This window comes from Geojedonia litorea (genome assembly GCF_042654525.1).
In the GTDB taxonomy this organism is placed as follows: Bacteria; Bacteroidota; Bacteroidia; order Flavobacteriales; family Flavobacteriaceae; genus Geojedonia; species Geojedonia litorea.
In genome coordinates this window covers 865071-1528371 of record NZ_JBHSGP010000014.1, presented here as the reverse complement: position 1 = coordinate 1528371, position 663301 = coordinate 865071, and the positions used below count along the sequence as shown (strand labels likewise).

568 protein-coding genes, 5 tRNA genes and 1 pseudogene (1 of these 574 running past the window's edge) are annotated in these 663301 nt (G+C 34.8%); 278 read left to right on the top strand and 296 right to left on the bottom strand.

The features are described from left to right. The 5 genes from ACFO5O_RS14675 to ACFO5O_RS14655 all read right to left on the bottom strand — a co-directional run. Positions 1–3055, bottom strand: a 3055-nt coding sequence (locus tag ACFO5O_RS14675) for an HYR domain-containing protein (RefSeq protein WP_387965093.1), incomplete at its 3' end; no start/stop codon positions are given. Between the two features lie 408 nt (positions 3056–3463). Beyond that, complete coding sequence (locus tag ACFO5O_RS14670; protein WP_387965091.1) at positions 3464–7846, bottom strand: immunoglobulin-like domain-containing protein; 4383 nt, start codon at positions 7844–7846, stop codon at positions 3464–3466. A 252-nt stretch (positions 7847–8098) separates the two neighbouring features. After that, positions 8099–10336: a catalase/peroxidase HPI gene (katG, locus tag ACFO5O_RS14665; RefSeq protein WP_387965089.1), complete on the bottom strand. Its 2238-nt coding sequence runs from the start codon at positions 10334–10336 to the stop codon at positions 8099–8101. Between the two features lie 137 nt (positions 10337–10473). Further along, positions 10474–13032, bottom strand: coding sequence for an ABC transporter permease (locus tag ACFO5O_RS14660; RefSeq protein WP_387965087.1), 2559 nt, complete (start codon positions 13030–13032; stop codon positions 10474–10476). Continuing rightward, a complete protein-coding gene (locus tag ACFO5O_RS14655) occupies positions 13029–13715 on the bottom strand; it encodes an ABC transporter ATP-binding protein (RefSeq protein WP_387965085.1) in 687 nt (228 codons plus the stop codon). Before ACFO5O_RS14655 ends, ACFO5O_RS14660 begins: the two co-directional genes overlap by 4 nt. A 46-nt stretch (positions 13716–13761) precedes the next feature. On the opposite strand from ACFO5O_RS14655, the gene ACFO5O_RS14650 reads away from it, so the two are divergent. After that, positions 13762–14469 (top strand): arylesterase, encoded by a 708-nt coding sequence (locus tag ACFO5O_RS14650; protein WP_387965083.1) that lies wholly within the window; start codon positions 13762–13764, stop codon positions 14467–14469. A gap of 115 nt (positions 14470–14584) precedes the next feature. On the opposite strand, the pseudogene ACFO5O_RS14645 reads toward ACFO5O_RS14650, so the two are convergent. Together ACFO5O_RS14645 and ACFO5O_RS14640 are read right to left on the bottom strand one after the other, a co-directional pair. Continuing rightward, positions 14585–15556 (bottom strand): annotated as a pseudogene (locus ACFO5O_RS14645) (DUF5689 domain-containing protein). A 605-nt stretch (positions 15557–16161) separates the two neighbouring features. Beyond that, on the bottom strand, positions 16162–16581 hold the full coding sequence (locus ACFO5O_RS14640; protein WP_387965081.1) for a hypothetical protein: 420 nt from the start codon (positions 16579–16581) through the stop codon (positions 16162–16164). Between the two features lie 241 nt (positions 16582–16822). Here ACFO5O_RS14640 and ACFO5O_RS14635 point away from each other — a divergent pair, with 241 nt between their 5' ends. The 9 genes from ACFO5O_RS14635 to ACFO5O_RS14595 all read left to right on the top strand — a co-directional run bounded on the left by ACFO5O_RS14635 (position 16823) and on the right by ACFO5O_RS14595 (position 25511). Beyond that, complete coding sequence (locus ACFO5O_RS14635; RefSeq protein WP_387965079.1) at positions 16823–18526, top strand: tetratricopeptide repeat-containing sensor histidine kinase; 1704 nt, start codon at positions 16823–16825, stop codon at positions 18524–18526. 2 nt (positions 18527–18528) lie between these two features. Beyond that, positions 18529–19278, top strand: a complete 750-nt coding sequence (locus ACFO5O_RS14630; RefSeq protein WP_387965077.1) for a LytR/AlgR family response regulator transcription factor — start codon at positions 18529–18531, stop codon at positions 19276–19278. A 177-nt stretch (positions 19279–19455) separates the two neighbouring features. Then, entirely contained in the window at positions 19456–19707 is a 252-nt protein-coding gene (locus ACFO5O_RS14625; protein WP_387965075.1) for a hypothetical protein, read from the top strand. Between the two features lie 64 nt (positions 19708–19771). Then, on the top strand, positions 19772–20632 hold the full coding sequence (locus ACFO5O_RS14620) for a CPBP family intramembrane glutamic endopeptidase (RefSeq protein WP_387965073.1): 861 nt from the start codon (positions 19772–19774) through the stop codon (positions 20630–20632). Positions 20633–20804: 172 nt separating this feature from the next. Next, the gene (locus ACFO5O_RS14615; RefSeq protein ID WP_387965071.1) at positions 20805–21278 is read left to right on the top strand and encodes an ester cyclase; all 474 of its coding nucleotides are present in this window, start codon (positions 20805–20807) and stop codon (positions 21276–21278) included. Between the two features lie 203 nt (positions 21279–21481). Next, on the top strand, positions 21482–22042 hold the full coding sequence (locus tag ACFO5O_RS14610; RefSeq protein WP_387965069.1) for a VanZ family protein: 561 nt from the start codon (positions 21482–21484) through the stop codon (positions 22040–22042). A 135-nt stretch (positions 22043–22177) separates the two neighbouring features. After that, complete coding sequence (locus ACFO5O_RS14605; RefSeq protein ID WP_387965067.1) at positions 22178–22891, top strand: DUF6090 family protein; 714 nt, start codon at positions 22178–22180, stop codon at positions 22889–22891. 122 nt (positions 22892–23013) lie between these two features. After that, the gene (locus tag ACFO5O_RS14600; protein WP_387965065.1) at positions 23014–24216 is read left to right on the top strand and encodes a serine hydrolase domain-containing protein; all 1203 of its coding nucleotides are present in this window, start codon (positions 23014–23016) and stop codon (positions 24214–24216) included. 227 nt (positions 24217–24443) lie between these two features. Beyond that, complete coding sequence (locus ACFO5O_RS14595; protein ID WP_387965063.1) at positions 24444–25511, top strand: T9SS type A sorting domain-containing protein; 1068 nt, start codon at positions 24444–24446, stop codon at positions 25509–25511. An 88-nt stretch (positions 25512–25599) separates the two neighbouring features. Here the strand turns inward: ACFO5O_RS14595 and ACFO5O_RS14590 are convergent, their stop codons facing one another. Continuing rightward, positions 25600–27264 carry a polysaccharide lyase family 7 protein gene (locus ACFO5O_RS14590; protein ID WP_387965061.1) on the bottom strand — a complete coding sequence of 555 codons (1665 nt, stop codon included), beginning with the start codon at positions 27262–27264 and terminating at the stop codon, positions 25600–25602. 283 nt (positions 27265–27547) lie between these two features. On the opposite strand from ACFO5O_RS14590, the gene ACFO5O_RS14585 reads away from it, so the two are divergent. Genes ACFO5O_RS14585 through ACFO5O_RS14575 form a run of 3 tightly spaced genes read left to right on the top strand, consistent with a single transcriptional unit; the run spans position 27548 to position 32156 of the window. Next, positions 27548–29212, top strand: a complete 1665-nt coding sequence (locus tag ACFO5O_RS14585; RefSeq protein WP_387965059.1) for a hypothetical protein — start codon at positions 27548–27550, stop codon at positions 29210–29212. 3 nt (positions 29213–29215) lie between these two features. Further along, positions 29216–30703: an APC family permease gene (locus ACFO5O_RS14580; RefSeq protein WP_387965057.1), complete on the top strand. Its 1488-nt coding sequence runs from the start codon at positions 29216–29218 to the stop codon at positions 30701–30703. Position 30704: 1 nt separating this feature from the next. Then, positions 30705–32156: an aldo/keto reductase gene (locus tag ACFO5O_RS14575; RefSeq protein WP_387965055.1), complete on the top strand. Its 1452-nt coding sequence runs from the start codon at positions 30705–30707 to the stop codon at positions 32154–32156. On the opposite strand, the gene ACFO5O_RS14570 is transcribed toward ACFO5O_RS14575, so the two are convergent. Then, positions 32147–35275 (bottom strand): VPS10 domain-containing protein, encoded by a 3129-nt coding sequence (locus ACFO5O_RS14570; RefSeq protein WP_387965053.1) that lies wholly within the window; start codon positions 35273–35275, stop codon positions 32147–32149. The two genes, ACFO5O_RS14575 and ACFO5O_RS14570, sit on opposite strands and share 10 nt — an antisense overlap. 140 nt (positions 35276–35415) lie before the next feature. On the opposite strand from ACFO5O_RS14570, the gene ACFO5O_RS14565 reads away from it, so the two are divergent. The 8 genes from ACFO5O_RS14565 to ACFO5O_RS14530 all read left to right on the top strand — a co-directional run bounded on the left by ACFO5O_RS14565 (position 35416) and on the right by ACFO5O_RS14530 (position 41379). Beyond that, positions 35416–36180 (top strand): ParA family protein, encoded by a 765-nt coding sequence (locus ACFO5O_RS14565; RefSeq protein ID WP_387965051.1) that lies wholly within the window; start codon positions 35416–35418, stop codon positions 36178–36180. Beyond that, positions 36180–37082: a ParB/RepB/Spo0J family partition protein gene (locus ACFO5O_RS14560; RefSeq protein ID WP_387965049.1), complete on the top strand. Its 903-nt coding sequence runs from the start codon at positions 36180–36182 to the stop codon at positions 37080–37082. The genes ACFO5O_RS14565 and ACFO5O_RS14560 overlap by 1 nt, the downstream gene beginning before the upstream one ends. After that, positions 37072–37686 carry a DUF5683 domain-containing protein gene (locus tag ACFO5O_RS14555; protein ID WP_387965047.1) on the top strand — a complete coding sequence of 205 codons (615 nt, stop codon included), beginning with the start codon at positions 37072–37074 and terminating at the stop codon, positions 37684–37686. Before ACFO5O_RS14560 ends, ACFO5O_RS14555 begins: the two co-directional genes overlap by 11 nt. 2 nt (positions 37687–37688) lie before the next feature. Then, complete coding sequence (gene dapB, locus ACFO5O_RS14550; protein ID WP_387965045.1) at positions 37689–38393, top strand: 4-hydroxy-tetrahydrodipicolinate reductase; 705 nt, start codon at positions 37689–37691, stop codon at positions 38391–38393. A 17-nt stretch (positions 38394–38410) separates the two neighbouring features. Continuing rightward, the gene (locus ACFO5O_RS14545; protein ID WP_387965043.1) at positions 38411–38773 is read left to right on the top strand and encodes a four helix bundle protein; all 363 of its coding nucleotides are present in this window, start codon (positions 38411–38413) and stop codon (positions 38771–38773) included. 23 nt (positions 38774–38796) lie between these two features. Further along, positions 38797–40389, top strand: coding sequence for a signal peptidase I (lepB, locus tag ACFO5O_RS14540; RefSeq protein WP_387965041.1), 1593 nt, complete (start codon positions 38797–38799; stop codon positions 40387–40389). Positions 40390–40450: 61 nt separating this feature from the next. After that, positions 40451–41071, top strand: coding sequence for a WbqC family protein (locus ACFO5O_RS14535; protein WP_387965039.1), 621 nt, complete (start codon positions 40451–40453; stop codon positions 41069–41071). Continuing rightward, the gene (locus tag ACFO5O_RS14530) at positions 41071–41379 is read left to right on the top strand and encodes a DUF6122 family protein (protein ID WP_387965037.1); all 309 of its coding nucleotides are present in this window, start codon (positions 41071–41073) and stop codon (positions 41377–41379) included. Before ACFO5O_RS14535 ends, ACFO5O_RS14530 begins: the two co-directional genes overlap by 1 nt. A gap of 106 nt (positions 41380–41485) precedes the next feature. Here the strand turns inward: ACFO5O_RS14530 and ACFO5O_RS14525 are convergent, their stop codons facing one another. The 7 genes from ACFO5O_RS14525 to ACFO5O_RS14495 all read right to left on the bottom strand — a co-directional run bounded on the left by ACFO5O_RS14525 (position 41486) and on the right by ACFO5O_RS14495 (position 47887). After that, the gene (locus ACFO5O_RS14525; RefSeq protein WP_387965035.1) at positions 41486–42505 is read right to left on the bottom strand and encodes an endonuclease/exonuclease/phosphatase family protein; all 1020 of its coding nucleotides are present in this window, start codon (positions 42503–42505) and stop codon (positions 41486–41488) included. A gap of 7 nt (positions 42506–42512) precedes the next feature. Then, on the bottom strand, positions 42513–43388 hold the full coding sequence (locus tag ACFO5O_RS14520) for a rhomboid family intramembrane serine protease (protein WP_387965033.1): 876 nt from the start codon (positions 43386–43388) through the stop codon (positions 42513–42515). A gap of 1 nt (position 43389) precedes the next feature. Beyond that, positions 43390–44148 carry a rhomboid family intramembrane serine protease gene (locus ACFO5O_RS14515; RefSeq protein ID WP_387965031.1) on the bottom strand — a complete coding sequence of 253 codons (759 nt, stop codon included), beginning with the start codon at positions 44146–44148 and terminating at the stop codon, positions 43390–43392. 3 nt (positions 44149–44151) lie between these two features. After that, positions 44152–46002, bottom strand: coding sequence for a DNA mismatch repair endonuclease MutL (gene mutL, locus ACFO5O_RS14510; protein ID WP_387965029.1), 1851 nt, complete (start codon positions 46000–46002; stop codon positions 44152–44154). Continuing rightward, a complete protein-coding gene (locus ACFO5O_RS14505) occupies positions 46002–46289 on the bottom strand; it encodes a riboflavin synthase subunit beta (protein ID WP_387965027.1) in 288 nt (95 codons plus the stop codon). The genes mutL and ACFO5O_RS14505 overlap by 1 nt, the downstream gene beginning before the upstream one ends. 346 nt (positions 46290–46635) lie before the next feature. After that, positions 46636–47121 carry a 6,7-dimethyl-8-ribityllumazine synthase gene (gene ribH, locus ACFO5O_RS14500; RefSeq protein WP_387965025.1) on the bottom strand — a complete coding sequence of 162 codons (486 nt, stop codon included), beginning with the start codon at positions 47119–47121 and terminating at the stop codon, positions 46636–46638. A 1-nt stretch (position 47122) separates the two neighbouring features. Beyond that, positions 47123–47887: a tetratricopeptide repeat protein gene (locus ACFO5O_RS14495; protein WP_387965023.1), complete on the bottom strand. Its 765-nt coding sequence runs from the start codon at positions 47885–47887 to the stop codon at positions 47123–47125. 135 nt (positions 47888–48022) lie between these two features. Between ACFO5O_RS14495 and recF the strand changes: the two genes are divergently transcribed. From recF to ACFO5O_RS14480, 3 genes are all read left to right on the top strand, one after another. Continuing rightward, entirely contained in the window at positions 48023–49102 is a 1080-nt protein-coding gene (gene recF, locus ACFO5O_RS14490; protein WP_387965021.1) for a DNA replication/repair protein RecF, read from the top strand. Beyond that, the gene (locus ACFO5O_RS14485) at positions 49099–49518 is read left to right on the top strand and encodes a lipocalin family protein (RefSeq protein WP_387965019.1); all 420 of its coding nucleotides are present in this window, start codon (positions 49099–49101) and stop codon (positions 49516–49518) included. The genes recF and ACFO5O_RS14485 overlap by 4 nt, the downstream gene beginning before the upstream one ends. A 222-nt stretch (positions 49519–49740) precedes the next feature. Further along, positions 49741–50037, top strand: a complete 297-nt coding sequence (locus ACFO5O_RS14480; RefSeq protein WP_387965017.1) for a DciA family protein — start codon at positions 49741–49743, stop codon at positions 50035–50037. Between the two features lie 55 nt (positions 50038–50092). Here ACFO5O_RS14480 and ACFO5O_RS14475 read toward each other — a convergent pair whose 3' ends face one another. Then, the gene (locus tag ACFO5O_RS14475; RefSeq protein WP_387965015.1) at positions 50093–50512 is read right to left on the bottom strand and encodes a nucleoside-diphosphate kinase; all 420 of its coding nucleotides are present in this window, start codon (positions 50510–50512) and stop codon (positions 50093–50095) included. A 131-nt stretch (positions 50513–50643) separates the two neighbouring features. On the opposite strand from ACFO5O_RS14475, the gene ACFO5O_RS14470 reads away from it, so the two are divergent. The 3 genes from ACFO5O_RS14470 to ACFO5O_RS14460 are packed head-to-tail and all read left to right on the top strand — an operon-like array spanning position 50644 to position 53438. After that, positions 50644–51660, top strand: coding sequence for a DHH family phosphoesterase (locus tag ACFO5O_RS14470; protein ID WP_387965013.1), 1017 nt, complete (start codon positions 50644–50646; stop codon positions 51658–51660). Continuing rightward, positions 51657–52202, top strand: coding sequence for a gliding motility-associated peptidyl-prolyl isomerase GldI (gene gldI / locus ACFO5O_RS14465; RefSeq protein WP_387965011.1), 546 nt, complete (start codon positions 51657–51659; stop codon positions 52200–52202). The genes ACFO5O_RS14470 and gldI overlap by 4 nt, the downstream gene beginning before the upstream one ends. A gap of 12 nt (positions 52203–52214) precedes the next feature. Next, entirely contained in the window at positions 52215–53438 is a 1224-nt protein-coding gene (locus ACFO5O_RS14460; protein WP_387965009.1) for a peptidylprolyl isomerase, read from the top strand. 54 nt (positions 53439–53492) lie between these two features. Here ACFO5O_RS14460 and ACFO5O_RS14455 read toward each other — a convergent pair whose 3' ends face one another. Further along, positions 53493–54953, bottom strand: coding sequence for an aminoacyl-histidine dipeptidase (locus tag ACFO5O_RS14455; protein WP_387965007.1), 1461 nt, complete (start codon positions 54951–54953; stop codon positions 53493–53495). 72 nt (positions 54954–55025) lie between these two features. Between ACFO5O_RS14455 and ACFO5O_RS14450 the strand changes: the two genes are divergently transcribed. The 3 genes from ACFO5O_RS14450 (at position 55026) to ACFO5O_RS14440 (ending at position 60467) form a co-directional block, all read left to right on the top strand. Then, positions 55026–56093 (top strand): DUF3810 domain-containing protein, encoded by a 1068-nt coding sequence (locus tag ACFO5O_RS14450; RefSeq protein ID WP_387965005.1) that lies wholly within the window; start codon positions 55026–55028, stop codon positions 56091–56093. A gap of 82 nt (positions 56094–56175) precedes the next feature. After that, positions 56176–59151, top strand: coding sequence for an amidohydrolase family protein (locus tag ACFO5O_RS14445; protein ID WP_387965003.1), 2976 nt, complete (start codon positions 56176–56178; stop codon positions 59149–59151). Between the two features lie 11 nt (positions 59152–59162). After that, positions 59163–60467 carry an amidohydrolase family protein gene (locus ACFO5O_RS14440; protein ID WP_387965000.1) on the top strand — a complete coding sequence of 435 codons (1305 nt, stop codon included), beginning with the start codon at positions 59163–59165 and terminating at the stop codon, positions 60465–60467. A 34-nt stretch (positions 60468–60501) separates the two neighbouring features. Here the strand turns inward: ACFO5O_RS14440 and ACFO5O_RS14435 are convergent, their stop codons facing one another. Further along, positions 60502–61296 (bottom strand): DUF6503 family protein, encoded by a 795-nt coding sequence (locus ACFO5O_RS14435; protein ID WP_387964998.1) that lies wholly within the window; start codon positions 61294–61296, stop codon positions 60502–60504. Positions 61297–61404: 108 nt separating this feature from the next. On the opposite strand from ACFO5O_RS14435, the gene ACFO5O_RS14430 reads away from it, so the two are divergent. From ACFO5O_RS14430 to ACFO5O_RS14390, 9 genes are all read left to right on the top strand, one after another. Beyond that, on the top strand, positions 61405–62217 hold the full coding sequence (locus ACFO5O_RS14430) for a TrmH family RNA methyltransferase (RefSeq protein WP_387964996.1): 813 nt from the start codon (positions 61405–61407) through the stop codon (positions 62215–62217). A gap of 31 nt (positions 62218–62248) precedes the next feature. Further along, the gene (locus tag ACFO5O_RS14425; RefSeq protein WP_387964994.1) at positions 62249–63481 is read left to right on the top strand and encodes a M48 family metallopeptidase; all 1233 of its coding nucleotides are present in this window, start codon (positions 62249–62251) and stop codon (positions 63479–63481) included. 70 nt (positions 63482–63551) lie between these two features. Further along, on the top strand, positions 63552–64004 hold the full coding sequence (locus ACFO5O_RS14420) for a GNAT family N-acetyltransferase (protein WP_387964992.1): 453 nt from the start codon (positions 63552–63554) through the stop codon (positions 64002–64004). Positions 64005–64158: 154 nt separating this feature from the next. Further along, entirely contained in the window at positions 64159–64830 is a 672-nt protein-coding gene (locus tag ACFO5O_RS14415; RefSeq protein ID WP_387964990.1) for a hypothetical protein, read from the top strand. 185 nt (positions 64831–65015) lie between these two features. Next, entirely contained in the window at positions 65016–66020 is a 1005-nt protein-coding gene (locus ACFO5O_RS14410) for a zinc-dependent alcohol dehydrogenase family protein (protein WP_387964988.1), read from the top strand. A 55-nt stretch (positions 66021–66075) separates the two neighbouring features. Further along, on the top strand, positions 66076–66690 hold the full coding sequence (locus ACFO5O_RS14405) for a hypothetical protein (protein WP_387964986.1): 615 nt from the start codon (positions 66076–66078) through the stop codon (positions 66688–66690). 71 nt (positions 66691–66761) lie between these two features. Next, positions 66762–67349, top strand: a complete 588-nt coding sequence (locus ACFO5O_RS14400; protein ID WP_387964984.1) for a Crp/Fnr family transcriptional regulator — start codon at positions 66762–66764, stop codon at positions 67347–67349. A 118-nt stretch (positions 67350–67467) separates the two neighbouring features. Further along, a complete protein-coding gene (locus ACFO5O_RS14395) occupies positions 67468–68532 on the top strand; it encodes a hypothetical protein (protein WP_387964982.1) in 1065 nt (354 codons plus the stop codon). 22 nt (positions 68533–68554) lie between these two features. Continuing rightward, positions 68555–69964, top strand: coding sequence for an MBOAT family O-acyltransferase (locus ACFO5O_RS14390; protein WP_387964980.1), 1410 nt, complete (start codon positions 68555–68557; stop codon positions 69962–69964). A 329-nt stretch (positions 69965–70293) separates the two neighbouring features. Here ACFO5O_RS14390 and ACFO5O_RS14385 read toward each other — a convergent pair. The 7 genes from ACFO5O_RS14385 to ACFO5O_RS14355 form a co-directional block, all read right to left on the bottom strand. Further along, positions 70294–70366, bottom strand: a tRNA-Met gene (locus ACFO5O_RS14385). Between the two features lie 113 nt (positions 70367–70479). Beyond that, positions 70480–71388, bottom strand: a complete 909-nt coding sequence (locus ACFO5O_RS14380) for a leucine-rich repeat domain-containing protein (RefSeq protein WP_387964978.1) — start codon at positions 71386–71388, stop codon at positions 70480–70482. Between the two features lie 149 nt (positions 71389–71537). After that, positions 71538–71714, bottom strand: a complete 177-nt coding sequence (locus ACFO5O_RS14375; protein ID WP_387964976.1) for a CPXCG motif-containing cysteine-rich protein — start codon at positions 71712–71714, stop codon at positions 71538–71540. Between the two features lie 8 nt (positions 71715–71722). Beyond that, positions 71723–73042 carry a TolC family protein gene (locus ACFO5O_RS14370; protein ID WP_387964974.1) on the bottom strand — a complete coding sequence of 440 codons (1320 nt, stop codon included), beginning with the start codon at positions 73040–73042 and terminating at the stop codon, positions 71723–71725. Further along, positions 73029–76220 carry an efflux RND transporter permease subunit gene (locus ACFO5O_RS14365; protein ID WP_387964972.1) on the bottom strand — a complete coding sequence of 1064 codons (3192 nt, stop codon included), beginning with the start codon at positions 76218–76220 and terminating at the stop codon, positions 73029–73031. The genes ACFO5O_RS14370 and ACFO5O_RS14365 overlap by 14 nt, the downstream gene beginning before the upstream one ends. 1 nt (position 76221) lies before the next feature. Then, positions 76222–77373 (bottom strand): efflux RND transporter periplasmic adaptor subunit, encoded by a 1152-nt coding sequence (locus tag ACFO5O_RS14360; protein ID WP_387964970.1) that lies wholly within the window; start codon positions 77371–77373, stop codon positions 76222–76224. Positions 77374–77458: 85 nt separating this feature from the next. Next, the gene (locus ACFO5O_RS14355; RefSeq protein WP_387964968.1) at positions 77459–79366 is read right to left on the bottom strand and encodes an ABC-F family ATP-binding cassette domain-containing protein; all 1908 of its coding nucleotides are present in this window, start codon (positions 79364–79366) and stop codon (positions 77459–77461) included. Positions 79367–79470: 104 nt separating this feature from the next. Between ACFO5O_RS14355 and ACFO5O_RS14350 the strand changes: the two genes are divergently transcribed. Further along, positions 79471–79854, top strand: a complete 384-nt coding sequence (locus ACFO5O_RS14350; RefSeq protein ID WP_387964966.1) for a DUF983 domain-containing protein — start codon at positions 79471–79473, stop codon at positions 79852–79854. Between the two features lie 9 nt (positions 79855–79863). Here ACFO5O_RS14350 and ACFO5O_RS14345 read toward each other — a convergent pair whose 3' ends face one another. The 9 genes from ACFO5O_RS14345 to ACFO5O_RS14305 form a co-directional block, all read right to left on the bottom strand. Beyond that, positions 79864–80934, bottom strand: a complete 1071-nt coding sequence (locus ACFO5O_RS14345) for an NAD(P)/FAD-dependent oxidoreductase (protein ID WP_387964964.1) — start codon at positions 80932–80934, stop codon at positions 79864–79866. A gap of 120 nt (positions 80935–81054) precedes the next feature. Next, complete coding sequence (porN, locus tag ACFO5O_RS14340; protein WP_387964962.1) at positions 81055–81954, bottom strand: type IX secretion system ring subunit PorN/GldN; 900 nt, start codon at positions 81952–81954, stop codon at positions 81055–81057. Positions 81955–82026: 72 nt separating this feature from the next. Further along, positions 82027–83577: a type IX secretion system motor protein PorM/GldM gene (gene porM, locus ACFO5O_RS14335; RefSeq protein WP_387964960.1), complete on the bottom strand. Its 1551-nt coding sequence runs from the start codon at positions 83575–83577 to the stop codon at positions 82027–82029. Positions 83578–83628: 51 nt separating this feature from the next. Beyond that, complete coding sequence (porL, locus tag ACFO5O_RS14330) at positions 83629–84264, bottom strand: type IX secretion system motor protein PorL/GldL (RefSeq protein ID WP_387964958.1); 636 nt, start codon at positions 84262–84264, stop codon at positions 83629–83631. Positions 84265–84339: 75 nt separating this feature from the next. After that, positions 84340–85704 carry a T9SS ring complex lipoprotein PorK/GldK gene (porK, locus tag ACFO5O_RS14325; protein WP_465253854.1) on the bottom strand — a complete coding sequence of 455 codons (1365 nt, stop codon included), beginning with the start codon at positions 85702–85704 and terminating at the stop codon, positions 84340–84342. A gap of 195 nt (positions 85705–85899) precedes the next feature. Continuing rightward, the gene (locus tag ACFO5O_RS14320; protein ID WP_387964954.1) at positions 85900–87063 is read right to left on the bottom strand and encodes a formimidoylglutamase; all 1164 of its coding nucleotides are present in this window, start codon (positions 87061–87063) and stop codon (positions 85900–85902) included. A 3-nt stretch (positions 87064–87066) separates the two neighbouring features. Further along, complete coding sequence (gene topA, locus ACFO5O_RS14315; protein ID WP_387964952.1) at positions 87067–89556, bottom strand: type I DNA topoisomerase; 2490 nt, start codon at positions 89554–89556, stop codon at positions 87067–87069. 163 nt (positions 89557–89719) lie between these two features. Next, entirely contained in the window at positions 89720–90955 is a 1236-nt protein-coding gene (locus tag ACFO5O_RS14310; RefSeq protein ID WP_387964950.1) for an LVIVD repeat-containing protein, read from the bottom strand. A gap of 46 nt (positions 90956–91001) precedes the next feature. Next, positions 91002–91784: a hypothetical protein gene (locus tag ACFO5O_RS14305; protein WP_387964948.1), complete on the bottom strand. Its 783-nt coding sequence runs from the start codon at positions 91782–91784 to the stop codon at positions 91002–91004. Between the two features lie 171 nt (positions 91785–91955). Here ACFO5O_RS14305 and miaB point away from each other — a divergent pair, with 171 nt between their 5' ends. From miaB to ACFO5O_RS14235, 14 genes are all read left to right on the top strand, one after another. Further along, positions 91956–93401 carry a tRNA (N6-isopentenyl adenosine(37)-C2)-methylthiotransferase MiaB gene (gene miaB / locus ACFO5O_RS14300; RefSeq protein ID WP_387964946.1) on the top strand — a complete coding sequence of 482 codons (1446 nt, stop codon included), beginning with the start codon at positions 91956–91958 and terminating at the stop codon, positions 93399–93401. Positions 93402–93409: 8 nt separating this feature from the next. Then, entirely contained in the window at positions 93410–94675 is a 1266-nt protein-coding gene (locus tag ACFO5O_RS14295) for a sigma-54 interaction domain-containing protein (protein WP_387964944.1), read from the top strand. Positions 94676–94774: 99 nt separating this feature from the next. After that, the gene (locus tag ACFO5O_RS14290; protein WP_387964942.1) at positions 94775–95281 is read left to right on the top strand and encodes an LptE family protein; all 507 of its coding nucleotides are present in this window, start codon (positions 94775–94777) and stop codon (positions 95279–95281) included. 11 nt (positions 95282–95292) lie between these two features. Further along, a complete protein-coding gene (locus ACFO5O_RS14285) occupies positions 95293–96240 on the top strand; it encodes a hypothetical protein (protein WP_387964940.1) in 948 nt (315 codons plus the stop codon). Then, a complete protein-coding gene (secG, locus tag ACFO5O_RS14280) occupies positions 96240–96599 on the top strand; it encodes a preprotein translocase subunit SecG (protein ID WP_387964938.1) in 360 nt (119 codons plus the stop codon). Before ACFO5O_RS14285 ends, secG begins: the two co-directional genes overlap by 1 nt. A gap of 149 nt (positions 96600–96748) precedes the next feature. Next, positions 96749–97024: a co-chaperone GroES gene (gene groES, locus ACFO5O_RS14275; protein ID WP_387964936.1), complete on the top strand. Its 276-nt coding sequence runs from the start codon at positions 96749–96751 to the stop codon at positions 97022–97024. A 99-nt stretch (positions 97025–97123) separates the two neighbouring features. Next, positions 97124–98755, top strand: coding sequence for a chaperonin GroEL (gene groL / locus ACFO5O_RS14270; protein WP_387964934.1), 1632 nt, complete (start codon positions 97124–97126; stop codon positions 98753–98755). 277 nt (positions 98756–99032) lie between these two features. Continuing rightward, the gene (locus ACFO5O_RS14265; RefSeq protein ID WP_387964932.1) at positions 99033–99737 is read left to right on the top strand and encodes an esterase family protein; all 705 of its coding nucleotides are present in this window, start codon (positions 99033–99035) and stop codon (positions 99735–99737) included. A 21-nt stretch (positions 99738–99758) separates the two neighbouring features. Beyond that, positions 99759–100721 carry an ATP-grasp domain-containing protein gene (locus tag ACFO5O_RS14260; protein WP_387964930.1) on the top strand — a complete coding sequence of 321 codons (963 nt, stop codon included), beginning with the start codon at positions 99759–99761 and terminating at the stop codon, positions 100719–100721. Positions 100722–100730: 9 nt separating this feature from the next. Further along, positions 100731–101828 carry a carboxylate-amine ligase gene (locus ACFO5O_RS14255; protein ID WP_387964928.1) on the top strand — a complete coding sequence of 366 codons (1098 nt, stop codon included), beginning with the start codon at positions 100731–100733 and terminating at the stop codon, positions 101826–101828. A gap of 11 nt (positions 101829–101839) precedes the next feature. Then, positions 101840–102661, top strand: coding sequence for a type 1 glutamine amidotransferase (locus ACFO5O_RS14250; protein WP_387964926.1), 822 nt, complete (start codon positions 101840–101842; stop codon positions 102659–102661). 1 nt (position 102662) lies between these two features. Then, positions 102663–103859, top strand: a complete 1197-nt coding sequence (locus tag ACFO5O_RS14245) for a hypothetical protein (RefSeq protein ID WP_387964924.1) — start codon at positions 102663–102665, stop codon at positions 103857–103859. Positions 103860–104196: 337 nt separating this feature from the next. Further along, positions 104197–104937 (top strand): DUF6090 family protein, encoded by a 741-nt coding sequence (locus tag ACFO5O_RS14240; RefSeq protein WP_387964922.1) that lies wholly within the window; start codon positions 104197–104199, stop codon positions 104935–104937. 716 nt (positions 104938–105653) lie between these two features. After that, positions 105654–106181: a GNAT family N-acetyltransferase gene (locus ACFO5O_RS14235; protein ID WP_387964920.1), complete on the top strand. Its 528-nt coding sequence runs from the start codon at positions 105654–105656 to the stop codon at positions 106179–106181. Positions 106182–106228: 47 nt separating this feature from the next. Here ACFO5O_RS14235 and ACFO5O_RS14230 read toward each other — a convergent pair whose 3' ends face one another. The 8 genes from ACFO5O_RS14230 to xrtF all read right to left on the bottom strand — a co-directional run bounded on the left by ACFO5O_RS14230 (position 106229) and on the right by xrtF (position 113985). Continuing rightward, on the bottom strand, positions 106229–107431 hold the full coding sequence (locus ACFO5O_RS14230; protein ID WP_387964918.1) for an ATP-grasp domain-containing protein: 1203 nt from the start codon (positions 107429–107431) through the stop codon (positions 106229–106231). Positions 107432–107489: 58 nt separating this feature from the next. Further along, positions 107490–108902, bottom strand: coding sequence for a leucyl aminopeptidase family protein (locus ACFO5O_RS14225; RefSeq protein ID WP_387964916.1), 1413 nt, complete (start codon positions 108900–108902; stop codon positions 107490–107492). A 2-nt stretch (positions 108903–108904) separates the two neighbouring features. Beyond that, positions 108905–109678, bottom strand: a complete 774-nt coding sequence (locus ACFO5O_RS14220) for an alpha/beta hydrolase (RefSeq protein ID WP_387964914.1) — start codon at positions 109676–109678, stop codon at positions 108905–108907. A gap of 168 nt (positions 109679–109846) precedes the next feature. Beyond that, complete coding sequence (locus tag ACFO5O_RS14215; RefSeq protein WP_387964912.1) at positions 109847–110200, bottom strand: heavy-metal-associated domain-containing protein; 354 nt, start codon at positions 110198–110200, stop codon at positions 109847–109849. 5 nt (positions 110201–110205) lie between these two features. Continuing rightward, on the bottom strand, positions 110206–112443 hold the full coding sequence (locus ACFO5O_RS14210; RefSeq protein ID WP_387964909.1) for a TonB-dependent receptor plug domain-containing protein: 2238 nt from the start codon (positions 112441–112443) through the stop codon (positions 110206–110208). A gap of 95 nt (positions 112444–112538) precedes the next feature. Then, a complete protein-coding gene (locus ACFO5O_RS14205; RefSeq protein WP_417398473.1) occupies positions 112539–112952 on the bottom strand; it encodes an HYC_CC_PP family protein in 414 nt (137 codons plus the stop codon). Positions 112953–113015: 63 nt separating this feature from the next. Then, on the bottom strand, positions 113016–113441 hold the full coding sequence (locus tag ACFO5O_RS14200) for an exosortase F system-associated membrane protein (protein ID WP_387964905.1): 426 nt from the start codon (positions 113439–113441) through the stop codon (positions 113016–113018). After that, positions 113434–113985, bottom strand: a complete 552-nt coding sequence (gene xrtF, locus ACFO5O_RS14195) for an exosortase family protein XrtF (RefSeq protein WP_387964903.1) — start codon at positions 113983–113985, stop codon at positions 113434–113436. The genes ACFO5O_RS14200 and xrtF overlap by 8 nt, the downstream gene beginning before the upstream one ends. An 86-nt stretch (positions 113986–114071) precedes the next feature. Between xrtF and ACFO5O_RS14190 the strand changes: the two genes are divergently transcribed. Further along, positions 114072–114527: a GAF domain-containing protein gene (locus tag ACFO5O_RS14190; protein WP_387964901.1), complete on the top strand. Its 456-nt coding sequence runs from the start codon at positions 114072–114074 to the stop codon at positions 114525–114527. A 4-nt stretch (positions 114528–114531) separates the two neighbouring features. On the opposite strand, the gene ACFO5O_RS14185 is transcribed toward ACFO5O_RS14190, so the two are convergent. Beyond that, positions 114532–115788 carry an ABC transporter permease gene (locus ACFO5O_RS14185; RefSeq protein WP_387964899.1) on the bottom strand — a complete coding sequence of 419 codons (1257 nt, stop codon included), beginning with the start codon at positions 115786–115788 and terminating at the stop codon, positions 114532–114534. 145 nt (positions 115789–115933) lie between these two features. On the opposite strand from ACFO5O_RS14185, the gene purH reads away from it, so the two are divergent. From purH to rodA, 5 genes are all read left to right on the top strand, one after another. Next, positions 115934–117466 (top strand): bifunctional phosphoribosylaminoimidazolecarboxamide formyltransferase/IMP cyclohydrolase, encoded by a 1533-nt coding sequence (purH, locus tag ACFO5O_RS14180; protein ID WP_387964897.1) that lies wholly within the window; start codon positions 115934–115936, stop codon positions 117464–117466. A gap of 152 nt (positions 117467–117618) precedes the next feature. Then, positions 117619–118647, top strand: coding sequence for a rod shape-determining protein (locus ACFO5O_RS14175; RefSeq protein WP_387964895.1), 1029 nt, complete (start codon positions 117619–117621; stop codon positions 118645–118647). A gap of 9 nt (positions 118648–118656) precedes the next feature. Continuing rightward, positions 118657–119478 (top strand): rod shape-determining protein MreC, encoded by an 822-nt coding sequence (gene mreC, locus ACFO5O_RS14170; RefSeq protein WP_387964893.1) that lies wholly within the window; start codon positions 118657–118659, stop codon positions 119476–119478. A 495-nt stretch (positions 119479–119973) separates the two neighbouring features. Beyond that, complete coding sequence (mrdA, locus tag ACFO5O_RS14165) at positions 119974–121911, top strand: penicillin-binding protein 2 (protein ID WP_387964891.1); 1938 nt, start codon at positions 119974–119976, stop codon at positions 121909–121911. Continuing rightward, complete coding sequence (gene rodA, locus ACFO5O_RS14160) at positions 121911–123191, top strand: rod shape-determining protein RodA (RefSeq protein ID WP_387964889.1); 1281 nt, start codon at positions 121911–121913, stop codon at positions 123189–123191. Before mrdA ends, rodA begins: the two co-directional genes overlap by 1 nt. A gap of 43 nt (positions 123192–123234) precedes the next feature. Here rodA and ACFO5O_RS14155 read toward each other — a convergent pair whose 3' ends face one another. Further along, positions 123235–125865 carry a valine--tRNA ligase gene (locus tag ACFO5O_RS14155; RefSeq protein WP_387964887.1) on the bottom strand — a complete coding sequence of 877 codons (2631 nt, stop codon included), beginning with the start codon at positions 125863–125865 and terminating at the stop codon, positions 123235–123237. 186 nt (positions 125866–126051) lie between these two features. Between ACFO5O_RS14155 and ACFO5O_RS14150 the strand changes: the two genes are divergently transcribed. Further along, on the top strand, positions 126052–126477 hold the full coding sequence (locus ACFO5O_RS14150; protein WP_387964885.1) for a DUF1573 domain-containing protein: 426 nt from the start codon (positions 126052–126054) through the stop codon (positions 126475–126477). A 46-nt stretch (positions 126478–126523) separates the two neighbouring features. Here the strand turns inward: ACFO5O_RS14150 and ACFO5O_RS14145 are convergent, their stop codons facing one another. Continuing rightward, positions 126524–127858, bottom strand: a complete 1335-nt coding sequence (locus ACFO5O_RS14145) for a retropepsin-like aspartic protease (RefSeq protein WP_387964883.1) — start codon at positions 127856–127858, stop codon at positions 126524–126526. Positions 127859–127973: 115 nt separating this feature from the next. Between ACFO5O_RS14145 and ACFO5O_RS14140 the strand changes: the two genes are divergently transcribed. The 11 genes from ACFO5O_RS14140 to ACFO5O_RS14090 all read left to right on the top strand — a co-directional run bounded on the left by ACFO5O_RS14140 (position 127974) and on the right by ACFO5O_RS14090 (position 139148). Then, positions 127974–129164, top strand: a complete 1191-nt coding sequence (locus tag ACFO5O_RS14140) for a pyridoxal phosphate-dependent aminotransferase (RefSeq protein ID WP_387964881.1) — start codon at positions 127974–127976, stop codon at positions 129162–129164. Then, positions 129164–130177 (top strand): UDP-N-acetylmuramate dehydrogenase, encoded by a 1014-nt coding sequence (gene murB, locus ACFO5O_RS14135; protein ID WP_387964879.1) that lies wholly within the window; start codon positions 129164–129166, stop codon positions 130175–130177. The genes ACFO5O_RS14140 and murB overlap by 1 nt, the downstream gene beginning before the upstream one ends. A gap of 194 nt (positions 130178–130371) precedes the next feature. Further along, positions 130372–130902, top strand: a complete 531-nt coding sequence (locus tag ACFO5O_RS14130; protein ID WP_387964877.1) for an RNA polymerase sigma factor — start codon at positions 130372–130374, stop codon at positions 130900–130902. Positions 130903–130914: 12 nt separating this feature from the next. After that, positions 130915–131730, top strand: coding sequence for an anti-sigma factor domain-containing protein (locus ACFO5O_RS14125; RefSeq protein ID WP_387964875.1), 816 nt, complete (start codon positions 130915–130917; stop codon positions 131728–131730). 115 nt (positions 131731–131845) lie between these two features. Beyond that, on the top strand, positions 131846–132049 hold the full coding sequence (locus tag ACFO5O_RS14120; protein ID WP_387964873.1) for a membrane or secreted protein: 204 nt from the start codon (positions 131846–131848) through the stop codon (positions 132047–132049). Between the two features lie 6 nt (positions 132050–132055). Then, the gene (locus tag ACFO5O_RS14115) at positions 132056–133171 is read left to right on the top strand and encodes a glycosyltransferase (protein ID WP_387964871.1); all 1116 of its coding nucleotides are present in this window, start codon (positions 132056–132058) and stop codon (positions 133169–133171) included. Next, positions 133162–133710 (top strand): RNA polymerase sigma factor, encoded by a 549-nt coding sequence (locus ACFO5O_RS14110; RefSeq protein WP_387964869.1) that lies wholly within the window; start codon positions 133162–133164, stop codon positions 133708–133710. Before ACFO5O_RS14115 ends, ACFO5O_RS14110 begins: the two co-directional genes overlap by 10 nt. Next, positions 133710–134924 carry an Nramp family divalent metal transporter gene (locus tag ACFO5O_RS14105; RefSeq protein ID WP_387964867.1) on the top strand — a complete coding sequence of 405 codons (1215 nt, stop codon included), beginning with the start codon at positions 133710–133712 and terminating at the stop codon, positions 134922–134924. The genes ACFO5O_RS14110 and ACFO5O_RS14105 overlap by 1 nt, the downstream gene beginning before the upstream one ends. A gap of 52 nt (positions 134925–134976) precedes the next feature. After that, positions 134977–135855, top strand: coding sequence for a lipoyl synthase (gene lipA, locus ACFO5O_RS14100; protein WP_387964865.1), 879 nt, complete (start codon positions 134977–134979; stop codon positions 135853–135855). Further along, on the top strand, positions 135855–136871 hold the full coding sequence (gene gap, locus ACFO5O_RS14095; RefSeq protein ID WP_387964863.1) for a type I glyceraldehyde-3-phosphate dehydrogenase: 1017 nt from the start codon (positions 135855–135857) through the stop codon (positions 136869–136871). Before lipA ends, gap begins: the two co-directional genes overlap by 1 nt. 30 nt (positions 136872–136901) lie before the next feature. Next, entirely contained in the window at positions 136902–139148 is a 2247-nt protein-coding gene (locus tag ACFO5O_RS14090; RefSeq protein WP_387964861.1) for an ATP-binding protein, read from the top strand. Here the strand turns inward: ACFO5O_RS14090 and lpxK are convergent. Continuing rightward, positions 139132–140142, bottom strand: coding sequence for a tetraacyldisaccharide 4'-kinase (gene lpxK / locus ACFO5O_RS14085; RefSeq protein WP_387964860.1), 1011 nt, complete (start codon positions 140140–140142; stop codon positions 139132–139134). The two genes, ACFO5O_RS14090 and lpxK, sit on opposite strands and share 17 nt — an antisense overlap. 50 nt (positions 140143–140192) lie before the next feature. Between lpxK and ACFO5O_RS14080 the strand changes: the two genes are divergently transcribed. The 3 genes from ACFO5O_RS14080 (at position 140193) to msrA (ACFO5O_RS14070) (ending at position 142852) form a co-directional block, all read left to right on the top strand. Then, positions 140193–141287 carry a Nif3-like dinuclear metal center hexameric protein gene (locus tag ACFO5O_RS14080; RefSeq protein ID WP_387964857.1) on the top strand — a complete coding sequence of 365 codons (1095 nt, stop codon included), beginning with the start codon at positions 140193–140195 and terminating at the stop codon, positions 141285–141287. Positions 141288–141289: 2 nt separating this feature from the next. After that, on the top strand, positions 141290–142072 hold the full coding sequence (locus tag ACFO5O_RS14075) for a zinc ribbon domain-containing protein (protein WP_387964855.1): 783 nt from the start codon (positions 141290–141292) through the stop codon (positions 142070–142072). 123 nt (positions 142073–142195) lie between these two features. Next, positions 142196–142852 (top strand): peptide-methionine (S)-S-oxide reductase MsrA, encoded by a 657-nt coding sequence (msrA, locus tag ACFO5O_RS14070; RefSeq protein WP_387964853.1) that lies wholly within the window; start codon positions 142196–142198, stop codon positions 142850–142852. A 19-nt stretch (positions 142853–142871) separates the two neighbouring features. On the opposite strand, the gene ACFO5O_RS14065 is transcribed toward msrA (ACFO5O_RS14070), so the two are convergent. After that, complete coding sequence (locus ACFO5O_RS14065) at positions 142872–144053, bottom strand: MFS transporter (RefSeq protein ID WP_387964851.1); 1182 nt, start codon at positions 144051–144053, stop codon at positions 142872–142874. A 38-nt stretch (positions 144054–144091) separates the two neighbouring features. Here ACFO5O_RS14065 and ACFO5O_RS14060 point away from each other — a divergent pair, with 38 nt between their 5' ends. Beyond that, positions 144092–144775, top strand: coding sequence for a hypothetical protein (locus ACFO5O_RS14060; protein WP_387964849.1), 684 nt, complete (start codon positions 144092–144094; stop codon positions 144773–144775). Between the two features lie 102 nt (positions 144776–144877). On the opposite strand, the gene ACFO5O_RS14055 is transcribed toward ACFO5O_RS14060, so the two are convergent. Continuing rightward, positions 144878–145297 (bottom strand): (4Fe-4S)-binding protein, encoded by a 420-nt coding sequence (locus ACFO5O_RS14055; protein ID WP_387964847.1) that lies wholly within the window; start codon positions 145295–145297, stop codon positions 144878–144880. A 114-nt stretch (positions 145298–145411) separates the two neighbouring features. Here ACFO5O_RS14055 and kynU point away from each other — a divergent pair, with 114 nt between their 5' ends. The 9 genes from kynU (at position 145412) to ACFO5O_RS14010 (ending at position 153694) form a co-directional block, all read left to right on the top strand. After that, positions 145412–146683: a kynureninase gene (gene kynU / locus ACFO5O_RS14050; protein ID WP_387965143.1), complete on the top strand. Its 1272-nt coding sequence runs from the start codon at positions 145412–145414 to the stop codon at positions 146681–146683. Next, entirely contained in the window at positions 146676–148079 is a 1404-nt protein-coding gene (locus ACFO5O_RS14045; protein ID WP_387964846.1) for an FAD-dependent oxidoreductase, read from the top strand. Before kynU ends, ACFO5O_RS14045 begins: the two co-directional genes overlap by 8 nt. A gap of 51 nt (positions 148080–148130) precedes the next feature. After that, entirely contained in the window at positions 148131–148565 is a 435-nt protein-coding gene (locus ACFO5O_RS14040) for a RidA family protein (RefSeq protein WP_387964844.1), read from the top strand. Between the two features lie 85 nt (positions 148566–148650). Further along, complete coding sequence (locus tag ACFO5O_RS14035; RefSeq protein WP_387964842.1) at positions 148651–149010, top strand: GIY-YIG nuclease family protein; 360 nt, start codon at positions 148651–148653, stop codon at positions 149008–149010. After that, on the top strand, positions 149007–150449 hold the full coding sequence (locus ACFO5O_RS14030; RefSeq protein WP_387964841.1) for an aldehyde dehydrogenase: 1443 nt from the start codon (positions 149007–149009) through the stop codon (positions 150447–150449). Before ACFO5O_RS14035 ends, ACFO5O_RS14030 begins: the two co-directional genes overlap by 4 nt. A gap of 84 nt (positions 150450–150533) precedes the next feature. Then, entirely contained in the window at positions 150534–151316 is a 783-nt protein-coding gene (locus tag ACFO5O_RS14025) for an SDR family oxidoreductase (RefSeq protein WP_387964839.1), read from the top strand. Between the two features lie 33 nt (positions 151317–151349). Then, a complete protein-coding gene (locus ACFO5O_RS14020; RefSeq protein ID WP_387964837.1) occupies positions 151350–151883 on the top strand; it encodes a 3-hydroxyanthranilate 3,4-dioxygenase in 534 nt (177 codons plus the stop codon). Between the two features lie 76 nt (positions 151884–151959). Further along, positions 151960–153048: an amidohydrolase family protein gene (locus ACFO5O_RS14015; protein WP_387964835.1), complete on the top strand. Its 1089-nt coding sequence runs from the start codon at positions 151960–151962 to the stop codon at positions 153046–153048. Between the two features lie 4 nt (positions 153049–153052). Continuing rightward, positions 153053–153694 (top strand): O-methyltransferase, encoded by a 642-nt coding sequence (locus tag ACFO5O_RS14010; protein ID WP_387964833.1) that lies wholly within the window; start codon positions 153053–153055, stop codon positions 153692–153694. A gap of 1 nt (position 153695) precedes the next feature. Here ACFO5O_RS14010 and ACFO5O_RS14005 read toward each other — a convergent pair whose 3' ends face one another. From ACFO5O_RS14005 to ACFO5O_RS13995, 3 genes are all read right to left on the bottom strand, one after another. Next, on the bottom strand, positions 153696–153983 hold the full coding sequence (locus ACFO5O_RS14005) for a Sec-independent protein translocase subunit TatA/TatB (protein ID WP_387964831.1): 288 nt from the start codon (positions 153981–153983) through the stop codon (positions 153696–153698). 63 nt (positions 153984–154046) lie between these two features. After that, positions 154047–154847, bottom strand: a complete 801-nt coding sequence (locus tag ACFO5O_RS14000; RefSeq protein WP_387964828.1) for a peptidase associated/transthyretin-like domain-containing protein — start codon at positions 154845–154847, stop codon at positions 154047–154049. Continuing rightward, a complete protein-coding gene (locus tag ACFO5O_RS13995; RefSeq protein ID WP_387964826.1) occupies positions 154834–155646 on the bottom strand; it encodes a peptidase associated/transthyretin-like domain-containing protein in 813 nt (270 codons plus the stop codon). The genes ACFO5O_RS14000 and ACFO5O_RS13995 overlap by 14 nt, the downstream gene beginning before the upstream one ends. A gap of 113 nt (positions 155647–155759) precedes the next feature. Here ACFO5O_RS13995 and pepE point away from each other — a divergent pair, with 113 nt between their 5' ends. Continuing rightward, complete coding sequence (pepE, locus tag ACFO5O_RS13990; RefSeq protein ID WP_387964825.1) at positions 155760–156467, top strand: dipeptidase PepE; 708 nt, start codon at positions 155760–155762, stop codon at positions 156465–156467. On the opposite strand, the gene ACFO5O_RS13985 is transcribed toward pepE, so the two are convergent. Then, positions 156468–156893, bottom strand: a complete 426-nt coding sequence (locus tag ACFO5O_RS13985) for a GNAT family N-acetyltransferase (protein ID WP_387964823.1) — start codon at positions 156891–156893, stop codon at positions 156468–156470. It abuts the gene before it with no gap. A 100-nt stretch (positions 156894–156993) separates the two neighbouring features. Here ACFO5O_RS13985 and ACFO5O_RS13980 point away from each other — a divergent pair, with 100 nt between their 5' ends. From ACFO5O_RS13980 to ACFO5O_RS13955, 6 genes are all read left to right on the top strand, one after another. After that, the gene (locus tag ACFO5O_RS13980; RefSeq protein WP_387964821.1) at positions 156994–157764 is read left to right on the top strand and encodes a M48 family metalloprotease; all 771 of its coding nucleotides are present in this window, start codon (positions 156994–156996) and stop codon (positions 157762–157764) included. Positions 157765–157915: 151 nt separating this feature from the next. Next, entirely contained in the window at positions 157916–159433 is a 1518-nt protein-coding gene (gpmI, locus tag ACFO5O_RS13975; protein WP_387964819.1) for a 2,3-bisphosphoglycerate-independent phosphoglycerate mutase, read from the top strand. 53 nt (positions 159434–159486) lie between these two features. After that, positions 159487–159897, top strand: a complete 411-nt coding sequence (locus ACFO5O_RS13970) for a BT0820 family HAD-type phosphatase (RefSeq protein WP_387964817.1) — start codon at positions 159487–159489, stop codon at positions 159895–159897. A gap of 42 nt (positions 159898–159939) precedes the next feature. Next, entirely contained in the window at positions 159940–160758 is an 819-nt protein-coding gene (gene map / locus ACFO5O_RS13965) for a type I methionyl aminopeptidase (protein WP_387964815.1), read from the top strand. Position 160759: 1 nt separating this feature from the next. After that, positions 160760–161077, top strand: a complete 318-nt coding sequence (locus ACFO5O_RS13960) for a cupin domain-containing protein (RefSeq protein WP_387964813.1) — start codon at positions 160760–160762, stop codon at positions 161075–161077. Positions 161078–161084: 7 nt separating this feature from the next. Beyond that, positions 161085–161849, top strand: a complete 765-nt coding sequence (locus ACFO5O_RS13955; protein ID WP_387964811.1) for a class I SAM-dependent methyltransferase — start codon at positions 161085–161087, stop codon at positions 161847–161849. Here ACFO5O_RS13955 and ACFO5O_RS13950 read toward each other — a convergent pair whose 3' ends face one another. Both ACFO5O_RS13950 and ACFO5O_RS13945 read right to left on the bottom strand, forming a co-directional pair. Next, positions 161850–162833: an FAD:protein FMN transferase gene (locus tag ACFO5O_RS13950; protein WP_387964809.1), complete on the bottom strand. Its 984-nt coding sequence runs from the start codon at positions 162831–162833 to the stop codon at positions 161850–161852. Position 162834: 1 nt separating this feature from the next. Further along, the gene (locus ACFO5O_RS13945) at positions 162835–163212 is read right to left on the bottom strand and encodes a Na(+)-translocating NADH-quinone reductase subunit F (protein ID WP_387964807.1); all 378 of its coding nucleotides are present in this window, start codon (positions 163210–163212) and stop codon (positions 162835–162837) included. Between the two features lie 318 nt (positions 163213–163530). Here ACFO5O_RS13945 and ACFO5O_RS13940 point away from each other — a divergent pair, with 318 nt between their 5' ends. The 11 genes from ACFO5O_RS13940 to ACFO5O_RS13890 all read left to right on the top strand — a co-directional run bounded on the left by ACFO5O_RS13940 (position 163531) and on the right by ACFO5O_RS13890 (position 177123). Continuing rightward, positions 163531–167907 carry a response regulator gene (locus ACFO5O_RS13940; protein ID WP_387964805.1) on the top strand — a complete coding sequence of 1459 codons (4377 nt, stop codon included), beginning with the start codon at positions 163531–163533 and terminating at the stop codon, positions 167905–167907. A 28-nt stretch (positions 167908–167935) separates the two neighbouring features. Then, positions 167936–168313, top strand: coding sequence for a response regulator transcription factor (locus ACFO5O_RS13935; protein ID WP_387964803.1), 378 nt, complete (start codon positions 167936–167938; stop codon positions 168311–168313). Between the two features lie 96 nt (positions 168314–168409). After that, positions 168410–170014: an adenylate/guanylate cyclase domain-containing protein gene (locus ACFO5O_RS13930; RefSeq protein ID WP_387964801.1), complete on the top strand. Its 1605-nt coding sequence runs from the start codon at positions 168410–168412 to the stop codon at positions 170012–170014. A 175-nt stretch (positions 170015–170189) separates the two neighbouring features. Next, complete coding sequence (locus tag ACFO5O_RS13925) at positions 170190–170381, top strand: hypothetical protein (protein ID WP_387964800.1); 192 nt, start codon at positions 170190–170192, stop codon at positions 170379–170381. 163 nt (positions 170382–170544) lie between these two features. Further along, complete coding sequence (locus tag ACFO5O_RS13920; protein WP_387964798.1) at positions 170545–171261, top strand: hypothetical protein; 717 nt, start codon at positions 170545–170547, stop codon at positions 171259–171261. Then, the gene (locus ACFO5O_RS13915; RefSeq protein WP_387964796.1) at positions 171254–172027 is read left to right on the top strand and encodes a DUF6090 family protein; all 774 of its coding nucleotides are present in this window, start codon (positions 171254–171256) and stop codon (positions 172025–172027) included. The genes ACFO5O_RS13920 and ACFO5O_RS13915 overlap by 8 nt, the downstream gene beginning before the upstream one ends. After that, a complete protein-coding gene (locus ACFO5O_RS13910) occupies positions 172020–172769 on the top strand; it encodes a DUF6090 family protein (RefSeq protein WP_387964794.1) in 750 nt (249 codons plus the stop codon). Before ACFO5O_RS13915 ends, ACFO5O_RS13910 begins: the two co-directional genes overlap by 8 nt. A gap of 196 nt (positions 172770–172965) precedes the next feature. Further along, a complete protein-coding gene (locus ACFO5O_RS13905) occupies positions 172966–173550 on the top strand; it encodes a c-type cytochrome (RefSeq protein ID WP_387964792.1) in 585 nt (194 codons plus the stop codon). Between the two features lie 246 nt (positions 173551–173796). Then, the gene (locus tag ACFO5O_RS13900; protein WP_387964790.1) at positions 173797–175677 is read left to right on the top strand and encodes a sensor histidine kinase; all 1881 of its coding nucleotides are present in this window, start codon (positions 173797–173799) and stop codon (positions 175675–175677) included. Next, positions 175677–176435 carry a LytR/AlgR family response regulator transcription factor gene (locus ACFO5O_RS13895; protein WP_387964788.1) on the top strand — a complete coding sequence of 253 codons (759 nt, stop codon included), beginning with the start codon at positions 175677–175679 and terminating at the stop codon, positions 176433–176435. Before ACFO5O_RS13900 ends, ACFO5O_RS13895 begins: the two co-directional genes overlap by 1 nt. A gap of 154 nt (positions 176436–176589) precedes the next feature. Then, the gene (locus ACFO5O_RS13890; RefSeq protein WP_387964787.1) at positions 176590–177123 is read left to right on the top strand and encodes a hypothetical protein; all 534 of its coding nucleotides are present in this window, start codon (positions 176590–176592) and stop codon (positions 177121–177123) included. A 102-nt stretch (positions 177124–177225) separates the two neighbouring features. Here the strand turns inward: ACFO5O_RS13890 and nqrF are convergent, their stop codons facing one another. The 6 genes from nqrF to ACFO5O_RS13860 form a co-directional block, all read right to left on the bottom strand. After that, a complete protein-coding gene (nqrF, locus tag ACFO5O_RS13885; RefSeq protein WP_387964785.1) occupies positions 177226–178533 on the bottom strand; it encodes an NADH:ubiquinone reductase (Na(+)-transporting) subunit F in 1308 nt (435 codons plus the stop codon). 1 nt (position 178534) lies between these two features. Beyond that, positions 178535–179275, bottom strand: coding sequence for an NADH:ubiquinone reductase (Na(+)-transporting) subunit E (nqrE, locus tag ACFO5O_RS13880; protein WP_387964783.1), 741 nt, complete (start codon positions 179273–179275; stop codon positions 178535–178537). 73 nt (positions 179276–179348) lie between these two features. Next, the gene (locus tag ACFO5O_RS13875) at positions 179349–179993 is read right to left on the bottom strand and encodes an NADH:ubiquinone reductase (Na(+)-transporting) subunit D (protein WP_387964781.1); all 645 of its coding nucleotides are present in this window, start codon (positions 179991–179993) and stop codon (positions 179349–179351) included. A gap of 3 nt (positions 179994–179996) precedes the next feature. Continuing rightward, positions 179997–180749 (bottom strand): Na(+)-translocating NADH-quinone reductase subunit C, encoded by a 753-nt coding sequence (locus tag ACFO5O_RS13870; RefSeq protein WP_387964779.1) that lies wholly within the window; start codon positions 180747–180749, stop codon positions 179997–179999. A 4-nt stretch (positions 180750–180753) separates the two neighbouring features. Further along, positions 180754–181977, bottom strand: coding sequence for an NADH:ubiquinone reductase (Na(+)-transporting) subunit B (locus ACFO5O_RS13865; protein WP_387964777.1), 1224 nt, complete (start codon positions 181975–181977; stop codon positions 180754–180756). Next, positions 181977–183332, bottom strand: coding sequence for a Na(+)-translocating NADH-quinone reductase subunit A (locus ACFO5O_RS13860; protein ID WP_387964775.1), 1356 nt, complete (start codon positions 183330–183332; stop codon positions 181977–181979). The genes ACFO5O_RS13865 and ACFO5O_RS13860 overlap by 1 nt, the downstream gene beginning before the upstream one ends. 234 nt (positions 183333–183566) lie before the next feature. On the opposite strand from ACFO5O_RS13860, the gene ACFO5O_RS13855 reads away from it, so the two are divergent. From ACFO5O_RS13855 to apaG, 3 genes are all read left to right on the top strand, one after another. Continuing rightward, positions 183567–184772, top strand: a complete 1206-nt coding sequence (locus ACFO5O_RS13855; RefSeq protein ID WP_387965141.1) for a type IX secretion system plug protein — start codon at positions 183567–183569, stop codon at positions 184770–184772. 46 nt (positions 184773–184818) lie between these two features. Further along, the gene (locus ACFO5O_RS13850; RefSeq protein WP_387964773.1) at positions 184819–186213 is read left to right on the top strand and encodes a pyridoxal phosphate-dependent decarboxylase family protein; all 1395 of its coding nucleotides are present in this window, start codon (positions 184819–184821) and stop codon (positions 186211–186213) included. A gap of 79 nt (positions 186214–186292) precedes the next feature. Continuing rightward, a complete protein-coding gene (gene apaG / locus ACFO5O_RS13845; RefSeq protein ID WP_387964772.1) occupies positions 186293–186679 on the top strand; it encodes a Co2+/Mg2+ efflux protein ApaG in 387 nt (128 codons plus the stop codon). Here apaG and ACFO5O_RS13840 read toward each other — a convergent pair. Further along, positions 186669–187682, bottom strand: coding sequence for a DUF6695 family protein (locus ACFO5O_RS13840; protein WP_387964770.1), 1014 nt, complete (start codon positions 187680–187682; stop codon positions 186669–186671). The genes apaG and ACFO5O_RS13840 overlap by 11 nt on opposite strands. A 159-nt stretch (positions 187683–187841) precedes the next feature. On the opposite strand from ACFO5O_RS13840, the gene pruA reads away from it, so the two are divergent. From pruA to ACFO5O_RS13825, 3 genes are all read left to right on the top strand, one after another. Then, positions 187842–189467, top strand: a complete 1626-nt coding sequence (gene pruA, locus ACFO5O_RS13835; RefSeq protein ID WP_387964768.1) for an L-glutamate gamma-semialdehyde dehydrogenase — start codon at positions 187842–187844, stop codon at positions 189465–189467. A 44-nt stretch (positions 189468–189511) separates the two neighbouring features. Then, positions 189512–189856, top strand: coding sequence for a hypothetical protein (locus ACFO5O_RS13830; RefSeq protein WP_387964766.1), 345 nt, complete (start codon positions 189512–189514; stop codon positions 189854–189856). A gap of 237 nt (positions 189857–190093) precedes the next feature. Then, positions 190094–190807, top strand: coding sequence for a DJ-1/PfpI family protein (locus tag ACFO5O_RS13825; RefSeq protein ID WP_387964764.1), 714 nt, complete (start codon positions 190094–190096; stop codon positions 190805–190807). A gap of 192 nt (positions 190808–190999) precedes the next feature. Here the strand turns inward: ACFO5O_RS13825 and ACFO5O_RS13820 are convergent, their stop codons facing one another. Continuing rightward, a complete protein-coding gene (locus ACFO5O_RS13820; protein ID WP_387964762.1) occupies positions 191000–191440 on the bottom strand; it encodes a hypothetical protein in 441 nt (146 codons plus the stop codon). Positions 191441–191630: 190 nt separating this feature from the next. On the opposite strand from ACFO5O_RS13820, the gene ACFO5O_RS13815 reads away from it, so the two are divergent. Continuing rightward, positions 191631–194021, top strand: a complete 2391-nt coding sequence (locus tag ACFO5O_RS13815) for a hypothetical protein (RefSeq protein ID WP_387964760.1) — start codon at positions 191631–191633, stop codon at positions 194019–194021. 15 nt (positions 194022–194036) lie between these two features. Here the strand turns inward: ACFO5O_RS13815 and rsmG are convergent, their stop codons facing one another. Beyond that, positions 194037–194666, bottom strand: a complete 630-nt coding sequence (gene rsmG, locus ACFO5O_RS13810) for a 16S rRNA (guanine(527)-N(7))-methyltransferase RsmG (RefSeq protein ID WP_387964758.1) — start codon at positions 194664–194666, stop codon at positions 194037–194039. A 146-nt stretch (positions 194667–194812) separates the two neighbouring features. Here rsmG and ACFO5O_RS13805 point away from each other — a divergent pair, with 146 nt between their 5' ends. Together ACFO5O_RS13805 and ACFO5O_RS13800 are read left to right on the top strand one after the other, a co-directional pair. After that, a complete protein-coding gene (locus tag ACFO5O_RS13805; RefSeq protein WP_387964756.1) occupies positions 194813–195916 on the top strand; it encodes a fatty acid desaturase family protein in 1104 nt (367 codons plus the stop codon). A 15-nt stretch (positions 195917–195931) separates the two neighbouring features. Further along, positions 195932–197119 carry a pyridoxal phosphate-dependent aminotransferase gene (locus ACFO5O_RS13800; RefSeq protein WP_387964755.1) on the top strand — a complete coding sequence of 396 codons (1188 nt, stop codon included), beginning with the start codon at positions 195932–195934 and terminating at the stop codon, positions 197117–197119. Positions 197120–197181: 62 nt separating this feature from the next. Here the strand turns inward: ACFO5O_RS13800 and ACFO5O_RS13795 are convergent, their stop codons facing one another. The 3 genes from ACFO5O_RS13795 to trkA all read right to left on the bottom strand — a co-directional run bounded on the left by ACFO5O_RS13795 (position 197182) and on the right by trkA (position 200467). After that, positions 197182–197436 (bottom strand): hypothetical protein, encoded by a 255-nt coding sequence (locus ACFO5O_RS13795; protein WP_387964754.1) that lies wholly within the window; start codon positions 197434–197436, stop codon positions 197182–197184. A 103-nt stretch (positions 197437–197539) separates the two neighbouring features. Then, positions 197540–199033 carry a TrkH family potassium uptake protein gene (locus ACFO5O_RS13790; protein ID WP_387964753.1) on the bottom strand — a complete coding sequence of 498 codons (1494 nt, stop codon included), beginning with the start codon at positions 199031–199033 and terminating at the stop codon, positions 197540–197542. An 84-nt stretch (positions 199034–199117) separates the two neighbouring features. Continuing rightward, complete coding sequence (gene trkA, locus ACFO5O_RS13785; RefSeq protein ID WP_387964752.1) at positions 199118–200467, bottom strand: Trk system potassium transporter TrkA; 1350 nt, start codon at positions 200465–200467, stop codon at positions 199118–199120. A 184-nt stretch (positions 200468–200651) separates the two neighbouring features. Between trkA and ubiE the strand changes: the two genes are divergently transcribed. Together ubiE and porT are read left to right on the top strand one after the other, a co-directional pair. Continuing rightward, positions 200652–201383, top strand: a complete 732-nt coding sequence (ubiE, locus tag ACFO5O_RS13780) for a bifunctional demethylmenaquinone methyltransferase/2-methoxy-6-polyprenyl-1,4-benzoquinol methylase UbiE (protein ID WP_387964750.1) — start codon at positions 200652–200654, stop codon at positions 201381–201383. Between the two features lies 1 nt (position 201384). Continuing rightward, positions 201385–202095: a type IX secretion/gliding motility protein PorT/SprT gene (gene porT, locus ACFO5O_RS13775; protein ID WP_387964748.1), complete on the top strand. Its 711-nt coding sequence runs from the start codon at positions 201385–201387 to the stop codon at positions 202093–202095. On the opposite strand, the gene ACFO5O_RS13770 is transcribed toward porT, so the two are convergent. After that, positions 202082–202810: a TrmH family RNA methyltransferase gene (locus ACFO5O_RS13770; RefSeq protein WP_387964746.1), complete on the bottom strand. Its 729-nt coding sequence runs from the start codon at positions 202808–202810 to the stop codon at positions 202082–202084. The two genes, porT and ACFO5O_RS13770, sit on opposite strands and share 14 nt — an antisense overlap. 130 nt (positions 202811–202940) lie before the next feature. Between ACFO5O_RS13770 and tamL the strand changes: the two genes are divergently transcribed. The 5 genes from tamL to ACFO5O_RS13745 all read left to right on the top strand — a co-directional run bounded on the left by tamL (position 202941) and on the right by ACFO5O_RS13745 (position 210414). After that, complete coding sequence (tamL, locus tag ACFO5O_RS13765) at positions 202941–205478, top strand: translocation and assembly module lipoprotein TamL (protein ID WP_387964744.1); 2538 nt, start codon at positions 202941–202943, stop codon at positions 205476–205478. Positions 205479–205606: 128 nt separating this feature from the next. Next, on the top strand, positions 205607–206674 hold the full coding sequence (fbaA, locus tag ACFO5O_RS13760) for a class II fructose-bisphosphate aldolase (protein WP_387964743.1): 1068 nt from the start codon (positions 205607–205609) through the stop codon (positions 206672–206674). Positions 206675–206713: 39 nt separating this feature from the next. Then, positions 206714–207571, top strand: a complete 858-nt coding sequence (accD, locus tag ACFO5O_RS13755; RefSeq protein WP_387964741.1) for an acetyl-CoA carboxylase, carboxyltransferase subunit beta — start codon at positions 206714–206716, stop codon at positions 207569–207571. Between the two features lie 128 nt (positions 207572–207699). Further along, on the top strand, positions 207700–207969 hold the full coding sequence (rpsO, locus tag ACFO5O_RS13750) for a 30S ribosomal protein S15 (protein WP_387964739.1): 270 nt from the start codon (positions 207700–207702) through the stop codon (positions 207967–207969). Between the two features lie 192 nt (positions 207970–208161). After that, entirely contained in the window at positions 208162–210414 is a 2253-nt protein-coding gene (locus ACFO5O_RS13745; RefSeq protein ID WP_387964738.1) for a polyribonucleotide nucleotidyltransferase, read from the top strand. 74 nt (positions 210415–210488) lie between these two features. Here the strand turns inward: ACFO5O_RS13745 and ACFO5O_RS13740 are convergent, their stop codons facing one another. The 7 genes from ACFO5O_RS13740 to ACFO5O_RS13710 all read right to left on the bottom strand — a co-directional run bounded on the left by ACFO5O_RS13740 (position 210489) and on the right by ACFO5O_RS13710 (position 215870). Beyond that, complete coding sequence (locus ACFO5O_RS13740; RefSeq protein ID WP_387964736.1) at positions 210489–211007, bottom strand: hypothetical protein; 519 nt, start codon at positions 211005–211007, stop codon at positions 210489–210491. Positions 211008–211037: 30 nt separating this feature from the next. Then, on the bottom strand, positions 211038–211439 hold the full coding sequence (locus ACFO5O_RS13735) for a hypothetical protein (protein WP_387964734.1): 402 nt from the start codon (positions 211437–211439) through the stop codon (positions 211038–211040). 18 nt (positions 211440–211457) lie between these two features. Then, positions 211458–212270, bottom strand: coding sequence for an SDR family NAD(P)-dependent oxidoreductase (locus ACFO5O_RS13730; protein ID WP_387964733.1), 813 nt, complete (start codon positions 212268–212270; stop codon positions 211458–211460). Between the two features lie 6 nt (positions 212271–212276). Next, the gene (locus tag ACFO5O_RS13725; RefSeq protein WP_387964731.1) at positions 212277–213245 is read right to left on the bottom strand and encodes an NAD-dependent epimerase/dehydratase family protein; all 969 of its coding nucleotides are present in this window, start codon (positions 213243–213245) and stop codon (positions 212277–212279) included. Continuing rightward, the gene (locus ACFO5O_RS13720; protein WP_387964729.1) at positions 213242–213913 is read right to left on the bottom strand and encodes a CPBP family intramembrane glutamic endopeptidase; all 672 of its coding nucleotides are present in this window, start codon (positions 213911–213913) and stop codon (positions 213242–213244) included. The genes ACFO5O_RS13725 and ACFO5O_RS13720 overlap by 4 nt, the downstream gene beginning before the upstream one ends. 2 nt (positions 213914–213915) lie before the next feature. Beyond that, positions 213916–214602 carry a DUF6134 family protein gene (locus ACFO5O_RS13715; RefSeq protein WP_387964727.1) on the bottom strand — a complete coding sequence of 229 codons (687 nt, stop codon included), beginning with the start codon at positions 214600–214602 and terminating at the stop codon, positions 213916–213918. Positions 214603–214721: 119 nt separating this feature from the next. Next, positions 214722–215870 (bottom strand): helix-turn-helix domain-containing protein, encoded by a 1149-nt coding sequence (locus ACFO5O_RS13710; protein WP_387964725.1) that lies wholly within the window; start codon positions 215868–215870, stop codon positions 214722–214724. Between the two features lie 488 nt (positions 215871–216358). On the opposite strand from ACFO5O_RS13710, the gene ACFO5O_RS13705 reads away from it, so the two are divergent. The 4 genes from ACFO5O_RS13705 (at position 216359) to rpe (ending at position 219671) form a co-directional block, all read left to right on the top strand. Next, positions 216359–217357, top strand: a complete 999-nt coding sequence (locus ACFO5O_RS13705) for a hypothetical protein (RefSeq protein ID WP_387964723.1) — start codon at positions 216359–216361, stop codon at positions 217355–217357. Positions 217358–217452: 95 nt separating this feature from the next. Further along, positions 217453–217827, top strand: coding sequence for a hypothetical protein (locus ACFO5O_RS13700; RefSeq protein ID WP_387964721.1), 375 nt, complete (start codon positions 217453–217455; stop codon positions 217825–217827). 85 nt (positions 217828–217912) lie between these two features. Continuing rightward, positions 217913–218776: a sigma-70 family RNA polymerase sigma factor gene (locus tag ACFO5O_RS13695; RefSeq protein ID WP_040247666.1), complete on the top strand. Its 864-nt coding sequence runs from the start codon at positions 217913–217915 to the stop codon at positions 218774–218776. 232 nt (positions 218777–219008) lie between these two features. Continuing rightward, complete coding sequence (rpe, locus tag ACFO5O_RS13690; RefSeq protein ID WP_387964718.1) at positions 219009–219671, top strand: ribulose-phosphate 3-epimerase; 663 nt, start codon at positions 219009–219011, stop codon at positions 219669–219671. Here the strand turns inward: rpe and ACFO5O_RS13685 are convergent, their stop codons facing one another. The 16 genes from ACFO5O_RS13685 to mraZ form a co-directional block, all read right to left on the bottom strand. Continuing rightward, positions 219672–220523: a zinc-dependent peptidase gene (locus ACFO5O_RS13685; RefSeq protein WP_387964717.1), complete on the bottom strand. Its 852-nt coding sequence runs from the start codon at positions 220521–220523 to the stop codon at positions 219672–219674. Between the two features lie 210 nt (positions 220524–220733). Continuing rightward, positions 220734–220807, bottom strand: a tRNA-Arg gene (locus ACFO5O_RS13680). Positions 220808–220835: 28 nt separating this feature from the next. Continuing rightward, positions 220836–221285: a GatB/YqeY domain-containing protein gene (locus ACFO5O_RS13675; RefSeq protein WP_387964715.1), complete on the bottom strand. Its 450-nt coding sequence runs from the start codon at positions 221283–221285 to the stop codon at positions 220836–220838. A gap of 161 nt (positions 221286–221446) precedes the next feature. Beyond that, entirely contained in the window at positions 221447–223357 is a 1911-nt protein-coding gene (gene ftsZ, locus ACFO5O_RS13670) for a cell division protein FtsZ (protein WP_387964713.1), read from the bottom strand. Between the two features lie 32 nt (positions 223358–223389). After that, a complete protein-coding gene (gene ftsA / locus ACFO5O_RS13665) occupies positions 223390–224718 on the bottom strand; it encodes a cell division protein FtsA (RefSeq protein ID WP_387964711.1) in 1329 nt (442 codons plus the stop codon). Between the two features lie 3 nt (positions 224719–224721). Further along, on the bottom strand, positions 224722–225441 hold the full coding sequence (locus ACFO5O_RS13660; RefSeq protein WP_387964709.1) for a cell division protein FtsQ/DivIB: 720 nt from the start codon (positions 225439–225441) through the stop codon (positions 224722–224724). Beyond that, a complete protein-coding gene (murC, locus tag ACFO5O_RS13655) occupies positions 225431–226783 on the bottom strand; it encodes a UDP-N-acetylmuramate--L-alanine ligase (RefSeq protein ID WP_387964707.1) in 1353 nt (450 codons plus the stop codon). Before murC ends, ACFO5O_RS13660 begins: the two co-directional genes overlap by 11 nt. Continuing rightward, positions 226780–227877 (bottom strand): undecaprenyldiphospho-muramoylpentapeptide beta-N-acetylglucosaminyltransferase, encoded by a 1098-nt coding sequence (gene murG, locus ACFO5O_RS13650; RefSeq protein WP_387964705.1) that lies wholly within the window; start codon positions 227875–227877, stop codon positions 226780–226782. Before murG ends, murC begins: the two co-directional genes overlap by 4 nt. After that, positions 227874–229070 (bottom strand): FtsW/RodA/SpoVE family cell cycle protein, encoded by a 1197-nt coding sequence (locus tag ACFO5O_RS13645; protein WP_387964704.1) that lies wholly within the window; start codon positions 229068–229070, stop codon positions 227874–227876. Before ACFO5O_RS13645 ends, murG begins: the two co-directional genes overlap by 4 nt. A gap of 62 nt (positions 229071–229132) precedes the next feature. Continuing rightward, positions 229133–230464, bottom strand: coding sequence for a UDP-N-acetylmuramoyl-L-alanine--D-glutamate ligase (gene murD, locus ACFO5O_RS13640; protein ID WP_387964702.1), 1332 nt, complete (start codon positions 230462–230464; stop codon positions 229133–229135). After that, on the bottom strand, positions 230465–231706 hold the full coding sequence (mraY, locus tag ACFO5O_RS13635; RefSeq protein ID WP_387964700.1) for a phospho-N-acetylmuramoyl-pentapeptide-transferase: 1242 nt from the start codon (positions 231704–231706) through the stop codon (positions 230465–230467). Next, positions 231707–233170 (bottom strand): UDP-N-acetylmuramoyl-L-alanyl-D-glutamate--2,6-diaminopimelate ligase, encoded by a 1464-nt coding sequence (locus tag ACFO5O_RS13630; RefSeq protein ID WP_387964698.1) that lies wholly within the window; start codon positions 233168–233170, stop codon positions 231707–231709. Then, the gene (locus ACFO5O_RS13625) at positions 233170–235122 is read right to left on the bottom strand and encodes a penicillin-binding protein (RefSeq protein WP_387965139.1); all 1953 of its coding nucleotides are present in this window, start codon (positions 235120–235122) and stop codon (positions 233170–233172) included. Before ACFO5O_RS13625 ends, ACFO5O_RS13630 begins: the two co-directional genes overlap by 1 nt. Positions 235123–235175: 53 nt before the next feature. Continuing rightward, positions 235176–235496 carry an FtsL-like putative cell division protein gene (locus ACFO5O_RS13620; protein ID WP_387964697.1) on the bottom strand — a complete coding sequence of 107 codons (321 nt, stop codon included), beginning with the start codon at positions 235494–235496 and terminating at the stop codon, positions 235176–235178. Continuing rightward, positions 235493–236389 carry a 16S rRNA (cytosine(1402)-N(4))-methyltransferase RsmH gene (rsmH, locus tag ACFO5O_RS13615; protein WP_387964695.1) on the bottom strand — a complete coding sequence of 299 codons (897 nt, stop codon included), beginning with the start codon at positions 236387–236389 and terminating at the stop codon, positions 235493–235495. The genes ACFO5O_RS13620 and rsmH overlap by 4 nt, the downstream gene beginning before the upstream one ends. Further along, the gene (gene mraZ, locus ACFO5O_RS13610) at positions 236376–236843 is read right to left on the bottom strand and encodes a division/cell wall cluster transcriptional repressor MraZ (protein ID WP_387964693.1); all 468 of its coding nucleotides are present in this window, start codon (positions 236841–236843) and stop codon (positions 236376–236378) included. The genes rsmH and mraZ overlap by 14 nt, the downstream gene beginning before the upstream one ends. Positions 236844–237142: 299 nt before the next feature. Between mraZ and ACFO5O_RS13605 the strand changes: the two genes are divergently transcribed. Next, positions 237143–237907: an alpha/beta fold hydrolase gene (locus tag ACFO5O_RS13605; protein ID WP_387964691.1), complete on the top strand. Its 765-nt coding sequence runs from the start codon at positions 237143–237145 to the stop codon at positions 237905–237907. 29 nt (positions 237908–237936) lie between these two features. After that, positions 237937–238548: a ribosome biogenesis GTP-binding protein YihA/YsxC gene (gene yihA, locus ACFO5O_RS13600; RefSeq protein ID WP_387964689.1), complete on the top strand. Its 612-nt coding sequence runs from the start codon at positions 237937–237939 to the stop codon at positions 238546–238548. Here the strand turns inward: yihA and ACFO5O_RS13595 are convergent. Both ACFO5O_RS13595 and ACFO5O_RS13590 read right to left on the bottom strand, forming a co-directional pair. After that, positions 238545–239642: an ABC transporter permease gene (locus tag ACFO5O_RS13595; protein ID WP_387964687.1), complete on the bottom strand. Its 1098-nt coding sequence runs from the start codon at positions 239640–239642 to the stop codon at positions 238545–238547. The genes yihA and ACFO5O_RS13595 overlap by 4 nt on opposite strands. A gap of 6 nt (positions 239643–239648) precedes the next feature. Beyond that, complete coding sequence (locus ACFO5O_RS13590) at positions 239649–241778, bottom strand: carboxy terminal-processing peptidase (RefSeq protein ID WP_387964685.1); 2130 nt, start codon at positions 241776–241778, stop codon at positions 239649–239651. A gap of 147 nt (positions 241779–241925) precedes the next feature. Here ACFO5O_RS13590 and surE point away from each other — a divergent pair, with 147 nt between their 5' ends. From surE to ACFO5O_RS13565, 5 genes are read left to right on the top strand one after another with little or no spacing between them, the layout of a single operon-like run. After that, positions 241926–242702, top strand: coding sequence for a 5'/3'-nucleotidase SurE (gene surE / locus ACFO5O_RS13585; RefSeq protein ID WP_387964683.1), 777 nt, complete (start codon positions 241926–241928; stop codon positions 242700–242702). Further along, complete coding sequence (locus tag ACFO5O_RS13580; RefSeq protein ID WP_387964682.1) at positions 242695–242979, top strand: hypothetical protein; 285 nt, start codon at positions 242695–242697, stop codon at positions 242977–242979. The genes surE and ACFO5O_RS13580 overlap by 8 nt, the downstream gene beginning before the upstream one ends. 12 nt (positions 242980–242991) lie before the next feature. Continuing rightward, positions 242992–244110: a lipid-A-disaccharide synthase gene (lpxB, locus tag ACFO5O_RS13575; protein ID WP_387964680.1), complete on the top strand. Its 1119-nt coding sequence runs from the start codon at positions 242992–242994 to the stop codon at positions 244108–244110. Between the two features lie 8 nt (positions 244111–244118). Further along, on the top strand, positions 244119–244697 hold the full coding sequence (locus ACFO5O_RS13570) for a C40 family peptidase (protein WP_387964678.1): 579 nt from the start codon (positions 244119–244121) through the stop codon (positions 244695–244697). Between the two features lie 24 nt (positions 244698–244721). Beyond that, positions 244722–246755, top strand: coding sequence for a ComEC/Rec2 family competence protein (locus ACFO5O_RS13565; protein ID WP_387964677.1), 2034 nt, complete (start codon positions 244722–244724; stop codon positions 246753–246755). Positions 246756–246762: 7 nt separating this feature from the next. Here the strand turns inward: ACFO5O_RS13565 and ACFO5O_RS13560 are convergent, their stop codons facing one another. The 3 genes from ACFO5O_RS13560 to ACFO5O_RS13550 are packed head-to-tail and all read right to left on the bottom strand — an operon-like array spanning position 246763 to position 250625. Continuing rightward, the gene (locus ACFO5O_RS13560) at positions 246763–247359 is read right to left on the bottom strand and encodes a thioredoxin family protein (RefSeq protein ID WP_387964675.1); all 597 of its coding nucleotides are present in this window, start codon (positions 247357–247359) and stop codon (positions 246763–246765) included. A 40-nt stretch (positions 247360–247399) separates the two neighbouring features. Continuing rightward, positions 247400–249184, bottom strand: a complete 1785-nt coding sequence (locus tag ACFO5O_RS13555; protein ID WP_387964673.1) for a peptide MFS transporter — start codon at positions 249182–249184, stop codon at positions 247400–247402. Between the two features lie 52 nt (positions 249185–249236). Next, the gene (locus tag ACFO5O_RS13550; RefSeq protein WP_387964672.1) at positions 249237–250625 is read right to left on the bottom strand and encodes a peptide MFS transporter; all 1389 of its coding nucleotides are present in this window, start codon (positions 250623–250625) and stop codon (positions 249237–249239) included. Positions 250626–250843: 218 nt separating this feature from the next. Between ACFO5O_RS13550 and ACFO5O_RS13545 the strand changes: the two genes are divergently transcribed. Together ACFO5O_RS13545 and ACFO5O_RS13540 are read left to right on the top strand one after the other, a co-directional pair. Further along, positions 250844–252160 carry a hydroxymethylglutaryl-CoA reductase, degradative gene (locus ACFO5O_RS13545; protein WP_387964670.1) on the top strand — a complete coding sequence of 439 codons (1317 nt, stop codon included), beginning with the start codon at positions 250844–250846 and terminating at the stop codon, positions 252158–252160. 1 nt (position 252161) lies between these two features. After that, positions 252162–253076 carry a GYDIA family GHMP kinase gene (locus ACFO5O_RS13540; RefSeq protein ID WP_387964669.1) on the top strand — a complete coding sequence of 305 codons (915 nt, stop codon included), beginning with the start codon at positions 252162–252164 and terminating at the stop codon, positions 253074–253076. Positions 253077–253124: 48 nt separating this feature from the next. Here ACFO5O_RS13540 and ACFO5O_RS13535 read toward each other — a convergent pair whose 3' ends face one another. The 7 genes from ACFO5O_RS13535 to ACFO5O_RS13505 all read right to left on the bottom strand — a co-directional run bounded on the left by ACFO5O_RS13535 (position 253125) and on the right by ACFO5O_RS13505 (position 260874). Next, positions 253125–255275 (bottom strand): SurA N-terminal domain-containing protein, encoded by a 2151-nt coding sequence (locus ACFO5O_RS13535; RefSeq protein ID WP_387964667.1) that lies wholly within the window; start codon positions 255273–255275, stop codon positions 253125–253127. 96 nt (positions 255276–255371) lie between these two features. Further along, positions 255372–256661: a hemolysin family protein gene (locus tag ACFO5O_RS13530; RefSeq protein ID WP_387964665.1), complete on the bottom strand. Its 1290-nt coding sequence runs from the start codon at positions 256659–256661 to the stop codon at positions 255372–255374. Continuing rightward, positions 256661–256855 carry a hypothetical protein gene (locus tag ACFO5O_RS13525; protein ID WP_387964663.1) on the bottom strand — a complete coding sequence of 65 codons (195 nt, stop codon included), beginning with the start codon at positions 256853–256855 and terminating at the stop codon, positions 256661–256663. Before ACFO5O_RS13525 ends, ACFO5O_RS13530 begins: the two co-directional genes overlap by 1 nt. 32 nt (positions 256856–256887) lie before the next feature. After that, entirely contained in the window at positions 256888–257412 is a 525-nt protein-coding gene (gene lptC / locus ACFO5O_RS13520; RefSeq protein WP_387964661.1) for an LPS export ABC transporter periplasmic protein LptC, read from the bottom strand. A 32-nt stretch (positions 257413–257444) separates the two neighbouring features. Continuing rightward, a complete protein-coding gene (locus tag ACFO5O_RS13515; protein ID WP_387964659.1) occupies positions 257445–258827 on the bottom strand; it encodes a hypothetical protein in 1383 nt (460 codons plus the stop codon). A gap of 17 nt (positions 258828–258844) precedes the next feature. Continuing rightward, on the bottom strand, positions 258845–260146 hold the full coding sequence (locus ACFO5O_RS13510; RefSeq protein WP_387964657.1) for a hypothetical protein: 1302 nt from the start codon (positions 260144–260146) through the stop codon (positions 258845–258847). Further along, positions 260146–260874: a type III pantothenate kinase gene (locus ACFO5O_RS13505; RefSeq protein WP_387964655.1), complete on the bottom strand. Its 729-nt coding sequence runs from the start codon at positions 260872–260874 to the stop codon at positions 260146–260148. The genes ACFO5O_RS13510 and ACFO5O_RS13505 overlap by 1 nt, the downstream gene beginning before the upstream one ends. Positions 260875–260975: 101 nt before the next feature. On the opposite strand from ACFO5O_RS13505, the gene ACFO5O_RS13500 reads away from it, so the two are divergent. From ACFO5O_RS13500 to ACFO5O_RS13385, 24 genes are all read left to right on the top strand, one after another. Then, positions 260976–261051 (top strand) — tRNA-Phe (locus ACFO5O_RS13500). 241 nt (positions 261052–261292) lie between these two features. Continuing rightward, positions 261293–264037 (top strand): helix-turn-helix and ligand-binding sensor domain-containing protein, encoded by a 2745-nt coding sequence (locus ACFO5O_RS13495; RefSeq protein ID WP_387964653.1) that lies wholly within the window; start codon positions 261293–261295, stop codon positions 264035–264037. A 226-nt stretch (positions 264038–264263) separates the two neighbouring features. Beyond that, positions 264264–267284 (top strand): SusC/RagA family TonB-linked outer membrane protein, encoded by a 3021-nt coding sequence (locus ACFO5O_RS13490; protein WP_387964652.1) that lies wholly within the window; start codon positions 264264–264266, stop codon positions 267282–267284. A 16-nt stretch (positions 267285–267300) separates the two neighbouring features. Then, positions 267301–268842: a RagB/SusD family nutrient uptake outer membrane protein gene (locus ACFO5O_RS13485; RefSeq protein WP_387964650.1), complete on the top strand. Its 1542-nt coding sequence runs from the start codon at positions 267301–267303 to the stop codon at positions 268840–268842. Positions 268843–268853: 11 nt separating this feature from the next. Further along, positions 268854–270611 carry a LamG-like jellyroll fold domain-containing protein gene (locus tag ACFO5O_RS13480; RefSeq protein WP_387964649.1) on the top strand — a complete coding sequence of 586 codons (1758 nt, stop codon included), beginning with the start codon at positions 268854–268856 and terminating at the stop codon, positions 270609–270611. 130 nt (positions 270612–270741) lie between these two features. Continuing rightward, positions 270742–272112 carry a glucoamylase family protein gene (locus ACFO5O_RS13475; protein WP_387964647.1) on the top strand — a complete coding sequence of 457 codons (1371 nt, stop codon included), beginning with the start codon at positions 270742–270744 and terminating at the stop codon, positions 272110–272112. A 9-nt stretch (positions 272113–272121) separates the two neighbouring features. Further along, positions 272122–273489 (top strand): glucoamylase family protein, encoded by a 1368-nt coding sequence (locus ACFO5O_RS13470; RefSeq protein ID WP_387964645.1) that lies wholly within the window; start codon positions 272122–272124, stop codon positions 273487–273489. A 21-nt stretch (positions 273490–273510) separates the two neighbouring features. Then, positions 273511–274299: a carboxylesterase family protein gene (locus ACFO5O_RS13465; protein ID WP_387964644.1), complete on the top strand. Its 789-nt coding sequence runs from the start codon at positions 273511–273513 to the stop codon at positions 274297–274299. Positions 274300–274305: 6 nt separating this feature from the next. Beyond that, positions 274306–276615 carry a beta-glucosidase BglX gene (gene bglX, locus ACFO5O_RS13460; protein ID WP_387964642.1) on the top strand — a complete coding sequence of 770 codons (2310 nt, stop codon included), beginning with the start codon at positions 274306–274308 and terminating at the stop codon, positions 276613–276615. A gap of 6 nt (positions 276616–276621) precedes the next feature. Beyond that, positions 276622–279267, top strand: coding sequence for a glycoside hydrolase family 2 TIM barrel-domain containing protein (locus ACFO5O_RS13455; RefSeq protein WP_387964640.1), 2646 nt, complete (start codon positions 276622–276624; stop codon positions 279265–279267). After that, positions 279268–280155 (top strand): alpha/beta hydrolase, encoded by an 888-nt coding sequence (locus tag ACFO5O_RS13450; RefSeq protein ID WP_387964638.1) that lies wholly within the window; start codon positions 279268–279270, stop codon positions 280153–280155. Then, positions 280152–281840 carry a sulfatase family protein gene (locus ACFO5O_RS13445; protein WP_387964636.1) on the top strand — a complete coding sequence of 563 codons (1689 nt, stop codon included), beginning with the start codon at positions 280152–280154 and terminating at the stop codon, positions 281838–281840. Before ACFO5O_RS13450 ends, ACFO5O_RS13445 begins: the two co-directional genes overlap by 4 nt. 2 nt (positions 281841–281842) lie before the next feature. Continuing rightward, the gene (locus tag ACFO5O_RS13440; protein ID WP_387964634.1) at positions 281843–283684 is read left to right on the top strand and encodes a family 43 glycosylhydrolase; all 1842 of its coding nucleotides are present in this window, start codon (positions 281843–281845) and stop codon (positions 283682–283684) included. A gap of 48 nt (positions 283685–283732) precedes the next feature. Beyond that, a complete protein-coding gene (locus ACFO5O_RS13435) occupies positions 283733–284527 on the top strand; it encodes an endonuclease/exonuclease/phosphatase family protein (RefSeq protein WP_387964632.1) in 795 nt (264 codons plus the stop codon). Between the two features lie 134 nt (positions 284528–284661). Beyond that, the gene (locus ACFO5O_RS13430) at positions 284662–284997 is read left to right on the top strand and encodes an arsenosugar biosynthesis-associated peroxidase-like protein (protein ID WP_387964630.1); all 336 of its coding nucleotides are present in this window, start codon (positions 284662–284664) and stop codon (positions 284995–284997) included. A 40-nt stretch (positions 284998–285037) separates the two neighbouring features. Beyond that, a complete protein-coding gene (arsS, locus tag ACFO5O_RS13425) occupies positions 285038–286093 on the top strand; it encodes an arsenosugar biosynthesis radical SAM (seleno)protein ArsS (RefSeq protein ID WP_387964628.1) in 1056 nt (351 codons plus the stop codon). 21 nt (positions 286094–286114) lie between these two features. Next, on the top strand, positions 286115–286621 hold the full coding sequence (locus ACFO5O_RS13420) for a rhodanese-like domain-containing protein (RefSeq protein WP_387964626.1): 507 nt from the start codon (positions 286115–286117) through the stop codon (positions 286619–286621). Continuing rightward, positions 286605–287270, top strand: coding sequence for a TIGR04282 family arsenosugar biosynthesis glycosyltransferase (locus ACFO5O_RS13415; RefSeq protein ID WP_387964624.1), 666 nt, complete (start codon positions 286605–286607; stop codon positions 287268–287270). The genes ACFO5O_RS13420 and ACFO5O_RS13415 overlap by 17 nt, the downstream gene beginning before the upstream one ends. 2 nt (positions 287271–287272) lie before the next feature. Beyond that, on the top strand, positions 287273–288085 hold the full coding sequence (locus tag ACFO5O_RS13410) for a purine-nucleoside phosphorylase (RefSeq protein ID WP_387964622.1): 813 nt from the start codon (positions 287273–287275) through the stop codon (positions 288083–288085). Positions 288086–288176: 91 nt separating this feature from the next. Next, positions 288177–289148: an arsenosugar biosynthesis arsenite methyltransferase ArsM gene (gene arsM / locus ACFO5O_RS13405; protein WP_387964620.1), complete on the top strand. Its 972-nt coding sequence runs from the start codon at positions 288177–288179 to the stop codon at positions 289146–289148. Between the two features lie 124 nt (positions 289149–289272). After that, the gene (locus tag ACFO5O_RS13400; protein WP_387964618.1) at positions 289273–290385 is read left to right on the top strand and encodes an inorganic phosphate transporter; all 1113 of its coding nucleotides are present in this window, start codon (positions 289273–289275) and stop codon (positions 290383–290385) included. A gap of 13 nt (positions 290386–290398) precedes the next feature. After that, positions 290399–291295 carry a sterol desaturase family protein gene (locus tag ACFO5O_RS13395; RefSeq protein ID WP_387965137.1) on the top strand — a complete coding sequence of 299 codons (897 nt, stop codon included), beginning with the start codon at positions 290399–290401 and terminating at the stop codon, positions 291293–291295. After that, positions 291292–292056 (top strand): DUF547 domain-containing protein, encoded by a 765-nt coding sequence (locus ACFO5O_RS13390; RefSeq protein WP_387964616.1) that lies wholly within the window; start codon positions 291292–291294, stop codon positions 292054–292056. Before ACFO5O_RS13395 ends, ACFO5O_RS13390 begins: the two co-directional genes overlap by 4 nt. A 28-nt stretch (positions 292057–292084) precedes the next feature. Continuing rightward, on the top strand, positions 292085–292774 hold the full coding sequence (locus ACFO5O_RS13385) for a TIGR04283 family arsenosugar biosynthesis glycosyltransferase (RefSeq protein ID WP_387964614.1): 690 nt from the start codon (positions 292085–292087) through the stop codon (positions 292772–292774). Between the two features lie 54 nt (positions 292775–292828). Here the strand turns inward: ACFO5O_RS13385 and ACFO5O_RS13380 are convergent, their stop codons facing one another. Genes ACFO5O_RS13380 through ACFO5O_RS13360 form a run of 5 tightly spaced genes read right to left on the bottom strand, consistent with a single transcriptional unit; the run spans position 292829 to position 297533 of the window. Continuing rightward, on the bottom strand, positions 292829–294097 hold the full coding sequence (locus tag ACFO5O_RS13380; protein WP_387964611.1) for a POTRA domain-containing protein: 1269 nt from the start codon (positions 294095–294097) through the stop codon (positions 292829–292831). Next, positions 294094–294825: a hypothetical protein gene (locus ACFO5O_RS13375; protein ID WP_387964610.1), complete on the bottom strand. Its 732-nt coding sequence runs from the start codon at positions 294823–294825 to the stop codon at positions 294094–294096. Before ACFO5O_RS13375 ends, ACFO5O_RS13380 begins: the two co-directional genes overlap by 4 nt. A 4-nt stretch (positions 294826–294829) precedes the next feature. Continuing rightward, positions 294830–295837, bottom strand: coding sequence for a glycoside hydrolase family 113 (locus tag ACFO5O_RS13370; protein ID WP_387964608.1), 1008 nt, complete (start codon positions 295835–295837; stop codon positions 294830–294832). A 36-nt stretch (positions 295838–295873) separates the two neighbouring features. Beyond that, positions 295874–296785 carry a hypothetical protein gene (locus ACFO5O_RS13365; RefSeq protein WP_387964606.1) on the bottom strand — a complete coding sequence of 304 codons (912 nt, stop codon included), beginning with the start codon at positions 296783–296785 and terminating at the stop codon, positions 295874–295876. A 31-nt stretch (positions 296786–296816) separates the two neighbouring features. Continuing rightward, positions 296817–297533, bottom strand: coding sequence for a DUF547 domain-containing protein (locus ACFO5O_RS13360; RefSeq protein WP_387964604.1), 717 nt, complete (start codon positions 297531–297533; stop codon positions 296817–296819). Positions 297534–297746: 213 nt separating this feature from the next. Here ACFO5O_RS13360 and ACFO5O_RS13355 point away from each other — a divergent pair, with 213 nt between their 5' ends. Genes ACFO5O_RS13355 through ACFO5O_RS13335 form a run of 5 tightly spaced genes read left to right on the top strand, consistent with a single transcriptional unit; the run spans position 297747 to position 304241 of the window. Next, positions 297747–299045: an NAD(P)/FAD-dependent oxidoreductase gene (locus tag ACFO5O_RS13355; protein ID WP_387964602.1), complete on the top strand. Its 1299-nt coding sequence runs from the start codon at positions 297747–297749 to the stop codon at positions 299043–299045. 2 nt (positions 299046–299047) lie between these two features. Continuing rightward, complete coding sequence (locus ACFO5O_RS13350) at positions 299048–300637, top strand: 4Fe-4S binding protein (RefSeq protein ID WP_387964600.1); 1590 nt, start codon at positions 299048–299050, stop codon at positions 300635–300637. A 36-nt stretch (positions 300638–300673) separates the two neighbouring features. Continuing rightward, on the top strand, positions 300674–301372 hold the full coding sequence (locus tag ACFO5O_RS13345) for a glycosyltransferase family 2 protein (protein ID WP_387964598.1): 699 nt from the start codon (positions 300674–300676) through the stop codon (positions 301370–301372). Then, the gene (locus tag ACFO5O_RS13340) at positions 301369–302862 is read left to right on the top strand and encodes a cellulose synthase family protein (protein WP_387964596.1); all 1494 of its coding nucleotides are present in this window, start codon (positions 301369–301371) and stop codon (positions 302860–302862) included. The genes ACFO5O_RS13345 and ACFO5O_RS13340 overlap by 4 nt, the downstream gene beginning before the upstream one ends. Before the next feature lie 2 nt (positions 302863–302864). After that, positions 302865–304241 carry an MptA/MptB family glycosyltransferase gene (locus ACFO5O_RS13335; protein ID WP_387964594.1) on the top strand — a complete coding sequence of 459 codons (1377 nt, stop codon included), beginning with the start codon at positions 302865–302867 and terminating at the stop codon, positions 304239–304241. 3 nt (positions 304242–304244) lie between these two features. On the opposite strand, the gene ACFO5O_RS13330 is transcribed toward ACFO5O_RS13335, so the two are convergent. The 16 genes from ACFO5O_RS13330 to ACFO5O_RS13255 form a co-directional block, all read right to left on the bottom strand. Continuing rightward, entirely contained in the window at positions 304245–304601 is a 357-nt protein-coding gene (locus ACFO5O_RS13330; RefSeq protein WP_387964592.1) for a hypothetical protein, read from the bottom strand. A gap of 130 nt (positions 304602–304731) precedes the next feature. Further along, entirely contained in the window at positions 304732–305145 is a 414-nt protein-coding gene (locus tag ACFO5O_RS13325) for a VOC family protein (protein ID WP_387964590.1), read from the bottom strand. An 86-nt stretch (positions 305146–305231) separates the two neighbouring features. Then, positions 305232–305570 carry a hypothetical protein gene (locus ACFO5O_RS13320; RefSeq protein ID WP_387964588.1) on the bottom strand — a complete coding sequence of 113 codons (339 nt, stop codon included), beginning with the start codon at positions 305568–305570 and terminating at the stop codon, positions 305232–305234. Between the two features lie 2 nt (positions 305571–305572). Continuing rightward, a complete protein-coding gene (locus tag ACFO5O_RS13315; protein WP_387964586.1) occupies positions 305573–306547 on the bottom strand; it encodes a deoxyhypusine synthase family protein in 975 nt (324 codons plus the stop codon). Then, positions 306537–307481 carry an agmatinase gene (speB, locus tag ACFO5O_RS13310; protein WP_387964584.1) on the bottom strand — a complete coding sequence of 315 codons (945 nt, stop codon included), beginning with the start codon at positions 307479–307481 and terminating at the stop codon, positions 306537–306539. Before speB ends, ACFO5O_RS13315 begins: the two co-directional genes overlap by 11 nt. Then, positions 307471–308871 (bottom strand): type III PLP-dependent enzyme domain-containing protein, encoded by a 1401-nt coding sequence (locus tag ACFO5O_RS13305; protein WP_387964582.1) that lies wholly within the window; start codon positions 308869–308871, stop codon positions 307471–307473. The genes speB and ACFO5O_RS13305 overlap by 11 nt, the downstream gene beginning before the upstream one ends. A gap of 301 nt (positions 308872–309172) precedes the next feature. Beyond that, positions 309173–310051 carry a pseudouridine synthase gene (locus ACFO5O_RS13300; RefSeq protein WP_387964580.1) on the bottom strand — a complete coding sequence of 293 codons (879 nt, stop codon included), beginning with the start codon at positions 310049–310051 and terminating at the stop codon, positions 309173–309175. Between the two features lie 88 nt (positions 310052–310139). Further along, positions 310140–311099, bottom strand: coding sequence for a carbon-nitrogen hydrolase family protein (locus ACFO5O_RS13295; protein ID WP_387964578.1), 960 nt, complete (start codon positions 311097–311099; stop codon positions 310140–310142). Further along, the gene (locus ACFO5O_RS13290; protein WP_387964576.1) at positions 311099–312004 is read right to left on the bottom strand and encodes a geranylgeranylglycerol-phosphate geranylgeranyltransferase; all 906 of its coding nucleotides are present in this window, start codon (positions 312002–312004) and stop codon (positions 311099–311101) included. The genes ACFO5O_RS13295 and ACFO5O_RS13290 overlap by 1 nt, the downstream gene beginning before the upstream one ends. Positions 312005–312049: 45 nt before the next feature. After that, on the bottom strand, positions 312050–312979 hold the full coding sequence (locus ACFO5O_RS13285) for a mevalonate kinase family protein (RefSeq protein WP_387964574.1): 930 nt from the start codon (positions 312977–312979) through the stop codon (positions 312050–312052). A 28-nt stretch (positions 312980–313007) separates the two neighbouring features. Continuing rightward, the gene (locus tag ACFO5O_RS13280) at positions 313008–313367 is read right to left on the bottom strand and encodes a four helix bundle protein (protein ID WP_387964572.1); all 360 of its coding nucleotides are present in this window, start codon (positions 313365–313367) and stop codon (positions 313008–313010) included. A 6-nt stretch (positions 313368–313373) separates the two neighbouring features. Further along, the gene (locus ACFO5O_RS13275) at positions 313374–314465 is read right to left on the bottom strand and encodes a diphosphomevalonate decarboxylase (protein ID WP_387964570.1); all 1092 of its coding nucleotides are present in this window, start codon (positions 314463–314465) and stop codon (positions 313374–313376) included. 7 nt (positions 314466–314472) lie between these two features. After that, positions 314473–315006 (bottom strand): DUF1697 domain-containing protein, encoded by a 534-nt coding sequence (locus ACFO5O_RS13270; protein ID WP_387964568.1) that lies wholly within the window; start codon positions 315004–315006, stop codon positions 314473–314475. 13 nt (positions 315007–315019) lie between these two features. Then, positions 315020–315418, bottom strand: coding sequence for an endonuclease domain-containing protein (locus tag ACFO5O_RS13265; RefSeq protein ID WP_387964566.1), 399 nt, complete (start codon positions 315416–315418; stop codon positions 315020–315022). A gap of 82 nt (positions 315419–315500) precedes the next feature. Further along, complete coding sequence (locus ACFO5O_RS13260; RefSeq protein WP_387964564.1) at positions 315501–316709, bottom strand: BaiN/RdsA family NAD(P)/FAD-dependent oxidoreductase; 1209 nt, start codon at positions 316707–316709, stop codon at positions 315501–315503. Beyond that, on the bottom strand, positions 316706–317569 hold the full coding sequence (locus ACFO5O_RS13255; RefSeq protein WP_387964562.1) for an acyl-CoA thioesterase: 864 nt from the start codon (positions 317567–317569) through the stop codon (positions 316706–316708). Before ACFO5O_RS13255 ends, ACFO5O_RS13260 begins: the two co-directional genes overlap by 4 nt. A 136-nt stretch (positions 317570–317705) precedes the next feature. Here ACFO5O_RS13255 and ACFO5O_RS13250 point away from each other — a divergent pair, with 136 nt between their 5' ends. Then, the gene (locus ACFO5O_RS13250; RefSeq protein ID WP_387964560.1) at positions 317706–318503 is read left to right on the top strand and encodes a hypothetical protein; all 798 of its coding nucleotides are present in this window, start codon (positions 317706–317708) and stop codon (positions 318501–318503) included. A 4-nt stretch (positions 318504–318507) separates the two neighbouring features. On the opposite strand, the gene ACFO5O_RS13245 is transcribed toward ACFO5O_RS13250, so the two are convergent. The 4 genes from ACFO5O_RS13245 to msrB all read right to left on the bottom strand — a co-directional run bounded on the left by ACFO5O_RS13245 (position 318508) and on the right by msrB (position 324909). Continuing rightward, positions 318508–322215, bottom strand: a complete 3708-nt coding sequence (locus ACFO5O_RS13245) for a metallophosphoesterase (protein ID WP_387964558.1) — start codon at positions 322213–322215, stop codon at positions 318508–318510. Positions 322216–322283: 68 nt separating this feature from the next. Next, complete coding sequence (locus ACFO5O_RS13240) at positions 322284–323846, bottom strand: protein adenylyltransferase SelO (protein WP_387964557.1); 1563 nt, start codon at positions 323844–323846, stop codon at positions 322284–322286. Positions 323847–323908: 62 nt separating this feature from the next. Beyond that, positions 323909–324451 (bottom strand): peptide-methionine (S)-S-oxide reductase MsrA, encoded by a 543-nt coding sequence (gene msrA, locus ACFO5O_RS13235; protein WP_387964555.1) that lies wholly within the window; start codon positions 324449–324451, stop codon positions 323909–323911. After that, entirely contained in the window at positions 324448–324909 is a 462-nt protein-coding gene (gene msrB, locus ACFO5O_RS13230; protein WP_387964553.1) for a peptide-methionine (R)-S-oxide reductase MsrB, read from the bottom strand. Before msrB ends, msrA (ACFO5O_RS13235) begins: the two co-directional genes overlap by 4 nt. Before the next feature lie 161 nt (positions 324910–325070). Between msrB and ACFO5O_RS13225 the strand changes: the two genes are divergently transcribed. Beyond that, positions 325071–326333, top strand: a complete 1263-nt coding sequence (locus tag ACFO5O_RS13225) for a Pycsar system effector family protein (RefSeq protein WP_387964551.1) — start codon at positions 325071–325073, stop codon at positions 326331–326333. Here the strand turns inward: ACFO5O_RS13225 and ACFO5O_RS13220 are convergent. Next, positions 326330–328723 (bottom strand): GAF domain-containing protein, encoded by a 2394-nt coding sequence (locus tag ACFO5O_RS13220; RefSeq protein WP_387964549.1) that lies wholly within the window; start codon positions 328721–328723, stop codon positions 326330–326332. The genes ACFO5O_RS13225 and ACFO5O_RS13220 overlap by 4 nt on opposite strands. 147 nt (positions 328724–328870) lie before the next feature. Between ACFO5O_RS13220 and ACFO5O_RS13215 the strand changes: the two genes are divergently transcribed. Next, positions 328871–329287, top strand: a complete 417-nt coding sequence (locus ACFO5O_RS13215) for a hypothetical protein (protein ID WP_387964547.1) — start codon at positions 328871–328873, stop codon at positions 329285–329287. Between the two features lie 91 nt (positions 329288–329378). Here the strand turns inward: ACFO5O_RS13215 and ACFO5O_RS13210 are convergent, their stop codons facing one another. The 8 genes from ACFO5O_RS13210 to ACFO5O_RS13175 form a co-directional block, all read right to left on the bottom strand. Further along, positions 329379–330806 carry an alpha-amylase family glycosyl hydrolase gene (locus tag ACFO5O_RS13210; protein WP_387964545.1) on the bottom strand — a complete coding sequence of 476 codons (1428 nt, stop codon included), beginning with the start codon at positions 330804–330806 and terminating at the stop codon, positions 329379–329381. A gap of 3 nt (positions 330807–330809) precedes the next feature. After that, a complete protein-coding gene (locus ACFO5O_RS13205; protein WP_387964543.1) occupies positions 330810–332690 on the bottom strand; it encodes an alpha-amylase family glycosyl hydrolase in 1881 nt (626 codons plus the stop codon). Positions 332691–332711: 21 nt separating this feature from the next. Further along, complete coding sequence (locus ACFO5O_RS13200) at positions 332712–333656, bottom strand: alpha/beta hydrolase (protein WP_387964541.1); 945 nt, start codon at positions 333654–333656, stop codon at positions 332712–332714. A 1-nt stretch (position 333657) separates the two neighbouring features. Then, the gene (locus ACFO5O_RS13195) at positions 333658–335589 is read right to left on the bottom strand and encodes a glycoside hydrolase family 13 protein (protein ID WP_387964539.1); all 1932 of its coding nucleotides are present in this window, start codon (positions 335587–335589) and stop codon (positions 333658–333660) included. 31 nt (positions 335590–335620) lie between these two features. After that, entirely contained in the window at positions 335621–337927 is a 2307-nt protein-coding gene (locus ACFO5O_RS13190) for a glycoside hydrolase family 65 protein (RefSeq protein WP_387964537.1), read from the bottom strand. A 40-nt stretch (positions 337928–337967) separates the two neighbouring features. Beyond that, positions 337968–338624: a beta-phosphoglucomutase gene (pgmB, locus tag ACFO5O_RS13185; protein ID WP_387964535.1), complete on the bottom strand. Its 657-nt coding sequence runs from the start codon at positions 338622–338624 to the stop codon at positions 337968–337970. Then, positions 338617–340149, bottom strand: coding sequence for an MFS transporter (locus ACFO5O_RS13180; protein WP_387964533.1), 1533 nt, complete (start codon positions 340147–340149; stop codon positions 338617–338619). The genes pgmB and ACFO5O_RS13180 overlap by 8 nt, the downstream gene beginning before the upstream one ends. Positions 340150–340283: 134 nt before the next feature. Then, complete coding sequence (locus ACFO5O_RS13175) at positions 340284–341327, bottom strand: LacI family DNA-binding transcriptional regulator (RefSeq protein WP_387964531.1); 1044 nt, start codon at positions 341325–341327, stop codon at positions 340284–340286. A 292-nt stretch (positions 341328–341619) separates the two neighbouring features. Between ACFO5O_RS13175 and ACFO5O_RS13170 the strand changes: the two genes are divergently transcribed. The 4 genes from ACFO5O_RS13170 (at position 341620) to ACFO5O_RS13155 (ending at position 350445) form a co-directional block, all read left to right on the top strand. Then, positions 341620–344523, top strand: coding sequence for a SusC/RagA family TonB-linked outer membrane protein (locus ACFO5O_RS13170; protein ID WP_387964529.1), 2904 nt, complete (start codon positions 341620–341622; stop codon positions 344521–344523). A 31-nt stretch (positions 344524–344554) separates the two neighbouring features. Beyond that, a complete protein-coding gene (locus ACFO5O_RS13165) occupies positions 344555–346144 on the top strand; it encodes a RagB/SusD family nutrient uptake outer membrane protein (RefSeq protein ID WP_387965135.1) in 1590 nt (529 codons plus the stop codon). Between the two features lie 17 nt (positions 346145–346161). Then, positions 346162–347502 carry a SusE domain-containing protein gene (locus tag ACFO5O_RS13160; protein ID WP_387964527.1) on the top strand — a complete coding sequence of 447 codons (1341 nt, stop codon included), beginning with the start codon at positions 346162–346164 and terminating at the stop codon, positions 347500–347502. A 66-nt stretch (positions 347503–347568) separates the two neighbouring features. Next, positions 347569–350445, top strand: coding sequence for an alpha-amylase family glycosyl hydrolase (locus ACFO5O_RS13155; RefSeq protein WP_387964525.1), 2877 nt, complete (start codon positions 347569–347571; stop codon positions 350443–350445). Between the two features lie 58 nt (positions 350446–350503). Here ACFO5O_RS13155 and ACFO5O_RS13150 read toward each other — a convergent pair whose 3' ends face one another. The 7 genes from ACFO5O_RS13150 to ACFO5O_RS13120 form a co-directional block, all read right to left on the bottom strand. Further along, a complete protein-coding gene (locus tag ACFO5O_RS13150; protein ID WP_387964523.1) occupies positions 350504–351409 on the bottom strand; it encodes a 3-keto-disaccharide hydrolase in 906 nt (301 codons plus the stop codon). Between the two features lie 9 nt (positions 351410–351418). After that, complete coding sequence (locus ACFO5O_RS13145) at positions 351419–354010, bottom strand: glycoside hydrolase 5 family protein (RefSeq protein ID WP_387964521.1); 2592 nt, start codon at positions 354008–354010, stop codon at positions 351419–351421. Positions 354011–354024: 14 nt separating this feature from the next. Next, positions 354025–355053, bottom strand: coding sequence for a UDP-glucose--hexose-1-phosphate uridylyltransferase (locus tag ACFO5O_RS13140; RefSeq protein ID WP_387964519.1), 1029 nt, complete (start codon positions 355051–355053; stop codon positions 354025–354027). Between the two features lie 6 nt (positions 355054–355059). Beyond that, complete coding sequence (gene galK / locus ACFO5O_RS13135) at positions 355060–356205, bottom strand: galactokinase (protein WP_387964517.1); 1146 nt, start codon at positions 356203–356205, stop codon at positions 355060–355062. A 5-nt stretch (positions 356206–356210) separates the two neighbouring features. Then, positions 356211–357107 (bottom strand): aldose 1-epimerase, encoded by an 897-nt coding sequence (locus tag ACFO5O_RS13130; RefSeq protein ID WP_387964515.1) that lies wholly within the window; start codon positions 357105–357107, stop codon positions 356211–356213. Beyond that, a complete protein-coding gene (locus ACFO5O_RS13125) occupies positions 357108–358106 on the bottom strand; it encodes a GntR family transcriptional regulator (protein ID WP_387964513.1) in 999 nt (332 codons plus the stop codon). A 140-nt stretch (positions 358107–358246) separates the two neighbouring features. Continuing rightward, positions 358247–358328, bottom strand: a tRNA-Leu gene (locus ACFO5O_RS13120). Between the two features lie 104 nt (positions 358329–358432). Between ACFO5O_RS13120 and ACFO5O_RS13115 the strand changes: the two genes are divergently transcribed. From ACFO5O_RS13115 to ACFO5O_RS13090, 6 genes are all read left to right on the top strand, one after another. After that, positions 358433–359821, top strand: coding sequence for a dipeptidase (locus ACFO5O_RS13115; RefSeq protein WP_387964511.1), 1389 nt, complete (start codon positions 358433–358435; stop codon positions 359819–359821). Between the two features lie 47 nt (positions 359822–359868). Continuing rightward, entirely contained in the window at positions 359869–360735 is an 867-nt protein-coding gene (locus tag ACFO5O_RS13110; RefSeq protein WP_387964509.1) for a DMT family transporter, read from the top strand. 89 nt (positions 360736–360824) lie between these two features. Continuing rightward, entirely contained in the window at positions 360825–361190 is a 366-nt protein-coding gene (locus tag ACFO5O_RS13105; protein WP_387964507.1) for a BlaI/MecI/CopY family transcriptional regulator, read from the top strand. A gap of 2 nt (positions 361191–361192) precedes the next feature. Further along, the gene (locus ACFO5O_RS13100) at positions 361193–362701 is read left to right on the top strand and encodes a M56 family metallopeptidase (RefSeq protein WP_387964505.1); all 1509 of its coding nucleotides are present in this window, start codon (positions 361193–361195) and stop codon (positions 362699–362701) included. Positions 362702–362808: 107 nt separating this feature from the next. Beyond that, positions 362809–363909 (top strand): DUF4407 domain-containing protein, encoded by a 1101-nt coding sequence (locus ACFO5O_RS13095; protein WP_387964503.1) that lies wholly within the window; start codon positions 362809–362811, stop codon positions 363907–363909. Between the two features lie 786 nt (positions 363910–364695). Beyond that, entirely contained in the window at positions 364696–365193 is a 498-nt protein-coding gene (locus ACFO5O_RS13090) for a CAP domain-containing protein (RefSeq protein ID WP_387964501.1), read from the top strand. Positions 365194–365910: 717 nt separating this feature from the next. On the opposite strand, the gene ACFO5O_RS13085 is transcribed toward ACFO5O_RS13090, so the two are convergent. From ACFO5O_RS13085 to ACFO5O_RS12995, 19 genes are all read right to left on the bottom strand, one after another. Then, positions 365911–366516 carry a hypothetical protein gene (locus ACFO5O_RS13085; protein WP_387964499.1) on the bottom strand — a complete coding sequence of 202 codons (606 nt, stop codon included), beginning with the start codon at positions 366514–366516 and terminating at the stop codon, positions 365911–365913. Positions 366517–366520: 4 nt separating this feature from the next. Beyond that, the gene (locus ACFO5O_RS13080; protein ID WP_387964497.1) at positions 366521–367114 is read right to left on the bottom strand and encodes a hypothetical protein; all 594 of its coding nucleotides are present in this window, start codon (positions 367112–367114) and stop codon (positions 366521–366523) included. After that, positions 367107–370922: a SpaA isopeptide-forming pilin-related protein gene (locus tag ACFO5O_RS13075; protein ID WP_387964495.1), complete on the bottom strand. Its 3816-nt coding sequence runs from the start codon at positions 370920–370922 to the stop codon at positions 367107–367109. The genes ACFO5O_RS13080 and ACFO5O_RS13075 overlap by 8 nt, the downstream gene beginning before the upstream one ends. A gap of 54 nt (positions 370923–370976) precedes the next feature. Next, the gene (locus ACFO5O_RS13070; protein WP_387964493.1) at positions 370977–371765 is read right to left on the bottom strand and encodes a hypothetical protein; all 789 of its coding nucleotides are present in this window, start codon (positions 371763–371765) and stop codon (positions 370977–370979) included. Between the two features lie 278 nt (positions 371766–372043). Continuing rightward, positions 372044–372673, bottom strand: a complete 630-nt coding sequence (locus ACFO5O_RS13065; RefSeq protein WP_387964491.1) for a hypothetical protein — start codon at positions 372671–372673, stop codon at positions 372044–372046. A gap of 126 nt (positions 372674–372799) precedes the next feature. Further along, on the bottom strand, positions 372800–373507 hold the full coding sequence (locus ACFO5O_RS13060) for a LytR/AlgR family response regulator transcription factor (protein WP_387964489.1): 708 nt from the start codon (positions 373505–373507) through the stop codon (positions 372800–372802). 144 nt (positions 373508–373651) lie between these two features. Next, positions 373652–374365: a LytR/AlgR family response regulator transcription factor gene (locus ACFO5O_RS13055; protein WP_387964487.1), complete on the bottom strand. Its 714-nt coding sequence runs from the start codon at positions 374363–374365 to the stop codon at positions 373652–373654. A 10-nt stretch (positions 374366–374375) separates the two neighbouring features. Further along, positions 374376–374696, bottom strand: coding sequence for an Hpt domain-containing protein (locus ACFO5O_RS13050; RefSeq protein WP_387964485.1), 321 nt, complete (start codon positions 374694–374696; stop codon positions 374376–374378). Further along, positions 374693–376795 carry a PAS domain S-box protein gene (locus tag ACFO5O_RS13045; protein ID WP_387964482.1) on the bottom strand — a complete coding sequence of 701 codons (2103 nt, stop codon included), beginning with the start codon at positions 376793–376795 and terminating at the stop codon, positions 374693–374695. Before ACFO5O_RS13045 ends, ACFO5O_RS13050 begins: the two co-directional genes overlap by 4 nt. Positions 376796–376800: 5 nt before the next feature. Then, positions 376801–377340, bottom strand: a complete 540-nt coding sequence (locus ACFO5O_RS13040) for a heme NO-binding domain-containing protein (protein WP_387964480.1) — start codon at positions 377338–377340, stop codon at positions 376801–376803. Between the two features lie 3 nt (positions 377341–377343). Then, positions 377344–379338 carry a PAS domain S-box protein gene (locus ACFO5O_RS13035; RefSeq protein WP_387964478.1) on the bottom strand — a complete coding sequence of 665 codons (1995 nt, stop codon included), beginning with the start codon at positions 379336–379338 and terminating at the stop codon, positions 377344–377346. 114 nt (positions 379339–379452) lie between these two features. Next, complete coding sequence (locus tag ACFO5O_RS13030; RefSeq protein WP_387964476.1) at positions 379453–379869, bottom strand: response regulator; 417 nt, start codon at positions 379867–379869, stop codon at positions 379453–379455. 169 nt (positions 379870–380038) lie between these two features. Further along, entirely contained in the window at positions 380039–380524 is a 486-nt protein-coding gene (locus ACFO5O_RS13025; RefSeq protein WP_387964474.1) for a hypothetical protein, read from the bottom strand. 278 nt (positions 380525–380802) lie between these two features. Further along, positions 380803–382050, bottom strand: coding sequence for an NAD(P)/FAD-dependent oxidoreductase (locus ACFO5O_RS13020; protein WP_387964472.1), 1248 nt, complete (start codon positions 382048–382050; stop codon positions 380803–380805). 1 nt (position 382051) lies between these two features. Continuing rightward, entirely contained in the window at positions 382052–383059 is a 1008-nt protein-coding gene (locus tag ACFO5O_RS13015) for a 4-hydroxyproline epimerase (RefSeq protein ID WP_387964470.1), read from the bottom strand. Positions 383060–383165: 106 nt separating this feature from the next. Continuing rightward, complete coding sequence (locus ACFO5O_RS13010) at positions 383166–383534, bottom strand: endonuclease domain-containing protein (protein ID WP_387964468.1); 369 nt, start codon at positions 383532–383534, stop codon at positions 383166–383168. Positions 383535–383568: 34 nt separating this feature from the next. After that, the gene (locus ACFO5O_RS13005; RefSeq protein WP_387964466.1) at positions 383569–385296 is read right to left on the bottom strand and encodes a DUF885 domain-containing protein; all 1728 of its coding nucleotides are present in this window, start codon (positions 385294–385296) and stop codon (positions 383569–383571) included. 17 nt (positions 385297–385313) lie between these two features. Further along, positions 385314–386897 (bottom strand): aldehyde dehydrogenase (NADP(+)), encoded by a 1584-nt coding sequence (locus ACFO5O_RS13000; RefSeq protein ID WP_387964464.1) that lies wholly within the window; start codon positions 386895–386897, stop codon positions 385314–385316. Between the two features lie 35 nt (positions 386898–386932). Beyond that, positions 386933–387859, bottom strand: coding sequence for a dihydrodipicolinate synthase family protein (locus tag ACFO5O_RS12995; RefSeq protein ID WP_387964462.1), 927 nt, complete (start codon positions 387857–387859; stop codon positions 386933–386935). A gap of 133 nt (positions 387860–387992) precedes the next feature. On the opposite strand from ACFO5O_RS12995, the gene ACFO5O_RS12990 reads away from it, so the two are divergent. Next, positions 387993–388838: an AraC family transcriptional regulator gene (locus ACFO5O_RS12990; RefSeq protein WP_387964460.1), complete on the top strand. Its 846-nt coding sequence runs from the start codon at positions 387993–387995 to the stop codon at positions 388836–388838. Between the two features lies 1 nt (position 388839). Further along, positions 388840–388989: a hypothetical protein gene (locus tag ACFO5O_RS12985; protein ID WP_387964458.1), complete on the top strand. Its 150-nt coding sequence runs from the start codon at positions 388840–388842 to the stop codon at positions 388987–388989. On the opposite strand, the gene ACFO5O_RS12980 is transcribed toward ACFO5O_RS12985, so the two are convergent. The 6 genes from ACFO5O_RS12980 to ACFO5O_RS12955 form a co-directional block, all read right to left on the bottom strand. Then, positions 388986–389567 carry a PhnA domain-containing protein gene (locus tag ACFO5O_RS12980; RefSeq protein ID WP_387964456.1) on the bottom strand — a complete coding sequence of 194 codons (582 nt, stop codon included), beginning with the start codon at positions 389565–389567 and terminating at the stop codon, positions 388986–388988. The two genes, ACFO5O_RS12985 and ACFO5O_RS12980, sit on opposite strands and share 4 nt — an antisense overlap. A 68-nt stretch (positions 389568–389635) precedes the next feature. After that, complete coding sequence (locus ACFO5O_RS12975) at positions 389636–389995, bottom strand: MmcQ/YjbR family DNA-binding protein (protein WP_387964454.1); 360 nt, start codon at positions 389993–389995, stop codon at positions 389636–389638. Continuing rightward, positions 389995–390744, bottom strand: a complete 750-nt coding sequence (locus ACFO5O_RS12970; RefSeq protein ID WP_387964452.1) for a cyclase family protein — start codon at positions 390742–390744, stop codon at positions 389995–389997. Before ACFO5O_RS12970 ends, ACFO5O_RS12975 begins: the two co-directional genes overlap by 1 nt. Positions 390745–390746: 2 nt before the next feature. Next, positions 390747–391874 carry a radical SAM family heme chaperone HemW gene (hemW, locus tag ACFO5O_RS12965; RefSeq protein ID WP_387964450.1) on the bottom strand — a complete coding sequence of 376 codons (1128 nt, stop codon included), beginning with the start codon at positions 391872–391874 and terminating at the stop codon, positions 390747–390749. A gap of 54 nt (positions 391875–391928) precedes the next feature. After that, entirely contained in the window at positions 391929–392483 is a 555-nt protein-coding gene (ruvC, locus tag ACFO5O_RS12960) for a crossover junction endodeoxyribonuclease RuvC (protein WP_387964448.1), read from the bottom strand. Beyond that, positions 392476–393111 carry a cell envelope biogenesis protein OmpA gene (locus ACFO5O_RS12955; RefSeq protein ID WP_387964446.1) on the bottom strand — a complete coding sequence of 212 codons (636 nt, stop codon included), beginning with the start codon at positions 393109–393111 and terminating at the stop codon, positions 392476–392478. Before ACFO5O_RS12955 ends, ruvC begins: the two co-directional genes overlap by 8 nt. 27 nt (positions 393112–393138) lie before the next feature. On the opposite strand from ACFO5O_RS12955, the gene ACFO5O_RS12950 reads away from it, so the two are divergent. The 3 genes from ACFO5O_RS12950 to ACFO5O_RS12940 are packed head-to-tail and all read left to right on the top strand — an operon-like array spanning position 393139 to position 396121. Beyond that, positions 393139–394086, top strand: coding sequence for a lysylphosphatidylglycerol synthase domain-containing protein (locus ACFO5O_RS12950; RefSeq protein WP_387964444.1), 948 nt, complete (start codon positions 393139–393141; stop codon positions 394084–394086). Then, positions 394083–395207 (top strand): glycosyltransferase, encoded by a 1125-nt coding sequence (locus ACFO5O_RS12945; RefSeq protein ID WP_387964442.1) that lies wholly within the window; start codon positions 394083–394085, stop codon positions 395205–395207. The genes ACFO5O_RS12950 and ACFO5O_RS12945 overlap by 4 nt, the downstream gene beginning before the upstream one ends. A 53-nt stretch (positions 395208–395260) precedes the next feature. After that, positions 395261–396121, top strand: a complete 861-nt coding sequence (locus ACFO5O_RS12940) for a hypothetical protein (protein ID WP_387964440.1) — start codon at positions 395261–395263, stop codon at positions 396119–396121. 12 nt (positions 396122–396133) lie between these two features. Here the strand turns inward: ACFO5O_RS12940 and ACFO5O_RS12935 are convergent, their stop codons facing one another. Then, complete coding sequence (locus ACFO5O_RS12935) at positions 396134–396610, bottom strand: hypothetical protein (protein WP_387964438.1); 477 nt, start codon at positions 396608–396610, stop codon at positions 396134–396136. A gap of 141 nt (positions 396611–396751) precedes the next feature. Here ACFO5O_RS12935 and ACFO5O_RS12930 point away from each other — a divergent pair, with 141 nt between their 5' ends. Further along, positions 396752–397249, top strand: coding sequence for a DUF456 domain-containing protein (locus tag ACFO5O_RS12930; RefSeq protein WP_387964436.1), 498 nt, complete (start codon positions 396752–396754; stop codon positions 397247–397249). A 235-nt stretch (positions 397250–397484) separates the two neighbouring features. Here the strand turns inward: ACFO5O_RS12930 and ACFO5O_RS12925 are convergent, their stop codons facing one another. The 11 genes from ACFO5O_RS12925 to ACFO5O_RS12875 all read right to left on the bottom strand — a co-directional run bounded on the left by ACFO5O_RS12925 (position 397485) and on the right by ACFO5O_RS12875 (position 410451). Next, positions 397485–398153 (bottom strand): response regulator, encoded by a 669-nt coding sequence (locus ACFO5O_RS12925; protein WP_387964434.1) that lies wholly within the window; start codon positions 398151–398153, stop codon positions 397485–397487. Positions 398154–398158: 5 nt separating this feature from the next. Next, complete coding sequence (locus tag ACFO5O_RS12920) at positions 398159–400063, bottom strand: tetratricopeptide repeat-containing sensor histidine kinase (RefSeq protein ID WP_387964432.1); 1905 nt, start codon at positions 400061–400063, stop codon at positions 398159–398161. Between the two features lie 257 nt (positions 400064–400320). Beyond that, complete coding sequence (locus ACFO5O_RS12915) at positions 400321–400497, bottom strand: hypothetical protein (protein WP_387964430.1); 177 nt, start codon at positions 400495–400497, stop codon at positions 400321–400323. A 278-nt stretch (positions 400498–400775) separates the two neighbouring features. After that, positions 400776–401477 (bottom strand): response regulator transcription factor, encoded by a 702-nt coding sequence (locus tag ACFO5O_RS12910; protein WP_387964428.1) that lies wholly within the window; start codon positions 401475–401477, stop codon positions 400776–400778. Next, a complete protein-coding gene (locus tag ACFO5O_RS12905; RefSeq protein WP_387964427.1) occupies positions 401464–402738 on the bottom strand; it encodes a sensor histidine kinase in 1275 nt (424 codons plus the stop codon). The genes ACFO5O_RS12910 and ACFO5O_RS12905 overlap by 14 nt, the downstream gene beginning before the upstream one ends. 304 nt (positions 402739–403042) lie before the next feature. Next, positions 403043–404200 carry an MFS transporter gene (locus ACFO5O_RS12900; protein ID WP_387964425.1) on the bottom strand — a complete coding sequence of 386 codons (1158 nt, stop codon included), beginning with the start codon at positions 404198–404200 and terminating at the stop codon, positions 403043–403045. 55 nt (positions 404201–404255) lie between these two features. Beyond that, positions 404256–404939, bottom strand: a complete 684-nt coding sequence (locus tag ACFO5O_RS12895) for a sulfotransferase family protein (protein ID WP_387964423.1) — start codon at positions 404937–404939, stop codon at positions 404256–404258. A gap of 24 nt (positions 404940–404963) precedes the next feature. Then, entirely contained in the window at positions 404964–406628 is a 1665-nt protein-coding gene (locus ACFO5O_RS12890) for an aryl-sulfate sulfotransferase (protein WP_387964421.1), read from the bottom strand. A 156-nt stretch (positions 406629–406784) separates the two neighbouring features. Further along, positions 406785–408338, bottom strand: a complete 1554-nt coding sequence (locus ACFO5O_RS12885; RefSeq protein ID WP_387964419.1) for a flavin-containing monooxygenase — start codon at positions 408336–408338, stop codon at positions 406785–406787. Continuing rightward, positions 408335–408862 carry a hypothetical protein gene (locus tag ACFO5O_RS12880; RefSeq protein ID WP_387964417.1) on the bottom strand — a complete coding sequence of 176 codons (528 nt, stop codon included), beginning with the start codon at positions 408860–408862 and terminating at the stop codon, positions 408335–408337. The genes ACFO5O_RS12885 and ACFO5O_RS12880 overlap by 4 nt, the downstream gene beginning before the upstream one ends. Before the next feature lie 29 nt (positions 408863–408891). After that, positions 408892–410451: an aryl-sulfate sulfotransferase gene (locus tag ACFO5O_RS12875; RefSeq protein ID WP_387964416.1), complete on the bottom strand. Its 1560-nt coding sequence runs from the start codon at positions 410449–410451 to the stop codon at positions 408892–408894. Positions 410452–410715: 264 nt separating this feature from the next. Here ACFO5O_RS12875 and ACFO5O_RS12870 point away from each other — a divergent pair, with 264 nt between their 5' ends. Beyond that, positions 410716–411348, top strand: a complete 633-nt coding sequence (locus ACFO5O_RS12870; protein WP_387964414.1) for an alpha/beta hydrolase — start codon at positions 410716–410718, stop codon at positions 411346–411348. A gap of 188 nt (positions 411349–411536) precedes the next feature. Here ACFO5O_RS12870 and ACFO5O_RS12865 read toward each other — a convergent pair whose 3' ends face one another. The 3 genes from ACFO5O_RS12865 to ACFO5O_RS12855 form a co-directional block, all read right to left on the bottom strand. Next, positions 411537–411680, bottom strand: coding sequence for a DUF5679 domain-containing protein (locus ACFO5O_RS12865; RefSeq protein ID WP_387964412.1), 144 nt, complete (start codon positions 411678–411680; stop codon positions 411537–411539). A 129-nt stretch (positions 411681–411809) separates the two neighbouring features. Further along, positions 411810–416720 (bottom strand): DUF8202 domain-containing protein, encoded by a 4911-nt coding sequence (locus tag ACFO5O_RS12860; protein ID WP_387964410.1) that lies wholly within the window; start codon positions 416718–416720, stop codon positions 411810–411812. A gap of 229 nt (positions 416721–416949) precedes the next feature. Beyond that, positions 416950–417834, bottom strand: a complete 885-nt coding sequence (locus ACFO5O_RS12855) for a LysR family transcriptional regulator (RefSeq protein ID WP_387964408.1) — start codon at positions 417832–417834, stop codon at positions 416950–416952. Positions 417835–417921: 87 nt separating this feature from the next. Here ACFO5O_RS12855 and hutH point away from each other — a divergent pair, with 87 nt between their 5' ends. Both hutH and ACFO5O_RS12845 read left to right on the top strand, forming a co-directional pair. Next, positions 417922–419412: a histidine ammonia-lyase gene (gene hutH, locus ACFO5O_RS12850; RefSeq protein WP_387965133.1), complete on the top strand. Its 1491-nt coding sequence runs from the start codon at positions 417922–417924 to the stop codon at positions 419410–419412. 12 nt (positions 419413–419424) lie between these two features. Continuing rightward, positions 419425–421422, top strand: coding sequence for a urocanate hydratase (locus tag ACFO5O_RS12845; RefSeq protein ID WP_387964406.1), 1998 nt, complete (start codon positions 419425–419427; stop codon positions 421420–421422). A gap of 40 nt (positions 421423–421462) precedes the next feature. Here ACFO5O_RS12845 and ACFO5O_RS12840 read toward each other — a convergent pair whose 3' ends face one another. From ACFO5O_RS12840 to ACFO5O_RS12795, 10 genes are all read right to left on the bottom strand, one after another. Next, positions 421463–422191: an MIP/aquaporin family protein gene (locus ACFO5O_RS12840; protein WP_387964404.1), complete on the bottom strand. Its 729-nt coding sequence runs from the start codon at positions 422189–422191 to the stop codon at positions 421463–421465. 39 nt (positions 422192–422230) lie between these two features. After that, complete coding sequence (glpK, locus tag ACFO5O_RS12835; RefSeq protein WP_387964402.1) at positions 422231–423730, bottom strand: glycerol kinase GlpK; 1500 nt, start codon at positions 423728–423730, stop codon at positions 422231–422233. A 63-nt stretch (positions 423731–423793) separates the two neighbouring features. Continuing rightward, positions 423794–425356, bottom strand: coding sequence for a glycerol-3-phosphate dehydrogenase/oxidase (locus tag ACFO5O_RS12830; protein WP_387964399.1), 1563 nt, complete (start codon positions 425354–425356; stop codon positions 423794–423796). A 70-nt stretch (positions 425357–425426) separates the two neighbouring features. Beyond that, entirely contained in the window at positions 425427–427754 is a 2328-nt protein-coding gene (gene bglX / locus ACFO5O_RS12825) for a beta-glucosidase BglX (RefSeq protein ID WP_387964397.1), read from the bottom strand. Positions 427755–427758: 4 nt separating this feature from the next. After that, positions 427759–428619, bottom strand: a complete 861-nt coding sequence (locus tag ACFO5O_RS12820) for an endonuclease/exonuclease/phosphatase family protein (protein WP_387964395.1) — start codon at positions 428617–428619, stop codon at positions 427759–427761. 3 nt (positions 428620–428622) lie between these two features. Beyond that, positions 428623–430209: a family 16 glycosylhydrolase gene (locus ACFO5O_RS12815; protein WP_387964393.1), complete on the bottom strand. Its 1587-nt coding sequence runs from the start codon at positions 430207–430209 to the stop codon at positions 428623–428625. Positions 430210–430340: 131 nt separating this feature from the next. Continuing rightward, on the bottom strand, positions 430341–431948 hold the full coding sequence (locus ACFO5O_RS12810) for a RagB/SusD family nutrient uptake outer membrane protein (protein ID WP_387964391.1): 1608 nt from the start codon (positions 431946–431948) through the stop codon (positions 430341–430343). A gap of 13 nt (positions 431949–431961) precedes the next feature. Continuing rightward, positions 431962–434943 (bottom strand): SusC/RagA family TonB-linked outer membrane protein, encoded by a 2982-nt coding sequence (locus tag ACFO5O_RS12805; protein WP_387964389.1) that lies wholly within the window; start codon positions 434941–434943, stop codon positions 431962–431964. A 297-nt stretch (positions 434944–435240) separates the two neighbouring features. Continuing rightward, positions 435241–438015, bottom strand: a complete 2775-nt coding sequence (locus ACFO5O_RS12800; RefSeq protein WP_387964387.1) for a ligand-binding sensor domain-containing protein — start codon at positions 438013–438015, stop codon at positions 435241–435243. A gap of 103 nt (positions 438016–438118) precedes the next feature. Beyond that, positions 438119–439588, bottom strand: coding sequence for a sulfatase family protein (locus tag ACFO5O_RS12795; protein WP_387964386.1), 1470 nt, complete (start codon positions 439586–439588; stop codon positions 438119–438121). A gap of 233 nt (positions 439589–439821) precedes the next feature. Between ACFO5O_RS12795 and ACFO5O_RS12790 the strand changes: the two genes are divergently transcribed. Continuing rightward, a complete protein-coding gene (locus ACFO5O_RS12790; protein ID WP_387964384.1) occupies positions 439822–440655 on the top strand; it encodes an alpha/beta hydrolase in 834 nt (277 codons plus the stop codon). Here ACFO5O_RS12790 and ACFO5O_RS12785 read toward each other — a convergent pair. The 7 genes from ACFO5O_RS12785 to ACFO5O_RS12755 form a co-directional block, all read right to left on the bottom strand. Beyond that, the gene (locus ACFO5O_RS12785) at positions 440652–441086 is read right to left on the bottom strand and encodes a response regulator (RefSeq protein WP_387964382.1); all 435 of its coding nucleotides are present in this window, start codon (positions 441084–441086) and stop codon (positions 440652–440654) included. The genes ACFO5O_RS12790 and ACFO5O_RS12785 overlap by 4 nt on opposite strands. Then, entirely contained in the window at positions 441083–442942 is a 1860-nt protein-coding gene (locus ACFO5O_RS12780) for a PAS domain S-box protein (protein WP_387964380.1), read from the bottom strand. Before ACFO5O_RS12780 ends, ACFO5O_RS12785 begins: the two co-directional genes overlap by 4 nt. Next, positions 442926–443351 (bottom strand): DUF7793 family protein, encoded by a 426-nt coding sequence (locus tag ACFO5O_RS12775; protein ID WP_387964378.1) that lies wholly within the window; start codon positions 443349–443351, stop codon positions 442926–442928. Before ACFO5O_RS12775 ends, ACFO5O_RS12780 begins: the two co-directional genes overlap by 17 nt. 194 nt (positions 443352–443545) lie before the next feature. Next, a complete protein-coding gene (locus tag ACFO5O_RS12770) occupies positions 443546–447184 on the bottom strand; it encodes a sigma 54-interacting transcriptional regulator (protein WP_387964376.1) in 3639 nt (1212 codons plus the stop codon). Next, a complete protein-coding gene (locus tag ACFO5O_RS12765) occupies positions 447181–447558 on the bottom strand; it encodes a response regulator (protein WP_387964374.1) in 378 nt (125 codons plus the stop codon). Before ACFO5O_RS12765 ends, ACFO5O_RS12770 begins: the two co-directional genes overlap by 4 nt. An 80-nt stretch (positions 447559–447638) precedes the next feature. Next, a complete protein-coding gene (locus tag ACFO5O_RS12760) occupies positions 447639–450677 on the bottom strand; it encodes a PAS domain-containing protein (RefSeq protein WP_387964372.1) in 3039 nt (1012 codons plus the stop codon). A 596-nt stretch (positions 450678–451273) separates the two neighbouring features. After that, positions 451274–451603, bottom strand: a complete 330-nt coding sequence (locus tag ACFO5O_RS12755) for a YegP family protein (protein ID WP_387964370.1) — start codon at positions 451601–451603, stop codon at positions 451274–451276. Positions 451604–451935: 332 nt separating this feature from the next. Here ACFO5O_RS12755 and ACFO5O_RS12750 point away from each other — a divergent pair, with 332 nt between their 5' ends. Next, a complete protein-coding gene (locus tag ACFO5O_RS12750) occupies positions 451936–452703 on the top strand; it encodes a hypothetical protein (protein WP_387964369.1) in 768 nt (255 codons plus the stop codon). A gap of 363 nt (positions 452704–453066) precedes the next feature. Here the strand turns inward: ACFO5O_RS12750 and ACFO5O_RS12745 are convergent, their stop codons facing one another. After that, on the bottom strand, positions 453067–454992 hold the full coding sequence (locus ACFO5O_RS12745) for a helix-turn-helix domain-containing protein (RefSeq protein WP_387964367.1): 1926 nt from the start codon (positions 454990–454992) through the stop codon (positions 453067–453069). 250 nt (positions 454993–455242) lie between these two features. Between ACFO5O_RS12745 and ACFO5O_RS12740 the strand changes: the two genes are divergently transcribed. Then, complete coding sequence (locus ACFO5O_RS12740; protein WP_387964365.1) at positions 455243–455860, top strand: hypothetical protein; 618 nt, start codon at positions 455243–455245, stop codon at positions 455858–455860. 292 nt (positions 455861–456152) lie between these two features. On the opposite strand, the gene ACFO5O_RS12735 is transcribed toward ACFO5O_RS12740, so the two are convergent. From ACFO5O_RS12735 to ACFO5O_RS12700, 8 genes are all read right to left on the bottom strand, one after another. Then, a complete protein-coding gene (locus ACFO5O_RS12735) occupies positions 456153–456848 on the bottom strand; it encodes a fibronectin type III domain-containing protein (RefSeq protein ID WP_387964363.1) in 696 nt (231 codons plus the stop codon). A 2-nt stretch (positions 456849–456850) separates the two neighbouring features. After that, entirely contained in the window at positions 456851–460339 is a 3489-nt protein-coding gene (locus tag ACFO5O_RS12730) for a T9SS type A sorting domain-containing protein (protein WP_387964361.1), read from the bottom strand. Positions 460340–460703: 364 nt separating this feature from the next. Next, positions 460704–460777: transfer RNA gene (locus ACFO5O_RS12725), tRNA-Asp, on the bottom strand. 80 nt (positions 460778–460857) lie between these two features. After that, entirely contained in the window at positions 460858–461787 is a 930-nt protein-coding gene (locus ACFO5O_RS12720) for a DUF58 domain-containing protein (protein WP_387964359.1), read from the bottom strand. A 4-nt stretch (positions 461788–461791) separates the two neighbouring features. Next, the gene (locus ACFO5O_RS12715; RefSeq protein WP_387964357.1) at positions 461792–462334 is read right to left on the bottom strand and encodes a ClpP family protease; all 543 of its coding nucleotides are present in this window, start codon (positions 462332–462334) and stop codon (positions 461792–461794) included. A gap of 76 nt (positions 462335–462410) precedes the next feature. Beyond that, complete coding sequence (gene trxA, locus ACFO5O_RS12710; protein WP_119027803.1) at positions 462411–462728, bottom strand: thioredoxin; 318 nt, start codon at positions 462726–462728, stop codon at positions 462411–462413. Positions 462729–462954: 226 nt separating this feature from the next. Next, positions 462955–467307, bottom strand: a complete 4353-nt coding sequence (dnaE, locus tag ACFO5O_RS12705) for a DNA polymerase III subunit alpha (protein ID WP_387964355.1) — start codon at positions 467305–467307, stop codon at positions 462955–462957. Between the two features lie 156 nt (positions 467308–467463). Next, on the bottom strand, positions 467464–467961 hold the full coding sequence (locus tag ACFO5O_RS12700) for a DUF6252 domain-containing protein (RefSeq protein ID WP_387964353.1): 498 nt from the start codon (positions 467959–467961) through the stop codon (positions 467464–467466). A gap of 178 nt (positions 467962–468139) precedes the next feature. Here ACFO5O_RS12700 and ACFO5O_RS12695 point away from each other — a divergent pair, with 178 nt between their 5' ends. The 3 genes from ACFO5O_RS12695 (at position 468140) to ACFO5O_RS12685 (ending at position 470128) form a co-directional block, all read left to right on the top strand. Then, on the top strand, positions 468140–468739 hold the full coding sequence (locus ACFO5O_RS12695; protein ID WP_387964351.1) for a 30S ribosomal protein S16: 600 nt from the start codon (positions 468140–468142) through the stop codon (positions 468737–468739). 104 nt (positions 468740–468843) lie between these two features. Further along, on the top strand, positions 468844–469371 hold the full coding sequence (gene rimM, locus ACFO5O_RS12690) for a ribosome maturation factor RimM (protein WP_387964349.1): 528 nt from the start codon (positions 468844–468846) through the stop codon (positions 469369–469371). Positions 469372–469417: 46 nt separating this feature from the next. After that, complete coding sequence (locus ACFO5O_RS12685) at positions 469418–470128, top strand: tRNA1(Val) (adenine(37)-N6)-methyltransferase (RefSeq protein WP_387964347.1); 711 nt, start codon at positions 469418–469420, stop codon at positions 470126–470128. Here the strand turns inward: ACFO5O_RS12685 and ACFO5O_RS12680 are convergent, their stop codons facing one another. Both ACFO5O_RS12680 and ACFO5O_RS12675 read right to left on the bottom strand, forming a co-directional pair. After that, the gene (locus tag ACFO5O_RS12680; RefSeq protein ID WP_387964345.1) at positions 470129–471007 is read right to left on the bottom strand and encodes a dimethylarginine dimethylaminohydrolase family protein; all 879 of its coding nucleotides are present in this window, start codon (positions 471005–471007) and stop codon (positions 470129–470131) included. It abuts the gene before it with no gap. Beyond that, a complete protein-coding gene (locus ACFO5O_RS12675; protein WP_387964343.1) occupies positions 471008–472315 on the bottom strand; it encodes an amino acid permease in 1308 nt (435 codons plus the stop codon). It abuts the gene before it with no gap. Positions 472316–472540: 225 nt separating this feature from the next. Here ACFO5O_RS12675 and ACFO5O_RS12670 point away from each other — a divergent pair, with 225 nt between their 5' ends. Together ACFO5O_RS12670 and ACFO5O_RS12665 are read left to right on the top strand one after the other, a co-directional pair. Continuing rightward, complete coding sequence (locus ACFO5O_RS12670) at positions 472541–473719, top strand: acyl-CoA dehydrogenase family protein (RefSeq protein WP_387964341.1); 1179 nt, start codon at positions 472541–472543, stop codon at positions 473717–473719. 61 nt (positions 473720–473780) lie between these two features. After that, the gene (locus tag ACFO5O_RS12665) at positions 473781–474680 is read left to right on the top strand and encodes a metallophosphoesterase family protein (RefSeq protein ID WP_387965131.1); all 900 of its coding nucleotides are present in this window, start codon (positions 473781–473783) and stop codon (positions 474678–474680) included. On the opposite strand, the gene ACFO5O_RS12660 is transcribed toward ACFO5O_RS12665, so the two are convergent. The 7 genes from ACFO5O_RS12660 to trmB form a co-directional block, all read right to left on the bottom strand. Continuing rightward, entirely contained in the window at positions 474677–475009 is a 333-nt protein-coding gene (locus ACFO5O_RS12660; protein WP_387964339.1) for a 2Fe-2S iron-sulfur cluster-binding family protein, read from the bottom strand. The two genes, ACFO5O_RS12665 and ACFO5O_RS12660, sit on opposite strands and share 4 nt — an antisense overlap. A gap of 33 nt (positions 475010–475042) precedes the next feature. Then, the gene (locus tag ACFO5O_RS12655; RefSeq protein WP_387964337.1) at positions 475043–476110 is read right to left on the bottom strand and encodes an NAD(P)/FAD-dependent oxidoreductase; all 1068 of its coding nucleotides are present in this window, start codon (positions 476108–476110) and stop codon (positions 475043–475045) included. Positions 476111–476172: 62 nt separating this feature from the next. Then, complete coding sequence (locus ACFO5O_RS12650; RefSeq protein WP_387964335.1) at positions 476173–476415, bottom strand: NifU family protein; 243 nt, start codon at positions 476413–476415, stop codon at positions 476173–476175. 3 nt (positions 476416–476418) lie between these two features. Beyond that, on the bottom strand, positions 476419–477555 hold the full coding sequence (locus ACFO5O_RS12645) for an Mrp/NBP35 family ATP-binding protein (RefSeq protein WP_387964333.1): 1137 nt from the start codon (positions 477553–477555) through the stop codon (positions 476419–476421). Between the two features lie 147 nt (positions 477556–477702). After that, positions 477703–478032, bottom strand: a complete 330-nt coding sequence (locus tag ACFO5O_RS12640; RefSeq protein WP_387964331.1) for an MGMT family protein — start codon at positions 478030–478032, stop codon at positions 477703–477705. Continuing rightward, on the bottom strand, positions 478032–478661 hold the full coding sequence (locus tag ACFO5O_RS12635; protein ID WP_387964329.1) for a LysE family transporter: 630 nt from the start codon (positions 478659–478661) through the stop codon (positions 478032–478034). The genes ACFO5O_RS12640 and ACFO5O_RS12635 overlap by 1 nt, the downstream gene beginning before the upstream one ends. A gap of 3 nt (positions 478662–478664) precedes the next feature. Further along, on the bottom strand, positions 478665–479339 hold the full coding sequence (gene trmB / locus ACFO5O_RS12630) for a tRNA (guanosine(46)-N7)-methyltransferase TrmB (RefSeq protein ID WP_387964327.1): 675 nt from the start codon (positions 479337–479339) through the stop codon (positions 478665–478667). A gap of 70 nt (positions 479340–479409) precedes the next feature. Here trmB and ACFO5O_RS12625 point away from each other — a divergent pair, with 70 nt between their 5' ends. Then, positions 479410–480462 carry a glycosyltransferase gene (locus ACFO5O_RS12625; protein WP_387964325.1) on the top strand — a complete coding sequence of 351 codons (1053 nt, stop codon included), beginning with the start codon at positions 479410–479412 and terminating at the stop codon, positions 480460–480462. Here the strand turns inward: ACFO5O_RS12625 and ACFO5O_RS12620 are convergent. Together ACFO5O_RS12620 and ACFO5O_RS12615 are read right to left on the bottom strand one after the other, a co-directional pair. Continuing rightward, on the bottom strand, positions 480445–481488 hold the full coding sequence (locus ACFO5O_RS12620) for a sensor histidine kinase (protein ID WP_387964323.1): 1044 nt from the start codon (positions 481486–481488) through the stop codon (positions 480445–480447). The two genes, ACFO5O_RS12625 and ACFO5O_RS12620, sit on opposite strands and share 18 nt — an antisense overlap. Beyond that, entirely contained in the window at positions 481488–482171 is a 684-nt protein-coding gene (locus ACFO5O_RS12615; RefSeq protein WP_387964321.1) for a response regulator transcription factor, read from the bottom strand. Before ACFO5O_RS12615 ends, ACFO5O_RS12620 begins: the two co-directional genes overlap by 1 nt. A gap of 281 nt (positions 482172–482452) precedes the next feature. On the opposite strand from ACFO5O_RS12615, the gene ACFO5O_RS12610 reads away from it, so the two are divergent. The 3 genes from ACFO5O_RS12610 to ACFO5O_RS12600 all read left to right on the top strand — a co-directional run bounded on the left by ACFO5O_RS12610 (position 482453) and on the right by ACFO5O_RS12600 (position 484315). Beyond that, positions 482453–482788 (top strand): T9SS type A sorting domain-containing protein, encoded by a 336-nt coding sequence (locus ACFO5O_RS12610; RefSeq protein ID WP_387964319.1) that lies wholly within the window; start codon positions 482453–482455, stop codon positions 482786–482788. 69 nt (positions 482789–482857) lie between these two features. Next, positions 482858–483838 (top strand): LuxE/PaaK family acyltransferase, encoded by a 981-nt coding sequence (locus ACFO5O_RS12605; protein ID WP_387964317.1) that lies wholly within the window; start codon positions 482858–482860, stop codon positions 483836–483838. 30 nt (positions 483839–483868) lie between these two features. After that, positions 483869–484315 (top strand): YHS domain-containing (seleno)protein, encoded by a 447-nt coding sequence (locus ACFO5O_RS12600; protein WP_387964315.1) that lies wholly within the window; start codon positions 483869–483871, stop codon positions 484313–484315. Between the two features lie 80 nt (positions 484316–484395). Here ACFO5O_RS12600 and tyrS read toward each other — a convergent pair whose 3' ends face one another. Further along, positions 484396–485703 carry a tyrosine--tRNA ligase gene (gene tyrS / locus ACFO5O_RS12595; protein WP_387964313.1) on the bottom strand — a complete coding sequence of 436 codons (1308 nt, stop codon included), beginning with the start codon at positions 485701–485703 and terminating at the stop codon, positions 484396–484398. 80 nt (positions 485704–485783) lie between these two features. Between tyrS and ACFO5O_RS12590 the strand changes: the two genes are divergently transcribed. Beyond that, entirely contained in the window at positions 485784–486800 is a 1017-nt protein-coding gene (locus tag ACFO5O_RS12590; RefSeq protein ID WP_387964311.1) for an NAD-dependent epimerase/dehydratase family protein, read from the top strand. Between the two features lies 1 nt (position 486801). Here ACFO5O_RS12590 and ACFO5O_RS12585 read toward each other — a convergent pair whose 3' ends face one another. From ACFO5O_RS12585 to ACFO5O_RS12575, 3 genes are read right to left on the bottom strand one after another with little or no spacing between them, the layout of a single operon-like run. Continuing rightward, the gene (locus ACFO5O_RS12585) at positions 486802–487257 is read right to left on the bottom strand and encodes a DUF4296 domain-containing protein (protein WP_387964308.1); all 456 of its coding nucleotides are present in this window, start codon (positions 487255–487257) and stop codon (positions 486802–486804) included. Beyond that, positions 487254–488600 (bottom strand): dihydroorotase, encoded by a 1347-nt coding sequence (locus ACFO5O_RS12580; protein WP_387964306.1) that lies wholly within the window; start codon positions 488598–488600, stop codon positions 487254–487256. Before ACFO5O_RS12580 ends, ACFO5O_RS12585 begins: the two co-directional genes overlap by 4 nt. A 1-nt stretch (position 488601) precedes the next feature. Then, positions 488602–489324, bottom strand: coding sequence for a polyprenol monophosphomannose synthase (locus ACFO5O_RS12575; RefSeq protein ID WP_387964304.1), 723 nt, complete (start codon positions 489322–489324; stop codon positions 488602–488604). A 159-nt stretch (positions 489325–489483) separates the two neighbouring features. Between ACFO5O_RS12575 and ACFO5O_RS12570 the strand changes: the two genes are divergently transcribed. Together ACFO5O_RS12570 and ACFO5O_RS12565 are read left to right on the top strand one after the other, a co-directional pair. Further along, the gene (locus ACFO5O_RS12570) at positions 489484–490137 is read left to right on the top strand and encodes a DUF4271 domain-containing protein (protein ID WP_387964302.1); all 654 of its coding nucleotides are present in this window, start codon (positions 489484–489486) and stop codon (positions 490135–490137) included. A 15-nt stretch (positions 490138–490152) separates the two neighbouring features. After that, the gene (locus ACFO5O_RS12565) at positions 490153–490902 is read left to right on the top strand and encodes a uroporphyrinogen-III synthase (RefSeq protein WP_387964300.1); all 750 of its coding nucleotides are present in this window, start codon (positions 490153–490155) and stop codon (positions 490900–490902) included. A 56-nt stretch (positions 490903–490958) separates the two neighbouring features. Here ACFO5O_RS12565 and pckA read toward each other — a convergent pair whose 3' ends face one another. After that, entirely contained in the window at positions 490959–492575 is a 1617-nt protein-coding gene (pckA, locus tag ACFO5O_RS12560; protein WP_387964298.1) for a phosphoenolpyruvate carboxykinase (ATP), read from the bottom strand. 63 nt (positions 492576–492638) lie between these two features. Continuing rightward, entirely contained in the window at positions 492639–493031 is a 393-nt protein-coding gene (locus ACFO5O_RS12555; protein WP_387964296.1) for a DUF423 domain-containing protein, read from the bottom strand. Positions 493032–493110: 79 nt separating this feature from the next. Here ACFO5O_RS12555 and ACFO5O_RS12550 point away from each other — a divergent pair, with 79 nt between their 5' ends. Together ACFO5O_RS12550 and ACFO5O_RS12545 are read left to right on the top strand one after the other, a co-directional pair. Further along, positions 493111–494475, top strand: coding sequence for a saccharopine dehydrogenase family protein (locus ACFO5O_RS12550; RefSeq protein WP_387964294.1), 1365 nt, complete (start codon positions 493111–493113; stop codon positions 494473–494475). A 61-nt stretch (positions 494476–494536) separates the two neighbouring features. Then, the gene (locus ACFO5O_RS12545) at positions 494537–495007 is read left to right on the top strand and encodes an Lrp/AsnC ligand binding domain-containing protein (protein WP_387964292.1); all 471 of its coding nucleotides are present in this window, start codon (positions 494537–494539) and stop codon (positions 495005–495007) included. A 49-nt stretch (positions 495008–495056) separates the two neighbouring features. On the opposite strand, the gene ACFO5O_RS12540 is transcribed toward ACFO5O_RS12545, so the two are convergent. The 4 genes from ACFO5O_RS12540 to ACFO5O_RS12525 all read right to left on the bottom strand — a co-directional run bounded on the left by ACFO5O_RS12540 (position 495057) and on the right by ACFO5O_RS12525 (position 500000). Continuing rightward, positions 495057–495752 (bottom strand): zinc metallopeptidase, encoded by a 696-nt coding sequence (locus tag ACFO5O_RS12540; protein ID WP_387964290.1) that lies wholly within the window; start codon positions 495750–495752, stop codon positions 495057–495059. An 89-nt stretch (positions 495753–495841) separates the two neighbouring features. Then, entirely contained in the window at positions 495842–496111 is a 270-nt protein-coding gene (locus ACFO5O_RS12535; protein WP_387964288.1) for a SemiSWEET family sugar transporter, read from the bottom strand. Continuing rightward, entirely contained in the window at positions 496104–499013 is a 2910-nt protein-coding gene (locus ACFO5O_RS12530; RefSeq protein WP_387964286.1) for a leucine--tRNA ligase, read from the bottom strand. The genes ACFO5O_RS12535 and ACFO5O_RS12530 overlap by 8 nt, the downstream gene beginning before the upstream one ends. Before the next feature lie 60 nt (positions 499014–499073). Next, entirely contained in the window at positions 499074–500000 is a 927-nt protein-coding gene (locus ACFO5O_RS12525) for a ketopantoate reductase family protein (RefSeq protein ID WP_387964284.1), read from the bottom strand. 68 nt (positions 500001–500068) lie between these two features. Between ACFO5O_RS12525 and ACFO5O_RS12520 the strand changes: the two genes are divergently transcribed. The 7 genes from ACFO5O_RS12520 to ACFO5O_RS12490 all read left to right on the top strand — a co-directional run bounded on the left by ACFO5O_RS12520 (position 500069) and on the right by ACFO5O_RS12490 (position 504575). Further along, positions 500069–500947, top strand: a complete 879-nt coding sequence (locus ACFO5O_RS12520) for a cell division protein FtsX (RefSeq protein ID WP_387964282.1) — start codon at positions 500069–500071, stop codon at positions 500945–500947. Between the two features lie 65 nt (positions 500948–501012). Next, positions 501013–501348: a hypothetical protein gene (locus ACFO5O_RS12515; protein ID WP_387964280.1), complete on the top strand. Its 336-nt coding sequence runs from the start codon at positions 501013–501015 to the stop codon at positions 501346–501348. Positions 501349–501350: 2 nt separating this feature from the next. Then, positions 501351–501605, top strand: coding sequence for a DUF3098 domain-containing protein (locus ACFO5O_RS12510; RefSeq protein WP_387964278.1), 255 nt, complete (start codon positions 501351–501353; stop codon positions 501603–501605). Next, entirely contained in the window at positions 501605–502399 is a 795-nt protein-coding gene (locus tag ACFO5O_RS12505) for an undecaprenyl-diphosphate phosphatase (protein WP_387964276.1), read from the top strand. The genes ACFO5O_RS12510 and ACFO5O_RS12505 overlap by 1 nt, the downstream gene beginning before the upstream one ends. Before the next feature lie 8 nt (positions 502400–502407). Beyond that, on the top strand, positions 502408–503100 hold the full coding sequence (truB, locus tag ACFO5O_RS12500; RefSeq protein ID WP_387964274.1) for a tRNA pseudouridine(55) synthase TruB: 693 nt from the start codon (positions 502408–502410) through the stop codon (positions 503098–503100). 90 nt (positions 503101–503190) lie between these two features. Beyond that, on the top strand, positions 503191–503931 hold the full coding sequence (locus ACFO5O_RS12495) for an energy transducer TonB family protein (protein WP_387964272.1): 741 nt from the start codon (positions 503191–503193) through the stop codon (positions 503929–503931). An 80-nt stretch (positions 503932–504011) separates the two neighbouring features. Continuing rightward, the gene (locus ACFO5O_RS12490) at positions 504012–504575 is read left to right on the top strand and encodes a DNA-3-methyladenine glycosylase I (protein WP_387964270.1); all 564 of its coding nucleotides are present in this window, start codon (positions 504012–504014) and stop codon (positions 504573–504575) included. A 29-nt stretch (positions 504576–504604) separates the two neighbouring features. Here ACFO5O_RS12490 and aat read toward each other — a convergent pair whose 3' ends face one another. From aat to ACFO5O_RS12475, 3 genes are all read right to left on the bottom strand, one after another. After that, entirely contained in the window at positions 504605–505231 is a 627-nt protein-coding gene (aat, locus tag ACFO5O_RS12485) for a leucyl/phenylalanyl-tRNA--protein transferase (RefSeq protein ID WP_387964268.1), read from the bottom strand. Between the two features lie 219 nt (positions 505232–505450). After that, positions 505451–505825, bottom strand: a complete 375-nt coding sequence (locus ACFO5O_RS12480; protein WP_387964266.1) for a DUF3127 domain-containing protein — start codon at positions 505823–505825, stop codon at positions 505451–505453. Positions 505826–505884: 59 nt separating this feature from the next. Then, positions 505885–506754, bottom strand: coding sequence for a flavin reductase family protein (locus ACFO5O_RS12475; RefSeq protein ID WP_387964264.1), 870 nt, complete (start codon positions 506752–506754; stop codon positions 505885–505887). A 151-nt stretch (positions 506755–506905) separates the two neighbouring features. On the opposite strand from ACFO5O_RS12475, the gene ACFO5O_RS12470 reads away from it, so the two are divergent. Together ACFO5O_RS12470 and ACFO5O_RS12465 are read left to right on the top strand one after the other, a co-directional pair. Beyond that, positions 506906–508057 carry a sensor histidine kinase gene (locus ACFO5O_RS12470; RefSeq protein ID WP_387964262.1) on the top strand — a complete coding sequence of 384 codons (1152 nt, stop codon included), beginning with the start codon at positions 506906–506908 and terminating at the stop codon, positions 508055–508057. A 13-nt stretch (positions 508058–508070) separates the two neighbouring features. After that, positions 508071–508418: a hypothetical protein gene (locus ACFO5O_RS12465; RefSeq protein ID WP_387964260.1), complete on the top strand. Its 348-nt coding sequence runs from the start codon at positions 508071–508073 to the stop codon at positions 508416–508418. 5 nt (positions 508419–508423) lie between these two features. Here ACFO5O_RS12465 and ACFO5O_RS12460 read toward each other — a convergent pair whose 3' ends face one another. Together ACFO5O_RS12460 and greA are read right to left on the bottom strand one after the other, a co-directional pair. After that, complete coding sequence (locus ACFO5O_RS12460; protein WP_387964258.1) at positions 508424–508816, bottom strand: HIT family protein; 393 nt, start codon at positions 508814–508816, stop codon at positions 508424–508426. 157 nt (positions 508817–508973) lie between these two features. Further along, positions 508974–509447: a transcription elongation factor GreA gene (gene greA / locus ACFO5O_RS12455; protein WP_387964256.1), complete on the bottom strand. Its 474-nt coding sequence runs from the start codon at positions 509445–509447 to the stop codon at positions 508974–508976. Between the two features lie 172 nt (positions 509448–509619). Between greA and ACFO5O_RS12450 the strand changes: the two genes are divergently transcribed. Next, entirely contained in the window at positions 509620–510045 is a 426-nt protein-coding gene (locus tag ACFO5O_RS12450; protein WP_387964254.1) for a hypothetical protein, read from the top strand. On the opposite strand, the gene ACFO5O_RS12445 is transcribed toward ACFO5O_RS12450, so the two are convergent. From ACFO5O_RS12445 to ACFO5O_RS12410, 8 genes are all read right to left on the bottom strand, one after another. Beyond that, positions 510042–512240: a TonB-dependent receptor gene (locus tag ACFO5O_RS12445; RefSeq protein WP_387964252.1), complete on the bottom strand. Its 2199-nt coding sequence runs from the start codon at positions 512238–512240 to the stop codon at positions 510042–510044. The genes ACFO5O_RS12450 and ACFO5O_RS12445 overlap by 4 nt on opposite strands. A gap of 232 nt (positions 512241–512472) precedes the next feature. Continuing rightward, positions 512473–512880, bottom strand: a complete 408-nt coding sequence (gene arfB, locus ACFO5O_RS12440; protein ID WP_387964250.1) for an alternative ribosome rescue aminoacyl-tRNA hydrolase ArfB — start codon at positions 512878–512880, stop codon at positions 512473–512475. A 1-nt stretch (position 512881) separates the two neighbouring features. Beyond that, positions 512882–514429, bottom strand: a complete 1548-nt coding sequence (locus tag ACFO5O_RS12435; protein WP_387964248.1) for a DUF4301 family protein — start codon at positions 514427–514429, stop codon at positions 512882–512884. Positions 514430–514434: 5 nt separating this feature from the next. Then, positions 514435–514998, bottom strand: a complete 564-nt coding sequence (locus tag ACFO5O_RS12430) for an AAA family ATPase (protein ID WP_387964246.1) — start codon at positions 514996–514998, stop codon at positions 514435–514437. Beyond that, positions 514959–515591 (bottom strand): nicotinamide riboside transporter PnuC, encoded by a 633-nt coding sequence (gene pnuC, locus ACFO5O_RS12425; protein ID WP_387964244.1) that lies wholly within the window; start codon positions 515589–515591, stop codon positions 514959–514961. Before pnuC ends, ACFO5O_RS12430 begins: the two co-directional genes overlap by 40 nt. After that, positions 515575–515835: a thiamine-binding protein gene (locus ACFO5O_RS12420; RefSeq protein WP_387964242.1), complete on the bottom strand. Its 261-nt coding sequence runs from the start codon at positions 515833–515835 to the stop codon at positions 515575–515577. Before ACFO5O_RS12420 ends, pnuC begins: the two co-directional genes overlap by 17 nt. Further along, entirely contained in the window at positions 515832–516560 is a 729-nt protein-coding gene (locus tag ACFO5O_RS12415; protein ID WP_387964240.1) for a phosphoglycerol geranylgeranyltransferase, read from the bottom strand. The genes ACFO5O_RS12420 and ACFO5O_RS12415 overlap by 4 nt, the downstream gene beginning before the upstream one ends. Then, positions 516561–517190: a 4'-phosphopantetheinyl transferase family protein gene (locus tag ACFO5O_RS12410; protein WP_387964238.1), complete on the bottom strand. Its 630-nt coding sequence runs from the start codon at positions 517188–517190 to the stop codon at positions 516561–516563. 132 nt (positions 517191–517322) lie between these two features. Here ACFO5O_RS12410 and ahcY point away from each other — a divergent pair, with 132 nt between their 5' ends. Together ahcY and ACFO5O_RS12400 are read left to right on the top strand one after the other, a co-directional pair. Beyond that, positions 517323–518639, top strand: a complete 1317-nt coding sequence (gene ahcY / locus ACFO5O_RS12405; protein WP_387964236.1) for an adenosylhomocysteinase — start codon at positions 517323–517325, stop codon at positions 518637–518639. Between the two features lie 87 nt (positions 518640–518726). Continuing rightward, entirely contained in the window at positions 518727–519869 is a 1143-nt protein-coding gene (locus ACFO5O_RS12400) for a methionine aminotransferase (RefSeq protein ID WP_387964234.1), read from the top strand. On the opposite strand, the gene ACFO5O_RS12395 is transcribed toward ACFO5O_RS12400, so the two are convergent. Further along, complete coding sequence (locus ACFO5O_RS12395) at positions 519855–520373, bottom strand: GNAT family N-acetyltransferase (RefSeq protein WP_387964232.1); 519 nt, start codon at positions 520371–520373, stop codon at positions 519855–519857. The two genes, ACFO5O_RS12400 and ACFO5O_RS12395, sit on opposite strands and share 15 nt — an antisense overlap. A gap of 71 nt (positions 520374–520444) precedes the next feature. On the opposite strand from ACFO5O_RS12395, the gene ACFO5O_RS12390 reads away from it, so the two are divergent. Beyond that, entirely contained in the window at positions 520445–520921 is a 477-nt protein-coding gene (locus tag ACFO5O_RS12390) for a hypothetical protein (protein WP_387964231.1), read from the top strand. 5 nt (positions 520922–520926) lie between these two features. Beyond that, positions 520927–521706 carry an amidohydrolase gene (locus ACFO5O_RS12385; protein WP_387964229.1) on the top strand — a complete coding sequence of 260 codons (780 nt, stop codon included), beginning with the start codon at positions 520927–520929 and terminating at the stop codon, positions 521704–521706. On the opposite strand, the gene ACFO5O_RS12380 is transcribed toward ACFO5O_RS12385, so the two are convergent. Further along, the gene (locus tag ACFO5O_RS12380; protein ID WP_387964227.1) at positions 521693–523300 is read right to left on the bottom strand and encodes an Ig-like domain-containing domain; all 1608 of its coding nucleotides are present in this window, start codon (positions 523298–523300) and stop codon (positions 521693–521695) included. The two genes, ACFO5O_RS12385 and ACFO5O_RS12380, sit on opposite strands and share 14 nt — an antisense overlap. A 120-nt stretch (positions 523301–523420) precedes the next feature. Next, entirely contained in the window at positions 523421–524080 is a 660-nt protein-coding gene (locus ACFO5O_RS12375) for a ComF family protein (RefSeq protein WP_387964225.1), read from the bottom strand. Between the two features lie 90 nt (positions 524081–524170). On the opposite strand from ACFO5O_RS12375, the gene ACFO5O_RS12370 reads away from it, so the two are divergent. Continuing rightward, entirely contained in the window at positions 524171–525055 is an 885-nt protein-coding gene (locus ACFO5O_RS12370; protein WP_387964223.1) for a hypothetical protein, read from the top strand. Positions 525056–525117: 62 nt separating this feature from the next. Then, positions 525118–526659, top strand: a complete 1542-nt coding sequence (locus ACFO5O_RS12365) for a glycine--tRNA ligase (protein ID WP_387964221.1) — start codon at positions 525118–525120, stop codon at positions 526657–526659. 54 nt (positions 526660–526713) lie between these two features. Here ACFO5O_RS12365 and ACFO5O_RS12360 read toward each other — a convergent pair whose 3' ends face one another. Beyond that, complete coding sequence (locus ACFO5O_RS12360; RefSeq protein ID WP_387964219.1) at positions 526714–530124, bottom strand: hypothetical protein; 3411 nt, start codon at positions 530122–530124, stop codon at positions 526714–526716. A 111-nt stretch (positions 530125–530235) separates the two neighbouring features. Between ACFO5O_RS12360 and ACFO5O_RS12355 the strand changes: the two genes are divergently transcribed. The 3 genes from ACFO5O_RS12355 to ACFO5O_RS12345 all read left to right on the top strand — a co-directional run bounded on the left by ACFO5O_RS12355 (position 530236) and on the right by ACFO5O_RS12345 (position 533140). Beyond that, positions 530236–531000 (top strand): exodeoxyribonuclease III, encoded by a 765-nt coding sequence (locus ACFO5O_RS12355; RefSeq protein ID WP_387964217.1) that lies wholly within the window; start codon positions 530236–530238, stop codon positions 530998–531000. 27 nt (positions 531001–531027) lie between these two features. Then, positions 531028–531987: an OmpA/MotB family protein gene (locus tag ACFO5O_RS12350; protein ID WP_387964215.1), complete on the top strand. Its 960-nt coding sequence runs from the start codon at positions 531028–531030 to the stop codon at positions 531985–531987. 115 nt (positions 531988–532102) lie between these two features. After that, positions 532103–533140 carry an aldo/keto reductase gene (locus ACFO5O_RS12345; RefSeq protein WP_387964213.1) on the top strand — a complete coding sequence of 346 codons (1038 nt, stop codon included), beginning with the start codon at positions 532103–532105 and terminating at the stop codon, positions 533138–533140. A 61-nt stretch (positions 533141–533201) separates the two neighbouring features. On the opposite strand, the gene ACFO5O_RS12340 is transcribed toward ACFO5O_RS12345, so the two are convergent. Both ACFO5O_RS12340 and ACFO5O_RS12335 read right to left on the bottom strand, forming a co-directional pair. Continuing rightward, positions 533202–534746, bottom strand: a complete 1545-nt coding sequence (locus ACFO5O_RS12340) for an Rne/Rng family ribonuclease (protein ID WP_387964211.1) — start codon at positions 534744–534746, stop codon at positions 533202–533204. A 316-nt stretch (positions 534747–535062) separates the two neighbouring features. After that, a complete protein-coding gene (locus ACFO5O_RS12335; RefSeq protein ID WP_119027732.1) occupies positions 535063–535353 on the bottom strand; it encodes an HU family DNA-binding protein in 291 nt (96 codons plus the stop codon). A 132-nt stretch (positions 535354–535485) separates the two neighbouring features. Here ACFO5O_RS12335 and mutY point away from each other — a divergent pair, with 132 nt between their 5' ends. The 4 genes from mutY (at position 535486) to gldD (ending at position 538991) form a co-directional block, all read left to right on the top strand. Beyond that, entirely contained in the window at positions 535486–536532 is a 1047-nt protein-coding gene (mutY, locus tag ACFO5O_RS12330) for an A/G-specific adenine glycosylase (protein ID WP_387964209.1), read from the top strand. Between the two features lie 75 nt (positions 536533–536607). Continuing rightward, positions 536608–537054: a single-stranded DNA-binding protein gene (locus tag ACFO5O_RS12325; protein WP_387964207.1), complete on the top strand. Its 447-nt coding sequence runs from the start codon at positions 536608–536610 to the stop codon at positions 537052–537054. Between the two features lie 21 nt (positions 537055–537075). Next, positions 537076–538383, top strand: coding sequence for a gliding motility-associated protein GldE (locus ACFO5O_RS12320; protein WP_387964205.1), 1308 nt, complete (start codon positions 537076–537078; stop codon positions 538381–538383). Between the two features lie 26 nt (positions 538384–538409). Further along, complete coding sequence (gene gldD, locus ACFO5O_RS12315) at positions 538410–538991, top strand: gliding motility lipoprotein GldD (RefSeq protein WP_465253852.1); 582 nt, start codon at positions 538410–538412, stop codon at positions 538989–538991. A gap of 84 nt (positions 538992–539075) precedes the next feature. Here gldD and ACFO5O_RS12310 read toward each other — a convergent pair whose 3' ends face one another. The 9 genes from ACFO5O_RS12310 to uvrC form a co-directional block, all read right to left on the bottom strand. Further along, positions 539076–542312: a TonB-dependent receptor gene (locus ACFO5O_RS12310; RefSeq protein ID WP_387964201.1), complete on the bottom strand. Its 3237-nt coding sequence runs from the start codon at positions 542310–542312 to the stop codon at positions 539076–539078. A 161-nt stretch (positions 542313–542473) separates the two neighbouring features. Continuing rightward, positions 542474–544096 carry a glucose-6-phosphate isomerase gene (pgi, locus tag ACFO5O_RS12305; RefSeq protein WP_387964199.1) on the bottom strand — a complete coding sequence of 541 codons (1623 nt, stop codon included), beginning with the start codon at positions 544094–544096 and terminating at the stop codon, positions 542474–542476. Then, positions 544096–545385 (bottom strand): M23 family metallopeptidase, encoded by a 1290-nt coding sequence (locus tag ACFO5O_RS12300; RefSeq protein ID WP_387964197.1) that lies wholly within the window; start codon positions 545383–545385, stop codon positions 544096–544098. Before ACFO5O_RS12300 ends, pgi begins: the two co-directional genes overlap by 1 nt. 22 nt (positions 545386–545407) lie before the next feature. After that, the gene (locus ACFO5O_RS12295) at positions 545408–546340 is read right to left on the bottom strand and encodes a tryptophan 2,3-dioxygenase family protein (protein ID WP_387964195.1); all 933 of its coding nucleotides are present in this window, start codon (positions 546338–546340) and stop codon (positions 545408–545410) included. 6 nt (positions 546341–546346) lie between these two features. Beyond that, positions 546347–547114: a DUF3108 domain-containing protein gene (locus ACFO5O_RS12290; RefSeq protein WP_387965129.1), complete on the bottom strand. Its 768-nt coding sequence runs from the start codon at positions 547112–547114 to the stop codon at positions 546347–546349. A gap of 302 nt (positions 547115–547416) precedes the next feature. Next, a complete protein-coding gene (hppD, locus tag ACFO5O_RS12285; RefSeq protein ID WP_387964193.1) occupies positions 547417–548577 on the bottom strand; it encodes a 4-hydroxyphenylpyruvate dioxygenase in 1161 nt (386 codons plus the stop codon). Between the two features lie 135 nt (positions 548578–548712). Beyond that, positions 548713–549870, bottom strand: a complete 1158-nt coding sequence (locus ACFO5O_RS12280) for a homogentisate 1,2-dioxygenase (RefSeq protein WP_387964191.1) — start codon at positions 549868–549870, stop codon at positions 548713–548715. Positions 549871–550075: 205 nt separating this feature from the next. Further along, a complete protein-coding gene (locus tag ACFO5O_RS12275) occupies positions 550076–552316 on the bottom strand; it encodes a patatin-like phospholipase family protein (protein ID WP_387964189.1) in 2241 nt (746 codons plus the stop codon). Beyond that, complete coding sequence (uvrC, locus tag ACFO5O_RS12270) at positions 552313–554106, bottom strand: excinuclease ABC subunit UvrC (protein WP_387964187.1); 1794 nt, start codon at positions 554104–554106, stop codon at positions 552313–552315. Before uvrC ends, ACFO5O_RS12275 begins: the two co-directional genes overlap by 4 nt. A 106-nt stretch (positions 554107–554212) precedes the next feature. Here uvrC and ACFO5O_RS12265 point away from each other — a divergent pair, with 106 nt between their 5' ends. The 4 genes from ACFO5O_RS12265 to ACFO5O_RS12250 are packed head-to-tail and all read left to right on the top strand — an operon-like array spanning position 554213 to position 557044. Then, positions 554213–554638, top strand: a complete 426-nt coding sequence (locus ACFO5O_RS12265; protein ID WP_387964185.1) for an ATP-dependent zinc protease family protein — start codon at positions 554213–554215, stop codon at positions 554636–554638. Continuing rightward, complete coding sequence (gene rimK, locus ACFO5O_RS12260) at positions 554635–555510, top strand: 30S ribosomal protein S6--L-glutamate ligase (RefSeq protein WP_387964183.1); 876 nt, start codon at positions 554635–554637, stop codon at positions 555508–555510. Before ACFO5O_RS12265 ends, rimK begins: the two co-directional genes overlap by 4 nt. Then, positions 555507–556478: a succinylglutamate desuccinylase/aspartoacylase family protein gene (locus tag ACFO5O_RS12255; RefSeq protein WP_387964181.1), complete on the top strand. Its 972-nt coding sequence runs from the start codon at positions 555507–555509 to the stop codon at positions 556476–556478. The genes rimK and ACFO5O_RS12255 overlap by 4 nt, the downstream gene beginning before the upstream one ends. After that, complete coding sequence (locus ACFO5O_RS12250) at positions 556475–557044, top strand: 5-formyltetrahydrofolate cyclo-ligase (RefSeq protein WP_387964179.1); 570 nt, start codon at positions 556475–556477, stop codon at positions 557042–557044. Before ACFO5O_RS12255 ends, ACFO5O_RS12250 begins: the two co-directional genes overlap by 4 nt. Here the strand turns inward: ACFO5O_RS12250 and ACFO5O_RS12245 are convergent. The 10 genes from ACFO5O_RS12245 to panC all read right to left on the bottom strand — a co-directional run bounded on the left by ACFO5O_RS12245 (position 557026) and on the right by panC (position 577452). Further along, the gene (locus ACFO5O_RS12245; RefSeq protein ID WP_387964177.1) at positions 557026–557691 is read right to left on the bottom strand and encodes a lipoprotein signal peptidase; all 666 of its coding nucleotides are present in this window, start codon (positions 557689–557691) and stop codon (positions 557026–557028) included. The genes ACFO5O_RS12250 and ACFO5O_RS12245 overlap by 19 nt on opposite strands. A gap of 87 nt (positions 557692–557778) precedes the next feature. Further along, on the bottom strand, positions 557779–558162 hold the full coding sequence (locus tag ACFO5O_RS12240) for a TraR/DksA family transcriptional regulator (RefSeq protein WP_144725250.1): 384 nt from the start codon (positions 558160–558162) through the stop codon (positions 557779–557781). Between the two features lie 4 nt (positions 558163–558166). Then, positions 558167–561571: an isoleucine--tRNA ligase gene (gene ileS, locus ACFO5O_RS12235; protein WP_387964174.1), complete on the bottom strand. Its 3405-nt coding sequence runs from the start codon at positions 561569–561571 to the stop codon at positions 558167–558169. Positions 561572–561706: 135 nt separating this feature from the next. Next, a complete protein-coding gene (locus tag ACFO5O_RS12230; protein ID WP_387964172.1) occupies positions 561707–565417 on the bottom strand; it encodes a LamG-like jellyroll fold domain-containing protein in 3711 nt (1236 codons plus the stop codon). A gap of 343 nt (positions 565418–565760) precedes the next feature. Continuing rightward, entirely contained in the window at positions 565761–572423 is a 6663-nt protein-coding gene (locus tag ACFO5O_RS12225; RefSeq protein ID WP_387964170.1) for a LamG-like jellyroll fold domain-containing protein, read from the bottom strand. 278 nt (positions 572424–572701) lie between these two features. Then, positions 572702–574060 (bottom strand): DNA repair protein RadA, encoded by a 1359-nt coding sequence (gene radA, locus ACFO5O_RS12220; protein WP_387964168.1) that lies wholly within the window; start codon positions 574058–574060, stop codon positions 572702–572704. 31 nt (positions 574061–574091) lie between these two features. Then, on the bottom strand, positions 574092–575240 hold the full coding sequence (locus ACFO5O_RS12215; protein WP_387964166.1) for an alpha/beta hydrolase: 1149 nt from the start codon (positions 575238–575240) through the stop codon (positions 574092–574094). Between the two features lie 38 nt (positions 575241–575278). Then, positions 575279–576232 (bottom strand): lysylphosphatidylglycerol synthase transmembrane domain-containing protein, encoded by a 954-nt coding sequence (locus tag ACFO5O_RS12210; RefSeq protein ID WP_387964164.1) that lies wholly within the window; start codon positions 576230–576232, stop codon positions 575279–575281. Positions 576233–576236: 4 nt separating this feature from the next. Further along, the gene (gene panD, locus ACFO5O_RS12205; RefSeq protein WP_387964162.1) at positions 576237–576587 is read right to left on the bottom strand and encodes an aspartate 1-decarboxylase; all 351 of its coding nucleotides are present in this window, start codon (positions 576585–576587) and stop codon (positions 576237–576239) included. Positions 576588–576600: 13 nt separating this feature from the next. Further along, complete coding sequence (gene panC / locus ACFO5O_RS12200) at positions 576601–577452, bottom strand: pantoate--beta-alanine ligase (protein WP_387964160.1); 852 nt, start codon at positions 577450–577452, stop codon at positions 576601–576603. Positions 577453–577562: 110 nt separating this feature from the next. On the opposite strand from panC, the gene ACFO5O_RS12195 reads away from it, so the two are divergent. The 6 genes from ACFO5O_RS12195 to ACFO5O_RS12170 all read left to right on the top strand — a co-directional run bounded on the left by ACFO5O_RS12195 (position 577563) and on the right by ACFO5O_RS12170 (position 586927). Further along, positions 577563–578372, top strand: coding sequence for a glycogen/starch synthase (locus tag ACFO5O_RS12195; RefSeq protein WP_387964158.1), 810 nt, complete (start codon positions 577563–577565; stop codon positions 578370–578372). A gap of 11 nt (positions 578373–578383) precedes the next feature. Beyond that, positions 578384–580000 (top strand): DUF4270 domain-containing protein, encoded by a 1617-nt coding sequence (locus tag ACFO5O_RS12190; protein WP_387964156.1) that lies wholly within the window; start codon positions 578384–578386, stop codon positions 579998–580000. Between the two features lie 6 nt (positions 580001–580006). Then, positions 580007–581857 carry a glutamine--fructose-6-phosphate transaminase (isomerizing) gene (gene glmS, locus ACFO5O_RS12185; protein WP_387964154.1) on the top strand — a complete coding sequence of 617 codons (1851 nt, stop codon included), beginning with the start codon at positions 580007–580009 and terminating at the stop codon, positions 581855–581857. A gap of 178 nt (positions 581858–582035) precedes the next feature. Then, positions 582036–584882 (top strand): TonB-dependent receptor, encoded by a 2847-nt coding sequence (locus tag ACFO5O_RS12180; protein ID WP_387964152.1) that lies wholly within the window; start codon positions 582036–582038, stop codon positions 584880–584882. Between the two features lie 191 nt (positions 584883–585073). Then, positions 585074–586582 carry a F0F1 ATP synthase subunit beta gene (gene atpD / locus ACFO5O_RS12175; RefSeq protein WP_387964150.1) on the top strand — a complete coding sequence of 503 codons (1509 nt, stop codon included), beginning with the start codon at positions 585074–585076 and terminating at the stop codon, positions 586580–586582. Between the two features lie 51 nt (positions 586583–586633). Next, positions 586634–586927, top strand: coding sequence for a F0F1 ATP synthase subunit delta/epsilon (locus tag ACFO5O_RS12170; protein ID WP_387964148.1), 294 nt, complete (start codon positions 586634–586636; stop codon positions 586925–586927). A gap of 66 nt (positions 586928–586993) precedes the next feature. Here ACFO5O_RS12170 and ACFO5O_RS12165 read toward each other — a convergent pair whose 3' ends face one another. Then, complete coding sequence (locus tag ACFO5O_RS12165; RefSeq protein ID WP_387964146.1) at positions 586994–588775, bottom strand: M61 family metallopeptidase; 1782 nt, start codon at positions 588773–588775, stop codon at positions 586994–586996. Positions 588776–588814: 39 nt separating this feature from the next. Here ACFO5O_RS12165 and ACFO5O_RS12160 point away from each other — a divergent pair, with 39 nt between their 5' ends. The 4 genes from ACFO5O_RS12160 to bioA are packed head-to-tail and all read left to right on the top strand — an operon-like array spanning position 588815 to position 592176. After that, entirely contained in the window at positions 588815–589948 is a 1134-nt protein-coding gene (locus ACFO5O_RS12160) for an aminotransferase class I/II-fold pyridoxal phosphate-dependent enzyme (protein WP_387964144.1), read from the top strand. After that, positions 589945–590556, top strand: a complete 612-nt coding sequence (bioD, locus tag ACFO5O_RS12155; RefSeq protein ID WP_387964142.1) for a dethiobiotin synthase — start codon at positions 589945–589947, stop codon at positions 590554–590556. Before ACFO5O_RS12160 ends, bioD begins: the two co-directional genes overlap by 4 nt. 37 nt (positions 590557–590593) lie before the next feature. Beyond that, the gene (locus tag ACFO5O_RS12150; RefSeq protein WP_387964140.1) at positions 590594–590872 is read left to right on the top strand and encodes a GIY-YIG nuclease family protein; all 279 of its coding nucleotides are present in this window, start codon (positions 590594–590596) and stop codon (positions 590870–590872) included. Between the two features lie 38 nt (positions 590873–590910). Further along, the gene (gene bioA / locus ACFO5O_RS12145) at positions 590911–592176 is read left to right on the top strand and encodes an adenosylmethionine--8-amino-7-oxononanoate transaminase (protein ID WP_387964138.1); all 1266 of its coding nucleotides are present in this window, start codon (positions 590911–590913) and stop codon (positions 592174–592176) included. Here the strand turns inward: bioA and ACFO5O_RS12140 are convergent. Then, positions 592162–592593, bottom strand: a complete 432-nt coding sequence (locus tag ACFO5O_RS12140; protein WP_387964136.1) for a cytochrome c oxidase assembly factor Coa1 family protein — start codon at positions 592591–592593, stop codon at positions 592162–592164. The genes bioA and ACFO5O_RS12140 overlap by 15 nt on opposite strands. A gap of 90 nt (positions 592594–592683) precedes the next feature. Between ACFO5O_RS12140 and ACFO5O_RS12135 the strand changes: the two genes are divergently transcribed. The 3 genes from ACFO5O_RS12135 (at position 592684) to ACFO5O_RS12125 (ending at position 595972) form a co-directional block, all read left to right on the top strand. Next, complete coding sequence (locus tag ACFO5O_RS12135; protein WP_387964134.1) at positions 592684–593841, top strand: beta-ketoacyl synthase N-terminal-like domain-containing protein; 1158 nt, start codon at positions 592684–592686, stop codon at positions 593839–593841. 71 nt (positions 593842–593912) lie between these two features. Next, positions 593913–595007: a biotin synthase BioB gene (gene bioB / locus ACFO5O_RS12130; RefSeq protein ID WP_387964132.1), complete on the top strand. Its 1095-nt coding sequence runs from the start codon at positions 593913–593915 to the stop codon at positions 595005–595007. Between the two features lie 98 nt (positions 595008–595105). Further along, positions 595106–595972: a cupin-like domain-containing protein gene (locus tag ACFO5O_RS12125; protein WP_387964130.1), complete on the top strand. Its 867-nt coding sequence runs from the start codon at positions 595106–595108 to the stop codon at positions 595970–595972. Here the strand turns inward: ACFO5O_RS12125 and ACFO5O_RS12120 are convergent. Then, entirely contained in the window at positions 595965–596438 is a 474-nt protein-coding gene (locus ACFO5O_RS12120; protein ID WP_387964128.1) for a regulatory protein RecX, read from the bottom strand. The genes ACFO5O_RS12125 and ACFO5O_RS12120 overlap by 8 nt on opposite strands. A 108-nt stretch (positions 596439–596546) precedes the next feature. Between ACFO5O_RS12120 and ACFO5O_RS12115 the strand changes: the two genes are divergently transcribed. Beyond that, a complete protein-coding gene (locus ACFO5O_RS12115) occupies positions 596547–601124 on the top strand; it encodes a lamin tail domain-containing protein (protein ID WP_387964126.1) in 4578 nt (1525 codons plus the stop codon). A 47-nt stretch (positions 601125–601171) separates the two neighbouring features. Here ACFO5O_RS12115 and ACFO5O_RS12110 read toward each other — a convergent pair whose 3' ends face one another. Genes ACFO5O_RS12110 through porZ form a run of 3 tightly spaced genes read right to left on the bottom strand, consistent with a single transcriptional unit; the run spans position 601172 to position 606726 of the window. After that, positions 601172–603589: a TonB-dependent receptor plug domain-containing protein gene (locus ACFO5O_RS12110; RefSeq protein ID WP_387964124.1), complete on the bottom strand. Its 2418-nt coding sequence runs from the start codon at positions 603587–603589 to the stop codon at positions 601172–601174. A gap of 18 nt (positions 603590–603607) precedes the next feature. Further along, a complete protein-coding gene (gene recO, locus ACFO5O_RS12105) occupies positions 603608–604327 on the bottom strand; it encodes a DNA repair protein RecO (RefSeq protein ID WP_387964122.1) in 720 nt (239 codons plus the stop codon). 14 nt (positions 604328–604341) lie between these two features. Beyond that, positions 604342–606726 (bottom strand): type IX secretion system anionic LPS delivery protein PorZ, encoded by a 2385-nt coding sequence (porZ, locus tag ACFO5O_RS12100; RefSeq protein WP_387964120.1) that lies wholly within the window; start codon positions 606724–606726, stop codon positions 604342–604344. Between the two features lie 81 nt (positions 606727–606807). Between porZ and ACFO5O_RS12095 the strand changes: the two genes are divergently transcribed. Both ACFO5O_RS12095 and ACFO5O_RS12090 read left to right on the top strand, forming a co-directional pair. Beyond that, on the top strand, positions 606808–608220 hold the full coding sequence (locus ACFO5O_RS12095; protein WP_387964118.1) for an MBOAT family O-acyltransferase: 1413 nt from the start codon (positions 606808–606810) through the stop codon (positions 608218–608220). An 80-nt stretch (positions 608221–608300) separates the two neighbouring features. Then, the gene (locus tag ACFO5O_RS12090; protein WP_387964116.1) at positions 608301–609317 is read left to right on the top strand and encodes an alginate O-acetyltransferase AlgX-related protein; all 1017 of its coding nucleotides are present in this window, start codon (positions 608301–608303) and stop codon (positions 609315–609317) included. Positions 609318–609354: 37 nt separating this feature from the next. On the opposite strand, the gene gdhA is transcribed toward ACFO5O_RS12090, so the two are convergent. Then, on the bottom strand, positions 609355–610698 hold the full coding sequence (gene gdhA, locus ACFO5O_RS12085) for an NADP-specific glutamate dehydrogenase (protein WP_387964114.1): 1344 nt from the start codon (positions 610696–610698) through the stop codon (positions 609355–609357). 224 nt (positions 610699–610922) lie between these two features. Here gdhA and ACFO5O_RS12080 point away from each other — a divergent pair, with 224 nt between their 5' ends. Next, the gene (locus ACFO5O_RS12080) at positions 610923–611756 is read left to right on the top strand and encodes a THC0290_0291 family protein (protein WP_387964112.1); all 834 of its coding nucleotides are present in this window, start codon (positions 610923–610925) and stop codon (positions 611754–611756) included. A gap of 11 nt (positions 611757–611767) precedes the next feature. Here ACFO5O_RS12080 and ACFO5O_RS12075 read toward each other — a convergent pair whose 3' ends face one another. Then, complete coding sequence (locus tag ACFO5O_RS12075; protein ID WP_387964111.1) at positions 611768–612907, bottom strand: cystathionine gamma-synthase; 1140 nt, start codon at positions 612905–612907, stop codon at positions 611768–611770. A gap of 93 nt (positions 612908–613000) precedes the next feature. On the opposite strand from ACFO5O_RS12075, the gene ACFO5O_RS12070 reads away from it, so the two are divergent. After that, positions 613001–613723, top strand: coding sequence for a DUF3298 and DUF4163 domain-containing protein (locus ACFO5O_RS12070; protein WP_387964109.1), 723 nt, complete (start codon positions 613001–613003; stop codon positions 613721–613723). Here ACFO5O_RS12070 and ACFO5O_RS12065 read toward each other — a convergent pair. Continuing rightward, positions 613713–614963, bottom strand: coding sequence for a cation:proton antiporter (locus ACFO5O_RS12065; RefSeq protein WP_387964107.1), 1251 nt, complete (start codon positions 614961–614963; stop codon positions 613713–613715). The two genes, ACFO5O_RS12070 and ACFO5O_RS12065, sit on opposite strands and share 11 nt — an antisense overlap. Before the next feature lie 3 nt (positions 614964–614966). Next, complete coding sequence (locus ACFO5O_RS12060) at positions 614967–615422, bottom strand: DinB family protein (RefSeq protein WP_387964105.1); 456 nt, start codon at positions 615420–615422, stop codon at positions 614967–614969. Between the two features lie 70 nt (positions 615423–615492). Between ACFO5O_RS12060 and ACFO5O_RS12055 the strand changes: the two genes are divergently transcribed. From ACFO5O_RS12055 to nadD, 5 genes are all read left to right on the top strand, one after another. Further along, positions 615493–615846 (top strand): arsenate reductase family protein, encoded by a 354-nt coding sequence (locus ACFO5O_RS12055; protein WP_387964103.1) that lies wholly within the window; start codon positions 615493–615495, stop codon positions 615844–615846. Beyond that, on the top strand, positions 615839–616729 hold the full coding sequence (locus tag ACFO5O_RS12050; RefSeq protein WP_387964101.1) for a DMT family transporter: 891 nt from the start codon (positions 615839–615841) through the stop codon (positions 616727–616729). The genes ACFO5O_RS12055 and ACFO5O_RS12050 overlap by 8 nt, the downstream gene beginning before the upstream one ends. Before the next feature lie 141 nt (positions 616730–616870). Then, positions 616871–617728: a YicC/YloC family endoribonuclease gene (locus tag ACFO5O_RS12045; protein WP_387964099.1), complete on the top strand. Its 858-nt coding sequence runs from the start codon at positions 616871–616873 to the stop codon at positions 617726–617728. Next, positions 617728–618306 (top strand): guanylate kinase, encoded by a 579-nt coding sequence (gene gmk / locus ACFO5O_RS12040; RefSeq protein WP_387964097.1) that lies wholly within the window; start codon positions 617728–617730, stop codon positions 618304–618306. Before ACFO5O_RS12045 ends, gmk begins: the two co-directional genes overlap by 1 nt. Next, on the top strand, positions 618303–618881 hold the full coding sequence (nadD, locus tag ACFO5O_RS12035) for a nicotinate (nicotinamide) nucleotide adenylyltransferase (RefSeq protein WP_387964095.1): 579 nt from the start codon (positions 618303–618305) through the stop codon (positions 618879–618881). The genes gmk and nadD overlap by 4 nt, the downstream gene beginning before the upstream one ends. Positions 618882–618939: 58 nt before the next feature. On the opposite strand, the gene ACFO5O_RS12030 is transcribed toward nadD, so the two are convergent. The 3 genes from ACFO5O_RS12030 to ACFO5O_RS12020 all read right to left on the bottom strand — a co-directional run bounded on the left by ACFO5O_RS12030 (position 618940) and on the right by ACFO5O_RS12020 (position 621112). Beyond that, entirely contained in the window at positions 618940–619563 is a 624-nt protein-coding gene (locus ACFO5O_RS12030; protein WP_387964093.1) for a hypothetical protein, read from the bottom strand. A 130-nt stretch (positions 619564–619693) separates the two neighbouring features. Continuing rightward, positions 619694–620053, bottom strand: a complete 360-nt coding sequence (locus tag ACFO5O_RS12025; protein WP_387965127.1) for a YraN family protein — start codon at positions 620051–620053, stop codon at positions 619694–619696. Between the two features lie 42 nt (positions 620054–620095). Further along, a complete protein-coding gene (locus ACFO5O_RS12020; RefSeq protein WP_387964091.1) occupies positions 620096–621112 on the bottom strand; it encodes a S66 peptidase family protein in 1017 nt (338 codons plus the stop codon). Positions 621113–621200: 88 nt separating this feature from the next. On the opposite strand from ACFO5O_RS12020, the gene metG reads away from it, so the two are divergent. The 3 genes from metG (at position 621201) to ACFO5O_RS12005 (ending at position 624714) form a co-directional block, all read left to right on the top strand. Continuing rightward, positions 621201–623264, top strand: coding sequence for a methionine--tRNA ligase (gene metG / locus ACFO5O_RS12015; protein WP_387965125.1), 2064 nt, complete (start codon positions 621201–621203; stop codon positions 623262–623264). A 215-nt stretch (positions 623265–623479) separates the two neighbouring features. Beyond that, a complete protein-coding gene (locus tag ACFO5O_RS12010) occupies positions 623480–623950 on the top strand; it encodes a lipocalin (RefSeq protein WP_387964089.1) in 471 nt (156 codons plus the stop codon). Positions 623951–624009: 59 nt separating this feature from the next. Beyond that, positions 624010–624714, top strand: coding sequence for a YiaD family glycine zipper/OmpA-like lipoprotein (locus tag ACFO5O_RS12005; RefSeq protein ID WP_387964087.1), 705 nt, complete (start codon positions 624010–624012; stop codon positions 624712–624714). A 59-nt stretch (positions 624715–624773) separates the two neighbouring features. Here ACFO5O_RS12005 and ACFO5O_RS12000 read toward each other — a convergent pair whose 3' ends face one another. Further along, entirely contained in the window at positions 624774–627359 is a 2586-nt protein-coding gene (locus ACFO5O_RS12000) for a phosphoenolpyruvate carboxylase (protein ID WP_387964085.1), read from the bottom strand. 274 nt (positions 627360–627633) lie between these two features. On the opposite strand from ACFO5O_RS12000, the gene ACFO5O_RS11995 reads away from it, so the two are divergent. From ACFO5O_RS11995 to ACFO5O_RS11980, 4 genes are all read left to right on the top strand, one after another. Continuing rightward, a complete protein-coding gene (locus ACFO5O_RS11995; RefSeq protein ID WP_387964083.1) occupies positions 627634–628005 on the top strand; it encodes an OB-fold protein in 372 nt (123 codons plus the stop codon). Positions 628006–628131: 126 nt separating this feature from the next. Beyond that, positions 628132–628980, top strand: coding sequence for a DUF5777 family beta-barrel protein (locus tag ACFO5O_RS11990; protein ID WP_387964081.1), 849 nt, complete (start codon positions 628132–628134; stop codon positions 628978–628980). Between the two features lie 38 nt (positions 628981–629018). After that, positions 629019–629381 (top strand): hypothetical protein, encoded by a 363-nt coding sequence (locus tag ACFO5O_RS11985; RefSeq protein WP_387964079.1) that lies wholly within the window; start codon positions 629019–629021, stop codon positions 629379–629381. Positions 629382–629434: 53 nt separating this feature from the next. Continuing rightward, positions 629435–629971, top strand: coding sequence for a YceI family protein (locus ACFO5O_RS11980; RefSeq protein WP_387964077.1), 537 nt, complete (start codon positions 629435–629437; stop codon positions 629969–629971). Between the two features lie 9 nt (positions 629972–629980). On the opposite strand, the gene ACFO5O_RS11975 is transcribed toward ACFO5O_RS11980, so the two are convergent. Next, a complete protein-coding gene (locus ACFO5O_RS11975; protein ID WP_387965123.1) occupies positions 629981–631432 on the bottom strand; it encodes an SLC13 family permease in 1452 nt (483 codons plus the stop codon). A 42-nt stretch (positions 631433–631474) separates the two neighbouring features. Further along, positions 631475–632953 (bottom strand): MocR-like pyridoxine biosynthesis transcription factor PdxR, encoded by a 1479-nt coding sequence (pdxR, locus tag ACFO5O_RS11970; protein ID WP_387964075.1) that lies wholly within the window; start codon positions 632951–632953, stop codon positions 631475–631477. Between the two features lie 104 nt (positions 632954–633057). Between pdxR and ACFO5O_RS11965 the strand changes: the two genes are divergently transcribed. The 7 genes from ACFO5O_RS11965 to ACFO5O_RS11935 all read left to right on the top strand — a co-directional run bounded on the left by ACFO5O_RS11965 (position 633058) and on the right by ACFO5O_RS11935 (position 644231). Beyond that, positions 633058–634536 (top strand): SLC13 family permease, encoded by a 1479-nt coding sequence (locus ACFO5O_RS11965; protein WP_387964073.1) that lies wholly within the window; start codon positions 633058–633060, stop codon positions 634534–634536. 9 nt (positions 634537–634545) lie between these two features. Continuing rightward, the gene (locus ACFO5O_RS11960) at positions 634546–635604 is read left to right on the top strand and encodes a succinylglutamate desuccinylase/aspartoacylase family protein (protein ID WP_387964071.1); all 1059 of its coding nucleotides are present in this window, start codon (positions 634546–634548) and stop codon (positions 635602–635604) included. A 105-nt stretch (positions 635605–635709) separates the two neighbouring features. Beyond that, positions 635710–636951, top strand: a complete 1242-nt coding sequence (locus ACFO5O_RS11955; protein WP_387964069.1) for a M14 family metallopeptidase — start codon at positions 635710–635712, stop codon at positions 636949–636951. 11 nt (positions 636952–636962) lie between these two features. Continuing rightward, positions 636963–640178 (top strand): SusC/RagA family TonB-linked outer membrane protein, encoded by a 3216-nt coding sequence (locus tag ACFO5O_RS11950; protein WP_387964067.1) that lies wholly within the window; start codon positions 636963–636965, stop codon positions 640176–640178. A 13-nt stretch (positions 640179–640191) separates the two neighbouring features. Continuing rightward, the gene (locus tag ACFO5O_RS11945; protein ID WP_387964065.1) at positions 640192–641586 is read left to right on the top strand and encodes a SusD/RagB family nutrient-binding outer membrane lipoprotein; all 1395 of its coding nucleotides are present in this window, start codon (positions 640192–640194) and stop codon (positions 641584–641586) included. Positions 641587–641654: 68 nt separating this feature from the next. Beyond that, positions 641655–642650: an NAD(P)H-dependent amine dehydrogenase family protein gene (locus ACFO5O_RS11940; RefSeq protein WP_387964063.1), complete on the top strand. Its 996-nt coding sequence runs from the start codon at positions 641655–641657 to the stop codon at positions 642648–642650. 3 nt (positions 642651–642653) lie between these two features. Continuing rightward, positions 642654–644231 (top strand): N-acyl-D-amino-acid deacylase family protein, encoded by a 1578-nt coding sequence (locus ACFO5O_RS11935; RefSeq protein WP_387964061.1) that lies wholly within the window; start codon positions 642654–642656, stop codon positions 644229–644231. A 52-nt stretch (positions 644232–644283) separates the two neighbouring features. Here ACFO5O_RS11935 and ACFO5O_RS11930 read toward each other — a convergent pair whose 3' ends face one another. The 4 genes from ACFO5O_RS11930 to ACFO5O_RS11915 form a co-directional block, all read right to left on the bottom strand. Beyond that, positions 644284–644616: a single-stranded DNA-binding protein gene (locus ACFO5O_RS11930; RefSeq protein WP_119027653.1), complete on the bottom strand. Its 333-nt coding sequence runs from the start codon at positions 644614–644616 to the stop codon at positions 644284–644286. Positions 644617–645068: 452 nt separating this feature from the next. Then, positions 645069–645488 (bottom strand): hypothetical protein, encoded by a 420-nt coding sequence (locus ACFO5O_RS11925; protein ID WP_387964059.1) that lies wholly within the window; start codon positions 645486–645488, stop codon positions 645069–645071. Positions 645489–645497: 9 nt separating this feature from the next. Then, positions 645498–646016, bottom strand: a complete 519-nt coding sequence (locus tag ACFO5O_RS11920) for a hypothetical protein (RefSeq protein WP_387964057.1) — start codon at positions 646014–646016, stop codon at positions 645498–645500. Further along, entirely contained in the window at positions 646017–646436 is a 420-nt protein-coding gene (locus ACFO5O_RS11915; protein ID WP_387964055.1) for a hypothetical protein, read from the bottom strand. Positions 646437–646671: 235 nt separating this feature from the next. Here ACFO5O_RS11915 and ACFO5O_RS11910 point away from each other — a divergent pair, with 235 nt between their 5' ends. The 7 genes from ACFO5O_RS11910 (at position 646672) to ACFO5O_RS11880 (ending at position 649857) form a co-directional block, all read left to right on the top strand. After that, entirely contained in the window at positions 646672–646818 is a 147-nt protein-coding gene (locus tag ACFO5O_RS11910) for a hypothetical protein (RefSeq protein WP_387964053.1), read from the top strand. 116 nt (positions 646819–646934) lie between these two features. Further along, a complete protein-coding gene (locus tag ACFO5O_RS11905; RefSeq protein ID WP_387964051.1) occupies positions 646935–647096 on the top strand; it encodes a hypothetical protein in 162 nt (53 codons plus the stop codon). A 439-nt stretch (positions 647097–647535) separates the two neighbouring features. Next, positions 647536–647772, top strand: a complete 237-nt coding sequence (locus ACFO5O_RS11900) for a hypothetical protein (protein WP_387964049.1) — start codon at positions 647536–647538, stop codon at positions 647770–647772. Positions 647773–647879: 107 nt separating this feature from the next. Then, a complete protein-coding gene (locus ACFO5O_RS11895) occupies positions 647880–648338 on the top strand; it encodes a DUF6680 family protein (RefSeq protein ID WP_387964047.1) in 459 nt (152 codons plus the stop codon). 110 nt (positions 648339–648448) lie between these two features. Continuing rightward, positions 648449–648973: a DinB family protein gene (locus tag ACFO5O_RS11890; RefSeq protein WP_387964045.1), complete on the top strand. Its 525-nt coding sequence runs from the start codon at positions 648449–648451 to the stop codon at positions 648971–648973. 3 nt (positions 648974–648976) lie between these two features. Beyond that, positions 648977–649504 (top strand): GNAT family N-acetyltransferase, encoded by a 528-nt coding sequence (locus ACFO5O_RS11885; RefSeq protein WP_387964043.1) that lies wholly within the window; start codon positions 648977–648979, stop codon positions 649502–649504. 2 nt (positions 649505–649506) lie between these two features. Next, positions 649507–649857, top strand: coding sequence for a hypothetical protein (locus ACFO5O_RS11880; protein WP_387964041.1), 351 nt, complete (start codon positions 649507–649509; stop codon positions 649855–649857). A 5-nt stretch (positions 649858–649862) separates the two neighbouring features. On the opposite strand, the gene ACFO5O_RS11875 is transcribed toward ACFO5O_RS11880, so the two are convergent. Then, positions 649863–650330 (bottom strand): CBS domain-containing protein, encoded by a 468-nt coding sequence (locus ACFO5O_RS11875; protein ID WP_387964039.1) that lies wholly within the window; start codon positions 650328–650330, stop codon positions 649863–649865. 131 nt (positions 650331–650461) lie between these two features. Here ACFO5O_RS11875 and ACFO5O_RS11870 point away from each other — a divergent pair, with 131 nt between their 5' ends. Next, positions 650462–651274 carry an NAD-dependent epimerase/dehydratase family protein gene (locus ACFO5O_RS11870; RefSeq protein ID WP_387964037.1) on the top strand — a complete coding sequence of 271 codons (813 nt, stop codon included), beginning with the start codon at positions 650462–650464 and terminating at the stop codon, positions 651272–651274. 66 nt (positions 651275–651340) lie between these two features. Then, positions 651341–652024 carry a tetratricopeptide repeat protein gene (locus ACFO5O_RS11865; protein ID WP_387964035.1) on the top strand — a complete coding sequence of 228 codons (684 nt, stop codon included), beginning with the start codon at positions 651341–651343 and terminating at the stop codon, positions 652022–652024. 64 nt (positions 652025–652088) lie between these two features. Here the strand turns inward: ACFO5O_RS11865 and ACFO5O_RS11860 are convergent, their stop codons facing one another. Together ACFO5O_RS11860 and ACFO5O_RS11855 are read right to left on the bottom strand one after the other, a co-directional pair. Continuing rightward, the gene (locus tag ACFO5O_RS11860) at positions 652089–654152 is read right to left on the bottom strand and encodes a M13 family metallopeptidase (protein WP_387964034.1); all 2064 of its coding nucleotides are present in this window, start codon (positions 654150–654152) and stop codon (positions 652089–652091) included. Positions 654153–654259: 107 nt separating this feature from the next. After that, positions 654260–654790, bottom strand: coding sequence for a hypothetical protein (locus tag ACFO5O_RS11855; RefSeq protein WP_387964032.1), 531 nt, complete (start codon positions 654788–654790; stop codon positions 654260–654262). Positions 654791–654930: 140 nt separating this feature from the next. Here ACFO5O_RS11855 and ACFO5O_RS11850 point away from each other — a divergent pair, with 140 nt between their 5' ends. After that, positions 654931–655890 (top strand): NAD-dependent epimerase/dehydratase family protein, encoded by a 960-nt coding sequence (locus ACFO5O_RS11850; protein ID WP_387964030.1) that lies wholly within the window; start codon positions 654931–654933, stop codon positions 655888–655890. A 15-nt stretch (positions 655891–655905) separates the two neighbouring features. Here the strand turns inward: ACFO5O_RS11850 and ACFO5O_RS11845 are convergent, their stop codons facing one another. After that, a complete protein-coding gene (locus ACFO5O_RS11845) occupies positions 655906–656922 on the bottom strand; it encodes a LacI family DNA-binding transcriptional regulator (protein ID WP_387964028.1) in 1017 nt (338 codons plus the stop codon). A 162-nt stretch (positions 656923–657084) separates the two neighbouring features. Between ACFO5O_RS11845 and ACFO5O_RS11840 the strand changes: the two genes are divergently transcribed. The 4 genes from ACFO5O_RS11840 (at position 657085) to ACFO5O_RS11825 (ending at position 661183) form a co-directional block, all read left to right on the top strand. Then, positions 657085–657711 carry a TetR/AcrR family transcriptional regulator gene (locus ACFO5O_RS11840; protein ID WP_387964026.1) on the top strand — a complete coding sequence of 209 codons (627 nt, stop codon included), beginning with the start codon at positions 657085–657087 and terminating at the stop codon, positions 657709–657711. 144 nt (positions 657712–657855) lie between these two features. Continuing rightward, entirely contained in the window at positions 657856–659979 is a 2124-nt protein-coding gene (locus tag ACFO5O_RS11835; RefSeq protein ID WP_387964024.1) for a TonB-dependent receptor plug domain-containing protein, read from the top strand. A gap of 163 nt (positions 659980–660142) precedes the next feature. Then, on the top strand, positions 660143–660400 hold the full coding sequence (locus ACFO5O_RS11830) for a HypC/HybG/HupF family hydrogenase formation chaperone (protein WP_387964022.1): 258 nt from the start codon (positions 660143–660145) through the stop codon (positions 660398–660400). Between the two features lie 15 nt (positions 660401–660415). Beyond that, positions 660416–661183, top strand: coding sequence for an ATP-binding protein (locus ACFO5O_RS11825; RefSeq protein WP_387964020.1), 768 nt, complete (start codon positions 660416–660418; stop codon positions 661181–661183). A gap of 12 nt (positions 661184–661195) precedes the next feature. Here the strand turns inward: ACFO5O_RS11825 and ACFO5O_RS11820 are convergent, their stop codons facing one another. The 3 genes from ACFO5O_RS11820 to ACFO5O_RS11810 form a co-directional block, all read right to left on the bottom strand. Then, positions 661196–662182 (bottom strand): DUF6503 family protein, encoded by a 987-nt coding sequence (locus tag ACFO5O_RS11820; protein ID WP_387964018.1) that lies wholly within the window; start codon positions 662180–662182, stop codon positions 661196–661198. A 69-nt stretch (positions 662183–662251) separates the two neighbouring features. After that, positions 662252–662758 (bottom strand): hydrogenase maturation protease, encoded by a 507-nt coding sequence (locus tag ACFO5O_RS11815; RefSeq protein WP_387964017.1) that lies wholly within the window; start codon positions 662756–662758, stop codon positions 662252–662254. Between the two features lie 19 nt (positions 662759–662777). Then, positions 662778–663301: the 3' portion of a DUF6503 family protein gene (locus tag ACFO5O_RS11810; protein ID WP_387964015.1), read on the bottom strand. It continues 304 nt past the right edge of the window; only the last 524 of its 828 coding nucleotides appear in the window; its start codon lies beyond the right edge, outside the window — the gene reads right to left on this strand; its stop codon occupies positions 662778–662780.

Below are 663301 nucleotides of genomic sequence, written 5' to 3'. Positions count from 1 at the left end.
AAACATCGGTATTGCCCGCTGCATCCGTTGCTGTAACTGTTACTTGGGTTGTACCCACAGCAAAGAAACTTCCTGATGCCGGTGAACTTACTATCGAGACAACTGAACAATTATCTGTTGCTGTTGGCGCGAAATTCACAATGGCACCGCATTGTCCTGCATCATTATTAACTGTAATATCTGATGGACAGCTTACCACTGGATCTTCAGTGTCATTTACAGTTACATCAAAATTGCAAACATCGGTATTCCCCGCTGCATCCGTTGCTGTAACTGTTACTTGGGTTGTACCTACATTAAAGAAACTACCAGAAGCTGGAGATGCCAATACTGAACCTCCCGTACAATTATCTGTTAAGTTAGGGGTAAAATTCACCACTGCACCACATTGATTGGCATCTGTTGCAACCGTAATGTTTTGAGGGCACACAGCCACAGGGGCTTGGTTATCAGTAACTATAATTGTTTGAACTACCTGATTTGCTGGGTTACTATTAATATCATTAACATTCCAACTAATCGTTGTAATCCCAACCGGATAAGGATCGGTCAATGATAAGGCATCACTTCTTAAGCCAGTCGGATTTCCAACAGAACAATTATCTGTTGCCGATGCAGTTGCAATAAACACAGCTCCACATTCGCCATTTTCAGCATTAAGATTTTGGTCACCATTGGTACTAATAACCGGAATGGTAACATCTTGAACCGTTAAGGTATATACACTAGAATTACCGGCATTATCATAAATTAGGACCTCTATGATATCATTCTCCGAAGCCGACTGTAATGCTCCCGCACTAGGTGATTGGGTGAAAACGGTCGTACAGTTATCTGTTGCGAAACCTGTTAGATCAGGAATTTCAACTTGGCAATTTTGCACAAAATCAATATTAGAGGCATTCTGACTTAACACTGGAGCGGTTTCGTCTTTTACGGTTAAAGTGAATACAATATCATTGCCAGCCTGATCAAAAATGGTGACCCCAATTGTATCGTTCTCTGAAGCGATGATGGATGTTCCTGCAATGGGTGATTGTGTAAACACTGTAGAACAATTGTCAGTTGCGTATATCGTGACATCTGGCACACTAATCGCGCAGTTAGACTCAAAGTCTACAAACCCTGTGTTTTGTGATAATGTTGGCGCTAAAGTATCTACTACGGTAACAATAACTTCAGCAGCATTTGTATTGCCAAGATTATCAGTTACTGTTAAGAAGATTCCTGTATTTATTCCTAAATCGGCGCATGTAAACGTCTCTTTCGAGATGACTAATGATTGCAAACCACAATTTGCCGTACTTCCATTATCTACTGCTGCAGCAGTAAGCGATGCAGTTCCTGATGCGTCTAAATAAAGTGTAACATTTTGTGCTTTGGCCACAGGTAATGCACATATATTGACCGTGTAATCTTCAGTTTGACCAAACGTATTAGGATTATTGCCATCTTGAACCGGAACACAAGGATTGATATTATAATCGTACCTGCTTGCAATAACACGCATAACGATATTACCCAAACTTAAGCCCGAAGGTATTGTGATTGGTTTTGAAGCTGATTTCCCATCAAATCCGGTAGATTCGAATATGGTACCTATTTCAATCGATTCGCCAGCATCTAAAAAATCATTATCTTGATTCCAATCAAAAAACGCTATAATATAAAGTGTTCTTTGGTCCACATTTCCTGTTTTACCAGTATTAGCCTCAACAATAAGTGAGTGCGTACTACTTTGAGCCACAGTAGTAGACTGACTCTTAAAATCTTGATAAGCAACATGAGGACTACTCATATCACTTTCATTATAAATATCTTCAAAAATCACTTTGGTAATTGGGCTTACATTAGTAAAGATAATATCGCAATAATCGTCATTGCAAGGAGTGGTAGCTGTTGTAAAACTCCAATTACTTGAAACAGTAGCGATGCCACAGTTATTTTTTGGCACAACTTTCCAATAGTAAGTTGTATTTGCTAATAAATTAAGGTTTTGGGTTGTGAAAAGCGTTGTTAAGTTAGACTGAAAAAGAGCTGGAGTGTTTGTAGTACCAAAATACACATCGTACAAAGTAGCATCTGGTACAGCTTGCCAGCCTAAAGCAGTGATGGCTCCACCACCATCTGAACACACATTGGTTGCCGTATTAGATGGAAAGGAACCACTTGCATTTACAGGTGTCGATATCCCACTCCCTGAAGCCGCTACATTAATAGCGGTCGCTCCATTGCTGCTTATTACAATATTCCCATTATTGGGTCCGGTGCTTGTTGGTGAGAATTTAACATAAACAGTTTTACCTGCCATAACTTCAGATGCAGGTATACTATTCACACCAGTTAAAGCTGTATAATAATTAGTATTGTCTAAACTATAAGTATAACCACTTAAGGCTGCAACTGTAACAGGTGCTGTCAAATTAGACCCATTAATTACAAAACTGTTTGCCCCTGATGTAAAACTGGTGCAAATATCGTCAAAGGGCGCCAAGATGGTAGCTGATAGTAATGGCGCAGGCGTACCTGTAACTTTAATATTATCTGCAAAATAAATTTTATTTGTACCATTTCCTGTAACATTAAATATAATACGAAACCATAAATTGGCTCCTACTAATCCAGTTTTAGAAGCGGTTTTAGTTCCACTAAAATCACCTGAAATAGTTGGCGTATCAAACGGAAAATAATTTACTCCATTTAAACTATATTCAGTAGTTATACTACTACCACTTGCGCCACTACTTGTAAAATCTATATATATAGATACATTTGAATAACCACTAATCTCGATTGGATCAAATGGCATACTATTCGAGATTTGCCAAGTATTGTGACTAGAATTGGTGTTTGCAGCTCTTAATTTACCATTTATTACAGTAACACCATTATTTCCAACTGCTCCGTCTGCTTTCCAAGTTGTAATTGTCGGTAAGCCTTGACCCTGATTAGTTGGAGTTGTATAACTATCAAAATCTTCTTTCCATATTTCTGTTTGTGCAAATAAGCAATGAAAGAAAAAAAGCAAGGCTATAAGTAGTAGATTTTTTTTCATAATTAAATAGTTAGGTTTTATTAAATCACAGGTACGCTATCTTGTTTGTTACTATTTTAAATAATGCTGAAGTTGAAGATGATTTCTTTAATGTTTTGAACAAAAAAAAACACTAACATAATGACATACTCTAGTCACTATACAGCGTTTGATAATCTAAAAGTTATTTGTTTTACATAGATAATCCCTTTCTCTACAAAAGCATACTAAAAATAATTTAAAGTGTTAATGGTTGTTAAATTCAAGGCCTATTTTCGATGATTTGCATCAATTAATAGCCAAAATATAAGGGTCTCATTTAAACAATCGCCATAGTGCAAATTTCATCCGTTAAAAAGCTATAAACTAGTGTGTTATAAACCTCAAATTGCACTTCAAAACCATGTGAAAAACATCTTTTATGCACGACTATTGCTTAACTACTACTTTTTTACTTATACTTCCGCTTGTGGTTTCTAATTTTAGGATATACACGCCATCTGAAATTGCAGAAACTGGAATTCTAATTTCAGTTGATTGTTGCATTTTAGAAAGTGCCCAAGACTTAATTTTTTGCCCGGCGAGATTAAACATACTTATCTGACGCGCTTCTACACTTAATGGTAGATAAATATAGAGTTCTTGGCTAGTATTTAAATACTTTAATACAATGTTGTCATGGAGAGCATCTTCAAGAGAAAGTGTGTTCATTGGCTTAAAAGCCACATAAAATCGATCGAGATGATCACCAGGGTTAAGTGTTGCAGCAAAATTAGCTACACCATCAATCTTAAAAGTTTGGTTAAGAAGTGCATCAAAAATATATACATCAATAATAGTGTCAAAATTCTCAAGACCAGTTAAGGCAATTTCAATTGTCCCTGAATTTTTCAGAAAAACACCTAAAGGATATTGCTTTGAATTGTCAAAATCACCGACGCCTTGAATAACGTATTTTTCACCTTCTATAATCCAAGACATATCATTAGGGAGGTCTTCAGTATTTAAGGCATCATAACCATAGTCAAAGCCATCGGTAGCCTTATTATGAGGCACAAACCCGAGTAATAGATGACGTAATGCGCCTTCTGGAGATTTAAATTGGATTCTAACCCTTTTGATAATGTCATCGTCATCAGTTGCTGCTCTGCGCTCTTTTGACGATTCCTTTTTTCTAAAAAACACCGAGCCCTTATCGACTGCGCCTGTAACTGATTCTTTAACAAAAACACGTTGATCGTTTTCAAATACTATGTTTCCACCTGTACTATTATTAGCCCTAACAAAAAATCCTTGTGCAACAGGAATATAGCGCTCGGGTATTTTAGAAGGTGTACCATTACCACTCACTTCGGGAGGCGATATCGCTGGATTTCCTCCAATAAGATTATAGATGGCGTATCCTCCTTCATACTCTTCTAATTTATGAGTTGCATTTGACACATAATGTTCCCAAAAATAAAGTGCACCTTGAAGACTTGATGCATTGTCTAGAATAAATTCGCGAGCATCAATCGCTGACGGATATGGATTACCGATTAAAGCTTCATTTCCTGCATTAATAGGTATGCTTATCGTTCCGTTATTTGGCCTTCCTTCAAACACATAATTTTGCTCCGAAGTTACAGCTCCACTACCCTTCATTGTAAATCCAAGTCCGGCTTTAAGACTTCCATTTTCCCCTATAAATCGCCAATCGGCATATGAATTCAATGCAAAGTTTTCAAAACTATAGAGCCATCTATTACTTATAGCAATTGGGCTTAAACTTGCATTGGCATTGTAACTTGTTGTCCATTGTAAGTTTAGCGGGTTATTGGGATTGGTACCATCATTTAAAACTCCTTTTACTGTATAATTACTACCGTTTTGATTCACTGGCGATCCCCAGTAATTAAAATTGAACAAATTGCTGGTGCCTTGCTGATCTCGTTGTAAACTTCCTATTCCGGTATTATCCAAAACACTACCCATATCCTGTAAGAGTTGTGATTCCCCAACAAGATCTATCATGCCATCTATTTTCAAGTATTTAGTGACCCGCAGGCTTTGTCCGTCAAGAGGATTTGTGTTTTCAACAGACAAGGTATTTACATTTACAAATAAGCCTGAAAGAACAATATTCCTATTACCTGATGAAATGTTATGCCCTGTCTTGACGATGTTCCAATCAATGGCAGTTGTTCCATCAATACCCATACTATTAGGCAGATTTTGAGAATTCCCATAAAGCCAAGTATTAGCATCTGTCCACTGTCCATTAGCCTTAGACACGTATGGCTGAGGGGCCGTTTCAGGTTGTAAGGTAGTCATATACCTTAATTTGCCATTTATAAGGGTAGAACTGTTTGATACTAAATTCCCTGCTGAAAGGTCTTTGCTTTGGTTCATTTGGTAGTATCCTTTCAAATCATTCCAAGTTAATCCTTGAATAATCAAAGGCACTATTGAACCTTTAATAGTTCCTGAATCAGCTTCAATTTCCTGATTCATCATTTGACGAATTTGTGCTACTGATAAAGCTGTATTCCAAATTCTTAATTCATCCATTCCACCTGTAAAGTAATTTGTTGGTTTGAATGGTGGAGTTGAAGTTTGATCCATAGCACCTACTATACATTCGGCTGAATTGGTAATGGGTAAACTTCCCGAAGCAGTATTCATGAGCACGCCATCTATATACAGTCTGTAGGTATTTGCTGCATAAGTCACTGCAACATGATGCCATTTTCCTGTAGTAATTTGATATGGAGACACTAAAGATAGCCCGCTATTCCAATTAAACGACACATAATTATTTACCACTCTCAAATCGTAGCCATTTATTTGATTATTGGCAATGCGTTTGGAAAAAATGGTTTGAATGTTTCCATTTTGAAGATCTTCCTTAACCCATACCTCAATGGTAAAATCGCCATTAAAGTTATAATTATTCTTAAAGGTGATATTATCATCAATACCATCAAAATCCAAAGCACTACAGCCCATAAACGAAACATTTATCGTATCACTAGATATACCGCATGGATTATAAATGGACCAAGTGAGTTCATAGTTTTCACCTACATCTCCTGTAAATAAACTGGTTGGACTTGATGGATCTGAAAAATAGAATCCACTCGTTTGGCCCGAAGTTACAGACCAAAGCCCTGTTGAACTTCCAGAAACTGGGTTTCCTGTTAATGCTAAGGAGGTTTCTGTACAAATTGTATTTGAAATATCTGGACCCACTTGTGCAATGATCGTAGCATCAACAACTTCAACAGCTCTTACAACTTCCATAGCGGCATTCCCAAAGTTGTCTGAAACATTGTAAGTCACTATATAGGTGCCAACAGTACTCGTGTCAACATTAGACGTATCAATAACAATATCAGCCGTGTAATCAGTATTAAAACACGGATCTGTGGCTGTGGCTCCCAATTCGATATAAGATGTGCACGCATCAATAATTTGCGGATCATCTCCTATTAAATTGATAATGGGTGCCGTGATTTCCAAAATATTAACCACACGGGTCACTTGAGCTGCCGCATTTCCTTGAGCATCCATTACATTGTATGTCACATTATATGAGCCCAAAACACCGGAATTAACAGTGGAATTGTCAATCACTAATGCCCCAGTAATGTTCCCAAAACAAGGGTCGCTAGCTACTGCTCCCAATTCTGTATATGTGGCGCAATCTCCAATATTTAAAGGGTTAGGACCATTAAGTGTGATGTAGGGAATAGTTGTATCCGCTACGTTTACTGTCCTGTTTACTTGTGCCGTGGTAACGCCACTTGCATTCACAATTTTATAAGAAACTATATACGAACCCACCACATTTGTGTTTAATGCAGAAGTGTTGACGATAATACTGCTAGTGATATCTCCAAGACAATTATCAGTTGCTGTAGCACCCAATTCCGTGTAAGTACTACAAGCTTCTAATGTTATTACATTTGGACCATTTAAGGTAATTACTGGATTTTGTGAATTCACAACGGTAACATCAATGGAACAGGTTGTTGTTTTATTTGACGTGTCTGTAACCGTATAAGTCACCGTAGATGTACCTAAAGGATAAGTCCCACTAGCGTTAGCTCCACCGCCATTAAAATTATTGGTTATGGAAGCAATACTGCAATTGTCAGAAGCGGTAACCATTGGAACTGTAACATAAGTATTACATAAACCGGGACTTGTATTGACAACAATATTTGCTGGACAATTTACAGTTGGCGCTTCATTATCTATCACATTAATTTTAAAGGAGCAGGTAGAAGAATTACCAGCAGCATCTGTAAACTTAAACACATTGGTCGTTGTACCCACAGGAAAGGCTGACCTTCTTGGTAAGCCACTAACCAATTCCAAAGTTATTCCAGAACAATTATCCCAAGCACTCATAAACCCAAAATCATTTACCACGGCACTACATAATCCAGGATTATTATTAATCGTTATATCCGTTGGGCAAATTAATAATGGTGGCTGTGAATCTGTTATAGTAACCGTAAAGTTACAGCTCGCAGTATTACCAAGGTTATCTTTAACATTGTAAGTTACCGTAGTTACACCGTACTGAAAAATTTCTAAACTAGCGTCATTAATTCCGGTCGCCGGACTTGAGCCTGCTGTAGCTCCTGTCATTGTCCATGTTTGTAACACTATGGTTCCGCAATTGGTATAAGCTGAAGGTGAAATAAAAGGAACATCGTACGGACAAGTTACCGTCACATTAGCTGGACAAGTAATGGTGCATTGACCATATGTATATATAGTAGAGCATAGAAAAAATAGAAGTGAGGCGTAGCTTAATTTCATACTACAATACTATTGACACAACGATCTAATTACAACATAGTTAATGTGTTTTGATTTGGGTGACTAAATGTAGTATAGTGTACAAATCCATTCAAAATAAATCGACAAAAAGCATTTAATCCACCTAAATGGTTTTAAACCACGCAGATAGAGAACTATTCAATTTAGTAAAGCAGGAGTAGTTAGTGAATTGGGTTATAAAAAAAAGGTGACCATATCTGGCCACCTTTATCTTTCATAATTTGGAATTTATTACTTCAAGTCAAAACGATCTAAATTCATAATCTTGGCCCAAGCAGACACAAAATCATTCACAAATTTAGTTTGAGCATCATTGCAGGCATAAACTTCGGCTAAAGCCCGTAGCTCAGAATTTGAGCCAAAAATAAGATCTGCACGGGTTCCTGTCCATTTCAAATCACCTGTTTTACGGTCGCGGCCTTCAAAAACCTGATCGGATTGCGAGGCAGCCTTCCATGTAGTATTCATATCCAATAAATTGACAAAGAAATCATTGGTTAAGACTTCTTTTCTCTTCGTAAAAACGCCATGTTGTGAGGCATCAAAATTGGTGTTTAGCACACGCATTCCACCAACGAGTACGGTCATTTCGGGTGCAGTAAGTGTAAGTAGTTGTGCACGGTCTACAAGTAATTCTTCTGCGGAAGCCGTATGTTTTACATTCAGATAATTTCTGAATCCATCTGCAGCTGGTTCAAGTACCGCAAATGATTCTACATCGGTTTGTTCTTTGGAAGCATCTGCTCGTCCTGGAGCAAATGGTACTGCAACATTAGTACCCGCATTTTTTGCTGCCTGTTCAACGCCCGCACAGCCTGCCAATACAATAATATCGGCCAATGAAACTCGTTTGTTACCAGACTGACTAGAATTAAACTCTTTTTGAATTTGCTCAAGTTTATCCAAAACAACTTTTAATTGGGCAGGATTATTCACTTCCCAATTTTTTTGAGGTTCCAATCGAATTCGAGCTCCGTTAGCACCACCACGTTTATCAGAATCTCTATAAGTTGAAGCTGATGCCCAAGCCGTCGACACTAACTGCGTCACCGTAAGTCCAGAAGCCACTATTTTCGCCTTAAGATTTTCAATATCTTGATTATTAATTACTTCATGATTAACAGCAGGAATAGGATCTTGCCAAATCAATTCTTCTTTTGGGACTTCAGGCCCTAAATAGCGAGAGATAGGTCCCATATCGCGATGCGTTAGTTTAAACCAAGCCCGTGAATAAGCTTCGGCAAATTCATCTGGGTTTTCATAAAAATGTTTTGAGATTTTGGCATACGCCGGATCCATTTTTAAAGAAAGGTCTGTGGTTAACATAAATGGTGCATGTTTTTTTGAAGGATCATGAGCATCTGGCACAGTACCTGCTCCAGCATTATTTTTTGGTTTCCATTGATGTGCTCCTGCAGGGCTTTTGGTCAATTCCCATTCATAGCCAAATAAGTTTTCAAAATATTTGTGACTCCATTGGGTTGGTGTATCGGTCCAAGCCCCTTCAATTCCACTCGTGATGGTATCAGCACCTTTACCTGTTCCGTAAGTATTATGCCAACCCATACTTTGTTCTTCAATACTTGCGGCGGCAGGCTCTTTACCTACATACTTGCCTGGATCTGCAGCACCATGTGTTTTACCAAAGGTATGACCACCAGCGATTAGTGCAACAGTTTCATAATCATCCATGGCCATACGCCCGAAGGTCTCACGAATATAATGCGCAGACTCAACTGGATCTGGATTTGCATTGTGCCCTTCAGGATTCACATAAATTAAGCCCATATGAGCAGCGCCCAATGGATTTTCTAATTCATCTTCTGAATAGCGATCATCATTCCCCATCCACTCTGATTCTGATCCCCAATAAATATCTTCTTCTGGTTGCCAAACATCTTCACGACCTCCTGCAAAGCCAAACATTTTTAGTCCCATGGATTCATGCGCACAATTTCCTGCCAAGATCATCAAATCTGCCCATGACAATTTTTTTCCATATTTCTGTTTAACAGGCCACAACAGCAATCGTGCTTTATCGAGGTTGGCATTGTCTGGCCAACTATTAAGTGGTGCAAAACGTTGAGTTCCTGAACCGGCACCACCCCGACCATCGGCGATTCTATAGGTTCCTGCGCTATGCCAAGCCATCCTTATGAAAAAAGGTCCGTAGTGTCCATAATCTGCCGGCCACCAATCTTGACTATTGGTCATGACCTCATAAATATCTTTTTTAACAGCGTTTAAATCAAGAGATTTAAATGCTTCTGCATAATTAAAATCTTTATCCATTGGATCGACAAGAGAGGAATTTTGTCGAAGAATACTTAAATTCAATTGGTTAGGCCACCAATCACGGTTAGATCTGCCCGTAATTGCACTATGTTTTATAGCGCCTCCATGAAAAGGACATTTGCTTTCGCCATTAGTACTGTAAGCTGCTTGATGTGAATGATTTTTGTCTTCCATTGTTATAAATTATAGATTACTGAAAGCACTAATTTACAACTTTATTGGCGATAGTTTTTATACTAAATTTTTATGCGGATATAGATAAATACAATGATTGCTAAAAATAACGTCACTATAATTTATTCGAAATTATATTATTTATTCTCTTTCCTTAAGACTTCTAAGGGAGAACTTTTAACAACACCTATACTATTGGTCATCCCAATAAAAATAACCAAAATTGCAATTGCAGGAAATATCACTATGAAGGGAATCCAAGATGGCTTAAAAACGGCATCAAACAATCCCCAAGCGAGTAATTGGCTGCCAATTAGCGATAGTAAAATCCCGGACAAGGATCCTAGTACACCAAGATAGATATACTCTAGTGTCATTATTTTTATAATCTGTCTATTTTTAGCACCTAGAGTTCGCAACAAAACACTCTCCTTAATACGCTGATGCTTACTTGTACGTACTGCGCCAATTAAAACAATTACTCCAGTTAGGATGCTGAAAAAGGCCATGAAGTTAATAATCCAGGAAATTTTACTTAATAGATCTTGAACAACGTCCAATATTTTTTGAATATCAATAATTGAAATATTTGGAAAGCTTGACACCATTTGTTGTTGTAACTGAGCAGATTCCTTTTCATTATTCACTTTAGTGGAAATCACTCTAAATTGCGGTGCATTTTCTAGAACACTTTCAGGAAACACAATCATAAAATTGAGTTGCATCCTACTCCAGTCTACAGTTCTTATGCTTCCTATGACCGTATTGATAAGTACACCTTGAACGTTAAACGTTATTTCGTCACCTAGGTTTAATTTGGAATCTTCAATAAAATTATCGCTTACTGAAATTGGAATTGGAGTATTAGAATCCATAGATTCTGGTAAAGTTCCTTTCACCAACGATTCTGAAGCAATTAATGAGTCTCTATAAGTTACTCTAAATTCGTGATTGAGAATCCATCGATTAACTTGAGAAGTTGTGTCTTTCTTGATATCTGAAATCTTTTCCCCATTTAAGCTTTCAATTCGCATGGTAACAATAGGGATATTATCAATAACTGGAAGTTTATTAACTAAAATACCTTCTTCTACAGCCTCCTTTTGTTCTGATTGAATGTCTAACATAAATATATTTGGACTGTTCGATTGATCTTCTAAAGTAGCTTGCTGCAACAACAGATCTTTACTAAAATATAAAGTACTAATTAAAAAACTACCCACGCCAATTGCAAGCACTAATATGATTGTTTGATTTTGCGGCCTGTACAGATTCAACAGACTTTGCCTTGCAATAAAACCAAATGAATGTGGGAAGAACTTCTTAACAGCATTCATAAACAAGGTGGCAATCGACCCCAAAATAAAAAAGGTCACCACAATTCCTGCAACAAACATAGCCGAATAACTTACACGCTCTAATAACCAATATGAAAAAGTAAAAATGAATAGTATAATCCCTAAAACAACCAATAGTCCAGATCTTAAAGACCTTGTTACTTTCTCTTCCTGTACTCTTAAGGTTTGAAGTGGAGAAATATGAAGTGTACCCATCAAAGGATAAAGCGCAAAAAGCACCGACATTGACAGGCCTAATGATAATCCAATAAAGATAGCTTTAACAGATACATTAATCTCTAAATTTAACGGCAATAATCCTTCCAATAGCAACGGAAATAAGTATTGTAAACCAAGCCCCAAGGCGGTTCCAATTATTCCTCCAATCAAACCCATTACTGCTATCTGGAATAAAAAAATTAAAAATGTTTGCCTTCTGGTTGCTCCTAAGCATTTAAGAATTGCAACAGCAGGTAATTTTTGCTTAATATAAATGTGAATAGCACTAGCTATTCCTACACAGCCTAATAAAAGAGCAATAAATGCTACAAGATTGAGAAACTTTCCGAAGTTTTCATAGCGTCTCCCAAGTCTTCTACTTGTGCTAGTATGCGTATCGATATCGGCATCAATTAGATCAAGCTTAGGATCGAGACGGTCATCTAAGGCATCAAGATCCGTTTTGGGTAGAGCTTTAAAATAGAAATCATAATCAATGCGACTTCCCGTTTGAACCAAACCACTTGGTTCAATAAAACGATATGGAATAAGGACAGGTGGTGCCACAGCACTGAAAAATGAACTAGATCCTGGAACTGATTTTAAAGCCCCTCCAATAGGTAACACTATATTTCCAATTTTAATACTATCTCCGGGTTTAAGCTGAAATTGAAGCATCAATGTAGCATCAACTAGGGCTGTGCCTTGTAATTGGTAGTTTTGAGCTGCTTCTTTTGGATCGGTATTTATACTACCATAAAATGGAAATGCCCCTTCAATACCTCTTACCCTAACAAGCTTTGTTAAGTCATTATCCTTAAAAGCCGCCATAGAAGGAAAACTAATTTCCTTGGCATCAGCACCTCCTAGAGAATCAATAACTGCTAAAAGTTCTGGTTTTGGTGGTTTATCGGTATCAATTTTAAAATCTGATCCCATTAGGGATTTAGATTGTGAAACAATATTGTGCCTTACATTATCTCCAAACGATTGAATGGCGACAACGGCTGCAATACCCAAAATGATGGATGCCATAAAAAGTAAAAGCTTATTCCAACTGGCCTTTCCATCTCTCCAGGCCATTCTCGAAATCCAAATAAAACTGACGGCTTTACTTTTTAGTTTTTTGGAAGCGTTCATATAGCGACCGTGTTTTCTTGAACAACCCTACCACCTTTGAGTTTTAATATGCGCTCTGTTCGTTTGGCAAGATCCATATCATGGGTGACGATTATAAGCGTGGTTCCTAATTCTTTATTGAGATTAAAGAGTAATTCTACGACTTTCTCACCAGTTTCGGCATCGAGGTTTCCAGTAGGTTCATCAGCAAATAAAATAGAAGGTTGATTTGAAAATGCCCTTGCCAGTGCTACACGTTGTTGCTCTCCTCCAGAAAGTTGAGAAGGATAATGATGCCCTCTATCGCCAAGTCCTACTTTTTCTAATAATTCCTTGGCCACTGTAACAGCACTTTTTGAACCTTGAAGTTCTAAAGGAACTGCAACATTTTCAAGCGCGGTAAGTGTTGAAATAAGTTGAAAATCCTGAAAAATAAATCCAACTTTTTGATTTCGCAGCTGTGCACGTTCATCTTCAGTTAAATCCTTTATGAATTGGCCACATAATTCTATCCGCCCTGAATCAACTTTATCTAATCCAGCACACAAGCCTAGTAAAGTGGTTTTTCCGCTTCCAGATGGACCTACAATGGCAAACGTTTCACCTTGTTCCACACTAAAACTAATATCATTTAATATATCCAGTTTTTTAGAACCACTTGAATAACTTTTCTTTAGGTGCTCTACGTTTAATATCTTTGCCATAGTCAATACATTTTTTTTTCAATCCTTAAGATTACAAAATAAACAAATGATTTTAAAACAAATTCCCATACAACACTACAGGCTGTTAATGTTTTGTTATATTTTACTGTTTGTGGTCTCTTGTGGTGGTAATAGTTCCAAAAAAGCAGAACAGAAAACTTCTGAAAAAGAGGCCGTTGTCACCAAGGCTATTGATAGCTCAAAAGTGATTCTTTTTTTTGGCAATAGTCTCACCGCTGGTATGGGATTGGATCCGAGTGATGCATTTCCTGCTATAATTCAAACTAAAATTGACTCATTAGGCCTACCCTATAAAACCATAAATGCAGGACTAAGTGGTGAAACCACAGCCGCTGGTAAAAGTAGGATTTCTTGGGTTTTGAATCAACCTATTGACATATTTGTTCTTGAATTGGGTGCCAATGATGGATTGAGAGGTATCTCTTTAAATGAAACCCGTGATAATCTTCAAAGTATTATAGATTATGTTAAGGATAAAGATAGCACAACAAAAATAATTCTCGCAGGCATGCAAATGCCTCCTAATTTAGGACCAAGTTACACTGAAGAATTCAAAATGATTTTTCCTAAACTTGCAGAACAAAATGACACTTACCTCATCCCATTTTTATTAGACAATGTTGCTGGCATCACTGAATTAAATCAAAGTGATGGTATACACCCAACAGAGGAAGGCCAACAGATTTTAGCCAAGAATGTTTGGGAAGTCCTAGGGCCATTACTTGAAAAATAAGATGATTTAGGGATAAAGACTAATACTAGTACAATGAAAAAACCTTTGGAAAATATTGTATTCCAAAGGTTTTTTTATGATTAAACAAACTTAACTTCTTAAAGTTGTTTTTGTTTTAGTTGGTGATGTCATGCGAATATTTTTGAGGCATTAAACGACCCCAATCTCCCACAATTCCAGTTACCGAAAGCTGTCCAGATGGCAAAACATAGTCGCTAAAATGAGCAGCCGGATAGGTTAATACTACCACATCTCCACTTTGATTTCTTACCACTTGGTTTCCAGAAAATTTTACAACATTATCAGCATTTATAAAAGAAACATTTTCAATTTTAACTTTCTTTCCTGCGTAATTTCCCGAATGAAATTGCTCAATTGTAATGACTTCTGGTGAAACATGTACATTTTCAGCATATCTAACATAACCGGTGAGTGCTACTTCATTCATGGTTTTCTGGTAGTTATAATTTGTACCACTGGCGTTTTATAAATTTAATCTTATTTTATCTCCTAATACGAAAATATTTGTTGCACTAAATCTAATTAATATACCACCTGTAGCATCTTGAATAAACACCGATTTATCATCTAATGTATTACCATTTGAAGTAATCACCCCTTGAATTAGATAATTATCATTAAAGCTCCACGCTCCTGCATGTGTATCAAACTCTGCTCTTAATTCAGCAATGGTATGTATGACTTCTGTTGTGTGGTCATTGTCCAATATAGTAGCGGTATATATTTTATTTTCTCCTATGATAAGATTTCCAGCTGCAATGATTTCAAATACAATGTTGTAATCCTCTAAAGCCCAATTGTCTTCCATAGGGATAATCTTGAAACTCGTACTTTGAGAATTTTGATTAAAATTAAGTGCTATTTCATTCATAATCGCTGCAGGAACGGTATAGAAGTGAGTACCATAAACTTTACCTTGGGGATATTGAAGTTTAACATAAGCCGAACCTCCGTTAGTGATTGTTTGGCCAGTTCTCAACTCAATAGTTAATCCTTCATTACTCCCTTCTGAAACGGATGACGCTACACCATTAAAGTTTAGTGTGTTTGTAATTTGGTTTGCCATGTTGAATTTTACAATTGTTGTATTTAAAGTACCTATCGAAAATCCAGTTGTTGGATCTTTCAATTTCAAATTCAAGGTTTTTTCAGCATTAAAATTTATATTAACTTTTGATATTGCCACATTAGTGATTTGCGCATTAGCCAGTTGTTCTACAACTATTTTACCGTTAACGGCTGCTGGTACGGTGGTGTAATCGGTGCCATAAATAGCATCACCTGATAATTCAATGGTTACATAGCCATTAACCAATGCTTTTGGTTGAAGCTTTAAAGGAATTGTAATGGTTTCCGCATCTGCTAAAACTGAATAGTTTTGTTGAGTGAAAGAGACAACAGCAGCGTTAGTGCCGCCACCCCCTTGGTCGATTTCTTCATCCAAACTACAGCTAAATACAAGAGCCCCAATGAAGAAATAAATAATTAATTGATTTAAAATAAATGGTTTCATAATGATCGATTTTTGATTAATGATTGTACTGAATAGAGGTTTTTCTACTGCAGCACAAATGTATCATCCTAGATAATTAGCACTATCTGGAAATGTTACGAAAGTGAATAAACTTGGAATGAATGGGAATAGTGCTTGATTATGTGCCAATTAACTTTTTAGTAGGATTGTGAAGGAAGTAAGTGTTTTATTTGATTAGACTTAGTAAATATTCTAATAATTACACCAAAGTTATAGTTCCATTCGAGCATCATAACATTTTCATGAACTTGAGTATTCTCATGATGCATCCAAGGTATAACATAGCAGCCTAAAACCTGCTTTTCAGATTTTAGTTTCAAATCAAGCTCCTTAATCATCTTTAATGTGTTCTTTTTGAGCACATTACTATCAATACTCTCTAACTCCTTCAACAATGAATCATTTAGTCTAGAAGCGTATTCAAAATATCCTTCTTGTCTAAAACGTTTTACGGCTTCAGATTGGCTAGCTATATAGCTATAGTGTTCATTCTTTTTTTGACATGAAATGAGAACAAAAGTTATTACAACTACCATATAAATTTGGCTTGTTTTCATAAAAACTAATGAATGTATTTAGCAAACTTAATTTGCAATAGCATTTTATTATGAATACATGTTACGAAGGCGAATTATATTGTAATGAAATGCTCAAATAACGTTCAACACAGTTTAATTCGCTTTCATGACAAAAATTTAAAAAAAATCGATACATTCATAATAATTTTATTCGATTAAAAGAACGATGTATTTGACTTATTCAATGTGGTTTAAGAGTATAATTATAATCATGCTTTTCATGCTTGGGCTTGCATCTTTAGCCCAAAACGTAAAAGTTACAAGTTTCCAAGACAGTTTGGCTATATTGATAAGAAAAGCTGCCACCCATCCAGAACTAACACTCGAACAATCAGATTCTTTAATCGCTTTAGCAAAACAACAAAATGACGCCAAATTGTTGGCCTCATTAAAATTATCAAAAGGAACGGCTTACTCTTTTTTAGGGAATAATTCGAAGGCCTTAGAATATCAAATGTCTGCTTACAAAATATTTGATTCTATAAATGACCAAACTGGCAAAACAATTACTTTACTTAATATTTCTTATTCACAACTACATTTACATAATTATAAAAAGGCGAAAGATTATTTACTGCAGACCTTGAAAATAACTGACCCAGATAACGACAAGCTTTTAATGAGTATTTATGGCAATCTAGGCACTGCTTGTACAGAATTAGGTGAGTATGAAGAAGGCATTGCTTATTATAAAAAGGCGTTGGTTCATTATCAACAAAGTGATAATCCTGATGCTAGGGCACTAATGTACCACGGCATAGCGGTAGCACATAGTAAATTAATGAATCAAGATCTAGCAGAATCTTACTATTATATGGGGTTGGATTATCAAAAAGAAGGGAATTCAGATTATGTATTAGCAGGCTTAGCGCTTTCGCTTGGAGAGCTTTATTTAGACCAAAATCAACTAGAACTTTCTAAAAAATATTTTGATATTGGAGGTGAAGCAGCATTTAACTACAACTCTCCCTATTACATAGAAATCTATTACAAAAACTTGGTTAACTGGTATAAAACGAAAGGCAATTATAAAGCTGCATTTAAATACCACGAAAAATTGACTTCTCTGAAGGATTCTATATACTCTTTGGAAGTAGTAAAATCGAATAATGAACTTGAAGAAAAATTTCAAAACGAATTAAAATCTAGCGAGATTCAACTCTTAAAAACACAGAAAGATTTAGCCACAGCCCGAGTTGAGAAAAATAAATTTTGGGCCTTGATACTTATTCTTATCACTATACTATGTATTACAGTAATTGTAGTACTGTATCAAAACTATAAAGGCAATAAAAAATCAAACGAACTATTACGCTTAGAAAAAATACAACTGGCCGAACGCAACCGCCTATTAGAAAGTGAGAATATTTTGGTGCAATTTGAAACCTTAAGAACTCAAGTTAGTCCCCACTTTTTGTTTAATTCATTAAATGCGCTTACGTCACTTATAAAAACCGATACTGAAAAAGCACTTAAATTTACTAAAGAGTTTTCAAAAATATTCAGAAACACTTTAGAGTTAAAATCCAAAAACATTATTACCTTGAAGGAGGAACTAGACCACGTTAACTCCTATTTATATCTTCAAAGAATGCGATTTGATTCTAATTTAGAAATTAAGATTGCTATAGATTCTAATTTTTTAAATCATTTTTTACCTCCTTTTTCATTACAAATGGTTATAGAAAATGCCATAAAACATAATACCATTACTTCAGAGTCTCCCCTACATATAAAAATAAAAGCGACACAAGATTTTTTAATCATAACAAATAACCTTCAAACAAGGCAAGTTACTGAAGATTCGACTAAAACAGGCGTGAAAAATATAATCTCACGTTATCAATACATTTCTGATTTAGAACCTACATTTGAAGTAAAAAACAATCAATTCTATGTTAAATTGCCTCTAATAAAAGAGTAATCATGAAAGCCGTAATTATTGAAGACGAAAAATTAGCATCTGAGTATTTACATGCATTACTTCAAAACCACAGTCTAAAAATTGACGTCATAAAAATCATTGACAATGTAAAAGACGCAATTCAATGGCTTTCACAGTATACTGTTGACATTATTTTTCTTGATATTCATCTCGGAGATGACACTAGTTTTTCAATATTTGAAAAACTTCACATAACAACACCTATAATTTTCACCACGGCCTATAACGAATATGCCATACGAGCATTTAAATTAAACAGTATTGATTATCTATTAAAACCAATAGATGAAGAAGAATTGGAAGCTGCTATTCAAAAACTCCAAACCAGAATACCAGTTACAGCTCCTATCGATTTTCAAAAATTCATGGAAACCCTTCACCAAAAGACAAACTATCAAGAACGCTTTATGGTGGTTAGTGGGCAAAAAATAAAAAGCATCTTGATTGATCAGGTCGCTTATTTTTTGTCTGAAGGACGCTACGTTAAACTCATTACAAAATCTAATGAACGTTATCTTCTTGATCAGTCCTTAGAAAGTCTAGAAAACAAATTGGATCCAAATATTTTTTATCGAATTAACAGGCAAGTCATAGTAAGTTTCCATAGCATTCAACAAATGATTATTTGGTCTAAAAGTCGTGTCAAATTAGAATTAAATCCTTCAGCTGGTTTTGATATTATTGTTAGTATAGATAAATCTGGAGAATTTAAAAAGTGGCTTAATCGCTAATTCACTCTAAACTGAAATTAGCTTTGAAATAGGTTCTATATTCAAACACATTCATATCAAAATTAAACGCCTTCATTACATTCTAAACTAGTGTTCATTTAAAACTAAAATATATTTGATGCGCTATAAAATACTATCAATTTATTATATATCATCATCAATCAAAAAACGAGCAGCATGAAATTTAGAATATTTATCCTAACAAGCTTAACAGTGTTGGTTTGTAAATTAGTTTCGGCCCTAGACCTAAATTGGGATGTAAGAACTCATGAAAATAAGTCCAATTTAAATACAGTTTTGAGCAGTGAAACGTATGTATCTAGTTACCATTTGGCTAATTATTATGACATTATGCCAAATGAACATATTGTTATTCACCCTGAATTTTTGAATTCTATAGAACATGCTAAAAATGAAAAGTTGTCTTAAAACTTTAAAACGCCTTTGATTTGCTCCCTTATCATTTTAGAACTCACTATTTAAGCCTTAAATCATGAAATCATTACACAAAAAAAGAGTGCTCCTGTTTTTGCTGCTTTTAGTTTGTTTAACTGATATCATCAATTCTATACCACTACTTTCAAACTATCAGGACTATAAATCTTTACTATTGATGTGGATTCCAGGAATTGCGGCAATTATTGTTGCGTTTTCTACTGGGGTTACTCTAAAATCGTTTGGTTGGAAGTTTTCAACTAAATGGATAACTCTTGCATGGCTTATTCCCATTATTTATGGTAGTATTGCTTATTCTTTAGTCTGGGTATTTGAACTAGGAGATAGTATTAACCCTACTTTTATAGCACATACAAAACTATCTTTAGATATTAAATCCAATTATGATTCTGTTGTCATTGGTTTATCATTTTTATATATCACAATTGCTTGCCTTTTACCTAATATGCTGTTATTCCTTGGAGAAGAATTAGGTTGGCGAGGTTTTTTAATTCCAGAATTAAGTAAATGGGGGTCTGTACATAATGCCAGTTGGATAAGTGCAGTTATTTGGACCATATGGCAATTACCAGAAATCCTTTCAGGGAATTATGCCAATAGTGACATTCCAATATGGTATCAAGTTTTTTGTTTTTCAATAATGACCCTTTCTACGGGAGTGATCTTAGCTTATTTAAGAATGATGTCTAAAAGTATATGGCCTGCAGTTGTGTGCCATGCCATACATAATAGCATTATTCAACGTTTTTTCGATAGACTAACTCTAGATACAGGGATGACCAATTTATTCATAGGTGAATTTGGAATTGTGTTGGCCTTGGTTACAGCTGCGTTTGCGATATACTATTATAAAAGGCTAGAGCATCAAGCTTTAGCAAAGAATCTAACTTACGTTTAATCAATTTATAGAATAAGAATAAATATACTGTAATTTTTATACATTTCTGATTCTACTTAAAAACTCACCTATAACAATAAGAGATAATTTTTTATTAATTTAGTCATTAACTAAATGATGAGACTTTGTTGAATTAAAATTAATCTCTATTAAGCCATTTAATACCTAAACTATGAAAGCGAAATTAGCAATCCCAACATCATTTCTATTCATGGTATCAACCCTATTAGGATGTAAATCGGAACATTCAGAATTCAACAAATTGGTGAAATTTGGACAAGATTATACCAAGGCGTGGAATAGCAAACAACCTGAACAAATGGCCAAGTTTTATGCCGAAGACGGCATGCTTACCGTTAACAACGGAGAACCAGCAATTGGACGTGCTCAACTTGCCGAAACCGCTAATTCCTATATGGAGGCATTTCCGGACTTGGAATTAACTATGGACAGCTTAACTATAAATAATGGAGTCTATAATTATTATTGGACCTTTAAAGGAACTAACACAGGACCAAATGGTACAGGTCATAAAGTAAATTTTAGCGGATTTGAACAATGGACCATGAATGAACAAGGATTGGTAAAATTTTCAATTGGAACTTATGATGCCGAGGCTTATCAAAGACAGCTCCAAGGCCATTAATAACAATACCTGAACAGCCCCTTTTAAAAATAATAGACTTTTATCTATAAGATATTGTAAGTTAGATGTTTGCTCAAAAATTGACTTCATCTAATTTTACTGTTATTTCTAGTTCTATTTCTTGGAATCACAGCATTGAGTCATGACTCATCTCATATGTTCTAACTAACGTGGCTAATTCATTCTATAATGACCCATAAAAAATGAAACATTTCACATCTAAACGGGAACGGAAGCTATGGATCTATGCGTTTACAGTTTTTATTGCTATCTATGCTACACTATTTTTAGGAGGTCAACTCATAAATTTTATGATTGAACGTCGAATTCTAGAACAAAGCACATTTTACCTATTTTTAGTTTTGGTTGTGGCATTCATTTGGAGTGGAGTAAAAGATTCAAGTAAGAAAAAAGAATATTGGATTTACGCTGGAACTCTTGCAGTATATGGCATGGCTGTGTTACGTATGGACCTCTCAACTTCTGAACGCTCTCATATGTTTGAATACGGTCTGCTTTCCTTATTAATTTATGAAGCTTTAATGGAACGAAAGCTCCATAGTGCAAAGGTTAAATTGCCCTTACTATATGCAATTTTGACAGCCGGAACTATTGGTTTAGTAGATGAATGTATCCAATATTTTATCACATATCGTGTATTTGATAGTATTGATATTGGGTTTAATTATTTCGCAGCAACATTTGCCGTATGTTTAAGTTTCGGAGTTAAAAAGTTACAGCATATTTTTACTTATAAACACTGAAAATAGATTAATAATTAAACTCTTCAACAACGACCCAAAAGAATTATAACTACTTTAGTAACTTCAGCTGATAGAAGTATATCAAAACAATTATATACTCTTTTTAAGATACCCGCTCTCTAGGGGACATAAAATATGATAAAATTCTTTAGAAAAATTAGGCAAAATTTACTAACCGAAAATAAACTTAATAAATATCTACTTTATGCGATTGGTGAAATAGTACTCGTTGTTATTGGAATTTTAATTGCTTTACAATTAAATAATCTCAATGAGCAAAGAAAAGACAAGATTTTTGAACAGGAAATACTTAATCAAATTCAAGAAAACTTGAAAAATGACCAACAGGCATTAGAACAAATTGTGGCAAACTTTAATTCCGCCGTGGCCGCTTCAAATAAAATATTAAATTCTGAAGTATCGTCTAAAACCGAAGACAGTGTTAAAATATGGCTGGGTATGGTCGTACAATTTGATAGATTTCAACCACTCACCAATGCCTATGAAGTTTTAAAATCGAATGGCCTAGACAAAATCTCTAACAAAAAATTACGCTTTTTGCTCGGAAGATATTATGATGACGAGGCCTCACATATGATCAAATCGGTTACCGACATCGAAGGTGCTTTTAACGATCATTGGATTCCGATTTTATTTGACGAAATGATAGAATTTGAGTTTAAGAAAGCTGTAGTACTAAAAGATTACACTATTTTATTAAAGCCTTCAAGAGCGCAAAACATACTAAAGTTAAATCGCGATAATTTAAGTTCTGGGACTAACCGTATTCAAAAGGGCCTCTATACTATAGAAGCCATTCAAAATTTAATAGCATTAGAAATCCAATAACTACCTATTAAAATAGAATCAAGTGCGGTTTGCTCTCGCCTATTAAGTTTGTATTTACTACATTAGAGGTATGAACTTCTCAACAAGAACATTTACATACACGTTGTACATCCCTTTTTAAAATGAAACATCTAAGTATTCTCTTCTTGTCGTTAGTGACCATCTCATGTGCGCCTGTGAAAGACCCAACTCAAATCGTACGTTTAGACGGCACCAGTATAACGACAGAGCAACTCGACACCGATATTCAAACGCTAATTGATACTGCAAAGGTGACCGGACTTACAGTGACCATCTTTAATCAAAATACCATTAAATATCAAAAAGCCTTTGGCTATGCCCATAGTACCACAAAAGATAGCTTAACTCTAGATCATGTGTTTTATGGAGCCTCATTAAGTAAAGCTGTATTTGGGTACATTGTTGCGCAACTGGCACATGAAGAACAGCTAGATTTAGATCAACCCTTGCAAGCGTATATCGATATGCCTATCCCCGATATGCCATTTAAACGAGAATGGCGCAATTTTAAAAACATAGAAAATGATGATAGGTATCAACTACTTACAGCCAGAATGTGCATGTCTCATACCACAGGCTTTCCTAATTGGCGGTGGATAAGTAGAGAAGGTGAATTTACCCCGGAAGGAAAGATTCAATTTTATTTTGACCCCGGTACAGATTATAGCTATTCAGGAGAAGGTATGAGACTCCTACAAAAAATAATTGAACGCTATATTGGTGAAGGATTGGAGCAGATGGCAAGTGCACGTGTCTTTGAGCCTCTAGAAATGAACATGACCAGTTATGTATGGCAACAACGATTTGAAAATGCATATTGTCACGGTCACTCCGTAACTCAAGAGCCAATAAAAAAGGATATTGAAGACGAGGCAGGCGCTGCTGGCTCCATGGAAACCACTACAAAAGATTATGCCAGGTTCCTCTCCAATATCATGACCTTAAGTGCTCAAAACTCAAGCATTACAAAACTAATGTTTAGGCCCAATATAGCGATACACTCCAAAAAACAATTTGGGCCTTTGTCTTTAGAAAAAACAGATGCAAATAAGGATATCGCATTGAATTATGGTCTAGGTTGGGGTATTTTGAAATCTCCATATGGAGAAGGCTATTTTAAAGAAGGTCATAGTGAAGGGTTTCAGCATTATTCAATTATTTTTCCCAACACAGGAATTGGCATCCTACTCATGTCGAATAGTGATAATGCCGAAAGCATATTTAAAGACCTACTCGAGCTTGGTATACAAGATGTCTATACGCCTTGGTACTGGGAGGACTATATTCCTTACTATATGAAATAAACTAGGTACAACATTAACTTTAGCTTTAATTAAGGTATCATCATAACAAGTAAAATCCCTTAAATCTACTAGAACTTATAGGGGTTATGATCTGAAGAGTATTGCAGTCATACTATAGTGCAATGACTTAATCACCATAGATCAAACCTTTACATGAGCGTTTTAACATATAATAATAAATATTTGATTATATTTGGATAACCAAACTGGTTAACCAATTTTTAAAGATGAAACGACTGACGCTAATTAGCCTTCTAATCTTGAGTTTTAAAGGCTTTGCACAAACCGTACTTAATGCGGATGGACCTGGAAATACTTACAGCCTAATAACCTCGGTTTTAGCTCCAGGCTATAACCCTATAGAAGCTCCTGATTGTAGCCATAGCGCTTTTGGTGAACATATCGATGAAATCTATGACAATGTATTAGGCACCAATGTGTTCAGGTTTAGGATTCATGTAACGCCAGATGATGACCGATGTATCAATTCAGACCGACAACGTAATGAAATAAAAACCTATGACCAATCTCCTGATGAGCTTTTAGGAGTAGAAGATGAAACCGTTATTTACAAATGGAAATTTAAGCTACCTGCAGGTTTTCAAGTCTCTTCTAATTTCACGCATTTACACCAGCTTAAATCGGTTGGTGGCGCGTTAGAAAGTATGCCAATGTATACCCTTACTGCAAGAAAAGCAACACCTAATCGTCTAGAACTCCGCTATGCTCAAACTGATACTCAAGTCACCCTAGCACAAGTTGATTTGTCACAAGTGACTGATACTTGGTTAGAGGTTACTGAAACCATAACCTATAGTACAAACGGAGCCTATGCTATTGAAATAAAAAGGCTAAGTGATAATGCAGTACTTCTCGCCTATTCCAACAGTTCTATTGTAAACTGGAGACCAGGTGCTGACTTTGTTAGACCTAAATGGGGTATTTACAGAAGTTTAATCAATGCTCAAGATCTTAGAGACGAAGACCTATTGTTTGCTAGCTTTAGTATTGAAGAAGTCCCTACCCTGTCCGTAGTAACTAAAGAACTTCACACAGAAACATTTTCGCTGATTTCAGATCCAGTTACCAAAAGCCTTCGGGTGTCCAATTTGCCTTTGTTAGCCAATATGCTGCATATTACAGGTTTGGATGGAAGAAGGATACTAGATCAACCACTCTATTCTCAAGAAGAAGCTACCCTCGATGTCGCTGCTTTTTCAGCAGGTGTTTACATTGTTACGGTTAAAGGCAGTGAAGGTATGCAATCCAAAAAAGTGGTTATTGCCAATCAATAAGTTTTAATTAATAGCGCATTTTTATTTTAGTTTAACACAAAACAAAAGGCCGCTCAAGAGCGGCCCAATGGTTATTAAAACAATTAAACTATTTTTTTATCACTCGACTCATTCGCTTTTCTCCATTTAGGTTGGACTCAAATATATAGATCCCCGCCTTTAATTGTGACACATCCATCTCTAATTGATGGGTTCCTCTAGTTAAACTCTGTGCTTGAAATACAGCAAATACCTTTCCTTCTATACTGATGAGTTTACCACTAAATTGACTTGCTTTATCAAGTGTGAGTTCAACTTTAAAAGTATGAGATGAAGGGTTAGGGTGCAACAAAATGATTTGGCTTTTAGATGACGTACTGCCTTGTTGTATTGTCTTGCCAACTCGTGCAGAAGAGCCGGTACAGGTAATCACATTTAAGGAACTATTATATGTTAAAGTAGCATGCGTAACATTATCTACACATAAATCTACACTCACCCCACCTTTTTCTGTAGTTGTTGTTACTAAATCTACGCTCCCATTACTACCCGTTGTTCCAACAACCGTTTCATTGAAAGTCCCTGAAAAGGTCCCTGTCACTGTAGCACCAGCTACAGGTGCCCCAGAGTTATCCAAAATAGTTACCGTTGCTAATCCATGTTTTTTTCCTTTAGATACATTTTGAGTTCCAGTTGCAATAGACGATACATATAAGTCCGTCGCTGGTCCGACACTATTCCCAGTAACGTTTACTGTTGATGAAGTCGTAGATGCAGCTTGGTTATCGGTTGCTACGGCCGTAATAGCATATGAACCCACACCTATACTCCAGTTTACACTATATGGGCTTGAGGTATCAACGCCTACACTACTCCCATTAACAAAAAACTCTACTTGACTAATTGTCCCGTCGCTATCAGAGGCATTGGCAGCAATAGTTACATTATCCCCATCATTAAAACTAGCACCATTAGAAGGTGCTGTAATAGCCACCGTTGGGGCATTGTTTCCAGTTCCACCTCCAGTGCCTTCATACAATTGGTCAAAATAAGCAGTAGCTTCTCCATTATCTTGAAGATATACACCAGCTTTCCAATAGCTTGGGAAGGTCCAGAAAGACACATCCATGTTGACCTTTTCTACGCCGTCTAGATCAATAATCATATAGCCATTAACAATTTTAATATCACAATTGAAGTACCCTCCAGGATCTGGACCTAAATCAACATGGGTGGTATTTTGACCACCAGCATCTGTTTTTATAGCTGCCCAAAGGTGATTGACTGGTGATTTTGCTTGATGTTTATAAATGCGTAATAAGGGTTTATTAGGTCCATTTCCAGCATTGGCATCGTCATGAATTTGCATAATTGTGACCTGATCACAAGTTTGTTGGACAATATCAATTCGACCATGCAAGGATCGGTCGCCCTGCGATATGGTCCAGTTGCGCAAATCCCGAAGTTCAGTCCTATTCAATGATCCTGACTGATTAAATGCCACCTTATCTCCATCGGCTACATAGAACCAACTGGAAGTATAGCCCGCTATAAGTTCAGATTGCGTTGCAGCAGTAGAACTGGTAGGCGCTTGTAGCTTACATTCTCCAATGAAATCTTGAAATCTTGGAATTTCATAAGGCGCACTATAGGTTTGACTTACCGCAGTGGCATAGACTTGCATAAAGCAAATAGTCAATACAATTTTAAGACTCGATCGAAACTTTAGAAGCATCCGATAACTTCTTAACCGTTTTAGTTGTGTAACATTCATTCTCATTGTTTTTAGTGTTTAATTAGTGAATAGTATATTGGTTAACCATACTGGTTAACCAATTTAGTGAAAAAATATGAAAGTACGACCACTTATTTTTGAATCTTTAAGTATCCGTTTAGAAAGGACTTTAACATTTGACTTTATAAAAACTAAAGCTTCGTTAACTATGAGGGGCAAAACAATTGTTGTTTTTGGAAAAACTTGTAAAACCATCCTTCAGATATATACTCAAATTAAGTATCTTTCTGAATTAATTTGCATAACAATTCAATCATTTCTAATGAAATTTAAACCATCACTACTCTCTATTTTTGCCATCCTAATTCTTACAAGTTGTCAAAACAAAGCAGATCAGCCTACTCAATTAACTAACTATACGCACAACGATTATGAATCTTTAGTGAGTCTGTTTAAAGCATGGCGCCAATTTGAAACGCCTCCGCTTAAAAATGGTGCACCAGACTACACCATTGAAACCTTTGAACAGCGTTGGCCAAAATTTAAAACGCTTCAGGCACAACTCAAGTCTATTGATACCTCAGGTTGGTCTACGATAAATAAAGTTGACTATACCATTGTTTGGGCAGAAATGAACGGATACGACTTTAATCATCGTATTTTAAAACCATGGCAACGAGATCCTGCGTTTTATAAATCAATATGGACCTACAAAAGTGATGTCCCTGCACATGAAGGCCCCACGCATCACGGCATCACAGAATTATGGATGTATGACTTTCCACTAACCCAAGATGCCAAAGACCGTTTAATTTCTGATCTAAAGGTGATTCCCTCTTTAAATGAACAGGCAACAATTAATTTAACTGGAAATGCCAAGGACTTATGGATTGCCGGGATTAGAGACATTAAAGAACAGGGTGAAACCTTGAAAGCTTTGATGGAAAAATCAGGTGTAAAAAGTCACCCTGATTTAGTAAGGGTCATACAGCATGCCTTGACATCTACCGACGAACTAGCAGTTTGGTTGGAAAAAGAAGCTAAAACGAAAACTGGTCCTTCGGGTATTGGAAAAGACAACTATACTTGGTATCTACAAAATGTTCATTTAGTACCATTAACTTGGGAAGACGAAGTGATGCTATTAAAGCGCGAATTAGCAAGAGCATGGTCATCTCTCAAGCTCGAAGAGCATCGCAATAGAAATTTACCTCAACTTATGGATGCCGATTCGCCAGAGGCCTATCAACAAACTGCGGAAGCTTCTGCAAAAAGTCTTATTAGCTTTTTAGATGAAAATGATATTGTGACGGTTAAAGATTATTTTGAGCCAGCTCTGAATGCACATTTAGGAGCATTTGTGCCAAAAGACCAGCGTAACTTTTTTTGGATCACTGCACATTATGACCAAAGACCTTTGTACTCTCATTTTTATCATTGGTTTGAATTGGCACGTATGGATCTTGAACCACATGAAAATTATATTCGTCGAGGACCATTATTATACAATATTTTTGATTCAAGAAATGAAGGCATGGCTACTGCGGTTGAAGAACTATTTATGCAAGCAGGCTTATATGACGACAATCCTAGAGTACGAGAAATTGTATATATCATGATTGCGCAGCGTGCTGCAAGAGGCCTAGGCTCATTATATGCTCATGCTAATGAGATGACAATGGAAGAAGCTGGAAGTATTCATTCAGAATACACGCCTCGTGGTTGGATGAAAACCGAAAAGGAATTACTACTATTTGAACAACATCTTTATTTACGACAACCGGGATATGGCACGAGTTATATTACCGGTAAATATTTGGTTGAAAGTGCTTTAGCCGAATATGGTAGACAAAGAGAATTGCAAGGTACACCTTTTGAAATCAAACCCTTTTTTGATCAACTTAACACCATTGGAAATATTCCTATAGCTCTTGGTCAATGGGAAATGACGGGCAGTGATCAACATCTTAAAATGATTAAGAAATAATCAATGGCAAACCTTAAACCAACCAAACTCACTCGGCAAATGGGTGTTTTAGCCCTCACTGCCACGGGAATTTGCTCCATGCTAGGCGCTTCAATTAATGTGGTGCCCTTTATGATTCAACGAAATGTTCCTGGCATAGGTCCTTATGTATTACCGGCTTTTGCCTTTGCAGCTATTCCTGCCCTATTTGCGGCATTAGCTTACGCCATATTAGCATCGGCAATGCCCCGAGCAGGTGGCAGTTATATTTATGCAAGCCGTGGACTAAATCCCTATTTAGGTTTTGTCGCTAGTTTTTCACAATGGTTCGGATTATCTATAGTCATTGGAGTGATAGCTTATATCACAGTACCGTTTATGAGGGATGTAGCCATAGGATTAGGATGGGATGCTATCGCCATTCTGCTTGAAATTGCATGGGTACGCGTGAGTATTGCCTTAATTTTAATCTGGGGGTTTATCCTCGTAAATATTAACGGTATAAAATCTTATGAGCGCATCCTCATTCCTATGATGATTTTAATGTTTGCATTAGGCGCCATTGTAATTTTTGCAGGGTTTAGCTATACTCAAAGCGATTTTATAACGGCATTGCAAGAAAAGGAAGGGCGATTATTTAGTCCTACCTCAACCATAGGTTTTGATTGGCGCATATTTTTATCTGCTGCAGCCTTATTGTTTTCAAGCTTTATAGGCTTTGATTCCATTGCTCAAGCAGGTGGTGAAGCTAAAAAACCGACCAAATCATTACCAAGAGCCATCATGTTTGCGATTATTGGTGTTGGTATCTTTTATTTCTTGTTTTCGGCAGCCGTCTATAATACTGTCCCTTGGAGTTTTGTTGCATCAGAAGCAGCTACAAAAGATATTACCGCACCAGGATTACTAAGTTACGTTTTGCCTCCTAGTTTAGGTGTAGCTATAATCTTAGGGGCGACGATAGCTTTAATAAATGATCTTCCTGCCATGCTACTTTCGGTTTCTAGACTTATGTTTGCCTGGGCCGAAGACGGTATTTTCCCATCCGTAATTTCCAAAGTTCATAAAAAACATCATACCCCTTACATCGCACTTATTGTGGCAGGTATTATGGCAAGTATTGGTGTTTTGGGATCGCATTTTGCCGGTGATTTTTTTCTAGGCATTGATATCATGGTTACCTCTATGATGGTAAATTTTTTATTGATGTGTATAACACTAATCACTATTAAACAATTTAACCCACAATTGGCGGGCAAAATATCAGTACTAAAAAGCAGAAAACTTCAATTAGGTATTGGATGGTTTGGTATCATTTTTCTATTGGGCTTTCTATGTATTCACACCTACAAGGATTTAACATCAAACGTCGAAGCTTGGTATTTTCATTCGACTCTTATTTGGATACTCGTTATGATCATTGCAAGCATAATTTTCGTCTACAAATGGAAACATTTGCGTTTAAACGAAAGTAACCTTAAACTAAAATTTAAAACATTACCTAAAGAATAATATGCAACACACAATAGAATTGGCTCCTGGCTTACAAATTTCTCGCATCGTCACAGGGTTATGGCAAATTGCTGACATGGAGCGCCATGGCAAAACACATGATCCTTTAGAAACTTCAGTACATATGAAACCCTATGCCGATGCAGGATTAAGCTCCTTTGATATGGCAGATCATTATGGTTCGAGCGAAATAATTGCAGGTACTTTTAAAAATAACCACCCGCAAAAAGATAACATTAAACTTTTCACAAAATGGGTTCCAAAACCAGGTAGTATCAGTAAAACAGATGTGAAAGACGCTGTAACAAAAGCTTTAGACAGAATGCAGCAATCCTCCATTGATTTAATGCAATTTCATGCATGGTATTATCCAGATCCTAGTTGGTTAGATGGTTTATTTTATTTAAAAGAATTAAAGGATGAAGGACTAATAAAGCATATTGGCGTTACAAATTTTGATGCTGCACATTTGCAAATTGCACTGTCAAGTGGTATTCCAATTGTTAGCAATCAAATATGCCATTCATTAATAGACCAACGTGCCAATGAGGAAATGGTGAAGATTTGCAGCCACTATGGCACAAAAATTTTAGCCTTTGGCACCTTGGCTGGAGGCTTTTTAACCGATAAGTGGTTAGATAAACCTGAACCATCCACGAATGAATTATCAACCTGGTCTGAAATGAAATACAAACGTTTTATTGATGCGGCCGGTGGCTGGGAGGTTTATCAACACCTTTTAAAGTCAGTAAAACAAGTTGCAGATAAACATCGGGTTTCTATTGCCAATATTGCGAGTAGAACTATTTTAGAAAACCCCGAAGTGGCCTCTATTATTATTGGCGCGCGTTTAGGAAAAAGCGAACATATTGCTGATAATAAACGTATTTTGAGCATAGATTTAGATGCTGATGATTTACAGATTATACGAACTGCTCAAAAAATGCTTACACCTATCGCAGGTGATTGCGGTGATGAATATCGCAAACCTCCCTTTTTAACCGCTTCAGGCGATTTAAGCCATCACTTAGAAAGCATTCCTAAAGTTTTTGATGTAGAAACAGTTTCTAAGTCTAGGTCGCAATTCTACAGCGGTACGGTTTGGGAAGAATTTGCAGGCTATTCGAGAGCCGTAAGAGAAGGAAATAGCATCTATGTATCAGGTACTACAGCTACACATCGAGATAAAATGATAGGTGGTAATGACCCAGCGGCCCAAACACATTTTATCATTGATAAAATTGAAGCAGCCTTAGAATCGTTAGGAGGCAGCTTAACTGATGTTGTGCGGACACGTATCTTTGTTAATAACATTAAGGATTGGGAGCCTGTTGCTCGTGCACATGGTAAACGTTTTAACGGTATAAATCCAGCTAATACTTTGGTGGAAGCTAAATTAGTTGGCGATGGTTATCTTGTTGAAATTGAAGCAAAAGCAGTACTTCAATCTTGATTAATTTCCTCATAAATATGATTTGCTTCTAATAGTTTTAAAAATGAATTCCAGTTGTTAGACATAAAGCTATTGACCATTAGCTCATAATCACTAATTAATTTAGTGGCCTCTTCTAATTGATACAAGTCCTGTGATGATGGCAATGTTGTTCTTGCCGCGGCTATTCGCAGTACATCGCTTAATTTGGAATATGGTGAAACGTCAAATGATTGCCAGGCACCAACTTGTCTATCCTTTGGCCTTGGTGTTTGTCCTTTAGATCTTAAATCCTCTAATCGCATTAGCATTTGATTGGCAGCCTCATTTACGATTTTAAATACTGGGCTGTTTTCTTTTAAGCCTTGTTTTATACTTTCAACTTTTTTCTTTTTTAAATCAACCTCATTGAGTATTCCAAATAACTTTCCAACTTGCACATCAGCAAGCTTCCTATATGCGTATAACTCTGCATCTACCTTCTCATCAATTTCAAATCTAGGATCTTTTATTACCTTAATTTCTGTTGAATCCTTAAAAGACTTATAATTTAAAACAATAGTATAGGCTCCTGGAAGCACAGAAATCCCATTAGATTCTGAGCCCGATCGTGCTCCATATAAACTGTTGGCTTGTTCATCCAAATTCCAGACGATGTAATTTAACCCCTTCACCAAGTTTTTGTGGTCAATTGTATTTATTAACCTTTGTTCCTTATCATAAATTTCGGCATTCACTATACTTGTAGAATCGGGTATTTCATTTAAATAAAAGGGAATTTCAGTTTTTTGAAACACTCTATTTTCACCTTCAAAGGTGGTGTGGAATCCAGTCCATATATTCCCAGGCGGGGCGATAAACAAGCCTTTAACTTGTACAGCATCATTAACGGGTAAAGCTGTGATGCCCTTTTTAATTCTATTGCCTGCAATTTCTCTTAAACTTAATAAATCGTCTAATATCCAAATGGCTCTACCGAAGGTACCAATGATTAAGGCAGACTCCCGTTCTTGAATCGTTAAATCCATGGTAGATACTGAAGGGAATCCATTTTGAACTTGCGTCCATGAAATGCCCTTATCAAAACTCATCCATAACCCATTTTCAGTGCCTAAAAACACAAGGTTAGGTTCTATAGGATCTTGAATAGCTGCTAAAGCATAGCCTTTCACCTTGTTTTTGTCAGCCATTAATGTCCACGTTTGTCCATAGTTTTCCGTTTTAAATAGGTAGGGATTGTAGTCCCCTTTTCTATAATTATTGACCACCATCCAAACCGTTCCAGCCGAATAATCTGATGCTTTTATTCTTGCAATCCAGGCTTCTTTAGGCATTCCCTTTACATTAGTGGTCAAATTCACCCAGGTTTTTCCTTTGTCCTTAGTTAATTGTATTTGACCATCATCTGTTCCTGCCCAAATCACATTCTGGTCAACTGGACTAGGTGCAATGGTTAAAATACTATTATAGATTTCAGCACCAGATACATCTAGAGTTAAACCACCATAATCTGCCTTTTGATGCTCTGGATTATTTGTAGTTAAATCGGGCGAGATAATATCCCAAGTTTGACCTTTATCGTGCGTGATATGAACAAATTGGGAACCATAATAAGCTGTATTGGTATCCCAAGGATCTTGAGCAAAGCCAGCATTCCAATTAAATCGCAATCTTGTAGATACATTGGGCGCAGGTGGTTGTATACTAACATAGTAACCCGTTAACTTATCATAGCGATAAATATTACCATTTTGAGATGTGCCATAACCAAAACGAGAATTTTCACGGTCTGGAGAGATATAAAATCCATCGCCACCTACCAAATACTGCCAATATAAGGTTCTAATTCCTCCACGCTTCCATGTATAACCAGGGCCAGACCAGTTACCATTATCTTGCATACCACCATAAACATTATAAGGCATATCATTATCAACATTTATTTGATAAAATTGAGCCACAGGAATCGTTTCTGGGAAATACCAACTCTTTCCATGGTCATAAGTGATTCCTAAGCCACCATCCCCTCCAATAATAAAATGCTCTGGATCAATAGGATTGACCCAAAAAGCGTGAAAGTCGGCATGAATCCCTTTAGTTTCATCGGCGGGAATCATTGGTGTTGGATCAAATGTTTTTCCTCCGTCATAACTTACTGACAAGGGTTGGTATATGTTATAAAGTCGGTCAGGATTTTTTGAATCGACTGCCACATCTTGAAAATAAAACGGACGGTTGTTTGTAAATTTAGGATCTTCATTGACCAGATACCAAGTAGTGCCTGCATCGTCACTTCTATACAGTGCATTTTTTTTTGCTTCTACTTTAGCATATACTCTATTAGAATCACTTGGGGCTATGGCAATACCAATCCTACCGAGTTCCCCTGCAGGAATCCCATTAGTTTCATCAATTTGCTGCCATGTTTCTCCGGCATCGAGTGTCATAAATAATCCAGAACCTGGTCCACCTGAAGTAAAATAATAAGGTGTTCTGCGGTGCTCATAAAGCGCTGCAAATAGTTTGTTTGGATTTTGACGATCCATAACTAAATCAGCAACGCCGGTTTTATTATTACTTGATAATATACGTTTCCAAGTTAATCCTCCATCAATTGTTTTATAGAGACCTCTATGCTCATTAGGAGTGAACGGATCTCCCATGGCTCCCACGTAAATAGTATTGGGATTATTTGGATCAACAATAATACGATGAATTGTTTTAGTGCCTTCTAAACCCATGTGCTGCCATGTCTTACCACCATCATTGCTTTTAAAAACCCCCATACCTAAATTCATGGAATTACGTGGATTTCCCTCACCTGTACCAACCCATATAACCTTAGGGTTACTCTGTTGTATTGCAATGGCACCTATATTTTGAGTTGGTTGATCATCAAATATAGGATTCCAGGATGAACCCCCATTTTCAGATTTCCAAACCCCGCCTGATGCCGCTCCAACATAGATAATTTTTGGGTTGATTTCAACAACATCTATGGCTGTTATACGCCCACTCATATTTGCAGGGCCAATGCTGCGAATCTTCAGATTTTCTAAATTAGAAAAATCAATGTTTTGGGCTAATGAAGACTGAAAACAGAATATCAAGAAAATAACTTTGCAAAATTTGATGGTCATATGGTATAAGTTTGAGATTTTAAATATACAATTTCTTGGCAATAACTATTGGACTACTATTTACAAGGTATTGTTAACAACTTCCATTTTCTTTACTCACAAATAATCGTATTTTTACACTCTTAAAACCAAATCATTTAATGGGTAAAATCATTGCAATTGCCAATCAAAAAGGTGGTGTAGGAAAGACAACAACCTCTGTAAATTTAGCAGCTTCTTTAGGTGTATTAGAAAAAAAAGTCCTGCTCATTGATGCGGATCCGCAGGCTAATGCTACGTCTGGACTAGGTGTTGATGTTGAAAGTGTAGAAGTTGGCTCCTACCAACTCATTGAACACTCGGCCACAGCAGAAGACTGTATTTTAAGCACCAACGCACCCCATGTAGATATCATCCCAGCTCATATTGACCTAGTAGCTATAGAGATTGAACTTGTGGATAAAGATGAACGCGAATACATGATGCGTAAGGCCATTACACATCTTAAAGATAGTTATGACTATATACTCATCGATTGTGCTCCCTCTTTAGGATTATTAACTTTGAATGCCCTTACTGCAGCAGATTCGGTTATTATTCCTATTCAATGTGAATATTTTGCTTTGGAAGGATTAGGTAAATTGCTCAACACCATTAAAAGTGTACAAAAAATACACAATAAAGCCTTAGATATTGAAGGGATGTTGTTGACCATGTACGATTCGCGCTTACGTTTATCTAATCAGGTGGTTGAAGAAGTTCAAAAACATTTTAGCGATATGGTTTTTGAAACTATTATACAGCGAAACGTAAAATTAGGTGAAGCTCCGAGTTATGGCGAAAGTATCATAAATTATGATGTAAGTAGTAAAGGTGCTTCAAATTACTTAAGTTTGGCAAAAGAAATTATTAAAAAGAATGCATAATGGCGAAGGCAACGAAAAAACAGGCATTAGGACGAGGCTTATCAGCACTTTTAAAAGATCCTTCTAATGATATTTCTTCGGTTCAGGATAAGAATGCTGACAAGGTAATTGGAAATATTGTTGAACTTGAGATTGATACTATAGAAATCAATCCGTTTCAACCTAGAACCAATTTCAATGAAGAGACCCTTCGTGAATTAGCGTCTTCAATTAAAGAACTTGGTGTAATTCAGCCTATCACTGTACGAAAACTGGGATTCAACGCCTTTCAGTTAGTATCGGGTGAACGACGTTTTAGAGCTTCAAAACTAATTGGGCTTAAAACTATTCCTGCTTATATTCGAATTGCAAACGATCAAGAGTCATTAGAAATGGCCTTGGTAGAAAACATTCAACGTCAGGACCTTGACCCTATAGAAATTGCGTTATCGTACCAACGTTTAATTGATGAAATTCAATTAACTCAAGAACAAATGAGCGAACGTGTAGGCAAAAAACGTTCTACTATTGCTAATTATTTACGCTTACTTAAATTAGATCCTATAATTCAAACCGGTATGCGCGATGGATTTATCTCCATGGGTCACGGTAGAGCCATCATCAATATTGATGAGCAAAGTAAACAGCTTGCCATTTACGAAAAAATTATCACCAACAAGCTATCGGTAAGAGATACCGAAGCTTTGGTGAGACAATATCAAAACAATAGCACTCCAAAATCTAAAGCCGAACCTGAAGAACTTCCTACCTATATAAAAAATGGTGTAAAGACGTTTTCGGAATACTTTGGGCACCATATAAGCGTTAAAGTATCAAAAAGCGGAAAAGGAAGTATTACCATTCCATTCCACTCTGAAGAAGACTTTAATCGCATTCAAAAACTTGTAAAAGGTGCCAAATAAATTTGCTGTTCAAACGCTATTCATTCTTTTGCTTCCGTTGGTCGGGTTTACACAGACTCCAACAGATAGTACTACCGTAGCTACCGACCTAATGGTGGTTCAAGATACGATCGCAGGCAAAGAAATTGATGCATTAGCACCTGCTAAAGCAGCGTTTTATTCAGCCATATTACCAGGATTAGGTCAGGCATACAATAAAAAATATTGGAAAATTCCTATCGTTATTGGTGCTTTAACCACGGGTGTCCTTATCTATGACTATAACAATAAGCAATATAAAGGGTTCAGAAATGCTTACAAAAGCCGGCTAGCTGGGTTTAATACCGATGAGTATTGGGGGGTTGATAGCGAAGGCAAACCTTTGGCATCACCACGTATCACTAGTGAAGCACTGATTAGGGCGCAACGTGCGGCAAATAGAAGTAGAGAAATTTCTATTATGGTAACTATTGGCCTTTATGCGCTAAACATTATAGATGCCAATGTGGATGCTCATTTGTTACAGTATAATGTGGATGAAAACCTGGCTTTAAAGCCTCATTTTAAATATAATGAAATGGAAAATAGCTCTGATTTAGGTTTGACTTTAAATTTTAAATTCTAAACATGAAAATTGCATTATTAGGTTACGGGAAAATGGGTAAAACTATTGAAAAATTAGCTATAGAGCGTGGCCATACCATAGTAATCAAAGCAGACGTAGGAACGGCTTATGACATCACAGAAGCTGACGTTGCGATTGATTTTAGCGTCCCGCAAGCCGCTTTCGGGAATATTTCAAACTGTCTAAATAATGGCGTCCCCGTGATTTCAGGAACAACAGGATGGCTGGAAGATTATGATAGCGCCGTAGAATTATGCCACACCAAAAAAGGTGCCTTTATTTATGCTTCAAATTATAGTTTAGGAGTTAATATTTTTTTCGAACTTAATAAAACTTTAGCGCGAATGATGCGCACTTTAACGCAATATAAAGTGAGTATGGAAGAAATTCACCATACCCAAAAATTGGATGCACCCAGTGGTACGGCCATTACTTTAGCAAAAGGGATCATTGAAGAGTCCAACTATAAAAATTGGACTTTAGACACACCAAAAGAAGATGAGATTGGCATTGTAGCCAAACGTATAGAAAATGTACCTGGCACCCACGAGATTAGTTACACCTCTCAAGTCGATACTATTGATATCAAACATACAGCGCATAGTCGTGATGGATTTGCTTTAGGTGCGGTTATTGCTGCCGAGTGGATCATAGGCAAAAAAGGGGTGTTTTCGATGAAAGATGTACTCAATTTGAATGATTATTGATTATTTACTATTGATTAATGACCATTGAACTGAAAGAAAGAACCAATCTATTTGCGCATAATTGTGTGAAACTTGCTTTGGAACTCCCAAATTCATTTTTAGGTAATCACATTAAAAGTCAACTAATTAGATGTTCAACATCTGTTGCTGCCAATTATAGAGCAACTTGTTTGGCACAATCCAAAAAAAGTTTCATATCTAAAATTAGCATTGTAATTGAAGAAGTAGATGAAAGTCTGTTTTGGATTGAATTTCTTGTTCAGGACAATTTACTTTCAAAAGAAATATGTAATTCTTTGTTAAAAGAAGCGGACGAACTTACAAGAATTTTTATTTCCTCACGAAAAACCGCTAAATTGGGCCTTAAAACTAATCAATAATAATTCAACAATAATCAATCCTTATGATATTATCGCAGTGGTTAATCTTTTTATTAATTGTTCAATTGATTCACGGATTGGGCACCTGGAAATTATATACTAAAGCTGGGCGTCAGGCTTGGGAAGCTTTTGTACCTATATACAATGCAGTCGTTTTAATGACCATTTTAAATCGTTCGCGATGGTGGACTATTTTACTTTTTGTACCAGTTGTCAATTTGATTATGTTTCCAGTGGTTTGGGTAGAAACTGCTCGCAGCTTTGGTAAAAACTCATATTTGGATACTTTTTTGGCTGTTATTACTTTAGGGTTTTACAACTATTACCTCAATTATTTCACAGACCTAAGTTATGTCGAAAACAGAGATCTACAACCAAAATCAAGTTCTGGTGATTGGGTAAGTTCTATTTTGTTTGCTGTTGTGGCAGCAACCATAGTGCACACTTATTTTATTCAACCCTTTACAATTCCTTCATCATCCCTTGAAAAATCGTTATTGGTGGGTGATTTTCTATTTGTAAGTAAATTTCATTATGGGGCCAGAGTGCCTATGACTACGGTAGCAGCACCTATGGTACATGATACCATTCCTGTATTAAAAACAAAGTCGTATTTATTTGACGACCATAAAGGCAGTGACTCATGGAAAAATAAATTACAACTTCCCTACATGAGAATTCCTGGGTTTGAAACTATAGAGCGCAATGATATCGTGGTCTTTAATCAACCCGCAGATACGCTGCTGGATATGAATGATTTTCATCCAGACAGGAATTATTATAAACCTATTGACAAAAAAACCAATTTGGTAAAACGTTGCGTAGGCGTACCTGGTGATTCGTTAGAACTTCGTGGAGGCGTAGTTTACATCAATGGCGAAAAAAATGAGTTACCCGATAGAGCTAAATTGCAGTTTTCATATAACATAGAATTTAAAGGCCAATTATCTTCTAACGAGCAGGTGTATAGTATTTTAAGACGCTATGATATTACCGATGGCATAGGCTATGACTCAACATCTGAAACTTATTTTGTTCAAGCTACGGAAGAGGCTGCAGCCAAGGCTAAAAATCACCCCAATATTGCCAGTATCACGCTGCGAAAAGATACTGAAGGTCGACGTGATCCAAGCATATTTCCTCACGACCCTAATTATAATTGGAATACAGATTATTTTGGACCCATTTATATTCCAGAAAAAGGCAAAACCATTGCTCTTAATTTGGAAGTGCTTCCAATATACAAGCGTGTGATTACTGAATACGAAGGTCATCAACTTTCAGTAAAAGGCAATCAGATTTATATTGACAACCAACCAGCAACCAGTTATACCTTCTCTCAAGATTATTATTGGATGATGGGTGATAACAGAAACAACTCTATTGATGCCAGATTTTGGGGCTTTGTGCCTTTTGACCATGTCGTAGGAAAGCCTGTTTTTATATGGATGAGCTGGGATAAAAACGGCAAAGGCTTTGACAAAATACGTTGGGACCGTATGTTCACCACTGTTGGTGGTAGCGGAAAACCGGTTTCTTATTTCATTCCATTTTTAGTGGTGTTATTTGCAGGTATTGGTTACAGTAAATGGAGAAAACGTAAAAAAGCAAAATAGTTAAGTCGTGAGTTGTTAAGCATTTTTTTGAATTTCAACTTAACAACAAACAACTATTCGAATGAACATACTTTTACATCCCACCTATTTCCCAAGCATTGCCAGTTTTGTGGCCATTGCTCAAGCGAACGCGGTAACCTTTGAAGTGTGTGACAATTATCAAAAGCAAACCTATCGCAATCGCACACATATTTTCGGTGCCAATGGTATGATGGCCTTAACAGTACCCGTGGTGTATTCACAGCGAAATAGGCAATTGTATAAAGATATTGTAATTGCCGATGATTCCAATTGGCAAGATTTACATTGGAAGTCGATCACATCTGCTTATAGCAGCTCTCCTTTTTTTGAATTTTATAGGGATGACCTCGCTCCTTTGTTTGGTCAATCTTACAAGTTCTTGATGGATTTTAATTTTAAATGCCTTGAAGCTATTTACGAATGTTTACAGATGTCATTTGAATATCAAACCACATCTGTATATGATAAGGCGGCTAACTCCTATATTGATTGTCGCACATTGGTTGAAAGCCGGAAAGAACCTAGCTACAACTTTAACTCATACGTGCAGGTTTTTGATGACAAACATGGTTTTATTCCAAATTTGAGTATTCTTGATTTGATTTGTAATGAAGGCCCCAATGCCGAAATGTATTTGGAAGCACAAGAACTTACTTGGTAATGTTACAAACACTTCTTCATTACGGACTGCATTTTGGACTGCCTTTAGCCATAGCTCTAGTGTTTTTTAAACCCACTTGGAAGGTTGCCTTTCTCATTATGCTCTGCGGAATGCTAATCGATTTAGATCATCTCTTGGCCAATCCTATATTTGACCCCAGCCGCTGTAGTATAAATTTTCACCCTTTACATAGTTATTACGCTGTTGCCATTTATATACTAATTACTATTTATAAAAGAACACGACTTTTAGGAATTGGTTTATTAATTCACATCTTAGCAGATACCGTAGATTGTTGGCTTATGTAAGGTATTGCAATCTTCAAATATCAAATTTCAAAGAAACTATATTAAACATTTTGAGCTCTAAACTGCTAACTGTCAATTGTTAATGGCTAATTGTTAATTGCTTAATCTAATTCAGCTTCACTTTGGTCATGATGGGATAATGGTCAGATAATTCTATATCAAATGTCTTAAACCCGTTAATAGTAAAGGCCTCGTCAACCAAAATAAAATCGATGCGTACAGGGAAGAATTTAAATTTAAAGGTTCGTCCAAATCCATTTCCAGCTTCTACAAAAGCATCTTTTAAATCACCTTTTATTTCTTTATAAACATAAGAATAGGCCGTATTATTAAAATCACCACAGATGATCATTTTATAGCGACAACGTTTTTTATGCTCCAAAAACAATTCGGTTTGTGACTGTTGTAATCGAAACACTGTACCTACACGCTTAATTAAATTTTCTGAAGTTTCCATGTCCAACTTTTCATTAGCTGGGTTGATGCCGAGAGACTGTAAATGCACATTATAAATACGAATGGTGTCCTTATGCTTTACAATATCAACATAAATTGCATTATTGGCCGTATTTGGGAACTCTATAGAGCCACTGTGAATAATTGGATATTTAGAAAATATTGCTTGTCCATTTTTTACTTTTTGACCAGACAATTCTTCATATTTATAATAGCCTTTTAGATTAACCGATTCATCAGGACGGTATTCTTGCATACTTAAGATATCGGGCTGTTTATCTGCTATAAAATCAACGATTTGTTGCTTTATAGATGTTGCAGGGATCCATTTAAATAAATTAAAGAGCCTCACATTATAATTCATCACTGAAATATTTTCAACATCTTCAATATTTTTAGATGCCGAAAATTTATATAGTGAAAACACATAGCTGTAGCCAATGACAAGTACCAACAAAGACATCAATAATTGTCGTTTTACGGTCAACAGCCAATAGACCAAAAATAAAATATTGAGTACGATTAAAAGTGGCACGGCAAGACTTAATACAGAAAGAAAGGCAAACTTTTTTGGAGCAATAAAAGGTAAACTATAGGACAATACCAACATGGTAGCCGCCAAAATATTGGCAATCCAGATGACCTTGTCTATTAGCTTAAGTTTTTTCATAGGTGGCTTAATCCTTTCCTGCCTTAAATAAAAACTCCTTTTCTTCTTTGGTTAGGCTATCGTAACCACTTTTACTGATTTTATCCAAAATAAGGTCAATGCGTTTTTGTTTAGTAAACTCATTAAATTCATTTTTATTATGACCTGCAAATGACTTGCTTTTATTTTTATATACCTTTTTAAGAGGAGATCGGGGCTTAAAAAGTGCAGTTATCCAACCTAAAAACCTTTCAAAACCTTTTCCAATATCAAATCCCCTTCTCAATTGATAAGCATAGAAGCAGCCTAACAAAGTTCCGCCCATATGGGCAACATAACCACCTTGATTCAAACTGAATAAACCCAAAACATCTATTACAATGAGTACAATCCCAATATATTTTAATTTGATATTGAAAATTAGCAAGCGAAGCTCTTTGTTAGGCATATAGACACACAAAAAAATAAGAAGGGATCGAATGCCCGCTGATGCACCCACTAATGATCCAACTTGCTTTAACATGAACTCACCAAAAACATTATACACAAATAGGTATAATATGCCCCCAGCCAGAATCCCCATGAAATAAATGTTGAGTACCATTTTTGTATTGAACAAATTGAGCGCTATAACACTTATATAATGAAGCACCAATAAATTGAAAAATACATGCATAAAGCCATAATGTAAAAATCCGTAAGTAAAAATACTCCACGGCTGGACTATAAAATCCGCAACATCTTTTGGGAGTTCAAACCAAGACATACCACTATAGCCCTTAGACCCAAGTACAAGCTGAAGCAAAAAACCAACAATATAAACAACAATGTTAATCGCAATGATTTTTTCAAATACATTGAGTTGGTTTAATTTAAAACTGAAGTCTTGCAGCGTTTTGTTCATCTTAATTCCAGCGATGGTTATTAAATTGATTTTTTCGCCAATACCACATAATAATAAATCCAACGACAGCACCACCAACGTGAGCCATATAGGCCGTGTTGCTTGGGCTAAAGAAAGATTGACCAGTGATTCCAGATATTAAATCCAGAATGATAATACCCGGAATAAAGTACTTGGCTTTTATAGGTATTGGTAAGAAAATCAGCATCAATTTGGCTTCAGGATTCATCATTCCAAATGCGGCTAAAACGCCCATAATACAACCCGAAGCACCAACCATGGAGGCATTAAAGGCTCTTAAAAAATCTTTCAGTCCATCTCCCGAAAAGAATTGATCCCAACGCGTATCGCGCATACCAAATCCAGAGTTCAAGGTTTCCATAATTTGATTTGGCTCGAAGCCTTGGTTGGCGAGCATGGTAAAGCTTGGATAAAACTCGAAATAATAATAGCCTAATTGAAACAAAACGGCGCCTAATCCTGCTGAGAAGTATATGAATAGAAATTTTTTGGCTCCTAACTGATATTCAACCGCAGAACCAAACATCCAAAGCGCAAACATATTAAAGAAAATATGCATCAAATCGGCATGCATAAACATATGCGTTATCACCTGCCAAGGTTCAAATAGATTGTTCTGTGGAAAATAAAGGGCAAACCATTTGTAAAACAATTGTCCGTCGCCAATGGTTTGTGCACCAATAAAAACAATGACATTGATAATGATTAAATGCTTAACCGTATCGGATATTCTCATCATAACTTACATAAATTTTTTGTCCAGTTCTTCAACACCCATGGTAATAAACGCAATTCTATTAGTTGGGGACACATTAGGCTCCTTGCATGCAAACAAGCTATTCACCAAATGTTCCTGTTCCGTAAACGTTAGGGACTGACCACTTTTAATAGCCAAACTTTTGGCCATTGACTTTGCTAATAAATCGACCGCACTAAAATTACTGTCGGGTACTTCCTGTTCTACATCGCTAATAAGCTGCTCCAAAATGATGGAAACCTCACTATGCGGCACATTAACAGGAACTCCAGTAATACTAATTTTATCTTCTGTAAATTCTGAAAAGATAAAACCTGTATGCTCTAAATCTTCCTTTAATTGTTCTAAAATATTTGTTTCGGTTATTGAAAAATGCAACTCCAACGGAAACAGCAACTGTTGACTTGTAGCTTCCTTTACGGTCATGCTTTTCAATAAGCCTTCATATAGTATACGTTGATGGGCCCGATTTTGATCAATTACCAACATCCCCGATTTAATGGCACTAATAATATATTTATTCTGAAACTGGTAAGTACTGCGCGAAGTGGTTTCAGATGCGTCATCATCAAACATGCTTTGCATTTCGTTATCACTTTCAAACTGCAACTCACTAAAATTTTGATTTGCTCGCGTTCCTTTGGATTCCAGACCAACATAGAGACTTTCCCACTGAACAGCAGGTTCTTTTTTATAATGCGTTGAAGAACCTCTAGAAACTTGCTCGTCATAAAACGGGTTAAAAGAGCGGTCAACTTCAACACGCGGCATAGCTGCTGCCTTATTTTTGAAGGCATAAGGCGTTTCTAAATTAGCGTCAGATTCAAAATCTAAAACAGGCGCAATATTAAATTGCCCGAGACTATGTTTTACAGAACTTCGTAAAATAGCATAAAGCGTGTGTTCATCATCAAACTTTATTTCTGTTTTAGTAGGATGAATATTAATATCAATAGATTTAGGATCCACCTGGAGATTTAAAAAATAGCTGGGATGACTTCCATCTTTAACTAGTCCTTCAAAGGCCGAATTGATGGCGTGATTGAGGTAGGCACTTTTAATAAAGCGGTCGTTGACAAAGAAAAACTGTTCTGTTTTTGATTTTTTAGCGAATTCAGGTTTACCAACAAATCCAGAAATTTTGAGTACTTCGGTAGCTTCATTAACCGGCACTAATTTCTCATTCGTTTTTCCTCCAAACACATTGACTATACGCTGCCTAAAATTACTAGTTGGAAGATTAAATAATTCGCTACCATTGTGGTACATGATAAAAGCTAAACTGTGATGAACCAAGGCCACACGATGAAACTCATCAATAATATGCCGTAACTCAACCGTATTGGATTTTAAAAAATTTCGTCGCGCTGGAATGTTGAAAAACAGATTCTTGACTGCAATGGTCGTGCCTTTTGGGGTTACAGTAGGCTCTTGAGATACAAGCTCACTGCCTTCAATAGTAATTTGAGTACCAAGTTCGTCCTGTTCTTGTTTCGTCTTTAATTCTACATGGGCAATGGCAGCAATACTAGCAAGGGCTTCGCCCCTAAACCCTTTGGTATGCAGACTAAATAAATCTTCGGCTGTTCGTATTTTTGATGTGGCATGACGTTCAAAACTCAATCTGGCATCGGTAGCACTCATCCCTTTACCATCATCAATGACTTGAATCAAGGTCTTCCCTGCATCCTTAATGATTAACTTTATTTGTGAAGCCCCAGCATCAATAGCATTTTCAAGCAATTCTTTTACAACCGAAGCAGGTCGCTGCACGACTTCTCCAGCTGCAATTTGGTTAGCAACATGATCTGGTAATAATTGAATGATGTCTGCCATTAGCGCTTCTGAAAGAAAATTGACAAATCGAATTCAATAATGATTAAAAAGATTAAAATTAAAATCCCAATAATAATTAATACTCGTTTATTGGCTCCATGTCTGTCTGGATTGTTCTTATAATCGTCTACTGCGTTATTCAATTTAGTTTTCAAACCTTTATTGCTTCCGGCTGTAACCCGAAAATCATCAAACTTATGTTTCATGGCAAAAGGGTTGCCTTCACCCTTGTAATAGCGAGGTGTATAATCAAATTTTTTGTTTTGGCGTGTACTAAAGATTCCCATAATATTACGTTGTTTGGTATTGATTTAAAATGTATAATACTATCAATACACAAATCAAAAATAAGACCAAAAAAGGGAGGCTTGTAAATATATTGCGTTTGCGTTTACTAGAAGCTCTAACTTCCTTCCATTGTGACTCCAAACCCTGTTTTGTTTTCTGTTCCTCATTCAGGTGTCTAGGCGTATATTTAAATTGCCTGTTTTTTCGCTGCTTAAATAAAGTCACAATTAGAATTCCCTTTGTTATGCTCAAATGTACTTAAATTACAAAGAAAAATGACTTTAGAATTCCTAAAAATTGTTAACAATGCTAATGAAAACCCTTAGGCAAATGGATGATCGTGTCCTATGAATTCTTACGAAGTACGGCCATTTTAATTGCCGCTACAGCGGCCTCAACACCTTTGTTGCCATGCTTTCCACCAGAACGGTCAACGGCTTGTTGCATAGTGTTATCGGTTAGCACACAAAATATTACAGGAGTTTCACCTTGCACGTTGAGATCTTTAATTCCTTGAGAGACCGCTTCACAAACAAAATCAAAATGTTTAGTTTCGCCTTGGATGACACTACCAATAGCAATAACTACATCAACATCCTGTTGCTGCATTTTTTTACACCCATAAATGAGTTCGTAACTTCCAGGCACATGCCAAATGTTGATGCTATCAGAACTTACCTCATTTTCTAAAAGTGTGTTATAAGCTCCAGTTAAAAGTCCGTCAGTAATGGTAGAATTCCACTCTGAAACAACAATCCCAAACCGAAAATTTTTCGCGCTTGGGATTGCAGTTTTATCGTATTCTGATAAATTTTGGTTTATCGTTGCCATGTTACATACTTGCTTCAGCCTTTCCAATAAAGACTTCTATATTGGTTGCTTCAGTTGAATTTGGAAATTCATCCTTGATACGATTAAAGTATTTAAGTGCTTTATCATAATCTTCCAATACCATAGCGACACTTCCCGCTTTGAATAGATATAAAGGTGCAGTAAATTCGTTATCAGAAACTGCAACTGCTTTTTCGTAATATTCTAAAGCATTCTCTTGCTGGTTTAATTGAGCAAACGCATCGCCAATGCCTCCTTTTGCAATAGCATTTAACACCACATCCTCACTTGAAAAATCTTCCAAATAAGTAATGGCATTGATATAATCTCTAAGATTTAAATAGGACATTCCGGCATAGTAGTTGGCCAAGTTGGCCGCTGGAGTTCCACTGTATTCATTAATAATATCTAGCATTCCAAATTTACCATCAGCGCCATTTAAAGCTAAAGTAAACAGTGAATCCTTCTCGGTTGCATTAACTGCCTGATCAAAATAAGTTTGAGCAGTATACATCTCATTCATAGCTTCACTAGCTTTTGGTTGTGCAATAAACTTGTCATAGCCCAAATAGCCCAAAACAATTGCAGCGGCCAAACCAACAATCACAAAAATGTACTTTTGGTTTTTAATTGCCCATTCTTCAGTCTTGGAAGCAGTTTCGTCTAGAGTGTTAAAAACTTCAGCCGTAGTTGAATTTTGTTCGATGATATCATCCTTGTCAGCCTTCGTTTTAGGTTTATGCCCTCTTTTTTTATATGTTGCCATGTATTCTTTATTTGAGCCGCAAAAATAAAATTTTTATTGGTAAATAAAAGGTAAATTATTTGTTATTTTTCAATAATTTGCACATCTTTTGAAACAATTGCGCGCTAAAATCAAAAGCATTCACATTATTTATCTATGATCCTAAAAACGCTTTCACTAATTCATTACAAAAATTTTGAAAGTCAGACCTTTAGCTTCGATTCAAAAATAAATTGCTTTGTAGGCAAAAATGGGGTTGGCAAAACTAATGTCTTAGACGCCATTTATCATTTATCTTTCGGAAAAAGCTATTTCAACCCAGTAACCACCCAAAACATAAAGCATGATGAAGAGTTTTTTGTGATTGATGGTGTTTTTGACAAAGACAATCGGGAAGAAAAAATTATTGTGTCGTTTAAAAAAGGTCAGAAAAAAGTAATTAAACGCAATAGCAAGGCTTACGAAAAATTTAGTGACCATATTGGATTTATACCTTTAGTCATTATTTCTCCGGCAGATCGCGACCTAATTATTGAAGGGAGTGATACAAGACGTAAGTTTATTGACAGTGTTATTTCCCAAAGCGATAAAAACTACCTTGCCAACCTCATCAATTACAATAAAGTTTTAGGACAGCGCAATGCTCTCCTTAAATATTTTGCGCTCAATAATACCTTTAACGCACAAACTATTGAGGTTTACAACCAGCAGTTACACACTTATGGCAGCGAAATATTTAAAACACGTGAAGCTTTTTTAAATGCCTTCATCCCTATTTTTAAAACACGATACAATGCTATTAGCAACCAAAATGAAGTGGTTAATTTAAGTTATAAAAGTGATTTGTTTGATGCTGAACTTGAGGTGCTTTTAAAGTCCAACCTCAACAAGGACAAAGCATTGCATTACACTAGCGTTGGTGTACACAAAGATGATTTAAATTTTGAAATTGAAAGCTATCCTATTAAAAAGTTTGGCAGTCAAGGACAGCAAAAATCCTTTTTAATTGCCTTGAAATTGGCACAATTCGATTTTATAAAACAACAAAGCGGTGTGGCGCCTATTTTATTGCTTGATGATATTTTTGATAAGTTAGATGAAACCCGAGTGGCACAAATTATACAGTTGGTAGATGACGAACATTTTGGCCAGCTCTTTATCAGTGACACGCATGCCGACCGAACAGAAAATGTGGTTAAACAAATTCATCAATCCTACAAGATTTTTAAATTATGAAAAAACTGCTAGTCTTCATAGTTTTGGTCTTCATGTTAGTTGGTTGCAAACCACCACCAGAAGATTTTATTCCTTTTATTAATGGCTATTGGGAAATCAAAGAAGCTACACTTTCTAACGGCGAGAAAAAACTATACAATTTTAGTGACACCATAGATTATATTCATATTGATGATAGCCTTGCGGGTTTCAGAAAAAAATTAAAACCCAATCTCACTGGTGGATTTGAAACGTCTAAAGCTGTGGAAACACTTACCATAAAAATTGAAAACGACAGTCTTAATTTATATTACGGCACCGAATTCGATACATGGAAAGAAACGGTTTTATCTGCCTCAAAAGATGAACTTTTAATTCTAAATACCAACAATGTTCGTTATCTTTATAAACGCTTTGAACCAATAAAAGTTGAATAAAGACAGCAAGCATAAAACGATTTGGTCAACTGCATCAAACAGCTCAATCCACACTTTTGAATGGATTGGTGCTCTATTAATTTATTTTTCAAAATTTCTAAAAGTTGAGTTCAAAGAAATCTATACACCTAGTAATGCAAAACGAAATATAATTGTAGGAAATATTTTTTGTGGACTACTTTTCATTTTATTTTTTGTCATACTATATTATTTTTCTAACCCATGACTAAACGCCAGAACGATCATTTACGTATTAACGATGTCTTAAAAGAGTTTGTTGAGGCTAACAAACTGCAAGATGGTCTGGACAAGGTCAATGTTAAAGATGCTTGGCAAAGTATGATGGGCAATGGTGTAAATAATTACACTACGGCCATCAAGCTAGAACGAGACACACTTTATGTGCAATTGAGTTCGAGCGTATTGCGGGAGGAATTAAGTTACGGCACCGAAAAAATCATTAAAATGCTTAATGAATCTTTAGGTAAAGAAGTCATTAAAAAACTGGTGCTCCGCTAATAAAAAAAGCCTGTAACTTCGTACAGGCTATGATTTATTTTTTCAAATTAAAGTATTAAAACATCTCTCTTCCAGAGAAATGAAACGCACCTTCAATAGCTGCATTGTCATCACTGTCACTTCCGTGAACAGCATTCTCACCAATAGAGGCTGCATACAATTTTCTGATCGTACCTTCAGCTGCATCAGCAGGATTAGTAGCACCTATAAGCGTTCTAAAGTCTTCAACTGCATTGTCTTTTTCCAAAATTGCAGCGACAATTGGACCACGAGTCATATATTCCACTAGATCTGGAAAAAACGGGCGTTCTTTATGAATAGCGTAAAATGCTTGCGCATCAGCCGTTGTCATTTGTGTAAGTTTCATTGCTACGATCCTAAAACCAGCAGTATTGATTTTTTCTAATATTGCGCCAATGTGTCCTTTTTCAACCGCATCTGGCTTTAGCATGGTAAATGTTCTATTTGTTGCCATAGTATTTTTAAATTTCGTGCAAAAATAAGGCTTTTATCCGTATTTACAACTATAAAAAGCAAAGGGATATTTTTACAAAAGTGTATGTAAAATTGCTACGCATTTGGTATTAAATTGTATCTTCGCTCTCGATGAAAAAAGACGATATTAAGCACATAAAACAACTATTAAGCGAACCAAAGTCTATTGTTGTTGTACCTCATAAAAATCCAGATGGCGACGCTATTGGTTCTAGTTTAGGAATTTATCATTATCTCAAACAATTTGAACACAAGATCACTATTATCGCACCAAACGACTATCCTGATTTTCTAAAATGGATACCTTCTGAAGAAACCGTCATGATCTATGACAGCCAAACTGAAGCCGCCAATCTTCTCATTGAAGAGGCCGATATTCTTTTTACACTGGATTTTAATGCGCTAAATAGAATTGGCAATATGGAAGCCGTTGTAACCAATTCCAAGGCTATAAAAATCATGATCGATCATCATCAACAACCAGATGGCTATGCGTTATATACCTATTCGGATGTATCTATGTCATCAACCTGTGAAATGGTTTATAATTTTATAGTTATGTTGGATGATGTAGACCATATCAATGCCGATGTGGCCACTTGTCTTTATACCGGTATTATGACCGATACAGGATCCTTTAGATTTCCATCCACAACGAGTCAAACGCATCAGGTCATTGCCGCACTGATTGATAAAGGTGCTAACAATGCGCAAATTCACAATAACATCTACGACACTAATAGTTATAATCAGTTGCAGTTGCTAGGCTGCGCTTTAAGAAACTTAAAAGTGTTACCAGAGTACAACACCGCCTATATTACCTTATCACAAGAGGAACTAAATACCTATAATTTTAAGAAGGGCGATACCGAAGGATTTGTCAATTACGGATTATCACTTCAAGGTGTTGTGTTTGCGGCGATCTTTATTGAAAATCAACAAGAACAAATTATAAAGATTTCCTTTCGTAGTAAAAGCAACTTTTCAGTCAATGAATTTGCAAGAGCACATTTTGAAGGCGGTGGTCATATAAACGCAGCTGGAGGGAAAAGTGATTTATCTATGGAAGCTACAATTGAAAAATTTATGCGTATATTACCCTCCTATAAACATGTCCTGAACTTATGATGAAACCTATAATCATAATCGCAATAACCTGTCTAGCCTTTAGTTGTAAAACTCCTGAAGCACGTCAACCTATCTCAAAAAAATCCGGTTCTTTTATCAAAGAATCTGCCGAACGCAATATAAAATTAAACGAACGCGAGCAAAAGCAAATCTTTGCCATAATGGAGAAGCAACCTGAAAAGGAATTTATTGCTTCAGAAAGTGGGTTTTGGTACTATTATAATACCAAAGTAGAACAAGATACGACAATGGCCGACTTTGGAGACATTGTTAACTTCAACTATAACATTAAAGATTTAAGAGGAAATGAGATCTACTCTTTCAACGATATTCCAACACAGAATTATGCCATGGATCAAGAAGAACTTTTTACAGGACTTCGTGAAGGCTTAAAACTTATGAAACCAGGTGAAACGGTCACCTTTTTATTTCCATCTCAAAAGGCTTATGGTTATTATGGTGACACCAAACGCATTGGCACCAACATTCCATTAATATGTAAAGTAACCATAAATTCAATAACAAAAACACAAAACAACTAAACACAAACATCTATGAAATTGATTAGTAAACCAATACACTTATTAGCTTTGGTTCTTTTAATGAGCAGCTCGTCTTGTCAAGACAAGTATCCTAATTTAGACGATGGTCTTTATGCCGAATTTGTTACCAACAAAGGAAACATGATTGCCAAACTTGAATTTGAAAAAGTACCCGTAACCGTTGCTAATTTTGTAGCACTTGCCGAAGGTAATCACCCCATGGTCAAAGATGAATACAAAGGAAAAAAATATTTCGACAGTTTAACCTTTCACCGTGTTATGGATCAGTTTATGATCCAAGGTGGCGACCCGACAGGGACAGGATCTGGAGATCCAGGCTATCGTTTTGAAGATGAGTTTCATCCTGATCTTAGACACAGCAAACCAGGTATTTTATCAATGGCCAATGGCGGAGCATCAACTAACGGCAGTCAATTTTTTATAACCGAAGTTCCTTATCCAAGTCTAGACGCTTATGACCAACAAGGCAATCTTAAAGATTGTGATAACCCAAGGGTAAGTTGTCATGCTGTTTTTGGCGAATTAGTTGTTGGATTGGAAATTCAAGATTCTATATCCAATGTGGCTACAGGACCAGGCAACAGACCTATTGAGCCTGTTATTATTGAACACGTTAATATCATACGAAAAGGATCGGCAGCTAAAAACTTCAATGCTCCAAAAGTATTTGAAGAAGAGCTTCCAAAAATAAGAGAAAAGCAAGAAGCAATTCGTGAAGAAGCACGTCTTAAAGCTGAAGAAGAACAAAAAGCGATTGACGCTAAAAATGCCGAAGCTGCTTTAACGCAAAAACCAATTCTCGATGGCTATTTAAGTAAAGCTAGTACTTTAGCGTCAGGACTTAAAGTTCATTACATTACTAAAGGCACAGGAGCGAAACCTAAAACTGGTGATAACGTTACAGTAAACTATGAAGGCTATTTTACTGATGGCCGTTTGTTTGATAGTAATGTTCAAGCCGTAGAAGAACGTCATGGTAAATTTAATCAACAAAAAATTGAGCGTCAAATGTATTCACCTATGCCAATGCAAATTAGTCCAGATGCCAGAATGATTGCAGGATTTAAAGAGGCTGCAGCTAGCTTGAAAGTTGGTGATAAAGCGTTCTTCTATATGCCATCCCATTTGGCTTATGGTGAACAAGGTGCACCGCCATTAATTGCACCTAATTCCGATATCATTTTTATTTTAGAAATGGTAGCTATTACAGAATAATACTTCAGATAAGTATAAACAAAAAAAGCAGCTCGTGAGCTGCTTTTTTTGTTGCTATCGTTTTGGAGTAGCTTTTAGGATTTTCAATACAAATTCCCAGTATTTCTGCACCGAAGAAATTTGTGCACGTTCATCTGGTGAATGTGCCCCTCTAATATTCGGTCCAAAACTTATCATGTCCATACTAGGGTAATTGGTTCCTAAAATACCACATTCAAGTCCTGCATGGCAGGCGGCCACATGTGCCTCTTGACCGTTATGCTCCTTATATATTTGAGTCAATACTTTTAAAATTGGAGACTCCATATTAGGTGTCCATCCCGGATAATCACCAGAAAACTCTACTTCACATCCCGTTAATTCAAAGGTAGCACGTAAAGCATTTGCTAAATCCTTTTTAGAGGTTTCAACTGAAGAACGGGTTAAACAGGCTATTTTAATTTCTCCATTTTTCACTACCACTTTTGCAATATTATTTGACGTTTCAACTAAATCAGGAATATCTGCACTCATACGATACACACCATTATGTGCGGCATAAATAGCTCTGGTCAAACCCTCTTGAACACCAAGTTCCATAATGTATTTTGGTGTTTTGGTTGGTGACACCAAGATTTCCAATTTAGGCTCCATGGTTTTTAACTCTGTTTTAATGACATTGGCCAGATCGTTCATTTCAGATCTAAAACTCTCTGAATGTATTTCATCAATAACAACAATTGCTTTACTTTCTCTAGGAATAGCATTACGCAAACTTCCACCATCAATTTCGGCAATTCTAAGACCGTAATTTTCAAAACCGTCAAATAGGAGTCGATTCATGATTTTATTGGCATTCCCTAAACCTTTATGGATATCCATACCTGAATGCCCTCCATTAAGACCTTTCACAATAATTTCAAAACCAGTTTTAAACTCTGGCATTTCTTCTTCTTTGTAACTTCTTGTGGCAGTAACATCCAGACCACCTGCGCAACCTACTCCAATTTCATCATCTTCTTCTGTATCAAGATTCAATAATATCTCACCTGATAATAATCCAGCCTCAAGACCTTTAGCTCCGGTCATCCCTGTTTCTTCGTCTATAGTAAACAAGGCTTCAATTGCAGGATGTGGGATATCTGTGCTTTCTAGAATTGCCATAATGGTTGCAACTCCCAAGCCGTTGTCAGCACCTAGTGTTGTGCCTTTGGCTTTGACCCAATCACCATCAATAAACATTTCTATTCCTTGGGTATCAAAATCGAATGTGGTATCATTATTTTTTTGATGTACCATATCGAGATGTGATTGCATGACTACTGTTTTTCGATCTTCCATTCCGGGAGTCGCTGGCTTTTTAATAATGACATTCCCTACTTTATCTACTTGAGTATCCAAACCAAGTCTTGCTCCAAAATCTTTCATAAATTGAATCACGCGCTCTTCTTTTTTAGAAGGACGAGGTACCGCATTGAGGTCTGCAAACTTATTCCAAAGTGCAGTAGGTTGTAATTGTCTAATATCTGAATTCATAGTTTTCAAGGTTTAGGGCACAAAGGTAATTATTCAACCAAGTATAATGAAACTATTTTCTATTTTTGAGCTATGCTGAAAAACAAAAAACTAATCATAGGCTTTTCATTTGTGATTCAAATTATAATGCTCAAAGTCTTGGCAAACTTTCCGGAGTTTGTGGAGCGTTATTATAGCAACGGCTTGTATGTTTTTATTTCAAAATTGATGCGTTACAGCTTTGGGTGGCTCCCTTTTTCAATGGGTGATATTTTGTATACTTTGCTTGCGGTTTATGTGATTAGATGGTTTGTTTTAAACAGAAAGCGTGTTCTAAAGGACACTAAAAATTTTAGTCTCGATATCCTGTCGGCATTTTCCATAGGTTACTTTGCATTCCATATGCTTTGGGCTATTAACTATTACCGCCTACCCCTGCATAAATCGCTTCAAATTAATGACGTCTATAACACCGAAGAACTTGTAACTTTTACCACGCAATTAATTGCAAAATCTAATACTATACAGGTTGCATTAACAGGTAATGATTCTACCAAAGTAGAATTCCCTTATAGTAAAACCGAGTTGCTCGATATGGTGCCTCAAGGTTACCATAAACTAGCCAAAACATTTCCACATTTGGACTACCAGCCTCAAAGCCTAAAACGATCTATATACAGTTTACAATTAACTTATATGGGATTTTCGGGCTATCTCAACCCCTTCACTAATGAAGCCCAGATTGATGGTCTGCTTCCCGCTTATAAATATCCTACTACGTCTAGTCATGAAGCCGCACATCAACTGGGATATGCTGCCGAAAATGAAGCTAACTTTATTGGCAGTATGGCCGCCATGCACCATAAGAACCCCTATTTTAACTATTCGGGATATACGTTCGCACTTAATTACTGTTTAAATGAACTCTATAAAACTGATCCTGAAACTTATGAGCGCCTTTCAAAAACCATAAATGAAGGTATAAAGAAAAACTTTAGAGAAGTTCGGGACTTTTGGAATGCCTATGAAAATCCTTTAGAACCGGCCTTTAAAAGTTCGTACAATTCATACCTTAAAGCCAACAATCAGGCTAAAGGCATAGAGAGTTATAATTATGCCGTGGCATTATGGGTTAATTATTTTAAAACAAATCCGCTTTAGGAAGTGTTAAAATATTCTTAATGGCGATTTGCTTTATATGTTATTTTTATCTTTAGAACTTAATTATAACCATTACTATATAATGATAAAAAACTATGTCACTGCACTCCTATTTCTGTGTAGCGTTTCGCTTTTAGCACAGGAATATTTCCCAAAAAATGACGGTGTTGTTACTACCAACACCAATTACACCGCCCTCACAAATGCAAAAATTTATGTCAGCCCTACACAAGTTATCGAAAAAGGTACCTTGCTAATTAAGGATGGCAAAGTTGTGGCGTCTGGTGCTTCTGTTACGATTCCTAAAAACTCTAATATTATTGATGTTTCTGGGAAAAGTATTTACCCATCGTTTATTGATATGTATTCCGATTTTGGTGTTGAAAAGCCAAAACGTCAACCAGGTGGTGGACGAAGTGCCCAATACGATGCCAGTCGTACAGGTTACTATTGGAACGATCACGTGATGCCCGAAAACAGCGCCACTGAAAAATTCAGTTATGATAGCAAAAAGGCAAAAGACCTTTTAAATGCAGGATTTGGTGTGGTCAACTCCCATATTCAAGATGGTATTGTAAGAGGAACTGGCGTTTTAGTTGCACTTAATGCTGAAGACGGCAACGAGACTAGAATTATTGATCCACATTCAGCGCAATACCTATCATTCAGTAAAAGTGTTACTTCAAACCAATCGTACCCTTCTTCAGTAATGGGAAGTATGGCCTTGTTACGTCAGTTGTACATCGATGCTGATTGGTATGCGAAAGGCAATTCAAAAACAAGGGATTTATCACTTGAAGCCTTAAATAAAAACAAGTCACTTATTCAAATCTTTGAAGGTGGCAGTCGTGCCAATGTGTTAAGAGCCGACAAGGTTGGTGATGCCTACGGTATACAATATGTTATTTTAGCTGGTGGTGATGAATATGAGCGTATTGGAGAAATTAAAGCTACTAATGCCGCGTTGATATTACCCATTAACTTTCCAGACGCTTACGATGTTGATAATGCCTTTTTAACGGCGCAGCTTTCGTTAAGTGATATGAGAGCATGGAACCAAAAGCCATCCAATCCAAAAGTATTGGCCGACAATAATGTGCGATTTGCCTTAACGACGCACGATTTAAAATCGGCTAAAGAATTTAAAGCTAATTTGATGAAGGCTATTTCTTATGGTTTGTCAAAAGAAAAAGCTTTGGAAGCTTTAACTACTATACCAGCCCAGTTATTAGGAAAGTCTAATGTTATTGGGACCCTTAAAAATGGAAGCTATGCTAATTTCTTAATCACTTCTGGTGATGTGTTTGACGAAAAAACAACCCTTTATGAAAACTGGGTACAAGGTCGTCAAACCATTATAGAAGACATGAACATCAAAGATGTGAGTGGTGATTATAATTTTAGTTTAGCAGGCGAATCCTATAAAATGTCACTAAAAGGTGAGTCGAGTAAACTAAAAGCAGAAATTACAAGTAACGATAAAACTTTAGGTTCAAAAGTGTCTTATGATGGTGACTGGTTAAATATTGCCATGACCACCAAAGACTCAACCAAACAAGAGTTTATTCGTATTGTTGCTAACACAGCTCAAGCCAATAGCCTTAGTGGTAAGGCCTTGTTCCCAAATGGAGATGAACTCTCCTTTTATGCTAGTAAAGAAGCCAAAGACGATGAGACAAAATCATCAGGCGCAGACAGAAAGAAAAATGAAGATGCCCCAACAGTGGTCCCTGTAACATTTCCTAATGTGGCTTATGGAATGCCTGAATTGCCAAAACAAGAAACCTTGCTCTTTAAAAACGCAACCGTTTGGACCAATGAAGCTGAAGGGATTCTAGAAAACACCGATGTATTAATCAAAAATGGTAAAATCGCCAAAGTAGGTAAGAATTTATCAGACGGAAGCGCAACGGTTATTGATGCTACTGGAAAACACCTTACTGCGGGAGTGATTGATGAGCATTCTCATATTGCGGCTTCATCTATAAATGAAGGTGGTCAGAACTCTTCAGCCGAAGTATCTATTGAAGATGTTCTGGACGATGAAGATATTGATGTTTACCGTAATCTGGCAGGTGGTGTCACATCTATTCAAATTTTACATGGTTCGGCTAACCCAATTGGAGGACGTTCGGCCATCATCAAATTGAAATGGGGTGAATCAACCAATAATTTGATCTACAAAAACAGCCCTAAATTTATAAAGTTTGCTTTAGGTGAAAACGTGAAGCAATCCAATTGGCAAAGCTTTAGTCGATTCCCACAAACAAGAATGGGTGTTGAGCAATTGTTCATCGACTATTTCAACAGAGCCAAAGAATATGATGCCCTTAAAAAAAGCGGCAAACCGTATCGCAGAGATCTTGAACTAGATGTACTAGCCGAAATTCTGAATAAAGAGCGTTATATCTCTTGCCACTCCTATGTGCAAAGTGAGATTAATATGTTGATGAAAGTCGCAGATAAGTTCAATTTCAACATCAACACTTTTACCCATATTTTAGAAGGTTATAAAGTCGCTACTAAAATGAAAGAGCACGGTGTAGGTGGGTCAACCTTTAGCGATTGGTGGTCTTACAAATACGAAGTAAAAGACGCCATTCCTTTTAACGCTGCTATCATGCACGAAGCTGGTGTTACCGTGGCCATCAACAGTGATGACGCCGAAATGTCTCGCCGCTTGAATCAAGAGGCCGGTAAAACCGTAAAATATGGTGGTGTTAGTGAGGAAGATGCTTTGAAATTTGTGACACTTAATCCTGCAAAATTATTACATATCGATGATCGTGTAGGAAGTATAAAAGTAGGCAAAGATGCCGATGTGGTGTTATGGACAGACCATCCGCTATCCATCTACGCAAAAGCCGAGAAAACCATTATTGAGGGTGCTACCTATTTTGATTTGAAACGCGACGAAATGATGCGTACTCAAATCCAAAAGGAAAAAAGCGATTTGATCAATCAAATGATGCAGGCCAAAAACAAAGGCTTAAAAACGCAGCCTATCAAGAAGAAGGAAAAAGAATTGTTGCACTGTGATTCAATGGACCACAACTAAACTAAAACCAGATGAAAAGATTTAAAATATTAGCAGTTCTGATGTTGTGTGCTTCCATAGCCATAGCACAGCAAACACCTGCACCAAAACAAACAAAGGACATTGCCATTACAGGGGCTACGGCTCATATAGGTGACGGCAATGTAATAGAGAATAGTCTTATTATTTTTAAAGACGGAAAATTAACCACGGTTGCCGATGCTACCGTTGTTCGCGTAGATATGACCGGATTGGAAGTCATCAATGCCCAAGGCAAACACGTATATCCAGGTATCATTGTGCCTAATACTACTTTAGGATTGGTAGAAATTGATGCCGTTCGTGCCACGGATGATGACTCTGAACTTGGTGATTGGAACCCACATATTAGAAGTTTAATTGCTTACAACGCCGAATCTCAAGTTGTGGAGTCTATGCGTCCTAATGGTGTATTGTTAGGTCAGGTCACGCCACGAGGTGGTGTGATATCAGGAACCTCATCGATTGTTCAATTTGATGCATGGAACTGGGAAGATTCAGCAGTGAAGATTGACGATGGCATTCACTTGAATTGGCCTAGCACTTTTACCAGAGGTCGTTGGTGGATGGGTGAAGATCCAGGTTTAAAGATTAACGATAAGTATGAAGATCAGGTGACCGAAATTCATAATTATTTTAACCAAAGTAAAGCCTATGCCAATGGCGATCAATCGGTAAAGAACCTCCCATTTAAAGCTACTGTAGGGATATTTGATGGTTCTAAAAAGCTATATATCCATGTTGAAGATGAAAAAGGAATTACAGACGCCATTAACTTTTCAAAGGAAAACGGAATTAAACATATGGTAATAGTTGGTGGTTATGAAGCCGATAAAGTGGCCGACAAGCTAAAACAAAACAACATTCCTGTATTGTTACAACGTGTGCACTCCAGACCAGAGCGCGAGGATGACGATTACGACCAACCTTATAAATTGGCCACCTTACTTGTTAATAAAGGCGTTACTGTTGCTTTGCAAGTAAGCGGACAAATGGAACGTATGAATGCTCGTAACTTACCATTTTATGCAGGGACAACAGTGGCCCACGGTTTAACCAAAGAGCAGGCTTTACAGCTTATCACGCTTAATCCGGCTAAAATATTAGGCATTGATGATGCTTATGGTAGCTTAACACAAGGTAAAAGTGCCACACTATTTATTAGCGAAGGTGATGCTTTAGATATGCGAACCAATCAAGTTACACATGCCTTTATTGATGGCCGCTTGGTGAGTTTAGAAACCCACCAAACTGAATTATGGCATCGGTATTTGGATAAAGTAAAATCAGAAAAGTAATAAAAAGAAAAGCGAGCCATTTGGCTCGCTTTTTTTATTCTATAACCTGTGCATCTTCAGGTTTGACATACCTTTCGGGATCTAATGCCTTCTCATCTAATTGCACATCCGTAAAGTTCACAGCTTTACGAATTGTAGTAGGTACATTATTCTCAACCGTGTACCACTCTAAGGTCTTTGGCAATACCAATCCGTTAACAGTTTGCCAATCGGCATATTTAATATAATGAAATTCTTTGCTCTTTTCTTTGGTAAAATAAGTGACCGTATAACCCAACCAGGTCATGGCGTGAGTTTCTGGATGATAATAGAGGATATACTCATCTTCAGGTGATTCACCTACCCCGCTTTCATAACTAACTTTAATACCTGGATGCGATGTACCGTCTACCACCAAGGGCTCAACATCAGTGAAAATAATTCCATCATCGCTTAAAACAAAAGGCATCGCATAGAAATAGAACATAAGGTTGTAATAAAATCTAGGGTTACCTTCATACTTAGAGGTATCTTTATTCAGTAACCATACTTCTTGACCATCAAATCCTAGCTGATGATGTGGCATGTCAATATGTGCCTTTCGTGATTTTAGATCGGTTGTAGTGATCTCATTGCCTGTTTCTTTAGGCATTGTAAATGTTAAGGTCTTCATCTGTTTCCATTGGTCAACACCACCATGAGCGTCAAACACTTTAGTCATCGCCTCTGGATAGATACTTGTGGTCACATCTAAATCTTCAGTTTGATAATCTAAAACTTTAGCGGTTTTGTCTTTACAAGCCGAAAGTGTTAATATACTAGCCAGTAAAAGAATTTTTAATTTCATCATCTCGATTTTTTGTTTTTTGGAATTTGGTATTTGATTTTTAGGTTTCCTGCCCTTTGTCGGGAGCATGCCGTGTAAATTACAAACAAATCGTTTACTTTTGCGATTACTATGCTAAAGGAAATCTCAAGTACTCAAAACTCCTATATAAAACAGCTGGTTCAGCTTAAGGAAAAATCGCGTGAACGCCGAAAAAGTGGACTTTTTATTATTGAAGGCCTTCGTGAAATTAGTCTTGCTATCAAAAGTGATTATACTCTTGAAACCCTATTGTTTTGCCCCGATTTGATTTCAGAAGCTCAATTAAGCCATTTAATGCATCCGCAAATAGACCTTGTATCTATTTCAAAGGAAGTCTATCAAAAATTAGCGCATAGAGAAACTACGGAAGGTGTTTTGGCCGTAGCCCAAGCAAAATCCCATGACCTAAACACCTTACAACTCCATTCAAAGCAGCCCTTAGTATTGGTAGCTGAAGCTCCTGAAAAACCAGGCAATATAGGGGCACTACTTCGCACTGCTGATGCGGCTAATGTGGATGCCGTATTGATAGCCAATCCGAAAACCGATCTATATAATCCTAATATCATTCGTTCTAGTGTGGGTTGCGTATTTACCAAGCCTGTCGCCATGGGAAGCACTGCAGAGATTATTTCATTTTTAAAAACTAATAAGATAGCCATGTACTGTGCCTCTTTACAAGCTTCAGAAGTGTATACTTCGCAAGATTATACGGGACCAACCGCTTTGGTAGTGGGAACCGAAGCCACGGGTTTAAGCGATGAATGGCTACAGCAATCCACCCAAAACATTATCATCCCTATGCAGGGTGAAATCGATTCAATGAATGTATCTGTAGCTGCAGGAATCCTTATATTTGAAGCGATAAGGCAGAGACAATTGACAATTGATAATAGCCAATAGCCAATAGCCAATAGCCAAAAAAATAACTTATATGACTTCCACCCTTCTTTTTTACATCATCATTGCCATCATAAGTATCGATTTTATCGTTGATAAAGTTATTGACGCCTTGAACGCAAAGCACTTTAACGACCCCATACCTGAAGCTTTACAAGATGTTTACGAGACCGAAGAGTATCAAAATTCACAGGCTTATAAAAAAGTGAATTACAAGTTCGGGGTCTGGACCTCTGCCTTCTCTGTAGCCCTCACTTTAGGGTTTTTAATCTTGGACGGTTTTGATTATGTAGACCAAATTGCGCGAAGTTACAGTGACCATCCCGTTGTTGTAGGACTGCTCTTTTTTGGCATAATTATGCTGGGTAGTGACCTCATCAATACGCCATTTTCATATTATAAGACTTTTGTTATCGAAGAACGTTTCGGGTTTAACAAAACTACTATAAAAACCTTTATCCTCGATAAAATCAAAGGCCTTGTAATGATGGTTATTATAGGCGGTAGTATCTTGGCATTAATTATCTATATCTACCAACTCACTCAATCACAATTTTGGCTATATGCCTGGGGTGTCATCGCGCTATTTACAGTGTTCATGAACATGTTCTATTCCAGACTTATTGTCCCGTTATTTAATAAACAAACCCCGCTAGAAAACGGTAGTTTGCGCGACAAGATATCAACCTATGCTCAATCGGTTGGGTTTCAATTGGACAAAATATTTGTCATTGACGGTTCTAAACGAAGTACCAAGGCTAATGCTTACTTTTCTGGATTTGGTAATGAAAAGCGCGTCACCCTTTACGACACTTTGATCAATGATTTGGAGGAAGATGAAATTGTAGCGGTTTTGGCCCATGAAGTCGGACATTATAAAAAGAAGCATATTATTTTTAATTTGATAGCTTCTATCTTGCTTACTGGCGTTACATTATACATCCTATCGGTATTTATTGCAAACCCTTTATTATCGAACGCCCTTGGTGTTGCTACACCTAGTTTCCATGTCGGTTTGATTGCCTTTGGATTACTATACGCGCCTATTTCGGAACTTACCGGATTGGTCATGAACCATTTTTCCCGCAAGTTTGAATATCAGGCCGATGATTATGCCAAGACCACCTATAAGGCCGAACCTTTGGTGAGTTCCTTAAAAAAACTTTCAAAAAATAGTCTGAGCAACCTAACACCACATCCGGCATATGTGTTTATGCACTATTCGCATCCTACTCTTTTTCAGCGTGTGAAGAATTTGATGCGCTAGTGACTTAGTTTATCAGGTTTAGTTATTATTGTTATATTAGAGCATACACAAGCGACCTTGTCAACACCTAATGATTTTTAGAAAAGCGACTTTAAACGATGTTCCAATCCTAGTTCAACTGCTGGCTGATGACAAATTGGGCATGACTCGTGAAAACTATCAAATCCCTTTACCTCAATCTTATCTCAAGGCCTTTGAAAAAATCAATGCCGATCCCAACCAAGAACTTATGGTCGTGGAAAACGATACTTCCGAAATCATTGGAACCTTACAGTTGTCCTTTATACAATACCTCACCTACCGTGGCGGTATTCGCGCCCAAATTGAAGCGGTTCGCATTAGAAAAGACCACAGAGGACTTGGCATTGGCAAAACCATGATGGAATGGGCTATTAAACGCGCCAAAGAAAAGCAAGCACATGTGCTGCAACTTACTACCGACAAGAAAAGACCCGATGCCATTAAATTCTACGAAGGGTTGGGGTTTGTAGCCTCGCATGAAGGGATGAAATTACATCTTTAATAAGGGCATCTAGATACCATGTTTAGAAGCCTAAAACACTACTGATTCACAATTTTTATCTGCAATAAAAAAAAATTCTGAAGCATGTAAAACTAAAGAAAATAAATTTTAAATTAGGATTACATTTTTAATCTCAAATTTATTTCTTCAGTTTATGAACACACTAAAATCTCTTTACCTATGCCTTTTACTTTTGTTATTGGCACCTATTTCTGCAGTAGGTCAAAAAATGAACAATGGATCTGTAATTTTTACAGTCTCGAGTGACGATGAAATAACAGGTGCAATGCTCAATTTCGTCATTACGAACTATTTTAACCAAGAACACTCTACATTAGTAATAAATATGATGGGTGGTATGATGATTGTAAAACGTATATTCTCATACACCAACAAGCATAGCAATTCCATGTATATAGATCTATTGGGCGAAAAATATGAAATCACTGATGCTAATGAAGATAATGATGTAGATGTTTTATTTATACGATTTCAGGACGTTGAAACCATCAAATACGATAAAAAAGACAGCAAAACAATTTTAGGTTATAAATGTTATAGAGCAAATATTACCTACAAGGATGGTAATAGTTCTGTTTTCTATATCACTAATAAGCTTAATCCCAAGAGCTTACAAGTTAAAGACAATGGCTTAAAGTTGGAAGGATACCCTTTAGAAATGACCATTTATAACCCCGAAACAACAATAATTATTAAAGCAAAGGAAGTATCTGATTATCTTCCAAATGACAGTTTTCAAAAACCCGTAGGCTATAGTAGAATTACTTCAGCTGAATTTGAACAGCGCATGGCAGAAAAAAAGTAATCTTTACATGTTATATAAAAAAGTCTATGAAAGGCGTCAAAAAGAATACTAAACGCAATTCATTTAACATCGCTACTAAATTATCTGGCTAAACATAGAAATGGGTTATCAAAAATGAATTAGTTGCGTTGAAGTTAATAACAGAAGGTTTAAAAGAAAATGACTTTATAAAATAAAAATAAACAATGAAACTATATAGAATTCAAAACAATAAGTTGGTTTTAACCGAAGAAGGCATTCCAACAATCAAAAATGATGAGATACTTGTGCAGATCAAAGCCCTGTCTTTAAATTATAGAGATTTGCTCGTTACTGAAGGAATTGCACATTGGAAACCAAGCGAAGGTAGAATTCCCTTTTCGGATGCTGCTGGCGAAATAGTTGAAATCGGTAAACATACATCTAGATTTAAAGTAGGCGATAGAGTTACTAGTTTAATTGTTCCAAATTGGGAACAAGGGAAACTATCTCCTGAAAAAATAAATGTTGCCATAGGTGGACCATCTAAAGATGGCGTTTTAGCCGAATATGTAGCCTTTCCAGAAAATTACTTCTGTAAAATCCCAGATTATTTGAGCTATAAAGAAGCTGCAACGCTTCCTGTGGCTGCTCTCACGGCGTGGAATGCCGTTATAGAGCAATCTAACTTAAAACTGGGAGATACTATTTTAATTATTGGAACCGGTGGTGTTTCATTATTTGCACTACAGTTTTCAAAACTAGCAGGTTATAACATCATCATAACATCAAGTAGTGATGATAAGCTCAAAAAAGCCAAAGCACTAGGTGCTCATCATACTATAAACTATAAAACCCATAAAGATTGGATACAAGAAGTAATGAATATTACGTCAGGCCAAGGTGTTGATCAGGTAGTAGATGTTGTTGGTGGAAGCCATATAAGTGAATCCTTAAAATGCATTAAAAGCGAAGGTATTATAAGCATGGTTGGTGTAATTGACGGCAAAACCGTTGGCTCAATAAATACTGGAACTATAATGTATAAAGCAGCAAAAATTCAAGGAGTAGAAACAGGGTCTACCATCATGTATCAAAGGATGCTAGCAGCAATGGAACTTCATACCGTAAAACCTGTGATAAACAAGGTATTTCCTTTCCTTGAAGTGCCAAAAGCACTTTCGTATTTGAAAAACGGAAGTCACTTTGGGAAAGTGTGTATTGAATTATAGAGTAACGCTTTATTAAAAGGGATTGAATTATAAATCATTAAACCCACTAAAACCTATGAATTATAAAATTTGTTTTTTGTTTGTTTTGATATTGGGAAGTGTGTTCGTTACTGCATGTAAAGAAGAGGATGATGCTCCGGCACAAAGTAATACCATAATTTACAAATTAGATGGTCGCTCTGTAAAACTAGGAGACCAGCTTCCTATTGCTGTAGACCTGTCGGAAGATGGACAGGTGGATTTTGCCATATTTGTAGAACTCACTGCCAATAGTCAAGGTGATCGCCTATATGCAGGCGTAAACCCAATTGGTGAGAATCTAATTAAATCTGGGCCTGCCATTGATACCAATTTTCTTAATATGGGGCTTTTAATAGCAGAATTAGAAGGCGAAAGAATAGATTTTAATTTGAACTCGAATCAACGATGGACAAGTGACCATAGTGCTTTGGTGATACGCAACACATTAAACAATGGAGAGACTTCTTATGAAGGTAACTGGGCAAATTCTAAACAAATTGTGGGCATACAAAATAGAATAAATGAGGCGGTATACTTTGGTTGGTTGCGTATCGAGTTTGATAAGCAAACTGAAATTGTAACCTTAATTGATTATGCCTACAACCATATTAAAAACGAGTCAATTTTTGCAGGTGCCAAATCTAATTAAATAGAGATTTATATGCACTAAATTATTATCTTTGATTTGACTAATTAACGCAGTTAGGTCATCCTAATAACATGAGCGACAGCACAAGTATACTTATAGCGTATTTCAATCGTCATATCCCACTAAATAACGAGGAGGAAGCAGCTGTCAGAGCACTTTTTAAAGAACGTAGAATCCGTAAAAGACACTATTTACTCCAAGAAGGTGATATTTGTATAAACAATAGCTTTGTGGTAGAAGGCTGTTTTCGAATGTTCATGGTTGATAAAAATGGTAAAGAACATAACCTGCAGTTTTCTATTGAAAATTGGTGGATTTCTGATTTGTACAGTTTATTTAAAAGAGAACCTAGCCGACTATATATAGAAGCACTTGAAAATTCAATTGTACTGTATACAACCATTGATGAATTGCTTCAATTATTTGAAGACTTCCCTACATTTAGTCATATATTTAGAATTCTAACCCAAAATGCTTTAGTAAGTCATCAGCATCGCATTTTACAATATGTTAGTTCTACGGCAGAAGAACGATATCGTGATTTAGCAGAAAAACGACCTGAACTCTTCAACAGAGTTTCTAATGTACAAATTGCTTCATACCTAGGTGTAACACCTGAATTTTTAAGTATCATCAGAAAAAAAATCGCAAAATCTTAATCTATATTAAGATGCTTTCTTAACCTACCTTAAGGCTATTTCTTAAAGTACATTATAAGTACAATCAAGTCATTACATTCACCTTTGTGTTGTTTTAATTCACTTAAAATTTAACAACATGAAAACACAGGAAATAGCTAAAATGAAATTGAGTACTTTATGGATTGCCGCAGGATTTGCAATCGTTTCTCTCACAGCTTGGGAACTATATTGTCGATCAAAGCAATACCAAGCCACACCAAACGACGACAAGTATTTATGGGCACATCATCGCGCAAAAGTTGATGATCTTGCAAATGATGACGTCGTTATCATTGGCTCGTCGCGCGTAATGTTCAACTTTCAAATGGATGAATGGGAAAAAGTTCAAGGAAAGAAACCAGTAAATATTGCAGCGGCCGGCTCATCGGTTTTACCAGTAATAGAGGATATAGTTGAAAACAGCACATTTAACGGAACACTAATCGTTGGTGTCACACCACCACTCTACTGGGCTCCACAATCTATGGATGTGTTTCCTTATGCTAGGATTCAAAATTTGGTGAATCACTTCCATAACGAAACATATTCAGATAGGTTTAATCATTTCCTTTCTATACATGGACCGCAAAAAGTCTTTTCGTTCTTAACGGCTTCTCCAGAATTTTTTTACAACGAACTTGACTTGAGAAGTCTTATAGAACAAATTCCTGCCCCTACACGAGTACCTGGACCACCACCGTTTCCAATTCTTTATCAAGTTGATGACTATAGAAATGTGAGTCTAGTACCTCAAGTAGCTACTGATGAAGCCTATGTTAAAGAAATTACAGACTTCTGGTTATTTGTATTTCAACCACCAAGCGATCCAAACATCACCTTGGACATGATTGAAGAAAACCGTAAGTCAATCATCAATAAATCAGCACAATTGTTATCAAAATTTAAAGCAAGAGGTGGAAAAGTTATCATGGTGAGATGTCCTTCACAAAATAAAGTCAGGGACATTGAAAATAGCCTATACCCTAGAGAAACCTATTGGAATGCCTTGGTAAAAGCAGTAGATGCTCCTGCGTATCACTTTGAAGACTATTCAATTATGAATAAATACAAACTTCCAGAATGGTCGCACCTCGCAACAGCAGATGCAAAGTCGTTTACAAGGGACTTTATAGATCTACTAAAAAAAGACAACTTACTTTAATAACCTTTTAACATTTATAGTCATGTTATTTAATTCAATAGGATTCATCGTATTTTTTATCGCAGTTCTTGCGCTTTATTACTCTCCAATAACTTGGAAAGGCAAAAAATCAATGCTACTTGGCGCAAGTTATATCTTTTATGGATTGTGGAACCCTCCATTAATTTTATTGTTATGGATTTCAACTTTGGTTGACTGGAAAACTGGACAAATGCTGTATAAAGAGGATTCTGCTTCTAAACGTAAATTTTGGTTACTACTAAGTATGTCTGTTAACCTTGGTTTTCTAGCCTTTTTCAAATATGGAGGGTTTTTACTTGACAACTTCACCCTCATTGTAAATAGTCTTGGCGCCGATTTTCATCCCGCAAAACCTGATATTTTATTGCCGATGGGAATATCGTTCTACACTTTTCAAACAATGTCCTATACCATAGATATTTATTACAGAAAAATAAAACCTGCTCAACGCTTTTTAGATTTCGCTTTATATGTTACGTTCTTCCCACAATTAGTAGCTGGACCCATAGTTAGAGCTAAAGGATTATTAGAACAGTTTATAGAGCCTAAAAAAGCGACCAGAGATCAATTTATTTGGGGAGCGTTCTTGCTTACATTTGGATTATTTCAAAAAGTGGTATTAGCAGATACCTTGCTCGCACCAACAGCTGATTCGGTATTTAAGACGCCTCTAGGATTGGCAAGTATAGACGCATGGAGTGGTGTTTTGGCATTTTCAGGGCAAATTTTCTTTGACTTTGCAGGCTATTCTACCAGTGCAATAGGTATCGCTATGATGTTAGGATTTATACTTCCACACAACTTTTTATACCCTTATGCCGCCATTGGGTTTTCAGATTTATGGCGACGATGGCATATCTCATTATCAACATGGTTAAGAGATTATCTTTACATACCAATGGGTGGAAACCGCAAAGGTTTGGTGAGAACCTATGTTTTTTTGATGATCACAATGTTGCTGGGCGGATTATGGCATGGCGCAGCATGGACATTTGTGGCTTGGGGCGCCTTACATGGATTCTTCCTCGTAGTTGAACGTTTATTAAAACATAAAATAAACTTAAAAATCAATAGTCTTACGGGTCTGGTGCTAGCACTATTTACTTTTGTCTGTGTTAATATTACATGGGTCTTTTTTAGAGCAAACGATTTTAGTGCTGCTATGGCCATACTCTCAGCGATGTTTTCATTTAGCACAGACGGACAAATGGTTATTCAATATCTTGATATTTATATAACTTTTATTGTGATTAGTTTGATGTTTATATCGCATTGGGTAATGAGAAATCAAACTTTAGAAGCACATGCAGCTAAAAAGCAACCTTTAATTGGTCTTGCTTGGGGAGTAATGTTAGTATTACTTATAGTTGCACAAAGCGATGGTGAACAATTTATCTATTTCCAGTTTTAATCTAAGTGAATTAAAATAAGTTTATAGGTAGACTTCATCTCTAGGCCATCAGGAAACTTGATGGCCTTTTTGTATTTTAAAATTTTTGATTGTGGTAAAGTGGGTAATTTTAGGTTACTTCAGTTGATTGCTCTTATTATTAAAAAATGGAAGGACTTATATGTAATCAGATCCACCTTTAAATAGTAAATATTTCAATCAAAATATAGAGCTATGTCGTCTACAGTATGTTCACTTCAGAAACCAAATACAATTAATCCATAAAATAAATGCATAAAAAAACGGTTTAGCGTGAACTAAACCGTTAGTCTTAGAGGATTTTCTCTTTGTAGCGGGAACTGGACTCGAACCAGTGACCTTCGGGTTATGAGCCCGACGAGCTACCTACTGCTCTATCCCGCGATATAGGACTGCAAATATAATATGTTTTTTCCGATTTCAAAAGATTATTAAAAAAAACTCCTGCTAATAAATTACGAGCAGGAGTTTTTCATTAACTAATCAAAACTTTAAAACTAATCTTCGGTATCTAGAGTTACTATTACTCCTTTTGCGTTAATGCTATTAAAATCAAATTGAACTAGACTTGGTGGCATTCTATCTTTTAAAATTCCTAAATTACCATCAAAATCATTGTTACCCAATAAGAATATTTTAAGGTTAGTAAGGTTTGCCATTTCTGTTGGCAAATCACCATAAAATGCATTGTTTGAAATCACCAATTCTTCAAGGTTGGCTAATTCTCCAATTGAAGAAGGAACAACTCCGAAAAAATTGTTGTCAAAAACACTTAATACTTTTAATTCTTTTAATTGCGAAATTTCAGATGGTAATTTCCCAATTAATCGGTTACTGCTCAACATCAACTCTTTTAAGTTTGATAGCTTACCTATTGATGCCGGTAATTGACCACTAAATTCATTGTTATATAGCTCCAATACTTGTAGGTTTTGAAGCTTATCAATTGATGCAGGGATAGATCCTTCCAATTGATTCATAAACAATTGTAAGGTTTCTAACGATGCAAGATTTGTTATAGATTCTGGTAACTGACCTTCTAATTTATTAAAAGCCATATTACACTCTTTCAAAAACATTAAGTTACCAATAGAACTAGGTATAGTTCCGGTGATTCTATTTCTGAAAAAATTAATTTTTCTTAAGTAAATTAAATCTCCAAAAGATTCTGGTAATGGCCCTTGCAAATTGTTGAATTCCATATTCAATTCAACAACTCGATTATTTTCGATAACAACCCCATACCATTGTGTCACTGGAGCATTTAAATCCCAAGTGGTATTCCACTCTGTTCCTTTTGTAGTATTATGTAAAGCTAAAAGCGCTTGTTCTTCTTTAGAGGAGATATCTGCGAATGTAAACAGTGTTACTAGGCAAAATAACAAGGTTAATTTTAAAGTCTTCATAGTTAGTAGATTTAGCGAGGGAGCACATTTACATCAACGAATATATACATTCATCGTTGAACTACCAATTATTTTCGATGAAATACATGTTTTATTAACAATTCAGTTTTTAATACGCTGTTTATCAATGATTTAAAAAATATGAAGATTTACGCTTTTTCAGCACTAAAACTAACAATTTCAGCGTCGTCTATACTTAAGGCTATCTGTATGGGATTGCAGCAAACTTCACAATCTTCTATATAATTTTGAAAAGAAACAGAACTATCGACCAGTACCGAAATGGTCTCCCAGCAATAAGGACATTGAAAAAAGTGCTCGTCCATTTTTCAAATTAAAAATTCACATTCAGAAGTTCACCGCTTAATTGTAGAAGAATGAGTTCAGCTAATTTTGCCTCATACTTGGCTTGATTTCGGCTGAGTTCTGCACCTAGTAAATTTAACTGCGCCTGTCTGAATTCTAATGAAGTTGCCTGACCAATTCTAAATTTTTCTTGGGTACGCTCAAAGTTGTTTTTAAAGGTTATAATATTGTTCTCTCGAACATTAAAAATTGTAAGTTTATTTTGATAATCATCCCAAGCATTATTAAAATCTCTCTCAATATTCATTACAATCTGCTCCTTTTGAAGCTGTAAATTTTCTAAATCAATTTGGGCATTTTTCACTCGTGTAATAGTGCTACCACCATCAAACAAATTCCAGCTCAAATTAATGCCTGTTGACAGTCCTGTATTGGTAGATACCGCCAAGAATGAAGCTGCATTGTTATTGTTCTTGTTCCAACCGTAGGACCCAGTTAATCCTAAAGTTGGCAGATAGTCTGATTTCCAAGACTTTAAATTGTATTGGCCTATGAGCAGATTTTTCTCTAATTGAAGAAAAGTTACATTATTGGATTTAACTTTTTGTAGTAAGTCCATACGGTCAAGGCCAAGTGTAAAAGTGATTAAGGTATCTACTTCAAAATTAACAGGAAGCTTATTTCCAGTGACCACGTTAAGGTCTCGTTTAGCATTAATTAATTGTTGATTGGCATTAATCACATTAATACTATCGTTATTGATATCGACTTGGGCATTTAAAACACCTAATTTTGAATCTTGTCCGTATTCAAACTGATATTCTGATCTAATTAATCGATTTCTAGAAATATTTAGAGTTTGCTGAAGTGCATCTGCATTCTCTGAAATTTGTGCCACATTATAATAGATAGATAACAACTGAATCATGGTATTTTCAATAGTCTCTCTAGCCTCAAGTTCGGTTAATTGTTTTTCTTCCTTAAGTCTTCTATAATTATATTGCCTGCCTAATCCATCAAATAATGTATAATTAAGATTTATTGAAGCATTGTATCGTGAACTTTCAGCATTATTTAAAGTTCTTACAGAACCATCAGAAAATTCGGCATCTGTATTGTCTAGATTATAAGTTGCTCCAGCATTTCCTGTCAATCGTGGTAAAAACCCAGAATTTAAAACATTAGTATTATTCTCTGCAATTTCAACATTATTTTTTGAAATCTGAATTCCGTAGTTGTGTTCTAAAGCTAATTCTACAGCGTTTTGTGTTGTCACCACATTTTGAGCTTTCACAACTGAACAAGCCAGTATAATCATGGCAAGAACATAAATTTTAGTGTTCCTCATAGCGTTGTTCTATTACTGCGCGTTCTACGTCTTCTTTTTTTACGGTCATACCTGTTATCAACCATTTGTATTTCACTTTTACACTATTTGTCGCCGATAATAATATTGGTAAAATAAGTAAAGTCAGTACAGTAGCAATACCTATTCCATAAGCTATTGAAATTGCCATAGGCTGCAAAAATTGGGCTGCTCTACTTTTCTCAAGGAGCAATGGTGCTATTCCCGCAATAGTGGTCAAGGAAGTTAAAAATATGGCTCTAAATCTACTCCTACCTGCTTCAAATAAAGCATCATTAAATGACATTCCTGATATTAGAAATGAATTGAATTTACCAATCATTACCAGACCATCATTCACCATAATACCAATTAGTGCAATAATTCCCAACATTGATGAAATATTGATAGGAAACCCATGAAGCCAATGTCCCCAGCCTACTGCAATAAAACTAAATGGTATTAGTATGATTAACAGCAATGGCTGACTATAACTTCTAAAGGTAAACGCTATTACAACATAGATAAGAAAAATTACAATTGGTATGGTAGTCTTTGCAGAATTAACCAGCTTATTTGCTTCTCTGTTTTGCCCTTCATATGAAGCCTTAATTGTTGGATACTTTGACAAAATACCGGGCATAATATTATCCTTGATATCTGCCATGACTTCTGTTGGACTTCCTTTTGAATCAGCCATATCGGCATTCACCTGAATTTCACGTAAACCATCCAAATGCCTAATACTTTCTTCTCCTCTTTTAATCTCATAATCAGCAATTTCAGCAAAGGGTACTCTTTGACCACTAGGTGTTAAAATTCGCATTTCGTCAAGATCATTTATGGACTCACGGTTTGATCTATCATAGCGTACCCAAACCCTTATCTCGTCCTGTCCTCTTTGAAAGCGCTGGGCCTGAAGTCCAAAAAATCCAGACCGAATCTGGGCCATAACATCTCTTAAGTTTAAGCCAAGTGCATAGGCCGATTGCTTTAGTTGAATATTAATTTCCTTAATACCTTCGGGGTCAGTATCCGTAATATCAGCCAATTGTGAAATATTCTCCAAATGCGAACGCAATTCAGCAGTGGCCGCTTTTAACTCCGCTGTATTATAGCCTAATAATGAAATCGAGACTGGACTTCCACCAAAATTTCTACCAGATCCAAAGGTGAGTAACTCTACGCCATAAATATCGCCAACTTCATTTCGAATCGCTGTAGTTATTTCAGCGGCAGAAAAATCACGTTCTTCTCCCGGAAGCAAATTCACTGTTAAATTTGCTTTGTTATTTCCTGGCCCTACATTTTTAACAATGTTTTGAACAACTTGTTTATTATCGGTTTGACGTTCAGTAAACACGTCATTCACTCGCCATGATGTCTCTTCTGTTAAGGTAATGATTGAATCGGTGACTTTTGGGTTGGTTCCTTCGGGCATCAATAAATTAATACTTACCCTATCACTATCTAAATTAGGAAAAAAGGCACTCTTAATAATTCCTGCTTCATATGAGCCCACAGTAAGAATCATCAAAGCCAAAAGAATTGAAAATGTTATGAAGCGCTGTCTTAATGCAAAATGAAGTATTGGCGAATACAGATTATCCCGTAAATACACCATGAAACGGTCACCGTACTCATTAAACTTCCGCAACTTTAAAAATACCTTATCAATGCCTCTTTTCTTTTCTCTTTCTTTTTTACTTTCAACAAGTAATGCTTTAGAATGGGCAATATGCGCAGGCAATAGTAGTAGTGCTTCAACAAGGGATACCACTAGTGTGAGTATTACGATAATTGCAACTTCACCAAAAATATCTCCAATTCGACCTTCAAGGAATAAGAATGTAGAAAATGCTAAAACCGTTGTGATAATGGCCGAAATAATAGGAGGTAAAACTTCCATAGTCCCATCTATCGCCGCTTGTACCCTGGGTTTGCCTTTTTCAAAATGCTGATAAATGTTTTCAGAAATAACGATACCATCGTCTACTAAAATACCAATGACTATAATCATCCCAAATAAGGATACTAAATTGATGGTGATATTAAAATAGGCCGCAAAAACAAACATTCCTAAAAATGAAACGGGCAGACCTAAAGCAACCCAAAAGGCTAAACGAGTATTTAAGAATAAGGATAAAAAAATCAATACCAAAAAGATACCCATAGCACCATTTTCCAATAGCAATTTGGTTCTAGCCTTAAGGTTTATGGAATTATCATTTACAACATCAATTTGTACACCAGTATATTTTTGATTGAACTCATCAATGTATTCATTTACACGCTCTGCAGCACTCAATAAATCTTCTGAATTGGTATTGGTAATCTCAACATTTACTGAAGCATTACCATTAAAATACGATGCATTTGGAGTCTCTGAAAATCGGTCTCTTACGGTGGCCACATCTTGTAATAAGACTATTGTCCCATCAGACTGGGCTCTTACTGGGAGATTATTAAGTTCAACCCCGTAATAGGATCTATTATTGGCTCTGATCAAATAATCTTCTGCTTCGGTTTTTATATTTCCACCTGTAGTAAGAATATTGGCTTGGGATACGGCAGCCGCTACCTCAGAAAAAGTTAAATCATAGGCGAGTAAATCATTTTCTCTAACTGCTATTTCAATTTCTTCTTGTGGATAACCCGAAATATTGATTTGTGAAATCCCTTCAATGGCACGTAAGTCATTCTCTACCTGACGTCCAATTTCCTTAAGTGAAACTAGGTCTACATTATCACCACTAATGGCAAAAACGATGGTCTGTCTAAAACTTTCCTGCTTTGCCACTACCAAAGGTTCCATCCCGGTTGGAAAGTTAGGGACTCTATCTACAGCATTTTTGACTTCTGCCAACATATCGTTAACATCCTCATCAATATCTATTTCAATATTAATATTACCCCCATTTTCACGGGCTGTTGAGGTTACTCTCTCTATTCCCTTAAGTCCTTTTAAATTATCTTCAATTTTTAATACAATTCCTTCTTCGATCTCTTGTGGAGCCGCTCCTGGATAGGCGATATTGATACTAATGTTTTTAGCATCAACCAAAGGCAAGTAAGATGACTTTAACTGTAAAATACCAAATACACCAAACAGCACAAAGCCAATAAGTACTACGTTTACAGCAACACTATATTTTATAAAATATGAAATTAATCCTCTCATACTATTCGCTGATTGAATCAGAAATTTGTGACATTTCCGAGCTCTTTTCTTGATGGACTTTTACCAACATCCCTGCGTAAGAACCTGCTAAAGGTTTAGAAAGCATTTGGGTACCGTCTGGCACGCCTTTTATAACGACATCATTAGGAGAAAAATACACAGGCTTGACCTCTATAAGATCCAACACACTATCTCTCACAATAAATATTTCAGAACTATTAACCAGTAATTTCCTTGATATTCTAATAGCGTTAGGTTCATCAGCGGCTTGAAGTTGCGCCTCGAGATACATGCCTTCTTTTAGTGTTTTTCCTTCTACTTCAACATAGACTTTTATGGTTTGTGTTGCTTGGTCTATTCTTCCATTGATACGGGTTACCTTACCCTGATATGAGTTGTGACCTTCTATTGTTTTCAGCTCTACAGATTCTCCAATTTCAAGTAAATCACTAAAGGATTTCGCAATCGACAATTCCAGCTCATATACCGATGTATCTATGAACTCTCCTAATTTCTGACCAGGACGAATTAAAGTGCCTTTGGTTACCAAAGCTTCAGTCAACACGCCGCTAAACGGAGCGTAAATACTATACTTGGCAAGTCGTTGCTCTAAATTTTTAACATTATAATAGGCCGAAACTATTCCTCTTCCAGTGATAAAATAATTGACTTTTTCATCGTCCATAACGGGCAATGGCGAAATGCTCTTGTCCATGCTAAAATTCTTTAAATAGGTTTCCCACGGACGATAGTATTCAGGAAAGTCTAACCTTAAATCGGGCATTATGGCCGTTATTAAGTTGTAAAGATTACTTTTTGCCGATTGAACTGAAGCATAATACTCGCTTGAGTTTATTTTGATTAAGGTTTCACCTTTTCTGTAAGTTTGTCCTGCCTTAAAATCATGTGCACTACTTTGAAATACACCTTGAACTTCTGAAAACAATTCCAAACGGTGTTTTGCAAGTAAATTCCCGTTAGCAGGAATAATAATAGGAACTGTAGTGTTTTTTACCGTTTCAACAAAAACGGTTTTCACTACTTTTTCAAATTTGGGTTTGGGTTTATTGCTATTTTTTATGATGATGTAGGCTCCAAATAGGGCTCCTAAAATAATCACGATGCCAATACCTAGCAGTATTAATTTTCGCATTAAGGATATGTTTTGATGGTGTAAACTACAAAATTATCCTTTTGATATTTGGTATATAGTTAAAAAAAACTTAAAAGAATTGATTTTAGGACATTTGGTCTAGCTCCTCTTGCAACCCTTCCCAATCTTTCATAAATTTTTCAAGCTTTTGTTTTTTTGCTTGATAGCGATCGAAAAATTCTGGATCAGAAACCGTTTGGTCATAGTTTGTAGCTAGTTCAACATCTATTGTTTTGATTTCTTTTTCGAGCTGATTAATTTTAGCTTCAATATTGCTCAATTTATTGTTAAGTGATTTTAGCTTCTTCTGATCCTGATACGATTGCTTATTAGTTTCTTTAGGCTCTTCTTTTATAATCGTACGTTTTTCAACTTCTCTTAAATTTTCAACATTACGTTGCTCGAGGTAATAATCGATATTGCCTAAATATTCCTTTATTTTTTGATCTTTGAATTCATAAATTATATTAGCCAAGCCTTGAAGAAAATCCCTATCATGCGAAACCAGCAGCAATGTCCCTTCAAATTTTTTAAGCGCATCTTTTAGCACATTCTTTGATTTAATATCCAAATGGTTTGTTGGCTCATCCATAACCAGGACATTAAAGGGTTGTAAGAGTAATTTTGCCAATGCCAAACGGTTACGTTCACCACCAGAAAGTACCCTTACGTATTTATCAACCTCATCTCCCCTAAACAAAAATGCACCAAGTATATCGCGTACTTTGCTCCTATTGGTTTCATTAGCAGCATCTATCATGGTATCTAAAACCGTTTTGGTGCCATCTAAATATTCAGCCTGATTTTGAGCAAAATATCCAATTTGAACATTATGCCCCAACTTGAGTTCCCCTTGATGTTTTAACTCACCAACAATAATTTTTGCCAAAGTTGATTTTCCCTGACCATTTTGACCCACAAAAGCGGTTTTGCTATTACGTTCTATAGTTAAATCTATATTTCTTAAGACCTCTAAATCACCATAATGTTTTGAAATATGACGCGCTTCTACCACTACTTTTCCAGGAGTTATTGACACTGGAAAGTTAAGAGTCATTACACTATTATCATCTTCATCTACCTCAATTCTATCAATTCTATCCAACTTTTTAATTAAGGACTGGGCCATGGAAGCTTTTGAGGCTTTTGCTCTGAATTTTTCAATCAGTTTTTCGGTCTGTTCAATTTGCTTGGCTTGGTTTTTTTGAGCTGCCAATTGTTGGGTCTTTATTTCATTTCTTAAGACTAAAAATTTGGTATAAGGCTTATTATAGTCATAAATTCTACCCAATGAAATCTCAATGGTCCTATTGGTGACATTATCTAAAAACATCTTATCATGTGAAACAATTACCACCGCGCCATTAAACCCTTTTAAAAACCCTTCAAGCCAAATAATAGATTCGATATCCAAATGGTTAGTTGGCTCATCCAAAAGCAGGATATCATTATTTTGAAGTAATAATTTAGCCAACTCGATTCGCATTCGCCATCCACCCGAAAAAGTATCGGTAAGTTTGTTAAAATCTTCCCTTTTAAATCCAAGACCTTGTAATATCTTTTCGGTTTCGCCTTGATAATTGTATCCTCCTAATATTTCATATTGATGTTGAATTTCATTAAGATCAACCATAAGTTGATGATACGCATCACTTTCATAATCGCTGCGTTCAACCAATTGCTCATTAATATGATCTATTTTAGATTCAAGTTCTTTTATTTCCTTGAACGCATCATAAGCTTCTTGTAAGACCGTTCTGCCGTAAGTGAAATCAATATCTTGTTTTAAAAACCCAATACTTAAATTTTTATCGGCTGCAATTTGACCTGAATCTGGTTCTAATTCTTTAGAAAGGATTTTTAGCATGGTCGATTTGCCAGCGCCATTTTTCCCAATTAAACCTATACGATCTCCAGGACTTAACTTAAATGTAATATCCTCGAATAAGTATTCGCCTTGAAATGAAATGGAAAGATTATGAATGTTAAGCATTATTTATGACTCTTATTACGACGATTCTCTTTTCTAAACCTTAATTTTGCAATCAGAAATTTATATGAACCGCAATTTTAAGACTGCAAAAGTAATCAATATCTATGATAAAAAAAGGGACTAAACTTTATAGTATTTTTAAAGGTGCATGTCCGAAGTGCCATGAAGAATCAATGTACAGCACCAAAAATCCATATATTTTAACCGATACTTTAAAAATCAATGACCATTGCTCCAATTGTAAAACAAAATACAGATTAGAACCATCATTTTTCTATGGATCTATGTATGTGAGTTATGGAGTTGGTATTGCTTTTGCCGTTGCTGCCTTTGTTATTAGTTATCTTCTACTAGAAGCCAGTTTGAATGTTACTTTTATAAGTATTATTGGGACTTTAGTTGTTTTTGGGCCACTTATTATGAGGCTGTCTCGCAATATTTGGATCAATTTATTTATGCATTACGATAAGTCTTTAGCCAAACAGTAAAGCGATATATTACTGCTCATATTCTTCCCAATTTATATTAGAAAATCGGGCAATATTGATTTCATTTTCTAGAGACGTGTTTTCCTCAATAAATTTGTATAGTTGCTTGGCAAGATAAGGGGCTAACATAACGCCCCGTGTTCCCAAGCCATTTAAGATAAACATTGTTTTATGTTTTGGGTGCTCACCAACCAGAGGCCTTCTATCGTTAACGGTAGGGCGTATCCCGGCACGTTGATCTACAACTTCAAACTCGCAATTAATAACACGCTTAAGTTTTTCAATAAGCTCAATTTTAGCTTGTTCTGTTACGGCATTAGTTTGGTCTTCCCAATTATAGGTGGCGCCAACAGAGTAAAGGTCATCACCTAACGGACTAATAAACACCGACGACTTTAAAATTACTTCTAGTTTTAACTTTGGTGCTTTAATGGTCAAAAGTTCTCCTTTGGCAACCCGTAATGGCAAATTTTTAAAATAAGGATTCTTTACAAGTCCGAAGCCTTCAGCGAAAATAATGTGCTTGGCTTGCAAATTTTTATACTTGATCTCGTCGTTGGAGATATTAAGCTGAGCATATTCAAAACGCTCTTTAATTAGTCTATCACTATTTTTTAAATACTCTCTATAGTTTTTTACCAACGCTTCAGTATCGATTCGGCCTGTAAACAGGACTTCTCCAAAACCAAAAGGTGCTATAATATTGCTGTTGTTGTTTTTAATTAATTTTGGTGACAGAAACTGTTCTAATGAAGGTTTGTCGCTTGCCGAAAACCACTCGTTTTGCTCTTCAATCGAAGCAAATTTGCGATATACTGGAAGCTTATAATCTAATTTGACACCTAATAACTCTTCCAAATGGGCGTATCTAGGCAAGGCAAGCTCCAACTGTTGTTTTGCCTTCCAAACCTCTGTAAAACGCTTTAAAACTACCGGATTATAAAGCCCTGCTGCCACAGTAGACGAATGTTGTGACTCATTTTCTAATACAACGAATGATTTGTGATGTTCTCGTAATTGCTCACAAAAAGCGATTCCGGCTAAACCACAACCTACAATGATATAATCCACCTGTTTCATTTGAACAAAAATACTTTAAATAAACTTGATTTAAATGACCTTCTCTAGACAAATACAACTATAAAAAAAGCGCTCGCAATTAATTGCGAGCGCTTTCGAGTTTATATAGATATACTTTGGCTAGTATGACCACATATCCATTTCAAAATTTCGAATCTTATCTTTTATTCGATCAGACTCTAATAGCTGCATTAAGGCATTGTCGGCCACATAATCTTTCACTTCTCTGTCTCCATATACGTTTTCTTCTTTGTACATGTAACCATTGAAGCGCCTCGAATTCAATAAATGATCGAAGGTAACTGGCATGGCACTATTTTTATTGTTAAACGATTTGGCTTCATGCAATACCTCACGGGCTTCTGGGAAAAATATCCAGAATAAGGCAATAGGCATTTTATTTGCTTCGTCTTCAGAGTCAATAAAGTTAACATCAGGTGCGGCAGGTGCAATACCTAGTATACGATACTTTAACTCGCCATGACGCTTGTCAAAATACCATAAGCCTTTTATTAAATATGCACTGATGTCGTAAGCTTGAATATCTCGCTTTACAATGTATTCTGGATCAACAAAACCATCAGCATTGTACTGCTCGTAACCAATATCTAGAGTATCAATTCTAGACATTCTCGGTCCTAAATCTTTTACGGTTAACTTTGTTGTAAAGTAAGAGTCGTCATACATGTTCTCAATTTTACCGTCTCTAATGGCTTTCACCAAAACGTCAAATAATGAACGTCTGTTTGATCCAATATTATTGGTATCAACAGGGAAATATAACGGAAAGTTAACACGCTCGTCAAGAACCACTTTTTCCCAAGTTAGTTTCGAAAACAGAATGTCTCTGTCATCTACATAACCGTACTCTAATGGTTTGTCATTATCCAAAGCTAATTGTGCTTCGGTTTTAACACCTATTTCTTCAGTCTTTTTGGCATTCAACAAATTTGCTTGTGCAAATGTTGTAGTGATTGTAAAAACACTCAAACCGGTTAACAAAAATCTTTTTAAATTCATCTTCTTACATTTATTAATTTGGGACAAGGCCTTCTTTATACGTAAAAACGCAACTTTTAATTCAAAATTATACTAGTTTGTAAGCTCTACAAATACTGGTGACACTCCTTTTAGCTTGTAAGAGGAATTATTTTGAATTTGCGCTTTAATATCAAATATTTGAATACCATCTCCACGTCTTGCTTTACGCAAAGCCGATTTAGCTTGATCATTTAATTTAGTACCGTTAACAGACACTGAAGGCTGTCCTGGAACTTTAATTTTAAATGATGTTACTTGTATTGGTAATTCAAAATCAAAATCTTCTAATACTGCTCCAATTGTAGCAATTTCTACCGTATTTCTAGGTAAACTTGCATTGTCTATTTGACCTGCTATTGTTCCTGATGGTTTAGGAATATCTTTAATTCTAAAAGTAGCTCTATCAGAAACTGAAGTTCCATCTGGAAGTTTTCCTGTAACGTTAATTACTACTTCTCTACCAGAACCTGGGTTCATATTATATTTACCAACACCAGAACCTTTACTTAAACCAGTACCACTTGCATTAACCAAGTTATCTGGTATCCCTGCAAATGAAATCGTCATAGGATTAGTAACACCACGATAAACCACGTTCATTTTGTCTGCAGAAATCGTAGCTGCGTTTGGTTTTGGTACTACAGAGTAAGAACTTTCGAAATCAATCACAATATCTTCTCCATCTTCTTTAAAAATGAATTGACCTTTGATTGGCTGCTCGCCAACGCTACCAGCTGGAAAATCTAATAATGTTTTTCCTTCTTGCATTGCATCAGCAGAAAGCTCTTTACCATTTACAATAACTTTATCGGCTCTTAAGGTTGTATCCTTTTTTCCAAGAATAATTTTACCTGTAAAGTTTTCGCCGTTAAAGAATGCTGTTTTGTCTGGCACAACAATAGCATCAAAATTAGTTAACGATGCCTCAACTTTAAGTTTTCCAGCAAGCATAGATGATAAAACTTCAGATTCTGTAGTTTTAATATCAGCTTGTAATTGCGTCATTTTAGTTAACGACGCCACTAATGGAAACCCTTTGTAATGGTAATCTAACCAATCTATAGTATTGCCATCTCTGTTTTTAACAGGCTCTGTTGCAAATTTGTCTTGAACATCATTTACTATTCCAGCAAATTCTGGACTATCCGCTAACACTTCAGCAACACCTTCTCTAAAATTTTTAATTTGGTTTAAAAACTCTTGTCCTTCAGGCTTTAATTTTTCTCCAATGAAAAAGTTATTGTCTAAATAATCACCTTTGTCCATGATCTCATAATCTTGAGCGTCTTCTACAGTTGCAGACATTTTTGTTTTTAGGTCTGATAAATATGAGTTGAACTCATTGGCCAAACTAGAAACTTTATCTGCTTTCTCCTTTAAAGGTCTATATTTTTCAGGCTGATCTTCAACCTGTTGTGCTAACCCAGCCATAAAAGCTGCATTCCTTTCGGTTGTTGCTTTATTGGACTCGGTGAGCTTTTCGTTCATTAATCCAAATGCCGATAGCACTTCTTTTGACATATTCAATGCTAACATTGCAATGAAGATCAAATACATCAAGTTAATCATTTTCTGCCTTGCAGATAATTTTGCTCCTGCCATTTCTAATTAGTTTTTGTGGTTAATTAATTGATTTAGGTTATTAAAAACTAATTAGCTTTTATTCATTGCAGAAAGCATTCCACCATACACACCATTTAAGGTTGATAAATTAGAAGCTAAAGATTGCATTTGTTCTTTAAGTTTGGTTGCATTTTCAACAGCTTCTTCATTAATAGAAGCTTGTCTATTTACACTTTCTAATTGTACTTTATACAGGCTATTCAAAGATTCCATTTGTGCTGCAGCTAATGACAGTTCTTCACCATATTTTTTAGTGGCTGCCATTGATTCTACAGTTGGTGAAATACTTTTAGCTGCACCTTCAAAGTTTTTGATGCTTTCACCTAAACTAGCCATTAATTCGCCATCAATTTTAGCGTCTTTAAGTAACTCGTCTAGTTTTTTAGATAATAATCCTTCTGGGTTTTTAGTTTCTTTTTCTGATTTAGAGCCTCCGGCTAATTCTGGGTAAACTAATGACCAGTCTAAATCGTCGTCTACTGGTTCGAATGCTGAAATTGCAAATATGATTGCTTCTGTGATAAGCCCGATTGCTAACATCACGTTACCTGTTAAAATTCCTATTTCAAAATGGATAATTTTGAATAAAGCTCCAATAATAACGATTGATGCTCCGAATCCGTAAGCCATGTTCATGAACCTCTTACTTGCTCTTGATTGTGCCATAATTTGTTGTTTTTAGTTTAAGTTAAAATACTTAAGTAGGTTAATAATATTTATTTAATTGTGTTTAGTTTTAATTTATCTGTTTTTAGCATTTGCTGTTACTTCGGTACCCATATAATCCTGTACGGTTCTAAACCCGATGTAACTTCTAGCTGAATCTTGATATTCATAATCTCTTGAACTCACTTGAAGGAAATAAGCAACATCCTTCCACGATCCTCCACGTACCACTTTACGCTGATTTCTAATATCATTTACGCTAGGGTTAAATGTTGCTGCATATTCATATGATCCTGGATCGTACGATCCTTGTACCCATTCTGACACGTTACCGGCCATATTATATAGGTTGAAATCATTTGGTTCATAAGCATCAGCTTCTACTGTATATAAAGCTTGATCTGCTGCATAATCTCCACGTAGTGGTTTAAAGTTTGCCATGAAGCATCCTCTATCATTTTTGATATATGGTCCACCCCAAGGATAAGTTGCACCTTGTAATCCTCCTCTGGCCGCATATTCCCATTCGGCTTCAGAAGGTAATCGGAATGAATTCACAAATTGTTTTCCGCGACGTTTTTGATCACCATTTTTGTACATAGTACGCCATTGGCAAAATGCATTAGCTTGTTTCCATGATACACCTACAACTGGATAATCACCATAAGCATCATGCCAAAAATAATCATTATGCATAGGCTCATTATACGAATACGAGAAGTCCCTAATCCAAGCTGTTGTGTCAGGATATACTTTAACTTCTTCAGTTATGATAACATCTTTACGTCTCAAATTTTTGTTTTTGGCCGCTTTTTGAAAGTCCATAAACGTATATTGAAACTTAAATTTGTCGACATCCCATGTACGCATGCCGTTATAAGATTCTTCAATTGGCAGATACATGGTATCCATAACTTCTACATAATATTCATCCGGATACTCATTAATGTCAAAAATTAAGTCGATATCTCTATTTAATTTTCGGCCTTCATAACCCGTAGGTCCTAAACCACTATAGTTATCCATCATGTACTTTTCATACACACTCATGTTGGCTGTATCAGCATCTTTAAATGCAAATTCACCAATACCACCATCTTCTGGTGTTTTTCCAATCTCATCAGCTAAAATTGCAAGTTTGGTTCTAATTATCGAGTCACGGACCCAATACACAAACTGACGGTACTCACTATTAGTGATTTCAGTTTCATCCATGTAAAATGCTCTTACAGTTGCTGTTCGTGTTGGTGCATCATTTACTCCGGCTAAATCGTCATCAGACTTACCCATAATAAATGCTCCACCCGGCACAAGTGTCATACCATAAGGCTTTTCAGGATGCCATTTCTTTCCTTTAACTCCAACAAGCTCTCCTCTGTCTCCAGAGCCACAACTTACTAATAGAGCTAAAACAGCGGTTAATAAAGCAAACTTCTTCATATTCATAATAAACTCGAGGTTAAATTATTTAGTTATAATTTACGAAATTCTTAGCAACACAAAATGTTACTAATTCATTTCAAGGCAGTAAACATATTTATATATTTTCAAAAAAACAATTTTTTTTGCATTTTTTTTGCATTTCATCCCAAAAAAAATACACTTTATCGATAAAATGTGTACTTAAAACCGTACTCAAAAGCTATTCTTTTTGTAGGCTTTATACCATCTTTCGGGGATTTTACCATGGCTAGCCTCCATATAATCCTCATGAGTGCATGGTAATAACGTATGTTTTTTTAATTTATTATTAACATCTGGCAAAAATGGTATTTCAATCCACCACCGGCCAGTTTTTACACTTTTAAAAAATATTAGCTCCTCATTATCAATAAGTACGTTATATTTTTGATAGCTTTTTTCATCTTTAAAATCGTCATCTTTGGTTCGACAATTTACACCTTCAACAAAATACCATAGGATTTGAGCTGTTAGCATTGCGTTTAAACCACCTTGTACTGGTTTATATTCAAATACACCAAAAGATGATACTTTATTACTTATACCTGCGTACCGCGCAATAGTACAAATTTCTTTTCCGTCTAAACCATTTGGTGATATTGATTGTTTGAATCCCACTTCTGAAGCCTTAACCGATTTTAGGTCCATTGACACAATATGCGCATCTCTCATTACGGGTTCAACCAAATTAAGCTTATTTGAAACCTCACCCAAGCGATACGCCTCAAAATAAAGATTGTCCATTAGGTCAATTTCTTCCTGTGAATTAAAATAGGTTTGGTATCCTATGGTTGAATAATTAAACAGGTTATAAGGTTGCTCTAAAATAATTTTACCTAAATAGCTGTTATTATTAATAGGTAAAGATGAATCTCCTAAATCAAAGTTACTGTCTACATTGACAATATTAACCATAGGCTGTAAATTGTCATATGCTCTATAAACTGCATAAGTCAAATCCTGACTTCCTCCTAATATAATAGGAATGATTTTCTTCTCAATTAAAACAGTGATTGTAGTTCGAAGGGCAAAATAAGTATCTTCAACAGAGTCTCCTTTTAAAATATCGCCCAAGTCGGCAATTTCTGTGTACCAATTACCAGGAAACAAACCATACAATGATCGTCTAACTTCATTAAAGTGAATAGTTTCATCTAAATAATTAATGTCATTCCTATTCTCCAAGACACCAATTATTGCAATTTTTACATCATCTAATTCTGGAATACCTCTTTGCTGCGTATGGATTCTTAATTTTTTTCCAAGAGTTTGTTCAGGTAATAATTCATTATGCGCTAATACCTCATCTGAAACTGGAGACAAAAAATTAAAGATCATATATTATTTCTTTTTAGACGTGCTTGCTTTTTTTGTTGTTTTCTTTTTAGGCGTCTTCTTTTCGATCTCCACTTTGGCTTGTTCTAATGTCATTTTAGAAACATCAACCGTTTTGGGTAGTTCAACTTTAACCTTTCCTTTAATAATATGGTGTCTGCCCCAACGTGCTTTTTCAATTCGAATTCCTTCAGATTCCCAATTTTGGACTAATTTATCCTTTTCTTTTTGAATTTTATCTTCAATCAAGGTTATTATATCATTATCTGATAAATTATCCCAATCGTATTTTTTATTTACATTGATAAAAGTGTTGTTCCACTTAATAAATGGTCCAAAACGTCCCTTACCTTTTTGAACTGGAAGTCCTTTATACATATATATAGGAGCATCTGCGGCTTCCTTTTCTTTTATCAATTCAATAGCATCTTCCAACTCAACACTTAAAGCATCAACACCGGCTGGCAATGACACGAATTTTTTGCCATATCTTACATAGGGACCAAATCGGCCGTTATTTACTTCGAGTGTTTCTCCTTTGTAATTACCCAATTGTTTTGGTAATTTGAATAAATCCATAGCTTCTTCATAAGTTATGGTATTCAATTGCTGGTCTGGGGATAAACTTGCAAATAAAGGTTTCTCTTCTTCTTCAGCCATTCCTATTTGAACCATTGGCCCAAACTTACCTAATCGTACGCTAACCTGTCTTCCTGTTTTTGGGTCAGTCCCCAATACACGTTCACCAGATTCTCTATCGGCATTCTCTTGAACATCTTCAACTTGTGGATGAAATTCTTTGTAAAAATCTTTCATCATTTTTGACCAATCTACCTTTCCTTCTGCAATATCATCAAAGTCTTCTTCAACTTTTGCCGTAAAATGATAATCTAGAATATGTTCAAAATGCGTGACCAGAAAATCGGTTACAATCATCCCAATATCTGTAGGTACAAGTTTACCTTTATCTGAACCCACCTTCTCTGTAAGAGTTTTATCATTTATACTGCCTTTTTTAAGCGTAAGTTGAACGTATTTACGTTCTTCACCTTCTACATTACCTTTTTCAACATAATTTCTATTTTGAATGGTAGAAATTGTTGGTGCATATGTTGACGGTCTACCTATACCTAACTCTTCAAGTTTTTTAACCAAGGATGCTTCGGTATATCGATAAGGCGGTCTGGTGTAACGCTCGGTTGCAGTAATATAATTATTTTGAAGCGCTTCCTTCACTCTCAAGGTAGGCAACATACCTTCTTGCTCTAAATCTTCATCGTCAGTTCCTTCTAAATAGACTTTTAAAAATCCATCAAACTTTATTACTTCTCCATTAGCTGTAAAAGTTTCTTGATGCGTTGAAGCTTCAATTCTTACATTAGTACGTTCTAATTGAGCTTCGGCCATTTGAGAAGCAATCGCGCGTTTCCAAATTAGATCATATAATCGATCCTGATCTCTATCTACCGATATTGAATTTCGTGAAAAATCAGTTGGTCTAATGGCCTCATGTGCTTCTTGAGCCCCTTTTGCCTTTCCCTTATAATTTCTTGGTTTACTATAGGATGAACCATAAGCACTTTCAATAGCTGACTTTGCACCATTACGTGCTTCTTGTGATAAGTTCACACTATCGGTTCTCATGTAGGTAATCAATCCTGCTTCATATAATCGTTGTGCATTGGTCATAGTCCGACTCACTGAAAACCCTAATTTACGTGCTGCCTCTTGCTGCAAGGTTGATGTAGTAAATGGTGCTGCAGGTGATTTTTTAGCAGGTTTTTTCTCTAAATCCCCTACCTTAAAATTAGCTGAAGCGTTAAGCTGTAAAAATTGATTTGCTTCAGCTTTAGATGAAAAGTTTTTAGGCAACTTGGCTTTAAAGGTCTGACCGTCTGAATTTGCAAATTCGGCATCGATTCTAAAAAAAGCTTCGGTTGAAAAATCTTGAATTTCACGTTCACGTTCAACGATTAAGCGCACCGAAACTGATTGTACACGCCCCGCTGAAAGACCGCCTTTTACTTTGCGCCAAAGCACTGGTGATAATTCATAACCCACTATTCTATCTAATACTCGACGTGCTTGTTGAGCATCTACCAAATCATAGTCTATGCCACGGGGATTCTCAATAGCCTTTTGAATGGCGCTTTTTGTAATCTCATGAAAAACTATACGTTTGGTCTTACTTTTATCTAACTTAAGTGTTTCGGCTAAATGCCACGCAATGGCTTCTCCTTCACGATCCTCATCACTTGCTAGCCAAACCATATCGGCTTTACTTGCTAGATCTTTGAGTTTCTTTACGACATCGCGTTTATCTCTAGAAACTTGATATTTAGGTTTAAAATCACCTTCAACATCAACACCCAATTCTTTGGAGGGCAAGTCTGCGATATGCCCAAAACTGGATTCTACTTTATAATCTTTTCCAAGAAATTTTTCAATGGTTTTTGCCTTTGCTGGTGACTCTACAATTACTAAATTCTTCGCCATATTGAGATTTTTTCAGGCTACAAATGTATATGAAAAAAAATTATCGAACCTAATTTTTAATTGTATCAATTGGGTTTAAGCCCATTATTTACAAGATTTCTACACCCTAATTAAATAAAAAAAGCCTGATACATCAGGCTTTATGTCTACTTGGTAACTAGGATTATAACTTATAGGTACTTAATAAGGTTATGGTGTTATTAGCGTATTCATATTGGTAAATGACATTATCACCCACCATTACTAAAGTATTATTTAAAGGAATAACATCTGTAGCTTGAATATTTTCAAACTTCTGTACTAGTTGTAGATTTAATGGGTCATTCTTTTTATAAACTTTTAACCCAGATGAACCATCACAAACAAATAAGTTATCGTTTTTAAAACCCAGTCCGTAAGGGTTGTCCAAACTATATGTAGCTACTAGTGTTGGTGTGGCTTTATTACTGACATCAATTACTTCCAAAACACTTTCTTGATTACCACAATTATTTCCTCCCCTTATAGTAAGATAGGCATAATTTCCATCTACTACTACTGGGTCACAACCTGTCCAATGAACAAATTCAGAAATGTAATTTGGGCTTTCAGGATTATCTAATCCATAGATATACATTCCATCTGTACTTCCTATATATAAGTAACCATCTGCTTCAAATAAGGTTTCAATATTATTTCCTGCATAATTTGTAGTTATAAATCTAGGTTGAGAAAGATTTGCAATATTAAAGATGTTCATTTCATGCCAACCCACGGTATATAGATAATTTTCAACAATTTGAAAGCGCGCCAATGAACCCCCAGCACCTATATTTCCACCATTACTACTATTGCTATTAGCACTTTCAAAAGTTTGAAAGACCAATGAATTTTCTGCTTTAGGAACTATCCGTTTCTCAAAAGTCCACCCAACAATAATTTCGGTATTAGAGTCATAATCTCCCATATCAATTCTTGTACTCCATGAATCGAATGGAAATTGAAAATTATAATTATCAAACACATCTTCTAGGATTTCGACACGTTTAATGTCACTGGTATTTGAAATATCAAAAACAACAAGATCTACAGCGCTATCAGCATATAAAAACCCATCTTTTACCGCCATATCCTCATTGCCGGGTATTTTTAAAAAGGTCAATGGCCTAGGGCTTGAAGGATTTGAGTTATCTACAACATGAATCCCAAGCAATTTATCACTTATAAAAATTAAATTATTATAAGCATAAATTTTCCCTGCATCGGTGATGGGTTTTGGCGATTGAGACTCAATTTGAGTCCTAAAGTCAACCTTGGTTATTACTTTAGGAGTTGCAACATCAATAATCTCAAAATCAGAAAAATCATTACTGCAAGACCACAACAGTAAGGCACAAATAATGTATACTCCTTTTTTCATAACCTTAGAGTTTACCTATAGATACAAAATATGGAAAAAGGTTGCGTTAAAAGGTCTCCGATTTTCCGATAGAATCTACTTCATCTAGATTCTCAAAGCCAACAACTTCTTTGTAGATAAAATATAAAGGCAAATAAATAAAAGGTGATAAAAATAGTGAACCTATACCACAAGTCACTATTACAAGTAGAACCACAATTAGATATGATACAATTAGCAAACCAAATGACAATAACCACTTTTTAGTACCTAAATTAAAGCTGACTTTAACAATATCTCCAATACTCATTTCTGGATTAAAAGCATAGACTAGTGTAAAAAATAGAATTGGTATAAATGCATAAATAAGTGGAATATAGCATAGTAATGCAAAAGCGAATGAGATTAGCATAGTTGCTAACATAAGCAAGGTCACACTTCCAAAATATTTTCCTTTTAAAAAGTAAAATAGATCCGCGGCCTTTACATCCTGACCTTGATCAATAGCTCTAATAATTCTATAAAACCCAGCATGAAGCGCCAATTGAATTACAGATGCTGCCAAGATACCAACAAAGAAAAGTACTAGATAAAATGCCGTAAAGCCTGCAAATAACCCACTAAATGTTTCAGGATCTACATGTCCACTCTCGGCTTGTGCCAGCATTGACATAAGCAATGGCACATATAAAACAATTAAAAATGGGAGCATGATAATGATAACGAACAATTGAAACAAAAACCCATAGAGCCAGCTTTTTTTGAATAGCTCAATTGATTTGTTGAAAATATCACCGAATTCAAGGGCTTTAGCATTACTTATTTTTTGTTGAATTTCTGAAACAGTCATCTCTTAATATTTAGGTTAGCAATAATTCAAAGTAAGTTTAATTATTTAACATATTCAAAAAATAAATCACATTATGACACTTTGTCATAGTGTTTAAAAAATTGTATCTTTGCACTTGCTCTTTTTTCTAGGGCGGCATGAATATTGACCTAGAGTAGTTTCAGTAATTTTATGGAAAAGATAATAGACGAAAATAAACAGGGTGAACACCTCATTTTAGAAGAAAAAAAAGAGAATACCCGCAAACTCTATATAGAAAGTTATGGCTGTGCCATGAACTTTAGTGATAGTGAGATTGTGGCTTCTATTTTATCTTCTGAAGGTTTTAATACAACTGCACATTTAGAAGAAGCCGATTTAGTTCTGGTAAATACTTGCTCTATTAGAGATAAGGCCGAACAAACCGTGCGTAAACGTCTTCAAAAATACAATGCCGTAAAAAAAATTAACCCTAACATGAAGGTTGGGGTTTTGGGCTGTATGGCCGAGCGACTAAAAAGCAAATTTCTTGAAGAAGAAAAAATTGTGGATCTTGTTGTAGGACCAGATGCCTATAAAGATTTGCCAAATTTAATTGCCGAAGTTGATGAAGGAAGAGATGCAGTGAATGTAATTCTATCCAAGGATGAAACCTATGGTGATATTTCACCAGTGCGATTAAACACTAATGGTGTTACGGCATTTGTGTCAATAACTCGTGGTTGTGATAATATGTGTACGTTTTGTGTAGTTCCCTTTACCCGAGGACGAGAACGTAGTAGAGACCCACAAAGTATAATTGAAGAAGTGAATGATTTATGGAACAAAGGTTATAAAGAAATTACACTTTTAGGCCAAAACGTTGACAGTTATCTATGGTATGGTGGCGGGCTTAAAAAAGATTTCGAAAAAGCTTCAGAACTTCAAAAAGCAACAGCAGTTAATTTTTCAAATCTTTTAGAGCTTTGTGCAAAAGCACAGCCTAAAATGCGGATTCGTTTTTCAACATCAAATCCACAGGATATGACCTTGGATGTGGTGGAAACTATGGCAAAATATCGTAACATTTGTAATTACATCCATTTGCCGGTTCAAAGTGGCAGTGATCGTATTTTGAAAGAAATGAATCGTCAGCATACTGTTGAAGAATACAAAACCTTAATTGACAACATTAGACGCATCATTCCTGATTGCGGAATAAGTCAGGACATGATTACCGGGTTTCCAACTGAAACTGAAGCAGATCATCAAGATACTTTGAGTCTTATGGACTATGTAAAATATGATTTTGGTTATATGTTTGCTTATTCTGAACGACCTGGGACATTGGCAGAACGTAAAATGGAAGACGATGTTCCTGAACCTATCAAAAAACGTAGGTTAGCTGAAATTGTAGATTTACAACAAAAACACAGCGCATATAGAACCCAACAGCATTTAGGAAAAGTTGAAGAAGTTTTAATTGAAAAGTCTTCTAAAAAATCTGACGCACATTGGGCAGGACGAAATAGCCAAAATACCATGGTCGTATTTCCAAAAGCACATTATAAGGTGGGTGATTTTGTAAATGTAAAAATTACCGATTGTACCAGTGCCACGCTAATTGGTGAGGCAGTTGGGTATTCTGAAAATAACTAATACTATAAATGGAATCTATTCAAGCTATAAAACAACGATTTGGCATCATTGGTAATGATGCTAAACTCAATCGTGCTATAGAAAAAGCCATACAAGTTGCGCCAACTGATATTTCGGTTTTAGTGACAGGGGAAAGTGGTGTTGGAAAAGAAAGTATTCCTAAAATTATACACCAATTATCGCACCGCAAGCATGGTAAGTATATTGCTGTGAATTGCGGCGCCATCCCCGAAGGGACGATAGACAGTGAACTATTTGGTCATGAAAAAGGATCGTTCACAGGCGCTACACAAACCAGAGAAGGTTATTTTGAAGTCGCCGACGGAGGGACCATATTTCTTGACGAAGTAGGCGAACTCCCTTTAACTACTCAAGTGAGATTATTGCGCGTTTTGGAGAACGGCGAATTTATTAAAGTAGGCTCAAGTAAGGTTCAAAAAACAAATGTTCGCATTGTGGCTGCTACAAATGTGAATATGTTTGAAGCCATAAAAAAGGAAAAATTTAGAGAAGATCTCTATTATAGGTTAAGCACCATCGAGATTAATATTCCACCGCTTCGTGAACGCAAGGACGACATTCATTTATTATTCAGAAAATTTGCCAGTGATTTTGCCTTAAAATACAAAATGCCAACTATCAAATTAACAGATGAGGCAGTTGCACTTTTGCTTAAATATCGTTGGAATGGAAATATTCGTCAATTGCGAAACGTTGCCGAACAGATTTCAGTTTTAGAGCAAAACCGAACCATCAACGCTCAAACTTTACATAGCTATTTACCAAATTTGGGCAATAATTTACCTGCAGTTATAAATCATACAAAAGCTGATAGTGACTTTAGTAGTGAACGTGAAATTTTGTACAAGGTGTTGTTCGATATGAAAGGCGACCTTAACGATCTCAAAAAACTCACTATGGAGCTTATGAAAAAGGGCAATGTGAAAGAGGTCGAAAAAGACAATGAGCGATTAATTCAAAAAATTTACGGCACGTCTGAACCTGAAGATTATGATGATGCCATTGAAGATTTAGAGGCGTTACCCATTGCTCAAAGCAACAATGATTTACAAGACTTAGTTGAACCAACAAATGACAAATATCATTTTGCTGAAGAAATTGAAGAGGAAGAAACACTTTCGCTTCAAGATAAAGAACTAGAGTTAATAAAAAAATCGTTAGAGAGACATCACGGAAAACGAAAACTTGCCGCGGCAGAGTTAGGTATAAGTGAGCGTACGCTTTACAGAAAGATTAAACAATATGATCTTTAACTAAAAAACGATAGTTAAATCAAACCAACAAAATATGATTTTTAATTGTACGTTTGTTTTTTAAATACCAAGGCCATCCTTTTTAAAGGATTTAATCAAATGAAATTAATAAAATACATTGCGTTTTTTATATGCTCCCTAACAATTTTAGGCTGTGGCGTATATTCATTTACAGGAACTTCAATTCCAGCAGGTACTAGAACCTTTCAGGTGAATTATTTTCAAAATAACGCACCATTAATTGAGCCCGGATTAGAGCGTGATTTCACTATTGCCCTGCAAGATTTAATTTTGAATCAAACCAATTTGAGTTTGGTAAATTCTGGTGCCGATCTAACTTATGAAGGCGAAATTACCGAGTATCGAATATCGCCAACAACGGCGCAATCCAATAGCACCGCAGCTCAAAACCGATTAACAATTGGTGTAAAAGTGAGATTTTATGACAAAAATTCTCCAGATGAAGAGTTTGACCAACGGTTTTCTTTTTTTTATGATTATCCGGGGGCAGCACAATTGGTCGGTGCACAAAAAGCTACAGCAATTGATGAAATTTTTGAACGTCTAACTCAAGATATTTTTAATGCCACACTGGCAAAATGGTGATGTATATTTAAATGCAGTTAAATCAATTCACATATCTATTACAACATCCTGAAAGGATTACAAAGCAACATACAAGTGATCTCACCACAGTACTGTCGGAGTACCCCTATTTTCAGCCAGCGCGAGCTTTATATTTAAAAGGCTTAAAAAACAAAGATAGTTTTAACTACAATTCCGAACTCAAAATCACTGCAGCCTATACCACAGATCGCAGTGTTTTATTCGACTTTATAACTTCAGAAACCTTCAATCAAAACGAAATTTCACAAGCTATAAAACAAAATTCGGAACAATTAAAGGACATCATGGTAGTAGATGTTGATGACATTTCGGTAAACAAGAGCGTGATCATTGATGATGCCTTAAAACAATATATTAAGGAAACTGAAGGCGTTTTAGACCCACATTTATTTGAAGAAAAAATTGATCCTGAAAAAGTAGCACAGTTTATATCAGACATCAATGAAGCGCCTAAACTTCCAATTATAGAGGTGGATGTCAAAAACATTTCAGAAACTCCTGAAGCTAAATTGAATTTAGGTAAGCCTCTGGATTTTGAAAAAGAAGAATTACATTCATTCGCAGAGTGGTTGAAAATTACAAGTTTCAAACCAATTAATCGCGATGAAGACAAAACAGCAACTCCGGTTAAACAAGAGGCTAATGACGAGAACCCTCAAACTAAAAAGTTTGAACTTATCGATAAATTTTTAGAAACTAATCCTAAAATAATACCCTCAAAAGAAGCTTCAACAATAAGCCTGATCAAAAATGAAGATACGCCACACGACGGGCTAATGACAGAGACTTTAGCTCGGATTTATCTGGAGCAAAAAAACTATGATAAAGCCATACAATCATATAAAATTTTAAGTTTGAAATATCCAGAAAAAAGTGGTTTCTTTGCAGACCAAATTAAAGCAGTAAAACAATTACAAGAAAATAACAATAAATCATAATGGGACAGTTTACAATTTTTTTAGTTCTAATCGTATTAGTTGCCTTTTTATTAGTGGTAGTTATTATGGTACAAAATCCTAAAGGCGGAGGATTATCTTCATCTTTTGGTGGTGGTGGTACACAACAACTAGGTGGTGTTAAAAAAACAGGTGACTTTTTAGACAAGAGTACTTGGGCTTTAGCTACTATGTTATTAGCACTTATCCTTTTATCTAACATTGCTATTGGTGGCCCAGAAGATGGTGTAGAGTCTAAAGCATTAAATCCAGATGAGGCTTCTACTAACCTACCGGTTGCCCCACAAACCAATACTAACGAGGTTCCAATCACAACTGCTGGTGACAGTACAGGAAATTAAATAATAATACATATCGTATAAAAATGCCAACTAAAATTGTTGGCATTTTTTGTTACTGAAAGTTTGTCAGTCCAATTGTATTGGCACATTTTTAGTATAACGCTTAAGCGTTAAAAACAAGTTTAATTAATCAAATAATATAAATTCAAATGGCATTAAACATTAAACCTTTAGCAGACAGGGTACTTATTGAACCTGTAGAAGCCGAAACTAAAACCGCTTCTGGAATCATCATTCCCGATAACGCCAAAGAAAAACCACAAAAAGGCAAAGTTATTGCTGTAGGTAAAGGCACAAAAGATGAACCAATGACAGTAAAAGTTGGTGAAACTGTTCTTTATGGTAAATATTCAGGTACCGAACTAAAACTAGAAGGCAAGGATTACCTGATCATGAGAGAAAGTGATATTCTTGCAATTATCTAAAAGGTAAATTGCTATGAGCCTTCGGCTTTTAGCAGAACATTAAAATTAATATTTAAACCAAGCCTAAAGCATATCGCATAAGGCATAAAGCTAAAAATTATGGCAAAAGATATAAAATTTGATATTGAAGCACGCGACGGATTAAAACGTGGTGTGGATGCATTAGCAAACGCAGTTAAAGTAACATTAGGACCAAAAGGTCGCAATGTCATCATCAGCAAATCCTTTGGTGCACCACAAGTCACTAAAGATGGTGTTACAGTTGCAAAAGAAATTGAACTAGAGAACGCCATTGAAAATATGGGTGCGCAAATGGTCAAGGAAGTTGCAAGTAAAACCAACGATTTGGCAGGTGACGGTACAACTACTGCTACTGTATTAGCACAATCTATCGTTAAAGAAGGTCTTAAAAATGTTGCCGCTGGTGCTAATCCTATGGACCTAAAACGTGGTATCGACAAAGCAGTTGAAGCCATTGTAAAAGATCTTGAAAAACAATCAAAAAAAGTAGGCAACTCTTCAGAAATGATCAAGCAAGTAGCTTCAATTTCTGCGAATAATGATGATACCATTGGTGACTTAATTGCAACAGCTTTTGGAAAAGTTGGTAAAGAAGGTGTGATTACTGTTGAAGAAGCCAAAGGAACTGAAACTTATGTAGATGTTGTTGAAGGTATGCAGTTTGACAGAGGTTACTTATCTCCATATTTCGTAACTGATGCTGATAAAATGATTGCCGATTTAGAGAATCCTTATATCTTATTATTCGATAAGAAAATCTCTAACCTACAGGAAATCCTTCCAATATTGGAACCTGTTGCTCAATCTGGTCGCCCATTATTGATTATTGCTGAAGATGTTGAAGGACAAGCTTTAGCTACTTTAGTGGTGAACAAATTACGTGGTGGACTTAAAATTGCAGCTGTAAAAGCTCCAGGATTTGGTGATCGTCGCAAAGCAATGCTTGAAGATATCGCTATATTAACTGGCGGAACCGTGATTTCTGAAGAAAGAGGTTTTACTCTTGAAAATGCAGATTTGAGCATGCTAGGTACTGCCGAAACTGTAACGGTTGATAAAGACAATACAACTATTGTTAATGGTGCTGGAAAAGCAGCCGATATCAAAGCTCGTGTAAATCAAATTAAAGCACAGATTGAAACTACGACTTCTGATTATGATAAAGAAAAACTTCAGGAGCGTTTAGCTAAATTAGCTGGTGGTGTTGCTGTACTTTATGTAGGCGCTGCTAGTGAAGTTGAAATGAAAGAGAAAAAAGACCGTGTTGATGATGCGCTTCATGCTACTAGAGCAGCAGTTGAAGAAGGCATTGTTGCTGGAGGTGGTGTTGCTTTTATTAGAGCCAAAGGCCTACTTGAAAAGTTAACTGCTGAAAATCTAGATGAAGTTACAGGTATCCAAATTGTTGCCCGCGCTATTGAATCACCTTTACGTACCATTGTTGAAAACGCAGGTGGTGAAGGTAGTGTTGTAGTTGCAAAAGTTATGGACGGAAAAGGATCATTTGGCTATGATGCCAAAACCGAAACTTATGTTGACATGCTAAAAGCTGGTATTATAGATCCTAAAAAAGTAACACGTATTGCATTGGAAAATGCAGCGTCAGTTGCTGGTATGATCTTAACTACAGAATGTGCTTTAATCGACATTAAAGAGGACACCCCAGCAATGCCAGGAGGTATGGGTGGCGGTATGCCAGGGATGATGTAGAATCATTGCCAGATTTAAATACAGTTTTAAAAAGCGCTTCAATTTATTTTGAAGCGCTTTTTTTAATTTAATTTCATAACTTTAAAAATATATAATCGCAATTAGGTAAGTGCATTCAATTTACTTTAATGAAATCCATAACAACATAATTAAGTTATGACTCTTATTTTTAGGAGAATAAAATTTAATATAATACATTTAGAAATAACTAGCTTTTATACTTTTGCATGCTTTTTAACAACATTAAATAAGAAATAACTAATTCAAATTCAATTAATTGAAAGAACAGTATCACAAATGGTATTCACCAACATTAAGCAAGCATATAGAAATGCTCGTTTTTGGTCATGCAGGTTATCCACTCGTTTTGTTTCCAACTACAATGGGACGATATTATGAGTGCAAGGATTTTAAACTTATAGAATCTGCAAAATGGTTTTTAGATGAAGGTTTGGTTCAAATTTATTGTCCTGATAGTATTAACGAATTAAGTTGGTACAATAAAAATATACATCCTTCAGAGCGTGTTAAAAACCACATGTGGTACGACGAGTTTATTTTAAATGAAGTTGTTAGTTCCATTTGTCATGACAAGGGCTTACAAAAAGTTGCTGTGGCGGGGGTGAGTTTTGGAGGCTACCACGCCGCTAATTTTGCTTTTAAACACCCCGAAAAAGTAAGCCATATGTTCAGTTTAAGCGGTTCATTTGATATCAAATCTTTTTTGGATGGTTATTATGACGATAACGTGTTTTTCAATAATCCTGTTGATTTTCTGCCTGGAGCCAACCATCCCGATTTATGGAAAATGAACATTATTCTTGGTGTTGGCGAATGGGATATATGTTTAAAAGCTAACCAAGACCTTGCTAAAATTTTAAGTGAAAAAAATATTCCATTTTGGTTCGATGAACGAAAATGGGCGGAACATGACTGGCCAATTTGGCGACAAATGTTTCCACACTATTTATCAAAACTATAACTAACCTCTAACCAAAATACTATGAAAAAAATTGGCATTCTATTCGGACAGGAAAATACATTTCCTCAAGCATTTATAGATCGCGTCAACGAAAAAGGCATCAAGGACATTAAAGCTGAAGCGGTTAGTATTGATAATGTAGAGCAAGCAAAACCAACAGATTACGCGGTAATTATTGACCGAATCTCTCAAGATGTTCCGTTTTATAGAGCTTATTTAAAAAATGCGGCTATTTCTGGCACGGCAGTAATCAATAACCCATTTTGGTGGAGTGCCGATGAAAAGTTTTTCAACAATGCACTAGCCGAAAAAGTTGGCGTTCCGGTACCAAAAACATTTATACTACCAACGTCACATCGTCCACCAGATACTACCGAAAATTCATTTCGAAATATGAAATTCCCTTTTAATTGGGAACATATGTTTGAAACTATAGGCTTTCCTGCCTATATGAAACCTCATGATGGCGGTGGTTGGAAAAGCGTATACCGTGTTGAAAACCCAGATGATCTTTGGAAAAAACATGGAGAGACCGAAAACTTGGTCATGATGCTTCAAGAAGAGATAAACTTTACAGAATACTTTAGATGTTATGTGCTTAATACAGACAAAGTACATATCATGCAATACGAACCTCGAAATCCTCATCATTTACGCTATGTCATTGATGGCCCGCCCGTAAAGCAAGAATTGTTAGATCTTGTTAAAAAATACTGTATTCGATTGAATAAGGCTCTTGGATATGACTTCAACACTGTAGAATTTGCGGTAAGAGATGGTATTCCCTATGCTATTGATTTCTGTAATCCTGCACCAGATGCTGATGTACATTCTGTGGGACAAGAAAATTTTGATTGGATCGTTGAAAATGCCGCCAATATGGCCATTGAAAAAGCTAAACAATACAAGAAAGGCAAAATGAATCTTACTTGGGGAACTTTCATTAAGGATCAAATTTTAGGTAAAAAAACACCGCTTAAATAAGTTAGTTGTATGAAGTTCACGCTAGGCATAGAAGAAGAATATCAGGTTATTGACCCAGATACTAGAGAATTAGTTTCCCACGATCAAAAAATTGTTGTTGAAGCGGCAAAGCACTTAAATGAACAAGTGAAAGCCGAGATGCATCAAGCTGTCGTTGAAGTAGGCACTAATATTTGCAATGACATTACAGAAGCGAGAACAGAAATAACCCATTTACGTAAATCAATATCTGATATTTCAAAAGAACTTGGTTATAGAATTGGAGCCGCCGGCACTCATCCCTTCTCTGCTTGGCAAAAACAATTGATCACTCCCAATCCGCGCTATGATGAAATTGTGAATGAGCTTCAAGATGCAGCACGTTCAAATTTAATTTTCGGCCTTCACGTACATGTTGGTATCGCTGATAAACAATTGGCACTTCATTTAACTAATGCCATGCGCTATTTTTTGCCACATTTGTATGCTTTATCTACCAATTCGCCATTTTGGGAAGGTCGAAATACCGGGTTTAAATCATACAGGTCTAAAGTGTTTGATAAATTCCCACGAACTGGGATTCCTGGTGTGTTTGATAACCTAACTGATTATGAAAACTACGTAAATCTGTTGGTAAAAACCAAATGCATAGATAACCCTAAAAAGATATGGTGGGATATTCGAGTACATCCCTTTTTCCCAACTTTGGAAGTCAGGATTTGTGATGTGCCAATGACTATTGACGAAACCATTAGTATTTCTGCACTGATACAAGCTTTAGTGGTCAAACTTTATAAATTAAAGACTCAAAATTTGAATTTCATTGTTTATCATCGCGCATTAATTAATGAAAATAAATGGCGTGCCAGTAGATATGGATTAGATGGCAAGATGATTGATTTTGGCAAAGAATGTGAAGTTAACACCAAAGACTTAATGTTAGAATTACTTGATTTTATTGATGACGTGGTTGATGAATTAGGTTCAAGAAAAGAAGTGGAATATGTCAAAACCATGCTGAAAAATGGCACTGGTGCCGACAGACAATTAGCGATTTATAAAGAGACGAAAGATTTAACTAAAGTGGTCGACTATATCATGGAACAGACCGTTTTAGGAACAACATAGAAGAATTGAAGATGCAGCATAAAGTTAAAATGGCCATTTTGGATATGAATAATAACGAACCTAATCAGGGTTTGAGATGTATTGTTGATATTGCCAAAATGTTTCATAACAACCTCGATTACAAAGTTTTTGATGTCAGGGCAAAAAATGAATTGCCCGACACATCTTATGATATATACATTTCAAGCGGTGGACCAGGTAGCCCATTGGAACAAGAAGATTGGAGACAGCCTTATTTAAAACTCATCCAGCAACTTTGGGACTATAATTCCACTTCGGAAGAACAAAAAAAATATGTGTTCTTTATCTGTTATTCGTTTCAGGTAGTTTGTGATTATTTTCAATTAGGTGAAATGAAACCACGTAAGAGTACCTCGTTTGGTATTTTACCGGTTCACAAAACAAAAGCAGGACTAAAAGACGTATTGTTAGAAGGTTTAGACGATCCGTTTTTTGCCGTAGATTCTCGTGATTGGCAACTCATTCAACCGCGATTAAAAGTATTTAAAGAACATGGCGCCACTATTTTAAGCCTTGAAAAAATACGTACCCATGTTGAATACGAAAGAGCAATTATGGCGGTTAGGTTTTCAAAAGAGTTTGTCGGGACACAATTTCATCCCGAAGCCGATCCTGTTGGGATGTACGCCCATTTTTCACAGGACGTTTACAAACAAAAAGTGATTACTAATTTTGGTGAGAAAAAATACAACGACATGATGCAGCATATGGAAGATCCAGACAAAATCACCAAAACCTACACCCATATTTTACCACGGTTCATCACTATGGCTATTGAAAAGACCTCGAAGCAATTAATCCCACAAGGTTGAGATGATACCAGACTATCGACAAGCATTCAATACTAATTTTACTGAAGAAACCTATCAGGCACTTCTCAATGACATAAGCCAAAAGTTTAATTATGTCCCTAAATTTAAAATTGCCGAAACCCCGATATTTATCCCGAATCAACTAAAGCAACGTTTGATTGAAGCCTGTAACGACATCATGGCCATCATCAATCAACCTAACTTTAAAAGTTTAACCGAAGGTGCTTTTTTTGAAGATAAAATGAAAGTGCCCAATGAGGATGAACATTCAAAATTCATTCAGCTTGATTTTGGTATTTGCTTAGATGATAATGGTGAGGCTACTCCTAAATTAATTGAACTGCAAGGTTTTCCATCCTTATATTTCTATCAGGACCTTTTAGGTAAAATGTATAAAAAACATTTTAATATCCCTGACCACCTATCCATACATCCGCTTGGGATAAGTTCTGAAGAATTTATTGAACTATTACGTACCGAAATTGTTGGGGATTCAGACCCCAAACAGGTGATATTATTGGAAATTGAACCCGACAAACAAGCCACAGCCATTGATTTTTATTGTACTGCCGATATGCTTAGCATAAAAGTGCTTTGCATTAGTAAGCTCATCAAAAGAGGGAAACAATTGTTTTATTTGGATGATCATGGTAAAGAAATTCAGGTTTTAAAAATCTATAACCGCATCATTTTTGATGAACTCGATCAGCGGGATGATCTAAAACGCGAGTTTGATTTTCAGGATGAAGTTGATGTGGAATGGATTGGGCATCCTAATTGGTTTTTTAGAATAAGTAAATATACCATGCCTTTATTGAAAGGTGACTATGTTCCAAAATCGTATTATCTAAATGCCTTAAAGGAAATCCCAGAAGATCTGGAAAATTACGTTTTAAAACCCCTGTATTCCTTTGCAGGTGCCGGTGTAGAAATACATGTGACACGAGAGATGATTGATGCCATAAGCAACAAAGCCAATTATCTGTTGCAGGAAAAAGTGGCCTACCACCCTATTATAGACACTTTAGATGAACCCGCCAAATGTGAAATACGTATGATGCTTCTTCACAATAAAAAAGAAAATAAAACGCAAATAGTTAGCAACCTCATGCGCTTAAGCAAAGGCGAAATGATTGGGGTTAAATATAACAAAGACAAAACCTGGGTTGGAGGCAGTACCGGGTTCTTTGAGGTTTAAGCTTTAACTCAATATATTTTAAGCGAATTAGTGCTTAAATTTTATATTATAGATTGAATGGAACCACAAATTCGATAGGGTTTGTGGTTTTTTATTTGTCATGCTAAGCTTGCCTGCCCTGACGCAGGTCAGGGTCGAAGCATCCCCTGTTAAAAAATAAGTAGAACTAGGTATTGCATGACTAATCATAAAGAAGTACTTTAATACTTTACAAAAATTATAACAAAAATAATTTCCTAATAAACTAAAATGATTTGTTATTTTAGAATTTATAATGCGGATATAGTAAGTAGCTATATCCCGTAGTTGTGCTTCATTATCACTATCCAATAAATCAATGATAAAATTCTTTAGAAAAATTAGGCAAAATTTACTTTCAGAAGGCAAAACTGGAAAATATCTAAAATATGCTATTGGAGAAATAGTTCTTGTTGTTATTGGGATTTTAATTGCCTTGTCAATTAACGATTGGAATGATGGAAGAAAAAAAACTAATCTTAAGGCAAATTATATTGAATCTTTAAAAAGGGATTTATCAGCTGATATGATGTATTTTAAAACACAAATAGCAGAAGACAGTATTGATTTAGCCAAAATGCTATCCTTTTCGAAAAGACTATCCAATTCATTTACAACAATGGACACTTTAATCCAAATAGCACGATATGAATTTTTACCATTTACGGATGTCAACAATGATTTAAATATGTCAACTTACAATTCATTGATTTCCACCGGTAATATTAGTGTATTGGACAAAAACACGAGCCAGTCCTTATTAAAATTCAATAATCTGCAATTAAACTCGAATAGTATGATTGATAGAAATGATGAGCTCTATTTTAATTCTGTTGTTTTCTATAGAAACAAATACCCTTTTAATAGCGAAATGAATGGCATTAATGGTCCTTTTATGGATTCATTTTGGGCTTCTTTGGATGAAAATACCCTCAAATCTGATTTTAACGGAGTTCTCACTGCTAAAATAGCAATGCTTGGTAATTCTATTCTCGGCAGAAAGGAATTGCTTTTAAAAACTGCAGATATGTTAAATAACCTAAATGCCATCAAAAATTAGATAACGAAAGCACAACATTGTATAAGCGTATTGCGGGTAAAGTGCTAAATTTAAACAAATTGAACACTAACAAACATAAGGTTAAACCGAAAGTAAAGCCTATTTTTAAACTGATTTCTTACACCGAATAGTCCTGCGGACGATTCCACGCCGAAATCATAGCCAAACCGTAGTGCAACATTTAAAAAGTCTGAAAACCTAATCTAATGTATAATACTCTATTTTATTTTCTTTATTCATATTACGATAAGACAGAAAGATGGAAAGAAGAAAAGGTCCCATATTTGTCTACGGTTTTAGTGATTTCGGTTTTACAAATGGCAAATTACGTATTTGTCAGAGACTTTATATTTTTTCAAATCAACAGAATTAAATACCAATATTTTGAACATGAGACTCTAATAATTCCGACAATATTCATTGGACTAAACTACTGGTACTTTAAAAGAAATGGACTTTATAAACGGATTCTTAAAAACTTTTCAGATAAAAAATTAAATTACACGACTATTTTAACCTGTTGGATTTATATAATTTTGTCGATAATGCTTGCAATTATTATAGCTTATTCTGTAAGAAATAATATCTTTTGGTTTAGATAAAAACGTTGCACAACACTGGCTATATTCCATTGCTCCCAACCAACCACCCCCCAAAAAAATAACTATCTTTAACCAGCTACGATTCAGCAAAACTAAACCCTTGTATGCCATTAAATGAAAACTGAAATTCAAACCGATCGATTAGTTTTAAGAGAAATCACATTTGCTGATAAAGATGAATTGTTTGAATTGCACACCGACCCTGACGTCCAAAAACATACCGGAGAACCTGTTGTAGAATCTCTTGAAGAAATAGAACAGTCTATTACAGGGCGACTTCACGACTATAAAACATACGGATTCGGCAGATTAGCAGTTATTGAGAAGGGTACAAATGCATTTATTGGATGGGCTGGTTTAGCCTATTTACCAGAATTCGATAAAATAGATATTGGTTATAGACTAAAAAAGAAATATTGGGGTAAAGGTTATGCAACTGAAGCTTCTATAGCCATCATAAATTATGCTTTTAATGTACTGCAATTAGAACAGATAATAGCCATAGCTATGCCCGAAAATAAAGCTTCAATTAAGGTAATGGAGAAGATTGGTATGACCTACGACAAACATGCGCCCTATGATGCCGTGATACAAAATGCGGTTTGGTATAAATTATCAAAAATTGATTACCTTAATCAATAAAATGAATTCAGGTTTTACCAGACATATCTAATACTATAATTCACATTTTATCTACTCAACTTATCTGGTGCCGGAGAACTGGCATGAAACTCGTTGGCGATACGTTGTGTATATAAATCTAACAACTGTAATACGCGCTCACTAGATTCAGAAACCACAATAAGGCCAATATGCCAAGCCTTGTTCATTCGCCATACAATTTCAGGGTCTGTAAAACTCGAGGTATCAGGATGCTCAAAACGACTTAAGGACACTACAATCCCAGCATATTTATTGGCAGCTTTTGGCAAGCTATAAGTTGTTTTTTTCAAGGTATCCGATTCAATTTTTGCCCATTCACTCCACAAATTAATACCAGATGCAAACTGAACCATTTCGGCTAAATTAGCACCTCCAACTCTAGACGAGGTTTCCAAGAAAAACAATTCGCCCGTAGCTTTAGATTGTATAAACTCGGTATGCGAAGCTCCAAATTGCATTCCAAAAGCTTTCATCACTTGGGCATTCATTTTGGTTAAGCTTTTTTCGACCTTTGATCCTATTTCACAGGTTGCCGATCTGAATATTCCACCTCCATGTGCGACTTCAAAAGGAGTATCTAAATATTTACTCACTCTGGAAAAGGCCACTTTACCATCAATATTCAGCCCATCCACATGATACACATCGCCAGGCGCAAATTTTTCAACCAAATAATTATCGCGTTCATCACCTAAATCGTTCACGATTTGCCATAATTCATCTTTAGAATGGATTTTTTTAATACCTGCCGCAGATGCTTCAGAACGCGGTTTCAATAACCATGGAGGACTTACACGATCTGCATAAGCATTAATCTCATGATCATGAAACAAGGCTGTAAATTCTGGAACATTTACCCCTTCTTCTTTGGCTTTCATCCGCATGGCCAGTTTGTCCCTAAAATATCTAGAAGTAGTAGAGCCCATTCCTGGCATTCTAAAATGTTCGCGCAAAGCGGCAACATTTTCAACATCAAAATCGTCCAGCGCAACAAATCGATCAAATTTTATGTGACGGTATTTAAAAGCAATGCCTTTTATAATGTCCTTTTCGTTCCAGTTGTCGATATAAAATACATCATCAATGGATTCCCAAGGCCATGCTTCATGTTCTAGATTTTTTTTGGTAAGTAGATAAACAGTGTTCCCTTCGGATTTGCAGCGTTTCAAAAAATCGATGCCTTTATAAAAGGTAGAAATACACAAAAAATTTAAGGGTTGATCTGTCATTTTTATAGGGATTTGTTGATGCTGTTATAAATCCTCCTAAAAATACAAAATTAAAACCCTAATTTGAAGTGAACTGTTTGATATAATTAGTGAGTAATTGCACACCATAACCTGATGCACTTTTCATTTTGGAATAAGGAGAATCCCCAAATGAAACCCCTGCAATATCCAAATGCATCCAGTTGTCGTGTTTCTCTGTAAAGGCTTCCAAAAATTTAGCGGCCGTAATGGCACCAGCAATAGGTTTACCGCTAAAGTTGCGAAGATCAGCAATATCTGAGTACAAATCGGCTTCAAAATCATCAAACAAAGGCAATTGCCAAACGCGCTCGTTGATTTTAGCACCAACAGATGACATTTGTGAAGCCATTTCTGGATTATTGGTAAACATTCCAGCCGCCGAATAGCCCAAGGTTTGCACAACGCTTCCTGTTAAGGTAGCCAAATCGATCACTTGCTCTGGTTGAAACTGTTTGATGATATAGCTCAAACCATCAGCCAGGACTAAACGACCTTCGGCATCGGTATCAATAATCTCAATGGTTTTACCAGAATACGAACCAATAACATCACCTGGACGATAACTGTTGCTATCCACGGCATTTTCGGCGGAAGCCACAATACCAACGATATTGACATTGAGTTTTAGTTTGGCAACCAATTCCACGATGCCTAAAACTGCGGCGGCTCCACCCATGTCGCTTTTCATATAGTGCAAATTGGTAGATGATTTTATAGATAAACCTCCGGTATCGAAAGTAATACCCTTGCCAACCAAACCAATGTTGATTTTGCCTTTAGGGTTGCCCATGTATTCTGTAACAATGACCACTGGCGGATTTGCACTGCCCTGCCCGACCGAAAGTACGGCATTAAACCCTTGTTTTTTTAATTGGTCTTGATGTAAAACCGTGCATTTATAATTGAATGTTTTGGCCGATTCTTCAGCCCAACGTCCTAAAAACTCTGGTGTTTTGTGATTGGCGGGAGCATCAATCAAGGCTTTGATCCGGTTGATGGTTTCACCTGTAAATTGCCCTTCTTTTAGTGCGTCAGCAATAGCTTTGGAACTTGCAAAAGTGATTGACAGTTTTTTTGCCTTGTCTTGTTTGGACTTAAATTGCCCTATTTCATAGGTGGCTAGTTCACATCCAATAGAAGCGGCTTTCACTTCATCTGCATTCAAATCTTCAGCATAGACCTGAATACTGTTGTTCCAATTTTTTTTGGTATCAAAGCACAGTTTTCTAAAGGCTTCACCTAATTTATTGGCATCCTTTTCTTCTCCAAGACCCAAAACATAGAGTCTATTACCTGAAGGGCCATACACTAATTGATAAGTTGACAAATCGCCTTCAAGATCGATAGATTCAATCCCAAAAACTGATTTTAAATGTTTAAAATCTCCTTTACGACAAGGTACAATGAGATCCTTATCTTTATCTATGTCCTTTGAATGCTTAAATACCATGGTTATTTATTAAAAAAAAGCCATTTTACGGCCTTTGGGAATTCTTCTCTCCAATGCACTTCAGAATGGTTTCCAAATTCATTTACTGAAAAATGAAAATCTATATTATGACCTTTGACCATTTTTTTTCTGATGATAGCTTCAAGTTTTTGAGCGTTAGGCAAATGCTCTTTGCTTTCCTGACCTCCGGCATAGAGGTAAATTTTAGATTCCTGTAGCGGTTTAAAAGATTTTGTATGGTTAAAAATTGTTTTTGAAATCCATAAACTAGGTGAGAAAATCATCATTTTTCCAAATACGCCTGGGTTTGCCAAACCAGCATGCAAACTTATCAAACCTCCCATGGAGCTTCCTCCAATACCTGTGTTTTCAAAATCGGTTAAGGTTCGATAGTGTTTATTAATGTACGGAATTAATTTTTCAATCATAAACTGAATGTAAAAATTCCCTTTTCCTTCTCCAAAACGAGGATGGTAGTAAGGTAAATATTCTACGATTCGTTCTTGTTCACCGTGGTCAATTGCAATGATAATGACATCACTTAAACCTTGCTTGGTCAACGTTGCCATAGACTTGTCAATGGCCCAATCACCATAAGGCGCCAAGGGATTAAATAGATTTTGGCCGTCCTGAAGGTATAAAACAGGATATCGCTTTTCGGTTTGATAATAGTCGTAAGGTAGTAATGCTGAAATTTTTCGGGTTGCATTTAGATGTGGCACCTCATAAGCCTCTTCAATCACTTCGATAATAGGTTCGAACTCCGTCACTGTCATAAATAAAATTTAGGAAAACGAAAATACAGCTTTTTATGTTTTTAAATCCTATTTCTATACTGATATATATTAACATAGTGGGGCACTTTATTAACGTTAACTTACCAAAAATTTAAAACCATACACTTAAGAAATAAAAAAGCACCTTAATCAAGGTGCTTTTTATTATTAATTTTTATGGTCATTGACCACATCCTCATCTTTATATTTACAACAAGGATCTAAACTATCATAAGCCTCTTTAGTTGCTTTAACATCTTTAGTATCATGACCAACGGCTGCAATGTTCTTCTTTATTGCGTTAAGATTGGTTTTTCGTTCATCAAAAATCAGCTTTAATTCATGAGTAGCAACATCCCACACAGCAGATTTAACACCTTTGGTTTTAATACTAGCCTTTTCGATTCTTACTTTACACATCATACATATACCATCAACTTCTATAGTGGCTTTTGCATTTTTGTCTTGCGCCCAAGCAAATGAAGTTGCTAAAATGGCTATGGATAATACTATTGTTTTCATTGCTTTTATTTAATTTTTAATCTTAATCCTGCGTAATACATACTCCCAAAAATTGGACCATATACAAATGTGGTGTCAAAATTTGCTCCAAAAGGGTCGTTTGCACTTACAATGGGATTGTTTTGACTCACATTAGTAATGTTTTCGCCACCTAAATATACTTCAAATTTATCAGAAAATACTTTTGTTACTTGTGCATTTAAGGTCGCGACCGTTGGCGAATATTCTGGTAATTGATATTGAACTGGATTAGACGCTGTTGAAGAAAAACGTTGTTCGCCCAACCAATTATAAGTCATATCAAATCTCCATAATCCATTTTTTTCAGTTTCATGAGTTTCATAAGACGCATTTGCAAAAACCCGATGTCTAGGGGTTAAAGGTTTTACCAACTTCCCTGAATTGTATTGTGTTTTAACGTCATAAAATTTATAGGCCGTACGCAAATCAAAATGCTCAAACACATTGTAGTTAAATTCAATCTGTAAGCTATTAGCATAGCTATCCCCTTCAAGATTATAAAAACTAACTTCTTGCGGATTTTCATAATCAACAACGACTTGATTTTGAAAATCTGTTCTGTAAAAATCAAAAGTTAGGTCAGCTTTTCTTCCAAAAAGATTAAACCCTTGTAAAAAGGATACACCATAATTCCATGCTATTTCTGGGTCCAATCCGTAAATGTCACCACCAGTGTTAACTATATTAAGGCTTCTGGAACTTGAAAACATAGATTGGTTTTCAGCAAAAATATTGGCACTTCGCTTTCCGCGTCCAAATGAAAAACGCAAAGCCGATTTTTCCCAAGGTGAATAGCGTGCATGAAAACGCGGCGTTACAAAAGTTCCTAATAAATTATGTCGATCAACACGAACTCCGGCAGTTAGATTAAGCTTTTCCAAATTATCAAAATTGTACTCAAAAAAGGCTCCTACAGAGTTCTCGGTTCGTTCAAAATCTGTATTTCCAACAAGCTCATCATAATGATCGTAAGTATAGCTTAGCCCTGTTTTAATTTTATGTCTAGAGTCACTAATTATAGAATTATAGATAGCATTAGCATATAGGCTGTTGTGTAAAATATCATATTGATTTAATCCAAAATACGACTCTTGCTCATGTCTACTAAACGCAGCTTGTACACCAAGGCTTCGCCAAGGAATTTCTGGATTAACAAATCCTGTTTTTACGGATATATCAAAACGCTCTGTATCAATTTCACTTCCCCAAGCGTTAGTTGTTCCTTTATGGAGATCTGGGTCAAAGGCCATTTGTCCAGTTTGTTTTTCATCATTTAAATATCTTAAATTAATGAAACTCACGAATCCTTTTTCGGTGTCGGTATATTGCCATCGATTCATCAGATTAACTTGTTTTTGAAGCGGCGCATCCAAAAAGGAATCATCATTCATATCAAATTTTTTGTCCCTAATGTTTCCATGCAGATACAAACCTGTGCTCCATTTGCCATTTAGATTGGTGTTTAAATGGGTATTCAACTCATACCTTCCGCTACCATCACCATAGGCATTTACAAATAATTTGGCATCTGTAGAAGGTTTTACCATTTCGGTATTGATCTGTCCGGCAATACTTTCAAAACCATTTACCACACTTCCGGCGCCTTTAGTAATTTGTATACTTTCTACCCAAGTTCCTGGAGTAAAACTCAATCCGTAAGCTTGAGAAGCACCTCTAATTGTCGGAATATTTTCTGAAGTAATTAAAATATAAGGACTCGTCAAGCCTAACATTTTAATTTGCCGGGTTCCTGAAATCGCATCTGCAAAATTTACATCTATTGATGGGTTGGTTTCAAAACTTTCAGACAAATTACAACAGGCGGCCTTGAGAAGTTCATCACTACTCACTGTTAATATATTTGCCGATTGTAGGTATGATTTTGCAGTAGACTGCTTTCTAGAAGTAATAGTTACCTCATCCAAGTCACTCGTAGGTTGCAACCAGTGGTGAATCATTTTTGGTTCAGCAATAGTTAAGGTGTCGGTTTTAAATCCAATATAGCTAATGACCAGTTTTTGATATTCTTTTTTATAATCAATTGTAAATTTACCATCAACATCTGTAACCGTACCGACAGTAGTATTTAACCAAATCACATTGGCCCCTGCTAATCCTATGTGTTCATTTTTTTCATTGGCTTCCATGATCATTCCACTAATTTTATCTTGTGAAAATGAAAGCATAGGAAATATAATTAGTATAGATATAATATTTTTCATTTGTTTTATGTGAATATAAATTAATATTCGTTTATAATGAATTTCAAATAACATCGTGTTGAAAATCATATATCAGTATTAAAAACAACGAAATATTAAATAATGAATACCCGGTCTAGAACATGAATATCAGTGACCAAGTTAGGTGGAGAATAATTTTTATGAGGAATTACTTGCTTTGCTAGGCTAACAAATAGTTGGTTGTAGACGGTTACAAACGATGTCAAATAGAGCTGTTGATCCAATTTATAGTCCTCAAAAGAAGATCTTTTTAGTTGATCTTGACCTTTAATAACCTCTAACTCATCTTTACAACATTCCTTTTTAGTTATAAAGGCCAGTTCAATTTCATAGGCCTCCTGAACACATTTTTTAGCTTCAACGAATACAGCCGAATCTACTAACACATCACCACAAAAATGTTTGTCAATGGCAAATGACATAGTAGACAATAACACCAGTACTGCTAATGCGATCGAAAATATGTTATAAAAAATTTGCTTTATCACATTGCAAAAGTATAAAAAAAGACCCTCTATTATTTTATTTTATAAAAGCCTTAACATTATCATTTATTTAAGTTTATAATAGTAAAAGGCAGGCAATAAAAGTAATAGAATTACTGGTTGGATCAAAAATCTTCTAAAGTTAAAAAACAGGTAATAGTCTTGTTGTCTCGGATTAATGACGAAATATAAAAATATTAAAATGAGAATTATATACGCCACAGTATACACTATTGAAGAAAATTTTATTATGGATTGGTCCTTAAAAACCAGATAAATAATTCCTAGTGATATCAGGGAATTTAAAACATACCTTAAGGAGGTAAAAAGTGTGAGTTTTAAGATTTCTCTCCGGGGATAATCCATGTATAAATAGTCATTTTTAAAGAACAACAAATAGGGATCGTAAAACAATTCGTTTTCAAATACACGAATTAAAATTAACAGTCCGAATAAAATCAAAAGCCATATGTACCTTAATCCATTACTCATGCTGTTTCTTGAGTTTCGAATAGCGATTTACCCAAATCATCCATAATATAAACACCAAACCATAGATGATTAGAGGAAAAATGACGGTATGTAGAATCTCTCTTCGCCACGGATAATGATATAGTCCAACCGACAAAATAACGATTCTAATTAAATTGATAGCATAAATTAAAACGCTTCCTGCAAAAATGTACATGGCTGTTGGTTTCGCACGACCAGCAAATGCAAGCATAAATGAGACAAATAAAATAATAACACTTATAGAATTACAGCCTTCTACAACTCTAGCTACATACTTTCCATTAATAACGAGTTTGATAGAAGCCTCATTAGGGTGATTTATAATTTCAGCTGTATACCCAATTACATTAATAAGCTCTTTTGATTGTTTGGCAACGCGTTGTGTTAAATAGTCTGGATAATATTTTGAGCCAACTGACAAATCCAAATAAAACTTATAAGCCACAGACAACACTAAATACGCTAAAAGAAACGTAAGAATAAATTTAATAACCGGCTTATATTTTTTTAAAAGGGATTTCAAACTACTATTTATAAGGTTAAATTTATGCAAATTGAATGTATTGATTGCATGCCTTTTTAATACTTTTGCAAAAACTTTTTAAGCCAATGACTTTTGAGCAATTAAAACCGCAGGTTACTTCAATTATATCTAACAGCAAACTTAATGTTGACGATAGGTTATTAGGTATCTGCCAACTATTGGAAGCAAATGTACCACATTATAATTGGGTAGGGTTTTATTTTAAAAATGGTGATAAAAATGAGCTCAAATTAGGGCCATATGTAGGTGAACCAACAGACCACACTATAATCCCATTTGGAAAAGGTATCTGTGGCCAGGTTGCGGTAAGCAATCAAAATTTTGTGGTTCCAGATGTATCAGCTCAAGACAATTATATTGCCTGTAGTATTACGGTAAAAGCCGAAATCGTCATCCCAATATTTGTTAATGGTGAAAATATTGGTCAAATCGATATCGATTCAAATACTCCTGATCCTTTTAGCAGTGAAGACGAACGATTTTTAGAATTTGTTTGCGAAAATGTAGCCCAGATACTTTAATAAATCACATTCCGGTTCTTATGGCTTCAACAGGATCGAGTTTTGAAGCTGAAATTGCTGGAATTACGCCTGAAATCAATCCAATTAAAGTAGATAGCCCAAAACCTAACATCATATTCCAAAAGGAGAGTACAAATTCAAAATCTCCTGTAAAGTTTGAAGCAATCAAAGTTGTAATTCCTACGAGTGCTAAACCTACTAAACCTCCAATAACTGCTAGTATTATAGCCTCAAACAAAAACTGTAATAAAATAAATCTATTTTTTGCTCCAAGTGATTTTTGAATTCCAATTAAGTTGGTACGCTCTTTAACACTAACAAACATAATATTGGCAATACCAAAACCACCAACTAATAATGAAAATCCGCTAATAACCCATCCAAAAGCATTCATTGTACCAAGAATTCCATCAATAGCGTCTGTCATCCCTGAAAGTTTATTGATAAAAAAATTGTCAGGTTCACCTGCTTTTAAGCCTCTATAGTTTCTAAATTTTTCCTTCAACACCTGTTCAAATGCACCAATATCTACGCCTTTTTTTGGTCTAATAATTATAGCTCCCGGAATGCCATCAGGACCTCCATTTTTAAATCGTCTAACAAAATTGGCAGGCACAAAAGCTTGTTCATCTGGTGAGTCGAAAATACCCACACCATATTTTTTCAAGATTCCAATTACGGTTAATTTTCGACCGTACACCCTAACTTGTTTTCCTAGTGGATTTATATTTCCAAATAAATTTTCGGCCAATGAATACCCTAATACAATTACAGGGGCACCAGATGCAGATTCAGATTCGGTATAAAAACGCCCGCGTTCAACAACAAACTCATTTATGTTATAAATTTCGTAGGTAATTGGTGAAATTTGCACTCCTGCCACAGTTTCACCTTGATATCGTATAGATTCTCCACCTCCAAAATCAAAAATTGTGTAAGCACAGGCCATGATATCGGGCACATTTCTACTAACAAATTCATAATCAGTATAAACTGTTTGTGGGTAGTTGTCGCGTTGCCATCTTGGAACACTGGTAGGACCAAAAGAAAACTTAGTTAAATAAATGGTGTTTTTATCTAATCCCGACAAGTTCTCTTGAATATTTCGGTCTAAAGAATCAACAGCTGCCAATACAGCGATAATTGAAAAAATCCCTATAGTTACGCCAAGTAAAGATAAAAATGTTCGGAGTTTATTATTACGCAAAGCGTTAATTGCAAACGAGAAGCTTTCTTTGAAAAGACGTAAGTAAACAATCATGAATCTACAGTAGTTATATACAAATTTAATGATAGGACGTTCTTAACAATTAATTGTTACAAAATTCTTAAATAAACCCACTTACAATAGTCTAAATTTTCTCTGATAATATGTACTTTTGCGCTTTAATACACACAACCACAAAATGAATACTACAAAATCGATTAAATCGGCATTAATTTCTGTTTTTAGTAAGGACGGATTAGCGCCAATTGTTAAAGAATTACACAAACAAAATGTAACTATTTACTCTACAGGAGGCACTGAAAAATTCATCAAAGAATTAGGAATTGCCGTAATTCCTGTAGAAGATGTCACCTCATATCCTTCTATTTTAGGAGGACGTGTAAAAACCTTACACCCTAAAGTTTTTGGTGGTATTCTCAATAGACAACACAACGAAGGTGATGTTGCCGAACTTAAAGATTTTGATATTCCACAAATAGATTTAGTTATAGTGGATTTATATCCATTTGAAAAAACGGTGGCTTCTGGAGCAAGCAATCAGGATATTATTGAAAAAATAGATATTGGAGGTATTTCCCTAATTAGAGCAGCAGCCAAAAACTATGCTGATGTTATTTGTGTTTCTTCAGTGGATGATTATTCAGAATTTTTAGAGCTTTTAAAATCGAAAAACGGAGAAACTACCGAGGATGACAGAAAACATTTTGCAGCAAAAGCATTTAATGTGTCTTCGCATTATGATTCTGCAATCTTCAATTATTTTAATACCGATCATAATATTGCTTCCTTAAAAATAAGCGAAACTAAAGGTCAAGTATTGCGATATGGGGAGAACCCCCACCAAAAAGGCTTCTTCTTTGGTGATTTTGATGCAATGTTTACCAAACTTCATGGTAAGGAATTAAGCTATAATAATTTACTGGATGTTGATGCGGCAGTGAATTTAATTAATGAGTTCAAGGGTGAAGCTCCAACTTTTGCCATTTTAAAACATAATAATGCCTGTGGTTTTGCGCAAAGAAATTCTATACAACAAGCCTACAAAGATGCTCTTGCTGGCGATCCTGTTTCTGCATTTGGAGGTATTTTAATTAGTAATACTGAAATTGATAAAGCAACCGCAGAAGATATCCATAGCCTTTTTTGTGAAGTGGTTATTGCACCATCGTTTTCTGATGATGCTTTAGAAATTTTAACCGGAAAGAAAAATCGTATTCTTCTAATTTTAAAAGACACAGAACTTGCTCAAACTACAGTTAGAACTTGTTTAAATGGTGTTTTGGTACAAGATCGTGATTCTATTACTGATGCTATTGAACATTTGTCATATACCACAAACAATAAACCTTCTCAAAACGAGTTAGAAGACTTAATATTCGCTTCCAAAATTTGTAAGCACACCAAATCTAATACGATCGTGTTAGTGAAGGATCGACAGTTGTGTGCTAGTGGAACAGGTCAAACAAGCCGTGTAGATGCCCTAAACCAGGCCATTCACAAGGCGCAATCATTTAGTTTTGATTTAAATGGTGCAGTTATGGCAAGCGACGCCTTTTTTCCGTTTCCAGATTGTGTTGAAATTGCTAAAAAGGCTGGAATTACAGCAGTAATTCAACCAGGAGGTTCTATAAAAGATCAATTGAGTATCGATTATTGTAACCAGAATAACTTGGCTATGGTATTTACAGGCACACGTCATTTTAAACATTAATATTTCAGCGAAAACGGAAATCTCACAAATACCAATTGTAATCAAAAAAAATATGATTACTTATATTATCGAATATATTTATCAACTTTTATTACATTTACAACAACAACTATAAACCAATTAGTATCAACCTACATAATCAATAACAGCACATGGGATTTTTTGATTTCTTAACAGAAGAAATAGCCATAGATTTAGGAACAGCAAACACGCTTATTATTCATAACGACAAAGTTGTCGTTGATAGTCCCTCCATTGTTGCTAGAGACCGAATTTCAGGAAAAATAATAGCCGTAGGGAAGGAAGCCAGCATGATGCAAGGTAAAACCCACGAGAATATTAAAACAATCCGTCCATTAAAGGATGGTGTAATTGCAGATTTTGATGCAAGTGAACAAATGATTAATTTGTTTATCAAAAACATACCTGCGTTAAAAAAGAAATTGTTCACACCTGCCTTACGAATGGTGGTTTGTATACCCTCTGGAATTACAGAAGTAGAAATGCGCGCTGTTAAAGAATCCTGCGAACGCGTGAATGGTAAAGAAGTTTATTTGATTCATGAACCAATGGCAGCAGCAATTGGTATTGGGATTGATATTATGCAACCAAAAGGTAATATGATTGTTGATATTGGAGGTGGAACCACAGAAATAGCGGTCATTGCTCTTGGAGGTATTGTATGTGATAAATCGGTTAAAGTTGCAGGTGATGTCTTTACTAATGATATCATTTACTATATGCGTACGCAACACAATCTCTATGTTGGCGATAGAACTGCTGAAAAAATTAAAATACAAATTGGTGCGGCGACTGAAGATTTAGAGCTTCCACCTGATGAAATGAGTGTTCAGGGTCGTGACCTGTTGACAGGAAAACCCAAACAAGTTCAAATTTCGTATAGAGAAATTGCTAAAGCTTTAGATAAATCTATTTTACGTGTAGAAGATTCGGTCATGGAAACCCTATCTCAAACACCACCCGAACTAGCCGCCGATATTTACAACACTGGAATTTACCTTGCTGGAGGAGGATCAATGTTACGTGGCCTTGATAAACGATTGTCTCAAAAAACAGATTTACCAGTATATATTGCCGAAGACCCTCTACGTGCGGTGGTTAGGGGTACTGGGATTGTACTTAAAAACCTTCAAAAGTTTAAAAGTGTACTGATAAAATAATAAACTCTAATGCAACAAATCGTAAATTTTGTTATACGAAACAAAACGTTTCTTTTGTTTTTGTTGCTATTTTGTGTCTCTTTGGGTTTAACCATTCAATCACATTCTTACCACAAAAGCAAGTTTATTAATTCAGCGAACTTTCTTTCAGGAGGAATTTACAATACTACTAGCAACATCAGAGCTTATTTTAGTTTGAAAAAGCAAAATGAGGTTTTAATTGACGAGAATAAAAGGTTAAAATCTATACTTTTTAATTCAGATCAACATGAAGTAGATAATTCAGCATTAGACAGCACTATTGATTTTAATTTCAAATTCAATTCGGCAAATGTTATAAAAAACAGCTATGCTGCTAGTAAAAATTATTTAACTATTGATAAAGGTCAAAACGACAGTATTGTACAGGATTTAGGTGTTATTACTTCCAAAGGAATTGTAGGTATAATAGATAAGGCTTCAAGCAATTACGCTAGAATTCTTTCTATTTTAAATACAAAAAGCAGAATAAACGCGCAACTTAAATCAACTGACCATATTGGCTCCTTAACCTGGAACGCAAAATCTCCAGAATTTGTTCAGCTTATTGATATCTCAAAATTTGCTCCAGTCCGAAAAGGTGATACCATAATTACTGGAGGACAATCCTCAATTTTCCCTAAAGGCATATTAATTGGTCTAATCGATTCGTATACATTGGATGCTAGTGGAGACACTTATACCGTCAATGTCAAATTGTTTAATGACATGACTAATATAGGTCATGTGTATATTATAAAAAATAAGGATTTCAACGAAATCAGATCCTTACAAAATCAAAGAGATGAATAGAACAACTATCAACACGATTTTTGAGTTTTTAGCCCTTGTTCTTGCTCAAGTTTTAATCTTAAACAACATCAATTTTTTAGGGTATATAAGCCCTTATTTGTATATCTTATTCATCATTCTATATCCTGTAAAAAACAATAGGACGCTGTTCGTTTTTTTAAGTTTTTTATTGGGATTAAGTATCGATTTATTTACTGACTCTGGTGGTGTTCATGCAGGAGCTAGCGTTTTCATTGCCTTTATTAGACCACCCATATTAAAATTTTCATTTGGAATGGTTTACGAATATCAAACTATAAAATTTTCTCAAACAGAATTTGGAAATCGATTTATTTATATTTCAATACTTACTGTAATTCATCATTTTATTATGTTTTCTCTTGAGATTTTTAACATCTCTAGCATAATTTTGATACTTCAAAAAACGTTATTTTCAAGTATATTTACTATACTTTTATGTTTAATAACAATAATATTATTTAGCAAAAAGCCTCGATGAGAAAACTACTTTTATTTTCAATAATAATAAGTGTAGGAATCATTTTTATTGGCCGATTGTTTTACTTACAGGTTTATAATCAAACTGCTTATGACCCTTATGAAGACAATGCCATTAGAAAGGTTTATGATTACCCAAAACGCGGTTACGTGTACGACCGCAATGGGAATTTATTGGTTGCGAATCAACCGTCGTATGATGTCATGGTGGTTCCAAGAGAGGTAAAGCCATTAGATACCATTGAGTTTTGTAATTTAGTTAAAATAACCATAGAAGATTTTAAGACCATTTATGAAAAGGCGTATCGATATTCACCTCGATTACCTTCAGTATTTGTGCCTCAACTCTCTAAGGAAGACTATGCGGTTCTGCAAGAGAAAATGCGTAAGTTTCAAGGGTTTTATATTCAAAAACGAACATTAAGAGATTATCAAACTACAATTGGCGCCAATGTTTTAGGTGATATTGGTGAAGTTAGTGTGGCTACAATTGAAAGAAATCCCTATTACAAAATGGGCGACTTAATTGGAAAACAAGGTGTAGAAGCCTCATACGAAGATATTCTAAGAGGTGAAAAAGGGATAAAGTTTATTCAAAAAGATAGGTTCAATCGCGATATAGGACCTTTTAAGAATGGTATTTATGATACACTACCAAAACCTGGGAAGGATATCACTATAACAATTGATGCCCAACTCCAGGAATATGGTGAACTTTTGATGAAAAATAAACGAGGTGGTATTATAGCCATTGAGCCAAGTACTGGCGAAATTTTAGCTATGGTCTCTGGCCCAAGTTATAATCCTAATTTATTGGTTGGTAGAGACCGCTCTAAAAATTATTCAAAAATGCATTATGACACTATTGCTAAGCCTCTATATGACAGAAGTTTATTAGCGCAATATCCACCTGGCTCTCCGTTTAAGGTGATTAATGCTTTAATTGGTTTACAGGAAAACGTAGTCACAACTCAAGAACGATTTTCGTGTCGTATGGGTTATTATTTAGGAAGCAGACGATTAACCGGATGCCATCATCACGCGAGTCCCTTAAGTATGAATGATGGTATTGCTCAATCTTGTAATGCGTATTTTGTTAATGTTTATCGCCGTATAGTAGACAAATATAAAGATCCAGCCAAAGGCATGAACACATGGAGTGAACATGCAAAAAGTTTTGGCCTTGGGAACTTTTTAAATAATGATTTATTTGTTGGAAGACAAGGTCGCATCCCTAATGGTGATTATTATGATAGAGCCTATGGAAAAGGTCGTTGGGGCTCAACTTATATAGTATCTAATGCCATTGGCCAAGGTGAAGTTGAGGCCACGCCAATTCAACTAGCAAATATGGCAGCTGCAATTGCTAACCGGGGCTATTATTACACCCCTCATATTATCAAAAAAATTGAAGGAGACACCATTCCTTCAGCCTATAAAATACCAAATTATACCACAATAGATAAAGAATACTTTGAGCCAGTGATACAAGGTATGTTTGATGTTTATAATAAAGGTACGGCTTCTACCTTAAGAGTTCCAGACATAGAAATATGTGGTAAAACTGGAACTGCTGAAAATTTCATAAAAATTAATGGCGTAAAAACTCAATTGACCGATCATTCCATTTTTGTAGCTTTTGCCCCTAAAGATAACCCTAAAATTGCCATTGCAGTATTTGTTGAAAATGGCTATTGGGGTAGTCGATTTGCAGGTAGAATGGCCAGTTTAATGATTGAAAAATATTTAAAAGGTTATATTACCAGAACCGATATGGAAAATTGGATTTTATCACATAGTTTAGAAAATGAATATGCCAAACCCTATTCTGGTAAACCTTTTGGGATTAATCGTGAAACTGCCTTACAAGTTGTAGAATACGAAAAACCAAAAGAGCATACTCCTAATAAAAACCAAAACGAACGTAATCAATAATGTTCAAAGAAAACCAAAGAAGCCTAAAATTTGATTGGATTACCATTGCACTATTTTTGATGCTAGTAGGTTTTGGATGGCTAAATATAATTTCGGCGTCCCATACCGGTGAAATGTTTAGCTATTTTGATATGAACCAGCGCTATGGTAAGCAGCTTGTATTCATAATTCTTACTTTGGTGCTTATTGTTATAATTTTATCAATTGAGGCCAAATTTTATGAACGGTTTTCAAGTGTGATTTATATAGTGTCTATATTATCACTCATTGGGTTATTTATATTCGGAAAAAACATCAACGGAGCAACATCTTGGTATGCGATTGGAAGTATGACTCTGCAACCTAGTGAATTTGCAAAGTTTGCAACCTCTCTGGCTGTAGCTAAACATATTAGTGATATTCAAACCAATATGAAATCACTTCAAGACCAGATCAAAACCGTTGTACTTATTTCATTACCAGCAATTTTAATTTTATTACAAAATGATGCTGGGAGCACCATTGTTTATGCTGCATTTTTCTTTGTGTTTTATAGAGAAGGTCTACAACAGGTGTATTTAATTCTGGCAGCCATTGTGATTTTACTTTCAGTGGTTACTTTAAAATTTGGGGTATTATCAGCCGTCGGGCTCTCTGCAATTATAATCTTTGGTTTCTACGTCTTAAAAAAGAAACGACGGCCACTTATTATTCAGTCTATTGCTATTTTATTGCTTTGCGTAGGATTCTCATTTGGAGTCAAATTATTTTACGAAAACATCTTAAAAGCACATCAAAAAGATCGAATTAGTCTATGGCTACGATTGGAAAAAGACCCGCAAAAATTGGCCGAAATGAAGAAAACTATTCTTTACAACCTCAATGAATCTGAAAAGGCAATTAGTTCTGGAGGGTTAACAGGAAAAGGCTTTTTGGAAGGCACACGTACCACAGGGAAGTTTGTACCAGAACAAGATACCGATTACATTTTTAGCACAGTTGGTGAAGAATGGGGATTTATGGGCAGTGCCCTAGTTGTAATCCTATTTGTTGCGCTTCTTATAAGGATATTATATTTAGCCGAAGCCCAAAAAAGTCATTTCAGTCGGGTTTATGGCTATTGTGTGGCATCCATTTTATTCATCCATTTTATGATAAATACAGGAATGGTTATGGGTTTGATTCCAACGGTGGGCATACCTCTTCCTTTTTTTAGCTATGGTGGATCAAGTTTGTGGGGCTTTACAATTTTACTGTTTATTTTTGTAAAACTCGATGCGAATAAGGTTAATGATTGGTAAAATAATCTCTTAACCAATATTCTCAATATTCTCGCATTAGGCTTTATTTTAAACTGGCTAAACTAGATTTTAGCGTTTCAATTTTGGCCAAAGCATCCGCTTCCTTTTTACGTTCCATTTCAATGACTTGAGCTGGCGCATTATTTACGAAACGCTCATTGGATAACTTACCTCTAACCGATTTTAAAAATCCTTCTGTATAATTTAATTCTTCCGTGATTTTCTTAATCTCTTCTTCCACATTTATCGCTCCTGAAATAGGAATAAAGTACTCATTAGACTGAACCCTGAAGGTTAAAGCACCTTCAACAGCATCATCAACTGCTTCCATTTTGGAAATGTTACCAAGTTTTATGATGACCTCATCAAAAGATGATGCTAGGTTCTCATTATTTAAAACCGAAAGCTCAATAGTTTCTTTAAATGAAATATTCTTTTCCTTTCTAATATTTCTGATTCCAGAAACAACCTCCTTAACCATTTCAAAATCGGCAATCAATTGGCCATCAAAGGATTCAATTAAAGGATATTGCGCAATAATAAGCGCTTGATCTGGGGTTCGCTCTGAAATATGTTGCCAAATCTCCTCAGTAAGGAATGGCATAAAGGGATGAAGTATTTTCAGATTATTCTCAAGAATACTAATGATGTCTTTATAGGTTTTGCTGTCTATAGGCTGCTGATAACCTGGCTTAACGATTTCCAATAGCCATGAAGCGAAATCATCCCAAACCAACTTATACATAGCCATTAATGCATCTGATAGCCTAAATTTACTGTAGTGATCTTCTATTTCGGCCAAGGTGCTTTGAAATTTCGATTGGTACCAATTAATGGCAACCCTTGAGGATTCTGGTTGGCTAGTATCAGCTACTTCCCAACCTTTTATAAGCCTAAACGCATTCCATATTTTATTGGCAAAACCTTTACCTTGTTGGCATAAATCTTCATCAAACATTAGGTCGTTCCCAGCGGCTGAGCTCAATAGAAGTCCAACACGAACACCATCGGCACCATAATCTTCTATGAGTTTTAAAGCATCAGGCGAATTGCCTAAGGACTTGCTCATTTTTCGGCGTTGCTTGTCACGCACCAAGCCCGTTAAATAAACATTGCTAAATGGTTTCTGTCCTTTATATTCATAACCTGCAATAATCATTCTCGCTACCCAAAAAAACAAAATATCGGGTCCAGTAACTAGATCGTTTGTAGGATAGTAATAATTGACTTCTGCGTTATTAGGATTTCTAATACCGTCAAAAACACTTATAGGCCATAACCAAGACGAAAACCAAGTGTCTACAACATCGGTTTCCTGACGAAGATCAGTCGAATTTAAATTTGGATTGTTAGTTTTTTGCTGTGCTAATTTTACGGCTTCTTCAATGGATAGTGCAACGACAAAATCTTCTTTTCCATCGCCATAATAATACGCAGGAATTTGCTGTCCCCAGCGCAATTGCCGTGAGATATTCCAATCCCTGATGTTTTCCATCCAATGGCGATAGGTATTGTTAAAGCGTTTTGGAAAAAGTTTTATTTCTTCGTCTTCCAAAACAGCTTTAAGTGCCGGTTTGGATAATTTTTCCATGCTTAAAAACCATTGATCAGAGAGTCTTGGCTCAATTACGGCTTTGGTGCGTTCGCTTGTACCAACTTTATGCGTAAGGTCTTCGATTTTTACCAAAAGCCCCATATCTAACAACTCTTTGGCCACATCTGTACGTGCGACTTCTCTTGATTTTCCTTGGTGATGGAGACCAAAACTATTTAATGTCGCATCTTCATTAAGAACATCCACAACTTCTAATTGATGCCTATCACCTATTTCTTTGTCATTAACATCATGCGCCGGAGTAATCTTTAAACAGCCAGTACCAAATTCAATATCCACATAATCATCAGCAATGATTGGCACAACTCTATTACAAATGGGTACAATTACGTTTTTACCTATGAGGTTTGTAAATCGTTCATCATTAGGATTCACACAAACGGCGGTGTCACCTAAAATAGTTTCAGGACGAGTTGTTGCAATGGTTACAAAGCCATCTTCTCCTTCTATTTTATATTTAACGTAATACAGTTTATCTGTTCGTTCAATATGTATAACTTCTTCATCAGATAAGGTAGTTTTTGCTTCAGGATCCCAATTGACCATTCTATACCCACGATAAATGAATCCTTTGTGATATAAATCAACAAAAACTTTGATTACAGCTTCACTCATGTCATCATCCATAGTGAATTTGGTACGATCCCAATCACATGAACACCCTAACTTTTTTAATTGTTCTAGGATTACACCACCATATTGATGCGTCCATTCCCATGCATGCTTTAAAAATTCGTCGCGGGACAAATCATTTTTCTCAATACCTTGCTCCTTAAGTTTAGCTACAACTTTAGCTTCAGTAGCTATGGACGCATGGTCAGTACCTGGCACCCAGCATGCATTTTTTCCTTGTAGTCGCGCTCTTCTTATCAACACATCTTGAATAGTATTATTGAGCATATGACCCATATGCAACACGCCTGTCACATTAGGTGGAGGAATAACAATAGTATATGGCTCTCTATGGTCTGGTTTAGAATGAAAATACTTGTTCTTCATCCAATAGTCATACCACTTGTTTTCTACATTTGATGCTACATATTTTGCCGGAATTTGCATGCTTTGGTATTGTTTTTGTATAATGACTGACAAAAGTACTTATATTTCTTTTTTTGCGAAATTATTGAGCCAAATATTAAGTAGAAAGCGTATATATTATGTTATTAAAATGGTCATACGTCTAATTAATTTTGCAAAAAGCCAAAAAGTAAGTAGTTTTGATTAAATCAATTTAAAATTAAAGTGATGAAAAATGTAATGATAATGTTATTCGTAGGCTTCTTAAGTCTTGGAGTATTTGCTCAAGAAAAAGTTGCTAAAATCGAGTTTAAAACAGATACCATTGATTATGGTACCATTGAAAAAGGTTCTGATGGTCTTCGTGTTTTTGAATTTACAAATACAGGAAATGCACCGTTAATTATATCAAGTGTTAAATCAACTTGCGGATGCACGGTGCCTAAAAAACCAGAAGCTCCTATTATGCCAGGTGAAACTGGGCAAATTGAAGTAAAGTATGATACTAATAGAGTAAACCCAATTAGAAAAACAATTACGGTTATTTCTAATGCCGATACACCAACGGTGGCCTTAAAAATAAAGGGTGTTGTTGTTGACTCCAATAACTCAAGTGTACTGGAAAAGAAGGGTAAAAGCGTAATTGAACAATAGAAATTAATTTGAAAATACTTAAAAGCTTCCCAATTGGGAAGCTTTTTTATTTTAGTGGGTCCTCCAATGTGAATTGAAATGTATAAGGAATAAAATCCCTTTCTATCCTAATTTTTAATCGTTTTCCTTCGCCAGCTCTAAAAAAATGATTGACTTCTTGTAGTGACAAAGTATGTACCTCTTTATTATTGATGGAAATAATAACATCATCCAACATAAGACCCGAAAGCTCTGCTGGGGAACCTTTTCGCAATTCCACAATTCTATAAGCTGGTTTTAAATTGTATCGAAACGTTTCCACCAAATTAATTACAGTATTATCTTCATTGGACCTTCCAAAATTATCATAGGATTTATTGCTATGCTTCTCTCTGACTACCCTAACACCATCCTGTTCAAGTACAATTCCGCTCATATTGTAATGAAATGCGTTTCTAAAATTCCCATTTTTTTTGAGGGTTATTCTAGCACTTCGATAATCCATAATTATATTAAATCGTTTTAATATCTCACCAGCTATACTCCCGTTTCGTTCTTGATGCTTTCGCGCATAACTGATTGAGGTAGAATCAGGAAAAGCTACATTGACCTTTTTAAATTCAAAACTTTTTAAATTAAATGAACTTACACGAGATCGTTTACCATAAACATTACCACTTAAGCCTTTGCCTAAAAAATCAACAAAATACTTATTGTGATGAGTACTCAATCCTAAATTGTCATCTTCAAAAAGCCATAGCGCATCACTGCTACCTGTATCAATAAGAAGTTTCACTGGAATTTTTGATGAATCTAAAGTCACTTCACCTTCCATGTAAGGTTTGTTATTGTAAAAGGATAGATTAAACGCTTCGCACTTTTTGCAATCTTTATACTTATAGGTCTCTGGCCTGTGAAGTTTTAAATATTTCGATTTATAGTTAATTTCAACAACAAAATCCTTAAATAAATCAAATCCTATAATACCATGAACGGGCACTCCTAGCCTTGGCGTAAAATTTATTAAATCATCAAATACCACATAAATATCTTGATTGATGTTAATTGCTTTACCTATTTTAAAAAAGTTTTTCCTAGACTTTACAGCTTCTATAGGTTCTCCACCTCCGAGCCCTCTCAAATAAATAGTTTCTATTTGATTAATCTGCAAGGAGTCTGTATTAGTTATATTGAACAATATAGGCTTACTCACTCCAGAATCAACAAGAAACGAAAGTTCGACACCATTGATCTCCACAGGAATAATGATCAAATTATCAATAAGTTGAAATCTTATCTTATCACTGTTAGCTCGTGGCAAACTAAATTTACTTTGACTATAGCCAATAACGTTAAACGTTATTGAAATCAAAAGAAAAATAAGAAGGTTTTTATTTGTCATAAAAATCTAGTGTTACAACAATTTACAAATCTTTGTTACAACTAAATTTTTTGCCTGTGTTTTTTAAATAAACTTTAAGATAATTTTCGGAACTTTGCTTGATAAATTTGAAGTAATGCCAAAAATTTCCAAAAAAGGGTTGTTAATGCCCGAATCTCCCATACGAAAATTAGTACCATACGCCGAAGCTGCCTATAAACAAGGTAAAACTGTTTATCATTTAAATATTGGGCAGCCTGACATAAAAACACCAGAAGTTGCTCTAGACGCTGTAAAAATACATTCATTAGATATTTTGGCATATTCGCGCTCTGAAGGTTCAGAAGATTATAGAAAAAAAATTGCAGGGTATTATTCTAAAAACAATATTGACGTTACTCATGACGAAATTATTGTAACTACAGGAGGTAGTGAAGCCTTGCTTTTTGCATTCGGAAGTATTATGGATACTGATGATGAAATCATAATTCCTGAACCATTTTATGCAAATTACAATGGATTTTCAACAGCATCTGGTGTAAACGTGGTTCCTGTTATCTCTAAAATCGAAGACAATTTTGCCTTACCGCCAATTGAGGAATTTGAAAAACTCATTACCCCTAAAACCAAGGCCATACTAATTTGCAACCCAGGCAATCCAACTGGCTATTTATATTCCAAAGAAGAAATCAAAAAGCTCGCAAAAATTGTTAAAAAGCACGATTTATTCCTTATTGCTGATGAAGTTTATAGAGAATTTGTCTATGATGGTAAAGAGTTTTATTCTATCATGCAGGAAGAAAGTTTAAAAGATCACGCTATTATGATTGATTCTGTATCTAAACGTTATAGCATGTGTGGGGCACGAATAGGCTATTTGGTTTCAAGAAATAAAGACGTCATAAAAACAGCTCTAAAGTTTGCACAAGCGCGCTTAAGCCCTCCAACTTTGGCACAAATTGCCAGTGAAGCAGCATTAAATACACCTCAAAGTTATTTTGACGAAGTCATTGACGAATATGTGTTACGACGAAACATACTTATCTCTGAACTTGAGAAAATTGAAGGATTAAGAGTGGCTAAACCTAATGGAGCGTTTTATTGTATAGCAGAACTACCAGTAAAAAATGCAGATAACTTTGCGCAATGGCTTCTCGAAAAATTTGATGTCAATGGTGAAACCATTATGGTTGCTCCAGCCGCAGGGTTTTACTCTACTCCAGGAGTTGGACTCAATCAAATAAGAATTGCTTATGTTCTTAATAAGGAAAGTCTTAAAAAATCAGTTGCCATTTTAAAGGAAGCATTAAACGTCTATAAAGATTAATGCACATTCAACACAACATATCTTTAAAACCCTACAACACTTTTGGTATTGATGTTAATGCCAAACATTTTGTATCGGTGCAATCATTAAAGGATTTACAAGAGGTTTTAAGTTTGAAAGCTTATCCTAATAAATTCATTTTAGGTGGCGGGAGTAACATGCTGCTTACCCAAGATATTGAAGCATTAGTTATTCAAATTGATTTAAAAGGTATCGATGTTGTTTCTCAAGACAATGACCATGTCGTTGTTAAAGCTAATGCAGGTGAAAATTGGCATGAATTCGTTTTATGGTGCTTACAGCATAATTATGGAGGTATCGAAAACCTGTCACTCATACCAGGTAATGTTGGTAGCGCTCCAATTCAAAATATAGGTGCCTATGGGGTTGAACTTAAAGATGTTTTTGTTTCGTGTGAAGCAATTGACCTAAAAACCCTCTCATTACAGACTTTTGAAAAATCAGATTGTCAGTTTGATTATAGAGAGTCTATTTTTAAACAAAAGTTAAAAGACAAACTTATTATAACTAGCGTTACCCTTAAGCTCACAGCAACAAACCACAAATTGAATACAGATTATGGCGCAATAACCAGTCAACTGCAAGAATACAACATTACTAAACCATCCATTCAAGATATTTCTAAAGCTGTTATTGCCATTCGTCAAAGTAAATTACCCGACCCTAAAGAGATAGGTAACAGTGGTAGCTTTTTTAAAAATCCTGTTATTAGCAAAACTCAATTTGAAGAGTTAAAAACACAGTTTCCTAGTATTCCAAGTTATGAAGTATCTCCAACCGAAATTAAAATCCCGGCAGGATGGCTAATTGAACACGCTGGTTTTAAAGGTAAAACCTTGGGAAATTTTGGCGTACATAAAAAACAAGCTTTAGTACTAGTAAATTATGGTGGTGCTAAAGGTCAAGAGATACTAAATTTGGCAAGACTCATCCAAAAAACAGTGTTTAAAATTTTCAATGTTTCAATTGAAACCGAAGTTAATATCATCTAATTTAAACTGATTTTAGTTTCAAATTAGTCTTCAAACAATGAAAATCATTAATTAAATAAGGCTTAAAACAATTTAATGAAATTTAAAATTGACAAAATATTAGTAATTTTACCATCCTAACTATTTGAACAATTTAATTGAGCTTGTAATTTATTCTAGTGTATTTACGTTGTTAAAAACTAAACTTTAAACTTTTGAGCACGTCTTTAGAACAAAACATTGTTCAGCTTCTTGAAAAAGCTGACAATCGGGCGCTTAATCTGCTTTACGAAAATTATGCTGATTCGTTATACGGTGTTATTTTACAAGTGACCAAAAACGAAGAATTAGCACAAGATGCACTTCAAGAAACCTTTGTAAAGGTTTGGAAAAATTCAAAAAAATACGATTCAAAAAAAGCCAAGCTTTTCACTTGGTTATATAGAATTGCAAAAAATACTGCCATAGATAAATTACGAAGTTTTAATAATAGATTTGAGAAAGAAGTCCAAATTGAAAAATCAAACGTATATATTCTACCAACATCAAACTTAAATCAGGATGTTTTAGATTTAAGAGATCATGTTGGGCAGTTGGACGATAAGTACCAAATTGTGTTAAAAGCTCTCTTTTTTGAGGGCATGACACAACAGGAAGCCAGCGAAGAGCTAGATATCCCACTTGGTACAATTAAGTCCAGATTAAAAATTGGGTTGAGAGAACTTAAGAAAGTTTATCACCATTAAATGTTGAAAATAATGGAACAAAAGCTACATATCTTTTTACAATCGGGCCTACTCGAGAAATATGTTTTAGGCTCAACCACTCCTAAAGAAAATTTAGAAGTTGAACATTTTATTTCTTGTTATCCTGAAGTTGAAGCAGAATATAATTTACTTCAGACTAATTTAGAAATCATGGCTAAAGCAAATGCCGTTGAAGCTCCAAGATTTATTTTAGACGACATTTTAGAAGCTATAAAGGAAGAAACTCCCTCTACAGAAAATAAGCAAGTTATCCAATTACAGCCTCAAAATTCAAAGACACCTTGGTATAGCATTGCTGCTAGTGCAGCCGCAATTATTTTTGCCGTTACTGCTTTTATGTTATTTCAGTATAATAAAGATTTGGTAAGGGAAAATCAAGTTGTAGTAGACGAAATTTTTGACTTAAGAAGCGATATAGAAAAGAATAATAGCAAATTGGACGATGTGATGAGACAGTTTATGAAACTGAACAATCCTGAAACCGAGAAATATGTATTGAGAGGGAATGCTAGAGCGAAAAACCTTAAAACCGTTGCCTATATAAATGCAGTTGACAAGACGTCAATGATTGATGTTGTTGAATTGCCTCAACTTCCTGAAAACCAAACCTACCAAATTTGGGCCGAATTACAAGATAAAATGGTCAATCTTGGCATTTTAGATGCCTCTAGCAAAAAGCTACAATCTATACCTTATATGGAGAATGCATTAGGGTTAAGTATTACCATTGAACCAAAAAACAGTTTGGCAAACAGGGCAACAGCCGAAAATGAGGTTGCTGAAATTACACTAAAGACTAATCAATAAAAGTAAAACAGAGCATAATTTAAAAACCACTTAAACTAATTAAGTGGTTTTTTTATTGTAAAATCTTAAATATAAAATTCTGCTAAAAACAGTATCTTTGCACAAATATTTTTTAATGAAACTTCTACTAATTACTTTAATTCTTCTTGGTTTAGGCATTGCGGGAATTGCAATTAAACTTTGGGCAAAAAAGGATGGCAAATTTGCCGGTACGTGTGCGAGCCAAAACCCTATGCTTAATAAAGAAGGTGAAGCTTGTGGCTTTTGTGGCAAGACACCTGATCAATTTGAAAACTGTAACGAACCTCAACACTCTTAACGGCAAATGCTTATTGTTGATGTTTTACTCTACACCTTTATAGTTGTTGTTAGCATACAAATTATTTATTACCTCTTAATTTTTGGCAAGTTTTCCTTTGGTAATGAAAAAAAACGCCATTTAGCCAAAAACATCTCTGTTTCAGTTATAATTTGCGCAAAAAACGAAGCAAAGAATTTAAAACGCTTATTACCTTTAATCATTGGTCAAGACTATCATAGTTTTGAAATCGTACTCATAAACGATGGCTCAACGGACAAAACGCTTAAAGTGATGGAGCGCTTCAAAGCATTACATGACAACATAAAAATTGTTAATGTTAAAAATATTGAGGTGTTTTGGGGAAATAAAAAGTATGCATTGACTTTAGGTATAAAAGCTGCAACCCATGATTTTTTATTGTTCACAGATGCTGATTGCGAACCACTTTCAAAATATTGGATACGCGATATGAGCAAGCACTTTACTTCAACAAAGTCAATAGTTTTAGGTTATGGTGCTTATAAAAAGGTTAAAAATTCTGGTCTGAATAAACTTATTCGTTTTGAAACTTTATTAACTGCTACTCAATACTTTTCATATGCTCAAATAGGTTTAGCTTATATGGGAGTTGGGAGAAATTTAGCCTATCGTAGAGAATTGTTTTTTAATGCCAATGGGTTCATGAATCATATGCATTTAAAATCTGGTGATGATGATCTTTTTGTAAATCAGATTGCAACTAAAGACAATACTACAATATGTATGACCCCAAACAGCTTTACTGAATCTGTTCCAAAACAAACTTTTAAACAATGGATACTTCAAAAACGGAGACATATTAGTACAGCTAAATATTATAAGCTAAAGCACAAAATACTGTTAGGAGTTTTCTATGTTTCTCAAATCTTATTCTATATCTTATCACCACTCTTATTGGTTGTCTCTTCGCTTTGGGAACTAATTACCATACTCATATTACTCCGTTTTATTTCGGCTTATATGAGTCTAGGTCTTGCTTCTAAAAAGCTAAAAGAATCTGATTTAATTCCATTTTTTCCTTTTCTGGAAGTCGCAATTATTAGTGTACAATTCTTTATATTTATAAAAAATATCCTATCAAAACCATTGCATTGGAAGTAAAAACAGCTATTGAAAAAGCTAAAAACAATGAACAAACGGCGTTCAACTATTTATTGGACACCTTCTGGAACGATGTCTATGGGTTTCAACTTAAGCGCACCGAAAATGAAAATGATGCCGAAGATATTACCATTCAAACCTTTTCAAAAGCATTTGATAAAATTCATACTTACAACCCCGAGTACGAGTTTAAAACATGGTTGATTACCATTTCAAAAAACTTGCATATCGATTTAGTTCGAAAAAGAAAATCGTCTATATCAAATACTGTAAATACAAGAGATAATGATGAATATCACCAAATTATGGACGAGTCTCCTTCAGCCGAAGACAACATCATTACCCAGCAAAATCTCGCTAAATTGTTAAAAGACATCAAAAAATTAAAACCTCACTATCAAGAAGTTATAAACTTAAGATATTTTCAGGAATTGAGTTACCAGGAAATTTCAGACCAACTTAATGAGCCCATGAGCAATGTTAAAGTTAAATTGTTAAGAGCCAAAAAACTACTGGCCGAAATTATAAAGAAAACATAATGCCATTCGATTTTAAAAAATTAGGTCCAGGGTTACTATTTGCAGGTGCTGCAATTGGTGTTTCACATTTGGTACAATCTACCAGAGCTGGTGCTGATTTTGGATTTGGTTTAGTTTGGGCTTTGATATTAGTCAATCTTTTTAAATATCCCTTTTTTCAATTTGGACCACGTTATGCCATGGCAACAGGAGAAACTCTTTTGGATGGCTATAAAAAACTAGGTAAAGGAATTTTGATCGCATACTTTATAATAACCTTTGCCACCATGTTTACTATACAAACTGCGGTAACCATAGTAACTGCGGGTTTGGCTTCATCATTATTTGGTAATCTGATTTCGGTACAATCATGGACAGTAATTATTTTAATCATTTGTTTTATAATTCTTATTAAAGGGCGCTATAACCTCTTGGATAAACTTATGAAAATTATAATAATCACTTTAACTATAAGCACCATAATTGCAGTAATATTAGCAATCACAAAGGCTACTCAAATTACTAATTTCACCCAGGTCTTGCCAAAAAACACACTCGAAATAGGTTTTTTGATTGCCTTTATGGGTTGGATGCCAGCTCCATTAGACATTTCTGTATGGCATTCTTTATGGGCGATTGAAAAACAAAAAACGGAGTCTAATTTCAATACAAAATCTTGTTTGTTAGACTTTAATATTGGCTATATAGCTACGATTGTTCTTGGACTAGGCTTCATTGCTTTAGGTGCTTTAGTCATGTTTCAAAGCGGTGCAACTTTTAGTGCAAAAGCAGGTGAATTTGCAGACCAACTTATTAACATGTATACGCAAAGTCTAGGAAACTGGGCCTATATCATAATTGGTATTGCTGCCTTCACTACAATGTTCAGTACCACCTTAACAACATTAGATGCATCGCCACGTGCAATGGAAAAAACGTCCCATCTACTATTTGGTGATGTTTTAAAACGTGGATATTTGTTTTGGATTCTAATTCTAATCATTGGGACAATTATTATTTTCTTTTTTTTGGCTTCAGAAATGGGTTTACTCGTACAGGTTGCTACCGTTTTATCGTTTTTAACGGCACCGTTCTACGCTATTATTAATTACAGGTTAATGAGCAGTAAACATACGCCTAAAGAGTGGCAGCCTTCAACAGCCATGCATATTTTAAGTTGGTTTGGAATTTTATTTTTAATAGGATTCAGTATTTGGTTTCTATATACATTATAACATCGATTTACAATTATACTTTGTATCTTTGCCTTTGAAAATTTCTATGGAAATGAATTCAGAAACAGCGTCAAACATCTTACCTGAACGTCAAGCTAAACCTAAATGGCTTCGCGTAAAATTACCTACTGGTAAAAAATATACCGAGTTAAGAGGACTCGTTGATAAATACAAACTAAATACTATTTGTACTTCTGGAAGTTGCCCTAATATGGGTGAATGTTGGGGAGAAGGCACGGCTACATTTATGATCCTAGGCAATATCTGTACAAGGTCATGTGGCTTTTGCGGAGTTAAAACCGGAAGACCTGAATCGGTGGATTGGGATGAACCCGAAAAAGTAGCCCGTTCAATTAAAATAATGAATATCAAACATGCCGTTTTAACTAGCGTAGATAGGGACGATTTGAAAGATATGGGAAGTATTATGTGGGCTGAAACCGTAAAGGCAGTTAGACGTATGAACCCTGAAACAACCCTTGAAACACTTATTCCAGATTTTCAAGGTATTGAACATCATATTGACAGAATTATCAATGTTGCTCCTGAAGTCGTATCTCATAACATCGAAACAGTTCGTCGACTTACCCGTGAGGTAAGAATACAAGCCAAATATGATCGAAGTATGGGCGTTTTAAAATATTTGAAATCTCAAGGGCAAAGACGCACCAAATCTGGCATCATGCTAGGTTTAGGAGAAACCCGAGAAGAAGTGATTGAAACGCTTCATGACTTAAAAGCAAATGAGGTTGACGTAGTCACAATTGGTCAATACTTACAACCTAGTAAAAAACACCTACCAGTTAAACAATTTATTACTCCAGATCAATTTGATGAGTATAAACAAATTGGATTGGATTTAGGTTTTCGTCATGTAGAAAGTAGTGCTTTGGTAAGATCTTCATACAAAGCACAAAAACATATTAATTAATGATTAGGGTTGCTATTAATGGCTTCGGAAGAATAGGCAGACGTGTTTTTAGGCTTATTCTCGAAAGACCAGATATGCAAGTAGTGGCCATAAATGATATTGCCGATTCTAAAACGCTAGCACATTTATTAAAATATGATAGCATTCACGGTATTATTAAACATCAAATAGAGCATGATAACAACCATATCATAGTTGATGGTCGAAAAATCCCTTTACATCGCGAACTTCACCCTAATGCAATCAATTGGAAATCAAATGAAGTAGATTTTGTTGTAGAATCTTCTGGAAAATTTAAAAGCAAAGCAGATTTACAACATCATTTAGATAACGGAGCAAAACATGTTATTTTATCTGTACCTTCAGATGATGACTCTATACAAACCATTGTTTTAGGTGTTAATGACCATTTGTTAACAGGCCTAGAAACTATAGTTTCAAATGCCTCATGCACCACCAATAATGCAGCACCTATGATTGCCGTTGTGGATGAACTTTGTGGCGTTAAACAGGCCTATATTACTACTGTACATTCTTATACGACAGATCAAAGCCTACATGATCAACCACATAGGGATTTACGTCGTGCCAGAGCTGCAGGGCAATCTATAGTACCTACAACAACTGGAGCCGCTAAAGCTTTGACAAAAATATTCCCAAAACTTTCGGATGTAATTGGTGGTTGTGGTATTCGTGTTCCTGTACCTAATGGCTCATTAACCGATATAACCTTTAATGTTAGTAAAACCGTTTCCATACAAGATATTAACAATGCCTTTAAAAAAGCTGCACAAACTAAATTAAAAGGAATTTTAGAATATACTGAAGATCCCATAGTCTCTATTGATATTGTAGGAAATACCCATTCTTGCATTTTCGATTCTTTAATGACTTCGGTTATTGGAAACATGGTAAAAATAGTGGGTTGGTACGACAATGAAACTGGTTATTCATCAAGAATTTTAGAAATAATTTGCAATTTATCGGATAAATCACCACTTTTATCGAATAAATAATTATATTTGTCTAAATAAAGTGGCCTCAATATGTCCCAAATTAAGTATTACATAGTTGCTTTTTTATTAGGATTTTCTATGCTTCTATCCGCCCAGAATGGCGGAGAACAAGACGTAGACGTACTAAAAATGCGCATTGAAAATCAGATTACCCAAGCCAGTTTTGACATGGAACGCGGTAATTATTTTAATGCTAAAGACAATCTTGAAAAAGCTCTTGAAATTGCCATTCAAATAAATGATAAGGTAGAACAAGGCATTATTTATGCAAAGATTGCTAATCTACAATTCATTGTTGAAGAAACTGATAATGCTATTGTTTCCCTTACGAGAGCAGCAGGTATACAGCGCGAAATTAACGACTATGGTAATCTTGCTATCACATACAACATTAGTGGTATTATTTATGCAAGCAAGAAAGAATATCAAACGGCTTTAGATTATTTCAATTCTGCAAAAACTAAATTTGAAGAAGAAAATCTAGAAGAATTTATTCCCGAAGTTTGCCTAAATGAAGCAAAAGTTTATATCAAAATAAATGATTATAAAACCGCAAAAGCTTCTCTTGAAAAAACCATTCTTTTATCAAAAAAACATAACCAACCTCGAGTTTTAAGTAGTGCATTAATAAATTCCGGCAAAGTGATGCACCACTTAAATAATACCGAGATGGCCCTTTCTATGGCAAAAGAAGGTATGGAAATAGCTAAAACAAATAATCTTACAGAAAATATTAATGAGAGCTATTTAACCTTAAGTGATATTTATCAAAAATCTGAAAATTTTCAATTGGCTAATGAATATTTAAGAAAACATATTACATTATCTGATTCACTATTAAATATTAAAAGGGAAAATCTTTCGCCTGAAAAAAGAGCACAGTATTTAAATAAATACAACAATGATAATTACCAAGAACTTAAGACAAAAGTAGAAGAACAAGAAGCAGAGAATAGCCTTACTAAAATCACAACAATTTTAAGTATTGCACTTATCACCATATTATCATTATTGACCCTTTCACTTTATAAAAACAATAATATTAGGCTTAAGACCAATAACATGCTTCATAAAAAAAATGATGAATTGGTGATTGCCAAAGAAAAGGCCGAATTAGCGTCAAAAACAAAAGCAAACTTTTTATCTACCGTAACTCATGAGTTACGAACACCCTTATACGCGGTTACAGGTCTAACCAATATGCTTTTGGATGAAAACCCAAAACCCGAACAAATACCACATTTAAAATCATTAAAGTTTTCTGGAGATTATTTACTCACCTTTATAAATGATATTTTACAAATCAATAAAATTGAAGCAAATAAAGTAGAACTCGACCCTGAAGCCTTCAATTTAAAGACTAAAGTGGAAAATGTGATTTCTGCACTAAGTAATTCTGCATCAGATAACAATATCAAAATGCATTATTCTTACGAGAAAGATTTACCTGAACATTATATAGCCGATCAACTTAAAATCTCGCAAATACTTATTAATCTAATAGGTAACGCTATTAAATTTACCAAAGATGGAGATATTTGGGTTAGAGTATCTAAAATAAATTCTAAAAATAATACCTATACTATAAGATTTGAAATTGAAGATAATGGTATTGGAATTACCAAAGAGAAGCAAGAACATATGTTTGAAAGCTTTTCTCAAGGCTCAATCCAAATTAATAGAAAATATGGCGGAACTGGTTTAGGTCTTTCAATTGTAAAAGGATTAATAGAAATATTGAAAGGAAAAATTTATTTAAAAAGTGAATTAGGAAAAGGTTCTACCTTCACTTTTGAGATCCCTCTGGAATATTCAGAAAAACCTGATGTGGTTATTAAAAAAGAAAACTATTCTAAAAGCATTAATCAGTTGGACTTAAGTAATATTAAAATTTTGGTGGTTGAAGACAATAAAATCAACCAAATGATTACAAAAAAGATTCTGAATAAAATGAATCTAGAGTGTGATGTGGTAGACAACGGCGAAGATGCAGTCGAATACGTGAGGGAAAACAACTATAGTGTTGTTTTAATGGATATCCACATGCCAGGAATTAGTGGTTTAGAGGCTACAAAGCTTATTAGAACCTTTAATAAAGAACTCACCATTTTTGCCCTTACAGCCGTAACACTTGAAGATAAAATGCATGAATTTGATGAGGCTGGATTTAATGATATTATATCCAAACCATTTAAACAAGAAGATTTTGAGAAGAAATTATATCAAGCGCTGACCAATACAGTTGCACCTTCTCCTTTTATCAAAAACCAGATATAAAGTCAGTGATACACTTGTTAAATTCTTTAGCATAATCTATCTCAACTTCAATCGGTAAATAATACAAGTTATTTGCTTGTTCAAAATTGGACTCCAATCTTACAAAATCCTTTTCAGTCGTTACGACGAGTTTTTTTGTTTTTAGAAGTTGAATATCTTTTTCAGAAAACTCATGATGGTCGTTAAACTGAAGATGCTCAAAATCCAATTGTTTAGACTTTAAGAACATTGTTAGAGGTTTGGGGTTAGCAATACCTGTAACCAAAGTAAAATGTTTTCCTTTCAAATCAGTCAATAAATATTCATCTACATTATTCACCAATAGAGACGAATAAATTACCGAGCTAAAAAACACGTTTTGATGTTTTAATAATTTCAGTGAGCCTTTTATTTCCTGCTTTTGAGATGAAGTAATATCTGTTGGACATTTAGTCACTACAATTATATCAGCCCTTTCAGCACCCGACTTAGGCTCTCGTAAATTCCCCGTAGGTAAAACCATATCATTTACAAATAAATCGTCAAATGGCGTAAGTAAAATATTAAGCCCTGCATTAACTTTTCTATGCTGAAAGGCATCATCCAATAGAATTATATTTGGAGATGACTGTTGTTCCAATAATTTTTCAATTCCATGACAGCGGTCGGTGTCAACACTTACTTGTATGTTTTTAAACTTTCTAAAAAACTGGTAAGGTTCATCACCAATTTCTGAAGCTTTTGTGGATGTGCTTGCCAAGACAAATCCTTTACTTTTTCGTTTATACCCGCGACTTAAGGTTGCTAACTTATAATCATTGTGCAATAATCGTATCAAATATTCAATCATTGGCGTTTTCCCAGTACCACCAACACTTAAATTACCAACACAAATCACAGGAATTGCATACGATTTGGAAGACTTAATTCCTAAATCGTATAACATATTTCGCACCCAAGTAGCACTATAATACAGTGGAACAAATGGGATTAGTATTTTTCGGAGTAACTTCACAACAACGAAAATATAATATTTATATTTGTTTCAAACCAAAAACAAAGAATATGATTGTTCAAGATGTGATAACTTACCTCGAGGAATTGGCGCCTTTAAGTTACGCCGAAGATTTTGACAATGTTGGGCTTTTGGTTGGCAATAAAAATAACAAGGTTAACGGAATTTTGGTAACCTTAGATACTATTGAAGCTGTTGTTGATGAAGCCATTAAAAAAAACTGCAACTTAATTATCAGTTTTCATCCTATTATTTTTAAAGGACTGAAAAAATTAAATGGCTCCTCTTATGTTGAACGCACAGTCATAAAAGCCATTAAACATGACATTAATATTTATGCTATCCATACAGCATTAGACAATGCTTTGCAAGGTGTAAATAAAATTATTTGTGACACATTAGAGCTCAAAAACACGAGGATTTTACTACCTAAAAAAGGAACAATTAAAAAGTTAACTACTTATGTTCCACAATATGGAGCAGATAAATTAAGAAAGGCCCTATTTAATGCCGGAGCAGGAACTATAGGAAATTATGATCAATGTAGTTTTAATACCGATGGTGTGGGTACTTATCGTGGTAATGAACACTCCAACCCAACCATAGGTGTAAAGGGCGAAATTCAACATGAAAATGAAACCCAAATTGGTGTAACATTTCAAAAACATTTAGAGTCTCAAATTTTACAAGCGTTATTCTCAAATCATCCGTATGAAGAAGTGGCTTTTGAGGTTACTACTTTAGACAATTACAACCAAACTATTGGAATGGGAATGGTTGGTGAACTCGAAAAAAAGACCAACACCTTGGAGTTTTTTGAATTTATAAAGTCAAAAATGAAAGTTTCGGTAATTAAGCACTCCAAAATAACAAAAAAATCAATTCAAAAAATTGCTGTTTTAGGCGGCTCTGGGAGTTTTGCAATTTCGGCCGCAAAGTCAGTAAATGCTGATGTTTTTATAACTTCAGACTTAAAATATCACGACTTTTTTAGTGCCGAGAATCAAATTATCTTGGCCGATATTGGGCATTATGAAAGTGAACAATACACAAAAAACTTTTTAGCTCGCTATCTATCAAAAAAAATTACTAATTTTGCAGTCGTTTTATCAACGACAAATACAAATCCGGTAAAGTATTTATAATTATGGCAAAAAAAGTTGAAGTTTCAGTTGAAGATCGATTACGAGCGTTATACGATTTACAGTTAATCGATTCGAGAGTTGACGAAATTAGAAACGTTAGAGGGGAACTTCCGTTAGAGGTGCAAGACCTGGAAGATGAAGTAGAAGGTTTAAACACAAGATTGGAGAAACTAAATGCAAATTTAGAATTAATTGATGGTGAAATTTCTGCGAAAAAGAACCTTATTGAAGAGGCAAAAGCACTTATCAAAAAATACAGTGAGCAACAAAAAAATGTTAGAAATAACAGAGAGTACAACTCTTTAACTAAAGAAATAGAGTTTCAGGAGTTGGAAATTCAGCTTGCAGAAAAACACATCAAAGAGTTTAAAGTACAAATAGAACAGAAAAAAGAAATTATTTCTGAAACTAAAGATCGTTTAAAGGATCGCCAAACACATCTAAAGCATAAACGTAGTGAATTAGATGCTATTTTGGCCGAAACTGAAAAAGAAGAACTTGCTTTAATCAAAAAATCTGAAGAATATCAAGAACAAATTGACAAACGATTAGTTGAAGCCTACCACAGAATTAGAAATAATGTAAAAAATGGTTTAGCTGTTGTTCCTATTGAAAGAGGAGCTTCAGGAGGTTCATTCTTCACAATTCCACCTCAAGTTCAAGTTGAAATTGCTTCACGCAAAAAGGTAATTACCGACGAGCATAGTGGTCGTATTTTAGTAGATGCCGCTTTAGCTGAAGAACAAAAAGAGAAAATGCAAAAATTATTCGCGAAGCTTAATTAAAGCATTACGATTCAAATATTAAAAAGCCTTCAAAATTGAAGGCTTTTTTTATTGAGCCTATTTTTAATCATCTTTGTTTAAGGTTTTATAACTTTATTCGACTACAGTAAAAATTCTTTTAAAATGAAAAACCCAATTGTTCTAATTATTATTTCACTTTTTTTAAGTTGTCAAAATTCTGCCCAAAGCAATAAAAGTCAAAATTCAATTAATGATACTAAACCTGTTGAAGTTTCTATACAAAATGGCAAAGCCAGAGCCTATTTTGCTAGTGGTTGCTTTTGGTGCGTAGAAGCTATTTACGAAAGCGTTAAAGGCGTTGATGAGGTTATTAATGGGTATTCGGGTGGTCATACCAAAAACCCAACCTATGAATCCAGTAATACAGGTAGAACAGGTCATGCAGAAGCTGTAGAGGTTATTTACGATCCGAATATAGTAAGTTTTGCGACTTTGGTAGATGTTTATTTTGCATCTCAAAATCCTACACAAGTTAATGGTCAAGGTCCTGATAGAGGCTCACAATACCGTTCTATTATTTTTTACCAAAACGAAACACAGAAACAAATTATTTTAGAAAAGAAAGAAGCTTTAGCCAAACAATTGAATGCCAAAATCGCTGCCGAAGTTTATCCTTTTGAAAAGTTTTGGGTGGCAGAAGCATATCATCAAAATTACGAACGTTTACATCCAGAAAACAGATATATACAAGGGGTTTCTATCCCGAGGCTAAACCGCTTCAAGGAAAAAATGCCAGAAGTTTTGAAAAAAGGATATTAGACAATTTTATTATAACATATTATTTGTTTTTCAGTGTCAGTGCGGCAAAAAAGGACATTGCTACAAATACCAATAATGCTACAAAACTCATTTTGAGGCTTGATAGTTCGGCTAAAAAACCTAATAGAACAGGTCCTACCAAAAAACCCATAAAGCCTATTCCTGACACCAATGAAATTGCCAATGCTGCATCTATATTTTCGGCCTTGCCAGCAAGTCTAAAAATTTCAGGTATTACTACTGACAACCCTAGACCAACCAAACCAAACCCGACAAGTGCCATTACAGGTTCAACAAGAAGTATAAAAACAAAGCCAGTTAAGGCAACAAATATTCCTAATAAAATCAATCGTTTAGATCCAAAACACGAACTAATTGCATCTCCCATAAAGCGCCCTAATGCCATAGTAGCTGAAAAAATAGTATAACCTAGACCTAGCCATGAGAGTTTTGCCTTTGAAATCTTTTCTAAATACAGAGCACTCCAATCCACAATAGCTCCTTCTGTCGCCATGATGAAAAAGGCAATTAATCCAATAAGTAGAATTGGACCTATGAGTTTAAAATTAATGGAATGGCTTTCTAATTTTTCAGATGAAACTCTAAAATACTTCCCAATAAACAATAGATTGACAACAAATAATACAGCGATTACCACTAGCAAATGCTGAATTGGTAAAATTTCTTTAGCTAAAAAAAAACCACCAATACCTGCCCCCAAAAATCCACCAAGACTAAAGAAGCCATGATTAGCAGACATAATATGAATGTTGTCACGTTTTTCAATCTCACTCACCAAAGTATTCATGGCAACATCAGTAAACCCGGCACATGCTCCAACAATAAACATTCCTGTACATAACCAAATATAATCATCGGCAATAAAAGGAAGAATAAAGGAAAACAAAAAGCATACTATCCCAATACCCGTAGCTCGTCCAACACCTAATACATTGATGAGTTTTGGGGCCAAAGAAATCAAAATCAATGTACCAAGAGCCATAAAAAAAATGGCCGCACCTAATTCGCCTTCGTCAATTTGCAAATGTGATTTTATGGCGGGGATGTAGGTTGCCCATGTTCCAAAAACTATATTCAAACTTGCAAACACCAGAGCTGGGGCAAAATATCGTCCTTGACTAACAATTAATTTTAATGCGTTCATGTGATAAATAAAGGCCCAAAAATAGAACAAATTCATAATATGAATTTCCTTTTATACCTTTAACAAAAAAACATATGAAACAAGCCAGCATTCTTCTATTTCTTTTAGTTGTAATTTTTTCGTGTAAAGAATCCAACAAATCAGAAACTATAGAACCCGAAAAAGAGCTTACAACCGCTCAAAAAATAGCAATTGCACATGGATTTGAACATTGGAAACATGTGACACAGATTGATTTTACCTTCAATGTAGATCGCGACAGTAGTCATTTTGAACGTACTTGGTCTTGGCAACCTAAAAGCAATGATGTTTCTTTAATAACTTCAACCGATACGATATCCTACAATAGAAAAACTATGGACAGTATTGCAATGAAATCAGACCGCGGATTTATTAACGACAAATATTGGTTTTTGGCACCCTACCAATTAATCTGGGATAAAAGTGCAACGATTTCAGAACCAACAAAGGCAAATGCACCGATAAGCGCCACCGAATTAAATAAAATCACAATGACTTATCCTAATGAAGGTGGTTATACCCCAGGTGACGCCTACGATTTTTATTTTGGCGACGACTACTTAATAAAGGAATGGGTGTTTAGAAAAGCCAACAATCCTGAACCTTCACTTATTTCTACATGGGAAAATTATCAAAATGTTGAAGGGTTAATTCTAGCATTAGATCATAAAAAACAAGAAGGGAATTGGAAACTCTATTTCACGAATGTAAAGGTAAAAACTAATACGATGCCGTAACAAAACATCCAAAGACAACTCGGGAAACGTATATAAAGTATAAATTTCCCGCAATTAGCGTCTCTATAAATTCTCTAGCCCTTTGTTTTAAAGGGCTTTTTTTTATCCCTTGAAGTCATTTTTTACGTGCGTTCCATCACAGTAGGGTTTATTATTGGAAGCGCCACACCTACAAAAAGCAGTGGTTTTATTTTTGACCTCTTTACTTCCATCCTTATGAGTAATCTTTAACGTTCCATAAACCAATAACGGACCGTTATTCAAAACCTCTACTTTAGTTTCTAAAGCCTCGGATGATTTATCTTCTGTATCATTCATATAATAGCTCAATGCTCCTGAAGGGCATGCTTTTACTTGTTCGACAATAGCCTGAGTTGAAGCGGCATCAATTTTTATCCAAGGTCGCTCTCTTGGCTGAAATACCTTTGGTAAGCCTTTGGCACAGATAGCCGAATGAATACATATTTCGGGTTTCCAAACAACTGTAACTTCTCCATTACTGTATTCTTTTTCTTTACTCATGGTTATGTCTTTTATCTAAAGGTACAAAAATCTACTAAAAATTATCTCTCGTTTAGCCCTTCCTTCCTACGTTTATAATTCTTATTTTTGTTGAAAACCGATAAATCACTCACCTTGTCTCACTATAAATTAGGTCTTCAATTCGCAAAAGAACAAGACCAAAATGACGAATTAGCATCTTATAGAAATCGTTTTCATATCCCTAAAGACCAACATGGAAATGATCTCATTTATATGACAGGGAATTCACTTGGACTTCAGCCCAAACAAACCAAAGCTTATATAAACCAAGAGCTTGAAGATTGGGCAAATTTAGGCGTAGAAGGACACACCGAAGCAAAACATCCATGGATGCCTTATCATGAGTTTTTAACTGATAATATGGCTAAAATAGTAGGCGCCAAACCCATTGAAGTAGTTGTGATGAATACGCTTACAGCAAATCTACATTTAATGATGGTGTCCTTTTACAAACCTACAACCAAGCGCTATAAAATTTTAATTGAAGCTGATGCATTTCCAAGTGATAAATATGCTGTTGAATCACAGCTTAGGCATCATGGTTTTGATGATAAAGAAGGATTAATTCTTTGGAAAGCACGACAAGGTGAAGAATTGGTGCGTTATGAAGACTTGGAAGCCATTATGGAGAAACATGGTGATGAAATTGCATTGGTTATGATTGGTGGTGTTAATTATTACACCGGTCAATATTTTGATTTAAAACGAATTACTAAACTTGGCAATAAACATGGTTGTATGGTAGGGTTTGACTGCGCCCATGGGGCAGGAAATGTAGAACTCAACCTGCACGATTCTGGCGCAGATTTTGCGGTTTGGTGTACTTATAAATACCTAAATTCTGGACCAGGAAGTTTGGCCGGAGCTTTTGTTCATGAACGTCATGCACATGACAAAACCCTCAACCGATTTACAGGTTGGTGGAGCCATAATAAAAACACACGTTTTAATATGCGTCATGAATTTGACGTGATTCCTGGAGCTGAAGGCTGGCAGCTTTCAAATCCGCCAATTTTGTCATTGGCTGCAATTAGAGCATCACTCGATATCTTTGCCGAAGTTGGCATGAAAAAACTAACCGAAAAATCGAAAAAATTAACGGGCTATTTTGAGTATCTGATTAATGAATTGAATCATAAAGACATAAAAATAATTACACCTTCTACTCCAAATGAGCGTGGTTGCCAATTATCTATACAAGTAAAAAATACTGATAAAAGCTTACATCGTAAACTGACTGAAGCTGGCATTATAAGTGACTGGCGCGAACCTGACGTTATTCGTTGCGCACCTGTCCCATTATATAATTCATTTGAAGATGTTTATACTATGGTCGAACGATTGAAAACTGTTTTAAATGCATAAACAACAAAACATACTCATTATTGGCGCAGGCCTTTGTGGCAGTTTACTTGCCTTGCGATTAGGGCAACGCGGTTATAATGTAACGGTTTACGAAATGCGTCCCGATTTACGAACAAATGATATCAGCGCAGGACGCTCCATAAATTTAGCATTTTCTGACAGAGGTAATAAAGCCATGACGCTAGTCGGGATAGAAGATAAGGTCAAAGAATTATGCATTCCTATGAATGGACGTATGCTACACGATTTAGAAGGCAATACTACATTAGCGCCTTACAGTGGTCGAGAACATGAGTACATCAATTCCATTTCACGTGGACAACTCAATGCTTTGCTTTTGGATGAAGCCGAAAAACATAAAAATGTGACCTTACATTTCAATAAAAAATGTAAATCGGTTGATTTTGAAAAAACAACAGCCTTATTTCAAGACTATCATAGTAAAAATGAATTTGTCGAAGATGCTGATGTTATTATCGCCACGGATGGTGCAGGTTCAGCAATGCGAAAAAGTTATTTTTTGAGTAAAAAATTCCTATTTAGCTTTTCACAGGATTGGTTAACGCATGGTTACAAGGAATTGAGTATACTACCAAGTGAAAATGGCGGCTATAAAACCTATAAAAACGCCCTTCATATTTGGGGAAGAGATTCGTTTATGTTAATTGCCTTGCCTAATTTGGATGGTAGTTTTACGGTGACCCTTTTTTTGAGTTTTGATGAAGGCGAATATAACTTTAACAACCTAACTTCCAAAGAACGCGTTTTAGAATTTTTTGGCAAATATTTTAAAGATGCTTTAGAGCTAATGCCAAACCTAGTAGACGACTTTTTTGAAAATCCAACATCACCTTTAGGAACCGTAAAATGTTCACCTTGGCATTACAAAGGCAATACGCTATTAATGGGCGACGCAGCTCATGCCATCGTCCCTTTTTATGGGCAAGGAATGAACGCATCTTTTGAGGATGTTACTGAATTTGACAAAGTATTGGATGAAGGTCATCAAGATTGGGAAACCATTTTTAAAGTCTATGAAAAAAATCGAAAAAAGGATACCGATGCTATAGCGGATTTAGCTATTGATAATTTCCATGAAATGAAAGGTCATGTAAACAATGCCATGTTCAGGGAAAAGCGTAACTTGGAGATGGCTTTTGAAAAGCAATTTCCAAATGAGTATTCTTCAAAATATTCATTAGTCACTTTTAATGAAGATATTGGTTATCGAGAAGCAATGTTACGAGGTCGTGCTCAAGATAAAGCCATCTTAAACATGTTGAGCGATAATGAGCTTGACCTTAATGATGATTTGAAAATCAACTTAGAAAAAGTAAAAGCAGCCACAGAAGCGATTTTAGATGAAGACCGCGTGGCCAAAAATTTAAAACACTAAACATTATGTCTGTTCGAGCGCAGTCGAGAACTATAAATTGAATACTATAAAATGAGCAATAAAAATAATGAGATTCCTGCCTCCGCAGGAACTAATGTAACACCTAGAGGCGCTTATCCACACACCAAACGCGTAGGTGATTTTATATTTGTTTCTGGTACCAGCTCACGTCGTGCCGATAATACTATTGCAGGCGTTGATATAATTGACGAAATGGGCACAAAACGTTTGAACATTGAAACACAAACTCGAGAAGTCTTATTAAATATTGAAAAGAATCTCGCCAAAGAAGGTGCTACACTTAAAGATGTAGTAGATGTAACCTCGTTTTTAGTGAATATGAATGATTTTGCAGGCTACAATAAAGCCTATGCTGAATTTTTTGACAAAGAAACGGGTCCAACACGCACAACGGTTGCGGTGCATCAATTACCTCATCCCGATTTGGTGGTGGAAATCAAAGTGATGGCGTATAAGAAATTATAATTAAGTAAAAATGTCTCCTCGAGCGCAACCCATGTTTGTCTGGTCGAGCGCAGTCGAGACCTCCTTTTAAAGAAGAAAACATAAATTGAGATCATATTTCGTTTACATATTAAAATGTTCTGATAGCTTAACTTATACTGGATTTACAAATGATATTTCCAGAAGATTTGAAGAACATCAAAATGGATTGAATAAAAATTGTTTTACATTTAACAGAAGACCAACAGAACTTATATTTTATCAAGAATTTAATGATGTCAAGCAAGCAATTTATTTTGAGAAGAAAATTAAAAATTGGAGTAACAAAAAGAAAATAGCTTTAGCAAAGGGAGATTTTGATTTGCTCCAAATTTTAGCCAAATGCAGAAATGCGACCCATTCAAAGTATAATCCAGAAAACAATGAAGGTCTCGACTGCGCTCGACCAGACATAGAATTAAAATGAATAACATAAAAAACTACATCAACGGCAACTTTCATGACCCAATTCAAAATAATTGGTTAGACAACTACTGCCCAGCCAATGGTGAAGTTTATGGACAAATTCCAAACTCCTCCAAAGAAGATGTCGAAAACGCGTACATCGCTGCCAAATCGGCGTTTCCAAGTTGGTCACAAACCACTTTGGAAGAACGTAGTCGCATTTTAATAAAAATTTCAGAATTACTAGAAGCCAACTTACAACGCTTTGCAGAAGCTGAAAGTAAGGACAATGGTAAGCCTATCTCATTGGCTAAAGAGATTGATATACCAAGGGCAGCAAGTAATTTTCGCTTTTTCGGAAATGCCATTACACAGTTTGCAAGTGAAAGCCACGAAAGTGTTGGTCATAATGCCATCAATTACACCTTACGCCAGCCTATTGGTGTTGTGGGTTGTATTTCACCATGGAACCTCCCACTCTATTTATTTACTTGGAAAATTGCTCCAGCATTGGCTGCTGGAAATTGTGTGGTTGCAAAACCTAGTGAGGTTACACCTCTAACTGCATTTTTGTTAGGTGAAATTTGCAATGAAGCAGGCTTGCCTAAAGGTGTGTTAAACATAGTTCATGGTTTAGGCACAACTACGGGTCAAGCTATTATTGAGCATCCAGACATCAAAGCGATTTCCTTTACAGGTGGCACAGCAACAGGTGCACATATTGCTAAAGTTGCTGCACCAATGTTCAAAAAGCTATCTTTAGAATTGGGCGGAAAAAACCCGAATATCATTTTTGCCGATTGCGATTATGATGATATGTTGAATACAACCCTGCGTTCATCATTTGCCAATCAAGGGCAAATTTGTTTGTGTGGCAGTCGCATTTTTGTAGAGGCTTCTATTTATGAAAAATTTAAAACCGATTTTGTTGCTAAAGTCAAGCAATTGAAAGTCGGTCATCCATCAGATACGGCAACAACTATTGGCGCTTTAGTGTCAAAACCGCATCTCGAAAAAGTTATGGATTATATCAACATCGCTAAAAGTGAAGGTGGAAACCTATTATGTGGAGGACAAAAAGTCACTGTAAAAGACTTTGAAAATGGCTATTATTTACAACCAACTGTAATTGAAGTTCCAAACGATGAATGTCGTGTAAACCAGGAAGAAATTTTTGGACCAGTAGTAACCATTATGCCCTTTAACTCTGAAGATGACGTACTACAAATGGCAAACAAAGTAAAATATGGCCTATCTGCAACGCTTTGGACCAACGACTTAAAACGCACTATGCGTATGAGCAACCAATTACAATCTGGCATTGTATGGGTCAACACTTGGATGATGCGTGATTTACGCACCCTTTTTGGTGGTGTAAAAGCTTCTGGTGTTGGACGGGAAGGTGGCTTTGAAGCCTTGCGTTTTTTTACAGAAGCAAAGAACGTATGTATAAAATATTAAACAAGAACCAAGACTTTCAGAATCAAGAACCAAGACAAATTTTAAGGTCTTGATTCTTGGTTCTAGAATCTTATATCTAAAAACATGGATTTAAAATTAAACAACAAAAACGCATTAGTTTGCGGTAGTACAGCAGGAATTGGAAAAGCAACAGCAATAGCATTGGCCGAAGAAGGTGTTAATGTTACTTTAATGGCTAGAAATGAAGATAAATTAAAACAGGTTCTAACCGAATTGCCTTCACATAGAAATCATAGCTACATTGTGGCCGATTTTTCAAACCCAAAAGAATTACAACAAAAAGTATCCGATTTTATAGCAAAACAGCATGGCTTCCATATTCTAATCAATAATACAGGTGGCCCAAGAAGTGGCGAAATTTTAAATGCTACATTAGAAGAATTTGAAAACACCTTTACACAGCATTTAAAATGCAACCATGTATTGGTACAAACTGTTATCCCTTTTATGAAAACCGAAGGGTTTGGCAGAATTATCAATATCATTTCCACATCAGTTAAAGAACCAATTCCCGGTCTTGGAGTAAGCAACACCATAAGGGGAGCGGTTGGTAATTGGAGTAAAACACTTTCTATTGAAGTTGGAGCATTCGGGATTACCGTAAACAATGTGCTTCCTGGGTTCACTGAAACCGAACGGCTTTCTGAAATTATAAAAGTAAAAGCTGAAAAAGAAGGAACAACGTTTGAAGCTATGGCAGAAATTATGAAGGGATATGCCCCTGCTAAACGATTTGCACAGCCAGAAGAAACGGCTAACGTCATCACATTTTTAGCAAGTGGTCCTGCCAGCTATGTAAATGGAATTAATGTCCCCGTTGATGGTGGACGCACAAAATCTTTGTAACTTTATAACAGTTTAGATCTAAAAAATAAAATCATGAGCAATCTAGTTTCACCCTTAAATTTTAAAGATTGGATAGAAGAAAACAGACACCTTTTAAAACCACCAGTAGGAAATAAAGTGGTTTGGAAAGATGGTGACTTTATCGTGATGGTCGTTGGAGGTCCTAATAGTCGAAAAGACTACCATTATAATGAAACTCCAGAATTCTTTTATCAAATTGAAGGTGATATTGTTTTAAAAATTATAGACAATGGAACGCCAAAAGATGTCCATATCAAGGAAGGCGATATTTATTTATTACCTCCTAAAGTGCCCCATTCACCGCAACGAGGTGCAAATACAGTTGGACTGGTGATAGAGTATAAACGCCCTAAAGGCATGAAAGATGCTTTACTTTGGTTTTGTGAAAAGTGCACAACAAAACTTTATGAAGAAGATTTTTCGGTTAAAAATATAGAGACAGATATGCCAAAAATCTTTGACAACTATTATAGCGATACTGCTAAACGTAGTTGCCCTAATTGCTCAGCAGTTATGCAACCTCCAAAAAAGGTACAAATTGACTAACTATTAGAAAGGCAAAAACCGAATACTCAAGCAAGATTAATATTTAAAACCATTTCCACTGATGTGGAAAGTGAATATGGAAAAACGCAAATTACGTATTAACGGACATTCACATCTTCTTCCCTACCCTGAAGAAATTCCAGATTTCATGAGAGAAAAAGGAATTTTTTGGGTTGATAAAGACAGGAAATTTATGCTCCAAAAAGATTGGAGCAGACCAGTGACCGATTCTAGTTTCTTTTTACATGAAAAGCTAGAATGGATGGACCGTAATAAAATTGATCATGCCGTGGTTTTAAATCTATCGCAATTATACGGCAATGGTCTACGTGTTGAAGAAATGAAGAAAGCCTTACGTTTTCAAAATGACTTTAATGCTAGAATTCAACATGATAATCCAAGTAAATTTACCTGCGGTTTTGTAGTACATCCTGGCTTTATACGTAGTGCTTGTTGGGAAATTGAACGCTGTGTTGAAGAACATGGTTTACAATTACTTTGTCTGCCAACGCATTACATGGACACTATTGGTACTTGGAGATGCATTTTTGATGAAGAAAATGAGCCCATTTTTGAATTGGCAAGTAAATATAACCTTGCTGTCGAAATTCATCCTTATGACGGTGAAAAGTTCATTAAACTTGAAAATACATCTTGGCGATTTCACTTAATATGGATGCTCGCACAATGTGCTGACGCTTATCACTTTTTAACTTTAAACGGTTATCAGGAAAAATATCCTAATATGAGAACCTGTTTTGCTCATGGCGGGCAATTGGCACAGATTAATTTAGGAAGACGGATTCAAGGTTTTGATGGGCGACCCGATTTATTTGAAGGTAAACATCATCCGAGAAAAGCTGTAGGACATAAAAACATCTTTTTTGATACTTTAGTGCATGATACAGGGTCCTTGCAGTTATTAATTAAAAATCAAACGTCTAAACAGGTCATTATGGGCTTGGATGATCCTTATCCGTTAGGTGAAATGGAAAGCGCCAAACAATCTTCATATCCAGGCAAGATTCTTGATTTGGCCATGGAGAGAAAACTAATTAATCAAGACGAATATGATGCTATTTGGCAAGACAACGTGATACAATGGCTTTGTGGTGATGATGAAGTAGCGAAACAAAAATTAATTGGCCGAATTCTTAATAATTAATGTCATGCATTTTATATCAGAAGATCTAGACGACTACATTATTAAACATTCTGAAGACGAACCAGAATTACTTCAAAAATTAAATCGAGAAACCCACCAGAAAATCTTGCAACCACGCATGTTGAGTGGTCACTACCAAGGTCGGGTTTTAAGTATGATTTCAAAATTAATTCAGCCTAAAACTATTTTAGAAATAGGCACCTATACTGGTTATTCAGCCTTGTGTTTAACCGAAGGCATGCATCCCAATGGAGAATTGCATACCATCGATATTAATGAAGAGCTTTTTGATTTTCAACGCAGGTATTTTGATCAATCTCCTTATGGCAATCAAATACATCAGCACGTTGGTGATGCTTTAAAAATCCTCCCAAATCTCGATATGAATTTTGATTTGGTATTTATAGATGCCGATAAAGAAAACTATTGCAACTACTTTGAATTGATCGTTGACAAACTTAATAAAGGCGGCATTATTTTGTCTGACAACGTATTATGGAGTGGTAAAGTTCTTGAATCTGTAAAACCTGATGATGTTGACACCAAAGGATTAATAGCTTATAATACGCTTTTAAAACAGGATGATCGGGTTGAAACGGTAGTATTGCCCATTAGAGACGGACTAACTATTTCTAGAAAAAAATAATCTAAAGGTTACGTTTTACAGAACCTGTAAAATCGTCAAGACCATCTTTAACTTTCTTAATTTCTTCACTGATATTTTTTGTTACATCAGTATCAATGCCTTGCTTTTCGGCGCTTTTAGTGATTTCAGTCTTAATCTCATTTGAAGCATCTTTAAGCATACGCATGCCTTTACCAAGACCTCTGGCAATTTCAGGAATTTTATCGGCACCGAAAACCATCACTACTATAAATAGTATGAACATGACTTCGGTTGTGCCTATAAATAAAAATGTTGCTGCTAGTATCACAATGCAAATATAATAAGTTGAAAGGTTAGATACCTTGATAGTTTCATAAATATTTTTAAAGATCTAATCTTCTACGTCGCTTTGATTCTCTTTATAGTTAACGAGTTTCTCCACTAAAAATTGGTACATTTCCATAGCATTATCTCTTTTACATATTTCCAAAAATTCTGGATCCTCTGAAACGTAATAGAAAAATTCCATTTCTAAATGATCTTCAATATTCAAATCTCCAAAAAGGGTTTCAGAAAATTCAGATTTTGCTCTCAACATGCAAGTATCTAAAGCTTCTAATCGCACATGAAGTTTTAACTGTTTTGTTCGACCAGAAATTCTGTTCAAAATTTTATGAACATTTATGGCAAAGCCAATTCCATAGAAAACGAAAAACTTGCCATTATCAGCTTCAAATAACCGACGTTCACTTTGTGTTTTCAGTTTACCCGTGTACCCTGGAATCCCAACATCGTAAAAATTAATTTCGCTTTTTATATTGGCATTTTCAATATCCGATCTTAAATCTCCCGTCAAAACCCTTCCTACGATGACTTCATTTAGTTGATTGATATTTTCGGTTAGGGGAATTTCAAGCGTTTTTGAATTATACATCTGTGCATTTACAATTACTTCCTCACGCAAATATTTAATCCCAGAAATAATAATAGTATCATTCAGTTTACCCGGAATAATAAACTCTCCATGTTGGTTGGTAATTGAAAATTTACCTGCTGTTTTATTAATTATATGAATGCCTTCAACCTCATCGTCTGCTATGACCCGACCATTGAGTATGACCTCCTGCGCCGATAGAGAACAGGTTATAAATAGAATAGTAGCAGCGTATGTGAAGCACTTAATTTTTTTCAATTTGTGTTTTTAAATAGTGCTGACTTTTTGTGTTTAAATACTCTAAAAATTGTAATTCTTTGCCTTCATCCAATAAACTATAATCCATGCCACTGGATTCAACATAATTCACAAAGTCACTAACACGATCTTTAGGGATTCCAAAATTCGAACTTAAAAACTCAATATCATACCGTGATTGTAATTTGCTTACGGTCATCTCTGGTACAACATTAGATTGCTGTTCCTTTTTTTTAGATTTAAACAGAGGTTTTAATAAAACCCCAACTAGGTTAACAACATTAAGACCATTTACCATCGTCTGACTCTGGGAATGCAAGGCTATATTTTCAATTTGTGATCGGTAATCATCTGTAAAATCGTATTCATCGCTATTCATGATGCCAAAGTAAAGCGCATTCATATCAACATTTACTGTTTTCACATTTTCAATATCCAATACAAGATCGCCACTCAAACCTTTAGGTAGAATGATTACTTCGTCTAATCGATTAATCTTCTCAATAAGAAAAACGGTCATCTGTCTCGAATCTATAATATTTTGATCTATGGTTATTGTAAAATCTTTAAACTGAAGCGCGTGAAACTCTACCCGATCATTCAACATAACCGCAATTGTAAACTCTCCTTTTTCATTAGCAAAAGTGCCTTTATTAGAGGATGTGTTATAAATTGTTATACCTTCAACATCACTGCTATCTACCACAATTTTACCTTTAACTTCTATGCGTTCAAAGATTTGCGCTAAGGCTGAAAAGGATACAAAGAAAAAGAGAACACAGAGTAAAACGTTTTTCATAATAGTTTAGTTAACTTCAAATTACGCGTTTATGCGATTAACATTTTTGAAAACCCCTTATAAACTTTTGTTAAATACAAGGTTTACTTAAATTTACAACAAATACTTTAAGTATGAAACAAATTTGTATTGCCAGTACATCAACGCTCCATGGCAGCGGTTATTTAGACTATATTTTAGATGAATTAAAACTACTTTTTAAAACTGCCGAAACGATTTTATTTGTGCCTTACGCCAGACCTGGTGGGATTACACATGAGCTGTATACTAAAAATGCTAAAGCCGCCTTTGCTTCAATCGGGAAAACGGTGGTAGGGATTCATGAATTTGATAATCCAATTGAGGCTGTTAAACAAGCCAAAGGTATTTTTATTGGTGGCGGTAATACTTTTGTATTAGTTAATCAATTGTATAAAAACCAACTTGTTGAACCTATAAAAGAAGCTGTACTTAATGGCACCCCGTATTTAGGGACAAGTGCAGGCAGTAATATTTGTGGACTAACCATTGGCACTACCAACGATATGCCCATTGTTTATCCTCCTAGCTTTAAAACTTTGGGCTTGGTCCCTTTTAATATCAACCCGCATTATTTAGATCCTGATGCATCCAGTAAGCACATGGGAGAAACTCGCGAAACCCGAATAAAAGAATTTCATAAATTCAACACCCAACCTGTAGTTGGTTTAAGAGAAGGGAGTTGGTTAGAGGTTAAAGGTGACTCCATTGTTTTAAAAGGTGGATTGAAAGCGCGTATTTTTGAATACGATAAAGATGCATTTGAAATTGAATCAGGAACTGAACTCAATCAATTAAAATAACTAAAGGGTTTTAAAAAAATGATATCCTAGAATTTCAAAGCCTTCATTGTAGTAAAATTTATGAGAAGGATAATTTTGAACATAGGTATTTAATTCAACCGAAGTATACCCTTTGGCCTTTACATAGTCATACATCCATTTAAAAAATTGCTTCCCTATACCCTTACTTCTATAGGCATCATCAATATAAACATGATCAACTTCCATACTTTTTCCAGCATAATGTCGGGTGCAATACCACATCCCCGAAATACCAATTAGGGTATCCCCATCATAAACTCCAGCACATTCATAATTTTGAGTAACCATCTCTTCAAAACGCTGTAATAAAACTGCATCAGAGAATTTATTATTGGTTAACTTTTGAACTAATGGAATTATGGAATTAATCTCTGCAGCATCAATAATTTTAAATGAAAAAGACATGAATCACAGTTTTAATGGGCTAAAATTAATTTAATTAAATCTATTTCTAAAAATAAAATGGAAGTTTGTAACTTTAGAATTCATATCTCAATTAAATTTCATGAGAAGTAGTAAATTCAAGATTAGGCTATTAATTGGTCTTGCAATTGTCCTTTTTGCTGTTATAAAGCGATGCAGTAATACAGAAATCAACCCTTATACTGGAAGGGAACAAGCTATTAACATGTCGTCTGATCAGGAAATAGCTATTGGTTTGCAAAGTGCACCACAACTTACTGAACAATATGGAGGACTTTATCCTAATGAAGAGTTTCAAGCATTTGTAGATAATGTTGGAAATCGATTAGTAAAATCGAGCCTGGCCAAACAAACACCTTATAATTACGAATTTCATTTACTATCCGACGCTAACACTATTAATGCCTTTGCATTACCAGGTGGTCAGATTTTTATCACTTATGCGCTCTTTACAAAATTAGAAAATGAAGACCAACTTGCTGGTGTTTTAGGTCATGAAATTGGACACGTTCTTGGTCGCCACTCGGCTGAACGCATTGCTGAAACCGAATATTGGCAGACCTTATCAACTGGCGCTGCCGTTGGTGCCGATATGGGCAATGTAGTAAGTAGCTATGGCTATCAAACCTTACTCACTAATGGCAGAGATGACGAACTAGAAAGTGATGATTTAGGGGTGAAATTTATGATTGACGCTAACTATGATCCTGAAGAAATGATTGATGTGATGCAAATTTTAAAAGCGGCGGCTGGCCCAAATCGTGTTCCAGAATTTCAAAGTACGCATCCAGACCCAGACAATAGAATAGAAAAAATCAAAGCTGCCATTGCCAAATACAAAAAAGCAAGTTAATCCCTGTTCCCTTTTTTCAATTTCTTTTAATTAATTGGCGCTTTATAACATAAACCATTAAAAATTCTCGATAAGCTACATTTCACTTTGTAATTATTCACGGTTTAGTTTCAGAAACTTTATCTTTGGTTTTTGAAAACACAATACTCCTATGAACAAAAAAGTCATCTTAATGATTCTCGATGGTTGGGGAAAATCTCCTGATCCAAAAGTTTCAGCAATTGATAATGCCTATACACCATTTATTGATTCCCTTTATCAAAATTATTCTAATGCCAGTCTAAGAACCGATGGTTTGCATGTAGGCTTACCCGAAGGACAAATGGGGAATAGTGAAGTTGGCCACATGAATTTAGGAGCTGGAAGAATCGTGTATCAGGATTTAGTAAAAATAAATTTAGCAGTTAAAAATAACACCCTTGCAAAAGAACCTACTTTGGTAGAAGCATTTAACTATGCTAAAACCAACAACAAACCGGTTCATTTTCTAGGCTTACTTAGTGATGGAGGTGTGCACTCGCATATTGATCATTTATTTGGCTTAGTTGATGCCGCCGAAGCTTCTGGAGTCAAACAATCATTTATTCATGCATTTACCGATGGGCGCGATGTAGACCCAAAATCTGGATTTGGTTTTATAACATCATTGCAATCCCATATTAAGAACACTAATACTAAATTGGCATCAATAACTGGACGCTATTATGCCATGGATAGAGATAAGCGTTGGGAACGCGTAAAATTAGCTTATGATGCATTAGTTAATGGCCTTGGAACTCCATCAAAAAATGCTACCGAATCTATTCAAAACAGTTACAACCAAAATATTACAGATGAGTTCATTGAACCTATTATTATGGTTGATGATACTAACAATCCAGTGGCCACGATTAAAAATGGAGACGTAGTTGTGTTCTTCAATTTTAGAACTGATAGAGGTCGTCAGCTTACAGAAGCACTAACCCAGACCGATTTTCATGAACAAAACATGCACAAACTCGATCTCTATTATGTAACTCTTACGAATTACGATGAATCCTTTACAGGTATCAAAGTCGTATTTGAAAAAGACAATTTAACCGAAACTTTAGGTGAAGTTCTTGAACAACATGCCAAAAAACAGATTCGAATTGCAGAAACTGAAAAATATCCCCATGTTACCTTCTTCTTTTCGGGCGGAAGAGAGGCTCCTTTTCATGGTGAAACACGTATTTTGAGAAACTCTCCAAAAGTCGCTACCTATGACCTTAAACCTGAAATGAGTGCTTACGAATTACGTGACGCCTTAATTCCAGAGCTTAAAAAAGGAGAAGTAGATTTTGTTTGCCTTAATTTTGCTAATGGCGATATGGTTGGCCACACAGGTGTCATGGAAGCTGCTATAAGAGCCTGTGAAGCGGTTGATACTTGTGTAAAAGATGTAGTTACTACGGCTTTGGAACATGACTACACCACTATTTTAATTGCCGATCATGGCAATTGTGAAACCATGATTAACCCAGACGGGACGCCTAATACAGCCCACACTACCAATCCCGTACCTATTATTTTAATAGATAATGAGAAGACCACTATAAAGGATGGGATTTTAGGTGATATTGCGCCTACAATATTAAAATTGATGGGAATAGAACAGCCTAAATCCATGACGCAAAAGGCGCTAGTTTAAGAATTCTATTTGAATCTATAATTTATTGTATTTTTAAGCAAACCTTTTTTTGAATGAATTTTCAAGATAAACTTATTATAGCTATTGATTTTGACGGCACAATTGTCGATGATGCTTATCCTAAAATTGGAAAACCAAGAATATTTGCATTCGAAACTTTAAAACGGTTACAAAATGATGGACATCGACTCATACTATGGACCTATCGTTCTGGCTCTAAATTAAACGAAGCCGTAGAATTTTGTGAAAACAATGGCATCCAATTTTACGCGGTGAACAAAAGCTATCCTGAAGAAGACTTTGACACTAACAAAAGCCGAAAAATTTATGCTGATCTCTTTATTGATGATCGCAATATTGGCGGTGTATTAGGATGGGGTGAAATCTATCAAATGATTACAAAAGAAAAACCCCATATCAAAGGATCAACTAAAAAAGGTCTCTTTTCATTTTTGAGAAAGTAATCAATTTTAATTTTAAGTATCTTTGCCCATATTTTTCTTATCATGATTGAAGTAAAGACGAAAGAGGAAATTGAATTAATGCGCGAAAGCGCTCTCATTGTTTCAAAAACATTGGGCATTTTAGCCAAAGAAGTGAAGCCAGGTGTAACTACTTTACAATTAGATAAAATTGCAGAAGATTTTATTAGGTCTGAAGGTGCAATACCCGGATTCTTAGGACTTTATGACTTCCCAAACACCTTATGCATGAGTCCAAATGAGCAGGTGGTACATGGATTTCCAACAAGCGAACCACTTAAAGAAGGTGACATTATATCTATAGATTGCGGTGCTTTAAAAAATGGCTTCTATGGCGACCATGCCTATACGTTTGCAGTGGGTGAAATTGCCCCTGAAACCCAAAAACTTTTAGAAGTTACCAAGGCATCCTTATATGTTGGAATAAGAGAATTTAAACTTGGCAATCGCGTGGGTGATGTAGGCTATGCAATTCAAAAATATTGTGAAGATCATGGTTATGGTGTGGTACGTGAATTGGTAGGTCATGGTTTGGGCCGAAAAATGCATGAAGATCCCGAAATGCCTAATTATGGTAAGAGAGGGCGTGGTAAAAAATTTATCGAGGGACAAGTTGTAGCTATCGAACCTATGATTAATATGGGTACTCATCGCATTAAGCAACACAATGACGGTTGGACCATCACAACTTTAGATAATAAGCCGAGCGCTCATTTTGAGCATGATGTAGCTTTGGTTAATGGGAAACCTGAATTACTTTCAACATTTGCCTACATCTACGAAGCATTAGGTATTGAAAGTGAGGAAGAACATGAATTCAGACAACAACAATTAGTTTTATAACATGCAAAAAGTGATTTCTGAAATTGAACAGCGCGAACTTGCCAAAGGCATTAAAGGACGTTATTTTCATACCAACTCCACTACTATTGGATTTGTAGATATTGAAAAAGGTGCCATTTTACCAGCACACTCCCATATTCACGAGCAAACCACTCAAATCACCGAAGGTCAATTAGAAATGACTATAGGTGGTGTGACCCAAATATTAAAGCCTGGAGTTATTACCTTAATTCCTTCAAATGTTGTTCATAGTGCACGAGCGTTGACCAACTGTAAAGTGGTTGACATATTTAGTCCCGTTAGAGAAGATTATAAGTAAGCTATATTTGAAACAGTTATTCAGATTTTTTCTCAACTTTTTCCCTAGACCTTATTTAATAAGGTTAAGTTACACGGTACGACCTTTTTTAGCGTTTTTTTTAAAAGGTAAAACTTTTACAGATCCTATTGATGGCAAAAGTTTTGTTAGTTTTTTACCTTATGGTTATGGAAATCAACGCAACAATGCACTGTCTCCATCAACCTTGAGTTTAGAACGCCACAGACTACTTTGGTTGTACCTAAAAAATGAAACTGGTTTTTTTACTGAAAACCTAAAAGTGCTACACTTTGCACCAGAACAGGCATTTTATAACCGGTTTAAGAAGTTAAACAATCTTGAATACATCACTACAGATTTAAATTCACCATTGGCCGAGGTAAAAGCAGACATTTGCAACCTCCCGTTTGATGACCATACTTTTGATGTTATTCTATGTAATCATGTTTTAGAACATATTCCAGATGACACCAAGGCCATGCAAGAATTATATCGTGTCATGAAACCTAATGGCTGGGGCGTTTTTCAAATTCCTCAAGACCTATCTCGCCAAGCAACTTTTGAAGATAATTCCATTACCGACAAAAAAGAACGTGCAAAAATCTTTGGACAATATGATCATGTTCGCGTTTATGGCCTAGACTATTTTGAAAAACTTCGCTCTATTGGTTTTAAGGTTGAAGAAATAGATTATACTTCCAAACTCACCGACGAGGATATTACGCGATTTTGCTTGGCAAAAGGCGAACTTATTCCTGTAGTTTACAAATAATTAATCCTCTGGAAATCCATTGAGATGTAGTGTTTCCAATTCATTTTGATCATTCTCAAAAATCAGAAATACTTTAAGTTCGGGGTGAGAATCTAAAAAGGTTTTTACTTTTTCGATACCCATAGATTTAAACGCTGTAGCATAAGCATCGGCTATCATACAATTTTTTGCAATCACCGAAATACTCAGCAAATTAGTTTTACTTGGGTATCCTGTTTCGGTATCGATAATATGGGAATACCGGTTGCCTTCATCATCAATACTAAACTTTCTATAGGTTCCAGAGGTAGCCATAGCCTCATTGTATAAATTAATGGCCTTGATAAGCGATTGTGTGCCGTCAAAATTAGGTTTTTCAACACCAACACGCCATGGGTTTTGCGTTTCAATATTTATGCCCTTGCATCTAATTTCTCCACCAATTTCAACAAGATAATTTTCTATTCCAAGCGATTCTAGATAATTAGCTACAACATCAACGCCATAGCCTTTAGCAATCGCATTAAAATCAATAAACGTATCAGGGTTTTCCTTAATAACTTTATTAGACTCTAGCTTAATTTTATCAAATCCTACAGATAACATTAAACTATCCACTTTTATTCCGTCTAATCCTGTGACTTTTCCTTTGGGGCCAAAATTCCAGGCATTTACCACCGCTCCAATAGTTGGATCGAAGGCCCCTTCTGTGGCATCATAAACTTCTCTAGCGGTATTAAAAACAGTAATAAAATGATCGTCAACTGTAGTGGGTTGATTTCTATTAATTTTTGAAATATACGAATCTTCTTTATAGGTAGACAATGAGGTATTTATAGCATTAAATAAACTATCAAGCACGTCTCTATCAATATTATGAGCTTTAGAGTAATAGTTTATCCCGTAGGATGTCCCAAATACAGGCCCAGAAACTTTGGTGTTTTTAGCCTTTTGACATGACATGACCAGTAAAAAACTAATACATAAAAAAATACTATTCTTCATCTTAATTTAAATACGTTTCAATTACTTGTATTCCATTATATTCAATTAAATACTCTTCGTTTAAATAAATAGGTAAATCTTCACCTTCAGGATTCCCCAGCCCAACGCCTGCATATAATACTTTGGCATCTTGTTCTCGAGCATGTTTTTTAAAAGCTTCCATCCAAACCATATCATAGTTATTAGGATTTTCAGGTAAAATAACTACTCTAACAATTACAAAATAATACTGCTTATTTTTATCAATACAAACAAATTGCGGATGCTTTTTTAATTTACTATTCACCGCAATGAACTCAAAACCGCGTTGCTCTAGTTCTTTGCCTACATGGTTCATGGCAAGGTTATGTAGTTCTTGAGTATTTAATGGGGTTTTCATATTACAAAAATAAGTTTTTTATGTTTTGAATGAATTTATACCTTTCATTATTCCCTAATTCTATTAACATTTAACGTTTTGGCTACTCGGTTACGCCATAACTAGGTCACAGAAATGCGGTATAAGGAAACGGAATCTCAGCCTATCCCTTTCCTTATTTGTCCTTCATTGGCACTAAAATTCTGCCAACAGCCATTTATATTTTAGTTGTACAGGAAAGTTCATAATCTAATTCCTACACTTATTTAACAAAATTTTGTATATTTAATAAGTTGAAATTCAATCTTTTCAGTAACGCTTTCTAACCAACCCTTGATTATGGATACCAAATTTCAATTTCGAATTTGTGGTAAGATTTCTCTTCTATTCTGTATCACACTATTGTTTTTTTCTAATACCAGCTATTCTCAAGATGAATTAGGCCAACCTAAAATCACCAATTATAATTATCAAGATTATGGAGCGGCCTCAACAAATTGGTGGGTACTAGAAGGTGATAATGGCATTATGTACTTTTCTAATTCTAACGGGGTAATAGAGTTTGACGGCGTTAATTGGAATCTCATTAAATTACCGGATAATCTCGGCGTTAGAGGATTGGCCAAAGATAAAAACGGAACCATTTATGTAAGCTCTGAAGGTGAGTTTGGTTATCTTAAGGCAAATGAACTTGGCGCCTTGTATTATGTATCCTTAAAAGATCAAGTACCTGCAGAACATCGAAGCTTTACGACTGTATGGGACTGTTTAATAATAGATGATGCCGTTACTTTTCGCACCAATGATAAAATGTTTATTTGGGACGGGCAGACCATGGAAGTCATTATACCCAAAAACCCTATTCATGTGGCAGCAACGGTGAATGGAAAACATTATGTTAGAGTGTGGAATGAAGGACTTTGCACCTACTCTAATGGCAAATTTGAACTTGTACCGGGTGGCGAAAAGTTTGCTGAAGAACGCATTTATGTGATGCTCCCCTATGACGAAACGCGTATGTTGGTAGGGACACGAACACAGGGATTTTACATTTATGATGGCAAATCCTTTGAACCCTTTACAACCGAAATCGACGATTTAGTGAGGGGAAGTCTTTACCTTCCTGGGTTGGCGCTTGATAATGGCAACTTTATCATTAACACTAATGGCAATGGAGCCTATATGATTGACCACGAAGGTAAGCTTGTACAAGAATATACACCAGCTACAGGTCTACAAGATGGTAGCGTACTTAATGTATATCTGGACTCTAGAGGGATCTTATGGTTTGCGTTATTTAATGGTATTTCATGGGTAGACCTCAACTCGCCCTATACTTATTACGATTCAAAAATAGGTTTAGTATCTAATGTCATATTTGTTGCCCATAAGTATAATAAGCGCTTGTATATGGGTACTAACAGTGGCATTTATTATTTAGACGATGGTTCTCTAAAAGTAAAAAAACTAGAAGGCACCATAGGCCAAGTCTACCAATTTTTTGAATTTAATGGGCGGCTTTTTTCAGGGACTGGGGATTTGGGCTTTTTTGAAATCAAGGGTAACTCCATAGAGTACATTCGAAAAAGTGTGAACTACGATTTTAGAGTTAGTGCCTTTTTTCAATCTAAAATAGATAACAACCGACTCTTTATTCATTTTAATGAAGGTGTAGCTAGCTTCTATTTTGACAAAGCCAAAGATCAGTTTGTGGAAGAATCGCGCCGTGAGATGAACGTCCCAAATTTCATTAATCTAATTGAAAAAAGCAACGGTGATTTATTAGTAAATAGTATTGATAACGGTAAAGTTAACATCTTAAGCCCGTCAAATTTAACAAGCAAATTTAATTTGGCCACCATGAAACTAAGCGCTTATGACCAAAGCCATGGACTGCCAGACACTCAAATTTTTATACAAGACTTTTTTAATCAAACCTATTTTTTATCTGCCAATCAATCCACTTATACCTTCAATGAAGAAAGTAACAGCTTCTCTAAAACAGACACTTTTTTAAACAGTCCTGATAATTTTAGTTACATTCTATATCCCAGAACTGACGACAATGGTAAAGTTTTTTACTCCTTTGGTGATGGGATTCAAGTCGCTCATCAAGATGGACAGGGTGGGGTGATAGTGAATTCAGATACTTTTAAAGAACTAAGAGGTAAAGAATTATATTCTGTTTACCCAGAAGCGCCCAAAGCAGACGGCTCCCAGGTGGTGTGGATTACAGGTACTGATGGTGTTGTGAGGTATGAGGGCAATTTAGGTATTCCTAACGCACCAGATTTTAAGGTAAAGATTCGGGCAATCAGTAGCGCCGAAAACGCCCTAATTTATGGAGGCTCTGGTGAATTACCCGCAAACCTAAACATTGACTATACTAACAATACAGCCATTTTTGAATTCGCCGCACCTTTATATAAAGGTCAAAATAATGTGGAGTACAGTACCTTTTTAGAAGGACTGGATAAAAAATGGTCAGACTGGACCAAACAAACATCTAGAGAATATATCAATCTCCCTCCTGGTGATTATGTATTTAGAGCAAAAGCAAAGAGTCTTTTTGGTGCTTCTACCAATGAGGCTATGGTCAACTTTAGCATTTCAACGCCATGGCACTTAACCTGGTGGGCCTATACCATGTATGCGTTTGCCTTAATTGCACTTGTTTTTCTAATTATTAGACGCCGCACTAAATTGTTGCGTATTCGCCAAAAAGAACTAGAAGACAATGTAGAGGCCCGCACTTTAGAAGTGCAAAAGAGGTTAGACGAACTTGCCACAGTTAATACGGTGAGTAGAGCTTTAACCGAGAAATTGCAATTAAATGAATTGATCACCATGGTTGGCGAAGAAATGAAAAAACTTTTCCACTCAGATATCACCTATTTGGCCATTTTAGATAGAAATACTAATATGATTAACTTTCCTTACCAAGATGGTGATAATATGGCGCCATTACAATTTGGAGAAGGCTTAACTTCTAAAATTATTAAAACCGGTGAACCTCTGCTCATTAATAGAGATGAAGACATTATTGCTGAATTCAATAAATTAGGAACTAAAAATGTAGGTAAATTAGCTGTTTCATATTTAGGAGTCCCTATTCCATCAGAAGACGAAATTATAGGGGTATTAAGTGTACAGAGTACTCAAATTGCAAGTCGTTTTTCAGAAGAAGACAAACGCCTTTTAAGCACCATCGCCATTAATGTTGGGGTGGCCATCCATAATGCCGAATTATTTGAAGAAGCCAAAGAAGCAAAAGCCAAAGCTGAAGATGCCAACGAAGCTAAAAGTGCTTTCTTATCTACTGTGAGTCACGAACTAAGAACACCATTAACCTCGGTACTTGGTTTCGCTAAAATTATTCGCAAACGCCTCGAAGATAAAATTTTCCCTGCGGTGACTATAGACGATCAAAAAATAAAACGTACTATGCTTCAGGTGAGTGAGAACCTAGATGTGGTTGTTTCAGAAGGTGAACGATTAACCAACCTCATAAATGATGTACTAGACCTCGCTAAAATTGAATCTGGAAAAATGGAATGGAATATAAAACCAATCTTTTTGCAAGACGCCATTAACAGAGCCATTGCTAGCACCCAATCTCTATTTGATGCCAAAAATATCCCACTAATAAAAAACATTCCATCAGACTTGCCTCTGGTAAATGCCGACGAAGATAAACTCATTCAAGTTGTTATAAACTTACTTTCTAATGCCATAAAATTCACTGATAAAGGCAAGGTTTCTATTGATGCGTATCGAGACAAAGATCAAATTATAGTAGAATTACAAGATACCGGGATAGGAATTGCTGAAGAAGATAAGCACAAGGTCTTTGAGCGGTTTAGACAAGCTGGCGACACATTAACCGACAAACCTAAAGGCACTGGTCTAGGTCTGCCTATTTGTAGAGAAATCATAGAACATCACGGTGGGATTATATGGATGAAAAGTGAACCCGGTGTTGGCAGCACCTTTTTCTTTTCGATACCTGCCTTGGGTGATTCTATTCATCAACAACCCATTCAACTAGAGCGAATTTTAAAAAGCTTAAAAAAACAAATCAAACATTCTTCTCTAAACACTAATCTAAAGGTAGCACCTACTATTTTGGTGGTAGATGATGATACGCCTATTAGATCGCTTCTGCGCCAAGAATTAGGCGATGCAGGTTATAATGTCAATGAAGCCGCCAATGGGAAAGCTGCGTTAGATATGGTACGCACGTCTAAACCCGATTTAATAATTTTAGATGTGATGATGCCCGAGATTAATGGCTTTGATGTTGCAGCCGTTTTAAAGAATGATCCAGCCACGATGGACATCCCCATCATCATATTGTCTATTGTACAAGATAAAGAACGCGGCTTGCGCATAGGTGTAGATCGCTATTTAACCAAGCCTATTAATACCGATCAATTATTCCATGAGGTTGATGCCTTATTAGAGCAAGGTGTTTCTAAGAAGAAAGTTCTGGTGGTAGATGAAGATGCCTCGGCTGTGAAATCACTCTCTGATGTATTAAGTGCAAGGGGGTATAGGGTATTAGAGAGTAATCTGGATAAGATTCTCGAAATCGCTTCTGAATCTCAGCCCGATATTATAATGCTCAACTCTTTATATAACGGAGACCATGAATTCATCAAAAATTTAAAGCTTCAAAAAGGAATGGAAAATGTGATGTTTTTCATTTATGAATAGACCTACAAATCTAAAAACAAGCAAAACAATGAGTAAAAAACTATTAATTGTTGATGACGAATCCCATATTAGGATGTTAATTGAACAAACTTTAGAAGATCTTGAAGACGATGGGGTAGAATTGCTATTTGCTGAGAATGGCGAGCAAGCCCTTAAAATAATTACCGATGAAGAACCTAACCTAGTTTTTTTAGATGTTATGATGCCGAAAATGAGCGGCATGGAAGTGTGCTTCAAGGTAAAAAAAGAGCTAAATTTAGATAAGGTCTATATTATTCTACTAACGGCCAAGGGCCAAGAAGTTGACCGACAAAAAGGACTTGAGATGGGTGCCGATCAATACATGACCAAACCTTTCGATCCTGATGAGATGTTAGAACTGGCCACTTCCATCCTGAATCAATAGCCAATGACTCAAACCGCTGATTTAAATTTACAGTTAAAGCTACTAAAGTCTGTTCTTAGACGAAATTCGGAACTTTTGACTTTAATAAGTGAACTCATGTCTAAATTTAAATCAGACCTTTCCATACTTAGTCTTGATGATCAATTGCTTTACGGTGAAACTTTAAACCTCTCCTACCAGTTTGAACTCACAGAAAATAACATCCCTTATGCTAAAGTTTTGGCTAGCCAGCCTGAAGGTAGATTTATCACCGACCTCATTCAACTAGTTGTCACTAAAGAAGTCGAAAAAAAGAGTATCGCCAATGAGGTATTGGGTCTCTATCGCGAAATTAATATGATCTATAATTTTAGTGAAAAGATTTCCGAAAAAATTGATGATGTTTCAATTGCACAAACAGCTTTAGAAGAAGCCTTTCAAATTATTGACATTACCCATGGAAGTGTTTTCATATTAGATGCAGACAACGACAAGGTTTTACAAATGGCCAGGATAGGTCACAACCCAAATCCAGAGAAAAGCATAGAAAATCAAAACCCTATTTTAAAGCAACTTATATTAAAAGGCACTTCTTTAGTAGTGCCTAAAGCCGTTATAGAAGCGAACACTGCCTTAAATCACCTTAAGGCCGTGATGTATGCTCCTTTAAAAGTAAAGCACAGAACCTTAGGACTTATAGTTTTAGGCAATGAACGCGAAAAGGAATTTACGGCAGCAGAACTCAAACTGTTAACCACCATTGCGCTTCAATCGGCATCGGCCATAGAAAGTGCACAACTTTACCAAAAAGGACTAAAAGAATCTAGAGAACGCGAAGAATCCATTATGAAAGTGCACAAAGCCAGCCAAAAATTTGTGCCTCATCAATTTATTAAATCTTTAGGTAAAGACAAACTAACAGAAGTGGCTTTAGGGGATCAGGTAGAACGAGAAGTGACGGTATTGTTTGTAGACATAAGAGGTTTTACCACACTATCTGAAAACATGTCACCTACAGAAAATTTCTTTTTTATTAACTCCTTCAATAAACGTATGGGGCCGATTATACGAAAGCATGAGGGTTTTATTATGCAGTACTTGGGTGATGGCTTTATGGCCATTTTTCCAAAAGGTGCTCAAAATGCTTTAAAGGCTTCAATTGCCATGCAAATTGAGTTAAAGCAGTATAATAAAGAACGGAAATTGAAAAACAGAAAACCTGTAAAAATAGGAATGGGCATGCAAAATGGACGACTCATTATGGGTATTACTGGTGATGTAGAACGCATGGATGCCGCAATTATTTCCGACACCGTTAACACCGCCGCACGCATTGAAGGCTTATCCAAATATTTTGGTTCTAATATTCTTCTAACCGATTTGTGCATGAATAATTTATCGGATGCTGATGAATTTAATTTCAGGTTTTTAGGGCCTGTTAAAGTTCAGGGCAAATTAAAACCAATTGATTTGTATGAATGTATAGACGGCGACGATCCCAATTTACTTAAGCATAAACTAACTACCTTAAAATTGTTTAAAAAGGGAATGGACCTTTATTTTAATAAGGAATTTGCCATGGCTGCTGTAACGTTTCAAAAAATATTCAAAAAACATACCGATGATCTCCCAGCAAAATTGTTTTTAAACAAATCGGCCCACTTAATTACCCAAGAAATTGGAAATGATTGGCAAGGCGTTGCATTAATAGATACCAAATAAAGGCATCAATGACCTATAAAACCTGAACTTTAAACCATTAAACCTAAATATATGACATAAGCCATACTTAAGTCGTTATGAATCACGATGCGAAAATTATTGAAGCACAAATTCATTAAACACATTATTATGATTACATTAAACAAATCAAATACTAACCAACACAAAACACATCATGGGAATTTTCTGGGATTTATTACAACAGGACGAATTAGAAAAACAGCAAGAGCAAGCCAATAGCTTAGAAGACCGCGTTACACTTTTAGAAACTGAACTTAACAATACCAAGGCCTTACTTAAAAAAACATTAGTGGCTCTTGAGACACATCTAGTGAGGGATATTGACGGTGATGGCAAAATGGGCTAATATAACAAGAACGACTAGATGTTATGGAAACAAAAACAATTATATACCTCGTTGCGGCTGCCCTAATATTAAGGGTGATTATAAAATTAATTATACGTTTTGCTAAAGATCAGAAGGAAATGAAGCAATGATTAAATTCTTCAGAAAAATACGGTACAATCTTATGGAAACTGGAAAAACCGGTAAATATCTAAAGTACGCTATTGGTGAAATTGTGTTAGTTGTGATTGGTATTCTCATAGCCTTAAGTATTAATAATTGGAATGAACAACTCAAAATTCAAGATACTGAAATTAGCACTTTAAAAGAATTGAATTCAGCATTAGAAATTTCAAAGCAAAACTTAATCAGCCTTGTAAATAATAATAAAAGATGGCAATCCTACAATTATAAAATAAAGGATTATTTAAAAAATAAAAAGGTATATGATAGTACCTTAGATATTTGTTTTGGAACTTATTATTGGACTGGAAAAGCTCAATTAACTACTGCGGCTTATGACCAATTAAAAAATGACGGGCTTGATCTCATTACTAATAATACCTTACGCAAAGAGTTAATTTATGTATTTGAAGATTTTTTTGGGCAAATAAAAAATGAACATGAACAATGGGAAAAAGATTATTTAGCAAACGTAATATACCCTAATCATGTTAAATTTTTTCAAAAGTATTTCCCAGATTCACCCAATGAATATTTTGATGAATACGCTAAACCAATTAACTATAATGCTTTATTAAATGACACAAAATTTTTAAACATAATAAGTGAAAATATATCTTTAAGAAATTATAGTATAACTTTTAAAGAGCAACTTATAGTAAAAATTGATAGCTTAAATGCGCAAATAAAAAACGAGATCATAAAATTAAATGATTAAGTTCTTTAGAAAAATACGGTACAATCTTATGGAAACTGGTAAAACAGCTAAATATTTTAAATATGCTATTGGCGAGATTGCTCTAGTGATGATTGGCATACTACTAGCATTACAAGTAAACAATTGGAATGAAAATAGAAAGAACAACATTGAAGAACGGGACTACTATTGTAAGTTTTTAGATGATGTTCGTCAAGACCATGAGATGTTAAACAAACAAAAAGAGATTGCTAAGTTACGATTGCACCATTCTAATAAGCTCTTGCAAAATCTGCAAAAGGACAATGTAGATTTAGCTGACTTGGTTAACGATATGAAACTGTCAGTACAAAGTATAAACGCTAAGCTTGAACCTACAAAAATCGCCTTTGAAGACTTAAAATCCAGTGGCAGTTTAAAAATTATTAAGGATAATAATATTAAAATCAAGTTGGGCAATTACTACGCAAACGCACAAGGAATTATGAATGTGATTAATGATAATTATGCAGCAATTGGTGAACGCTTTAAAAGCAACAACGAACGTTTAAATACCGGTTGGGTTTACCTTATTGAGGATCAAAAGGGATTTGACACCTCCTTGGTTGATGTCTCAAAATTAAAAGCACTATCAAAGCTTGACGAAACAATAAAAATTTCAATGGTTAATGATGCATTAGCTTATTTAGGAACCAATTCTCGCAATTTGTATCATTATGACACTTTAGAAACAGAAATAAATAATTTGGAGGCTGCTTTAATCTTAAAATGCACCACTAATGATTAAGTTCTTCAGAAAAATACGCTTCAACCTTATGGAAACAGGAAAAACAGGCAAGTACCTTAAATATGCGGCTGGTGAAATTGTACTAGTAGTAATTGGGATTCTTATTGCATTAAGTATCAATAATTGGAATAATGACAGAATCGAAAACCAAAAACTCAACACCTATTTAAAAGCGCTTAAATTTGAAACTCAAAACAATATAAATCGTTTGGCAGCAGCCTTAACAAGAGCCTCTAAAGACTTACAAATGAGTGTTGAAACGATTTCAAAATTAAACGCTGAAACATCTAAAAACCTAACTTCAGACGACATCATTAATTTAAATCTAGGACCAATATTTAAGATTGAACTAGAACAATCAGTGATTAACGAAATCATGTATACAGGTGTGCTTGAACATTTAAGTAATGATTCCTTAAAAAAGAAAATATCGAGAATAAATCTAGAATTAGAAGATTATAAAACCAGTTATAATCATGCACGGGCTATTTGGGATGATTATATGTTACCTTATCATAGTAAACATATTAATGTCACTGGACTATGGGATTCAATAAACAACATTGCACTTCCAAAACTACCTTTTAAGAATGATTTAGACGCTTTTGTTTATAATAGGGAGTACGCCAATATTTTAGCCAGTCGCGCTCGAATGATGGGGAATTTAGAACGAGATATTAAGTTAATTACCACAAGATTTAATGCTTTAGTAGATGAATTAGATATGTTTCTTGATGAATAATCAACATTTACAACGCCTTACCCGTATTTTTGTTTTGCTAAGCCCATATCTTAAAACTGGTTGCTAAATCTCCTACACCACCACTTCATAATAATTGGATTACCAACAACTTAATTCTTGTAAAACCAAATTAAAAATTTATTATTTTAGTACTAACTAATATAGTATACTATTCACTTCTTAATTAATTACATTTATGAAAACAATTGCACTACCTTATGTAGCTGTTTTCTGCGCTTTAGTTTGTGCTTGTAATTCTTCCCAAAAAGAAAAACCACAATTAAAAATGTATGAACCAGCTAAAACCATTGTTCAGGATCCTGTAAAACGTGGCGAACATTTAGTAAACGCCATAGGTTGTCATGATTGCCATACACCTAAAAAATTTACTGAAAAAGGAATGGAATTGGATACCAGCCGCTTATTGTCTGGTCATCCATCGAATGAGGCTCTACCAGATTACGATGAAAAAACGGCAAAATCCTATGTTTTATTTTCTAGTAGTTTCACAGCGGCCATTGGTCCGTGGGGCATCTCATTTGCAGGAAACCTAACCCCTGACCCTACAGGTACAGGCACATGGACAGAAGCACAGTTTATCAATGCTTTAAAAAATGGCAAATACAAAGGTTTAGACGGTAGTAGAGATCTTTTACCTCCTATGCCGTGGGAAGCCTATCGAAATCTTCCGGATGAAGACTTGAAAGCTATTTTTGCCTATCTTAAAACAGTGCAACCCGTTGAAAACGTAGTGCCTTCTCCAATCCCTCCAAAGGTTTAAGATAATTTAAATTTGAATAAAAAACCCAACGAAATTCGTTGGGTTTTTTTAATTAAATAAGTGCACATCATAGATCAATTTACATTAGCTTTTAGCTTCAAAGCTTCTTTCTATTTTTAAAAATAACACGAAACAAAAAGCAACCTTTTCCTACATTTTATAAACGTAATCCATTGAATTTTAGATTTATTTCTTATATTTATTAACTGTCCCATTTCTTTTTATGCTCAATAAAAAGACACCATCATGACTATAAAAGTTCTTCTTTTATCCTTGGCTTTCCAGATTTCAACCTATGCTCAAAATGAGGCAGTACGTCAGGTTGATTCTTTAAACCATTGGGTGGAATCGCATATAAACAACACCACTGATTCATTAGCCATATATAAGAATTCACAGACATCTTTAAAGCTATCAAAAAGCTTTAATTATGATTTGGGATTAGCTCATGCCTATTTTAATTTAGGGAATTACCATAAACTTTATAGCCGTTTAGATTCATCATTAGTCTATTATAATTTAGCTAAAGATCTCTTAAAAGCAGAACAGAAAACCCAAAAAGAAGCTGAAGTTTATCTTGAAATTGCCAATGTTAACCGTTCACAGGGTGACCATACTGCAGCTCTGGATGCTGTTTTTAAAGCCCTTGAACTTTTTGAAGATACAGCATATAAAAAGGGTATTGCCAATTGCTACACCCAAATTTGTGATTTGTTATATTATGAAAATAAATTTAATGAAAGTGTGAGTTGGTGCGACAAAGCCATAGCTATTCAAGAAGAACAAGGATTCATTGAAGATCTAGGGGTAAGCCTGCGTTATAAGGCCTCAAGCGAGCTATTTGATGATAACGATCTTAGTTATGCCTTAGCCACCATAAATTCTGCGCTTAAACTATATAAAGACCACGGCGAAACTGGCATTCCGTATCTCGCCGCTTTAAACGGTAGAGGAAACATTTTAAAATATATGGAGCGATACGATGAGGCTTTAGCCGACTATCAGCTCAACTATGATAGTTATAAAGCCCTGGGACTAGATCGCTATACTATTTATGCCCTAGCAAATATGGGACATGTTTATCTTCTACAAGAAGACTACGCTAAAGCACTTCCTTATAAATTAGAGACATTAGAGATTATGAAAACTAATGGTTTGACCAATAATCTTTGGGAAAACTATTTACATGTTTCAGAAATCTATGAACAACTTAATGATTATAAAAATTCATTGGCCTACCATAAATTATATGCCGAAAACTACGAAGCCTATCAGCAAAGTATTGTGGATCGCATAGAGACTGAAGCACAAATAAAATACGAAACTGGGCAAAAAGATGGTACGATTGCTATACAAAACCTTAAGATTGAGCAGCAGAGTAAGACAAATCAACTATACTTAGGAATTGCAGTTTTATTAGCCTTATTACTTTTCGGATTATTTTATTATTACAAAAAACGTCAGCAAAAAAATAGATTATTACTCCATTTAAACCAAGAACTTGAGATAAAAAATAAACAAAATGAACTGCTACTGAAAGAAATTCATCATAGGGTAAAAAATAATTTAGAAATGGTTCAAAGCTTAATAGAACTGCAATCGGCCAGCATGCCAAATTCTAAATCACGCGATGCCATGTTAGCCAGTCAGAACCGAGTACAATCTATGGGAATTATTCATCAAAAATTGTATCAGGGTGAAAATCTAGGCTATATTGAAATGAAAGATTACTTTAAAAATTTAGCCGAGGTTATACTAGATGTCTATAATGCCGATGATCGCATTACCATTGAATGCGCCATGGAGCAACTTGAGTTGGATATTGATACTGCAGTACCAATAGGACTCATCGTTAATGAATTACTTACTAATGCTCTTAAATATGCTTTTCCAAAAACCAATTCAGGGAATATTAATATTCAAATGGCTAAAACAACTCCAAATGAACTCACCTTAAAAGTTATTGATGATGGTGTAGGTAAAAACCCAAGTGCTCAAGCAAAAGGAACGGGCTTTGGAAGTCAATTAATTGATTTATTAGTTCGTCAATTGGATGGGGAGAAACAAGAACATTATGAGCATGGTACAAGTGTATCATTTAAATTCAAAATTAAGAACGTCGCTTAATGAACAATCCATTTAAAATTCTTATCGTTGAAGACAACATGATTATTGGAGCCAGAATATCAATGTTACTCTCTAATTGTGGCTATGAAATTACCGGACTTTTAACTCGTGGTGAAGATGTATTAACCCAGATTAAAGATAATAAGCCCGATATCATATTAATGGATATCCAATTACATGGTGAATTAGATGGTATAGCTACTGCACTATTAATTCAAAAGGAAGACCCTATTCCAATTATATATTTAACTGCAAATTCAGACGAAGCCCATTTTGAAAAAGCTAAAGCTACCAACCCTTATGCATTTATTTCAAAACCATTTAAAAAATTAGATCTTAAACGAGCAGTAGAACTTACTGTTAATAGAATCTTAACTGAAAACAAAAGCCAGAATACAAGTTTTAATTCCGCAAATCATGTTGTTCAAAACAATTCAGTGATTAGTGAAAGTATCTACGTAAAGCACCATCAAAAGATGATTAAAATCGCTTTACATGACATACTATATATTGAAGCCGATAGAAATTACTGTAAAATTTATACCCCTTCCAAAGATCATATCGTGGTGATGACCTTGAAAGGGTTGACTTCACAATTACCCGCTTCCAATTTTTTAAGAATTCATCGCTCTTATGTTGTGAACTTACATCATATCCAAGAGGTTGAAACTAGTCATGTTGTTATTTCTAAAAAAGCTATCCCCTTGAGCAAAACTTATCGTTCTGAACTTTTAGCACGCTTACAAACCATTGACTAGTTACAAAATTGTACAATATAACACCGCTAGTCTAAACTCTTCGCTAATTACTTCTAATCATTCGGACACTAATATGGGTGTTTCGTCCTAACTTGATTGGTTGGCACCTTGGAGTTAAGTAGTTTTAATTAGCTATTAACCAAAACATCGAGTCATGAAAAAATTAGTATTCCTATCAATCGCCTTAGTCATAAGTGTGATCCCAAGTGCTCAACAAGCTGTTGTATTTACAAGTAATAACACCGCTACAAATCTTACTGAACGTGCAAAAACGACTAACGAAATTAGCACCATAGCAAATCAAACATATTTGCTTAATGTGTTTAAAAAAGATGTTTCTAAAAATGTTAAACATTTACAACTGGAAGTGGCCAAATTTAACATCAAAAGTCTTAAGATCTACAATGATTCTGAAGCAGCTACATATACCGTTAACTTTAAAAGAAAAAACGGATTTGTAACCGTAGATTATGATAGTAATGGCCATGTTATTATGTCTTCAGAAAAATATAAGAATGTGAAATTACCATTGGCTATACGTGTTAAAGTTGCCAAAGAATACCCGGGTTGGGAATTTAAAGAAACTCATTACACCATTAACTACACACGACATAAGGCCTCAACAAAACAATACAAGATTAAGCTCAAAAAAGGAACTGAAACTAAATTTGTTTTAGAAACGCTATAACCAACCATTTATTAAATGCAGCTCCAAATTGAAAAACCCCGGTACTATTGCCGGGGTTTTCTAATGATGATTCCTGATTAAATCAGAATATAGATTTATGGATTAACCTCCAAAATCATCAAATCTGATATGCTCATCTGGGATGCCAAAATCTTCTCCCATTTTTTGAACGGCTTGGTTCATTAATGGTGGTCCACAGAAATACAATTCAATGTCTTCAGGTGACTCATGATGATTTAAATAATTATCGATCACACAATTGTGGATGAAGCCCACAAAACCATCTCCAGGGGCATCTATGTTTTCTTTTACCTTCCAGTTATCTTCTGGTAAAGGTTCTGATAATGCTAAATAGAATTTAAAGTTTGGAAAGTCCTTTTCCAATTGCTGAAAGTGATCTAAATAGAATAGCTCTCGTTTAGAACGACCACCATACCAATAGGTCACTTTACGATTTGTTTTTAAGGTTTTGAACAAATGATATAAATGCGAACGCATTGGTGCCATTCCAGCTCCCCCACCTACATAAAGCATTTCAGACTCTGACTCGTTGATGAAGAATTCACCATACGGTCCTGAAATGGTAACCTTATCTCCAGGTTTTTGTGCAAAAATATACGAAGATGCAATCCCAGGATTAACATCCATCCAGCCGTTCTTGTTACGATCCCATGGTGGTGTTGCAATACGAACATTCAACATAATCTCACGCCCTTCAGCAGGATATGAGGCCATAGAATAGGCTCTTTCAACAGTTTCGCCATTTTTCATGACTAAAGGCCAAAGACCAAACTTATCCCACTCTGCTTGAAACTTATCTGGAGTTTCATGTTCTTCAGGGTGCGCCGTAATATCAATATCACTATATTTTATCTCACATGGTGGGATTTCAATCTGGATATAACCTCCAGCTTTGTAGCCCATATCTTCAGGGATTTCAACAACAAACTCTTTAATAAATGAGGCTACATTATAATTACGAACTACAGTAGCTTCCCACTTTTTGATCCCAAATACTTCTTCAGGAATGGTAATCTCCATGTCCTGTTTTACTTTTACTTGACACGACAATCGTGCACCATGTTGTAGCTCTTTCCGTGTAAAGTGAGGTGTTTCAGTAGGTAATGCTTCTCCTCCACCAGATAATACATGGCATTCACACTGAATACACGTTCCACCTCCACCACAGGCAGATGGTAAAAATATTTTTTTAGATCCTAAAGTAGATAATAAGCTATCTCCGGAATTTACTTCAATTTCGCGTTCACCGTTAATCAAAATCTTTACTGGTCCTGATGGTGATAATTTTTGTTTAACAAATAATAACAATGCCACCAATAACAAGGTTACTAGTAAAAATGCGGCTACTGTTGCTAAAATGGTTCCTAATGTCCCTGCTGCTAATATCATGTTACTCTTCTACTTTTGTATTGTTAGCTAACTCTTTCTCTGCGACTTCTTTGGTATCTAAAGTATTATTATCTAAAGGTGCTTCAACCACTTCGCTAGTAGTTTCAGCTTTCTCTTCGTCATCACCACCTGTCAACATACCACCAAAGCTCATAAAACCAATTGCCATAAGTCCTGTAATGATAAATGTAATCCCTAATCCTCTTAATGCTGGAGGCACGTTTGAATATCTAATTTTTTCACGAATTGCTGCAATAGCTAAAATGGCTAAAAACCAACCTATTCCCGATGAAATTCCATAATTAAATGCCAATCCTAGCGTTGGTATTTCTCGAGATTGCATAAATAAAGAACCTCCTAGAATAGCACAGTTAACGGCGATTAAAGGTAAAAATATCCCTAAAGAGTTATATAAGGCTGGTGAAAATTTCTCGACCACAATCTCAACCAATTGCACCATTGTTGCGATAGTAGCGATAAACATGATAAAGGATAAGAAACTTAAGTCATATGCGACAAATTCTTCTCCTAACCATGCTAAAGCACCTGGTTGCAAAATATATTGGTCTAACAACCAGTTTAAGGGTACTGTAATGGCCAGTACAAAAATTACGGCGGCTCCTAAACCAACAGCTGTAGACACTTTTTTAGAAACGGCTAGGTAAGAACACATCCCAAGGAACGTGGCAAATACCATGTTATCTATAAAAATTGATTTGAAAAATAACTCTATATGTTCCATATTCTTTTAGTTTTCAGTTTCAATCCCACCAAACAGATTCTTCTGTTAACTACGACTGTAAACTGTTTACTGATTAGTCTTCTATTAATGCTTTATTCTTACTACGTTGTACCCAAATTATGATACCCACAACAATCAATGCCATTGGCGACAATAACATAAATCCATTATTCTCATAACCCATAGCATAAAGTCCTGTTTTCTCGATAGGATCTCCAAGGACCTTCATTCCTAATAAGGTACCTGAACCTAATAATTCTCTAAAAAATCCTACTATGATTAAGATCACACCGTAACCAGCCGCATTACCAATACCATCCAAAAAGGATCTCCATGGTCCATTACCTAAAGCGAAGGCTTCAAAGCGACCCATGATGATACAGTTGGTAATGATTAATCCCACGAATACCGAAAGTGTTTTACTTAATTCGTATGCAAAAGCTTTCAATACTAAATCCACAATAATTACTAGGGCGGCTACCACCACAAGCTGAACGATAATTCTAATTTTGCTAGGAATAATATTTCGCATTAAAGAAATGACTACGTTACCCACGCCTAGTACAAAAAGTACAGAAACCGACATCACAATAGATGCTTCTAATTCAGCTGTAATTGCCAATGCCGAACATATCCCTAATACTTGAATCGTAATTGGGTTATTGTCTGCTAATGGATCTGTAATTAACTTGGTGTCTTTTTTAGATAAAAGTCCCATAGATTAGTTGTTTTTTAAATTTTTAAAATAAGGTACGTACAGCTTTAAATCACTTTTAATCATAGCTGTTACACCATCTCCAGTAATCGTTGCTCCTGCAATGGCATCAACTTCATTGTCTGTTTTATTGTTGTTCACAGGGTCAGCATTTCCTTTTGCCACTGTAACACCTTTAAAATTTCCATTTTCGTCAAGAAGATGTTCTCCAATAAAATCATCCATAAAAAAGCGTTGCTTAATATTGGCTCCTAAACCTGGTGTTTCTCCTTTATGATCAAAATAAGCACCTTGTATTACCATATTCTCATCCAAAGACACATAACCCCAAATGGCATCCCAAAGGCCTTTACCATAAATAGGTGCTACATAATAGGTTTGACCATCTTTCTCGCCAATAAACAATGGTAAACGACGTTTGGAAGCGTCACCTTTAGACGACGACTTTTCCTTTTTAATATCTATAAGATAAGCTTGGTCGTCTTCTTTTACTTGTCCGTTTTGAATAACAATCTGCTTGGTAATATATTCTGCAAAAGCTTGGGGAGCTTTATCTGTTGAAATAAACACCGCACTTCCTTCTTCATTATCATTTACACCCATTGCGTAAAGGATATTCTGCTGTTTCTCTAAACGTTTATTTTCTGAAATGTTTGGCTCTAATGACGAAGCAGCGAATGCCAATAATGAGCCAACTATAATTACCATCCCTATAGCAAATAGAATGGTATATACGTTAGAATCTGTTTTATTACTCATAATCTTACGTTGTTTTAACTTTTAAACGTTTTAATCTTTTCTTCACGTTTCCTCTAACTACATAATGATCAATAGTTGGTGCAAAGACATTCATTAATAAAATGGCTAGCATAACACCTTCTGGGTACGCCGGATTAAATACACGTATCATAATAGAGATAAATCCTACCAAGAATCCATAAATCCACTTTCCTTTCGTGGTTTGCGAAGCCGTTACCGGATCGGTCGCCATAAATACAGTACCAAATGCAAATCCTCCTATTAATAAGTGTTGCCAATATGGAGTATTCATTAAGCCATAAAACTTACTTGTTTCACTAATCCATTGCTGATCAACAACCATATTAAAGATCAATCCCATAGCAATAGCTCCAAGAACCGATGACAACATGATTCTCCAGCTTCCTATTTTAGTAAAAATTAAAAATAGTCCACCTAATAAAATTAATAACGTTGAAGTTTCTCCAACCGATCCTGGTATTAATCCATAGAACATATCCCAAACCGTATAGCCTAAATCTTTATTTTGAGCTAATCCTCCTAAAATGGTTTCTCCAGAAATAGCATCCACATTTGCGCCTGCGGCGATTTCATTGGCACGTTCAACAGCACCATGAACCCACACCTTATCTCCCGACATCCAAGTTGGATAAGCGAAGAATAAAAAGGCTCGTATCGTTAATGCTGGGTTTAGAATATTCATTCCTGTACCACCAAATACTTCTTTTCCTATAACAACACCAAAGGCAACAGCAACAGCTAACATCCAAAGTGGCGTATCCACAGGAACGATTAGAGGTACTAACATACCTGTTACTAAATAACCTTCTTCAACCTCATGTTTTTTGATGACTGCGAATAAAAACTCAATCGCTAAACCAACACCATAAGAAACAATAACTAATGGTAAAACTTTCCAAAGACCGATAATGAAATTATCTAAAGTCCAAAACGAAGATCCAAGAAACCCATCTGCAGGATTGATCTCTCCTAAAGCTAAATAATGCTGGTAACCCGCATTGAACATCCCAAACAACAAACAGGGAATCAAAGCCATGATTACTGTATTCATTGTACGCTTAAGATCGTCGGCAGCTTTTATATGGGTTCCACCATGAGTGGTTTCGTTTGGCAGATATAAAAACGTATGTATAGCATTAAATGCCGGAGCCATTTTGGTTCCTTTATACTTTTCCTTTAAATTATGTAATGTACTCTTTAAACCCATTATCCTATCTCTTTAAGCATTAAGTCTAAACCTTCTCTAATTATTTTTTGATGTGGTTGTTTAGAAACACACACAAACTCTGTAAGTGCGAAATCTTCTGGAGCCACTTCATACATTCCCAAAGCTTCCATTTCATCTAAATCCTTGTACATACAAGCCTTAAGGATTTGCATTGGGAAAATGTCCAACGGGAAAACCTCTTCATAAGTACCCGTCGTTACAAAAGCACGGTGCTCACCATTGGTGTTGGTGTTTAAATCGTACTTTTTATTTGGTGTTAACCAAGAAAAAGTCAAGGCTCTAGATGTTGATACCTTATTAAATATAGGCTTATTCCAGCCAAACAATTCGTAATCGTTCCCTTCAGGAATTACTGTAATTACGTTACTGTAATAATCTAAATAGCCGTCAGGTTGAACTTGCTTACCGGTTAACACATTTCCAGAAATAATTCTGATATTTTCATTTTTGTCAACGCCATTATCATAGATCATTGAAGCGACTTCGCAACCTAGTTTGGTTCTAAAATAACGTGGTTTTTTAACTGCTGAACCTGCCAAAGCCACAACGCGTTCGGCACTAAATTTACCGGTCAACAACAAGGCGCCAATATTTACTAAATCTTGAGCGTTAACAGTCCAAACCACTTCACCTTTATTGACAGGGTCTATTTTATTAATTTGTGTACCTACATTGCCTGATGGATGTGGACCAGAAACTTTGTGCAAGCTTATCCCTTTCATTCCGGCAAAAAGAGAATCTCCTTTTTTGCTTACACTTACATGCACCTTTCCAGTGGTTAATTTTCCTAAAGCCGTAAGCGCTACCTGAATCTCTGCCTCTTTACTTTGAAGTGCAAACTCTAAATCTGCTGCTAAAGGTGCCGATGCATAAGCCGAAATAAAAATAGCTTTTGGTGATTTTTCAGGATTGGCAATCACATCGTAAGGACGTTGTTTAATAAAAGGCCAACATCCTGTTGCAAGTAAATGCTTTTTTACGTCTTCACCACGTGCAGGCTCCAAATCGAACTTGCCATGATCTACATAGGTCTGTTCTTTGTCTGCTTGAATTTTAAGTGCTAGAATGCGTCGTTTTTCACCACGAGGAATCTCAACGATTTCACCAGAAACAGGTGAAACAAACTTTACTGCTTCGTTGTTTTTATCGTAAAAAACAGGCTCTCCAGCCTTAACTTTAGAACCAACTTTTGCAATTAATTTGGGAGTAACACCGTGGAAGTCTTCAGGTCTCAAAGTGTAAAAATTGCTAATGATAGCATTTTCTATTGCCTTTTCGGCTTCACCTTTAAGTTTTATGTCGAGACCTTTTTTAATCTTAATGTCGTTTGACATGTTATTTATCTCTATTTGTTAATAGTAATGTGATATAGGATTTTTAATATAAACTGGATTAAAAATCGCTGCAAATTTACAAATTAATAACACAGTTTTACAATATTTCCACGATAAATTTGCAGCCAAACCTTAGGTGAAATTATTAGGCACAAATTTTGTTTATCTTTACCCCACAAACTGTTTATAAATGAGTAAAAAGCTTAAACAAACGGTACTGTTTTTGGTGATTCCATTACTTTTTTTGGACAAGTATCCGAAACAAATCCGCCAGATTACATAAAAACCATCACATTTAAAGGTAATACACCCGAGAGCCAGTTACCTATTTTAAGACTTGGAGAACCGCTTGTATTGGAGTTCGATGCACTAAACGGAAATGAGGACGATTTCTACTATGTTATCGAGCATTATAATTTTGACTGGACGCCTTCGCAATTGGTAAAATCAGAATATCTACAAGGTTTTGACAATCAACGTATTCGGGATTACCAAAACTCTTTTAATACGTATCAAATTTATTCGCATTACAACCTCACCATACCTAATGAACAAACCAGAGGTTTAACAAAAAGTGGTAATTACCTTATTTCCATTTTTGATGATTATAATGAATTGGTCTTTTCCAGAAAATTTATGATATATGAAGAATTGGTGAATGTTGGTGTATCAATAAAACGCTCGAGAGACGTCAAATATATTAATGAAAAACAGTCGGTAGATTTTGTAATTGGCACTAACCGCATCAATTTCAATAACCCTTCTGAAACCATTAAAACGTTAGTAGTACAAAACAACAATCTCAATACTGCCATTTCTAATTTAAAGCCACAATATACTTTAGGAAATGAACTCATTTACAAATACACTACCGAATCTAGCTTTTGGGCAGGCAACGAATATTTTTTCTTTGAGAACAAGGATGTGAGAGCGGCAAATGTTGGAGTACAATACATAGACCTTTTCGACATTTACCATAATTATCTCTTTGCCAATAGATCTAGAGCTAACCAACCCTACACTTATAATCCCGATATTAATGGTAATTTTTTAATTACGGCTTTAGACGCCGATGATGTCTCTATTGAAGCCGATTATACCATGATGCACTTTGCTTTGCAATATCCAAAACTAACTGGTGGCGAAACCATCTACGTGTATGGCAACTATAATAATTACGCATTAGAAGACAGCAATAAACTCGCCTTCAATTCTGAAAGCGGATACTATGAAGCTGCTATTAAACTTAAACAAGGGTTTTACAATTATAAATATGTGATCACAGATGCCAATGGCCAACTAAATGAAGGCGCTATTAGCGGCAACTTTTACCAGACCGAAAATAATTACAAAGTACTGGTCTATTACCGAGATCTTGGCGCCCGATATGATAAACTTATAGGTTTAGGAGAAGCGTCTTCGGTAAATATTTCAAATTAAAATTAATGTTTTAAAAGATTTTACGACTTACCCCAAAATTTATATAATGCGAGACGATCTCAAACTTTTTAATGATCTGGTTGAACTTCTTTTAACCGAAGAAACCCAGCAACCGGTAGCAAAGCCAATTGACACTGATGAACTTTACAGTACATTAGACCTGTCGCTAGGTGATTATCCCGCTTTGGATTCAGAGTTTACAGCAGCATTGCAAAGCATCATAAAAAGCACCCCAAAAACCGCTTCAAGGTCTTTCTTTAATCAACTTTTTGGCGGTAGGATTTCGCGAGCCATGTTAGGCGACCTTTTGGCCGTAATGCTAAATAACAGCATGTACACCTATAAAGTTGCAGGGCCGCAAGTAGGTATTGAAAAAACTATTTTGCATAACATTTGTGATCGTATTGGCTATGCTAAACATAGTGATGGCACCTTCGCACCTGGAGGCTCTATGAGTAATTTTATGGCTATGGTTATGGCACGCGATCGTCGTGCACCTAATTCAAGAAATGAAGGAGTTTTAGTGCCCATGACGGTTTACACTTCAGAAGAGTCCCATTATTCCATTCTAAAAAATGCTGCCCTTATGGGGATTGGTAAAGATTATGTGCGTTTGATAAAAACCAATGATGCCGGAGAAATGTTGGCCAGCGATCTAGAAATTCAAATCCAAAAAGATATAGACCGAGGCTACCTTCCTTTTTTTGTAAATGCCACGGCTGGGACCACAGTACTTGGCGCTTTTGATGATGTTGAGTATATTTCTCGCGTGTGTAAAGAACATGACTTATGGTTACATTTGGATGGTGCCTACTGTGGTGGTGTGATTTTTAGTAGACGCTATCGTCATTTGGTCAAAGGCATCGAGTTCACAGACTCGTTTAGTGTGAATGCTCATAAAATGCTAGGAACCCCATTAAGCTGTTCCATAATCGTAGTTCAGGACAAAAAACACCTTTATGAATCCTTTTCCAACGACGCTGAATACCTATATCAAACCGATGGTGACGATTTCAATCTCGGAAAAACCTCCATCCAGTGTGGGCGCCGCAACGATGCGCTGAAGTTATGGACACTTTGGAAATCGGTTGGAACCCTCGGATTAGAGGCCATTGTTGACCATCAATTTAAGATGGCAGAAGTCGCTAGGGCTTATATTAAGCAACATCCTGATTATACGCTTTACAGCGATAAGGAGTCTCTTTCGGTGTGCTTTAACTATAAACATATCCCAGCTAAACTTTTATGCACCGAACTTTATAAACATGCCGAACTCATGGTAGGCTTTGGAACGTTTAGAAATGACGAATTTATACGATTAGTCACAATTAACACGTTAATTAAAGAAGATGATCTCATGAATGTATTTAAAACTATTGAATCCTTTGTTGCAAATACATTAGAAGTCAATACGGCCGAAAACCCTATTTTAAAAGGTTAAAATTTAGTTGAAATGCCTAAAAAGTAGTTCAACTAATTGAAAAATATAGTATTTTAGCCATACTAAATTGAATTTCAATATGGTACAACAAGTCACAAGTGGCATTAAAATTTCGGTAGAAACGACGTTTGAAGGCACATTTTATAAGAATTATAAAGTGCACTTCGCCTTTGGCTATAAGGTAACCATTGAGAACCAAAGTAAAGACTCGGTTCAGCTTAACTCCAGATACTGGAAAATTTTAGACGCATTAAACAACACAGAAATTGTTGAAGGCGAAGGCGTAATTGGCCAGAAACCTGTACTAAAACCAGGCGAGTCGCACACTTATACGTCGGGCTGTTTATTAACCTCACCTTTTGGTGCCATGGAAGGCTATTACAATATGGTGAATTTTACCAACTCTAAAAAGTTCAAGGTTATCATTCCAACCTTCAAATTGAGTGCTCCTTTCGCTATAAATTAGCAGTAGTATACGGCTTTAAGAAGTCAAATCGGTAGCGCATTCCATTTTGTTCAATATGAAAGAATTTACAGTTGGAATACTGTACAAATTGGTACTGCTGTTCTATTTTAAAACCACTATTTTCAATTCGATATACCCCATCCACATCTATATGACCATGCGGTGAAATACGCCTAAATCGGTAATCTTGCTTATCCTGCAAATCATGCAGTTCAAACCAAGCCCCAGCCGCAATACCCGGAAGCCACTGCGCATGTGCTTGTTTTGAGTCATGATGCTTGGGCTCTAACGTACCTACTATACTAGGCTGATAGCCTTTAAGTCGGTCTAAAAACAAACGTCTGTTTTCCTTTTGAACCGACGAACTAAACAACCGTATCTCACCACTATCCGACACTAAATACACCTTATTTCGGGTATCGGCTAGGACCACATTGCCAATTGTACTTGGCGTGAACCATTTAGAATGTATTAGCTTCTTTTTAATCTTAAGATTCGTAACTCCAGCAATAAGTGCATCCGTAACAAAACGGGCACAATTACAAGCATCCTTCACAAAGGCAGCATACCTAATAAAATGTTTCGCTTGCATAGAATCAATATGAGCTCTTGCTACTTCATAATTCACCTCATCACAAACAGATGCGTAAAGCGTCCCATCACCATGGGTAAGTTTGGGATGTGTTGCCAAAAACTTTAAAAGGTCTTCCAGATTGGTAATTACACCGTCTTTCAGTTTTGCTTTTAAAGGAAAATCCAATTCATGATCGGTATCTTTCCCTCTTACCCGACCATTAGGTCGTGGTGTGATGTAGCGTCCAAAATCGTGGTATTCCAAAAAACCAGTAGACTTATGAATCAGCACCAGTGCTGCATGACCTGCCCTAACATGCCGTTTTCCACCGATTCCTAGATACGGAAGAAACCTAGAATACCATTCCTCGGCATGGGAGACAATGGTTTCGGGGTAAGCCAGTGTTAATATAATTGCGTTAGCGTCCATTAAAAAGTTAAAGGCAAAATTGTCGTGTTTAAAGGCGGCAACTTACAAAAAATAAGTCAGAGTTTTAACGTCGTTTTAATAGCCTTTCAAATCAAAAGTTGTTAAAATATTGTACCTTTGCGCTTCATTTTAAATCAAATTATAAAACCAAAAATTCTCATGGGAAAAGGATTCTTCAATGTACCAATTGCCTTAAACGAACCTGTTAAATCGTACGCTCCTGGAAGTCCAGAGCGGGAAGCCGTTTTAAAGGCTTACAAGGAACTATATAATAGCCAAGTAGAGGTTCCGCTTTATATCAACGGAAATGATGTAACTACCGGAACTACAAGAACCATGTCGCCACCGCACGATCACAAGCATGTGGTAGGGACTTACCATTTAGCAAGTCAATCTCATGTTGAAGAAGCTATTGCAACGGCTCTGGAAGCCAGAACAACTTGGGCGCAGTTACCATGGGAACATCGTGCAGGTATCTTTTTAAAAGCTGCCGAATTGATTGCCGGTCCTTACCGCGCTAAAATCAACGCAGCTACCATGATCGCACAGTCAAAAACTATCCATCAGGCCGAAATTGATGCAGCCTGTGAGTTGATCGACTTTTTACGCTTCAACGTACAATTTATGACCGACATTTATGCCGAGCAACCTGAAAGCACCACCGAAGCATGGAACCGTATTGAATACCGTCCTTTAGAAGGCTTTACTTATGCCGTAACACCGTTTAACTTTACCGCTATTGCAGGAAATTTACCCGCATGTATGGCTTTGATGGGCAACGTGGTCGTTTGGAAACCAAGTGATAGCCAAATCTATTCGGCTAAAGTCATTATGGATGTGTTTAAAGAAGCTGGTGTACCACCGGGAGTCATCAACGTTGTGTTTGGTGATCCTGTGATGATTACCAATACCGTATTAGCCAGCCCTGATTTTTCAGGATTGCACTTTACAGGCTCTACCTTTATTTTTAAAGAACTTTGGAAGCAAATAGGTAATAACATTCATAATTATAAAACCTATCCACGCATTGTTGGTGAAACTGGAGGAAAAGATTTTATCATCGCGCATAAATCGGCGAATGCCAAACAAGTGGCCACTGCTATTTCGCGTGGTGCGTTTGAGTTCCAAGGTCAAAAATGTAGTGCCGCATCTAGAGCTTATATCTCATCCAATATTTGGGAAGAGGTAAAAAATTATGTTATTGAAGATGTGAAGTCGTTTAAAATGGGCTCACCAGAAGATATGCGTAACTTTATTACTGCTGTGATTCATGAAGGCTCCTTTGATAAATTGGCCAAATACATTGATGGCGCAAAAGCTGATAGTGATGCCGAAATTATTGTAGGCGGAAATTATGACAAATCTAAAGGTTACTTCATTGAGCCTACTGTAATCGTGACTAGCAATCCAAAATACACTACTATGTGTACCGAATTGTTTGGCCCTGTGATGACGGTTTATGTTTATGATGAAGACCTATATTCTGAAACCTTGAAATTGGTTGATGAAACCAGTGAATATGCCTTAACAGGTGCTATACTTTCAGCCGATCGCTATGCTATTGACGAAGCTACCAAAGCTTTACAAAACAGTGCCGGTAACTTCTACATCAACGACAAGCCTACGGGTGCCGTTGTTGGTCAGCAACCTTTTGGTGGCGCCAGAGCTTCTGGAACTAATGATAAAGCAGGTAGCGCCCAAAATTTATTACGTTGGGTATCGCCACGTATGATCAAGGAAACCTTTGTCACACCAACAGATTACCGCTATCCGTTTTTAGGGTAACTAAAAGTTACTATGATACTAAAAAAAGCCATATCCAAACCGATATGGCTTTGTTGTTGTTGGCCACTGCTGGAAGAGCCAAAAAGTCCAAAATAAAGACCAAAAACGTATATGTTAAAGACAACGTAACCATGGTCAAGACCAATTTTGACCAGTTAAAATATGTAAAAGTTATGTATTTTAGATTTTTAAAACTCGGTATTTTACTTTTATTATTCACTTTTGGCACTAGTTGTACCCGTATTTTTTACAGGTCGCATCACCACCATCACAAATCGAACCATGCACCAGGGCAGATTAAAAAGCGTACCGGTAGCAAATCGGCCAAGCCTTATGCTCCGGGACAGAAAAAGAAACGTCACCGTCATGAAGTGGTTTTACAATTTTAGCTTTGGACTAAAAACCTAAACTCTATTAGTATATACATTAAAAAACGACCTTAAATAAGGTCGTTTTTTAGGTTTTGTTCGTAAAGCAAGGATTTTCTCGAAGAAAGCCATGTTTTAACATACTTTAAAAACATGAAATTAATAGTGATTTGTTAAACGCATTTGGCTTATGAGTATATTAGTGTTGAATATAACACATTACCCTCAATTGAAGAAAACCAAAAACTAATTGAACTGATGAAAATAGTAATCTACATTTACAACGGCATAACAATGCTTGATGCAATTGGTCCTTATGAAGTTTTAAGACATATGAGAGGTGCAGAAATTTATTTCGTAGCAAAAAGAAAGGGAGAAATAAAAGCAGACTCTAATTTTGTTCATTTAAACGCTAAATATGACATTAACGAAATCGAAAATGCCGATATTTTAGTAATTCCAGGTTCTGCAATAACGTTCGTTAGAGAAATGAAGAACAAAAAAGTCCTAGCTTGGATTAACAAAATAGACAAAACAACAAAATGGACAACGTCTGTCTGTTCTGGCTCACTTATTTTGGCAGCATCAGGTTTACTGAAAGATAAAGAGGCAACCTCGCATTGGAAACCAATAAACTTATTAAAGGATTTAGGAGTAACGCCAAAAAGGGAACGAATAGTAAAACAAGGAAAGTATTTAACAGCGGCAGGAGTTTCAGCAGGAATAGATATGGCACTCTATTTATCAAACGAAATTGTTGGAGAAACAGAAACTAAAGCAATACAACTTTTAATTGAATATGATCCCAATCCCATTTACAATTCAGGAAATATTTCGAAAGCTTCGAATGAAGTTATTAAAATGGCAGAAATAAAACTTGCTAAAGATGCCAAAAAGGAAATTGGACTTATGGATTTATTGAAATCTGGAAAAACATTAATGAAAATAAAAAAAATGGATAACACCATATAAAAAAATTTGTTTGGTGCTCGACTGGTTAGCAAATCCTCACGGATTTTGTTTCACACAGTTCGCTACCCTCGTGTTTATTCTGTTTTATTTGCTTGATTAGATACTTACACAAACATGTTAACCGAGTATACTAATGTTGCTAATTGGTTATTGAAATCAAAAAAAACGTTGGATAACACTTCGTATAGTTCATCACTTTCCAACCATTTGAGAAATCTTTCGTGTAGACTTCAACACATTTTCTTGAGTTATTATCTTTAGGTCATTAAATTCAATACAATGTGGCATCCGGCTAGCACTTATTTTGTTTTGATGAAGATAAAGTTCAAAGTCCGACATAAACTCGAGCATCTTTAATTGATTATTGAGTTTTACTTTTTCAAGATGCAAATCCTGTTCATTCCTCGCTTTTAGGATACGCTTTTCTTCTCTTTTTCGTTCCGTGTGTTCTTGCGCTAGCTTGAAGGTGTTGTTGGGGAGTAAATTATGGTCTTCGGGTTTCATTACTGCGGCATGTTTGTAAATGCCCAATACCTGTTTTGGCAACAATTCTACAATACGATTCTCAAGCAAAACAAAAAGGGTGATACTATTTATGGTGAAAAATACCAGGCAGAGTACTAATAGTTCCATAATCATAACGGTTTAATTAATTAATAGGTGTTAGTAAGACAACGCTTAGGCTAGTTACCCTATGCTATGAGGCTAAAAGTTTTAACAAACAAAGCTAACAAGCTCAAATTCAAGGATTAACAAATTCCATAGGATACATGCACATTTTTAGTATCTTGGTATGTCGTTACCGTAGTTTAACCAACCAAACATGAAAACTAAATACCAACAACTCCTTAACTGGCTCAAACGCCAAATACATCGTATTACACCTGGAGCAAATGCCATAAAAGGGGCAGCTATAGGCCTATTCATAGTTACAGCCATTTTATGGTTAACCTTTACCTTGCTCATGACCATCAATATTAAAGATGGTTGGGTACTCGCCTTTGGCTTGGTCATGGCCTTGCTTACCATTCTATTAGCACTATTGACAGTAAAAGTGCTTAACAAAATCAATAACTTACCAAGAGTATTGAAATTAGCGCTCTTTATCTGTTTGCCCTTATTGTGTTTGATAAGTTTTGGCTGGCTACTCGCCATAGGTATTGCAGTCATCACGGCATTGCTTGGTGCTACAATTTTTTCATTAAAAAAAACAGGGTTAAACAACTTAAGCCCAATCAAAAAAGTGCTGGTTTTTGCAGGTCTCATCATTGGTTTAGGAGGTACTATCACCATTATAGCTTTATATATTCCTTCCGGATTTGAAGTCGACCCAATAGAAAATGCGGCCTTATACAACAACCCCAAAATTGTACATCTCAAAACCGAGTCTCCCGCAGAGCAAGGTCCATATAAGGTTAAAACCTTGACTTACGGCAGTGGTAAGGATAAACATCGTCCAGAATATGGCGAAGCGGTTACCTTTAAAACCGATTCTGTAAACGGTTTGGCATTTCTGGATAATTGGGAAGGCTTTAGTGGTTGGTGGCGTGAAAACTACTGGGGTTTCGATTCTAAATCTTTACCTATCAATGCACGAGTGTGGTATCCTGATGGTGATGGGCCGTTTCCTTTAGTATTAGTAGTGCATGGCAACCATGGTATGCAAGACTATTCAGATCCTGGTTATGATTACTTGGGCGAATTATTGGCTTCTCGGGGCATTATTCTGGCTTCTGTAGATCAAAATTTTATCAATGGCTCATGGACCGATATTTTTGGCGGTCTTGAAAAAGAAAATGATGCCCGTGGTTGGTTATTGCTTGAGCACTTTAAGCAATGGCACCAATGGAACAAAACAAAAGGTCATATCTTCAACAACAAAGTGGACACTACTAAATTGGCTATTATCGGGCATTCCAGAGGAGGTGAAGCCGTGGCGCATGCCGCCATGTTCAATAAATTGCCTTATTATCCAGACGATGCTTCAGTTAAATTTGATTATAATTTCAATATCAAATCTGTTATTGCTATAGCCCCTGTAGACGGGCAATATGAACCTGGAGATTCTAGAACCAAATTTGAGGATGTCGATTATTTTGTTATCCATGGTGCGCACGACGCCGATGTGAGTTCGTATATGGGTTCACAACAATTTGAACGCGTTACGTTCAAGGACAGCCTTTACCATTTTAAGGCGGGTTTATACATTTATGGTGCCAATCACGGGCAGTTTAATACCAGCTGGGGAAATAATGATACCAGCAATCCATTTACCGGTCAGTTGAATCTCAAACAATTGCTTACGGCTGAAGAGCAACAGCACATTGCAAAAGTATATATCAGTTCGTTTTTGGATATTAGTTTGAACAACAAACGAGAATACCTGCCGCTTTTTGTCGATGCACGAAAAGGCAAGGATTGGCTACCCAATACCATTTATTTAAATCAATTTGAAGATTCGACTTTTAAAGCGCTTGCAGGATATGATGAAGATTTTGATGTCACAACCATTACGGACAAAAGTAAAGGCATCAGCACTAACAATCTAACGGTTTGGCGTGAGGAAGAGATTAACCTTAAATGGCAGCAAAAAGGAAGTAGAGCTGTGGTGGTAGGCTGGGACTACGATCTAGATGATGATGAAGGAGAATTCGATGAACCAATTGAAGACTCTTTAGTAGCTAGTTATAGCATTCGTTTTCGGGCTACAAAAGTTGATTCCACTTCGGTGCTTGTGTTTTCAATGGCGGAATCGACAGAATCCTCCAACCCTAAAACCAAAGGAAAATGGGTGAACAACACTAATAACGAGAACTCTTCCAATCAAAATAACGAATCCGAAAGCACTGTTGAAGAAGAGGAGGATGAAGAAGATACCGAAGACGACGATGAAAATGAAGATGATGAGGCCTTACCACCTATCGATTTCACTATTAAGCTGAAGGATTCAACGGGATTAACCGTTTCATTTCCCTTAAGTAAATTTTCAGCTTTGCAACGCGAGATTGAAGTAATATTAGAAAAAACAGGATTTCTTACCGATGAAAAAGAATCTGAAAAAGTGTTTCAAACCTTTTATTTCCCATTAGAAGAACTAAAATCCTTGCAGCCGGATTTTGATATTACCAGCATTCAACAATTGGAATTTGTGTTTGATAAAACCAAAAAAGGAGTTGTAATGATAGACGCTATTGGCTTTATGAAAGCTTTTTAATGTAAAGTACATATATTAACCCCTGTATTTTAAAGGTAGATGCACCACTTTTTTAGTTTCAAAAAAGTCTTCTTTATAGATGTCGCTTAAGTTGTAAATCGTGGCTGTTTGATAAGTTTGAAGTTCTTCAGTCAAATCGCCACCTTTTAAGTATAATATCCCATTTTTGAGTTCATGACGTTGAGTTTTGGCGATTTTTCCTTTCACCCAATGTACAAAAGTGGGCATGACTGCCACAGCACGACTCACAATAAAATCGAATTGCCCATTGATGTCCTCCACCCTACTATGTGAAGTTTTCACATTAGTAAGACCTAATCCAGTAACAACCTCATCAACGACCTTAATCTTTTTGGCAATACTATCCACCAAATGAAATTGACTATCTGGAAACATGATGGCTAAAGGTATACCGGGAAATCCGCCTCCTGTTCCAACATCTAATAACTTTGAATCTGGCAAAAACGACTGCACTTTAGCAATGCCTAAAGAATGCAGTACATGCCTTAAATAGAGTTCGTCAATATCTTTGCGTGAGACTACATTTATTTTTAGATTCCAGTCTTGATAAAGGGTCTCTAACTTACTGAATTGTGCTATTTGTGTCTCTGTTAATTCGGGGAAATATCGCTGTATCAGCTCCATGAATGCTAAATTTTCAACAAAAATAGACATTTTTATGTGGATATTTTTAGCATATTATTACCATTCGCCCAGCTTTTATTAATTATATTTGCCGCATTAATTATCATAATGCTTAAATTTATTCGTTATGATAAAAATTAATAGCAATGACACAACAAGCATTATCATTTTCCAGAGCAGATTCAGCGAAATTCTTTCGTACATTAAACAAACGCGTTAATGATTATTTCAAAGACAATAATATAAAGCGTACCGGCAACTGGAAAATATGGGTAAAGACCATAGTGATGTTCAGTTTGTTCTTATCACCATACTTTTTACTACTAACTTTGGATATTCCAGGATGGGCACAGTTACTTTTAACTGTTGTTATGGGTATTGGAATGGCAGGTGTAGGTATGAATGTGATGCATGATGGTAATCATGGTTCATTTTCAAACAAAGAATGGATTAACCGATTAATGGGGAGCAGCATTTATATTTTAGCAGGAAATGTATATAACTGGAAAGTTCAACACAATGTGTTGCACCATACGTATACTAATATTCATGGGCATGATGAAGATTTAGAGGCAGGCCGCATTTTACGTTTTTCACAGCATGCCGAGTGGCGTAAACACCATAAATTTCAACATTATTATTCCATTTTACTTTATGGATTATTAACAATCAACTGGGCCATTACTACTGATTTTCAGCAAATGCGTCGTTATTTAAAACGCAGATTATCCTACGGTAAATTTCCAAACCCCGCGACCGAATGGAGTAAATTAGTGATTTCAAAACTTATTTATGTTGCCATTTGGATTGTACTTCCTTTAGTATTAACTGATATTGCGTGGTGGAAAGTTTTAATTGGCTTTTTTATTATGCACTATGTTGCAGGGTTGATTTTAAGTGTAATTTTTCAATTGGCACACGTCATGGATGAAGCCGATATGCCACTTCCTGAAGAAAATGGCACTATGAAAAACACATGGGCCATCCATCAACTTCAAACTACAGTTAATTTTGGAACAAAAAACAGAATTATCAATTGGTTCACTGGCGGACTAAACCATCAGGTAGAGCACCATATATTTCCACATATAAGCCATGTGCATTATACCAAGATTTCAAAAATAGTAAGAGAAACTGCAAAAGAATTTAACTTACCTTATAAAGAATATAAAACAACCCGTAAAGCGATTATTGCTCATTTTAGATACTTAAAAGAAATGGGAATGAAACCAGCCTTACAACAAGCCTAATATTTGTATTTTTAAATGAACCACCATCTTTCTGACAGAATTAAGAGCCTTCCAACCTCTGCAACATTGGCTATGGCAGCCAAAGCCAGAGAACTTAGACAGCAAGGCGTAGACATTATTGGATTAAGTTTGGGCGAGCCCGACTTTAACACACCCGATTTCATCAAAGAAGCCGCGATTCAGGCTATAAATGACAATTATAGTTCATATACCCCTGTTGACGGTTATGGCGAACTAAAAGATGCCATTTGCTTAAAATTTAAACGTGATAATGGATTAGATTACAAACCTAGTCAGGTTGTGGTTTCTACAGGTGCCAAACAATCTATTGCCAATGTGTGTCAAGTGTTATTGAATCCAGGTGATGAAGTTTTATTACCAGCGCCGTACTGGGTAAGCTATTCGGCATTGGCCATACTATGTGAAGCGAGTTTTAAAGAAATTCCGTCAACTATAGAAACCGATTTTAAGATCACACCGCAACAGCTGGAGGCAGCTATTACCCCTAAAACAAAAATGGTGTTTTTTAATTCACCAAATAACCCTAGCGGAAGTATCTATTCAGAATCTGAATATAGAGCATTAGCCGAAGTATTAGAAAAGCACCCACAAATTTTTGTGCTTTCTGACGAAATTTATGAGCATATTAGTTATGGTACCAAAAACTTTAGTTTTGCGGCCATTCCAAGCATGTATGATCGTACCATAACCGTAAATGGTGTTGCCAAGGCATTCGCTATGACGGGATGGCGAATTGGATATATTGGCGCTCCAGAATGGATTGCCAAGGCTTGTACGAAAATGCAAGGACAAATTACTTCTGGTGCCAATAGTATTGCACAACGTGCAGTAATCACAGCCTTGACAGAATCTCCATCACGCGTGCAGTATATGGTAGATCAGTTTAAAACCAGAAGAGATTTGATTTTAAGCTTGTTAAACGATATTCAAGGTATTAAAACCAATATTCCTGAAGGGGCGTTTTATGTATTCCCCGATGTGTCCTACTATTTTGGAAAGACCTTAAAAGGCAAAACTATTAATAGTGCAGCTGACTTTTCATTATACTTATTAGAAGAAGCCCATGTAGCCACCGTTTCGGGAGAAGATTTTGGTGATGATAACTGTATTAGAATCTCATATGCAGCTTCACAGGAACAAATTATTGAAGCTTTAAGACGCATAAAGGAAGCTTTAAATTAAGGCACTAAAAGATTAAATAACATGAAAAGCCACTAGTTTAGTGGCTTTTTTATTTTATTTCCTTAAGAAAACATATACCAAAGCGCAGTCATGAATAGCGCCAATTTTAAAACAGCGCCTGCCATGGATGGCGTGATATACTGATTTACTTTAATACGCTGTCTGATACCATATAAGCTATCTAAAGATCTGCTCTTTAAAGTTGTATTGACTACGTTTTGATAATTGGAGTTTAATAAACCTATGGGTTTACGATGTACGACTTCTAAAGTGCTTTGAGGTACAACATCTAATTGGTTGGATTTTGCAAGTGACATAATGATTGATTTTGATTGATTGTACTAATAAGACGAGAATTGTATCGTTTTGTTACACAACTACCTTTTTGAGCCTAGACACTAACCCTTAAATATCAATACTCTAGCGATTTCTCCAGAAGAAAGGAGTTAATAAAATCAATACAGTGAACAATTCCAATCTACCAATGAGCATTAAAAACGACGCCCACCATTGCGCCAATAATGGTAAAGCCGCATAATTGTTAACAGGTCCAAAACTTCCCAAGGCAGGACCAACGTTACCCAGACTTGAGGCCGACAAACCAATTGCGGACTGAAAATCTATTTGAAACATGGAAAACACCAATGCGCCCACAATAAAAGAAAGCATGTATAAAATAAAGAAGGCAAGAATATTAAATACGATATCCCCAGAAACTGATTTGGTATTATAACGAACCGGTAAAATAGCATTGGGATGCAGCGCTCTTTTAAACTCTAAAAATCCGTTTTTAATTAAAATTAAATGCCTTACTACTTTCACACCACCGGCGGTGCTACCTGCAGAACCACCAAGAAACATCAGTCCGAAGAAAAACACTACTAAAAAAGGTGTCCAAAGTGTATAGTCAGCAGTTATAAAACCCGTTGTAGTAATCACCGTTAACACCTGAAAAAGCGCATGCCTAATAGCGCTTTCGGCCTGACCCCAAACCATAGGATGATCAATGCTCGAGAGTGATAAATCAGCTCTAAAATAAATGATCAAAGCACAAATTATGGTAAAAATGGCAATGAATTTTACATAGAGTTTAAACTCTTCGTCTTTTATAATCTTTTGAATTCTACCCTTAAAAGCAAAATAACTCAACACAAAATTGGTACCTGCCAAAAACATAAACAGCATCACAATGTATTGGATAATAGGTTGACCATTCCAATGTGCTAAACTGGCATTTTTAGTCGAGAATCCTCCGGTAGAAAGCGTGCTCATAGAATGGTTAATCGCATCGAAAAAAGACATCCCTGCAACTTGTAACAGTATGGTTTCAGCAGCCGTATAACCAAAGTAAATCAACCATAAACGTTTTGCTGTATCGGTAATTCTAGGATGTAACTTATCGGCATTAGGTCCCGGAGCTTCTGCAGCAAATAGCTGCATGCCACCAATCCCAAGTAAAGGCAAAATAGCAATCGCTAAAACTATAATACCCATACCACCAATCCAATGCGTCATACTTCTCCAGAACAGCACGCCTTTTGGCACAGCTTCAATGTCATTTAAAATAGTTGCTCCAGTGGTAGTATAACCAGACATGGTTTCAAAAAACGCACTAGTAAAGTTGGGAATAACCCCAGTAAGCAGATAAGGTAATGCACCTGACAAGGCCATAATGATCCATCCAAAGGCTACCACAATATAACCTTCGCGTTTATTCATTTCCTTAGTGTGATTTTTTGTGCTGACCATCACAAAAAGACCTATTAAAAGTACGGCAACACCAGAAAGCACTAATTCTAAAGTCACACCATCTTTATAAATAAGACTAATTAGGGCAGAGAGCAGCATAAAACCACCATTGAAGAGAAGCAACAGTCCTAAAAAATGAAAAATTATTTTAAAATTGAGCTTCATAAAGTGATCGTATTAATTTTAGTCATGTTGAACAGAAAATGTGCGAATGTAGTATAGATCACAGTACTTAAATCGTTTTCAAGATTAAAAGAAAAACTTCTCAACTTCAGTAATTGAGCGTGGCAAACAACAGACTACTACCCTATCACCAATCTCAATTTTAAAATCACCTAAAGGAATAATCCCCTTTCCATTTCTTATGACACCGCCAATAATTGCAGAACGCGGAAATTGCAAATCTTTAATATGCTTAAGCGTAATTTTGGATTTTGAGTTCACCACGAATTCCAATAGTTCGGCATTCATGTTATTAAGCTTCGTCATAGCCACTACTTCACCTTTTCTAATATATCTGAAAATATTGTTAGCGGCCAATAACTTTTTATTGATCAAGGTATCAATACCAATAGACTGTGATAATTGATAATAATCCATGTTTTCAACCAGTGCAATTGTTTTTTTAACGCCTCTTGATTTGGCAACCAAGCAAGACATGATATTGGTTTCAGAATTTCCAGTCACCGAAATAAAAGCGTCCATCTCGCTAATGTTTTCTTCATCAAGAAGTTCAACATTTCTACCGTCACCATTTAAAATTAAGGCATTGGGAAGTTCTTCTGCCAATTCATAAGCAATTTCTCTATCGCTTTCAATTAGTTTTACGTTGAATTTACTATTACAAAGGTCTTTGGTAGTTTTATAACCAATCTTACTACCACCTAATATCATAATATTTTTTAATTCGGTCTTCACTTTTCCCGACAATTCAAACAACTCTTCGTCTCCTCCTTTTGAGGTAATAAACACCACTTTATCACCTTCCTTAAATTGGGTATCTCCTCTTGGAATAATAGTGTATTGTGTTCCGAATCGTTGAATCGCGATGGGTACAAAATGCAACTCAGGAAATACTTGAGCTGCTTCTTTTACGGTTTTATCAACAAATGTTGCAGTTCTGGACAGTCTTAAACTCAACATGGTTAAAGCGCCATCTTCAAACTCATAACTATCATTAAAGCCATATTGATTTAAAAGCAATTCTATTTCGGCCGCAGCTAAAGACTCTGGAGAAATTAATTCGTCAATACCAAACTTCGTAAAACCAACCTCATCCTTTTGATCGATAAATTCAGAATTGGAGATACGGGCAATGGTGCGTTTAGCACCAAGTTGTTTTGCCAAAACGCAGGCTGTGATATTGGTTGTTTCAGAAGAGGTAACCGCAATAAACAATTCGGCCACATTAATTCTGGCTTCTTTTAAAATGGCAATAGAAGTGACATCACCTTTGATAACTTTTATATCCAAATGATCATTGGCATAGGACAAGTTATCTTTATTGATGTCTATTAAGGTAATTTCTTGCGATTCGTAAGACAATAATTTTGCTAAATGAAATCCTACTTCACCAGCTCCAGCAATAATTATTTTCATCTGTTAATTTGTTGTAGTATATAAGAAGTCATAAAATTTAGTCCATCGAAACGACTATTCTTCTATTTAAAAACAAGCAAATATACTATAATTTACGCTTAAATTTATAGTTTACATTTGATTATAATTCGTTTCTCTAATTATCTTTAACGCCTGTAATATCCTATATTTGCAAAAAAAAACAATGTCTATAAAAGTTACGCCATATAAAGATAGCGATTTAAACAAAAAGCAGCAGGTCACTAAAATGTTCGATACCATTTCAAAAGAATACGATGGTTTAAATCGTGTAATTTCTTTTGGGATCGATGTGAAATGGCGCAAAAAAGTGGTTGCAATCGTTGGCAAAACACAACCCGAAAACATTTTAGATATTGCAACTGGAACTGGAGACCTCGCTATTAATTTGGCAAAAACTAATGCTAAAGAGATTATAGGATTGGATATAAGTGAAGGCATGCTGGAAGTTGGGCGTAAAAAAGTAGCAAACAAGCAACTGGACCAAACCATACAGATGATTGTTGGAGATTCTGAAAACTTACCTTTTAGCGACAACACTTTTGATGCGATTACAGTAGCTTTTGGTGTTAGAAATTTTGAAAATCTAGAAAAAGGGCTGTCCGAGATATTGAGAGTTTTAAAGCCGAATGGCATATTTGTGATTTTAGAAACCTCTGTTCCGGAAAAAACACCTTATAAACAAGGTTATAAATTTTACACTAAATACATCTTACCAACGATTGGAAAATTATTTTCAAAAGACCAATCGGCATACTCGTATTTATGTGAATCGGCATCAATTTTTCCTCATGGTGAGGCATTGAACAATATTTTGCGTAAAATTGGGTTTATAAATGTCAACAATAAGCCTCAAACTTTTGGTGTGGCATCAATTTACACAGCATCTAAACAATAATATGAAGAAAACGCTTCTAATCCTTTCTATTCTTTTATTGAGTCAAACTGTTACTGCTCAACTTTTTTCAAAAGAAAAAATAAAGAATAATGAAAATTTCGACAAAGACCGCTTGTCTTGGGGATTTTATTTAGGATTGAATGCTTATGATTTTCAATTTACCTACGAAGAAGATCTTGAGGATATTCTGGTCGAAACTACAACAGGCTTTAATGTAGGGCTTATTTCTAACTTGAGAATTAATGATTATTTTGATTTAAGGTTTGAACCAGGCTTATATATTACGCAACGAAATTTACAGTATGACCCAGGTTACTTTGGTGGCTCTCCTAATAATGCTGATTTATTTAGAGAAGTAAAGTCTACTTACGTTCACTTCCCGCTACTTTTGAAAATTTCAACTAAACGAATAAATAATTTTAAACCATTTATTGTTGGAGGAATTTCTACAGCTATTAACCTCTCTAGTAATGAAGAAAATCCTGATGACAACAGTTTTGGACAATTTAGGACCAAACGCAGTGTGGCCTTTTACGAGCTTGGCTTTGGGATCGACCTTTATTTATATTGGTTTAAGTTTACACCATCTATTAGAGGTGTTTTTGCTTTAAATGATGAACTGGTTAGGGATAACGACCCTAATAGTCCATGGACAGGTAATGTTGCATCAATGAAGACTAGAGGCGTATTTCTTAATTTCACTTTTCAGTAGAAGAAGGCCGCTTAAATTCACTCAAAAAGATTGCCGTAGCAGTGGCGACATTTAAACTTTCGGTAGCTTGTTGATGTCCAAAACGTGGAATACTAATTCGACGATTAACAAGTGCTTCAATTTCTGCCGAAATCCCATTGGCTTCATTTCCTAAAATTAAAATACCCTTATTGGGTAAATTTTCATGAAATACTGAATCACCATTCATGAACGTTCCAAATTTTTCTGCTTCAGAAGACTTTAAAAAGAGTTTTAAATCTACATAACTTATATTCACACGAGCTAATGAGCCCATGGTAGCCTGGATTACCTTTGAATTGTAACAATCTACTGTAGCACTGCTGCAAACTAAATCCTCAACCCCAAACCAATCACACAACCTAATTATTGTTCCTAAATTTCCAGGATCTCGTATATCGTCTAATGCCACTAATAGTTGGCTATCATCAATTGGACTAGGTTTAGGTATTTCAAATATCGCTAATCCAACATTTGGTGTTTTTAAGTTGCTAATTTTTTGTAATTCGTTTTCAGAAATAAGCGTTGTTTCAGAATTAAACACAGCAGCAGTAGCAAAAAGTTGATGTAACTTTAAGTTTGAATTTAGAAACTCTTGTATTCCTTTTATACCCTCAACAACAAAAAGACCATGTTGATTCCTAAACTTTTTTTGGCTTAAACTTGAAATTAATTTTACTTGGCTCTTTGTTAACATTAAAATGTATTTACTTTTGTTACGTTGTGTTGGCAATGCAAAGTAAAGTTTTTTTTGGACTAATTTTTGTATCCTGCTACAACATTAAAACAGTAAATTTGAAAAGGTCATAGTCGTAATTCATTTATTATTGAAAAATAGTCGATATAACATAGTATTACTTTTAATACCTGCAGTGTTGCTTACATCGTGTAATGTAATGAAGCGTGTAGATAATAATGACTATTTACTCACACAAAATACAGTTTTAGTTAACGAAAAAAACACCAAAACCGAAGAGATTGATAATCTAATTTATCAAAAACCAAACAACAAGTTACCTCTACTTGGAATTCCTTTAAGAGTACACATTTACAACCTTGCGCGCCCAAATATCGATTCCATTTTACAAGCTAAAATTTATGACAATCCAGATAAATTGGCCCGAAAAATTAGGCTCTTATCAAAAAAACAGTTGGTCAAAGATTTAGAATCTAGGAAAAACTTTAATAATTGGTTAAAAAAAACGGGGGAGCCTCCAGTAATTCTTGATGAGACAAAAGCTGATAAGACGACAACACAATTAAATCGCTATTTTTTTAGTAAAGGATGGTTTGATGTTGAAACCAGTCATGATATTGACAAAAGAGAAGACCAAAGAGCTTCTGTTACCTATAATGTAACTACCGGAAAACCCTATATTTTGGACTCTATTTCTACAAAAATAGCATCCCCAATTGTTGACTCTCTTTATCGAAATAATTTAAAAAAAGGGTCCCTATTGAAGGTAAAAGAACAATACAATGAGGTTAACTTTGAAAATGAACGTGAGCGTCTCACCACTGGTTTAAGAAATTCGGGCTTATACCATTTTGGACAAGATTATATCTCGTTTGATATTGATACACTTGGTGCTGCAAAAAAGGTGAACACCGAAATCATCATTAAGAACAGAGCTATTAGAGAACAGGATACAACCTTAAGAATTCCATTTAAAGTTTACAAAATAAAAGAAGTAAACATTTTTACAGATTATAGCTACGAGAACCGAAATCAAACACTAGAGAAAACTTTAGAATATAACAATTTCAACCTGTATAGTTATGATAAACTCAAGTACCGTCCTAAAGCCATTACCGACGCTATTTTTATTACTAAAGGCGATGTATTCAAGGATATTGATAGAACTCGAACCTATCGCTATTTGAGTGAGCTTCAAGCCTTCAAGTACCCCAATATTGAATATATAGAGAATATAAATGACACCACATTAACTGCTAATATTTATCTTTCTCCTAAAAAGAAATATGAATTAGGATTTTCATTTGATGTGTCTCAAAGCAATATTCAAACTATTGGGTTTTCATTTAGGACAGGATTATTAATCAGAAATATTTTTAGAGGCGCTGAAACCTTGGAAGTATCTGCACTAGGTGCTATTGGAGCTTCTAAAGACGCATCGAACAACAAAGACCAATTTTTTGACATCAACGAGGTGGGCGCCAATGCACGCTTAACCATTCCAAGGTTATTTTTTCCTATTAATACCGAAAAAATAATCCCAAAATATATGTCGCCAAGCACCCGTATTAGCTTAAGTGCTTCGGGCCAACGCAATATAGGTTTAGACAAACAATCGTTTTCAGGTGTTATTAATTATAGATGGAAACCTTCTAGAACGGTGACCAATGATACCGATTTATTCAATGTACAATTTGTTAAAAACCTGAATACTGCCAACTACTTTGGGGTCTATCAAAATTCATACAATCGCTTAAATGATATAGCAAGAGATATTAATTATATTAATAATGATGCGTCCTTGACTATTCCCGACCAAACCAATGCGTTTATAAGTGATGTGCTTAATAACAACACCTCTTTAAACCCAGGTGAAGATGACTATGTGAATGTCAACAACATCGCGCAACGCAAACAACGACTTACTGAAAACAACCTCATATTCGCATCTAACTTTAACTATGTTAAGGACAGAAAGGACAACCTTTTTGATAAAGACTTTTCTATTTTTAGAGCGCGTATCGAATCAGCGGGTAATCTACTGTCCAACTTTTCAAAACTTTTAAATCTTGATAAAAATGCTGATGGAAATTATGAAGTATTTGGTGTGCCTTATTCTCAATATATTAAAACAGAACTCGATTACATTAAGCATTGGGATTTAGGAAGAAATAATATTTTAGCAATTCGCACGTACTTCGGTATTGCGATACCTTATGGAAATTCACAAAGTATACCGTTCTCAAAAAGTTTCTTTGGAGGTGGTCCTAACGACAACAGAGCATGGGCAGCTTATAACTTAGGACCAGGAAGCACGCAATCTTCAGATGAATTTAATGAAGCCAATATGAAAATTACTGCCAGCATAGAGCAACGCTTTAATTTACTAGGCCGTTTTAACGGTGCTGTTTTTGTAGACGCTGGTAACATTTGGAATGTATTAGACAATGTTGAAGATGAAAAAGCAACCTTTAATGATTTTAGTTCATTAAAAGATATTGCAATTGGCTCTGGGTTTGGGTTGCGCTACGATTTTAGTTTCTTTGTTTTAAGAGCTGATGTTGGTTTTAAAACCTATGACCCTTCATACGAATTAGGCGATCGTTGGTTTAAAAATTACAACTTCTCCAATGCTGTTTACAACATAGGGATTAACTACCCATTTTAAGATAAAAAGTAGGCATTTTACGATAACGATTTCGCATTTTTTTTGACTTTATAGTCTCAAAAATCCACCATTCTTACCTAAAATTGATTACTTTTGAAGACTTAATTTTCAATTAAAAATCATAAAAGATGAGTCATAATATTAAACCAGGTGTTGCAACTGGAAAAGAAGTTCAAGAGATTTTTAAACTTGCTAAACAAAAAGGGTTTGCATTGCCAGCTGTAAACGTAATAGGTTCTAATACTATTAATGGTGTGTTAGAAACGGCTGCCGCTTTAAATGCGCCTGTAATCATTCAATTTTCAAATGGAGGTGCTCAATTTAATGCTGGTAAAGGCTTAAGCAACGAAAACCAACAAGCAGCAATTGCAGGTTCAATAGCTGGTGCAAAGCACGTTCACCAAATGGCTGAACTTTATGGTGTTCCTGTAATACTACATACAGATCATTGCGCAAAAAAATTATTGCCATGGATCGATGGTTTACTTGATGCAAGTGAACAACATTTTAAAGAAACTGGCAAGCCACTTTACAGTTCTCACATGATTGATTTAAGTGAAGAACCAATCGAGGAAAATATAGAAATCTGTAAACAATATTTAGCCCGAATGAGTAAAATGGGGATGACTCTAGAAATCGAATTGGGAATTACCGGAGGTGAAGAAGATGGTGTCGATAATACCGATGTTGATGATTCTAAACTATATACTCAACCTGAAGAAGTAGCTTATGCTTACGAAGAATTAAGCAAAGTGAGTGACCAATTTACCGTTGCGGCTGCATTTGGTAATGTGCATGGTGTTTACAAACCTGGAAACGTGAAATTAACCCCTAAAATCCTTAAAAATTCTCAAGACTATATTTCTAAAAAATACGGTGTAGGTTCTAACCATATCGATTTCGTATTTCATGGTGGATCAGGTTCAACTGTAGAAGAAATTAGAGAAGCTATTGGTTACGGTGTGATTAAAATGAATATTGATACCGACATGCAATATGCTTTCATGTCTGGTATTCGTAATTATATGACTGATAAAGCCGATTATTTAAATTCACAAATTGGAAACCCAGATGGTGACGATGTACCAAACAAAAAGTACTATGACCCAAGAGTTTGGCTTCGAAAAGGTGAGGAAACTTTCATCGAACGATTAAAAAAAGCATTTGAAGACCTTAATAATGTAAATACTTTATAACTTTGTATTCTAACTAACTATTAATTAAAATCGTTTTTAATGTCTTGGTTTAAAAGAAAAACAAAGGGTATTACTACCACCACCGAGGAGAAAAAGGACACCCCTAAAGGGCTATGGTATAAGTCTCCAACAGGTAAAATTATAGATACCGAAGAATTAGAAAAAAACTTTTATGTTAGCCCAGAAGATGGCTATCATGTAAGAATTGGAAGTAAAGAATATTTCGAAATCCTTTTTGATGATAACAAGTTTAAAGAGTTAGATGCTAAATTAGAATCTAAAGATCCACTTAAATTTGAAGACACTAAAAAATATCCAGATCGTTTAAAATCTGCTCAAGAAAAAACCAAGCTAAAAGATGCCGTGAGAACAGCGGTTGGGAAATCTAAAGGCAAAGATATTGTTATCGCCTGTATGGATTTCAGTTTTATTGGTGGTTCTATGGGAAGTGTTGTAGGCGAAAAAATAGCCCGTGCAGCAGATTATGCATTAAAGAAAAAAATTCCATTTGTAATCATTTCAAAATCTGGTGGCGCACGAATGATGGAAGCAGCTTTATCTTTGATGCAACTTGCCAAAACTTCTGTAAAACTGGCACAACTTTCAGACGCTCAAATTCCTTACATCTCACTTTGTACAGATCCAACTACTGGAGGAACTACAGCTTCATTCGCTATGCTAGGCGATATTAATATTAGTGAACCTGGTGCCTTGATTGGATTTGCCGGGCCAAGGGTTGTAAGAGATACAACAGGGCAAGAATTGCCAGAAGGCTTTCAAACAGCAGAGTTTTTACTAGAACACGGCTTTTTGGACTTTATTTCACATAGAAAGGATTTGAAAAACAAAATCAATCTTTATATCGATTTAATCACCAATCAACCTTTAAGAGCATAAAATAAAGCAGCCAAACGGCTGCTTTTCCTTTTTTAATAAAATTTCTTATAAATCATTAATTATTACTATATTTGCCGCTTGAAAGAAAATCTTTCAACGTACATAAAAATCATTTAAATAATATTGGAATGTATTTATCAAAAGAAGTAAAAGAGGACATCTTTAAAAAACACGGTAAAAATGCAAAGGATACCGGTTCAGCCGAAGGACAAATTGCATTATTTACACACAGAATTAATCACTTGACTGAACACTTAAAAAACAATCGTAAAGATTTTAATACAGAGCGTTCATTGGTAAAATTGGTAGGTAAGCGTAGAGCATTATTGGATTACTTAACAAAAACGGATATTTTAAGATACCGTGCCATAGTAAAAGAATTAGGATTAAGAAAATAATCACAAAAAAACCACGCTTTACAGCGTGGTTTTTTAATATAATTAACTCAAGCTAAAGAGTATAACATCGCAAATAAGAAGCTATTTACAGTTTTTCATTGGTCACACAACAACTACACAACAACACAACGACCATTGTTTAACCAAATTCGGACTATATAAATTATTGGTCAGAATTTAGAATTAAAATTTATGATTCCAAAAGTTTTTAGAGAGGTCATTGACCTCGGCGACGGTAGAGAAATTTCTATCGAAACCGGAAAATTAGCAAAACAGGCACATGGTTCTGTTGTTGTGCAATCAGGGAAATGTATGTTATTATGTACTGTTGTTTCCAACTATCAACAAAGTGATGTTGACTTTTTACCTTTAACAGTAGACTACAGAGAAAAATTTGCTGCTTCTGGGCGCTATCCTGGAGGGTTCTTTAAAAGAGAAGCCAGACCAAGTGATGGCGAAGTATTAACCATGCGTCTTGTTGACCGTGTTTTACGTCCGTTATTCCCAAAAGATTACCACGCCGAAACACAGGTTATGATTCAGTTAATGTCTCATGACGACGACGTAATGCCAGACGCTATGGCAGGATTAGCTGCATCTGCAGCAATTCAATTATCAGATTTTCCATTTGAGTGTCCAATCTCTGAAGCAAGAGTTGGCCGCATAAATGGCGAATTTATCATTAATCCTACAAGAGCACAGTTGTTAGAATCGGATATCGATATGATGATTGGTGCTTCAGCCGATTCAGTAATGATGGTTGAAGGTGAAATGAAAGAAATTTCAGAAGAAGAAATGGCCGAAGCCATAAAGTTTGCTCATGAAGCTATAAAAGTACAATGTGCGGCGCAAGTAAAATTAGCCGAAGCATTTGGTAAAAAAGAAGTTCGTGAATACCAGCCAGAACGTGAAGATGAAGATTTGGCAAAGAAAATTCACGACATGGCTTATGACAAGGTTTATGCAATTGCAAAAGCTGGTTCATCAAAACATGAACGAAGCGCTGCATTTGAAACTATAAAAGAAGAAGTAAAAGCATCCTTCACTGAAGAAGAATTAGAAGATTTTGGCGGATTAGTAACCAAATATTTCTACAAAGCTGAAAAAGCTGCCATACGTGATTTAACATTAAACGAAGGCTTGCGTTTAGACGGTCGTAAAACTGATGAAATCAGACCTATTTGGTGTGAAGTTGATTACCTTCCATCTACACATGGTTCAGCAATTTTCACAAGAGGGGAAACCCAAGCTTTAGCCACGGTTACACTTGGAACTTCAAGAGAAGCTAATCAGATTGATATGCCATCATTTGAAGGTGAAGAACGTTTCTATTTACACTATAACTTCCCTCCATTTTCTACTGGCGAAGCAAGACCAATTAGAGGAACTTCTAGACGTGAAGTTGGACATGGAAATTTAGCACAACGTGCTTTAAAAGGAATGGTTCCTGAAGATTGTCCATATACTGTACGAGTAGTATCTGAAGTATTAGAAAGTAATGGTTCGTCTTCAATGGCAACAGTTTGTTCTGGTACTATGGCACTCATGGATGCTGGTGTACAATTGAAGAAACCCGTTTCTGGAATTGCAATGGGACTTATTTCAGAAGGTGATAAATATGCCGTATTATCTGATATTTTAGGTGATGAAGATCATTTAGGTGATATGGATTTTAAAGTTACCGGAACTGCAGATGGTATAACTGCGTGCCAAATGGACATTAAGGTAAAAGGTTTATCGTATGAAATTTTGGTGAATGCTTTAAAACAAGCACGCGCTGGTCGTTTACACATTCTTGATAAATTGGTTGAGACTATTGCACAACCTAATGCTGATGTGAAAGCTCATGCACCAAAAATGATTACACGCGTAATCCCTAATGAATTTATTGGAGCCTTGATTGGTCCAGGTGGTAAAGTGATTCAAGAATTACAAAAAGCTACTAAAACCACGATCGTTATTAATGAAGACCCAATTACAGAAGAAGGCATTGTTGAAATTTTAGGCACAAATCAAGAAGGCATTGATGCTGTCTTGGCCAAAATTGATTCTTTAATGTTTAAACCTGAAGTTGGAAGTGTTTACGAAGTTAAAGTCATTAAGATGCTTGATTTTGGTGCTGTTGTAGAATACATAGATGCTCCTGGTAATGAAGTGTTATTGCACGTAAGTGAATTGGCCTGGGAACGCACCGAAAATGTTTCGGATGTTGTTAATATGGGCGATGTTTTTGACGTGAAGTATTTTGGAGTTGATCCAAGGACCAAGAAAGAGAAAGTATCGCGCAAGGCTATTTTGCCAAAACCTGAAGGCTTTAAGGAGCGCCCTCCTAGAGATAATTCTAGAGACAATCGTGGTTCTCGAGACAATCGTGGTAGAGATAATCGCGGTCGAGATAATCGCAGAGACGATAGAAGACCTAGAGAAGACAAAAAGGAAGACTAAAACCTTCTTATTTCAAATACAAAGCCTCTCAAAAATTGAGAGGCTTTTTTATATAAAAATTAGGTTTATCATAGCTAATTTTTGTTCATGATCTCTTGAAACACCTTCCATTGTTGGTCATCTCCATTAATGACAATAGTTTCTGTTTTTTTAAATGGAATTGTTAACACTCCGACTGTACTTCCTAAAATTCCTCCTCCAACAATTCCTGCAATCATTGCCTCGCCAAAATTATCGGGCGTGGGATTAAAAATAAATCCATCATCGGGATTAATACTGGCTACAGAAATAATTGAAACTGCTGTCACGCCAATAGCAGCACCCATAAGGACATTATGTCCAGCAGATCTTTTAGTCTTAATAAAGCCAATGTCACTAGCCGCAATTTTCACAGATCTCTTCCCCTTTTGCAGTAATAATAATGTATCATTTACTGCAAGTACATTTCCTTTATTTATTTTATTGCCTTCTAAATTATACACGCGAACAAATGAACGCTTATTTTTAGTCTCTGTTTGTCCATGATAAGTTGCGCTAATCATTAACGTTATTAACAATAGTATTGTTTTTAGTCGTTTCTTAATTGTTTTCATTTTTAATGATTTTAAAAGTTGATTGTTTAATTAAAGTTGATATCTAATGCTCAATTTCGCTATTGGAGCCGGTATAGTTCCTGTAAACATTTGATTGAATTTTAACATACCTAAACTGTAAAGTGCAGACATTTTTAGATGTTTTATCAAATTATAATTAGCGATAATATTTAATCCCAAATCATAATGATCATAGATATTATTTATATCGATTAGCCCAGAAAGACTTTTAAAGCCTTTTGAAAACAACCCTCCAAATTGAGGAGCGGTTTCAAAATCAAATCCATTTATAAGGTTTAATTTTTGGTTGAGTTTAAAACTTGGTTTTTCAAATAATTTCACATCAAATTTTAATGAGCTCTGTATTTGTATTTGAGAATAGCCATTGGTAATAATCCCGAAGACGATGATGAGTTTTAGTAGTGTTTTCATAACTTTATTGTTTACTGATTACAAGTTCTTGGGTTGTAAATTCCCTGCCGGAAATTTGTTGATTTCCTTATTTGTCAATTTGTCTTTGATAAATTCTGGTAAAAACTTATCCAAAACCATTAAGCACTGATTAATAAACCCAGGAACAACTATTTTTTTCTTCCTTAACATTGAATGCACTGCTATTTTTGCAGCTTTTTCTGGATTTAGAACAGACTCTCTTGGAATCCAACCTAAAATCCGGTTTTGATAGCATAATCTTGTTGTTGTATTTAAACCTCCTGGGCAGATCGTTGTAACAGAGATATTATCCTTTTTTAACTCCTTACCTAAACTTTTTGAGAAAGAAGTCAGGTAAGCCTTTGTTCCACCATATACTTGTTTCTTTGGTAGAGCAAAGAAACTGGCCATACTGCTAATATTTAAAATTGAAGCAGGTGCATATTTTTTTAAATTTGGAAGTAAAAGCCTTATTAAAAGTGTGGGTGTGGTTACATTAACCTCAATCTGTTTTAAAATAAATTCCTCTGTTAAATCCTCAAAAAAACCACGGCTTAAAACACCTGCATTGTTGACTAAATATTTTATTCGAAGTCCATGGTTTTCAATATATTCTGCAATAATATGACAACTCTGTGTTTGGCTCAAATCCAATTCTAGATAATGCACCGTGACGCTAAGGTTTTTCTCAATAAAATCTGACAATTGAGCGAGCCCCGAATTTGGCAATGCCACCAAAAGAAGGTTCATTTGTCGTTTTGCAAATTCTAAAGCCATAGCTTTTCCAAAACCTTGACTTGCCCCTGTAATTAAAGTATAATGTGTTTCCATGATGTTCTATTTTGATAAAAAATTAATGGTTTGATGAAGCCCTTTGTTAAAGGGTGTAATTTTATAACTTAATTGAGCGATCGCTTTTTGGGATGAGGCACTTCTATTGGTAAATATGGCATCCAAAACTTTGGGAGTTATAGTAGATAAACCAAATATTTTTGAGCTCAAAAACAAACTGTTTTTAACCAAATCATAATTCACTTTTAAAATTTTGATCTTACTTTTTGTAAAACTCTTTATCCTCTTAAAAAGTTCGTCATAATTCAAGTTTTCGCCTCCGATAATGTATTTTTCGCCACTTTTACCACTTTGGATAGCTAATAAGTGGGCATCAATAACATCATCAATAAAAACATAATTGGACGTGATATTAAACCTTGATGGCACCACCAAAACATCATTTTTGGCTATCATAGTTATTAGTTTATTAACACCATTAGAAAAGGTGCTTAATCCAGGCCCATAAACTCTTGTGAGATTCAAAATAACGCATGACAAGCCTTTTTTTGTGTAGTTTAAAACAGCTTCCTCTGACATAGCTTTAGTAAGTTCATAGTCATTTGCATAAGATGTTAATCTCGGCTGTTCTTCAGTAATAGGTACTTCTTTATATGAAGGGCCAAAAACGGATAGCGTACTGGTATAAATCACTTTTTTAACTTTAAGCTCCAAGGCCGCTTGCAAAATATTTTCGGTACCAACCACATTGCAGTTATAAAAATTATCGATGGATTTACATTTAAGATTAGTATAGGCCGCCGTATGAAACACATAAACACAACCTTTCATGGCCTTGAGTATAGAATTATAGTCACATATATCGCCTTCAAAAACGGTAATATTCATGTGATTGGGCAGGTTCGCCGAGCTCGTATCTCTAACCAGAGCTTGAACCGAATAATGTTGCGATGCCAATTTAAGTGCTAATTGGTGTCCCACATATCCTGTGGCACCTGTTATAAATACTTTCATAATGTTGATTTTTTTAAGGTGAGTGAATAAAACATTGAGATTTCATATACAGCCGAAAGTGCCATATGTATAAAAAAGGCATACCAAATACTATTGGTTAAAAACGTAAAAACGCATAGTACTACCCCAAAAGGAATAGCGCCCAAAATTTCTTTTCTAGAATCAAAACAGTGAATCAAAACATATAAAACTGTACAGTAGAGAATTGACGCATAGACCGAACCTATTTCTAAAAATTTGTACAATAAAATTCCTCTGAAAAAGAATTCATAACACAATAAAAACGTGAATCGAATAAGAAAGTACACCCAAGCTTTTGAAAACCTATAATGACTAATGTGATCCTTTTTAAAAGTGTTATTGCCAACAGATAAATGCGACACATAGCCAGACAAGAAGAAGATTGTTAAAAAGGACAACAGGACTGGTATTCTGGGAACTTCTATTGTATTAATTAACGATCTTAACTCTGGAGTTATGGCGTAAAAAACAACGCCAAAAAGTATAATTCCAACAACATGTTTTAAATTTAAGAGTCGCAGTCCGTTAGAAGTCAATAAAGCGCACTCAAGATTACGTATACCAAGTCTTTTATACACCATACTTATAATAAAATAGGTCATAAAACTTGTAGTCATCAACACCCATATAACAATTGAATTCTCCATAATTATAAAGGCATTAATACAACATCAAACATTGGGCTTACCGCCTCTACTTTAACACAGGCTCCATTTTTATAATGAAATATGTTATACTTACCATTAGCTATCTCGACTTTATATTTTCCATCTCCGAGATAGCTCACATCTATCATTTCTTTTTGATTATCACAAAAAACTGAAGCAATTCCGTTAGGCTCATTAAAGTAAAGTGTAATAAGGTTTTGTTGAATGTTCGGGATATTCAGGACTTCTGTTTTATTATTTTCCTTAATGTTGTAGGTTCTATTCTTTTGAACAATACTGTGATTAGCTTTGACCTTTCTATTAAGTGTTCTATAAACCGAAGAATAAACCAAAGTTCCATTTCTGAAAACCGACTTTTCCTTTCCAATAATTTTAAAGCTTAAAACAAACTTTGCGTTGATATTACTTTCAGAATTATAGGTTATAGAATCCCCAGAAACTGTTTTAATCATATTAATAGTCCCAATTACCTTTTGGTTTTTCATGATTTGAAATACCATTGGTTTTTCTTTAATTGGATTATTCAAAGCATGGGTAGATGTAAGTATTAATAGTAGAACTAACGCGAATATTTTTTGAAGTAACGACTTAATTCTAGAAAGGTTTTTATCAGTTATTGATATAACCTTTAATCGCTTTAACGTGTATAAAATTAATATTGGTACCATGACAATTAGCTTTTAGATTGTTTTTGATAATCATAAAAGTATTGTCACGAATTGGTATCAATATCCGAGATAGTCTATGGTGAAAAAATCAGGATGTCCAACGATAATTCTGGACAGTTTTAGTTATTTTCTCTAAATGCTGTAGGTGTTTCTGAAGTGAATTTTTTAAACGCTGAATAAAAAGTAGATTTCGAATTAAAACCACATTCGAGACCAATGGCAACAATGGTATATTGGTTAAATTCATCATTGGATAAAAACTTCTTGGCCTGTTCAACACGAAGGGAATTAATAAAATCTGAAAAATTAAATTGACTGTATGAATTTACAAGCTTTGAGAAATAGCTTTTACTCATGCCCAAATCGGTAGCTAATGTTTCCATACTAAGTAATGGATCTAAATACAGTTTATTTTTAATGATATGATTCCTTATGTTATTAAAATCATTTTGATGCTTTTCATTGTAAAAATCGTCTTCTTCATTTTTAGAATTGACATTAAAACCTCCTTCAGAAGAAATAAGAACTTTATTAGTTATAATCTGGTTTCTCAACACAATTCGGTCTTGCACAATATTGTATTTATAAAATCCTTGATAGCCAATCCAATATAAAAGAATCGAGGACCCTAATCGCAAAGGATAATAAGCCACTTCACTCCCATTTATGTTGTTAAAAACAACAGCCACAATCCAAAGTAAAATAACAACGCTACCTAGTTTAATAAACCATTTTATCCAATTTAAATCGTCATAGGATAAAATAAATTCTAATAAATCATGGCGTTTAAAAACTAAAAGACACGCATTAATAAACAAGAAAATACAATACACTAAATTAAATGTTTCCTCAAAAACCGTGTATTGATCAATGTGGCTGGTATTCTGTTCAGGAACCTCATAATAAACATACGATATTAGGCAAAGCCGTATTACCAGTTCGAAAATAAAAATAATTAATGTTGGCTTTATAAAATCATTAACCCGCTTTTCAACACGTAAAAAATGGGTTGTAAATGCATAGAACATTGGAAAAATAAGCACATACCAAGGGACAAAAAACTGTTGTATCAAAAAAAGATCAGAAGTGAAATTATTATCGATCAACCAACGCTGTAGATTATTCAATGAAATGAAAAGAACGGTTAAATTTAAATAGACAATAACCCTGTCAAACTTCTTTTTCACTAAAAGTGTTACCAAGTTGAATCCAAAACCTTGAATAACACCAGCAATAAGTAGAAAATTAATAACTGAAACAAGGTTCATAACAAAATTCATCACACCTTATCAGCCATTACAAACTTAAGCTTCAAGGTTGGTTGGTTTAAATGAAACGTATTGATTATAAAACTAATATAACGAAATTGTAGGTATTTAAGTTGAGAAGTCGAGCTTTTTGAACATAAGATATTATAAATTAGGAAATAATGTATAAGTTTTAAACCTAAAATAAATGTCAAGAATGATAGAGTTGTGCTATTGTAGAATTAGTATTTAACCCTCGTTTTATACTTTTTGTAAAGTATTGTTTGCAATTCTTATTTATTAAAACATAATATATATACCTATCCAAAACCAATTCCAACAGTGACCAGTTTTTATGAGATTTTTGTTCCATAATGCAAAAACTTTAATGATCTACTCAAAATTAATTGTATTAATTGAAAAATGATTATTAAAATGAGCTTATAATTCGCTTTATTTTTCTTATTTTTCACAAAATCTTCCTAATCCTACTTGCCTTCTCTCAAAAAATGCAAGAAGTATTTATTTCACACTTGAAAGCCAAATCACGAGATAATACATCGTTTGTTGATGAAATTGCTTCTGTACTTGATATAGGTTATGATGCCGCCTATAGACGTATTAATTTGAAAACAAGTTTGTCATTAGAAGAAAGTGTAAAACTTGCGAAACATTACAAAATCTCACTTAATAATCTTTTTGAGGTAGGTGATCCCAATACTATTTTAACACAACTTTCTCCCAGGCCAAGTAACGAAAAAGGACTTGAACTATGGTTTAAACAATCGCTTCAAAATGTTATCCCATTAACCAAAATAAAGGATGCCGAAATTATATGGTCAGGTAAAGACATTTCGCTTTTTAGAACCTTAACAGACTCTCATTTAACTCGTTATAAAATGTACGTTTGGCTTAAGGATTTAGATATTGAAATGGCAAAGAGTAAAATTACCTTTGATCAATGGGTTAAAACAATACCAACTTCATTACTTCAAAGTGCCTTTGATTTAAGTGACATTTACAACCATATAAATATAACTGAATTATGGAACGATAATACGGTAAATGGCACATTGCAACAGGTGCTTTACTATTTTGAAGCTGGTTTGGTTTCGAAAGACATGGCTTTACTAATCTGTGATGACATTCATGATGTTATAAATCACATAGAAGCCCAAACCATCAGACAAAGTATTAATGAATTGCAAAACGAAAAATTTTTCAGGCTATTTAAATGCGATTTACATACTCTTACAAATACTGCTATGATTGTAACACCGCATCAAAAAGTATTTTTCTCACCATTTACAGTATTAAGCTATTTTAAGATTGAACATAAAGACACCTGTGATATGATGCACGAGTTTTTAGAAAAACAAATGTCAATTTCAAAACTTTTGGCAACTTCTGGAGAACGAGACAGAACAATTTTCTTTAAAACAATACACCAAAAAATATCCATAGTAAAAGAGCGTATAAATATGGATGATAAAATGTCTTTTTTATAAACCATCTAAAAGCTACTCTACTACAATTAAAGCCAAAAAACGTTAAAGCCCGTTAATAATTTGCTATTGTAAATTATTTTACTATATTACTAGTTATGATTTACACAGACAAAGACAAATATTTAGAGGTATTAAATGATTCTCTCGCTTATCTCGAACAACGCGGATATGAAAACATTAAAGCTGACACTAAAGGTTACGAAACACCTAAATCGTATTCAAAAGTTGGGAGCGACATAAGTATTACACCTGATATTGTTGCAGAAAAAGAAGGCCAGAAGCACTATTTCGAATTGAGCTTAAAGTCTGAAAAGCCTAATTTACTAAAATCAAAATGGCTTTTTTTAAATACCTTAAGCAATATGAAGTCCCATAGATTTAGGTTAATAACTACACGTGGTCATTACAAGTTCACTAATGAAATGTTGGATGACATCAACCTTACCGATAAAAAATTAATTAAAATTTAATTTAATCTTTTGTAACATTTTTGGCACTAATTACGTATAACTACAAGGTAGTATTATCATTCGTATTAAAAACTAGACAAATTAAATGAGACAACTTAAAATTACCAAGCAGGTTACCAATAGAGAAACTGCTTCGTTAGACAAATATTTACAAGAAATTGGAAAGGTTGACTTAATCACCGCAGATGAAGAGGTCGAATTAGCGCAACGTATTAAAGCTGGTGATCAAGTGGCTTTAGAAAAATTGACTAAAGCTAATCTCCGTTTTGTTGTTTCGGTAGCAAAGCAATATCAAAATCAAGGGTTAACATTACCAGATTTAATTAATGAAGGTAATTTAGGACTAATAAAAGCCGCGCAACGTTTTGATGAGACACGTGGTTTCAAGTTTATTTCATATGCTGTTTGGTGGATTCGTCAATCAATACTTCAGGCATTAGCCGAACAATCTCGAATTGTACGTTTACCATTAAATAAAATTGGTTCAATTAACAAAATCAATAAAACATTTGCCTTTTTAGAGCAAAGTCACGAACGTCCTCCAAGTGCTGAAGAAATTGCAAAAGAGTTGGACATGACTATTAATGACGTTAAAGAGTCTATGAAAAACTCTGGCCGTCATGTATCAATGGATGCACCATTAGTAGAAGGAGAAGATTCAAACCTTTATGACGTATTACGAAGTGGAGAATCTCCAAATCCAGATAAAGATTTATTGCATGAATCGCTTCGCACTGAAATTGAGCGTGCTTTAGAAACTTTAACACCTCGTGAAGCTGATGTTATTCGTTTGTACTTTGGGCTTGGAAATCAACATCCTATGACCTTGGAAGAAATTGGAGAAACATTTGATTTAACTCGTGAACGTGTTCGGCAAATTAAAGAAAAAGCTATTAGACGCTTAAAACATACGTCTAGAAGTAAAATATTAAAAACATATTTAGGATAGTTTCGAACTTGTTTATTACCAAAATTAAGATATATTTCTTATATTGGAGCCAAGCAAATTTGAACAGGTATTTTTAAAATATATTTTAGTTTCGTAAAATAGTTACGACTAAATAAACGCAACAAACAGTTACACATAACTGTTCGTTTTTTGATTGATGAAAGAACCCAGAGCTGATTACTCTGGGTTCGTTTTTTTACCTACTTTTGCAAAAACAATCTAATACACTTCAATGAATTCTAAATTAATAGCACCTTCAATCCTGGCAGCAGATTTTGCCAATCTTCAACGTGATATAGAAATGGTAAATAAAAGTGAAGCAGATTGGTTTCATATAGATATAATGGATGGTGTATTTGTGCCGAACATCTCATTTGGAATGCCAGTTTTAAAAGCGATATCCAAACATGCCAAAAAAACCATTGATGTGCATTTAATGATAGTAGATCCAGATCGCTATATAAAAACGTTTGCTGATTTAGGCAGTAATGTATTAACGGTACATTACGAAGCCTGTACGCATTTACATAGAACACTGCAGGCTATTAAAGCGGAAGGCATGCAAGCTGGTGTGGCACTTAATCCACACACTAATATTAATGTTCTTGAGGATACTATTAATGACATTGATTTGGTGTGCTTAATGAGTGTTAATCCCGGCTTTGGAGGTCAAAGTTTTATAGAGAACACTTTTAATAAGGTAAAACAATTAAAAGAACTTATTACCAGAAAAAATGCTGCAACCAAAATTGAAATTGATGGAGGGGTAACCAATAAAAATGCTAAACAATTAGTTGATGTTGGTGCAGATGTTTTAGTTGCTGGTAGTTATGTGTTTGGAAGTTCTAATCCAATTGAGACTATTAAAGACCTAAAAGCAATAGTAAATAGTTAATTAGTATCCAGCAAAATTAAAATTGAGCATTTGCTTGGTTTTATTATATACTTCTGGAAATTGTGCTCTAAACTCTGATGGCGTTTCAATGAAAGTTTCAATGACTACGGCCAAAAACTCAAATTGATTAGTATAAGCGTAATCCCTAAAGTATTTTGAAGCAATCAGTTCTTTTCTTAAGTCCTCCTTGTTGGTCAATAAGTCGGTAAGCTCTTTAAATGAATCTGAAAATATGGTAGAACTCACATCGCGTTCTTTGATACTATTCAGATGAATAGCATGTGCAAATTCATGAATTCCAAGATTAATTTTATCAGTATTATTCTCAAATCCTTTTTTAAAATCTTTCCAAGATAGCACTAAAGTTTTAAGCCTTGGATTAAATTCTCCTTTATGATAGTCATTATTGGATCTGGAGAAAAATTCATTAGGATAAATAAATATTCTATTGATTAATCCAATATAAAAATCTCTAAATCCAAACGTTAGCATGACTGCAGTTGCAGAAATGAGCACCCTCATTTCTTCTGTAACTTGAACACCTTCTCTACCTATAAAATGTTTATCAGCCATAAATGAAGCAACACGATGTTCGAAAACACGTTGTTGTTTTAGGGATAATTTATTATAGAATCTAAATTGTTTACGTAAAATAACTTTTTGAGAATTACTTAATTTTTTTAGAAAAAAAGAGGTGTGGACGAAAAATGGTTTTTTTGTTCGAATCACATAACTTAATTCCACCATTCTTAAGGCAAAATTCAACAACATCGCTAAAAGAATAGCAAAGAAAATACCGATGACTATTTTACCTCCAGTAGTAAGCTGCTCTATAAAAACGATTAATTTCACTTCACAAATAACGTTGATTACACTAATACATTGTGAGGGAATTAATAATAAATAAAGAAATTAAAGGTACAAAAAAAAGACTATGAAAGATTACAAGGTTAAATTTTAAATTAAAATACTGCCTATGAACGTTCTACTTTGAAAACAAAAAACACCAAAGGATCAAATTTTAGCAAGTTTGATTCACCCTTTGGTGCTTTAGCTTATTCGTGACCGCGGAGGGATTCGAACCCCCAACCCTCAGAGCCGAAATCTGATATTCTATCCAGTTGAACTACGCAGCCCTAATTCCCATTAAAACAGGAACATGATTTATATTAATTTAGATCTTACAATAGTAGAAATGGTTTTACCATCGGCCTTACCAGCCAATTGTTGATTGACTATTCCCATTACTTTACCCATGTCTTTCATGCCCTCTGCGCCTACTTTAGTTATTGTTTCTGCCACGAACTTTTCTATTTCTGTTTCGCTTAATTGGGCTGGTAAAAATTGGCTAATAACTTCAGCCTGCGCTAACTCGGGCTCAGCAAGATCTTCTCTATTTTGTTCGGTATAAATATTAGCACTGTCTTTACGTTGTTTTACAAGCTTTGATAAGATTTTAATCTCTTGGTCTTTAGAAAGTTCTTCTTTAGATCCCGTTTCGGTTTGGGCCAATAAAATTTCAGACTTGATCGCTCTCAATGCGGCCAATGCAGTTTGATTTTTATCTCTCATTGCAGCTTTCATAGCCGTCATTACATCATCTTGTAAGCTCATGATTGTATCTATTGTTTTAAAATGCGAAGATAAGTAAAAACTATTGATATAAAAGACTCCTTTTCTGGTTTAGAAACTTAAAATTTCGTTTAAATAAAAACCCGAAAAGTAATTAAACTTTTCGGGTTCAACATAGCGAAAACGCTAAATTAAATCAGCTATTAATCAACGTTATCGTGTAAGAAAGAATTATTACTTCGTAACTGAATATCATCATTTTCATCAGTTCCTACTGACATTCTCGAGCTATTAGTTTCAGAAGAATGTGGTGTGTCGTCTAAATTTATGCCTTGACGCTTGTATGCTGGCTCGCGTTCTATTTCGTCAATTTTTGAAGTTTTAAATCGATAATTGAAATCCTTCATTTTGCGACGTCTCTCATCGGCTCTTTCTTTTAAAAGCTCTGATATAGGACTGTTCATTGGATCAATGTCTTCTTTTTCTATTGGTGCCTGAACTTTTTCCTCTACTACTTTCTTTTCAAAAACAATCTCTTCTTCAACTTCAATTTCTTTTGATTTTGTTTTATTCATAGACGATTCAAAACTCATAAAATCATCTAAAGCATAGCGTGTTTCTCCGGTTTCATTAGCTTCGGTTACTGGGATTATTTCTACATAATCTTTTACTTTATAATCTTTAACCTCGTCATCTAAATCAAATAAAACCTTATTTTCGGTAGTCTCTTTTTCCTTTTTTTGATCTGACAAAGGCAAATCAAAGGTCAAAGTTATTTGCTCTTCTTCTTCAAATTCAACCTCTTTAACTTCTTCTACTTTTTCTTTTTGAACTGGTGTAATGATAAAATCGTCTTCTGCTTTATGATCTAACACTTCTTGGTAAACTACGTTCATATTTTTTATGAACTCTGTAGTAGGAATTAAATTTGAGTGTATATCGTCGTCATCATTATCATCAATTATCAAAGTATGCTTCACAACTTCAGATTCATTATCATCTTCTTTTTTAAGGATAATGTCTGGAGTTATAATGGCAGGTTCTCGCTCTTTTACATTAATATCATCATGATCTTCTTCTAATGCATGAACCACTTTTTTGACTTCGGTATTTGAAATTTCATGTTGTTGATCAATATTGAATCCAGTAGCAATAATGGTCACAGAGATGGACTCCTGTAGGGACTCGTCTTCTCCAACACCCATAATGATATTAGCACCGTGACCAGCTTCATTTTGAATATGATCGTTGATTTCACCAATTTCGTCAATGGTAATTTCTTGAGAACCAGAAACGATAAGCAACAATACGTTTTTAGCTCCGGTAATTTTATTGTCATTTAATAAAGGAGAATCAAGAGCTTTCATAATGGCCTCTTGAGCTCTTGTTTTTCCAGATGCTGCAGCAGAACCCATAATAGCGGTACCACTATTGCTCAATACGGTTTTAGCATCCCTTAAATCTATATTTTGAGTGTAGTGATGTGTAATAACTTCGGCGATACCACGTGATGCGGTTGACAACACCTCGTCAGCTTTTGAGAATCCAGCTTTAAACCCTAGGTTTCCATATACCTCTCTAAGCTTATTATTGTTGATCACTACTAAAGAATCAACATGACCACGTAGGTTTTCTATCCCTTTTTGAGCTTGCTCATTTCTGGTTTTTCCTTCAAATTGAAAAGGCATAGTAACGATTCCAACCGTGAGAATATCTAGTTCTTTTGCCATTTTTGCAATGATTGGAGCAGCTCCAGTACCTGTTCCACCACCCATTCCGGCAGTAATAAATACCATTTTTGTATTGGTATCTAACATTCGACGGATGTCTTCTAAACTTTCTACAGCAGCCTGCTCTCCTACATCAGGATTTGCGCCCGCTCCTAAACCTTCGGTTAAGTTAACACCAAGTTGAATTTTGTTGGGCACTCCACTATTTTGAAGTGCTTGTGCATCTGTGTTACAGATTACAAAATCAACACCCTTAATTCCTTGTTGAAACATGTGATTGATAGCATTGCTACCGCCACCGCCAACACCAATAACCTTGATGACGTTGGATTGGTTTTTTGGTAAATCGAATGCAATGTTTCCTAATTCGTTGTTGTTGCTCATATAATTAGTTCTTTACTGGATTTATAATTAATTTATTCTGCATTATCTAAAAAATCTTTAACACGCTCGGTTAGCTTATCTAAAAATGACCGGCGTTCCTTTTTTGGAGGATTTACAACATCGTTTGCATTTGAGGCTTCTTCAGAAGCTTCTGCCTGAAGTTCCAAATTTTCTCTTTCCTTTTCAACACGTTTACGCTCTTGTCTTTTAAGACCATCCATTACTAAACCTACGGCTGTAGCATAAAGAGGGCTAGCTACATCTTCGTCACTATCTCCTGCAAGGTGTTCATTCGGGTATCCAATTCTGGTATCCATTCCAGTGATATATTCTACTAACTGTTTTAAATGTTTAAGCTGACTACCGCCTCCAGTTAAAACAATTCCTGCAATGAGTTTTTTCTTTTGTTCTTCGTGCCCATAGTTTTTTATCTCAACATAAACTTGCTCTACAATTTCCACAACACGTGCATGAATAATTTTGGAAAGATTTTTAAGCGTAATCTCTTTAGGTTCTCTTCCTCGTAAACCAGGAATTGAAACAATCTCGTTGTCTTTATTTTCTCCGGGCCATGCCGAACCAAACTTTATTTTTAACAATTCGGCCTGCTTCTCTATAATTGAACAGCCTTCTTTGATGTCTTCAGTAATGACATTACCCCCAAAAGGAATAACAGCCGTATGACGAATAATACCGTCCTTGAAAACCGCTAAATCTGTGGTTCCACCTCCAATATCAATTAAGGCAACCCCTGCTTCTTTTTCTTCCTGGCTTAAAACAGCATTAGCTGATGCCAATGGCTCCAGCGTTATACCCTCTAATTCCAATCCAGAACTTTTTACACATCTACCTATGTTTCTTATAGATGAAACCTGACCAACAACCACATGAAAGTTAGCTTCAAGTCTTCCACCGTACATGCCAATCGGTTCTTTTATTTCACCCTGTCCGTCCACTTTATACTCCTGTGGCAGCACATGGATAATTTCCTCTCCTGGGAGCATGACCAATTTATGTACTTGGTTAATTAGGCGGTCAATATCTTCTTCATCAATGACTAATTCAGAATTTGCTCTTGTGATATAATCACTATGTTGTAAACTTCTAATATGCTGACCCGCAATACCAACGGTTACATCTTCAATTTTTAATCCGGCTTCTGCTTCTGCTTCTTGAACGGCTTGTTGAATAGATTGAATAGTTTGTGTAATATTATTCACCACACCTCTGTGCACGCCCAAACTTTTAGATTTCCCTATTCCTAAAATTTCGGCTTTGCCGTATTCATTCTTACGACCTATCATGGCCACAATTTTTGTGGTTCCAATATCTAGTCCTACTGAAATTTTATTATTCTCCATGCCTTACTTTTTGGTGCATATTACTTGGTTGTCAAACTTTAAATTTACCACACTGTACGTATCGAGTGTTTGGTCTCTCATTGCTTTTTGATAAAACGCTTTGAGGTTGTTCACTTTTTTATCTAATGACTTTAACGATCCTAAATGAATAGTAAAATCATGTAATCTAAATTTCAAGTCTATCGATTTGTCTTCATTTTGATGAATCTCGATGACATGTTTTTTTAAAAAATCATCTTCTTGAACTTTTTTTGCAATGTGGTAAACATTACCAAGTTCATTTTTATAAATAGCTCCAGTAACAAGTGGTACTCTTGCAGTATAATTTGTTGATAACGGCATATAACTACCCATATCATCAATATAAAACGATGCGTTTGTACTAACTCTAGCCAACGGTTTTTTTTGTTCAATCTCTGCTGTAATTTTACCTTCAACATCGATAAACACTTGAGCTTGCTTAATCATTGGATTAGAATTTAGGGCAGTTTCCAATCCGTTCAAATCTATAATTTCTTTAGGCTTATCCGTAACGGTTTGTTGATTTTGTATTAACAATTTACTAACAGTTTCATGCGTGACAAATAAATTATCTTCTCCAATAAAATGTATTAATGGAGTGCCTACTTTCCTTGAAGAATTTCTCACAGAAGAGAATGCATACAATGACACTACTGTTACCAATAGCGCAATCCCTTTTATGTAATTATAATTAACTCGCAACGCTTAAGGCTTCTTTAATATGTTTAACTTCCTCTCCTATATCTCCGGCTCCAACGGTTAAAATAACCTGAGCATTTGTTTGTTTTAATTCCGCAATTAGCTCTGATTTCTGAACCAATTTTTTATTGTTATTTTGAATTTTATCTAGTAACCATTGTGAGGTAACCCCTTCTATTGGTAATTCTCGCGCAGGATAAATATCCAAAAGTAGGATCTTATCAAATTGGGACAAACTTTGTGCAAATCCATCTACAAAATCTCTTGTGCGACTAAATAAATGCGGTTGAAATACGATCAAAACTTCCTTATCTGGATACATTTCTCGAACGGCTTGATGTACGGCATCAATCTCCTGCGGATGGTGCGCATAGTCATCAATAAACACCAAATTGCTTGTTTTAATTTGATAGGTAAATCTTCGTTTAACCCCAGTATAAGATGCTAATGCCTCGGCGAGCTGTTGGTGAGGGATGCCATATTCTACAGTCATCGCCAAGGCTATTAATGCATTCGACAGATTGTGTCTACCAGGTAGGTTAAATTTGAAATTTTCAAGAGTGGTATTAGGTGTTTTTACATCAAACACATAAGCACCATCTATTATTTTTATGTTGATAGCCGAATAATCGGCGTCATCGTCTATTCCGTAAGTTATTCCCGTTAAAGGCAATCCATTTTTCACAAACAGTTTACCGTTAGGTTTTATTTTCTTTGAAAATTCAACAAAAGATTCTTGAAGTGATTCAGCATCTCCGTAAATATCTAAATGGTCGGCATCCATTGAAGTTATCCCAGCCATATCAGGAGATAAGGTTAAAAATGAACGGTCAAATTCATCCGCCTCAACTACCGTTATCTTAGTACCATTGAGAATTAAATTTGAATTATAATTTTGGCTAATTCCTCCTAAAAACGCAGTAACCTCTACATTACATGAGTTCAACAAATGCCCCAAAATACTCGTTGTTGTAGTTTTACCATGGGTTCCAGCAATAGCAAAACAATAAGTATCCTTTGTTATCTCACCAAGCACTGCAGATCGCTTTAAGACTTCAAATCCATTTGATCTAAAATAATTAAGTTCAGCATGTGTTTTAGGGATTGCAGGGGTATAAACCACCAAAGTTTGTTCTGGATTCAGAAATTGAGCATCGATTTGTTCAACATTATCTTCAAAATGAATTTTAATTCCCATGGCTTGCAAGTCACCTGTAATTTCTGTGGGTGTTTTATCGTATCCTGCAACTTGCTTATTATTCGCATGAAAATAGCGCGCCAAGGCACTCATACCGATACCTCCAATACCCACAAAATAAACGCTATTTACGGTTTTTAAACTCATTTACTTTTAAGCAGTTTTTCTACTTCGTTTACTATATCCTTTGTGGCATTAACCAATGCCAATGTTTTAATACTTGCACTCAATTGCTCTTGTCTTTCGGTTGAAGCTATGAGTTGTGAAAATTTGTTTTCAAAATCAACTTCCAAATCTGATTCCTTAATTAAAATGGCCGCTTCTTTATCTACAATTGCCATAGCATTTTTGGTTTGATGATCTTCGGCCACATTTGGCGAAGGGATAAAAATTACGGGTTTACCTACAATACATAATTCAGACACAGAACTTGCACCAGCTCTCGAAATAATAACATCAGCAGCAGCATAAGCTAAATGCATGTTATTTAAAAACGCATGTACTTGAACGCTATCAAAATTGTTATAATGCTTGTATTCATTATAATATAACTTGCCGCATTGCCAAATCACCTGTACGTTTTGCGTTTGAAAAAACTCTAATTCCTTTTCAATAAGTTGATTGATTCTTCGCGCTCCCAAACTTCCTCCTAAAACTAAAAGGGTATGTTTACCGTGTTTTAATTTAAAGGCATCTTTTGCCATTATTGATTTATCCTCAATATCTAATAAATCGAGACGAATTGGATTTCCAGTTTTAATAATCTTCTTTTTCGGGAAAAATCGTTCTAGACCATCATAAGCCACACAGATTTTATCAACCTTTTTACTTAATAGTTTATTGGTGATTCCAGGATATGAATTCTGTTCTTGTATTAAAGTTGGAATCCTTTTCGTAGCTGCGACCTGCAATAAAGGACCACTTGCAAAGCCTCCTGTACCAATAGCTACATCAGGCTTAAAGTCGTTAATAATTTTACGGGCTCGTAATAAACTTAAAATTAATTTTAAAGGAAATATCAAATTTTTCAAGGTTAACTTGCGTTGAATACCAGAAATCCAAAGGCCCTCAATTTTATAACCTGCTTCTGGCACTTTTTCCATTTCCATTTTGTCAGAAGCACCAACAAATAAGAACTGTGCATCTGGGAAACGAGATTTTAGCTCGTTTGCAATAGCGATTGCAGGAAAAATGTGTCCTCCTGTACCACCTCCAGATAATATGATTCTATATTCGCTCATTCTAAAGCTTCGCTTAAGATCTCAAGTGGATTTTCTTCCACATGTTCTTGTTCTTTTAATTCTTCACGTTTAGCACTAACACTAAGAATGATTCCTATAGCCAGACAGGTCATCCAAATGGACGTTCCTCCGCTACTAATTAAAGGCAATGTTTGTCCTGTAACAGGAAATAATTCAACCGCAACGGCCATATTTATTAAAGCTTGAAAAACAATTGGCAATCCTACACCTAGGACTAACAACTTTCCAAAAGTAGTATCTGATTTTTGTGAGGCAATTACAATTCTGAATAACAACCAAGAATACATTACTAATAAAAACAATCCGCCGATTAAGCCATATTCTTCAATGATTATTGCAAAAATGAAATCGGATGATGATTGAGGTAAAAAATTCTTTTGAATACTTTTTCCAGGCCCAACACCATGTATACCTCCTGACGCAATAGCGATTTTCGCTTTTTCAATTTGATAGTCGGCCTCGGTATCTTCACCATTAGCAAAATTTTCAATCCTATTCATCCAAGTATCAATTCTATTGGGCATGGCATCGGGAAATGCCTTTGCAACCAAAACAAAAAGCACCAATGACAAAATACCTGCTCCTACAATAACGGTCAAATATTTAATGGGATAGCCTCCAATAAACACCAAAATCATCACCATTGCGAACATTATAGCGGCAGTTGAAAAGTTGGCTGGAAGAATCAATAGCAACATTAAAAACACTGGAATCCAAAGTGGTAAAATCGATTCTTTAAAAGTGACAGCCTTATCTTTAATTTTTGATAAATACCTTGCCACATAAACCATTAAAACAACAGAGGCCAACGTAGAGGTTTGAAATGACATTCCGACTATTGGAATTTGAATCCACCTACTTGCATTTGCTCCTTCAACAGTTGTTCCTTGTAGTATGGTCACGACCAACAATATAAACACTATCGGCATCATAACCATCGACAATCCCCTAAAGTAGCGGTAAGGGATTCGATGCACCCCGTACATAATTGCAAAACCTAAAAAGAGGTGCATAAAGTGCTTCACAAAAAACGAAAAGGTACTCCCAATGCCTCCAATATAGGCTAGATTACTAGCCGCACTATAGACTGGAAGAAACGAAAATATGGCTAGCAACGCCGCAATAGCCCATATTAATCGATCTCCTTTTATGTTATTAAATAGTGTTTGCACTTTTTAATTTCTATTTTAAATGTGATGCTTCGACATGCTCAGCATGACTAAAACATCTTTTATTACAAGTTTCTAACTGCATCTTTAAACTGTCTGCCTCGGTCTTCATAGTTTTCGAATAAATCAAAGCTTGCACAGGCTGGTGAAAGCAGAACATTATCTCCTGCCTCGGCTATTTTATAAGCTATTTTTACAGCTTCGCTCATAAACTGTGTTTCGACAATGATATCGACCATACCTGCAAAGTTGTCCATTAGTTTTTCGTTGTCAACTCCCAAACAGATTATTGCTTTTACCTTTTCATTTACAAAAGAAAACAGCTCTCTATAATCATTGCCTTTATCCTGTCCACCAACAATCCAAATTGTTGGCGCATCCATACTTTCAAGAGCATAGTAAGTTGCGTTTACATTAGTTGCTTTAGAATCATTGATGTATTGTACTTTGTTAATCTTTAAAACATGCTCCAAGCGGTGCTCAACCCCTTGAAAATTCTCTAAACTTTCACGTATGGTCTGTTTTCTAATTTTTAATAAATGTGCCACTGTTGAAGCGGCCATTGCGTTTTTAATATTGTGATTTCCTTCTAAAGCTAAATTTGCTGTTGGCATAATTATTTGGTTATTATCTATTGTTATTTTTATATTATTTTCATCTAAATACGCTCCATTCTCAATTGTTTTAGTCAATGAAAATGGCAATAATGTTGATTGAACTGGGTGCTTTTGTAACCACTTGGTAATGACTTCATCATCGGCATCATATATTAAAAAGTCGTCTTTGGTTTGGCGTTGGGCAATTCTAAATTTTGAAGCGATATAATTGTCAAACTTATAATCATAGCGATCCAGATGGTCTGGAGTAATGTTAGTGATTATGGCAATTTTTGGTCTAAAATGAAAGCTGTCATCTAATTGAAAACTACTTATCTCTAAAACATAGTTTGGGTAATTGTTCTCTAAAACTTGTTTAGCAAAACTGTCTCCAATATTTCCTGCCAGTCCAACTTCCAATTCTTGTTTAAGAATATGATGAGTTAGTGATGCCGTTGTGGTTTTTCCATTACTACCCGTAATCCCTACAATAGTTGCTTTAGTAAATGATGAAGCAAATTCAATTTCCGAAACTATCGAAATTCCTAGTTCTCTAATTTGTTTCACTAGCGCAACCTTGTCCGGAATCCCAGGACTTTTCATTACCACATCTGCATTAAGAATTTTAGATTCTGTATGCTGTTGATCTTCCCATTCAATCTCATTATGTATAAGAACGTTTTTATAGGTTTCCTTGATTTTTCCCTTATCTGAAACAAAAACCTTAAATCCCTTTGCTTTGGCTAGTAATGCTGTTCCAATTCCACTTTCTCCTCCACCTAAAACAACTAGCCTTTTCATTTATCTAATTTTCAAGGTCACTATTGACACAATCGCCAGCAAAATTCCTACAATCCAAAAGCGGGTTACAATTTTACTTTCGTGATAGCCCGATTTTTGATAATGATGGTGTAAGGGCGACATTTTAAATATGCGGCGACCTTCACCATATTTCTTCCGTGTGTATTTGAAATAGCTAACTTGTAATACCACTGATAAATTTTCTGCCAAGAAGATGCCACACAAAACTGGTATTAACCATTCTTTTCTTACTGCAATTGCGATTACGGCAATGATTCCACCGATGGTTAAACTTCCTGTATCTCCCATAAACACTTGGGCTGGATAGGTATTGTACCATAAAAATCCTATCAATGCACCTACAAAAGCTGCTATATAAATAGTAATCTCTTCAACTCTTGGTATGTACATGATGTTTAGGTAATCTGAAAAGATGATATTACCCGACACCCATGCAAAAATCCCCAATGTGAGCACAATAATGGCAGATGTACCTGCAGCCAAACCATCAATTCCATCGGTTAAATTGGCTCCATTTGAAACTGCTGTAATTATAAATATGACTATAGGAATGAACAGTAACCAAGCATAGGATGTCCATTCTGGATTTACCCAAGTCACCAAATCTGCATAGTCAAATTCGTTTCCTTTTACGAATGGAATAGTTGTTTTGGTAGAATGCTCTTCATCCATAAATAATTTTGAAGGCGATACATTAGGATTAGCAGCTAAAATTTCCTGCTGATCTGCGAGAGGCAGCTTTTCCTTAATGGTAACATTTGGGTGAAAGTAAAGGGTTGTTCCAACAATAATCCCTAAACCTATTTGACCAAGTACTTTAAATCTTCCTTTTAAACCTTCTTTATCTTTTTTGAATTTTTTAATATAGTCATCTATAAACCCAATTGTACCCATCCAAAGTGTAGTCACAATTAATAATATGATGTATATATTCTCAAGTTTTGCTAGTAGGATGACCGGAATTAAAGTAGCGAGGATAATAATAATTCCACCCATAGTTGGTGTACCCGCTTTTTCAACTTGACCTTCGAGACCTAAATCTCTTATAGTTTCACCTACTTGTTGCTTTTGAAGAAACCTTATTATGCGTTTACCGTAAATGGTAGAAATTAAAAGTGACAGAATAATAGCAACCGCAGCTCTAAAGGTGATAAAACCAAAGAGTGAAGCTCCTGGAAACTGAAATTCTCGTTCTAAATATTCAAACAGGTAATACAACATCTATTTTTGTAATTGTTTTAAAAATTCCTTGACAATTTTAAAATCATCAAAATCAAAGCGTTCTCCTTTAATTTCTTGATAGTTTTCATGGCCTTTACCAGCAATAAGTATGATGTCATTTGGTTGTGCCATTTGACATGCCGTTTTAATGGCTTGTTTTCTATCTACTATTGAGACTATTTTTTTGAAATTTTGAGGCTCCACCCCTTTCTCCATGGCTTCAATAATAGCTTCGGGCACTTCATTTCTAGGATTATCGCTGGTTAGAATAACTTTAGAGCTCAATGCAGAAGCAATATGTCCCATTTTAGGTCGTTTGGTAGTATCTCGATCTCCACCGCAACCTACTACTGTTATCAACTCTTCATTTTTGGTTCGAATGCTATTGATGGTTTCTAGCACATTTTTTAGTGCGTCAGGAGTATGAGCATAGTCTACAATTGCGGTGATTTTTTCATCTGAAATTAAATACTGAAATCGTCCAGCAACGCTTTCTAATTCACTAATGAGTCTTAAGTTTTCAACTCTTTCTAGTCCCAAAAGTTCAGCTGTTGCATAAATTGCCAATACGTTATAGGCATTAAAACTTCCTATTAATCGTGTCCAAACTTCACTTTCATTAATTTTAAGCAACAAGCCTCCAAACTGATTTTCTAAAATTTGGGCCTTATAATCTGCATAAGATTTTAGAGCATAGGTATATTTTCTGGCCGCCGTATTTTGAAGCATAACCAAACCATTTTTATCATCTATATTAACTAATGCGAAAGCTTGTCTAGGGAGCTTATCGAAAAACGACTTTTTCACATCTCTATATTCTGCAAAAGTTTCATGATAGTCTAAATGATCATGAGATAAGTTTGTGAATATTCCACCTTCAAAATGAAGCCCTTCAGTTCTATTTTGATGAATACCATGCGAACTCACTTCCATAAAACAAAACTCAATCCCTTCAAGATTCATTTCAGCCAAATATCTATTTATGGTTAAAGAATCTGGCGTGGTATGTGTAGCCTTATATTCTTTGTTATCAACCATGATCTTAACCGTCGACAAAAGACCTACTTTAAAACCAGCCTTTTTAAACAGTTGGTACAATAAGGAAGCTACAGTAGTTTTTCCATTTGTACCAGTGACACCAATAAGTTTTAAATTTTCTGAAGGATTATCGTAATAATTTGCAGCCATAAATGCTAATGCTCTACTTGCATTTGCAACTTCTACATAAGTGATATCATTGTTGAAGTTCAACGGCAAGGTTTCGCAGATAACAGCAGTAGCACCTTTTTCAATTGCAATATCAATATAATCATGCCCATCAACAGCAGAGCCTTTAATGGCAACAAAAACATCATTTGTCTTCACCAACCTTGAATCAAAAACTATACTATTAACCATAATACCGGTACTTCCAACGACGGCGTTGATGGTTGTTTTATATAATATGTCTTTTAATTCAGGCATTAATTTTCTAATATGACCGTTTGATTTCTTTTAATTTTTGTACCCTGCTCTATGGATTGCTGTTTCACTATTCCTGAGCCTTCAATTTTAACTTTCAAACCCATGTTTTCTAACAAGGGAACGGCATCCATAGTTGGCATACCAACAACACTGGGCATAATTGTTTTATAGGTTTGAGCAATGTTGTAATAGGTTTCAAAATCCTCTTCAACAATGGAGTTTTTAAACTCGAGTGATTCTACTTCATCAATTAATGGGGTATCTGTAAATATTTTCTGGGCAATTTTTTTGAAGACTGGACCTGATACATCTGCCCCATAATACCCAACACTTTTATCAGGTTCATGAATCACTACGATGCATGAATACTTTGGGTTTTCAGCAGGAAAATACCCTGCAAAAGAGGAGATATAATTTAATTTTTCCTTATCGCGATAATCTTTTTGACAGGTTCCTGTTTTACCAGCCATTGAAAAGTTAGGCGAATACAACCTGTGACCAGTACCATGATCTTTTTCAACAACATTTTTAAGTAATTGCTGCACTTTGGCAATAGTTTCTTTTGATGCTATTTTAGGATTTATGACTTTCTTTTCAAACGGCACTATGGTTTTATCGAATTCCTTAACCTCTTTTAAAAAGCGAGGTTTCACCATTTCACCATCATTTGCAATAGCATTATAAAAGGCCAAGGTTTGTAGCGGAGTGAATGAAACACCATAACCATAAGCCATCCATTGCAATGCTATTCCACTCCATCGTCCATTTTTAATATTAGGGTCTGGAATAATGGGTTCTCCTTCACCTATTATGGGAAGGTTTAGTTTTTGATTTAGGTTCATGGCGTATAACCTATCAACAAATTTTCTTGGATTTTTGCTGTAGTGTTGATCAATCGCTGATACTATACCAGTGTTTGAAGACACTTCAAAAGCTTTTGAAATTGTTATTTTTCCATAACCCCCTGCTTTTGAATCCCTCACTTTTTTACCATAAAAAGTCAAAATGCCATTTTTGGTATCAACAACATCGCTTGTATCCAACACCTTATCTTCAAGAGCTGCAGTGACCGCCATAAGTTTAAATGTTGAACCAGGCTCATGACTTTCGCCAACCGCATAATTTAATCGTTCATAATAAAAGCCTTTGCTATTACGGCCAAGGTTAGAAATGGCTTTAATCTCACCAGTTTTGACCTCCATAACGACAACACAACCGTGATCGGCTTTATATTTTTCCAACTGCTCCAACAAAGCATGATGCGCAATATCTTGAATATTTACATCTATAGTTGTATAAACATCATAACCATCTTTTGGTTCAACTTCGTTATAATCAGTAATTGGTTTCCATTGACCTTGTCCAATTTTTTGTTTCCAACGATGACCGTCAGTTCCTCGTAAGTACTGTACGCCAAAAGCACCATCAATTCCTGCTCTTGTTACATTACCTTGGTCATCAAAACGCTCATAACCAATGGAACGTTGCGCTATTTCACCCATGGGGTGCTCTCGCTTGGTGTTTTGTTCAACAATCAATCCTCCTTTAAAAGCTCCAAGTTTGAGCATAGGGAAATTGCGTAAACGGATATAATCTGAATAACCAATATTTCGTGCTAAAAGAAAGTACCTGTTTTTGTTAGCACGTGCTTTACGAATTTCTTTTTCATAATAGCTTGAAGGCTTTCCTGAATATTTTGAAAGCGAATCTGCCAATGGCTTTAAATAGGCTTCAAAAGTATGGTTTGAAGGTGTCAAGGCGTCTAACCTGATATCATATTTAGGGATTGAGGTCGCTAACAAACTTCCATCTGATGCATAGACATTGCCTCTATTAGCAGGAATGACAACATTTTTAATAGTACGCTTTTCTGCTAAATCTCGATATTCATCACCTTGTATAAACTGGATGGTGAATAATTTAAACACCACAGCAAGGACAAACACAAACATGCAGCCCGCAATAAAATACAACCTATTCAATATGTTTTTATCTGCTACTGCCACTAGTTATTTTGTGTTTTAACTCTAATTTTTTTTGGAGGTACTACAGAAGGCACTATTTCCTTTTCTGCCACTTTCTTCACAATGGAGGATTCCATTTTAAGTCTCATTAAAGCCGATCTGCCTTCAACAAATGCCGAGCGTAATTCCTTTACTTCATTATTCATTTGGGCTATTTGATGCACTTTTTTATCGGCACTGTGCGAACTGGCTATCATGACAACAGCTAAAGCAGATATAAAAAGAATGACTCTCCAATTCTTAAAAGAGTCATCACTAATTAAAAATTTACCTTTTAGTATGTCATAAACACTTTTCTTCATAACTTTTCAGCTATTCTTAATTTGGCACTTCGAGCTCTGTTGTTCAATTTTATCTCTTGCGGACTTGGCATAACCAAACCTCCAATTTTTTTAAGAGGAACCTTATAATTACCAAACACGTCCCGTTCTGGCTCACCTTCGAACATGCCGTTTCTAATAAATCGTTTTACGAGCCTATCTTCGAGGGAGTGATAGGAAATAAAACTTAATCGCCCGCCTACTTTTAATACTTCTGGAGTTTGTTGCAATAATTCCTTTAAGGCTTCAATTTCTTGATTGACTTCAATACGTATGGCTTGATAAATTTGCGCCAGAACTTTATTTTCTTTTTTATGCTGCAAAAAGCGTTTCAGTGCAGTTTTAAGCTGTTCACTAGTTTTAATTTTAGATTTGGAACGTTCTTCAACTATCACTCGAGCCATTGCTGGTGCTTGGCGTAGTTCTCCATACTGCCAAAACACTTGTCGCAACTGCTCTTCTTCATAGTTATTAATAACTTCAAATGCAGAGAGGGCACTGTTTTGATTCATTCGCATATCGAGATTGGCTTCAAATCGTGTTGAAAAACCACGTTCAGCCACATCAAACTGATGCGAAGACACACCAAAATCTGCAAGTATGCCGTCTACTTCCTTAACCCCATAAAATCTCAAAAAGCGTTTCAAGAATTTAAAATTTTCGTTTATTAGTGTAAATCGTGAATCATCAATAGTATTTAAAAGCGCATCCTGATCTTGATCAAAAGCGTACAATTTTCCTTTAGGACCAAGCTGTTTCAAAATCTCCTTGCTGTGTCCGCCACCTCCAAAGGTTACATCCACATAAATTCCATCTTGCTTAATATTTAGACCTTCAACTGTTTCTCTTAGTAAAACTGGATTATGATATTCCATTGTCATCATCTTGTCCCATTACTTCTTCAGCTAAATCTGCAAAATCGCCAGTTGCATCATCTATAGCCTGTTCGTACTTTTCTTTATCCCAAATCTCAATTATGTTGATCGCCGAAGACACCACTGTTTCTTTAGTGATTCCAGAGAATACAATTAAATCTTTTGGGATTAACAGGCGCCCTGTTGCGTCAACTTCAATCATTTTTACACCAGCGGTGAAACGACGTATAAAGTCATTGTTCTTCTTTTTAAAACGATTGAGCCCATTCATTTTCTTCATGAGCACTTCCCACTCATTCATGGGATAGAGCTCTAGGCAAGGTTGAAACACTGCACGTTTTAGAACAAAGCCGTTTTGCAAAACTGGAGATAACTGCTTTTTTATGGCAGCAGGGAGCATCAACCTACCCTTGGCATCCACTTTACACTCATATGTTCCAATTAATGCGTTCAATTTGATTGGTTTATGCTTCTAACGATTTAGATTCAAATATATTGAAATTTTTACCACATTTTACCACAAAATACCACATTTGTTGATAAATTCTATTTTTACGCACCTTTTTTCGATGAAATGCAAATGGATGATGAGATCAAATTGTTTAGTATCAAGGCCTTAAAATTGAAGGTATTCGGGAATTTTAGTTAAGCACAAACTGTTAACAAACTATTATTACTAACATGACTAAAAATGGGAATAAAATAGAAATGAAATACCTATATTTGTTTTTAACGACTATCGCTAATCACTACATGAAACACCTTTTAAAAAAAGAAAAAGATTATAGTTATATTGAAATTGGAGAGGGAAAGCCCATAATCATTTTACATGGATTGATGGGTGGATTGAGTAATTTTGACGCCGTAACTCATTTTTTTGGTACAAAAGGATATAAGGTAATAATTCCTGAACTTCCCATTTATACAATGTCTTTACTTAAAACCAATGTTAAAAGTTTTGCCAAGTATTTACACGATTTTATAGAGTTTAAAGAATTTGAAGATGTTATCTTATTAGGAAACTCTTTAGGCGGCCATATTGGTTTATATCACACTAAGTTATACCCAGAAAAAATCAAAGCTCTTGTAATTACTGGCAGTTCAGGATTATATGAAAGCGCAATGGGTGGCGGCTATACCAAACGCAGTGATTATGAGGTTATTAAGAAGAAAGCACAAGATGTTTTTTACGACCCAGCTATTGCAACCAAAGAGATTGTTGATGAAGTATATGAAACAGTAAACGATAGAAATAAATTAATCAAAACTCTCGCTATAGCTAAAAGTGCCATACGTCATAATATGGCTAAAGATCTTCCTAAAATGCAAACACCAACCTGTATTATCTGGGGGAAAAACGATACGGTTACACCACCAGAAGTTGCTGAAGAATTTAATGAGCTTTTACCAGACTCTGATTTGTTTTGGATTGATAAATGTGGCCATGCGGCTATGATGGAGCATCCTGAAGAATTCAATACTATTCTTTACAAGTGGCTTAACGATAGAAATTTTTAAGTAACAATCTATTTACCAATAAACATATAATGGTTATTAAATCGGCTGAATTTGTAATGAGCAATTCTGAAGTGGGCAAATGCCCTAAAGATTTGTTGCCCGAATATGCTTTTATTGGACGAAGTAATGTTGGTAAATCTTCCTTGATCAACATGCTGACCAACCATAAAAATTTGGCAAAAACCTCTGGAAGGCCAGGAAAAACACAACTCATTAATCATTTTTTAATTAATAAAAATTGGTTTTTGGTTGATTTACCTGGTTATGGTTATGCAAAAGTTTCAAAAACTGCTAAAAAGAAATTTCAAAAATTTATTACCGACTATTTTGAAAAAAGGCAGCAATTAATTTCCGCTTTTATATTGGTTGATATTAGGCATGAACCACAAAACATTGATTTAGAGTTCATGGAATATTTAGGTGTGAGCCAAATTCCTTTTTCGATAATTTTCACCAAAGCCGATAAATTAAAGCCAAAAGCGATTGAGAGACATGTTGAAGACTATACTAAAGAACTTTTAAAAACATGGGAAGAATTGCCTAACTATTTTGTGACCTCATCATCAAAGTCAATCGGTAGGGATGAGGTTTTAAACTTTATAGATGCAACCAACTCCGAAATTAACGCGTTGCGATCTTAAGCCGTTTTAACATCCAAGGCGTCTCGTAAAGCATTACCGATGAGCATAAACGACATTACCAATACCATAATACATAGCCCTGGAATTATAGCTAAATAGGGCTTTCCAAGTATAATATAACTATAATGGTCTTTAATCATTGCACCCCAACTCGCCATTGGAGGTTGTGCTCCAATACCTAAGAAACTTAATCCACTTTCTATTAGTATAGCTCCTGCGAAATTTGCCGCCGAAATAACAATTATGGGCGCCATAATATTTGGTAAAATATGACGTGTTATAATTCTAAAATCGTTAAACCCTAAAGCCCGAGCCGCAGTTACATATTGCATTTCTTTTACGCTAATAATTTGCCCTCTTACAACTCTGGCAACCTCCACCCACATTGTTAAACCAACGGCGATAAATACTTGCCAAAAACCTTTTCCTAAAGCTAAAGTAATCGCAATTACAAGGAGCAATGTTGGAATTGACCAGGTAACATTTATTAACCACATCACCGCGGCATCTACTTTTCCGCCATAATATCCAGATAGGCTACCCATAGCTACACCTATTACCAATGAAATGAATACAGCAATAAATCCAATAAAAAACGAAATTCTAGAACCAATGATAATTCTACTTAAATAGTCTCGCCCGTATTTATCTGTACCAAAAATAAATGTTCGCTCTTCAATATAACTTTCAGCATCTTGATTTGGAAAGGTATCTAATGGGATTTCTTTTATCAATCCCTCAAGTCCATCGGAGGCATATTCTGTATAAACAAGATGATTGTCTTTAATGGTATAAGATGAAATTGGAATTTCACTTACTTGAGTTCGTTTTCCAAAAAACACTTTTTCAATCATGGATTCATCTGATTGGATATTTAAAGGCAATGTTAACATCTTAACTTTAAAACCTGGTTTTTTGGAATGAATTGAAAGATGCATTTGATTTGCATTTTGCGAATTATCTGGTGCAAGGACATAAGCAAATACAGAAATTAACCCAATGAAAACAATGATGCAAAAACTAAAAACGCCCCAAAAGTTTTTTTTAAACTTTTGAAGCGCTAATTGTGATAATGAATTATTGGTCTTACCCATTAATTCTTATTCTTTTACGGTTGTGGCAACTTTTGATTTAATGCCATAAGTCATTTTTAAATCATTTAAAACATTAAGAGCTTCCTCTATATAAACATCTTGAGTTAAACTTTGGTGCCAACGCTCACGCTTCTGCTTTAAAACAGTATCTTTCTCCATGATTTTCAATTCATAAGGTAAAGATCTAAACGTTAAATTTGTTTTATATTCAGCTAATTTATCAAAGCGTTTTGCTTCCTCTTCATTTTGCTTTAAGGCCGCTTTATAGTCCTCATAATTTAATGAATAACTCTCTCTATCCCTAATCTTTCTTACCCATTTTGCGTTTTCATCAATAAGCTTTAACTGCTCGTTATTAGCCATACGTTCCTTGCTTTTTGCAATAGTTAAATCGTAATCAAAATAGTTTTCCCAAGTTTTATAATCAACAGGATCTATTCTATCCCAAGCCAAAGGATTCTCTTGATCTTTTTCTCCGATATCAATATAACTATAACGGTCTGGAACAATAACATCACTTTTAACACCTTCTAATTGGGTTGATCCTCCATTTATTCTATAAAATTTTTGGGTGGTAAATTTCAATGCTCCCATATCGCCATTAGAGTTATTTCTAACCATTCTATTAAGATCTAACACATTCTGAACTGTACCTTTACCATAGGTTTGCTTACTTCCAATAACGATTGCTCTTTTGTAGTCTTGCATAGCTGCTGCTAGGATTTCTGATGCCGATGCTGACAACTCATTTACTAAAATTACCAATGGGCCATCCCAAACAATAGAGCGGTCATCATCATTAAGAACTTCTTTCGGTTCACCAGCTGTTTTTACCTGAACAATTGGTCCATTTTTAATAAATAAACCTCCCATGTCAACAACAGTTTGAAGTGAACCTCCTCCATTATTTCTTAAATCTAAAACTAACCCTTCCATGCCTTGCTCTTTTAATCGCTCAATTTCCAATTTGATATCAGAAGCGGCATTTCGTTTTTTATAATCTTCAAAATCGACATAAAATTTAGGAAGGTTAATAACTCCAAAAGTTTTACCCTCCTTCTCTACTATAGATGACTTTGCATAAGTTTCCTCAATTTCTACAATATCTCTGGTAATGGTAATATCTGCAATAGTCCCATCTACTTTTTTCAAGGTTAATGTCACCTTTGTTCCTTTTGGACCTTTGATAAATTTAATAGCATCATCTAAACGCATACCAACTATATTAACAGGATTTTTTTCATCCTCTTGTTTAACTTTAAGAATTTGGTCACCTACTTCGAGTTCGTTTTGTCTCCAGGCTGGACCTCCACTAATAATTTCGTTCACAATAATAGCGTCCATCTTTTTTTGAAGTCGAGCTCCAATGCCTTCAAAATTACCAGACATTGCTACATCAAATCGATCTTTATCTTCAGGGGCGAAATAAAATGTGTGTGGATCAAATTCTTCTACAATTGCATTCACGTACACGGCAAACCAATCTTTACGTTCACGTTCATCAATGAAACTGTAAAGTTCATTCAAAGATTTTAGAGTCTCGTTACGTGCTTCAGCTTCAAGTTCAGCTCTACTTCTTTTTACTTCATTGGTATTGGTATCACTTTCCTCCTGGACTACTAAATCATCAAAGTTAGCAATCGTAGAAAACTTTAATTGTTTCCTCCAACGCTCTTTCATTTCCTTTTTGGATTTTACATAGGGTAAATTCTTGTAATCTGTAGAAAACTCTTCTCTTTCATTAAAATCAAACGGTTGTTGTAAAACTTCCTTATAAATTTCTTCAGATTCTTTAATTCGCTGAATTAACCTCTCATGAGTCAAATTAAAAAATGATATGTCATATGCTTTAATTTGATCGTCTAACTCATTTTTAAAAGATTCAAACTCCTTGATATCCGAAGCATAAAAATACCGTTTAAATGGATCAAGTTGTTCCAAATAATCGTCAAATACTTGTTGGGAAAATGAGTCGTTAATATCCTTTGGACTATAGTGTCCTTGCTCTAAAACGTAACTTATTAATTGAATGAGTAATTTATCCTTGCTAGGATCGTTAAAAGTCTTACTTGTAAAACTGCAAGACGCAAATGCCAGTAATAATACTAACAATAAAAGTTTAATATTCCTTTTCATAATATCTCTCATATTATTTTTTCACTAAAGTAAAAGAAAAAATCATGCCATTAAAGCCAACAGCTACTAATTTTTTGTTAAACCTAATAATATCAACGTTTATTAGCGATTTTACGTATTTTAGTACCCTAAAAAATTTCTCTAATTATGTCTAAAAGACCCCTTATTTTAGTTATTAATGACGATGGAATCACCGCTCCCGGGATTAGAACTTTAGTTGAAGTTATGAATACTATTGGTGACGTTGTTGTGGTAGCACCTGACAGTCCACAAAGTGGTATGGGTCATGCCATTACCATAAATTCAACCCTATTTGTTGAAAAAGTAAAACTAGATCAGGGACCACAAGTTGAATATAGCTGTTCTGGCACCCCTGCTGATTGTGTAAAATTAGCGGTCAAACAAATTTTAGGCAGGCGTCCAGATTTATGTGTATCTGGAATTAACCATGGGTCTAATTCTTCAATAAATGTTATCTATTCTGGAACTATGAGTGCTGCCATAGAAGCAGGTATTGAAGGTATCCCAGCCATAGGATTTTCACTTCTCGATTACAACTGGAACGCCGATTTTAGTGCAACAAAACCTTACGTTAAAACTATAGCCGAAAATGTACTAAAAGAAGGTTTGCCAAATGGCGTAGTTTTAAATGTTAATTTGCCAAATCTCCCTAAAAAAGACATAAAAGGCATTAAAGTTTGTAGACAGGCAAGAGCAAATTGGGAAGAAGAATTCGACAAGAGAAAAAACCCTCAAGGTAGAGACTATTTTTGGTTAACGGGTAAATTTGTAAATTTAGACAAAGGAGAAGATACTGATGAATGGGCCTTGGAGAATGGCTACGTTTCAGTTGTACCTGTTCAATTTGATTTAACGGCACATCATTGTATTCAAAATTTAAACACTTGGAACTTTCATGATTAAGAACGAAGTTTTAATTGGTTTTTTAATTGGGCTTTTGGCTAATTTTATTGGTTTAATATTAGCTATATTTATATTTACTGAAGGCGCGGCTGTTGGTGTGGTGATAAAACAAGCTATTATTGAAGGCTTTTTTACTAAATTGGTAAGTATTGGGGCGGTATTAAATTTAGTGGCCTTCTTTATTTTTATTAAAAAGAAGCAAGATTACAGAGCTAGAGGTGTTCTATTGGCTACCGTTATAGTGGCTATTTCAACCTTTTTTATTAATATTTCTTAAAGCGTAGAGTAGATGAAATATTATATAATTGCCGGGGAAGCATCAGGAGATTTACACGGCTCCAACTTAATGAAAGCATTGCTGTTGCAAGATGTAAATGCCGAATTTAGATTTTGGGGAGGCGACCTTATGCAAGATGTTAGTGAAACACTGGTAAAACACTATCGAGATCTGGCTTTTATGGGATTTTTAGAGGTCGTAATGAATATTAGCACCATAGCCAAAAATCTTTCCTTTTGTAAAACTGATATTACGACTTACAATCCTGATGTCATTATCTTTATAGATTATCCCGGCTTCAACCTTCGTATAGCTAAATGGGCCAAACAAAAAGGTTTTAAAACACACTACTATATCTCACCGCAAATTTGGGCTTGGAAAGAAAGTCGAATTAACGCCATAAAGCGAGACATAGACAAGATGTATGTAATTTTACCTTTTGAAAAGCAATTTTATGAAGAAAAACACAATTATCCAGTCGAATTTGTAGGTCATCCACTAATTGACGCCATTGCCAACCGAACTCAAGTTAATGAATTTGAGTTTAGAGCCGAATATGAATTGAGCGACAAACCCATCATAGCCCTATTACCAGGAAGCAGAAAGCAGGAAATAAAAAAAATGCTTTCAATTATGCTAGAAGTGGTAAAAGAGTTTCCAAAATACCAATTTGTTATTGCAGGCGCTCCTAGTCAGGACAAAAGTTTTTATGAGCCATTTATAAAAATCAAAAATGTAGCTTTTATAAGCAACAGAACTCATGATTTATTAAGTGTTTCTTATGCGGCCTTGGTAACGTCGGGCACAGCAACCTTGGAGACTGCATTATTTAAAGTACCAGAAGTTGTTTGTTATAAAGGCAGTTGGTTGTCCTATCAAATAGGTAAACGATTAGTAAAACATATTAAATTTATATCCTTGGTTAATCTCATTATGGATAAAGAAGTAGTTTCAGAGCTTATTCAAAGTGAATTTAATCCACAGCGTCTCAAACAAGAATTAGAGTTGATTTTAGATGATTATGAACGCACAAAATTCTTTTTAAACTATTACGAATTAGAAAAAAAACTTGGCGGCAAAGGCGCTAGCGAGAAAACAGCAAAACTCATTTTCAAATCCTTAAAAGTTTAATTCATTATATGAAAATCACCATTATAGCTTTATGTGTAACCTGCTTAATAGTTAGTTGTAATACTTCAAAAGGCATTATTACAAAAAAGTCAGACTCTGTTAAAGTTTATGAAGACAATTCAAATGAAATAGATTCTGAAATGGAAACAAAAACAGAAAATAATGTTGCAATTGAATCTGTAGACGGTGGAGAGTCAGGTTATTCTAAAGCTGATTTGATTATTGATTTTGCCAAGCAATTTGATGGCGTAAAATACAAGTTTGGTGGTACCACCAAACAAGGTATGGATTGTTCCGGACTAGTATCTACAGCCTTTCAAAATGAGAATATTGATCTACCCAGAACTTCAAAAGGTATGTCAACTCAAGGTGAATGGATTGATATAAAAGAAGTACAAAAAGGTGATTTGTTGTTTTTTGCAACACGACGAAATAGCAGAGAAGTGAGTCATGTAGGTTTAGTCACAGAATCTCGACCAGGGTATGTGGAGTTTATTCATGCCACAACGCGATTAGGTGTTACTATTTCTAGTTTGGCGGAACGTTACTGGTATTTTGCCTTTATTCAGGCACGGCGCATATTATGAAAGCGTATTTAACAACGTCAAACCATGAAGTTACTTAACTTCACCATCATTAAGCTCACACTGTGCTTTTGTGTGGGAATTATCATCGCATTTCATTTACCAATTTCTTTATATCTTTCTATTATTTCATCATTAGGGTTATTATTTCTTTTGATACTGTCATTCACAATTTCAAAATATCAATTCAATAAAAATGTTTGGTTCGGAATAATTGCTTTTCTAACGACTATTAATCTTGGTGTATTAGTATTTAATTTTCATCAGCAAACCAATTTTAAAAATCACTATTCGCATCATATCACAAAATATCAGGATAGCAAAAAACTTATAACCTTTAGAATTAGAGAACAACTAAAACCAAGTCTTTTTCATGATAAATACATGGTAGATATTCTTGCAATGGACAAAACATCTGTTGTTGGAAAATCTTTATTGAATATCAGCAAAGATTCAAGCTCTACAAAACTAAATATTGATGCCGTTTTTATAACAAAATCATCGTTTCAGGATATTGCACAACCACTAAACCCAAATCAATTTAACTATAAGTCTTATTTGGAAAAACAGTATGTGTACCATCAAATTTTTATTGAAAATATTAACCTTAAACCTGTTGCCTCAAAACCTCATACAGTGTTTGGTTATGCTCATAACTTAAGAAGAACCATCAACTCTAAACTTAAAGAACACGACTTTACTTCAGAAGAATTGTCGGTCATTAACGCCTTACTACTTGGTCAGCGTAAAGATATTAGTGAAGAACTTTACAATAACTATATAAATGCCGGAGCCGTTCATATTTTAGCCGTTTCTGGATTGCATATTGGAATCATATTATTACTACTATCATGGGTACTACGTCCTATAGAATATTTCAAACATGGAAAGTTAATTAAAGTCCTACTATTACTTATTCTACTTTGGAGCTTTGCCATTATTGCAGGTTTATCAGCGTCAGTAACCCGAGCAGTGGCTATGTTTAGCATCGTGGCGATTGCCATGCATTGGAAACGCCCAACAAACATCTATAATACATTGGGGATTTCGGTTCTTCTTATCCTACTTTTTAAGCCCATGTTTTTGTTTGATGTCGGGTTTCAATTGAGTTATATAGCTGTGTTGGCCATTGTATCAATACAACCTTTTATTTACAAGCTTTGGAAACCAAAATTTAAAATCCTCGATTACTTTTGGCAAATCTTCACAGTTACGATTGCCGCTCAAATAGGTGTTGTACCCATAAGCCTTTATTATTTCCATCAATTTCCTAGTTTATTTTTTATTTCGAATTTGGCTATTATTCCATTTTTAGGCCTCATTTTAGGACTTGGAATAATTGTCATCTTTTTGGCATTATTCAATTGCCTCCCCGAATTTATTGCACAGCTGTATGGTACAATGATAAGCTCTATGAACAATTTGGTTGATTGGGTAGCTAAACAAGAACAATTTTTATTTAAAGATGTTAGTTTTAGCATGCTTCAGATGCTGACCATTTATTTATTTATCATCTTAATAGTGCAATTTTACAAGACGAAGTCGTATTTATATTTGCGGTTTAGTTTTATGGCACTTTTAGTAATCCAAAGTGCCTTTATCTTCATTAAATATGAATCTTCAAAAAATGAATTTATAGTTTTCCATAAAAGCAGACAAACCCTAATTGGAGAAAAAACAGGAAACCATCTCACTTTGTTTACTTCAAATGACAGTTTAACTCTTGATGACATTATGATTAAGAATTATTCTGTTGGTAATTCAATAAAATCCTCAAACAAAAGTCGAATGAAATCAGTTTATACTTTTAAAGATAAAACCTTTTTGATTGTTGACAGTATGGGCATATACAATGTAAAAAGCTTTAAACCAGATATTGTCATCTTACGAAACTCGCCCAAAATTAATTTAGAACGACTAATTGATTCTGTTCAACCACAATTAATTATTGCTGATGGCAGCAACTATAAATCGTATGCGGAACTATGGAAAGCCACTTGCTATAAATTAAAACACCCTTTTCACCAAACCAGCGAAAAGGGTGCATATATTTTAAGATAACGATTTACTAATTCTTGAATTGAGGTACAAACGCAGTAAAGTAATTATTGAAGTCCTCTTGGGTTTTCATTTCTTTATGTTTGTCTTCTTTGAATAATTTTAAATACAATTCTATTTGCTGCGGATTTTGATAACCCTTTATAGGTGAAAGCACTTTACCTTGCTCATCAAAATACACAATGGTGGGATAGGCATTCACTTTTAGAAAATAAGTGAATTGATGCACCCCATTTCGTCTATTGACCATTTCGGGTTTAAAACTTGGGTTACTATAAGTTTTGCCTTCATAAGTCACTTTTGAATTGCCTTCGGCATTAAATTTAACCGCATAAAAATATTTATTCACATAATCCACTACATCTGGGTTTTGAAAGGTGTTTTTATCCAACATCTTACAAGGCCCGCACCAATTGGTATAGACATCCATTAAAATTTTCTTGGGACTCTTTTTTTGAAGCACTAAAGCCTCCTCCAAACTCATCCACTTAATCTCTTGAGCTAGGCCACTAACAGAAGTTAACATGGCCAATAACATTATAATTCCAAACTTTTTCATAATTCGATCTGTTGCAATAGTCATTCCGAACTTACAAAAAATGCCCATAAAACAGGGCATTTTGCGTTTATTTTAACAATTTATTCGTTTAACGTACGCCATGCATTAGCTTTTTTAATAATGGATTTAAAATTATGGAAACAAAACCAACACCTATAGGTATAAGTGTAAATATCAAAAAGAAAGTACCCAGTGAATATTGTTCTGATATTTTATCAATCATGCCTCCCATAGTTCCAGCGGCCTTCTGCCCCACAGCAATAGCCAAATACCAAACACCAAACATAAATCCAATCATACGTGCTGGTACTAATTTACTTAAATAGGATAATCCTACAGGTGAAATACAAAGTTCTCCCATCGTATGAAATAAATACGCCATTATTAAAAACACCATACTAACAGAAGCGGTTTGAGCTCCTGACGGAATATCTCCAGAACCATACGATAAAAAAGCAAAGCCAAGGCCTAATAAAATCATTCCTATACCATATTTCATAGCAGCACTTGGGTTGTATTTGCTTTCCCACCACTTAGAGAAAAATGGAGCTAGGGTAATAATAAAAAAGGAATTTAAAATAGCAAACCAAGAAGCTTCAACTTCTGTGACCTCTGCGTTTAATTTAACATAAAGTCTAAAAATTACTAGTACCCAAAGCCCAATAAAGGCTAATGCCAAAATTAAATTAGATACACTTATTCGGCTAAATGTTTTTTTAGCCAACAAATACAACACCCATGTAATAATAGCCAAAGGAATAGTCGTTAATAATAAATCTATAACACTAAAAATTGTTCCTGCACTACCTTCTAGAGTTCTATCTGTGAAGTCGTTCGCAAAAAGCGCCATACTTCCTAACGACTGTTCAAAGAATGAAAAGAAAAAAACAGTGAAGATTCCGAAGATTGAAACTGCAATTATTTTGTCGCGAATAATTGGTAGATATCTGCTAATTCGAACAATGAGTAATAACAGAAACAAGGCCAAAGACAACAAAACAACAAAATTGGTCCCACTCAAATTACCAACATTAAAGGGTAATAAATTAAAATCACCTATTTTCTCAAAAGGATCATTAAAAAGATACAGTAATCCTCCTATTGAAGACAAAACCACCAATATTTTATCTAATAATGTAAATGGGTTTAATTTCTCATCAATTTTAGGATCTTCTTGTTCAATTGGACTCTCTTCTCCGATGTTTTGAGGCAATTCAACTTCAAACTTTTTACTAGGTTTAGCACCAATACTTCCGAAAAGGCTTTTTGCCAACCAAAACTGTAACATCCCCAACATCATAAATACTCCAGCCAACCCAAAGCCATATGACCAACCATAGGTTTCCCCTAGATAGCCACAAAGTAGCATACCAAAAAAGGCTCCAGCGTTTACGCCCATATAAAAAATGGTATATGCTCCATCTTTTTTTGACTCTTTGCCTTTATACATTTCTGATATAATCGATGTAATATTCGGTTTAAAAAAACCCGTCCCAACAATCAGCAATGCAAGCCCAGTATAAAATGAAATGGGAGTCTCTAAAGCCATTGAAGCATGCCCTAAAGTCATAATAACGCAACCTATTACAACAGCAATTCTATAGCCAGTAATCTTATCTGCTATCCAACCACCAACAATAGGGGTTAAATATAATAACGAAGCATAGGTACCAATTAATGATAAAGCGTTTTCGTTAGTCCAATCTAAACCTGGGTTGTCTCCCATAAGTGGAGCAGTAAGAAAATAAACTAATAAAATTCGCATTCCGTAAAACGAAAAACGCTCCCACATTTCGGTAAAAAATAATACAAACAGTCCCGCTGGGTGTCCTAATACTTTATCCTTAAATAGATTTTCTATATCTGTGTTCATAAAAAGAAATTTAGTTTTAAGAAGAAACCCTCAAGAAGAGGGTTTTGATTTTTTAATTATTAGCTAAATCAATGCCTTCAGTTTCGTCATCATGCATTATACGTTCATTATCTTCAGCACCATGCGTAAGCTTTTCTAATTTCTTTCTGAATATCATCACTAAAAACCCGAATACAACACAAAAAACAGCAATTCCAGTAAAAATTGCGAATTCTCCCAAACTTTCAGAAGCTTCACCCAATAAACCCGCCAATTTATTTCCAAAACCTGTCATGGCAAAATATACACCCATCATTAATGAAGCATACTTTAAAGGAGCTAGTTTTGTAATGTATGATAAGGCCACTGGAGAAATACATAGCTCACCAACAGTATGGAATAAATAGGCTAATACCAACCAATACATCGCAGATGCACCATTGCTTTCGTATTGAGCAGCAGCCGCCGTCATGAAGAAGAATCCTGTACCCATAATTATTAGTCCAACAATCATTTTAAACAATGAAGAAGACACTTTACCTTTAAGCTTTCTATTGGCCCAATACAAAGCTACCGAAGTTCCTAAAAAGATTATAAACATTGCATTTAAGGATTGAAACCAAGACGCTGGAACTTCCCAACCCATCAACATTCGATTCGTTTTTTCTGAAGCATAAATATTCATTAGTCCTCCTGCCTGCTCAAAAGCACCCCAAAAAACAATTACCAATAAAAACGATACAAATAGCACAACTACTCTATCCTTTTCAACTTTTGTCAAAGGCTTTTTCATAGCTTCTTTGTCTAATTCATTTTCTGAAGCTCCTAAAAAGTTTCCAACGTGCTTTAAATGTTTTTGACCTGCTAAATATTGAATTAACCCTAACGCCATACCAATAGCTGCTAGACCGAAACCATAATGCCATCCGTGAACCTCACCAACATATCCAACAATTAAACTCGATAAAAATGCACCTAAATTGATTCCTATATAAAAAATAGTAAATCCTTTATCTCTTCTAATATCGCCTTGTTTGTATAAACCCCCAACCATAGTTGAGATATTTGGCTTAAGCATACCAACACCCGAAATAATCAATCCTAATCCAGAATAAAAGGCCCACATTTCTTCAACAGACAATATACCGTGCCCAAGCACTAAAAGTACACCACCTACTAAAACAGACTTCTTTTGACCTAAAAATTTATCGGCAATCCAACCTCCTGGTATAGATGCCACATATACCAACATGGTGTACCAGCCGTACAAAGCCAAGGCTTCTCCGTTACTCCATCCCAATCCAGCATTTTCAGACTGTGTTTCAGCCACTAAATAAAGCACCAAAATTGCACGCATTCCGTAATACGAAAAACGTTCCCACATTTCGGTAAAAAACAAGACATATAATCCTACCGGATGCCCAAATAATTCCTTTTGTTTTAGTGTTGCTGAATTTGCCATAAGATATTTATTAATTAATACTAGTTAGTTTTGTTATAAATTTTAGGTCATGGTTAATTTTTAGCTCAAATCCATTCCTAAATTTTTGATAAAATATTGCCAAGTTTACTAAAAATTATGCAAAAAACCCCAACTATTAACAGTTAAATATGCAATATTAATGAACACTGATAATTTTGCTGTAAGAATAGTATCTTTGTAAGTCTAAACTAAAGTTAATGAGTAAAACCATTACGGGGTTTTCTAAACTCTCGAAGTCCAAAAAGATTGATTGGATTGTCAATACCTATTTTACTAATACTGAAGCTGCTAAATCGGTTTTAAAGCAGTATTGGAATTCTAATGACAAACTTCAACAATTACATGACGAATTTATAGAAAACACCATCACCAATTATTATCTCCCACTTGGTGTTGCTCCTAATTTTCTAATTAACGGAAAAACCTATACAATTCCTATGGCCATTGAAGAAAGTTCAGTGGTTGCAGCGGCCAGTAAAGCAGCTAAATTTTGGTCGGAGCGGGGTGGTTTTAAGGCAGAAGTTATTTCGACTACCAAAATTGGTCAGGTCCATTTTATGTATTCCGGTGATTATACTAAACTCAAACAGTTTTTCAATACTGTAAAACCGCAATTAATTGCTAAAGCCAAACCCATTACTAAAAATATGGACGCTCGTGGGGGTGGGATTTTAGATATTGAATTACGTAATAAAACCGAGGATATTTCAGGTTACTACCAGTTGCACGCTACTTTTGAAACATTAGATGCGATGGGTGCAAATTTCATCAACTCGTGTTTGGAGCAATTTGCTAAAACATTTAGAGCAGAAGCTTTAAAATACAATGACTTTACACCTACTGAAAAACAATTGGAGATTGTTATGAGTATTTTGTCTAATTATGTTCCCGAATGTTTGGTTAGAGCTGAAGTTAGTTGCAAAATAGAAGAACTGAATGAGGATAAAGGTATTTCTCCTCAAGTATTTGCATCAAAATTTATCCAAGCGGTGAAAATCGCTGAAGTTGAACCTTATCGTGCCGTAACCCATAATAAAGGTATTATGAATGGTATAGATGCTGTTGTACTTGCTACGGGAAATGATTTTAGAGCTGTTGAAGCTGGCGTACATGCTTACGCTTCCAGAAATGGCAAATACAGTAGTTTAACCCATGCAAAAATTGATGAGGGCGTATTTACCTTTTGGATTGAAATACCTTTAGCATTGGGCACCGTTGGTGGATTGACTAACTTACACCCGTTGGTAAAATTAGCTTTGGAATTGTTACATCATCCTTCAGCAAAAGAGTTAATGCAAATTGTCGCGGTTGCTGGACTTGCTCAAAACTTTGCGGCCTTGCGTTCGCTCACCACAACTGGAATTCAGCAGGGTCATATGAAAATGCACCTCATGAATATTTTAAATCAGTTTGAAGCCACAGATGAAGAAAAATTACTTCTTATTGACTATTTTAAAACTAATTTAGTTACCCATAGTGCGGTTGTTGAGGCCATCAAAAAGTTAAGATCATAAATTGAAGACAAAAGCCTTTCTAAGTCATGGTAAATTATTACTCACAGGAGAATATGTTGTTCTTGATGGGGCTTTGTCTCTGGCAATTCCAGCCAAATTTGGTCAAACTTTAAGTATTTCCCCTACTTCCAACAAGCAAAAACTATACTGGAAAAGTTTAGACGAACTGAATAAGGTTTGGTTTGAAGATGAATTTTCTTTTGAAAACGGAGTGCTTATTTCAAGGAACGACAACAATATTTCAACAAGGCTCATCCAGATTCTAACAGAAGCCAAAAAGCTTAATCCAAGGTTTTCACCTTTAGGATTTAATGCAGAAACTAAACTCAATTTTCCCAGAAATTGGGGATTGGGAACGTCTTCAACATTGATTAATTCTGTTGCCGCCTGGGCTAATGTTGATCCTTATAAATTATTGGAACGCACCTTTGGTGGTAGTGGCTATGATATAGCTTGTGCGTCTTCAGAATTACCGTTGACTTATCAATTTCACGGCAACCAACGGATTGTTACTAAAGCAGATTTCTATCCAAACTTTAAAGATGATTTGTACTTTATATATTTAAACAAAAAACAAAACAGCAGAGAAGGGATTTCTAATTATAGAAATCTAAATCCACAAGTCAAAACTTCGGTCGAAGCTATAAGTTCAATTACAAAACAACTTCTAAAGTGTCAAAACCTTGTTGAATTTGAGTCCTTGATTTATCAACACGAACAAATCATTTCAAAGTTGATTAAGCAAAAGCCAGTACAGGAGTTATTGTTTGAAGATTATACTTTAGGGCAAATAAAAAGTCTTGGGGCTTGGGGTGGTGATTTTATTTTAGCGACTTCAAAATCTAATCCGTCTGCCTATTTTCAAGGTAAAGGTTATCCAATAGTGATTTCATATTCAGATATGGTTCTACCATAAAAAAAGCCCTGCGATGCAGAGCTTTTAAGTTACTTTATTTAATAGGGATTAATAGAATTTAGCTCTATTATCTTTAATTTCAGCAGCTTCTTTTAGTGCATTGTAAAGTTTAGTTTGAGCACTATTAATTCTAGCTGTACTTAAGCGCATTGTATTGGCTTGATAATTTTCTAATTTAGGTGCTTCAGTTACTTTAGTTACTTCAATCATAAATACACCTGTATTTCCATCAATTAATTTTGACGTTTGGCCTTGTTTTAATCCAAATGCGGCACCAACAACTTTAGGCTCTTGACCAGCTCCCGATAACGTTGGTGTCTTCATATTAACAGCTGCTGCTGTTGATACACTTACATTTTGATTTTTAGCAACATCATCTACTGTAGTAGCAGAAATTTTTTCTCTGATAAGCTTTGCTTTCTTCTGTTTACGAATAGCAGGAATGGCGGTTACTGAAGCATTTTCAGGGCGCATCAATCCTTTTTTATTGATAGCAGCTAATTGTACTACAACATAACCTCCTGTTGGAATTGAAAAACGTTTGTAATCTCCAACTTTTGCTGCGTCTTCAAAGGCCCAACGAACAATGGCACGCTGACTTCCCAATCCTGGAATATTTTCTTGAAGTTCTTTAATGGTATTTACAGGTCTAACTGTGTAACCATTTTCTTCAGCCACCACTTGAAAATCTTTATCCTGTATTGCTAACTCAAACTTTGAAGTGGCGTTAAATACATCATCAACTGTTTCTTCAGATGGCTCTATTTTACGAGCAAGACTTGCAATTTTTATGGCTCTTGATTTATTCTGTTGATCTAAAATTTCAATAATATGATATCCAAAACTCGTTCTTACAACATCAATATCACCTTTATTGTTTTCAAATGAAAAGTTTCTAAATTCTGGAGCGAAGCTATCTGTATAAGCAAATTCGATTTCGCCATTCTTTTCATTACTCACTTTATCAGAAGACAAATCCAATAAATCTACAAATTTTGAACGTTTAGACGTTATGGCTGCCAAAATACTATCAGCCGTTTTTTTAGCCTGAACCTCTGTAGTTGTAATTGATGGATCAACACGTGTTGCACCTACAAATGGAATTAATATATGACGAACTTTAGCTGAATCTGGCAATTGGGTTTCTGCAACAACTTTAGTCAATTTATAGTATTCACCTTCTTTATAAGGACCATAAAATTCTCCAACTTTTAATGCAAAAATACTATCGGCAACTGCATCCGGAAGCCCCGTTTTAAATACATAGTTTCCATTGTACTTGATGTCTGAATTTGCATTAACAAAGTTCTCAGGGTCTTTTGTAGCTCTAAAGCCTACAATGGTATCGTTTCTTTTAGTTTCGGTGTTATAAACTACAGAGTTGTCCAACAATGCTACCAAACTACTTTTTAAAGCCTCTTCATCTTCTACTGAAGCTACTTCATTAAATTGCACAAAATTGATATCTCTAGAAGCTTCTACTTCATATTTCTTTTTGTTTTCGTTGATATACTTGGTAATATCACTTTTTTTGACTTCAATCAAACTATCTGCAATACTTGTATAAGGAACAACAACATATTTTAGGTCAACCAATTTGTTTTCCATCACATAATCCATCTCACCTTCAACAACAGTTGCTGTTAAACCAGCTTTAATCATATTGTTATAGGTTTGCTGCATGGCATTGGCAGCAATTGATTGTTCATTACTAACCCAGTCGGCATAATTAATCAATGAGCCTCCAATTTGAGAACGCTCTGGTGAAGTAGCTTTTAAGTTGGCAATGAATTCGTTCATTTTGGCTTCATCAAAAATACCATCCTCGTTATTGAATTCTGGAAAACTTGAAAAGCTAGTTCTGATTAGATCTCTCATTTGATCTTGTTCAACACTTAAGCCCAATTTTTCAAATTGCGTTTCCATAATGGCCTGTCTCACCTCTTGGTCATAGACATTATTCATCGCTTGTGTAGATGTTGAGCTTGGCCCTAATTGACGCTGCATAACTTCTACTCTATTCATAAACTCTTCGCGGCCTATGTCTTTACCATTAATAGTAGCTACAATATCTTGTGGACCACCAAATAGTGCATCACTATTTTTAAAGAGGTCAGTTAATACGAATGAAAATAACGCTAACGCTATTATAAGAATTAAGAACAGTGAACGCTGTCTGATTTTATTTAAAACTGCCATTTTGTTGTATTCGTTTATAAAATATAAGTGCGCGAAAATACCATTTTCTATTAAATAATAAAAGTAGAAGCCTAGATTTTATTGTAATAGTGCAAATTAGTCTTCATCTAGAATTTTGAGGGCAACAACATCAATTTTTGTTGAAGAAACCTCCAGAATGGTAAAGACAAAATTATCTATAGTGATTTGGTCATTGACTTTTGGTATTTCTTCGGTTTCATCAACTATTAATCCTCCTAAAGTTTCATAATTTTCGCCTTCAGGAAGATCGATTTTATAGGTTTCATTAATGTAATCAACCTCTAAACGCGCAGAAAATTTATAATTAGATTCGTCTATCCTTTCTTCAATTAAAGCAATAGTATCATGTTCATCTTCAATTTCCCCAAAGAGTTCTTCTACGATATCTTCAATGGTAATAATTCCAGATGTTCCGCCGTATTCATCAATTACCACAGCAATACTTTTTCGTTTTTTGGTTAAGATGTTGAGTACGTCCTTAATGAGCATAGTTTCTGGCACAAACTCCACAGGCATAGCAATGGCCTTAATAGTTTTAGGCTTTTTGAACAAATCGAATGAATGGATATAACCCAAAATATCATCGATGGAGTCATCATAAACCAAAATTTTGGAAAGTCCAGACGACGTAAATAATGCATTTATATTTTTAATAGAATCACTAACGTCTACAGCAATAATTTCTGTTCTAGGAATCATGACTTCTCGGGCTTTCACCTCGGAGAATTCCAATGCATTCTGAAAGATTTGAATTTCGCTATCTACTTCATCATGTTCTTCAACAGATTCCATTTGCTCGCTAATGTAATTACCCAACTCTACTTTAGTGAGTGCTAATTGCACATGATCTCCTGCTGTTTTGAAAAATCGTCTCAACACAGTGTCTGAAATCCATATCACAAAATCAGTGAAATAATAAAATAACTGATAGAATACGTATGCAGGAACGGCAAAGAGCTTTAAAAAAGTATTGGCATAAATCTGAAAAAATACTTTCGGTAAAAATTCAGCAGTAAATAAAATAATTAGCGTAGATATTACCGTTTGCGTAAATAAGCTTAAATCGGTAAACAAGTAATTTAAAACACCGCTTGATGTAGGCATCATGGACTGAAACCAAGCTACAAGCACATCGCCCATTAAAAACCCGTAAACAACTAGCGCAATGTTATTACCAATTAACATTGTAGCTATAAACTTTGATGGTCTTGCTGTTATTTTAGTTAGAATTCTAGCCAGAAAATCATTTTGCTTTTTCTCAATTTCGATATGGATTTTGTTAGAGGAAACGTAAGCAATTTCCATCCCCGAAAAAAAGGCTGATAAAATTAAGGTTAAAATTATGATAACAATCGTAAGATCCATTAGTTGTTTTTATTGCGATCTTCGATTTTCTTTCTAAATTTTTTTCTGAAGAAAAACATAAATATTGCCAGAGCAACAAAGAGTAGAGACATATAGGATCTGCTGCGGTCACTTGACCAATTAGCTAAAGCATCCCATAAAAATAAAACAGCAAAAATGATGTAGGCGTATTGAAAAATCTTAAGGAGTTTCATGTGTTATATTTTAAATGCACAAAGATAATCAATTATTGATCTATTTCTGTACTTCCGCTACCTTCTAATAATTCATAGTGGTCAAATCTAATATCAGAATCAAAAATATTTCCTCTACCTTGACTACCAGATGCAAAACTAAATCGAACTGGAGAATTGGTAAACAATTGCTCACGCTTTTGATCATAATACATTTGTTGGGCGTATAAGGTATCGTTAGTGTGCGTTATTAATACTACATTACCCTGTAGATCAATGATATCTGTTTCATCATAGACAATGGCATAATCTGCAACGACAACACTTTTGTTTTGTTCTTCATCAAAAAGATTGAGGTGTATGCCTTCTGGAAATTCTGAAAACGCAAAACTTCTATTGGAAAAATCCAACATTTTAGGGCTTAACAAGTTGGCTTTTACCCTACCAGAATCGGTATATTTTAGGTTGATATTTTTAGCCTCGCCAATAGGCTCGTTTTGAAGAACACCAATTTGCTGAACTTCTTTGAAGTTGTTTTTGCATGAAAAAAGCATGGTTGTAACTAACGCTACAACCATGCTTAAAATTTTATATGATTTTATGAATCTCATTAAAGATTAGGAACAGTAACACTTGCACCAATCCAACAACCAATACTAATAACTTTTCCTTGCATATCACCAGAGAAGATTTCGCTTCGTGTTGGTGCTTTTGCTTCGTAATTTGCTACCGATTGATTTGCAGCGCCTCTTAAATTCCCATCAACTCTTCCAGCTTTACGAGCTTCTTCTGCCGCTAACCAAAATACAGCTCTTTTGTTAAAGGTTGTATCTCCACAACTATTGGCACTAGCCGCGTACATTGCTGCAATTGCCAAGTGCGGTCTACCATTAGATGGGTTTAATTTTAAAGACTCTCTATAGTAACCTCTGGCTTGACCATATTGTCCTTTAGATTTTAAACTACTTGCGATTCTTTCAGCTAATTTTCCTTTTTTGTATGGATCACTTTCTAAATCAAAAGCCTGTTTCATATAGGTTTCAGCTTCTCTTTCTTTTCCTTGCTTCAACAAAATTGTAGCTGTAAAATACTTGGTGTCTGCAGATGGTGCAGTAGCATCATACGCTTTTACCAACTCAATATATAAAGGATCATCTGTACATTCTTTGTTATACATTCTACTAACAGCACGTTTTAACCAAACAGCATCACTTTTATATTCTTGAAAATCTTTCTTATATAATGGAATCAAATTCTCACAGTTAGCTAATTGACCTAATTTACTGTCGATACTTCCAGAAATTTTATCATAAGCTTCTAAATAGCTTTCATACTGCTTTTTATACTGCTCTTCTTTTTTTGTTAAAGCTTGACCAGACTCTTCTTTTTGAACTAATCTATTAAGATTCTCAGCATAATTTTGAATTTCACTTTCTATCTTTTCAGATACATCATCATATTTATTAAACACATTTTGAATTGGTGTTTTCTTAGCATTAAACAAATCAACAATTGATGAGAAGTAAATATACAATGCTTTAGGATTAGTGAAATTTTCTAAATCTTGTTTATAGGCCTTATCAGCTGCATCATAAATTTGTTGATCAGAAGCATTAAGCTCTTTTTTATAATCGTACATTAATTGCACCTTATCAGCCAAAACTTCACCCAATTTATAATTTGATGGGTAATATTCAAGGGCCTTATCCCATAGCGTCATTTGGTCATTGATGTAACCCACTTTTTCGGCACCTGCAGAATTTTCAATTTTATGATTTAAGATTTTCTCCCCATATAAATAAATTGCTCTATTAAACTTTGGACATTTATTTCTAACTTTCATCCAAGGTTCAAAAGCTTCATCATATCGTTTGCTTTTATAGTAGTCCACAAATATTGTAAGATTGTTCATGCATTCTTCATCCTGCTGCGCGAAACTTACATTAACACTTAAAAAAAGTGTCATCAAAATTAAAGTAATTCTCGTTTTCATTATTTCTGTATTTACTGTTAGTTATATTTTCGTTTTTGAAACCACCTATCATTTAAAGATAGCCCTATATTTATATTGAAAAAGTTCTCTTGGATTAAGTTCTTATTTGTTGTTCCCCTTTTTCCAATCTCAAAACCTATGTTAGCATTTGAGAAAACATTTCCAATTGGTAATCCTACTCCAAAAGATATGCCAAACTCATTAATAGTCTCATCATTAATTTCTAAACCTGTATTTTCAAAATGCAATCCTGCTCTATAGGTTGCTCTTTTCCAATAACTTCCAAAAGAATTGTAGTCTGGAATCCAAAAACCTCCCAGAGCAAAAGTTGATCCATCTACAAAGGTAGTATTATCTATTGAAAAAATTGGATTTTTAAACTCACTAGTTTTTTGAGTTGTATATTCTGTACCAATAAACCATTTTCTAGGTTGCCCTAAACCAGCTCCAATAGAGAAACGCGACGGTAAAGTTAAATCTGTAGTTTTTAAATTACTACTCTCTAAATCGGCTTCAATTGCGTTAATTACGAATTCTTGTCCTGAAGAATTAAACGCAATGGTTGCAAAAGAGCGTTCATTGTTAGAAGTAAGGGTACTTTTAGGTGTATAGGTTAAGCCTGTAACGAGTTCAAATTTTTCATTAAGCATGGTTTTATACGAAAGACCAAAATTCACATTTAATCCACTTAAATCAGATCTGTTATCCTCTCTAGAATGGTATTGAGCAGGATTGCCATCAGAATCATAAACAAACTCAATGACCGTATTTTGAACATTTCCAAAATTATAACTTACATCAATTCCTATACTTAAACTATTTGATAGTTGATAACCAAGCCCCAAATAAGTTTTGTTAAGCCCTCCTTCTCCGCGGTATCGGTTAGTTAATATATCATTGTCTCGAGATTCAAGTTTGTAACCTACCGAGGTATATGGCAACAAACCAAATCCAACTCCAAACTTACCTAAAGGGAATGATAGTGCTAAATAATCAAAAGTTGTGGAGCTTGTTTTATCGCTTCCAGAATTTGCCTTTAAATTTAAACTACTATGACTTCCTGCAACAGCAAACTTAACGGGACGGCTTTCATCATTGAATGACTTTAAATTGAGTCCGGCGTAACTTGCAGGGTTTCTTAAATTTACGTGGATACTATCTGTAAAAATACTTAAGCCTCCCATACTTTTATTTTCTACTGTGCCTTTAAATTTTAAAGTTCCTATTCCGTAAAAAGAATAAGGAGAGGACGTACCTTCTTGCGCATTCATTTGAAAGGCAAAAAAGACAGTTAAAACTATTACAAGTTTTTTTATCATTAGTCTGAATTGAATTCTAAAATAAAGTTTAAACCTTCTAAAAGAAAATTTGAGTTGGCAAATATGCTATTTTTTAATTGGTTTGACAAGAAATTGGCGTCTCCTCCTGTTAAAATAACTGTTAAATCTGAATATTTTTTTTGATATTCTTCAATAACACCATCAATTTCTTTTACAACCCCAAACACAACCCCAGAATGAATGGAGCTAGAAGTAGTGTCACCAATTAGGTTATTTGGCATCTCGGTATCTAATAACGGAAGATTGGCAGTCAAATTATGTAGCGCATAGTAGCGCAATCTAATACCGGGTGAAATCGCCCCTCCAAAATATTCGTTTTTTGAGCTTATGAAATCATAAGTTATACAAGTACCTGTGTCAATAATTAAAACATTGTTAAATGGAAATTGCTTAACTGACGCGCTTACCAAAGCGATTCTGTCTACTCCAAGTGTATCTGGAGTAGCGTATAAGTTTTTAAACGGTAATTTTAGTTTAGAATTTAATTCTAGTAGCTCAATCTGATTTTTTGTTTTCTCTAATTCAGAGGATTTAAGCTTTCCTACTTTAGAAATTATGCCTTTTTTTAACTTTGGAAATTCATCAATTAATTTTTGAACTTCGGTAATGATATCTTCAGGTTTACATACTAATTTATGAAGCAGATTATCTTGATGAAAAACAGCCAATTTCACTAATGTGTTACCTATATCAATTATTAAGTTCATTGTAGAATTAAAAGCTGTAAATTTACAAAAGCATTTTTTTATATTTTCTTTTTGTGAATAATAAAAAATGCCACTATATTTGCAACCGCAATTAAGCGACTGGTGCCTTAGCTCAGTTGGTAGAGCAAAGGACTGAAAATCCTTGTGTCCCTGGTTCGATTCCTGGAGGCACCACCACTAAAAAGCCTTAAACGTTTAGAAATAAATGATTTAGGGCTTTTTTGGTTTTAATTCTCTTCAATTTCCAAGTGTTTTTCTATTTGTTATTGTTTTGTACAATTAATATATTTAATCGAATATATCATTATATTCACCTCGAATTACATCTATCTAAAAACACTTTTATCATATAACAACAATGAAATTAAGGGATTTCATCACAAGCTTATTTTTAGTTTTTTGCTTAACCTTTAGCCATTTGTCATTGGCCCAATACTCTCCTTATTTTCAAAATTTTTCACTTTCCGAATATAATGCAGGCAATCAAAATTGGGATGTTTCAAAAGCTGACAATGGCAAGCTCTATGTTGCCAATAATAATGGTCTATTAGAATATGATGGCTTAAAGTGGACCTTTAATGAGCTGCCTAATAAAACAACAATTAGGTCGGTATTAGCTCATGACAGCCTCATTTATACAGGCAGTTATGAAGAATTTGGATATTGGAAAAAAAATAAAAAGGGTGAATTAATTTATCATTCTTTAAGTGCATCTATTAAGGATGAAATTTCTTTAAGTGAGGAGTTTTGGCAAATTATCACCTATAATAATGCAATCATTTTTAGATCATTTTCAAATATATACATTTATGAAAATGGCAAAATTAATAAAATCAAACCTGCTTCAACTGTTATTTCATGTGATCAAGTAGATGGCAAATTATATGTATCCACTTTAAGAGGTGGTATTTTTAGATTAGACGGAACTAATTTGACTCAAGTTATAACAAATGAAGAACTTTCAGACGTTAAGGTCATTTCAATTTCAAAAATGGGTAGTAACCTTTTTATTACTACCGCACTTAAAGGTTGTTTTATCTATGGCCCAGATCAAAAACTGGCTCCGTGGAATTCAGAAATTAACACTTTGATAAAGCAGCATCAATTAAATAGCTTTTCAAAATTAAATACTGGCAATTTGGTTTTTGGCACCATTAAAAATGGTATTTATGGAACAGATTCAAGAGGGGACATAATTTTTCATGTTAATAAAGAAAATGGTTTAGCAAATAATACGATATTAAGCCAATGTGTTGATAGTTCAAACAAACTATGGCTAGGACTAGACAACGGTGTTGCTTCAATTGATTTAAACAGTCATCATTCTTTTTACAATGATATTTCTGGAAGATTAGGAGCTGTTTATGATGTCATTCGTTATAAAAACACCATTTACATTGGTAGTAATACAGGTTTATTTTATTTAGACAATAATGGGGAACTACAATTTATTGAAGGTTCACAGGGCCAGGTTTGGGATTTGAGAATTATAAATAATCAACTTTTTTGCGGTCATAACAACGGTACTTATATAGTAGAGTCTAATAGGATTTCACTGATATCTGAATTTACTGGTGGTTGGGTAATTAAAAAAGTGCCAGAACAAAACAATATTTATGTCCAGGGTACTTATGCTGGTTTAGTTAAATTCAAAAACGATTCTGGCAAATGGACAGTTAAGCATTTAGGCAAAACAACTATACCAGTAAGGTTTTTAGTTTTTGAAGATAAATATACCGCTTGGGCGGCACATGCTTATAATGGTCTCTATAAAATTAAGTTCAGTGATAATTATGACTCTATAATTTCAACTTTGAGCTATGCCAACAAAGGGCTTTTGTCAAATTACAATGTCAGAGTTTACAACATAAAAAATAACATTTGCTTTAAAACTAATGAAGGATGGCAAAAATATGAGCCTTTATTAGACAGTATTGTTCCTTATAAATTTTTAAATGAAAATCTCGGAAAGGACTCATATATTATTTCTGACGACAATACAGATCAAATCGCAGTAAAAAGCAAAAAAGATTTAATCAATTTTATTTCACTAAATGATCAAAAGGTTGAATTATCGTTAACAAGTAATTTCTTTGAAAATCGATTAATCGTTGGCTTCGAAAAGATATCAAAACTCAATGACTCTATTTATGCGTTAAATCTTAATGACGGTTTTATGCTCATTGATGGAATAAATTATTCCGAAAATTTAATACTTCAAGCACCAATAATTGAGCGCATTGAAGTTGATAAAGCAATGATAGATATTAATACTAGTAATCCCGTTGAATTTTCGTTTAATCAAAGTATTAGCATATCTGTATCATCTCCAAAGTCTGATAACCATTATTTTGAATATGCAATTTCTAATTTAGACTCTTTACAATGGTACAAACTCGATAAAGAAAAGTTAGAATTATCTAACCTTAGTAACGGATCCTATACTATTTTATTTAGGGCTGCCAATAATTTTGGAGGCAAATCAGATGCCACACCACTAGATATTAGCGTTTTACCTCCTTGGTATAAAAATAACATTGGTTTTGCACTATACGGGCTTTTAATTATTATAACAATAGTTTTATTCTATGCACTACATAAACGAAAAGTTGACAAAGAACAAAAGCTACTTCAACTAAAATTTGAACAAGAGCAACGTGAATTAATTAAAGAAAAAACACTTGAGAATGAACGAAAAATAGTTGAATTAAAAAATGAAGCTTTAAAAAACGAGGTCAAACTAAAAAGCAAACAACTTGCTAATACAGCTATGGCCCTTGTTAAAAAGAACGAAACATTAATGGAATTAAAGAAAGAATTAGTGGAGCATAAAAGTGGTTTCGACAATTATTATTCGTATAAAAAACTTTTAAAAAATATAGACAATTCGATTGGTCATAAAGACGAATGGGAAGTATTCGAATACAATTTTAATCAAGTCCATGAAGAATTCTTTAACCAACTAAAAAAGCAATTCCCGAACCTTACTCACAAAGATTTAAAAATTTGCGCGTATATTAAGATGAATTTATCTACGAAGGAAATTGCGCCATTATTAAATATCTCAATAAGAGGGGTTGAAACTCACAGATATCGATTAAAACGCAAGTTAAATTTAGAAAATGACATTTCTATAGGCACTTATTTGCGAAAATTTAAATGATAAGTAGATAAAAGAATACTTTTTCCTCATTTTTTTATACGTCATTACTACGTCACTTGAATAAACAATTTCTGAAAACACTGATAATTTTATATATTAATGCTACGTCAATATTAGTTTTCAGCAAATTTAACAGTTGTGACGTAACTAAAATGTATTTCATTCTACTGCATACCTGAAAATACATTTTAACTTGCTATCGACTAACAATTCAAATTCAAATTATATGAAAACACGACTTAAGTTATTACTATTACTACTTTTTGTTACTTCATCCTTCTATGCACAAGTTGTAACAGTGAGTGGTCTAGTAACAAGTGCCGATGACGGCCTGCCCTTACCAGGTGCAAATGTCATTATTCTAGGTACAAACAAAGGAACAAGCACAGATTTTGACGGTAATTACTCAATCTCTGCAAATGTTGGGGAGGTTTTAGAATTCAGTTCACTTGGGTTTAGAACAATAACAGTAACCGTTAACAATCAAACCACAATCAACATTGCACTTGAAACAGATATTGCAAGTTTAGATGAAATTGTAATTATTGGATATGGTGAAATGAAATCTAAAGATCTTACTTCATCAATTACAACAATCAAAGCAGAAGAATTAGCAACTGTACCTTCTGGTTCTGCCATGCAAGCAATGCAAGGTAAAGTTGCAGGATTGCAAGTTGTAAGCAATGGCTCTCCAGGTCAAGGTCCAACAATAAGAGTTCGTGGTATTGGATCCTATTTAGGTGGCGCATCTAATCCTTTATATGTTGTTGATGGTATGTTCTTTGACAATATCGATTTTCTGAATACGGCCGATATCACCTCAATTTCAGTGCTTAAAGATGCTTCTGCCTCCGCGATTTATGGGGTAAGAGCCGCGAATGGTGTTGTTTTAATCGAAACCAAATCTGGACGATTCAATAAAAAAGCAGAAATCACCTATGATGGATACTCGGGCTATCAGGTAGCACAAAATGTATTAAAAGTTGCTAATGCAGAACAGTTTACAACTTTAGCACTCGAATCTGGATCAGCTCCAGATGCTCAATTTATATTAAATGCTATGCAACGTTATGGGCGAAGCCGAGTAAATCCTAATGTGCCAGATGTGAATACAGATTGGTATGATGAAATCATTAGAAATGGATTTATTCAAAATCATAGCATTAGTGTTAATGGTGGTGCTGATAACGTTTCATATTCTGTTGGTGCAAACTATTTCGCACAAGAAGGTATTCTTAACATGAAAAATGAATACGAAAGATTTAACTTAAGAAGTAAAATTGAATTTAAGGCTAATGAGTGGTTAAAACTTGGAGCTAATACTGTATTAAGTAATGCTACACGTTATGACGGTGAGAATTCAGCTTGGAGATCGGCTTACTTTGCTGTACCAATAATGCCGGTCTATGACCCAAATTTATTAGATGACCCTAATGTATTTCCCAAAAACTATGCGAATGCTCAAGATTTAGGATATAGAGGCGGTCAAAACCCCTTTCCTTTATTAGATCTTAGCGAGAACAGAACGAAAATAAGAAATGTACTTGCAAATTTCTTTGCAGAAGTAAGTTTAATACCAGAAAAATTAATTTTTAAAACTGCCTATAACCATAATTTCTCAAGTTTTGAATCTAGAAATGTAGATTTACCATATTTTATTGGCAACAACTTTAAAAGAGACGACGCCACATTAAGAAAGGCTTTTGGCAATACTTCCAATCAAATTTGGGATAACACCCTAACTTTTAAAGATACTTTTGGCAAACATAATTTAACAGTGTTGGCAGGTACCTCATTTAGAGATGAAGCTTTTCAATCGTTGGGGGCAACAGCCTTAAACTTTCCTTTATCAGGAGAAGAATCTTATTATATAGATCAAGCACAAACTATTGTTGAAGGTAGTGTTGGTGATGGTGGTGTACGCGAATATGGACTTTCATATTTTGGACGAGTATCTTATAACTTTGACGATCGATATCTTCTTTACGGAACATTTAGAGCAGATGGTGTTAGAAAATATGTTGAAAAATGGGGTTACTTCCCAGTTATAGGGGCTGGATGGGTCATTTCAGAAGAATCCTTTATGAAAGATAATAGCGTTATCGATTTTCTTAAATTACGTGGTAGTTGGGGAAAGCTTGGTAATGACAAAGTTCCATCACAATCAGGTGCCCTAACTAATACAGTTGTTACAACTGCTTTAGGAGATGTATTATATAGTGGCGTAACCACTGGTAGTGATTTTTCAGCATTAAGATGGGAGCTTACAGAAGAAACCAATGTTGGTCTTTCTGCACAATTATTTAACAATAATCTTTCTATTGAAGCCGATTATTTTATTAGAGATACGAAAGATGCTGTTATTCCTGTTGAACGACCATTAATTCCTGGTGTTACTTTTAAAAACGTTGGTGAGATTAGAAACACTGGTCTTGAAGTAGCATTATCTTGGAATAAAAAAGTTTCAGATGACTTTAGCTATAACTTAGGATTCAACTTTGCTAGTCTTAAAAATGAAGTTTTAGACTTAAGTAATGAAACAGGATTTCTTGATTCTGGTTCAGCAGAGTTTAGACAACGTTCTATAGTTGGAGAAACCTTGTTTGCATTTTATGGTCGTGAAGTCGTTGGTGTATATCAAAATAATGCCGAAATACAAGCCGATCCAATTGCAGTAGCTAACAATTTAGTTCCAGGTGATTTTAAATATAGAGACATTAACGGAGATGGCACTATCAATGATGACGACAGAACCACGATAGGGTCATTTTTACCAACATATACATTTGGATTTAATCTAGGGTTTAATTATAAAAACTTTGATTTCGCAATTACAGGGTCAGGACTTGGTGGAAATAAAATATTAAATCGTAAACGATTGGAAGTTATTTTCACTAGCGACACAAATTGGGATCGTGATTTTGCGATAAACCGTTGGCACGGAGAAGGCACTACCAATTCCTATCCATCAGCAGCAGCAGTTAGAAAGGGCTGGAATCAGCGTTTAAATGATTATTATACAGAAGATGGTGATTATGTGAGAATCCAAAATATAACATTAGGATATACCATAAACAAAGATGGAAACATGAAAGATCTTCCAAAGTTTAGGATTTACCTAACTGCCGAAAAGCCATTAACGCTATTTAAATATAATGGCTTTAACCCTGAAGTTTCTAATGGTGTAGATAATCAAACTTACCCAATCCCTGCTGTTTATACCGTTGGGGTAAATATAAAAATATAAAAAAGTTATGAAAACAATGTTTAACACAATCAAAATTAAATCCCTATTGGTACTCGTGTTAGTTGCCGCCTTAGGGTGTTCAGACAAATTAGACGAACCACAGGAGAACAATAGTTTTACTGGGAGTACTGATTTTACAAAAACCGAGGACATGAAACTTTCAATTATTGGAGTTTATGCCGCGTTTCAGTCAAGAGGATGGGAACAACCATTACTTATCGGTGTTAGAGGTGATGATGTCAATGCTGGTGGTTTGGGAGATCAACAAGATTTTGCTGAAACTGACAAATTTAACTACAATAAAGATTATTGGATGTATAACTCCTTATGGGAAAACATATATGTAGACATTATAGCAGCTCATACAGCAATGGATCAAATTAAAAGATACCAAGACTTTGCTAATAATGCAGGAGTTGCTCTAGGTAATCAATATATAGCAGAAGCTAAAGTTTTAAGAGCGATTATGCTTTTTCATATCTCTCAAGTATGGGGTGATGTATTTATCCCAGAATCGTCAGATACTTCAGAATTGCTGGCCTTGACTTCAGTGCCAACCCAAGCTGAAGTTATGCAACATCTCTCAGACCAAATGGATGAAGCAATACCAAATTTACCAGACATGCGACCTAATGAACGTACTGATCTACCAGGAGGTGTTACAAAATACACCGCTTTAGCTATTAAAGCACTTGCAAATCAAGAATTAGGAAATTACCAAGCTGTTGCAGATGCCGCTGGACAGATTATAAGTTCAGGAAAGTTTAGCCTTTATCCAGACTTTTATGAATTATTTAAAACTCCGGGAAAGCTAAGTAATGAAGTTTTATTGGATATGCAATACTCAGACTTCGGACAAGGTCAAGGTGATCGTGAAGGGCATTTATATGCGCCTTATGGCCCTCAAAACTGGACTCCTGCCGTAGCAGGTGCTAGTAGCGGCTGGGGTTTTTACGAACCAAGTATGAAATTTATCAAATTTATGCTGGATCGAAATGAAACAGTACGATTAGAAACCAGTGTGTTGTTCACCAATCGTGGAATTGCTGAAATACAAGCAGACCCACAATATGCTTCATTACCTTCATGGATTTCAAATACAACTAGAGACGGTGATCGTATTAATGACTATGCTAGAGCCTTGTTTGCCAGCGGTAAACATTACCTACCATCAAATCAATTAATACCTGGCAGAACTGCTTATGGTAGTAACAAAAACTACACTATTTTGAGATATGCTGAAATCTTGTTGATGTATGCCGAAGCACTTACTCATGGTGCAAATGGATCTGGAATGACTGCCGATCAGGCTGTTAATCTCGTAAGACAGCGTGCTGGTTTAGGCACCATTTCTGGGGTGACACTTGATCAAGTATTGAATGAAAAATATGCTGAATTGAGTATGGAATGGGGAAAAAGATACTTCGATTTAATTCGTCTTGGCAGAGCAAATGAATTAAATTATGATGGTAGAACTTTTTCTATGGATAAGAAATACTTACCCTATCCTCAAGGTCAAGTAGATCAATTTCCAATTTTAGCACAACGAAATAACTAAAAAATAAAACAATGAAAAATATATTAAAATACGCATTAGCACTCCTTCTTTCGATTGCTATGACCTCGTGCTATGATGGGATAGATCCTATTACGGCAGTCGATCCAGGCCCAGATGCTGGAGCTCCGTTAGTAACTATCGTGAAGCCAGCTGAAGGATTAGAAATTCAAGTACCAGACCCAATTACTTCTGTAAACATTGAGTTTAAAGCTGAAGATGACATAGAACTTTCAATGGTTACTGTTGCATTAGATGGAAATCAGATAGCTTCATTTGATAGCTTTACTGATTATAGAATAGTTACAAGAGCTTTCAGTTATGACAATGTAACTACTGGTGAGCATGTGTTAACGGTTACTGCAACAGATCTCGCAGGCAACACTACTATATCTGCTGTTAATTTTAGTAAAGAACCACCTTACACGCCATTGTTTAGTGGCGAGATGTTCTATATGGGCTTTGATGGAAGTTATACAGACTTGGTTTCTATTAAAGATGCTACAGAAGTTGGGTCGCCTGGCTTTACTGGCTCAGGTCGCGTAGGTAGTGACGCCTATGCAGGTGCAACAGACTCCTATCTCACCTTTCCAACTGCAGGAATGTTAGGAAGTGAATTTAGTGCATCATTTTGGTATAAAGTCAATGCTACGCCTGATCGTGCAGGAATTTTAGTTATAGGTCCTGAAGATACAGCTAATGCTAACTATCCTACTTCACAAAATAATCGTAAAAGTGGTTTTAGATTATTCCGTGAAAATGCTGGTGGAAAGCAACGTATAAAACTTAATGTTGGTAACGGTACAGGAGACAGCTGGTTTGATGGTGGCGCAGCAGCAGACATTGATCCTGCTGTAAATGATTGGGTACATATTGCGTTCTCAATTTCTAATACTGAAAGTGTAGTTTATATTAATGGACAAGTAGTTAAACAAGGTGCTTTTACAGGCGTTGATTGGACAGGTTGTGATATTCTTTCAATTATGTCTGGCGCACCACGATTTACTGGTTGGAACCATAAATCTGACTTAAGCAACATGGATGAGTTACGACTTTTCAATAAAGCTATCACCCAGACAGATGTTGTTAACATGATTGCTCAAGGCAGCAAATCATTTAACATGTCGTTTAATGGAAGCTATGTAGAATCCATAAGTAAAGTTGATGCCGCTGAAGTTGGATCGCCAGGATTTGCAGGTGAAGCTTATATGGGTAATAATGCCTATGCTGGTGCAACAGATTCATATTTAACCTTTCCAACAGCGGGATTACTAGGTTCTGAATTCAGCGCCTCAATGTGGTATAAGCTAAATGCTGTGCCAGACCGAGCAGGAGTTTTAGTTGTTGGACCAGAAGACACTGCGAACGCCAATTACCCAGCTTCACAAAATAATCGTAAACATGGTTTTAGATTTTTCCGTGAAAACGCAGGAGGCAAACAACGCTTCAAATTAAATGTTGGTAATGGTACAGGCGACAATTGGTTTGATGGTGGCGCTGCTGCAGATGTTGACCCTGCTGTTAACGATTGGGTGCATTTAGCATTCACCATTTCAGGAACTGAATGTGTTGTATACATCAATGGCCAAGTTGTCAAACAAGGCGCTTTTTCGGGCGTAAGCTGGGAAGGTTGTGATATTTTATCAATTATGTCTGGAGCACCTAGATTTACAGGATGGAATCATAAATCTGATTTAAGCTATATGGACGAATTACAAATTTTCAACAAAGCCTTATCTCAAACTGAAATTCAAGCCGTTATGGCACAATAACCTCATAATAGACTCCAGCAATTGATATACAAAGGCTAGAGTCTTATTTTACTTTTTGAGTTAGTTTATTTTTATGTATCAGCTGCATTTCTGGAGAGCAGTGCAGCTGATATTCCTAATCATTTTAAAAATGAAAAACAAAAGCACTACAGTCTTCTTGTTGTTATTATTCTTGCTATATTTTAGTTATAGTTGTAAGCAAGACAAAAAAAGTATAGCACAGAGTAAAACCCTATCAGAGTCGATTGCACAATTATCTGACGATGACTTATTGGATTCTATTCAAAAGCAAACCTTCAACTATTTTTGGGAAGGTGCAGAACCCAATTCGGGAATGGCAAGAGAACGTTTACATATGGATGATATATATCCAACCTCTCCAAAAAACACGGTAACAACTGGTGGCAGTGGGTTTGGACTAATGGCAATCTTGGTTGGTGTAGAACGAAACTTTATTACACGGGAACAAGCCTTAAAACGTTATCATAAAATAGTAGACTTTCTAGATACAGCTGACCGATTTCATGGTGCCTGGCCACATTGGATTAATGGTGAAACAGGGAAAGTGGTACCCTTTAGTAAAAAAGACAATGGTGGTGATTTAGTTGAAACTGCGTTTTTAGTTCAAGGATTACTAACCGTAGCTGAATATTTTAAAAATGGTAACGAAAAAGAACAGGAGTTAGTTACTAAAATTGAAAACCTTTGGAAAGCGGTTGAATGGGATTGGTACACAAAAAATGGTGAAGATGTGCTCTATTGGCATTGGTCACCAGAATATGCCTGGGAAATGAATTTTCCTGTTGGCGGCTATAATGAATGTCTAATCATGTACATTTTGGCTGCGGCCTCTCCTACTCATTCCATAAAAAAATCAGTTTATGAAAAAGGCTGGGCAAGAAATGGAAAAATAGTTTCTAGTGATTCTCTTTATGGATTGCCGCTTGTTTTGAATTATTATGAGCATGATGACGCAGCAATTGGCCCATTATTTTGGGCACACTATTCATATTTAGGATTAAATCCAAACGGGCTTTCTGATCAGTATGCAGACTATTGGATATTAGTCCAAAATCAGGCAAAAATTCATTATAAATACGCCATAGAAAATCCAAAAAATTATAAAGGCTATGGAGACCATCTTTGGGGTTTAACTTCAAGTTATTCAATCAACGGTTATAAAGGACATAGACCAGGTAATGATTTTGGTGTCATATCCCCTACTGCGGCACTTTCTTCATTTCCTTATACTCCAAAAGAAAGTATGCAAATGTTAAAATATCTGTACAAAGAGCAGGATAGCTTAATAGGGAAATATGGCCCTTATGACGCCTTTAGTCTTCATGACAAATGGTACTTACCAAGATATTTAGCAATTGATCAAGGACCTATCTCAGTGATGATAGAAAATTACCGAACAGGATTACTATGGAATTTGTTTATGAAAAATGAAGATGTTAGATCCGGTTTAGACAAATTAGGATTCACTTATAAAAAATAACAATTTCACATGAAAACTTTTTTTAAGTTGTTTATCTGTTTAATTCTAATAAACTGTTCAAAAGATAATGGGCCTGGATATCAGGAACCTTATATCCCCGATCAGGTCGATCCAACTCCCGTAGTCCCTCTGTCAGATGAGGAAATGATGAATTTAACTCAAGAAACAACTTTTAAATATTTTTGGGACTTTGCCAATACTATCTCTGGAGCAGCCAAAGAACGTTATCATCCAGACAATCCTACTTTAAATCAAAATGTGGTTACTAGTGGTGGGACAGGATTTGGGTTGATGGCTATTTTAGTAGGCATTGAACGCGGTTATGTAACCAGAAGCCAAGCCGTTGAAAGGTTGACCACCATTCTTAATTTTTTTGAAACAGCAAATCGTTTTCATGGAGCTTGGTCACATTGGATTGATGGTAATTCGGGTAATGTCATTCCCTTTAGTGCTCAAGACAATGGTGGCGATTTAGTTGAAACTGCCTTTTTAGCGCAAGGACTTATCTGTCTAAAAGAATATTTTAAAAATGGAAGCACAGAAGAGCAGGCATTAGCAAATAAGGCAGATATGCTTTGGAAGGGTATTGAATGGAACTGGTATACCCAGGGCCAGGATGCCTTGTACTGGCATTGGAGCCCTAACCATGGTTTTGCAATCAACTTGAGATTAAGAGGCTACAATGAAACCATGATTGCTTATATACTAGCAGCTGCATCACCAAATTACCCCATTACTCCTTCAGCTTATCAAAATGGTTGGGCCGATAATGGTAATATAGTTTCTTCAAATGTGCAATATGGGTTTCCATTAATTTTGAAGCATGCAGGATCACCATCATACGGCGGCCCATTGTTTTTTAGTCACTATTCATTTCTTGGACTCAACCCTAAAAACTTGTCTGACCAATATGCCAATTACTGGAGTTTAGCCGTAAATCATACCAAAATAAACCGTCAATACTGTATAACCAACCCTAAAAATTATAAGGATTATGGTGAAGATTGCTGGGGCCTAACCGCAAGTTATTCAAGAAATGCTGATGGGTCACTAGGCTATTCAGCTCATAGCCCAGTAAATGATAAAGGGGTTATCTCACCTACAGCCGCAATTAGCTCAATTCCCTATACCCCTTCAGAATCTTTAAAAGCTATGCATTATTTCTATCAAAACAAGGATAAGCTCTTGGGGCCTGCAGGTTTTTATGACGCTTTTAGTCCTGAATATAATTATTGGGTAGGCAAAGCTTATTTGGCCATTGATCAAGGTCCTCAAATTATTATGATAGAAAACCATAGAACCGGACTTCTTTGGAACTTATTTATGCAAAATGAAGATGTTAAACGAGGTTTAGATGCACTTGGATTTAATTATTAATAACAATTGATACTATTTTTTATGAAAATTAAACTGCTTTTCACATTTGTATTAGTGTACAGCTTAAGTTATAACACTCTTTTTGCACAAGACCAGAAACTATACGAGCATAAACAGTTTGTTAATGGTAAAGACACATTGAACTACCGCATCATGTTACCCAAAAAATTTGATAACACCAAAAAGTATCCTGTACTATTATTTCTACACGGTGCTGGTGAACGTGGTAACGACAATACTATTCAATTAGTTCATGGCAGTTCATTATTTGCCAAGCGTAAAAACAGAAAAAAATTTCCTGCAATAGTTATTTTTCCACAGTGTCCAAAAGATGATTTTTGGGCCAACGCATCAGTAGATCGAAGTACCAAACCTATTTCCTTAAATTTTCCATTAGGTGGCGAGCCTACTAAATCGCTGAAGTTGGTTATGGAACTCATGGAATCTTATTTGAACCATGCTTATGTAAAGAAGGATCAAATCTATGTAGGTGGTCTCTCTATGGGCGGAATGGGCACCTTTGAACTCCTCTACAGAAAACCAAAAATGTTTGCTGCGGCGTTTTCAATTTGTGGCGCAGGAAATCCAGTAGCTACTGAAGCTTACGCTAAAAAAACAGAATTATGGGTATTCCACGGCGCTAAAGATGACATAGTCAACCCACAGTTATCCATAGATATGGTAAGCGGTGTTCTACAAGCCGGAGGTACTCCAAATTTTTCACTATACGCCAATGACAATCACAACAGCTGGGATTCAACATTTGCTGAACCCGAACTTTTGCCTTGGCTTTTTTCTAAATCAAAATAACTAACAATGAAGACATCATCAGTAATCATCATTCTATTAATTGCATTTCAACTTACTTCGTGCAATTCAAGTGATCAAAAAAATAATACAAATCCATCTGCTAATCCTTTTGAAAAACATGTTGATTCCATCTTGAGTTTAATGACTTTGGAAGAAAAACTTGGCCAATTAAATTTGCCTTCATCAGGAGATATTACAACAGGGCAAGCACAAAGCTCTGATATTGCTAAGAAAATAGAGGAAGGAAAAGTTGGAGGTCTATTTAATATAAAAACCGCTCAAAAAATCAGAGATGTTCAAAAAATCGCAGTTGAAAAAAGTCGACTTAAAATCCCTCTACTTTTTGGTATGGATGTCATTCACGGTTATGAAACTACCTTTCCAATTCCATTAGGATTATCTGCTTCTTGGGATATGGAATTAATTGAGAAAACTGCAAGAGTTGCTGCTATTGAGGCCAGTGCTGATGGTATAAATTGGACCTTTTCCCCTATGGTCGACATTTCAAGAGATCCGCGATGGGGCAGGGTTTCGGAAGGCTCTGGTGAAGACCCATTTTTAGGAAGTGAAATTGCTAAAGCAATGGTAAGTGGCTATCAAGGGAACGATTTAACTCTACAAAACACAATTCTTTCTTGTGTAAAGCACTTTGCACTTTATGGTGCTCCAGAAGCTGGACGTGATTACAATACGGTTGACATGAGCAAGATTAGAATGTACAATGAATATCTTCCTCCTTATAAAGCGGCTATTAATGCTGGAGTTGCCTCCGTAATGGCTTCGTTTAATGAAATAGATGGAATTCCTGCTACTGGAAACAAATGGCTACTTACTGATCTACTCCGTGACGATTGGGGCTTTAACGGATTTGTAGTAACGGATTATACAGGTATTAATGAGATGGTAGATCACGGTATGGGTGATTTGCAGCAAGTTTCGGCACTAGCGTTAAAGGCTGGGGTAGATATGGATATGGTAGGCGAAGGTTTATTAACCACACTTAAGGCTTCATTAGATGAAGGCAAAATAACTATTGACCAAATTGATACTGCCGTAAAGCGCATCCTTACTGCAAAATATCAACTAGGATTATTTGACGACCCTTATAAATATTGCAATCCTGAACGTGCAAAAACTGAAGTATTTACTCAAGAACATCGCACTTTTGCTAGAAAAGTTTCGGCAGAATCCATGGTACTTCTAAAAAATGAAAACAATCTATTACCGTTAAAAAAGTCGGGGACCATTGCATTAATTGGGCCTTTAGCTAATTCTGCTGTTAATATGGCAGGCACATGGAGCGTGGCTACCAAACAAGAAAAATCCAATCCGTTGTTAGAAGGTTTAAAAACCGTTGTTGGAGATAAGGCAACTGTTCTTTACGCCAAAGGAAGTAATGTAGATTATGATTTAGCTTTTGAAAATCGAATTACGATGTTTGGAAAAAGTATTCCAAGAGATGGCAGAACAGACAAGCAACTTTTGGATGAAGCACTTACGATTGCAGCAAAATCCGACGTTATAGTTGCCGCTTTAGGTGAAACTGCCGAGTTAAGTGGAGAAAGTAGTAGCGTTACTAATCTGCAAATTCCTCAAGTACAAAAAGACCTTTTAAATGCTTTATTAAAAACAGGTAAGCCGGTGGTTTTGGTTTTATTTACGGGAAGGCCATTGGCCATTGTGGAAGAAAATGAAAATGTTCCTGCCATTTTGAATGTCTGGTTTCCTGGAAGTGAAGCTGGATTAGCCATTTCAGATGTACTATTTGGCGATGTAAATCCTTCAGGAAAATTAAGCGCGACTTTTCCAATGAATGTTGGACAAGTTCCAATTTTCTACAACCATAAAAACACGGGAAGGCCACTAGGAAACAAAGAAGGTAAGTTTGAGAAATTCAGAAGTAATTATTTAGATGTCCGCAATGAACCCTTATATCCTTTTGGTTATGGTTTGAGCTATACAACATTTGAATATTCAAATTTAAAATTAAGTTCAGATCAGATGAATATGAATGGAAGTCTTGATGTGTCTGTTGATGTAACCAATTCTGGAAATTATGACGGCAAAGAAGTTGTTCAGTTATACTTGCGGGACTTGGTCGGTTCCGTAACGAGACCAGTAAAAGAATTGAAAGGGTTTCAAAAAATAGAAATCAAAAAGGGTGAAACCAAAACCGTGACCTTTAAACTTACAACTGAAGATTTAAAATTCTATAATTACGATTTGAATTTTGTTGCAGAACCAGGAACGTTTGAAGTTTTTGTAGGCACTGATTCAAATGCGACATTAAAATCCAATTTCCAATTGACTCCATAATAACAAATGAAAACATTTAGTTTCCAAAGCGCAATATTAAAGGCATTTTCAGTATTCGGCTATGGAAAATTTTCATGCATCGTATTTATATTAATCTTCAATTTAGGGTTTTCTCAACATAAAATCATCAACACTGGATGGCAATTTTCTGAAGATAAAACCAATTGGGAAACCGTTAATATTCCTCATACTTGGAATAAAAATGATGCTTTCGACGATGCCCCAGGATATAGACGAGGAAAAGGGTTTTATAAAAAGCTTGTTTTTATTCCGGCAGAAGAAAAGGAAGCTATTCAGTATTTAAAGTTTAATGGCATAAATCAAGAAGCTACTGTTTTTGTTAACGGCACCCAAATAGGAAATCACAAAGGAGGCTATACGGCGTTCAATTTTGAAGTCACAAATTATCTAAACTACAATGCTTACAATTTAATTGAAGTTGAAGTTGATAATTCGCATAATATCGATATTCCTCCTCTAGACGCCGATTTTACTTTTTATGGAGGTATTTATCGCGACGTAGAATTAATATCTCTACCTCAACAACATTTCTCATTAAATGATTTTGCTTCAGATGGATTTTATATCAACTATCCAAATGTTAGTGAGGAAAAAGCAAGCATTGAAGTCACTACACTTTTAAGGAATACAAATTCAAAATCTACTAAAACCCTATTAAAAATAACTTTATTAGACGCGCAAGGCGCTGAAATAAAGTCTAGAACAGAGATTTTAAAACTAGACGGTAATACTTCAAATACTTTTAAAATAAAATTATCTGATGTTTATAAGCCAAATTTATGGTCTCCAGATAATCCTTATTTATATAAACTAAATCTTGTTCTGACAAATGAAAACGAAAATGTGCTACAGACCAAATCTTCAAATGTTGGCTTTAGACGGGTAAATGTCGATGCCGACAAAGGGTTCTTTTTAAATGGAAAACCTATAAAATTAATCGGTGTAAATCGTCATCAGGATTTTAAGGGTTTTGGAAATGCTGTTCCTATAGAACTTCAAAAAAAAGATATTGAACTAATAAAAAACATGGGCACCAATGTGATTAGGTTTGCTCATTATCCGCATAGCAGGGAGCTTTACGATCTATGCGACAGACTCGGAATTTTAGTTTGGACTGAAGTTCCTATTGTTAATAAAGTCACAGATTCAAAGGCATTTTTTGATGTTTGCATAGCTATGCAAAACGAACATGTAAAACAATATTACAACTACCCTTCGGTGGCTATGTTTGGTTATATGAATGAGATTTTTATCCGGTTGGTTTTTGATAGAAACATATCTGAAGCAGAAGCCGCCAATCTCAAGACCTCATCTTTTAAACTGGCGCAACAATTAGAGGATTTAACGCGGTCTTTAGCGCCTAACCATATTACGGTTATGGCTTGCCATTTAAATGAAGTTTACAACGAAACAGGAATAGCAGATCTTCCAATGCTATTGGGTTGGAATCTTTATTTTGGCTGGTATGATAAGGATATTCCTGATTTGGGAATTTTTCTTGATGATCAACATAAACGATTTCCAAAGCGTTCGTTATTACTCTCAGAATATGGTCCAGGAGCAGATGTTAGAATTTATACTAAAACACCAAAAAAGTTTGATTTTTCAACAGACTATCAAGCAAAATTGCACCAATCTTACTATAAGCAAATCATTGAAAGGCCATTTATGACAGGAATGACTGCATGGAACTTCGCCGATTTTGGATCAGAGTTTCGTGGTGATGCCATTCCTCATGTCAACCAAAAAGGCTTGGTTCAATTCGATCGTACTCCAAAGGAAATTTATTATTGGTACAAAGCGGTTCTAGATCAAACAGCACCTTTTGTTCATGTTGCGGCCAACTATTTATCAGGGCTGGTTTTAACAAATACTACTAGCTTTCCTATAAGTTTATTTTCAAATCAGCACAACGCCTCTGTTTTCCTAAATGAGGAAAAACTTGTGGATGTTACATTTGAAAATGGTTCTGCTACCGTGGATCTTCCTCTTAAAAATGGTAAAAACCTGATTAAAGTTGTTTCTGGGGATGCTTCAGACGAACAACGCATTGAAGTCTTGAAAATCGATGAATTAGATTTTAAATCATTCCAGCGGTTTGGTATTAATATTGGCTCGCATTTTTATTTTACCGATGAGGCCCATCAAATAACCTTTGTTCCTGACCAATCCTACAAAAAAGATTGGTTTGGTCATCTAGATGGCCAACCTTACAATGCAAGTGAGGATAAGCACCAAGGAATTCCTCATAACATTAAAAACACTACTTCAGAACCCTTATTTCAAACGATGTTAGAAGGCTGTACCAACTATAAAATTGATGTCCCTGACGGAAATTATAAAGTGAATTTGTTTTTTGTAGAACCTCAAATAAAACCCACAGAAAATATTTATAACTTGGCAGAACAAACTCCAGAACTTGTTGAAATAAAACAACGCATATTCGATGTATATTTGAATACGATTTTGATTGAAAAGCAGTTTAATATGGCTAATGAATACTCCGAAAAGTACGGGATTACTCTAACTTCAACCATAAGCGTTAGAAACAAAGATGGCTTAACTATTTTACTAAATCCTATTGAAGGAATTCCAGTAATTAGTGGAGTTTTAATAGAAAAACTAGATTAAATGAAACGTATCCTACCAGTGCTCCTTTTGTTATTTGTTTTACAAATTTCGGCTCAAACCAAAAGAACCTTTACCTATGCCGTAAAGGGAAAAGATACACTTAAATTAGATGTATATACTCCAGAAATTTTAAGACCAAATGATAGTTTACCCGTTTTGCTTTGGATGCATGGTGGAGGCTTCGCCGGTGGTACTCGTGATAATGCTGCAGAACAAAAATTATGCGAATACGTCGCTAATCGTGGCTATATTGGTATTTCTATCTCGTATCGATTGTTGCGTAAAAATCAACCTACTGGATTTGGTTGTGACTGTGACAATCAAGAAAAGATAAATACTTTTAAACAAGCTGTAATTGATTATTTTGATGCAGCAAAATATATTGTAAAAAATGCTAAATCACTGCAAATTGACACTTCAAAGCTCATTGCAGGAGGCAGCAGTGCTGGAGCAGAAGCTATATTAAATGCAGTGTTTATGAGAAGCTATTTTATTGATGATTTAAAACAATACAATGACATTAATTTTGCTGGTGTTCTGTCGTTAGCTGGAGCATTGGTAAATGTGGATTACATTACCAAATCAAATGCACTGCCCAGTGTATTATTTCACGGAACTGATGATAATTTAGTTCCGTTTGCAACTGCTCCCCATCATTATTGCGACCCTTCAAAAGCTGGATATCTCATTTTAGACGGTTCAGCAACAATTGCCGAAAAACTATCCGAGTTAGAGGTTGCCTATTATTTTCATAAAGTTAAAGGTGGCAGGCACGAGTTGTCTTCAATACAATTTAATGAATTCGATAATATTTTTGATTTCTTCGCGAAAACAGTATTGAATAGTGAGGTGATTCAAACAAAAATCATCAAACAAAAGAAACCATGAGAACTGTAGTATTATTTTTTCTCCCTTTTATTATTCTTCAGTCTTGTAAACAAAAAGAACCAGAACTAAATAATGAAGAACTCAAACGTCCCAACATCATTTATATCATGGCCGATGATCATGCCACTCAAGCCATTAGTGCTTATGGTCACCCGATAAGTAAATTGGCGCCAACACCTAACATTGATAGAATTGCAAACGAGGGTGCTATTTTCATGAATAACTTTTGTACGAATTCAATTTGCGGACCAAGTCGTGCAGTGGTTTTAACTGGTAAACATAGCCATATTAACGGTTTTAGAATGAATGGCGACCAATTTGATGGTAACCAACAAACCTTTCCAAAGCTATTGCAAAAGGCGGGTTATAATACCGCAATAGTTGGGAAGTGGCATTTGCACGGACTTCCTCAAGGATTTGATTATTGGAAAATTTTAACCGATCAAGGCAACTATTACAATCCAGATTTTATAGCTATTAATAACCAAACTAAACAACCAGATACCACAAGAGTTGAAGGTTACGCTACAGATATTATAACAAATGATGCCATTAGCTATCTCAATTCTGTAAAAGATAAAGCACAACCATTTATGTTGATGCTACACCATAAAGCTCCCCATCGAAATTGGATGCCAGCACTACGTCATGCCAACAAATATGATTCTGTGCAATTCCCTTTGCCAGACACGTATTTCACAGATCATCAAGGTTCAATCGCTTCAAAGGAACAACAGCAAACAATTTATAAGGACATGTATGAAGGCCATGATCTTAAAATGACGGTAGCAAAAGGTAGTAGCGAATTGGCACATAATCCTTGGACATCTGATTTTAACCGTATGACTAAATCACAACGTGACGCATGGAACAAAGCGTATCAAGCCAAAAATGATGCTTTTCATGAGGCCAATTTATCTGGAAAAGCTTTAGCCGAATGGAAGGGTCAGCGTTACCTGCAGGAATATTTGGCAACCATAGCTGCAGTTGACGACGGTGTAGGTAAAGTGTTGGACTTTTTAGAGGCTAATAATTTGGCAGAAAACACCATAGTAATTTACACTACAGATCAAGGTTTTTATTTAGGCGAAAAGGGCTGGTTTGATAAACGTTTTATGTATGAAGAATCGCTTGGTATGCCAATGGTTATGAAATACCCAAAAGAAATAGAGAAAGGCACTATAGTTACCGCTCTTACCCAAAATCTCGATTTCGCCGAAACATTTTTGGATTTTGCTGGAGTAAATATCCCAGATGACATGCAAGGTAAATCATTACGACCTTTACTTCATAAAACCAATAATAATGATGATTTTAGAGATGCCATTTATTACCATTACTACGATTTCCCTGCCTTTCATATGGTCAAAAAAATGTACGGTGTGAGAACCAATAGATATAAATTAATACATGTTTACGATAATATAGATCAATGGGAAATGTATGATTTGCAAACTGATCCTCAAGAACTCAACAACGTTGTAGATCAACCAGAATACGAAACAATTAAAGCTGAGTTATTTAAGAAGCTAGATGAACTTCAAAAAGAATATATGGTCACAGAAAAAGAATACGAGCGTGCACCAGAAAAACGAGTTGAAAATGCCTATAAACAATTTGAAAAATTAAGAGGCACAACTGGTACTTCATACGATCCTGTGACCGAAAAAGACAAAAAACTTTAATCATGAACCGACTTGTTTATTTTATTGCCTTTTTGATTCTCATCTCATGCAAAGAGAACACTAAAAACGAAGAGGACAGCACTACTTTTTCTGAAAATCTTGAACAAGAGAAAAGAGATACATATTGTAATCCATTAGATATTGATTATACCTACATGGTTTACAATTCAAGTAGAAATATTTCTTATCGTTCTGGTGCAGACCCTGCGGTTATTGAATTTCGTGGTGAATATTACATGTTCGTCACACGTTCTTTTGGTTATTGGCATTCTAAAGATTTGTTAGACTGGAAATTCATTAAGCCCCAACAATGGTTTTTCGAAGGCAGTAATGCCCCTACAGCATTCAATTACAAAGATTCACTAGTTTATTTTGCCGGTGATCCTGCAGGTTATGGGAGCATTCTTTATACTGATGACCCAAAAAGTGGAAAATGGACGCCAACGCCGTCTATTTCCAACAACATTCAGGATTCAGAATTGTTTATCGATGATGATGGCAAAACCTATTTGTATTGGGGTTCATCTAACCTACATCCGCTTCGCGTAAAAATGTTGAATAAAGATGATCGTTTCCTGGAAACTGGCGTTAGAGAGGAATTAATCAATCTCGTTGAGGAAGAGCACGGCTGGGAACGTTTTGGTGAAAACAATTTCCATCCTACTTTAAAAGAAGGTTATATGGAAGGCGCCTCCATGACCAAGCACAACGGAAAATACTATTTACAGTATGCTGCCCCAGGCACTCAATTTAATGTATATGCCGATGGTGTTTATATTGGCGACACACCCCTTGGCCCTTTTACATACATGAAAAATAATCCCATGAGTTTTAAGCCCGGTGGTTTTACCAACGGTGCTGGTCACGGAATTACGGTTAAGCAAACCAATGGGCAATATTGGCATTTTGCCACCATGGCTTTGGCCTCCAATGCACAGTGGGAACGTCGTTTGTGTATGTTCCCCACCTATTTTGATGATGAAGGTTTGATGTATTCCATTACTGACTATGGCGATTATCCGCGTTTTGGCCCAAGCCATCCTACAAAAGCTGGTCAACATAATGGTTGGATGTTGCTTTCGTATAAAGGAAATGTTACAGTGTCCTCATCCTTAACACAAATCATGAAATTTACTTCGAATGATGATGATGTAAAAGTCACTGAATTACCACTTGAAAAAAATACTAATGGCGACATTATTTCGAAAATTTTGACCGATGAAAACCCAAAAACATTTTGGGTTGCTAAAGCGAATGACGACAAACAATGGATAACTATTGAAATGTTAAATCCGGGTAAAATTCATGCCTTTCAACTAAATTTTCATGATCACGAATCAGGTATTTACACACGTGTTGATGGATTGAGACACCGTTTTAGTATAGAGGCATCTGAAGATGGTAAAAACTGGCAAACCGTAGTTGATAGGAGTAATAGTGATAAAGATGCTCCTAATGCTTACGTCGTATTGGATAAGCCAATTAATGCAAAGTATGTACGCTATAACAATGTTGAAGTCCCTGGCGCAAACTTCGCGATGTCTGAGTTTAGAGTGTTTGGGTTAGGTTTTGGAAACGTACCAGAAAAAGTCACAGGATTCGATATAAAACGTCAAACAGACCGCAGGAATGCAATATTTAAATGGAATCCTGTATCTGGAGCTCAAGGTTATAACATACGCTGGGGAATTGCTCCAGACAAACTCTACCAGTCCTGGCTAGTTTATGATACTAATGAACATTTAATGCGCTGTTTAGATCGCGATACGCCATATTACTTCAGTATTGAAGCATTCAATGAAAACGGGATATCTGAAAAAAGTGATATCTTATTTATAGAATAAAAATATACTATGAAACACTTATTATTTTTTATCAATTTTTGTTTAATTATGAATCTGTCTGCACAGGAGCTTTCCTTTATGACCTATAACATTAAGCTTGATTATCCCAAAGAAGGCGAAAACAGTTGGCAAAATCGCAAACCAATGCTTTTAGGTCAAATCCATTTTTACCAGCCAGATGTTTTTGGGGTTCAGGAAGCTATGCCCAATCAAATGAAAGATATAGATGAAGCATTGTCTGATTATAGTTTTGTAGGTGTTGGAAGGGATGACGGTAAAGACCTAGGCGAATACTCAGCAATATTTTACAAAACTGAATATTTAAATTTAATTGAAACATCAACGTTTTGGTTATCTGAAACGCCTGATCAGGTATCTATGGGCTGGGATGCTGTTTGCAACAGAGTTTGCACTTATGCGCTTTTGGAAAACAAAACAACAAATCAGAAATTTTGGGTATTCAATACACATTTTGATCATGTTGGGAAAACTGCTCGAGAAGAAAGTGCTAAGCTTATTATCAAAGAAATAAAACATTTAAATACTGAAAACTTTCCTGTGATTCTCATGGGTGATTTTAACATGGAGGAAGACCATAAAAGCATTTTATTTATCAAACAATTTTTGCAGGATTCTAAAGAATTGTCAAAGCAATCTCCATTTGGCCCATCTGGAACCTTCAATAATTTTGACTTTCACCAACCTGTGCAAAGACGTATTGATTATATTTTCACAAGCCCAAATATTGAAGTCAATGCTTACGCAGTTTTAAGTGACTCAAAAGATTGTAAATACCCTTCAGATCACTTACCTGTTTTAGTAAAAGCCTCTATTAAAAAATAATTAAATATTCCCTTATTTTCAATTAGGTATCTTATTTCCTTCAGATGCCTTGAAATATTCTGTAATCATTTTTCCTTAACAACGACAAAATCTGTATCTTCAAATTTTTCGTACAATTAATAAAGAAGATATACATGCAAAAAACATATTACGACCCAGCCGATCTTAGAAAATTTGGAAAAATAAGTGACTGGAATGAAGAACTAGGCACCAAGTTTTTTGAATACTACAATTCGGTGTTCAAAGAAGGTGCCTTATCTGAACGCGAAAAATCCTTGATAGCCTTGGCGGTGGCACATACCATTCAATGCCCGTACTGTATTGATGCGTATACAGGTGATGGACTGCAACGCGGTATCACAAAAGAAGAAATGATGGAAGCATTGCATGTTGCAGGTGCAATTCGTGGTGGAGCTTCCCTAGTTCATGGTGTTCAAATGATGAACAAAGTAAATAAATTAGAAATGTAAATAGAAAACATATTGTTTTCAAAAAATAACACAAAACTTAATGACCCAAAAGTCTTTACATAAACGTCATAGCGAATTGGCTAATAGCAACCGACAATTGGAAATATTATCCAACGGTATATTTCAAAATGGTGACTTACCTACCTTTAAAAACAAGATTGCCGAATCCAATCAATTTCCATTAAAGGCTAAAAAACTTGAAATATTACAGATTAATGTAGGCTACATGTGCAACCAAGTTTGTGAACATTGTCATGTTGATGCTGGTCCAGATCGCATGGAAATTATGACCCGCGAAACCATGCAACAATGTCTCGATGTTATTGATAAAACGGGTGCGCACACTCTTGATTTAACCGGAGGTGCACCAGAAATGAATCCTAATTTCAGATGGTTTGTTGAAGAAGCCTCCAAAGTAGGTATTAAAGATTTTATTGTGCGTTCTAATTTAACAATCATTCGGGCTAACAAAAAGTACTATGACCTTCCAGAGTTTTTTAAAAAACATAATGTTCATGTGGTTAGCTCAATGCCGCATTGGACTCGCGGAAAAACAGACAAACAACGAGGTAACGGTGTTTTTGATAAATCTATAAAAGCCCTGCAAGATTTAAACGCCATTGGCTATGGTATGCCAGACAGTAATTTGCGATTAGATTTAGTTTACAATCCTTCTGGTGCATTTTTACCTGGCAATCAAGCTGCGCTTGAAAAAGATTTTAAAAAAGCACTTCTCGATGATTTTGATATTCAGTTTCATAATCTATTCGCCATAACCAATTTACCTATCAGCCGTTTTTTAGATTATTTAATTGCTTCAGAAAATTATGAAGATTACATGTACGCTTTGGTTGAAGCTTATAATCCAGCCGCAGTTGCAAATGTGATGTGTACCAACACACTTTCAGTAAGTTGGGATGGCTATTTATATGACTGTGATTTTAACCAAATGTTAGAATTACCTGTGAACAGCAAAGTCAAACACATTTCCGAATATAATGAACAATTACTTGAAGGCCGAAACATTGTGATTTCACAACATTGCTATGGGTGTACAGCAGGTGCTGGAAGTAGCTGCCAAGGTAGCGTAGCGTAAAACTCTTGAAATCCCCTTAAAATGAAATTCCTATATATCTCTTTATTTGTATTAATTTCCTCCTCTCTTTTTGCACAAAAATCTATAGATGATCTATTAAGGCAAACAAACCATAAAGGCATACCTTATATATCTGCTCAAGAATTAGCTATGCCTAAAACCAAAGTGGTTATATTGGATACTAGAGAAGCTGATGAATTTGCTGTAAGTCACTTAAAAAATGCCATACTTGTGGGATATAACAATTTTAGCGTTGATTCAATCACCAATTATGTCGCTAATAAGCAATTTCCGATTGTTGTTTATTGCTCTTTAGGAATAAGATCTGAAACTATTGCTGCTCAACTAAAAAAAGCTGGCTATACCAAGGTTTACAATTTGTATGGCGGTATTTTTGAATGGAAAAATAATAACTTTAAGGTTTTTGATTCTGAAAATAACGAAACAGATAACATTCATGTCTATTCTAAATATTGGGGGCAATGGTTAACTAATGGTAATAAAATTCTAAATGGGTCAGCTAAGTAATCGTCATTCAGAAAAATCAGTAAACACTTCAGATTTTATATTCCAAACACCCAAAAGGGCCCTAATTGTTTTTACCAGAAATCCTGAATTAGGCAAATGTAAAACGCGTCTAGCAAAAACCATTGGTAATAAAGCCGCATTAGAAATTTATATCCACTTATTGAAACATACTTGCACTATTACAAAACCAGTAACTGCAGTCAAATTTGTTTTTTATTCTGAAACTATAAGCCCTGATGACCTTTGGGATTCATCTATTTTTAGAAAAAAATTGCAATCTGGGGAAGATTTAGGCAGTCGAATGCAAAATGCCTTTTCTGAATTATTTGAACTAGGCTATGAGCATGTCATGATAATAGGTAGTGATTTATTGGAGTTAAGTGTTTCACATATTGAAAATGCATTTAAACACCTTCATAATCACGATTTGGTTATTGGTCCTGCAAAAGATGGTGGTTACTATCTGCTTGCAATGAAAAAACTTCATGAATCTATTTTTAAAAATAAAAATTGGGGAACTGCTTCTGTATTAAACGACACCTTAAATGACCTCAATAATTTTGACGTTAAATTAATTGAAGAATTAAACGATATCGATACCTTTGAAGATATAAAAGACAATTCAGAACTTCAAAAATATTTTAGCTAACCATGATTAAACTAATAGAAGAAACCGTAGAATATTTGCAATCAAAAGGATTTGAAAACCCTGAAATAGGTATTATTCTTGGCACGGGACTTGGTCAATTAATTGATGAAATTGAAATCTTACATCAAGTAAGCTATAATCATATACCTAACTTCCCAACAGCAACTGTAGAGTTTCATAAGGGCAAACTTATATTCGGCCTTTTAGAAGGCAAAAAAGTTATTGTCATGCAGGGTCGTTTTCATGTTTATGAAGGCTATTCGTTGCAAGATGTCACCTATCCCGTTAGAGTAATGGAAAAATTAGGAATTCACACACTTTTGGTATCTAATGCTTCGGGAGCTGTCAACCTTAATTTTAAAAAGGGTGAATTAATGCTAATTGAAGATCACATTAATTTACAGGGAAGTTCACCATTGGCATTTAAAGGTGTTGAACATTTAGGAACGCGATTTACTGATATGAGCCAACCCTATGATAAGACCATCAATGATCAATTTAAGGCGATTGCTAAGGGCAATAATATTACTCTACATCAAGGTGTTTATGCTAGCGTAGTTGGCCCGCAATTAGAAACCCGGGCGGAATATCGAATGTTGAAGATTCTTGGGGCAGATGCCGTTGGGATGAGTACAGTTCCAGAAGTAATTGTGGCCAACCATTTAAAATTAAAAGTGGCCGCAGTGTCAGTTTTAACCGATGAATGCGACCCAGATAACTTATTGCCAGTAAACATTTCAGAAATAATTGAAATGGCCGAAAAAGCGGAACCGAATATGATTACACTGTTTAAAGAATTAATAAAATTATTATAAACAAATTAATCTGTCACTTCTGGCGTAGTCAAGAAGCCATAACAAGGTCTCGACTACGCTCGACCAGACAGAGCCCAATAAATTAAAAAATATGAGCAATTACCTAGAAACCACACACAACGTTTATAAAGAAGCAGCCTTAACACCAGATGTTGGGCTTTGTTGTACCACTAACCCAATTTGGGAATTACCGGGATTAAAAATTCCGCGAATCATGCAAGAAATGAATTACGGCTGTGGTAGTACCGTACATGCCCGCGATTTGACCAACAACCCAAAAATGCTATACGTTGGTGTTGGCGGCGGTATGGAGTTATTGCAATTCTCGTATTTCAATCGCCAAAAAGGTGGTGTAATTGGTGTAGATGTCGTTGACGAAATGCTTGAAGCGTCACGTAAAAATTTTATCGAAGCCGAAAAACAAAACCCTTGGTTTAAAAGTGAGTTTGTTGAACTTAAAAAAGGAGATGCCATGAATCTTCCTGTTGATGACAACAGCATTGATGTGGCAGCCCAAAACTGTTTGTTCAACATTTTTAAGGCAGACGATTTAAAGAAAGCGATTGCCGAAATGTACCGTGTACTAAAACCACATGGCCGCTTGGTTATGAGTGATCCAACTTGTGAACAACCCATGAATGATGCTTTAAGAAATGATGATAGGTTGCGTGCTCTGTGTTTAAGCGGAAGTTTACCAATTGCCGAGTATGTAAAAATGCTTACCGATGCTGGTTTTGGAACTATCGAAATTCGTGCACGAAAACCCTATAGAGTTTTAGATCCAAAACATTACGCTACTGATGAATTGATTTATATTGAATCAATCGAGGTTGCAGCAATTAAAGACCCAATGCCAGAAGATGGTCCTTGTATTTTTACCGGAAAAGCTGCCATTTATTTTGGCGATGATGATTTTATTGATGACAAAAAAGGACATCTATTATTAAAAAATCAGCCTTTGGCAATTTGCAATAAAACCGCTGAAACTTTAGTTTCCTTAAAAAGGGGGGATATTTTTATCAGTGAATCTACTTACCACTATGATGGTGGAGGATGCTGTTAATAACACATCATATGTATTGAAAAGATGCCTGAAGTACAGGCATCTTTTTTTTTGAAAACCCTAGACATAACAAACTCGTAAGTTATAAGGAGCGTATGCGTCAAAGTAAAGTAAACTACCCATTATGATTTTAGTACTCTTATTCATTTCTGCTTGTTTTTTAGCGTTTAGCAATGGTGCCAATGATAATTTTAAAGGTGTTGCCACCCTTTTTGGGAGCGGAACCACCAATTACAAAAAAGCTATTAATTGGGCCACTATAACCACCTTTTCAGGATCTGTTGCCGCCATATTTTTAGCCAATCAACTTGTTAAGAATTTTTCGGGGAAAGGATTAGTTCCCGATGAGCTCATAGCGATGCCTATATTTGCCATTTCAATTGCCTGCGGAGCTGCCTTAACCGTATTTATTGCCACAAAAGTAGGAATGCCTATCTCTACCACCCATAGCCTAGTTGGTGCTTTATTTGGTGCTGGGGTCATGGCCGTAGGTTTACAGTTCAATTTTGATAAATTAGGAAACACATTTTTAATGCCATTAATTGTAAGTCCTTTAATGGCTGCCGTATTAAGTTTAATTTTATATTTAGCATTCAGGTTTTTAAGGAAAAGATCGGGTGTCAAAAAATCCAGTTGTATTTGTATCAATCAAAAACAAGCGGATCCACAAATCAAGACTGCTTCTGTTACGTTGGAGATGTCCTCATTATTGGAAATAACAACCTGTAAAAACAAATGTATTGAAACCTACAATGGTAAATTATTAGGTATTTCAGCGCAACGATTATTGGATAGTCTTCATTATTTAAGTGCCGGTGTTGTTAGTTTTGCCAGAGGTTTAAATGATACACCCAAAATAGTTGGTTTATTATTGATTATAAATGTTGTTGATATTAAATGGAGTATGATTATCATAGCTGTGATTATGGCTGTAGGCGGACTTTTGAATGCCAAAAAAGTTGGTGTAACCATAAGTAAAAAAATTACCCCCATGAATTCAGGTCAAGGTTTTACCGCCAACTTGGTCACTGGCCTTTTGGTAACCACCGCTAGTGTTCATGGTTTGCCCGTTTCTACAACCCATGTCTCGGTTGGATCTATTTTTGGAATTGGGACAGCAACAAATAAAGCAGATTATAAAATGATTGGCAAAATATTAGTATCTTGGGTATTGACATTGCCTATAGCAGCTATAATCAGCGGACTCCTTTTTAAATTATTAGAAACTATCCTATAATAACATTCATACCATCGAAAAGTACATTGACATCATAAAAAACTCCTACTCTGGGTACTGGAGGTATCTCAAACACGAGATCATTTCAGTTAACCATTGGGATAACTATTTTTATGGCTTAATCATAATTTCTGTACTGGTTTGGGTTCTAGAAATTATTTTTCCTTGGCGTAAAGATCAGGCCATTTTCAGAAAAGATTTTTGGTTAGATACATTTTATATGTTCTTCAATTTTTTTCTGTTAAATCTAATTATTTTAATAGCCCTTTCAAATACCGTTGCCGCTTTTTTTAATGATATTTTGGCGAAAATTGGCTTATCGATTTCTAGTTTTCAATTGTTTGATGTTGATGATTTACCTAAAGTATTAGGATTGTTCGTTTTCTTTATAGTTTCTGATTTTGTACAATGGAATACACATAGATTATTGCATCGTGTTCCTTTTCTTTGGAATTTTCACAAAGTCCATCATTCGGTAAAAGAAATGGGATTTGCTGCCCATTTGCGTTACCATTGGATGGAACCCGTGGTTTATAAATCTTTACTTTACATTCCAATTGCCATCATTGGCGGATTTGATGCCCAAGATGTGGCTATTGTTCATTTTTTTAATATTACCATTGGACATCTTAATCATGCAAATTTAGGGTGGGATTATGGTATTTTAAAGTATGTTTTCAATAATCCGAAAATGCATATTTGGCACCACGCCAAAGCACTACCAAAACATGTTAGGTATGGCGTTAATTTTGGACTAACCTTGAGTATTTGGGATTATATTTTTAAGACCGACTATATTCCGCATAGCGGAAAGGATATTACACTTGGATTTGAGGGCGATGAAAATTTTCCCAAACAATTTTTGGCCCAAGAACTATATCCATTAAACCTAAACGATAAAAAAAAATGAAAAATTCAGTCGGTATTTTGGTTATCCTAATGATGTTTTCAAGTTGTTTTTGTGCCAAAGGCCTTCCTATAAAACAAACTGAATATCAAGATCAAGAGCAAAACCAAAAAACTAGTGTTGACCATAACGCTTGGGATAAGTTATTGAAAAAATATGTTGCTGACAATGGTGATGTAAACTACAAGGGTTTTAAAAATGATGCTGTTGCACTTAACACCTATATAAATTATTTGGCCACTCAAGTACCAACTGAGAGTTGGAACAAACAAGAACAGTTAGCTTATTTTATAAATGTTTATAATGCCAACACTATCAAGTTAATTATAGATCATTACCCCACAAAAAGCATAAAGAACATTAAAAATCCTTGGCTAAAAAATCGAATTAAAATTGGAGATAAGGACTTTTCGCTTTCTGGAATTGAAAATGGTATTCTGCGCAAAATGAACGAACCTCGAATCCATTTTGCTATAAATTGCGCATCAGTATCATGTCCTAAATTACTCAATACGGCATTTACAGCAAGCAATGTAGAATCCTTGATGGAAGAAGCAACTAAAGCTTTTATTCAAAACTCTAACAATAATAAAATTTCTAAAAACCGTATAGAGCTTTCTAAAATATTTCAATGGTATAAAGGCGATTTTAAAGATAATGGTAGCTTAATTGACTATGTGAATCAATATAGTTCGATTAAAATTAATCCCGATGCGAAAGTAGATTATTTAGAATACGACTGGAATTTGAATGAACAAAACTAAATGCTCATCTTTGTCGTATAGATGAGATATGATTAGCATTGTAATTCCCGTATTGAATGAATCAAAAACAATTGCGCAGCTCTTGCAATATTTGATTGAGAACTCGACTCCTCAAAACATTTCTGAAATTATAGTTGTTGACGGTGGAAGTACCGACAATTCACAAATCATTATTGCCCAATTTAGACATGTAACCCTTTTGACTTCAGAAAAAGGAAGGGCCAAACAACTAAACTTTGGTGCCAAACATGCTTCAGGAAGCATACTTTATTTTCTTCATGCCGATTCATTCCCTCCTAAACATTTTGATCAATTTATCTTAAATGAAATAGCTCAAGGTAACCAAGCTGGTTGTTTTAGAATGCAGTTTGATAGCTCCCATTGGTGGTTACGCCTTGCAAGTTGGTTGACCCAATTTTCTTGGCGCGCCTGTCGTGGTGGTGATCAAAGTCAGTTTATCACGAGAAAACTTTTTGAAGCTATTGGCGGCTACGATGAAAATTATATCATTTATGAAGATAATATTTTGATTAATGAGCTTTATAGAAGAAAGCAATTTGTGGTCATCAATAAAAAGCTGTACAGCTCTGCTCGTTGTTATCAAAAACATGGTGTCTGGAAACTGCAATACCATTTTTGGGCTATTTACGTAAAGCGTTGGCTTGGAGCTAATGCCGAAGAATTGTATAAATATTATGCAAAACACATTAAAAATTAGACTATAATATTTTGAAAAATAAATAGTTGACCTGACACAAAAAAAGGTTAAGCTCTAAAAATACTGACCAATTCCAAACACAAATCCCCTACTGGCATCTTTGGTCACCCCATAACCATAATCAATTCTAAAAATAGCATTAAATATTTTTTTGTGGATAAAGCGTAACCCCAATCCTGGATAAACCCTTATGTTTTGGGATTTTGCGAAATCCCCTAAACCGCCTCCTGGATTTCGCCAAGATCCAGCATCGATAAAGGCATTACCTTGCAACGCAAACCATCCCTTTTCATATAAGTTCTGCCTATATTCTGTATTTAATACTATAGCTGCGGTACCTCTATCTATTGTATTTCCAACACCTCTAATATTTAAGTTGTTATCAACAGCAAAAGGCGCAAAAGGTGTATCGTCATTGGTTGCCATCCCTAAACGCAATCTACTGGCCCAGTTTCCGGTTTCACCAATGCGGGCAAAATATGAAAAATCGTTTCGGGCTACCAAAAATTCTGGCAAATTAATATCATCGGAGGTTACGTATTGGAAGTTAAAGGTATTCATAAAACCACTAACATACTGATAGTCATAATCCAAATTATTGAACTCATATATTGCTTTATAAAGTATTTTTTTCACATTCAGGTCTTGAGGTACATCTGGACTTGTTGCTCCAGATTTATACTCATAATCTTCGGTGAAAAAATTAACCCCTAGTTCTATCGTGTTTTTAAAATTAAATTGATAAAGTCCTAATACCTCATACGAAAGGTTATTATACTTATAATTTGCAGACGTATTGTCAAAAAAAACAGGTTCTTCGGTGGTTAAATCTTGAAAATTTAATGCTAGACCAAAGTTTCTGCTAAATAGGTTGGGCGATCTAAAGTTGACTCCATAGGAGTTGTATGTGTCTTTTTGATAAAACCCTCCAAATATTATATTTTGTCCCAAAAGATTAAATTCGTAAAGCCCGATGCGATAGGCAAATTCTTCCTCATTGGTTGTATAAATGTTAACCGACGGGATAATTGAAAAGTTCTCTTCAATGTTATAAAACACATTATAAGTATTGGTTTCATTTGCCGGAAATACCTGAAAATAAGCATGGGCGACAGCAGGCAAACGCTTAAGACGTTTAATATCTTCCTCTATAATGGTAGAGTCCAGTGGCACCCCAGATTGGATTTTTGCAATCTTTTTGATAAAACCAGTCTTTAATTTTTTATTGCCCTGTACTTTTAGGTCGGCAACAACAGGGTCTTGGGCAAAAAGCATCGATGCCGTGCACAATAAACTTATTACAAATAGCACACAACTTTTCATTGTACTTCAAATTGTTGTTGTATTACGGTATTGACCCAATTATCTTCACTGACATCCATTAACGTGAAGTTATAATTGTTTCCAATTATAAGTGCTGGAGGCATTTCAATAGTAATATTTAAGACCACATTAGAAGTGTTGTAATATTGAAAATGACTTTCGAAAGTATAAGTTCCAGAAAGTAAATTATCCTGATCATCCGTAACGACCTGAAAATAGATCGCATTATCACCAAAAGCATTGTTTTCCCATGTAAAAATTGGCATTTTAGTTTGTTGTTGGTCAATATCCACATTGTTGGACCAAACAGTGGGTTTACTGATTTGCTTCACCCTAATTGGATTGGAAACCTTGACATCTCCATTGAGTTCAAAAGTAACGATTACCCATTTTTCTTGGGTATATGTTCGAGCAAAACGTTCTAAATATCCATTAAAAACAGCCTCGCTGGGCGTAACTACTCTTGTGTAAGTTTCAAAATCATCCCTATTAACTTCGGTATTTATGGTCTCATAAAGGCGAATATTGGAAGCTCCCGGTTCTGGGTAATAAAACACGAATACCTCATCAGAAAATGCATCACTTGCCGCACAAGAAATAACGGCACCATTCTCAACACTATTATTACTGTTGAGATAGTTTGATAGCCTACCATCATCTATAAGTTCATTTGGGTTAGACGAACAAGATAGAGTAATGATAAATACGAGGAGCAGTAGCGATTTCATTATTTCATTTTGAATAATATGTTTTTACAATAGCTTCAACGGGTTTATTTTGTGGTGTAAATTGCGAATTATCTTTCCCCCCTACCCGTTCATGATCATGGAACCATTTCCAAATGAATCCGCCTGCAAACCAGTCTTCATGCCAAAACATTTCAAATAAAGCTTGGGTAGTATTTAACTGTGCTTCCATATTGACATCACCCATCTCCCTGTCAGATCTCCATGGTGCTTTTCCTGAAAAGTCAACACTTCTATATCCAAATTCAGTAAACAAAATGGGCTTATTGAAAGTTTTGGAATAGGTTTTAATTTCTGATTTGTGACTTTCCCAGCCTGCCTTACAATCTTCTATTGTAGGAGTTTTTAACTCACTAACAGGAAAATAAGCGTCTATACCTATATAATCCAATTGCTCCCAAAATGGCGTTTTTGTGTACTCATTCCAATTGGCAGCATAGGTTAGTTTGCCTTTATACACTTTTTTGACCTCTATTATCAATGTTTCCCAAAACTGCGGCCTACTTGCTATAAAGTTTTCAAGTTCAGTTCCAATACAAAAAATTTCGGCATTAATCTCTTGGGACAAACTTGCGTACTCTAAAATAAATTTAGAATATGAATCCTCCAAAGCCTTCCAATTATCTTCACTATTCATTTTAATAAACCCCGTAAACTCTCCACGCGAAACCCAAATTTGGGGTTTTACCATAATCTTTATGTTGCCTTTCCGAAGTTCTTCAACATATTGTTTTGCACCTTTTCTTGTTTCTCCAAACCATTGCCTTTCTGTATTAAAAATAATTTCGGGATGCTCCAATTCCCGTATAAACCCAAAGGGCATTATCGCTGCATAATTGGCATTAATGTTTACAACAGGTGCTACATGCAATTGATTAATGGCGTCTCTGGAAGCCACAAAACTTATTCCATCAATTTTGTCTTGCTTTTGCTGTCCAACACAAGCACTTGCAACAAAAAAGTATATACAACCAAGAAATTTAAATAGTTTCATAAACTTAAAATTAAACTTCTAATTTACTGCTAATACTTAAAATATTGCCCTTAAACCCAAACTAAATGTTTGTCCCAATCCTTGAAAGTTATTTCCAGCAACAATTTTTCCAATCGAGGTCTCAATGTTTAAAACTTGTGAGAGTTGGTATTTTCCTCCAAAACCCAATTGCGTATAATTTTGAGCAAAATCATTGCCCAAGTCAATTAAAAAGGTCTGTTGTCCGTTAATAAATACCGTAGATTTATCTGAAGGAAAGTAACTCAAAAAAGCACTAAATGGGAGAAACAAACTATTGTTTGCAAAGCGCTCTCCAATATTGGCGTTCTCTGGGTTGGCATCTTGACTCTTTTCCCCAAAATTAAATCCTAGGTCAACTTCGGTGAAGATTTGCCATTTATCACCTCCAAAGGTTTTGTCATAAAAGAATTTTGTTTCCCAAAACACAGAGCGTTTATCTAAATATGGCGCATTTGGTGTATCCTTAAATATTGGAAAGTAAACCGATGTTGTGACCGAAAAATAAGGTACACTCGAAAAGGGTTGAAACCTTATGGATGGCGCAAGTGTGGTCAAGCCACTTCTGGCATCGGTGTTGTTGTTTTCAAAATTAAACACCTCAAATGCCCCTTTGCCTCCAAAGGTATTGGCCCTAACCTGAAATATTAAACCAATGTTTACCCTAGAATTGGCACTTATGCCAGTATAGATTTCGGTTGTATTTGTGAAAAAATTTTGTCTGGCTATCTTCACCGATCGACTACCCGAATCGGTACTTTCAGTTTGCGTATAAAGGCTGTTAAAGAATTTTATATCCCATTGCCCTTTTTTAAGCAATTTTGAAGGTGTATATTCTTGTATATTGCTTTTCTTCACATCAGCATCATCCTGGGAAAACCCATTAAGATTAAACGCCAATACTAGTATTATGATTAAAGTTTTCTTCATTATGTTCATTTTTTGTTATTAAAAAATCATGTTATAGTTGGTTTAAACTCCAGTTGTAAGGAAAATAACCCAACTTATAGTCTCTTGGAATTTTATCAGTCCTATACTGGTTAATAAAGTCGATTTCGTTTTTATCTTCCCCAATGAAATCTTCTTTATACCATTTCAATATTTCAGAACCCTCTATACGTTTCTTTTTATGGTTGATTTTTATAAAGTAATCCCCATTTAAAGCTAGACGTGTTTGGGTATTGAGCTGATCGTCCAAGCTTTGTGGCAAATAGGCCTTATTAATTAAGGGCGGGCAACCTATGGCTCCACAAACCAGAACAAAATGAAAACGTGCATCATTAAATTGCGCCCTTAGTATCTTGTTTTCGATATCATTGAGCGTAATAGATTTTCCAGCAATTTTATAAGTGGTTTTTTCAAAAAAACCGGAAATGTCCAAAGGTGACTTTGTGGGATAATTATTGATAACTCTTTTAATTACAGCAATGTTATAAGCGTTGATCCAAAAGGCTTTATAAATATCCTCATCTCCCTTTGAAACCTTAATACCTTCGGCCATGTCCATTAATTCATGTAAACTTTCTGGACTGGAGTTGATACGCTTATAATCCACTTTCCCATTGGAAACATAAGTGGCAAAAAAAGTGTTTGCTTTACCAAAATAAGTATCGATATCTTGTCCAAAAAGTGAAGTCGAAAACATTGTCAATATCGATAGTAGAACTGTGTTTTTCATAAATTCTGTAGAACTAAACTTAAAATTATAAGTATTAAGTCTACCAAGCATTAACATTACTTACATAAAAAGTAAAATAAAATGACGTCTAAATTTATTAAGATTCCTTACAGACACTTAATAATTTAAAACAACTATAAATAAGAAGAAAGGGATTAAGTTCTTATCTTTAGTTACGACAAAAAACCTTAACAAATAACTAAACCAAAAAAAGTGGAGCATATTGTTATCATTGGAAACGGCATTTCGGGCGTTACAGCTGCTAGGCACATCAGAAAATTGTCAGATAAAAGAATCACTCTAGTTTCTGCCGAAACCGATTACTTTTTCTCCCGTACGGCCTTGATGTATGTGTATATGGGGCATATGAAATTTGAGCACACAAAACCCTATGAAGATTGGTTTTGGAAAAAAAACAGAATTGAACTTAAAAATGGGTTCGTAGAAACCATTAAAACCGAATCAAAAACACTCCATTTTGCTGATGGTGATACACTGGCATATGATAAACTAATCATTGCTACTGGAAGCAAATCTAATAAGTTTGGTTGGCCAGGACAGGATTTAAAGGGTGTTCAAGGATTATATAGTAAGCAGGATTTGGATGCTCTTGAAGTATTTGCTCCAAATAAAAACCTTTGCAAACGTGCGGTTATTGTTGGCGGTGGACTTATAGGCATTGAACTTGCCGAAATGCTAAATAGCCGAGATATTCCAGTTACTTTTTTAGTTCGTGAATCTAGCTTTTGGAATGGCGTACTTCCAGAAGGCGAAAGCGCTATGATAAATAGACATATCATAAATCACCATATCGATTTACGATTATCATCTAATTTAAAAGAAATCGTTTCTGATGGAAATGGAAGAGCGAACGCAGTAATAATTGAAGAATCAGGTGAAACAATATCGTGTGACTTTGTAGGATTAACTGCCGGTGTTTCACCAAATATAGAATTCCTTAAAAGTTCAGGCATTGAAACTCAAAAAGGTGTTCTGGTGAATAGATACCTTGAGACTAATATTAAAGACGTATATGCCATTGGTGATTGTGCTGAACAACGCGACCCTATTGGAAATAGACGACCTGTTGAAGCCGTTTGGTATACAGGTCGAATGATGGGTGAAGTCATTGCACAAACTATTTGTGGTAATAAAATGACCTACAATCCTGGGCATTGGTTTAATTCTGCTAAATTTTTTGATATCGAATATCAAACCTATGGATGGGTGTTTGCAAAACCCAAAGACGGCCACTTACATTTTCATTGGAAACATGATGATGACACCAAGTGTATCACCATAGAATACAATGCATCTACAAATCAATTTATCGGAATTAATACGTTTGGTATTAGAATGCGACATGAAGTTTTTGATCGTTGGCTGACTGAAAAGCAAACTGTTGATTATGTTATCTCCAATTTAAAGGAGGCCAATTTTGATCCAGAATTTTACCAACATTTTGAACAAGATATTCTAACAACATTTAATAATCAACTGCAAACAGCATAATAATGAGCAACAAATTACATTACAGTATGTCTCTGGCAAAACCAGATGTTAAAGGTTTTTCATCAAAGCAAAAAATTGCAGTAGGTATTGGAATTATTGGCTTGTTTATTTTGATTTTGGCGTTATTCAATGTAGAACTTAATACTTCAGGTTGGGTTTTGACCATAGCTTTAGGGTTAATAGCACTTGGAACCATAGTGTTTTCAAATAGTTTATACCTCAACACTTCTAAAGGCATAAAAAATGATGGAATTTGGTTTAAATCTATCTCCTCAAGAGGGATGATAGGTTGGGCTACCGGAATTGTACTCACTTTATTTTATATCGTGTTATACTTCTACCCTCATTTTTTAGGGTTAGGAAAAGATGGCGCTGCAAATACTGGTTTAGTCGCATTATTTGACCCCTTAAGTCAATTATTAAGTGGACGACCTGCCAGCCAATGGTTTGTTTATGGCTCTCTTTATACACTAGCAATTTTGGTGTTTGGCTATAAGTTCATTTTAAAATATCGTCATAATCGCTATGAACAAATTCGTACGGTTTCAGTGATGTTTTTTCAATTGGCCTTTGCCTTTTTGATTCCAGAGTTTATGTATGTAATGAATAGTGACTTGCCTTATTACGATTTAAAAAGTATTTGGCCACTAAACTATTACTTATTTGACGCTTGGTCAATAAAGAGCTTTTTGAGCGCAGGTACAATTGGATTAATACTGCTCATTTTCGGGGTTGTTACCATTTTCATTATTACTCCAATTCTTACTTATAAATTTGGTAAACGCTGGTATTGTTCTTGGGTTTGCGGCTGTGGTGGATTGGCTGAAACTGCTGGAGATTCGTTTAGGCAACTGTCATCTAAAAAATTATCGAGCTGGAAACTAGAGCGATGGTTAATCCATGCTGTATTGGTTTTTTCAGTAGTGATGACCATTGCTATGATTTACTCTTTTCTTGGTAACAATCCAGATTCATATTGGTTAACAAGAAGTTTGTTTATTAAATTATCTATCGGTTTTTTAAGCTTGATTTTTCTTTTGTTCATGTTATTTAAAAGAAAGGAATTTGGTAAAGATGCCAAATATGCATCAATAGGTTATGCTCTTGTTATTTCGTTGGTTCTTATTATGCACTTTACTGGAACTACTGATCAAATATTCTATATTAAATCAAGTAGTTTACGTTCAGTTTATGGACTTTATATTGGGTCTATTTTTTCAGGCGTCATTGGAACTGGCTTCTATCCTATTTTTGGAAATCGCGTTTGGTGCAGATTTGGTTGTCCAATGGCAGCGATTTTAGGCCTTCAACAACGATTGTTATCAAAATTCAGAATAACAACTAACGGCGGACAATGTATCTCATGCGGAAATTGTTCCACCTATTGCGAAATGGGTATTGATGTTCGTGCTTATGCCCAAAAAGGTGAAAATATTGTTAGAAGCAGCTGTGTTGGCTGCGGTATTTGTAGTGCTGTTTGCCCAAGAGGTGTTTTAAAATTAGAAAACGACAGCATGAAAGGCCGTATCAATCCCAATGAAATTTTACTCGGAAATGATGTCAATCTTATGGATTTGGTAAACCAAAAATAAGTTGTCGTATTTTTGTAATCGAAAACACTAAAAAACATGCCAATTATTAAGGTCATTATTCCTGCTTATAATGAAGCCAATTCCATAATTAAAGTAATAAAAGATATTCCAAAAAGTGTTGACGAAGTTATTGTAGTCAACAACGGCTCTACAGATAACACCCAAGAGAACGCAAAAAATGCTGGAGCTACTGTACTTTGGGAGCCTCAAAAAGGTTATGGATTTGCATGTCTAAAAGGCATGGATTATATTGCTAGTTTAAATCTTGATAGACAACCAGACATTGTGGTATTTTTAGATGGTGATTACAGTGATTACCCTGAAGAACTCACTAAACTAGTTATACCTATTATTGAAAATGATATAGATTTTGTACTTGGGGCACGTGTAAGACATTTACGCGAACCTAATTCAATGACGCCGCAGCAAATATTTGGTAATTGGCTGGCAACCACATTAATGAAACTTTTTTTTAAAGGAAGGTTTACCGATCTTGGACCATTTAGAGCCATTAAATATAATAAGCTCCTTGAGTTAAATATGGAGGATAAAACTTATGGTTGGACTGTAGAGATGCAACTTAAGTCGATAAAGAAAAAATTAACGTATATTGAAGTGCCCGTAAAATATAAAAAAAGAATTGGCATATCTAAAGTATCAGGAACCATAAAAGGTACTATCTTTGCAGGCTTTAAGATATTAAGTTGGATCTTTAAATATAGTTTTAAAAAATGATTCTCGAATCGATAATTATTGTTATTTATACCATTGCATTACTACTTATTTTCATGTATGCACTGGCTCAACTTAATTTACTTTACAATTACCTTTCGGCTAAAAAGAAGGATACCAATAATTTAGAACCTCTAGATTTTTCTAATCCCGATAAAGTTCCATATGTTACCATACAACTTCCTGTATTTAACGAGATGTACGTTATGGAGCGTTTGTTGGATAATATTGCCAAAATGGATTATCCAAAGGACAAGTTAGAAATTCAAGTGTTGGATGACTCAACTGACGAAACTGTAAAATCTACTTTTGAACACATAGAAAAATTAAAACAAACTGGTTTAGATATTCAGCACATTACAAGAGTAGATCGTAGCGGGTTTAAAGCTGGAGCACTAAAAGAAGGGTTGAAAATTGCTAAAGGTGAGTTTATTGCCATATTTGACGCCGATTTTCTTCCTAAAAAAAATTGGTTAAAATGTACTATTCCTTATTTCACTGATGACAATATTGGTGTGGTACAAACACGTTGGGGACATATCAATCGGAATTATTCCTTATTGACAAAAATTCAAGCATTTGCCCTCGACGCTCATTTTACATTAGAACAGGTTGGAAGAAATAGTAAAGGCCATTTCATTAATTTTAATGGTACTGCAGGCATTTGGCGAAAAACCTGCATCATTGATGCCGGTAATTGGGAAGGAGACACTTTAACCGAAGATTTAGATTTAAGTTACCGCGCACAACTAAAAAATTGGAAATTCAAATATCTCGAAGATGTTGAAACTCCAGCCGAACTTCCAGTTGTAATTAGTGCTGCCCGCTCACAACAATTTAGATGGAATAAAGGTGGTGCCGAAAACTTTAGAAAAATGCTGTGGAGGGTTTTAAAATCTGATAATATCTCTACAAAAACCAAAGTCCATGGATTGTTGCATTTGCTAAACAGTACTATGTTCTTGAATATTTTTATAGTTGCCATTTTAAGCATTCCAATGCTTTATATTAAAAACGAATACGCACATTTAAGGTTTTACTTTTACTTTATGAGCTTTTTTGTGGTGAGTACGATCATATTTTTTATTTGCTACTGGTTTATGTACAAACAGATTTATGGTAGTGGCTATAAAAAATTCTTTAGTTACATAGGAATGTTCTTTACATTTTTCTCCATTGCCATGGGATTCTCCTTACACAACTCAATTGCCGTAATTGAAGGCCATTTAGGTAAGCGCAGCGAATTTGTTAGAACTCCAAAATTCAATATTAGTTCTTTAAAAGACTCATGGAAGGGCAATAAATACTTGCGTAAAAATCTATCTCCAAATGTGATTCTAGAGGGCCTTCTTATGTTGTATTTCGCATTTGGACTGTATAGTGCATTTGTTGTAGGTGATCAAGGTGGTGATTTTGGATTGTTCCCTTTCCATCTAATGCTCTTTATTGGGTTTGGTTACGTCTTTTTTAAATCCATAGCTTCGAAAGTTTAAACATGTTTAACCTAACATTTTTAAAGCTAAATAAAACTCCAATTTTATTGGCTTTATTAAGTGTTGTGTTTTATGTTTCATTTGCTTACGACCTTTCTAGAACAGATTATATAAAATTAATCACCCTTTACTTGGGATTGTTTTTTCTGTTTTTAAAACTTATGCAACTACAAAAGCATAGTTTTAATTTTTTGCTTCTTTTAGCTATTGGTTTTAGACTCGTTTTTCTGTTTGCCATTCCCAATCTCTCTCAAGATTTTTATCGATTTATATGGGACGGACGTATAATTTTGGAAGGGCTTAATCCTTATCTATATACACCGGAGTCATTTATTTTAAATGGTGAGTTTCCTGTCTATCAAGCTTCGGAATTATATAAAGGAATGGGTGTACTCAATGGTAGTCATTATACAAATTACCCTCCTTTAAATCAGCTCTGTTTTGCCATTGCTGGACTCTTTGCTGGTAAAAGCATTTTAGGCTCTGTTGTAATCATGAGGTCTATAATTATACTTGCTGATATTGGTACGCTCTATTTTGGCAAGAAATTACTTGAGCGACTTCATATTCCAGTTCACAATATATTCTGGTATATTTTAAATCCATTCATCATCATTGAACTTACGGGCAATCTTCATTTTGAAGGATTAATGCTATTTTTTCTGGTTTGTAGTTTGTACTTGCTACATTGTGGCAAATGGAAAATGGCAGCAATAGTTTTTGCCTGTTCTGTTTCGGTGAAGTTGATTCCGCTTATTTTTCTGCCCTTATTTTTTCAATATTTTTTAAAAAACCAATCGTTTTCGTTATTTAAACGATTGAAAAATCTATTGGGTTTTTATACCATAGTTGGACTGGTAACCTTGCTCCTTTTTCTTCCATTTTATTCATCACAATTTATTCTGAATTATACCAACACTGTTGCTTTATGGTTTCAAAGGTTTGAATTTAATGCCAGTTTATATTACATCGCAAGAGAAATTGGATATTCGTTTAGAGGTTATAACGAAATTGCCATTATAGGCAAATACATTATCATCCTTGTTGTTACGTTTGTTTTTTTAATATCATTTTTGAGAAAGAATAAAACAAGTATTCAATTAATCACTGGGATGTTATTTGTTTTATCATTCTATTATTTTACAGCAACAACAGTACATCCATGGTATATTGCAACGCTTTTACTCCTTTCAGTGTTCACAAGATATAAATTCCCATTGGTATGGAGCTGTGCGATTATTTTGAGCTACCTAGCTTATGCCAATGACGAAAACAAAGAAAACCTGTGGATCATTGGTTTGGAGTACCTTATTGTTTTTAGCGTTTTTATATGGGAAGTTGTCATTAAAAAAGGCCACTCGAGTAGAGTAGCCTTATAATGTTTACAGTTTTTCCAGTGCCGTGATGGTGTAAATTTCATATTCATCATCAAAGCCATTCTCGTCTTTTGTCACCACCAATTTAACCTTATAGGTGATTCTGAATTTCGTGCCTATTAATTCATCAGATTTTAAATTGAATTGCGCAAGTACATCATCATTTACTTTTTGAAATGTAATGGTATATTCTGAATCATCATCGGCACGGGTTGTAATAAAATTATAGCCATAATCCTCATGGCCTTCATATTCACCGATAATTGTGGTGGTGTCTTGATTTGCTTCATTAGCATTTGAAAATGCAAACGAAGTAAGTGATAAACTTAAAACTATAAGTATCAATATTGATTTTTGTATCATTTTTATAAAATAAAATTAAGTATTCCTTGATTACGGAAGTTTGCCACTACAAGTCCGTTGAGCTTTTAGTAATTTCAATTTATGAAACTAACGCGTGGTATAAAAAAGAGGTAGTAAGGTCTATAGGCTTTTAAGGCTCAAAAACTTCATCAGATTTTGTAAAACATTTAAATTCTACAGTGTAACCATTAGGATCTATTACAAAAAAAGAGTCGTGCTCACCGGTTTTACCGTTCAAAAATTTGACTTCGGCAACACTATTGATCTTTTTTGAATTTAAGAGTTTAAACACCTTTGTCCATTCTTGACGGTTTAAGATAATACCAAAATGGAACGAAGGTAAAATGTGTCCATTAAACGAATAACTTTTGGAGTCGAAATTAAATGGCCCACTTTCAGTAAATGTAATTTGATGGTTATAGAAATTTACATCAATCCATTTTACTGAAGAGCGTCCAATTTGAGCTCCGAGTAAATCACTATAAAAGGCCCTTGTCTTACTTATACTCAAACAAGGCAAGGCTAGATGGAATTGCGCTGCCATAAGCAAATAATTTACATAAAGTTAGGTATTTTTCAAATATGCTAGTAAAAGTACATCCAGATTTTTTTTACAAATGCAATAAAATATTACATATCATCATCATCGTCTTCACCTAAATCATCTTCAGGCGTTAACTCTGGATCCTGAACAGCTTCTGGATCATCATCATCAAAATCTTCATAATCGTCTTCATCATAATTTTCCATTGTGACTTGCAGCTTTGTGCTCACTTTAACCAAGTATTTGGTGTCTTCAGTAGTCACTTCAACTGCTTCTACAATTTCGTTATTAGCATTTCTAAAGGTAATAATGTTATCGTCATCATAACCGTCTGGGTATTTTTCGACCAGTAACGCTAAAATTTCTGGGGTCAATTTTTTAAAATCGACTATAACTCGTTTAAGGTTGTCTCTTTTACTATTCATAATTACATGTCTAATAGGTAGGCAAATATAAGAGGCGCTACAATAGTAGCATCACTTTCTATTATAAATTTTGGTGTATCTATATCTAATTTACCCCAGGTTATTTTTTCGTTTGGAACAGCTCCAGAATACGATCCATAACTCGTGGTCGAATCACTTATTTGGCAGAAATAACTCCAAAACGGCGTGTCGGTACGCTCCATGTCTTGGTATAACATTGGGACAACGCAAATAGGAAAATCTCCAGCAATACCTCCACCAATTTGAAAAAATCCAATGCCATTTTTTGAATTGTCGGTGTACCAATCGGCTAAAAAAGTCATGTACTCAATACCCGATTTCATGGTGCTTGCCTTCAATTCACCTTTAAGAACGTAGCTTGCGAAGATGTTACCCATGGTACTATCTTCCCATCCTGGTACAATTATAGGTAAATTTTTCTCTGCTGCGGCATACATCCAAGAATCTTTTATATCAATTTCATAATATTCTTCAAGTACACCGCTCAACAACATTTTATACATAAACTCATGAGGAAAATAGCGTTCACCTTTATCTTCAGCCTCCTTCCAAATGTTATAAATATGCTTCTGCAATCGTCTAAAGGCTTCTTCTTCTGGAATACAGGTATCTGTAACGCGATTTAATCCTTGTTCTAAAAGATCCCATTCCTCCTGTGGTGTTAAATCTCTGTAATTTGGAACGCGTTTATAATGCGAATGAGCTACCAAATTCATAATGTCCTCTTCCAAATTTGCTCCCGTACAGGAAATAATTTGCACCTTATCTTGACGAATAATTTCTGCGAAAATCTTACCAAGTTCGGCTGTACTCATAGCCCCTGCTAGAGAGACTAACATTTTAGAACCTTGTTCTAATTGTGCTTCATATGCTTTAGCAGCGTCAACTAATGCAGCCGCATTGAAATGCAAATAATACTTCTCTATAAAATTGGATATGTGACCTTTAGTCTTCATCGTCATCGTTAAATTTAGAAAATTTATTTATACTAGACGAACCATATTCATTCAAATTACTTTCATAGCCATCATTAATATCATCTTCAGCGAACTTATAGCTCAACATTTTATAGTATAATTTAGCCGCTAAAAAATCAGACGATTTATCTATTTTGTTTGGGCAAAGTTCTACGATATCAAAACCAACTACGTTTTTCTCAGCAAAAACTTGTTTCAGAAAATCGAGTGTTTCATACCAAAATAAACCTCCTGGTTCTGGAGTTCCTGTTGAAGGCATAATTGAGGGATCTAATGCATCTAAATCAAAAGTTATAAAAACATTATCGCTCATTTGATCAATGGCGCTATCCATCCAAGCGTCGTCAACAGCCATTTCATGAGCAAAATACACTTTTTCCTCATCCATAACAGTTTTTTCCATGACATCCATAGAGCGTATACCTACTTGAATGAGATTAGTGTTTTGACTGGCTTCATAAACAGCACAGGCGTGATTACATTTGGAACCTTCATACTCCTTACGTAAATCGGCATGAGCGTCAATATGCAACACAGTAAGATTGTCGAAGCATTCATTAAACGCTCTTATAGTTCCAATTGAAATAGAATGTTCTCCTCCAAAAATGGTGACAAATTTGTTTCTTTTTATATACTGCTTGGTAACTTTATGTACTGCTTCTACCATAGCCTCTGGTGAACTCGACTCTGTAACCGGGTCAGCCAAATACACGCCTTGTTGATACACTTCAGTATCAGTTTCAATATCATAAAGCTCCATATTTTCAGAAGCATTTAAAAATGCTTCAGGACCTTTATCAGCACCTTTCTGCCACGTGCTAGTTCCATCATAAGGAACCGGAATTAATACAATTTTTGCCGTTTCTAATTTTGCAAATTCTTCAGGAATGCCGGCATACGTCTTATTGTCCATTGTAACCTAAAATTTTAAGTAAGTCTTCACTTGTTTGTTGTTCACTAAATAATTCTGTTGTTATATTACCATCTTGATCTTTATCAATCAAAATATGTTTTGGTGAAGGTATTAAACAATGTTGTAATCCTCCAAATCCGCCTATTGTCTCTTGATAAGCTCCTGTATTAAAAAATCCAAGATACAAAGGTTTTTCTTTATTGTATTTGGGCAAATAAATTGCGTTCATATGCTGTTCACTATTGTAATAATCGTCACTATCACAGGTTAAACCACCCAACAATACACGCTCGTAACTATCATACCACCTATTAATAGGAAGCATAATAAAGCGTTTATTTATAGCCCAAGTATCAGGAAGCGTGGTAATGAATGATGAATTAATCATATTCCATTTTTCCCTGTCGTTTTGCTGCTTTTGATATAGCACCTCATAAATGGCACCACCACTTTCACCAACTGTAAAGCTTCCAAATTCGGTAAAAATATTAGGAACTGGCACTTCTTCTTCATCACAAGCTAATTTTATTTGATTAACAATCTCATCAACCATATACTCATAATCAAAGTCAAACGCCAATGAGTTTTTAATTGGGAATCCGCCTCCAATATTTAAACTATCTAAAGAAGGACAAATATGTTTGAGACTTGTATATACCTTTAAACACTTTGAAAGTTCATTCCAATAGTACGCATTATCTCGTATTCCAGTATTGATAAAGAAGTGAAGCATTTTAAGCTTTACCTTTTTATTGTCTTTGATTTGTCTATTGTAAAAAGGCACAATATTTTTATAACCAATACCAAGTCTGGAAGTGTAAAATTCAAATTTAGGTTCTTCTTCAGAAGCAATTCTAATCCCAATATTAAATTTACCTTTTATCTCTTGAGATAATAACTCTATCTCTTCATAGTTATCAATAATCGGGATACAATTTTTATGTCCACTATTAACGAGACGTGCGATGTTGGTAACATACTGTGCACGCTTAAAGCCATTACTTATGACATAAGTATCATCAGTTATTTTACCTTCAGTTTTTAAGCGCTCTACTATATCAATATCAAATGCTGAAGACGTTTCAATATGAATATCATTTTTAAGTGCTTCATTTAATACGTGCTTAAAATGTGAACTTTTAGTACAGTAGCAATAGTTGTATTTACCTTTGTATTTGTTCTTTTTAATCGCTTTTGCAAACCAATCTTTAGCTCGGTTAATATTATTAGATATTTGTGGCAAGTAGGTGAATTTTAATGGAGAACCATAATCTTCAACTAACTGCATCAAATCTACATCATGAAATTGCAAATGTTTATCCTCAAGCTTAAATTCTTCTTGAGGGAAATAGAAAGTTTGATTTATTAAATCAATGTATTTAGTGTTCATTCTTAATGTTTACAGTTTATAAAAAAGGTCTTTATTTTGATGCAAATAACCGCCAAATCAAATTCGTATTTGTGTATGGGTTGTAGGCACAAAACCATTATTACTGTGCTGACTTGAAGTAATAGACCAATTAGAAGATCGTTGTAAACTTTTAACTCTTATTCGATAAATCGCTTTGGATATCGACGTTTTAAGCTTTAAAAGTTTAAACTTAAAAACATGTACCATTATGTTTAGCTGTTGCTTATACAAATGAAATATAAAAAAATTAATTTAAAGCGAATTTTATATTTTTTTTCTGTTATAACATTTTAAGGGTATTGATTTCCTGTTGAGTCAAATGCTTCCAATGACCACGCGGGATATCCTTTTTGGTGAGATGACCAATAGCTACACAATCCACCTTTATAATTTCATATTTTAAATAGCTAAAAATGGTGCGAATCACATTATTTCCTGTATGCTTGAGCTTTAAGCCAACTTCCTTTTTTGATGCACCGTCAATATAACTAATCTCTTCAATAGAAATTTGTTCGCCTTCAATTTTAAGTCCTTCTTGTATCTTTTTAAGGTCTTCAAATTTAAGATTCTTGTCTAGTTCAATGTGAAATAGGCGCACTACGCCATTTTTTGAATTTGTGAATTTTTTCACAACGGTTTCATCATTGGTAAACAACAATAGCCCTGTAGAATTTCTTCCCAACCTGCCAATTGGTTTTATTCGAGAGCTCGTTGCGTTAGAAACCAAATCCATTACCGTTTTCCCTTTGCTTTCACTCGTAGTTGTGGCAAAACCTTTAGGCTTGTTCAACAGCACGTAGGCTTTCTTTTCTGGGTTAATCCGTGCTCCATCAAAACGCACTTCATCGTCTAGCTTCACTTTATAACCCATTTCGGTTATTACTTTGCCATTTACTGTAACCAGACCCGTAGCAATGTTTGTATCTGCTTCTCGTCGAGAACAAACTCCTGAATTCGCTATATATTTATTCAAGCGAATCTCGTCTGGGTTTGAACCTGTTTTAGGCGCTTGTGTTTTTTTACGAATAGGAGCATTACCTCTGGCAAAACTCTTGCTTTTGGTATTATCTCTACCCCGTCCTGAAGCTTTTCCATTCCCGTTCTTTTGACTCCTAGCCGAAGCTTTTCCTCCTCTATCACTTCCTTGATGTCTACTCATGGTTTAATTTTTTTCAAAGATAATGAAAGCGTTATGGCTTTCAAGACTTAACTTTATAAATCGTAATTACTATTGATATTAATTTATGTTAGTGTTCTGGATCCAAAAACTCAACTGTGCTTTGCCGTTCTCTATTCACCATTAATTTGGTCACATCAGGACGTGAATAATGCCCAACTGGATCAAAATTTTGGCGTTCTTCCAACACTCTATTTACATCAATAGTTTGAATGATCAGGCCTTCTTGATGTAAAACAGGTTCAACTATCCATTCGCCATCTGGTCCTGCTATACAACTACCACCATTGGCTAATATTTCGGGTGCATTTTTCAAAATTTTATTTAAATGTGGTGTGTCTTGAGGAAAATCACTTTTCGACATTAAACTAGAAACTGATAACACAAACGACCGCGACTCACGCGCAATGAAGCGTGTAATATCTTTGGTGTTATGATCACTTCCTGGCCATACGGCAATGTGTAAATTTTCACCTAAACCATATAAGGCAGTCCTTGCTAAAGGCATCCAATTTTCCCAACAATTCAATCCTCCAACCGTAAATTCTTTTAAACCATGAACTTGTAAACCATGTCCGTCACCTGGTGACCAAGTTAAGCGTTCATCATAAGTTGGCTGAAGTTTTCTATGGACAGATTTGATAGTTCCTTTTTGGTCAATATAAACTAGCGACGCATAAATACTGTGATTGCCTCTGTTTTTAGCACGTTCTATAATTCCTAAATAAATCGCTATGTGGTGTTCTTTTGCTAAACCGCAGATTGAGTCTAAATCGCCGGCTTCAATTTGAACGGCATTTCTAACATAGTGCGCATGTAATTCCTTATTTACAGTTGTATTCCATTCAGCACCCCCGGTCAAGGCCAGCCAAAACGGATAACCTGGAACTAAACCCTCACCAAAAACCACAAGTTCACATTGCTCCTTTGCCGCTTCTTTTATAGAATTTTCAACTTTCTTAAGTGTTTCAACTTTGTTCAACCAAACGGGTGAAATTTGCGCCAAGGCTACTTTTAATGTTGTATCCATTATATTATTCGGTTTAAAACGACATTAACATCAATCAACAAGATACTAAAAACACCAGCAACTATAATAAACTTCAATATATTGTGAAGTAATAAGTATTGAGGCTTACTGTTCGATTTCCAAAGTAAAATCACAAAAGCAAGCAATAGTAGGATACATAAATAGAAAAAATAGGTCATGTTACCGATCTCAAAATAAAACAGTAATAAATAAGTAGGCACAAGAGTTAATAACACTAAAATTGTTAACATTACTTTAGATGCATTTTCTCCATATACTATAGGAATGGTTTTATAGTTTTGCACCAAATCGCCTTTAATATTTTCCAAATCCTTGGTGAGTTCGCGCATTGAAATAATCAAAAATAAAAACATGGCATGCACAAAAATAACATGCTCAAAATTTTTGTAATAAATGAAAATGACGAAAAAAGGAATTATGGTTAGGGTGGCAGAGGTAAGGTTTCCTATAAAAGGCAACTTTTTTAATTTATGTGAATAGAACCATATTGCAAAAATGTAAATTGAAAAAAATATTACAGCCCTAAATGAAACATAACTAGCTAAAACAACTGTTAAAAAGTTAAGCACAAAATAGAAAGACAATTTTGTGTTTTGACCAACTAATCTATCTAACATTGATTTTTGCGGTCGATTGATTAAATCTTTTTCAGAATCGTAGAAATTATTGATAATATAACCAGCCGCAATTGCAGCTGAAGAGGCTAAAACCAACGTTAATAAGTTAAGATCAAATACCACTGACCGCAAGGGCTTGTCATGCGCCAATATATAGATAGAGGTTAAATATTGAGCGATGACAACAACCAGAATATTGTAGCCTCTAACTACTGAAAACATGCTAAAAAACTTAAGCAAGACGTGTTTTTGTTTTCTGGTAAGCATTAGGGTATTATTAGTAACGGCTATACTAACCGGGTTAGGTAGGAACTAGAAATTATATACCACCTCTAGTTTATAATCCTTTAGAGTAGATTTTGCCTTTTCAATATCTTCAGTAAAACCAAGGATATATCCTCCTCCTCCAGAGCCACATAATTTTAAATAGTAATCATTAGTCTCAATTCCCTTTTTCCATAGTTCATGAAATTGCTGCGGGATCATTGGCTTAAAATGGTTTAAAACCACTTTAGACAATTTCTTGGTATTATGAAATAAGGACTTAATGTCTCCCTTTAAAAAGTCTTCAACGCAGGCATCTGTATGTTTTATAAACTGGTCCTTGAGCATGTTCCTAAAGCCTTCTTGTTTCATGTTTTCCATAAAGATACCTACCATTGGAGCCGTTTCTCCAATAATTCCGCTATCTAATAAAAATACAGCACCTTTACCATCCAATTTTTGTGATGGTATACCTGTAGCTTCAATATTATCTTTTGAATTGATAAGAATTGGAATGCTCAAGTAGCTATTCAATGGATCTAATCCAGAAGATTTGCCATGAAAAAATGCTTCCATTTCAGAAAATATTGCCTTAAGCTTTAGTAGCTTCTCTCTTGTTAAATTTTCTAAAACCGTTATTTTATTGAAGGCATACTTATCATAAATTGCTGCCACTAGTGCACCACTGCTTCCTACACCATATCCCTGAGGAATTGAAGAATCAAAATACATTCCGTCTTCCACATCTCGCTTTAATGTATCAAGATCAAAACTAACTAGATTTGGATCAACGGTTTCTAAATACGAAACAAAGCGTTTCAAATTTAAATTCGATTTTATTGCCGCTTCAGTTGGGTTTTGACTTGCTTTTAAAGCACCGTTGTAAAAGTTGTAAGGAATAGATAAACCTTTAGAATCTTTGATGATACCATACTCACCAAAGAGTAAGATTTTTGAATAAAATAGTGGTCCTTTCATACTTCAATTTAAAATTGACAATGCAAAATTAACAATTATTAGTTTTAGAACTTTTAATAATACTAATCAACAGTTTTAAAATCTCATTTATATCAACCTTGAGTTCAATATAAGTAGATTTTTTTAAATAATGCGTTTCATTCAATAAATCCAACCAATATTCAGTTTCACTGGCTTCCTTCAAGGCTATTGAAAGTTTATGAATAAAATCTGCCTTACTTTCAGCATGTTCAGACTCACGAATATTAGCTCCGATTGAGGTTCCTGAACGGAGAAGCTGTCTAGATAGTACAAATTCCTTTTCGCTAACAGTTAATACTTTGTATAGCTCAACAACTTTAATGGAAAATTGAAAACTTTTGTTCTTTATAACATTGTCCTTCTTCATTCTCATTTATCCATTGTCAATTTGTTGTGCACCAAAACCAATTTGGTCACAAATATACTGTCGGTTTTCACAATATGCAACTAACTCATGCTTAATAAATTCCAAAATCGCATTAGCATCTTTTTTGGGATAAAGCACGTGTACATTAGCGCCAGCATCTAAAGTAAATCCTACTGGCAATCCCGAAACTTTCCTAAAAGTCCATATTTTATTAATAATCTCTAAAGTATTTGGCTTCATAAGAATAAAATAAGGCATACTTGTCATCATCATAGCGTGTAATGTCAACGCTTCGCTTTCTATTAAATCAATAAAAGCTATTAAATCACCAGATTCTAAAATAGGCTTGAGTTTTTGAAGATTATCATGCGCCTGTTGAAATCTGCTATGTGCATAAGGATGATTGTGCATTAAATTGTGCCCAACAGTGCTACTTACCTGTTTTTCACCTTTATCGACCAACAAAATAGTATCTTGATAATCCTTGAAATTCTCATGAACCTCGAATGGATATTTAACACCATAAAGGTCACTACTTCCGTTTACAATATCGTTATTGCCCCAAACAATTAAATCGCCTTCAATGCTTCTACATGCACTTCCTGAACCCAATCGCGCAATAAACGACGCCTTCTTCTTAAAGTATTCATCTAACATTTCTGATTTTGTTAATGACTGCTCTATACTCAATAAGCAAAGAGCGAGTGCACTCATACCACTAGCTGATGAAGCGATCCCAGAGCTATGCGGAAAGGTATTAGAGGTTTCAATCTTAAAATGAAAATCTTTTAAAAACGAAAAATAACCTTCAACACGTTTAAAAAAGGTGGCAATTTTTGGCTTGAAGTCATCTTTTTTATCGCCATCCAAAAATACATCAAAATCAAAATCAGTTCCTGAGTCCTTTAAGCTATAAGTTACCGTAGTAATAGTTTTACAATTATTAAGTGTAAAACTAATTGAAGGGTTTTCGGGAATTTGATTGGCCTTTTTTCCCCAGTATTTTATAAGCGCAATATTGCTTGGTGATTCCCAAGTCACTTTTCCATGTTGAATGGTTTTTGAAATGGGTTTAGCGCTGAAATGTTCTTCGGTCATGAGCTGATTAATCTGCTGACAAAGATAACAACTTTAGCATAGTTTTATAGTTTCTTGCTGTAGCTGTAACTTTAAATTTTCGTTCAAAAAAATTGTTGTTAAATTTAGACTTACCATAACCTTTTGCAGAATGAAAATAAATGCAATCATCAGTAATGGTAAATTCTTCTTCAGAATATGACAATTTTGAAATTTCTTTAACCAAGTTCTCACTTGCAGAACTGTACAATAGCATAAAATAACTCTCTTGTTTTTTTGAATTATAAAAAGGACAATCATCAAGGATTTTCTGTAAATCTTCTGGTGTTTTAATAAGTATTGGTACCTCAAAACCAAAATCATCTTTAATTACTTCGTGTATTGTAAACTCCAGTTTTTGATAATTTTCTTCAGAAGATTTAAAAATCACATTACCGCTTTGAATATAGGTTTGCACCGCATTTAGTCCTTTAGCAGTTAAAAGTTGGCGTAATTCTGCCATTGGAACTTTTTTTTGTCCACTAACATTTATTCCTCGAAGCAAAGCGATGTATATTTTCATAATGAACTCCCTCCTAACAAGGAGGGAATAAGGGAGGTGTAAAATTGTTCTCTTCAAATTTAAAAATATAATCTTCAATTGCTCTTAAAACATTTTCAATATCATTCATAATTTGATAGTCTGAAAATCTCAATACTGAAACACCCAACTTATTTAGTTTCATAGTCTTATTTAAATCCTTTTCATAAACTTCTAAAAGCTCATGCGAATAACCATCACATTCAATAGCTAATTGTAATTTATTGCAAAAAAAATCAACGATGAATTCATCAATTGGTTTTTGTCTATGAAAATCATAGCCATACATTTGATTACGTTTCAAATAAGTCCAAAGCCTTATTTCAGATTTGGTAGAATTATTACGAAGTTGCCTAGCTAGTTCCTTTAATTTTGGGTTATAATAGATTTTCATTTTACAACTATTTAAAAAACACTCCCCTGATTTTCTTTCGGGATTTTGAAAGAAAATCTTCCCCTCTTTCTAGAGGGGACAACTACATTGAAATGGCTTTTGCTGCAATGTATGCGCCCGTCCAAGCATTCTGGAAATTAAATCCACCTGTAATGGCATCAATATTTAAAATTTCTCCAGCTAAATACAAGTTTTTGTGTAGACGACTTTCAAAAGTTTTAAAATTAACCTCCTTTAAATCTATACCTCCAGCGGTTACAAACTCTTCCTTGAATGTGCTCTTACCATCCACATTAAACACCGCTTGTGTTAATTGCTGCGCCAAAGCTTCCAATTGTTGTTTGTTTAAATCTGCCCAACGGGTTTTGTCATTCATACCAGATGCTAATACTAATTGTTGCCATAGGCGCTTGGGTAGTTCAAATTGTGTTGATTTAAACACGGTTTTCTTTGCCAATTCATGCTTTAACTCTTTTAAGTTCTCCATACAATCATCAAAAGATTGCCTGATAAAATTAATTTCAATTTGAAATTTGTAATCTAATTTTGCCAACGTAATGGCACCAAAAGCCGAGAGTTTCAAAATAGCTGGAGCACTCATTCCCCAATGCGTAATTAGCAATGGACCTTCACTCCATAAATCAGTACTTAAAACTTTAACCTCAACATTTGAAGCTACAACGCCCGGAATAGATGTAATGCGCTCATCTTTAATATTAAATGTGAACAACGACGGAACTGGTGCAGAAATAGTGTGCCCTAAAGTTTCTAAAATTTTCCAAATTTTGGTGTTACTACCTGTCGCCAAAAGCAGTTTTTCTGTTGATATCTCACCATGTGAAGTTTCTAAATTCCAAATGTTGTTTTTCTTGATGCTTTTTAATGTATGACCATAAAGAATTTCAACCTTATGCTTTTGGGCTTCTTTCAAAAAACAATCAATAATGGTTTGGGAAGAATCGCTAATTGGAAACATTCGACCATCCTCTTCAATTTTCAAATTCACACCTCGTTTTTCGAACCATTCAATGGTATCTCCAGTCATAAATTGATGGAATGGTCCCAACAATTCTTTTTCACCACGGGGATAATTCAACACCAATTCTGATGGCACAAATTCGGCATGTGTGACATTACATCGGCCACCACCAGACACCTTAACCTTTTGCAAGCCTTCTTTACCACGCTCTAAAATAGCAATCTTCAATTTTGGATTGAATTCTGCAATATTTATAGCTGCAAAAAAACCAGCTGCTCCTCCTCCAACGACTATAACATCGTAGAACTTCATTTTAGAGGTCGCATTAGTCCTTCTTGAGCTACCGAAGCAATTAACTTACCGTCTCGGGTAAAAATATTTCCTTTGGCAAAACCTCGTGCATTGGAAGTATTTGGAGACTCAATAGAATATAACAACCAATCATCAAAATCAAAATCTCTGAAATACCACATGGAATGGTCCAAACTCGCCGTTTGGGTATTGCCCCAATGGGCTTTGCTGGCATGTCGATTCATAGCGGCTGCCAAAATGTTATAGTCAGAAATATAAGTGAGTAATTGTTGTTTAGAAACCAGATCTAAACCAGACACATTTCCTTTTAATTTGAACCAAACATTGGTGGCAGGAGGTAAATCTACTTTATTAAACGGGTTTACTACCTCAACCGGCTTAAACTCAACAGGTCGATCAATTAACATAAACCCTTTAGTCCTGGGCGGAATGGCATCACCAAATTGTTCTAACATATCTGTCCAACTTAATAAGTCTTCTGGTTGTTTGATGTCCTTTTTAATTTCAATTTGATGGTTATAACCTTCTTCTTTTCTATGGAATGATGCCGATAAAATAAATATCGTGGTTCCGTTTTGTTCAGCCGTTACACGACGTACTGAGAAACTACCACCATCTCTCACAATACTCACATTATAAATAATTGGTACTTCTAGATTTCCAGGCTCTAAAAAATAGGAATGCATAGAGTGTAACACTCTTTGATTATGTATGGTTCTACTTGCAGCATGAATGGCCTGTGCTAGCACTTGTCCGCCAAAAACGTTAGGACTTCCTACGGTTTTGCTAAATCCTTTAAACTGCTGGTCATTGACCTTTTCTAATCTTAATAGCTGTAATAAATCATCTACTGATTTCATTTCAATATATTTCGAACTTAAGTCATCAAAACTATTAAATTCAACTATGGTCTGCTAGCTATTTTATAAATAGTTTAAGATTAATAATTTTTGTTTCCTTTTAAATTACTTTATTTTGTTGAAAACGAATCGTATTATGGTGTATCAATTTTTAGTTGTATTAGTTTTATTTATGTCGTGCGATACCGGAAAATTGACCTTTGTCGCAGATATATCTAGTGGACTAAAAGAAGTTTCGGGTACTGAAATCACTTCAAATTCAAAGCTGATTTGGGTGATTGAAGACTCTGGAAACAAAAATAATCTATACGGCCTAAATGAAAATGGCGAAATCATTAAGGATATTGATATTAGCAATGCCAATAACGAGGATTGGGAAGATTTAACCTCCGACTCCAATGGCAATTTGTACATTGGTGACTTTGGAAATAATAATCAAAAACGAGACTTATTCACGATTTATAAGGTTGAAAATCCCGAACAATTAAATTCTAACACCCGAGCAGATGTTATCAATTTCAGGCTTCCAAAAAATTTAAAATCCAAAGATTTTGAGGCTTTTTTTCTTCTCAACAACTACTTCTACATTTTCAGCAAAGAGAATAAAAGTAGTTTTCTTATAAAAGTCCCCAACCAAGTTGGAGAACATGTGGCAGAGCATATTACCGATTTTAATTTAGATGGAAAACATCACAAAATTACAGCTGCTGATATTAGTGATGATGGAAAAACCGTTGTGCTTCTCAACCATGATAAGCTTTGGAAGATTAGCAATTTTAGTTCGGATGCCTTTTTTAAAGGAACTATTGAAGAACTTAAATTTGACCACAACTCACAAAAAGAAGGTGTTTGCTTTAAAACCAATGAAATAGTTTACATCGCCGACGAAAGCAATGGTGCCGCTGGAAATAACATTTATAGTTTTAAACTTTGAAACATTAAAAATTAAGACCAAATCCGAACGAGAATCGCCAGCCTTCCGGACTATTGAAAAAGTTAAATGTACCTGATAAACTTTCGGCTGCAGTAACCCAAAAACCACCTCCGTAATCACTGTGCCATTTTTTAGAATTATCATTTTCCAACCACACACGACCAACATCGGTTCCTCCAAAAATTCCAATTTGCAAGGGCAATATCTTAGTCTTAAATGATGGAAAGCTGTAACGTATATCTGCACTACCCGTAAATGCGTTTTTACCTGTAAATCGTTCGGTTCTATAACCTCTTAACCCATTAGCCCCTCCAATATTCGCGGCTTGATAAAACACCAAATCATCACCAAATCTAAATTGTGCTCTTACATCTGTTTTTAATACCAACTTACGATCTTTAGAAATTGAATTATAAAACCCGAGCTCAGTATTCAAATATCCATAAGTGTTTTTAGTGTTTTCTAATTCAGTTTTTCCACCAGCATTAATCAAAAAGGTCATGCCTTTACTAGGGTTAATCGCATTATCAAAGCTTCTATATTTATATTCAGCTTCAAGCGCCCAAAAATAAAGTCGGTTAAAATAATTGGAACTTGAAATAGGCATTGCATCAGTTATATATCGGTTTTCGGTGTCATCAATTTCAATGCCTTCAAAAATAGTTCTAAATCCATAATCGCTACCAAAGTCTCCTTTTTTCAGAATACCAAATTTAGCTTTGTAAATACTGGTTTTAACCCGGTTATAATCTAGACCCAATTCATCATCCTGATTGATGGTTTCGTTCCCATAGCCAAAGAAATTATTTGTAAAATTTTCGGTGGTATATTGACCGCCAATATGAAGATTCCAATCCTGGAAAATATTGGCAAATTCGCCATCATAATTTAGAGCAAAGCCATTAGTCGCAAAAAAATAGCCACCTTTAAAGCGGTGCTGCTGTGAAAATGGATTGCGTTGAAATCCTTTCACGGTTTTCACAAATGAAGCTCCAACTTGAAAACCGTCGTCAGGGTTAAACCCAACATTAGGCGTTATAGTAGAGGTTTTTACAATATTCTTTTTATAGTCGAAAAGGTTAAGATTATAGACATCGGTAAATTTGACTTGGCCTCTAACGTTTTTTTCTATGGTGTTCTTTTTTGATTTATGATCGTATATTTTTATTCTTCTACCTTCATGAATAATATACGTGTCGTTTTCTTGGCCTCCAATGAGCCTTACATAAATTAAATTATTGGCTCTGCCTGAAACTTCGAATATATCTTTATCATCTAATCCGTAAATCCAAATATCTTTGGTCACATCTCTGTTAAAGGTTTTATCTACAATAACTTCGCCTTTTTTACCATCAATGATTCTAGAAATTTTAACATGAGTTTCCTTGTTACCAGTACGCGTCACTTCAATGTAATCGTCTTTATCGGTACCCGTAAGAATAACCAATTCATTTAAATAATTATAATATCTAGTAGCAATATCAATCATATTGGATCGGCGACCTTTTAATTTTTTCTTGATGTCGTCTAGGGTTTCATCCTGAACCTCTATTGGCACTTTTGAAAATGCGCGATCAATAATTTCATCGGTTATTTGTTCTTGCAAAAATTTGGCCTCGTTTAACCATATTTCTTTATCTGCTTTTTGAATCAATACCCTGTCTAGTTTAATACCCGCGCTATTCATCCATTCAATATCCTTAAGTTCTTCGTCATAAACCTGAAGCTGTTTTGTCGACCCTGAAATCACCTTCATAATATCTAACAAAGCACCATCAAAATTGGAGAACACCTGATCTCTATCTCGTGGGATTGGCCTGAATATTTTATCGCCATTTGGAGCATCAAATTGAGCCCAGCGCCATTGGTCTTGGTGTCTATCCCAATCACCGACAAGCATATCAAATAGTCGGGCTCTTACAAAATCTTCTTCATCTATTTTATATTTTTCATCTTCTCTGACTTTTTCAATAATGTCATGAGTACTTTCAATATCATCAGCATAGCCAAAATTACGTTCATCGGTATAGTTTTCTTCAGGACGTTCTTCAATCATATAAAGCTCATCGCCATACTCTTCATTATACTGCCCTAAATGTTTATGCTTTGGAATGTAGTAAAGTCTTGGGTTGGTATGATAAATTTTCGCGGCATGAGATAGGTCAGGAATTACGGCAAACGCATAGGGATGCGCTGCGGTATAAAAATCAAGAATCAAGCCTTCAATAGCTGTTTTTTCGAATTCATCTTCAATATAGGTGTCTTTAAATAGTACCGTTTGCAAATACTGGGTTGCACTTTTCCTAAGCGCTCGCATATTTAATTCGCGCCCATCTTTAGTGCGCAGTCGTAAGGATTTTGTTTGATGTCCTCCCCCTTTTCTAAGAATTTCCAACCCACCGTAAAGTGTGTCAAGAGTTACGACTTTAGCCTTGATTTTTGTACTGTAAACATCCCTATAATGGTCTCCCCATATCGACTCAAAAAAACTCGACTTATCAGTTTCTTCTTTAGAATAAATTGACACTTCAACCTCATTTGGAAATGTATTTGGGAAGCTTGAAGCATCATATTCTTTTCGGGGTGCAATAACTTCCTTTTGAAATACAACTTCAGGTTTCCCATTTTCAATGGCATGAAATTTCACCCAACTACTGCCATCTTTAAATATGACTAATTCTGCAAAGCCTTGTTTGCCATAAGAAAACAATCCTTTTTGGCCTAAAGTTGCAGCTGACGCCTTTGAACCAGACCCTGAAACAATTTGTTTTATCGATTCGTTTTCAATGTACTGCAACGTATGTTCATGCCCAGATACAAATACCACATTTTTTGCATCAAGCGTCATAGTTTCAAGTCTGCTCATTAGCTTATGATAACGCTCATTGTATCGATCTTGGATAGACACTCCCCCTTGGGTTCTAACTTGTGTAATAAAAGAGGCAATGCCAGGTAACGGAATCTTGCCTTGGAAAGGATATAAGTGTTTAGAAGCAGAATATTCGCCACCATGAACCCCATTAGTATACATGGGATGATGCATTGCAAAGACAATGGTTTTATTCTGCGCTTTTTTTAATTCACCTTCAATCTCTTCAAATAAGCGTTCTCTAGTTTTAATCTCACATTCATCGTTTATTGTGGGGTTGAGATTCCAGTTTTCTAAATACCATTGCGTATCAATAATTATTAATTGAACCGATTTACTAACATCCACACTTTTTAAAGGGCACCCATCTTCAGGTAAAAATGTGTTTTTGCCAAGGGCCTTTTCTACCCATTCTTCCTGTCGTTTTAAACCACTTAAGCCTTTAGCATACCAATCGTGGTTTCCTGGTATAAAAACAGTTTTTCCATTGAAATTTTTAACTGAATTAATTTGAACATTTATGCTGCTTTCAGCATTTTTTCTTCCCTTATGATTTTTAGAAGGCAACCCAGACGGATAAATATTATCTCCTAAAAAAAGAGCGTAATCCCCTTTGGTGTCCTTGTTTTCTAGATAAGATTGAAATCCTCTTAAGCCTTCTGAAGCTTGTCCCCTATGCAATAAACCACCATCTCCTAATAGATAAAATGTTTTTTCAATGGACTTCTCTGGAAACTGAACACCTTTTACTTCTTCATTTTTATACTGAGCTTTATATGTTGCACATGAATGTGTCAATATACTTAATACACCTAAAACTACTAAACGACACTTAAAATTCATGCTGAATTAATCTGATTTTGCTTAAAGATACAAATTTAATAAGGGGTTAAAAAGATGCATATTTACCATTACGAACTACACGACAACATAGAACAGCCCACCTTATGACGTGCCCATTCTGGGCGTTTGGCATACCATTTTTCAAATTCTGGTTGTTCTTCATAAGGTTGTTTTAAAAGCTGAAACAATTCATCAATAACATTATAATCCCCTATATTGGCCGCATCAATAGCCAATTGAGCCATATAATTGCGTAACACATATTTAGGATTCACCTTATTCATGCTGGTTTTACGTTGCTCATCTGTCACTGACTCATCCTGAAGGCGTTTTGCATATTGATTAAACCAGTAATCCCATTTTTCAGAAATTGAATCAGAAACTTCGACAGAATTATAAAAAGCTTCATTAATAATTTTTAATCCTTTTGAAGGTTCTGTTTTATGAAAATTGGCTAAATTTCTAAAGAATATAGTCATATCGGTTTCAGTGAGTTGCAGGTAGTCTTCCAAGTCCTGAATTAGACTTTTATCAGATTCATTCACGGTTTGTAATCCTAGTTTTGTTCGCATCATTTGAAGCGATTTTGCATCGAAATCAGTTTTGTACTGATTCAAAATAGTTTCAATTGGTTCAGCCTCTTCTATTAAAGGGTATAAAGCATTTGCCAATTGATACAAATTCCAAAGCCCAATATTTGGCTGATTTGCAAAGCGGTATCTTTTATATTGGCTATCGGTTGTATTAGGTGTCCAACCAAAATCAAAACCTTCTAACCAACCATAAGGCCCATAATCAATCGTGAGCCCAAGTATTGACATATTATCGGTATTCATTACCCCATGAACAAAACCAACTCGTTGCCAATGAATAATCATGTCTAAAGTGCGCTGTGACACTTCTGCAAAAAATTGGATATAGGTATCCTTTGAAGGTTTTCCTAAATGTGAAAAGTGATGTTTTAAGGTAAAATCAACCAATGTTTTTAAGGTATTGATATCCTGTCTAGCAGCAAAGAGCTCATAATTGCCAAAACGCAGAAAACTTGGTGACACACGGGTAACGATCGCCCCTTTTTCGTAAGCCGAATTACCATTATACATAACGTCTCGTATAACCTGATCTCCGGTTAAGGCCAAAGCTAAAGCCCTCGTAGTAGGTACTCCTAAATGGTGCATAGCCTCACTGCATAAATATTCACGAATAGATGATCGCAATACTGCCAATCCATCAGCCGTACGCGAATAAGGGGTTTCACCGGCGCCTTTGAGTTGAAGCGTCCATTGCATGCTATTATGCTCAACTTCACCCAAATTAATGGCGCGACCATCTCCCAATTGACCAGCCCAATTTCCAAATTGATGGCCAGCATAATTCATAGCATAGGGTTTAGTTCCTTTTACAACATGGTTTCCAGTAACAAACTTCAAAAATAATTTAGACTTGCTGTCTTCTTCCTTCATTCCTAAATTTTCAAGCATCTCAGGAGAAACATGTAGTAATTCAGGATTTGAGGTTGATTTTGGTTTCACATACGAATAACAAGAGTTGTAAACCTGTCGTCTAGTATTTTCCAGAATCGGGTCTGCAGGTAATTCAGTAGTAAACTTATTTTTTATTTGAAGATTCATTTTTACCTTTTAATTCTAATCAAAGTCGCTTTTTAAATCCTGGGACGTCTTTTAAAATTGATTTAGTTTTTTAATTTATCAGCATGCAGTTTTCGCAATTTCACCAATTTTGGTGTAATGACAGCACTACAATATCCTGCATTTTGATTATTGGCATAATAATTTTGATGATATGCTTCGGCCTCATAAAATTGTTCCAAAGGGCTTATTTCGGTTACAATTGGTCGTTCATAATACGATGCTAGTTCTTTAACCACAACCTCGGCTATTTCCTTTTGAACGTCAGTATGATAATATATTACAGAGCGGTATTGTGTTCCGGTATCGGCACCTTGACGGTTCAATGTTGTTGGGTCATGACTCGTCATAAAAACGACCAGTAAATCTTCGAACGAAACCACATTAGGATCATAGGTAACCTGCACAACTTCGGCATGTCCTGTTAATCCAGAGCACACTTCCCTGTAGGTTGGTCTTCCAGGAGCATTCCCTCCTGAATATCCAGATACTACTTTTACAACTCCCTTTATTTCATCAAATACAGCCTCAACGCACCAAAAGCATCCACCACCAACAGTCATTAATTCTAATATTACCTTATTCATAGTTTAGTACTATTTTGGGTTTCTAAAATCATTGATTCAGAATTAATACAATAGCGTAATCCACTTGGCTCGGGGCCATCGGGAAAAACATGTCCCAAATGGGCATCACAAGTATTACACATGACTTCTACTCTAACCATTCCAAAAGACGAATCCTTTTCATACTTAATCGCGTTTTCCTTGATTGGCTGCGTAAAGCTTGGCCAACCAGTACCTGAACTGAATTTTATTGTAGAATCAAACAAGGGTGTATTACAACACACACAATTGTATTGACCTTCATCATAACTGGTACAAAGCGCTCCGCTATGTGGAGCTTCGGTTCCTTTTTTTCTTGTAATCCTAAACTGCTCTGAAGTCAATTGTTCTCTCCATTGCGATTCAGGTTTTTCGATCCGTTTATCGGGTTTTGGATTGCCATTGACTGCAAAAGCAATCACATCTTTCCATGTAAGCATGTAAAAAGTCCTTTCTGTTTTTAAATATTAGTGTTTATTTTTTCAATTAGTTTTTGGTCGCATATAAAATGATTCACTTACATCCATAAACGATCACACAAAGTACGATGGTTTAGCTAATTTTTTAGTACTTTGTAATTCTATAAATTTATATGATATTTATGTCAAAGCTAGTTGAAAATACCAAAAATTTTGTGTTCGATTTATTTAAAAACGAATTAGACTCGAGTTTTTTATATCATAATTTTACTCATACCGAACGTGTTTTAAGAAGTTTGAATGAAATTATTGAGAACAGTGATGTTTCAAAATCTGATGCCGAAATTCTCCAATTAGCCGCTTGGTTTCATGACACCGGATATATTAAAATCAGAGATGGCCATGAAGAGGAAAGTGTGAAAATAGCAACTGCCTTTTTGAAAGACCAAAAGGCCGATGAATCACTAATTAAGGCTGTAAGTGATTGCATTTTAGCTACGAAATTTAAAGATACCCCAACCACGACTTTAGGTAAAATTATTAGAGATGCTGATTCATCTCACTTTGGGAAAAAGTACTTTATGGAAGCTAGTGAATTTTTACGTAAAGAACTAGAACTCCAAGGCGTTGCAACTTACTCTCCTCGAGAATGGTTAGATGAAAACATTGTTACTCTCTCTAAAAAGCATGAATTTTATACAGATTATGCCCTGAAAAATTGGCAATCACGAAAGGAAAAAAATTTAGGCAAACTCATTAAAACCAAAAAGAAACAAAATAAAAAACTAAAGACTGAACAGCTTAAGGCCAAGTATAAAGCTCAATATAAAAACGAAAGCCCCGAACGCGGTATTCAAACATTTTATCGCGTTGCCTTAAGAAATCATATTAAATTAAGTGACATTGCAGATACTAAAGCCAATATTTTATTATCTGTTAATGCAATTATCATTTCGTTGGTGCTTTCGACATTGATTTCAAAATTGGATAATCCATCTAACGCATACCTTATTATTCCTACCGTTATTTTTACACTTTCTAGTGTAATTTCAATGATTCTTTCTATTATCGCAACCCGGCCAAATATTACTAGTGGGGAGTTTACAAAAGAAGATGTTGAGAATAAACGTGTGAACCTTACTTTCTTTGGAAACTTTCATAAAATGGAACTCCAAGAATACCAATGGGCAATAACTGAACTTTTAAAAGACAAAGAATATGTGTATAGTTCGTTAACAAAAGACCTTTATTTTCTTGGAAAGGTATTGGATAGGAAGTATAGAATTTTGCGAATAACCTATACCATTTTTATGATAGGCATGATAGTTTCAGTACTTTCATTTGCCATCTCATTTAAAATGCATCCAAAAGCAGAAATAAAAGATGTTCTACCTACTGAAACAGCGCTATCAAAACCTAATTTTGACGACAGCTTTTATATTTAAGTTTCAATTTCGTTGATGAGATCTTCATAAGTATAATAGTCCTTACGTTCTGGATCTGTACTATATAACAAGCCTACACGAATAGCTTTTAAACCTGTTACACCTTGAAGGTCTTCCAACTCAACAATTTCTACATCATCATTAAGTCGATTTTTAGATTGCAAAAACTTAATATATTGTAAATACTCGGCTTCATCTTCTTTTTGGGAGTACACAATCACCATTTTTCCCTTAGTTGTGATGCGGTCTTCGGTTCCTTTAATAAATGCTTTATCCACGCGTTTTTTAACAACTTCATATCTGGCATTGTAAGTGCCGTCTACATCAAATTGTTTTTCATCCATTCTAAACCTTATGGAGAGTGGTTGATTAAACACTAAAATCATTGAAGCCACATCTAAAGCAATAGGATATTCGTGTTGGTTTCGATAAAGGTCATTTTCCATTTCACACATGACCTGTAATTGCCACAACCGCAAATTATAAAGGTAGATGGTATTAAAACTATCCTTTTTGGTAATAGATTCACCAATATACATATTATGTTCAACGCCATCCGTTTTAAAACGTTCAAAATAATGCGGATACATGCTTTGAGCTTCCTTTTGTTTTGCATCCAAAATTGATGACATATTTTCATTAATTAACACGATAGTATCGTCGTAATTTTTTCTGTAATAATAAATCACATCTAAATTATCATCTATTTTACTAAAGTAATCCTCTATAGCATCTTTTAAACTTGGATGTTTTTCAACTTGAAATTTAAACAAGGGTTCAATATCTTGCTTAAGAAAATTAGCAATGTGCTGTTCGCTATCTACTTTAAAATTATTTTTTAACTCACTTAAATAATTTTCTAATTGAAATTTTAGCTTTTGATATATTGGCAGTTGCTCCAACTCTATCAATTCATCAATAATTTTTTCAACTAAATTAAGTTGAAGTGCGAGATCCTTTTGAGTAGCAAAATTTCTAGCATCTGAAGATCCTTTAACATCAATCTGTCCAAATAATGGATAAACATTATCAAATTTAATCTTACTAAACACTGCATTATTTCCATGAATTTGCTTATCTCGAATAAACTTTCTTGCCGCAATGTTAAATTTCCATGAAACACTAGGATGAATTGAGGTACACTCTTGTTGGATGACAGCTTCTATAAGATTTCTCTCCTCTTTTTTAGAACGAATAACCGAAGACACTATGAATGGCATCACGTCCAGAAGTCTATTGGCATTAATACTATTAAGTGCCTTTGGTTTATTGGAAACAAGTTCTAATATACCAAGAAGCTTATTATTATCTGCTATTGGGGCTAAAATCGCACTCTTTATGCCTTGCTCTTTAAGTAATTTAATATGCGGCATTTTACCTTTTGAGGTCTCAAAATACTTATCCACATCCGAAATACTCAATAGCTTTTTATCCTTTAATAAGAATTCATAAGAATGTCCACATAATACATTACGACAAGGTTGGGGCTCTGACGATTTTAGTAGAAAACTTTCAACACCCTTGCCAAAAACGTGCTCAAATTCGTCATCTTCCTCATTATAGGCTGAAAATCCAACTTTAATATCCTTAACATTTAATAATGATCTGAAAACCTTATTAAATTCATGTATAGCCATTTCTTTTTTGTCACTATTTTCTACAATTAAAGTTGATTTAATATTAGAAATAGACTGATCATCAGTTACATCAAAGATATTGGAGATTACAAATCCTTTAAAACGGTAACTTTTAGGGGGGAATTTTTTCTTCCACAAATCCATATCATCAAAATTATCAAGCAAGTCTTCAAAATCTTGTTGGGTAATTTTTGGAGTTTTTTCAGTAGGCAGGATTTCTATAAAATCTGCATTATAGAGAATTTTGTAATAACGCATCACCCCATTAGCGTCAGGTATTTCATAAAAAAAAGGGCGCTTAAAATTAACTTCGTAACCGTAATAAAAATTAAGAATCACTACACATGCAGATCTATAAAGATCATAATCTGAAATATTTTTAATTTCTAAAGTAAAATCTTTACCTGCTGCTTCTAAAATTTTACCAAAACGGTAAGAGGCATTAAATGCAAAATCATGAAATGGCATAGATGCTGTTTTAATCTCATTTTTAGTAAGCACCTGACTAAAAGAATCTTGCAAGATAATATCTACTTCCTTTTTATACTTAGAAAGAATTGAAGTATCCACAAATCCATCTCTTAAGATTGGATAGGGACGTTGCGCTTTTAATACCCGTTTAGCCTTGGCCGCTAAAAATTCATCTTCACTTTTGGCCAGTTTTTCGTAATACTGCAAAAGCTTATTGAAACTGATCTCAAGTTTAAAAGGAGATTCAATAGTATCGTTAATATTTTCTATGTGATTTACCATCCTTACAAAGCTACGAATAAAAGCTTTAGTCGAAAAGGGAATTGCATTCTAACAAAGCGCTATTAATTCATTTTTTTAACCTTAAGCAATTCAACTCGCAAGTTTAGATTATCTTTATAAATAAGTAACTTATTAAATTTTAAACTTATGCTATCTAAAACTAAATTATTGGCTTACTTGCTCACTTCAATTTGGGCCTATTTTGGCGGCTTTTTATTGTGGGGTATTCTTGGCGAAACGCTTTTAAATGATCATTTCGGTTCAGCCTCTGGAGTGATGAGAGACATGCCAGACCATTTTCATCTTGCACTTGGTTGTATCATATTAGCAGTTACGTTTACTGCTATTTATTCAAAATGGTCACAAGGTAAACATAGTATTTCCAATGGTGCTTCATTTGGGATACTGATTGGTATATTAATGGGGTTTGGAAGTGGTATGATTGACTTCTCAACATCAAACCTATTAACCTTTTCTGGTTTTATCATTAATGCTTTAATTTATATTGTATATTATATAATTATGGGCGCATTAGCTGGTATGGTGTACGGTAAATCCAAATAAATCTGGTTAATGATCTTAAAAAATTAAAATAGCCCTCAATGCTTTTACACACCTTGAGGGCTACTACTTTTAAAACTTTTTTCAGGTCGTCTTATTTCGTGTATATTCTAAATTCCCATGGCTGAAGTGTGATAGCAGTATCGGGAAATTTCGTTTTAGTTTCATTTAGATAGTCTGTATATTCCCCAGTTACCGACACATGAACCTGTTCTGGTTGGTTCGAGAAATTCCCAACAAACACCAAGGACGACCCATCTTTTTCTCTCTCAAAAAGTAAGACATTCTCACTAGAGTCTAATCGTTTATAGCTTGCTTTATTCTTTCCTCCATTAAGAGCAGGGTTTGAGTTTTTAAGTGCTCCAAGTTTTTTCAACAACTCAAAATAGGCGCCTCTCGTTTTTGGAATGGAATCCTTTTCAAAAAACTTTAATCTGTGATCTAGATCATATTCCTGTCCACTATAAATCAAAGGCATTCCAGGCATAGTATAGGTTAAGGCAGTAAAAATCTCTTTGTTGTTCGGCATACGCTCTTTTAGAGTCCCATTCCATGAGTTTTCATCATGATTGGTTACAAAATTCATATTAATATCATCATCCTGTAAGGTGTTTTCATTTTGTACCATATACTCATCAAATGTTTTAACCGTAGCTTTTCCTTTAGCAATTTCATTGAATATATGATGTACGTGCCAACCATATTGCATATCAAAGGCATTAATTAACAAATCAGGCTGTTCGGCCTCTGCCAGCATAAAAACAGGTTTTATTTTTTTTAGTTCGGTAGTAACAGTTTCAAAAAAATCGACTGGTACTTTATGGGCTACATCCATTCTGAAGCCATCAATATTATGGTTTTCCACCCAATATTTAAGGTCAGCAATCATCTCTTTGCGCATTTCCATATTATCATAATTTAAATCGGCCGTATCTGTCCAACCCCAAGATTCACCTGTGTCTGGGTTTATAGGATCGATAATTTCTCCCTTTTCATTTTGGGTGTAATAATCTGGGTGCTCTGTAATCCATGGATGATCCCAACCGGTATGGTTTGGCACCCAATCTACAATAACGTAGATCCCGTTTTTGTGGGCTTCTGAAACCAACTCGTCAAAATCTTCTTTAGTACCAAATTCCGGATTGATGGCTTTATAATCGGATACAGAGTAATAACTACCCAAATATTTTTTGCGTTCGGCTTCATCTTCAATCTCGCTAGTAAAAGAACCATCTGTAGCTTTTCTTTTGATTTCAGAAATAGGGTTTATAGGCATTAACCAAATAATTTTAACACCTAATTCTTTTAGTACCGGAATATCCTTGGTGAACGCATCAAATGTTCCTTCGGGCGAATATTGACGGATATTGGCTTCGTAAATCACAGCATTTTCCATCATTTCAGGAGATACTGGAGGAATATCTGGTTGTACCTCTACATTTTGAGGTTCGGTTTTTGTTTCCTTTTTACAGGCGTACAGGGAGATAAAAGCAATAATGCTTAAGGCTATTAATTTTTTCATGATTTAGTTTAGTTTTAAAATGAATGATTCTAAAGGATCAATATCAATTCGGATTGATGCTTTACCGTTTTCAACTTTTAATGTAGATGAATACGTTTTATATAATTGGTCTTGGATGTTGTAATCGCCATCGGAAATGTTCAATGTTTTTACAAGATTTTCTGGCAGTTGTAAATCGAATCCAAACCTGTCTGAATTACTAAAATTTGAAATGATAAGTAGTTGCTCCTTATCACTCCACCTCACAAAGGATAACACTTTGTCATTGTACCATTCGGTATACTTTCGGTTGTAGTGATGAATATCTGCATAATTACCCATTAATGCAGAACTATTAATCGTAAAGTTCAAAAGGCGTTTATAAAAATCCCGAAGATTTTTTTCTTCCTCGGTTGACTCTCCGCCATCAAATTGCTTATTGTTCATCCATCGCTGATGATGTGGCACACCGATATAATCGAAAATTGATGTTCGTGACGGCGACCCAAACCCAGCATGTTCAGCGCCGGGCTCACCAACTTCTTGCCCAAAATAAATCATGGTTGGCGAAGTACTTATTGTAGCCGAAACCACCATAGCAGGTTTTCCTTTAAAGGCATTTCCGGCGAATTCTGGACTTGCAATTCGTTGCTCATCGTGATTCTCCAAAAAATGAAGCATGTGATGCTCAATATCTGCTAAATCCTGTTGAATTGAAGGAATATTATCCGTGCTACCAAAGCCCTGCATAATATGTTTAATGGAATCATATAATTGCACTTTGTCATAGAGATAATCCATTTTTCCTTTTTTAATATAATCTCTATAAAGACTAGGATTATACACTTCAGCTAGCAAAAAGGCCTCCCTATTTTTCATTTTAATGGATGAATTTAGATAGCTCCAAAATTCAACAGGCACCATTTCTGCCATGTCAAACCTAAAACCATCAACTCCAAAATCCATCCAATACAAAGCGATATCCCTGAATTTTTTCCATGAATTTGGAATTTCTTTGTCTTTCCAAAACTCGAAATGAGATTGATAGTCTTCATTTTCAAATCCATTGGGTAATTCACTAAAATCTTTTCGTCCCTCTGGACTTACTCCGTAGTTTATTTTCACGGTTTCATACCAATCATTCATATCAGGTTGCGAAACTCGAGAGCCATTGCCAGTCCATTTTGCAGGGATTTCCTTAAACTTATGGTCTGACAATGTATGAGTATCTCCTCCCAATGGCAAGTACCCATTTCTCCAATTAGGCACTTGAAAGGCCTCTCTCGGATTGTAATAAAAATTATTGTTGACGTGATAGCTCAAAGAGGTATCGTCACTATGTCCAAAACTTTCATTGCCTTCGGGATTTGTAAGACTTTTATAATTTCGGGCAACATGATTAGGTACTATATCTATAATCACCTTTAAGCCCGCTTTATGGGTACGATCAACAAGTTCTTTAAATTCTTGTAGCCTATTATTAGGATCTAGCGCTAAATCAGGATTTACATTATAATAATCCTTTACAGCATAAGGTGATCCAGCACGACCTTTAACAACATCTGGGTCATCATTTGAAATACCATATGCAGTATAATCTGTTATAACGCCGTGGTGTGGCACTCCTGTATACCAAATATAGCTTACACCCAAATCCTTGATTTCATTTAAGGCTTTGTCAGTAAAATCGGCAAACTTACCAACGCCATTTTCTTCAATGGTCCCCCATGGTTTATTGTTTGTATTGGTGTTTCCAAACAAACGCGTAAATACCTGATAAACAACTTCCTTTTTTCTTGTCTCTCTTTTTACCATTACAGATGTTTCAATAGCTTTCACTTCTTTTTTACAACCATTACTAAAAAGGCCAACAACAATTAAAATGAATAAATAATAAGGTCTCATTCCAGTTGTTGTTTTTAGATTTTAATTTTTGATTCCCAATAAAAACGTCAATGGAATATCCAACCGCTTGTTCCATGAATTTTCAGAATGGTCAGTACCTTCAAACATTAAATTTTTAGAATTTTCATTTGAATATCCTTTTGCCAATAGAATTTCGTCTACTCTGGGCGCATATTGCGGATAGTTCTCGTCCAGAGTTTTGTTGCCGTAGTCAAAATAGAGCTTATGCGATTTTGAATCCGGCAAATTAGCTTCCAAATAGTCAAAAATGGCATCAGGAAATGGGTTGTCTGGTCTAGGCATAGCGCCAACCCAATGTGTTGACAAACATGCCGCGCCTCCAAAAACATTAGGATATTCAGACAGGGCATACACCGACATTAAACCTCCCATACTAGATCCTGCTACAAACGTGTTTTTTTGATCCGGCAATGTAGAATATGTTGAATCTATAAAAGGTTTGAGCTCTTTTACCAAAAACTTCAAATAATTATCTCCTTTAAAATCGGTGCTAATATTTTTTGTTTTTGCTTCTTCAATCAAACGCTCCTTTTCCTTTGGATCTAAATAATCCATGGCTTTTTGTGGGAATAAATCTAACCATCTAATTTCTGAAATATTATGAATCCCTACCACTATAAAATCTTTCACCGACCCACTGTTCATTAGTTTTGAAGCCCATTCATCGACTTTCCACTCTTGTTTGTTCCAAGTTGTTGTACTGTCAAATAGATTCTGCCCATCGTGCATGTAAAGCACAGCATACTTTTTGTCTTTAGAATAGTTCTTTGGCAACCATATATCTACAGGACGTGTTTTAATAAATTGTGTTGGAAAACTATCAATTCTGAATAAGTTGCCTTCAAACAATACGGCATCTTCAATTTTTTTAATTACAATCTTTTCCTTGTCTGTTTGAAAGGAAAGCGATGTTAGCATCCATAGTACTATTATAACAATCCTCATTCTATTTTGTTTTAGTAGTTAAAATTATACTGCCTTTTTGTTTTAACTCTAAAGTATTACCCCAAACTAGTTCCTCTCCTGAAACAATATTCCTTAAAGTCTTTCCAGCCAAACCTGTTTCTTCAAAACGCTTTAGATCTAACGAGGTTGGCCCTTCATTTTTATTTAAAATTAGAACAACCGTTTCGCCTTCAATCATTCTTAACAATACATATACGCCATTTTCAGGTGCAAAGTGCAGTGTTTTTCCTTCATGAATGGCGTTGCTGTTTTTTCTATAATTCAATATTTTTTTAAGGAAGGATTGCATATCCTTTTGATCTTCAGTTAAACCTTCCCCTGAAAATGCATTGACCAAATCCCCTTCCCATCCGCCGGGAAAATCTCCTCGTAATAAACCATGATCTCCAGGGTTTTCAAAGTCATGCATCAAAATTTCAGTACCATAATAAATTTGAGGAATTCTAGGCAAAGTCACAATTAAGGCCAATGCCATTTTAGTGTTAATGAGATTTCCATCCATTTGAGTAAAAATTCTACTCATGTCATGGTTATCAGGAAAAATCATGATATCCTTTGGTGAAGTATAGGCGAAATCGTTAGCCAATCCATCATATAATTTTACGAGTCCTGTACCCCATGATTCCGACTCTTTTAATCCCTGTACAATGGTAGATTGCATTGCAAAATCCATTGTAGATTTTAAATTGGAATCATAACCGTCTTTATTGATATGACCATCTTGCCAATAGGCAATGAGTAAAGGATTTGTGCTCCATTCTTCTCCAACAATATTAAAATTTGGATATTCAGTCATTATTGCTCCTGCCCAATTACTCATAAAATCCTTGTCAGGATATGGATAGGTGTCTTGTCTTATCCCTCCCAACTGCAAAGTTTCTATCCACCAAATATTATTTTGAATAATGTACTTAGCCATAAAAGTGTTTTTCTGATTTAGATCAGGCATGGTTGGGACAAACCAACCTTGATTCATCTCATCCCGATCCTTTTTAGAAGCATAAACATCTTGATTAACTGTGCGCCTATGATTAGAGTTTTTTAATTCGGTTTGATTTTCAAAGGCTTCTTGTTGGTTTACCCAATCCTTAAAGGGCAAATCGCTCATCCACCAATGATGGCTTCCACAATGGTTTGCTACCATATCCATGATAAGCTTCATCCCTTTATCGCTCATTGTCTTGGATAATTTTTTGTATTCCTCTAAAGTCCCAAATCGAGGGTCAACTTTATAAAGATCAGTCATGGCATAGCCGTGATAGGAAGCTGTTGGCATATCATTGATAAGCATAGGCGTTGGCCAAATTGCAGTAAAACCCATATCAGAAATATAATCTAAATGATTTGTGATTCCAGCAATATCACCTCCGTGACGTCCATAATCATTCTCTCGATCAATGGTCTTTTCCTTTAAATCTTGAAACGCATCATTCTGTGGATTTCCGTTTGCAAAACGATCTGGAGTGATTAGGTAAATGACATCAGAGCTATCAAACCCAATATAATCTTCAGCTGGTTTTTCCCTTTGTTTTAATTCATACGTTTGATTCAGGGTTTTTCCATCCTTAAATTTGAAAGCTACATTAAATTGTCCCGCCATGGCTTCAGCAGAAATATTTAGATCAATAAACACATAGTTGGGGCTATCTGCTTTATGAACTTCTAAAATTGAAACCCCTTGATATGAAATTTCAGGATCTGCATTTGAAATATCGGTATGATGTACCAACAATTGCAATTTAGTTTCTTTCAAACCAACCCACCAATTTGGTGGTTCAATTCTGTCAATATCATTATAAACTTCAATATTTTTTGAATCTGAATCCTGATTTGACTGCGTTGAAGTATTGTTCTTGCATGACAAAGCAAACAGTGCCATACAGATTAAAAATATGTGAATTCTTTGTTTCATAATTAATTAGTTTCTGAAATCTAATCCCTGTTTACACACTAGTTAATTGATTTGGAGACACTGTAAAGGCTTTTCCATTAACCACGATTTCAAGGTCTGAATTACCTTCCAGTTCAAAACTGGTTTTACCATGGCTAACATTTACTTTTACAATTTGGTTTCTAAAATTGATTTTAAATGAATAGCCTTCCCATTGTTTCGGGATTTTTGGTGTAAAATTCAAGGTATTATCTTTCACACGCATACCACCAAAACCTTCAACAATACTCATCCAAGTTCCTGCCATTGACGTAATATGCAAACCTTCATGAACTTCTTTATTGTAATCATCTAAATCTAATCTAGACGTTCTTAAATAAAAGGTGTAGGCCTGTTCCATACGATCAAGTTTTGCCGCTTGAATACTGTGAACGCAAGGAGAAAGTGAACTTTCATGAACTGTAAAAGGCTCATAAAAATCGAAATGGCGTTCGAGTTCTTCTGTTGTAAAATGATCTTCAAAAAAATAAAATCCTTGAAGCGTATCGGCTTGTTTTATATATGGTGAACGTAAAATTCGGTCCCAAGACCATTTTTGATTAATGGGTCTTTGGGTTTTATCCAAATCGGCAACAGTAACCAATTCTTTATCCATAAATCCATCTTGCTGAAGATAGATGTTGCGTTCCTTATCAAACGGAAAATACATCTGGTTAGCCACGGTTTCCCAACTCTCCATTTCAACTTGAGACAACTTGACCTTATTCATAATTCGGGTATAATCTGAACTATAATCTGTCTCTATTAACTTAATATTTTCTAAAGCATATTCAATACACCATTTAGCCATATAGTTAGTATACCAATTGTTATTCACATTATTTTCGTATTCATTTGGTCCTGTTACACCTAGAATAACATATTTGTTTTTCGCTTCAGAAAATGTGGCGCGTTGGTGCCAAAAACGTGCAATACCTATTAATACTTCCAAACCTTTTTCCGGGATATAGCTATAATCACCCGTGAACCTGTGATAGTTATAAATGGCAAATGCAATAGCTCCATTACGATGTATTTCTTCAAAGGTAATCTCCCATTCGTTATGGCATTCTTCACCGTTCATGGTTACCATCGGGTATAATGCTGCACCATTTTTAAATCCAAGTTTTTCAGCATTTTCAATAGCTTTTCCAAGATGATTATAACGATATGCAAGTAAATTTCTAGCTACCTTTTGATCTTTGGTTGCCATATAAAACGGAATGCAATACGCCTCTGTATCCCAGTAGGTACTACCTCCATACTTTTCACCGGTAAATCCTTTTGGTCCGATATTTAAGCTTGAATCTGTTCCTAAATAAGTCTGATTTAAATGAAAGATATTAAATCGAATTCCTTGTTGTGCTTTCACATCACCTTTAATGGTAATGTCTGCCATTTCCCAAATGTTGGCCCAAGCTTGTTTTTGTTTATCCAATAAACCATCAAATCCCAAGGCAATAGCTTTGGATAATGCCGTTTTAGCCGCATCCACCAATTGTGATTTATCATGTTTCCTATCTACCGTGTAACCTGCAAACTTATGGATGGTAAACGATTCTCCTTGCTTTACAAGATGTCTATATGTGAATGAAACCAATGTGCTATCAGACTGACCATTTGAGTCTATTGATAAAGGATTGCCATTAATAAAAATCCGCGACTCCATAAACGTACAGGTATGAAACGCTGTTTTCATGGTCTTTGCCTGGATGAATGCTTGATGATCTTCCTGTGAAACACTATAGGTGTCCCAAAATTGATCGTCCCAATTGGTGTCCTCGTTGGTTATACCACTATCCAAATACGGTTCAAAACTAATTTCGGCAGCTGCATTTAATGGTAAAACTGTATAAGAAATCGCACCAACTTCATCTAAATCCAAACTCAAAAAACGCTTGGCCTTTACCTCAATTTCAATATCATTCTTCAAGGTGGCTACAAAACTTCTAGACAACCAACCTTCTTTCATGTTGAGTTCCCTTCTAAAATCTTTAACCTTTTTACAGGTTGCCAAATCTAATTGTTCACCATTGATGGTGACATTTATACCAATCCAGTTTGGTGCATTTAGTACTTTTGCGAAATACTCTGGATAACCATTTTTCCACCATCCCACTCGTGTTTTATCTGGATAATATACGCCTGCAATATAACTTCCTTGGAAGGTTTTACCAGAATAGTGTTCTTCAAAATTAGCACGTTGCCCCATGGCTCCATTTCCAATACTGAATAAACTTTCTGATGATTTCACAGTATTAGGATCAAACCCTTCCTCAATAATTGACCAGTTATCTGGCTTAATATAATCTAAATTCATTTCTAGTTGGTATTGCTTCTGTTGTGCAGAAAAAAATTATTTAATTGTTTATTAGTGATTTTATAAAATCTATTGAGATTTCGGTGAAGTCATTAAAGACATAGTTGGCTTCATGAAGCACATCTTTTTGACCAATTCCAATAGAAATCATTCCAGCAAGATTTGCTGCTTTAATCCCCGCACGGGCATCTTCAAAAACGATACAATCCTTTGGAGGAACCTTTAGCGCTTTTGCTGCTTTAAAAAACACTTCTGGATTTGGCTTGCCTTTGGTCACACTATTCCCATCAACGATAGTATTAAAGTAAGAAAGGAGGTTTACCTTTTCCAAAATATTACGGGCATTTTTGCTAGCCGACCCTAAAGCTATTGGGTGACCTTCTTCAATAAGAAAATTTAAAATTTTGGGGACATCGGGTAAAATTTCATTTTCATCCATTTTATCCACGTAACTTAAATAATCATCATTTTTCAACACCATGAGTTCTATAAACTCTTCTTCAGAAAGTGATTTGTCTCCCCATTCTAAAATTTGTTCTAACGATTTCTTTCTACTTACACCTTTCAATTGTTCATTTTGGGCTTCTGTAAAATCTACACCAACACTGTTGGCTAATTTTTTCCAAGCCAAAAAATGATATTTGGCGGTATCTACTATAACCCCATCGAGGTCGAATATGAATCCTTTTTTAGTCATTGCTTTGAATTATTGCTTTATCATTTACTGTTAACGATAAGATTCCTGCTAATATCATGGAAACACCTCCAACAAGTAAAGCATAAATAGGTTGATTATTAAAAAATGTTGATACTAGAAAACCTAATATGGAAGCTGCCACTAATTGCGGAATCACAATAAAAAAGTTGAACACACCCATATAATAGCCCATTTTTGAAGCGGGCAAAGATCCTGAAAGCATGGCGTAAGGCACTGATAATATACTAGCCCAAGCTATTCCAACACCAATCATTGGCAACCATTCTATGGCAAATCTAGTAGGGTTAGTTATAAAATATAATGACATTAGCCCTAACCCTCCAGCTACTAAAGCTAAAAAATGTGTAAATTTTCGACTGGTCTTTTTCGCTAACAGAGGTAATAAAAATGCAACAGCAGCTGCAATAATATTGTAATTGGCAAACATTTCACCTACTTGGTTGGCACCAATATTATAAGCTTCTGAAGTGGTATCTTTAGTTTTGTAAATGTGCTCTGTAACAGCTCCGGTAGTATAAATCCACATTGAGAATAGTGAAAACCAAGAAAAAAACTGCACCCAAGCCAATTGCTTCATTACCTTCGGCATAAACTGAAAATCGTTAACTATGGTCACAAAACCATGTTGGTAATTTTTACCTTTTTGAAGAAGTCCAGAGACAATTAAGATTAGTCCACTTAATGAAATCAACCCTAATGTAAGTACAAATAAATCTTTTTTTAGTTCAAAATAATAAACTGCATAGGTCGATAAAAGGCCAACAATTAAAACTATAATTCCTCTTTTTAAATGTAAGCTTCCATTTGTTTGGTACCATGATTCTGGTTTATTCTCTGTTTCAACACTATGTGTTTCTTGATTTTCAAAGGCTTTAATTTCCTCTGGTGTATATTCTCTAGATTTGATGACTGTCCATAATACTGCTAGGAAAAATGCTCCACCACCTATATAGAAAGAGTATTTTACAGAGTCTGGTATAATCCCTTCAGGAGCGGTATTAGCTACACCCATATAAGTTAACAACAAAGGCAATTTGGAAGCAACGTAAGCACCAATACCTATAAAAAAACTTTGCATGGCAAAGCCTTTTGTACGCTGGTGCTCTGGAAGATTATCTCCTACAAATGCCCTAAAGGGTTCCATGGATACATTAATGGAAGCATCCATTATCCATAACATTCCAGCAGCCATCCATAACATTGGCGAATTAGGCATGATAAACAAGGCTAGAGAAGCCAGAATAGCACCAACCAAAAAATAAGGACGTCGACGACCTAATTTTGGATGCCAAGTACGGTCACTAAAGTAACCAACTATTGGTTGAACGATTAAGCCTGTTAAAGGGGCTGCAACCCATAAAATGGGAATATCTTCAATCTCTGCACCCAAAGTTTGAAAAATTCGACTGACATTAGCATTCTGAAGGGCAAAACCCATTTGAATTCCAAGAAACCCGAAACTCATGTTCCAAATTTCCCAAAAACCTAGCGTACGCTTTTTCATTATAGTATGTAATTATATTGATACTATTTTGATAAGCTATTTCTTATCAAAACTTATTGTAGAAGTGAAAATATAAGTTTTGAATCAGCCGTAAATATAACCAAAGTTTTTTATTTTAATAATTTTAGTTTTAACTATTTAGTTGAGTCTCGCTCTATTAGTTCAGTTTCTATAACTATAGTTTCATAATGTTCTTCGTCCCCTTCATCTTCATTTTCTAACCTATTAATTAACAATTCGGCGGCCTTCTCCCCCATTTCTTGTCCATGTTGACTTACTGTAGTTAAACTTGGCGTTGAATGTTTTGAAAGTACACCATCACTAAAACTGATAACCTGCACATCTTTAGGAACTGAAAGACCCAGACTACGAGCAACTTTCATCGCGGTCACTGCATATAATTCATTGACTGCAAAAATGCCATCTATACTATTGGAGCTAAATAATTTTATCAATTGCTTTTCAAGCTCATCAACGTTTTCATCACTCAACAACTTATCTTCAATCTTTAAAATTAATGAGGGATTAGATTGAATATTAAATTCTTCAAGCGCTTGAATGTAACCTTCTGTTCTTAACTTACCTATACTTAAATAATCGTTGGTAGTAATGATCGCAATATGTTTACAGCCTTTGTTCAACAATTTCAAAACGGCTTTTTTTGCGCCATTCAAATCATCTACAATGACTTTATCGCATTGAATTTCATCAACAACCCGATCAAACATTACAATTGGCATTCCTTGATTAATAGTTTCATTAAAGTGGTGATAATCTTGTTGTAATAGTGTTTCTTTAGAAATAGAGAGAATAAACCCGTCTATACTACCGTTAGCCAGCATTTCCATGTTTATGACTTCTTTGTCAAAGGATTCGTTAGACAAACCCACAATAACATTATACCCTCTTTTATTTGCCACCAACTCTATACCTTTAATCACCTTCGAAAAGAAATGATGTACGATTTCAGGAATCATAATACCAATAGTTTTTGTCTTTCTATTCTTTAAGCTTAAGGCAATGTTATTGGGTCTATAGTTGTAAAGTTTCGCAAAAGCTTGTACTTTATCTCGTGTGTCTTGGCTTATTTCATGACTATTTTTTAAGGCTTTAGAAACTGTAGATATAGAAACATCGAGCTCTCTGGCAATCTGTTTTAAAGTGATTTTTCGTTTCATTTATTGCTATTAATTAAAACTATGAAGGTCTATTGACGTTTTAAAATCTAACCATTTATATTACAAAAATAACATCATAAAGGTAGTAATATAGTTTTATTGTCAAATTCGTGTTTTTTTAGTTTAACAGCAGAATTCCTACCAATCTAAAAAAAGTTTTCAACACGCAAACGTTTTCGCTGGGGTCTAAAAAATGTATCATGCTTAATATAGCCAAAATTTATATAGATTTAACAACAGAAGTGAAAATATATAACTAATTAACTCAAGCAATTAACTTTAGAAATAGTCTATGAAAACATTTTTAAATAGCTTTCTGCTACTGGTATTTTTAATCCCTGCTACACTGTTTGCACAAACTACTGTAACTGGGACCGTAACAGATGAGGCTAACATTCCGCTTCCTGGAGTCAACGTCATAATTAAGGGTACTACTACAGGAGCTTCAACCGATTTTGATGGAAATTACACCATCAGAGCCAACACAGGTGACATTATTGTGTATTCCTATCTAGGTTTTATAGCACAAGAGATCACTTACAATGGCCAAACAAGTTTAAATGTCATTCTCCGTCAGGATACAGCACAATTAGATGAGGTTGTTATCATTGGATACGGTTCTACCACCGTAAAAGATGCCACTGGATCTCTAGACCGAATTGACTCTGAAGAGTTCAATAAAGGTGCAATAGTGTCTCCTGAAAATTTACTAGCAGGTAAATCTGCTGGTGTTCGAATTACCTCGTCTTCAGGATCTCCTGGATCTGGAGCAGAAATTAGAATTAGAAATGGAGGGTCTTTAAGTGCTAATAACAGCCCTTTAATTGTGGTAGATGGAATCCCGTTAAGCGGTGGAAGCTTAAATGCTATCAACCCTAATGAAATTGAAAGCTACACCGTATTAAAAGATGCCTCGGCAACAGCCATTTATGGATCTAGAGCAACAGCTGGGGTTGTAATTATTACAACCAAAAAAGGTAAAACAAAAGCACCATTAAGTGTTGAGTATAATTTACAGGCTTCGGTAGGTCATTTAACTGATAAGGTAGACGTATTAAGCGCATCACAATTTAGACAATACATCATCGACAATGGTGGTGACGAAAATTTATTGGGTGCAGCTAATACCGATTGGCAAGATCAAATTTACGAAAATGCCGAAGGTGGCATCCATGATTTGACTATTAGTAAAGGCTTTGAAAATGGGTCTTTAAGAGCTAATTACAACTTATCTAACCAAAACGGAATTTTAAAAACTTCGCAATATAGAAGAAATGCTATCAACGTAAATTTTGAGCATCGCTTCTTGGATGACCACTTAAAAGTCAATCTTACTTCCAAAGGAAGTTTAGTTGATAATCGATTTGCCAATGAAGGTGCTATAGGCAGTGCAGTGTTTTTTGATCCAACACAACCTGTTGAAGGGTCATGGGGAGGTTATTTTGAATTTGAAGACGCTGACGGTACTGTAAGAGATTTAGCACCTAGAAATCCATTGTCATTGTTATTACTAAACGATAATAGACAGCGTGCAAGACGAAACATCTCTAATATACAATTTGATTATAAATTTCATTTTCTTCCTGAATTACGTTTAAATGTAAATGCTGGTTTTGATTATGAAGAATATGAAGGACGTTATTTTTCAAATGCAGCGGCCGGATTTAATAACTTAAGCCTAGGTCAACGCCCTGGACAAGGCACCTATGATGGCGTTAATAAAAACAGACTGCTTGACTTTTATTTAAACTACAAAAAGGAATTTGAATCTTTAATAACAGGAATCGATATTACGGCAGGACATACCTACCAACGATTTTACAATATCGAGAGAAATACAGATTTAGACACCTCAACAGGAGATTTTATTGATAACATTCCTATTCCTTTTCAGTTAATTTTAGAGTCTTATTTTGCAAGAGCGAATTTTACACTCGATCGTAAGTACATTTTTACCGCTACGTATAGACGTGATATTTCGTCACGGTTTTCAAAAGCCAATCGAAATGCTGATTTCCCTTCTGCAGCCTTTTCATGGCTAATCTCTGAAGAAGATTTTCTTAAAAACTCTCAAGTTGTTTCGAATTTAAAATTACGATTAAGCTGGGGTATCACAGGACAACAAGATGTTGGTGGGGCCTTCCCGTATTTAGGTCTTTACTCTAAAGGTGATGACAAATCACAATACCAATTTGGAAATGAATACGTAAATACTATTCGACCTGAAGGTTATAACGAAGGACTTAAATGGGAAGAAGCTAGTATGTATAATGTTGGTTTAGATTATGGCTTATTCAAAAACAAAATCACAGGAACATTAGATTTATATTACCGTAAAAACAAAGACTTATTGCAATATACTCAAGTTCCTGCAGGTAGTAATCTAGAAAACTTTTTAGACCAAAACGTTGGTGAAACGGTGAGTAAAGGTATTGAAATTGGTATTAATGCTACACCTTTTAGAAATGATAATTTTTCTTGGGATGTTAGTGCCAACTTTACTCTAAGTGATGTAGAAGTTACCAAACTAACCTTGTCTGATGATCCAAATTATCCTGGCACACCAACTGGCCCAACTTTATCTGGAGGTGTTGGAAATTTAATACAAATCCACTCGCTAGGAGCAGAGCCTAATAGCTTTTATGTATTTAAACAAGTTGTAGATGTAAATGGCAGACTATTGGAAGGTGTTTATGTAGATTTAAATGGAGACAATACCATCAATGATAACGATAAATACCGATTCCAGTCACCTACACCTGCGGCATTTTTTGGATTTACCTCTATGATGAACTATAAAAATTTAGACTTTAGCTTTACCTTTAGAGGAAGTTTGGGGAACTATATGTATAACAACTTTAGGTCTGCAAATGGGTATGCCGATGCCATGCTAGTACAAGTAGGTAATTTACATTATGGTAATGGTAGTACACATGCCTTAGAAACAGGCTTTCAAACCAACCAACAGTTTTCTGATCTTTACGTTGAAAATGCCTCTTTCATGAAACTAGACAACGTTTCAGTGGGATATAACATCCCATTTGAACACATAAATCTACGTGCTTCATTAACTGCTCAAAATGTGTTTACAGTAACTAATTATTCAGGATTAGACCCTGAAATTGCAGACGGTGTTGACAACAATGTTTATCCTAAACCAAGAACCTTTGTATTAGGGCTAAACTTTAATTTCTAAAATAAAAATGAACTATAAAAAGAACAAAATTATGTTGAACAATTTTAAAAAAGCACTGTTTTTGTTTTGTTGTGTGTCTATCGTCATTTCCTGTACAAGTGAAATCGATGACTTAAGGCCAATAAATCAAGAAACATCTGCAACAGTTTTTGACGATCCGGCCTCTTATAAAGCGTTTCTTGCCAAAATTTATGCAGGAATTGCCGTAAGTGGTCAACAAGGTCCTGCGGGTAATCCCGATCTTGCTGGTTTAGATGAAGGGTTTTCGAATTACTTAAGACTATATTGGAAACTACAGCAGCTTACTACTGATGAAGCATTAATTGGTTGGAATGACGGTACTATAAAAGACTTGCATTATCAAAACTGGACTGCCGGCAACGAGTTCATTAGAACTATGTATGACAGAATAATTTATCAGGTAAGTTTAGCCAATGAATTTATAAGACAAACTACTGATGAGAAACTAAACTCTCGAGGTGTTGATGCTAGTTTAAAAGCTGAAATTCAAATTTATAGAGCCGAAGCTCGATTTATGAGAGCCTTAAGCTATTCACATGCTTTAGACTTTTTTAGAAACGTACCTTTTGTAACAGATGAAGATATCGTTGGTGCGTTTTTACCTAAACAAACCAATGGCACTGATTTATTTGCCTATTTAGAGGCAGAATTAACCGCCATTGAAAGTGTATTACCTGGCCCTGGTCAAAATCAATACGCACGTGCAGACAAAGCAGCTGTTTGGATGCTTTTAGCGAAACTTTATTTAAATGCTGAAGTATATACAGGGACACCAAGATATGCCGATGCTAGAATTCAAGCAGAAAAAGTGATTAACTCTAACCAATATAGTTTAGATGGTGATTACAGACACTTATTTTTAGCCGACAATCATCTATCTAATGAAATTATATTCCCAATTGCTTTTGATGGTTTACGTACACAAGCCTACGGTGGTATGACCTTTTTAGTACATGCACCAGTTGGAGGCAGTATGCCACTTTCAGAGTTTGGAGTGAGTAGTGGTTGGGCCGGAGTAAGAACAACTAAAAACTTTGTTGAAAAATTCCCTGGCATGGAAAATTCGCCTGATGGCAGAGAATTGTTCTATACTAATGGACAGTCATTAGAAATTCCTAATATTTCTAAATTTACTGATGGTTATGCTATTGCGAAATATAAAAATGTAGATCGAAATGGTAATCCAGGATCAGATACTTCTGGCAATTTTCCTGATACCGATTTTCCATTGTTCAGATTGGCCGATGCTTATTTAATCTATGCCGAAGCACACCTACGTGGTGGTGGTGGCGATGCTAATACTGCAGTTGGACTTATTAACACATTAAGGGTAAGAGCTTATGGAGATACTTCTGGAAATATCTCAACTTCAGATTTATCATTAGATTTTATTTTAGACGAAAGAGCGCGTGAGCTCTATTGGGAATGTCATAGACGTACAGATTTAATCCGTTTCGGTAAATTTTCGTCAAGTGGCATTTGGTCCTGGAAAGGGAACGTTCAAAACGGAACCACGACAGAAGCGTTTAGAGATATCTTTCCAATTCCAACTTCAGATTTAAGCGCTAATCCTAACTTAACACAAAACCCTGGTTATTAATTAAAACATACGATATAATGAAAAGAATTAAAATTTTAATAGTAATGATTTTAGCCTTAACAGGCTTTAATTCCTGTGAAAAAGACGAATTAGTTTTTACAGCACAAGAGCAAGGTGAATTTACGTTTACTAACACGTTTTTAGATCAATATATATTAACAAGTGCCACTTCAGCCAATATTGGAGAGCGTTTTACTTGGGAAAGTGTAAGTTTTGATGCACCTACGGCTGTTTCTTATGACTTACAAGGTTCTATTTCAGGCGATTTTTCTGATATGACCATTATAGGAAGCACTTCAAATAATAATATTGCTGTAACTATTGGCAAGTTATTGTCTATGGCAACAACAGCCGGTTTAGACAATGACCCCAACACCGAAAATCCAAATATGGGTCAATTGCATTTTAGAGTTAGGGCCTATGCAGGCAATGACGCCATAGAAAGCCTATCGAGCGTACAAACCCTTAATGTATTTTTACCTGAAATTGTAGACAATGGTGGAAGCGGTTTTGCCTTATCTAATTGGGGCGTAGTTGGCTCTGCTTACAACGACTGGGGTAATGCTGGTGCAGATGGTGCATTTTATACTACTGGCGACCCTGACATTATAGTATCCTATGTAACCTTATTAGGTGGTGCCATGAAATTTAGATTAGACAATAGCTGGGATACTAATTATGGAGACAATGGAGCTGATGGCACATTAGAAGCAGGAGGAGCAGACATCACAGTAACTGCAGGGACTTACAAAATTACAGTCAACACAAATGCAAGTACTTATACCATGGAACCTTATTCATGGGGTGTAGTTGGAAGTGCCTATAATGATTGGGGTAATGGTGGTCCTGATGCTAAATTTTACTATGACCATACAACCGATACATTTAAAGCAGGTGTACGTTTATTAAATGGTGCGATGAAATTTAGATTTAATAATGACTGGGGCACTAATTATGGTGATACAGGAGCAGATGGAACTTTAGACGAAGGTGGTGATGATATCATAGTCACAGCTGGACACTATAATATTACATTAGATTTGAAAAACGGTGAATATACTCTGGAAGCTGCTGAAGTATTAGGGGTTGTAGGTTCTGCTTACAACGACTGGGGTAATGCTGGACCAGATTTCAGCTTAACACAAGTAAACCCTGATATTTATGTAGGTGACATTGTTACCCTTATAGGTGGTGCGATGAAGTTTAGAGTTAATAATGCCTGGGATACCAATTATGGTGATACAGGTGCCAACGGAACTCTAGAAGCTGGTGGTGACGACATAGTTGTAACAGCCGGAAAATACAGAATTCGTTTAGACTTAACTGATGGAAGTTATGCTTTGAATAAAATTCAATAATAATATTAAACTAGTTAAAAAGGGCTGACTTTCAATCAGCCCTTTTTAACTTAAATTAATCCTTTTATGAACAGAACTCTACTCTTAATTTTAGTTTTATTCACCTCCTTTGCTTATGCTCAACAGCAGACAGTAACCTATAGTGTTAGCCCCTCTGTTTTTGAAGAAACCGATAACATAACTCTTACCTTTAATGGGAGCAGCATTAACGAATCCACTTGGGGAGTTTCAGGAAATGCACTTTATTTATGGTCTTGGTCCTACGACCTTAATCTTTCTAATTTACAAGATTGTCCTACAAATGGAACTTGGGCGAATTCAAACGAAGCGAATAAACTAACTTATAATGCTGGTAATGATACATATACCATATCATTTGTGCCAACAACTTTTTATAGTAGAACTGGTATAGGTAGGATTGGCTTTTTAATAAAGGCAAAAGATGGAACAGGAGATAAAAAATCGCAAGATATTTTAGTCGATGTTGGTGCCTTTCAAGTATCACTAACTAGTCCTACACAAAATTCAGCAACTATACTTTCCTCTGGTGGAAATTTGAGTATTTCAGCATCTAATACGGGAGGTAACGCAAATTATGTACTAAAAGCAAATGGTAGTATAATAAATTCGCAATCAAACATCTCATCTTATGCGTTCACCCATAATACTATAACTAGTAATCAATTTTATGAACTAGAAGTTACACAAGCCTCTACAACCATAACAAAATCCTTTTCAGTGTTGATTGATCCAGGTACAATTTCGGCAACCTTGTCTGGCACCTTTGAAGATGGGATAAATTATGATCCCAGTGATCCAACTAAAGCCACCTTACTTTTATATGCCAACGGAAAGGATTTCGTGTATGTAGCGGGAAGTTTTAATAATTGGCAACCTACTTCAGCCTACGCCATGAAGCGGGATTTTTCAAGAAACGGAAGATATTGGCTTACCCTTACAGGATTAACACCTGGACAAATTGAAACCTTTCAATATTGGGCAGTTGACAAAACTCCTGTAGCCAATTCTCAAAAATTAGTGAAAGTAGCCGATCCTTTTTCAACCTTAATCTTAAACCCTTTTGATGACCCAGAAATTGCATCGTCTGGATCTTATCCAAATGTACCAGCATATCCTACCGGAGGGGGAAATTTTGAAGTGACCGTACTTCAAACTAATCAAACATCGTACAATTGGCAAGTAACCAATTTCAACAAACCAAAAAAGGAAGATCTAATTATTTATGAAGTCTTGGTTCGCGATTTTGATGCCGATAGAAACTATCAAAATTTAATTGACCGCATTGATTATTTTAAAAACCTAAATATCAATGCTATTGAACTAATGCCAATAATGGAGTTTGAAGGCAATAAAAGTTGGGGCTATAATACAGCCCACCATATGGCATTAGATAAATATTATGGCACAAAAGATAAGCTAAAAGAACTCATTGATCTATGTCATCAAAATGGAATAGCTGTCATTCTAGATCTTGCTTTAAATCATGCTTTTGGTAGAAATTCATTGGTGAGAATGTGGTCAAATGATCCCGATGGTGATGGCTATGGACCGCCTAGTACAGACAATCCTTACTTTAACACTTCGGCAAAGCATAGTTACAGTGTTGGTGAAGACTTTAACCATCAAAGTGCAAGAACTAAAGAATATGTGAAGCGTGTCATAAAACATTGGATTCAAGAATTTAAAATTGATGGATTTCGTTGGGATTTAACAAAAGGTTTTACACAAAATTGTACGGCTGGGGATGATGGCTGCACAAATTCGTATCAAGCCGATCGTGTTGCTGTTTTAAAAGAATATGCCGATTACTCATGGACCATAGACCCTGATCACTATGTGATATTTGAACACTTAGGTGGAGACACTGAAGAGCAAGAATGGGCCAATTATAGACTTGGTGAAGGCAAAGGTATTATGATGTGGAGTGAAATGTGGAATGATTATAAAAATTTAGCACAAGGTAATGCTAGCGGTTTTAGCCGCATGGGACATACGGCTCATGGATTTACAGGTAAACGCACATTAGGTTATCCTGAAAGCCATGACAAAGACCGAATAATGTATGAAATGGTACAGTTTGGAAATAGTGGCGCTGGATATGATGTCAGGGATTTAAATACTGCATTAGCTAGAATGTCTACATTAGGTGCCGTATCCATCCCCATCCCAGGCCCTAAAATGATATGGCATTTTGCCGATTTGGGTATGGACGATTCAATTTGGACTTGTGAAAATGGAGTCGTAAATAGTGATTATGACGGCAATGGAGATGGCGACTGTAAATTAGACACAAAACCTCAACCACAATGGGTTGAAAATTGGTTAGGGGATGCTAACAGAAGTCAAGTGCGAAGTGATTGGGCACGACTAATTAATTTAAAAATAAATGAACCCGTATTTGAAGGTGATTATAACATTAATTCAGGCGGTTTAACCCCTCGAATTTATGTGTTTGACAATAGTTTGTCATCAAGTCAATTGAAAAATGTAGTGATTTTAGCCAATTTTGGTTTAAGCGCTGCTAATGTTACTCCCGATTTCCCTTATACCGGAACCTGGTATGATTTAATGGATGAAACGGGAAATACTACACTTAACGTAACTAATACAACAACACCAATTAATATTCCTGCCGGTGGATTTAAAATGTATGGCAATCAATCATCAACTCTTGCCGTGACAGAGGCACAAACAAATTTATTTACAATTTATCCTAACCCCGTAAAATCATCATTTAAAATCAATGCTCCAGTTAACACTATAAAACTATATGATATTACAGGGAAGTTGGTAAAAACATTCGAAGGGAATTTTTCAAAACAAAATGACTTTGATATTTCAGAATTAAATCAAGGGCTTTATCTAGCAAAAATTGAAAACAATAATGGCCAAAGCTCAATCTCTAAACTCATTAAATATTAGTTTTTAAACTACTTTACTGATGAAACAAAAACGCCTCATTGAATTGAGGCGTTTTTGTTTAATAAATACATTTTGAGTTATCGGCCTTAACGTAATACGATTTATAATTTTTAGCCGTCTTGTCCATGCATCCGCACAAATTGAGCAATTCAATAGTTTTAAAATCTATAGGATGACTTTCTGCCTGCAATGCCAAATAACCTTCGGTTAGAGGCTCACCATCTTTAGCTAACCAAAACTCTTTATTAGTAATTCCGTTATTCTCCCATTCGCCTTCAGCACCATTGATTAGTCCTCCACCAATTTTAGGGTTTTGATACACCATTACTGTATCTTTATTAACGATTTGAACTATCATTTCATTTCCAAGTACAACTGCTTCAACATGTACCCACTGCTCATCATAAAAGGTTTTAGAATTCGAGTTTGTGCAATGATCTGCAATAATTTCACCATTCATTTCAGCGGTTGTTCCAGGAGTACATAAATTTCCTGTTGGTCGTTCAATGCCTTCTTCCAGTCCGCCCAGTAATTGAAATTCAATTGAAACAGGAAAAAATTGCCCCAAACTATTGCTTTGGGCAGATTGAGAGTGCAACATAATACCACTATTCTTATTGGCCCAACCGGCTCCACCTTCAACTTGATTTCCTGTAAATCGATAATCAAAACGAACTTTATAATACGTAAACGGCTTTTTATAATATAAGTGCCCGAAAGCATTTTCGAAAGTTTCATAAGCATCATAATTAACCCTTATCATGCTATCCTTAACCTGAAAAGTGTTTTTATAGTTCTCACCAACTTCATGACCAGCGATTTTAATATCCCAATCGTTTAAATCTTTGCCATTGAACAGGGATATCCACTCTTCAGAATCTGCATCCATTTTTGCTTCCTTTTCAGAAGTTTTACAACCAAAACAAAGGATAACAATAACGGTACTTAAAATTAATTTTTTCATAATACTATTTTATTTGAGCCTTACATTCACTATTCCTATACCATGAGATTGATTAGTTTCTTGTTCAGTCAATTCTGACCCAATTGAAATCTGAAGGCTTTCAACCTTATGAATATCAAAAGTAGAAGTGTTATTGTGTTCGAAAAAATAGGGCAAAAAGCTAGGGTACGGTCTTGGTAACGTTACTGTTTTAACTAGTTTTAAATCACTAATCCTAAGGCTATAATCCTTCAACTCTGAGCCAATTTCAATGACGCTGCCAAAAGAAGAACCATCTTCTAAAACAAAAGCAATTTGAAGTTTACAAGGTTTATTGGTTAAGGACCTTCCTTTAAAAACCAATTGTTGTTTTGAGTTTAAACTCTCTCTTCTCTCCTTTATCTCATCAATTACAAAATGCTTAAAGCTATAATCATAAATTGGCTCGGCATTTAAATTCTCGTTATCAGGGTAAAACAATTTATCTAAATGCATTTGATATTCTGCTTCATTGCTTTTTTTAGTTGGAATTAACTTGAATGTAGGTCGCCATTCTCTTATCAAATGTTCTGAATCTTGCATAGCATTAAACAACAGTATTGGGTTCTCTTTGGGAATTACTGCAACTGTGTAAGGTGTACGGTCATAAAAATCCCAATCATATAGATTCCCTTTTTTACCTGACGGAAAAGTCATTTCACTATCATCTGGTAATTTGACCAAAATGTTATAATTAATGAATCCTTCAATTGCATATTCAGCGGGGATGGTAGCCTCATAATTGTAACTACCAACGGGCTCAAAACTTAAGTTGAAATATTTCCGGTCACTGTTGTAGCCTGTGACCGTAATTTCCTTTGGTTGCTCTGGCCCTATAAATTGAACATTTAGTTTTAATTCGGAATCTGTATTAGCAGTATTAGCAGCTTCATGTTGAAACCAAGGTTGATTAACAGTTGATTCTGGTGCATAAAAATCACTTAAGATATTGGTTTTGAAAGCATCAGTTGATGACCAATTTTTAGAAGTTCCTTGTTTACTAATGACATAGGTTCCTGGTCGTATTTCGAATGATTTATCGGTTACTTTTGGTGAAAAAGAATTGCCTTGATTGATGGCTTCAATGCTAAAATTAGCACCCAAGTTGTTGAGATCAATACTCATTTGATGCGTTTCCCACTTAATTACGCCAACTGTTTTATTGAGGCTGTTTCGACCAAAAGGGTTATCAACCCAAACGGCATCTGGCATAACCTCCAAACGCCAAACACCTTCTTCAATTTTGTCTAAAAAATAGGCTCCCAAACCATCGTAACGTACCACAGAAGAATTTCCAAATCCAGCTATTTCTTTTAGGTCTGATACATTTTTAGGTGCTGAACTTGTGCTGTTGGTATAAAAGAATTTTTCTTCAGAATTAAATTCTGCCAAATCAGATTTGTAGTCAACAGTGAAATCACCAAAACTGGTATTTTGAGGGTAGGTGCCAAATTTGGAATTCATGGGGATTTCATGAAATACTTCAGTACAAATTTTTAGGCTCAATGCCTTTTGTGGCGTGTAATTCAAGTTCATATAATGTGTATTATACTCGGTGTTAAAAGGTGCAATAAAAGTTGGATCGTATGCAAAATGTGTCCCAATTTGAATTCCAGCAGTTCTAAAGCTTCGCGCCATAGCTGGGTAGATATAAGAACGACCTACATCGGCTGCATCAAATTCATAAACAAGCTTTGCGCCCTTATACTTTTTAAATACCGATTCAAAAGGCATATTGTAATCATTTACATTTGGCAGCAGATTTCCAGACAATTCCTTGCCATAACCCAATCCTGTTGGATACCACTGGAATGTTCCTCCTTGAACATTGCCTTTAAAATAATCCTCCATAAACTGCACCGCATGACTCATATTATAAAAAACAGGTTTTTTGGTTCCTGACTTTCGCATCGCATCAACCATGCCTTTAACAAATTTGGTGACCGTTTTGCCATCGCCTCTGTGATGTGGCTCGTTACTCACCTCAAAAGCAATAATATTTGGTTCATCTTTATAAGCAATCCCTGTATAAGGATTCACATGATTTAAAAATTGTTCGAGATAATTGTGTTGCGCTTTAATAGCTTCAGGATTAGTCAAACACTCATTTTTACCATATTTATGCGAAAAACCAGGACTATCGGTATCAGGCTCTGGCCAACCGTTACCCCAAAAAGCTATAGGTGTGATAACATAATTTATATGATGCTTTTTCAGTTTATGAAGAAGGTAATCGAAAGCGTCTAGATGTTTGTTTTCTAGTAAATTCCCTAAGGTGTCACTAATTTCGGTATCCCAAACATGCAAGCGATACAGATCAAAGCCAAGCCTAGTGAAGTGGTAAATATCATTGTCGATAGCTTGTTTAACATCAATTCCTAATTGCTCGGCTGAACGATAAGCATGTGCAAAGGGTACGGAATAATTTACTCCAAATCCTTTAACTTCTTCTTTTGTGTTTTTCCATAACATAACGCCATTTTTATCAACAATAACATCTCCTTTGGATTTTTGAGCGTAAAGTGTTAAACTGCCAAAGCAGATCATTATGGGTAAACACACATTTTTTAGTAAATAATTCATTTTACCTTTAGTTTTTAAATTGAATTAGACAAGTTTCTTAAAGTTTTTGCCGCACTTTCTGGTGTTATATCTCGTTGCGGACTCGCAAATAGTTCATAGCCCACCATGAACTTCTTAACTGTAGCACTTCGTAATAACGGCGGATAAAAACTCATGTGCCAATGCCAATGTTCATTTGTTTGTCCGTTAGTAGGTGCTTGATGAATTCCACTTGAATACGGAAATGAGGTGTTAAACAATTTGTCATACACTTTGGTCAACACAGAAATAGCTTCAGCAAATAAAACGGTATCTTCATTAGGAATAATTGAAATGTCCTTTTGCGGTGTTTTAGGAACTATCATTGCTTCGAAGGGCCAAATCGCCCAAAACGGTGTTAAGACCACAAAGGATCTATTCTCAAAAATAATACGCTCATTGAGTTTTAACTCTTGGGCTATATAATCTTTTAATAAAGTAGTTTGATGCTTTTTAAAATAGGCTAATTGCTGTTTGTCTTTTTTATCGACTTCATTTGGAAGTGAAGATTGACTCCAAATTTGACCATGTGGATGTGGATTACTACAACCCATGATGCTCCCTTTGTTCTCAAAAATTTGAACATAATTAATATGATTCAATCTCCCCAATGACACAAATTCTCGCTGCCAAGCATGAACAACTTTTTGAATGTCTTTTGATGTCATCTGTGCCAAACTTTTAGAATGGTCTGGACTAAAACAAATCACTTTACAAAGACCTTGTTCACTTTCTGCCTTTATTAATCCATTATCAATACTAAACGATTCAAATCCGTCCTGAAGCGCAGAAAAATCATTTGCAAAAACAAAGACATCTTTATAATCTGGGTTCACTTCACCATTGGCCCTTACATTTCCAGAGCACAAATAACATTTAGGATCGTGTGCTGGACGCTCGTCTTGAGCCTGTTCTTCTTCTTGGCCTTGCCACGGACGTTTGGCACGATGTGGTGACACCAACACCCATTCTCCTGTAAGGCTGTTATAACGTTTATGTGAATAATTTTGAATATTGGCAGTCATATTAATCTAAATTAAATGCGTTCCTTGTGATAGCTTTACAAAATAAAATGAACAATGATGGTTAAAGGCTTCTAAATAAGCTCTTGAAATATCTCGAGTAAATTGTTCTAAAGCGTCCTTTTTAATTAAATTGATGGTACAGCCCCCAAATCCACCACCCATCATTCTGGCTCCAATAATTTGTGGATTTTCTTTTGCTTTATTCACTAAAAAATCAAGTTCGTCACAACTAATTTTAAATTGATGCTGTGCACCACTATGCGCTGCAAATAGTAATTCTCCTAATTCTTCCAGATTATTTTCTCGTATCAATTGTGCGGCTTTTTGAACACGATTATTCTCTTGAATTATATATAAGGCCTTTTGATAGTCGGCTTCACTTAAATTCTCTTTTATTTTGTGTAGGTCGGCTTCAGTAGCATCACGTAATGCTTGGACCTGTAATAACGACGCTACTTTTTCACAAACTTGTCTTCGTTCATTATATGCAGCATCTACAAGGCTATGACTTACATTGGTGTTGATTAAAAGCAGTTCATACGATTTAAAATCGATATGCACTGGAGTTGCCTCTTGGGTTCTACAGTCTAAAAGCAAGGCATGATTTTCTACACCAAACATGCTGGTATATTGGTCCATAATACCACAACGTACCCCAACATAATTATGCTCGGCTTGCTGAGAAATCAAGGTCATTTCGGTTTTCGTCAATCCTAAATCAAATAATTCATTAAAGCCAAAAACAACACTGTTCTCAAGAGCGGCAGAAGACGACAGCCCTGCACCATTTGGTATATCACCTCCAAAAACGAGATTAAAAGGAGCTATCTCTAGTCCTCTTTTTTTAATTTCGCCTACTACCCCTATAATATAATTTCGCCAATTGCCATTTGGGATAGCACTAACTTTATCTATATGAAACTGGTAAGATTCATTAAGATCTAAAGCTAAAATGGTACAGGTTTGAGTATCACTTTTACTTATGGCTGCGACAATGCCTTTATCAATGGCAGCTGGCAATACAAAGCCCTCATTATAATCGGTATGTTCTCCAATAATGTTGATCCGGCCAGGAGCAAATACTACAATAGGCTGTTCATTAAAATTTAATTGAAAAGCAGCTTTTATATTTTGAATGAGTTCAAAGTTCATTATAACTAATCTATCTTAATTTTCCAGTTAAGGCTAAAGGTTTCATTTGGCTGCAATTGCAGTAATCCTATTTTAGAATTAAAGCTATTGGCAGGTGCTGTTTGGGGCTCAATGGCAATTGATTTTCTGTTATTTGGCGTATAAAGCTGAAGGTAATTCTCTTCAGAAGTACTGCTTAATTCCATTGTATAATCTGGCGTTTCCAATTTTACTTTATTAGAATTCAAAACAAAGCAGTCATCAAAACATTTATCTTTTATTTGGATTGGGTGTTGAATAGCAATGTTCTCTTCAGAAATCGGAATCATATTTTCATTAACAACTAGTTTTTTATGGCTTAAAAAAGACAAGTAGCTATTGAATATATTACTTGTATTAAAGTAAGGATGCCAACCTAAACTGAATGGAAATACATTTTCATCTGTATTTAGAATATCTACTTGAAGCTCAAGTGTTGAATTGGTTAGTCTATAAGTTAAAGATATCTCGAAGGTAAAGGGGAAACCCTTGTTTCTGTTTATTTCAATATAAGAAATACTAACCGATGCCGAAGTTGATGTACTATCCTTGCTGACTAATTCAAAAGTTTTATTATAAACCAAACCATGTAAGGCATTATTTAAGACTTTTTCATTGATATCCAACTCATAATTGTTACTGTCAAAACTGTAACGTCCTTGTTCTATTCTGTTAACAAAAGGAAATAAAACAGCTGAAGCATACGACTCTGGATAGGGCAGCACATGATTGCTCGAAATAAGAGATTTTTTATCCAGTCTCAATTCTTGCAAGCTGCCTCCCAATTGTAGATCAATTTTGGCAAAACAGGAATTGCTGGAATTAAACAACTCAATAAATTGTGTGTTTTGATCTTTATTCCTCTTTTTATTGATAGTAAACATTTACAATGAGTTTCTAATAATTAAACTGTTTGGGTTTTCAATTTGAAGATATTCTCTATTACGAATCATTTCAGCCAATCGTTTCCCCATTTGTTTAAAATCGGTTGAAATAGTAGTGATGCCACCTTCAACAATCTCTTTTAACAAGGTCTCATTATAGGAAATGATGCCTATATCTTTTCCTAGTTGAAAGTTTTTATCCTTAATCATCTTAATCAGTGTAATCAAATTTTGATCATCGAGCACCAAATACATTTCACCCCTATTTAAAGTTCTATTTTCTAAAGAGCTGATTATTTCATGTTGAAAATCAGTATTTTTTCTAAATTTTTGAAAGCCATTCAACATACCTATTGGTTGTTTTTTTTCTGGAAATAACAATACTACTTTTTGGTATTTATTAAGAAGAACTGTTGCCTTTTTGAGGCTGCTGTAAATGTCATCTTCAAAATTTTGATAAATAGCAGGATATTGATTTAGTTCATCATTGGTTTGATCTAGAATATACACTTTATCCCTTGGCAACTTTTCAATGATTTGAGCAGTGTTTTTTAGATTGGCCGGCATAATTACATAGTAATTATATGCACCCGCATTATCATTGATAAGTTTGGAAAACATATCGTAATTAAAGTGATGGAAATAAATATCAACCTGAAATTGGTCGTCCAAACTATTTAAGAATGAATTAAATAAATCTTCTTTAAAGGCATTTAATTCATCAAAAAGTAAAAATATGTTTTGATGAATTTTAACATCGTCGCTTTTAATATAATAGCCTTTACCTACAACAGATTCTACAATTCCTCGAGCTTTCAACTCATTAAAAGCCATGATAACAGTGTCTCTAGATAAAGAAAATTTAGACTTTATAGCATTCAAGCTTGGTAACAGGTCGCCCTTTTTCAACTCACCCGAAACTAAGGCATCTTCAATAGACGAGACGATTTGTTTATACTTAGGAATACCCAACTCCTTTTTAACTGATATCAAACTCATACGACAAATATATATAAAAACTGGTAGGTACTGGTAGGTTTTTTAAAAAATTTACAAAAACTTCGAGTTTTAATGACTATTTAAAAGAAGTAATGTTTAAATAGAAAAAGCCTTTCAGAAATGAAAGGCTTTTCGTTATGTACAGGCGGGGAGACTCGAACTCCCACACCTCGCGGCACTAGATCCTAAGTCTAGCGTGTCTACCAATTCCACCACGCCTGCAAAAGGACTGCAAATATAAAAATTTGTTTCAATATACAAACGCATCACTAAATAAAAAAGTTGTATCCAATTTTGTACTTTTGGCTGAAATTCAAAATAAAATTATGCAAAACATACAGTCTTACATTCAAACTCATAAGGAGCGTTTTTTAAATGAACTCGTTGAGTTATTAAAAATTCCTTCGATTAGCGCTGATTCGGCATTTAAAAATGATGTTATAAAAACTGCTGATCAGGTAAAAATGAGATTAGAAAAAGCAGGCTGTGATATGGTTGAAATTTGTAAAACCGATGGGCATCCCATTGTTTATGGCGAAAAATTGATAGATGCTAGTTTACCTACAGTTTTAGTTTATGGCCATTATGATGTACAGCCACCAGACCCTTTAGATTTGTGGACATCACCACCATTTGAGCCTGTTATAAAATCTACTGAAATTCATCCAGAGGGAGCAATATTTGCACGAGGGGCCTGTGACGATAAAGGTCAAATGTATATGCATGTTAAAGCTTTAGAATTCATGACCTCAACTAACCAATTGCCTTGCAATGTGAAGTTTATGATTGAAGGGGAAGAAGAAGTGGGCAGTGTTAACCTTTCCAAATTTGTTAAGGCAAATCAAGAAAAGTTAAAGAATGATGTTATACTCATTTCTGATACTGGAATGATTTCAAAAGACACACCCTCTATTACCACCGGACTTCGCGGTTTAAGTTATGTTGAAGTAGAAGTGACTGGACCTAATAGAGATTTGCATTCAGGACTTTACGGCGGCGCTGTTGCTAATCCTATAAATATATTGGCCAAAATGATTGCCTCGCTTCACGATAAGAACAACCACATTACCATCCCTGGCTTTTATGACAAAGTTGAACAACTTTCGGATGAAGAACGTAAGCAAATGGCAAAGGCTCCATTTTCATTGGAAAATTATAAAGCCTCAATAGCTATTAATGATGTTCACGGAGAAAAAGGTTATTCTACTAACGAGAGAAACTCTATACGACCTACCTTAGATGTTAATGGCATTTGGGGTGGTTATACCGGCGAAGGTGCCAAAACCGTAATTGCTAGTAAAGCTTTTGCTAAAATATCTATGCGTTTAGTGCCACATCAGGATTGGGAAGAGATCACTCAATTATTTAAAGTTCATTTTGAAAGTATAGCACCTAAAGGCGTTAAAGTTAAGGTCAAGCCTCATCATGGTGGGCAGGGTTACGTCACTCCAATCGATAGTATCGGATATCAAGCGGCTTCTAAAGCTTATGAGGATTCCTTTGGAACAACTCCTATTCCGCAACGCAGCGGAGGCAGTATACCAATAGTTTCGCTTTTTGAAGAAGAATTAAAAAGCAAGACTATTTTAATGGGCTTTGGATTAAATAGTGATGCTATACATTCGCCTAATGAACATTTCGGAATTTGGAATTATTTAAAAGGCATTGAGACGATCCCATTATTTTATAAATATTTTACAGAATTAAGCCGCTAACTACCTAGTTTGAATACAACAAACTAATCGCCTTATTCTGGACATACATGAAAAACGAACACCTAAAACAACTATTCGCGCTTAATTTAGCCACACTTTTCATTAGCACCTCTGGGGCTTTAGGTAAGTTTATTGACATGCCCACTCCAGTTATTATTTGGTGGCGTTCAGCTTTGGCCGTTTTATTTTTATTTGCCTTTTGTAAATACCAACGCATTAGTTTAAAAATCAAATCCAGAAAGGATACCATCACCTTTATTATTAGCTCTTTATTTTTGGGAGCTCATTGGGTCACCTATTTTTACGCATTAAAATTATCGAATGTAGCATTAGGGATGCTATCCCTTTTCACCTTTCCTATTATTACGGCATTATTAGAGCCATTTTTTGTAAAAATTAAATTCGACCCTGTTCATATCGTTTTGGGAATGATGGTACTGTTAGGCGTTTATATTTTAGCTCCCGAATTTGATTTAGAAAACAACCACTTTATTGGTATTTTATTAGGATTACTTTCGGCTATATTTTATTCCATTAGAACACTCATTTTAAAACTGCATGTCGCTAATTATAACGGTACGACCTTGATGTTTTATCAAGTATTTATATTGAGTATTGTTTTAGTTCCAGTTATGTTTTTCATGGAGACTTCAAATATAGAAACACAGTATCCATATATTCTTCTACTAGCTCTATTAACCACAGCTATAGGCCATTCGTTGTTTATTAAAAGCCTAAAATACTTTGAAGTAAGCACAGCGAGTATCATAGGGAGTATGCAACCTATTTATGGAATTATTATTGCCTATATTTTCTTAAATGAAATTCCATCTGCCAATACGTTTTTAGGTGGAAGCCTCATTTTGTGTACGGTTGTTATTGAGAGTATTCGTTCGAGAAAAAGAAGAATTTAACTTCCTTATAAAACATTTTTATGCTCTACAGTTGTAGAATTAAAATATTTATTCTACATTTGTAGAGTTAACTCTAATATTGTAGAACAATGCAGCTTACAAAAACCGAAGAAGAGGTTATGAACCATCTCTGGAAGCTTGAAAAGGCCTTCATGAAAGATTTGTTAGACGCTTATCCCGAACCAAAACCGGCCACCACCACTCTTGCAACCTTATTGAAACGGATGACAGATAAAGGTTTTATAGCCTATAACCTTTATGGCAATGCTCGAGAATATTTTCCTTTAGTAAAAAAGAAAGATTACTTTTCTAAACATGTCAACGGTCTGATTAAAAACTTTTTTAATGACAGTGCATCACAATTTGCTTCTTTCTTTACAAAAGAAACAGATTTGACAAAGGAGGAATTAGAAGCTTTAAAAGCCATTATTGATAATGAAATTAAAAATAAATAGTTATGGTTATTTATCTCCTTAAATCCAGTGCCTGTCTAGCCATTTTTATGCTATTTTATACTTTGTTTTTAGAAAACGAAAGCATACACCGTTTTAAGCGCTTTTATTTATTGGCTGCACTTGTATTGGCACTAAGTATTCCGTCAATAACAATTTATTATGAGGTACCCGCTTCAACTTCTGCAAATCTTAATTACAACAATACTATTTCTTCTTTGAATGAAAATAGCAACGCTCAAACCATCATTAATTGGCCTATTTTACTTTGGACAATCTATAGTATGGGAGCAGTCCTTTTTAGTATAAAATTTATATACAACCTGTTTACAATTGCTAAAACCATACAGCAAAATCCGAAATACAAATCACATCCATTTATTAATGTATTATTAGAACACTTAAAAACCCCACATACCTTTTTCAATTATATCTTTTTAAACAAACACCTTCACGACACGAAGCAAATTCCAAACGAAGTGTTAATTCATGAGCAAGCTCATGCCAATCAAAAGCATAGCCTAGATATTTTATTTATTGAAATAGCATGCGTGCTATTTTGGTTTAATCCTTTAGTGTACCTGTTAAAAAAACAGATTAAACTCAATCATGAATTTTTAGCCGACCAGGCCGTACTTAAAAAAGGCGCAAGCCCATCTAGTTATCAACAATTATTATTAACGTTCTCATCAAACGTCCAAACACCTCATATGGCACATGCCATTAATTATTCATCAATCAAAAAACGATTCACAGTCATGAAAACAAAAACCACAAAACAACGTATGTATTCCAAAGGAGTCCTACTATTACCATTATTAGCCATTACTTTAGTCAGCTTTAGTAATCACAAAGAAATTACAAAGAATGATCTTTCGAAATCTCCTAATATGGAGCCCTCTGTTTCTATAGCTACTGTTATAGAAGACTTAAACACTTCATTAGAATTAAATATGCTCTCCCAAGACCTAAAAGCAAGTCCAAAAGAAGTTGAAGAATACAATACACTAGCAAGGCATTATAACAATATGCCTAAAGACCGTATGCAGATTAAGAAAAAAGATGTCGAAAGAATAGAATATTTATATGGCATTATGAGCAAAGAACAAAAAGCAACTGCCGAGCCATTTCCTAGTATTAAAATACCACCGCCGCCACCGCCTGCTCCAAAAGCCACGGAGTCAGGAAAAGTTTTTAAAGGTGAAAAAACGCCACCACCACCACCTATTCCTGATGATGCAAGCTCCGCAGACAAAGAAAAAATGCAACGTACAGTTGATCACTTCAATAACACAACACCACCACCGCCACCACCACCAATATCGGCATTGGAGCACGTGAAGGCCATGTCTAAAAAGGATGCCTTGTTTTATTTTAAAGGAAAATCGATTACTGCTGACGAAGCTATAAACTTAATAAGCAACAATGACAATCTTAATATTGAAACAAAACGCCCTCATTCGGTGAAGCCCAAAGTATTTATTTCAGCACAATCCATTGAGATAAAAGATTAAGAACATTTTATATAATTCAAATAAAGCCCCGATTTTCGGGGCTTTTATGTAACAATTAAATAACTTTTACGTTCTAATACTTTATCAACCAAAAAATCGAATGCGTTATGTTAAAACAATTCTTCATCATTTGTTCCGGTTCTGATACCGATCTTTTAGATAATTGCTCTATAGGAGAACAAAACAAATATGCCGGTATTGGTGCTACGGTGTTTTTTACTGCTGTAATGGCCTTTATCGCTGCAAGTTATGCACTTTATACTGTATTTGATAATTACATTACGGCTATAGCCTTTGGGTTTATTTGGGGATTACTCATTTTTAATCTAGATAGGTTTATTGTATCAACCATAAAAAAACGCAATAATGTCATGGATGAATTGATTCAAGCATCTCCAAGGATACTTCTTGCCATCATAATTGCTATCGTAATCTCAAAACCATTAGAGTTAAAAATCTTTGAAAAGGAAATCAATCAAGTATTACTCGAACAAAAAAATGAGCTAACACTGGCTAATCAAAACCAAATTGCTGAACAATTTAATCCTTCCGTTACTGCATTAGAAAATGACATCACTTTTTTACAAAATGAAATCTCAACCAAAGAAGCTGAAGTTAATGCGCTATATGACACCTACATTTCTGAAGCTGAAGGGACAGCAGGCACCAAGTTATTAGGAAAAGGTCCAGTTTACCAAGAAAAACGCGAAAAACATGATGCTGCTCTTGCCGAATTACAGCAATTAAAAATAGATAACAAAGTCAAGATAGAAGCTAATGAAGCGCAGATTGCCCAATTAAAAACGGATTACGATTCTAAAGTTGCATCGACCCAACCCATTATTGATGGATTTGACGGACTAATGGCTCGTGTAAACGCCTTGGGTGAATTACCTTGGCTACCCTCCTTTTTTATATTCTTGTTGTTTTTGGCCATTGAAACGTCCCCAATTTTCGCAAAACTGCTCTCTCCTAAAGGTGAATATGATCATAAACTTGAAGATGCCGAAACGGCTGTTAAAACTTGGGTCGAGCAAAAGGTCAATGAACGCAATATTTTATTGAAAACCGATATGGCACTCAATAACAAAATCTACAATGACATTGCTGAAGAAGATGAGTTATACACCTATAAGCGCAAAAAAGCTCGTGAGCTCATGCAGCTACAGGCCGATGCCTTTTTTAAGCATCAAAAAAATGCGCTATAAAAAAAAGAGCTCAAAGATTGGAACTTCGAACTCTTTTAACACTGATAAAATCACTAACTAACTAACTCAAAAAAAATTTTATCATTTCAATTTAATTATATCTATTCTGTAATGATTTGCGGAGTGTTGTTAATTTTTAACTTCTTCAAGCTTCGACATTTACAGATACACTCATTTTTAAGATATAATAAATAATTTTCGCTATTACTATACCACAATATTAAAGCATAAAGTTCTTTCTATAATTTAAATTAGATATTGTTCTACTTTGTAAAGACCAGAAACACATATCTATAGACGAACGGTTTTTAAAGTTTTTCAACCATCATGTTTTCATTTCATTACAAACCTGAAATCATTCCTTGAAACATAGCTTATCAAATAGTAGGGAAGAATTATAAACAGAAAAAACTCACCTTAATGAGGGAATAAGATGAGTTTTATAAATTGCATGGTCCACTAAATCTTAACCGCTTATTCTTTAATTTGAACCTTAATGCTTTATTTATGATGTAAATATAGTTGACATACTAGCCTCATTAAATATTATTTAGACCAATGCCGCATAAGTGTAGACGAACCAACCTTATATTGAGATAAATTGTAGCCTACCTAATTGGAAACTATTTCGCTTAAGATTTAAAGGGTACTCGTTTTCAATTTCCACCTATTATCAATAAATACATTAAATATTTCCAACCACCTACAGTAAAGGTCTCCTCATCGAATATTGATAATTTCAGTGAAGTTTAAGCATATTTTAGTAAAATAAATACCTACTATGTTATGAAAACTAAAGCCTTTATTACTGCCATTTTTTTAATTGGATTCTTATCACAATCCTGTTCAAAAGATTCCACCCCATCGATAGACAAGGAAGTTAATAGTGTTCTACTTCTTGATGATATTAAATCTATAGAAATAGAAATACTTGAATTAATTAATTCACATAGAATTACAAAAAATCTTGAAGCTCTTCAAGTAGATGAACTTATCAGAACACAGACAAATAATCATACAAATTATATGATTAAACAACAAAGTGCATCTCATGACTATTTTTTCCAAAGAAAAGAATTTCTTGAAACGTATGCGGAGGCTATACAAGTATCTGAAAACGTTGCTGCTGGGTATACCAACGCGCAAAGTGTTGTTAGAGCTTGGCTTAATAGCCCTTCTCATAAATCGAATATTGAAGATGATCACTCACATTTTAATGTTTCTGCAAATAAAGACAGTGAAGGCAAATGGTATTTTACAAACATATTTATAAAAGCTAATTAATAACAAAATTTATTAGTTACAATCCCTTATATTTAAATATCTCCAGAAAAATGGACTTTTATTTTAAAGTCCATTTTTTTATGCTATTATGGTTAGTTTTATAATTAAACAACTTAGCAGTCATTAACTCACATCTTCATATGTATTTATACGTCAAATTCATAAAACAATATCTTGGTTTTTTTTAAGTTTGTAATATCCTTCGGTTCATTATAAATTATAGTTAAGCTTAATTGTCTAGAATTTTAAAGAAGGATAATTGCTCTAGCTATTATGGATTCACTAACACACTATTAAACATCTTCTTGATTAGTTTAAGCTCGTTAAGGGCCAGTTTTACCCAATAGATATGATTATCTAAGCTAATGCCATTTAGCTGCTTATTATGACAGATTTCAACACATCCCAGTTACAACGCTTGTAAAACCAATCCAATATAAAATACCATCATTTTAAAGTAAAAGAAATAATATGTCAAACAACATATAAAGAGAAAGCCCATCCTTTTTTTAAAAAGACGGGCTTAAACCTTCATAACATTAGGTCAAGTAGGTATTATTTTTTATAGGGACAAAAAAAGTATTTACGTGCTGTTAATTATATATCAAATATACCTCCATAACTTTGATATCAATTGGCTTTTTAGTTAAGATAAGCCTTTATATAGATGGATGTACAAATTGTTAAGATAAGCTGAATTAAACGAGCTTGCCCTTACTAACTAAAAGGCTCTGCTGTTATGGTATATACTACTTGAAACAAATTAGATCCCGAAGGTGTGAACACGTTAGGTGTAGCCCTGAACTCAATGGGGATATTTTCTCTACATCCTTTAAATTGAAAAACTTTAATTGCTTGAGTAGCATCATTTGGAATCGTAATAAATCCATCAATATCAGCACCTGCAGTTTCTGCAGTCAAATCTCTTTGTCCAAAATACTGACTAGCCGGAGGTAATGTATCGTAATTACTAACAAGAGGAAATCGGTCTCCACTATTATCATAAGTTTTAGCCTTAATCACAGCTCCTGTTGGTGCATTAACTGTATGTAAAAACACTTTGTATAAATATACCGTTTCACAATTTTCTTCAGCAGAAGTAGACAATCCGGTTATTGGGTCTATTGTAGAATTTAATATAAAACTTAACAGTGGTTCAGTATCACTTGGAATGATTTCGGCATCATCTAATCCTGCTTCCATTACTGCAACAATCTGTGAGAAATTAGGAGCTCCATTTAAAGTCAAGGTGCCATCTTGTACCTGTGAATGAGCAAATGTTGCACATGTTATTACTAAAATGATAAAATATATATTTTTCATAATGTCAAATTTTCAGTATTTCATAAATAATATTTAGTCCAGGGGGCAATTCTTCCGAACCATTATTAGTATAGTTGTATTCTATTCTATAACCATTAGTAACTCCATCATCAGTATATCCAGCACCAAAACTTTTAACAATTCGTTTGTTTACGGAAGTGATTTCAAAGTTATTATTAACGCCTCTATCAATAAAATTACCACCAACACCCACCTCAACTACTTTTATACTTAAAGTAATTCCGGTTGGCAAGGGTTCACTTAATCTAACATAAATTTCGGATTGATCTGAGGGGTTAATTGGCCTATAAGTATAGTTTAGCCAAATATCAGGTATAAAGTTTGAGGTGCCACTTGCTAAAATTGGAAGCCCCGCTTCTAATAAAGTATCACCTCCATCAGCTATTACAGCTTGACCCTCTGGGGAGACATCAACAAGTGATACTGCATTTACATATAAGGTCACATCAGAGGTTTCTTGCCCTCCACCAATTATAAAACTATTTACATCTGAACCATTTACTGTTTCTTGAGCACTCGTGAGTGCTGTAGCTACAATAAATAATACTAAAAAAATAGGGTGCATACATTTACTCATTATAGCCGACTTTTAAATTATTATTTTTGAACTTAATTATTCGTTCTTTTCCTTTTACTGTAATTCTCATACTGGTTTTAACAGCTTCTTTAATCTCTATTTTAGTTTGTTTAACAGCATTAAGAAGTTCAGAATTATTTTTAAATCTTAATATTGTTAAAGTATAGTTACCTGGTACTATATTTTTATATTTAAACACGCCTTCATTATTAGATTCAACGTAGTAAGTAAACTGTTCATTACTCAACTTCAAGTAGGCTCCTAAATTAGTCTCAATGGCTTTATCTTTATTCTGAAGAACTAAAGTACCAAACAAATTACCAGACTTCACAAGCTGTATGTCTATTTCGGTTTTTTGATTTTTCTCTACTTTAACTTCGATAGGGTTTTTTTGAGTACACATTACATCAAGAGGCAAGGTGCTTTCATCTAGGTATATATAGTTAATTCCAAGCTCTAAATTGTTCATTTCAAATCTTCCATATTCATCTGTGACTATAGTTTTACCTGCAGTATAAAACTTAACTCCTTTAACATCTACACCTTTTGTACGAGTAAATACTTGGCCTGATATTCCTCCTTGATCGAACAATCGTTTCACTCCAACTCCAAAAGTATAAGTGTATTTAGCATATGCAAACAATTCTTTTTTGTCAAAAATTAAAGGGTTTTCAAAATAATTAGCTCTAATTTCTAATCGATGATTCTTATTGATTTGAGACCTTAAATTAAAATTAATGTACTCTCGTTGTATATAACTGTCTTCAGGACTAAATCCACTATTGTAATTTAAGTTAATACTTAATCGACGCATAGCATTATAGTTTAGACCAATATTATATCTAAAAAAGTTTTGGCTCAATTCTGACAATCCGTATCGATTAGTATAAATATGATTTAACCCTCCTCTAATATTTAAATTATTGATTAAACTATAAGAGACATTTAAATGGTGAGAATAGGTGTTTCTATAATTAGAATTTTCAATTAATAGGTTCTGTGTTTTTGCAAAACGACCTCCAAAGCTACCTGTAAACTTTTTATCGTTGTAGTTAAATCTATAATTCACACCATACTCATTATAATGATAATTACTAGGTTCGAGCTGATCTTCTCTTATACGCTTATCAAATCTAAAATTCACATAATGCTTATTACTAAATCTATACCCAAGCGTTGCAAAATAGGCTTCATAATAGGGTTCAGCATCATATAGTAAGGGATCAAGCCTTCTATGTACTCTTGAAGTAGCATGTCCTAAACCTATGTTTAATCCATCCTTGTAATAGTTGAGATTATTAGTTAATTGCAAGCTATTGGATATTATTCCTAAATAATTTTTTCCTGCCCATATCAATGCACTAGAGAAAGATATATTTTTAAAACTTTGAATAAAATTAATATCTGTGGCAAAATCTAGTACACTATTACTGTAACTGGCAGACAGTTCTGCTTCTACTCGTGTGTTTTTATTAAGGTAATCATAGTCTACGGTTAGCATTTGTCCTCTACCATCTCTATTGAAAAAATTGGTGTAATTGTATGTATTACCATGAGAACGCTCAAATGTTATTCCTACCTGTAAAGAATCTGAATATCGATATTGAGCTCTTACACCGTACCAAGGATTTTTATTAAAATTAAATAATCTGGGACGACTATAAAATGCAGACAGGGTCCAATTATTAATATTGTGATCTAATTTAAAACCCATTCCATAACGAGAACCAAATCCTAACCTATTGATAATATATGAATGGTCTCCTAGATAAACTGTAGTTTTATTTTTACGGCTATAAATCAAACTATATTGATCCACCACACTAAAACGACGAATATTTTCTTTCTTAGGCACCCTAAGCGTAAAGTTTAGGTGATGTAATCTCTCGGTGTCCAAATATCCGTTTCCTCTTAATTCAGCAGACATAGTTGAATAGTGGTTATTTGGTCTATTATGACTGCTATATAAAACACTTGCGCTCAACGGATATCTAAAATAAGGATCTTTCTGTTTAATTTTAGTAGGAATTACTTCTACACTCTTTGAATTGTAATAAGTTCTTCCTGAAGCTATATTTTGAACATCTAAATTTGTACTTATTTTTCGATAAGCTCCTAAGTTAGGATTCGTTTTTTGTGATATATTGACAACCACCATTGAGTCTTTAGGTATAATTATTTTAGAATCCCCTTCAATTGTATTTCTAGAATTTAGAAATACTTCTTGAGCTACATTTCCTTTATTCCTAATCCCAAAACTTGTTTCAATTACTTCTCCAGCTTGAACTTGTTGCGGTACAACAATATTAAAGACCTCTAAATCATAATTGTTAGCAATATTTAATTTAAAATCTAAAGTTTTTAAAACCTTAGCATTACTTTTTATTAATATCGATGACATTGATACTCCAGAACTACTACGGTTAGGTATAAAAAAACTAACCATAACTATTTTTCGTTCTGCTTTTGCCAACTTATCTAACTTGCTTATTGAAATAACATCCCAATCTTCCGGCATGTTTACGTCCAAGCTAATTGGATTTATTGAATCGCCTTCATTTTTGACTTCAACTAAAAGGGTATAACTATTATTAGTTTTATAACTAGATTCCTGCTTGAGCACTCTAGCCTTTAAAGCTATAGTTTTCATAGAATAGTTTATAATTTCTTCATCTACCTCCTGTATTTGCTGCGTATTATTTTTAACACCATTTAACTTTAATTGATTTGAAGGTTTAGCTACATTTTCGCTTCGATCTTTGATTGTTTTTTTAGCATCAGTTACTGCAACCTTCTGCGTTTTAGTTAATGGTAAATTAACTATATTTTGCTGTGGTATTGTGCTGTTTTTTAATTGTCCACTCATATTTTTACTGTTCTTAATAGAACTTGTTTTGATGCTAGGGTTTAAACGTTTTGTATAACGCTTACTATGCGCACTAGGATCACTAAAAAGTGGTACAATTCTGGGCTCAAACGAGGCCACTTGAGCTACCTGCTTCTCTTTACCAACATTAACGGTGTCAATTCCTGCTTGTATTCGGGGTGTCGCTATTACAAAAGTCTTTTTGTTGTTATCAACACTATCTTTACTTACACCTAATTGGTCTATAGCCGTATTATAAGTCTTATAATTTTTCAGAGAACTCAACCTATTATTTTCAACTTTATCTTGAGCTTGAATTAACTTTAATTGTTCTACATTAGAATTAAACACTGTTTTTTGAGGAATACTTCTTTCTTGATAATACTTAATCGGCGCTTCAATAGATTGCTCATTCCTTTTTATAGGCTTTGTTTGCAAGAAAGTGATCGTATCTGTTTCTTTAGATTTAATATAATTTTGCACTAAATTGACTCTAGAATTAGCTGTGGAGGTCATTTGTTCTAGAACACCCTTAATTTTTAAGCTGTCAACTATACTAAATGGAGAATTGACTATTGTATGTACTGTATATGTATTCTTGGATTCCTTAATAGCTCTTAAACCACTATTGGTTAATATAGAAGCCATTAATATTTGCTCATTAGTTGAAGTATCTAATTTAGGTTGTTCCAATTTATCAACGTTATATGGACGGTGCTTTTTTTGAGAAGAAGAGTCTTTCCCTTTTATGTTTAAAGTATTCTTAACACCTAGCTGAATCTTAGCGCCATCGCCAATAACCAAATTGGAGTCAATACTTTTAGAAGGTATAACTTGAGCACCAAACGCATCATCACTTAATAAAATATTCTCATGGTTATCTTTGGCACATGCCATAGATAACAAGACGATGAAAGATAAATATAGTAGATGTTTGCTCATAGTTATTCTAAAAAATTAGAGGAGTAGATATTTTATTAGGGCTAGTATTAAAGATTACTTTATTGTTAAACTAATGTTGGTCCCAATGTACTCCTCATCTGAATCGGCTAAAACAATACATTGGTATTCGCCAACGGGAAGTCCAGATACGTCAATTGAAAAATCTCTACATACCTCTGGAAACACAATGGCCCTTTTTGTTTTAGTTCCTAATACTTTATTTCCATAAGCATCATAAACCTCTAATGAAAGCTTAACATTTTCAATAAATGGGCTCTCATTCAATATTTTCACATCTAATTGCTTTTTTTGATTAACTGGATTAAGTTTTAGGTTAATGCTTTTAAAATCTATAGCAACCTCGTTTTTATTATTTACATCAGTGAGTAGTCTAATTGCATATCTTATTTTTGTTCCTAGTGCAATATTATTTACTTTCTCTTCTCTTATTGGTTTTTCCAAGTCAACAATTAAAGTTGTCCAATACGATCCATTTAAGGTTTCATCGTTAGGAACAGTAATGCTGTATTTAAATGAATACTTTTGTTTGGGAGATAGTGTAACATCAGTAACAGAACTTTCGAACCAACTAGATGAAGAGTTTTTATGATCAATGTCATTTCCGATTACACGTTCTTGTTCACAGCTGTAAATTGCTTCACTCAAACTAAAAGTGACACGTTGTTGTTCATTTGAAGTGTTAGCTAATAATATATAACCTTCAAACGTTTGGCCTGCACTTCCAGAATACGAATGAGTTAAACCATTTAAAACAACAACATTGGCATGTAAAAAATTAATGCATGTTATAAAACTGATAATAGATATTGCTAATGATTTCATATTTGGATATTTGGTTATAATATTTTACTTAATTGTTTAACAAAGAAATATTGAAATAGTGAAGAATTAATTCTATTTCGTTCACTTGCGTTTAAGTGTCGTTCAGTAGTATTTTATTTACATTAAGTGTTTCTAGTATATCTAGAAGAAGTATATAGTAGATAAATGATTAAAAATATACAGTTAGATACCTGACACATAAATATTATACTTTGAGGTACTAAAAAAATAAAAGCCCATTAAAATGGGCTTATATTGGGGAAAAAAGAGAATAGGGATTAAATATCAGAAAGCGTATAAACAACTTGAGTTGAATAAGACCCAGCAATATAATTGCTAAAACTTCCAAACTGTTCAATTGTATACTTAAGTTTTACACCAAAAGCTTCATCTCCTGTATAAACACTTTCTATTTGTGTTACAATACTTTGAGCCGCTCCGGTTACAATATCATTTGCACCTAATTTTATAGGGTTAGCAGTATCTATTGTTCCTGGAGTACCATTATCAGCATTCTCCACATTAGATTCTTCTGGTGTAATTACAAGTTGTACACCGCCAGGAAACGATCCTCCACTAAAGCGCACAGAGATATTTCGGGTTGGTTCAGCAGCAGAAACAACACTAGTATAATTTAGCCACAAGTCAGTATAACTTAAAGCCGTAAAATCATAAAGACCAGCTTCGGCATTGGTGTTGATAGTTGTAGCATCTCCCATATCAAAAGCAATCACTCCAACATCAGCAGGTGTAGCTAAGCTCGCATCCCAGATGTCTAAAAGTGCAACTTCTTGAACTAACACTTGTAATTCATGTTGATCTACGTTGGTGTCATCGTTGTCTTGGGCCATTACATTTTGAGCAGTTAATGCTAAAAATGTCATAAAAAGTAGGTTAATTTTTTTCATAATTAAATGTTTAAATTGTTAATATTAATATAGAGCAAATGTAGGTTAAGGCTTAACTCTCACCTTTGTAATTTCGACGAATAAGCGTTAAGTGTAGGTGAATAAACACTTATTCCTTTTCAAAGTTTAGATCAGGTTAATTCGTCTTAAAAGTTCGGCCTTATTAAGCCTGCTAACAGGGATAGAATCATTATTGATTAATATGTTATTATTTTTAATATCAATGATTTTAGTAATATTTATAATATAAGATTGGTGAACTTTTAAAAATTTAAATTTTGGCAGTTTTACTAATATTTTACTTAATGAAGATTTAATTAGGTAGTTCTGATTATTCGTACAGATTTGTACTTTCTTATTTAAAGTTTTTATATAATCTATATCATTTACTTTAATCCTAACTAGCTTTTTATCAATATTTATATATAAATCATTAATTTTTTCTGTTTTTATGGGGGAAAGCTCTTTACATTTTTCAATTTTAAATGACCTATTAACTTTGTTAATAGAATTTATAAATCTTGGAAAAGAATAAGGTTTTCCTAAAAAATCAACTATACACTTATATTCATAAGCTTTAATAGCAAGGTTGTGATCAGAAGTGGTAAGTACAATTTTTGGGCGTTTAGATAGAGCATCCAAGAATTCGTATCCGGAGAGAACAGGCATGTGGATGTCTAAAAAAATTAAATCTATTTCATGCAAGTCCAAAAAGTTAAGGGCATCTCCAGCATTATCAAAAGTTTTTAGAACCTCTAGACCATTAATTTTTGTGCAATGGTTATATAGAATTTCTATGGCTGTAGCCTCATCATCAATAATAATACATTTCATAAGTAGGTTTTTTTTGATTAAATATCAAAATTAACCAGCAAAACATATTATGTTGTAGTTATTCGTTAGAGTACGGTTATAGTTAGACGAGCAGTTGATTTTTGAGCTAATTAATAAATTTTATTTTATTAAAATAGTTTAACATCAAAGCAAATTAAGTCTTCTCATGAGTTCAGGTCTATTTGATCGACTAACAGGAATTACATCTCTATCTATTAGTACACTATTGTCTTCAATGTCAATAATTTTACTTGTATTTATAACATAGGATCGGTGTACTTTTAAAAATTGATCATCTGGTAGTTTTTCAACAATTTTCTTAAGGGTGGAGTGTACAGTGTAATTCTTGGTTTCTGTTTTTAGCAAAATATAATCGCCTTTAGCTTCAACTAATTTGATGGTAGGGATATCAATTTTAATTAAACGCCTATCAATATTAACAAACAATTCTTTGTCTGTTGAACCAGTATTTGATGACGACGTACTTATAGAGTTTTCAGATTCTAAATTAAATGTTTCTGCTTTTTGTATGGCTTTAGTAAACCTAGATTGACTTAAAGGTTTTACTAAATAGTCAACAATACAATCGTATTCAAAAGCTTCAATTGCAAAGTTTTTATCTGAAGTTGTGAGGATTATTCTAGGTGGATTTTTTAAAGTTTGTATAAAATCGAATCCTGTAAAATCAGGCATGTGAATATCTAGTAATATAAGATCAACTTCATTTTTATTTAAAAATTTCATTGCGTCAATGGCATTTGAAAATTCTTCAATAACATCCAAATTTTTAATATTTGAACTCAACTGGTGCAGAATTGTCCTAGCAGCCTCTTCATCATCTATAAATATACAAGTCATAAAAATTTGATTAAAGTTGATTTAAATATGTTGTTATAGTTTTAAGTATGTCCTCAAACTCATTTTTAAGTTCATCATTATTTTCTTTTAGATCGTTTTCGTACGCCACTGCAATGGCATAGCTTTTCTCAAGACCTAAAATATTAATTTTGTGCTTAAGCTTATGTACATTTTCGGCCACTTTTTGGTAATTTTTATCTTTCAAGTTTTTATAGTAAGTCTCTTTCTCAAATGGGAACTCTTTATCAATTACCGACAACAAACGATTTTCAAACTCTAAATCTCCTCCTGACAACTCTTTTATATATGTTAATTTAGGCGTTTCTCTCATGCTGATTTTTTTAGTTTAATAAAGAATGTTGTTCCTTGTTCAGGGGTGCTTTCTAACCAAATCTTCCCATCATAAAATTCCACTATTTTTTTTACAATTGCTAAACCAATCCCTGTTGAATTATCATTACTATCTAATTTGTTAAATATCTTAAACACTTTCTTAAAGTACTTATGATCAATGCCAATGCCGTTATCTTTAACAAAATACACATAATTATTGCCTTTTTCAAAATATCCAACATCAATTATTCCTTTAGGCTTATCGTTATACTTTATTGAATTACAAATCAAATTTTGAAATAGTTGTTGCACTTTAGATCTATGACCAATTATACTTGGTAATTGATCTTGAATATTAATTGTAAAGTTATTTGGGATGTGTATAATATTTAGAATGTCTTGGATGACTACATTCACATTAATATCACCTTCAACAGAGCTTTCTACATCTGATTGAGAATATTCAAGTATTCCATCTATTAAATTGTGCACTAACTGAAGTTTAGATTGAATAATATCAAAATTAGCCAATGCACCATCGTCTAAATTGGCGCCATAATCTTCTTTAGTCCAACTCAATAAACTAGAAATACTTCTCATTGGAGATTTTAGATCATGTGTCACGGCATGTGCGTATTCACTTAAGTCTTCATTTTTAAGCTTTAATTGTTTCAATAACAGTTTATTTTTTTGTTCTGCTTTTTTCAGCTTCTTTAAATTAATCGCATTTCTAAGCTGAATAGACACAATATTAGCAATATTAGTAAGGGTATTTAAATTTATATCATTAAAACGATATTCGCTATCATGAAAGGAGTGAATAACAGCCAACACTTGGTTATCAATTACCACAGGAACAATAATTTGAGAAGCGTTTTTTTGCACGCCATTTATTTGATGATTACTCGTAATAGCTTTGTGAATTAATTCGGGTTTTTTACTGTTAATGACGTCCTCAATAGCACTTCTGCTTACGGCCTTTATTATTTCTCCTTTACCACAATCACCTTTACCACTAAAATTTGAATAGGCAATTGGTTTATAATTCTTCTTAACTTGGTCAACAATAATAAATTCACAATGATCGGCCTGCAAATAATTACATACATGTTTAACCACTACACTTGCAATTGATTGCACTTCAACATTTCCTAATATATCTCTTGTAATATAATTAATTGTATTTAACACAATACTTTGTTCACGTTCTTGAGTAATATCTTCAATTAAGGCAATATTATATGCAATCTCCCCGTTACCATTTAAAATTGATTTTACATAAGTTTTAGCCCACAGCAAAGACCCATCCTTTCTGACGAAACGTTTCTCTAGTTGAAACGATTTAATCTCACCTTCGTTCAATTTTTTTCTTAATCGTTGGGTGGCGAGTTTGTCTCCGTGGTAGGTAAGATCTTTACCATTAAAATTTAGAAATTCTTGTTCAGAATATCCGGTCATTTCACATAAGGCATTATTGACCTTAAGGACACTACTTAACGTATCCCCTTTATACAAACACACCCCAATTGGTGAATTTTCAATGATTATATTTAACTCATCCTTTTGTACTTTTATTTTTTGCTTATCGGCTTCACTCTCTGAAACGTCTCTTACAATACCATGAGCACCAATTGGCCTCTTTTGCTCATCATAAATAGCGCTTGCATTAATTTGAACAGTTCTAATAACTTCATCTTTGTCCCAGATCCTTATAAAAAAGTTTTTCAACTCGCCTTTTTTATAAAGTCTTTCTAGACCTTTTGCATATTTATCTAAATCTTCTCTATAAATAGTATCTAATACGTTAAGCTGTTTCAAATCAACACCCATATTAAACAAATCGACCGAATGTTGATTTATGTTTTTAATATTACCATGTTCGTCGATAAGTATATAAGCATCGTTACTGTTTGAGAACACCGCTTCAAGTTTAAGGTTTTTATCCTTTAAACTATCTTGCAATTTTTCAGTTATGTTTTGAAATCTTTGTGTCAATAAAAATAATTCAAGGGTTTTGTCTTCAAGCAAATTTTCGGCATGCTTTCTCCCCATTCGCTCTCTAAGCAATGACCTTTCTAGAACCTTGTTTGACAACATTTCCATTATATTTTATTAATACTAAATTTAACTTGGGTGCCATCTTCCTTAATCTTTTCAACTAATATATTAGCCTTACAATTATAATGTTTGAACGTTTTATGCATTAAACCTAAACCAAAGGTATACATTGCTCTAGAGGAGGTATAAACCATAATTAACTTATCTTTAGTTTTCTCTAACACTTTAAAACTTGGCAACTCTGCATCTGGATATATTTTTAAAACTTCTACATGAATATGACTTTCTACAACCGACAAAAATTCTATAGGGTCGTTATGGGTCTTAAAAAAATGAGGGTAACTTTTTAATAGTACATCAAAAAAATGCTCTGCATAGATTTGCAACAAATCATCTACACTAATTTTACTTAAAGCACTAAGGTTTGACAACAAACTTAACATTTCAGAAAAATCATAAGTACCTACAGAAGTATAAGCCCCATTTGATTCTAGATTTGATTCTTCAATAATTTGATCAGCCACATCTAAACCAAATTTGTTTTCTACTAATGTCAAAAACTCTGTAAATACTATTCCTTTCATATTTTAATTGATTTTAATTGATTTTGCTATTGTGAAATAAAATGTTGACCCTTTACTAGTCTCACTTTCTAGCCAAATGTTACCATTATACATTTGAACTATTTTTTTTACAATGTTTAGCCCTACCCCACTAGAATTTTTAACATTAGACAGTGAATTAAAAATTTCGAAAATTTTGTCAAAATATTTTTCTTGAATTCCAATGCCATTGTCAGAAATTGAAAATTGATAATGAGAGGGCTGTTCTTCAAAAGCAATACGCACGAGGCCTTTAGGTTTATCAATATATTTCACAGCATTTTCAATTAAATTTTGAAACAATTGTTGAAATCTTACTTTATCACCATTGATTACTGGAAGTTTATTAAGGGTGTTTACTGAAATATGTTTTGGAATAATTAATATTTCTTTAACTTCATCAACAATTTCATTTATATCTACTGGCTCTATCCTATTTTTATCTATTTTAATACTAGAGTAATCTAGAATATCAGAAATTAGTCGTTCCATATGCTCTAAAGTAGATTCTATCATAGCTAAATTGGCCAAACTTTCATGGCTTAAACTATTGATAGAATCTTCCTTTATCCAGGCTACTAATGCAAATATATTTCTTAAGGGTGATTTTAAGTCATGTGATACCACATGGGCATATTCTTGTAATTCATTATTACTTTTTTCTAAAGTTTTAAGTAAATCTTCTTTTTGACTTTCTAATTCTTTCAAAACTGTAATATCTAATACTACACCTATAGAACCAGCCTGTTGTCCAGTAATATCATAATTAGGTGCAGAACTCACTAAAACAGATTTACACTCACCTGTTTTTGTTTTTATAGAAACTTCTTGCGAACCAATGAGGCCAGCTTTGGTTTTTGCCACAATTTTTTGAGCTAAAGCCTTATCCTCATTTGGGACTAACAGTTTAATGGCGTCTTTGCCTATCAATTCTTTTTTAGAGTATCCTGACAATTTTTCAAAGCTCTGATTAACTAGAATAATTTTGTTTTGGACATTAGCCTCTATTAAACCAAGATGCATATTGGCAATAATACTGCTATATTTATGTTTTTCAGCTTCTAATGTTTTAAAATAATTCCGTTCGAGAGTTATATCCCTAAAACTCCATAAGTTCCCTTTATTTTCGCCACCATCTTTTATGGGAATGAAATCACGCTCTAAAATTTTGCCATTAACCAAATACAATTCTTCTCCTAAACTCTCCTTTTGTTGATCTTTAATTTCATGTATTCTAGTAACATGCTTTTCTTGGTCTTCAAAATGAACTTTTGACATTTCTAATAAAGTACTTGCGGGTTTACTTATTAATGAATTAGGATTTTTACCTTCTGCAAAGAGGTTGCAAAACATAGTGTTTACAAAAACAACTTTACCACTCTCATCCTCCAGAAGAATGGCACTATCTAAATTAAGTATAAGTGTTTTAAGTCTACTTTCAGACTCTATAAGATTTTGCTTTACCTGAAATTCTTGGGTGATATCTCTTGCTATTCCTTGGACTGCAACAGGCCTTCCTTGGCTATCGCAAATTAAACTGGCATTGATGTGAATCTGCTTTATTTTTTTGTCTCGACTAACAATCCTAACTCTTAAATCTTTAAACTCCCCTGACCACTTTAGTTCATTAAATGCATCAAAAGCCACAACGACATCATCAATATGTAAAAAATCTAGCAAGTTTAAATTTTTTGGTCTAGACTTAAGACCTAGAAGTTTTAACGTAGCTTCATTTAGCTCTAAAACACTTCCATACATATCCATGATACAGTAAGCATCTACTATATTTTTGAAAACGCCTTGTAATTCTAGATTTTTTTGATTTAATAAATTTTCTAATAAAGAGTTGTTGTTTTTTAGCTTCTCTGTAAGCTCGTACAATTCTAAAGATTTGTTTTCTAAAATTGTTTCTGCATGTTTTCTAGCAACTCGTTCGCGCTGTAGTGTTCGTTCTAATATTTTCACTTTAGTATCTGTCATTTATTTAACAAAGCAATTATATAGTCATAGCGTTTTAAGACGAGCCAGAGATTCTATCTTATTCTAGATGAGCAATATAATAAAATTTAACTTTAAAAATGGTTTTCAGTGAGATTACACCTTAATAAGTTCATTTAAACTCCAATAGGCTAATAATTTATCTAATTTGTTTATATAAGCATCAAAACTTAATGGTTTTAAAATATATCCCGCTATTCCTATTTTATAACACTCTAAAATGTCTTTATGATTGTTTGAGGTGGTTAATACAATTGTTGGCAAGTATTTTAACTTTTCGTCTTGTTTTAGAATTTTTAAAAACTCTAACCCATTAACTTTAGGCATATTTAAATCAAGTAGAATAATATCAGGAAGATTATCATTCGACTTTAAAAGAATTAAGGCTTCCTCTCCATTTTTAGCTTCCTGGATTTCATGATTTACCCCTAACTTTTTTAGAGTTCTATTTATTTTCATCGTTTCTACTAAATCATCCTCGATAAATAAAATAGAGAGCTTTTTTTCAGACATTTAATCAAATTTTGGTGTAACAGGGTAAATATCCTTAAAAAGGTTCTGTAAATCTTAATCGCTTCGATTAAAACATAAACAAGTGTCGACGAATGAAGATTAAGTGTCGACGAATGGAGAAGTAATGAATACTTAACTAAAAAACGGAATGAAGAGTAAGAGAATTATCTTAACTTAAGTAATTTTGATTTGATTGAGATTGAGAAATAAATTTTGATAATTCAAGAATTTTATATTGAATTTCCTTTTTTACTATTAAATACTCTTCAAGCTTGTCAGTAGAGTAACAATTCTTTAAAGCTTGGTTTGCTAAATGTGATTCGATAGTCATGATATATTCTAGGAGCTTAAGGTTATTTTTTAAATCTTTATTGGCATTTGTAATTTTTAATGAGTTACAATGAATGGCTTTATTAGAGGGTATAATAGTGTTAGATACATTGTTTAAATGTTTATTATTCACAAACTCGTTGTTCCTGGAAGGTAATGTTTCATCCTGCACTTGTTTATTCAAGTCACTAAAAACTTTTTGATTAGACATATCCATGTCAGTCCCACCGGCCATGGAAAAACCAGATCCAAAGGATTTATTTTCTACAAAGAAAAACAAACAACTTATCAAGACAAGTAAAAACAAAAGAATCAATTGTGACATAACTTTTTAATTTTGAGGGTTTTTTAATTTTAATTCAGACAGCATCTGAAATTGGCTTATTTAATTATGATGTAAATCTAATCGACTTTATAAAAAAGCAAGGGCAATTATCGATATAAGCCTAGGTTACTGTAGTTGAATGGTAATTTTATATAGTTATTTGAAATTACGTTTTATAAATCTATATAAAATTAGCAGTGAAGAGATTGATTACAATCCAATAATATAAACGCAAGTATTACTTGACTTGATTATATTACTAACCACGTTAAAAAGGTCTAAAACTTTCTGTCTGGATTAAACATGGTCATATCCAAAGATGGTTTCTTACCAATAATTGTTTCGGCAACCAATTTTCCAGTGGCAGTACCCATACTCCAACCCATCATGGCATGTCCAGTAGCAATGGTCAAATTTTCACACTTGGAAGATTTACCAATATAGGGCATTCCATCTGGAGATACTGGGCGTAACCCACAGGCTGCATTATCTTTTTCTTGTTCTGTTAATTCAATTTCGGGATAATAACGATGCGCAGCGTTAGCAATAGCCTCTACTCTAACTTTATTGATGTTTTGGTTGATGCCAGCAATTTCCATAGTGCCTGCGAACCGTGTAAAACCATTCATAGGAGTTACAGCAACTTTTGCTTCTGCCAAAATAGATGGAATTCTAATTCCGGTTGGTTGTTGGGTATTAATTCTATAGCCTTTTCCTGCTTGCAACAATAATTTTAAGTCTAATTTTTTACTAATAAGGGCACTCCATGAACCGGCTGCCAAAACAAACTCGTCACCGCTTAACTTCTGCTTATTGGTAATTACAGATGTAATTTTATCTTTATTAGTTTCTATATCTTCTACTTTTTCATTCGCAAAAAACTGAACTCCTGTGTTTTTTAAATAAGCCTTTAATTCGTTCATAAACTCATTAGGAGTCGAATGTGAGTCGCATTTATAGTAGATTGCTCCTTTAACATTTAAAGTGACATTAGGTTCTAATTTATGAAGCTCTTTAAGAGTAATTTCTTCAGCTTCTAATCCTTCTTGTTGAGCTAAATGCACAGTTTTAATCTCCTCCTCAAGCATTTTTTCAGTTTGACATAACATCAATAGACCTTTCTTTTCATAATGGAATGTAAAGTTTTCAGCTGTCTTAATGTCATCGTATAAGTCTTGACTTAATACCGAAATTTCTTTAATAATTGGAATCGCTTTTTTAACATGCCCTGCATTACAGGACTTATTAAATGCCAATGTCCATCTCAAAAAATCAGTATCTAAACGGGGTTTAATATATAACGGACTTGATGAATTAAACATCCATTTAATGCCTTTTTTCATCACACCAGGAGCAGAGAGCGGGATAATATGACTCGGTGACAAATAGCCTGCGTTAACATAGGAAGCCCCAGAATCCATATTAGATTGATCTACTACTGTAACTTGGCATCCCTCCTTTTGAAGGTAATAGGCAGAACACAGTCCAATAATTCCACCACCAATTACTATAACATTCTTACTCATATTAAATCACCTGAAACCCGTGTGCATACGGATCATCTTCAGAATCTATCGTTATTATATTATGACCATAAATTTTAGCCCAACCTTTTATACTAGGAATGATAGCTAGTTGATCTCCTAAGGTAGTTTCTTTTTCAACGCGTCCAACAAACTTACTGCCTATAAAACTTTCGTGGATGTAATCCTCTCCAAGTTTTAATTTTCCTTTAGCATATAATTGTGCCAATCGTGCCGATGTTCCTGTACCACATGGACTTCTATCAATAGCCTTATCTCCATAAAACACCGCGTTTCTACCTGACGAATTTGGATCAATAGTATTACCAGTCCATAATAAATGGCTCACATCCTTTATGGTTTCGTTTTCTGGATGAATGAAATGATTTGGATATAACTCGTTAATTCTCTGTCTCAGTACTTGAGAATATTGAATAATTTTAGAAGCTGAAAAATCGTGCACTCCAGAAAAATTCTTCTGTGGATCAACAATAGCATAAAAATTACCCCCATAAGCTACATCAAATGTTAACTCACCTAATTCTGGACAATCTACTGACAACCCTTCAGCAGCCAAATAGCTTTTTACATTAGTAAGTTTTACCCAATCTACTTTATTTCCAGTTTGCTGATAGTCTATTTCAACCAAACCTGCAGGTGCTTCCATCCTGATCTTGCCAGGAGTTTTTGGTTTTATCAAACCTTCTTCGATGGCTATGGTTATCGTGCCAATAGTGCCATGACCGCACATTGGCAAACAACCTGAAGTTTCAATAAACAAAATGGCAAAATCATGTTCTGGATTGTGTGGGGGATACAAAATACTACCGCTCATCATATCATGACCGCGAGGTTCAAACATCAATCCTTTGCGAATCCAATCATATTCTTTTAAAAAGTGTTGGCGTTTTTCACTCATTGTGTTACCAATAAGTTTAGGCCCGCCTTCCTTGATGACTCTAACTGGATTTCCGCAGGTATGAGCATCGATACATACAAAAGTGTTTTTCATAACATTATTTTAATCTTGCTAATCCTCCTCAAAGAGGGAATTACATGCTACACTCTTTTGTTGAGCTTTTGTAAAGTCCTCCCTTGAGGGAGGATTTAGGTGGGTGTCATTCATTTAACAATTCTTCAATTTTAGATTTCAATGTGACTAATGCGTTATGCATATGCTGCCTTATTTCAGCATCTGAAAAACGAATAAATTTAACGCCTTCAGCTTCTAACCTCCCTTGTCTTTTAGCATCGTAAAAATATTTGTGATCATGACTATTTCCATCTATTTCGATAGCTAATCCTATTTCATGACAATAGAAATCTACAATATAATCTAGCATCGGCACCTGCCTATGAAACTGAACTTCAAATGCCCTATTCCTTATCTTTTTCCACAATAGTTTTTCAGATAAGGTTGCGCTTTTTCTCAAATTCCTTGCATAAGCACGCAATTCTGGTTTATATGGAATAATTTTATTTGGCATTTCAACACCTCCCTAACCCTCCTCAAGGAGGGAATTACTTTTCATTATTTTTAACTTTCTCGATATAATTATTTATGCGCTCCTCCATAATTGAAAGTGTAACCGTACCTTCTTCGAGAATAACTTCATGAAATTCACGGATGTCAAACTTATCACCCAAAGCTTCCTCTGCTCTTTTACGTAATTCCCTAATTTTTATCTCGCCAATTTTATAAGATAATGCCTGGCCTGGCCACGAAATATAACGATCAGTTTCCGTTGTTACTTCGTGAATAGACAAGGCGGTATTTTTTGCCATATAATCAAGCATTTGCTGTCTAGTCCAGCCTTTCGCATGTACTCCAGTATCAACTACTAACCTGCAGGCTCTCCACATTTCGTAAGTTAACTGACCAAACTTTTCATAAGGTGTTGTATAGATATTCATTTCATCTGCTAAATATTCAGAATATAAACCCCAACCTTCACCATAGGCCGATAAATATAATCGTCTTCTGAAATTGGGTATAGATTCAGGAAGTTCGTTGTTTAATGAAATTTGTAAATGATGCCCTGGAACAGCCTCATGAGCTGTTAACGCAGGAATAGTATACAAGGTTCTGCTTGGTAGGTTGTAGGTGTTTACCCAGTAAAATCCTGCCGTGGTTTCACTGTAAGAGCCTGAATATCGACCACCTGTATAGTTAGGAGCCAAATCTTCTGGAACTGGAACAACGCCATAAGGTTTTCGAGGTAAAGTCTTAAAAAATTTAGGCAATTCGGCATCGATACGTTTGGCGATATCACGCGCAAACATAAGTAGTTCTTTAGCGGTTTTAGGATAGAATTGCTCGTCTGTTCTCAAGAATTCTAAAAATTCTGCAAAACTGCCTTTAAACCCTAAATCATCAATAATACTTTGCATTTCGGCCTTGATGCGCGCCACTTCTCTTAATCCAATTTGATGAATATCATCGGCTGTATACTGATTACTAGTTGTAAAGTAATTGATTCTATTTTGATAAAATGCTTTACCATTTGGAATAGTTGAAACCCCTAACCCTTTTCTGGTATTAGGAAAATAGTCGTCGATAAAGAAGCGCTTTATTTTTTTATATTGATCTACAGCATTTTTCTGAACACTTTCTTTAGCTACCTGAATTATTGAGTCCTTCAATGATGCTGAAAACGAATCAGGTAAATTTAAAAATGGTTTGTAAAATTCACTTTTAGTAACATCAGACACGATGTGCTTGTTATAGCTGTCATCATAATTATTAAACACAACTCTCGGCTGCGCCATTCCTTCCTTTATAGATGCTCTCAACAAATCTAGGTTATAATCAATTCTTTTAGGTAATTTGTCAAGCTGCTTTAAGTAGTCGATAACTTGCTCTTTGTTATTGAGTGTCCTATTACCTATTCTGCTTAAATTTAAATGAAAAGCAGATTCGTTTGTAATTGTATTTAAGTAGGTTTTATAGGTGTTTTCATCAATCTTATCTTGTAAAACAAACAGTAAGAGTGCTCTTGATATTTTTTCGGTTTCAGATAAACCTTCTTCTGAAACTTGCTCTAATTCTTCTTTTAACTTCTTTGAAAAATCAGCTTCAGCTTGATAATATTTAGCCGTATTTTCAACAGATTCGCTCCATTCAAAATCATAGTCACGCTCTGTTTCGTATGTTGCAATAATGGCGCTTAATTTATCGGAATTTGAAGGATTTTGGAAAGACAAAAATCCAAAACAAAGAATGATTAATAAGAATTTGAAACTTTTCATAAAACAACTATTTAAAATTAAATACTCTGGTTGGTGAGCTTACCGTTTAAGTTTCGTAAAATACCTAAAGGATTTTCGTTTTTTAATTCATTGGGAAGCAAGTTATTTGGCCAATCTTGATAGCTAAATGGTCTCACCCATCGTTTTATAGAATGAATACCTACAGCCGTAAAACGACTATCAGTTGAAGCGGGATATGGTCCACCATGCGTCATTGACGCGCATACTTCAACACCAGTTGGAACACCATTATAAATCAATCGTCCCACGCGATTTCGCAACGCCGAAATAAGCTCTGGGTATTGGGAAGCTTCATTTCCATCGGCGATTAATGTTCCCGTCAATTGACCCTCTAATTTTGAAATAATGCTAGTTAATTGTGCTTCATTTTCACACTGAACAACAATTGAATAAGGACCAAAAACTTCTTGATGTAAAGTTGGATTTTCTAAAAACGTTTTCCCTTTGACGGTAGTTACGGTTTGTCTTGCGTAATTGGTTGGTACATCCAAATCATAATCAGCAACCACCTGCAATTCTGCCTGTGATATGGCATTTTGCTTATTTTTTTCATAAGCCCCAATAATATTAGGGTGCAACATACAAGAGGGCTCAATCTTTATAATTTCATCAGATAAATTTTTAATAAAACTTGAAAGGTCATCACTTTTTATTCCTAAAATCAATCCTGGATTGGTGCAAAATTGTCCTGTTCCCAAAGTAATGGAACTCGCATAGGTTTTTGCCAAAACAGCATTTCTATTTTTCAAAGCACTAGGTAAAATAACTACCGGATTAACACTCCCCATTTCAGCAAACACGGGAATAGGCTCTTCACGTTGGGCAGCTAAATCATACAAAGCTCGTCCGCCTTTGATACTTCCCGTAAAACCTATAGCTTTAACACCAGGATGTTTTGCCAATTGCGAACCCACTTCTATCCCACGACTATTTAAATTTGAAAACACACCATTGGGCATTCCTGTTTTTTGCGCCGCTTTAATGATGGCTGAAGCAACCAATTCTCCAGTGCCGGAGTGCATAGGGTGCGATTTTACAATTACAGGACAACCAGCGGCCAATGCAGCTGCAGTATCACCTCCGGCAGTTGAATAGGCCAATGGAAAATTACTTGCTCCAAATACAACCACAGGACCCAAAGGCACCAACATTTTTCGAATATCTGATTTTGGAAGCGGTTCTCGTTCAGGTTGGGCCGTATCAATTGTGGCTTCTACCCATGATCCTTCTAATACTAAATCAGCAAACATACGCAATTGACCAACGGTTCTGCCACGTTCACCTTTCGCCCTCCCCTCAGGAAGCCCAGATTCGGAACAATAGGTTTGGATAAGTTCGTCATCTAAAGCCAAAATCTCATCGGCAATGGCATTCAAAAACGAAGCTTTTTTTTCTCCGGAAACAGTTCTGAAGATTTTAAACGCATTTGTAGCTAAAGCAACAGCTTCATCAATTTCTTCTTTTGAAGCTTCAGTAAAAATGGGTTTGTTTTCTAAATTTAATTGCGGATTAAAAGTTTTATAGGTCTTTTCTCCTATTGCTGATTGTTTATTACCAATATAATTGTTTCCCGTAATCATTTTTCTCGTTTTTTTAACCCTTGATATTTAATTTCTTATACCGTAGCCAGTTCTTTGTAGTTTGGTAAAATTGGTCTGTTTTTTATTCCTTCTTCGATAATACGTATAACCTCTTCGCGTTCCTTGCCATGCAACGGTAATCTTGGTGGTCGAACATTTTCGGTCCCTAAACCTGTGTACACTTCTGCCAATTTTATATTCTGTACTAATTTAGGGTTTATATCCAACTCCAACAAGGGTAAAAACCAACGATAAATTTCGATAGCTTCTTTAATTCTACCCGCTTTTTGAAGTTCATAAATGGCGACCGTTTCAGCAGGGAATGCACAAACCAAACCGGCAACCCAGCCATCGGCACCCATTAAAAGACTTTCCAAGGCCAAAGTATCTACTCCTGTTAAAATTTTCAGGCGATCACCAAAACGGTTCTTAATTCTAGTCACGTTAGATATATCTCGGGTTGATTCTTTAACGGCCTGAATGTTTGGACATGCATTTAACAACGTTTCAAACATATCTAAAGTCACTTCAATTTTATAATCTACCGGATTATTATATACCATTATTGGCAGTGTTGTGCTATTAGCCACCGCTTTAAAATATTCAATCGTTTCCCGGTCTCCAGATTTATAGCGCATTGGAGGCAACACCATGAGTCCGCTTGCGCCATCTTCTTTCGCTTTTCTGGCTGCCTCGATGGCTCCTTTTGTACTCTGCTCTGCAATATTAATCAAAACAGGGACTCTGCCATTTACAAACTCAACGGTAGTTCTTGTTAAAATACGCTTTTCTTCATCAGTTAATGTACTAGCTTCTCCCAAGGTTCCACCTAAAACAATCCCATGAACACCTGCTTCCAACTGTGCATTGATATTGAGTTTAAAAGTTTTTAAATCTAATTCATCAGTCTCTGTAAATTTTGTAGTTACTGCAGGCATTACACCTTCCCAAAGTATGCTCATAATTTAAATTTTTTAATAGGGTAAAATTAGTTCTAAACAAGCGAACAGAATAATTAGTGTTTATCCAATATTGATACTATATTATCCATTTATAAAATATTAATACTATTTTTGAATAGTAATTATTAAATTAATGAGAGTCCTTCCATTTAAAATACCAAAACCGGAACTGGATGCACTGGTTTTTCAGGTTGATTATGACATGGTGTTTTATGATCAATTACATCAACATGAAGAAATTCAATTAAGTCTAATTGTTGAAGGCGAAGGCACCTTAATTGTTGGCGACACTATAAATGACTATTCTAAAGGAGACATATTGGTAATTGGCAGCAATTTACCACATGTATTTAAAAGTGACTTAAAGGCTAATGTACACTCTCATATGCTGACCTTATTTTTTACAAAAAACTCATTTGGTAAGCATTTTTTTGAACTTGAAGAACTGCATGAATTACAACCATTTTTTAGAAGGGCTACGAATGGCTTTAAGGTAACCTCACATAGAAAACGCCTACATGAACTCTTTTTTCAGCTTCAAAATGCCACAAAATTAAGTCGGTTTATTATTTTATTGGATCTGCTTAAATTAGCCTCTTCAGCATCATACAAAAGTCTTTCTTCATTTATTTATGATAAAAAATATACCGATATAGAAGGAAAACGCATGCGTGAAGTTTTTGAGTTTACAATGAGCCATTTTAATGAAGACGTTTCTCTTGAATCAGTTTCAAACGTGGCTTCAATGACCAAAAATGCCTTTTGTAAATACTTTAAAAAGCGAACCAATAAAACTTATTTTACGTTTTTGAACGAGCTGCGTATTGAAAATGCCTGTAAATTGTTAGTTTCTGAAAAAGATTTATCAATAGGAGATATTGCAGAGCAGTGTGGATTTAACAATATTTCTAATTTTAACAGGCAATTCAAATACATAAAATGCCTAACTCCAAATCAGTTTAGAAAACTAAAATCATGATATGAAAGAAAAGTATGTTTATATTCTTTTAGCCATTGCTTTGGTTGTTACCATTTATGGACTTGTTACTGGACAATTCTTTTTTCTGTTGATTTTATTTCCGTTTGGAATGGGATGGTTTAAAAAGAACAAAACTAATGACAACGACTAATTAAGTCGTTTAACATATTTTGTAATAATCACAATCTGTTGCCCATCAACTTTGCCTTCAATATACTCGGCGTTTTCATGATCTAATCGAATATTTCTAACTGCAGTACCCTGCTTTGCTACCATACTTGACCCTTTCACTTTTAAGTCTTTTACTAAAACCACCGAATCACCTGCTTGTAAAATAACCCCATTAACATCGCGATGAATAATTTTATTAGCCTCATCTTCATGCTCTCCAGTTAATCTAGCAAAAGCCAAATTTTCATCATCCAAATACATCATATCTAGCAGATCTTTTGGCCAACCTTCATGTCGCAATCTTTGAAACAGTCGCCAAGCCATAATTTGTACTGCTACATGCTCACTCCACATACTTTCATTTAAACAACGCCAATGATTAGGATCCATTTCCTCTTCCCCTACAATTTGATTTAAACAAGTGTTACAAACCAAGATATCATTGGCAACATTCTCACTTAGGGCTGGAGGAAGGGTGTATTGTTGAAGTTGCTCGGTTGTTGCGCATAATTCGCATCTTGAATTGCTTCGTTCTTGAAGGGTATTTAAAACACTCATGGTATCTAATATGATTTATAGTAATGAAGAATTTATGAAACTTTAGAGATGCAAACTTAAGGTTTTTATTAAAGCGTATCTCTCAATTTTTTGGGCAAACTTTTCACTACCATATCATAAGAATGATCAATTAATTGAAGAATGAGTTGAGGGGGCAATTCTCCTTGATGGATGTACACCGAATTCCAATGTACCTTACTCATATGCCATCCCGGCTGTATGCTTTGGTACTCAGCACGAAGTTCTGCAGTATAGTCGGGATCAGCCTTTAAATTGACCCAGCCTTTGCCAGCTTCCCAATCTTCTAAAGGAAATAAGGCGAACATTTTCCCCAATACTTTAAACACCAAAGTATCTGCGTCAAATGGGAAATGTTCAGTTACTCCCTTTTTTAACAGACAATAATTTCGAAGTTGTTCAATATTCATCAGGAAATAATTTCAAATAACACTGGTTTACTAGGTGTAGCATCATTTTCAAATGGAGCGATTTGTAGATTCAATAAATAGGCACCATCTTTCACTTTGTTTGGCACATAGACTAACTCGGTAATTGTACAATTTTTGCGAATGTTTCCATTAAAATTCCAAAAGGCTTTATGTGATTTTAACTGCCCCCCATCTTTTTCGCGATCAACACTTGGAAGATCAATTAATACATGTTGAATTCCTTTTTCAACTAAATAGGTCATCGCATCTTCCATTAAATAGGTCCAGTTAGTGTTGGAGTATTGCCTTGACTTTTTCTCTTTGGTGTTTGGAAGTGTTCTAATAATTACGGCTTCACAAGTTTTGTTTTGGAGCGCAAATTCGATTTGATGTTTTGATATAATAGTATCCTTCAAGTATTTTTCAGGAGCAACTGATATTACTTCGGCTTTAAAAAAAAACTGTTTTAAGTTTTTGTTTATGGAGTGGAATTCTTCAGTAATATGACCAACACATTCTGTATGCGTGCCATGCGAATGTGGATTAAATTGTATGGTATTGAAATTAACAGCAGCACCTTGTTTCACCGAACCAATCCAATCCTCATTTTTTACAGGCTCTATGTTTGGCGGCCCTAAATACCAGGCATTCACATTTGTTTTTGAAGCCTTAAGCGGAATTGAGATATCTAAAGGTTTCGATAAATCTACATTAAAATGACTTGAATTATGTTGAATTGTTGCAATCACAGTTAATTAACTTTAAAGAGTTCTGAAGCAATCCCATCACTCAAAAATTTACCTTTCTGGGATACTTTCAATATTTCATTATCAATATACAACAATTGTTGATTTATAAATACCTGTGCTTGATGTAAAAGATGGTCGCTGTAGTCCTTACCAAAATCATTGTTCACTTTTTGGATGGAAACTCCCCAAATGGTGCGCAAACCTGTCATGACATATTCATTATACTTATCGGTTTGAGTTAAAGTTTCTGTCTCACTGGGCAGAATACTTCTATCAATACTTTTAATGTATTTTGAATTGTTACTTACATTCCAACTACGTTGGTTCCCGTTAAAGGAATGCGCCGAAGGACCTATTCCCAGATATGGTTTGCCTTGCCAATAGGCCGAATTATTCCTGCTGAAAAATCCCGGCTTCCCGAAGTTTGATAATTCATAGTGCACAAAACCTGAAGCTTCAAGCTGTTCTACAAGCAAATAAAATTGTGTTTGGGCCAATTCATCATCAACGTCATCAACAATTCCTTTTTTAATAAAGGTTTCCAAAGCCGTTTTAGGTTCAACCGTTAACGCATAACTAGATATGTGTGGAATATTATATGACAAGGCAGTTTCAATGTTCTTTAACCAATTCTCATTACTCAAACCAGGAATACCATAAATTAAATCCACAGAAATATTATCAAAATGTTTAGTGGCTTCATCAAGGCATTTTTTTGCCTCTTCAGCATTATGGGCGCGATTCATAAGCTTCAAATCCGACTCAAAAAAGGATTGAACCCCAATACTTAAGCGGTTTATGGGTGAAGTTGTTAAGTCGTTAAGTCGTTGATTTGTTAAATCGTCTGGATTAGCTTCTAACGTAATTTCAGGATTGTCAGCAACTTTATAATTGCTGTACACTTTAGAGATTAGTAATTGTAATTCCTCGTTTGTTAATAAGCTTGGCGTTCCTCCACCAAAATAGATGGTTTCTACAACTTGGTTTTTAAACTCGTCCTTGCGTAATGCCAACTCCAAAACCAATGCATTTACAAGTTCGCCTTTCTTCTTTATTGATGTCGAAAAATGAAAATCACAATAATGGCAGGCTTGTTTGCAAAAAGGAATGTGAATGTAAATGCCGCTCATATATGTAGTTAGTGGTTAGAGGTTAGTGGTTATAAAAATTATGATGAAAACTAATCACTTCTTTATTCGTCCTTCATTCTGCTTCACAAAAGCACTCCAGCCTGTATAATTTTTTCCAACTTCGACTTTACCTTCATTATAAAAATGGCAAACTGCAGCAGCCAAACCGTCTGTAGCATCTAGGTTTTTAGGAAGGCTTTTTAGATTCAACAAACTTTGTAACATTTTAGCAACTTGCTCTTTACTAGCATTACCGTTTCCAGTAATAGCCATTTTAATTTTTTTAGGGGAATATTCTGTAATTGGGATTTCTCTACTTAAACCAGCCGCCATAGCCACACCTTGTGCTCTACCCAATTTGAGCATACTTTGCACATTTTTACCAAAAAAAGGGGCTTCTATAGCTATTTCATCGGGATGATGTGTATCAATTAATTCGATTGTACGTTCAAAAATAAGTTTTAGTTTGAGATAATGGTCGTCATATTTTTTTAAATCCAATTCATTTAGTTGCATAAACTGCATGGTTTTACCAATAACTTTTATAAGCCCAAATCCCATGATGGTTGTACCAGGGTCAATCCCTAAAATGATTTTTTCTTTACTCATTATCGCAATATTGGCAACCGCTTAACGAAAAGGTAATTCCAAAAGTTATAGTTAGCAGATTACCATTAAATGATCCATAACCTTCGGTTACCGGATCAAAATCTTTTCCAAAACCCATTATATAAGAAGTGTCTATATAAACCGAAGCCCGTTCAGCAATACCTAAATGCAGCTCTAAACCTCCCATGACATTAAAAAACGAAAGATTATTATCAATATAATTCCCTAATGGCTTTACAAAGCTTAATCCCGGACCTGCATGAAGCACGAGTCCCATACGCTCTGGTAAAAAATATAAGCCTTGTGTTGGATCAAACACCAATTGGGGATTGATTCTTGAATAATTCAATTTAAATTCAGGCGACGTATCATCACTAGAGATGCGATTATAGCCAAAATCTAATTTGGCACCTATTTGTGGACCAAACATATGTTGCACACCCATATTAACCGTTGGAAAATTTAGTGATTTTCCTTGAAAATCTTCAACAAACCCAGATTGTGAAGGGCTATTAACCCCTAAAGCAATTTGGGCTTTCCATTTATTGGTTTCACGCTGACCAAAAGCCCAAAGACTAAAACTCAAGGCCAAAACTATACATAGATATTTTACTTTGATGCGGCTCATATGCAATGAATTGGTTTAATTTGTATCATGAATATTGGGTTGCCTTACAAAACTAAACAATTCTTTTTTGTACTTATTAAATTAAGTCTTGTATTTGGTGCCTTTTATGCTATCTACAAAAAACTATCAAAAAACAATGAATTAGATTTTGAAGCTTTTATTCAGTTTTTGAACGAAAATGATGCTTTTTTAATCAAAAACCTTGGTTTTTTACTCATTCTATCAAGTTTTAATTGGTTTTTTGAAATTTTAAAATGGCAAAAATTGGTCTCGGTTGTTCAAAATATTTCATTCTCGAAGGCCTTGGAACAAAGTTTAGGCTCTTTTGCGGTTTCAATATTCACACCTAATCGTTTGGGCGAATACGGTGCAAAGGCTATTTACTTTGAAAAGTCATTGAGAGCTCAAATTCTATATCTCAATTTAATGGGAAATCTAACTCAAATGATATCCACCATGATTTTTGGAAGCATTGGGTTAATTGCATTCGCAAAATATGGCAATTTCACGGTCAATCACAGCAATTTAACACTTGTTTCAATTCTACTAGGTCTCTGTTTTATTCTAATGTTCATTCTATTTAAAAAGAGGATTGTTTTTAAAAAACATACAGCAGAATTACCTAACAGAGCCCTCATTAGTAGTTTGATGTATTCGATATTGCGATATCTTATTTTTTCATTTCAATTTTATGTCATTCTTTATCTTTTCGGAATCAGGATAAGCTATTTTGACGCTATGACCTTTATAACTTTAATGTATTTAATGTCATCATTTGTACCATCAATACTTATTTTTGATGTTGTTATTAAAGGTAGTATTGCCGTTTATTTATTCTCGTATTTAGGTATTAGTTCACTTGCCATATTGAGTACAGTTTCATTGATGTGGTTTTTGAATTTTGCAGTACCTAGTTTAATTGGCAGTTACTATATTTTAGTTTTTAAATTAAACCCCATACAACAACAAGCATGACACTTATTGCATTATTGGTAACGTTATTATATGTCTTATTAATTGGCGCTTTTGTCTTTGGTTTTGACAAAGTTGAAGATTTTAAACTGGAAGACATACCTATTTCGACAAAATTTACTATTGTTATTCCGTTTAGAAACGAAGGCAAAAATCTGCCAAGTTTGTTAAAGTCTATCGCTGAACTCAACTATCCAGCAACTCATTTTGAAGTTATTTTTGTTGATGATGACTCCACTGATGACTCCGTTCAAATCATTAACTCCTTCGTTGAAAAATATGAAATAGACGTAACAGTACTACCAAATCAGAGAAGCACCAAGTCTCCTAAAAAAGATGCCATTACAACAGCCATATTAAAGGCAAAATACCAATGGATTGTGACCACCGATGCCGATTGTATTTTACCTAGATATTGGATGGATACTTTTGATTGTTTTATACAGAAACAAAAGACGCAATTTATAGCTGCACCTGTGATGTATGCAACTAAAGATTCCTTTATCAAACGTTTCCAAATACTTGACTTTTTAAGTTTGCAAGGCGCTACTATTGGTGGTTTTGGCATTAATAAACCTTTTTTGTGCAATGGTGCCAATTTGGGCTTTACAGTAGAGTTTTTTAAAACATTAAATGGGTATGAAGGCAACACTAATATTGCAAGTGGTGATGATGTTTTTTTGCTTGAAAAAGCAGTAAAACAAAATCCCAAATTAGTACATTATTTAAAAAGTCCTAATGCAGCTGTGGCTACTGCAGTACAAACAGACCTGAATAGTTTACTGTCACAACGTTTAAGATGGGCTGCTAAAACGTCTAGTTACGGTAATTTATTTGGCAAATTAACTGGGCTTATTGTAGTGTGTATGAACGCCCTCATTATTTGCTTACTAATGTTTTTTATAGTTGGAATTATACCAATTAAAACGCTTGTTTATGTATTTTTAATAAAGTTTGGAATTGATTTTCTACTTTTATTTAAAGCTTCCCGTTTTTTCGATCAAAACCAAATATTACTCTCTTATTTTCTTTCAGCTTTACTTTATCCTTTTTTTAATGTATTTGTGGCATTTTCATCAGTTTTTACTGGTTATTCTTGGAAAGGCAGAGCCTATCAAAAATAGTGTGGTTTTCATTTATTTTTGTTAGATTTACTCATCTATAATCCTGAATCCCAATGAAAAACATAGCCATCTTCTTATTTTTATTAATTAGCTCGAGTTCACTTTTTTCCCAAAACACCTATACCGTTGGTGATGAAAATCTTGAACTTATATTGGAAGTTGATGGTGAATTGGACCTACTTTGGAATATCATAGATGGTCGTTATCGCTATTTTGCACGTAAGAGTGACCAAACCATCCTTGAGCTTTTAAACAGCAGAAATGAAGCCCGAATTTATCAATGGGAATATAAAACTACGTTGCAAAATATTACTGGTACTCCAACCAATGATTTAAATTTTACACTTTACGATTTAAAAGCCTATATTGATGATTACAATCTTTCACAAGACCCAGATTATAAAACCTCAATATATAAAGCTACACCGCAGCTTTTATTAGGAACTTTTGGTGGCATTACCAATACACCTTTTGTTAGAAATACCAGCAATGCTATATTACCGCAATTTGGAGTAGAATTAGAGCTTTTGGATGGCAAGCGAATAAAACCACATGCCCTTTTTATGCAGTTACGACATGTGTTCAAAACAGATACTTTTAAATTTTCAACAACAGAACTCGCCTTGGGTTACCGTTTTAGAGTAATCAACGCCACCAACTTTAATTTATATGCACAGTCTAAATTTGCAACACTCAATTTTATAAAAAATACAGTAGCAGATGGTGAAGGTGGCACAACCACGGTATCCGAAACAGTATTTGACATACCATTTACCTTTGGTGTTGGTGCAGAAATAGGTGTTTCAGAGCACAGTTTTTTTACAATTAGCTACAATGAGCTTTTTGCCGCATTACTTGAAAATAATGGCAATTTCTCAACAAATATTGCTGTTGGTTATAAGTTCACTCTTTAGACTTAAAAATGCTTAATTGATTTTCACAACCACTGGCAACGTGAATTGTGTAGTAACTTGTTGGCTCCGTTTAATCGCAGGATAAATTTTAGGAAGTGAATCTAGACACCTAATCAATAAGCTATCAATTCTCGGAATTTGTCTCTTAATTTCAGCACTACTAGCAATCGAATCTATGTTAAACTGACCATCCTTTGAAATGGTAATTTTTAAATCGATAGTATCTAATACATCTTCGGTAACCACAATATTTTGTTGTGCAAGATTATTATTAAGTATTTGCAATAAAGTTTGTTCAAAACATTGCCGTTTGTGATTCTTACTCATAACAGAGTCACAAGATGCAAATGTTGGATACTCATCAACTTCATTCCAATTAAATGTTTGTAATTCCTCTTCAAGAATATCTTTAGTATAGACTTTTTTCTTCTCAAAGTAATTACAAGACAACAAAACTAAACAACAAATGACAAGTAAAGCTTGTTTCATGGTAGTACAACTGTAGCCGAAAAGTACAATTTTTTTGGAATTTATCTTTAGGACTTCTTTTATAATTCATATTACTTAAAAATTAATGTAACGATATGGGTTAGATTTCGTCATACACATTGAATTTCTTAATCGCAATAAATGGATGTTTTTTTGGTCATTTTGGCCTTACTTTTTATGGTTTTAGGACTAATCGGTAGTTTTTTACCTGTATTACCAGGACCACTTACTAGCTGGGTTGGATTGTTTATACTTCATTTAACAGAAGCTATACCATTTAATTGGACATTTTTAATCATAACCCTTATACTTGCAATTGGTATTTGGATTTTAGATTATATCATCCCTGCAATGGGAACAAAACGATATGGAGGTAGTAGAGCAGGAATTATTGGCACCTCTATTGGCTTAATTGTTGGTCTGCTATCTCCAATTCCTGGTGGTATAATTATAGGGCCTTTCTTAGGCGCTCTTTTAGGAGAATTAATGAATAAAAGTGAATTCAACAAGGCCTTAAAGGCCGCTTTTGGGTCCTTTTTGGGTTTTTTGGCGTCAACATTCATAAAATTTGTAGTTGCCGTAATATATTTTGGATTGTTTATAATGAAAGTTGTGAATAATACCGAACTACTTTTCTAATAAAATAAGAAACCTGACAATCGAGTGACTATCAGGTTTCATTCTTTGCTATTATTCCAACAAATTACTTAGAGGGATTAATTAATTTTTGTTGACGTTCAAATATAGTTTTAGTTATAGAATTAATATTACGGAAAAACCGCAAACTTGATGCGGAAAAACCGTACTATTGAGCAATGACAAGAGCTTAGAGAGGTTTTAAAAATGAAAAAAAACGCAATTTTAATGGTTTTTTTTATAGGAACCCTTTTTGTCTGGCTTCTTCAAGTAGTGTTTCGTCCTTTCCGTCTTCGACAGAGAATAATAATTTCATTTGCTTTTTACGCTTTTCAATAGCGCTCATTGACAAATCAATGTGTTCAGTCAAACTTCGTGTTTTAATTCCTTGGGATAATAAGTGCAATATTTTACGATTAATATCATCCACATAAATGTCACTGGTAATTGATTTTTTTAAATAATTACTTACAGTACTACTATAATATGGAGGGGATGTAATAATGTGTTGAAAAGCTTCGGCAAGTTCACTTGAGGTCAAGTCACTTTTAATTAAAAAGCCGTCTGGACTAATTTCTTTGATAATATTGTGAATGCGGTAAGATTCGTTGAACATAGTGAGAATTATCACTTTGGCGTTTGGCAAAATACTTCTGGCAATTTTCGCTAAATCTTCTCCAGAATTAATACTCCCATCGGCTGAACTTGGCAAACTAATATCAAAAAAACAGATGTCATAAGGTTTTTCCTTGGATGCACGTTGCATTAATTGGTTAGCGGCATCACATGAATTTGCTGTATCAATTAATAAGGTTTGGTCATCTTTTTTGGTGGCCATCAAGGTGTTTTGATAGCCTTCGATTATGATTGGGTGATCGTCGACCATTAAAATATTGATGTGTTGCATACTGCTTAATTTGGTTGGTAAGGAATTTCTATACTTATTTTTGTTCCATTGTTAATTTGAGACTCAAAATTGACGTTCCCATCAAACTCTTTTACTCTTGAATTGATGTTTTTAAGGCCTATTCCTTTCTTACTTCTATTAGGATCGAAGCCTTTACCGTCATCTTCAATGCTCAAGCAAATTACATCTTTTTTTAGTTTAAAACTAATACTTACAAATTGGGCTTCTGCATGCTTATAAATATTTTGAAGCGCCTCTTGTACTATTCTATAAACATTAATTTTTGTTTTATTGGTCAAACTTTCCCAAACAATTCCATCATCTGAATCAAAGGTGTATTTTAATTGATACGCTTGGGTTTGCTTTTGAACAAGTTCTTCAATAATATCCATAAAACCAGAACCTGAAACAAAATCGGTATTTAAATCATGTGATATTTTTCGTATATCTTCCTCAATTATTTTTAATTCTGAAATATAGTTTGACCTTGTTTTAATGGCTTCAGGACCCTCGCTAAAATTAAAACTATCTAAACTCAATCGCGTGCCAAATAAACGGCCTAAAATACCGTCATGCAGCTCTTGAGAGATTCTTCTTTTTTCATTGGTCCGTGCTTCATCAACTTTATCTTGTTGAGAAAGCATGAGGTTATAAATTTCTTCGTTGGCTTGTTGTTGATCTTGTTTAAACTTCAATTCCTTATTTCTTGATCGCTGCGAAATAATGATATAGAGTAGAACTAATGTAAGTAGTAAACCAACCGAAAGCATTAATAGCCATAAGCGTTCTCTTGTTATTCGCTCGTTCTCACGTTCAATCTCGTCTGTTTCAAAAGCAATTCTAGCAAACTTGTTTCTAGCAGATCGTTCTTTAAATAACAAACTATCACTTAATTTTATATGTTCATTAAAGTATTTTTTGGCTTCATCTCCTTCATTGAGTTCAGCAAGTAATAACATAGACTCCAAAAGAATATCGTTATCTGATACGCTTTTTGAAAGTTTATAGGATTTTTTAGCATAATGAACCGCACTATCTGCTTTTCTTAAGCCCTTAAAAAATTTAGCCAAATCAATAGTCACTCCTAGTTTTGCAATTGGATCTTCAAGACTATCACTTAATCTATAAGCTTTTTTGAGTGTTTGCTCTATATAATCGTAATCTTTATGACCAGCTTCAAACTTTGTAAATGCTAAATTGTCCAAAATAAGAGGATAGAATGGAGGATCTATCTCAAATAATCTTTCTTCTATTAAAAGACTTTGATACAATGCTATAGCATCGTCAAAATCACCTGTTTTTCTATATACTGAAGCTTTATTGTGGATTGAAGTTTTTTCGTTATAATAGCCATCATTCATTTTATAGCTAACTTCTAAAGCTTTATTATGGTATTCCAAAGATTTTTCATATTGCTTTAAATCAAGTGAAATAATTCCCAACCTATTATACATAATCCATTGGTTGTCCAAATTAGACTCTGTGGCCGGTAGTTTTTGAAGTAGTTTTAATGCTCCAATAATGTTTTCCTCACTTCCAACATAGTCTTTTTCAATTCTCTGAATACTAGCAATATTTCCTAAAATACTTGCTTGATTTTTTAAACTATTTAATGCTTCATACCAATTGAGGGCTCTATTATAGTAATAATAAGCACTATCATTTTGCTTATAATGATAATAATAATAAGCTAAATTATCATTAGACATTGCTAATGACAACGTATCATTTAATTTCGTTGCGAGCTTTAAATTTTTCCAATTAATTTCTCTGTAAGGCTCAAAATCTCCCAACATTAAATATAAAAATGAAAGATTTCTATTATTTAGGACAGTAGTTGTGTCTATGTTCAAATCAGCCGACAGATCACTTGCTTTTTTAGCAAGTTTAAATCGTTCTTCAAAACTCAAACTCCTGTTTTTGGATAATTGCCTGTAATAAAGGGAGCTGTCTAATTTTGAAAAGCTCTTTGATTGAGTTGTCGCAACATTATGAAAGATGAATAGAAAGAAAAAAAATACTAGGCGCATTAATTACATTTGAATTGAATAGCTGATTCAAATGTATTAAAATAAAAAACTATTTGCTTTAAAAAGAGCAAATAGTTGATATGCGAAAACCTCTCATTATTTAACAAGAGGTTAATTTAAATCTTAAAGTTTATATTTTACTCTTCTCCTGAAGGTAATGCAATTTTATCTTTATTGTGAGCTAATAAATAATAAGTGGTTTCACTTTTTTTGTAAGTATCTGCTTGGTCATTCTTCAAGGTATCACTGCTCTGTCCAGACACGGTCAATAATAATATTGCCAATAATAAAAATGTAATTTTTAGAGTTTTCATGCTATTCTCAATTTAGGATTATACAATAGTTAAACTATATTTAGTTTAGTTAATTAATAATTGTTGGGCATTAAAAAATGCCAATCGAGGGAAGAATGGATTATTAATTATAGAGCACAAAACTGCTCAATATTGTAAATACTGTGAGGGAATGGATTAAAAATTACCTTGATAAGTGATTTTAGGGGCTTATGAAGGACTGCTAATATATGTGAAAAAAACTCAAATAAAGAAAATATATCGATTAAAAGCTATTTTTTATCGATTAAGTGTAATATTTAATCTATTTTAAATATAAAACCTCTATTATGGACGTTCTCAATTTTAATTGATGCGTCTTCATTTAAATACTTTCGCAAATGCGTAATAAACACATTGAGACTTTTTTTATTGAAATAGTCATTCTTTCCCCAAATGTGCGTCAATATATCTTTATGCGTACATAAAGAGTTTTTATGAGTTACCAAATACAGCAAAATCTGACTTTCTCTATTGGTTAAACTTATAACTTTCTCCTTAATACTAAGTGTTTGATTGAGCATATTAAATTCATAATCCCCAATAGTATGGATGTTCTTTACTTTATCATCAGTGATGTCAGAGGGCTCCAACCTTGACAACAAGGACTTTATTCTCACCACCAATTCTTCTTCATCAATGGGCTTTTTCAAATAGTCTACTGCACCAACAGAAAAACCTTTTAAAACATCAACTTTAAGAGATCGGGCTGTTAAGAATATAAAAGGTAATTTGGGATGCAAATTGGTTATGGATTGAGCCAAACTAAAACCATCTATATCGGGCAGCATAACATCTAAAATAGCTAAATCATAGGTGTTCTGCTCTAACAATTTTAAACAATCTACACCATTTTTGGCCCAATACAGTTCAAAATTATTCATCTTTAGATATTCTGAAAGCAAATAGCCCAAAGTTGGATCATCTTCTATGAGAATTATTTTCTTTTTATGTATTGCCATAATATAGTGGAAGGCTTATTGTAACTGTTGTGCCATAATTAGGTTTACTCTCAATAGTCACTTTTCCTTTATGTTTTTTAATTACTTCTTTAACATAACTCAATCCTAAACCATAACCTTTGGTTTTGTGCAGATTTCCTCTTTCTACTCTATAATATTTCTTAAAGATAAGGTCTTTATCACTTTTTTGTATCCCAATACCGTTATCAGTAACAGAAATAATTAAATGCTTATTATACTTATGCGCCTTTAATTGAATTTTGGGTTCTTCAGAATACTTTTTAGCATTGTCCAAAATATTACTGATTGCATTTTCTAAATGACTTGCTTCAGCCTTTATAGCATAGTTATCATCTTTTAATTCGTATGCAAATTGAATATTTTCAAGCGATGCTAAAGCTTCAAAATTTTTGCATAAGCTTAATAAATTTACTTTAAAATCTAATTGTTTTAAATTAAACAAGGATTTTTGAAATTCCAATTTTCCAAGCTCTAACACTTTATCAATATGCATATTTAAACGTTCAACCTGTTGCCTAATCAATTCAATTATAGGCTTCTTTTCTGGTTTAATACCTTCCTCTAAAATTTTAGTCGCAAGTCCAATGGAGAATACTGGCGTTTTAAGTTCATGAGTGAGGTTATTGATAAAAGCATTGGTTGTAGTAATCACCTTATTTTGCCAATATACTGATCGCAACACCCAAATGAAAATGACAATTATAACTATAATTAATAATAAGCTAGGAATTGTTAGTCCATTTAGTTGCGATAAAAAATAAACATTTAAATTTTCGAATTGTAGTTCTAAAATTATGTTTTTATTAACCAAACTAGGTAAATAACCTTCTAATTCAACCGATACTGTTACCAGATCTTTTTTAGACTTTAGTTCTCGATTAGATTTAAGATAATAACTACTATCTCTAGTAAACAATCGATACGAAAAGTCTTTATCTATTCCATGAACAGATAATCTATGCGTAATAAAATCGTTTAGAAAATGTTTAGAAGCATCTTGAATACTGTCCAAACTCAAATCAAAATAAGAATCGTTTTCAGTAATTGCTTGACCAACCAAAAACGACAATTGATTTTCAGTAATCAAGTCTTGTTTAATATCCTGACTTGCTAATCCAATATTTTTGTTGAACTGAACCGTAGCCAAATTAAGCCCAATTTTGAGGTATTGGTATTGCACTACAAACAACCCCAATATGGCAACTATAAAAATGGCTATATATAATCTTCTTTTATTCAAAACAGAGTACTATATTACTAAAAAAACACTTTCTAAATTGATATTAAACATTTATTAATTCAATTAACCTTTTATTAATCTTCTTAACCTCTTGTTGTACTCAACCAAAACAGTTTAAGTTTATTTTAGTCTTGTAATTAATATTTAGCAATGAAAGTAGAGTAGCTTTCTAAAATGAATTTTTAAATCAAACAATATTTTGAACCTTGAGTAAGTTTAAAAATAATTTGTTTTTCTAATAACGACGCCATATAAATTTATATGGCGTCGTTATTTTAATTATTATTTATGGCGTTTTTAAAATTTACTTTCTTTGTTTCAACTGCCAAATAAAGAAAGACAGACTCAACACTATTAAAACTACAGCAATAGTATAAAACAGTTGTGCTTGAGAAATAAACTCTAGTAATGGCAACAATATAATTGGAGATAAAAACTGACCCATAAACCAAAATGTAGTTAACCGACCTATTTCCCTTCCACGAATTTCTATAGGAGCTAATTGCATGACCCAAATATTGGCATTAGGTATCAATACACCCATGCCAAGGCCAACCAATAACATTCCAAGCATTACCATGGCATATGAATTGGACAAGGCAATACATACATAGGCCAATGCCATTAAAAAATAACCAAGGCAAAACACTTGTTGATAGTTAAGTTTATCTTTTATTTTAGAATATGAAAATGCAGAGACGGCTGAAAAAAAAGTACTTGATGCAATAGCAATACCAATCAACGCATTTTTTTCAATACCTATTGCTGACTTTAAATAAAACGGGATTTGTACTGGAATGATGAAAAATATAATCCACATTAGCATGACGTTAATAAAAACAAACCATATAACCTTTGGGGAACTTATCCCTTTTTTCACGGTCTTGGTTTCAGATTGCACCTTTGGTTCCTTCAAATACAAGTAAGTAAATGGTAAGATTAAGATGGAAAAAAAGTAAAGCAAAAACGGAACTCTCCAATGAATGTCTGCCAAAAATCCTCCTAACGTAATAAAAATAATTCCACCTATTGACATTATAGCAATTTGAATACCAGCAAATTTCTGCCTTGCCTGACCTTGGTAATAATCTGCCACCAGGGTAGTTACAATGGTCATCGAAATTCCAACGCAAACACCAAGCAAAGCCCTTCCAACCAATATAAGATAGAGATTATCTAACCAATACCCAGAACTCCCAGCTACAGCATACAAAACCAAAGCTAAACCTAAGAGCTTAAGCCTGCCAAATTTATCTATAATGAGCCCTGCGATAATGGCACTCAAGGCTATAAATAATGCGGGAAAAGACAATACCAACTTAACCAATCCTGCAGCGTTGGAATGCTGTGAAAAGGTTTTAGTCATATCTGGCAGTGAGGCCGATATGGTAATCATAGACATAATGGTAAGGCTACTTACCAATAAAATAGCGGTTTTTACACGCCAACTTTCTGGATTCATAAGGTGTATGTTTTTTTAGAAATGCATCTAGTTTAGGGAAACGTTTTCTACATTTCTAAACCATTTCACCTTTCATGAGTTTAGGAAGCATGGCTTTGAAGTTTTCCTTTTTATTTAAATGTGGTAAGGGTTCGGCTGGCTCATCCACACCTAGAAACTTACATAAGGGTGCCCATCCATCCTTCACTTCATACACTAACAATTTATCAGCAGGAACAGAAGCTTTCACATCAGCAATATGATTTTCCCAAAATTGTTTGGCAAATTCTTTATCACCAAATTTCCCTTCAAGTCTATCGGCAAAAAACACTTTCTTAAACCATTTTATAACTTTTACTACGTTTCTAGCTCTTGCACTTAAGAGTAATTTACTTAACATCTTAATTTTTTCAGCTGGTGTTTGAGGTCCCGCTCTAAAAACTGTACTATCCACACTTTTATACCAACTTTCAAAATCTCTAACGGTTAATATTACTTTGGCGTCAGGATACTTTTTCATGTGTTCTTTATACCATGGGTACCCTGGAAAATCAACAGTTCCATCGTATCCATCATAAAGAGCGTCCCAGTCAGTATCTCCCGTTTCATCTAGTGTTTTCCAATAGTGAAGACGCTCTGGATTCACTAACAATTCTTTCATGTGGTATACATGTTTACAATAACCTAATGTGACAAGAGATACTTTCAATGTATTGGTTCCTGTTCGTGGTAATCCTGCACCTATAATTTTTAATGACATAATTTTATATTTTGATGGTTTTAATTATTTAATGCTATCTGATGATTTTGTTGGCGGCGGCGGCGGCATTTTAAATATAAATGGCTCAGGCTGCGGTGAAATTGGTTTTAAATCTTTACCCGCAAATGCCGGGAAATCAGGCATGAAATGCGTGCTTCTAAATTGGGCATATATAAAAGGCCCAACGGGTTGAGGAACCGAACCATCAGGCAAGGTATAGCCGTTGTTATAGGGATTCCAATATTCCCATACTATTTTCTTTTCCGGGTTCACTTCAAAAAAACGACCTCTCACTCCTTCAGTTATAAGGGTATTCCCATTTTTTAAGCGTTGCGCACCCGAAACAAAGGGAGAGTAAAACGAATATTTGTCTGGTGCAATATATTCCCAATAAGGTTCAGAGGGGCCAAAAGCACCCTCGTTTGAAATCTTATAAGTCCCATCCTGCATTTCAGGCAAGACCCACTCAACCACAGAACTATAATTCCCAAAGTCGCCTACCGCAACGTGCGGGTCAGGTGATTGTGCCTTTCCTAAAGCTGCACCCAATGAAGGCAATTTATTGTCTGGATTATGAATGTTATTGTTAAAAGCCATTAAATGCCCTTCACCAGGGTAACCTTTTGGAATCCATTTAACATCGTGCTGAACAAAAAGTTTTTGATCTTTTTCGGTTCCCCCACCATAATTTTGAGGATTACCCCACCTATAAAGTAAATCACCTGCACTACCTTTAGCCTCTTCAGTTGAAATACTATGGTCTATAATATAAATTTCATTAAACCCTGGACAGCTAAAAGCAATTTGATCCAACTCTGCATTATATGCTACTGCATTTACATGTGTGATATCTGAACGCTGATTATCCACCGTAGCATTGGAAGTCATGATTGCCATGGCTTTCATTTGTTCAATTTGTGCTTCATCCATAAGTGGTCCTGCTTCAGCTTCTGCACTATGGGTATTGATATTAATTTTTCGCGGATGGTCTTTTATAACGCCATAGTTTGCCTTGGTAGAATCAAAATCTTGAACAAGATGGTCCCACATATCCCATTCCCATACTATTTCTCCACCACTTGGTCTAATGGGCTTAATTTCAATAATCTTATCTATCCAAAGTCCTCCTTTTAAAACGCGTTGTGGATCGCGCCCAGCTGCGATGGATTCTTCAGGGGTTCTAGCTTTATAGCAAATTGCAAGTACATTCCCATTGGGCATAACTTCAATATCGTGGTGAAGGAGTTCTTTTCCATTTGCCAATTTATAATCCCAAATCAAATTACCATCCCAATCATATTCACGTATGATTCCTGCTTGCCCTCCAAAAGCGAAGACAGGAAAATTTTCATCTCTTTCAATCCTAAATAGGTGCCCACTATCAAAAAGATAACTGCTCAACATTGTACTCACTTCACCTGGCCATTTGTGAACAATAGTTCCGTCCAAATCCATTAAATAAGTATCTGTACCGAATGAAGGTGAAAACATAACATACCCCGGTGTGGCCATATCAGTCTTTAATATCAAGCCTCTTTTTTCGGTAACCCCAGCTAGAGCTCTGGTATCTTCTGGTTTCCACTGTTTAACTTCGACGACTTCAGTAACCTCTTGTTTAGAGGTATCTGTTTTACATGACCATGTAAAACAGACTAGTAAGGTCAATAAAAAAATAAAGCGAATTTTCATAAAGGTTGGTTTTAGAACATTAATAATTTAGGTTTAATCAATTAAAATTGGGGAAGGCAAACTCTATTTATTTCATTTCATAACTTATTGAAATAAAAAACAATCCACCGAATTTAACCTTTTTTCACTAACTATAAAAATCTTTTTTCTAGCCATTTATCTACCTATTCTATAAACAGATTGGTAAATCACATTTGGGAAAATTGCTTTTACAAAATACTGCAATCGTCCTTTTAATCCTGCCTTGACAATATGATTATAGGTGCTAATGGGTAACTTATAAATGATTTCTTTGGCCAATTTAACTTTCTTTCCTGGCCCCTTCAATCTAAATTGTGTAGCCTGTGTTGGGCCATACATAAGATGCAACCAAAGCTTTGGATTAGTAAAGAAATACTTTACGATAGGGGGCCTACATCCTATAATTTTTGACATATCGTTCATATAATGATGGTAATCCACTAAACTTCTTATTCGATCACAATTGCCTTCAAATTGATCTTTATAATTGACCATGAAGGCTTCAATATTGGTTTTCATGCTTTCTAAATTTGGAAGTTTCATTTCTTTAGAAAATATAAGTGCACAATAACGAGACTGCATTTCCATGATAGGAAATTGACTACCAAATCCAGGTCTTGCCCAGCCTATCCAAGCCAGTCGGTCACCATAATCAAGATGGAACATATGCTTATATAGTTGTCTTGGATCGCAAATTTTTAGGCCTTCTGGCATAAAATCGTTTTGGTTGTGATAACCTGTAGAAAACACAATGGCATCTACATCATTTAAAATATCCCCACTTTTAGAGGTTAATAATTTACCTCCGTTTTCGACCTTTACAATATCATCAACAACCTTACAACCATGATGCGCTATGGCTTTTGGCAATGCCAAAGTTTTAGTACCATATATACCCCAAATACCTTTACTGGCTTTTACTTTATCATTAAGATCTGCCAAAGCATCAAAGACAGGATCCTTCCTGCTGCGCTCAAGCTTTAAAACAAATGGGCTTAATTGCTTGCCATAGTCACGAGGTAAATCCCAAATACCGCGATGAGTTGAAACATCTGCTGCGTGTTCACCACGTTTGCGAGGTACAATCCAACCTGTTGATTCTCTTAAACTTACCCAACACTGTTCAGCCACTTGAGAAATTTCATAAGCAACATCCGAACCAGATTCTCCTCCGCCAACAACCAAAACACGTTTACCCTTAAAACGATCTGCATTTTTATAATCTTTAGAATGACTATAAAACACATCAGTTAACTTGTTATGCCATTCTGGAAACCTCGGTATATTATTATTCCCTGTGGCCAAAATGAGGTTTTTACAAGTGAAGGATTCTCCCGTAGCAATTGTAATCTGCCATGAATGATTGTTATTACTTACTACGGATTTAACTTTTGAATTAAAACGAATATGCTCTACAACATTATAATGTTGGGCGTAACCTTTCCAGTATTCTACTGCTTCTTCTTTAGTCCAAAAATGATGGCTTTTACCTTCTCCAACCCAAAAATCAGAAAACATACTAAAGGTTACCGAAGACGTTAAAAGCAAATTATCATAGCTTTTGGTAAAAACACCACCAAGTTCGGTGGACTGTTCTAAACAAAGCACATCAGTGAATCCCTTTTCAATAAGCTCTTTGGTGGCCACAATGCCTCCTGGTCCTGCCCCAATGACTATACAACTTATCATAATTCGTGGTCTGGTTTTATGAGTTCTATTTTAGCCTCATTAAGTAAAGACATTATTGAGTCTTCCACTTTAGGTATTGGCTTTACTTTGTGTTTATAATTGTTCTTTAATTCTGCTGGAATAATTTCAATAATCTCTGAAAATAAAAAGGAATTGCTAACAGCGCTGTCATTTACCCAAATTTGGGAGACAAATCCTAGGCTTGAATCTTTGGTACTTTTGAAACCTTTTTGTAACCATATTGGAATTTTAACCTGGATTGACCCAATAGGCTCCTTATTAAAATCAATATTAAATTCACACAAGGTTTTACCTAACAGGCTTCCATTTAAAATTTTTTCATATGCTTCTTTGAGATTTTGTCCCTTCACGTTAAAAAATCTCACTATTGCCAAAGTTCTCACTTGACTTGTTTCATCTTCTAATTGAACTATTCTAATGGTTTCATTCTGCTTTAAAATGTTCAGTTTTATTGATCCAAATAATTTCTCTAATGTATGTGTATGCAAATTTTCTTTATTCATTAAACATTTATAGGTAATACGCTACTTATTTATTTGTCCGCTTCTTTCTTTTCTTCTTTTGGAGGCAATTTGAACGGAACAGGTTGTGGATCTAATGGGGTTAGTTCCTTACCTTTTAAACCTGGGTGATCTGCAGGAATAAAGTTAGACCTAAACATAAAATAAGTAAACGGCTTTATCGAAACAGGGTCTCCATTGGGGTGATGTATGTTTCCACGATGTTGATTTAAGTATTCCCAAACAATATCTCCTTCTGGCGTCACTTCAAAAAATCGTCCTTTTGGGCCTTCATTAATAAATGTATTTCCATTTTTCATTCGTTGCGCTCCAGAGACAAAACTTCCAAAAAACGACAGCGTATCTTTGGCTATATATTTCCATTCAGGTTCGGCAGGTGCAAATCGTTTGTTTTCCATAAGTACATAATTACCTTTAGAATCGGTTAATGGTTTAATTTGATAGACTGCAGAATATTCTAAACTATCTTTTCTTCCTTGAATGTGATTGTTAAAAAACGTCAAACTCCCCTCACCTGGATGTCCTTTTTCAATCCAACGTATATCATGTTGCCCAAAGGATTGTTGATGGGTGGAGTCACCTTGGCGGTAATTTTGCGGGTTTCCCCAACGGTATAAAAAATCACCTCCTTTACCCCATCTACCACCAGTATGGCCAGCGGCTTCTTCTGTAGTTGTGCTATGATCAATAATAAATACCTCATTTAAACTTGGCGAACTAAAAGCAATTTGATCTAACTCGGCATTATAATTAATGGCATTGAGATGGTATACATCCGATCCTCTGTTATCAATTGTTGTATTTCTTCTAACCCTGTTCATTTTGCGCAAAACATCAAGACTATCTTGTGTAATGGGTTTTGGCAATTCTTCACCCGCATTAAAGTCTAACAACTCGGGATGTGCAGCAACATCTCCATAATTTTTTTTCTCTTTATCAAAATCTTGAATTAAGTGATCCCAAATTTTCCATTCCCAAACCACCTTGCCATGAATTTTATCCAGAGGTTGGATTTCTACAATTTTAGAAGTCCACAGTCCAGCTTTGGGTGTCATATCCGGTTTTCTTCCAGCTTCTATAACTTCTTCTGCGCTTCTTGCTTCCCAAGCTATGGCCAAAACATTACCATTGGGCATAACCGCTATGTCATGATGGGCGTGCTGTTGCTCATCAGCATACTCAAAATCCCATAACACTTTACTTTCCCAACTTATTTTTTGAAGTCGACCGGCTTCTCCTCCACCTGCAAAAACAGGAAAATCAGGATCTTCAGCTAAAAGCGTAATAGAGCCATCATCATTTAAATAGGGACTATGCGTACTGTAAATTCCTTTCCATTCATGAACCACTTCTCCTTTTCGGTTAATTAGATAAACTGAAGCTGAATTAGTGGGGACAAACATCACATAGCCATCTGCTAAATTATCTGAAGTTTTTGTGAGCCCTCTTGGAATATAGTGCCCAAACATATTTCTGTCTTTCTTGTCAGGCTCTTGAGCTAAAACATAATTAAAACTGAAAAGGAAACAGATTGATATTAAAACGACTTTTAAAAGATTTACATTTTTCATTATTAAAATATTGGTTGGTTACTATTTAATAACAGATAGGTGAATAACAGTAAATCTGGGCAGATTATTATGATAATATAATGCACGATTTTTCGCACCGCCTACTAAAATAAATCTTTTTTCCGATTTATAGAACACTATGATGCAAATAGTTATAATTGAAACTGATTAATTCTAAATTAAATTTGTTTTATCTTTAAAAAGGATACTAAAATTCAAACTATGTTCTGTAGAGTTTTTATACTTATAGTTTCACTAAATGTTATGTCAATTAATTTTCAAGTTAATACAGAGGAAACACTTGACTTTAAATTGGTAAGTTTCTCAACTCAAGACGACGGAATAATTGAAGCTTCATTTTTTGAGGGCAACAAAGATCTTGCAGTGGTATTTGCACACGGCGCTGTTTTTAATAAAGAAAGCTGGTATTTTATGGCTGATCATTTACAGTCTAAAGGAATAGCTTCGCTCTGTATAGATTTCAGGGGTTACGGAAACAGCAAAAAAGGAAATACAACAAACAGGGCTTTTGATATTTTAAGCGCTGTAGATTATCTAAAAAAAGAAGGTTATGATAGCATAGCTCTTGTTGGAGGCAGTATGGGCGGTGCAGCTATTTTAAATGCTCTTGAACTTGAAATGGATATCAGCTTAAAGAAAGTGATTTTACTTGCTCCAGCGGGAGGAAAAGCAATTTCAAGTGAAACCATCGAAAAATTAATCGTAGTATCAGAAGGCGAGGGTTTGTTTAAGAAAGTAAACCAAATTTTTAATGAAAGTAATCCTCCAAAGCAATTAAAAACCTTTAAGGGGTCATTCCATGCGCAACATTTATTTAAATCTGAATATCGCGATGAGCTAATTAAGCTTATTACTGATTTTTTAATTTCCAATTAATCATTTATGCTATTAAAGACTAAAAGAATGAATCATAGGTTTCCATGTATTAAAGTATAAATAAAAAAGCACCATTAAAATAATGGTGCTTTTTTAACTTGTAAAGTATTAATGTCTGAATATTAACGCTTAAATGACGTATCTAATTCTAGACTTTTTTAGATACATAATGTAATCTAAAACTTAAATTATGCCTTACCTAAAATTCTAAACATGCCTGTCCCGCAAGATGGGCATTTTCCTTTCATAGCTTTTCTACCGTTTTTCATAGTAACTTCGGCAGCACCGCTAATTTCTTTTTTAGATTTACATTTTACGCAATATCCTTCCATAATGTTATAAGGTTTTTGTTGTGGTTAAACTATTTCTTTCAAATTTAGGTATTAGCTTTTTTATGTGCAAACTTATTTTTACACTATTACATTTTAAGTATTTTCATTCGTAAGTGTTTGATTTATAGTTTATTTTAGAATGACTTTTTTACTCATTACACCTTGATCTGTAGTTATCTTCAAAATGTAAATCCCTTTTTCAATGCGAATTGGCTTTATTTGGTTAACCTCGCTTGGCTTTAAAGACTTAAGTTCTTTACCCATAAAATCATATATTTCAACGCTATTGGCCTTCCTGTCTTTTGGTAATTGAATTTGTAATAAGGAGGCTTCTGAAGTATAAGCTACTGAAAAATCTTGATCAATAGCCATCTCATTTGATTCTAAAAGTCTGCTTTGAGACGACTGAAACACCAAACTAAATCTATTCTTATAAGTCCCCGGTTCTAATTCAACTTTGAATGGCTTCTCATTAATTTGAGTTATTTCACCTGTCACTTTATCCTTAATATAAAGTGAGGTTTTCGAACTTAAGTTCTCCATACTGTCCAGTCTAATTTTGGCTGTCCCTGTCTTTTTCACGATCAACTCTAAAGGAAATTCTTGTTCTGCATTAAAGCTATTCACCCCTTGAATTACAAACTTTCGCTTGCTGAAAGTCCAGTACATGTCTTCTTCATTGATATCGGCAATGAAAGCGTCAAATCCTAAATCAAACCCATCTGTCGCCTTTTCATGTGTGCCAATGGCAATTTGTCTATGGTATCCCAGTGGGGAATCATAGGTCAATCGTATTATTGGATTTGCCTTTTTACTTTTTGAACTACTTTTTGAGCTGGTTCTTAAAAAACTAGATTCTGTGCTGATGGCTTCTGTAACAAATGCGCGTTGACTGTTTTTAAATACAATCGTGCCACCATCTACAGTGGTTATAGGTACGCCATTATCATTATTAAATCCATCCAATGCTGTGGACACAAAAAACCCTTGGTTTACAGGTATGAATTCTCCTGGAATTTTAGTTCCAACAGCCGGACCACCTGCATTTGAGGTCGTGTTTATTCTACTATCATTTGAAATAGCTGCAACGCCACCGGTTAAGTTTCTTGTTGCATAGCCTCCTACATAGGCTCCCAATTGGTGTGAATTCTCCTCTCCAAAATGATCCCAGAAATAAAGCGCTCCATTGAAAACCGTTCCATTGGTGTTTGTTCCCCCATCGGCAAGGCTTAAGTTATCAATAATGAAAGCCGTTGCATCGATAGCTGAAGGGTATGGATTTCCTATAAGTCTTTCAACTTCACCAGAGGATTTATCCAACGCTAGTGTAATCGTTCCATTATTGGGAAGTCCTTTAAATACATAATTTTGTGAACTTGTTAAAATATCTGCCGCACCCGATGTGCCTTTCATTGTAAATCCTTCTCCTGGCATTAATGATGACAATTGATTGATTTTTATCCAAGCATTATAATCATCTGCCACACCATAAAATTTATATAACCAATTCGAACTAATGGTTCTTGGGGTTGTTGGTGTACTTGAATCAGCCGCCGTGACTGAAGAATTAAAGGTTATGGGCTGATATGTTGATGATATGGTGCCATCAAACAACACGTCTTCAAGTGTGTGGCTTGTGTTTGTTGCGGCTATTCCTGTTCCTCTAGTGGCTGTATTGCCTGCTATTGGAGCAACCGATGACGACCAATAATTATAGTTAAAGCTATTTGCCGTTCCTTGTTGATCCCGTTCAATATATCCGCCACTATCTGCATCTACAATACTACCCTCACTTTGAATTAATTGAGATTCCCCAACTAAATCAATAACCCCATCTAATTCCAGATAATGCGTTACAGTAAGTCCTTGGCCCGAATTGGTCTCGTCTTGAGCCTCATTAGGGTCTGCAATTGTAATTGTTCCTGAATTATTCTTCAACCCTAAAACCGTGATGTTACGGTCTCCTGAAGTAATGTCATGTGATGTTTCGACAATATTCCAATCGATATAAGTCACGCCATCTAAACTCAAAGCATTGGGCAACATATTATAGGCACTATTCTCCCAAGTACCAGCACTATCCCATTCGCCATTTGCAACAGAAACATAGGGCATTGGAATGGTTTGTGATCCTACCAATGACTTACTCTTGTCCAAATATTTTAAGCGTATAAAATTTCTGTCATCAACCAAACTCTCTACCGTAGATCCATAAAACGTATTAAAATCATAATACGCTTTAAGCTTATCATAAGGTATTGATGCAGCTTCATTGCTTGAAGCTCCGGCAGGAACAACCCTACCGTTAATCATTTCAGAAATCTTTTCTACCTCTTGGTTCATAAGATAGCGGACCTGATTTGTTGTAAGCGCCTGATCCCATACATAAACCTCATCAATGTCTCCCAAAAATGGATTAATGATATTATTCTTGTCTATGTAAACAGCTCCAACTGAAAAATGATTATAATTAGGGGAAGGCGCTACCACATTCTGTTCCGATTTATCCAATACACCATCGACATATAAAAATAAGGTCCCGTTATTATAAACCAATGAAACCTGATGCCATTTGTTATCGTTAAGTACCATGGTTGAGGTAAACCTTGGGGTCACTACGTTGTCAATAATAACCTCAACTTGGCTTGAAGGATTTAAGCGTAATTGCAGCTTACTGCCTTTGGCCATAATAGTGCGAGTACTTGCTGTAGGGGCACTTTTTACCCAAGCCGAAATCGTAAAGGCCACAACATTAAGGTTTAAACTATATTCTCCAACCAAATAATCTCCAGAAGCTATACTTATAGAATGGTCCTCAGTAAGTTTTGGTGCTTTCCCAAAAGTGAAAAATTTAGTGCCATCAAAATCGTACCAGGTTTGAAGGTTTGAACCACCATCTGATTTTAAAGGAATCACATCTATAATATCGCCATTGCCAAAATTTGCATTATCAGCAACGATAAGAACATATTCTTCAGTAGCTAATTTAGAAAAACTACTAAAGGCCGCAGTAGGAATAGAAACATAAACATTTTCTACATCACCATTTACAGCTTCAACAGATTCTACAATCTTCCATTTTCTATCAATTCGTGTTAAAGAAGTAGTAATCCCAGAAGCTATAGTTACCGTATTTGAACTCGTTCCTGAAAATGACCCATTATTGGACCCCCAGACCAGAAAATCCCCATCCTCTTTAAACTCATTGATATTGGCATTGTTAGTTGTAAATATCCCATCCAAACCAATGGTGACTTCATTGGTTAAGTTTAGCGTTTTTGATTGTTTTTGGTTTAAATCCGATATAGAATCTCTTCCTATTCCTGCTACATGGTAATTATACCCAGAATTGGCTGCAATATCCCATACTTTAGAGCCAAATGAATTGACATAATCCTTTTGGGCCTCGGTTGAAGCACCCAGTGTAATCCCATATTTAATAGCTAAATACGACTCGATTTTTTGCCTGCCAGCATCTGGAACACGCTCGGCAAAAGTGAAAACCTCCGCAACACGACCATTTAAACTCCCCTGAATATCGAAGTTTTTACCAATCCAATACTCGGTTCCAAAAACAGTATATGGTGCCTCTGTATCTGTAAAACCAACATTAGCGAAAGAAACATCATTAATACTCGAAGTACTTAATACGCTAGCGTTAAATAAAATATCTTGTCCTGTTGGAGAGCTAACAGAATTGTTTCTAACATTTATTATTCCTGCATTGGAATATGATGTGTTGGTTTCTGCTGCACCATTAAACGAGCCTGTTGTATTTTGGTTATAGGACAAAGTTTCATTTGTAAATCGGGTTGAGTAATCTCCAAAACCTACGCCTGTTAAATCACCAACGCTACTCGATGACACACCTGCAAAGATGGTGTTTCTAGAGGACGAGCTAGTCATGGTCGCATCTGGAATCATAACTATAAACATATCTTGACTGTAAAAACCATTATCATCATTGTAGAGGAATTGCTCCAAACTACTCCCATCATTTTCAAACTTTATTACCGGATTAAAGTTGATATTTGATGCCGCATTATCAATATAAGTAGGTTGATTGACCGAAACCGGTTGCTCGGCATGCTTGCCATTAGTCCCTATATCTTTCCACTGTGACACTTTTGAACTCCCATCTTTTATTACCCCTCTGGTTGATTTTAACCACAACCTAAAATCGGCAGTTATCCCTCCAGGCCCTGGTATATTAAAGTCAAATATTTCAGCGCTGACATCAAAAGTAAAGGTGGTATTATCACTATTGGCAATACTAATCGTAGACGTGTAAGTTCCAGGTGTTGCTGGTGTAGGTGCCAGAAAAGAAACTATAAATATTATATAGGAACCAGGGTCTATACTTTGGGGTAAATTAGCCACTGTATTATCAGGCAAAACAATATAAGGAGCTACAGTAAAATCGGCTAATGAGCTACTTATTGAAGTGATATCTAAAGGGCAACTTCCCGTGCTAGTAATAATAAAATTACGAGATACTGATGCTCCCTCATCTACTACACCATAATAAGTGCCATTGGTTGCAGAAGTTGTTGTTGAACCATGTACAATATCAGAAAAAGGATTCCCTCCCAAAACATTAATTTCTGGTTCGCCTGATAAAGTAAATATAAATTTAAAGTCCCCATTACTCCCATTCATTAAAATTGTAACTTCTGTATAAGCATTGCAATTACCACTTACATTAGTAATAACAAAATCTACATATTTATTACCATTTTTACACGCTTCTGGTTTGATATTCTTAGGTAAGGATTCATGCTCTAATGTAAATCCTGTGGCTGGGTCTAAAGAAATATCTTCAATCTTTAGATTACCACAATTAGAGTTTGAACCCTTATTTGTAACCCTAAATGAGATTGCATTTCCAGCTGTAATATTAATGATGTCATATTCATATACAATAGAACCACCAATAATTTCTACTTGAATATCACCTTGAGAATTGGCGGCTATACTAAATAAAAGACAAAATATACTTATCCTAAATAGGTGTAAGTTAAAGAATGGAGCGGTTATCATTCAACAACAAATTGCGGTTAATAGGAAGCAAACATATATAAAAAAAATCAATTTCATCGATTAAATGCATTTTTATTCGACAAAATACATATCTATATTTTAATTATACAAAATTGGACGCACTAAAAAACTATAATACAACATGTTATATCATTTCGTTAAATTGAATAGATTATGACATCTAGTTCTTACAAAATTTTAGATGATTATATTCTTCTCTTTTTTAAATTCATGAAAACACACTATTTAAAAACCCTTGTAGTATAGGGTTAGAACTTTCCTTATTCCAAACCATTGACAATACAGTTCTTTGAGGGATTTTTGAAAGCTCAATAAACCTTACAGCATGATTTTCTGTGATTTCAAGAGATTTTGGAACAATAGACACTCCAAATTTGTTTTCAACTAACTTGTAAATAGAATTTGGATGAATGGTATTATGTGTGATGAGCGGAGCAAATTTACAATCATCAAAAATTTGCATCACCGTTTCATAATAGGAAGCACTATAATTGGGATCAAACAAAATAAACGGCTCATTTTTAAGTTGAGAAAGATTTTCAAAATTGGCTTCAGTGAGATGATGATCTATAGGTAATACTAGTGAAAACGTTTCTTCTAAAATAGCCTTTATTCCTAAACCTCGAGGTACACGTTCTGAACGCACAAAGCCTAAATCGAGATTATGCGTTAGTAATTGCTCAATTTGTTTGTTATTATCCATTTCTTTTAAGCTTAATAACACATTTGGATGTGCTTTTCTAAACTTTAGTAGCATATCAGGAATTATATTTTGCATAGCTGAACCCACATACCCTAACTTTAAATCTCCTGCTAGTCCTTGACCCACTAGTTTTGCATGATCAATAGCAGTGTCTAACCGTTTTAGAATTGATGTAATCTCTTTCTGGAGAAATTCGCCTGACTTGGTTAACTCTACTTTTCTGTTATGCCTATCAAACAACGAAACACCCAAATGATCCTCCATTTGTTTTATTTGTCTACTTAATCCAGGTTGTGAGATATATAATCGATCTGCGGCCTTTCTAAAATGCAAATCTTCGGCCACAGCCAAAAAATAGATCATATGACGCAATTCTATTTGATAACTCATGGTTATTATTTGTTACTTATTTAGTATTAATAGGCATTAAAAATAATGATAACTTTGTGTAATTCAATACCAATTAATCTAAATATGATGTTTAATTACGGAACAGATCATCTAACCATAGAAAAAGTTATAGCCATTTCCAGAGGTTCAATAAAGGCAATTTTATCTTCTGAAGCTATTAAAAAAGTTAATGAGAGTAGATCTCGAGTAGAAACTATTGCCAATAATAACAAGGCTGTATATGGGGTCAATACTGGATTTGGCCCACTATGTGATGTACAGATTACCCCGAAAGAAACTAGTAAACTTCAAGAAAACTTACTGTTAACGCACGCCGTAGGCGTTGGAAAACCTATTGAAAAAGAGCTTTCAAAGCTTATGATGATTTGCAAAGTCCATGCCTTATGTCAGGGATTTTCAGGAATTAGATTAAGTGTCATCGAACGCATTATTTATTTCATAGAAAATGACCTATTGCCTGTAGTTCCAGAACAAGGTTCAGTTGGGGCATCAGGTGATTTGGCACCGCTCTCACATTTGTTTTTACCTCTATTAGGTGAAGGTGAGTTTTGGGCTGATGGCAATATAGTTCCTGCAATAGATATTTTAAACAAACACAGGCTTGAACCAATTCAATTACAAGCCAAAGAAGGTCTTGCTCTAATAAACGGCACCCAATTTATTCTAGCGCATGCGATTCTCGGATTAAACAAAATGGCTTATCTATTGGATTTAGCCGATGTTGCGGGCGCTATGAGTATCGAAGGCTATCAAGGCAGTGCTTCACCATTCAAGGATGCCTTGCACCAAATTAGACCATTCAAAGGCAATTTAAAGGTGGCTAAACGCATGCGAATGCTTTTTAAAGATTCAGAAAACATAACCTCGCATGAAACCTGTGCCCGTGTTCAAGATCCATATTCAATGCGATGTATCCCACAGGTTCACGGTGCTTCAAGAAATGCATTTTACCATTTGGAAGAACTCACAGAAATTGAATTAAATTCTGTCACCGACAATCCAATCATTTTAAGTGAAACCGAGGCAATTTCAGGCGGTAACTTCCATGGGCAACCTTTAGCTATGGCTTTAGATTATGCCTCAATTGCAGCTTCTGAATTAGGTAATATCGCTGATCGCAGATGTTATCTTTTAATCGAAGGTAAATTTGGATTGCCTCGGTTATTAACCGAAGCTGGTGGATTAAATTCTGGGTTTATGATCCCACAATACACAACAGCAGCATTAGTTACCGAAAATAAATCGCTATGTTTTCCTCCTTCAGCTGATAGTATTCCTACTTCTTTGGGCCAAGAAGACCATGTCTCAATGGGAAGTATTTCAGGACGAAAGTTCAATCAAATTCTAGAAAATATTGAAAAAATACTGGCTATTGAATTGATGTACGCAGCACAGGCTTTAGAATTTAGAAGGCCAAATACATTTTCTGTTCTAATTGAAGACAACTTCAAAATCATTAGAAAGCATGTTGATAAGTTAGAAGAAGATCGTCTTTTAAAAGACGATATCAACACGCTAATCGCTTTGGTTAAAAATCAATCATTCAACGTTGGATAAACTGTAAATACTATGACCTTTCAAGAGCAACTATTACAAGGCATACCTAAAGAATTACCGGTAAAAAAAGTCTACTCAAGTGAGGCTAATAGGGCGCCTAAACGAAAAGACATTCTTTCTGTAGAAGAAAAAAGGCTTGCCATAAAAAATGCGTTAAGATACTTTCCAAATCAATGGCACGCTACCCTTGCTCCTGAGTTTGCCGACGAACTAAAAACCTACGGCCGTATTTATATGTATCAATTCAAACCTGATTATGAATTCTATGCTCGGCCTATTACAGAATATCCTGCAAAATCCTTGCAGGCTGCAGCAATTATGTTGATGATTCAAAATAATTTGAATCCAGAAGTTGCACAACATCCTGAAGAGTTGATAACCTATGGAGGCAATGGTGCTGTTTTTCAAAATTGGGCACAATATCTTTTGGTGATGCAATATCTTGCCACCATGACCGATGAACAAACCTTACATATCTATTCTGGACATCCCATGGGGCTTTTCCCATCTTCAAAAAACGCACCAAGGGTTGTGGTCACTAATGGCATGATGATCCCTAACTATTCCAAACCTGATGACTGGGAAAAATTCAACGCACTTGGGGTTACACAGTATGGTCAAATGACAGCAGGTTCTTTTATGTATATAGGTCCACAAGGCATTGTTCATGGTACAACAATTACAGTAATGAACGCCTTTAGAAAAGTACTTTCAAAAGGAGAAACACCAGCTGGAAAACTATTTTTAACTGCCGGTCTTGGAGGTATGAGTGGAGCGCAACCAAAAGCAGGAAACATTGCAGGCTGTATCACTGTTTGTGCTGAAGTAAATCCAAAAGCCGCAACCAAACGTTACGAACAAGGATGGGTTGATGTATTGATTAACACAATGGATGAGCTCATTATTCGAGTGAAAAAAGCACAAGAACATAACGAAGTTGTTTCAATCGCATACATAGGAAATATTGTTGACGTCTGGGAGCGTTTTGACGCTGAAAATATTTTTATTCATTTAGGCTCCGATCAAACGTCGCTGCATATCCCTTGGACTGGTGGGTACTATCCTGTGGGGCTTTCATATGAAGAATCAAATAACTTAATAAAGGATAACCCTGAATTATTTAAGAAAAAAGTCCAGGAATCCTTACGTAGGCAAGCCGCGTCAATAAACAAACACGCAGCTAAAGGCACCTATTTTTTTGACTATGGGAATGCATTTTTACTAGAAGCATCTCGGGCAGGAGCCGATGTCATGGCCAATAACAACATCGATTTCAAATTCCCGTCCTACGTACAGGATATTTTAGGCCCAATGTGCTTTGATTATGGTTTTGGTCCATTTAGATGGGTATGTACTTCCGGAAAGTCAGAGGACCTGGACACAACTGACAAAATTGCGATGGAAATACTTCGAGAAATCAAAGAAAATTCTCCTGAAGAGATTCAACTACAAATGCAAGACAATATCACTTGGATTAAGGATGCCAAACAAAATAATATGGTGGTTGGATCTCAAGCTCGAATTTTATATGCCGACGCTGAAGGACGAATTAAAATTGCTACAGCCTTTAACAATGCTATAGCTAATGGTAAGATTGGCCCTGTGGTATTAGGACGAGACCATCATGATGTAAGCGGAACAGATTCTCCATTTAGAGAAACTTCCAATATCTATGATGGCAGTAAGTTTACCGCCGATATGGCCATTCACAATGTTATTGGCGACAGTTTTAGAGGAGCAACATGGGTATCCATTCACAACGGCGGTGGTGTTGGTTGGGGCGAAGTGATTAACGGAGGATTTGGAATGTTACTTGACGGTTCCAAGGAAGCTGAAAACCGATTACGTGCGATGCTATTTTATGACGTTAATAATGGTATAGCTCGCAGAAGTTGGGCTAGAAATGAAGAAGCACTATTTGCCATTAAGCGTGAAATGGAACGTACACCCAATCTAAAAGTCACATTACCTAACTTAATTGATGACGAGATTTTAAACGATCTCTTTTAATATTTTAATTGAAGATTTTTAATCCTCTATCCTGTTTATTTTAGGATAAACCCAACATAAGAAGCGCAGCTAATGATGCACCTGCAATCGGTCCTAAAACAGGAATCCATGAATAACTCCAATCATTTGAAGCCTTATCTTTTATAGGCAAAATAGAATGCATAATCCTAGGACCTAAATCCCTAGCAGGATTTATAGCATAACCCGTTGTACCTCCCAAAGACAAACCAATAGCCCAAACTAAAAAAGCAACAGGTAAAGCCCCTAACGAACCTAGTCCAACAACAGTTTCGGTATCATTAATGGATGCATCAGTAAAATATAATATGGTAAATATAAGTACAAAAGTTCCTATGGCCTCACTAATACAATTCATCACTGTATTTCGAATTGAAGGTGAGGTACAAAACACGGCTCTTTTTGTTTCACCATCATCAGTAGCTTCAAAATGATTTTTATACAATATCCAAACCAGCAAAGATCCTATCATGGCACCTATCATTTGAGCAAGGACATACATAGGCACATCTACCCATGGGAATTTCCCAGCTACAGCTAAACCTATACTTACTGCTGGATTGATATGAGCACCACTGTAAGGACCTGCAATCACAACGGCTACATATACCGCTAAAGCCCATCCTGTTGTAATCACAATCCAACCACTGCCATGACCGGTGGTTTTATTAAGTACTACATTGGCCACTACGCCTCCACCCAATAAAATGAGCATAGCTGTTCCTATAATTTCAGAAATAAATGGTGTCATAAGTTTGAATATTAGTAGTTAGTAGTTAGTAGTTAGTAATTAGTTTTTGTCTTTAGCCCAAAACTCCAGTGCTTCAATAGCTTTATACCAGCCTTTAACACCTTCGTTTATTTGTTGACGAGCTGTTGTGGGGTGGAATTCTTTATCAATCTGCCAGATGTTTTGGATGTCCTCAGGTGATTTCCAAAATCCTACTGCTAATCCAGCCAAAAATGCAGCACCCATGGCCGTAGTTTCTACTACTTTAGGTCTTACTGTCATTGTATTTAATACATCTGCTTGGAACTGCATAAGCATATTATTAACCGTAGCACCACCATCTACTCGTAATTCCTTAATTGATATTCCTGAATCGGCTTCCATAGCCTTCAAAATATCCATGGTTTGATAGGCAATTGATTCTAAAGCTGCTCTTGCAATATGGGCGTCAGTGCTTCCTCTTGTCAATCCAAATAGAGTTCCTTGTGCTTGCTGATTCCAATGTGGTGCACCAAGACCCGCAAAAGCTGGAACAAAGTAGACCCCATCAGAATGCTCTACCGAATTTGCCAAAGATTCAACTTCTGAAGAGTTTCTTATAATTTTTAAGCCATCTCTCAACCACTGTACAACTGCGCCAGCAATAAAAATACTCCCTTCTAAGGCATAGCTTGTTTTACCATTTATTTTCCAAGCAACGGTTGTCAATAAATTATTCTTCGATACTTTTGGTTGGTCTCCAATGTTCATCAACATAAAACAGCCTGTTCCATAGGTGTTTTTTACCATACCTGGCTTTGTACACATTTGTCCAAATAAGGCCGCTTGTTGATCTCCTGCAATACCTGAAATAGGAATTTTGCTGTCGTAAAATGTGGATTTAGTATGACCATAAACTTCACTTGATTGTTTTACTTTAGGCAACATACTTTTTGGAATTGTAAGCAAATCAAGCAATTCATCATCCCAATCCATTGTATTTATGTTAAACAACAGGGTTCTGGATGCATTGGAAACATCGGTAATATGCTGTTCTCCTTTAGTGAAATTCCAGATTAACCAAGTATCAATTGTACCTAAAATAAGATCACCCGATTCAGCTTTTTGTCTAGCACCTTCTACATTGTCCAAAATCCATTTTACTTTGGTTCCTGAAAAATAGGAATCGATAACCAGTCCTGTTTTTTGCCTAATAAGAGCTTCTTTACCAAGTTTTTTTAACTCGTCACAATAACTTGATGTTCTCTTGTCCTGCCAAACTATGGCATTATAAACAGGCTTACCTGTATTCTTATCCCAAACTACTACTGTTTCGCGCTGATTGGTAATTCCTATTGCGGCTATGTTTTCTACATTTAGGCCTTTTTTAGCTATAGCTTCAGCAGCCACACCAGCTTGTGTTGACCAAATTTCTTGAGGGTCATGTTCAACCCATCCTGGACTAGGAAAATATTGAGTAAATTCTTTTTGAGCAACCGAAATAGCGTTCCCTTCCCTATCAAAAACTATAGCTCTTGAACTTGTTGTGCCTTGGTCTAAAGCAAGGATGTATGTATTCATATTTAAAATCGTTTACATAAAGACCCTAAAGGGAATTCATTAAAATTAATAATTCTTTTTCATTTATAGAATGTACTTCTTTGCTATTCTATTAAAGTCCATGATTTGGTTTAATTTCCATTCTTCAGATCTATTTAATTCTGAAGCCAATATTTCTGCTACTTTAGGTGCCACAGCCAATGCTACTTTAGCATCTAAAAACAGGATTCTAACGCGTCGCGCCAACACATCTTCAACTGTTCTAGCCATTTCATTTCTGGCAGCCCAGACTACTTCGGCTTTTAAAAACTCAAGCTTTGGGTGTAATTTTTCACCTAATTCTGGAGATTCTTTTATAAGATTATCTATAGCTATACGGTCGGTTCCATATACATACAAATGACTAGAACGATCAACAGGTCCATTTGCACCGTGAATTAATAAATTATTGGAAACACAGGCTTTTCTAGGAAGTTTTTTTAGCTCGATAATTTTGTTCAAGGTGTCTTGGGCCATACGACGATAGGAGGTCCACTTGCCGCCTGTTATAGTAATTAATTCAGATTCTGAAACCATAATTTTGTGACTTCTGGATATTTCTTTTGTGGTTTCGGAATCATCTTTTGGTGCCGCCAAAGGGCGCAACCCAGCAAAAACCGATAAAACATCTTTTTTTGAAACGTTTTTGTTTAAATATCGATTTAAAGTTTGAAGAATAAAATCTATTTCATTGTCTAATGCTTTCGGCTCCAAACTATGACTATCTAACAGCGTATCGGTAGTACCTACAACAACTCTATTATGCCAAGGCACTAAAAAAAGCACACGTCCATCGTCAGTTTTAGGAATCATAATGGCGTCATCGCCGGGTAAAAATGAGCGATCCAAAACCAAATGGATGCCTTGGCTTGGACGCACCAAATTATTAGCTGTTTCATTATCCATTTTAAGTATATCATCAGTAAATACTCCTGTTGCATTTACAACCACTTTAGCATACAGGTTATATATTGAACCTGTCTCCAAATCTTTAGCAACAACACCATTGACCAACCCATTATCACTTTTCAACAAGTATTCTACTTTGCAATGGTTTAATACGGTTGCCCCATGTTCTAAACAGGTTTGCGCAATATTTACTGCTAACCTTGCATCGTCAAACTGACCATCGAAATAGACAACACCACCTTTAAGGCGTTTTGATTTTATGGTTTTTAATCGAGATATTGTTTTCTTTTTGGATATCCTAACAGACTTTCCAAAGCTTAATTTACCAGCCAGGAAATCATAAATTTTAAGTCCTATGGTATAAAAAAGGCCATCCCACCTTTTATAATTTGGAATTATGAAGGATTGTTTATTTACCAAGTGTGAAGCATTTTTTAAAAGTAAGCCTCGTTCATATAAAGCTTCCCTTACCAAGTCTATGTTACCTTGTGCCAAATACCTCACCCCACCATGAACTAATTTAGTACTTCGACTTGAGGTCCCTTTGGCGAAATCAACCTGCTCTAAAAGAAGGGTTTTGTAGCCTCGTGATGCACTATCTAATGCAATCCCTAAACCTGTGGCTCCTCCACCAATTACAATTAGGTCCCAATGAGATTGGGCATTTAATTCTTGAATTAAAGTTTCTCTATTGAACAAATTTTGGTTTATATTATGCGTTGTTATTAAAAATATTAATTTATTATTCAGGAAGGCGGGTATATGTAAATTAATTAGATGATACTTTAAACGACCCTTTTAAAGTTGCATTTGAATCACCACCAACCCAGACATTAAACTCACCTGGTTCTACTTCCCATTTTTTATTTGCAGTATAAAATTCTAATGTTTTTGAATTTATTACAAAAGTCACGGTTTTAGTTTCACCTGCTTTCAGCATTAACTTTTTAAATCCTTTTAATTCTTTTATTGGTCTCACTAAACTTCCAACGAGATCGCGAATATACAATTGCACCACTTCTTCACCATCTCTATCACCAGTATTGGTAACATTTACCGACACTTTAAGTTCTCCATCTTTTGAGATGTCATTTTTACTTAATTCTAACTTATTATAGTCAAAGGTGGTATAACTCAAGCCAAAACCGAATGGGTATAAAGCCGATTTTGGAGCATCTCGATAACCAGAAAAGGTGACATGGGTAGCGCTATATGGGCGTCCTGTATTCTTTTGATTATAATAAAGAGGTTCTTGACCAACATGATGAGGGAATGACACCGGAAGTTTACCTGAAGGATTATAATCACCAAAGAGAACATCGGCAATAGCGTTTCCAGATTCTGATCCTAAATGCCAGCATTCTAAAATTGCTGGTGCAATTTCTGATACTCTACTTAAATCCATCGGCCTTCCGTTCATTAATACAATGACTATATTTTTGTTCACTTTATAAACAGCTTCTAACAATTCATTTTGTAAACCAAAAAAGCCAATGTTGGTTTGACTTCTACCTTCACCTGTTTGATAGGCATCTTCGCCAATTGCTAATACCACCATTTCTGATTTTTTAGCTATTTCAACGGCCTCGTCAATTCCAGTTCTATCAGTGGTGTTAAATTTTAAGGGATGTAGAAATTGGTTCGAACCCTCTTCTACCGTTGGTATTGTTAAATTAATCCCCTTGGCGTAATGCACCACGGTATTGTTGTCAATAGCATTCTTAATACCTTCAAACACTGATACCGCCGAATTATAGGTGGCTTTCGCTCTCCAATTCCCCAGAGGCGAATTTTTGTCGTTTGCCAAAGGTCCAATAACTGCAATACTTTTTAGTTTTTTTGAAAGTGGTAATATTTTATTTTCATTTTTTAATAAAACAATTGATTTTTTTGCCACGTCACGAGCAATAGCCAAATGTTCTTTAGTGTAAACTTCTGATGCTTCTCTATCTTCATTACAATACTTATAGGGATCATCAAATAAACCTAACTCAAATTTAATACGTAAAATACGTTTTACGGCTTCATCAATTTGCGCTATAGATATTTTGTCTTCTTTAAGTAAACTTTCTAAATGAGCTTCATAAGCATACGACTCCATGTCCATGTCACTTCCAGCATTCATAGCGATTTCAGATGCATGTTTTTTGTCTTCAGCGTAACCATGAGCAATCATTTCACCAATTGAGCCCCAATCAGACACCACAAAACCATCCCAATCCCATTCGTTTTTCAATATATCTCGTTGAAGTAGTTTATGTCCTGTTGCCGGAATGCCATCAATATCATTGAACGAATTCATAAACGTTGCCACACCTGCTTCTGCTGCCGCCTTAAATGGAGGCAAAATAGTATTATGCAACTCATATTCTCCAATACTTACCGTATTATAATCACGGCCAGCTTCAGAAAAACCATAACCTGCAAAATGTTTTGCACAGGCCGCAATTGTATGTATATCAGATAAATCATTTCCCTGAAACCCATTAATGCGCGCTACGCCAACAACACTGTTTAAATAAGGATCTTCACCTGCACCTTCCATAATTCTTCCCCATCGTGCATCTCTAGACACATCAATCATAGGGGCAAAAGTCCAGTTTATTCCAGAAGCCGCTGTTTCTTTTGCCGCTATAGAAGCCGATTGCTCTATGATGTCCAAATCCCAGCTTGCGGTTTCACCCAGTGGGATAGGAAAAATAGTTTTATAACCATGAATAACATCGTAGCCAAAAATTAAAGGGATTTTTAGTCTTGAATGCTCCATGACTAACTTTTGTGTTTCTCTAATAGCGGATACAGAAGACACGTTTAACATAGAACCCACTTCTCCCTTTTTTAACTTATCTAATTTATGTTGATCTCCTTTTGATGATGACGGCCCTGTTGCATCCCAACCGCCGCTGTATTGCACTAGCTGACCTATTTTTTCATTTAAATACATTAAACTTAAAATGGAATCTACTTTTGATTCTATAGTATTTGGTATATCTGAATTTCCATTATAACTTTTTTCATTTTTAAAGCTAGAAAAACTGAAAAGAAAAATTAAAATCAAACCGTATGTCAATAGAAAAACTATAATCTGCTTCTTCATAAGACTATTTTAATTTAAAATTTACGAGTACCGGAAAATGATCTGAAGGATATTTTAAATCAACAGAACTTGATAAAACAGCATACTTCTGGACTTCTATATGATCTGAATTAGATACCATGATGTAGTCAATTCTTCTAGTGACTGGTTCATGGAATTTGAAACCATTAAATGTCCCATTGGAGCCAAAAGTGACTTTTGCCAAATCTTTTGAATCCTTCATTTTCTCTTTAAGATTGTTGATAAGTAAACTGTTTGGTTCTACATTAAAATCCCCAGTTAATATTACGGGATAGTTTTTAGTATTTACTTCATTTATTTTTTTTAGAATGAGTTGCATCCCTTGTAACTGGGCTTCAGATCCCACATGATCTAAATGTGTATTAAACACCCATACTTTTTTGTTGCTTTTTATGTACGTAAATAAACCGTAGGTACAAATTCTTGGATAAGCCGCATCCCAACCTTGAGACACTTTATAAGGTGTTTCTGAAAGCCAAAAAGTGCTTTCATTTTCAACTTTAACTGTATTTGAATTATAAAATATCGCTGAAAATTCACCTTGACCATCACCGTCTCTTCCTATTCCTATTGACTTATAATCTGTTAGAGCAGATGACAAATCACTCATTTGGTTAGGCCGTGCTTCTTGAACACCGAGAATATCGGGGCTAAAATAGCGTAGTTGGGAAATTAAAAAATTCTTTCTGTTAGGCCACGCATTTTCACCATCTGAAGCGACATCTAGTCGAATATTATAGGTCATCACACTAAAATCTTGATTTTCGTCATGAGTTTGGTGCAGACTTTTACAGCTTGTAAAACACAGGATCATAATTATAATTTGTGCTAAATAATATTTCATCTATTACTTCTTTTTTTGAAAAACCCTCACATAGTCAACCACCATTTTTTGTGGAAAAATGGAATCGTCAATACCTTTTTGACCTCCCCACATGCCACCAACAGCAACATTTAGAATAAGGTAAAATTTTTGATCGAAAGGCCATTCGGCAGTGGTTTTATGCTCATTTTTTATATGATTATAAACTACTCCATCTAATATAAAATCCATTTTTTCGGGTGTCCATTCTAATGCAAATACATGAAACTCGTCATTAGGATTATCTATAAAAATTGCTTTACCTTTTTGAGTTCCTTTCATATGATTGTATGCCTTGGTATGAATGGTCCCATGAACAGAATCGTTATCATACCCTACATGCTCCATAATATCTATTTCACCGCTTTCTGGCCAGCCTATGGTTCTTCTGTTTTCGCTTAACATCCAAATGGCAGGCCACATACCACGTCCCTTTGGCAATTTTGCTCTCACTTCTATATAACCATATTGCCAGGCTGCAAGTCCTTCTGTTTTTATCCTAGCAGAAGTATATAGTGCAGAATCAATTTCTCTTTTATATTTCGCCCAATCTTTAATTTCTGGGTTTTTAAAATCCTTATTCGCAATTTTTTCTTTGTGAGCTTCAATAATCAATTGGCCATTTTCTACTCTAGCATTTTTCAGGCTATCTGTATAATATTGTTTTTCTTGATTGGCAATAAACCCATAATCATAAACCCAATTATTTGGATCTGGTTTGCCATTATAATTAAACTCATCGCTCCAAACCAATTCATACCCATTATTCACTGGGCTAGCTTGGATACGTTCAAATACTAACTCTGGTTGATCAGTGGTGATATAATCAAAATCATTAGCCAAAAACCAATCGATATCTTCGGTTTTATTAACCGTCCAAGCATTTAGAACTAAATCAAGTTCCTTTGCAGAGGTCATCCATTGAGGATGCTTTTTGTAGGTGTACACTAAATAGTCTAGCCCAGTAATGCCGTCTTCTTTTAAACGCTCTGGTGCTTTTGATCCATCCAAATATTGGGTTTTAGCGTTAGGATCTAATTCTTTAATTCTATTGAGGATTTCATAACTAAAACTGATATAAGTCAAAATATAAGGTTCGGCTTTAAGCTCCTTTACCAATTTCATGACATTTTCAGCTATAATTTGATTTCTGCCTTCTATTTTAGCTGGCTTTATTTCAATAACCAACCCTGTAGAATCATTGTTTTTCATCCCGGCAATTAAATATTCCTTTAATCTGGGTAAGGTTTCGCCATTTGAAAGTTTAAATTTTGACAATTCAGCGTATGTAGATTCTTCAACTATGAGATTGTTATAATCGGGATCATGCGTAACAATGAGCACATCATCAGCCGTGATTCTAACATCAAATTCTGACCCTGTACAATTTAAAGCTATAGCTTGTTTTAAAGAGGCAATTGAATTATGTGGAAGATTGTTGGTTTTCCAAGCACCGCGGTGGGCAATAACGGGATTGTTTGCAAATACAAAATTGGAATTCGATTTTAAATTGCAAGCATTAAAACTTATAAATGTGTAAAGTAAAAAGAAATAGCTTATGCCAATTTTCATAATTCAGGTGCTTATGGTCAAAGGTATAGGTGTTTTGTTCGATTAAGTTAATTACAACTTAAGGATAAGTGTTATCCTTAAGTTGTAATCGTAAATAATTATACTAAATTAAGTACAAATAATTTTAAGACCTATTCTGGATAGCCGTCATTTTGTGGGTAATTAGGTCCTAAAAGATTTAACTCTGCAATTGGTATTGGCCAATTTACATAGTAATCTTGAACTGCAGTTCTAGCATGGTCAAAATCTCCTTTATTGTCTCCAGCGTATTGCTGTAATTGAGACAAGAAGGTGCCCGTTCGCTTTAAAAAGTAAAAACGTTGTCCTTCAAAAGCCAATTCACGTGCTCTTTCATCGGAAATTGCCTTCATATCTATAGCTGTAATACTAGCTGCTTTGGCTCTATTTCTTACCGCATTAATATATTGAAGTGCCTTTGAAGTATTGTTTAACATCATATGTGCTTCAGCTCCAATTAAATAGGTTTCTGCCAATCTGTAAATCATGATTGTAGAAATATGATTTGCTTCTGAAGGATCTGCAGTTTCCTGTCTAAATTTAACGCAACCTGGGTTCAAAATTCTGTAGAAATTTAGTCTTTCATTTCTATTTGTTGAATTTCGATTATATAACGTTATAGGATCTCCTATTTGTTTTCCTGGAGGTAAGTTTTCGGCGTCATTGTATCTATATAAAGTTATATAATAGCTGCCATCATCTCTGTCATCATTAGGGTCTTCAGCTAATAAATTCACCAAGTAGTCATTCATTAATAAACCTCCTAATCCATTTCCGCCATTTTCAATCGAAAATTTTGCTCCTGGAACAACATCATATTGAGGTATTAACTGAAAATTCATTTGATTGGTTCCACCACCTCCTATGGCGTTATCTTTGTATTGAATGGAGAATAAATTTTCTGAATGATTCATGTCATTCAAGAATACGTCACTAGTTTTTGGCAGTAAACTATAATTACCATTGTTGATAACCGCATCGGCTTGAGCGGCTGCTTCGGTATAGTCCTTTTGCCAAATTGCAACTTTAGCTTTCAAATGACGTGCCGATGCTTGCGTCCATCTTCCAATCTCTGAAGTTGTCCAATCTAGATCATTAATAGCGTCATTTAAATCACTATTTAGTAGTGCGAATATTTCTTCAACTGAAGATTTATCTTGAGGTCGTTCAAAAGCATTTTCTGGTGTCGTAGGCTCTGTAGTTATAAAAATATTATTAAACTGTCTATACAAAGTGAAGTAAGAATTTGCTCTGAAACATTTGGCTTCGGCTATAAGTCTCCTTTTTAAGTTCTCATCGTCAAAATTCACATCTTGAGCATACTTAATAACAGCATTAGACCTGTCAATTAACCTATAATAATGTTTCCAAAATTCGGCTAATTGTTTCGTCCCATGCCTTGTTTGATCTATACCCCAGGTTACTTGACGAGCCATAAAAGCGATCTCACCTGCTCTTGGTAATACTAAATCTGTTTTTGCTTGTGGAACCAAAGGCAAGCCGCTATTTGAAAGTGCATTGCTTTGATAAAGTCTTCTATTCAAATCATACAAACCTACAGTTGCTAATTCCAACCCTTCTGGGGTATTATAAATAAAATCAACAGAGGTTTCTGAAAGTAGTTCATCTTGCAAATAATTCTCGCAAGAAAATATTGATAAAAGCAAGCATACTAGAGCTACTTTTATATTCAATCTTAAATATTTTTCTAAATTTTTCATAATTATATATTTTTTAAAGACCTAATTTAACTCCCATGGTTATTCCTTTTGCATCAGGAAATGCTCCAGCATTGTTTTCTGGACTATATGATTTATAATCAGTAAACGTTAAAAGATTTGTACCAGTTAAATATACTTTAGCGGATTCAAACCCTGCTTTCTGAAGAAATTTGTTTGGAATATTATACCCTAAAGACAATGTTCTTAATCTACTATACGATGCATCCTTAATTGCAGAAGATGATATAAACGCAGGAGCAGTAGTTCTTGGTCTAGGAAATTCGTTAGATGGGCTTTCAGGTAAATAATAATCTACTTTAATCCCGTTTAATATTCCTTGCAAGGTCGCTCCATTGTCATAATCAGACAAATAATTATTTAGTCTTGTAGCACCCTCTACGATATAAAAATCTGCAAATAATTCAAGTCCTTTAAATTCAAGGCTCATGTTTATTGAACCATACCAATCTGGCGTTTCTCTAAAGATAATTAAATCTTCTTGACCAATAATACCATCTTCATTTATATCTTTCACCCTTATATCTCCGGGCAAAGCTGTTGGTTGAGCCGAATTGGCAATATCATCACCTTCCTGCCAAATACCATCAAATAAATAGTTACGAATATTATCGATTGGTTGCCCAATAAATATCCCCTGTGACACAAAATCTAATGGTACACCATTTTCATCTAAAGTACCATCCAGAGCAAGAACTTCATTGTCATTTGTTGACCATGTAGCTCCTAAAGACCATTTAAAATCTGGCTTTCTTATGATATTGGTATTTAATGACACCTCTACCCCTCTGTTTTCTACTTCACCTATATTAAATCGTGTTACAGAATAACCTGATACCCCAGATAAAGTTCTATCCAATAAAAGGTCCTTTGTATTTGCCTTGTAGTATTCAACTGTTCCAGTAACGGTATTCTTGAAAAGTCCAAAATCTAAACCAACATTTAAAGATGTTGTAGTTTCCCATTTTAAATTTGGATTAGGCAATCTACTTAAAGATGCATTCCCTCCAGTTGTTACCCCGCCAAAAACATACGGTAAGTAGTCGGCCACACCAAGGGATTGACTTGGGTCAATCCCTTCATTACCAGTCTGTCCGTAACTAACTCTAAATTTCATTTGGTTAAATACTTTAGATTCCTTTAAAAAAGCTTCTTCGTGCATCTTCCACGCAAAAGCTGCGGCCGGAAAATATCCCCATTTATTGTCCTCGGCAAATACGGAAGATGCATCTGCCCTTGCCGTAAACGTAAATAAATATTTATTAAATAGATTATACCTTGCTCGCCCTAAAAACGATACCAATTTACGCTCACTCACATCTCTGGAAACTCCTGCAATTTCAGTGGCATTTCCATTATATCCTAAAAAGTCATTTGGGAAACCCGTTTTAGTAATGGACGTTTCAGTCGTTTTTCGTTCATTTACGGCATGCACAAATGTAAAATCTAATACATGATTATCATTAATTTTGGGTGTATAGTCGATAATATTCTCGATTAAAAAATCTTTGTAAGTATTATTACCTATTGTAGCACGTCCGTTAACTCCACTATCTCCAGAAGTATGTTTACTTGATCGATAAATACCCTGTTCTGAATTTCTGTTTCTTAAAAATGTGTTTAATCTATACGAAAACGATGATGTGAAATCGTAATTTAGAACAAGATTTACATCTGTTAACTTGGTAAAAACTTCGTTTGTAGATTCTCTAATATTCCATAGCGGGTTAACTCTCGTAGTACCTGTTCCCAATGGAAATTTAACTAGGTTACCTTCACTATCATAAGGCATTGCTAATGGAGATATACTTATAAAATTGAGTGAATTACTTTCTAAATCTTGTTTACTAGTTTGAAAATTAATGTTTGCTTGAATACTTAACTTATCATTTATTTTTTGATCCACATTAACTTTAATATTTCCTCTCTCAAAGCCAGAAGTTGGGATTAAACCATCTTGATGAAAATAGTTAATACTTGAAAACACTTTAGTAAATTCTCCACCTCCAGAAAAATTTAAAGAGTGGCTACTAATGAACGCATCTCTTAAAACCAAATCTTCCCAATCCACATAACGCTTATTTTGCAGAGAGGCGTACTCAAAATCATTAAAAATATCAACATCAGGGCGATACATTTCATTATTATCGGCCTTTTCTGCTTCACGTCTTAATTGTGCAAATTCTTCAGCTGTATACAAATCAAAATTTTTAGTTAAAGATTGTAATGTGGCATATCCATGATAATTGACCTTGAACTTGCCCTCTTTACCTCTTTTGGTTGTTATAAGAATAACACCGTTTGCTGCTCTTGCTCCATATATGGCTTGAGATGACGCATCTTTTAATACTTCAATTGATGAAATATCTTCTGGAGCGACATCATTAATATTATCATATGGGATACCATCAACAATGATTAATGGATCATTTCCACCATCTATTGACACTTTTCCTCTAATAACAATATTTGAATTCCCTCCAGGCCTAGCATCTGCTAGATTAACCTGTACCCCTGCGGCTCGACCTCTAAGCATTTCGGAAACATTAGTAGTTGGTTGTGTTGTTGCTTCTTCTACATTAACACTAGCAACCGAACCGACTACGTCACTCTTCTTTACTGTTCCATATCCTACTATTACAACTTCATCCAATGCACTGGCTTCTTCGTTTAATTGAATTACCATATTACCATCTACTATTGGTACCTCTTTAGTTTGATATCCTAAATACGACACCGTTAATGTTGATGCGTTGCCTTGTACAGTTAGTGTAAATCCTCCGTCAAAATCTGTTGAAGCTCCATTGGTGGTCCCTTTAACAATAACTGTGGCTCCAGGTAAGGGCATATTATCCACAGCCGAAACTACTATACCTGTAATTGTTCTTTGTGATTGTGCTGATACTGCAATTGATATTAATAGAAATAGTAAAAATATCACAACCTTCATTTTTTGATAACCTAGTTTTAATTTCATGAGTGTGTAGTTTTTTAATTTTAGTTTCAAAAATATAGTTAGAATGAACTTATCTGACTTATCTCAAAATCAAGTTATGTAAACTTAAAACCCAAAATTGACAATTCCTTATTTTTTACCTCGATAAAAAACGAACATGCTAATAAAAGCACCTAATTTTTGCATTATATACTCTTGAAACCCTCAATACAAGCCAAACTCAGGCTATTCTATATTCAAGTACAAGAATTAAAAAAACTACTTATACTTAAAGCTTGTCGTGGTAATGTCGTGGTATTTTTTGCCTACGTAGTGGTGCTAAAATTTTAGGATGTAGTCGATGAGGCTGCTATCATGCTCTAAACCCAGTTTTTTTCGCAACCTATAACGCTTGGTTTCGACACTTTTAACAGAAATATTAAGCAAGGGTGCCATTTCTTTAGAAGATAAATTCAATCTTAAATACGCGCAAAAGCGCAAATCGTTAGGTGTCAAGTCGGGATGGGCAATCTTTATTTTATCTAAAAAGTCCTTATCGGCATTATTGAATGCTTGTTCAAAAAACGACCAGTCTTTGGCATCATTTAAGTTATCATCTATCAATTTAATTGCACTTTTATTATCAGATAGTTTGGTCTTTTTTAATTCCTTCTTGATACTATTTAGCACTTCATTCTTTTTAATAATACTCATAGTAGAAATTGCTAATTCTCTGTTTTTACTATCAATATCCTGATTTAACTTTTCATTTTTTATTTGCATGATCGCTTGTTCGCTCTCCATCTTTTCATGCTTAAATTTATTATTATAATAACGCTTATAGGTTTTATGAGTGATTAGAATAATTAATAAAAATAGTATGGAGTAAACTATTAAGGCGGTATCAGAAAGGTACCAAGGTCTGCGTACAATAAAAGTATAGCTGATGTTATTCTTGGATAGGTCATTACCAACTTTAGCTCTTACATTTAATGTATAATTTCCAAAAGAAAGATTTTCAAATGTTACTTGAGGACTTTCGGACCATTGGCTCCATTTATTTGAATGTCCCTCTAATTTATATTGATATTTAACATCTAAATATTTATCATATTCTGGCACTGAATATTTAAATAATAAAATGCCATCCTTATAATTAAACTCTCCATCCTTATCAATTGGGTATTCCTTTGTTTTTTCGTCAATATTCCTTAGACTAACCGAATTTAAATGAATTCTATATTCTGATGCTTTATTTACTTTAGAAAGGTCTAAAGTAATATACCCATTTGCAGTTCCTAGTACGTAAGTATTTTGATGAATAAGCGAAATGTTTTCATAGCCCAAAACACCTTTTCTTAATTTAGAAGGAATTGGAATATTATTAATAACCGGATTGTTTGTGACATCATCATTTTCTATAAAACTAATATTGTCCTTTGAAAATGCCCAAAGCCGTTCATTCTTATCAACAACTAATTTTCCTGAAATATAATCTCCTTCGTTAATAATAGTACTAAAAATAGAATCCTTTTTAAATGTTTGATCTACACTATCATACTTAAAAAACCCAACTTCAGAAGCGTAATAAATGTGGTCCTTGTACTTCACAAGACTTGTGTTTTTACCTAAAGGCAAGCTATTTTCCATTTCAACTTTTATGACCTTTGTGAAGCTGTCATTTAGTTTCAATTTAAATACACCTTTGTATTCGTGACTCACCCAAACTTGATTATCATTATTGATTTCTAGATATCTCGATGAATTTTTAAAACCTTCAACCTTATTTCTCACTTGCCATTTACCATCGGATTCTTCAAGAATAAATAACCCATTGTAGTTCCCTTGAAGCAATAAATTTGAATGACCAGGGATGCGTTTAAATGTCCATGCGCCTAAAGTGTTGCTAATTCTAGAAACATTTCCTTTATCAATTAAAAAAGTACCTAAATGATGACCGCAAAACAAATATTCATCATTATAATTAAACAACTCCCAAACCTGCCCAGCGGTACCCTCAATAAATGTATACGATTCATTTGGATCATTTAACTCACGGTAAAACAAACCTTGATTTGAACCAATATATAAGGTGTCTTTAAATACTTGAGTAGTATAAACCGTTCCTAAAACACCTTCGTAATCAAAAAATGTTTTTACTGGAGATTTCACATTGATGCAATTAATACCGTTATCTAAACCAGCCCAAACATTATTCGACTCATCTTCAAATAATGATAAAACGGTGTTGTTGCTCAATCCTTTCTTTTGAGTAATTTGGTAATCGAGATTTCCTTCTTTTGTAAAATGCATGATGCCATCTGAGATGGTGCCAATAACGATACTTCCGTCTTTAAGTTGTATACTACTAAATACGCTAACTTTATTTAAAATATCGTTAGATGAAGTTCTCCATGGCAAAAAAGTACTATTCTCAAATTCAAAAAGATAAAAACCAGAATCTCTTGTGAGTAACATTAAATGATCATCATCTTCAAAAATATTTATCACTCTTCCCTGCTCAACTATGTGATTATCAATAATTAATTTTGGCTGCCCATTTTCAACAATATAAACACCTTCATTAGCGACATGATAATAAATGCGATTGTTTATTTTAAAAATTTTATAGATAATGTTATTTTCTGAAATAACCTTAAACCCATCTGTTTCTGTATTGTAAAAATAGATGTTGTTGCTTGATTGAAATATGACCCATTCATTATACTCAATAATATTCCAGATCTGCTCGTCTTCAAGCATTTTCTTGTCGAGTTTAGAACGTAAGGACACGTACTCTAAAATACCCAATTCATTTTTTAACCAATATCCAAACTCCGCGTAACAACCCGTATATACTTTATTACCAATAACATTAACTGCTCTAATTATGGTGTTATTTGGAGAAGGGTAAGTCACCCATTCAGCTCCGTTATATTCTAACAAACCTCTGTTATTAGCCACATAAATAAACTTTGTTGGCGCTTGAGAAATCATCCAATTTTGATTATCTCCTAGGTAATTTTCAGTAGTAAATTTTTCAATTGGAGGTAACTCCTGACTAAAGCAAGTTAGACAGAATAGTATTGAGAAAATGAATTGAAAGAATTTCATTTACTTAAATGAATTTATAAAACTTATAAATATAGTTTTACCAATTGACAAAACAAAAATGTAGTACCGCTAAAACATTTCGAATAAATTTAATTCGAAAAATTTAGTTTTCAATATTGGCCTCGCACCAATTATGAAAGGCTTCTTGAAGCTCCTTAACTTTTTCAGGATATTGAGAAGCCAAATCATTGCGTTCCCCTGGATCTTCTTCTACATTAAAAAGCTTTAATTCTAAATTATCCACTATTGGCGCGATATATTGTGCCGAAGGATCGCTTTTCCAATGGTTCTCATTGGCATTTGTTAATTTCCAATTACCCTGTCTAACGGCCCAAGTTTTTTGCCATTTCCATACTAAAAGACGATTTGGATCGGGATTTAATAGACTTATTCCATCTAGTGTTTGATCTTCTGTTTGTGATCCAGCAGCATTTAAAAGCGTAGGTAAAATATCGGTGGCAGACACATAATTTGTTACTACTTTATCTGCTTCAATGTTTCCTGACCAACTAATTGCCAATGGAACTCGAATACCACCTTCCCAAAGTGAATACTTACCTCCAGTTAAAGGCGCATTATTGGCCCCTGTAAGCGGCGAACCTCCATTGTCTGAAATAAAAACTATGAGCGTATTTTTCTCTAGATCTTGTTCTTTCAAAGCATCCAAAACTCTTCCTATATTATCATCTAAACAATTAAGATTTGCTAAATAATAGCTACGCAATTCATCAGCTTTTATAGCGCCAACTCGGGAGTATTTATCGTAATAGGCCGAATAGGATCCTGGCTTATGCTTTCCAAATTCAACCAAACTGTCTGGGTCATAATTCGGAATTTCCTTAGCACCATACTTATCTAAATACTTTTTAGGGACTTCATGAATTAAATGGTGTACTGCACTGTACGAAAGGGTTAGAAAAAATGGCTTTTCTCTTTTTCTTTTAATATATGCAATAGATTCATCGGTCAAAATATCTGTCAAATAACCTTCATCATAACTCTTCTCACCCATGTTATGCATTAAAGGACCTAAAAGTGCACTAGTTCCATAAGGATCTGGAGTTCGCTCTTTTATTTTATCTGAATGCAACCAATAATCATGAGCATGAGCACTAAAGCCCAAAAACTCATCATAACCGTGATTTAGAGGATACTCTCGCACATTATTCTTATGAAAATTGCGACCTAAATCATTTTTGCCAATTCTGGCTGTTTCATAACCCACCTCCTTTAAATACTCTGCAATAGTTTTGACGTCGTCTGGCAAACCTGGGCCCCAACTGGCTGGTTTATCCCAACGAAATTGATTTTTACCTGTCAAAATTCCAGCTCGCGAAGGACTACAAACAGGTGCAGTAACATAGGCTTGGGTAAATATGGTTCCTGATTTTCCTAATCGTGAAATATTAGGAGTTTCTACACTAGTATCATATTTTTCAAAAGGAGAAAAATCAGCATAGCCTTGATCATCAACAACAATTAATAAAATGTTAGGCTTTTCATTCTTGACTTCTGTTTGGGCTTTGCAGCTAAAAAGGGTAATTAACAAAAAGCAGAGTATACTATTTTTCATGATATATGTTTTGTGAATCTCTTCAAATTTATTAAAAATAAGTTATTATTCGTTTTTTAAACACGCTTTGATTTGCCATTCTTCAGATTACAAATTATGGTGATAAAACGAAGCTTCATCCTTTAAAAAAACAAAATGTTTTGTTTAAATATGACAATTTCCAATTAATAAAAAAGAAAGCATAAGTATTTGAGAGTTCGTACCTTTGAGTAAACCACTTTATTCAAGTAATTATGTACAAATACTTCCTAATACTTTTTCTCGCTCAAATTAGTTCCTTTAGCATTTGTGCTCAAGATGTTTCTTATGAAACCAAAGAGAATATTCATTACTACAATGAGGATATTAACAAGTCTGATCAATACATTAACGAACGTTGTGTACTAGATATTTACTACCCTAAACATGTTAAAGGATTCTCGACTGTGGTTTGGTTTCACGGTGGTGGATTAACGGGAGGAAATAAAGAAATACCCCAAGCGCTTAAAGAAAAAAATATTGCTGTTATAGCAGTAAATTATAGGCTGTATCCCAAGGTTAAGTCGCCTGTTTATATTGAAGACGCTGCAGCAGCTGTAAGTTGGGCATTCAAAACCATTGAAGATTACGGTGGTGATGCATCCCTTATTTTTGTTTCCGGTCATTCAGCTGGAGGTTATTTGGCAAGTATGATAGGATTAGACAAAATCTGGCTTAATAAATACAATATAGATGCTGATCAAATTGCTGGATTGATTCCTTTTAGCGGTCATACTATAACCCATTTCACTGTTCGAGAAGAACGAGGCATTAGTGGGACGCAACCCATTATAGACAATCTTGCTCCATTATTCCATGTAAGACCAGATGCTCCTCCACTTCTACTAATTACAGGTGGTAGGGATTTAGAATTGTTGGGGCGATATGAAGAAAATGCTTATTTATGGCGTATGATGAAAGTTGCTGGACATAAAGAAACTACGCTTTACGAGCTGGATGGTTTTAACCATGGTGGAATGGCAAAACCCGCGTTTGAATTACTATTAAAAGAAATTCGTAGAGTAGTCAAGCTAAAAAGTAACAACTAATATAAACTAATTGCATAGCCTCTTTCTGGTTGAAATATTTCTTGAAGTGTTTTATTCGTCAATGGTTTATTGTAATAATTTTTACAGAATTGATGACTTTTGGCTTTATTAATATCCTCTAATGAAGAAGAGGAAGATAGCATAAATATATCTATTTGATGCTTTTTGATGATCTCAAGCTGCTTTAGTTCTGCTAAAAATTGGAATCCGTCCATTTCGGGCATATTAATGTCTAGAAAAATAATGTCAGGTATAAATAGTGACTTAAAGTCTTTATTAAATTCCAATATCTTTAAGTAACAAATTGCCGCAGAGGCTTTGGTGAATGTTTTAAGTTGAATCGAAGGGTCAAATATTTCAATGATTTTTTGATTAACAAAAAGGTCGATTTTGTTATCATCAATAAGAATAATTTTTTTTGTCTTTTTCATAATTTACTTTCTTTTTGCGTTGGCAACATTATTTCAAAACACGTTCCCTTGTTTAGTTTACTTTCTACTGAAATTTGCCCTTCTAAATCTTGCACAATATTTTTTACGATGTATAATCCTAATCCCGAGCCAGGTAATCCTGAAGAATTTGCTCTGTAATACATATTAAAGATTTTATCGATATTGTTTGGGGCTATACCTTGGCCATTATCACTAATGCGAATTTCAACGCCTTTGGGTACGGTTGCAATTTCAACTTTAACAAACGATTGTTTCCCTTTAGCTACAGAACTATATTTAATAGCGTTTTGGATTAAATTTTGAAATAAAGAATTCATCAATTCAATATCTGAACAAAATGTATCGGTCACCTTAATATTGGCATCAAACTCTACTTTATCAAAATTTATAGTTCCCTTCAGACTTTTAAGTGTGTCATTTATTATGGCCGTAAAATCAATTGGCTCAATCGTTTTTTCTTTTGATGACATTACCGAAGCCAACACTAAATTATCAGCCATTAGTTTTCCACGTTCTAGAGTGGTTTCAAGCATCTCAACTAATTGCTCAACCGCATTATTAGTAGTGTGCTGTTTTATTAAATTGATTAGGCCTTCGGCTGAAGAAAACGGAGCCTTAAGATCGTGTGCAGAACGGTATAAAAACAACTCTAATTCCTTCTTTTTTTGTTCTAACTTACTTTCTAAAATTTTATTCTTAGACACATCGAGCATCATCGCACAATAATATCTATTATTACCGCTATCCCACTTACTTATGGTTAATTCAATCGGAAATTCAACGCCATTTTTTTTAAGGCCTTTCATTTCCAATAGATCTCCAGAATTCGATTTATTAAGTGCTTTCACGGCATTAACAAGACCTTTGATACTGGACTTTATATATTTTTTTGATATGATTTTGGCCAACGGGCTACCTAACATTTCAAGTTCAGTATATCCAAATGCTTTTGTTGCACCCTTATTCCACTCTATAATCACACCCTTTTCATCAGTTACGATTATGATTCCAAAATTCATCGATTTAAAAATAGCACTAAACTTGGCTTCATTTTCACGTAACTCTGCCTTAACTTTGTTTAGTTTTGTGACATTTTGGGTAGAAATGGTAGCCGACGCTACTTTTTCGAATTCATTGAAAACTGGACCAATTTGAGAGATATAATACATTTTGTTCCCCTGCGAGTCTATATCTGAGGTTTCATATTGACCTATAATTCCCTCCCTAAATACAGACTTGATGACTCGTTTAACCATTCTGTGATCGCTAGGATTGATATAATCATACAAATAGGTGCCTATCACTTCTTCAATTTCCAGATTGCCAATTCCTAAATTGACGTTTAGGATCCTTCCAAACCTATCAATAGATAAAATAATATTTGGAATGCTTTCAGCAAAGGTTCTAAGTTTGCTTTCTTGGTCGGCTATTTTTTTGTTTTTCTCATAACATTCGGTAATATCAACAAACATTGAAACGTATTTCTCAATTGCTCCATGACTATCCATTGTTGGCATTATAGTAGTATCTAACCAGTGCGTATTACCTTTCAACGAATTTGTGCACAGCACGCCTTTCCAAACATTCCCACTCTTAATAGTTTGCCAAAGGTCTTTGTAAAGAGGATCTGTATGAAGTTCTGATTCAAACAAGGTCGCAGATTCTCCAATAAGTCGCACTTCAGTAGTTTCCATCAAGTCGCAATATTTTTGGTTAGCATAAACAATGCGTCCCATGGGATCGGTAGAAAGCAAAATCACATTGCTTTTGATCATTTTGAGGACATCAAATGCTTCAGTTGTAGCTAGTATGTTAGGATTAATTGTCTGCATCATATCTTTTTTTAGCTTCTACACAATAGTCTATTGCATTTTCAATATCATCAAAAATCAAAAATGGTGTGACGGGTTCGTATATTCTTTTATAGGAGTTTATTAAGAGTTCAGTATTGATCGAGTTCACGACAAAAGCTTCACATATTCGTACTTTTTTAAAGTAGCTGCTATGTGCGAAGAGTTTTGCTGCTCTGGAGGTAAAAGATCCACGCGTATTTCTTGTATCAATTAAAAAAGGCATTGGAACACCTTGAGTTAATGAAATGACAGCAGTTTCAAATTTTTTGACTGTCCCTATATCTAACTTTCCAAATTGATTGGTGTAATCAAATTTGAAAAACAAAACGCCTTGATTAACCCATAATTGGGCCGTATCTATTTTTAAAATCTCTTTTACTTGAATTTCCAACAATATGAAATTTGGTTGCAATTTAAATAGCCAATAGCTATGCCAAAAAAGATTTTTGAATACATACATGACAATAACTGATTGATTGTCAATATGTTTATAAACTTACGAACAGGATAGTGTAAGAATGTTTATCCACGGTAATCCGTAAAACAAATTGTAGTATTTTAATTTTTCACGATATACCGTGACTTTTAATTAGGCTTTTGCACACCCAACTTTTTCATACGGTCGCGCAAGGTACTAGGTTTCATATCTAATAAAACAGCGGCTCCTGTCGCTCCATCTATTTTCCAATTGCATTTTCGCAGTACTTTGATGATATGGGCACGCTGAACATCATTTAAAGTAATATTGGTTGAAGAAATAAGTCGTTCTTTCTCGTTAATGGAGGAATCAAAATCAGGCAAAACCAAAAACTTATTATTAGATAGTATCACAGCCCGCTCAATTAAGTTTTCTAGTTCGCGAATATTTCCAGGCCAATCATAACGAAGCATTTCTTGCATGGCCTTATCAGAGATATGAGTTACGTCCTTACCATAAGCCTTACTAAACTTATTTGCAAAATGTTCTACCAACAATGGAATATCTTCCCTTCGTTGGCGTAATGGAGGAACACTTATTGGAAATACGTTTAATCTAAAAAATAAATCTTCCCTAAAACGCTTTTCTTTGACTTCTGTTTTAAGTTCCTTATTGGTTGCTGCAATAATTCTCACATCAACTTTTAGCGACTTAGAACTTCCTACCTTTTCAATTTCCCCTTCCTGAAGAAATCGCAACAATTTTGGTTGCATATCCAAAGGTAGCTCTCCTATTTCGTCTAAAAACAAGGTGCCTCCATCAGCCAGTTCAGCTTTACCTATTTTATCATTGGTGGCACCTGTAAATGCGCCTTTGACATGGCCAAATAATTCACTTTCTATAAGTTCACGGGGAATGGCAGCACAGTTGACCTTGATTAAGGGTTTATGTTTTCGGTCACTAATATTATGTATGGCTCTAGCGAGTAATTCCTTTCCTGTACCAGACTCTCCCAACAACAAAACTGTGGCACTGGTAACCGCTACTTTTTCGGCATCTGTCAAGATATGGCTAAATACCTCACTGCCGTAAACCATTTCTTCATAATTAAACACCAAATCGATTTCATTTCTCAAATACACATTTTCATCTTCTAATTGATTTCTCAATTTTTCGAGTTCTTCATTAGCCGTGACTAATTCTTTATTGGTACTAATTAATTTCTGCTCGGCTGATTTTCGTACTAAACTTTCAACCATTAAGGAAACAACATTTGCAATTGAAGATGCAAATTGTTCCTCGTCAGAAGCCCATTTTCGTATTGGACCAATATGTTCAAAACAAATAATCCCATAGCTATTTTTCTCTCCTTGTATAAAGACATCTAGCATTGACGTAATGCCGTAGGGGATTAAATAATCTTTAGCAAAACCTTTAGTGATATCATTCTTTACTGCATCATCAACACTTATTGTTTTTGTTTTAGCTAGCGCTTCAAAATATTTAATATTATCTTTATTACTAATCATTAATCCACTTTCAAATTCGCCTGTTTTTAAATTATATAATTGTTCGCATATAATCTCTGATCTATCTTCACTAAATTTCCAAACACTAACTCGGGCTACATTTAAGGTTTTAGCAGATACGGATGTAATTTGTTTTAATGCGTTTTTATAATCTGTACCTACAAGGCCAGACAATTGCATAATGGCATTCTTTTTTAGAGTTGATTTTTCAGCAATTTCTTCTAAAGCATGTTTAACCTTTAATTCTTCTGAAACATCTTTCATAGTGGCAAACAGTGCAATAACTTCGCCTTGATCGTTTTTAATATTCCCTGTTAAAAACGAAGCCTGAAATTTCTTCCCGCTTTTTCTGATGAATTCAAATTGAGCAGTTGGCGTCTCTCCTATTGAGATTTCTTGTTTAGTCTTGGAAATTTTTTCCAAATCTTCCATTTTAGCGAATGGGTAAGGTAATTCGAGCCCAATGAGTTCTTCTTTTGAGTACTCTAACATTTTACAAGTTGAATCATTAACCATTATTATTTTACCTTTAAGGTCAACAATAATTAAACCTTCTTGCATAGACATAATGAGTTTGTCTGTAAAGGCTTTTGCTAGTTTTAATTCAATTTCAGATTTTTTACGTTCCGTAATATCTTGAATAGTCCCAATCATTTTTATTGGGTTTTTAGCGTCATCAAACACCAACTCTCCTAAACCATGTAACCAAAGTGTTTTATTATCACTTGGTCTTAAAATGCGATACTCTTTATTAAATTTTTCATGATTTTTTAGAACGTTATTTTGAAAATGGTCTAACATTATTTCTCGGTCTTCTGGATGAATAAGACTCACCCAACCCTCAATAGTTCTCTCAAAGGACTCATCAATTCCAAAAATGCTATCCAAGACTTCAGAACTCGTCCAAGTCATGAGATTTAAATCTAGCACATACGATCCAATGTTGGCAACAATTTGAGATTGCCTTAAATTATATTCACTTTCAAGTAGTTTATCATGGGCTTTTTTACGCTCGGTAATATCTTGAGTTGTCCCTATCATTTTTAATAGAGCACCCGAATCGTCAAATACCAATTCTCCTAAACCATGCATCCAATATGTTTTATGATCTGATGGTCTTACTATGCGATACTCTTTATCAAATTTTTCGCGGTTTTTTATAACGTTATTTTCAAAATAATTTAGAATAAACTCTCGATCATTGGGGTGAACTAGGTTCATCCAACCTTCAATAGTTCTATCAACTGTGTCATCAATACCTAATATTTTATCTAAAACATCAGAGCTTGTCCAGGTCATTGTTTTAAAATCAAAGGTATAAGAGCCAATATTGGCAACAATTTGAGATTGTCTTAAATTAAATTCACTTTCACGAATTTTTTCTTCAGCCTTTTTCCTCTCGGTAATATCCCTAATGAGGCCTATCAGGAATCTATTGCCCTCATTGTCTACAAATCTGGTTTTTTTTGTAGAAACAATTCGTGTTTCTCCACCTCTTACGGTTAATGTTTCTTCATTGATGTTTTCTACTCCCGTTGCAATTACTTCTTTATCAATTTTTAAAAAGCTCTCCTGTTCTTCTGGAGCTACATCTTCAGCGAGGGTTTTACCAATAACATCATCTTTTGAACGTCCAAAAAGGGCACAAAAGGCATCATTTACCAATAGTAAACGACTATGGTCATCTTTTACAAAAAAAGGATCACCAATATTGTTAATAATATTTTCTAGGTAACGCTCACTAGCCAATAAGCGCTCTTCAGACCTTAAACGTATAAATATCTCTTTTTCTAGATCAATACTTTTTTGTTCTAATTTATTAATGAGGCGTTCGTTGTATAACTTAAATACATCTTCTGTTTTAAGCGCTTCTTTATTAGACTTTATTATTGGTTTATTTCCAACATTAAAAATAGTTTTAACTGTTAGTATGACCTCTTCGTGATTAATTGGTTTTCTTAAAAATTGATTTGCACCAAGCTTTAGAGCAAAATCTTCATCTAATTTCTCTGTATAGGTAGAAGTGTAAAAAACAAATGGGATGTTTTTAAATAATTTTTCGTTTTTACATGCCTGACAGAACATGAAACCATCCATTACAGGCATTAATATGTCTGAAATAATCAGATCTACATTATTGTTTTTGTAAAGTTTATTTAAGCCTTCGCTTCCATTGTTGGCTTCAATCACCGTATAGCCAGCTTCCTCCAGAATAACTCTAAGCAGGTATAAATTTTCGTAAGTATCATCTACTATTAGAATTGTTCTTTTGGTCATTTTCGCTTGTTATTAATGATCTGCTCCATTTGAGATACAAAAGTTTCAGGATTAATTGGCTTTTCAATGTATCCATCTGCCCCAGCTTCAAATGCTCTTTCTTTATCACCACCCATGGCATACGACGTCACTGCAATAATTATGGTTTTTTTGGATAAGCCATCAAAACTTAATTTATTACAAATTTCATAGCCGTCCATGTCTGGTAGTTGGATATCTAACAAAATAACTTCTGGTTGCTTGTCGCAAGCCAGTCGTATTCCATCTTCTCCATTATACGCTTGAATTATATTATAATTACTTTGCTCAAGCAAATACGACAACATATACATGTTTTGTTCATTATCCTCAATTATTAAAACGCTAGGTTTCATATCTCTAAAATTGTGTTTTAGGTTTTAAATTTTTTGATAAGATTAGTTAATATTGTTACATATTTATTTTGGACATCTTGTTATATGGGCAATTTAAATGTAAAATTACTGCCTATGCCTTTTTTACTTTTCACTTCAATAGTTCCTCCTAATTTCTCTATTATATTTTTGCAAATTGAGAGACCAAGACCAGTACCTTCATGTCTTCTGGCTAGGCCATGGTTTAATTGAATAAAAGGCAAAAATAATTTAGCTTGTTCTTCTTGGCTAATACCAATTCCTTGATCTATGACCTGGGTTAGTATAAACTTATCTTCAACTTTTACGTTAACTTTTATGCTGCCTTGATCTGAAAATTTAATAGCATTAGAAATTAAATTCAATAATACTTGCTCAACACGCCTTTCATCACTATTAACGATGATTTTAGTTTCAGAACATTCTGTGCTGATCTGAAGGCCTTTTTTATGTGCTTGAGGCAATATAAACGCTATTGTACTTTCTAATGTTAATATATAATTAAATGTGTGTTTAGAGACTTTTAATTTACCTGCTTCAATTTTAGAGATGTCCAGAATGTCATTAATTAAATTTAACAAATGCTGTCCGCTATTTTTGACCATTGTAAGCTGCTTTTTTTGTTCTTCATTTAAAGGTCCAGCAAACTCTTTTAAAAGAATACCCGTAAATCCAATTATGGAGTTCATAGGTGTTCTTAATTCATGAGACATAGTTGCTAAAAAAGCAGACTTCATTACATCGGCAGATTGTGCTTTTTTCTTTTCTTCTTCTAGTTCAAAAGTTCTAATTTCAATTAATTCTTCTAAGTTTTTTTGATGTTTTTCAAGTTCGATTTCAACTTTTTTAAGGTCGGTAATATCTCTAATTACTCCAATTAGGAATTTATGGCCATTTTCGTCAATAAATCTGGTTTTTTTGCTAGAGATAAATTGCACTTCACCTTTGGCATTAATCATAGAATCTTCATTAACATACTCAATCCCTTTAGATATTACTTTACGATCAACCTTTAAATAGTGTTCTCTTTTTTCTTTAGGGACATCGTCGGCAAACCTATTACCAATTATTTCTTCTTTTGTACGATTAAATAATTTATAAAACGCATTATTAGCTATAAGAAAACGACTTTTATCATCTTTTACAAATACAGGATCTCCAATATTGTTAATAATATTATCGAGGTATTCTTTACTCTCAATTAAAAGCTTTTCAGCATTTTTCCGTTCTGTGATATCCAAGGCCATTCCAATATAACCGTACAAGTTATTTTTTGAATCATGTAGGCCAACCGCTTTGGCAGAAAGCCAAGTGATTTGGTTATTTGTGTGCTGAAATCTGAATTCTGAATTGAAATTTTCTCCAGTACGCATAGATTCTTCCCATTCTTGTAAAACTCTTTCTCTATCTTCAGAATGAATTGCGTTTGCCCACCCAAAACCCATAGCTTCATTAAACGATCTGCCTGCATATTTTACCCATTCCTCGTTCACATAATTACAAGCCCCTTTTTTATCGATTTGAAATATGGCCACGGGGGCATTAGAAGTTAATCGTCTAAATAAATTTTCACTTAATATTAATTGTTCTTCTGCTTTTTTACGATCAGTAATATCATCTATAGTAACAAAAAAAGCGGTAAGATTACCACGGCTATCCCTAATTGATGAGGTCGCAAGAGCAGCTGGAAAACGTTCTCCATCTTTGCGTAAAAACAAAAATTCAAAATTCCCTACTTCACCTTGCAGCGTTTTTTTCAAGCACTCTTGTATTGCTTCATATGATTCAGGAGGCCAAAACGGAAATGGTGCTTTTCTGCCTAATAATTCCTCTTTTGTGAATTTTGTGATTTTGCAGAATGATGGATTAGCGTCAATGATTTCGCCATCTATGTTCATCACTACTAACCCAGATCTCAACGAGGCTATAAGCGCTTCAGAAAATTCCTTTGCCTTACTCACATTATCTTGAGCATTCTTAAGTTCTGTGATGTCTGAAAAATAGACAGCTAAACCTTCAGGAGACGGATAAAGCTTATGTTCTACCCACCTTTGTGTTGGTTCGTAAAAATCTTGAATTGTAATATTTTGTTGTGTCTCTACAGCTTCATGGTAGGCTTTATAAAAAGGAAGATTTACTGTATCAGGAAACTCAGTCCAAATATGCTTGCCTATTAAACTCCCTGGTTTTTTACCGGTTATTTCTCCTGTTTTTTCATTCGCATAAGTATAACACCAATTTGTATCTAAAGACACAAAACCATCAGAAATGTTATTAATTGTATGCTCTAACTTGAAAGTATGGTCCCTTTCAGATTGCAACTCCACAACCACATCTTCATATCTTTTTAAATAGGTTAAAGATTTGAAAATTTTTAAAATAGAAAGGCCCGAATCATTGCCCTTTTTGAAATTTGGCTCAATGTACGTCAAATACATGGTGAATAAACTAGAATAAACTATTACCGAGAGTGTTTTAAATACGATTCCTGAAATTAAAATCGTCTGAAAATTGTGGTCTCCTGCAAAAAACCCTAGTGTAAACAAAATAGCGTCCAAACAAAGCACAATTGTCATGGTAAGCAATACTCTAAAATAAATGGAGTTGATATATTTTGATATGAATTCAAAAATGAAGATCAAGATGAAAAAGTCTACAACTAAAACTAAAGTTCCATATAAAAGAAAACCAATGTTTTGAATATAAAAATGAGAAGGCAAATTATAAACATTATTTGAGCCTACGCCCCCAAACGACAACCAACACAATAATAATAAGAAGGTTAAAACTAAATTCGCTCCTAGAATAGCATAAATAAGATTTTTAGCTTCAATGATACCGTCACAAATGTATACGAGGATGATCGCAAATAAACTTCCAGTAAATAATACCATGGAGCCAGAAGAGATGGTGATTTCTGGGGCTACTTCTATAATTAGCGCTCCAGACATAAACACTTGCAAAAATTGAAAAACTCCTAGGGTAATCCACAATAAACCTGTACCAAAAATAAATCGCAGTCTGAATAATACTAATATCAATATGGCAATGGTCGTACATTGGAACAAAAGCATTAATATATTACTGTAAAACAAGTCCATTTCTAATTTAATGAAAATTGTAATTTATTTTTATTATAACAGTGTTTATATAGTTTCTAAAGCTATCGTTTGCTTTATTATCATCAACTAGCGTACAGTAAAACAAGTTTACATTTAATTTGGGGAATAGGGCATTATGGAAAAGCTTGACAAAATATTTGTCTTCATATACATAGGTCGTTGACCTCTTATTGTGGAAGTTTTTATCTTTAGGGCTTGTCATTAGCTGATTAAATTTAGAGGGATAAATATATTTAATGTGGCAAATGTTAATTTTACTTATTTATAGCATAAATACGTTTCAATTTCTCAAAATATACAACTTTATTTTAAATATGTTGATGGTTACCAACTTAAATACTTACAAAGCAGAAGAAAATTAAGTAGATTAAAATCGGTCACAAAATTAAAATTAATCAATTAACTATCAATAAATTAAATGACATATTTTATTCAGGATGGGATGTTTTTTCTTTGACTTTCTAGTTATAGGCTAAAGTTTACAACAAATACGAATTTGAATTTAATACATCAAAAAAAAAAGAGTTGCTTATTGGAGCAACTCTTTTTTTAAGAGTTTTATTAAATATTAAATTTTAAGTTTGATCATCAATTGTGGCGATTGGCGCGTTTTTCTTTACAGAGTTTATTCCGTTTTCCATGGCACTATTAGACGAATACATTTCACTATTACCTATAACTTGACTATTACCTGCTTTTAAATTAAAATAAGGACTACCATTTTTTGCTTGCAGGCGTTCAAATCGAGAATCATCTGTTGCATTTTTTCTAATCGATTCAATCCCATTAGTGCATCCCGCTTTAGATGAATAACCTTCTCCCGTTAAAATAGTTTGACCATTTCTAGCTTTTAATCTAAACCTAAATTCTCCTCTTTTGTCTTTGTAAATTTCAAATTTTGCCATAGTAATTGCTTTTATTTTATGTGTTTAAAGTTGTGAGATTTACAATTTAAGAAAAAAAAAGCAAATTATATAATCGTTATAGCCTGATATTAAGCACAGAAGCATCAAACGCTACTCTTTTAAAAGTATTGAAACAAAAAACTACTCCCCTTTAGGTTCTATTATTTAAACAAATAGAACAAACAATTATTCTAGTACTTCACAACTTAATTATTAGTATCAACTTACAATTATCAAACAATAAAATGTAAAGCAACTTGTTAATTAAGGTGTAAAATTTATAGTTTCAATTGTTATATAAACATATAATTAATTTTAAACCCAAATCAGTTATGAAAAACATTTTAAATTTAAAAAACAACATTTCATTTATTTTAACTTTAGCTTTAGTATTGAGCTTTAGTTGTTCTACTAATGATAATGATTCTAGTGTTGGAAAATTAAGCATGAGTGCCAACGCCAAGTTTACGAATCTGACCACTAATTCCTCAAGTTCTAGAGTTATGAATGGCAATATTGCCATTGAAGTCTTTAAATTGAACTTACGCGAATTTGAACTAGAATTAGACATAGAGGATGATGATCACCAAGACGATCAAGATGAGCAATGGGATGATGATGGTTATTTTGACTATCAGGATGAAATTGAACTTGAAGGACCTTTCGAACTCGATTTAATTTCTGGTCAAATCAATTTCTCAAATGTCAATGTTCCCATGGGCGTTTATGAAGAATTAGAATTTAAATTTGATGCTAGCACTGATGCATCTAGTGATTTATTTGGTAAGTCTGTGCTCATTGAGGGCACAATTGATAGTACTCCATTTGTATTCTGGCACAATTTTGAGGATGAAGTTGAAGTTGATTTTGAGGATCCACAATTTGATATTACTATCTCTCAAAACACACAAGGCATTGTTATAAGTTTTGATTTAGGTCAAATATTAAACAGTGTTAATGGTGTTGATCTAACTTTAGCCTCTGATGGAAACAATAATGGAATTATTGAAATTAGCCCAGAAGACACTGATGGAAATAATGATTTAGCAGAAGCTATTAGACATAAAATAAAAGAATATATTGATTTAATTGATGATTAATTAGGTCACTGTTTTTAAAAAAGAAAAAAGAAAAGGCGAGTAGAAAATACTCGCCTTTTGTTTTAACTGTTAATCTTCAGATTAATTTCTTTAATCTATTCTTTTTTTCAACTCTAAATTAGTGAAAGTACCTACAATAATATCTACCTACAATTATAAATCATCATAAAACAAAAAAGCATCCCAATCTTCTATTCAGAAAAAAGGAAAGCTTCCCATCGGCAAGTACCCAGCTTGATTGGGTATCTTACAACTACATCCCAAATCTTCCTTTGGGACCATAACTTCTTTTAATTGCAATAAAATATCTGAATAAATTAGAGTTCAAACGTTACAAATTTATCAATGTGGAAAACAATACTCTTAAAAATTAGTTTTGCTATTAGGAATATTCAGACTCGAAACAAAGGATTTAAATTTTTCGTGATGCTTGATGCGATCAAAGCCAGGCATAACATTAACCCATGCTACATAAGCATGCTTTGGCTCTGTATTTAACATCATGATCGCCTCATCTACATTGTTTAAGCTCGCATATAAATAGGCTAAAGTCCAATTCTTCCAAGGTGATTTTGGCCAGTTTTTCACTTCCTCAATTATTTCATTTGCCTTTTCAAATTCACCCATTTCAGCGCAAAGACCTCCAAAAGAAGCTGCGTGTTTAGGACTCTTTTCATATAGTCTTTTGTAGGAATCCAAGGCATTTTCCAAATTATTTTGCAACTTAAATGTTAATCCTTTGGTTAAAAGAGCCAAGCTATGTTCTGGAACTATACGCCATATTGTCTCCACTTTATCCATCGCCTGATCATAATTGCCGTAATAGGCATTCATCCAGCCAGTCCAACCCATGTATTTTGTATTTAATGGGTCTAACCTCTCTGCCATTTCTTGATGGTATAGCGCTTCTTCTTTTTCACCAATTAAAAACAGATACCATGCATAATCATAATGCACATTGGCCATGCTTGGGTTTTTTGAAAGTACATACTTAAATAATTCTTCTGCCTCCTTCCAATTTCTATCATGATAAATAGCAATGCTCGCTAAACTCGCATAAGCTTCCAACAAACTAGGGTCCAGTTGGATGGCCTGTTTAGCAGCCATTTTTGCAATGCCAAATACATTTGAGTTTTCTGCAGCACTGTGCCCTAAAATAACATGACCGTATGCCAACCCAGCGTATATCAAAGGTTCTGCTGGATCATCATCCAATGCTTTATACAAAAACTGAATACCCTTGTCAAAATCCTTTTGAGAGGATTTATGAAGATAGTACATACCGCGAATATAATTTTTGTAAGCATCTTTATTAACCTTTCTTCCATTGGCAAGCAATTGAGAATGTTCAGAACTCTTAAGCAAACCTGTTGACAATCCAATTCCATTCGCCGCTTCATTTTGAATATTCAAAATATTTTCAATGGATGTGCTGTAATTCAACGTTTGAACTCCATAATCAGAAGCGCCCAATTTATATAAGGTTAAATTCATTATTATACTATCCTTATCAGAATATTTGACCCTTCCAGATACCAAAAAATCTACTTTCAATTCTTGTAGAATTTTGTCTTTGGTTTTTTTACTGTCTTTATATTTAGATGTTGTTAATCCTGCAAGCACGTTGAGCCCATTGATTCTTCCTAGTGAGCTCGAGAGCCCTTGTTGAATACCTTGTGACAATATAGCTTCATCCAACGTTGTTGATTCTACTTCAATAGGCAGAATAGCTATAGAACTCATTCTCTGCTCTGTGGAATTCCCATAAAAATTATAAGCTACGCCTACAATCATTGCTAATAAAATCAAGATTAAAATACTAAAGTTGCGTACCCTATACTGCCCTAGATGTAGATAATTACTTATAATCTGGTTATTCTGAAACCAATTCCATTTAGACCAGCGGTCTCTGTTTATTGGCTGCTCAAAGGTATTATGAATTTCTTTCTTGGACTTTTGTTTTAACTCAATTGGAGAAAAATTATAATGTTGCTGAAAACACCTAGTAAAATATGAAGGGCTACCAAATCCCACAGCGTAAGCAACTTCTGAAACGGTGCTTTCACTACTAATCAATAATTCATAGGCTTTATGCAATCGAAACACCATGATAAATTGACTGGCAGTAATTCCTTTTTGAGCTTTCAATTTCCGATGCAGTTGCGATCTGCTAATAGCAACTTGTTTCGCGAGTTCACTTACACCAAAGCTTTCATCATGATAGTTGTTTTCCAAAACATTATTTAATCTATCAAGAAACGGTTGAGGTGATGTCAATTGAGCATCCATGACTAATAACGTTATACAAAAATTGTGACCTATAATTTACGCAATATTAACAATACCTACAAAAATATTTAGAACTAACTATGGCATTTTCAAGATGTTGCAGTCAATTTCAACATATTTTTAAGCTATTGCAACATAACTTTCAATACATGCAACATATTGAAATCTAGTTTGAATTATTAAAGATTAACTTCAACATAACTATTCATTATAGTCAATAAATAAATTGTTTAATTAATCTAAAATAAAAATGAAACTCTTCAAACTTTTATTCGTTTTAGGCGGTGTGACACATATGCTCACTGCTTGTGATGCCCCTCAAGATCTCAACTTCAGCGATGTAATTACCCAAGCCGACCTTAAGGTGACGACCAATTCAAACGAGCTTACAGCTGTTCCTTTTAAGGCAAAATTGTTTACAAGGCAAGCAGAAGACGCCTTGACCGAAGTTTGTTCATTCAATTCTCCTACCGATTTTTGGGGCCTTGAACATCAGATAGGTGAAGGTACGGGCACCCATTTGGGCAAATTTACTGTTGATTTTAAATTTTGCTTTCACATTGTATTAGATGAACAAGGGTTCCCTGATTTTGAAGGTGGATTTGGGGAATTTGATAGAGCGGGAGGCTCTCCTCCTGTTATAGAAGCTGCCAATGGCGATAGGTTATTTGCTGAAGTCAGGGAAGAATCAAGCCTAATACCCATTCAAGATGACACCTATCGATTTAAGTTTGAAAATCTCTGGCACATTACTGGCGGCACTGGAAAATTTGAAAACGCTTCTGGCGAATTTATTGGTTATGGTATGGTAAGACGTGAGGGTACAGGTACCGACCATACATGGGAAGGGAGGATTATTTTAAAATAGGATTTGTGAGGTAATTGTAAAAGTGTAGTTAAGCCAAGGAACATATAATTTGATTATTGAAGAAGAACCAAGGAAAGTTTTTATTGAAATGTTGGCTAAAAACAAAAAAGCATCCCAATCTTCTATTCAGAAAAAAGGAAAGCTTTCCATTGGTTTAACTACTTAAACCTTTAGCAAACACTAGGTGTTTACTAACAACACAACTTCATTTGATTGCCAAAAAAAGCCTCAACTCTCATTGAAGCTTTTTACAATTTTGCGGTCTGGACGGGACTCGAACAAATTATAATATTTAGTCTGTGCTAAAACTCCAAACTTGACCAATAACATTACCACCTGCATCATCTTTAACAACAATTTTCCAATAATAATTTGTTGCTGATACCGTAGTTACGTTCAAAAAAGTTGCATTCTGATTTTCAGAGACTAATGTAACCGGAGGATTATTTGTTCCAAAATAAACATCAAAAATCAATGGGTCACCATCTGTATCACTCGCTGTCCATTCCAAAGTAGTTGTACCTTCCTGTATCGTATTATTTAATAATGGTCTAACCAATTCAGGTGAAAATGGAAGATGATTTGAAATACCATCCCCTTCTGTATAGAAATTAAATGTTGATGAATATTCACTGGATGCATTTCTATTGTCTGAAGCCTTCACTCTCCAATAATAAGCAATTCCTTTTTCCAATGTAAATGTTTGATTCAAAGATGCACTGTTAGCCGAATAATTTATTTGTCCAAAAAGGTTATCCTTTGATACTTGAATAGTATAGGTTATAGGGTCATTATTAACATCAATTGATGCATTCCACAGGAAATCCAAAGTACTATCTAAACATAGCAGGTTGTTGGTAGGATACACCAAAGTTGGTGTTGAAGGAGCTACATTTACCTCGTCTGGTGGTGTTATATCCTCCCCAGAGCCACCACTACAGGAATAAATGAATATAACAAAAATATTTACGAATAAAAACTTCTTCATGATTAATGCTTGATTAATTTTAATGTAACTGGCCTTTCCAAATTTATTTTTATGAAGTAAAAACCATTGGAATACCCCTTCAAACTTAATTGCACCTTACCATCAATTACAGGATAACTTGTATTTAAAATTAATTGTCCATGTATATTATATAACTCTATTTCTACATTGTCAGAAATAATAGGTAAGGTAATTTCAAAATCTCCAGTTGTAGGGTTAGGAAAAGCAATTATTTCTTCATTCAATGAAATTAATTCAGAAAATGTTCCTTCACAAGCTACTTCTGTTTTAACCTCTAGGGAATCTCCTTGCTTAACATCCACAGAAAATGAAGGTGAAAATGTATGAAGGACGATTTCATTGTTCACCAAAACTTTGAATGGAGGTGTCCCTTCATTTAACGTGATTGAAATTCTTCCTGAATTTATAGAAGATCTTCCTGATATGATGGCTCCTTCATCTAAAACAAGATTAAAGCATTGTTCATAACCTTCGGAGGTGACAGAAATACAAAAATCATAAACTCCAGGCGCCAGATTTTCAATTGTAAGATTATTATTGAATTCATAAAGAACACCATTAACAGTAACATTATAATTATGTAATTCTACTGCAGAAATAATAATTTTAGCATTATTCTTATTTTTACAAGTCTCACCAATAGTTTCTATAGTAAAATTGTTAGATGGCAGAATAAAACATCCTGATGAGTTTACAGTACTACCTTGTGATGTATTTGGGCATAAATCCAGATTATTCATTACACCATCTAAATCATCATCTTTTTGACTTTCAGAACAGCCATCGTCATCAACAAATTCTCCATTAGGTGTATTTGGACATAAATCCAAATTATTAGAAACACCATCGTTGTCATCATCCAATTGACTTTCAGAACAACCTTCCTCATTTACAGATTCCCCGAATGGAGAGTCAGGGCATAAATCTAAAAAATCACTTACCCCATCACTATCATTATCAACAGGACCATTATATTTATATTTATGGATAAACCCTCTATACCAGCTATATTCTTGGAAGGTGTATATTTGATTTCCAAATCTGCCTGTTAGAATTAAATGGTCATTAGAGTCCAGTCCTGAATAGGCAAAGTCTAAAGCATTTGGCAATTTAAATTCTTCAACCAATTCTCCGCTTTGATTAAGTACCTTAACCAAATTATCATAATAAGAATTCACAAAAATAAACTCTTGCATTTCAAATAATTGAGAATAATTATAAAATATATCTGAATTATAAGATACCAATGACAAATCTGCATCATAAATATTAATAGTGCCTTCGTTGTTTGAAATTAGGTCAGCAATGGTAAAAACCCTTCCATTTTTCAGTGCTTTTATTCTACTTATTCTATTATTAATATTAATATACTTATAAGTATTGGAAAGTGAAATTCTGTGTAGTTTTTCATTTATTTGACCCCATGAAGATCCAAAAAACAAATCTCCGTTTTCTGCAATATCAACAGCTCCAATACCCCCATAGGTACCATTAATTGCCAAATTAATTGAAAACTCTAAAGATAAATTTTTATAAACATTCATTTTTGGTGATGTATCACCAGAAGTATTACTTCCAGTATACATGTAAATAAAGGAGTCCCCATTTGAAGAACTATAAGGTTTTAAAAACTCGAGTCCTTCAAGCAATGTAGTAGTTAAAAGATTTCCATTATTGGAATCAAATGTGTAAATCACTGTATCACGATCAAGTGAATTTTGATTATATATTGGAGGTGTGGCTATATTTATATTGTTGTTTTGGTCGACATAAACATATCTATTCTGAAAACTAGGAACAGTAAAAACAATATCGCCGGATTCAGATACCTTAATCAGTTCAAAATTTTCGGCATTTATTTTTGAATTAATATATAGATTGTTTTCAGAATCCAATACTACATTATCCTCCATAGACGTAGAGTATCCAATTAAAAAATTAGGAGATTCTATTCTCCATAGCACATTAAGATTAGAATCATATTTTGTAACACTTTTATTTAATTCTGCTCTTGACCCACCAATAAATAAATTATCTGGGCCCAATTTCTCTTCAGAAATCACCAAATAATTATCATTGTGATCAATAATTAGCCTTTGTCTAAAAGCTTTAGAAGTTCCTTCACCTGAAAATGTATAAGAATTTAATAATTGGTCTGGGGAAATCTTTTCTAAAACAATATTGTTTTGTGTAAAGAAATCAGATTCTGGATACATTTTCTCATATGTGGTTCCAGAAACAATAACATTTGAACTGTTAGTTTTTGTAATATCAGATATATCGAAAGAAGAAGAAAAATTAAAATCATCAACTAAAGACAAATCCTTATTCAATAACGAAATTACATTATTATTGTTCAGAACAAAAAGAGTATTATCATCATTAAGCCTACTTCCGATAAGATTAGTGAAATTAGTGCTAAACGATTCAATCTCAGCCCCAAAATCATCTAATCTTTTATTGATTATCTTACCAATTGAATTATCTTCATAAATAACACAAATTTTATTATCTATATCAATATAACTTCCTAATAAATTATAATTTATTGATGTGCCAAATGAATATTGAATCTCTCCTTCTTTATTGATCTTTGTATAAGCAAAACCTTTACCATCACCTACTAAGTTGGGGTTGATTAAATATAAATTCTCATTGCTATCAACCTTTAATTGAATTTGATCAACAACTTGTGTGAAATTTTCATCAACATAATTTGGCTGATCGTTAAGAAGGTAAATTTCATCTACTCCAATCCCTATTCTTCTCAAAAAAAAATCATAATAACCAGCATCATTGTCCTTTCTAACTAAAGTATAATAGATTCCATTACTGTAAATACTATTTATCCCATTATTTGAAAGAACAGTATTTACTTCTTCTATAATTGCTCCTGATCCATCAATTGTTAAATAATTAATTGCTGAATTGCCATTCCCTTCAGAATCATTCAGATTAATAGGGTTATAAATAACTCTCAAAATATCATCTTCAAAAAACGAGTTAAAATAACCATAGTCAAAATAATCAGCACCATTAAGATTACCTATTGTTTTTGTCCAAATTTTGTTACCATTTGAGTCATATTTTAAAATAAAAATCAAACCGTTGCTGTTTGATGCCTTAAAAGAACTTCTTCCAATTATAATTAAATTATTATTAGAGTCTAAATATGAGGAAAGCGGAATATCATAAGATAAATCCGTATCTACTGAATATCGTTTTTGCCATCTTAAACTAAAATCAACACCAAGTTTAGTTATAATAATATCTGTATAGGTAGAGTCCCTCTCTGTTGTACCTATGTTATAAATATTTCCAAATTCATCAGGGATAGCAAAATATGAAATATCCCTGTTTGTATGATGATTCAAACCAAAAGATGCTTTTTTTATTGGATCTAAAAAATCTTGAGCCGTAACTGCAAACACAAATAGTTGAAGTGTACTTATAATAATTAAATTTTTCATCTTTTGGTTTAATCAAAATTTAGTTTCAAATATATTTTAATTAATTGATTTTTTTATAAAAAGAATGTTTTGCTTTAATCTATATTCGCTTTAGTCCTTGTAACTCAAAACTGATCCTTATCTTTAAAATCTCACTAAAGTGGTCTTATATATACCTTATTGTATGCCTTTTTAGAAGATATTTTTAGTGACAACAACACCTAAAAACAAAAAAGCATCCCAATCTTCTATTTAGAAAAAAGGAAAGCTTTCCATTGGTTTAACTACTTAAACCTTTAGCAAACACTAGGTGTTTACTAACAACACAACTTCTTTTGATTGCCAAAAAAAGCCTCAACTCTCATTGAAGCTTTTTACAATCTTGCGGTCTGGACGGGACTCGAACCCGCGACCCCCTGCGTGACAGGCAGGTATTCTAACCAACTGAACTACCAAACCGTTGCATTATTGCGGTTGCAAATATACGCTCGTTTTTTTATATCCCAAACATTTTTTAGCGTTTTTTTAATTTATTTGCTTTACCCAAATTTATGACGCTCTACCATATAGGTCATCAAGATTTTGTCAAAATCTTTATTAATATCTGCTTCAACATATTTTATCTGATATTGGCCGCATTTTAAGCGTATAGCATTAAAATAATCGCCTACAGCCTCTTGATAGGAATCCTTTATCGTTTCCGGATAAAGATTTATGTAATCTCCCGTTTCAACATCTACAAATCGTTTTGGACTATTATCAAAATCGAATTTAAATTCCTTATCCTTATCAAACACATGAAATAAAATGACCTCGTGTTTGTTATGCTTTAAATGCCGCAAAGCCTCAAATAATTTAGCATCGTTTGTTGCGGTTTGAAACATATCAGTAAAAAAGAAAATCAACGAGCGTCTATGGATTTTTTCGGCGATCTGATGTAAATAGGTGTAAGTTTCAGTCTGTTTATTTACAGGTTTAAATAACACCATAGAACTCAATTGCCCCAGTAACATTTGATGGTGCCTTTCGCTTCCTTTTTCGGGCGCATAATAATCATAAGCATCACTATAAATACTCAATCCAATGGCATCGCGCTGCTTTTTTAAAATATGCATCAAAGATGCCGAAGCCAATGCTGAAAATGCGATTTTGTTCAAACTATTAATCCCAAACTCCTTTAATTGTGGATAATGCATAGAGCTGCTATTATCGATTATGATATGACAGCGCAAATTGGTTTCTTCATCATAGCGCTTAGTAAAGAGCTTGTCGGTTTTGGCATAAAGCTTCCAATCGATATGCTTGGTGCTTTCGCCTTGATTATAAATTTTATGTTCGGCAAATTCGGCAGAAAACCCATGAAACGGACTTTTATGCATTCCTGCAATAAAACCTTCAACTACTTGTTTAGCGAGTAATTCAAGGTTTTTAAAGCCTCCCGTTTTATTGAGTTCTTGTTGAATTTCCATGTATCTATAAAACCTTATCTACAATTCCGTAAGCCACAGATTCTTCAGCACCCATCCAATGATCTCGATTAAAATCCTTCATGATCTTGTCAAGCTTCTGACCACAATTATCGGCTAAAATTTGAGCACTTAATTCTTTGGTTTTTAAAATTTCTTGAGCCGTAATTTCGATATCACTGGCTGGACCACGAGCTCCACCGCTAGGCTGATGGATCATCACCCTTGCATGTGGTTGAATAAACCGTTTTCCTTTTTCTCCTGCAGATAGTATTATTGATCCCATTGAAGCCGCAAAGCCTGTACAAATTGTAGAGACATCGCTTTTTAAGGATTTCATACAATCGTAAATAGCAAATCCTGAAGTCACATAACCTCCTGGACTATTAATATATAGGTGAATGTCTTTGGTTTCTAAACTATCTAGGTACATTAATCGATCTATCACATGCTTTGCAGATTTGTCATCGACCTGTCCCCAAAGGAAAACTTTACGCTCTTCAATTAATTTGCTATCTATAGCATCTTGTATTTTTGATTTATTGCTCATGCTGTTTAATTTTCTTCTAAAATAAAAAAAGGTTCACCATTATGGCAAACCTTTTATCATTTCTTTTAGACTTATATTATAAAAGTGAATCGATAGCTTCAGTATAAGCATTTTTTGGAGCAACACCTACTTGTCTGCCAACGACTTCACCGTTTTGAAACACCAAAACTGTAGGAATATTTCTTACACCGTATTTAGCCGCAAATTCTTGATTAGCATCGACATCAACCTTACCAACAACTGCTTTTCCTTCGTATTCTTGACTAATTTGATCAATGATTGGACCAACCATTCTACAAGGTCCACACCATGCAGCCCAAAAATCAACCATTACTGGTTTATCACTTTTTAATACCGTTTCTTCAAACGTCGCATCTGTTATCTCTAATGCCATAATAGTATTCTTTAATTACGTTTATTTTAACTTACAGTGCAAAATTAGTCAAAAAAATCCCTAATCCTTACATTGGTGGTATTTGTTTTGGCTATATGCTAATTGAATGCTGTTATAAAGCCTATCAGGGCACATTATTTTACAAATAACCGGGCTTTCGCAAGTCGCTCTTTTCAAGGAGCTCCAACAATAGCTCAATCCCTTGTGCAATTAAGAATTCATATAATTAATTCAACTTATAAAACACATCATTGTTTTCGAGTTCATCTAAAAGTTCTTGAGATATCTTAACCTTTTGTTTGCGGCTAGGCATACTCAATTTTAATTGCTCGTCATTGTCATAAACCACAAAGTTGAGCGCATGATCCCCTTTATGTGTTTTAATGAGGTCTTTTAATACATTGATTCTATGCTCTTGTAAATCACTAATATTCAACTGAATTGAAAGTTTTTTGGCGTAGGTATCCATCACATCATGTAGCAACTGAAAATTATTAAACTGAATTCTGGGCTCGCTCTTTTTACCAGTATCCTTATTGGTCCAACCTTCACGTATAAAAGCCTTGACATAAACGAATGAATTTTTAACCAAAAAGTGTCTAAATTTTAAATATTCTTCACCAAAAATTCGAAATTCAAAACTGTCGGTATAATCCTCAACCGTAAACGCCGCCCAACCCTTTCCTTGTTTACTAACACGATGCTGAATTGTAGTCACCACGCCACCAAAGGTCAACTCTCTATTCACATAAGGTTCAAGATTATTGAATAATGCCAAAGTTGCATTACAAAATGTATTCATTTCAATTTTAAAATCGTCTAAAGGATGTCCAGAAATATAAATACCCACGACTTCTTTTTCTCGGGCTAATTTTTCCATGGTTCCCCATTCTTCGCAAGGCGGTACTTGAGGCTCTGCAATCTGTACATCACTAGCATCACCAAACAAGCTTACTTGAGCCGAATTTTCATTTTCTTGATGCTTACTTCCATAGCGAATAGCCTTTTCTAAAAAAGTAATTCCATCGCCTTCATCCGAAAAATATTGAGCGCGATGTGTATTTTTAAAACAATCGAAACCTCCAGCTAAAGCCAAATTTTCAAAAGCTTTTTTATTGGCTGCACGCAAATCAATACGTTTAGCCAAATCAAAAATTGATTTATAATGACCATCTTTTTTTCGATTTTCCACAATTGTTATAACAGCACCATGACCTACGCCTTTAATAGCACCCATTCCAAAACGCACTGCATTATCCTTATTCACCGAAAATTTATAATAACTCTCATTAACATCGGGTCCAAGAACATCTAAACGCATACGCTTACACTCTTCCATAAAAAAGGTCACCTGTTTGATGTCATTCATATTATTGGAAAGCACGGCCGCCATATATTCGGCTGGGTAATGCGCCTTTAAATAAGCCGTTTGGTAGGCAATCCAGGCATAACAAGTAGAATGCGATTTGTTAAATGCATAACTCGCAAAAGCTTCCCAGTCTTTCCAAATTTTTTCTAAAACATCACGAGGATGTCCGTTAGCTTCTCCTCCATCTAAAAATTTTGGTTTCAGTTTCTCGAGAAGTGCAAAGATCTTTTTTCCCATGGCTTTCCGCAAGACATCCGCTTCACCTTTGGTGAAACTTGCCAAACGTTGTGAAAGTAACATCACCTGCTCCTGATACACTGTTATACCGTAGGTTTCCTTGAGGTTGTCTTCCATGTCAGGGAGATCATAAACAATCTCTTCCCTACCGTGTTTTCTGGCAATAAAACTTGGAATGTATTCCATTGGGCCTGGACGATACAAAGCGTTCATAGCAATGAGATCATCAAAAACCGTTGGTTTAAGATCCTTAAGATGTTTTTGCATTCCTGCAGATTCATATTGAAATATACCTACTGTCTCTCCTCGTTGGAACAATTCATAGGTTTTTTCATCATCTAAAGGAAATGTATCAGGATCTAAAGTTATACCATGTTTCGCTTTAACAATTTTTACGGTATCTTTTATTAGGGTTAAGGTTTTTAGTCCTAAAAAATCCATCTTCAATAGCCCTGCATCTTCAACAACAGAGTTGTCAAACTGGGTGACATATAAATCAGAATCTTTTGCAGTTGCTACAGGCACGAAATTGGTAATATCGTCTGGGGTAATAATCACACCGCAGGCATGGATTCCTGTATTTCTAACAGAACCTTCGAGGGTTCTTGCTAAATTAACTGTTTGAGCTTCGAGATCATCACCATCTGAAATATTTAATAACTGATTGACTTTTTCTAAATCTTCAGACCTAAAGGCTTTGTTTAATTCCTTTTCATCATAGCCAAAAATCTTACCAAGTTTTGACATGGTTGGAATTAATTTTGCAATTCTATCGGCATCAAATAAAGGAAGATCCAATACACGTGCTGTATCCCTAATGGATGATTTTGCTGCCATGGTTCCATAGGTGATAATTTGTGCTACCTGATTACTTCCATATTTTTTAATCACGTAATCCATAACCCTGCCTCGACCTTCGTCATCAAAATCAATATCAATATCGGGCATACTCACACGATCTGGATTTAAAAACCGCTCAAAAAGTAAATCGTATTTTAAAGGATCAATATTGGTAATCCACAAACAATAGGCGACTACAGAACCAGCTGCCGAACCACGACCGGGACCAACAGAGACATCCATTTTTCGAGCTTCGCGAATAAAATCTTCAACAATTAAAAAATACCCTGGATAACCGGTGTTTTTTATAACATCAAGTTCAAAATCTAAACGTTCAATTATTTCATCAGTCAACTCACCATAGCGCTTTTTAGCACCTTCATAGGTTAAATGACGTAAATAATCATCTTCATTTTCAAAGCTATCAGGTATATCAAATTTTGGAAGAAGGACTTCTCGGGCCAATTGGTAAGCTTCAACTTTATCAACGACCTCCTGAATATTACTAATAGCCTCCGGAATATCACTAAATAGTGCCTTCATCTCTTTAGACGACTTAAAGTAATATTCCTGATTAGGTAATCCGTAGCGGTATCCGCGACCGCGACCTATTGGAGTTGCTTGCTTTTCACCATCTTTAACACAAAGCAAAATATCATGTGCATTAGCATCTTCCTTTTTGCAATAATAGGTATTGTTAGTCGCTACAAGTTTTACTTGGTGTTGATTTGCCAATTTAACCAAAGTAGGATTTACTCTGTTTTCATCTTCCTGATTATGGCGCATCAATTCAACATAAAGATCCTCGCCAAACTCTGCTTTCCACCAAAGCAAGGCCTCTTCGGCTTGATTTTCTCCAATATTCAAGACTTTGCTAGGAACTTCGCCATATAAATTTCCAGTGAGGGCAATAAGGTTGTCTTTGTATTGCGAAATCAGATTTTTGTCAATCCTAGGCACATAATAAAAGCCATTTGTATACGCAATAGACGATAATTTGGCCAAATTATGATAACCCTTTTTATTCTTGGCAATCAGCACTATTTGATAACCGTTATCCTTTCTTGACTTATCCAAATGGTTCTCACACACAAAAAATTCACAGCCAATAATAGGCTTTATTTCTTTCACTACAGGCTGTTCACCTCTAGCCAATGCTTCTTCATTTTTGGCTTTTACAGTTTTATTATAATTAGTAACCTCTTTAACAAAATGGAAAGCCCCCATCATATTGGCATGGTCAGTTAAGGCAACAGCTGGCATTTTTTGTTCAGCCGCCGCGTTAACCAAGTCTTTAATACTTATGGTAGATTGCAATATTGAAAATTGCGAATGATTGTGCAGGTGCACCACCTCAACATCGGCAAGTTCTGAAATATTTTCACGTAGCTCGGCTTCTGAAATATCATCAGTCTGTGCTTCTTGAAGGCGTTTGTTTATCTTGGCACTTGCCTTTTTAAGGTTGATGTGTTTTAGGCCAATGAGTTGAATTTCGTCTGGGTTGGCTTTGGAAAATTTTTGAAAATAATCAGGCTGAACATCTAATTGCTCCTTTGTAAACTCTTCTCGTCTTACCAATTCCAAAAAACATCGCGTAGTAGCCTCTACATCGGCCGTTGCATTATGTGCTTCATCAAAAGGCTCATTAAACAGATATTCATGTAACTCGGTTAATGTTGGTAACTTAAACTTACCATAGCGTCCTCCTGGCAATTGACAAAGTTCTGCTGTGTGCTCGGTACAGGTATCTAAAACAGGTAATTCTTGAAGTTTATTAGCAATATCGGCACGAACAAACTCGGCACCCATAATATTGAGGTCGAAACCAACATTTTGCCCTACTACGAATTTTGTTTTATTAAGGACTTCATTAAATTTTTGAAGCATCTCAACTAAAGAGACACCTTGCTCTTCGGCGAGTTCGGTTGAAATTCCATGTATTTTTTCAGCATCAAAAGGAATATTGAATCCTTCTGGTTTAATCAAATAATCTTGATGATCGATACAATTCCCAAGTTCATCATGCAATTGCCAAGCTATTTGTACACAACGTGGCCAGTTATCAGTATCTGTAATAGGCGCATCCCAACGTTTTGGCAAACCTGTGGTCTCTGTATCAAAAATTAAGTACATTCAGAAAGTATATTTGTATGATGTTTAGTCGTTTAGAATTCACTAACGAAGTCTATAAAATTACATAATTAAATTACTTTTAAAAGTGAAAGTTATAAACAGTTGTAAACAAAAAAGGCACCCAAACTGGATGCCTATTTTAAATATTTAACGAGCTTAATTATTGGCATCTAAACCACCAACTAATGGCACCTTATAGAGTTGCCCTTCGTTAAAATTAATGCGCTTTAAACCATCGGCTGTATAGGCATTAAACCAAAAAGTTCCGTTTAAGGTTTTAGGAGTTGCATTATTATCAAAACTCTGAATTACGATTTGACCATCTGACGGATAGATTGAAAAACTTGGGTCTGGTTCATTTTTTGTTGAATATACTACGCCATTAGCATCTGTAAATCGCGCTTCATTACCAGTACCTGGACCAAAGACATAAGTCCCTCTATTGTCATTAACTGTTACAAACAGTAGGGTTTCTATATTATTTCCACCCTCAATAACCAAACCTCCAAAATCAATATCAGCCGCCTGATATACCGCCCTCCAAAGTTCACCATCCTTATTGCCTTGTATGGCAGGCATATTAAACTGGATATCATCTGAACAATTGAAAAGTGTCAGGAAAGCTAACAGACATATTTTAAATACACGTTTCATAAGCAATCAGAGGTTCGTTTGGTGAATCCTAAATACAAATAACTAAAAAACTAGTTTAAAATTATAATAAATTTGAAAATTAATCTTATTTAAAAATAAATCTCTTAAAATTAAATATTTGTAGTATCTTTGCGCTCTCATTAATAACAGGGGTCGTGAACCTCACAAATTAATTTATATGCCAGTAAAAATTAGATTACAAAGACACGGTAAAAAAGGAAAACCTTATTACTGGATTGTTGCAGCCGATGCAAGATCAAAAAGAGATGGTAAGTACCTAGAAAAATTAGGAGCTTACAATCCTAACACCAACCCAGCAACAATCGACCTTAATGTTGATGGTGCAGTAACTTGGTTACAAAATGGTGCTCAACCTACAGATACGGCAAGAGCCATATTATCTTATAAAGGAGCATTATTAAAAAACCATTTAGTAGGTGGTGTTAGAAAAGGCGCTTTAACTGAAGAGCAAGCCGAAGCAAAATTCAACGCTTGGTTAGAAGAAAAAGCAGGTAAAGTAGATGCTAAAAAAGATGGATTAGCCAAAGCACAAGCTGAAGCTAAAGCTAAAGCTTTGGAAGCAGAAAGAGCAGTAAATGAAGCTAGAATTGCTGTTGAAGAAGTGGTTGAAGAACCAACTGAAGCCGTTGCTGAAGAAGTAGTAGCTGAAGAAACTTCTGAAGTAGAAACTGCAACTGAAGAAGCCACCGAAGAAGTGGTTGCTGAAGAAGCGGCTCCAGAAGCTGAAGAAGTAAAAGCAACTAAAGAAGAAGAGTAAAAACTATTTTTTTATACTTTTAGCCCAGACCTTATCCGTCTGGGTTTTTTGTTTAAATTAGACTATCAGTCTTAATAGTCATAGATCCAAAACCTAAAATTAAAATGCAAAAGAGTGACTGCTTTTATCTCGGTAAAATTGTAAAAAAATACAGCTTTAAAGGTGAATTATTAATAAAATTAGACACTGATGAACCCGAGCTCTATGCCGATTTAGATGCCATATTTATTGACTTGCGTAATAACTTGGTGCCCTTTTTTATTGAAGCTTCACAATTTCATAAATCAGAATTATTGCGTGTGAAATTTGAAGATGTGGACACCGAGCAGGATGCCGACAGCTTACTTAAATGTGACGTGTATCTCCCATTGGAGTTCTTGCCAAAACTTGAAGATGATAAATTTTATTTTCACGAGATTATTGGGTTTAAAGTTGAAGATGTTAATTATGGCACAGTTGGTATTGTTAAAGCCATAAACGATTCTACTGCACAAACCTTATTTGAAATCGATAGAGATGGGGTTGAAATATTGATCCCTATGAATGATGCTTTTATTACAAAGGTTGATAAAAAAAATAAAATTATTGTTGTTGACACTCCTCCTGGTTTAATAGAATTATATCTGCAATAATAAATCTTAAAGATTGGCATTTGGAATTTAAAAATTGGTGCTTTTCATGAAACCCTTCAAATTCAAACAATTTACGGTTAATCAAGACCAATGCGCCATGAAAATTGGCACTGATGCTGTGTTATTGGGCGCTTGGACTTCTTTAAAAACCATTCCAAATACCATATTGGATATTGGCGCAGGAACAGGCGTCATTGCTTTAATGCTAGCGCAACGCAGTAGCGCCGAACTTATTGATGCCATTGAAATAGATGAGGATGCCTATGAACAATGTGTCGACAATTTTGAGCAATCTCATTGGGGAGATCGCCTATTTTGCTATCATGCGTCATTAGAAGAGTTCGCTGAAGAAATTGAAGAGAAATACGATTTAATTGTTGCTAATCCCCCGTTTTATGCTGAAGATTTTAAATCGGATAACGTATTAAGAGATATGGCTCGCTTTCAGGACGCAATGCCATTTGAACATTTATTAGAAAGTGTATCAAAATTATTATCCGAAAAAGGTGTCTTTTCAGTAGTAATTCCTTTTAAAGAGGAAAATAGATTTATTGATTTGGCTTCAACTTTTCACTTATTTCCAAATACTATTTTAAGGGTTAAGGGCAACCCTTCTTCAGAAATTAAACGAAGTCTTATTGAATTTTCATTTAGTAAAACAAATCCAAAAGTTGATCATCTTATTATTGAAACCTCAAGGCATCAATACACCGAAGATTACATCAATCTCACTAAAGATTTTTATTTAAAACTGTAGTCAATAGCTTCTTAAAAGAGGTCTGGTCAAACACGTCGGGCCTCCACCGCCTTTTAAACTAATTTCTTCGCCCTTATAAGTGGTTACGGCACAACCCATAGCTTCTAAACCAGCTTGTGTCACTGGATTACCTTCTACCATAATACATTGTCTTGGTGCCAAAGCCAAAACATTACAACCCATAGATTCAAATTCGTTTTCAGGTACTTCAACAAATTGAAAACCTCGGCGAATAAGCTCATTTCTAAATTTAATAGGCATTAAGGGAGAATAAACTACTGCAAGGTCTTTGTCTACTGGGCTTAAAATAGACATCAAATGAAACACATCGGCTTTACCTTTATAATGAGGCAATTCTGCGACAATAATAGTAATCCCTTTTGGTTCTAATAAGGATTTTAATTGGAGAATGCCTTCTTCATTGGTTCTGTAAGAATGGCCTACAGCCAACGTTGTTTCGTCTAACCATGCAACATCGCCACCTTCAAGAGTTCCAGGATATCTAATCTCACCTAGAATAGGAATATTGCTTTTAAGATATTCTTGACGATGCAAAACGGGTTCGTTAATTCTTCCTCCCTTACCCATATTACAAAGAATCATTCCTAAATTAGTTGCTATTGAAGCATCTCGGCAATAGATTGCATCGATTTTAACAGCCTCATTAATTGGAAAATGATTGACTTTAAGTTTAGATTTCAATAAAAGTGCTTCGAAAGCTTTATATTCCTTAATGGCTTTGTTGTAGTTAGGTTGGCTCAAATAGTTCAGACCTTCCCATTCTTCCTGCAATTTTAAATCTGAAACAAATGCATTCTCAACTGGGTTGATAAAAACTGATTGCAATTGTAAATATTCAGAATGATACGTAGAATTCATTTATTCTTTTCGCTTTTTATTGTATTTCATTAGTACGTAAAATGGAATACCTGCTATTAATAAGATAAAGCCATAATAAACAATAGTAGGTCCAGAACCAAAAATTGACCATAAGGCGTATAAAAACCCTAAACCACCTAACACAAATGTTTTGACCATACTATTGATTTGAGTTTTCTTTTCAATAATAAGTAATACATAGGCCGCAGCAGTGAATAAATAAGGAACTACAGCAACAAACACAACCATGTCAACAATAAATGTAAACTGATCAACCAAGCCCTCTTCCAAATTCATTAAAAGCACCCCTGTGGTTAATACACTACCAATAATTAGACCCAAAACAGGAGCACCGTTTTCGTTTTGCTTCTTAAATATTTTTGGAAATAGACCATCATTTGCAGTAGCCATAGGAACTTGGCCTGTTACTAGCACCCAACCATTTAACACGCCAATTCCTGAAACGACCACACCAAAAGCCACAAAATAACCACCAAGATCTCCTGCTATTAGTTTTGCCGCTTCAGCAAAAGGTGCGGCAGAACCTTGTAATTTGTCTAATGGTAATATTCCAAATAACACAACTGTTCCAGCAATATAGACCAGAGCCACCAACAATGTGCCAATCATTGTGGCTTTAGGTATATTTTTCTCTGGATTTTTTATGTTGGCGGCAGGGACGGTTGCACACTCTAAACCAAGAAATGCATATAATGTGAGTGCCGCTACTGCTGGTAAAGTAGTAATATTGCTTTCAGTTGTTAGGTTAAATGCTGGAAAGTTTTCAAACTTAAAGAAGAATAATCCAACAATAATAACAAACGCAAGGGGCGAAAGCTTCAAAATTGTTGTAATGACTTGAACGCGTCCTGACTCCTTAATACCTCTAGTATTAATCCAAGTAAATAACCATAGTAATCCCAACCCAATAACGACCGGATAGAACGTATTACTCTCAAGAACAGGAAAAAAGAAACTTAAACCTCCAACTATCCCAATAGCAAGTGCGGCGTTACCTATCCAACATGAGACCCAATAACCCCAAGCCATTAAAAATCCTATAAAATCCCCAAATGCTGCTTTAGGATAAGCATACGGCCCTCCGCTTTTTTTAACAATTTTACTTAATCTACTAAATAGTGTTGCTAAAATTAGAGCTCCTATTGAGGTAAATACCCATCCTAAAAGACTAATACTTCCATATCTTGCCAAAGAAGAAGGGAGCACAAAAATTCCTACGCCTATCATATTACCTACAACCAATGAGGTTGCAGTTATCAATCCGATTTTTTGCGGTTTTGAATTCATGGTTGGTTGATTAATGTGTTGATTGTTAAATATACAATAATTAAAGCTTTGCAAATTCATCTGAATAGTACCTCTAAATACAAAACAACTTTATCATATTCATAAAATTATTACCTCTTTTTTAATTATTTCTCAATATTTTTTTATCGATTTGAGAAGTAATACCTAACTTTGGAGTCGTTAAATTTTCGGGAATATTTAATCCGAATGACTTAAAAAAATCAAATGAAACCAGACCTTTTTCAAGCTCCAGATTATTATAATCTTGATGAACTTTTAACTGAAGAACACAAATTAGTGCGCGATGCCGCCAGAGACTGGGTAAAACGTGAAGTTTCGCCAATCATTGAAGATTATGCCCAAAAAGCTGAATTTCCCACACAAATTATTAGTGGTTTAGCAGAAATTGGGGCATTTGGACCTTACATTCCTTTAGAGTATGGTGGTGCAGGATTAGATCAAATCAGTTATGGTTTAATTATGCAAGAAATTGAGCGTGGCGACTCTGGAGTTAGAAGTACAGCATCAGTACAATCTTCATTAGTAATGTATCCTATTTGGAAATATGGTAACGAAGCCCAACGCCAAAAATACCTGCCAAAATTAGCTAGTGGAGAATGGATGGGATGTTTTGGCTTGACTGAACCAGACCATGGAAGCAACCCTGGCGGAATGGTGACTAACTTTAAGGATATGGGCGACCATTATCTTTTGAATGGAGCTAAAATGTGGATCTCAAACGCACCGTTTGCACAAGTTGCTGTAGTTTGGGCTAAAGATGAGTCTGGGCGCGTTCATGGTTTAATTGTTGAACGAGGAATGGAAGGATTTTCAACCCCAGAAACCCATAATAAATGGTCCTTAAGAGCTTCGGCAACTGGAGAATTAATTTTTGATAATGTTAAAGTTCCAAAAGAAAATTTACTTCCTAACAAATCAGGGTTGGGTGCGCCTTTAGGTTGTTTGGATTCTGCACGCTACGGTATCGCTTGGGGGGCTATTGGAGCCGCAATGGATTGCTACGATACAGCCTTACGATATAGTAAAGAACGTATGCAGTTTGGAAAACCTATTGGTCAATTTCAATTACAACAAAAAAAGCTTGCCGAAATGATTACTGAAATCACAAAAGCACAGTTGCTAACTTGGCGACTTGGTGTTTTACGAAATGAGGGGAAAGCAACTTCGGCTCAAATATCTATGGCAAAACGCAATAACGTGGATATGGCCATAAATATAGCTCGTGAAGCACGTCAAATTCTTGGCGGCATGGGCATTACAGGCGAGTATAGTATCATGCGCCATTCCATGAACTTAGAAAGCGTTATCACTTATGAAGGCACACATGATATCCATTTACTTATTACCGGATTGGATATAACAGGGCTAAATGCATTTAAATAGATATAAAGTGTATTTCAAAAAGCGGGTGTAATAACTCGCTTTTTTTATGGATATTTACAACATGTCATCTGCAACTCGATTTAATCGCGCTTATCAAAACGCTAAAGTTATTCCGTTTTCAAACACTGATAAATTTATTCTGTTTAGTGATTGTCATCGCGGAGACAATAGTTTTGCTGATGATTTCGCCAATAATCGCAATATTTATTTTCACGCTTTAAAACATTATTACGCCGAAGGATTTCAATATTGTGAACTTGGTGACGGTGATGAATTATGGGAAAATCTTTCATTCGAACCCATTTTTGAAGCACATCAAAACGTTTATTTACTCATGAAACTTTTTCATGAGCAAAACAGATTGCATCTCATCTGGGGAAACCATGATATGGTCTATCGTAATCCAAACTATGTAACAAAACAGCTTTCAACCTATTTTGATAAAAAACTAGGTGAACATGTCGATTTGTTTTGCGGAATTAAATATCATGAAGGTATTGTTTTAAAACATACCGAAACCCAACAAGAGCTTTTTTTAGCTCATGGCCACCAGGCCGATTGGTGGAACTATACCTTTTGGAAGTGGAGCAGGTTTTTAGTCAGAGTTCTTTGGAAACCTTTAAACGTCATGGGTATTGCAGACCCTACAAGTCCCGCTAAAAATTACAAGGAATTAATTAAGATAGAACGACGCACCAAAAAATGGATAGCCGACAACCAAAACCGTATTACTATAGTTGGCCATACACATCGTCCAAGATTTCCAGAACCTGGTGATATTGCATTTTTTAATGACGGAAGTTGTGTTCACCCTAGAAGCATTACAGGCATTGAAATTGAAAATGGTGAAATTTCATTAATTAAATGGCAAATTGCCACCAAAGAAGACGGAACACTTCAAATTGTTAGAATACTTCTTGAAGGTCCTCAAAAATTAATAGATTACAAAACCGAAGTCTAACTTTCAGGGGCAAGTTCAACCTCTAATCCATTCATTTCAGGCGTCATTTGAATTTGGCAGCCCAATCTGCTATTATCTTTTACATAAAATGCTTCACTTAACATAGCTTCTTCATCATCTTGCATTTCAGGAAGTGTATGTTCTGATAATACATAACATTGACATGAAGCACACATCGCCATACCGCCACAAACTCCAATGGTTCCTTCTGGGGCTAGTTCATAACTGCGCACAACTTCCATGAGATTCATTGCCATATCGGTGGGTGCTAACACTTCATGTGCTACGCCTTCTCTATCGATGATTTTTATTGTAATGTCTTGTTCCATAAAATTTAGTGATTAGGAGTCAGGAAATAAAGATTAATTAATTGATTTCACCGTGGCCTTCGGTGCTTCTTTTCGTGTTCCATCAAAGCCATCTATACCACTTACTGTGGTATACTTCAACACATATTTTTTGCCTGGATTTATAATTTGATACGCCGCTTGACACATTAATGTGGCTTCATGAAAACCACAGAGAATGAGTTTTAATTTTCCCGGATAGGTATTAACATCCCCTATTGCAAAAATTCCAGGAATATTGGTTTGATAATCTAATGCATTGTTAACCTTGATGGCATTCTTTTCAATTTCGAGTCCCCAATTGGCAATAGGGCCAAGTTTTGGCGACAACCCAAATAAAGGTATAAAATGGTCACATTCAATTTCGAATTCCTTATCAATATGGATATTATCAGATTGTTTAACCACCACAGCACTTACCTCATAATCACCAACAATACCTATCACTTCAGCGGGCGTGATAAGCTGGATTTTTCCTTTGTTTTTTAATTCCTGAACTTTATCAACTGAATCTAAGGCACCACGGAATTCATTTCGTCTATGAATCAAAGTAACTTCACTTGCCACATCTGAAAGGAAAATACTCCAGTCTAAAGCAGAATCTCCTCCTCCAGAAATAACTACACGCTTGTTGCGATACATTTCGGGATCTTTTATGAAGTACTCAACCCCTTTATCTTCGAATAAATGAATGTTATGAATCAAGGGTTTTCGAGGTTCGAAACTACCTAAACCACCAGCAATAGCCACAATTGGGGCATGATGCTTTGTTCCTTTATTAGTAGTGACAATAAAACTTCCATCCTCCTGCTTGTCTATGGTTTCAGCGCGCTCGCCTAAAGTAAATCCTGGTTCAAACTGTTTGCATTGCTCTAAAAGACGCTCGGTTAAATCACCAGCTAAAATTTCGGGATAGGCAGGAATATCATAAATTGGCTTTTTGGGATATATTTCGGAACATTGACCTCCAGGCTGTGGTAAAGCATCAATAAGATGGCATTTAAGTTTTAATAATCCAGCTTCAAAAACTGTAAATAAGCCTGTTGGTCCCGCACCAATGATAAGTATATCTGTTTTAATCATGAATATCTCAATTTCAAGAACAAGTATTTACTAGAAATAACTCTTATTATAACCTAACCTTCTTAATGTTCTACATTAATCACTTGTTCTATTTGTGGTGCGTATTTTTTAATGGTCATTTCAACTCCAGATTTCAAGGTCATTTGGTTGACGCTACAACCCACGCAAGCGCCTTCTAATTGCACGCGCACTAATTTATCATTTTCAATAGACAACAGTGAAATATTACCCCCATCACTTTGTAAAAACGGACGAATCTCATCTAAAGCTTTTTCAACATTAATTTTAAGTTCTTCTGTCGTCATACCTTACTTTTTAACTGCTGCACATCCAGCCATGGTTGTAATTTTAATTGCTTCTGTTGGTGGTAAATCGTCGTTTCGTCTCACTAATTCCTGAACCACATTTTGAGTTAAGACTTCAAAAGCTTGCTCTAAAGGCGTTGCGGTTTGTAATGCAGCTGGACGACCCACATCACCTGCTTCTCTTATACTTTGAACTAATGGAATTTCACCTATAAATGGCACACCTAAATCTTCAGCTAGGTGCTTTGCCCCTTCTTTTCCAAAGATATAATATTTATTCTCTGGCAATTCTTCCGGGGTAAAATAGGCCATATTTTCTATTATTCCTAAAACAGGGACATTGATACTTTCCTGTTGAAACATCGCTACTCCTTTTTTGGCATCAGCTAAAGCCACATTTTGAGGTGTGCTTACCACAACAGCTCCTGTTATTGGAAGCGACTGCATGATACTTAAGTGGATATCTCCTGTTCCAGGAGGTAAGTCAATGAGCATGAAATCTAATTCTCCCCAATGGGCATCAAAAATCATTTGATTTAATGCTTTTGCGGCCATAGGGCCTCGCCATACCACGGCTTGGTTAGGTTGCGTAAAAAACCCAATAGATAAAACTTTCACGCCATAATTCTCTACAGGTTTCATTTTAGATTTACCTTCAACATTGACGGCTAATGGGCGTTCACTTTCAACATCAAACATAATTGGAATAGATGGTCCATAAATATCGGCATCAAGCACACCTACTTTAAAGCCCATTTTGGCTAATGTTACGGCCAAATTCGCTGTAACCGTAGACTTACCAACGCCTCCCTTTCCTGATGCCACAGCAACTATATTTTGAATACCAGGAATAGGTTTGCCTTTGATAACATTTGTCGCGGGTTTAGCTGGCGCATCTACTTTTACGTTAACCGTTATTTTGGCCTTTTCATAAACCTTATCATGAATGGTTTTTAAAATTTCAACTTCGGTTTTTTTCTTGGCCTGTAAACTTGGATTTTTAATGGTAATATCTACAATCACCTCATCACCAAAGGTGATCACGTTGGTCACTGCACCACTTTCAACCATATTTTGTCCTTCACCAGGAGCAGAAATGGTTTCAAGTGCATTTAATATATCTTTTTTGTTCAACTTCATAGTACTATTCAAACTGATGTAATTCTATTTATTAAGAATCATTCTAAAGTGCAAATATACAGCGAAATGTTTACAATATAAAGCCGTTTAATTGAAAGGATTTATAGTAGGATGAGATTTATGAATGAACCTAAATTATACACAGTTCTACAATTCTTTTGAAGGATCCCAAAACACAGACTTTAAGTCTTGAATTTGACTGTCAATCACTTTAATGCCTTCACTCTCAAGCAATTGCTGCATTAAGTTTGTTCCATCAAAATGATGTTTCCCAGTTAGTAAGCCTTTTCTGTTCACTACTCTATGGGCAGGAACTTCTTTCCCATGTGAGGCATTCATAGCATATCCCACCATTCGTGCACTTCTTGCAGCGCCTAAATAGCTAGCAATAGCCCCGTAACTTGTTACTCTTCCAAAAGGAATTTGGGTGGCAACTTGATAAACCTTATCAAAAAAGCTTAATGTTTCAGGTTTCATTACATCTCTTTTATAATATTTATCAGCGTAACTACAGCAATTATTCCGGTAATTCCTCCAATAATATAGTTCATGTTTTTTTGAGAAGTAAAGTGTCTTCCTTTAATCTTATCAAAAAAGAAAATATACACATACAACATCACAAAAGTTCCCATTGCTGCTCCTGCCACGTAACTTATAATTATAGTTTGATCAAAACTCAACCAACCAATAGTAGCCAAAGTGGTAGTCATATAGGCTTGATAAGGAATAGGAAACATATTAATTCCAGATAACAACATCCCCTGAAAAAATCGACTATGTTTACTTTTAATATCAGTATCCACTTGAAGTTTAGGCTGCTTTTTAGCTACGGCCAGAAAATAAATGGTAATAAGGACAAAAATCACAAAGGCAACACGTTGTAAAATATCAACAACATCAGGATGATTGCTCAAATAGCGTGCAAAAATTGCTGCAATGTAAGTTTGAACTATTACAATAACACAAACACCTATTGAAAACATAATACCTCTAATATGGCCTTCTTTAAGGCTGATTTTTGCGGCAGTCATATTCAATAACCCAGGTGGTATCACACCAATTAGAGCAATGATAAGCCCAAGAAAAAATACAATTGTAATGTTCAAATTCTATTTTATTTTGAATCTAATATACGTAATTGGTTTGTTCTGTTCTAGATATTGGCTTTCATAAAACGTTTGTATGGCAGTTACTTCTTCAGGGCTTCCTTCTTGCTTATATACATTGTGGTTAGCGTAAAGTACTTCATGTCCTGCCCCATGTAACAACCCAAGTGTATAGCCATGCATAAATTCACTATCTGTTTTTAAGTTGACAACCCCATCTTGTTTTAATATGTTTTTGTACCGCTTTAAAAACGCGGCATTAGTCATACGGTGCTTGGTACGTTTATATTTTATTTGAGGATCAGGGAAAGTAATCCAAATTTCATCAACTTCATTTTTAGCAAAAGCGTATTCAATAAGCTCAATTTGAGTTCGTAAAAATGCCACGTTGGTAACCTCTTCTTCAATTGCGGTTTTGGCACCTCTCCAAAATCTGGCACCTTTGATATCTATTCCAATAAAATTTTTGTTAGGATATTTTTTTGCTAACCCCACACTATACTCTCCTTTACCACAACCTAATTCTAGAACTAAAGGATTATCATTTTTAAAAACTGAAGTTCTCCATTGTCCTTTTAACTCAAAATTTTCGCCCACCAATTCGTCTCGTGTTGGCTGAAACACGTTAGAAAAAGATTCGTTTTCTTTAAATCGCTTTAATTTATTTTTACTTCCCACAAGTTTTTCAAAATTTTGGTAAAATTAAGGAATTATATAAGAGTAATTATATGCTTATCTTTGGTTTTTAATGACTTTGAAGAAAACAATTTTAGTTGCACCATTAAATTGGGGGCTGGGCCATGCCACCAGGTGTATTCCCATTATTAACGCTTTAATTAGTAACAACTTTGAACCAATTATTGCCAGTGATGGGGCTGCATTACTACTCTTGAAAAAAGAATTTCCCCATTTAAAGTCAATCGAATTACCTTCATATCACATTAGCTATCCTAAAAAAGGTTATCAATTTAAATTCTCGATTTTGAGAGGTGCGTATAAAATTCGTCGCGCTATAAAAACCGAAAATAAATACTTAGAAACACTCATTGAAACTCACGAAATAGACGGGGTAATTTCAGATAACAGACTTGGAATGCATAGTAAACAAGTGCCTTCAGTATACATTACGCATCAATTGCAAGTTTTAAGCGGTATGACTACTTGGTTAAGTACGATGATGCACCAAAAGGCCATTAAAAACTTTAATGTTTGTTGGGTTCCAGATGTTCATGACCATCCCAATTTAAGTGGGAAATTAGGTCATCCCAACACATACGTTATTCCAACTACATATATTGGCCCTTTGAGTAGATTCAATATGACTAAACAAGAAGCGACCTACGATGTTATGGTTGTATTATCTGGTCCAGAACCACAACGCACTCTGCTAGAAAAAAAATTACTTACAGAATTTAAAAACTATAAAGGTAAAGCTCTCTTTGTGAAAGGTATAATTGAAAACAAACAAGTAGTATTTGAAGAAGACCATATTACTATTTATAATTATATGTCATCTGAACAATTAGAAAACACATTAAACCAAAGTAAACTTGTGGTATCTCGATCAGGTTATACTACAATTATGGATTTGGCGAAGCTTAATAAACGAGCCTTTTTTATTCCGACTCCTGGTCAGTTTGAGCAAGTATATCTTGCTAAGCGATTAAAAGACCAAGGTCTGGTTGCTAGTTGTCATCAAAATGAATTTTATATAGAAAGATTAAATGACATTGAAAGCTATTCTGGGCTTACTAATATTGAATTTGAGGTCAATTACCAGGAATTATTTAGCCTTTTCTAAAGTAAACGAAAATTCACTACCTACTCCAATTTCACTTTCTACATAAATTTTTTCATCGTGAGCTTCAATTATATGCTTTACTATGGAAAGTCCTAACCCAGAACCACCTTCTTTACGAGAACCGCTTTTGTCAACTCTATAAAAGCGCTCAAAAAGTCTTGGTATGTTGCTTTTAGCTATCCCTTCACCATTATCGGTAACCCGCACAATGACTTTATTCTTTATTAGATTTTCAATACTAACTTCAGTGGTACCTTTTTCACGACCATATTTAATAGAATTAACTATTAAATTGCTCAAAACTTGCTGTATTCGTTCCCGATCTGCATAAACTAAAATAGGTTCCTTATAGTCCATGTCAAACATTAACGTGATTTTCTTTTTGGCGGCTTTCATTTCCAATAGATCAAAAACACCTTCTATCAGATTTACAATATCAAAGACGTCTACATTTAAACTTAAATCACCAACTTCTAGTTTGGTTATCATATCTAAATCCTTAACGATATAAATTAGGCGTTCAACACCCTTTTCAGCTCGTTCAAGGTATTTTTCTCTGATCTTTTTATCATTTATTCCTCCATCTATAAGTGTTGAAATATATCCTTGTACAGTAAACAAAGGTGTTTTGAGTTCATGAGATACATTACCAATGAATTCTTTACGATATTCTTCTCTTACTTTTAATGATTCTATTTCTAGCTTCTTGTCTTTTGCATACTGATCTATTTGCTTTGTGAGCGTAGCCATGTCAGTGGTAATGGGTTGTTTCCGCAATGTTGTGGATTCTAAAAGCGTAAGATCATCATAGATTTTTTTAATTCGTCTGTAAATAAAGCGTTCAACCCTATATTGAATTACAAAAAAGGAAAAGGTATAACATATTATTGCAAATAATATAATTGCAAGAATGTTTAAACTGTTTAAATAGAACAAAAAAACACTCGTAAAGAGCGTTAAAAAAAATGTAATATATAGCGATGTTTTAATCGCAAACTTATAAGATTTCTTTAATTGACTTTGCATTAGTCCACAAACTTATACCCAACTCCTTTTACAGTTTTAAAGCTTTTATCACCAATTTTCTCTCTAAGTTTTCTAATATGAACATCTATGGTACGTCCGCCAACTACAACTTCATTGCCCCAAACTTTATCCAGAATCTCTTCTCGCTTAAATACCTTACCAGGTTTTGTTGCCAGCAAAGATAGCAATTCAAATTCTTTCCTTGGTAAAATGATTTCTTCTCCTTTATGCGAAATTTTATACTCTTCTCTATTGATTATTAAACCACCTATTTTTAAAATCGTATCGGTATCTGTATCTTCTTTAAGACGTCTTAAAAGTGCATTAACTTTGCTTACTAATACTTTTGGTTTTATAGGTTTAGTAATATAATCGTCAGCGCCTGCATCAAATCCTGCAACCTGTGAATAGTCCTCACCTCGGGCAGTCAAAAAAGTTATAATGGTGTCATTAAGATCGGGGTTTTTCCTTATCTGTTCACAAGCTTCAATACCGTCCATTTCAGGCATCATTACATCTAAAATTATCAAATGCGGACGTTCTTTTTTGGCTTTTTTTACTGCTTCATGCCCATTAGTTGCTGTGATTATATGATAGCCCTCGGCCGATAAATTATAACCAACTATTTCTAAAATGTCTGGCTCATCATCAACCAAAAGAATTTTAATATCTCTTTTTTTCATCTGTTTAAATTTTACTTGTTTTTATCGGTCAGATGCAATTCGCCAATAATCATATGGGTTGGTATCAAGCTCTTGTCCTTTCTCATTTCATAATTATGATTGAAAAAATCAAGTGTAAAGATACTATTAATAACAAAAATTTATAGGATCAATGTTTTTAATAACATTAACATAACCTTTCGGTCACATAAAATTTACTAATCTTTAAATTTCTAAAGGTTTAACATTATTTTTGGTACACCTTTTGAGATAACCTAATAAATTTATTAAAAGTTTTGGTTATGCTGAAAAATTACTTACAATTTATCATTCTATTTATTGGATTGACTTTGACATTTGAAAGTTATGCCCAAAACAACGCGGTAATACTTAATGCTGAAAATGAGATTGTTGACTTAAATGTATACCCCAATCCTGTCACCAATGGCAAACTTTTTATCACAACCCATGAAAATTTAGTAAAAACCATTGAAATCTTTGATGTGTTAGGCAAAAAAATATTTACAACAAGACTCAGTGGCCAAGCAATTGATGTGTCGCAAATTACTAGTGGCGTTTACATTTTAAAAATTACTCAAAACAACATTTCGGCTACTCGGAAACTTGTTATTAAATAATTGACAATTGCAGAATTTATTAAAATGTAATGAAAACCAAACATTATATTTTTAGCTACTTTTGTCATCATGATAAAACCTACCGATATATTTAATATCTCATCTGAAGAAGAGTTTAATAAACTCGCCCTTAAGGTTTTTGAATATCAATTTGAACATAACACTGTATATCGATCATTTTGTGACTTACTTTATAAACACCCAAGTGATATTAACTCCATAAAGGAAATTCCTTTTTTGCCAATTCAATTTTTTAAATCACATAATGTACTTACAGGAACAAAGCCTGTCGAAAAAACCTTTTCTAGTTCGGGCACAACTGGTAGCATAACCAGTAAACACCATATTACGGATATTAGTATTTATGAAGAAAGTTTTCAAAAAGGATTTAATCAATTTTATGGAGCCATTGAAGATTACGTGATTTTAGGCCTACTGCCTTCCTATCTCGAACGCAAAGGCTCTTCATTAGTTTTCATGGTTGATTGCTTAATTAAACAATCTAAACATAGAGAAAGCGGCTTCTATTTAAATAATTTAACTGAATTAAGCCAGGTTCTTGAAAACTTAGAATCCCAAGGAAAGCAAACGCTTTTGATAGGCGTTTCATATGCTTTGTTAGATCTTGTTGAACTGAATCCATTTAAATTAAAGCACACCATTGTAATGGAAACTGGAGGGATGAAAGGTAAACGAAAAGAGCTTATTCGTTCAGAGCTTCACTCTATTTTGGAACAGGGTTTTGGTGTAGAACATATCCATAGTGAATACGGTATGACCGAATTGTTAAGTCAGGCCTACTCTAAAGGAAATGGTGTTTTTCAATGCCCTAATTGGATGAAAATCTTTACACGAGATCCCGAAGATGCTTTAACTGTATTAAACCATAATTCAACAGGCGGCCTAAATATTATTGATTTGGCCAATATCAATTCCTGTGCTTTTATTGCTACCCAAGATTTGGGAAAAACTAATAATGACGGCACTTTTGAAATAATTGGCAGGTTTGACCATTCTGATGTTAGAGGTTGTAATCTAATGGTATTGTAATTAGCTACCAGCTTTTACGACCTAGATTACATGAAGCAAATCACACTTTTTTTATTGTTCTTTTTATATCAATCAGCATTTACCCAATCTGTAGATTATAATACCAAAAACGGATTTGCTGCTGAAGGTTACGATGTCGTGGCTTATTATGATAATAATGCTATTGAGGGTAATAAGCTCTACTCAAGTAGCTATGATGGTGTGAATTACAAATTTGTATCGCAACAAAATCTGGACACTTTTAATTCCAATCCCATTAAGTATATCCCTCAATACGGTGGTTACTGCGCTTATGCAATGGCTCAAAATGGAAAAAAAGTTGGTGTTAATCCCAAAACATTTGAAATTCGTAATGGTAAACTTTATTTATTCTATAACGCCTGGGGTACAAATACCTTAAAACTTTGGCTAAAAAATAATGTGAAAGGATTACAGCAGAAAGCCGACCAATATTGGGAGGCTGTAAAGCACAAATAGTTTTTTGAAAAAGAAAGAGTTTTTAGTTGGTTGGTTACCGAAAAACGTCTGAATTGAGCTTTCAATCAGGCGTTTTTTATTTAAACAACTTTTATGATATAAGTATTCTTTTTCCCTTTGTTGATGATTATGTAAGCATCATTAATGAGGTCTTCAGAAGCAAGTTGATATTCTTCACCAACTTTTTCCTTATTTACAGACACCGAATTCTCTTTCAACGCGCGACGTGCTTCTCCATTTGAAGCCAAAAAATTGGTTTTAGCAGATAGTGCGGCAATCATATCCAATCCTTCATTAAATTCGACTCTAGAGATTTCTGCCTGCGGAACACCTTCAAAAACATCTAAAAAAGTTTTTTCATTCAAGGTTTTTATATCTGCTTTAAATGATTTGCTGAACAATATATTTGAAGCTTTTTCTGCATTTTCAAATTCTTCCTTCGTATGTACAAATGTGGTAACCTCTTCGGCCAAACGTTTTTGCAACAGTCTCAAATGAGGTGCCTCTTTATGTTTTTCGATTAAATCATCGATGGTTGCTTTGTCTAAAAACGTAAAAATCTTGATGTATTTTTCGGCATCTTCATCAGTGGCATTAAGCCAAAACTGATAAAATTTATACACAGATGTTTTATCGGCATCTAACCAGACATTTCCACCTTCACTTTTACCAAATTTAGAACCATCGGCCTTTGTGATTAATGGACAAGTAAGCGCAAACGCTTTAGCCTCTTCACCTACATTCATACGTCTCACCAATTCGGTTCCAGTTGTAATATTGCCCCATTGATCACTTCCACCCATTTGCAACATACAATTATAGGTTTTGTGTAAATAATAAAAGTCGTAACCTTGAATGAGTTGATAGGTAAATTCTGTAAATGACATCCCAACATTGCCTTCATCACCAAATAGTCGTTTTTTTACTGAATCTTTGGCCATCATATAGTTTACCGTAATTCGTTTACCAACATCACGAGCAAAATCAATGAATGTGAAATCTTTCATCCAGTCGTAATTGTTCACTAAAACTGGTGCATTCGCTTCTTTAGAGTTGAAATCCAAAAATCTTGAAAACACACTTTTGATCCCTTTGACATTATGGTTTAATGTGGCTTCGTCTAATAAATTACGTTCATCACTTTTTCCTGAAGGATCACCTATCATACCTGTGGCGCCACCAACCAAAGCAATTGGTTTATGACCAGCGTTTTGAAAATGCACTAATAAAATGATTTGTACCAAACTTCCAATGTGAAGTGAGTCTGACGTTGGATCAAAACCTATATAGGCAGTAGTCATTTCCTTATTCAGTTGCTCTTCGGTGCCAGGCATTATATCGTGGAGCATACCTCTCCAACGTAATTCATCAACAAAAGCGTTAGCCATAATGTTCTAAATTTTTTGGCAAAGATAAAAATCAATGTAGAATTACTTAAGTATAATAGATAATTCTTTACTTTAGTTCTATGATATTAGTTACAGGTGGCACAGGATTGGTTGGTTCACACTTACTTTATAATTTGATTAGTCAAAATAAAAACGTACGAGCCCTTTACAGAAGAAAGCATAAGATTGATTTGGTCAAACATGTTTTTTCCTATTATAGTGAAAATCATGAAGCCTTATTTAATTCAATTGAATGGGTTGAGGGTGATTTAAATGATATTCCAGCATTAGAAAAAGCTTTTGACAATGTCACTAATGTTTATCATGCCGCTGCGTTCGTTTCGTTTGAACCTGACAAATATTACCAACTACGTAAAATTAATATTGAAGGCACTGCCAATATTGTTAATCTCTGTGTTGCTCACAACATCAAAAAATTATGTTATGTGAGTTCTGTGGCGGCTGTTGGTCACAGTCAACAACCTGAGCATTTAATAACTGAAGAAACGCCATGGAATAAAGAAGAAGACCATAGCGTTTATGCCATTACTAAATATGGTGCAGAAATTGAAGTTTGGCGTGGAACGCAAGAAGGTGTTGATGCCGTAATTGTAAATCCTGGTATTATTTTAGGACCTGGGTATTGGCGATCTGGTGGAAGCGGAAGTTTAATTACGCAGATTTACAAAGGAATGCCCTACTATACTAAAGGCGTAGCAGGCTATGTTGATATTTGGGATGTTGTGAAGCTTATGACACGTCTTATGGACAGCGACATTATAAACGAACGGTTTATTTTAGTATCTGAAAATTTATCATTCCGAGATTTTCAAGCAAAAGTAGCACAAGCTCTAAACGTCGAACCTGCCAAAAAAGAAGCCACCAAATTAATTTTACAAATTGGTTGGCGATTAGACTGGCTCAACCATAAATTACGCGGGAAACGCAGAAAATTTTCCAAACAACTTGCCAACACAGTTAACTCAAAACGATTTTTTGATAACTCTAAAATTAAATCAGCATTAAACTTTGAATTCACTCCAATTGATGAGTCCATAACCAAAGTCTGTGATTATTATCTAAATGATGTTAAATAATTTATTGATTCTCAATTAGTTGTGGCCGCTTGCTTTTATCAATTTTAAATAAAGAATCGTTTTCTTTACGTGCCTCTCTAATTGAGTCTGCCTTTCGTTGTCGTTCTTTAGCCTCTTCTTTGTCAAGCTGCTCATAGATCTTCTTTTCTCGTTCTATGCGCTCTAATACAGAATTGATAATTGCCTCATAGGTTTTAACATCGTATGCATAGAAATCATTACTATTTGCAAACTGCGCACTATCAATGTTATACTTTTCAAAAATGAATTTCTCGGGCATTATTCCATTAGTTTCAAGGACTCTTTTATTAATTCCCTTCGCCGAATTGAGTATAAAGACATCAAATAAAATGTCCGCCATTTTTTCTTTTGCAATCAAATTATCTGGCTTCTTAGGCCTTTCAACACCTTTACAAGCCAAAAAAAGACAAACAAGAAAGCAAATTACATATTTCATCTATCGAATGTTAATCGTTTTGCGGCCTTGATCTCTTTTATTTTAAAATTGTTGTACACCAAAGCTCCGTTTACAAAAGTATGGGTTATTCTTGACTTAAATGTTGTCCCTTCAAATGGAGACCAACCACATTTATACAAAATATTGTCTTTGTTTACTGACCAAGGATTATTGGGGTTTACTATAACTAAATCGGCATAATACCCTTTTCTTATAAATCCTCTTTTTTCGACCTGAAATAAAATGGCTGGATTATGACACATTTTTTCAACCAACTTTTCCATTGAAATTTTATCCTTATGAAATCCTTCCATCATAGCCACAAGCGCGTGCTGTACCAATGGTCCGCCTGAAGGTGCTTTAGTATATACATTTTTTTTCTCTTCAAGCGTGTGTGGTGCGTGGTCTGTAGCAATTACGTCAATTCGATCATCCAGCAGTGCCTTCCACAATCCATCTCTATCTTTCGCCGTTTTAACTGCTGGATTCCATTTAATTAGGGTCCCTTTAGTATCGTAATCTTCATCACTAAACCATAAGTGGTGTATACAAACTTCAGACGTAATTTTTTTATCCTTTAAAGGTAGTTTATTCGAAAACAATTTGGTTTCCTTAGCTGTTGATAAATGAAAAACGTGCAATCTTGCCCCTGTTTTTTTGGCTAGTTCAATAGCTTTTGAAGACGAAATATAGCAAGCCTCTTCGCTTCTAATTATGGGATGATATTTTATAGGAATATCGTCACCAAACTCATTTAAGTGTTTTTCTAAATTTGCCTTTATAGTAGCTTCATCTTCACAATGTACCGAAATAACCATGTTGGTACTTTTAAAAATCTTTTCTAGTACTTCTGGATCATCAACTAACATATTACCCGTTGATGACCCTAAAAACAGCTTTAACCCAGCAACAGATTTAGGATCTACTTTTAAAATTTCATCTAGGTTATCGTTTGTACCACCAAACATAAACGAATAGTTAGCATATGATGTATTGGCTGCTATTTCAAATTTTTCTTCAAGCTTTTCTACCGTAGTTGTTTGGGGGTTGGTATTGGGCATCTCTATAAAGGACGTAATCCCTCCAGCCACAGCTGCTTTAGATTCAGTAGCAATTGTGGCCTTATGAGTCAATCCAGGTTCTCTAAAATGAACCTGATCATCAATAATTCCTGGTAAAACAAAACTTCCTTCAACATCAATCACAAATTGATCGGCCGATTTTATACTTATGGAATTAGAAATTTCCTTTATGTATTCACCTTCAATAAAAATATCGCCTTCAAATATTTCGCCTTCATTTACAATTTTGGCATTTTTAATAAGTACCGTGTTTGTATTCATATTATTTTCCTAATAGGCTTTTAAACTTCATATTCAATACTCCAAAAATAGCTTCAGAAATAATACTGCCGCTCATTTTTGATTTTCCTTTTGTTCTATCTGTAAATATTACCGGGATTTCAACAATCTTAAATCCTTTTAAATATGCTTTAAATTTCATTTCAATTTGAAACGCATAACCCACAAATTTAATTGTATCTAAATCTATAGATTCGAGCACTTCTCGTTTATAACATACAAATCCCGCTGTGGTATCATTAATTTTCATACGGGTAATAAACCTTACGTATTTTGAAGCACCGTAGGAGAGCAAAATCCTTCCAATTGGCCAATTAACAACATTTACCCCATCAATATAACGCGACCCTATAGACACATCGGCGCCATCTATATGGCAAGCTCGGTAAAGTTTACCTAAATCGCTTGGGTTATGAGAAAAATCGGCATCCATTTCAAAAATATAATCATAGCCTTGGTTGAGACACCAATTAAAACCTTCAATATAGGCAGTCCCTAAACCAGTTTTTTGATGACGTTGTAATAAAAATAACCGATCCTTAAATTCAACTTGCATCTCCTTGACCTTTAATCCTGTGAGATCTGGAGAATTATCATCAACCACCAAAATATGAAAAGCTTCTGGCTGTGCGAAAACAGCTTTGATTATCGCTTCTATATTTTCAATTTCATTATAGGTTGGTATAATGACAATTGTTTTTGTCATAGAATTAAATTTTAGCAAAAGTAAGTTTTTTAAAAGATTAATTTTAGAGAAACGGTTTTAAACAGTGTTAATTTTATTCGTGACTAATTCAATAAAAATTCAAAACAAATCGAAAGCTATTAACTACTACAGGTGAAAATTTCTTTATAATTTAGCGCTATGTTAAGAGAAATTGTTTCTAACGAATGGTTTACAATATTTATACTAGTAGGATTAGTATTAATCACACTGTCTAAATTTTTATTTGCCAGACGTTTTGATGATTTCCTGGCTGTAGTTGGAAACTCGCGGTATTTAAAAATTTATGCTAGAGATCAAAAATTCATTGACGGCTTTGATATGTTCATGTTTTTCAACCTTATCATTTCAGTTTCCATTTTTTCATTCTTGGTCTATTCACAATTTGTAAGTGCAGCAGAGTTTGATCTATCACAATTTTTCAAACTTCTTTTTGGTATTGGCGCTATTGTTTTAATTAAAGTTCTGCTAGAGCGTTTGATAGGAAGTTTATTTGAAATTGATACATTAATTGATTCCTACCTATTTCAAAAAACCACGTATAAAAATTATACTGGCTTTGTACTTTTACCCATAAATATTTTACTTGTATATGCGCTAACCCCTTCAAAAGGCATTATATATGCTGTTTTTGGATTAATTGTGCTTATAAATTTAATTGGATTTATCACGTCTTTCAAGAATCATCAAAAAACACTATTAAATAATTTTTTCTATTTTATTTTGTATCTTTGCGCACTTGAAATTGGACCATATCTAATTTTATATAAACTATTTTTAGATTATACCGCTTAAAACTATAAAAAGCCTATGAAAGTGAAAACAATTTTAGTGTCTCAACCTGAACCTAAAATAGAAAATTCGCCTTACTTTGATCTACAGGAAAAGCAAAAGGTAAAAATAGATTTCAGACCCTTCATTCATGTAGAGGGCGTATCTGCAAAAGATGTCAGACAACAAAAAGTAGATTTAAGCAATTATACCGCTATCATATTAACAAGTAGAAACTCTGTAGATCATTTTTTCAGAGTGGCTAATGAAATGCGTTTCAAAGTGCCAGATTCGATGAAGTATTTTTGTCAATCTGAAGCCGTGGCATTCTATCTTCAAAAATATGTGGTTTACAGAAAACGCAAAATCTATGTTGGAAAGCGTTCCTTCGAAGATTTATCGCCGTTGATTAAAAAATATAAAGACGAAAATTTCTTATTACCAACTACAGATAAATTAAAGCCTGAAGTTCCAACAACTTTAAACGCTTTAAATGTAAAATGGAAAGAAGCTATATTTTACAAAACCGTAATTAGTGATCTTTCTGATCTTGCAGATGTGTATTACGATGTACTGGTGTTTTTTAGTCCTTCTGGAATAGAATCTTTGTTTCACAATTTTCCGGATTTTAAACAAAATAACACAAGAATTGCTGTATTTGGAAATACCACTATTAAAGCGGTTGAAGCGCATGGATTGCGAGTAGACATTGCTGCTCCAACACCCGAAACGCCGTCAATGACTATGGCTTTGGAAAAATATATTGAAAAAGTTAATAAGGCTAAATAATATTTAAGCTGTTGAAATAAAAAAAGCGATTGTCATAGACAATCGCTTTTTTGCTTTTAAAATGCATAACGTTGTGGGCCACCTCGTCTAATTTCTTCACTGGCATAACTTTCAAATTTTTTAAAATTTTCTCTAAAGGCATTTGAGAGTTTAAAAGCCATGGTATAATAAGCTTGATCATCGTTCCATGTAGCTCTAGGACTCAATACTTCGGTTGGAACTCCTGGGCAGGTTCTTGGTTGAGCGACTCCAAATACTGAATGAATATGGTAATCGTCATAATTGTATAAGCCCAAATCTCCATTAAGCACAGCATTGATCATGGCACGTGTATATTTTAATTTCATTCGTGTACCTATACCATAAGGACCGCCAGTCCAACCTGTATTAACAAGCCAAACATTTACTCCAGATTCTTTCATTTTTCGGCTTAACATTTCGGCATATTTTGTAGGATGCAATGGCATAAATGGCGCTCCAAAGCATGCCGAAAAATTTGGTGTAGGCTCAACTACTCCAGCTTCGGTTCCAGCAACTTTAGCTGTATATCCTGAAATAAAATGATAGGCAGCTTGAGAAGGTGTTAGTTTAGATATTGGAGGTAGAACTCCAAAAGCATCGGCAGTTAAAAAGAAAATATTTTTTGGGTTTTTCCCAATTGAAGGCTCTTGAATGTTATCAATATGATAGATAGGATAACTAACCCTTGTGTTTTGAGTAATAGAAACGTCTTCAAAGTCAACGTTATTATTAGAATCTAATACTACATTTTCAAGAATTGCTCCCTTTTTTATAGCTCGAAAGATATCTGGTTCATTTTCTTCTGAAAGGTTAATCACCTTTGCATAACAACCCCCTTCAAAATTAAAAACGGTATTTTCATTGGTCCATCCATGCTCATCATCACCTATTAAACGTCTATTAGGATCTGCAGAAAGTGTTGTTTTTCCAGTGCCAGAAAGCCCGAAAAATATGGCGGTATCTCCTTCTTCGCCTACATTAGAGCTGCAATGCATGGGAAGGGTGTTTTTAAATACTGGCAATATAAAATTTAATGCAGAAAATATACCTTTCTTAATCTCACCGGTATACCCTGTACCGCCAATTAAGGCAATCTTTCGTGTAAAATCTAAAATGGCAAAATTGTGTTGTCGTGTACCATCAACTTCTGGATCGGCCATAAACCCTGGTGCATTAATTACAGTCCATTCAGGAGTAAAAGTTTTTAATTCTTCTTCAGAAGGTCGTAAGAACATATTATAAGCAAACATGTTACTCCAAGGATATTCGTTAATTACACGAATATTTAACTTGTAATTTGCATCTGCACAGGCATATGAATCGCGTACAAAAACTTCCTTACCAGACAAGTATGAAGTTACTTTTTGGTAAAGCTTTTCAAATTGATCAGAATCAAAAGGAATATTAATATTTCCCCACCATACACGATCATTAGTTATATCATCCTTTACAATAAACCGGTCTTTAGGTGATCGCCCTGTAAACTCTCCTGTATTAATTGCCAAAGCACCAGATGAAGCTTCTTCGCCTTGTCCTTTTGCTATTGTAATTTCATGAAGTTGTTCTGGAGATAATTGGTATTGAACTTTAGCATTTTTAATGCCATAATTGTCTAACGAAATCGTTTTCGTAGTTTGGGTATTTGATACCATGATTTTATACTATGAGTTAGACTGCAAAATTATAACAATATTTTAAAGTGACCATTAAAAAGTCTAATTATCCCTTTTCAATTTTAAAAAATTTACTAACATTAAACCCCATGCCGTTATTAAAAATAATCCCCCAATTGGCGTTATAAACCCTATAGATTTAAAATTAAATGCTGACAATTCATTAGTTGCCAAAGCATAAATAGACCCTGAAAAACACACTATTCCAAGTACAACTAAATAAAACAAATACTGTTTTGTTTTAGCAGAAAACAAAAGCGTCGTACCTGCAAACAATAACACTAAAGCATGGTACATTTGATACCTCACTCCTGTTTCAAAAACCTGTAATGACTCCAAAGTAATTAGTTCTTTTAATCCATGAGCCGCAAAAGCTCCAAGTAATACTGCAGTCATTCCCAATATTGCAGCACTCACCAAAAGTAATTTGTTCATATAAAAATGTATTATGGGTTTTTATAACCCTTTGTATTTAGTAAATTCGTGTCAACAAAATTACTCAACTAATCCCATTATGCGAAAGATTTTAATCATTGGCGCAGGAAAATCAACGTCTTACCTCATAAAGTATCTATTAGATAAATCTGAAGAAGAAGATCTTCATATTATTGTAGGAGACAGAAGCATTAGTCATGCACGAAAATTAGTAGGCGATCATGAAAATGGCCAAGCTATTATGTTGGACATCTCCGACAAAAGTTCACGTGCGCAAGCTATAAAAAATGCAGATATTGTTGTGTCAATGCTTCCACCAAAATACCATATCGAAATTGCCAAGGATTGTATTACGTATAACAAAAATATGACCACCGCATCATACATTAGTAAAGAGATGGAAGATTTGGATAAATCGGTTCGTACAAAAGGATTAGTCTTTATGAACGAAATTGGTGTTGATCCTGGTATAGATCACATGAGTGCTATAAAAGTTATTGATAGAATTCGTGAACAAGGTGGTAAAATTCTTTTATTTGAATCATTTACTGGCGGATTAATCGCACCTGAAAGTGACAATAATTTATGGAATTACAAATTCACTTGGAACCCAAGAAATATTGTTTTAGCCGGACAAGGTGGTGCCGCTAAATTTTTACAGGAAGGCACTTATAAATATATTCCTTACAACAGGGTTTTTAGACGTACTGAATTTTTGGAAGTCGATGATTATGGTCGTTTTGAAGTATATGCCAATAGAGATTCACTCAAGTATCAAAGTGCATATGGTCTAAATGATGCTAAAACATTATACCGCGGCACAATGAGACGCGTAGGCTTCAGTCGCGCTTGGAATATGTTCGTGCAATTGGGTATGACCGATGACGAATACACCATGGATGATAGTGAAAACATGAGCTATCGCGATTTTGTCAATGCTTTTTTACCGTATAGCCCAACAGATTCGGTTGAGCTTAAATTTAGGCATGCCCTAAAAATTGACCAAGACGATATTATCTGGGATAAATTAGAAGAGCTCGATATTTTCAATCCCATTAAAAAAGTTGGACTCATAAAAGCAACTCCTGCAGAAATATTGCAAAAAATATTGATGGATAAATGGACGCTCAATAGTGATGATAAAGATATGATTGTGATGTACCATAAATTTGGCTACGAGCTTAACGGTGAGAAAAAACAAATCGATTCTACAATGGTTGTTATTGGAGAAGACGAAACCTATACAGCTATGTCCAAAACCGTGGGCTTACCTCTAGCCATTGTGACACTTGCTATTTTAAATGAAGAAATTACAACGCCAGGAGTTCAGATTCCACTTAAAAAAGAGGTTTACGAACCTACATTGAAAGCGCTCGAATCTTATGGAATTGTGTTTAAGGAGAAAGAAGTGCCTTATTTAGGATACAATCCTTTAAATATTTAAAAACTTACAATTTATAATGTTTTTGATATTTTAGTGTTTTATTTTAAAATACTATAGTAAAATGAAGGTTACAAATCAAAACTTACAGATTGATGGTATCGATAAGGAGATTCTACGTGCCTTAATGGAGGATGCCAGAACACCCATTTTGGAAATTGCCCGTAATGTTGGTATTTCTGGGGCAGCTATCCATCAGCGACTTCGTAAACTTGAAAAATCGGAATTAATTTCTGGTTCTAAATTCATTATTAACCCTAAAGCACTAGGCTATACTACCATGGCTTTTGTGGGTATTTATTTAGACAAAGCCATGAGTAACCCAGAAGCTGTAAAACAACTTCAAAAAATACCTGAAGTGTTAGAATGTCATTATACTACGGGAAACTGGAGCATTTTCATTAAAATTTTGTGCAAAGACAATGAACATTTAATGCACTTATTGAATAAAGAAATTCAATCTATTTCTGGGGTATCGAGAACTGAAACCTTTGTGTCCTTGCAGCAACAAATTGATAGGCAAATAAAGATTTAACAAAAAAGGCTTCAAATTGAAGCCTTTTTAATGTTATACCGTGGTAAGATTAATCTCTACTCCCAAACACCTGAAGTGCCCAATACAAAAGTGAAGCTAAAGCACCTATTGCTGCTACTAAATATGTTCTGGCGGCCCACTTAAGCGCATCTTCAGAGCCTTTATATTCTTCAGGAGTTACCATATTTTTAGCTTTTAACCAAGCCAATGCTCTATTACTGGCATCATACTCAACCGGTAACGTAATAAAACTGAACAATGTAGCCATACCCATAAATAGCAAACCAGCTACAGCAACCCAATATCCCATACCAACACCAGCCGCAGCTCCAAGAATCAAACCACCAATGACCAACCACTGTGACATCCCTGAAGTCACACTTACTACTGGTACCAGTTGTGAACGCATTGTTAACCAACTGTAAGCTTGGGCGTGTTGAACTGCATGTCCGCATTCGTGAGCTGCAACAGCAGCAGCAGCAGCATTACGCTGATTATATACGGCCTCACTCAAGTTCACAGTTTTATTTTTCGGGTTATAATGATCGGTTAATTGACCTGCTACCGAAATCACCTCAACATCATAAATACCATTATCGGCCAACATTTTTTCAGCGATTTCTTTACCGCTCATGCCATTGCGCAATTGTACTTGTGAATAATGCTTAAATTTTCGTTTTAATTGATTACTCACTAACCAACTTACTAGAGCAATCGCTCCAATTAATATATAATATCCAATCATTTTTTTAAAGTTTTTGTAAATGTAAATTTAAGATATATCTAGCAAAAAATAAGCCAAATATTCGTTAAGAAATTTTGTCAGGTTTTTGGTTATTTCTTTCTGTATTTAACGATGAAAAATAGCAATAAAAAAGTAGACACCATTGTGATACCATTGGCGAAAATTAAGGATGGACTGTTGATTAGAAATCCATAAATAAACCAAAGTGTGATTCCTGTAAAAAACATTAAAAACATAGGCAATGATAGACCCGAAACATCTTTGGTTCGCCAGGTTTTATAAACCTGAGGTAAAAACGCAGCTGTGGTGAGTACCGCAGCTATAAAACCTAGAATTTCTATGTTAGCAGTATTATCCAACAATATTTACAATTTTACCTGGAACAATAATTACTTTTTTAGGTGTTCTGCCATCCAATTGTGCTTTGGTCTTTTCATGCGCCATAACAACAGTTTCAATCTCATCTTTTGATAAATCCAATGGCAGTTCTAACGTAAAGCGCATTTTACCATTAAACGAAATCGGGTAATTTTTACTGCTCTCTACTAAATAACTGGCTTCAAATTTTGGAAACGGTGCAGTAGCAATCGACTCGTTGTTTCCCAACTGCTGCCACAACTCTTCAGCAATGTGCGGCGCATATGGGGATACAAGAATGACCAGCGGCTCTAAAATGGCGCGACTTGAACATTGCTGCGCTGTCAATTCATTAACGGCAATCATAAATGTAGACACTGATGTATTAAAGGAAAAATTCTCAATATCCTCTTCTACTTTCTTAATAGTTTTATGAAGTGTTTTAAGACTATCCTTTGTAGGCTCATCGCCTGTTACTTTTAACCCATTATCATCAAAGTAGAGCTTCCATAGTTTTTTTAGGAAGCCATGAACTCCGGTGATTCCCGCGGTATTCCATGGTTTCGCCTGCTCTAATGGCCCCAAGAACATTTCATACAAACGCAAACTATCAGCACCATACTCCTCACAAATCTGGTCTGGATTGACTACGTTGTATTTAGATTTGGACATTTTTTCGACTTCTCGATTTACAGTAACAACATCTTCTTTTGTCTCATTATGGGTAGTAATAAATTTTAAATGATCATAATTATATTCTTTCATCCAATCTCTAAACTCGGGAACAGAAATTTCATTAGAAGAATTCACATAACGTACATCAACATGTATTTCATCAAGTTGAATTGACTCCAATTTTTCACCAGTAAAACTTTGAATCAATTTTAAAGTTTCATCCCTAGTCGCTTTGTCAATAAAATTATTGTAGACATCTGCAGATACAAAATAATCTGGTTTTTGATTTACTCTATAAATAAATGCACTCGTCCCTAAAATCATCCCTTGGTTAATCAATTTTTTAGCAAACTCATCAACAGGCACCAAACCTTTGTCAAACATAAATTTTTGCCAAAAACGGGAGTACAACAAGTGGCCTGTGGCATGCTCGCTTCCACCTATATACAAATCCACCTCTTTCCAATAGTTAATCGCTTCTTGTGAAAAAATCTCCTCGTCATTATGAGGATCCATATAACGATTAAAGTATTGCGAGCTTCCTGCCCAACCAGGCATCGTATTGAGTTCTAGAGGAAAAATGGTTTTATTATCTATGAGGGCATTAGAAACAACTTCATTTTTTGTGGTATCCCAAGCCCAAACCGTTGCGTTGCCCAATGGTGGCTCGCCAGTTTCGGTGGGTAAATATTTTTCAACTTCTGGTAGTTCAATAGGCAAATGCTCTGGAGTAATCATTTGTGGTAATCCGTTGACATAATACACCGGAAATGGTTCTCCCCAATAGCGTTGACGAGAAAACACGGCATCACGCAAACGGTAATTGATTTTACCCTTGCCTTGCCCTAGTTTTTCCAATGCTTCAATGACCTTTTTTGTAGCTTCTTTGTAGCCCAAACCGTTTATAAAATCACTATTGGCTATGACTGTTGTTGCTTTGTCTTCAAAAGGTACTTCTGAAATATCAATACCTTCAAAAATATTTGGAATAGGAATATCGAAGTGCTTTGCAAAATCATAATCGCGTTGGTCCCCGCATGGCACAGACATCACGGCACCTGTTCCATAGCCTGCCAATACATAGTCGCCAATCCAAATTGGGATAGCTTTTTTGGTAAAAGGATGTTCGGCATAAGCACCTGTGAAAACTCCGGTAATCGTCTTTACATCGGCCATACGATCGCGTTCACTGCGTTTTGCCGTAGCTTCAATATAAGCTTCAACCGCCGTTTTTTGTTCTGCGGTAGTAATAAGTGGCACCAAATCATGTTCTGGTGCCAGTGTCATAAAACTTGCTCCAAAAATAGTATCAGGACGTGTGGTAAAGACCTCAATTACTTCACTGTGATCCTTAATTTTAAATCGCACCGATGCGCCTACAGATTTCCCTATCCAATAACGCTGGCTTTCCTTTAGAGGTTCAGGCCAATCTATGGTATCCAATCCTTTAAGCAAACGTTCGGCATAGGCCGAAATACGCATACTCCATTGGGTCATTTTTTTTCGAATTACAGGATGGCCACCACGCTCTGAAACACCGTTGACAATTTCGTCATTAGCTAAAACGGTTCCCAAAGCAGGACACCAGTTTACCTCTGATTCTGCTAGATAAGTTAAGCGATATTTAAGGAGGAATTCCTGTTGTTTTTCGGAAGAAAAACTATTCCATTCTTGTGCTGAAAACACTTCTGTATCGTCATCACAGGCTGCATTTACAGTGACATTTCCTTTGGCTTCAAAAATCTTTACAAGGTCTGAAATAGCTTCAGCCTTGTTAGTTTCGTTATTATACCAAGATTCAAATAACTGGATAAACACCCATTGCGTCCATTTATAATAGTTGGGATCTGATGTTCTCACCTCTCTGCTCCAATCAAATGAAAAACCAATTTGGTCTAATTGTCGGCGATAGGTTTTAATATTTTCGGCAGTGGTAATTGCAGGATGTTGCCCGGTTTGTATGGCATATTGCTCGGCAGGCAACCCAAAACTATCATAACCTTGAGGGTGCAACACATTAAAGCCTTTATGACGTTTGTAACGTGCATAGATATCACTGGCAATATATCCCAGTGGATGCCCTACATGTAACCCTGCACCACTTGGATAAGGAAACATGTCCAACACATAATACTTTGGCTTTGAGCTGTTATTTTCGGCCTTGAACGTTTGATTTTTGGCCCAATAGTCCCGCCATTTTTTCTCAATCTCGTTGAAATGATATTTCATTGTAAAAATTCCTGCTTATAAAGGCGCAAATTTAAGGTTTATTGCATGAATTAAAAACCTTTAGAGTAGCTTTCTTGCTTTCTTCTCTTGGGGCAATAAACAATGATAGGTAAAGCTATTTATAGGTGTTGAAATATGTAGCTGCTTACCTGTTTTAACTATATAACCATTGAAATTATCGAGCTCACTGGGACGACCTTCCATAATATCGCGCTGCATAGAAGCAGTTGTTTCTGGGTTTAGTTGATCAATTACAGCTAAAACCATGTCAACATCTTCATTCGTTAAACCAATTCCTTTGGCATTAGCGATGGTTACAATTTCATGAGCGGTTTGATAAATCATACTTCTTATATGCTCATCACTTCGCATTACCCCAAACTTACTTCTAGTGAGAGCTCCCATGCCACTTATGGTTGCAATGAATAAGAATTTTTTCCAAATATCTAAATGAATGTCATCTGAAATAACATTTTTAAATCCAGCCTTATCAAACACCGATTTTAAATCTTTCACCCGATCGGACTTTTGGTTATCATATTCGCCGAAAACAATTTCGGGTTCGAAAGCAAAATGGTTGATGACTCCGGGCGCTTCAATTTTGCTCACTATTTTACACAAACCAGCTAAGACGTTTTTAGGATTCAAGATCTCCCGAAGGCGATCGGCATTGTCGGCACCATTTTGCAATGGTAACACCAAAGTGTTTTTCGTTAAAACGGGTTTTATCTGTTTTGCGACTTCTTCAATTTGCCATGATTTGACACCTAAAATAATTACATCAGGATCTTTAACTTCGGAAATATCATTTGTAACTTTTGGCTTCACAATAAAATCTCCTTTAATACTTTTTACTTGAAGGCCGTTGGTTTTGATTGCTTCCAAGGTTTTTCCACGGGCGATAAAAGTGACTTCAAAACTAGCTTTTGCAAGCAAGCCACCAAAATAGCCACCCACACCACCAGCACCATATACAACAATGTTCATATGTTTTAGTTATTATAAATGTTAATCAAATTTACTTTTTTATTTTTACATCATAATCCATTACATATATGAGTGCCTCTTTTGACCAGTACCAAAAACGCAAATTAATTTCCTCTTATTTTTCAGTTGTTGTTAGTATAGCTCTAGTACTTTTTTTGTTGGGCTGCCTTGGTTTATTGGTGTTGAATGCCAAAACAATTTCAGATAATTTCAAAGAACAAGTGGTTGTCACTATTTATTTGAATGATTCTGCCAAAGAAGTCGAAGTTAAACAACTAGAAAAAAGTTTGGCAATGGCTGAATACACCAAGTCGTCAATTTATATTTCAAAAGAAGAAGCTGCTGAAATGATGAAAGCTGAATATGGTGAAGATTTTTTGGATAACGTAGGCCAAAATCCTCTGCAGAATTCTATTGACGTGCACTTAAAAGCAAGTTTTGTGACCAGTGAGATTTTGGCAGACATCGTTGAAGATTTATCACAAAAAGATTTCATTCAGGAGGTTCGTTATGACAACGACCTTGTAGAACTCATGAATAACAATGTCAAAAAAATCACCTTTTGGGTCTTGGTTATTAGTGCATTGTTCACGCTCATTGCAGTGCTTTTAATCAATAGTTCGATAAGACTAGCTGTATATTCTAAACGCTTTATTATAAAAACCATGCAAATGGTTGGAGCAACCAAATCGTTCATTAGACGACCATTTATTTTAAAAAGCGTACAACTGGGTATTATTGGTGCCGTTGTTGCTTTGATAGGGATGGCTATTGTTTTATATTATCTCAATAGCACATTTCCAGAACTAGAATTGTTACAAAAACCTGTCATTATCTCCATGTTGTTCATTGGTGTATTTGCATTAGGGGTTTTAATCACTTGGATTAGTACATTTATAGCAACACAACGGTTTTTGAATTTAAAAACAGATCAACTCTATTATTAGGTCTTGTAAAAAATACTAAAGATTATTCCAACATCGTTTATATTAAAACCATCTTTAAAAACGTTTTGAAAGCGACTTCAAAAATTATTCTAATTATCCTGACTTTGGTTTCGGTATCCTGTGTTATCTACAATCCAAAACCTGAAGAATGCGACATTCGTATTGAGAAAATAGTTAAAATCGTTGAAGGTTCAACCTATGACATTGTGTTTAAATCAGAAGGTGGAGACCGTTACTACATTAATAGAGGTTTAGAACTAGGGTTAAATTTAGATTCCCTTAACGCAAAAGTTTTAAATAAAACTGTTACTTTGCACTTACCTAGACTGTTATTTGGCACATCAGAGCATATTGCTCAATTAACGGTAGATGGCACTATTATTTTTACAGAATTTGATTAATTATGGGTGAACAAAAACGCAAAGAACAAGCTAAACCAGAATTCATTTTTGGTAAGAAAAACTATAAATTCATGCTTATTGGTTTGGGCTGTATAGCACTTGGTTTTATTTTAATGGCAGGAGGCGGAAGCGATGATCCCAATGTGTTTAATCCTGAAATTTTTAACTGGAGACGTATTCGTTTAGCACCAACATTGGTTTTAGCGGGTTTTGCTATTGAAATCTATGCTATTTTATTGAATCCCGATAAGGAGTAATGGAGATTTCAGACTCAATTATACTCGGTATTATTCAAGGCCTAACCGAATTTTTACCCGTATCATCTAGTGGTCATTTAGAAATTGGAAAAGCCATTTTGGGTGACCATTCTATCCCAAAAGAAAGCTTATTGTTTACGGTTGTCCTTCATTTTGCAACCGCATTAAGCACCATTGTGGTTTTCAGAAAAGATATATTGGCTATTATAAAAGGCATTTTAAAGTTTGAATGGAATGAAGACCTACAATTTGTTACAAAAATTGTGCTGTCTATGATTCCTGCCGCTGTTGTGGGCTTATTCTTTGAAGAGCAGCTTGAACAATTATTTGGTGGTAATATTTTATTGGTGGGCTGTATGCTCATCATCACTGCCGGACTTTTATTTTTAGCCGACAAGGCAAAGGACACTCAAAAAAAAGTAAGCTTTAGCAATGCTTTTATTATAGGAATTTCGCAAGCTATTGCTATGTTACCCGGAATTTCAAGATCAGGAGCCACTATTTCTACATCGGTATTATTAGGAAATGATAAAACCAAAGCCGCCCGATTTTCATTTTTAATGGTGGTTCCACTCATTTTTGGAAAAGTAGCTAAAGATATTTTGGGTGGTGAATTAACTTTTGATAGCGCAAATATAATTCCTTTAAGCGCAGGATTTTTGGCTGCATTTATTGCAGGTCTATTTGCATGTACTTGGATGATAGCCTTGGTGAGAAAAAGCAAATTATCTTATTTTGCGGTGTACTGTACTATAATTGGTTTGATTGCCATTATATTTTCATTATTGAACTAACTAACTTCATGACTGCTGAAGATTATATTTCTGGACAGGTTTTATTGATTGATAAACCCTTGCATTGGACCTCCTTTCAAGTCGTAAATAAATTGCGATGGGAACTTAAACGTGCTTTCAACTTAAAGAAAATAAAGGTTGGCCATGCTGGTACTTTAGACCCATTGGCGACCGGATTATTGGTGCTCTGTACAGGCAAAATGACCAAACAAATTGACACATTTCAAGGTCAGATTAAGGAATACACAGGTACTTTTGTAATAGGGAGCACAACACCTTCGTATGATTTAGAGACCGAGATTGATGCCACTTTCCCAACGGAACACATAACACAAACACTTATTCAAGAAACTTCAAAACAGTTTTTAGGAGCTATTGAGCAATTCCCTCCAGTGTTTTCTGCCATAAAAAAAGACGGGAAACGCTTGTACGAATTTGCACGGGCGGGTGAAAGTGTTGAGATCAAGTCTAGAACTGTTCATATTTCAGAATTTGAAATCATAAAAATTGAAGATAACACCGTAGATTTTAGGGTGGTTTGTAGTAAAGGGACGTATATACGATCATTGGCATATGATTTTGGTAAAGCCTTAAATTCTGGCGCTCACCTTTCGGTTTTAAGACGTACAAAAATTGGAGAATTTGAGGTTTCAAATGCTATTTCTTTAGACAACTTCATTGAGCAGTTAAGTGGGAAATAGGCTACGCTATTGTGTAGTTTTAATCTTTTTTACTTACTTTACCGTATATATCAGTACATATATAACCCTAAATTAGACATTAGACCTATTTTGGACTTTATAGAAAAACATAAGGCCGCATTAATCACATTCCTCATTACAGGCATTTTGGTGTTTAGTATGTTTAGTTTTCATATAACTAAGCAAAATGAACTTATTGCAGAAAGTTATTATGAAGTTGAACCTCCAACTCCTGAAGAAATAGAAAAGTTAAAGGAACTTGAAGCGCTTGAAAAAGCGCTTAAAACCACTAATATGGCGGCGAATGAAGATGAAGAATTTAAAGAGATGATGAAGAATTTCAAATCAATGAGTTCTAATGATTTCGAAAACACAACAAAAGAACTTCAGGAGGAAGCATCTCAAGAAAAAAACGACGTTTTGACATCTGAATCTTCATACAATACGTCTAGCGGTTATTCTGTTAATCAAGAAGAACTAAATAAGTTTAAAAAGGCAAAAGATATTTTGGCCATGCGTTCGCCAGAAAAACGTGAAGAGAACACGAAACCAAATGCGGTTAGTACACTTACCTATTCCTTAAAAGGCCGTACGCTTCTTGATTTTGACACTCCGCGTTACCTCTGTGAAAGTAGTGGTAAAATTGTAGTCAACATTACTGTAAATGCTCAGGGCAACGTTACAGATGCCTATATTAATAATTCTTCTACATCCAACAATGAATGTTTGACCGAGCATGCTTTGGATTATGCTAAATCGGTGCAATTTGATAGTGGCACAGCAGCTTCACAGTTGGGATCTATTACTTTTCATTTTAAAGGAAAGTATTAGTTTTTCTTTGTAATAACTAGTAAGACAAATAAATCTTAAATTTGAGATGATTTTCGTTTTTACTATTCAAACCAATTAATATGAAAAAACATAGATGTCACTGGTGCGTCGGCGATCCTTTATATGAAGCCTATCATGATCAAGAGTGGGGTGTTCCAGTTTATGATGACCATACACTTTTTGAATTTTTAATATTGGAAACGTTTCAGGCAGGTTTAAGCTGGATAACAATTTTAAGAAAGCGTGAAAATTTTAGAATTGCTTTTGATGATTTTGACTATAAAAAGATAGTCAATTACAAACAAACGAAAATAGACCAACTCCTTCAAGACGTAGGAATTATTCGCAATAAACTTAAAATAAATGCTACCGTAAATAACGCCAAAGCATTTATGGCCATTCAAGAAGAATTTGGATCTTTTTCCAAATACATTTGGGGATTTGTTAATGGATCACCTATAAAGAATTCCCTTAAGTCCTCAAAAGATGCTCCCGCTACAACCACATTAAGCGATGTAATTAGTAAAGATCTCAAAAAACGAGGGTTTAAGTTTGTAGGATCTACCGTTATTTATGCCCACATGCAAGCAACTGGCATGGTAAACGATCATGAAGTTAAATGTTTTAGATATAATGAAATTTAAAAGAAGGCATCAGTTTCACAATTCTTACTTCATAAAAAACTTAAAAATTTTGTTCTAGGTATTTCAACGGCACCTAAACTTTGAAGGTGATGTGTATGAACCTGACAGTCTATTAGCTTATAATTGGTGTTTTGAATAAAACTAATAAACCCCGCTTTACTGGCATTACTCACTTTAGCAAACATGCTTTCTCCACAAAACACATCATTCCCTAAATCTATACCATAAAACCCTCCTACCAATTCACTGTCTTGCCATACTTCTACAGAAGTTGCATAACCAAGATGATGTAATTTTATATAGGCATCAATCATAGATTTGGTAATCCAAGTTCCTGATTGCCCTTCTCTCTTTGCTTTTGAACATTCGATTATAACGGCTTCAAAATCTTTATTAATAGTGACCAGAAAGCACTTATTTTTAAGAACTTGTTTCATGCTTTTTGATATCTTTAATTGATCAGGAAAGAGGACAAATCTTGGGTCTGGTGACCACCACAAAATGGGGTCGCCATCAGAGTACCAAGGAAAGATTCCGCTTTTATAAGCCAGCAATAATCGTTCAGTCGATAAATCCCCTCCAACAGCTAGTAATCCATCACTTGAAGCATGAGAAATGGCAGGGAATTCTATTTTATGATTGAGAAATTTTACCACTCCGATAACGTTTTCGGTAATAAAATGACATAAAAAAAACCTTTAAACTTTGAAAACCAATGGTTTTTAACCAATTTTGAATTGGTCTTTGAAAGGTTAAGTTTTGTTAAGATTTTTTTGAATAAGTTAAAAGGCCAAACCTAAAACACAGTTTAAAGCTTAATCCCAAAATATTTAGGGATTAAGCTTTTTCGTTTTTAGGCAGTGCTCTTTTGTTAACTAAAAAGGCAGATCATCGTGATCGTCCTCATTTAAATCTCCTGCTGGCTCAAAAGCATCAGCAGGTGGCATTGGAGGCATATCGCTAGGAGCATTTGCTTGCAAATTTTCTATTCTCCAACCTTGTATAGAATTGAAATATTTGGTTTCTCCTTGCGGGTTAACCCATTCTCTACCTCTTAAATTGATGCTAACTTTTACAGCTTGACCCACTTGATAATTATCTAGCAAATCTGTTTTATCTTGAACAAATTCCACTAAAATATGTTGAGGATACTGCTCTTCAGTTGTAACAACTAATTCTCTTTTTCTAAATCCATTACTCCCAAAAGTTTGGGTTTCTCCAATCATTTTAATTTTTCCTTGTACTTCCATATTTGTATTACTTATTATTCTTTATTGCTTTGTATGTTCTTAAGTAGGTTATTGCGTTGTTATGATAACAATAATTTCCAAGCGCTATTAATATCACCATAGCTTAAATAATTTCTGGCGATTTTATGCTTTTGACGAAGCGACATGGTTGCTATATTTGGATAGCGCTCGCTAACCGTTTTAATAAAATCAGTAACAGCTTCTTTAGTTGGCAGGGCTTCAATATTACCCAACATGCCTAAATCATTACCTGTTAACACCATACTATTTTTTACTTCATGTGGCATATTATCGACCCCAATACCTATTTTTTGATTTGGTTTTGGCACTTCAAAAAATCCTTTTTTTGCTCGGTTGTAATAATTCCCTCCTGCTCTTGCCACCAAATCCAACTTTTCTTGAACAATTTGATCATCTCCATCTAATACATCTTTAGATATGTGTAGTTTTACGACTTCACAAATTACCAAATTACCGGCTCCACCTTCTGCTCCTAAAGCAATTACATCATTAACTTTACATTCAAATTGCACGGGAGATTCTGCAACTCTAAAGGGTTTAACCAATTCAGATTTTAACATAGTTAACCCTGATTTATCAAACTCATTGATACCTTCAGCATACTCTGTACTACTCAATGAAACCTGCTGTACCATATCGTAGCTTACTACATTAATAACCACTTCATTTACAGCTTTCACATTCGTTAACGTATGCTTTACTGTGTTATCTCTCACACGTCTTGATGGTGAAAAAATCAATATAGGAGGATTAGCACTAAACACATTAAAAAAACTGAAAGGTGATAAATTTGGACGTCCATCCTTATCAATGGTACTTGCCAATGCTATAGGCCGTGGTGCAACGGCGCTCAATAAATAGCTATGTAATTTCCCGGTTGAAAGGTCGGTTGGATTCAAAGAAATCATCTTCAAGGTGCAATTTCCACAACACTGATATGCGTCATGTGTTAAGCCACAAATGTAACTATATTCATATTGTTATAAAAACGATTTGATATAAAGGCATACAATATTATTAACAGAATTACATTATATTTAAAATTGAAAAATTAAATCAATGACCTTAGCCATGAACCGAAATATGATTCGGTGGATTATTATTGTTGCATCGTTTATTATAATTTCACTTATTTTATGGAATACTTATATTTTCTTTCAAAATTTTAAGGCTGAAGAACGCACAAAAATGCAAAATTGGTCTTTTGCGCAAAAGGAAATTACCAAAACTTCAAATTTAAGTGGTGATATAGGCGAACTACCTCTGGAAATTATTCAGAGTAATGTCACAACACCAATGATAAAAGTGAACGCAGATGGCAGTATTGATGTTAAAAATGTTGACGAAGAAAAAGCAAAAGATTCGGTTTATATCAATAGGTTGATTGAAAAATTTAAGAGTGAAAATCAACCCATTGAAATAAAGTATCAAGACAAGCTTTTTTCGACCTTGTACTACGGAAATTCTCCACTTTTAAACAAACTCAAGTACTACCCATTAGCCCTGCTTTTAATTATTTTTTTATTCGGCGCGGTTGTATTTTTCTTTTATCGAAGTTCTAAAATTGCTACCCAAAACAAACTTTGGACAGGGATGGCTAAAGAAACTGCACATCAAATTGGCACACCTTTATCATCTTTAGTGGGTTGGACTGAAATCCTACGTTCAGAGCACGTAAATCCCGAATATTTGAGAGAAATTGAAAAGGATATAATAAGGCTTCAAACTATAACAGAACGTTTCAGCAAAATTGGTTCGGTTCCCACTTTAGAAAAAGTGGATATTGTTGAAGAAACTTTTGAATCGTTTAATTATTTAAAGGATCGTTCTTCCAATTTAATTAATTTCGAAATTCATGCTCCTAATCAAAATCTTTATGTAATGCTTAATAGACAACTGTTTAGCTGGACCATCGAGAATTTGGTAAAAAATGGTATTGATGCCATGAAAGGCAAAGGAGATCTAAAGATTGCTATTGATTGGGACGATAAATGGGTAAGGATTAACATTACTGATTCTGGAAAAGGAATTGCTAAACCATTGTATTCAAAGATTTTTGAACCAGGATATACTAGCAAAAAAAGAGGTTGGGGATTAGGGCTATCTTTAGCAAAGCGAATTATTGAAGATTACCATAATGGAAAAATAAAAGTCCTTCATTCAGAAATTGACAAGGGCACCACCATGCAAGTTGCTCTAAAATTAGTTTAAATCCTTTTATAACATGGAAAATCAATTTTTCACATTAAAAGAAGTAAATATCAATAATCATTGCCCCGAATGCTATTCTCGAGAAGGCTTACAATTAACTTTTAAACAAAAATTTATTGAAACCAAGCTTTATAAAGCCATTACTTCTCATACCAATTGTCTTCTAATTTGTAATATTTGTGAGAGTCCAATATTTCCAGTGCGATGGACTGATGACATTGAGCAGGTAGTAAAATATCACCATAGGGCAATAAAGCCAAAACCAAATTCTATTAAATTTAAAAAAGTGACTTGGCTACTAATAGGTCTCGTTGCAGTGATTGTAATAGGAACTATTTTATTTTCAACAGGAATCATCTAATTCCCTTATTCCATAAATGCACTAATTCTTGAAGCTATGGCCTCAAATTCTTCTTTATTAAGTTTAACTTTTGAAATGAACCGAGCATCTTCCATAGAATTTAGCGGAATGAGATGTACATGCACATGAGGGACTTCGAGCCCAATTACCGAAACCCCTACCCGTTTACAAGGAACCGCTTTTCCTAAAGCAATGGCAACATTTCTAGAAAATTCCATAAGCCCGATATAAGTAACCTCATCTAAATCAAAAAGCTTATCAACTTCAACCTTTGGAATACACAGCGTATGCCCTTTTGCATTTGGGTTAACGTCTAAAAAGGCTAAAAAATCTTTGGTTTCTGCGACCTTATAACATGGAATTTCGCCATTGACGATTTTTGTGAATATTGATGCCATTTTATGATTTTTAGACTGTTAAACTATTTTATAACCTATATAATATTTAATTGTTCCCTAAATATAAAAAGAAAATTCCTGTTCAGTTTTATTTGAACAGGAATGTTTATTTTCAATTTTATTTTAAGATAATTATCTGGAATTTATTTTAAGATAATTATCTGGAAATTTCTAATACATCAAATTTCATTATACCATTTGGCACCTGAACTTCGGCAACCTCTCCAACAGACTTACCTAAAAGTCCTTTCCCAATTGGCGAGTTTACAGAGATTTTACCAGAAGCCAAATCAGCTTCTCCATCTGCCACTAAAGTGTAGGTCACTTCCATACCATTGGTTTGGTTTCTAATTTTAACTTTAGACAATACCAATACTTTTGAATTATCAAGTTGTGACTCATCAATTAGTCGTGCACCAGCCAAAGCTTCCTCAAGTTTGGCAATTTTCATTTCCAACATGCCTTGAGCTTCTTTAGCGGCATCATATTCGGCATTCTCGCTTAAATCACCTTTATCCCTAGCTTCGGCAATTGCTCTTGAAGCATTTGGACGCTCAACATCTTTAAGATAATTTAATTCTTCTCTTAATTTTTTTAATCCTTCGGCAGTGTAATAAGATACTTTACTCATAACTTCATCGTTTTACTTCATAATAGAAATGCTGAATTTCACTTTGTCAATTAAGCTCGAAGCGTTCAGCATAAAAAAAATCCCGCTCACACGAGATTTATAAATCAAATATACAAATTTTTTAGTTCAACTTATAATTTGTTGTAAATTGACCCTTAATATTTTAAACTTTATGAAGCAGGTATTAGCCGTCTTATCTCTTTTATTATTAGTTGCTTGCAGCAAAAATGACTCCATTAATAATTGCAATTATTTACTAAATTTAGGTGTAAATGTAACCGTCAACTTGAACCTTCCGCAGTATAGCCAATTACAGTTTACGGGGAATTCGGTTTACATAGCAAATCAAGGCAATGGTGGTATAATTGTAATAAATGCAGGCTCAAATCTTAGAGCCTGGGATGCTTCAGATCCCAACCATCCACCTAGCACTTGCTCCGTTATGCAAATTGTTGGAGCAAATGCTAAATGTAGTTGTGCTGATGAAAACGAATACAGCTTATTTATTGGTAGTTCTGTTGGATCCTCGTTACCATGTGGCCTAAAAGAATATCGAGTTACTCCATTAGGAAATAACTCCTACAGTATTACCAATTAAAATTTTAAAGTCGCACCTATCAAGAAATTTGTTGTAGCTTGAGGATAATATCCTGCACCTTCTATAGTTGTAATTTGATTTGGATCAGACCAAGTATCATCATAAGTATAATAATAGCCGTTTGAAATGTACTTTTCATTGAACATATTATTAACTAATCCCGAAAACACTATTGATTTAAAGAAGGGTTGAGATTCTTTATCTTGAAATGATATTTGATATGTGATATTAAAATCATTCACAAAATAGCTTTTTAATTTAGAGGCTTTAGCTTCAGTATTTCCCATATATTGCTCGCCAACATATTTGCTTAAAAAAGACAATTGCAAGTTTTGATTAGGTTGAAAAATCAAAGCATTGGCTCCAACAAAATCTGGTGAAAATGAAATATTGGTTTTACCAAGATTCACTAAATCTCCATCAATTGAAGCAATAGTTTCTTTGTTTTTATTGGAACTAAGCGTAAAATTAGGTTGTATAGAAAAGTCATCTGTAAGCTTAATTGCGGCTTCAACTTCAAGTCCAAATCTATAACTCTCACCGCTATTGGTTCTTACCGGGTTTCCAACATTATCAATATTTCCGGTTAGTACTAGCTGCTCATTGTAGTGCATGTAGTAAAGGTTGGCATACAACCTAAAATTAGAGTTGTCATGCCTCCAACCAAGCTCAAAATCATTTAGCTGTTCTGGCTTTACTACGGCATTATTTTCAAAATCATCTCTGTTAGGTTCTCTATTGGCTCTCGCATATGAAAGATACAAATGGTTAGTCTTATTTAATCTATACGTAACTCCGGCCTTTGGGTTGAAAAAGCTATAATTTTCATTAACATTAAATGGAATGCGATCTGAAGTTAACCCAGTAGTTTTATAATCAACCAAACGCCATTGTAAATCACCATATAAGCTAAATTTATCATTTAAGCGATATGTGGCTTTTATAAAAGAACTGAAGTCTTTTTTCTTTCCATTGCCATCATAATAATGATCTTCAATTTCACTATCACTTGCATAGCGTGCCCAAATAATTTCGCCAAAGTGATCACCATCATAACTACTATAACTTGTTCCAAAGGTTAGGCTTAAACCTTCATCTTTATAATTGGCATTGGCATTGGCAACGTAAAAATCATTATCCAACCAACGGCGTCTAATCAAATCGGTGGTAGCTATAGTTTCTCCTCCTATAGTAATTTCCTCTAAATTATAATCAGCAAAATCTTCATCTTCCTTATACTGTTCAAAATAACCGCGCCCATAAGTATAGTTTAAACCAAGATTAGTAGACCAATTTGAATTAAAACGCTGGTTCCAATGAAGCTGATAATGGTCTTGATTGTAATTATCTACTTCATTATTATGAAAACGTGTATTGCCTTGTTCGTCAGTATAGATTCCAGCAACATTAAAGGTGCGATTATTTTCAAGTAAATCTAAATCTTCTAGGCCATACCATGCTTGGTAAGTGACTTCTTTCCCTCCAAAAGTAAGCGCCTTTATTAAGGTGTTATTATCGACATAGGCCGCTTGCAAAAAGTAAGATTTCAAATCGGAAGAAGCCCTATCTATATAACCATCAGATTTAATTTGAGATAAACGCCCAGCAACTTCAAAATGATCATTCAATAGGCCAGTACTAAATTTTACTGTGTGTTTTCTAGTATTATAACTCCCGAAACTATTTGATATTTCGGCATTAGCTTCATTGGAAACCGCATCAGTCAACACATTAATACTTGCTCCAAAAGCTCCAGAGCCATTAGTGGATGTTCCTACACCACGTTGCAATTGAAGACTTTCAACCGAAGAGGCAAAATCTCCTAAATTTACCCAGAAGGTTCCCAATGATTCTGCGTCGTTATAGGGTATCCCATTAATGGTGATATTAGTAGATTGTGCATTGATACCTCTTATGCGAATACCTGTATATCCAACGCCAGCACCAGCATCGGTGGTAGTAACAACAGAGGGTAGATAGTTTAAAAGTACAGGAATGTCTTGACCCAAATTACGTTTTTGGAGTTGTGCTTTGGTAACATTTGAGTGTGTAATTGGTGAAGTAGCTTCAACGCGTACTGCTTTTACGAGAACCTCGTCTAAAGTTTCAACCGATGTTGAATCCTGTGGTTTGTCCTGGGCGTTAACCAGTGTTGATAACACTAAAAGTGCTAAAAACGCGAATAAATTTTTCATTACGATTATGTCTATAATCGAATAAAAAGAGGTAATTATTCTTTGTTAATACTTGATTGTTTTGATAACATATTAAACTGTATTTAACATGTCATCATTTTAAAATCCCTAAACAGCATTACCTGTTCTAGGTTCGTTGGGTATGATCTCAGCCACTTATTGGCACCCCTTTTTGAGAACGATGCAAAAATACTTAACAAAACATAATTAACAACACTCAATGGAAGAAAATTTAGTTGATTTCTGGTGGTTTTCTTTTTGCCTTTTTTTCTGCCGTCTGCTTTTTGCTTTTTAATCGTTTTAATTTAACTGCTTTCGGGACTTTTGTTTTTTTACGTTTTTTAGGCACAACCATGCCATCTTTTATAAGTTTCAAAAAACGATCTATAACTAATGTTTTGTTTTTATGTTGGCTTCTACTTTCATCACATTGAAGAATTATGACATTATCGTTGGTTAATCTCTTGCTCAAACTCCTCTTCAACATCGATTTTTGTTCGTCATTCAATACGGAAGAATCCATTAAACTGAACGTCAACTCAACTTTTGAAGCTGTTTTATTAACATGTTGACCACCTGCACCAGAACTGCGAATAGCTTTAAAATTCAATTCGGATATTAAAAGCTTTTCATCTAACATATTATTTGACTTGGTGAGCTGCCTTTAGTAAGTCATTTACTGTTTTAACAGGATTAAAAGTTATCAATGGGACTTCAACAAAAACGGTGTTCCAATTGGCCATGCTTCCATTCCAAAGTCCGGGCAACTCTAGGGCTTTGAGGTCTTTGCCTACTTTTGATTTTGAAGTGATAAACGCTGCTTTATGATCAACAAAATTGGAAAGATCAAAAACATTGCCTTCAAAATCTTTTATCCCACAAACTAGGTCAACCGGATTAAAGTGCGATGCGCTTTTTAGAATCTCCTTTTGGTGTTTATTGTTTTTATCGATTTGAGCAGATTCTACAATTTGTAATGAAGCTACCCCGTTTTCGCCCTTTACCCAAAATGGACCTCCCCCAGGTTCGCCCTCATTTTTAACCATGCCACACACACGAATTGGCCGATTAAGTTTTTGAATTAAATATTCAACTTTATATTGAAAAGCATATTTTTCAAATTCATTACTAATAGAAACATTTAATTTACTGGCTAAAAACCGAGCTATTTCAGTAAGTTCATCTTCATTTAAAGTTTCATTCTTCAATTGTTTCATATATTGAAACACCTGTTCTTGAAGCTCTAACAAAATACCGGCAAGCATCTTTTTATAACTCCCTACCTGTTCTTCATATTTAAAAACTACAACATTGTCAATGTTTTTTATGAAAATTAAATCGGCATCTAAAGCATTTAAATTTTCCAATAAAGCTCCATGTCCAGATGGTCTAAATAGCAATTTTCCACGTTCTCTAAACGGAATGTTGTTTGGAGTTACGGCGATTGTATCAGTTGCTTGTTTTTGATAGGAAAAGGAAATATTAAAAGAAGTTTTTGTTTTATGCTCAACGTCTTCTTCTATATACTTGAATTCCTCATCAAACTTGTGCTTATATTTTTCAGAAATAGTGAAATGCAAATCGGCCTTTTTGTTGGAAGATGCATATAATGCGGCTTCAAAAAGATGCTCTTCAAAGGCTGTTGAAACGTGTTTTTTGTATTTATGAAAAGGAAGCAAGCCTTTTGGCGAAAAGCTGTAATTAAGCCTATCTGCATCTAGCATCGTTTTTATAAATTCTAAACGCTGTTCATCATAACCAAGATCGTTGAAATTAGGAACAATTTTATGTGTTTTATGAATTACATCTTCAAAAAATGGCAATTTTTCTATACCTACCAAAAAAACCGATAATTCTTTTGCTTTGTGTCTATTGATGTATGCATTGATACTTTCTTCAGAAAGCTTATAATTTTCTAAAAAATCGAATAAAAATTTAAACATGCGCGTTGCAGCACCAGATGCAGGCACAAATTTTGTGATTGAAATTTTATTTCGCCTATGTTCGAAAAGATTTATAAAATGCTGTTTTTGAGACTCATCAAGTTTTAAGATTCCATTACCAATTGTGGCAGCTTCCTTTAGACTTACAAAAGGCACTCCCGATTTAAAAAGCTCGATCTGTCTCTTGACCTTTTCAACGGTAAGCCCTTTTTTTTCTATTTGTTTGATATCTTTTTCTGAAAACATGAATACTACTTATTTAATAGTTTATCAATGTGTTTTACTGCCATTTGTAATCGTTCCTTTTTATCACCTTTCAAAATTACATAAGGTCGCTTTTGCTTTATGAGTTCTTGTTCAAAAGCCTTAAACATGCGCTCTCTTTCGTTGGGTTTGTCTCTCAAATCATCGGGCTCCCAAGGTGTATCAATATAAGTCAAAAAATACAGATCATAAGTGTTTAGCAAGGCATATTTTTCGAGTATTGGATCACAAGATCCTAAATAATAGGCTTCTGAATACACTTTGGTTTCCAGCAAATCGGTATCACAAATTAATACGGAATCTGTTTTTTTTGATAATTCGTTTTCTAAACTCATTTGACCTTTAGCAATAGGCAGCAAATCACTTGGTTCACAGGTTTTCCGTTCATTGTTCCATTTATTTTGAAGATACTCACGGGCATATTCTGGCACCCAAACCGAATTGTAATATCTTGCCAGTTGTCTTGACAATGTTGTTTTACCTGTACTTTCAGGCCCAAATAAAACCACTTTTATGCAGTTTGCGGGTTGTTGTTTAAACTTTTCTTCCATTCAATATATCCTTGAATTGCTAATATGGTGAAAATCAAATATTGTAGGGATAACATTCCTAAACCTCTATAAGCATATAAAGGTATTGTTATTAAATCTGCAAATATCCATAAGGTCCAGTTTTCTAATTTCTTATTAGCCATATACCACATTGCCGTAAAGAAAATACCCGAAGTAAAAATATCAATATAATTGGCTATTTCTAACTCATAATTATACGCTTTATAAACCAAATAGGTGACTAACATGGTTAACAGAAACAGCGTAAATCCAATCCATTTTTCTTTGGTATTCGTTCTTGAAATTGGCACCAAATAATCATCTCCTTTTTTACGTGACCAATTCCACCATCCATAAACACTCATCACGGAATAGTAAAAATTCATCATCATATCTCCAAAATATTCATTGATATAAAGCAAATAAACCGTGATTACAGTACATATTATTCCTGTTGGATACACTAAAATGTTTTCCTTTTTTGCATACCAAACACTCAAGATGCCAAACACAAACGCAATGGCTTCCAACACAATTTGTAGTGTTGGCGTGTTTTGATATGCTTCTAGAAAGAAATCAAAAATGTGGTTCATAGTCGTGTCTATCAGATTTTACAATTTTTATGTGTAACAATCCTCGTTCAATTAATTCGAAGACTTCTTTAACCTCTACAGTAAGTGTTTGCATAACTTTATCATAATCGCCATAAATTTGCGTGCTCAAAGGATTTTCCAATACTTTCAAGCCAGAAACTCTCAATTTCTTTATAAAGTGAATAATGACTGGCTCATAGTCGTCATGTAAAGGTGTTAGTGTAAGTTCTACTGATATTTTCATAGTTTTTTTATTTCATCAAAAAAATCTTCATTTTCTTCAAAAGCAGTCCCAATAACTACTAGATCTGCTCCTGAATTATAGGCTAAATTTAACTGCTGTTTACTTCTAATTCCGCCGCCAACAATGAGTGGGATGGTCAGTTCTTGTTTTACGGCTTTTATAATTTTGGGAGGTACAGGATGTAATGCTCCACTACCAGCTTCTAAATACATTAATTTCATACCCAGTAATTCCCCAGCTTTAGTCGTATCTACTATATATTGAATATTATCTCTTTTTAATGGTTTTGTTTGAGTTACCCTTTGAACTGAAGTTTCTTTCCCATTTTCTATAAGAACATACCCGGTTGGAACAACCTCTAATTGTGTACCACGTAATTTTGAAACAGCTTCAATTTGCTTTTCAATTAAATAATCTGGATTTCTACCGGAAATTAAAGATAAAAACAATAATGCATCCGCATTACCAGATACTTGTATGACATCTCCTGGGAATACTATAATTGGCAACTGTGTATATTTTCTTATACTAGATACTAACACATCAGTACTATTGTCATCAACAGTGCTTCCACCAACAAAAATATGAGTTGCCATCGACTGATTTAATTTCTGCATAAAACCAGATAAATTATTAGGGCTAACTTTATCGGGATCTATTAAAACCGCTAATAACTTTTTGCCTTCAGAAATCAATTGTAGTATGTGATTATAAAACATTCCCATTTAAGAAGGTAAAGTAAATGCACAAGTAAATCCTTCAAACTCTAAAAAACTAGCATTGAATCTACACTTTTGGCCCTTATAATCTATCCATGAAATCGTTTCTTCATCCTCCAACGTAAATGGAATGACAAAAAAATGTTCTCTAAACAACATTCCCGGAGTTGCAAACAGTTTGTAAAGCGACTCTTTAACACACCAAATTACCGTCAGATTTCTGATGTAATCATCTGCGTATTTGTTTAAGTAGTCAAACTCATAATCAATAAACTTATGAGCAATAACTGCAATTTTATCTCGCTGTTTTTCAATATCAATTCCCACTTCAACATCGCTTATGGCAACTGCAGCAAATGTAAAAGAATGTGTAATAGAAATGTGCATTCCGTCCTTTAAATGCGGTTTCCCCATTTCGTCATAATACAAATCTAGGTCGGTGTAGCCAAAGGCTCTTAATAAATGTCTAACACTTAAAAAACCTCGTTGATGAAGTTCACTTTTCATACCAGACACGCGTTCCAAACTCTCGGGTTTTAAACTTAATGGCTGTAACAAATCTTCATACGTCTCTGTAATCTTCCAGATTTTAACATGAGTTTGTGAATTAGGATCAAGAGTTTTATAAAGAGGCATTTATTTTTCTGAAAGTTAATAGTTATCTTTGCACTGCTAAAGTTGAACTAACAATTTTGCCAAGCGAATTTAACTATTTTAAGTTCTATTGCCAAAGTTGTTACCTTTTAAAAATAGTAGAAAAAAAAGACTATGAATACAAAAACAATTCCTTACGTACCGTTTAAAGTTAAAGACATGTCACTTGCGGCTTGGGGTCGAAAAGAAATAGAACTTGCCGAAGCTGAAATGCCTGGTTTGATGAGCCTTCGTGAAGAATATGGAGACTCACAACCCTTAAAAGGCGCTCGAATTGCTGGATGTTTGCACATGACTATCCAAACTGCTGTATTGATTGAAACATTGAAAGCTCTTGGTGCAGAAGTTACCTGGAGTTCTTGCAATATTTTCTCAACTCAAGATCAAGCTGCGGCGGCTATTGCTGACGCTGGAATTCCAGTATACGCATGGAAAGGTATGACTGAAGAAGAATTTGATTGGTGTATTGAACAAACCTTGTTCTTTGGTGAAGACAGAAAACCTTTAAATATGATCTTGGATGATGGCGGTGATTTAACCAATATGGTTTTTGATAAATACCCAGAATTAATGGCAGGAATTAACGGTTTATCAGAAGAAACCACAACCGGAGTTCATCGTTTATATGAACGTATGAAAAATGGCACCTTGTCTATGCCAGCAATTAATGTGAATGATTCTGTCACAAAATCTAAATTCGATAATAAATACGGCTGTCGTGAAAGTGCTGTTGATGCTATTCGTCGTGCAACAGATTTAATGTTGGCTGGTAAACGTGTTGTTGTTTGCGGCTATGGCGATGTGGGTAAAGGAACAGCTGCTTCATTCAAAGGTGCGGGAAGCATTGTAACTGTAACCGAAATCGACCCTATTTGTGCTCTTCAAGCGGCAATGGATGGTTTTGAGGTGAAAAAATTAGAAACGGTAGTTGCCAATGCTGATATTGTTATTACAACTACAGGAAATAAAGACATCGTTCAAGGACGTCACTTTGAGGCTATGAAAGACAAGACCATTGTTTGTAACATTGGACACTTTGATAATGAAATTGAAATGTCTTGGTTAAAAAAGAATCATGGCCACACTAAGGTTGAAATCAAACCTCAAGTTGATAAATATACCGTAAACGGTAAAGACATTATTATTTTGGCTGAAGGTCGATTGGTAAATTTAGGCTGTGCTACCGGGCATCCTAGTTTTGTAATGAGTAACTCATTCACTAACCAAACTTTGGCTCAAATTGAACTATGGACCAATAGAGATGCTTACGAAAATAAAGTGTATATGCTACCAAAACATTTAGATGAAAAAGTAGCCAAATTACATTTAGAAAAAATTGGTGTAGAGCTCACCGAATTGCGTAAAGATCAAGCAGATTATATTGGGGTTCCTGTTGAAGGACCTTTCAAACCTGAATATTATCGCTACTAAAATTTAGAAGCATCAAACGATTTAATTCCAAATCCCAAGCAGCTATGTTTGGGATTTTTTGTTTCTTTATCATTCATCCAGTAGTTTATGCACCACACTTCCAAACTCCCCAATGTTGGGACTACAATTTTCACCGTAATGAGCGCTTTGGCCACAAAACATAAGGCCATAAACCTGTCACAAGGGTTTCCGGACTTTAAAAGTGACCAGCTGCTTATTGATTTGGTTACAACCGCAATGAACTCTGATCATAACCAATATGCACCAATGCCTGGTCGATTAGATTTACGGGGTGCCATTTCAAAAAAATTGGAACTTTTATATAACAGTTCCTATAATCCTGAAACCGAAATTACCGTTACAGCTGGTGCTACACAAGCCATTTATTGTATTATTTCGGCCTTTATCAAACCTAATGACGAAGTTCTTATTTTCCGTCCAGCTTATGATTGCTATGAACCAGCTATAACATTAAATGGTGGAAGACCTATTTCAATACAACTAAAAGCTCCAAATTATAAAGTGAATTGGCAAGATGTTTCGAATAAAATTAACCGAAACACCAAGATGATTATCATCAATACACCTCAAAATCCAAGTGGCACTGTGCTTTCAAAAGCTGACATGCTTAAGCTACAGGAGCTAACCAAAAACACTAACATTATTGTGTTAAGTGATGAAGTTTATGAGCACATTATTTTTGATAATGAAAAACATCAAAGCGCCTGTTTGTTCCCCGACTTAAAATCAAGAAGCTTTGTGGTGGCCTCTTTCGGGAAAACTTTTCATAATACCGGATGGAAAATTGGATATTGCTGTGCACCGCAGGAATTGATGAATGAATTTAAGAAAGTGCACCAATTTAATGTGTTTTGCGTTAATAATCCTATGCAAAAAGCCCTAGCCGATTATCTCAAAGAGCCCAATCATTATCTAGAGTTATCCCAATTTTATCAAGAAAAACGTGACACCTTTTTAGAACTTATAAAAAATTCTAGATTTAAATACACTCCTTCAAAAGGAACTTATTTTCAAGTGTTGGAATATTCTGAAATCACCAACGAACATGATGTTGATTTTGCGAAACGATTGACCACTGAACACGGACTAGCCTCAATTCCAATGTCGGTGTTCAACACAAATGGTTTAGACAATCACGTACTCCGGTTTTGTTTCGCCAAAACTGAAGAAACACTTAGTAAAGCTGCAGAGATTTTAAACCAAATCTAACTTCATAAGCCAATCTGTTTGCTCATCTGTACCTATGTAAAATGAATGTGAGCCAAATTTTTTAAACCCATAACGCTCATAAAATCGCATTGCTGACGCATTATGTTCCCATACACCTAACCACAAGTAATTCATATGCTTTTGTTTGGCCATTTCAATAACTTCTAATAGAATTGAAGCACCAATTCCCTGATTTTGAAACTCATCTGTAACATAAATCCGTTCTAACTCTAGAGCTTTATCGCCAAAAGGTTCAGTTTGCGCTTCCTTTTGGTTCAGTTTAAAATACCCGACAAGTTTATCACCCCTATAGGCGAAGTAAAAAAATGAATTAGGATTTAAAAGTTCATCCTTGATTTTTGATTTACTAAAGGCTTTTTCAATATGTGATTTAAAATCATCAGGATTATTGAGTCTTTCAAAAGCATAGACAAATGTGGAAAGGGACACTTTGACCAAAAGTTCTAAATCTTCTAAAGAACAATTTTTTACAGATAAATTCATGGGCTTAAAACTCAAAAATAGACAAAAAAATAATTACTTTTAATCATTAATTAATTATACACTTAAAGGTTATGAAACTCTGGATAATTATAGCACTTATTGGCTTCAATTCTGTTTTGAATGCACAGGAAGTCATTAATGATGGTAAGCGATACGAAGTAAAAAAAGGTAAAATTTTTCATGAAGGAACTGATGTAACTGCCTCATTAAGTGTAGAAGAACGAAATAACATTTTTATACAATATGAAAGAGTTTCAGAAGACCTAAAACTGAAGGAGAAATTAGAAAAAGAAGCTCGAAAAGCAGAAAAAGCTCAAAATAAAGCTGAAAAAAAGCAAAAACAAGCAGAAAAAGCCCTGCGTAAAAGGGAAAAGGCCCAAGACAATTATGACAAAGCCGTAAAAAAATTGGAACAAGCCCAAAACAAATTTGAAAAATTAAAACGCAAAGGTAAATTAAGCCCTAAAGAAGAAGCTAAATGGTTCGAAAAATTAGACAACCTAACCCAATCTTCCGAAAAAGCAAAAAAGAAACTTAAACGAAGTTAATCCGTATGCATGAGCAACTTAAGGTAGCCATTATTCAATCTGAACTTGTTTGGGAAAACCCCAAGCAGAATAGAAAAAATTTTAAAGAAAAAATACAGAGTATTGCAGGCTCAATTGATATTGTAGTACTTCCAGAAATGTTCACTACAGGGTTTACAATGAATGCTTCTGAACATGCTGAAGCCATGGATGGTAAAACCGTATTATGGATGCAACAATTAGCATCAGAGAAAAATGCTGTCATCGCAGGGAGTTTGATTATAAAAGAACAAAACAAGTATTATAATAGGTTATGTTTTGTGCAACCTGACGGTGTCATTCACACCTATGATAAACGGCATACTTTTACACTCGCTGGCGAACATAATGTCTATGAAGGTGGATCCAAAAAAGTCATTATTGACTACAAAGGTTGGAAGATTTGTCCTTTAGTTTGCTATGATTTACGTTTCCCTGTTTGGGCTAGAAATACTGAAGATTATGACATTTTGATTTACGTGGCTAACTGGCCTAAACCTCGTATTATGGCTTGGGATACGCTATTAAAAGCTCGCGCTATTGAAAACATGTGTTATTGCATAGGGGTGAATCGTGTTGGTATCGATGCTATGGATCATGAGTATTGTGGACATACCACCATTTATGATGTGTTAGGTAACAACATCTCACCAATACGACCTAACAAGGAACATATTGAAATAGTCACTCTTGAGCGTAACCATATTAATTTTTACAGGAATAAGCTAAAGTTTTTAGCCGATAGAGATACTTTTACTCTAAAGTAAACTCAATAACCGGATCCCAATTAGCTCGGGCATCAATAGCCTCTGGGAAATAACTAATACGTTCTGGTTGCAACTTTTTGAGATAACTGCCCGTATCCCAAACTTGGTTTTCATTAGTATCAAAAACCACCCTTAAATAATAAGTCCCAGGATTTATATATCTAAAATCAACTGGCCCTTGAGCTTTTGCAAATTGTTCATATTTGACATCTCCCTTATCATTTGTTAATTGCACAATTAAAGGATAAACAGCATTATTGATGGTTACTCTTATATTGGAGTAATCTGAATATGACTTCGTTCTTAGACTATAGTTTAAGGTGTCATTGGTGTTGCCAAACAAATCCTTAAAGGCGCTAGGTAATGCACGCACTTTATAAGTGTTTGATTCTGTTTTATTGAATTTGAAGGCATAGGTATTATTCCACTCATTAAAAGTTGTTGAAAACGGTATCACAACTGAATCTTTATCTACAATGTTTATTTGTTTTACGTCGATACTCGCAAAAGGAACACTTCCATTAATTTCGAAATCCTGACTAAACTCAATAACCCCGGTTTGAAGGGATTTTACAAGTAATGAATCCTTTGGCAAATCCCTAAATCTGTGCTTTAACGTATCGATATAGGTTTTATTGGTCACCACAAAATATGTAGAATCAATCTCCAATTTTGGGCTATACCAATAGTATAGCGTATCAGCTTTGATGTCTTTAGTGACTCGTTTAATGAATTCTTCAGGAATAATGTCTTTCTGAATTTCAATATTAGCACTCTTATATTCCCCTTCAAATCCAATGGCGATTTTTTGTCCCGCTTCCTGTTTTGGACGAAATGCTTTAAAATTAGTGACTTCCTTAAATAGTTTTAAAGTATACAATGAATCGGTTGGTACATTGACTACCCCTTCATAAAACCCAATTTTATCTGTTTTTTGCTGAAACGTATAATTACTATTCTCTTCCTTTAAAGCAATCAATTTATACTGTCCGGCTTTGATATTGTCAATCTTAAACGTCGTTAAACTATCAAGCGTATTGGTAATGTACTTTGGTTTCTTTTTGTATATGGTTGAATCTGTAAATGTTGAATCTACCTCGTAAAGCATTACCGAAACAAACTTGTCAGGTGTTTTTGATTTAGCATCCAAGATTTTACCACTCACCGATAAAGAGTCGATATAACTTCCAGTTGAAAAGACGTATCTGTAATACGGATAAGGGTTTTCCTCATTATTATCTACAATACTTTGTCCAAAATTAAATGCATAGGTAGTGTTGGGTTGCAAGGTGTCCAGTATTTTAATTCTAATGTATTTGCTTGCCAAACCTAAAGGTGTGATTTCAGGTTGATACTCCATAGGAGGAGAAATGATGAGCTGTTTTTGTAAATTTTTCAACTTTACATATTCATCAAAATAGATTCTAATCTCTTTACTCTTAAAGTTAGTTGAGAAATTTTCGGGTTCTGTTTTTATAATTACGGGCGGAGCAACATCCTTTTCGCCGCCAGTCGGCGTACCTCTGTTAGCACAAGCCGTAATAGTTATCGCAAAAAACACCAATAAAAATTTCTGAAAAAAAGGTTTAAACATTAGATCGCCCAAATTTTAAGCAAATTAACAACATATTTCGGATACAAACGAAACCCGACTTACTAAAATTGCCTATTAATAATCAAACTAAAAACATTTATAAATTTAGGTTGACACCTATTAATCTGTAATAGCCATAGTAGCTACACTTATCTTAACACCTTCAATTTGCAACAACACATTTGCGCAGGACTCAATGGTGGCTCCCGTAGTAATAATATCATCTACCAACAAAATATGCTTCCCTTTTAGTGAGTGATGTTCAGAAATTGAAAATATGGCAGAATCACTAGAGGTACGCAATAGTCTGTCCTTAAACACTTGAGTTTTTGTTGCTATAGTTTTTTGCAACACTGATGAATTAAAATCTACCTCTAATGCTTTAGCAAGTTCCTGACCAAATTTAGTGACTTGATTATAGCCTCGTTGCCGTAATTTAGATTTATGCAAAGGCACAGGAACAACAACATCAATAGTGTTATACGCTGCTATCGATTTTAATTCTTCGCCAAGCCATTTACCCAGAAATTCGCCAATCTCTTCATGACCCCTATATTTTAAATTATGCATAAGTTGCTGCACAATTCCCTTTTTTGAAAAGTGCAATAACGCCGTTGCTTGCTCGAGTTTTACGCGCCCATAAAGCGTGTTTCTAACCGTTTCAGAATCATCAAAATGAAAATTAGTGACCGGTAAATTATGCCTGCACAACCCACAAATGTAAGTTTCATTATCTCCTAAATGAGCGCTGCATCCCAAACATACTCTGGGAAAAAACAAGTTTAACAAATTTATTACCATTTCATCGATTAAAATAAGTTAACGTAAAGGTAATATCTAAATTCGTTCCTTGAATTAAGAAAATTAATAATGATAGTTAACCCTCAACTATTTAACTACAGATTAATTACAGGTTCTTTAATTGTTGTCATCGCCGCTGTAACTGTTTACAGTTTCACCAATAATCAATCCATTGAAGCGCATCAGCAATTTTTAGAACAAGAAAAAAAACTTGTTGAAAACGAATTATCTCACATGATCCAGAGATATGATGACGTTTACTCAACAAATAGTCTGATAGCCTCCCAACTTGAAATTGCAAAATTAGATGCTAAAAATGCTTTAGACTCTATTAGACTGATACGCAGTGATGTGGCTGTAATCTCAAAAGTAAAACAACGCGTCTCTGTTTTACAATCTAAAAACAATAGATTGTTTCATACCATAGATTCTCTCAAAGATGTTACTTTACAACTACAAGAAGATAAACTTTTAGCCTTTAATGAGCTTCAAAAAGAACGTTCTGAAAATAAATATTTAGCTGAAAAGCATAAGGCACTTTTAAAATCTATTGAAGAAGCTTCTATTTTGAAAGCGAATGCATTTAGTGCAAAAGCATTTAATGGTATTTCTGAACAAGCTGTGATAACACACAAAGCTTCTAAAGCCAAAAGTATCGAGGTATGCTTCACCATTGCCGAAAATTCATTGGCTCCCAAAGGAGAGAAAGATATTTACGTTCAAGTTTTAAATCCATTGAATAACGTTTTTGCTGATAAAGGCGCTATCAATTTTGATGATTCATCATTAATTTACAGTCTTAAAAAAGTAGTAAGTTACCAAAATCAGGTTATTGATATCTGCCTTAATATCAATGCCGATGAAGACGATCAACCACTAATTGAAGGCACTTATTACATCAACGTTTTTAACAAAGACCGCAGACTAGGTAGCACACAATTGCAACTTAACTAACTCAATTATATTATTTTCTAAAAACCGTTCCATTAATTGGGGCGGTTTTTTATTTTTGCAGCATGGCAAATCAAGACGATCAATTTAAAAAAGTAATCTCTCACGCAAAGGAGTATGGTTACGTTTTCCAGAGTAGTGAAATTTACGACGGATTAAGTGCGGTATATGATTACGCGCAAAATGGAGCAGAACTCAAAAAAAATATACGGGACTATTGGTGGAAAGCCATGGTGCAAATGCACGATAATATAGTTGGTATAGATGCCGCCATTTTCATGCACCCAACCACCTGGAAAGCTTCTGGGCACGTTGATGCTTTTAATGACCCATTGATTGACAATAAAGACTCCAAAAAACGGTACAGAGCTGATGTATTGATAGAAGACTATTGCGCAAAGCTCGAGGCTAAAATAGACAAGGAAGTAGATAAAGCGGCTAAACGTTTTGGTGATGCATTCAATAAAGCTGAATTTATTTCAACTAATCAGCGCGTTTTAGGATATCAAGAAAAAATAGATACTACCCTATCAAGAATGGCAAAATCTTTAGAAAAAGAAGATTTAGCAGACGTAAAAGCTCTTATTGAAGAATTAGAAATTGCCGATCCATTAACAGGAAGCCGAAACTGGACTGATGTAAAACAGTTCAATCTCATGTTTGGAACAAAATTAGGTGCATCAGCCGAAAACGCGATGGATCTCTATTTACGCCCAGAAACCGCCCAAGGTATTTTTGTGAATTTCCTCAATGTTCAAAAATCAGGACGAATGAAAATTCCATTTGGGATTGCACAAACTGGTAAGGCGTTTAGAAATGAAATTGTGGCAAGACAATTCATTTTTAGAATGCGCGAATTTGAACAAATGGAAATGCAGTTCTTTATTAAACCTGGCACTCAAGCAGAATGGTTCGAGCATTGGAAAGAAACCCGTATGAAATGGCATTTGTCACTTGGTATGGGTGAAGATAACTATCGTTTTCACGACCACGAAAAATTAGCACATTACGCCGATGCAGCCACAGATATTGAATTCAAATTCCCTTTCGGGTTTAAAGAATTGGAAGGTATTCATTCGCGTACCGATTTCGATTTGAAACAGCATGAAGAGTATTCAGGTAAGAAGTTGCAATATTTTGACCATGAAGACAATGCAAGTTATACACCGTATGTGTTAGAAACTTCTATTGGTCTTGACCGTATGTTTCTGGCCGTATTTTCAAATAGTTTAGTTGAAGAAGAATTAGATAACAATACAACCCGAACCGTTTTAAAATTACCTGCGGTATTAGCACCTGTTAAAGCTGCGATTTTACCTTTAGTAAAAAAAGATGGATTGCCAGAAATAGCCAAGCAAATTGTTGACGACCTTAAATGGGATTTCAATGTGGATTACGACGAAAAAGACGCCGTTGGAAGACGTTACAGACGTCAAGATGCTAATGGTACACCTTTTTGTATCACGGTAGATCACGATACTTTGGAAGACAACACGGTTACCATTCGTCATCGCGACACCATGGAGCAACAACGTGTTAAGATATCCGATTTACGAGACCTCATCAAACAAGAAGTTGATGTTAAGCATTGGCTGATGAAGATGTAAAATTTAAACACCAAAATTTTAAAACCCAAACTCCACAAGTTTGGGTTTGTTTTTCTAAAAATAAGCCTTCAACTGTACCGTTCCGGTATGAATAGTTTTAGAAGTTTCTGTTTTACGTCCAAAATAATTTAAATTCAAATCTAAAAATTTGGTCAATTTTTTTTGTGCCAAAAGGCTCCACGTAAAATTTTTGCCTGGCTGTAGCCCTTCTAACATTTGATAGGATACAGGCGTATTTGGATTCCCTTGAAATTCATTTTGAAAAAAATTCAATTCTCCAGTTAAAGCTATTTTTTGAACATTGTTATAGGTAAACGAAACGCCATAATTATTTTGGGTCAAGGTTTCCATATTACCTATAGTATTGTCTTTAGTGGTTAATTGGTAAAACACATCAAACTGTGCATTTTCATTAAATAAATAAGAAAGTTTTGGATGCCATCGCGCTTCATCAATAATGTAATTTCTGCTTGCAAAATTTTCACTTAGGCTTTCATTTACTTCCAAACTAGACTTTAAATTAATGAGCCAACTTTTTGCAAATTTATGATTAAACTGCAATTGATGGCTTTTTAATTTATGCTCCTGAAATCCAATTGATAAAATAGTTCGATTGGTGTTTGACAAAAAGGTATATGACGTTGTATAACGCTGCTTGCCTCTATTAAAAAACAAAACATTCCTCACACTTTGGTTTAGTGCTAATTGATTATCCTCATCGGTGTTGAATGGGTTTAAATTAAATGTGTTTCCTTCCCTGCGTTGTTTTCGGTCAATTAAATATGAGGTTTGGTTATAAAAATGTGACCAGAATTTTTTGCTCTTCCGTTCTGAAACTGACCATTGTTGTGGATTAATGGTAAGTGTTTGGCTTAATCTGTTTTGATGTGTTTTTACAAAAACTTGATTGGGCAACAATACTCTAATATACTCGCCCTGATCTTGAAATTGGGCAATCTCAAACTCGTTTAACTCTTGGATGTTGTTGTTGTTATAATCGATCCAAGTGTAAGCCCCTTGACCGGCATCAACCTTAACATACGTAAAGTCCTGTTGTGGTAGAGTTCCAGAATTGGTTTCAAAAATGGTATTCCACTGGACAATTTGATTAAACAAAATCTGATTAAAATTGATACGCGAATTAAGTGAGCCTTCATCGTCCTTTGAGACATCTTCGTGCTTCAATCGTCTGTAATTTATATAAACTCCTAAATTGGTGTTGGCATTTTGAATAAGTCTAGACTTTAAATAATAGGTGTTTGAGCTATTAACACGTTCTAAACCGCTGGCTCGCAAACTATCATTAACCCTATGTTTATATCCCGCTTCAACAAATACTTTAGTACTGTCACCAACGCCATAAAACAGCTCATAAGTCGTAAATTTTTGGCTCAATTCGCTTAAATTTTCTGTTATAACATCTCGTTGTTTATTGTCCTCGGCGGCCAATTTAGCACCAACCCATTGTTTATTAAAACCATAAGTTGCCCGATTAAAGGTTCTAAAAAATCGTGACGTAAACTCATTTCCTTCACTTATTAATAAGCTTGAATTCGAAAACAGCTGAAACTTGCCCAATCGAAGATTGGCCAACATATTATGTCGATTACCATTAAAGCTTTCAGAATAATTAAGATGTTCAAATTTATATATTGCCAATCCGTGTTTTGGATGTACCAATTCCAATCCAGCACTCAATAAACTTTGATTGCCGAAAGTATTTTCAAGATTCCAATCACGATTAAATTCGGCGTAATACAACCGCTGAATGGTTCTAAAATTTTCCTGAATAACATCAGCATCAACAAAAGCTTTTAAATTCCATAGGCTATCTGATTTTACAATAAATTGATCTACTTTTAATTTCCCTGCAAACCCATCGTTATTAGAATCATCAAGACTTGAAAACAGATTTTGATCATTTTTGCTACCAGCAAATTCAAAATACACTTCAGTTTTTTGAGTTGGTTTGTACAATCCATTTACAACAGCAACTTGCAATTGGGTTGGTGCAATTAGTTGCACGATCGGGGCAAAATTTCCTTGTGGAACACCATTTATTGGCGATACATATTCATAAATTGTAGTAACCGCATTTGCGTTGGAAACTACATAATCTCCTTGGTTGTCACCAACTCTACTGAATTTTACACTGAACAATACGTCTTCTGGATTATTTGAAAACACAAAAGCTTCAGCGCCATTAATTAACTCTTTTTTATATAGAATTCTATTTTCAGAATAGCTTTCAGCAACGGCAGAAGGCGCAACCATCAAGCTTTTATCATCTCCGGCATTGGCCAAAATCTGGGTTTGCTCTGTAGATAAATTTTGCTGAAGGGGCTGATTTTTAGCATCTGTTTCAGAATATACCGATACCCCTAATTTTAATTTTTCGGTTTCATAAGTACTTCCGCCATAAACTGTAAATCGAGAAAAATTGCGCTCGCTATATTGATAATCCACCGTGATTCGCATTTCGGAAGTGATAGGGTAGGTTGAATTGAAAATAATCTCGCCTGCATTATAATCAATAATGTAATCCTTATCCTCTCCTCTAACCAATGGCAAACCGTTGACGTAAACCGTTTCACTCCCCGAAACAATGAGCACAAACAACTCGTTATTTGGGCCACGTAATTTATAAGGGCCTTGATTACCCTCTTGAGCCGTAAACCTACTCGTGGTAAATTGTCCTCTAACTAAAGCGCCCGAAGCGAACATATTAGTTTTAGATTCCTCCTTATCCAAATTTACATTAACCGAAAGCCCTTGAACGCGTTTTGTGAAATTTGCAAAATAGGAGTTTGAGTTTTGTAAGTCAATGTCACCTGCTCTAATATTCCAATCGTCACTAAAAAGTTCAATAAACACTTGATCAAATTCATCCAATCGCTGTGAATATCCACTTTCCTGCAAAGGAATATTAGCATCTTGAATGGACGCTCTTAAAGACACTTTATCACTCAATTTTCCAGATATTTGTAAATCAAGCTCACTATTTAAAACAGAATTTTGATTATTACCAATAGTAACACCTCTTGAAATACTTCCCGAAGTGTTCAAACCATCAAAAGGTGTGAAAACAGTATTTTGCGTAGATTGGTTAAGCTTATAAAATCGCTGAATACTTGAGGTGTTTTCAACGATTATACTTTCATCTAATTGCTTGTATTCCTTGGTAATAAAATCTGGGTACCTTAAATAATCAACCACAATAGAATCGGTCATAACTGTTTGTTTTAACACTAGAATAGCTTTTGAAAAATCTATGTGATATGATGTACTGTCAAGCGGTGTATTGTTTTTGAACCTAACCGTAAACTTACTCGGGTTAATACTTACAGTATCAATTTTAATGGTATCTCTTACCGCTATTGTCTTGGTTCTATAATTAGAACTGAGCTCTTGTGCCATAGCACAACAACCCATCAAAAAACAAAGACAAGCAACAGCAATTTTCATTAAGTACTAAAACTGTTAAAAACAAAAATTATTTTATGGTTAAAACTGCGATAAAATAATAGTGTAAAAGTACAGTATTATTTATTTTAGCTGAAATTCTAATTATTAATCATGAAAATCATCTCCTACAACGTCAACGGTATTAGAGCTGCCATCAATAAAGGTTTTATGGATTGGCTTAAAAGCGCTAATCCAGACGTTATTTGTCTTCAAGAAATAAAAGCTATGAAAGAGCAATTGGATCTTTCAATTTTTGAAAATGCTGGATATAATTATCATTATTGGTTTAGTGCACAGAAAAAAGGCTACAGTGGCGTTGCAATTTTGAGTAAAATCAAGCCCAATCATGTTGAATATGGCACCGGTATTGAATCAATGGACTTTGAAGGCCGAAATATAAGAGCTGATTTCGACAACTTTTCGGTGATGAGTTTGTATTTACCTTCGGGAACCAATGACGCTCGTTTAGATCACAAATTAGAATACATGGCCATGTTTCAAGATTATATTGACAATTTAAAAAAGGAGATTCCAAATCTTATTATTTGTGGCGATTATAACATCTGTCATGAAGAAATAGATATTCATAATCCAAAAGGATTATCTAATGTATCTGGATTCTTACCTGTCGAACGCGAATGGATTGGAAACTTTCTAAATAGTGGATTTATTGATTCGTTTAGACATTTCAACAAAGAACCAAATCATTATACCTGGTGGAGTTACAGAGCCAATGCTAGAGCTAACAATAAAGGCTGGAGATTGGATTATGCCTTGGCAAGTTCTCCTCTACAAGAAAAGCTAAAACGAAGCGTTATACTGTCGGATGCAGTACATAGTGACCACTGTCCGATATTACTAGAACTAGAATCTTAAAAAACAACTTTAAAAACTCTTAAACCTATGTTTAAAAAATTGTCGTTAATAGCATTAACACTGATACTAACATCGTCTTGTGTTTCTAAAAAGATCTACACCGATTTAGAAAACAAGTATGCTGATCTCAAAAAAGAGCATCGTCAGTTATCTGATGAAAATAGTGATCTTACTGCAGCTTTAAATAAAGCACAAAATGATTTGGCCAAACTCCAAAAATCTTTTGATGAAACAGTTGCGCAGCGCGATCGCTTACAAAGTGATTACGAAGCCACCAAATCAAATTTAGACAACTTAAAAGCGTCTTATGATGCGTTGGAGAAAAACAGCTCTGCAGCAATTGCTGAAAATTCTAAAAAGAATAGAGAATTATTAGCACAATTAGAAGCTAAAGAACAGGCTTTAGCGGCTGAAAATGCCCGATTAGAAAACTTAAAACGTGAACTAGAAAGTCGATCACAACGTGTTGCCGAACTTGAAAACGTCATTGCTTCAAAAGATGCCGCGATGAGTAGATTAAAAGATGCCATTTCTAAAGCACTTACCAACTTTGAAGGCAAAGGATTAACCGTTGAGCAACGTGACGGCAAAGTGTATGTTTCAATGGAAAATAAATTGTTATTTGAGTCTGGAAGTTGGGCCGTTGGTTCCAATGGAAAGGAAGCCGTAAGACAATTAGGAACCGTTTTAGCTGACAATCCTGAAATAGCCATATTAATTGAAGGGCATACTGATAATGTACCATACGCAGGGAACGGGCAATTAAGCGGGAATTGGGATCTATCTACCAAACGCGCAACTGCGATTGTCAATATTTTAAGAGAGAATGCATCTATTAATCCTGAAAATTTAACTGCAGCTGGTCGTGGCGAATATGCGCCAATTGCCACCAATACTACGGCAGAAGGAAGAGCTAAAAACAGACGAATTGAGGTGATTTTAACACCTAAATTGGATGAAATTTCTAAATTATTAAATGAGATTTAATCCCTTCTTAAGTCTTTAAATAACTTTTATTACAATTTTTTAAAACCTTTCAGTCTTTAAACCCTGAAAGGTTTTTTTATCTTTGCCCCTTGCTAAATCTACAAGAGACCATACAATGAAATACACTACGCTTCCACACAGTAATATTAAAGTAAGTAAAATTTGTTTGGGTACTATGACCTGGGGCAATCAAAACACTCAAAATGAAGGTTTTGATCAAATGGATTATGCACTAGACCAAGGTGTTAACTTTTTTGATACTGCAGAGTTATACCCAGTACCCGCAGAACAAAAAACTTATGCAGAAACCGAACGTATTATTGGCAACTGGTTTCAAAAAACTGGAAATCGAGATAAAATTGTATTAGCATCCAAGATTGCCGGAACAGGATCTTATACTGCACATATAAGAACCAACGGATTTAGCCCAGAAGCTATTAAAGATGCCGTTGAGCAAAGCTTAAAACGTCTTAAAACCGATTATATAGACTTGTATCAGCTGCATTGGCCTGAACGCAAAACTAATACCTTTGGAGCCCGAGACTACAAGCATAATCCAAATGATGATTGGGAAGATAATTTTAAAGAAATTCTTCACACTTTTGATGGTATAATTCGTGAAGGAAAAATTAGAAAAGTAGGCATCTCCAACGAAAAAGCTTGGGGAACCATGCGTTATTTAGAGGAATCAAAACGTCATAGTTTACCTAGAATGATTACCATTCAAAATGCTTATTCGCTCCTTAACCGCGTTTATGAAGGTGATATGGCAGAAATTTCTATGCGAGAGCAAATTGGTTTATTAGCCTATTCTCCAATGGCGTTTGGAGTATTATCTGGTAAGTACATTAAAGGAAAAGCTGAAGAAAGGGCGCGTTTAAATTTATTCCCAAGATTTTCAAGATATAGTAGCGCTCAATGCACCGAAGCCACTAAACGCTATTTAAAAATTGCTGAAGACCATAATATGACTTTAGCTCAAATGTCATTAGCTTTTGTTACCCAGGAACCTTTTGTGACTAGTAATATTATTGGTGCAACGCGATTAGATCAACTTAAAGAGAATATAGACAGTATTCACCTCACATTAAGCGACGAGGTTTTAAAAGCAATTGATTTAGTGCATGCCGAGATACCTAATCCTGCGACGTAAATTCAATTTATTATAAAAAAACAAAAACCCCTTTCTACTTATGTAAAAAGGGGTTTTGATATTATTTGATTTCCTTACCATTTTTGTCAAAAAAATGATATTCAAGATAAGTGTAAGCATCTCTGGGCATTACTTTTACCCATTTTTTATGTTCTAAAAACCATTTAGAACGCACAGACGGAAAGCCTTTGGTTAAAAAGGCTGCTATAAATGGGTGTGTGTTTAAAATCACCTTTTTATAGTCTTTTTTGAAAAGTCGCTCTAGGTCTTGAGTGATCTTTTGAATCACTTTAATTGGTGCTTCAATTTCACTTCCTTCAACACCGTTAGGATTCTCTTCTTTAGTTTCAATATTCCTTTCCGGGCGAACACGTTGTCTAGTAATTTGTACTAGTCCAAACTTGCTCGGAGGTAATATTTTATGCTTTGCTTTATCATCTTGCATTTCGTCACGAAGATGATTGTACAGTTTTTTACGGTTATCAGCTTTGTTCATATCAATAAAATCGATCACGATAATGCCACCCATATCACGCAAGCGCAATTGTCGAGCAATCTCTGATGCAGAAATCATATTGACTTCTAGAGCTGTATCCTCTTGGTTCTTCTCTTTGTTAGATCGGTTACCACTGTTAACGTCTACAACATGGAGGGCCTCGGTATGTTCTATAACCAAATAAGCACCTTTTGCCATGGAGACTGTACGTCCGAAAGATGTTTTTATTTGACGCTCAATCCCGTATTTTTCAAATATAGGAACGCCATTTTTATACAGCTTTACAATGGACTCTTTGTTAGGTGCAATCTCATGCACGTAATCTTTAATTTGTACATACAAGGCTTCATCATCTACAATAATACTGGAAAATGAATCATTAAAAATATCTCTTAAAATTGAAGAGGCTTTATTCATTTCGCCAAGCACCTTACTAGGGTGATGTGCTTTGTACAATTTTTTACACATGGCCGTCCAACGCGCCAACAAATTTTGTAAATCTTTGTCGAGTTCGGCAACTTTTTTGCCTTCGGCTACGGTACGAACTATTACTCCAAATCCTTTAGGTGTAATGCTTTTCACCAATCGTTTTAAACGATCTTTTTCTTCTTTCGATTCAATTTTTTGAGAAATTGAAATACGATCTGAAAATGGTACTAAAACAATATACCTTCCGGCAATAGACAACTCGCTACTAATACGAGGGCCTTTTGTTGAAATTGGTTCTTTCACAATTTGAACTAGTGTCGATTGATTGGCTTTTAATGCATTTGATATGCTGCCATTTTTATCGATGTCTTTTTCAAACTGAAAATTTTTAAGTAAAAAATCTGTGTGTTTCCCTGTGCTTACACGTTTTACGAATTTTAAAAGTGAAGGTAATTGTGGCCCTAAATCATGATAATGCAAAAATGCATCTTTCTCATAACCTACATTAACAAATGCAGCATTTAGTCCCGGAACCGCTTTACGTATTTTGGCTATAAACACATCGCCAACCGCAAAGTTGTTATCGTCTTCATCTTTATGCAATTCAATAAGTTTTCCATCTTTTAATAAGGCAAAATCAACAACATCAGAACTCGATCGAATAATCAATTCTTTATCCATATTGTAAATTTATATCCACCACGCCAATGCGCGATAGATGGATTATACTTTATTTTTTGACACAGGATGTTAAATCCGTTAAATTCATCTTTTTACGAAGGTAAACGCAAAATTTAATGAATTAGATATCAAAGAACGTTACTTTAAAAATTGAAAAAGTAGTTAAAAAACTACTTTTTCAATTTATTTTTTTTTGTGACGATTAGCGCGTCTTCGTTTTTTACGCTTATGCGTCGCTACCTTGTGTCTTTTTCTTTTTTTACCACTTGGCATAAAATAAACTTTTTAATTAATTATTTGTTTTTTAACGTTTTAGTTAGTTAACGTCAACATTTGTTTTTACTCCTTCAACAAATACTTTAGCAGGTTTAAATGCAGGTATGTTGTGAGCAGGAATTTTGATAGTTGTATTTTTAGAAATGTTTCTTCCAGTTTTTTCAGCTCTTGTTTTTACGATAAAGCTTCCAAAGCCTCTTAAATATACATTATCTCCACTCTCTAAAGAAGTTTTTACCTCTTCCATAAAAGTTTCAACTGTTGCTTGAACATCTCCTTTTTCAATTCCTAGTTTATCAGAAATTTTTGCTACTAAATCTGCTTTTGTCATTGTAATAATTTTAGGGTTATCTATTAATTATAAGGGATGCAAATATAGGAATTTTAATTTCAATATTTCAAACCTAATTAATTAAAATTTAACGGGATAAAGATTTATTTTTGTGACGAATTAAAATAAATAATGAATTTCAGCAAAACTTTAACTAATTGGTATTCAATATATAAGCGAGATCTCCCATGGCGGAACACCAAAAACCCATATAATGTCTGGCTGTCAGAAATTATTCTTCAACAAACACAAATAAACCAAGGGCTCCCCTATTACCTCGCATTTATCGATGAATATCCAACTGTTTTTGATCTGGCAAATGCAAATGAAACCGAAGTTTTAAAGCTTTGGCAAGGTCTAGGATATTACTCAAGGGCCAGAAATTTACATACCACAGCAAACTTTATTGTTAATGAATTTGATGGGAAGTTTCCAAAAACTTATAAAGAGCTGTTGCAACTAAAAGGTGTAGGTGATTACACTGCAAGTGCTATAGCTTCTATTTGTTATGATGAACCAACCGCAGTAGTTGATGGAAATGTTTATAGAGTGTTAGCCCGGTTTTTTGGAATAGATACACCTATAAATTCAACACGTGGCATAAAGGAATTTAAAGCATTGGCTACTTCGCTTATTGACAAAAAAAATCCTGGAGATTACAATCAAGCTATTATGGAGTTTGGTGCTAGACAATGCAAACCGAAAAATCCGGATTGCACAGTTTGTCCTTTAAAGGGTAGCTGTTATGCACTTCATCACAGTAAAATAGAAACTTTACCATTAAAACTTAAAAAGACAAAAGTCAGCACCAAATATTTTAACTTTTTAGTTTTTATATCGGCCGATAAGAGAACCCTGTTTCAAAAACGTACAGGAAATGGCATCTGGAAGAATCTTTATCAATTCCCATTGGTGGAAACTAAAAGTGAATTAACTCCTGAACAGTTTAAAAATAGTCCAAAGGTTGCATCTATTTTAAAAGGAATCGCGTTTGAATTTAGTTTGTACAATACTACAGATATTGTACATAAATTATCACACCAACATCTGCATACTAAATTTTGGATTGTAGAAGTCAATTCACTTCCCGAAAAGGGAATTTTATATCGTGATTTACAAAATTATCCTACTCCAGTTTTGATCAATAATTTTATTGACGAATTCAAGTTTCCTATTTAAAGACTCGTATTTTTTTATTACTTTTAAAAATGTCAATGCAAAAGGTTAATTTTGCATTTAAATTTTAAACTAATTATGTCAGGAACTTTAAATAAAGTGATGCTTATAGGGCATTTAGGAGATGAAGTAAAAATGCACTATTTTGAAGGTGGCGGATGTATTGGACGTTTTCCATTAGCCACTAATGAAACTTACACCAACAAGCAAACTAATGAGCGTGTTACTAATACAGAATGGCACAATATAGTTGTGAGAAATAAGGCCGCCGAAATTTGTGAAAAATATTTAACAAAAGGAGATCGTGTGTACATTGAAGGTCGAATCAAAACCCGCAAATGGCAAGATGAAAGCGGACAAGATCGCTATTCTACTGAAATACAATGTACCGATTTCACCTTTTTAACTACCAAGAGTGAATCACAAGGCAACGATTTCAACACTCAACAATCTGCAAAAAACCAAGCTTCAACGCCACAAGTGGCAAATGAAACGGTTGAAGATGATGATGATTTACCATTTTAAGTCTAACCAAACCTTATAATCTTGGACCCTGAACCCGCGAGTTTAATTTTATTTTTTATATCAGCAAACGCTGCTTTAGTTTCAGGAATAATCTTACTGCTTTTACTTCTTATGTGCTCTGCATTAATTTCAGGGGCTGAAGTGGCATTTTTCTCATTAACCAGAAGTGATATTGATACTGGCTTAGAGGAAAACCCAAAAGCATTTCAAATTATTTCAAAGCTTTTAGAACGACCAAAAAAACTTCTCGCTACAATTTTAGTAGCAAACAATTTTATCAATATAGGTATCGTAATCCTATTCGCCTATTTAGGTGAGTTCATGTTTTACAACATTACTGTACTTTGGTTACGATTTATTGTAGAGGTTGTACTTATCACTTTTCTTATCCTCTTAATGGGTGAAATCATTCCTAAAATCTATGCAAGTAGAAACCGAGTAAAGTTTTCAGCTTTTATGGCAATCCCATTGCGAGTTATTGATGTTTTGTTTTCACCTTTGAGCCTACCCATGCGCCAATTTACTTTATATATTCATAATAAACTTGGCAGACAAAAATCGAATATTAGTGTTGATCAATTATCCCAAGCGTTAGAATTAACTTCAGAAAGTGACACCACCAAAGAAGAACACAAAATATTAAAAGGGATTGTTTCATTTGGCAACACAGACACCAAACAGGTTATGCGCCCACGTATTGATATCTTTGCTTTAAGTACTGATCAAAAGTACAGTGAAATCATTCCTGAGATTATAGAAAACGGTTATTCAAGAATCCCTGTTTATAAAGATAATATCGATACTGTTATAGGTGTACTATATGTAAAAGACCTATTACCTTATATTGATCGAAAGCAATTTGACTGGACTACTTTATTAAGAGTGCCCTTTTTTGTTCCAGAAAACAAGAAACTAGACGATTTAATGGTTGAGTTTCAAGATAAAAAAGTGCATTTAGCCGTTGTGGTTGACGAGTATGGAGGCACTTCGGGCATAGTGTCATTGGAAGACGTTATAGAAGAAATTGTTGGTGATATTAGTGATGAATTTGACGATGACGACTTAATTTACACTAAAATTGATGAGAACAATTATGTGTTTGAAGGTAAAATTCCATTAAAAGACTTTTACAAAATTATAAATGTAGAAGATGATTCTGTTTTTGAAGATGCTAAAGGCGAAGCTGAAACTATAGCTGGATTTATTTTGGAAGTTTCTGGAGTTTTTCCAAGAAGAAATAGTAAAATAAATTTCAAAAATTACGTTTTTACCATAGAAGCTTTTGACAAAAAAAGGATTAAGCAGGTGAAATTCACAATCTTAAAATAAAACACTTCCATTTTCATGAATGGAAAATGCTTATGAAAAAACTAACTTTATCTGTATTAACGTTTATTTGCATAGCATGTGGTGATGAATCTGTACCTAAACCCAATGCCTTACTTCGTTTAGATTATCCAAGTCCAGAATATAAAACGACTAACACCCCCTTACCGTTTTCTTTTGATAAAAATGTAATTGCTGACCCCATCACAAGTATAAAAATGACTAAAGACTCCTCTAGTTATGGACTTGATGTGAATTATCCCTCACTTAAAGGAACCATCTATCTAACTTATAAAAAGGTTGATGGCAATTTGTTGTCGTTAATTAAAGATGCTCAAAATCTTACTCAAAAACACACTATAAAGGCAGATGAGATAGCCGAGCAAAAATTTATTAATAACGAACACAAAGTGTTTGGGATGTTTTACGAAGTTGGTGGCAATGCTGCCTCTCAATCTCAATTTTATGTTACTGATAGTATAAATCATTTTTTAAATGGGTCCTTGTACTTTTATGCAAAGCCAAATTATGATTCACTATACCCAGCGGCGGTATATTTAAAAAATGATATAAAGCATATTATGGAAACTATAGAGTGGAAAGAGAATTGATTTTATTGAAATGCTCTTAATAAAAAAAGCCTCTTCAAATGAAGAGGCTTTTTTATCCTTGTGATTAGTATTAGATTCCTTTAGTTAGTTAAAAGTATATCTTAAACCAACTTGCATTTGCCATCTAGAACTTTGAATCCCACTATCATCATATTGTGTAGGTCCATTCTCTATTGCGCTTTCTCTTAAACTGAATACAGGATTTGGACCTGCTGTTTCTGTTTGTAAGATTTGCGTATTTCCAAAAGCAAATGTTTGTCTTCCCCAATCTTTATTTAAAAAATTAGTGAAGTTAAAAATATCTACAGAAAGCTGTAAAGTATTGGTCTTTTTAATAGCATTAAACGAGATATCTTGTAAGAATTTTAAATCTACGATATGACTCCAAGGCCCTCTAGAACCATTTCTCTCTGCATACTTACCTCTTCTTGTTTTTAAATAATCATCATTATTGATATAATCATTTAGTATAGCCCATTCATCTGCTGTACCCGCAGCAGAGCCTGTTCTATCTCTTAAAGTAATCTCTCCAGCACTCGCTGGAACATATATTAAAGCATTATCTCTAGAATCATCATTTAATAAATCTCTGCCATCTCTGTAAGTATAAGAATATGGTTGTCCTTGTGATCCGTTATAAAATAACCCAATGGTGCTTTTAATATTATCGTTCCATTTTATTTCATAGGACATATTACTCGATATTCTATGTCCTTGAGAAAAATCAGACCTTGACACTGGCAAATTAGAGTTCTTACCATTTACAGTCTGTTGATTTCTCCATTGAGAACTATTTTGAGAAGATGTACCGTCAAATATGGCATTTGACTCTCCATAAGAATAGGATACCTGGCCAGCAAAACCATTTTCATAAGGCTTTCTAATTGTTAAGGCACCATTCCAAGAATTTCCACCACCAGTGTTAGTAGCTAAATAAATTCCTTGATAGGCACGATCAATACGATCTCCTCTATTATAGAACGGTCTATTATCTGCGCCATTTAAAAAACCAACAGGGCCTTTAAGGTTTAGATTCTGATAATAAATGTCGGTAATGTTATCGTTCCAAATTACATCGGCACTAACTATTAAGCCCCATAATGGTAATTTTTGATCAACAGCAACGTTCACTTTGAATCGTTGTGGCAACTTAAAGTTGGAAGCAAACAGATCAACTTGTCCTCCTGTTCCGCCAGATCCTGGGGTAACGTCCTCAAACTGATTGTTAACATCAGCCTCAAAAGGTGTTCCTCCAAATCCAAGAGTAAATCCACCTGTTACACCATTATTATTATAAATAGCTCCTGGCCACACCAAAGGCAACCTAGAAGTAAAAATTCCAAGACCACCTCTAACTTGTGTAGTTTTATCGCCATTAACATCCCAATTGAAACCTATTCTTGGAGAAACATGTACGGATGGACTAACACCTCTACCAACACGTGCTCCCTGAAGGTCTTTTCCTGCTGCTTCCAATAACGGAATGGTTCTGTTATTAAAATCATCATTAACAGGGCCATCAGACCAATAAGGAATATCAAAACGAATTCCTGCGGTTAATTTAAAATTGTCTGTCATATTTACTTCATCTTGAGCATAGAACCCAACCTGAAGCACATCAAACTCTGAAGCACCTGCAGATTCGTCACCAACAGTACCATTTCCTACTAAAGAATATCCATGTTGATAAAAACTAGAAGTTTGGCCTGCCAAAAATCGATTCACTCCAGTTGTACCTCCACTATTGTTAAACTCATAAAAACCATAGTTAAAAGCGAAAAATAAGTTTTTAATTTTCGAATACTCATTGTGAGTCCCTAATGTTATTGTATGTCTTCCTTTATAAATTTCAAAATTATTGGTAAAGGTGAAAACATCCTGATCTAATAAGTTAGCTGTAGAAAAAGGTTCAGATCCAAAAACAATCTGTCCGTCCCCATCCTGTAATTCAACAGTTGGAAACGGATCTCCACTAGGGTCTCTGTCATCTCTTACTATTTTATAACTTACGATCATACTATTTGCAAACTTATTACCATAAGATGAGTTCCATTGCAAAGTTGTCGCATTAGTTTTATTCGCAAAGTACTCTGATCCATTTAGAAATTCAATAGACCTCGAATTAGACGTTCTTGCTTCAAGGTTTTTAATATCTTGTAATCTATGTGTCAATGACAAACTGTGATTTTGATTAATATTCCAATCCAATTTAGCGGTAACAAGATTGTTTTCTAAAGTAGATGCATTATTATCATAAACACCTGGGTCATACCCGTAATTGGAAATCAAAAACTGTCTCAATGCTTCAATATCAGATGCTGATGAATCACCTCCATAATTACTTAAATTAAAAGGCTGTGGTGTTTCATTGTCCTGTTTTTCATAGTTGACAAATAAAAACAATTTGTCTTTTACAATTGGCAATCCAACTCTGGCGCCATAGGTAAGGGCCGTAAAGTCATTTAATTTTTCTCTTGAATCACCATCATTTATTAAAGCGGTAGGTGTTTTGCCTGCTAAACTCTCATTTCTGAAATAGCTATATACCGATCCTTCAACATTGTTAGATCCAGAACGCGTAATTGCGTTAATTGCTCCACCAGTAAATCCAGAAATCTTAACATCAAAAGGTGCTAACTGAATTTGAATTTGTTCTAAAGCATCAATTGAAAACGGGTTGGCACCTGTTTGTCCTCCATCAGTCCCTGAACCAGCAAGACCAAAAACATCATTACTTACCGCTCCATCCACATTTATACTGTTGAACCTATTGTTTTGACCTCCCAAAGAAACTGAAAAACCATCATTACCTTCTGACAATTGCGCTTGTGGTGTTGCTCTTAAAAAATCTGCAATCGACCTTGACGCTGAAGGAATTGTTGTTAAATCCCTTTCACTTACGGTTGTCTCTGCACCGGTTCTATTAGAATCAAACACGTTATTTCGTGTTGCAGTAATAACAACTTCATCTAAAGCACTCGCAGATTCTACAAGTTGCTTGTTAATTGAAGTTGTTTGTCCTAAAGTTAAGCTAAAGCCTTCATCGGTATATTCCTTATAGCCTACAAAACTTATCGTAATTTTATATGGACCTCCTGGTCTCATATTAGAAATTCTGTAAAATCCATCAAAATCACTAGCTGCCCCATAGGTGGTATTGGTTGGCAAATGAACCACAACAATGTTAGCTCCAGGCAAAGGTTGTCCTTCAGAATCTGTGATTTTACCATTTATAGCAGAAGTAGTTGTACCCTGCCCAAATGCTAAACCTATAGCAAAAAATGCTATTGTAAAAAGTAAAAATTGAGTAATTTTCTTCATATTTATTGATTAAGAATTAGTTTAAAGTTTTGGCAAAAATAAGCATTATAAACCATTTTACATTATGCTAATGTTAACAATTTTAACAGTATAATTTAGGCATTTAAGCCTTTTTAGACATTGTTAAGACCTTGTTGTTTTAAAAAACTTTTTAACAATATTTATGTTAAATTTTTGTAGTGTTTTAATAGGTTTGAGGTAGATGTATCATGATTATTAACAACAGAACTGTCATTAATTTCAGATAAAATTGTGTTTGCGAGCTGTTTTCCAAGCTCCACACCAAACTGATCATAGCTAAAAATATTCCAAATCACACCTTGAACAAATATTTTATGTTCATAAAGGGCAATCAATTTACCTAAACTTTCGGGTGTTAATTTATCAATTAATATGGTAGTGGTAGGTTTGTTCCCTTCAAATACTTTAAATGGCACGAGATGTTTGGAAGACCCTTCATCTATTACGTCGTTTTTTGATTTCCCTGTCATCAATGCTTCAGTCTGCGCCAAAAAGTTTGACATTAGCTTATCTTGATGATCCTTATTACCATGTAAAGATTTTGCAAATCCAATAAATTCTGCAGGAATTAATTTGGTGCCTTGATGTATTAATTGAAAAAAAGCATGTTGAGAGTTTGTTCCTGGTTCTCCCCAAATAATGGTGCCTGTTTGGTAATTTATTGGGATTCCACTGCGATCAACACTCTTACCATTACTTTCCATGATACCTTGTTGTAAATAGGTAGCAAACTGGTTGAGATATTGTGAATAAGCTATTACCGCTTCACTTTCAGCATTGAAAAAATTGTTATACCAAACACTCAACAAAGCCGTAATTACAGGTAAATTTTTATCGAATGCTTGAGTTTTAAAGTGCTCATCCATTTTATTTGCGCCCGAAAGAAGCCCATCAAAATGATCGTAACCAACAGCTAAACTTATGGTCAAACCAACGGCACTCCAAAGCGAAAAGCGTCCACCAACCCAATTCCACATCGGGAAAATGTTGCTTTCGTCAATTCCAAACTCTTTTACTTTTTCTATATTAGTAGAAACAGCTACAAAATGCTTGGCAACATCACTTTGCTTCCCTGATTTCAAAAACCATTGTCTAATTGTATTCGCATTTGAAAGTGTTTCTTGTGTAGTAAAGGTTTTTGAGACTACAACAAACAGGGTTGTTTCAGGGTTTAAATTCTTGATCACTTCATTGACATGGTCACCATCGACATTACTCACAAAATGAGTTTTTAGATGATTTTTATAAAAGGAAAGTGCTTCAACAACCATTGCAGGACCAAGATCTGATCCGCCAATTCCAATATTTACAACATCAGTAAACGGTTTGCCTGTAAATCCTTTTAATTGTCCATTTACTACTTGGTTAGTAAATGCTTTTATTTTGTTCTTAACCTGATAAATTTCTGGAATTACATTTACACCATCAACCATAATTTTTGCCGATTCTGGAGCTCTCAAAGCCGTGTGTAGCACGGCACGTCCTTCGGTTTCATTAATGACATCTCCATTATAGTATTTGGAGATAGCGTCTTTTAAATCGACTTCATTAGCTAATTGCAGCAATAAATCTAAAGTTTCTTTAGTAATTCTATGCTTTGAAAAATCTACATAAAAATCTTCCCATTTAAGTGTTAAGTCATTAGCCCTATTAGGGTTTTGGTTAAAATATTCAGTAATATGAATATCTTTTATGGCTTCAAAATGATGTTGTAGTAATTGCCAAGATTTTGTTTTAGTTGGATTGGTTGATTTTAATGCCATTATTTTACTGCTGATATTAAGTCTGCTTTAGATGCTATTTCAATAGTTTGATCCTCAAATAAGATGTTGTCAAGTTGAAGCTTGATAGGAGCTATATAATTTAAGTATTTCCCTTTTAATGCATCTGAAATGGGCTCTGCTTCAGGTAACTTTTCCCTAAACGGATCAACTTGAGCTCCATTTTTCCAAAATCTATAACACACATGTGGACCACCTGTATTACCGGTCATCCCCACTAAACCTATAATATCGCCTTGCTTCACAAAATCACCAACTTTAACTTTTCGCTTGCTCATATGCAAATATTGGGTAGAGTATGTGGCATTATGCCTAATTTTAACATAATTACCATTTCCTCCCTTATATGCAGACTCAATTACTGTTCCGTTAGCCGTTGCCATAATAGGGGTATTAACGGGAGCGGCAAAATCTGTCCCTTTATGGGGTCTCACTTTATAACCATAATAAGCTATTCGTCTATTTAAATTATATCTTGATGATATTCGGCTAAATTGTACCGGCATTTTCAAAAATGCTCGGCGTAAATTTTTAGCTTCTTCATTAAAATAGTCTCTTATATGTTTAATTGAGTCTGTTTCAAATTGAAAAGCGTAGAAGGGTTCATTTTTATGTTCAAAATATGCCGCTTTAATATTATGAACACCTGTGTAAATGGTGTCATCGATGTACTTATCTGTATAAATCACCTTAAAGCGATCGCCCTTTTGAAGCCTTCTAAAATCTATGGTCCATGCATAAATTTCGTCGGCCATTTTATAGGCCAACCTTGGACTTAAGCCAAGTTGCTCTAAGGTTTCTGAAATATTACTATCAATAACACCTGTAGCCGACTTTTCTACATAGGTAATTGGCTTTTTACTGGTGTAAGCATGTATTGAGTCTTGAAAATTGAGTACCACGTACTCTTCCATGCTTGGTTGATAAATGAAACATTTTGGCGTTTGTAAAGAGTCTTTAGCACACAATAAGGTATATGGTTTCCCTACTTGCAGATTTCGAATATTGAAGCTTTCTTTAGCTTTTTCGGCAATATGAAAAATTTTGGGATACCCAACATTATTACGTTCCATAATTACGCCAAAACTATCCCCTTTTCTAATGGTATCACGCTTTACGATGTAATCATTGAGCTTAAAACCAAATTCATAAACATCTTTAGGTTCAACGTAGGTTTGTAATGGTTCTAAATCGTCTCTTTCTGTTTTTTCTTTACATGATGAAAGACTAATACATACAAATAGTGCTATTAATAATTTTTTTGATTGCATTAATTTATAACTTATTTCAATTTTAAATATTTTCTCCCCAATTGTTCAATTCTTCTTCTGACCAAAGCTCTGGGAAAAATATGCGTCTCTGGTATTTTGGATGCATATATTTTTTCCAATCACTTCCTCCTGTTGCTTCGCCATCTCCCATTCCGCTTTCAATATAATGTTTGGCTGTGTTATAATGCGCCATTACCCAAGTCACGTTAACTGTATAGTCATAATGCCTCATAGCCTTAACTAAATCAGGGTCTTTTTGATCATTTACTGGCAACTCCTTAAAACGAGTCCATAAGTTTTTAGTATTGTACGTTTCCATAAAACGTATAAATTCATCCTTATACCGATTTTCAAAATTAATCAAAAGTGTTGATTTTTTGCCCGTTTTGTAATCTTTTCCTGCCGCTTGCCAATATAAATGCTCAAATGCGTGCTCAAATGGTGTATTTCTATCAATATTATGCCTAAATCTGTAATCTATTAGATTAATTAATTCTGTAGAAGCAAATTCAATGAGTCGATATTGTGCACTTTGAAATCCGCTTGCCGGGGTCAAGGTGTACCTAAACTTCATATATTGTTCAGACTCCATACCTTCTCTCATGATATTGAAAGAGGTCGTTAACATGTCGAAATACCTGCTGATACGCATGATTTTAGACTCAAAAAATTCAACATTCAATATTGTCTTTTCTGCAACCTGCCTAATTTCCCAGAGAATCATTTTAAATATAAGCTCATTGATTTGATGATAAGCAATAAACACCATTTCATCAGGCAAAGTAGTACGTTGTATCTGTAAGTTCAGTAACGCATCTGTTTGAATATAATCCCAATAAGTAATTGGTTTACTGTAAAGCAAACCTAGAAGATGATCATCTGTGTCTTGGTCTATTGCAGCATACTTTTCTTGAAGGGCTTTAATTATAGGGTCAAAATCTTGTGGGTTGGTCATAATATATTAGTCAAATATAATTGGAAATGGATGTTTTAATCCTTTAAAAGCTTCTAAATCAGCTCTTAAAGAGCCAACAGCCAAGTCAGCCTTAATTTTTAAAGGGATCTTATTCTCATCGGCGCTTACCCAAAGTGTCAAACTCTCTTGCTCTTTAAATACGCGGCCAGCCATTACGTAAGGTCGAAACATCAACGCATTTACTTTTCCAAACTCTGTTTTTATAGTTTCACGTCCCAAAAATTTAAGACGGAATTTGAAATTTTCTTCGTCAAAAAACATGTTTAAAGAAACTACATCGCCTTCTTTAATTGAACGTGTATCATAATTATTTCGTAAATAATAAAATGCCGACACCATATCTTGAACATCTTTTTCGGTGGCATATATCCCATGAGTATTATGTTTTTTATTATTGACATAGGCCTTTTTATCATTATGGTCAAATTCAATCTCTATATCTTTGGTATGACCACCTTCATCAATTTGCCTTATAGATTTGTATGGCAACCCCGTATACTTATCAAAGTAACTTTCGTACCTGTCTTTCACCTTAAAGAACCATTTTATGGCACCTGTTGTCCAACCTTTACCAACAACATGGTAAACCGGTTTTCCTTTATATAATGTTTCCTTTACTTCTAAAGTTGCATTTCCTGCTTTTAGAAAACCACTATAACTCATTTCAAACTTAAACCATTCACCGTCTTTAAAGGCTTGATTTTGTTGGGCCAAAGTTAAATTTGTTATCAAGAAAAATGCCAATAGCAGCATTAGCGCTTTTAAGTGTAGGTTATTCTTGAATTTAAAGAATACACTAAACATCTTATGGGGCATTAGATTCAATATTAGATATTTTAATCGACGTTTCATGTTTAATATAATTGCAAATGTAACTTTTTAAATGACATTTTATTGTTCAATTACTTGAATTACAATTACTGTTCCAAAAGTATAAAATTTATAACAACCCGTATTTGATAAGATGTTATAGTTATGTTAGAATTTAAGAACAAAAAGACCTGTTAAGTTCTAGAATCTAACAGGTCTTTTTGATCATAAAAACGGACTTTAAATTAAAGTGTGCCTCGCTTCTCTTGTTCTCTTTCTATGGATTCAAAAAGCGCTTTAAAGTTGCCTGCTCCAAATCCTTTTGCACCCATTCTTTGTATAATTTCAAAAAAGAGCGTTGGTCTATCCTCCACTGGTTTTGTGAATATTTGAAGGAGATAGCCTTCTTCATCAGCGTCAATCATAATACCTAGCCCTTTGAGGGTTTCGATATCTTCCCTCAATTGGTGACTATACTCTTCCAATCGTCCTGGGACTGCCCTATAGTATTCTTCAGGTGGCGTTGATAAGAATTCTACACCCCTCGATCTTAATTGAGATACCGTTGTTATAATATCGTCTGTAGCTACGGCAATATGCTGAACTCCTGGTCCTTCATAAAAATCTAGATATTCCTCAATTTGAGAACGTTTTTTACCTTCGGCAGGTTCGTTGATTGGAAATTTTATACGTCCATTACCATTACTCATCACTTTACTCATTAGCGCCGAGTATTCAGTATGAATTTGCTTATCGTCAAACGACAAAAAGTTAACAAACCCCATTACGTCTTCATACCATTTTACCCAAGTATTCATTTCGCCCCAACCTACATTTCCTACCATATGGTCAATAAATTTCAAACCTACTGGTTCTGGGTTGTAATCTGATTTCCACTCCACAAAACCTGGCATAAATTTACCATTGTAATTTTTACGCTCAACAAACATATGAACCGTTTCACCATAGGTGTAAATACCAGCTCTTACAATTTCACCATGCTCATCTTTTTCAACTTTGGGCTCCATATATGATTTCGCTCCTCGCTTGGTGGTTTCTTCATAAGCACTTCTAGCATCATCTACCCAAAGCGCTACAACTTTTACGCCATCTCCATGCTTAACGATGTGGTCATTGATAGGCGATTTACTATTTAATGGTGTAGTTAGTACTAACCGAATCTTGTCTTGTTTTAATACATAACTTACTTCTTCTTTGGAGCCAGTTTCTAGCCCTTTATAAGCGAAGGATTGAAATCCAAAAGCGGTTTTATAGAAATGTGCCGCCTGTTTGGCGTTTCCTACATAAAATTCAACATAATCTGTTCCTAAAAGTGGCAGAAAGTCTTCTGCACCTTCAAATATTTTTTCTAAACCGTAGTTTACTGATGTTATTTCTTTACTCATTGTTTTAAAAGCATATAGAAGTTAGAATAGAGAGAAAAGACCAATTAATTATTTAAGAATTCAACGTCCTTTTTGAAACTCTGCTATTTTTATCTTCAGGTTTATTTAATTTTTCTTTGTTTTAAATCTACACTATTACTCCAACCAAGATGTGTGATAATCTTCGTCAGCTATTTTCATGGCATCTTCAGTTACCATTAAAGGTTTAAATGTATCGACCATAACCGCTAACTCATCGGTTTTGGTTTTCCCAATACTACGTTCAGTTGCTCCAGGATGTGGCCCATGAGGAATCCCTGCTGGATGCAGTGAAATATGACCCGCTGCTACATCATTCCTACTCATAAAATCACCATCAACATAATATAAAACCTCATCGCTATCGATATTACTGTGATTATATGGCGCAGGTATAGATAAAGGGTGATAATCGTATAACCTAGGCACAAAACTACATACTACAAAAGCATCGGTTTCAAAAGTTTGGTGCACTGGTGGCGGTTGATGTATACGACCTGTAATGGGTTCAAAGTCATGAATAGAAAATGCGTAGGGGTAATTATAACCATCGTATCCAATTACATCAAAAGGATGTGAAGCATATACCATTTCAATGATTTCGTCTTGTTTTTTCACCTTGATTAAAAAATCACCAGACTCATTATAAGTTTCCAATTCTTGGGGCCTTCTAATATCACGCTCGCAATAAGGAGAGTGCTCCAACAATTGTCCAAACCAGTTGCGATAGCGCTTTGGCGTATAAATTGGGCGACGCGACTCTACTATAAACAACCTGTTATCTTGCGTATCAAAATCTATTTTGTAAATAATGCCTCTAGGCACCAACAAATAATCGCCATACTTAAAATCAAGGTTTCCAAGATGTGTACGCAATTTGCCAGAGCCTTTATGTACAAATATGAGTTCATCGGCATCTGTGTTTTTATAAAAATAATTTGCAGTTGACTGTTTTGGTGCTGCTAATTGAATTGCACAATCTGAATTTATTAAAACCGTTGACCTACTTTGCAAATAATCGTTTTCTGGCTTGACTTGAAAACCCTTAAACCTATATGATTGTATATTATTTGATTTTGCAATCTTGGGAGCAACACTATACTGTTTAATAATTTGTTTGACCTGTGTAGGTCGTTGCTCGTGATAGGAATTGGTTGACATCCCATCAAAACCAATTGTACCAAATAATTGTTCGGCATATAAAGTACCGTCTGGTTTTCTAAACTGTGTATGACGTTTAGGTGGTATTTTTCCTAATGTATGATAAAAAGGCATTTTCTGTAATTAAAAAGTTAGAATTTAAAAGTTTATTCAACTAAACTCATGTATCAAAATATATTGAAAATTTGATAACTATTTATAAAGATACAAATATGCCTGCTTATTCAGGATTTCTCTTGATAAGAAATTGGAGATGAAGAAGTAAGTCGTTCCAAATCGCTTTCATATGGTACAAATATCGTAAAAATTTTAGGACTTTTTAAAACCAAAACCCAATATTGAAAAACCAAATGCTCTTTTTAGTTTCTGGAGACCATGAATATTGAGCCTGAACAGGGCCTAAAAATGTTTCAATGGCATATCCCAATGCATAACCACTGTAATCTGGGGCTGTAATCCATTCGCCAGTTTCAAAAATATTATCCTCTACATTTGAGTAATTAGCAGCGGCTGTTATATGATGCTTTTTAAAAAGTTCATAGTCAAAACTTAAAGTCCCTTTTACAAAACTATTACCGGTAAGAGCAATGTAATCATAACCATAAAATGACGTAAAATTATTGATGAAATTATTCGCATACCCGCCCAATGCAAAATTGAGCGAATTTGTAGAATCATCGCCAACTTTAAAACCACCCTGCGACTGAATATTAACAGAAAATTTGTCTGAAAAACTAAAAGCGTAACCAATATCGGCTTTTGCAATTGAGAATTGGGAAAAGCCTTTATTAAAGCTCGAGGCGTGAAGATATAGATGGAAATCCCCATTAAAATAAAAACCTCGTTTAGGAAATGCTTTACTACTGTAAGTGTCTAGTTTTAAAGTACCGAACAGACTAATATAATCTGTGTTTTCAAAAACTATTTCATCTCTTTGGTCAGAGTTTATAATGGTTTCAGAAGTTATATTTAATCGTTTATGTTCAACCCCTAAACTTAAGGCAAAGTCCTTTCTAAAAAGGGTTTGCAAATAAAACTGGTTGGTTTGATCTTGCAATTCCACATCAATTTTATTTAAGGCTGGTAATGCAGGGTCATCCTCATCTAAAAGCAGGCTTGCAGTGACATTTTTATGAAATTGATTAAATCTAGATCTTACACCTATACTCCAATAAAATCCCTTATCAATAAAATAATCAAAATTATAGCGCACATTGTCTCCTAGAATTATATCTAAAGATGCTAGGTCATTATCAAAAAACAAACGTTTCTTTGTAAAATTCACAAGGGCTGCGCTCTTATAGAGTTCATCGTAATGCAAGCCAAGTTTTAAAAATGTTGTGATTTCATTTTCAGCAACATAGGCAATTAAATCATACCCCACACTATCATTAGATTTTTTAAACTCATATTGAAATGAGTCAAAATTATTGGTCGCAATTAAATTATTTACGCCTTTACTAAACTCGTCATAACTCACTTTAGCAGCATTTTTTAATTTTAGTTTACCTAATATGTATGCTTTTGTGTAGTGTTTATTCCCATTAAGAACAATTTTATTGATGATAATACTATCTTGAGGCTCAATTTTAACTTTATTATTAAAGTTTCTTGGTTTTGGTAATGATAAGGTCTTTAATTGCTCTACTTTTCTCAATGCCGCAATTTCCCCGCTTTCAACAATTTTTCGACCTTCGCTAAACGATATTACAGAAAACTCCTTAATATTCGGCTTAATATAAATATCTGTTTGCTTAGCCTTTTTACGCATATCGTTAATTGTACGATAATTGTTAATTTGAAGTAAAATATCTGGTGCAGAAGCCAATTCTTTTCTACCCACTAGAGTATCCTGTACATCAACCCCAATAATTTTTTGGAGGCCTTTAGCTTTAAGCTCATCTATAGGATAATTATTAGTCACGCCTCCATCTATGAGTATTTTGTCACCAATAATTACAGGCCTAAAAAGTGATGGGAATGCCCCACTGGCGGTAATTGCTTGGGCCAAATTTCCTTTATCTAGAAAAACCTCTTCTCCTGTTTCTATATTTGTTGCTATACAGAAAAAGGGTATGGGCAACTTATTAAAATCATCGATCTCGCTAACGTGCAAAGTGAGTTTGGTCAATAAATTATACACATTTTGTCCGCCAGACAAGGCTGAAGGCAATTTCAGTTTAAACTTGTCGAATGGCAATGTAATGGCATAGCGCTCTGAATTGTCACGTTCATAAAAGGTTTTGGCTTCTCGTGGTAAATTATCGCTAATGACATCGTCAAAATTTATGGACCTAAAAATAGAATCCAATTGTTTACCCGAATATCCCGAAGCATAAAGGCCTCCAATAATGGCGCCCATGCTTGTCCCTGCCACATAATCTACTTTAATGCCTAGACTATCTATAACTTTTAAAACTCCAATATGCGCAAATCCTTTGGCACCACCACCACTTAGCACTAAACCAACTTTTAATGAGTCATTAGGTTGGTCTAATTGCGCATGTGTTTGGAATCCAAATCCAATATATATAAATATTATGAAGAATAGTCGCTTCATTTATTTTGATAATACTCTATAATTTTTTTTGCCTTTGCTGAACCAATAACAGCCTCAAGGTCATCAAATGTTGCCTTTGAAATACGTTTAACCGATTTAAATTCTTTCATAAGTGCCACAACTGTTTGTTCACCAACTCCAGAGATGGTTTCCAATTCGGTAGTCAAAGCACCTTTGCTCCTTCTATTTCGATGGTGTTCAATCCCGAAACGATGCGCTTCATTTCGCAATTGTTGAATAATTTTTAAAGTTTCACTTTTTTTATCTAAATATAATGGAATTGGATCATCTGGATAGAATAATTCTTCTAAACGTTTGGCAATTCCTATAATCGCTATTTTTCCTCTTAAATTTAGTGCATCTAAACTCTTCAATGCTGAAGACAATTGACCTTTACCACCGTCTATGATAATGAGTTGTGGTAAAGGGAGACCTTCGTCTAGTAATCGTCTATAACGTCTATGAACTACTTCTTCCATAGAAGCAAAATCGTCAGGGCCTTCAACGGTTTTAATATTAAAATGGCGATAATCTTTTTTACTGGGTTTTCCGTTTTTAAATACCACACATGCTGCAACCGGATTTGTCCCCTGTATGTTAGAATTATCAAAACACTCAATATGTCGAGGCTCGGTTTTTAGTCGCAAATCAGCCTTCATTTGAGCCATAATTCGATTGGTGTGTCGGTCAGGATCTATGATTTTCACCTGTTTAAACCGTTCCATTCGATAATATTTAGCATTACGTTCAGAAAGTTCCAAAATACGTTTTTTATCTCCTAATTTTGGAATCGTAATCTTAATCTCATCACCGAGATTTACCCTGAAAGGCACATAAATTTCTTTTGATTTAGAATGAAATCGTTGTCTAATTTCGGTTATAGCCAGTTCCAATAACTCCTTATCAGATTCTTCTAACTTTTTCTTTATTTCTAAAGTATGTGATCTAATAATAGAACCAAATGACAACTGTAAAAAATTGACATACCCGTAGCTTTCGTCACTAATAATGGTAAATACATCGACATTACTAATTTTTGGATTTACAATTGTAGATTTTGACTGGTAATTTTCTAAAATGTCTATTTTCTCCTTTATTTTTTGGGCTTCCTCAAACTGCATGTCGACCGCCATTTGTTTCATTTGCACTTTAAACTGCGACAGCGAATCTTTAAAATTTCCTTTTAGAATTTCCCTTATAGCTTTAACATTATCATGGTAACTAATTTCAGTTTGATGCCCTTCACAAGGGCCTTGGCAATTCCCTAAATGATATTCCAAACACACTTTATATTTCCCTGCATCAATTTTTTCTTTGGATAAATCATAATTACACGTTCGCAGTTGAAACAACCCTTTGATTAGATCTAATAGGGTGGATACCGTTTTCATACTAGTGTATGGCCCAAAATATTCAGATCCATCTTTAAAAACACGCCGGGTTGAAAACACTCTTGGAAATCGTTCGTTTTTTATGCAAATCCACGGATATGATTTGTCATCTTTAAGCAATACATTATAACGGGGTTGATACTTTTTAATAAGATTATTCTCAAGCAAAAGCGCATCTGTTTCGGTGTCAACAACAATATGCTTGATAGTATGTATTTTTTTTACAAGTACTTTTGTTTTTCCATAATCGTGTTGCTTGGTAAAGTAAGAACTTACTCTTTTTTTTAAGTCTTTGGCCTTTCCAACATACAATAATTTACCATCGACATCAAAATATTGATAGACTCCAGGCTGGTGCGGAAGGGTTTGTAATTGTATGTCCAATGTAGGATTTTGCATTGATTCAAAGGTATCAATTCAATTTTTATAATATTAAATTTAAATAAAAAACATATTTTTTGGCTTAACTTTATCCGTACCTTGCACAACTTTTTAAATTAAAAAAATGACAAAGAAAATAATTGGAAGGGTTGACAAAGTAGATTTTCCAAAGTTAAACCTTTTTAATGTTGATGTTAAAATTGATACTGGCGCTTATACTTCTGCAATTCACTGCTCTGAAATAATAGAAGAGAATAATACCTTAAGATGCACTTTTAGTAGCAAAGGTCATCCCAATTTTAAAAGCGAGAATATTATATTTGAAAATTATTCGCGTACCGATGTGAAAAGCAGCAATGGATTTAAGGAAAATAGGTTTAAAATAAAATCGGAAGTCATTTTCTTTGGTAAAACCTATAGGATTAACTTAACTTTAAGCACAAGGGATGATATGAAGTTTCCAGTCTTGATTGGTCGACAGTTTTTGAGTAAAAAGTTTATGGTCGATGTCGATCTAGAAAATCAATCCTATAATTACAAGCAAGCATGAACATAGTTATATTATCAAGAAACTCTGGTTTATATTCAACCCAACGTCTCATTGAAGAAGGGCGAAAACGTAATCACAAAATTGAAGTCATAGACCCCTTAAAATGTGATATCATTATTGAAAAGGAAAAGCCTACTATATATTATAAAGATCGCTATTTAGATTATGTTGATGCCATTATTCCAAGGATTGGAGCCTCAATCACGTTTTATGGTTGTGCAGTTGTTCGCCAATTTGAAATGATGAATGTGTTTAGTATTGCCACATCAGACGCTATTTTACGCTCAAGAGATAAATTAAAAAGTTTACAACGCTTAAGTAAAGCTGGAATTGGTATGCCTAAAACCGTTTTTACTAATTATTCTCGTGATGTTGAAGAGGTCATTGAACATGTAGGCGGCGTCCCTGTAATTATTAAACTTTTAGAAGGCACTCAAGGATTGGGTGTGGTTTTAGCCGAAACAAAAAATGCGGCGGAGTCGGTATTGGAGGCTTTTAATGGTTTAGAAGCTCGAGTAATTGTTCAAGAATTTATAAAAGAAGCTAAAGGCGCCGATATTAGAGTGCTTATGGTAGATGGCCAAGTGGTAGGAGCTATGAAACGTCAAGGTAAAGATGGAGAATTCCGATCGAATTTACATAGAGGCGGAAGCGCCAATATCATTAAATTAAACGAAGCAGAAATTAGATTGGCCATGAATGCGGCTAAAGTGCTGAAACTTCCTGTTTGTGGTGTGGATATGCTTCAATCTGCCAGAGGACCATTGTTATTAGAGGTCAATTCTACCCCTGGACTTGAAGGGATAGAAACCGCAACAGGCAAAAATATTGCCAGAGCCATTATTACCTATATTGAAAAAAATCATAAATGAATCAGGTCCACAAAAAAGTTATAACCATTCTTGGTAAGGCTATTAAAACAGGCGAAAGTTATGAAGCTCGTTTTGATGTGGCTAATTTACATACATCTTCAAGTGTTGATGTCCCTGTAATAATTGAACGCTCAATCAAACCAGGCCCAATTGTATTACTTACGGCAGGCATTCATGGAGACGAGGTTAATGGCGTAGAAATTATTCGACAAATTATTGCTTCGGGTATGAACAAACCAAAGTGTGGTACCATAATTTGTATTCCCGTTATTAATATTTTTGGGTTCATCAACTTAAAACGAGAATTCCCTGATGGAAGGGATTTAAATCGCGTATTCCCTGGACTCAAAAAAGGTTCTTTGGCAAGTAGAGTCGCCTATAAACTTGTTAACGAAGTTGTCAAGGAAGTTGATTTTATAATCGATTTTCATACCGGCGGTGCTGGACGATTTAATGCGCCTCAAATTCGAATTACAGAAAACAATAAAGAATTGGAAAATCTTGCGACAGTTTTTGGAGCTCCTTTCGTTTTATTTTCAAAAGACATCAAAAAGACATTTAGAAGTACTTGTAACAAGCTTGGCAAGCCCATTTTATTATTTGAAGGTGGAAAATCATTTCATATAGACAAACATGTAACCACCATTGCCTTAAATGGCGTGAAACGAATTCTTCATAATTTAGGCATGCTCAATCCTAGATTTAAAGCTTCAAAACCAGCCTCTAAGCCAGTTTTTATTAACACAAGTCGTTGGCAACGCGCTAATTTTTCAGGAATGTTTAGAGCTTCAATTAAAATTGGTACAAAAGTGATCAGAGGCGAAGTTTTAGGAACCATTACCGACCCTTATGGAAAATTTAACCATCCGGTAAAAGCGCTTCAGGGAGGCTATATTATTAACGTCAATGAATCTCCCATAGTTTATCAGGGTGATGCGCTGTTTCATATTACATCTAAATTGAAATGACCAAATTAGAATTGCGAAATTTATATAAGTCTAAACGAAACACGTTAAGCGAAAAAGATGCTGAAGACTTAAGTCTTAAAATCGCCAATCAATTATTGAGTCTTACAATTTGGGAAGGTGATTTTTACCATATTTTCCTCTCTATTATTGAACAAAAAGAAATCAATACAGAATATATTTTAAATATTCTTTCAGGAAAGGATAAGAACATTGTTGTCCCTAAAATTGATCCAAAAACCGATACTTTGAAAAGTTATCTACTTACCGATAACACAACAATCAAAAAAAACAAACTCAATATTCCACAACCTATAGATGGCATTGAAATCGCTTCAAATACTATTGATGTTGTGTTTGTGCCCCTTCTGGCTTTTGACGAAAATGGCCATCGTGTAGGTTATGGCAAAGGGTATTATGACAGATTTTTATCGCAGTGTAAACCTGATACCCTTAAAATCGGGCTATCATTTTTTTATCCTGAAAAACCTATAGATGATGTTCATGAAGCAGATGTAAAACTGGACTATTGTGTTACTCCAAATTCTATTTACACGTTTGCTTCATAATTAGCGGCGTTATGTTCCTTTATAGGTTCATTTTCATTAAACGCTTTTTTATTAAACAGCACCAATATGCCAATGCCTGTACTTATGGCCACATCTGCAACATTAAATACGGGTTCGAAAAACGTAAAAAACTTACCTCCAAAGAACGGAATCCAGTCTGGCATTACCCCTTTCCAAATGGGAAAATGCAACATGTCCACAACTTTACCATGAAATAAACTTCCGTAGCCTCCTTCTGCTGGTAAAAATGTTGCTACTTGACTATAACTGTCATTAAATAAAACCCCATAAAAAACAGAATCAATAATATTACCAAGGGCTCCAGCAAAAATCAATGAAACAGCGATTATCAAGGTTTTTGATGCCTGCTTTTTAATAGATGACAGCAACCAATACCCAATACCAAAAACAGCAATAATTCTAAATAAGGTTAAGCAAAGCTTCGCGGTTTCTTCAGAAATAAAAGGAATAAAATCACTCAATTTGGTACCCCAAGCCATGCCATCATTCTCTACAAATGCAATTTGAAACCAATTAAAAACGATAGTTCGGTCACCTAATGCAAAATGCGTTTTGATGTAAATTTTACTTAATTGATCGATAAGTAATATCAGGATAATTATAAATGAAGCTTTTTTTAAGGACATTTAAGAGCTTACTTTTTTAAAAGAAAACGTCCTGCCGTAGCAAGACGTTCTATTATTATTTTAGATTTTCCCTCAACACGGGACTGTTTATTGTTGCATGTTTTTAGCTTCAATGCTAAGTGTTGCATGTGGCACTAATTTCAATCGATCTTTATTGATCAATTTTCCAGTAACGCGACAAACGCCATAGGTTTTATTTTCGATTCTAATAAGGGCATTCTTCAAATCTCTTATAAACTTTTCCTGTCTAATGGCCAACTGTGAGTTGGCTTCTTTACTCATAGTCTCACTTCCTTCTTCAAAAGCTTTAAATGTAGGTGATGTATCATCAGTGCCATTGTTAAGGTCATTCATATATGCACTCTTAATTAACTCTAAATCATGATATGCCTTTTCTATTTTTTCCTGTATAAGTGCTTTAAATTCTGCTAAATCTTTATCAGAATATCTAATGTTTGCCTCTACTCCCATAATCTTATATTTTTTGAATAAACAATTTGGTATTTACATCATCAAAAGCTATTTCTATACCATTTGTTAAATGTTCTATAATCTCTAAATCTTCTGTTAACGTTTCCGTTTTAATATACTCTAAATTTTTGTTTATCGCGTTAATAATTTGTTCGTCTTTTTGAAATTGTACTGCAATCCTATCGGTTAATTCAAAGCCTGAATCCTTACGCAAATTTTGGATTCTATTTACCAGTTCTCTTGCAATCCCCTCTTTCTTTAAATCTTCGGTTAAAGTCACATCTAAAGCTACCGTTAATGCACCTTCATTTGCAACTAGCCAACCTTCAATATCTTGTGATGTAATTTCTACATCAGAGCGTTCTAAAGTAATACTTTTTCCATTAATTTCAACATCAAAAACACCATTTTGTTCGATTTTTTTAATATCGTCTGCTGTAAAATTAGTAATGGTTTGGGCTATAGCTTTCATGTCTTGTCCAAATCTAGGACCTAGGGCCTTAAAATTTGGTTTTATTTGCTTTACCAAGATTTCTGAAGCGTCTTCCTTAACCTCAACATGTTTTACATTCACCTCATGTTTTATCAAATCGGCCACGGCTAAAATCTCTTCCTTTTGTTGCTTACTATCAACAGGAATCATGATTTTTTGTAGTGGTTGACGCACTTTTATCTTTTCTTTAGCTCTTAACGACAATACCAAAGAGGATATTGTTTGAGCACTTTCCATTTTGCGCTCAAGAACTTTATCTACATACGCGCTATCATATTTAGGGAACTCGGCTAAATGTACGCTGTCAAAACCTTCTTTTTTGGTAACTGCATTCAAATCTAAATATAAACGATCCATGAAGAATGGTGCAATTGGAGCTCCTAACTTGGCAACCGTGACCAAACATGTGTATAGCGTTTGGTAAGCCGAAATTTTATCTTGTTGATAGTCCCCTTTCCAAAAACGTCTTCTGCTCAATCTCACGTACCAGTTACTTAAATAATCTTGTGTGAAATCTGAAATAGCTCTAGCTGCCTTTGTCGGTTCATATTCTGCATAATACTCATCAACTTTTTGGATGAGTGTATGAAGCTCTGAAAGAATCCATCTATCAATTTCTGGTCTTTTTTCTAAAGGCAAATCAACTTCAGAATATTTAAAATTGTCAAGATTGGTATATAGTGTAAAGAATGAATAGGTATTGTATAGCGTACCAAAAAACTTACGTTTAACTTCTTCTATACCTTCAACGTCAAACTTTAGGTTATCCCAAGGATTGGCATTCATGATCATATACCAACGAGTGGCATCTGCACCGTAAGTCGATAAGGTTTCAAACGGGTCAGTTGCGTTACCTAAACGTTTGGACATTTTTTGTCCGTTTTTATCCAAAACTAGACCATTTGACACGACGTTTTTGTAAGCCACCGAATCAAACACCATAGTACCAATAGCATGAAGTGTATAGAACCAACCACGAGTTTGGTCAACACCTTCGGCTATAAAATCGGCCGGGAAAGACTCATTATTATCTATTTTTTCTTTATTTTCAAATGGATAATGCCATTGCGCATAAGGCATAGAACCAGAATCGAACCATACGTCAATTAAGTCGGCCTCTCGTTTCATTGGTTTTCCTGAAGCTGAAACTAACACAATCTCATCCACAATGTTTTTGTGTAAATCAATTTTTGCGTAGTTTTCTTCAGAATTGTTACCAATTTCGAAATCCTCAAAAATAGCTTTTGAAAGCACACCAGCCGACACAGCTTTGGCCATCTCATTTTTCAGTTCTTCAACCGATCCAATACAGATTTCTTCCTTGCCATCTTCGGTTCTCCAAATTGGCAATGGAATGCCCCAATAGCGTGATCGCGATAAATTCCAATCGTTGGCATTTGCCAACCAGTTACCAAAACGACCCGTACCAGTTGCTTTTGGCTTCCAGTTAATGGTTTCGTTAAGTTCAAACATACGATCCTTTATATCGGTCACTTTAATAAACCAAGAATCTAAAGGATAATAGAGAATTGGCTTATCGGTTCTCCAACAATTTGGGTAACTGTGTTTGTATTTTTCAACCTTAAAGGCTTTGTTTTCTTCTTTTAACTTAATTGCTAACTCTACATCAACCGAACGTTCTGGTGCTTCACCTTCATTGTAATATTCGTTCTTTACGTACTTTCCAGCAAATTCACCCATTTCTGGTCTAAAACGTCCTTGTAAATCTACTAGCGGTACTAAATTTCCGTTTTCGTCTTTTACCAACATTGGCGGGACTTCTGGCGTGGCCTGTTTAGCCACCATAGCATCATCGGCTCCAAATGTAGGTGCTGTATGGACAATTCCCGTACCATCTTCAGTGGTTACGAAATCACCAGAGATTACTCTAAACGCATTTTCTGGATTGTCGTTAGGTAAAACGTAAGGTAATAATTGTTCGTAAGTGATGCCTACTAAATCTTTTCCTTTAAATTCCTTTACAACATAAAACGGAATCTTTTTATCACCAGAGGTATACTTTAATAATTCAGGCTTTGTTTCAACCTTTTTAAACTTTCCATCAAACTGATTATTCACTAAAGGTTTAGCTAAAACTACATTTATGGGTTCAAACGTATATTGATTATAGGTTTCTACTAAAACATAATCAATTTTAGGTCCAACAGTTAATGCGGTATTACTTGGCAAGGTCCAAGGTGTGGTCGTCCAAGCCAAGAAATAAATATCGCCTTCATCTTTTAAAAAGTCTGGCAACGAATTTTTGTTGGCTTTAAACTGTGCTACAACTGTGGTATCTGTTACATCTTGATATGTTCCTGGCTGATTGAGTTCGTGCGAACTTAAGCCTGTTCCTGCTTTTGGCGAATAAGGCTGAATGGTATACCCTTTATATAATAAACTCTTATTATAAATCTGTTTTAATAACCACCAAACCGATTCCATATATTTTGGCTCATAGGTAATGTATGGATCATCCATATCAACCCAATAGCCCATTTTTTGAGTAAGATCATTCCATACGTCTGTATAGCGCATTACGGCTTTACGGCAGGCTGCATTATAATCTTCAACTGAAATTGTTTTACCTATATCTTCCTTTGTAATTCCTAACTCTTTTTCAACACCTAATTCAATTGGTAATCCATGAGTATCCCAGCCGGCTTTACGCTTTACTTGGAATCCTTTCATAGTTTTATAACGTGGAAAAATGTCTTTAATAGCCCTTGCCAAGACATGATGAACACCTGGTAACCCATTGGCAGATGGTGGCCCTTCAAAAAACACAAAAGGCTGTTTTCCTTCTCTAGTGGTCACACTTTTTTCAAAGATATTTTGTTCTTGCCAATAGTGAAGAATTTCTTCTGCTACTTTTGGTAAGTCAAGTCCTTTATATTCAGGGAATTTAGCACTCATTGTTTGTGTTTTCAAATAAGAGTGCGAAATTAAGAATTTATCCTTAAATGATGAATCATAAAACCATAAAAAAAGCCAAAATGAGAGTTTTGGCTTTTTTCAGACTAATTCAAATAATAAGAACGTATCGATTAATTAATCAATTATGATTTTTTTAGTTTTTGTTGCGTTATCTGATTTAAAATAAACAATATAAACCCCTGTGCTTAATCCAGAAATTGGTAATCCTCTACTTAAAGTTTCGGGTTGTAGATCAAAAAACTCCCTTACGTTTTGGCCTTGCATATTTATAACATACAATTTATCTACATTGGAATCTAATCCTTTGACATGAAGATTTTTTGTAGTACTATTATAAAAAATCAAATTAAACTGATATCCAGACTCTTCAGTACTTAAGCTTTGTTGTTCTGGTTGAAATACAATTTCAAATCTATTGTTGAAATCACCAGCTTCAGAACTAAACTGATAGGCTTTACTTCCTTTTAAATTGGCATAGGTCCCTGTTAAATTATCTTTTAAAAATATCTTCTGATTAGGGTCAATATTATCATATTCAGTTATTTTAATTTCAAAGTTTTTAGCCTCCGAAGATTTAAAATTTAGCGGTATGACTTTGTCATCAGTGATTGGAGCGAAGGCAAGCATGGTGTAATTTTCTCCTTCAAGGGCTAGGTTTAAATCACTGTTGTAGACTTCGGTATTCACAGCATCATAGCCATAATCGAAACCATCTGTTGTTTCATCGCTAAATCCTAGCAACAATTCTCGTCTGGTAGGTGATCCCGTAACTGATTTTAATTCGATTCTTAACTTTTTCATCCTATTGGAAGTGTTAGCCCCATTTCCATTGCCACTCCCATTACCTTTGTCTTTTTCGTTGCCTTTACCTTTTCCACTGCCATTGGTCCTAAAAAATGATGAACCATTTTCATAGGATCCGTCAGCATCAGCTTCTTTAATAAAAACACGTTGGTCATTATTAAACTCAACAACACCATCAGCCACAATTTCAACTACAAAACCTTGCGCAACTGGCAAATATCTGGTTGGTGTTTTGGTTCCATCCTGCGATCCATTTGTTGCACCTTCCATACCAACAAATTGGTATGCTCGTACGCCTCCAAGTTTATTAACTACAGCATAACCACCATCATATTCGTATAAATTATGTGTAGCCCCGCTCCACTGTTGCCATAATTGGATAGACCCGCCTATAACACCTTGATTATCGTCTATAAATTTATGAATATCTATAGCAGATGGATAGGGATTTCCGAATAATGACGTTGTGTAAGTTGTATTTGGCGCTGATCCTGGGCCGCCTTTATCGGTAACGTTTATTAAAATTGTACCGTTATTGGGTTTTCCTTCAAAAACATATTGTTGACTTGGGTTGGATGTTCCTGTTCCTTTGTGGATATAACCTACTCCAGGTGCAATTTCGGCATTAGGATTAACATGTGCCCAATCATAATACGTTACACCACTCTGAAATTTATACATCCATCTTGTACTTAATTTACCCAAAGCGTTATAGGCACTGCTAAACTGCATAGCTGCTGGCACATGATCCTTTAGCATATTGGTCTTAAACTTCGCATTGTTTGCATTATTGCTTGCTGAATTATTATTTGTCAAAGTGGTAATTCCTGTTGCACCTACGGGTGAACCCCAATAGTTATACCAGTAAAAACTGGCAGCACCTTCTTGACGTCGCATAATTTTACCCGAAGCAGAAGTCACTAAATCACTATTTATAGTTTGAATTAATTGAGAATCATTTTTTAAATCTAATGTTCCATTTAATTCTAAATACCAACTATTTTGAATGAGGTTATCACCATTTACGGTTAATGTTTTATTAGAATCTATAATGAGTCCAATAGTTTTTGAGGTATTAGAGGTTGTTACGTTATTCTTTATCTGAACAATACTCCAATCTTTATTATTCGCAACATCTTCTATATCCCAAACATCACCATGCAACCAAGTTCCTTCAGTTGTCCAAGCGCCATCGGCTTTGGTTTGATAAGGTATTGGTGCCGTTTGTTCTTGAATCGATGTAATATTTTTTAAATAGGTTTTCCTATTGTTTGAAGAAAAATCAGTAGTTCGTGAGTACGATATTATATCAGTCATTGGGTAATAGGCTAAAAGATTAGACCAAGGAATTGTAGCATTTGATGAAATATCAACAATATCTTTATCAATTATTTTCCCTCGTACTAATCCATTATTGCTTTTTATTTCTTGATACACCATACGTCGCAACTGATCGTTAGTTACAACTGTATTAAACACTCTCACTTCATCAATATCTCCTTTAAAATATTCTTTATTGGTTACATTACTAGAGCGACGTCCAATCTCAAAACTATTGTTACTTGAAGCCGTATTAGCAATTACATTACCCGTAGCGCCAACACTACCTGTACTGACTAAAACACCATCTATAAAAAGCTGAAGTGTCCCTGTAGTACTGTCGTACGTTCCTGTTAGGTGATGCCACTCGTTAAGTTTTATCACTGAAGGTGCATAGATGGTTTTCTCTGCCACACCAGAAGCCTTTATAGTTAAGGCAGGTTTATTACCATTTTGAAGCCATAGTTTACAACCAGTATCTTCACCAGCAATGGTCATATTGGTTGAATTACCTGTATCAGATTTAACCCATCCCATGATTGACACTTTGCTTAAACCATTAATAAATTTTGTTGTTGTTAAATAGTCATCTACCCCGTCAAAATCTAATGTTGCTAAAGGATGTGGGCCGTCAATTATAACGCCCGAACCACAATTGGCCAATACTTCCTCTACCGTATTTGGGACGATGGCCTGAATTAAAATGTTGACGTCTGTCAACGAACAATTACTACATACACTGTTAAAGCCTCCGCCAGCAGGTGGTGACGCAGATGAATTATAAAAATAACTATTAGTAATTGTAGCGCGGTTAGAAAGTGTTGCTGTATTTCTGGCAATAATTACCGCTCGATCTCCAATCCCAACAATGTCATCATTTGTTAAAACTAAATCGTAAAACACCATAGTTCCGGCATTGTAAAAAACAGTGGGGCCAGTTAGTTCAACATTCCCTTCAAAATACATGAGTCCCATATTCGTATAATCTCCTGTAACTTTCATTGTGCCATGCAAATAGGTAGCACAATCATTATTAAAATTACTAGAGCCTTGGGTTTGAATATCACCATACACTTCAAATAAGCCACAGTTATTGTATGTTCCTGAAATATTTCCATCTCCTGTAACTACGGTTAAAGAATCTGAATATGACCAGAACGTAGAACTCACATTTAGATCGGCTACAACATTAGGAATTGGACTTGCATTTACAACACCAATATTTAAAGTTCCAGCATTATGTACTACATCATTAGAGGATACACTAAAAGTATCTGGAAGTGTAAGAGATCCAGAAGGATAAATATAGACTTTTGTACCACCGGTGCCTGGTGTTGAAGAGAAAACAGCCGTGCCTTCAATAATAAGTGTACATTTTATGGCTGAAGCATTACCTGTAAAGGTCACACCTGGTGCCACGTAAAAAGTATTATCTTTAAAACTAGCAAAATTGTAATTCAAATTCGCTAAAATGCATACATTGGCTGTTATGTTTACTCCAGAGCCTAAAATTGGAGGTCCAGCGATATCATTACCTGCGGCGTTTTGCCACCCTGTAGGTCCTGTCCCTGTATAGGTGTAGGCACAGTTACTGGGAGTAGCAGGTGGTAAAAAGGTAGATCCATTACAGGTTTGAGAATTTGTTATAGATGTCCAAAAAAGGCATATTAACGCAATAGCAAAACGTAAAGTAGGTTTCATAATTTAATATTATTGACTTAGGGTCTTTTAATTATGTACCTAAATTTAATATTGTTCAATGGAGATAATAAACACACGAGGGAAGTGCACAATTAGATACGTAAAAATTCTAAAAGAGGTTTTAAACGTCTCAATTATAAAACAATATTAAGGCAATTTACCCTATAAAACAAGAAATTTGTAAACTTTTTTTCGACGAAACGCTCATTATCTTCGACAAAAGGCTAATTTTTTAACACTATTATCATTTACAAACCTGTTAAAAATAGTGCGATTTTATTCTCTTTTGTTGATGATTTTAAAGTTTATAACTAAATTTTAAAAGCCAATAATTTTAGTTAAACTATCTAACTAATATTTTTTTAGTAATTATATCTGAATCCATTTTTGCAGTTGCTAAATAAACACCTGTTGTCAATTTTTCTAAACTAATCCCTTCTTTTAGCTTGCGTGATGACACATTTGATAGTTCGAATATATTTTGTCCTAACAAATTTGTAATTAACAGTTGATCTAGTGGTTGAGAAAGTCCATTTATAATAAGTTTTTTATCTGTTTGGTTATAATACATTTCGATTTGCATTTCCATATTTTCTTGAATATTCAATGCTTCTTTAGATTGAAATACTATTTCAAATCTATCTTTAAAAGCTCCTGACCTTGAACTAAACCTATAAGGATTAAACCCGTTAAGTTTAAATTGAGTATCGTGATCTTTATCTAAAAGATAAATTGCTTGATGATTATCTATAAGTTGTATTTCTGTAATTTTAATTTCATAGGTATAATCTCCTGATGATATTAAATTTAGAGGAATAACTTTATCGTTAGTAATTGGACCATAAGCAAGCATCGTTGCATTTTTTTCATTCATTAAGAGATTTAAATCTGTAGTGCTTTCAACCGTATTAATAGCGTCATAACCGTAGTCATAACCATCAGTAGTTTCCTCACTAAACCCAAGCAATAATTCTCGTCGAGTAGGAGGACCAGTTACTGAATTAAATTCTAAACGTATTTTTTGAAAAACGTTTGGGCTAGATTCCTTTGCGCCAGTTCTATTGCTATCCAACTTATTATTTTCATTTTGTTTAGATTTAGAGGTAGAACTACCTTTAGTTCTAAAAAATGTAGCTCCATTATTATATGAACCATCGGCATCAGCTGCTTTAATAAAAACACGTTGATCATTATTGAAGACTACGCTGCCATCAGCAACAACTTCAGTTATGAATCCTTGTGCAACTGAAAGATATTTTGATGGAGTTTTTGTGCCATCTTGAGCGTTTGTTGTTTCACCTTCTAAACCGACAAATTGATAAGCCCTAACGCTTCCTAATTTATTTACTTGAGCATAACCCCCTTCATACTCTCTTAAAACATGTGAATCCCCACTCCATTGTTGCCACAACTGCAAAGTTCCATCGATAACCCCTTCATTATCATCAATAAACTGATGAATATCTAATGCCGAAGGGTACGGATTGCCAAACAAATATTCCGTTTTAGACTGTGAAGGAATTGAACCCGGACCTCCAACATCTGTGACCGGAACTACAATTGTCCCATTATTCGGTTTACCTTCAAAAATATATAATTGTGTTGGTGATGAGGCTCCAGTACCTTTATGGATATAGCCTACCCCTGAAGCTAGATTAGTTGTAGGGCTTACAAAATCCCAATCAAAATAGGTCACTCCATTTTGAAGATTATAAAGCCATCTTGTGCTGATTTTTCCTAAAGTATTGTATGAACTTGTAAATTGCATCACCTCTGCATGATGATTTTTAAGTTTTTCTAAATTAAAATCAGTATTATTAGGATTATTAGTAGGTAAATTATTATTAATAAATAAGGTGGCTTTAGTCAATCCCACTGGAGAGCCCCAATAATTATATCTATAAAAATTTGAATGTCCTTCTTGTCTTCTTAAAATTTTACCAACTGTAGACGTAACTAAATCGCTATGACTTGTTTGTACTAATTGAGAATCATTTTTCAAATCAAGAGTCCCATTTAATTCAAAATACCAACTATTTTCAATTACATTATCTCCATTTACAATTAAAGATTTATTATTATCTATAAAGAGGCCTATAGTTTTTGAACTTCCAGTTAAGGTGATATTGTTATTAATTTTTACAATACTCCAATCTTTGTTATTAATAACATCTTCAATATCCCATACATCCCCATGTAGCCAAGTTGCTTCAGTAGTCCAATCACCATCAAGCACAGTTTCATAAGGCATTGGTGCTGTTTGTTCTTGGTAAGTTGTTATGTTGTGTAAAAATAATGTGTTGGAATTAGAGGAAAAATCTGTTGTGGTATTATTAACAATATTGGTCATTGGATAATATGCCAAAAGATTTAACCAAGAAACTGTGAGGCCAGTATTAATATCAATAATATCTTTTTGAATAACAGTACCACGTACAAGACCATAATTATTTTGTATTTCTTGATATACCATTCGCTGAATTTGATCACCTGATAAAGCATCTTGAAAAACTCTAACTTCATCAATGTCTCCTTTAAAATATTCTTGCTCACTCACCTGTTTTGAAAGCCTGCCAACTTCAAATGCGCCATTAGCAGTTGCCGTATTAGTAATTGAAACTCCTGTATTACCTGTATTTAGTGTTCCAATTAACAAGCCATCAACATATAAGTACTGCAACCCGGTAATACTGGAATAGGTTCCTGTGATATGATGCCATTCATCATAATTTATTGGATTACCATACACTAGAGTAGTGGCATTAGAGCCAGTTTTAATTGAAAACCCAGGTATATTTCCATCATTTAAGAAAATTCGACAAGATTCATCTTCACCTGCTATAGTTACATTATTTTTTAAACCGTTTTCTAAATCTGCCTTAATCCAGGCCATTAAAGTAATGGTAGCTGAACCATCAATAAATGAAGGAGTTGACAAATAATCGTCAATACCATCAAAGTCAAGAGTAGAAAATTGAGGTGGATTTACATTAAATAAGTCTCTATAATCCAAATCCCCAGATGTAAATAGATCACCATCTGTATCTGGTAAAATGGAAGCAGTTGGGTCGTCAATCTCATCATTAACGTCGAAATCGTTAAGAGAAATCCCTTCAAAGCTGTCATCTAAACCATCTAAATCTGAATCAATATTTAATAATGTATTAGACATCCCATTTTCTTCAATATCTGGAATGCCATCATTATCTGAATCTGAGTCTATATAATCCGGTATTCCATCCTTATCTGTATCGGTTAAAACAATACCATTAGGATAGGCATTATTAACTCCTAAAGAATTTATAGTCGCATCTGGAGCTATATAGCCTAAAGTTGTTTGTGCTTCAATATTATCTGGAATGCCATCATTATCGGCGTCAATATCTTGAAAGTTGTAAAACCCGTCAGCATCTGAATTTGTGAAGTCATCTTCTAAACCATTCCCATCATAATCTACAGTGCCAGATTCTGTACTGATTTCAAGATCATCAATCAGACCATTTGGTCCAAAGCTAAAACTATCATCTATAACACCATCGTTATCTGTATCAAAAAAACTAATTTGATCTAAAGTCAATCCCCCTTCTACCATATCAAATATGCCATCGCCATCTGCATCTACATCTAATCTATCTACAATCCCATCGTTATCTGTATCTCTTAAGGGATTACCATTCTCTTCAATTACATCTGGAATACCATCATTATCATCGTCTAAATCATCACCATCTAAAACACCATCATCATCTGAATCTTTATCTATCGTTAGAATGAAAGACACAAAATTGGCTCTACCACAATTATCTACAACATCTAAAGTAAGTAAGCATTCTAAAGGTGCACCGTTTATTGTAGGTGGAGTATACGTCACATTTAAAGCACTGGGGTTATCAAAGCTTCCGCCACAAGAATCTACCCATGAATAGGTAAATGGCGGTGATATACCTGTAACTTCACCAGTGATTGTTAGAGTGAGATCATCAGCTATTTTACTTTGAACTACATCTAGTACAATTTTAGGTCGACGTTCTAAACCTGATTGAAGAACAAAATTACCATAGGCTCTAGCTGCTGCAACATCTTCTGCTTCTGTACCACCAGTAATACTATGTGACCCTTCATACATTACCATTCCGTAGGACTCGTCACCAAAGGCTCTTCCATATGCCAGAGCAGTTGCTGGACCCGTTGGATAGGTTCCATCTATGACTTCTGGATGGTCGTTGTCAGTAATAGCTAATACTGTTGTACTCCTCCACCCTTCGGTATCTGGAATATAAATTTGCTCTGATCCATTTAATAAGGCTCCATCCATTGTACTCATAAACTGCATTAATGGATCTGAAGCCGTTTCACCAGAATTAAAATTACTGCTTACTGCATTATAAGAATATGGAGGTGTACCATCAGCATGGTCTCCCCATGGTATTAACCCGTTTTTTGACAATAAATTTAAATCAGGAATCCCATTACTATCCGTATCTACAAGACCTTCCATGGCACTCACAGCATGACATGCTGCCCAGAAATAGCCTCCATTTTCGATAAAATCAATTAAAGTATTTACAGTTGCAGCCGTCCAATTTTGCGGATCGGCATGTGGCATGGTATAAATATCATCACAGAGTGTTAGGTCATCTGGTGTTCCAATACGACCATATGTAAAAGGTACCTTGGCATTATCATAAAATGCTGTTTGAATTTTATCTCCATTTTGTTCATCTAAAACCGCTCTTGGGAAACTAGTTATATAATCATACATATGCCCATCAAAAGCAGGCAAATTAGCATCTATAGTCAAGCCAGGGTAGCTTGCAACCCAAGTATCTATAACAGGTTGAGCTATACTCATAAATTCGGCAGGAATTACAAAAGGCCCACCTTTATAATCCTTTCCATTTATAGTTATATCTGTATGATCTTGTTTTACACCCGTGTTCCCCCAAGTTTTATGAGAAGCAATGAGCCAATATACTGGGATTTTATGATTAATCGTTAGCTCATAAACTAGTCCATAAGGTATCAGTCCATTATTATAAGTCTGAGGAGTCACACCCATATCAATTATAGAAGCACCTGCGGCAAATTGTTTCTTTGCGTGTATTGTTGCAGTGGCTTTATTATTATCTATAATGCCATCAGGCTCATCCGAAGCTGAGATTGATACCGGAAAATATGTGCATCCACCCAGCCTTACGGTTGCAGAAATATTTAAGCTTACCGAACCTCCATTTGGGATGGTACCAATAGTCCAATTTCCTGTTGTCTCATTAAATGTTCCTTGAGAAGGTGTATTGGATAGGTGGCTGACTGAAAATGGTATTTCAGCCAAAACACTTACATTAGTTGTAGTATCGGTTCCATTATTTGTTACTGTAATAGTATAGTTAATTGTATCTCCTTCGGTTGGAGTAGGATTATCCACACTATTGCTAATTTCGAGATCAGCACCATTTACTTGAAAGCTTGCTGTGTCTTGATTATTGGCAAGATTGGCGTCATCCATAATCGATGATCCTGATGCAGTATTTGTAATTACCAGTCCACCAGTTCCAGTATTTACAGAACAAACAATATTTAAGGTTTTAGAAGAATTGGTACTAATATCTCCTGAATCCCAAAGCCCCGTTGTTAAATCATAAGTTGTGCTAGTTATAGCACTATCATCACTAACATAGGTTACACCATCTGGCAATACATCTATTACACTAGAATTAAATGCCGTAGTGGTGTTACTATTATTCGTTATTTGTATAGAGTAGGTTATTAATGCACCTTCTGATGCTGTTGGAACATTAACATTTTTAACAACCTCAATATCAGCAGACCCTACACCTATGTTGGCACTGTCCGAATTATTTACGACGATACTATCATCTTCATCCACACTTTGAATGCTTGCCGTATTAGTTATACGTTGGCCGTTAGCAAAAAGCCCAACAAGGGCATCAATAGTTAATGTTGCCGAGGCTCCTGCATTTAAATCGTTAGCAAACCATTCGCCATTAAGGCTATTGTAAGGGTCTCCCTGAGAATTGGTTGATGATTGGTAAGCTAATTCTGGTGGCAGAACATCTAGCACCGTAATATTATTTGCTTTTAAAGGCCCGTTATTAGAAACCGTTATCGTATAAGTAATTACATCGTTTACCGCTGGATTTGTATCATTGACGGTTTTGGTAATTGCCAAATCAGCACCATTTACAAATAATTGTACCGCGGCTTTATTGTCGGAGTAGTCATCGTCAACTTGATCAAAACTTTTTAAAGTAAAATTATTAGTAATGATTTGTGCTGCTGTATTAGTATCTACTTGAGCTAGAATCTTAATTTGTTCTGTTACGCCATCCGCAATACTCCCTATGGTCCAATCACCTGATATATTGTCATAAGTTCCTCCACTATCATCACTCACATAAGTTAATCCATCTGGCATTATATCGTTTACTATAACTGATGTGGCATCTGCAGGGCCATTATTTTTTACTTTTAAGGTAAACTCTACCGTTTGACCTTCATTTGGTGTTTCATCGTCTACTGCTTTGGTAAGAGTAAGGTTCGTGGAAGTTACTTGAACTGCAGCTCTAGCAAAATTATTACTTGCTAAAGAATCGGATTGATCAAGTGACAGAAGTTTTGCGAAATTCGTTATACTGGTACCCGACGTACCAGGATTAATGATAGTAGAAATTAGTAGTTGCTTAGATTCACTAGCTGTTAAAGTACCCACATCCCAAACTCCACTTATTGGATTATAAGTCCCTGAACCTCCACTACTAACAAAAGTCAACACAGAAGGTGTCTTATTTTCAATTTTAACATTAGTGGCGGTAAGTGTTCCCAAATTAGTTGCCTCTAAAGTATATGTGATTACTTGAGCAACATCAGGAGTTGGATCATCAACTAAAAATTGGGTAAGTGCAACATCGGCATCTTGAGCATTTACAATATTAGCAAATACCAAAATACTTAAAAGATGTAATTTTAAGAGTAGTTTTACATTCATTTCGCATAGTTTGACTTATGGCAAAATTAATAGCGGTATTACTTTTAAAAAGATCTATTCGTTTAATGGTTTGTATATTGAAATAAATTACAATTTAATATAGATGAATGGTATTTGTAAAATGGAAAAATAATGAAGCCTTTAATTATGGATTTAAAACTATTCTATTTATCAAACACAATTGTGTTTTAAAAATTTTGGAATAGTGCAAAGTATTCATGTTTAAAAACTGCTCCCTTTTAATTGGTTTTGATAGGTATATTGAGACGTCTTAGGTGTTAAACAATAAAGGCAATCAAATCTTCAATCTTTGATACCAACTGAATTTTTATCACAGTATTTTTTAATGCTATTTTATTGTATTTAGAAACAAAAATGGTTGAGAATCCTAGTTTTTCAGCTTCTAAAATACGCTGCTCAACACGTTGCACAGGACGAATTTCACCAGAAAGACCAACTTCAGCCGCAAAACAAAATTCTTTAGAAACTGCTTCGTCTTCATTTGAAGATAAAATGGCTGCTACAACCGCTAAATCAATTGCAGGATCATCAACGGTAATACCTCCCGTTATATTTAAAAACACATCTTTTGCGCCTAACCTAAACCCTGCACGCTTTTCTAAAACAGCGAGTAACATATTTAAACGTTTCGCATTAAAACCAGTAGCCGATCGTTGAGGCGTTCCATATACAGCGGTACTCACCAGCGCCTGTACTTCAATCATTAACGGGCGCATGCCTTCTAAAGTAGCGGCAATTGCATGCCCGGATAATTCTTCATCCTTTTGAGAAATTAAAATTTCTGATGGATTTGAAACTTCACGTAATCCAGAGCCTTGCATTTCATAGATCCCCAATTCGTTTGTAGACCCAAATCGGTTTTTATTAGCACGAAGTATTCTAAAAACGTGGTTTCTATCCCCTTCAAACTGCAAGACAGTATCAACCATATGCTCTAATATTTTAGGTCCTGCAATGGCACCATCCTTTGTAATATGGCCAATTAAAATCACGGGCGTTGCCGTTTCTTTTGCAAATTTGATGAGTTCGGTAGTACATTCTTTTATTTGTGATATACTTCCAGAAGCAGATTCAACATAATCACTATGAAGCGTTTGAATAGAATCAATGACCACAATGTCTGGTTCTAAAGCCTCAATTTGTTTGAAGATGTTTTGGGTTTTTGTTTCAGTAAGTATGTAGCAATTGGTGTTACTTGGGTTAATTCGCTCAGCTCGCATTTTAATTTGCTTCTGGCTCTCTTCACCTGAAACGTATAACGATTTATATGGAAGTTTTAAGGTTATTTGAAGTAATAAGGTGCTTTTCCCTATACCAGGTTCGCCGCCCAAAAGTGTTAAGGACCCTGGTACCAAACCTCCGCCAAGCACACGATTAAATTCTTCATCACGTGTATTTAATCTTATCTCCTCTCCTACATCAATTTCGTCTATTCTTAAGGGTTTTGAAACACGCTTTACATTAGAATTAGGGGCTTTCCAATCACTTTTTTCGGGAGTTTGAATAACCTCTTCAACTATGGTATTCCATTCTTTACACGTTGTGCACTGACCTTGCCATTTTGAAAATTGGCTGCCACAATTTTGACAAAAAAAGGATGTTTTTACTTTAGCCATAGTTTGTGATAGGATGCATTATATTTTAGGTTTAAAAACCGAAATCAGCTTTAATTTCTTCAGCTTTTTCTAGCATTAAATCTTTCGTAATTCCACCTATTTCTTGGAGAATATAGGCCGATTTATAGGTTTTCATGGCTTTTTTGGGCTCGCCAGTTTCTTCATAAAATCGAGCTAAATAATAACTGCCTAAAAGGGTGTCAGGATATTCTTTTCTAGCAATTTTCCCCAAATCCTCATAATACTCAAACGATTTACTTTTCTCTATTGCAGCTTGAATAGCTTTAAAATCATTAACCAATATTTGTTTTTCTATTCCAAATAATTCTTTAATGGTTTTATACTTTTCTAGGAGATAGTCTACAGGAGATGTTTCCAATTTTAAAATTGTTTCTGTGTATTCCTTTTTACTAATAGGTTGAAACACAAAAAAGATGCTTTCTAAAGCTTTTGGGATAGCATGCGCAGGTAAAGCATAATGTGAAGGGCCTTCAAAGTTGTCAAAATTATAAAGTAGATTTTTGTTTTCTAAAGCTTTAATATTCTTGTCTAATGCAACTACATTTTCATTTATTGAAGGCGCATCATTACTGGAAGTTGCCATGTAGTAAAAAATCTTTTTTTCAAACACCTTTAATCGCTCGGTTAGGTATTGCCCTGTTTGTGACGCTAAATCTGGAGCAATACAAACATAAGCTTGAAATAATGGTTGGTCTTTAAACAAAAAATAATTGATAAAATTGGCCGTTTCACCATGACCAACTATGGCCCTGAAGTTTTCAGTTTTAAACGTCTTGTTTAAATAAGGTATGAGTTCCATTCCTATAAATTCAAAAAATGCAGCACCTGTTTCAATTGGAAGTGAGTTTTGCTCAGAATACATACAATCATCATAACGTTGGTCTGCTTGTTTTATACCTACAACAATAGACTCTGGCATATCCTCCCAATAGGAATAATAATCAACATTCCCAGCTACAGCTTCAAATAAATAATCACCATCCAACACAATTATTAATGGATACTTTTTTGTGTCATCCGGATTATATCCTCTAGGTAGTAAAATTTTTAATTGACGATCTTCTCCTAACTTATTGGATCGAATAGTTTCATATTTAGCTTGAGAATGCACTGTGTTTAAACTAAAACACAACACACACAACAGGATAAGTTTATTCATGATTGGTAGATTTAAAATTGATATGGCAAGGTAAAAAATTATTTCCTTCTATTATAGATTGGTAAATAGAATAAAGACAATCCGCCTAAAACAATTATCATAAGGGTTTGTGAGGACCACATAATCCATCCAAATGCTATGCTAGGTTCTTTTGCGATTGAAAAAATTGAAAAAGCAGCATAAACCGCAACGGGGTATGAGCCAATTCCTCCGTTGGTAGCAGCAATACTAAAACTTGCTGAAATAAAACCAATAAGAATGGCAGCCAAAGGAATATTTGAGGTTTCATCTAAAGCGAAGGTGGTAATATAAAACATAAGCACATACATTGCCCAAATAAAAAAAGTATGGAAAATGAATGCCCATTTTTTTTCCATTTTGAAAATACTTAATACACCTTCGATCAAACCTTCCACAAAAGACCTAATTTTTATTGCAAATGTCGAAGAGCTTCGCTTTAAGAAAATGAAAAACAGAAATCCCAATATCAACAAAATAGCAATAGCAATACTTATCTTAAAAGGATCAAATCGTTCAATAAAGAATTGAAAAATAAACTCAAATTCTAAAAAAAGTGTAATTGCTATAATGAGCATCATAATACACATATCAGCAATTCGTTCGGCTACAATTGTTCCAAAACCTTTTTCAAACGGAACTCCTTCGTAATTTGTTAGTATAGTGGCTCGAGTTACTTCTCCTGCCCTCGGTATGGTATAGTTGACTAAATAGGTTGCAAAAACAGCCATAATACTATTGGGCAGCCTTAAATTATAGCCCATGGGTTCGATCATAAATTTCCAACGATACGCACGAGACAGATGACTTAAAAGCCCAAAAAGCAGTCCTAAACCGATAAACATGTAATCGGCATTCTTAAAATACTGAACAAGGTCTTGAAATGAAATCTTGGACAAAGAATACCAAATTAACACTACTCCCAATAATAGTGGCAATGTTATTTTGAGAATCTTTGCAAGCGATGTATTCAAGAGTTTATTTTAAAAGATTAGTGGCCTCATCAGGAAATACTAGAGAAGGTTTGAATATTTTAGCTTCTTCAATATCCATAAATGCATAAGTAATTAAGATTAAGGTATCACCAACAGAAACTTTACGAGCAGCGGCCCCATTAAGTGTAATTTCACCGCTATTTCTAGGTCCGGGAATCACATAAGTTTCTAAACGCTCACCGTTATCATTATTTACAATTTGAACTTTCTCTCCTTGAATAATGTTGGCCGCGTCCATGAGGTCTTCATCAATAGTAATACTACCAATATAGTTTAAGTCGGCTCCCGTACATTTGACGCGATGTATTTTTGATTTTACAACTTGAATTTGCATTTGGCAAAGGTAATTAATTTAGAGCGATATTGTCTATAAGTCGAATTTCTCCTGCATAAACTGCAATAAAAGCTCTGTATGATTTTGATTTTGATTTTCGCTTAATAGGTTGAAGTGTCTCTTCATCTGCTATGGTAAAATATTCTAATTTTAATAAAGGATGCTTTGCAAATTTAGACTTCACCCATTCTACCACTTTAATATCACTATTTGTACCAAACTTTATTTTGGCAGATTTTAATATTTTATAAATAAATGGTGCTGCTTTGCGATATTCAGGAGTTAATCTCGCATTTCTTGAACTCATAGCTAATCCATCTTTTTCGCGATATATTGGACATCCAATAATATTTACAGGAATATTGTGCTTTTCAACCAGCTTTCTAATAATCATTAACTGTTGAAAGTCTTTTTCTCCAAAGTAGGCATTATCAGGTTTAACAATTTCAAATAAACGTTTAACTACGGTGCCAACACCGTCAAAATGTCCTGTTCTAAATTTACCTTCCATACTTTCCTCTAAACCATCAAATGAAAAGTTTGATGAACTCACATTACCATCATAGACATCATCTACAGTAGGGGCATAAACTATAATCTCGCCTTCAGTTAAAGTTCCTAGTAAGGCAACATCATAATCTAATGTTCTTGGATATTTTTGTAAATCAGACTTGTTATCAAATTGAGTTGGGTTCACAAAGATGCTTACTACAACCAAGTTATTTTCACTTAATGCTTGTTTAATTAGTGCCAAATGCCCACTGTGAAGCGCTCCCATTGTAGGCACTAATCCAAGGGTGTGATAAGCTGAATTAAACGTATTAACAGCTTTATTTAAGTCACTCTTTTTATGGAAAACATTCATGTAATAACAAAAGTTTAACAGCGTGCAAACTTAATATTTTACTAGCAATCTGCATAAATTTTTGTAATTTTGCGTGTTTTTTATTTTTAATTCCAAAAACGAAATCATTTATGAAAGATAAGAGAATATTGTATGTGTCCTCTGAAGTTGTACCATATTTACCAGAAACAGAGATTTCTTCAATGTCATTTGAAGCTCCAAAAATGGTAAACAAACAAGGGGGTCAGATTAGAATATTCATGCCTCGTTACGGAAATATCAATGAAAGACGGCACCAGCTTCACGAAGTTATACGTTTGTCTGGAATAAATCTGGTAATAAATGACTTGGACATGCCACTAATTATCAAAGTTGCCTCTATACCTAAAGAACGTATTCAGGTCTACTTTATTGATAATGAAGAATATTTTAAAAGAAAAGCAACTCTAACTGATGAAGACGGCAAATTGTTTAGCGATAATGATGAACGTGCTATTTTCTTTGCTAAAGGTGTTATAGAAACCGTTAAAAAATTAAATTGGTCTCCAGATATTATCCATGTTAATGGCTGGCTTGCATCACTACTGCCTATCTATCTTAAGGAGTATTATAAAAATGAGCCGCTTTTTACTGATAGTAAAATTGTGACCTCTGTATACAATCAAAGCTTTGATGAAACGTTAGATACAAAAATGATTGACAAAGTGAGGTTTGACAATATTGAAGAAGAAGCCATTAAACATTTAGATAAACCATCTTACGTTAATTTAATGAAGATTGCAATAGACTATTCTGATGCTCTCATTAAAGGATCTGAAGAAATACCAAAAGAGCTTGAAACCTATTTAGCTGAATCTAATAAACCCGTTTTAGAATACTTCTCACCTGAAGAGTTCGCAGAGCCCTACAGTGAATTTTATACCTCTCAAGTATTAAACTAGAAATACATTTAATGAAAAAGAAACAAATTGCCCTTAAAAATCTAGCAATTTTAACGTTGTTGATTAGTTCATTTATAGCTTGTGATAAAGATTTCGCAAGTATAGATTCTGATATTATAAATAATGATAATGCCGTCCATTTTAAAGCAGCAAAACAAAAGTTCAACGTAGTTGCTTACACTAAAAAACTTGATCCGGTTCAGACTAGCAATTTGCCGCTTAATTTTTTAGGAACTTATTATGATCCCGTTTATGGCACTACAACTGCAAATGTTGTGAGCCAAATAAGTACAACTATTTTTAATCGTGTGTTTGGTAACAATGTTAAAATGGATTCTGTTGTATTACATATTCCATATTTTAGTAGGTCAATAAGTGTTAACGATAGTGGAAAAACAATTTATGAACTGGATTCTGTTTTTGGCACAGACCCTATTAAACTATCTATTTACGAAAACAACTATTTTTTAAGAGATTTTAATCCGAGTTCAGAAATTAATTCAACCCAAACTTATTATTCTAATGGGTCAACAGGTTTAGATCAAATTAATACAACTCAATTAGAAGGTACTTTAATAAAGATAGCAGGTACACCAAATGGCGTGCTTGAAAATTTTGTTCCAAATGACAGTGAAATTCAAATAAAAAATACTTCAGGTGAAATTACTGAACGATTAGCTCCTGCATTGCGTGTAAAACTAGACACCACATTTTGGCGTCAAAAAATTATTGCAAAAGAAGGTAGTATTGAATTAAGCAACCTAAATAATTTCAAAGATTATTTTAGAGGTATTTATTTTAAAACTGAAGCTGTTAATGGTAACGGGAATTTGTCCCTGCTTAATTTTGCTGGGGCAAACGCAAAAATCACAATGTATTATGATATTGAATCGTCAACACAAGCTGGAGTTCGTGAAAAAAATACCTATGAATTTACATTTACAGGTAACCGTTTTAATTTAATTTCTGAACCTTCAAATCCTATTACAAACGGCGATGCCGTTAATGGTGATGAAAAACTTTACTTAAAAGGTGGACAAGGCTCCGTTGCTATTATAGATTTGTTTAGTGGACTCATTCAAGACCCAGATTCAGGATTAGATGTACCGCAATTAGACTATTTTAGAAATAGAAAAGGTAAATGGCTAATCAACGAAGCGAATCTTGTATTCTATGTTGATCAAACGGCCGTACAACAACTTACAGAACCCGATAGAGTGTATTTATATGATTTAGAAAACAACACACCACTACCAGATTATTTTGTCGATTTAGTTAACTCAACGGTTCCTGTTAACTCTAGAATTAGCCACCTTGGCAAATTGCAACGTGTTGATAATGAGCCCGACGGACGAGGGATCAAGTATAAAATAAGACTTACAGAACACATTAACAATATCCTTTTAAGAGATTCTACTAATGTGAAATTAGGATTAGCAGTTAGTGCCAACGTAAATATAGAATCTAGCAGTCTTCAATATCGTCTTCTAACCAGTGATAATTTAAACACGAAAGTTCCTTTAAGTTCAATTGTTACGCCACGCGGGACTGTTCTCCACGGAAATAACACGTCTATTGAAGCAAAAAAGTTATATTTAGAAATCTTATACACAGAACCAAACAACTAATCTCATATGTGTGGAATTGTCGGATATATTGGTCATAGAGAAGCTTACCCAATCATTTTAAAAGGATTACAACGACTAGAATACCGTGGTTATGATAGCGCAGGAGTTGCACTATTTGACGGAACCGACATTAAATTGTGCAAAACAAAAGGAAAAGTTGCTGATTTAGAGCACAGAGTTAAAGATGAGATTTCTACTAAAGGAACATTAGGAATAGGTCATACACGTTGGGCAACCCATGGCGTACCTAACGACGTAAATTCACATCCACATTATTCCAATTCTGGAAATTTGGTCATTATACACAATGGTATAATCGAAAATTATGAATCTCTAAAAAAAGAACTTTTAAAACGAGGTTACAATTTTAAATCTGAAACAGACACAGAAATTCTAGTCAATCTTATTGAGGATGTTAAAATTAATGAAGGTAATATAAAATTAGGTAAAGCTGTTCAAATAGCTCTTAACCAAGTTGTCGGTGCTTATGCCATTGCTGTTTTTGATAAAACTAAACCTGATGAAATTGTGGTTGCAAAACTAGGGAGTCCTCTAGCGATAGGCATTGGTGAAGATGAGTTTTTTATTGCTAGTGACGCCTCACCGTTTATTGAGTATACGAAAAATGCCATTTATCTCGAAGATGAAGAGATGGCAATAGTGAGACGTGGCAAAGACATAAAAGTTCGAAAAATTAAAGATGATTCTCTTGTAGACCCTTATATGCAAGAGCTTCAAATCAATCTTGAACAAATTGAAAAAGGTGGTTACGATCACTTTATGCTGAAAGAAATTTACGAGCAACCAAGTGCTATTTTAGACACCTTTAGAGGGCGATTACGTTCTAATGAAGCCATTATAAAAATGGCGGGGGTTGAAGATAACATGAAAAAATTTCTAAATGCCAATAGAATAATAATAGTAGCTTGTGGGACTTCTTGGCACGCAGGCTTAGTTGCCGAATATATTTTTGAGGATTTAGCTAGAATTCCGGTAGAAGTAGAATACGCTTCCGAATTTAGATATCGAAATCCTGTAATTACAGAAAATGACGTGGTGATCGCTATTTCCCAATCAGGGGAAACGGCAGACACTTTGGCTGCTATAAAACTTGCAAAATCTAAAGGCGCTTTTGTTTTTGGAGTTTGTAACGTTGTAGGTTCTACAATAGCTCGAGAAACTAATGCAGGAGCTTACACCCATGCCGGTCCCGAAATAGGTGTAGCTTCAACTAAAGCGTTTACCACCCAAATTACCGTTCTAACGCTTATTGCATTAAGATTGGCTCGAGCAAAAGGGACGATTTCAAGTTCAGATTTTAGAACACACCTTATTGAATTAGAATTAATTCCTAAAAAAGTTGAATTAGCTTTAAAATCTGACTCGTTAGTTCAAACTATTGCCGATATATACAAAGACACTAAAAACTTTCTTTATCTAGGAAGAGGATACAACTTTCCAGTGGCATTAGAGGGCGCCCTTAAATTAAAAGAAATTTCTTATATACATGCTGAAGGATATCCTGCTGCTGAAATGAAACACGGCCCTATTGCACTTATTGATGAAAATATGCCTATTGTAGTCATAGCTACCAAGAAAGGTCATTATGAAAAAGTAGTGAGTAATATTCAAGAGATCAAGTCTAGAAAAGGCAAAATTATAGGTATTGTAACTCAAGGTGATGAAAGTGTTAGAGAATTGGCCGATCATGTTATTGAAGTTCCAGAAACCCTTGAATCCTTATCGCCATTACTTACAACTATACCGCTACAGCTTTTATCGTATCACATTGCAGTGATGCTAGGTAAAAATGTTGACCAACCTCGCAATTTAGCCAAATCAGTAACGGTTGAGTAAAAATCCACCAATAGATTGTCAATGTCTTTAATAATTAGCTTGTTTTTTTAAATATTTGTAATATTCTTCTCGTTTTTTGTTAAAATATACTATGCGCGCATAACTTTTTCAAAAAATTTTGTTAATTAATTAGAGAATTAATTATATTCGTCTGCATTTAATTAACTAATTCCCTAAAATGAAAGCAATCTTTAAAATTTTTATGCTGTTTATTGGCACGTTATGTTTTGCTCAATCTACAGTAACCGGAAAAGTAACTGATAACAATAACCAACCTTTACCAGGAGCAAATGTCATTGTTGTAGGTACATCCACTGGAACAGTAACCGATTTTGACGGTAACTTTACTTTAAGCGTAAATCAAAACCCTCCTTTTACTATTCAAATTAGTAGTGTAGGTTTTAGCACTGTCACAAAAGAAGTTAATACCAATACTCAAACTTTAAATTTTATTTTAAACGAAGGTAGCGAATTGGATGAAATCGTAATTTCAGCCTCACGAACTCCAGAGAGCGTTCGTGAATCTCCAGTAACCATTGAACGTTTAAGCGCAAATGACATCAAACTCTCATCAGCACCAAGTTTTTATAATAGCTTGGAAAACCTTAAGGGTGTAGATGTACATCAAGGGAGTTTAACTTTTAATTCAGTAAACACACGTGGTTTTGCTACCTATGCCAATACACGATTTGTTCAATTAGTTGATGGAATGGACAATGCTTCACCTGTATTGAATTTTGCAATTGGTAACATGTTAGGTTTAAATGAATTAGATGTTCAAAGTGTTGAATTATTACCAGGAGCATCATCTGCTTTATATGGTGCCAACGCATTTAATGGAATTTTATTTATGAATAGTAAAAATCCTTTTGATCATGAAGGAATTAATTTCTACTATAAACAAGGTATAACATCACAACAAGCAGGTGGAGATAACAGTTTCTATGACTTTGGAATGAGAGCAGCCTATAAGTTCAGCGATAAATTTGCTGGTAAGGCATCATTTTCATATTTAAAAGGAACTGATTGGCAAGCTAACGACAATAATCAATATGTGTTAGGTGCCGTTGGAAGCCCTGATGCCATCTTACCATTTAGATCTAGCCCAGCTCATGACGGATTAAATATCTATGGAGATGAAGTAAGCCTTTCAAGTATAGGTTTAAACTTAAGGCAGGTTGCCCAATCTCTTGAACAAATGGGACAAATACCTCCTGGATCTAGCGCAATGGTCCCTGCCGTTAATGTCGCTAGAACGGGCTACAAAGAATCTGATTTAACCGATTATGATGCAAGTAGTTTAAAAGCTGACTTTTCGTTACATTATCGCCCTTTCGCAGATGATTTAGAAATTGAATGGAAATCTAAAGTTGGTCGTGGGAGCACTATTTATCAAGGTGCCAATAGATATCAAATTAAAGACTTTACATTGCAGCAACACAAATTAGAGATTAGAGGAAATAATTTCTTTTTAAGAGGATATACTACAAGTGAAAGTGCAGGTAAAAGTTATGACATGCGTTTTACTGGTATTAATATGAATAAAGTTGGTGCACAAGAGTGGTTTGGCACTTATGCTGGAGCTTATTTAGCTGGCCTATTAGGTGGAGGCACAAATGAGCAAGCTCATGCTGGCGCAAGACAATTTGCAGATCAAACGGTTACTATTCAACCTGGGACACCAGAGTTTGAAGCATTATTTAATAAAGTAACCAATGACCCAAATGTCGCTACGGGATCAAAATTCCTTGATAATACCAAAATGCACGTTGGAGAAGGAAATTATAATTTTAAATCTCTTCTCAATGACGCAATGGATTTACAAATTGGTGGTTCATACAGACAATATTCTTTAAATTCTAGCGGAACTATTTTTACCGATTATGATGGGCCGATTGATTATGAAGAATATGGTGCATATGTACAAGGTATTAAAAAGTTTGCTGATGAACGCCTGAAAGTAACTGCATCTGTACGTTATGACAAAAACGAATTTTTTGATGCAAGTTATTCTCCTAGACTTTCAGTTGGGTATTCTGCTGGAGCAAATAGAGAGCATAATTTTAGAGCATCGGTTCAAACAGGGTTTAGGAACCCTCATACCCAAGCTTTATTTATAGGGTTTAATGTGGGTAGAGCTATATTAGTTGGTGGATCTCCTGCAAATTTGGACAGAGATTTACCGGGAACAGCACTTAAGCCTAGAGATGCTTATTTTGATTCTTATTCAAGAGAATCGGTAACAGCATTTGGGATTGCAGTTCAAACTGCGGTAGCTGGAGGTACTAATCCAAACGTAGCCGTACAACAAAATGCTGGCTTGTTAACACCAGTCAATGGTACGGGAATTACACCGTTAGTAAAACAAGAACAAGTTACAGCATTTGATGTTGGGTATAGAGGTAAATTAGGTCCGTTCACGACTGACGTTAACCTATATTATAATAGATACAATGATTTCTTGGCTGAAAAATTAGTTATTACGCCTAATAATGGATCAACATCAGATCTTTCTGGGGTTTTAGATATCGCCAATGGATTGTTAAATGGAGCTACAGGAAACTATACAGTATTTCAACTTAATACCAACTCAACTGCCAATGTTAGTTCTTATGGTGCTGTATTAGGGTTGTCAACTAAAATCGCGAAGAATTTTGATTTAGGTTTTAACTATACTTATGCAAAATTAGACTTTGACCAGGCATCAGAACCAGATTTTAGTGCAGGATTTAACACTCCAGAACATAAGGTTAAAGTTTCTTTCGGAAACGAAAACTTATTTAAAGACTTTGGTTTCAATGTAAATGTTAGATGGAGTGACGAGTATTTCTGGCAAGCTAGTATTGCTAATGCTATTATGCCAGCAAGAACTGTTGTTGACGCTCAAATCAACTATTCAATACCATCTCTAAAATCTATTTTTAAAGTTGGCGGAACCAATTTAGGTGGTAAAGAGTTTCAAAGTGCCGTTGGTGGACCATTTATTGGATCGCAATACTATGTGTCTTGGACAATTAACAACTAATAATTCAATATTTTAAGTACTAAAACGCCTTCTGATTGAAGGCGTTTTTTTTATCTGTAAAAAAGCGTAAAAATGACTTTAATTTTAAATTAAAACTAATATCTTTGCAGCGCGAAAAAACCAAGCGCTCTAGTAGAATGGGTTAGCTGTTTTTCCAATTTAAGATTATCTAAACATTAAACACATAAGTAATGTCAAAAGTTACAGGTAAAGTTGCACAAATTGTAGGTCCAGTAATCGATGTTGAATTCGGTGCTGGAGCTGAACTTCCAAAAATTTATGATTCATTAGAAATTAAAAGACCTGACGGTTCTATTTTAGTATTAGAGGTACAATCACATATTGGTGAAGATTCCGTTCGTACTATTGCAATGGATTCGTCTGATGGGTTAAGTAGAGGAACAGAAGTTGTAGCAACTGGAGCTCCAATTCAAATGCCAATTGGCGAAGATGTTTATGGGCGTTTATTTAACGTAATTGGTGATGCCATTGATGGTATTGGAGATTTACCTAAAGCTGGAAAAGCAGGATTGCCAATTCATAGAGAAGCACCAAAATTTGAAGATTTATCTACATCTACTGAAGTACTTTTCACTGGTATTAAAGTAATTGACTTAATTGAACCTTATGCAAAAGGTGGTAAAATTGGTTTATTCGGTGGAGCTGGTGTTGGTAAAACAGTATTAATTCAGGAGTTGATCAACAACATTGCAAAAGGACACGGTGGTTTATCGGTTTTTGCTGGTGTAGGAGAAAGAACTCGTGAAGGAAATGATTTACTTCGTGAAATGTTAGAGTCTGGAATTATAAAATATGGTGACGAATTCATGCATTCTATGGAAGAAGGCGGATGGGATTTAACCAAAGTAGATAAAGCTAAAATGAAAGAGTCTAAAGCGACTTTCGTTTTTGGACAAATGAATGAGCCTCCTGGAGCACGTGCACGTGTGGCCTTATCAGGTTTAACTATTGCTGAATATTTCCGTGATGGTGCTGGCGATAGTCAAGGAAAAGATGTATTGTTTTTCGTAGATAACATCTTCCGTTTTACACAAGCCGGATCAGAGGTGTCTGCACTTTTAGGTCGTATGCCATCTGCGGTAGGTTACCAACCTACTTTAGCAACAGAGATGGGTGCGATGCAAGAGCGTATTACTTCAACTAAAAAAGGATCTATTACGTCAGTACAAGCGGTTTACGTACCTGCTGATGACTTAACAGACCCTGCTCCTGCAACAACTTTTGCGCATTTAGATGCTACAACCGTATTATCTCGTAAAATTGCAGAGCTTGGTATCTATCCAGCGGTAGATCCATTAGATTCTACTTCTCGCATTCTTACAAAAGAAATTTTAGGCAAAGAACACTATGACTGTGCTCAACGCGTAAAAGAGTTATTACAACGTTATAAAGAATTACAAGATATCATTGCTATCCTTGGTATGGAAGAATTATCTGAAGAAGATAAATTAGCCGTTGGACGTGCAAGACGTGTACAACGTTTCTTATCTCAACCTTTCCATGTTGCAGAACAATTTACTGGAATACCAGGGGTGTTAGTTGATATTAAAGAAACTATAAAAGGATTTAATATGATTATGGATGGTGAGTTAGATCATCTTCCTGAAGCAGCATTCAACCTTAAAGGAACTATCGAAGAAGCAATCGAGGCTGGAGAGAAAATGTTAGCAGAGGCATAATTCAATTGATAACTATCAATTGGCAATTATCAATAATCAACTATAAAATTTATGTATTTAGAAATTGTATCACCCGAAGCAACATTATTTAGTTCAGAAGTGGATTCTGTAGTTGTACCTGGAGTTTCAGGAGATTTTGAAATGCTTAATAATCACGCACCTATTGTTTCCTTATTAAAAACCGGAACAGTAAGGATAAAAACAAACACTAAAAATCCTTTGGTATTAGATGAGCTTCATGCGCTTGTTATTCCACAAAAAGATGATAAGAATGTTTTAACGGTTAAGATTAATTCTGGTACAGTTGAAATGAAAGATAACAAAGTAATTGTATTAGCTGATTAGTAATACTTTTAACTGAATAAAAAAAACGTGAGGCCAATACCTCACGTTTTTTTATGCTTTATATTTTTATTTAGGATCTAACCAAAGTGCTTGGTTTTTTCTCATTTCTTCATTTACATCCGATTCTGGAATCTGTTGTAAACTATAGGATTTTCCTCCTTTTAAAATAACATCGCGAGTTTCAATTTTATCAAAACGTTCAAAAACAACAGTAACGACATCATTTACTTGATACTTTTTAAGCACCATATCTAAAGTTATCATATCATTTAAAGTAAAAGACCCGACCTGCAAAATTTTATCGCCCTTTTGAAGACCACTAATATAAGCTGTGGATCCTATCTTTGGGTTATCCATTAGTTTATTGTGCCTTACATGAGCTCCAAAATCGACTTGATCTTCATTCAGGTTAAGACGAAATCCAACATTTTTAAAAAGCGCTACAAAATCTGGCATTCCACTTTTATAGATATACTTATTGAAAAAAGTATCACCAAAGGTTTCCCCTGCATAATGGTTTAAAGTCTTGTGCAAGTCTTCAACTGTGTAAAATTTACCAACACTTCCATAATTCTTCCAAACTAATTTCATATAATCATCCAAATTCAAATTATTGGATCTTAAGGACAAATCTAGACCTAAGCCCAGCATTTCACCATAACTGTAATAAGAAATAAAGGTGTTTTCTCTATTAGTTTCATCAACAGATTTAGCTGCATCAACAAATGGAGCCTGATAACTCATTTCAATTGGGTTGAAAAACTGCCGTCCTGGTGCGGGCCAAACATAATTAAATGTTCCCATAACCGTATTCACAAATTGTTCCTTATTCCAAACCCCAGATCTCACCAAGGTCAAATTATCAAAATAGTTAGTAAACCCTTCAGCAAACCAAAGTTCGCCACTCATATTCGCCCTTTCAAAGTCAAAAGGCTCTAATGATTGTGGCCTGATGCGTTCCACATTCCAGCAATGAAAAAATTCATGAGAAACTGTACCTATATTTTGCTCTATCCCACCCTTTGCTAAACTTCTGGTTGTAGTTAAAATTGTAGAGTTTCTGTGTTCCATTCCATCTCCAACCACATTTGGCATATAACAGGCCAAAAAGGTGTATTCATTATAATCAAACTTGGGAAGTTCGCCAAAAACTGCTTTTTGCTGAAGGACTATAGCCTTCACGTCGTCAAAGTATTGATCAAAATCTTGATCTGATGCTAAATCATCATGCAACACAAAATTGATGTCTTGGCCATCAACTTTAAAACTTCTTTTTTTATAATTACTTATTTCTACAGGGCTATCCATAAAATATTGAAGATCCCTAGCATAATACGTTTGGTCCTTTACATGTTTTAGTTGTGTTGCAACTTTCCATTGAAGGTCACTCCTTAGCTCAAAAGTAACTTCAAATTCTTTTTGGGACAGTTCAGGAACGAACATGAAAGTGGCTGGAACATTAAGATGCGCATGGGTCTCATCAATTTGAGCATAGGTGCCATCACCATGATTTGCAAATAAGGTATAACTCACATTGATAGTACCATTGTGACCTTTAACCTGCCATGCATAGGGGTTTGGTCTTGAGGCCTGTAAAACTTTGCCATTACCATCAGTTACCACAACATTATAAACGTTCTTCGCGAATTCATGTAGAGCATAGCGCCCTGGAGACGACCGGCTCATCCTAAACTCTACCACATCAGATTTAAAATTTGTAAACGTAGCCTTTATTTGGGCCTCATGATGTACTGCATTGTCAAATGAAATACTATATTTTGAAGAAACTTGTGCAAGTGTTAAATTCCCTATTAAAATAAACAGGGCAAGAAAAAGAAATCTGTACATGAATTAAAATTTAAGGGTCTAAGATAGTATTTTTGTTCTATGGACAACATCCCTAAAAAGTTAAAATCTAAATTGGAGCTTCGTCAGCAAGAACAGTTGTTTCGAACGTTAAGTGATGCTCAAAATTTAGTTGATTTCTCTTCAAACGACTATTTAGGATTTTCTAAATCTGAATCCATTTTTGAGAAAACGCATCGTTTTCTTAAAGAACATGACATGGGTTTAAATGGTGCCACTGGTTCACGATTATTGACAGGAAACCATCGCCTATACAACAAACTCGAAGCTATACTATGCAAACATCACAATAGCGAATCTGCTCTGGTTTTTAATTCTGGTTATGATGCCAACCTAGGATTCTTTTCGAGTGTACCTCAACGAGGAGATCTCATTTTTTATGACGAGTTGATTCATGCTTCCATACGAGATGGTATTCGGCTTTCCAACGCCAAGGCCTTCAAGTTCAAGCACAACGATTTAAATCATCTTGAACATTTATTAAAGCGTGTTCAAAATGAGGAAACCGTATATATTGTTTCTGAATCTGTATTTTCAATGGACGGAGACAGTCCTGATCTTGTAACACTATCAAAATTATGCAAAAAATACAATGCTTTTCTTATTATTGATGAAGCCCATGCTGTCGGCGTTTTTGGTGATCATGGTAAAGGGCTGGTGGATCAACTCCAGCATCCAGTTTTTGCAAGGCTAATCACCTTTGGGAAAGGTTTAGGATGTCATGGCGCTGCAATATTAGGGTGTAGAGAACTCGTTAATTATTTGATCAATTTTGCAAGAAGTTTTATTTACACAACAGCCCTGCCACCGCACAGCATTGCCAGCATTATTATGGCATATGAAGAATTAGCACTTACAAATAATATTAACAAATTACATCACAACATTCAACGCTTTAAGTCAGAAATCAAAACTATGGGGCTTGAAAAACATTTTATAGAAAGTCACTCGGAAATTCAATGTTGTTTAATAAAAGGTAATGATGAAGTACGTAACTTTTCTAATCAATTTCAAAAACAAGGGTTTGACATTAAGCCTATTTTATCACCTACAGTCCCAAAAGGTCAAGAACGTCTTCGTTTTTGCATACATAGTTATAATTCAACAAATGAAATTGTCCAAGTTCTTAAGTTGTTGGCTACTTTTGTAAAATGAAAAAGACCTATTTTGTCACTGGGATATCAACCGAAGTGGGTAAGACCATTGTTTCGGCCATTTTAGTTGAAGCCCTCCAAGCAGATTACTGGAAACCAATCCAAGCAGGAGATCTTGACCACTCTGACACGAATAAAGTAAAGCAACTGGTTTCAAATACCGTTTCGGTTTTTCATCCTAATAGTTATGCATTACAAACACCAATGAGTCCACATGCTGCCGCATCTATTGATGGAGTTTCTATAGACCTACAACAAATCAATCCCCCTAAAACTAAAAATAGCTTGGTCATTGAAGGCGCCGGTGGTTTAATGGTTCCCATAAACGATACGCAAAGCATATTAGACCTAGTAAAGCCAGATTATAAAGTTATTGTCGTGTCTCGTCATTATTTAGGAAGTATTAATCACACCTTATTAACAGTAAATCTTTTAAAAGAAAAAGGCTTTGATGTCTCTGTTATTTTTAGTGGAAACGAACACCAATCAACCGAAGATATTATTAAGAAAATGGCTAAAGTGAATATTATAGGGCGAATTGATGAAGAGCCATATTTTGATAAAAATGTAGTTTTGGAATATGCTGAACTATTTAAACAAAGATTGTAAGTCGTCACCCTGAACTAGTTTCAGGGTCACATAAAATATGAAATCTAGCTATATTTATATATTAACCAATAATTATAGAACAACATTTTATGTTGGTGTCACGGCGAATCTCTCAAAGCGAATTGAGGAGCACCATATTGAAAATGCTTCTAAATTCACAAAAAAGTACAATATAAAAGATTTGATATATTTTGAAGAATTTTCAGATATAGAACAAGCTATAGCTAGAGAAAAACAATTAAAAAATTGGCATAAAGAGTGGAAATTAAATTTAATAAAAACTATAAATCCTACTTTAAAAACTTTGGATTATTAATATAATGAGATGCTGAAACAAGTTCAGCATGACGATATATGACATTAAAAGAGCGAGATAAAAAACACTTATGGCATCCTTTGACGCAGCATAAGTTGCACCCAGAAACCATTGCCATCACCAGCGCAAAAGGTTGTGAACTTATTGACGAAAACGGAACTATCTATATAGATGCTATAGCCTCTTGGTATACCTGCATGTATGGTCATTGTAATGATTATATTATAAATCGTGTTTCAGCACAAATGAAGAGTTTAGATCAGGTAGTTTTTAGTGGCTTTACCCATGAACCTGCCATTAAACTTTCTGAAGAACTCATTAAAATATTACCAAAAAATCAAAATAAAATATTTTTTAGTGATAATGGCTCAACTAGTGTTGAAGTTGGAATTAAAATGGCGCTACAATACCATTTCAACCAAGGCAACAAAAAAGATACTTTAATAGCATTTGAAGATGGGTTTCATGGTGACACATTTGGTTCGATGAGTGTTTCCGGCCTTTCAGTATATAATGGACCCTTTGAGGACTTTTTTTTGAATGTTAAAAGAATCCCTACTCCAAACGGTTTCAATCATAATGAGATTTTAGAACTTTTAAAAACCATTGTAGAAAATCATGCGGTTGCAGGTTTTGTCTATGAACCTTTAGTGCAAGGTGCTGCAGCCATGAAAATGCACAGTAGCCAAGGTTTAAATGAATTGCTTCAGTTTTTTAAAACACATGGCATTGTAACTATTGCTGATGAAGTTATGACTGGTTTTGGAAAAACCGGAACTTTTTTTGCTTCAGACCAAATACATACCAAACCAGATATTATATGTTTGAGTAAGGCTTTAACTGCTGGATTAGTCCCTATGGCAATTACTACCTGTACACAAGCTATCTATGATGTCTTTTATAGTGATGACATCAGCAAAGGGTTTTTTCATGGGCATACCTATTCGGCCAATCCTATTGCTTGTTCTGCTGCTTTAGCCGGAATTGAGTTATTGCAATCTGAAGCAATGCGAAACAATATAAAACGCATCTCTGATTCACATATAAAATTTAACGACCGTATTAAAAATCATCCTAAAGTAAAATCCACTAGGCAAATGGGAATTATATATGCTTTAGATTTGAATAATGAAATGGAGCGCTACGGAAATTTAAGAGACCAATTGTTTGATTTTTTTATGGAACGTGGGGTGTTCTTGCGCCCATTAGGGAACACTATTTATATTCAAGCGCCATATGTAATAACAGATCAACAATTAGCAAAAGTATATGCTACCATCGAAGACGCACTAGAAACCTTCTAGAGATTTATCAAGCAAATTAATTTCTTCATTGGTTTCTTTAATAAGAACATATAACTTTTCATAAGTCCATATTCCGTCGTATTTTTCACCCACGACTATAATTGTCCCTTTTCGTTTTGACCCTTTAATTGGTATCCTAAAATCGACTTCGCCATGGTCATTGTTTATGTTTATGCTCCCGCTCATAACACCATCGGTAACTATAGGTTTTCCCAAGCTATATTTTACATTTTCATTTTCTTCTGCTAATTCAAAAGCATAAGTATATGGGCTAGAATTTTTGAGCACTTTAGTAACTCCAAAAATAGCTGCTCCAATCCCGAAAACGATTAGTAGAATGACCATTAAGCATCCACTAATTGGCACAACCCACAGCCAATTTCTGCCAAACCAACTTTTCTGTCTTACTTCTTCCATATTAATTTTCTATAATTTAAAGATAAGTATTTGGGGTCTTGCTTTTGTTACATTTTAAGAAAACTTACATTTGCCAAAAGCTTTAAAGTCTTGCAACAACCAATTTCAATTACCGCAATTTCTTCAATTTCTACATTGGGAAATACCATAGAAAGCACTTGGGTTAATTACCAAAAGAAAGATCATTTTTTTGAAGAAAAACATGGCGTCTATGTATCATCTCTTGCAGACCATTGTAAGAAGCATATTGAAGATTTAAGAAATTCAGAACATAGTTATAAATCATTGGATGACTCTGTTTTATTTGCTATTTACGCAGCAAGAAAAGCTATAAAACAAGCGGGGTGGTCAAAACATGATAATTTCGGTATTAATATTGGATCGTCACGTGGTGCAACTCAACTTTTTGAAACCTATCACGAAGATTTTTTAACTCGTGGCAAAAGTGAAACCTTGAGTTCGCCAACTACCACACTCGGAAATATTTCATCATGGCTAGCTCATGATTTACAAACCCAAGGCCCAGAAATTTCACATTCAATAACCTGTTCAACAGCATTGCATGCTATGCTTAATGGTATAGCGTGGATAAATTCTGGAATGAGCAAAAAGTTTTTGGTCGGCGGTAGTGAAGCTCCCTTAACACCCTTTACAATTGCGCAGATGCAAGCTTTAAAAATCTATGCTAACAAAAACTTAATAAATGATAACAATCGTTATCCATGTCGTGCATTAGATTTTAATAAAACTAAAAACACAATGATCTTGGGTGAAGGAGCAGCTATGGCCTGTTTAGAACCAGGCAATAAAGCAAATGCGTTAGCATTGGTTTCGGGTATTGGCTATGCAACGGAAGTTTTAGAACATAATGTGTCGTTATCAACCGATGCAAAATGTTTTCAACGTTCAATGCGTATGGCGTTAGGGACTTTTAATCCCGACGAGATTGATGTCATTGTTACACATACTCCAGGTACAGTTAAAGGTGATTTAGCCGAATTAAAAGCAATAAAAAAGGTGTTCGGGAATAATCATCCTTTATTGACTAACAATAAATGGAAATTAGGTCATACCTTTGGCGCAAGTGGTATGTTGAGTGTTGAAATGGCTATTTTAATGCTAAAACATCAAGAGTTTATACAGTCCCCTTTTTTAAATCAAAGCAGCCCTAAACAATTAAACCATATCATGGTTAATGCTGTAGGATTTGGAGGAAACGCTGTTTCAATCCTAATCTCTAGATGTTGATTGTTGAAAAGAACTTAAAATTTGGAATTTAGAATTTGAATTTTGATTATTTATTACATTATTTTTGAATTATGAGCGAAATAAGACATAACTGGACCAAAGAAGAAATCTTAACTATTTATAACAAACCATTAATGGAGTTGCTTTATGATGCGGCTTCAATTCATCGTTTGCACCATGATCCGAATACCGTTCAAGTGTCAACATTATTATCCATAAAAACTGGAGGTTGCCCTGAAGATTGCGGTTATTGCCCTCAAGCCGCTCGTTATCACACTAATGTTGAAGGCAACGATTTAATGAGTGTACAACAAGTAAAAGCACAAGCTTTACGGGCCAAATCATCTGGAAGCTCTCGCGTTTGTATGGGCGCTGCTTGGCGTAATGTAAAAGATGGTGAAGAATTCGATCAGGTGCTTGAAATGGTACGAACCATTAACAAACTCGATATGGAGGTATGTTGCACATTAGGTATGATTACTGAAAATCAGGCCAAGCGTTTAGCAGAGGCTGGTTTATATGCTTACAACCATAATTTAGATTCATCAGAAGAATACTATAAAGAAGTTATTTCTACAAGAGGTTTTGAAGACCGACTTCAAACTATAGACAATGTTCGAAAAACTAACGTTACTGTTTGTTCAGGAGGAATTATTGGAATGGGTGAAGCCATTGAGGATCGCGCTGGAATGTTAGTGGCACTATCTACTTTGAATCCGCAGCCCGAATCGGTGCCAATTAACGCTTTGGTTGCAGTTGAAGGTACACCTCTAGAAGATCAAAAACCCGTATCCATCTGGGAGATGGTACGTATGGTAGCAACAACCCGAATAGTGATGCCCGAAACTCAAGTGCGATTGAGCGCTGGACGTACTGAAATGTCTCGTGAAGGACAAGCTTTATGCTTTTTCGCTGGAGCCAATTCTATTTTTGCAGGAGACAAACTACTAACCACACCTAATCCTGATGTGAATGAGGATATGGAAATGTTTAAACTTCTAGGATTAAATCCTCAAAAACCGTTTATCAAGAAAATGCAGCCACAAACTGTTGAAGCTTCAAATTCTCAATATCAAGCTTTGGGCGAAAAACCTAAATGGTCGCGCCCAGAACATAAAATTGAGCGAAATGAAGTAGCGAAAGTAAAGGCTAAAGCAATAAAATAGGATTTAACTTTGCTTTTTATAGCCACCTATTTGGTTGCTCAATACTATTTTAAAATTAGTAACGTTTTCATAACTTTGGCACTTAAATTTTTAGGCAGTTGGCATTGAACCTCATTGATATTCCTCGGGTTAAAACCATTACAAAAGAAGACTTTATAGCGCACTACTATAAACCTCAAAAACCTGTGGTCATTGAACGCTATATTGAAGACTGGCCCGCCTATAGCAAGTGGAATTTAGATTATATGAAGGCGGTTGCCGGAGATAAGATTGTTCCACTCTACGATGATAGACCTGTTGACTACAAAGACGGTTTTAACGAACCACATTTCAAAATGAAGATGGCAGATTATGTTGATTTGCTTAAAACAGAACCCACAAAATATCGCATTTTTCTTTGGAATATTTTAAAGGAAGTGCCGCAACTTCAAAATGATTTTACCTATCCTGATTTTGGCCTTAAACTCCTAAAAGGTCTACCCATGTTATTTTTTGGTGGAAGAGATTCGCACACTTTTATGCACTATGATATTGATTTGGCTAATATTTTTCATTTTCATTTTGAAGGAAAAAAGCAAATTATCCTATTTGATCAAAAACAGAACGACTTTTTATACAAAGTCCCACATTCGCTAATCACTAGGGAAGACATTGATTTTTCTAATCCTGATTTTGAAAAATGGCCTGCCTTAAAGCTAGCTCAAGGCTATAGCACAACCTTAAAGCATGGAGAAGTGCTTTACATGCCCGAAGGTTATTGGCATTACATGAAATACCTTACTCCTGGGTTTTCGATGAGCTTAAGAGCAATTGCAAGACGTCCAAAAAACTTAAGCAAGGCTATCTACAATATTTTTGTAATGCGCCATTTTGATAATATGATGCGTCGCATAAAAGGGCAAAACTGGATTGATTATAAAAACGAACAAGCCATTATTAGAACCCATAAAAAAGTGACTATTTAATAAGCTCATTGACCTTGTCATAGACCAAATGAGTTTCCCAACCTCTGTAGAGTAAATAGTCTGCTAACTTCTTTTTTTTCTTAAAAACGTTTGTTTCTTTAATTGAACTTGCTTTTTTTTCGGCTAAAGTATTAAAAGTGTCGATGTACGTACTTTCTTCAATCTCCTTCAAACCAATATTTATATTATATTTGGAAATGTCTTTTTGCTTTAATTCTAGAGTTAAACGACGCCTACCCCACTTCTTTATGTTAAACTTACCTCTAACAAATGCTTTGGCAAAACGTTCTTCATTGAGAAAGTTATGCTCCAGTAGATGAACAATAACGGCATCTATGGCTTCGGGAATCATATGCATTTGTTTTAGCTTTTGCCTAACTTCTTTATGACAACGTTCTTGGTATACACAATAGATCTCAAGCTTTTTTTTGGCCTCATCTAGTGTATATGTTTGCTTTTGATTCATGGATTAAAAGTAACAACAATTTGCCAATGAGTGATGTTTTATAAACTACTAACTGTTAGGAGATTTAATTTATAGTTTCAGCCATTTTTCTAAATTATTAATTAGTTTATGAATAAAAAACAATCCCTCATTGTTTTTTTCTTCATTTATATCCCGAGTATAGGATATAGCCAAAGTATTTTTACCAACCCCATCTCAGGAATCAATCCAAATTCAGACAACCCTTATACTATTGGACAATTAGTTGATGCTAATATTAATGTATCTGGTATTGGAAGAGGTGCTGGAATTAATGGTGTCAACACCAATGATCGCTATAACGCCAATAGTTGGAATACAGGCTCAATAGATCTAATAGCGTACTTTGAATTTACTTTAACACCAATTGCTGGATATGAAATTGATTTTATAAGTTTTGTTTATACAGGTCAGGCATCTGCATCTGGGCCGACTTATTTTGCTTTTAGAAGCAGTTTGGATGGATTTATTTCTGACATCGGTGCTCCAATCGCATCAGGAACAACTATTGACCTTTCATCTGTAAATTATCAAAATGTAACGTCTTCAATTACATTTAGATTTTATGGGTGGGGAGCAAGTGCATCTAACGGCACTTTCAGCATTAACGATTTTACTTTTAATGGTGTTGTTTATTGCACCGAAGAAGTAAGCTATGGTAATATACAATTTCCCACTTCATCACCTCAATCTATAACAGTTGGTGACAGCTTTAATGTCTACGCACAAGTTTATGAACCTTCTGTGACCGATACACCAAATTCACAAGGCGCCGGAATTCAGTGCTGGATAGGTTACAACACCGCCAATAACAATCCAAATATTGATTCTGGGTGGACTTGGGTTCTGGCCACATATAATGATATAGGAGGTAATAATGACGAATATATGGCTGAAATAGGTTCAGCTTTAATCCCAGGAACATACTATTATGCGAGTAGATTTCAATTAAATGGATGTGCCTATACTTACGGCGGTAGTGGTGGCATTTGGAATAACAATTCTGTACAATTAATTGTTAATGATGATACACTTGATTTTTTTAATCTTCAATTTCCAGAAATTGGCACCATCACTTTAGGTAGCATTTTTGATGTTTTTGGGCAAGTTTATGAAGCAGGGTTAACACCAGGGCTTGGTCAAGCACCAGGTATTTCGGCCTGGGTTGGTTATAGTACTTCAAATACCCACCCGAGTACGTGGACAAATTGGGTAGTTGCAGGTTATAATCCGTTGTGTTTGGACTGCAACTCAAACCAGAATGATGAATATTATGTTGACATTGGATCTTTATTACCTCAAGTTGGAACTTATTACTACGCGACAAGGTTTAAGCTCAACAGTGGTTCATACACATATGGAGGTATATTATCTAATGGGAGTTCAGGAGGCGAATGGGATGGAACTACTTATATATCAGGAATTTTGAATGTAACACCCACTCCATGTTCAGAATTGTTTTTTTCTGAATATGTTGAAGGATCTGGCAATAATAAATGTTTAGAAATTTATAACCCCACTAGTTCTGCAATAACATTAACTGGTAATTATACTATTGAAATTTATGCAAATGGTAGCAGTTCTGCTAGTTCAACTATTAACTTAACAGGAATAATAGCCAGTGGTGAAACATTCGTAATTTGTCATACCGGAGCCAATGCTTCCATAATAAGCATAAGTGACGCTCAATCTGGAAGCATTAATTTTAATGGGAATGATGCTATTGCTTTAGTGAAATCAGGTGTTAAAGTTGATGTGATTGGCCAAATTGGATTTAATCCAGGCACTGAATGGACAGGCGGTAGTAGTAGTACTTTAAACCGGACGCTTATTAGAAAAAGTACTATTCAGTATGGCGATTATAATGGATCAAATGCTTTTGACCCTAATTTAGAATGGACTGCATTTCCTATAGATTATGTTTCAGAACTTGGAAATCATTTTTCTAGTTGTATCCCTAGTGTTGAAATTCAACTACAAACTTTTTCTGGTTCTGGTATAACATGTGGATATACTTTTGAGTTTGGTTCTTGTAGTTTAAGCTCTATTAATGACATTATTTTTACGATTAAAAATTTAGGAGATTTACCTTTAACTATTTCTGATTTGAGTTTTATAAATGGGTCACAATATAGTCTTGTTTCCCCTCCTTCAACCCCATTCAATATATCAGCCAATGGATTATTCAACATTACAATTAGATTCAATCCAAATGCCATAGGACTCTTTTTGGACACACTTATTATAACCAGTAATGATGCTAGTGAAAGTGTTTGTTCTATTAATGTATCAGGATTAAGCATTGCTAATTGCTCTACAACCATCCAAACCATTGTTCATCAAGATTTTGAGTCAAGTGCATTAGATACTTGGGGTTATACAGCTGAACATGCTCCAATTGCTGGCTATTGGGATGTCACAACCAGTTTATTACCTGATATTAGTGGCGCCCAAAGTGGATCTTTTTTTTGGGGAATTACTGATCTAGAGCGATCTGGCCATACAGGCCAAACACACAAATTAACTTTTGAACAAAATATTAGTGCTTATACCAGTGTTGAATTATCCTTTTATTACTACACCATAAATTTGGATGCAAGTGATAGTTTAGAATATGAGTTGTATTATGATAATGTTTCACAAGGGGTTATAGACATTTCGGTTGACACTGCTTCTTGGGTACAGGTTTTACATAATATCCCAGATGCGGTCAACAACTTGAAATTAGTTATTTATGCAGATATTGATGCACTTAATGATAAAGCTGGACTAGATAATTTTTTATTGACTTCTACAAGTGTTAAAACAACTACTTGGACTAGTTTGGGTTGGTCAAATGGCGCTCCTTCAATCAGTACTGTAGCAATACTAGATTATCCTTATAATACAGCAACAAATGGCAATTTAAGGGCTTGTAATTTATATATTAATGATGATGGATTAGGTGGTTATCATACCTTGACAATAACTGACGGTAAATATGTTGAAGTAGAAAATAATTTAATTGTAAATGGTAAAATTATTGTAAATCCAAAAGGTGCTTTTATTCAAAATAATGCTTTAGGGACTGTTACTGTAGCAAACAAATCAAGTATAACTGTTGAGAAGAAAACTGCTCCCATGGATGCTTGGTACGAATACACCTATTGGAGTTCACCCGTATATGGGGAAACTATTGATTTTGGATTATCAGATGCACAAGCCAGTAGGCGATTTTGGTTTAATGCGAAAAACTTTAGAGACTCCAAAAAAAAGATAGCAAACAACACATTTGTGAATAATCAACAAGATGATATAGATGACGATGGAAACGATTGGACTCTTGCCAACGGTAGTGATGTGATGATTCCAGGGGTGGGTTACGCTGCTACACATTCTAAATCTTTATTTTTTGGACCTCCAATGTCAGCTCCACCATTTCAATTTGTGTACACCTTCGAAGGTCCTTTTAATAATGGCAATATTATAGTTCCTGTTTATAGAAATGATGACGAGCTCAATGACAATAATTGGAACCTTATAGGTAATCCTTATCCTTCTGCTATTAGTGTTGATCTTTTTTTAGCTGAAAATGTAAATGAGATAAAAGATGATGTCCCTGTTAACCCTCCAATTGGTAGTGTTACCGAAGGGGCTATATTTTTGTGGTCACAAGATACTCCTCCATCCAATACCAATAGCGGAAATGAAAATGAAAACTTTGCACAATCAGACTATGCTATTATTAATATGAGTTCGGAAATTGCAGGAGGTGATGGAGTAAAACCAAACCGCTTTATCCCATCTGGACAATCGTTCTTTATTGTGTATGACAATGCTGCTGCTGGCACACAAATCTCAAGCAACCCCAACATTAAGGAAGGTTATGTGGTTTTTAAAAATACTATGCGTATGGCTGATGGCACCAGCAATTCACAATTTTTTAGAACTTCAGAATCAAATTCTGTGAAATCAAAAAAACTTCCTAATAAATTATGGATTAATTTAACTAGTGATAATGGTGTGTTTAATCAAATTGCCGTTGGATATGTAGACAAAGCAACTGATGGTTATGATGGAATGGCTTATGATACACCCCGTAATTTATCATCTGAATTATTTTCATCTATATACACATTAATCCCAAATGAAAACAAAAAGTTGGCTATACAGGGCAAAAGTCCTCAAAGCTTAACCCTAGACGAAAAAATTATACTAGGGTTTGATACAGTAATAAGTATTGCAACGCTTTATACCTTGTCTATTGATAAGATAGAAGGTGACTTTTTAGCTGCTAATCCAATGTATATTAGAGATAATTTGATGCATATTAACCATAATTTATCTGCTTCAAATTATACATTCACTTCAGAAGTCGGCGAATTTAAAGATCGTTTTGAACTTGTGTTTCAAGCTGAAACCTTGTCTGATACAGAGTATCAAATGAACGTGAGTAAATTAACTATTATCGAGTTGGATAATGACCTTGTTCAATTTAAAACTAATAGTGATAAAGACATTAAATCGGTTAAGATTATGGACCTTTTAGGCCGAACACTGTATCTGTTTAAAGGTACTAGCGCAGTTGAAATCTATAACCTATCTCAATTAAGTCAATCGGCTTATTTGGCAGAGGTTCAACTTTCAAATGGCCAAATAATTACGAAGAAGGCTATTAAAAGAAAATAATTGTAGTCGAGAGAGATATAAAAGTCTCAACTTATTGTTGACACTTTTTATAAGGTATATTTTAGAGATAGGATAAGGTTTCGTCCTGCAGATGCTATTCCTGATGAATAGGTTTTATAACGTTGGTCTGTAATGTTTTCCAAACTTGCCGTTAATGTTGCAGCATGTGTAAGTTGATACTGAGTTCTTAAATTTAGTGTATACCAAGATGGTGAATATGGATTCCCATTACTATCTAAAGCATAAATATAAGCCTTCTCAATTTCAGAAGGTGCTAATTGATTAAATGACAATTCATTGTTATATTCTGCAAATGCATCTATAAGTAATTTATTCTTTTGCCAAACTAAATGTGTATTACCAAAATTAGGAGCCGCATGACGTACTGGAACTTCAACACCGTTTTCTTCTTCTGTTCCACCTACTATATTATATTGGGATTTTAGTTTCAAAGCATCAGAAAATTTGAGTTGAATCCCTACTTCAAAGCCATAGATCCAAGCTTTTGAAGCATTTTGAATAGCTTGCACATTACTTAATTCACCGTCATACAAGATTTCTCTTTGACCATTCAATGAAAAATCCCGTCTTACCAAGGCATTATCCAAAAACGTATAATACGTCGCCATATCAATGAGGAACATATTATCAAAATTAAGTTTTAAACCTAATTCTCCGCCATAGGCGTATTCTGGTTTTAAATTATTATTAGGTACCACTACTGATCCAGGTTCTGAATCGAAAACTTTACCAACATCATCAATATTAGGCGCTCTAAATGCAGATGAAGCATTTAATTTCCACTCAATCATCTTATTTGGCAACCAGCTTATTCCAGCTGTTCCTGTCAAGGCTCCGGCATCTATTGAGGCTTTGTCAAAAGGCAGGTTAAGATATTGGTTGTTTTCATTGAAATTAGCATGTATCAAAACATGGTTATACCTTAAGCCCGATTGGAAAATAAACTTTGGATTTGGCTTATATTTTAAACTAGTATATACAGCCAGAGACTGCCAGTCTGAACCATTTGGGTATCTTGATACTGTAGGTGTTAAAACATTAGTTACAATATTCTCTTCATCACCAGTTGATTTGATTTTATTGTATATATATTCAACACCATAAAATAGTTCAGTGCGTGAACTTAATTGTTTTTCTAAATCTAAATTAAAAGAAATAGCATCTACTGCTTCTTCTCTAATATTTCGGATCTCTGATTGAAAATCTCTATCAAAACGGCTTTCTTGAAAATTTTGGTAAGCAGCAGTTAACTGAATTTTATCGTATAAATTTGAACTGCTACTTAATTTGGTTACTTGAAAATTACCCATAAACCAGCGTTGAGGCCCATAATTCCATTCGGCTGATCTTAATTTACCTCTACGGTATCTTATGAGTCGGTCATATCGTGAATACTCTGAAGTGGTAGTGTAATATAATCCGAGATCAAAACTTAAATTATCTTGAGGTTCATATCTAAACTTTTGCATTAAATTGATCTGGTCGTAACCTGTTGGAGTTTGCACTAATGGATTTTTATTATCAACAACCGAATCCACACCATTAATGGTTTGTACGTATTCAGGTCTTAAATAGTCATCCGGACCATGACTGCCCATTCGTAAATCATCAAAATCAGTATAACTTACACTTGTCAAAAACGCCCATTTTTTTAATCCGAAATTAAAGTCCAAATGCCCTGTTTTTTCTTCATTTGCCGTGGCATAACGTAAAACCGCATTGGCATTGAAATACAATGAATCCCGATAAGAGAGTTGAGGTTTTTGTGAATAAAAGCTCATCACTCCACCTATGGCGTCACTACCATAAACCACCGAACCTGCCCCTAGTGCAATTTCAGTATTTTGAATTATAAAAGGATCAATAGATATGACATTTTGTATGTTTCCTCCTCTAAAAATGGCATTGTTCATTCTTACGCCATCTACAGTAATTAATAATCGGTTTGTAGAAAGTCCCCGTATCATTGGACTTCCTCCGCCTAATTGACTTTTTTGAATATACACATTTCCAGAGCTTTGTAATAAATCGGCACTGGTTTGTGGGTTTGAAAATTGAATGTCTTTTGCGCTAATATTGATTATTTTTTGAGGAATATCAGATTTGCTCTGTTCAAACTTTGAAGCCGATATCACAATTTCATTTAAATCTTCAACTTTAACATCCAAAAAAACTACAAAGCTACGTAATGCTAAAGTAGATTTTCTAAACGAAATTATATCATGAGTAGGGCTCTGAAAATAAATTAGTTCGTTCCTAGAAAAACTATCCAATGATGCCTCTCCATCTAAATTTGTAGAGACAGTTTTGGTTTTATTGGCATTATATATAGCAACTCCAGAAATAGGTTCTTGGGAACTTTTTTCTAAAACTTTGACACTTTGAGCGTTGACTATTGCTATGACAAAAAAACAAAATGTGACTAATAAAAATTTAATCTTCATTTGAAGCAGTTGGCTTATTTAATTAAATACTTGATTTAATATTTGGAGAGATTTAGGTTTTCTAAAATCGCCCAAATGTAATTCAAAATAAAGTAATAGCATATTTAAAAACGATTGCCTTTGTTTTGAATTTAATTTAACTCCATGAATTGCATCAAAATTTATGCCTAAAAGTTGTTTTAGAATTATTAAATTCTCGCCAGAAATAGAATAGAAATCTTGCTTTTTAGATTCGAAAAGCCCATTACTTAAATTAAAATAGGATTGATCCATATTTTGAGTATCAGGATAAAACCCAAGATACTTAGTCAAGTTAAGTAAAAACAATAAATGAAAATTTGAAAATTCGGTTTCGTGATCTAAATAGTTAAACGAATGCTCCAGATAAGAATACAATGCTCCATTATGTTCTTCTTCTTGAAGTATTGTAGAAAGCACCTCTGATAAAAACATAGCAATGGCGCTTTTAAGAATATTGGTATGAAGTGTTTGGTAAAGATAATTCAGTTTAACCTCGCTAATGCTTTGCAATGAACGATTTTCTTTATAATTGCTATCAAAAGATAGTTGGGATAAAGGCTGAAAATAAACGGCTTTTGTACTTCCTTTTTGGGTTTTTAAGGCTCCCCTTATAATATAACTCACCACGCCTTTTTGTTTTGTATAACATTTAACAATGAGATCGTTATCCTTATATTTTAATTTAGAAAGAACAATTGCGTTGGTTTTTATCAGCATTATAAATTGGCTTTTTACCTAATAATGGCGAGTTTTAACACTTTTGTTTCAAAGGAATCCAAATCAGATATCATAATTAGATATACTCCTGAGGCCACAATGTTATTTGCCAAATTCTTTCCATTCCACACCGCAGTACCTCCATCAATTGCAAAATTATAATTTGATCTAGAGGCTCGCTGATTGATTCGCGACTGCGCTTCAGCGACTAAATTACCTTCGATGTCTGTAATTTTAATATTTACGTTCTCTGTAAGGCCTCTTATTTTTACACCGTTATTAATGTTATTCAAATCGTTAAAGCCTAAAATATTATATTCTGGCCTAACAGGATTGGGATAAACATAGGCGTTGCTTAATGCTTCTTCAGCTTCAGATCCACCGGATAAAAATGAGACAAGCCCTTTTGGCGTTGCAATGTAAACTTTACCACTTTTGGAATCAATTGAAATATCGCTTATCGTATTTGTAGGTAAAGGAGAGTTATCTTTAGTAAAATGGTAGATGGTTTGTTGCCCATCAGGTGAAAAATAAAAAATCCCTGAATCAAAAGTACCAACCCATTTGTTGTTGGATCCATCAACTTTAATGTCGGTTATAAGTTGATTGGACAAAAGTTCTTTAGGGATACCATCGTCAAGAATTACTATCTCACTAACTCTTGGATTTGGGTCATCCAAAAAATTACTGGTGTTATATAATACCCGCAAACCTTTAATTGTACCTATCCACAATTGACTTCTATTATCCATGGCAATTGATTTAACTGCAGTTGAAGGCATATTCTGATCCATGGTATAAACCCTGTTTATAACCTTACTTCCATTATTCTCATTATATGCGACAACTCCATTACTATAAGCTGCAATCCATTTTGTCCCATTTCTGTCAATTACCAAATCATTGTAACCAAGTTCATCTGTTATAGGGTCCGGAATAATTTCTTTGAAACTATAACTTCTCCATTGCCCTGAAACAGGATCATATGATTTAAGAACCTTATCGATAAACGAGGTAACTGTCCATAGCAAACCACTTTGATCAAACTTTGAACCAGTTACTCTTATTCCTGTCTCATTAGGCCTACTAGGAATTACTAATTGTTCTAAACCGCTATTAGAGTCATTATATAAAATTGTAGCCACATCATTATCCAACTTCAAAAGCCCATCATGTGTAGCACTAATAAAGGTTTGTGAAGGGTTAAACGGATTTACAGAAATGTATGTTAAGTTTCTAGCGGCCAATAAACTATCAAATGGTATGTTGTTCCATTGTTCATTTTTATAAATACTCAACCCATAACTCCTTAAAGGAAATGGGTTTTGAAAAATATCATAATCGCCAAATGCTACCCATAGTTTATCATAAATTGCATTAATTTTAAATCCATTGTTCATTAAGGGACCATCTGGCCTGATAACTTGATATGTATTAGGATTAATGAACTCTGATTGTAATACTCCTAAACTTGAAGTCCCGATATAAATATGATTGTCAGTAATGGTTGCAGCCAAAAAACTGGTATTAAATTCAGAATTGACAGAAGCCGTTGCTAATAATCCAAAGCTATCGTCATATACAAATACATTATTTCGTGTTGTAATAACCAGATAAGAATTGAATTCTCTCACATCCAACGGTAATTCCGAATAAGTGAAAATTTGATTTAAGTTGTCATTAACTATTTCATAAAACGCACTGTTTGAACCCAATGAATATAATCTGTCCTCAACTGTTTGTATCGCAAGGAAAGCCCCATTCCCAATAGTTTGCCATTGTTGATAATCTATGAGATTTGGGTTAGTAAGTGAAGCTTTTTTAATAGCATTATTATTACCACATGCAGCATAAAGCATATCATTAAATACTGTAGTTTGATTCACAGTTATTTGGCTACCTCCTGAACCTATGAAATAAGTGTCTCCAAATTCTAACCTGTTCAAATCATAAACCGATATCCCATAATTTGTTGAAATATAAACCAATCCATTATATTCATTAAAATGATTAATGCGTTTTAAATTAGGGGCTATGGTTACTTTGTCTAAAATATCTACTACAGAAAGCACTTCATTATCACTTTCAGAAACAATCTCAATTAAGCCATTCTGATACCCAATAATAAGTAGCTGATAGGTTTCACTATACTTTATCTTCGTAATTGTTTCTCCAGAAAGTCCATTGATGGTTGTAATTGTTTGTAATTCACTTGTGCTTAAATCATAACTGAAAATAGCATTTTCAGAAGCTGCATAAATTTTATTATTACCCTGTGTAACATCTTTAATGCTGTAATATGAAAAATACCCTTCCCAAAGGGATGAAAAGTTTTGTGAAACTATAATTTGGGTAATCCCAAAAAACACTACCAAAAAAAACAGCTTACATCTACCCATCTACTTATATCTTGTCAAAATAATATTAACCAAAAATAATATAATTTATTGTATTTTAGTTTTCCATTTTAATTCCCATTAATGCTGTTTAGTAGTCCCCTTTTTCTCTTTTTATTTTTACCCTTTTCTCTTCTACTTTACTACTTAACGCCTAAAAAATTTAAAAATACCTTTTTACTTTTAGCTAGTTTGTTTTTTTATACTTGGGGAGAAAGAGAATTGGTGATTTTAATTTTACTTTCAACCTTCGTAGACTATAGTTGTGGAATTATCATTTCTAATGGTAAACGAAAAACAGGTTTATTTTTGTCCATTTTGTTCAATACTGGAATTTTAGCTTATTTCAAGTATTCAAACTTTGTACTTACAAACTTTATTGAGTTTCTTAGTTTATTCAGTGTAGAGGTCGAAACAGCGACCTATTTTTCAAACATAGTACTACCACTTGGAATTAGTTTTTATACTTTTCAAACCATGTCTTACACAATAGATGTTTATCTTAGAAAGGTTAAAGCAACCAGAAATTTCATAAATTTTGCTACTTATGTCACATTCTTTCCTCAATTAATTGCTGGTCCAATTGTGAGGTATAAAATTATCGAGAACCAACTCGTAAGCCGAAATACAACCACAAAACAGTTTTCAGAAGGTGTTGAGCGTTTTATTATTGGTCTTTCTAAAAAAATGATTATTGCCAACAACTGTGCTTTTTTAGCAGATAACATATTTAGCTTACACAATTCAGATCTATCCGCATATCTGGCTTGGATAGGAGTAATCGCATATGGATTTCAAATATATTTTGACTTTTCAGGTTACTCTGATATGGCTATTGGACTTGGAAAGATGTTTGGTTTTGATTTTCCAGAAAATTTTAACTATCCTTATATATCACAATCAATTCGAGAGTTTTGGAGGCGATGGCATATCACTTTATCTAATTGGTTTAAAGATTATGTTTACATTTCTTTGGGAGGAAATCGAAAAGGAGTAAAAATCACTTATATTAATCTTCTAGTTGTATTTTTTATTACGGGCTTATGGCATGGTGCAAATTGGACTTTTATAGCCTGGGGATTGTTTCACGGATTTTTTATAATTGTTGAACGCATTGGTTTTGATAAAATCCTTGAAAAGCTACCAAAAGTCATTTCTCATTTGTATTTACTTCTTGTTGTAAGCATTTCATGGGTCTTTTTTAGGAGCGAAAATATAACCGATGCATTGAACTATATTCAGTCAATGTTTAGTTTTAATCTTACTACCAATTTAGATTTTATGAAGTTTCTTATTTCTAAAGAAATAATGTTTGTTTTAATTTTGGCAACTGTTTTTTCTACCCCTGTTTATAAACGTTTTGATTCCCTTATGTCATTTTTAAATCCAAAAACTTTTGCTGGTTTCAAAATGTTTGCGTTAATGACATTACTCGTTATTTGTTTTTTCTATGTAGCAACTGATGCTTATAATCCGTTTATATATTTTAGATTTTGATGAATTCAAACAAAGCACATAAATATCCTATCATATTCTCAGTGGCATTTTTAATTCTACTGTTGCTACCAAACATTGTAATGCTAACTAATTTAGAAGATTTGACTAAACACGAGAATAGAAAATTTAAGGATTTCCCTAATTTAGATTTTGATTCTCCAATATCTTCTATTTCAAACTTTAAAAATTACTATATCGAAAATTTTGGTCTTAAAGCGGCTTTGGTAAATTCATACATACATTTAAAAAACAATATCCTAAACGAAGACCCTATTCCTAATAAAGTTGTAAAGGGACTTGATGGATGGTACTTTTTAGGAAATCACCACAACAACATTATTAGTGATTCATTCGGAAATGATTCTTTTAGTGAGAATGAGTTAAATGTCATATGTAAAAATATTATTGAATTAAACGCCTATTTTGTTGCCAAAAAAATTAAATTTTATTTAGTAATCCCACCCAACAAGAGTTCAATTTATAGAGAACAACTGCCTTATCAGCTCACTAAACACGCAACCAAATTTACTTCCTTTAAGAACAGTTTAGAGGATCGTTTCGGCTTTAAAATTATTGATTTGTCCTCCGAAATGTTATCAAAGAAGAATGACAGCCTGCTATATATGAAAACAGACACTCATTGGAATGATTATGGAGCATTTATTGGATACTCTAAAGTAATTGATGTTTTAAATGCTCATCATCTAAATATCCCCAAAGTTTCTCTTAATACTTATAGAATTAATCACAAATTTATTAGTGGAGACATAACACCAATGATTAATAATAATACCCTTGAAAGAACCATCGTCTTTGAAAAAAAATCAAATACCAAAATCAATAACTTGAGTGAATCCTACAAGCATCAACGTTACTATAATCCTGATGGGAATAAAAAATTACTAATGTTTAGAGACTCTTTCGCAAATGCTTGGACTCCCTATTTTAGTGAAAGTTTTAAAGAAAGCGTTTTTTTAACAGATTATATTATAGACTATTCACTTATTGAAAAGGAAAATCCAGATGTTGTTATTTTAGAAGTTGTAGAACGAAATTTTCTAGAGGTTCTTTTAAACCTGAAAAAAAGACCTTCATAATAGAAGGCCTTTTTAAATTAATTTTATTTAATGCCAATTAAACTATCCCTTGTGCCAACATAGCATCAGCAACTTTTACAAATCCAGCGATATTAGCGCCGCGAATATAATCAATTGAGCCATCTTCATTTTCTCCATATTGTACACATGAATCATGGATGTCTTCCATTATATCTTTTAGCTTTTCATCTACTTCTTTTCTAGACCAGCTTAATCGAAGTGAATTCTGACTCATCTCTAATCCAGAAGTGGCTACACCACCAGCATTTGAAGCTTTACCTGGAGCGAATAAGATTTTGGCTTTTTGAAATTCGTGGATGGCTTCTGGTGTTGAGGGCATGTTGGCTCCTTCACTTACGCACATACAACCATTTCTAATTAATAGTTTTGCGTCATCACCATTTAATTCATTTTGAGTGGCACATGGCAACGCAACATCACATTTAACAGACCAAGGTGTTTCACCTTCAAAATATTTTGCCGATGGATATTTATCTACGTACTCGCTAATTCTTCCACGCTTTTCATTTTTAATGTACATCACGTGTTTCAATTTTTCAGCTGTAATACCATCTTCATCTAAGATATAACCTCCTGAATCAGATAATGTTAAGACAAGTCCGCCTAACTCGGTTACTTTTTCTGCAGCATATTGTGCCACATTACCCGAACCAGAAATCACCACTCTTTTGCCTTTTATTGAATCATTTTTTCGTTTAAGCATGTTTTGAGCAAAGTACACATTCCCGTACCCCGTTGCTTCTGGTCTAATTAAAGACCCACCCCAAGACTGACCTTTACCTGTTAATACACCGGTAAATTCGTTCTTTAATTTTTTATACATTCCAAACATGAACCCAATTTCTCTAGCGCCAACACCTATATCTCCAGCTGGAACATCTGTATTTGGACCAATGTGTCTGAATAATTCACCCATAAACGCATGACAGAAGCGCATGATTTCATTATCTGATTTGCCTTTTGGATCAAAATCCGAACCTCCCTTACCGCCTCCCATTGGCAAAGTAGTTAAAGAGTTTTTGAACACTTGTTCAAATGCTAAAAATTTCAAAATGCTTGCATTTACGGTCGGGTGAAAGCGTAAACCTCCTTTATATGGCCCAATTGCTGAATTCATTTGAACACGGTATCCTCGATTAACCTGAATTTCTCCCTTGTCATCAACCCAGCAAACTCTAAACGAAATTAATCGTTCTGGCTCCACCATTCTTAACAAAATATTTTTTCCATGATAAATTTTGTGATTCACTATGTAAGGAATAACCGTTTCGGCAACCTCTTGCACAGCTTGCAAAAATTCTGGTTCATGACCGTTTCTTTCACGGACAAGATCTAAAAAAGCTTCAATTTTATGTTCCATGTATTGTTAAATTATAAATAAAGGTTCTGTTTAATGGCGCAAAGATACATTATCTATAAAATTAAATACATTTTTTTTTCATATTCTCAATACATCTATAATAAAATAATCATCTCCTAATTTCGTTAACTTTATCAAACAGTTCCCGCAAACCTCATTTATTTGGTAGTTAGGGCAGTTTTCATATATTTGTTAGCAGCATGCCCTTAATTAAATAAAACCATATGACGCTTAATTTGAAACAATTAGCATTCTACATTGTTGTTTTTGCAAGTTTAAATCAAACCTACGCGCAACTTGGTTTCTCCCACGAAATTGGGGCAATTATTGGTCCAGTAGAATTCAGATCAGATTTTGGAAGTCGATTAGACGAAGCCACTAATCTAGGTAATAGTGGAATAGGAATAGGAATCATACATTATATTAATTTTGCCTATCGGGCTGACTGTAACTGTTACTCAACAGATACTTATTTTAATGACCACTTTAAGCTTCGGTCAGAAATATCATGGAACTATACCCGATTAGATCATCACGGAGAATGGGTAGCACCAGATAAAACTAGTGCTTTAGCCGATAAATTAAGAGCGCATCATGGTGTAGCTGAAAACTTTGATATAGGCATGCAATTAGAATATTTTCCGAAAAGTATTAGATCATTTCAGGCCTTTAGTTACCGATTTGCTCCTTTTGTAAGTTTAGGATTTCATTACACGAACTCTAAACCACAAGCATGGACAGATTATGGTGATCAAAATGTATTTAATGCTAACAATATTTACGACTATTGGTACGCAAACCCTGCCTTTCTACCTCCAGTACCTCCAGGTGAACAGCGTGAATATCCCATTGATCTCGACGCCATAAATGCATGGTCTGTAGTTACCAGTGTAGGTGTACGCTATAAGTTTACCAAACTATCTGACCTTATGTTAGATTTGCGATGGCAACTTTATTTTAGCGATTGGATTGACGGCTTCAATCATAAATTAAGCTATAATAAATTTAACGATTGGCTTATTTGGCTAAACTTTGGTTATATCTATTATTTAGATTAAAATTTGAACAATTATCCTAAAGCCTGTTTTAGGTCGTTTATTAAATCTTCTTCATCTTCAATACCAACACTTAATCGAATTAAAGAATCAACAACACCCGTTTTTTCACGTTCTTCTTTAGGTATACTTGCATGTGTCATACTTGCTGGATGACCCGCCAATGATTCTACACCGCCTAAAGATTCTGCTAGGGTGAATATTTTTAATCGCTCAACTACCTTGATAGCTTCTTCAAAGTTATTCCCTTTTGTTGTAAAAGACACCATGCCTCCAAAGTCTTTCATTTGTGCCTTGGCAATAGCATGATTTGGATGATTTTTGAATCCTGGCCAATAAACATTTTCTATTTTAGGATGATTTGCTAAATATTCTGCAACTGCTTTCCCATTTTCACAATGGCGTTGCATACGAATGTGCAATGTTTTTATTCCTCTCAACACTAAAAAACTATCTTGAGGGCCGCAAACTGCACCGCTAGCATTTTGGATGAAATATAATCTTTCGGCCAATGCTTGCTCTTTTACAACCAATGCGCCCATAACCACATCACTGTGCCCGCCCAGGTATTTGGTAGCGGAATGCATAACAATATCGGCTCCTAAATCTAAAGGTAATTGTAGGTACGGCGTTGCAAAAGTATTATCAACTGCGAGCAACAACTTATGCTTTTTTGCAATATCAGAAACGGCTTTAATATCAATAATGTTCATCATTGGGTTAGTTGGTGTTTCTACCCAAATTAATTTAGTATTCGATGTAATGTAGCTTTCGATAGTTGCCACATTTTCCATTCCAATGAAATGAAACTTTATCCCAAAACCTTCATAAATCTTCTTAAACAATCGATAAGAACCTCCATACAAATCGTTCGTAGAAATAACTTCATCACCAGGCTTTAAAAGTTTTATAACAGCGTCAATGGCGGCGAGCCCCGAGGCAAAAGCTAAACCGTAGTTTCCGTTCTCAATACTTGCAAAAGCTTTTTCCAAAGCATTTCGAGTTGGGTTATGTGTTCTAGAATATTCATAACCTTTATGACCTCCTGGAGTAGTTTGGGCATAAGTTGACGTTTGATATATAGGTGGCATTACTGAGCCATATGCAGGATCATGTTCCTGACCACCGTGAATTGTTTTTGTATTAAATTTCATCTCTAAATAATTTGCAACAAATTTAGGCTTTAATTCGTTGTATTCAAATGGATATTATACCTTTAATATATGTTTAACCTAAGCATAAAATCCTTGAAACGATCTATTTTATTTTTTTGTGTTGGTTTGCTCCTTTTCTCCTGTAAAAATGAACAACCCTTGAGTTTTAATGAAACTGCTATTGAACAGCATGATGCTGCCGAAATAGAAATTGTTTATCCGCAATTTGAAAATAATTCATTAGTTGCTTCAAAAATCAATAAGTCAATTGAGTCTGCCATTGCCAAAAATATTGCCTTTTTTGATGACGACACTTTAAATCTTTCACTTAAAAATGCCATAAAAGAATTTGACAATCGGTTTAAAACGTTTAAGAACGACTTTCAAGATGCTTCTGCTCCTTGGGTTGCAACCGTAAATAGTGAAGTGGTTTATTCTTCAACTGAAGTTATCACTATTGCTGTGGATTCCTATACCTTTACTGGAGGTGCTCATGGCAATAGTGTTATCACGCTGCTTAATTTCAATCCAGAAAACGGAGAACTATATACTAATGAAAACCTCTTTAAAATAAATGAGAATTTTAAATCTTTGGCAAAAGGCTATTTAAGTAATGAAGTGAATACAAAAACTATGGAAGATGGTGAGAATTACTTTTTTGGAAAAGACTTCAAACTTTCGGAAAATATTGGGTTCAATGACGAAGGCGTTATCTTTTTATATAACACTTATGAAATTGCCGCATACGCTCAAGGCATCACAGAATTCACAATTCCATACAAGATCATAGCTTCATATTTAAAGATTACTCCTTAAAGTTATGCGTTAATCGTTTTATGATGGATTCTACGGTTAATCCTTGTCCTATAATGGAAAACACTACAATAATATAAGTTATTACTAAAAATAGTTCGCGATGCATTTCAGGAGTTAAGCTTAAGGCTAAAGCAATAGAAATACCTCCGCGCAATCCACCCCAAGTCATTATTAAATTGGTATGGGGTACAAACCCTAATTTTTTGGCAAAAAACTTTATAGGTAACCATAGGGACGCATATCTGCAAAGTAATACTAATGGAACGGTTATTAAACCTGCCAAAATATAATCTAGGCTTAAAGTAAGAATTAACATTTCCATCCCAATGAGTACAAATAAAATAGTGTTTAAAAGTACGTCTATTAGCTCCCAGAATTTATCTACATAGGTTTCAGTAGTTTCAGACATTGCAGCATTTCTAACCGTATCGTTTCCTACAAACAATCCTGCCGTTACCATGGCCAAAGGTGCCGATAAATGCCAATAATGTGCCAGCATAGTTCCTCCCATTACGGTAGCAATAGTAATAATTACTTCTACTTCATAATCATTGATAGATTTTAATAAGCGATAGGTTATCCAACCTAAAACTAGACCTAGGGCAATTCCGCCAATAACCTCTTGCCCAAACAATTTAGCAACTTCTGAAAATTCTATTTGAGCATTAGGTGAAGCCGCTATACTAAATATGGTCAAAAACACCACTACACCTACACCGTCATTAAATAAGGACTCCCCAACTATTTTTGTTTCAAGAATTTTAGGAGCGTTTGCTTTTTTTAGAATGCCCAATACGGCAATAGGATCTGTAGGTGAAATTAGTGCTCCGAACAATAAACAGTATATAAACCCAACCTCTAATCCTAGTGCCATTAACAACAAATAAACTAAAATACCTACCAAAAATGTAGAAACTAAAGTTCCTAAAGTGGCAAACACCAAAACTGGAGCTCTTTGCACTTTCAATTGTTCAAAGTTAGTGTGCAAGGCACCCGCAAAAAGCAAAAAACTTAACATCACATCTAACAGAACGGTTTCGAAATCTATATTCGATATAAGCTCCTGTTCTTGCATTAAAAGCGTATCGTCAAATTGTCCAATTAAAACCAAAACCAATGTAAAAGCAATAGTAATTACCATCAAGCCAATAGTAGTTGGTAACTTCAAAAACCTAACATTTATATAACCAAATAGAGCAGAAAGTACAATTAAGACTGATGCTATTGCATAATAATCCATGAGTTATAATGATTTTTTTAAGGCTAATATATACCCCAAATGAATCCCTTCATGGAAATTATTGAAAGCAATTGCTTCTTCAACAGTTTTTAAAGTGCTTTTGGTGGTTACTGTATATTCATGATACGTTTGAAAAATTCTATTTTCGTAATCTTCTTTGGTTTTTTCTATTGTGGAAAAGAGTAAACCTTTAATTTCATCTATTTCGGCTTGGGTAAGATCTCGTTCCGTTTTAGTTCCTTTTCTAAACATTTCAATCATATCTTCAGAAACAATGGCAGGCAGTCCAGATAACTTATAAATCAAAATTTGCTGGGTTACAATGGTGTGGGCAATATTCCAAATAATATTATTTTTAAATCCTTCAGGTACTTTATTTAATTCATCAAGCGAATAAGATTCTATAAATGTTTTTAAAACTGCCCTATTTTTTAAGGTAATGTCAAAATTCCAATCCATCTGTATTTTTTTTTAAAAGTAATTAAATTTCCTTTTAAAACCGTTTTCTTTGCATTTCAAACCAGTAGATATGAACAAAATTTACCATCTCAAAACTTGTAGCACCTGTGTTCGAATTATAAAAGCATTAAATCTTCCTTCTGATTTTATCTATCAAGATATTAAGGAAGAAGAGATTACAGTTAAACAGCTAGAGGAAATGCATAAACTATCTGGCAGTTATGAAGCACTTTTCAGCAAGCGTGCTAAACTCTATAAAGAAATGGGCTTAAAAGATGCCAATCTTTCCGAAAAAGATTTCAAGCATTATATTTTAGAACATTATACATTTTTAAGCAGACCGGTCATTGTTTTTAAGAATCAAATCTTCATTGGCAATAGCGCTAAAACGGTTGAAGCCGCTAAACAAGCCATTCATGGATAAACGAACTCTTGCATTATTGGCAGCTTTTGGTGCAAGTGCCATTTATGGGATTAACCACACCGTAGCCAAAGGTGTCATGCCTACTTATATTCAACCTTACGGGTTCATTCTGCTTCGTGTTTTGGGTGCCGCCATTTTATTTTGGCTCATTAGTTTTTGGGCTCCTAAAGAACGGGTTGAAAAAAAAGATTGGATTCGCCTATTAGCCTGCGCTATTTTTGGAATGGCAATTAACATGCTCATGTTTTTTAAAGGCCTTTCATTATCGACACCAATAAATAGTTCGGTAATGATTACTATTTCACCAATTATCATTTTTTTGTTATCGGTACTTATTTTAAAAGAACGCATCACACTTTTAAAAATTATAGGGATTTTTATAGGATTTGGAGGCGCTTTAAGTTTAATCTTATTTGCTGAAACTACAGCTCAAAATGCCGAAAATATTCCTTTGGGAAATGCTTTATTTTTAATTAATGCAACCTCCTACGCCATTTATTTGATCTTAATCAAACCCTTAACGGCTAAATATCATGTGATCACCTTAATGAAATGGCTTTTTTTGTTTGGGGTTATTATCAATTTACCAATTACATGGAATGAATTTCAGGCTGTTGAATGGCAGCAATTGCCATTGAATGTTATTTTTAAAATGACTTTCGTGGTTGTGGGCACAACTTTTTTAACTTATTTACTTAATGTTTTCGCCTTAAAACAACTCAATGCCTCTACTATTGGAGTATTTATGTATTTACAACCTTTATTGGGAATTCTTTATGCTATTTTAGTGGGAAGTGACACTTTAAATGTTTTAAAAGTATTTGCTGCTGGGTTAGTATTTTTAGGGGTTTATTTAGTTACAAAAAGAGTAAAGCTGACTTAAGTTCATAGGTAATTGCAGCAATCTGCAATTTTTCATTGGAAATCTTTTTATCTTTAAATTTGTTATATGGTTTCTAAACCCAGTCAAGGCTAAAAAACTTTAGGTTTTTGTTTACCTTTGTTCAACTTTTAAAATTCATGTATGATACAATCTATGACTGGCTATGGGAAATCTGTAATTCAGCTTCCCACAAAAAAAATATCCATAGAAATTAAATCCCTTAATAGTAAAAATCTAGATTTAAATACTAGAATGCCTTCACTTTACAGGGAAAAAGAGCTAGACATTCGAAAATTGATCGCTTCTAAACTTGAGCGTGGTAAGATTGATTTTTCTTTATACATGGAAATAACCGGGGAGGAAACCTCCACTCAAATCAATAGAACGGTCGTTAAACAGTATATTAAGCAATTAAAAGAAGTAGTTGATGGTGATGAAACCGAACTGCTTAAAATGGCTATTCGTTTACCAGATGCTGTAACTACAGAACGCGACGAGATTGATGAAGATGAATGGGCACAGATATCAAACGAAATTGACAACAGTCTTGAAAAAATACATCAATATCGATTGGATGAAGGAAAAACTTTAGAGAGTGACTTCTTTACCAGAGTACAGAATATTTCTGAATTATTAGATCAGGTTATCGCCATGGATCCCGAACGTATTGAAGGTGTTAGAGAGCGTTTACAAAAAGGTGTTTCTGAACTCAAAGAAAAAGTTGATCAAAATAGATTTGAGCAAGAACTCATTTATTATATTGAAAAGTTTGATATTACCGAGGAAAAGGTACGGTTAAAAAACCACTTAGAGTATTTTTTAAAGGCGCTTAAATCACCTGATTCCAACGGAAAAAAGCTGGGATTTATAGGTCAAGAAATGGGGCGTGAAATCAATACCATTGGCTCAAAATCTAATTATGCACCTATGCAAAAGTTAGTCGTTCAAATGAAAGATGAACTCGAAAAAATAAAAGAACAACTTTTAAATGTGCTTTAATGGCTAAAGGCAAATTAATAGTATTTTCGGCTCCTTCAGGGTCTGGCAAAACAACCATAGTACGGCATTTGCTAAAACAAAAGGAATTGAATTTAGAGTTTTCAATTTCGGCAACTTCGCGTGAAAAACGAGGAAACGAGCAAGATGGTAAAGATTATTACTTCTTATCATTTCAAGACTTTAAAACAAAAATTAAAAACGACGAGTTTTTAGAATGGGAAGAAGTTTATCGCGACAACTTTTATGGCACTTTAAAATCGGAAGTTGAACGTATTTGGGCATTAGGAAAACATGTGATTTTTGATATTGATGTTTCGGGTGGTTTACGGATAAAACGAAAATTTCCAGAAGAAACTTTGGCCATTTTTGTGAAGCCACCTAGTATTGATGAGTTAAAAATTAGGCTAAAAAAACGTCAAACCGAAAGTGCTGATAAAATTAATATGCGTATCGCTAAAGCCTCTGCCGAGTTGGCTACGGCTCCCCTTTTTGATACGGTAGTTGTTAATGACAAATTAGAAAAAGCTTTGGCAGAATCTTACGAACTAGTTTCAAAATTTTTAGAAGAAAATCAATGAAAATTGGCTTGTTTTTTGGCACCTTTAATCCTATACATGTGGGTCATTTAACTATTGCTAATCATATTGCTGAATATAGTGACCTAGACCAAGTATGGTTTGTTGTAACCCCTCAAAGCCCTTTTAAAACTAAGCAAAGTTTACTTGATAACCGTCAGCGATTTGAAATGGTGTATCGTGCGACAAAGGATTACCAAAAATTACATCCCAGCGATATTGAATTCAGTCTTCCGCAGCCCAATTATACAATCGATACACTTACTTATCTGCATGAAAAACATCCAGATTACGTGTTTTCACTAATCATGGGGGAAGACAATCTTAAAAGTTTTCATAAATGGAAAAACTTTGAGCTTATATTAAACAACTATCATTTGTATGTCTATCCAAGACTTTCAGAAGGCACTATTGAAACGCAATTTGATAGTCATTCACACATTCATAAAATTGATGCTCCTATCATGGAATTGTCCTCAACCTTTATCAGGAAATCAAGAAAAGAAGGTAAAAATGTGAGACCAATGCTTCCAGAACATGTTTGGGAATATTTAGACGAAATGAATTTTTACAAATAAATAAAAAACCTCCCAAAATTAATTTAGGAGGTTTTGTAAACTCTATATTTTTATTGATCTATTTCGGTCCATCGTTACCGCCGCCGCCATCGCCGCCATCACAATCCGTCAAACTAGATTGAACAAACATTGCCCAGTTTCTACCAGAAAACTGTGAACCTTCACCCCAGGCAGTTTCACCTCCAGTTGGTCCTTGTACTTCAGCATGCGCCGCAAAACAATAAGTATCTCCTAATTCAAGCCCAAGCGACTCTAAGCTAATAATATATACAACTTGGTGAGTATCTTGATAAGATGGTTCAGTAAAGTCAAACTTTCCGTTTTTTGGATTTCCTGATCCTGTTAATGGCACCCATCCTTCGTTACAATCGCCTACTTGTAAATGAGTCACACCAATAGTCCAATCATCGTTTGTAGCATACTCAATTATAAGGTTGGTTCCGTCTGTGTACACAGACACGGTTCCGGCATTATGGTGCTGACCGGCAATGAGGTTTGTTGTTGTACAAGCTTCTCCATCAATATCATAAGATGCCATGGTTTGCACCGTTGTTGACGTTTTAACTTTGTAATCTACACCTTTTATAAATTCCTGTTGTGGAGCGGAGTCTATTAGTTCATTTTCACAGCCAATAAATATCGTAAAAACGCATAGGCTTAAAATAAAAGTAAATTTTTTCATAGTCATAAGATTTGGGTATTGAGACTTTAAATATAGAAGAAATCAGCCATAACGCACAATATTTTCGATGAATTGCATAAATTGAAAGAAATTTGACGTTTTTTCTTACACGATTCGACGAATGGCAAGTTTAAAAGTGGTAAAATGAATCTTTCAAGTGCTCGATAGAAAAATCGGTTCCAGTTTTAATAATGGCAATAATGTCAAATCTAACATCGACATCTAATTCATTTTTAAGAACATAATCATCAACCACCTTCACTAGTTGTTGTATTTGTTTAGGCTTTACAAATTCCTGTGGCAGTCCAAAATCAGAACTCGATCGTGTTTTAACTTCAATTATGGCTAGAACATCATTTTTTTTAGCGATGATATCAACTTCAGCCTTACCAAAACGATAATTGCGCTCTTTAATGGTGTATCCTTTATCTATAAGGAAATCAACCGCCATTTGCTCGCCCTTTTTGCCAAGTTGATTGTGTTGAGCCATTATCAGTTCATCGTTTTCTGTTGAAATATTCAATTAAAAATATCACTTTTCAAATACAAGTGTTGACTGATTTTTATTCACCGATAAGTTAACCGTTCTGCCTAAAATCATGGCCAGATTAATCTTTTCATGACCGGCAGGCATGTTAAACGCTATTGGAAAGTTGTATTCGGCCAGAGCATCTAAAATCAATTGTTCAATAGAAGTGCCCCAAAGGGTAGTGTTTTTTCTTAATTTACTTATATCACCAACAATAACCCCCTTACAATGCTCAAAATAACCTGCACGTTTCAAGCTTTGTAGCATACGATCAATATGGTATTTGTACTCCCCTATTTCTTCGATAAATAAAATTTTACCGGATACGTCAATACTTGTTTTAGAGCCTAACATGGTGTGCAACATCGTAAGATTTCCTCCTACCAAAGGAGCAGTGTTAGTGCCTTCGCGATTATATTCAGAACCTTTTATAGTATAGTTTAAAGGCTCTCCAAATATTGATGCTTTAAATGTTTCAAGAGTTTCCTTTATATCATCAAAATCATCGGTTAAACTCGTGCACATCATAGCGTGAATACTCTCATAACCTTCATTATGAAACTGATTGTGTAAAGCCGTAATATCACTATAGCCTATGAGCCATTTTGGGTGTTTTTTGAATTTAGTAAAATCTAATTTATCAAGAATTCTAACGGTTCCATAACCCCCTCTAGCACACCATATAGCACTAATTGTGTGATCATCCATTACTTTTTGGAAATCCTCACAGCGCTCATCATCGGTACCTGCAAAGTGATTGGCTTGGCTAAAGACATGTTTTCCAACCACGGCATGCAGACCCCAACTTTTGAGAAGACTTACAGCTTGTTGTATCTCACCTTCCTTATTTTTCAAAATACCCGAAGGCGCAACAATGGCTACCGTATCTCCCGGCTTTAGATAATCTGGTCGTATCAATTTTTTTTGAGTTTTTGCAGTATTTGTTTGCGCTAATCCATTACTGTTTCCAAAGAAAAAGAAAGTACAGCAAAACACTAATATAAATACATTTCTGGACATAGTGTAAATGTACATTTTTTTTCTAAATCGCTTATGAATTGTGTACTTTTGTGCCTTCAAATTAGCACTTAATGTCTAAACACAAATGATGAATCAACCAAAACGTTATACCATTACTGCAGCTTTGCCTTACACTAATGGACCAATTCATATTGGACATCTCGCCGGCGTCTATGTCCCTGCCGATATTTATGCGCGTTATCAACGATTATTGGGAAACGATGTTGCATTCATTTGTGGCAGTGATGAACATGGTGTCCCTATTACCATAAAAGCTAAAAAAGAAGGTGTTTCACCACAGGACATAGTAGACAAGTATCACGCTATTATTAAAAAATCGTTCGAAGATTTTGGAATTTCGTTTGATAATTATTCTCGTACATCTGCAAAAATTCATCACGAAACTGCATCCGAATTTTTTCTATCCCTCTATAATAAAGGTGAATTTATCGAGGAAACCACTGAACAGCTCTATGACGAAGAGGCTAATCAATTTTTAGCGGATCGATTTGTTGTTGGTACATGCCCTAAATGCGGTAATGAAGAAAGTTATGGCGATCAATGTGAGAAGTGCGGCACAAGCCATAACGCCACCGATTTGATTAATCCAAAATCGGCCATTACTGGCAATACGCCTACATTAAAACAAACCAAACATTGGTTTTTACCTTTAGATAAACACGAAGCGTTTTTAAAAGAATGGATATTAAAAGGCCACAAAAAAGATTGGAAACCTAATGTTTATGGCCAAGTTAAGTCTTGGATTGATGACGGCTTACGTCCACGTGCGGTAACTCGAGATCTTGATTGGGGGATTCCTGTGCCATTGCCTGATGCCGAAGGGAAGGTTTTATACGTTTGGTTTGACGCGCCTATTGGCTACATATCTTCTACAAAAGAATGGGCACAACGCGAAGGAAAAGACTGGGAACCATACTGGAAAGATAAAGACACTAAACTAGTGCATTTCATAGGGAAAGACAATATCGTGTTTCACTGTATCATTTTCCCTGCAATGTTAAAAGCTGAAGGAAGTTATGTGCTACCAGATAATGTCCCGGCTAATGAATTCTTAAATTTAGAAAATAATAAACTCTCTACTTCAAAAAATTGGGCGGTTTGGTTACCCGAATATTTGGACGAATTTCCAAACCAGCAGGACGTTTTGCGTTATGCTTTAACTGCCAATGCTCCCGAAACCAAGGACAATGATTTTACATGGAAAGATTTTCAAGCCCGAAACAATAACGAATTGGTAGCCATTTTTGGGAACTTTATCAATCGAGTGGTTGTGCTTACCAATAAATATTATAACGGCATAGTCCCTGAACCTAGCAAGTTTACAGATATAGATACCGATACTTTAACTACTTTAAAAGCCTACCCAGCGGTAATTTCAAGTTCAATTGAACGCTACAGATTTCGTGAGGCTAGCCAAGAATTACTGAATTTAGCTAGATTAGGCAACAAATATCTTGCGGATGAAGAACCTTGGAAGGTTATTAAGGAAGATGAAGCACGAACTAAAACCATCATGTTTGTGGCACTTCAAATTGCATCGGCTTTGGCAACCTTAAGTGAACCATTTTTACCTTTTACATCTACAAAATTAAAAGGAATACTCTGTCATGACAACTTCGAAGACGCTTCTTGGGATGATATTTCTACAAAAAAGGTATTACTCCCAAGTGGTCATCAAATTGGTAAAGGCGAATTATTGTTTTCTAAAATTGAAGACGACACTATTCAAAACCAACTGGATAAATTAATTTCAAGCAAGGCAGCAAATGAAGCCGCTAATAAAGTTGTTGAACCACAAAAAGAGACCATCACTTTTGAAGACTTCACTAAACTGGACATACGTGTTGGTACTATTTTGGAAGCTGAAAAAATGCCAAAAGCTAAAAAGTTATTAGTTCTGAAAGTTGACACAGGTATAGATGTAAGAACGATTGTATCTGGTATTGCCGAAAGTTTTACTCCTGAAGAAGTCGTTGGAAAAAAAGTAACCGTTTTGGTAAATCTTGCTCCACGAGCACTTCGCGGTGTTGAAAGTCAAGGGATGATTTTAATGACCGAAACTCCAGAAGGAAAATTGGTGTTTGTAAATCCGGATGATGCCAAAGTCACCAATGGTTTGCACATTAGTTAAGATAATTCTGTTCAAATTTTTATTCCTGTTAACAATTTCAAGTAACATCTAAACACTTGTTCTCCTCCGTATATATTAATAATTATTAGCAAGAAAAGCTTTATAAAATATTTATTAATAATCTAAATGGAAATTATATAATTATAAGAAACAATCTTATAATACGAAGTCGTCATACATATGGCATCTTTGTAAATAAAATTAATACAAAAAATATGAAACGAGTTATATTACTATTTTTAGCAATCGGCTTAATAAGTTGCGGTTCTTCCAAAACAGTACGGACTTCTGAAAAAATACTTAAAGGCGAATGGGTACTCAATACTGTAACGTATAGTGAATCCGGAAACTATAATGTAACCCTTTTAAATGATGTTTCTAAAGCATGTTTTGAGGGTAGTACTTGGCAATTTGTTCCTAATAACAACACAGGAACCTATACCATAAACAACACCAATTGTGCAAGAGGAAAACGTTATTTTATTTTTAAAATTAATGAAATTGATGAAGCGACAGGTCTTTATGATTTTGTCCTAAAACCAACGGACGAAAAATATAAATCAGACACAAATATAGGTGTCAGGTTTAGTCTTTCAAGTCTTTCAGATAATTACATGCAATGGCAACAAACACTTACTGTAGATGGTAAACCGTTTACGATAAGTATGAATTTTTCAAAGCAATAATTCAAGCTAGTTATTGTACTTAAAACAGAAAATTATTAACTAAAATAAAACTTAAAACAATGAAATCAACTATAAATAAAATAGGAATACTGCTTTTCACCACCTTAATAGCAATAAGTTTAACCAATTGTAAGGCTGTTCAAAATGCCAATAACAAACAAAAAGGTGCCGTTATAGGAGCTGCCAGTGGTGCGGTTATCGGCGCCATTATAGGCAACAATGTTGGTAAAGGTGGAAATGGTGAACTGGGAGCCGTAATTGGAGGTGTTGTAGGTGGTACAGCTGGAGTAATTATTGGTCACCAAATGGATAAGCAGGCACAGAAGATAGAAGAGGAAGTTCCTGGTGCTCAAGTAGAACGCGTAGATGATGGTATTGTAGTGACATTTGACGAGACCAGTGGCGTTTATTTTGCTACTGACAAGTACAATATCAATCCAACATCTCAAGCTACGTTGAACAAATTAGCTGGTGTATTTATTGAGTATCCTGATACTAATATATTAGTAGTTGGTCATACAGATAGTGTTGGCTCTGAAGAATACAATATGTCCCTTTCTAAAAATCGTGCTTATGCTGTCACCAACTACCTTATTAATAAAGGATTAAGTAGCGGTCGTTTTACAACTAACTGGTTTGGTGAAACACAGCCTATGTATGATAACTCAACTGCCGAAGGTAGAGCAAAAAACAGACGTGTTAATGTTGCAATTCTACCAAATCAAAAAATGATTGATGACGCTAAAAAAAGTGCACAAAATTAATTCGGTATTTTTAAAATAATAGAAAGTCCTTCAGCTTAAGTGTTGAAGGACTTTTTTATTTAAGCTGAATTTCTACTAGCGTTAATATTACCAAACAGCGAGCGCGTCACGATTTTTTCATAAATCTCCAATTGCGCTTCGTCTGGATTCTCTTCTTTTCTCAACTCCTGAATCTTCTTTAACGCAAATTGTTGTATGGTTAACAGAGGTAATACAATAGATTCCCTAACGTCAATTGACGCTTTTCCAGCAGGTTCTTCCTGCATCAATTCTTTATAACCTGTTAACTTTAAAATTAACCGCTTACTTAACAAGTATTCTTCATGAATAATGTCCCAGAATTCTCCAAACTCTTCGTCCTCGGCCATATATTTTGTAAGATCAAAAAATGATTTACACAAGGACATCATACTGTTCTCAATTAAGGTTTTAAAGAAGTTAGAACTTTTGTAAAGCTGTTTCACTTTTCTAAATTCACCTTTATCCTCATATACTTTTAATGCTGTACCCACACCAAAAAATCCTGGTACGTTTTGTTTAAGTTGGCTCCAAGACCCAACAAAAGGAATTGCCCTTAAATCTGAAAACACCAATTCTTCAGACTTTCCGCGTTTTGAAGGTCGGCTGCCTATATTTGTCTTCGCATAGTATTTTAAGGTACTCATTCGCTCCAAATACGGTAAGAATTTTGGATGATTCTTAAAATCTACATAAGCTTTGTAACTTATTTTTGCTAAGCTATCCATTACTTTCACATCCTCCCGAGTCATGCGCAAATTGGTTTCGTTCAACCTGTTCAAAATCCCTGAACTAATAAGCTGTTCCAAATTGTACTGTGACGAATCTAAAGTCCCAAAATTGGAGCTGATGGTTTGTCCTTGAATGGTTAGTTGTACTTCTTTATCTTCGATTGTAGGCCCTAATGAGGCATAAAATTGATGTGTTTTTCCACCGCCACGAGCCGGAGGTCCACCACGACCATCAAAGAAAATTACAGTTACACCATACTTTTTAGAAATTCGTGTTAAACGCTCTTTAGCCTTAAATATTCCCCAATTAGCCATAAGATAACCACCATCTTTGGTGCCATCACTAAACCCAAGCATAATAGTTTGTTTGTTTCCTCGCTTTTCGAGGTGTTTTTTGTATGTTGGATTTGTATATAGTTCTTCCATTACCAAATGGGCGTTTTCCAAATCGGTTATGGTCTCAAACAATGGGCCAATATCTACAGTAAGATCATCTTCAAAAGCCACTAATTTAAGCATGGCATACAATTGCATTACATTTAACGCAGTTTGGTTGTTACTAATGATATATCGATTAGCAGCCTGTTCTCCATTAGTTTCTTGAATTGTTTTAATTGCCTTTATAGTGTGTAAAGTTTTAGAAACCTCCTCTTCTTCAAAAATCGACAGGTCTACGCTTCCTTTTATTTTAGAAAGTATTTTTATTTGCTTTTCCTCGGTTAATGAATTGTAATTTTTCGGGAAAATTGTACTCCCTGAAGCTATCAAGGTTTCGACCATACTGGTAAACACATTATCATGAGCCCGACTGTCTTGTCTGATGTCCAAAGAAGCAAAATGAAATCCGAATAATTGAATTTTATTAAGTAAACTATCTATTTCTGAAGCATACAAAGACTGATGTTCTTTAACCACAATAGATTTAATGCTCTTCAATTCTTCAACCAAATAGTCGCGGGTAATTGTGTTTTTAGATTTAGGATTTGTAAAGCTTTCATAAAGTAGGAATTCCAAATTCTGAATGGATTCTTCTACACCTCTAAACGTTAATTTACGTCTCAACGATCGTACACTGCGATAATAATTTTTTAATATGGTTAATCGCAATCTATCAGCAACTTTTAAAGTGGTTTCTGGAGTAACAAAAGGGTTTCCATCTCGATCCCCACCTGGCCAAAAACCAATATTTATGATGTCATTTTCAATATCCTTATTGTCAAAAATATTTTGTTTGATATAGTCATAAATTGTTCCGAAGGAATGATAAAACACATTTTCTAAATACCATATTAAACTAATGGCTTCATCATATGGTGTTGGTTTTTTATGCTTAAAAAATGGGGTTTTACCTAATTGGGCTAATAAGTCATTGATTTTCAATAAATCATTTTTCTTAATCGCTTCTGTTAAATCAGTGATAATTCCCAAAACACTTCCTGGATAAAATTGTGTAGGATGTGCGGTAAGCACTATTCTCACTTTAAACTCTTCGAGATACTGCTGTAAGTGTTTTAATTTATTTTCAGATTTAGCCGACTCTTTAAGGCTTCGAAGCGTCCCAATTCCTTCCATGTTATTAACAATTGGGAAGGCCGCATCTTCAATAGCATCGAATAAAACTACTTGTCTTTCGATATACTGAATAAATCTAAACAGCAAATTAATTTGGCTTTCCTTGGTGCGTCTGGCCTGATACTTTTTAAAAAATGTTTCAACAATGGTTGTGGGGTCATCACCATTAGCAAATCCTTTAACACAGGTTTCGTGAAATAACGGTATAAGAACTCCGGTTTTAGTGATGGTCATAAACGGTAGCGTCATAAAAATACTATTGTAAATTTGGTATTTTGACAATACGTTTTGATTAAATCTAACTAATTTAGGTTGTGTTGACATTTTTTCTTATTAAATTTAAAAGCATATAAAAATAGTAAAGGTTGTTCAAAATACATTAAGCGGGAATTGCTTTTATGGATTAACCATTAATATACCTTAAAAATGCGAAAGATGAATTAAATACCTTTAAAGTTTAGGAATTTTATACTACCTATATAAAAACTTTCTCTCTAGAAATTACGTATAATCTTTTGGCATTCTATCTTTAATTTAATGGTTAGATTAAAATTAGTATCTTTAAGAGTACTCATAGAATAGTCTTTAATTAAGAATTATGCGTAAATGGATTTATCTTATTGTACTACTTATTTTAGGCATCTTCGCTTATAATTATATCTATCAAGAGCACAGAACTATTCAGAATGAATCCCCTGCATTTATTGTTACAGCAATGGAACTCTCAAGTGAGTTTTCAACTAATCCAAACGCTTCAGAGCAGAAATATTTAAACAGAACCATTCTAATACAAGGAACTATCACTGAACTAAATGAAACCAACCTTGTCTTAAACCACCACATTTTTTGTCAGTTTGATAAAAAAATTACTACTAAAGATACCGTTGCTAAAATTAAAGGTCGCTTTATTGGTTACGATAATCTTTTAGAAGAACTAAAGTTAGATCAATGCAGTATTATATCTAAATAAAAATATAGAGTATGAAAAAACGAATGGTTATACCAGCCTTTATAATTTTAAATCATATATTTATTGATGTTCAGTTTAAACATCTTCATTATTATCAACCTAAAAAATTCATGAAAAACTAATACGATGAAATACCTTTTTTATATAATTATATGCGTTCCAATATGGTCATTTTCACAAGATGATTTACTCAATGAAATTGATACAGATACGTCATGGACCAATTATGCCGATGCGGCTTTTAAAGGTTTAAAAATTGTAAATTTTGAATCGACAAAACTGGTTCCAAAAAAACAGTTAACTTTTATAGTATCTCATAGATTTGGAAGCATTGAAAATGGTTTTGATAGCTTTTTTGGGCTTGACGATGCTGTAACACGCTTAAATTTTGTTTACGGTTTATCTGATAATATTAATATTAGTGCTTCACGTAGCTCATTTTTAAAAGTGTATGATATGGCAATAAAGTATCGCTTGGTACGACAAATCACGAATGGATTTCCGTTTACAATTGTTGGCTTTAATGCGATTTTAATCAACTCATCACTAGACAAGGACAACCTGCCCGAATTAGAATTCAAACATCGTTTAGGCTATACCGCTCAAATTCTTATTTCTAGAAAAGTGAACACCAATTTATCTTTGGAACTCGCTCCAACCTTTTTCCATGACAATTTTGTTTTTCTTGATGAGCAGGATAACTCTCAATTTGCACTAGGTTTTGGAGGTCGCTATAAACTTGGTAAACGGTGGTCTTTGAATGCCGATTATGGTTGGCACCTCAACAGAGCGAGCAATTCACCATTTACCAATCCATTATCAATTGGTGTAGATTTAGAAACTGGAGGCCATGTTTTCCAGATGCACTTTACCAATGCCCAACCAATGAACACCAATGGCTTTTTGGGTCAAGGATTTGGCGATTGGACTGACGGAAATATTTATTTCGGATTTAATTTAAGTCGAACATTTTAACTCAATAATTAATACTAATCTTTAAAAAATTTAACGCTATGAATTTTCTAAAAACTATTTTTGCAATACTTTGTATTTCGGTTATTTACAGCTGTTCAAGTGACAGCAGTGATGACTTAACTCCAACACCTGACCCTGACCCAATGGGAACTGTGACCTATGAAGGTGATATCAAGGCTATTTTTACAAATAATTGTATTCAATGTCATGGAGATCCTCCAACACAGGGAGCACCTAAACCTTATGTTACATATAATCAAGTAAAGGCAGATGTTAATATTATTATTAGTCGTATAAATAGTACTACTAACCCAATGCCGCCGTCTCCCAATAGTCCTTTATCGCAGACACAGAAAACCCTTATTCAACAATGGAAAGATGGAGGGCTTTTAGAAAACTAAATTGTTTTTTGGCAGTATTTTTGATTCTTGTTATATAACATAAAATTAATAAAATGAAGTATTTATTATATGTCCTAATTTTAATGAGCTTAAGTGTAACTGCACAAAGTAAATATATTACCAAAACAGGGGTGGTACAGTTTGAAGCATCTGTACCATCCTTTGAAGAAGTAGCCGCCAAAAACAATTCGGTCACGGCAATCATTAATGTTGAAACTGGAGAATTTGCTGCTCTAGCGCTCGTTAAGGCTTTTCGTTTTAAAAATGCGTTGATGGAAGAGCATTTCAATGAAAATTATGCAGAATCTGATTTATACCCAAAAGCAACTTTTAAAGGAAGTATTGATGGGTTTTCAGTGCATTCGGACAAATCAAAATACCAAATTACAGGGGAGCTAAACTTTCATGGGGTTAGTAAAACTATAAACAACGTAAATATTACAAGCGTAAAGAAAAATGACACCATAATTCTCAAGGGTACATTTACAGTTTTAGCTAGTGATTTTAATATCAAAATTCCTAAAATAGTTAGCAATAAAATTGCCGAAGAAATTGAAGTCAATTTTTCTTTTGAATTGCTAAAAAGGTAGTTTGAGTTTTTATAAAGTTTTGTTTAAATCCCAAATTAAAGGAAGTATAAAATAAATGATTAACGTCAAAAGGATAATTGAGATGATATTCATCCAAAAGCCTTTTCTAACCATGTCTTCAATTTTTAAATATCCCGAACCAAATACAACAGCGTTTGGTGGTGTTGCGACCGGCAGCATAAAGGCGCATGAAGCCGCGACTGTTGCTCCAACTAATAATAAATATGGGTGAATACCTATAGCTGAAGCAAGTGAAACCAATACAGGCAGCAACATAGCTGTTGTTGCGAGATTTGATGTGATTTCGGTTAGGAAATTGACTGAAGCTACTAAAACCAACAGAATTAAAATAAGAGGCAATGAACTCAAAGATGACATTTGTTGCCCTATCCACTGTGCCAACCCACTAGATTCGAAACCTAAAGCTAATGCCATACCTCCTCCAAACAAAAGTATAATTCCCCATGGTAATTTTATGGCATCATCCCAATCGAGTAATCGACTTTTCATATTCTTTCTAGGTAGTAAAAACAATAAAATCCCTCCAAAAATACCAATGATCGTATCATCAATAGCTGGGATGAATTGCTTAATTAAAAATGATCTGCAAATCCATGCTATTGCGGTAAATGCAAAAACTATAAGTACTGTTTTTTCTTCGAAGGAAATTTTTCCTAAAGTTTTTAATTGAGATTGGATTTCTTGTCTGCCCCCTGGAAAGGCTTTTTGTTTGAATTTAAACGCTACTCTAGTTAAATAAAGCCAACAAATGTACAATAACACAATACTAATTGGAAACCCAAAAGTGAACCATTGTGCAAACGTAATTTCTACACCATAGGTTTCTTGAACTACACCAGCTAAAACCAGATTTGGTGGGGTCCCAATAAGGGTTGCCATACCTCCTATTGATGCACTGTAAGCAATCGCTAACATAAGTGCTTTGCCAAATATTAAATTTTCATTTTCAACAGTATTGGGGTTATCTCTAAGTTGTGCAACTATTGCCATGCCTATGGGTAAAATCATCACCGAAGTGGCTGTGTTTGAAATCCACATCGAAAGAAATGCAGTAGCAATCATGAACCCTAAAATGATATGGATCACATTTGTTCCTACAATGTTAATAATCGTTAACGCAATTCGTTTATGAAGATTCCATTTTTCAATGGCGATAGCAATTATGAAACCACCTATATATAAAAACACATATTTATGACCATAAGATGCTGTAGTTTTATCTAAAGCCAAGCCCCCACTTAACGGAAAAAGAATTATGGGTAATAAGGCCGTAACTGCGATTGGGATGGCCTCGGTAATCCACCAAACCGCTATCCATACTGCCGATGCTAAAACAGCATTTGCCGGTTTACTTAAGCCTTCAGGGTGAAAGTACAATTGTATTAAAACAAATAGTACTGGACCTAAAATTAGTCCTATGCTACTTTTGGTAGGTTTAATTGTCATAATTGATGTGGTCTAACCATGAGTAAAAATAAACATTTAATTATTCTCAAATTCCATATAAGCTTCACTCATTTTATTGACCTGTTCTTTGATAAGTTTATTGTTTACTGAACAGTATCCAAGAACCAATCCACTTTTCTTTTCCCCTTTTGCAAAATAGTTACTATAAGGGTAAGTTATGATTCCATTTTTAACCAAGTGCTTGCTCAAGGTGTAATCATCAACTTCATCTTTTAAGTTCCCAATTAAATGCAATCCCGTGTGACTTGCATCCAAATAAATTTTGTCTTCAAAATTCAATTTAAACGACTCCATAAATACTTTCTTTCTTTCAATTGAAACTTCGATGACACGTCTTAAATGTTTATTTAAATAATCTTTTTCAAGAAATGCGCTCAAAGTATGCTGAATTGAAGTTGGCACAAAACGACTCGATTGCGAATACAACGCTTTAACTGAGTCTATTAAATAATCTGGCAAAATCATATATCCAATGCGCAATGAAGGATGTAAAAGCTTATTGAATGTACCTAGATACACAACACGTTGCTGAGTGTCTAAACTAAATATGGAAGGTAATGGATTTTCCCAATTGCTAAACTCATGATCATAATCGTCTTCAACAACTAATGCCCCATTTTGAGAGGCCCAATTCAGCAATGCAATTCTTCTTTCCATACTTAATTTTACGCCTGAAGGATACTGATTTGAAGGTGTTGTATAAACTAATTTTACTTTCTTATCATTAATTTCATCCACAACAATTCCGTCATCATCAACTGGGATTGAATGTACTTTTGCTTTTAAGCTTTTAAACAAATTGTATGCGCTTGGATAGGTTGGATTTTCAATGGCAACTCCATCTGTAGGATCAATTAATATACTTCCAACTAGAAATAGCGAATGTAACGAGCCAGAAGTAATGACTACTTGCTCATAATTGCAATCGATATTGCGATATATTTTTAAATAACTAGCAATATTTTTGCGTAACTCTTTCAATCCTAAGGTATTTCCATAAGTTAATTGTGAAGGCTGTACTGTTTTCCAATAATCATTTGAAAGGTTCTTCCATTGTTGAACGGGGAAAATGTCTAATGGTGGGAGCCCTGGTCTAAACGCAATACCTCTACTACTGTTTTGAATAATATGGATATTTTTTTTGAAGGACTTCGCCAACTTTGAAATTTTTGGATAATTCCCGTCTACAACAGCAATTTTTAAATAATCTGTATTGCTTTCATTATGAGTCCATGAAATAAAATAACCAGAGCCAGGTATAGAATTAATGTATTTCTCTAACATTAAAAGATCATAAGCTTTTATAACCGTACTTCTAGAAACGCCTAAATCTTTTGCTAAAACTCTAGATGGCGGTAATTTAGTGTTCTTCTTTAGCGCTTTTGTAATTATTGCATTCTTTACTGCCTCATATAGATTAATATATATGTTTTTATATTGATCCTTATGCTTAAAACCCTGACTAACAAGTATGTTTTTAATATTGAAATGCAAAAATTGGTATGTTTACAAATTTAAAATTGGTATGTGCAATATAAGGTATTTATAAGTTAGTTTTATTACCTAAAGGTTTTTAAAGCTAATTAAAACAGGTAGATATGGATAGGTCAAAAAAAATTGGATTCTGGGCAGGTATCTTAATACTTACATTTACCATACTCTTGCCTCCCCCAAAAGGGATGCAACCAGAAGCATTAAGAGCTTTAGGTGTAGCACTGTTAATGGCAGTTTGGTGGGTAACAGAGTGCATTCCAATTTATGCCACCGCATTTGTACCAATTGCACTTTTTCCACTTTTAGGGATTTTAGATGCCGATACAACGACAGAAAACTACGGTCATAACTATGTACTTATGCTATTAGGTGGTTTTTTTCTTGCCAAATCTATTGAGTTGAGTGGGTTACACAAACGGGTTGCACTTTATATTATTAGTAAACTAGGAACGAGTAGAAGACGAATTATTTTAAGCTTTATGATTGCCACTGCATTTCTTTCGATGTGGATTGCCAATGTTGCTGTTGTGTTATTAATGCTTCCAATTGCTCTTGCTATAATAGATAAAGAAGAGGAAGAATCAAGCGAAAAGCGTAATCCTAAATTTGGACTTGCACTTATGTTAGCTATAGCATATGCGGCGAGTGTGGGTGGAACAGGAAGTTTAATTGGAACTCCTCCCAACATGGTATTTGCTGGAGTTTTTGCTAAAGCATTTCCTTCATATCCTGAAATTGATTTTTTACAATGGATGAAATTAGGTACACCTATCGTATTGATTATTTTGCCTATTGTCTGGTTTTATGTCATAAAATACTTTAAAATTCAAGGTAATTTCGCTGGAAGCAGAGAGATTATCAATCAAGAAATTAAAGCCATTGGAAAGTTATCTACAATGGAAAAAAGAGTCTTTATTATTTTCCTTTTTACAGCGCTTGGTTGGATTTTTAGACGCGATATCGTTTTAGACGGCTTTGTAATCCCTGGTTGGTCTTCATTATTAGGGATTAAAGATTATGTCCATGATTCAACAGTTGCCATTATTACAGCACTACTACTATTCTCTATTCCATCTGGTGGTACAAAACCTTCGGTTCCAAAACGACTTTTAGATTGGGATTCAGCAGCAAAAGTTCCATGGGGCGTGGTCATGATTGTAGGTGGCGGATATGCTATTGCCGATTCATTTAATCATACCGGTCTGGCAGAATTCTTAGGCTCTAAAATGAGTTTCATCAGTGATTATCCGATGTTATTAATTTTGGTAATAATTATATCCCTAATGATTTTTATAACTGAAATCAATAGTAACACAGCTACAGCTAATATATTTCTACCTGTGTTAGCAGCTATGGCCATTGCTGGAAGCATGAACCCTATTCTAATAATGATCCCTGCAACCTTTGCATGCTCCTTTTCATTTATGTTACCTTCTGGAACCGGAACCAATGCCGTGATTTTTGGAAGCAATCGTGTGACAATTCAAGAAATGGCTAAATGTGGTTTTGGACTCAATCTATTATGCGTCATTTTGTTGACCATGTTGATGTATGTATATGTTTTACCAATCCTATCAATTTAATTCAAAAACATGAAAATTTATTCCTCTTTATTATTTAGTTTGTTGCTCATAGTTGTATTGCACTCGAATGTTTTTAGTCAGCAAAAAACAATTTCAGAATTGAGCAGTTTAAAGGAGTTAAATTTAACCTCATCTGGAGTCCATCACTTTTGGCTTAATATGGGTACAAATACTTTTGGGCAACCTATTTTAGTGCCCATAATTGTAGTGCAAGGCAACGAGGTTGGGCCAACACTTGGTATTACAGCAGCTATTCATGGGAACGAGTTAAATGGTATTCCAATTATTCATCAATTAGCGGCGGCTCTAGATGCTAATCGATTAAAAGGAAGAGTTATAGCTATTCCTGGGATTAATACATTGTCAATTGAACTCAACCAACGTAAATTTGTAGATGACGAAGATGTAAATAGAAGCTTTCCAGGAAAATCAAATGGCAGCGAGAGTGAACAGTATGCTCATAAAATAAAAGAACGAATCTTACCTGTATTTGATGTTCATTTAGATTTACACACTGCTAGTTTTGGAAGAGTAAATACACTATACGCAAGAGCAGACGCTTCAAATGATACGATATTAAAATTAGCCGAATTACAACAGCCCGATATTATATTACACAGTAAAGGAAAACCTTCGTTTGGAACAACTTCATCCGCTACCGAAACCTTACGAGCAGAAGCTGCTGCTTTAGGCATCCCAAGTATAACCGTTGAATATGGGAATCCTCAAGTGTTTCAGAAGGATATGATCAATCGCGGTGTTAATGGGATTTTAAATACGCTTATTTGGTTAAATATGTATGACGGCAATATAAGCACAGACCCAATAAAACCTGTGTATTGTAAAAAATCGTACTGGATTTATACTGACAAAGGAGGATTTCTAGAAGTTCCCGTTAAGTTAAATCAACTGATTAAAAAAGGAGATCCAATCGGCATTATAAAAAATGCTTTTGGCGAAATTATTGACACTTATTTAGCCCCAGAAGATGGTATTGTAATTGGAAAAAGCACAAATCCGGCAAATAGGTCTGGTGGACGTATCATCCATTTAGGCATTTTAGAATAAATAATTCGCTATTTTTTAAAATTGGTATGACTACTTTTTTTAAAATTGGTATGCTCAATTTAACGAGATTACCATTTACTTTTAACATACTTAAAGTCATAGACAATGCGAGGTTTGGGGCCGAAATTATATTGTTTATTTAGTTTTGTAGCTATAGTTAATTGTTCTGGACCAAAATCAGTTGTTTTCAAAACTCCAGTAGACACTTCTTCAAAGCCAATTACCTATCAAGAAAAAAAAACATATGAACTCCTAGATGTAGATGTTTTTGCTTCAAATGAATTTGATGGTGCTCGATTAAATGGATTTGAAAAAATTAATGACAGCACAGCGCTTGTAGTTATTAATCCTGAAAATACTCCCATTAACAATAGCCCGTACTATGCCTTTAAAACATGGTCAAAACATCCTAAATCGTTTAATTTTACGTTTAAATATCCTATAGGTTTTAAGCATCGCTATATTCCTAAAATAGAAAAAAACAATATTTGGTCGATTATTGATTCGACTAGTATATTTAAAAATGACAGTCTAGTTACCATAAAGGTATCTTTAAGCCCAACGCCTCAAACTATTGCAGCGCAAGAGCTTCAATCATCTAGCGATGTTAAATATTGGTATACTCAACTCATCTCTGGAAAGAGTGACAAAGTAAGACTCAATAGTGCCGGTAAATCAATATTAGGCAGAGATCTCCCAGTTCTTAACATTTATAAAGGGAATCCCGATAAAAAAGAACTTATTGTTTTAATTACGCGGCAACATCCACCAGAAGTTACTGGTTATTATGCCTTTCAAAGTATTTTAGAAACAATACTTAATAATACAGAATTGTCCAATCAATTTTTGTCCAACTATCAAATCATCGCTTTTCCAATCATGAATCCCGATGGTGTAGATTTAGGCCATTGGCGACATAATTCTGGAGGGGTTGATATGAATAGAGACTGGTCTGTTTACAATCAACCTGAAATCCTACAAGCGGTTACTTATATCGAACGCACTCTAAAAAAAACTAAATCTAAACTTATTTTAGGTCTAGATTTTCATTCAACATGGTATGATATATTTTATACCAATGAAGATCGAGAAACCACTACAATGCCAAATTTTATTAACAACTGGTTTACAGCGTTAGAATCAAATATCCCCAATTATAAAGTCAATGAAGCTTCAGCTAATAGTGATAAACCCACTTCGAAAGGTTGGTTGTTAAATGGTCATAATGCTGTAGGGATAACCTATGAAATCGGAGATCAGACTCCAAAAGAAGATATAAAAATATTCGGTGAAATATCTGCCGAAGAAATGATGAAAATAATACTAACCAAAAATAATAATAATTAATCTTAACACGTATGAACAAAAAATTACTTTTTTCAGTATTTGTAATGATGTTGTTTTGTGCATTCACTTATGCACAACGAACTATTACGGGTACAGTTACGGACAATAACGGAGTTCCTCTTGCTGGAGCATCTGTAGTTGTAAAAGGAACTTCCAACGGAACCTCAACCGATTTCGATGGAAACTATAGCCTGAATGTTCAGGCTAATAGTGATGTTCTTGTCATAAGCTATATTGGCTTTAAAACTGTTGAAATTACAGTTGGAACACAATCTGTCATCAATGCTACGCTAGCTGACGATGCAGAAAGCTTAAACGAAGTTGTAATTTCGGTATTAGGATTTAAAGAAAATCGTGATGCCGTAGCCTCAACGTATTCAGTTATAAATGCAGCCGATGTTTCAAGTTCAAAAGAACCAACTCTTATTAATAGTTTAGCGGGAAAAGCCTCTGGTTTAACTATTACTGGAACGAGTGCTGATCCGGGTGCGGGTTCAACCATTCAAATTAGGGGTGTAAGTTCCATTAACGGAAGTTCGCCTTTGATTGTAGTAGATGGTATCCCTTTAAACAATAGTAACTTAGAGGGCTTTGGTAGTGACCAAGATGGTGGTATATCACAGCAATCAAGACTAAATGATATTAATCCAGATGATATTGAAACTATTCAAATTTACAAAGGGGCTTCTGCTGGGGCATTATATGGCTCTAGAGCATTAGGAGGTGTAATTGTAATAACAACCAAAAGAGGAAAAGAAGGCAAATTAAGAATATCCTTAAATTCTTCAGTTTCAATTGATCAAATCAACAGAAAGCACCCTTTGCAAACGGGTTATGGTCAAGGATCTGGTGGCAACTATAGTCCAACAAGTGCAAACTCATGGGGAGATAGAATAGCGGACCGATCTGGTGCTGATGATGTAGTTAACACATCGGGGCAGTACTTTCAAGCGGCCGATGGTACTATTTACTATCCTATTACAAGTGGAGGTAAAAATTCTACCGAAGTGTTTACACAGCGTAATTTTGACCAGGTATTTACCGATGGGATAGCAGAAGACCTTAAATTAAATTTATCTGGAGGTACAGAAAAAGCCACCTTTTATTTTAGTACATCCCATTTAAACCAAAAAGGGATTATGAGAAATAGTGATTATATTAAAAACACTTTTACTTTTGGTAACACCTACAAATTCAACGATTGGCTAAACTCATCGGCTAAAATATCTTATACCAATAGTAAATCTAATCGTATACAACAAGGCTCTAATACTGCAGGTATATATCTCGGACTTTTAAGAAATCCTCCAGATTTTGATATTAGTGATTATATAGGGACCTATTATGACAATAATGGCAACCCAACTCCTTTAAGACATCGTAGCTACAGACGCTATTTGGGTAATACTGCCAACCCAACGTATAATAACCCGTTGTGGACTTTGTACGAACAAACAAGTGACACTAAAGTTGATCGTTTTATTGGATCTTTAGATTTTAGTATAAAAGCAACACCATGGTTGAATTTTGTGGTAAGGGCTGGCTTAGATAATTTCAATGACGACAGAACCTATTTCTTCCCTATGTTCTCGGCAGACGGTGCAAATGCAGGTCGTTACGAAAATGAGATTTATAACAATACTGAAATTTCTGCAGATTTCATCTCACTTTTGAACTTTCAACTCACCGAAGACATTTCGGCTAAATTCACTTTAGGAAGTGCGATAAATGATAGAAAGCGCAAGCAAATTTATGTTGAAGCTTTAGACTTTTTATACAACAGTAGACTAAAAAATCCATCTATTGCAGGAAACATTAATGAACTGGAGCGCAATAGACGTATTAGAAATGTGAGATTCTATGGTCAGTCTAATTTCGAGTATAAAGATTTAATTAATTTAAATTTAGGATTAACTTATGAAGATGCCTCTTCGAGTGCGAAATCAATTACTTACCCAAGTGCTGAACTTGGTTTTAATTGGAGTAATTTACTCGATCTCGATAGTGAAAGTACGTTATCATTTGCTAAATTACGTCTAGCCTATGGAGAGGTTGGACTAGCACCAGATCCTCATGGTTGGGAAACAGGTTATGAAACTGCAACGTATTCAAGCTATTCCGATGGCATTTCTCTAACCGCCTTTGGGGGAGGATACAGATTAAATGATGATCAAGGAAATCCGTATTTAGAGTTTGAAAAGAAAAAAGAGTATGAAGCAGGATTAGATTTCAGGCTTTTTAGAAATAGATTAAAAGTTTCGGGAACTTACTATTTTAACGAAACGAGAGACATGTTATTGCCCATTGACCTTAATCCATCCTCTGGATTTGACACCTTATTGGGTAATATTGCAACTTTAGAAAATAAAGGTCTTGAATTTGAATTTGACTATACATTTCTAAAAAAAGAAGACTTATCGATGAGTGTATATGGTAACGTATCAACTAATAAAAGTGAAGTTACTTTTTTAGGAGGTGTTACATCAGTTAATTTTACCCCTGGTTCATCAGTAAAATCAAGCGCTGTTGTTGGCCAGCCTTTAGGAGTATTACTTGGTAGTGCTGCACTGCATAACCCTGATGGTTCATTAGATTTAGACGCAAATGGATTCCCACAATTAGACACATCTGGAGATAAAGTTCTTGGTGATCCTAATCCAGATTGGCGAGGTGGAGCTGGTTTAAGAGTTAATTATAAAGGCTTTTCATTAAATGCGTTATTTGAAACTAGCCAAGGCAATGAAATGGCAGAGCGTACGCGTTTTGTATTGCAAGGATTTGGTACTCATGCTGTGACTGGAAACGAGGTCACCCCAACACAAAATCTTGTGAACTATGCAGGCAATACTATTCCTGCAGGAGTATTAGTGAGAGGTAATATTCAAGACTTTGGTGGCGGCCCAGTACTTTTAGACGAAAGCTGGTATACAAGTCTTGGTGGCGGTTTTGGTGGTTCAGTTATCAATGAATTTGCTGTTTCTGATGCTAGTTGGACTCGTTTAAGAGAATTAAGTTTAGCCTATAGCTTAAAAGGTGAATGGCTTACTAAGGTTGGATTTGAATCTATTCAACTTTCACTTACAGGTAGAAATCTAGTCATTTGGACTGATATACCTGGTATTGATCCAGACGTTAACCAGTTTGGAGATGGCGTTGGTAGAGGTTTAGACTATTTCACCAATCCAAGTTCTAAATCTGTTGTATTTGGAATTAACATAAACTATTAAAAAAATGATCACAATGAAAAAACATATCAGAACATTTATTTATTCAGTGCTGCTTCTAACGTTTATAGGTTGCGATCAGTATCTGGATGTTAACGAAGACCCTAACGTTGCTACAGACGTTCCTGCCGAGTTACTTCTCAAAGGAATGGAATTGGCAGATGTACAAATACAGTCAGGACATTTAATGCGTATATCACAATTTTGGACAGGGCAAATGCGAGGAATTGCCAACCTTTATTCGCGTATTAATGACTACATCATTTCTCCAGAAGAAAGTAATGGTATCTGGGCATTTATGTACCATGGTATTATGACTCAAAATGATATCATACAAGAAAACTCTGAAGACCAATTGGTGAAAGGTATTGCGAACGTTTTAGAAGCTCATGCCATTGGAAGCATGGCCTCTATGTTTGGTGATGTCCCATATTCACAGGTAGGATCAGATGATGTTCCTTTTGATGGGCAATTACAAGTTTTCCAAGCTGCTCAAACATTATTAGATCAAGCAATTGTACAGTTAAGCACCGTTCCAACCACAAGAAGATTTAGCAATGATATATTACTAAATGGCAATCCAACATCTTGGATACAGGTTGCAAATACGCTTAAAGCAAGGTATTATTTAATGACAAGACAATACCCAGAAGCTTATTCGAGTGCACAAATGGGAATTAGTTCTGCAGCAAACTCAATGCGATATGCCAAAGCTTACAGTGCATACGGTACAACCAATGAAAATAGTAGTTTATACTTTTTAATTTTAACAGGAAGCCGTGCTGGAGATTTAACATCTACTGGATCATTTATTCAAAGTCTATTAAATCCGGCAAACATGACTTCTAGAAATAACATAAAAACCAATGAAAGTAGAAGACGCGACTATTTAACACTAGATCAAAGTGGTATTAATGCTAACCGATTAAGCGCTGCTAATGCAACAATGCCAATGGTAACTTACGAAGAAAATCTTTTGATTTTAGCAGAAGCTGGATTTAGAACCAGTGGTTTTAACGAAGGTCTTTCTCGTTTAAATGCTTTAAGAGCTTACTTAAGAACATCAGGAGCTTTTGCCGGAGACCCTGCTTTAGCGAAGCAATATGATGACTATTTGGCTATCGATTTTAGTATTGGTGGCATCGAAAATCTAGATGGCATTAATTCTAATAGAGCCTTATTAAGAGAAATCATGGAAGAGAAATATGTTTCAACCTTTGGTACTTTGGTAACCTTTGATGATGTTAGACGAATTAGAGCAACAGATAATGATATTGCTTTGCCAATTCCGCTAAATGCAGGAAGCCAATATCCAGAACGAATGCTTATCGCTCAAGACGAAATTGACGGGAATACAAATGCTCCAAGCCCTATCCCTGGAATATTCACTAAAACTCCTGTAAATCAATAACTTTTTAATTATGAATAAGGCTACTTAAGTTTTTAAATAAGTAGTCTTATTCTTTTTAAACACACCAAATGATACATATTATTCAAATAGGGTTTGGACCTCTAGGGATCCAGACTGCAAAGTTTATTGCCCAAAAGTTAGAACTCCAAACTGTTGCGGTAGTAGATATTAGACAAGAATTAAATGGAAAAACTTTGAAGGACGTATCTTCAGAACTTTCTGAACAAGTATTCATTCATAATTCTGTAAAAGAAGCTATTGCTTCGTTGCAAGTTAAGCCTGATGTCGCAATAATTACCACAGTTTCAAGTTTAGCAAAGCTAATTCCACAAATTGAAGACATCGCGAAATTTGGCATTCCAGTGATCTCAACCTGTGAAGAACTGTCTTATCCGTGGAAAACTTATCCCGACTTAAGTCTACAATTAGATTTACTTTGTAAAGAACACCAGATAGCCTGTTTAGGAACAGGGGTTAATCCTGGTTTTTTAATGGATTATTTACCTTCTGTAATGGCTTCAGTTTGTAAAGAAATTGATCAAATTACTATTGAACGTATTCAGGATGCTACCTTTAGACGTGTTCCTTTTCAACAAAAAATAGGTGCTGGCTTACAGATAGAAGCTTTTAATGAAAAAGTGAATCAGGGCACCTTACGGCACGTGGGCTTAAAAGAATCTGTGTACTTATTGGCCAATTCTATTGGTATGCCAATTACAAAAGTCACCGAAGACTTAAGCCCGGTTCTAGCAAAGCGTGATTTAAGTACAGATACACTACAAATAAAACGAGGAGAGCCTTCGGGTGTTGAACAAGTTGCACACGCATATGAGGAGGAAACTCTAAAAATAAAAATGTATTTTAGAGCAGCTATAGGTGAAGAGCGTTCCTATGACAGAATAACGATAAAGGGATCCCCTTCATTTATATCAGAAATCGATGGTGGTATTAATGGTGATATTGCCACTTGTTCAATCGCCATCAACAGTATAAAGTCTGTATTAAAAGCTGCTCCTGGATTACATACTATGGCAACAATTGGTGTTCCAGGCTATATTAACTAAATCATGAAAATCTTAAATTATTTAAGTATTAAACTCTGTATAGCTATAGTTGGTGTAGTTTTTTTGATGTTCTTAATGCTGGCCTGCAAAAAAGAAATTCATGCCGATATATTAATTGTAAACGGAACCGTTTATAATGGTATCGATACTATTCCAACGAACAATGTCATCGGTATAAAAGATGATAAAATAATATATATTGGTAAAAGTGATAGTTTACATATCGTAGCCAATAAAATTATAGATGCCTCAGGCCTTATTCTTGCGCCAGGGTTTATAGATCCTCATACACATGCCGACAATGATTTGGTCTCTTTAGAAGATTCGCACAATAAGTCATTCCTTTTTCAAGGCGTGACAACAGTAGTAATCGGTAATGATGGTTCTAGCTTATACCCTACATCTTCAATTTCTTCTACATTAAACTCACAAGGTATTGGTACTAATGTTGTAATGCTTGTTGGTCATGGCACAATCAGAAAAGAAGTTTTAGGTCTTAGTGATAAAAAGGCTACAGATACTGATATTGCGAAAATGAAATCTTTGATTCAAGAGGAAATGGATGCTGGTGCATTTGGTATGTCAACCGGTTTATTCTATGCTCCTGGTAGTTATTCTAACACCAATGAAATTGTTGAATTGGCCAGAACTGTTGCTAAAAATAACGGAATCTATGATACACACTTAAGAGATGAAGGATCCTTTTCAGTGGGGTTAGTGTCAGCAATAGAAGAAGTAATCGACATAGGAAGGCAAGCGAATTTACCTGTTCATATTTCGCATATAAAATGCTTGGGAGTTGATGTATGGCATCAAAGCGATTCGATAATCAGACTTATTGAAAATGCTCAAAAAAATGGTATTGATATCACTGCTAACCAATACCCATATGAGGCATCAGCAACAGGCTTACAGGCAGCCGTTGTGCCTAGATGGGCGGAAAGTGGCGGCAAAGATTCGCTCTACTTTAGATATAATAACATAAATTTTAAAGCAGCTATCCTAAATGAAACACGACAAAATATAATTAGAAGAGGTGGCCCACAAAAGCTTTTAATAGTGGCCTATGAAGACGAAAATGTAATTGGTAAAAATCTGTTGGAAATTTCTGAAAGCTTAAATATGAGCCCCGAAGAAGCTGTTTTTGAATTATTAAAATTAGGATATGTCAAAGTTGCATCTTTTAATATGAATCCTGATGACATAAACAATTTCATGAAACAACCTTGGGTTGTAACTGGATCTGATGGTGGTTCGGGGCACCCAAGAAAATATGGATCATTTGCAAGAAAATATTCCAAATACGTAGTGAATGACAAGCTAATTGACCTATCTTTTTTTATCAATAATAGTAGTTATAAAACAGCACAAATATTTAAAATCCCTAAACGAGGACTATTAAAAGAAGGATATTTTGCTGATTTAATTCTTTTTGATCCAAAAGCATTTAAAGACAAAGCAAGCTATACAAGCCCTTTTGAATTTTCAGAAGGACTCATTTATTCTATTATCAATGGTCAAATAATTATTGATGATGGAAAGTACACTGAAAAACGAGCAGGCCGCGTCATAAAAAAATAGGACAACTCGTTTAAGGCAAGTTGTCCTATTTTCGTAAAAAATTTAAATACCGTTATTTACTCAACATCAATAGTTCGTTACAAACCACTTCTGTAACATATCGCTTTTCACCCGTAGAGGTCTCATAGCTTCTTGAAGTCAATTTACCTTCAATAGCCACTTCTTTTCCCTTTTGTAAGTATTTTTCAACTAAAGCTGCTGTTCTTCCCCATGCTACAATATTGTGCCATTGCGTATCCGTAATTTTTTCACCTTGAGCATTTTTATAGCTTTCATTTGTGGCGATTGAAAATTTAGCCAATGTTTTACCTGATTCTAGATTGATGATTTCTGGATCATTTCCTAAGTTACCAATCAACTGTACTTTGTTTTTTAGCGTGTTCATAATTTTAAATTTTTTCGTTAAACAGTTAATACTATCGAGTTCTGATGTTTCGACAAGGCAAAGATGCAACCCAAACAAAATTTTAGTCGGTTGTTACACATTTAAAATCGTTTGTAAATGTTTGTAGTCGTTTGTAAACGAATATTTATTATATTTGAGGGCATCTATATACAATGTGGGACAAGGGAATATAAGTCTTTAAGGGAGTGGTTTTTACCACTTTTTTTGTGAAGTAAGATCTTTGGTCAACGGTTATAGTTCCACTTAATCAGAACTCCAGAGCGTTTAGCATCTTGCTGAATAAACCAAAGATAATTCTGTCAATTAGCGTGTCGCACTTGGCAATACTTTAGTCCTGCCATACGGTCAAAACCGATGCTATTTTTTGTCTTTCTTTCATTATTTTAAAATAATGATAATCCATCTTTTGTTAAATGTTTAGACTACTTTTCTTACTCAAAAGATGTATTTCTCTTGAGATCATCTCCCATACCTGTAAAATTCATCAATCCAAGCATCATTACACCTGTATTTGATTGTAAAGTTAAATTACTAATAAACGCTCTTAAATAAGGGAATACGATTGCAATTGAATTACTAAAAAAATAAATAGGAATTTCTTCTGAATTTAAGGGTTTTGAAAACTTAAATTCAGATATGCTTTTTATCTGAATTATAGGGTTGTTTTCTTTTCCTTTTTCAAAACCTTTAAATTCTAAAGTTAGAAAAAATACTCCTGATTTAGAATTAAACTTTCCTGTTGGATTAAAATCTAATATTAATTCAGGCTCTTGATTTTCTGAATCATTATAAGAAAAATTAGGTACTCTAAACGCTTTAAAACTAAACGATGCCTTTTTTGCTTCTGCCATATTACAAATTTAATTAAAAAAAAACTCCAATTCTTTGTTGGAGTTTTTTTTATTTTTAAGTGACCACCATTTTTTAGTCGGTGGAATTTCTATTGGTATGTTGTTGTTACATTGAGATTTAATTTCTATAAAGTCAATTTCTTCAAATGTAGTATAATCAATACTTTGAGTTAAAAAGTCAAAATCAATAAAAGCCTCAAAATTAATTTCCTCATGATGTACTTCCTCAAAATCAATATGATAATCAAGAATTTTATTGCTCTTTAATTCAAGCAATGGATTTTTAATTTCAATTAACTCGTTTTCTGTGATGAAAAGAACTTCTTGATTTGGAAACAAATCCTCAAATTCATTCTCTAAAGAAATTTGTTGGTCAATATATAAGTTATCTGAATTATAACATTCTATTGGTTTTACTTTTATAATATGAGTATTAATATAATCTCTATACTCGTATGCAATATCTAAATAAGGACAAACATTGTGAAGGGAAACTAAATTATTTTTTAAAAAGGTTATGGACTCCATTTACAATTTTATTTTTATTGATTTTATAATTTCCCGACTCAATTTTAACGCAGTATTACTTTTATTATAATCTACTTCTTCGTTAAAATAATCGGATTCTTCTCTATACACTTTAAGAGTTTTGATTTTATTTTGTAATTCTCTTTTGTAATAAACATCCGTCTTCTCTTCAATTCTTTTAAGCATTAATGATATTGGATATTTATGTGATGTAAGAGGGGTTCCTCCATTTTGTTTTGAAAGATTAATATCTTGCTCCATTTTGGCGTATGTAATGCCAATTTCATTTAGTTTTGATTTAATGAATTGAAAACACCCAAAATAGGAACAATGTACACTTGGTGCATAACATTGATGTTTTTCTATTAAAACCTCCGCAGCATCTAAATTGAAAACTGATTTAGCCTTTAAATAACTCAATATTTTATATGTTTTTTTAAGGGACGCAAATGTACTAAAAGTTTTTAAACTTTTGTATATCATAGTAAATCTATACAAATTATTACTAATAACAATACTGTCTTGTGTTAAAAATACTTAAAAAGCATAAATACAATATTTTATATAGTTAACCTCTTATAGCTTAAATCACTTTCGCTACCGACCAAAAACTTCTCAAACCTTTCTTGGCTTGTCAAAGAACGTATATTGAAACGTGCGCTGTATTCATCCAGATAACGCTCCAAATGTTTCTCGATTACTTGATGATCCAGACTTTCCGAGTTATTGGACTTTAGTTCGCAAAGAAGAATACCCAATTGAATTTGGGAGTTACAAGATTTATAAAGTAAAGCACTATTGATTTTATGGTAACATATTGATTGTTAAAAAGATGTTAACAATATTTTATTCGAAAAAGAATACAATTGATATCATTTACTAAATTAGTAATGCTGTTAATATAAATTTTTTTCAATCATGTCTAAAGAAAAGCAAACAAAAACAAAAACCATTCGGTTGGATGAGTCTCTTATTGAAAAATTAGAAACTCTTGCTAAAAAAGACAACAGGAATTTCAATAACTATATTGAAACAATCCTAATCCGTGAAGCTCGAACTAGTGCTTTGAATCGGATTTAAAAAAGCAAAAGGGTACTATTCGCAGTAGCACCCTTTTATTTGACACGACAGAGAGACGTGTTTAGTATTAGCTCTCTATCAAATACCGTTTTAGAAATGTCCGTTACAAGAACAACGACTAAAACTGTACGTATTCGAGTTAAAACTTCAACTGGCTACAAGTATGTACCCATGAAAGTTACAACCCGGGTAACTACCTCAAGGTAGTTATAACAGTAACGCTAAATGATTGAACAATAGTATGTCATTTAGCTTTTTTTAAGAGAGTAATCAAAGGTTTTATCAGTGTATGTAAAGCTGAAAGTCAAATTAGTTAAACGATCCATTGACTTTAAACTAAACATTCCAAAGATTACCTAATTAAACGTCAGTACTGAAATACTGGCGTTTTTTTGTTTAACACAAATATAATGAATACTTTTGACATATAAGTGCTTATATGTCAAAATTCAATAAAAGAATTGGAAATATTTTTGTAGCAATATCTAACAATAAGGTCGTATATGCTTCATCAAATTTTGCCGACCTTATAAAGGAATTAAAGAAAATTGATAGAGGCATCATGTCTAGAAACCATTATAGGTCAATTATAATAGAAAAAGGGATATACGAGTTTACTAGTGATGTTACTTCAATTAATTATACTCTTCAAAGAATAGAGAACGATAAAGTCTAGTTAACTTTATACGATATAATTTTAAACTGTAATTATCATAAATATTATTTAGTAATAAAAAATTATATTAATTTGTTATTAAATAAAAACCATTTAAATGTATAGATATGGAGTTTTCAGATATGATAACAATTGCAGCTATTCTTCTATCCCCTTTGATAGCGGTTCAGGTAACAAGATTAATAGACAAAAAAAGAGAGGTAACAAATCGACAAATGGATTTGTTTAGAGTGCTTATGGGTCAAAGAGGGCTTACACCTAGAACGGATGAGTATGTTATTGCCTTGAATCAAATTGACGCTGTTTTTCACGATGTTCCGAAAATTCGTGAAGCATATACGGATCTCTACAAAGCGACCTCCCCAAACTCTCCCGAGATTTCCGACAGTGGGAAGTACTTAATTGTTCTATTGCGTGAAATGTCGAAACATTTAAGGTTTGGAAACATTGATGATCTAGACATTGACAGGTATTATACTCCACAGTCAAGGTCTGACGGCCAGAAACTTGTGAACGAGTATTACACAGAGTTTTTAAGGGTCTTAAAATCATCTGAAAGATTTTAGATATATTTTGTGTCATTATTTTTAGCTGTTTAACTGAATATCTAACACTTAAAAAGCCGTCTATTTAATTTGGATTTGTCCCACATTGTATATAGATGCCTATTTGGAGAATGAAATACACCATAGATCATGCTTTAGAGGTTTTGGAGCAAACACCTAAAGTTCTCAATACGTTCTTGTCAAAACTATCTGACGACTGGATTTTTTGCACTGAAGGCGAAAACACTTGGAGTGCATTTGATATTGTTGGGCATCTCATTCATGGTGAGAAAACCGATTGGATTGCACGTATGCAAATAATATTAAGTGATGCGCCTGACAAAACTTTTGAGTTATTTGATCGATTTGCACAATTTGAAAACTCTAAAGGAAAAACACTTTTGGAATTGCTAGATGAGTTTTCAGTTTTAAGGGAACAAAATTTGAACCACTTAAAATCATTAAATCTTTCTGAAGATCAACTGCTTCTTGAAGCTACTCACCCTGAATTAGGCACCGTGACCCTTAAGCAATTATTGGCAACTTGGGTGGTGCACGATTTAAATCATATTGCTCAACTGTCGCGTGTTATGGCAAAGCAATACACAACCGAAGTTGGTCCTTGGAAAGCCTATCTCCCACTTTTGAACACTTAGGCAATGGAATTTCATATCGAAACCGAACGTTTACTTTTAAGGCATATGCTTCCCACGGATATTGAGGATATGTTCGAACTCGATTCAGACCACGATGTTCATCGTTATCTTGGTAACAAAGCGTTTACAACCAAAAAACAATCAGAAGCATATATTAATGATGTTATTGAACAGTACCGCACATTTGGAATTGGTAGATGGGCCATGATTAATAAACAAACCCATGAATTCATGGGTTGGTCAGGGCTTAAATATTATACAAAACCTATGAATGGACATGTTAATTTTTATGATGTTGGTTACCGCATCATCAAACGTTTTTGGGGAAAGGGCTATGCAACCGAATCTGCAAAAGCAGTTCTAGACTATGGTTTAAATACAATGAATCTAAATACTATTTACGGAATAACCCATCAAGAGAACGACGCTTCACATCATGTCCTTTTGAAAATTGGTCTAAATTATATTGAAGACTTTTATGATGAAGACTTGCAAATGCAGCTTCGTTGGTATAACATTTCAAAATCATAACCATGCAAAAAAAATGTAAAGAATGTGGCGAAAAAATAGTTGGCCGTACTGACAAAAAATTCTGTAGCGACGCTTGCCGAAATTCATATAATAACAGTATCAATAAAGACAGTAAAAACCTCATTAGAAACACCAATAATAGACTTCGTAAAAACTACAGAATACTCGAAGAATTAAATCCAGAACAAAAGACCAAAGTCTCGAAAGCAAAACTTATCGAAAAAGGATTTGATTTTAATTATTTCACAAGTATATATACCACAAAGGCAGGAACTATATACTATTTTATTTACGACCAAGGATATCTTCCTATAGAAGGTGATTATTTCGCATTAGTCAAGCGAGAATCTTAAGGTAATTATTTCCAAGTATGCCCTTTTAATTTTAAGGCGGCTTTTAAAATATCTTTTTGACTTATTTGGCCAACTAATTTTCCATTTTCAACAATCGGGAAACGCCTCCGTTTAGATTCTAAAAACTTATTGGCAGCATCAAATATATTCATGTTACCATCAATGGTTTCAACATTTTTAACCATATGCTTTTCTACCGTTTGGTTGTCCATAGGCATATTGTAATACCGACTTTCACTAATTTGTTTAATACAATCACCTTCAGAAATTACACCAATAAGCTCATTCTTTTCATTAACTACTGGTCCACCAGAAATTCGATGCTTTATCAGGGTGTCAATCACGTTTTCAATTCTTTGGTCAGACTTAAACGTAATTAATTTAGTTGTCATATAATCACTCACCTTCAAGGGAACGTCTCCTGTATTCTTCTTTTGTTCTTTTCGTGCGGCTAGAAAACTTTTAATACCCATAATGCTATACTTTAATAATTCTAAAAATACTTAAAAAACCCGAATTAAACTAACTTAAAGTTTCGGCTGAAATATTTCGTAATTTTGAAATCTAGCAAATTACCTATGCTAAAATTATAAATTCATTTGTATTGAACACCCAAATTACTATTATTGGATGTGGTTGGTTAGGGCTTCCTTTAGCACAACATTTGATCAAACTTAATTACAAGGTTAAGGGATCTACAACTTCATTAGCAAAAATAGCAACGCTTAAAAATAATGGCATAAATGCCTATTGTATAACAATAAATTCAGATAAGATTACAGGGCCAATAGAAAACTGTTTAGAAAATAGTGAGGCACTTATAATAAATATACCTCCCGGGCTTAGACGAAATCCAAATCAAAATTATGTAGCAAAAATTAAAACTCTAATAACGCATATTGAAAAATCCGGATTAAAAAAGGTGTTGTTTGTTAGTAGCACTTCGGTCTATGCTGATGAATTTCCCATTCAAGAAATCACAGAAAGTACCTTGCCAAATCCAACTACTGAATCTGGAAAACAACTTTTGATTTCAGAAAAACTACTACAAAGCAATCCAAATTTTAAGACTACCGTGTTACGATTTGCCGGATTAATTGGCCCTAAGAGGCATCCTGCAAAGCAACTTTCGGGGAAATCTAATTTAAAAAACCCTGAAGCACCAGTAAATTTAATTCATTTGACCGATTGCATTTCGATCATTGAAAAGATTATTACGGTCAATGATTTTGGTGAAACCTATAATGCGTCAACAACACCTCATCCAAATAAAAAAATGTATTATTCAACAGTTTGTAAAGCCATGGGATTAAACTTGCCTCATTATGAATTGTCCCAACCAAGCAAAGGAAAGACCATTAGTTCTAAAAAGTTAGAACACCATTTTAACTATGATTTTCAAATAAAACTGGAATAATTAGCAGGTTTTTAAGAATTTATCTTATTAATTTTTTTAGTTTAGCCCATTAAAATTTTAGAACTGATGAAAAAGATTGTACTACTTCTTCTTGTAACGGCGTCAATGAGTATTTCGGCGCAAACAAAAACAGAACTTGTAAAACATTTTGAAGCTTACTATAAGCAAATGAAATCTCAAGGTGATGTGCAAGGAATTATTAATGCCATGACACATTTAGATGTCTTGAATCCATCACAAGCGCGAAAAGACACCTTGGCTTACATCTATGCTTCTGAAGGTAGAAATATTGAAGCATTGAATACAATTGGTGTGGAAAAAAATTCTACAGATTCAGATATTAATGTTGAAGTTAAAGCTATTGCTTTAAAATCCTTGAACCAGCCCAAAAGAGCCTTAGAGCATTATGAAGTGTTATTTCAACGCCAACCAAATCCACAGTTAGCTTATGAAATTGCCGATTTAAAAATACAAACACAAGATTTGCCAGGAGCGAAAGCTTCAATAGAATATGGATTAGCCAATGTGAAAGATGATATGGTACGCACCTATTACGAAACACAGCAACCGTATCAAACCTCATTAAAGGCAGGTTTTTTATATTTAAAAGCCTTGGTGCTATTTAACGAAGATAAAGTAGCAAATGTAGAAAGTGCTTTAGCTACTATGAATAGAGCCTTGGCAATAGACCCTAATTTTAATTTAGCCAGAATAAGTAAAGAGGCCCTGCTAAAAATTAAGAAAGAATAAATAAAACAATTCTAATAAAAAAAGCAGCCTATGGCTGCTTTTTTTATTCATATGACTTTGGATATTACCAAATTCTAACTCGTTTTTCAGGAGCTAAATACATAGGATCTCCTTCTTTAATATCAAAAGCTTCGTAAAAAGCATCAATATTTTTTAAAGGTTGTGTTGCTCTGTAAATACCTGGCGAATGAGGATCTGTTTTGATTTGTGTTCGTAACGCATCTTCTCTAGTTAATGTTCTCCAAACTGTTGCCCAACTCATAAAGAAACGTTGTTCTGGTGTAAATCCATCAATGTTTTCAGGTCTACCATTTTTTTTGAAAAACAACTGTAAGCCATCATAAGCACCTAAAAGTCCTCCAAGATCACCAATGTTTTCACCTAAAGTAAATTTCCCATTAATGTAAACACTGTCTAGTACTTCAATGGCACTATATTGTTCTGCAAGGGCATCTCCGCGTTTAGTGAATTCTTCAAGATCTTTTTCTGTCCACCAATTTTTAAGATTTCCATCGCCATCAAAACGAGCTCCTGAATCGTCAAAAGCATGAGAGATTTCATGACCAATTACTGCACCAATTCCGCCATAATTTACAGCTTCATCGGCAGTATAATTATAGAAAGGTGGTTGCAAAATGGCCGCTGGAAATACAATTTCGTTATTCATTGGATTAAAGTACGCATTTACAGTTTGAGGCGGCATTCCCCATTCAGTCTTGTCTACAGGTTCCCCAATTTCAGATAAGTTTTTTTCCATTGCCCATTTACCAACTGCTAACATGTTTTCTGCATAGCTATTCCCTTCTTTCACCATTAAATTAGAATAATCCTCCCATTCATCGGGGTAGGCAATTTTAACTGTAAACTTATCTAATTTTTCAATTGCCTTTAATTTTGTCTCTTCACTCATCCAATCCAAGTTTTTAATTCGGTTTTGGAAAGCTTTGATAACGTTAGCAATCATAAGTTCTGCCTTTGCTTTCGCTTCTGGCGGGAATTTTGCTTCTACATATAATTTACCAATGGCTTCTCCAACTGCACCGTCTACTGTGCCTAGAGCGCGTTCTTCAGCAGGACGTTGTTTTTGTGCCCCGTTTAAAGTTTTAGAGTAAAATTCCCAATTCGCTTTTTCAATCTCGGTGGTTAAAAATCCAGCTGCATTATTTAATGTACTCCAATCCATTAGCGTTTTAATGTCTTCAATTGGTGTGGTTTTTAAGAAGGAATTTAGTGCAACCATATATTTAGGTTGCATTACGTTAAGTGTATCGATTTTTTTAGTGATACCCATATCTGCAATAAACTTGTTCCAATCAATTACGGGAGTTAATTTTTGCAAATCAGCAACTGACATTGGATTATTAAAGTTTCGAGCATCACGCATGGCAACCTTATCTAATCTTGTTTCGGCTAATTTAGTTTCTAAACTTAATATTTTTTGTGCCGCTGTTTTTGCTTCAGCTTCACTATAGTTAATAAATTGAAGCATTCTTTCGACATGGTCAACATACTGACCTCTAATTTTTACAGACTTTTCATCCTGGTCTAGATAATAATCACGTTGCAGTCCAAGTCCAGGAGCAAACAGCCAAGCAATATTCATACTACTATCGTTAAGATTAGCGGAGGCGCCAATTCCTGCAAAGGGAGCAGAAACACCCATGGTAGAAGCGTACACGGTTTGCATATCTTTAAGATTCTTAATCCCGTCAATTGCATCCAATAATGGTTGAAGTGGTTTAATCCCAGCTGCATCACGAGCAACAGTATCCAATTCGGTTTCAAAAATAAGTAATGCTTTTTTTTGATCGGTACCTTCAGCGTATGTGCCTAATTCTTTAGACGTTTTTACGATGTCTAAAACATCTTTTCGAGTAGACTTGCGTAATACCCCAAAACCACCCCATCGGGTTTCGTCATCAGGAATGGTGTTGGTTTTCATCCAATTACCATTAACGTAATTATAAAAATCATCTTTAGGACTCACTGTTGTGTCCATGTTTTCCAGAACAATTCCTGGGATTTTTTCGCTTTCGGCCATGTCTTTTTTGGTGTCTTCTTTGCATCCCATCAAGATGCCAAAAGCCACAAAAGAAACAGCCAATACTTGCTTCATATTGGTTTTCATGTTTTTAAAAATTTTATTCGAATTAAAATTAGTTATTAATAAGAAGTTCAAACTCCAAATTTGTTACATCTTAACAAAACATTAAGACTTATCTATGTCACAAAAATCTACTGCTCAATAACTTCCTTATCCACAAGATTTGCCTCCAATTCAAATTTTTTATTGACTTGAAGATTAAAATTTGAAAGGGCTGTTAAAAATTCTTGTATAGCTTCTAGTTGTGTTGCCTTATCCATATTGTCTAAACGCATAACACTATTTAGTTTTAATAATTTAGTTTCTAAAACTTTAGCTCTAGATAAAATTGGCGCCGTTTTTATAGACTGTGGCATTTCTGTGTTAAAATCGTTTAAAAAGGTTTTAAGTATGGTCTTTTCCTCATTAAAGAAGGAAAAATCAAGAGTTTTTAAAAAGCTTACATAACCTTGCAATTCATTATATTTTTGCCAATCTTGAAGCACATTCCGTGCATCACTACTTAAATTATATTCCACATAATCAAGCTTTTCAATATCCGATTCTGTAATGTTATTGTTAGCGTTTACCTCCAACGCTACTGGAGCTGCTTTTTCTGATAAATTTTTACAGCTAATACTTAAAAGAATCAAAATTAAAATATAAAATTTACTACCGCGCATAAACAATCCTATGGTTCTTATTGAATGGGTAAATATAACTAAACTAAACGTTAATTGTTGTGCATATTTATTTGCTATAAGTTTTTACTCATCGCTTTTCTTACTATTTTTGACACCTCAATAAATGCTTTATTATAGATATGTCTAGAATTTTAATTATTGGTGCCGGAGGTCAAATAGGTTCTGAACTTACCTTTAAATTACGAGAAATTTACGGTGATGATAATGTGATTGCGAGTGATATTAATTACAACAATTTAGATGTTGTAAACTCCGGAATTTTTGAAATTTTAGATGCCCAAGATTATGCTGCAGTAAAAATTTGTATTGAAAAATATAAAATTGATACGGTTTATCTCATGGCGGCCATGTTAAGTGCTACCGGAGAAAAATACCCAATGAAAGCCTGGGACCTTAATATGGACTCGCTTTTCCATGTGCTCAATCTTGCAAAAGAAGGCTTTATAAAAAAAGTGTTCTGGCCTTCAAGTATTGCTGTATTTGGACCAACAACACCTAAAATTAATACCCCTCAACACACCATTACTGAACCTTCAACGGTTTATGGAATAACCAAACAAGTTGGTGAACGTTGGTGTGAATATTATCATCAAAAATACAATGTTGATGTGAGAAGTATTAGATATCCTGGTATTATAAGCTGGAAAACAATGCCTGGAGGCGGCACAACAGATTATGCCGTAGACATATTCCACAAAGCCATCACCGAAGGTAAATATGAATGCTTTCTGACTGAAAACACCGCTCTACCTATGATGTTTATGGAGGATGCTATAAAGGCAACCGTTCATATTATGGAAGCCCCAGAAGAACAAATTAAAATTCGTTCGTCATATAATTTGTCAGCATTCAGTTTTACTCCAAAACAACTAGTTGAAACTATAAAAAAGCACATTCCAGATTTTGAAATCACTTATAAATCAGACTATCGTCAGCAAATAGCCGATAGTTGGCCGCAATCTATAGATGATAGTGCGGCAAGAGAAGATTGGAATTGGAACCACGATTATAATTTAGTTCAAATGACTAAAGAAATGATCGTTCAATTAGGACACAAATATAAACTAGAGAAAAAGTAAGAGTAAGACACTTTATTACTTTTTAATTTTCTTCGTAGAATTTCGCTCAATGATTTTGGTCTTTACCACATCATGAATGGCATCAGGTGTTGACTTCTTTTCAATTCTATTAATAAGTCTATCAACAGCTAAACTTCCAATATTTTCGGCATGTTGACTCACTACAGTTAACGATGGCATCGCATATTCTGAAATAAGCCCATTGGTAAAGCCAATTACAGAAATATCATCTGGAATGCTAAATCCGTTCAATCTTGCCACGTTCATGGCCAACAGTGCCGAGTATTCATCAGCTGCTAAAATAGCCTCGATTTTTTGTTCCTTTAATACGCTGCCAAGTCCTTTTTCAATGGCTTTATAATTTTCTAAGTTTAAAACTATCGGAGTTCGTTTAAGATTTGCCATTGCCTTTTTATAGCCTTGCTCTCTTAAACGCCCTACGCTTATCCCCGACAAAGTATTTAGAAAAAGAATATTTTGCCCAGCCGTTTTTGATAAAAACTTTGTGGCTTTATAGGCGCCTTCTAAATCATCTACTGTGACCTTATCGCAATCAATGTCATCCAAAACCCTATCAAACATCACCATGGGTAAGCTATAATTTAAACTCTTTTGAAAGTGCGATATCTGGTTTGTTTTTTGAGTTTCTTCAGCAACCGACAAAATAATGCCATCAACACTTCCATTAATAAATGTGTCAATACTTTCTTGTTCCTTTTTAAAGGTTTCGTTAGATAAACATATAATTATTTTATATCCTCTTTTTGTAGCTTCGGCCTCTATGCCATAGAGTACTTTATTAAAGAATTCGATTAAAATTGACGGAATAATAACGCCAATAGTTTTAGTTGATTTTGACTTTAAGCTTTGCGCAATATTATTGGGAACATAGTTACAGGAAGCTGCTAGTTCTTTAATTTTTATTCGCGTTGGGAGACTGATTTCTGGACTGTCATTCAAGGCCTTTGATACTGTTGAAATCGACACATCCAACATTTTAGCTAAGTCTTTCAAAGTTGTTTTTGCTGCCATGCGATAAAGTTACTAAAACTAATGTATAAATTGTATAGTCATTTTGAAACAACTATTTTATAAAATATTTCTACTTGTATCTTCAGTATTTATCTATTAAAACTTCTATATTTAGAATGAGCCTGCTATAAACTGAATATTTGTATGTAATTTGGGGTAATAATGAAAGCCACTAAAGAAAATATAATTAAATCGGCCATAAAATTATTTAACACCAACGGCCTTGTTAATGTAAGATTGCAACATATTGCTGATGATGCAGGCATAAGCGTAGGAAACCTTGCCTACCATTATTACAGTAAGAAAGCCATTGTAGCGGCCATTGACAATCAATTAGAAGATGAGATTGGAGCAATGCTCAATGCAACTTTGGATTTTCCTTATCTTATTGATTTTGATAATCATTTATCCAATTATTATGATCTTTTAAAGCGCTATTCATTTTATTTTTTGGATGTATTAGAACTTGAACGTGCTTATCCTAAATTACATATAAAACGCATTGATTACATCAATAAATTGATTTTGCAATTTCACAATTGGATGGTTTTGAACTGTAAAAAAGGCATTTTGCAATCTGAAACCTATACCAATCAATTTGCAAATTCAGCACTTACCATTTGGATGATTATTACCTTTTGGCTCACCCAACAAAAAGTACGTGGAAACATAGCTGAAAACGAAGGAGCTTTCAAGGAAGTGGTTTGGAATCAGCTCTTACCCTTATTTACCGAAACTGCTTTGATGGAATATGAGGCCATTATTTTACCCCAGTTAAAATACTATTAAAATTCAGTATTAGTGCATTTTTGTTTCCAAATAGCTAGCGTTAATTACCTAATAATGTGCTCTCTATGCTATATTTAATAGAAGATTTCGCATGTAATTAACTTTTATTCGTATATTTAAGTACTAACTAGTCCATCCCTTCATATGATAAAATTTACACAACTAACGGTAATTTTATTTATCGTATTATCTTCAAACGCTCAAAACCAAAATCCCGAAAAAATAGACACGATCACGGTAAGTGTCACACGATCTATATCGAAATTAGAAAATCTCCCTATCAATGTGTCATTTATTACCAAAAATGAAATTGAAGAATTACAACCACTAACGGCTACTGAAGCTCTTAAAAGCATTCCAGGAATCACCTTACAAAGCGATGGCGGCTTAACAAGCACCCCTATTATAAGAGGTCTCTCTAGAGAACGTGCACCCGTTTTAATTGATGGTAATTCTTTCGTAGGAGGGCGTATACGAACCTTTGCATTAATTGATCCTTTTCAAATTGAACGTATTGAAGTAATTAAAGGGCCAGCTTCTGCCTTTTGGGGAAGTGACGCGGTTGGAGGCTTGATTAATATCATTACTAGAAAAGCGGAGTCTGGATTTGGAAAAGATTTTAAAATTGGAAGCAGCTTATATTCAGGGTATCAATCTGTAAATACTCATAAGCGCGGGCGGCTTGAAGTTGAAGGAAGAGGTAAGGGTATAGATTTTTTAATTGGAGGTGGATTACGAGACGCTGAGAACACCAAGACACCTTCAGGAGAAATACCAAATAGTCAATTTGAATCTCAATATCTAGATTGGAATATTGGCTATTCACCTAAACAAAATCATAGATTTGAAATTAGTGGAAAGTATTTTAAAAATGACAATGTAGGATTTCCTGGAGGATTAGGAGCCCCAGGTCCCCCAGTTCGCATTCGTCTATTTGCCCCTGATGTGCAAACTGGAATCAATTTTTCATATAATGCTACTAAATTATCTAATAAAATTGAAGCCTTAGGAGTCAATGTTTACAGTAAATGGCAGCGTTTACATATTGATATGATTACCAATGTGTTTTTTGAAGGCACTATGGATCCAAACCGAATTATACATCCCAATTTAGATGTAGATGTAAATTTTGGTGGGGCTAAAGGATTTATTGCCTTAAGACTTAATAAAAATAATAAACTTACGCTAGGGGCCGACTATTTAAGAGAATATAGAAAAGGCACCTATAGAGAGTTAGTGATCGATGTTTATAATAGAAATGGAGATCAAGTCAATCATATTGCACCGCCTGCTGGTCAAATTCAACCCGATAGTTATTCAAATTCTTATGGCTTATTTGCGATTGAAGAATTAAAAATTAATGAGGCTTTAGATTTGCTAGTTGCATTACGCATCGATAATATAGCTACTAGAATTGAAAGCGAGCCATTTTATATTCCAGAAATCGCCGATTTGTTCAATGATCAAAACAGTTCTAGTAACAACACAGCCTTAACTGGTAATATTGGCTTAAAATATCATTTCACTACTAAAATGGATGCCAGTATTAACCTCGCTAATTCGTTTAGAGGGCCAGATTTATTCTCCAAATACAACTTTGCCGATGGGGTAATCCCTAACCCAGATCTTGATCCTGAAAACGGCGTTTTTTATGAATTAAATTACAACTACAAAAACCTAGAAAACCTGTCATTTAATGTGAGTTTTTATCAAAATTTTTTAAGTGATTTATTTGTGCCCGTTAACGTTACTTTTGAAGATACCCCAGCAATTCAAAATCAAAATGTTGGTAAGGCTAAACTTACCGGTTGGGAATATCTTTTAGCCTATAATTTTAATGCTAATTTTAATGGGTTTTGGACCGGTTCTTATATTAGAGGAAAAGATCAAAGTACAAACGAAAATCTTGACTTTATGCCTGCCGATCAAAATGCACTAGGATTACGATTTAAAGATAATAATCAGCTATTTTTTGGTCAGATTGAAGGCGTTTTTACAAGTAAGCAGGATCGAAATGCACCTTCTGAACGCAAAACTGATGCCTATAGTTTATTTAATATTAATACCGGTGTTCATTTACACAGACTCTTTTCTAAACTTCCATATTCTAAATTAATGCTCTCAATAGATAATGTGTTTGATAAAGATTATCAAAGTCATGTTTTTAGGGGAGTGCCAGGTAATCAAACACGTTTTTCGGCACCAGGCAGAAGTATTAATATGCTATTAATCATCAAACTTGGTGCAGCAAGTAGTCGTCTAAGATAAAGTTTGGTTAGTACTATAACTGTGAGGTCACTTGTTTTAAATTTAACATAAAGTGTCTAATTTTTAAGCATAATAATCCCCTCTCACTAATTAAGAACAAGAAAAGTATATACTGATATATTTTTAGTACTTTAGAGCTATATAAATGCATTAAAAATAAGCTATGTGTCTTGCTATTCCCGGACAAATTACAGGCATCATTGATGAGTCTGAAAATGTTTTTAAAATCGGTGTCGTCTCTTTTGGTGGCATTATTAAGAAAATCAATTTAGGTCTTGTTCCCGAAGCTAAAATAGGTGATCATGTCTTGGTACATGTTGGCGTAGCTATGAGTGTTATTGATGAAGAAGAAGCAAAAAAAACTTTAGATTTTCTTCAGGGCACAGATGACCTCGATGAATTGAGACACAGTAGCGATTAAAATACCCTTTTAATTATGAGAATAGCGATAGCTGGAAAAGGCGGTGTAGGAAAAACAACCATAAGTGGAACGCTCTGTAGAGTTCTAGGTAACAGTGGTCGACAAGTTTTGGCGATTGATGGTGATCCTAACCCCAACCTTTCGGTAGTTTTAGGTATCGACAAGGATTCAAAATCTGGCCCTAATTTGAGTACTGATATTATTGAACGGGTAGAAACCGAAGATGGCAAATGGAAATTTCAGGTAAAGATGCCCTTTAATGAAATTCTTGATACCTATGGTCAAAAAGCAGCAGATAATGTAACCCTACTTATGGTTGGAAAGCCCGAAAAAGCGGGTACAGGTTGTATGTGTGGTTCTCATACCGTGGTTCGTGAACTCATACATTCTGCTTTAACTTCTGAAGAAAATAGAATTATTGTTTTAGATACTGAAGCCTCTTTAGAACATATGAAACGAGGCACTTCTAGATATGTAGATCATATTTATACCGTGGTTGAACCCTATTATCGTTCACTTGAAGCGGCATCTCGTTTTGCAGATATGGCAAGAGAGTTAGGTATTGAAAATGTACAAGCCATCGCCAATAAAGTAAGGAATGCCGAAGAGCAACAGGCCATTGTAGATTATTGTAAAAAAATCAATCTTCCTATTGCCACTATTGTACCTTTTGATGAACAAGTGATGCTTGCTGACCTCAAAGGATTGTCGATTATGGACTTTAATAATAAGGCCAAAGTTGTAAGAGCATTAGAAATATTTGCCCAGACATTGTATGCCTAGCGTTTATTGAGACTAATGATTCATTACCAAATTAGAGGTGTTTGAACGGTCAAAAAAGCTGTCTGCTATTTCAGTTTCAAAATCCACTTTAGAATAAATATACTCATCCATGATCTTTCCGTTTGGCCAGTAACGTGTCCAACGATGACTAAAGGTGATACCGCTTACGGTTTTATGGTCAGTCCAATAAATTTCTTCAGGACGTGTGTCTCCCATATCTGATTTATTATAATATTCAATTTTATGAATTAATTGATCTGCTGGATCCACATAAAAACGCCATCGATCACGACCTACTTCTGGGGCATAGGTAATCTCAAGCACTGTTGGTTCTTTTCCTGAAATCCCCATCATACTTAAATTTAACACCGAAAGATCGGTTGAAGCAAGGCTAGGCTTAATTCCTGGGTCTTTTAATTTAAAAGGCATTGAAAATCTATAGAAAGCCATAGATGATGCGCAAAGTGGTTCGCAAAATTTGGAGTCACACATCATGCCTTCTTCTTTTGCAGCCGCTTTGGGGTCTACTTCATTGTTGTCACGTGTCGCCCAAAATCCTTCAGCGTCTTTTCCTACCCAAAGAACACTGCCATCTTCGCCTACAGATTTAATTTGCAGTTTAACGCCTTGATTTGTTTTCTTAAAATAAAAGGTCTCATCTATTGTTCTCAAGAGATCACCATTTTCAGCATACAAATTATGTGATCGTGAAAACTCTCCAAATTTTAAATCATTCCAAGCTTCCATACCACCAGCAGCCTCGACAATTTCATTAACAAATTCTTCACCTGTTGGTTCTCTTAAATAAGTATCATAGGCGTAATAACCAGCAACACCCAATACTAACAATAAGCCACCAACATACATAAGTTGCATGCGTTTAATAGTGATTGGCTTTACAAGGTCTTTTATTTGCAATCCAAACCACCAAGGTGCCTTTTTATCATGATCCTCTAGTTTTCTTTTAGGGTCTTGTACGGGTTTAATATCTTGGCTCATAACATTTTATTTTAAGTTAAATATACAAAAAAGTCCTCTTTTTTTTGTATTAAAGGTTACTTGTTTTATCTATGATTCAATAGGTTCTAATTCTAACCACTTTTGTAGTTTTTCAATAGCTTTTGGAATGGCATCTGTAACTACGCGAGACATCCCTACTGCAAAATCATCATGTTCATAAGCTTCGCATCCAAGTATATATACTTTCTTGGGCAAAACATCTAATGCTTTTGCGAGCATTAAGGCTCTAATTGGGTTGGTATAATGCATATCGGCTAAAAAGGCACGTTTATCAAAAACCTCCATTTGGTCTATATCTGCCACCGATTCCATTTCTCTAAAATAAAGATGCCCTGCTACTTCGCCCCACTCTACCGCATCAGCCATAATTAAAACATCGTACTTATAATGCAACTCTTGCACCAAATGAATACCTCCGATACCAACCTCTAATACTTTTATGCGTTCAGGAAGCTTTACGTTTTTTGCAAAGGCCTTAACAAATTCCATCCCAAAGGCATCGTCCTGCTTTAATTCATTTCCTATGCCTGCAATTAGAATTTTTTGGGGCTTCATAACAATTTGTTTCGCTTATCTAATTAAAATATCCATCTTCAAAGTGGACATTAAACTCAATGTTCGTGTTTGAGTATACGGTACCTAAAACTACTAAATCTCTATTTTCATTAGATCGGTAGCTTTTACGTTGTTTGTTTATTTTAATAGTATCTATCGTATCATAACCAAAGTACTGTGTTATACTATAACCATTCCCAGAATCTAAAAAGTTTGCCTTAAGTTCATAGGTGTTTTTATCAAAAAAATACCACCAAGTATGCATCCCTCCTGAGCTTCCAGTTCCTTTTTCGTAAGTTGCTTTTATAGCGTGTACTACCTCACCATTAGATAAGGTGTCTACACCCTCATAAGTTAGTATAGTTCCTGGATCCTTAAGTTTGAAAGGCATACCAATAACATAATGTGAACCAAATGATGAATTCCATGCCGAATTAGTAGCTTCTTCACTAGTTAATACTTCTCCGTTTTTCAGCTGCCAAGCTCGTTTCCCATTATTAATAATTACAAAGGCGTCACCATTATCCTCCCAGCTCATTTTAG

Coding starts and splice junctions, on each gene's coding strand:
- ACFO5O_RS14415 (WP_387964990.1), top strand. CDS start 64,159: ATGAACACACTAAAATCTCTTTACCTATGCCTTTTACTTTTGTTATTG.
- ACFO5O_RS14520 (WP_387965033.1), bottom strand. CDS start 43,388: ATGAACAAAACGCTGCAAGACTTCAGTTTTAAATTAAACCAACTCAAT.
- ACFO5O_RS12645 (WP_387964333.1), bottom strand. CDS start 477,555: ATGAAGTTGAACAAAAAAGATATATTAAATGCACTTGAAACCATTTCT.
- ACFO5O_RS13630 (WP_387964698.1), bottom strand. CDS start 233,170: ATGCCTGAATTAAAAGACATATTATATAAAACAACCATCAACGCCGTC.
- ACFO5O_RS12245 (WP_387964177.1), bottom strand. CDS start 557,691: ATGTCCTTAAAAAAAGCTTCATTTATAATTATCCTGATATTACTTATC.
- ACFO5O_RS14105 (WP_387964867.1), top strand. CDS start 133,710: ATGCCATTCGATTTTAAAAAATTAGGTCCAGGGTTACTATTTGCAGGT.
- ACFO5O_RS12080 (WP_387964112.1), top strand. CDS start 610,923: ATGACGCTTAATTTGAAACAATTAGCATTCTACATTGTTGTTTTTGCA.
- ACFO5O_RS12400 (WP_387964234.1), top strand. CDS start 518,727: ATGCACCACACTTCCAAACTCCCCAATGTTGGGACTACAATTTTCACC.
- ACFO5O_RS12310 (WP_387964201.1), bottom strand. CDS start 542,312: ATGAAGAAAATTACTCAATTTTTACTTTTTACAATAGCATTTTTTGCT.
- ACFO5O_RS14620 (WP_387965073.1), top strand. CDS start 19,772: ATGAAATCATTACACAAAAAAAGAGTGCTCCTGTTTTTGCTGCTTTTA.
- ACFO5O_RS14610 (WP_387965069.1), top strand. CDS start 21,482: ATGAAACATTTCACATCTAAACGGGAACGGAAGCTATGGATCTATGCG.
- ACFO5O_RS12885 (WP_387964419.1), bottom strand. CDS start 408,338: ATGATAAGTTGTATAGTCATTGGGGCAGGACCAGGAGGCATTGTGGCC.
- ACFO5O_RS11925 (WP_387964059.1), bottom strand. CDS start 645,488: ATGGCAGAAGCAAAAAAGGCATCGTTTAGTTTTAAAGCGTTTAGAGTA.
- ACFO5O_RS12995 (WP_387964462.1), bottom strand. CDS start 387,859: ATGAGCATACTTTGGGAAGGTGTAATGCCTGCAGTAACTACAAAATTT.
- porN (WP_387964962.1), bottom strand. CDS start 81,954: ATGAATTTAAAAAGATTTTTGTTAACCGGTTTGAGTGTTTTTACAATC.
- ACFO5O_RS12165 (WP_387964146.1), bottom strand. CDS start 588,775: ATGTACAGATTTCTTTTTCTTGCCCTGTTTATTTTAATAGGGAATTTA.
- ACFO5O_RS14115 (WP_387964871.1), top strand. CDS start 132,056: ATGCTTATTGTTGATGTTTTACTCTACACCTTTATAGTTGTTGTTAGC.
- ACFO5O_RS14065 (WP_387964851.1), bottom strand. CDS start 144,053: ATGAATTTGTTCTATTTTTGGGCCTTTATTTATCACATGAACGCATTA.
- ACFO5O_RS11900 (WP_387964049.1), top strand. CDS start 647,536: ATGTCAAAATTCAATAAAAGAATTGGAAATATTTTTGTAGCAATATCT.
- ACFO5O_RS13010 (WP_387964468.1), bottom strand. CDS start 383,534: ATGCCAAATAAAATTATTCCATATAAACCAGAATTGCGTGCTTATGCA.
- ACFO5O_RS13605 (WP_387964691.1), top strand. CDS start 237,143: ATGAAACACCTTTTAAAAAAAGAAAAAGATTATAGTTATATTGAAATT.
- ACFO5O_RS11980 (WP_387964077.1), top strand. CDS start 629,435: ATGAAGTATTTATTATATGTCCTAATTTTAATGAGCTTAAGTGTAACT.
- ACFO5O_RS13295 (WP_387964578.1), bottom strand. CDS start 311,099: ATGGATACAACATTAAAAGTAGCCTTGGCGCAAATTTCACCCGTTTGG.
- ACFO5O_RS11920 (WP_387964057.1), bottom strand. CDS start 646,016: ATGGAGTCCATAACCTTTTTAAAAAATAATTTAGTTTCCCTTCACAAT.
- accD (WP_387964741.1), top strand. CDS start 206,714: ATGTCTTGGTTTAAAAGAAAAACAAAGGGTATTACTACCACCACCGAG.
- ACFO5O_RS14045 (WP_387964846.1), top strand. CDS start 146,676: ATGCATAAACAACAAAACATACTCATTATTGGCGCAGGCCTTTGTGGC.
- ACFO5O_RS12740 (WP_387964365.1), top strand. CDS start 455,243: ATGAAACTCTTCAAACTTTTATTCGTTTTAGGCGGTGTGACACATATG.
- ACFO5O_RS12625 (WP_387964325.1), top strand. CDS start 479,410: ATGACTTTGAAGAAAACAATTTTAGTTGCACCATTAAATTGGGGGCTG.
- ACFO5O_RS12680 (WP_387964345.1), bottom strand. CDS start 471,007: ATGAATTCTACGTATCATTCTGAATATTTACAATTGCAATCAGTTTTT.
- ACFO5O_RS13720 (WP_387964729.1), bottom strand. CDS start 213,913: ATGGAGAATTCAATTGTTATATGGGTGTTGATGACTACAAGTTTTATG.
- lptC (WP_387964661.1), bottom strand. CDS start 257,412: ATGGTTGTAGCGTTAGTTACAACCATGCTTTTTTCATGCAAAAACAAC.
- porM (WP_387964960.1), bottom strand. CDS start 83,577: ATGGCAGGAGCAAAATTATCTGCAAGGCAGAAAATGATTAACTTGATG.
- ACFO5O_RS12700 (WP_387964353.1), bottom strand. CDS start 467,961: ATGAAACGTGTATTTAAAATATGTCTGTTAGCTTTCCTGACACTTTTC.
- ACFO5O_RS12525 (WP_387964284.1), bottom strand. CDS start 500,000: ATGAACATTGTTGTATATGGTGCTGGTGGTGTGGGTGGCTATTTTGGT.
- ACFO5O_RS13170 (WP_387964529.1), top strand. CDS start 341,620: ATGAAAACATTTTTAAATAGCTTTCTGCTACTGGTATTTTTAATCCCT.
- ACFO5O_RS12055 (WP_387964103.1), top strand. CDS start 615,493: ATGAACAAAATTTACCATCTCAAAACTTGTAGCACCTGTGTTCGAATT.
- galK (WP_387964517.1), bottom strand. CDS start 356,205: ATGAACTTTGAACTCATTCAAAATATAAAAGCTGCTTTTCAATTAAAT.
- ACFO5O_RS13250 (WP_387964560.1), top strand. CDS start 317,706: ATGGTGTATCAATTTTTAGTTGTATTAGTTTTATTTATGTCGTGCGAT.
- ribH (WP_387965025.1), bottom strand. CDS start 47,121: ATGGCAACGATAAACCAAAATTTATCAGAATACGATAAAACTGCAATC.
- bioB (WP_387964132.1), top strand. CDS start 593,913: ATGAGCGAAATAAGACATAACTGGACCAAAGAAGAAATCTTAACTATT.
- katG (WP_387965089.1), bottom strand. CDS start 10,336: ATGGAAGACAAAAATCATTCACATCAAGCAGCTTACAGTACTAATGGC.
- ACFO5O_RS12215 (WP_387964166.1), bottom strand. CDS start 575,240: ATGAATAAACTTATCCTGTTGTGTGTGTTGTGTTTTAGTTTAAACACA.
- ACFO5O_RS14530 (WP_387965037.1), top strand. CDS start 41,071: ATGTTACAAACACTTCTTCATTACGGACTGCATTTTGGACTGCCTTTA.
- ACFO5O_RS14370 (WP_387964974.1), bottom strand. CDS start 73,042: ATGAGGAACACTAAAATTTATGTTCTTGCCATGATTATACTGGCTTGT.
- ACFO5O_RS12765 (WP_387964374.1), bottom strand. CDS start 447,558: ATGAAACCTAGCGTTTTAATAATTGAGGATAATGAACAAAACATGTAT.
- panD (WP_387964162.1), bottom strand. CDS start 576,587: ATGCAAATTCAAGTTGTAAAATCAAAAATACATCGCGTCAAATGTACG.
- ACFO5O_RS13740 (WP_387964736.1), bottom strand. CDS start 211,007: ATGAAAACAATTAAGAAACGACTAAAAACAATACTATTGTTAATAACG.
- ACFO5O_RS13200 (WP_387964541.1), bottom strand. CDS start 333,656: ATGAGGATTGTTATAATAGTACTATGGATGCTAACATCGCTTTCCTTT.
- ACFO5O_RS13350 (WP_387964600.1), top strand. CDS start 299,048: ATGAGCAACAAATTACATTACAGTATGTCTCTGGCAAAACCAGATGTT.
- ACFO5O_RS13980 (WP_387964821.1), top strand. CDS start 156,994: ATGAGAAGTAGTAAATTCAAGATTAGGCTATTAATTGGTCTTGCAATT.
- surE (WP_387964683.1), top strand. CDS start 241,926: ATGTCTAAAAGACCCCTTATTTTAGTTATTAATGACGATGGAATCACC.
- ACFO5O_RS12925 (WP_387964434.1), bottom strand. CDS start 398,153: ATGCAACACATCAATATTTTAATGGTCGACGATCACCCAATCATAATC.
- ACFO5O_RS12790 (WP_387964384.1), top strand. CDS start 439,822: ATGTACAAATACTTCCTAATACTTTTTCTCGCTCAAATTAGTTCCTTT.
- nqrF (WP_387964785.1), bottom strand. CDS start 178,533: ATGATATTAGCAGCAGGGACATTAGGAACCATTTTAGCAACAGTAGCC.
- ACFO5O_RS14125 (WP_387964875.1), top strand. CDS start 130,915: ATGGAACAAAAGCTACATATCTTTTTACAATCGGGCCTACTCGAGAAA.
- ACFO5O_RS13920 (WP_387964798.1), top strand. CDS start 170,545: ATGGAAACTGGAAAAACCGGTAAATATCTAAAGTACGCTATTGGTGAA.
- ACFO5O_RS14580 (WP_387965057.1), top strand. CDS start 29,216: ATGGCAAACCTTAAACCAACCAAACTCACTCGGCAAATGGGTGTTTTA.
- ACFO5O_RS14120 (WP_387964873.1), top strand. CDS start 131,846: ATGAAACTTCTACTAATTACTTTAATTCTTCTTGGTTTAGGCATTGCG.
- ACFO5O_RS14390 (WP_387964980.1), top strand. CDS start 68,555: ATGTTATTTAATTCAATAGGATTCATCGTATTTTTTATCGCAGTTCTT.
- ACFO5O_RS13090 (WP_387964501.1), top strand. CDS start 364,696: ATGAAAACTAAAGCCTTTATTACTGCCATTTTTTTAATTGGATTCTTA.
- ACFO5O_RS13130 (WP_387964515.1), bottom strand. CDS start 357,107: ATGTTTACTATCAATAAAAAGAGGAATAAAGATCAAAACACACAATTT.
- ACFO5O_RS14495 (WP_387965023.1), bottom strand. CDS start 47,887: ATGGCAACATATAAAAAAAGAGGGCATAAACCTAAAACGAAGGCTGAC.
- ACFO5O_RS14025 (WP_387964839.1), top strand. CDS start 150,534: ATGGATTTAAAATTAAACAACAAAAACGCATTAGTTTGCGGTAGTACA.
- ACFO5O_RS14480 (WP_387965017.1), top strand. CDS start 49,741: ATGACTAAACGCCAGAACGATCATTTACGTATTAACGATGTCTTAAAA.
- ACFO5O_RS14440 (WP_387965000.1), top strand. CDS start 59,163: ATGAAAAGATTTAAAATATTAGCAGTTCTGATGTTGTGTGCTTCCATA.
- ACFO5O_RS11830 (WP_387964022.1), top strand. CDS start 660,143: ATGTGTCTTGCTATTCCCGGACAAATTACAGGCATCATTGATGAGTCT.
- ACFO5O_RS12650 (WP_387964335.1), bottom strand. CDS start 476,415: ATGACGACAGAAGAACTTAAAATTAATGTTGAAAAAGCTTTAGATGAG.
- ACFO5O_RS12780 (WP_387964380.1), bottom strand. CDS start 442,942: ATGATGCAGACAATTAATCCTAACATACTAGCTACAACTGAAGCATTT.
- ACFO5O_RS14145 (WP_387964883.1), bottom strand. CDS start 127,858: ATGACAAATAAAAACCTTCTTATTTTTCTTTTGATTTCAATAACGTTT.
- ACFO5O_RS13050 (WP_387964485.1), bottom strand. CDS start 374,696: ATGAGAGAAACGCCTAAATTAACATATATAAAAGAGTTGTCAGGAGGA.
- arsM (WP_387964620.1), top strand. CDS start 288,177: ATGAGCAATTACCTAGAAACCACACACAACGTTTATAAAGAAGCAGCC.
- ACFO5O_RS12230 (WP_387964172.1), bottom strand. CDS start 565,417: ATGAAACCTACTTTACGTTTTGCTATTGCGTTAATATGCCTTTTTTGG.
- ACFO5O_RS14570 (WP_387965053.1), bottom strand. CDS start 35,275: ATGACCATCAAATTTTGCAAAGTTATTTTCTTGATATTCTGTTTTCAG.
- ACFO5O_RS11990 (WP_387964081.1), top strand. CDS start 628,132: ATGAAATACCTTTTTTATATAATTATATGCGTTCCAATATGGTCATTT.
- ACFO5O_RS11855 (WP_387964032.1), bottom strand. CDS start 654,790: ATGCGCGGTAGTAAATTTTATATTTTAATTTTGATTCTTTTAAGTATT.
- ACFO5O_RS12895 (WP_387964423.1), bottom strand. CDS start 404,939: ATGTCATTAAAAATTATAGGTGCAGGATTACCACGAACAGGAACCAAT.
- ACFO5O_RS14250 (WP_387964926.1), top strand. CDS start 101,840: ATGCAGCATAAAGTTAAAATGGCCATTTTGGATATGAATAATAACGAA.
- groL (WP_387964934.1), top strand. CDS start 97,124: ATGGCAAAAGATATAAAATTTGATATTGAAGCACGCGACGGATTAAAA.
- pgmB (WP_387964535.1), bottom strand. CDS start 338,624: ATGACTAAAAAAGGATTCATATTCGACCTCGATGGGGTTATAGTAGAT.
- pgi (WP_387964199.1), bottom strand. CDS start 544,096: ATGGCATTAAAATCAACCAATCCAACTAAAACAAAATCTTGGCAATTA.
- ACFO5O_RS14015 (WP_387964835.1), top strand. CDS start 151,960: ATGGAAAAACGCAAATTACGTATTAACGGACATTCACATCTTCTTCCC.
- ACFO5O_RS11940 (WP_387964063.1), top strand. CDS start 641,655: ATGATACATATTATTCAAATAGGGTTTGGACCTCTAGGGATCCAGACT.
- ACFO5O_RS13040 (WP_387964480.1), bottom strand. CDS start 377,340: ATGAAAGGAATAGTATTTACAGAGTTTTTGACATTAGTAGAAAACAAA.
- ACFO5O_RS14545 (WP_387965043.1), top strand. CDS start 38,411: ATGACCATTGAACTGAAAGAAAGAACCAATCTATTTGCGCATAATTGT.
- ACFO5O_RS12735 (WP_387964363.1), bottom strand. CDS start 456,848: ATGAAGAAGTTTTTATTCGTAAATATTTTTGTTATATTCATTTATTCC.
- ACFO5O_RS13890 (WP_387964787.1), top strand. CDS start 176,590: ATGAAAAAATTAGTATTCCTATCAATCGCCTTAGTCATAAGTGTGATC.
- ACFO5O_RS14305 (WP_387964948.1), bottom strand. CDS start 91,784: ATGACTGTTTCAGAAATTCAACAAAAAATAAGTAATGCTAAAGCCCTT.
- ACFO5O_RS11950 (WP_387964067.1), top strand. CDS start 636,963: ATGAACAAAAAATTACTTTTTTCAGTATTTGTAATGATGTTGTTTTGT.
- ACFO5O_RS12900 (WP_387964425.1), bottom strand. CDS start 404,200: ATGAATCCAGAAAGTTGGCGTGTAAAAACCGCTATTTTATTGGTAAGT.
- ACFO5O_RS12465 (WP_387964260.1), top strand. CDS start 508,071: ATGGAAAATCAATTTTTCACATTAAAAGAAGTAAATATCAATAATCAT.
- ACFO5O_RS12325 (WP_387964207.1), top strand. CDS start 536,608: ATGTCAGGAACTTTAAATAAAGTGATGCTTATAGGGCATTTAGGAGAT.
- ACFO5O_RS12090 (WP_387964116.1), top strand. CDS start 608,301: ATGCTAACTAATTTAGAAGATTTGACTAAACACGAGAATAGAAAATTT.
- recF (WP_387965021.1), top strand. CDS start 48,023: ATGATCCTAAAAACGCTTTCACTAATTCATTACAAAAATTTTGAAAGT.
- dapB (WP_387965045.1), top strand. CDS start 37,689: ATGAAAATTGCATTATTAGGTTACGGGAAAATGGGTAAAACTATTGAA.
- ACFO5O_RS12370 (WP_387964223.1), top strand. CDS start 524,171: ATGATAGTTAACCCTCAACTATTTAACTACAGATTAATTACAGGTTCT.
- ACFO5O_RS12940 (WP_387964440.1), top strand. CDS start 395,261: ATGAAAAACATAGCCATCTTCTTATTTTTATTAATTAGCTCGAGTTCA.
- ACFO5O_RS13925 (WP_387964800.1), top strand. CDS start 170,190: ATGGGAATTTTCTGGGATTTATTACAACAGGACGAATTAGAAAAACAG.
- ACFO5O_RS12445 (WP_387964252.1), bottom strand. CDS start 512,240: ATGAAAAATTTATTCGCGTTTTTAGCACTTTTAGTGTTATCAACACTG.
- ACFO5O_RS12530 (WP_387964286.1), bottom strand. CDS start 499,013: ATGAAATATCATTTCAACGAGATTGAGAAAAAATGGCGGGACTATTGG.
- ACFO5O_RS12280 (WP_387964191.1), bottom strand. CDS start 549,870: ATGCCTTTTTATCATACATTAGGAAAAATACCACCTAAACGTCATACA.
- ACFO5O_RS13340 (WP_387964596.1), top strand. CDS start 301,369: ATGATTCTCGAATCGATAATTATTGTTATTTATACCATTGCATTACTA.
- ACFO5O_RS13360 (WP_387964604.1), bottom strand. CDS start 297,533: ATGAAAAACACAGTTCTACTATCGATATTGACAATGTTTTCGACTTCA.
- bioA (WP_387964138.1), top strand. CDS start 590,911: ATGACATTAAAAGAGCGAGATAAAAAACACTTATGGCATCCTTTGACG.
- ACFO5O_RS12975 (WP_387964454.1), bottom strand. CDS start 389,995: ATGAATATTGAACAACTTCGAAATTATTGTCTGTTAAAAAAGGGAGTA.
- ACFO5O_RS11895 (WP_387964047.1), top strand. CDS start 647,880: ATGGAGTTTTCAGATATGATAACAATTGCAGCTATTCTTCTATCCCCT.
- hemW (WP_387964450.1), bottom strand. CDS start 391,874: ATGAGCGGCATTTACATTCACATTCCTTTTTGCAAACAAGCCTGCCAT.
- ACFO5O_RS14155 (WP_387964887.1), bottom strand. CDS start 125,865: ATGCAAATTCCGGCAAAATATGTAGCATCAAATGTAGAAAACAAGTGG.
- ACFO5O_RS13545 (WP_387964670.1), top strand. CDS start 250,844: ATGAGTAAAACCATTACGGGGTTTTCTAAACTCTCGAAGTCCAAAAAG.
- atpD (WP_387964150.1), top strand. CDS start 585,074: ATGTCAAAAGTTACAGGTAAAGTTGCACAAATTGTAGGTCCAGTAATC.
- ACFO5O_RS13895 (WP_387964788.1), top strand. CDS start 175,677: ATGAACAATCCATTTAAAATTCTTATCGTTGAAGACAACATGATTATT.
- ruvC (WP_387964448.1), bottom strand. CDS start 392,483: ATGAGTAAAGAAAAAATCATTTTAGGGATTGACCCTGGTACAACCATC.
- ACFO5O_RS14295 (WP_387964944.1), top strand. CDS start 93,410: ATGGAATCTATTCAAGCTATAAAACAACGATTTGGCATCATTGGTAAT.
- ACFO5O_RS14655 (WP_387965085.1), bottom strand. CDS start 13,715: ATGGCAAAGATATTAAACGTAGAGCACCTAAAGAAAAGTTATTCAAGT.
- ACFO5O_RS12265 (WP_387964185.1), top strand. CDS start 554,213: ATGACAAAGAAAATAATTGGAAGGGTTGACAAAGTAGATTTTCCAAAG.
- ACFO5O_RS13505 (WP_387964655.1), bottom strand. CDS start 260,874: ATGAACTTAATAATTGATATAGGTAACACATTAGTGAAATTGGCTGTT.
- ACFO5O_RS13730 (WP_387964733.1), bottom strand. CDS start 212,270: ATGGAAACACATTATACTTTAATTACAGGGGCAAGTCAAGGTTTTGGA.
- ACFO5O_RS13320 (WP_387964588.1), bottom strand. CDS start 305,570: ATGAATAGTAAAAGAGACAACCTTAAACGAGTTATAGTCGATTTTAAA.
- ACFO5O_RS12910 (WP_387964428.1), bottom strand. CDS start 401,477: ATGGCAATACATAAAAAGAAAATAATTCTCATAGAAGATGATCCAACT.
- ACFO5O_RS12095 (WP_387964118.1), top strand. CDS start 606,808: ATGCTGTTTAGTAGTCCCCTTTTTCTCTTTTTATTTTTACCCTTTTCT.
- radA (WP_387964168.1), bottom strand. CDS start 574,060: ATGGCTAAAGTAAAAACATCCTTTTTTTGTCAAAATTGTGGCAGCCAA.
- ACFO5O_RS11865 (WP_387964035.1), top strand. CDS start 651,341: ATGAAAAAGATTGTACTACTTCTTCTTGTAACGGCGTCAATGAGTATT.
- ACFO5O_RS13275 (WP_387964570.1), bottom strand. CDS start 314,465: ATGACCGAAGAACATTTCAGCGCTAAACCCATTTCAAAAACCATTCAA.
- ACFO5O_RS13995 (WP_387964826.1), bottom strand. CDS start 155,646: ATGAAAAACGTTTTACTCTGTGTTCTCTTTTTCTTTGTATCCTTTTCA.
- ACFO5O_RS12050 (WP_387964101.1), top strand. CDS start 615,839: ATGGATAAACGAACTCTTGCATTATTGGCAGCTTTTGGTGCAAGTGCC.
- rimM (WP_387964349.1), top strand. CDS start 468,844: ATGCAAAAGAGTGACTGCTTTTATCTCGGTAAAATTGTAAAAAAATAC.
- ACFO5O_RS12750 (WP_387964369.1), top strand. CDS start 451,936: ATGAAAAACATTTTAAATTTAAAAAACAACATTTCATTTATTTTAACT.
- ACFO5O_RS12420 (WP_387964242.1), bottom strand. CDS start 515,835: ATGAAAATATCAGTAGAACTTACACTAACACCTTTACATGACGACTAT.
- ACFO5O_RS14185 (WP_387964899.1), bottom strand. CDS start 115,788: ATGATTGTTTACTTACGTCTTTTCAAAGAAAGCTTCTCGTTTGCAATT.
- ACFO5O_RS13555 (WP_387964673.1), bottom strand. CDS start 249,184: ATGAACACAGATATAGAAAATCTATTTAAGGATAAAGTATTAGGACAC.
- ACFO5O_RS14240 (WP_387964922.1), top strand. CDS start 104,197: ATGATAAAATTCTTTAGAAAAATTAGGCAAAATTTACTTTCAGAAGGC.
- ACFO5O_RS14470 (WP_387965013.1), top strand. CDS start 50,644: ATGAAAAAAGACGATATTAAGCACATAAAACAACTATTAAGCGAACCA.
- ACFO5O_RS14375 (WP_387964976.1), bottom strand. CDS start 71,714: ATGGACGAGCACTTTTTTCAATGTCCTTATTGCTGGGAGACCATTTCG.
- ACFO5O_RS14420 (WP_387964992.1), top strand. CDS start 63,552: ATGATTTTTAGAAAAGCGACTTTAAACGATGTTCCAATCCTAGTTCAA.
- ACFO5O_RS13265 (WP_387964566.1), bottom strand. CDS start 315,418: ATGAAAATCTATTATAACCCAAAATTAAAGGAACTAGCTAGGCAACTT.
- arsS (WP_387964628.1), top strand. CDS start 285,038: ATGACCCAAAAGTCTTTACATAAACGTCATAGCGAATTGGCTAATAGC.
- fbaA (WP_387964743.1), top strand. CDS start 205,607: ATGAGTCATAATATTAAACCAGGTGTTGCAACTGGAAAAGAAGTTCAA.
- ACFO5O_RS14525 (WP_387965035.1), bottom strand. CDS start 42,505: ATGAAAAAACTTAAGCTAATAGACAAGGTCATCTGGATTGCCAATATT.
- ACFO5O_RS13950 (WP_387964809.1), bottom strand. CDS start 162,833: ATGAAGAATAGTATTTTTTTATGTATTAGTTTTTTACTGGTCATGTCA.
- ACFO5O_RS12295 (WP_387964195.1), bottom strand. CDS start 546,340: ATGACCAACCCACAAGATTTTGACCCTATAATTAAAGCCCTTCAAGAA.
- porL (WP_387964958.1), bottom strand. CDS start 84,264: ATGGCACAATCAAGAGCAAGTAAGAGGTTCATGAACATGGCTTACGGA.
- ACFO5O_RS13030 (WP_387964476.1), bottom strand. CDS start 379,869: ATGTCTGAAAAAAAGCTCTCTATTTTATTTATCGAGGATGATTTAGTA.
- topA (WP_387964952.1), bottom strand. CDS start 89,556: ATGGCGAAGAATTTAGTAATTGTAGAGTCACCAGCAAAGGCAAAAACC.
- ACFO5O_RS12275 (WP_387964189.1), bottom strand. CDS start 552,316: ATGAAGCGACTATTCTTCATAATATTTATATATATTGGATTTGGATTC.
- ACFO5O_RS11850 (WP_387964030.1), top strand. CDS start 654,931: ATGTCTAGAATTTTAATTATTGGTGCCGGAGGTCAAATAGGTTCTGAA.
- ACFO5O_RS13150 (WP_387964523.1), bottom strand. CDS start 351,409: ATGAAAAAATTAATTTTAAGTACCGTTATTGTTATCCTTTGTTTTGGT.
- arfB (WP_387964250.1), bottom strand. CDS start 512,880: ATGTTAGATGAAAAGCTTTTAATATCCGAATTGAATTTTAAAGCTATT.
- rsmH (WP_387964695.1), bottom strand. CDS start 236,389: ATGGAATATCATAATCCAGTTTTACTAAGAGAAACAGTTGAAGGTCTA.
- ACFO5O_RS13325 (WP_387964590.1), bottom strand. CDS start 305,145: ATGGCAGCGCAATTCCATCTAGCCTTGCCTTGTTTGAGTATAAGTAAG.
- ACFO5O_RS13840 (WP_387964770.1), bottom strand. CDS start 187,682: ATGGACGCTAACGCAATTATATTAACACTGGCTTACCCCGAAACCATT.
- glmS (WP_387964154.1), top strand. CDS start 580,007: ATGTGTGGAATTGTCGGATATATTGGTCATAGAGAAGCTTACCCAATC.
- ACFO5O_RS14245 (WP_387964924.1), top strand. CDS start 102,663: ATGATACCAGACTATCGACAAGCATTCAATACTAATTTTACTGAAGAA.
- ACFO5O_RS14230 (WP_387964918.1), bottom strand. CDS start 107,431: ATGACAGATCAACCCTTAAATTTTTTGTGTATTTCTACCTTTTATAAA.
- ACFO5O_RS11840 (WP_387964026.1), top strand. CDS start 657,085: ATGAAAGCCACTAAAGAAAATATAATTAAATCGGCCATAAAATTATTT.
- rimK (WP_387964183.1), top strand. CDS start 554,635: ATGAACATAGTTATATTATCAAGAAACTCTGGTTTATATTCAACCCAA.
- ACFO5O_RS11935 (WP_387964061.1), top strand. CDS start 642,654: ATGAAAATCTTAAATTATTTAAGTATTAAACTCTGTATAGCTATAGTT.
- ACFO5O_RS14560 (WP_387965049.1), top strand. CDS start 36,180: ATGGCGAAGGCAACGAAAAAACAGGCATTAGGACGAGGCTTATCAGCA.
- ACFO5O_RS13280 (WP_387964572.1), bottom strand. CDS start 313,367: ATGAAGAAGGACAATGTTATAAAGAACAAAAGTTTTCAATTTTCCATT.
- ACFO5O_RS14670 (WP_387965091.1), bottom strand. CDS start 7,846: ATGAAATTAAGCTACGCCTCACTTCTATTTTTTCTATGCTCTACTATA.
- ACFO5O_RS11965 (WP_387964073.1), top strand. CDS start 633,058: ATGGATAGGTCAAAAAAAATTGGATTCTGGGCAGGTATCTTAATACTT.
- ACFO5O_RS13905 (WP_387964792.1), top strand. CDS start 172,966: ATGAAAACAATTGCACTACCTTATGTAGCTGTTTTCTGCGCTTTAGTT.
- ACFO5O_RS12470 (WP_387964262.1), top strand. CDS start 506,906: ATGACCTTAGCCATGAACCGAAATATGATTCGGTGGATTATTATTGTT.
- ACFO5O_RS13815 (WP_387964760.1), top strand. CDS start 191,631: ATGAAAACTAAATACCAACAACTCCTTAACTGGCTCAAACGCCAAATA.
- ACFO5O_RS13075 (WP_387964495.1), bottom strand. CDS start 370,922: ATGAGCAAACATCTACTATATTTATCTTTCATCGTCTTGTTATCTATG.
- ACFO5O_RS14600 (WP_387965065.1), top strand. CDS start 23,014: ATGAAACATCTAAGTATTCTCTTCTTGTCGTTAGTGACCATCTCATGT.
- ACFO5O_RS12505 (WP_387964276.1), top strand. CDS start 501,605: ATGGAGATTTCAGACTCAATTATACTCGGTATTATTCAAGGCCTAACC.
- ACFO5O_RS12840 (WP_387964404.1), bottom strand. CDS start 422,191: ATGACACCATTTATTTCTGAAATTATAGGAACAGCTATGCTCATTTTA.
- ACFO5O_RS13875 (WP_387964781.1), bottom strand. CDS start 179,993: ATGGGACTTTTATCTAAAAAAGACACCAAGTTAATTACAGATCCATTA.
- ACFO5O_RS12450 (WP_387964254.1), top strand. CDS start 509,620: ATGAAGCAGGTATTAGCCGTCTTATCTCTTTTATTATTAGTTGCTTGC.
- ileS (WP_387964174.1), bottom strand. CDS start 561,571: ATGAGTGCTAAATTCCCTGAATATAAAGGACTTGACTTACCAAAAGTA.
- porZ (WP_387964120.1), bottom strand. CDS start 606,726: ATGGGTAGATGTAAGCTGTTTTTTTTGGTAGTGTTTTTTGGGATTACC.
- ACFO5O_RS12545 (WP_387964292.1), top strand. CDS start 494,537: ATGAAGGTTACAAATCAAAACTTACAGATTGATGGTATCGATAAGGAG.
- ACFO5O_RS12955 (WP_387964446.1), bottom strand. CDS start 393,111: ATGAGCCGCATCAAAGTAAAATATCTATGTATAGTTTTGGCCTTGAGT.
- ACFO5O_RS12490 (WP_387964270.1), top strand. CDS start 504,012: ATGAAAAAACATAGATGTCACTGGTGCGTCGGCGATCCTTTATATGAA.
- speB (WP_387964584.1), bottom strand. CDS start 307,481: ATGGACAATAAGACGTATGCCGGCATTCCTGAAGAATTTGCAAAATTA.
- ACFO5O_RS14615 (WP_387965071.1), top strand. CDS start 20,805: ATGAAAGCGAAATTAGCAATCCCAACATCATTTCTATTCATGGTATCA.
- murB (WP_387964879.1), top strand. CDS start 129,164: ATGCACATTCAACACAACATATCTTTAAAACCCTACAACACTTTTGGT.
- ACFO5O_RS13445 (WP_387964636.1), top strand. CDS start 280,152: ATGAGAACTGTAGTATTATTTTTTCTCCCTTTTATTATTCTTCAGTCT.
- ACFO5O_RS13215 (WP_387964547.1), top strand. CDS start 328,871: ATGCTATCTAAAACTAAATTATTGGCTTACTTGCTCACTTCAATTTGG.
- ACFO5O_RS13380 (WP_387964611.1), bottom strand. CDS start 294,097: ATGAAAAGTTGTGTGCTATTTGTAATAAGTTTATTGTGCACGGCATCG.
- ACFO5O_RS13020 (WP_387964472.1), bottom strand. CDS start 382,050: ATGAGTAAGAATGTTATAGTAATTGGTGGTGGAATTATTGGACTGTGT.
- ACFO5O_RS13100 (WP_387964505.1), top strand. CDS start 361,193: ATGGTTATTTATCTCCTTAAATCCAGTGCCTGTCTAGCCATTTTTATG.
- ACFO5O_RS12250 (WP_387964179.1), top strand. CDS start 556,475: ATGACCAAATTAGAATTGCGAAATTTATATAAGTCTAAACGAAACACG.
- ACFO5O_RS13045 (WP_387964482.1), bottom strand. CDS start 376,795: ATGTTGTCAAACAAGGTTCTAGAAAGGTCATTGCTTAGAGAGCGAATG.
- ACFO5O_RS13025 (WP_387964474.1), bottom strand. CDS start 380,524: ATGTCACAATTGATTCTTTTGTTTTTACTTGTCTTGATAAGTTGTTTG.
- ACFO5O_RS13915 (WP_387964796.1), top strand. CDS start 171,254: ATGATTAAGTTCTTTAGAAAAATACGGTACAATCTTATGGAAACTGGT.
- ACFO5O_RS14225 (WP_387964916.1), bottom strand. CDS start 108,902: ATGGTATTTAAGCATTCAAAGGACATAGATAAAGATAAGGATCTCATT.
- ACFO5O_RS12675 (WP_387964343.1), bottom strand. CDS start 472,315: ATGAATTCAAAACCGCAAAAAATCGGATTGATAACTGCAACCTCATTG.
- ACFO5O_RS12030 (WP_387964093.1), bottom strand. CDS start 619,563: ATGAAAAAATTTACTTTTATTTTAAGCCTATGCGTTTTTACGATATTT.
- ACFO5O_RS12395 (WP_387964232.1), bottom strand. CDS start 520,373: ATGAATTTATCTGTAAAAAATTGTTCTTTAGAAGATTTAGAACTTTTG.
- panC (WP_387964160.1), bottom strand. CDS start 577,452: ATGAATGTTTTCCATAAAAAGAGTGACTTAAATAAAGCTGTTAATACG.
- ACFO5O_RS13515 (WP_387964659.1), bottom strand. CDS start 258,827: ATGAAAACGAGAATTACTTTAATTTTGATGACACTTTTTTTAAGTGTT.
- ACFO5O_RS11885 (WP_387964043.1), top strand. CDS start 648,977: ATGGAATTTCATATCGAAACCGAACGTTTACTTTTAAGGCATATGCTT.
- ACFO5O_RS12915 (WP_387964430.1), bottom strand. CDS start 400,497: ATGAAAACTCTAAAAATTACATTTTTATTATTGGCAATATTATTATTG.
- ACFO5O_RS12985 (WP_387964458.1), top strand. CDS start 388,840: ATGAAAGAAAAGTATGTTTATATTCTTTTAGCCATTGCTTTGGTTGTT.
- ACFO5O_RS12865 (WP_387964412.1), bottom strand. CDS start 411,680: ATGGAAGGATATTGCGTAAAATGTAAATCTAAAAAAGAAATTAGCGGT.
- ACFO5O_RS13625 (WP_387965139.1), bottom strand. CDS start 235,122: ATGTTTGTGTTTGTCCTTGCTGTGGTGTTTAAATTATTCACCATCCAG.
- ACFO5O_RS14450 (WP_387965005.1), top strand. CDS start 55,026: ATGCTGAAAAACAAAAAACTAATCATAGGCTTTTCATTTGTGATTCAA.
- ACFO5O_RS13745 (WP_387964738.1), top strand. CDS start 208,162: ATGATTCCAAAAGTTTTTAGAGAGGTCATTGACCTCGGCGACGGTAGA.
- ACFO5O_RS14075 (WP_387964855.1), top strand. CDS start 141,290: ATGGCAAAAAAAGTTGAAGTTTCAGTTGAAGATCGATTACGAGCGTTA.
- glpK (WP_387964402.1), bottom strand. CDS start 423,730: ATGAATACATACATCCTTGCTTTAGACCAAGGCACAACAAGTTCAAGA.
- ACFO5O_RS11985 (WP_387964079.1), top strand. CDS start 629,019: ATGAATTTTCTAAAAACTATTTTTGCAATACTTTGTATTTCGGTTATT.
- ACFO5O_RS12670 (WP_387964341.1), top strand. CDS start 472,541: ATGAAACCAGACCTTTTTCAAGCTCCAGATTATTATAATCTTGATGAA.
- ACFO5O_RS12360 (WP_387964219.1), bottom strand. CDS start 530,124: ATGAAAATTGCTGTTGCTTGTCTTTGTTTTTTGATGGGTTGTTGTGCT.
- gap (WP_387964863.1), top strand. CDS start 135,855: ATGATTAGGGTTGCTATTAATGGCTTCGGAAGAATAGGCAGACGTGTT.
- ACFO5O_RS13140 (WP_387964519.1), bottom strand. CDS start 355,053: ATGACTGCCAATATTCAAAATTATTCACATAAACGTTATAACAGCCTT.
- ACFO5O_RS12565 (WP_387964300.1), top strand. CDS start 490,153: ATGAAAGTGAAAACAATTTTAGTGTCTCAACCTGAACCTAAAATAGAA.
- ACFO5O_RS14020 (WP_387964837.1), top strand. CDS start 151,350: ATGAGCAATCTAGTTTCACCCTTAAATTTTAAAGATTGGATAGAAGAA.
- ACFO5O_RS14590 (WP_387965061.1), bottom strand. CDS start 27,264: ATGAATGTTACACAACTAAAACGGTTAAGAAGTTATCGGATGCTTCTA.
- ACFO5O_RS14405 (WP_387964986.1), top strand. CDS start 66,076: ATGAATTATAAAATTTGTTTTTTGTTTGTTTTGATATTGGGAAGTGTG.
- dnaE (WP_387964355.1), bottom strand. CDS start 467,307: ATGTACTTAATTTTTGATACAGAGACCACAGGTTTGCCAAAACGTTGG.
- ACFO5O_RS13525 (WP_387964663.1), bottom strand. CDS start 256,855: ATGAAACTCCTTAAGATTTTTCAATACGCCTACATCATTTTTGCTGTT.
- ACFO5O_RS14030 (WP_387964841.1), top strand. CDS start 149,007: ATGAATAACATAAAAAACTACATCAACGGCAACTTTCATGACCCAATT.
- ACFO5O_RS12685 (WP_387964347.1), top strand. CDS start 469,418: ATGAAACCCTTCAAATTCAAACAATTTACGGTTAATCAAGACCAATGC.
- mreC (WP_387964893.1), top strand. CDS start 118,657: ATGCAACAAATCGTAAATTTTGTTATACGAAACAAAACGTTTCTTTTG.
- ACFO5O_RS13205 (WP_387964543.1), bottom strand. CDS start 332,690: ATGAGACCTTATTATTTATTCATTTTAATTGTTGTTGGCCTTTTTAGT.
- ACFO5O_RS13945 (WP_387964807.1), bottom strand. CDS start 163,212: ATGAAAACCCCATTAAATACTCAAGAACTACATAACCTTGCCATGAAC.
- ACFO5O_RS12150 (WP_387964140.1), top strand. CDS start 590,594: ATGAAATCTAGCTATATTTATATATTAACCAATAATTATAGAACAACA.
- mutL (WP_387965029.1), bottom strand. CDS start 46,002: ATGGCAGACATCATTCAATTATTACCAGATCATGTTGCTAACCAAATT.
- gdhA (WP_387964114.1), bottom strand. CDS start 610,698: ATGGAACATAAAATTGAAGCTTTTTTAGATCTTGTCCGTGAAAGAAAC.
- ACFO5O_RS11890 (WP_387964045.1), top strand. CDS start 648,449: ATGAAATACACCATAGATCATGCTTTAGAGGTTTTGGAGCAAACACCT.
- ACFO5O_RS12770 (WP_387964376.1), bottom strand. CDS start 447,184: ATGACCAAAAGAACAATTCTAATAGTAGATGATACTTACGAAAATTTA.
- tyrS (WP_387964313.1), bottom strand. CDS start 485,703: ATGGCTAACGCTTTTGTTGATGAATTACGTTGGAGAGGTATGCTCCAC.
- ACFO5O_RS13510 (WP_387964657.1), bottom strand. CDS start 260,146: ATGATAAAAAAACTTGTAATAGTTTTAACTGTCTTTTTTGCCTTTCAA.
- ACFO5O_RS13035 (WP_387964478.1), bottom strand. CDS start 379,338: ATGACAGATACTAAAGTGAAAATATTAGAACGAACACTACAGCGCGAA.
- pepE (WP_387964825.1), top strand. CDS start 155,760: ATGAAACAAATTTGTATTGCCAGTACATCAACGCTCCATGGCAGCGGT.
- purH (WP_387964897.1), top strand. CDS start 115,934: ATGAATACTACAAAATCGATTAAATCGGCATTAATTTCTGTTTTTAGT.
- ACFO5O_RS13415 (WP_387964624.1), top strand. CDS start 286,605: ATGGGTCAGCTAAGTAATCGTCATTCAGAAAAATCAGTAAACACTTCA.
- ACFO5O_RS12540 (WP_387964290.1), bottom strand. CDS start 495,752: ATGATTGGATATTATATATTAATTGGAGCGATTGCTCTAGTAAGTTGG.
- nadD (WP_387964095.1), top strand. CDS start 618,303: ATGAAAATTGGCTTGTTTTTTGGCACCTTTAATCCTATACATGTGGGT.
- ACFO5O_RS13110 (WP_387964509.1), top strand. CDS start 359,869: ATGAAAAACGAACACCTAAAACAACTATTCGCGCTTAATTTAGCCACA.
- ACFO5O_RS13830 (WP_387964766.1), top strand. CDS start 189,512: ATGGCTTTGTTGTTGTTGGCCACTGCTGGAAGAGCCAAAAAGTCCAAA.
- ACFO5O_RS13910 (WP_387964794.1), top strand. CDS start 172,020: ATGATTAAGTTCTTCAGAAAAATACGCTTCAACCTTATGGAAACAGGA.
- ACFO5O_RS13375 (WP_387964610.1), bottom strand. CDS start 294,825: ATGAAATCGCTACTGCTCCTCGTATTTATCATTACTCTATCTTGTTCG.
- recO (WP_387964122.1), bottom strand. CDS start 604,327: ATGCTGATAAAAACCAACGCAATTGTTCTTTCTAAATTAAAATATAAG.
- uvrC (WP_387964187.1), bottom strand. CDS start 554,106: ATGCAAAATCCTACATTGGACATACAATTACAAACCCTTCCGCACCAG.
- ACFO5O_RS13595 (WP_387964687.1), bottom strand. CDS start 239,642: ATGGGTAAGACCAATAATTCATTATCACAATTAGCGCTTCAAAAGTTT.
- ACFO5O_RS13270 (WP_387964568.1), bottom strand. CDS start 315,006: ATGAAAATATACATCGCTTTGCTTCGAGGAATAAATGTTAGTGGACAA.
- ACFO5O_RS13560 (WP_387964675.1), bottom strand. CDS start 247,359: ATGGGCATTTTTTGTAAGTTCGGAATGACTATTGCAACAGATCGAATT.
- ACFO5O_RS14565 (WP_387965051.1), top strand. CDS start 35,416: ATGGGTAAAATCATTGCAATTGCCAATCAAAAAGGTGGTGTAGGAAAG.
- ACFO5O_RS13300 (WP_387964580.1), bottom strand. CDS start 310,051: ATGAGTAGACATCAAGGAAGTGATAGAGGAGGAAAAGCTTCGGCTAGG.
- ACFO5O_RS13165 (WP_387965135.1), top strand. CDS start 344,555: ATGTTGAACAATTTTAAAAAAGCACTGTTTTTGTTTTGTTGTGTGTCT.
- ACFO5O_RS12550 (WP_387964294.1), top strand. CDS start 493,111: ATGCGAAAGATTTTAATCATTGGCGCAGGAAAATCAACGTCTTACCTC.
- ACFO5O_RS13455 (WP_387964640.1), top strand. CDS start 276,622: ATGAAAACATTTAGTTTCCAAAGCGCAATATTAAAGGCATTTTCAGTA.
- porT (WP_387964748.1), top strand. CDS start 201,385: ATGAAGAAAACGCTTCTAATCCTTTCTATTCTTTTATTGAGTCAAACT.
- trkA (WP_387964752.1), bottom strand. CDS start 200,467: ATGAAAATAATTATTGCTGGAGCTGGTGAAGTAGGATTTCATTTAGCA.
- ACFO5O_RS14445 (WP_387965003.1), top strand. CDS start 56,176: ATGATAAAAAACTATGTCACTGCACTCCTATTTCTGTGTAGCGTTTCG.
- mutY (WP_387964209.1), top strand. CDS start 535,486: ATGAATTTCAGCAAAACTTTAACTAATTGGTATTCAATATATAAGCGA.
- ACFO5O_RS11815 (WP_387964017.1), bottom strand. CDS start 662,758: ATGAAGCCCCAAAAAATTCTAATTGCAGGCATAGGAAATGAATTAAAG.
- ftsA (WP_387964711.1), bottom strand. CDS start 224,718: ATGGAGAATAATAAAATTTCAGTAGGACTAGATATTGGAACCACAAAA.
- ACFO5O_RS13330 (WP_387964592.1), bottom strand. CDS start 304,601: ATGATACAAAAATCAATATTGATACTTATAGTTTTAAGTTTATCACTT.
- ACFO5O_RS14585 (WP_387965059.1), top strand. CDS start 27,548: ATGAAATTTAAACCATCACTACTCTCTATTTTTGCCATCCTAATTCTT.
- ACFO5O_RS13260 (WP_387964564.1), bottom strand. CDS start 316,709: ATGAAGTTCTACGATGTTATAGTCGTTGGAGGAGGAGCAGCTGGTTTT.
- ACFO5O_RS14235 (WP_387964920.1), top strand. CDS start 105,654: ATGAAAACTGAAATTCAAACCGATCGATTAGTTTTAAGAGAAATCACA.
- ACFO5O_RS13700 (WP_387964721.1), top strand. CDS start 217,453: ATGATTTACACAGACAAAGACAAATATTTAGAGGTATTAAATGATTCT.
- ACFO5O_RS14435 (WP_387964998.1), bottom strand. CDS start 61,296: ATGATGAAATTAAAAATTCTTTTACTGGCTAGTATATTAACACTTTCG.
- porK (WP_465253854.1), bottom strand. CDS start 85,704: ATGAAGAAGTTTGCTTTATTAACCGCTGTTTTAGCTCTATTAGTAAGT.
- msrA (WP_387964555.1), bottom strand. CDS start 324,451: ATGAATAAGGTAATATTAGAATTAATGACTGTTGGTGGTGGATGCTTT.
- ACFO5O_RS14630 (WP_387965077.1), top strand. CDS start 18,529: ATGAAAGCCGTAATTATTGAAGACGAAAAATTAGCATCTGAGTATTTA.
- ACFO5O_RS13795 (WP_387964754.1), bottom strand. CDS start 197,436: ATGTCACTTGCAAAATCCAACCAATTAGATGTTGTACCTCAAAGCACT.
- ACFO5O_RS13530 (WP_387964665.1), bottom strand. CDS start 256,661: ATGGATCTTACGATTGTTATCATAATTTTAACCTTAATTTTATCAGCC.
- ACFO5O_RS13240 (WP_387964557.1), bottom strand. CDS start 323,846: ATGAATCTTCAAATAAAAAATAAGTTTACTACTGAATTACCTGCAGAC.
- ACFO5O_RS12475 (WP_387964264.1), bottom strand. CDS start 506,754: ATGATTTCTTTGAATCCAACCGACCTTTCAACCGGGAAATTACATAGC.
- ACFO5O_RS13865 (WP_387964777.1), bottom strand. CDS start 181,977: ATGGGTTTAAAGAGTACATTACATAATTTAAAGGAAAAGTATAAAGGA.
- ACFO5O_RS12225 (WP_387964170.1), bottom strand. CDS start 572,423: ATGAATGTAAAACTACTCTTAAAATTACATCTTTTAAGTATTTTGGTA.
- truB (WP_387964274.1), top strand. CDS start 502,408: ATGACTGCTGAAGATTATATTTCTGGACAGGTTTTATTGATTGATAAA.
- ACFO5O_RS13065 (WP_387964491.1), bottom strand. CDS start 372,673: ATGAAAAAAATTAACCTACTTTTTATGACATTTTTAGCATTAACTGCT.
- ACFO5O_RS14190 (WP_387964901.1), top strand. CDS start 114,072: ATGACTTTTGAGCAATTAAAACCGCAGGTTACTTCAATTATATCTAAC.
- ACFO5O_RS12720 (WP_387964359.1), bottom strand. CDS start 461,787: ATGGAAATTCAACAAGAACTCAATAAAACGGGAGGCTTTAAAAACCTT.
- ubiE (WP_387964750.1), top strand. CDS start 200,652: ATGTCTATAAAAGTTACGCCATATAAAGATAGCGATTTAAACAAAAAG.
- ACFO5O_RS12365 (WP_387964221.1), top strand. CDS start 525,118: ATGGCAAATCAAGACGATCAATTTAAAAAAGTAATCTCTCACGCAAAG.
- ACFO5O_RS12240 (WP_144725250.1), bottom strand. CDS start 558,162: ATGGGAGTAGAGGCAAACATTAGATATTCTGATAAAGATTTAGCAGAA.
- ACFO5O_RS13085 (WP_387964499.1), bottom strand. CDS start 366,516: ATGAAAAATATATATTTTATCATTTTAGTAATAACATGTGCAACATTT.
- ACFO5O_RS14350 (WP_387964966.1), top strand. CDS start 79,471: ATGATAAAAAAAGGGACTAAACTTTATAGTATTTTTAAAGGTGCATGT.
- ACFO5O_RS13870 (WP_387964779.1), bottom strand. CDS start 180,749: ATGAGTAATAAAACAGATTCTAACGTATATACCATTCTATTTGCTATA.
- pruA (WP_387964768.1), top strand. CDS start 187,842: ATGGGAAAAGGATTCTTCAATGTACCAATTGCCTTAAACGAACCTGTT.
- ACFO5O_RS12115 (WP_387964126.1), top strand. CDS start 596,547: ATGAATAAAAAACAATCCCTCATTGTTTTTTTCTTCATTTATATCCCG.
- ACFO5O_RS12045 (WP_387964099.1), top strand. CDS start 616,871: ATGATACAATCTATGACTGGCTATGGGAAATCTGTAATTCAGCTTCCC.
- ACFO5O_RS12605 (WP_387964317.1), top strand. CDS start 482,858: ATGATAAAACCTACCGATATATTTAATATCTCATCTGAAGAAGAGTTT.
- ACFO5O_RS13825 (WP_387964764.1), top strand. CDS start 190,094: ATGAAAATAGTAATCTACATTTACAACGGCATAACAATGCTTGATGCA.
- ACFO5O_RS12660 (WP_387964339.1), bottom strand. CDS start 475,009: ATGGAACAAGACATTACAATAAAAATCATCGATAGAGAAGGCGTAGCA.
- hutH (WP_387965133.1), top strand. CDS start 417,922: ATGTTTAATTACGGAACAGATCATCTAACCATAGAAAAAGTTATAGCC.
- ACFO5O_RS13790 (WP_387964753.1), bottom strand. CDS start 199,033: ATGAAGCTCAATTTTAAAATAATTTTTCATTTTTTAGGACTGTTGCTT.
- ACFO5O_RS13000 (WP_387964464.1), bottom strand. CDS start 386,897: ATGATTACGGGAAACAATTATATTGGTAATAAACAATCAGCAATAGGA.
- ACFO5O_RS14040 (WP_387964844.1), top strand. CDS start 148,131: ATGAGCAATAAAAATAATGAGATTCCTGCCTCCGCAGGAACTAATGTA.
- ACFO5O_RS14535 (WP_387965039.1), top strand. CDS start 40,451: ATGAACATACTTTTACATCCCACCTATTTCCCAAGCATTGCCAGTTTT.
- ACFO5O_RS14660 (WP_387965087.1), bottom strand. CDS start 13,032: ATGAACGCTTCCAAAAAACTAAAAAGTAAAGCCGTCAGTTTTATTTGG.
- ACFO5O_RS13005 (WP_387964466.1), bottom strand. CDS start 385,296: ATGAAAAGTTTCAAATTCTTATTAATCATTCTTTGTTTTGGATTTTTG.
- ACFO5O_RS12340 (WP_387964211.1), bottom strand. CDS start 534,746: ATGGATAAAGAATTGATTATTCGATCGAGTTCTGATGTTGTTGATTTT.
- ACFO5O_RS14215 (WP_387964912.1), bottom strand. CDS start 110,200: ATGAAAACAATAGTATTATCCATAGCCATTTTAGCAACTTCATTTGCT.
- ACFO5O_RS12655 (WP_387964337.1), bottom strand. CDS start 476,110: ATGATTAAAACAGATATACTTATCATTGGTGCGGGACCAACAGGCTTA.
- ACFO5O_RS13255 (WP_387964562.1), bottom strand. CDS start 317,569: ATGAAATCAGTAGATGATTTATTACAGCTATTAAGATTAGAAAAGGTC.
- ACFO5O_RS14310 (WP_387964950.1), bottom strand. CDS start 90,955: ATGAAAAAAGGAGTATACATTATTTGTGCCTTACTGTTGTGGTCTTGC.
- ACFO5O_RS12610 (WP_387964319.1), top strand. CDS start 482,453: ATGCTGAAAAATTACTTACAATTTATCATTCTATTTATTGGATTGACT.
- ACFO5O_RS13590 (WP_387964685.1), bottom strand. CDS start 241,778: ATGAAAAGGAATATTAAACTTTTATTGTTAGTATTATTACTGGCATTT.
- ACFO5O_RS13940 (WP_387964805.1), top strand. CDS start 163,531: ATGGATACCAAATTTCAATTTCGAATTTGTGGTAAGATTTCTCTTCTA.
- ACFO5O_RS11875 (WP_387964039.1), bottom strand. CDS start 650,330: ATGGGTATTAAAAGTTTTCTAGCCGCACGAAAAGAACAAAAGAAGAAT.
- hppD (WP_387964193.1), bottom strand. CDS start 548,577: ATGAGTAAAGAAATAACATCAGTAAACTACGGTTTAGAAAAAATATTT.
- ACFO5O_RS13070 (WP_387964493.1), bottom strand. CDS start 371,765: ATGAAATCATTAGCAATATCTATTATCAGTTTTATAACATGCATTAAT.
- ACFO5O_RS12110 (WP_387964124.1), bottom strand. CDS start 603,589: ATGAAGATTAAATTTTTATTAGTCACATTTTGTTTTTTTGTCATAGCA.
- ACFO5O_RS14220 (WP_387964914.1), bottom strand. CDS start 109,678: ATGACAGTGACGGAGTTCGAACCTATTATCGAAGTGATTGAAGAGGCT.
- ACFO5O_RS11845 (WP_387964028.1), bottom strand. CDS start 656,922: ATGGCAGCAAAAACAACTTTGAAAGACTTAGCTAAAATGTTGGATGTG.
- ACFO5O_RS14505 (WP_387965027.1), bottom strand. CDS start 46,289: ATGGGAATCTTTAGTACACGCCAAAACAAAAAATTTGATTATACACCT.
- ACFO5O_RS13440 (WP_387964634.1), top strand. CDS start 281,843: ATGAACCGACTTGTTTATTTTATTGCCTTTTTGATTCTCATCTCATGC.
- ACFO5O_RS13125 (WP_387964513.1), bottom strand. CDS start 358,106: ATGAGTTTGATATCAGTTAAAAAGGAGTTGGGTATTCCTAAGTATAAA.
- ACFO5O_RS14210 (WP_387964909.1), bottom strand. CDS start 112,443: ATGAAAAATATTATATCTATACTAATTATATTTCCTATGCTTTCATTT.
- ACFO5O_RS12615 (WP_387964321.1), bottom strand. CDS start 482,171: ATGAAAAAAAGAGATATTAAAATTCTTTTGGTTGATGATGAGCCAGAC.
- ACFO5O_RS13105 (WP_387964507.1), top strand. CDS start 360,825: ATGCAGCTTACAAAAACCGAAGAAGAGGTTATGAACCATCTCTGGAAG.
- mrdA (WP_387964891.1), top strand. CDS start 119,974: ATGAGAAAACTACTTTTATTTTCAATAATAATAAGTGTAGGAATCATT.
- ACFO5O_RS13770 (WP_387964746.1), bottom strand. CDS start 202,810: ATGTTAACAAAGAGCCAAGTAAAATTAATTTCAAGTTTAAGCCAAAAA.
- ACFO5O_RS14650 (WP_387965083.1), top strand. CDS start 13,762: ATGATTTTAAAACAAATTCCCATACAACACTACAGGCTGTTAATGTTT.
- ACFO5O_RS12255 (WP_387964181.1), top strand. CDS start 555,507: ATGAATCAGGTCCACAAAAAAGTTATAACCATTCTTGGTAAGGCTATT.
- ACFO5O_RS12870 (WP_387964414.1), top strand. CDS start 410,716: ATGTCAATTAATTTTCAAGTTAATACAGAGGAAACACTTGACTTTAAA.
- ACFO5O_RS14360 (WP_387964970.1), bottom strand. CDS start 77,373: ATGCGAAAATTAATACTGCTAGGTATTGGCATCGTGATTATTTTAGGA.
- msrB (WP_387964553.1), bottom strand. CDS start 324,909: ATGCTTACATGGAAAGATGTGATTGCTTTTGCAGTCAATGGCAATCCA.
- rsmG (WP_387964758.1), bottom strand. CDS start 194,666: ATGGAGCTGATACAGCGATATTTCCCCGAATTAACAGAGACACAAATA.
- ACFO5O_RS13190 (WP_387964537.1), bottom strand. CDS start 337,927: ATGAATTTAGATTATATTAAGCCAGATAACTGGTCAATTATTGAGGAA.
- ACFO5O_RS13960 (WP_387964813.1), top strand. CDS start 160,760: ATGCAAAAAGTGATTTCTGAAATTGAACAGCGCGAACTTGCCAAAGGC.
- ACFO5O_RS13820 (WP_387964762.1), bottom strand. CDS start 191,440: ATGGAACTATTAGTACTCTGCCTGGTATTTTTCACCATAAATAGTATC.
- ACFO5O_RS13620 (WP_387964697.1), bottom strand. CDS start 235,496: ATGAAGAAAAGTGTTTATGACATACTAAAAGGTAAATTTTTAATTAGT.
- ACFO5O_RS12355 (WP_387964217.1), top strand. CDS start 530,236: ATGAAAATCATCTCCTACAACGTCAACGGTATTAGAGCTGCCATCAAT.
- ACFO5O_RS14255 (WP_387964928.1), top strand. CDS start 100,731: ATGAAGTTCACGCTAGGCATAGAAGAAGAATATCAGGTTATTGACCCA.
- ACFO5O_RS12555 (WP_387964296.1), bottom strand. CDS start 493,031: ATGAACAAATTACTTTTGGTGAGTGCTGCAATATTGGGAATGACTGCA.
- gldI (WP_387965011.1), top strand. CDS start 51,657: ATGATGAAACCTATAATCATAATCGCAATAACCTGTCTAGCCTTTAGT.
- secG (WP_387964938.1), top strand. CDS start 96,240: ATGGGACAGTTTACAATTTTTTTAGTTCTAATCGTATTAGTTGCCTTT.
- ACFO5O_RS12180 (WP_387964152.1), top strand. CDS start 582,036: ATGAAAGCAATCTTTAAAATTTTTATGCTGTTTATTGGCACGTTATGT.
- ACFO5O_RS13055 (WP_387964487.1), bottom strand. CDS start 374,365: ATGACTTGTATATTTATAGATGATGAAGAGGCTGCTAGGACAATTCTG.
- ACFO5O_RS14640 (WP_387965081.1), bottom strand. CDS start 16,581: ATGAAAACAAGCCAAATTTATATGGTAGTTGTAATAACTTTTGTTCTC.
- ACFO5O_RS13450 (WP_387964638.1), top strand. CDS start 279,268: ATGAAACGTATCCTACCAGTGCTCCTTTTGTTATTTGTTTTACAAATT.
- ACFO5O_RS12190 (WP_387964156.1), top strand. CDS start 578,384: ATGAAAAAGAAACAAATTGCCCTTAAAAATCTAGCAATTTTAACGTTG.
- ACFO5O_RS13155 (WP_387964525.1), top strand. CDS start 347,569: ATGAACAGAACTCTACTCTTAATTTTAGTTTTATTCACCTCCTTTGCT.
- ACFO5O_RS13305 (WP_387964582.1), bottom strand. CDS start 308,871: ATGAACACTAAATACATTGATTTAATAAATCAAACTTTCTATTTCCCT.
- ACFO5O_RS13930 (WP_387964801.1), top strand. CDS start 168,410: ATGTCTAAATTTAAATCAGACCTTTCCATACTTAGTCTTGATGATCAA.
- ACFO5O_RS12160 (WP_387964144.1), top strand. CDS start 588,815: ATGGACAACATCCCTAAAAAGTTAAAATCTAAATTGGAGCTTCGTCAG.
- ACFO5O_RS13285 (WP_387964574.1), bottom strand. CDS start 312,979: ATGAAAGGACCACTATTTTATTCAAAAATCTTACTCTTTGGTGAGTAT.
- ACFO5O_RS12065 (WP_387964107.1), bottom strand. CDS start 614,963: ATGGATTATTATGCAATAGCATCAGTCTTAATTGTACTTTCTGCTCTA.
- ACFO5O_RS12415 (WP_387964240.1), bottom strand. CDS start 516,560: ATGGGAATGTTTTATAATCACATACTACAATTGATTTCTGAAGGCAAA.
- gpmI (WP_387964819.1), top strand. CDS start 157,916: ATGAACAAAAAAGTCATCTTAATGATTCTCGATGGTTGGGGAAAATCT.
- ACFO5O_RS13095 (WP_387964503.1), top strand. CDS start 362,809: ATGTTAAAACAATTCTTCATCATTTGTTCCGGTTCTGATACCGATCTT.
- ACFO5O_RS13490 (WP_387964652.1), top strand. CDS start 264,264: ATGAAAACACGACTTAAGTTATTACTATTACTACTTTTTGTTACTTCA.
- ACFO5O_RS11930 (WP_119027653.1), bottom strand. CDS start 644,616: ATGAACACGCTAAAAAACAAAGTACAGTTGATTGGTAACTTAGGAAAT.
- murG (WP_387964705.1), bottom strand. CDS start 227,877: ATGAGCGAATATAGAATCATATTATCTGGAGGTGGTACAGGAGGACAC.
- ACFO5O_RS14080 (WP_387964857.1), top strand. CDS start 140,193: ATGATTGTTCAAGATGTGATAACTTACCTCGAGGAATTGGCGCCTTTA.
- ACFO5O_RS11995 (WP_387964083.1), top strand. CDS start 627,634: ATGCGTAAATGGATTTATCTTATTGTACTACTTATTTTAGGCATCTTC.
- ACFO5O_RS12585 (WP_387964308.1), bottom strand. CDS start 487,257: ATGAAATATGTAATTTGCTTTCTTGTTTGTCTTTTTTTGGCTTGTAAA.
- ACFO5O_RS11905 (WP_387964051.1), top strand. CDS start 646,935: ATGTCTAAAGAAAAGCAAACAAAAACAAAAACCATTCGGTTGGATGAG.
- ACFO5O_RS12350 (WP_387964215.1), top strand. CDS start 531,028: ATGTTTAAAAAATTGTCGTTAATAGCATTAACACTGATACTAACATCG.
- ACFO5O_RS13710 (WP_387964725.1), bottom strand. CDS start 215,870: ATGAACCTTGTTTCAGTTATTAATTTTCTACTTATTGCTGGTGTTATT.
- ACFO5O_RS12580 (WP_387964306.1), bottom strand. CDS start 488,600: ATGAATACAAACACGGTACTTATTAAAAATGCCAAAATTGTAAATGAA.
- ACFO5O_RS13290 (WP_387964576.1), bottom strand. CDS start 312,004: ATGCTTACCAGAAAACAAAAACACGTCTTGCTTAAGTTTTTTAGCATG.
- pnuC (WP_387964244.1), bottom strand. CDS start 515,591: ATGAACCACATTTTTGATTTCTTTCTAGAAGCATATCAAAACACGCCA.
- rpe (WP_387964718.1), top strand. CDS start 219,009: ATGAATTCTAAATTAATAGCACCTTCAATCCTGGCAGCAGATTTTGCC.
- metG (WP_387965125.1), top strand. CDS start 621,201: ATGAATCAACCAAAACGTTATACCATTACTGCAGCTTTGCCTTACACT.
- ACFO5O_RS12745 (WP_387964367.1), bottom strand. CDS start 454,992: ATGGATGCTCAATTGACATCACCTCAACCGTTTCTTGATAGATTAAAT.
- ACFO5O_RS14625 (WP_387965075.1), top strand. CDS start 19,456: ATGAAATTTAGAATATTTATCCTAACAAGCTTAACAGTGTTGGTTTGT.
- ACFO5O_RS13860 (WP_387964775.1), bottom strand. CDS start 183,332: ATGTCAAACGACATTAAGATTAAAAAAGGTCTCGACATAAAACTTAAA.
- ACFO5O_RS14380 (WP_387964978.1), bottom strand. CDS start 71,388: ATGAAGACTTTAAAATTAACCTTGTTATTTTGCCTAGTAACACTGTTT.
- ACFO5O_RS12785 (WP_387964382.1), bottom strand. CDS start 441,086: ATGAAAAAGACAAAAAAAATTATTCTTATTGATGATAACAAAATCGAC.
- apaG (WP_387964772.1), top strand. CDS start 186,293: ATGGTACAACAAGTCACAAGTGGCATTAAAATTTCGGTAGAAACGACG.
- nqrE (WP_387964783.1), bottom strand. CDS start 179,275: ATGGAACATATAGAGTTATTTTTCAAATCAATTTTTATAGATAACATG.
- ACFO5O_RS13145 (WP_387964521.1), bottom strand. CDS start 354,010: ATGAATTATTTACTAAAAAATGTGTGTTTACCCATAATGATCTGCTTT.
- ACFO5O_RS13420 (WP_387964626.1), top strand. CDS start 286,115: ATGAAATTCCTATATATCTCTTTATTTGTATTAATTTCCTCCTCTCTT.
- ACFO5O_RS12060 (WP_387964105.1), bottom strand. CDS start 615,422: ATGGATTGGAATTTTGACATTACCTTAAAAAATAGGGCAGTTTTAAAA.
- ACFO5O_RS13580 (WP_387964682.1), top strand. CDS start 242,695: ATGATTAAGAACGAAGTTTTAATTGGTTTTTTAATTGGGCTTTTGGCT.
- ACFO5O_RS14140 (WP_387964881.1), top strand. CDS start 127,974: ATGCCAAAAATTTCCAAAAAAGGGTTGTTAATGCCCGAATCTCCCATA.
- ACFO5O_RS14455 (WP_387965007.1), bottom strand. CDS start 54,953: ATGAATTCAGATATTAGACAATTACAACCTACTGCACTTTGGAATAAG.
- rodA (WP_387964889.1), top strand. CDS start 121,911: ATGTTCAAAGAAAACCAAAGAAGCCTAAAATTTGATTGGATTACCATT.
- ACFO5O_RS14425 (WP_387964994.1), top strand. CDS start 62,249: ATGACTTCCACCCTTCTTTTTTACATCATCATTGCCATCATAAGTATC.
- ACFO5O_RS13210 (WP_387964545.1), bottom strand. CDS start 330,806: ATGAAAAAATTAATAGCCTTAAGCATTATTGCTTTTATCTCCCTGTAC.
- ACFO5O_RS13535 (WP_387964667.1), bottom strand. CDS start 255,275: ATGGCAGTTTTAAATAAAATCAGACAGCGTTCACTGTTCTTAATTCTT.
- yihA (WP_387964689.1), top strand. CDS start 237,937: ATGGTTATTAAATCGGCTGAATTTGTAATGAGCAATTCTGAAGTGGGC.
- msrA (WP_387964853.1), top strand. CDS start 142,196: ATGAAAAACCCAATTGTTCTAATTATTATTTCACTTTTTTTAAGTTGT.
- ACFO5O_RS13370 (WP_387964608.1), bottom strand. CDS start 295,837: ATGAAACTATTTAAATTTCTTGGTTGTATATACTTTTTTGTTGCAAGT.
- ACFO5O_RS12020 (WP_387964091.1), bottom strand. CDS start 621,112: ATGTCCAGAAATGTATTTATATTAGTGTTTTGCTGTACTTTCTTTTTC.
- ACFO5O_RS12570 (WP_387964302.1), top strand. CDS start 489,484: ATGTTAAGAGAAATTGTTTCTAACGAATGGTTTACAATATTTATACTA.
- ACFO5O_RS12760 (WP_387964372.1), bottom strand. CDS start 450,677: ATGGACTTGTTTTACAGTAATATATTAATGCTTTTGTTCCAATGTACG.
- ACFO5O_RS13390 (WP_387964616.1), top strand. CDS start 291,292: ATGAAAAATTCAGTCGGTATTTTGGTTATCCTAATGATGTTTTCAAGT.
- ACFO5O_RS11825 (WP_387964020.1), top strand. CDS start 660,416: ATGAGAATAGCGATAGCTGGAAAAGGCGGTGTAGGAAAAACAACCATA.
- ACFO5O_RS13970 (WP_387964817.1), top strand. CDS start 159,487: ATGAATTTTCAAGATAAACTTATTATAGCTATTGATTTTGACGGCACA.
- ACFO5O_RS12120 (WP_387964128.1), bottom strand. CDS start 596,438: ATGAATCAAAAGCAAACATATACACTAGATGAGGCCAAAAAAAAGCTT.
- ACFO5O_RS13570 (WP_387964678.1), top strand. CDS start 244,119: ATGAAAATCACCATTATAGCTTTATGTGTAACCTGCTTAATAGTTAGT.
- ACFO5O_RS12385 (WP_387964229.1), top strand. CDS start 520,927: ATGCATGAGCAACTTAAGGTAGCCATTATTCAATCTGAACTTGTTTGG.
- ACFO5O_RS13675 (WP_387964715.1), bottom strand. CDS start 221,285: ATGAGCTTACAAGATGATGTAATGACGGCTATGAAAGCTGCAATGAGA.
- ACFO5O_RS12335 (WP_119027732.1), bottom strand. CDS start 535,353: ATGACAAAAGCAGATTTAGTAGCAAAAATTTCTGATAAACTAGGAATT.
- ACFO5O_RS14395 (WP_387964982.1), top strand. CDS start 67,468: ATGAAAACACAGGAAATAGCTAAAATGAAATTGAGTACTTTATGGATT.
- ACFO5O_RS12665 (WP_387965131.1), top strand. CDS start 473,781: ATGTCATCTGCAACTCGATTTAATCGCGCTTATCAAAACGCTAAAGTT.
- ACFO5O_RS12410 (WP_387964238.1), bottom strand. CDS start 517,190: ATGCCTCTTTATAAAACTCTTGATCCTAATTCACAAACTCATGTTAAA.
- ACFO5O_RS13475 (WP_387964647.1), top strand. CDS start 270,742: ATGAAAAACAAAAGCACTACAGTCTTCTTGTTGTTATTATTCTTGCTA.
- ACFO5O_RS13900 (WP_387964790.1), top strand. CDS start 173,797: ATGACTATAAAAGTTCTTCTTTTATCCTTGGCTTTCCAGATTTCAACC.
- ACFO5O_RS12025 (WP_387965127.1), bottom strand. CDS start 620,053: ATGGCTCAACACAATCAACTTGGCAAAAAGGGCGAGCAAATGGCGGTT.
- ACFO5O_RS12520 (WP_387964282.1), top strand. CDS start 500,069: ATGAGTGCCTCTTTTGACCAGTACCAAAAACGCAAATTAATTTCCTCT.
- ACFO5O_RS12950 (WP_387964444.1), top strand. CDS start 393,139: ATGAATATTGGGTTGCCTTACAAAACTAAACAATTCTTTTTTGTACTT.
- ACFO5O_RS14010 (WP_387964833.1), top strand. CDS start 153,053: ATGCATTTTATATCAGAAGATCTAGACGACTACATTATTAAACATTCT.
- ACFO5O_RS12480 (WP_387964266.1), bottom strand. CDS start 505,825: ATGGAAGTACAAGGAAAAATTAAAATGATTGGAGAAACCCAAACTTTT.
- trxA (WP_119027803.1), bottom strand. CDS start 462,728: ATGGCATTAGAGATAACAGATGCGACGTTTGAAGAAACGGTATTAAAA.
- ACFO5O_RS12510 (WP_387964278.1), top strand. CDS start 501,351: ATGGGTGAACAAAAACGCAAAGAACAAGCTAAACCAGAATTCATTTTT.
- ACFO5O_RS14355 (WP_387964968.1), bottom strand. CDS start 79,366: ATGCTTAACATTCATAATCTTTCCATTTCATTTCAAGGCGAATACTTA.
- ACFO5O_RS12290 (WP_387965129.1), bottom strand. CDS start 547,114: ATGCTGCTATTGGCATTTTTCTTGATAACAAATTTAACTTTGGCCCAA.
- ACFO5O_RS14365 (WP_387964972.1), bottom strand. CDS start 76,220: ATGAGAGGATTAATTTCATATTTTATAAAATATAGTGTTGCTGTAAAC.
- ACFO5O_RS12695 (WP_387964351.1), top strand. CDS start 468,140: ATGCCAGTAAAAATTAGATTACAAAGACACGGTAAAAAAGGAAAACCT.
- ACFO5O_RS12140 (WP_387964136.1), bottom strand. CDS start 592,593: ATGGAAGAAGTAAGACAGAAAAGTTGGTTTGGCAGAAATTGGCTGTGG.
- ACFO5O_RS11835 (WP_387964024.1), top strand. CDS start 657,856: ATGATAAAATTTACACAACTAACGGTAATTTTATTTATCGTATTATCT.
- ACFO5O_RS14410 (WP_387964988.1), top strand. CDS start 65,016: ATGAAACTATATAGAATTCAAAACAATAAGTTGGTTTTAACCGAAGAA.
- ACFO5O_RS12460 (WP_387964258.1), bottom strand. CDS start 508,816: ATGGCATCAATATTCACAAAAATCGTCAATGGCGAAATTCCATGTTAT.
- rpsO (WP_387964739.1), top strand. CDS start 207,700: ATGTATTTATCAAAAGAAGTAAAAGAGGACATCTTTAAAAAACACGGT.
- ACFO5O_RS12170 (WP_387964148.1), top strand. CDS start 586,634: ATGTATTTAGAAATTGTATCACCCGAAGCAACATTATTTAGTTCAGAA.
- ACFO5O_RS12590 (WP_387964311.1), top strand. CDS start 485,784: ATGATATTAGTTACAGGTGGCACAGGATTGGTTGGTTCACACTTACTT.
- ACFO5O_RS13725 (WP_387964731.1), bottom strand. CDS start 213,245: ATGAAAGTATTTATAACAGGTGCCACAGGATATGTGGGACACCAATTA.
- ACFO5O_RS12010 (WP_387964089.1), top strand. CDS start 623,480: ATGAAACGAGTTATATTACTATTTTTAGCAATCGGCTTAATAAGTTGC.
- ACFO5O_RS13220 (WP_387964549.1), bottom strand. CDS start 328,723: ATGGTAAATCACATAGAAAATATTAACGATACTATTGAATCTCCTTTT.
- ACFO5O_RS14400 (WP_387964984.1), top strand. CDS start 66,762: ATGAGCGACAGCACAAGTATACTTATAGCGTATTTCAATCGTCATATC.
- ACFO5O_RS12875 (WP_387964416.1), bottom strand. CDS start 410,451: ATGAAAAATGTAAATCTTTTAAAAGTCGTTTTAATATCAATCTGTTTC.
- ACFO5O_RS13935 (WP_387964803.1), top strand. CDS start 167,936: ATGAGTAAAAAACTATTAATTGTTGATGACGAATCCCATATTAGGATG.
- ACFO5O_RS14175 (WP_387964895.1), top strand. CDS start 117,619: ATGGGATTTTTTGATTTCTTAACAGAAGAAATAGCCATAGATTTAGGA.
- gmk (WP_387964097.1), top strand. CDS start 617,728: ATGGCTAAAGGCAAATTAATAGTATTTTCGGCTCCTTCAGGGTCTGGC.
- ACFO5O_RS13705 (WP_387964723.1), top strand. CDS start 216,359: ATGCAAGAAGTATTTATTTCACACTTGAAAGCCAAATCACGAGATAAT.
- ACFO5O_RS12890 (WP_387964421.1), bottom strand. CDS start 406,628: ATGAAAATTCGCTTTATTTTTTTATTGACCTTACTAGTCTGTTTTACA.
- ACFO5O_RS12795 (WP_387964386.1), bottom strand. CDS start 439,588: ATGAAAAATAGTATACTCTGCTTTTTGTTAATTACCCTTTTTAGCTGC.
- ACFO5O_RS13245 (WP_387964558.1), bottom strand. CDS start 322,215: ATGAATTTTAAGTGTCGTTTAGTAGTTTTAGGTGTATTAAGTATATTG.
- ACFO5O_RS12935 (WP_387964438.1), bottom strand. CDS start 396,610: ATGAAACAAGCTTTACTTGTCATTTGTTGTTTAGTTTTGTTGTCTTGT.
- ACFO5O_RS11955 (WP_387964069.1), top strand. CDS start 635,710: ATGCGAGGTTTGGGGCCGAAATTATATTGTTTATTTAGTTTTGTAGCT.
- ACFO5O_RS12805 (WP_387964389.1), bottom strand. CDS start 434,943: ATGAAATTAAAACTAGGTTATCAAAAAATGAAGGTTGTGATATTTTTA.
- lpxB (WP_387964680.1), top strand. CDS start 242,992: ATGAAATATTATATAATTGCCGGGGAAGCATCAGGAGATTTACACGGC.
- ACFO5O_RS13430 (WP_387964630.1), top strand. CDS start 284,662: ATGCAAAAAACATATTACGACCCAGCCGATCTTAGAAAATTTGGAAAA.
- ACFO5O_RS13470 (WP_387964645.1), top strand. CDS start 272,122: ATGAAAACTTTTTTTAAGTTGTTTATCTGTTTAATTCTAATAAACTGT.
- ACFO5O_RS12000 (WP_387964085.1), bottom strand. CDS start 627,359: ATGTCAACACAACCTAAATTAGTTAGATTTAATCAAAACGTATTGTCA.
- ACFO5O_RS13985 (WP_387964823.1), bottom strand. CDS start 156,893: ATGTCTTTTTCATTTAAAATTATTGATGCTGCAGAGATTAATTCCATA.
- ACFO5O_RS12300 (WP_387964197.1), bottom strand. CDS start 545,385: ATGCAATCAAAAAAATTATTAATAGCACTATTTGTATGTATTAGTCTT.
- murC (WP_387964707.1), bottom strand. CDS start 226,783: ATGAGTTTAAAAACCGTAAATAGCGTTTATTTTGTGGGTATTGGAGGT.
- ACFO5O_RS12855 (WP_387964408.1), bottom strand. CDS start 417,834: ATGAGTTATCAAATAGAATTGCGTCATATGATCTATTTTTTGGCTGTG.
- greA (WP_387964256.1), bottom strand. CDS start 509,447: ATGAGTAAAGTATCTTATTACACTGCCGAAGGATTAAAAAAATTAAGA.
- ACFO5O_RS13175 (WP_387964531.1), bottom strand. CDS start 341,327: ATGAAACGAAAAATCACTTTAAAACAGATTGCCAGAGAGCTCGATGTT.
- ACFO5O_RS12815 (WP_387964393.1), bottom strand. CDS start 430,209: ATGAAAATTGGCATAAGCTATTTCTTTTTACTTTACACATTTATAAGT.
- ACFO5O_RS12435 (WP_387964248.1), bottom strand. CDS start 514,429: ATGTTTTCAGAAAAAGATATCAAACAAATAGAAAAAAAAGGGCTTACC.
- ACFO5O_RS12345 (WP_387964213.1), top strand. CDS start 532,103: ATGAAATACACTACGCTTCCACACAGTAATATTAAAGTAAGTAAAATT.
- ACFO5O_RS12380 (WP_387964227.1), bottom strand. CDS start 523,300: ATGTTTAAACCTTTTTTTCAGAAATTTTTATTGGTGTTTTTTGCGATA.
- ACFO5O_RS14575 (WP_387965055.1), top strand. CDS start 30,705: ATGCAACACACAATAGAATTGGCTCCTGGCTTACAAATTTCTCGCATC.
- ACFO5O_RS14060 (WP_387964849.1), top strand. CDS start 144,092: ATGAAACAAGCCAGCATTCTTCTATTTCTTTTAGTTGTAATTTTTTCG.
- ACFO5O_RS11820 (WP_387964018.1), bottom strand. CDS start 662,182: ATGAGCCAAGATATTAAACCCGTACAAGACCCTAAAAGAAAACTAGAG.
- ACFO5O_RS13060 (WP_387964489.1), bottom strand. CDS start 373,507: ATGAAATGTATTATTATTGATGATGAGGCTACAGCCATAGAAATTCTA.
- ACFO5O_RS12715 (WP_387964357.1), bottom strand. CDS start 462,334: ATGAGCAATAAATCAAAAATACAAGATGCTATAGATAGCAAATTAATT.
- ACFO5O_RS14055 (WP_387964847.1), bottom strand. CDS start 145,297: ATGAGTAAAGAAAAAGAATACAGTAATGGAGAAGTTACAGTTGTTTGG.
- ACFO5O_RS13695 (WP_040247666.1), top strand. CDS start 217,913: ATGAGACAACTTAAAATTACCAAGCAGGTTACCAATAGAGAAACTGCT.
- lepB (WP_387965041.1), top strand. CDS start 38,797: ATGATATTATCGCAGTGGTTAATCTTTTTATTAATTGTTCAATTGATT.
- ACFO5O_RS13550 (WP_387964672.1), bottom strand. CDS start 250,625: ATGGCAAATTCAGCAACACTAAAACAAAAGGAATTATTTGGGCATCCG.
- ACFO5O_RS14430 (WP_387964996.1), top strand. CDS start 61,405: ATGCTAAAGGAAATCTCAAGTACTCAAAACTCCTATATAAAACAGCTG.
- ACFO5O_RS12860 (WP_387964410.1), bottom strand. CDS start 416,720: ATGATAACCGCTCCATTCTTTAACTTACACCTATTTAGGATAAGTATA.
- ACFO5O_RS12880 (WP_387964417.1), bottom strand. CDS start 408,862: ATGAATAAAGAAAATTTGCATACACATACATTAGAGAAATTATTTGGA.
- ACFO5O_RS14485 (WP_387965019.1), top strand. CDS start 49,099: ATGAAAAAACTGCTAGTCTTCATAGTTTTGGTCTTCATGTTAGTTGGT.
- ACFO5O_RS13565 (WP_387964677.1), top strand. CDS start 244,722: ATGAAGTTACTTAACTTCACCATCATTAAGCTCACACTGTGCTTTTGT.
- ACFO5O_RS13800 (WP_387964755.1), top strand. CDS start 195,932: ATGAACCACCATCTTTCTGACAGAATTAAGAGCCTTCCAACCTCTGCA.
- gldD (WP_465253852.1), top strand. CDS start 538,410: ATGCTTATGAAAAAACTAACTTTATCTGTATTAACGTTTATTTGCATA.
- ACFO5O_RS14290 (WP_387964942.1), top strand. CDS start 94,775: ATGAAATTAATAAAATACATTGCGTTTTTTATATGCTCCCTAACAATT.
- ACFO5O_RS14150 (WP_387964885.1), top strand. CDS start 126,052: ATGAAAAATGTAATGATAATGTTATTCGTAGGCTTCTTAAGTCTTGGA.
- miaB (WP_387964946.1), top strand. CDS start 91,956: ATGGAAAAGATAATAGACGAAAATAAACAGGGTGAACACCTCATTTTA.
- ACFO5O_RS12800 (WP_387964387.1), bottom strand. CDS start 438,015: ATGAAATTCTTTCAATTCATTTTCTCAATACTATTCTGTCTAACTTGC.
- bglX (WP_387964397.1), bottom strand. CDS start 427,754: ATGAAGAAGCAGATTATAGTTTTTCTATTGACATACGGTTTGATTTTA.
- ACFO5O_RS13345 (WP_387964598.1), top strand. CDS start 300,674: ATGCCAATTATTAAGGTCATTATTCCTGCTTATAATGAAGCCAATTCC.
- ACFO5O_RS13480 (WP_387964649.1), top strand. CDS start 268,854: ATGAAAAATATATTAAAATACGCATTAGCACTCCTTCTTTCGATTGCT.
- ACFO5O_RS12980 (WP_387964456.1), bottom strand. CDS start 389,567: ATGAGTGTTTTAAATACCCTTCAAGAACGAAGCAATTCAAGATGCGAA.
- ACFO5O_RS12945 (WP_387964442.1), top strand. CDS start 394,083: ATGACACTTATTGCATTATTGGTAACGTTATTATATGTCTTATTAATT.
- ACFO5O_RS13335 (WP_387964594.1), top strand. CDS start 302,865: ATGTTTAACCTAACATTTTTAAAGCTAAATAAAACTCCAATTTTATTG.
- ACFO5O_RS12600 (WP_387964315.1), top strand. CDS start 483,869: ATGAAGCAAATCACACTTTTTTTATTGTTCTTTTTATATCAATCAGCA.
- bglX (WP_387964642.1), top strand. CDS start 274,306: ATGAAGACATCATCAGTAATCATCATTCTATTAATTGCATTTCAACTT.
- ACFO5O_RS11880 (WP_387964041.1), top strand. CDS start 649,507: ATGCAAAAAAAATGTAAAGAATGTGGCGAAAAAATAGTTGGCCGTACT.
- ACFO5O_RS12990 (WP_387964460.1), top strand. CDS start 387,993: ATGAGAGTCCTTCCATTTAAAATACCAAAACCGGAACTGGATGCACTG.
- ACFO5O_RS12075 (WP_387964111.1), bottom strand. CDS start 612,907: ATGAAATTTAATACAAAAACAATTCACGGTGGTCAGGAACATGATCCT.
- ACFO5O_RS13195 (WP_387964539.1), bottom strand. CDS start 335,589: ATGAAACAAAGAATTCACATATTTTTAATCTGTATGGCACTGTTTGCT.
- ACFO5O_RS13715 (WP_387964727.1), bottom strand. CDS start 214,602: ATGGTACCAATATTAATTTTATACACGTTAAAGCGATTAAAGGTTATA.
- ACFO5O_RS13015 (WP_387964470.1), bottom strand. CDS start 383,059: ATGAAAAACACTTTTGTATGTATCGATGCTCATACCTGCGGAAATCCA.
- ACFO5O_RS12730 (WP_387964361.1), bottom strand. CDS start 460,339: ATGAAAAATTTAATTATTATAAGTACACTTCAACTATTTGTGTTTGCA.
- ACFO5O_RS14320 (WP_387964954.1), bottom strand. CDS start 87,063: ATGATCTTTAATTTTTTGTCTCCAGTTTCAGATGAGGTATTAGCGCAT.
- mraY (WP_387964700.1), bottom strand. CDS start 231,706: ATGTTGTATTACCTGTTTGAATATTTAGAACGAGAATTTCAGTTTCCA.
- ACFO5O_RS14345 (WP_387964964.1), bottom strand. CDS start 80,934: ATGAAACAGGTGGATTATATCATTGTAGGTTGTGGTTTAGCCGGAATC.
- murD (WP_387964702.1), bottom strand. CDS start 230,464: ATGAAAAGGCTAGTTGTTTTAGGTGGAGGAGAAAGTGGAATTGGAACA.
- ACFO5O_RS13805 (WP_387964756.1), top strand. CDS start 194,813: ATGACACAACAAGCATTATCATTTTCCAGAGCAGATTCAGCGAAATTC.
- ACFO5O_RS14595 (WP_387965063.1), top strand. CDS start 24,444: ATGAAACGACTGACGCTAATTAGCCTTCTAATCTTGAGTTTTAAAGGC.
- ACFO5O_RS13735 (WP_387964734.1), bottom strand. CDS start 211,439: ATGAAAACACTACTAAAACTCATCATCGTCTTCGGGATTATTACCAAT.
- ACFO5O_RS12930 (WP_387964436.1), top strand. CDS start 396,752: ATGGATGTTTTTTTGGTCATTTTGGCCTTACTTTTTATGGTTTTAGGA.
- bioD (WP_387964142.1), top strand. CDS start 589,945: ATGAAAAAGACCTATTTTGTCACTGGGATATCAACCGAAGTGGGTAAG.
- ACFO5O_RS13180 (WP_387964533.1), bottom strand. CDS start 340,149: ATGAAAAAGCGTACGCTAGGTTTTTGGGAAATTTGGAACATGAGTTTC.
- ACFO5O_RS12620 (WP_387964323.1), bottom strand. CDS start 481,488: ATGCAAAGTCAATTAAAGAAATCTTATAAGTTTGCGATTAAAACATCG.
- ACFO5O_RS14285 (WP_387964940.1), top strand. CDS start 95,293: ATGCAGTTAAATCAATTCACATATCTATTACAACATCCTGAAAGGATT.
- ACFO5O_RS11860 (WP_387964034.1), bottom strand. CDS start 654,152: ATGAAAACCAATATGAAGCAAGTATTGGCTGTTTCTTTTGTGGCTTTT.
- ACFO5O_RS13465 (WP_387964644.1), top strand. CDS start 273,511: ATGAAAATTAAACTGCTTTTCACATTTGTATTAGTGTACAGCTTAAGT.
- ACFO5O_RS12845 (WP_387964406.1), top strand. CDS start 419,425: ATGACCTTTCAAGAGCAACTATTACAAGGCATACCTAAAGAATTACCG.
- ACFO5O_RS12640 (WP_387964331.1), bottom strand. CDS start 478,032: ATGAAACCTGAAACATTAAGCTTTTTTGATAAGGTTTATCAAGTTGCC.
- ACFO5O_RS14260 (WP_387964930.1), top strand. CDS start 99,759: ATGAAAAAAATTGGCATTCTATTCGGACAGGAAAATACATTTCCTCAA.
- ACFO5O_RS12820 (WP_387964395.1), bottom strand. CDS start 428,619: ATGAAATATTATTTAGCACAAATTATAATTATGATCCTGTGTTTTACA.
- ACFO5O_RS13850 (WP_387964773.1), top strand. CDS start 184,819: ATGCGAGACGATCTCAAACTTTTTAATGATCTGGTTGAACTTCTTTTA.
- ACFO5O_RS14475 (WP_387965015.1), bottom strand. CDS start 50,512: ATGGCAACAAATAGAACATTTACCATGCTAAAGCCAGATGCGGTTGAA.
- ACFO5O_RS12005 (WP_387964087.1), top strand. CDS start 624,010: ATGAAATCAACTATAAATAAAATAGGAATACTGCTTTTCACCACCTTA.
- map (WP_387964815.1), top strand. CDS start 159,940: ATGATTGAAGTAAAGACGAAAGAGGAAATTGAATTAATGCGCGAAAGC.
- ACFO5O_RS13115 (WP_387964511.1), top strand. CDS start 358,433: ATGCAAAACATACAGTCTTACATTCAAACTCATAAGGAGCGTTTTTTA.
- ACFO5O_RS13160 (WP_387964527.1), top strand. CDS start 346,162: ATGAAAAGAATTAAAATTTTAATAGTAATGATTTTAGCCTTAACAGGC.
- ACFO5O_RS13385 (WP_387964614.1), top strand. CDS start 292,085: ATGATTAGCATTGTAATTCCCGTATTGAATGAATCAAAAACAATTGCG.
- ACFO5O_RS12195 (WP_387964158.1), top strand. CDS start 577,563: ATGAAAGATAAGAGAATATTGTATGTGTCCTCTGAAGTTGTACCATAT.
- ACFO5O_RS14635 (WP_387965079.1), top strand. CDS start 16,823: ATGCTTGGGCTTGCATCTTTAGCCCAAAACGTAAAAGTTACAAGTTTC.
- lipA (WP_387964865.1), top strand. CDS start 134,977: ATGAATTCAGAAACAGCGTCAAACATCTTACCTGAACGTCAAGCTAAA.
- ACFO5O_RS14090 (WP_387964861.1), top strand. CDS start 136,902: ATGTCCCAAATTAAGTATTACATAGTTGCTTTTTTATTAGGATTTTCT.
- ACFO5O_RS12430 (WP_387964246.1), bottom strand. CDS start 514,998: ATGGAAGAAAAGTTTAAACAACAACCCGCAAACTGCATAAAAGTGGTT.
- ACFO5O_RS13225 (WP_387964551.1), top strand. CDS start 325,071: ATGTCAAAGCTAGTTGAAAATACCAAAAATTTTGTGTTCGATTTATTT.
- ACFO5O_RS11945 (WP_387964065.1), top strand. CDS start 640,192: ATGAAAAAACATATCAGAACATTTATTTATTCAGTGCTGCTTCTAACG.
- ACFO5O_RS13080 (WP_387964497.1), bottom strand. CDS start 367,114: ATGAGTAAATGTATGCACCCTATTTTTTTAGTATTATTTATTGTAGCT.
- ACFO5O_RS12755 (WP_387964370.1), bottom strand. CDS start 451,603: ATGGCAAAATTTGAAATTTACAAAGACAAAAGAGGAGAATTTAGGTTT.
- ACFO5O_RS13400 (WP_387964618.1), top strand. CDS start 289,273: ATGATTTTAGTACTCTTATTCATTTCTGCTTGTTTTTTAGCGTTTAGC.
- ACFO5O_RS13410 (WP_387964622.1), top strand. CDS start 287,273: ATGATTAAACTAATAGAAGAAACCGTAGAATATTTGCAATCAAAAGGA.
- ACFO5O_RS14200 (WP_387964905.1), bottom strand. CDS start 113,441: ATGAGTAATGGATTAAGGTACATATGGCTTTTGATTTTATTCGGACTG.
- ahcY (WP_387964236.1), top strand. CDS start 517,323: ATGAATACAAAAACAATTCCTTACGTACCGTTTAAAGTTAAAGACATG.
- ACFO5O_RS13315 (WP_387964586.1), bottom strand. CDS start 306,547: ATGAAGACTAAAGGTCACATATCCAATTTTATAGAGAAGTATTATTTG.
- ACFO5O_RS12575 (WP_387964304.1), bottom strand. CDS start 489,324: ATGACAAAAACAATTGTCATTATACCAACCTATAATGAAATTGAAAAT.
- ACFO5O_RS12390 (WP_387964231.1), top strand. CDS start 520,445: ATGAAACTCTGGATAATTATAGCACTTATTGGCTTCAATTCTGTTTTG.
- ACFO5O_RS11960 (WP_387964071.1), top strand. CDS start 634,546: ATGAAAATTTATTCCTCTTTATTATTTAGTTTGTTGCTCATAGTTGTA.
- pckA (WP_387964298.1), bottom strand. CDS start 492,575: ATGGTATCAAATACCCAAACTACGAAAACGATTTCGTTAGACAATTAT.
- ftsZ (WP_387964713.1), bottom strand. CDS start 223,357: ATGAGCAACAACAACGAATTAGGAAACATTGCATTCGATTTACCAAAA.
- ACFO5O_RS13435 (WP_387964632.1), top strand. CDS start 283,733: ATGAATCTGTCTGCACAGGAGCTTTCCTTTATGACCTATAACATTAAG.
- ACFO5O_RS13365 (WP_387964606.1), bottom strand. CDS start 296,785: ATGAAGAAAACTTTAATCATAATACTAGTATTGGCGTTTAATCTTAAT.
- groES (WP_387964936.1), top strand. CDS start 96,749: ATGGCATTAAACATTAAACCTTTAGCAGACAGGGTACTTATTGAACCT.
- ACFO5O_RS12810 (WP_387964391.1), bottom strand. CDS start 431,948: ATGAAAAATTTAGAAAAATATTTAAGATTGAATATAAAAGTAGCTCTA.
- ACFO5O_RS14460 (WP_387965009.1), top strand. CDS start 52,215: ATGAAATTGATTAGTAAACCAATACACTTATTAGCTTTGGTTCTTTTA.
- ACFO5O_RS14515 (WP_387965031.1), bottom strand. CDS start 44,148: ATGATGAGAATATCCGATACGGTTAAGCATTTAATCATTATCAATGTC.
- ACFO5O_RS13485 (WP_387964650.1), top strand. CDS start 267,301: ATGTTTAACACAATCAAAATTAAATCCCTATTGGTACTCGTGTTAGTT.
- ACFO5O_RS14605 (WP_387965067.1), top strand. CDS start 22,178: ATGATAAAATTCTTTAGAAAAATTAGGCAAAATTTACTAACCGAAAAT.